At 45.5% G+C, this 922,746-nt stretch carries 715 protein-coding genes, 20 tRNA genes, 1 rRNA gene, 5 pseudogenes and 1 riboswitch (1 of these 742 running past the window's edge); of the genes and pseudogenes, 403 read left to right on the top strand and 338 right to left on the bottom strand.

Annotated elements, in window-relative coordinates:
• Positions 1–59 precede the first annotated feature (59 nt).
• The 5 genes from metK (at position 60) to L21SP3_RS04920 (ending at position 5,497) form a co-directional block, all read left to right on the top strand.
• Positions 60–1,241, top strand: coding sequence for a methionine adenosyltransferase (gene metK / locus L21SP3_RS04940; protein ID WP_077539703.1), 1,182 nt, complete (start codon positions 60–62; stop codon positions 1,239–1,241).
• 1 nt (position 1,242) lies between these two features.
• Positions 1,243–2,250, top strand: a complete 1,008-nt coding sequence (locus L21SP3_RS04935; RefSeq protein ID WP_077539701.1) for an adenosine kinase — start codon at positions 1,243–1,245, stop codon at positions 2,248–2,250.
• A 29-nt stretch (positions 2,251–2,279) separates the two neighbouring features.
• Positions 2,280–3,707 (top strand): adenosylhomocysteinase, encoded by a 1,428-nt coding sequence (gene ahcY / locus L21SP3_RS04930; protein ID WP_077539699.1) that lies wholly within the window; start codon positions 2,280–2,282, stop codon positions 3,705–3,707.
• Between the two features lie 139 nt (positions 3,708–3,846).
• Entirely contained in the window at positions 3,847–4,662 is an 816-nt protein-coding gene (locus L21SP3_RS04925) for a glycine/sarcosine N-methyltransferase (protein ID WP_077539697.1), read from the top strand.
• A 1-nt stretch (position 4,663) separates the two neighbouring features.
• The gene (locus L21SP3_RS04920) at positions 4,664–5,497 is read left to right on the top strand and encodes an SAM-dependent methyltransferase (RefSeq protein WP_077539695.1); all 834 of its coding nucleotides are present in this window, start codon (positions 4,664–4,666) and stop codon (positions 5,495–5,497) included.
• A gap of 284 nt (positions 5,498–5,781) precedes the next feature.
• Here L21SP3_RS04920 and L21SP3_RS04915 read toward each other — a convergent pair whose 3' ends face one another.
• From L21SP3_RS04915 to rpsB, 4 genes are all read right to left on the bottom strand, one after another.
• Positions 5,782–7,167 (bottom strand): DUF4139 domain-containing protein, encoded by a 1,386-nt coding sequence (locus tag L21SP3_RS04915; protein WP_077539694.1) that lies wholly within the window; start codon positions 7,165–7,167, stop codon positions 5,782–5,784.
• 131 nt (positions 7,168–7,298) lie between these two features.
• Positions 7,299–7,865, bottom strand: coding sequence for a D-sedoheptulose-7-phosphate isomerase (locus L21SP3_RS04910; RefSeq protein WP_161488105.1), 567 nt, complete (start codon positions 7,863–7,865; stop codon positions 7,299–7,301).
• A 73-nt stretch (positions 7,866–7,938) separates the two neighbouring features.
• Positions 7,939–8,763: a translation elongation factor Ts gene (tsf, locus tag L21SP3_RS04905; RefSeq protein ID WP_077539690.1), complete on the bottom strand. Its 825-nt coding sequence runs from the start codon at positions 8,761–8,763 to the stop codon at positions 7,939–7,941.
• A gap of 166 nt (positions 8,764–8,929) precedes the next feature.
• A complete protein-coding gene (gene rpsB, locus L21SP3_RS04900; RefSeq protein WP_227806816.1) occupies positions 8,930–9,931 on the bottom strand; it encodes a 30S ribosomal protein S2 in 1,002 nt (333 codons plus the stop codon).
• Positions 9,932–10,244: 313 nt separating this feature from the next.
• On the opposite strand from rpsB, the gene L21SP3_RS04895 reads away from it, so the two are divergent.
• The 36 genes and pseudogenes from L21SP3_RS04895 to ruvB all read left to right on the top strand — a co-directional run bounded on the left by L21SP3_RS04895 (position 10,245) and on the right by ruvB (position 47,775).
• On the top strand, positions 10,245–11,297 hold the full coding sequence (locus L21SP3_RS04895) for an NAD-dependent epimerase (protein WP_077539688.1): 1,053 nt from the start codon (positions 10,245–10,247) through the stop codon (positions 11,295–11,297).
• Positions 11,298–11,311: 14 nt separating this feature from the next.
• Positions 11,312–11,635, top strand: coding sequence for a nucleotidyltransferase domain-containing protein (locus tag L21SP3_RS04890; protein WP_161488104.1), 324 nt, complete (start codon positions 11,312–11,314; stop codon positions 11,633–11,635).
• On the top strand, positions 11,625–12,023 hold the full coding sequence (locus tag L21SP3_RS04885; RefSeq protein WP_161488103.1) for a HEPN domain-containing protein: 399 nt from the start codon (positions 11,625–11,627) through the stop codon (positions 12,021–12,023). Before L21SP3_RS04890 ends, L21SP3_RS04885 begins: the two co-directional genes overlap by 11 nt.
• A 121-nt stretch (positions 12,024–12,144) precedes the next feature.
• A complete protein-coding gene (locus L21SP3_RS12350) occupies positions 12,145–12,360 on the top strand; it encodes a hypothetical protein (RefSeq protein WP_227806830.1) in 216 nt (71 codons plus the stop codon).
• A 240-nt stretch (positions 12,361–12,600) separates the two neighbouring features.
• Positions 12,601–13,902 (top strand): nucleotide sugar dehydrogenase, encoded by a 1,302-nt coding sequence (locus tag L21SP3_RS04870; protein WP_077539680.1) that lies wholly within the window; start codon positions 12,601–12,603, stop codon positions 13,900–13,902.
• Between the two features lie 39 nt (positions 13,903–13,941).
• Positions 13,942–14,160 (top strand): annotated as a pseudogene (locus tag L21SP3_RS04865) (NAD-dependent epimerase/dehydratase family protein); the annotation flags it as partial.
• 50 nt (positions 14,161–14,210) lie between these two features.
• Positions 14,211–15,767, top strand: a complete 1,557-nt coding sequence (locus L21SP3_RS04860; RefSeq protein ID WP_161488102.1) for an oligosaccharide flippase family protein — start codon at positions 14,211–14,213, stop codon at positions 15,765–15,767.
• 36 nt (positions 15,768–15,803) lie between these two features.
• On the top strand, positions 15,804–16,553 hold the full coding sequence (locus L21SP3_RS04855; RefSeq protein ID WP_077539674.1) for a hypothetical protein: 750 nt from the start codon (positions 15,804–15,806) through the stop codon (positions 16,551–16,553).
• A 27-nt stretch (positions 16,554–16,580) separates the two neighbouring features.
• Positions 16,581–17,525: a hypothetical protein gene (locus tag L21SP3_RS04850; protein WP_077539672.1), complete on the top strand. Its 945-nt coding sequence runs from the start codon at positions 16,581–16,583 to the stop codon at positions 17,523–17,525.
• 97 nt (positions 17,526–17,622) lie between these two features.
• Positions 17,623–18,720: a glycosyltransferase family 4 protein gene (locus L21SP3_RS04845; protein WP_161488101.1), complete on the top strand. Its 1,098-nt coding sequence runs from the start codon at positions 17,623–17,625 to the stop codon at positions 18,718–18,720.
• Positions 18,721–18,731: 11 nt separating this feature from the next.
• Positions 18,732–19,736 carry a glycosyltransferase gene (locus L21SP3_RS04840; RefSeq protein WP_161488100.1) on the top strand — a complete coding sequence of 335 codons (1,005 nt, stop codon included), beginning with the start codon at positions 18,732–18,734 and terminating at the stop codon, positions 19,734–19,736.
• Positions 19,733–20,968 (top strand): hypothetical protein, encoded by a 1,236-nt coding sequence (locus L21SP3_RS04835; RefSeq protein ID WP_077539666.1) that lies wholly within the window; start codon positions 19,733–19,735, stop codon positions 20,966–20,968. Before L21SP3_RS04840 ends, L21SP3_RS04835 begins: the two co-directional genes overlap by 4 nt.
• 37 nt (positions 20,969–21,005) lie before the next feature.
• On the top strand, positions 21,006–22,268 hold the full coding sequence (locus L21SP3_RS04830; RefSeq protein ID WP_077539664.1) for a glycosyltransferase family 4 protein: 1,263 nt from the start codon (positions 21,006–21,008) through the stop codon (positions 22,266–22,268).
• Between the two features lie 176 nt (positions 22,269–22,444).
• Positions 22,445–23,692, top strand: a complete 1,248-nt coding sequence (locus L21SP3_RS04825) for a glycosyltransferase (protein ID WP_077539662.1) — start codon at positions 22,445–22,447, stop codon at positions 23,690–23,692.
• A gap of 6 nt (positions 23,693–23,698) precedes the next feature.
• Entirely contained in the window at positions 23,699–24,811 is a 1,113-nt protein-coding gene (gene gmd, locus L21SP3_RS04820) for a GDP-mannose 4,6-dehydratase (protein WP_077539660.1), read from the top strand.
• A 23-nt stretch (positions 24,812–24,834) separates the two neighbouring features.
• Positions 24,835–25,794 (top strand): GDP-L-fucose synthase family protein, encoded by a 960-nt coding sequence (locus L21SP3_RS04815; RefSeq protein ID WP_077541837.1) that lies wholly within the window; start codon positions 24,835–24,837, stop codon positions 25,792–25,794.
• An 80-nt stretch (positions 25,795–25,874) separates the two neighbouring features.
• Complete coding sequence (locus L21SP3_RS04810) at positions 25,875–26,453, top strand: acyltransferase (protein ID WP_077539658.1); 579 nt, start codon at positions 25,875–25,877, stop codon at positions 26,451–26,453.
• 28 nt (positions 26,454–26,481) lie between these two features.
• Complete coding sequence (locus L21SP3_RS04805) at positions 26,482–27,429, top strand: hypothetical protein (protein ID WP_077539657.1); 948 nt, start codon at positions 26,482–26,484, stop codon at positions 27,427–27,429.
• Complete coding sequence (locus L21SP3_RS04800) at positions 27,422–28,534, top strand: glycosyltransferase (RefSeq protein ID WP_077541835.1); 1,113 nt, start codon at positions 27,422–27,424, stop codon at positions 28,532–28,534. The genes L21SP3_RS04805 and L21SP3_RS04800 overlap by 8 nt, the downstream gene beginning before the upstream one ends.
• Positions 28,535–28,537: 3 nt before the next feature.
• On the top strand, positions 28,538–29,146 hold the full coding sequence (locus L21SP3_RS11985; protein WP_077539655.1) for an acyltransferase: 609 nt from the start codon (positions 28,538–28,540) through the stop codon (positions 29,144–29,146).
• Positions 29,147–29,342: 196 nt separating this feature from the next.
• Positions 29,343–31,595, top strand: a complete 2,253-nt coding sequence (locus L21SP3_RS04790; RefSeq protein ID WP_123785137.1) for a hypothetical protein — start codon at positions 29,343–29,345, stop codon at positions 31,593–31,595.
• A gap of 69 nt (positions 31,596–31,664) precedes the next feature.
• The gene (locus L21SP3_RS04785) at positions 31,665–32,696 is read left to right on the top strand and encodes an SDR family NAD(P)-dependent oxidoreductase (protein ID WP_077539651.1); all 1,032 of its coding nucleotides are present in this window, start codon (positions 31,665–31,667) and stop codon (positions 32,694–32,696) included.
• Between the two features lie 3 nt (positions 32,697–32,699).
• Complete coding sequence (locus L21SP3_RS04780; RefSeq protein ID WP_077539649.1) at positions 32,700–33,809, top strand: polysaccharide biosynthesis C-terminal domain-containing protein; 1,110 nt, start codon at positions 32,700–32,702, stop codon at positions 33,807–33,809.
• Positions 33,810–33,815: 6 nt separating this feature from the next.
• Positions 33,816–34,949 carry a non-hydrolyzing UDP-N-acetylglucosamine 2-epimerase gene (gene wecB, locus L21SP3_RS04775; protein WP_077539647.1) on the top strand — a complete coding sequence of 378 codons (1,134 nt, stop codon included), beginning with the start codon at positions 33,816–33,818 and terminating at the stop codon, positions 34,947–34,949.
• A gap of 1 nt (position 34,950) precedes the next feature.
• The gene (locus tag L21SP3_RS04770; protein ID WP_077539645.1) at positions 34,951–36,198 is read left to right on the top strand and encodes a glycosyltransferase family 4 protein; all 1,248 of its coding nucleotides are present in this window, start codon (positions 34,951–34,953) and stop codon (positions 36,196–36,198) included.
• On the top strand, positions 36,179–36,790 hold the full coding sequence (locus L21SP3_RS04765) for a GNAT family N-acetyltransferase (protein WP_227806814.1): 612 nt from the start codon (positions 36,179–36,181) through the stop codon (positions 36,788–36,790). Before L21SP3_RS04770 ends, L21SP3_RS04765 begins: the two co-directional genes overlap by 20 nt.
• Entirely contained in the window at positions 36,759–37,943 is a 1,185-nt protein-coding gene (locus L21SP3_RS04760; protein ID WP_077539642.1) for a DegT/DnrJ/EryC1/StrS family aminotransferase, read from the top strand. The genes L21SP3_RS04765 and L21SP3_RS04760 overlap by 32 nt, the downstream gene beginning before the upstream one ends.
• A 20-nt stretch (positions 37,944–37,963) precedes the next feature.
• Entirely contained in the window at positions 37,964–39,136 is a 1,173-nt protein-coding gene (locus L21SP3_RS04755; protein ID WP_077539641.1) for a LegC family aminotransferase, read from the top strand.
• Positions 39,137–39,213: 77 nt separating this feature from the next.
• Complete coding sequence (locus L21SP3_RS04750; protein ID WP_077539639.1) at positions 39,214–39,585, top strand: GxxExxY protein; 372 nt, start codon at positions 39,214–39,216, stop codon at positions 39,583–39,585.
• 100 nt (positions 39,586–39,685) lie between these two features.
• Positions 39,686–40,882: a polysaccharide biosynthesis protein gene (locus tag L21SP3_RS04745; protein ID WP_077539637.1), complete on the top strand. Its 1,197-nt coding sequence runs from the start codon at positions 39,686–39,688 to the stop codon at positions 40,880–40,882.
• A 7-nt stretch (positions 40,883–40,889) separates the two neighbouring features.
• Complete coding sequence (locus L21SP3_RS04740) at positions 40,890–41,558, top strand: sugar transferase (protein ID WP_077539635.1); 669 nt, start codon at positions 40,890–40,892, stop codon at positions 41,556–41,558.
• A gap of 2 nt (positions 41,559–41,560) precedes the next feature.
• Positions 41,561–42,487, top strand: coding sequence for an NAD-dependent epimerase/dehydratase family protein (locus tag L21SP3_RS04735; RefSeq protein WP_077539633.1), 927 nt, complete (start codon positions 41,561–41,563; stop codon positions 42,485–42,487).
• A gap of 186 nt (positions 42,488–42,673) precedes the next feature.
• Positions 42,674–44,443 carry a HEAT repeat domain-containing protein gene (locus L21SP3_RS04730; RefSeq protein WP_077539631.1) on the top strand — a complete coding sequence of 590 codons (1,770 nt, stop codon included), beginning with the start codon at positions 42,674–42,676 and terminating at the stop codon, positions 44,441–44,443.
• An 87-nt stretch (positions 44,444–44,530) separates the two neighbouring features.
• Positions 44,531–44,785 (top strand): AtpZ/AtpI family protein, encoded by a 255-nt coding sequence (locus L21SP3_RS04725; RefSeq protein ID WP_077539629.1) that lies wholly within the window; start codon positions 44,531–44,533, stop codon positions 44,783–44,785.
• A 124-nt stretch (positions 44,786–44,909) separates the two neighbouring features.
• Positions 44,910–46,589, top strand: coding sequence for an arylsulfatase (locus L21SP3_RS04720; protein WP_077539627.1), 1,680 nt, complete (start codon positions 44,910–44,912; stop codon positions 46,587–46,589).
• Positions 46,590–46,746: 157 nt separating this feature from the next.
• On the top strand, positions 46,747–47,775 hold the full coding sequence (ruvB, locus tag L21SP3_RS04715) for a Holliday junction branch migration DNA helicase RuvB (RefSeq protein ID WP_077539625.1): 1,029 nt from the start codon (positions 46,747–46,749) through the stop codon (positions 47,773–47,775).
• Between the two features lie 33 nt (positions 47,776–47,808).
• On the opposite strand, the gene L21SP3_RS04710 is transcribed toward ruvB, so the two are convergent.
• The 3 genes from L21SP3_RS04710 to L21SP3_RS04700 are packed head-to-tail and all read right to left on the bottom strand — an operon-like array spanning position 47,809 to position 49,859.
• Entirely contained in the window at positions 47,809–48,309 is a 501-nt protein-coding gene (locus L21SP3_RS04710; RefSeq protein ID WP_077539623.1) for a hypothetical protein, read from the bottom strand.
• The gene (locus L21SP3_RS04705) at positions 48,306–48,902 is read right to left on the bottom strand and encodes an RNA polymerase sigma factor (protein WP_077539621.1); all 597 of its coding nucleotides are present in this window, start codon (positions 48,900–48,902) and stop codon (positions 48,306–48,308) included. The genes L21SP3_RS04710 and L21SP3_RS04705 overlap by 4 nt, the downstream gene beginning before the upstream one ends.
• A gap of 15 nt (positions 48,903–48,917) precedes the next feature.
• Positions 48,918–49,859: a hypothetical protein gene (locus L21SP3_RS04700; RefSeq protein WP_077539619.1), complete on the bottom strand. Its 942-nt coding sequence runs from the start codon at positions 49,857–49,859 to the stop codon at positions 48,918–48,920.
• 249 nt (positions 49,860–50,108) lie between these two features.
• On the opposite strand from L21SP3_RS04700, the gene L21SP3_RS04695 reads away from it, so the two are divergent.
• The 15 genes from L21SP3_RS04695 (at position 50,109) to L21SP3_RS04625 (ending at position 67,192) form a co-directional block, all read left to right on the top strand.
• Entirely contained in the window at positions 50,109–50,648 is a 540-nt protein-coding gene (locus tag L21SP3_RS04695) for a hypothetical protein (protein ID WP_077539617.1), read from the top strand.
• A gap of 86 nt (positions 50,649–50,734) precedes the next feature.
• A complete protein-coding gene (locus L21SP3_RS04690; RefSeq protein WP_077539615.1) occupies positions 50,735–52,417 on the top strand; it encodes a GspE/PulE family protein in 1,683 nt (560 codons plus the stop codon).
• 11 nt (positions 52,418–52,428) lie between these two features.
• Positions 52,429–53,631 carry a type II secretion system F family protein gene (locus tag L21SP3_RS04685; RefSeq protein WP_077539613.1) on the top strand — a complete coding sequence of 401 codons (1,203 nt, stop codon included), beginning with the start codon at positions 52,429–52,431 and terminating at the stop codon, positions 53,629–53,631.
• A 7-nt stretch (positions 53,632–53,638) separates the two neighbouring features.
• On the top strand, positions 53,639–54,070 hold the full coding sequence (gene gspG / locus L21SP3_RS04680) for a type II secretion system major pseudopilin GspG (RefSeq protein WP_077539611.1): 432 nt from the start codon (positions 53,639–53,641) through the stop codon (positions 54,068–54,070).
• A 2-nt stretch (positions 54,071–54,072) separates the two neighbouring features.
• A complete protein-coding gene (locus tag L21SP3_RS04675) occupies positions 54,073–54,570 on the top strand; it encodes a pilus assembly FimT family protein (protein ID WP_077539609.1) in 498 nt (165 codons plus the stop codon).
• Positions 54,567–54,944 carry a type II secretion system protein gene (locus L21SP3_RS04670; RefSeq protein ID WP_077539607.1) on the top strand — a complete coding sequence of 126 codons (378 nt, stop codon included), beginning with the start codon at positions 54,567–54,569 and terminating at the stop codon, positions 54,942–54,944. The genes L21SP3_RS04675 and L21SP3_RS04670 overlap by 4 nt, the downstream gene beginning before the upstream one ends.
• 5 nt (positions 54,945–54,949) lie before the next feature.
• Positions 54,950–55,693, top strand: a complete 744-nt coding sequence (locus L21SP3_RS04665; protein ID WP_077539605.1) for a type II secretion system protein GspJ — start codon at positions 54,950–54,952, stop codon at positions 55,691–55,693.
• The gene (locus L21SP3_RS04660; RefSeq protein WP_161488099.1) at positions 55,614–57,011 is read left to right on the top strand and encodes a helix-hairpin-helix domain-containing protein; all 1,398 of its coding nucleotides are present in this window, start codon (positions 55,614–55,616) and stop codon (positions 57,009–57,011) included. Before L21SP3_RS04665 ends, L21SP3_RS04660 begins: the two co-directional genes overlap by 80 nt.
• Before the next feature lie 30 nt (positions 57,012–57,041).
• Positions 57,042–58,289, top strand: a complete 1,248-nt coding sequence (locus L21SP3_RS04655; RefSeq protein ID WP_077539601.1) for a PilN domain-containing protein — start codon at positions 57,042–57,044, stop codon at positions 58,287–58,289.
• Positions 58,289–58,834 (top strand): type IV pilus inner membrane component PilO, encoded by a 546-nt coding sequence (locus L21SP3_RS04650; RefSeq protein ID WP_077539600.1) that lies wholly within the window; start codon positions 58,289–58,291, stop codon positions 58,832–58,834. Before L21SP3_RS04655 ends, L21SP3_RS04650 begins: the two co-directional genes overlap by 1 nt.
• Positions 58,827–59,357, top strand: a complete 531-nt coding sequence (locus L21SP3_RS04645; RefSeq protein ID WP_077539598.1) for a hypothetical protein — start codon at positions 58,827–58,829, stop codon at positions 59,355–59,357. The genes L21SP3_RS04650 and L21SP3_RS04645 overlap by 8 nt, the downstream gene beginning before the upstream one ends.
• 16 nt (positions 59,358–59,373) lie before the next feature.
• Positions 59,374–61,431: a type II secretion system secretin GspD gene (gspD, locus tag L21SP3_RS04640; RefSeq protein WP_077539596.1), complete on the top strand. Its 2,058-nt coding sequence runs from the start codon at positions 59,374–59,376 to the stop codon at positions 61,429–61,431.
• A 198-nt stretch (positions 61,432–61,629) separates the two neighbouring features.
• Positions 61,630–62,064: a response regulator gene (locus L21SP3_RS04635; protein ID WP_077539595.1), complete on the top strand. Its 435-nt coding sequence runs from the start codon at positions 61,630–61,632 to the stop codon at positions 62,062–62,064.
• A 13-nt stretch (positions 62,065–62,077) separates the two neighbouring features.
• Positions 62,078–63,160, top strand: coding sequence for a M24 family metallopeptidase (locus tag L21SP3_RS04630; protein WP_077539594.1), 1,083 nt, complete (start codon positions 62,078–62,080; stop codon positions 63,158–63,160).
• Between the two features lie 231 nt (positions 63,161–63,391).
• A complete protein-coding gene (locus tag L21SP3_RS04625; RefSeq protein ID WP_123785136.1) occupies positions 63,392–67,192 on the top strand; it encodes a hypothetical protein in 3,801 nt (1,266 codons plus the stop codon).
• A gap of 9 nt (positions 67,193–67,201) precedes the next feature.
• Here L21SP3_RS04625 and L21SP3_RS04620 read toward each other — a convergent pair whose 3' ends face one another.
• The 3 genes from L21SP3_RS04620 to L21SP3_RS04610 all read right to left on the bottom strand — a co-directional run bounded on the left by L21SP3_RS04620 (position 67,202) and on the right by L21SP3_RS04610 (position 70,879).
• Entirely contained in the window at positions 67,202–68,362 is a 1,161-nt protein-coding gene (locus L21SP3_RS04620; protein ID WP_077539590.1) for a radical SAM protein, read from the bottom strand.
• 215 nt (positions 68,363–68,577) lie between these two features.
• Positions 68,578–68,862: an RNA recognition motif domain-containing protein gene (locus L21SP3_RS04615; protein ID WP_077539588.1), complete on the bottom strand. Its 285-nt coding sequence runs from the start codon at positions 68,860–68,862 to the stop codon at positions 68,578–68,580.
• A gap of 256 nt (positions 68,863–69,118) precedes the next feature.
• A complete protein-coding gene (locus tag L21SP3_RS04610) occupies positions 69,119–70,879 on the bottom strand; it encodes an IS1634 family transposase (RefSeq protein ID WP_077539587.1) in 1,761 nt (586 codons plus the stop codon).
• Between the two features lie 311 nt (positions 70,880–71,190).
• On the opposite strand from L21SP3_RS04610, the gene L21SP3_RS04605 reads away from it, so the two are divergent.
• The 16 genes from L21SP3_RS04605 to L21SP3_RS04535 all read left to right on the top strand — a co-directional run bounded on the left by L21SP3_RS04605 (position 71,191) and on the right by L21SP3_RS04535 (position 93,082).
• Positions 71,191–72,435: a hypothetical protein gene (locus L21SP3_RS04605; protein ID WP_077539585.1), complete on the top strand. Its 1,245-nt coding sequence runs from the start codon at positions 71,191–71,193 to the stop codon at positions 72,433–72,435.
• A gap of 401 nt (positions 72,436–72,836) precedes the next feature.
• Entirely contained in the window at positions 72,837–74,009 is a 1,173-nt protein-coding gene (locus tag L21SP3_RS04600) for a GntR family transcriptional regulator (protein ID WP_077539584.1), read from the top strand.
• A 162-nt stretch (positions 74,010–74,171) separates the two neighbouring features.
• Positions 74,172–75,347: a LamG-like jellyroll fold domain-containing protein gene (locus L21SP3_RS04595; protein WP_077539583.1), complete on the top strand. Its 1,176-nt coding sequence runs from the start codon at positions 74,172–74,174 to the stop codon at positions 75,345–75,347.
• Between the two features lie 69 nt (positions 75,348–75,416).
• On the top strand, positions 75,417–76,262 hold the full coding sequence (locus tag L21SP3_RS04590; RefSeq protein ID WP_077539581.1) for a type II secretion system protein: 846 nt from the start codon (positions 75,417–75,419) through the stop codon (positions 76,260–76,262).
• Between the two features lie 56 nt (positions 76,263–76,318).
• Positions 76,319–79,120, top strand: a complete 2,802-nt coding sequence (locus tag L21SP3_RS04585) for an exo-alpha-sialidase (RefSeq protein WP_077539579.1) — start codon at positions 76,319–76,321, stop codon at positions 79,118–79,120.
• Positions 79,121–79,209: 89 nt separating this feature from the next.
• Complete coding sequence (locus tag L21SP3_RS04580) at positions 79,210–80,358, top strand: sialidase family protein (RefSeq protein ID WP_077539578.1); 1,149 nt, start codon at positions 79,210–79,212, stop codon at positions 80,356–80,358.
• Positions 80,345–81,481: a Kelch repeat-containing protein gene (locus L21SP3_RS04575; RefSeq protein ID WP_077539576.1), complete on the top strand. Its 1,137-nt coding sequence runs from the start codon at positions 80,345–80,347 to the stop codon at positions 81,479–81,481. The genes L21SP3_RS04580 and L21SP3_RS04575 overlap by 14 nt, the downstream gene beginning before the upstream one ends.
• A gap of 105 nt (positions 81,482–81,586) precedes the next feature.
• Complete coding sequence (locus L21SP3_RS04570; protein ID WP_077539575.1) at positions 81,587–83,296, top strand: arylsulfatase; 1,710 nt, start codon at positions 81,587–81,589, stop codon at positions 83,294–83,296.
• 66 nt (positions 83,297–83,362) lie between these two features.
• Positions 83,363–84,280, top strand: coding sequence for a dihydrodipicolinate synthase family protein (locus L21SP3_RS04565; RefSeq protein WP_077539573.1), 918 nt, complete (start codon positions 83,363–83,365; stop codon positions 84,278–84,280).
• Between the two features lie 11 nt (positions 84,281–84,291).
• Positions 84,292–85,218 (top strand): dihydrodipicolinate synthase family protein, encoded by a 927-nt coding sequence (locus L21SP3_RS04560; protein WP_077539572.1) that lies wholly within the window; start codon positions 84,292–84,294, stop codon positions 85,216–85,218.
• Positions 85,219–85,258: 40 nt separating this feature from the next.
• Positions 85,259–86,380, top strand: coding sequence for a uroporphyrinogen decarboxylase/cobalamine-independent methonine synthase family protein (locus L21SP3_RS04555; RefSeq protein ID WP_077539570.1), 1,122 nt, complete (start codon positions 85,259–85,261; stop codon positions 86,378–86,380).
• Positions 86,381–86,425: 45 nt separating this feature from the next.
• Positions 86,426–89,104, top strand: coding sequence for a sodium:solute symporter family transporter (locus L21SP3_RS04550; protein WP_077539568.1), 2,679 nt, complete (start codon positions 86,426–86,428; stop codon positions 89,102–89,104).
• A gap of 36 nt (positions 89,105–89,140) precedes the next feature.
• Complete coding sequence (locus L21SP3_RS12105; RefSeq protein ID WP_227806812.1) at positions 89,141–89,623, top strand: sialidase family protein; 483 nt, start codon at positions 89,141–89,143, stop codon at positions 89,621–89,623.
• Between the two features lie 20 nt (positions 89,624–89,643).
• Complete coding sequence (locus L21SP3_RS04545) at positions 89,644–90,852, top strand: sialidase family protein (protein WP_227806811.1); 1,209 nt, start codon at positions 89,644–89,646, stop codon at positions 90,850–90,852.
• Positions 90,780–91,361, top strand: coding sequence for a sialidase family protein (locus L21SP3_RS04540; protein WP_077539567.1), 582 nt, complete (start codon positions 90,780–90,782; stop codon positions 91,359–91,361). The genes L21SP3_RS04545 and L21SP3_RS04540 overlap by 73 nt, the downstream gene beginning before the upstream one ends.
• Positions 91,362–91,489: 128 nt before the next feature.
• On the top strand, positions 91,490–93,082 hold the full coding sequence (locus tag L21SP3_RS04535; RefSeq protein ID WP_227806810.1) for a sulfatase family protein: 1,593 nt from the start codon (positions 91,490–91,492) through the stop codon (positions 93,080–93,082).
• Positions 93,083–93,319: 237 nt separating this feature from the next.
• On the opposite strand, the gene L21SP3_RS04530 is transcribed toward L21SP3_RS04535, so the two are convergent.
• Positions 93,320–93,634 (bottom strand): recombinase family protein, encoded by a 315-nt coding sequence (locus tag L21SP3_RS04530; protein WP_077539565.1) that lies wholly within the window; start codon positions 93,632–93,634, stop codon positions 93,320–93,322.
• A gap of 63 nt (positions 93,635–93,697) precedes the next feature.
• Positions 93,698–93,768: transfer RNA gene (locus tag L21SP3_RS04525), tRNA-Gly, on the bottom strand.
• 175 nt (positions 93,769–93,943) lie between these two features.
• Here L21SP3_RS04525 and L21SP3_RS04520 point away from each other — a divergent pair.
• Positions 93,944–94,017: transfer RNA gene (locus L21SP3_RS04520), tRNA-Arg, on the top strand.
• 239 nt (positions 94,018–94,256) lie between these two features.
• Here L21SP3_RS04520 and L21SP3_RS04510 read toward each other — a convergent pair.
• From L21SP3_RS04510 to L21SP3_RS11980, 4 genes are all read right to left on the bottom strand, one after another.
• On the bottom strand, positions 94,257–95,438 hold the full coding sequence (locus L21SP3_RS04510) for an FG-GAP repeat domain-containing protein (protein ID WP_123785135.1): 1,182 nt from the start codon (positions 95,436–95,438) through the stop codon (positions 94,257–94,259).
• Positions 95,439–95,462: 24 nt separating this feature from the next.
• Positions 95,463–97,289, bottom strand: a complete 1,827-nt coding sequence (locus L21SP3_RS04505; protein ID WP_227806809.1) for an extracellular catalytic domain type 1 short-chain-length polyhydroxyalkanoate depolymerase — start codon at positions 97,287–97,289, stop codon at positions 95,463–95,465.
• A gap of 212 nt (positions 97,290–97,501) precedes the next feature.
• Positions 97,502–99,616, bottom strand: coding sequence for an FG-GAP-like repeat-containing protein (locus tag L21SP3_RS04500; protein WP_077539559.1), 2,115 nt, complete (start codon positions 99,614–99,616; stop codon positions 97,502–97,504).
• A gap of 106 nt (positions 99,617–99,722) precedes the next feature.
• Positions 99,723–102,257, bottom strand: a complete 2,535-nt coding sequence (locus tag L21SP3_RS11980) for an extracellular catalytic domain type 1 short-chain-length polyhydroxyalkanoate depolymerase (RefSeq protein ID WP_161488098.1) — start codon at positions 102,255–102,257, stop codon at positions 99,723–99,725.
• A 317-nt stretch (positions 102,258–102,574) separates the two neighbouring features.
• Here L21SP3_RS11980 and L21SP3_RS04490 point away from each other — a divergent pair, with 317 nt between their 5' ends.
• From L21SP3_RS04490 to L21SP3_RS04470, 5 genes are all read left to right on the top strand, one after another.
• Entirely contained in the window at positions 102,575–103,540 is a 966-nt protein-coding gene (locus L21SP3_RS04490; RefSeq protein ID WP_077539558.1) for a hypothetical protein, read from the top strand.
• A 180-nt stretch (positions 103,541–103,720) separates the two neighbouring features.
• Positions 103,721–104,965 carry a tagaturonate epimerase family protein gene (locus L21SP3_RS04485; protein ID WP_077538624.1) on the top strand — a complete coding sequence of 415 codons (1,245 nt, stop codon included), beginning with the start codon at positions 103,721–103,723 and terminating at the stop codon, positions 104,963–104,965.
• A gap of 246 nt (positions 104,966–105,211) precedes the next feature.
• Entirely contained in the window at positions 105,212–107,851 is a 2,640-nt protein-coding gene (locus tag L21SP3_RS04480) for a LamG-like jellyroll fold domain-containing protein (protein WP_077539556.1), read from the top strand.
• A 51-nt stretch (positions 107,852–107,902) separates the two neighbouring features.
• Entirely contained in the window at positions 107,903–110,164 is a 2,262-nt protein-coding gene (locus L21SP3_RS04475) for a LamG-like jellyroll fold domain-containing protein (protein WP_077539555.1), read from the top strand.
• A 152-nt stretch (positions 110,165–110,316) separates the two neighbouring features.
• On the top strand, positions 110,317–111,015 hold the full coding sequence (locus tag L21SP3_RS04470; protein ID WP_077539553.1) for a PEP-CTERM sorting domain-containing protein: 699 nt from the start codon (positions 110,317–110,319) through the stop codon (positions 111,013–111,015).
• Positions 111,016–111,079: 64 nt separating this feature from the next.
• Here the strand turns inward: L21SP3_RS04470 and L21SP3_RS04465 are convergent, their stop codons facing one another.
• The 16 genes and pseudogenes from L21SP3_RS04465 to L21SP3_RS04390 all read right to left on the bottom strand — a co-directional run bounded on the left by L21SP3_RS04465 (position 111,080) and on the right by L21SP3_RS04390 (position 124,535).
• Positions 111,080–111,553, bottom strand: coding sequence for a F0F1 ATP synthase subunit epsilon (locus L21SP3_RS04465; RefSeq protein ID WP_077539551.1), 474 nt, complete (start codon positions 111,551–111,553; stop codon positions 111,080–111,082).
• Positions 111,553–112,971: a F0F1 ATP synthase subunit beta gene (gene atpD, locus L21SP3_RS04460; RefSeq protein WP_077539550.1), complete on the bottom strand. Its 1,419-nt coding sequence runs from the start codon at positions 112,969–112,971 to the stop codon at positions 111,553–111,555. The genes L21SP3_RS04465 and atpD overlap by 1 nt, the downstream gene beginning before the upstream one ends.
• 27 nt (positions 112,972–112,998) lie before the next feature.
• A complete protein-coding gene (gene atpG / locus L21SP3_RS04455; protein WP_077539548.1) occupies positions 112,999–113,892 on the bottom strand; it encodes an ATP synthase F1 subunit gamma in 894 nt (297 codons plus the stop codon).
• A 100-nt stretch (positions 113,893–113,992) separates the two neighbouring features.
• Positions 113,993–114,193, bottom strand: a pseudogene (locus L21SP3_RS12340) (GxxExxY protein); the annotation flags it as partial.
• 24 nt (positions 114,194–114,217) lie between these two features.
• Complete coding sequence (atpA, locus tag L21SP3_RS04445; RefSeq protein ID WP_077539546.1) at positions 114,218–115,741, bottom strand: F0F1 ATP synthase subunit alpha; 1,524 nt, start codon at positions 115,739–115,741, stop codon at positions 114,218–114,220.
• A gap of 20 nt (positions 115,742–115,761) precedes the next feature.
• Positions 115,762–116,331, bottom strand: coding sequence for an ATP synthase F1 subunit delta (gene atpH, locus L21SP3_RS04440; RefSeq protein WP_077539545.1), 570 nt, complete (start codon positions 116,329–116,331; stop codon positions 115,762–115,764).
• A gap of 14 nt (positions 116,332–116,345) precedes the next feature.
• The gene (gene atpF / locus L21SP3_RS04435) at positions 116,346–116,963 is read right to left on the bottom strand and encodes a F0F1 ATP synthase subunit B (RefSeq protein ID WP_077539543.1); all 618 of its coding nucleotides are present in this window, start codon (positions 116,961–116,963) and stop codon (positions 116,346–116,348) included.
• 21 nt (positions 116,964–116,984) lie between these two features.
• Positions 116,985–117,269: an ATP synthase F0 subunit C gene (gene atpE, locus L21SP3_RS04430; RefSeq protein WP_227806808.1), complete on the bottom strand. Its 285-nt coding sequence runs from the start codon at positions 117,267–117,269 to the stop codon at positions 116,985–116,987.
• A 19-nt stretch (positions 117,270–117,288) separates the two neighbouring features.
• Positions 117,289–118,071: a F0F1 ATP synthase subunit A gene (gene atpB / locus L21SP3_RS04425; RefSeq protein WP_077539542.1), complete on the bottom strand. Its 783-nt coding sequence runs from the start codon at positions 118,069–118,071 to the stop codon at positions 117,289–117,291.
• Positions 118,022–118,495 carry a hypothetical protein gene (locus L21SP3_RS04420; RefSeq protein WP_077539540.1) on the bottom strand — a complete coding sequence of 158 codons (474 nt, stop codon included), beginning with the start codon at positions 118,493–118,495 and terminating at the stop codon, positions 118,022–118,024. The genes atpB and L21SP3_RS04420 overlap by 50 nt, the downstream gene beginning before the upstream one ends.
• A 20-nt stretch (positions 118,496–118,515) precedes the next feature.
• Positions 118,516–118,929 (bottom strand): YkgJ family cysteine cluster protein, encoded by a 414-nt coding sequence (locus L21SP3_RS04415; protein ID WP_077539539.1) that lies wholly within the window; start codon positions 118,927–118,929, stop codon positions 118,516–118,518.
• Entirely contained in the window at positions 118,926–119,348 is a 423-nt protein-coding gene (locus L21SP3_RS04410) for a YkgJ family cysteine cluster protein (protein WP_077539538.1), read from the bottom strand. The genes L21SP3_RS04415 and L21SP3_RS04410 overlap by 4 nt, the downstream gene beginning before the upstream one ends.
• A gap of 176 nt (positions 119,349–119,524) precedes the next feature.
• A complete protein-coding gene (locus L21SP3_RS04405) occupies positions 119,525–120,073 on the bottom strand; it encodes a DNA-deoxyinosine glycosylase (RefSeq protein ID WP_077539537.1) in 549 nt (182 codons plus the stop codon).
• A gap of 60 nt (positions 120,074–120,133) precedes the next feature.
• Positions 120,134–120,583 (bottom strand): response regulator, encoded by a 450-nt coding sequence (locus L21SP3_RS04400; RefSeq protein WP_161488097.1) that lies wholly within the window; start codon positions 120,581–120,583, stop codon positions 120,134–120,136.
• A 123-nt stretch (positions 120,584–120,706) separates the two neighbouring features.
• On the bottom strand, positions 120,707–123,013 hold the full coding sequence (locus tag L21SP3_RS04395; RefSeq protein WP_077539535.1) for a S9 family peptidase: 2,307 nt from the start codon (positions 123,011–123,013) through the stop codon (positions 120,707–120,709).
• 127 nt (positions 123,014–123,140) lie between these two features.
• Positions 123,141–124,535: a tetratricopeptide repeat protein gene (locus L21SP3_RS04390; protein ID WP_123785134.1), complete on the bottom strand. Its 1,395-nt coding sequence runs from the start codon at positions 124,533–124,535 to the stop codon at positions 123,141–123,143.
• 273 nt (positions 124,536–124,808) lie between these two features.
• On the opposite strand from L21SP3_RS04390, the gene L21SP3_RS04385 reads away from it, so the two are divergent.
• The 21 genes from L21SP3_RS04385 (at position 124,809) to holA (ending at position 143,303) form a co-directional block, all read left to right on the top strand.
• On the top strand, positions 124,809–126,059 hold the full coding sequence (locus L21SP3_RS04385; protein ID WP_077539533.1) for a serine hydroxymethyltransferase: 1,251 nt from the start codon (positions 124,809–124,811) through the stop codon (positions 126,057–126,059).
• 53 nt (positions 126,060–126,112) lie between these two features.
• On the top strand, positions 126,113–126,523 hold the full coding sequence (locus L21SP3_RS04380) for a dUTPase (protein ID WP_161488096.1): 411 nt from the start codon (positions 126,113–126,115) through the stop codon (positions 126,521–126,523).
• Complete coding sequence (locus L21SP3_RS04375) at positions 126,520–127,647, top strand: Gfo/Idh/MocA family protein (protein ID WP_123785133.1); 1,128 nt, start codon at positions 126,520–126,522, stop codon at positions 127,645–127,647. Before L21SP3_RS04380 ends, L21SP3_RS04375 begins: the two co-directional genes overlap by 4 nt.
• Before the next feature lie 12 nt (positions 127,648–127,659).
• The gene (locus tag L21SP3_RS04370) at positions 127,660–128,466 is read left to right on the top strand and encodes a segregation and condensation protein A (RefSeq protein ID WP_077539530.1); all 807 of its coding nucleotides are present in this window, start codon (positions 127,660–127,662) and stop codon (positions 128,464–128,466) included.
• A gap of 98 nt (positions 128,467–128,564) precedes the next feature.
• Positions 128,565–129,317: a hypothetical protein gene (locus L21SP3_RS04365; RefSeq protein ID WP_123785132.1), complete on the top strand. Its 753-nt coding sequence runs from the start codon at positions 128,565–128,567 to the stop codon at positions 129,315–129,317.
• On the top strand, positions 129,314–130,255 hold the full coding sequence (locus L21SP3_RS04360; RefSeq protein WP_077539528.1) for a DUF362 domain-containing protein: 942 nt from the start codon (positions 129,314–129,316) through the stop codon (positions 130,253–130,255). The genes L21SP3_RS04365 and L21SP3_RS04360 overlap by 4 nt, the downstream gene beginning before the upstream one ends.
• A gap of 158 nt (positions 130,256–130,413) precedes the next feature.
• The gene (locus L21SP3_RS04355) at positions 130,414–131,613 is read left to right on the top strand and encodes a type II secretion system protein GspD (RefSeq protein WP_161488095.1); all 1,200 of its coding nucleotides are present in this window, start codon (positions 130,414–130,416) and stop codon (positions 131,611–131,613) included.
• Complete coding sequence (locus L21SP3_RS04350; protein WP_077539526.1) at positions 131,610–133,088, top strand: efflux RND transporter periplasmic adaptor subunit; 1,479 nt, start codon at positions 131,610–131,612, stop codon at positions 133,086–133,088. The genes L21SP3_RS04355 and L21SP3_RS04350 overlap by 4 nt, the downstream gene beginning before the upstream one ends.
• Before the next feature lie 23 nt (positions 133,089–133,111).
• A complete protein-coding gene (locus L21SP3_RS04345; protein ID WP_077539525.1) occupies positions 133,112–133,801 on the top strand; it encodes an ABC transporter ATP-binding protein in 690 nt (229 codons plus the stop codon).
• Positions 133,788–135,056 carry an ABC transporter permease gene (locus L21SP3_RS04340; protein ID WP_077539524.1) on the top strand — a complete coding sequence of 423 codons (1,269 nt, stop codon included), beginning with the start codon at positions 133,788–133,790 and terminating at the stop codon, positions 135,054–135,056. Before L21SP3_RS04345 ends, L21SP3_RS04340 begins: the two co-directional genes overlap by 14 nt.
• Before the next feature lie 169 nt (positions 135,057–135,225).
• A complete protein-coding gene (locus L21SP3_RS04335; RefSeq protein ID WP_161488094.1) occupies positions 135,226–135,675 on the top strand; it encodes a Fur family transcriptional regulator in 450 nt (149 codons plus the stop codon).
• The gene (locus L21SP3_RS04330; RefSeq protein ID WP_077539522.1) at positions 135,662–135,958 is read left to right on the top strand and encodes a hypothetical protein; all 297 of its coding nucleotides are present in this window, start codon (positions 135,662–135,664) and stop codon (positions 135,956–135,958) included. The genes L21SP3_RS04335 and L21SP3_RS04330 overlap by 14 nt, the downstream gene beginning before the upstream one ends.
• 101 nt (positions 135,959–136,059) lie before the next feature.
• Positions 136,060–136,878: a hypothetical protein gene (locus L21SP3_RS11975; protein ID WP_161488093.1), complete on the top strand. Its 819-nt coding sequence runs from the start codon at positions 136,060–136,062 to the stop codon at positions 136,876–136,878.
• A gap of 1 nt (position 136,879) precedes the next feature.
• Positions 136,880–137,635: a prepilin-type N-terminal cleavage/methylation domain-containing protein gene (locus tag L21SP3_RS04325; protein ID WP_161488092.1), complete on the top strand. Its 756-nt coding sequence runs from the start codon at positions 136,880–136,882 to the stop codon at positions 137,633–137,635.
• Positions 137,636–137,654: 19 nt separating this feature from the next.
• The gene (locus L21SP3_RS04320) at positions 137,655–138,431 is read left to right on the top strand and encodes a dockerin type I domain-containing protein (protein WP_077539520.1); all 777 of its coding nucleotides are present in this window, start codon (positions 137,655–137,657) and stop codon (positions 138,429–138,431) included.
• A gap of 123 nt (positions 138,432–138,554) precedes the next feature.
• Positions 138,555–139,520, top strand: coding sequence for an ATP-grasp domain-containing protein (locus L21SP3_RS04315; RefSeq protein WP_077539519.1), 966 nt, complete (start codon positions 138,555–138,557; stop codon positions 139,518–139,520).
• Between the two features lie 81 nt (positions 139,521–139,601).
• Positions 139,602–139,976: a TFIIB-type zinc ribbon-containing protein gene (locus L21SP3_RS04310; RefSeq protein ID WP_077539518.1), complete on the top strand. Its 375-nt coding sequence runs from the start codon at positions 139,602–139,604 to the stop codon at positions 139,974–139,976.
• Between the two features lie 41 nt (positions 139,977–140,017).
• Entirely contained in the window at positions 140,018–140,584 is a 567-nt protein-coding gene (locus L21SP3_RS04305; RefSeq protein WP_077539517.1) for a LemA family protein, read from the top strand.
• Positions 140,585–140,604: 20 nt separating this feature from the next.
• Positions 140,605–140,910, top strand: a complete 306-nt coding sequence (locus L21SP3_RS04300) for a HigA family addiction module antitoxin (protein ID WP_077539516.1) — start codon at positions 140,605–140,607, stop codon at positions 140,908–140,910.
• A gap of 54 nt (positions 140,911–140,964) precedes the next feature.
• Positions 140,965–142,224: a M48 family metallopeptidase gene (locus L21SP3_RS04295; RefSeq protein ID WP_077539515.1), complete on the top strand. Its 1,260-nt coding sequence runs from the start codon at positions 140,965–140,967 to the stop codon at positions 142,222–142,224.
• 86 nt (positions 142,225–142,310) lie between these two features.
• The gene (holA, locus tag L21SP3_RS04290) at positions 142,311–143,303 is read left to right on the top strand and encodes a DNA polymerase III subunit delta (RefSeq protein ID WP_077539514.1); all 993 of its coding nucleotides are present in this window, start codon (positions 142,311–142,313) and stop codon (positions 143,301–143,303) included.
• Between the two features lie 5 nt (positions 143,304–143,308).
• Here the strand turns inward: holA and L21SP3_RS04285 are convergent, their stop codons facing one another.
• Genes L21SP3_RS04285 through L21SP3_RS04275 form a run of 3 tightly spaced genes read right to left on the bottom strand, consistent with a single transcriptional unit; the run spans position 143,309 to position 148,195 of the window.
• Positions 143,309–144,172 (bottom strand): fumarate hydratase, encoded by an 864-nt coding sequence (locus L21SP3_RS04285; protein WP_077541826.1) that lies wholly within the window; start codon positions 144,170–144,172, stop codon positions 143,309–143,311.
• A 2-nt stretch (positions 144,173–144,174) separates the two neighbouring features.
• A complete protein-coding gene (locus tag L21SP3_RS04280) occupies positions 144,175–146,391 on the bottom strand; it encodes an SMP-30/gluconolactonase/LRE family protein (protein ID WP_077539513.1) in 2,217 nt (738 codons plus the stop codon).
• A gap of 13 nt (positions 146,392–146,404) precedes the next feature.
• Entirely contained in the window at positions 146,405–148,195 is a 1,791-nt protein-coding gene (locus tag L21SP3_RS04275; RefSeq protein ID WP_077539512.1) for a DEAD/DEAH box helicase family protein, read from the bottom strand.
• Between the two features lie 203 nt (positions 148,196–148,398).
• Here L21SP3_RS04275 and L21SP3_RS04270 point away from each other — a divergent pair, with 203 nt between their 5' ends.
• Complete coding sequence (locus L21SP3_RS04270; protein WP_077539511.1) at positions 148,399–149,070, top strand: tetratricopeptide repeat protein; 672 nt, start codon at positions 148,399–148,401, stop codon at positions 149,068–149,070.
• An 83-nt stretch (positions 149,071–149,153) separates the two neighbouring features.
• Complete coding sequence (locus L21SP3_RS04265) at positions 149,154–150,230, top strand: RluA family pseudouridine synthase (RefSeq protein WP_077539510.1); 1,077 nt, start codon at positions 149,154–149,156, stop codon at positions 150,228–150,230.
• 1 nt (position 150,231) lies between these two features.
• Here the strand turns inward: L21SP3_RS04265 and L21SP3_RS04260 are convergent, their stop codons facing one another.
• Both L21SP3_RS04260 and L21SP3_RS04255 read right to left on the bottom strand, forming a co-directional pair.
• The gene (locus L21SP3_RS04260) at positions 150,232–151,542 is read right to left on the bottom strand and encodes a hypothetical protein (RefSeq protein WP_077539509.1); all 1,311 of its coding nucleotides are present in this window, start codon (positions 151,540–151,542) and stop codon (positions 150,232–150,234) included.
• A complete protein-coding gene (locus tag L21SP3_RS04255) occupies positions 151,539–151,733 on the bottom strand; it encodes a DNA gyrase inhibitor YacG (RefSeq protein WP_077539508.1) in 195 nt (64 codons plus the stop codon). The genes L21SP3_RS04260 and L21SP3_RS04255 overlap by 4 nt, the downstream gene beginning before the upstream one ends.
• A gap of 62 nt (positions 151,734–151,795) precedes the next feature.
• On the opposite strand from L21SP3_RS04255, the gene L21SP3_RS04250 reads away from it, so the two are divergent.
• Complete coding sequence (locus L21SP3_RS04250; protein ID WP_123785130.1) at positions 151,796–152,224, top strand: acyl-CoA thioesterase; 429 nt, start codon at positions 151,796–151,798, stop codon at positions 152,222–152,224.
• A gap of 84 nt (positions 152,225–152,308) precedes the next feature.
• Here the strand turns inward: L21SP3_RS04250 and L21SP3_RS04245 are convergent, their stop codons facing one another.
• From L21SP3_RS04245 to rpsO, 3 genes are all read right to left on the bottom strand, one after another.
• Positions 152,309–154,120: a WD40 repeat domain-containing protein gene (locus L21SP3_RS04245; protein ID WP_077539506.1), complete on the bottom strand. Its 1,812-nt coding sequence runs from the start codon at positions 154,118–154,120 to the stop codon at positions 152,309–152,311.
• Between the two features lie 273 nt (positions 154,121–154,393).
• The gene (locus tag L21SP3_RS04240; protein ID WP_077539505.1) at positions 154,394–156,502 is read right to left on the bottom strand and encodes a polyribonucleotide nucleotidyltransferase; all 2,109 of its coding nucleotides are present in this window, start codon (positions 156,500–156,502) and stop codon (positions 154,394–154,396) included.
• 137 nt (positions 156,503–156,639) lie between these two features.
• Positions 156,640–156,906 carry a 30S ribosomal protein S15 gene (rpsO, locus tag L21SP3_RS04235; RefSeq protein WP_077539504.1) on the bottom strand — a complete coding sequence of 89 codons (267 nt, stop codon included), beginning with the start codon at positions 156,904–156,906 and terminating at the stop codon, positions 156,640–156,642.
• A 263-nt stretch (positions 156,907–157,169) separates the two neighbouring features.
• Between rpsO and L21SP3_RS04230 the strand changes: the two genes are divergently transcribed.
• From L21SP3_RS04230 to L21SP3_RS04190, 9 genes are all read left to right on the top strand, one after another.
• On the top strand, positions 157,170–158,216 hold the full coding sequence (locus L21SP3_RS04230) for a hypothetical protein (protein ID WP_123785129.1): 1,047 nt from the start codon (positions 157,170–157,172) through the stop codon (positions 158,214–158,216).
• 37 nt (positions 158,217–158,253) lie between these two features.
• Positions 158,254–159,981, top strand: a complete 1,728-nt coding sequence (locus L21SP3_RS04225; protein WP_077539502.1) for a peptide-binding protein — start codon at positions 158,254–158,256, stop codon at positions 159,979–159,981.
• Between the two features lie 139 nt (positions 159,982–160,120).
• Positions 160,121–160,192, top strand: a tRNA-Thr gene (locus L21SP3_RS04220).
• Positions 160,193–160,269: 77 nt separating this feature from the next.
• Positions 160,270–161,142, top strand: a complete 873-nt coding sequence (gene argB / locus L21SP3_RS04215; protein ID WP_077541824.1) for an acetylglutamate kinase — start codon at positions 160,270–160,272, stop codon at positions 161,140–161,142.
• A 9-nt stretch (positions 161,143–161,151) separates the two neighbouring features.
• Positions 161,152–162,354: an aspartate aminotransferase family protein gene (locus L21SP3_RS04210; protein WP_077539501.1), complete on the top strand. Its 1,203-nt coding sequence runs from the start codon at positions 161,152–161,154 to the stop codon at positions 162,352–162,354.
• A gap of 55 nt (positions 162,355–162,409) precedes the next feature.
• The gene (gene argF, locus L21SP3_RS04205) at positions 162,410–163,327 is read left to right on the top strand and encodes an ornithine carbamoyltransferase (RefSeq protein ID WP_077539500.1); all 918 of its coding nucleotides are present in this window, start codon (positions 162,410–162,412) and stop codon (positions 163,325–163,327) included.
• 39 nt (positions 163,328–163,366) lie between these two features.
• Positions 163,367–163,966: a 16S rRNA (guanine(966)-N(2))-methyltransferase RsmD gene (gene rsmD, locus L21SP3_RS04200; RefSeq protein ID WP_077539499.1), complete on the top strand. Its 600-nt coding sequence runs from the start codon at positions 163,367–163,369 to the stop codon at positions 163,964–163,966.
• 1 nt (position 163,967) lies between these two features.
• Positions 163,968–165,182 (top strand): CCA tRNA nucleotidyltransferase, encoded by a 1,215-nt coding sequence (locus L21SP3_RS04195; protein WP_077539498.1) that lies wholly within the window; start codon positions 163,968–163,970, stop codon positions 165,180–165,182.
• A 146-nt stretch (positions 165,183–165,328) separates the two neighbouring features.
• The gene (locus L21SP3_RS04190; protein ID WP_077539497.1) at positions 165,329–165,868 is read left to right on the top strand and encodes a PEP-CTERM sorting domain-containing protein; all 540 of its coding nucleotides are present in this window, start codon (positions 165,329–165,331) and stop codon (positions 165,866–165,868) included.
• Positions 165,869–165,978: 110 nt separating this feature from the next.
• Here L21SP3_RS04190 and L21SP3_RS04185 read toward each other — a convergent pair whose 3' ends face one another.
• The 3 genes from L21SP3_RS04185 to L21SP3_RS04175 are packed head-to-tail and all read right to left on the bottom strand — an operon-like array spanning position 165,979 to position 169,794.
• The gene (locus L21SP3_RS04185; protein ID WP_077539496.1) at positions 165,979–166,740 is read right to left on the bottom strand and encodes an inositol monophosphatase family protein; all 762 of its coding nucleotides are present in this window, start codon (positions 166,738–166,740) and stop codon (positions 165,979–165,981) included.
• Between the two features lie 21 nt (positions 166,741–166,761).
• On the bottom strand, positions 166,762–168,177 hold the full coding sequence (lepB, locus tag L21SP3_RS04180) for a signal peptidase I (protein ID WP_077539495.1): 1,416 nt from the start codon (positions 168,175–168,177) through the stop codon (positions 166,762–166,764).
• Between the two features lie 18 nt (positions 168,178–168,195).
• Positions 168,196–169,794, bottom strand: coding sequence for a S8 family serine peptidase (locus L21SP3_RS04175; RefSeq protein WP_077539494.1), 1,599 nt, complete (start codon positions 169,792–169,794; stop codon positions 168,196–168,198).
• A 255-nt stretch (positions 169,795–170,049) separates the two neighbouring features.
• On the opposite strand from L21SP3_RS04175, the gene L21SP3_RS04170 reads away from it, so the two are divergent.
• From L21SP3_RS04170 to L21SP3_RS04150, 5 genes are all read left to right on the top strand, one after another.
• Positions 170,050–173,211, top strand: coding sequence for a glycoside hydrolase family 2 (locus L21SP3_RS04170; protein ID WP_077539493.1), 3,162 nt, complete (start codon positions 170,050–170,052; stop codon positions 173,209–173,211).
• 130 nt (positions 173,212–173,341) lie between these two features.
• Positions 173,342–176,437 carry a glycoside hydrolase family 2 gene (locus L21SP3_RS04165; protein WP_077539492.1) on the top strand — a complete coding sequence of 1,032 codons (3,096 nt, stop codon included), beginning with the start codon at positions 173,342–173,344 and terminating at the stop codon, positions 176,435–176,437.
• Positions 176,438–176,592: 155 nt separating this feature from the next.
• Complete coding sequence (gene ptsP, locus L21SP3_RS04160; protein WP_077539491.1) at positions 176,593–178,866, top strand: phosphoenolpyruvate--protein phosphotransferase; 2,274 nt, start codon at positions 176,593–176,595, stop codon at positions 178,864–178,866.
• Between the two features lie 4 nt (positions 178,867–178,870).
• A complete protein-coding gene (locus L21SP3_RS04155) occupies positions 178,871–179,848 on the top strand; it encodes a 3'-5' exoribonuclease YhaM family protein (RefSeq protein WP_077539490.1) in 978 nt (325 codons plus the stop codon).
• The gene (locus L21SP3_RS04150) at positions 179,845–181,578 is read left to right on the top strand and encodes a M3 family oligoendopeptidase (RefSeq protein ID WP_161488091.1); all 1,734 of its coding nucleotides are present in this window, start codon (positions 179,845–179,847) and stop codon (positions 181,576–181,578) included. The genes L21SP3_RS04155 and L21SP3_RS04150 overlap by 4 nt, the downstream gene beginning before the upstream one ends.
• 45 nt (positions 181,579–181,623) lie before the next feature.
• Here L21SP3_RS04150 and L21SP3_RS04145 read toward each other — a convergent pair whose 3' ends face one another.
• Genes L21SP3_RS04145 through panD form a run of 3 tightly spaced genes read right to left on the bottom strand, consistent with a single transcriptional unit; the run spans position 181,624 to position 183,832 of the window.
• A complete protein-coding gene (locus tag L21SP3_RS04145) occupies positions 181,624–182,481 on the bottom strand; it encodes a rhomboid family intramembrane serine protease (protein WP_077539488.1) in 858 nt (285 codons plus the stop codon).
• Positions 182,465–183,463, bottom strand: coding sequence for a prolipoprotein diacylglyceryl transferase (locus L21SP3_RS04140; RefSeq protein ID WP_077539487.1), 999 nt, complete (start codon positions 183,461–183,463; stop codon positions 182,465–182,467). Before L21SP3_RS04140 ends, L21SP3_RS04145 begins: the two co-directional genes overlap by 17 nt.
• A 12-nt stretch (positions 183,464–183,475) precedes the next feature.
• Positions 183,476–183,832 carry an aspartate 1-decarboxylase gene (panD, locus tag L21SP3_RS04135; protein WP_077539486.1) on the bottom strand — a complete coding sequence of 119 codons (357 nt, stop codon included), beginning with the start codon at positions 183,830–183,832 and terminating at the stop codon, positions 183,476–183,478.
• Positions 183,833–184,187: 355 nt separating this feature from the next.
• Between panD and rpsT the strand changes: the two genes are divergently transcribed.
• The 5 genes from rpsT (at position 184,188) to L21SP3_RS04110 (ending at position 188,667) form a co-directional block, all read left to right on the top strand.
• Positions 184,188–184,469 carry a 30S ribosomal protein S20 gene (gene rpsT, locus L21SP3_RS04130; RefSeq protein ID WP_077539485.1) on the top strand — a complete coding sequence of 94 codons (282 nt, stop codon included), beginning with the start codon at positions 184,188–184,190 and terminating at the stop codon, positions 184,467–184,469.
• Positions 184,470–184,642: 173 nt separating this feature from the next.
• On the top strand, positions 184,643–184,888 hold the full coding sequence (gene rpmA / locus L21SP3_RS04125; protein WP_077539484.1) for a 50S ribosomal protein L27: 246 nt from the start codon (positions 184,643–184,645) through the stop codon (positions 184,886–184,888).
• 71 nt (positions 184,889–184,959) lie between these two features.
• Positions 184,960–186,075 (top strand): aminoglycoside phosphotransferase family protein, encoded by a 1,116-nt coding sequence (locus L21SP3_RS04120; protein WP_161488090.1) that lies wholly within the window; start codon positions 184,960–184,962, stop codon positions 186,073–186,075.
• Positions 186,076–186,321: 246 nt separating this feature from the next.
• Positions 186,322–187,944, top strand: coding sequence for an IS1634 family transposase (locus L21SP3_RS04115; RefSeq protein ID WP_077539482.1), 1,623 nt, complete (start codon positions 186,322–186,324; stop codon positions 187,942–187,944).
• A gap of 66 nt (positions 187,945–188,010) precedes the next feature.
• Positions 188,011–188,667: a phosphotransferase gene (locus tag L21SP3_RS04110; protein ID WP_161488089.1), complete on the top strand. Its 657-nt coding sequence runs from the start codon at positions 188,011–188,013 to the stop codon at positions 188,665–188,667.
• Between the two features lie 7 nt (positions 188,668–188,674).
• Here L21SP3_RS04110 and mutL read toward each other — a convergent pair whose 3' ends face one another.
• Positions 188,675–190,633, bottom strand: a complete 1,959-nt coding sequence (gene mutL / locus L21SP3_RS04105) for a DNA mismatch repair endonuclease MutL (protein WP_077539480.1) — start codon at positions 190,631–190,633, stop codon at positions 188,675–188,677.
• On the bottom strand, positions 190,623–192,185 hold the full coding sequence (gene gpmI / locus L21SP3_RS04100; protein ID WP_077541822.1) for a 2,3-bisphosphoglycerate-independent phosphoglycerate mutase: 1,563 nt from the start codon (positions 192,183–192,185) through the stop codon (positions 190,623–190,625). Before gpmI ends, mutL begins: the two co-directional genes overlap by 11 nt.
• A gap of 399 nt (positions 192,186–192,584) precedes the next feature.
• On the opposite strand from gpmI, the gene L21SP3_RS04095 reads away from it, so the two are divergent.
• The 5 genes from L21SP3_RS04095 (at position 192,585) to L21SP3_RS04075 (ending at position 200,412) form a co-directional block, all read left to right on the top strand.
• Positions 192,585–194,135 carry a DUF1553 domain-containing protein gene (locus L21SP3_RS04095; protein WP_077539479.1) on the top strand — a complete coding sequence of 517 codons (1,551 nt, stop codon included), beginning with the start codon at positions 192,585–192,587 and terminating at the stop codon, positions 194,133–194,135.
• A 24-nt stretch (positions 194,136–194,159) separates the two neighbouring features.
• On the top strand, positions 194,160–195,458 hold the full coding sequence (locus L21SP3_RS04090; protein WP_077539478.1) for a DUF1501 domain-containing protein: 1,299 nt from the start codon (positions 194,160–194,162) through the stop codon (positions 195,456–195,458).
• Positions 195,459–195,467: 9 nt separating this feature from the next.
• Complete coding sequence (locus L21SP3_RS04085; RefSeq protein WP_123785128.1) at positions 195,468–197,726, top strand: hypothetical protein; 2,259 nt, start codon at positions 195,468–195,470, stop codon at positions 197,724–197,726.
• 20 nt (positions 197,727–197,746) lie between these two features.
• A complete protein-coding gene (locus L21SP3_RS04080) occupies positions 197,747–198,922 on the top strand; it encodes a Rid family hydrolase (RefSeq protein WP_077539476.1) in 1,176 nt (391 codons plus the stop codon).
• A gap of 68 nt (positions 198,923–198,990) precedes the next feature.
• Positions 198,991–200,412 carry a sulfatase-like hydrolase/transferase gene (locus tag L21SP3_RS04075; protein ID WP_077539475.1) on the top strand — a complete coding sequence of 474 codons (1,422 nt, stop codon included), beginning with the start codon at positions 198,991–198,993 and terminating at the stop codon, positions 200,410–200,412.
• 163 nt (positions 200,413–200,575) lie between these two features.
• Here L21SP3_RS04075 and L21SP3_RS04070 read toward each other — a convergent pair whose 3' ends face one another.
• The gene (locus tag L21SP3_RS04070) at positions 200,576–203,500 is read right to left on the bottom strand and encodes a vitamin B12-dependent ribonucleotide reductase (protein WP_077539474.1); all 2,925 of its coding nucleotides are present in this window, start codon (positions 203,498–203,500) and stop codon (positions 200,576–200,578) included.
• A 715-nt stretch (positions 203,501–204,215) separates the two neighbouring features.
• Here L21SP3_RS04070 and L21SP3_RS04065 point away from each other — a divergent pair.
• A tRNA-Met gene (locus tag L21SP3_RS04065) sits at positions 204,216–204,289 on the top strand.
• Positions 204,290–204,293: 4 nt separating this feature from the next.
• Positions 204,294–204,366 (top strand) — tRNA-Glu (locus L21SP3_RS04060).
• A 113-nt stretch (positions 204,367–204,479) separates the two neighbouring features.
• Here the strand turns inward: L21SP3_RS04060 and L21SP3_RS04055 are convergent.
• A complete protein-coding gene (locus L21SP3_RS04055) occupies positions 204,480–205,484 on the bottom strand; it encodes a uroporphyrinogen decarboxylase family protein (protein ID WP_077539473.1) in 1,005 nt (334 codons plus the stop codon).
• Between the two features lie 275 nt (positions 205,485–205,759).
• Between L21SP3_RS04055 and L21SP3_RS04050 the strand changes: the two genes are divergently transcribed.
• The gene (locus tag L21SP3_RS04050) at positions 205,760–207,103 is read left to right on the top strand and encodes an IS5 family transposase (RefSeq protein WP_227806805.1); all 1,344 of its coding nucleotides are present in this window, start codon (positions 205,760–205,762) and stop codon (positions 207,101–207,103) included.
• A 215-nt stretch (positions 207,104–207,318) separates the two neighbouring features.
• On the opposite strand, the gene L21SP3_RS04045 is transcribed toward L21SP3_RS04050, so the two are convergent.
• The 5 genes from L21SP3_RS04045 to fusA all read right to left on the bottom strand — a co-directional run bounded on the left by L21SP3_RS04045 (position 207,319) and on the right by fusA (position 213,284).
• Positions 207,319–207,392 (bottom strand) — tRNA-Val (locus tag L21SP3_RS04045).
• Between the two features lie 96 nt (positions 207,393–207,488).
• A complete protein-coding gene (purN, locus tag L21SP3_RS04040; RefSeq protein ID WP_077539472.1) occupies positions 207,489–208,127 on the bottom strand; it encodes a phosphoribosylglycinamide formyltransferase in 639 nt (212 codons plus the stop codon).
• Entirely contained in the window at positions 208,127–208,864 is a 738-nt protein-coding gene (locus tag L21SP3_RS04035) for a zinc ribbon domain-containing protein (protein WP_077539471.1), read from the bottom strand. The genes purN and L21SP3_RS04035 overlap by 1 nt, the downstream gene beginning before the upstream one ends.
• Positions 208,865–209,033: 169 nt before the next feature.
• On the bottom strand, positions 209,034–210,860 hold the full coding sequence (locus tag L21SP3_RS04030) for a 30S ribosomal protein S1 (RefSeq protein WP_077539470.1): 1,827 nt from the start codon (positions 210,858–210,860) through the stop codon (positions 209,034–209,036).
• Between the two features lie 348 nt (positions 210,861–211,208).
• Positions 211,209–213,284 (bottom strand): elongation factor G, encoded by a 2,076-nt coding sequence (gene fusA / locus L21SP3_RS04025; RefSeq protein ID WP_077539469.1) that lies wholly within the window; start codon positions 213,282–213,284, stop codon positions 211,209–211,211.
• 395 nt (positions 213,285–213,679) lie between these two features.
• Between fusA and L21SP3_RS04020 the strand changes: the two genes are divergently transcribed.
• The 3 genes from L21SP3_RS04020 to trpS all read left to right on the top strand — a co-directional run bounded on the left by L21SP3_RS04020 (position 213,680) and on the right by trpS (position 216,738).
• The gene (locus tag L21SP3_RS04020; protein ID WP_077539468.1) at positions 213,680–214,711 is read left to right on the top strand and encodes a hemolysin family protein; all 1,032 of its coding nucleotides are present in this window, start codon (positions 213,680–213,682) and stop codon (positions 214,709–214,711) included.
• A 149-nt stretch (positions 214,712–214,860) separates the two neighbouring features.
• Positions 214,861–215,748 carry a bifunctional methylenetetrahydrofolate dehydrogenase/methenyltetrahydrofolate cyclohydrolase FolD gene (gene folD, locus L21SP3_RS04015; RefSeq protein WP_077539467.1) on the top strand — a complete coding sequence of 296 codons (888 nt, stop codon included), beginning with the start codon at positions 214,861–214,863 and terminating at the stop codon, positions 215,746–215,748.
• Between the two features lie 27 nt (positions 215,749–215,775).
• Entirely contained in the window at positions 215,776–216,738 is a 963-nt protein-coding gene (trpS, locus tag L21SP3_RS04010) for a tryptophan--tRNA ligase (RefSeq protein ID WP_077539466.1), read from the top strand.
• 10 nt (positions 216,739–216,748) lie between these two features.
• Here the strand turns inward: trpS and L21SP3_RS04005 are convergent, their stop codons facing one another.
• The 5 genes from L21SP3_RS04005 to L21SP3_RS03985 all read right to left on the bottom strand — a co-directional run bounded on the left by L21SP3_RS04005 (position 216,749) and on the right by L21SP3_RS03985 (position 227,518).
• Positions 216,749–220,978, bottom strand: coding sequence for an amylo-alpha-1,6-glucosidase (locus L21SP3_RS04005; protein ID WP_077539465.1), 4,230 nt, complete (start codon positions 220,976–220,978; stop codon positions 216,749–216,751).
• Positions 220,979–221,127: 149 nt separating this feature from the next.
• Complete coding sequence (locus tag L21SP3_RS04000; RefSeq protein WP_227806804.1) at positions 221,128–223,035, bottom strand: alpha-amylase family glycosyl hydrolase; 1,908 nt, start codon at positions 223,033–223,035, stop codon at positions 221,128–221,130.
• Complete coding sequence (locus tag L21SP3_RS03995) at positions 223,036–224,565, bottom strand: glycogen synthase (protein WP_077539464.1); 1,530 nt, start codon at positions 224,563–224,565, stop codon at positions 223,036–223,038.
• A 61-nt stretch (positions 224,566–224,626) separates the two neighbouring features.
• Positions 224,627–227,182 (bottom strand): alpha-glucan family phosphorylase, encoded by a 2,556-nt coding sequence (gene glgP, locus L21SP3_RS03990; protein ID WP_077539463.1) that lies wholly within the window; start codon positions 227,180–227,182, stop codon positions 224,627–224,629.
• Between the two features lie 48 nt (positions 227,183–227,230).
• A complete protein-coding gene (locus L21SP3_RS03985; RefSeq protein WP_077539462.1) occupies positions 227,231–227,518 on the bottom strand; it encodes a glycogen-binding domain-containing protein in 288 nt (95 codons plus the stop codon).
• 179 nt (positions 227,519–227,697) lie between these two features.
• Here L21SP3_RS03985 and L21SP3_RS03980 point away from each other — a divergent pair, with 179 nt between their 5' ends.
• Entirely contained in the window at positions 227,698–228,645 is a 948-nt protein-coding gene (locus L21SP3_RS03980; protein ID WP_077539461.1) for an alpha/beta hydrolase, read from the top strand.
• A gap of 2 nt (positions 228,646–228,647) precedes the next feature.
• Here L21SP3_RS03980 and L21SP3_RS03975 read toward each other — a convergent pair whose 3' ends face one another.
• The 8 genes from L21SP3_RS03975 to L21SP3_RS03940 form a co-directional block, all read right to left on the bottom strand.
• Entirely contained in the window at positions 228,648–229,502 is an 855-nt protein-coding gene (locus tag L21SP3_RS03975; protein WP_077539460.1) for an RnfABCDGE type electron transport complex subunit B, read from the bottom strand.
• Positions 229,499–230,089 carry an electron transport complex protein RnfA gene (locus tag L21SP3_RS03970; RefSeq protein ID WP_077539459.1) on the bottom strand — a complete coding sequence of 197 codons (591 nt, stop codon included), beginning with the start codon at positions 230,087–230,089 and terminating at the stop codon, positions 229,499–229,501. The genes L21SP3_RS03975 and L21SP3_RS03970 overlap by 4 nt, the downstream gene beginning before the upstream one ends.
• A 4-nt stretch (positions 230,090–230,093) precedes the next feature.
• Positions 230,094–230,708 carry an electron transport complex subunit RsxE gene (gene rsxE, locus L21SP3_RS03965; RefSeq protein WP_077539458.1) on the bottom strand — a complete coding sequence of 205 codons (615 nt, stop codon included), beginning with the start codon at positions 230,706–230,708 and terminating at the stop codon, positions 230,094–230,096.
• Positions 230,701–231,312 carry an FMN-binding protein gene (locus L21SP3_RS03960; RefSeq protein WP_077539457.1) on the bottom strand — a complete coding sequence of 204 codons (612 nt, stop codon included), beginning with the start codon at positions 231,310–231,312 and terminating at the stop codon, positions 230,701–230,703. Before L21SP3_RS03960 ends, rsxE begins: the two co-directional genes overlap by 8 nt.
• Positions 231,302–232,384 (bottom strand): RnfABCDGE type electron transport complex subunit D, encoded by a 1,083-nt coding sequence (locus L21SP3_RS03955; RefSeq protein ID WP_077539456.1) that lies wholly within the window; start codon positions 232,382–232,384, stop codon positions 231,302–231,304. Before L21SP3_RS03955 ends, L21SP3_RS03960 begins: the two co-directional genes overlap by 11 nt.
• A 44-nt stretch (positions 232,385–232,428) precedes the next feature.
• Positions 232,429–233,778 carry an electron transport complex subunit RsxC gene (rsxC, locus tag L21SP3_RS03950; RefSeq protein WP_161488088.1) on the bottom strand — a complete coding sequence of 450 codons (1,350 nt, stop codon included), beginning with the start codon at positions 233,776–233,778 and terminating at the stop codon, positions 232,429–232,431.
• A gap of 48 nt (positions 233,779–233,826) precedes the next feature.
• The gene (locus tag L21SP3_RS03945) at positions 233,827–234,096 is read right to left on the bottom strand and encodes a hypothetical protein (protein ID WP_077539454.1); all 270 of its coding nucleotides are present in this window, start codon (positions 234,094–234,096) and stop codon (positions 233,827–233,829) included.
• Positions 234,097–234,215: 119 nt separating this feature from the next.
• Positions 234,216–236,573 (bottom strand): glycoside hydrolase family 95 protein, encoded by a 2,358-nt coding sequence (locus L21SP3_RS03940; protein ID WP_077539453.1) that lies wholly within the window; start codon positions 236,571–236,573, stop codon positions 234,216–234,218.
• A 350-nt stretch (positions 236,574–236,923) separates the two neighbouring features.
• Here L21SP3_RS03940 and L21SP3_RS03935 point away from each other — a divergent pair, with 350 nt between their 5' ends.
• Complete coding sequence (locus L21SP3_RS03935) at positions 236,924–238,291, top strand: transposase (protein WP_077538585.1); 1,368 nt, start codon at positions 236,924–236,926, stop codon at positions 238,289–238,291.
• 231 nt (positions 238,292–238,522) lie between these two features.
• A complete protein-coding gene (locus L21SP3_RS03930; RefSeq protein ID WP_161488087.1) occupies positions 238,523–240,400 on the top strand; it encodes a family 43 glycosylhydrolase in 1,878 nt (625 codons plus the stop codon).
• Between the two features lie 10 nt (positions 240,401–240,410).
• Here the strand turns inward: L21SP3_RS03930 and L21SP3_RS03925 are convergent, their stop codons facing one another.
• Positions 240,411–241,553 carry a XylR family transcriptional regulator gene (locus L21SP3_RS03925; RefSeq protein ID WP_077539451.1) on the bottom strand — a complete coding sequence of 381 codons (1,143 nt, stop codon included), beginning with the start codon at positions 241,551–241,553 and terminating at the stop codon, positions 240,411–240,413.
• A gap of 207 nt (positions 241,554–241,760) precedes the next feature.
• Between L21SP3_RS03925 and araA the strand changes: the two genes are divergently transcribed.
• The 5 genes and pseudogenes from araA to L21SP3_RS03900 all read left to right on the top strand — a co-directional run bounded on the left by araA (position 241,761) and on the right by L21SP3_RS03900 (position 255,322).
• The gene (gene araA / locus L21SP3_RS03920; RefSeq protein ID WP_077539450.1) at positions 241,761–243,254 is read left to right on the top strand and encodes an L-arabinose isomerase; all 1,494 of its coding nucleotides are present in this window, start codon (positions 241,761–241,763) and stop codon (positions 243,252–243,254) included.
• A 56-nt stretch (positions 243,255–243,310) separates the two neighbouring features.
• Positions 243,311–244,714, top strand: a pseudogene (locus L21SP3_RS03915) (sodium:solute symporter); the annotation flags it as partial.
• A gap of 686 nt (positions 244,715–245,400) precedes the next feature.
• Entirely contained in the window at positions 245,401–248,277 is a 2,877-nt protein-coding gene (locus L21SP3_RS12280; RefSeq protein WP_161488086.1) for a rhamnogalacturonan lyase family protein, read from the top strand.
• A 95-nt stretch (positions 248,278–248,372) separates the two neighbouring features.
• Positions 248,373–253,352 (top strand): rhamnogalacturonan lyase family protein, encoded by a 4,980-nt coding sequence (locus tag L21SP3_RS03905; protein WP_123785127.1) that lies wholly within the window; start codon positions 248,373–248,375, stop codon positions 253,350–253,352.
• 626 nt (positions 253,353–253,978) lie between these two features.
• Positions 253,979–255,322: an IS5 family transposase gene (locus tag L21SP3_RS03900; RefSeq protein WP_227806803.1), complete on the top strand. Its 1,344-nt coding sequence runs from the start codon at positions 253,979–253,981 to the stop codon at positions 255,320–255,322.
• Between the two features lie 49 nt (positions 255,323–255,371).
• Here L21SP3_RS03900 and xylA read toward each other — a convergent pair whose 3' ends face one another.
• Together xylA and L21SP3_RS03890 are read right to left on the bottom strand one after the other, a co-directional pair.
• The gene (xylA, locus tag L21SP3_RS03895; RefSeq protein WP_077539447.1) at positions 255,372–256,682 is read right to left on the bottom strand and encodes a xylose isomerase; all 1,311 of its coding nucleotides are present in this window, start codon (positions 256,680–256,682) and stop codon (positions 255,372–255,374) included.
• A 4-nt stretch (positions 256,683–256,686) separates the two neighbouring features.
• A complete protein-coding gene (locus tag L21SP3_RS03890) occupies positions 256,687–258,168 on the bottom strand; it encodes a xylulokinase (protein ID WP_077539446.1) in 1,482 nt (493 codons plus the stop codon).
• Positions 258,169–258,297: 129 nt separating this feature from the next.
• On the opposite strand from L21SP3_RS03890, the gene L21SP3_RS03885 reads away from it, so the two are divergent.
• Positions 258,298–259,431, top strand: a complete 1,134-nt coding sequence (locus tag L21SP3_RS03885; RefSeq protein WP_077539445.1) for a DNA-binding transcriptional regulator — start codon at positions 258,298–258,300, stop codon at positions 259,429–259,431.
• 246 nt (positions 259,432–259,677) lie between these two features.
• Here the strand turns inward: L21SP3_RS03885 and L21SP3_RS03880 are convergent, their stop codons facing one another.
• The gene (locus tag L21SP3_RS03880; RefSeq protein WP_161488085.1) at positions 259,678–262,116 is read right to left on the bottom strand and encodes a glycoside hydrolase family 3 C-terminal domain-containing protein; all 2,439 of its coding nucleotides are present in this window, start codon (positions 262,114–262,116) and stop codon (positions 259,678–259,680) included.
• A 347-nt stretch (positions 262,117–262,463) separates the two neighbouring features.
• Between L21SP3_RS03880 and L21SP3_RS03875 the strand changes: the two genes are divergently transcribed.
• The 8 genes from L21SP3_RS03875 (at position 262,464) to cyaB (ending at position 272,258) form a co-directional block, all read left to right on the top strand.
• The gene (locus tag L21SP3_RS03875; RefSeq protein WP_077539443.1) at positions 262,464–263,315 is read left to right on the top strand and encodes a prepilin-type N-terminal cleavage/methylation domain-containing protein; all 852 of its coding nucleotides are present in this window, start codon (positions 262,464–262,466) and stop codon (positions 263,313–263,315) included.
• 239 nt (positions 263,316–263,554) lie between these two features.
• A complete protein-coding gene (locus L21SP3_RS03870) occupies positions 263,555–265,009 on the top strand; it encodes an alpha-N-arabinofuranosidase (RefSeq protein WP_118084559.1) in 1,455 nt (484 codons plus the stop codon).
• A gap of 175 nt (positions 265,010–265,184) precedes the next feature.
• Positions 265,185–265,709 (top strand): sigma-70 family RNA polymerase sigma factor, encoded by a 525-nt coding sequence (locus L21SP3_RS03865; protein ID WP_077539441.1) that lies wholly within the window; start codon positions 265,185–265,187, stop codon positions 265,707–265,709.
• Between the two features lies 1 nt (position 265,710).
• Positions 265,711–267,423, top strand: coding sequence for an NPCBM/NEW2 domain-containing protein (locus tag L21SP3_RS03860; protein WP_077539440.1), 1,713 nt, complete (start codon positions 265,711–265,713; stop codon positions 267,421–267,423).
• Positions 267,424–267,474: 51 nt separating this feature from the next.
• Entirely contained in the window at positions 267,475–267,999 is a 525-nt protein-coding gene (locus tag L21SP3_RS03855; protein WP_077539439.1) for a sigma-70 family RNA polymerase sigma factor, read from the top strand.
• 341 nt (positions 268,000–268,340) lie between these two features.
• Positions 268,341–270,086, top strand: coding sequence for a single-stranded-DNA-specific exonuclease RecJ (recJ, locus tag L21SP3_RS03850; RefSeq protein ID WP_077539438.1), 1,746 nt, complete (start codon positions 268,341–268,343; stop codon positions 270,084–270,086).
• Positions 270,079–270,768, top strand: a complete 690-nt coding sequence (locus L21SP3_RS03845; protein ID WP_161488084.1) for an HAD family hydrolase — start codon at positions 270,079–270,081, stop codon at positions 270,766–270,768. Before recJ ends, L21SP3_RS03845 begins: the two co-directional genes overlap by 8 nt.
• Entirely contained in the window at positions 270,765–272,258 is a 1,494-nt protein-coding gene (gene cyaB, locus L21SP3_RS03840; protein ID WP_077539436.1) for a class IV adenylate cyclase, read from the top strand. The genes L21SP3_RS03845 and cyaB overlap by 4 nt, the downstream gene beginning before the upstream one ends.
• Before the next feature lie 38 nt (positions 272,259–272,296).
• On the opposite strand, the gene L21SP3_RS03835 is transcribed toward cyaB, so the two are convergent.
• The gene (locus L21SP3_RS03835) at positions 272,297–273,721 is read right to left on the bottom strand and encodes a sulfatase family protein (RefSeq protein ID WP_077539435.1); all 1,425 of its coding nucleotides are present in this window, start codon (positions 273,719–273,721) and stop codon (positions 272,297–272,299) included.
• 170 nt (positions 273,722–273,891) lie between these two features.
• Between L21SP3_RS03835 and L21SP3_RS03830 the strand changes: the two genes are divergently transcribed.
• On the top strand, positions 273,892–275,115 hold the full coding sequence (locus L21SP3_RS03830; protein WP_077539434.1) for an IS4 family transposase: 1,224 nt from the start codon (positions 273,892–273,894) through the stop codon (positions 275,113–275,115).
• A gap of 271 nt (positions 275,116–275,386) precedes the next feature.
• Here the strand turns inward: L21SP3_RS03830 and L21SP3_RS03825 are convergent, their stop codons facing one another.
• From L21SP3_RS03825 to L21SP3_RS03765, 12 genes are all read right to left on the bottom strand, one after another.
• Positions 275,387–276,361: an ABC transporter ATP-binding protein gene (locus L21SP3_RS03825; RefSeq protein ID WP_152024007.1), complete on the bottom strand. Its 975-nt coding sequence runs from the start codon at positions 276,359–276,361 to the stop codon at positions 275,387–275,389.
• Positions 276,354–277,334, bottom strand: a complete 981-nt coding sequence (locus L21SP3_RS03820; RefSeq protein WP_077539432.1) for an ABC transporter ATP-binding protein — start codon at positions 277,332–277,334, stop codon at positions 276,354–276,356. The genes L21SP3_RS03825 and L21SP3_RS03820 overlap by 8 nt, the downstream gene beginning before the upstream one ends.
• A complete protein-coding gene (locus tag L21SP3_RS03815; protein ID WP_077539431.1) occupies positions 277,306–279,519 on the bottom strand; it encodes a hypothetical protein in 2,214 nt (737 codons plus the stop codon). Before L21SP3_RS03815 ends, L21SP3_RS03820 begins: the two co-directional genes overlap by 29 nt.
• 1 nt (position 279,520) lies before the next feature.
• Entirely contained in the window at positions 279,521–280,015 is a 495-nt protein-coding gene (locus L21SP3_RS03810; protein WP_077539430.1) for an ExbD/TolR family protein, read from the bottom strand.
• Positions 280,016–280,029: 14 nt separating this feature from the next.
• Positions 280,030–280,671: an SMC-Scp complex subunit ScpB gene (gene scpB / locus L21SP3_RS03805; protein ID WP_227806802.1), complete on the bottom strand. Its 642-nt coding sequence runs from the start codon at positions 280,669–280,671 to the stop codon at positions 280,030–280,032.
• Between the two features lie 180 nt (positions 280,672–280,851).
• Positions 280,852–282,612: an IS1634 family transposase gene (locus tag L21SP3_RS03800; protein ID WP_077539429.1), complete on the bottom strand. Its 1,761-nt coding sequence runs from the start codon at positions 282,610–282,612 to the stop codon at positions 280,852–280,854.
• Positions 282,613–282,839: 227 nt separating this feature from the next.
• Positions 282,840–283,913, bottom strand: a complete 1,074-nt coding sequence (locus L21SP3_RS03795; protein ID WP_077539428.1) for a glycoside hydrolase family 43 protein — start codon at positions 283,911–283,913, stop codon at positions 282,840–282,842.
• Positions 283,914–283,934: 21 nt separating this feature from the next.
• The gene (locus L21SP3_RS03790; protein WP_161488083.1) at positions 283,935–286,781 is read right to left on the bottom strand and encodes a LamG domain-containing protein; all 2,847 of its coding nucleotides are present in this window, start codon (positions 286,779–286,781) and stop codon (positions 283,935–283,937) included.
• Between the two features lie 100 nt (positions 286,782–286,881).
• Positions 286,882–288,026, bottom strand: a protein-coding gene (locus tag L21SP3_RS03785; RefSeq protein WP_390612107.1) for an IS3 family transposase whose coding sequence is annotated in 2 segments (ribosomal slippage) — positions 286,882–287,765 and positions 287,765–288,026 — 1,146 coding nt in all. Because the reading frame shifts where the segments join, the coding sequence is not laid out codon by codon here.
• 173 nt (positions 288,027–288,199) lie between these two features.
• On the bottom strand, positions 288,200–290,038 hold the full coding sequence (locus L21SP3_RS03775; RefSeq protein ID WP_161488082.1) for a LamG domain-containing protein: 1,839 nt from the start codon (positions 290,036–290,038) through the stop codon (positions 288,200–288,202).
• Positions 290,039–290,169: 131 nt separating this feature from the next.
• Positions 290,170–291,894 (bottom strand): FecR domain-containing protein, encoded by a 1,725-nt coding sequence (locus L21SP3_RS03770; protein WP_077539423.1) that lies wholly within the window; start codon positions 291,892–291,894, stop codon positions 290,170–290,172.
• Positions 291,887–292,411 (bottom strand): sigma-70 family RNA polymerase sigma factor, encoded by a 525-nt coding sequence (locus tag L21SP3_RS03765; RefSeq protein WP_077539422.1) that lies wholly within the window; start codon positions 292,409–292,411, stop codon positions 291,887–291,889. The genes L21SP3_RS03770 and L21SP3_RS03765 overlap by 8 nt, the downstream gene beginning before the upstream one ends.
• Positions 292,412–292,766: 355 nt before the next feature.
• Here L21SP3_RS03765 and L21SP3_RS03760 point away from each other — a divergent pair, with 355 nt between their 5' ends.
• The 24 genes from L21SP3_RS03760 (at position 292,767) to L21SP3_RS03645 (ending at position 326,309) form a co-directional block, all read left to right on the top strand.
• Positions 292,767–293,111, top strand: a complete 345-nt coding sequence (locus tag L21SP3_RS03760) for a hypothetical protein (protein ID WP_123785126.1) — start codon at positions 292,767–292,769, stop codon at positions 293,109–293,111.
• Between the two features lie 16 nt (positions 293,112–293,127).
• On the top strand, positions 293,128–294,750 hold the full coding sequence (locus tag L21SP3_RS03755; protein ID WP_077539420.1) for an ATP-binding SpoIIE family protein phosphatase: 1,623 nt from the start codon (positions 293,128–293,130) through the stop codon (positions 294,748–294,750).
• A gap of 9 nt (positions 294,751–294,759) precedes the next feature.
• Positions 294,760–295,599, top strand: a complete 840-nt coding sequence (locus tag L21SP3_RS03750; RefSeq protein ID WP_077539419.1) for a glycosyltransferase family 2 protein — start codon at positions 294,760–294,762, stop codon at positions 295,597–295,599.
• A 149-nt stretch (positions 295,600–295,748) separates the two neighbouring features.
• Positions 295,749–296,927 (top strand): glycosyltransferase family 4 protein, encoded by a 1,179-nt coding sequence (locus tag L21SP3_RS03745; RefSeq protein ID WP_161488081.1) that lies wholly within the window; start codon positions 295,749–295,751, stop codon positions 296,925–296,927.
• A gap of 11 nt (positions 296,928–296,938) precedes the next feature.
• Positions 296,939–298,105 carry a glycosyltransferase family 4 protein gene (locus L21SP3_RS03740; RefSeq protein WP_077539417.1) on the top strand — a complete coding sequence of 389 codons (1,167 nt, stop codon included), beginning with the start codon at positions 296,939–296,941 and terminating at the stop codon, positions 298,103–298,105.
• A complete protein-coding gene (locus L21SP3_RS03735) occupies positions 298,102–299,220 on the top strand; it encodes a glycosyltransferase family 4 protein (protein ID WP_077539416.1) in 1,119 nt (372 codons plus the stop codon). The genes L21SP3_RS03740 and L21SP3_RS03735 overlap by 4 nt, the downstream gene beginning before the upstream one ends.
• Positions 299,217–300,437: a WecB/TagA/CpsF family glycosyltransferase gene (locus tag L21SP3_RS03730; protein WP_077539415.1), complete on the top strand. Its 1,221-nt coding sequence runs from the start codon at positions 299,217–299,219 to the stop codon at positions 300,435–300,437. Before L21SP3_RS03735 ends, L21SP3_RS03730 begins: the two co-directional genes overlap by 4 nt.
• A gap of 2 nt (positions 300,438–300,439) precedes the next feature.
• Complete coding sequence (locus L21SP3_RS03725; RefSeq protein WP_077539414.1) at positions 300,440–301,159, top strand: sugar transferase; 720 nt, start codon at positions 300,440–300,442, stop codon at positions 301,157–301,159.
• A 19-nt stretch (positions 301,160–301,178) separates the two neighbouring features.
• On the top strand, positions 301,179–301,514 hold the full coding sequence (locus L21SP3_RS03720) for an STAS domain-containing protein (RefSeq protein ID WP_123785125.1): 336 nt from the start codon (positions 301,179–301,181) through the stop codon (positions 301,512–301,514).
• A 27-nt stretch (positions 301,515–301,541) separates the two neighbouring features.
• Positions 301,542–302,939: a glycosyltransferase gene (locus L21SP3_RS03715; RefSeq protein ID WP_077539412.1), complete on the top strand. Its 1,398-nt coding sequence runs from the start codon at positions 301,542–301,544 to the stop codon at positions 302,937–302,939.
• A 14-nt stretch (positions 302,940–302,953) separates the two neighbouring features.
• The gene (gene udk / locus L21SP3_RS03710; protein ID WP_077539411.1) at positions 302,954–303,568 is read left to right on the top strand and encodes a uridine kinase; all 615 of its coding nucleotides are present in this window, start codon (positions 302,954–302,956) and stop codon (positions 303,566–303,568) included.
• 10 nt (positions 303,569–303,578) lie between these two features.
• Positions 303,579–304,703, top strand: coding sequence for a hypothetical protein (locus L21SP3_RS03705; protein WP_077539410.1), 1,125 nt, complete (start codon positions 303,579–303,581; stop codon positions 304,701–304,703).
• Positions 304,703–305,848 (top strand): alkaline phosphatase family protein, encoded by a 1,146-nt coding sequence (locus L21SP3_RS03700; RefSeq protein ID WP_077539409.1) that lies wholly within the window; start codon positions 304,703–304,705, stop codon positions 305,846–305,848. The genes L21SP3_RS03705 and L21SP3_RS03700 overlap by 1 nt, the downstream gene beginning before the upstream one ends.
• On the top strand, positions 305,841–307,892 hold the full coding sequence (locus tag L21SP3_RS03695) for a GumC family protein (protein ID WP_077539408.1): 2,052 nt from the start codon (positions 305,841–305,843) through the stop codon (positions 307,890–307,892). The genes L21SP3_RS03700 and L21SP3_RS03695 overlap by 8 nt, the downstream gene beginning before the upstream one ends.
• A gap of 77 nt (positions 307,893–307,969) precedes the next feature.
• On the top strand, positions 307,970–308,947 hold the full coding sequence (locus L21SP3_RS03690) for a polysaccharide biosynthesis/export family protein (RefSeq protein WP_161488080.1): 978 nt from the start codon (positions 307,970–307,972) through the stop codon (positions 308,945–308,947).
• Positions 308,944–310,284, top strand: coding sequence for an O-antigen ligase family protein (locus L21SP3_RS03685; RefSeq protein ID WP_077539406.1), 1,341 nt, complete (start codon positions 308,944–308,946; stop codon positions 310,282–310,284). The genes L21SP3_RS03690 and L21SP3_RS03685 overlap by 4 nt, the downstream gene beginning before the upstream one ends.
• A 45-nt stretch (positions 310,285–310,329) precedes the next feature.
• Positions 310,330–311,544 carry a polysaccharide pyruvyl transferase family protein gene (locus L21SP3_RS03680; protein ID WP_077539405.1) on the top strand — a complete coding sequence of 405 codons (1,215 nt, stop codon included), beginning with the start codon at positions 310,330–310,332 and terminating at the stop codon, positions 311,542–311,544.
• A 62-nt stretch (positions 311,545–311,606) separates the two neighbouring features.
• Positions 311,607–313,238: a lipopolysaccharide biosynthesis protein gene (locus L21SP3_RS03675; protein WP_118084513.1), complete on the top strand. Its 1,632-nt coding sequence runs from the start codon at positions 311,607–311,609 to the stop codon at positions 313,236–313,238.
• The gene (locus tag L21SP3_RS03670) at positions 313,238–315,175 is read left to right on the top strand and encodes a response regulator (RefSeq protein WP_077539403.1); all 1,938 of its coding nucleotides are present in this window, start codon (positions 313,238–313,240) and stop codon (positions 315,173–315,175) included. The genes L21SP3_RS03675 and L21SP3_RS03670 overlap by 1 nt, the downstream gene beginning before the upstream one ends.
• Positions 315,176–315,201: 26 nt before the next feature.
• Positions 315,202–315,603 carry a VanZ family protein gene (locus tag L21SP3_RS03665; protein ID WP_077539402.1) on the top strand — a complete coding sequence of 134 codons (402 nt, stop codon included), beginning with the start codon at positions 315,202–315,204 and terminating at the stop codon, positions 315,601–315,603.
• Between the two features lie 12 nt (positions 315,604–315,615).
• Complete coding sequence (locus L21SP3_RS03660; RefSeq protein ID WP_077539401.1) at positions 315,616–324,456, top strand: non-ribosomal peptide synthetase; 8,841 nt, start codon at positions 315,616–315,618, stop codon at positions 324,454–324,456.
• Entirely contained in the window at positions 324,431–325,129 is a 699-nt protein-coding gene (locus tag L21SP3_RS03655) for a hypothetical protein (protein ID WP_123785124.1), read from the top strand. Before L21SP3_RS03660 ends, L21SP3_RS03655 begins: the two co-directional genes overlap by 26 nt.
• 19 nt (positions 325,130–325,148) lie before the next feature.
• Positions 325,149–325,919 carry a helix-turn-helix domain-containing protein gene (locus L21SP3_RS03650; protein ID WP_077539399.1) on the top strand — a complete coding sequence of 257 codons (771 nt, stop codon included), beginning with the start codon at positions 325,149–325,151 and terminating at the stop codon, positions 325,917–325,919.
• Positions 325,920–325,931: 12 nt separating this feature from the next.
• On the top strand, positions 325,932–326,309 hold the full coding sequence (locus L21SP3_RS03645; RefSeq protein WP_077539398.1) for a carboxymuconolactone decarboxylase family protein: 378 nt from the start codon (positions 325,932–325,934) through the stop codon (positions 326,307–326,309).
• A 53-nt stretch (positions 326,310–326,362) separates the two neighbouring features.
• Here the strand turns inward: L21SP3_RS03645 and L21SP3_RS03640 are convergent, their stop codons facing one another.
• The 4 genes from L21SP3_RS03640 to L21SP3_RS03625 all read right to left on the bottom strand — a co-directional run bounded on the left by L21SP3_RS03640 (position 326,363) and on the right by L21SP3_RS03625 (position 331,288).
• On the bottom strand, positions 326,363–327,118 hold the full coding sequence (locus L21SP3_RS03640; protein ID WP_077539397.1) for a type II secretion system protein: 756 nt from the start codon (positions 327,116–327,118) through the stop codon (positions 326,363–326,365).
• 55 nt (positions 327,119–327,173) lie between these two features.
• On the bottom strand, positions 327,174–328,466 hold the full coding sequence (locus tag L21SP3_RS03635; protein WP_077539396.1) for a hypothetical protein: 1,293 nt from the start codon (positions 328,464–328,466) through the stop codon (positions 327,174–327,176).
• A gap of 123 nt (positions 328,467–328,589) precedes the next feature.
• A riboswitch (cobalamin riboswitch) is annotated at positions 328,590–328,772 on the bottom strand.
• Positions 328,773–328,870: 98 nt separating this feature from the next.
• Positions 328,871–330,295, bottom strand: a complete 1,425-nt coding sequence (locus tag L21SP3_RS03630) for a trypsin-like peptidase domain-containing protein (RefSeq protein ID WP_077539395.1) — start codon at positions 330,293–330,295, stop codon at positions 328,871–328,873.
• A gap of 126 nt (positions 330,296–330,421) precedes the next feature.
• Positions 330,422–331,288, bottom strand: a complete 867-nt coding sequence (locus L21SP3_RS03625; protein WP_077539394.1) for an HD domain-containing protein — start codon at positions 331,286–331,288, stop codon at positions 330,422–330,424.
• A 178-nt stretch (positions 331,289–331,466) separates the two neighbouring features.
• Here L21SP3_RS03625 and L21SP3_RS03620 point away from each other — a divergent pair, with 178 nt between their 5' ends.
• Positions 331,467–332,972 (top strand): hypothetical protein, encoded by a 1,506-nt coding sequence (locus L21SP3_RS03620; RefSeq protein ID WP_077539393.1) that lies wholly within the window; start codon positions 331,467–331,469, stop codon positions 332,970–332,972.
• A 10-nt stretch (positions 332,973–332,982) separates the two neighbouring features.
• Here the strand turns inward: L21SP3_RS03620 and L21SP3_RS03615 are convergent, their stop codons facing one another.
• Positions 332,983–333,696, bottom strand: a complete 714-nt coding sequence (locus L21SP3_RS03615) for a PEP-CTERM sorting domain-containing protein (protein WP_077539392.1) — start codon at positions 333,694–333,696, stop codon at positions 332,983–332,985.
• A 211-nt stretch (positions 333,697–333,907) separates the two neighbouring features.
• Here L21SP3_RS03615 and L21SP3_RS03610 point away from each other — a divergent pair, with 211 nt between their 5' ends.
• The 7 genes from L21SP3_RS03610 (at position 333,908) to L21SP3_RS03580 (ending at position 342,133) form a co-directional block, all read left to right on the top strand.
• Positions 333,908–335,869 carry a glycoside hydrolase family 97 protein gene (locus L21SP3_RS03610; protein ID WP_077539391.1) on the top strand — a complete coding sequence of 654 codons (1,962 nt, stop codon included), beginning with the start codon at positions 333,908–333,910 and terminating at the stop codon, positions 335,867–335,869.
• A gap of 43 nt (positions 335,870–335,912) precedes the next feature.
• Entirely contained in the window at positions 335,913–336,950 is a 1,038-nt protein-coding gene (locus tag L21SP3_RS03605; RefSeq protein WP_227806829.1) for a uroporphyrinogen decarboxylase family protein, read from the top strand.
• A 197-nt stretch (positions 336,951–337,147) separates the two neighbouring features.
• A complete protein-coding gene (locus L21SP3_RS03600) occupies positions 337,148–338,503 on the top strand; it encodes a 3-keto-disaccharide hydrolase (protein WP_077539389.1) in 1,356 nt (451 codons plus the stop codon).
• Between the two features lie 10 nt (positions 338,504–338,513).
• Positions 338,514–339,839, top strand: a complete 1,326-nt coding sequence (locus L21SP3_RS03595; protein WP_077539388.1) for a Gfo/Idh/MocA family protein — start codon at positions 338,514–338,516, stop codon at positions 339,837–339,839.
• 8 nt (positions 339,840–339,847) lie between these two features.
• Positions 339,848–340,618, top strand: coding sequence for an FAD:protein FMN transferase (locus L21SP3_RS03590; RefSeq protein ID WP_077539387.1), 771 nt, complete (start codon positions 339,848–339,850; stop codon positions 340,616–340,618).
• The gene (locus L21SP3_RS03585) at positions 340,608–341,882 is read left to right on the top strand and encodes a Gfo/Idh/MocA family protein (protein WP_077539386.1); all 1,275 of its coding nucleotides are present in this window, start codon (positions 340,608–340,610) and stop codon (positions 341,880–341,882) included. The genes L21SP3_RS03590 and L21SP3_RS03585 overlap by 11 nt, the downstream gene beginning before the upstream one ends.
• A complete protein-coding gene (locus L21SP3_RS03580) occupies positions 341,882–342,133 on the top strand; it encodes a hypothetical protein (protein WP_077539385.1) in 252 nt (83 codons plus the stop codon). Before L21SP3_RS03585 ends, L21SP3_RS03580 begins: the two co-directional genes overlap by 1 nt.
• A gap of 13 nt (positions 342,134–342,146) precedes the next feature.
• Here L21SP3_RS03580 and L21SP3_RS03575 read toward each other — a convergent pair whose 3' ends face one another.
• From L21SP3_RS03575 to L21SP3_RS03555, 5 genes are read right to left on the bottom strand one after another with little or no spacing between them, the layout of a single operon-like run.
• Positions 342,147–343,811 (bottom strand): 2-oxo acid dehydrogenase subunit E2, encoded by a 1,665-nt coding sequence (locus L21SP3_RS03575; protein WP_077539384.1) that lies wholly within the window; start codon positions 343,809–343,811, stop codon positions 342,147–342,149.
• A gap of 38 nt (positions 343,812–343,849) precedes the next feature.
• Positions 343,850–344,737 (bottom strand): homocysteine S-methyltransferase family protein, encoded by an 888-nt coding sequence (locus L21SP3_RS03570; RefSeq protein ID WP_077539383.1) that lies wholly within the window; start codon positions 344,735–344,737, stop codon positions 343,850–343,852.
• 25 nt (positions 344,738–344,762) lie between these two features.
• A complete protein-coding gene (locus L21SP3_RS03565; RefSeq protein WP_161488079.1) occupies positions 344,763–345,860 on the bottom strand; it encodes a phosphotransacetylase family protein in 1,098 nt (365 codons plus the stop codon).
• 13 nt (positions 345,861–345,873) lie between these two features.
• Positions 345,874–348,015, bottom strand: a complete 2,142-nt coding sequence (locus L21SP3_RS03560; RefSeq protein WP_077539381.1) for an ABC transporter ATP-binding protein — start codon at positions 348,013–348,015, stop codon at positions 345,874–345,876.
• Between the two features lie 42 nt (positions 348,016–348,057).
• A complete protein-coding gene (locus L21SP3_RS03555; protein ID WP_077539380.1) occupies positions 348,058–348,807 on the bottom strand; it encodes a uracil-DNA glycosylase in 750 nt (249 codons plus the stop codon).
• 154 nt (positions 348,808–348,961) lie between these two features.
• Here L21SP3_RS03555 and L21SP3_RS03550 point away from each other — a divergent pair, with 154 nt between their 5' ends.
• The gene (locus L21SP3_RS03550; protein WP_077539379.1) at positions 348,962–349,951 is read left to right on the top strand and encodes a hypothetical protein; all 990 of its coding nucleotides are present in this window, start codon (positions 348,962–348,964) and stop codon (positions 349,949–349,951) included.
• Positions 349,952–349,970: 19 nt separating this feature from the next.
• On the opposite strand, the gene dapF is transcribed toward L21SP3_RS03550, so the two are convergent.
• Positions 349,971–350,846 (bottom strand): diaminopimelate epimerase, encoded by an 876-nt coding sequence (dapF, locus tag L21SP3_RS03545; protein ID WP_077539378.1) that lies wholly within the window; start codon positions 350,844–350,846, stop codon positions 349,971–349,973.
• A gap of 233 nt (positions 350,847–351,079) precedes the next feature.
• Here dapF and L21SP3_RS03540 point away from each other — a divergent pair, with 233 nt between their 5' ends.
• Positions 351,080–351,742 carry a TetR family transcriptional regulator gene (locus tag L21SP3_RS03540; protein ID WP_077539377.1) on the top strand — a complete coding sequence of 221 codons (663 nt, stop codon included), beginning with the start codon at positions 351,080–351,082 and terminating at the stop codon, positions 351,740–351,742.
• 67 nt (positions 351,743–351,809) lie between these two features.
• Here the strand turns inward: L21SP3_RS03540 and L21SP3_RS03535 are convergent, their stop codons facing one another.
• The 6 genes from L21SP3_RS03535 to L21SP3_RS03510 all read right to left on the bottom strand — a co-directional run bounded on the left by L21SP3_RS03535 (position 351,810) and on the right by L21SP3_RS03510 (position 359,585).
• Positions 351,810–353,735 carry a hypothetical protein gene (locus L21SP3_RS03535; RefSeq protein ID WP_077539376.1) on the bottom strand — a complete coding sequence of 642 codons (1,926 nt, stop codon included), beginning with the start codon at positions 353,733–353,735 and terminating at the stop codon, positions 351,810–351,812.
• Positions 353,732–354,499, bottom strand: a complete 768-nt coding sequence (gene xth / locus L21SP3_RS03530) for an exodeoxyribonuclease III (protein WP_077539375.1) — start codon at positions 354,497–354,499, stop codon at positions 353,732–353,734. Before xth ends, L21SP3_RS03535 begins: the two co-directional genes overlap by 4 nt.
• A 103-nt stretch (positions 354,500–354,602) precedes the next feature.
• A complete protein-coding gene (locus tag L21SP3_RS03525) occupies positions 354,603–355,316 on the bottom strand; it encodes an RsmE family RNA methyltransferase (RefSeq protein ID WP_077539374.1) in 714 nt (237 codons plus the stop codon).
• A 1-nt stretch (position 355,317) separates the two neighbouring features.
• On the bottom strand, positions 355,318–356,316 hold the full coding sequence (locus L21SP3_RS03520; RefSeq protein ID WP_077539373.1) for a HEAT repeat domain-containing protein: 999 nt from the start codon (positions 356,314–356,316) through the stop codon (positions 355,318–355,320).
• Positions 356,303–358,000 (bottom strand): apolipoprotein N-acyltransferase, encoded by a 1,698-nt coding sequence (lnt, locus tag L21SP3_RS03515; RefSeq protein ID WP_077539372.1) that lies wholly within the window; start codon positions 357,998–358,000, stop codon positions 356,303–356,305. Before lnt ends, L21SP3_RS03520 begins: the two co-directional genes overlap by 14 nt.
• 1 nt (position 358,001) lies before the next feature.
• On the bottom strand, positions 358,002–359,585 hold the full coding sequence (locus L21SP3_RS03510; RefSeq protein WP_077539371.1) for a hypothetical protein: 1,584 nt from the start codon (positions 359,583–359,585) through the stop codon (positions 358,002–358,004).
• Between the two features lie 282 nt (positions 359,586–359,867).
• Here L21SP3_RS03510 and kaiC point away from each other — a divergent pair, with 282 nt between their 5' ends.
• The 7 genes from kaiC to L21SP3_RS03475 all read left to right on the top strand — a co-directional run bounded on the left by kaiC (position 359,868) and on the right by L21SP3_RS03475 (position 368,578).
• Complete coding sequence (kaiC, locus tag L21SP3_RS03505) at positions 359,868–361,325, top strand: circadian clock protein KaiC (RefSeq protein WP_077539370.1); 1,458 nt, start codon at positions 359,868–359,870, stop codon at positions 361,323–361,325.
• Positions 361,322–361,603 carry a circadian clock KaiB family protein gene (locus L21SP3_RS03500; RefSeq protein WP_077539369.1) on the top strand — a complete coding sequence of 94 codons (282 nt, stop codon included), beginning with the start codon at positions 361,322–361,324 and terminating at the stop codon, positions 361,601–361,603. Before kaiC ends, L21SP3_RS03500 begins: the two co-directional genes overlap by 4 nt.
• Before the next feature lie 89 nt (positions 361,604–361,692).
• A complete protein-coding gene (locus L21SP3_RS03495; RefSeq protein ID WP_077539368.1) occupies positions 361,693–362,937 on the top strand; it encodes a glycosyltransferase 87 family protein in 1,245 nt (414 codons plus the stop codon).
• Positions 362,938–362,966: 29 nt separating this feature from the next.
• Positions 362,967–364,580: a hypothetical protein gene (locus L21SP3_RS03490; protein WP_077539367.1), complete on the top strand. Its 1,614-nt coding sequence runs from the start codon at positions 362,967–362,969 to the stop codon at positions 364,578–364,580.
• Between the two features lie 95 nt (positions 364,581–364,675).
• Positions 364,676–365,872 carry a glycosyltransferase gene (locus L21SP3_RS03485; RefSeq protein ID WP_077539366.1) on the top strand — a complete coding sequence of 399 codons (1,197 nt, stop codon included), beginning with the start codon at positions 364,676–364,678 and terminating at the stop codon, positions 365,870–365,872.
• A 233-nt stretch (positions 365,873–366,105) separates the two neighbouring features.
• The gene (locus L21SP3_RS03480; protein WP_161488078.1) at positions 366,106–367,506 is read left to right on the top strand and encodes a dolichyl-phosphate beta-glucosyltransferase; all 1,401 of its coding nucleotides are present in this window, start codon (positions 366,106–366,108) and stop codon (positions 367,504–367,506) included.
• 61 nt (positions 367,507–367,567) lie between these two features.
• On the top strand, positions 367,568–368,578 hold the full coding sequence (locus L21SP3_RS03475) for a glycosyltransferase family protein (RefSeq protein ID WP_077539364.1): 1,011 nt from the start codon (positions 367,568–367,570) through the stop codon (positions 368,576–368,578).
• Positions 368,579–368,589: 11 nt separating this feature from the next.
• On the opposite strand, the gene L21SP3_RS03470 is transcribed toward L21SP3_RS03475, so the two are convergent.
• From L21SP3_RS03470 to L21SP3_RS03430, 9 genes are all read right to left on the bottom strand, one after another.
• Entirely contained in the window at positions 368,590–369,576 is a 987-nt protein-coding gene (locus tag L21SP3_RS03470; RefSeq protein WP_077539363.1) for a CHAD domain-containing protein, read from the bottom strand.
• Positions 369,577–369,590: 14 nt separating this feature from the next.
• Positions 369,591–370,331, bottom strand: coding sequence for a guanylate kinase (locus tag L21SP3_RS03465; protein ID WP_077539362.1), 741 nt, complete (start codon positions 370,329–370,331; stop codon positions 369,591–369,593).
• Positions 370,332–370,444: 113 nt separating this feature from the next.
• Positions 370,445–371,299 carry an alpha/beta hydrolase gene (locus L21SP3_RS03460; RefSeq protein ID WP_077539361.1) on the bottom strand — a complete coding sequence of 285 codons (855 nt, stop codon included), beginning with the start codon at positions 371,297–371,299 and terminating at the stop codon, positions 370,445–370,447.
• Positions 371,300–371,310: 11 nt separating this feature from the next.
• The gene (locus tag L21SP3_RS03455) at positions 371,311–372,126 is read right to left on the bottom strand and encodes a hypothetical protein (protein ID WP_077539360.1); all 816 of its coding nucleotides are present in this window, start codon (positions 372,124–372,126) and stop codon (positions 371,311–371,313) included.
• Entirely contained in the window at positions 372,123–372,617 is a 495-nt protein-coding gene (locus tag L21SP3_RS03450; RefSeq protein WP_077539359.1) for a hypothetical protein, read from the bottom strand. The genes L21SP3_RS03455 and L21SP3_RS03450 overlap by 4 nt, the downstream gene beginning before the upstream one ends.
• On the bottom strand, positions 372,617–372,934 hold the full coding sequence (locus L21SP3_RS03445) for a ComEA family DNA-binding protein (protein ID WP_077539358.1): 318 nt from the start codon (positions 372,932–372,934) through the stop codon (positions 372,617–372,619). Before L21SP3_RS03445 ends, L21SP3_RS03450 begins: the two co-directional genes overlap by 1 nt.
• A 3-nt stretch (positions 372,935–372,937) precedes the next feature.
• Positions 372,938–374,380: an endo-1,4-beta-xylanase gene (locus tag L21SP3_RS03440; RefSeq protein WP_077539357.1), complete on the bottom strand. Its 1,443-nt coding sequence runs from the start codon at positions 374,378–374,380 to the stop codon at positions 372,938–372,940.
• Positions 374,381–374,568: 188 nt separating this feature from the next.
• Positions 374,569–374,790, bottom strand: a complete 222-nt coding sequence (locus tag L21SP3_RS03435) for a hypothetical protein (RefSeq protein WP_077539356.1) — start codon at positions 374,788–374,790, stop codon at positions 374,569–374,571.
• Complete coding sequence (locus tag L21SP3_RS03430) at positions 374,790–375,296, bottom strand: RNA polymerase sigma factor (RefSeq protein ID WP_077539355.1); 507 nt, start codon at positions 375,294–375,296, stop codon at positions 374,790–374,792. Before L21SP3_RS03430 ends, L21SP3_RS03435 begins: the two co-directional genes overlap by 1 nt.
• A 235-nt stretch (positions 375,297–375,531) precedes the next feature.
• Between L21SP3_RS03430 and L21SP3_RS03425 the strand changes: the two genes are divergently transcribed.
• Positions 375,532–376,758, top strand: a complete 1,227-nt coding sequence (locus L21SP3_RS03425) for a hypothetical protein (protein WP_077539354.1) — start codon at positions 375,532–375,534, stop codon at positions 376,756–376,758.
• 16 nt (positions 376,759–376,774) lie between these two features.
• Entirely contained in the window at positions 376,775–377,722 is a 948-nt protein-coding gene (locus L21SP3_RS03420; RefSeq protein WP_077539353.1) for a ribonuclease H family protein, read from the top strand.
• A gap of 65 nt (positions 377,723–377,787) precedes the next feature.
• Here L21SP3_RS03420 and L21SP3_RS03415 read toward each other — a convergent pair whose 3' ends face one another.
• Both L21SP3_RS03415 and pta read right to left on the bottom strand, forming a co-directional pair.
• Positions 377,788–378,975: an acetate/propionate family kinase gene (locus L21SP3_RS03415; RefSeq protein WP_077539352.1), complete on the bottom strand. Its 1,188-nt coding sequence runs from the start codon at positions 378,973–378,975 to the stop codon at positions 377,788–377,790.
• A gap of 79 nt (positions 378,976–379,054) precedes the next feature.
• Positions 379,055–380,056, bottom strand: coding sequence for a phosphate acetyltransferase (pta, locus tag L21SP3_RS03410; protein ID WP_077539351.1), 1,002 nt, complete (start codon positions 380,054–380,056; stop codon positions 379,055–379,057).
• A gap of 292 nt (positions 380,057–380,348) precedes the next feature.
• Between pta and L21SP3_RS03405 the strand changes: the two genes are divergently transcribed.
• A complete protein-coding gene (locus tag L21SP3_RS03405) occupies positions 380,349–381,467 on the top strand; it encodes a 6-phosphofructokinase (protein WP_077539350.1) in 1,119 nt (372 codons plus the stop codon).
• A gap of 89 nt (positions 381,468–381,556) precedes the next feature.
• On the opposite strand, the gene L21SP3_RS03400 is transcribed toward L21SP3_RS03405, so the two are convergent.
• Positions 381,557–382,687 carry a cellulase family glycosylhydrolase gene (locus L21SP3_RS03400; protein ID WP_077541818.1) on the bottom strand — a complete coding sequence of 377 codons (1,131 nt, stop codon included), beginning with the start codon at positions 382,685–382,687 and terminating at the stop codon, positions 381,557–381,559.
• Between the two features lie 432 nt (positions 382,688–383,119).
• Here L21SP3_RS03400 and glmM point away from each other — a divergent pair, with 432 nt between their 5' ends.
• From glmM to L21SP3_RS03380, 4 genes are all read left to right on the top strand, one after another.
• Positions 383,120–384,466 carry a phosphoglucosamine mutase gene (glmM, locus tag L21SP3_RS03395; protein ID WP_077539349.1) on the top strand — a complete coding sequence of 449 codons (1,347 nt, stop codon included), beginning with the start codon at positions 383,120–383,122 and terminating at the stop codon, positions 384,464–384,466.
• A 10-nt stretch (positions 384,467–384,476) separates the two neighbouring features.
• Positions 384,477–385,520, top strand: coding sequence for a hypothetical protein (locus L21SP3_RS03390; protein ID WP_077539348.1), 1,044 nt, complete (start codon positions 384,477–384,479; stop codon positions 385,518–385,520).
• A 75-nt stretch (positions 385,521–385,595) separates the two neighbouring features.
• Positions 385,596–386,408, top strand: coding sequence for a tetratricopeptide repeat protein (locus L21SP3_RS03385; protein WP_077539347.1), 813 nt, complete (start codon positions 385,596–385,598; stop codon positions 386,406–386,408).
• 421 nt (positions 386,409–386,829) lie between these two features.
• Positions 386,830–387,564 (top strand): response regulator, encoded by a 735-nt coding sequence (locus L21SP3_RS03380; protein WP_077539346.1) that lies wholly within the window; start codon positions 386,830–386,832, stop codon positions 387,562–387,564.
• A 107-nt stretch (positions 387,565–387,671) separates the two neighbouring features.
• Here the strand turns inward: L21SP3_RS03380 and L21SP3_RS03375 are convergent, their stop codons facing one another.
• From L21SP3_RS03375 to L21SP3_RS03360, 4 genes are read right to left on the bottom strand one after another with little or no spacing between them, the layout of a single operon-like run.
• Positions 387,672–388,349, bottom strand: coding sequence for a hypothetical protein (locus tag L21SP3_RS03375; RefSeq protein ID WP_123785123.1), 678 nt, complete (start codon positions 388,347–388,349; stop codon positions 387,672–387,674).
• 20 nt (positions 388,350–388,369) lie between these two features.
• Positions 388,370–389,332 (bottom strand): hypothetical protein, encoded by a 963-nt coding sequence (locus tag L21SP3_RS03370; protein ID WP_123785122.1) that lies wholly within the window; start codon positions 389,330–389,332, stop codon positions 388,370–388,372.
• A 16-nt stretch (positions 389,333–389,348) separates the two neighbouring features.
• On the bottom strand, positions 389,349–390,080 hold the full coding sequence (locus L21SP3_RS03365; RefSeq protein ID WP_077539343.1) for a type II secretion system protein: 732 nt from the start codon (positions 390,078–390,080) through the stop codon (positions 389,349–389,351).
• Positions 390,081–390,107: 27 nt separating this feature from the next.
• A complete protein-coding gene (locus L21SP3_RS03360) occupies positions 390,108–390,542 on the bottom strand; it encodes a PEP-CTERM sorting domain-containing protein (RefSeq protein WP_077539342.1) in 435 nt (144 codons plus the stop codon).
• Between the two features lie 486 nt (positions 390,543–391,028).
• On the opposite strand from L21SP3_RS03360, the gene L21SP3_RS03355 reads away from it, so the two are divergent.
• Complete coding sequence (locus L21SP3_RS03355) at positions 391,029–391,310, top strand: Trp family transcriptional regulator (RefSeq protein ID WP_077539341.1); 282 nt, start codon at positions 391,029–391,031, stop codon at positions 391,308–391,310.
• A 5-nt stretch (positions 391,311–391,315) separates the two neighbouring features.
• On the opposite strand, the gene L21SP3_RS03350 is transcribed toward L21SP3_RS03355, so the two are convergent.
• The 4 genes from L21SP3_RS03350 to folE are packed head-to-tail and all read right to left on the bottom strand — an operon-like array spanning position 391,316 to position 395,151.
• Positions 391,316–392,719 (bottom strand): aspartate ammonia-lyase, encoded by a 1,404-nt coding sequence (locus tag L21SP3_RS03350; RefSeq protein WP_077539340.1) that lies wholly within the window; start codon positions 392,717–392,719, stop codon positions 391,316–391,318.
• 48 nt (positions 392,720–392,767) lie between these two features.
• Positions 392,768–393,757, bottom strand: coding sequence for a GDP-mannose 4,6-dehydratase (locus tag L21SP3_RS03345; protein ID WP_077539339.1), 990 nt, complete (start codon positions 393,755–393,757; stop codon positions 392,768–392,770).
• Positions 393,754–394,557 carry a 6-pyruvoyl trahydropterin synthase family protein gene (locus L21SP3_RS03340; RefSeq protein ID WP_077539338.1) on the bottom strand — a complete coding sequence of 268 codons (804 nt, stop codon included), beginning with the start codon at positions 394,555–394,557 and terminating at the stop codon, positions 393,754–393,756. The genes L21SP3_RS03345 and L21SP3_RS03340 overlap by 4 nt, the downstream gene beginning before the upstream one ends.
• Positions 394,558–395,151 (bottom strand): GTP cyclohydrolase I FolE, encoded by a 594-nt coding sequence (folE, locus tag L21SP3_RS03335; RefSeq protein ID WP_077539337.1) that lies wholly within the window; start codon positions 395,149–395,151, stop codon positions 394,558–394,560.
• A 188-nt stretch (positions 395,152–395,339) separates the two neighbouring features.
• Between folE and L21SP3_RS03330 the strand changes: the two genes are divergently transcribed.
• The 7 genes from L21SP3_RS03330 to L21SP3_RS03300 all read left to right on the top strand — a co-directional run bounded on the left by L21SP3_RS03330 (position 395,340) and on the right by L21SP3_RS03300 (position 407,493).
• Positions 395,340–397,988, top strand: a complete 2,649-nt coding sequence (locus L21SP3_RS03330) for a glutaminase family protein (RefSeq protein ID WP_077539336.1) — start codon at positions 395,340–395,342, stop codon at positions 397,986–397,988.
• Positions 397,989–398,108: 120 nt separating this feature from the next.
• Positions 398,109–399,233: a glycoside hydrolase family 76 protein gene (locus L21SP3_RS03325; RefSeq protein ID WP_077539335.1), complete on the top strand. Its 1,125-nt coding sequence runs from the start codon at positions 398,109–398,111 to the stop codon at positions 399,231–399,233.
• 18 nt (positions 399,234–399,251) lie between these two features.
• A complete protein-coding gene (locus L21SP3_RS03320) occupies positions 399,252–401,549 on the top strand; it encodes a GH92 family glycosyl hydrolase (RefSeq protein ID WP_077539334.1) in 2,298 nt (765 codons plus the stop codon).
• Positions 401,550–401,620: 71 nt separating this feature from the next.
• Positions 401,621–402,796 (top strand): MFS transporter, encoded by a 1,176-nt coding sequence (locus tag L21SP3_RS03315; protein ID WP_077539333.1) that lies wholly within the window; start codon positions 401,621–401,623, stop codon positions 402,794–402,796.
• 16 nt (positions 402,797–402,812) lie between these two features.
• On the top strand, positions 402,813–403,919 hold the full coding sequence (locus L21SP3_RS03310) for an ROK family protein (protein ID WP_077539332.1): 1,107 nt from the start codon (positions 402,813–402,815) through the stop codon (positions 403,917–403,919).
• Positions 403,920–403,941: 22 nt separating this feature from the next.
• Entirely contained in the window at positions 403,942–405,378 is a 1,437-nt protein-coding gene (locus L21SP3_RS03305) for a glycoside hydrolase family 125 protein (protein WP_077541816.1), read from the top strand.
• Between the two features lie 21 nt (positions 405,379–405,399).
• A complete protein-coding gene (locus L21SP3_RS03300) occupies positions 405,400–407,493 on the top strand; it encodes a GxGYxYP domain-containing protein (protein ID WP_077539331.1) in 2,094 nt (697 codons plus the stop codon).
• Positions 407,494–407,544: 51 nt separating this feature from the next.
• On the opposite strand, the gene L21SP3_RS03295 is transcribed toward L21SP3_RS03300, so the two are convergent.
• The 3 genes from L21SP3_RS03295 to L21SP3_RS03285 are packed head-to-tail and all read right to left on the bottom strand — an operon-like array spanning position 407,545 to position 410,908.
• Positions 407,545–409,203: an AMP-binding protein gene (locus L21SP3_RS03295; protein ID WP_077539330.1), complete on the bottom strand. Its 1,659-nt coding sequence runs from the start codon at positions 409,201–409,203 to the stop codon at positions 407,545–407,547.
• A 14-nt stretch (positions 409,204–409,217) separates the two neighbouring features.
• Complete coding sequence (locus L21SP3_RS03290; RefSeq protein ID WP_077539329.1) at positions 409,218–409,772, bottom strand: helix-turn-helix domain-containing protein; 555 nt, start codon at positions 409,770–409,772, stop codon at positions 409,218–409,220.
• A 41-nt stretch (positions 409,773–409,813) separates the two neighbouring features.
• Positions 409,814–410,908, bottom strand: a complete 1,095-nt coding sequence (locus L21SP3_RS03285; protein ID WP_077539328.1) for a M20 family metallopeptidase — start codon at positions 410,906–410,908, stop codon at positions 409,814–409,816.
• A 174-nt stretch (positions 410,909–411,082) separates the two neighbouring features.
• On the opposite strand from L21SP3_RS03285, the gene tadA reads away from it, so the two are divergent.
• Together tadA and L21SP3_RS03275 are read left to right on the top strand one after the other, a co-directional pair.
• Entirely contained in the window at positions 411,083–411,598 is a 516-nt protein-coding gene (gene tadA, locus L21SP3_RS03280) for a tRNA adenosine(34) deaminase TadA (protein ID WP_077539327.1), read from the top strand.
• Between the two features lie 8 nt (positions 411,599–411,606).
• A tRNA-Ser gene (locus L21SP3_RS03275) sits at positions 411,607–411,695 on the top strand.
• 47 nt (positions 411,696–411,742) lie between these two features.
• Here the strand turns inward: L21SP3_RS03275 and L21SP3_RS03270 are convergent.
• Positions 411,743–413,038, bottom strand: a complete 1,296-nt coding sequence (locus L21SP3_RS03270; RefSeq protein WP_161488077.1) for a glycoside hydrolase family 16 protein — start codon at positions 413,036–413,038, stop codon at positions 411,743–411,745.
• Between the two features lie 68 nt (positions 413,039–413,106).
• Complete coding sequence (locus L21SP3_RS03265; RefSeq protein WP_077539325.1) at positions 413,107–413,607, bottom strand: hypothetical protein; 501 nt, start codon at positions 413,605–413,607, stop codon at positions 413,107–413,109.
• A 239-nt stretch (positions 413,608–413,846) separates the two neighbouring features.
• Here L21SP3_RS03265 and L21SP3_RS03260 point away from each other — a divergent pair, with 239 nt between their 5' ends.
• From L21SP3_RS03260 to L21SP3_RS03230, 7 genes are all read left to right on the top strand, one after another.
• Positions 413,847–414,257, top strand: coding sequence for a secondary thiamine-phosphate synthase enzyme YjbQ (locus tag L21SP3_RS03260; protein ID WP_077539324.1), 411 nt, complete (start codon positions 413,847–413,849; stop codon positions 414,255–414,257).
• A gap of 12 nt (positions 414,258–414,269) precedes the next feature.
• Positions 414,270–415,364 carry a DNA topoisomerase IV subunit A gene (locus tag L21SP3_RS03255; RefSeq protein WP_077539323.1) on the top strand — a complete coding sequence of 365 codons (1,095 nt, stop codon included), beginning with the start codon at positions 414,270–414,272 and terminating at the stop codon, positions 415,362–415,364.
• A 10-nt stretch (positions 415,365–415,374) separates the two neighbouring features.
• Positions 415,375–416,025, top strand: a complete 651-nt coding sequence (locus L21SP3_RS03250) for an NAD(P)H-hydrate epimerase (protein ID WP_161488076.1) — start codon at positions 415,375–415,377, stop codon at positions 416,023–416,025.
• Between the two features lie 31 nt (positions 416,026–416,056).
• Complete coding sequence (locus L21SP3_RS03245) at positions 416,057–417,424, top strand: MFS transporter (protein WP_077539321.1); 1,368 nt, start codon at positions 416,057–416,059, stop codon at positions 417,422–417,424.
• A 128-nt stretch (positions 417,425–417,552) separates the two neighbouring features.
• On the top strand, positions 417,553–419,958 hold the full coding sequence (gene lon, locus L21SP3_RS03240; RefSeq protein WP_227806801.1) for an endopeptidase La: 2,406 nt from the start codon (positions 417,553–417,555) through the stop codon (positions 419,956–419,958).
• Between the two features lie 14 nt (positions 419,959–419,972).
• The gene (gene obgE, locus L21SP3_RS03235) at positions 419,973–420,980 is read left to right on the top strand and encodes a GTPase ObgE (protein WP_077539320.1); all 1,008 of its coding nucleotides are present in this window, start codon (positions 419,973–419,975) and stop codon (positions 420,978–420,980) included.
• Positions 420,922–421,770, top strand: coding sequence for a TatD family hydrolase (locus L21SP3_RS03230; protein WP_077539319.1), 849 nt, complete (start codon positions 420,922–420,924; stop codon positions 421,768–421,770). Before obgE ends, L21SP3_RS03230 begins: the two co-directional genes overlap by 59 nt.
• Here the strand turns inward: L21SP3_RS03230 and L21SP3_RS03225 are convergent.
• From L21SP3_RS03225 to L21SP3_RS03215, 3 genes are all read right to left on the bottom strand, one after another.
• Entirely contained in the window at positions 421,753–422,583 is an 831-nt protein-coding gene (locus L21SP3_RS03225; RefSeq protein WP_077539318.1) for a DUF5677 domain-containing protein, read from the bottom strand. The two genes, L21SP3_RS03230 and L21SP3_RS03225, sit on opposite strands and share 18 nt — an antisense overlap.
• Before the next feature lie 66 nt (positions 422,584–422,649).
• Positions 422,650–425,358 carry an alanine--tRNA ligase gene (gene alaS / locus L21SP3_RS03220; RefSeq protein WP_077539317.1) on the bottom strand — a complete coding sequence of 903 codons (2,709 nt, stop codon included), beginning with the start codon at positions 425,356–425,358 and terminating at the stop codon, positions 422,650–422,652.
• Positions 425,359–425,490: 132 nt separating this feature from the next.
• Positions 425,491–425,564, bottom strand: a tRNA-His gene (locus tag L21SP3_RS03215).
• Positions 425,565–425,734: 170 nt separating this feature from the next.
• On the opposite strand from L21SP3_RS03215, the gene L21SP3_RS03210 reads away from it, so the two are divergent.
• From L21SP3_RS03210 to L21SP3_RS03135, 16 genes are all read left to right on the top strand, one after another.
• Positions 425,735–427,621: a hypothetical protein gene (locus tag L21SP3_RS03210; protein ID WP_123785121.1), complete on the top strand. Its 1,887-nt coding sequence runs from the start codon at positions 425,735–425,737 to the stop codon at positions 427,619–427,621.
• A 146-nt stretch (positions 427,622–427,767) separates the two neighbouring features.
• The gene (locus L21SP3_RS03205; RefSeq protein WP_077539315.1) at positions 427,768–429,102 is read left to right on the top strand and encodes a DJ-1/PfpI family protein; all 1,335 of its coding nucleotides are present in this window, start codon (positions 427,768–427,770) and stop codon (positions 429,100–429,102) included.
• 21 nt (positions 429,103–429,123) lie between these two features.
• Positions 429,124–430,278, top strand: a complete 1,155-nt coding sequence (locus L21SP3_RS03200) for a glycoside hydrolase family 43 protein (protein ID WP_077539314.1) — start codon at positions 429,124–429,126, stop codon at positions 430,276–430,278.
• A gap of 132 nt (positions 430,279–430,410) precedes the next feature.
• Positions 430,411–431,310 carry a trypsin-like peptidase domain-containing protein gene (locus L21SP3_RS03195; protein ID WP_077539313.1) on the top strand — a complete coding sequence of 300 codons (900 nt, stop codon included), beginning with the start codon at positions 430,411–430,413 and terminating at the stop codon, positions 431,308–431,310.
• Between the two features lie 108 nt (positions 431,311–431,418).
• Positions 431,419–432,489 (top strand): NAD(P)-dependent oxidoreductase, encoded by a 1,071-nt coding sequence (locus L21SP3_RS03190; RefSeq protein ID WP_077539312.1) that lies wholly within the window; start codon positions 431,419–431,421, stop codon positions 432,487–432,489.
• 2 nt (positions 432,490–432,491) lie between these two features.
• Positions 432,492–433,748 carry an amidohydrolase gene (locus L21SP3_RS03185; RefSeq protein WP_077539311.1) on the top strand — a complete coding sequence of 419 codons (1,257 nt, stop codon included), beginning with the start codon at positions 432,492–432,494 and terminating at the stop codon, positions 433,746–433,748.
• A 222-nt stretch (positions 433,749–433,970) separates the two neighbouring features.
• Positions 433,971–434,699, top strand: a complete 729-nt coding sequence (locus L21SP3_RS03180; RefSeq protein ID WP_077539310.1) for a PEP-CTERM sorting domain-containing protein — start codon at positions 433,971–433,973, stop codon at positions 434,697–434,699.
• 182 nt (positions 434,700–434,881) lie between these two features.
• Positions 434,882–435,400 (top strand): sigma-70 family RNA polymerase sigma factor, encoded by a 519-nt coding sequence (locus L21SP3_RS03175; protein ID WP_077539309.1) that lies wholly within the window; start codon positions 434,882–434,884, stop codon positions 435,398–435,400.
• A 10-nt stretch (positions 435,401–435,410) separates the two neighbouring features.
• A complete protein-coding gene (locus tag L21SP3_RS03170) occupies positions 435,411–437,093 on the top strand; it encodes an NPCBM/NEW2 domain-containing protein (protein WP_077539308.1) in 1,683 nt (560 codons plus the stop codon).
• A gap of 19 nt (positions 437,094–437,112) precedes the next feature.
• Positions 437,113–439,455, top strand: coding sequence for a glycoside hydrolase family 66 protein (locus L21SP3_RS03165; RefSeq protein WP_077539307.1), 2,343 nt, complete (start codon positions 437,113–437,115; stop codon positions 439,453–439,455).
• Between the two features lie 79 nt (positions 439,456–439,534).
• Complete coding sequence (locus tag L21SP3_RS03160) at positions 439,535–441,673, top strand: LamG-like jellyroll fold domain-containing protein (RefSeq protein ID WP_161488075.1); 2,139 nt, start codon at positions 439,535–439,537, stop codon at positions 441,671–441,673.
• 125 nt (positions 441,674–441,798) lie between these two features.
• Positions 441,799–444,621, top strand: a complete 2,823-nt coding sequence (locus L21SP3_RS03155; RefSeq protein WP_077539305.1) for a TIM-barrel domain-containing protein — start codon at positions 441,799–441,801, stop codon at positions 444,619–444,621.
• Positions 444,622–444,650: 29 nt separating this feature from the next.
• Positions 444,651–445,484, top strand: a complete 834-nt coding sequence (locus tag L21SP3_RS03150) for a type II secretion system protein (protein ID WP_077539304.1) — start codon at positions 444,651–444,653, stop codon at positions 445,482–445,484.
• Between the two features lie 32 nt (positions 445,485–445,516).
• On the top strand, positions 445,517–446,506 hold the full coding sequence (locus L21SP3_RS03145) for an ROK family protein (protein ID WP_077539303.1): 990 nt from the start codon (positions 445,517–445,519) through the stop codon (positions 446,504–446,506).
• 17 nt (positions 446,507–446,523) lie between these two features.
• Positions 446,524–449,004 (top strand): amylo-alpha-1,6-glucosidase, encoded by a 2,481-nt coding sequence (locus L21SP3_RS03140; protein ID WP_077539302.1) that lies wholly within the window; start codon positions 446,524–446,526, stop codon positions 449,002–449,004.
• 2 nt (positions 449,005–449,006) lie between these two features.
• Positions 449,007–450,554, top strand: coding sequence for an alpha-amylase family glycosyl hydrolase (locus L21SP3_RS03135; protein WP_077539301.1), 1,548 nt, complete (start codon positions 449,007–449,009; stop codon positions 450,552–450,554).
• Between the two features lie 11 nt (positions 450,555–450,565).
• Here the strand turns inward: L21SP3_RS03135 and L21SP3_RS03130 are convergent, their stop codons facing one another.
• A complete protein-coding gene (locus tag L21SP3_RS03130; protein ID WP_390612112.1) occupies positions 450,566–452,545 on the bottom strand; it encodes an alpha-amylase family glycosyl hydrolase in 1,980 nt (659 codons plus the stop codon).
• A 405-nt stretch (positions 452,546–452,950) separates the two neighbouring features.
• Between L21SP3_RS03130 and L21SP3_RS03125 the strand changes: the two genes are divergently transcribed.
• From L21SP3_RS03125 to folP, 3 genes are all read left to right on the top strand, one after another.
• A complete protein-coding gene (locus tag L21SP3_RS03125) occupies positions 452,951–454,495 on the top strand; it encodes an HPr family phosphocarrier protein (RefSeq protein WP_077539299.1) in 1,545 nt (514 codons plus the stop codon).
• Positions 454,492–455,619 carry a DegT/DnrJ/EryC1/StrS family aminotransferase gene (locus tag L21SP3_RS03120; protein WP_077539298.1) on the top strand — a complete coding sequence of 376 codons (1,128 nt, stop codon included), beginning with the start codon at positions 454,492–454,494 and terminating at the stop codon, positions 455,617–455,619. Before L21SP3_RS03125 ends, L21SP3_RS03120 begins: the two co-directional genes overlap by 4 nt.
• Before the next feature lie 94 nt (positions 455,620–455,713).
• Entirely contained in the window at positions 455,714–456,556 is an 843-nt protein-coding gene (gene folP / locus L21SP3_RS03115; protein ID WP_077539297.1) for a dihydropteroate synthase, read from the top strand.
• Here folP and L21SP3_RS03110 read toward each other — a convergent pair.
• Positions 456,543–457,868 (bottom strand): ATP-dependent 6-phosphofructokinase, encoded by a 1,326-nt coding sequence (locus L21SP3_RS03110; RefSeq protein ID WP_077539296.1) that lies wholly within the window; start codon positions 457,866–457,868, stop codon positions 456,543–456,545. The two genes, folP and L21SP3_RS03110, sit on opposite strands and share 14 nt — an antisense overlap.
• Before the next feature lie 18 nt (positions 457,869–457,886).
• Positions 457,887–458,390, bottom strand: a complete 504-nt coding sequence (gene purE, locus L21SP3_RS03105) for a 5-(carboxyamino)imidazole ribonucleotide mutase (RefSeq protein ID WP_077539295.1) — start codon at positions 458,388–458,390, stop codon at positions 457,887–457,889.
• A gap of 107 nt (positions 458,391–458,497) precedes the next feature.
• Between purE and amrB the strand changes: the two genes are divergently transcribed.
• The 5 genes from amrB to lipA all read left to right on the top strand — a co-directional run bounded on the left by amrB (position 458,498) and on the right by lipA (position 463,035).
• Entirely contained in the window at positions 458,498–459,379 is an 882-nt protein-coding gene (gene amrB, locus L21SP3_RS03100) for an AmmeMemoRadiSam system protein B (RefSeq protein ID WP_077539294.1), read from the top strand.
• Between the two features lie 109 nt (positions 459,380–459,488).
• Positions 459,489–460,430 (top strand): type I phosphomannose isomerase catalytic subunit, encoded by a 942-nt coding sequence (locus L21SP3_RS03095; protein ID WP_077539293.1) that lies wholly within the window; start codon positions 459,489–459,491, stop codon positions 460,428–460,430.
• Positions 460,431–460,447: 17 nt separating this feature from the next.
• Positions 460,448–461,554 carry a DegT/DnrJ/EryC1/StrS family aminotransferase gene (locus tag L21SP3_RS03090; protein ID WP_077541812.1) on the top strand — a complete coding sequence of 369 codons (1,107 nt, stop codon included), beginning with the start codon at positions 460,448–460,450 and terminating at the stop codon, positions 461,552–461,554.
• A gap of 7 nt (positions 461,555–461,561) precedes the next feature.
• Positions 461,562–462,257 (top strand): lipoyl(octanoyl) transferase LipB, encoded by a 696-nt coding sequence (lipB, locus tag L21SP3_RS03085; RefSeq protein WP_077539292.1) that lies wholly within the window; start codon positions 461,562–461,564, stop codon positions 462,255–462,257.
• The gene (lipA, locus tag L21SP3_RS03080; RefSeq protein ID WP_161488074.1) at positions 462,172–463,035 is read left to right on the top strand and encodes a lipoyl synthase; all 864 of its coding nucleotides are present in this window, start codon (positions 462,172–462,174) and stop codon (positions 463,033–463,035) included. The genes lipB and lipA overlap by 86 nt, the downstream gene beginning before the upstream one ends.
• Here the strand turns inward: lipA and L21SP3_RS03075 are convergent.
• A complete protein-coding gene (locus L21SP3_RS03075) occupies positions 463,028–463,531 on the bottom strand; it encodes an HYExAFE family protein (RefSeq protein ID WP_077539290.1) in 504 nt (167 codons plus the stop codon). The genes lipA and L21SP3_RS03075 overlap by 8 nt on opposite strands.
• 197 nt (positions 463,532–463,728) lie before the next feature.
• Here L21SP3_RS03075 and pyrF point away from each other — a divergent pair, with 197 nt between their 5' ends.
• From pyrF to L21SP3_RS03025, 10 genes are all read left to right on the top strand, one after another.
• Entirely contained in the window at positions 463,729–464,667 is a 939-nt protein-coding gene (gene pyrF, locus L21SP3_RS03070) for an orotidine-5'-phosphate decarboxylase (protein ID WP_077539289.1), read from the top strand.
• A 15-nt stretch (positions 464,668–464,682) separates the two neighbouring features.
• A complete protein-coding gene (murD, locus tag L21SP3_RS03065; RefSeq protein WP_077539288.1) occupies positions 464,683–466,032 on the top strand; it encodes a UDP-N-acetylmuramoyl-L-alanine--D-glutamate ligase in 1,350 nt (449 codons plus the stop codon).
• Positions 466,025–466,567, top strand: a complete 543-nt coding sequence (locus L21SP3_RS03060; RefSeq protein WP_077539287.1) for a cob(I)yrinic acid a,c-diamide adenosyltransferase — start codon at positions 466,025–466,027, stop codon at positions 466,565–466,567. Before murD ends, L21SP3_RS03060 begins: the two co-directional genes overlap by 8 nt.
• Before the next feature lie 69 nt (positions 466,568–466,636).
• The gene (xseB, locus tag L21SP3_RS03055; RefSeq protein ID WP_077539286.1) at positions 466,637–466,840 is read left to right on the top strand and encodes an exodeoxyribonuclease VII small subunit; all 204 of its coding nucleotides are present in this window, start codon (positions 466,637–466,639) and stop codon (positions 466,838–466,840) included.
• A gap of 7 nt (positions 466,841–466,847) precedes the next feature.
• Positions 466,848–466,929 (top strand) — tRNA-Leu (locus tag L21SP3_RS03050).
• Between the two features lie 122 nt (positions 466,930–467,051).
• Positions 467,052–468,647 carry a DUF11 domain-containing protein gene (locus tag L21SP3_RS03045; protein ID WP_077539285.1) on the top strand — a complete coding sequence of 532 codons (1,596 nt, stop codon included), beginning with the start codon at positions 467,052–467,054 and terminating at the stop codon, positions 468,645–468,647.
• A 473-nt stretch (positions 468,648–469,120) separates the two neighbouring features.
• Positions 469,121–470,350 (top strand): [FeFe] hydrogenase H-cluster maturation GTPase HydF, encoded by a 1,230-nt coding sequence (gene hydF / locus L21SP3_RS03040; protein ID WP_077539284.1) that lies wholly within the window; start codon positions 469,121–469,123, stop codon positions 470,348–470,350.
• Between the two features lie 14 nt (positions 470,351–470,364).
• Positions 470,365–471,117, top strand: a complete 753-nt coding sequence (locus L21SP3_RS03035) for an Ada metal-binding domain-containing protein (protein WP_077539283.1) — start codon at positions 470,365–470,367, stop codon at positions 471,115–471,117.
• Positions 471,118–471,325: 208 nt separating this feature from the next.
• Positions 471,326–472,678 carry a citrate/2-methylcitrate synthase gene (locus L21SP3_RS03030; protein ID WP_077539282.1) on the top strand — a complete coding sequence of 451 codons (1,353 nt, stop codon included), beginning with the start codon at positions 471,326–471,328 and terminating at the stop codon, positions 472,676–472,678.
• Positions 472,679–472,759: 81 nt separating this feature from the next.
• Positions 472,760–473,713: a calcium/sodium antiporter gene (locus tag L21SP3_RS03025; RefSeq protein ID WP_077539281.1), complete on the top strand. Its 954-nt coding sequence runs from the start codon at positions 472,760–472,762 to the stop codon at positions 473,711–473,713.
• On the opposite strand, the gene L21SP3_RS03020 is transcribed toward L21SP3_RS03025, so the two are convergent.
• The 6 genes from L21SP3_RS03020 to ileS all read right to left on the bottom strand — a co-directional run bounded on the left by L21SP3_RS03020 (position 473,714) and on the right by ileS (position 483,147).
• On the bottom strand, positions 473,714–474,172 hold the full coding sequence (locus L21SP3_RS03020) for a TraR/DksA family transcriptional regulator (protein ID WP_077539280.1): 459 nt from the start codon (positions 474,170–474,172) through the stop codon (positions 473,714–473,716). It lies immediately after the preceding gene.
• A 125-nt stretch (positions 474,173–474,297) separates the two neighbouring features.
• Entirely contained in the window at positions 474,298–476,397 is a 2,100-nt protein-coding gene (locus L21SP3_RS03015) for a S8 family serine peptidase (protein WP_161488073.1), read from the bottom strand.
• Between the two features lie 196 nt (positions 476,398–476,593).
• Positions 476,594–477,871, bottom strand: coding sequence for a diaminopimelate decarboxylase (lysA, locus tag L21SP3_RS03010; protein WP_077539278.1), 1,278 nt, complete (start codon positions 477,869–477,871; stop codon positions 476,594–476,596).
• 4 nt (positions 477,872–477,875) lie between these two features.
• Positions 477,876–478,451, bottom strand: a complete 576-nt coding sequence (locus L21SP3_RS03005) for an RNA recognition motif domain-containing protein (protein ID WP_227806799.1) — start codon at positions 478,449–478,451, stop codon at positions 477,876–477,878.
• Positions 478,452–478,489: 38 nt separating this feature from the next.
• A complete protein-coding gene (gene lepA / locus L21SP3_RS03000; RefSeq protein WP_077539277.1) occupies positions 478,490–480,286 on the bottom strand; it encodes a translation elongation factor 4 in 1,797 nt (598 codons plus the stop codon).
• 20 nt (positions 480,287–480,306) lie between these two features.
• Positions 480,307–483,147 (bottom strand): isoleucine--tRNA ligase, encoded by a 2,841-nt coding sequence (ileS, locus tag L21SP3_RS02995; RefSeq protein ID WP_077539276.1) that lies wholly within the window; start codon positions 483,145–483,147, stop codon positions 480,307–480,309.
• A gap of 173 nt (positions 483,148–483,320) precedes the next feature.
• Between ileS and kdsB the strand changes: the two genes are divergently transcribed.
• Both kdsB and pyrG read left to right on the top strand, forming a co-directional pair.
• Positions 483,321–484,052: a 3-deoxy-manno-octulosonate cytidylyltransferase gene (gene kdsB, locus L21SP3_RS02990; RefSeq protein ID WP_161488072.1), complete on the top strand. Its 732-nt coding sequence runs from the start codon at positions 483,321–483,323 to the stop codon at positions 484,050–484,052.
• 21 nt (positions 484,053–484,073) lie between these two features.
• Positions 484,074–485,849: a glutamine hydrolyzing CTP synthase gene (gene pyrG, locus L21SP3_RS02985; protein WP_077539274.1), complete on the top strand. Its 1,776-nt coding sequence runs from the start codon at positions 484,074–484,076 to the stop codon at positions 485,847–485,849.
• Between the two features lie 60 nt (positions 485,850–485,909).
• Here the strand turns inward: pyrG and rpiB are convergent, their stop codons facing one another.
• Both rpiB and L21SP3_RS02975 read right to left on the bottom strand, forming a co-directional pair.
• Positions 485,910–486,365 (bottom strand): ribose 5-phosphate isomerase B, encoded by a 456-nt coding sequence (gene rpiB / locus L21SP3_RS02980; RefSeq protein WP_077539273.1) that lies wholly within the window; start codon positions 486,363–486,365, stop codon positions 485,910–485,912.
• A complete protein-coding gene (locus tag L21SP3_RS02975; RefSeq protein WP_077539272.1) occupies positions 486,362–487,471 on the bottom strand; it encodes an L-threonylcarbamoyladenylate synthase in 1,110 nt (369 codons plus the stop codon). The genes rpiB and L21SP3_RS02975 overlap by 4 nt, the downstream gene beginning before the upstream one ends.
• A gap of 154 nt (positions 487,472–487,625) precedes the next feature.
• On the opposite strand from L21SP3_RS02975, the gene L21SP3_RS02970 reads away from it, so the two are divergent.
• The 6 genes from L21SP3_RS02970 to L21SP3_RS02945 all read left to right on the top strand — a co-directional run bounded on the left by L21SP3_RS02970 (position 487,626) and on the right by L21SP3_RS02945 (position 495,824).
• A complete protein-coding gene (locus L21SP3_RS02970) occupies positions 487,626–488,468 on the top strand; it encodes a metallophosphoesterase (protein WP_123785120.1) in 843 nt (280 codons plus the stop codon).
• Positions 488,465–489,874 carry an efflux transporter outer membrane subunit gene (locus tag L21SP3_RS02965; RefSeq protein ID WP_077539270.1) on the top strand — a complete coding sequence of 470 codons (1,410 nt, stop codon included), beginning with the start codon at positions 488,465–488,467 and terminating at the stop codon, positions 489,872–489,874. The genes L21SP3_RS02970 and L21SP3_RS02965 overlap by 4 nt, the downstream gene beginning before the upstream one ends.
• Before the next feature lie 20 nt (positions 489,875–489,894).
• Positions 489,895–491,070: an efflux RND transporter periplasmic adaptor subunit gene (locus L21SP3_RS02960; RefSeq protein ID WP_077539269.1), complete on the top strand. Its 1,176-nt coding sequence runs from the start codon at positions 489,895–489,897 to the stop codon at positions 491,068–491,070.
• Positions 491,070–494,225 carry an efflux RND transporter permease subunit gene (locus tag L21SP3_RS02955; protein ID WP_077539268.1) on the top strand — a complete coding sequence of 1,052 codons (3,156 nt, stop codon included), beginning with the start codon at positions 491,070–491,072 and terminating at the stop codon, positions 494,223–494,225. The genes L21SP3_RS02960 and L21SP3_RS02955 overlap by 1 nt, the downstream gene beginning before the upstream one ends.
• Positions 494,226–494,305: 80 nt before the next feature.
• Positions 494,306–494,782, top strand: coding sequence for an NfeD family protein (locus L21SP3_RS02950; protein WP_077539267.1), 477 nt, complete (start codon positions 494,306–494,308; stop codon positions 494,780–494,782).
• A 22-nt stretch (positions 494,783–494,804) separates the two neighbouring features.
• A complete protein-coding gene (locus L21SP3_RS02945) occupies positions 494,805–495,824 on the top strand; it encodes an SPFH domain-containing protein (RefSeq protein WP_077539266.1) in 1,020 nt (339 codons plus the stop codon).
• 79 nt (positions 495,825–495,903) lie between these two features.
• Here L21SP3_RS02945 and L21SP3_RS02940 read toward each other — a convergent pair whose 3' ends face one another.
• The 6 genes from L21SP3_RS02940 to L21SP3_RS02915 form a co-directional block, all read right to left on the bottom strand.
• A complete protein-coding gene (locus tag L21SP3_RS02940) occupies positions 495,904–497,376 on the bottom strand; it encodes a radical SAM protein (RefSeq protein WP_077539265.1) in 1,473 nt (490 codons plus the stop codon).
• An 8-nt stretch (positions 497,377–497,384) separates the two neighbouring features.
• The gene (locus L21SP3_RS02935) at positions 497,385–498,050 is read right to left on the bottom strand and encodes a 7-carboxy-7-deazaguanine synthase QueE (RefSeq protein WP_077539264.1); all 666 of its coding nucleotides are present in this window, start codon (positions 498,048–498,050) and stop codon (positions 497,385–497,387) included.
• Positions 498,037–498,630: an ABC-type transport auxiliary lipoprotein family protein gene (locus tag L21SP3_RS02930; protein WP_077539263.1), complete on the bottom strand. Its 594-nt coding sequence runs from the start codon at positions 498,628–498,630 to the stop codon at positions 498,037–498,039. The genes L21SP3_RS02935 and L21SP3_RS02930 overlap by 14 nt, the downstream gene beginning before the upstream one ends.
• The gene (locus tag L21SP3_RS02925) at positions 498,627–499,715 is read right to left on the bottom strand and encodes an MlaD family protein (RefSeq protein WP_077539262.1); all 1,089 of its coding nucleotides are present in this window, start codon (positions 499,713–499,715) and stop codon (positions 498,627–498,629) included. Before L21SP3_RS02925 ends, L21SP3_RS02930 begins: the two co-directional genes overlap by 4 nt.
• Positions 499,716–499,886: 171 nt before the next feature.
• Positions 499,887–500,501, bottom strand: a complete 615-nt coding sequence (rpsD, locus tag L21SP3_RS02920; RefSeq protein WP_123785119.1) for a 30S ribosomal protein S4 — start codon at positions 500,499–500,501, stop codon at positions 499,887–499,889.
• 182 nt (positions 500,502–500,683) lie between these two features.
• Entirely contained in the window at positions 500,684–502,912 is a 2,229-nt protein-coding gene (locus L21SP3_RS02915; RefSeq protein WP_161488071.1) for a glycoside hydrolase family 76 protein, read from the bottom strand.
• 387 nt (positions 502,913–503,299) lie between these two features.
• Between L21SP3_RS02915 and L21SP3_RS02910 the strand changes: the two genes are divergently transcribed.
• Both L21SP3_RS02910 and L21SP3_RS02905 read left to right on the top strand, forming a co-directional pair.
• Positions 503,300–504,754 carry a sodium:solute symporter family protein gene (locus tag L21SP3_RS02910; RefSeq protein WP_077539259.1) on the top strand — a complete coding sequence of 485 codons (1,455 nt, stop codon included), beginning with the start codon at positions 503,300–503,302 and terminating at the stop codon, positions 504,752–504,754.
• 97 nt (positions 504,755–504,851) lie between these two features.
• On the top strand, positions 504,852–506,546 hold the full coding sequence (locus L21SP3_RS02905) for a HAMP domain-containing histidine kinase (RefSeq protein ID WP_077539258.1): 1,695 nt from the start codon (positions 504,852–504,854) through the stop codon (positions 506,544–506,546).
• On the opposite strand, the gene L21SP3_RS02900 is transcribed toward L21SP3_RS02905, so the two are convergent.
• The 6 genes from L21SP3_RS02900 to L21SP3_RS02875 form a co-directional block, all read right to left on the bottom strand.
• A complete protein-coding gene (locus L21SP3_RS02900; protein ID WP_077539257.1) occupies positions 506,532–507,326 on the bottom strand; it encodes a M48 family metallopeptidase in 795 nt (264 codons plus the stop codon). The two genes, L21SP3_RS02905 and L21SP3_RS02900, sit on opposite strands and share 15 nt — an antisense overlap.
• 13 nt (positions 507,327–507,339) lie before the next feature.
• The gene (gene rsgA, locus L21SP3_RS02895; RefSeq protein ID WP_077539256.1) at positions 507,340–508,563 is read right to left on the bottom strand and encodes a ribosome small subunit-dependent GTPase A; all 1,224 of its coding nucleotides are present in this window, start codon (positions 508,561–508,563) and stop codon (positions 507,340–507,342) included.
• On the bottom strand, positions 508,560–509,279 hold the full coding sequence (gene hisA, locus L21SP3_RS02890) for a 1-(5-phosphoribosyl)-5-[(5-phosphoribosylamino)methylideneamino]imidazole-4-carboxamide isomerase (RefSeq protein WP_123785118.1): 720 nt from the start codon (positions 509,277–509,279) through the stop codon (positions 508,560–508,562). The genes rsgA and hisA overlap by 4 nt, the downstream gene beginning before the upstream one ends.
• A 43-nt stretch (positions 509,280–509,322) precedes the next feature.
• Positions 509,323–510,354, bottom strand: coding sequence for a 3-deoxy-7-phosphoheptulonate synthase (locus tag L21SP3_RS02885; RefSeq protein ID WP_077539254.1), 1,032 nt, complete (start codon positions 510,352–510,354; stop codon positions 509,323–509,325).
• A 99-nt stretch (positions 510,355–510,453) separates the two neighbouring features.
• Positions 510,454–516,735 (bottom strand): CARDB domain-containing protein, encoded by a 6,282-nt coding sequence (locus L21SP3_RS02880; RefSeq protein ID WP_077539253.1) that lies wholly within the window; start codon positions 516,733–516,735, stop codon positions 510,454–510,456.
• 172 nt (positions 516,736–516,907) lie between these two features.
• Positions 516,908–518,101: a hypothetical protein gene (locus L21SP3_RS02875; RefSeq protein WP_077539252.1), complete on the bottom strand. Its 1,194-nt coding sequence runs from the start codon at positions 518,099–518,101 to the stop codon at positions 516,908–516,910.
• Positions 518,102–518,230: 129 nt separating this feature from the next.
• On the opposite strand from L21SP3_RS02875, the pseudogene L21SP3_RS02870 reads away from it, so the two are divergent.
• Positions 518,231–519,453 (top strand): annotated as a pseudogene (locus L21SP3_RS02870) (IS4 family transposase).
• 305 nt (positions 519,454–519,758) lie between these two features.
• On the opposite strand, the gene uxaC reads toward L21SP3_RS02870, so the two are convergent.
• The 5 genes from uxaC to L21SP3_RS02845 are packed head-to-tail and all read right to left on the bottom strand — an operon-like array spanning position 519,759 to position 525,886.
• Positions 519,759–521,168 (bottom strand): glucuronate isomerase, encoded by a 1,410-nt coding sequence (gene uxaC / locus L21SP3_RS02865; protein WP_077539251.1) that lies wholly within the window; start codon positions 521,166–521,168, stop codon positions 519,759–519,761.
• A 27-nt stretch (positions 521,169–521,195) separates the two neighbouring features.
• Positions 521,196–522,647, bottom strand: a complete 1,452-nt coding sequence (gene gnd, locus L21SP3_RS02860; RefSeq protein WP_077539250.1) for a decarboxylating NADP(+)-dependent phosphogluconate dehydrogenase — start codon at positions 522,645–522,647, stop codon at positions 521,196–521,198.
• A gap of 27 nt (positions 522,648–522,674) precedes the next feature.
• The gene (locus L21SP3_RS02855; RefSeq protein ID WP_077539249.1) at positions 522,675–523,742 is read right to left on the bottom strand and encodes a sugar kinase; all 1,068 of its coding nucleotides are present in this window, start codon (positions 523,740–523,742) and stop codon (positions 522,675–522,677) included.
• Positions 523,743–523,772: 30 nt separating this feature from the next.
• Positions 523,773–525,023 carry a lactate racemase domain-containing protein gene (locus L21SP3_RS02850; protein ID WP_077541808.1) on the bottom strand — a complete coding sequence of 417 codons (1,251 nt, stop codon included), beginning with the start codon at positions 525,021–525,023 and terminating at the stop codon, positions 523,773–523,775.
• Positions 525,024–525,067: 44 nt separating this feature from the next.
• The gene (locus L21SP3_RS02845; protein WP_077539248.1) at positions 525,068–525,886 is read right to left on the bottom strand and encodes an SDR family oxidoreductase; all 819 of its coding nucleotides are present in this window, start codon (positions 525,884–525,886) and stop codon (positions 525,068–525,070) included.
• Between the two features lie 100 nt (positions 525,887–525,986).
• On the opposite strand from L21SP3_RS02845, the gene L21SP3_RS02840 reads away from it, so the two are divergent.
• The 4 genes from L21SP3_RS02840 (at position 525,987) to L21SP3_RS02825 (ending at position 530,135) form a co-directional block, all read left to right on the top strand.
• On the top strand, positions 525,987–527,210 hold the full coding sequence (locus tag L21SP3_RS02840; RefSeq protein WP_077539247.1) for an ROK family transcriptional regulator: 1,224 nt from the start codon (positions 525,987–525,989) through the stop codon (positions 527,208–527,210).
• An 18-nt stretch (positions 527,211–527,228) separates the two neighbouring features.
• Positions 527,229–528,239 (top strand): TRAP transporter substrate-binding protein, encoded by a 1,011-nt coding sequence (locus tag L21SP3_RS02835; RefSeq protein ID WP_077539246.1) that lies wholly within the window; start codon positions 527,229–527,231, stop codon positions 528,237–528,239.
• 94 nt (positions 528,240–528,333) lie between these two features.
• Positions 528,334–528,750, top strand: coding sequence for a TRAP transporter small permease (locus tag L21SP3_RS02830; RefSeq protein ID WP_227806798.1), 417 nt, complete (start codon positions 528,334–528,336; stop codon positions 528,748–528,750).
• A complete protein-coding gene (locus L21SP3_RS02825; protein ID WP_077539245.1) occupies positions 528,750–530,135 on the top strand; it encodes a TRAP transporter large permease in 1,386 nt (461 codons plus the stop codon). Before L21SP3_RS02830 ends, L21SP3_RS02825 begins: the two co-directional genes overlap by 1 nt.
• Before the next feature lie 96 nt (positions 530,136–530,231).
• Here the strand turns inward: L21SP3_RS02825 and L21SP3_RS02820 are convergent, their stop codons facing one another.
• From L21SP3_RS02820 to L21SP3_RS02810, 3 genes are all read right to left on the bottom strand, one after another.
• Positions 530,232–532,913 (bottom strand): beta-L-arabinofuranosidase domain-containing protein, encoded by a 2,682-nt coding sequence (locus L21SP3_RS02820; protein ID WP_077539244.1) that lies wholly within the window; start codon positions 532,911–532,913, stop codon positions 530,232–530,234.
• Positions 532,914–532,941: 28 nt separating this feature from the next.
• Positions 532,942–535,128: a family 43 glycosylhydrolase gene (locus tag L21SP3_RS02815; RefSeq protein ID WP_077539243.1), complete on the bottom strand. Its 2,187-nt coding sequence runs from the start codon at positions 535,126–535,128 to the stop codon at positions 532,942–532,944.
• A 114-nt stretch (positions 535,129–535,242) separates the two neighbouring features.
• Positions 535,243–538,059: a LamG-like jellyroll fold domain-containing protein gene (locus L21SP3_RS02810; RefSeq protein WP_161488070.1), complete on the bottom strand. Its 2,817-nt coding sequence runs from the start codon at positions 538,057–538,059 to the stop codon at positions 535,243–535,245.
• Between the two features lie 355 nt (positions 538,060–538,414).
• Here L21SP3_RS02810 and L21SP3_RS02805 point away from each other — a divergent pair, with 355 nt between their 5' ends.
• Positions 538,415–538,966, top strand: a complete 552-nt coding sequence (locus L21SP3_RS02805) for a class I SAM-dependent methyltransferase (RefSeq protein WP_123785117.1) — start codon at positions 538,415–538,417, stop codon at positions 538,964–538,966.
• Between the two features lie 27 nt (positions 538,967–538,993).
• Here L21SP3_RS02805 and L21SP3_RS02800 read toward each other — a convergent pair whose 3' ends face one another.
• The 4 genes from L21SP3_RS02800 to eno all read right to left on the bottom strand — a co-directional run bounded on the left by L21SP3_RS02800 (position 538,994) and on the right by eno (position 543,163).
• A complete protein-coding gene (locus L21SP3_RS02800) occupies positions 538,994–539,887 on the bottom strand; it encodes an NAD(P)H-hydrate dehydratase (RefSeq protein WP_077539240.1) in 894 nt (297 codons plus the stop codon).
• Positions 539,884–540,660 (bottom strand): nickel pincer cofactor biosynthesis protein LarB, encoded by a 777-nt coding sequence (gene larB, locus L21SP3_RS02795; RefSeq protein ID WP_077539239.1) that lies wholly within the window; start codon positions 540,658–540,660, stop codon positions 539,884–539,886. Before larB ends, L21SP3_RS02800 begins: the two co-directional genes overlap by 4 nt.
• Positions 540,661–540,762: 102 nt before the next feature.
• Positions 540,763–541,722, bottom strand: a complete 960-nt coding sequence (locus L21SP3_RS02790) for a glycoside hydrolase family 43 protein (protein ID WP_077539238.1) — start codon at positions 541,720–541,722, stop codon at positions 540,763–540,765.
• A gap of 145 nt (positions 541,723–541,867) precedes the next feature.
• A complete protein-coding gene (gene eno, locus L21SP3_RS02785) occupies positions 541,868–543,163 on the bottom strand; it encodes a phosphopyruvate hydratase (RefSeq protein WP_077539237.1) in 1,296 nt (431 codons plus the stop codon).
• 415 nt (positions 543,164–543,578) lie between these two features.
• On the opposite strand from eno, the gene aroC reads away from it, so the two are divergent.
• The 7 genes from aroC to L21SP3_RS02750 all read left to right on the top strand — a co-directional run bounded on the left by aroC (position 543,579) and on the right by L21SP3_RS02750 (position 551,215).
• A complete protein-coding gene (gene aroC / locus L21SP3_RS02780) occupies positions 543,579–545,174 on the top strand; it encodes a chorismate synthase (RefSeq protein WP_077539236.1) in 1,596 nt (531 codons plus the stop codon).
• A gap of 98 nt (positions 545,175–545,272) precedes the next feature.
• Positions 545,273–546,463, top strand: coding sequence for an MFS transporter (locus L21SP3_RS02775; RefSeq protein WP_077539235.1), 1,191 nt, complete (start codon positions 545,273–545,275; stop codon positions 546,461–546,463).
• A gap of 24 nt (positions 546,464–546,487) precedes the next feature.
• Entirely contained in the window at positions 546,488–547,015 is a 528-nt protein-coding gene (locus tag L21SP3_RS02770) for a D-glycero-alpha-D-manno-heptose-1,7-bisphosphate 7-phosphatase (RefSeq protein WP_161488069.1), read from the top strand.
• Positions 547,016–547,033: 18 nt separating this feature from the next.
• The gene (locus L21SP3_RS02765) at positions 547,034–547,864 is read left to right on the top strand and encodes an alpha/beta hydrolase (RefSeq protein ID WP_227806797.1); all 831 of its coding nucleotides are present in this window, start codon (positions 547,034–547,036) and stop codon (positions 547,862–547,864) included.
• A gap of 165 nt (positions 547,865–548,029) precedes the next feature.
• On the top strand, positions 548,030–549,268 hold the full coding sequence (locus L21SP3_RS02760; protein WP_077539233.1) for a phosphoglycerate kinase: 1,239 nt from the start codon (positions 548,030–548,032) through the stop codon (positions 549,266–549,268).
• A gap of 51 nt (positions 549,269–549,319) precedes the next feature.
• Positions 549,320–549,727, top strand: a complete 408-nt coding sequence (locus L21SP3_RS02755; RefSeq protein WP_077539232.1) for an acyl-CoA thioesterase — start codon at positions 549,320–549,322, stop codon at positions 549,725–549,727.
• A gap of 144 nt (positions 549,728–549,871) precedes the next feature.
• Positions 549,872–551,215, top strand: coding sequence for an IS5 family transposase (locus tag L21SP3_RS02750; protein WP_227806796.1), 1,344 nt, complete (start codon positions 549,872–549,874; stop codon positions 551,213–551,215).
• Positions 551,216–551,260: 45 nt separating this feature from the next.
• On the opposite strand, the gene L21SP3_RS02745 is transcribed toward L21SP3_RS02750, so the two are convergent.
• From L21SP3_RS02745 to L21SP3_RS11890, 28 genes are all read right to left on the bottom strand, one after another.
• Positions 551,261–551,773, bottom strand: a complete 513-nt coding sequence (locus tag L21SP3_RS02745) for a methylated-DNA--[protein]-cysteine S-methyltransferase (RefSeq protein ID WP_077539231.1) — start codon at positions 551,771–551,773, stop codon at positions 551,261–551,263.
• Positions 551,745–553,073 (bottom strand): MFS transporter, encoded by a 1,329-nt coding sequence (locus tag L21SP3_RS02740; protein ID WP_077539230.1) that lies wholly within the window; start codon positions 553,071–553,073, stop codon positions 551,745–551,747. Before L21SP3_RS02740 ends, L21SP3_RS02745 begins: the two co-directional genes overlap by 29 nt.
• Before the next feature lie 223 nt (positions 553,074–553,296).
• Positions 553,297–554,142: a prephenate dehydrogenase gene (locus L21SP3_RS02735; RefSeq protein ID WP_077539229.1), complete on the bottom strand. Its 846-nt coding sequence runs from the start codon at positions 554,140–554,142 to the stop codon at positions 553,297–553,299.
• Between the two features lie 2 nt (positions 554,143–554,144).
• Positions 554,145–554,597, bottom strand: coding sequence for an N-acetyltransferase (locus L21SP3_RS02730; RefSeq protein ID WP_077539228.1), 453 nt, complete (start codon positions 554,595–554,597; stop codon positions 554,145–554,147).
• 70 nt (positions 554,598–554,667) lie between these two features.
• Positions 554,668–554,991, bottom strand: coding sequence for a Sec-independent protein translocase subunit TatA/TatB (locus L21SP3_RS02725; protein ID WP_227806795.1), 324 nt, complete (start codon positions 554,989–554,991; stop codon positions 554,668–554,670).
• Positions 554,992–555,168: 177 nt separating this feature from the next.
• Positions 555,169–556,044 (bottom strand): anti-sigma factor family protein, encoded by an 876-nt coding sequence (locus L21SP3_RS02720; RefSeq protein ID WP_123785116.1) that lies wholly within the window; start codon positions 556,042–556,044, stop codon positions 555,169–555,171.
• Positions 556,045–556,046: 2 nt separating this feature from the next.
• A complete protein-coding gene (locus L21SP3_RS02715; protein WP_227806827.1) occupies positions 556,047–556,634 on the bottom strand; it encodes an RNA polymerase sigma factor in 588 nt (195 codons plus the stop codon).
• Position 556,635: 1 nt separating this feature from the next.
• Positions 556,636–557,124 (bottom strand): hypothetical protein, encoded by a 489-nt coding sequence (locus L21SP3_RS02710; RefSeq protein WP_077539225.1) that lies wholly within the window; start codon positions 557,122–557,124, stop codon positions 556,636–556,638.
• Entirely contained in the window at positions 557,125–558,342 is a 1,218-nt protein-coding gene (locus tag L21SP3_RS02705; RefSeq protein WP_077541802.1) for a bifunctional 3,4-dihydroxy-2-butanone-4-phosphate synthase/GTP cyclohydrolase II, read from the bottom strand.
• A 13-nt stretch (positions 558,343–558,355) separates the two neighbouring features.
• Positions 558,356–558,790, bottom strand: coding sequence for a hypothetical protein (locus L21SP3_RS02700; RefSeq protein ID WP_077539224.1), 435 nt, complete (start codon positions 558,788–558,790; stop codon positions 558,356–558,358).
• Between the two features lie 15 nt (positions 558,791–558,805).
• Positions 558,806–560,116, bottom strand: a complete 1,311-nt coding sequence (locus tag L21SP3_RS02695) for a phenylacetate--CoA ligase family protein (RefSeq protein WP_118084508.1) — start codon at positions 560,114–560,116, stop codon at positions 558,806–558,808.
• A gap of 294 nt (positions 560,117–560,410) precedes the next feature.
• Positions 560,411–561,754: an IS5 family transposase gene (locus tag L21SP3_RS02690; RefSeq protein WP_227806794.1), complete on the bottom strand. Its 1,344-nt coding sequence runs from the start codon at positions 561,752–561,754 to the stop codon at positions 560,411–560,413.
• Positions 561,755–561,984: 230 nt separating this feature from the next.
• A complete protein-coding gene (locus L21SP3_RS02685) occupies positions 561,985–564,162 on the bottom strand; it encodes a LamG-like jellyroll fold domain-containing protein (protein WP_077539223.1) in 2,178 nt (725 codons plus the stop codon).
• Between the two features lie 41 nt (positions 564,163–564,203).
• Entirely contained in the window at positions 564,204–566,354 is a 2,151-nt protein-coding gene (locus tag L21SP3_RS02680; protein WP_077539222.1) for a LamG-like jellyroll fold domain-containing protein, read from the bottom strand.
• A gap of 200 nt (positions 566,355–566,554) precedes the next feature.
• Complete coding sequence (locus L21SP3_RS02675) at positions 566,555–568,318, bottom strand: TrkH family potassium uptake protein (RefSeq protein WP_077539221.1); 1,764 nt, start codon at positions 568,316–568,318, stop codon at positions 566,555–566,557.
• A 184-nt stretch (positions 568,319–568,502) separates the two neighbouring features.
• Positions 568,503–570,086 carry a phosphoglycerate dehydrogenase gene (gene serA / locus L21SP3_RS02670; protein WP_077539220.1) on the bottom strand — a complete coding sequence of 528 codons (1,584 nt, stop codon included), beginning with the start codon at positions 570,084–570,086 and terminating at the stop codon, positions 568,503–568,505.
• A gap of 38 nt (positions 570,087–570,124) precedes the next feature.
• On the bottom strand, positions 570,125–570,805 hold the full coding sequence (locus L21SP3_RS02665) for a hypothetical protein (RefSeq protein ID WP_077539219.1): 681 nt from the start codon (positions 570,803–570,805) through the stop codon (positions 570,125–570,127).
• Positions 570,783–571,226 (bottom strand): DUF2752 domain-containing protein, encoded by a 444-nt coding sequence (locus L21SP3_RS02660; protein WP_077539218.1) that lies wholly within the window; start codon positions 571,224–571,226, stop codon positions 570,783–570,785. Before L21SP3_RS02660 ends, L21SP3_RS02665 begins: the two co-directional genes overlap by 23 nt.
• A gap of 6 nt (positions 571,227–571,232) precedes the next feature.
• Complete coding sequence (locus tag L21SP3_RS02655) at positions 571,233–573,518, bottom strand: tetratricopeptide repeat protein (protein ID WP_077539217.1); 2,286 nt, start codon at positions 573,516–573,518, stop codon at positions 571,233–571,235.
• Positions 573,519–573,711: 193 nt separating this feature from the next.
• On the bottom strand, positions 573,712–575,892 hold the full coding sequence (locus tag L21SP3_RS02650; protein ID WP_123785115.1) for an ATP-dependent helicase: 2,181 nt from the start codon (positions 575,890–575,892) through the stop codon (positions 573,712–573,714).
• Positions 575,893–575,922: 30 nt separating this feature from the next.
• Complete coding sequence (locus L21SP3_RS02645) at positions 575,923–577,761, bottom strand: hypothetical protein (protein ID WP_077539215.1); 1,839 nt, start codon at positions 577,759–577,761, stop codon at positions 575,923–575,925.
• 7 nt (positions 577,762–577,768) lie between these two features.
• Positions 577,769–579,145 (bottom strand): ABC transporter permease, encoded by a 1,377-nt coding sequence (locus L21SP3_RS02640; protein ID WP_077539214.1) that lies wholly within the window; start codon positions 579,143–579,145, stop codon positions 577,769–577,771.
• Positions 579,132–580,325: an ABC transporter ATP-binding protein gene (locus L21SP3_RS02635; protein WP_227806793.1), complete on the bottom strand. Its 1,194-nt coding sequence runs from the start codon at positions 580,323–580,325 to the stop codon at positions 579,132–579,134. The genes L21SP3_RS02640 and L21SP3_RS02635 overlap by 14 nt, the downstream gene beginning before the upstream one ends.
• Positions 580,326–580,359: 34 nt before the next feature.
• On the bottom strand, positions 580,360–582,354 hold the full coding sequence (locus L21SP3_RS02630) for a heavy metal translocating P-type ATPase (RefSeq protein WP_077539212.1): 1,995 nt from the start codon (positions 582,352–582,354) through the stop codon (positions 580,360–580,362).
• A gap of 20 nt (positions 582,355–582,374) precedes the next feature.
• A complete protein-coding gene (gene hflK / locus L21SP3_RS02625) occupies positions 582,375–583,649 on the bottom strand; it encodes a protease modulator HflK (protein WP_077539211.1) in 1,275 nt (424 codons plus the stop codon).
• An 18-nt stretch (positions 583,650–583,667) separates the two neighbouring features.
• Positions 583,668–584,609 carry a protease modulator HflC gene (gene hflC / locus L21SP3_RS02620; protein WP_077539210.1) on the bottom strand — a complete coding sequence of 314 codons (942 nt, stop codon included), beginning with the start codon at positions 584,607–584,609 and terminating at the stop codon, positions 583,668–583,670.
• 44 nt (positions 584,610–584,653) lie between these two features.
• Positions 584,654–586,705: an SPFH domain-containing protein gene (locus L21SP3_RS02615; RefSeq protein ID WP_077539209.1), complete on the bottom strand. Its 2,052-nt coding sequence runs from the start codon at positions 586,703–586,705 to the stop codon at positions 584,654–584,656.
• Positions 586,706–586,887: 182 nt separating this feature from the next.
• Positions 586,888–587,199 carry a hypothetical protein gene (locus L21SP3_RS11890; protein WP_123785114.1) on the bottom strand — a complete coding sequence of 104 codons (312 nt, stop codon included), beginning with the start codon at positions 587,197–587,199 and terminating at the stop codon, positions 586,888–586,890.
• Positions 587,200–587,287: 88 nt separating this feature from the next.
• On the opposite strand from L21SP3_RS11890, the gene L21SP3_RS11885 reads away from it, so the two are divergent.
• The 9 genes from L21SP3_RS11885 to L21SP3_RS02570 all read left to right on the top strand — a co-directional run bounded on the left by L21SP3_RS11885 (position 587,288) and on the right by L21SP3_RS02570 (position 596,178).
• A complete protein-coding gene (locus tag L21SP3_RS11885; RefSeq protein ID WP_123785113.1) occupies positions 587,288–587,896 on the top strand; it encodes a hypothetical protein in 609 nt (202 codons plus the stop codon).
• A gap of 144 nt (positions 587,897–588,040) precedes the next feature.
• On the top strand, positions 588,041–589,366 hold the full coding sequence (locus tag L21SP3_RS02605) for a DNA-directed RNA polymerase subunit alpha C-terminal domain-containing protein (RefSeq protein WP_077539207.1): 1,326 nt from the start codon (positions 588,041–588,043) through the stop codon (positions 589,364–589,366).
• Positions 589,367–589,515: 149 nt separating this feature from the next.
• Positions 589,516–590,604 (top strand): SpoIID/LytB domain-containing protein, encoded by a 1,089-nt coding sequence (locus L21SP3_RS02600; RefSeq protein ID WP_161488067.1) that lies wholly within the window; start codon positions 589,516–589,518, stop codon positions 590,602–590,604.
• Complete coding sequence (gene tgt, locus L21SP3_RS02595) at positions 590,513–591,736, top strand: tRNA guanosine(34) transglycosylase Tgt (protein ID WP_077539205.1); 1,224 nt, start codon at positions 590,513–590,515, stop codon at positions 591,734–591,736. Before L21SP3_RS02600 ends, tgt begins: the two co-directional genes overlap by 92 nt.
• A gap of 88 nt (positions 591,737–591,824) precedes the next feature.
• On the top strand, positions 591,825–592,607 hold the full coding sequence (purQ, locus tag L21SP3_RS02590) for a phosphoribosylformylglycinamidine synthase I (protein ID WP_077539204.1): 783 nt from the start codon (positions 591,825–591,827) through the stop codon (positions 592,605–592,607).
• A gap of 140 nt (positions 592,608–592,747) precedes the next feature.
• Complete coding sequence (locus L21SP3_RS02585; protein ID WP_123785112.1) at positions 592,748–593,227, top strand: hypothetical protein; 480 nt, start codon at positions 592,748–592,750, stop codon at positions 593,225–593,227.
• On the top strand, positions 593,209–594,105 hold the full coding sequence (locus tag L21SP3_RS02580; RefSeq protein WP_077539202.1) for a mechanosensitive ion channel family protein: 897 nt from the start codon (positions 593,209–593,211) through the stop codon (positions 594,103–594,105). Before L21SP3_RS02585 ends, L21SP3_RS02580 begins: the two co-directional genes overlap by 19 nt.
• A gap of 44 nt (positions 594,106–594,149) precedes the next feature.
• Complete coding sequence (locus L21SP3_RS02575) at positions 594,150–595,175, top strand: DUF481 domain-containing protein (protein ID WP_161488066.1); 1,026 nt, start codon at positions 594,150–594,152, stop codon at positions 595,173–595,175.
• 55 nt (positions 595,176–595,230) lie between these two features.
• Positions 595,231–596,178, top strand: coding sequence for a hypothetical protein (locus tag L21SP3_RS02570; protein WP_077539200.1), 948 nt, complete (start codon positions 595,231–595,233; stop codon positions 596,176–596,178).
• Positions 596,179–596,235: 57 nt separating this feature from the next.
• On the opposite strand, the gene tkt is transcribed toward L21SP3_RS02570, so the two are convergent.
• Positions 596,236–598,227: a transketolase gene (gene tkt, locus L21SP3_RS02565; protein WP_077539199.1), complete on the bottom strand. Its 1,992-nt coding sequence runs from the start codon at positions 598,225–598,227 to the stop codon at positions 596,236–596,238.
• Between the two features lie 307 nt (positions 598,228–598,534).
• Between tkt and L21SP3_RS02560 the strand changes: the two genes are divergently transcribed.
• The 4 genes from L21SP3_RS02560 (at position 598,535) to L21SP3_RS02545 (ending at position 602,573) form a co-directional block, all read left to right on the top strand.
• Positions 598,535–598,606: transfer RNA gene (locus tag L21SP3_RS02560), tRNA-Gly, on the top strand.
• A gap of 134 nt (positions 598,607–598,740) precedes the next feature.
• Positions 598,741–600,126, top strand: a complete 1,386-nt coding sequence (gene tig, locus L21SP3_RS02555) for a trigger factor (RefSeq protein WP_077539198.1) — start codon at positions 598,741–598,743, stop codon at positions 600,124–600,126.
• Between the two features lie 120 nt (positions 600,127–600,246).
• The gene (locus tag L21SP3_RS02550) at positions 600,247–601,614 is read left to right on the top strand and encodes a tRNA modification GTPase (protein WP_077539197.1); all 1,368 of its coding nucleotides are present in this window, start codon (positions 600,247–600,249) and stop codon (positions 601,612–601,614) included.
• An 11-nt stretch (positions 601,615–601,625) separates the two neighbouring features.
• On the top strand, positions 601,626–602,573 hold the full coding sequence (locus tag L21SP3_RS02545) for a hypothetical protein (RefSeq protein WP_077539196.1): 948 nt from the start codon (positions 601,626–601,628) through the stop codon (positions 602,571–602,573).
• Positions 602,574–602,583: 10 nt separating this feature from the next.
• On the opposite strand, the gene L21SP3_RS02540 is transcribed toward L21SP3_RS02545, so the two are convergent.
• Complete coding sequence (locus L21SP3_RS02540) at positions 602,584–603,693, bottom strand: hypothetical protein (protein WP_077539195.1); 1,110 nt, start codon at positions 603,691–603,693, stop codon at positions 602,584–602,586.
• A gap of 245 nt (positions 603,694–603,938) precedes the next feature.
• Here L21SP3_RS02540 and L21SP3_RS02535 point away from each other — a divergent pair, with 245 nt between their 5' ends.
• From L21SP3_RS02535 to galE, 3 genes are read left to right on the top strand one after another with little or no spacing between them, the layout of a single operon-like run.
• On the top strand, positions 603,939–605,363 hold the full coding sequence (locus tag L21SP3_RS02535; protein WP_077539194.1) for a UTP--glucose-1-phosphate uridylyltransferase: 1,425 nt from the start codon (positions 603,939–603,941) through the stop codon (positions 605,361–605,363).
• A gap of 10 nt (positions 605,364–605,373) precedes the next feature.
• Complete coding sequence (locus tag L21SP3_RS02530) at positions 605,374–605,946, top strand: hypothetical protein (RefSeq protein ID WP_077539193.1); 573 nt, start codon at positions 605,374–605,376, stop codon at positions 605,944–605,946.
• 23 nt (positions 605,947–605,969) lie between these two features.
• Positions 605,970–606,956, top strand: a complete 987-nt coding sequence (gene galE / locus L21SP3_RS02525; protein ID WP_077539192.1) for a UDP-glucose 4-epimerase GalE — start codon at positions 605,970–605,972, stop codon at positions 606,954–606,956.
• Between the two features lie 103 nt (positions 606,957–607,059).
• On the opposite strand, the gene adhE is transcribed toward galE, so the two are convergent.
• Positions 607,060–609,624 (bottom strand): bifunctional acetaldehyde-CoA/alcohol dehydrogenase, encoded by a 2,565-nt coding sequence (gene adhE, locus L21SP3_RS02520; protein ID WP_077539191.1) that lies wholly within the window; start codon positions 609,622–609,624, stop codon positions 607,060–607,062.
• Between the two features lie 473 nt (positions 609,625–610,097).
• Here adhE and L21SP3_RS02515 point away from each other — a divergent pair, with 473 nt between their 5' ends.
• Positions 610,098–610,793 carry an ATP-binding protein gene (locus L21SP3_RS02515; protein ID WP_077539190.1) on the top strand — a complete coding sequence of 232 codons (696 nt, stop codon included), beginning with the start codon at positions 610,098–610,100 and terminating at the stop codon, positions 610,791–610,793.
• A 135-nt stretch (positions 610,794–610,928) separates the two neighbouring features.
• Here the strand turns inward: L21SP3_RS02515 and gloB are convergent, their stop codons facing one another.
• The 5 genes from gloB to cmk form a co-directional block, all read right to left on the bottom strand.
• Positions 610,929–611,660, bottom strand: a complete 732-nt coding sequence (gene gloB, locus L21SP3_RS02510) for a hydroxyacylglutathione hydrolase (protein ID WP_077539189.1) — start codon at positions 611,658–611,660, stop codon at positions 610,929–610,931.
• 52 nt (positions 611,661–611,712) lie between these two features.
• Complete coding sequence (gene dapA, locus L21SP3_RS02505; protein ID WP_077539188.1) at positions 611,713–612,585, bottom strand: 4-hydroxy-tetrahydrodipicolinate synthase; 873 nt, start codon at positions 612,583–612,585, stop codon at positions 611,713–611,715.
• A 38-nt stretch (positions 612,586–612,623) separates the two neighbouring features.
• The gene (locus tag L21SP3_RS02500) at positions 612,624–613,331 is read right to left on the bottom strand and encodes a pyridoxine 5'-phosphate synthase (RefSeq protein ID WP_077539187.1); all 708 of its coding nucleotides are present in this window, start codon (positions 613,329–613,331) and stop codon (positions 612,624–612,626) included.
• 73 nt (positions 613,332–613,404) lie between these two features.
• Positions 613,405–614,082, bottom strand: coding sequence for a lysophospholipid acyltransferase family protein (locus L21SP3_RS02495; protein ID WP_077539186.1), 678 nt, complete (start codon positions 614,080–614,082; stop codon positions 613,405–613,407).
• Positions 614,079–614,750, bottom strand: coding sequence for a (d)CMP kinase (gene cmk, locus L21SP3_RS02490; RefSeq protein WP_077539185.1), 672 nt, complete (start codon positions 614,748–614,750; stop codon positions 614,079–614,081). The genes L21SP3_RS02495 and cmk overlap by 4 nt, the downstream gene beginning before the upstream one ends.
• Before the next feature lie 93 nt (positions 614,751–614,843).
• Between cmk and L21SP3_RS02485 the strand changes: the two genes are divergently transcribed.
• Both L21SP3_RS02485 and L21SP3_RS02480 read left to right on the top strand, forming a co-directional pair.
• Positions 614,844–615,734 (top strand): cation diffusion facilitator family transporter, encoded by an 891-nt coding sequence (locus L21SP3_RS02485; protein WP_077539184.1) that lies wholly within the window; start codon positions 614,844–614,846, stop codon positions 615,732–615,734.
• Positions 615,727–616,557: a TIGR02757 family protein gene (locus L21SP3_RS02480; RefSeq protein ID WP_077539183.1), complete on the top strand. Its 831-nt coding sequence runs from the start codon at positions 615,727–615,729 to the stop codon at positions 616,555–616,557. Before L21SP3_RS02485 ends, L21SP3_RS02480 begins: the two co-directional genes overlap by 8 nt.
• Positions 616,558–616,561: 4 nt before the next feature.
• Here the strand turns inward: L21SP3_RS02480 and L21SP3_RS02475 are convergent, their stop codons facing one another.
• Positions 616,562–617,329, bottom strand: coding sequence for a MipA/OmpV family protein (locus L21SP3_RS02475; RefSeq protein ID WP_077539182.1), 768 nt, complete (start codon positions 617,327–617,329; stop codon positions 616,562–616,564).
• A gap of 202 nt (positions 617,330–617,531) precedes the next feature.
• On the opposite strand from L21SP3_RS02475, the gene L21SP3_RS02470 reads away from it, so the two are divergent.
• From L21SP3_RS02470 to L21SP3_RS02440, 7 genes are all read left to right on the top strand, one after another.
• Positions 617,532–619,724: a M60 family metallopeptidase gene (locus L21SP3_RS02470; RefSeq protein ID WP_077539181.1), complete on the top strand. Its 2,193-nt coding sequence runs from the start codon at positions 617,532–617,534 to the stop codon at positions 619,722–619,724.
• A 247-nt stretch (positions 619,725–619,971) separates the two neighbouring features.
• The gene (locus L21SP3_RS02465; protein ID WP_077539180.1) at positions 619,972–621,282 is read left to right on the top strand and encodes a DUF1015 domain-containing protein; all 1,311 of its coding nucleotides are present in this window, start codon (positions 619,972–619,974) and stop codon (positions 621,280–621,282) included.
• A 58-nt stretch (positions 621,283–621,340) separates the two neighbouring features.
• The gene (locus tag L21SP3_RS02460; RefSeq protein WP_077539179.1) at positions 621,341–622,432 is read left to right on the top strand and encodes a pyridoxal-phosphate-dependent aminotransferase family protein; all 1,092 of its coding nucleotides are present in this window, start codon (positions 621,341–621,343) and stop codon (positions 622,430–622,432) included.
• Positions 622,433–622,635: 203 nt separating this feature from the next.
• A complete protein-coding gene (locus L21SP3_RS02455; RefSeq protein ID WP_077539178.1) occupies positions 622,636–623,733 on the top strand; it encodes a glycoside hydrolase family protein in 1,098 nt (365 codons plus the stop codon).
• Positions 623,734–623,871: 138 nt separating this feature from the next.
• Positions 623,872–625,284, top strand: a complete 1,413-nt coding sequence (locus tag L21SP3_RS02450) for a S8 family peptidase (protein WP_123785111.1) — start codon at positions 623,872–623,874, stop codon at positions 625,282–625,284.
• Between the two features lie 277 nt (positions 625,285–625,561).
• Positions 625,562–627,112 (top strand): 2-isopropylmalate synthase, encoded by a 1,551-nt coding sequence (locus L21SP3_RS02445; RefSeq protein WP_077539176.1) that lies wholly within the window; start codon positions 625,562–625,564, stop codon positions 627,110–627,112.
• Positions 627,113–627,133: 21 nt separating this feature from the next.
• Positions 627,134–628,405, top strand: coding sequence for a 3-isopropylmalate dehydratase large subunit (locus L21SP3_RS02440; RefSeq protein ID WP_077539175.1), 1,272 nt, complete (start codon positions 627,134–627,136; stop codon positions 628,403–628,405).
• Positions 628,406–628,489: 84 nt separating this feature from the next.
• On the opposite strand, the gene L21SP3_RS02435 is transcribed toward L21SP3_RS02440, so the two are convergent.
• From L21SP3_RS02435 to L21SP3_RS02340, 19 genes are all read right to left on the bottom strand, one after another.
• Positions 628,490–629,476 carry a DUF1573 domain-containing protein gene (locus L21SP3_RS02435; RefSeq protein WP_161488065.1) on the bottom strand — a complete coding sequence of 329 codons (987 nt, stop codon included), beginning with the start codon at positions 629,474–629,476 and terminating at the stop codon, positions 628,490–628,492.
• Positions 629,477–629,580: 104 nt separating this feature from the next.
• On the bottom strand, positions 629,581–630,510 hold the full coding sequence (gene nadA / locus L21SP3_RS02430; RefSeq protein WP_077539173.1) for a quinolinate synthase NadA: 930 nt from the start codon (positions 630,508–630,510) through the stop codon (positions 629,581–629,583).
• 107 nt (positions 630,511–630,617) lie between these two features.
• Positions 630,618–631,529, bottom strand: coding sequence for a serine O-acetyltransferase EpsC (gene epsC / locus L21SP3_RS02425; RefSeq protein ID WP_077539172.1), 912 nt, complete (start codon positions 631,527–631,529; stop codon positions 630,618–630,620).
• Between the two features lie 18 nt (positions 631,530–631,547).
• Positions 631,548–632,468, bottom strand: coding sequence for a cysteine synthase A (gene cysK, locus L21SP3_RS02420; protein ID WP_077539171.1), 921 nt, complete (start codon positions 632,466–632,468; stop codon positions 631,548–631,550).
• A gap of 1 nt (position 632,469) precedes the next feature.
• A complete protein-coding gene (locus L21SP3_RS02415; RefSeq protein ID WP_077539170.1) occupies positions 632,470–632,904 on the bottom strand; it encodes an RrF2 family transcriptional regulator in 435 nt (144 codons plus the stop codon).
• A 32-nt stretch (positions 632,905–632,936) separates the two neighbouring features.
• On the bottom strand, positions 632,937–633,890 hold the full coding sequence (locus tag L21SP3_RS02410; protein WP_161488064.1) for a radical SAM protein: 954 nt from the start codon (positions 633,888–633,890) through the stop codon (positions 632,937–632,939).
• Entirely contained in the window at positions 633,883–634,710 is an 828-nt protein-coding gene (gene kdsA / locus L21SP3_RS02405; RefSeq protein ID WP_077539168.1) for a 3-deoxy-8-phosphooctulonate synthase, read from the bottom strand. Before kdsA ends, L21SP3_RS02410 begins: the two co-directional genes overlap by 8 nt.
• A 240-nt stretch (positions 634,711–634,950) precedes the next feature.
• A complete protein-coding gene (locus L21SP3_RS02400; RefSeq protein ID WP_077539167.1) occupies positions 634,951–635,994 on the bottom strand; it encodes an SUMF1/EgtB/PvdO family nonheme iron enzyme in 1,044 nt (347 codons plus the stop codon).
• Between the two features lie 170 nt (positions 635,995–636,164).
• Complete coding sequence (locus L21SP3_RS02395; protein WP_077539166.1) at positions 636,165–636,788, bottom strand: V-type ATP synthase subunit D; 624 nt, start codon at positions 636,786–636,788, stop codon at positions 636,165–636,167.
• Positions 636,789–636,812: 24 nt separating this feature from the next.
• A complete protein-coding gene (locus L21SP3_RS02390; protein ID WP_077539165.1) occupies positions 636,813–638,213 on the bottom strand; it encodes a V-type ATP synthase subunit B in 1,401 nt (466 codons plus the stop codon).
• Complete coding sequence (locus L21SP3_RS02385; RefSeq protein WP_077539164.1) at positions 638,206–639,987, bottom strand: V-type ATP synthase subunit A; 1,782 nt, start codon at positions 639,985–639,987, stop codon at positions 638,206–638,208. Before L21SP3_RS02385 ends, L21SP3_RS02390 begins: the two co-directional genes overlap by 8 nt.
• 54 nt (positions 639,988–640,041) lie before the next feature.
• On the bottom strand, positions 640,042–640,362 hold the full coding sequence (locus L21SP3_RS02380) for a V-type ATP synthase subunit F (protein ID WP_161488063.1): 321 nt from the start codon (positions 640,360–640,362) through the stop codon (positions 640,042–640,044).
• Entirely contained in the window at positions 640,362–641,381 is a 1,020-nt protein-coding gene (locus tag L21SP3_RS02375) for a V-type ATPase subunit (protein ID WP_077539162.1), read from the bottom strand. The genes L21SP3_RS02380 and L21SP3_RS02375 overlap by 1 nt, the downstream gene beginning before the upstream one ends.
• Positions 641,382–641,396: 15 nt before the next feature.
• The gene (locus tag L21SP3_RS02370) at positions 641,397–641,978 is read right to left on the bottom strand and encodes a V-type ATP synthase subunit E (RefSeq protein WP_077539161.1); all 582 of its coding nucleotides are present in this window, start codon (positions 641,976–641,978) and stop codon (positions 641,397–641,399) included.
• Between the two features lie 18 nt (positions 641,979–641,996).
• Positions 641,997–642,524 carry a V-type ATP synthase subunit K gene (locus L21SP3_RS02365; protein ID WP_094759208.1) on the bottom strand — a complete coding sequence of 176 codons (528 nt, stop codon included), beginning with the start codon at positions 642,522–642,524 and terminating at the stop codon, positions 641,997–641,999.
• Between the two features lie 32 nt (positions 642,525–642,556).
• The gene (locus L21SP3_RS02360) at positions 642,557–644,527 is read right to left on the bottom strand and encodes a V-type ATP synthase subunit I (protein ID WP_077539160.1); all 1,971 of its coding nucleotides are present in this window, start codon (positions 644,525–644,527) and stop codon (positions 642,557–642,559) included.
• 6 nt (positions 644,528–644,533) lie between these two features.
• Positions 644,534–644,857 (bottom strand): hypothetical protein, encoded by a 324-nt coding sequence (locus L21SP3_RS02355; RefSeq protein WP_077539159.1) that lies wholly within the window; start codon positions 644,855–644,857, stop codon positions 644,534–644,536.
• A gap of 39 nt (positions 644,858–644,896) precedes the next feature.
• Complete coding sequence (locus tag L21SP3_RS02350; RefSeq protein WP_077539158.1) at positions 644,897–645,571, bottom strand: cytidylate kinase-like family protein; 675 nt, start codon at positions 645,569–645,571, stop codon at positions 644,897–644,899.
• A 363-nt stretch (positions 645,572–645,934) separates the two neighbouring features.
• Positions 645,935–646,570 carry a hypothetical protein gene (locus tag L21SP3_RS02340; protein ID WP_077539156.1) on the bottom strand — a complete coding sequence of 212 codons (636 nt, stop codon included), beginning with the start codon at positions 646,568–646,570 and terminating at the stop codon, positions 645,935–645,937.
• Between the two features lie 190 nt (positions 646,571–646,760).
• Here L21SP3_RS02340 and L21SP3_RS02335 point away from each other — a divergent pair, with 190 nt between their 5' ends.
• The 11 genes from L21SP3_RS02335 (at position 646,761) to L21SP3_RS02285 (ending at position 660,445) form a co-directional block, all read left to right on the top strand.
• Positions 646,761–647,090 carry a transposase gene (locus L21SP3_RS02335; RefSeq protein WP_077539155.1) on the top strand — a complete coding sequence of 110 codons (330 nt, stop codon included), beginning with the start codon at positions 646,761–646,763 and terminating at the stop codon, positions 647,088–647,090.
• Positions 647,091–647,136: 46 nt separating this feature from the next.
• The gene (locus L21SP3_RS02330; RefSeq protein WP_077539154.1) at positions 647,137–650,433 is read left to right on the top strand and encodes a hypothetical protein; all 3,297 of its coding nucleotides are present in this window, start codon (positions 647,137–647,139) and stop codon (positions 650,431–650,433) included.
• A 13-nt stretch (positions 650,434–650,446) separates the two neighbouring features.
• The gene (locus L21SP3_RS02325; RefSeq protein WP_077539153.1) at positions 650,447–651,844 is read left to right on the top strand and encodes a hypothetical protein; all 1,398 of its coding nucleotides are present in this window, start codon (positions 650,447–650,449) and stop codon (positions 651,842–651,844) included.
• A gap of 519 nt (positions 651,845–652,363) precedes the next feature.
• Positions 652,364–652,585, top strand: a complete 222-nt coding sequence (locus L21SP3_RS02320; RefSeq protein WP_077539152.1) for an ATP-binding cassette domain-containing protein — start codon at positions 652,364–652,366, stop codon at positions 652,583–652,585.
• 29 nt (positions 652,586–652,614) lie between these two features.
• Entirely contained in the window at positions 652,615–652,908 is a 294-nt protein-coding gene (locus tag L21SP3_RS02315) for a hypothetical protein (protein ID WP_077539151.1), read from the top strand.
• Positions 652,909–652,974: 66 nt separating this feature from the next.
• Complete coding sequence (locus L21SP3_RS02310; RefSeq protein WP_077539150.1) at positions 652,975–653,469, top strand: helix-turn-helix domain-containing protein; 495 nt, start codon at positions 652,975–652,977, stop codon at positions 653,467–653,469.
• On the top strand, positions 653,466–653,999 hold the full coding sequence (locus tag L21SP3_RS02305) for a transposase (protein ID WP_077539149.1): 534 nt from the start codon (positions 653,466–653,468) through the stop codon (positions 653,997–653,999). The genes L21SP3_RS02310 and L21SP3_RS02305 overlap by 4 nt, the downstream gene beginning before the upstream one ends.
• Positions 653,962–654,330 carry a LexA family protein gene (locus L21SP3_RS02300; RefSeq protein WP_077539148.1) on the top strand — a complete coding sequence of 123 codons (369 nt, stop codon included), beginning with the start codon at positions 653,962–653,964 and terminating at the stop codon, positions 654,328–654,330. The genes L21SP3_RS02305 and L21SP3_RS02300 overlap by 38 nt, the downstream gene beginning before the upstream one ends.
• Positions 654,294–655,583: a Y-family DNA polymerase gene (locus L21SP3_RS02295; RefSeq protein ID WP_077539147.1), complete on the top strand. Its 1,290-nt coding sequence runs from the start codon at positions 654,294–654,296 to the stop codon at positions 655,581–655,583. The genes L21SP3_RS02300 and L21SP3_RS02295 overlap by 37 nt, the downstream gene beginning before the upstream one ends.
• Positions 655,584–655,712: 129 nt before the next feature.
• The gene (gene ftsY, locus L21SP3_RS02290) at positions 655,713–656,636 is read left to right on the top strand and encodes a signal recognition particle-docking protein FtsY (protein WP_077539146.1); all 924 of its coding nucleotides are present in this window, start codon (positions 655,713–655,715) and stop codon (positions 656,634–656,636) included.
• Positions 656,637–656,674: 38 nt separating this feature from the next.
• Entirely contained in the window at positions 656,675–660,445 is a 3,771-nt protein-coding gene (locus L21SP3_RS02285) for a DUF3857 domain-containing protein (protein WP_077539145.1), read from the top strand.
• A 93-nt stretch (positions 660,446–660,538) separates the two neighbouring features.
• On the opposite strand, the gene L21SP3_RS02280 is transcribed toward L21SP3_RS02285, so the two are convergent.
• The 8 genes from L21SP3_RS02280 to L21SP3_RS02245 all read right to left on the bottom strand — a co-directional run bounded on the left by L21SP3_RS02280 (position 660,539) and on the right by L21SP3_RS02245 (position 675,082).
• Complete coding sequence (locus L21SP3_RS02280; protein WP_077539144.1) at positions 660,539–662,893, bottom strand: glycoside hydrolase family 2 protein; 2,355 nt, start codon at positions 662,891–662,893, stop codon at positions 660,539–660,541.
• A 42-nt stretch (positions 662,894–662,935) separates the two neighbouring features.
• A complete protein-coding gene (locus L21SP3_RS02275) occupies positions 662,936–665,560 on the bottom strand; it encodes a glycoside hydrolase family 43 protein (RefSeq protein ID WP_077539143.1) in 2,625 nt (874 codons plus the stop codon).
• Positions 665,561–665,772: 212 nt separating this feature from the next.
• On the bottom strand, positions 665,773–668,163 hold the full coding sequence (locus L21SP3_RS02270) for a LamG-like jellyroll fold domain-containing protein (protein ID WP_077539142.1): 2,391 nt from the start codon (positions 668,161–668,163) through the stop codon (positions 665,773–665,775).
• Between the two features lie 87 nt (positions 668,164–668,250).
• A complete protein-coding gene (locus L21SP3_RS02265; protein WP_077539141.1) occupies positions 668,251–670,644 on the bottom strand; it encodes a LamG-like jellyroll fold domain-containing protein in 2,394 nt (797 codons plus the stop codon).
• Positions 670,645–670,738: 94 nt separating this feature from the next.
• Entirely contained in the window at positions 670,739–671,551 is an 813-nt protein-coding gene (locus L21SP3_RS11965) for a type II secretion system protein (protein WP_077541796.1), read from the bottom strand.
• A 52-nt stretch (positions 671,552–671,603) separates the two neighbouring features.
• The gene (locus L21SP3_RS02255; protein WP_077539140.1) at positions 671,604–673,334 is read right to left on the bottom strand and encodes a FecR domain-containing protein; all 1,731 of its coding nucleotides are present in this window, start codon (positions 673,332–673,334) and stop codon (positions 671,604–671,606) included.
• A complete protein-coding gene (locus tag L21SP3_RS02250) occupies positions 673,327–673,875 on the bottom strand; it encodes a sigma-70 family RNA polymerase sigma factor (protein WP_077539139.1) in 549 nt (182 codons plus the stop codon). The genes L21SP3_RS02255 and L21SP3_RS02250 overlap by 8 nt, the downstream gene beginning before the upstream one ends.
• Before the next feature lie 214 nt (positions 673,876–674,089).
• A complete protein-coding gene (locus tag L21SP3_RS02245; RefSeq protein WP_077539138.1) occupies positions 674,090–675,082 on the bottom strand; it encodes an IS30 family transposase in 993 nt (330 codons plus the stop codon).
• Positions 675,083–675,448: 366 nt separating this feature from the next.
• Between L21SP3_RS02245 and L21SP3_RS02240 the strand changes: the two genes are divergently transcribed.
• From L21SP3_RS02240 to prfA, 5 genes are all read left to right on the top strand, one after another.
• Entirely contained in the window at positions 675,449–676,126 is a 678-nt protein-coding gene (locus tag L21SP3_RS02240) for a hypothetical protein (RefSeq protein WP_077539137.1), read from the top strand.
• Between the two features lie 4 nt (positions 676,127–676,130).
• Positions 676,131–677,621 carry a secretin N-terminal domain-containing protein gene (locus L21SP3_RS02235; protein ID WP_077539136.1) on the top strand — a complete coding sequence of 497 codons (1,491 nt, stop codon included), beginning with the start codon at positions 676,131–676,133 and terminating at the stop codon, positions 677,619–677,621.
• Entirely contained in the window at positions 677,608–678,699 is a 1,092-nt protein-coding gene (locus L21SP3_RS02230; protein ID WP_077539135.1) for a type IV pilus twitching motility protein PilT, read from the top strand. The genes L21SP3_RS02235 and L21SP3_RS02230 overlap by 14 nt, the downstream gene beginning before the upstream one ends.
• A gap of 281 nt (positions 678,700–678,980) precedes the next feature.
• Positions 678,981–679,214, top strand: a complete 234-nt coding sequence (rpmE, locus tag L21SP3_RS02225; RefSeq protein WP_077539134.1) for a 50S ribosomal protein L31 — start codon at positions 678,981–678,983, stop codon at positions 679,212–679,214.
• Positions 679,215–679,302: 88 nt separating this feature from the next.
• Positions 679,303–680,388: a peptide chain release factor 1 gene (gene prfA / locus L21SP3_RS02220; RefSeq protein WP_077539133.1), complete on the top strand. Its 1,086-nt coding sequence runs from the start codon at positions 679,303–679,305 to the stop codon at positions 680,386–680,388.
• 74 nt (positions 680,389–680,462) lie between these two features.
• Here prfA and L21SP3_RS02215 read toward each other — a convergent pair whose 3' ends face one another.
• The 4 genes from L21SP3_RS02215 to L21SP3_RS02200 form a co-directional block, all read right to left on the bottom strand.
• Positions 680,463–682,325 (bottom strand): sodium:solute symporter family protein, encoded by a 1,863-nt coding sequence (locus tag L21SP3_RS02215; protein ID WP_077539132.1) that lies wholly within the window; start codon positions 682,323–682,325, stop codon positions 680,463–680,465.
• Between the two features lie 170 nt (positions 682,326–682,495).
• Complete coding sequence (locus tag L21SP3_RS02210; protein WP_077539131.1) at positions 682,496–684,358, bottom strand: sodium:solute symporter family protein; 1,863 nt, start codon at positions 684,356–684,358, stop codon at positions 682,496–682,498.
• An 85-nt stretch (positions 684,359–684,443) separates the two neighbouring features.
• Positions 684,444–684,647 carry a hypothetical protein gene (locus tag L21SP3_RS02205; RefSeq protein WP_077539130.1) on the bottom strand — a complete coding sequence of 68 codons (204 nt, stop codon included), beginning with the start codon at positions 684,645–684,647 and terminating at the stop codon, positions 684,444–684,446.
• On the bottom strand, positions 684,632–685,540 hold the full coding sequence (locus L21SP3_RS02200; RefSeq protein WP_077539129.1) for a sugar phosphate nucleotidyltransferase: 909 nt from the start codon (positions 685,538–685,540) through the stop codon (positions 684,632–684,634). The genes L21SP3_RS02205 and L21SP3_RS02200 overlap by 16 nt, the downstream gene beginning before the upstream one ends.
• 223 nt (positions 685,541–685,763) lie before the next feature.
• Between L21SP3_RS02200 and L21SP3_RS02195 the strand changes: the two genes are divergently transcribed.
• The 15 genes from L21SP3_RS02195 to L21SP3_RS02125 all read left to right on the top strand — a co-directional run bounded on the left by L21SP3_RS02195 (position 685,764) and on the right by L21SP3_RS02125 (position 702,636).
• Positions 685,764–685,834, top strand: a tRNA-Gln gene (locus tag L21SP3_RS02195).
• 190 nt (positions 685,835–686,024) lie between these two features.
• Positions 686,025–687,383 (top strand): deoxyribodipyrimidine photo-lyase, encoded by a 1,359-nt coding sequence (locus L21SP3_RS02190; protein WP_077539128.1) that lies wholly within the window; start codon positions 686,025–686,027, stop codon positions 687,381–687,383.
• A 157-nt stretch (positions 687,384–687,540) separates the two neighbouring features.
• Positions 687,541–688,302: an IclR family transcriptional regulator gene (locus L21SP3_RS02185; RefSeq protein ID WP_077539127.1), complete on the top strand. Its 762-nt coding sequence runs from the start codon at positions 687,541–687,543 to the stop codon at positions 688,300–688,302.
• Positions 688,303–688,342: 40 nt separating this feature from the next.
• Positions 688,343–689,104, top strand: a complete 762-nt coding sequence (gene kduD, locus L21SP3_RS02180; RefSeq protein ID WP_077539126.1) for a 2-dehydro-3-deoxy-D-gluconate 5-dehydrogenase KduD — start codon at positions 688,343–688,345, stop codon at positions 689,102–689,104.
• Positions 689,105–689,140: 36 nt separating this feature from the next.
• Entirely contained in the window at positions 689,141–690,241 is a 1,101-nt protein-coding gene (locus L21SP3_RS02175; RefSeq protein ID WP_077539125.1) for a sugar kinase, read from the top strand.
• A 21-nt stretch (positions 690,242–690,262) separates the two neighbouring features.
• Entirely contained in the window at positions 690,263–690,940 is a 678-nt protein-coding gene (locus L21SP3_RS02170; RefSeq protein ID WP_077539124.1) for a bifunctional 4-hydroxy-2-oxoglutarate aldolase/2-dehydro-3-deoxy-phosphogluconate aldolase, read from the top strand.
• An 87-nt stretch (positions 690,941–691,027) separates the two neighbouring features.
• The gene (gene kduI, locus L21SP3_RS02165) at positions 691,028–691,858 is read left to right on the top strand and encodes a 5-dehydro-4-deoxy-D-glucuronate isomerase (protein ID WP_077539123.1); all 831 of its coding nucleotides are present in this window, start codon (positions 691,028–691,030) and stop codon (positions 691,856–691,858) included.
• Positions 691,859–692,068: 210 nt separating this feature from the next.
• Positions 692,069–693,691 carry an IS1634 family transposase gene (locus L21SP3_RS02160; RefSeq protein WP_077539122.1) on the top strand — a complete coding sequence of 541 codons (1,623 nt, stop codon included), beginning with the start codon at positions 692,069–692,071 and terminating at the stop codon, positions 693,689–693,691.
• 288 nt (positions 693,692–693,979) lie between these two features.
• Positions 693,980–694,438, top strand: coding sequence for a cupin domain-containing protein (locus tag L21SP3_RS02155; protein WP_077539121.1), 459 nt, complete (start codon positions 693,980–693,982; stop codon positions 694,436–694,438).
• A 370-nt stretch (positions 694,439–694,808) separates the two neighbouring features.
• A complete protein-coding gene (nifJ, locus tag L21SP3_RS02150; protein ID WP_077539120.1) occupies positions 694,809–698,372 on the top strand; it encodes a pyruvate:ferredoxin (flavodoxin) oxidoreductase in 3,564 nt (1,187 codons plus the stop codon).
• Between the two features lie 441 nt (positions 698,373–698,813).
• A complete protein-coding gene (locus L21SP3_RS02145) occupies positions 698,814–699,629 on the top strand; it encodes a hypothetical protein (RefSeq protein WP_077539119.1) in 816 nt (271 codons plus the stop codon).
• Positions 699,630–700,622 (top strand): aldo/keto reductase, encoded by a 993-nt coding sequence (locus tag L21SP3_RS02140; protein WP_077539118.1) that lies wholly within the window; start codon positions 699,630–699,632, stop codon positions 700,620–700,622.
• 53 nt (positions 700,623–700,675) lie between these two features.
• Positions 700,676–701,284 (top strand): imidazole glycerol phosphate synthase subunit HisH, encoded by a 609-nt coding sequence (hisH, locus tag L21SP3_RS02135; protein WP_077539117.1) that lies wholly within the window; start codon positions 700,676–700,678, stop codon positions 701,282–701,284.
• Between the two features lie 3 nt (positions 701,285–701,287).
• A complete protein-coding gene (gene hisF, locus L21SP3_RS02130) occupies positions 701,288–702,049 on the top strand; it encodes an imidazole glycerol phosphate synthase subunit HisF (RefSeq protein WP_077539116.1) in 762 nt (253 codons plus the stop codon).
• Positions 702,050–702,213: 164 nt separating this feature from the next.
• Entirely contained in the window at positions 702,214–702,636 is a 423-nt protein-coding gene (locus L21SP3_RS02125) for a transposase (RefSeq protein WP_161488059.1), read from the top strand.
• A gap of 163 nt (positions 702,637–702,799) precedes the next feature.
• Here L21SP3_RS02125 and L21SP3_RS02120 read toward each other — a convergent pair whose 3' ends face one another.
• The 21 genes from L21SP3_RS02120 to L21SP3_RS02020 all read right to left on the bottom strand — a co-directional run bounded on the left by L21SP3_RS02120 (position 702,800) and on the right by L21SP3_RS02020 (position 725,882).
• Positions 702,800–704,977, bottom strand: coding sequence for a LamG-like jellyroll fold domain-containing protein (locus tag L21SP3_RS02120; protein ID WP_077539114.1), 2,178 nt, complete (start codon positions 704,975–704,977; stop codon positions 702,800–702,802).
• 42 nt (positions 704,978–705,019) lie between these two features.
• Positions 705,020–707,161: a LamG-like jellyroll fold domain-containing protein gene (locus L21SP3_RS02115; RefSeq protein ID WP_077539113.1), complete on the bottom strand. Its 2,142-nt coding sequence runs from the start codon at positions 707,159–707,161 to the stop codon at positions 705,020–705,022.
• Between the two features lie 327 nt (positions 707,162–707,488).
• A complete protein-coding gene (locus L21SP3_RS02110; RefSeq protein WP_077539112.1) occupies positions 707,489–708,712 on the bottom strand; it encodes an IS4 family transposase in 1,224 nt (407 codons plus the stop codon).
• A gap of 261 nt (positions 708,713–708,973) precedes the next feature.
• Positions 708,974–711,280 (bottom strand): outer membrane protein assembly factor BamA, encoded by a 2,307-nt coding sequence (gene bamA / locus L21SP3_RS02105; RefSeq protein WP_077539111.1) that lies wholly within the window; start codon positions 711,278–711,280, stop codon positions 708,974–708,976.
• Positions 711,281–711,344: 64 nt separating this feature from the next.
• Positions 711,345–712,814 carry a replicative DNA helicase gene (dnaB, locus tag L21SP3_RS02100; RefSeq protein ID WP_077539110.1) on the bottom strand — a complete coding sequence of 490 codons (1,470 nt, stop codon included), beginning with the start codon at positions 712,812–712,814 and terminating at the stop codon, positions 711,345–711,347.
• Entirely contained in the window at positions 712,738–713,271 is a 534-nt protein-coding gene (gene rplI, locus L21SP3_RS02095; protein WP_123785110.1) for a 50S ribosomal protein L9, read from the bottom strand. The genes dnaB and rplI overlap by 77 nt, the downstream gene beginning before the upstream one ends.
• A gap of 73 nt (positions 713,272–713,344) precedes the next feature.
• A complete protein-coding gene (gene rpsR / locus L21SP3_RS02090; RefSeq protein WP_077539108.1) occupies positions 713,345–713,593 on the bottom strand; it encodes a 30S ribosomal protein S18 in 249 nt (82 codons plus the stop codon).
• Positions 713,594–713,667: 74 nt separating this feature from the next.
• Positions 713,668–714,162, bottom strand: coding sequence for a single-stranded DNA-binding protein (gene ssb / locus L21SP3_RS02085; protein WP_077539107.1), 495 nt, complete (start codon positions 714,160–714,162; stop codon positions 713,668–713,670).
• 33 nt (positions 714,163–714,195) lie between these two features.
• Positions 714,196–714,690, bottom strand: coding sequence for a 30S ribosomal protein S6 (gene rpsF / locus L21SP3_RS02080; RefSeq protein WP_161488058.1), 495 nt, complete (start codon positions 714,688–714,690; stop codon positions 714,196–714,198).
• Positions 714,691–714,738: 48 nt separating this feature from the next.
• A complete protein-coding gene (gene pth, locus L21SP3_RS02075) occupies positions 714,739–715,308 on the bottom strand; it encodes an aminoacyl-tRNA hydrolase (RefSeq protein WP_077539105.1) in 570 nt (189 codons plus the stop codon).
• Positions 715,309–715,317: 9 nt separating this feature from the next.
• On the bottom strand, positions 715,318–715,962 hold the full coding sequence (locus tag L21SP3_RS02070; RefSeq protein ID WP_077539104.1) for a 50S ribosomal protein L25: 645 nt from the start codon (positions 715,960–715,962) through the stop codon (positions 715,318–715,320).
• A 58-nt stretch (positions 715,963–716,020) separates the two neighbouring features.
• A complete protein-coding gene (locus L21SP3_RS02065) occupies positions 716,021–716,971 on the bottom strand; it encodes a ribose-phosphate diphosphokinase (RefSeq protein WP_077539103.1) in 951 nt (316 codons plus the stop codon).
• Between the two features lie 78 nt (positions 716,972–717,049).
• A tRNA-Gln gene (locus L21SP3_RS02060) sits at positions 717,050–717,121 on the bottom strand.
• A 279-nt stretch (positions 717,122–717,400) separates the two neighbouring features.
• Positions 717,401–717,715 (bottom strand): peptide chain release factor family protein, encoded by a 315-nt coding sequence (locus L21SP3_RS02055; RefSeq protein WP_227806792.1) that lies wholly within the window; start codon positions 717,713–717,715, stop codon positions 717,401–717,403.
• A gap of 47 nt (positions 717,716–717,762) precedes the next feature.
• Positions 717,763–718,530, bottom strand: a complete 768-nt coding sequence (locus L21SP3_RS02050; RefSeq protein WP_077539101.1) for an ABC transporter ATP-binding protein — start codon at positions 718,528–718,530, stop codon at positions 717,763–717,765.
• On the bottom strand, positions 718,527–719,645 hold the full coding sequence (locus L21SP3_RS02045) for an MlaE family ABC transporter permease (RefSeq protein WP_077539100.1): 1,119 nt from the start codon (positions 719,643–719,645) through the stop codon (positions 718,527–718,529). The genes L21SP3_RS02050 and L21SP3_RS02045 overlap by 4 nt, the downstream gene beginning before the upstream one ends.
• A gap of 130 nt (positions 719,646–719,775) precedes the next feature.
• Complete coding sequence (locus tag L21SP3_RS02040) at positions 719,776–720,765, bottom strand: D-glycero-alpha-D-manno-heptose-1,7-bisphosphate 7-phosphatase (RefSeq protein WP_077539099.1); 990 nt, start codon at positions 720,763–720,765, stop codon at positions 719,776–719,778.
• A 19-nt stretch (positions 720,766–720,784) separates the two neighbouring features.
• On the bottom strand, positions 720,785–722,284 hold the full coding sequence (gene rfaE2, locus L21SP3_RS02035; protein WP_077539098.1) for a D-glycero-beta-D-manno-heptose 1-phosphate adenylyltransferase: 1,500 nt from the start codon (positions 722,282–722,284) through the stop codon (positions 720,785–720,787).
• The gene (gene lpxK / locus L21SP3_RS02030; RefSeq protein ID WP_077539097.1) at positions 722,268–723,320 is read right to left on the bottom strand and encodes a tetraacyldisaccharide 4'-kinase; all 1,053 of its coding nucleotides are present in this window, start codon (positions 723,318–723,320) and stop codon (positions 722,268–722,270) included. Before lpxK ends, rfaE2 begins: the two co-directional genes overlap by 17 nt.
• A 31-nt stretch (positions 723,321–723,351) precedes the next feature.
• The gene (locus tag L21SP3_RS02025) at positions 723,352–725,574 is read right to left on the bottom strand and encodes an NADP-dependent isocitrate dehydrogenase (RefSeq protein WP_077539096.1); all 2,223 of its coding nucleotides are present in this window, start codon (positions 725,572–725,574) and stop codon (positions 723,352–723,354) included.
• A gap of 71 nt (positions 725,575–725,645) precedes the next feature.
• Positions 725,646–725,882, bottom strand: coding sequence for a NifU family protein (locus L21SP3_RS02020; protein WP_227806790.1), 237 nt, complete (start codon positions 725,880–725,882; stop codon positions 725,646–725,648).
• A gap of 365 nt (positions 725,883–726,247) precedes the next feature.
• Here L21SP3_RS02020 and rimO point away from each other — a divergent pair, with 365 nt between their 5' ends.
• The 5 genes from rimO to L21SP3_RS01995 all read left to right on the top strand — a co-directional run bounded on the left by rimO (position 726,248) and on the right by L21SP3_RS01995 (position 731,708).
• Positions 726,248–727,576, top strand: coding sequence for a 30S ribosomal protein S12 methylthiotransferase RimO (rimO, locus tag L21SP3_RS02015; protein ID WP_077539095.1), 1,329 nt, complete (start codon positions 726,248–726,250; stop codon positions 727,574–727,576).
• Positions 727,577–727,714: 138 nt separating this feature from the next.
• Complete coding sequence (locus tag L21SP3_RS02010; RefSeq protein ID WP_077539094.1) at positions 727,715–728,407, top strand: aminomethyltransferase family protein; 693 nt, start codon at positions 727,715–727,717, stop codon at positions 728,405–728,407.
• A 12-nt stretch (positions 728,408–728,419) separates the two neighbouring features.
• Entirely contained in the window at positions 728,420–729,196 is a 777-nt protein-coding gene (locus L21SP3_RS02005) for a metallophosphoesterase family protein (RefSeq protein WP_077539093.1), read from the top strand.
• The gene (yidC, locus tag L21SP3_RS02000) at positions 729,196–731,163 is read left to right on the top strand and encodes a membrane protein insertase YidC (RefSeq protein ID WP_077539092.1); all 1,968 of its coding nucleotides are present in this window, start codon (positions 729,196–729,198) and stop codon (positions 731,161–731,163) included. The genes L21SP3_RS02005 and yidC overlap by 1 nt, the downstream gene beginning before the upstream one ends.
• A gap of 17 nt (positions 731,164–731,180) precedes the next feature.
• Positions 731,181–731,708 (top strand): ATP-binding cassette domain-containing protein, encoded by a 528-nt coding sequence (locus tag L21SP3_RS01995; RefSeq protein ID WP_077539091.1) that lies wholly within the window; start codon positions 731,181–731,183, stop codon positions 731,706–731,708.
• Positions 731,709–731,785: 77 nt separating this feature from the next.
• On the opposite strand, the gene L21SP3_RS01990 is transcribed toward L21SP3_RS01995, so the two are convergent.
• Positions 731,786–733,408 (bottom strand): IS1634 family transposase, encoded by a 1,623-nt coding sequence (locus tag L21SP3_RS01990; RefSeq protein ID WP_077539090.1) that lies wholly within the window; start codon positions 733,406–733,408, stop codon positions 731,786–731,788.
• Positions 733,409–733,435: 27 nt separating this feature from the next.
• On the opposite strand from L21SP3_RS01990, the gene L21SP3_RS01985 reads away from it, so the two are divergent.
• Positions 733,436–733,942, top strand: a complete 507-nt coding sequence (locus tag L21SP3_RS01985) for an ATP-binding cassette domain-containing protein (RefSeq protein ID WP_161488057.1) — start codon at positions 733,436–733,438, stop codon at positions 733,940–733,942.
• 16 nt (positions 733,943–733,958) lie between these two features.
• On the opposite strand, the gene L21SP3_RS01980 is transcribed toward L21SP3_RS01985, so the two are convergent.
• The 3 genes from L21SP3_RS01980 to L21SP3_RS01970 are packed head-to-tail and all read right to left on the bottom strand — an operon-like array spanning position 733,959 to position 736,938.
• A complete protein-coding gene (locus L21SP3_RS01980) occupies positions 733,959–734,801 on the bottom strand; it encodes a glycosyl hydrolase (RefSeq protein WP_077539081.1) in 843 nt (280 codons plus the stop codon).
• 23 nt (positions 734,802–734,824) lie between these two features.
• Positions 734,825–736,417 carry an NPCBM/NEW2 domain-containing protein gene (locus L21SP3_RS01975; protein ID WP_077539079.1) on the bottom strand — a complete coding sequence of 531 codons (1,593 nt, stop codon included), beginning with the start codon at positions 736,415–736,417 and terminating at the stop codon, positions 734,825–734,827.
• Entirely contained in the window at positions 736,414–736,938 is a 525-nt protein-coding gene (locus L21SP3_RS01970) for a sigma-70 family RNA polymerase sigma factor (protein ID WP_077539077.1), read from the bottom strand. Before L21SP3_RS01970 ends, L21SP3_RS01975 begins: the two co-directional genes overlap by 4 nt.
• Positions 736,939–737,398: 460 nt before the next feature.
• On the opposite strand from L21SP3_RS01970, the gene L21SP3_RS01965 reads away from it, so the two are divergent.
• A complete protein-coding gene (locus L21SP3_RS01965) occupies positions 737,399–740,641 on the top strand; it encodes a discoidin domain-containing protein (RefSeq protein WP_077539075.1) in 3,243 nt (1,080 codons plus the stop codon).
• Positions 740,642–740,902: 261 nt separating this feature from the next.
• Here the strand turns inward: L21SP3_RS01965 and L21SP3_RS01960 are convergent, their stop codons facing one another.
• The 12 genes from L21SP3_RS01960 to L21SP3_RS01905 form a co-directional block, all read right to left on the bottom strand.
• Entirely contained in the window at positions 740,903–741,187 is a 285-nt protein-coding gene (locus L21SP3_RS01960) for a hypothetical protein (protein ID WP_077539073.1), read from the bottom strand.
• 116 nt (positions 741,188–741,303) lie between these two features.
• Positions 741,304–742,929 (bottom strand): chaperonin GroEL, encoded by a 1,626-nt coding sequence (groL, locus tag L21SP3_RS01955; protein WP_077539071.1) that lies wholly within the window; start codon positions 742,927–742,929, stop codon positions 741,304–741,306.
• 54 nt (positions 742,930–742,983) lie between these two features.
• Positions 742,984–743,274: a co-chaperone GroES gene (locus L21SP3_RS01950; RefSeq protein WP_077539069.1), complete on the bottom strand. Its 291-nt coding sequence runs from the start codon at positions 743,272–743,274 to the stop codon at positions 742,984–742,986.
• A 282-nt stretch (positions 743,275–743,556) separates the two neighbouring features.
• Positions 743,557–746,496 (bottom strand): discoidin domain-containing protein, encoded by a 2,940-nt coding sequence (locus L21SP3_RS01945; protein ID WP_077539067.1) that lies wholly within the window; start codon positions 746,494–746,496, stop codon positions 743,557–743,559.
• A 26-nt stretch (positions 746,497–746,522) separates the two neighbouring features.
• Complete coding sequence (locus L21SP3_RS01940) at positions 746,523–747,989, bottom strand: sulfatase (protein ID WP_077539065.1); 1,467 nt, start codon at positions 747,987–747,989, stop codon at positions 746,523–746,525.
• Positions 747,990–747,999: 10 nt separating this feature from the next.
• On the bottom strand, positions 748,000–749,802 hold the full coding sequence (locus L21SP3_RS01935; RefSeq protein WP_077539063.1) for a LamG domain-containing protein: 1,803 nt from the start codon (positions 749,800–749,802) through the stop codon (positions 748,000–748,002).
• A gap of 116 nt (positions 749,803–749,918) precedes the next feature.
• Entirely contained in the window at positions 749,919–751,544 is a 1,626-nt protein-coding gene (locus L21SP3_RS01930; RefSeq protein WP_161488056.1) for a LamG-like jellyroll fold domain-containing protein, read from the bottom strand.
• 44 nt (positions 751,545–751,588) lie between these two features.
• Complete coding sequence (locus tag L21SP3_RS01925) at positions 751,589–753,211, bottom strand: LamG domain-containing protein (RefSeq protein ID WP_077539059.1); 1,623 nt, start codon at positions 753,209–753,211, stop codon at positions 751,589–751,591.
• 362 nt (positions 753,212–753,573) lie between these two features.
• Positions 753,574–754,977 carry a sugar porter family MFS transporter gene (locus L21SP3_RS01920; protein WP_077539057.1) on the bottom strand — a complete coding sequence of 468 codons (1,404 nt, stop codon included), beginning with the start codon at positions 754,975–754,977 and terminating at the stop codon, positions 753,574–753,576.
• Positions 754,978–755,099: 122 nt separating this feature from the next.
• Positions 755,100–758,063: a sugar-binding domain-containing protein gene (locus L21SP3_RS01915; RefSeq protein ID WP_077539055.1), complete on the bottom strand. Its 2,964-nt coding sequence runs from the start codon at positions 758,061–758,063 to the stop codon at positions 755,100–755,102.
• Positions 758,064–758,192: 129 nt separating this feature from the next.
• Complete coding sequence (locus tag L21SP3_RS01910; protein ID WP_161488055.1) at positions 758,193–759,260, bottom strand: uroporphyrinogen decarboxylase/cobalamine-independent methonine synthase family protein; 1,068 nt, start codon at positions 759,258–759,260, stop codon at positions 758,193–758,195.
• A gap of 91 nt (positions 759,261–759,351) precedes the next feature.
• Positions 759,352–761,727 (bottom strand): hypothetical protein, encoded by a 2,376-nt coding sequence (locus tag L21SP3_RS01905; RefSeq protein ID WP_077539051.1) that lies wholly within the window; start codon positions 761,725–761,727, stop codon positions 759,352–759,354.
• A gap of 617 nt (positions 761,728–762,344) precedes the next feature.
• Here L21SP3_RS01905 and prmC point away from each other — a divergent pair.
• From prmC to L21SP3_RS01885, 3 genes are read left to right on the top strand one after another with little or no spacing between them, the layout of a single operon-like run.
• Positions 762,345–763,193 (top strand): peptide chain release factor N(5)-glutamine methyltransferase, encoded by an 849-nt coding sequence (prmC, locus tag L21SP3_RS01895; RefSeq protein WP_077539047.1) that lies wholly within the window; start codon positions 762,345–762,347, stop codon positions 763,191–763,193.
• 27 nt (positions 763,194–763,220) lie between these two features.
• Positions 763,221–763,862 carry a phosphopantothenoylcysteine decarboxylase gene (locus L21SP3_RS01890; RefSeq protein ID WP_077539045.1) on the top strand — a complete coding sequence of 214 codons (642 nt, stop codon included), beginning with the start codon at positions 763,221–763,223 and terminating at the stop codon, positions 763,860–763,862.
• Positions 763,863–763,885: 23 nt separating this feature from the next.
• The gene (locus L21SP3_RS01885; RefSeq protein ID WP_161488054.1) at positions 763,886–766,216 is read left to right on the top strand and encodes a glycoside hydrolase family 2 TIM barrel-domain containing protein; all 2,331 of its coding nucleotides are present in this window, start codon (positions 763,886–763,888) and stop codon (positions 766,214–766,216) included.
• Between the two features lie 1,210 nt (positions 766,217–767,426).
• Here L21SP3_RS01885 and L21SP3_RS01870 read toward each other — a convergent pair.
• From L21SP3_RS01870 to purB, 6 genes are all read right to left on the bottom strand, one after another.
• Positions 767,427–768,770, bottom strand: coding sequence for an IS5 family transposase (locus L21SP3_RS01870; RefSeq protein ID WP_227806789.1), 1,344 nt, complete (start codon positions 768,768–768,770; stop codon positions 767,427–767,429).
• A gap of 340 nt (positions 768,771–769,110) precedes the next feature.
• The gene (locus L21SP3_RS01865; protein WP_077539037.1) at positions 769,111–770,466 is read right to left on the bottom strand and encodes an ISH6 family transposase; all 1,356 of its coding nucleotides are present in this window, start codon (positions 770,464–770,466) and stop codon (positions 769,111–769,113) included.
• A gap of 186 nt (positions 770,467–770,652) precedes the next feature.
• Complete coding sequence (ruvC, locus tag L21SP3_RS01860; protein WP_227806825.1) at positions 770,653–771,129, bottom strand: crossover junction endodeoxyribonuclease RuvC; 477 nt, start codon at positions 771,127–771,129, stop codon at positions 770,653–770,655.
• A 2-nt stretch (positions 771,130–771,131) separates the two neighbouring features.
• Positions 771,132–771,818, bottom strand: a complete 687-nt coding sequence (locus L21SP3_RS01855) for an ABC transporter ATP-binding protein (RefSeq protein WP_077539035.1) — start codon at positions 771,816–771,818, stop codon at positions 771,132–771,134.
• Positions 771,819–771,837: 19 nt separating this feature from the next.
• Complete coding sequence (pyrE, locus tag L21SP3_RS01850; RefSeq protein ID WP_077539033.1) at positions 771,838–772,365, bottom strand: orotate phosphoribosyltransferase; 528 nt, start codon at positions 772,363–772,365, stop codon at positions 771,838–771,840.
• A 35-nt stretch (positions 772,366–772,400) separates the two neighbouring features.
• Positions 772,401–773,825: an adenylosuccinate lyase gene (gene purB / locus L21SP3_RS01845; protein WP_227806788.1), complete on the bottom strand. Its 1,425-nt coding sequence runs from the start codon at positions 773,823–773,825 to the stop codon at positions 772,401–772,403.
• Positions 773,826–773,995: 170 nt separating this feature from the next.
• Here purB and L21SP3_RS01840 point away from each other — a divergent pair, with 170 nt between their 5' ends.
• The 4 genes from L21SP3_RS01840 to L21SP3_RS01825 all read left to right on the top strand — a co-directional run bounded on the left by L21SP3_RS01840 (position 773,996) and on the right by L21SP3_RS01825 (position 776,646).
• Positions 773,996–774,745 carry a tetratricopeptide repeat protein gene (locus tag L21SP3_RS01840; RefSeq protein ID WP_077539029.1) on the top strand — a complete coding sequence of 250 codons (750 nt, stop codon included), beginning with the start codon at positions 773,996–773,998 and terminating at the stop codon, positions 774,743–774,745.
• A 33-nt stretch (positions 774,746–774,778) separates the two neighbouring features.
• On the top strand, positions 774,779–775,687 hold the full coding sequence (locus tag L21SP3_RS01835) for a thiamine-phosphate kinase (protein WP_077539027.1): 909 nt from the start codon (positions 774,779–774,781) through the stop codon (positions 775,685–775,687).
• A gap of 4 nt (positions 775,688–775,691) precedes the next feature.
• Positions 775,692–776,147, top strand: a complete 456-nt coding sequence (gene tsaE / locus L21SP3_RS01830) for a tRNA (adenosine(37)-N6)-threonylcarbamoyltransferase complex ATPase subunit type 1 TsaE (protein WP_077539026.1) — start codon at positions 775,692–775,694, stop codon at positions 776,145–776,147.
• A gap of 73 nt (positions 776,148–776,220) precedes the next feature.
• Positions 776,221–776,646 (top strand): hypothetical protein, encoded by a 426-nt coding sequence (locus L21SP3_RS01825; RefSeq protein ID WP_077539024.1) that lies wholly within the window; start codon positions 776,221–776,223, stop codon positions 776,644–776,646.
• A gap of 65 nt (positions 776,647–776,711) precedes the next feature.
• Here L21SP3_RS01825 and thiC read toward each other — a convergent pair whose 3' ends face one another.
• Positions 776,712–778,007 carry a phosphomethylpyrimidine synthase ThiC gene (gene thiC, locus L21SP3_RS01820; protein WP_077539022.1) on the bottom strand — a complete coding sequence of 432 codons (1,296 nt, stop codon included), beginning with the start codon at positions 778,005–778,007 and terminating at the stop codon, positions 776,712–776,714.
• Between the two features lie 577 nt (positions 778,008–778,584).
• Positions 778,585–780,312 (bottom strand): proline--tRNA ligase, encoded by a 1,728-nt coding sequence (locus L21SP3_RS01815; protein ID WP_077539020.1) that lies wholly within the window; start codon positions 780,310–780,312, stop codon positions 778,585–778,587.
• 373 nt (positions 780,313–780,685) lie between these two features.
• On the opposite strand from L21SP3_RS01815, the gene ffh reads away from it, so the two are divergent.
• Genes ffh through L21SP3_RS01785 form a run of 6 tightly spaced genes read left to right on the top strand, consistent with a single transcriptional unit; the run spans position 780,686 to position 784,504 of the window.
• Positions 780,686–782,113 (top strand): signal recognition particle protein, encoded by a 1,428-nt coding sequence (ffh, locus tag L21SP3_RS01810; protein WP_077539007.1) that lies wholly within the window; start codon positions 780,686–780,688, stop codon positions 782,111–782,113.
• 7 nt (positions 782,114–782,120) lie between these two features.
• A complete protein-coding gene (locus tag L21SP3_RS01805; protein ID WP_077539005.1) occupies positions 782,121–782,450 on the top strand; it encodes a hypothetical protein in 330 nt (109 codons plus the stop codon).
• Between the two features lie 29 nt (positions 782,451–782,479).
• Positions 782,480–782,938 carry a 30S ribosomal protein S16 gene (gene rpsP / locus L21SP3_RS01800; RefSeq protein ID WP_077539003.1) on the top strand — a complete coding sequence of 153 codons (459 nt, stop codon included), beginning with the start codon at positions 782,480–782,482 and terminating at the stop codon, positions 782,936–782,938.
• Between the two features lie 14 nt (positions 782,939–782,952).
• A complete protein-coding gene (gene trmD / locus L21SP3_RS01795; RefSeq protein WP_077539001.1) occupies positions 782,953–783,675 on the top strand; it encodes a tRNA (guanosine(37)-N1)-methyltransferase TrmD in 723 nt (240 codons plus the stop codon).
• Positions 783,665–784,039, top strand: a complete 375-nt coding sequence (gene rplS / locus L21SP3_RS01790; protein ID WP_077539000.1) for a 50S ribosomal protein L19 — start codon at positions 783,665–783,667, stop codon at positions 784,037–784,039. Before trmD ends, rplS begins: the two co-directional genes overlap by 11 nt.
• A 30-nt stretch (positions 784,040–784,069) precedes the next feature.
• Complete coding sequence (locus L21SP3_RS01785; protein WP_077538998.1) at positions 784,070–784,504, top strand: YraN family protein; 435 nt, start codon at positions 784,070–784,072, stop codon at positions 784,502–784,504.
• Positions 784,505–784,616: 112 nt separating this feature from the next.
• Here the strand turns inward: L21SP3_RS01785 and L21SP3_RS01780 are convergent.
• The 9 genes from L21SP3_RS01780 to L21SP3_RS01740 form a co-directional block, all read right to left on the bottom strand.
• Positions 784,617–784,690, bottom strand: a tRNA-Cys gene (locus L21SP3_RS01780).
• Positions 784,691–784,712: 22 nt separating this feature from the next.
• A tRNA-Ile gene (locus L21SP3_RS01775) sits at positions 784,713–784,786 on the bottom strand.
• A gap of 62 nt (positions 784,787–784,848) precedes the next feature.
• A tRNA-Tyr gene (locus L21SP3_RS01770) sits at positions 784,849–784,931 on the bottom strand.
• Positions 784,932–785,202: 271 nt separating this feature from the next.
• On the bottom strand, positions 785,203–786,426 hold the full coding sequence (locus tag L21SP3_RS01765; protein ID WP_077538996.1) for an IS4 family transposase: 1,224 nt from the start codon (positions 786,424–786,426) through the stop codon (positions 785,203–785,205).
• A 124-nt stretch (positions 786,427–786,550) separates the two neighbouring features.
• Positions 786,551–787,768, bottom strand: coding sequence for an aldo/keto reductase (locus L21SP3_RS01760; RefSeq protein ID WP_077538994.1), 1,218 nt, complete (start codon positions 787,766–787,768; stop codon positions 786,551–786,553).
• An 89-nt stretch (positions 787,769–787,857) separates the two neighbouring features.
• Positions 787,858–789,588, bottom strand: coding sequence for a 4Fe-4S binding protein (locus L21SP3_RS01755; protein WP_077538992.1), 1,731 nt, complete (start codon positions 789,586–789,588; stop codon positions 787,858–787,860).
• Positions 789,585–790,553, bottom strand: a complete 969-nt coding sequence (locus tag L21SP3_RS01750) for a DUF362 domain-containing protein (RefSeq protein ID WP_077538989.1) — start codon at positions 790,551–790,553, stop codon at positions 789,585–789,587. The genes L21SP3_RS01755 and L21SP3_RS01750 overlap by 4 nt, the downstream gene beginning before the upstream one ends.
• Entirely contained in the window at positions 790,537–791,538 is a 1,002-nt protein-coding gene (locus L21SP3_RS01745) for a DUF6599 family protein (protein WP_077538987.1), read from the bottom strand. Before L21SP3_RS01745 ends, L21SP3_RS01750 begins: the two co-directional genes overlap by 17 nt.
• 373 nt (positions 791,539–791,911) lie before the next feature.
• A complete protein-coding gene (locus L21SP3_RS01740; RefSeq protein WP_077538985.1) occupies positions 791,912–794,953 on the bottom strand; it encodes a glycoside hydrolase family 2 in 3,042 nt (1,013 codons plus the stop codon).
• Between the two features lie 232 nt (positions 794,954–795,185).
• On the opposite strand from L21SP3_RS01740, the gene L21SP3_RS01735 reads away from it, so the two are divergent.
• Positions 795,186–795,857, top strand: a complete 672-nt coding sequence (locus L21SP3_RS01735; protein WP_161488053.1) for a cobalamin B12-binding domain-containing protein — start codon at positions 795,186–795,188, stop codon at positions 795,855–795,857.
• A gap of 9 nt (positions 795,858–795,866) precedes the next feature.
• Entirely contained in the window at positions 795,867–796,307 is a 441-nt protein-coding gene (locus tag L21SP3_RS01730; protein WP_077538981.1) for a hypothetical protein, read from the top strand.
• A gap of 2 nt (positions 796,308–796,309) precedes the next feature.
• On the opposite strand, the gene L21SP3_RS01725 is transcribed toward L21SP3_RS01730, so the two are convergent.
• Positions 796,310–796,690, bottom strand: coding sequence for a response regulator (locus L21SP3_RS01725; RefSeq protein ID WP_077538979.1), 381 nt, complete (start codon positions 796,688–796,690; stop codon positions 796,310–796,312).
• Between the two features lie 190 nt (positions 796,691–796,880).
• Here L21SP3_RS01725 and L21SP3_RS01720 point away from each other — a divergent pair, with 190 nt between their 5' ends.
• A complete protein-coding gene (locus tag L21SP3_RS01720; protein WP_123785109.1) occupies positions 796,881–799,865 on the top strand; it encodes a PAS domain S-box protein in 2,985 nt (994 codons plus the stop codon).
• 82 nt (positions 799,866–799,947) lie between these two features.
• Here the strand turns inward: L21SP3_RS01720 and L21SP3_RS01715 are convergent, their stop codons facing one another.
• The 6 genes from L21SP3_RS01715 to L21SP3_RS01690 all read right to left on the bottom strand — a co-directional run bounded on the left by L21SP3_RS01715 (position 799,948) and on the right by L21SP3_RS01690 (position 808,393).
• Positions 799,948–800,952, bottom strand: a complete 1,005-nt coding sequence (locus L21SP3_RS01715) for a Gfo/Idh/MocA family protein (RefSeq protein WP_077538975.1) — start codon at positions 800,950–800,952, stop codon at positions 799,948–799,950.
• A 150-nt stretch (positions 800,953–801,102) separates the two neighbouring features.
• The gene (gene lpxA / locus L21SP3_RS01710) at positions 801,103–801,918 is read right to left on the bottom strand and encodes an acyl-ACP--UDP-N-acetylglucosamine O-acyltransferase (RefSeq protein WP_077538973.1); all 816 of its coding nucleotides are present in this window, start codon (positions 801,916–801,918) and stop codon (positions 801,103–801,105) included.
• A 15-nt stretch (positions 801,919–801,933) separates the two neighbouring features.
• Entirely contained in the window at positions 801,934–803,238 is a 1,305-nt protein-coding gene (lpxC, locus tag L21SP3_RS01705; RefSeq protein WP_077538971.1) for a UDP-3-O-acyl-N-acetylglucosamine deacetylase, read from the bottom strand.
• The gene (gene lpxD / locus L21SP3_RS01700) at positions 803,219–804,250 is read right to left on the bottom strand and encodes a UDP-3-O-(3-hydroxymyristoyl)glucosamine N-acyltransferase (RefSeq protein ID WP_077538969.1); all 1,032 of its coding nucleotides are present in this window, start codon (positions 804,248–804,250) and stop codon (positions 803,219–803,221) included. The genes lpxC and lpxD overlap by 20 nt, the downstream gene beginning before the upstream one ends.
• Complete coding sequence (locus tag L21SP3_RS01695) at positions 804,247–804,834, bottom strand: OmpH family outer membrane protein (protein ID WP_077538967.1); 588 nt, start codon at positions 804,832–804,834, stop codon at positions 804,247–804,249. Before L21SP3_RS01695 ends, lpxD begins: the two co-directional genes overlap by 4 nt.
• Positions 804,835–804,988: 154 nt before the next feature.
• Positions 804,989–808,393, bottom strand: coding sequence for a mechanosensitive ion channel domain-containing protein (locus tag L21SP3_RS01690; protein WP_161488052.1), 3,405 nt, complete (start codon positions 808,391–808,393; stop codon positions 804,989–804,991).
• Between the two features lie 252 nt (positions 808,394–808,645).
• On the opposite strand from L21SP3_RS01690, the gene L21SP3_RS01685 reads away from it, so the two are divergent.
• Positions 808,646–809,602: an AEC family transporter gene (locus tag L21SP3_RS01685; RefSeq protein WP_077538963.1), complete on the top strand. Its 957-nt coding sequence runs from the start codon at positions 808,646–808,648 to the stop codon at positions 809,600–809,602.
• 13 nt (positions 809,603–809,615) lie between these two features.
• Positions 809,616–810,092: a tRNA (N6-threonylcarbamoyladenosine(37)-N6)-methyltransferase TrmO gene (gene tsaA / locus L21SP3_RS01680; protein ID WP_077538961.1), complete on the top strand. Its 477-nt coding sequence runs from the start codon at positions 809,616–809,618 to the stop codon at positions 810,090–810,092.
• 103 nt (positions 810,093–810,195) lie between these two features.
• Here tsaA and L21SP3_RS01675 read toward each other — a convergent pair whose 3' ends face one another.
• The 4 genes from L21SP3_RS01675 to L21SP3_RS01660 all read right to left on the bottom strand — a co-directional run bounded on the left by L21SP3_RS01675 (position 810,196) and on the right by L21SP3_RS01660 (position 816,077).
• The gene (locus L21SP3_RS01675; protein WP_077538958.1) at positions 810,196–812,385 is read right to left on the bottom strand and encodes a right-handed parallel beta-helix repeat-containing protein; all 2,190 of its coding nucleotides are present in this window, start codon (positions 812,383–812,385) and stop codon (positions 810,196–810,198) included.
• Positions 812,386–812,636: 251 nt separating this feature from the next.
• Entirely contained in the window at positions 812,637–814,157 is a 1,521-nt protein-coding gene (locus tag L21SP3_RS01670) for a hypothetical protein (RefSeq protein WP_123785108.1), read from the bottom strand.
• Positions 814,158–814,160: 3 nt separating this feature from the next.
• Complete coding sequence (locus L21SP3_RS01665) at positions 814,161–814,595, bottom strand: hypothetical protein (protein WP_077538954.1); 435 nt, start codon at positions 814,593–814,595, stop codon at positions 814,161–814,163.
• Between the two features lie 114 nt (positions 814,596–814,709).
• Positions 814,710–816,077, bottom strand: coding sequence for a hypothetical protein (locus L21SP3_RS01660; protein ID WP_077538952.1), 1,368 nt, complete (start codon positions 816,075–816,077; stop codon positions 814,710–814,712).
• Between the two features lie 205 nt (positions 816,078–816,282).
• Here L21SP3_RS01660 and L21SP3_RS01655 point away from each other — a divergent pair, with 205 nt between their 5' ends.
• Entirely contained in the window at positions 816,283–817,626 is a 1,344-nt protein-coding gene (locus tag L21SP3_RS01655; protein WP_227806760.1) for an IS5 family transposase, read from the top strand.
• A gap of 45 nt (positions 817,627–817,671) precedes the next feature.
• Here L21SP3_RS01655 and L21SP3_RS01650 read toward each other — a convergent pair whose 3' ends face one another.
• From L21SP3_RS01650 to L21SP3_RS01640, 3 genes are all read right to left on the bottom strand, one after another.
• Positions 817,672–818,298 (bottom strand): hypothetical protein, encoded by a 627-nt coding sequence (locus L21SP3_RS01650; protein WP_077538950.1) that lies wholly within the window; start codon positions 818,296–818,298, stop codon positions 817,672–817,674.
• 487 nt (positions 818,299–818,785) lie between these two features.
• Positions 818,786–821,149 carry a sodium-translocating pyrophosphatase gene (locus L21SP3_RS01645; protein ID WP_227806787.1) on the bottom strand — a complete coding sequence of 788 codons (2,364 nt, stop codon included), beginning with the start codon at positions 821,147–821,149 and terminating at the stop codon, positions 818,786–818,788.
• 363 nt (positions 821,150–821,512) lie between these two features.
• Positions 821,513–822,652: a DNA-binding transcriptional regulator gene (locus L21SP3_RS01640; RefSeq protein WP_077538948.1), complete on the bottom strand. Its 1,140-nt coding sequence runs from the start codon at positions 822,650–822,652 to the stop codon at positions 821,513–821,515.
• Between the two features lie 310 nt (positions 822,653–822,962).
• Between L21SP3_RS01640 and L21SP3_RS01635 the strand changes: the two genes are divergently transcribed.
• From L21SP3_RS01635 to L21SP3_RS01620, 4 genes are read left to right on the top strand one after another with little or no spacing between them, the layout of a single operon-like run.
• Entirely contained in the window at positions 822,963–823,607 is a 645-nt protein-coding gene (locus tag L21SP3_RS01635) for a bifunctional 4-hydroxy-2-oxoglutarate aldolase/2-dehydro-3-deoxy-phosphogluconate aldolase (RefSeq protein ID WP_077538946.1), read from the top strand.
• Positions 823,608–823,641: 34 nt separating this feature from the next.
• A complete protein-coding gene (locus L21SP3_RS01630) occupies positions 823,642–824,730 on the top strand; it encodes a sugar kinase (RefSeq protein WP_077538944.1) in 1,089 nt (362 codons plus the stop codon).
• 24 nt (positions 824,731–824,754) lie between these two features.
• Entirely contained in the window at positions 824,755–826,035 is a 1,281-nt protein-coding gene (locus tag L21SP3_RS01625) for an Nramp family divalent metal transporter (protein ID WP_077538942.1), read from the top strand.
• Positions 826,036–826,090: 55 nt separating this feature from the next.
• Positions 826,091–828,088 (top strand): sulfatase family protein, encoded by a 1,998-nt coding sequence (locus L21SP3_RS01620; RefSeq protein ID WP_077538940.1) that lies wholly within the window; start codon positions 826,091–826,093, stop codon positions 828,086–828,088.
• 177 nt (positions 828,089–828,265) lie between these two features.
• Here L21SP3_RS01620 and L21SP3_RS11810 read toward each other — a convergent pair whose 3' ends face one another.
• The 3 genes from L21SP3_RS11810 to L21SP3_RS01605 all read right to left on the bottom strand — a co-directional run bounded on the left by L21SP3_RS11810 (position 828,266) and on the right by L21SP3_RS01605 (position 833,527).
• Positions 828,266–830,155, bottom strand: a complete 1,890-nt coding sequence (locus tag L21SP3_RS11810) for a LamG-like jellyroll fold domain-containing protein (protein WP_161488051.1) — start codon at positions 830,153–830,155, stop codon at positions 828,266–828,268.
• Between the two features lie 7 nt (positions 830,156–830,162).
• Positions 830,163–831,740 (bottom strand): sulfatase family protein, encoded by a 1,578-nt coding sequence (locus tag L21SP3_RS01610; protein WP_077538938.1) that lies wholly within the window; start codon positions 831,738–831,740, stop codon positions 830,163–830,165.
• A 251-nt stretch (positions 831,741–831,991) separates the two neighbouring features.
• Positions 831,992–833,527: a sulfatase-like hydrolase/transferase gene (locus L21SP3_RS01605; protein ID WP_077538925.1), complete on the bottom strand. Its 1,536-nt coding sequence runs from the start codon at positions 833,525–833,527 to the stop codon at positions 831,992–831,994.
• 231 nt (positions 833,528–833,758) lie between these two features.
• Here L21SP3_RS01605 and L21SP3_RS01600 point away from each other — a divergent pair, with 231 nt between their 5' ends.
• Together L21SP3_RS01600 and L21SP3_RS01595 are read left to right on the top strand one after the other, a co-directional pair.
• Positions 833,759–835,033: a uroporphyrinogen decarboxylase family protein gene (locus L21SP3_RS01600; protein ID WP_077538923.1), complete on the top strand. Its 1,275-nt coding sequence runs from the start codon at positions 833,759–833,761 to the stop codon at positions 835,031–835,033.
• A 35-nt stretch (positions 835,034–835,068) separates the two neighbouring features.
• On the top strand, positions 835,069–836,601 hold the full coding sequence (locus L21SP3_RS01595) for an SLC5 family protein (RefSeq protein ID WP_077538921.1): 1,533 nt from the start codon (positions 835,069–835,071) through the stop codon (positions 836,599–836,601).
• A 251-nt stretch (positions 836,602–836,852) separates the two neighbouring features.
• Here the strand turns inward: L21SP3_RS01595 and L21SP3_RS01590 are convergent, their stop codons facing one another.
• The 3 genes from L21SP3_RS01590 to xseA are packed head-to-tail and all read right to left on the bottom strand — an operon-like array spanning position 836,853 to position 840,772.
• Positions 836,853–838,250, bottom strand: a complete 1,398-nt coding sequence (locus L21SP3_RS01590; RefSeq protein ID WP_161488050.1) for a sulfatase-like hydrolase/transferase — start codon at positions 838,248–838,250, stop codon at positions 836,853–836,855.
• A gap of 57 nt (positions 838,251–838,307) precedes the next feature.
• Positions 838,308–839,429 carry a radical SAM family heme chaperone HemW gene (gene hemW / locus L21SP3_RS01585; RefSeq protein WP_077538917.1) on the bottom strand — a complete coding sequence of 374 codons (1,122 nt, stop codon included), beginning with the start codon at positions 839,427–839,429 and terminating at the stop codon, positions 838,308–838,310.
• A gap of 8 nt (positions 839,430–839,437) precedes the next feature.
• The gene (xseA, locus tag L21SP3_RS01580; protein ID WP_077538914.1) at positions 839,438–840,772 is read right to left on the bottom strand and encodes an exodeoxyribonuclease VII large subunit; all 1,335 of its coding nucleotides are present in this window, start codon (positions 840,770–840,772) and stop codon (positions 839,438–839,440) included.
• A 111-nt stretch (positions 840,773–840,883) separates the two neighbouring features.
• On the opposite strand from xseA, the gene pdxA reads away from it, so the two are divergent.
• The 12 genes from pdxA to L21SP3_RS01520 all read left to right on the top strand — a co-directional run bounded on the left by pdxA (position 840,884) and on the right by L21SP3_RS01520 (position 855,417).
• The gene (gene pdxA / locus L21SP3_RS01575) at positions 840,884–841,897 is read left to right on the top strand and encodes a 4-hydroxythreonine-4-phosphate dehydrogenase PdxA (RefSeq protein ID WP_077538912.1); all 1,014 of its coding nucleotides are present in this window, start codon (positions 840,884–840,886) and stop codon (positions 841,895–841,897) included.
• A 5-nt stretch (positions 841,898–841,902) separates the two neighbouring features.
• Entirely contained in the window at positions 841,903–842,793 is an 891-nt protein-coding gene (rsmA, locus tag L21SP3_RS01570; protein WP_161488049.1) for a 16S rRNA (adenine(1518)-N(6)/adenine(1519)-N(6))-dimethyltransferase RsmA, read from the top strand.
• A 12-nt stretch (positions 842,794–842,805) separates the two neighbouring features.
• Entirely contained in the window at positions 842,806–844,428 is a 1,623-nt protein-coding gene (locus L21SP3_RS01565) for an arylsulfatase (protein WP_077538908.1), read from the top strand.
• 179 nt (positions 844,429–844,607) lie between these two features.
• The gene (surE, locus tag L21SP3_RS01560) at positions 844,608–845,366 is read left to right on the top strand and encodes a 5'/3'-nucleotidase SurE (RefSeq protein ID WP_152024006.1); all 759 of its coding nucleotides are present in this window, start codon (positions 844,608–844,610) and stop codon (positions 845,364–845,366) included.
• 176 nt (positions 845,367–845,542) lie between these two features.
• A complete protein-coding gene (locus tag L21SP3_RS01555; RefSeq protein ID WP_077538904.1) occupies positions 845,543–846,190 on the top strand; it encodes a redox-sensing transcriptional repressor Rex in 648 nt (215 codons plus the stop codon).
• A gap of 106 nt (positions 846,191–846,296) precedes the next feature.
• Complete coding sequence (gene nuoF, locus L21SP3_RS01550) at positions 846,297–848,153, top strand: NADH-quinone oxidoreductase subunit NuoF (RefSeq protein ID WP_077538902.1); 1,857 nt, start codon at positions 846,297–846,299, stop codon at positions 848,151–848,153.
• Positions 848,154–848,158: 5 nt separating this feature from the next.
• Positions 848,159–849,934, top strand: a complete 1,776-nt coding sequence (locus tag L21SP3_RS01545) for an NADH-dependent [FeFe] hydrogenase, group A6 (RefSeq protein ID WP_077538900.1) — start codon at positions 848,159–848,161, stop codon at positions 849,932–849,934.
• Positions 849,935–849,994: 60 nt separating this feature from the next.
• Positions 849,995–851,488 carry a [FeFe] hydrogenase H-cluster radical SAM maturase HydG gene (gene hydG / locus L21SP3_RS01540; RefSeq protein WP_077538898.1) on the top strand — a complete coding sequence of 498 codons (1,494 nt, stop codon included), beginning with the start codon at positions 849,995–849,997 and terminating at the stop codon, positions 851,486–851,488.
• A gap of 42 nt (positions 851,489–851,530) precedes the next feature.
• Positions 851,531–852,016, top strand: coding sequence for an NADH-quinone oxidoreductase subunit NuoE family protein (locus L21SP3_RS01535; RefSeq protein WP_077538896.1), 486 nt, complete (start codon positions 851,531–851,533; stop codon positions 852,014–852,016).
• Positions 852,017–852,253: 237 nt separating this feature from the next.
• Positions 852,254–853,111 carry a branched-chain-amino-acid transaminase gene (ilvE, locus tag L21SP3_RS01530; RefSeq protein ID WP_077538894.1) on the top strand — a complete coding sequence of 286 codons (858 nt, stop codon included), beginning with the start codon at positions 852,254–852,256 and terminating at the stop codon, positions 853,109–853,111.
• A 72-nt stretch (positions 853,112–853,183) separates the two neighbouring features.
• The gene (locus L21SP3_RS01525; RefSeq protein WP_077538892.1) at positions 853,184–853,759 is read left to right on the top strand and encodes a helix-turn-helix domain-containing protein; all 576 of its coding nucleotides are present in this window, start codon (positions 853,184–853,186) and stop codon (positions 853,757–853,759) included.
• A gap of 11 nt (positions 853,760–853,770) precedes the next feature.
• Positions 853,771–855,417: an AMP-binding protein gene (locus tag L21SP3_RS01520; protein WP_077538890.1), complete on the top strand. Its 1,647-nt coding sequence runs from the start codon at positions 853,771–853,773 to the stop codon at positions 855,415–855,417.
• Between the two features lie 35 nt (positions 855,418–855,452).
• Here L21SP3_RS01520 and L21SP3_RS01515 read toward each other — a convergent pair whose 3' ends face one another.
• A complete protein-coding gene (locus L21SP3_RS01515; RefSeq protein ID WP_077538888.1) occupies positions 855,453–856,883 on the bottom strand; it encodes a sulfatase in 1,431 nt (476 codons plus the stop codon).
• Positions 856,884–856,999: 116 nt separating this feature from the next.
• Positions 857,000–857,839 (bottom strand): type II secretion system protein, encoded by an 840-nt coding sequence (locus L21SP3_RS01510; RefSeq protein WP_077538886.1) that lies wholly within the window; start codon positions 857,837–857,839, stop codon positions 857,000–857,002.
• 455 nt (positions 857,840–858,294) lie between these two features.
• Between L21SP3_RS01510 and L21SP3_RS01505 the strand changes: the two genes are divergently transcribed.
• A tRNA-Ser gene (locus L21SP3_RS01505) sits at positions 858,295–858,379 on the top strand.
• A 52-nt stretch (positions 858,380–858,431) separates the two neighbouring features.
• Here the strand turns inward: L21SP3_RS01505 and L21SP3_RS01500 are convergent.
• On the bottom strand, positions 858,432–858,782 hold the full coding sequence (locus tag L21SP3_RS01500) for a DUF362 domain-containing protein (protein WP_077538884.1): 351 nt from the start codon (positions 858,780–858,782) through the stop codon (positions 858,432–858,434).
• Between the two features lie 39 nt (positions 858,783–858,821).
• Positions 858,822–859,025 carry an FmdB family zinc ribbon protein gene (locus L21SP3_RS01495; RefSeq protein ID WP_077538882.1) on the bottom strand — a complete coding sequence of 68 codons (204 nt, stop codon included), beginning with the start codon at positions 859,023–859,025 and terminating at the stop codon, positions 858,822–858,824.
• 310 nt (positions 859,026–859,335) lie between these two features.
• On the opposite strand from L21SP3_RS01495, the gene L21SP3_RS01490 reads away from it, so the two are divergent.
• On the top strand, positions 859,336–860,121 hold the full coding sequence (locus L21SP3_RS01490) for a hypothetical protein (RefSeq protein ID WP_077538880.1): 786 nt from the start codon (positions 859,336–859,338) through the stop codon (positions 860,119–860,121).
• A gap of 87 nt (positions 860,122–860,208) precedes the next feature.
• Here L21SP3_RS01490 and cmoB read toward each other — a convergent pair whose 3' ends face one another.
• From cmoB to L21SP3_RS01465, 5 genes are read right to left on the bottom strand one after another with little or no spacing between them, the layout of a single operon-like run.
• Positions 860,209–861,174, bottom strand: a complete 966-nt coding sequence (gene cmoB / locus L21SP3_RS01485) for a tRNA 5-methoxyuridine(34)/uridine 5-oxyacetic acid(34) synthase CmoB (RefSeq protein WP_161488048.1) — start codon at positions 861,172–861,174, stop codon at positions 860,209–860,211.
• A gap of 54 nt (positions 861,175–861,228) precedes the next feature.
• Positions 861,229–863,538: a CsgG/HfaB family protein gene (locus L21SP3_RS01480; RefSeq protein WP_077538875.1), complete on the bottom strand. Its 2,310-nt coding sequence runs from the start codon at positions 863,536–863,538 to the stop codon at positions 861,229–861,231.
• A gap of 14 nt (positions 863,539–863,552) precedes the next feature.
• Positions 863,553–864,167, bottom strand: coding sequence for a penicillin-binding protein activator LpoB (lpoB, locus tag L21SP3_RS01475; RefSeq protein WP_077538873.1), 615 nt, complete (start codon positions 864,165–864,167; stop codon positions 863,553–863,555).
• A 15-nt stretch (positions 864,168–864,182) separates the two neighbouring features.
• Positions 864,183–864,605, bottom strand: a complete 423-nt coding sequence (locus tag L21SP3_RS01470; protein ID WP_161488047.1) for a YcfL family protein — start codon at positions 864,603–864,605, stop codon at positions 864,183–864,185.
• A gap of 21 nt (positions 864,606–864,626) precedes the next feature.
• Positions 864,627–865,973: a COG3014 family protein gene (locus L21SP3_RS01465; protein WP_077538869.1), complete on the bottom strand. Its 1,347-nt coding sequence runs from the start codon at positions 865,971–865,973 to the stop codon at positions 864,627–864,629.
• Positions 865,974–866,170: 197 nt separating this feature from the next.
• Between L21SP3_RS01465 and galB the strand changes: the two genes are divergently transcribed.
• From galB to L21SP3_RS01450, 3 genes are read left to right on the top strand one after another with little or no spacing between them, the layout of a single operon-like run.
• Positions 866,171–868,660, top strand: coding sequence for a beta-galactosidase GalB (gene galB, locus L21SP3_RS01460; RefSeq protein ID WP_077538867.1), 2,490 nt, complete (start codon positions 866,171–866,173; stop codon positions 868,658–868,660).
• 39 nt (positions 868,661–868,699) lie between these two features.
• Entirely contained in the window at positions 868,700–870,061 is a 1,362-nt protein-coding gene (locus L21SP3_RS01455; protein ID WP_123785107.1) for a YcjX family protein, read from the top strand.
• Positions 870,062–870,072: 11 nt separating this feature from the next.
• Positions 870,073–871,272: a DUF697 domain-containing protein gene (locus L21SP3_RS01450; protein ID WP_077538863.1), complete on the top strand. Its 1,200-nt coding sequence runs from the start codon at positions 870,073–870,075 to the stop codon at positions 871,270–871,272.
• Positions 871,273–871,391: 119 nt separating this feature from the next.
• Here the strand turns inward: L21SP3_RS01450 and L21SP3_RS12055 are convergent, their stop codons facing one another.
• Complete coding sequence (locus tag L21SP3_RS12055; protein WP_169835722.1) at positions 871,392–871,547, bottom strand: hypothetical protein; 156 nt, start codon at positions 871,545–871,547, stop codon at positions 871,392–871,394.
• 16 nt (positions 871,548–871,563) lie between these two features.
• Between L21SP3_RS12055 and L21SP3_RS01445 the strand changes: the two genes are divergently transcribed.
• The 6 genes from L21SP3_RS01445 (at position 871,564) to L21SP3_RS12335 (ending at position 878,843) form a co-directional block, all read left to right on the top strand.
• Positions 871,564–872,085, top strand: coding sequence for an energy-coupling factor transporter transmembrane component T (locus L21SP3_RS01445; protein WP_390612109.1), 522 nt, complete (start codon positions 871,564–871,566; stop codon positions 872,083–872,085).
• A gap of 477 nt (positions 872,086–872,562) precedes the next feature.
• Positions 872,563–872,934, top strand: coding sequence for a hypothetical protein (locus L21SP3_RS01435; protein ID WP_077541788.1), 372 nt, complete (start codon positions 872,563–872,565; stop codon positions 872,932–872,934).
• Between the two features lies 1 nt (position 872,935).
• A complete protein-coding gene (locus L21SP3_RS01430; RefSeq protein WP_077541786.1) occupies positions 872,936–873,874 on the top strand; it encodes an exonuclease domain-containing protein in 939 nt (312 codons plus the stop codon).
• A 786-nt stretch (positions 873,875–874,660) separates the two neighbouring features.
• The gene (locus tag L21SP3_RS01425) at positions 874,661–877,717 is read left to right on the top strand and encodes a right-handed parallel beta-helix repeat-containing protein (protein ID WP_077538857.1); all 3,057 of its coding nucleotides are present in this window, start codon (positions 874,661–874,663) and stop codon (positions 877,715–877,717) included.
• A gap of 24 nt (positions 877,718–877,741) precedes the next feature.
• Positions 877,742–878,404, top strand: coding sequence for a hypothetical protein (locus L21SP3_RS01420; protein WP_077538855.1), 663 nt, complete (start codon positions 877,742–877,744; stop codon positions 878,402–878,404).
• Positions 878,405–878,621: 217 nt separating this feature from the next.
• A complete protein-coding gene (locus L21SP3_RS12335; RefSeq protein ID WP_077538853.1) occupies positions 878,622–878,843 on the top strand; it encodes an ATP-binding cassette domain-containing protein in 222 nt (73 codons plus the stop codon).
• Between the two features lie 367 nt (positions 878,844–879,210).
• On the opposite strand, the gene L21SP3_RS01410 is transcribed toward L21SP3_RS12335, so the two are convergent.
• From L21SP3_RS01410 to L21SP3_RS01370, 10 genes are all read right to left on the bottom strand, one after another.
• A tRNA-Asp gene (locus L21SP3_RS01410) sits at positions 879,211–879,284 on the bottom strand.
• Between the two features lie 24 nt (positions 879,285–879,308).
• Positions 879,309–879,382 (bottom strand) — tRNA-Asp (locus L21SP3_RS01405).
• Positions 879,383–879,469: 87 nt separating this feature from the next.
• On the bottom strand, positions 879,470–879,967 hold the full coding sequence (gene mreD / locus L21SP3_RS01400; protein WP_077538851.1) for a rod shape-determining protein MreD: 498 nt from the start codon (positions 879,965–879,967) through the stop codon (positions 879,470–879,472).
• Complete coding sequence (mreC, locus tag L21SP3_RS01395; RefSeq protein ID WP_077538849.1) at positions 879,964–880,791, bottom strand: rod shape-determining protein MreC; 828 nt, start codon at positions 880,789–880,791, stop codon at positions 879,964–879,966. The genes mreD and mreC overlap by 4 nt, the downstream gene beginning before the upstream one ends.
• Positions 880,792–880,840: 49 nt before the next feature.
• The gene (gene mreB, locus L21SP3_RS01390) at positions 880,841–881,893 is read right to left on the bottom strand and encodes a rod shape-determining protein (protein WP_204845145.1); all 1,053 of its coding nucleotides are present in this window, start codon (positions 881,891–881,893) and stop codon (positions 880,841–880,843) included.
• Positions 881,894–881,985: 92 nt separating this feature from the next.
• Positions 881,986–882,135, bottom strand: coding sequence for a hypothetical protein (locus tag L21SP3_RS11960; protein ID WP_161488046.1), 150 nt, complete (start codon positions 882,133–882,135; stop codon positions 881,986–881,988).
• Positions 882,136–882,156: 21 nt separating this feature from the next.
• Entirely contained in the window at positions 882,157–883,008 is an 852-nt protein-coding gene (locus L21SP3_RS01385; protein ID WP_123785106.1) for a hypothetical protein, read from the bottom strand.
• A gap of 229 nt (positions 883,009–883,237) precedes the next feature.
• Complete coding sequence (gene rpmB / locus L21SP3_RS01380; RefSeq protein ID WP_077538845.1) at positions 883,238–883,498, bottom strand: 50S ribosomal protein L28; 261 nt, start codon at positions 883,496–883,498, stop codon at positions 883,238–883,240.
• 121 nt (positions 883,499–883,619) lie between these two features.
• Positions 883,620–885,074: a lysine--tRNA ligase gene (lysS, locus tag L21SP3_RS01375; protein WP_077538843.1), complete on the bottom strand. Its 1,455-nt coding sequence runs from the start codon at positions 885,072–885,074 to the stop codon at positions 883,620–883,622.
• A gap of 46 nt (positions 885,075–885,120) precedes the next feature.
• Positions 885,121–886,587 carry a glycine--tRNA ligase gene (locus tag L21SP3_RS01370; protein ID WP_390612111.1) on the bottom strand — a complete coding sequence of 489 codons (1,467 nt, stop codon included), beginning with the start codon at positions 886,585–886,587 and terminating at the stop codon, positions 885,121–885,123.
• 916 nt (positions 886,588–887,503) lie between these two features.
• Here L21SP3_RS01370 and L21SP3_RS01365 point away from each other — a divergent pair.
• From L21SP3_RS01365 to L21SP3_RS01340, 6 genes are all read left to right on the top strand, one after another.
• Positions 887,504–888,610 (top strand): DNA polymerase III subunit, encoded by a 1,107-nt coding sequence (locus L21SP3_RS01365; protein ID WP_161488045.1) that lies wholly within the window; start codon positions 887,504–887,506, stop codon positions 888,608–888,610.
• 77 nt (positions 888,611–888,687) lie between these two features.
• Positions 888,688–889,902, top strand: coding sequence for a PSP1 domain-containing protein (ricT, locus tag L21SP3_RS01360; RefSeq protein ID WP_077538825.1), 1,215 nt, complete (start codon positions 888,688–888,690; stop codon positions 889,900–889,902).
• A gap of 51 nt (positions 889,903–889,953) precedes the next feature.
• Positions 889,954–891,978 (top strand): methionine--tRNA ligase, encoded by a 2,025-nt coding sequence (metG, locus tag L21SP3_RS01355; protein WP_077538823.1) that lies wholly within the window; start codon positions 889,954–889,956, stop codon positions 891,976–891,978.
• A gap of 21 nt (positions 891,979–891,999) precedes the next feature.
• Positions 892,000–893,313, top strand: a complete 1,314-nt coding sequence (locus tag L21SP3_RS01350; protein WP_077538821.1) for an FtsX-like permease family protein — start codon at positions 892,000–892,002, stop codon at positions 893,311–893,313.
• Between the two features lie 4 nt (positions 893,314–893,317).
• Complete coding sequence (tilS, locus tag L21SP3_RS01345) at positions 893,318–894,739, top strand: tRNA lysidine(34) synthetase TilS (protein ID WP_161488044.1); 1,422 nt, start codon at positions 893,318–893,320, stop codon at positions 894,737–894,739.
• Entirely contained in the window at positions 894,740–895,603 is an 864-nt protein-coding gene (locus L21SP3_RS01340) for a peptidylprolyl isomerase (protein ID WP_077538817.1), read from the top strand.
• A 62-nt stretch (positions 895,604–895,665) separates the two neighbouring features.
• Here L21SP3_RS01340 and L21SP3_RS01335 read toward each other — a convergent pair whose 3' ends face one another.
• From L21SP3_RS01335 to L21SP3_RS01325, 3 genes are all read right to left on the bottom strand, one after another.
• Complete coding sequence (locus tag L21SP3_RS01335; RefSeq protein ID WP_077538815.1) at positions 895,666–897,666, bottom strand: sulfatase-like hydrolase/transferase; 2,001 nt, start codon at positions 897,664–897,666, stop codon at positions 895,666–895,668.
• Positions 897,667–897,835: 169 nt separating this feature from the next.
• Entirely contained in the window at positions 897,836–898,642 is an 807-nt protein-coding gene (locus L21SP3_RS01330) for a helix-turn-helix domain-containing protein (protein WP_077538813.1), read from the bottom strand.
• 542 nt (positions 898,643–899,184) lie between these two features.
• The gene (locus L21SP3_RS01325) at positions 899,185–902,289 is read right to left on the bottom strand and encodes an ABC transporter substrate binding protein (RefSeq protein ID WP_161488043.1); all 3,105 of its coding nucleotides are present in this window, start codon (positions 902,287–902,289) and stop codon (positions 899,185–899,187) included.
• Between the two features lie 954 nt (positions 902,290–903,243).
• Between L21SP3_RS01325 and L21SP3_RS01320 the strand changes: the two genes are divergently transcribed.
• From L21SP3_RS01320 to L21SP3_RS01280, 9 genes are all read left to right on the top strand, one after another.
• Positions 903,244–903,729 carry a 3-hydroxyacyl-ACP dehydratase FabZ family protein gene (locus L21SP3_RS01320; RefSeq protein WP_077538809.1) on the top strand — a complete coding sequence of 162 codons (486 nt, stop codon included), beginning with the start codon at positions 903,244–903,246 and terminating at the stop codon, positions 903,727–903,729.
• Between the two features lies 1 nt (position 903,730).
• A complete protein-coding gene (locus L21SP3_RS01315) occupies positions 903,731–905,038 on the top strand; it encodes a beta-ketoacyl-[acyl-carrier-protein] synthase family protein (protein WP_161488042.1) in 1,308 nt (435 codons plus the stop codon).
• Between the two features lies 1 nt (position 905,039).
• Entirely contained in the window at positions 905,040–906,344 is a 1,305-nt protein-coding gene (locus L21SP3_RS01310) for a beta-ketoacyl-[acyl-carrier-protein] synthase family protein (protein ID WP_077538805.1), read from the top strand.
• Between the two features lie 25 nt (positions 906,345–906,369).
• Complete coding sequence (locus L21SP3_RS01305) at positions 906,370–906,906, top strand: nitroreductase family protein (protein WP_077538803.1); 537 nt, start codon at positions 906,370–906,372, stop codon at positions 906,904–906,906.
• A gap of 4 nt (positions 906,907–906,910) precedes the next feature.
• On the top strand, positions 906,911–907,609 hold the full coding sequence (locus tag L21SP3_RS01300; protein ID WP_077538801.1) for a hypothetical protein: 699 nt from the start codon (positions 906,911–906,913) through the stop codon (positions 907,607–907,609).
• A 23-nt stretch (positions 907,610–907,632) separates the two neighbouring features.
• Complete coding sequence (locus L21SP3_RS01295) at positions 907,633–907,812, top strand: small basic protein (RefSeq protein WP_077538799.1); 180 nt, start codon at positions 907,633–907,635, stop codon at positions 907,810–907,812.
• Positions 907,813–907,934: 122 nt separating this feature from the next.
• Complete coding sequence (locus tag L21SP3_RS01290; RefSeq protein WP_077538797.1) at positions 907,935–909,044, top strand: pyridoxal phosphate-dependent aminotransferase; 1,110 nt, start codon at positions 907,935–907,937, stop codon at positions 909,042–909,044.
• A gap of 116 nt (positions 909,045–909,160) precedes the next feature.
• The gene (locus tag L21SP3_RS01285; protein ID WP_077538795.1) at positions 909,161–910,660 is read left to right on the top strand and encodes a hypothetical protein; all 1,500 of its coding nucleotides are present in this window, start codon (positions 909,161–909,163) and stop codon (positions 910,658–910,660) included.
• A 104-nt stretch (positions 910,661–910,764) separates the two neighbouring features.
• Positions 910,765–911,889, top strand: coding sequence for an anaerobic sulfatase maturase (locus L21SP3_RS01280; protein ID WP_077538793.1), 1,125 nt, complete (start codon positions 910,765–910,767; stop codon positions 911,887–911,889).
• A gap of 11 nt (positions 911,890–911,900) precedes the next feature.
• Here the strand turns inward: L21SP3_RS01280 and L21SP3_RS01275 are convergent, their stop codons facing one another.
• From L21SP3_RS01275 to L21SP3_RS01265, 3 genes are all read right to left on the bottom strand, one after another.
• Positions 911,901–913,184 carry a 3-deoxy-D-manno-octulosonic acid transferase gene (locus L21SP3_RS01275; protein ID WP_077538791.1) on the bottom strand — a complete coding sequence of 428 codons (1,284 nt, stop codon included), beginning with the start codon at positions 913,182–913,184 and terminating at the stop codon, positions 911,901–911,903.
• Between the two features lie 3 nt (positions 913,185–913,187).
• Positions 913,188–915,074, bottom strand: a complete 1,887-nt coding sequence (locus L21SP3_RS01270) for a tetratricopeptide repeat protein (protein WP_077538789.1) — start codon at positions 915,072–915,074, stop codon at positions 913,188–913,190.
• 75 nt (positions 915,075–915,149) lie between these two features.
• Positions 915,150–916,577, bottom strand: a complete 1,428-nt coding sequence (locus L21SP3_RS01265; RefSeq protein ID WP_077538787.1) for an MATE family efflux transporter — start codon at positions 916,575–916,577, stop codon at positions 915,150–915,152.
• A gap of 455 nt (positions 916,578–917,032) precedes the next feature.
• On the opposite strand from L21SP3_RS01265, the gene L21SP3_RS01260 reads away from it, so the two are divergent.
• Positions 917,033–918,177, top strand: a protein-coding gene (locus tag L21SP3_RS01260; RefSeq protein ID WP_390612108.1) for an IS3 family transposase whose coding sequence is annotated in 2 segments (ribosomal slippage) — positions 917,033–917,294 and positions 917,294–918,177 — 1,146 coding nt in all. Because the reading frame shifts where the segments join, the coding sequence is not laid out codon by codon here.
• 390 nt (positions 918,178–918,567) lie between these two features.
• Here the strand turns inward: L21SP3_RS01260 and L21SP3_RS01250 are convergent.
• The 4 genes and pseudogenes from L21SP3_RS01250 to L21SP3_RS12325 all read right to left on the bottom strand — a co-directional run.
• Positions 918,568–919,131 (bottom strand): phosphoribosyltransferase, encoded by a 564-nt coding sequence (locus L21SP3_RS01250; RefSeq protein WP_077538783.1) that lies wholly within the window; start codon positions 919,129–919,131, stop codon positions 918,568–918,570.
• Entirely contained in the window at positions 919,128–920,102 is a 975-nt protein-coding gene (locus L21SP3_RS01245; RefSeq protein ID WP_077538781.1) for an acetyl-CoA carboxylase carboxyltransferase subunit alpha, read from the bottom strand. The genes L21SP3_RS01250 and L21SP3_RS01245 overlap by 4 nt, the downstream gene beginning before the upstream one ends.
• 198 nt (positions 920,103–920,300) lie before the next feature.
• Entirely contained in the window at positions 920,301–921,143 is an 843-nt protein-coding gene (locus L21SP3_RS12330; protein ID WP_390612110.1) for a bifunctional methionine sulfoxide reductase B/A protein, read from the bottom strand.
• A gap of 132 nt (positions 921,144–921,275) precedes the next feature.
• Positions 921,276–921,731: pseudogene (locus L21SP3_RS12325) on the bottom strand (CIA30 family protein); the annotation flags it as partial.
• 399 nt (positions 921,732–922,130) lie between these two features.
• On the opposite strand from L21SP3_RS12325, the gene L21SP3_RS01235 reads away from it, so the two are divergent.
• The 3 genes from L21SP3_RS01235 to L21SP3_RS01225 all read left to right on the top strand — a co-directional run.
• Positions 922,131–922,204: transfer RNA gene (locus L21SP3_RS01235), tRNA-Ile, on the top strand.
• Between the two features lie 10 nt (positions 922,205–922,214).
• Positions 922,215–922,287: transfer RNA gene (locus tag L21SP3_RS01230), tRNA-Ala, on the top strand.
• Between the two features lie 146 nt (positions 922,288–922,433).
• Positions 922,434–922,746, top strand: a 23S ribosomal RNA gene (locus L21SP3_RS01225) (it continues 2,496 nt past the right edge of the window).

The raw sequence follows: 922,746 nt of genomic DNA, 5'->3' as shown, positions 1-922,746 counted from the left end.
GAGCGCGGTTTTGCCCGGCTTTAGTTAAAGAAAAAAATGATATTATTTTAGGAGAAACTATGAGTAAGATTCTTGACGAACACGTGTTTACTTCAGAATCAGTTAGTCCCGGACATCCGGACAAAGTTTGCGATCAGATTTCTGATGCTGTACTGGATGCCTGTCTTGCGAAAGACCCGAAAAGCCGTGTGGCCTGCGAAACTCTTGTAGGGCACAATCTTGTTGTTAATGCCGGCGAAATCACCTGCAGCGGAATTGATTCAATCAATACCGAAAAGGTAGCCAGGGATGTTGTTAAGGAAATAGGCTACGACAGGAGCGAGCTCAAATTCTGGCACGATTCGTTTGAATACATCTCACGCATACACGGACAGAGCCCGGATATCTCTCAGGGAGTTACTGAAGGCCAAGGCCTCTTTGACGAACAGGGAGCAGGCGATCAGGGTATGATGTTTGGATATGCCTGCAATGAAACAGCAGAGCTTATTCCAACCCCGATTGCACTGAGCCATCGTTTGCTGATGGAGCTTGATAAAATACGCAAAGACGGAAAGATCGACTATCTCAGGCCTGATTCAAAATCTCAGGTTTCTGTGAAGTATGTTGGAGGAAAGCCTCAGTATATTACAACAGTGCTTATCAGCCATCAGACTGATGATGTTCCGCTGGATAAAATCCGCGAGGACCTTGTAAAAGTCGCCAAGGATGTTCTTGAGCCTACCGGTCTTCTGCGTGAAGATACAGAATACTACATAAACCCTACAGGCAAATTCGTTCTCGGCGGGCCTTATGCAGATGCCGGCCTTACAGGACGTAAGATTATCGTTGATACCTACGGCGGCGTAGGAAGCCATGGCGGCGGTGCTTTCTCAGGTAAAGACCCGTCTAAGGTTGACCGCTCTGCTGCTTACTATTCACGTTATGCAGCGAAGAATATTGTTGCTGCCGGTCTTGCTGAGAAATGCGAGATTCAGGTATCTTATGCTATCGGTATGGCAAGGCCTTTGAGCATCAACGTGGAAACATACGAAACCGGCAAGGTTGATAACGTTAAGATTCAGAAGATCCTTGAGTCCGGTCAGATTTTTGATTTCCGTCCGGCTGCAATACTTGAAGATTTGAATCTTCTCAATCCGTCTGGATGGACATATGTAGATTCAGCAAAATACGGACACTTCGGCCGTGATATGTTCCCTTGGGAAAAGACTGATAAAGTTGAACAGCTTAAAAAGGCGCTTTAATATGGCTCGTTTAGAAGAGAAAAAAATTATTGGCGTAGGCTCGCCTGTAATGGATCTGCTTGCGAAAGTGGATGATGAGTTTGTATCAAAGCATGCAGGCTCGAAGGGCGGTATGGAGCTCGTAGAGGATATGCAGATTCAAACAATCGTGCAGAACCTCCAAACAGAGCCGGCCATAGCCGCCGGCGGCTCTGCCGCTAATACAATTTTTGCTCTTGCAAAGCTTGAAGTTGCTGCTGCTTTTCTTGGAAAGATTGGCAGAGATGACACTGCCAAGAAATATCTAGACCAGTTCCAGAAGCTTAAGGGCGATCTTTCGAAGTTTAAATACTGCGATGAATCTGCTACAGCCAAATGCCTCAGCCTCGTTACTGAGGATGGACAGAGAACAATGCGCACGTGTCTTGGAGCAGCGGCTAATATGGCCGTGGCTGATATAGACGTTGAAGATTTCAAAGGATACGACCACGCCCATTTTGAGGGTTATCTGCTTTTCAACAAGGATATGGCAGTTTCAGCATTAAAGGCAGCAAAGCAGGTAGGCTGTTCGGTAAGTCTGGACCTCGGGTCTTTCGAGGTGGTAAAGGCTGCCGGCGGGGAGCTCAGCGATATACTTCGTGATTATGTGGATATTGTCTTTGCTAATGAAGATGAGGCAGAGGCTTTCACAGGAGACCCCGATCTCGAATCAGCCCTTGAAGACCTCGGCAAGCTTTGCGATGTGGCAGTGGTTAAGCTTGGTGCGAAAGGAGCTATGCTCCTTGATGAAACAGGCAAGGCTGTTGTAGGAGCAGGCGAAGCTGAAGTAGTTGTGGACACTACCGGAGCCGGCGACTACTGGGCAGCGGGTTTCCTTTACGGATACCTCAACGGACTGCCTCTTAAGGAATGCGGAGAGCTTGGTTCTCTTATTGGTGCGGAAGTAGTTCAGCATCTGGGTGCAGATTTGCCTTCTGAGCGTTGGCAGAATGTGCTTGAACAGTTTAAGAACCGAGTTTTAGCAGAATAAATGTTTTTTCAATAAATGGAGAATTATATATGACTCAAACAAAGTCTATTAACAAAAAAATCAGTGATTACGCAATTGCGGACATCGGACTTGCAGAGTTCGGGCGCAGAGAAATTGAAATTGCAGAAAAGGAAATGCCCGGTCTTATCGCTATGCGTGAGAAGTACGGGCCTGACCAGCCTCTAAAAGGCGCAAAGGTTATGGGAAGTCTGCATATGACTATCCAGACCGCTGTGCTTATCGAAACCCTTATTGAACTGGGTGCGGATGTTCGCTGGGCATCGTGCAATATTTTCTCAACTCAGGACCACGCAGCATCAGCTATTGTTGCTCGCGGAGTCCCGGTATTTGCCTATAAGGGCGAAACTCTCGAAGAGTACTGGCAGTACACAAAGAGAGCTCTTACTTGGCCGGACGGCAGCGGGCCGGATATCATCGTTGACGACGGCGGCGACGCTACTCTTATGATTCATCGCGGCTATTACGGCGAAGATAATCCTTCAATGCTCGATGAGCCTACAGATAATAAAGAAGTTAAGATTCAGAACGAGCTTCTCAAGGAAATCCAGAAGGAAGATAAAAAATTCTGGCATAAGCTCGCTAAGAACTGCCGCGGAGTTGCAGAAGAAACCACAACAGGCGTTCACCGTCTCTATCAGATGAGAGACAAAGGTGAGCTGCTCTTCCCTGCAATCAACGTGAACGATTCTGTAACAAAGTCTAAGTTTGATAATATCTACGGCTGCCGCGAATCCTGTGTGGACGCTATCAAGCGTGCTACGGATGTTATGGTTGCCGGCAAAACCGCAATGGTATGCGGCTTTGGCGATGTGGGCAAAGGTTCTGCTCAGGCGCTTTCAGCTCACAGGGCGAAAGTTCTTGTCAGTGAGATAGACCCAATCTGCGCTCTTCAGGCTTGCATGTCAGGCTATACTGTTCGTACCGTTGAAGAAGCTCTACCTGAGGCAGACATTTACGTTACAGCTTCAGGTAACTGCGATGTAATCACAGCGGAGCATATGAGCAAGATGAAAGATCAGGCTATCGTATGCAACATCGGCCACTTTGACAATGAGATTCAGGTTGATGAACTTAATAATTGGCCGGGCGTTACAAAGACAGAAATAAAGCCCGGTACGCATCAGTACACATTTGAAGACGGTCGTTCAATATACCTTCTTGCTGAAGGAAGGCTTGTGAATCTGGGCTGTGCTACTGGCCATCCGAGCTTTGTTATGTCTAACAGCTTCTCTAATCAGACTCTCGCTGCTATAGACAATTGGCAGAAGGATAAGAAGGTAGATGTTTATCACCTCGACAAAGAGCTTGATGAAGAAGTAGCTAGGCTGCACCTCGGAAAGCTTGATGCTCACCTTACAAAGATGACAAAACATCAGGCAGAATATATCGGCCTGCCGGTTGAAGGACCTTACAAGCCGGAACATTATCGCTACTAAATGAAATACTGTACCGGAGGGCTTGTGCCCTCCGGTTTTAACTTTCGTTTTTATTAATAAATCTCCGAAGGGCAGGTGCGCCGGAGGTGCGCCTGATATCCTTCTGAAAACAGAGATGTGAGTTTACGGAGAACTTAAAATGACATTTAAAGAAGAACAAACATTTGGAACAAAACCGACAGCAGTAAGAGACAGCGATCACTTTACCAGTGAGTATGTTGATTCGCTTGCTGAAAAATGGGATGACATCATAGATTGGGACAGCAGAGCGCAAGGCGAAGGCAATTTCTTTATCGATAAGCTTCGTGAATACAACGCAAAGTATATTCTGGACGTTGCTGCTGGAACAGGCTTTCACAGCGTAAGGCTTATTGAATCAGGATTCAGCGTTACCAGTGCAGACGGCGCACCCTCTATGCTCGCAAAGGCATTTGATAATGCAAAGGCAAGGGGTCATATAATGCGTACGGTATGCGCAGACTGGAGATGGCTCAATAGAGATGTGCACGGCGAGTACGATGCAGTAATATGCCTCGGCAATTCGTTTACGCATCTTTTCAACGAGCACGACCGCCGCAAAGCACTTGCCGAGTATTACGCTGCTCTCAAGCACGACGGCGTTCTCATCATCGACCAGAGAAACTACGATTCTATCCTTGATGACGGCTATTCAAGCAAGCACAAATTCTACTACTGCGGCGATAAGGTAAGCGTTCAGCCGGTGCACGTGGACGAAGGGCTTACACGATTTGAGTATAAGTTCGCAGGCAAAGACAGCTTCCATCTGAATATGTTCCCTATAAGAAAGAACTATATGAGAAATCTGCTTGGTGAAGTAGGTTTCCAGACAATTACAACTTACGGAGATTTCCAGACAAGCTTTGAAGAGTCTGAGCCGGATTTCTATGTCCATGTTGCTGAGAAGAAATATAATCCAGAGTTAAAGGAGAAATAAAATGAGTACAGCTTATTCCAAACCGGTACAGGTTGCAAGGGATTATTACAACAGCGAAGATGCGGACAATTTTTATTTTCACGTATGGGGCGGTGAGGATATTCACATCGGCCTTTATGACGGGAAAAACTCCATCCGTGAGGCAAGCAGAGAAACAGTTAAGGCGATGGCAGCCAAACTTTCAAAGCTCGGTTCTGATGTGAAGATTCTTGATATTGGAGCCGGCTACGGAGGTGCAGCACGCTACCTCGCAGCTGAGTATGGATGTCAGGTTACCTGTCTGAATCTCTCTGAAGTTGAGAACGAAAGAGACAGGCAGATGAATAAGGAACAGGGGCTCGACCATCTGATTGATGTTGTTGACGGTGCATTCGAAGACCTGCCCTTCAAAGACAGCGAATTTGATATAATATGGTCTCAGGATGCTATCCTGCACAGCAGCGACCGTGAGAAGGTTTTGAAAGAAGCTTGCAGAGTCCTCAAGAAGGGCGGCGAATTTGTATTTACCGATCCTATGCAGGATGACAACTGCCCGCCAGACGTTCTTCAGCCTATCTACGACAGAATCCACCTCAGCTCACTCGGCAGTCCTGCTTTCTATAAAGAAGCTGGCGAAAAGGCAGGATTCGAGTTTGTAGAGTTCGAAGACCATACATCTCAGCTCCCTACTCATTACGGCAATGTCCTCAAGGAATTCGAAAAAAGAGAAGATGAACTCAAAGGTATTGTTAGCGATGAATATGCTGCTAATATGAAAAAAGGACTTCGCCACTGGGTTGAAGGCGGAAACAGCGGCCACCTTGCATGGGGAATCTTCCTTTTCAAAAAACAATAATTCTCTGATATAAGAGATTCCTTTTCAATTGAGAACGCTGTTTAATACCAGCGTTCTTTTTATGTTTAGCAGGGTTCTTAATGTGATATTACGAGTAATAAATTTTTTAACAGCGAAATTAAGGGCTTGAAAACAGGAAGATTTTGATTGCTTTATTATCTTTGTTCTTCTTGTTATGATCGAATTGAAACAGCTTCAGGCAAGTAGCCGCCCGAATGATTAACCCTGCCCGGAAGTGAGAGAATCGGGGCAGGGTTAATATTGCGGTTTATGGTTTATGTTTGTTATCGGCTGATTTGAGCCTCAAAGGTTATCTTTGTCTCATCATTGGATTTCACGGGAACTTCAAAGCGTATTATCCCAGCTTCAGGCTTCTCGTAATCAAGGTTGTTGTCATATACACGGCAGTTTGAATAGCCGGCTGGGTATTTGAAATCCACTTCTACAATGCAGTCTTCATCCTTGTGGTTTCTGATTACAGCTTCCTTGAGGAATTCTTTGACCCGGGCATTTCTCACGTCTGCTTTGACGGTTTTGAATTCGCCCACAATATCAAAAGCCTTGCCCGTCTGAACCTTCACCTTCTCATCTTTGGGTGTATGTTTGATTCCTGATTCGCCTACAAATTCAAGGCTTCCGTCTTCTTTATCTTCTTTGAACGCACGGATAAGCCCTTCAGGAAGAGGCATTCCCATGGCGTTTTCTTCGCTGTTGACAAATTCAAAATTTATAGACGGGTTGTTCTCGTGCTTGCTCGTATTCATTATCTGTGAACTGAGTTTATAAGTCTTATCTATATCAACGTTCTTAACGTTTTCAATGAACCTGATCTGCTTAACCTGCTTGTTGTTTACTGTGCTTTTCCGCCCGAGAGTATAGAGGTGGAAATCCTGAAAGGCCTTTTCCTTGAATCCGCTGCCGCTGTCTTTTGATGCTGCTGCGTAAAGCTGTTCCATCCTGCGGTTTGTCTGGGGCTGTTCCTGTTTCACATCGCCCGCTATCAGCTTTATCTTAGCGTTCTTGAAATCCTTGCCGGATTTATTATCTATCGTAACCCATCCGGAGAATTCCATCTGCTTTTCGGAATCGCTTAGGATCATTGAGTAGTTTGCCTTCCAGCTTATTCTTGAAACCATATACGCAACCTGACAGGGCAGTGTCTGGTCTTTGTCCGAATCAGCAAGCCATACGAGCGTGGGTTTTGTGAGCATATCTCCATGTTCTTCTCCGAATCTAACGCCCTTTATCAAATCCCTGTTTAATATATGAATGCCGGTCCTGCTGCGAACCACAAAATCATTGCCTTTGAATGCGAGAAGCTCATATTCGTCCCGAAGCGGGGCAACGTTCTCATCTCTCTGTACGAATAATGTGATTTTCTTGCCAATGTATTTTTCGAGCAGTTTGTAGGGATCTACAAGATCGTATTCGTAGTTCTGCTCCAGAAGCGATATCTCAGCGTCCTCCATCGGCCTGAAGCTAACGCTGGTAGGATCGATGGTTTCAGCTACATCTGTAAATTCAACCCTGCTCGTTCCCTTTTCAAATTCAATATCCCGCACTTCCTTAACCACGCCGAGATTGTCATTATAGATTGTCAGTGCTGTTTGTGAACCTGCGAAAACCGCTGCGGCAACTGCTGTAAGGATAAACAAATTTAATGATTTCATCTTAAACTCCTTGAAATATATTTTAATATATAATAATTTGTCTTAATTGTTTGACAAATCCAAGAAGTGTTTGTTCCAGCAAAAATCTGAATGGAATAAAGTGCTGCAGAATCAAGTTTCTTTTGTGCTGGTTAAATCAGCTCTTCTACCATCCCGCAGATAATATGGTATGCTAAAACGTGTATTTCCTGAGCGGTGCTTGTGATTTCGGTGTTAGCGCAGATGCAGCAGTTGGAATGGGATTCGATAATGGAATTAGGCCTGCCAGTGAGTGAGATTATCTCAGCCCCGATTTGCTTGGCTTTCAGGATAGCCTTGAGCACGTTCTCAGAGCTTCCGCTTGTGGAGATAGCCCAAAGGATATCCCCCTTTCTTACATAAGCCTCAACCTGCCTTAGGAATATGCTGGAATAGTTGAAATCGTTTCCAAGGCTCGTGAAAACTGCCGGATCGGCTGTGAATGTCATAGCGGGCATTGCCTTGCGTTCTTTCTTAAACCGGCCTACTAGCTCGCTTGCAATATGCGAGCAGTCCGCCGCAGACCCGCCGTTGCCGCAGAGATATATCCTGCCTCCCTTTTTGAAGGTTTTCGCTATTATCTCTGCTGCCCGAGTGAGTGAGTCGCTGCTGTTTTTCTCAAAGTTGTCGAGAGCTTTTCTGTGTTCAAAAATGTATTCACTGATTATATTTTCAGTCAATTTCAAGCTCCCTGAGTTAAAAGACGTTCGGCAGAATCTCCGCCGAACGCCTGAGGGTGTCATTATTTATGCTTTAGCCTATTGCTACTCTTTCAAAAGCAAGAATCTTAGACCCGCCTGCACCTTTAACTGCCTCTTCGACAGTCATTTCTTCATTCTTAACGAATTTCTGATTTACAAGGCAGTTCTCGGAAATCATCTTGTTGATCTTGCCTTCAACAATCTTATCAATAATCTGAGCAGGCTTATCTTTCATCTGCTCCTTGGCGATTTCTCTTTCCTTCTCGATAACTTCCTGATCGAAGCTTTCCGCATCCAGAGCCATCGGCTTAACAGCTGTAATGTGCATGCACACCTCATCAGCAAGCTTCTGAAGCTTTTCGGAAGGGCTCTCGCAGGCTATCTTCACAAGAGCGCCCATTTTGTTGTTGAAATGAACGTATGAGCCCACAACTGTATTCTCTTCAGAGCTCAGCTTTGCCCAGTCGCCGATTTCGGTTTTCTCGCCTGTTTTGCTCACAAGCTCGGTAATCAGCTCGGAAACCTTTTTGCCGTCGATTTCCTGTTCGCTAAGCTCGCTGCCCGGAGCTGCCTGAAGTGCTGCATCTGCAACCTTCTCAGCTACCTCTTTGAAATCATCGTTCTTTGCAACAAAGTCCGTCTCGCAGCAAAGGGAGGTCAGTACGGTATCTTTCCCTGAGCTCTTAACGGTAACTTTGCCCTCTGAAGCGCTGCGGTCTGCTCTTTTTGCCATTGTGGCAAGCCCCTTCTTGCGAAGGAGGGTCATTGCCTCATCGAGGTCGCCGTTGGTTTCGGCGAGGGCCTTCTTGCAGTCCATCATTCCCTGCCCGCTCATTTTGCGGAGTTTCATTACATCGGAAGCGTTTATTTCAGCCATCTTTATTTATCTCCGAAATATTCTGCATCTAATACCAAACAAACCTGCAGTTCCGGGAAGCCATTTTCCCGGATTCTGCAGGATTAAATTACATTCTAACAAAATTTTCTACAGCCCTTTAAGACTGATTCTCAGCAGAGGTAGCATTCTCAGAAGTCTTGCTCTCTTAGACGGAAGGCTCAGGTTTTTCGCCCTTTTTCTCTTCAGAGCTTTTTTCCTGACCTTCAGGCTTTGAATCTTGAGCCTGTTTGGGTTCAGAATCTTCTTTCTTGGATTCTGTTTCCTGCTCAGGCTTCTGCTCAGCTGTTTTTTCAGGTTTTTGTTCCTGAGCTTCAGAAGCTTTCTTATCGCCGTCTTTGGGCTCAGATTTCTTCTTTTCGCCTTTATCTGACGGGGCGGGAGCACGTTTGTCCTGAGGCTTTCTCGGCTTTCTCTTGCTTCTGGTCTTGGTTTTGCCTTCATCTTCTGAAGCAGCCTGAATGCGTGCAAGCGTTTTGCCTTCTGCAACAGCAGAAGCGAGCTCGTGAAGAATAATGTCAACAGCCTTTGTTGAGTCATCATTGCCCGGTATCGCAACATCCACCATATCCGGATTTGAGTTTGTATCAATGATTCCGATGGTAGGGATCTTGAGCTTCTTTGCTTCACTCAGGGCGTTCTTCTCTTTCATTACGTCAACAACAACTACCGCTCCCGGGAGTTTGTTGAGGCCGCGGAGACCGTCAAGATTCGATTTGATCTTGTTAAGCTCACGCTTGAGCATAGCGCCCATCTTCTTGCTTTCGCTCTCGATAGACCCGTCCTGCTCCATCTTTTCGAGCTGTTCCATCCTCAGAACCCTCTGACGGATTGTACGGAAGTTTGTCAGCGTACCTCCAAGCCAGCGGTTTGGGATAAAGTGCATTCCGGTCTGTTTGGCTGCGTCTGTAACGGCCTTTTTTGCCTGACGCTTCGTGCCTACGAAAATCACGTCTTTGCCCGAAGAAACCACCATGGTAAGGAGCTTTTTAGCTATCAGCAGCCCCTTGAGTGTTTCCTTCACGTTAATAATGTGGATCATTCCGCGTTTGGCGAAGATGTACGGTGCCATCTTAGGATGCCAGCGGGATGCTCCGTGACCGAAGTGTACGCCTGCTTCTATCAGCTGGCGTGCCAAATCCTTATTCACGAAGTTTACTCCTAAATTAAAAAATAATAAGTTGTAAATCCTTCTACGTCGAAGGATAAGAACGCAGAAGATACATTTTCAGCCTCGTTCTGTCAAGCAATAAATAATGGCGGAAAACCGAAAAACGGGATTTTAGCCTGTTTTTATTGCTTATCAAAGAGTCTTCAAAAGCCGTATTTGCTTGCACAGAAAACTTTTATTATTAGAATACGCAAAATAACGTATGCAGGGTTTCCTTGCAGCTTTGAATACAGCACCAGCTGCATTTAGTGATTGAATTGGTTAAAAAACAATATTTCAGTAAAGGCTGAGAATGAAAATTTTAGTTACCGGAACAGTCGGATTCATCGGTTTTCACCTTGCAAGAGTGCTCCTTGAAAGGGGAGATGAGGTTGTAGGTTTAGACAGTGTAAACGACTACTACGACGTCAACGTTAAGTACGGCCGGCTCCGTGAAACCGGCATCTCTCCGGAAGATATCGAATACGGAAAGCTGATTCAGAGCTCGAAATACGAAAACTATCGCTTCATAAAGCTAAAGCTTGAAAACGGCGAGAATCTGCAAAAGCTTTTCGAGCAGGAAAAGTTCGACCGAGTGTGCAATCTTGCCGCTCAGGCCGGCGTTCGCTACAGCCTCGAAAATCCAAGGGCGTATGTGGATGCGAATATTGTGGGCTTTATCAACATCCTTGAGGCTTGCAGAAAAAGCGAGATAGAGCATCTCGCCTATGCCAGCAGCTCCAGCGTTTACGGGCTGAATGAGAAAATGCCCTTCAGCACCTCCGATAATATTGACCATCCAGTGAGCCTGTATGCCGCCAGCAAAAAGAGCAACGAGCTTATGGCGCACTGCTACAGCCACCTATACAGCATACCGACAACCGGCCTGAGATTCTTCACTGTTTACGGGCCTTGGGGAAGACCGGATATGGCTCTGTTTATATTCACCAAGGCGATCCTTGAGGGCAGGCCGATAGATGTGTATAACTACGGCGATATGAAGCGTGATTTTACATATATAGATGATATTGTAGAAGGCGTTAAACGCGTTATTGATAATCCGGCCAAGGGCAGGGAAGACTGGTCTGGAATGAATCCCGACCCGGGCAGCTCGATAGCCCCGTTCAAAGTGTATAACATAGGCAACAGCTCGCCTGTAAGGCTTATGGACTTTATCGAGGCGATCGAGAAAGCCGCGGGAAAACAGGCTCAGAAGAATATGATGCCCATCCAGCCCGGAGACGTGCCTGCTACATGGGCAGACGTTACAGACCTTACAGAAGACCTCGGCTACCGACCAAACACGCCGATACAAGACGGCGTAAGACGCTTTGTGCAGTGGTATCGCGAGTTTTATAACGTCTAATGCAACAGATATTTATGGTTGAGATCGAAAAAATAAAATCGGAAATAGTAGAGAGTCTAAAACCGCTTAATCCTGAAAAGATAATCCTCTTTGGCTCCTATGCAAGCGGAACTGCCAATGAAGATAGCGATATCGATTTGTTTCTCGTTAAAGCAGGATATGAGTCTCAGCGATGCGAATTTGATACTGATGCCCTGATGGCTTTGAGGACATTGATTAAGAAGTATAAAATAGGATTTGATGTCTTTTCTTCTGGAAAACAGTTTTTAGAGACTCGTGAAGATTACTTCTTCAAGACAAACCTTATTGATCATGGTGTGGTGTTGTATGCCAAATAAAACTGCTGCAAAACAATGGCTGGAAAAATCTTTTCATAATCTTTCTGCCGCCGAAATTTTGATGAATGCCAATCATTATACTGATGTAATTGGCCAAGAGTTGCAACAGGCTTTGGAGAAAATGCTAAAGGCTTTTATGGCTTTTGAAAATGCCAGAATCCCTAAAACACACAATCTTGTTGAACTTTATGAACTTGTTTCTGATTGCATCTGTATTTCAGATGCAGATGTGTTGTTGCTTGCAAAGGCTACAAAATTCTATGTTGAAGAGCGTTATCCGATAGGTGGTCTAATTATGCCTGATAGAACTGAAATTGCTAATATTTTAGCTCTATCCAAACGCCTGCACATTAATGTTATCAATATCTTATGTATAGATTCTGAGTAAGTAGTGGTTAATATAGAAAAAATAAAATCGGAAATAGTGGGAAACCTGAAGCCGCTTAATCCTGAAAGTGTGATCCTTATTCGGTTCGTACGCCGAAGGCCGCCCCGATCAGGACAGCGATATTGATCTGTACGTTGTAACTAAAGATGATTATATACCCCAAAACTGGGACGAGAAAAACGAGATATATTTGAAAGTTGCTCGAAAAATCAGGGATATCAGAAAAAGCGTGCCGATAGATTTAATTGTCCATACAAAACGTATGCACGGAAGATTTATTGAGATCGGAAGCTCATTTTCCAAAGAGCTCTTAGATAGAGGGGTGCGTTTGCTGTGAAAAACTGCCCCGCAAATGAATGGCTGAAGGCTGCAAAGGACGACTTGCTTCTGCCTTACCCTGGCAAAAAGCTTTCCGGCAAAGCAGTTTTAATACGCTGTTCAAGCAGGGTTTACAGCTCAGGGGGAAAATATATTATTTTAATATTGTTAAACGCAGAAAAGTTAGTGAAATTATAAGGCTGATTGTTATAATGCTCTGCATCATAAACTCTGATCAGCAAAAACAGGACGTATTGTTATGAGTAAAAGCGATAAAGCCCCTTACGTGGGGATAGTTGGCCTTGGTTATGTAGGCCTGCCGCTGGCAAGGGAATTTGCCGAAGGCGGGGCGAATGTGCTGGGCTTCGATGTAAATCAGCAGAGCGTAGAACGCATCAATGCAGGAAGCAGCCCGCTCAAGCACATTCCAAACGAGCAGGTTGCAGGTATGGTTGATACAGGCCGCTTCGAGGGCACAACCGATATGTCCCGCTTAAACGAGCCGGACTGCCTGCTGATTTGCGTACCCACCCCGCTTACGGAAAACCGCGAACCGGATATGACGTACGTGGAAAACACCTGCCGCACGATCGCCGAGAATATGCGGAAAGGCCAGCTCATCGTTCTCGAAAGCACAACCTACCCGGGCACAACCAGAGAGCTTATGCTCCCCATTCTCGAGCACGGCTCAGGCCTCACTGCCGGCGAGGATTTCTTCCTCGCATACTCTCCCGAACGCGAAGACCCGGGCAACAAATCCTTCCGCACAGGCACAATCCCCAAGGTTGTAGGCGGGCTGAATAAGCCCTCGCTCAAAATGGCAGAGCAGATTTACAGCTGGGCAATCGAGCAGCTTGTGCCGGTGGAGAGCTGCGAGGTGGCCGAGGCCGCCAAGATCATCGAAAACACCTACCGCTGCATCAACATCGCTATGGTAAACGAGCTCAAGATGCTCTTCGACCGCATGGGCATAGACGTATGGAGCGTGATAAACGCCGCCAAAACAAAGCCCTTCGGCTTCCAGGCATTCTATCCCGGCCCCGGCCTCGGCGGCCACTGCATCCCCATAGACCCGTTCTACCTCACATGGCGGGCGAGGCAGTATGGCCTCCCGACCAAGTTCATCGAGCTTGCCGGCGAGATAAACACCTCAATGCCCGAATACGTGATCCACAGAACGATGGAAGCGCTGAACAGCCATAAGAAGGCGATAAACGGGGCGAAAATCCTCGTCCTCGGCCTTGCGTATAAGAAGGATATAGACGATGTGCGGGAGTCTCCCTCGCTTGAGCTGATTGAACGCCTGCGGGATAAGGGGGCGAAAGTGAGCTATAACGACCCGTATATCCCCGAAACTTGGAAGCAGAGAAAATACGACCTGCGGATGAAGAGCAAAAAGATTACGGCAAATATGCTCAAAGGCTTCGATGCTGTGCTTATCGCAACAGACCACTCACACTACGACTACCAGATGATAACCGATAACGCCCAGCTCGTAATCGATACAAGAAACGCCTGCGACCGCCTACGCGGAACGAAGAAAAAGGTTTGGAAGGCATAGAGCATAAAACTAAAAACTTATTACTTACAACTGAATTAAATGAAAATAATAGTAACAGGCGGTGCGGGCTTTATTGGCTCGGCCGTAATAAGACATATAATAAAAAATACCGACCATAGTGTGCTTAACATAGACAAGCTCACCTACGCCGGCAACCTGTCCTCGCTCAAAGAGGTTGAGGATTCGGTTCGCTATAGCTTTGTTCAAGCTGATATATGCAATAAGCCTGCGATTCAGGATATTTTCAGCTCTTTCAAGCTTCAATTAAGTAATCTTCACTTAAATTTGATACTTATATAGGACATCATTTGAGCGGAAATAAAAGAATAGCATTAAATAGCTTATTGCTTTATATTAGACTAATAATTAGTACTTTGTTAGGGCTGTTTACTGCAAGGCTTGTCTTGCAAAATCTTGGCGCATCTGATTATGGTCTTTATCATGTAGTTGGCGGAATTGTTATGCTGCTTAATATTCTGAATATCTCCATATCTGGTTCTACGCATCGTTTTATTGCCAACGAATTGGGTAAGGGAGCTAAAGGTGATTCAAATAGTATATTTAATATTAGTCTTGTAATTCATTTGTCATTTGCTCTTTTAATATTTCTCTTAGCCGAAACCATTGGTCTTTATTATGTATACAATTTTCTTAATGTAGAAGAAGGCAAATTGGATGATGCTGTTTTTGTGTACCACTTTTCAGTTTTAGCAGCGATTCTAAATGTTTCTGTGATACCTTACCGAGGTTTGATTTCAGCTAAGGAAAATTTTTTAATTAGGGTTCTAATTGAAACATTATCCTCTTTCATGAGATTCATAGTAGCATTTTCTCTGATCTTTTTCCTTAGCAATAAACTGAAAATTTATGCTGTTTTAACAGCATTGGTTTGGGGAACTTGTTCATTCCTTTACTTTATTTATTGCAGGATTAAATATAAAGATTTGGTTAAGTGGAAAATTTCTTTTAAGTGGCATAAATATAAGGAAATGTTAAGCTTCTCTGCTTGGTCTTTATTAGGTTCTTCTGCTGCCGTTGGCAATAGCCAAGGGCTTGCTATGGTATTAAATTACTTTTTCGGTACGGTAGTCAACGCATCCTTTGGCATTGCAAAGCAATTAACGGGTTTATTGATTACTTTTACGCAAACTCTTAATACTGTATCGGCTCCTCAAGTTTTTAAAGGACATGGCGGTGGGGACTGGCAAAGGGTTTTGCAGATAGTCTATGGAATGTCTAAATATACTTTCTTCTTAATGCTTTTGCCTTCAGTCCCCATTTTGCTCGAAACAGAATTTCTCTTGAAGCTTTGGTTGGGAGATGTGCCGGCTAATACAGTGATTTTTTGTAGAGTGATGATTATAGCTGTTTTAGTGCAAACTCTAAGGGGCACTTCCGGGATTCTTCTGAATTCAAGCGGCAAAATTAAGGAATACGAAACATTCAAAGTGTTCTCCTGTCTCTTATGCCTTGTTGTTTCTGGTGTTATGTTTCATATTGGTTTTCAAGCTGTTTGGGGTCTGATTAACTTTGCTTTGTCTGAAGTAATAATTATGGTTGCTTTGATGATAATCTTAAAATTTAAAATTGGTTTTGATATCCTGAATTACTTAAAGAAAGTGCAATTAAGAATAATTGGAGTTCTATTGTTCTCACTGCCTCTTGCGTTTATAACATTAGTCGACAAAAGCGGTTTCTTGAAATTTGCAGTTGTTTCATTAATATCTTGTGTCTGGTGTTCTTTGGGGATATACTTTATTGGTTTGAATGGGTATGAACGAATTTACCTTCAAGAAAAATTACAAAGTATATTTTACAAATTATTCAGTTTGCGGAAAAATGCTATTAAACGATTATGTTTGTGAATAATTTCTATAACCATCATTTTGAAAGGTTTCATTATGAGTATGGCTGTTTTAGTGCCGTCCTTCGATAAATATAGTTTTCTTTGGCAGGCTTTTTTTAAGTTATTTAAAGAGTATTGGCCAAATTGCAGATATCCGGTTTATCTTGGAACTAATTATAAAAGCGCAGATATTGATTGGGTAACAGATTTAAAAATAGGTGAAGACACTTGCTGGGGATTAACAGTTTCTAAAATGCTTGAGATGATAGAAGAAGATTATGTAGTGATTATTTTGGAAGATTTTTTTATCATTGAGCTAGTAGATGATGCGGCAATTGAGTCGGCTTATGAATTTATAAAAGCTAATGGTATAGACTGTTTGGGACTGCATGCTTGCCCAAAACCCAAAACACTACCTCAAGATGGCCAAATTTTTGGTGAAGTTTTACCGGGGGAGCCGTATAGGATTAATGCCCAGGTTTCTATATGGAAGAAAGAGTCTTTGCTTAAAGTGCTGAGGCCTAATTTCAGCCCATGGGATTTTGAGACATTGGGAGATGTAGTTGCTCGAAAAAATAGCCTAGAAATTTGGGGAAGCTATAAGCCTTTAATACATCATGAGCAAGCAATTGGTAGAGGTAAATGGTTTCAAAGTATTGTACCTGTTTGTGAAAAACATGGAATTAACTTTGATTTTTATGAAAGAGGTTTTTACGAACCGCAAAAACCAAGCTTCATCGCTAAGTGTAAAGGCTTAATAAAGCCCCACATAATTCCCATTTTGTGCTGGATTAGATCTAAATGAGTTAGATAGTAATTTTTTGGAAATAATATGCTAAATAAAATTGAGTACCTTGTTTACTTGTTTCGAAATAAAGTCCGTATTTTTTTAGAAAAAAAACTTATAAAATCAAAGATAAAAATTAAAAAATATGCAGGTGTAAATATATTAAATAGAAAGGAAGGTAATAATCTTATATCAAGATCAATCATTGAAGGGAATCCATTTTTTGCTGGTCGCTATGGGACTGTGGAAACTAATATTGTTAAGCAATGCATAGAACAAGAATTTAATTTCAGGTCATCGTATTCTGATGCTTTAATTAACAGTGCAAGAATAAATGCTGGGATATTTGATGCCAACCCCAGAGTTTTAGATAATTTTACTGATTTGATGATTGATTCAACAAAAAAAGCGGATTTGATAGGTGTTTTACGAACATCACAAGAAGATTACATTCTAAAAAAATATGCTGAAGCTGAAATAGCCGAATTAGTTTCTTTAGAACCTTACTATCATAATTTTCCTTGGTCTAAAAACTTGAAAGGTAAAAAAGTTTTGGTCATCCACCCATTTGAACAAACTATTATAAACCAGTATAAAAAAAGACAAAATCTGTTTAATAACCCCGATATATTGCCGGATTTTGAATTATTAACAATAAAAGCTGTTCAGACAATCGCCGGCGAAAAGAGCGAATTTAAAGATTGGTTTGAGGCTTTAGAACATATGAAGTATAATGTTAACAATACAGATTTTGATGTGGCGATAATCGGATGCGGGGCATACGGCTTTCCACTTGCCGCTCATGTGAAAAGTTTGGGAAAGCAGGCAATACATATGGGTGGAGCAACTCAGATTCTCTTTGGCATAAAAGGTGGCCGTTGGGAGAATAGCTCTGTTATATCTCATCAATTTAATGAAAACTGGGTCTATCCTTTGGCAGAGGAAAAACCTAAAAACTACAAAAAAATTGAAAATGGGTGTTATTGGTAATGTTATAATATTTAAAGACTAATTAGAAAGCAAAGATTTGCGAATTACCTTTTATTCAAATTTTATGAACCATCATCAGTTCAGTTTCTGCAGAGAAATGTATAAATTACTTGGAGGTAGTTTTACTTTCGTTGCAACAAAACCCCTTGCTAAAGAAAGACTAAAACTTGGATTCTCGGATATGAACAAGCAGCACCCTTTTATTTTGACTGTTTATGATAGTAAAGAGAATGCAGTTAAAGCCATGGAGCTTGCATTTGAAAGTGATGTGGTTATACATGGTTCTGCACCAGAAGTATATGTAACGGAAAGAATGAAGCATAACAAGCTCACATTCAGATATTCTGAAAGAATCTTCAAGAGAGGGATTTGGAGAATTCTCGACCCAAGGGTTCTGATTAGCTTATTGAAACGGCATACTAAATACCGCAGCAGCAACCTTTATATGCTTTGCGCAAGTGCTTATACCGCAGGAGATTGTGCTTTAGTGGGAGCTTACCCTCAAAAATGTTTTAAATGGGGCTATTTTCCCGAGTTTATCAAGCGAGATTTGCAAGAAAGACGCAATTCTGACAAAGAGCGGCTAGAAATTCTTTGGTGCGGTCGTTTCCTTGATTGGAAGCACCCTGAATATGCTGTTTATTTAGCCAAATATCTCAGGAGCAAGGGGTATGATTTCCATATTAATATGATAGGAACGGGGAATTATGAAAATAAAATAAGAAGTATGATTCAGTCTTCTCAGTTAGATGAAAAAATCTCAATGCTGGGAGCGATGCCCCATAAAAGGGTCAGGGATTATATGTATGCCAGCGACATATTCCTTTTTACAAGCGACTATAATGAAGGCTGGGGGGCAGTGCTCAATGAATCAATGAACAGCGGATGCGCGGTTTTGGCAAGCCATGCAATCGGATCAGTTCCGTTTTTAATAAATAATAATCGTAATGGGCTTGTTTATAAATACGGGAATATAGATGATTTCTGCAAAAAGGCAGAAAGCCTTTTATTGGATGAAGGTTTACGTAAAATGTTGGGAAAAAATGCATATAAAACCTTACAGCAAGAATGGAATCCAGAGAATGCCGCAGAAAGTTTTATTGATTTATCTGAATCTTTGCTGCATGGCAAATTGAACTGCTCTAAGAGCGGTCCTTGCAGCAGGGCATTTCCGCTCAAACAATGGCAGTTTTAAGGAGTTATCTTATGATTGACACAAAAATAAATAGCCCGAAGTTAAGTGTAATAGTAGCTATATATAAGGTAGAAAATTATTTGCAAAAATGTGTTGAAAGCATATTAGGTCAAGAATTTGCCGATTTTGAACTGATTCTGGTTGATGACGGTTCTCCTGATAATTGCGGTGAGATATGCGATAAATATGCTCAGAAAGATAGCCGTATTGTTGTGATCCATAAAGAAAATGGAGGTCTTTCCGATGCTAGAAACGTTGGATTGGAGGCTGCGAAAGGAGATTATGTAGGCTTTGTTGACAGTGATGATTATATTTGCAGCAATATGTATCAAAGACTTATAGAAGTTGCCGAGGAGACCGCAGCTGATCTTGTGATTTGTGATAATTACAGAGTTTATGAAGATAATGGGAAAATAGAGGTGCAGAATTGGCTGGGAGAATCAAAAGAATATAATAATTATGATATTATGCGTGAAATCTTATATGATAATATAGGAAGCCAGGCGTGGAATAAATTATATAAAAATGACTTATTTAAAGATGTTAGGTATCCTGTCGGACGCACGTATTGTCAAGATCTGGCTACTACATATTATTACTTTGAAAAGTGTCACAAGGTTAAGTATATAGCAGAACCTCTTTATTTTTATTTGGTTAGAAATACAAGTGCATCATTCAATTATAAAGATCCAAATAAAAAGTTTCACATTTTTCTTGGTTTTACAGAAAGGTATGAGTTTTCAGTAGTGAAATATCCATGCTTTTCCCACGTATGCCTTAAACTTGCAATCGAATGCGGTGTAGGATGTTTTTACAATGCATTTAAGATTAATGATGAGAATATATGCAAATCAGTAGCTGACTTTTTCAAAACCAACATTAAAAAGATAGGCAAGTCGAAAAAGCTTACTGTTACAAAGAAGATATATGCTTTTCTTATCTTGTCAAGCCCTCGCTTTTATGTCATTATTCAAAGTTTGGCAAACAAGATGAGATATTCCAAGGTAGAATTATGAATTATATAAAAACTAAAAATAATCCGGAACATGGTTCAATCTTATATATTGAATCTTTGTTAGCCTTGATTTTGATGATAAGTACTTTTCTTCGTTATCATCACAATATGGCTAATATGTATTTAGAGCAAAAGATAGGTACAAGCATATCCCCTTATGCATGGTATATGCTTGTCATTATCCTTATTGCATTTTTAATATTTATAGGAAATTCAACTGCCTGGGTTAAGGAACGAAGGTTTATATATTACGGTTTTTTGTATTCAGTTGCTGGGTTTCTATCATTGTTAGCTTCCAGAGCTTATACTCCCATAGAATGGCCTATGATAATGATCGATATAAGTTATTGGTTATGGATAATTGTATTGTCTTATTTTGGATCATTGAAAATTAATACCTTAAAATATTTTACTTTTGCTTCTGTTGTAGCCGTTAGTTTTTATTTGGTTACCTTTTTTAGAATCAGACAGGGGTTTGCAGTAGAAAGCACCAGAGGTTATAATGCGATATTTTATATATCCTATTTTTTGCCACCCATTTTGTTGTTAAAATCAAAGGTAGTCAAGTCTTTTTATTTAGTTTTAATTTTTGCGGCTATTATTGTTTCAGTTAAGCGAGCTCCGTTAGTTGGTTATTTAACTGCTGTAGCTTCTTTTTATTTTTGCACTCTTAAATTTAAAGGTATTGGAATATCTCGAAAACTTCTTGCGTTTTTAGGCTTAGCCCTTTTGTTTATAATATTGGCAATTCTATACAAAGAGTTATCAGCGATGGGTTTTGCTATTGGAACGAGGATGGAAAATGTAGTAAAGGATCAGGGGTCTGGTAGGATAGGCATCTTTCTTGCGACATTCAATCATCTTTCATCTCAATCTTTTTTTGAGTGGATAATTGGTAATGGTTATGGGGCAGCTAATAGAGTTGGAATAGGCCGTGCTCATAACGATATTGTTGACATTCTATTTGCCTATGGTGTCATAGGTCTTATCTTTTACTTATTATTTATTTATGAAATTTGCAAGATTTTTCTTGACATGATGAGATTTAATTACAGGCACGCAGGGGCTTTCGCAGCTTCTTTAGCAATGTATTTTTGGATTGGTAATACTGAGATGTCTATTACCATACCTTATAGTTTTATTCTTAATGCACTTTTCTGGGGATGGGTGATAGCTGATTTCCATAATGCAAAAAGATATGCTGACCCTGAAAGACTTGGCGTTTTAAGTTAGTTTAATAGTTGCTTTTGTTTTAAATTATGAAGATTATATGAATATTCTCTGGATAACAAACATTATTCTGCCTGATATGGCGGAGAAGTTGGGGGGCTCAAGGCCGGTTACCGGCGGCTGGATGCACAATCTCAGCAAGCTTGTTGCAAAAAGTGAAAACGTTCATTTAGCAGCAGCCGCTGTATATCAGGGTGATGAGCTTCAAAAAGAAACGATTGACGGCATTACCTACTACCTTCTTCCAATTAAAGGAAGCAATATTAAATATCATTCTGAGCTTGAGCCGCTGTGGCAGGAGGTTTGCAAAGAATTTAAGCCGGATCTGATTCACATTCACGGCACAGAATTTGCGCATGGATTAGCCTGCTTAAAAGCCTGCAGTGAATATAAGTATATTGTCTCTATGCAGGGAATTACTAATGTGATTGCAAGATATTATACGGCCGGGATGAGCTTCTGGGATATTATCCGCAATATCACATTTCGCGATCTTGTCCGCTTTGATACGATATTTCATGGGCAAAGAAAAATGCGGCAGCGCGGGGAAATTGAAAAACAATATGCTTTTAACGTTAATTATTTTATTTGTACGACTTTCTGGGACTATTGTCATTTTAAAACATGGAACCAACAAATTCCTGTGGATATAAGTAAAAGAATACTTCGGCAATCATTTTATAATTCAAATAAATGGAATTTTAATAAGTGTTCAAAGCATTCAATTTTCCTGAGCCAGGCAAGTTATCCAGTTAAAGGATTGCATCAGGTTCTTAAAGCTGTAAAATTGCTCAAAAATGATTACCCCGCTTTGATTATCAGAGTGGCGGGAGCTGATATAACAAAGACTGTAACCCTGAAAGATAAAATTCGGCTGTCGGGGTACGGAAAGTATATTAACGGCCTGATTAAAAGATTCGGATTAGAGAAAAATATAGAATTCCTCGGGCCGCTTGGAGAAAAGGATATGATCTCAGAATATCTAAGAGCACATGTTTTTATTTCTCCTTCTTCAATAGAAAATGAATCAAATTCTGTTGCTGAAGCTCAGATTTTAGGAGTACCTTGTATCGCTTCTTATGTAGGTGGTGTACCAGATTCTATTTCAGAAGGGGTTGATGGATTGCTTTACCGGTTCGAAGAGGTGGAAATGCTTGCAGAAAATATTAGAAAAATTTTTGAAAATAGAAGCTTCGCACAAACCCTTTCAGCCAATTCAGTTAAAACAGCCGAAAAGAGGCACGACCCTGAAACGAATTTAAATAAACTTTTAAATACATACATTGAATTATCAGGATTATAGTATTTATGTATTTTATTTTACTCTCTTCTGGTTATACTTTTGCAACAGTCTTTTTGGGGCTTTTGGTTTTTATCCGCAGCTACGATTATTTCATGTTTTTCCACAGTCCAGTCTGGCATGAGCATTTCTGGAACTACCAAAGTATTCTTTCTGCCCCCAAGTGGTATTAAAGACATATGGAAAACAACAAAAAAATATTGTTTGTCGGCAGCTTATGTTCCAATAGAGTGATCAATGATATTATATTTTCCTCTAAAACGAAGGTTTCTCAAGCGGCTCCTAAATTTTATAAATTACTTATAGAAGGATTAGCGGATAATATTGCTGTTGACAGAGTTAAAGCCTTGACTTTTTTGCCAATTTCTGATTTAACCCATGAAAAAAAAGCATGGTTTTTGCCATCAGAGTCCTCTGGTTTAATAGATTACCATTATTGCCATGTTATTAATATTGGTTTATTGAAAAGTGTTGTAGCTTTTATTTATAGCTTTATTATGGTCTTTATATGGGGCCTTTATGACAGGAAAAATAAAATTATTTTATGCGACGGTTTAGGTTTTGTTTCGTCATTTGCCACTATATTGGCAACTCGTTTAAATAGAATAAAAGTAGTTGGAATTATTACCGATATACCAGGCGTATTAAGCTCATCTGTCAGTAAGGATATAAGCTTTAAGGCTAAAGTCGTTTCTCGGTTAAGCAAAAAATTGTTCATGAATTTTGATGGTTATCTTTTGCTTACAGAACAAATGAATGGTGTCATTAATCCTAAAAACAGGCCTTATATAGTGATAGAGGGAGTGGCTGACAAATCAATGGTAATTAAAGATAATAAACTTGAGGCTAAGTCAAAAGAAAGAATTCTTTTGTATGCTGGGGGAATTAATGAAATATATGGAATTAAGAAGCTTATTTTAGCTTTTATGAAAATAAAAGGCGATGATTTGAGGTTGCATATCTATGGACACGGCCCTATGGAAGATGAAATGGGAAAATATATGACACTTGATAGCCGGATTTTTTATGGCGGGATCCTGACTAATAATGAAATTGTTCAAAAGGAAATAGAGGCTACATTACTCGTCAATCCGCGTTCTAGCAAGGAAGAATTTACGAAGTATTCATTCCCTTCAAAAAATATGGAATATATGGCATCTGGCACCCCTCTATTAACGACCCCGCTTCCAGGTATGCCGGAAGAGTATAATGATTACGTCTTTTTGTTCGATGATGAGTCTGAGGAGGGAATAAAGGCTGAGTTGGAAAAAGTTTTTGCAAGATCAAAGGAAGAGCTACATGAATTTGGATTAAAAGCTAAAAAATTTGTCTTGTCTCAAAAAAATAACCATATTCAATCGGGCCGGTTAAATAAATTGTTGGATAAAATTCAACAGTCTGGCAAGAAAAATAATTATATGTTTTAGGGTTGAATTATGAAAAAAGCATTATTAACAGGAATAACAGGTCAGGACGGAGCTTATTTAGCTGAGTTTCTTTTGAATAAGGGATATGAGGTTCACGGGATTAAACGCCGCAGCTCTATGTTTAACACTGACCGCATAGACCATCTCTATCAAGATCCTCATGAAAAGGACTGTAAATTTTCCCTTCATTACGGAGACATGACAGACTCAACAAATGTTGCTCAAATTATAGAGCGGGTTCGGCCGGATGAGATATATAATCTTGCTGCCCAGAGCCATGTGAAGGTCTCATTTGAAACACCGGAATATACCGGCAACGTAGATGCTTTAGGAACACTTCGCATCCTTGAAGCAGTGAGGAATGCAGGTTTGGCAGATAAAGCCAGAATATATCAGGCCTCTACATCAGAGCTTTACGGGAAGGTGCAGGAGATTCCCCAAAATGAAAGCACGCCTTTCTATCCCCGTTCCCCTTATGCTGCTGCTAAGATATACGGATACTGGATAACCGTGAACTACCGGGAATCTTACAATATGTTTGCCTGCAACGGCATACTCTTCAATCACGAATCCCCGCTAAGAGGCGAAACTTTTGTTACTCGAAAAATCACCCGAGCCGCCGCTAGAATAAAAATGGGGCTTCAGCCCCGCCTTTATCTCGGCAATATTGATTCGCTAAGAGATTGGGGGCATGCGAGGGATTATGTGGAGGCAATGTGGCTGATTCTTCAGCAGGATAAGCCCGATGATTACGTTATTGCTGCTGGCGAGCAGCATTCGGTACGTGAATTTGTAGAGCTTGCGTTCAGGGAAGCTGGAATTGATATTGAATGGCAGGGCGAAGGCGTAAATGAGATTGCCGTTGCCAAAAATCATATTTGCGAAGAAAGAGATTCTGATGATAATATCGTCGTAAAGATAGATCCAAAGTATTTCAGGCCGGCAGAAGTTGAAACTCTCTTGGGCGATCCTTCAAAGTCGAAAAATCAGCTTGGATGGAATCCGCGCACAAGTTTTAAAGAGCTTGTAAAGGAAATGGTTGAGGCGGATATGGAAATTGCAAGACACGATGTCGTCTCAAGGAAACACGGATTCCGTACGCCGGATTATAATGAGTAGAGAGGTGAGTAATGAGCGGATTTATTGATAAGAATTCGAAAATTTATGTTCCCGGGCATACTGGCTTAGTAGGTTCAGCAATTATCAGGGAGCTGCAGCGAAGAGGGTTTGATAACCTTCTGCTAAAGTCTATCGATGAGCTTGACCTGCTTGACAGCAAGGTTGTTGCAGATTTTATGCAGCGGGAAAAACCGGACTTTATTATTCAGTGTGCGGCAAAGGTTGGCGGTATTATAGCTAACAACACCTATCCCGGACAGTTTTTCTATGAGAATATGCGCATACAAACAAATATAATTCACAACGCATATTTGGCGGGTGTTAAAAGACTTCTTTTCCTCGGTTCTTCATGTATTTACCCCAAGCACTGTCCTCAGCCAATGAAAGAGGAACACCTGCTTACAGGAGAGCTCGAGCCGACAAACCGTCCTTACGCTCTTGCTAAGATTGGCGGTATCGAGATGTGCTGGTCTTACAACCGGCAGTATGGGACAAGATATTTAGCAGTTATGCCCACAAATCTTTACGGCCCTGGTGATAATTATGATTTGCAGAATTCGCATGTTATCCCTGGTTTGATTCACAAAATGCATTTGGCCAAGAGTGAGAACAGAGATTCGGTAGAGCTATGGGGTACCGGAAGCCCTTACAGAGAATTTTTGTACAGCGATGATCTTGCCAGAGCTTGCGTGCACTTGCTTGATTTGGAAGATGATATGTATTCTAAGTTTGTAGGTCATGAAGATATTGCCCCGCTGATTAATATTGGCTGCGGCGAAGACCAGACCATCAAAGAGCTGGCTGAAATAGTGAAAGAGGTGGTCGGATTTGATGGAGAGATAAAATGGGATACTTCAAAGCCGGACGGCACCCCTAGAAAACTGCTTGATGTAAGCAGATTATTCTCTCTTGGCTGGAAACCGAGCATAAGCCTTAAAGATGGAATAAAACTGGCTTATGAAGATTTTTTAATCGCAAAATAATTGAGGTAAAAGCTTAATTGAAAAAATTGCAGCAGGTACTTAAATGGTTATTTTCATTTCATAAATATCAGCGATATTTTATGGATATTTACAATAACCTTGTTTACCAAAAAATATTAAGCCTTCGTGGTATTAAGTTAGGAGCTAAAACTTCCTTTATAGGCTCGCCTATAATATCAAAAGTTAAGGATTCTAACATAGAATTAGGTGAGGGAGTTATACTTTGCTCAAGACCCCAATACACCGCTTTAGGTTGCTCGCATCCAGTGGTTATCAGAGCAATGAAATCTGGTGCATTAATTAAAATTGGTGATAGAGTGAGAGTTAGCGGACTTTCAATTTGTGCTGCTGAAATAATAACAATAGGGGACAGATGCGTTATAGGTTCTGACAGCATGATTGTGGACACTGATTTTCATTCTATTGACCCTGCGAAGAGGAGTAGTAAAGACGATTTTGAAAATGCAAAGTCAAGCCCTGTGGTAATTGGAAATGATGTTTTTATAGGCGCAAACTGTGCAGTACTGAAGGGTAGCACAATCGGCAATTACGCGGTTATTGGGGCAAATAGTGTAGTAACCAAAGATGTCCCTGAAGGAACTGTCTTTGCAGGGAATCCGGCTAAAAAAATTGCAAATATCAAAGAAGTTATTAAATGAGGAATAAAGATAATTAGGATTTTTGGCTATGATAACGTTTTTAACGAGTCCCAAGCCATTTTATGGCCACACTGGCCGGATACAGAAGAAGGCTATTCAAAGTTGGTTAAGGGTTGCTGCCGATGTCGAAGTTTTAGTTTATGGTGAAGGTGAAGGAGTTGCAGAAGCATGCAAAGATCTTGGTACGATTAACGTTCCAGATATTGAGTGTAGTCTGTCTGGGATTCCTTTATTTAACAGTATAGTAAATCATGCAAAAAAAAATGCTAAGCATGATATACAGTGTTATCTAAATTGTGATATTTTGCTAAATGAAACCATTGCAGACGCTGTTAAAATTATTACAAAAGCCAAGTTAAATGAATTTTTGGTAACTGGGCAGCGGATTGACCTCATGAAAGATGTAGATTTTGAGTTAAATCAACATTGGTTAGGACAATTAAAACAATTGTTTGAAACTTGCAAATTGCAATTGCACTCTCCAACCGGTATGGATTATTTCATTTTTAGACGAGGGATGTGGAATGATCTCCCGGCTCTAGTAATAGGTAGAGCAGGTTATGACGAGGCTTTGGTTTTATATTGTATGAGAAACAAAATTCCTATAATTAATGGCACCTTAAAAATCCTAGCTCTGCATCAATTTCATGACTATGGCCATACTAGTAACGGAAGAAAAGAAGTTGTTAGGGGGCAAGATGCTTTAAATAATTTTAAATTTCATAGAAATTTTCACAGCAGGCCTAATTCTTCTGATGCTGAGTTGATAATAATGAAAGATAAAGTTCTTAAAAATAATATTCATAAAGATCCTATAAGAAGAGCTGAAAATTATTTGAGATTTGAAAAGGGTTTTGAAAGACTGTCATTATCAATTAGGTTTTTATGGCGAATTCTTGTTTCGATAGGTTTTCTTAAAATGAAAAGCTTTAAAATATCTGAATTAATTGCGAATAAGTATGTTGAAAATGAGTAAAAAACCTACTAACTGCTGCTTATTCAATTTAGCTCATCATTACCGTAAGCCTATCTACAAGCTTATGGATTCTGAGCTTTGCTGTGATTTCTATTTTGCAGACCGGTCTCTTTCAGATGTGAAGAAATTTGACTATTCAGAGCTTGAAGGATTTAGGAAAGAGTTAAAAGCTTTATTCGTAAATAAATTTTCGTATCAAAGAGGTGCTGCAAGCCTTGTTTTTAAAAGGCATTACCAAAAGTTTATACTAACAGGGGAGCCTTACTGCATTTCCACTTGGTTTGTGCTTTTATTTGCCAAGATTTTGGGCAAGAAAACATATCTCTGGACACACGGCTGGTATGGACGCGAAGGAATAATAAAAACGATAATAAAGAAGGTTTTCTTTTCGTTATGTACTAAGGTTTTGCTTTACGGGGATTACGCCCGCAATTTGATGATAAAAGAAGGGTTTAAGCCTGATAAGCTTGTATGCATTTATAATTCGCTTGACTATGATAAGCAGCTCAAAATTCGAGAGAAGCTCACCCAAAGCGATGTATATAAAAAGCATTTTGGCAATGATAATCCTGTGGCTGTTTATATCGGCAGGATTCAAAAAATAAAAAGGCTTGATTTGGCAGTTGAAGCGTTAAATCTTTTGAACAATGAGGGCAAGTCATTTAATTTGGTAGTAATAGGAAAAGATAATGAGAATACCGGCCTTGAAAAGCTTGTCTCCGATTATGGACTGGCTGATTATGTATGGTTTTACGGCCCTTGCTATGAAGAGGAAGTACTTGGTGAATTAATATATAATGCTGATGTCTGTGTTACGCCGGGGAATATTGGTTTAACTGTAATTCACAGCTTTGTTTATGGCACTCCTGTTGTTACACATAATGATTTCACAAAACATGGTCCCGAGTTTGAGGCGATTGAGGAAGGTGTTACGGGCAGTTTCTTCGATCAAGGTTCAACAGCCGATTTGTCAATTAAATTATGGTCTTGGCTTGGTCTTTCTGAAAGAGATAGAGAAGATATTAGAACTAAGTGTTACAAAGTAATAGAGGAAAAGTATAATCCGCACACCCAAATTCTAACAATAAAGAAGGTTTTAGGCTAATTCATGAGACAAAGATTAATAAAAAAACTGAAGTGGTTCCTTAAAGATGTTTTTATGTTTTTTATCTCTTTGATGAAGTATAAGTTTAAGCGTTTAGGGAGACACTGCTACTGTTGTGGTATGCAATCAAATTTTAAGCCTTATTCTGTGGAATTGGGGGATTATGTGTTTATTGGCAGGAATGCGTATATATATGCTAATTGTAAGATTGGTAATTATTCAATGATTGCATCATATGTGAGCATTGTAGGAGGAGACCATCGGTTTGATATTGTGGGGGCTCCAATGTTTTTTTCTGGCCGTGATAAATTGGAAGAGTTAGAAACTATTATTGAGGATGATGTTTGGGTAGGGCAAGGAAGTATAATATTGGCAGGCATCAAGATCGGCCGTGGTGCTATTGTTGGTGCTGGATCGATTGTGACTAAAAAAGTTCCTCCTTATGCGATAGTTGCTGGCAATCCGGCTAAATTAATAAAGTATAGATTTAATAAAGTGGAGCAGCAAAAGCACGATTCTATGTTGGATCTTTTAGCTAAAAGTAAAGATCCCTTACAAGCTACATCTTCATTTTTAAGGAAAGAAAAATATAATATCAGTGAGTATATGTAGTAATTTTAGTGCATAATTCGATTGTAAGTTTTATAGATATATAGACTAACCCTGAAAATGTCTTGTCCAAGACGTTAAATTTACTGGACATCTTAACCTTTTTTGAAATACTGAGCCAAAACTAATGAAGAAATTCATACTGATATTATTTGTGTTTTTTGTAACTGCCAATCTGCCGGCCGCCGAGAATTTGGCATTGAATAAAGACTATACGCTTGTCCCTGAGCCGAATTACCATTTAACGAAAGATGCAGGAGATTACAGACAGCTGACAGATGGAAAGAGGGCTTCTCCAGCTTCTGACGGTGCTATATGGTACAGTTCGAATAAAAGTGAAACTGTTGGTTGGAACAATCATACTTTTATTTCTATAACAATTGATTTGGAGGAAATGAAAAACATATCAGAGGTAGTTATACATACTACCGGAGGGGGAAAAGGCGGAGTCCAGTACCCCGACTATATTATTGGTTTAGCCTCTGTAGATGCTGAATGTTACAGAGCTGTTTCTTATAAGAGCTCAAAAGTTTGTATATTTTACGATACAACCTTAACAAAAAGGAAAGGGTTTAAGTTAAATTTTAATACCAAGGCAAGATTTGTAAAATTATTAGTTATGCCTATGAGTTCATTCTTTTGTGATGAAATTAAGATTTTCGCTGCTGAACAGGATTGTCCCGAGCTGGATGGGCCTGCAGTTGTAAACAGCGAAGCAATCGAGTTTGCAGAAAGGCTGCGTCAGCTTGAACGTAATATTCAATCGCTGCAAACTTCTTTCAAAAGTTCCGGCATTAAGATTAAACAATTTGATTCTAAAATTAAAGCCTACAAAGACAAACTCAAAGATTTTGAAAGGGAGCTGGGCATTTTCAAAGAGTTAGAATCTCTTGAGAGGCTCTTTGATAAAATCAGGGCGGAATACTTAAATGCAAAACATAATGTCCCTTGGTACTGCACTTCAGCGGCCCCGCTTAAGGTTCTCAAATATGAAGACCTGCCGGCGGGCCCTAACAGCATCTCTGAGCTTGAGTACTATGCTTGGCAGAATGAACACGACCTGAACGCTTTTAATATTGTAAACTGCTCAGATAAAAGTTTGCAGTTCAGCTTAAATATTTCACCTTTGAAGCGGGGGGGGGACTATTTGCCTTCTCAGGCGTTTATGATCCCGAGGCGGGCTGTTTATGTGTATTCGAAGAATATAGGTTTTTTGGCTGACCCCCTCGTCTTGCAGGGAGGAAAAAGCTTTGAAATCGAACCGGGAGAAACCGTGCAGTTATTTGCTGAATTCAATTCAAAGTCTTTGAGACCGGGAAATTATTCTTCCGCGGTTCTTGTACGATGTGAGAACAGTGAAGAGAAGCCTAAACAGGTTATCAAAGCTGATATAGAAATAGCACGCAGGAAATTCCCTGAAAAGCCAGACTTCAAAACCTGCAACTGGGATTATATAACCGGAAGTAATACTTTTACTAATGAATTTCCTCATCTTGCTGTTGACGATCTAAGCCGGCATTATCTGAATGTTACGGTTATACATCCTTCACTTTTTGTAAGCAAGATATCTTCGAAGAAGAGAGATTCTGACATAGTGCTAATAAATCCAAGGCTCAAAAAAGAACTTCAGCTCAGAAAGCATGCAGATTTTGTGCTGCTTTTGCTAGGGTTCGGCTCTGGCAGAGAAAAATATTTTGGGCAAGACATGTATTCTGAAGAGTGGGGCCGGAAATTTGCTTCTTATATTAGACGCCTTGTTAAATACATGGGTGATCTTGGTTACAGCTATGATAATTATGCAATCTACCTTTATGATGAGGAACTGCATGATGATTTTATTAGAGCTGCAAAAATAATAAGGAGTACTAACCCAATGATAAATATATACGCAAATTCTATGGGTGATAGTACCGAAGAGATAAAAAGAGCAATTCCATACGTTGATATTTGGTGTGTTGGTCAAAACAGCTTTGTTAATCGCAGGAAAGACATTAAGCTGATTAAAGAAAATTGCAGCAAAGTTTGGTGTTACGGAACTATGCCTCGGCGAGGATATCCATACAACATTGAAAAACACACTAAATACAAAAATTGTTTTAGAATTTTATCTATTCAGGCTAGGGCATTAGGTTTGGCGGGTGCCGGATTTTGGACTTATGCTGACAGAGAAGGTTACTTTAATGAAAATCATTTTAATGAAAGTTCTATATATATATATGGTGTGATTTATGCAGGAAGTAATCCTGATTTCCCTGAAGATGCAATATATGAGCCGATAGTTCCTTCTAAGAGGTGGCAGCTTTGGCGGGAAGGTCTTGAAGATGCAGTTGCACTTAAAGGGCATCAGGATCTGCTGGATGAGTTTATGGCAAAGCCCCCAGAAGAGATAACATCAGAATATCTAATGAATCTTAGAAAAAGGGCAGACAAAAAAGATTCCGGCAAAGATTAGCAAAAGCTTTATTTGATTTTTTCCGTCCTTTGGATAACATACTGAAAAACAAATTATCTTTGGTGGATTATGAAAAGACTTGAAGGAAAAACTGTACTAATTACCGGTGGAACTGGTTCGTTCGGCAAAACCGTAACAAATACCCTACTCGAAACCGGCTGCAAGGAAATTCGCATATTCAGCCGTGATGAATTAAAGCAGGAGCTTATGCGAATAGAGAAGGCCAGCTCCAAGCTGCGCTTCTACATCGGAGATGTGCGAGACAGGGAGTCCGTAGATGAGGCGATGAACGGTGTTGATCTTGTTTTCCATGCCGCAGCCCTCAAGCAGGTACCGTCCTGCGAATTCTTCCCGATGCAGGCTGTGATGACGAATATCTCCGGGAGCAACAATGTTATTCAGTCTGCAATAAAGCACGGCGTTGACAAAGTTGTATGCCTCAGCACCGACAAGGCGGTTTATCCCATCAATTCAATGGGTATGACGAAAGCTTTGATGGAAAAGGTTTCGGCGGCGGCTTCAAGGCTCGATAATTCCGGCGATACAACTGTCTGTCGCGTTCGGTACGGGAATGTGATGTGTTCACGCGGCTCGGTTATTCCGCTTTTTATGAATCAGATCAAACAGGGCCAGCCCCTAACGCTAACTGTCCCCGATATGACACGTTTTATGCTGCCTCTGCGTGATGCAGTCAGCCTTGTTCTGTTCGCTTTCGAAAACGGCTGCCCGGGCGATCTTTTCGTACGCAAGGCACCGGCCTGCACAATGATGGATCTTGCCAAAGCAGTTAGAAACATAATGAATGCAGATAATGAAATTAAAGTGATCGGGATAAGGCACGGCGAAAAGATATATGAATCCCTTCTCACGGTAGAAGAGCTTCAGAAGGCAGAGGATATGGTAGATTATTACAGGGTTGGTGTGGACGATAGAGACCTCAACTACACAATGTACTTCTCTGAAGGCAAAGAGAAGGAAGTGGTAAATCAGGACTATAACTCACATAATACAAGGCAGATGGGAATCCCTGAGGTTGAAAAACTCCTTCTCAGCCTTCCATACGTACAGAAAGAGCTTGAAGTCTGGGAGCAGAGGCAATAGTTTATGAATGTTGGCATTACAGGTAAAAGCGGGTTTGTCGGCGGTCATTTAGAGAATCGTCTCGCACGTGAAGAGGATATCAATGTCCTGCCTTTCGAGGATTCTTACTACGATGATGAATCCAAGCTTATAGACTTTGCACAAAAGGCAGATGTTATTGTTCATCTTGCCGGCGTGAACAGGGATGAGCCGGACGTAATATTCAATAAGAATATCGAGCTTATGCAAAAGCTCCTTGATGCGGCAGACAGCTCGGGCAGCAAACCCAAAATCCTATTCTCTTCAACCACTCAGATTGAAAAGGATAACCCATACGGCAAAGGTAAGCTGGCGGCTATGCAGATTCTGGAGAAATGGTGCGGTGATCGCGATGCTGCAGGAGTTTCTATGGTTGTTCCCAACGTATTCGGTGATGGAGGGAAGCCGTTTTACAATTCTGTTGTTGCAACGTTTTGCCATCAGGTGGCGTATGGAGAGCAGCCGGAGATAAAAGTTGATGGCCAGCTTAGTATGATTCACATCAACTATCTGGTTGAGGATATTTGCGGGCTTATCAGGGAAAATACTTCAGGCTGCAGGGTGGAGCATATAAAGCCAAGAGTCGAGGGCGTTAGGGTGTCAAAAATATTGGATCTGCTTTATAGCTTCCAGAAATGCTATTCAGACGGTTTCGTGCCCTCATTTTCCAGTGATTTTGAGCGAGATCTGTACAATACTTTCGTTACTTATATGGATTCAAACGATTGGCAGAAAAATCTCAAATCAAGCAGAGATGACAGAGGCAGTTTTGTAGAGGTTTATAAGTTTGAAGAGGCGGGGCAGGTATCGTTCTCTACAACAAAGCCCGGCATTACAAGAGGCAATCATTATCATACCAGAAAAAGCGAAAAATTTTGCGTTGTTTCGGGGCAGGCGAGCATTAAATTGCGCCGGATTGGAACGCAAGAGGTTATCGAGTATAAAGTAAGCGGCGATGAGCCGAGCTGGGTTGAAATGCCCGTTAATTACACGCATAATATCACTAATACAGGGAACTCACAGCTTGTTACAATTTTTTGGATTAGCGAGCCGTTTGATCCGAAAGACCCAGACACATTCTACGAAGAGGTATAGCATTTTATGAAGGTAGTAACCATCCTCGGTACTCGGCCGGAAATAATAAGGCTCTCGGCAGTTCTCAAACGCTTAGATAAGCATTTGGATCATATTATAGTTCATACAGGCCAGAATTATGATTATGAGCTAAACGAGGTTTTTTTTGATGACCTTGGCGTTAGAAAGCCCGACCATTTTATGAATGTGGACACCTCAAGCCTCGGGAAGGTTTACGGCAATATACTAATCAAAGCCGAAGAGATACTCAAAGCAGAAAATCCCGACGCCGTTCTTATACTTGGCGATACTAACAGCTCTATAGCTGGCATCATTGCAAAACGGCTGCATATCCCGATTTTCCATATGGAGGCGGGAAATAGAAGTTTCGACCAAAACGTTCCAGAAGAGACAAACCGCCGAATTATTGACCATACAGCGGATTTTAATCTGTGCTATACAGAGCACGCCAGAAGGCATCTTATCTCAGAAGGGCTTCCTCACAGGCGAATATATGTTACCGGCTCGCCTATGCGGGAAGTCCTTATGGACAATATTGAAAAAATCAAGGGCTCTAATGCCGTTCAGGAATTGGGGCTTGAAAAAGGGAAATACTTTTTGGCCAGCATCCACAGAGAGGAAAATGTGGATCGAAGAAAATCTTTAGGGCAGATACTCGATGCATTCGAGAGACTGATTGATGAATTCGATGTGCCGGTAATTGTGAGCACTCATCCGAGAACCAAAAAAAGGCTTGAAAGCCTTGAAAGAAACGGTTTGGATCAGAGAATCCGTTTTATGAAGCCTTTTGGTTTTATAGATTATGTGAATCTGCAGATGAAGGCGAGGTGCGTTATATCGGACAGCGGTACTATTTGCGAGGAAGCTTCAATCTTAAATTTCCCCGCAATAACGCCCCGAAATGCCATAGAACGACCTGAAGCTGTTGACACCGGCTCTGTTGTTGTAACCGGTCTAGAGGCTGATACGATTGTGGAAGCAATACGTATTCAAACCTCTGATGATATTTCGAGTAACAGCGTTGAATTGCCCAGAGACTACCAGATTCTGAATACATCAGAGAGAGTGCTGAAACTTATAGCCGGCAAGGCCAAGCTTAACTGCATCTGGGAAAACCTTAAGAAAAACGACCTGAGCTGATATGAAAATTCTCTTTATAACGCATTATTTCCAGCCGGAACCCAATTTTTTTTTCGGTTTGCCATTAGCGAGAGAATTTGTCAAACGCGGTCATGAAGTTCAGGTCATTACAGGGTTCCCAAATTATCCTGGCGGTAGAATTTATGATGGATATAAGGGAAAGCTGTTTATGCGTGAAAATATGGAAGGTGTGGAAGTCTTGCGTTTTCCTTTGTACCCCAGTCATGATCAGTCAGCAGTTAAAAGGATTTTATGTTATTTATCATTGTCTACTTCAATGTCATTGTTTGCCCCTTTTATAATAAAAAAAGCTGATATAGCTTATGTTATTCAAGGTCCGGCTACATTAGGTTTGCCTGCTGTAATTCTCAAGTGGTTTAGAAATATCCCATTTGTTTACAATATTCAAGATGTCTGGCCGGATAGTCTTCTTTCGACAGGGATGTTCAAAAATGGTTTTGCGTACAAGATGTTACATTCTTGGTGCAAATTCAATTATCGAAATGCATCAAAAAATGTTGTAATTTCTCAAGGCATGAAGAGTCTTTTATTGGATAGAGGTGTTCCGCGCAATAAAATTGAAATTATTTATAACTGGTGCGATGCAATTATTTCTGAATCAAAGGTTGCAAATCGAAACGTTGCGGATAAACTTGGTTTTACAGGCAAGTTTAACGTTGTTTTTGCAGGTAATATGGGCGGAGCCCAGGCTTTAAGCTCTGTTATTAAAGCTGCGGAAATAGTTCAGAGGAATGCCCCTGATGTTCAATTTGTAATGATAGGTTCAGGTGTAGAATTTGAACCGCTGAAAAAACAAGTTAAAGAATCACGTCTAAAAAACGTAATATTTCATGGCCGAAAACCTGTAGAAGAGATCGGTGGTATTTTGAAGTTGGCGGATGTTCTTCTTGTTCATTTACGTAAAGACCCTCTTTTTGAGATAACAATACCTTCCAAAACTCAGGCTTACTTATCTTTAGGAAGGCCAATTCTAATGTGTGTGGAAGGCAATTGTGCTGATATTGTTAAAGATGCTGGTGCTGGATTTTGCTGTGAGCCTGAAAATCCTGAAGAAATTGCTAAGGAAGTAATAAAATTATCGAAAGCCTCACCAAAACAACTTTGTACAATTGGTAAAAAAGGGAAAAAGTATTATGATGACAAGATGTCTCTTAGTACTGCTGTGGACAATTTAGAAGAAATGTTTTTCTCAGTTCAAGGAAAAAACGGTGAATATCGTAAAGCTTAGCAGTCGATATATTGATGAGGTAGTGGAAGTGCACATGCGTTCTTTCCCTAATTTTTTTCTTACATTTTTAGGAAGGCGTTTTTTGAAATGTTTTTATCAGTCCTTCATCGAAGATGAGGAAGGCATTGGATTTGTAGCAATAGAGAATGGCTCTGTTTCAGGGGTAATTGTTGGTCCTTTAGTGCCAGACGGTTATTTTAAAAGACTGCTGGTAAGAAGGTGGTATATTTTTGCATTATCAAGCTTTACGGCAGTTCTAAAAAATCCGAAAATTATTTTTAGATTGGTTAGAGCAGTCTTTTATCGTGGTGATGCACCTGAAAATAATAATACACTTTCCCTATTAAGTTCTATTGCAGTTTCCCCTGATACTCAAGGAAAAGGAGTTGGAGCTGGGCTTTTGAATCGTTTTTTGCAGGATGCTGAACAAAGAGGAAGTGAAGGATGTTACTTAACTACTGATAGGGAAGGAAATGAATCGGTCAACCGCTTTTATCTGAAAAATGGTTGGCTGCTTGATAAAAGGTTTGAAACTCCCGAGGGGCGTAAGATGAATCGCTATGTTTATTATTTTGGGCGTAGTTATGAATAGTTCGCAAAAATACCAAACAAACCTCAAATCTATTTTTGGGGCCTTCGATGCATTTACAATGTGGAAAGGCAGGGTGGCCTTATATGCAATTCTGAGAGTTCTTGGAATTGGCAAAGGTGATGAGGTTATCCTTCCCGGCTACACTTGCGTGATGGATGTTAATCCAGTGAAGTATGTTGGTGCAAATCCGGTTTATGTTGATATTGAGCCGGATACCTTTAATATGGACGTGTCTTTGCTTGAGCAGGCGATAACTCCAAATACAAAGCTTATCATAGCACAGCATACATACGGCTATGTTTGTGATATGGATGAACTGATGGGGATTGCTGAGAAATACGGTGTAACTGTCATTGAAGATTGCTGCTTATGTGTCGGCTCTACTTATAAAGGAAAACTGGCTGGAACGTTTGGAATAGCTTCATATTTTTCAGGGCAGTGGAATAAACCTTTCACTACTGGTATCGGCGGTATGGTAACTTGCAATGACGAAAATGTAGCTCAAGACATTCAAGAATTATGTGAAAATGAATTAATTAAGCCGAGCTTTAAAGAAGTTTTAATGCTTCAAGCTCAGCTTTGGGTATATAAAGCCTTGATTTATCCACGGACTACAGCGCTTGCTCAGAATTTATTCAGATGGTTAACAAAAAAAGGAATTGTTGTCGGTTCTTCTTCCAATGAAGAATTTGAACCAAAAATGCCGGAGAATTTCTTTAAGGCAATGAGCAGTGTTCAGGCTAAGGAAGGCGTTAAAAAAATGAAATCACTTGAAGCTAATATTGAGCACAGAAAAAAAATGTCTTCTTTTTACGATGAGCTTTTAGGAAATAAAGGTTGGGGTATAAGGCAATTTGACAGCTCAAAACAAGATCCGGTTATGGTGAGGTATCCTGTTAGAGTGAAAGATAAACAGAAGGCAATAGAAGACGCTGCTAAACATGGTATTGAACTGGGAACTTGGTTCGAATGTGCCCTTCATCCTATTGAAACGCCTCTTGAAAAGTATGATTATGAAATTGGAATGTGTCCGGTTGCAGATAAGGCTTGCGAGCAGGTAGTAAATTTGCCTCTTCATACTCGCGTGAGTAAAAAAACAGCAAGGAGAACTGTTGATTTTATTACTAAGTATTGCGAAGAAGCATTTGCTTGAGATTAATATAGGGAATCCAAATGAATGATCTAATCCTTCTTTCCGCTCCATATTTTGCGGGGAATGAGAAGAAATACGTAAATGAGTGTATGGAGAGTGAGTGGGTTTCCACCTCCGGGCGTTTCGTATCGGAGCTTGAGGATTATCTGGCCGGATACGTATCTTCTGCCGGCGGGGCGTGTGCGTGCGTGAACGGCACGTCAGCCCTTCACATCTCCCTCTTGCTCAGCGGCGTTAAGCCGGGCGAGGAGATAATCGTACCCACGCTAACCTTCATCGCCCCGATAAACGTAGTTCGTTATCTTCACTGCGAGCCGGTATTCATAGATTGCGACAGCTATATGAATATGGATCCGGCAGGCCTGGCATCTTTCCTGAGCGAGGGGTGCGAACAGAAGGGAGGCCGGCTCTACAACAAAACCTCCGGCAGGCGGATTGCAGCTGTGGTTCCGGTACATATTTTCGGCTCGATCTGCCAGATGGAGCAGATTATGGATGCTGCGGCAGAACACAATCTGCCTGTAATCGAAGATGCCACAGAAGCCCTCGGCTCGAAGATAACATCCGGCAGATATGCAGGCAAATATGCAGGTACTATTGGCGATTTCGGCTGCTTTTCGTTCAACGGCAACAAAATCATTACCTGCGGCGGCGGAGGCATGATTGTTTCTGAGGATCCGGAGATGATCAGAAAGTCTAAATATCTTACCACTCAGGCCAAAGACGACCCGCTATATTATGTGCATAATGAAGTTGGCTACAACTACCGGCTCACCGCTGTTCAGGCGGCTATAGGGCTCGGCCAAATCGAGCAGATTGATAATTTTATCGCCCACAAAAAGGCGAGCTTTGAAAAATACAAACAGGCAGTAAGCGAAATTGACGGCCTGAGGCTGATAGAAATTCCCGATTACTGCGATTCGAACTACTGGTTCTATTCGCTGTTCATCGAAGACAGCTACCCGCTCAGCCGAGACGATTTGATACATAAATTCAAAGAAAACAATATTCAGGTGCGTCCGATCTGGAATCTTAACCACCACCAAAAGCCGTACAGAAGCTGCCAAGCCTATAATATTGAGAAAGCCGAATACTTCTTTGAGCATATTGTGAACTTGCCTTGCTCAAGCAACCTCAGAGATGAAGAGATACAGCGTGTGTGTTATGTGCTGGCCGGTAATGGCCAGAAGTAGCTGGGGAGGAAAGGCAGAGCCACTAATTATCACTAATAAGACACTAATTTTTTTTGATTTAGTTGAAAGTTAGTTTTATGTATGAACAAGAAGGTTATGATTTAATGGCTGCTGCTTTTGAAGTTTACAACACTTTAGGTTATGGGTTTTTGGAGGAGGTTTACCAAGATGCCCTTGAGGTAGAGCTTGAAAGACGCGGTATAGAATACCAAAGTCAGCCTTTATTAAACGTGTATTACAAGAACTTTAAATTAAATAAGTATTATCGCCCGGATTTATTTGTGTCTCAAGTTATTGTTGTTGAATTGAAAGCTATTCCAAGTATAACAAGCGTTGAAGAAGCTCAGTTATTAAATTATCTTAAGGCTACCGGCAAAGCTGTTGGTTATCTGATTAATTGGGGAAACAGTAATAAGCTTGAGTGGAAAAGATATGTTTATAACAGCTAATTGATAAGATTAATCTTATATAATAATTAGAGCAAATTAGTGCAGATTAGTGGCTAAAAAACATCTTTAAGATGCTCAGCGGCTCAGAAGGGAAATAATAATGAATCTAAAATATGAATATATTATTACAGGCAGGCGAAGTTCTTTCTTCGCACAAGATATAGAGGCGAATTCGGCAGAGCTTTTGAATGTTATCAAAGGCAGCCGTATAGCTGTGGTAGGGGCAGCGGGTTCTATAGGCTCCTGGGTGGTTAAAACGCTTCTGAGATTTGAGCCGGAGGCGATTTCTCTCGTTGACATAAGTGAAAATAATCTTGTAGAGCTGGTACGTGATTTAAGATCTTCCAAAAACGTAAAAGTTCCTAAAGACTTCAAGACCATGCCGATTGGTCTGGGCTCAATAGAATTCGACCGATATTTTGCTGAGACGGAGCGTTTTGATTTTTTCTTCAATCTAAGTGCGGTAAAGCATGTTCGATCGGAAAAGGATATTTACTGCCTTATGCGTATGCTTGATACGAACGTCCTGTCTCTGAATGATTTTTTGGAGCAAATGCCTTATAGATTCAGCAAGGCTTTCTCTGTATCATCAGATAAAGCGGCAAATCCTGCAAATATGATGGGTGCGAGCAAGATGGTAATGGAGCAGGTGCTGATGAAATATTCAGACCAGCAGCCTTTTTCAACTGCGAGATTTGCAAATGTAGCATTCTCAGACGGCAGCCTCCCGCACGGTTTCCATGAGAGACTCAACAAAATGCAGCCGCTTTCAGCCCCTAGAGATGTGAAGCGATATTTCATCTCCCATCAGGAGGCGGGCGAGCTTTGCGTACTTTCTGCTGCTTTAGGAAGCAACAGGGATGTTTTTTTCCCAAAGCTCTCTTCAGGCGAGGATGAGAAAACCTTTTCACAGATAGCAGTTGATCTCTTGCATGAGATGGGGCTTGAGCCGGTAGAATGCAGCAGCGAGGAGGAAGCTAAGGCAAAAGTTGAAGAGTTTGCCCCGCAGGGCAAGTGGCCATGTTATTTCTTTAACACTGATACAACGGGGGAGAAGGGCTATGAAGAGTTCTATACAGAGGCCGAAGATTTGGATACGGAGAGGTTTCAGAATGTGGGAGTTATAATGCGGGATAAATTTTCCGGTGAGGATGCCCTTGAAGAATTTCTCGATTTTGCAAGGGCAGCTAAAACAAATCCCAATATTACTAAAACAGATTATGTAAAAGCTATGATAAAAGCTGTTCCTACACTGAAGCATAGTGAAACAGGGAAAAATTTAGATCAGAAGATGTAGGCCGAGTATGTATAAATTCTTTAAAAGACCCATTGATTTTATTTTAGCACTTATCGCAACTGTAATTCTTCTTCCTTTGCTTTTGCCTCTGATGATAACCCTGCGATTAACCGGAGAGGGTGAAATTTTTTATCTTCAGCATCGGGTTGGTAAAGACGGCAGGCCTTTCGAGCTGCTCAAGTTTGCAACTATGCTCAAAAACAGCCCCAATATAGGTTCTGGCACTATAACTCTTCAGAACGACCCCCGCGTTCTTCCCTTCGGCAGATTTCTCAGGAAGACAAAGATAAACGAACTCCCTCAGATTTTTAATGTGCTTAAGGGCGATATTGCAATAGTTGGCCCAAGGCCGCAGACGCCGGAGTGCTTTGGGTATTTCCCTGAAGATCTAAAGCAGGAAATAATGAAGCTCCGCCCGGGCATTACGGGCATAGGGTCGGTGGTTTTCAGGGATGAAGAAGCCATTATAGGAGCATCTGATAAAGATTACAGCGAATGTTACAGCGAGATAATGGCACATAAAGCAGAGCTTGAAGTCTGGTATGCAAAAAATCTCAGTTTCCTGTTGGATATTAAGCTTATTATCGCAACTGCCCTTGTTATTCTTCATTCAAAGGCTGATGTGAGTAAGATGTTTAAGGGTATTCCTGATATGCCGGAAAGTATGAAGGTTTGATTATGAAAACTCTCATTACTGGCGGGGCGGGGTTTATAGGTTCACATATCGCTCGGCATTACAGCGGCAGGGCGGAGGTTGTGGTTTTGGATAATCTTCGTTCTGGCTTTGAGGAGAATCTGGCCGGCACAGGCGCACGGCTTATCTGCGGGTCCATCACCGACCGCAAGGCGGTTCGCGAGGCGGTTCGCGGCTGCGATTACGTATTCCATCTGGCCGCAATGATCAGCGTGCCTGAATCGATGCACAAGCCGCAGGAATGCGTAGAAACGAACGTGCAGGGGCTCTTGAACGTGCTCAGCGAGGCGAGCAAGGCCGGCGTAAAGCGGCTCTGCTTCAGCACATCCGCCGCAATCTACGGCGACAACCCAACCGTTCCGAAGCTCGAAACAATGCTCCCCGAGCCGAAAAGCCCATACGCCATCACCAAGCTCGACGGCGAATACTACTGCAATATGTTCAGCTCCGAGGGGCTGCTCAATACCGCCTGCCTTCGCTACTTCAACGTATTCGGCCCGCGGCAGGACCCCAAGAGTCAATATGCTGCTGCTGTGCCCATCTTTATCCACAAAGCCCTCCGCAATGAGCCGATCACAATCTTCGGCGACGGCGAACAAACCCGCGATTTCGTGTTCGTTCAGGACGTGGCATCAGCGAACGCCTTCTTCGCAGAGTCCGATGCGCCTGCAGGCGTTTACAACGTTGCTTACGGAGGCAAAACAACCATCAACGACCTTGCCAAGCGTATAATCAGCCTAACCGGCTCGAGCTCAGAGATCCAGTATGCCGAAGAACGGCCGGGCGATGTGCGGCACAGTATGGCCTCGATAGACAAGCTCAAAGCAGCCGGTTTTGAACCAAAATCTAATTTTGATGAAGGTTTAATGCAGACTATTGAATATTTTAAGGAAGTTTTGGGGAGTAAGTAGCGAGTGGCGAGTGGCAAGTGGCGAGTGGCAGGTTTTAAGTTTGTTTAGTTGAGCGAGGTGATGAATTTGGAAATTGGCGGGGCGGGGAATTTGTTTTTAATTGACACCTCGTTTAGACAAATTATAATCCTCTAAGAGTAATTATTCGTTTTTAAAGTACGGCGAACACCTTTATGGAGACAATAGATGTCTATTAAAATCAGTAAGATTTGGCTGCTGGCGGCAATGCTCTCTTGTACATCGCTGCTCAGCGCTGCTGCTATGGAAGAAAACTGGAACGACTTCCTGCACTACACGGCAATCGGCAGATATGAGCTTGCAAAGAGCAAGGCCGAGGCGCTAATCGAAAGCGACCCGGATCCGGTAAAGATGCTTGAGCTCAGTCAGGAAAATCCCCGCGGGTATTCAATCCTGCTCAGGGTTTACAACAGCAATGAACAGCTCAAAGACGCTGCCTCCTCAATAATCGACATTATCGAAGAAGGGCGTTACATAAAAAGAACCGATCCGGAAATAATCCGGCGTGAGATAAAGCGTCTCAGCAGCACAATACGCGGCAGGATCAAGGCTGAGAAACGCCTTCGCAACTCCGGCGAGTTTGCCGTTCCGTATTTGCTCAATGCTATAGCGGATGAGTCCCGCAAGGATGAGATGCCCTATATCACAGCAGCCCTCGGCAAGATGGGCAGAGATGCGGTTAGGCCGCTTTGCGCTGCTTTGCAGATGAAGGATGTGGCGGTGAAGTCTGAGGCGGTTCGTGCTCTTGGGAGCATCGGCTATTCAGAGGCGCTTCCACATTTGAAGCTTGTTTGGGAAACCGCTGAAACAGAAGATATTAAAAAGCTTGCTGAGAAGAACATACAAAAAATTAAGGGTTCTGCTCTCAAGGTTTCTTCATCTGACCTGTTTTTCACACTTGCAGAAGACTACTACTACCACAAAGATTCCCTCAAGCCGAATACCGAATTCGATTTTGCGAATGTATGGTTCTGGGACAATACTCAAAAGAGGCTTACTCGTGAAAAGGTAGAGCGAGGGTATTTCTTCGAGCTTATGTGCATGCGCAGCTGTGAGTGGTCTTTGAAGGCAGATCCCGAAACAGGCGAGGCTATTGCCCTCTGGCTCGACGGCTTCTTCAAAGCCCAGCAGACTGGTATTGAGATGCCGGAGTATTTCGGGCAGGGGCATGCAGATGCTATGACATACGCTGTAACAGCGGGGCCGGAATACCTCCATCAGGCTCTTGCGAGAGCTATCAAAGACAAGAACGATTATATTACGCTGAATCTGGTTGAGGCTCTTGCGGCAAGCTCAGGCGAGGCTTCTCTGCTCGAGAGCTTCGGAACGAGCCAGCCGCTTGTGGATGCACTGGAATACGATAATAACGCAGTGCAGCTCAGCGCAGCTATAGCTCTCGGCGGGGCGAACCCAACTAAGGATTTCGTTGGCAGCTCGCTGATAATAGAGAGGCTCAGCACTGCGATTATGCAGGAAAATGCAGATAAGTTCGGCGAAGATAAGGCCGCAGAATATGCAGACAGGGCATTTGATGTGCTCGATAAGCTCTGCTCTGCGAGGAACAGAATTGTGAAAGTATCGAAGGCTCAGAAGACGCTGATAAGGGTTATCCGTTCAGACAGCGATAAATACCGCATAGAAGCTGCTGAGGTGCTTGCATTTCTCAAAACAGCAGAGGCTCAGAAGGCGATTGCGAATGTTGCCTTGAGCGAAGACTTTGATAAATCTGTGAGGATGAGCGTTTTCGATTCTCTGATCCACTCAGCCAAGCTTCACGGCAGCAAGCTGACCGACGAACAGATAGACAAGCTCTATTCAATGACAGCTTCAAGGGCAATAGATTCTGAGCTCAGAGAGTCTGCGGCGAGCGCTTACGGTTCGCTGAACCTACCGAGCGAGAAGGTTAAAACTCTCATACTCGATCAGGCCAGAAGCTGAGCTAAACCAGAATTACAGGAATTTGAAGCAGTGCATCTGCCGGCTGGTAAGGCTTAGGCGGTGCACTGTTTTTCATTTGGATGATTTATGAAAGAAGAAAAGGACAAAAACAGCGACAGTCAGGGCGATTACTACCGCTGGGTAACTGTGGGCATAGAGTATGCAGTTCTGATGATGTTAGGTGCATTTCTCGGTTCACTTCTTGATAGAATCCAAAATACTGAACCGGGCTTTATAATTATTGGCGCACTTGCCGGCTTTGCCCTTCAGCTTTATATTGTCCTCAAACGCGGCAGAGAAGATGACGATGATTCCGGCGGCGATTCTGAAAATAAGCCCTGATTTAACGGAAAATCCGAAACAATCCTGTATTTTTTGTAAAAATCTTCCTCAAACTGCTATTTTGATATAAGGCCGCTTTTTTGGGCGGGTTTACGAAACAAGATTTAGACTTTTCGGAGGATATATGAATCGCAGGAAATTTTTGCAGAAGGCCGGTTTTGCAGCAGCGGCTGCTCCTTTTGCCGGGTATATTAATTCTTTCGGCGCTAATTCTGCAAACATATCAGGGGCGGATCAGGCCGTCAAAAGGCCGAATATTCTTTTGGTATTGTTTGACGATCTTGGCTACAGCGACCTTGGCTGCTACGGTGGTGAAGTTCCAACGCCAAATATCGACAAGCTTGCAGATGGCGGGCTTCGCTATACGCATATGACCAATTCCGCACGATGCTGCCCATCGAGGGCGAGCCTGCTCACAGGGCTGCACCCGGGACAGACAGGCATACCGAATTTCGGCGGCTCACTCGTTGACAGCTGCGTAACGCTCGGTGAGGCTCTCGGGAAGAACGGCTATCAGACCTATCACGTTGGCAAATGGCACGTTGGAGCAAAGGAAGGCACACGCCCGACAGACCGCGGCTTTGATGAATTTTACGGCTATTACAGAGGCTACGCTCAGGACCAGTGGGAACCGGACAGATATCACCGCCTTCCGGAAGGACGCAAGCCGGAAATTACTTACGATAAAGAGAATTTCTACGCTACTGACGCCTTCAACGACTATACACTCGAATTTCTCGATCAGGCCAAGAAAAAGGACAAGCCTTGGTTTATGTATCTCGCTCATTCCTCGCCTCATTTTCCAGTACAGGCTCCTTATGAGTCTGTAAAGCCGCTGCTTGATACATACCGCAAGGGCTGGGATAAGCTTAGGAAGAAGAGATTCGAAAGGCAGAAGGATGTAGGGCTGTTTAATCACGAAGGCTGGAAGCTCACAGACCGCTCGCTTGTGCCGGTTGAAAATAACAACAAGATCGCAAACGGCTATTCGGGAGAGCCGAACCCGTCTTGGGACTCGCTGCCTGAAGACCGCCGGGAAGACCTTGCCCACAGGATGGCTGTATATGCTGCTATGGTTAAGCACGTTGACGACGGAATCGGTAAGATTGTTGAGAAGCTTAAAGCTCAGGGCGAGTATGAGAATACTGTAATAATGATCCTCTCTGACAACGGCGCCTGCTATGAATGGGGTCCTTTCGGCTTCGACGGCCGCTCACGTGCTGGTATAACAAAGCTCCATAAGGGCGAGGAGCTCAAGAAAATGGGCGGGCCTGGAACTCACCACGCATACGGCTCTGCCTGGGCGAATATGTGCAACACTCCCTTCAGGCTCTACAAGCATTTCACGCATCAGGGCGGAATTGTAACGCCGTTTATCGTTCACTGGCCTGCCGGGCTGAATTCAACAGACCGCTGGGTTCGTGATTACACGCATATTATTGACGTTATGCCCACTCTGCTCGATGTGGCCAAGGCGAAGTATCCAAGGGTTTATAACGGCAGCCGGATTCAGCCGATGGAGGGCGTGAGCCTTACGAAAACCTTCGAGCCCGGCGGAAAGCTTGAGCCGCGTACGCTCTGCTACAACCATCAGAAGGCCAGAGCAATAATTAAGGGCAAGTGGAAGATGGTTTGGGGCAAACGATTCCCTGAGCCGATAGAATGGGAGCTTTATGATATTGAGAAAGACCCCTGCGAAACTGAAGACGTGGCGGATAAGCATCCCGAGCTTGTGAAAACGCTTTCAAATGAGTGGCAAAGATGGAAAGTGCGAACGAAGGCTCAGTCCAGAGGCAATAAATAACGAAGTACAAACAAATCTCGGGTTTGCCTCAGACCCGAGATTTTTTATGCGCCGATTTCCTTGCGAAACGCTTTGAAATAATACCTCTGGGAGTTATAATTATCAGCACGCCGATTATGCGGCAATTAAAGAGAGAAACAATTTTGTCAGGAATCAGATGGCTATAGAGAGAGTTTTAAGCGCAGAAGAGAAAAATCCCGCAGAAAACAGCTTTAATGCTGCCCTTCGCCCTCAGAGTCTTTCAGAGTGCATCGGGCAGGAGAATGTGCGTGAGAAGCTTCGGATTGCTGTAGAGGCGGCAAATAAGAGAGATGAACCGCTTGAGCATATACTGTTTTACGGGCCTCCCGGGCTCGGCAAAACCACTTTCGCCAACATTATAGCCCGAGAGATGAATGCGGCCATACGCGTTACTTCAGGGCCCGCTCTTGCCAAGCAGGGCGATATAATGGGGCTTCTGAGCAATGTAAATACCGGCGATATCGTGTTTATAGACGAGATACACCGCCTAAATTCTGCTGTGGAGGAGTTTATTTATCCTGCGATGGAAGATTTCAAGGTGGATTTCACGGTTGACAGCGGCCTGCACGCCAAAACGATAAACTTTCCGCTCAAACGCTTTACCCTAATCGGGGCTACAACTCGGGCAGGGCTTTTGAGTTCCCCGCTTAGAAGCCGATTTGGTATGCTGTACCATTTGGAGTACTACAAGGTTGAAGAGCTTGCTGAGATTGTAAGCCGGTCTGCGGATATGCTCGGGCTCAAGGGCTCAGATGAGGCTATCAGGCTCATAGCTGCCAGGAGCAGGCGAACTCCGAGGATAGCAAACCGGCTCTTGAAACGAGTTCGTGATTATGCTCAGGTTAAGGGCACGGGCGAGCTGACCACTGAAATCGTTAATAAATCGCTTGAAATGGAGCGTATAGACTCCTGCGGATTAGACCGCTTGGACAGAAGCTTTCTCAGATCGCTTATCTCAGTTTACGGCGGAGGACCCGCCGGTATTGAGGCGCTCGCTGCTACTCTGGGCGAGGAAAGGGACACGCTGGAGGATGTTGTTGAGCCGTATCTCTTGCAGGAAGGGTTTCTCAGAAGAACGAAGCGGGGCAGAGAGGCAACCCCTTTTGCCTATTCTCATTTGGGCATATCTCCTCAAGCTCCAAACAACCAGCCGCTCTTCGAATAGCTGCGGTAAGTAGGTTTTATTAAAATAGGCTTTTTAGGTTTCTGAATCTGTGCTGCTGTTAGATTGATTTACTCCTTGGGGCATACAGCTTTGAAGGAAATCTATCCCGCTTCTAATGTCTTTTTCAATATTCTCAACTTCCCTTTCAAGCATTGTCTCCGGAGCAAAATTATTTATCTCGGGAAGTGCTGTGCTGAAATTCATCTGCTCTGTTTCACTGTAAGAGTTAGCGGACTTCTTTGGACTGTTAGAGTTAGAATAAATTAAAAAGACCCCGGCCAGCAGTAAAATCCCTGCCGCTGCAGAGGATGCTAATATTAGCCTTAAATAGCTCTTGCCGGCAGATTCTCTGCTTTTTATTCTGTCAATTTCATCCAGCTTTCCTGACACTTTTTGATAAACCTTTTCTTTATTGTTTTCAGAAACATCAAGAACGCTGCTTTTCATTATCTCATCAAACTCTTTGGAATTGAGCCTTCTGGGATTGTTAAGATTTTCATAGGTTTTCATAAAGCTGAAAAGCTTAATTTTCATAATTTTGCCCTTTCAAAGCTCATCCCTTCATCTGATCTAAAAAAACTGTTTTGCCTGTTCTCACGCTCAAGATACAGCTTTTTAGCCATTTTCTTTCGAGACCGGTAAAGCATAACTCTTGCAGCTGCGTTTGTTTTGCCGATCACCTTGGCTATCTGAGATATGCTCATCTCCTGCTTGTATTTGAGCCATAAAACTGTAAAGCTTTCTTGTCCGAGCTTTCTGGCTATTTCCCATACCCATCCGAAGTCTTCATCATTTTCTTCGATAATTTCCAAATTCTGCTGAGATTCTTCGTTCAGCAGAGCCGGCCTCATTTTTCTCGCATTCGAAACAAGAGTTCTGTATGCAATTGTGAATATCCAAGTCTTAAAGCTGCTTTTGCAGTTAAAATTTTCTATATTTTTGTAGGCCTTCATCATCGTTTCCTGCACAATATCCTCGGCATCGTGATAATTATTTGTTTTCGATGAAGCGAATATAAGCAGCTGTCCGGTAAATCTGGCTGCAAGCTCATCGAAAGCTGCCCGGTTGCCGTTAGAGGCGAACCGGGCAAGTGTGCTGTCGCCAAAGTTTTTTAGGTTATTGTGCATTTATAAAAAAAGAATTTACTTTTCAGAGTCCTTGGATTTTTCTCTTTCTGCGTGTTTTTTGATGGCTTTATAAACCTTCTCAGAGGGGATCTCAACGCTCATAAAGAGCTGGTTTTTATCCTGCTTGAGTGTGGTATTTTCGAGAATGGACAGTGTTTCATCGTTGTTCTTGCTTTTCAGCATTAAGAACGCCTTAATTCCAGAGATCATCTTCTCAACCTGCTCTGCGGATTCCTCGTCCTTCGCTGTAAGGTCTATATCGATGTAGGTTTTTCCGCTTTTCTCACCGCTGACCACTGCGAGCATACTGGAGTTGTTGAAAATAGCATTGTTCTTGCCGAATTTTTTAAGATTGCTGATTTGGGTTACTCCGATTATCATAAATGCATCATCGTTTGCTGCTTCAAGCAGAGAGCTTAATGAATAAGAGCTGTCCGATTTTAGGCTCTCCTGATCTCCAGCCTTCATATCGATAAATTTCTTTAGAGCCTTTTTGTTTTCTGAAACAACAACTTGCTGCGGGTCTGCAAAAATTCCGGATTTCAGCCTGTTGTCTTTGGGGTCTCTCCACTGATGAATTATCTCGCTTCTGTAAAGCTCCTGGGCATACTCTTCGTTTTCTTTGAGCCCGGAAATCACATGAGGCTTGTCGAATTCTCCATAAACCATTAAAACGCCGTTCTGCTTTTTGGCGTCTGGGCCGTAAAGAGTTATCCCGTGTGTCTGTTCGAGAACATCATAGCCGAGAAAATCAGAGAGCCATTGAATATCTTCCATTTTGTCTGCAGGTATGTCGTCTTTAGCAAGATCCCAGTATTTGGTTTCGCTGAATTGATCTGAATTCCAGTGAAAAACCCATTTGGAATCCGAGGGGATGTGATTCATTTTCAGATTTGCTGCTGCGGCAGCTGAGCAGATAAACGCAATCAGTATAATAGGGGTTAATATTTTTTTCATTTTAATTCCCTTTCGGTAAGTTATTATTAGTTAAATTTAGTACCGTCTTTCCGGAAGTCGACTTCACCCTCTATTACGCTTGTAGAGGCTTAAATGTAACAAAAAAATAAAAAATTAGAAGAGTCTTGAAAAAAAATGATATTATTATTAGCTTTTGAAATATGCTGTGCTTTTGAAACGTCTAATAATTCAACAAATTTATTATGAATACAATCCGTAAATATAATTTTAGTTAAAAAGGACTGAAAAATGAGAAACAAATTGCTTTTTACAATGCTGCTTTTTGCAGTTTTATCCGGCGGGCTGTTAGCTGCTGAAGGAGACCGTGAAAACAGAGGCAGGGCAAGGCCGGACAGAGACAGAAGACCCAGACGTGATATGGACGAGATGCGCAAGATGGTGCAGCAGCGTATTATGACTGCAATCCAAGACAGACTCTCTGTGAGCGATGATGAATGGGCTGTTGTAAAGCCGCGTGTTGAAACGGTGATGGAGCTCAAGCAGAAAGATGAATTTGGGGCAAACAGAGGGATGGTCAATGTTTTCAGAAGAAGAGGCCCTGAAAGAAACGCTGAAGACCTTGAGGGTTCAAGAAAAGAGGCCGCAGAGCTTGAAGCTGCTCTTGAAAAAGAAGAACCTGATATTGATGAAATCAAAAAAGAGCTCAGCGAGCTGCGTGCTGCAAGGGCAAAGGAGCAGCAGAAGCTTCTTGAGGCGCAGAAAAAGCTCAAAGAGATTCTCACCGTAGTCCAGGAGGCTCAGATGGTGTCTATGGGGCTTCTCAAGTAGTTCTGCAAGCTGAATTGTCAATCGGCCGTAATGATTTCCGGCCGGTACTTAAATAATATATAAACATTTTTCCGGATTGATTGCCAATGAGTTTTTTGTCGCAGAAATTGCAGGAAAAGAGCCTGATAAGTGCATCTCAGGCTCTTGCTGTTGATGAATCCATATCCAAAAACAACAGCCTTATGGAGGCTGTGAGCTCGAATACGGATTTGGACGAGCCGAGTCTTCTCGAATCGCTGGCCGAGATTATCGGCTGTGAATACTTGAGCTCGCTTGAAAGCTTCCTGCCTTCCCGAGATATGCTTGCCAAATTTCCTGCAAGGCTGCTTCTTGAACACTGCATTGCTCCTGTAGAGATTGACGGGAGGCTGCATATTGCCGTGAGCGACCCATTCAGCAGCAGGGGGATCGATCAGCTTCGCATCTCAACCGGGCTGGACTGCCCGATTGCCCTTTGCTGCAGGTCTGATATAGACCGCTTCATCAAAACTCATCTCGGCCTCGGGGCAGATACAATCCAGACTATGGTGGATGAGGCTGAGACCAGCGGGCTTAAGATACTCAGCGAAATCGAGCAGCAGGATATTGATCTTGAAGACGAGGCTGAAGGGGCATCGATTATCCGCTTTGTGAATCAGCTGCTCACAGAAGCCATAGAGAAAAGGGCAACAGATGTGCACATCGAGCCGTTTGAGGATGAGCTGCGTGTGAGATACCGCGTGGATGGGGTTCTTCAGGGGGCATCGGTGCCTCCTGAGGTAAAGCAGTTTCAGGCGGCGATTGTTTCCCGCATAAAAATTCTCAGCAATCTGGATATTGCTGAAAAGCGAATCCCTCAGGACGGCAGGATAAAGGTTCTGCTTTCAGGCAAAGAGGTGGATATCCGTGTTTCGATTATCCCGATGCTTTACGGGGAGGCGGTGGTTTTGAGGCTTCTGGACTGCTCATCAATGCTGCTTGGGCTTGAGAATATCGGGATGAATGCCCAAGACAGGGACATCTTTTCAGATGTAATCACAAAGCCGCACGGGATTATCCTCGTTACCGGCCCTACCGGCAGCGGAAAAACTACAACTCTCTACGCCGCTCTTTCAAAGATAAACGATCTGGAACGGAAGATTATAACAATAGAAGACCCGATCGAGTATCAGCTTTACGGCGTGAATCAGATACAGGTTTCCAATAAGCGAGGGCTTACCTTTGCAGCGGGTTTGCGTTCAATCCTGCGACACGACCCCGATGTGATTCTCGTGGGTGAAATACGAGACCTTGAGACAGCGAGAATCGCAGTTCAGGCATCTCTCACAGGCCACCTTGTATTCAGCACGCTCCATACAAACGATTCTTCCGGAGCCCTTACAAGGCTCGTGGATATGGGCGTTGAGCCGTATCTTGTGGCCTCTTCGCTGGAGGCCGTGCTTGCCCAAAGGCTTCTCAGGAAGATATGCCCATACTGCAAACAGGAAATAGATGCGAATGAAACGCAGAATTTGAGGGATAAATACGGAATCATCATCCCCGAAACGCTCTACCGCGGGGCAGGATGCAGAAACTGCCAGGGCACAGGCTACAGAGGCAGGGCGGGGATTTTCGAGCAGCTTGTTGTGAGCGATGATATACGGGCTCTTCTGATGGAAAACGCCTCTGTTACAGACATAAAGGCTCAGGCGAAAAAAGAAGGTATGAGAAGCTTGAGAGAAGACGTGCAGAGGTATCTCGATGCCGGCGAGACGACTGTAGAAGAAATGCTTCGTGTAACGAAGGTGTGAGAGGGGAAATTATGCCTTTATTTGAATACAAAGCTTTTGACAGCTCAGGTGCTGCGGTATCCGGCAGGCTCGAGGCTGCAGGACGCAAAGCTGCCTTGGACAGCCTTGCTGCAAAGGGGCTTATGCCCTCTGAAATCCAGCAGAACGACAAACAGCCTGCTTCTCCGGGCAGGGCGAGAGTTTCGAGAAATGATATCGAAACATATACAAGGGAGCTGGGCAGCCTGCTCACTTCCGGTATGCCGCTGAGCAGGGCGGTGAAGGTGCTGGAGAATGAATCGGACAAGCCTGCGAGCAAAAATCTCTGGAAGGATGTTTCCGAGAATATCTCAAACGGAGCGAGCCTTGCTGATGCTCTCAGCAGGTGGCCGAAATATTTCCCCCCTGTGTATTCAGCGATGGTTCGAGCGGGCGAGATGGGCGGATTCCTGGACCTTGTGCTAAATCAGATTGCAGATTTCCGTTCAAGCGAGAATGAGCTCAGAAGCAGGGTTCAGTCTGCAATGATTTATCCGATAATTTTGAGCGTATTCTGCTTTGCAATAATAGTGTTTCTAATGCTGTTTTTTATACCGCGTTTTTCTTCGATCTTCATGGAATTCGGGGGCGAACTGCCCGGGCTGACAAAATCGATTGTGGCGGTAAGCGGATTCATCATGAGCTACTGGTACATAATAATTTTTGCTGTTTTTGGAGGTGTTGTGTTTTTCAAAAACTATATCTCCACGCCGCAGGGAAGAGCGCGTTATGAGAAAACGCTTCTTTCAATACCGATTGCGGGAGCTATTACAGCAAAATTCGCTTTCGTGCGTTTCACAAGAATGCTCGGGACTCTGATAGGTGCGGGCGTTCCGCTTGTGGATTCTCTGAAGGTTGCAAGGGAAGCGATAGGCAACCACGTGCTCTCAAGAGCCGTCAGCGATGCGGTTGAAGATGTTCAGAAAGGCAGCTCGCTTTCGGGGAGTTTGAGAAGATGCCCGGAGCTTTTTTCCGGAGCCAATATTGAAATGATTTCTATTGCAGAAGAAAGCTCCCGCCTTGACAGCGAGCTTCAGCGTCTTGCGGAGGTGAACGAAAAACAGCTCGACAGAAAGCTGAAAACAGCAGTTTCTGTATGCGAGCCTCTGATGCTTTTTATTATGGCTTCTATCGTTGGAACAATTGTGGTGGGGATGCTTCTTCCTATATTCAATTTACAGGAACTTATACATTGAGGGAAAAATGAAAGAAAACAAAAGAAAAGGATTCACTCTCATAGAGCTTCTGCTTGCCGTTGTTATACTTGCGGTTCTTGCAGCTGTGGTAGTCCCGAAGTTTACCGGCCGGAGCGAAGAGGCAAGGATAAGCGCTTCTAAAACAGATATATCAAATATCGAGCTGGCTCTTGATACCTATGAGATAGACATGGGCGATTATCCCTCGGATTCCGAGGGGCTTGAGGCGCTTGTGGATGAACCTTCCGGCGAAGATGAAGAGAAGTGGAAAGGCCCTTATCTCAAACGCGGCGTTCCGGAAGACCCGTGGGGCAATGAATACAGCTATCAGTTTCCGGGCAGGCACAATGAATACGGCTACGACCTCTATTCAAACGGGCCTGATGAGAGAGGCGGAACAGACGATGATATTGTCAACTGGGACAAGGACGAGGATTAGCAATGCCGGCGGTGAGAGTAAAAGCCTTCACGCTTATTGAGCTTATCCTTGTGATGGTGATCATCTGTACGATGCTTGCCATTGCTGCGCCTTCGCTCAGAGGCTTTTTCTCCTCGAGGCAGCTCGGCGAGTTAGCCGATATGTTTCTGGTATCCGCAAGATACGCCCGTCTTCAGGCTGTATCCGAAAGCCGGCCGTACAGTTTTGTGGTTGATGAATCTGAAAAGAGCTACTGGGTAGCACAGAAGCCCGGCCGGGAGGATGAGCATATAAGGGAGAGTATGTGCGTGCCGCAAGATATACCCAGCGAGGTTGAGATCACTTTCGCCGGCTTCGAGCAGGAAGGGAATGCCCATTATCTCACGTTTGATTCGCTTGGAGAATGCAAAGACTCCAGCGTCCTGCTTGAAGATTCAAGAGGCAGCCGCTTCCTTGTGCAGTTCAGAGGCTCGGGCAGGAAATTTACACGCATAGAGCTTGAGAATTCGCGGAGGAAATGATGCAGGCCTGCCGGAAAGCCTTTACTCTGATTGAAGTTCTTGCAGCAGTGGTGCTTGTTGGGATCATACTTCCCGTTGCTGTATCGGGGATTTCAATGGCAGTTCGGGTGGGTTCAAATTCCGCAAAAATTCAGCGAGCGGCAATCCTTGCAGAGGATAAGCTCGCAGAGATAAGGCTGGAAAAGCTTTGGACAAAAAGCGAGCAGACCGGGGATTTTGAAGAAGAAGGATTTGATGATTATAAGTGGATTATGACTGCTCAGGACTGGACAGACCCTTCACTTCTCGAGGTGGATATCACAGTTTACTGGAGCGGCGATATTGAGCGAGACAGCATCAGGCTTACTACGCTCGTGCAGCAGGAAACGGACTAAAGCAGATGATTTGCGCAGGTTCAAACACAAAAACTGCTTTTACGCTTATAGAGCTTGTAATGGCGATGGCTCTTATAAATATCATTGCGCTGAGTCTTTATTCGTCTTTGCGTATTGCTTTCGATGCAAAAGATTCAGCAGAAGCAGCTCTTGAGCCGTACAGAACAATTGTTCCTGTGTTTGAATCCATAAGACGTGATATTACATGTGTTTCCTCGCCGGAGGGCATACTTTTCGGAGAGTTTTTGGGCGAATCAAACGAAGAAGGCGATTATCCCTCTGATCAGCTTTCCTTCTATTCAGCGGGCTTCAGCGGCTCAGCAGACAGCCAAACCTGCAATGTTGCAGAGATAACCTATGCCCTTGCATACGGCGAGGATGAAGTTCCAATGCCTGCTCAGGTTAATATTGAAGGCAAGAAGGAGAATCTGCTTGTTAGGTACGTGCGGTACAACCCGCTTTCAGAAGACGGCCAGCAGCTCAATGAGGATATACTGTTTGCAGGTGTCAGATCGCTTGAGATTGAATATTACTATCAGAGCCAGTGGCTTGAGGAATGGAGCTCTTCTAACAGGGATAATGCCGTTCCCGAGGCGGTTCGTTTCAGCATAGGTTTATACGATACCGAAGATGACAAGCAAATGCATTCCCAAGACCAAGAGAATCAGGATGAAAGCGTTTACAGTAAAACATTTCTACTTCGCTGCAGTGAACCGGCAGAAGGGCAGAGCGATGTCAGTAAACGTTAGGCTGAAAAACAACAGAAAGGCTACTGTGCTTATAGTAACGATTTGGGTTACTCTGCTCCTTGCGGGGCTGGTGATTATTATGGGCAGATCATTGCGCGTGGATGCTTTGTTCGCTGCGGGGAGTCTTTCAACGGTTAAATGCGAGGCAGCGGCAGAAGGGGCAGTCGATTATTGTCTAAGCCGCATCAGCAGTGAGCAGGAGTCTTCTGTGGAGTATGAGCAAACGCCGTTTGAGGCTATGAGAGTGGGGGATTGTTACTTCTGGGCAATTAAGCCTGATCTCTCTGATGAAGACAATCTTACCTGCGGCCTTATCGATGAGGCGGGGAAAGTTAATCTCAATACTGCATCCTACGATATGCTCACAAAGCTTCCCGGAATGACAAGCGAGCTTGCGTATTCAATAATAGACTGGCGCGACGGCGATCAGGAGGTAAGCCCGGGCGGTGCAGAAAGCGAGTATTACCTTCTGCTGGACGAGCCTTATTCTGCCAAGGATGATGATTTCGAAACAGTTGAGGAGGTGCTTTTGGTAAAAGGCGCAGATAGGGAGATTCTTTTCGGCGAGGATACAAACAGAAACGGCATGCTCGATGAAAATGAAAACGACGGAACAGCCTCACAGCCTCCAGACGATGCAGACGGAAAGCTGGATCCGGGCTTTTATAATTATGTAACAGTTTGCAGCAGTCAGCCCAATGAGTCCGCCGAAGGCGGAGAGCTGATAAATGTTAATGATCAGTCAAACAATATGAAAATATTTAATCTGCTAAAGCAGAGCGAAGGAGAGGAGAGGGCTTATGAGATCCTTGCAGGAATTCAGACTCAGCAGAGATTTGATAATATTATAGATTTCTACTATACAAGCGGGATGACACTCGAGGAATTTGAAAAGATAGGGACAAATCTTACCACAAGCGATGACGATATTATTAAGGGGCTTATAAATGTGAATTCTGCTCCTTACGAGGTGCTTCTTTGCCTGCCCGGGCTTGAGGAGTCTGAAGTGGATGATTTGGTTGAATACAGGGCAGAGAATCCTCCGGAAGAGGGCGGCATTATATGGGTTACACAAGTGCTTGAGGAGGATAAGGCCGTGGAGATAGGCAGCTTTATAACGGGCAGATCGTTTCAGTATTCCGCTGACATTGTCGCTGCTTCATCAGACGGCAGGGCTTTTACCAGATATTTCGTTATTATCGATACGGCCTCCGATCGGGGCACGCAGGTAATTTACAGGCAGGCATTAAAACATCTGGGCTGGCCTCTGGACGAGCAGATGCTCCAAGCTCTTAAGAATGGTAAGCAGCTGGATTAAAATGCTGAAAGCTTTAATTTAGGCGAATAGATGAAGAATAAAAAGAAAATACTTGGCATTGTGTTTACCTCAAAGGCCGTTACGGTTTGCGAGGTTCATAAGAAACGAACGCATTTCGAACAAACTGCTTTTGCTTCGTTTGAGCTTCAAAACAAGCTCTCTGAGGAGGCAGGCAGGTTCAGAGAATTCCTGAAGAATGAAGGGTTTTCCGCATCTCAGGCAGTTCTTTCTTTGAGTGCAAGACATATAATGGCAGGCAGGTTTGAGATTCCGGAAAATCTCCAGCAGCCTCAGCTTGCCGGAGCAGCGAGGCTCAAAATAGAGAGCTCGCTGGATATCCCCTTCGACCAGATCGAGGCAGATTATATTGCCGCAAACGGGTCTTTGAATGTGTTTGTTATCACAAAAGCTGCGATCAGAGAGCGCCTCCAATTTCTCCGCTCCGCAGGGATTACCCCCGCAGCGGCCGGCTGCTTATGTTCGGTTTTAGAGCCGCAGGCTCAGGGTCTTGCTGTTTTGCCTGTTGCCGGCGGCTTTGAGCTTGCCTATAAAGCTGGCTCTGATTTGAGCATGGTAGATTTTATCAGCAGTGAGAATGCCGGCGATAATCCCGAATCTGCTGTGAACAGGTATGTCCAGACGCAGAAGCTGAAAGGTTCTCTGCCTGAGGATGCGGCTGTAAATATGCCTGAGGATTTCTCCAAAACGATGGACAGGGATGCTGCAAGGCTTACAGCTGAACAATATTTAAGTTCATCTTTGAAGATTGATTTCCTTGCAGGAAGGCTTCAGCCTCAGAATGGGAGAATATCCCGTTCGATTATTCTTAAAGCAGGCTTAGCGGCAGCAGCTGCTGTGATTTTAGCGGGCGTTTTTTCTTACGATACTTGGATGCGTTTCAAGGATATGAAAGCTACGGAGACAAAGCTTGCAGAGATCTCTGAGCAGTCTCAGCAGGCTGAGAAGATTATCGAAAGGGTGAAGTTTGCCCGCGGCTGGTTTGATAAGCAGCCTGTAAGGCTCGATATGCTCAAAGAGCTTACAGAGGCCTTCCCCGCTGAGGGCAGCGTGTGGGTGAATTCGATTGCCTCAGACTCCGGTCTCGGGCAGGTTGTTACAGGCAGGGCGGTCAGCGAGAAGGCTGTAAACAAAACTATAGACCGCATCAAAGCCAGCCCGGGAATGAAATCTGTGAAAACTCTTTACATAAGAAAGTCCGGCAAGGGCAGGGATGTATTTGAATTTGCAGTTAGTTTTGATTTTGAGGAGGCCGGCTGATGGATTTGTCTTTGAGAGAAAAAAGGATTTTAATTATAGCCCTTCTTTCGATAGCGGTTTTGGTTTGTGATAAGTATATCATTTCCCCCGGGATTGAAAAGAGGACTGAGATTATAAGCGCTGGCGAAAAAAACGCAGAAGACCTCGCACAGGCTCAGAATCTGATAAAGCGAAAGAAGCTTTTTCAGCCGCAGTGGAAGAATATGCAGGAAAACGGTCTCACTGAAAACGTTCAGCAGCTTGAGAGCAGGCTTCTTGATTTTATCGACCAAACCTCCAGCTCTGCCGGCCTTGATATATCGTTTGTTCAGCCGGATGTCTCTTCGGTAAAAGAAGGCTTCGGCTCTGTGGATATGTCTATCTCCGGGAAGGGAAGCATCAGATCGGTTACTCAATTTATGTACGCAGCGGCTTGTTCTGATCTGCCTGTGCGGATGGAATCTTTTCAGCTCGGGGCGGCCAACGAAAACGGAACAGAGATATCGATTCAGATCGACTTAAGCGCTCTGTTTATAGAACCGTCAAAGGAGGATATTGATGAATAAAACTCTGCTTATTCTGCTGATAACCCTCGGGCTCTTTGCCTCAGAAAAGGGGAAGACATTAGGCCTCGAGGACTACAGCATAATTTACAAGAAGAATATTTTTTCCAAAAACAGGATCCCTGATTTGCCTAAGGATGAATCCGAGGGAGCCGAAAAGAAGTTGCGCAGGGTTATAAAGGTTTATGTACTAAAAGGTACTGCCTTCAGCGGCAGCAAGCCTTCAGCTTTCATAGAGGAGGAGGTTTCGGGTAAGGTGTATATACTGAGCCCGGGAGAGGAAATTGCAGGCATAAAGATTCTTAGAGTTATGAAGGATACGATTGTTTGCAGTGAGGGAGATTCACAGTCCGAGGTGAAAATCGGAGGCGAGCTCGGCAGAGCCGAAACCAAAGAAATGGTTTCAGCGGGGCAGGCATCTGATTGGGTTGACCAGGACGAAGAGAAGGACGAATCCCCCGCCGATTCTGAGAAAAGCGAGATACTGAAAAAACTAATGGAAAGAAGAAAACGTCAGTTGAATTAATGATAAGGTACACTAAATGAAAACGAAGAAGAAAATATGTATTATTGCAGCGCTGCTGATAACCGTTTGCTTAAGCGCGGCTCAGGCGGGTGAAGATGATTCGGCAGGATTCTCTGAGGATGTTCAAATTACCTTGAATTTTCAGGATGTCCCCGTAGCTGATGTTTTGGATTATCTCTCGGAGGAGGCCGGGTTTGTTGTGGTTTCAGATGTTGTGCTGACTGAACGGGTTACTGTTGTTAGCAAAAAACCTCTGGATGCTGACGAGGTGGTTTCGCTGATAAACAGCGTGCTGGCGGATATGGATTACGCTGCCGTGAGAGTGGGCAGAACGCTGAAGATTCTCGATATCAGCAGAGCCAAGTACAGCAGCATACCTGTAAGCTCAGGCAGCGAGCTTGGAGATGTCCCGGAAACTGATGAGGTGATTACGCACATAATCCCGATAAAGTATGCAGATGCGGTGAAGGTGAAAGATGATATCGCCTCGCTCATATCCGAGCAGGCCGATTTTACTTCAAATGAAGCGAGCAACAGCATAATTATTACCGACACTGCCTCAAATATCCGCAGGATTGTAAAGATTATTCAGGCCCTTGATACGAGAATGGCATCTATTGCTTCAGTTAAGGTGTTTAATCTCGTTTATGCAGAGGCCGACAACACTGCCGATCTGATAAATGAAGTTTTCGAGCAGGACACACAGGAGGAAGGCAGAAGAGGGCGAAATCCCTTTGAACGTATGATGAGGTCAAGAATGGGCGATCGTGATGATAACGGCTCCAGCGGGGCGGGAGTTATCTCGCAGAATATCAAGGTGCGGGCTGCCGCAGACGAAGATACAAACACTGTAGTGGTTAGCGGCCCTTCAGATACGCTGGAAATTGTGGCAGAGGTGATTGAAAAGATAGATAAAAATCCCGCTGAAGAGCGTTCTTTCTTTGTTTACAAACTCAAAAATGCCAAGGCCGCAAATCTAAAAGATGTCCTGAATAATCTTTTCGAGAAGATGGAAGATTTCAATGAAGACGACAGAGAGTCTTCAGGCAGGCGAGGCAATATCCGGCGAGGGGGCTCCGGCTCATCAGAAACCGATTTGTCTGAAGAGGTGTATATGGAGGCAGAGGAGGATACCAACTCGCTGATTATTATGACATCTCAGGAAAATTATGATAAGATTAAGCCTATTATCGATGAGCTTGATGAGCCTGTGCCTCAGGTTCTTATAAAGGTGCTTATTGCCGAGGTTGCAAGGAATGATGATTTCGAGCTCGGCACCGAATTTTCTGTTCTCAGCGGCAAAGGATTTGTGGATACCGACGGGGACGGGACTGCCGATTCGCTTCAGGCAGACAGCGAACTTTACGGTACTGAATTTCTTCCCTCAGACCTCGGCGACGGCGGAGCAGTGAAGATTCTCGAAGGCGATCTGGAGTTTGCGTTTAAGGCTCTAAGCAGTATAGGAGAAATGAACGTTCTCTCAAGGCCGTATATCCTCACCAGCAACAATCAGACAGCAACGATAAACGTAGGCAAGGAAGTGCCCTTCATTACCGATACAAGAACCACCGAAACAGGCCAGACAATCAATACGATTCAGTATGAGGATATTGGAATTATTCTCGAAGTTACGCCTGTGATAAACGATGAAGGACTTGTTACTATGGATATCGCACCTGAAATTTCAAATACAACCACTGAAACAGTCCCCATTTCTGAAACCGTGGATGCTACTGTGTTCAGCAAGCGTTCTTCAGAAAGCAGGGTGGCGATACAGGACGGACAGACAATCGTTATCGGCGGGCTTATGCAGGATGACGACAAGGAAGTGAACAAAAAAGTTCCGCTGCTTGGCGATATCCCGATTCTCGGTGAGCTTTTCAAGAGCAGGGAAATACAAAAGCAGAAAACTGAACTGCTTATATTTCTCACGCCGCACGTTGCCGACAGAAATGAAAATCTTATGAAGATCTCCGAGAATGAAAAGACAAACAGCGAAAGCATATCCGAGATTGATAATAATCCTGCCCTCAAAAAACATATAAAAAATATGCAGTCTAAGCCGGAAAAGTGATCTGGTTTGATGAAGTATGATCTATTCAATGCCGGCAGGGTTTCAATCTTGCCGGCTTTTTCTTTTGCAAGCTTTTTGATTTCAGTTTCCCCTAAGCTCTCTTCAGCAGACGGAAGTTAAACATTATATTGACATAATTCTAAACGTAACAATAATAAATTTCACAAGTGTACAGCAAAAGATTTAACAGGCGAAATAATGGGAAAAAAGGTTAATATACTTCTTGCCGAAGATAATCCTGCCGATAAGATGCTTTTTGAGATTGGTATCAAGAAAAGCAATATGGACGCTCAGATTTTCTGGGTTACAGACGGGGTTCAAGTTATGGATTTTCTCCATAATGCCGGCGATTTTGCGGACTCTCCAAAACCTGATATTGTGATATTAGATTTAAATATGCCCAGAAAAGACGGCAGGGAAGTCGTAAAAGAGATAAAGAAAAATAAACTTACTGAGAAGATAATTACAATTGTTTTTACTACATCAGATGCCGAGACAGACAGACATGTCTGCATTAAGGCCGGTGCAGACAGGTTTATAATAAAGCCCCTGGAGTTTGACGGGATTACTAAGATTGTAAAAGAGATTGAGTCTATCTGGCTCAGCAGTCAGTCCAGCAGCGGGACAGTGTGATTTAGGATTTTTTATGGAAGAGCTTTTTCAGCAGAGAGTCAAAAGCGCAAGAAAGAATATCAAAGAGCAAAACTGTCAGGCAGGGCTCTTTACCTCTTGGGCAAATGTCAATTATCTTACAGGTTTCCGTGGAGATGACAGCTGGGTAATGGTAAGCCCGAGGCAGGTTTTCCTCCTCACAGACTCAAGATACACCGAGCAGGCAGAGAGAGAATGCTTTGGGTGTAAGATTGTTTCCAGAAAAGGTTCGATGATTGAAGCAGTAGGCAGTCTTATAAAAAGATATAAGTCTGTTAATAATATTGCAGTTCAGCGGGATATGCCTTACGGAGCTTCGCAGGATATCGAATACAAATTCGGCGTGCAGCTGCATCCTATAGAAAGCGTTGTCTCTTCAGTAAGAGCGATAAAAGACGAGGCGGAAATAGCGAATATCAGAAAAGCAGTTAATATTTCCGGAAAGGTTCTCAAGTTTGCCCTTGCTGAGCTTAAGCCCGGAATTACAGAGAGCGAGTTTGCAGGCCTTATAGAATACCAGATGAGAAAACATTCCGCAGGCAGAGCCTTTACCACAATAGCCTGTTTCGGGGCAGGCGGCTCTGAGCCGCACCATATCCCGGGCAAAAGAAAACTCCGCAAGAACGATTATGTACTCATTGATTACGGGGCATCTTGGAAAGGCTACTGCAGCGATATAACCCGCAGTTTCGCAGTAGGCAGAGCGGGGGAAGAATATCGCAGGGCTTACGAGACGGTAAAACTGGCTCAGAAAGCTGCAATTGATATGATTGCCCCGGGCGTGAAAATGGCGGATGCAGATAAAGCAGCAAGAAAAGTAATCAAAGACAGCGGCTTTGATGTTTACGGCCACGGGACAGGCCACGGCTTCGGCCTTGATATACACGAACAGCCCCGCCTTTCCGGCAAAAGCTTGGATATATTCACTCCAGGCCACGTTATCACCGTAGAGCCGGGGATATATCTGTCCGGAAAGTTCGGCATCAGGCTGGAAGATGACATACTCGTAACAGAAAACGGGCGGGAAATACTCTCCAGAGGCGAAAAAAGCCCGGAGCTGGAGATTGTTAAATTTTAGAAATTATTCCCCTTTTTCAAAATTTCTACAGTAATTCAGGCCTGCCCGATCAGATGGAGCAGGCTTTTTTTGAGAAATTATTTATGCAGTGAGAAAAATTGCCGTTTTCAGGATATAAAAAAAGAAGTGTTAAACATTAACAGGTAATTGTATAGCCCTTAAATTTGACAAAGGTTTATTATGTGTTCAATAATGCGTGCAGTTTTATTTACAGCTTTAATGGTGCTTTTAGTGGCAAATTCTGTTAATGCCGAAAGGCTCTTAACTGAACCCGCTGATACACTCTCTGGATGGACAGAAGATTCGCAAGCAGCAAATGAGGCTGGAGATGATACAGGCGGAATCAGGGCATCTGTAATGAATGGTGAAATAATATTCCAACTCAACAGCTGGTGGGACGGTGCAGAAAGCACTCAAATCACAAAAAGCACCTCGATTGCCGCAGAAGCCGGCGAAATCTACTGCCTTACAGCGGAAATTGAGAGCTATTCAGCAGGAAAGCCTGTAACCCTTGCTTTATTTGATGCAGGAGAACCCTCCGAAACTCTGGCTTCAAAGACAATTCATCCGGAAACGGGGGGCTTCAGGAATTTTCAATTATGTATTGACACTAATCAAAACCCAGAATTTATCGGTAAAGCAATTGGGATAAAAATAAGCTCGGGAAGTCAGAACAATGTAGGGATTAGGCAAATCCATCTTGATTCCGGCAGACCGGCAGCAGCAGCTTTGAGGCTTTTTACAGACCCAGCAGACACGCTCTCGGCTTGGGCAGAAGACTCAAATGCCGAAAGCGAAGCGGGCGATGATATCGGCGGAATCAGAACTGCGCAGATAAACGGGGATATGTCGTTCCGTCTGAACAGCTGGTGGGACGGGGCAAAAAGGGTAAAAATCAGCAGAAGCACTGATGCACAAGCCCGTTCAGGAACAATATACAGCCTCACTGCGGAAATATTAAGCTACGACAACAGTGATCCTGTAGAGTTGAAAATTTTCAACGCCGACAATCCCGCTGATACAATAGCATCCAAAACAGTTTACCCTTCCACGCAAAACTTCAGCAAATGCGAAGTGCGTTTCGACACAGCCGAAAAACCCGACCTCGCAGGGAAAACCCTCGGAATTGAAATCAATCCCGGGTGGTGGAATAATTTGGCGGTTAGAAAGGTTTACATAGATGCAAACCCGCCCGAGGCAAATACGGTTTACTTCTCCTCTCAGGCCTTCGGCGAAGACAAACCCCTCGACTACTGGGGTACAGACCAAACCTGGATTACAAGCAATAATATGGATGCTGCATTGGAGAATCTTGGCTCGCTTCTGGATGTTGTTCGGATCAGCTCGAGAGTTATAGAGCCCCTCACATACGACGGCGGCGAGCCCCAGCTTCCCGACTCGGCAAAAAACACTATAGACAGCGCTATGGCTCAGGCAGGACGTGCAGCAGATGCAGAACTTTCTATAATGCTCCTGCCCACCGATGACCATCACGAAGTTGCAGACTGGTATATTTCCGGCGGCGAGATTATTCCGGACCGCTGGGTTGATGCGCTTATCGCTGCAATCAACTACGTAAACAGCACATACGGATACACAATGAGCGACTGGGCGTTTGTGGAAGTGTTCAACGAACCGGACTGGGACTGGCCTGTGGCCACCAAATCTGCAATGGCCGATATTATGGCCGAATACAGGACAAGACCGGAGCTGGATTCGATTCCTCTGCTCGGCCCTTCAACGCTCAGCTCGAACAGCTTTGAAAGCTGGTATTCTGCAACTGCGCAGTACACTGATATATGCGGTACTCACGTGATAAACGGCTCGCTTGATAGCCTAATCTGGTCGGTAACCAAATCTCACGAAGACGGCAAACCCTTCCTGAACCCCGAGATTCACAATATCGTTGAGCTTATGGTGCAGGCAAACTGCTCAGACCACGGCATCCCGGGCGAGGGCGGGATATACTGGGGCGAGATAGACGAAACCAGAGGGGTGTTTTCTAAAGCCATAAGAGGAAAACGCTTGGGTTATAAAACCCACGCATCCACTTGGACAGCAGGCTGCGTTTACAGAGATCTCCAGCAGAGGGTATGGGCATTCGCTGCAGGCAGTGAAAGGAATGCTTTGCCGAGCAAATGGAAGTTCCGCTGCATGGACAGGGATGTTTTCTTCAACGGAGAAGGGCCTGCAAGAAGCTGGGAGATTGATGTTGCCTCGCATACCGAAAAGCATTTGGAGGTTGCTTGGTCAAACCGCTGCCCGGACTATTTCACTATGTTTATGAAAAACGACGGCAGAAACCTCAGACTCGATGCCGAAAATGGAAATATTGATTCAGAGCCCGTCTCTTACAGCGAAGATTCAGCTCGCTGGGAGTTTGTAGAAGCGGGAGCTTTCTACTACATAGACAATATAGATTTAAGTTCAGATAAACGGCTCGCAGCCAGCTCTTCAACTGGGCAGCTAATTCTCAGCGATACAGAAAATAATCAGGAATATGCCAAATGGCAGCTGCTGAGCGCAGGGGATAATTATTATCTGGAAAATGTAGGCCTCCAAAGGCAGGCAGACCCTTGCAGGCTTATTATAGATTCCTCAGGCCAGCCGGGCTTTGCTCCTTCTTCAGTTGCCTCAGCACAGACAGTATGGAATCTTCAGGATGCAGGCGCAGCAGGGAATGCTTCTCCCGCCGCTCCGTATAACCTCACCGCAGAAGTGATTGATGAAGGGATTGAGCTCAGCTGGCAGCACGTCCAGAACCCTGCGTTTGCAGGCTATAATATATACCGCTTGAAAAACAACAACCCAATCGAAGAAATTGCTGCCGGCTTGCAGAATAAAAACTTCATCGATACTGATGTTGTGGAGCTGGCCAGATACAGGTATTTTGCAGCAGCGGAGAATCTCTCCGGTGTGCTTAGCAGTTTCAGCAATCAGGCAGCTCTTCGCCCGAGGCCGTTCGATGCAGTGGATGATTTTGAATCAGGCGATTTCTCAGGCGGGACAGGCTGGAATGGAAGCTGGACAGCCTCCGGCAGCGCTTCTGTGGCCTCGCTGAACGGCAATTCTTCAGCAAAAATTACGGGCGGTTCAAATATCACCCGTGAGCTGGATCCCGAATGGAGCTGGATTCTGAGCTTTAAATACGACGCAGACCTGCTTGCCCCCGGCGAATGGGCTGCCGCTGAGATATACGACTTTGCCGACCAGAGCTGGAGACCTGTATGGAAAGCAAGATACTTCGATAACGCATTAGACTCTTCTGCATCGTCTGGCGTGCCGGACGGGCTGCAAGAGGCGGAAATAAGGCTTGCCGATTACGGCTATAACGTATCTCAGATCCGCTTCATAACCTCTTCGACGAACCAAAACGGCTGTATTTTCATTGATGATGTAAAGATGATCAGGGAAAACTACGACGAAACGGACTCAGCCTCTCCATGGAGCGATGCCCTCGATACAACTTCCGGATGGAATGAGGTGTCTCTGGCACCCGACGAACCGGGCGATGAGACCGGCGGAATCCAAATCATAGAAGAAGACGGGGAAATCTGGATGGAGCTGTACAGCTGGGGCAACGGCTCTAAGCGGAATCTCATCTGGAAAGATACCTCCGCAGTTGTGCAGCCTGATACTGAATACTACCTCAGGGTTCGGGCAAAGAATCGCGCCGGCAAAGGAATTACCCTTACCCTGCAAAACGCCGATACCGATTCAGATATCGTTTCCCAAAAGGTGTATCCGCCTCAGGATGGGTATGCAGATGTCTCTGTTTACTTCAGCTCTAAGTATAAAACTTCAGCAGTAGGCCATCCTCTCGCCGTGTATATCGATGCAGGCTGGTGGAACAGGTGCTCACTTCAAAGAGCCCTGATTGAGGCAAAGGATATTTATCACACTGGCGACTTAAATCAAAGCAGGGCGGTGGATTTGGAAGACTTCTGCGAGCTTTCAAGTTTATGGCAGGCGGAGTATTTTCTTGATGACCTAAAAGAAACATCGCAGGATTGGCTCAAAATAAGCGATTAACAGCGGCTCTCAGAAAAGCGAAGCCCGCTTCCCGCTGAATGATATGTAATGGCAGGCCCTGCTTTGAACGGCAGGTCTGCTGCTTATATCCGAAAGACTGCGCAGGCTCTCTTTTTTGCGCCGCTGGATTATCCTTTTAGCCGCTGCCGGACCGATGCCGGGAATCCTAAGCAGTTCAGCTTTGCCCGCAGAATTAACGTCCACAGGGAAACGCTCGGGATGTTGTCCTGCCCAGGCGAGCTTCGGGTCTTTATCTGCCGGCATGCTCCCGTCTTTGAGCAGGGGCATCTCGGATGCTTTGAAGCCGTAAATGCGGAAGAGATAATCGGCCTGATAGAGGCGGTGCTCCCTGAGGCGAAGCTGGTTTGCGGTTCGGGAGCTGTTCTCACCAGGCAGATCAGGACTGCCGAGCCCCTTCTGATACGCGCTGAAGTAAATCCGCTGCATATTCATATTATCGTAGAGTCTCTGCATATATGCGAGCAGTTCGCTGTCTTTCTCCTCTGATGCTCCAACGATAAACTGCGTGGTCTGTTTTACCCTGCTGTATCGCCCGTCCGCAGAGGTGAGCTGTTTTATCAGCTTTATTGGCCGCACGATATCCCGCATATAGTCCTTTTTATCTGAGAGCCTGCGGAAATTCTCCTCGCCTGCGGTTTCAATATTCAGCGATACAGCACTGGCAAGCGATACCGCTTTCTCAATAGATTCAGCACTTGCCCCGGGGATAATTTTGAGATGTATGTACCCGCTGAATCTGTGCTTTCTGCGGAGGATCTCCGCTGTATCGATAAGCTGCTGCATAGCGTATTCCGGGCCGCGATGAACACCGCTGCTTAAAAACAAACCGTGCACCTTTCCCCGCCTAAGATAATCCATAAAAACGCGGCTTATTCTCTCAGGGCTTAAGCTGAAGCGCTGCTCGTCTCTGGCTTTGCGCAGAGGACAGTATTTGCAGTCGTTTGTGCAGGAATTAGTGAGAAGAGTTTTGAAGAGGACGCTCTTGCCGCCTTCTGGAAGTGTTGCTGGATAGATCCATTTTCCGTCGCTGCCGGCTTTCCGGTTCTGTTCGCCGCTAACATTGCAGGCGCAGGCGAGATCGTATTGTGCGTCCCTGCTGAGGAGGCTGAGCTTCTGCTCTAAATCGGGTTTTGTAATAATAGCTGTCATAAACCAGTCCTTGTTTATATCAGTATATACTACCGAACATAACCCGAACAATCAAGGGCTGGATAAAAATTTTTTATTTTCCCCCAGCGAATCCTGCATTCTTTTTGAATTTTGACTCAAAAGTAAGGCAGTGAATATAATGCTGCGGCAGTTTAGAGAATTTTCAGCGCATAAAAAAAGGCGGCAAATTTATGCCGCCTTTCTGGATAGCCAGATTAGTTTCTTCTATTAAATGACCTGCGTGGCTTTTCCTCTCGCGGAGTTGCCTCGCTGACTTTCATAGTTCTTCCATCCAACTCATGGCCGTTCAATTCTTCGATTGCAGTAGCTGCGGATTCATCATCGCCCATTTCAACAAATCCGAAGCCTTTGCTTCTTTTTGTTTCACGGTCGAGGATTACTCTCGCACTTACAACGTCACCGAACTCTGAGAAAACTTCCTCAAGCTGTTCTGCTTCAACCTTATAGTTAAGGTTACCGACATAGATACTCTTGCCCATTTGAATCTCCTGATAGCTGATGTGGGCGATGACCCGTTTCTTTCTCTTTCCGGGTCTCTTGGAAAGGGTTTACTTAAACCATCAACTGGTAATTATAGGTTTGAAGGGGCTGTATGCAAAACAAATATGCACCAAAATAAAAAAAAATAACAATATTTGCTCTTTGCGACAATATTTTAACCCCGATTTCTCACTTAGGGGGTAAAAAGTGCGTTTTTACCCCCGTCAGAGGGGTTGGTCTGTCGCCAAAGATGTGTTATTTTTTCAGTTTCCCGCTGTATATTTTCGGAGGTTTTTGCGGCGGCAGTTCTATCTTCAATTTCTGCAGCAGCAGCTTGTGTTCGTCTTCCGGTTCGGTATATCTCTGCATAAGCAGAGTTCTGCTGTCTTGCGTTTCAAATGAAACATCCAGCATCTGGATCCGAGACATTGCTGCTAATGCCGCCTGAGCAGTCATCCCGCAGGCGCTTGCCCTGAGCTTATGCCTCAGTGTTACTTGCAAACAATAGCTCATAAACGCTACAAACACGTGAGCCTCAACCCTGTCTTGCTTATGGTGATAGACAGGACGAATTCCCAGATCGCTCTTGAGCTCCCTGAATGCCTGCTCAACGTTGCACTGAAGCATATATTCCTTCCACAGGGCTGCACCATCCTTGCCAGACTGGTTTGTACGCAAAAAGTATGTGCCGTCGCGGTATATCATTTCTTTATATTTGCTCGCTTCAAACTTATAATCAAACTCGCCCTTCTCAATCCTTTCCTTATTTCGGGGAATCGTAAGAGTTACACACTTACGGCAGCTGCCCGCCTGATGTTTGAGTTTGCCGAGCCTTTGCATAAAAACATCTCGGCTGCGGCATTTCTTTAACTTCTCCAGTCCTTCTAAGTAATTACGGAGCTTTCTTTTACGCATAGCCCGTTCTTTAGCCATTCTCTCTTTGCTTCGAGCAAGAATATAGCATTCGTCATCTTTGGCTATATGCTTTATGCGAACGATTCCATTTACATCAAACCAGCTTTTCACAGAAAGCTCTTCTTGGAATTCATCCAGCAGCTTACGGGGCGTTCCGACAAGATAATCAATCCCGTTATCACGCATATACTCCAGCACAGCTTCTGTTGGAATACCTCTGTCCATCAGCCATAACCTGCCTGCCTTGCCGTATTTCGACTCTATCTTGTTTAACAAGGGTTTAAGCGTTGTTCTCTCTGAGGTGTTGCCGGCGAGTATCTCATAATTGATCGGAAATCCCTCAGGGGTAACTACCAAAGCGATAAGAATCTGCCTGCAATCGCCTCTGCGGTCTTTGCTGTGGCCGAATTTTGCCTTGGGATTGCTTTTGCATAATCCCTCAAAATAAGTACTGGTTATATCGTAAAGCAGAATGTCATATTCCAGATTGAACATCATCTGCCATGTGTCTTTCAAATAAGAACAAAGCTCTTCTTTATACGGCAATATCCTGTCCAGACAACGGTAAAGCCGGTTTTTTTCGGCAACATCAAATTCACAGCCCAGCAATACATCCATTGCGGTCTGAGTGAACCAGTGCCGGTGGACATAAAACTCCGCTCCGGGCTTGATAAGACGGTTTACTGTCAGCAATTTTACAACTTTTGAATAGTCAACCGGCGATTTGGCAGTGTCTATCCTCTCCGACCAGAAGGTGTCTAATCCCAGCATATCCCATATCTCGCAGCCGAGCCAGCAGTCCCCGAATGTTCTGGGGTTGTTAAGCTTCATCTTTGAGAGCTTTACCGGAATCGTATCTATGTCGTGATGTGTGTGATTGTCCTGATCAAAAGCGAATAATGACTTGCGGACAGGCTTGTTGTCCTCGTTGATTATCTCAATGGATCTCTGCCAAGACTTCTTCTGAGAATCAGAGATTTCACCAAGATACAGCACCATCTTCTCAACATAACGCCCGCGAGAAACCTTACGCTTCTCCGCTATGCTGTAATAGGAATTGATCTTACCATTCTTCTTTCGCTTGTGCTTCTTCAAGTACATAACAATATTATTGCTGATGAAAAATCACTTGCAATAGGGCAGGTCTGTACCAGAGACTAAAGAGACTTTTAAACGCCGATTACAACGCAGAATCAAAGAAAAAATTTTGATTTTTCACGATTTTGAACGCTAAGTGAGAAATCGGGGTTAAGGATCAGTACGGATCGATAGAAACCCTTAACGCAAGCTGGGGAAGCGATTTTGAAGTCTTCGGGCAAATCAGCGATTATCAGGGAACACCTGAGAATAAGCCCGCTTGGTATGACTGGTGCAGGTTTAATCAGATCCGGTGCACTGAATACTTCAAGCTTATGCACGATGAGATAGAAAAGCACGACCCTGATGCGATGTGCCATGCGAAGGTTTTCAATCACAGGGCGTTCACAGGCTCGATAGGCTTATGGGGAAATCCAATTTCCGCACCGCCCGCAAGACACGACGGTATCGACAGGGAGGCTCTGATGGAACTGCTGGAGATAAACGGCTGCGATACAAGGATACTTGCGCAAACCCCGTACAATGTTCATCACCCGTGGCAGGATATGGATGATTACGCCATCCAGTGGTTTGAGCAGTCTATAGCGTTTGATTTTATGCGCTCCCTCCAGCCGGATAAACTCATCTACGACAGCGAGTGGCACAGCATACAAACCCTCGCCAACAGAGATGCAGATATGCCGGACGAACGTATTCAAGCCGCTCTCTGGCTTGCCCATCTGCACGGAATGGGGGCTAATGTTATGTGGTATTGGGCGAGAAAATGGAACAGTTCCCCCTCGCCCAGCTGGGAGTCTTCGTTTTACGGCTCACTTTCCACTCTACCTGGAACGCTCAACAGCTACGTAAGAACGATGCTCGAAATTAACCGAGCCGGAGGGGATGTTAAGAATCTTGCCTCCCAGCAGCGTCCTGTGCGGATCTTGTATTCCAACGCCTCGGCCATTCAGAGCAGCGAATTCTGCGATGCGCTTGTTCTGATTTACGAATCGCTCTATTTTCAGGATTTGCCCATCGGCTTTGTTACTGAAAAGATGCTTCAGGAGGGCTGGGATAATCAGGATCTCGGTTTTATAATTGTTCCTAATGCAGGCTATGTGGATGATCAAACTGTTTCTGCACTGAGAAACTATATCCTCAGCGGAGGCAGAGCAGCTTTTGCCGGCGAGAAGTGCTTTAAGTATAATAAACGCGGATTCGTTCGCAGTGAAAGCAGTCTTAGCTTTATCCAAAACTGCCCGCAGTTTGATTTGAAGCCGGCCAAGGAGCTTATGCCCGAGATTCAGCAGGCTCTTGCGAATGCGGATATACAGCCGCTGGTTGAATGTGAAGACTGGCTCAAACGGGGAGGCTGGGGAGTGCTTTGCAGGTCTTACCAAAACGATTCGGACAGCTATACAGCGGCTCTTGTGAATACAGGGGCTGAAAAGACTGTTGTTTCTCTGAATCAGGCAGGTGGATTCAGCTCGGCTGAAAACATTCTCACAGGCAGATCGGTAAATCCGGAATTAATATATCTCGCACCGCTCGAGCAACTGCTAATAAGGCTTCATAAATAGCGTTTTTGAAGAAATGTGGGAAAAGGGTTTGTAGTACCTACGCAATAAACGAGCCCTTTATTCACAACGACTTATGAATATTTACCGCCTGAAGTCATGTTAGGTTGAAACATAATAATAATTTTAATATGTATGTGCAGTAAATGTGATATGAACAAGTTGTTTGCTGCTAAGAGTTGTGTTCAGTTTTCAGTTGCTCTGCGGTCTTAGGTCTATGAAGAGTTATTCCGAGTCATGCCTTTATATGATTAGAAAACTGTTTTATTAAATTTTTTTAAAAGTACTTGACTTTTTGTTTTTAGTGTGAATAATGAACAAGTAATGAATGAGTAATGAAATAATAAGGTATATGATTTGAGTCGAGTTATCCCTTCGCTATTCGGAGGGTTCGGAGCACAGAGATGGCAAAATTACCTACAGAGCAAATTGAACTTAGCGGAAAATTAGAAAGCAAACTGGCCGGCTTGAGAGGAGCCAGGCGAAGCCGCCCAAAATATGAAATCATCAAGGAGTTTCTTCTTGATGAGCTCAAGAGCGGCCATTTTAAGCAAGGCCAAGCGCTGCCTTCTGAGAATATGCTTATTGACAGACTCGGCGTAGCGAGAAACACCGTCCGCAATGCTATAGATGAGTTAGTCAAAGAAGGTTACGTTCGCCGTGTCCACGGAAAGGGGAATTATTTCACTCAGCTCAATCACGGGAAAGAGGAGCAGCTTGCTGTGCTCAGTTTGCTGCTGCCTGAAATATCTCACGGTATATACCCAGTTTTGGCCAAGGGCTTCGATCACTGCGCAGCCCTCAACCGTCATCAGGTTCTTCTCTGCAATACAGATTTCAACATCAGCAAGCAGGGGGATATAGTCCTGCAGATGCTTGATAAGAATGTATCCGGAGTGGCTATGGTGCCGGCATTAAAGCCGCAAACGCCGGCTTACCATGCCACCCAGCTCCAGCAGCATGACATCCCTGTTGTTTTCTGCCATCGTCCAGTAGCGGGCGTTTCAGCGCCTCTTATCACTTGGGATGCGGCGGAAGTTTCAAGGCTTGCCGCCAGAGAATTGCTCGATAAAGGCCACGGGCAAATCGCATACTTTGCCCGCACACGTTATACGATGACCGAAATACACGAAGACACCCTTCGTAAAACACTCGCCGAAGGTGGCCTTGAGCTGCCCGCAAAGCATATATTTTACGGTAACGGCCCCGGTGAAGGTCCTGATTATCAGCTTCAGAAACGGATGGATGCTCTCAAGCCAATGGTAGGCGGGGCAGATCCGATTACTGCGATCTTCTGCAATGACGATGAGGAAGCCGAACTTGTTCAGTTTGCGCTTAAGGAGTTGGGGCTCAGGATACCGGAAGATGTTTCTTTAATCGGCTTTGGAGATCGCCATGCGAGAAACGGCGTATTTCTAGACAGACTCACTTCAGTAACGATAGATGAATACGAGCTGGGCGGACGGGCTGCCAAGGTGCTTGATGAGATCCGGACAGGGCAGCGACCTATAAATTCCGATGAAGTGATTTACAAACCCCTTGCACTTTATGAAGGCAAAACGGTTGCTCGGATTTAGCGTTTAAAATGAAAAAAAGATTTATAATGAAAGAAAGTCTAACTGTAAATATTCATGAAAGGATGGTTGCTATGTGAAATATTTTTCCTGTGTTTTTACTAAAGTTGTGTGGTAATAACAATTATTTAAGTTTCTATTTTTTAAGTTTTTAAGGGTAATATCATGAAAAAAAATATGTTTACATTAGTTTTAGGATGTTTTTTTGCTTCCTTTGTTCAGGCAGGTGTAGTTGCATACTGGACATTTGATGAGAAAGATCCGGGCACACAAGCAACTCTTGGAGAGACTGTGTTGGATACTTCAGGAAACGGCATTAATCTGGAAGTAACTGCTAAGAGCGACCCTAATATGACATTTGTAGAGGGTAATCCAGATTATAATCCTTTCGGTTCAGCTGTCTATTTCTTTCCGCCATCAACTGGTCAGGTTTTGATTCCAGCAGCAGGAGGGCCGTCTTTTGATTTAGGTGTTGATTATACAATTGAATGTCTGATATGGCTTGCCGGACCAATTACGACAGAGAACGGTTTTTTGGCCAAAAGAGGTCTTCCTGGAGAATACTGGTATAGGTTTGATGAGCCAAACGGGAGGCCTAATTTCTTAGCAAGGGAATATGTCAAAGATGGCGAGGTTCTTAATTCAGGGGGTAAGGTTGCATCAGAAAACGGTATTGGTGCAGAGCAATGGACCCACGTGGCATGGGTAAGAGACAGTGTTACCGAAGAATACAGGGTCTACTTAGATGGAGAGCTTGTCTTAACGGAACATGACGAGTTGGCAGGCGTTTCTTACGAAAACGATGGCTCTGTGCACCCTGTTCAGATAGGTGCAATGGATCCTGATTACGATTCTGCAGCAAAACGTTTTCATGGAAAGATTGATTTTATAAAGGTTTCCGATGAAGCGTTGAGCGTAGAGGAATTTGTACAGCCAATAGGAAAGCCTTCTGATCCTGATCCAGCCAGCAATTCAGTAATGGTGCCTATCGATAAAGTTTTCGGCTGGTCTTCTATTGAAGGCCAAAATATTATATCTGAAACTGTAAATCTTTCAGATACTGAAGATATGTCAAATGTTTTAGAATCTGCAGTCGCTGATGGTAACTCCATAAGTTTTTCAAATCTCCAAAAAGGCCAAACATATTATTGGAGGGTAGATACTTTGATAGACTTTGGCGACGATGGAACTACTATTATCGAAGGTGATGTTTGGAGCTTCAATACCCCATCATGCGTAATAACAACAGAAGAAGGTGACTTAGATGGCAATTGTTCGGTTGATATGCTTGATTTTTCTATTCTAGCAGAGAATTGGCTCCGGTCAAATGAATACGAGTAATTAAACTTTCGCAGCAAGCCAGCTCTCTTTGCTGGCTTGCTGTAAGCTTTTAAGACTTGAGGGTATATTATGAAAAAAACAAATAATCTCAGTGCATTTACCCTGATAGAGCTTTTAGTTGTTATATCAATAATAGCTTTGTTAATGGCAATCCTTATGCCCGCACTACAAAAAGCACGTAATCAAGCAAAATTTGTTATGTGCAGTTCAAACCAGAAACAAATTATCTATGGTGTATCTGCTTATCAGGCAGATAATGGCAACAGATATCCACCTAGCATAGCAGGTAAAAGAAAAAATGATTCTGGTGGTTATTTTCAATCCAATGGTTTTTGGACACAACCTGCTAGGATAAATTACCATCCAGAAAACGCTGCTTCAGGTCAAAGTAATGGTTTAGCAGGTGGAATACTAGCGAGATTTATGCTGGATTACATTTCGGAGGCAGGTGTTTATATCTGTCCTATGAGCCGAGTAAATATTGACAAAATGACATGGCAAAATTACACCTTCCAAGATTTATACGAACAGGGTTTGGTAGGCATATCAGGTTCATATGATCTCTTATGGAATTACGACGGGTACTATGATAGAGATAGGAATGAACGGCCATTTAGAGGGCCTTCAATTAATACAAACAGCAGTCTTTTAACTTGTGATGCTATTCGCTGGAATGATCCTGCAGCTGGATATCAATTTTGTTGGATGTCGACTCACCCTATGGAAAATGGTCAAAAGAGACGGAATAACGCGTTATACTATAATAAATTTGATCCAGATAGGGAGAGGCCAGATATTAAAGTAAATGCAGGATATAATGACGGAAGTGTTAGAACATATGATAGCAGCGAACTTCAGGAACTCTGGCTTGTTAATCTATCTGGCCGTCTTCATTATATACCCAAAGAATACTAATATGTTTTTAGGCTATGGGTTTTTTTTGAATTAATGAAATGAAATAGGATAAAATTATGATTGCATGTATATATCGAGTATCTATTGTTTTACTGTTAAGTTCCCGGCTATTTTCATATACAATTCTAAGCCCGAATCAAGATAAATTACCTTTGGAGTTGACTGATCAGGCACAGCAGGAGGAATTAAATTTTGAAATAAACTCTTTAGATCAAAATATGAATTATATGCTTGTTATCGAAACCGTAGATATTAATAATTTTGATGAATTGGGGCTGGTAATTAATGGTATTACGGTAACACCTCCTCCTGAGCTTTTTAGTGCTACAGGCAAACAACGCGGCTTTGTTTGGATAAAAGATGAATTAATAACTGGTAATAATGAACTTCAGTTCACATTTTCAAATTCGCGAAATGGTTCTGATAAGGGGTTTTGGCTTACAAAGGCTGAGATCTGGGTTGGGCAAAAACAAGCTCTTATTGAAAAGTACGACGAAAAGTATAATGAACTCTATGGGAATAGGCTTGTTTACCGAAATGAAGAACCTGTTTTTTCTGAAAGTTACTCTTTTGATAACATGCTGAATTTTAAAGATACTGGATGGCAAAATATTTCAGGTGTCAATACCGTTGTTAGTTCGGGAAGCAATAAATACCTTCAACTTTATTCAATAAACAATCCTTCCGAAGTTAAAATCAATTGTTTTTCAAGAGACACTGTCCTAGAAGGGCGTTTTAATATTCTTTATTCTGCCCCTCATTCTCACTTTGAAATTTCCTTAAGGCACAATATTGACAGCAATCATGTTTACAAGGTCTCCCTGATTTATGATACATCAGAAAAGCGATGGGAATTGATAGACGGGTGGCTTAAGGAAAAGTTAAGAAACAGCTCATCACTGGATATACAGTCCAATAAGTGGTATGACTTTAAGGTTGTTATCGACAAAATAAACATTCTATTTTACATAGACGGCAGCTTAGTACTAGAAAGTAAATCACTGCGTAACACTAACTATGGAGGTATAGTATTTGGGGCTTCTGGAGCTATAGTAAACATAGATGATTTAAGTTATGAGGGCAATGATAAACATCTTAAAAATTATAAGATGTTTTGTTTTGAAAATTCAGCAATGGGAGATATGAATAGGGTTAATAATGAATTGATTCTGCATGTAGGCTCTAGTTATCTTTCCTCAGATGATGAAGGACTTACATGGAATGGGACAGATATTTTTGATTCTTTGGGTAGCAAAAGCAGTAAAAATATTCTTAACTTAAATTCTGGTAGGCTTCTGGCAATGTTTAATGTAAAACAACCAAATAATTTGAGAAAATTGGGAGTTAAAATTTCAAATGATGAAGGATCTTCTTGGAGCGATATTATTTGGGTTAATCAAGCTCCAAAAAAGCATAAAGTGATGAACAGTAAAATTTCTCAAATCAGTAATGGTAGGATATTTATTAACCCAGGGACCCAATATGATGAAGCCGTGGGTGGCGTTACAACTTATTACAGCGACGATGATGGACTAACATGGACAAAGTCAAACGTCCTTGATAGGTCAACTACTAATGGTTTTAATCTGCAAGAAGCTCAGGTTGTTGAATTGAACAACGGGCAAGTAAGGTTGGTTGCCCGTAGTGATATGGGAAGACTTTTGTATGCAGATTCCTCAGATGGAGGAGCTACATGGTCAACCGACATTAATATAATGCCTATCATCTCTCCTATGAATGCATTTAATGTCAGAAGAGATGATAATACGAACGAAATATTTTTGTTCTGGACTTATTCTGACCCAGATGCTTGGCCGCATCCGGCTTTGCCTAGAGAAAGACTTGCTCTTGCCAAAACCGAAGATGATATGGAAACATGGCAGTATTTGATGACGGTGGATGATTTTCAAGGGCTGCCTTGGAGATTTAACGATTTAGGAATGTATGTTGATGAAAGCTACATTTTCCCAATGGTTAATCTGATGATAGGGGATCGTTGGATAAGGCCAAAAGATTTAATGGTCTACAGAGTACCTAGAGAGGGGATTGAAGGTTTTGAGAAATTTCCCCCTCTGAGAAATAACAGATACAGCAAAGTTTTGTTTATGTATGACTTTGAGGAATTTGATCTTGACCAAAATATAAAAGCAGCTCCATATAAAGTGAACGACAAAAAAGGGAAGGGCTTTCATGGAAGAACTGAAGGTGAGCTGGGTTTTGCAGAAGGAAGTTCCTCGAGTTCAGGGAGTGTTGCATTGCATTTGAATGGTAATGGTAACGGAATAGTGATAAGAAATCACGACTTCGATACAAGAGGCACATTATTGAATTATTTTAACATTGAATCGGAATCGCCTTTCTTTATATCTGCGGTATTCAGGACTAATAAACATAGCAGTGGGGGTACCGATAATTCAGGCGCCTTGGTTGCAAGGGATGTTGGCCCTGGAGAATCATCTTGGTGGACAAGAATTAGAAATGGTGTATTGCAGTTTTTTGTTAGCGATACGGATGGAAATACTGTTAAAGTTGAAGGAACTACTAATGTGAGTGATAACAAATGGCATGAAGTAGTTTTTGCCAAAGACATTGCTGACTATAAATTTGTAATAATTTTAGATGGTAAATTGGAAGCACAGCAGGACAATACCCTCAAATCTGACGTTGAATTGAATGCAAATGTTGTAATAGGCCATTTCAATGAGGATAACAGAATATTCCAAGGTTACATTGATGAGGTTTTAGTTAGTAAAGCTGATTATAAGAATTATATAAGTTTATATTCAGGAGATTTGAATAAAGACGGCATTGTCGATATTCGTGATTTAGTAATAATGGCATCAAATTGGGGCGATTAGCCTGAAGTAACAATAACGATTTTGGGTGTTACTAAAACAGTTTTTCAGGAATTTAATTAATCAATTGTTATTTATTTTGAGGTTTTCTAATGACTTTTAAGAATTATTTTTGTTTGTTTATGTTTGTAGTATCTGTTGCTGTTTTTGCAGAAGGTAATGATAAAAATGAGATTGAGTACACTGATCTTTTTGTGAGGCACGAGAACGGCTATAACACTTACAGAATTCCTTCAATTATAAGAACAAATAAAGGTACTCTATTAGCCTTTTGTGAAGGAAGAAAGGATGGTGTGGGAGATGAAGGTGATATAGATTTGTTAATGAAACGAAGCGAGGATAATGGTGAGTCTTGGTCTAAGCAGGTTGTAATATGGGATGATGGCGATAATACTTGTGGAAATCCTTGTCCAGTAGTAGATAGACAAACTGGCACTATTTGGCTTGGTTTAACATGGAATTACGGCAGTGATCATTTAAAGGGAATTGTTGCAGGGGAAAGTAAGCATCCTCGTATTCCTTATATTAGTAAATCTGAGGACGATGGGCTTACGTGGACAAAACCTAATAATATCAGTGATTCTGTCCGTCGAGATTATTGGAGATGGTACGCTACAGGACCTGGGACTGGAATACAACTCAAGTACGGCAAGAAGAAAGGTCGTTTGGTTATACCAGCAAACCACACAATTAGCTGTGAGTACAAAAAGTTTCAACAGGGGGCGCATGTAATATACAGTGATGATCATGGCAAGACATGGAAACTCAGTGATGTTGCACGCCCTGGATTGAATGAAAGTCAGGTGGTAGAGCTTCTTGATGGGAAGGTTTTGTTGAATTCTCGCAACTCACGTTACAGGGGCAGCAGGGCCTTGTCATTCAGCACTAATTGCGGAGAAACTTGGGACTATGTGTCATACAAATCTAATCTCAATGAACCAACTTGTCAAGCAAGTATTATAAGGTATGCCCCAAATAAGAATAATGATAAGGACATTATTTTGTTCTCCAATCCTGACTCTAAAAAGCGTACCAACATGACAGTTAGAGTTAGTTATGATGGAGCAAAGACTTGGAGTCATAAGAGAACCATTCATGAAGGACCAGCGGCTTATTCATCTCTAACCGTATTAGATAATGGTAAGATAGCTTGTTTGTATGAGGGTGGCAAAGGTTTTAGATATTCAAAGATAATTTTTTCAAAATTTACACTTGATTGGATTATTGATGGGAAGAAATAACTTTAGCCACATAACTCGCTCGGAGCAAATTGTACATAAGTTTATCTATATTAGTTTGTTTATTTTGGGCACAGTTTCTTTAGCACAGAAAGAGAATGAGATGAGGATCTTTAAATGGAAAGAACTGGCAGTTTTGCCTGCAGCTCAGGGGCAGTGTGATGCTCTTGGAGTTGCAGGTCCTTATTCAGGTGTCAGTAATAATGCGTTGATTGTTGCTGGTGGAGCTAATTTTCCTAAACCTTATTGGGAGAACTCCAAAGTTTGGTTGGATGATATCTGGGTTCTTGAAAAAATCAGAGAAGATTATTATTGGAGAACAGGTTTTCGCCTTTATAAAAATATTGCATACGGTATGAGCGTAACTACTGATTATGGTGTAGTCTGTATTGGCGGTTTAGATGAAAAGAAAGTATATAGTGATGCCTTTGTTCTTAGGTGGAACAGTAAAGAGAAAAATATAGTTTGCGAAGAGCTGCCCTCTCTTCCTCAACCTTGCGCTAACGGGGGGTGTACTGCAATTGGTAATAAAATTTATGTTGTAAGTGGGCAGCGTGAAATGGCGTTAGAGTCTGCTGTGAAAGACTTTTGGGCGTTAGATTTAGACAAAAGAGACAATGATGTACTCGAGTGGCAAAAATTAAATGACTTTTCTGGGCGGCCAAGAGCATGTAGCATGACTGTAAGCCAATATAACGGAGAAGAAGAATGCATCTATGTGATAGGTGGAAGATCAAAAGATTCAGGTCAGGAGATTACATTCTTGAATGATATTTGGGAGTATAATCCAGCTCAAAGAACATGGCTGAGGAAAAAATCTGCCGAAAGACCTTTCTGTGCAGGCACAGTATCCTCTATAGGTCGAAACTATATCTATATTTTTGGTGCCTCAGATGGCAGTTTATATGGTAAGGGCGAGATTTTAAAACAAGACCATCCTGGATTCTCTAAAGAAATATTTGTTTATGATACAGTAGAAAATACTTGGTCAATGAATGGGGAAATGCCTAAAACACACGTTACTTCTAATGCTGTTAATTGGAATGGATATATTGTTATTACAAGCGGCGAGATATCCCCAAGGATCAGATCGCCTAAAATTTGGATTGGAAATGGTTTTGAATAATTGAAATAATTATTAGCAAGGCCTGTAAATATAAAAGACGCAAAATAGCTGAATTAATTTGAAATACAAAAAATAATTTTATTTAGAATTTTTAAGGTGGAAAATATGAATAGACGAAATTTTATCAAAAAGGCAGCAATAGGAATAGGTATATCAAATATTGGATTTTGTCTTAATGGTTGTAAATCTTTGGAAAATAAAACTGTTTTTAGCCAGTCCATGCAAAAACCTGATGTGGTTCTTATTATGGCTGACGATTTAGGGTACTCTGATTTGGGGTGTTATGGTGGTGAAATTCATACTCCAAATATTGACAAATTAGCTGAAAACGGTTTACGTTTTTCGCAATTTTACAATTCAGCAAGATGTTGTCCGACACGAGCCTCTCTTCTTACTGGTCTCTATCCTCATCAGGCAGGTATAGGGCTTATGGTTGAAGACCAAGGTTATGAGGGATATAGGGGAACTTTGAGCAAAAATTCCGTAACACTGGCGGAGATGCTGAAGATTGGGGGGTATCAGACTGCAATGGTTGGCAAGTGGCACGTTGCTAGAGATGCCCTTACAAAAAAAAATATTGATAATTGGCCTTTACAGAGAGGCTTCGATAAATTTTTCGGGACTATTCCCGCTTATGGAAGTTTGTGGGACCCGGCAGGTTTAGTTGAAGGAAATGATTTTATTGAGCCTTGGGATGATTTTTTCTATACAGATGCTATTGCAGATAAAGCTGTTGATTATATAAAAACTGCTGATAAAAGTTCACCAATGTTTTTGTATTTAGCAAGCCCTGCACCCCATTACCCGCTTCATGCAAGAAAAGAAACTATAGATAAATACAAAGGTGTTTACGATAAGGGATGGTATGAAACGCGTAAGCAAAGAATAAAAAATGTTAAAGAAATAGGGCTTGTCTCAGAGGATATTGATGTAAAAATACAAGATGAAGCTAGCAAATCTTGGGTAATGGAGCAAAATAAAGATTGGCAGGCCCAAAGGATGCAGACTTATGCAGCAATGGTAGAGGAATTAGATAGGTCAGTGGGGAAAGTTCTTCAAGCAATAAAGAATAATCGAAAAATAAATAATACCCTTATTCTTTTCCTATCTGATAATGGTGGTTCAGCTGAAGGACATCTCAATGATACTATTGAAAGACTTAACAGCCCATGGAATAGTTCTTTCGCTCCTGAAAAAACTCCAAATGGCGAGCCTGTGGTAAAAGGTGATATTCCTGGCAGGCCTCTTGGAGGGCCTGATACCTTTGGAAGCTACGGTCTTAATTGGGCAAGTGTTTCAAATACACCTTTCAGAAGGCATAAGATATGGGTTCATGAAGGAGGGATTTCTACACCTTTTATTGCTCATTGGCCCAATTACATAAATGATGCAGGTTCAATCTGTAATCAGGTAGGGCATATTACAGATATTATGCCTACTCTGTGCGAGGTGTCAGGAACAAAATACCCCAGCATTTTCAAAGGAAAAACCATAAAACCTTATGAAGGGGAAAGTCTGTTTAAGGTATTTGAGGGAGAAAAGCGGCAAAGAAAACCTTTGTTTTGGGAACATGAAGGAAACAGGGCAGTGCGAATTAATAAGTGGAAACTGGTTTCAGAATACCCGGGTGAGTGGCAATGTTTTTACCCTGGACAGGATGGTAAATGGGAACTATATGATATCTCTGAGGATAGAGGAGAACTTAATGACTTGAGCAAAAAATATCCAGAAAAAGTTAAACAAATGGCTAAGAAGTATAAAGAATGGGCAAATAAAGTAGGGGTCGTTGATTGGGAAATTATAAGTAAAGGTTAGGCCGTCTCCAAATTTTATATTTTGTAGTATCCCAAATTTATGGCAGCATCTTAGACTGGAATTATTATGGAAAATGTAACAGAAAAAAAAGAGATTAACGGAGGGGTGCTCGTTCCGATTATTACCCCTGTAGATGAAAATGAAAATGTGGATGAAAAAGCCTTTAGGGCTGTGATAAGGCATTGCATTGATGCAGGCGCGCATGGAATCTTTGCCGGCGGCTCTGCCGGTATGGGGCCTCTTCTTGCAGATGACCAGTGGCAGCGGGCTATGGAGATCGCCAAGGACGAAACTGAAGGCCGTGCAGGACTTGCGGGGGGAGTGATAGCTACTTCTACACGAAGAGCCCTTGAAAAGATTGATATACTCAAAAGGCTCGATTTTCCCAGTATGGTAGTAACGCCTACATACTACATCTCTCTTAAAACAGAGAAGGAGATGCTGTCGCATTTTTCCGCCTGCCGTGAAGCGACAGATATGCAGATGATAACTTACAATATCCCGGGCTGCGTCCAGAGCACTATACCTGTTTCAGTGATCGAGTATATGGCCGAGAAGGGCTGGACTGATCTGATCAAAGAAAGCAGCGGAGACAGGGACTACTTCCTGAAAGTGCTTGGTGTATGTCAGCGGCTTTCAATTGGTGTGATGCAGGGCAATGAGCCGGATATTGAATGGGGGCTTAGGATTGGTGCAGCGGGGATAGTGCCTGTCTGCGCAAATTATGAGCCTGAGGCTTTTGTAGCTGCGGTAAATGCTGCAACGCAGGAAGATTTTCAGCAGCTCTCAGAACTTCAGGAGCATATCTCTTCAGTTCGTGAAGTTTTGCTCTTGGGAGAAGATAAAAACTGGATTGCTGGAATTATGTACGGCTTATCAACCCTTGGCATGGGTATAGGCAGGCCTGTTCGCCCGATTCAGGAATTAACCGAAGATCAGAAAAAGCCTATAGACCGCTTGAAAAACTTTTCAAAAGTTTATTAAAAGGCCAAGGAATGATAGCTCTTAAAGCAGATCAGATAAAGGGCAACTGGGCGACATTGCTTTCAGTATGGAATGATGATTCACTTGATATATGCAGAGTAAAAGAAGAGATTGATACCTTGATTGATATGGAGGTTGACGGGATCTATTCAAACGGTACTACTGGAGAATTTCACTGCCAGAGCGAAGCAGAATTCGATATGATATCAGAGTGTTTGGCGGAAAAATGCAATAAAACTGGTATGCCGTTTCAGATAGGTGTGAGCCATATGTCCGCCCAGATATCTCTGGAGCGGCTCAAGCGGGTTGTTCATTTAGCCCCTTCAGCTGTACAGGTTATTCTGCCGGACTGGTTTCCCGTTACTGATGAAGAGGCTGCTGTTTTCTTAAAACGTATGGCAGAGGCTTCAGAAGGAATCGGTTTGGTATTGTACAATCCTCCGCATGCAAAGAGAGTTCTATCTCCAGAAGAAGTTGGATATCTTTCAGGCGAGGTACCAAGATTAGTAGGCCTCAAAACAGCAGGCGGGGATAAATCTTGGTACGACTCTATGCGAAAGCATATACCGAATTTAAGCGTTTTTGTGCCTGGTCATCTGCTTGCAAGCGGCATCCAGGAAGGAGCAAGCGGGTCCTATTCAAATGCCGCGTGCCTAAACCCTGCTGCTGCTCAGAGATGGACAGATCAAATGCAATATGATATGGATTCTTCCCTTGAGCTTGAAGGGCGTTTGAGGCAGTTTATGGATAATTATATCGTACCTTTCATAACTGAAAAAGGATTTTGCAATGGTGCCTGCGACAGATTTATGGCTGTTGTAGGCGGATGGGCTGATGTGGGAAGCAGGATGAGGTGGCCTTACAGGTCGATTCCTGAAACAGAAGCCCCGCGAGTTCGCGCAGAGGCTCGAAGGCTCGTACCTGAATTCTTTAAATAACTGCTAATTTTTATGAATACATAAAACAGATGATTGATAAATGATTGATCCATTGAAAAAACTTCTCAAACACCTAAACAGCATACTTGAGCCCGAACGGCAAGAAGAGATTGAACAGCGTCATAAAATGGCTCTGCAATGGCAGGATACCGACAGGCTTCCGCTGGTGATGTGTTATCCGTTAGATGAAAGTGCAAATTATAAGCCTTTCCCGCACAGGGAGATTTTTGATAGCCCCGAAAAGATGCTCTATAACGAGCTCGTACATGCATTCGATACAAGCATCGCAATGCGTGATGAAATCAATGATGATTTGCCTTTAACTGTAAGAGCGAATTTCGGGACTGTTTTAGTGGCTTCTATGTTTGGATGCGAAGTGGAAAATGCTGAAGATAATCCCCCATGGGCAAGACATCTTGAATCAAAGGATGAGTTTGAAAAATGCCTCGATAATTTCGACCCATCAGATTTTTCAAGTCCTTGGATGGCAAAAGCAGAAAAAACGCTGAAGGTTTACAAACAGATACTTTCAGAATATCCAAAGCTTAAGAATATGATTCAGATTGTCTTACCTGACCTTCAGGGACCTCTTGACAACGCAGCTATGGTGCGAGGGAGCGAGTTTTTTGTAGAGCTGCTTACCGAGCCGGAATTAACTGCTAAAGCAATGAAGCTTGCCGCTCAGGCTCAGGCCAATGCCGCAAAGCATTTTTCCCCTTATCTTACCGAAAAGGTAAATGGTTTTGCTCACCAGCACGCTGCGATGATACGCGGGAATATACTCCTTAGAAATGATTCTTCAGTTATGATTTCCCCGGAGATGTATTCTGAGAAGATAGCCTGCTATGATGATATGGTTTTAAACGCTATCGGGAAAGGCTCTATACATTCCTGCGGAAAGATTGGTCATGTAGCAGAAAAGTTTATGGAAATACCGCACTGCCTTTCTGTTGATTTCGGCCAGCCCGAGATGAATGATTTAGATACTATTTACAGTATTGCAAAAGAACGAAATATTTCACTTATAAGAGTTTCTGTTTCCAAAGAACAGCTTATAAGTGGTGAAGTGCAAAAACGCTTCCCTACGGGAGTTTCGCTGGTTTACAGGGCTGAGTCTTTTGCTGAAGCACAAGAAATAATGAAGCAGTATGCCGGCAGGTGATTTTCATTATTTGGAATATGAAATGATATTTAAGAGAGTGGCTTTATGAAAATTTTTGAAAAATTGATATATGTTTTTGTTTTGTTCTTATCTATTGCCTGTTATGCGGCAAATGATGAAGCGGTTTCACCAAGATATATGGACTGGACTGAGCTGCCTGAGTTGCCCGATTCGCTCGGCAGGGCAGGGATGTTTTCAGGAGTTCATAACGATGCCCTTATCCTCGCAGGCGGGGCTAACTTCCCAAAACCTGTATGGGAATCTGATAAGCAATGGCATAATGACATTTATGTTTTAACTAAAGCCCCAGAGTCTGACTCCGGTTTCCAGTGGCATACAGGTTTCTCGCTTCCTCGTCCGCTTGCCTATGGAGCATCTGTTTCCACCGAACACGGCGTAGTATGTATGGGCGGGAACGATTCGAAAAGAGCTTACTCTGATGTCTTTATGCTGAGCTGGAATCCGCAAAGCAAAACAATTGAAAAGAAGGATTTGCCTTCTCTGCCTTCCCGCTGCGTTTATGGCGATGCAGCAAAAATAGGCAGCAGGATTTATGTTGCCGGCGGAACAACAGGCAGAGGCCTTGAAACTGCAATGAAGAATTTCTGGTGTCTGGATTTATCGCAGATTGATGAGCCTGATAACCTTAGTTGGCAAAAGCTCCCGCCTTGGCCGGGAAGTCCGAGAGCATTCAATATAACTGCTGTTCAGCACAATGGCAGGACAGACTGCATTTACATTATGAGCGGCAGAGCCGCCAGCAAAGAAGGTGAAGTGAAATTCCTTAAAGACGTGTATGAGTTTAACCCACTTGTGTTTGACCCTGAACAGTACAACCCTGATACGAAAACCTATAACGGTCCTTTAGATCCATGGCGGAAAAGGAAATCACTTCCAAGCAGTGTCATGGCAGGTACAGCTATTGGTGTAGGCCAGAGCCATATATTTGTCTTTGGAGGTGCAGACGGAAGTTTTTGGGGACTTGAGAATGAACTTAAAGACGACCATCCAGGCTTTCCTAAAAAGATTTATGTTTATCATACTATCACAGATACGTGGGTAGAATCGGATAATCTTCCCTCTAATCAGGTTACAACCAACGCTGTTCGGTGGGGCGATGATATGGTAAACGACCCGATTATTATCCCCTCAGGTGAGGTTCGGCCAAGAGTTCGATCTGCTGAAATATGGTCGGGAAAGCCGCTGCAGATCAAAAAAGCAATTGGATGGATCGATCTGTCCACGATTGTGGTTTACCTCGGTATTTTGCTCGGAGTGGGAGTGTTTTTCTCATTTCGAAACAAAAACTCCAACGACTATTTTCGAGGCGGCCAGCGCGTGCCGTGGTTTGTGGCAGGTCTTAGTATTTTTGCAACAATGCTAAGCTCGATAACATTCATAGCAATACCGGCAAAGGCGTTTATGACAGATTGGGTATATTTCTGGGTTAATATGTGCGCCGTAGTTTTGGCTCCGTTTGTTATAATATTTTTCCTTCCATTTTTTCGCAAGATTGATGCAACCAGCGCTTATGAATATCTGGAGAAACGTTTCAACCGTTTTGTCCGCCTTTTTGCAAGCGCATCGTTTATCTTCTTCCAGATTGGAAGGATGGCAGTAGTTATGTATTTGCCGGCTCTTGCTCTTGCAGCTATTACGCCTCTCTCGCAGATACAGTGTATTATGGCCATTGGCGTCTTGAGCCTTATTTACTGCACTATGGGCGGTCTTGAAGCGGTTGTATGGACTGATGCAATTCAAACATTCATTCTGCTTGGTGGTGCTTTTTTCAGCTTTGCATTGATTATTAACGGCATTGAAGGAGGTTTTGGAGGTTTCCTTGAAACGGCCTCTGCTGACAACAAGTTCCATCTGGTAAACTGGGACTTTTCTTCTGTGAGCTTTGCAACTACGGCTCTGTGGGTCGTGGTTCTTGGCGGGCTCGGGCAGCAGTTAGTACCTTATTCTTCAGATATGGCTGTTGTTCAGAGATATATGTCTGTATCCTCTATGAAATTTGCAAAAAAGTCCATCTGGACTAATTCTATAACTATTATACCCGCCTCAATACTTTTCTTTGGCGTTGGGACAGCTCTGTTTGTTTTTTACAAGGACAATCCCGCCCAGATTGACCCGACATTCAAGAACGATGCAATATTCCCTCTTTTTATCGCTCGTGAACTTCCCGTAGGGATTGCAGGTTTAGTAGTGGCAGGCGTGTTTGCCGCTGCCCAATCCACTGTTTCCACAAGTATGAACAGCACAGCTACTGCCTTTGTAACAGATTTCATAAGGCCTTTCAGTTTGTTGAAAGGCGAAAAAGCATTTCTTCGTTTAGGCCGGATTATGACTTTCACGTTCGGTTTGCTGGGCGTTGTATTGGCTCTGCTGTTTGCCACCTCCGACATCAAATCACTGTGGGATATGTTTATGACAATCCTCGGCCTGATGGGAGGCGTGATGTGCGGGCTTTTCTGTTTAGGCATATTTACAACACGCGCAAACGGCGGCGGCGCTGTGATAGGGGCAATTCTCGGAGCGGCAGGCCTGTATTGTGTGCAGAAATATACCGATGTGCATCTGCTGCTCTACGGAACCATAGGAATAGTCCTGTGCGTGGTAATCGGATACGCTGCGAGCCTTTTTATGCCGAAAACTCCGGAAAAGACCGAAGGCCTTACAGTGCATACATTAAATGGCAAAAATACTTGGTCTAAAAATTAGATTCCCAGAATATTAAAACTTTAAAGGATTGTTATTATGAAGTACAAAAACTTTACTATCAACTTGAATATTATTATGATCACTTTTTTTCTTTGCTTTTGCAGTTATGCTCAGTCTTCTCAAAAAATGCCTCTTCTTATTGATATCTCAGATGATACAGAAAGGCACGTGGAGATTGCTGAGAGAACAGGGGATGTTTGTCAGGTACGCCCTGCAACTCTGCTGCTTCCGGATGGTGAAACAATTTTTTGTGTATGCAACATAGTCGACGGCGGCAACTCAGGCCTAATGGCTGTTAGTCATAACGGTGGTATAACATGGAAACGAATAGATGAAAGATTGCCGGCGTCCTTCAGCAGCCATGAAAATTGTCCCAGTATCTACCGGATGAGGGATATGCAGTCTGGTAAAACCAGACTGTGGATTTTCTCTGCAAGCCCGAGTATGCCGCGTATTATGAGTGAGGATGGAGGAAAAACCTGGACAGAAAAAAACCTCTCAATTTTGACTGCGTTATGACTTTCAGCAGTATAGTCAGATTGTCTGATGGCAACTATTTGGGTTTCTGCCACGGCAAAAAATCGGATTCGTCAGTTGTACTTCAGAGCAAAACTGATGATGGTGGATTGACATGGTCAGACCCCCGAGTTATTGCCGATGTGAAGGGTAAAGACCCTTGTGAACCTTATGTCTTTATGTCGCCTGATCAGAACGAGCTTTGCTGCATTATGCAGGAGAACACACATCAAGGCAGAAGCCTGATGATGTTCAGCAAAGATGAAGGAAAAACATGGAGCAATTCGGTGAAAACCTCATTGGGATTAACTGGAGACAGGCATCAAGGAGTTTATACTCAAGACGGGAGGCTGGTTATAGCTTTTCGAGACAGAGCAAAAGGGAGCCCTTCTTACGGTCATTTCATTGCTTGGGTAGGAACTTATGAGAACGTGCGTAATTCAAGTCCAGGAGAATATCGTATTAAACTGCTGCAGAGTAATGCTGGCACTGATTGCGGCTATCCAGGAATAGAGATCTTGCCGGATGGAACAATTGTTGCGACAACCTACATTAAATACAAAGATAATAATAACAAGCATTCTGTTGTAAGTACCCGTTTCAAAATCCATGAAACAGACTTGATAGCAGGGAAAAAGGCGGTTAGTAATAGTTTTGAGCTAAACAGCAAGCCTTATTTCAAAAAGCAAACCCTTTTTAGAAAAAGGAAAGCAACAGGAAAAATTCGTTCTCCTCATATAATTGTTGCTGAAGATGGAACTGTTCTCGCTTTCGCCGGTTATTGCTCTTATCTTCGCAAAAGCACCGATCAAGGCAAAACTTGGTCTTCGGAAGAAAACCTCTCAGAAAAGGGGATTAAAGGATCAAATGTGGTTAAAGATGGTGTTACAGGTGATATTTTAATTCTTCATACGTCAGGAAAATCTTCCTTTTTATTCAGAAGTGAAGATAGTGGAAAAACATGGAAGAAAGAGGATATAACCGTAAAACCCAATTTTATGGGGCATGGTGCTGCTCCGGGTAATGTTCCGATTAATATAGGGGCTATGTCCACAGGTATTACGCTGAAGCACGGAAAGCATAAGGGCAGGCTTTTGATTCCGGGGAGAGTTCAGCTTCAGCCGCCGAAAGCCAAAGGGAAAAAAAGCAGCGGTATTGGATGTATAATTATAACACTTCAATGTACAGCGATGATCGAGGGAAGACTTGGCAGGTTAGTGATGGTATTATGACTGGAACAGGGGAGGCAGCTCTGGCGGAGCTTGCAGACGGGCGAATCTATTACAACTCAAGATCTCATATGTCGGTCGATCATAAACGCAGAATAGCTTGGAGCTATGATGACGGCGAAAGATATGTTGATTGGCAAGTTTCTGATGAATTGTATGAAACAGGTGAGCCGTTTTATTTCAAATACGGCAGAAAACCCTCATATGGTATTCGTGCGGGGCTGTTCAGAGTTCCTGACAAAGCAGTTAAAGAGCTTTCAGACGTGTTGATTTACAGTGTGCCCGATTGGAAGGGCGGCTGGCGATATCAAATGTCGGTCTGGGCGTCCTTCAACGGTGCCGCAACATGGCCGGTTAAGCGGTTGATAGATCAAGGCCACAGCGCTTATTCCTGCCTATCAGCTGATGAAGATGGGATGATTTACCTGCTGTATGAAGCCGGCGATAAGAAATTGTATGACCAGATAAACGTTGCTGTGTTTAACTTGCAGTGGCTGGTAGAGAATCAATAACCGAAAATGATTGAAAAGCTTTTGCCCTAGTAACTTTAGAAGAAATGCATTAGTTTTTTTTCAAGAGCTAGGGTTGTGGTGGTTTTGCCTGATTAGTTATGAGCAAATTTAAAGAGCAAGGAGATCAAATGAACAGAATTACACGACGTCAATTCATCAAAACTGGTACAGCTTTGGGGATAGGTATGGAACTCGGCACAAGACTGTCTGCAAAGGAGAACATTGAGAGCCGTCCTAATATCCTGTGGATCTGTCCTGATCAGCAGCGTTGGGATACGATCCGTGCACTCGGAAACAAACATATTCATACGCCGAATCTAGATCGACTGGTCGGAGAGGGTGTTTCTTTTGACTATGCACATGTGACCGCACAGCTCTGTACGCCGAGCCGGTCCGGATTCCTGACCGGTATGTACCCTTCCAGCGTGAAAGGCTGCAAAAACGGCGCTTCACACTGGCCGGAAGTCGCACCCCTGGTGCCCAAATTGCTTAAGGACGAAGGGTATCTGTGCGGTCTGTCAGGGAAACTGCATCTTTCCACCGCAATGGCACACAATCCGGAGAAGCGTCCGAAGGATGACGGCTACAGCGAGTTTCATTACAGTCATTCGCCGCATCAGGGCGGAGACAAGAATGACTATCTGGTTTGGTTGTGGAAACAAGGTTACAAGTACAAAGACCTTAGGGGACTGCCAGGCGCGGAACATGCACGCTGTCACCAGACCACATGGTGTTCGGACATGGCCATTGATTTCATGAAGAATAACAAAGGCCGACCATGGCTTTTCAGTGTGAACATTTTTGATCCGCATGGCCCGTTCAATCCGCCCGCTGATTACGTGAAGCGATTTGACCTGAACAAGCTACCGGGACCGCTTTTTAGGGAATCGGATCTAACACAACAAGAGATGCTGAAGGATGTGTTTTTTCAGTCCCGTCCCAAGAAGACTTCCGGTAAGGGTGGCAAGCTTCGGCAGGCCAAGTATTGGGCTCAGATTGAATTGATCGACGAGAACATCGGCCGCATGCTCAAGGCTCTGGAAGATACCGCACAGCTTGACAACACTCTGATCATTTTCACTTCCGATCATGGCGATAGCTGTGGCGATCACGGCCTGAATGCAAAAGGCTGTCGTTTCTATGAGGGGCTGGTAAGAGTTCCGCTGATATTCTGGTGGCCGGGCAAGTTCAAGAAAGGTTTGAGAAGCAAGGCACTTGTCGAATCAACAGATATAGCTCCGACGCTGATGGAGCTGACCGGCAACTCGGTTCCAAAATATATGCAGGGTAAGAGCCTTCTTCCTATCCTGACTGGCATGACTGACCCTCACAAGCACAGGAAGTTCGTACGCTGTGAGTTCTATGATGCGGCAAAGCCGAGATCGTCCAACGCCAAATCCACATGGGGGACTATGCTCAGAACGGAAGATTACAAGCTGTGCGTATATCACGGCCACGAACATGGCGAACTGTATGATATGAAGAATGATCCCTACGAATTCACAAACCTGTGGGACAACCCGAAATATGAGGAAACAAGACTCACTTTGCTGAAGCAGAGTTTCGAGGAAACCATGAAAGCGCTGGAAAACCAGATGCCGATTCTCTCTGATACGCCGACGGGAGAGGACGTTCCGGTGGACTTCAAAGGGCTCAAGAAGCTCTTTGACGACACGGTAATCGCAATGGATACAGGACCAAAACGCATTGGACGCTATTGATGGGAAGGTGGTCAGATTGCGTGACTATAGGAATAGTCCTGTGCGTGGTAATCGGATACGCTGCGAGCCTTTTTATGCCGAAAACACCATAAAAGACTCAAGGCCTTACAGTGCATACATTAAATGACAAGAGCACTGATTAGCAGATTTGAATAATACCTCGCGGTATTAGAACTAACTTTCTTAAAATCAGTCCCCTTAGGGAAGAACTGACGAAGTAGGCCGTTTGTATTTTCATTAGTCCTTATCAATAGAGTTCTGGATTTTTCTCAGTTCTGGGGCGTAGCGGTCAATTATACGGATTACGGCAACGTGCGACCATCTCTCATCGCGGGCGGGGAAACCGTTCTCATTAAGCCAGCGAGCAATCTCGCTCCAGCCCTTGCCTTGCTTTCTTTGCTGGATCACGTTTTTAATCACCAGCTGCTCGTTCTCATCTTCAGCAAGACGCCTGCTGTCTTCAGGGTCTGGCTTGTAGCCGGATGGGCGTTTTTGCTCATCCTTCGCCCAGCCGTCTGATGAAGGGGGCTTGAAAGGGCGAGAGTGTTTCATAAGTGCTTGTGAGTAAAGAAAATAACCCGCCTGCGTGTTTCACAGACGGGTTATTATTTTGCTTGCGGGTAGAGGGAATCGAACCCTCATCTCCAGCTTGGGAAGCTGGCATTCTACCACTGAACCATACCCGCTTTCAAGGAAACAGGAATTATAGCTTAAAGGAATAAATTTTCAAGCAGATTGAATTCTCTATTGTATTTTTATGACGAAACCGTAACTTTTTTGATTTTTGCTGATCTGTACGGCCAATTTGCTTTGACAGCCGGCCGAGCTTTCATATAAATATATGTCCACCCAAATCTCAATGTCCCCGTGGCTCAATTGGATAGAGCGTTGGCCTCCGGAGCCAAAGGTTTCAGGTTCGAATCCTGACGGGGACGCTTTTCACATTTCTCTAACCCGTAAAACTGCTTCATGACCCTCCTCAAAGCCTTTTGCGGCTTTTCTGCATTGCATTAGAATTCGGCTTTCCATCGTCGCTTGAGTTCGCCAAAATCCGCCTTTGGGCGCACAATCTGCGTGGATTTTTGCGGGGGTAGAAAATACACTATTTTCTGGCTTTTGCTCGCATGTGAATCCGCTTGTTTCCATGTGGCAGGTTTGGGTCATCGACTCACAGTTATCTCGGCTCAAGCTCGTAATCCGGCAGATTGTCTAATAGCAAGTCCGACGTGTGCAGTAACTCCATCCCTTTGAGTTGTCTTTCACGGGGATCGCTCTTAGGTTGGCCGACCTCACGCACCGTCTCCTTTTCTATATTGATTTCGACGAAACGGTCAGCTTTAACGCATTCGAGACGTATTATGCGCCCGTCGAGCAAATGAACGGTCACGTCGACTTGGGACGCGTTTGCAAGCCCGAAGTGCGCTTCGAGCGGGCTGCCGGATTTGTACGATTGCTCCGCGTAGATGCCGCGCGTGCCGAGGCGGGCTTCGGTGCCGGGCTCGAATATCTCGATGCGCGTGCCCAGCAGCCTAGCATGGGAGATGCCGCTGAATCGCAGGCGCAGCCAGTGGTTGTCGCGGGCGCCGTGGGTTCCGGTGTTGAGGTAGACTTTGTCCTCGTATCGCTGATCTGAATTGCCTTCGGGGGCGGTGTTGTCCGGGTCTCCGGAGATGAACATGTCCACCAGCCCGTCGTTGTTCAGATCGACCGCCTCACCGGCTATTCCCGTGTCGTCCAGCCCTGAGAATGTGGTGGGCTTGGGAGCGAACGCGCCGTTTCCGCGATTCATGTACAGGATAGAGCGAGGTTCGAGCAACTTCGCCTCGCGCCGGTCGAGCACGACAAAATCCAAATGTGTGTCGTTGTTAAAGTCCGCAAAGACAAGATCGCCCCAATACGGACGAAAGTCCATCGGCGGCGTAGCCGGAAGGCCGGGCTGCGATTTGTTCATCCTTCCGAGGGGCAGCGGGTTCTTCTGCCGTGGAGTTATCTGCTGATTGAAAAAACGGTACCACTTACCGTAGCTTCGATTCAGGGTGTTCAACGTCGCTTCTTGGGTTGCTTCGCTGAAACGGAATTGTCCTTCATTTTTCCAGAAGCAGGCCGAAACGTCTTGGGTCTTGGGCGTGAACAATGCATCTGTCCCGTCGACGGCGATGGCGTCGTAAAGTCCGTCGTTGTTGACGTCCCCGAAAAACAGGTAAGCCAGGCCCGGGGCTACATTGTCGCCTGCAGGGACGTAGCGGCGCTTCTGCACGTCGTAGGTCAACCTCGCTTCCTTGGCCAGACCGTTGCCAACAGACTTCTCGAAGCGGAATTCATCCGTTTCGGCAAGCATGTTGCGCCAGGTAAACACCCCCTGTCGGTACTCTGCGGGCGATTATCGCAGACGCCTGGCGTCGTAGCCGATGTTGATCAGCACGTGCGTGGACTGGAACAGGTCAAGGTCGCCGTCGTTGTCGATGTCACGCAGGGAGACCTTCGGCCCGGCCTTGTCGCGCGCGGGGTCGTTGTGGAAACCGCCGAAGTCGGCAACCAGATCGCTGCCGCCGATGTCCCGGTAAGTGCCGGATGTGAACTCGCCGTTCTTGCCGGGCTCGTAGACCATGAGCGCGGCCTTTGGGATGCCTTCGAACGCGTTTGTGGTATTGTCTGCGCCCACAGCTATATCGATGTAACCGTCGCGGTTGACGTCGCCGAGGCTGGGTTGGCGGTTGTACGCCCGTTCGTTGAGCACGTTCAGCTTGCGAGATATGTCCTTGAACGTGTGGAACACGCCGTCGGCAAGGAAAAGGCTGCAGCCAACCGGCTTGTGCCCCTTGCGCACCCGGTCGGCCACGCCGGGGAACTGCCGCGACACGAAGTAATCCAGCAGCCCGTCCCCGTCGAAGTCGGCCACGACTGGTATCTGGCTGCCGCGCCAGCCTTGGCCAAAGTCATTCGGCGTTGCGGGTGAGTTCCGCAAAGTCAATTCGTGTGAGCGAAAGACAAAGCTGCCTTGGTTCAACAACAAACGCAGGTGGTCGCGAGGCTGCTCTTTGCCCTTCAGTTCCTTACTCAAAACGAATGGCGGGGTCGTTACCGTGAGCGCATCCAGAAATCCATTCCCATCGAAGTCGGCGAAGGCGATGCCGTTAAGTCCCTCATGGAAATCGGTGAATCCCGGCACATGTATCGACTCGAAGAGCTGTCCCGTCCCGGAGGCGTCTTCGGAGGCGTCTTCGGAGGCGTCGCCGTTTTCGAGCGGCTTGCGCGTTCCCGCCTTGCGCGTATGCTTCTGGAAAAACTCCCACATCAAATCATTTGCCGAAATATCTTTTGTGGATTTACCGAGAAACTTTACAGTAGGTTCTCGGCCCGGCCAGGTATGCCCGCCGCCTTCAATTTCATACAACACCACCTCTGAACCGTTCTTCCCGCCGCCCCAGACCTTGCGGGTTACCCGCATGCCGTCATCTGCCGTGTCGGGCATAGGGGTAATGGTCGGTTTTCTTTTGCATCCGTTGGCTTCGACCCAGCAGTTGATCGAATGCTCCACCGAAAAAAACTCCGGTCGCATGAATGCCGGAACATTAGAAGTGCCTTTGCCACGCCCGCCGTTAAACGGAGCCAGCTCGTCGGCGGTGCCGTGGAAATGGATGACAGACACCGGCCGCGTCGGATTGCACTTGTCCGTCATCATCGGCCCGGCCACCGGTGCGATTGCTGCGATCCTGTCCGACAATTCGGACGCCACGTAGTAAGCCATGATTGCGCCGTTGGAGATACCCGTGGCATAGATGCGTTCGGAATCGACGCTGGCAACCCCATTAAGGTCATCGAGTATTGCCCGCACGAAGGTGATGTCGTCGACGTTCTTCCGCTTCGCGTAGCCGCAGCACCCGCCGCCGTTGAAGGTGAGTCCCCGCTTCGGGTTCCTGCCGCTGCCATAGGGATACACCACGATGAAGCCGGCCTCGTCCGACTTGGCATTCACCCCGCTGAGCCGGATCATGCTGTCCGGATTGCCGCCGCCACCGTGGAAGGCAATGACGACCGGGATCGCTTCTGTTGTTCGTGCGGAGGCGGGAACATAAACGCGGTACCGCCGTTCGCGGCCATTGACCGTCAAGGTTCGTTCAATTTGCTTGGAATCCGCCGACCCTTTCGGTACTGCGCCGGCAGCAGTTAGAGCTATACATAATATAAACTGGGTTGTTTTTTTCATTGTCCTCTCCTTAATGATGCTTTGTAGATCCATGCCGTGTTGTGGTTTTTGCGATCGTTGGCAGCGCCGTCGTAGCCGCCGGTGTAGAATTCGCGGGGATTCCAGGGGGCGAATTCGAGAGTGCGAGTCGAGACGAGCAGCGGATGCGGATCGAGGTTCGGATCGAAGACGCGGACAGTCTCGTAGCTTGACTCGGCGTGCCGTATCAGCAGTCATGCGGCGCGTATGTCGTTTGGCTTGATTCCCGCCACGGTGACCAAGTGGATCGGTTTCCCGGTACCCGGATGCGTCCCCGGGATGAAACGGTTGTAGGCTACCAGCCTGCCGCCCCGGAAGCTGCCGAGTTTCTCTTTGAGGAATTGCTGCGAGTCCAGTTCATCGGTGACCTTGTAACCGACTTCCGGGTCGATGCGGAGGATGCGGCCCTCCTGTTCCCTGGAGCCGAGGATGACCTCGTGGGTTCCGTCGGGCGCGGCAACGGCGGTGATTCCGCGCAAGCCGGCGCCAGCGCGCTGTTCCGGTTTCCATCGGAAGACCTCAGTCCACTTGGGCTCGGTACCGTCGCGACGTACCAACAAGCGCGGCGATACGGAGGCGTAGAGCCGGCCGTTGGCCACGGCAAAACCCTGGCAGCGTTTGAAAGGGCCGTCATCGAAGTCGGGGTTTGCGTACTCCGGTGTCGATTCCCACCGGATCCCTCCGGGCCTCCTGGGGTCGTAGCTGCCGCGATAGACCTCGCCGGCGCCGCCGCCGATGCCGTGCTCGTGCGGCGGCACTGAAACAAACGTTCCCTTGCCCCTGTTTTGAAACAAATGCGGATACGGCCAGCGCGTCTTATCTTTGTCGCGACGGTTGACCAAGCACATATCCACCCAGCCATCGTTATCGTAGTCGAACGCGGCTCCGGAAGCAAAGCTGATCTGCCAACGCTCAGCCGGGTACATCTCGTTGTAGTGCCCGAAGCCGCTATCTTCCGTTCGGTCGATAAAGCGTATCTCACCGGGCTTTGAGACATTTTCCAGCAGTGCAACTGAGCGTGTATCTTCAAACCGTCCGAGCCCCGCTCGCCGGGTTACGGCGCCCACAAACAGGTCGAGCCTGCCGTCACGGTTGTAATCCAGCGGGATGACCGAATAACAATTCCAGTCTTTATTGGTATTGCCGTACGCCCAAGAACCAACCGCTTTTTTAGCAACCTCTGCGAAACGGATCTTTCCCGGCTGCGAGCGGTTATGCAGCACGAACAGGCCGCGCTCTTGTTGATCGATCCATTGCTGCCCAATGCCGCCGCGCCCGCCTTCCTGAAAGCCACGATCGGCATAAGCCGCCATTATGAGGTCCGGCTTGTCATCGCCGTCGAAGTCGCGAACGATCGAGCCCTTTATCATCTTGTTGCCCCACTGCTCCTTTCCTCGCTCGGTGTGTGTGACGCTGTCGTACCAGAAGCCCGGCACGTCAGGAGCGAGCACCTGGCGTATAATATCAGGAGCGAACGTACCATCGGTCTTGCCGGGATGCAGCTGGCATCCGGCGTGATTCGTCTGAAACGACGAGACGCTGTGAAAGGCGTCGGTCGAGCCGTCGCCGTCGAAATCGGCGAAAAGAATGCTGCGTGCGTTCCCGAGGCTCTCGTTGCCGAGATCGCGTCGTTGGAATGTGCCCTCGCTGTTGTTGATCCACGCATCATCCTGTTCCCGTTGCTGCTGGGCGACGAAAGCGTCCAGCTGCCCGTCGAGATTGAAGTCGTGAAGTCCCCAGCCGTTCGCATTATCGACGACGTACGTCTTGGCGTGGGTAAAGGAGCCCGTGCTGTTGTTTTTGACCAAGTGCACCTGCCGTTTACAGGCGATGAGAATGTCCGGGTGCCCGTTTCCGAAGACATCCACCAGTGCGGAGGCTTGCGCCAGGGAACCTTTATGTATGTACGCAGGTCGGAAGATGGTCTCGACGTTGGCTGAGCTCTCTGGCAATGCACCGTTCATGGTCGCAGGCTGCCGGATCCGGCGACGTTGCTTCCATCGCCGGTTGCGGGATTCATCCGGGGTGATCTTCCCGTCGCCGTCGAAGGTGCTGGTCTGCTGCTTTTCGTAGCTTCGCCGGACAAAAGCGGCAAACTCTTCACGCGTGAGGCGCCCGTTTTCGTTGGTATCCGCCCCTTCAAGACGCTGCCTGAGCTGAGGAAAACGGTTAATTTCACTTTTTGATAAAGTTTTGTCATTGTCTTTGTCAATCCGACTAAACGCCTCATTTAGTGGATTGCCGAGTACGGACGATACAATCGCAAAGAAAATGAAATTCGTGTATAAAAGATTTCTGAATATTTTCATTATATTCTCCCAAAATACTTTACTCTTTTTGAGTATCGTACATCAATTCCTTGGTAAAATGTCCCTTCATATTTCTCCCGGGAAGCATCAAATAGACAAGCATAGTTTATTGATTTGCCACTGAATCACGCGCATAAATCCCAATATCTAATAAATAAATACCCGCTGAAGCATTTCTGGAACAACATCTAATTCTTATCCTTGAATCTGAAGTGAATGTTTGTTCATGGTTTTCGATCCTTACGAAACCATAATCCTGAGCCCCGTTTTGAAAATCTACACCAGCAGTATGATTCAAAACATCGATCCAGTTTGATCCGTTCCAAAACTCGACAATGAATTCCTCTGTGTCATTGATATCAAATGGGAGATATCTAAATGCTATTTTTACAGCGTTTTTATCGGTCAAGTCCATGCTGTTTACTTGCCATGTTGAGGATTCAATCCCGCTGTTCCCTGTTAATTTAACGGCTTTTTTAATTGGATCATAAAAGCAATTGGCTCCTCCGTCAGCAAATCCATCAAAATCTTCTTCAAATTCTGAATAATGCAGTTTTGTGAACGCGGTCGGTTGATAAACATCATCCAGAAACTGAATCACCTCCTCGGCAACGGCTTCTGGTTTGTCTTCAGGGGCATAGTGGGTAACGTCGAGTTGAGGGTGGGGCTGTCCGTATGCCCCTGGCACTCGCTTAATGAACTCTCTTCTGGCATTTGGCCCGCCGACAAGATCATAGCTTCCAAATATAGTCATAAATGGTCTTGTGAAAGATTCCATGAAAGTCCATGCTGCGATGTTTGCCGCTGCCTCTGGTTCCTCGGGTGTCTCGGGCACCATCTCAGGAAAGCTGCGGATCGCCGTTTTGTAGGTAACGTTTGGATACGGGGCATCGTATGCGGCGATCTCCTCCGGGCTCAGCGGCGGATTCACCTGGCTGGATATGATGTGCCCGACTGGTACATCAGGATTCTCACGCACGAACTGACGCCAGTTGAGGTGTGTTGGAGAAATGTTGTCACCCTCGGGCAGGCTGGCGTTGGCATCGATGAAAGCATCAAAACGGTTTGGGTAATGCTCCGCCATTAAACGGATGCCGATCGGCGTACCGTAATCGTGTCCGAAGATGACCACCTGGCCCAGGTTAAGCGTACTGTCGAGGTGATCAAACATCTGCTTTACCCAGCCTACGTGACGGTCGTACGTATAATCGCCGAACACCGTAGGTTTGTCGGACCGCCCCATACCGATATAGTCAACAAGAATAGTGCGGTAACCGGCTTCGTTGAGGATTGGAATAATTTCACGGAACTGATAGGTCCAAGTGGGATTGCCATGCAGCATCAGAATTGTTGGTGCTGCTTTTGGGCCTTCGTCAATATAATGCATTCGTAGTTGGCCACCTTCGTAGTCATCCACCATGAAGTAATTTGAAGTGAAATCGTAGCCAGGCAAACTGTCAAAACGGGATTCCGGAGTTCGTAAGTAGGGCATTCCTGCCGATGGCTTCTTCGGGTGCTTCTGAAAAAACTCCCACATCAAATCATTTGCCGAAATATCTTTTGTGGATTTACCGAGAAAATTTACAGTAGGTTCTCTGCCCGGCCAAGTATGCCCGCCACCCATAATAACATATAACAGCACTTCGGAACCTTGCAGCCCCGAAGAATAGGTTTTGCGGACAACAAATGTCCCATCGTCTTCAATGTTCGGCATAGGCACTGCATCAGGATCTGGATCACAGCCGTTGGTTCTAACCCAGTTCTGAATGGAATGATCCACGGAATAGAAATCTGTTACTCCAGGTCCACCAACTGGATTGGTTCCATATCCACCGTTGAATGGAGCAAATTGATCTGACGTTCCGTGAAAATGAATAATCGGCACGGGACGTGATGGATTACAAGTTTCGGTTCCCATTGGACCCCCAACTGGCGCTACTGCTGCAAACCGCTCAGACAATTCCGAGGCTGCCAGGTATGTCATAATGCTGCCATTGGAAAAACCTGTGGCATATATACGATTAGGGTCAACATTAACTGTTTCGGAAAGATCGTCCAATAACGCATCGACAAAAGCAATGTCATTAATGTTATTTTGCATTGCATACGAGCAACAGTTCCCACCGTTAAAACTGAGAGATTGATTTGGATCAATACCGCTTCCGTAGGGATAGACAACAATGAATCCTTCCTCGTCCGACTTTTCATTGAGCCCGCTAAGTGTCATCATAGATTGAGGATTGCCGCCGCCTCCGTGAAATGCAACCACAACGGCAGTTGGCTGATTCGAATCATACTCAGGCGGCAAATGCACCCAGTATCTCCGCTGCGTATTTCCAACCATTACTGCCTTGGTATAATCATTGCCCGCCCAATAGGTTGCAAGAAATTCTATGTCTGCAAAACTGACATCCCCGGAATGATTGATGTCGGTACCTTGGCACCAATCAGGTTCAAAACAGTCTTGGCTGAGCCACTTTTCGGCCATTATTGACAGATCAATAAGGTTGATTTTACCATCTTTGGAGATATCAGGTGTTTCTAAGGCTGCATAACCACCCACTGAAATATCTATGCAAAGGCCAAAATAAAGCCAGATAAAAATAAAAAAGATGCAATGTCTCAAATCAATCAATTTCAATATCTGCTCCTAAATATAATAAAAACGATTATTAAGTAAGACGTTTGGAGCAGTTGCATTATTTCATAAATCTGCAGGCTCTTTTAGAAAATCTTATGTTTTTGATGATTTTGCAACAATTTTGTTTTTTTCGGGCACCTTCAGAAAGTTCAGCCGGACATTCAATGAGCCTTTTTAGAAAAATAATTTACGTTTAAAATCGCAGGGGGGTTGTGTTATAATATATTAGTATATGCAAAGCGGGTCTGCCGAACCGGCTTTCTAAATTTAATATATATTATTTTGGCAAGTATCTATTTTTGAAGGAGGAGTAATCTATGAAATTACCTTCTATACATACAGTTTCGCTATTAAAAGCGAGACATTCAACAGTCCTCTTCTCGGCGGCGATTGTTTGCTTTATGAATTTGGCAGCCGTTTTCGACAAAACAGGCTCCAATCTTGAAGCCGGCACTCGCGGAGCTGAGACCTCCATAGAGAGCAATAAACCTGCCGAAAACAGCACAGGCCCTATTCTGATAATGAGCTACAACAACAATAAACCAATAGAAAATCCGATAGCTTCTTTTATGTATTTTGTTCCGCTGATATCTCCCACACCCGTAGATAATATATCGAGTGCTGATAATGAGCAGCAGGTGGATATAATATCTCATAAGATAAAAAAGAATTCGAAATTTTTTGAGGTTACCAGCAAATTTGAGATTTCGGGAAGCGGCTTCCATATGAACACATTTGCCCCTTCTGAGATGATAGAGGAAAACTCTGACAGGCTGAAAAAAGGAAAGAAGCTCGAAAAGATTTTGGATTACATAAAGCTCGAGGGCAATGGTTTTGGTACTATTGAGGCTAGGGGAAGAATAGAGGATTCCAAACCCACTGTCAGGGAGGTGAATCTGAAGTTCAATAAGAATGGCCGCAGGAGTCCGGTAACTATCGGCCTTTATGATGTTGCGCCTAAAGATGGCGAATATAAATATGAAAACCGCACGAATGAGATTGTTGCCAGAGTTAATACGCTCAGTTTTGAAAAAAACGATCAGATTCCGAAAATGGGGATAACGATAGCATCTGTGGCAAAGAAAAATAAAACCGCCGGTTTCTTTGGATGGATTAAAGGCGCGATAGCCAACCTGTTCATAAAGCCCCTTAAAATAACAAAGCTGGGCAACACAACGATGCTTGATTTTGGAGAAACATTGCTCCACAAAAAGCCCGCTTTCACTTTCCCAAAGGCGGATAATATCAAGGAACGAAAGCAAATGGATTCCTCAAAGCAGTGAAATCCAGCGGCGGCATTCTCTTTGTTTCTAACGCAGCCCCAAATTGCTTGTGAGCTTGTTAATGTCAATTTTCGATTTTAGATGATTTTTACTGTTCATAGTCTGTTTTTAAGTATAGAATTATCTTCTTGAGAAGCGTTCGTTTTATAATGACAATAGCTAAATAAATATGGTGAAAAAATGGAATTAGAGAAATACTCATTCGGTGTTGGAGATCGCTTCGGCTGTCAGGGGAAATGGCAGCTCAAAGCGATAATGCAGGCTAAAGAGGCGGGGCTGGATATTGTGCCGGTGTGGAATAAATCACACCGCGAGCACAAGGCAGTCGGCAGCCGTCCGGAGGATGTAAGGCTCGAGGCAGACCAAAGCGTGCAGGCGCTCGGCTGGCAGGGGGCTTATCACGTAGATGCAGACCATATCAATCTGAGCAATGTATCGGAATTTATAGGCTTCAGCGATTTCTTCACGCTTGATATCGGAGACTATATCGGAACTGCACCGGCAGGGCAGGATAAGGATAAATTCACCGCTGAAGCATTTGAGTATGCCGGCAAACTGAAAATTCCGGGCATTGAAGAGGAATATCAAGTTTCACCTGAGCAGATAGAAATCATTGCAGACAAGTATCTCTTTGCGGTTAGGGAAGCGGGGAAAATCTACCGCACAATCGAGAAGGCCAAGGGCAATGGCAGCTTTATCACCGAGGTTTCCATGGATGAAACCGAATCCCCGCAAACCCCCGCAGAGCTGTTTTTCATACTGCTTATGATATCCCGGGAGGGCATTCCGGCGCAAACCATCGCCCCGAAATTTACCGGACGCTTCAAAAAAGGCGTTGATTACGTGGGGGACCCTGCAGACTTTGAGAAAGAATTCAATCAGGATATAGCCGTAGTTCAGTTTGCCGCTGAGGAATTTAAACTGCCGAGAAATATCAAGCTCAGCGTGCATTCGGGCAGTGATAAATTTTCGATTTATAAACCAATCAACAGGGCGTTAAAGAAATTTAATGCAGGCGTGCACGTTAAAACTGCCGGCACAACCTGGCTTGAAGAGCTTATTGGCCTTGCGGAAGCCGGCGGAGGCGGCCTTGAAATTGCAAAACGCATCTACAAGGAGTCTCTGGAGAGATTCGATGAGCTTACTGCCCCGTACTGGTCTGTAATCGATATAAGCAAAGATCGCCTGCCTTCTGCAGAAGAGATTCAAGTCTGGAGCTCTGAGAAATTTGCTGATGCTATCCGCCATGAACCTGATTCAAAAGATTTCAATCCGGATATGAGGCAATTGCTCCATGTGGGCTATAAGATTGCTGCTGAGATGGGAGAGGAATACCCTCAAGCCTTGAATAAGTATGAAAGCAGCATTTCGAAAAATGTAACGAACAATATTTACAACAGGCATATATTGCCGCTGTTTGGCTGATTTTGATGAATGGACTATCCTGATTTTTTCGCTGTCAGCAAAAAAATACAAAAATTTCAATTTTTTTTTGCTTAAATGCGAAAAAAGCCATTCCTCAAGATATTTACATACGACTGTTTTTAAAAACTTATTTAAAGAGATTTAGTGGCCGTTTAAGGTCTGCTCGATTTGCTTTTGGTTAAGCTGATTCCAATTCGGACTTAGGAATCAGGTTTAAGGCTTATTTTTAATTTTAAGGAGTTTTTTATGAAAAAGTACTTATTTGTTTTGTTAATGGCCTTGTTTGCGGCTGGGCCGGCTTGGGCGGACAACGTAAACGGCCCGGGCAATCTTGATTGGGACTCTCCTCTAACCTGGGGCAGCGGCACAGTCCCGGGTATCGGTACCAATATTTGGTACAATGTGGGCGACGATAATCAAACCACCATTTACGTTAGAGACGGCGTCGATGCGGTTTGTAATCATCTTTACTTCTCTAACGGGACGCACGTCAATGAAGAGGTTGTCGTTTACGAAGGCGGCACGCTCACTATAGACAACTACAGCTGGCTTGGCAGATGGGGTAATGAAACAGGAAACAACTACAACCACGATCTCAAGATTTTCGGCGGCGAGGTAACCATAAACAATGCTGCCGGAGAAACCTACGGTCTTCGTGCTCCCGAGCCGGATAAAGGCGGAAGCTACGGTAATGATTTAATTATTGATGGCGGTTCACTTGAAATCCTCAACGGCGGGGGCATGATCTTCGGAAACGACGCTAAGAGCCTCAAGGAGGCATTGGATGTTGTTATTTCGTCAATTTCTGTAACCAACGGCTATATTGATACTGAAGGCCCGATTTACTGCGAAGAAGGCAACGGCTCAATCTCAGTGAACTACGGCTATATCAAATCAGGCGGCAGATTTACATTCGACGATCAGGAAACCAACTCACCTGCGACAGTTGACGTTACCTACGGCCTTCTTCAGGGCAGTCCCGTTGAATTCAGCGGAAACGGCGCTTCTGCAGTGAATCTCAACAGCGGATATATTGTCTCCGAAGGCGAATTGCTCACTACAAACTACGGAAGCTCTTCCGCTAACTTAAACGGCGGTATGCTTTGGTCTAAAGGCGGTATGGATTTGCTCAATTCAAGCCAGAACTCTTTCAGCATTGACGAGGGCTTTATGGTTGTCGATGCTCTCACAGAGGCCCAAGAGCTTATTCTCGGCAGCTGCGTTGCAGAGGGCTACATCTCTGCATCAGACGGCGTGAGTGATGTTTACTTTGTTGAATATCCAGAAACATCAGCAGGCGCAGAAGACGGCTTCCATGCTGTTTCAGTTGTAGAGCCCAGCTTCGCCCTTCCCGATACAGTAGAAGACGGGCAGACCGGCGTTTCAATTGACGGCTCTCTCACATGGCAGACAGGACGCGAGATCGGAGCAGCCTCTACAGACGGCTCTTTGATTACCGCTTCCTACGATACTGCAAATCCGGACATCACAAATCATACGCTCTACCTCTCAGAGTCATTCGAGATGCTTGCTGCCTGCGAGCCGAACGATGCCTCTACAGGCGAGGTTGATACTGGTATCGTGCAGGGAACTTTCCCAGCTTCTACAACGAGCTATTCTCTTGACGGCGCTGTAGAGAGAGACAAAACCTACTACTGGAGAGTTGATGAAACGCTCAGCACAGGCGAGATTATACCCGGCAAGATCTACTCATTCGAAACTGAGAAAAGCTTCCCGTCTTTCGTTGAAGGCGAAGAGCTTGAAGACGTATGGGTTGATGCAGGAACAGACGTAGACTTTACTGTTTCTGTGGACTCTATATCTCCCGAAACTTATCAGTGGTATAAAGACGGCGCAGAGCTTACAGGCGAAACCTCAGCAACTCTCTCTCTGCCGGCAGTTACTTTGGCAGATGAAGCAGTTTATATGTGCGAGGTTACAAACGCAGCGGGAACTGTTTCTCAGGAGGCAATGCTTACTGTGAAGCGTCAGGTTCTTGACCTGCCGTTCGATGGAAGCCTTGCAGAGCTTGCAAGCGGATACGATGCATTTGTCAGCGGCAATGAAGGCGAAACCGGAAGCGCATCCTACGATACAGGGAAAATCGGTCAGGCATACGACTTCCAGAGGGTTGACACGGCCGGCGATCCAAACAATGCGCAGTTTGTTTACAACGGCCTTGAGCTTGCAGACAGCAACGATTTGAACTTCTACAAATACGGCTATACCATCAACTACTGGGTTAAGGCTGATTCTGTTGTGCCTTACGAGCAGGATGTAACCGGCACGTGGCAGACAATTTTCGGCAAGGAATGGAGATTCGACGGCGAGGGCGAAGGCTCAGGAAGATTCGGCTTTGTTAATCAAATCTATTCTTACGAATTATTCCACCTGAGAAGAGATACATCAGCGTCGATTTCTGCAGGTATTGATGATCTCTACGACAACTGGCACATGGTTACGTTCGTTTTCGACGGAGACCCGTTCGCAGATGACCCTGAGGATCCTCAAAGCGAGCCGGTGAAGCACGCTTATACATACATTGACGGTGAGCTGGTCGGCACAGATACCGAACCGGCCGATGAATACACCGAGACCCATCCAATTCCGTTTGTACTCGGCCAGGAGATTCATCTAAACTCCAATGATGAATTCGACAGAAACTACACTAGCCAGTTCTTCGGCGCCCTTGATGAATTCGAGGCTTGGAACTATCCAATGAGCAAGCAGGAGATAGCTCAGATGTACGTTGATATTGAGGGCGGAAATATCTGTACAGACCCGCTCGAATACGACTTCGACGACGACTGCAAAGTCGGCCTGAGCGATCTGGCTGTATTTGCTGCGGACTGGATGAGATGTAACCTCGTACCGCTGTGCGAATAAACGGTGGTTTGAGTTTTAGTGATTTGCTAATTAAATAATGGAGCATAAATTATGAAAAAATATGCATTTATGATACTTGCCTTAGTAATCATCGTTTCCGGTGCGTTTGCGCTTAATTGGACAGGCGATAATACCGATGAGAACCGCGAAGCACTCTGGAACGACCCAGCCAACTGGGGCGGCAGTTTGCCGACTATTAATGATGTTCTATGGATAAATAACAACGCACCAGTAAACATTATTGTTGAAGACGGTGTTGATGCGGTTTGCAGCAAGCTGTTATTGAGCAATGGCGATGGACCTTTTATTGCAGAGGTTGAAAGCGGCGCATCTCTTACCGTAAATGAGTACGGTTGGGCTGGCAGATACGGCAGTGGCAATGGCCTCATAGTAAACGGCGGCGAAGTGAACTTTATGGGAACAGCTACTGATTCCGGAAATGTCTTCCAAGTTGGTTACAAAGGAGCCGTAACCGGCAATTTCCTCGAAATTAACGGCGGACATACTTTTATTAACGGAAACGTTAGATGCGCAGAATGGGGGGCAGCTACTGCTGCAATTACTATGACCGGCGGAGAGCTGGGAGTGAATGGAGACTTCTACGGTCAGTCCGGCGTTATGACAACAAATATCAGCGGCGGCCATATTGATGTTCAAGGCTCTTTCTGGATAAAACAATGGAGCGGGCAAGGCGATACAGCCGAAGCCAATTTCACCGGCGGGTTAACCGAGGCATACGACTTTCAGCTCTCACCGAACAATGCAAATGTGAACACCACTGTTAACGGCGGTTATCTTCGCGGGTCCGATACATTTATGATAACTACAGAAGGCGACTGCACCCTTGATCTTCTGAGCGGCGTTATAGACGCCACTATCTTCAGATATGATGAGGCTGTAGATAACACTCTAACGACTTCGCTCGGCGAAGGGATTATCTATGCAGACCGCTTCGGCTACGATGCAGAAGAATATCCGAACTACGATGCTGAGCTCACCGATGACTACAGCGATGTAGTTGGCGATATCGTTGATGGCGACATTGCCCCGGGCGCTTCCGGAGATGATGTTTACTTTGCCTACTACCCCGAGAGCGCAGAAGGCAGGAGCGATGATTTCTACGTACTCAGCGGCAAGGAGCCGGCAGCTGCTCAGGCTGTTTCGCCTTACGACGAGCAGAAGTACGTAAGCACCGCTATGACTACTGTTCAGTGGTCTAATGCACCTGCGGTATCTCCGGTTGGTGCGAGCGGCGAAGCCGTTACTGTTGACACCTCATCTCAAAATGCAAACGTTATCAGCTATGAGGTTTACCTCGGAACTGACAAGATGGCAGTTGCAACAGATACCGGCTCAGGCTCATCTACCTATCAGGGCAACGTTATGGGCTCTACAGAGCTCGATATCAGCTCAGTTACTCTCGAAGATGATACAGTTTACTTCTGGAGAATCGACAGCGTTATGTCCGACAGCTCTGTGGTTAAAGGCAGGCTCAACAAGTTTGTTACAGGCACCGAGCCTGCAGGCGAGCTCGCTTACCACTGGAAGTTTGACGGTTCAACCACAGACGAGGTTCAAAGTGCAGCAGCAGCCCCGTTCGGCGGAGGTGCTCCTCAGTTTGTTGACGGCTTCGACGGACAGGCATACAAATTCGCCCCGGACTTCTCAGACCCTGAAAACCCGCTCTACAACTTCCTGACTGTTGGCGGAACTGCAGATAATAACCTGTTCAGATTCGGATACACCGTTACTGCTTGGGTTAATAAGCTCCCGGGCAACTGGAGCGCTGTTTTCCAGAAGCAGGACAGAGTTGAAGGCGAGCCTTGGAAGGGCTGGGTATGCTCTCTGAACGGCTCTGATGTGCCGGTAACAGCTGCGAGAGATTATGGCGAGATTACCGCAGAGACAGCCGTTAATGACGGAGAATGGCACTTCGTTGCTTGGTCATACGATTCCGTTAAGAATCAGATTGCTGTTTATGTTGACGGTCAGATTGAGAATAAGGCTCAGGTAAGCGACAGCTATGCCGACCCTTCAGAGTCTAACTTCTTCATAGGTGCTGCAATCACTGACGGCGAACCCGCATCTCTGTTCACAGGTAAGCTTGATGACCTGAGGATCTACATTGGGGCCATGGATGTTGTGGAAGTGGCTCAGATGTACACCGAAGCCAAGCCGGGAGAGACTATTTGTCTCGGCCCTGTAGGCCCGATGGATTTCAACGACGACTGTCAGGTGAATCTTGAGGACTATGCCATGATGGCTATGGACTGGCAGCTCTGCAACCTGATACCGGTTGAAGACTGCGAATAAACCGAATAATTAAATGCGGGGCTCAAAAATCTCGGCCCCGCATTAATTTTTATTTGGTTTTACAGATTTATATGGTAATGTGAAAACAGTTGTTTGAGGCATTCGGTTAAGGTGCCGGATGGAGAGAGTTTTTAATGTAAAGGAAAGATGAAATGAAAAACAAATTTATTACAGTTGTTATTCTGACCTCGCTGGTTTGTATGCCGGCAATAGGCCAGATGGAGCTCAGGATTGATCTCGGCAACAGCTCAGATGACCCAGCCGAAGCAGGCTGGAACACTCTAAGCCTCGCTCAGCTTGACGCCGGCGCAGGGCTGATTGATTTCAACACAGAGCTCAGCACAGGAGTTTCTGTTTCCGGCAGCGGCTTCGATTACAAGCAGGCCGGCGGCTGGGACAACAGCACAATTGACTGGGTTGATCAGGCGGTAGCAGAGGATTTTGTGTATTCAATAAACAGCTCCTCACAGATTGATTTCGATGGCCTCCACAGCGAGAAGGTGTATCAGGTGGAAGTGCTTTCATCCTGGATTTCCCAGTATTCAGTTTCCGGGATTACTGTGCAGGGCGAATACGCAGACGAAAACTATAACTCCGACGCTACTCAGCAGGAGCTGGAAAGCTGGTGCGCCCAGCAGGCATACAATGATTCAGACTGGCTTGTATGGGAGGCTGTATCACCAGAGCAGAACGGCATGATTTCTGCTGAGTTTACGGTCGACTCCCAAGCAGGGGCGTTCTATTCTAATGCCAATGCAATAAGGATTACAGAAATTCCAGAGCCGGCCTCTATGATTATGCTCGGTGCTGGCGGAATTGGGATGCTTGTAAGAAGAAGAAAACGTAATTAAAACACTAAAACACACTTTTCTCATAAAAGCGGCTTAGCGGCCGCTTTCTTTTTTTGAGCTTTTCTTATTGAGAACCCGGCTGCTTGGAGGAATTTGCCCCGGCTGAGCTGTATTTTGCAAGCTCTGCTAGGCGAAGGATCATCTCGGCTTTTTTGATTTCATGGCCTCTTATCTGCCGAGTAAACTTATCGCCCTCGAGCAGATTTTTCGCCTTTTCCACCATCTGATCAACCTTCTCCATCGGTATCTCATCGAAACCTGTTACATCGTAAGCTATTACCGCTACGTTGTTATCAGCAATCCGAACGAAACCGCCGTCCAGCAGGAAGTGGCGGTCTTCAAGCGGGTTGTAATCGAAATCCGACAGCCCTTTGGCTGTCATAATCCCAAGGCCTATTTCGCAGAGCATCGGGCAGTGCCCGCGCATTATACCCATCTGCCCCTGAGACCCAGGCACGACTACAGAATTAGCCATACATTCCAGCAGGGTTCTTTTTCTCGTTTGTAGAACGCATTTGAATCTCGAGAGTGCAGGCATTACATCCCCTTCGCCTTTTCAGCTGCATCTTCAACATCCCCCACATACATAAACGCCTGTTCGGGGAGGTGGTCCCATTTACCTGAGCATATCTGCTTGCAGCTTTCCACGGTCTGCTCAGAGGTTACGTATTTGCCCTCCATGCCTGTAAACTGCACGGTAACCATAAACGGCTGGGAGAAGAATCTTTCGAGCCTCCTTGCCCTCGAAACCACCTGCTGGTCTTCCCTGCTGAGCTCATCCACACCGAGAATAGCGATGATATCCTGAAGGTCGTTGTATCGCTGGAGGAACTCAAGCACCTTCTGAGCGGTTTTGTAATGCTCTTTGCCCACGATATTCTCATCGAGTATTCGAGAGGAGCTCTCGAGCGGGTCAACAGCGGGATAAATCCCCTTTTCTGAAATCGCCCTTTTCAGCACAACTGATGAATCAAGGTGCGTGAAAGTGGTAGAGGGGGCGGGGTCTGTTAGATCGTCCGCAGGCACATAAACAGCCTGCACAGATGTAATTGCCCCGTTTGATGTTGAGGCGATGCGTTCCTGGAGCTGTCCCATTTCTGTTGCGAGGTTCGGCTGATAGCCAACAGCTGAAGGGATTCTGCCAAGCAGAGCCGATACCTCCGAACCTGCCTGCGAGAAACGGAATATATTATCGATAAACAGCAGCGTGTCGCCGCCGCCCAGCTCGCAGAGATTCTCCGCCATTGTCATAGCGCTCAGGGCTACTCTCAGCCTCGCCCCGGGAGGTTCGTTCATCTGCCCGAAAACTAGGCATGTCTGATCGAGCACGCTCTTATCGCTGCTGCCGATCTTCGTTTCCTTCATCTCACGCCAGAGGTCGTTGCCTTCTCTTGTTCTCTCGCCTACACCTGCAAATACTGAATATCCGCCGTGTTTTGTGGCGATTCGGGCTATCAGCTCCTGTATCAGAACGGTTTTACCAACGCCTGCACCGCCGAAAAGGCCGGTTTTTCCGCCTTTAACGAACGGACAGAGAAGATCTACCACCTTGATCCCCGTTTCAAACATCTCGCTCTTTGCGGACAGATCAGTAAATTCAGGCGGCTTTCTGTGTATTGAGTGTCTCTGGGCTGATTCGAGCTTTTCAAGCCCGTCCACCGGTTCGCCCAGCAGATTAAATACCCTTCCGAGTGTCTCTTCGCCCACGGGTACTGTAACCGGCTTGCCCGTATCTATCACCTGCTCGCCGCGTTTGAGACCGAGTGTTGAACCAAGGGCTATCGCACGTACTTTCCCGCCGCCGAGGTGCTGCTGAACTTCGCCTATCAGCCTGTACTTTGTTTCATTGCATTCAAAATTTACCTCAAGGGCACTGTAAACCCCCGGGATGCTGTTTACATCAAACTCAGCATCAAATGTGCTTCCGATAACCTGAGTAACTTTTCCTGTATTCATAGTCTTTGCGTTTCTTAAGGTTATTATTTAGCCCAGCGCCTCAACGCCGCTGACTATATCGGTTAGTTCTGTTGTAATCTTGTTCTGCCTTGCGCTGTTGTACTGAGAATTAAGGGCTTTAATCATATCTTCTGCGTTGTCTGTTGCGCTCTTCATCGCCACTACCCTCGCCAAATACTCGCTCAGAACCGAATTTACAAAGCAGCCGGAAACAGCCGTTCTGAGCATCATCCGAACCATTCCCTCGAACATCTCGTTTAAATCCGGCTCGAGCTCAAATTCGCCCGCCTCGCAAGACCACGGCCATATAACCGTGGAGCGTGTTGTTAAATCGTCTATCAGCTCGGAAACAGGCAGGATTGTGAGCGTTTGAGGCTTTTGGCTCGCTACTGAGAAGAACCTAGTGTGAACAATGCCGAAGTAGTCAACTTCGCCGTTGATATAGAGATTCATAAAATCATCTGCCATATCATCGCTCTGCTTAGCGGTGGGCATCTCTTCAAAATCGGAGAATTCTTTTTTTACCTTCACGCCCTTATGCCTGAGATAGGCAGCGGCCTTTTTACCAGATACATATACAATAAGCTTTTTCCGCAAACGCTTCGCTCGTTTGATGTGCACCTCAATCATATGATTCAGTGCGCTGTTGAAGCCGCCGCAAAGGCCCCTGTTTGCTCCGATAACGAGGATCGCTATGTTCCCCGATTCGTTTTCCTGCATCAGCGGATGCTCAATCTTCTTGTCGCTCGTGAGCATAAGGTAGGCTAGCTCAGCGAGGTAGTTGTAGAATTTCTGCCCGCTCTGCCACATATCGAAATACTGGCGGTAACGCGAGGTTGAGATCATTTCCATCGTCTTAGTTACCTTGCGGATGTTCGCTACCGCCCGCTTCCTTTGAAGTATTTGCCTTATACTCGCCATATTTAATCAACTTAAATTACTTTTGGGTAGTTGGTTTTTAACCACGAAGTGCTCGAAGAACACTAAGATTTTATTTTGTAATGTGATTTGTGTTATATTTTTAAAGCACATATCTTTTAATTCCATTTTTCAAAAGCTTGTTGTTAAAATTAATCAGCAAACCTTCTCTGCAATCAGCCATCTTCATATATGATAATATCTGAGCTTCATGCACCGGTATTATCTTATCTACGCTTTTTAATTCAATAAGCAAACTTTCTTCTACTAAAATATCAATACGATATCCGCAATCGAGCCTTCGTGGTTATATAAACTTATCAAACCTCTACCCGGCGAAGGAGAAGCGGTAAACATTTTTGTACATCTCAATGACGCTCATAAGTCCTTCAGCGAGCTCATCTGAGATTTTGCCTGTATCTTCAATCTCCTTTACATACTCATTTGCCTCAAGCCGCATCCAAGCAAGCAGCTCGGTCAGGAAGTCTGATACCCTGTTAGCCTCTATATCGTCGAGAGCTCCCTTTGAGCCTGCAAAAATCGAAATCACCTGATCAGCGCAGCTCATCGGCGAGAACTGGGGCTGCTTGAGCAGCTCCACCATTCTGTATCCTCTGTCGAGCTGTGCCTGCGAGGCCTCATCCAGCTCGGTGCCGAGGCGTGCGAAGTCTTCCAATTCACGGAAAGATGCCAGATCGAGCCTGAGCCTTCCGGCCACCTTCTTCATCGCCGGTACCTGAGCATCTCCGCCAACCCTCGAAACGCTTATCCCCACATCAACAGCAGGACGCACGCCTGAGAGGAAAAGATCTCTCTGCAGGTATATCTGGCCGTCTGTGATTGAGATTATATTCGTTGGTATATACGCTGAAACCTGTCCTTCGAGAGTTTCCACAATCGGCAGGGCGGTTAGCGAGCCGCCTCCGAGTTTGTCGCTGAGCTTAACGCCTCTTTCCAGCAGTCTGCTGTGCAGGTAGAAGATATCGCCCGGGAAGGCCTCTCTTCCCGGCGGCCTTCTCAAAAGAAGACTCATCTCACGATAGGCCACAGCGTGTTTTGAAAGGTCGTCGTAAACGCAGAGGGTATCTCTGCCGCTTTTATACATAAAATGCTCAGCTATAGCGCAGCCGGTGTAAGGCGCGATATACTGAAGCGGTGCGCTGTCTGAGGCATTCGCAGCTACTACTACGCTATGTTCCATAGCTCCATGCCTCTCGAGCATATCCACAACTTCTGCTACAGTGGATTCCTTCTGCCCGATCGCCACATAAACGCAGACTACATCCCCGCCTTTCTGATTGACTATCGCATCAAGAGCAATCGCTGTTTTGCCGGTTTTTCTGTCTCCGATAATCAGCTCTCGCTGGCCTCTTCCGATCGGGATCATCGCATCCACGCTCTTAAGACCGGTCATAAGGGGCTGATTCACAGGCTGCCTGTCAGCGATTCCGGGTGCAGAGGAATCTACTAAACGCATCGCCTCCGATTCAATCTCACCCTTGCCGTCCAGCGGCTTGCAGAGCGGATCTACCACGCGCCCGAGCAGTTTCGCTCCTGTGGGAACTGTAAGCACGCGTCCGGTAGCTTTTACGGCGCTTCCTTCGCTTATCTTGCTGTAGTCGCCGTAGATCACTGCACCAATGCTGTTCTCGTTCAGGTTGAAAACCTCGCCGGGGACGCCCCCCTCAAACTCGAGGATTTCTCCTGCCATCGCATTCTCGAGCCCGTAAACGTGAGCAATCCCGTCGCCCACTTCCGTTACTCTTCCGACAGTAGAAACATCGATCTCTTTATTGTACTGGCTGATCTCTTTTTTGATCAGCGAACTTATTTCCTGAACGTCAAGTTTCATAATATTTCCTGAATTACTGATTAGCCCGACTTAAGCCTTCGGCTGCGAATTCTGCCGGTAATCTTGTTTACGGCATTGTTTAAATTACTCCGCACTGAATTGTCCACAACCTTGCCGTTGTGCTCTATTACAACCCCGCCTATCAGATCAGGGTTGAAATGGTATTCGAATCTGGTTTCTTTTCCCGTAACTTCTCTGAGCCTTTTCTCTATATGCTCTCTGGTTTCTTCGCTCGGCTCGGAGGCGAGAGTAACTTTCACAAACTCAACGCCTCTGCTTTCTGCCTCCAGCACTTCGAAAGCCTTAAGTATATCCGGCAGCAAGCTTATCCTTGCCCTTCTGGCAAGGCTCACCATAAGCCCAGTAGTGAAATTATCTGCTTTTCCGGTCAGTGCATTTTCCACAGCTTTTATTTTTTCGCTGGTTTGAACGAAAGGGCTTTCGAAAAAGCTGAGGACTTCTTTCTGCTTTGTAAAACTTTCTGCACAAACCTCAAGCTCGCTGAACAGCTGCTGAATTTTGCCTTTTTCCTTGGCAATTTCAAAAAAAGGCTTTGCGTAAATCTCTGCTGTAGCTGAAAAATCTTTCATACAGGACCGCCGCTTCAGCTGTTTCCGGAGATATAAGATTTCTTGAATTCATCAACGGCCTGATCGATCAGCTGCTTGTTGTCTTCCGGCGTTATAACTCTGCCGATAATCGTGCTTCCCAGCGAGCATACAATCGTTCCTGCCTCATCCACAAAAGAACCCTTTGCAGATTCAGCGGCCTTTCTGGCGTCCTCTCTGGCCCTTGCCTTGATCTGGTCTGCTTCAGACATAGCCTTTGTAAGGATCTCCTGTCCTTTTTTCTCGGCTTCGTTTATATGCTTCTGAGCGGCCTTTCTTCCTTCTTTTTCGGCATTTTCCAATTTGCCCTGATACTGCTCAAGTTTCTGGCCGGCCTCTTTCTTCATCTCCTCGGCGCTGTTTATCTCGCCGCTGATATGGTCTTCACGAGCTTTAAGCCCCGCGAGCATAGGCTTCCATACAAACTTTCCAAGCATAAACACCAGAACAGCGAACCAGACAAGCGTCCAGATCGATTCGCTCAGGTATCCGCTGAAGATATTAACCTTCTCGGATTCGCCTTCTGCCCCGCCTGATGCTGTTTCAGATGCAAGCAGGACTGCATTCACTGAAAAACAGAGAAGCAGGTATCTGATTTTTTCGACTAAAGCCAATTTTGCAGCCCCTTTTTAATCTTACATAAAGAAAAGAGGAAGCAGGCAGATAATAAGCCCGATAAGAGTAACACCTTCAATCAGCGATGCTGCAATGAGCATACAGGTGAAGATTCTGCCTCCGGCTTCCGGTTGTCTTGCAATAGCTTCGGTAGCCCTGCCGGCAAGGTTTCCAATGCCGAGTCCTGCGCCGATTACTATAAGCCCGCAGCCGAGAAGGCCGCCAAGCATTACAATACCCTTGTCGTCAATATCAATGTTGACTGTGGAGAGCATTGCCGGCAAAACTGTAAGTAGTTTTGTCATCACTTAGTTCCTTTCAGTATTAATGGTCTTGATGGATTGCCATTCCAATGTAAATAGTAGTAAGAAAAGCAAATATATACGCCTGTAAGAACGCAACAAACAGCTCAAGCATACTTATCAAAGCTGCGAATGAGATTGAAACGGTTGCTGCGAGTATATTCTTGAAAAAGAAGATAAACCCGAGTATTACTGCGAGCATCATATGTCCTGCAAAAAGGTTGGCAAAGAGCCTTACCGCAAGAGAGAACATCCTAATGAAAGAACTCAGCACCTCAAGCAGAAAAATGAGCGGGTAGATCGGCCCGGGCACTTTCGGGCAGAAATTGCGGATGTAGTTGCCAACTCCGTTTTCAAGGATTCCCGCTGCGTGGAAAAATATAAATGAAAAGAGGGCAAGAGCTCCGGTAACAAATATATTGCCGGTTGCAGCACCGACAATGTGATTCTTCTGGCCTGTAAACAGATATATAATCTTGTCCAGCGGAATCATTCCCAATAGATTCATAGACAGTATAAAGAAAAACAGAGTCCAAATAACGGACACGTATTTGTCTGTCTGGTCTTTGAGAAACGGCTTTACAACCTCATTGCGGAAGAATACGCAGATTGTTTCAATAGCGTTGCCGAATCCTGTTCTTATCATTCGAATTTTACCGCAGGTAAGAGGCAGAACAATAAGCAAAATACTGGCAGCTATGGCTACCATAACCATATGATTAGTGAAAACGAACCCGCCGAAGCTGAAGAGCTTCTTAGAGAGCACCTCTTCGAGGGGATTCATTGTCGCTAATGCAAATTTCATTTTCTTCCTTTTCAAATGGGTTTTCAGGGGCAAAATTGAGCCGCCTGATTCGCTTTACGCACTTAAATGTTTCGAACGCCAAAAACATTATATACAGCAGTCCTACCCAGAAGATAAAGTAAAGTTTATGTTCGATTACAAAAAGCGAAAGTATAACCGCACCGCCCAATATTAGCAAGAGGCGAATAAAAAATCCGATAAGAAAAACAGCGAGGAACACGCCTGTTTTTTTAGGCCTTGCAATCCAAAGCGGTATTAGAGATATGATAATGCACACCGAGACAAGTCCGAGGGCGTAAAGATATTCTGTTTCTGTTCCGCCCTTAAATTGCTCGCTGATGCGGTAGAATAAGGCAAGCAAAACAGCAATTACTGCTAATTTTATCAGATTACTGCTTGAGAAGATGTTTCTTAAGCTGTTCAATATTCCGGCTGTCCCTTTTTCTAATGTATATCAGACTGCAGGGCCTGTTCAAGGTCTATATATTGATACTCAAGTCCGTGTTTATCACAGATGTTTCGGAATCTTTTCACTGCAAACTCGCTGATTTCAGACTGAAGCTGTTCACTCATCATACAGTTGAAAACTCGACAGCCCGCAAAGCGGTATTTGTGAACACTGCATTTGCTGTCTTTCAGGTATGGGCATTTGCCGTTTATCAGTTCAGCTTTGGCCGGCACATAATGCCTGAAATACATAATCTCAGGCGTGGATACATACAGCCTGTGCCCGAATCTTGCGAAATTGCAGCAGCTTCCGCACTGACGGCAGTGCGGGATATTTTCGGTGGAAAGCCGCCTTTCAATTGAGGCGTACACCTTTACAACCTCCTCTAATACCTTCCGCTTGTCTGTCATACCGCAATTCCCTCATTTTTTCGTATGCTTTCAATCTCTTCAAAGGTGTAAAGCCGGCCACGGTTGATGCCCGGGCATCTTTTTGCTGCAAGATTCCATGTTTCCGGGCTTTCAAGATTGCATTCCCAGAACGGCCATGTTCGGCATTGAAGCGGGCGAACACTGTATATACTGCACCCGTTATTAGTGAGAAATTCGCAATCTTTTGTGAGCTCATCTTCGAGAAGACTTATCCCTCCCTGTGCCTTGCGGGAGTGGGTTTTCTTAACCTCTTCAAAGCTTTTGCCCAGCTTTTCAGCTATTTTGGCCAGCTCTGCCTCGCTTACCCATACGTAACCTTCGCCCGGCCCAGAACAGCAGTTTCTGCATTGCATACATTCAAAGTGCAGGCCTGCTGCATACCAAGGATAATTGCTCATATATTTCGCTCCCCGCCGCTTTCCGGCGAATAACTTTTCTGTTTGACCCTGCCGCTTGAGTGATTATACCAGATTAGATGCCGATTTTCAATTTTAGAGTATTCCAAAAAGTATTCAGCGGGGTTAGAAACTGACTCTACTCTGAATCAAAGCTTACTTTCCGGTGAATATTAATATTAAAACTTCTCGGCAGCCTTTAGAACCTCACGCCAAGCGGAGAGTTTATTGTCGTAGGGGATAGATGCGTTAGCAGGGCTGGTTGATGGCAGGGTGATTTGCTCAATTCTCTGAATTTGCGGAAATTCAGGTGCGGCAAGTTTTCTGAAAAGCTCAGCGGCCTTCCGCCCGTTAAAGAAAACAGTGTGGATATTTGGAGCAGTTTCAATAAGGCTGGAAAAATCGTTTGGCTGGGCTTCTTTGATATTGCTGTCGAGGCTGCCTTCTCTCAGGCAGCTTTGGGCAGCGTCCCACAACGCCACACCGCTGTCTCTAAGCTTTTCAAGCCTTTTGGGGTAGGGCAGCTGCCAGCCTGCCGCGAAGAATATCCCCATAAAATGCCAGAAAAGGTTTTTATGGTGGGCATAATACTGCCGCTGCTTTAGCGATTCGCCGCCGGGCATAGACCCGAGGATAAGAATTCTGCTGCGCCGGTCTGCTGAGAAATCAAAGCTCTGGAGGATGCCTTGGTCAATATGCGGGCAGGGGTTTTTGGAACAGGAATTCATTTAAATAACTGTCTGCAAAATTAAAGTCTTTTATTGCTGCAATTATAACACAAATCTCATTCAGGAGTCTCTTCCGGGCAGTCTGCAAATGCCCATCCAGTATTGCTCGAGCGTAGAGATTACATCCAGAAATCCCTTAAGCGAAACCGGCTTTTTGATATATCCTGCGGCCTGAAGCTTATAGCTTTCAACGATATCTATATCCGAATCGGAGGTGGTAAGCACAACAACCGGAATATCATTAAAATCTTCCATCTTTTTGAACTGCTTGAGAAATGCCTTTCCGCCCATCCCGGGCATATTCAAATCGAGAATTATCAGATCCGGCCTGATGAAATTTATGTCTCCACCTGCTGATTTGAAATATTCGACAGCCTCCTCGCCTGTGCCAACTGTTACAACCTCCGAATCAATCTCCTTCATCTGCAAAGATTTACTGAACAGCTTCTGATCGCCCGGGTTATCTTCAACAAGCAGGATTGTTGTATTAATTTTTCCGGCTTCTGCCATATAACTTCTCCAAATGCTTAAATTGCTCTCTTTAATGCCCCTATTTTGAATATATAAAGCTAAAGGGCAAGTATTATTACTAAAAAGCAATACGCACATTTACAATAGATGTGCTGTTACGGTTTATTTTTTTCCAATATTATATTCTTCAGGCGGCTGAAGCCCTTTAAGATGCTTGATGAAATAATCCCATCTGCGGCGTTCGTAGTACAGCTCCGGGCAGCCGTGGCCGGAATTAACTGCCGGAATAAAATCAAAATTCTTATTGGCTTTGATCAGTGCCTCAGCGAGCTGGAAACTTGCGCTGATATGAACGTTTTTATCCATATCGCCATGAATCAGAAGCAGATTTCCCTCAAGATTTTTTGCTGCTGTTATGTTGGACTGGGCTTTATATTGCCCTTCGTCCGGATAGCTCATCCAAGCTTCTGCCCACCATGCTTTGTCGTTGCGGTGGTCGTGATTGCCGGATACAGCTACCGCAGCGGAATAGAATTCAGGACGTATCAGGAGGGCTCTTGCTGCATCGTATCCCCCGGCGCTGCCCCCGAAACAGCCAACCCTCGAGGCATCAATGCAGGGATATTTTTTAGCCATCTGTTTTATTGCAGCTATGCGGTCGTCTATGCCGCTTTCGCCGAGATTTTTGTAGGAGTAGTCGTGGAATTTTTTGCTTCTGCAGCCTGTTCCGCGCGGGTCAACCCGAATTACCGCAAACCCAAGCTTCGTGTAAACCTCTTCCCAGCACCAAGGGCGGAAATGTTTCCTTGTGTAGTAGCTGTGCGGGCCTGTGTAAACATGCTCAAGCACCGGATAGGCCTTTTGGGGCTTTTTATTTTTGGGCAGAAAGAGATTGCCGTAAATATCAGTTTCTCCGTCAGCGGCCTTTGTCTTGAATTTAACAGGAGGCTCCCAGCCCGTCTCAAGAAGTTGGCTGATATCCGCCTTTTCAAGTTCGAGAACTTTTTCCCCTTCCATATTCCTCAGGCAAATTTCAGGAGGGCATTCCACTGTGCTCACTGAATCAATAAAGTATTTGTGCCGAGGCCCGAATTTCACTTTATGATTGCCAAGCCCGGGCGTAAGCAGTTTTATGCCCTTTCCGTCCAGATTCACCTTGTATATGTACCTGTAGTATGGGTCGCCTTCTTCGCTGGCAGCTCCCGCTATTACTGCAAAACGCTGCTTTTCGTTTACGAAGTAGATTTTCTTCGTGAAAAACGGGGCAGGAGTGAGAAGCTTTGCCTCTCCCGTGTCTCTGTTTACATTATAAAGCTGATTCCAGCCTTTCTGCTCGCTTGTCCATAAGATTTCCGGTTTCGTTTTCAGCTTATAAATTTCCCGATACATTGGCGGCAGGGTGGTATCAGTTTTTTCCGAGATAATAGTTCGAGGCTTAGCGGTTTCAGCGTTTATCTCAATGAGTTTGGCCTGTTTATATCCCCTTGCACGCCAGAGATATGTGAAGGTTTGAGAATCTCGGTCCCAGCTGATGCCCGCAGCGCCGCCGTAGTAGAGCCTGTAAATTGGCTTTACATCGCATTTTTCCCCCGTCTTATTCGAAGGGCAGAATACGTAAGGACTGCATTCAGGGACGTTTTCATCAGCCCCCATCGGGTAAACATAGGAATAAAGCTCAGGTCTTGCTGAATTTTTCGGGGCATTTTTCAGAAGATGAAGCAAGCCGCAGCCTTCCAGATTTACCTTATGGCAGGCGAAGTATTTTGAGTCCGGGCTCCAAGCGCCTGTGAAATTTGTTTTGATTGATTCGCCTCCCCTGAGAAAATCTTCATCGCTGATTTTCTGAGGTGCGGGAACGCTTGAGGCGTATGCATTCAGCAGCTTCCCATCCTGCGTTGCCGCAAATTCCTTCCCTGTTTCCATATTTTCGAACCAGAGATTATGATTTTTCCTGAACGCCCGCCATTTGCCGTTTGGAGAAACTTTACCTAACTGTTTCCGTGGTTTTGCATTTTTGTTTTCTGCCTTATTTTTCGGCTTGTTATTCTCGCTGTCAACTTGTTTCAAGTTTGAATCTTCAAGGGTGTAGGTGAATTTTTTGCCTTCCGCCTCCAAGCTTACTTGCCTCAAATCTTTAGAGAATAAGACCTTATTAAAAGGGAGCTTGAGAGGTGAATATTTCTTGCCTAAAGCCCTGCTTAATTTCTCCGCAAGGTCTTTATGGCTGAAGGCCCTTTTGCGAAGCTTCTTATCCGGACAAACCAATAAATATTCACTGCCTTCAGGCACATTCCTCTTGTACCAGAAACTGCTTGAACCGTGTATCCAGTTCGGGTTTACCGAATCAGTAAAAACAAGGCCTCTGCCGCGATTTGTTATGCTTTCATCCGCCTTTTTGTACAAGTCAAGAGCGCTAGCGGCTATGCTCGCAGCAGCAATCAGGGTAATCAGAGAAATACTTTGCCTCATAGTAAACCTTTAAAGAAATAAAAACTAAAACAGCTTATTAATGCTTCCAAGTGATATAGATAGCCTTGAGGAGTAAGGTTTGGCAATTGCCTTAGAATTTGCCCTGTACTGGCTTTAGCTTCAATCGCTATTCAAGCTGAGCCCTGAGCCTGTTCACCCTTGCGGAAATATCCCTGTATGAATAATCCAGCTGGGCGAGCTTTCTGTAGATATTGTATGCCTGCTGGTATCTGCGGTCGTGTTCGAGGGCTCTCGCAAGGTTGTATCTGAGCTCTTTGTATATATCGTCATAGTCGCTTGTATGCTGTTTGAGCGCTTCTTCAAATATGTCAACAGCATCGGCATACCAGCCTTTGTTGAAAAAGCACATACCGAGCATATTGAGCGAGGATATTCTAAGAGAAGGCCTGTTCCTTGATTTCTGAAACAGCGGGATGGCCTCGTCGTATTTCTTTTTCTGCATAAGACGAACAGCGAGCTCAAATTTGTAGTTTGCTTCTGTAGGATAGTTTTCAACGCAGCCGCTGTAGTGCTGGAGCTCAGCTTCGGAGAGTTTATGGGCAAGGTCTTTGAGCCGTGCCGTATTCTTCTCACTTTTCCCGTGTGTTTCGATATCGCTTTTGGTGTATCTGATTTTTGCTTTGAGGTCTCGGATGATTATTTCCCCGAGAGCCCGCTGATAGGCAAAGTCTCTGGTTTCTTTGTGCCAGTCATTAAGCTTTTTGCAAACTTCCATAAAGAGCTTCGGGTCTTCAAGCTGGGCAGCTTTTTTTGCATATTCGAGCCTTAGATTCTGTGAATCGGGGCTCTGTTTCAGTCTTTCTTCGAGCTGCTGAACCTCTTTTGTTCTGTAGCTGTCGGTTTTATGAACTGCATCCTTCTGCTGGAGCTCTTCCTGCTTGTCCATATCCTGCACGGCTTTGCGGTAGTCGTCCCCCGTATCATAGCGGACTTTCTGGATCGTCTGCTTAGCCATAAGGTTTTTTATCTCGTCATCAAGGCTCATATCTCCGGGTTTTGCCTGTTTTGCAAGCTGACACGCAAAAACTGCCTCTTGGTAATGTTCTATCGAGGAGAAAGCCTCTTTTAGAAGCATCAGCGTTGAAAAGGGGCGTTTCTCTTTGTTTTTTATGATATAGAGAAGCAGCTTGCTTATCCACTCCAAAATCTCTTTAAACCCGCCTTTTCGGGCGGCTTTAACAATCATCTCTGCATATCCGACATTTTCGGGGTCTTTCGAGAAAAGATATTCAGCGTGAGTGAGCTCCTCCACCGGGTCTTTGAAACTGGTTTTAGAAAAGCGTTCTTTTATTCCGGGCTTTTTACCGCCGTCTGCCTGCCTGAGCAGGGCGAGCTTTCTCAGCGGCTTGTGCCCTTCTTCAACTGCTTCCGGCCATCTTCTGATCCCCTCGATATAAAGCTCCACAGCATAATCGTAATTATCCACAGATGCTACTTCCTCAGCGCGGTTGAAAAATGCTCTGGCGCTTTCAGCAGTTCTTTTATCGTTGTTTTCAACCATAAAAAGCTCTTCTAAAAGTATAAAAAAAAGAATCCCTGCCGGCAAAACAGCTGATAAAAAGTTCCACACGGCTCAGGCTGATTATTTTAGGTTTCACATTATAGAGTTTTGATTATAATGTTGTCAATAAAATACTTGCCCAACAGCGGCGAGTTTGTTATAAGGTTCGCCCTGCCGAAGGTGTTCAGCGGCGAATATAATACGAACAACGGTAAATTATTCCGATTTTCACATTTTCTAGTCTTAACTTAAGTTTAATGGAGAGATTTAATAATGCTGAAATATTATGACCCTCAGGTCAATGAACTTATTAAACAGGAAGAAGCCAGACAGGCATCGACAATACGTTTGATTCCTTCTGAGAACTATGTATCTCAGAATGTTATGCAGGCTACTGGAAGCTGCCTGACAAACAAGTATGCAGAGGGCTATCCGAACAAAAGGTATTATGAAGGTCAGCAGGTTACTGATCTGATTGAAGACCTTGCAAAGCAGAGAGCCGGGGATGTTTTCCGGGCTCAGCACGTGAATGTGCAGTCTTATTCGGGCTCGATTGCAAATATGGCAGCCTATCTCGCCCTTGCAGACCCGGGAGATACAATAATGGGGCTTTCCCTTCCCGACGGCGGCCATCTTACTCACGGCTGGAAGGTAAGCGCTACAGGCAAGGTATTTAAGTCGGTTCAGTATCCGGTTAATTATGATACTGATCTGTTCGACTACGACCAGATAGCCGAGATTGCTAAGGAAAACAAGCCGAAAATACTTATCGCAGGGACATCGGCATACCCAAGAAAAATAGACTTCAAGGCTTTCAGAGAGATAGCCGATCAGGTTGATGCTTATCTTGTATGCGATATTGCCCATATAGCCGGCCTTGTAGCGGGCGGGGCGCATGAAAGCCCGATGGAAGCTGCTGATGTTGTAACCACTACCACCCACAAATCCCTCAGAGGACCGAGAGGTGCTTTGATTATGTGCAAAGAAGAGTTTGCAAAGGCGATAGACAAAGCGGTATTCCCCGGTATGCAGGGCGGCCCGCATATGCACACTATCTCGGGGATTGCTGTAGCGATGAAGGAAGCGGGCACAGAATCGTTCAAGGAATACGCACATCAGGTAGTGAAGAATGCACAGGCTCTCGGCGAGAAGCTCCAGGAATTCGGATTTAAGCTCGTAAGCGGCGGGACAGATAATCATCTTCTTCTGCTCGATATGCGGAGCAAGAATATCTCGGGCAAGAAGATGGCCAAGGCTCTGGACAGGGCGGGTATTGTTACAAACTGCAATACAGTTCCCAACGACCCAGCACCTCCTTTCAATCCCAGCGGCGTAAGAATCGGAACGCCCGCTGTTACTACCCGCGGGATGAAGGAATCTGATATGGCCGAGATTGCCGAGATGATAAACGATACAGCAGATAATTTAGAAGACCTGCAGGCGATAGACAGAATCGGCAAGAGAGTTAGGTTTTTTTGCAGCCGGTTCCCTTTGCCGAAGTCGTTTATTCATTCAGAAGAATAGGAAGTTTAATGCCCGCCTTTCGGGGCGGGCTTCCCGTTTATATGGAGAAACAAATGCTAAGGGAATTGTTCGAAAAGCAGGCGGAACTCAACAAAAGAGTCGGTTTCGATGCTCATAAAGTTCGAGAAAATATGGATCTGAAGGAAAGCGGCGAGTGGCTCAATAATTATCTAGCTGCAATGTCCAGCGAGATTGAGGAGCTTAGAGACTGCACCTATTGGAAGCACTGGTGCAAAGAGGCCAAAGAAGGCAGAAGGTTTGAGATCCACGATTTGCAGAATGCCAGAGTGGAAGTTACAGATATGCTGTTTTTCTGGATAAGCCTCTGCCATTGCTTAGGGCTCACAGCAGACGATGTGTATAATCTCTATCAGCAGAAGCTCGGCGTAAACCATTCCCGTCAGGATAACGATTATTCGATGTCTGAGAAGAACGAAGACGACAATAAAACAGTTAATCTTTGAATCGGAATATTTCGATGGGGCAGGGCAAAAGCAGTATTAACAAAGGAAGGCTTCGTGCAGCCTTTCTTGGTACATCAGAGCCCGGTTTGAGGCTGATTGAGATTGTAAGCCGGATGCCGGAGTTTGAGATTGCAGGGCTCGGAGGCAGGAATAAAGAGCTTGCTGAAAACACTGCGGATATGTACGGCTGCCGGTATTACGACGACCCGAGGCAGATGATCCTGTCCTGCGGAGCGGAGCTTCTGCTTGCTGCCTCCCAGCATGCCCCGCATGAAGGCATAATTACGCTTGCTTTCCAGAAGGGGCTTTCTGTGGTGAGAACGATGCCTCCGTTTTTCTCTCTCTCGCAGGCAGCGAACATCATAAGCGAAGCACAGAATAATAACGCCTTCTATTTCTCTACAAGCCCTTTTCGAAATTATCCGGGATACCGCAGACTGCTGGAATTTTTTTCGGAAAACAAAGAGTTAAAGAAAAAGGTTTGTCTTATAGAGGCAAGAGGCTTTTTCCCCTCAGGCAGCAGTGAGCAGGAAAGCCACTGGCTCAAAGACCCCGAACTTGCAGGCGGGGGAGTGCTTCTGCGAAATTGCTTTTCTGTTATAAATATCCTTGTGGAGCTTTTCTCTCTGCCTGAAACGGTGTATGCACTGAAAAGCAATATGGCAGGCGATATTGTTCAGAGGAATATGGTTACAGAAGATTGCATTTCAATGACAGTTAAATTCAGCGAAACACTCGGCTGCACGCTCTGCGCAGCAAGGAATGAGTTTGCCCATAAAGAACGTATTGACATTTATCTGCCCGATATGAAAATATCAGCAGGCCCTGAAATCTTCCGCATTACCGATATCAGCGGCAGTGAGATAGAGCTGACCAGCGCAGAAGCCTCTCGTGAGCAGGCTATTGAGGAAAATCTGCGGGTGGTGCATAAACTGCTGAAATCTGCTGAAATTGATGATGATGCTGCCGAAAAATCTGCTGCGGTAAACACAAGGGAAAGAGGTCTTATAAACACTATGGCAGTTATAGAGGCGGCATATTTATCCTGCAAAACTCAAACCCCTGAGATGCCTGATAAGATGATAGAGCTCAGCGGTTTTGATTATTCCATGCTGGAAACTTAAAAGAATTGAATTATGGCTGAGTATCACATAGAGCTTGAAAATATCTTTACCGGTCCGATGGACCTGCTTCTTTATCTTGTAAAGAAGGATGAGGTTGATATCTATGACATACCCATCAGAGAGGTTACAGAGCAGTATCTGCATTATGTGGAGATGCTTGAAAAGCTGGATACCGACCTTGCAGGCGATTTTCTTGTTATGGCTGCAACGCTTATGGAGATCAAATCAGCTATGCTTCTTCCTAAAACCGTTCCGGAAGAGGAAGGGGGCGAAGAGGAAGACCCGAGAAACAAGCTCGTAAAGCAGCTTTTGGAGTATAAGAGGTTCAAGGATGCAGCAAATATCCTCGAAACAAGAGCTCAGGAGCATTTGGGCAAGCATAAACGCCCCGATACGTTCATAAAGCGCCTCCAGCCCTCAGACGAGGAGCGTGAGCTCGATCTTGAAGAGGTGAGCGTTTGGACGCTTCTGGAAACCTTCGATTCTCTTCTCAAGGCCACTGGACGATACAGAGACTACAGCCTGATAAAGGATGAAACACCGATAGACGAGTATGAAGTGGAAATTCTCGGCAGGCTCCAGCAGGAAGGCCCCCTTACTTTTGAACACATATTCGACGGACGTACCAGCAGGCTGTCTATGGCGGGTATGTTTCTGGCTCTTCTCGAACTGATACGCGATGCGCTGGTATGGGCGGAGCAGTCTGAGAGCACTGATATTATTTACATCAGAGCACTAACCGATGAACCTGCCGAACAGGCGGTGAGCAATATCATCACAGGCGCAGAAAATGAAGAAATCCAAGCAGCAGAGCAATAGCCTTTTTATGGGCGGCTTGTTGAAATATGAGAATATATAAAGCCTTAATCCATTTATCGATTGCCTTTTTTATCTCGGCGGGTCTTGCAGGCTGCAATATGCCGAGTATGAAAGCAGGGCAGGCCGGCTATTACGAAGGCCTGAAAATAACAGACTTCTCACGAATGAAAACCCCAGCTGATGTTAAGCCCAAGCAGAGAAATCAGTCTCAGATTAGATACAGAGTGATAACATACAGCGCTGAAAAGATGAATTTCGCCAAGCTTCGAATACCAGTAAATGAGATTGAAGCTCAGAGCGAAACCCAAATCAATGAGAGTGCTGAAAAGAACGGCCTGCTTTACAAAGCCGGAGAAAGCAGAGATTTGAAGATTCTCTCGGATGCGGTTAAAGAGGCCGGCGCTGAGTCTAAAAACAAAACTTATATTGTGGTTTATGAAGAGGGCAGTGATGATGTGTATCTGCGTGAAGTTTACGGGCTCAGAACGGTTATTTATGTAGATTCAACCAATACTGCCCAAGACAGGCAGCTCTGCTCAGGCAGATACGGAATCACCCTTTCTACCATCCGGCGGGGCGGCAACGACATAGCTGTTCTCCTGCCCTTTTTCGACAACGGGGCAGGCCTTGCTGAATCGCTGGAGATTATCCGCCCTAAGCTAAAAGACGCCGGCAAAACGGAATTCGAAAGCTGCGCATTAAGCTGCAGGATGAGGCGGGGAAGTTTTATTGTTATGATGCCTGAAAGCCTGCCTCTTCAGGATAAGAGCATTGCTAAAGAGCTCTTTCAGCACAGGGAAGATGAATCCAGATTCAATTTTTATGTTATAGCCTGCACTGCCGTATTATGAAACCAGCATCGCTTATATACTGCAAAGACTATCAGCCCGATAAGCTGAGAGAAACGATCGCAAGGCATTTCGAACTTGCCGGCGGGCTGGATAAGCTCATCTCCCGCTCAGACAGGGTGATTTTGAAGCCGAACTTGATTGCGCCTCATCCCCCTGAAAGACCAAGCCAGACGCACCCTGCTTTCATTGTAGAAACAGCTAAGCTTCTCAAAGATTTTGGAGCACGGGTTTGCGTGGCAGATTCTCCCGCTTGGTCTAACGCTGAGCACTGCCTTGAGGTGCTCGGGGCAGCAGGGCAGCTCAGGGAAATCGGTGTTGAGATCAAAACATTCGGCAGCTCTGTTAAAACCCGCCTGCCCTATGCCGAGATAGATGTGAATATCTCAAAAGATGCTTTAGAAGCTGATGCAATTATAAATCTTCCAAAGCTAAAGGCGCATCAGCAGCTCGGTGCAACCATTGCATTCAAAAATATGTTTGGAACAGTTTGCGGAAAGAGAAAGGCCTACTGGCACTTCAAAAGGGGGAAAACCTGCGAAGATTTTGCCGCACTAATACTGGGCATATACGAAAAAACTGCACCCGTCTTTAATCTTATAGACGGGATTGTATGCATGGAAGGAAGAGGGCCTCTAAACGGAAACGCCAGAAATCTCGGCATTACTCTATCGGGCAGCTCTGCCCTCAGCTGCGAGCTCGCCTGCGCACGTCTGCTTGATTACCGCATAGAAGAATTGCCTCTTGTGAAATATTATCTCGAACAAAACCCTGATTTTAAGGGTAAGCAGTCTTATATAATTGGAGATAATCCCGAGCTGGTTGCAGGGTGTGGTTTTCAGAAGGCTCAAACTATTCCAATTTCTTTCAGTTTCGCCCGAATTGTAAGAAGTGTATTCAAGCAGCTGCTCGTTATGATTAAAATAAAAGCAAAAAGGTAGAAAATGCTTGAAAGTTTTTTTTATCTTTTAGTATTATCGGCATATTGCTAGATATGCAGATTTAGGTAATTAGTACTAAACTTTCATTGCAGCAAATGCGCAAAATAAAAACAAAAACTTATTTTGGGGTAAATATGGAATTTTTTAGAATTTTGATTTTGTCTTTATTCATTAGCTCTTCTTTTGTCTTCGCTGCAAACGAAGAACCCGCAGAAGGCAAGAAGGAAGTCATCAGGCAGCTTGAAAATCTCTTCAGTGAAGAAATCAATCCTCAAGCGAATATTACCGAGATCCAGGAAGAGCCTTATGTAAAGGTTGTAGAAGGTGGAGACGGGCTCTCAACGCTTGTTTACAGGTGCAGATATTCAGATTGCAAAGAGGTTTCAGACGGCCTTGAGGCAGCGATAAGCCGGAACGGGCTTATCGAAGAGAGCGAAGAGAAGAATATGGTAATCGTCAGTGATTCGACCGAGCGGATCGAGCAGATCAGGGAGGTGATTATTGCAATGGATGTGCCTATACCTCAGATACTCGTTGAGGCCAAGGTGATAGAGGTTTCCGCCAGAGATGATTACCGTCAGCAGCTGAACTTTGTTTACGATGAAGAATCCAAATCCCTTCGTCCCCCGGGGGCAGACCCGGATACAAACTACACGCAGAAACCGGATATGCTGGATTTCTCGCCCTATTCTGTAGGCGTTGAAGGGCAGATCAATACCTTCAATTATCTTGCAAACTGGCTCAAGAAGGCCAATGATGCAGAAATCCTCTCTTCTCCGAATATTGTGGTATCGCTGAATAAAAGGGGCAACATCGTTACTGGTGAGGATCTTCCGATCCAGTCAACCTCCACAACCGGAAGCACCGTTAATACCGACATCAAGTATAAAAGAACGGGCATACGCCTTGAGGTAACCCCCACCAGAATCAACGAAAAGACCGTAAAGCTTCAGGTTAATCCCGAGGTCAGCACGGTTACACGTTACGAAGAATTCAACAAAACCCAGACGCCCGTAATAACAATCAGGAACGTGGAAACAGAGCTTACCGTTCAGGACGGCGAGATTATTATGCTCGGCGGGCTTTACTCAACTGAAGACCTCAAGCAGGACAGTAAAGTTCCTTTCTTCGGAGATCTGCCTCTTATTGGAGAGCTTTTCAGGTCTAAGGATGATTCAAAGATAATCAAGCAGCTTATTTTTGTGATGAAAGTTAAAGTTGTGCAGAATTCCGTAGGCACTTTTGTTGACATCGAAAAACAGGCCGAGGCAATCAGAAAAACCGGCGATCAGATCAGAAATTCAAACGCACTGTTTCCGAACAGAAAAATCGAAGAAGATAACGGAGAGAAAAAGTGAATCGTAAAACCACTGCTTTAATAATTCTTGCAGCTGGTTTGCTGATTTCAGTGTCTGGCTGCGAGGATGCAAAAAAACAGAGCAGCAGCTCTAAAGATTCCAGCCACCTCGACCGATACTTCACCGTTGAACCCCGCGATATAGTTATAGGGGTGGAAGAGTCGGGCACAGTAAACTCGCTTAAGAACCATAAAATAAGATACGAGGCTTCGTACCGAACTCAGATTAGCTGGGTTATCGACGAAAATTCAGAGGTTGAGGAAGGCGAGGTTTTGGTTAAATTTGACGATGAAGAGCTTGTCTCACAGGTTGATGAATATGAAAATCAGCTTGAGAATTCCAGAAAAGAGCTCAGCATTGCCAAGGAAGAGCTGGAAATTCAGAAAAGCGAGAATGAGGCAAATCTCAGGCAGGCACGTGACAGAGTTACGGACGCAGAAGAAGAGCTTTCGAAGTTTTTGAGGCTTGAAGGCCCGAAGCTCAGAGACGAGCAGACTGTTGAGGTGGAGAATGCACGTGAAGCGCTGGATGAAGCTGAGCAGGCCTATGAGGAGGCCTACGAAGAGCATCAGTCAACAGTGTATGACAATCAGGAAGAAAAGAACGAGGCGGAAGACCACCTCGAAACGCTGAAAGGCAGAATCGAGCGTGAAGAGATTAATTACGAAAACGTTCTGATTGATGATAAGATCTTCAAAAGATACACCTACCGCAACAGAATTACAACTCTGGAGAATAATCTTGAACAGAGCAGGCTGGATTTGAAAAAGACTCAGGTTCGCGCAGATTCAAGCTTGATCCAAAAGCAGAATCAGATCCAGAGGCATAAAAACGACATTCAAAGGCTCGAGAAAGAGCTCAAACGCCACAGGGAATATCTCTCTATGATGGAGCTTACATCGCCCGTGGATGGAGTAGTTCTTTATGGAGATACAGACGACAGGTGGCGGGATGAAGAGCCTACTGAAGGTATGGATGTTCGAAGGGGAGAGGTCCTGCTTACCATACCGGATCTCTCGCAGCTTATGATAGATATGGATCTTCCTGAGATTTACCGTTCCAGAGTTAATATGGGAGACGAGGCTGTTATCACTGTGGAGTCTATACAGGGGCTTTCTGTTAAGGGTGAAGTTTCGGATATATCTCCTCTGCCGGTAAACCAGCTCCGCTGGGATCCTGCATCACCTAAGATATATGAAACCAGAATCACCGTTCCCGAGGAGGAAAAAAACGAACGTATGGTTACTGGTATGAATGTTCAGGCGAAGATTATCTCACAAAGGCTCAAGGATGTTCTGGCAGTTCCGATAGAGGCTGTTTTCGAGAAAGACGGACGGTTGTTCGTATATAGAACAGAAAACGGCAGCCCCGAGGTAGTTTATGTGGAGATAGGCCCGGCAGATGATGATTTTGTAAGCATAGAAAAAGGGCTTGACGCCGGCGACAAGGTATGCCTGTTTGAGCCTGTAGAATAAAATTAATTGAGTGTGAGAAGACAATGAACTCTGTTATAGAGCTCAGTGAAATCCATAAAAGCTACCAGATCTCCAAGTCAAGAAACGTTCCGGTGCTCAAGGGGATAAACTTTTCTGTAGATTCTGGAGAGTATCTTGGGATTATGGGGGCCTCCGGCTCCGGCAAATCAACCTTGCTGAACGTGCTGGGTCTCCTTGATTTGCCCACAAAAGGAAGCTACAGCCTTGAAGGCTCCAATACAAGCACCCTTGGAGACAGAAAGCTCGCAGAGCTGCGAAACAAAAAAATCGGTTTCATCTTTCAAAGCTTCAACCTTTTCGGTTATCTCAGTGTTGCTCAGAATATTGAGGTGCCCCTCGTTTACGGTAATATGCAAAAAAGGAAGCGGGGAAAAATCTCTGAGGAACTGGCTGAGCGTCTGGGTCTTGGCCACAGGCTCAAGCACCGCCCCTACGAGCTATCAGGAGGCGAGAGGCAGAGAGTGGCAATAGCGAGGGCTCTATCCAACAGCCCCACTTTCATTCTTGCAGATGAGCCTACGGGTAATCTTGACGAGAATACAGGGAATGAAGTTATGGATCTGTTCCGGGAGCTCAATGAAAACGGAACAACTATTATCGCAGTAACACACAACCCCGAGTACGAGAGTTTTTTCGACAGGGTTGTGTATCTCAGAGACGGGAAGGTGGAAGCGGATTATGAAACTCAGTGATCTATACGGCCTTTCCCTGCATAATCTCTTCAAGCATAAGGTTAGAAGCGGGCTTACCTCTCTGGGTGTTATTTTCGGCACTGCCAGCGTGATAGCTATGCTTGCCATATCTGAAGGAGCCCGTGAGGAGTCCCTCGCGCAGATTCAGTCTATGGGTATTGAGAACATTATCGTTTACAGCAAAAAGCCTTCTGATGTGGGCAGTGAAACTTCCGGGCAGAATCAGAGTATGGTTGAGCAGTTCGGCATCACAGATAAAGACCTGCAGCATTTTCGTATGCTTGATAATATCGACAAAATCACAACTGTAACTGATACGAGAATGGAGGTGCGTTCAGGAACTGCACTGCTCGATTTGAAGCTGGTTGGAGCGGAGAGAACATTTCTGGATTCCACATCAGCCGAGCTTATAAGAGGCAGATGGCTCTCACCTGTAGATGCAGAAACTCAGTCAAGAATATGCGTTGTGGGCAAGAATGTTAAGAGGAAGTATTTCGGCCTTGACTGCAGAAATGTTATTGGCAGAACCATAAGGGCAAAAAACTCGATCTGGAGGGTAGTTGGAGAAATCGAAGACTCCTCAGGCTCTGAGCTGGCGAATCTGGGAAGCGTCAACGATATGATAATTGCGCCGCAGAAAACTATTACCGATCTCTATGACGGTTATTCGTATGATATGAAGAGACTAAGCGTTAATATTACCGTTGTTCATTATGATTTGATAATAGCGAAGGTAAAAGAGCTTAAGTTCATAAACAATACGGCCAGAAGATTAAAGAACTATATGGTAAAGGTTCATAAGGATCAGAAAGACTGGGAGGTTATAGTGCCGTTTTCGCTATTTAAGCAGAGGCAGAAAACCCAGCAGATATTTACCGTGGTAATGGGCTCGATAGCCGGCATCTCGCTTATTGTAGGCGGGGTGGGGATTATGAATATTATGCTCGCAAGCGTTTACGAAAGACGCAAAGAGATCGGCACAAGAAGAGCTCTTGGTGCAAAAAAGGAAGATATACTTCTCCAGTTCCTCGTGGAAACGGTTACCCTAACTGCCCTCGGGTCTGTTGTGGGGATTGCTACGGGCATAGGCCTCGCAGAGTCTGTCTCTTACTATGCAGGCTGGCCGGTCGTTTATTCATACTGGATTATGATAGTTGCGTTTGCTATTGCATGCTCTATCGGTATCGTTTTCGGTACATACCCCGCTATGAAAGCCGCAAAGCAGAACCCTATCGAAGTGCTCAGAGCAGAATAAACCGCTTTATGCTGACAGAAAGCTTTCAGTAAAACTGAGGCCGGATTGCTTTTCTGGCATTTAACTGCATCTCATATTACAAGCTGTTTTTGATTTAATTTTTTCTTGAGTTAGAGTTTTTTTGCTGTAAAATGCAACTATATTGCATTTTATGCTAACAGGAAAAACTATGGATTTAAGAAGAAAAAATGATAGTCCGGAGAAGACGCTGAAAGAATACGGGCTGAACTGTACTAAATCACAGATTAAAGTTTTAAAAGTTCTTCTCAGCGCTGAGAATCCATTGGCGAGGGGTGATATAATAAGTGCATTAGGCTCACGAAAAATTGATAAGGTTACGGTTTACAGAATCCTTGAGAGGTTCTGTGAAAAGGGCCTTGTTCACAAGGCTTATCTTGATAAACGCGATTGTGAATATGAACTGGCCGACAGATGCAGCAAACATCAGTGTCATCCGCACTTTAAGTGCATAAAATGCGGCAGGGTAATCTGCCTTTATGACGAAAAAATCCCTCTCATAGAAAGCCGAAGGGATGATTTGGTATTTCTGAGGCAGAAAACTGTAATTGAAGGCATAGGGCCGGAATGCTTCGCTCAGGGATTATATGAGAATAAATAATACCAAAAAATTATTATGTATTGCCGCTTTGGTATTGTTTTTCGCTAATTTAAGCGGAACATTATTTATATGGCACCTTTTTCTTGCAGATTCATCTGAGCACGACTGCGGCCACTGCCCAATCTGCCAGCAATTATTAATCAGTCCTGGAAAAATCATTGAGGCTTTTCCGGATGTTGTAATCTTTCAGCATTATATCTCACTGGAAGTGGAAATCATCTCACAAAACCTGATTGAGCAAATCCAGCTGATCAGTATCAATCCCCGAGCTCCTCCATACTAACACTGCTGCAATTATTTATTCAAACACCAACAACAGCCTGATAAATCAGGAATTCTCAGGCTGCGCATAAATACTGCTAAAAATTAGTATAGGAGATTACTATGAAATTTAAGATATTGGCGTCGTTTTTGTTTTGTCTGTTTATATCTTCAGGATATGCAGATTGTCCTTTGGCTCATACTCATATAGGAGTAAATCCAACTTGGAGACCGGACTGGTCTGCACCTAGCAGCTCTGAGCTTGCTGAAGATACAAATTCAGCAGATAATAATAAGCTTTGGTTTTTTTCTCTGCCGCCTTCTCACCCCAAAGCGTCTACTCCCGGCTGGCCTCAATGGAGCAATGCAGACGGGAGTACATTCCTAAGGCTCACTCCGGTAATGGATGGCGGCTCGCCCGTTATGAAGGGCGGTTCTTCAGGGAAACAGCTGTGGTCAAGCAGCTTTATGTACAGTGAAGCAGGCGGATACGGCGATCCCGGAGGTGTTCAGCATCTCGACGGTTGGCATTCTGCGCACGGGCCTCAGGGAAAATGGAATTTGGACAGTGTAAACCAGAACATAACACCCGAATGGGACATTTTTCTCAAACGAGAAGATACTTCTGTAGCCTCCGAAGACTTCTTTATGCTTCTTCCCAACGACACTCCTGCACTTATGGAGGATGGAGACAGCTATCAGCTTTCCAAGAAGTGGCTGGACGAGAAAAATGCATGGGGTATTCATGACCATATGACCTTTAATTTCTGGCTTACTCCCGAGATGGGGCAGGAGGTTACTGCAACTTTTTCTGCTTATGATGAAGGTGGATTGTACAGTGCTTCCGATGATTATGAATTCTCATTTGTTACAGTGCCTGAGCCAATATCACTATCCTTTATCAGTGCGGGCGGCATGTGGCTGCTTAGAAGAAGACGTTGAAATGAAGAGCTTAACGAATCATAAGACGGCTCGGCAGGGCAATATAAAAAATATCGCAGGAAGAGCTCAGGGTTTCAGTCTAATTGAGCTTCTTGTGGTTATTTCGGTTATTGCCCTGCTTTTAGGGATTCTTCTGCCCGCATTGAATGCTGCAAGAAAGCGGGCAAAAAAGGTTGTATGCAGGAGCAATATGAGGCAGATGGGGATAGCTGTACAGTCTTATTTGATAGACCATAACAACAATTTACCTCCAAGTTCCTGCCATATAACAAATCCAGATGATTATTGGCTTAAGGTTTTGTCTGACTATACAGGCGAGCAGCTTCTATTTCGCTGTCCGAGCGATAAGGCAGATAATTTCGTGGACTGGAGCCTGCCCTTGGAGCAGCAGAAAAGCAGAAGGTATTCCAGCTTTGCAGTAAATGCGCTTCTTGACCCTGTGAATTACAGGTACAAAGGGGACTCGAACATATACAACAGTATTGACTCAATACATAAACCCATGCACTGCATTTGGATAAGCGAAGCGCCGAATACGAAAAATTTCCATTTGGCAGATCATATCCATCCAGAATCTTGGGAAGGATCAGTTGAGTATGCTAAAAAGTTCATTGCTTGGGACAGGCATATAGGAAAATCAAATTATCTATTCGTTGACGGTCATGCAGAAACTCTCGAGTTTGAATCAACTTATGCTTGGCCTGATAAATGCTTCTGGTATCCTGAATCGGCGCCAAAATGGCCTGAAAACCCGTAAAAAATTTTGAGGAAAAATTATGAAATTCAAAAAAATACTTCTTTCAGTTTCATTATTTCTGCTGACATTTTCAGCAGCTTCTGCGGAATGCCCTTTGGATCATATTATTATAGGAGTAAATGAGGACGGCATCGCAGACACAGAAGACGATAACAGGCTCTTTGCAGACTGCCGCCAAAAATACCGCAGCTCAACAGGCTGGTATTACTTGCTTACAGAAAGTATTTTTCCGAGCTATAAATGGCGTATTGGTGAGCCCGGTTTCGATCAATTCCAGCAGACAAACCCCGATGCAGGCTATACCTATGACCCGCAGAGAGCCCTTAATGGCAGTCCTGATGAGGATTATAAGATTAGTATAGAGTGCATTTCAATATCTACGGGGTTGAGGGTTGTGCACAAAAACTATCCATCTTTCACTATTAGTCAAGCCGAGCAGTCTTTCAGCCATAGCGAAATCCATGAGCTTAGAAACGATCCGCATATGCACCTTTCTTTTCAGGCTGTTGATCAGACCGGTTTGTATTGGGTTACTTGGAAGATGACAGATTCTGAAGGCAAGTATGAGTCTTCTGAACCTTTTACTTTGGTTTTCAATGCTGAACCTTTGCTGGGTGATCTGGCTGTTGACAGTAAAGTGGATTTGTTAGATTTGCTCGAGCTGTCTGCAGTTTGGCTTAGAAATCAGGCTTCTTCAGTTAATGATTTTTATGAACGTGCTGATACCAACAGAGACGGTGCAGTTAATATGGAAGATTTTGCGAATCTTGCAGTAAACTGGCAAGAAGAGTTCTAAACCCGTTCCATATTTTAAATAACCATATTAAGAATATTAAGTCTTTGAGTTTTTTATCGATATTGCCAAATGGGCATAAAAAGCTAAAATAACCCGCAATGACAGTGATTTTAAGGGTTAGTGATGCTCAAAGACGGTTTTAATATACTTTTCACCTCCTGCGGAAGGCGGGTATCTCTCGCTGAATCTTTCAGACAGGCTGGGCAAAAGGGCGGTTTCAAGGTTACAGTAAACGGGGCTGATATGCGCGGGGAAGACTGCGCTGCAGGTCAGGCGTGCGACAAGGCCTTCAGGGTGAGCCCTGTTTATGCGGATTCTTATCTCGATGAGCTTCTGGAAATCGTGAGAGCGGAAAATATAAACCTGCTTATTCCAACTATTGATCTGGATCTGCTTCTGCTCGCTGAGAACAGAGCCCGATTTGAAGATGCCGGCTGCACGGTTTTTGTGCCCAATCTTCCCGCAGTTCAGATTGCAAGGGATAAAAGGAAAACCCTTGATTTTCTCCGGTCTGCAGGACTGAACTGCCCAAAGATTTTCACTTTAGATCAGGCGGCTCTTTCAAACGACAATGAGTTTTTCATTAAGCCTTGGGACGGGTCTGCAAGCACGAACACGGTTTTAGCTGCAGGCAGGGAAGAGCTGCTGTTTTACGCAAAAAAAATCCCGAACAGCATTATTCAGGAGTACATCTCAGGCATCGAATATACGTGCGATATCTTTACATCACAGGATAATGAAGTTCGCTGCGTTGTGCCGAGAAGAAGAATTTCTGTTCGGGCAGGGGAGGTTAGCATTGGCCAAACCGCCTGCGATGAAGAAATCATATCCCAGTGCCGAATTCTTGCAGCAACGCTCCGCCCGGGCCAGAGCGTGCTTACCGTTCAGCTTATAAAAACTCCCGAAGGCCAGATGTATTTTATTGAGATAAACGCAAGGTTCGGAGGCGGCGCACCGCTCACATTCAGGGCTGGGGCAGACTATCCGCTTTGGATTATGCAGGAGCTGTCGGATGGCCGCAGCGAAGCATGTCAAAGTTTTCAGGAGGGGCTCAAGATGTACAGATACGATTCTGAGATATGGGTTTGAACTGCAATTTGTATTTGGCGTATTAAGAAATACTGTTTTTGTTATAATAAACTGTTATAGTTTCTTGTTAAAGGCTGATATATGGAATGTCCGGTATGTAAAGAACCGATGATTATCCTTGAGCTCGATGAGGTTGAGATAGACTACTGCGCGCAGTGCAGCGGAATCTGGCTCGACAGCGGCGAGCTTGAGCTTCTGCTGGGCGAGGCGGGCGAATCTCTTGCCCTTGAGAAGGCTGAAGTGGGCGAAAAGAGCCTTCGCTGCCCGATTTGTATGCGTAAAATGAAAAAGGTATATATGGGAAGCGAAAAGGTGCTTATAGACTCCTGCCCCGCTGGGCACGGGCTCTGGTTTGATGAAGGCGAGCTGCATCAGGTGATCTTAGCTGCCTCAGGTCCTGAAAGCAGAATCGCTTCTCTTTTGAAGAGTATGTTTGAAGATCTTGAAAAAAAATAATAGCTGTTTAATAATAGTTTGCTTATTTAGGAGAAAATGAAATGGACACCTCGCAGATTGTTCTTATTGTAATTGGCGTTGTTTTGGTTTTGCTCATACTTTGGGCGATTGGGATGTACAACTCGCTTGTGCGGTTCCTCAATCAGGTGAAAAACGCATGGTCTCAAATTGATGTGCAGCTCAAGCGAAGGCATGATTTGATACCGAACCTTGTGGAAACTGCCAAGGGATATATGAAACACGAACAGCAGACCCTTCAGGGCGTGGTGGATGCAAGGAGCAGGGCTCTCGGGGCAGGAAATGTCAATGAAAAAATTGATGCTGAGCAGAAGCTCAACGGGGCTATGAGCCAGTTCCTGCTGACAGTGGAAAACTACCCGGACCTCAAAGCCAACCAAAACTTCCTCGCTCTGCAGGAAGAGCTTACAAGCACTGAAAACAAAATCGCTTTCGCACGTCAGGGCTATAACGATCAGGCGATGACGTACAACAATAAAATTTCAATGTTCCCCTCGAACATTGTCGCAGGAATCTTCAGATTTACTAAATGGAACTACTTCGAGGTGGAAAACGAGCAGGAGCGTCAGGCCCCGGAAGTGAGCTTCTGATAAATTTTAGAGGTGTAAAGATGAAACTTTCAGATTTGCCGGCAATTCCCTTTCACCCGGGCAGGATTTTGCAGGAAGAGTTTCTAACTCCGCTGGGTATCACCCAGACGCAGCTGGCAAAACATATTATCGCAGCTCTGCGCAGGGTAAATGAGATTTGCAGAGGCAGGCGGTCTGTGAGTCCGCAAACCGCATCGCTGCTTTCTCAGGCGTTTGGAGCTACGGCTCAGTTCTGGCTCAACGGGCAGATAACTTACGATTTGGCCGCGCAAAAGCAGAAAAACCGAATCTATGATGTTGGGCCTATTGTGAAATCTACGGGATGAAATTTTATTAAAACAGGATTGCACGCTTTTGAAGCGGTCTAAGGGATATTTTTGATGTGGGAACTTATCAGAGCGAATAAACGAAAATCAGCCTTTCTAATAACCGTTATGTTTGGTTTTATGCTTTTTCTCGGCTGGTTTATCGGTATGTATATTGATCCCGTTTACGGCGGGTATTTCGGCATTCTTGCAGCCTTTGTGATATGGCTGGTTCAATTTCTGATTGCCGCTGCTTCGGGGGGAAAGGTTTTTCTTGCCGGCAGCAGGGCGGTTGAGGTTACCAAAGAAAACTACCCCCAGCTCTACAACGTGGTAGAGGAGATGAAGATTGCCTCAGGTCTGCCTGCTATGCCTAAGGTGTATGTGATTCCGGAAAATCATATGAACGCCTTTGCAACAGGCACAAAGCCCGAGAACGCCTGCGTTACGGTAACCTCAGGTCTTATGTCCCGTTTGAACAGGGACGAGCTTCAGGGCGTTGTTGCGCACGAGATGTCCCACATTCTCCACCGCGACGTTCTGTATATGACATACTGCGGGATAATGCTCGGCACGATAGTCTTCCTGTCCGAGGGGCTTCTCTGGACATTCCGTTTTGGTATGCTCGGAGGTGGCGGGAGGTATTCCTCCAGAAACAGATCTTCCGGCGGCGGTGGCGGAGGCGCTCAGGTTGCAATGCTTCTGCTTGCTCTTGTGCTTGCGATTCTCGCTCCAATCCTCGCTCAGCTTATGTATTTTTCAATCTCGAGAAAACGCGAGTATCTAGCGGACGCCTCGGCTGCAAGGCTTACAAGATATCCTGAAGGTCTCGCAAACGCTCTGGATAAGATTTCCAAGGGCAAGGTTGTCCCCGAGAAAACCAGCAAGGTTAAGGCGCCGATGTATATCTACAATCCTCAAGAGGGCAATGCGATGAAATTCAGCTCGCTCTCAAGCACGCATCCTCCTACAGAAGAGAGAATTCGAATCCTCCGCAATATGAGCCATGGAGCGTCATACAAGGATTATCAGAAATCTTATTCACAAGCGCATGAGGGTAAAAAATCCAGCCTTATCCCGCAGGGTGAGCTCGAAAAGGAGCAGGCTGTTTCAAAACGCTCGCCCGCCGAGAGGCTCAATGAAATGAGCGGAAAAGAAAAGGCAAGGGAAGTCGGAAATATGATTATGGCCGCAAACAGCTTCAGATTCCTGACATGCAATTGCGGGCTCAAGCTGAAGATACCGCCGGATTATAAGCACGAGAAAGTAAAATGCCCCAAATGTGGAACTCTGCATAACGTTTCGGCTGCCGCCGCAGCTTCTGCAGCTGTTTAGGGGGCTTGTTCATAAAGTTCGGACAAACCCTTCAATAGTTTGGTAATTTAATTGAAGCATCGATTATAAACAATATCATTTAGCGTATGGCAAAAGCACAGACCAAAACAAAATTATCGCCGGTTTACGCAGTTGTGGGCAAGGATTCCTTTCTTGTAAACAAAGATTGTGATAAGCTTGTGAACTCCCTTATCCCCCCTGAGTCTCAGGAGATGGGGCTTGTTGTTTTAGACCCCGATAAGACTCAGGCCTCTGAGGTTCTCGATGAGCTCAGAACCCCGGCATTTCTTGCCGATAGGAAGGTTGTGCTGATAAGGCAGGCGGATAATTTTATCAGCTCCAATTCAGAGCTTCTGATAAAATATCTTGATTCGCCAGCCTCTAAGGGCATTCTTGTTCTCACGGCTTCTGCTCTGAGGAGCAATACGAGAATTGCCAAAAAGATAAAATCTGCCGGCGATTTGAGGCAGGTCAGCAAGCCCTCATTCAAAGAGATAGTTTCTTATCCTTCCGAGTATGCAAAGGCAAACTGCGGCAAGAAACTCTCCGCAGCAACCGGTCGGCTTATCATTGAATTTGCGGGCGAAGAGCCTCAGATGATAGCAAACGAGGTTGAAAAGCTCGCTGTTTATACAGGCGATAGAGATACCATTACAGACCAGGACGTAGAAGCCCTCTGCGGGGCGAACAGAACCTTCGGGGTGTTTAATGTTATTGATGCGATGTCCAGCGGGCAGGCGGGGCAGGCAGTGAGCAGACTGAGGAATCTATTCGCCTCAGATAAAGACGCAGAATACACAGCGGTAGGCGCGTTTGCGTTTCATTTCAGGCGTATGTTTAAGGCCAAGGCTATGCTGGGCAAAGGCGAAAGCGAGGCTGGAGCGGGGCAGGCTCTGGGCATAAGATACAAACGCCAAGAGTTTTTCAGAGGACTGAGAAACTGGCCTTTAGTGAATATCGCAGAGGTTATACAGGCTCTTAGAAGGATAGACTACCAGAGCAAAACCGGCCAGGCGAGGGTGAAGGTGGAAATTGAGCAGCTTGTTGTAAAGGCGGCAAGCAGGAACAGAAAAAGATGACCTCACTAAAGGCTTACGCTTTTGTGCCGGTGCGCATGACACTCAATATTCACTGAAACAGGCAGGGATGCTATATGGCAGGGGGCGTATTCAATCTTTACGCCGAGGGCTGTGGTAAGTCCCCCGAAGCCCTGAGGCCCAACGTTGGTCTGATTTATCTTTTCGAGAAGTTCATCTTCGAGTTTGGCGTATTTTTCGTTTGGATTTTTGTCTTTAAGGCTGCGCAGAAGAGCCTTCTTGCTCAAAATCGCAGACAGCTCAAAATCTCCGCCAATTCCCACGCCAATCACAAACGGAGGACACGCATTAGCCCCCGCTTCCTGAGCTGTTCTGCAGATCCACTGGCCTACCTCTTCCGCTGAGGCGGTGGGGTTGAACATCTTAAACCGGCTTTTGTTCTCGCAGCCGCCGCCTTTTGTTATAACGGATATTTCGAGTTTATCGCCCGAAGTTATTTTGTGGTGTATAATTGCAGGGGTGTTATCGCCGGTGTTCTCTCTGCTGAAAAGCGGCTCTGACACTACGCTCTTTCTCAGAAGTCCTTCGGTGTATCCAAGCCTAACTCCCTCATTGATTGCATCTTCGAGTGCTGCCTCAGGCTTATCCTCCGGCGGGCAGATTCTGACATCTGCTCCCTGCTCTGCGAAAAAAACGGCCAAGCCGGTATCCTGGCATATCGGAATCCGCTCATTTGATGCGATTTGAGCATTCTGCAAAAGCTTTTCCAATACGCTCTTTGCAGTGGGGTTTGTCTCGTTTTCCAAGGCCTGCTTTAAGGCATCCAGCACGTCTTCCCCGAGCTCATAGCAGCTGTCTATGCAGAGCTGCCTAACTGCTTGTACAACACGGAAATATTGAACTGTTCTGATGCTCATTCCGCTTCCAGTACAAAACGTTCATAAGCGCTGTTTCCAGCCTCGTCGGCGTATTTGACAGCAAGGATGTTATCGCCTTTTTCGAGTCCGCTTAAGTTTATCGTAAAAGATTCTTTCTTAGAGTCAGCGAGCAAGTCATCGGGGATCACTGTATTCCAGTCATCACTGCTGTTGAGCGTATAGCTCACTTTGCCTATAACGGTATATTTGTCTGTAAGCTCAAAATTTATTTCTGCTTTCTTCCCCTCAACTGCAGCCTTCTGTCCGGTGCATACAGGCGGGGTGTTGTCAACGATGTATTCAGTTTCTGTGCTCACTGATTCCAGAGCATTTTCCGGACCGTTACTGAGCCTGTCGCTCGCTGTAACCCTGAGCTTGTAGATTCCGTCCGGTACGGTTGATGTGTCCCACTTGAACTTCTTTTCCTTGTGGTCTTTTTCGATATTCACCCATCTCTTCGAATCTTCGCCCTGTATATCAATGCTGAATACGAGCTCATCGTCGTTTTCGTCTTTGGCAGGTATTGCGATAACGGCCTCGGTTTTCTTCTCTTCGGATTTTATCATAGGCGCCGCCACTACCGGCTTAATATTCCTTACAACGCTCGCCACTGCCGCGGCATTCACCTTCGGCGAGCGGTTTTCCATTCCCTTGAGCATCAGCTTAAGCTGAAGGAATCTGTGGCTGCCTTCGATTGCAGGCTTTTCGCTTTGAGCAGACAGCGGTTTTGTCCATTCGGTGAAATCTTCTTCTCTTGCGTTCTGCACGTTTGTACCCCTCGAGGAGAACTGAATTTCGCATCCCTCCGGAATTTTTGCCTCCAGCTTTACAGAGCCCCATTTCGAAGGCTGTTTGGCATCTATCGTATCAGACTGCCACCAGCCTTCAGAGCTGAGTCCTTTGTAAAATTCAATAATGCGCGGCGGATTTGCTGTGGCAGCATAGATTTTGCCGCCCGAGGTGTAAAGAGAGGTGATCTCAGAGGACACCTTATCCCTGTAAACATTTTCGATTACTATCTTATCGGTGTCGATTTGTGAGAGCGAAGCGTCTTTGCCGTCAGCTACCCACAGCCTGCCTTTGTGCATTATAGAATCGAGAAAAACGCCGCTGCCTTTCCCGAGAACAGAAACGATTCCGTCCGGAGCTATTTTGTATAAAGCGCTTTTTACCTTTTCTTTCTGATCGCCTCCGTTTTCTTTCCGCTCAAGCATGTCTTTTTTGGCAGTGGCTGCGAGTTTCAAACGCAGGCCGCCGTTTTGGAGGGTGAAAAGCTTTTCGTCCTTCTCATCTTTGCTTTCCTTGGGGTGCGGAGGCATATAACCGGGCATATCAGCTCCGTTGCTGCTTTCAGCAGAAGGGTCTTCAATTGCTGCTGTTATGTAGATGTTGTCTTCATCATCAAAATTTATTGATGTTATGTCCATCTCAGGCGAGTCGAAAAGAGCTCTTCCCTTTTTAGATTCCATATCAATGCAGTAGAGCAGGCCTCTTTTATCCGTGCCGGCATAGAGCTTGCCTTTATGAAAAGCCATAACGGTTATCCCGCGGTCTATGCTGTCGAAGAATACCTCTGTCTCACCTTCGGGAGATATCTTAAAAATCTTGCCATTCGGCCCTGTGGCAGCATAAAGGCTGTTGTTATGAAATTTGAGGTCGAATATAAAGGCCGCATCTTCAATTTTGCAGAGAGTATCAGGGTTGCTGAGGTCTTTTTCGAATTCCAGAATCCTGCATTCTTCCCCGCTGATTCCTGCGGTTAGCTTGCCCTCAAAGCCTTTCTCAACAGCAAAGATATGTTCGTTTACAACCTGTTCTTTTTCTTCTGACTTGCTCTTATCAGCCTTATCCTCTTTTTCGCCGTTTTCTTCTTTTACGGGCCCAACGGGCTTGGCATCTTTATTTTCAGAGCGGTAAACAGATTCAGCTTTTTTATCAGTGATTCTGAAAAGTCCTGCATTCGGGCTTGTACCAGCGAAGACCTCGCCTTCAATAACAACTATATCATTTACTGCCCATACATCTTCCAGCTTATCAGCAAGCAGTTTATGCTTCTTGTTTAGGTGCAGAGTTCCCTCGGAATCTATTGCCGTGTTTTCGGTTTCACCGGCAGTAAAATCCATTGCTGTGTCGAATTTGTAAAGTTTTGAATTTACTGCAAATGCTGAGGCTGTAAAAGCTATGCAGAATAAAATTTTTCCGGCGTATCTCATTAAGGTTCTCCCGTTACTTTTCGCTCTTGTTTAGTATCTCTATTTTTACTTTTATACTGTTGTTTATGATGTATGGTACGTCAAGTTTGCTGCTTATCCAGTCGTAAACAGGCTGTACTTTATAATTCCGTTTTGGATTAGCGATAACAGCTGCTCTGCTGTCGGGCAGGTTTGCCATATTGAATTTGCCGTAGCTTATGCCGCTGCGCTGGGTTTTCATATAGGCATACAGCCCAATGCGCTTCCCGAAGCTCATGTCTTTTCTAATAGCGCTGATCATTGAGTCGAAATCGTCGTAGAGCGGTCTGTCAGGCTCCATTTTATTTACAAACGCCTTGTATTGAGTGGTCCCTGAGATAAGAATCTCCTTTTCTCCCGGAGAGGTGTCTTCAGGAATCTTCAGAGAAATTTGAGCTCTCTTTTCCTTTTCAAATTCTTTCTCAAGCATAAGATCGATATTTACATTGTCCCCCGGTTGAATTTCCAGATCGCTAACTTCTGCAGAAGTGATCTTGGCTTGTATGTTTTTGTTTTCAATTCGAGAGGTGAAATCTATGCTGTGTATTTTCGGCCTGTGGAATTCGTTGCTTTGAAGCAAGCCTAAAATTCCGCCCACCTCGTAGGCAGCGGTTCTCATCCCTGAACCGCTTGATATATTATCGATAACAATATCATCGATTCCTTCCACGTTTAATACCGCTTTGTAGTAAACTGAGTGGAATTCGGGAGGCTCTGAATTTTTAGCAGCGGTGCTGGTGATAATGCTTTGAGCAAGCATTGGCGAGAAAATCTGATGGTCTGCGAGCAGGCATTCATAAACCTTTGTTTTCGGGGTGTCGTATGAAAAGATTTTTGAAGTCATTTTTATCTGCGGCGGTTTTTTGCCGATCTCGCCGTATATGCCGGTTTCTTCATCTGCTGTAAGCGTGCCTACAGGTATTGTTGAGCTTGCAAGCTTCATCGACCTCTGCTGACTGGCCACAACCGTATGCACAACGCCGGCCGAGAAGGGCAGTTCTACCCTGCCTTCACCCGTGAAAGGATGGCCGAATGCGAATATCTTATCGTCTTCAACTGCGGTTAGTGTGCCCACTACGCTCATTTTTATATCCCCGTCCACAAGCGGAACACATATCACAGACCCGGGTTCGAAATTCGGCAAGGCGTTTGAAGTGCTGGACGCACCAGCTGCATTGTAAAGCATATTATCTGCCGAGAGCCCTTCAAGACCTGAGATGGTGTTGGGCCTGAATGATGAGCATATCAGGCTCCCCTCACCTCCGAGCATACTTGAAGCTTTAGCATTAATCTTTCCGCAGATTGCCTTGTAGTTGAGTTTGTCGTCTGTAAGGCTGGCTATGCTTGAAGGAGATTCGATTATTTTAAGCTGTTTTTTGCGCTTGTCTATAGCGAGCATTTCTTCTATAGGCGTTACGCCGTAAAGGGGGTCTTTCGGAAAAGACCAGCCAAAGGCCAGTGCTCCGGCTATCCGGCCTTCTATTACTACAGGAGAACCGCTGCAACCGGCAACCGGCCCTGTATGCTTAAATTTCTTGCCGGTGCCCATTATCAGGAAGGCGTCCTGCCCGGGGCGGTAGTCTTCCATCACACTGACAACTCTGATGGGAAATTTTTCAATTTCCGTGCCCTTGTAAACGCTAAGGGCATAACCCTCCATACCCGCCTTAACTTCTTTAAGAGGCATATATTTTGAAGTGTCTATGTCTGAACCCTTGCAGAAGCTGCCTGCTGCAAGGAGTAAAGAGGCTGAAAGGGCAATAAATAAAAAATTTTTTCTTTGCATATTATTTTCCTGTTGCTGATTCTGCTAATCCTTTTTCCGCCGATAAGTACGAAAAAAAGCGTGCAGAGGTTTTAGCGTTTTCGTAATCTGTAATCCAGTTAAATTTTATAAGTGTTAAACAAGTATTGCAAGCCAAAAGCAAAGTTTCTATAATAACCGTTTTGTAATCGAATTTAAATATGATGTTTAATAAGGGTTGAATAATGGATTCTGAAGAACGCCATGAGTTAAAGCGTAACGATTTTGAGGAATTTATCAAAAAAGCGCCTGGGTTTATAAAGAAATATATAAGGGAAATAATCAGCATTTGCCTTATAGTGGCAGCGGGAATTATGTGGCTTGCCAAGGAAGAGCCTGTAAGGCCGGATGTTAAGCAGCAGGCGGCGGTTAATGATATATTCCAGCAGGTTAATACCAAACTCGGCGAAATCAGGCAGGGTGAGGCAGAGCCAAGCGCTCTGGACCCGCTGATAGAAGATGCGATCTCTAAGGCAGATAATCTCACCTCTCCCGTGCAGAGGGGGTTTGCTTACGTTAAGGCCGCTGATGCGATGCGTGCTTCAATCTGGAAACAGGGAGCAGAAAAAAACGAGATAAATGAGGCGCTCGAGATGTACAAAAAGGCCGAAAAAACTGCTCAAGAAGACCCGCTTGTGGACGGGATGGCCAAATTTGGAATCGCCCTTTGCAGGATAGACCTTGAACAGTTTGATCAGGCTTCAAACATCCTCGGCAAGCTCGTTACGAGCGAGAAATATGCCGATACGGCTTTACCTAAGCTTGCTGAGAAAAGATTAAAATTCATTTCAGATTTGAAAACCGATTTCAATTTTGCTGAAAATGCTCCTGAGCAGGAAAATGAACAAAGTTCCTGATTTGAGGTAAGAATTATGCGTGGCGTCCTCATACGTAAGCCGGCGTCAAAGATTATTTATTTTAATTCTAACCTCACACAGTTATGAATACCAGCGAAAAGCATCGCAATCAGACAGATATAGAAGACAACCAGATTTGGACGCCTGAAGGCAGGTTTGCTAACGCTACTGAGCTCCAGATTCTTTTGGATAATTACCAGGGCGGCGAGCAGATCTGCCTCAAGGTAGGTCCGAATCTCAAATTCCGGCGTATAGACCAGTATATGAGCACACGGTTCAACTGCTTTTCAAGGACTCTAGTTCAAAGGCTGATTCGTTCAGGAGAGATTCTTGTCAACGCCGAGCCGGTAAAGATATCTCACCGCCTTAATCAGGATGATATAATTCAAATTACTCTGCCTCCTCCTGTAGATCAGGAAGTTGTGCCTGAAGATATACCTGTTGACATTCTCTATGAAGATGATGATATAATCGTAGTGAATAAAATGCCGTGGATGGTGGTGCACCCTGCGAGGTGCTACAAGTCCGGCACTCTTGTAAATGCCCTTGCATACCACTGCAAAACGCTTTCTTCCGGCAGTGAGAAGATGCGTCCCGGGATAGTACACAGGCTGGATAAAAACACTACGGGCTGCATTATCGTTGCTAAAAACGACGATGCCCAGTACAACCTTGCCCAGCAGTTCAAGAACCGCTCTACAAAGAAAAAATACCTTGCTGTAGTGCACGGCACCCCTGAGCTCGACAGCGATATGATAAAGAATATGATCGGCCCGCACCCAACAGTTCGTGAGAAATTCGCCGTCCGTTCAGAAGAGGGGAAAAAGGCTATTACGGTTTATAAGGTGCTTGAGAGGTTCAACGGCTATGCGTATGTGGAAATAGACATACACACAGGCAGAACGCATCAGATTCGCGTTCATATGTCTCATTTGGGCTATCCGATAGTTGCAGACCGTATATACGGCGGGAAGGTTGTTTACCCTTGGCAGATTAAGAATGAACTGCCGAGCCCGCAGGATATTCTGATTAACCGCCAAGCCCTCCATGCAGGCTGGCTCGAGATAAACCACCCCCGAACTGGGGAGAGGATGAGCTTCGAGGCGCCGTTATATCAGGATATGGCCAGCCTTCTCGATATGCTCAGAACATACCGCTGATTCAGCTTTCTTGCTTTGCATCTTTTCCTGACAATTCATGCTTCCTGTTTTCTGAGAAAAGGAATATTTTATCTATGGGCTCACTGTCTGCCTTTTTTCTAAGCAGTGTATATATGATAGTCGAACAGCAGTAGTAGAAGCTTACCATAAAGCTTGCGATAGCGCTGATTACAAGTATTATTGCAATATTCAGAAGCAAATGTTCGGAGCCGAAATTTGTGCCTGAACCCATCGTCCCGCTGAGGTTGAAGAATACCGGCCTTGCCCAATGTTCCCTGAGCCCCCAGTCTCCGCTTAGGGCTGAAACTTCAAAGAATGCGTAAGTGATTCTGAGCATTAGGTATGCGCAAAGCCTAACAAACATATAGCATATTGCCCCGTAAAATATGCTTATAAGCGAATAGAAAAGCAGATACCAAGGCTTTGTATAGGCATAGCCGTATGAACGGTTTACCGCCTCGTTGAAATCTGAATTTTCCACTGCAATAGTAGGAGCCATCAGATGCACGCCTGCAATAAAACCTATGAGAATAAGCGTTATTACGAACCCGATTATCAGCCCGAATACTGCGCAGAAACCGAAGATAAAATCTCCCACCGCAGGCAGTCGGCAGGCCGCTCCTGCAAGAAATATTATAAACCCGAGAAATATCATAAGCACGATTGGAGCAAGAGGGGCACAAAGCATATCCCAGACCTTTTCATAAGCAAACCTGAGACCTGCTCCAGGACCGGTTTTCGTGCCTGAGCAGTGCTCTATAGCCGCGCTTCTGCATACCGCCCCTCCGAAAAAGGCAAGCACACAAACTGAAAGAAGATAATAGGGGATTGCGAACAGCGGGTAAAATTTAACAGACCAGAAAAATGTTTTGGCAAGCTTGCCAAGCTCTGTAAAAATACCGAGGGCATTGAGCTTTACGCTTTCCAGAGTGATGTAATTGATGCTGCCCGAGACCTTCCAAGCCAAAGCCCTGAAAACGCCTATCTCCCTGCTGAACTCTGCATTCGCGAATTTGTGCAGTTCGTGGGGCTTGCTTAGATATACATCTATCTCCGTTATTGGAGAGCTGCCTTCGCTAACGTCGGCAACTTCCGGGTGAAATTTCTCAGCCTCCTCTTTATTAATTATTTTCACTTCTCTCTCAAGGTTTTGAAGGAGATAGCCTGAGGCTATAAGAAGTATTACCCCGAGAAAGGCTATGAAAAGCCTCGAAGGGTTTATAGCAACTCTGAAGGCCTTGAATATTTGGGTGAAGTATAGGTTTCTAAAAAAAACACTGAGACATCTGTTAGTGCCGGATTCGCTGTTCATAATTGTTCTCCGGTATCAAAATATTCCTGCTCTTGCTTTTCCAATGTATATTCCTCGCTGAGCCAGCTGCCCAGATCCATATATCTGCACCTCTTGCTGCAGAACGGGAAATGGGGGTTTTCTTTCAGTCCGGCGATCTCTTTTCCGCATTTCTTGCAGGAAAACACATTTTTATTTGCATAACTTCTCATTTTTTATATTCTTTAACAATCTATGTCTTTTTGGCAAGAGAAAAACAATAAATCAAAAATTTATGAGTTATATTATAATGTCTTCAGGTAAAATACACAAACCAGTAACAGAAACTGAAATTGTGCCCAGATACTCCGAAACAGATCAGGGCGGAATAGTACACAACAGCGTTTATCCAATATACTTTGAGATAGGCCGAACAGAGCTGCTGCGTGAGAACGGAATGGCGTATTCATTTTTAGAGGAGAATAACTGCAGGATGGTGGTTGCTGAGATTCAGGTGAAATTCCGAAGGCCTGCATACTACGACCAGCAGCTTACGCTCAAAACTGAATGCAGTAATGTTACAAAGGCCAAAATTGAGCATACATACACGCTTTTCAGGGCTGATACAAAGCTGACAGTCGCTGAGGGCAAAACAATCGTAGCCTGTGTTGACAGTAAAGGCAAGCCGATGAAAATACCGGATTACCTCTACCCGGCTGGATAATTTCGCTGGTAATCTTAGGTTTCGTAAATTAAAAAAAGGGCGGAATAATCCGCCCGTTCGAATTTCGGCTGAAAATCTTGGAGCTTAATCCGCATCCGCTCTGTATATGATCTTAAAAGATGCTCCGTTTTTAGGGGTGAGAAATCTTGTTTCTGAGCTGGACATTGTCCAAGAAAAATCACGATTCCCGCTGCCGTAAGGGGATAAAACTCCCTCATCCAAATCTGCGCTGTAGGTTCCTACTATCGTAAGACCTGAGCCCTCTGAGTATAAGCTGCCGTCGTAATCGTAGGTCTTCCAAGAGATTGTTATAGCGTGATTATCAGATTCATCGTAATCATCAATGATAAATTTTCCGTATCTGCCTTCGTTGGTCTCGTAGATGAAAAACGAATCAATACCAAACCGATTTCCGTCTGAGGCATCTATTGAATCCGATGAAAGCCCACTTGCTCTTTCGTCTATGTCCCACCAGTTTACATTAACATAGGAAAGAACCTCCCGCAGCCAGTCTTTGGCCATCAAAGCAACATCCCCGAGATCAACGAGATAATCTCCGTTCACATCTGCAGCAGGGCGAATGTCATCTAAATACTGGAGCCTTGAATTATAGTACATATCAGCTTTTCTGTCCCAAATCTGCATATAAACCCCTTCATGGTCTTCTCTGTTAATTGGGTATTTCAAGTCTCTGAAATCTTCTGCTGAATCGATTGCACAGCTTCCGTAGATTAGAAGGTCATCCTGATTGTAAAACAGCACCCAAGATCTGCTTGAGTTGTAATTAAGTCCGCACGGCGCCAGCTCCGGAGCCTCTTCAAACATCTGATCGGGGTAGGCTTCTGAGTTCAGCAGCTCAATATTCACTCGCCCGTCCGGGTAGTAGTCTGTTATCCTAAATTCAGGCCGCGGCAGGTCATCGTAGGATGTCCATATATCGTAAATGTTGTAAACCTTTGCTGTGGTTGAATTTGAAGAAGCAGTAATAACTTTCATCCCGCTGGGAATAGAATCTACAATGTTCCCGTAATGAATATCGCCGTACTGAGCTGCTCTGCCGCCATATTCAGAATAAAAACATGGATAACCATCAGCGTCGGTAAAATATGTATAGCCGTTAGAATCAAGCGATATACGTCTGCAGTAGTAGGTGTTAGCTTCGCTCCATTTCTCAGTTCCGTTTATTGTGTATAGCTCATTTCTGTATTCACCGTCCGGGTCGTTGTATTGAACTGCAAACATATCTCCTTCAGGTGAAAGATCGCCGCTTGTCATATTATTGCCTTCGACAATATCATAATTTGAAAGCACATTGCCAGAGGTGTCAGTTATGATAATATCGCTGTTAGTTCGCAGAAGAACCTTGCCGGCTGTTTCGCTTAACGAAACTTCCCAAATCGACCAGACGTCTGTTTCGATGGTCTTGTTTTCAAGAATTGTACCATCGCTCACACGCAATTTAATAAATTGGTTATGTACCCCTGCGTAGATAGTTGAACCGTCATTGGTAATGCTAACTTTCCAGCCTTGGCTGCTGAGAGTAGCTGCTGAAAAGCTGTTTATCAAACCTCCAGAACTGTTTAGGATGTAAATATCATCGCTTCCCTGCACACCTGCAGCTATAATCTGGCCATTAGCAGATAAGGCTAAAGATTCGGTTTCGCAATCTTCAGGCAGGGTGTATTGCCCGTTAAGCTGCCCTGTATATGCATCGTATATTCTGATATTTCTGCTATATTCGCTGCCCAAAACCGCTATATTGCCAGCTGCGGATATCTTTGCATGATGGATTGGGAAGGTGGAGGTAATTGTACATTGATGATTAATTTGAATTGATGCCCAGCTTAAAGATGCTGCAGTCAGCGTAAGCCAGACAGAAACCTTTAACGTTTTCATAATGTTTCCCCTTAAAAATTTAAGCAAATAGTAAACAACTTATATAGCTATATTAGCTTCTTGTTTTAAGGGTTTCAATTCATTTTTCTTTTTAGGGGTAAATAGCGATTAAATTTTAAAATAAACAGTGTATTTACCTGTATAAAGACTAAGGGTATTTGGCGGAGAATGGTAAGCAGATTTGTTAAGTTTATAATTTTAGGATTTAAAACTAAAAAGGGCGGAATATTCCGCCCTTCGATTTTCTTATGAGAAGTTTCTCAGCTGCTCATCTTATTCTTCTTTGCTCTCGCCTTCAACCTCGGCGACGGCCTGTTTTCTTGAGAATTTCAGTCTTCCCTGCCTGTCTATCTCGGTGAGCTTCACCGGCATAATATCGCCGATTTTGCATATATCTTTGGCATTCTTGACGAAACCGTCGCTCAGTTCGCTGATATGGCACAGCCCTTCAACGCCCGGAGCAATCTCCACAAACACGCCGAATTCTTTTATAGATACAACGACAGCATCCTTGAAAATAGAGCCTATCTTGGGCTTCTCTGTAATAGCCTTTATAAGCCTTTCTGCTTCTATCTGCCCGTCGCCTTCAGTGGTGCTGATTGTAACTTTTCCGCTGTCATCTATTTCAACGTTAGTGTTTGTTCTTTCCTGAATAGCCTTGATTGTAGCTCCGCCCGGGCCGATTATCTTTCCTATAACCTCAGGGTCAACCTGAATAGAAGTGAGCTTCGGTGCATACTTGCTCAGCTCAGGCCTTGCCTCAGAGATTGTTGCTCGCATCGATTCTAAAATTTTGAGCCTTGCTTTTCTTGCTCTTTCCAGTGTTTCTACAAGTATCTCGTGAGGAAGCTCATGCTTTTTGAGATCAAGCTGGATTCCTGTGATACCTTCAGTAGTACCTGCTACTTTGAAGTCCATATCGCCGAAATGGTCTTCTTCGCCGAGGATGTCTGTAATAAGCTGATATTTATCCTCATCGCTTACCATACCTACGGAAATTCCTGCCACTGGCTTTTTAATCGGCACACCTGAATCCATCAGTGCCAGAGAGCCCCCGCAGATGCTCGCCATTGAGCTTGAGCCGTTTGAACCGGTAATATCCGATACAACTTTGATGGTGTAAGGAAATTGATCCTCAGACGGGATAACAGCACGCAGAGACTTCTCTGCAAGAGCTCCGTGGCCTATTTCACGCCTTCCGGGCCCTCTTATGAAACGAACCTCGCCTACAGAATAAGGCGGGAAGTTGTAATGGAGCATAAATCTCTGTCCGAATTCCTCGTGCACACCGTCAACGATCTGTTCATCTTTGCCTGTGCCGAGAATTACAGAAATCAGTGCCTGAGTTTCGCCTCTTGTAAACAGTGAAGAACCGTGCACTCTCGGAATAACCCCGACACGGCAGTCCAAATCTCTGATTGTATCGTAATCTCTTCCGTCCGGCCTAGCGCCATCGAGAATCATTTTTCTTGTAACTTCTTTTTCGAGCTTATCGAGCAGACTGTTCACCTCCATCTCTGTGCTCACAGGCTCCTCGCCTTCACAAAGCTGGGCGTTTAGCTCTTCCTGAATCTTATCGAGAGCTTCCTGTCTGTCCTGTTTGCCCTCAATCTTTTTCGCTTCAGCTATCTTGTCCGCTGCGTATTCGCGGATTTTGGCTTCAACATCAGCATTTTCTTCCCTGAGGCTGCAAATCTTTTCTTTACCGCATTTTTTCTGCAGCTCATTAATCATTCTGCAGATCTCGCCGTTAATGCTCTGGCCGAATTTCACTGCCTCAGCCATCTTCTCTTCGCTTATCTCATCGGCTTCAACCTCTATCATATTAAGGTTGTTTTCTCTTCCGCCGAGCATAAGGTCTAGATCGGAATTCTGCATCTGTGAAACTGTGGGGAAGGCTGTCAGTTTGCCCTCCAGCATACCTACTTTGCAGGCTCCGAGAGGCCCTTGGAACGGTATAGTGCTTATTGTAAGCGCAGCAGAGGCGGCGATTATAGCAAGAACGTCAGGGTCGTTTTCCTGATCTGCGCTGAGTACGTTTACCATAATCTGCACTTCATCGAAGTAGCCTTCCGGAAAGAGCGGACGGATTGGACGGTCAACGCAGCGTGCAATCAGCATTTCTCTGCTTGAAGGGCGTCCTTCTCTTTTCATAAACCCGCCCGGGAACTTACCCGCAGCTACCTGACGTTCCCTGTAGTCAACCATCAGAGGGAAATAATCAGCATCTTCTTTTGCGTCCGTACTGCATGCTGATGCAAAAACTACAGTCTCTCCGTAAGTTACTGTAACAGCACCGTCGGCCTGATTGGCAAGCAAACCTGTTTCGATAGAGAGTTTCTTGCCGGCGATTTCTTTTTCAACTTTGTGAATTTCAAACATTTACTAATTCCTTAATTTACATTCAAATCTGCAGGACACATCCCGCACTTAAAAATTTACAAACAGAAAAGGCGCTTGCAGCATAATATAATCCTGCCCGCGCCTTAATACATCTTAATTTTTATACAAGTCAGACATTATTTTCTCAGTCCGAGCCTCTTTATAAGCGATCTGTACCTTTCAACATCTTTATTAGCAATATACTTCAAAAGAGATGCCCTTGTACCCACCATTTTCAGCAGGCCGCGCCTTGAAGCGTGGTCTTTTTTGTGGGTTTTCAGGTGTTCGGTGAGCTCATTGATTCTCGCTGTGAGAATCGCAACCTGAACCTCGGGAGACCCAGTGTCTTTCTGGTCTGTCTGGTAGTCAGAGATAATTTGACTTTTCTTTTCCTTGTTTATCATTTGAAACCTTTCTTGTTACTTTAAAAACATACGCCCCGGCCGAGCGTTACGCAGGCCCGTGCCGGGCTAAGCCTTCAAAGCTTGCTAATCTGTGTGGAAATTATAATTTTTATTCCTTCTAATGCAACAAAAATACGCTATATTCTCCCGAAGAGCGAAGGTTTTTTCTGGATGTAAGCAAAGAATTAAATAAAATATCTTCACAAAGAGCGACAAAAATTGATAATATGATACCCGATTGCCAGAATATTTTAATGAGGTATATGATGTTTAGAAAACTTATTATTATCCTGCTTGCTGCAGGCTGTTCATTTGCTGTAACAACAAAACAGATTGATGACATTCGAGCTAAATCTTCTCTAAGTGAAGAAGATGCTCAAACCCTTGCGGCTTTTATAGACCAGCAGTTTGATGAAATGCTCAATGCTGACGACCTCTCAGGGGCAGTAAAGGCTATGGACCAGCTTACTCTAAGAAAGCCCAAAGAAGACCAGCAGCAGTATAAGAGTCAGTTTGCCCAAACTCTCAAGGAAAATATTGCTTCAGTAATGAATGTAGTTGACACTTGGGAAGACAAGACTTTCGCAGCGGGTTTTCAGGTTATGATGGCGAGGATGGCTTCCCAGCTTGACAGTTCTGAGTTTTTCCAGTTCGCCCGCTCTCTTTCAAAGTCTTCTCAGCCTTCTTCAAGATACTGGGCGGTAAAAATCTGTCTAACCCCGAATAATATCAGCACTATAAAGCAGGGCGGACAAGGCGCTGAAGAGCTTTTAGCAGATCTCAGAGAGATGGCTAATCAGGAAGATACCGCTCTTGTAGGAAGAATTCTCTCCAAGCTCTGCGTTGAGCTCAATAATGATGCTGCAGACCAAATGCTTGAGAGCCTTATGAATAACAGGATGGAAATTTATTCAAAGGGCGAGGCGAGGAATGAGTATTGCGATGCTGAGCTGTTCAAAGCTGCCGCCTCAAGGATTCAGACAGGCAGCGACAGCCTGAAAGAACCTTTCGCCCAAACTTTTGCTTACATAGTTGAAAAATATTCCATTGCACTAAGCCCCGACAATATGCTTGAGGCAAAGAGCAAGGCGCAGCTGGCCGCTCTTATAAGTGAGATTGAAAAAAATATCCTGCCTGATTTAGGGATAAACGATTCCTCTATAACATCCGCAATAGGAAAGCAGGATTATCAGGCTCTTCAGGAAAGCTACACCAAGGTTTTCGGAGGCGCCGACACTGAAGGACTTCTGCCTCAGCAGCTCGGCTTCACTTACCCCTCCGGGCAGGCTCCAAAAAGCTTAGGCATCTGAACCGGGTAAACTGACATAATCACGGGAAGGCTCTCAAATGACGGGAAAGTCCAGCGTCTTTAAGTTCTTTGTAGTATTGATTCTGCTTATTCTTGTATTCCTCCAGGGGCTTGAGATGAAACAGTCCGACAGGCTCTTTGAGAGGGTTAATCAGCTTGAAAAGAAGGTCTCGGGAAAAAACAGCAGGGTATATCGCCCGGCTTCTGATACCGATTCGGCTCAGGCTTCTGCAAAAGACGGCGGCTGGCTTATATGGAGATTAAGTTCTGAACCTCCCACTCTAAACCCCATTACCTCAAAAGACGCCTATGCAGATACTATTGTTGGCTCGAAAAACTGCTTTGTATTTGAAACCCTTGTCAGGCGTAACCGCGACAGCCTTGAATATCAGCCCCTTCTCGCAGAGAGCTGGGATATATCGGAAGACGGGCTGAAGATAGAATTCCGTCTGAAGGAGGATATCTGGTTCTCAGACGGCGAGCCGGTTACAGCCGAGGATGTGAAATTTACTTACGAAACAATAATGGACGTTGAAATCGACGCTGCAAATATAAGGAATTACTTCGTTGATTTCAAAAGCTGCGAGATTGTTAATGAGAGAACAGTTGTTTTCCATATGAAACGTCCTTACTTCCTCGCATTCGGTATGATAGGTGAAACGCCGATTGTGCCAAAGCATATCTACGAGTATGAAGATGCTCAGGATTTCAACTCGAATATTTCAGACCCTGTCGGCAGCGGCCCGTTTGTTTTCGGTCAGTGGGATGTCGGGGATAAGATTGTACTCGAGAAAAATGAAAACTACTGGGGAGAAGGCGTTAATTTCGAAAAGCTTATATATAAATTTATAAGCAATGATATGGCTGCCCTAACTGCATTGAAATCCGGTCAGATTGATGTTATGGCTCCTCTTCCAGAGCAGTACACAAGCTATAAGGATGACGAGCAGTTCAAGAAAAAATTCAACATATATAAATATCTCATTCCAGACAACAGCTACACATACGTTTCATGGAACTTTGAATGCGAGCTTTTCCAAGACAGCAAAGTAAGAAATGCATTAACACATCTGATAGACAGAGAGAAGATTAAAGACCATATCTGGGAAGGTCTTGTAGGCATTGTAAGCGGGCCTTTCAGCCCGGGAAGTCCACAGTGCAACCCGAATGTTGAGCCTCTCGAATTCAATCCCGACAAGGCACGAGAACTGCTCAGTGAGGCAGGCTGGAAAGATACAAACGGCAACGGTATCAGAGATAAAAACGGACGAGAATTTAAGTTTAAGCTTATGATTGTCAGCGGCTCGCCGATTACTGAACAGACTGCAAAAGTGCTTAAAGACCAGTTTTCTCAGGCGGGTATCATTATGGAGGTTGATCCATTCGAATGGTCGGTTTTCCTCGACAGGCTGCATAACAAGGATTTCGAGGCAACAACCCTCGCCTGGCAGGGCGATGTGGAAACAGACCCTTACCAGATCTGGCATTCAAGCCAGATCGCAAAGGGCGGTTCGAATTACATCGGCTATAAAAACGAGACTGTCGATGAAATCCTTGAAGAGGCCAGAAGAACACTCGATGATGAAAAACGAAACCGCCTGTATCACCGCTTCCACAAAATCATCAACGAAGACCAACCATACACATTTATGTTCGTAAGGCCTTCAATTGCGTTTATGAACAATCGAATTAAAGGCGTGAAGATTCATAAGCTCGGGGTGAACATCAAAGAGTGGTATATACCCAGCGAGCTCCAGAAATACTGAGCTAACTGCCTTGTCGAATTCAACAAATTGAGCAATTACAACTTGCGAATCTTGCAGCGTGTGATTTTTCTCAAAAATCTTCTTGAAAAGATATTGTGAAATTATAGAATTCCACTTCTCTCAAGAAAAAAGCCGGAATGCCAGCGTAGCTCAGTGGTAGAGCACTGGTTTTGTAAACCAGCGGTCGTGGGTTCAAATCCCACCGCTGGCTTTTTTCATTTATGAATAATTAATTATGCGCCGGCGATTTCAGGCTTGCCGGCAAGAGGCTTAATTTGGGGAACTTTTATGCAAAATGCTATAAACAAAGCCAAAGCCTTAATTGAAGCAATGGAATACATTCGCCAGTTCAAAGGCAGGATTGTCGTTATAAAGCTTGGCGGAAGCATCCTGGACGATGAAGTCCTTCAGCGTGAACTTCTCAGAGATGTTGTATTTATGCATACCGTGGGGATAATGCCTCTTCTCGTGCACGGAGGCGGAAAACACATCTTGCGGGCAATGGAAACCTCAGGAATTGAGCCAGAATGGGTTCACGGCAGGCGTTATACAGACCGTATCACTTTGAAAATTGTAGAGCATACGCTCATAAATGAGGTGAACAAACCTCTTTGCGATATACTCGCCGAGATGGGCTGTGATTCAATGGGGCTGCATTCAATGAGCAGCTGCGCTGTTACAGGAAAGCCTCTGGAGCTCAAGGAAGACGGACGCAAGCTGGACCTCGGCTACGTAGGCGAGGTGGAAGGAGTGAACAGCAGGCTCCTCGAAAAGCTCTGCCGCGCAGGTACGATACCCGTGCTCGCTCCGCTGGGTATTGATATAGCAGGCCAGAAGCTAAATATAAACGCAGACAGCGTTGCAGGGGTGGTAGCAGCAGCGGTAGGAGCGGAAAAATTCGTACTGCTCAGCGACACCCACGGAATTCGTCAAGATATCAATGATCCTGAATCGAGGATTTCTTCGATAAGCGAAGATGAAATTAAGAGTCTTATCGATAAGGGAGTAATAGCTGGCGGTATGCTGCCGAAGATAGATTCGTGCCTTAAGGCCATAGACGGCGGAGTGGGCAAGGCCCATATAATTGACGGCCGCCTTCAGCATTCACTGCTTCTGGAGATTTACACGGAAGAAGGAATCGGCACACAGATTATCAAGTAAGGAATTATTATGGATACTCAGGAAGTTTTAGAATTATTCGATAAATACGTGATAGCAAATTACGGCCGCGTTCGCAAGGTTATTGTGAAGGGCGAGGGCAACTGGCTCTACGATTCTGAAGGCAATAAAATCCTCGATATGTTCCCCGGCTGGGCAGTCAGCGGGATAGGACACTGCCACCCGAAGGTTACCAGCGCAATCAAATCGCAGGCCGAGCAGCTGCTGCATATAGACAACACCTTCTACACAGAACAGCAGGGGCGTCTTGCCGAGCTTATAAGCAAAAAGAGCTTTGGCGGGAAGTGCTTCTTCTGCAACAGCGGAGCGGAGGCAAACGAGGCTGCCCTCAAGCTTGCCCGCCTTGCAACGAGCAAGGATAAATACAAGGTTATCACAACTCTAAACAGCTTCCACGGCAGGACCTTCGCAGCGGTTTCAGCGACAGGCCAGCCAAAACACCACAAGGGCTTTCTCCCGCTTCTCCCGGGCTTCAAGTATGTGCCGTTTAATGATATACAAGCGCTCGAAGAAACATTCGACGATGAAACAGCGGCAATTCTCGTCGAGCCGATACAGGGTGAAGGCGGCATCAACCCCGCCACAGAAGAATATATGCTCAAAATCCGTGAGCTCTGCACCGCTCATGGAGCAGTTATGATTCTCGATGAGGTTCAAACGGGTATGGGTCGCACAGGCCAATGGTTCGGCTATCAGCATTACGGCATTGAGCCTGATGTGATAACGCTGGCCAAAGCCCTCGGCGGAGGCGTTGCTATAGGCGCAATTGCAGCACGCAGCGAGGTCGCTGCATCTCTTGTACCCGGGACTCACGCCTCAACATTCGGCGGAAATTCCCTCGCTTGCGCAGCATCGATTGCCGTTTTCGAGGCGATTGAGGAGGAAGGACTGCTGGAAAACGCAAAAAAAATGGGCGAATATGCAGCAGAAAAGCTCGAAGATATGGCCGAAAGATACTCAGTAATTCAGGCAGTACGCGGCAAAGGGCTTATGATCGGCATTCAGTTTTCAGCCCAGTGCAGTGAGCTTGTGAATATTTGCCTTGAGAAGGGGCTAAGGATAAACTGCACTCAGGGAAATGTGATTCGGTTTATGCCCTCAATGACTGCCTCAAAAGAAAATATTCATGAAGCGCTGAAAATTTTCGAACAGGGGCTTGGTGAGTTCATTAAAGATTCTGAGGATGCTGATTAGTTTTTAGTCTGCCATTAACGGCAATTTCTAAAATGCTTTATACGGAAAATTGATTATGGACCACTTTTTGTCAATTAAGGATTGTTCTCCGGGACAGCTCCAAGAGCTGCTTGAGCTTGGGATTGATCTGAAAAAACTCTACAAATCCGGCGGCAGAGACCTCTGCCTTGAAGGAAAAATTCTCGCTATGCTTTTTGAAAAGCCGAGCCTTAGAACGAGAATGAGCTTTCAAACAGCAATGATCGATCTGGGAGGTCAGGCTGTTTACGTTAAAACAGAAGAAGATGCAGGCGGGATAGGAAAGCGTGAGCCTGTGAAGGATTTTGCAAGAGTTCTCACCGGCTATGTTGACTGCATAATGGCAAGAACATACGCCCACAGCACCGTTACAGGCCTTGCCGAATGGGGGGATGTGCCGGTGATAAATGCCTTAACAGACTTCTCACATCCATGTCAGGCGATGGCAGATGTGCTTACAGCACTTGAGGTGTTTGGCAATCTCGGCGGGGTTAAATTTGCCTATATCGGAGACGGGAACAATGTTGCCCGCTCTCTTGCCAATGCTTGCGCAAAGCTGGGGATGGAGCTTGTGATTGCTGCGCCGCCTGAGCATATGCTTGATGAGGAATCTGTTCAGCAGGCCAACAATATAGGCGCTGATTCTGTATCACAGTGCAGCGATCCTTTCAAGGCTGTTGAAGGGGCAAACGTGATATACACCGATACTTGGGTGAGTATGGGGCAGGAAAGCGAAAAACAGCAGAGGATAGAAAAATTTAAGAACTATCAGGTTAATTCTGCTCTTCTGGAAAAGGCCCCCAAAGACTGCCGCGTAATGCACTGCCTCCCTGCATACAGGGGCTGTGAGATAACAGACGAGGTGATGGAATCCCAGCAGTCTGTAATATTCCAGCAGGCAGAAAACCGCCTGCATTTCCAGCGGGCGCTGATTAAATACTTGCTTGCCTTATAAAACATCGTTGTTAATTTTTATTACAAGCCGGGGCTAATTATGAGAATAATCGCGGGCGAAAGACGCGGCATGAAGCTGCTGAGCCCCAAATCTATGAGTACGCGTCCAATTACAGACAGAGTAAAAGAAGCGGTTTTCAGCATACTTGTTAATTCCTGCTCTATGCCGGGAGGCTGTAAAGTGGCAGATTTATTTTGCGGCACCGGGTCCCTCGGCCTTGAAGCTCTCAGCAGAGGGGCTGATTTTGTTACCTTTGTTGAGCAGGATAAGCAGGTGGTTGAGATCCTTGAGCAGAATATCGAGAAAGCACGTTTCCAAGACCGATGCGAAGTAGTAAGTGCAGATGCCTTCCGCAGCGGCGCACCGGTGCTTTCGGCAGAAGAGAAGTTTGACTTGATCTTTGTCGATCCGCCTTACCCAACCACAAAAGACATCTCACAAAACTCGAGAATCGGCAAGCTTATGATTATCCTAGCAGGCCAAATAGCCCAAGACGGGTTAATCCTGGTTCGTACGCATAAAAGGTCAGTAATGGAAGATCAATACGGCCTGCTTGAAGTAAGTCAGCGGCGCAGCTGGGGCAATATGACAGAAACCTTCTTCCAACTTAAGAGCGGCGATTCTCAGGAGACCGAGTAAGTTGGGTGAAGGTAAAAACATTACCGCCCGTAAAGCAGCGTTTAAGGTTTTGAAAACGCTCAGAGACAACGGCTTTACTGCCTTTTATGCAGGGGGCTGCGTTCGTGATATGCTTATAGGCAGGGAGCCGAAAGACTACGATATCGCTTCTGATGCCCGTCCGGATGAGGTGGAGAGACTTTTCAGAAGAACCGTTTCTGTGGGGGCTCAGTTCGGCGTTGTTCTGGTGATGATTAAAGAACATCAGATAGAGGTGGCCGCTTTCAGAAGCGAATGGGGCTATACAGACGGGCGAAGACCCGATTCTATCATTTTTACTGACCCTGAGGAAGATGCAAAACGAAGAGATTTCACAATCAACGGCCTGTTCTTTGATCCGGTTGAAGAGGAAGTTTTTGATTATGTAGGCGGAAGGGAAGATATCGAAAAGGGGATTATACGAACTATCGGAAATCCTCAGGAGCGTTTTGAGGAGGATTATCTTAGGATGCTTCGTGCAGTGCGATTTTCCGCGGAGCTGGGATTTGAAATAGAGCCGCAAACTTTAAAAGCGGTTTCCGAATTCTCTGAAAAAATTAGCAGAATAAGCAGTGAACGGATTGCTGTGGAGCTGGAGAAGATATTCTTAAGCCCCAGACCAGCTGTCGGTATTAAGCTTCTTATCCAAACAGGCCTTTCGTCCGGCATATTACAGCATAATTTCACTGAGGATAGCAGGGGGGTATGCCTGCTAAAATTTTATGCCCGTCCCGTAAGCCTCGAAATGGGTATTTTGATGCTTTTCATGGAAGATTGGCAGAAAGCAGCCCAGTTTGCCCGAAAGCTCAAGCTCAGCAGCAAAAGCATTCAGCTTATTGAGTGGTGCAGAGATAATTTTTATTTGCTGGATTTTCCTGATATGGCTTTGCATAAATTTCGAAAGCTGATTGCAGATGAAAGATTTGAGTTTCTTTTTGAATTAAAAAGGGCATTTCAGTCCTTCAGCGGGGACTTAAATGATAATCTGAAAATCATAAAAGAAAGGCAGGATGAGTTTGAAGGCAAAGAAATTTTACCAGCACCGCTGATTAACGGGAAGGATCTCCTTGATTTTGGGCTTAGCCCTGGCCCGGAGGTAGGCGGTATTCTTGAAAAAGTGTATCATGCCCAGCTTGATTTAGAGGTAAACACGCGTTTGCAGGCTCTGAGTCTGGCAGAAAAACTTGTAAAAAGTTAGTTTTTAGAAAAAGTTCAAAATTAAGTTAAAAATTCAAAAAAAAGCTTGTAATCGAAATTGTGGGTTTTATAATTAAATTGATAATTAGATGTTCAGGGTACGTTGCCCTGAGCAAATTTTAGGTTTGATCTCGAGGGAGTTTTCAAATGAACAAAAGTGTTTTGAGATTTGCAGTGATAATTGCATTTACGTTGGCTGTTTTATCAGGGCAATCTTTAGCAGCTCAGATTGAGGTTGACCTTTCGTGGGAAGGTGATGATGAATTTTATATGCTTGGCACTATGATCTATGACGACAGTGCTTCCAGCATAACTACTGCCGACTACTCAGCTCTTGAGAGTATGACAGTAAGCTTCTATAACCCTTCAGATGTGCATTTAGGAACATTTGAACAGGTTACTGCAGGCGCAAAGCAGTACGATTGGTTCACCATCAACTACGATATTGAGACAATGTCTTTCGTTGACGATTCAGATTTTGATTTCGGCAGCGACGGCCATTCACCTGATGATAAGTACCTTTACGGTGCTATTGGACAGGATGCCACGCTTTATACAGGCACAAATACCCAGTATGATGAGGCTCTCGATACCTCAAATCCCACAGAGATCACAGTAGTTCCGGAACCGGCCACTATGGGCTTGCTGGGTTTTGGAGCATTAGGTCTTATCCGGAGAAAAAAATAAGGCTTTTGGTTTGCTTATAAGACCAGAGAAGGCCTGCTTTCAATATAGGCAGGCCTTTTTAATGCGCATGAATAAACATCAGGAACTGCCTGCTTTCAGTACGATGCAATTTATTTATTCAAAAGTTCAAGGATTTTGCTGTGAAGATAACTGTTGGAAGCCGCAGCTTCTGAATAAAGTTTTACTTCAGTTCCTGAAAAATCTGTCAGCATCCCCCCAGCCTCTTCCAGTATAAGCTTTGCTGCTGCAAGATCGTAGATGTTCAGAAAGTTTTCCCAGTAAAAATCGAATCTGCCTGCTGCAAGATAGCAGGTGTCCATTGCGGCTGAGCCGTGCCTTCTTATATCCCGCACATTCGGGACAACATTGTTGAAGAGCTTAAGTCCGTAATCGGTTTTCCCTTCTCTAAGGCAGGCAAATCCCGTTACCGCCATAGACATCCCAATATCTTTTGTAGAGGAAACGGAAATCTTCTTATCGTTGAGAAATGCCCCGCAGGCTTTTATCCCGATAAAAAATTCATCCAGAACAGGCGCATAAACACCGCCGAGCTGAACTTTTCCTTCCCGTTCAAATGCAACTGATATGCAGTAGAAAGGCAGACCGTGCATAAAGCTGTTTGTTCCGTCTATCGGATCGATTATCCAGCGTTCGGCTGAGCCTTTTGTAAGCCCTTTTTCCTCACCGAGTATGCTGTGTTCGGGAAACTCTGAGGCTATTCTTCTGGTGATATACTCCTCAACTGCCACATCAGTTTCAGTAACGTAGTCCTTGTCTCTTTTGGCGTTTATTTTGAGGCCTGAGAGGCTTTGTCTTGCTTTGAGGGTAATCCTTCCCGCTCCAAAGCATAAATCTTCCAGAAAATCCTGCAATTTCTCTTTTCTCCTCCCTGATTACCCGCCGTAGATAAGCCGCATCTGGCCTACGTTAGGTATCGGCATTTTACCGTCCGGCTTAAACTTCAGGCTCCCGGGCCAGTAAACCATAAATGCCCGGCCTGAAACATACTCCCTCGGCACAACGCCCACAGGGAATTTGTCTCCGTTGTTGCCTATGCCTTCAATATCCCACAGCCTTGAATCAGCGCTGCTCGGGCTGTTGTCTCCGCAAGCGAAGAATTCATCCTCTCCAAGCTCGAAGGGTTCATCCCCGCGTTTTACCCCGTAGGTGATGTAATGCATATCCCGCCAAATACTTATATGCCTGAATTCTGCCTGGCCAGAGCAAAGCAGAGATATTTGCGGCTTTCTGCTGTCTCCGGGCTTGCCTATATCTCCTATTTTGCTGCCCAGTACATATTCCAGGCTGCATTCGCCTAAACTGAAACTAAGGCGGTAGTCTGCATTGTTAAAGCTCAGCGGCAAAGATTTTTTGGCTTTGAGCTCAGGAATATCTTTGCTTGCAAGAACCTGCTCCTTGCCGTTATAGCTCTTAATCAGGAACATCTTGTTCTTCTCAAAATCTGCCAGACCCCTGTAAACTCGACCATACTTATTTATGCTCGCTCCAATTTTGACTGTGTCATCGTTCAAGAGAACCTGATATTCCATTTTTAAGTCGCTGCATATTTCTCCCGGGTATGCCGGTGATGCATTGTAAGCGTAATATGCACCGAAACCGTTGCCTGTTTGAGAATCATATTTGAGCTGAGATATACCTTTACTGGAGCAGGATATTTCCCTTCCTTCCTGAGAATAACCCCAGCTTCCACCTTCTTCTGTGAATGGTCTTTCCCAAGTATCCCCGTCTTTGCTGAATCTCGGTTCCTGAGGCCTTGAAGGCAGATAGTCGTTGCTGTAAACCGGCATCCACATCTCTTCGAGAATCTTTTCCGGCTTTCGCGCTATTTCCCCGTCAATAAAAAGATCGCCGTCGTAGATGTGTATAGTTTCCCCGGGCAGTCCGACAAGCCGTTTGATGTAGTTGATATTCGGTTCGGTGGGATTTTTGAACACAAACACATCCCATCTTTCAGGCTCACGGAACTGATAAATGCTTTTGAGAACAAGGATTCTGTCGCCGCCTGTTTTTGGGGCTCCAACTCGCTGCAGATAGCCGCATACAGGGCATTTAGTGAATTTTGCTATATTGGGATTTCTGTTTCTGCCGGCCTGAAAGCCAACATCAAACTGCTTTCCGCATTGATGGCAGGTAAGGTGGAAGTGGTCGCCGCGGAGGGTTGGGGCCATACTGCCGGTAGGAATTTTGAACGCCTCCACCACGAACCCTCGGAAAATAAGGGCAAATACCAAGGCCACTACTATCCATTCTATCGCACCTGCAAATGCTGCTAAGGGGGTTTTCTTCAAGATTACTGCTCCGCAGAACTATTCATATTTCTTCATTATCTCTGCCATAGCGGGCATAATATCTATTAGATTCCCGCTGCCGTCGTTGTTGAGATCGAGCCCGCCTTCCTCGCTGCTTAAGGCCGAGAGCATCAGCTCCACATCGCTGAAATCAAGCAGACCGTCTGAATTGACATCCAGCCAGCCCTTCCAGTTTGCAGGCACTTTCCGTTCCCCCCAGCTAAAGGCGAATTTCACCTTCTTATCCGCAGATTTAACTGATTCCTCGTCGCTGAAAACTACGGCAAACTGATAGGATTTGTAATTTCCGCTTACGGGGTGGAAAATATGCTCCACGTTTGAATGTTTGCTGTCGCTGTGTGCTGCCAAAACCTTTTCCCCGTCGTGTTTTATTCCCCACAGCTCAAGCTTCAGGTTAACGTTGCGAGTCTCGTTAGGATCAAATGGGAAGTCTTTATTGAAAAACCTCTTCCAGCAAAGGCTCCCTGAGATATACCCGTTTTCTCTTTCGGGCTTAAATGTGTAGAGCTTTTCCCTTCTGCCAGAGATTTTTCCGGCATCCCATCCAGCTGAGGACACCTTTCCAGGACGGTTTAATCCTGCACTGAGCCTTGACTGACTTCCAGAGAGATCTATCATCCCGGCTCCCTGCTGCCAGTCGAAGACAGCGGTGCTGTCATCGGCTGTTTCCCATTTGCCTTTATGCCAGTAAGCTCCCTTTATGGCAGTATCCGTAAGCAATGCACGCACGAGGCTGCTTTTATTGCCATTTAGCCCTTCGTATTCAAAATCATCCATCTCGCTGAGCAGAATGCACGCTGCTGAGGCTGCCGCTGGTGCGGCAAAGCTCGAATAACTGCCAGTATTAACAAATTCGCCTTCCAGATCGGAAACAAGGAAATTGCCCGGGGCAACGAAATCCGGCTTAACTATCCGCTCATCACTGCTGTAGGAGCAGTTTTCTGCCTTGCCCAGCAGATTCGAATCAAAGTTGGGGAAATTTTTCGCAGACGCAGTGCCCACGCCGATGAAATTTTGTGATGCGGCTGGATACAGGCAGTTGCTGCCCATTTTTTCCCCGTTGCCGATGCTTGCAAATCCCGCAATATCGTATTTTTGCAGAAGTCTTTCAGCTCCCTTGGTCCACCAGTTCTCCACTGTAGTTCCAAAGCTTATGCTAAGAACCTCCGGCGGGTTTTTCATTCTCTGCTCTACCACATTCTCCGCGAGAAAATCCCAGTATTTTTGTATGAAAATTGATGTGCTGCTCAGCGGGGCGTTGTATTCTATGAACTCCCCGTTTTCTAAGAAGCTGCCCCCGCCGGCGACCAATGAGCATATTGAATTCATATGCTCTGAAAAGCCGGTAGGCTCTATTTTGTCAGACCAGCTTAAGTTTGATTCGCTGAATATATCAAGCGTGGTATTAGGGATAAAATCGTCCTTTGACTGCCCGCTGCTTATATCTGCGCACCTGCCAACAAGGAGCATCCTTACATTCTCAGCCGAGAGGGCTGTCTCAAAGCCCATCAGTCTGTATGAACGAGGCTCAATATTTCCTAATGCCGCTGCGGAGACTGCAGCGGTTAAAATTGTATAACAGAATATTCTGAGCATTTATGCCGAATTCAATTAAAGATTCATAAAGCTTAATTTTATCCTGCCGCAGGGATATGTCAAACTATAAAAAAGACCTGCCACTTTTATTTCTTCCATCACCTGACAGGCAGCTGTTCGTTAATCCCCTTAAAAATCTTCGCGGGAATGTATGAGGATAATTCTTGCTAAAAATATTTTTCAGGGCAAAATTACCTTTGCTTCAACATTATCTTAGAAAGCAAAGATTTTAATATTGAAAGATTAGAGGTAATTATGCGTTTTAAGACAGCTTTATTCACTGCTCTGCTTTTTTCATCCCTTTCTTTCGCCAAGAACGACTGGGAAAACCCAAAAGTTTTCGATATAAATAAAGAACGCCCGCATGCAACGCTGATGCCTTATTCTAACAGGACTCTTGCGCTCAAAGGCGAGCTGGAGAAGTCTAAATTTTATCATACCCTGAATGGCGACTGGAAATTTAATTGGGTTCCGCGGCCGGCCGACCGCCCTGAGATGTTTTACAAAACCGATTTTGACGACAGCAAGTGGAGTTTGATAAATGTTCCCGGCAACTGGGAAATGCAGGGCTATGGTTTCCCCGCTTACCTTAATAGATTCGTATATGACTGGCCGTTTGAAGTTAATCCGCCCTATGTAAATCATAACGAAAACCCGGTTGGTTCATACCGGCGCAGTTTCGATATCCCGCAAAACTGGGCTGGCCGAGAGGTGTTTGTAACTTTTAATGGGGTTTCAAGTGCATTTTATCTTTGGGTGAATGGTGAAAAAGTAGGTTTCAGTCAGGGCAGTATGACCCCGGCAGAATTTAACATAACCGATCTGCTTAAATCTGGGGAAAACACGATTGCAGCAGAGGTATATCGCTGGTCTGATGCAAGCTATATTGAAGATGCAGACCAGTGGCGTATGAGCGGTATTTTCAGAGATGTGTATCTTTCAGCAATGCCGAAAGTGCATATTCGCGATTTTTTTGTAACCGCCGAACTCGACAATGATTACCGTAACGCCGAACTTAAAGTTAATATGGATTTGGTCAATTACGGCAAAAGCATTTCCTCGCCTTATACTGTCAAAGTTGATCTGATTGACGCTCACGGTCAGAACGTTTCTATAGACCCGAATCTTAAAGCATCAGTTAAGGGTCTTGAAAAATCGGGCGGGCAGACAATAGATATTCATGGCTTTGTTGAGAATCCTGAAAAATGGACAGCCGAAACGCCTAATCTTTACACCATTGTGCTTACGCTTTTAGACGGTCAGGGAGAAGTGGTTGAGATGTTGAGTCATAATTTTGGTTTCCGCTCGGTAGAAGTGAAAAACAAGCGGTTTCTGGTCAATGGCAAGCCTGTCTATATCAAAGGTGTAAATCTGCATGCCCACGACCCGTATCAGGGTAAAACTGTCCCTTACAGCCGGATGGTTGAGGATATAGAGTTGATGAAGCAGAATAATGTTAATGCAGTGCGCACTTCTCATTACCCACAATCCCCAGAGTTTTACAGGCTGTGTGATGAGTACGGTTTGTATGTTATAGACGAGGCTTGTATTGAGTCTCATGGCGTTGGATTCGATCCTGAGGAAACATTAGCAGACAAGCCCCTTTGGAAAGATGCTCATGTTGACCGCGTTATGTCTATGGCGCACCGCGATAAGAATCATCCGTCTATTGTAATGTGGTCTCTCGGTAATGAAGCCGGAATAGGGCAGAATTTCTCAGCAGCAGCTGACAAGCTTCGCAAGCTCGACAAGACCCGCCCCTTGCATTATCTGCCCGGGTATGCCAAATGGCAGCATCCGGTAACAGATATTGCTGCGCCAATGTATCCGAGAATTAATACTCTAACTAAATATGCTAAGGGAGATCCTGACCGCCCGCTGATTATGTGTGAATATTCACATGCTATGGGAAACAGCCTCGGCAATTTTAAGGACTACTGGGAAACAATTGAAAAATATGATGTTCTTCAGGGCGGATTTATCTGGGACTGGGTTGACCAGGGCCTTGTCAAAACCACTGAAGACGGCGAGGAGTATTGGGCTTATGGCGGAGACTTCGGAGAGCCTAATCACGCCGGCACATTCTGCATTAACGGTATTGTGATGCCGGACAGGGCGCCAAGTCCGGAACTGCCCGAGGTTAAGAAGGGCTATCAGGAGATTTCCGTATCAGCGATTGACCTGAAGAAGGGACTATTAGAAATTACTAATAAGTATTTCTTCAAAAATCTCAGTTTTCTTAATTGTCAATGGCAGCTGCTTGAAAATGGTATAGTGATTAAAGAGGAACCGCTCAGTCTGCCCGCTATAGCCCCGCAAACATCCGAGCAGGTTACCGTTCCTTTTGGGAAGATTAAGCCTAAACCAGGGGTTGAATACATTCTGACCATTCAGTTTAAGCTCTCAGATGGAACAAAATGGGCTCCAAAAGGCCACGTATTAGCTTGGCAGCAGTTTGAACTGCCATTCAGCAAAGCCGCAGAAAAAACAGATTATTCAAATACAGCCGCATTGAATCTGGAAGAAAAAGACGGCAGATTTTTAGTTAGCGGCAAAGACTTTTCAGCCGCCGTTTCCAAGAGTACCGGCGAGCTGTCCAGTATGAAGTATAAAGGCAGAGAGTTTATTAAAAATCCCTTATCGCCGAACTTCTGGCGGGCTATGACAGATAATGATGATTCCCGAGGCAACGGCCTGGGGCATTGGCTCAGCGATTGGAAGAATGCTGCCTCAAAACGCACGGTAAAGAGCGTTAAGGCCAAACAGAGCAGTGATTCGATTGCGGTAATTAACGTGGAATCTGAGCTCACTGTAGGACGTGCTTCATATTCTACTGAATACACTTTTTATGGAAATGGGGATGTGCTTATCACGAATGAAATTAACCCAGACCCAGATAAGCCTCCAATGATGAGATTAGGTATGCAGATGCAGATTCCCGATGAGTTTTCAAACGTTCAGTGGTACGGCCGCGGGCCTCATGAAACTTATCAGGATCGCAAATCCGGCGCAGCAGTGGCATTGTATGAGATGAAAACCAGCGAGCTCCCCTTTGATTACGTCCGTCCGCAGGAAAACGGAAACCGTACTGATGTAAGGTGGGCGGCATTTTATAACGACAATGGCCTCGGATTTATGGCAATTGCAGAAAATCTGATGAATTTCAGTGCATGGCCATATACCCAGCAGCAGCTCGCGAACGCAGATCATACGGCAGCCCTGCCTGAGCAAACTGATTTTTATACCGTGAATTTAGATTATAAACAGATGGGTGTGGGCGGGGATAACAGCTGGTCTAAGCGGTCTCGTCCTCATGAGAAATATCGTTTGAAGGCCAAACCCTATAAATACACGATTCGCTTGAGGCCTTTTGTTTCAGACAAAAAGTCGATCCGTAAAGTTACGCAAAGAAATTAAGCAGCTTTAAATCTTCGCGGGAATGAATGAGGAAAATTCTTGCTAAATATATTTTTCAGGGCAAAATTACCTTTGCTTCAACATTATCTTAAAAAGCAAGGATTTTAATATTGAAAGATTAGAGGTAATTATGCGTTTTAAGACAGCTTTATTCACTGCTCTTTTTTTATCTTCCCTTTGTTTCGCCCAGAACGACTGGGAAAATCAGGAAGTAATCGCGATAAACAAGCTTGCCCCGAGAGCGGGCATTGTTCCGTTTACAAGTATGCAGGAAGCACTGGGGCTTGAGGAAGAGGAATCCGAAAGGTATATCTCGCTGAACGGGATTTGGAAGTTTAAGCTCTCTGAAAGCCCTGAATCGAGCCCTAAAGGTTTCTTCAAGCCCGATTTCAGTGTTGAAGGCTGGGATGAGATAGAAGTTCCCTCCTGCTGGCAGATGCAGGGCTTCGGCAAACCGATATACACTAATGTTCGCTATCCCTTTGAAAAAAAGCCGCCCTTTATTGAGCCAAGATACGATAATACAAACACCGCAGGTTCGTACCGCAGAACTTTCAACCTCCCAGCAGATTGGAGCAGCAAAAGAATTGTTGTGCATTTCGGCGGGGTTAATTCGGCATTTTATCTCTGGGTAAACGGCGAAAAGGTTGGTTACAGTCAGGGAAGCTGGACGCCTGCAGAATTTGATATTACCGATTACGTTCATTCAGGAGAAAACACTCTCGCAGCGCAGGTTTTCCGCTGGTCAGACGGGTCTTATCTGGAAGATCAGGACGGCTGGCGTATGAGCGGGATATTTCGCAAGGTATATCTGATTGCTCAGAATGAGCTCTGCATAACCGACATGCACGTTGTAACCGATCTGGATAAGCTTTACAAAGATGCGGTAGTCACGGCGTCTTTCAAAGTGCACAACAGCAGCGGGAAAGCATCAAAGCCCGCAGAGATTAAAGCTCAGATCACAGGCGAAAAAGGCGATTCAGCAGCAGAGGCTAAGATTTCAGTTCCTGCTATAGAGCCCGGACGCAGCAGCGAGGTGAAAACATATATCCGCGTGGAGGCTCCGAAGAAGTGGACTGCCGAAACACCCAGCCTCTACAATTTTACAGCTTCCTTAAACTCCGAGCAGGATGAGGAGTTTGTCGGGTTTAAGTTTGGCTTCAGGGAGGTCGAAATCAAAGACCAGCAGGTTTTCGTCAACGGCGAGCCTGTAATATTCAAGGGCGTCAACAGGGTTGAACACAGCGAAACCGGCGGGAAAAGCGTTTCTTATGAGCAGCTCAAAAAAGAAATCCTCCTTATGAAACGAAACAACATCAACGTTGTTCGAACCGCACATTACCCCGCAAATGAAGAGCTCTGCGAGCTTTGTGATGAATACGGGCTGTATGTAGTGGATGAGGCGAATCTCGAGAGCCATGAATACGGCTTCCACAACAACAAGCTCGCACTCGACCCAAGCTGGGAGGAGGCTCATCTGGATAGAATCCGCAGCCTGATATATCGCGACAGAAACCACCCCAGTGTTATATTCTGGTCACACGGTAATGAAGCCGGGACAAACAGAAATCTCGTTGAGATGGACAAGCTCGCACGAAGGCTTGATCCAACTCGCCCAACACATTACCATATTGAGGCTGAGCAGAATGCGTTCGACACTTTGGGCGGCCCGAGATACCGCTCCCTCGAGGAGCTGAGAAAAATCGCTCTAAATGGCGATTCACGCCCGTTCCTGCTCAACGAATTCGCCCACGCAATGGGCAATTCGATGGGCAATCTTACCGAATACACCGAGATGTTCGAGAAGCACAAACGCCTCATCGGAGGCTGCATCTGGGACTGGATAGACCAAGGGATCGCCCGTGAGAAAGACGGCAGGGAATACTGGGCATACGGAGGTGATTTCGGAGATAAGCCCAATTCCGGCAATTTCTGTATAAACGGCGTTGTTCTTCCAGACCTTACCGTAACAGGAAAGCTTATGGAGGTGAAGAAGGCCTTTCAGCCAGTTATATTTGAAGGCGTGAACCTCAAAGACAATCTGATAAGAATAGAAAACAGATACGACTTTACAAACTTAAGCGAGCTCGATTTCTCGTGGCGCATACTTGAAGACGGCAGAGAGGTTCAGTCCGGCCGGCTTGAAGGGGTTGAAGCAGAGCCGAACTCCAAAACAAAGCCGTTTAAGGCAGGCTTTGATTCCTCCAGCTTCAAGCAGGGCAGTGAGTATGTTTTAGAGCTCTCAGCCCGATTGACAAAGGATGAGAATTGGGCAGATAAGGGCTTCGAGATAGCCTTCGGGCAGTTTGTTGTTCAGCGGTCTGATTTTAAGGCCAGCTTTGCAAAGCAGGGCAGACTCGACTGCAGCAGTCTCGATAAGCAGTTTGATATTTCAGGCGAGGGTTTTACTGCAAGCTTTGATATTTCAGAGGGAGTTTTGAGCAGCCTGAGCTACGACGGCACTGAAGTGATTCAGACAGGCCCGAAAGGGCACTTCTGGCGAGCTCCTACAGATAATGATAAAAAACAATTTGCCAAGCAGTGGAGAAACGCAGGTCTCGATAAGTTCGAAAGAACCGTGCTTGATGTGGATTATGTGCCCTCGGATAAAAAAGCTGTGGTTACAGTGAAGGCTATGTACAGTGAAGACCTGCAAAAGGCTGAGCCGATCGGCTGGGAAACAAAAGAGGAATATACCGTTTACCCTTGCGGAAGCGTTCAGGTGGATATGCAGATGGAGCCGTTCGGGAAAATGCCGGATAACCTGCCCCGCATTGGCAGCCGAATGATTGCACCCAACGGCTTTGAGAATTTCCAGTGGTACGGCAAAGGCCCTATGCACAGCTACCGAGACCGCTTAGAAGGCCAGAAGCTCGGGATATATGAAGGAAGCGTTTCAGGGCAGTTTGTACCCTATCCCCGTCCGCAGGAATTCGGGAATAAGTCTCTTGTGAGATGGTTTACACTGAAAAACGATGCAGGCGATGGGTTCAAGGTTTCAGGAATGCAGGGGCTTAACGTAACAGTTTCGCATTTCTCGGACGATAATTTAACCTCTGCAAGCCATCTCTATGACCTCAAGAAGCAGGGGCAGTGTTTTGTAAATGTCGATTATGCAAATGCCCCTGTGGGCAATCAGAGCTGCGGGAGCGTGCTGCCGCTTGAGAAATATCGACTCAAGCCGCAGAAAGCCAGCTACGGATTCGTAATTCAGCCGTGCCAATAATTGGACTGATTTCCAAAGCTTTTCAACGGCACCGAAAACAGGATTACTATTGCACCAAAAAGCCTCTGGGAGTATAATCTCGGGGCTTTTCGTATAAATATTATTTAATCATTTTTTATCTTGGCAGCTTCTGCTGCTTAAGGCAGGGTATTTCAATGCATCACAAAAAGCTTCTGTGCGATATAGGCGAATTAAACCACCTGTTCAGGGACAGCGTGAGTGTGCAGAATTTCCTTCAGAGGATTGTCAGTCTCGTACAGAAGCACCTTCAGACTGACGTATGCTCAATTTACCTCTACGATGATGCGGAAAAGGTTCTTACTCTCAAAGCAACAGTAGGGCTCAAGGAGAGCTCGATAAACTCAGTAAAACTCTCACTGGGCGAAGGGATTGCTGGAAAGGCTCTTAAGCTCAAGGAGCTTATCAACGTATCAAAGGCCTCAGAGCATCCCGATTTCCGCTCATTTGAGGGGATAAACGAAGAGCTTTTCGAGTGCTTTCTCGCAGTTCCCGTGCTTAGGGGCATAGAGCGGATTGGTGTTTTAACGCTCCAGAGAAAGCCCGACTGCATATTTGATGAGGCAGATCAGATTGCCTGCACTGCTGTTGCATCGCAGATTGGCAATATGATCGAAAATGCCCGTTTTCTCATGGCAATGGACAGCGGTTCAGGCAGCAATCTGAATTCTGTAGAGACCTCCCCGAGGCTTGAAGATTCGGGTAAGCAGCATTTCATAAAGGGCAAATCTGCATCGAAGGGGTTTGCCAGATCAAAATCTAAGCTTATCGACAAGAAAAGAAGCTTTAAGAGCCTCAAAAATAAAGACTATCCAAACCATTTAACTGCTGATGCTTTCCGTCAGGCTATTGAAGCAACGAGTCAGCAGCTCGAAACGCTTCAGAAAAAGGTTGAGGACAGGCTTGATGATGCGGCCTCTCTGATTTTTTCCTCGCATCTTTTAATCCTGAAGGACAAGACCTTTATAAAAAAAGTAGAAAAGCTTATCAATGAGGATGGCAAAAATGCGCCAGATGCAGTTATAGAGGTATCAAAAAGCTATATCGATATTTTTTCCGGTTCAGAAAACATCTTCATTCGTGAAAAGGCAAATGATGTGGAGGATATAGCCCTTCGAATCATTGACAATATGCTCAGTGATTCGGAGTATGAGAGCAATCTCAGCGGGCGGATCGTTATAGCGAGGGATCTTTTCCCCTCTGATCTTCTGCGTTTGAGCGGAGAGAATGCAGCCGGCGTGGTTCTGGTTAGCGGAGGGGTAACAAGCCATCTTTCCATCCTTGCAAACTCGCTGGGTATGCCTGTGGTAATCGCAAATCGTTCCGAGCTTACTGAGCTGCCGGACGGGACGGATATCCTGCTTGATGCTGATGCTGGGAATCTGTACATAAATCCCGAGAAAGAAATCCTTGACGAATTTGATAAGAGCATCTCAACGAGAAAGGCTGTAGAAGAGGGCAAAATAGACCTCGCACGCGGAACGGAAACCCTCGACGGCAAGAGGATCAGCCTCTATGCAAATATAAACCTGCTCAGTGACGTTAAGCTTGCGGCAAAGATGAACTGCGAAGGGGTAGGCCTTTACAGAACTGAATTCCCGTTTATAGTCCGCAGCAGTTTTCCCACAGAGCAGGAACAGTTTGTAGTTTACAAAAAGCTCGTTGATCAGATGAAGGGCAGGCGGGTAACCTTCAGAACGCTGGATGTCGGAGGCGATAAGATGCTCTCCTACTACCACGACGCAGCGGAGAAAAATCCTGCTATAGGGCTTAGAAGCATAAGATTTTCTCTCAGAGAAAAGGATATATTTATTCAGCAGATCAGGGCTATCCTTCGTGCAGGGGCGAATGCTGATGTTGGGATTATGTTCCCGATGATAAGCTCTCTGGATGAGTTTGATATGTCCCGCAGTATTGTAAATGAATGCCGGCAGAAATTGGAGCAAGAGGGGCTTGTGCATAATACAAATCCGAAAGTTGGGATTATGGTTGAGCTTCCCAGCGTTGTTGAGCAGATTGATGAATTTGCTCAAGAGGCGGATTTCTTCTCCATCGGCACAAATGATTTTGTGCAGTTTATGCTTGGAGTGGACAGGACAAACGAGATGGTTGAAAATTTCTACATCCCGCATCATCCATCAGTTCTGAGGGCTTTGAAGCGGATTATTGATGCCTGCCGCAGGGCGGATAAGCCTGTGAGCATTTGCGGTATGATGGCCGCAGACCCAAGCCTAACTGCGTTTCTTGTGGGTATCGGGCTTACCGATATGAGCGTTACGCCGGCCTCGCTGCCACAGCTCAAACGCCGGATAGTACAGCTCGACAGCGAAAAATGCAGAAGTTTTGCAGAAGAAGTTTTGAGCAAATCAAGGGCAAGCGAAATAGAAAAAATGCTTGAGAAAGGAATATAATTAAATGCCCCACGAGTTTATAAACGAACTTAAACCAGGCCGAACCCTGAATGATATATTTATGGTTACCCAGCCGGTGCTTAGGAATACATCAAGAGGTGATTTGTACATAGCGATGTTTCTCTCCGATAAAACCGGCAAGGTAAACTGCAGGATGTGGAATGCCTCCGAAGAGACATACCAAAGCCTGCCCAAAGAAGGATTTATTAGAGTAAACGGAAAAACAGAGCTTTACAAGGACTCGCTCCAGATTGTCGTAAACAGAGTAGAGGTGATCGACACTTCCGAGGTGAATGTGGCAGATTTCCTGCCTGCTACTGATAAAGACATTGACAAGATGTACAGCGAGATATGTGAGATTCTTTCAAGGATAAAAGACCCGTATCTGAAGGCTTTGATGGATGAGTATCTCGCAGACGAGCAGCTGATGGAGAATTTCCGCAAGGCACCGGCCGCTGTAAAAATGCATCACGCCTATCTGGGAGGTTTGCTGGAGCATACGAATAATATGCTCAAAGCGGCAGTAGGGATTCTTCCGTATTATCCGCAGGTGCAGGGCGAGCTGGTAGTGGCGGGGATTTTCCTGCACGACTTAGCCAAAACAGAGGAGCTCAGATACGCCCTCGGATTCGGCTATACAAACACCGGCCAGCTTGTAGGCCATATTGTGCAGTCTGCAATATGGCTCGATCAGAAAACAGATGTCCTGCTTGAGAAGGGCATTGAGCCTAATAAGGAAATCGTTGACAACCTCATGCACATCCTCGTATCCCATCACGGTAAATATGAATTCGGTTCGCCCAAAATTCCTTCAACTCTCGAAGCACTTATGGTGAGCTATCTGGACGATTTAGACGCTAAGCTCAATTTTGCCAACGATGCCATCGAAAACGAACAAACCTCGGACGACTGGACAACATGGAAATCGTTCAATATGTCTGCGGGAACGAAATTCTACAAGAAAAAGGCCATTGGAAAGTGAGTTTGAAAATGCCTGATTTCAGCAAACTTGGTTTGTATCGAAAAAGGGAATTTATAGAAAACAGCCCTGATTTTTCAAGCAGAGAAGAAACTGAAAAACTTTTCAACGAGCTTTTGGATTTTCCTGTGCAGAGCAGGGAAGGGGTTTGGGAGTTTCTGCGTTTCAAGGCAGAGCTCTTCAGCGCAATCGATCAATACGGTTCTATGCTGAATATCAAGCTCACTTGCGATACGAGCGATAAGGAAGTGGAAAAGCTCTACAGGCATTTCACAACTGCCATCCGTCCGCTTGTGATAGCTTTCAGCAATCAGATCGACAAAAAGACAAGCAAACTCCTAAAAGAATATCCGCTGGATAAAGAGAAATCTGAAGTCCTCAGCAGAGCCTTGCAGACGGATTTGGAAATATACACCGAGAAGAATGTTGAGCTTTTTACTGAGGAGTCTCTTCTCGTTCAGAAATACGAAAAGCTTGCAGGTTCGCAGCTTGTGGAGTTTGAAGGGAAAAAGCAGACTTTCCAGCAGATGGCAAAATATCAGCTAAGGCCCGAGAGAAACATCAGGGAATCTGCTTGGAGGGCTTCTGCGGGCAAGAGATTTACAGACAGGCAAAGCTTTGAATCGCTCTTTGCAGAGATGGTGGAGCTTCGCTCGAGGATTGCAGAGAATGCGGGCTTTGAGAATTATCTCGAATACGTGTTTCAAGACAAGCACCGCTTTGATTATACCCCGCAAAACTGCAAAGAATTTCACGAAGCGATTGAGAAGGTGGTTGTACCTGCCTTATCTGAAATTTACGAAGACAGAAAGCTCCGTCTCGGCGTTGATACGCTCATGCCTTGGGATCTGGCTGTTGACCCGGACGGCAATCCTCCGCTGAAGCCCTTTGAAAATACAGAAGAGCTCCTTTCTAAGGCCTCAAGCGTGTTCCATCAGCTAAACGGAAGGCTTGCAGGTATATTTGATATGATGCGAATGGAAGGTCTGTTTGATCTGGAAAGCAGGAAAAACAAGGCTCCGGGCGGGTATCAGTCAACTCTTTTTGATGCGGGGGTTCCGTTTATATTTGCCAACCTTGTTGGAGTAAATGATGACCTTAGAATAATCTTCCATGAAAGCGGGCACGCCTTCCATACCTTCGCCTGCAGAGACCAGCAGATATTTGAATACCGCCATGCACCGATGGAATTCTGCGAGGTGGCTTCGATGAGTATGGAACTGCTGGTGATGCCGTATCTTTCATTGATATACCAAAGCGGGCAGGAGTGCAGAAGGGCCGAATGTATTCAGCTCGAAAAAACGCTCCAAATCCTTGCCAGCGTTGCGATGGTGGATGCCTTCCAGCACCGCATCTACGAAGAGAGAATCACCGATCCGGATGAGCTTGCAGGCATTTGGTTAGATCTGAACAAAAGATTCCGCCCAGCTCCGCTGGATATTTCCTACTGCGAGCAGCTCACTGCAAGGCAGTGGCAGAGAATTCTGCACTTCTTCAAGGTGCCGCTTTATTATATCGAATACGGAATTGCTCAGCTTGGAGCCCTCGGTATATGGCAGAACAGCCTCAGCAACAACGAAAAAACGCTCAGCGACTACTGGAAAGCTCTCTCCCTCGGCGGGTCGAGGCCTCTGCCTGAACTGTTTGAAACCGCTGGAGTTAGTTTCGATATGTCAAGACAGCATATCGCTCCGCTTGTTGAGACAGTTCGAAAAGAGCTTTGGAAAAGCTGACAAGCCGCTTCTGCTCTTTACAGCCTTGAGCGCAAGCCCAAGCTTTTAATGCCTGTTCTTTTCACGCTCTTTTTTGGTGGCGTTTTTAAGGATATTCCGCTCTCTCTGGGACAATTTATGAATGCCTTCTTCGTGAATTTTCTTGAGTATCCTGTCTATTTCGGCCTGAGTAACCGTATTAGGGTGTTCAGGTTGCGAGTGAAACGGCTTATGCGAGGAAAAATCCTTCGTGCTGGATCTTACAAACTGCCCGAATTTTGTCCGCCTTATCTTTGGCCACCAGCAGTAAATCGCTCCTGCGAGCATACCGCCAATATGTGCAGCATCTCCGCCGGCATTCTGCCCTCCGGATAAAACGTTCACCCCGTACATTATCGTGATAACTATTGCGGCCATTCTTATCGGTACGGGGAAAACGAATATAAACACAACAAACTGCGGCGAAAGTATTGCAGCAGCAGCGAGCAGTCCAAGTACGCCTCCTGATGCTCCCACCAAAACTCCCGGACCGATAAATCCGATAATCTTAAAGAGGAAGAAAAATATCCCGCCAACAACCCCGCAGGTTAGATAAAACGCGAGAAATCGCTGAGAGCCCCATTTGCTCTCGAAATGCGTGCCGAGAAAATAAAGACCGATCATATTCATAAGTATATGCCCCACGCTGGCATGCATAAACTGAAACGTTACAAACCGCCAAAGCTCCAGCGATCTGGTTAGCGGTTCGTTTATCAGCGCACAGAGCATACTAATCTGACCGCCCATGATCTGGTCGATTGCGAAGGCCGCTATGTTTGCAATCAGAAGTATCTTCACAACAGGCGTGATTGAAGGAAAGCCTGTTGGATTTGTATGCCTCGGCCGGTAATTATATTGTACGTAATCTCTATCGTATAAGCCCATTCGCTTTTTTCCTTGTCGAGTAGTAAATTAATCCTGCAGCTCCGGCAGCGAAAAGCCCGATGCTGATAAGCTGGGAAATCGTGAGCATACCGATTTCATACGGGTTGTCGTCTCTTAAAGATTCCACCAGAAAGCGGGATATTGAATACAGTATAAAAACAAGGCTGAACGTGCAGCCCTTGCATTTCTTGTCATTATTTCTGCCTGAGCCGTATCGTCGCCAAAAGACAAAGGCGAGCAGACAGTTAACAGCGTTTGCAGCGCTGGAGTAAAGCTGAGTAGGATGTACCGGCTTTGCCTGATACGGCCCGCCTCTGCTAACCAGTTTCTTCTCTGCCTCGGTGAGCATATCTTTGGGTTTTAGCGGATATTTCGTTTTATTCTCTTCGCCGGCAGGAATCCAGCCCTTCTCTGTATTGAGACCGTAAAACTTCGCCGGCAGATCAATATAAGGCTCGTCTCTGTCTCTGAGTGGATCCGGATGCGCCTGGGCATTGTAAACTATGGAACCATACGGGAATACTACCCCCACAGGTAGGTCTGTTACCTGCCCGTAGCAGCAGCCGTTTAGGAAACAGCCGATTCGCCCGACCGCGATGCCGACAAGCAAAGCAACTGAGAGTACATCAAGGCTTGTGAGCATGTCGCATTTTTGCTTCCAGAGGTAGAACAGGATGAATGCAATCGCTAATATTACTCCGCCGAGCAGTTCAAGCCCGCCGTTCCATACAGCGAAAATTTCCATAAACCCCTCTTTATACACCTTGTAGTGTACTACATACATCGCCCTTGCGCCAACAATACCGGCAATCAGCGAATACATTGCCGTGTTTATCAGTGTTTCTGCGCTGGTTCCCGTGCCGGCCTTGGCGCACATTTTCCTTATCAGCCAGAAACCTGCGAAAAGACCCAGCACCAGCATAGTCCCGTAGCTTTTTACCGTAAGATCGGTGAAAGGTATTCTAAACAGTTCCGGAAACATAAATTCCTTGAGTTATCGAGTTTCTTTGATCCCGTTGTTATGATCTGCCAAGACAACTCGAGGTTTATGGGTTCTCATCTCTTCGGGGCTGTACAGCCCGAAGCTTATAATGATTACTACGTCTTTAGGCTCAAATTTCCTTGCAGCAGCCCCGAGGATCGTAATCTTCCCGCTGCCTGCAGGTTCCGGAACTACGTAGGTCTCTATTCTTTCACCGTTGTTCACATTAGCTACGAGTACTGCCTCATAATTCGCTATGCCGGACGCCTCGAGCAGATCGGAGTCTATTCCGATGCTCCCCGGGTATTCGAGCTGCGAATCGGTGATATTTGCTCTGTGAATTTTTGCTTTTAAGGCTTTTATAAACATTTTATTATCCTGAGAAGCTTGCGGCTTCATTCTTACTGATTAATCATACACTCAGCAGACTATTTTAAATAAACACAAGAAAAAATCCAGCAATCTTTATTTCGAAAATTATCATAATATGTTCATTTTTCAGCCTTGGCCTGCTGGAAAGGGGCAGAATCGCTGATATGTGCATTTGTAACGCTGTAAAATTGAATCCGAGTTAGTTTCCGGCTATTCTGAAACCTGAAAATTTTTTTGTTTTTCTCTTGAAAAGCGTTTCTCAGGTTATATAATTCGCAGTTTCTAAGAATAACGATTGAATAACCTCTCAGTCGAAAGATTTTGAGAAATATAATATCAGGGAGATTTATACGTGGCACATTCTTTATCGGCCAAAAAAAGAGTTCGGCAGAATGTCAAACGCAGGCAGCGCAACCGCGCTCGCAAGAGTATGGTGCGCACTGCGATTAAGAAGTTTGAGCTTGCAGTGAGAAATCACGAGGTTCAAGAGGCAGAGCAGTATTACCTTGCCGTGCAGAGACGCATTGACAAGGTGGCAGCTAAAGGAACTATGCACAAAAATACCGCCTCAAGAACCAAAGCTCGTATGGCTAAAAAGCTTCAAGAGCTTCAAGGCAAAGAGCAGGCCGGCTGAGAATTCTTAAAATTTCGAGCTGTGAACCTGCATTTCTTTTGTCGAATTGCAGGTTTTTCTTTCCCGTTTGGCAGAAATTGCTGGACATTTGCATTTAACATAATATGATAAACTTTTCACAGCAGTGAAAGTTTAACTGAATTTTGATAATTTTTTGATAAGAGGATTTATCAATGGCACATAAGAAAGGTCAGGGTTCATCCAGGAACGGCAGAGACAGCAATCCGCAGTATCGCGGGATTAAGCTGTACGGTGGTCAGCAGGCAAAAGCCGGGTCAATTCTTGTTCGTCAGTGCGGCACAAGATTCCATCCGGGATTTAATGTAGGTCTTGGAAAAGACTACACACTTTTCGCCTTGAAAGAGGGCAAGGTGAGATTTCAGGGCAAAAGAGTTCATATAGACTGCCCTGAAGCATAAAAAGGCTACCTAAAAATGAATAACAGGAGGCGGCTTTAACAGAGCCGTCTCTTTTGATTTTCGGAGGAAAAGTGAAGAAGACAATCAGAAAGGCCTTCGAAGCTTTTGATATCAGGGGTGAGTTTGACTGTGCGAAAAGGTGCGGGAATGGCAATATAAACAATACCTATCACATCACTGCACGGGAAGAAGGCGTTTTACACAATTATATATTTCAGCGGATAAACACCTCAGTTTTTACTGAGCCCGATAAGCTTATGCACAATCTGGTGCGTGTAGTAGATCACCATCGAGCAGCTTTGGCCAAATCGGGGGTGGAGGATCTGGACAAACGTGTTCTAAAGGTTTTCAAAACTCGCAGTGGAGAGCATTTCTATACCGACAGCAGCGGGAACTGCTGGAGGTGTCATCTTTTTATCGACGGAAAAACTCACGAAAGCCTCGAAGACCCTGAAAAACTCTTCAATATTGCCTATGCATACGGCAGTTTTATTTCCAATATGGAAGATTTTCAAGATGAACTTCACGAAACCATCCCCAATTTTCACGACGGCAAGTTTCGCCTTAGACAGCTCGAGCAGGCCGCTATAGAGAACAGGGCGGGCAGGCTTTCTTCTGTGCAGGAATGGGTTGATTTTGTATTTGAAAACAGCTCTGATCTGGTGTCTCTGCAGGATAAAATAGAAACCGGCATAGTTCCCCTTAGAATAACCCACAACGATGCCAAGATTAATAATGTTATTCTCGACAAAGAAACAGGCCGGCCTCTTTGCGTAATCGACCTTGATACTGTGATGAAGGGTTCTGTCTTGTTTGATTTCGGCGATATGATACGTTCTGCAGCGAATACCGTATCAGAAGAATCCCCTGAGCAGTGCTGCTCGGCCTCATTGGATATAAAAAGGTTTGAGTGTCTGCTGGAAGGTTTTATGCAGGCTGGCGGTGATGTGCTTGTCAGTTCGGAAATAGAGCATATTAATCAGGCAGTGCGTCTTTTATCTCTTATGATTGGCACACGCTTTCTCACAGACTATATCAACGGCGATGTGTATTTCAAAATCCGATGGGAAGACCACAACTTCACCAGAGCTCTGAACAATCTCCACTTATACGCGTCTATAAAACGGCAAAGCGACCATATAGATAATCTCATTCGGAAATACACGCCAAGCTGCCGGTTGGTATAAAGAGCGGCTAAAAACCTGTTCTTTTGAACTGTTTCTCAAGGTCTTTGAGCGAAAAGCTGATGCGCGTGGGCCTTCCGTGAGGACATCTCCCGCTTCTTTCTCCTGACTTCGGCGGTATGATTGTGGAAAACTCTGCAAAAAGTGCGTTTTGAGGCTGTTATGAGGGTTTGTTAAGTTCGGTTCGCTCGTAGTGCCTAATTTTTTATTTTTTTGACACAATGTTTTGATTTCGTATAATCTGCATTTATGTTTATACGAGTAAAGACATCAAAAAACAGTCCGAAGCAGTCGGTACAGATTGTAGAGAGTTATCGCAACGAGAAGAACCAGCCTCGTCAGCGTATAGTTCGTCATCTCGGCACAGCCTTCACAGAAGAAGAGCTTAAGCGGCTCAAGGATTTTGCCGAATTCGAGAAGGCCAAGCTTGAGGCCGAGAAAACGCCGGCACTTTTCAAGCCTGAGCATCTTGCAGAAGCTGCAATAGTTGCCCGCAAAAACATTGATGATAAGCCTTTGCGGGTCAATCTAAAGAATCTCAGGGAACAGGCACGCATAACTACAGGCATCCATGAGGTATTCGGCAGCATCTACAATGAGCTTGGCTTTAACAATCTTTTCGATAGACGCAAAGAGTCTGCAGGCAAAAACCTTCGTCATATCACAATGGCAAGGCTTGCAAACCCAGTGAGCAAACGCAGCAGCGTTCAGGATCTCTCCAAAGACTTCGGCATTAACCTTTCTTTAGACAGCGTTTACCGTATGATGGATAATATCACAGATGATATTATCAGCAAGGCTCAAAACTGTGCTCACAGTGCTGCTAAAGGCCTTCTCGGCGAAGAGATAAGTCTTCTTTTCTACGACTGCACCACGCTTTATTTTGAATCATTTACAGAAGATGAGCTCAAAAAGAACGGCTACAGCAAGGATATGAAGTTCAATCAGCCGCAGGTTGTCCTTGGTCTTCTGTCCACATCAGAAGGGCTTCCAGTAGGTTATGAGGTATTCCCCGGCAATCAGTATGAAGGGCATACGCTGCATACTGTAATCCCTAAGATCAAAGAGAAATACAACCTCAAGCGTGTTATCTTCACCGCAGACAGCGCAATGCTTAGCAAGGCTAATCTTGATTACCTTGAAAAGCAGGGAGTTGAGTATATTGTGGCAGCGAGGCTTAAAAGCCTCACTGATAAATGGAAAGCAAAGGTTACAGAATCCAATGCCCCGCTTAGAAGCTTTGATTACGGCAAAGATACAAGGCTTATTGTTACCTACAGCGATAAACTCGCTAAAAAGAATAAGCACGACAGGGATGAAGCTATAAGAAAGCTCCAGGAGAAGCTTGAAAAGAGCAGCAACCCCAAATCACTTATAAGCAACTACGGCTACAAGAAGTTTATGCGTGTTACCGGCGATATAGATTGCCGGATAGATGAAGAGAAATATGAAGAGGCTGCGAATTTTGATGGTCTTCACGGTGTTATAACGAATGTTAAGGATATGGATGATTCGGCTGTAGTAGATCATTACAGGCAGCTCTGGCTGATTGAAGAGTGCTTCAGGATAAGCAAGCACGATCTGAAGATACGGCCGATATACCACTGGACGCCGAAACGAATCAAAGCCCATATACTGATATGCTTTATCGCTCTAACCTGCGCGAGAAATCTGGCCTACAGGGTTCGGCTGAGATTTGAGCCGATGTCTGTGGCGAGGATTGTAAATGCCCTCAACCACGTGCAGCTGAGCATACTCTGGGATAAGAAAACAGAGTGCAGATATGTCCTGCCATCAAAGATTAACGAGGACGCAAGAAAACTCTATAAAACAGTTAATCTCAGCACCAATACAACGCCTTACAAAATGTAATTTCACCCGCCGAAAAACCTTCCGAAATAGGGTTTGTAGTGCCTGCGCAAAAAATCGAGTCCTTTATTGACAAGGACTTATGAAAATTTACCGCCGAAGTCAGGACAGCTCGAGCAGGCCGCTATAGAGAACAGGGCGGGCAGGCTTTCTTCTGTGCAGGAATGGGTTGATTTTGTATTTGAAAACAGCTCTGATCTGGTGTCTCTGCAGGATAAAATAGAAACCGGCATAGTTCCCCTTAGAATAACCCACAACGATGCCAAGATTAATAATGTTATTCTCGACAAAGAAACAGGCCGGCCTCTTTGCGTAATCGACCTTGATACTGTGATGAAGGGTTCTGTCTTGTTTGATTTCGGCGATATGATACGTTCTGCAGCGAATACCGTATCAGAAGAATCCCCTGAGCAGTTCTGCTCGGCCTCATTGGATATAAAAAGGTTTGAGTGTCTGCTGGAAGGTTTTATGCAGGCTGGCGGTGATGTGCTTGTCAGTTCGGAAATAGAGCATATTAATCAGGCAGTGCGTCTTTTATCTCTTATGATTGGCACACGCTTTCTCACAGACTATATCAACGGCGATGTGTATTTCAAAATCCGATGGGAAGACCACAACTTCACCAGAGCTCTGAACAATCTCCACTTATACGCGTCTATAAAACGGCAAAGCGACCATATAGATAATCTCATTCGGAAATACACGCCAAGCTGCCGGTTGGTATAAAGAGCGGCTAAAAACCTGTTCTTTTGAACTGTTTCTCAAGGTCTTTGAGCGAAAAGCTGATGCGCGTGGGCCTTCCGTGAGGACATCTCCCGCTTCTTTCTGTTTGCTCGGCCTCTTCGAGAAGGTGGCGAATTTCTTCATCGCCGAGCTTTTGCCCGGCCTTTATTGCAGCCTTGCACGAGGCGGTATCTAAAACGCAGTGCACAAGCTCCTCGCTTCCCGGCTTAATCTGAGTGTCTGAAAGCCTTTCAACGAATTCAGCCATAAACTCTGCAGGCGATGCCTTTCTTAGGAGCGTGGGGAACGACTGCACTGCCCAAGTTTCAGGGCCGAAAGGTTCGATATGTATCCCGAGCTTTTCCAACAGTTCAATACTGGCTTCAAGAATCTCTCTGTCCATCTCTCTAACCTCGAACGTCTCAGGGATTAAAAGCTTTTGCGATTCCGGCGCGCCTTTGCCGCTGTCTTGTATCCTTGCATACATCTTTTCATAAATTATTCTCTCGTGAAGTGCATGCTGGTCTATTATCTCAAATCCCTCTTCTGTTTCGCGGAGTATGTAGCTGCTGTGAATCTGGAACCATTTATTTAAGGCAGGCTCAGTTTCAGGGCGGTTTTCAATCGGGGGCAGGCTGAATTCCTCTGCTGCATTCTGCGAAGGTCTGAATGAGTGCCCGGCGTTTTGGAAGGGTTTTCTCGGAGAATGCGATTTACTGCCTGCTGAAGGTCTTTGATTCCAGAAGCCCGGGAGGTCTTTCGTTGTGCCGGGGGAGCTTTTCTCGAAGAAATTCTGCATGGATTCTTTGATCCGCTCGGCGTATTCACTGCTGTTTCTGTTCATTGCCTCATCGAGGGTCTCGCTTGCCTGGAATGCTGCTCCGGCGTTTGATTTTCCTCTTTCTCCGCCTGAAGGCAGTGCATCAAAGCCTGCAGAGCTTATACTGCCTTGAACCTCTGTTTTAACGTTCAGCAGTTTCTCCCTGAGCGATGCGAGCACCTGAGAGTGAACTAGATTGGGGTTGTCGAATCTTATTTCAGTCTTTGTAGGATGTACGTTCACATCGTAGTTTTCATAGGGCATTTCGAGGAATATAAACGTAACAGGGTGTTTGCCCGGCTCAAGGAGCCCGCGATAGGCCTCTTTAATAGCATGCGAGATAAACTTGTCCCTGATATATCTGCCGTTGAGGAAGGTGTACTGAAATTTGTTCGTCCCACGTGAGATTGACGGGCTGCAAACCTGCGCACGCACCATAATTCCTCTTTCCTGATTTTCAATACTGATCAGGTTGTCCCGTATTTCCTTTGAGATGAGCTCGCCGATGCGCTGCTCAATGCTTTGCCCTTTTGATAGATTGTGCAGTACCCTTTTATTGTGCGAGAGCTTCATCTCGAGCTGCGGGTTGGCAAGGGCAATCCTTGTAAACTGCTCGGAGATATGCCCCATCTCCGTGTTGGCTGTTCTGAGAAATTTGCGTCTGGCGGGGAGTTTGTAGAAAATATTGCGAACCTCGATTTTTGTCCCGTAATCGGAGCTGTCGGGGAATACCTCGCCTTTTTCGCCGCAGTCTATATCAATGCTGTTGGCCTGTATCGAATCTTTCGTTCTGCTTGTGAGCTTAACGCTCGCTATAGACCCTATGCTCGCAAGCGCCTCTCCCCTGAAACCCATAGAACGGATCGAAGAGAGGTCTTCAACTTTTTGGATTTTGCTCGTTGCGTGGGGTTCGAAGGCATCTGGGATATCCTCAGCCGATATCCCAGTGCCGTTATCTGTAATCTGAATGAGCTTTCTCCCGCCGTCCTCTATGTGCAGATAAACCCTGTCTGCCGAGGCATCTATGCTGTTTTCAAGAAGCTCCTTTGCCACGCTCGCCGGCCTTTCGATCACCTCGCCGGCAGCGATCATATTAACCATATTCTTGTCGAGAATATGTATTCGGCGGTTGGTGGGGTTATCCGCCATTTTTCTGGATCAGGCTCCTTCCGGTCATTTCTTTCGGTTTTTCTATTCCCATCAGTTCGAGCATTGTAGGGGCGGCATCTGCAAGGCAGCCGCCGCTGGCAAGAGCTGTATTTTTCAGCTCTTCATCGAACACTATAAACGGCACATCACCGGTAGTATGAGAGGTGAAAGGATTGTCAGGGTTTCCATCAGCCATCTTCTCTGAGTTGCCGTGGTCTGCGAAAACTATCGCGGTTCCGTTCATTTCCTTAACCTTCGATAGGATTTTTCCAACGCACTCATCAACCGTTTCGCATGCCGTTACAGCCGCATCGAGAACGCCTGTATGTCCGACCATATCCGGATTTGCAAAGTTTACGATAATCGCATCAAACTCATTCTTTTCGAGCCTTTCCATCACCGCATCGCATACTTTGTTCGCGCTCATTTCCGGCTGCAAATCGTACGTTTCCACTTTGGGGGATGGGATAATCTGCCGGTCTTCTTTCTCGAAAGGTTCTTCTCGGTAGTCATTGAAGAAGAAGGTTACATGGGCATACTTTTCCGTTTCTGCGCAGCGGAACTGTTTTAGCCCGAGACTGCTGAGATACTCCCCGAGGATGTTTTTCATCTTGGGAGGCTTAGGAAATGCCACAGGGGCGTTTATGGTTTTGTCGTACTGGGTCATACATACAAATTGCAGATCGAGCTTTTTGTCCCTCTGGAAGCCTGCGAAATCATCATCCACAAAAGCCCTTGTGATTTCTCTAGGCCTGTCGCCTCGGAAATTGAAGAATACTACCGAATCCCCGTCTTCAATAAGGCTCAAGGGCTTGCCGTCTTCGCCGGTTATGTTTAAAGGTTTGATGAATTCATCTGTTTCTTCCCTTGCGTAGCAGTCCTGCATTGCCTGTTCAAATGACCCGGACTTTCCGCCTTCACCCTTCGTCAGGCAGTTGTAGGCCTTGGATACCCTTTCCCAGCGGTTGTCTCTGTCCATAGCATAGAATCTTCCGCTGATGCTGGCAATCTTGCCAACGCCGATCTCGTTCATCTTTGCCTGAATATCCTTGAGAAAGCCCAGACCGCTCGTGGGGGAGCTGTCGCGGCCGTCGGTAAGTGCGTGCAGATAAACTTCCTCAACCCCGTTTCGCTTTGCCATTTCGAGAACGCCGTAGAGGTGTCCTAGCAGAGAATGAACGCCTATATCACTGCAGAGACCCATAATATGCAGTTTGCTTGAATTCTGCTTAACCCTGTTCATCGCCTCAAGCAAAACTTCATTCTCATAGAAAGATTCATCCCTTATTTTCAGGGTAATACGTACAGAATCCTGATATACCACGCGTCCTGCACCGATATTCTGATGGCCGACCTCGCTGTTGCCCATCGTACCGTTAGGCAGACCCACCATCTCACCGCTGGTATGCATAAGCGTGTTTGGATAATCGTTCATAAGCATATCATCTGTGGGGGTGTTTGCGATTTTTATTGCGTTAAATTTATCGTCATCGCTGTTGGGGTTGTGCCCCCAGCCGTCGCGTATTATCATTACGCAAGGTCTTTTTCTAATCGTACTTTTAGAGCTCATCTATTTAACCTTTCACAATAAGCTTAAAATTTTTAAAGGTTTCCAGAAAGCGAATTTTAAGTAAAAAGCCCGCAAGGTCAAACAATGCTGCATTGAACTTGCACAAAAGCACTTCACAATATAGTGCTTTTATGTCCGCTTCAGACGTGCTGAAAATCAGGCTTCAATAAAAATATTCAGTTTTTCCGCTGATTTTTAAGTAAAAATCTTGTTTGTGCGTACATTATAATAATATGAGAAGTTCAGTACTCAAACAATGCAGGAAGTTAAAAAATGATTTAACGTAATAATTCTGCTCAATGAAATATTACACTGCTGGAAAACGTCTATACAAGAAATTATATATACCCCCGCCTTAAGCGGAGCTGAAAGGGTTGGCCTATGAGGCTTTTTGCTTTTATTATTTTATTTGTCTCTGCAAGCTTTGCCGGCTTGTACCAGACCGGTTCGTCATCTTTGGCGGATTCGCAGAGTCAATTGGACAGGGCTGTTTTAAGCGTTTTAAAGGAAAAGGGACTCAAGCCGGCAGAAAAGTGTTCGGATACTGTATTTCTAAGACGCATTTACTTAGACCTTACCGGCACAATCCCGCACAACTGGCAGGTCAGGGAATTTCTGAAAGACAAGAGCAAAAATAAACGTCAAAAGCTCATCAATAAGCTTTTGGGCAGCCCTGAATACGCTGATTACTGGACAATGAAGCTATGCGATACCCTGCGGGTTAAGGCGGAATTTCCGGTTAATCTATGGCCAAACGGCGTTCAGGCTTATTACAAGTGGATATATGACAGCGTATTGAACAACAAGCCCTACGATAAATTCGCTCAGGAAATTCTTTTATCCAGCGGCAGCAATTTCCGATCCCCTCCTGTAAATTTTTACAGGGCAATTCAGGGAAATGAACCTGAGACCATTGCTTCTGCTGCAGCACTTACGTTTATGGGCATAAGGCTGGAAAACTGGCCTGATAAAACTTCACAAAGCATTACACCCTTCTTTTCAAGGCTCTGCTATAAAGGCACGAAAGAATGGAAAGAGGAAATAATATATAACGACCCAGCCGCAGAGACAAAACTTATAGCGACTCTGCCTTTCGGGGGCAGGGAAGTTACGATTGATGCGGGCGAAGACCCTAGAGCTCCGTTCGTAAAATGGCTCGTTTCAGGGGAAAATGATTATTTTGCGGAAAATATGGTTAACCGCGTGTGGTACTGGCTTATGGGAAGCGGCATCTATACCGACCTCGACAACCGCAGGCCTGAGAGCAGGCCGGTTAATCCGAAGCTTATGAGCTGCCTGAAGAAGGAATTCGTTTCCTCCGGCTGGGATGTTGCGCATCTGATTAAGTTTATTACCTCCTCCCAAACCTACCAGCAGTCTTCTATGCCCGAGCAAAGGCCTGCAGAAGCGGAGAAATATTTCGCCTGCTACAAGATAAGACGGGTGGAAGCGGAAGTCCTCTCGGACATCCTCGATAAAATTTTCGGCGGCAGCAGCGGGAATTATATAAGCCGAATCCCCGAGCCTTTTACCTTCTTCCCTGCATACAAAAAAGCTGTATCCATTCAGGACGGCAGCATTACCAGCCCGTTTCTCGCACTGTTCGGCAAGCCCTCAAGAGATACCGGCTTTCTCGCAGAGAGAAATTTAGAGCCCTCTGCCGCGCAGAGCAGGTATCTGCTGAATTCCAACTACATCAACAGCAAGATTTCAAGAAGCTGGAAGCTGAAAAAACTGGTTCGTGATAATAGAAAAAACGGAAACCGGATTGCAGCGGGGCTGTATCTCAGCATCCTCAGCAGGCCGCCCAGCCAAGAAGAACTCAAGCATGCATTAGATTACTCCCGCAGCAGCGGGCTTAATTTGCTCAACGCTTCTCAGGATATTGCATGGGCTCTTGTCAACAGCAGGGAATTTTCTTATAAACATTAACTTTCATAACGAAAGAAGGAAATTATGAGCAGATTCGAATTTACAAGAAGAGATTTGATGAAAACCGGCGCATCGTTCGCTGCTGCTCCTTATCTTCTTAATGCACAGGCCTCTGCTGCTCCGAAGGCCAAGGCAAAGTCTGTGATACAGATATGGATGTGGGGAGGCCCCTCGCAGATAGACACCTTCGACCCCAAACCCCGCGCAGGCGAGGACTACTGCGGGCCTCTTGATAAAGAGATTGGAACCAATGTTGACGGGATAACAGTAAACGCAGCTCTTCCAAAGCTCGCCAAACACGCCGATAAATACTCCATCATCCGCAGTATGACTCACGGAACTAACGCCCATGAAACCGCCTCCTATCTCGTTCAAACCGGCCACAAGCCCACGCCCGGGATAGTTCATCCCTGCGCAGGGGCGGTAGTATCGCTTTTTAAGGGCAGGGGAAAGGGCTACGACAAAAAGCTTCCGCCTTATATTGTGTTGACAGAGCCTCAGGGAAGGTTTTCAGAATGCGGCTTCCTCGGGCTGGATTACAAGCCGTTTGCAACAGGCGGCGACCCTGCTAAAGATCCGTTTGAGGTTTCAGGTATTATAGCCAAAGGCATAAGCGAGAAACGTCAGCAGTCCCGCAGGCAGCTGCTTGGAAAGCTTGATACACTCGGGAAGTCTGCTTCGAATCTGGATATATTCAAAGTGGCCCAGAGCTCCCGCCAAGAGGCTTACGATATGATACTTGGGGATACGAAAGATATCTTCGACCTTTCCACCGAAAAGAAACAGACCCGCGAGATGTACGGTAAGAATACATTCGGCCAGTCCTGTCTTATGGCAAGGCGGCTGGCAGAATACGGCGTCCCGTATATCACAATCAACTACAAGGGCTGGGATACGCATAAGCGTCATTTTGAAACAATGAAAAATAAACTTCCCGAGCTCGATGCCGGCCTTTCTGCTCTCTTTGCAGATCTTAGCGACCGAGGCCTGCTTGATTCTACTATTATCTGGTGGGGCGGCGAATTTGGAAGAGGCCCGAAAGTGCAGTGGAACGCACCTTGGAACGGCGGCAGATCGCATCACGGAAGCTGCTTTTCCGTTGTAGTAGGCGGAGGCGGTTTCCAAGGAGGCAAGGTAGTGGGCAAATCCGACGAAAAGGCTGCTAAAGTAGCTGAGAATCCCGTACACCCTCAGCAGCTTCTTGCAAGTATGTACACGCTTATGGGCATAGACCCTGCTGCAAAGCTGCCAAATAACAGAGGACTTGATGAAATTGTTATGCCTCTTGCCGAGGGCGAAGGCCTTCTAACGGAGATTATGTAGGACAGGGATATGAGTAAAAACACGATGCCAAAATTTTCTCTGCTGTATGCAGTTTTGCTCTTGAGTCTTAGTGCGTTTGCCGCCGTCCCGCAGATTGGGTATGTATATCCTGCAGGAGCGTGCAGGGGCGATACGATTACCGCAGTCTTCGGCGGGCAGGCGCTCTGGAGCGTAAGCGAGGTGCTTTCAAACTCAGAAGATGTGCAGGCGGAATTTATCGACAAAGCAAACCACCGAAGCCCGAGAAGCAGAAGGGTTTATATACCGCTTGTAAGGGCAAGGCAAAACGGCAAATCCGATGAGCATATCCAAAAGCTGCGCAAGGAGATGCTCAAAAAGGAAGGCCGCAAAGAGGGCGACTGGTATATAAACCGCATCGAAAAGATGAGCAAGAAGGAGTTTCAGCATTTTAACAACGCAGCAGTCCGCCTGAACAGGCTTCAAAGGACCAATCAGATAGACCAGAAGGTGATAGCGAAAATCAAGGTTTCAAAGGATGCTGCACCGGGCAGATACGAGCTTCGGCTCAGGGGCAGAAACGGGATTACCAATCCGGTTGTTTTTATGGTGGGGGTGAATAAGGAGTTCAGGGAGTATGAGCCGAATACCAGAGAGCCCCGCAAGGAGGATGTCCTCCAGCATCCTGCAGTGATTAACGGGCAGATTACCCCGGGCGATGTGGATAAGTTTTACTTTAAGGCAAATAAGGGCGAGAAGCTTGTTATAAAAACTCAGGCACGAGAGCTTGTTCCTTATCTCGCTGATTCTGTCCCGGGCTGGTTTCAGGCGGTTGTATCTGTAAAGGATCACACCGGCAGAGAGGCTGCTTTCTGTGATGATTTCCGGAATCAGCCTGACCCTGTAATCCTTTTTGATGTGCCCAGAACAGACAGATACACCCTTGAGATAAGGGATGCTGTCTTTCGCGGCAGGGAGGATTTTGTTTACAGAGTCTCAATAGACAAGAGCCCGTTTGTGGAATCTGTTTTCCCGCTCGGTGCCAAGAAGGGCGAAAAAGTTCGTGCAAAGCTGGAAGGCTGGAATCTGCCCGCCAAAAGCGCAGCCCTCAATACGGGGGGTGAGAGCGGGGTCAAAAGGGATTTACTCAAAAAGGGGAGTTTGGTTTCTAATCAGTTCAAGTATTTCGTAAGCGAGCTTCCTGAAATGATCGAAAAGGAAAACCCGAAAAACAGACCGCAGCCGGTTAAGCTGCCCTTAGCAGTAAACGGCAGGATTGCAGCAGAAGGCGATGTTGATGCATTTTCGTTTGATGCCCGAAAGGGCAGAACATACGTATTTGAGGTTTGGGCAGCGAGGCTGAATTCGCCTTTGGATTCGTTTCTGCGGATTAAAAACAAGGCGGGCAAAATCCTTGCTTTCAATGACGACAGCGAAAAGACCCGAACGGGAATGATTACCCATTTCGCCGATTCTTATCTGATCTATAAAGCGGGAAAAAGCGAAAAGCTAACTGTTGAGCTGAGCGATACGCAGGGCAAAGGCTCAAAGAATCACTGCTATCGGCTCAGAATGTCCGAGCCGATGCCGGATTTCAAGGTTTTTACAGACCGCTCCTGCACAAAACACCACCTCGGCGATTATCAGATGCTCAAATTCTGCGCACTCCGCAAAGACGGTTTCGATGGAGCCATTGAGATAAGCGTTAAAAACAAAAAAACTGGCTACAGCCTCGAAGGCGCAGTAATACCGGAAGGTGAGAGCTGCATCTTCGCCACTCTTAACGCTCCGGCCAAGCCTGCCCAGAGGCTCTCTAATCTTGAGTTTACAGCCTATGCATCTGCCGGAGGCAGCAGGATTACTCGAGAAGTATGCCCGGCAGACGATACCACTCAGGCCTTTGTGCTGCACCATCTAGTTCCTGCTGAGGGGTTTCTTGCAGATCTGAACGGAAAGGGTAAGAGAGAGTTCCCCGTTTCTGTTGATTCCCAACAGCCCGTGAAGATTGTCCAAGGCAGAGGGGCAGCAGTAAATATTAAAACAGCCGGACATCTCAGGGGTAAATACGGCAGCATAATTCTGTCGATAAAAGAAGGCCCTGAAGCGATCGATTATGCGAATATCACACCTCGCAAAAACGGCTACAGCATAAAGCTTAGGGCAAGAGAAGGCCTTAAGGCGGGAGATAAGGGAAATATTATCTTTGAGGCAAAGGCAAGAATTAAGCCGCGCAAAAAGGGCGGGAAAGTGAATACGTGGAATCTCGGCTGTATGCCGGCGATTAGATACGAAGTAGTTTCAGGAGCATAAAACCTGTTTAAGAGAGAAATATGGAATATATCACCTTTGATTTCAGCAGTAAGATTAAAACATTCGTTTCAAAATTCAAAAACAAATCCGGCACTGAAGAATTCCACTTCACATTTCAGCCGCTCTGCTGGGGATATGCACAAGACCAGCTTGAATGGATTAAATCCGCCTACAGCAAGGCGATTGAAGAGCTTGGCCTATGCGAGGAAACTGCTATATTCAGGCGGTTTTTATGCAGCGATCTTATAAATCAGGCTCAAGTTCTCGAAGGCCTTGATTTTTCCAGCAGTAATCCCGCACGTTCAGGGTGCGCGGTTTCAAAGGTTTCCCAGCCCCCGTGCGGGGCGGCTAAGCTTAGCCTTTGGGCATATCACGCTGCTCAAAGCGGCGAAGCTGTTAAAAAGGAATCGGGGCGCTCTTTTGTGAGCTTTACCCCCAATTCGCAAAGACATATTTTCTCCGCATCGCTAAACAGCATGGATGCAGAGAGCTCATACCTGCAAACTTATGCAGTTTTCGATGAACTTGCAGGACGGCTCGATAAAAACTCAATGACGCTCAAAGATAATGTCGTGAGAACTTGGTTCTACGTCCAGAACGTTGACGGGAACTACAAGGGGCTTGTTGATGCCAGAAGAGAAATATTCGAGAAGGAAGGTTTAACAAAAGATACGCATTTTATCGCAAGTACAGGCATTGAAGGTGCATGGGACAATCCCGCCTGCAAGGTGCTCCTGGATTACTATGCAATAGATAATCCTGCCAAAAATCAGATTCAGTATATCTCCGCTCCTGAGTGGCTGAGCCCTACGCATATTTACGGCGTTACCTTCGAGCGGGCGACTTCAATAAAATACACAGACCGAATCCATACTCTCATATCTGGTACAGCGAGCATAGACAAAGAGGGGGTGGTGGTTCATTCGGAAGATTTTTTTGGCCAGTTTGAAAGGACAGTCCAGAATATTGATGCCCTCCTCAGCCAGGCAGGCAGCTCCAGAGAGCATCTCGCCGCAATCACCGTATACCTGCGAGACCCTTCAGACAGCGGGCCAGCAGAAGAGCTTATAAATCGCTGCTTCCCGGGGGTGCCCTGCCTGCTTGTGGTTGCTCCGGTATGCCGCCCGGGATGGCTCGTGGAGATTGAAGGAATCGCAATAACCCCCGCAGAGCAGCCTAATATGCCGGCTTTCTGATTATCTGCAAGCAGATACTCTGCGTTATTAAAGACGAATGATGTTTTTTGTTAATAGAAAGATAAATTATGGAAAGAAGAAGTTTTCTCAAAGCAGCGTGCAGTTCATTGGCATTTTCGGCCTTTTCAGGCGCAGCCTTTGCGGCGAATGATGCATCAAGGCAGACGGCAAAAGATGCACTGAGTTCGAAAAAGCGGCCTAACGTGATAGTATTTCTCGCAGACGATGCAGGATACGGCGATTTCGGATTTCAGGGTTCAAAAGTTCAGCAGACCCCGCACATCGATTCGATAGCGAAGAAGGGAACGAGATTCTCTCAGGCGTATGTAACTGCCTCGGTATGCTGCCCGTCCAGAGCAGGGCTTCTTACAGGGCGTTATCAGCAGCGTTTCGGCCACGAATTCAACGGCCCCGATGCCAAGCCGATGCAAGGTTATACTCAGGACGATCTCGGCCTCGATCCGAACGAGAAAACCTTTGCCGACTACTTCAAATCCCTCGGCTATCGCACCTGCGTTATTGGTAAATGGAATATGGGTCTTCGTCCGCAGTTTCAGCCTTGGAACAGGAATTTCGATGAGTTTTTCGGTTTCCTCGGCGGCGCCCGCTCCTACTTCCCGATTGAAGGAGAAGTAAACGAGCATCACGTGATGATAAAGGATCAGAAAGTTTATCCCGAAGAGAAAATCACCTATACCACAGATGACTTTACCGATTACGCAGTCGATTATGTGCAAAGGCATAAAGACAGGCCGTTTTTCCTGTATCTCTCATACAACGCTGTTCATACTCCGATGCACGCCAAAGAGGAAGATTTGGAGCAGTTCAGCGATGTTGAGCCTTGGAGAAGGCGGGCAAATGCCGCAATGACTAAGGCAATGGATGACAGCATCGGCAGAGTAACAGGCAAACTCAAGGAGCTTGGGCTTGAGGATGATACGCTCATTATGTTCTTCAATGACAACGGCGGCACAAATAACGGGGCATCAAACGGAAAGCTCCGAGGCATGAAAGGCTCGCAGTGGGAAGGCGGAATCCGCGTGCCCTGTATAATGAAGTGGCCGGGCGAGATAAAGAAAAATACTGTTTACGACAAACCTGTAAGCGGGTTTGATTTCCTCCCCACAGCCTACGCAGCAGCAGGGGGGAGCAAGATTCTCGGCAAGCCCTTCGACGGCGTTAATCTGATGCCTTACCTAAACGGCAAAAAGAAATCACGCCCGCATAAAACACTTTTCTGGAAAAGGGGCGAGGGATATGCTGTGCGGGATGGAGACTGGAAATGGGTTCATCAGGAAGATGGCACCGCCGGTCTGTATAATCTCGCAGAAGATATATCAGAAAAGAACGACCTCTCGGATAAAAACCCTGAGAAACTCAAACATCTCAAAAAGCTTTATAAGCAGTGGGAAAGTGAAATGGCTCCGCCGAAATGGAAAAGAGGCGGCGGCTGGATCGAGTATGACATTGCCGAACAGCTGAGTTCTTAATATTTTTCTCTCAGCTTTGCAAACCTGCGGCAATCGGAGCGGGCAGCGGAGTTTTCTTCGCTGCATCGGGGCTTAGCTCTAGTTCGAAGAGTTTACTCATGGCGCAAAAAAGGGGCGTCCGTGCCCCGAACGCCCTATAGAGATTGTTTTCTCTATTAAATCTTTATGAACAGCCCATTGAGTTGCCGCAGTTGTGGCATCTGTAGCAGGTCCCGTTTCTCACAGTGATAGACCCGCAAATATCGCAGGCGGGCGCATCATCCTGGAAGTGGTCGAACTGTTTGTTGAACTGTCCTATAATGCTCAGCTTCTCGGCTGCCCCGTCTGTAGAGCTGGTTTCGGTAACAGAAAATGCCGGCTGTTTAGCGGTTTTCTGCGCTTCCTTTTCCTTCTGCTTACCGGCCTGATTACTGCCGGTGCTCGGCTTTTTTCCCTGTTCATCCTCGGGCTGCTCTGTGAGAGGCTTTGACAGATCAATCGTACTGCTGCTTTTCTTGTGCGGGGTATTCTTTTCTGCGTATCCCGGGAGGAACTGACACCCCAGCCAGCAGAATATGTAGTCTATAAGGCTCTTGGCAAAAGGCATATCCTTGTTTGAGGTCATACCTGCAGGCTCAAATCTTGCGTGCCGGAATTTGTCCACAAGCGTAACCAGAGGCACTCCATACTGAAGAGACAGCGATGTGCATGTCCCGATCACATCCATAAGACCGCCTACTGTGCTGCCTTCCTTTGCCATCGTTATAAACAGCTCGCCGGGCTGGCCGTCATCGTATAGACCTACAGTGAGATAGCCCTCATGCCCTGCTACGCTGAATTTGTGCGTTATGCTGCACCGCGTTTCGGGCAGTCTTCTGCGGTAGGGTTTTTTTACAAGAACTTCCTTGACCTTCGTCTCTTCCTGCTTCTCTTCCTGCAGGCCGGTATTGAGAGGCTGAGTACGCTTAGACCCGTCCCTGTAAACGGCAACAGCCTTGAGCCCCATCTTCCAGCCTTCGGTGTATGCCTGCATTATATCTTCGTTGGTGCTTTCGTTGGGCATATTGATGGTTTTGCTTATCGCCCCTGAGAGGAAGGGCTGTGCAGCGGACATCATCTTCAGATGCGCCATCCACGGTATGCTTCTCTTGCCTTTACGCGCCTTGAATGCGCAGTCGAAAACGGGCAGGTGTTCCTTTTTTAAAATTTCAGAGGTTTCGATGGTGTCGTCTCTGTCGATCTCTTCTTTGATCTTCTCGATCTCTTCTTTGCTGTATCCAAGCTCATCGAGCGCCATGGGGACGGTCTGATTAACGTATTTAATCATCCCTCCGCCTGCGAGCATCTTGTATTTCACAAGCGCAATATCCGGCTCGATTCCCGTTGTATCGCAGTCCATCATAAACCCGATTGTCCCTGTCGGTGCTAGAACGGTAGTCTGCGAATTGCGGTATCCGAATTTCGTGCCCAAATCGTAGGCTCTGTCCCATGCGTTTTTGGCCTCTTCCACCAGATACCTCGGGCAGAGCGTTTCCTTGAGCTGGTATGCCTTATCGCGGTGCATACTGATAACGTTGAGCATAGGCTCTTTGTTGGCCTCGTAGCCTTCGAAAGTGCCTTTCTGAACGGCAAGCTCAGAACTCACCTCGTATGCAGTGCCTGTCATTATCGCTGTGATAGCCCCTGCCAGCTCACGGGCGGGCTCTGAATCGTACGGATGAGCAAGGCTCATCATCAAACAGCCCAGATTTGCATATCCGAGGCCGAGCGGGCGGAATTTATGGCTGTTGTCCGAGATCTTTTTCTCAGGATAGCTGCCGTTGTCAACAAGGATTTCCTGAGCGATTATGAAGATCTTTACTGCCTTCTTGAAAGACTCCACATCAAAGCTTCCGTCTTCATTGCGGAATTTCATCAAGTTAAGCGAGGCGAGGTTGCAGGCGGAGTTGTTGATAAACATATACTCGCTGCACGGATTGGAGGCGTTTATCGGCGCCTCGTTCGGGCAGGTGTGCCATTTGTTGATTGTGCTGTGATACTGAAGCCCCGGATCACCGCAAACTCTCGTTCCCTCGCAGATCTCATCCATAAGCTCACGTGCATTGTAGGTGTCAACCTCTTTGCCTGAAGTTACTGCTTTGGTTGTCCAAGTGCTGTCTGATTCCACAGCCTTCATAAATTCGTCTGTAACGCGGACAGAGAGATTGGCATTCTGGAACATAACGCTACCATAGGCCTCGCCGTTGAAATCGCCGGAATAGCCCTGCTCTATCAGCGCCCAGGCCTTCTTCTCTTCACGCAGCTTGGAGTTTATGAAGTCTTTGATGTCCGGATGGTCTGCCATAAGAGACTGCATCTTTGCAGCGCGTCTGGTTTTCCCGCCGGACTTTATAACGCCAGCAATCTGGTCAAACACCTTCATAAAACTTAAAGGCCCTGAAGGGATCCCTCCCCCGGACAGTTTCTCACGCGAGCTTCTGAGCGTTGAGAGGTCGGTGCCTGTTCCCGAGCCGTGCTTGAAGAGCATTGCCTCGCTGTTTGCTAGCCTCATAATGTCTTCCATGGTATCCTCAACGCTCTGTATAAAGCAGGCTGAACACTGCGGGTAGGTGTATGTGTTCTCGCAGGGGACAGATTCGCCCTTCTCGGGGGCGTAATGGAAGTTGTGCGGGCTGCCTTCAACGCCGTACTCGTCTTTTAGCCCTAAATTGAACCATACAGGCGAGTTGAATGCCCCGTACTGGTTTACGCAGAGATAAGCCAGTTCCTCGTAGTAAAGATCGCGCTGCTTCTGGCTTGTGAAATACCCGTCTTTATAGCCGCGGTCTGCTATTGTGCGGGCTACGCGGTGGATCAGCTGTTTGATTGATTTTTCACGCTGTTCTGTGCCTGCCTCCCCGTAGAAGTATTTGCTAACAACAATTTTGGCAGCAAGCTGGCTCCAGTTCTTCGGGGTTTCTATGTCTTCCTGCTTGAAGATTACATTGCCCTTTTCATCTGTGATTACAGCTTCTCTGTTTTCCCATTCGATTTGGTCAAAGGGGTGTTTCCCTTCCGTGGAAAAATACCTCTTTACGCTGATGTTTTTCGGCTGAGCCTTCCCTGCCATGGTATAACTCCTTTATTAGTCTGTCATAAATATTAACTCGTTATAATACTATATATAGTGCTTGGATTCTCCCTAAGCACGATATAGCAGGATTGGTTTCTACTTTAAAAACTTGCCGCCCCAAATTCAAGGAAGAATTTCCTGCAAAAAACTGCCAATTCTGTAAACCTTTTACTGACACGCCTCTACAGCAGAAAAAATTTTTAAATTATTGAAAAAGAACTGTAGTTAGTGTTTCATTTTCAGTTTTCATACTATATGTAGTTGCAGGCGAGCTGCGAGTTCCGAAGTGTTTATAAGGAAAGTTACCTATTAATTCGCATATATATCATCCGAAGATTCAGCAGATTGCACGGATTTCATGCGTTGCTCGGTTTAAATATTTCGTATCGTGAAATCGTGGCGTAATATTAAGGGAAATCAGAGCCGCACTTGGATTCCGGCGAAGGCGGGGAGCCTGTCCGCCTGTGCCTGAAAACAATCGGATAGATTTGGCGGCGTGTGGCAAAATCATCAGTGAAAAATCAGTTTGAATTAGTGGTTCGTCAAACCCTTAGTGCTTCTTAGCGTTTCTCAGTGGCTGAAATATCTGAGTGCTGCTTATCGGCTGAAAAAAACATCTCTCCTCCGCTGTTCAGCTGCAGGGCGGGAATTTTATTAAAATTGCACTTGAACTCAGCCAGATTTTTTGTAAAATTCTTAATTCTTTTCCTAAGGCGATGTAGCTCAGGCGGTTAGAGCGTAGGATTCATAAACCTAAGGTCGGTGGTTCGATTCCACCCATCGCTATTATGCCCCCTTCGTCTAGTGGCCCAGGACGTCGGGTTCTCATCCCGGAAACAGGAGTTCGATTCTCCTAGGGGGTATTCGCCCTTCTTTATTTGGTTATGCAGGAAAGGGCTTTTTTCTTGCAAACTGCTGCAATAACAAGGGGTAACATCACTTTCCCCTTTGCCTTCCTGCTCTTCCCTGCAGCTCTTTACAGTATATTATTAAATTCTTCAAACGCAGTATAAACGTTTTCCGGCTTTGCTCCCGGCCCGAATTGCACCTGAGCAATAACGCCGCCGTTTCTGTAGAGTTTGCTGCATATATCTTGAACAGCATTTCTTATATCGCCTGTGCTGCCTTCAGGCAGGAGACTCTGGCGGTCAATCTCGCCCCAGAATGTTATCCGCCCGCTGAATTTTTCGCTGAGTTTGTCTAAGCCTATGCAGAATATTTGACTGCTTATAGCATCAAGTCCGATCTCTATCAAATCTTCAAGGATCTCGTATATGTATCCGTTGGAATGCATAAAGATTTTTTTGCCCTTTGAGCGGGCTATATCTGCATACTCTTTGTACATCGGCTTGAAAAGCCTTCGCCAATGATCCGGCGAAATAAGCAGCGAATTCTGCATACCCCAGTCGTCCATAAACATAAGCCCGTCAACATCCGTTTCAGCCCAAGTTTCAAGGAGCTTGAGGTTGTATTGATGAATTGTATGAATAAGGGTTTCAAGCTCAGGCGGCTGCATTGCCAGATCAAGCATTACGTTTTCTGTTCCCCTGAGAAACTGAAGCCTCTCAAAAGGCCTCGGAGCAGCGCCTGCAAGTGTAAATCTATCTGATTCGCTGCAATAGCTGTTTACCTTTTCTTTATCCACCGTGAGCATCTCAGAAGGGGGGCGAACTTTGGAAAGCTCATCCCATTTTTCAATTAAAGGTGATTTGACTTCCCCCATAATTCCATCGTGTTTATTGTAAAACTCACAGCCCCATTCGTCTTTGTATGTGCCTGAAATATAGGGGTCGCCAAAGGTTTGCGGTTTGGTTTTAATAAAATTCGGAGAAGAAATTACATCGTCAGGGAAAGTTTCCGTTATTCTCGAAACCTGCTCCGGATAATTATTCTCAGCCCAGCGAAGAAGCCAGAGCTGTCGCGGAATTCTTTCAGGATTATCGAACTCAAGTGTCTTTGTTACCAGTTTGCGTGAAGTCATTAGATCCCCATTTGCTTAAATTTATAATTATCTAATGACAAACATAACTTCATTTGCCAAATTCGCAAGTCTATAAATTAGCTGGAATTAAGAGAAAGATACTTTTAATCAAATCTGCTTACTGCCTGTAATTAGTCGCCCCTGAAAAAGTTTAAAATTTCCTTAAATTCTTTTCTGATAATGGTTTATATGATTGAAAAGCTTTCGAGATATGGTATAATATTGCAAGTGTTTATCTTACATCTATCAAAACATTGCAATATTGGGACAAAATAATGAAGGCAAAAAACAATAAAGCAGGCTTACTCTTTCAGCAGCCATTAAAACCTCTTGTAAATCCTGATCACTCTTTAGTCCAACTCTCAGAGGTTGTCAACTGGTCTCGCTTTGAAGAGAAGTTTGGCAGTTTATACAGTCCTGATTCAGGCAGGCCGGCCAAGCCGATTCGCCTGATGGTCGGCCTTCAGTATCTCAAGTACACTTTCAATCTCAGCGATGAAGCAATCGTTGCCGGCTGGGTTGAGAATCCTTACTGGCAGTATTTCTGCGGCGAAAGATACTTCCAGCACGAGCCTCCTATTGATCCAACCAGTATGACTAAGTGGCGTAATAAGGTAAAATCTGATGGTCTTGAAGAGCTGCTCGAAGAAACTATCAAAGCCGGCTTGAAGCTTAAGGTTATCAAAAAGAACGATTTCAACAAGCTCGTTGCAGATACAACCGTTCAGCAGAAGAACATCACTTATCCGACCGACGCAAAACTCTGCCACAAACTGCGCATTAAGCTTGTAGATCTTGCAAAAGCATCAAAACTCCAACTTCGCCAAAGCTACGAAAGGGTTGGGAAAAGGGCGTATGTAATGCAGGGCAGGTATCGACGTGCAAAACAGTTCAAAAGAGCTAAAAAAGAAGTGAAGAAATTAAGGAACTACCTGCGGCGAATTACGAAAGAGGTCGAGCGGAATATAGCAGGCAATGAGCAGTTAAGAATAATTTTTGATACATTGCTTCAAGCCGCTAAGAAGCTTTTAGCCCAGACAAAGAAAAGCAAAAATAAACTCTACAGTATTCACGAACCTCACGTCTGCTGCATTGGGAAAGGCAAAAGCCACAAGAAATATGAGTTTGGAAATAAGGTTGGAATTGTAACTACTGCCAAGAATAATTTTATCGTAGGAGCGTTGGGCTTTGAAGGAAACCCTTATGATGGCCATACTCTTCGGGCTAATCTGAAGCAGACAATGAATTTAATCGGGAGAGAAAAGCTTGGAGATGTTTATGTTGATGGAGGATACAAGAAACATGGCTGCGAAGATATTGGAAATGTTGAAATTGTAGAAAAGGGCTGGCGAAAAAAGAAACGAAGTATCAAGAGGTGGATTAAGAGAAGATCGAGCATAGAACCAACGATAGGCCACCTCAAAGAAGACAACAGGTTGGGAAGAAACTTCTTGAAAGGTGTAGAAGGGGACAAAATGAACGCCCTCGGCAGCGCTTTTGGGTACAATATGCGTAAACTTCTAGAGAAGTTTACTTTTGCCTATATTTTTATGCTTAAAATTATTGAATTTTACAGAAATTTGGCAATGAAAAGCAAATTAAAGACTCGATTAGCCTGATATATTTTTTTAGTTTCCCCAAAATCATTGATTTTTCAGGAACGACTAATTAATGCTCGGCTTTGTAAACCGTATCCTGAACCGTATCTGCAGGGAGATGAAAAAAGGTGCAGGGAGCTTGAGCAGCTTTTTGAAAAGTTTGTTAAGTATCTAAAGAGTAATGCTTTATGCGAACAAATGCTTCATAGTGCGTTTGAGTGCAAAAGTGGACAGAATGGGCGGTATTGGACTTGAACCAATGACCTCCTGGATGTCGACCAGATGCTCTAGCCAGCTGAGCTAACCGCCCGAGATTTGAAATAAGCTTCCATATTGAAGGCTTAATATTACGAAAAAAAGCAGGAATGTAAAGTGAAATCAGTTTTCAGGCAGGGCAGAGATAGTATTAATCGTTTTGCTGGCTGGCTGCTTTTATATGCACAATTCCATTTATAACGGTTAGACGATCTTCGCAAAACAGCCTAATTGCCTCAGGGTAGGCGATACGTTCCTGTTCGAAAACTCTCTTAGCGAGGCTTTCCGGCGTGTCTTCGGCGAAGGCCGGGCAGGTTCGCTGGAGAATTATCGGGCCAGCGTCGTATTCATTGCTGCAGAAGTGTACTGTGCATCCTGAAACCTTGCAGCCCCTCTTCAGCACCGCCTCATGGACGTGATGCCCCCACATCCCCTTGCCGCCAAAGCTGGGCAGAAGGGCGGGGTGTATATTCATTACTCTATTCTCAAATCTTTCCGGAATTTTCCAGTAGCAGAGCCAGCCGGCCTGAACGACTAAATCTATCTGCTTCTCGTTCAGCAGGTCTGCGATTTTTCCGCTGAATTGCTCCACGTCTGCAAAATCTTTCGGACGGATTATCTCAGGGGTAAGCCCGAGCTTTTCTGCCCGCTCATTGCCTTTGCAGGCGGTTCTTGAGCTTACAACAGCTGCAATCTCGGCATTGAGCCTGCCTTCTTCGATCTGCTCGGAGATATTAGCCATTGTTCTGCCCGAGCCGCTGAGAAGTATAGCAATGCGTGTTATTCCCATTAATATTCTTCTTCGGGGTTCAGTATTATTATTCTGCTGCAGCTTGGACATCTTATTATCTCATCCTTAGACAGCAGCCTGTTGTAAACTTCGTTTGTGAGCGCCATAAAACAGCCGCCGCAGTGGAAAAGATTTTTCTTCGGGTCAGCCTTTTCTATAAATGCCACTGCATCTCCGTCGTATGTTTCGGAGAGTCGTTTGAAAACTTGAAGTGTTTCCTTATCTACCTCAGAAGCGGCTTTCTGCCAGTTCTTACGTGTTTCTTCCAGCGAGGCCTGGCATTCATTAATCTTATCGGCAGCTTTCTCCTTCACCTCATCGATAGTCTTTTTCTGTTCTTCTATCTGCTGCTCTATTTTGGTGCATTCATTTTCTTTCTCTTCGATAACCGAATATATTTCAAGGATTTTGTTTTCGAGTTTAGAATTATCAACTTTATTGGTGTTTAGCTCTGTGAGGATTGCTGCATATTCTTTGTTGTTTCTAGCGGAGTTCAGTGCGGTTTTATATTTCTCTACAGTCGCCTCCCTGCTTTTTATTTCGAGATTAAGCGAATCGGCTTCGCTTTTGAGTTTTTTGATTTCCTCCTGAGTGCCGGCGTGTTTATCTTCGAGTTCTTTGAGTTTGTTCTGCTGAAGCACTACGGCCCGCTGAGCACGTTCAAGACGTTTATTCATTCCTCGAAGCTTGTCTTCTTCAATTTGCAGCTTGTAAAGTCCCTCGAGTAAAGGTCCCATGAGTATGCTCCATATTCAGTTATTAAAATCTTGCAACAAAAATATCACTATGTACTTAGTTTCGATTACTTCAACCGAAATCTTAAGGCTTTTTTCTGGTATTGAAATTTCAAAGAGAAAAAAAGACCGGCAGTTAAACCTGCCGGCCGTTTGATTCAGTTTGGGAATTTTATTCTTCTTTTTTCTTGCCGAAGATGGAAGGGTCGATCATTAAATCGCCTCCTTCAAGTCCGCCTCTCAGATTCGGATTATCCTGTTCCTGCGAATCAGGCGAGGCAGTATGCTGTTCCTGGGTTTCTGATTTCTGTTCGGAAGATTCATCCTTGCCCTTCTCGGCTTCAGCGTCTTCAGCAGCCCACTGAACACGCCTTAGGCTCAGCCCGATCTTGCGGGCTTCTGTATCCACCCTGAGGATCTTAACCTCAATCTCGTCGCCCACGCTCACTACGTCCTGAGGCTTGTCAACCTTGTGGTCTGCAAGCTCTGAAACGTGAAGCAGGCCTTCAAGCTCGTTTTCAAGCTCGATGAAAACGCCGAAGTTTGTTATCTTGGTTACCTTGCCCTTAACTACCTGACCGGGCAGATATGTATCTGGGATTGCCTTTGCCCAAGGATCTTCGGTAAGCTGCTTAACGCCGAGGCTGATGCGCTGCTTCTCTTCATCCACTTCAAGAACAACGCACTGAATATCCTGCCCCTTTTCGAGGGCTTCGTTCGGATGGTTGTATTTCTTTGTCCAGCTCAGGTCGCTGATGTGAATGAGCCCGTCTATGCCTTCTTCTATAGTTGCAAATGCACCGTAGTTCATTAGGCTGGTAACTTTCGCATTCACTACAGTTCCCGGAGGGTACTTATGCGCTGCGACAGTCCAAGGATTCACCTCGAGCTGTTTGATGCTCAGGCTGATTTCCTGTTTCTCTTTATTAACTTCGAGAACAACAGCTTCTACCTCTTGGCCAATTTCGAAGATATCGCCCGGATGAACTATGCGTTTTGTCCAGCTCATCTCGCTGATATGGATAAGCCCTTCGATGCCTTCTTCAAGGCGGAGGAATATGCCGTAGTTCATAATGTTTACGACAGTGCCTTTAACCTTGCTGCCGACTGGGTAGCGGCTTTCAGCATTCTCCCAAGGGCTTTCTGATTTCTGTTTCAGGCCGAGAGATACTTTTTCATTCTCTTTATCTACGCCGATAACAACGCATTCAATTTCCTGATCCAGTTCAACAACCTCAGATGGGTGAGAAACCCTCCCCCAGCTCAGATCAGAGATGTGCAGGAGTCCGTCAAGTCCGCCGAGGTCAACAAATACGCCGAAATCTGCGATATTCTTAACAATGCCCTTGCGGCGCTGTCCAATTTCGATGTCCTGAAGGAGCTTCTCTTTGCTCGCCTGACGTTCTTCTTCGATTATCTTCCTGCGGGAAACTACTATATTTTTGTTTTCCGTGTCTATCTTGAGGATCTTACACTCTATATCATTCCCGATAAACCTGCTGATATCCCCGGGCTTGCGTATGTCAACCTGCGATGCAGGCAGGAATACCGGCACGCCGATATCCACGAGCAGTCCGCCTTTGATTCTGCGGGTAACCTTTCCGGTAACTATATCGCCTTCGCCCTTTGTATTAACAATTTCCTGCCAGCCCCTGATGCGGTCAGCCTTGCGCTTGCTGAGAAGGATAACGCCGTCTTCAGCATCCACTTCTTCCAGATAGACATCTATCTGCTTATCTTTTACGATCTCTTCAGGGTCATCAAATTCGCTCGAATCCACAACCCCTTCGCTCTTAAGACCGAGCTCCACTATAACATCGCTGCCGATCTGCTCTACGATTTTGCCTGTGTGAATTGATCCTGGAGTGAGTGCTTCTGCTTTTTCTTCAACAACGCCGTTTAAGAGTTCCTTGTGTTCTTCGGTGAAAAGTGAGCTTAGTTCCTGCTCGAGAGACTCGGGGGTGATTCCGAGCTTTTTATAAATATTAAAATCTACCATAAAATTTAAAAACCTTTCCGCAGAGTAATAAATCTTTACTATCCTTGATGTGCCTGCGTTTCACAGCAAGGGGCAGCTGTACAACCGCTGCACAGCGCTGACTGAAATTCAGACCTTTTGAATCGGATCACGCATCCGCAAGGCCTGCTTAAACATCCCGTTAAGCCGGAATGAAATTAACATTATCGTTATTTAGGTGAAAGTATGCAAGGCTTTTTTGAGAAAAGATTGGGATTTTCAGAGTTCAATTCAAACTAAACTTAAAAAGAAAGCCCGCTTTCTCAATAGCGGGCTTTCTTCAGGCGAAGTAAATGTCCGTTTTGCGGACATTTTTGTTTTTAGCCGGTATTAGTCTGAGAGAATATCCTGTGCAATATTATCCGGAACCTTCTCATAGTTCAGCGGCTCCATGCTGAAAGAGCCGCGTCCCTGAGTAGCACTTCTCAGCTCGCTTGTATAGCCGAATAGCTCTGAAAGCGGGGCCTTGGCATCGAGGATTCTCATCTGTCCGCTCAGGCGTGAGTCTGTAACCATTCCGCGCTTGCTTATAAGATTGCTCTGGACCGGCCCGAAAGCAGAATCCGGAACAACCACTTGAAGCTTCATAATCGGTTCAAGCAGTTTCGGCCCGGCCTTTGCCATAGCCTCTTTAACTGCCATAGCACCTGCCTGCTCAAAGGCCATCTCCGAAGAGTCAACTGAGTGGAACGACCCGTCAATAAGCTCAATGTGCACGCCGACTACAGGATATCCTGCAAGTATTCCGGAGGTAAGCGCCTCGCGGCAGCCTTTTTCGACACTGTTCCAGAATTCCCTTGGGACAGCGCCTCCTACAATCTTGCTCTCAAATGTTATATCGTTGCTAACGTTTCCGTCTTCCTCGAGAATCGGCTCCATCGTGATTACTACATCACCGTACTGACCTCTGCCGCCGGACTGACGAACAAATTTACCCTGATGCTGAATATTCTTTGTAATGCATTCTTTATAGGCAACTTTTGGCTGGCCTACCGTTACATCGACGTTCATATCACGGGTTATTCGTGTTTTTAGGATATCCAGATGCAGCTCGCCCATACCGCTGATTATAGTCTGGCCTGTTTCCGGGTCGTACTTAGTCTGGAAGGTAGGGTCTTCTCTTCTAAGCGAACCAAGGGCATCTCCGAGCTTGGCTCTGTCTGAAGAATTTTTCGGCTCAATGCTCATACTTATCACAGGCTCTGGGAAGTTAATCGTATCCAGAAGGATAGGTGCGTTTGTATCGCAGAGCGTGTCGCCAGTGAGGGTTTCTTTGAGCCCTACGCAGGCAAATATATCGCCCGCTCTTACTTCATCGCGTATTTTTCTGTCATCTGCGTGCATCTCGAATATACGGGTGATGTTTTCGCGTTTGTCCCTAGTAGAGTTCATAACCCTTGTGCCGCTCTTGAGCGTGCCCTGATAAACACGCACGAAGTAAAGGTCTCCGTGTTTATCGTGAGTAATCTTGAATGCAAGCGCAACCAGCGGTTTTTTGGGATCGCATTCTACCCTGTAAGTTTCTTCTTCGTCTTTAGGGTTCAGCCCGGTAATCGCAGGTGTTTCCAGCGGAGAAGGAAGGTATTCAATTACCCCGTCAAGCAGCTTCCTTACCCCCTTGTCTTTGAGTGCAGAGCCGAAATAAACCGGATGCATCCGGCAGTTTACCGTTTCTACGCGGACAACCTTCTTGAGCTCATCGTTGGAGATTTCTTCCTCCATGAGGTACTTCTCCATGAGCCCTTCATCGCATTCAGCGATGCTTTCAACCATATTATGACGCCACTGGTCTGCAGCTTCCTTGAGATGTTCGGGGATATCCTTAACCTCTACATCTGCGCCAACCTTTGTGGGAGTGTAGTAGTAGGCCTTCATTTCCATAAGATCGATTACGCCGTCGAAATTGTTCTCAGCTCCTATCGGAATTTGCATAGTAACAGGATTTGCATCAAGCTTTTCTTTGATGCTTTTGATGCTCATCTCGAAGTCTGCACCAATCTTGTCCATCTTGTTTATAAAGCAAAGGCACGGAACGTTGTATTTCTGTCCCTGACGCCAGACAGTTTCGCTCTGCGCCTGTACGCCCTCGCTGGCATCGAATACCGCCACAGCACCATCAAGCACACGCAGCGCACGCTCTACCTCTGCCGTGAAATCAACGTGTCCAGGCGTATCAATCAGGTTCATATCATAATTGTCCCAGCTGCATTTTGTTGCAGCGGAGGTAATGGTAATACCTCTGGACTGCTCATCTTCCATGTAGTCCATAACAGCAGTGCCATCATGCGTTTCACCAATTTTGTAGGTGCGTCCTGTGTAAAACAGAACTCGTTCAGTAACGGTCGTTTTGCCGGCATCAATGTGAGCCATTATGCCGATATTACGAAGTTTGCTTAAGTCAGACATATTCTGATTCCCTTAGAATATTCGTAAGATTTAGGTTTTTATTTCCATTATAAAATTAACCGAGCAAGATACACCTCGCTCGATTTTTTTACATACTTATGCCGCAAGAGATATTGCAGCGGGTAGTATAATCATAACCAAAGAAATAGAATTATTAATTTTCTATAAAAAAATTGAAAAGTCAAGCAATGCGGGCAGATAATATCTGCGTTATTTTCAAACTCTTTAAGCGGAAGGGCTTAAAAGCGGCATTAAGGCCTGTTTTAAGCAGAGGTGGAGGGAAAGGGAATTCTCTTTACATGAAATCTTTGGGGTCTAAGATGAAAATAAATGAAAAAAATATGTTTTGTAACATGTAAAACTAAAAGCCCTTTAATTTCAGGAATCTCTGCAATATGATTCTATTTATAACTTATTTGTTTTTGGCCATATTCGTATCTTTTCTTTGTTCGCTCCTTGAGGCGGCTCTCTTGAGTGTTCCCCGTTCTCATGTTGCGCTGATGCTTGAGAGGGGCAGCAGGGCCGGCAGGCGTCTTGAAAAGATGAAGGATGATGTTGACCAGCCTCTTGCCGCAATCCTAACGCTCAATACATTCGCCCATACCCTCGGCGCAGCAGGAGTGGGCACTCAGGCAGCTTTGATCTGGGGTGAGGGGTGGGTTGGCATGGTGAGCTTTATGCTTACGATTGTTATTCTTGTGTTCTCAGAGATAATTCCTAAAACCCTCGGTGCGGTTCACGCAAAGGAACTTGCCTGTTTCACTGTCTGGACGGTTCAGGGTTTGGTTTTGCTCCTAAAGCCTCTTGTGGCGGTTTGCAACTGGATTTCCAAGCTAATGGGCGGTAAGCAGGCCGTGCCTGTTATAAGTCGCGAGGAGGTAAGCAGTCTTGCATGGCTTGCGCACTTCAAAGGTGCTCTCGAACACAAAGAGGCGCAGGTAATGCGCAACATAATCGCTCTCAGCAGTGTAACAGTGAAGGATGTGATGACTCCGAGAACTGTTGTAACCACCCTTCGGGGAAACCAGACGGTACAGGAGGTTACTGAAACCGAGCCGCCGAGATTTGCCCGCATTCCGGTGGTAGGCGAGTCTCTGGACGATGTAAAAGGGCTTTTGCATCGGCGAGACCTTTTCAAGGCGCGAAGCGAGGGCAGGGGGCAGGCCGCTGTGAGCGAGCTAGCGCGCCCAATTCATGCTGTACCTGAGCTGGCGAGCCTGCAAGCTGTGCTAGATGAATTCCTAAAACGCAGTGAGCATCTGTTTCTCGTGGTCGATGAGTATGGAGGGGCTGAGGGAATTATCACCCTTGAGGATGTAATGGAAACCCTTCTCGGGGCGGAAATTGTGGACGAGACTGATTCGGTCGAAGATATGCAGGAGCTGGCAAGGCAGCTGCTCGAAACAAAACGCAAAAAAGAACAATGAGCTATTTTCTGGTTTTTCGATATTTAAATTATTCTCTGTTAGGCCTTTAATTGTAATTAATTTTCACTCTATCTGCTGTTTGACAAAGCACCCGCCTTTAGGATAATGTGCGTCTTCGAATTGAATTATGTTAAAGTTCAGGAGTTATTATGACAGCAGAAATAATCAGCGGCAAGCAGTTGGCATCGGACATACGCGGGGAACTGAAGCAGGAGGTTGAAAGCCTTAAGGCCAAAGGAATCACTCCCGGCCTCGCTGTGATACTCGTGGGGGAAGACCCTGCATCTCAGTCGTATGTTCGGGCTAAAGAGAAGGCCTGCGCAGAGATCGGGATATACTCAGACGACAACAAGCTCCCTTCTGATATATCAGAAGAAAAGCTTCTATCCCTGATAGAAGAAAAAAACAGCGATCCATCAATACATGGGATACTCGTTCAGCTTCCGCTCCCCAAACACATTGACGAGGCGAAGGTTCTGCTTGCGGTGAATCCGGATAAAGATGTGGACGGCTTCCATCCAGTGAACGTAGGCAAACTCGTAGTTGGGCAGAAGGCCTTTCTGCCTTGCACCCCGCATGGAATAGTTCAAATGATAAAACGTGCCGGCGTCAAGCTCGAAGGGGCAAACGTGGTTATTGTCGGCAGGAGCAACATTGTTGGAAAGCCGCTTGCAAATATACTTATGCAGAAAAGCGAGCTTGGCAATGCAACAGTAACGGTATGCCATACCAGAACCAAAGACATCTCAAAACATACCATCGAGGCAGATATCGTTGTTGCTGCTACAGGTCTGCCCAATTCGGTTACTGCTGATATGGTCAAGGACGGGGCGGTTGTGATTGATGTAGGTGTTAACCGCGTGCCCGATGATACAAAGAAGAAGGGATACAGGCTCATAGGCGATGTAGATTTTGATGCTGTAAGCAGGAAGGCCTCCTTTATTACACCTGTACCGGGCGGCGTTGGCCCTATGACGATTACGATGCTTCTGTACAATACTGTGGATTCTGCAAAGACAGCAAACAATATTAAATAACACCAAACATTTTTTTGAGATAACAAAATGAAAATACTCTCTGGAATTCAGCCCTCGGGAAGACTGCACATAGGAAATTATTTCGGCGCAATGAAACAGCATCTTCAGCTTCAGGACGCCAACGATGGATTTTATTTTATCGCCGAATACCATGCGCTCACAAGCAATCCTGCTCCGGATACGCTTAGAGATTATGTTTTCGCTGTGGCAGCGGATTATCTTGCCCTGGGGCTGAATCCCGAGAAAACAGTATTCTGGCGGCAGACAGATGTCCCCGAAGTGGTGGAGCTGATGTGGCTCTTATCCTGCGTTACCCCTGTAGGGCTGATGGAAAGGTGCGTGAGCTATAAAGACAAGCTCTCAAAAGGGCTTTCCGCCAATCACGGGCTTTTCACCTATCCCCTCCTTCAGGCGGCAGATATTCTCGCCTTCGACAGCGACCTTGTACCTGTGGGGGCGGACCAGAAGCAGCATATCGAGGTTACCTGCGATATTGCCCAGAAATTCAATCATCTCTACGGCGAAACCTTCAAGATACCTAAGGAATACATAATAGACTCTGTAGCGGTTGTTCCGGGGATCGACGGTCAGAAGATGAGCAAAAGCTACGACAATACTATTGAGATTTTCGAACCGGAAAAGAAGATGCGCAAGAAGGTTATGAAGATCAAAACAGATTCTGCCGGCGTGGATGAGCCGAAAAATCCAGATACGTGCAGCGTTTTTGCTCTGCTCAGGCTTTTCGCTTCAGAAGAGGAGCTCAAAGAATGGGACAAGAAATACCGTGAAGGCGGAATGGGGTATGGAGATGCTAAAAAACGCCTTGCGGAGCTTATGCTTGAGTTTTTCAAGCCGTACAGAGAGAAACGGGAAGAGCTCGATAAGGATCCGGCATACATTGAGAAGGTTTTAAAAGACGGCGCCCAGAAGGCCAGAGCAGCGGCCAGTGAAACGCTCGCAAAAGCAAGGCACAATATCGGCATAAGATAGCCCCCTGCTTCTATATTTCCAGAGTTTTGGCTATTCGGTAAAATTCGCTCACGCTCCAAGCCTGGGCTTTGCAGCCTCGCTGGTGGTGGGGGGCATTGCCATCAAGTATCTCAGGAAGATGACCTATGCACCCTGTCTGAATAGTTTGCGATGCAGCTTTTATAATTGCCTTCGCCGTGCTGATTCCGCTGCTTCCGTGCACCATTGCAAGCCCTTCGCAGTATGAAGGCAGAACCCATCCCCAAGCTGTGCCGTTATGGTATGCAGGCTTTCTGCTTGTGTCTTCATCGCCCCCGTAAATGCCCTTATAGGGGCAGCCTGCATCGTTCAGCGGCCGGCCGCTGTCATCTTTAACCGCCAGCTCATATTCCACAGGCTCATCAGCTAAAGAACGTATTCCGCCGGGAACTAAAAGTCTCTGGCAGTTTTGCAGGATTTTCTCAGCGAGCCTTTTGTCGGTTAAAGCACCAAGAGTTACCGCAAAAAGCTGATTGCATCGGCAGTGGTCGTCTGCCTTCGCTTCGCTTGCAGGCGTTCCTGCGGTGCAGTGCAGGCAGTCTGAAAGGCCGTTTTTATTTTCGTATAACACGGAAATGTTTTCTCTAACCTTCTCCCCAAGCTTTGCCCAGCGGGAAGGATTCTTCGTTTCGGTTTGCGACAGGAATCTCAGTGCCGCTTCCCAAAGCGCCTGAATTTCCACAGGATAGCCTTCTCTCGGCGTGGAGGCGGGGTAGTTGGTGTCCATCCACGTAAAGTGCGACGGGCTGAAAATCAGCCCGGACTGCTCATCCATTTTTATCCCGTTAGCAGTGCCTCTATGATAATTCTCCGCAATCGATTCGAGAACCTCCAGCAATGTCCTCCCGCCCACTTTCTCTTTCAGTATATCCTTGCTGCAATATGATATATATTCCTTTACAGCAGCAAAAAGCCAGAGCGGTGCATCGGAGGTGTCGCGGTTTGACACATCTTCGCCTCTTATCATATTCGGCAGCGTTCCGCCTTCTTCGAATTTCGCAAACTGCAGGATTATCTTGCGGGACTGCTCGTAAAAGCCTGCCGCGATAAAGCCTCTTAGGGCAATCAGTGTGTCCCTGCCCCAGTCCAGAAACCAAGGGAAGCCTGCAAGAACCGTGCTGAATTCGCCCCTTCTAACGATATACCGTTTCAGGGCAGTTTTAAGCAGGCTCTGGATCTTGTATTCAAGGCCTGATTCTGGTTCTTTAACTTCGCTGAAAGCCTTTGGCTTATCTTCATTGACCGCAATGCATAGCCCTGAATGCTCTCCGCCTGCAAGGTTGAAGCTGAAATAGCCCGGGCTGAACAAATCGGTTGTGCTCTCAAGGCCTCTTTGCTCCTCAATCGGCAAATTGTTCATATATTTCCACTCGCTCTGCGGCGTGAAATTGCCCTTCTCTGATTCCAATGTAAGCCTGTAATTTTGTGAATGGCTGAATATTAGCTTTCGCTTGGTATGGTTTTTCATCTTTTCATAATCCCGCTCCGGCCCTTTGTATGCCTTGGTAACCATATGGCAGAGCCTTGCATCTACATCCGGACGCACTATCACCCGAACCTGCTCGCCGTCATTTAGACACAGGCCAGAATTGTCTGCCTCAGGCCTGCTGAATCGCAATACGGCGGTGTTGGCAGTTTGGCTGAAATCGAGTATGATTTTGAACGGCACCATCTTGCCCATGCCTGCGGGTGCCTGAAATTCCCATAGAATTCGGTTTTCCATATCTGTTGTAAAACTCTTCTGGCAGCTCGCCTCAAGCGGAGTGCTGTAGTCTCTGTATCTCAGCCATACTCTGCACCTCACGAGAGAGGCTATGCGGTCTGTAGGAAAGTCAGGGTTTAAATTAGCCGCAAAAAGGGTGTCATATTTGCTTGCAATCTCTCCCCAGCGGCTGCGAACCTGCGCCATACTGCCAATCTCATTGCTGCAAATTGCGTAGTCGCTGCGGTCTCGAATATCTTCGTAATCTTTATCGAGGCAGATTTTGACGGGCGCTTCTGCCGGCGGGCAGACAAGCTTTGCCTCGAGCAGTATAGGCGTTTCTTTGAAGAGCCTCAAATTAAAATCGAAATTTTCCACTTGCCCGGGTTCCTCCATCGGATTGAATGCAGCGATGTATTTTTTCTCCCCGCATTGGATGGAATAATGGCGCTCGAAAACCTTCCCGCAGCTTTTGATTTCAGCGAGGAACGGGCTCTCTGCCGTAACGTAAAGCAGGTGCTCTGCTGGAAGGATAACGTTTCTGCGTGAATCTTCGGGGGCTTTCCAGTGAACTGTTTTGTTTGGGTGGCCGCTTTCTTCGAGCAGTTTATTTATTGTGTCTTCAGGGCTGTTGATAAATTGATCACCAAGGCGGCTGAAATCAATTTTTGAGCAGTCTGATTCTTCGTTCAGGCTCTGCCATATCTGCATCACTCTTGCTTTAGCAATTTGTTTTGTGTGTTCAGGGATGGTATTTCTCTGCTGATTAAACTGCTGATATTCTGCGCTTCGAGACAAACACAAAACTTCACCTGCACTGAGTTTGATTTTCGCTGTTTGATTTTCAGTGAAGTAATTCTTCTGCTCTTCTGTGAGCAGGTTAACTAATTTATCCTCGCTGTCCGCAAAGTCTTTGCAGCTCCACTGTACTGAGCTTTCATTATCGCTGTCTAAATTCGAGAGAATAAGCAGCTCTTTCCCTCCGGGAGCCTGCCTTAGCATTGCTATGCTGTTTTCTTCGCCCGTATGAATGAAGCGTCTTTCAGTTCCAGCCTGAAAACATGGATGATTCGTTATTATCCTTACAGCATTTTTAACCGTATCTTTGATGTTGTCTCTGCTGTCCCAATTGAGGCTGGAGCAATTATGCACATCAATCTTTTCATCAGCGAGCCATTCCACACCGCAGGTGATCCCGTATGAACCGCAGTCAGAGAGCATAGCGCAGAGCAGGTTTCTCAAAATTGAGAAATTCTTACCTGAGGCCGCGAGGCGGTTGTTATCGTGCGTTTCGGCAAAATTTACAAGCGTTCCGAGGTTCAGAGAGGTGTCGAGGAAAAATTGTGCATAACCTTCAATCTGCTCCCTCGAGTAGTTTTGGAAAAGCTCGGAATACGCCCAGTTCAGATTGCCCTTTGTAAGCAGGTCTTTTGTTGTTTCGAGCGGGCCGCCGAGCCCTTCAAGCAGGAAGATTGTATGGGGATACTCCTCCCGGACTCGAGCTGTGATATACCTCCATACATCCAGAGGTATCATATATCCGGCATCGCAGCGGAAACCGTCCACCCCTTTGCTGCACCAAAAGAGAAACACCTCCGCCATATATTTGCATAGCCCATTGCTGGAGTAGTCCAGCTCGCATAAATCAGCCCATTCTACCCCCCAAGCTCCCGGACTTACAAACTCCCTGTTTTCGTTTTTCTTAACCCACTGCGGAAAATGCTCCTGAATCTGAGATGCCCAGCCGGTATGGTTGGCCGGGAGGTCAAGGAAAACCTTTCCCTCCCGGAAGTGTATCTGGTCAACAAGCTCCTCGAACTGCTTCATCGGAGAGGCGCTTTTGTCGAATTCTGCGCTGCCGTGGTCAACATCGAAAAAATCCTTCGCTGCAAACGGGCTGCCGTACCTGCCCATTCGGGCGAAGGTTGTTGGGATAGGGTGAACGGGGAGAAGCTGGATTATCTTGAAGCCGAGTTCTGCGATGATATGCTCGAGTTCCTTTATAACATCCCTGAATGTACCGGAAGGGGGGATTACGGTATATCCGCGGCTGTCTAAATCTTCGAGCTGGTCTTCATCAGCGGTTTGCTTTTGATATTTGTTAATTCCGAAAAGCCTCGGGAAAACTGAGTATATAGTATTCCCGCCGAAAGTGAAAGCCGGCTCAATCTTTATGTTTGCGTTATCGCCTTCAGGCCAGTAAACCTTCGGCTTTTCGCCTTCAGATATGAAGAGCGTTTTCGCAGAAAAGCAGCCTGTTTCTGTAAGTGTGAGCTCAGCCTCGTAAACTCCCTTTCCCTTGTGCAGCATTTTGATATCGTGCCAGTCTTTCCCGAGAACCTCTTTACCCTTCTCCACGCTCTCAATAATCTGCTCCCTTTGCTGGTGAGCTCGGAAAAGATTGCTTCGAAGGTAGGCCTGTCCCTTGAGATTATCGGGAACTTTGAGAATAAATTTAACAGTGTCGCCCTCATGTTTGAGAATATTTGTTCCGGGGGAAGGGGTTTGGGTAATTTTCATAATGCTTTCTGGTAGTTTTTACGGATGGCTCGCAAGAGCCTCTTTTCTTTTTAATACAACTGCTGTTCGGGAGGGGAGGTAAACCTTGAGCAGGTTTTTTACTGTCTCATTTTCAATATAATGTTCTGTGAAATAGTCTATATTATCATCTATCCTTTCGAAGCCCCCGAAAATTTCTTGTCGCTGCTGATAGCAATCTCGTATTTTCCGGGCAGGCATTCAATGCCGTATCCCTCATAGGATTTCTCCGGATGCAGATTAACAAAAAGAACCAGCTCGCCCCTTTTAACAGCAAACACCTTGTCCTGATTGTCGAAATGCAGAAGGCAGGGGTCGAATTTGTAGATCTGTTCTCTGCCTGCGAGCTTTACAGCCTCATTGTCAAAATTCAGGAGGTGGCGGTATCTGAGGTTCTGGTTATCTTTCAGGCTCCATTGCCTTCTTGCATACTTGTAAGACCACCCGTTGCCCTCACGCGGGAAATCAATCCATTCGGGGTGGCCGAATTCGTTGCCCATAAAATTCAGATAGCCGCTGTCCCCCGTGAATACGGTTGCGATGCGCATTATCTTGTGCAGGGCGATGCCCCTGTCGATAATGAGGTTCTCAGAACCTGTGTGCATATTGAAATACATCTCTTTGTCTATAAGCGTGAATATCGCTGTCTTCCCGCCCACAAGAGCCTGATCGTGGCTTTCAACATAGCTTATTGTTTTCTCCTCAGCCCGTTTGTTGAGCAGTTCGCGGGTGAGATAGGTTATATCCCAGCTCTCATCGGGTATATCGAGCAGTTTAAACCAGCAGTCCGTTACGCCCATCGCCATTCGGAAATCAAATCCGCAGCCTCCCTGCGCTGCCGGGCAGCAGAGACCGGGCATACCGCTAACATCTTCAGCTATCGTTACTGCCTTTGGGTTAATCTGATGTGTCAGTTCGTTTGCAAGGGCGAGATAGCAGAAAGCATCTTCATCTGTATCGCCTTGGAAATAGTCGTCATAGCTTGTGAAGTCCTTGCCGAGGCCGTGGTGCGAATACAGCATACTGGTTATCCCGTCGAAGCGGAAGCCGTCTATATTGTATTCTTCAAGCCAGTATTTGCAGTTTGAAAGGAGAAAATGCACCACCTCCGGCTTGCTGTAATCAAAGCAGAATGAATCCCAGAGCCAATGGTTTCCCTTTTCGCCTTCATGGAAATACTGATATATCGTCCCGTCGAATCTGGCCAGTCCTTCCTGCTCGTTTTTAACTGAGTGCGAGTGTACAATATCCATAACCAGCCTGAGCCCGAAGCTGTGGGCTTTGTCCACGAGATATTTGAAATCCTCAGGCGTTCCGAATCTCGAGCTCACGGCAAAATAATTCGAAACATGATACCCGAAAGACCCGTAATACGGATGCTCCATTACTGCCATAAGCTGAATTGTGTTGTACCCGCAGCCGGCGATATAGGGAATAATATCATCTGCGAAATGAATGAAACTTGAAACCTCTTCAGCCTCGCCTGCCATCCCTGTATGGGCTTCGTAAATTAGAGGCTCTTCTGCTTCCGGCCTGCTGTGTTTGAAAACGTAAGGCTTCTCAGGCTCCCAAACCTGCGCGCTGAAGATATTTGTGTTAAAATCCTGCACAGCTCTTTTTGTGTATGCAGGAATACGTTCGCCTTCTCCGCCATCCCAATACACCTTCAGCTTGTATAACATTTCGTGCTGGATTTTCTCATCGCCCAGCTCAATTTCCCAGTCCCCTCTCTTGCTGATGCGCCTGAGTTCAAATTCGGGAAGTTCTTTCCAGTCGGAAAAATCACCTATAAGAAATATCTTTCGGGCATTTGGAGCCCATTCTCTGAATTTCCAGTTTCCGCTGGCTGTCTTGTGAAGGCCGTAGTAATGATGACCATTAGCAAAATCAGCGAGATTTCCGCTGCCTGCATACTTTTTCTTTTTGTAGTCGATCAGCTCTTTTCTTCGTTCGATCGACGTCCTGTAATTTTGCAGGTAAGGGTCATCCAGCAGGGCGGCTGTTTTGCTTTTATATGTTTTGTTCGGGGTTTTCATCATTTAATCTATTAGAGGCCTTTTTGCCATTTTCTCATAAATATCAATATATGCCTGAGCGGTAACAGAATGGTTGAACCTTGAATTAGCCTCTTCCATCACTCTGTGAATCTGCCTTTGTTTTGTCTCTTCGGGGAGCTTATGAAATTCTACTGCCTGCTCAATCGCCCATTTAAGCCCTTCTGAGTTGTAAGTATTGAAGAGGAATCCATTTCCGCAATTGTTCAGAGAGTCCATGTGGACTATCGTATCGTGCAGGCCGCCCGTATCGTTTACAACAGGCAGGCTGCCGTATTTCGGCGCTATCATCTGAGGCAGTCCGCAGGGTTCGAAGAGCGAAGGCATAAGCATAAAATCTGAAGCCGCAAATCCCAGCCTTGAGAGATTCTCGCTGAAATCGTGTACTGCAAGGCTGCTGTGGATATTGTGGAAGGCTGCGATGTTGTGGAAATGCTCTTTGAACTCGCCGTTGGCAACAATTGCAACTTGCAGATTTTCATTCACGTTTTCATTTATGACCTTGAAGAGGATTTCAGCCAGAAGCTGGCAGCCCTTCTGGTTTGGATCGAGCCTTGAAGGCCAGAAAAAGAGCGGTGCGTTCGGGTCTTCAGTAAGCCCCAGCGCCTTTTGGAATTGAGCCTTGTTCACCTTTTTAGCAGAATAAAAATTAGTGCTGTCGTATTTCTCTTTCAGGGCATCATCTGTTTCTGGGTTGTATGAAGGGTCTGGAGAATTAAGAATACCCGCAGCACAGCCGGAATGATACTTATTAGATATTTCTCCCCGCACCTGTTCCGGGATGAAACTGTGCTGTCCCTTTATGATCTCTTCAAGGAACGTTGGGCTCACGGTATTTATAAAATGCGCAGCAAATATCCCGCTTGTAAGCAGGTCAACCAGATTGCTTGAACGCGATTCTTCATAGTTCTGAGGCGGATACTCATAGTAAAGATTCTGCCAAAAATTTGCTGCGTCTATGCCGCCGTGTTCTTCAATGTATTCAAGCGTTAGCCGCTGGGTGTGGATGTTATGTACGGTAAAAAGGCAGGGAATATTGAGCCTGCGGGCAAAGCCTGGGATAAGCCCGGTCATCCAGTCGTTGCAGTGTATTATATCAGGATTAACATTCGGAATTATGTTGTTTACAACCTCTCTCTGGAAGGCAAGGCTAACCTTGAAACTCTCCTTCATATAGTTGCCGTAGATCTTGTCCTGATAGTAGAAAACCCTGTCTTCGGCTAGATGAATCCTGCTGTGGCTCAATTTGTTCAGGTACAGACGCAGCTCGTCTTCCACAAGCCTTCCGATTTCAAAGCTGAATATCCTGCGAAAGTTGGGTATTGCGATATGAACGTCTGCGCCAAGCTCATAGAGACATGAGATCAGTGAAGCAGATACATCCGCAAGCCCGCCGGCCTTTGCAGCAAGCTGGTTGGCATAATTGCCCATTCCGTGGGGCAGGTAGGTTACCTCAGGGGTAACCACCAGTATCCTCAAGGATTTACTTTTGGAGGCGCGTTTTTTTATAGCCATAATACCTCGCTGTTACTCTTCAGAGAAGGGACAGGCTATATACCCTCCAGACCGACTGAGCTTAGTCCGACCAGACAACGAAATTAGGTATATGATTGTCCCAAGTGTTTCCGGCAGGTGTGAGTCTGGCTGTTACGCCGAATCTGCCTGCCATCTGGCAGTTCACCTGCGCTTCGTATAGATAATTGCCTTTAGATTTATCTTCTATTATGTTCATCTTTGCTATATTGCTCGAAATCACTTTGTTTGTAGGGTCAACTGGCCCGTAATAAAGCTCCACATCAACCTGCTCAGGATCGAGCCCGTCTAAATACACCTCAAGCCTTACTGTAATCTTGTCGTTAACATAAACGTGCGAGATGTCTTCTATAATCTGCGGTATGCCGATATTAACGTTTCCAAGCTTTTCGTAGTAAGTCTGCTTAACCTTCGCCAGCTCTTTGGCGTAGCTGCATTTTGAATCAGTAAGCTTATCATAAGCCCCTAATGCAGGCGTATAGAAATGTTCTTTATATTCATAGACCATTCTGTTGCTTGAGAAGTTGTACAAGGCCATCTTCAGGCTCTGCTTAATTTTTGCGATCCATTCAGCCGGCATTTCGCCTGTCTTACGGCTGTAATAGCATGGGACGATTTCATTTTCCAAGATGTTGAAAAGGGCCTGGGCCTCAATTATATTTCTGTACTGCTCGTCATAGACATCATCTCTGCTGGGTATTGCCCAGCCGCATTCGGGGCAGTAGGCCTCTGCCCACCAGCCGTCGAGGATGCTGCAGTTAATTCCGCCGTTTATGGCCACCTTCATTCCCGAGGTGCCGCTGGCTTCTTTAGGACGCTCCGGATTATTCAGCCATACATCCACACCGTGCACCATAGTTCTGGCGATTCTGATATCGTAGTCTTCGAGGAATACAACCCTGTGGGATACTCCGTATTCCTTCGCAAACTGGATTATCTCATGGATAAAGCTCTTGCCCTTCTCATCAGCCGGATGGGCTTTGCCGGCAAATATAAACTGAACAGGCTTATCCTCGCTCTTTAGCAAATTGGCGAGCCGATCTTTGTCCGAGAGCAGAAGGGTTGCGCGCTTGTAAGTAGCAAAACGTCTTGCGAAGCCTATTGTAAGCGCATAGGGGTCAAGGCAGTTATGCACGCTTCTCTTCTCTTTTTCTGTGGCGTTCAGATTTGAAAGCTGCCTTGTTATAGCGCTTCTTGTGCTGTGCACGAGGTCTGCTTTTTCCATCTGATGCACCTGCCAGAGCAGGGTATCCGGGATTCGGTCTATTTCGCTGCATATAGTTTCGTTGTCTATAAAGTGTTCCCAGCCGGGAGAGAGATACCGGTCGTAGAGCTCTTGATTCCTCCGTGAAACCCAGCTTCTTACGTGCACCCCGTTTGTTACGTGTTTGATTGGAACTTCATCTTTCGGCTTATCAGGCCATAAATGAGCCCACATATTCCTTGCAACTTCCCCGTGCAGCCGGCTCACTCCGTTTGAATAGTTCGCCATGCGAAGCCCGAGAATCGTCATTGAAAATTCACGGATATCCTCGCCTGAATTCGGAGGCAGCCCCCAGCGTATTATCCTGTTCGGGTCTAAATGAAGGTCTTCCTGCAGCGCTTCAAGGTATGGGCGAAGCAGTTCTATATCAAACACCTCATTACCCGCAGGTACAGGGGTGTGAGTAGTGAATATATTTGTTCGCCATGCTATCTGAATAGCTGTATTGTAATCAATGTCTCTTGTTTCGATAAGATGAGAAATTCTGGAAAGACTTATGAAAGCGGCATGCCCTTCGTTTATGTGGCATACCTTAGGCTCGTATCCGAGCTTTACGAGCGCCTGATGGCCTGCTATGCCAAGCAGAAGCTCCTGATGGAGCCTCATTTTCTTATCGCCCCCGTAAAGCCGCCAAGTAATGCTGCGCATATCGGGCGAATTTTCCGGGATCTCAGTATCAAGCAGATACAGCTTTACGTTGCCAACCTTCATCTGCCAGATTATCGCATGCACCACCTGATCAGCAAGACGCAGAGAAACCATTATTTCCCCGCCGTTTGCATCTCTCGCTCGTGAAACAGGCATATGCTCGATATTGTTGTCGGGGTAATGCTCGTTCTGCCAGCCGTCTTTGTCTATCGTCTGGCGGAAATATCCCTGTCGGTACAAAAGCCCCACGCCAACCATCGGAAGTTCGAGCTCCGAGGCGCTTTTTAAATGGTCGCCTGCTAGAATGCCAAGCCCTCCGGAGTAAAGACGGATGCTCTCGTGAAGTCCGTGTTCAAGTGAAAAATATGCGATGCAGTTATTACCACTGCTGTTTTGCTTTTCCTTTTCAGGCTTTTCCACTTCAGTCTGAAATTTTTCGCGCACTTCATCAAGCTGTTTTAGGAAGGTTGGGTCTTCAGAAAGTTCTTCAAGCCTTTCCTGTCCGGCTCTTTTGAGCAATATTTTAGGATTTGATTTACACTCTTTCCAAAGATCAAGGTCTATATATCTGAAAAGCGATATTGCTTCCTTATTCCAGCACCACCATACATTATCTGCAAGTGTTTCTAAAAATTGAAGTTTTGAGGGAATTTTAGGTAATACATTAAAGAGACGAATGTTTCTCATACAAATGTCCTATCTCAATTGCGGTTTATTTTAAGCTTGTCGTTTAAGCTACTCTACAATCAGGACGTTGTTCAGCGTCCCGTGGCAGTTTTTGGAGATGTTTGGGTTGTTGGGGTCAATACACCATTTACCCGATACCTTAAATTTATATTCGTGGGTTCCAAGAGGTATCATAGCCGCGGCCTTAAAATTGCCGTTTCCATCCTGGTCCTTCAGTTTTTTTGCATCTTCTTTCCAGTCGTTAAAACTTCCTGCAACATAAACCTCACTTCCAGGGTCAGCTTCATACTCAAATTCTACTCTCCTGCGGCGTACATTATTTTTCTTTCTCGCCATTTTCAATACCTCATAAATAGCTTTTTCAGCCTCCGCAAACGCTCACAACCATATCGAATTCAATTATATTTTACCGGCTTGGAATTTCAAGGCTTAAACGGCTTTAAAAACGGTCGGTTTTGCCAAACACGTAAAAATATGTAAAATAAATCATTCTTAATAATTAAAGGAGCTTAATTATGAACTTTAAAGCAAAGTTTACTTTCATTATTATTTTTTGTTTGGCTCTTGCGGTTTCCGCTATGAGCGATGGGAATCAGAGAATGAACAAAGACGCCGCAGTTGAAATGTCTCTATGGCATAAGAGCGAAATCCCGCACTTTAAGGATATAGGGCAGGAGGAAACTATAGACCATCAGGGACACCTCAGCAATGTTGACACCCCTGAGATTGAAATATACCTTCCGCCTGAGGATAACAGAAACGGCTCTGCTGTTGTAATATGTCCGGGAGGCGGATACAGCATCCTTTCTATAGAGAAGGAAGGGCGTAAGATTGCCGATTGGCTGAACAGCTTCGGAACTGCCGGAATTGTACTGAAATACCGTCATAAATACTTCCAGCACCCTGTGCCGCTCATGGATGCTCAAAGGGCAGTGAGATTAACAAGGCTTAATGCTGGCAAGTGGGGTATCGAGGCTGATAAAGTTGGCATTATGGGCTTCTCTGCCGGCGGCCATCTGGCCTCAACTGCAGGAACTCATTACAGCAAAGGCAGTAAAAACGCGGAAGAACCTGCCGAAAGGTTCAGCTCAAGACCAGATTTTATGATTCTTGTCTATCCTGTGATCTCTATGCAGAGGGGAATAACGCACGGCGGATCGAAGATTTCAATTTTAGGCAGAAAGCCTGATAAACAGCTTGTTGATGAGCTTTCCAATGAACTTCAAGTAACCTCTGATACCCCGCCGGCTTTTCTTATACACGCTGCAGATGACAGGGCTGTGCCTTATCAGAATTCAGTGCTGTTCTATGAGGCTCTTATAGAGGCGGGTGTTCTCTCTGAACTTCATATTTATCCAAGAGGAGGCCACGGCTTTGGTATGATGCCGGGCAGCGAGTTTGGTCCTGCGCAGTGGCCGGAGCAATGCCGAGATTGGCTTGAGAGAACGATTATCAGCAAATAATACTAAGAGTTTTTGCCTCTTTTAACAATTACTTTCGTGGGGCACTTTTCTGCTGCCTCACGGGCTTTTTCTTCATCGTATTTATCGTAGTTGATAACTGCCGCGTTTCCGTCCATCTCAAACATCTCCGAAACCTTAGTGCAGAGTTTGCAGCCGATACAGCCCACTTTGCATCTCTCTTTGGCCTGCTTGCCCGTTTCCTGCGTCCTGCACGCTACAAGATACATATCATCATTCTTGAATGGTATCATTTCAATCAGATTCCGCGGGCAGGCCTTTACACACGCCGTGCAGCCGGTGCAATTGTCATAATCCACATCCGCCAGCCCGTTTACAATATGTATCGCATCGAATTTGCACGCCTTAACGCAGTCTCCAAAACCAAGACATCCGTACTTGCAGGCCTGCGAATTGGGCAGGGCGTCTGCTGCTGTGCAGCTTTCAATGCCGAGATAATCAGCGTAATATTTTTTATCTTCTGTGCGCGCGTTGCACCTTACAACAGGCCTGAGCGGCACATCGCCTCCTCCTGCCTGAAGATTGAGGATGTCCGCAATCTTCTCTGAAACATCCTTTCCGCCCGGAGCGCACCGGCCTATAAGCTCAGGATTCTCATAAACTGCCTTAGCATAGGCTGAGCACCCTGCATATCCGCATGCACCGCAGTCTATGCCGGGAAGAACTTCGTTGATAGCCTCTATCTTCGGATCTGTCTTCACCTTCAGCTTTATGCTCGCAATGAGCAGAACTGCAGCAAAGATGCTTCCCAGCAGAACCATTGTGAGTCCTGCCGGCCAGATGTGATTCAAAAATTCAATAAAGCTGGCGAGTATCATAGTTTCCTGTCCAAATATCATTTGATCATACCGTTAAAGCCCATAAAGGCCAGTGAAAGGATTCCTGCTGTGATTAATGTTATTGGAGCTCCCTTGAGCGATTCCGGCACGTCTGCAAGGTCGAGATTTTCCCTTATTCCTGCCATTATGCATATTGCCATTGTAAAACCCACGCCTGACCCGAAGCTCAAGACAAGGGCGTTTAGGAAATTGCTTACGCCCCAAAGATGGAGAAACAGGCACAAACCGAGAATTGCGCAGTTGGTTGTGATAAGGGCGAGGAAGATTCCGAAACTCTCGTAAAGCGTCGGAAAGAATTTCCTCACATACATCTCAACAAGCTGCACTGCCCCCGCTATCACGAGGATAAAGCATACATACCGCATTACTTCAATATTCATCGGCATAAGGATAAAGTTGTCTATCAGCCATGTCATTGTTCCGCTTAGCGTAACAACGAATGTAACGGCCATCCCCATCCCAAACGCCATATCCAGTCTTCCCGATACGCCCAGATACGGGCAGATCCCGAGAAACTTCGAGAATACGAGGTTGTTTACTATTACGATAGACAGGAAGCTGAGGATTAATGTTTGGAGAAGTTCCATCAGTTTATTCCTTTGCTTTTTTTCTGTTTATAATATTCACAATCCCGAGCATAAATCCGAGCGTGATAAACGCACCAACTGGTAGAGCAAATCCGAATATGCTCAGCGAGCCTTCCGGCGCTATTGCAAATCCGAGCACTGTTCCGTAGGAAAGTATCTCACGAACGATTCCCAGAGCAGAGAGCGTGAGTGTGAAGCCGAGACCCATCCCGAGGGCATCGAGAACAGCGATCCCGAGCTTTTGTTTGCTTGCGCAGGCCTCCGCTCTGCATATAATCAGGCAGTTTACGATAATCAGAGGGATATAAGGCCCGAGCTTTGCGCTCATCTCCGGCAAATATGCCTTCAGTATAAGATCAACAATCGTTACGAAAGTGGAAATCGTAAGGGTGAACATAAGTATCCTGATATGCGGCTTCAGCAGGCTGCGAATCAGGCTTACAACAACATTTGAGCAGAAAAGCACGAATGTTGCGCTGAGCCCCATCGTAAGCGAGGAGGCCAGATCGCCTGTAACTGCAAGCGTCGGGCACATCCCCAGAAGAAGCACGAATACCGGATTCTCTTTCCAAAGCCCGTTCAAGAAAACTGATAGAGGATTTGTCTTTTCGTTACTCATCTAAAAGCCCTTCCTCTGTTAGTTTTTCCTTGATTCCTGAGATATGTTTGTTGAATATCTTAACAACTGCCTTGCTGGTTACCGTAGCACCGCTTACAGCAACGATCTCTTTGTCGATAACAGTTTCATCTCCGGTCTTGATAAGCTCGAGCTCTTTTGCAGGGGCGCCCTTGAACTGGTCTTTATAGAATGGTTCCTTTATTTTGCTTCCAAAACCTGCGGTTTCGTTGCTCATAAGCACGCTATAGCCGATTATGTTCTCGAATTCTGGATTCACAGCAATCAGCATTTTGATTTTATCTGCATAACCAGGACCTGAGGCGGTGAATGCCCAGCCGGAAGTTTCCCCGGAACTCTTTGCCTTGTACACGCTGATTTTATCTTCGGCAAAATCGAATTGTTCCTTATCGATAACCTTTTCGAAATCCTCCGCTTCGGGCAGAACCTTATTCAGAGATTCATTTAGTTTGTCAATCTTGTTCTGCTTTATCTTTGGCTGCAGGCTGTAGTTTACCGAAGCCAGAAGAAGCCCGAAAATCAGCGAGCCTACTACAAGCAGCCAGCTCTGCTTCCAGAAAAGAACCAGTTTATTTTCATTTGCCATCAGGTATTCCTCCAATTGGTTTTGCAGGCAGTATCCTGTCTATCAGCGGGGTAAATGCGTTCATAATCAAAATTGCAAACATTACGCCTTCTGGATACGTTCCGAAAAGTCTTATCAATACTATTATAAGTCCTACTCCGCAGCCGAATACCACTGTTCCGGCTCTGGTTATTGGGCTGGATACCGGATCTGTTGCTATAAAGAATGCACATATCAGCATACCCCCCGAAACCATATGCACAAGAGGGTTTGCGAATGCGGATTTGTCTATTAAATACCCAATCTCTGCAAATATGAAAGCCGAGCCCAATACTGCTGCCGGGATGTGCCAAGTGATTGTGCGTCTTATCAAGAGGTATATCCCGCCGGCAAGAAGTGCAAGGGCATTTGTTTCGCCAAGAGAACCTCCGATATTGCCTGTAAGTGCGTATTTGAGCTGAGAATTAGGCCAGTTAGAGCTAATGATTTCAGAGGCCTTTTCCGCATTTCTCGTTTTTACGGCCTGCTTCACCCACGAAAGGGGGGTGGCCTGCGTTACTGCATCAATCTTAACGTCTTCCTCTTTCTCAGACGAGCCTTTTTGAGCAGTAATTTCTGTCTGCGGCCCAAGATCTGGAATGTCCGGGTTCATTTGAGCAGGCAGCTGCCATGAGGCCATCGCCATCCCGAAGCTTACAGTAAGAAAAGCCCTTGCTCCCATAGCGGGGTTGAAGATATTGCATCCGAGCCCGCCGAAGGCCATCTTGCATACACCCACAGCGAATATGCTTCCGATAACCGCATAAATTACTGGAAGCTTCGGAGGCAGCGAGAGGGCCAATATCAAGCCTGTAACAACGGCGCTTAAATCTCCAAGCGAGTTTTCGCGTTTCATCAGTTTGCAGCAGATATACTCCACCGCAGCACTGGCCAGTATGCAGGTGAGTATCAGTATAACTGCATGCTGGCGGAAGTGATAAACAGCCGCCGCAGAAGCAGGGGCGAGTCCTATCAAAACATCCAGCATAATTGTCTTTGTGGAATGTTTTCGGCTTATATGCGGCGCGGGAGATATTCTTAAGTTTTCGCTCATATTAAAATCCGTTATATTGCTCTAAATACAAATTCCTTCTTGTTTCAGGCAGGCATATCTTTGTTCGCCCTTGCTATCCTGATTTTGCCCGTCTTTATATAACCCGTTACTTCTATGTTAGCAGGGCATATGTAGCTGCAGCTGCCGCATTCCATGCAGGCAGAGATGTTGTGCTTTTCGGCCAGGTCGAGCCGATCTGCCTTCACAGCATGGGCGATTTTTGTTGGGTTGAGAGTTTCCGGGCAAACACTGAGGCATCTGCCGCAGCGAATGCAGGGTGTTTTCTTGAAGAGATATTTTGCCTCGCCGATTTCTTCTTTAGTAAGGCAGAGAACACATCCGGTTGTCTTGGTGGTTGGGGTTTGAAGCTCTCCCACGGAAAAGCCCGTCATCGGGCCTCCAAGCACTACCTTAACAGCATCCTCTGTGAGCCCGCCGCACTGCTCGATAAGGTGCTGTACTGGCGTACCTGCGGGTACATAAAGATTTGCAGGGGTTTGAATACCTTTTCCCGTAACGGTAACAGTCCTGTGCGTAAGCGGGGCAGAATCGCAGACTGCCTCAGCGGCTGCCGCAGCGGTTGCAACGTTGCAGACCATCACACCCGCCATCGGCGGGATCTTGCCTGTGGGTATAACCTTCCCCAGCACCGAATTAACCAGCTGACGCTCCCCTCCCTGCGGATATTTTGTTTCCAGAACGCTGAGCTCTATATTCTCTTCGCCCTCGGTTTTCTCTCGCAGAAGCTTTACCGCCTCAGGTTTGTTGTTCTCTATGCCGATATAGCATTTCTTGCAGCCCGATGCCTTGCGCAGAAGTTTGATACCTGCAATAAGCTGATCTGTCCATTCCAGCATCACCCTATAATCGCAGGTAATGTAAGGCTCGCATTCACAGGCGTTTAGAATCATAGTTTCCTTGGGCATCTTCGGATTCGGCCCAACCTTGACTCCTGTAGGGAAGCCTGCACCGCCCATGCCTACTATTCCTGCCTCGGCAATACTTTGATTTATCTGCTCTGCGCTGTAATCATCTTCAGTGAAATTTGCGAATCTGCTCTGTTCCGGAGGGGCTTCAGGGCTTTGCTCGGAAGGCTCTATCACAACAGCCTGAACTCTCCCGAGAACAGGATGAGAACGAAGGTTTATATCCTTTACTGTTCCGCTTACAGGTGAATGCACATTCGCAGATACAAAGGCCTCGCTGTTTCCAATGAGCTGACCTTTCTCCACTTCCTGTCTTTTTTTTACGACAGGCTTGCATATTGCTCCGATATGCTGGCTCATCAGCACAGAAATTTGGCCGGGCAGATTTTCGAGAGCCCTAATAGGGCAGTACCTGCTCAAATCTTTGCTGTCAGGAGGGTGTATTCCACCCTTAAATGTTTTTTTCAATTTAGACACCTCTATTGAATTTGGAACTCAAAGCTCGTTTTAAAAAGTTTATTGAAGCTTTTTTATCAAAAACGAACAAACTAATGTAACTGCGGCAGTTATCAGCAATGCAAAAAAAGCAGCTGCCGGCGAAAATCCCTTTGAGCTCTCAAAGTTACTGCCAAGAACTGAATAGCTGATTATAAACGTCAGTATAGGCACAACAAAAGCTGCGATAACTTTCAGCGTTATCGGCTTGCAGCTGGAATGTCCGAGAGTTTTGTATATGCTCCCGCACCCGTCTTTTTCAGAACAATTCTTGCAATCTCTTTTTGACATATTAAGCTAATCACAGAAAAATTAAGTAAGACTTAGATTTATACATAATTCTTCTTCGATTTCAACCTCTCCCTTTCAATTCGAGCTTGTCAAAATTGCTGAAGAAAGCTGTTTTCCGCTTATATGCCTTGTTTTGAGATGATTTCGAGGTTTTTGTTAAATTTGTATTTTATTCCCTTTCTTGCAGGGATTTCAGTATTTTTGTCCTTATATCGCAGTGCTAAATCGTCTTTGCGGCTGGAAATCACAGCTACTTCGGTAAGCACGGCATTTTTCCACTTGATACTAATCTCATATCCGCCTCTGGCTTTGAGCCCATTTATTTCTCCATCGCTCCATGCCTTGGGCAATGCGGGAAGAAGCTCAATAACACCTGTATGGCTCTGCATTAGCATCTCGGCAACTCCCGCAGCCGCCCCGAAATTCCCGTCTATCTGAAAAGGGGGATGATTATCGAAAAGATTCGGATGGGTAGATTTTCTGTAAAGCGAAATCAAGTTTGAATGAGCCTTTTCGCTCTGCTTTAGTCTCGCCCAGATATTGATTATCCAAGCCCTCGACCAGCCGGTATGTCCGCCTCCGTGGGAAAGCCTGTATTCAACGCTTTTCTTTACTGCTTTGGTCTGGGCTGGGCTGTTTGCAAAGTTGTACTGCCTGCCCGGATGCAGACCGTAGGCATGGGAGATATGCCTGTGCCCGGGAGAGGGTTCTTCGAAATCCTCAGACCATTCCATAAGTCTTCCGTCTTCGCCTATTTTGGGCAGGGCAAGCCTTTGCTTTGCTTCTTTTATGTTCCTGATAAAATCATTGTCTATACCGAGCACTTCAGCAGCTTCGATTGTATTTGTGAAAACATCCCACGTAATCTGCTGAGACATAGAAGCACCCATATCGAGGAAGCCTTCTTTCCCGTCTTTGGTTTTGAAGGAATTCTCCGGAGACCCTGCAGGCCCGGCAGTTAGAAGGTCTGTTTCGGGGTCTTCAGCGAGATAGTCCAGCAGGAAGAGTGAATTTGCTTTCAAAGCCGGATAAGCCCTGTCCCGAAGGAAATCCAAATCCTGAGTGTAGCGGTAATGCTCCATAAAATGAGAGCTGCACCATGCCGCGCCGAAAGGCCAGTACCCGCATCTCGTCTTTCCGAACGGTGCTGTAAAAAGCCAAGGGTCTGTGGTATGATGTATCACTGTGCCCCTTGCGCCGTAGGCCTTCTGTGCGGTTTTGCGGCCTTTGATGTAAACGCGTTCTATAAAGTCGAAGAACGGCTGATGACATTCGGAAAGATTGCAAACCTCCGCAGGCCAGTAATTCATCTGCATATTTATATTCACGTGATAATCGCTGTTCCATGGCGCTGCGATATGGTGATTCCAGATTCCCTGCAGATTTGCTGGCATTGTCCCGGGCCTTGAGGAGCTTATCAGAAGGTATCTGCCGAAGTTAAAGTACAGCGAAGTAAAGGATGGGTCAAATGCCCCATTTGCGACGGCTTCAAGCCTTTGATCCGATGGTTCCCCGCAGACTTCCCCCTCGGGAAGTTTTAGGTTCATTCTCTCATAAAGCTCTTTGTAGTCTTTAATGTGCTCTCTTTTGAGCTTTTCATAACTGCTGCTTGAGGCCTTTTCCAAAATCTGTCTGCATTCCTTCTCAAGGTCTGCGTTTAAAGGCTGGTACGGATCATCCATATTGTAATCAGTTTTTGCTGTTATTAGGATAACAGCTGTCCCTGCATTTCTGACAGTGAGTTCGTTTCCTTGCGAGTCAATCTTTCCCTTGGGTGTGGAAGCTTTCAGCAGGCAGCAGTATTTTACGCCTTTCTGCTTGCCGTTATGGCTGGCCTGCCCGGTCATTGAAAGCATATCTTGTCCGATTGATTTTGTCTGAAAGTCTGCAGGCCTTGATAGCCTTGCCGAGAAGCTGAGCGATTCAGGTTTGCTTGAAGAGATTTTAACAGCTGTCACATTCCCCGGGCGGCTCGCAAACACCTCGCGGGTTATTTTGCTGCCAGCTGCGGTAAACTCGGTTTTGCATACCGCATTCTCAAGGTCAAGGCTGCGTTTGTAATCTTTCGCGTCGCCCTGGATATCGAAATCAATGATCAAATCTCCAAGCGTTTGATAAGAACGCGGGACGATCCTCTCAGGCAGGGCGGCCTGCACAGCGCTCTCTGCTTGTTCGTATTTCCCATCGAAAAGCAGTCTGCGAGCCTTTTTGAAAGCTGGATATAGCTTTTCGTTTGTCTCTGGGACAGGCGGCCCCGCCCAAACAGTATCCTCATTGAGCTGGATACGCTCTTGGCCTATTCCGCCGAAAACCATAGCCCCCAGTCTTCCGCTGCCCACAGCAAGCGCCTCTGTCCATTGCTCTGCGGGCTCATCATACCACAGGCAGCAAGAGCTGCCGGCAGCTAACACCGAGAGTGTTAAAAGTAAATTCAAAATAAATACAAAGCTCAAATGAGTACTTTTTTGCAGTTTCATTTCTGCCCCCGTTAATGCTGCTTAAATTATGATGAGAAAACACAATAAAATTTTAACTGTTTCAAGAACAATTGATAGTGTAAAATCTTTCTATAATCATAGATTGAGCTTATTTCAGATATCCTTTCGATCTTTTAGTCGCTGGAGGTCGCTGGAGATAGAATTTACAGAAAATATTTTACACTACCTTTTGTTCTTAAAATTTTGAATTGATTTTTGCTTTCAAAGTATTTAAATTCTGAGCCTGTTGCATAAATAATTGTCAGTGATTGCTCTTTTACAAGTGAATAAATCCAGCTTTTCGGTTATAATAGGCCAAAAGGATTGCTAAACATGTAAAGGATTACGAAATGGCTTACAATTTCCTGCCTTGCGACCGAAATCAGGCGTATCTTCTGCCTCCCTCATTGACGGATTGGCTGCCGGAAGATCATCTGGCGTGGTTTGTTCTTGATGCGGTTGAACAAATCGACCTATCGCAGTTTTACAAAAAATACCGTACTGATGGAGTCGGCAATTCAGCTTTTCATCCTTCGATGATGGTTGCTCTGCTGATATATTCCTACTGTAGCGGCGAGCGTTCCAGCAGAAAGATAGAAAAGCACTGCCAGACGGATGTAGCCTATAAAGTTGTTACTGCCAATCAATATCCCGACCACAGTACGATCAGCCGATTTCGCAAGGATAACCAGTCGCATTTAAAGAAGTTGTTTCTGGAAATCCTCAGGCTTTGTGTTGAAGCAGACATTGTTAAACTCGGCAATGTTTCATTGGATGGGACAAAGATCAAAGCCAATGCTTCGTTATCAGCCAATCGAACACTAAAGCACCTGGAGCAGGAAATCGATAAGATGCTATCCGAGGCGGACGCTAAAGACGCCGAGGAAGACAAAGCTTATGGCGCTGATAAGCGAGGCGATGAACTGCCCGAAGATATGCGGGACCGCAATAGCCGAATAAACCGTCTAAAGGCCTGTAAAGAGCGTTTAGAGCAGGAAAAAGCAGAAGCCGAAAAACAACAGCAGGACAAGATAGATGAGCGGAAATCCAAAGAAGAAAATACCGGCAAAAAGCCTCGTGGTCGTAAGCCCAAACCTGCCGAAGAAGCTGGAAACAAAGATGCCAAAGCCAATGTTACCGACCCCGACAGCAGAATCATGAAAACTCGAAAAGGTTTCGTTCAGGGTCTTAATGCTCAGGCGGTGACAACAGAGCAACAGATTATCGTTGCTGAGGATGTGACCCAAGAGGAAAATGATAAACAGCAATTACATCCGATGCTTGAGCAGGCCGAAGAAAATCGACAGGCCGTTGAAATCGAAGAGGAAATGGGTGTGGCTTTGGCAGATGCTGGCTATTGCAGTGAAGATAATTTTACAAAGGAGCCTGCTGGTGACATTGAGTTGCTGGTGGCGACACAGAAAGATTATAAGCAGCGAAAGGCAATGGCCGAGCAACCGCCGCCGGAAGAACCGATACCGGACGGCTTGTCGCCGACAGAATTGATGGAACGTAAACTGCTGACCGAACGAGGGCGAGAATTATATAAGATTCGAGGTCAGACAGTCGAACCAGTGTTTGGGCAGATTAAAGATGTTCGCGGTTTTGATCGATTTATGCAACGAGGCATTGAGGCTTGCCGCGGTGAGTGGTCGCTGATTTGCGCTACGCACAACCTTTTGAAGTTGTGGCGAAGCAAAAAGGCCTGCTGGAATTGATAAAAAGGCTGTTTTTATTCGTTTTGACGTGTAATTTTGCTTGTTTTTTTGGCGAAAACACGATACCATATAAAAAGCTAAGAAAAGGTGTTTGGGAAACAGAGAATTGAGCCGTCTGCCCCAGACAGCCGTCGAATCCAATGGTTGGATTCGAAAATCATTGTGCAACAGGCTCTTCTATGGCGGTTTTTATTTATGGTTAGAAAAGAATATAGATTAAGAGGTGGTTTTATGGGGCGCTGCGTTCCTGTAATTTTGATGCTTCTTGTATTCTCTGGATTAGCTTCTGCCCTCGAGGAAGATGTAGCTCAGGGAATGAAACACGTTCACGATCCTTCAATGATATATTCAGATGGCTCGTATTATGTCTTTACCACCGGCTCGGGGATAGGAATAAGACGTTCAAGCGATTTGAAGCAATGGAATTATATTGGCAGGGTCTTCTCAGATATTCCGGACTGGGTGGAAGAGAAGGTAGAGGGCGTATCGGGCTTCTGGGCTCCCGATATTACCTATCACAACGGCAAATACTACATTTGCTATTCGGCCTCCACCTTTGGTTCGCAAACATCAGTACTGGGTTTGGCCTCGAATACAACGCTCAACCCAACAGACCCTAATTATGCTTGGGTGGATGAAGGTGAAATTCTGGAATCTCCTCCTTCAAGCCCTCCAGCATACAATGCTATCGACGGAACGTTTGTAAAAGACGAAAACGGTGATATGTGGCTCACTTTCGGCTCATTCTGGGAAGGAATAATGCTTACAAGACTGAACAGCTCCACCCTCAAGCCCGCTCAAACTCCTGCTCAGATACACCATATCGCCCGAAGAAGCAGTTCATCAGCCATTGAGGCCCCATACATCACCTATCGAAACGGCTATTACTACCTTTTCGTGAATTGGGGGCTATGCTGCCGAGGTGTGGACAGTACTTACAAGATCGTTGTTGGGCGGTCTGACTCCATTGAAGGTCCTTATCTCGATAAAAACGGCGACAGCCTGCTTTACGCTGCAGGCGGAACGCTGTTTGTCGGTGATTCCGGCAGATGGATCGGCCCCGGACACGCCGATATTACCGCTGCTGAAGGCGAAAACTACTTCACCTATCACGCTTATGATGCCCTCAACGAGGGCACACCAACCCTCAGAATAAATTATCTGCACTTCAGCGATCAAGGCTGGCCGGTGATGGGAGATTCTCTTACCGAGCCGGAAGACCCGCCGGAAGGCGATACTGCTGCACATTGGGATTTTGACGACGGACAACCCGGTGCTGCGATGAACAATACAGGCCAAACCGCTCAGCCTGCATCCGCAGATATTTCCGGCAATGATTTTTTTCTTTACGCATGGGACGATACCTACGGCCCTTCATTCTCTCAGGAGGGACAGACGCCCAGCGGTCTTGGGCTGAGCTGCCGGCTAAACGGCGGGCAGGATGCTTATACCAAAGACTCCTCGCTTAACAACTGGTCTCCGGAGATTTGGACAGTAGAGCTCGCGGTTAAGCTTGATAATCTAAACGGCTGGCAGACATTTCTCGGCCGAGACGGATCATCACAGGGCGAGGCCGAGGCGGATTTTTATCTTCAGAAAAATGGGATAAATGACAAATTACGCATTAATTTTGATACTGTTGGCGGGCAGCGCTATATTTTAGATTCCAGCATCTCCGCTCAGTCCGGAAAGTGGTACTATCTTGCTGCTGTATCAAACGGCAGCGAATTGAAGATTTATGCCGACAAGCTCGACGGGCAGGGCTCTGAAGTTGTAGGGGCTTTGGATTTGAACTCATCCAACAACAACGCTCTTGCATCAGGCGGCTTCAACTGGACAATCGGACGCGGCTGGTTTAACGGGGCAATGGTTGACCACGTTAGCGGGTTTATTGATGATGTGAAGTTTTCCAACATTGCTTTGAAGCCCTCTGAGTTTCTCCATTATCAGTGCGGGGCTTGGGGATATCTGGAATACGATTTTAATCAAGACTGCTTTGTTGATATCAAGGATTTCCCTTTTTTCACCACGAGCTGGGCAGGCTCTTTACAGCAGCTTGAGTCTTTTTTGGCTCAGTGGCTTGAGAGCAGCAATCCTTATGATTCTTAAGATTATGCTGTCATTTCTCCATCCTGAACTGCTTTGGGCTTTCGCCTGTAGCGTTTCTGAAGTATCTTGAGAAATGCTCAGGATCGGTAAACTTCAGCTCAAGAGCTATCTGATGTATTGATTTGGAGCTGTTAAGCAGTTTGTTTTTAATAAGATTTATTCTCAGCCTTTCTATCTCGCTTTTTATTGTCCTTTTCAATGTAGCTTTGAACCTTTTCTCAAGATCCCGCTTTGAAAGGCACGTTGCCTCTACTACATCAATGGTCTGAATCGGCTTGTCGAAATTTTTCCTTATAAAAACAATCGCCGAAACCACCTCCTCATCATCTATTGCGAGGATATCTGTGGAGCGTCTTTCGATGATATCTAAAGGAGAAACCTTAATGATTTTATAATCCCCTGTTTTTTCAATAAGGTTGTTAAGATGCTGGGCAGCTGCATAACCTGCTGTCTCAAAATCCAGCTCTATGCTTGAAAGAGGAGGGGATGAAAGATTGCATATCAGCTCGTCGTTATCAACTCCCAGCACAGCGATTTCCTCAGGCACGTTTATCTCTGCTATCTTGCAGGCCTCAAGTACTGAAACCGCACGGTCGTCGTTGCAGGCGAAAATACATATCGGCCGCGGAAGCTTCTTCAGCCATTCGGCTATATTGAGTCTTTCTGACTGATGGACGTTATTTTCCGGTGAATCGCTGAGGTAGTTGTAAAAAGAATTTACCTCGGTATCCTCTAATGCCTTCTTAAATGCCTGAAGACGCTTCTGAGACCACTCAAATTCACTGAAACCGCAGTAGGCAAAGTTGTAGAACCCAAGGCCTGTGAAGTAATCGGCTGCCATTTGCCCGATATTTTGGGAATTGGTCATTATTGTGGAGGTTCCGGGTATCAGTTCGTGAAGCGTATCGCTGACCACTTTTGTTGTATCAGTCTCTAACAGTTCAGGAATTTTGAACGCATCTCGAATAAGCAGGCCGTCGGGCTTTAGGTACTTAAAATCAAAATCATAATCCGAGGCCGATTCCTTCAGATAATCCGGAGGCTGAACAAAAACCTCCCAGTCTGTAAGTGTTGAGAGATATTTCTCCACTCCCGAAAGAAATTTTCTTCCTGTAGCTCTAGACGTATCGACGACTATAAGTATCTTCTTCATAAATAACCTCTAACGCATAATGGTTATATTATAACGCAAAATGGCCTTAAAGAGAATGGTTTTTCTGATATTTTTTATAAAGGCAGTTTTTCAGCAGGCTTACAGAATTTTTAATATTTTCTGAAATCCCGCTCTACATCTGTCCAGATTTTTGTTTATTATTGCAGAAAAGATAGAAAAAATAAAAGATTTTAAAAGGAAACTGACATGAATGTATTAGGAAATTATGAAGTATGGTTTGTTACCGGCAGCCAGCATTTGTACGGCAGAGAGGCGCTTGATCAGGTAAATTCAGACTCTCAAGCTATATGCGAAGGGCTCAATTCGGCCGGCCTTCCCTGCAAAGTTGTTTTCAAGCCTGTCCTAACCACCTCAGAAGAGATTGCTAAGCTTGCAGCAGATGCGAACAACTCTCCTGAATGCATAGGTCTTGTTATGTGGATGCATACATTCAGCCCTGCGAAGATGTGGATTAAGGGGCTCAGTATTTTGAACAAGCCTTTTGCTCACCTCCACACCCAGTGCAACAGGGATATCCCTTGGGAAAAGATTGATATGGATTTTATGAATCTGAATCAATCCGCACACGGCGGACGAGAATTCGGCTTTATATGCAGCAGGATGAGAAAGCAGCGCAAAGTAATCGTTGGCCACTGGCAGGATAAGAAGGTGATCGAGAAGCTCGGAATTTGGATAAGGGCTGCCGCAGGCTGGAATGAATGGCAGAACCTGAATGTTGCCAGATTCGGCGATAATATGCGAAATGTTGCTGTAACTGAAGGTGATAAAGTAGAAGCTGAAAAGCAGTTTGGTTTTTCGGTGAACGGCTACGGAGTTGGAGACCTTGTAGATATAATCCAAAACACGCCGGATTCAGAAGTTCAGGCCGTGATGGACAGCTACAAATCTTCGTACACGCTTGATTTTGATGATTCTCATCTGCCTCGAGTTCGCGAATCTGCAAAAATAGAGGCAGGAATGCGAAGTTTTCTCGAAAAGGGCGGTTTCAAAGCCTTCACAACAACCTTTGAAGACCTCCACGGTTTGGAGCAGCTCCCGGGCTTGGCGGTTCAAAGGCTCATGGAAGACGGCTATGGTTTCGGTGCTGAAGGCGACTGGAAAACAGCTGCGATTGTTCGTGCTATGAAGGTTATGTCTGAGGGTATGGACGGGGGAACGTCTTTTATGGAAGACTACACATACCACCTTGAGCCGGGTAATATGAAGGTTCTCGGGGCGCATATGCTTGAGGTATGCTCTTCGCTTGCCGAAAACAAGCCTGCCCTTGAGGTGCACCATCTGGGCATTGGCGGAAAGGCAGACCCGCCTCGGCTGGTGTTCAATGTGCCTAACGGAAACGGTATTAACGCATCAGTGATGGATATGGGCAATCGTTTCAGGATGCTCATCAATCCGTGCAGGGTGGTTTCACCGGATGCTGACCTGCCCAATCTGCCTGTTGCAAGGGTGCTTTGGCAGCCCGAGCCCGATCTCGCCACAGCAGCAGAAGCATGGATACACGGGGGAGGCGCTCATCATACCGGTTTCAGTATGGCTCTCAATTCCGAGCATATGGAAGATTTTGCGGAAATGGCCGGAATTGAGTATCTGCATATAGACAAAGATACAACTATAAGCAGCTTCAAAAATGATTTGCGTACCAATGAAATTTACTATATGCTTCATAAATCGCTGTCTTGAGTTTTGCGGCGTGAACAGTTAATAGCGTTTTTGAGAAAAAATAGAGGTATTTAATTATGATTGATTTGTCTTTTCTTCCGTTGGCAATTACTGGAGGGTGGCATGCCCTTGATACTTCCATATTAGTTGTTTTCTTTGCTGCTATGGTGGGTATCATAATTTGGGTGTTGAGGCAGAGAGAGGAAACATCCCAGGATTACTTCCTCGCCGGCCGAAAGGCCAAATGGCTTGAAATCGGTTCTTCCATTTTCTCTTCAAATATCGGTTCGGAACACCTTGTAGGTCTGGCTGGTGCAGGATTTGTAAGCGGTATGGCGATGGCGCACTGGGAAATGCATGCGTGGATGATTCTCGTGCTTGGATGGGTGTTTGTGCCTTTCTACGACCGCATCAAAATTTTTACCATGCCCGAATTTCTCGAACACCGCTTTTCCTCAAGAACAAGAACTGTTCTTTCTATGATTTCGCTTGTCAGCTACATACTAACTAAGGTTGCTGTTACGGTTTATTCCGGCGGCGTAGTTTTTGGAACGGTTTTCGGAATAGACTCCATCGAGATTATGGGACGAACAGTTGATTTCTTCTGGGTAAGTGCGATTGGCCTTGTGGTTATAACCGGTATATACACTATCCTCGGCGGAATGAAGGCGATTATGTACACATCCGTTCTCCAAACTCCGGTTTTGCTGATTGGCTCTGTTGCATTGCTGGTGTTAGGCCTGAATGCCGCAGGGGGCTGGGGCAATGTTGTAGAAGCCTGCGGAGACAACATACATCTTATCCGCTCGCACGACGACCCTGAATTCCCTTGGACAGGCGTTATATTCGGGTCTATGATTATCGGTTTCTGGTACTGGTGTACCGACCAGTACGTAGTCCAGAGGGTGCTTTCCGGAAAGAATCAGACGCAGGCGAGAAGAGGAGCGATCCTCGCTGGATACCTAAAGCTTCTGCCTGTATTCATCTTCCTTATACCGGGGATGATTGCTTTTACTCTCTTCAAACAGGGCAAGATGGATGTTGAAAGCTCTGATGCCGCTTTTGCAACTCTCGTTTCCCATATCCTCCCGATTGGATTCAGGGGAGTAGTAGTTTGCGGGCTTTTGGCCGCCCTTATGAGCTCTCTTGCTTCACTGTTCAATTCTTCAGCGGCTTTGTTTGTCGGAGATTTCTATACAAAGCTAAAACCTGATGCAAGTGAGAAACATCTTGTGATTGTCGGGAGAATAGCAACTGGTGCGATTGTTCTTCTCGGCATCTTATGGATACCCGTGATGAAGGTTTTCAGCAATGTGCTCTACGAATACCTTCAGGCTGTGCAGGGGCTTCTTGCGCCGGCAATTGCTTCGGTATTTATTATGGGTGTATTCTGGAAGAGAACCACACCTGCCGGCGGGTACTGGGGGCTGACAATAGGCTTTGCGTTAGGAATGTTCCGTCTGGTTCTAAATGTGATGTATGGAGCCAAGAACGGCGTAGTTATTCAGGCAGCAAAGCTCAAGGAGAGAGTGCTTTCTATAGCCGCAGACAGCCACATCGATATGATGGCCAAGCTCGAAAGCCTTAAGCAGGGCATTGCAGAACATCTGCCCAATGCCGGCGCTGAGGCGCAGATGCAGGTTCAGAAGGCAATGGAAGCCCTCAAAGCAGGAGGCGACGGAACTCAGGCCTCTGAGCTTCTGGCGAAAACCGAAACGGCAGTAAGCCAGCTGTTTGTTCAGCAGCATGGTCTGCTGTACAGAATAGCAGCTATCAACTGGCTGCATTTCTGCATTATTCTTTTCCTGCTCTGCATTGCGATTACAGTGGTAGTGAGCCTTATGACTGCCGCCCCAACTCCCCAGCAGCAGCATTACACCTATTTCTCCGCTACGAAAGAAGAACGCGAAGAAACCAGAAGAAGCTGGAACAAATGGGACATTATCCATTCTGCAATAATTCTGGGTATAGTTATTGCATTCTACGCATACTTCTGGTAATCAGAAGAACAATGCAAAATGCAAATGTTTATTAACAACCTCATAATGATTGGCGGTTGAGAGATTCCAATCAAATCAGTTTCAGGCCTCCTAAAACAGGAGGTCTGAAATTTTGAAAATAAGCTGATTATAGTTTAATCTGGATTTGAGGGTTCAAAGGGAGAAATATGGTTTTTAAGATTACTAAAACAGCTCTTACAATTTCAATTATTGTTTCTCTATGCGCTTATGGCTTGGGTGAATTCGTTCAAGATGTCGGCTCAGATGGTATTGTGTCTTTTGAAGCAGAAAACTGCGATGCAAGAACCGCCAAAAGCGGCCGCAGCTGGAATGAAATAAATTCATCTGAGTGCAGCAGTAATGCAGCAATGCAGGCTCAGCCGGATGAGGGGGAAGTTTTCAATACCGGTTATGCAGAGCAAAGCCCCAGTATGGAATTTGAAGTATATTTTGTAAAAACGGGGACTCATTACGTATGGTTCAGGTGTCTGCCTCTGGATGGCTACAGCGATTCATTCCATATCGGCCTCGATGGCCAAGAGCTTGCCTCCGCAGACAGAGCAAGAAGCTCGAATTTTGAAAGCTGGAACTGGTCTAAATCCACAATGGACGGCAATGATGCTTCAATCGAAGTAGGTTCTCCAGGGGTTCATACGGTCAATGTGTGGATGAGGGAGGATGGATTCCGTGTTGATAAGATTGTGATTACCAGCAGTTCTTCTTATTCTCCGTCCGGCTATGGCCCTGATCAAAGCATCCGCAATTATCCGCCCTCAGCTCCAGAAGGGCTCTCTGCAAGCGGTATTGACAATGGGGTCTCGCTAGTTTGGGATGATAATCCCGAATCTGATATAGCCGGCTACAACGTGAAAAGAGCCTTGTCTGCCGAAGGGGCATACAGCACAATCGCTGAGGATGTCTCTGCAACCAGTTATATTGACAATACAGCAGAAAACGGGACAGTTTATTATTATGTTGTTTCCGCAGCCGACAACGCAGGAAACCACTCTGAAAACAGTGAATCTGCCTTTGCCGTGCCTCACCTTGTGAAACGAAAAATGGAAAAAATCGACCGCGGAACAGTGGCGGTGGATATAGGCAGCAGCGGGGTTTACGTTGGCTGGAGAATGCTCGGTACAGAGCCTCAAAGCGTTGAATACAACGTTTACCGCGACGGGCAGAAAATAAATTCATCCCCCATTTCAAATTCAACGAACTTTGTCGATTCCTCGGGCACTCAAAGCAGTACATACAGAATCGCAGCGGTGATTGATGGAGAAGAGCAGCAGAAGTCCAGCCCTGTATCGGTATGGAATGATTTTTACAAAGACGTACCTCTTCAGAGACCCTCAGGCGGGACAACTCCTGATGGCGTGGATTATACCTACAGCCCGAATGATGCAAGCGTTGGCGACCTTGATGGAGACGGGGAATATGAAATCATTCTGAAATGGGACCCTTCCAACTCCAAAGACAACTCGCACAGCGGCTATACGGGAAACGTGTATATCGATGCCTATGAAATGGACGGAACTTTTATGTGGAGGGTAGATCTGGGCAGAAATATTCGTGCAGGAGCCCATTATACCCAGTTTATGGTGTACGACTTAGACTGCGACGGCTATTCAGAAATGGTTTGCAGAACATCAGACGGCGCAGAAGACGGGCAGGGAAACACTATCGGAGATCCGTCAGCGGACTACCGCAATTCTGCCGGCAGGATTCTAACCGGCCCGGAATATCTCACGGTATTCGACGGGCAGACGGGAGCAGCCCTTGCTTCTGAGGCTTTCGAACCTGCAAGAGGCAATGTTTCAGACTGGGGGGATTCTTACGGCAACCGTGTTGACCGTTTCCTTGCGGGAGTGGCTTATCTGGACGGGGAGAGGCCAAGCGTTATTATGACTCGAGGCTATTACGAGAAAACCGTTTTGGCTGCTTGGGACTGGCGCGGAGGCGAGCTGTCTTTGAGATGGATTTTCGATAGCGACGACCCGGGCAATTCCGCATATGCAGGCCAAGGCTGCCACACCCTCAGCATTGCAGATGTTGACAGCGATAAAAGAGATGAGATCATTTTCGGTTCCTGCACGATTGATGATGACGGAACCGGCCTTTACTCCACCGGCTTAGGCCATGGAGACGCACTGCATGTTTCAGATATGGATCCTTACCGCCCTGGGCTTGAAGTTTGGCAGTGCCATGAGACATCCGCCTCAGGCGCTTCGTACCGTGATGCTGAAACGGGCGAGATTATCTGGGAACACCCCAATACAGGCGATGTAGGCAGGGCGCTTGCAGCCAATATAGACAATCGGGAAATCGGTTATCAGCTCTGGTCTTTTGCTGCCGGCGGTACTTACAACGTTGACGGGTCTCAAATGAGCAGCTCTATGCCTAGTTTGAATTTCGCAATATGGTGGACATCTGATCTGCAGCGCGAAATGCTCGACGCAGCAGACGGGCAGGGAATGAATCCGATTATGGATAAGTGGGACAGTCAGGCTGACAGCGTTTACAGGCTGATGAGTATTTACAGCATTCCTGATTCATACAGTACAAACTCCAACAACTACACCAAGGCAAATCCCTGCCTTACAGCAGATATCCTCGGAGACTGGCGGGAGGAAATGATTTATCGTGCTTCCGACAACGAGAAGCTCAGGATCTTCACTACCACAGACAAGACAACTCATCGTATTTACACACTTATGCACGATCCGCAGTACCGATTGGCTGTTGCTTGGCAGAATGTCGGCTACAATCAGCCCCCGCATCCAAGCTTTTATATAGGGTTGGGGATGACTCCTCCCGAGCAGCCGGATATATCGCTGATAACTCCAAGATTCAATCCTGCTGATATTCTTCCAGACGGCAGAATAGAGCTGAAAGACTATGCTGTGTTATCCAGTGAGTGGATGAAGCATCTTGCAGAGCCTCAAGCTGATATTGCCCCTGCAGGCGGAGACGGCGCTGTAAACCTTTTAGACTTAAACGTTCTAATTGAAAAATGGCTTGAAACGGAAAATGGACTATCCAGCTGAAACAAAGGTTTTCATTGCGGAATGGTTTAATAATTGTGAGCCTTAAAGATCGTAAAGGCAATGTTATTAGCGATAAATAATTGGAGGTAAAACTTGTGAAGTATGCTTTCTTTGTGCTGTTTGCCGTTTCAGCGATTACGCTGGCAGTTATGCACAGAATCCCCCTTCTGCCAGCCTGTTCAGCAGGAATTGCTCAGGCGGAAACAGAAAAATCTGGCTTCACGGAAAAGCATTCTGTTACTCCAAAACGCAAAATGGAGAATCTCGGCAGGGGAGTAGCAGCAGTAAGAACAAGCGGCGGTGTTTTCATAAGCTGGCGCCTTTTGGGTGTTGACCCTGTCGATATCGGGTTTAATATCTATCGTTCGGCTGACGGGAGCGAGGCAGTTAAGCTGAATTCTTCCGTCCTAACCGGCGCAACCTGCTATACTGATACAGATGCTGATGCCCAGAAAGACAACAGCTATTATGTTAAGACTGTAATAAACGGGCAGGAAAAGCAGAAGAGCAAGCCATTCACTATTGAATCGGGCGCTCTTGAGGAGCCTTGCATAGTAGTACCGCTCAGCAGCGGTAATACCGACAAAATTCACTTTGTATGGGTTGGAGACCTCGATGGAGACGGAGAATACGATTTCGTTCTTGACCGTCTCAACAATGAAGGACGCTCTCAGAAGCTTGAGGCTTACAGGCAGGATGGAACGCTGCTCTGGAGCGCAGATTTAGGGTCAAACAGCACAAACACCTATAATATTGAACCGGGCTCTTCAGCTGTTGATGTAGGCCATTGGGACGGAGTTACGGTTTATGATTTGGATAGTGACGGCAAATCTGAAGTTGCTCTGCGCACTGCGAACGGGGTAACTTTCGGGGACGGTGAAACTTTATCAGCCTCTAATGATAATCTTCAGTTCATTTCAATACTCGACGGAGAAACGGGCTCAGAAGAGGCACGCATACAGATTCCAACAGATTACATCTCAGACGGCCCGATGCCTGCCCATTTTGGCGTTGGTTATTTGGACGGGATAAATCCCAGCCTTATTGCATCAATGAAAAACCGCATTGGAGACGGTGAATTTAATATGATGGTTTGCGCTTGGGATTTCGATGGCGAAAATCTTGAACAAAAATGGAAATGGCTCAGAGGCCCTGATGGAGGTTATGGCGGGGTATGTCCTGACAGCCATAATATTCGGATAGTGGATGCAGATCAGGATGGTGAGGATGAATTTTTCCATCTCGGTTTTGGACTGGAAAGCGACGGTACACTTTTATACGACCTCCATGATTCGGGCGTAGTGCATGGAGACAGATTTCACATTGGCAAATTTGATCCGACATCCAGCGGATTAAACGGGTATGCCGTCCAGCAGGACAATCCAAGCGGTCTGCAGTTTTTCTACTTCGACCCGAGCAATGGAGAAATTTTATGGCAGCATTCCGAATCCCCGGGGGATGTAGGCCGAGGGGAGGCGGCTGATATAGACCCTCGCAGCCCGGGCTATGAGGTGTGGGCATTCAGCGGAGTTTGGAACGGGCCAACCGGGCAGCAAATTACATCTCCCGGAGAACAGCCATGGCCATGCCTTAGGCTTTGGTGGGATGGGGATCTTCTAAGTGAGAACTTCAATGACGGCAAAATCGAACAGTGGGACTGCAATAACAGCTGGATGTCTCGAATTGTTACTACTTGGCATTACCACGGAGCAACCCACAGCTACAGGGGAGCTCCAATGTTTTATGGTGATATTTGGGGCGACTGGCGTGAAGAGGCTATAATGACAAACCCAGACTACACAGAGCTGGTTATTTTTACAACAGATATCCAAACAGACAAACGCCTATACACTCTCCCGCACAATCCTGCGTACAGAAACAGTATGACAGTAAAGGGTTATATGCAGTCTCATCAGCTGGATTATTATCTCGGCGAAGGTATGACAGACCCTCCAAAGCCGAATATCCAGATTGTTGATGCAGCTTCTCAGGCCGATCAGATTACTATTGAAAACGACATACTCACTTTTCCAAGTCTTTCTGATGAAACAGTAAATCTCTCCTGCCTCTCAGAGCTCCATCTAACAGGCGGTTCGTCTGTGCTTTCAAACTGCCAAATTAATCTGAATTCGGAGGACGCGTTTGTTTTTCTTGAAGGGATCAAGCCTTCGCAGGCCTCGGATTCAGCTTACCTCTCTCAGATAAAAGTTTCAGGTGAGGATGCTGTATTGAATGAAAATGTGCGGGTGGTTCAGTATGAATCAGGGGCTGTTATAATACCCCATTCTCAGGGGTTCAAGCCTTTGGAGCTTTTCGCAGAGGAGAACTTTCTCGGCAGGTCTGCTGAGCTTGCCCAATACGTTAATTATAATTCAGGCTCTCTGGGGCAGCTTTCGTCTCAGGCAAGTTCGTTCATTCTCAAAAGAGGCTACACTGTCACATTAGCACAGAACGAAGACGGCAGCGGCTTCAGTAAAAACTACGTTGCTCAAGACTGCGATCTGCTTATAGGCTCTCTTCCGCCCGAGCTGGACGGGAATGTGAATTTTGCGCGAATCTTCCCATGGCGATGGACGCCGAAAAAAGGTATCGCAGGCGGAATTGGAAGTAATTTGGATATTGGTTGGTCTTACAACTGGAACATAAGCGAAACTTCTACGCTCGATAAGGAGTATGTACCGATTCGGCAGAACCGCTGGTGGCCGGGCTTGGGGCAGGACTGGCAATCCAGAGGCTCTTCGCATCTGCTCGGATATAACGAACCGGACAGCTCTTCGCAGAGCGATATTGCAGTGGGGGATGCGATATGGTCTTGGCCTGATCTGCTCTCAACCGGTCTGCGAGTTGGTTCACCTGCAGTTACAGATGGAGGAGTGAATTCATGGCTTGTGCCTTTTATGCAGCAGGCTGACTCGGAAAACCTCAGGGTGGATTTTGTGGCAGTGCATTACTACCGCTGTCGAAATCCGCAGGACCCGGCGGGCGCTGCTGAGAAGATGTACAACTACATGAAGAATATTCACGACCAGACAGGACGACCGATATGGGTAACTGAATGGAATAACGGCGCAAACTGGACAGACTGCCCAGACCCCACATACCAGCAGCAGGCAGATGCGATATCTGCTATGATTGATATGATGGAGAACACTCCATGGGTGGAGAGATACGCCATATACAATTGGGTGGAAGATGTGAGAAGGGTTCAGAGGGATGACGGCTCGCTCACACCTGCCGGCGAGGTTTACAAAAACAGAAAATCGAAAGTGGGCTTTCAGCAGCAGACACCTGATTTCCAGAAGCCTTCACGAGCTGCCTATTACTTCAGCGGCAGCTTTCTTGACAGCTCCGGGGAAGGGAATAATCCGCTAGTTTACGGAGCGCCCGCCCTTGAAACCGAAAGTTTTGCAGACTGCCTCGCTTTAGACGGCAAAGATGATTACCTCGTTCTTCCGGAGAATATAGCCGGCAGTGATGATTTCACTTTTGCCGCATGGGTTTACTGGGACGGAGGTGAGAAGTGGCAGAGGATTTTTGATTTCGGCAATAATACAGATAATTATATGTTTATAACACCTTCTACCTACAGCAGTCAGATGCGCTTCTCGATTACCCAGTCTGGATATAACGGCGAAAAGAGACTCGAATCAGGAGCTTTTCCTGTAAATGAGTGGACGCATGTTGCAGTTGTATTGGATGACGATACCGGCAGGCTTTACATCAACGGCAGCCTTGAGGCCAGTGAGAGTATAACATTGAATCCCTCGGACATCTCTGCTTCGAAAAATTATCTCGGAAAGAGCAATTTCTCAGCAGACCCTCTCTTTTCCGGCATCCTTGATGATGTGATAATTTCAGATGCCGCTTTTTCAGCAGTGGAAATTGAAAAACTTATGAGCAACAGCCCTCCTCAATTCAATCTTAAGGAAATTGATATGGGAAGCTGTTTTGTTGATGAGAATTTTTCTTTTGACCTTTCAGCTTATGTCTCGCAAAACGACAGCGGCGATAATCTGATTTTCCATAAGATTTCAGGCCCTCAATGGCTCAGCATTAACTCTCAAGGCCAGGCTTCCGGCAGTCCTGAAAGTTCAAATGCCGGAATGAATTATTTTATTTTTTCAGTAGAAGACTCAGCTGGAGCTAAAGATTTTGCAACAGTAAGAACTGATGTAGAGCTGGATACTTATGTTGCAGCGCATTGGAATTTCGATGGAGGTACTCCCGGAGCTGCAATGAATAATACCGGCCAAACCGGACAGCCCTGCGCGGCCGATTTGTCTGGTAACGGCTATGAACTGTATGCTTGGGACGATACTTACGGCCCATCATTCTCACAGACAGGCCAGACTCCCAGCGGGCTCGGTCTCAGCTGCAGGTTGAATGGCGGTCAGGACGCCTACACGAATAATGCAGGCATAAACAACTGGGCTCCTGAGCAGTGGACTGTTGAGTGCGCTGTGAAGCTTGACAGTATCAGCGGCTGGCAGACCTTTATAGGCAAAGACGGCTCATCCCATGGAGAGGCTGAGTCTGATTTTTATCTACAGAAAAACGGCATCGACAACAAATTCCGTGTGAACTTCGATACCGCCGGCGGGCATCGCTATGTGTTGGATTCTGATTTTGCTGCTCAGGCAGGAAAATGGTACTGCATTGCAGCCGTTTCAGACGGCAGCACCCTGAAGCTTTATGCAGATAAGCTCGACGGAAACGGCTCACAGCTTGCAGGCACTTTATCTTTAAATCCCGGCAGCGACAATTCCCTCTCAGCAGCAGGGCACAATTGGACAGTAGGCCGGGGCTGGTTCGATGGCTCCCAAGTTGACCATGTAAGCGGGTTTATAGATGATATAAAATTCTCCAGCAAGGCCCTTAAGCCATCAGAGTTTTTGCATTATCAGTGCGGGGCTTGGGGATATCACGATTCAGATCTTAATCAGGACTGCTTCGTTGATATTGAGGACTACGCCCTCTTTATTTCAGAGTGGGATTATTCACTCCAGAATTTGCGTTCATTTTGTTCGCAGTGGCTGAAAAGCAGTAATCCCTATTCTGAAATAACAGCTGAATAACGTAATTTTTCCGAAAATAAAAGAAGAGAGGTAAAAGGGCTCTTTCTTTTCGGCACTTTCTCAATAGTTCTGCCGTATCTTCGCATAGGTTCCCTGTTCAAGTGGCTCCAACAGAAATTCCCGTTGGTAAGTAGGTGTGTACTCCACTTCATTCCTGTTTCCCCGAGCCGTGAGGGCTAATTGCAAATTCGTGCGGCCTTATCCCGAGACACTCTATTTGTGCAGTGCTGAAGCGTGAGGCGCCGAGACATAAAGATATCTTTTCCGCAGTTTGCTCACTGTGCATACTTGCTTAAGTGGTGCAGGAATTTACTGCCGCTTCAATAGCACTCACAAAATTGCCAAGAGGCTTAATATAATCAAGAAGCCCGAACATATTCTTCATAACGGCTTTAGGACCGGCGTCTTCAATAATTAACTGATTATTATCAGCCCGCCAGTCCCGCCGAGTTTTCTTCTTTTAAAACAAAGCAGTGGTTTATTAGTCGCCCCTGAAAAAGTTTAAAATTTTCCTTAAATTCTTTCCTGATAATGGTTTATATGATTGAAAAGCTTTCGAGATATGGTATAATATTGCAAGTGTTTATCTTACATCTATCAAAACATTGCAATATTGGGACAAAATAATGAAGGCAAAAAACAATAAAGCAGGCTTACTCTTTCAGCAGCCATTAAAACCTCTTGTAAATCCTGATCACTCTTTAGTCCAACTCTCAGAGGTTGTCAACTGGTCTCGCTTTGAAGAGAAGTTTGGCAGTTTATACAGTCCTGATTCAGGCAGGCCGGCCAAGCCGATTCGCCTGATGGTCGGCCTTCAGTATCTCAAGTACACTTTCAATCTCAGCGATGAAGCAATCGTTGCCGGCTGGGTTGAGAATCCTTACTGGCAGTATTTCTGCGGCGAAAGATACTTCCAGTACGAGCCTCCTATTGATCCAACCAGTATGACTAAGTGGCGTAATAAGGTAAAATCTGATGGTCTTGAAGAGCTGCTCGAAGAAACTATCAAAGCCGGCTTGAAGCTTAAGGTTATCAAAAAGAACGATTTCAACAAGCTCGTTGCAGATACAACCGTTCAGCAGAAGAACATCACTTATCCGACCGACGCAAAACTCTGCCACAAACTGCGCATTAAGCTTGTAGATCTTGCAAAAGCCTCAAAACTCCAACTTCGCCAAAGCTACGAAAGGGTTGGAAAAAGGGCGTATGTAATGCAGGGCAGGTATCGACGTGCAAAACAGTTCAAAAGAGCTAAAAAAGAAGTGAAGAAATTAAGGAACTACCTGCGGCGAATTACGAAAGAGGTCGAGCGGAATATAGCAGGCAATGAGCAGTTAAGAATAATTTTTGATACATTGCTTCAAGCCGCTAAGAAGCTTTTAGCCCAGACAAAGAAAAGCAAAAATAAGCTCTACAGTATTCACGAACCTCACGTCTGCTGCATTGGGAAAGGCAAAAGCCACAAGAAATATGAGTTTGGAAATAAGGTTGGAATTGTAACTACTGCCAAGAATAATTTTATCGTAGGAGCGTTGGGCTTTGAAGGAAACCCTTATGATGGCCATACTCTTCGGGCTAATCTGAAGCAGACAATGAATTTAATCGGGAGAGAAAAGCTTGGAGATGTTTATGTTGATGGAGGATACAAGAAACATGGCTGCGAAGATATTGGAAATGTTGAAATTGTAGAAAAGGGCTGGCGAAAAAAGAAACGAAGTATCAAGAGGTGGATTAAGAGAAGATCGAGCATAGAACCAACGATAGGCCACCTCAAAGAAGACAACAGGTTGGGAAGAAACTTCTTGAAAGGTGTAGAAGGGGACAAAATGAACGCCCTCGGCAGCGCTTTTGGGTACAATATGCGTAAACTTCTAAAGAAGTTTACTTTTGCCTATATTTTTATGCTTAAAATTATTGAATTTTACAGAAATTTGGCAATGAAAAGCAAATTAAAGACTCGATTAGCCTGATATATTTTTTTAGTTTCCCCAAAATCATTGATTTTTCAGGAACGACTTATTAGATGTATCCGTTGAGGATGTTTTCAAGCATTTCCTGTCTGCCGCTTTGCAGCTCTGGTTCGCCGTTTTCTATTGTATATTGCTCGAGCTTTTGAAAATCCGCTTTGCCTGCCTCAATCTTAGCTCCTAAACCTGTATCCCAGCCTGCGTAGCGTTTCTTGAGATTATCTTCAAATGTTCCATCGCTGATCATTCTCTCAGCAATCTTGAGCCCTCTTGCAAAGCAGTCCATAGCTGCAATATGGGCGTAGAAAAGATCGACCGGATCAATAGACTGCCTACGCAGCTTAGCATCAAAATTTAATCCGCCTGAGCTAAACCCGCCTGCCCTGAGGATTGTGTACATTGCAAGTGCGCTGTCGTAGAGGTTTGTGGGGAACTGATCGGTATCCCAACCAAGCAGCATATCGCCGCGGTTGGCATCAACAGAGCCCAGCATACCGTTTCCAGCTGCATACTCAAGTTCGTGCTGAAAAGTATGTGCGGCCAGAGTGGCATGATTTGCCTCAATATTCAGTTTGAAGTCATCTGTAAGGTTATACTTCTGGAGAAATGCCATACAGCTGCCGGCATCGAAATCGTACTGATGCTTTGTTGGCTCTTTGGGCTTGGGCTCAATGAAAAGATCGCCTTCAAAGCCAATCTTCTTCTTATGGTCAACTGCCATATTCATAAACATACCCATATGGTCGAGCTCACGTTTCATATCGGTGTTGAGCAGGGTGTCGTAGCCCTCTCTCCCGCCCCAGAACACATAGCCTTGGCCGCCGAGTTCATGCGTAATTTCCATTGCCTTTTTCACCTGACTGGCTGCATAGGCAAACACATCAGGCGATGGGTTTGTTGATGCTCCGGCAAGAAATCTTCTGTGGCTGAAGGCGTTGGTGGTACCCCAAAGCAGACTTAGCCCAGTTTCATTTTGAAGCTTTTTAGCTAAGCTGGTCATCTCATCAAGTCTCTCGTTTGTTTCAGCAAGATTATCTGCCTCGGGAGCGATGTCCCTGTCGTGAAAACACCAGAAATTCACACCCAGCTTAGTGAAAAACTCAAAAGCGGCGTGCATTGTATCTCTGGCACACTGCATCGGTTCGTTGGATTGGTTGTAATTTCGGATCATAGTTGGGCCGCCAAACGGATCATCACCCAGCCCTTTAAAGGTATGCCAATAGCAGACAGCAAAACGAAGATGGTCTGCCATTTTCTTTCCGAGCACAATTTCATCAGGATTATAGTGCTTGAATGAGAGCGGATCTTTCGAATCCGGCCCCTGATACGTAATCTTTTTTATTTCCGGAAAATACTGGTTCATTTTTCTACTCCTCTTTGTTTAAAATTTCTATCCATTTTTCGTATGCTTCACTGTAAGTTTGTTTAAGTTTCTGGTCTGGCTCGATTCTTTTTGTGCATTCCAAACCTTGAAACGCTTCCTCAAAATTTTTATATATGCCAAGCCCAATGCCGGCAGCCCGCGCTGCGCCCTGTGAACCATCGGTATTGTACAATTCCAACGTTACACCCGTAACGTTGGAGAAAGCCTCGCAGAAAACAGGGCTGCGAAACATATTAGCGTTTCCTGCCTTGATCGTCTGAGGCTTAAGATTCATATTCTTCATTATTGAAAGGCCGTAATTCATAGCGAAAGCGATCCCTTCCTGTGCGGCTCTGAAAATATGCGACTGGCTGTGAACGTGGAAATTAATCCCTCTGATCGCCCCGTCTGGCCAGCTGTTGCCGAGAATACGCTCAGCCCCGTTTCCGAAGGGTATTATCGAAAGCCCTTCGCTGCCGGCAGGTATTTCCGAAGCGTATTTGTCTATTTGCGCATAATCTATTCCTGAGGCTATATTGTTTTTCACCCAGCTGTTCAAAATTCCCGCTCCGTTTATGCAAAGCAAAACACCATATCTCGGCCTGCTATGCTGATGGTTTACATGAACAAAGCTGTTTACTCGGGACTGCCTATCATAGGCAGGTGTATCTGAGACGCCGTAAACAACACCTGAGGTGCCTGCAGTGGCGGCTATCTCGCCGGGTCTGAGAACATTGAGCGAAAACGCATTGTTGGGCTGGTCGCCTGCTCTGTAACACACTTTAGTTCCGGCTGCCAGGCCAAGCTCCGCGGCTGCACTTCCAGAGAGCTTTCCCTGCATTGAAAAGGTAGGCAATGCCTCAGGCAGCAATTCTTTGTCAATGCCGTAATAATCAAGTACAGATTGGGCAGCCCTGTCCTTTTGGAAATCCCAAAGGATCATCTCAGACAAACCCGATTCGGTTGTATAAGCCTCGCCTGTCAATTTCATAGCAATATAGTCGCCCGGAAGCATAGCCTTGTATATTCTGCTGTAAATCTCAGGTTCGTTATCCTTCACCCACTTCAATTTTGATGCAGTGAAATTGCCCGGCGAATTCAGCAGGTTTTGCAGACATCTTTTTTGGCCAATTCCTTCAAACGCTCGATTTCCGATATCCACTGACCTGCTGTCGCACCAGATGATTGAATCTCGAAGCGGGACAAGCTGTTTATCAACTGCCACAAGCCCGTGCATCTGATATGTAATTCCGATTGCCTTAATTTGCGAGGGGTCGATCTGCGAGTTAGAAAGCAATTCGGCAGTAGCATTCTTTAAATTATCCCACCACATCTCCGGCGACTGCTCAGCCCAGCCGGGTTTGAGAGAACGAATCTGCATTTCGACAGCCGGAGCTGTTGCCGAGGCTGCCTGAATTCCCGATTCAGCATCAAGGAGAGTGGCTTTTATTAATGAAGTGCCACAGTCATAACCCAAAAGATACATTTAAGGCTCCTAAGTAAATTCTATAATACCAACAGCTTACCATAACAGCACTTTGACAGGAAGACCACTTTGCGTTAAAATAATACCAGTTTACGCAAGTCAGAACATAGTATAAATCAGGCCTAATCCATGAAAAAAGTGCTGATAATTGTTGATACCTCAAGAAACACTGGCAGGCAGCTGCTTGCCGGCGCTGAGAAATACATTAGAGCCTTTGACAGGTGGCAGGTGCATACAAAACCGCCTGAATACCTTGAAATTGAATATGAAATTGCCGATAATCTGAACAGATTTGACGGTTTTTTTATATGCGACGCAAAAAATATCTCAAGAATACTGGAAACAGACAAGCCCAAAATTATCAATTACATAGACGAAAAAAACAGCCCAAATGCGATATCAATAATCACCGATTCAGCGATGATTGGGAAAATGGCCGCAGACTACTTCTATTCTCTCGGGTTTAAGCATTTTGCCTATTGCGGCTTCGAGAATATACCTTGGTCTGAAAAGAGACTGCAAAGCTATCAACTGCAAGTCATTAGTTACGGTTTTGAGAAGATATACGTCTATAATGACAGTTCTACATATTTGGATAAAAAGCAGCCGGTTATAGAGTGGCTCAAGGGGCTTCCCAAACCAATCTGTGTTTTCGGATGCAACGACGATAGAGCCATATACATTATGGAAGCCTGCAAGGTGGCTGGAATCAGTGTTCCCGAGGAAGTGGCTGTGCTTGGCGTTGACAATGATGAGCTTGTCTGTAACCTTTCCTCCCCTCCGCTTTCAAGTATTCTGCTGAATTTCGAAACCGCTGGATTTATCGGGGCTAAACTTCTCGGCAGCTCAATGAGGGACAAAATCCTTGATCAGAATATCAATGTGGAACCAGTGGAGGTCATTGAAAGGCAATCAACCGAAGTGCTGGCGGTTGAGGATAAAGAGGTTGTTTCGGCACTGATCTTTATTCGAAATAATTTTCACAAATTGATTCAGGCACGGGATGTCGTAGAAGCTACCACGCTTTCCAGACGGACTTTGGAGTATCGATTTAGGACACATCTCAACAGAACAATTAAACAGGAAATTGACCGCTTCAGGATTAATTACATCAAGCAGTCGCTGGCCAAAACAGACTTCCCTGTATATCAGATAGCCCAGAGTTTGGACTTTACTGCCGCGGAGCACTTTTCACGTTATTTCAAAAATTTAACCGGCGAATCACCCGGTGAATTTAGAAAGCGAATGAGTGAAACTGAATAAAGAAATCTATGCAGTAAAGGTGAGTAAAAGATAGAGGGCAAACTAATGTGTTTGCCCTCTATGAAAAATTCTGTAAATCTTGCCGAAACGCTCTAAAGCCTATCAGAGGTTCGCCCCTGTTTGAAAGCTTGCTGCTGCCGGGAAAACAGCAAATACTTATTGGGGTTTGTTCATTTAGCTGTGTAAATGGCTTTTACTTTTTTGACATTTTACACTTCTGCCTTAATTTTAGGCGCTTTGTATTTATCAGAATTTGATATCTTCACTGAGCCTTATATCTCTTGAAGAGCTGCCGGCCATAATGTTGAACTCCCCGGGTTCTGCAATCCAGCAGTCAAGCTGGGGATTGAAAAATGAGAAGTCTTCTCTGCTGAGCTTGAAATGGAAAGTCTTAGCCTGCCCCTTATTAAGAGATATTTTTTCAAAGCCTTTGAGCTCTTTGGCAGGCCTTTTTAGACTGCTCTTTTTATCGTGTATATAAATCTGAACTGTTTCCTTGCCTTTTCTCCAGCCGGTGTTTTTAATCTTCAGTGAAACATTTGCTGTGAACGGTTTTTCGCTGCTTATCTTCAGGTCTGAGTACTTAAAGCTTGTATAAGAAAGTCCGTGGCCAAAGGCAAATTCCGGTTCAACCCCCATCGTATCATAATAGCGGTATCCCACAAAGATCCCTTCCTTATGCTCAACTTCCCCGTCCGACCCGGGGTATTCGCCGATTGCGAAGGCGGGGGTGTCTTCAAGCCGTTTGGGCAGGGTAACAGGGAGCTTGCCCGAGGGATTAACCTTGCCGAAAATAATATCGGCTATGGCCTCGCCGCCTCGCTGTCCTGCATACCAAGCCTGAACTACAGAAGGCACATCCCCAAGAAATTCTCCCATCTCAACAGGCGAACCGCCAATGAGAACAACAATCGTATTCGGGTTCTTCTCAGCAATTGCCTTGATCTGCTCAGTCTGAATTCCCGGGAGCTTCATATCTGGCTTGTCCCTTCCCTCGCTGTCGTATTTATGGCTCAGGCCTGCAAATATAACTGCCGCTCCGCAGCGGGAGGCCATTTGAGCATCTTCATTAAAAATCTTTTTATAATTAGCCTCTTTGCCCCAGAGCAGCTTTACAACAGAATCTTTTATGCCGTTGTAATACTCAACCTTTATCTCATAGAATTTATTCTTCTCTAGTTTGTATTTGCCGGTTTCAAGCTTAGTTGCGTGGTCGCCCCAGTTATCAATAACGAGCTCGCCGTCGATATACAGCCTTGAACCGTCGTCGCTGTTGAGCCCGAATTCATAATCGCCTGCCTGCTCTGCTTTCAGAGCCCCTGTCCATCTAACGGAGAAGTTTGTCTTGGGAATTCTTTTTGCCGGAGTTTTTCCCGTCCATCTAAAATTTATCTGATTGTCAATCCGTACTTCAGCGGGGTTGTTTTCGAGATTTTTATTATCGTAGTAATGGCCGATGAGCCCGTGTTGATTGGATGATTTTGCAGTAAAAAGGTTTTTAGTAGGTATTGGCTTTAATGTCTGCTGTCCGCTGAACGGTTTGTAATGTATTTCCGTCCTGCCCGACTCGCAGGCCATCTGCATACCCTCCAGCGGGGTAATTTCATAATCGCAGTGTACTGTACTGCTGCCTCCGCCCCCTGCATGTTTTCTGTCTGCGTTTATGCCTGTGATAAATATTGAATCTAATCTTTTCTCCTCCAGCGGCAGGGCTGCCGGGGAATTTTTCAAGAGCACAATTGCCTCTCTTGCAGTTTCAAGTGCAATCTGTTCGTTCGCCTTTTTATCAAGCTCAGGTCTCTCTCGCCTCGGCGCCTCTTCAAGAGCTCCTATCTCATAATGCAGCCTCAGCATACGCCTTGCCATATCATTCACCCTGCTCTCAGGGATCTCTCCATTTCTGCACCCTTCAAGAAGCGGTTTGCCCAGGTAGTTGCTGTCCTTCCCGGGCATCTCAAGGTCGAGCCCGCCCTCAGCAGCTCTAACGCTGTGAACCGCGCCCCAGTCGCTCATGACAAGGCCGTCAAAGCCCCATCTCTCTTTTAGAATATCTGTTTGTATAAATCCGTTCTCAGAGCAGTAAGTCCCGTTGAGTTTATTGTATGCGCTCATAACGGTAAGTGCATTTCCCTCTTGAACGCTTGCCTTGAACCCGGGGAAATATATCTCGTGCAGAGTTCTCAGGTCAACGTTTTCGCTTATAGTGTGTCTTTGTTCTTCCTGACTGTTCGCCACATAGTGCTTTGCGCACGCCGCAACGCCGGTGCTCTGCACGCCTTTTATGTACTCGGGAGCAAGCTCAGAAACCAGATATGGGTCTTCGCTCATATATTCAAAAAACCGCCCGCATAGCGGATTTCTGTTGATGCAGATTGCTGGGCCTAAAATTACATCCCTGCCCGATGCGCCGGTCTCAGTACCAAGAGCTCTGCCGTACTTTTGTATAAGCTCTCTGTTCCAAGTGGCTCCAACAGAAATACCTGTGGGGAAGTAGATGTGGTTTTCATTCCTGTTTCTTACCCCGTGAGGGCCGTCTGCAAATTCAAGCGGTCTTACACCAAGCCTCTCTATCGGGGAGGTAGTGAAATGCGAAGCCCCGTGGCATAAAGACACCTTTTCCTCAAGTGTCATTTGGTTAAGTATTTTTCCAACTGTTTCCTCTCTGTGAATGCTTGCTGAAGCCATATCTGCATTAACTCCCAAAAAAACGGCAGCCAAAAAAACTGATTTTGAAAACATCTTAAAATTTGCCATCCTTAAAAACCTCTTGAAAATTAAAAAAATATTTGCCTAACTATTTTAGCAGAATTGTATTGCTTAGCAAATATAAACAGATCCTGAAATCTTTCTGAAAATGGGTATATGCCAAGTCCCTTGTAATTCAATTCATGAAAGACCAATAAGACGAAACGCAAAATGGTTAATATTTAACGTTAAATGGTCTTTTAAGCAGCTCCTGATTTGATAATATTTTAATCGTCAGGAAACATTATATTGTCAATATCTTAATAGGACGTTTTAAGAGGTTAATTATGAAAAAAGCATTTACACTCATTGAGCTCTTGGTGGTTATCTCAATCATTGCTCTTTTGATGGCTGTTTTGATGCCTGCGCTTTCAAAAGCAAGAGAGGCGGCAAAGAAAACTGTGTGCAGTAATAATGTCAGGCAGCAGTGTGTTGGCGTTAATATGTATGCAACTGAGAATAATTACAAAGTTCCAACAATCGCAGAAGACTACGCCGGCCAGGGCAATTGGCTCTGGGATCTGAGCTTCTGGACTACAAACCAGATTGCAGAATATGCCGGCTTTACAGACAATGAGGTATTTTTCTGCCCTTCAAACAATCTGCGGGAGCCGGATGATGCACGCTTCTGGCAGTTTACTTGGAGAAGCGGCTGGCCTACCGATGCAGCCGCAGGGCCAGTGCCCATTCAGGATGAGTCAAAAATGACTGAAGAGGTGCAGAAACAGCATTATCGCGTTATGCCGTACACCTATATGTTCTACAAAAATCCAACGATGACTCCAAGAGAGCTTGAAACAGGAAAATCTGCAAGCTGGGTGAAAAGTTTGGAAGGCGTTGATGAAACCAGCGACACTCCGATGATTATGGATAATATAATCAGCGACAACAGCGGCACTAATTTCTTCCGGATTCAGGCCGGCGGAGCTTATAATGAGTTCGGTGTAGTTGACAGGTCTAACCATAGATCAAAGAATCAAAATGTTGGCAGAAGCGGTGAGCCCGCTCCGGACGGCGCTAATATCGGCTATGTTGACGGCCACGTAAGCTGGCTGGATACTGGCCAGTACACTGATGCAGGCGAATTTGAAAATATAAAGCACAAGCTTACTACAGGCGGTGTATGGTTCTGGTGGTAGGCCGTTCATTAAAAGCTAATAAAACCTTTGGGGGCTGAGAAGCATTCGCTTCAAAGTCCCCTTAATTTTGAATTAATCAAATCTAATTATTATGTTTAGTTTATAGGAGCTTTTAAATGAGAATATTCAAAAATGCTGCAATTTGCATTACTGCTTTCCTGCTTTTCTCCGCCTCGGCAGGGATATCCGAAACGGTTGTAATGGATGATTCTGATGTGAATAAATTAACCATTTCCGAGATGAGCAAACCTCTTGTGATCGCTCCAGAGATCTACGGGCATTTCGCCGAACATCTCGGCAGATGTATATACGGGGGGATATGGGTTGGAGAAGAATCGGATATCCCGAACGTTAAAGGTATCCCCAAGGATGTGCTTGAAGCTCTCAGGCAGCTCAATATTCCTGTGCTCCGCTGGCCGGGAGGCTGCTTTGCGGACGAGTATCACTGGAAAGACGGCATTGGCCCCAAAGACCAGAGGCCGGAGATTGTAAACACCCATTGGGGGATGGTAACAGAAGACAACTCCTTCGGCACTCACGAATTTATGCGTCTGTGCGAACTGCTGGACTGTGAGGCGTATATTGCAGGTAACGTTGGTTCGGGAACACCTGAAGAGATGATGGACTGGGTGGAGTATCTCACGTTTGCTGGCAAGAGCGAGATGGCTAACCTCCGCCGGCAAAACGGCAGGAAAGAGCCCTGGGACGTGAAGTATTTCGGCGTGGGTAATGAAAACTGGGGCTGCGGCGGAAATATGACTCCGGAGTACTACTCAGATGTTTACAAACGCTACCAGACTTATGTTAAGAATTACCCGGGCAGCCGGGTTAAAAAAATTGCCTGCGGCCCGAACAGCTGGGACACTCGCTGGATGGAAGTGTTAATGAGAAACTGCCGCGGTAAGATGGATGCGATAAGCCTCCATTACTACATTATGACCGGCGGCTGGGGCGATAAAGGCAGCGCTACCGAATTCGGCGAAAATGACTGGTTCACATTGATGGACAATGCCTTGAAGGTTAGAGATCTCCTTGCTGCTCATATCAAGATTATGGATAAATACGACCCCGACAACAAGGTCGAGCTTTATGTCGATGAGTGGGGCGCTTGGTGGAATCGTCAGCCCGGCTCAAAGCCCGGCTTCCTGTATCAGCAGAATACTGTTAGGGATGCTGTTTCCGCAGGGATATTTCTGAATGAATTCAACAGACATTGCGAAAGGGTTAAAATGGCAAATATTGCCCAAACTGTCAATGTGCTTCAGGCTATGATACTTACAAAGGGCGAGCAGATGATTCTTACGCCAACTTATCACGTGTTTGAAATGTTCAAACACCATCAGGGTGGTGAGCTTATGGATACCAGACTGCAAACCAGTGCTTATGGGCTTGACGGAAAAAAACTGCCGGCATTGAATGTGTCGGCTTCAAAAACGGAGGACGGGATCTATATCACAGTCTGCAACCTTAACCATAATTCTGAAGAGAAGGTCTCCATTGAAATTGAGGGCGGTGATATTTCTGATGTTTCCGGCAGAACCCTAACAGCAGATAAGATCAACTCCTGCAACACTTTCAGAAGTCCCGAAAATGTTAAGCCTTCCCCCCTCGAGGCTGAAAAAGTCAGAGGCAGAACTTTGACTCTTGAACTTCCGTCAAAATCCGTGTCGGCCTTTGTTGTCAAGCAGGAATAAGGGAAATGCGACATAGTTTTACAGTCTAATCAGTTCTGCGGGCTAATTAAGCCTGCTTGCAGCGGGGTTATCAATAACCCTGCTGTTTTTTTTGCAATATTTTCAATTTTTACCGAAAAAATAAGCCGTCTCGGGAGTAACATAGTAAAAGGATGAATAATTTGATGCTTTTATTATGAGTAATAAATCTTCAAAAACTAAAGAGTTTACAAATCTTCTAACTGCGCACTATCCCCGCATCTACAATTTTATCTTTACCCTTGTTCCCAACAAGGCGGATGCAGATGATATTATGCAGGACACCTCAGTAATAATGCTTCAGAAATTCGACAGTTTCAGACCTGATTCCGATTTCGTTTCTTGGGCTGCCCAAATTGCAAAATATGAATGTCTGAAATACTACCGAAAGAAGAGACGCAAGTCTGTCTTTACAACCGAGGTATTCGAACTGCTCGCAGAAGAGGCTCAAGAACAGCAGAATGAACTTGATAAAAAAATTGAAGCATTAAAGTCCTGCGTGTCAAAGCAGAATGCCAAAGACTGTCGCCTTATTGATATGCGTTATTTCGAAGGTATGAAACTCCGCGAAATTGCCGAAAAAACAGGGCGGTCTATTCAGTCTATTTTCAGGAGCTTCTCCAGAATTCACTTCAATCTGATAAAGTGCGTTAGAAACACCCTTGAAAGAGAGGGTTATTAGTATGAACCAGCAAAAGTTCAAAGAGCTCAGCCTCCTTATCGAAAGTTCAATAAACGGTATGCTTACCGAGCAGCACAGAGACCGGCTGAATGAAATCCTTGCCTCGGAAAAGCAGGCAAGAGACTTTTACAGAGAATACATTCAGGTTTGCAGCTCGCTTAATTCTATCGGAGGTAATGTAGGCGAGCATGACAGCTTCTCACAGGAGAACTGTCTCAACGTGCTCGCAGAGCTTGCTTGGTATGAAAAATATGCACCCGCTGTTTCCCGCAGAGAAAAGAAGCCTAAGGCAGCTGAGCTGAAAGAAAAGAACTATCCCTCTTCGGTGCAGAAACAGCCGAGAAACATCAGCTGGATTACAGTTGTTTCAGGTGCTGTATCTGCGGCAGCAATAATTTTTCTGCTGATATATGCGAATTTGTTTGTGCCTGAAATGAAAAGGGCTGCAACTATTACTGACACCTATAAGGCTGAATGGGGTAGGCAGTCTTTCAAAAAACAGGATTCAGTTTATACCGGCTTAGAGAATATTCAGCTTAAAAAAGGCCTTGCTGAATTCAAAACCGACAGGGGCGTGAAGCTGGTGGTCGAAGGACCTGCTGAATTCCGTTTTTCCAGCATTTCAGAGGTTAACCTTGATTACGGAAGCCTTTATTCAAAAGTCCCGGTGGAAGGTGTGGGCTTTGCGGTTTCCACTGATAATTCAAGAGTTGTTGACCTTGGCACAGAATTCGGCGTATCGGCTGATAAGCAGGGCAGTTCTCAGCTCCACGTATTCAGCGGGAAAACAAGGCTTATAAGCAGCAAGGGCTGGCTGAATAATACTGCGTTCGATGTTGTTGAAAGTATGGCATGCAAGGTGTCGCAGGAGTCTTTAGCTGTTGAAAAAATTGATTTGCAGAAAAATAAGTTTGCCCGCCATTTCAACGAAAACTCCCAGATAGTCTGGCGGGGGGAAAAACAGATTGATTTGGCTGATATTGTAGGCGGAGGAAACGGGCTTGGGTCTGGTAAGCAGGGCTTTGGGCTTAATTCGCTCAACGGCCGCTTTGGACAGAGAAGAACACTTCGTATGCTAATGAAGAAATCAAAGTCGAATAAATACAATTCTGTAAAGGATTTGCCGTTTGTTGATGGAGTGTTTGTGCCAGGCGCTGAGGATGGAGAAGTTAAGATTACTTCGCAAGGACATACTTTTAGGGATTTCTTTAAGACTTCAGGCCGTTATTGGGGTGGGATTCTTAATGGTGCAGTTCATTTTGAAAATCCTGAGGTTTTCAAGCATAATCTAAGCCTTGCCGGCGAGATTTTGAGCTTCCCAAAAACTAAGGGTATTTTCATCCATCCAAATCAGGGAATTACCTTCGATTTAAGCAGAATCAGAGAGGCTTATGGTGATGCGGCTCTCAGCAGCTTTACAGCCCAGTTCGGCCTTTCCGATACAATATTTGACAACTCCAAACTAAAAACAAATAAAAACTTCTCAGAAATAAAAATTCCATCCTGCGACATATATGTTCTGCTGGACGGCGAGCAGGAATTTCAGAAGAAGGCCCAGACACCAAAAGACCAGCCCTGCGATATTGATGTCTCTATTAAGCCTTCAGATCATTTCCTAACTGTGATAACAGCTGTACCTGCTGATAGACGAACTATTAACTACTGCTGGTCTGTACTCAAGGAGCCTGTTTTGAACCTGAACGACGGCCGGTAGTTTTGTAATTATTAATCTTTAACAGATTGTTTGCGTTTAGAGGATATTGTAATGGACAAGAGCTTTGTAAGAATGTTTCAAAAGATTGATAAGATTATTTTTCGCTACATAACATTTCACGTCTCAGACAAGAATGACGCAGAAGACATTATGCAGGAGGTGTGCCTTGTAATGTGGAAAAAGTACAGGCCATTTCCAGACAGTGAACAGTTTAAGGCTTGGGCTCTTACTATCGCAAGGCTTCAGATTCTGCGGTACTACAATCTGCAAAAAAGGCACGGCAAAGTTCATTCGCACGCCCCTGATTTCCTTGAGCCTTTGCTCTGTCAATCAGACAGATTCAACCAAAAGCAGAAAGATGAGATCGAGGAGGTGCTTGAAAAACAGCTCCATCAGCTATCAAAAGAAGAGAAGACATTTCTGTCCGAGCGTTATGAAGACAGCCTCACCCTCAAGTCTCTTGCAGAAATACATTCCAACTCCATTAGATGCGTCCATTATAAGCTTCAGAAAATACATAAAAAACTGAGAAGAAGATTGAATATCGAGCTTCGCAGAGAGGATATTGCTGTTTGAAACTGATGTTTTAGTCCATTCTTCATCACGAAGTAAAAAAATGAATTTTGCCACCCAAATTCATTTCGTATCGAACAATATTATACACAGATTGCACGCAGATTTAATATAGTGTGTAAAGTCATGTCAATAAAGAATATACGCACATTCTTCGTGCCATTAGGGTGTTTCGTGTTTCGAAAAGAACTATTGAGCACAAAGTTTTACAATTATACCAGGAAATAAATCTCTGAACGACAGATTCAACTGCTTTGCCTGAAAACTGGAAGATTTGCACGTAATCAATATAATAAGCCGTTTGGTAACTTTGTTCAGAAAATGAAAGCGTTTTGCAGCTTAGAATGAAAAATAAACTCAGCAATATAGAGAAAAAATGGCAGGTCAAAGACGTTGACAATGACAGGATAAAAGATGTTTGCTCTGAGCTCGGTGTTACTCCCGCTGTTGCTCAGGTGCTTATAAACCGGAAGATTACAGAGCAGGAAGAGGCGAAAAAATTTCTCAAGCCTTCACTGAAAGATTTGATTCTTCCCGAGCGTTTTTCTCAGATGGAGGCGGCTGTAGAGAAGATAGCTGAAGCGGTTAAGGACTGCAAAAAGATCTTTGTTTACGGCGATTATGATGTTGACGGAATAACAGCCACTTCTATCCTTTGCCGGATTTTTGATGCTCTGGGGGCAAAATACAACTTCTATATACCTCACAGAATAGAAGAGGGCTACGGCCTTAACACCGCAGCCTTGGATGAAATCGCCCAGAGCGGGGCTGAACTGCTCATAACCGTTGACTGCGGAATTTGCAGCAGCAGGGAGGTGGATTATGCAGTCAGTTTGGGGATGGAAGTTGTCATAACAGATCATCACGTTCCCGAAGAAAAGCTGCCCGAATCTGCCTCGGCGGTAATACACCCTATGCTCGATGATTATCCAAGCCCCAAATCTTGCGGAGCGATGGTGGCGATGAAGCTTGCATGGGCGCTGTGCGAGGAGTATCGCGGCAGCGGCCTCTCAGACAAGCAGTGCAGGGATCTGCTGCTTATCTCCACCGATTTCGCTTCTCTGGGTACAGTGGCAGATGTGATGCCTCTAACCGGGGAGAACCGATCGCTGATCAGCTACGGACTAAATTCACTTAGGCTTTCAAATTTGCCCGGTGTAAGGGCATTGATGAATGCAGCCGGCTTGAGCGGCAAGCCCCTTGACACATTTGATTTGAGCTTCAGGATTTCCCCAATGCTCAATGCCTCAGGCAGAATGGGGCATGCAAGGCTTGCAGTAGAACTGCTCACAACAGATAACGAGATCAGGGCATTGAGAATAGCTGAGTATCTCAAAGAGCAGAACAATCAGCGGAAAAAAATTGAAAAGAAAATATTCAAGGAGGCCTCCCATCTTATCTCTGCCACGGGCCTAGACCACCCAGACCGGCGAAGCATTATAATTGCAGGCGAGGAGTGGCACCTTGGCATTGTGGGTATTGTGGCCTCAAGGATTATAGAGAAGTTTTACAAGCCTACTATACTGCTCAATTCAGACGGCAAACTTTCTACCGGCTCAGCACGAACGATAGAAGGCTTCAACATACTGAATGCGATAAATGCCTGCTCAGATCATCTTGTTAAATTTGGAGGTCATTCCGAGGCAGCGGGCATCACAATCGAAACAGAAAATCTCCCGAGATTTGTGGAAGATTTCGAGAATTATGCCAAAGACAACGTCTCTGACGAAATCCTCATACAAAAGCTCGAGCTTGAAGGCTGGTTCGGTATTAAGAACTTCAGCGTTCGGACATTTCAGCAGCTCGAGAAGATTGCCCCGTTTGGAAAGGGCAACCCCCGTCCTGTATTTGCCGCAAAAGGCGTAAGGCTTGAGGGCAGTCCGCAGAAAATCGGTTCAACCAGAGAGCATCTTCGTTTTGTGATAAGGGATGCCGGCGGCAGGATGCCCTGTGTTGCTTTTAAGATGGCTTCATATTACAATAAACTACTCGAAAGCGATTATTTCTCTATTGCTTTTGAACCAATTTTTAATGAGTATAATGGCGAAAAAAGGCCTCAGTTTGTTGTTAGGGACTTTAAATTTGACTGACAAACATAGAATCAAATGCGTGGTTTTTGACCTGGACGACACCCTCTATCCAGAAAGGGAATACTGCCTCAGCGGCTTTAAAGCACTCGGACAGCAATTTGCCCCGTTAATTGGGGTCTCGCAGGCCGCTCTCACTGAAACGCTTATCGAAAGCTTTAATCAAGCCAGCGACAGCAGAGTTTTTAACAGGGCTCTTGAAAATCTCGGAACGGACTATTCCAAAGAGCTTATAGGCCAAATGGTTGAAAAATACAGGGCTCACAGTCCGGAGATATCTCTGCCTCAGGCCGCAGCGAATCTGCTCAGTAAGCTCAAAAACAAATATACTCTTGATCTTATTACAGACGGCTTCCTTCCCGCTCAGGAATTAAAGATTGAGTCGCTGGGGATCAAGGGCTTTTTTGATTATATAATCTGCACTGAGAAACTGGGAAGAAAATTCTGGAAGCCTGCGCCGAAGGCATTTTATATGATTGCAGAGAAGGGCGGTTTTACGCCGGAGGAATGCGTGTACATCGCAGATAATCCGGAAAAAGATTTCAAAGCCCCGAACCATATCGGATGGCATACGATAATGATAACAGCTCCGAAGAATATTAACTGCAAAGAATCTCTGCCCGAAGAGTATCTGCCTGGAAAAGTAATCGATTCTCTTGAAGATATTGGAGGACTTCTGCTATGAGCACGGAAATTGAATACAAAGCAAAGCTCGATTCACTCTCGATATTCCTCGATAAACTGAGCAGAAAAGGTGCTGCGCTTGGAAGTTCAGTGCTTCAAAGGGATTATTATTTCGATGACCATCCCGGCTCACTATTCTCCCGTGGAGAATCGCTTCGGCTGAGAGAAGAAACAGATCTGAATTCCGGCAAAACCGTCATCTGGCTTTGCTTAAAGGGTAAACGCCAAGATTCACAAATTAAAACAAGAACCGAAAACGAGACCAGAATAGATAACTTTCAGGAAATGTTGAGCATTCTCAATGGGCTTGGATATACAACAAAACTTGCATTCGATAAAAAACGCTTCCACTGGCATTTTCAAAACTGCCTGATATGTATCGACACGCTCCCGCATTTAGGCGATTTTGTTGAAATTGAGGGACAAAATGAACAGAGCATAAATTCAGTATGCAGGGAGCTCGGCCTATCTCTTCCTCCCGAGCGATGCTCTTATGCAGAGGCAGTAGTGAAGGCATGCGAAGAAAAGGGTATCGATAAGAGGAGCTTTTTCTTTGATACCATTTCCGAAATAATCAGCGGGAAAGAAACGCAGGAGATTGCCCCGCTTTCCGGAAAAATCGCCTTTGTTGTCAACCGCAGTTCAGGCTCGGGCGAATCTGTAAAGCTTGCTGAGCAGGTTTATGACTGTTTCACTAGGCGTGGGCTTGACACTCAATTCTATGATTCCAAATCGTTTAAGAAAATTAAGTTATCTCTCGAGGAGCTTGCCGGTGAGGAGAACTGCTCTCTTATAGTTGTATGCGGAGGCGATGGCACTGTAAGATGCTCTATAGATGCGGTCTGCGGAAAGGATAAGCCCTTGATGCTTATCCCCGGGGGCACGGAAAACCTGCTCTCCAAAGAGCTCGGGTATCTGAGAAACCTTGAGCATTACAAAAAGATACTCAATGAAGGAAGGCTCCGCAATCTTGATGTTGCCAAAGTAAACGGGATTACCTTCACCTCAGTTCTCGGAATCGGCTACGATGCTGAGACAGTAGAGATGCTTTCGAAAACACGGAAGGGCAATATAACTCATATCGATTATCTCTGGCCTGCATGGAAGGCATTCTGGAGCCACGAGATTCCTAATATAAGAGTCTCGGCAGACGGAGAGGAAGTTTTTGCAGGGAAGGCGATTCTCTTTATTGGAAATATATCCCGCTACGCCACCGGTATGCGGATACTCAGAGAAGCCGATTACAACGACGGCCTGCTTGATTTATGCATTATGCCGTGCGACAACAAAAACGACCTGCTCAGATATATCGTAATGAGCCTCTTCCAGATGAACAGCTACTGCAGCGAGAATATCTACAGGCAGTGCCGGAGTATATCAATCTCCTCGCTTGGCGGGAGCGTTGTATCGCAGATTGATGGAGACCCCGGCCCGAAACTCCCGCTTGAGATAGAAGTCCTTCCCTCTGCTGTAAAGGTTTTTACTGCGTAAAAAAAACAGCTGCTCCTGTTTGAGCGGCTTAATCTTTTTTAGGAATAATATTTTGCGTATGGGTCATTTGTGTTTACAAGCCATTTTTGCAGCTCTTTTTGCATAATGCTTGCCACATCTTTCTTTTGGTATGCTATGTTTCGCATTTGATACGGGTCGGTCTTCCTGTCGTAAAGCCTGAGCTGCTTCTTGCCGTTTCTCAGCTTTACTTCGTAGGTGTATCTGTCGCTGCGAACTCCGCGTGCGCCGATTTCCTCGTTTCCGGGGGAGATGAAAAATGAAGTATTAGGGCGGTCAATCGTTTCTCCCGAAAAAACTTTCGAATAGTCTTTTCCCTCAGCCTGTTTTGGGGTGTATTTGCTTAATCCCATTAGTCCGAGGAGGGTAGGCATCATATCGGGCACATTTATATGCAGTCCGTCTCTGCCGGGCTTTATTTTTTCAGGCCAGCGCACGACCAGAGGAACCCTGAAGGACTCCTCGTATATAACGCCTTTGCCCTTGCGGTTGTGGCTGCCCATCATCTCCCCGTGGTCGGCAGTGAAAACTACGATTGTATTATCTTTCTCGCCGGATTTTTCCAGCGCATCCATTATCTTACCGAAAGCATCATCCACACCTGCAACCTGAGCGAAGTAATCTTTTGCAATTCTCCCTGCAAGCTGATTGTCTGCGTTTGGTCTGTTGATAAGCTTATATAAAGATTTGTCTTTGAAAAGCTGTTTGTATTTATCAGGCACGAGGTGATAAGGCGGATGAGGCGGATTCATAGCAGCGAACAAGGCAAACGGTTTGTCCGAATCCCTCATCTTTCCGCCTTCGTTTTTTATGTATGTTTCTGCAACTTCTGCCTCATGTATGGGAGAATACTGATCGAAGAATGTCTTCTCATCTTTACCTGCATCTTTAATCCAGTAGTGCGGGTTCATATGCCGGTCTTTGCAGTTGTAGGCGTGCCAGTAGTCTATGCTGTGCCTTCGTTTCGGCGGTACGTAGCAGTCCCACTGAGCTTTTTTCCAGTGCTCAGCAACAGGAACTCCTCTTGGTGTGTCCAGATGCCATTTGCCCAGATAGCCGATATGATAGCCCGCATTAGAGAGAGCATCAGTGAAAGTAATATCATCATTTCGCAGATAGATATCAGGCTGTGAGGAATTGCAGTTTGTGGTTATGCCTGTAGTGTATGGCCATTTGCCGGTCATCAGCATTCCGCGGTAAGGGCTGCATAAAGGCCTGTTGCTAACAGCATTATAAAGGAACAGCGATTCTCTTGAGAATCTGTTCAGGTTGGGCGTAATCGTAGGGTCCTCGCCGGTAAAGCCGAGTGCGTGCACTCTAAATTGATCTGGAAAGATAAACAGCAAATTAGGTTTCTTTTTTGCCGTTTTCGCCAAAAGCCCTTTCGCAGCTGCGCCGCTGATAACAGCTGCAGCTGTTGATTTGAGAAATTCTCTTCTATGCATAATAAGCCTCTCAGTTATAAATTAATGCTTCTATAACAGTATGTTATGCAGGTAGAATTTTTTCCACAGCCATCCCATAGAAGAGCAAAATACAAGATGTTTCTTTAAAATCAGCGGGGTATGAGTTACACTAATTCTTTCAGTCTAATTAAACAAATTAGGAGTAACCCATGACACCCGCCAAACATCAATATAGCATTCTTAAGCAAATATGCCAACATATTCCTGCACATCTTGTTTCAAAATTGTCTCGGTCTTTCGGTATTGACAAGCAATCACGAACATTTTCTTGCTGGTCGCACATTGTATCTATGCTTCATGTCCAGATTGCTCACAGTCTCTCGCTCAACGACGTTTCCGACACATTGCGTAATCATTCTGGAGCTTTGACTCCTATCCGCCGTGCAACCCCTCCAAGCAGGAATGGGCTTTCTCATGCAAACAGGGTTCGAGATCCTCTTATGGCAGAGACTCTCTTCTGGGAGGTGCTGTCCCATATCCAGAACAAACATCTTGATTTTGGGAGAGGCCATAAGTATTCCGGCCTTCCGAGGCGTTTTAAGAGAGCAATATATGCGGTTGACTCAACCACGATCCAGCTTGTAGCCAACTGTATTGACTGGGCTAAACATCGCAGACGAAAAGCGGCTGCAAAGTGCCATATGCAGCTGAATCTCCAGACGTTCCTGCCTCAATTTGCTATTGTAAAAGAAGCCTCAACCCATGATTCGACAGAAGCTTATCAGCTCTGTCAGGACCTTAAAAGCGGCGAAATAGCGGTTTTTGACAAGGCTTACGTGGATTTTAAGCATCTAGCAGATCTTGACAGGCGAGAATTATTCTGGGTTACCAGAGCCAAAGATAATATGAAATATCGTTTTGTTAAACAGAATACAGAACCAAAAGGTAATATCCAATACGATGCTTTAATTGAACTTGAAATGCCGAAAAGCCGCGAGGCATACCCGAAGAAGCTCCGTTTAGTTAAGGCTTATGTGGAAATTAACGGCGAGAAAAAGCTTATGAAATTTATCACGAACAATATGCAGTGGGCGCCGAGCAGTATTTGCGACCTATATAAGTGCCGCTGGGGTATAGAGATGTTTTTCAAGCAGATAAAACAGACTTTGCAGCTAAGCGATTTCCTAGGGCATAGCCAAAAAGCAATTCTATGGCAAGTATGGACGGCTATGCTGGCTTATATTTTAATAAGGTATATAGGTTTCCTCGGTCAGTGGAAAGGAGCATTCAGCCGGTTGTTTACTTTACTGAGGGGTGTATTATTCAGCCGGCTGGATGTTTTTAGCGTTATGGCTGCCTGTGGGACAGCACGTGGTTCACCGCGTATGGTTGGCAGCCCTCAGCAGGCTTATTTGCCGGGTTTTAATATGTAGCAAGATTTTACGAAAATAAAGAGGTGAAAAGAGAGCGGGCAGTATTGAGCAAAAAACTGCCAATTGAACAAAAGCAAAAAAAATGCAAACTGGGGTAATTCAAATCCTACAAGAAAAGGGCGTTTTAATACAATAAACAAGCCCTCAACGATAAATTTATGGACTTATGGGATGGCTGTGAATTTTTTCTTAAAAAATCATTTTAAATTTTGAAAAATATTTTGGAAAGCGGCTCGCAGCAATCAAAGATATTAGGTGATACAGATAAGACTTATGCAAATTTCCAGCAGGCAACTTTATGCCCGTTCGACAGCCTCGAATTTTTAAGCGACTGAACCTCGACAGCGCATCGCTGCTCAGCATATCGGCATCTCGGATGAAAAGGGCATCCGCTTGGAGGATTGATTGGGCTTGGCACCTCGCCTTCAAGCACTATTCTTTTCAATCCTGAAGAGGGCTCAGGACGGGGTATTGCGCTCATCAGAGCCTTTGTGTAGGGATGTATGGGATTTTTGTACAATTCATCAGCGCTTGATATTTCAACGATCCGCCCTAAATACATAACAGCAACTATATCGCTTATATGCTCAACCACAGCCAAATCGTGTGCGATAAACAGATAAGTAAGACCGAATTCATCCTGCAGGTCCATGAGCAGGTTGATTATCTGAGACTGAAGCGAAACATCCAGCGCGCTGACCGCCTCATCGCATACGATGAAGTTTGGATTCAGTGCAAGGGCTCTTGCAATGCCGATCCTCTGCCTTTGTCCGCCTGAAAATTCATGCGGATACCTGTTGATATAATCCGGCGAGAGTCCCGTGCGTGAGAGCAGTTCGGCTACTATTTCCTGACGCTTCTCTCCCTTGGCAATTTTGTGAATGCTGAGCGCCTCGCCCACAATCTTCCCAACAGTCATTCTGGGATTGAGAGACCCGTAAGGGTCCTGAAAGATGATCTGCATATCTCTTCGAAGTTTGGTTAGCTCTTTGCTGCCGGCCTCAAGAACGTTCTTATCTTTGTAAAAAACTTCCCCCGAAGTGCTTGGTACAAGGCGGAGCATAGTGCGTCCTATGGTGGTTTTTCCGCAGCCGCTCTCGCCAACCAGTCCGAGTGTTTTGCCCTGCGGGATCTCAAAGCTCACCCCGTCAACAGCCTTTACATAGCCGGTTATTTTTGAAAAAAGCCCCTTTCGAACAGGGAAATGAGTTTTCAGGTTTTCGACTTTTATCAATGTTTCACTCATCTTGCCACTTCCAGCATGAAACAAATCTCTCTTCTCCGGCTGGTTCAAGCTGGGGCTCATTTTCTATGCACTGCAGGTCTGAATGACCGAGCGGACATCTCGGGTGAAATTTGCACCCTGAAGGGAATTCCAGAGGATCTGGCACTGCCCCTTTTATTGTATCAAGCCTGCCCCTTTTCTCTCCGAGCTTTGGCAAAGACTGCATCAGCCCTTTGGTGTAAGGGTGTTTGGGCGAATCGAAAATATCCTTCGCGCCCGCCTTCTCAACCACCTTCGAAGCATACATAACTACAACCCTGTCGGCGTTTTCTGCAACCACGCCGAGGTCGTGAGTTATCAGAAGTATGCTCATATTAGTTTCGCTTTGAATTCTCTTGAGCAGTTCAAGGATCTGAGCCTGCACAGTTACATCAAGCGCTGTTGTCGGTTCGTCCGCAATGAGCAGAGAAGGGCGGCAGCTCAAGGCCATCGCAATCATTACCCTCTGCCTCATCCCGCCGGATAGCTGATGGGGATACTCATCCAAGCGGGCGAGCGGATCGGGAATTCCTACGAGCCCGAGCATCTCAGCTGCGCGCTTTTCCGCCTCTTCCAGCGGTATTTGTTCGTGAGCAAGTATTGTTTCGATTATCTGATCTCCGATTGTATAAACCGGATTGAGGCTAGTCATAGGCTCCTGAAATATCATCGCTATCTCACTGCCGCGAAGAGTCCTAAGCTGCTTGTCTTCAAGATTGAGAAGATTTTGCCCTTTATACAGGATCTCGCCCTGCTTGATTTTGGCAGGGGGGTTGGGCAGAAGCCCTAAAACCGAGAGCGAACTTACGCTTTTCCCGCAGCCGCTCTCACCAACCAGAGCTACTGTCTCACCTTCATTTATGTCCAGCGTAAGGCCTGAAACAGCCTTTACCTCGCCTTCATCGGTGTAAAAGCTTACATAGAGGTCATCTATTTTCAGAACCTGTTTGCTCATTCTCGCTCTTTTCTTCAGCTGGTGATTCTGGATTTGCTTCAGGAGGCTCCGTGGATCGCTGTTTCTGCCTTTCGATCTCTGCCTGCTTTTGAGCCTCTTTAACATAGTCGGGCTTGAGTTCTTTAAGTTTGTTCTTCCAGAAATCATTATCCCATTTCGGATCTGATTCGAGCACGTCAAAAGAGTGTATTTTATCTTCCTTGCTGAGTTCAGGGCTGGAAAGGCCGCATTTTATCTGGTAAAACTTCGCCCGAGACCAACGCCAAGGATCAAATTCTCCCTGTGAGGCAAGGCTCCTCGCTATTTTTCCCCAAATCGCAGCTGCTTCTACATATTCAGTTTTATTCATAAGCTGACGAGCAAGTACACGGTTGTAGCTGAGGCCGTTGGTAACCTGCTCGGAGTATTCTTCCATACTCAGATCGCCTCTGCTGCTTGAGATTGCTATCGCTTCCTGATATGCAAGCTGCACCTGATCCGGCATATTATCGCCATATTTTCGTCTTATAAACCTTGCTATCTCAGAGATATGTATTTCTGCTGTATCTCTTGATTCTGCCTTTTCAAAATATGTCTCTGCTTCAGTCATATACTTTTGAAGCACATAGTTGAGACATTCTTTGGTGGGGGTTATATCGTAAGAGAGCTGGTCATAGAGAAGCTCTGCAGCCTCGTTTAATTTACCTGTTTCCGCCAGGGAACGCGAGTACAAATCTATCACATCAGCATAGAAATAGGGGTCATCATCTCTTTCGAGCATTTCGTAGATTTCTCGGATTTCCTCGAGAACAGTTTCTCCGTTTTCGAATTTGTAAACGAGGATTTCAAATCGTGCCTGAGTTTTGTATTTGCCGCCTGATTCGAGCGTCTTTTTGAATGTGGCCAATGATTCTTCTGGCCTTTTGTCTTTGAGCTGAACCGCATAGAGGAAAGATATTTCTTCATCTGCATCCTCACCAGCAAGCTCTTTGTACTTATCGAATATTTCAATCACTCTTTCCTGCTCTGCTTCAGTGCCCGATTTAAGCGTTTCGTATCCGGCAGCAGCAGCGGTAGTGTAGATATTCAAATCCGTTATTGCAGGATACATCTTCTTGAAATTGTCTTTCAGCTTAATTGCTTTGGTGGCATAGTCGAATGCCTTTTCATCGTTTTGGCCTATCAGCTTCGCTGCCGCTGCGTAATTGATTACCTTGCTCTGATAAGAAACGTCCGCAGCTGAGGCGATAATAAAGGAATCAAAATTTTTGGATTTATTTATAAGAGCTGAATATATAATCAGCTCCCTCTCTACAGGACTCATGGAGTTTACCTGCTCAAGCAGTTCACCGTTTGCAAGCATTTCTTTTGCCTTCTTGAAGGCGATTTTAGAAATTCTTTCGGTTAGTCCGTGCCATTTCTTCAAAAGCTTGAGCAGAAGGCTTCCCTCGCCCACCTCCAGTTCAAGAAAGGCAAACTGTATCGAAAGGTCGGGATAGTCAAAGATGCCCTTGTCCCTGTATCTGCTGATTATCCGCTGAAGCTCATCATTACCGAACGGACGCAGGATTCGCAGCCTGTAAATTTCTGTCTCGAAATGCTCCAGTGAATTTCTTTCGGTGTTTACAAACGACTGCTCTAAATCGTTGAATATTCTGTTTTCGAAAGCCTCGTTTTCCCCTGCCTTGAGGTATCTCGCCTTTACCTTCAGAAGGTAGAGCTTTGAAAGAGGCACGCTGTCTTCGATTTGGTTTACCTCTTCGATAACCTTATCCGCTGCTGCCTGCCGAGCATTTCCTTTAAGGCTTAAGGCTTGCAGGTATTTGGCATCCTGAAGCATATATCTTATTTGATTGGTGAGGTTTTCGCTTCTCCGCCAGAGCCGGTTCTTGCCGTATTTCAAGTCCCAAGTTCGGTGATGGTATTCTTCGATTCTCTCCTGAACGGCTTTGTGATTTTCCTGCACTTCTTTCAGGCGGGTTAAGGCTTCGGAGGTTAAGCTGTAAAGCTTCTTGCGCGACTCAGGATTGGTAATCTGTTCTCTGTAGTAGTATTCAATCAGATGGGGAAAACAGGCCTCCTGGAGGCTGTTGTAGATTTTCATCGCAGCCTTTTCATTGCTGATTATATCGTTCTTTTCAGGCAGGTCCTGAGAAAATCCCGAAAACCACAGAAGCAGGCTTATAAGGAGGGTGGTTTTATTCATTTTAATCCATCAAGAAGGTTATATTCTCAATTCCGAGTCCATACATAATATTGTAAAACTTTGCCAGATGATCCCATTTGAGGTCTTCAGAGCAGGAAAGCTCCAGGGGATCCTCAACGCTTCTGTTTTGGTTTGTATAATAATCAAAGAAGTTTGCTGCTATTTGATCCATAGCCTCCGGGGAAGCGGTTTCTGTTACCACTTCATTCTCCCCGTAGCGGATTATCATTCCTTCCTGCTCGGTATCAAGCTCTACGATTAGCGGATCGATAAGCACAGTACTTGCAGCGCCGGCAAGGTTAGTGGTGGGCAGACCCATAGGAAGTTCGCCCTCAGTAGGACGGAAACGTGTTGTGGCTACGAAGAATACAAGCAGAAGGAATACGATATCTGTAAGAGCGGTAATTTGGAACTTCAAACCTGAGGAAGAGGTTTTGATGCGGTTTACGATATTTGAACGTATTGAAAAATATTTTCGTTTTTGTTGGAATGCCATATCTCTGAATCGCCTTATTTCTTAAATTCGCCTACATCAGGAAGATCTTTAATAGAATCCAATCCGAACAGTTCGAGGAATTTTTTTGTAGTACCGTAGAGAACAGGCCTGCCCAGAATCTCTGCTCTGCCGGCCATTTTCACAAGCCCTTTGTTCATCAGGCCTCTGATAATTTCGCCTGAAGACACGCCCCTTATAGACTCAATATCCGCCCTGATAACAGGCTGTTTATAGGCTATCACAGAGAGCGTTTCAAGGGCGGCCTGAGATAGCTTGCTTTCCTTTTTCTCGCTGATCAGCTTCTTGAGCCATGCATTATAAACGCTGTGAGTAAGCATTTGATACCCGCCGGCAATTTTCTCAATTTTGAAGGCGGAATTACGCTCCTGATATGAGCTGTTGAGCTTTTTAATGGCTTCGTCTATCTCCTTGGCCGAATTAACCTCTGCAATATTAGCTAACTTAGCACCTGTTATAGGTTCATCACAGGCGAACAGAGCAGCCTCAACTACAGATTCCAGCGTAGTTTCGATAAAACCGTTTTCACCCTCGCTGACGGAATTTTCCGTCTCATTTTGGGTGTCTTCGATTTTCTCTATCCCGCAGTCTTCCTCGAGCTGCGCTGACTGTTTATTTTCGAATGAACTGTTATTCACTAAGCTAATCCGTTCGGTATTAAATACAAATCTGCCTTCGATAGGAAATTTTATTAGTTTTCCGCTTTAATTCAAGGGCTAACACCCAAGGCAGTTAATATTAGCCCCGATTTCTCACTTAGGGGGTAAAAAGTGCGTTTTTACCCCCGTCAGAGGGGTTGGTCTGTCGCCAAAGATGTGTTATTTTTTCAGTTTCCCGCTGTATATTTTCGGAGTTTTTTGCGGCGGCAGTTCTATCTTCAATTTCTGCAGCAGCAGCTTGTGTTCGTCTTCCGGTTCGGTATATCTCTGCATAAGCAGAGTTCTGCTGTCTTGCGTTTCAAATGAAACATCCAGCATCTGGATCCGAGACATTGCTGCTAATGCCGCCTGAGCAGTCATCCCGCAGGCGCTTGCCCTGAGCTTATGCCTCAGTGTTACTTGCAAACAATAGCTCATAAACGCTACAAACACGTGAGCCTCAACCCTGTCTTGCTTATGGTGATAGACAGGACGAATTCCCAGATCGCTCTTGAGCTCCCTGAATGCCTGCTCAACGTTGCACTGAAGCATATATTCCTTCCACAGGGCTGCACCATCCTTGCCAGACTGGTTTGTACGCAAAAAGTATGTGCCGTCGCGGTATATCATTTCTTTATATTTGCTCGCTTCAAACTTATAATCAAACTCGCCCTTCTCAATCCTTTCCTTATTTCGGGGAATCGTAAGAGTTACACACTTACGGCAGCTGCCCGCCTGATGTTTGAGTTTGCCGAGCCTTTGCATAAAAACATCTCGGCTGCGGCATTTCTTTAACTTCTCCAGTCCTTCTAAGTAATTACGGAGCTTTCTTTTACGCATAGCCCGTTCTTTAGCCATTCTCTCTTTGCTTCGAGCAAGAATATAGCATTCGTCATCTTTGGCTATATGCTTTATGCGAACGCTTCCATTTACATCAAACCAGCTTTTCACAGAAAGCTCTTCTTGGAATTCATCCAGCAGCTTACGGGGCGTTCCGACAAGATAATCAATCCCGTTATCACGCATATACTCCAGCACAGCTTCTGTTGGAATACCTCTGTCCATCAGCCATAACCTGCCTGCCTTGCCGTATTTCGACTCTATCTTGTTTAACAAGGGTTTAAGCGTTGTTCTCTCTGAGGTGTTGCCGGCGAGTATCTCATAATTGATCGGAAATCCCTCAGGGGTAACTACCAAAGCGATAAGAATCTGCCTGCAATCGCCTCTGCGGTCTTTGCTGTGGCCGAATTTTGCCTTGGGATTGCTTTTGCATAATCCCTCAAAATAAGTACTGGTTATATCGTAAAGCAGAATGTCATATTCCAGATTGAACATCATCTGCCATGTGTCTTTCAAATAAGAACAAAGCTCTTCTTTATACGGCAATATCCTGTCCAGACAACGGTAAAGCCGGTTTTTTTCGGCAACATCAAATTCACAGCCCAGCAATACATCCATTGCGGTCTGAGTGAACCAGTGCCGGTGGACATAAAACTCCGCTCCGGGCTTGATAAGACGGTTTACTGTCAGCAATTTTACAACTTTGGAATAGTCAACCGGCGATTTGGCAGTGTCTATCCTCTCCGACCAGAAGGTGTCTAATCCCAGCATATCCCATATCTCGCAGCCGAGCCAGCAGTCCCCGAATGTTCTGGGGTTGTTAAGCTTCATCTTTGAGAGCTTTACCGGAATCGTATCTATGTCGTGATGAGTGTGATTGTCCTGATCAAAAGCGAATAATGACTTGCGGACAGGCTTGTTGTCCTCGTTGATTATCTCAATGGATCTCTGCCAAGACTTCTTCTGAGAATCAGAGATTTCACCAAGATACAGCACCATCTTCTCAACATAACGCCCGCGAGAAACCTTACGCTTCTCCGCTATGCTGTAATAGGAATTGATCTTACCATTCTTCTTTCGCTTGTGCTTCTTCAAGTACATAACAATATTATTGCTGATGAAAAATCACTTGCAATAGGGCAGGTCTGTACCAGAGACTAAAGAGACTTTAAAACGCCGATTACAACGCAGAATCAAAGAAAAAATTTTGATTTTTCACGATTTTGAACGCTAAGTGAGAAATCGGGGTTAGGATTATCTTGAGAGTAAAAGCTGTTCGATTATAGGCTTCACTAACAAAAAAGGGCGATTGAAACTTTGTTTTCGGGTTATTCAGGAGTGCCGGAGGGTTTTTCGATCTTTGCAGATTTAGGAAGAGCAGTTCCGAAAACGGGCATGTCATCTTCAGTCCATTCGATTCTCTGAAGTCTTGGAGATCTGGTATTCCCGCAGCCGTCATCAGGATTGTCGTTTGCGTGGTAGATTATCCAGTCTTCCGTCCCGTCCGGACTTTTGATAAAGCCGTTATGACCTGTGGCGTAAACTTTGCTTTCGGGGCTCTGCTGGAATACCGGTTCTTTCGACTTTTCCCAGCTCTTAGGATTCATTGGATCGCTCGTGATATCTGCTGAGAGCATACCTAAGGCATAATTTGGAGTCCAGCAGCCGCTGCAAGAGTAAACTATGTGCATTTTTTTGCCGCAGCTGATAAATTGAGGCCCCTCATTTACGTATATCGGGGCATCAGGGCTCCAGCCCTTATCATAATCCCAGTTTCTCTCCCACTCGTATTCGGGCTCGCTGAGCTGAACTCGATTAGAGCTCACTGTCCAAGGGTTCGACATTTCTGCTATGTATATGCGCTGGGTTTCAACGTGTGCTTTGTCCTCTTTCCAGCCAGACCAGATAAAGTAAAGCTCGCCTTTGTGCTCAAAGATTGAGCCGTCGATAGCCCAGTTGTCCCCGGGCAATGTCTTAATCCTTGCCTTGAGCTTAAATTTGCCCTTGAAAGGGTCTGGATTCTTGTTTTCCAGCACAAACATCCTGTGGTTATGGTGGTTTCCGTCGTCTGCGGCGTAGTAAACATACCACGCTCCCCTTATAAAATGCAGCTCCGGAGCCCAGAGGTTCTTTGAATGCGGCGTGTCTTCCGGTGCATCCCAGATTACCTTCCTCTCAGCGCTGGAAAGCTCGGTTATATCCGCTGTTTTCATAAGGAGAAGCGATTTATTTTGAGATTTTATGTAGTAATAGTATCCGTCTTTGAAAAATGCCCAAGGGTCCGGCCCCGATTCCAGCAGGGGGTTGGTGAAAGTTTGCTTAGAGTCTGCCTTTTCCGCAGTGCAGCCTGCTGCAAACAGACTTGTTATAATCAGTGAGAAAATAATATTTTTGGATCTCATACTAATCCCTTCTTTTAATTGTTAATTACATGTTCCCATTCTGCCGCATTCAAGCCATTCGCTGGCCATGATAAAAAAATCGGAAGTGCCAACAAAGCAATCACCATCTAAATCGTATTCAGGCGGGAAAACGCATGGATTTTTCTGATGATTATATATGTTTCGTATTTCCTGTTGATTGAGAGCTCTCTTGTATATCACGCATTCATCGAATCTCCCTGTAAAACTTGTTTCCCAATCATTACTATCTTTGCCCAAAACTATCTTATGATCAGTTTCTGAAGGCGGAGTCAGCAGAGCAGGACCGGAAACTAATTCGCCGTTCAGGTACAGTTTTGCGTTCTGTCCGTCAAAAGTTCCGGCCACATACTGCCATTCTCCCGGCTGCATAGTTCCGGCCAGAGGCAGGCTCCAGTCGCCATTGACTGTAAACTTCCATTTCATTGATGAGAGGTCCTGAAAGAGTCCAAATCCTGAATTTATATTATTAGTTACAAGAAAGCGGTTCCAGCTGCCTGTGAAATTTGCATCAATTTTTATCCACCCTGCCACTGTAAATACTGTTCCGAGGTTAATTAGAGGAGATACTATCCTGTCTTTCGGATTATCGAACTCAACGCAGCCGTCATTGCCTTCCTGAACAAAACTAATGCTGCCGGCTTCTGCTGGATGGAGGACGCCGTGATTGCTGTTTCCGCTTGAATCCTTCGCATCATCGTCAAATTTCCACTGAATTATAGAACTTAAACTGTTAGGGTCTTCGGATAAATCCTGTAAATCCGTAATACCGGTAAGTCTTCCCATTGTGCAGAATCCCAGCCAGGCATTGTTTGTATTGCCGCGGTATCCACCCATTGCAGTTCCGGCAAGTCCTTCCGGGGCTGCTCCCTCATGAAATGTCTTGTTGAAAGCGATAGAAGACTCATAATCCACTAACTGCATACTGTTGTTTATAAGCAGTTCGGATTGGATTTTGTATTTTTCATCGTTCGTAAGCTTGTATAGTTGGTAATAATCCCCTGCATGCTCTGCGGCATAAAAATCGCAGTATGAATGTCCTAATGCGACAAGCCCCTGTCCGCTGGTGTAATATTCCATCTCATAGAAAAGGTTAAGTTTAGAATAGTTATTTTCAGGTATTTCAATGTTCCATGTATATGTCCATGTTATGCCGAATTTTGCTGCTTGTTCCGCCGCTTCTAACCATTTTGAATTATCAGTAACATTATAAAGAGATGTAAATGCCCGCATAGTAATCAGCACACTCTCTTTATCTGTTACGTTTCCGTTGTCAATAGCACCGCCTGTGTAAGAACAATGTAAATGACTGTTATTGAATGCAAAATTTCCTGCTCTTAAGGCAGTGTCAAGATAAACCTGATTTCGAGTTTCGTTATAGAGCCTGATTAAAAATGGTATTACAAAGCAGCTCCGAGATTTATTTGCTGTTTTATTTGACCCGTCCACAACATCATATTTGTTGTACCAGCTACCGTCAGAGTTTTGATTCTCGTGAAGCCAGTCTCCAAAATCTTTGCAGTATTCAATCCAGTTAGAATGTTCAGCACCTCGATTCTTTTCAAACGAATAGCTTTTCATTATCACAAAAAAACCGTCGCCGTAATGCCTTAAATCACCTTCTTGGCTCCAGTGGCTGCCCCAGCCGCCTGCATACCATTTGTAAGGCAGTTCATTGTAATCAGGCCAGCTTCGGTTGGCCCAGAAATCAATCATATCTACGCCATAAGTTTTATGGGTTTCGCTGCTGTGCTCATGTCCGTATCTGATTAAATGATAAGCACCTTCTATTTGAGCTCCTATCCAGCCCATCTGGTAGCTTGGATTTTTGAGTTCGCCTGAAATTATATCTATATCGCCCCAAGGTATGCCTCTGATATTTTCCGGTCCTCTCGGCTCGCATAAATCATAGATAAGGCTAATATTTGCTTCGTATGCCTTTTTCATATCAACAGACAGGATATTATTTGAGGGGTTATAGACTTCCCAGAAGTAATCAATTGTATTTTCTGCTGCTCTATTAAAATCAGGCGAGCTTCCAGCCTTTAAGATTAAATTATAATTGTGTGTAATTCCCTGTTTTAACGGATGGCTTCTTAGTGTCCTTTTTCCGCCGCCTCCAACATAAGTTCGGTCTTGCTCTGTTCCGGGGAAAACAAAACCTATCAGCGGTTTTGGTTCTTTTCTTATTCCCAATGCCCCGTACTGCAATTTCTCATCGATTATCCTTGGGCGAAAGTCGTCCCCTGAAAAGCTTGAGGAAGGCTCAGCGTCTTCCTGAGCTAATGTCAGGCGGTATTCGTCTCCAATGTGCTGCATCATTATAAAAGGTCCGAGGGGGCAGTGAGTAGTAAAAAAGAAGAAATCATCGTCGGTTTGCAGCTTTGGATATGAGGCTATAGCTCCATCAGGAGCTTGTTTGTTCTGCTTGTACAATATTCCGGGAGAAAGATAGTTGAAATCTAAGATTGAATGTTGAAGTGCAGTTTTTAATCCAAATCTTGTGGAAAATCCTTTATCATCCCCTTTGATTGCTAATACATCGACATTTCGTTCCAAATAAAAGCAGTTGTCTTTATTTCTGCTTTCAAAAATATCGGTAAAAATTAGTCTTGATCCATTAGGGCTGTCTGCAATTCCTTTACATCTTACTTTACTATCTGAATCGCTTTGAATTTCGTAATATTTGTTTTTTGTCCAAGTGGAATCTCCTCGGCCATCTATCCATTCTGCCTCAGCAGGGCGGCTGCGCTGGAATCTGGTTTCACCGTTTATTTTAAGCGAGATCCCATTTTCTTTAGTTATCTCAAGTGCTGCATTTCCGGATGTCAATTCAGCAGAGTATGACAAAGACAATAGGCTGAGTACGCAAATAATTATTGAAAAGTAAATTGCCGAATATTTTTTTATCATTCTCGTGTGCCTCTCCCCTGTCTTTGAACAGTAATAATTAGACAAATTCCTTCAAACAGCAGTTTTTTCCTTTTGCCCCTTCAGAATTATTTTGAGGGGTGAAAGGCAAAAAACTGCGGACATACTCTACAGGAGCTTTCCCTCCCAGTGATTCGTGCCCACGCTCATAATTATATTCTATAAGCCAATCTAAAGTTAAATTACGAGCTTCTGATAAATTCTTAAAACTGTACATATCAAGTATATCCTCTCGATAACTCCGATTGAATCGTTCAATAAAACTGTTTTGCTGAGGCTTGCCTGCTTCTATACGGCGGTGCCTGATTCTGTTTCGGCAGCAGAACCTGCGAAATTGAAGGCTCCTAAATTCCGGCCCATTATCGCTGCGAATAAAGCGGGGGAAACCCCGATCAGAGCCTATTAATTCAAGGCTACGAATTATGCGAAGCGAAGGTAAGCTCGTGTCGATCTCAATATCCAATGCCTCACGGTTAAACTCATCGATAACGTTGAAAGCCCTGAATGGCCGACCATTACTCAAACTATCGCTCATAAAATCAATACTCCATATCTCATTAGCTCTCGTGGCTTCTGGCATAGGTTTACGCTCTATTTGCCTTATCAAATTCTTTTTACGGTTGTTAAGCTGAAATTCATTTTCCTTATAAACACGATAAACCTTTTTGTGATTCCAGCTATATCCCTTGCGGCGGATACTGTCGAATATCTTTGGAAATCCGCGTCGAGGACGGGAATCTATTACCAGCTCTATCTGTCTTTTTACCTCAGCATCATCGTTTCTTGAAGGAGTATAGTAAAAACTGCCCCGGCTGATGCCTGCTGCTTTACAAGATGATTGCACGCATAAGCCCTTAGAATGTGCCTGCCTGGCAAAATCCTTTCGCTCGGCAGGCTTTAGAAGTTTTTTTCTATTAAATCCTTGAGAACGTTATTCTCTAATGATAAGTCCGCATACATCTTTTTGAGCTTGCCGTTCTCTCGCTCTAACTCGCGTAAACGCCTTATCTCACTGCCGCCAATACCAGAATACTTGCTCTTCCAGTTGTAAAATGTGGCACGGGATATGCCGTATTTCCTGGTCAAATCACTGACCTCTAAACCGGCTTCTGACTCCTTGAGAATCGAAAGTATCTGGCTTTCACTAAACCTCGATCTTCGCATTTTAAGTTCCTTTCTAAATATTTGAGTTGGTTTATATTATTCAGGAACCGTCTAATTTAAAGTGTTCAATTCTATGGGAGAGCTACACTCGGATTCCAATTATTAGTTTTATATGGCTAAAAGGAGACTGCGCATTTTAGGCAGCCTCCTTTGTTTATGCCTGTATTTAAGTTTTAATTGCAGGGGCCGAGTCTGCCGCAGTAAAGCCATTCAGAGGCTAAAAGCGCAAAATCGTTAAGAGTTATCTGGCAATCACCATCCAAATCCGTTTCAGGAGGATTCATACAAGGATTCACATCGACTAAATCTGCTCCGGCATTGTAATGAGCCTGTATCCAAGGGGCATCATACGGCCAGTCGTAAATCCTGATTTCGTTAAATGAAGCATTAATTAGCCCATTGCTCCACCAATTATGCCCAATCAAATTATCTACATCATTAATCTCAGAAAGATTGATTGGCAAGTTCTGAGGGCCGGCAACCAGATTGCCATTTATATAAAGTCTTCCTTCACCGGTGTTGCCGTCCCATACCATTGCAAGCATAAATTCCGAGCCCTCGATTGCCTGAGCAGGGTCAGACCATCTTGAGTTTCCGTTCGGCATATCAATGCCTACTGAAGGGCCGCTTTCAGGGGTCTGGAGAAGCCCAGAGATGCCCTGGCCGCCGCTGTCGTTAAGTATATTGTCATCGTTATCTTCACCGAATGCAAAAAGAGGGGCAAGCCAGTTAGACGGTTCAACTACTCTGTGCGGAGTAACCCACATTTCAATGGTCATAAAATTATCGGCAGAGGATATTATGCCGTCCGGCAGTGTTACATAAGCAATATTGTTAGGATCATCAACAGGCCTTACCTGAGGATTATCAAGAAGAAGCTGACTGCTGCCATCTACAAAGGAAGCTGTTGAAGAGGATGGGTCGTAAAGCTCTCCGTCTGCTGAGCCTGCTGAATCAGTCAAATCGCCGGAAAAGCTCCAGCGGTGCATAAGACCATCGCTAATTTTAAGTGAAGCCGGCTTGGTTTCTATAATTGAAGGGTAACCCGAGTCGAGGGTAACTTCAGCCAAGTACATATAAGCTTCATCATTTGTGTCTGGATTGTAGATGGTTAGAGCAGAACCGGACTGAGTGAGGGAAATGTCGTATTTTGTCCCATCGCTTGTTATCGGCGTATTAGGATCGCCTGCTGCAATCTTTTTGTACCATTCAACGTTTGTTACTGTTGAAGTTTCTGCCTTGTCTATTGTGATTTCGAAATCAACTGAATTATTAACAGCAGGAAGCGCTGCCTTATCTCTGGGATCTGAAACCTGCTGAAGGTATTCGGCATTGTAGAGATCTGATATTTCCGAGGCGCTGAGTGCATTGTTATATATCTTTACTTCGTCAAAGAGTCCTGTAAATCCTGACTCCCAGCTGTTCTGGTCTCTTCCCATTGCTATAATCTGCTCAGATTCAGAGGGAGCGGGCATAGAAATCGGCCCTGCGACAAGTTCGCCATTAACGTAAAGCCTGGCATCAGTCCCGTCGTAGGTTCCTGCAATATGCTGCCATCGTCCCGGGGTGAGCTGTCCGGCTTTAGGCATTGCCCAGTTGCCGTTTACGGTAAATTTTAAGCTGCCTGAGCTGCCGTCCTGCATAATGCAGAATCCCGTTCCTGCATCGCTGGTTGTTAGAAAACGATTCCACGCCCCGCCGAAATCTTGGGGGAGCTTCATCCAGCCGGCAGCGGTAAATGCTGAACCGATGTCAACATAACTTGATGTTAGAACTCTGTCTTTATTGTTCGTTAATTCGATGCAGCCGCCGCGTCCCTCATTAGAAAAGCTTACGCTGTCAGCACCTCCTTCGTATATGTCTCCATCGAATCCATTTCCGCTTGAATCAAGTGCGTTTCCATCAAATTTCCATTCTATCAGTTTTGCCGCTTCGGAAGTGGATGCTGCTGCAAAAACAGCCGAGATGATAAGCAGCACAGCTAAATTGAAACTTAATCTTTTTTGTTTCATGATAAAAAACCTTTCAGTAAATAATAATCTATGAGTCATTAAATATAATTTACAAAACAAAATTAGCTTGTATTTTACTTGTTCACCTCCTTTCAAGAAAAATATCTTCAGTAATAAATCCAAGCAACTTACTAAACCCCTTTATCGCTGCTTAGTATAAGAGAAGGCTCAGCGAGTACTGCCCATAAAAGTCCTGCATTTTCTATTTGGTCATCAACCGGGGAGCTTACTATAACAGTCAGAAAACTGTCTTCTTTAGAAATCGGGATTTCGAAATTATCCGGCTCATCCATTGGCGTTTGCCTCGTTTTTTCATGTTTCAATACCCCATCAACTAAAACTTGAAAATTGCACCTTGGAAATCCTTCTTGGAATGAGGTTGAATTATTTCTATTATCTTTGAAATTCACGGGCTTAAATATACTGTCAGAGAGCCCGAAAGAGCTTGAGAAACGGATTATATTTTGCTTTTCGTAGGCTTTCCTGATTTTTTCAAGGTCAAAAGTGATTCCTTGATTTGGGTGAATGAATATTGCTTTATTCTGCGGATAATCTAAACTTTTTCCTTTTAAGGTAAGGGTATGCTGCTTAACATTTGCCAGTTCAGGATGTACTGCCCCATTTATTATTCCGATCCAGTACTTGCCTATAGTGTCGGTAAATTTATCAAAGCGATGTCTCTGTGAAGAAACAATTCCTGCTTTTTCGGTTTTGTCTGGTACAAAAACCCCATCAATAAAATCTAAGCCTCTAACTTCTCTATAAGAAGAGTCATTCTCATAAATAGAGCTGAACTTAATCATATTACTCGCATAAACACCGCTTTTTGTGTTTATGCCTGAAAGATATTTCCCTGTCCCCAGACCGTTTCCGCCGCCTACAATATCGGCTAAATCGAGCTGCTTTTCCCCGCGCCATACAACCCTGTTTTCTTTGTTGATATACCGTGCGAAGAAATCTTCCTTCAAGGCAATTTTGCTCACAGAGGAGCTGTTGTTCGAAACCCTGCAAGCGGTGTTTTCTGTAACTTCCATTACAGTATTGTTTATCCAGCTGTTGTCGCTGAGCAGTTTGGTTTTTCCTTTAATAACGTGCAGCTCAGTGTTGCCGTCTTTCCCGGCAATAACTCCAAATTCAGTTCCCAGATCCACGATTTTCGAATTCGGCGTTGTAACGGTGAACCCGAAACCTTCCTCTTCGACAATTGAATAAAGCTGACCGTATTCAAGCGTTACTTCAGAAGGGCCTCTAAACCTGAATTCCGCAGGACCTTCAATAATCACCTTAGTCTGGTTGTTCGTTTCAAATTCTGCTATTCCGCCTCTTAGGGTAATAGTTTCTCTCTGAGCATAAAGCCTGCTGCCTTCATTGAGATTTGCTCCGCTCCATTTGGCATCAATGGATTTGTTTAGAGTGGCTGTTTCTATAAGCTTAGGAGTGAAAAAGTTAGCATAAACAATAAGAAATATCAAAGCTGCAGAAGTTAGCGCAAATAGCGCAAAGGTGATTTTACTGAATGGGCGTCTTCGCGCTGCAGGAATTTCATTTTCAATTGTATCCTTGCCTGCTTTTTCATTTTTTCTCTTAGGGAAAGAAATTATATCGCAGCTGCATTCGTCTCTATTGAGTACTGAACCTGCCAGCAAAGGATCAACCTTATTATTGTTCTTCTCTATTTCTACGCTGCCGTAAGGAGAGAGCTCTACATAGAGCAGTAATGTTTCAATATAGAGCCGCCGGCAAGCCTGGTCATCTCTCATAGCTTTGTTCAGCTTATAAATATCCTCATTTGAAGCCTCTGCATCCAATGCTTTCATCAGAATATTTACAAAATCTTGTCTGCTGATTTTATCCATTTCGCTGCCACACAAGCAAAGTTTTCTTAATACAGGCCAGCAGATTGCAGTGAATCCTGGCCATTACTTTATATATACCGCTTTTAGACCTCTGAAGATTTTCTGCTATCTTTTTATAGCTAAGGCCCTCATCATAATGCATCCATATCATCTTTTGGTCTTCATCGCTGAGCTTCTTGAGGCATCCGTTGAGTGCGTTTCGCCTCTGCTCTTCAAATTCTGAGACATCGTTGAATTCCTGAATAATCTGTTCATACACATCGTTTGAGAGAAAAAGCTTATTCCTGCTTCGAGATTTTCTGTAATCAAGGATTTTGTAGTGTGCTATAGCTATTCCCCAAGCAGTAAAGTTTTTGTCCTCCTGATACTTATCGAACAGTTTCCACATCTCAGAAGCGGTCTGCTGGAGCAGGTCCTCTGCATCGCTGCGGTGGTGAACCATACTCAAAATATAGAAGAATATTTTCTTTTGAGATTTAGAATAAAGCTCTATGAAATTTGCTTTTGAAGACTGCATAGTCTTTTTAATTCCCTTTTAACTGTATCTTCCTGTAATGTTATAGACTTGAATTGAAAAATTGGATTGAAAAAATAAACAAAAATTGAATTTTTATGAAATTCTTTATGTTTTGTGAAAAATTAACCCGAAGCCTCTTGCCCGAACAGTTATATTTGAAACATAAATGAGCAATCAAAGTAATATAAAACGATTGAAAATTGTCAAAGATATATTAGTATATACGGATAATACGTAAGAGGGGAATTAATTGGGCTTTAATCCATTAAATATATTTTCTTCCCAAAATTTTGGGGACAAGTTCTACAGGAACAGAAGGCAGAATATTTCGAACAATTTTTCTGTTGCCGGCACAATGTCCCCTTTTGTAAGGGGAGGACTGTTTGTCTTTATTTTTATATCTGTACCGCTTTTTTTCTTCTGTCTTGAGATTTACTTTTCCGTAGGGGAAAGCTATGAATACAGCGGATTTGTATCGAACTACATTTTAGTCGGTCTGTACTGCATACTTATACCTATATTTATCGCCAGCACCTGCCTGATGCTGATAAGGCCGATTTATACGCTTTTCTGTTTGCTATATATGCTTCTGGTTGCAGGCATAAGCTTTCTGATTGCACCGACAATAATGGAAAGGGTGTTCGATATGTGGATAGACTTTTTGCATTATGCAGCCGATTTGCCTAGTGATACAAGATAAAAACGGAGATTGATTTATGCTTAAAAGGCTTTTGGTCGTAGATGACGAACCATCTAACATCTTTACGCTTCAGTCTATGCTGGAATACAGGGAGGATTTTGCAGTAGACTCAACAGAATCCGGTTTTCAGTGTCTTGAGATGGTTAAGCGAAATAAATACGACTTAATATATCTGGACATAATGATGCCTGAGATTGACGGGTTTCAGGTTTGCGCAAAAATCAGAGAAATAAATGAAAACATCCCGGTGATTTTGGTTACAGCGCTGAGCGACAGCGATTATCTCCGCAAGGGTTTTGAGGCTGGTGCGATAGACTATATCAGAAAGCCGGTTGATGATTTGGAGCTCAAGGCCAGAACGAACAATATACTTAAGAACAAAGAGGCTGAGAATAAGATAAGGGAGCTTTATTCAAGCCTTCTCAGAGATCTGAAGGTGGCTTCAAAAATTCAGTTTCATATGCTCCCGCCACAGTTTGTAGTAGATACTGATATGAATTTCTGTTCCGGCTATTCCCCTTCAACCCAGATCGGCGGGGATCTCTACGATATTATCAAGCTCTCTGCGGACAGGATTTTTATATATATTGGTGATATCTCAGGGCACGGGGCTCAGGCAGCCCTTCTTATGGCGGCAGTTAAATCAACCATAAGGGTTATAATCGAAGAAAAAGACGGCGAAATCGAGCCCTACGAGCTGATGAACATACTCAACAAAACGCTTGCAGGAAATTTGTTCGAGAATCACTATATGACCCTTCTTGCCGGCGTGATTGATTTGAGCAGCGATGAATTTACCTTTTTCAATGCAGGCCATCTGCCCATCATACAATTCAACTGCAATCAGCGAAAAGGCTCTAAGCTCACAAACAAAGGTTCGATACCCATAGGCTGGGATGCTTCTCTGGAATACTGCAAAGAAGAACAGGACCAGATAAGGCTCTCAGGAGATAATATTTACATACTTCTTACAGACGGGATTATTGAATGCGAAGGGCAGGACAGCGAAGAGCTGGGTATCGATGGATTCATAGACCTGCTTGAGAGCGTAATAATCCCTGATACCTGCCTTCTCCTGCCGCATAAGGTAAAGTCTTGGCTCTACAATGCAGGCTACCAGATCAGTCAGGACGATTTCTCTATGCTGAGCTTTGAGAAGAGCTCCAAACCAGACACCTTCACTTTTGAGCTGAGCCAGCTTACAGGGGCAACCGAATCGGGGATAAGCAAATTTGAAGCCGCTGACTATAAACTCGATAATGTGTCTTTGGCAAGCAAGATTATTGAAAGGCTCTGTTTTGAGAAGAGCTGGTCAAACAAGCTTGCCGCAGAGGCGGAGCTGGTTACAAGCGAGTTTGTTACAAACATAATATCTCACGGATTACGTCCCAAGGAGGTGCCTTTGGTTTTGATACAGCTTTTATTTGATGAAAGCGGGGTGAACCTTCGTTTTATAGACAATGGTGTTGAATGGAAACCCGATATTCTCCAGGCGAGCTTAGAGGGGTTTTTCGAAAAGATGGATAAGTTCTCAGAATCCGGCAGGGGAATGGCAATTATAAAGAGCATATCCAAGGCGATAAAAAGGCAGCGTTTTGACAGTATGAATGAAACCTCCGTGTATCTAAATAATGATTAGGCGGGCTTTATGAACCCTCAAGTAAGCATAGTTGTAAGGGCGTGCAATGATATAGAATTCATTGAGCAAACCCTTGAGATGATATCCAAGCAGAGCTTTAAGGATTTTCAGCTTGTATGCCCGGATTCCAATTCAACAGACGGGACATACGAAAAGCTGTGTTCATTCTGCTCTGATGCCTACCGAATAGAAGGCAGGTATGTCCCGGGTAAAGTGCTCAATGAAGCGGTTAGCAAATGCAGGGGCGAGTTAATAGTTTTCAATAATTCTGACTGTGTTATTCAGGGCGAATATTGGCTTGAGAATTTGATAAAGCCTTTCGATGATAAGCAGGTAACCGCTGTTTACGGCAAACAGGTGCCAAGAAAAGATGCAGACCCGCTTGTAGTAAAGGATTACAGCAGGGCTTTCAGCAGTAAATCGCTCAAATGGGGGAATTTTTTCTCACTCGCCACAAGTGCAATCAGAAAGAGCTCATTGCTTGAGCATCCATTCAATGAAGAAGTGCAGTATTCTGAGGATGTGGAGTGGGCTTGGCGCGCACGGCAGAGGGGTGAGAAGATTGCTTTTGCAGAGGGGGCAGTGGTTGAGCATTCTCATAATTATACTGTTGAAGAAATAAAGAAAAGATTTTACGGCGAAGGTCTCGCTGAGCCTGCAATTTATGGCAGAAGGCCCGCACAAGAAAACTTTCTTTCCTGCGTTATCAAACCGGCAGCAGCAGAGACTTTGAGAGACTGGATATATCTTTTAAAAATCGGCAGGCCGGATTTGTTCCTATGGGCGCCGAAATACCGCTGGCTTCAGAGAAGCAGTGTGTACAGAGGAATCAAGGAATATTACAGTTAGACGCCCCCTTTCCGGCTTTTTTACAAGAATTAGGTTGTACATAGAATATTTATTTTTAGTATAGATGGTATTAATCAGTTTTCTGCTGAATTCACTTTGATGTATGTGAACTCAGCTGATAATCAGGTTCTGTTTTGGAGCTGAGTAAAGTGAAAATAGCTATTGTTACCAACAGATTTTATCCTGAGGTGGGAGGAGCTGAAACCAACATTTACTATCAGGCTTGCAGTCTTGCAAAGCAGCATGAGGTGGCGGTTTTCTGCCCGAAACGCATTGACGCAGCGGATTATGAAAAGCTCAGCGGATTTGAGCTTTTCCGCCTCAAAGACTGGAAAAACCCCAATGGTGAATACCCCAACATAAAAACAGAAACATTTATGCCTTCGGTCTTTTTTAAGATACTTACGGGCGGTTATGATGTTGTGATGTATTTTCCCGCACTGAGCAAAAATAATATGCTCGGATTCCTTGCGGCCAAATTGTCCGGAAAGAAAAACGTTCTCTGCTGTTTCGACTGGCTCGATTACAGCCAGATAATCCTCCAGACTGGTGATATAGACCCGAACATTATGGAGCGTGAGGAGGCGAGGTGGTATCAGAAGATTTTTCTCAAACGATTTGACTATATCTTCGCAATATCAAACAAGGAGATTGAGTTTTTCAAGAAATACAACCGCAATGTAGGCTATTCACCTGTGCCTATACGGCTTGAAGAATATGATAATTTTGATGCTCCAAACCCAAGATCGAAATACGGGATTGAGGAAAACGAATTTGTATTCCTTTCTCTGGGACGCGTCTGCAGGATAAAGGGGCAGGACATAGCTCTGAAGGCCTTCGCAGAGGTTGCAGATAAGCTTCCGGGGTCAAAGTTTGTTTTTGTAGGCAGGCAGGATTACGACCCTCAAATAACCTCTGAAATGAAGGCCTTAATAAAGCAGAACGGGCTTGAAGACAGAGTGCTTTTCACAGGAATGGTGCAAAGAGAGGAGGTAATCGGCTGGCTGAGGCATTCAGATATCCATGTTATACCGGTTCGTTTTATGAATTCAGGTGCGGTAGTTGTGGAGAGCTGGATAAGCGGTACGCCGGTGCTTCAGAGCGATGTTGTGGATCCGAATCTCGTTCAGGAAGATGTAAACGGCTACACATTCAGAAGGGCGGATGTCTCCCATCTGGCCGAAAAAATGGAAAAGGCCTTCCAAAACAGGGACGCTTTCCCGGATTTGGCAAGAGAGGGGGAGAAGCTGGTTAGGGAAAAATATACCTATCAGTATCTAACTAACCTCTACGTAAAAACTTTCGAAAGCTTGATTAATCAGGTTTAGCGGGCGTTTTAATGAAGATTCTTTATGTAAATCACAAATGCGGTTTCTTTGGCGGAGTTGAATCTTTTGTTTTCAAGTCCGTTAAAAGTCTTACTGAAGCTGGCTGGGAATGCTGGGGTCTTTTCGAAAAGCAGCAGGAATTTGAGAGCTCTTTTGGAAAGGCCTTTAAAGACTGTGTATTTGCCAATTCCGGAAGGCTTGAAGAGAGCCTTGATTCCCTGAAAAATGATGGAGTGAAAATTGCTTTTGTGCATAAGATCTTCTCGCCCCAGCTGCTTGAAGAGGTTAGCAAGAGATTTAAAACGATTGTTCTATTCCACGACCATGATTACTATTGTCTTAGAAAGCATAAATATTTCCCTGTTACAAGACGAAACTGCCATAAACCAGCAGGCCTGTACTGCCTGCTTTGTTCGGGTATGATAGAGAAAAATCCGGAAAGCCCCCTTAAAGTTTCGTTTTTGAATGTAAAACGTTTCTGCTCTATGTTTCGCCGGCTGAAAAGAAGCAGCCGCTTCATGGTTCTCTCTGATTATATGCGTGATAATCTCTCTGCGAACGGATTTGATACGTCCAGGATTACAAAACTTCAGCCTATAATTGCTCCTTCTAAAACGCCTTCAAGCGGCAAAAGTGAAAAATTTAAGATATTATATATTGGCCAGCTCATAAAGGGCAAAGGGGTTGATCTTCTGATAAAATCCTTGAAATATCTCAGTCCGGGCTGGGAGTGCAAAATAGCAGGACGCGGAAACGATTCAGAAAATCTCAAGATGCTGGCTGCTTCAGAGGGGTTAGCTGATAAGGTGGAATTTTCAGGCTGGTGCAGCAGTCCCGAAGAGCTTTACGAAAGCTGTGATGTTGTTGCAGTTCCTTCCCGCTGGCAGGAGCCGTACGGCCTTGTTGGCGTGGAGGCGGGCGCACACCGAAAGCCGGTTGTGGGTTTTGATGTTGGCGGTATCGGAGAATGGCTCAAAGATAACGTAAACGGGTTTCTCGTTCGTGAAGGGGATGTGATAGGTTTTGCCTGCGCTTTGGAAAAGCTGAAAGATAATACCGAACTGAGAAGAAAACTGGGAATGGAAGGCAGAAGAATCGTGAAAGAAAATTATACGCCTGAAAAATTTGAATCTGCTATGAGAAAGATTTGCCTCGAGCTTGCGGAGAATGCTCTATGAAGATATTCGTCAGCGCAATGGCTTTCGACAATGGCAAAAGCGGCATCTCAAACTACATTTACAACGTAGTTCGGGAGCTTGCGAAGAATGCTGAGATAGAGCTTGCTGTTTTGGTCTCGGATGCCAAATATTTCGAGGGCATCGAAGGTATTAAGCTTATAAAATACCCCGATTTTTTCGGCGCTCCCGGGTTCAATGCCCTCTGGCATTTGTTTGTTCTGCCTCTGCAGCCTGCTGCTGGCAAATGTGATTTTATCTTTCTTCCAGCGGCAAACAGAAGGCTCTTTTCGTGGTTCTCTAGGCCGTCTGTTGTTACTTTTCACGACCTCTCTCAGTTCCACGTATCCGAAAAATACGACACATTGAGGACTTGGTACGTTTTTAAGTTTTTGAGAAAATTTTTAAATAAGGCCGATAAGATTTGCGCAATCAGCAAGAGCACAGAGAATGATATCCGCAAATATTACAATATCGACCAGGGCAAGATATTTGTAAATTACAACGGCTTTGAGAGAGACCGTCTTGATGTTGAATATTCGCCGGAAAAGCTTGCTGAGCTGAAGGTTGAGCCGCCTTATATTTTGTATTTATCTAGGATTGAGCACCCGGGGAAAAATCATCTGAATTTAATTAAGGCCTTTGAGCTTTTAGATGATTATTATTCTGAGTATCAGCTTGTTTTTGTCGGAAGCGACTGGTCTGGTGCGAGAGCTGTAAGGGAGGCTGCTGAGAGATCAGAGAAAAAAGAGCGAATAAATTTTCTGGGCTTTGTTGAAGATTCCTGCCTGCCTCATCTATACAAAGGGGCTTCGGTGTATGCGTTTCCTTCATTTTGCGAGGGGTTTGGGATTCCGCTTTTGGAGGCAATGTACTGCTGCGTACCCTGTGTTTGCTCTAAAGGGACTTCGCTTGAAGAGATTGGCGGAGATGCTGTTTTGGTGTTCGACCCAAAAAATCCGAACGAGATTGCAGAAAAGATCGAGATGGCTATAAAGGATGAAAATCTCAGCAAATCGCTCATAGAGAAGGGAAAGGACAGGATTGAGGACTTCAGCTGGGAAAAACACGCTGACACACTTTTAGAGCAGTTCTCCAGCATCAGGAGCGGCAGATGAGGCGATTTATTGACATACTTGCTTCCATTGCAGTACTGCTTCTTTTCGGTCTGCCATGCGCCGTGATATGGGGGGCTGTGTCTTTATTGTTCGGCAGAAATTTTTTGACTTGCCGAAAGATTTTCGGCAAAGATTGCAGCGAGGTTAAGGTGTGCTGGTTTGGAATGCGGAACACTTTTTTCTCTTCGCTGCCGCTGTTTTTCAGCCTGCTGAAGGGCGATATTACGCTTGTGGGCACAAGTTTTTACTTCTGCGATGAATATTCGCAAGGCCAGCTGCCCAAAGAGATAACCAGCTTAAAACCCGGAATTTTCAATTTGTGGTATGTAAAAAAACATACAAAAATACATCACGCCGAAAAAACCGATATAGATCTTCTCCAGCTTAGCGGCAGGGGGCTTAAAAAGGATCTTGCGATAATAATAAAATACATACCCGCTTCACTATATAAATCCGATGAAACCTCCATCAAAGACACTGTTACACTTTTAGACGTTACGTTCAATAACTGCACTATGAACGAGGCCTTGGGATTTATTCAAAATGGTGTTGAAAACTCTAATAAAGGCATGTACTTTTTTATAAATCCTGATTGTTTAAATAAAACCTTCACAGACAAGTATTATTTTGATATACTACGAAGTGCCGATTATGTATTTCCTGACGGAGTAGGAATAAACATAGGCAGTAAAATGACAGGACAGACTCTCAAACAAAATGTAAACGGAACAGATATGTTTCCCCTGCTGTGCAGTATGTGCCAGCAGAGGGGTTATTCGATGTACTTTCTTGGCGCAAAACCAGGCATTGCAGCCCGGATGGTATCTATACTGAGAGAGGAATATACCAGTCTTAAAATAGCAGGCTATAGAGACGGCTACTTCCAGAAAGACGGTGAAACTGAGTCTGTCATCGAGGCTGTAAATAAAACAGGTGCTCAGGTGCTTCTTGTGGCATTTGGCGTACCTGTACAGGAAAAATGGATTTATGAAAACAGAAGCAGGCTTTCCCCGCCCGTAGTAATGGGTGTGGGCGGATTGTTCGATTTCTATTCGGGCAATATCAGGAGAGCCCCCGGCTGGCTCAGGGATTTAGGCGGCGAGTGGATTTACCGCCTTATTCAGGAGCCCGGGCGGATGTGGCGGCGTTATATTTTGGGAAACCCGGTGTTTCTGCACCGTGTACGCAAATGGAAGAAGCAATTAGATAAGGGTTGAATATGGACATCGATCCTATTGTTCGACAGCAGCTTCTCGATGAAGTTGTAACAGCCCCGACTAAGTCGGAGCTGTTTAAGAGAAAGATGAAGGTCTATAGTTGGGAATGGACTCTGATTTTTTCCTTATTCCTGAAGAGAGTGATTGATATAGCTGGCTCTTTGACGGCTGTATTGATTTTGTCTCCTGTTTTTATTATTACTGCGCTTTCAATTTATCTGCACGATAAGGGCTCTGTTTTATTCGTTCAGAAAAGGGTGGGTAAAAACGGGCGTCTTTTCGATATGTATAAATTCAGGTCTATGGTTGTAAATGCAGACAAGATTAAGGAACAAATTCTCGAATCCAATGAATCCTCAGATGGGGTGATTTTCAAGATGAAAAAAGATCCAAGAGTTACCCCAATAGGCAGATTTATCAGGAAGTTCAGCATAGATGAGCTTCCTCAGCTGCTAAACGTGCTGAAAGGGGATATGAGCCTTGTAGGCCCGAGGCCTCCGCTGCCTGCGGAGGTGGCTCAATACACATTGGAGCAGAGAAAAAGGCTTCATGTTCGCCCGGGGATAACCTGCGTATGGCAGGTTTCAGGAAGAAGCGATATACCATTCACACAGCAGGTGCAGCTGGATTTGGACTATATAAAAAGCCGGAGTTTTTTTACGGATGTTAAATTACTGCTAAAGACAATACCGGCAGTTTTGCTTGGCAAAGGGGGATACTAATAAAAAAGAAAGGAACTTTATGAAGTTCGACATGGAAATACGGGATGATGTTTGCGTGCTTTCTTTAGAAGGCAGGCTGGACTCTAACACTGTGCAAAACCTCAAAACTCAATTCGACAAGTATATTGAAACAAACAGCAAGTTTGTTTTCAACCTTGACAAACTTGAGTTTATAGACAGTACAGGTCTTGGAGGATTGGTTTCATGTCTCAAAAAAACCATACCAAAGGGCGGGGATCTTAAGATAGTTAATCTTTCTCCCAAGCCGAAAATGGTTTTTGAGATTACCCGTGCTCATAAGGTCTTTGATATCTATGACGATTTGGATACAGCGGTTGAGAGTTTTAGTTTGTAAATGTGTTCTTCCTGCTGAAGGGGTTCTATGAAGGCTCTTATTTATTGCAGACCTGACAATACTGACTGGGTGAAAAGTTTTTTCCCGGATGAGTCGCCTTATAAGCTCAGAATAGCGAATAAACCGCTTCTCGAGTATTATGTGGATTTCTGCGCGCTGATAGGTATAAAACAGATAAGGGTAGTTACTGTTGATGATAACGGAAGCATAAGCAACTTCCTCGGCGGCGGAGAGATTTTGGGTGTCGATATATCTTACAACCTTTCCAGGAAAGAAGATTCGCTTGCTAAGGTGTTCCTGAAAAACATGGGATTCTGCAGCAGCTCTGATCTTCTCGTAATAGATGGATTCGGTTTTATCAATTACGACAAGGAAAAGGTGGATTATTCCGATTTTATAAACGCATCCACGGGCTATCTTCAGGAAGGGGATTTCAGGATTTATTCCCTCAATAGCCGTGATACAGAGGGACGGGTTGACTTGGAAAGCCTCGAGGAGTTTCTTGATTCCACGCTCTCAATCTCCCGAATCGACGGCATTCAGGATTACTTTGCCCTCAGCAGGTCGATTATAAGGGAAAGAGCCGCTAATTTTGTTCTTCCCGGATACAGCAGTGAGAGGGATGTATTCATCGGGCAGAATGTTGCGCTTGCAAAAAGCAGCAGGATTGATAAGCCGGTTATGATAGGCAACAATGTCCAGCTCAGAAATTCCTGCTCTATAGGTGCAGAAACCATAATTGGTGATAATATCATCATAGACTCTGATGCTACTGTATCCTCAAGCATCATATATGGAAACAGCTATATCGGCCCGGGCGTTGAGCTTGTGAACAAGATTGTTTATAAGAATTACCTCATTTCGCCGGATACTGGCGACAGGATTGAAATTGTTGACAGCTTCCTTACTTCCAAAATTGCCGAGAAGGCAAGAACAGCAGCCATAAGAAAAGCGGCGCATTACTTTATTACTGTTTTCCTTATTATAGTTTATTGCGTGCCTTACAGCGTTTTCTGGCCTTTTGTTAATGCCAGCAGAGCTAATTTCAAACGCAAAAGCTTTATAATTTCCAAAAACCTTCGAACAGTCAGGGTGAATGTTGTAAACAGAAGCAACTTTATTCTGAATCTGTTTGTTAAGCTGTCTTTGGATAAATTCCCGCTGCTTATAGAGGCTTTCAAGGGAAATCTACATCTAACCGGCAATACCCTCTACGAGGACACTGATAAAACCAGAAATTTCATCGAAACGCTCCAATTTTACAGGCCGGGGATTTTCAGTTATTCTGAGAGTATTTCGCCAAATCAAGACATAGATCAGGATATGCTTAACGATTCCTTTTATTGTTATCATAGAACGCCGCTTATGGATATTCAGGTTTTGTTCGGGGCTATCTTTAACAGATTTTTTTACAATAATCAGTGAAATGGTGAACACGGATGTCCACATTAATATTAATAGCAGGAGGCAGTTGCTCGGGCAAATCAACGCTATGCTCTACTGTTCAGAGCAGAATGGAGCCGGAGTGCGTTGTAATACCCACCGATAACTTCTACAAAGATTTGTCATCTTTTTCAGAAGAGCAGCTTCTTAATCACAATTTCGATATGCCCTCGGCAATTGATGAAAGCTGGCTTTGCTCCGCTGCTGCGAGTCTTTCAGACTCTATGCCTGCTGAATTGCCTGTTTATGATTTCTCCACTCATACCAGAACCTCAGAAACTAAGATTGTTCAGCCTGCCGAATTTGTTTTTATTGAAGGGCTTTTCACTCTATGTCAGCAGAGCCTGCTCGAGCTTGCTTCGCTGAAGGTTTTTGTGGAATGTGCGGCAGACATCAGGCTTGCAAGGAGGGTAATTCGTGATACCAGCCAGCGCGGCAGAGATGTTGAGTCTGTAATCAATCAGTACCTCAGTACTGTAAGGCCTATGCACGATAAGTATATCTGCCCCAGCAGGACAAAAGCCGATTGTGTTTTCAGCGGCGAAGGGGATATGGAGCGGATTACCGATGAATTAATTGACAAGATCTCTGATTTGAGAAAATCAGGATAGAAAGGTATCTATGGCGAGCAGATATACAGTTTACGGAGATAAGATTGATTCTCTCATAGACAGCCACTGCGAGCTGATTAATCAGGCGGTTCTGTCTGTTATCACTGAACACTCGCTTGAGGCGGTAGTTCTTGCAGGAGGATATGGCAGGCAGGAGGGAGGCGTATTTTTTGAAGACGGAGAAGAAAAGCTTTACAACGATTACGATATGTTTGTCGTAATCAAAGACGGGGCTAAGGCTTCTGATTATCAGGAAAAACTCAACGCCCTTTCCCCCTCCCTTGAGGAAAGATGCGGTATAGAGGTAGATTTCGGGCCGCTTAAAACTGTATCACAGATGAAGAAGGCACCTTTTACTCTCTTTAACTATGAGCTCAAATACGGGCATAAAATTATCTGGGGAAATAAAAACACCCTTGATATAATGCCCGATTATGAAGGCAGCCAAATAAGCCTTATCGAGGCTGCAAAGCTGCTTCTAAATAGAGGTGCAGGGCTGATCCTCGCTTCTGAAAGGCTCAAAGAAAGCAGTCTCGACAGGGAAAATGATGAATTTGTAACGCGGAATATTTATAAAGCTTTGATGGCTCAGGGTGATTCACTGATTATGGCGGAAGGGCAGTATCATTTTTCATACCGCAAAAGACTTGAAATCTTTAATTCCCTCCAGAAGAGGCCTGAAGTGGCCGAATTTGGGCTTGAACAGCTTTTTGCAGATTCAATGGAATACAAATTCCGGCCTCAGAGAAATATGTTTTCAAAAGAACAGTTAGAGCAGCTGCTCAAGAAAACTGTTGGTTTGCATCTTCAAATTTACTGCTATACAATGAGCAGGCTTTACAGAACGGAAGAAAGTTTTGATGTGGTGTTGGATTCGATAAAAAATAAGCGTCTGGAAAAGGTAAGCGCAAAGCAGATTCTCAAAAATGTTGCATTAAACTGCCGCACGTGCGGCTTTAAGAATTTCTCATTAAAATGGTATTTGAAGTATCCAAGATACAGGCTCTTTTATGTGCTTCCTCATTTTCTCGGGGATAAGACTTTAAATTTAAGGCAGGTTTGCCGGGCGCTGGGATGTGAAAGCGAAAATCAAAAACGCAGCAGGTTTATGTGTCTGTGGGAAAGGTTTAACTAATGGGTAAGAAGATAACAATATGCACGTTTATCGATGCATTCGGCTGGGAAGTTTACAAGAGGTATGGTTTTTTAGACAACATTCTTCCGGAGGCAAAAAAGCTTCAGACAACCTTCGGCTTCTCATCAGCGGCAGACCCGTCAATACTGACTGGCCGCTACCCAGATGAGCATACTCACTGGTCCTGCTTTTACTATGCACCGGATAAGTCGCCGTTCAGAATGATGAAACTGCTTTCCATACTTCCGAGGCAGATTTTTGACAGGGGACGCGTAAGGCATTGGCTCAGTAAAATTCTAGCAAAGTTTTACGGCTTCACAGGTTACTTTCAGATATACAGCGTCCCGTTTGAGGTTCTGCCTTATTTTGATTATTTGGAAAAACAAGATTATTTTGTCCCGGGCGGCATCCTTGCCACAGATACAATCTTCGACAAGCTCTACAGCGAAGATATACCATACCACTGCTCCAATTGGCGTTTGCCAGAGAAGAGAAATCTTGAGATAGCCAAAGAAACGATTAAAGAGCGCAGGATTGAATTTATGTATCTCTATCTCCCGAAGCTGGATGCTGTTATGCACGAATACGGGAATAATGCCCCGCAGGTAGAGGAGAAGATCAGGTGGCTCGAGGAGCAGGTTAGTGAGGTTAAAAAGCTTGCGGAAGAGAAATATGATGAAGTGGCGTTTTACACTATATCAGATCACGGTATGGCCAACGTTACCGAATCGGTTGACCTGATCTCGCAAATCGAAACCCTCGGGCTCAGTTTCGGAGAAGATTATGTTGCAATGTACGATTCTACCATGGCAAGATTCTGGTTTATGAACGAGGAAGCGAGAAGTAAGATAACAGAAAAACTGGGTGAATGCAGCAAAGGGTATATAGTCAGCGATGAAGAGCTCAAAAAAATGCATGTTTTCTTTGAAGACCGCAAGTTTGGAGAAGTTATTTTCCTGATGAATGAAGGATGTTTGATAGTGCCCAGCTTTATGGGACTCAAGAGTATTCCAGGTATGCACGGCTATCATCCCGATGATAAAGATTCTTACTGTTTTATAAAGTCCGACAGGCAGATGCCTGAAGACGTTAATTCAATAACTGATATTAGAAGAGTCTTAGAGCGAGAGATCTTTAATGTATGAACCTGACCATGATCAGCAATTAAACCACTCATTTGACCCTGCTGCAAGGAATCTGATGCATGCCCAGCAGGAAATGGGAGGTATGAACCTTCTGATAAGGCTTAATTTCAAGTATATACTTAAGCTCTTGTTGTATTGGCTTCTGCCGATTACCATGATTTCGATTGGTTCAGGGCTTGCTTCGTTCTTTTATATCTCTAAATACAAAACCAAGGTTTACACCACTCAGGCGATTATGGTAAGGCTCGGTCGAAATGAAGAAGGCCCTTATCTTTATCCTCAAGTCGATGCCAATACTGTGCTGGAGACTGTAAAGATAAGAAGAAATCTTGAGAAGGTTAAAGACAGGCTGGACCTCGAGCTTAGCGTAAGAGATCTCTACGGGATTATTGAAGTTAGGGCAGGAAACCGCTCAGACACGTTTTACGTTAAGTCCACATACAAAGACCCTCAGATCTGCAAAGATATTGCAAACACTATGTGCGAGGTGTTTATTGAAACATATTCGCAGGTGTTCAACGAATCTGCTCAGGAGGTTTATCAGTACTACCTAAGCCAAAGGGAGAAAGTTTTTCAGCAAGTCAGCGATGCTGAAGACGAGCTCAAGAGGGTTAAGGAAAAACTGGGAGTTATCCAGCCCGATCAGGAGCTGGAGATGAAAATGGGGCAGCTCAGCGATGCTGAGGTGGCTTATCAGGAAGCCCTTATGAGGAAAGAAGAGCTCCAATCCAAAATTGATGATATGAAAAAGAGGATTGCCGACCTGCCGGAGAAGGTTCAAGTTAGCGAAACGCTCACCAGAGAAAGCGGCAAAGAAATTGAGCTGCTTGAAAGGGAGCTGGAAAGGAGTCTTCAGCGATACACCGAAAACAATCCGAAAATTAAGGAGATGAAACTAAAGCTCAAGCAGCTTAAAAAATATAAAGAACAGAACGTTCAGGAAAAGGAAGTTCCCGACAGCAGGACAATATCACTCAATACAGTTCGTCAGGACCTTGAGGCCCAGCTTACTTCTATGAAGAATGAGTACGTTGTTTTGGATGAGACTATTTTAAAACGAAAAAATCGCATAGAGGAGATTCGTTCTGAGCTTAAAGGCATATCAAATGTTCAGGAAGAATATATGAATGCCAAGCATAAAGTGGATGTCTCAAGGGAGCTTTTGGATGTAATAGACAGGCGGATATCTGAGGTTAGGATTGCCAAGGACTCAAGCTCTCACGACATAGGCATTCTTGAAAGGGCGGTTGCTCCGGTATTCCCTGAGCCAACAGGGAGGAAAATTCTGGCAATTGTTTCAACTTTTGGAACCGCTTTCTTCGGAGTTGTATTTGTGCTGGTTTATGCGATATTCAGCCCGGGTGTGAAAGTCCCGGGGGACCTAGATTCTATGAATGCTGTAGAATTTATCGGCACCCTTCCCAAGAAGAAAAATTCTACGCTTACCACTTATTTCGCCACGCTGCAGGTTGTGGTAAACAAGATAGACCAGCAGACAAGCAGCAGTCGCAATACAATGGTAAGTTTCTCTTCGGTGAAGAATAAAGAAGGCAAAAGCACGATTATGGATGATATTACAGATATGAAATCTGTTACCGGCAAGAGGTTTTTGATCCTTAAGAGAGTAGTAGAAGAGGATGCAAAAAGGATTATTCAGGTGCCGAAGGAATCCATAATCAATTTCCAAGATTTCCGCGAAGAGAATATGATTCTGCCCGAACCCGTTAAGATAAATGAGAGGGTTTCAAGGCTATATTATATTATCGACAGCAACGTAAGCAAGATGAATATACTGCCTGAGATGGTTGATAACTTCAAAAACAGCTTCTCTGAATACGACTGCATCTTCGTTGAACTGTTTTCTCCTAAGAAAAATTATCAGGTTTCAAGCTGCATTATGCATTCTTCAAACTACAATATTCTTGTAACAAAATATGGAAGCAATACAGTATCTGCTTTGGATAAGGTTACCAAACTTGCTTCAGCCGGGACTGACAAAAAAGTTGGTACAGTGATTAATTTTGGTGATTTAAGTTTGGGTTGATGTATAAAATGACTAGATGCACAATTTACATTTTGTTCGTTTCGCTTTTTCTCGGTTGCGCAGACAGGGAAAGGTTTGTGCCGCATATAGTAGATTCGCCTGAGATGGACAAGGCCGCATATACATTTGTAGGTGCAAGGCCAAGAACTGAGCAGCAGGTGGTTGAACAGCTCAGAGAGCTCCAGAAGGTGCGGATGGAGCCCTATACGATTGGAATGTCTGATGTGCTTGATGTGGAGGTGTATAACGAAACTGAGCTGAGCTCGACAAATCTGACAGTTCGTACAGACGGATGTATTTCTCTGCCGCTGGTCGGAGATATAGAAGTTATGGAGCTTTCTGTTTCAGAAGCCACCGCCAAAGTTGAAAAGGCTTACGAAAAGTATCTTGTGGAACCGAGGGTTACAATAAATCCTGTACAGATGAAAAGCGGAAGCTATACAATTCTCGGTAAAGTGGGCTCATCTGGAACTTACCCAATTTCAAGTCAGATGACTCTGCTGGATGCGATTGCAACTGCAGGAGGATTTCGAACTGGTATGTTTCGGGGAAATACCGTAGAAATGGCCGATCTTGAAAATTCCTATATAGTAAGGGACGGGAAAACTCTTCCCGTTAGTTTTGTAAAACTAATACGTGAACATGATATGCTTCATAATATACCCCTTCTCCCCGGCGACTATATATACATACCTTCCACAAGGAATCAGGAAATATATGTTTTTGGTGCAGTACCTTCTGCTGCTGCCTATGCGTATCGTGACAATATGACAGTCAGCCATGCAGTAACTTATTCCGGCGGCTTCAAAGTTGGGGCGAGAAAGAAAGATATAAGAATTGTAAGGGGCGGATTGAGCAATCCGGTAGTGTTCACTGTAAATTATCCCAAGATACTTGACGGCCAAATGCTGGACTTCAAATTGAAGCCCGGAGATATAGTGTATGTCCCCCAAACACATATAGCCAACTGGAACGATCTGATCAGTCAGATTATGCCTACTTTCGAAACACTTGATTACGCCGGCGTTACCAACAATGAGGAAAGCAGAAGGTGATAGAAGCGAAGTACATACAGTTTTTTCTGATTTTTATAACTGTTGTGCCTGTATGCTCTATTGTTATAAACCGCTTTCCTAAAACCTCATGGTTTTTTCTGGGCTTCTGCATATTCTTTACTTCAAAGCTGATAGATATAAATTTCTATTCGCATGAATGGTTTAGGGGCACTTCAAGGGGATTTGCTTTTGGTATGGTGGATATGACAGTTATTATACTGCTTACCTACGCAATATCAAAGAAGGATAAGTATCAGTTTACCGGTTTGCCGAAGGGCTCACTTATATTTGGTGTTTTTTTTGTTGGATGCGCTCTTTCGATGATCAATGCTGAAAACAAGCTTTTTTCAGGTTTTGAGCTCTTCAAGTTTATAAGGGTATATACATTTTTCTGGCTTATGAACAATCTTCTGGTTACCCCTAAAATAATAAGAAGAGCCTTTATATCCACTTCATTTATCGCTGTTTATATAGCAATTATTGTTGCCCAGCAGAAATATTTGATAGGCGAATTCCAGTCTTCAGGACCATTTCCGCATCAGAATTCAATGGTGATGTATGTTTCTGTTTTTCTTTGCGTACACTTTTCAATGCTGATGTCTTCAAAGAAAATTCCAGAGATGTTTTATTGGATATTTATAATAGGGCTGGAGTTTTTCTGTGTAGTTTCTAGCCTTTCAAGGGCCGGTATGTTGTGCACTTTTATAGGTGTATTTGTTGTTTTTCTTCAGCAGATATCGTGGAGATTCAGCCTTCGCAAGGTTTTTGTAATCACTCTGTTCGCACTTGCAGGGATAGGCGGGCTGTTTAAGGCGCTGGACTCTATAGTGGAAAGATTTGTTAATGCACCTGAAGCCTCAGCTGAAACAAGGGTTTCGCTCGCTATCTCAGCTCAGGAAATGGCAAACGATAATATTTTGGGTGTTGGGATTAATAATTTCACGCGTTTTATGACTACAGATTATCCATACACTGATCATATAGATGTAGAATGGGACGGGACGCCCGAAAACCAGGGGGCAATCGTGGAAACAGTTTACCTGCTGACAGCCGCAGAGACCGGCTGGTACAATCTCGGGATTTTTACACTCTTTATATTTTCATTTTATGCCAGAAATATTGTAAATATCTTTAAGGCGAAAGATATGAGACTTAAGGTGATTTCGATGGGGCTCTGGGGTGGCTTGACAGCCATATATATTCAATCCACACTTGAATGGGTTCTTCGGCAAACAAATAATTTGTATCAGCTAATGTTTGTGTTTGCTGTTATAAATTGTGTTGACAGAATAAACAGAAAAGGCACATTGCTCAAGCCTGCGGCAATGATGGGATAGATTTTTTGATATTCCCTTGGATAGTGATTTTTTAAGGTTATACAAATGGAAGATAAATTAAAGGTTTTGCTTGGCGGGGTACCGTTTGGGTGCAATAATGTTGGAGATGAGTGTATTCTCGAAAATGCAGTAAAGATTGTTCGTGAATATGCACCTAATTCCGAGATTACTGTAAGTACAGATGATAAGAAGCCTACTGAGAATAAATTGAATGTGAAAACAGTTCCGCTCGCCTATTTCGAGCCTGAAGCCGAATGCGGGAGTATGGATGCGGCTTTAGAGCAAAGCGATGTATTTATCTGGAGCGGGGCCACAGGGCTTTCAGACTATCCGCATATAACCACGAATATGCTTAATAAAGCTCAAAACGCCGGCACTAAAACCGTAATTTGGGGTGTAGGTATGAATACAAGTCTGAATCCGTTTATGTACAGGCTTCAGCCCGGTAAAATGAAAACTATGCTTCAAATAGCTGACGCATTAACTTTCGGGATTGCTGATTTTGTCAAAAAGACGAACGCAAGAATAGATAAAAGGATGCGGGAGAGGATTGCTCAATCTCTTCGCAATACAGACTTAACAGTTCTTAGAGATTTCCCCACAGAGCAGGAGGTTAAAAAATGCGGTAATGCAGGCAATCTCGTGGTTGGGGCGGATTCTGCTCTTATTCAGGAAAAGACTCCTTGGCAGGAGGCACCGTTTGCACCTGAGATATTTGAATTCTGTGATTCCCGAAAACCTAAAGTCGGCATCTGTATTTCAGCCCAGCGTCAGGTTGAAAACAGTAAAGGCCTTGTAGATTTTCTCAATAAACTCACGAAAGAAGGCATTGATGTATTGTTTGTTCCTATGAACCCCTTAACAGACTCTGAATTGATGGGACAGCTCAAAAATCAAATGAAGAATCCGGAAAACTCAATGCTGCTTGAGGGCAGATTTGAGCCTGCTGATATACTTGCCCTTATTTCCAATCTGGATTGTGTTATAAGCAGCAGGCTTCATCTTCTTATTCTTTCCTCGATTGTACAAGTACCTTTTATCGGCATAAGCAGGGGGTCTAAGGTGGATAATTTCCTTGCAGAATTTGGGCTTAAGTCTGCCGGAAATGTTGAAGACTGCGATTTTTCAAGCCTTTACGAACAGACTGCTTATCATCTCAATAACAGGGAAGAATTTAAAAAGAAAAGTATGTCTGTGCGGAAAAAGCTGTTAAAACGTTTGGATAATGCAAAATCCTTGCTGAAAGAAGTGCTTTCCTGAATAATAAATATTAGCTTTTTTGTTTACTGCTGCGGTTTCAATATAAACATAGTGAGAATTAAATGTCTAACTTAAGTGTTGCTAAAAGGATGTTCCTGAATACCCTGTCAAACTATGGGCTTCTGCTGTTCAATATGATTTCAATGATCATATTAGTAAGGGTTCAGTTTACGGGGCTTTCAAGGCAGGATTACGGCTTTTGGGGGCTTTTGTGGACGATATTCGGTTATTCACTTCTCCTTGATTTCGGCTTAGGGACAGCTGTTCAGAAATACGCAAGTCAGGTAACAGTAAATAAAAACTGGGACAGGTTCAACAGGCTCGTATCGACGGTTTTTTTCAGTTACTGGTTTATATCGCTTATCATCATAGCTGCTACAGTGATTATAAGCTTTTTCATTGAGCCTATAAGCAAACTCGAGCCGGGCAGTGATGTAGATTACTACAGAAAAGTTTTTCTGCTTTTCGGCTTTGGGACGGCTCTTATTTTTCCTGTTGGTTTCTCGCCCGGTCTTCTCAGAGGTATTCAGCTTATCTGGCTTAGAAATAATATAGATGCTGTTTTTGCAGTTATTAATCTTATTGTTATGGTCTGGCTTATAAAAAGCGGATACGGCCTCTGGGAAATGACAATTGCTACAGTTCTAAATCACGTAGGCAGCAAGATAGTTATGCTGATATACGCCTTTATAAAATTGGAGAATATGAAAATCGGCTTTCGGTTTTTCTCGCCTTCAATGATTAAGGAGGTTATGGGATTTTCGATATTCGTTTACCTTATAATCTGCAGCAAACTTATCATCTTCAAGACAGATAATTTGGTAATCTCTGCGAGTATCGGCGTGGCTTTTGTGGCTTATTATCAGGTTGCAAGCAAGCTGGGCGATGTTTTTCGCAGTTTTGCAATGCAGTTCAACGACAACCTCGGCCCGGTTGCCTCAGTGATGCACACCTCAGGCGACCTTGATTCTTTGGGCAGAATGCAGCTTTATTCCAGCAGGGTGATAGCTTTTATTTCTACAATGATGCTTGTTCCGCTGGTCGTCTTCGTCGGCCCGCTTTTTGAAACTTGGCTTGACCTTACAAGAACTGAAAGTCAGATATGCGCTGTAATCCTTCTGGTTTCACAATATTTTTACGTTGTGATGAGGAGCAGCTCTATCCAAATACTGCTTATGTGCGACCGTCAGAAGGAGTTGGCGATAGTTTCTGTGATTGAGTGTCTTGCGAATTTGTTAATTAGTGTTATACTCGTGAGAATGATGGGAATAATAGGCGTAGCTATCGGGACTTTAGTCCCAAATATTTTCTTCGGCTGTGTTTACAATGTACCGACAGCCTGCAGATTCGCAAAAGTATCGCCGCTTTATTTCCTGAGATATTCTGTGCTCGGAAGTTTGATGACTGGATTGGTAATAGGAGCAGTTACTCTTTTCCTTAAAGACACTGTTTACCATCTTATTGTTTCGGGGGTTTTGAATATTGCTGCAGACAAAGATGCAGGGATGATTGCAAGATATTTTGCTGAGCATTCAGGCATTCTCAAGCTTCTGGCTTTAGTGTTTTTATCAGCGCTGTCGTGCGGAATGTATATGATACTATTCTATGCAATCGGCATAAAAAAACAGGAGAGAACAGATTTAAACAAGCTTGTAGCGGATTTCTTTAATAAGAAATTGAAAGGGAGCTCTTGATGGGTGAACAAAATAGGATTTTAGTTATCGAAGACAACAAAAACGACAGTTCGCTTATAAAGCTGTCTTTCAAAAAATCCAGGCACTCATATCTGCTCAAGGCAGATTTTGCTGAGGACCTCAAAACCGGTTTGGATTTCATTCAAAATAACAGTTATAACCTTGTACTTACTGATCTTGGCCTTCCCGACAGTGAAGGGGTTGCTACGCTCACGAGCGTGAAAAAGAGTTCTGAAGATATACCGATCATTGTGCTCACAGGCCTTGATGACGACAAGATTGGCCTTGAATCCATAAAAAACGGGGCCTCAGACTATATCGTTAAAAACGACCAGATGATTCACTCTCTCCCGCAGTTCATACTTTACGCAATTGAGAGGAACAAAGTCGAAAAGAGGGTTCGTGAAGAAGCGGCTAAGCTCAAGGCGATATTTGCTAATATTAATGATGGTATAGCATCTGTAGGTGAGGATGGAAAGATAGTTGAAGTAAACAAACGCTTTGCTGACTGTTTTAATACTAAGAGAAGCTCGATTGTAGGCAAGTATTTGAAAGACCTCGGCGATTTTGGCACTTTTGTGGCAGACAAGATGAAAACTCAGCCTTGTAATGAGCCCTCTGAACCTTGCACTTACGAAATCGGCAAGCGGGTTTATGAGGTGAAGCTTAATGCAGTTCAGGGAGTGAACGAACTTAGCGGGTATATCATAACTCTTATGGATGTCTCTGAACTTCTCAGGGCAAAAGAAGCTGCTGAGAGAGCCAATCATGCAAAAAGCGATTTTCTTGCAAATATGAGCCATGAGATACGAACTCCAATGAATGCAATCATTGGGATTTCTCAAACACTTTCCAAATACAATCTGGACAACCTTACTGAGAAACAGATTGAAGGTCTTAAAATAATAAACGAAAGCGGACAGAGGCTTTTGCTTTTAATAAATGACATACTCGACCTATCCAAGATTGAAGCGGGCAGGCGGGACATAAAATACGATATCTTTGATCCCCAGGAGCTGCTTTTGCCTCTGAGAAGTGTGGCAAAGGGGATGGTCGGCGATAAAGAGGTGGAAGTTGCTCTTGAGATCGGCAGCTCCGTGCCCGATCTAATTTATTCTGATAAGCAGAAGGTTAATCAGGTACTTCTTAATATACTCGGCAATGCTGTTAAGTTCACTGAACAAGGCACAGTATATCTTAGATGCTCTCTAAGCGGCGATATGTTAAACTTTGAGATAGAAGATACTGGTATTGGTATTGACAAAGAAGATATGAACGGCATTTTTGATGAGTTCAAACAGGTTGACAGCTCTACTACAAAAAAATATTCAGGAACGGGTCTTGGTCTTGCAATATGCAAAAAGCTGCTTAAGCTTCTCGGCGGCGGCATTGATGCTGAAAGTGAGGTAGGCAAAGGCACTACTTTCAAGTTTTATGTTCCGGCTAATTTAGATAAGATCAAAGCAAAACACTCAAGCGGCTATCAGCTGCCCGGAGAGGAATACGATAAATCATCAGAGCCGCTGAATATTTATCAAAACGCAGAATTTGGAGAGTCCAAGGGTGAGGACACAGAGATAAAAATGCCTCGCGTTCTTTTGGTTGAAGACAACAAATTCGGCAGGATTACGGTGCAGATGATGATAGGGGATTTGTATAAAGTTGAAAGTGCAGAGAACGGCAGGGTCGCCCTTGATATGCTGGAAAGTTCAAGCTATGATGTTATACTTATGGATATAATGATGCCTGAGATGGATGGCGTAACAGCATTCAGAAAACTTCGAGAGAAAGGACTTGAAGTTCCCGTTATTGCGCTGACAGCTAAGGCAATGAAGGGAGACAGAGACAGCCTCCTTGCCAAGGGTTTCAATTCGTATGTTTCCAAGCCTGTTGACAGAGACACGCTCGTTGATGCAATACAGAGTATGCTTGATTGAACGTAGTCTGATTTGAGAATTTGAATATGCTTTTGAAAATTCAATATCATGCAGCTTTTGCTGCTGTTGTATCAACGATTATACTTTTTTTCCTTACGCATATCCCGGCAGATTGGCTGCCCGAGGCGGGAAATTATAATGATAAAACCGTTCATTTTGCAGCGTATTTTATGCTCGCTTTCCTTTATAATCTCAGTTTCAGCGCTGCAAGCTGGAAAAGTGTTTTAATAAGCCTTATGATTGCCATCCTGCTTGCAGGATTGGGCTATCTTGATGAATATACTCAGCAGTTTTTCGGCAGAGAATACTGCATCGCAGATTACTATGCAGACCTGAAGGGGATTATTTTAGGGACAGTTTCTGCGAAGGCGCTTAAAGTTGTGTATTATTTAATAACTGGCAAAATAAATTTTGTTTTGTCGAAGTAAGAGCGGCCAAAAATGAATAATATTGTCGATATGTTCCTCGAGCAGGCACAGGCAACGCCTGAACTCACAGTTCTAATTCAGGGTGAGCAAGCCCTGAACTACCGTCAGCTTGACAATGCATCTGAAAATATAGCCAAGATAATTGAGGATAAAGGTCTTGCCGGCCAGATTGTCGGAATCTATACTTCAAGAAGTATTGAGTTCATTGCCTCTGCACTTGGCATTATGAAAGCCGGCTGCATTTATGTGTCATTAGATTCCAAGCTCCCTCAAGCCCGTCTTGATATGATAATAAGAGATGCAGATATTAGGCTTGTATTTTCTCAGCCTGACATATCTCCTTTACAGTCTTCTGTATGTCCTGAAATTATCGATGTTGAAACAGACAGTATCAAAGAAAGCAGGCCTCTAAGAGATGATAATGCAATCTCAGATGAAAATTTGGCCTATGTAATATTCACAAGCGGTTCTACAGGCGAGCCCAAAGGCACTGTTATACCTCACAGATGCCTTGCTAATTTTATTAACTGGATGGTTGTTGCTTATAATTTCAAGGCAGGAACTAAAACTAGCTGGGTCGCCAGACCATCATTTGATGCATCGCTGTTTGAGATATGGCCATATCTCGCTTCGGGCGGGTCAATATCAATCCCCCCTGAAGAGCTTTTGTATGAGCCTCAAAAATTAGTAGAATGGGTAACAGAAAATAATTTGGATACCTGTTTTATGCCGACACCTTTAGCTGAGAGCTGTTTAGATTTGGATTGGCCGGAAGGATGCCGTCTGAAATACCTTTTCAGCGGCGGAGATGCGCTTCGCAAGGCGCCAAAGCCCGATGCACCTTTCAAAATGTTCGATCATTACGGCCCGAGCGAATGCACGGTAGTTTCAACCTATGCTGAAATAACTCATGAAAAAAGCGAAAATATATCCCCCAATATCGGCGTGCCTATTTCCGGTGCGAGGGTTTATATCCTCGATGAAAATCTAAACCCTGTGAAAGAAGGGCAGGTTGGCGAGATCTATATAGCTGGAGAAGGAGTTGGTAGAGGTTATTTAAATGATCCTGAGCTCACGAAAGCAAAATTTCTGCCGGATAAGTTTTCCAAAAGCTCAAAAAATAAAATGTATAAAACAGGCGATCTTGGAGCAAAACTCAAAGACGGCACCATTGAATTTCACGGCAGAACAGACCGGATGGTCAAGATTAGAGGCTTTAGAATTGAGCTTGGTGAAATCGAATCTGTTATATTGAGGCAGCCTTATATATCTGAGGCGGCAGTTGTTCTTCAGGAAGGCCAGGCATCGAAGAAGATCATTGCCTTTGCAGCAGCATCTGATAAGGATACTAAATGTTTGGAAAAACTCAAGAAGGCTGTCTCGGAGAATCTTCCTTCGTATATGATGCCTTCAAAAATTTTATTTTTGGATAGTCTTCCTAAGACGTTAAACGGCAAGATTGACCGTTTAGCCTTGGCTTCAGGAGAATATTTCAATCTGTCTGATAATAATGAAAATGCAGATCCAAAAGAACTTTCTGATAAAGAGAAAGCGATTTTTGAAATTTGGGAAGAAGTATTGGGCGATGATAACTTTTCCGCAGACACAAATTTTTTTGATGCAGGCGGGCATTCCCTAAAAGCGTTCAAGGTTGCTTCAAGAATCAATGAAAAGTTCGGCTGCAGCATATCAGTAAAAGATATATTTGATAATCCAACGGTCTTGTCTCTCACTGAAGCTGTGAAAAAGTCTGATAAGGCCTCGGTTATTGAGGTTGAAAGCAAAGGTCTTGAGAAAGCTCCCGCCACCCCCGGACAAATTCACATGAGGCTTTTGGATTCTTTGAGTGGCGATCTGAATGCATGCAATATAGTTTGTGATGTAAAGATAAAAGGACTGCTGGACAGGGCTGCTTTTGAAAAAACTATTAATTACATAATCGAAACTCAGCATTCTCTCCGAATGAGTGTTTATTTAGATCAGAACTCTAATGATTTTATGATTTCTGCTGATGATACGCCTCCCGTGAAGTGTTTAGATTATAAAGACCTTTCATATTTGAATGAAAATCAGATTCAGAGCAAGCTTTCTGAAATAATTGAAGAATTCAGGAATATTGACCTCAATCTGGATTCAGAGCCTGTATGCAGATTTTTTCTCATAAAACTAAGCACTAACAACCACAGGCTCGTTTCTGTGTTTCATCATGGCATTGCAGATGGTTCATCAGTTGGGATTTTTGTTAAGCTTTTAAAGGAATGTTATATATCATATCTTTCTGAAGATGAAACTCTCCCTCCACCCCCAGAAATAAATTATATCGATTATGCTGATTGGATTAACAGCTGGTTAGATGGCCGGGAAGCGGCCAAACAGCTGAAATTCTGGAAGAATAAACTTAAAGGTATTAGCGGAAAATTAGATTTGTCTTGTGTCACCCGCAGACCGGATTATCAAACCTTCAAAGGTGATAGAGAATACTTCTCATTAACAGAAAAGCAAAGCGGGCTTATCACAAATTTGTGCAGGTCTCTGGGGACTACTGAATACCCATTTCTGCTTTTAGCTTATGCAATTGTTTTAAGAAATAAATCGAATGATGATGATATTGTCATAGGTTCTCCTATCTCAAACAGGCCTGATCCTTCTCTCGATAAAATTATAGGCCTCTTCATTAATTCAATAACGCACAGGATCAATCTTGCTGAAAAAACTGGAATCAATGAACTCATTAAAAGATTGCATTCGGATACACTTGATGCATTTGAAAATCAGACATACCCGTTCGAAGAGCTGGTGGCCACTCTAAATCTGCCTAAGGATAATTCAAGGCACCCTGTTTTTCAGCATTATTTTATATTCCAGAATGCACATATACCTTACATCAATTTTGCAGGTTTGGAGCTTGAGCTTGATGAGATCGGCAACCATACCGCAAAGATAGATTTGACCCTAAACCTTGAAAATTCCAAAGGAATAATCAAGGGATGGTTTGAGTATAACACTGATTTGTTTTCAGAATCAGTTGTTAAAGGTTTAACTGATGATTTTATTGATACAGCAGAAAAGATGACTGCCGGCCGGGTTAATTATGTTTCTGATTTAATTTCTTTTGCACCGCTTCAATCTTCTCAGCGTAATTATAATTTCCAGAGTGTGCCTGAAAGGATCAGTCTTTTTTCATCAAACACCCCAAATAAAATTGCTGTTGAGCAGGGCGATTCTTCTCTAACGTACAAACAGCTCGAGAAAGCTTCTGATGCTTTGGCCAATGAACTAAAAATTTCAGGTGTGGAAAATGAATGCAAAGTTGGTATATACGGGGCAAGCTGTATTGAGTTTATAGTTTCCTGTCTTTCAGTTATGAAGGCAGGAGGATGTTTTGTTCCATTGGATGTTAAATATCCTAATGAAAGAATTGGCTGCATACTTGAAGACGGAAATATTGATATTGTTCTTAATTGCGCAGAAGCAGAATTTCCTCTAAAGACAAAGCAGATTTTGGACGTTGAGCTCCAAAAGCTTTTGAACTCTGATAATTACCCGCTGAATGTTTCTTTATCGCCTGATTTTCTTGCCTATACAATTTATACCTCTGGTTCTGCCGGCAGACCTAAGGGCGTTGAAATTGAGCACCGTAACCTTGCCTATCTGGTTGACTGGGAAAATGATTTTTACAGTTATACACCTAATGACAGGATGAGCCAGCTCTCAAGGGTTAGCTTTGATACATCGATTGCAGAAATATGGCCAACTTTATCTTGTGGAGCCAGCGTTCATATTGCTGAAGCGGATACCGTTTATAACCCTAATAAACTTATAAAATGGATTTGCGAGAATGAGATTACTGTTGCTGATGTAACAACACCTCTTGCAGAGATCGTTATCTCTGAAAACTGGCCGGATAATATCTCGCTCAGAATTATGAAAACAGGAGGAGACAGACTCAAAAAATTCCCCCTTGGGTCTTTGCCTTTTACGTTCTTCAATGAATATGGCCCAACTGAATGCTGTGTTACAAGCACTTCAGGAATAATCGGTCATAAAGAAGAGTCCGGTGAATTCCCGCACATAGGTAAAGCTGTTCCGGGAAGTTTTGCTTATATTCTGGACGAAAGCTTAAAACCCGTAGAAGAAGGCTGTGAGGGTGAGCTTTTTATCAGCGGCCCCTGTGTGGGCAGAGGTTATGTTAATCTGCCCGAACAAACTGCAGAACGTTTTCTTGATGACCCATTTGTGCCCGGGTTGAAGATGTATAAAACAGGGGATGTGGTTAGAAGAAGGCCGGACGGGAATATTGACTATATAGGCAGGAAAGACTTCCAAATACAAATACGCGGGTTCAGGGTCGAGCTGAGTGAAATCGAAAAGGCTGCCCTGAAGTATGAATTTGTCAGTCAGGCTGCTGCTGTTGATTTAGAATCAGCGGGGGCAAAAAAACTTTGCTGTTTTGTTACGTTAAATGAACAGAGCAATTTTGATAAGGATAAGCTTAAGGAAACGTTGATTAACAACCTGCCGGAATATATGATACCAGCTTATATCATACCTCTAGACGATTTCCCCATGAATACAAATGGCAAGATTGACAGAGAATTGCTAAAACATAAAGCTTACGAGTATGAAAAAAGCCTTGAATTATCCTGCGAGAATAAGCCGGCGATAAAAAGTAATACAGAAAAGGCTATAGCTGAGATCTGGTCTGAGATATTAGGGCATTCTAACTTTTCATCGGAAGACAATTTTTTCCAGTCAGGCGGTCATTCATTAATGGCGTTTAAGGTTGTTTCAAAGATTAACCATAAATTCGGAACAAATATAAATATCACAGATTTTTTCAAATCTCCATATATTTCTTCTTTAGCAGAAAAGGCAGACTCAAAATCTAATGAGCAGTCTGTAGAAATAGAACCAACTTATTTAAATGAATCTCCAGCTGTTCCTTCACAAATTCACATGTGGCTTTTGGATTCGTTTGTGCCCGAAATTAACATTTGCAGTATTATATGCAATTTTGAGATATTAGGAGAGTTAGACGTTGAGCTTCTTGAGCTTGCCGTTAAAAAGCTTGTCGAATATCAGCAGTGTTTGAGGCTGAAGTTTGAAATATCTGATTCGTATCTCATAAAGGAAAGCAAAGACCATCAAGTTGATTATGTTTTTCATGATCTTTCTAATATGCCGGATGATAAGGCTGAAGATTTATCTGAAGAGATTATCTGCGGGTTTAGAGATTCCAGATTCGACTTAAAGGAAGGCCAAGTTTGCAGGTTTTCTCTTATCAAATACGATTCTCAAACTTACAGCCTACTTGCAGGTTTTCATCATGCTGTATTCGACGGCTTCTCTCTCGGCGTTTTTGAAAAGCAGTTGAAGGGTATTTACGAAAATCTTTTAATCGGCGGCGACATAGAAAAATTCAGGCCGGAGATTTCATATTTCGATTATTCTCTATGGCTGCAGAAATGGCTGAGCTCTGAAGATGCTCAGTCGCAGAAAAGATTTTGGATAGACAAACTTCATGGAATAAAAGGACTATTAAAGCTCGACTGCACTTTACCCAGACCGGAAACTCAGACATTTGAGGGCAGAAGGTATTATTTTAATTTTGGAAAAGACAGAAGCGATGAGTTTCATAATTTCTGCAGCAGGCATTCGGTTACTGAATATATGCTTCTTCTCACTGCATACTCAATTATGCTTAGAAAACATTCTGAGACAGATGAGATAATAATCGGTTCTCCAATAGCAAATCGCCCTAATTCTCAAACAGAACAGCTTGTTGGGCTTTTTATAAACAGCATAGTACAAAAATTGAATGTTTCGAGGGGGAAAAGTGTCTTTTCGCTGCTGGATTCGATAAAAACTGACACCGTTCAAGCCTTTACAAATCAGAATTACCCGTTTGAAAATCTGGTGCAGGAGCTGAATTTGGTAAAGTATCCTTCAGCTCATCCGGTTTTTCAGCATTTATTCAGTTTTCAAAATGCTCATACGCCGGAATCAGAATTGGGCAGCTGCAGAATACGTGTTGATGATATTGGGAATAATACCGCAAAAGTTGATTTGACCTTAGATCTCGAATCTCGAGACGGAATTATTGAGGGCTGGTTTGAATACAATACAAATATCTTCAACTATTCTGTAATCAGCAAACTCTCCAATGAGCTGCTTGAGATAACTGATAAGATAATTGCCTCACCAAACTCTAATCTTTCTGATTTTCTGCCTTCAAGCACATTTGAGAATATAGAAAACGTTAGCACAGAAGACTCAGAGCTTGAAGTTCCGAAAAGCTTTGTCAAATATGCAGAATTGAATCCCGATAAACCCGCTGTTTGCGATTATTCACATTATCTTACTTACCAAGAGCTGGACAAGGTAACAGATCTGCTTGCCTCCAAGCTGATAAGTGCCGGGGTAAAGGCAGACAGCAGGGTCGCAGTTTTGTATGACAGAGGTATAGAATTTACTGCAGCTGCGCTGGCTGTGCTGAAAGCGGGAGGGGGGTATGTTCCTGTAGATCCGGATTATCCTGAGGAGAGAATAAATTATATAATTCAAAACGCTCAGGTGTCCTGCGTTTTTGCCTCGAAAAACCGGCATTATGAGAAATTATTGGAAGCAGTGCCTTTTATAGATGTTGATATAGAGCAATTGAAAAACAAAGAGAGGCAAAAGCGGATTTGTTCTGATGTTTCAGAGGAGAGCCTTGCTTATGTGATATACACTTCTGGTTCCACAGGAAGGCCGAAGGGGGTTGAAGTAGAAAGACGCAGCCTAAAGAACCTTATTAACTGGCAGGTGAATTTTTACAAGATTTCTCTTTCAGACAGAGCGAGCAATCTGGCAAGAACTTGTTTCGATACATCTGTCTCCGAGATTTGGCCTTATCTTATGGCCGGTGCAAGCGTTCATATACCGCCTGAGAGAATTATTTTCAATATCGAAAAACTGATTGATTGGCTTTGCGCTAATCGAATAACTATATGCGATATGACTACCCGTCTTGCAGAGCTTGCAGTTTTCGAAAATTGGCCTTGTGATTGCAGTCTAAAGGTTCTTAAAACCGGCGGCGAAAGACTCAGCAAGCGCCCGCCTGAGGGGTTGAGTTTTGATTTGTACAACGAATACGGGCCTACAGAATGCACCGTTATAGCAACCTGCGGCAAGGTTTCTCCAGCTGGAAGAAATGACGAATTGCCCGATATAGGTGATGTGATTTCTGGGAATAAGGCTCATATATTAGGTCCGGATCTAAAGCCTGCAGCTAAAGGCGGGCAGGGAGAGCTATGCATAAGCGGAAAAAGCGTAGCTCGCGGTTATCTCGGCCTTGAAGATGAGACGAAAGAAAAATTTGTCCAAAGCCCGTTTAACCCGGCAGAGAGAATGTATCGCACAGGTGATATAGTTTGCAGAAAGGAAAACGGGAATCTTGAGTTCATTCACCGGAAGGATTCTCAAATTCAGGTTCGCGGTTTTCGTGTTGAGCCCGGGGAGATTGAGAAGGCTGTTATGGAATACGCCGGGGTGAAAGAGGCGGCTGTTGCTGCATCAGATAGCTCCGGGTCAGAAAAAAAACTGCTGCTGTTTGCGGTTCCCGAAAAACGGCAGTCTTTCAAAGAAGAAGATCTGCGTGCTTATATTAGAGGCAAACTTCCGGATTATATGCAGCCCGCTCAAATTTTCACTATTGATAAAATTCCGTTAAACCAGAACGGCAAGACAGACCGTGATGCTTTGCTTAAAAGTGCCCAAGAGGGGCTATCGCAGAGCGAAAAGGCTGGTTCGGGTATTGTAATGCCTCGCAATCCTATGGAAGAAGTGCTGCGTGATATCTGGGTGCAGCTTCTGGAAAGGAGCGATTTCGGCGTTTATGACAATTTCTTCGACCTTGGCGGCCATTCGCTGATGCTGATAAAAATGGATTCCCTGCTTTCTGAACGAGGTCTGTTCGTTGGCATAGAAAAAATTCTTCAGTATCCTGAAATAGCCGGTTTGGCAGGTTTTCTTGATTTTAAGAACGCAGGGGGTGCTGACAGCAGTGAGGAAAAATGCCTTGTTGAGCTGAATAAAGGCAGCAGGCAGCGTTTGCCTGTTTATTTTATTCATTCGCTGAGCGGCGATGTGCTCGGCTATGCAAATATGGTTCATCACCTTGGCAAAGACCAGCCCTGTTATGGATTCCAGTCTGCCGGGCTGTCTGATTTGAATAAAGCCCATAAAACGCTTCCTGAGATGGCGGAGTATTACGTAAACCTGCTGCTTGATTTTCAGCCTGAAGGCCCGTATCTGCTTTTAGGATGGTGTTTTGGCGGCTTTATTGCTTATGAGATGGCTCAGATGCTCCAAGATATGGGCAGGAAGGTAGGTATGCTGCTTATGGTGGACGTTCCCTCAATGCCTCCTGCTGACATTAATCTGCCCTACTACTTTGACTTAGCTTGGAATTTGGCCTCGCTTGGACCTGTTGGTATGTTTAAGTTTATTATTTCTTATCTGAAAAAGCATAAGCAGTTTGAAAGCGTGGAGGAGATTATAGGGGAGCATTTCAGCAGGCAGGACGATGAAATCAAGAATAAATATGTTTCAAACAGAGAAGATGTTTATAAGATGAATCTCAATGCCGCCAGAACCCATAAAATACATAAATACGATGGGGATATAATACTCTGCACCGCTTCAGAAAGAGAGCATTGGCTTCTAAGGGGAGCTGCGCTTGGATGGAAGAATTTTGTTAATAATGTAGAGCTTAAAGTGATTCCCGGCGACCACGGTTTTATTATCAGGAAGTCGAAAGTTTTGCCGGCATTCATCAGGGGAAAAATTGATCAGATTATCCAAGCAAACTGAAATGCTAAGAGCCCTTGCTAAGAGCTGGAGAGAAATACTCCCTTCTGATGTTCGTTTTGAGATTGCCCAATCTTCAGACTACACCAGCGAGCTTTCTGCATTAGAGAGAGAGGCCGTCAAAGACGCTCGAAAAAAGAGGTTAGAGGAATTCTCTGCCGGCAGGCATCTGCTCAAAAAAATATTGTCCAGTATGAGAGTCTCTTACAGCGACCTTACTGTAAACTCCAACGGCAGCGTTAAAGCCCCAAGCGGTATAACATGTACAATTTCCCATTCAGGCGGGCTGGTTTTTGCAGCCGCTGCTCAGAAAAGCAGTTTCAAAAGCATAGGGGCGGATATGGAGCTTTTGAACGATATAGACGCAGAAGATTTGAAAAATTTTCTTCCTCACAGGGAATACTGCCAGATTGTTTCAGACCGCAGCAAGCAAAGGGCGGGGATATCATTTTCTCTGAGGGAATCTGTTGGCAAGTGTTTCGGGAATATTGAAGACAGGTTTATGAATTTTGACGAGATCATACTTGATTACCGCAATAACGGGGCTGTTAAGATTCTGCCGAATTCAAATTATATGCAAAAAAATTTTTTACGTGATTCAGGCGTCTGTTTCTATTATGATTATATGGTAAGTAATGGTTTTATTTTAACTTTCTTCTGCATAAACTTTCATTGAAAAGCATAGCGGGAAAACGATGGTACTTGGAAAGATAATAAGGAAGAGAAGGAAAGAACTTGGGCTTACACTCGACGCAGTAAGCGAGAAGATCGGCTATTCAAAGCCGTATATATCCACCGTTGAAACAGGGAAAGTCCGCAATCCTCCCGGGCAGGAATTTTTGACGAAACTGGAAGACCTGCTTGGTTTTGACAGGGGCGAGCTGTTATATCTGGCCGAGATGAAAAAAATGCCTATGCCTTTGAGAGACCAGATCGAAGGTTCATTTGTGGAAAATGAAAGGTTCAGGCGGATTCTTTCTGAAATGCTCCAGGAAGATAATACCGGACAGGTTAGGCAGTTTCTCGAGAAGCATCATTTAGACATAAAAGATTTTCGCAGCAACAGTGTTTCCGGGGTTATTCCTGTAATCAATAAAGTCAGTGCCGGCTATCCGGCTGAGTTTGGGGATTTGTCTTACCCTGCCGGCTTTGCTGATGAATACATCAATTGCCCAGGGCTGAACGATCCAAACGCTTTTGCTGTGAGGGTGGTGGGGGATTCAATGATGCCCGAATACTCCGAGGGAGATATTGTGGTCTTCTCGCCTTCAAGAGCTGTGAACAACGGTGATGACTGCTTCGTAAGATTCAAAGACCCTTTTGAGGCTACCTTTAAGAGAGTATATTATGAAAATGAGGGAAGTATTAGGCTTCAGCCTCGCAATACCGACTTCCCTCCATCAAAGGTCTGTTCAGATCGGCTCAACGGGGTTTATAAAGCTGTACTAAAATATCAATATTTATAAAGGGAAACATTTATGGCTATTACAAAACTTTACAACAAAACAGGAGATGAAAAGGCTGTCGAGATTCAAAATAATCTGGAAAAGAATTTTGGATTCGTGCCCGAAACCTTTCAGGCTATGGGCAGAAACGGCAATTTCCTCGAAGGCGTTTTGAAGGTTATGGAAACCGCTGGGTCTGGGCTGGATGGAAAAACCAAAGAGCTTATAGCGATTGCTGTGAGCGCGGCTAATGGTTGCAGCTACTGCATCGATGCCCACAGAGCTCTTGCCAAGCAGCAGGGCATAACTGATGAAGAAATTACAGCAGCCATAGAGATGGCTTCGATGATGAGCCTTTTCAATACTTACAATAAGTCTATCGGCTTAAACCATGATATTAAGGCAGACTGAGACCCTTTCATAATTGTTTAGATAAAGGCCGTCTGTTTTTTTTGGGCGGCCTTTTATTTTTTCAGGCTGTATGCAGAGTTGTCTGCGGACAAAAATCCTGTGCCTTCAGCAATGTTTTCTATATCGCTTCTGCTTGCATCGCTTCTTTCAGCAAAACATTTTCGCTGTGAGCTTGCGTGGCCGTCTGCCCAGACAATGCTGGTTTTTCCGTTATGCCTGAAACCTTGCGTGCCTGCGTTTCTTCCGCTGAAAGACTTGTCGAATCTGCTTGGCTCAGGGCTTCGCATAAACTTGTTAGCCCCGCCGGAAAATTCACCATCTCCAAAAACAGCACAACGATAAGGGCGGCTTATTTCTTCAATTTTAGCCGGTCTGCTTATTGTTTCATTCGCCCCTCGGCCTATATAGCTTGTATTGTAATTGTAGCCTGTGTATATGTCTGACGGTGTGTTGGAATTTCCTTTGAATGAAGGGCACTGCTGAATCTCGGGCTGACTTTCTCCCATCCACAGCAGTCCGGGTTTAATTTTGGTTGAATTTTCTATTATGAAATCCCAGTTTATGTTTAAAAATCCGGAATCAGTTTTCTTGAAGTCGTAAGCAGGGGGGAAATAGCCGTCATAGGTGTTGTTGTAAGCGCTGGCAGCTAAGGACATCTGTCTGAGCTTGTTCCTGCATACAGAAGATTTAGCCTCCTGCCTTGCCTTGTTCAGAGCTGGAAGTAATAATGCAATCAGCATTCCGATAACAGCTGTTACTGTCAAAAGCTCGATGAGCGTAAATCCCTGATTTTTTAGTCTTCTGTTCATATAAATATTAGGGAGCAGATAAGTATCCGCTCCCTGAGATATGTTAATTGAGTTTTTATTGCAGGTCTTGGCAGCCCCAAGTGCAGCTCATCCAGTCTGCTGCCATCTGAGCGAAATCTTCAATGTTAACCCGGCAGTCTCCAGTAACATCGCCTGCAGGCTGAGGATGCTGAGCATCGCCGCAGTAGGTTACATCAGCAACTGCATCAATTTCGCCGCCGCTGCCTTCGATTTTTATATACTTAATCCAGTCAAAGCCGCTTTCCTGAAGGTCGAATGCGGTGCCGCCTCCGCTGGTGCCGTAAGCATCTATAATGCTTGCAATATCCACAGTGCTTCCGTCGAGGAGTGTGTCTTTGATTGATGGGTCAACTGGCTGAGTGAAGTCTTTCTCAATGGATGTCCAGCCATACCCTTCGCTGTCGTATTTGTCCTGATCCCAGTGAAAGCCCTGTGTGGGGAATTCTCCGTCTGCAAACGGGCCTGAGCTGTAGGTGTACCAGTTCTCTCCGTCTTTGCTTACAGAAACTGTAATTTCTTCGCTCCAGATACCCCCGCTTGTATAAAACTCAGACATATCGCTGTCATCATCCACCCAGCCGGACTCACAGGTGTAGAAAGCGTTCCCGAAAAGAATGAAATCTTTCCCGTATGGGTTTGAAGGGTCGTCCATAACCTTGTGGTCAAATTTTACGACAGCATACTCTCCTTCATTGACAGAAAGCAGGGTGTTTTCGCCGTAAGGTGCTTCCACAACCTTCGTCAGCCGAGTTTGTCCGGACCATGAATCAAAGAAAGAGCTTGCCGGTTTGCCTGTAATATTCTCCGGTTTTTTGTAGGTTGACCCGTCAAAATCTCCGTTAGTATCGGTAACCCACATACCGAAATCACTTGTGCCTTCGATTGTATAAACCCATTTGTCGAAATCGCCGTCGGAAAGCGTTCTCGAAGCCGCTCCTGTGAAGCTCTGGGAGTAGTTCTGCCCGTCTTCGGAGGTGTAGTATGCCCACCATTGCTGAGCCTGTGAGCCCCAGACAGCCTCATAATCTCTTCCGCCCGCTGCGAATCGAGTAATAAATGCGCCGTAAGTGCTAATTGTGTAATCACATTCAATCACACCCTCAGCAGCTAACGCATCGATCACATCGAGCCCTGTTACGCTTTGGCCGGCTTCAAACATATAGCCGTAGGTTACATCATCATTGCTGAGGTCTGTATCGAAATCGATCGATAGGTAGCAGATTGAGTTTCCGCTTCCAATGATTTCATCACAGACAACTGTGTTTGGGTCTTCTGCAAGCACTCCGCCAACAAAACAAAGACAAAACATTACAATAAAATTTTTCATAGATACACGTTCCTTATGGAAAAAGTTAATAAAAAAGGCCCTGCTCCCGCAAAGAGAACAAGGCCTTATTAAAAACAATTTTCACATAATGTTTTAATATGCCTCTGTCCTGTAACGCGAGAACAAGCATTAAAGCAATAGAAAGGTTTTCTGACTTGCGTATAACTGCTTCGCCTTCCCGCCTTTGGCAGTGGCTTAATGAAGCAGTCTTCGGGCAACCCGAAACGCTCACAGCGGCGCGTCCGTCGCAGTTTTTCACTGCGTTCCCTTAAACTATTGCACATTTTCAATTTTCAAAGACTGCTTGGAGTTTAGATTATTTTTTAGCTATGTCAAGGATTAATAAGAAAAAGACGCATCAGCTTCAAACCGATGCGTCTTATGGGCTTCATAATCAATTTCTGTTAGAATTCCTTGAGGTAAACTTTTCTTTCCTTGCCTTTCTTGGTTACTACATTCAGCAGTATCCCGTCCTCAAGGTCAGCGTCTTCAATGAGTTCCTGGAAATCTTCGGCTTCATCGAAGTTCTTTCCGTTTACTTCCATAATCCGATCGCCCACTTCAATTCCGAACTGCTCAGCGATTGAGTCCGGACGGACGTATCTAACCACAGCACCATCGGAGAAGTCTTCCTCGCCCTGTTCGTTGTATTTTTCAATAGCGATTCCGATTTTCTTGAACGATTCGGTTTCTCTGTCTTTGCCGGTAACTACGCCTTTTCCGTCCTGACGTCCTGTGCCCGGGCGTATCCCGAGGACAACTTCCAGCTCTTCTTTTTCGCCGTCTCTTAAGATTTGAATCTCAACTTCAGTTTCCGGCTCCATAGAGCTGATAATCTCAATTAGCTCGCTTGCATCTTTAATCTCTTCGCCGTTGATAGAAAGCACTATATCGCCGGCTTCCATATCTCCCTCGTCAGCAGGGCCATCATCTAACACATCAACTATATATGCCCCGCCTCTGTCCATGATGCGTTCGGGGATATCTTCCAGCATTTCCTCATCTTCTATCGCATCCAGCGGAGATACTGTTACCCCAAGCCAGCCGCGCACGATTACGCCTTCTGTGATGAGTTTTTCTACCACATCCGAGGCAATGTTGCTCGGTACCGCAAAGCCGAGCCCTGCATTAAAGCCTGTTCTTGAGATGATGTTTGAATTGATTCCTATGATCTTGCCTTTTGTATTAACAAGCGGGCCTCCGCTGTTTCCTTTGTTGATAACCGCATCGGTCTGGATGAAGTTTTCAATGCCCAGCTTGCCGAGGATGCCGCTTTTTCTTCCCTTTCCGCTTACTATCCCGGCCGATACAGAATTTGCAAGTGTTTCGCCCAGAGGCGAGCCCATAGCGAGAACCCAGTCTCCAACTTTCACTTCGTCAGAATCGCCAAAAGAAATTTCCGGCAGGTCTTCGCCTTCTGTGTCAATCTGAACTACGCCAACATCGGTTTGTGTGTCGTATATAAAATCTATAGCATCAAATTCTCTGCCGTCCGGCAGGTGTACAACTGCAGCATCTACATCCTTGATTACATGCGCAGCAGTGAGTACATAGCCTTTTTCAGCGTCTATTATCGCTCCGCTGCCGCTGCCTTTGATGATCTGCTTCTCTTTTTCGGGTGCTTCTCTCTGTCCTCTATCCCAAGGTATCCAGTCGAATTCCTTGAACGGTGAGCTTACCACTTCACGTTCCTGAGTAACCTCAATAAAAACCACTGCCGGATTAACTTTTTCAACAACCTTGCTGAACGAGTCGGTCATGCCGGCTGAAAATGCCGAAAAAGGGACAATCAGCGAAACTAAAACTGCTGCAAATAAACTGCGTTTCATTCTTTTACCTCGCAATTAATTATTTAAATTCAAAAAAGTTAAATTTTGCGCTGCCTAAGCAGCCCCAACAAAACAACAATCAAATTACGCATCCTGAAAAATCTTGTTCGTAATTAGCAAATATGCTTAATCTGCATTGATAATAGAGCCTGTTTCACCGCTGTTTAGCGAAAGTCTTGAGCTGAGTCCCGAAACTTTGCTTTCTATATACTCAGCAACAGACTCCTTGGCCTGCATTGTGCCGGGAGTGTGAGGGAGGATATCGAAAAAGAACTGCAAGTAACCCTCGTCTACCATAAGTTCTAATGTTTGCCTGAAGTTTAAATCGTAAACCCAGCACAGCTGCAGGAGCTTTCTGTCTGTTAGAGTTTGTACTTTGTTGTAGTCTGCCTGTCTTCGCTGGATTACATCCTGAAGCACATCTTCGGTGTAATCGTCTGTTACCTCGCTTCTGCTTATTCCGAGGGTAACCAGAAAATTCTCGCTGTAATTTGAGTTTATAAGTTTTTTATGCGTTTCTTTGATTACCCTGCATATATCGAGTTTGTCTGCATCTCGAATCAATCGGACATAAATGTCAGTTAAGGCAGGCAGTCCGGGCGAGAGCCTTACATCCATATCGCTGTGGTGCTTAACTGATTCCAAAATAATTTCCCTTTTCTCCTGTTCTATTCCGTCTAAAACTCCGAGCTCTTTTATAACTTTCACTCCGAGCAGAGAATGGCTTTCGCTGTCTCTGTCCTGAAAGGTGCGGTAAAGCTGTATTTGACGAAACCTGCCTATATCGTGAAGCAGACCTATCGCCTCAGCGAGGAGTATCTGCTGATTATCTAATCCGAGTTTTTCTGCTAGCCCCCGGATTATCTCTGCTACTTTGTAGGTGTGAATATGTTTTAGCCTTGTCTTTTCGTTTATGAAATTATCGTCGCAGTAAAAGCTTTTTATATAATTTTCTGCCCAGTTTTTAATGTCATTTAGGCTTTTAATTTCCATAAATTGGCCTTTTGAAATCTATATAATTCCTCGGTGCTTTCGGCATATCCCAGTTTGAAAATCTTAAGCGCACGACGTTAAAAAACAATTAAATCTTTGCAGTTTTTTTATTCAATGTTAAAATGCCGGCAAGTGGATTCTAATATTTTGCATAATACGAGGGAAAAAGGGGTAATAAATGAAAATCAGATTAACTGTTTTAATCGCAGTGATATTTTCTTTCGTGTCTTATAATAACCTTCAAGCGGCAGATCGCTTCGACAATCCCCGCAGAAGGGCGGTTCCCGAGCGTCGAAATATAGACAGGGATGTAAGCAGAGAGCAGAGAATTAATGAGCTGAAAAACAAGGCTCAAACAGCCCATCAGGAAATCAAACAGCTCGTTTCAGAACTGGCAGGTTTGGCTGCCGATTCAAAAAAGATAGACAAAAAAAAGAAAAGAGAGATTCGTATGAAGCTCATAGCGGGCAAGAAATACAGCCGTTATATGAGCAATGAGCATAAAAGCGATCTTTACGTGGCCGATGCTTGGTACGGTTATTTGGAAGGCGAAAAACCGGAACGCTGCAGAAAGAAAGCAATCAGCGCCTGCAAGCTTTCCCCGGGCAGTGAGTTGGCTTATAAATCGCTGACTGTCTTTTCTTTAATCGCTCTTGAAGAACCGATAGACAGAGAGTATTTCCTCAAGCGTATAGATGAAGAACAGCTCGACTCTGTCAGCTCGTATGATATCCCGATAAAACTCGATTATGATAAAAACATCTTCAAACTCAGAGGCAGGAATATCTCTGAGCTGGGCTTAGGCGGGGATATTGTTCCGAAAGGGAATATGAAACCGCTGAACTGCATCTTTGTATGGTCTGCCGGGAAATACGAGCTCACACAGGCACAGAAAACTTACTCAGAGAACGATAAGCTTCTGAGCGATATAATTTCTCAGAGAAACGTTGAGGAGAATAAAATAGCCAAAAATTTGAAATATTTCCTTAACCTTAAGGATATGAATAAAGATCTCCCTGCGGTAAAATTTCTCTCTGTCAATGTTGATAAAGACAGAAGCAGGGCCGATCAGATGCTCAAAGAGACTGATGCTAAGCTGAAGGATACGGTATTTGTTTCTGAGCCGAAAAAAGAAGACGAGCAGTTAGAAGAGCTGCCCGAAGTTCTCGGCGCTTGGGCGAATGCTTTGGATATGGCGGTACTGGTATGCGATAGTTCCGGCAGTATAAAATATGCAGGTCCGGAATTTGGGGTGGTTTTCAGACTCTTAAGCGACAGACTTATGGGCGGTATAACTCATCCCGATTCGCTTGCAGGGCTGGCAGGTATTGGAGAAGACGCTTCGGAAGATCCGTTCGGCGGTGATAGATTCGATCCTTTTGCCCAGCCTCAGCAGCAGAATACCGGCCAGCAGCAAAATGAGCAGCCAGCAGATCCTAATTCCCCTGCAAAGGCTCAGTCGAACGGGCTTACAGAAACCGAGGAGTATAAGGCCAAGAGACTCCTTAAGAAGGCCGAGATGCTCAGAGGCAGCTACACCCGTCTGGGTAGCTCCAAAAAGCTCATTGAAGCCTGCCGTGAGGTTATCGAGACATACCCGGGAACGAAGTATGCCAAGAAGGCACGCGAAATCTATGAATCAATCCCGAAGCATCAGAGGGACAGAAGAGACCCGATAAAATAAAAGCTTTGCACTAAACATAATTTTTTCTGTGCCTGCTTGCGATAATCCCTAAACCGATTAACGTAATTGTAGCCGGCTCGGGGATTGTAATAATCATCTGAGAGTCGTTGAGAGAGCCGGAAGTCTCAAAAGTTCCGTCATCATAAAAAATCAGCGGGTTGGCATATTTGTCTTCGCCCTGCGAAACAAAATACCAGTCGAAATCTGTTGATGCTAAGTTGCCAACAGCAATGTGGATTTCGCTGTTTTCCTCTGGGTTTGAGAGCAGGTCTCCAATTACACCGCCATCCCCATAAGAGCTCCAATTCCAATTGCCTTCAAATTCATTTTTGGAACCTTCATACTTAAGCTCTGAAGATTTGTCATCTGCCACAAGCACCGTCTCAAATCCATCGGGAAGCCCTGAATCTGCATTGAAAAATCGCATATCCACATTCGAAGCGGTTCCCCCTTGTGTGTTTACAATCATGCACAGCTGCAAGGTAGAGCTGCCTTCCTGCTCATACAGCCAGAAAAAGCCCTTCTCACTTTCAGGGCCGAAGTCTGGGCTGCCTCCGTTTAAAAGTCCGCCGTAATTGTAGTATTGCGCTGCTGTCTCAGTGCCCGTTATCAGATTTACATTGAAAGACGTTCCGTCGTTTGAAACCAGAATGGCCGAAGCAGGCAAAACGAATATTAACAAAAAAGCCCCGCCAATTGATAGGTATTTGAATGAATAACACATAATTACACCCCTGCGCTTACTTAAAAAACTTTATATAAACTTCCTTATAATACACGAATAAAGCAAATTCAAATAAAAATCTATTTTCGGGAAAAATAACTGCTCACAAACGCTTCGTAAAGTGTTTTTACTTGCATCTGCGACTTTATCTTTTTGAATTATCAGTTATAATATTCAAAAATGATTATACGTTTTTAAAGAAAGGATTTTTATGTGTTTACTTCGTTTTGCATTTCTGGTTTTTGCTTCAGCCTTAATCTCAAATATTTATGCTGAAACTTACAAAGTTCATTCCCCTGATGATTCAGTGCAGATATCAGTTGAAATCGATAAAGATATTCAGTGGAGTGTTAAGGCAGAAGGCAAACAAATTCTTTTGCCTTCGAAGATTCTGCTTAACTCCAGCAGAGGGGTGCTGGGCTCTGAGCCTGATTTAATATCCCAGAATAAACGCAGCATAAGCCGGACGCTTAAGCCCGCTGTGCGTGAGAAACGCAGGGAGATTAAGGATAACTTCCAAGAAATCACGCTTAATTTCCGCCAAGGATGGTCATTGGTTTTCAGAGCTTATGAAGATGGCGCTGCTTACAGGTTCAAAACTGATTTTGACGGCGAACAAATTATAAAATCCGAAACTGCCGAGTTCAATTTCCCCAAGGACCATAAGCTTTATTTCCCTGAAGAGAAAAGTATGATTACCCATCAGGAGAGGGAATATCTGCATACATCCCTTTCAAAAATTGATTCAGACAGATTTTGTTCAATCCCTGCCCTGATAGCACCGGATAATTCCCCTAAGGTGGTTCTCACTGAATCTGATCTTCGCGATTATCCCGGGTTCTATCTGCAAGGCAGCGGAGCAAAGTCTTTTGAGGCGGTTTTTCCGAAATTTGTTTTAGATTCCCACATTAACCCTGCGGGTAAAGGAGACAGGGTTCCGGTGATTGATAAACGTGCCGATTACATCGCAAAAACCGGAGGCACAAGGGCTTTCCCTTGGCGAGTGGTTGGAATTGCTAAGGAGGATGAAGACCTCATAGACAGTCAGCTGGTTTGGAAGCTCGCAAGTCCCTGTGAGCTGGAAGATACGTCTTGGATAAAGCCCGGCAAGGTAGCTTGGGACTGGTACAATGCAAATAACATTTTCGGTGTTGATTTTGATGCGGGTGTTAATACGAAAACATACAAATATTTTATCGATTTCGCTTCTGAACACGGCCTTGATTACATAATACTCGATGAAGGCTGGTATGTTCTGAAAGACCTTACAGCTCCAGCTGAAGATATGAACCTGCCTGAGCTTTTCAGCTATGCAGAGAAGAAGGATGTTGGGATTATCCTATGGATGACCTGGCACACGCTGAATCAGCAGTTTGAAGAGGTGATGCCGATGTTTGAGAAGTGGGGCGCTGAGGGGCTCAAGGTTGATTTTATGCAGAGGGATGATCAGTGGATGGTGAATTTTTATGAGAAGGTGGCTAAAGATGCCGCCGAGCGTCATATGCTTGTGGATTTTCACGGTTCATACAAGCCGGCCGGCCTTCGCAGGGCATACCCGAATGTTATAACAAGAGAAGGCGTTAGAGGCGGCGAGCAGAACAAATGGAGTGAGCGAGCTAATCCCGAGCATAATATCACTCTTCCGTTTACAAGGATGTATGCCGGACCGGTGGATTATACGCCGGGAGCGATGGTGAATGCTCAGAAAGAAAATTTTGCCGAAAGATTTGAACGCCCGATGAGCCTCGGAACCAGATGTCATCAGCTTGCAATGTATGTGATTTTCGAGAGCCCTCTTCAAATGCTATGCGACAGCCCTTCGCTTTATAAGCAGGAGCCTGAATGTATGGAGTTTCTCTCGGCCGTGCCCACTGTCTGGGACGAGACAGAGGTGCTTGATGCGAAGGTGGCCGAGTATGCTCTTACCGCAAGGAAGTCAGGCGAAGAGTGGTATCTCGGGGCTATGACAGACTGGTCTGAAAGGCAGCTCGAAGCAGATCTTTCATTTCTCGGTAAAGGCAGCTATACTGCTCATATATGGAAAGACGGCGCAAATGCAGAAAGGTATGCAAGCGATTTCGCCTATATCAAAAAAGAAGTTACGCGGAAAGACACTTTGAAGATAAATCTTGCCCCTGGAGGCGGATTTGCCGCAAGGTTTATACTAAGATAATAGAGATTAAAATAGATTTTACTGGAGATGTGCTTTGAACGACGTGCAGTGGAAAAAACTGATAGATGTTATTAACGGAAACTCGCAGGAGACCATTCCTGCGGGTTTTATTATTGACAGCCCATGGCTGCCCGAGTGGTACGGGATATCAACGATTGACTACTTTACTAATGACCGGCTTTGGTTTGAGGCCAATATGAAGGCTGTAGAAACCTTTCCCGATGTGATGTTTCTTCCCGGATTTTGGGCAGAGTACGGGATGTGTACTGAGCCTTCCGCATTTGGCGCAAAATGCAGCTTTCAGAGAAACGGTCTTCCGCACGCAGACAAAATCATCAGTTGTGTTAATGATATAGACAGCCTCACTCTTCCCAAAACGGAAACCGACGGCTTAGCACCTTTTGTTTTGAATCGTCTGCGTTTGAACAGAACAAAAATCGAAGGTATTGGTCATTCAGTGAGGTTCGCTGCTGCAAGAGGCCCTCTTAATATAGCTTCGTTCCTTATGGGAACAACCGAATTTCTTATGGCCCTGCGAACAGACCCTGAGAAGGTGCATAAGCTCCTTGAAATAATCACAGAATATACTGAAAATTGGCTGAGACTGCAAAAACAGGAATTCCCTACTATAGACGGCATCCTGATCCTTGATGATATAGTGGGTTTCTGCGGCGAGCCGGATTTTAAGGAGTTTGCCTCTAAATACCTGAAGAGAATTTTTTCAGCTTTCGACTGCTCTGTTCGGTTCTTCCATAACGATGCAGACGGGAAAGGCTGCAGCTCTCATTTGGCAGAGGTTGGCGTTAATATGTTCAATTTCAGTTTTCTGCATTCTATCAAAGAGATGAAGGAATGGACAGGAGGGGAAGTTGCTTTATTCGGCAATATACCCCCGCGGGATGTTTTGGCTTCCGGAACTCCTGAAGAGGTTTCTGAATGCGTGAAAGCTGCATTTGCAGGCACGGAAGATAAGTCCGGAATTATCGCCTCAGCGGGAGGCGGAATGCCGGATGGCGTGCCAACTGAAAATATCCGCTCATTTACTTCCGCACTTGGTGATATTACAAGTTCGCCTTCTTAATTTAATTTTTGTATATCCGTAAATTTTCTTGACAGAAGTAATATTAATGCTATCTTTAAGCTCAAGGCTTGAGTTTAATTTTACAGTACGTGAATTAATATGCTTGTCAAATATTTTATGGGGGTTTTTTATGTTGCAGATTTATGTCTGAAGATAATTAAGTATATATGATTTTAATCGTTACAAGGAGAAATTTTATGTTTAGAAAAATTGCTTTATGTGTTTTGTCGTTCTGTTTTATAGCGGTCTGCTCGGCAGAAACAGCTCCGTGGAGGCATATTTTTAACGGCAACGACCTTTCCGGCTGGCACCAGAAGAACGGTGATGCTGTTTACGAAGTTTCCGAAGGGGCTATTGTTGGAAAAACCGTACGTAACACGCCTAACAGCTTTCTTTGCACAAACAATACCTATTCAGACTTTATCTTAAAGCTGAAGTTCAAGGTGGATTCGAAGCTCAATTCCGGGGTTCAAATACGCAGCCGCAGCTTGGCAGACTACAGAAACTACAGAGTTCACGGGTATCAGGTGGAAATAGACCCTTCCAGTCGAGCTTGGACAGGCGGTATTTACGATGAGGCGAGAAGAGGCTGGCTTCATCCATTATCCAATGGCGAGCCAGCGTCGAAATCGTTCAAGCAAAACGAGTGGAATGAATTTAGAATAGAGGCAATCGGCAATACTTTCAAAACATGGCTTAACGGTAAACCAGCTTCTCATCTTGAAGATGATATGACAAAAGAAGGCTTTATAGGGCTTCAAGTGCATTCAATCGGCGGAGATAAGAGCAAAGAGGGAATCAAGGTTATGTGGAAAGATATCCAGATAATTACGGACAATCCCGAGAAATACTCCAAGCCAATTTCTCTGCCCAAGAAAGACCTCCACAACAAACTTACTTCAAACGAACGCCGCGGCGGCTGGGAGCTTCTATTTGACGGAGAATCAACAGACAAATGGCGCGGGGCCAAGCTTGAAACTTTCCCAAGCTTTGGCTGGTACGTGCATGACGGTATTCTTACGATCAAGGAATCCGGCGGAGGAGAAGCAGCAAACGCTGGTGATATTGTTACAAAGAAGCAGTTCAAGGATTTTGAGCTGCGGGTGGACTTCAAAATTACTCCCGGGGCGAATTCAGGAATCAAGTATTACGTTGACACAGAGATAAACAAAGGCCCGGGATCATCAATAGGTCTTGAATATCAGATCCTTGATGACAAAAGGCATCCAGACGCCAAAAAAGGCAACCACGAGGGAAGCCGCACACTAGCATCGCTTTACGACCTGATCATGGCGGTTAATAAGCACCCAAATCCTATGGGTGAGTGGAATCATGCAAGGATTGTATCAAAAGACAACCACATCCAGCATTGGCTCAACGGCAGAAAGGTTTTGGAGTATGAAAGACGTACGCCAAAATTCAGGAAGCTCGTTAAGGAAAGCAAGTATGTTAAGTGGGACAATTTCGGAGAACTGCCAAAAGGCAATATTCTCCTTCAGGACCACGGCAACAGAGTATCATTCAGAAATATTAAAATTAGAGAACTGAAATAAGGGGCTGTATATGGACAATATTACAAGAAGAAATTTCGTCAAACTCTCGCTTTCTGCAGCAGGAGCGATCAGCTTTGGCGGATTATCGCAGATCTCAGCAGCAGCTTCGGCAAACTCAAAGGTAGTTTTGGCTGTTGCGGGTATTAGAAGCAGAGGACGAGCTTTGGCGGAGAAATTTGCAGGCATAAAAAACTGCGAAGTAAAATACGTTATAGACGTTGATTCAAGATACCTCGGTGAGGCCGCAAAGAGAGTGGAGCGGAAGCAGGGCAAGGCTCCGCAAACCATAAAAGATTACCGCACGGCTCTGGATGACAAAGACGTTCACGGCCTGGTCGTTGCCACGCCTGAACACTGGCACGCCCCTATGAGCATTGATGCTGTTAAGGCCGGCAAGCACGTCTATGTTGAAAAGCCATGCTGTCATAACCCCGCTGAGGGGGAGATGCTTGTTGAGGCTATGAATAAATACGACAGACTCATCCAGATGGGCAATCAGCGCCGCTCGTTCCGTATCGTTGAGCAGATGATTGATGAAATCAGAAGCGGTGAGATTGGAAGGCCGTATTTTGCCCGCACATGGTATTCGAGAAAACGCGGCCCTATAGGCAAGGGCAAGGTGATTGATGTGCCTTCATATCTGGACTGGGAGCTCTGGCAGGGCCCCGCTCCAAGAGAGAAATACCGCGACAATGTGCACCCATACAACTGGCACTGGTTCTGGAACTGGGGCACAGGAGAGGCCCTTAATAACGGTACGCACGAACTCGATGTTGCCAGATGGGCTCTGGGGGTTGATTTTCCCACAAAGGTAACGAGTCTCGGAGGCAGATATCATTACCCCGAAGATGACTGGCAGTTTTTCGATACGCAGAATATAAGCGTAGAATTCGAAGGCGATAAACTCATTAATTGGGAAGGTATCAGCAGCGCTTCAATGAAAATCTGCGGCCACAGCAGGGGCGCTTTAATACAGGGCACAAAGGGCTACATCGAATATGGATCAAGCTCTTATAAGGTGTTCGACCTCAACGGCAAGCTTCTAAGGCACGAAGATCAGGCCGCCAAGAGCAAAGACAGCACGAACGTTATAGACCCTGGCCTCAATGATTATCATGCGGAGAACTTTGTTTATTCGATTCTCGGAAAAGACAGCATAAATTCCCCTGTTGATGAAGGGTATAAGAGCATCCTTCTCGGACTGCTCGGGAATATTGCCGCAAAAACTTCAACGATGCTCCATTGCGATCCGAAAAACGGCCATATCCTCAATAATCCCGACGCGCAGAGGTATTGGAGAAGGGTTTATGAGCCCGGCTGGGAGCCGAAGGTTTAAGTGTCTGAATGAAGGATTGTTTTCACAGCAGTTTTTGGGCTATGAACACAAGGTTCAACCTCGTCCTTCCGAGTGCTGATTTCGAAGATTCCGAAGAAATAGCAGAAGAAGTTAAAAACGAAGTTTTGAGGCTCGAGAAAGTTTTCAGCAGATTTGACTCTCAGGCAGAGCTCTATAAATTTAACAAGAGCAGGGAAAAAGATTTGAGTTCTGTATCAGGGGATTTGTCGAAGGCTTTGAAAATCTCAGCGGAATATTCTGAATTAACTGAAGGCTATTTTAATCCCTCGTATTCAAGTGAAACAGATCTTGGAGGATTGGGCAAGGGCTTTGCTCTTGAAGAGGTGAAAAAAATATTACTGGACTATTCTCTCTCCAGAGCTTTCATTAGTTTTGGAGAGAGCTCCATATACGCCCTTGGAACTCATCCCCACGGAGACTGCTGGGAGATTGCTGTTTGCAATCCGTTCAGAGAAAACGAGAGCCTGGGCAGTTTCAAACTGCTTAACAGCTCTTTGTCCGTATCGGGTTTTTCTTTTTCAAAAAATGCCGGCTGCAGTTATCATCTTGTTGATCCGAACACCGGACGGCTCGCAAAAAACAATATGCTTGTATGCGTATTATCGGAGAGCTGCATAGAATCGGAAGTTCTTTCAACCGCAGTTTACGCCAGCTCCGCTGAGTGGCTGCCGGAGAAGAGAGTTTTTCCTTCTGCTGAAACAGCAGTAATAGAATTGAATGGTAATGGTGAAATAATCAGGAAACATTATGTCGAATGATAAAAAAATTACTCGCCGAGAGCTAATAGAAAATATGAAAACGATTGCCGCAGGCGGGGCTCTTGCAGGGACTGTCCCTTGGATATCACTTTTGAGCGAGAATGTCCCGGCGGCAGTTCCTGCTTCGGATAAAGTGAATGTGGGATTTATCGGCACGGGCTCCCGCGGGAAAGCCTTGATAAGATATGCCAACAATGTGCCGGCTATTAATATCGCTGCTACTTGCGATAACTATGAGCCCAATTTCAAAAGAGGGCTGCAAATAGCCAAGGGCAGCCCAAAGGGCTACAAAGACTATCGCAAGCTCCTTGAGGATAAAAGTATAGACTGCGTTATTATTGCCACCCCTCTTCATCTTCATGCCCAGATGGTGCTTGATGCCTTTGATGCAGGAAAGCATGTATTCTGCGAAAAGGCGCTCACAAAAACGATTGAAGAAGCAAAGCAGGTTAGCAGAGCCCAGAAGAAAACTGGCCTAATACTCCAAACAGGTCATCAGCGAATCTTTGATATTCGCTATCTGAAGGCCTTTGAGGATATGAAAGCGGGAAAGCTCGGGAAAGTAACTCAGATCAGGGCATACTGGCACAGAAACGGAGACTGGCGAAGGCATGTCCCAAAACCCTCTCTGGAGAGAAAAATCAACTGGCGCATGTACCGTGAGTATTCACTCGGCCTTATGACAGAACTCGCCTCGCATCATCTTCAGGTGGCCAACTGGTTCCTTGGTTCAACTCCTGAGAAGGTTATGGGATCAGGCAGCATAAACTACTGGAAAGACGGACGCGAAGTGTATGACAACGTAAACGTGGTTTACAGATACCCGGGCGGGATACACGTAGTCTATGATTCTCTGATCAGTAATAAGCATTACGGCTGCGAACTGCAGATGATGGGAGATAAAGGGCTTTATGAGCTCGAACTCGGGAAGTTTTATTCGGAGAATCCGCCTGCCCCTGCCGGCATCCTAAGGCTGATTAATGATATCGAACATTCAATTTTTGATCCCGTTCCGATTGCCGGAGCCAGCTGGGTCCCGGAAAACGCCTCGAAATACAAGGGCGAGTATATCGTTGATATGCATAAAAGCAGGATTCCAAATAATACACTTCTCTCATTGGAGGCATTTGCCGAAACTGTAAAGAAAGGCAAGCCCGTTCCCGGTATGCTCGAACACGGCATTGATGCTGCTGTTGCTGTGATACTGGGCGATAAGGCTATGGTAGAGAATAAGATAGTTAATTTCTCAGAGGAGCTTGCGTAATGAAAGATTTAGTTATCAGCGCCAAGACCATAAAAAAAGAGCTGCTGATTTGGCTGCTTTGCTTCTTAGCTGCCTTCGGGATGAATGTTTACAGCATTATAAAATTTGATAATACAAGCTTCATTGAGCTTATCACTCAGCTTCATATCGTAGTTATCCTCAGCTTTGTATTCTTTGCTCTGCTGTATCTTTTGAGGCTGATTTTCAGGCTCGCGGCTTACCCGTTCACGAGGAAAGGCTCTAAGCAGTGAAGGCGGTTTCTATTCAGCTGAAGTGTTCATTCGGGCTTTCGAGAATCTGACGCACCTTGTCCATATACTGAGCTGCGTACGCGCCGTTTACAACCTTGTGATCTACGCTGATCGTCAGCGTGCAGACCTGCTTGGGCTGAATTTCGCTGCCTCGTTTTGTGAGCGTTTCTTTTATTCTCCCAACGCCTATGATGCTTGTCTGCCCGGGGGGTACAATTGGAATGAACCAGTCTATTTCGAAATTGCCCAGATTCGTTATCGCAGTAGATGCGCCTTCGAGCTCGCCGGCAGTTAGGCTTCCCTTTTGAGCCTTTTCTATCAGCTTCTGGTTTGCAAGGGCGGTTTCGCGCAGCGTTTTTCCTGCAGCGTTTTTGCACACAGGCACAAGGAGCGCCTCGCCTGTATCAACGGCAATACCCACAGAGATCTCCTCGGCGAGCTTTATATGATCGCCGGCGGCCTGACCTGTCATCAGCGGAAAATCCTTCATTGCATCCGCTGCTGCTTTCATAATCAAATCGTTGAACGAAACCTTAACATCACCGGAAGAATTGAGTTGTTTGCGGAATTCAATCAGCTCAGTTAAATCTGCAACGCTGTTTAGATAAAAGCACGGTATATTCTGTTTCGAGAATACCATCCTCTCGCCAATTATCTTCTGCACCCTCGAGAGAGGCAAAGTTTCCCCTTTTCGGGGCGTTTCAGGACTTATATTAAGGCTTTGATTTACATCCGAATCGCTTATCTGACCTTCCTGCATATCTTCGAATTCTTCAAAGCTGAAGGTGTCAGGCTCATTCTTTTTTGCTTCGTTCAGAAGGTTTTGATTATGTTGTTTGATTGATTCAATCTGATCTTGGGAAATGGAGCTTTCTGTCTGCTTAGTTTTTACAATCACCAAAACAGCATCAACTGCCTGCTCTTCGCCCTCTTCAGCAAGAATAAACTCTACTGTTCCGTTTAGGTGGCTCTCCACTTCCATTGCTGCCTTATCAGTTTCTATCTCTATAAGAGGATCGGATTTTTGCACCTTTTCACCTTCTTCGCAGAGCAGAGCCGAAATAACAGCAGTTTTGGTTTCTTCTCCTAAACGCGGCAGCTTTACAGCTTCAAATCCTTCAGGCAGCTCTGTATTATCAGAAAAGCCTTCGATCTCTTTTTTTATATCTTCCGGGAGCTCTCCTGTCTTTGGGCCAATAACGGCAGCAGGGCAGTTGTTCTTTATTAAATCTCCCTCATTTGTGAGAAGCTCTCTGAGATATCCTTCTTTCTCGCTTACAATATCAAAGGCGGCTTTATCCGTTTCAACTTCTGCGATTATGCTTCCGCTTTTAATGTGGTCGCCGAGTTTGTAAGATATCTCAGCGACCACCGCTTCATCTGTATTATCTCCCAGCCCCGAAAGCCGTACTATGTGGAAATTACCGCTTTCTTTTGAGTCTGGTATTTCAAGCCGAATTACAGGCTCACCTACCGGCACAGTCTGGTCCTGCTGAACGAATATCTCGCTTACAGTTCCATCTTCGGGGCACTCCATATCGTAGGAGGCCTTGTCTGTCTCAAGCTCAAAGAGTTTGTCCCCTTTGGATACTTTCTGCCCTTTTTCCACGAGGACTGTAACAATCAGCCCTTCCTTCATAGAGCTTCCGAAAGCCGGTAGTGCAATGTCTTTTTCCATTTTTGTATTTCTGCTGCTGAATTCGGTTGATTTTTACATTAGCTCTCTCTGGCTGCCTGAGCTATCGCGCTTATATGTTCTGGTGTTGTCCCGCAGCATCCGCCTACTACATTAGCGCCCGCTTTGGTAATATCTTTCACAAGCGAGGCCATAAATTCGGGCGTATCCGGGAACACATCCACACCGTCAACATTTTCCGGCAGCCCTGCGTTTGCGTGGATAAGGATCGGCATATCCCCGCACACAGTTTTAATCTGCTTTACGATGTCAATCATCCTCTCAAAGCCGTTTCCGCAGTTTGTTCCTACGATATCCGCGTCTGCTTCAATAGCCGCCTTTGTGCCGGCCTGGGGGTCTATACCCATCATAGTTCTGTATTCTCCGCCGGTAGTTTGCTCGTAGGTAAGGGTGCAAATTACTTCGCACTCTGTATGGTCTTTTGCGGCTTTTACTGCAAGGGATGCTTCCTGAACATCGCTCATAGTTTCAACGCAGATAGCATCAGCTCCGCCTGCTTCAAGCCCTTTAACCTGCTCAGCAAAGCTCTCATACATCTGCTCTTCTGTTACATCTCCCATCAATAGCATCTTTCCGCATGGCCCGAGCGAGCCTAATACCCATTTGTCCTCGCCAGCAGCTTTGCGTGATATCTCAGCGGCTGCTTTGTTTATTTCAAAGCATTTATCGCTAAGGCCGTAATGCTCCAGTTTCAGTTTGCTGCCGCCGAAGCTGTTTGCACCGATCATATCTGCACCTGCATTGGCGTAGCTCTGAGCAATATCCAAAACTTCATCCGGCTTATCGAGGTTCCATTTTTCAGGACATTCACCCGGCTCTAAGCCCTTTCTTTGTAGGTATGTTCCCCACGCACCGTCTGAAACTAAGGTTCTGGTCTTTGCGATTTCACTGATTTTCTTTCTGGACATATTTCTCCTAATTAATTAAACAACATTAATTGAACTTACTTAATATGTAATTTACGTCAACATGTTCTTTCACCATCTGGTGTGTTTTTCTGATTTTATCGGTATCGTTAGGTCTAATCTTAAACAGCAGGTCTTTCATTCTCGCAGAAACGGTGTAAGTTTCTTCCTGTGTAAAAAGCACAGGTATCTCGCTTGCGACAAGCAAATTCAGTATCTCATCGTGCGGCATAAGGCCGCCGGTAAGAATAAGCCCGCCGGTACAAAAGCTGTCATGATATGTTTTAGTTTTTGAAAGGCTTATGGCAAGAAGAATATTATCCATCCTGTCGCCCGGGGTGATAATCAGCGACCGAGGTCTTATGTGTCTTAGTACGTTTTCAGGCTCCATAGCCGCTACTACCACACTGTCAATCTTATTCCTTACAGCGCAGCCTCCGCATAAAATTTCATAATTGAAGGTCTTTGCAATCTGCTCTATCGTGTACTGAGTGAGCATCTTGTAATATGGAACTGCTCCGAGAAATTTAATTCCCATATTATCGAGAGCTTTTGTTACAGTTTCTACCACCTTATCATACTTATCCTGACGAACCTTATTCTGTATTACACCGAGAATTTCAACATTATGCTCTCTGAATAAAGACAGCGAAAGGGAAACCTCATCAAGCATTTTTCCTATCCCGCCCGGTGCAACGATTATAACCTTTGAATCTGTGAGCTCTGCCACCCTCGCATTTGAAAGACCGAAACAGCTGCCCACACCCGCATGGCCTGTACCTTCTACGAGATTGAGTTTGTGTTTGCCGTTGAGTTTATGAAAGGCGTTGTGTATCTTGTTTTCGAGCCTTGTGGGGTCCGGGTGATTTATATACTTTTTCGTAAAGCCTCTCTCTATTGCTATAGGGCTCATATTTTTGGGGTTGTCGATTTGAAAACCCAGACCGTCGAGTATCAGTACCGCATCTTCATCAAGCTTCTGGCCGTTATGCTCAATATACTGCTGTCCCACAGGCTTAATGTAGCCCGGGTTATGCCCCATCTCACGCATCTGCTGCATCAGCCCAAGGGTAACGCTTGTTTTTCCGCAGTCTTTGAGCGTTGCTGCTATATAAATATTATTCATACTTGCTGAACTCCTACTGAAGAAGCTGGGTTTCATACAAATTCTTATAAGTCTGGCATCTCTCTATAAGCTCGGAGTGTCTGCCTGTATCAACGATTCTGCCCTGATCTATCACAGCAATCACATCTGAATTAATCACAGTGGAGAACCGGTGGGCTATTACAAAGCTTGTTCGCTCTGTTGTAAGCTGCTCAAGGGCCTGATTTATCTTTGCTTCGCTGTCTGCATCTACCTGACTCATAGCCTCATCAAAGATGAGTATTTCAGGGTCTTTCAGTACCGCTCTTGCAATCACTATTCTCTGGAGCTGGCCGCCGCTCAAACCTGCCCCGTTCTCCCCGATTATCGTATCGTAGCCTTCAGTCATAGATTTTATGAATTCATCCGCGTAGGCGAGCTTGGCGGCCTGAATAATCTCTTCTCTGTTTGCAGAAGGGCGGCCGTAGGCTATATTTTGAGCAACTGTATCGTGGAATGTTATCACCTTCTGGGATACAACTGCAATCTTTTCTCGCAGGTTTTTCAAAGACATATCCTGAATATTGACCCCGTCTAAGAGTATTTCGCCTTCAGTGGGGTCGTAGAATCTAGGCAGGAGGTTCAGCAGGGTGGTCTTCCCTGAGCCGTTAGAGCCCACAACCGCAATATTCTCGCCCTTTTTTACCGTAAGGTTTACATTTTTCAGTGCATCATTTTTCGCGCCCGGATATCTGAAAGAAATATTTTTGAATGTAATCTCATTTTCAATTTTCGCAGGTACTGCCGGTCTGCTGGTATCACGTTCTTTATCGGTATCCACAAGGCTGAATATTCTCTCGCAAGCTGCATTTGCCTGCTGGAGCTTATTCCAAACGTTGCTTGCCTTTCTGAACGACTCTGCCGATGTGCCAAGGAGCATCAGCATGGCGAAGAATTCTGTTTCATCCATATTCCCCGCAAGCACCCACTCCAGAGCCATAAGAAAGCCTATAATGCCGGCGAAGAGGCCTAAAACCTCCATCAGCGGGCTGGTCAGTGCATTTACTTTGGCAATCTTATTCTGCTCCTTGAGCAGTCTCTGATTTACTCCGCGGAAAGACTGTTTCTCCCTGTCCTGCTGATTGTAAACTTTCACAGCCCTGAGCCCGTTTACAGATTCATCAAGCTTTGAAAGCATCTGTCCCCAGCTCACCAGAGATTTTTTCGTTGCCTTCTTTATCCTCCTGCCCAGCTTGTTAATAGCAAAGCCGAGAAACGGGATCCCGCAGAGAAAGACAAGCACAATCTGCCAGCTCAGCATAAACGCCATAGCAAGACACATAAGTCCCTTTGCAGGCTCTCTGATGGCCTTCTCGAAAACCGTCTTTATGCCGTTGCCTGCCATCTGGGAATCTTGCAGGAATTTGCTTACAGTGTCGGAGGAGCCCTTGAGTGAGAAGTAGCCTATAGGCATTTCTACGATGTGTGAAAAGACATCATCTCTTAGATCAGCGAGCCCGATGTTCACCACTTTCTGCGAGAGATACCCCTGGAAGAATCTGCTGACGCATCTGAGAACTGTCATGCCGGCAACGACCAGCATTACCACACGCATCGCCTCGCTCTTGCTGTTTCGAGAATCTGTCTGCGAAACCATACTCAGAAGCCCTTGCGAGGCACCGAGATAGAAGGCGGGTGCGTTGGCCTTTATTTCTGTTGTGTGCTCCGATTCCTCGCCGGAGTCTTCATAGCTTAAATACTTGATATAAAGCCGTTTATCTGCTCCGAGGTTTGCAAGCTTATCGAGCATCTCAGATGCAGCCATACTGCCAGGATTTTCTCCGATCTGCTCTTTGGAAACATAAACTATCCTGTCGTTAGCTCTGAGCCCGCTTTTATATCCCAGCTTATCTTCTTCTGCCTTTGTAAGAAGGAGGAAGGTTGAATAGGCGTTTTCGGGGTCGGAGAGCTCGGTATTGTCGGGTACGTAAAAATCAATTCCGTATCTGTAGCTGCAGATATTTCTGTGTGCCCAGCCGTGCAGGCCTTCCTGCCCCATCATAACCTTCAAAAGCGGTATAACAGTGAGAAAGCTTGCTGAAAATGTTAGGGCAATAACGAACACGCAGACAAGTATTACAATTATCCGCGGCCATTGCGGCCAAATATATTTTAACAGTCTCTTGAAATAATTCACAGATGAAAATCCCTAATTGCGGGTTAAAATTTCAGTTTGAATTCAGGATTTAATGCCGATCTCCTGCATAACCAGTTGCATATCATCCCAAACTTTTTTTCGGTTTTCTGTACTGTAGTTTCGCAGGAGATATGCCGGATGGTAAGTAGGCATAAACTTTATGGTTTCTGTTCCGCCTTTTATCGTAAAGTCGTGAAATCTGCCGCGAAGTTTTCCGATAGCTGTATCTGTTTGAAGAAGTTCCTGTGCTGCATGCGAGCCGAGAGCCACTATAATCTCCGGCTCTATAACAGCAAGCTGCCTGTAGAGATAATCTCTGCAAGCGTCTTTTTCGCTTTTAAGAGGGTCTCTGTTGTTCGGAGGCCTGCATTTTATCACGTTGCATATAAACACATCTTCTCGAGAGAGCTTCATAGCATTTATTATTTTTGTGAGAAGCTGTCCGGCTCTGCCTACAAACGGACTCCCGCTTTTGTCTTCATCGCCGCCCGGGCCTTCGCCTACGAACACTATCCTTGCATCGGGATTGCCCTCCCCGGGCACAGCGAACGTTCGGGACTCGCTCAGACTGCATTTCGTGCAGACTTTAACTTCTTCCGCTATTTTTTCTAACTGCTCAGTTTTACTCAATTCAGTTTCCGTTCCTTTAGTTTCAGCAGGGCGGGAAATTGTTTCTGTTTCGGCTTCATTCTTAGCCCCTGCAAAATCCTCAAATATACCCTCGCCTTTTACTGCGAAGCCCCCGCTGAAAAAATTGTCAATATCAAGAAGCTGGTTTATGGCTTTTTTCATTTTCTCCATGCTGGAGAGTTTATTGTATCGCCCTAATCTTTCAAGCAAAATACATTTCGTTTTTCTAAGGGAATTTCATTCTTCTGAGTATTTTATTTGACTGTGAAAGTTTAAGTTGGTATTGTCTTAAAAAACATTAGTAAAGGAAAAACAAATGATCTTAAAAAATAAAAAAACGCTGTTAGCGTTAATTGTTTTGGCAGTTTTTTTCGGCGTTTCTGCACTCGGGGTTAAGCTAACTGTCCAGAGAAAGGCGCAGGCAAAGGTTGACGCTGTTTTTGCGGGCTGGGAAAACTTCTGCGATCTTAAATACGATAAAGTTAATGCATCACTTCTCAAGCAGAGCGTATCAATTGAAGATATACAAGTTTCAACTCCATTCTTAGGCGGAAGCATTGGAAGCGTTATAATCAACGACTATAAACCCGGCATTGAAGTTCAAATGCCAAACGGGCGGACAAGACCTATCCCTGAATCTATGGATGTGAGTTTCGAAAAAATTTCAGTTCCGGTAAATGATAATCTTGAAAAGCTCTCAAAGAACCCTATTGTAGCAGAGCAGCTTTTTCAGCAGATTAATTCGGTAGTACAATCTTTGGAGCTTGGAGAAGAAATTGTAGTAAACTACCAAATAACTTCCAATTCCGATTTTCAGAAAAATAAACATTTTATGAATGCTTCCATAGAATTTGAAGGGATATTTCAGCTTAATGAAAAGGTTGAAGTTTCCGGTTTTGATATAGCCAGATTTATGGTCAAGGCTCAAGAGTTTCAACACCAAGGGGTTAAAAATCCGATGGGTAAGCCCGAACTGCTGCTGGATATAGCTTTGGAGCATATGTCTTTTGAGCTGATAAATGAAACTCTGATAGACAAAATTTTCGCAGCGGCTGCTCATAATTCCAATCAGACACCTGAAATGCTCAGGCAGCAGGCTTCCGCACAGATTGTGAATTCTCAGCCCGGGGCGAAAACCCCTGATATTGCCCGGCAGTTTTCTATTGCTCTGCTTGAGATGATAAACGGAGACAGAAAGAAATTAAAAATTACAGCCTCACCAAAAATGCCAGTTAAGCTTGAGGAGCTTGTAAACTCTCAAAACACTGAGGAGGCTGTAGAAAAGCTGTCTTTGAGCATAAACTAAAGCAGGCCGGTACCCGATTTCAGTCTAGCAGATAGCCGTTGTAAACCTCTGTAGCAGCGCCGGTCATATAGATGCTGTCGTCCTCTTCGCACCAGTGAAGCTCTAAATCTCCTCCGGGCAGATGGCAGAGCACTGCTCTCTGGCTTTTTCCGTTTAGAACGCACGCCGCCAGACAAGCGCAGGCACCAGTCCCGCAGGCGAGGGTGATTCCTGAGCCTCTTTCCCAAGTCCTCATCGTTATCTCTTCCGGCGTGTTCACCTTGACAAAATGCACGTTGGTTCTTTTCGGAAATATGGGGTCTGTTTCGATGAAAGGACCGATCTTTTCCAGTTCAAGCCCTTCAAGATCATCGCAGAAGAACACAGCGTGCGGGTTTCCCATTGAAACGCAGGTCATTCTGAGCTGAGTGCCGGTATAGTCGTAGGGTTCATCTACAATCCTCTCACCCTCGAAGTTAACAGGTATTTCTGCCGGCGAGAGAACCGGTCTTCCCATATTAACACATACGCTTTCAGCGTTACCGTCTTCGCCCGGAATAATTCCCACCTTAAGGATGCCGCTGCCTGTTTCAATATTCAGTGAATGCGGACAGGGACGCTGACCGGGAACTGAAAAGCTTGTCCCCGGCTCTGCAAGGCGATGATCGAAAGAATACTTGGCTACGCAGCGGATGCCGTTGCCGCACATCTCTGATTCGCTGCCGTCTGCATTGAACATTCTCATCTTCACATCTGCTGTTTGTGAGGGGCATATTAGGATCAGCCCGTCAGCACCGATGCCGAAGTTCCTGTCGCTAACCCATTTTGCCATTTCTGCCGGGCGGTCAACAGTCTCTTCAAAGCAGTTAACATAAACATAATCATTCCCGAGGCCCTGCATTTTTGTAAATTTCATTTAATTTTTCCTGTTTTTTATTAAATATTCAAATTTTTAACGGCATTATATGTTAATATTCTTGCATTTCAATTTTTATATGTCAAAACAATAGTAGAAGTTTACCGCTGTAAACTCAATGTAAATCCAGATTAGTAACTTGTGTAAAAACGGGTAATTTAGTTGATGTTATTATTAAGTAGTCGTTCCTGAAAAATCAATGATTTTGGGGAAACTAAGTAAGAGGTGTAATAATGAGCACTCCAAGGGAGAACTGGGTTCGTGCAAGAACTCCTGAGCAAAAGGAATTTCGTACTGATGAAATCTTGCAGTCTGCTGATAAGATCTTTCAGGAAAAAGATTTCGAAGAGATCAGTCTTAATGATATCGCACGAGGAGCTGAGATAAGCAAACCTAATATCTATAGGTATTTTCTAACAAAGGAAGATATTTTCCTCCGTCTGGTAATTAAGTATTTTGATCTAATGCTCGACTATCAGAATAAAAAACTCTCAAGTGTTAAAAAAGGCAATGTTAAGTCTTTTGCGTCTGCATGGGCGAAAAATACGCTGGATTGCGATAGATTCTTAAGGCTGGTTACCAGACTCGGCGCTTCACTGGAAAGATATTCTTCAGAAAAAGGGCTTTTCAATTACAAAAGCCGTCTTTTTCCGCTTATCGAAAAGGGTGCAGAAATTATCCAGAAACACTTTCCGCAACTCTCTGTAAAAGAGTGCCAAATGTTTATTTATTATCATTACGGGATGTCTGCGGGATTGATGTCTTTAATAAAGCCCTCGGCTAATCTTCAGAAGACGATGGCAATGCCGGAATTTAAGGATTTTAAGCTTGACGGCGAAAAGATTTACGCCGACTCGATATATTACCTTTTAGACGGCTTGATCAATAAAAGCTGAAAATAGATCTTAAAAAACCTCTCGTTTTAAAGCGGGAGGTTTTATGTTTGCCGAATGATATTCTCTCTCAGCTTTCTGAGATTATATCTTTGACAACATCAATTACCATACTTTTGGATTCATTGCTGAAAAATAGAATTCCGCTGCCTTGCTTAGACCTTATAAGGGGGCAGTCGTAAAGATATTCTTTTTGGAGTTTTGGTTTTTTACCATTAACCTGAGGCAGCTCGCTTCCCGATAGGTCTGCTTGTATTTTTGCAGGGTCGTTGTCAGTGTTCACCCCGTAGAAAGTAAGCTTGCCTTCTCTAATTGAAGCAAATTGCTTTTCGAGATAAGCCGTGAAGGCTTCGAAATCTTTGTATTTATAGCTCAGGCCGGTTACCATTGCAACAGGTCCCTTTTCTTTGTCGAAAATGAGTCTATTTCCGTTTGCCCATCTGCCTTCAGCAGTTGTTTGACCGTTCTTTGGAGAGAAGCCTTTTACGGCTGTCCATACGCCCGCTATTTTGAAGATTTTCCACCCGCTGCTTCGCTGCATATTGGAAGAAAGACCGGATGTCATTATCAGTTCAACCGCACCTTCGGGGTACTTATTTCGATTTGGAATATAAATTGTTATATTTTTGTTCTGTGCGGTAATCAATGAGTTGTAATCTCTTATCTCTCTGTCTTGGTTTCGAAGTACGGGATAAATTATGCTTCCAGGGCTGCTTTGAAAAGTCAGGCCGGTCATTGTATTTTCAAATGCATCTTTGGTGATGTTTGTTTTTTCATCATCTTCATATCCGCTAACGGCAGTTGGGTCTGCAATTATTGAAGACTGGCAGTAATAATTTGTTACGTATGAGTATGAGAGGAACTTTTCCCCGTCCTTGTCAAGGTATTGCCTGCCTTGCTTTTCTATAATTGATGCGGGGTAGGCGGATATCGAAACAAAGCTCTTTCGGGGTTTTTTGCCGAGAGCTGATGCCAGAACTACATCAGGAAGCTGGTAATTTGTTGTTGCGGAAACATATATTCCGAAATCGTTAGAATAATCGTTTTTATCTTTTTCAAGCCATTCGCTGCTGCTTCCAACGAACGGTGCGGCGTAATACCGCCATTTATCTTTTCTAGAATAGATATCCGGCGAATTAAAATTCATTCCTGTTCTGGCTCCTGCATAAACTCCATTGTAGTGCAGGTGAGACCAGTCTGCGAGGATAAAGGTGATAAGGATGTCAACTTTTCTCTTGAGATCACTGTTTTTCGAGAAATCATAAAGATTAAATAGGCTTATCAGCATAGAGGCCTGATCGGGGCTTGAAAAAATTTGCGGAAACAGCCCGAATTTACAGTGTTCGAGGACGAAAAGCTCTAAGAATTCAGTCCACAAAGCATAATGATATTCAATCGTTCTTCCATCGCTGAATTCGGCAGCCTTGAATTTCTGTTCATTTCGTACTGCCTCTATGCAGAGATAGGTTCTTATCCAGCGTTTAATAGTTTTGCTTTTATTTCCTTCCACAGACCATATCAGCTCGCCTTGCACCTGTTCAGAATTGCTCATAACTGAGGCATACGTAAAGAAAACAGATTCAAGTTCTTCTGCCAGTGTGCTGCTGAGCTGACCGTGCTTGCTTTGATTTTTGTCCGGATGGAATTCAAAATACAGCCTGAGCCACCAGTCAAGGTCTTCTTCAATATCCTTCACGCTCTGCTGATCTGCATCCTCAGCTGCCGAACCGAGCTCGCCCTGGAGGTATCTGAGCATCTCTTCATTGGCGTTCAGGGCATCGTTGTTTAGAAAAAGTGAACTGAAGCCCTTTATGCTCATGGGAGTATTCTCTCCTGCAAGCCCCGTCATACAGAGTCTTCTGGCATTAATCTCCCTCATTTTTCGTTTTGTCTCAAGTGAACTGCCCGAAAGTCCTGCAAAACTAACAGATGCTGAAAGAAGAAGCGTTAGAAGTATAATCAATTTTTTTCTGTTGGTTGAGATTACGTTTTTCATATATCAAACTCCGCTGCCAAGAAAGTATGATCGCTGGGTTTATTTTTTTTACGCGGCTCTAAATCCACAAAGCATTTTACGCTTTTTTCAGCGAGCGGGGCGGTTGCCAGTATATGGTCAATGCGCCAGCCCTTGTTGTTTGGGAAAGAGCCCGCTCTGTAGTCCCAAAAAGTATAAATAATATCCTCGGGGTAATGCTTCCTGAGGATGTCGGTGAATCCCCAGCTCATTACATCCTTAAAGGCGTTCCATGTTTCTTCTCTGAAGCAAACGTGTCCGAGGAGCCCCTCAGGATTGTGCACATCAATCTTTTCAGGTGCAACATTCATATCCCCGAGCCATAAAACGTTATCCTGCGGAGTGAATTTCCTGCTGAAAAAGGCCTTGAGCCTTTGGTACCATTCAAGTTTGTACTGAAATTTATCTGATTCCGGGCTGCTGCCCTGCGGGATGTATGTATTAACTATATGAATATCGGGGAATTCTGCATAAACCAGCCTGCTTTTGTCTTCGGGTTCTGAATCAAGCCCGTATTCCACTTTCAAAGCCTCCTGAAGAGACAAAACAGCTACTCCATTATAGCTCTTTTGGCCGCTGAAATAAACATTATATCCTATGTCTTCAAAGAAGGATGTCGGAAAGTCTTTGTCCTGCACTTTGGTTTCCTGAATACAGAGAATATCAGGCTTTTTTTCTGTGAGCCAGTCTTTTATTATCTCTTTTCTCGTTCTGATTGAATTTGCGTTGAATGTGGCTGTAAGCATTCGTTCCTCGGATAGTTAAAGATTATTTCTCTTAGATTATATCATATAAAACTGCCTGGTAAATATAAATAAGCGTTTCAAGGAGATTAACCCACAGTAATTTTTATGCCCTTGCCGAATCCCGCATTAGAGCTAAATACGAACAGCAGCAGACTGCCGCAGTTTCTGTTCTGAGGGTTGTTGAAGTGAGGGATATGTTTTCTGCACCAGAGTCTTTGAGAATTTGCTCTTCTCTTGTTGTGAATCCGCCCTCAGGCCCAATAAAAACGGCATAATTGGCTGAAATGTCTAAATCAATTTCGACCAAAGATCGGGCATTATCTGACAAACTTGCCGATAGAAAAACTGAATCACTCAGCTGTTTCAAATGTTCTTCGAATCTGTCCGGAGGGTATATCCTGGGCAGAAATAAATTACCGCTTTGTTTGCAGGCTGAGATTGAAAGCTTCCTGTATCTTTCGAGAAGGTTTTTCCCGCTTGCAGTTTTTACAGTTCTTTCGAATAAAGCGGGCATAATGCAATCTGCTCCAAGCTCAGCAGCTTTTGAGATAAGCCAGTCGAACCTTTGTCCCTTTGCGATGCTTACAATCAGCGTTATTTTTCCATTTTGCCGCGGGGTAAATTTCTTAGTGTTTAGAATTTCAAGTTTGGCGATTGTTTTTGTTATCTCTTTTACAATGGCTAAAGCAGATGTCCCTTTCCCGTCGAAAATTTGTATTTGATCGCCCTCTTTTATGCGAAAGGCAGCAAGATGCCTTGCCTCGGATTTGTCCAAAACTGTCTCGGGACTAATATTTTCTGCGTAGAATAGAGACATACTACATACTCAAGACAGCCTGAGCAGCTTTAAGCTGAATCTTTTTAGAATCGTAATCCAAATAATCGGGCACATAAGAGGCAGTGTCAACATCTTTTATTGCAATCGCTGCATCTATTGCGTGAAGGAGGGCTCTGTCTCTGTCTTTCTTGTCCAGCTTATTAACTTTATTATCGAAGAAATCAACAACGATATCCTTGCCCGATTTATCTCCGAGCAGAGCCGCGTTCTCAGCTGCTACAAGCCTCACTTCAAGGACGCCGTCATCAAGCATAGTAAGAATTGCGTCTTTAGCTTTTAGCGTTTTTAGCTTCTGCATTGAGGTTATGCCCATAACGCGGTCGTCGGCTCTTTTGCTTATCATTAGAGCCCATGCCTTTGAGCGGGCCTCCGGGTCTCTCAGACGTGCAAGCGCTTCAACAATCAGAAGCTTGCTTCTTTCGGTGGAATCTTCATTGTTGAAGAGCCACCGCAGAACCCTGATATATTTGCGCTGGCCAGCCTTTCCCAGAAGCAAAACCGCATTATCTTTGGTTTTCTGGTCTTCTGAGTCGAGCTGCTCTAGTATTATCTTGCAGTTGGAGTTAGAATCCCTTCCAAGCCTTATCAGAGCATAGGCCGCCGCCATTTTCAGGTTGGGGTTTTCATTGGTTTTGTACTTTTCCGCAAACTTCAGCCCGCCTGAATATTTCGCATCTCCAATCGCCATAAGACAGGCAAATTTAATTGGCTCGGGCGCCCTTTCATCGTTCAGGATAGGCATAACGTTAGAAAGCAGGGTCTCATCGCCGCTTTTCGCTGCCACTTCAACAGCATCCATCTGCAGGTCAACACTGCTGTTTTGAAGTATCTCCATTACTTTCCATCTTGCCTTTTCCTCCAAAGGAAGCCCTTCTTCAATGCCTCTGGAGCGGCTGTCTCCCATTGCAAAACAAATGTATGGCATTAACAGGCTTAAAACAGTGATATATTTGATTTTGATAAATTTATCTTTCAGCATTTTGCTCCGTTTTATTATTTCTCTTTAGCCATAATTTTTCGATTATTATTGCAGCAAATATAACTATTAGCACCTTCAGGAAGATTCGTGAAAACCATCTGCCGTGCCAGCTGAAAAAGCTGCGTCTTCTGCAGAGTATTATATTGTCGCTGAACCATCCTTCAACTGCTCCTCTGTTTAATGCTTTTTCGGGCAGATTGCCAGCTTCGTATCCGTTTATCATTTTTCCCAGCGGGTCTATCATACAGCTTATGCCTGTGTTTACTGAACGCATAAGAGTTATTCTGTTTTCTACTGCCCTGAAAACCGAAATTGCTGTGCGTTGGTAATGCTCTTTCCCTGCGCGGGCGGTGCCGTCGCCGTCGAATTTTACGTACCAGCCATCGTTGCTTATGTTTAGAAGCAGATCAGACTTCTCGCCCTTAGTATGAAGCGATTTCTTGGTGAATTCTGCATCGGTATCCTCATAGCAGATTGAGGGAGTGATCAAAATTTCTCTGCTATCGGCCTTGAGCCTGAATCTCTGCAAGCTGTTTCCTCGGTCAATAGTAAAATCCAGCCCCTGCGGGTTGAAATGCATAATCAGATCATTTATCCAGCCTATGTGTCCAAAGGGGATGTATTCGCCAAAGGGTACGAGGCGAATTTTGTCATACCTGTTTTCGAGGAGCCGACCGTGCTTGAAGATGACAGCGGAATTGTACTCCTTGTCAAACTGAAGACTTTGGTTTTCGATTTTCAGTGTTGCGTAAGGCGCTCCGGCAATCAGGGTGAACTCTTCAGTGAGCGATTTGATTCTTGTGTAGAATTTTTGAGGCAGAGAATCGCTCCGGCAGCAGTCGATATACTCTTTATTCATGGGTGCCGGTATCATAGTTTCAGGCCAGGCAATGATATCTGCTCCGCTCTGCCTGCAAAGAGCTGTTTGATTTTCAAGTCTTTCGAGCATTTTGTCATAGCTCACCTGAATGCCTTTGGCAGTGGATGGCACGTCCGGCTGCACTATCCCGATAAGCGGGCCTTCTGTAAGCTTTTCGTTTTCTATTCTGAAATTACCGTAAAGCAGTACGGAGGCAATTACAATAACTAATGAGGCATCCAGAGCTCCGTATTTGGCAAGCATTTTAACGTTTATCTCAGGCTTTTCTTTTATAAGCCTTCGGGTTATGAGAACTGCATCAGCCAAATATCCGTTTACCATCGCCACCACGAAGCTTACCCCCGCTGCGCCTGTAATATCTGCAATCTGGATCAAATGAAGAAAACGATATTGGCTGTGTGCGAGGAAGTTCCAGTCGAAACCGCCGAACAGAAACCCCTGGCAGGCTTCAAGCCCTGCAATAACAATAGGGAAAGCAAAAGTGAAGAAAATTCCTTTTTGATGCAGAAAACGCAGTGCAAAGTACATCAGCACCCACTTTACACCCATAATAGCTGCAGCAGCAATCCACGCGGCGAATGCAATGTTTATAAACCAGTCTGTACTGAAAAGCCACAGCGAGAATCCTGCAAGCCAGAAGATAAAGGGCTGAAACCGGCCTTTATCTGCACTCAAACTCAGCAGAACCGGCACAAAAGCAATCCAGGCAAGCCAGCTGAAATTGTATGGAGCAAAAGCCAAAGCACACATCACAGCCCCGAGAAAGACCGCGGCTGCGGCTTTGAGGTGAATTTTCTGCTTCATACTACTGCTCTAACTGCTCCTGAGCCTCAGTTGATGAGCTGAAATCCGCCCCGACCTCATCTGCAAGAAGGCCGGCGTTTTTCCTGAAACCATCGTCTCGGAAATTATCTTTTGTTCTTCGAAGCTGCTCACGTGCCCATTCGGTATTGTCCATCTGATAGTATATGTATGAAAGCAGGAAAACCAGCTTGCTGGAGCCGTTTCTCTCTATCCAGCGTTCAATATCTACCATTCTGTTTTCGATTATATCTCTGCTGCCTATAATATCAGTAAGCTCAACCCGCATTTTCACTATATCCGGATATATCAGCATTGCCCTGTTCAGGCTTACTGAGCTGCTGAGATATTCGCCTGCTGCGAATTGCGCAAAACAGATTCCCAGATGACAGAGAGGGTCGTATTTTTTGTATATCTTGGCAATTTTATATGCGTTGATAGCTTTATAATACTGCCCCTGCGACATAAGCTTTTCGGCCTTACGCATATATGTATTGAATTTATCGTTTGAGAGGGTGGCAAAAGTAGAATGTTTTCCGAGGATATTTTCCGCCTGCTGCCTAAGGTCGTCACCTTCAGGAACCGCAATTTCCAGTGATTTCTCAATATCTTTTTCAGACTGAGATTTAGGGTTCTCGAAATCTTCCACGTATTTCTTGTATTTCTCCCGAGCCGTAAGCTGCTTCTTGCTGCTCTGATCAGTACTGTCTTTATCTTCGCCAGTCTGGTCTTTCTGCCCGTCTTTTTGCTGCGATGTTGCTTTGTAGCTTTGAATTTCCTCTTTTATTCTTTCAAAAACGTCTTTATCATCCTGCCTCTGTTGAGCGGCAGGATCAAGCATCTGAGGATTTTCTTTTGCATTTTTCTTTTCTGTTCTTCTCAGTTCAGACTCTTTATTGATTTTCCTTTGCTGGTCTGGGTCTGCCGATTCCTGCGGCTTGAGGATTTCGTCTAATGGGTCTTTGCTGCTAACTTTTCCCTGCTCTTTAGCAATGAGGTCCTGGACATATTTCTTTGTGATAAGGTCTTGATGCTCCTGTTCAAAATTTTCAGGAAGGGAATATCTGTCTGCATCTTTTCTAGAGGAGTATTCGCTGTTTTTTAGCTTGTTTGAATCTATTTTTACGTTTCTTCCGTATCTGGTTTCTGAAAGCACTTTATTTCTCAGGTACTCTTCATACTCCGGCATCCCTGTCTTTAGATTGGAGCGGTCAGTGATGCGGTGGGGGAGTTTAGTCCCGCTGAGCGGATAGCTGTATTTAAGTCCTGTAGAGGATTTTGAATAGCGGTCATATTCTCTGTAAGTGGTGATTGGATTCTGGTTGTACTGCCGACCGCTTACATCCACACCTGCTCGAGAATAATTTTGGTATCCAGGCTGGCGTTCATAGTAATTGTAGTTCCCTGTGTATGGGCTGGTTTTGCTCTGAAGCTGAGTAGAGGGTGTGTTGTATCTTGCCCTGTTTGTATTTTTGTTGATTCTCCTCTGCTGATATGCCTGCTGACCGGTACGGGGAATATCTCTTTCTGCGGCGGCCAGCACAGCCGGGAAAAGCAGGAGTAATATATATATAATATTTCTTCTCATAATCTGCGACCTCAAATAAGTTATCATACACTAATTTTAAAATATTAAAACCTGCAAGTCAAACAAATACACATAGAAGAATTTTCAATAATTAGGTTAATATTTTTAATCTTTTACCTTTGATTTGTTTGTTTTGTTCGCTGGTGCGCTGTGAAGGTTAAATGATATGGCTAATCTTCATATCTCAAAAATATTTTATTTCTTGAAATCAGCCTGTGACTTTGATATTTTATTCGGAGTTACAATGGGAATTCAGTTTTATTTGGAAAGGGTACTGATATTATGTATTCCGAATCTTCGCAAGACGAACAATCTACTGAAACTGCCGGAATCTCGAAGGCAGTTACGGGAATTAAAGGCTTGGATGAAATACTGATGGGCGGTCTGCCGGCCGGTTCGCTTACTCTCATAAATGGAGGCCCCGGTACAGGCAAGACGATTCTTGGCTCGGAGTTTATATACCGCGGCGCAATCGAAAGCGAGCCGGGCATAATTCTTTCGTTTGAAGAGAAAGCTGAAAGCCTGAAGAATAATGCTTTAACCCTTGGCTGGGATTTCAGGAAGCTTGAAAAAGAAAATAAGCTTTCAATAATTCAGGCAAGGATAGACCCTCAAGCAGTCCTTTCGGGAAAGTTTGATTTCTCTGGGCTGCTGGCAATCATTGACAGCGAAGCAGCAAGGATCAATGCAAAGAGAATTCTAATTGATGGTCAGGATGTCATTCTAAGGCTCCTGGATGACCTTGTAAAAGAGCGTAATGAGCTGCAAAGTTTCAAAAATTGGCTTGATGATAATCAAATAACCACTGTGATTACGATAAAAAAGTATTCGGGCGACTTCAACCGCTACGAATTCCTGGATTATCTTTGCGACTGCGTTATACAGTTAGACCAGCGCGTTCACAATCAGATTGCCACAAGGCGGCTTAGAGTTCTTAAGTGCCGCGGCTCGGACTTCGGCAGGAATGAATATCCGTTTGCAATATACCTAAACGGAGTGCAAATCATCCCTGTTACCACCGCCTCTCTTCAGCACAATGGTCTCGGCGAGTCTGTTTCCAGCGGGATTGAAAAACTTGATGAGCTCCTTGCAGGCGGATACAGGAGAAATTCCTGCAACCTGATTTCAGGTACCTCCGGCACAGGGAAAACCACCCTTGTCTGCTCGTTTGTCAGTTCAATATGTCAAAAAGGGGAAAAGGCTCTTTATATAGATTTTGAGGAATCTCAGAAGGCTGTGGTTATGGGTATGCGAAGCCCGGGCATCAACCTTCAAGACCACATCAACAACGGTTTGCTTAAATTTCACCCTGTTATGCCCGAAGCGCTGGGCGTGGAGGAGCATCTGGTGCGGGTTTTTCATCTTATTGAAGAGTTTAATCCGGGATTCCTTGTGGTTGATGCGATATCCGCCTGCAGGCGAATGGGAGATAAGCATGCGGCCTTCGATTATATCCTTAGGCTGATAAACTACTGCAAACAAAGAGGCATTACAACCCTGCTGACAAATCTTGCTGACAACGAGAGAGAGGGCAGGGAAATTACAGGAATTGATCTTTCTTCTGTGATTGACACTGTGATTTTACTTAGAAACGTTGAATTTCAGGGGCGTTTGAATAGACTTCTGCTGATACTCAAATCAAGGGCCAGGGCGCATTCGAGTCAGTGTCATCTTTTCAAAATAACAGACAACGGAATAAAAATCGGCGGCGTGTATTCAGGAGCGGAGAGCAGGGGATGAGCAGCGAAAATTCCAAAATGGTTCTAAGGCTATATGTTGCCGGAAAAGGACTCAATTCAGCTATGGCAATCGAAAATCTCAAGCAGATATGCAGAACCTGCAATTCATACGATTACGATCTTAAGATTGTAGATGTTTTGAAAGAGCCTCAAACTGCGCTTGATAAAGGGATATTTGTTACGCCGGCTCTTGAGATTATAGAACCTGCTCCGGGAGGCATGGTTTACGGGACATTAGCTGATAAAACGGTGCTTAAGCCGTTTTTCCCTAGTTTGTAATCGTATTAAGGTTGTACTGAACCCTCTTTTTAGCTTTCGGCTGAAAAGATGCAGTAAATATTAAAAACAGGTGTCTTGTCGGGATATATATGTTGAAAAAGATTGTTTATTCGCGAAAATTAGTTTATTGCGCTACTGGTCTGTTTGGTTTTATTGCCCTTGCAAGGCTCGTTAAGGTTTTAATCAAAGACAGAAATTTTATTGACTTTCTTGCTTATTATGATGTTTCAAAGACTGTAAGAACGGGGCTTAACCCATATATACTTGAAAATTTATCCCATCAGTGGGGAGAGCCTCCTATGGTTTTCCCCGGCTATTCAGCGCTTTTTTATCCTTTCACCTTTTTATCTTCTGATGCTGCAGGTTATGTATTTCTGCTGCTTAATGCAGTAATAGCCGTGGGACTTTTTTATTTATTATTCAAAAAAAAGGGCTTGATGAATAAGGGCAAAACAGGTCTTTTAGATTCGGGTTTTCTGCTCAGCTTATTTGTTTTTATGAGTTCCACGCCTTATTTTGCAAGCATCAATCATGGACAGAGCACAATATTTGTTTCATTCTTTTTGATTTCACTTCTTTTGATAAGACCATTCTACTTAAAAGTGATCTTTTTCGCTGCCGCTGCGGTGCTGAAATACTCCATGCTCCCTCTATTCGGGCCTGTGCTTTTCCTGAAAAAACGGCACAAGCTCTGCATTTGCTCATTTGTGCTGTTTTTGGTTTTCGGAGCTGTTCCGATGGTTTTCGGCCATAACCTAATTGAGCTTTATTCAAGTTATGTAGATAATATTTTTTATTGGGTTAACATATATGGGTTTAATTCTTATGAAGGTGGAGGTTACAATATGCTGCAGCTCGATTTTATAGCTGTTAAATGGCTTCAAATTTCCGCCAAGACATTATGCGGGGCTATATTTATCTACTCTTTGTATTTAAGCCGGAAAGATAAAGATATAAGTATGCATCTTATTTTTTTAACTGCCTGCCTGACGATGTTAATATCGTATCATCGGCTTTACGACCTTGTCTTTATTCTGCCGTTTGCACTTTATCTAATAAACATTTATTTAAGGAAACAAGAGTTTTTTAAGGCTGCTGTAACTGCCGGCTTTGTTGGATTCTTTATCGTACCTGAATCGATTATATACAGGGCAGCGGAATTTCTCGGGAGTTTTGTGAAGGGCAATTCTATTGTATATTTGACGAGTTTTAATGGCGCTCAACAATACCAGCATATGTTTCCTGTATATCCTATAGTATGCATTTTTCTCAGTATATGGGCGTTTTATCTTTTTGTAGCGCGGGATAAAAATTCGCAGAATTCGGTTGAGTAATTTTAGTAAAGAGGCTTATAATGGTTAGTATGGATAAATTTTCAAAAATCACCGAGTTTTACAGCAGTCATAAAGGGCGCCTGCTGATTATTCTGCTTATACCTTTAGTTCTTCTCGCTCCATATATCGCCGGCTATCTTTTCAGCGGCAGCACATTCTTCACCGGCTATTTGATGAACTCTCACGATCAGAATATATATTACAGCTTTATGAAGCAGGCCCAGGAAGGGCATATAAGGTTCTTGAATCTTTGCTGTGATATACCGCACGAGAGGGAGTATATACATACACTTTTTCTGTTTTTGGGAGGTGTTTCAGGGCTGCTCTATTTGCCTCTGGGGTTTGTATATCTTGTCTCCAAGTATGTTTTTGCTGTTTTATTTGGATTTGCGGCTTGGGAAATGCTCAAGAAAGTTTTAACGGGCAGCTGGCTTACGACTGGCCTGCTTGCTCTTATGTTAGGCTCGGGCTTCGGGCTGTTTGGAAAGATATACAGCTTTATCTCAGGGGTGGAGGTTTCAGGGGAGACGATGTCTTCCTTCCCGGGAGATCTGTGGATGCCTGAGATGACTATATGGAACTCAATCAACTATACCCCTCTGTTCATTTGGAGCTATCTGCTAATAGTCCTGATTTACGGCGGCATATATTTCGGCGAGAAAAGAGAGTCTTTCAAACCCTTTTTGCTTTCTGCAATTTCGGTATTCCTGATTGGCCTTTCACACTCCTACGATCTTGTGCCGATAGCTTTTATATCCTTCTCATTGTTTCTTTTGTTTAGGATTTGCAAGGCATGGCGTTTTCGGATGCGTGTTTTCTGGGGATACTTTACTTACGGCGTTTTGTTTCTTGCCTCGCTCATATATCAGTATTATGTGCTCAAAACGAACTCAGGTTTCAGCCTGTGGGCAGAGAAGAATGTTAATCTGCCCCCTAATTTCCTTGTAATTTTAGCTGGTTTCGGATTGCTCTCGCTTGGTTATATTGAGTGTATTGTAAGATTGCCTAAATTCAAGCAAATGGGCATTGAACTGAAATTCTTATCAATATGGCTGCTGCTTCAAACGGCTCTGATGTATTCCCCGTTTGACTTTTCAAGGCGGTTTATACTTGGAATTTGTGTGCCTTTGGCCGTTTTCTTTGTGCTGTTTCTCAAAAGACTTGCTAAGACAAAGCTGCCCCCAAAATTAACATATCCGCTCTGCGGGCTGCTGCTTTGTATTACTTTTCTTACGCCGGCATATCAGGTGGCTGCAAATTTCGGCAAAGTTTACATCAAAGACGCCAGATTCTTTTATACGCAAGATGCTTTTGAGGCATACAGCTTTATCTCAGAAAATCTCACGGAAGATGATGTTCTGCTTTCAGGTATTAAAGAATCTAACAGGGCTCTTAGATTCAGCTCGGCACCTGTAGTGGCCGGGAGCACCCAGCAAACTCCCGAAGCTGTGAGAAGGGAAACTGAAATCCTCTTTTCAGAAGCGCGTGAAGGATTGAAAGATTTCGCCCGTCAAAGGGCAGTTACTCATATATTGGTAAATAAAAATGAGCAAGGAAGATTTATTTCGGTTAATGAAAATTTTCTTGATAATTCTGAAACTCTATTCGAAAATGATTCATATATATTCTGCGAAATAGAATAGCAATTATAGCGAAGCTGTTAGAAGTATTATAGTTTCTGATATCAGAGCTGACGCGATTAAAAACAGTAATATAGTGAAGTGTGGGCGGGAGCTCGATGAGACTATTCTCAGAGCACTGCAAATGGAAAAAAACTTTGTTTAGGGATTTTGAGATGACAAACAACCAGCCGGCTGTCGAAACAAATTTTTTATCAGAGAATGACAATGGCGAGCTGGTTAGTGTTGTCGTTCCTACATTCAAAGAGGCAGAGAATGTACCTTTAATTGTAAGGAAGATTCATAAAGTTTTAACTGAGTCTCAAATCCCTCATGAGATAATTCTGGTTGATGACGACAGTCAGGATGGCTCTGTTGAAGAAGTGGAAAAATTACAGCAGGGAGGCTTTCCTGCATTTATGATTGTCAGAAAAGGCAGCAGAGACCTGAGCTTAGCAGTTATAGAGGGGTTTAACAGGGCGAAGGGGTCAGTGCTGGTCTGTATGGACGCAGATTTAAGCCATCCAGCAGATGTTATACCGGAGCTGGTGAGTTGTATCAAACAAGATGAAGCGGATTTTGCTATCGGCAGCAGGTACGTAGAAGGTGCGTCAATTGAAGCAGGCTGGAGTGTTTTCAGACATCTAAACAGTAAGATTTCTAAATCTCTGGCACTTCCATTCTCTAATGCTAAAGATCCGATGTCCGGCTTTTTTGCCTTGAAGAAAGAAACTTTTCTCAACAGCGCTTACCTTAACCCGGTAGGTTATAAAATTGGGCTTGAACTTATCGTCAAGTGCGGCTGCAAAAATATCAAAGAAATTCCTATATTCTTTTCCGACAGAAAATACGGCAGCAGTAAGCTCAGTTTTCAGGAACAGCTCAAATATATTCAGCACATAAAAAGACTGTTCGATTATAAATACGGTGATTTGGCAAAATTCTTCCAGTTCTGTATTGTCGGGGCTACCGGAGCAGTTGTTGATTTATCGTCGTATAACATCTTTATGAGTTTTATGCCCATAGAAATCGCAAGAATAATTGCTATTATTATCGCAATGACTTGGAATTTTGAAATGAACAGAAGATTCACATTCAGCTACGGCAAACATCGGCACTGGCTTAAGCAGTACTTCGGCTTTGTTTGCTGCTGCTCAATCGGGGCTGTGGTGAACTGGTCTGTGAGTATGTCGTTAAGCAGGAATTTTGAATTCTGGTCTGAACAGCTCACCCTCGCAGCAGCGGCAGGTATATTGTGCGGTACTGTATTCAATTTCCTGCTGAACAGATTTTGGGTTTACAAAAAAAAGGATTAACGGGAAAATTAACAATGGAAGTAAAGCGGCCAGAAATATTTGATCTTTTCCGAATTTACAGGCTTCTGTTTATAACGGGTATTGGGATTTTCGCAGTTCTTATTTATCATTTCGGTATGATTGAAATCACGGATTTGTCGGTTAATGCTGTCATTCTCCTTTTTGCAGCTGCGTGTTTGGGACTGTTTTTGAGGAGTCTTCGAAGGAGGCTTTTTTTTGGCAAAGAGATTTCTTTGCACCAGTCTATGTCGTTTGAGGTAGTGATGCAGTATCTGCATTTTATGAGCCCTCTGCTTCCGGAGAAGACCTTTGAATCTGAGTTCCTTGAAAGAGAAACCCGAATTAAATCTGAGAAAATAAGCTTATGGCTTCATTCAAGGGTGCTTGGGGTTTATTTGATCTGTTCACTTGCCGGCCTGCTTGTTTCAATTTTATACAGCAGTCCCGTTTTTTCTGTATTTTTTGCTGTTTCAGCGGCCGCTGCTTTGTTAACTGCCGTTTTGAGAAAACACATAGGCGTTTTGAGCTATTTAAATTCTGTTGTGTTTGGTGTTTTTGTGTGGGGTCTTGAAGGTATCGCTGTAACCTCAGTGTTTAATCATTTTGTATCGCCGGCAGATTCATGGGCGGCATATCTGATATTAACTGCCGTTATAGAATTTTCTCCAGTTCCCTTTGCAGTTGGTCTTGCTGAACTGCCTTTGCTGATTTTTGAATCGCCTGCGGTTTTCTGGCTTTGTGCTCTTTTCCATTTTTTCAGAATAGTTCCCGTGCTCGCTTTATCAGCGGTTTACATTACAAGGTACAAGTTTAAGATTTCCGACTTCTTTAATCCGAGGATTATCGAGTTTCTCCACAGATACCCCGAAGAAGATGTGCCGGATTATGAAGAGGTTGACGGGGCACCTGATGTAAGCATTGTAATACCGGCCTACAATGAGGAGCAAAGGCTCCCGTCTTTTATGAAGGATGTGTTGAATTATATCAAAGCAAATCAAAGCCGGCTGTCAATTGAGGTTTTAATAGTTGACGACGGCTCGAGCGATAATACTGTTAAAGTGGTGCAGGAATTTGAATGTAAAAATCCGAATGTAAGGCTTCTGCGTCAAGTGAGAAATCAGGGCAAGGGAGCAGCCGTTAGAAGAGGAATGCTTGAAGCAAACGGGCGATATGGACTTTACGCAGATGCAGACGGTGCAACGCCCATAAGTGAGCTGGATAAATTTATTCCTTTTATTGAAAAAAGCGATAAAATCGTGATCGGCTCACGTAATATCTCTGCAGGAGATGTTCAGCAGGAGAGGGAAGGACTGAGGTCTGTTATGGGGGCTGCCTTTTACAAGATGGTGAATTTCCTTGCAGTCCCCGGGATTAAAGACACGCAGTGCGGTTTCAAAATGTACAGAAGGGATATAATCCATAAGATATTCACGCGATCTCTTGAAAACGGCTGGGCTTTTGATGTTGAGCTTTTGTATCTTGCACAGCTCATGGGGCATTCGATTGTTGAGGTGCCGGTAAACTGGCACGAAGTGGAGGGGTCGAAAATCAGCCCGGTAAAAGATGCCTTGAAAATGCTTGCAGCTGTGTTTAGGATAAGAAGCAGGCAGGGTGGATTCTTGAGTGATTCCTGAATCTTTATAAGTGTCTTTGGCCAGTTTTGCAAGTTAGAAGAAATAACTTTAAGGTTTAAGTATGATAGATTACTTCAAAGATTTAGCTAAATCAATTATTAGCAGAGGAAATCTTCGCTGCTATATACTCAACTATTCTCCTCCGATAATAGTCTGCTATGAATATGATTTCTTTAAGGCGAAAGACCAAATAATAAAAACGCTTCCAAAGGACAGGATGTCTTATGTGCTTTTTATGCTCGGCTGGCACAGGCAGACTCAGCAGCGCATAGATGATTTGGTGAAGGATATCCGGAGCTTTCAGGCTGAAAATGATGCTGTTGAATATGTGTGTATGGCAAACAGCGCCGATGAGAACAGGAAGATTCAGAATGCCGGGCTTAAAAGCTTCTTCTGCCATCAGAATGCCTTTATAGATACAAGCAAATATAAAGTTGTTCCTGATATTAAAAAGAGCTTTGATGCGATATACGTAGCAAGGATAACTCCCTTCAAAAGGCATGAACTTGCGCGAAAAATTGACAGCCTCAAGATTGTGGGCGGATATTCGGAGAGAGAAATTGAGCATTACAGCAAAATACGTGCAATGCTTCCGCAGGCCGAGTACAAAGAGTCTGTCCCGTCCAGCAAAATATACAAGGTTATGAACGAGGCACGCTGCGGGCTTTGCCTTTCAAAAGAAGAAGGTGCGATGTTTGTTAGTGCTGAGTATCTGCTGTGCGGGCTGGGGATTGTTAATACAGCCAATATTGGAGGAAGAGATGAACTGTTCAGTGATGAGTATGTGGTGAATGTGGAAGATGATGAAGATGCTGTGGCTCAAGGGGTTCAGGAAATTGTCCGCCGAGATCTCAGCCCCCATCATATTCGGGAGAAGACTATAGAGAAAATGAACGCTCATCGTGAAAAACTTATTAATTTTATTCAGGAAAAATGCGATCAGGCAGGGACAGGCTATGATTATGCCTCTCATTGGGAAGATGTTTTTACGCACAAGCTTGGAATCAGAGTTACTGTTCCTTTTTTCAGCAGACAGAGAAAACGCATACTCAATAAAAATACGCGTTTATAAGTTTGACACTTTTAAGTTTCGGGAGTTGATTCTGCCGCTGAATTTTTGAAGGGTTCGTCTATATTATTCCAAAAATGTTCGTTTACCTCAACAGCGGCATATTCAGAGGCCTGCTGGTATAGCTGAAGTCTCTGGGATTCTATCTTATCCTTGAGCGTTTGCATTCCGGCAAGAAGACGCGGGAAAGGCTTTGCGCTGCCGAAATATTCTATCGTTCTTTCTTTTTCATCATTGATTAGGTTTTCAAGGCCTGCCTTCCAAACGTCGCGGTCGTGCATATCGCCAAGCAAAGTTTGAAATTTTTTCACTTTCGATATTGTATTGCTGAGCGAGCCTTCAAAGGCCTTATCAGCTGCTTCAAGGCAGTAGCGGGTTTTCTTAACGGCAATTCTAAGCTTGTGATGCCCCTCACTGTTTTGAATGTCTTTCAGAAGGCTTAGTTTTTTTAGTACGTCGTTTTTATGAGGTTCTATTCTTTCTCTAAGCCTTTCAAGCAGCGGTTCGCTAATCTTGGCTGTCTCCCTGTTTCTGATTGGAAAGAGAATACGTTCAGTTTCCAGATGCATATCAATAAGAATATTCTTTTCCTCGAAACGCTTAATCGCTTTGGCGACTTTTGGCTGCATCTTTTGTCTTGCCTGCTGTTTTCTCAGTAGAGCCCTTCTAATTCCGGGAATCTGTCTTCTTGAGTTGTAGTCGATTTCAGAGAGCACCCCTTCAATGAACATAATCTCAGCATCCAGGTCTCTGGCTTCAGACATCCCCTTGAGAAGCTTTTTGAGCTGTTTCTGCCAGCTGTCTGCTTTGTCTTGTCCGTAAACATCCCCAAAAAGCCTCAGGATCGCCCTTAAACGCCTCGAGGCCACTCGAACTTTATGAACATCCTCAATTTCTCTTGCAAATTTGGCTCCTTCGAGCCGCTTGGTAAGAGTTTTAAGCTGCTTTTTGATGTTCTCGCATGCGAGCTTTTGTGTTGCTGTGTCTTGATTAAGTTCCATTATGTTTCAGTTTATTAAGTTTTTTTCAGCAGGTTTTCAGGCCAATATTCAGCCTCTTCGCAGCGACCGGTTCGTAAAAGCTGGACGAAGGTTTTAAGAGTTTTTCTAGAATCGGCAATGGGGTAATAGAAGGCGTCCCAGTTTTCGCTGTCTTCGCCGTCGTGATTTGGTATAACAGCATCGAATAAGCAGGCAGTTTGCATTTCTATAAATGCGCTGGAAGCTCTGATTTCAATGTTTTCAAGGTCTTTCTGGCTTAAAATCCCTTTATGTTTATTTGTGCGGCGAAGGAGTTTGCGTCTCATAATGTCAGTGATAAAACTCTCGATACAAACGCCAATCTCTTGAAGCTCCTGAATTTCTCCAATTGACAGCGGGGAGAGGAATATTTTCAGTGTTTTTATGTTGTCTTTTATTCCCGCCTTAAGCAGCTTGGAAACCACAAACGGATTCCCCTCAAAAAAAACGTTTCCGCGCTGAAGCATTTTCGTAAGCTCCCTGATATCCATCGCCTGCAAATCACAACGCACTTCAAGAACCAAATAATCATTATTCTCTCTTAAAGCTTCGATTGTTTTTCTTTTGCGGAAATGGTATTCCTCGCCGTCGGTTTCTCCCGGGCGGGGGCTTCGACTGTTATACAGTACGCACTTTTTCAGGCTGCCGGCCAGAGTAGGGTAAAACTTGCATAGACTTTTAAATAAAGGGCCTTTGCCAACGCATGATGGACCTGAAAGAATTATCAGCTTGCCCATTATTTTCTCCTCGTTGAAATAAAACTATTAAAAATTATAGCAAGCTGCAAGCTTTTTGTCAAAGCTGATTGCTGATGCAGGCATTTATTGAAGCTGTGTTTAAAAGATAAACCTTACTGCTTGAGTCCTGTTAAAATGTCTTGTATCACTCTCGACCCCAGCGGGGCGGCTTCGAGTATCAGTTCGTGTTTGCCGCCGGGATATTCGATAATTTCAGCATTTGGCCAGTAGTTCTTGAAATACTCCGTCCCCTCTTTCGTATCAACAGTTGTGTCTTTTAGGCCGTATAGAACTCTTGCAGGTACACTGCATTTGCCCTTCTCTCGCAGATCTGCCTCCCAGCTGTGCAGAGCCTTAACCCATCTAAGCGGCAGGAAATTTGCCCTAAGAGGGTCTTTTCGTTCCATTTCAATATAGAAAGGGTCGGAGGTTTCCTTTTTGTACACTCTCGGTATTTTGTCTGTAATTTCATCAAATGCCATGGTGGCTTTTTTGGTTATTTCCCAAAGTGCATTTCTAATCAGCGGGGCGGCTAAAACGGTTTTTTCAAATACACCTTTGCCGTTTTTCAAGTGGTAATCGACAAAAATTGCCCCGCCGAGGCTGAAGCCGAGACCATATACGGGAATCTCGGGAAAGCGGATTTTCACCTGTTCTGCGAAAGCTTCCAAAACCTCCCTGTACTTATCAAAACTTGAAATTGAATATTTCTCGCCGCTGGAGAGCCCATGGCCGGGCAAGTCTAAAGCGGCAACTGAATACCCCTCATTATTCGCTTCAGGGATCAGTTTGCCCATCTGTACACAGTGCCCCAGATATCCGTGGAGGGCTATTATTACAGCTTTCGGCGATTGAGAAGGGAATAAGTAAGAGGCGATGTTGAATCCGGCGGCAGGGAAGTATTCAAATTCAGTATTCTCTGCGGGCAGATGGTAATACCTCAAATGTTCGATTATGTGTTGTTTCATCTTTAGAAGCTTTAATTTGGGGTGTAAGGTGAAAAAGAGCAGTTTTCATCCAGGCGGAAGTATTTATCACTTTCCGGCAGAGAGAAGAATCGTTTCTTCATTTGGTCGGAAAAATTGAATAATTTCAACTTATCGGTCTTAAGATGTATAAATGCGTTGTCCTGATCGGTTTGAATTTGTATCACATCAGGTACTTCAAAATCCTTTTTGAGTTTCGTATAAGAAGGAAGCACTATTGATACGGCAAGGCGTGCGTTCCTGTATATTTCAATAGACTGCGGCAATAAGCTTTCGCTGTTAAAGCTGTATTTGGCATATTCTCCTGATGAGGATTTGTCTTCAAAGTACCACCTTCCCTCGGAGTAAACCATATCGCTCTGACGGATCGTATTCGGCGGGATAAACCCAAGCATAATTTCAGGCTTAATCCCGCTCAGTCCTCCTATAACAGAGCATTGATCAGCAATAGAGCGGGGGAATATGTAGCATGCTTTGTCTTTGCCTTTGTATGATTTGTACCAGATTTTATCCTGACCGGAACCTGCTATAATCATTGTGCCCATAATAGATTTAAGCTGCACAGCGATACTTCGAATAGAATTGAAATACAGGTTTGCAGTTACATCCCCTGAAAGGCTGTCGGATTTGTACTTCCCTTCAGCACGTAGGGCGAATGATTGAGCAGCAGCTTTTCTCTTCTCGAGCTTTTCTGCGATTCTAACCGGCGAGGGCGGATCGGCATTCTGTGAGCCAAAGTCTATTTTGGGGGGCATTGAGCAGCCGGCTGTAAATATTATGCCTGCTGTTAGTAATATCCAAACCTTCATTCATCCTCCAAAAGCATAATATCCCCAATATTCTCGCTGAGCCTTTCGATTTGGTCTTCGCCAATATGCGGGTCTAAAACTTCAACGATTCTGTCCTGTCCGGTGATTTTCAGTCTCCAGTAGTCCTTGCCGTCTTTAGTGAAGGTGTCTTTATATCGAAGGATTCGCTTTCTTACAAGCACGAGCATAAGTACAAAACGGAAATTGATCTTTCCCTGCTCTTCTGACTTCTCAAGCTTGTCGAGAAATTCGAGCATAGTTTCATCGTTTAAGAATTTCTGCTTACCTTTATCTTCCGGCCGGGGCATTTTTGTTTTCCAGAAGTAAAATGTTTCAGGCCTCTTGTCTTGCCAGCAGGTGCTGCAAGTGTCTATTCTTTCGAAGCCCTCTTCTCCCTCTGCAAGCCCTGCATAGAATTCTTCATCAGGCTCAAATTCTTTTCCGCATACTGAGCAGATGCCTTCAGGTTTTTTGATGTTCCAGTCTGCCATTATTCAAATTCGGTGTATTCAGAGATTTTCTCAATGGTAACCGGCCCTATGCCGTAAACATTGTCTAACTGTTCCAGAGATTCAAGGTTTTGGTTTTTTCGGTATTCGATGATCCTCTCAGCCAACGTGCTTCCAATACCCGGCAGTCTCACTAAGCTTGCTTTTGGAGCTGTTTGAGGCTGAACTTTCGAATAAATTTCAATCCTGCTTTCGTCTTGCCAAACAAGAAGTGAAATAGACCACAGGACTCCTGCAATAATTACCAGCAATGCAAAATTCCATTGATACTGCAAATGAAAGTCCTGTGAGGTGTTCATAAATCAGCCTGAAAGGAGTTTACGAAAATTTCTGAGCGTTTTCATTGCCTTTTTCGGTTCACCTTCTGAAGAAACAATCCCCACGGGCTCCTCTATATCTACGAATGAGTCGTAGGTAACCGAAGCCATCTGATCTTTTGCAAGCAGTATTTTGTAAAGAGCCCTGAGAAATGCCGCCTGAGTGTTCTCAGACCATGGCTCTCTCCAGTAGCCTGACCCCTCAATCGGCTTAGAAGGAACTTTAATCGATGTTACACAAATCGGCCTGCTGGATACAGTAAGGCTGTCTATCATTGCCGAGATCTGCATAAGGTCTTTGGTTGCTGCGTCGGGGGTTTTCCCTGAAAGGTCTAGCTCGATGCCGATTTTATCGAAGGTAATAGCATTTTGTACTAGTGTTTCTGCAAACTGGACAGTTGGTATTGTGCAGGCATTTCTTGAATGGTACCAGCCCCACGGCTTATCGAGGGATATTATTTTTACAGTTTTTGAGTTGGCCGCACGAGCGGCAAGACAGGCGGCTCTGCAGATTTCAATGCACTCATCAAAGCTGAAGCCAAGATCGTTGCTTGAATTCATACTTCCCACAAGCTGCCATGTGTCGATTTTGCCTGCATACCTTTTTATGATCTTCGTTATAAAGTTATATGCCAGCTCTTTAATACCGTCGTATTCATAGCCCCCAAGCCACTCAGGATATACGCCCCTTTCAAATTTCAATAAAGGGCCTGCTGAGAGGCGAATCTTTTGAGAACCGAATGCCGCGAGGCAGTTGTCGATTGGAGAAAAGTCGTATTCGCCTTTTTTCTTTTCAATTTCGCCCCAGCTTACCGGTATAACAGCATAATTGAATAGATCGAGTATTTTGCGCCGGTAGCTCTCGCTTGATGCAAATTTGGGCTGAAGCGTGCATCCGAATGACATTTCATTGAATTTACCGCTGCCGGCCTTAGTATTCAAATTCGTTTCTGCATGCCTTTGAGCTAGATTTTCCGACGCAAGAACGGCCTTCTTAAGGCATTTGTCCGCATAAAGAGAGGCCTTTTCCGGTTCATTTATGTGCGACAAGGCGCTCACAAAGAGCTTTTCAGCCGATACAATCGCTTTATTTGTATGGTTATCGTTTTCGTCGAACAGCTGCCAGTCTTCCCGCTTGAGCGTTATCTGCATGAGCCGAGCTCGTGCCAGTTCAAGGTTAAGTATGTAAGGCTCTGAGCGTTTTCGGAGCTTGGTGGTGCAGAGTTGCATCTTCCCGAGCCCTTCCACCTCCCACATCACAGCAAGACCTCCAGCTTCGTAGGTAAGCATATCAAAGCTTATGACACTGTCGGCAAAGTCTAAAGATTCGCTCACCCTGAGGGCAGCTCCTTCAGAATCGAAAACATAGGCCCCGTCCAGGCTGAAAGTGTCTGCTAATTTTCCTTCTTTATATACCTGAAATCTCAACGCTGATCCCTGATTAAATATTGTAAATTATCAACTCGAAGAGGCGAGATTATAATTATAAATGCAGGTTTTTGCAAATATTTTAAGCAGAATTCACCTGAAACAGTGAAAAAGCATTAATACTGCAAATATATTAGTCTTGGAAATACGTGGTTTCTTGCCGCCGAGAAAGATATGACAGTCAGAATTCAGCCTGAGGATTTTCTTAAGTGAACATTAGAGTAAACCGGAATCTCGTCTTTTTCAAAGCAGCTGCAGCAGAAAATAAAATTTCTGTAATAATCTCTGGCTTCTCGGCTTGAAGCGAGAAGCTGGTTCAGCTTATCTAACTGATCGTACGTAATTTCTCCACTGAGCGAAGCAAGAATTAACCTGCTGAGAATGCTTTTATAGATAAAATGAGTTTTCATCAATAATCCAGCATCTTTCTTCCGATGCACCTTGAAAGGATATCATGCGTTTTTGAAAGCCGTCTGTGTACCGCTGTTATAGATAAGTCGAGTATGCCTGCGATTTCGCTCAAAGTAAATCTCTGCTGGTATTTCATTGAGAGTAAATTTTTGCAGGAACCGCTTACATCTTCGACACATTCCTCGAGCAGTTCCTTTTTTATGTCGCTGCCTGCGTCTTCTTTGGCATTTTCTGATTCAATAAGCTCTAATATGTCATTGTCTAAATATGAGCTTCGGGAGTAATGTTTTCTGCAGTAATTTTTTGCGCAGTAGCGTGCGATTGTTCTGCCCCATGAAAGAAAATTTGTACCTTTCTTGAAAGTATCTCTTTTTTGCCACATAATTAGAGAAGCCTCTTGAAATATGTCATCAGCATCAGCTGTGTTAGGCACAATCATAAGGATGTAATTATACAGCTTAGAGCCTTCCAATGACAATTTTTCTGCAAAATACTTTTCATCCATATTATTTTCTATCGCAGTTTAACTAAATTTATGTATAAGAGTATTTTAATGACTTGACGATTATAGGTAACACCAAATTTAACATTTTTCCTTTCAATTTGTAAACAACCCTATGATTCAGCAGTAAAAATGCAAAAAGGAGCAAATTAAAAAAGTTTGGTTATGAATACTGATTGAAATTCTGCTGTTTTAAGTATAATAATTAATAGGTATTTCTTAGTTTCAGGCATAAAAAATGAGAAAAATAAATTTAATCTTACTGCTTCTTTCGGCATCGCTATTTTCATATTCAGGGGGAGACGGGTCTCTGGAAGCTCCGTTTGAGATAGGCTCTTCAGATGACCTCGTTCAATTGGCTGAAACCCCCGGTCATTGGGGGAAAAGCTTCAAATTCACTTCTGATGTTGATATGAAAGGCTTGCAAATAGACCCTATAGCTCCAGAGCAGGAGGAGCCTTTCGGCGGCACCGTTCAAGGCGGCAGCCATAAGATACATAATCTGAGCTACACCGGACGTTATTCTGAGACAGCAGGTTTATTTGCCAACCTCTCTCAGAATGCAAGGATAGCTGATCTGCACTTGGTTAAACCGAAGATGTTTGCAGCGAGAGATGACCTTGTTTATGCGGGGAGTCTTGCAGGTTTATGCAAGGGCAAGCTGATTAACTGCTCTGCATCGGAGGTTAAGATTAATGTCCGCTGCGGCGATTACGCCGCCGCCGGCAGCCTCGTCGGCCGGCTGAAAGGCGGGCAGGTAACAGGATGCAGCAGCTCGGGCGAGATAAATGTTTATGCAGGCAGAAGGGCGTTTGCAGGTGGATTGATTGGATACTCTCTTCAATCTGTAGTTGAAAACAGCTCTTCTGTTTGTGATGTTTCAGTGGATTCTGAAAAATTCTCTTATGCCGGCGGTATTACAGGCTACGCTGTTGAAGGTGAGATAACAAGATGCTTCACAAAGGCGTGCAGAGTGAGTTCGGGCAATAAAAACAGCTACTGCGGCGGCATATCAGGCGAGCTCTATAACGGCACACTTACTGCATGCTGGAGCAAGGCGAATGTTTTTCCGCAAAAAAATGCTTTTGGAGGCGGGATTGCCGGCCGGCAGTATTACTCAATTATAAGGAATTCATTTTTCGCTGGAGGGCTTTCCACAGAGCTCTCAGACAATTCAAGAGGCGGTGTTGCAGGTGAAACTCAGAAAAGCATTCTTGAGGGCTGTTTCTGGGACATAGAAACTTCTGAATGCTTCAATCCAGCAGGCTGCGGAGATGAGTATAAGGGCAGAACAAGCAGAGCACTCAAGCCAGAACTGATGAAGGATTATTATTTTTACAAACAGGCCGGCTGGCTTTTTGCGGGGCAAACAAAAAGAGGCGAAGAACCCAATTGGAAAGAAGTTCACGGGAGCCTTCCGCAGCTCTACATCAAGGGAACTTCTGAAACACCGCTGGATAAATAGAGCTTGAAAGCGGAATATGGCAGTTTTGTATGGGATAGATGAAGCAGGTTACGGTCCGATCCTCGGGCCTCTAGCGGTGAGCTGTGCAGGTTTTGGCATTCCTGATGAAATAATCGCTGAGGATCTCTGGGAGCTTCTGAAGTCGGCAGCAGCAAAAAACAAACGCGGTCTTCGGGGTCGTCTTCTCATAACAGACAGCAAAAAAGCTTATTCTCGAAAATCAGGAATCGGCCATTTGCTGAAAACAGTACTTGCCCTTACCGGTGTTCGCCCTGAATCAGCAAGAGAGCTTATTGACTGCTTAACATACGGCTCACTTAGAAGGCCGGCTGATTACCCTTGGTATGAAAGGCTTAAAAACCAGTCTCTGGGTTACGATATTCAGGATTTGAGCATTTCAAGCGAGGTTTTCAGCAGAGAATGCCAAAAGAATAATATAGAATTTATTGGTGCTTCTGCTGAGCTTCTCGATGCTGGGACATACAACGACTTAATCCAAAGCGTACAGAATAAATCTTCTCTTTTGTTCACTCTTGTATGCCGGCTGATTGCACTGATCGCAAAGAATCATCCAAAGGAAAAGATTCAAATCATCGCAGACCGGCAGGGCGGGAGGGCTCATTATTCAAGGCCGCTTGCCAAGATGTTCCCTTATATGGATGTTGCTGTAATTAAAGAATCAGAAAACATCTCAAGCTATCTTCTAAAGGGCGGCTCAGAGATTAAGATACATTTCACTGCAAAAGCAGATCAGCGATTTCTTCCTGTTTCTGCATCTTCAATGGTGTGCAAACTGCTCAGGGAGATAATGATACAATCGCTTAATGATTTTTTTATTGCCGAAATGCCGGGGCTTTCCCCGACTGCCGGCTACTGGCAGGACGGCCTTCGATTTATTTCTGAAATTGAGCCTATAATCGAAAACAAGCAGATAGACAGAACCCGCCTTGTCCGAACGCGATGATTTTCATTAAAAAAGGCCGGAGCTTCTATAAAGCCCCAGCCTGGGATTTCTTTTTATAAGCGATGTCAGGATATCATTTTGTATGTATCCATAGCAATCATAAGCTCTTCGTTTGTGGGAATAAGCAAGGCTTTCACTTTTGAATCATCAGTGGAGAATACTTTTTCTCCTGCCACGTTCTTGCTTTTGTCCACTTTTATTCCTGCAAAACCAAAGCAGCTCAGCACATTATCCCTGATAATTGGATTATTCTCGCCGATTCCAGCCGTAAAAACAACTGCATCTGCGCCGCCAAGCGAAGCCAGATATGAACCGATATACTTTTGGATACTGTAAACCAGTATTTCAACTGCATTCTTTGCATCCTGATTTCCCTGCTCGGCCATATTCATAACATCCCTCAAATCGGAACTGCCGGCAAGGCCGAGAAGGCCGGATTTCTTGTTGAGTATTTCGTCCATCTGCTTTGGCATTATCCCGTCGGACTGCATAACAGAAAGAACTGCGGCCGGGTCAACATCGCCGCATCTAGTGCCCATTAAAACTCCCTGCAGGGGAGTGAGCCCCATAGAAGTATCCTGCACTTTTCCGTCCTTGAATGCGGTGATAGAGCTGCCGTTGCCGAGATGGCATGTAATAATTCTGCACTGCTCGAACGGCTTGCCGATAAGTTTTGCAGCTTCTGCTGAAACGAAATCGTGGCTTGTGCCGTGGAAGCCGTATTTTCTTATGCCCTTGTTTTTGTAATACTCCAAAGGAAGGCCGTACATAAATGCCTTTGCCGGCATTGTCTGGTGCACAGCAGTGTCAAATACTGCAACGTTAGGAGCATCCATCAGCTGCCTGCAAGTTTGAATGCCGGTAAGGTTAGCAGGGTTGTGAAGGGGTGCAAATTTGGACAGCTTATCAATGTCTCTGATAACATCCTCATCAATTACCACTGAAGACTTAAAGACCTCGCCCCCGTGAACCACTCGATGCCCGATACCGTTGATCTCAGATATATCTTCCAGAACGCCGTATTTGTCATCTGTGAGCAGGGGTTCAATCGCAAGCATTGCCTCTTTGTGGTTTTTCAGAGGCTTTTTTATGCTGCATTCCTCTTTGCCTGAAGGTTTATGCTCTATTATAGAGCCTTCAATCCCGATGCGTGTTGCAGAACCTTTTGCCAGAAGGTTGAAGCTGCCTTGTTCAATGTCGAAAATCTGATACTTCAAGCTGCTTGACCCGCAGTTTACTACGAGAATTTTCATTTATCTAATCACCTTTTACTTCTCTGTTAACAATATATATGCTGAACTAAAAAAGGGTGCATTATGCACCCTCTGATTATCATTTTTCGCCCTGTATGGCTGTAATTGCTATAGTTGCCAGAATGTCTCTTGCGCTGCAGCCTCTTGACAGGTCGTTGACAGGTTTGGCTATGCCTTGTAGAATCGGGCCGTATGCGCTCATTCCTCCCATTCTTTCTGCCAGCTTGTATGCAATGTTTCCTGCGCAGAGATCCGGAAATATGAAAACATTTGCCTTCCCCTCGAGCGGGCTACCGGGCGCCTTCTTCTCAGCTACCTTCGGGACAAACGCCGCATCCAACTGAAGTTCGCCGTCGATGGCGTAATCGCCTTCAAATTCAGAAGCAAGCTTTTCTTTAGCGGCCTTTGTTGCCTCCTGCATAGCTTCTACATCCGGCCCGAGCCCAGAACCTTTGGTGGAATAGCAGAGCATTGCAATGCGAGGCTTAATGCCGAACTGTCTCGCTGTGTTTGCCGTGGCAAGGGCAATGTCCGCATGCTGTTCGGTGGTTGGGTTGAGATTCAGCCCGCAGTCTGAGAAGAGGTAAGTTTCCTCGCCCCTGCATATAAAAAACATACTCGAAACGGTATTAACAGAAGGGGCGCATTTGACAATCTGAAGAGCGGGGCGGATAGTATCTGCCGAAGAATGCACTGCTCCAGCTACAAGCCCATCTGCATCGCCCTTTTTGAGCATCATTGTGCCGAAATACATACTGTCTTTAACGGCCTGTTCGGCCTTGGACATATCAATGCCCTTCTTTTTTCTGAGCTGGTAAAACTCTTCAGCATATTCCTTAAGCTTGGGGGAATCTGCCGTATTGACAACGTTTATCATATCCATTGCCGCACCGGTTTCTTTTAGTTTTGCTGTGATGCGTTCTGCAACGCCGAGCATAGTGATTTTCGCCATTTTTTCCTTTGAAGCCATAGAAGCGGCTTCAGCCATGCGCTTATCTTCCCCCTCCGGCAGAACTATATGCCTGCATAGAGATTTAGCCTTTTCTTTGATATTTGTTAGAAATTGTTCTGTTTCAGACATTGTGTCAACTTTCTTGAATTATTAAAAGATAAAAACCACGTCTTAAAATTATAAAAAAACTCTTTTGCTGTTCAAGACAGTTTGCAGTTAATCCTGAATATTTTAGAAAATATCAGAAAAATAACTCTGTCGCTAAGCTGGCTGCATCTAAGACTGGAAGATTTTCAGTCTTTTTCCGCGTTCCAAATCAAAACTTAACTTTGCGTTTTTGTTCTTCAAGTCTTTTGTTCTGTTGATAATTTAATCCGGCAGTATATACTAAATTCAAATGAAAGAAAATACAGGGTGAATTATGAGCAACAAAACAAAATGTGTAGGAATATTAACCTCCGGCGGAGACTGTCCGGGACTTAACGCAGCAATCAGGGGTGTTGCAAAGTCTGCAATGGCAAACGGCTCACGAGTTGTGGGTTTTCTTGATGGTTTCAGAGGACTCGTTGAGAACAGAACAATGGTTCTCGAAGACAGGAACGTCAGCGGCATACTTACCAACGGCGGGACAATTCTCGGTACAAGCAGGGACAAGCCCCGAAAGATGCCGATGGGCGATCAAATTCTTGATGTAACAGATATTGCTGTTGCAAACGCTCAGAGGAATCATATAGACTGCCTTGTATGTCTAGGGGGCAACGGGACGCAGAAAAATGCGATGGACCTTTGCAAAAAGGGGCTGAATGTTATAACACTGCCCAAAACCATCGATAACGATGTTGCTGAAACCGATATCACATTCGGTTTTGATACTGCCATCGAAATCGCTACCGACGCTATCGATAAACTCCATACAACTGCCACAAGCCACCACAGGGTAATTGTCTGCGAGATTATGGGCAACAAGGCCGGCTGGCTTACACTCGGTGCAGGCATTGCAGGCGGGGCGGATGTTATCCTGATTCCTGAACTGCCTTATAAAATTGAAAGCATTGTAGATCATCTGCTTGCACGAAGAAGGCATCAGAAAAGATTTTCGATTGTGGCTGTGGCTGAAGGTGCGCTTTCTAAGAAGGAGTCAGACGAGATCAAGGAAAACGGCAAGAAGAAAAAGAAGAAGAAAACCTATATGGACGACGACGGCACATATCTGGTTGAGGAAACCACTTCCACCAAAATCGCCCGCAAGATCACGCAGGCCTGCGGAATTGACACTCGGGTTACAAGGCTCGGGCACGTTCAGCGTGGCGGGAGCCCGTCTGCATCAGACCGTCTGCTCTGCACAAGGCTCGGAACTAAAGTTGGCCAGCTGCTTGCTGAGGGGGTTTATAATGTTATGGTTGGAGTGAAAAACAATAAGTGCGTACCGGTTGACCTTGAAAAGGTAGCCGGGATTACAAGAAAAGTACCCAGCGACCATGAATGGATAAAAACTGCTCTTCTCGTTGATACCAACCTTGGCTGCGAACTGAAAATTTGACATAAAAAACGGGCACCGCCGGCGTTACTGGCATGGATGCCCGTTTCTGCTTTTAATCGCATACATAAAGAAGTCTTACGAAGAGTTGTTTATTGACCGGCTTTTAGGATTTTCTTGATAAAATCCACTTCCGACTTTCTGTAGGGCGTTCCGTCCTTGCGGAAGATATCGTGAAACCATACCGGCGGGTCTGCCGGGGCATTGTCAGGGTCTGAAGAAGGCAGGGGTCTTATAAGTCCGTCTCGGTCTCTAGTCCTTGAAGACCAAGGCCATTTTGTCCCGGATTTTCCGTCAACTAGTCCCCAGTTCCAGCAGGATATTTTTTCCTTCTTGAAAACCGGCAGGCAGTTTTGAAACGTGCTGCCTTTGGTTCTTGCCATATATTCAGTGCAGAGAATCGGCCTTCCATTGCTGTCTTTCTTTGCAAAATCAATCTGTTTTTGTGTGCCTTTCGGGTTGTGGTATGAGTGAAAGCTGTAAACATCGCTGTTCTTAGCGTTTATTCGTTTTGCCTGATCGTTTGCGCATCCGTTTACACACGCTGTAAGCGGCTGAGAAGGCCTTACCTGCCAAGCCCACTGCCATGTATCTTTGAGAAGCTTGACAGGTTTATTGCCCGACCTGCCCGGTTCGTTATAAAGATCCCAAGCGAGGATTCTCTTATCATTCGAAAATTCCGTCAGTATTGTCTTGATGTAGTCTTCGAGTTTTCTCTTTTCGGCTTTGCTTACAGTCCCTTTTTCGTAGGCATTTGTTGTAAACCAGCCCGGGCTGTGTTTCCAGCCGGAATTGTGAACGCCTGGAACAGGCTTTGGTTGAACGCCCATATGTGGCCACGCCCAGTGGCAGTCGTCGAAGAATACAAGCAGAGGTTTTATGCCGTGCTTTTGGCATATATCAAGAAATTCGTCGATTCTTTTTATGAAGCCCTCTTTTTCGTGCTCATAAACCAAATCGTGCAGATACACGCGGACGGTGTTGAATCCGAGTTGCTCAGCCCAGCCGAGCTCTTTGTCGATAGTCTGCGGGTCCCAAGTGAGCTCCTGCCACATCTCAATCTGATTTATAGCGGTGCTCGGGAGGAAATTGCAGCCAACCATCCAAGGCTGCTGTGAGTACCACTGGTTGGCTTTTTCAACGCTCCACTGAGCGTTTTTCGCCAGCCCAGCGCCGCAGAAAAATAGTAATGAGAGCAGGGTGATTGTAATTTTCTTTGCCATAGTAAACCTCTTAAATAAAAAAATATATTTTTTGAAATTTTCGTTCATCACTAAACCTTGCAATGTTCGAAATTCAACATTAATTCAATCGTTTTCTGCCGGAATACAGAACGCCGCATAAATATCAGAAACTGCTTATACTTTACATACAAAAAAATATAAATTTTTGCATAATGCTAAGCGAGAAGTGAAAAATTGTGGGCTTTAATGTTGCGGAGCTTTGCCATGCTGAAGGAATTCCTGCTCAGGACTTTCTCGCTGCAAATCTGGTATATAAGCTTTTGAGCTATATATTCACCCAAAAGGAGTGTTTATGCTGTGTATTTCCTTCCGGCGGGTTATTAACTTTGAAGCAAAGTTTGATTCCTTATTTGCATATATTATAATCAGCCTCGTGACTTTGAATATTAAATAAAAGAGTTGGATTAACTAATGGCTGAAAGAAAACTTTTTGGAACAGACGGGATAAGAGGACTTGCAAACGCATACCCTCTCGATGTTGAAACAGCAGTAAAAACGGGCAAGGCAGCGGCAAAGATTTTTCGCAGGGAGGAATCTCGTCCTGTATTTGTGATAGCAAGGGACACAAGGTCTTCAGGAGTGGTTCTGGAGGCGGCAATCTCCGCAGGACTCTGCGCTATGGGGGCGGAAGTAAGGCTTATAGGGGTAATGCCTACCCCTGCTGCGGCAGTCGCGGCTAAGATGATAGATGCAGACGCAGGGATCGTGATAACTGCCTCGCATAATCCGCCAGAGGATAACGGAATAAAATTTTTCTCCAATAAGGGTGTTAAACTGCCTGATGAGAAAGAGCTTGAGATTGAAAGACTCATTCTGGAAGACCCACTGGACACCTCCCATATCACAGGAGCAGCGGTAGGTAAGATTGTTTGCGAGGATTTTAAGCCTCAGTTTTCAGAATTTATAGCTCTAACAACAGAAAGAGACAGTCTTAAAGATATGAAGGTTGCACTCGACTGCGCAAACGGTGCTGCGAGTCCTGTAGCGGGAGATATATTCAAAAACCTCGCATCAGATGTGATTGTTGTGAATGATGCCCCAAGCGGGACTAATATAAACAAGGACTGCGGGGCAATGTACCCGGAAAACTCCAGCAAATTCGTAGCGGAAAGCGAAGCGGATATCGGATTTACCTTCGACGGGGATGCCGACCGCCTGATAACGCTTGATGAGAATGGCAGCGTTGTTGACGGGGATATAACAATCTTTCTGCTTGCCCTTTATTATAAGTCTAAGGGTTGGCTCAAAAATGATACCGTTGTTGTAACTCAGTACACAAATCTCGCTGTAGATGCAGAGCTCAAAAAGCTCGGCATTTCTGCCGTTAGAGTTGCCAACGGCGACAGGTACGTGATCGAAGAGATGCTCAAGAACGACTACAGCCTCGGCGGAGAAAAGAGCGGGCATATCATACTCGGAAACTACAACACAACCGGCGACGGGATACTTGCCGCAGTTCACTTTGCCCGTATGGTTAAGGAATCAGGCAAGCCGCTCTCTGAGCTTGCCGGACAAATAGAGCTTTTCCCCCAGGTGATTGATAAGGTCGAGGTGAGCGAGAAACGACCTTTTGGAGAAATTTCGGGCTTCTCGGAGCTTAAGCAAAGGGCAGAATCAAGGCTTGGAGATAATGGCAGGTTTTATGTACGGTATTCGGGAACGCAGAATGTATGCAGGATTATGGTTGAAGGCCCGGACAGGCAGATGCTTGAAGAAATAAACGAAGAAGCAAAAAAAGTGATAGCTGCTGGAGCTTAAAGGAGAAAAAATGAAAGTAGTTTGCTATGCCGCAATGGAAAGCACTGAGTGCTGCCCGCATACTGTAAACAGGCCCGCAGCAATGCTCAAGGCTCTTGATAAAACTGTGATAGAGCATAATCTGCTTGCCTGCGGGGAGGCAGAGGAGTACATAGTTTTTGTAGGTTTTGAGGCCGATAAAATAATCGAAAAGCTCGGTCATGAGTTTAACGGCGTTAAAGTGCGCTTCATAACAGCCTCCACGAAATGGCAGGACTGTCTTACTGAGATAAGCAGGAGCCTTGTTGATACAAGACAGGTGCTCTTATTCAGGTGCGACAAAATATACAGCAAAAAAGATATGCAGATGCTTGCAGATGAGAAAAACGCAAAACTCACCTCTTACGGAGAAGAGGTAAATGCGTATTCATTTGACCCTGCAGAAGTTTGTTCAATCGCAGACTTTGATAAACGCCTCAAGCCTTTGGAAGTTCAGGATTACTGCCTTGCTTTGCGTTATCCGTGGAATTATCTGGAAGCAAATGTTGAGCTTGTGCGGAGGATTAAGGGCAGGAAAATAGAAGGCGAATTAGAGGGTAATGTAGTACTCAAGGGCGATGTTCATATAGCTGAAGGGGCAGTTGTCAAAAGCGGGACTTACATCGAAGGGCCTGTATTTATTGATTCAGGCTCTGTTATCGGCCCGTTTGCTTATATTCGTAAAGATACGGTAATAGGCAAAGGCGTGCAAGCTGGCAGGATGGAGGTATATGATTCTGTGCTGATGGACGGATTTACCTCAAAGCATATCAGCTATGCAGCTCATTCTGTACTCGGTGAAAACTGCAACTTCGGGGCGGGCACTATAACCGCAGACTATCGACACGACGGGGGCAATCATACCACTGTTGTGCAGGATGAAAAGTTAGATACGGGCAGGCGGAAGCTCGGTGCATTCATAGGCGATAATGTAAAAACCGGCATCGGAACGCTTATATACCCGGGCAGAAAGCTCTGGCCGGGCGTTGTAACTTTACCGGGCGAAGTAATTAAAAAAGATAGATTTAACTCTTGACTTAAAAGAATTCTCTGGTACTCTAAACACACATTTGCAATTTGGCGTTTAAACGTGTATATGAAAGGCCTACTTATGAAAAACGGTATATTCTTATTAGTTTCAGTTTTTGCTTTGGCATTTGCTTTAGCCGGATGCAGCGAAGAAAAAAGATACAGCTCTATTTACACAACAGAACCTGAGGCAGAGGTCCAGCAGCAAAGTTATGATGCCCCTCCTGAGGCCGCTGAAGTTGATCTTGTTGAAAAACTGGCCCAGGAAAGACGCGAATATGTGGCGGCGTTAAAGACTCTCATGGACTATTATGAGGACACCGGAAACTACCGTAAATCCAACTGGGCGAAGAGAGAGCTCGATATGATTGGAGATACACCTCAGTACAAGTTTATTGTTGCAGGTGAGATATCTTCAAAACAGGCCAAGAACCTTGTTTCAGTTCCAGAGGCAGACAAGCTATTCAACAAGGCAAACGATTTGTACAACAAAACGCGTTTTACCGTTCTTATCGGGGATACGCCCGGTTTCAGGAAAGCTCTGAATATGTTTAATGAGCTTATTGAAAATTACCCCAACAGCGATAAAGTTGATGATGCCGCATACAGGGCAGGTCAGATATATTCATTCTTCAAGGATTACAAGCTTGCTGGTCTTTACTATAAAAGGGCGGTACAATGGAATCCTGATATAGATGGATATCCTGTACGCTTTAAGCTTGCCAGCATTCTTGATAAAAAGCTTGGCAGGCGTTCAGAGGCGCTTCGCTATTATGAGCTTGCTCTCAAGAAAGAGCAGGATTACCCTTCAAATATAGAAACTGCAGAAATGAGAATTAAAGATATTCAGAGAACGCGATCTTCCGAACAGATGAAAGATAAAATGAAGAACTGATAAGTTTATATATTTCGAAATAACTAAGCGGCTTTAATTTATAAGGCCGCTTTTTTAGTTTAAAAAAGCCGAAATACTTCAAACACAAACAGATTTTAGTATAAAAACGGCTTGATATTAAATTCAAGGCAGTTAGAATAAAATTATTAATCTGGATATTTGCACTTGTTAAGATGAAGGTGTAATATTACTTTAAAATAAGTTATTCCCTTTTCAATAGGAATTTTAAAAAGCTGATTAAGCTCAAAACACCAAAACCCTTCTATTTGGGATGCCGCACATGGCATCCCTTCTTTTAACTTGCTTTTTAGAGTTTATTAGCATAATATGAGAGTCCAGCCTTTTGTTCAATTTAAGATTGGTTCAAAGAGGAAAATTTTGTATATTTTTGAGATCAGGCTAAAGGCTCTTCAGGAAATTTATGGCAAAAGTATTGATCATAGATGACATCCCTGATAATCTCAGGGTAGCTGCTACAGTTATAAATAATGCCGGTTATGAGGTAATGCTTGCTTTAACGGGAAAGGAAGGACTTGCCTGTGCTGAGCAGAACAGGCCGGATATTATTCTGCTGGATATTATGATGCCAAAAATGAACGGGTATGAGGTATGCAGAATACTGAAAGACAACAAAAGCACTTGCGAAATTCCAATTATTTTTGTCAGTGCCCGAGACGAAATAAAAGACATAAAAAAGGCCTTTGATGTTGGGGGCGTTGACCATATAGCAAAGCCCTTCGTACCTGAGATACTTACAATAAGAGTTAAAAATCAGCTCGAACATTTCAGACTCCTGCAAAGCCTCTCCGAAAGAGAAAAGATGTTTAAGAATCTTTTCCGCTCAATCAAGCAGCCCATAGCTCTTATAGACAGCAATTATGTGATAAAATACTGCAACCTCGAGTTTTCCTCGGTTTTCGAGCTATCACCTAATATGGCAGTTGGGAGGAATTGTTTCGAGGTTACCTGCGGCGGGAAAGCCAAATGCTCGCATTGTCCTATGGAGATTACATTTCAGGCAAATGAAACTGCATATCTTATTAAGAACTATAAGGGCAGAGTTTATCGAGCCGAAACAAGCCCGGTAAGCTTTGAGAATAATGAAATGAAATATGCCTCTCTTACCCTTACCGACATATCAGATTTCAGTGTTTAACTTCGAAGCTTTTATATAAAAAAGCCGGCAGCTGACGCAGCCGCCGGCGGAGAATGAGGAGTAACACTTAAATGAAAGGATTGTTTTTTTATAATATGCAGTTTATACTACTGAGATTTACTTTTGCTTACTAATTCAAAGCATTCCTGAGCAGGACTGCTAAGTATCTTTATCAGTGCTTTATTTTTAGCTTTGCCCAGTTCTTTGTTTCCGCAGCCGAAGCCCTGATTTTTGAGTTCGAAGAATTTGTCCGGAATGATTCCCTCTTTGAGTCGGAATTCAAGCTGCTCTTCACTGTCCTCATATTTTGCATTGAATGTAAAACTGGAAAGATTCATTGGTTTATCTTTGCCGCTGAATTCACGTTTATCACCTGCATAAATGCTAAACATATCCCAGACACCGTCCATTGCCCCGTTTACTTTTATATATAGCTTGCCATTTGCCGGATAAGAATCGGGGGAGAAATTGGCGTTTGCAAATTGGATTGCTTTGAAACCTGTTGTAATGCCAAGACAGAAATGTTTGAGCTTGTTATGTTTGTGATGATGCTCTGACGGGTTAGAGGCATGTTCATGCTCTTCATGTGTCTTCATAGCTTCATAAAGTGTGATTGTTTTTATACTGCCGTCTTTTTCTGCTGCTTTGAGGGGTTTTGAGCCCTTTATAAGCTCAACAATTTTATCGGAACTTTCAGTTTCTTTATCGCAGCCTGTAAGAAGAATAAGGCTCATCAATGCAAATGAAAGGAACACTGTTTTTTGTTTTACTGCAAACTTTGTCATACTGTTTTCCCCTTTATAAATTATAGTTTCCATGGTTTTATACAATTCTCATTGCTCGGATCTGTGCACGTTAAAAATTTCTCTGCGAAAAGAATCAGGTCTTGGATATTTACGGTGCAGTCTCTGTTGATATCGGCTTCCATGCCAAAGCCTGCCTGCCATACACCGTGGCAGCTGGAAGGGATTGAGTTCGGGTCTTCAAAAGGTAATTGGCTGAATTCACTTGTCTGCGGGTCGTAACAGATTTTCCAGCTTTCTGCTAATTGAGCAAAGTCTACATTATCAGTATAGCAGTCGCTGTTTGTATCTTGCAGGATTGTCCAGCCGTAATGTATCACTTCAGCTTTTGTTTGCGGCAGCTTGGTATGTGCTGATCTGAATGAATCAAAGAACATGCCGGACTGTGAAGCGGTAACTTCTCTGTAAACTTTCACATAATGCACAGGCTCAGAATACTTCTCACTGAAGTCAAATTCAGCATCATACAAAAAGCCGCCTTTGCCCGGTACACCATTGAGACTGCCCTCAATTTCGCCCACTTTAGCAAAACTGCTCAAATCCGAACTGACGTAAACTGAGGCTTTGGCAGCAGGTCCGCAGAAGAGTCTTATAATCAAATCCGAGCCAGCTTTGTCTTCAAGTGCATTTTCAAAAAACACTACAATTTCCTGCTCGGCGTTTATGGGTGAACCGCCTCTCCATCCTGCGACATAATCCCTGTCTCCCTTGTCAAAATCCCAAGCCTTCATATTTGAGTTTCCATCTGCATCGGCGGGCCCGAGGACCCACCATGAGGTTTGAGGGGTTTGAAGGCTTATAAAATTCGGTCCAGGCCCTCCGCACTGTCCGTCTGCCCAGCTCTGTATCCGGCTCGTGCAGCTTACTGTTTCATCAGCCCAGTTTACTCCATGAATATATCTGCCGTTTGCAAAACTTGCTATAACAAAGATAGCGGCTGATAATAATTTGGTTTTTCTCATCATAATTCCTTTCTTATTTTTATTTTGAATACCAGAATTTTCCAAAACGTTTTTCGCTGAATCTGTTGAAAAACGGAATTTCCTTTTCACTCATTTGTTCTGTGTGCTGGTCTAAGAAAACGATATTTGCTTTTCCGCTGTGCCTATAGGCAAAGTTATCACGGGGGCATCCTGTAAACAGCACTACACCCGGTACATGCGGCGTCCCGCTTGCATCAGTGAACATCATTGCCTCTGAAGGGCGGCGGAACTCACTTTCCTTTCTGTATTCAGTGGGCATACTTGCCCTTCCAGACACACCCATCGCAGCATTAGCGGCATAACTCAGACCATAGCCTTTGCTGCGTTCGGGATATTCAGGCGGGCTGTGCCTGGTGCGGGCAGGGTTCCTGTGAGCAGGGCATGTTAAAACGCTTCTTGATTCAGTCGGCCCGAGAAGATTGCCCTGATCATTCCTTCTCAGTTCAACGTCGAGATAACTGACAAACTCAGGATTCATAAACCAGTGCTGAGGAATACTGCCGTATTTGCCCGGATAGGGCTCTGCAGAGGGAAGCCAGCCGTTGTTGCTGTCTATATACAATCTTAAAGCCATTGCGATATTTCTTTGATTTGAAAGGCATACCGTGCATTTTGCCTGCTTCCTTGCCCGAGCTAGGGCGGGTATAAGAACAGCTGTCATAATTGCGGCAATGCTGAGAACTGTTAGAACCTCTATGAGAGTAAATCCAGTGTGTTTATTCTTTTTCATTGTACTGCCCGTTTGCTGTTTAGATTTTCAGACTCTTCTTCTTATAAATAAAAGACCGCCTGATAGGAAAAGCATAGTTGCTGGTTCAGGAACGGATGCGAAAGAGTCGAAAAACATACCTGTTTTAGGGCCTGCTGACTGCCTTGAAACCTTCACATAATATGCAGTTCCGGAGAAGACATTTTCAAAATCGAACTCAGCATCATACAAAAAGCCCGGTTTGCCCGGAACTTCCTGAGGTGCCCCTGAGATTGTTCCAAGATTTGACCAATTGATGTTATCCCTGCTTAAAGAAATGCCTGCCTGAGCGGCTGAACCGCAATAAAACCTGATAACCAAATCATTGCCTTTGCGGTTTTCAATTCCTTCATTGAATTTCACTGTTATATGCTGGTTTGTTCCCGAACCTCGCCAGCCTGCGAGATTATCCAAATCCCCTTCATCAAAATCATGAGCATTCATATTGCCGGTTTGATCTGCGTCGCTGATGCCGGTTACCCAGTATTCATTTTGTGAGGTTAAAGGCGTTCCGCCATAATTCTGTATCCCGCTGCTGTAGGATACTGCATCATCAGCTCAGTTTTGCCCGCTTATAAAAGCGCATTGGCCTAAATTGGCTATTCCAATAAACGCCGCTGTGATAATCATTTTAGTTTTCATTTTAATAAGCTCCTAAATTCATTTCTGTAATCTTTTATGCCGTTTTAGGCAACCCTAACTTTATTATTAAAAAAAACTACTCAACGAAGCGCAAGCCGTAAAAGTTAGGGTAATATTATATTACAAGGCAAGCCTAACTTTTCAAGTAAAAACTTAAAAAATTTTTAAAAGCCTTTATTTTTTTTCATTTAATTGTGCTTTGTTTGCTATTTTTATGTTTCAAAAAGCTTTAAATCGGCTATATTCTTAAATATACAATTTTCCCAATTTTGAATTTAAGAACTTATTATGCAGCAGGACTTTAAAGAACTAATTCAGATACTACTTGAAATTGACGGTGCCGCAGATATGGAATGCTTTTTAGAAGAGCTCCTTACTCCCAGCGAGAGGAAGGATGTTATTCTCAGATGGAAGCTTTTGAAGATGGTTCACAGCGGCACTCCACAGCGACAAATTGCATCAGAGCTTGGGATAAGCCTTTGCAAGATAACAAGAGGCTCAAAGATTTTGAAAAATCCGGATTCGATTTGCAGAGGTTTCTTAGATAAAGGGATAGCTGAAGATGGATGATGGTATCAGTCTTTTCGTTTTCTGAAACCGAGGGCAGCTGCTGCATCAGGGCTTGTCATTGCTTTGTAGGTTCTTTCCTCGCAGAGCCCGTTTTCTATAAGATACTGTTTTATCGTTTGTCCATTTTCGGATGCCTTTTCTGCAATTTCTGAACATTTCTCATAACCGAACATCGGCAGAAATGCCGTAATAACCGCTGTAGAGCTGTGGATGTTTCTTTCGCATCTATCTCTGTCTGCTGAAATGCCTTCCGCGAGCATCGATTTTGCAAGCTGTGATGCGGTTATCAGATTGTCGAACATCCCAAGCAGATTATCGGCTATCAGAGGCATAAAAGCGTTGAGCTCAAGCTGTCCGCTCATTGCAGCGGCTGTAATTGCCGAGTCTTTGCCGATTGCGTCTATACCCGCCTGACAAACCATCTCAGCGATTACCGGATTTATTTTACCCGGCATAACTGATGAGCCCGCTTGCTTCTGAGGCAGCTGAAGTTCTCCGAGACCGCCTTCTGGGCCGCTTGAGAGCAGGCGTATATCTGAGAAAATCTTGAACATATTCGAAGCAAGAGCCTTGAGTATGCCGCTAACTTCGACAATCTCGTCAAGATTTTGCGTTGCCTGAACGAGATTCTCAGCACGTGCAAGCGGCAGGCCGGTTATTTTCCTAAGCTCGTCTGAAGCTGCAAAGATAAAGCGTCTGTCTGCTCCGGCTCCTGTGCCGGTAGCTGTTCCGCCGAGATTTATAACCCTGAGTCTTTCTTTGCATTTGTAAATCCTCCAGCGGTCTTTGCTGAAGGCCTCAGCCCACGCACCGAAAGACTGTCCGAGAGTCATAGGCACCGCATCCTGAAGCTGGGTTCTTCCCAGCTTAATTATTTCAGAAAATATCCTTTCGGATTCCTGAAACGAATCTGCAAGCTCGCTTACTGACTGCTCAAGCTCGATTGAAGCAAATATAGCTGCTGTTTTCAGGGCGGTTGGGTAGGTGTCGTTCGTTGACTGATGAAGATTAATATCATCCAGCGGCGAGATCTTATCGTATTTGCCGCAGGGCAGGCCAAGGATATTGAGCGCACGGTTGGCAAGAACCTCGTTGACGTACATATTTGTTGATGTTCCCGCCCCTCCCTGCAATGCAGCAGGGGACGGAGGCAGTTCGAGAATACCGTCGCTGAGCTCTCTGCACGCCTGTTCGACAGCCGCAAACTTTTTACCATCCAGATAATCCAGCGAGTGATTCACACTCGCACAGGCGAGCTTGACAAAGCCGTAGGCCTTTAAGAGTCTTGGGTTTATATCGCCGCCAATGCCGGCGAAATTCTCCAGCGCTCTTGCTGTATGTATTCCGCTAAGGGAATCTGCGGGAATCTGCTTTTCACCAAGTGAGTCTTTTTCCGTTCTGTAATTCATTTAATCCCTGCTATTGGTATTCGGTGAACATTCGCTGTTTGATGCTGTTTAAAGCGCATTCTCAAAAAAATGTTCATTTTTTCTCTGCTGATATTCAATCATTTCCCGAAGAATCATATCAAGGCTGTATTCAGGCTTAAAGCCTGTTTTTCCGCTCACTTTCTCAAGCGAGGGCTGGCGAACCATCATATCATCGAAGTCTTTGCCGTAGGCCTTCTCATAAGGCACAAGCACTATTTCGCTTTTGCTGCCTGTAAGCTCAATAATCCGCTCAGCGAGCTGCATTATAGTAATAGGTTTGTCGTTGCCAATATTGTACACCTCACCAAAGGAATCGTCGCTGGTCATAAGCATATCCGCAGCCCTGATTACGTCCCATACCGCCCCGAAGCATCTGCTTTGCTTTCCGCTTCCGTAAACGGTAATCGGCTCATTTTTTAGTGCAGAATCGATAAAACGAGGAACAACCATTCCGTATCTGCCTGTCTGGCCGGGGCCGATTGTATTGAAAAATCTTGCAACAAGCACCTTCAGTCCCGTTTGGCGGTAATAAGCAAGCGAGAGAAATTCATCTACCGCCTTGCTGCACGCATAAGCCCAGCGGGGATGGGTTGTGCTGCCGTAGATTGTATCATCTTCCTCGCAGAAAGGCACTTTCTCTGTTTTTCCATACACCTCGCTGGTGGAGGCTATGAGCAGTTTTGCTCCGTGCTCCTGAGCTGTTTCAAGCATCACCTCAGAGCCGTAAATATTTGTTTTTATGGTATGGATAGGGCGGTCTATAATCAGCTTAACACCCACTGCAGCAGCGAGATGATACATCTGCTGGCAGCCGGAGGAGAGCTTGAGGGTGAGCTCTTTATCGCAAACATCTCCCTCAGTAAAAGATAGTGCAGGGTTCTCCAATACATCAGCAATATTATCCAGTGAGCCGGTTGAAAGGTTATCAAGCACAGCTACTTCATTGCCTTCTTTGAGCAGTCTTCTAACCAGATGCGAGCCTATAAAACCTGCTCCGCCTGTTACGAAAATTTTCATTCCTGTTCGCCCCTGTAAGTGCAGTATGCCCTGTCGTTTTCCCATATCCTAACGCTCTCCAGCCTTGCTCCTTTGAGCTTGCCGCTGAGAGTCTGCCAGCAGTGGACGGTAATGTTTTCTACAGTGGGATTATGCTGTTTATAGTATTCGAGATCTTTGCTGAGGTTTTTGTGGTCGAGCTTGTCTATAAAAAGCTTTTTCACCTTCTTTTGGAAATCGAATCTGTCGAAATCTTTCCAGTTTTCCGGCTCGGCGGTTATTTCCACTACGTAATTATGCCCATGCCCCTGAGGGTTTGCGCATTTCCCGAATTGTTCAAAGTTTTTATGCTCTGAAAAATTCTCATTCCAAAGCTTGTGTGTAGCAGCAAATTCAAATTTTTCGCTGTATAGGAGCATATTACTGTCTCCTGAAATGGTTATTTTTTTATACGGATTTACGAGCTGTTCGAGGCTGGAGAGCTTTTGGGGATTAAAGCTCCTGCGAAGTCCTTCCCAGCATTCCATTAGGATTTCAGCGTTCTTTTCGAGGGTAACGTTTTTGCCGGCAGAAATCATCTGCTGAATCCTCTTCTTATAAATGTTAACTGCCTCAGTTCTAGCTTTGGCATCAATTTCTGCAAGATTAATTAGAAATCCTGTATCGGCCTGTACGCTTCCTTGCAGCTCTACGTTCAGGCAGATGAAAAATCCTAAACCATGGCCGGCCGGCTTGGAACAGTACGAATTGAAGCCTTCAGCATCGCCTTCGTTTCCGAACGGGTCAACACTGAATCTTATTTGGCGCGTAAGCCTGTGCATTTATTGAACTCCGCCTGCTCCTCTGATAAGGCTCATTACCTCTGATCTGCTTCTCTGGTCTTTTATAAATATGCCTCTAAGAGCGCTTGTTACCATAAACGAACCTGGCTTCTTTGCACCCCGAACCGTCATGCAGCTGTGGCTCGCCTCTACTACAACAGCCACGCCTTTCGGCCTCAGCCTTTCCATAAGAAAATCTGCTGCCTGTATAGTGAGTCTTTCCTGCACCTGCGGTCTCTTTGCAAAGCAGTCGAATACCCTTGCCAGTTTGCTGAGACCAATAATATGCTTATCAGGCAGATAAGCTATATGAGCCTTTCCGCTGAAAGGCATCAGGTGATGTTCGCAGGTGCTTGAAAATGCGATATCTCTCAGCACTACGATCTCGTTGTAGTCTTCATGAAAAAGCTTGTCTGTATGCTCTGAAGGCTGATGACCAAGCCCTGAGAACACCTCTTCGTACATCCTCGCTACCCTCTGCGGAGTTTCTGCGAGCCCTTCTCTGTCCGGATCTTCTCCAATTGCAAGCAGAATTTCGCGTACTGCTGCCTCAATCCTTTTGTGGTCTATTGTTTTGTTTTTATCTTCGCTCATAAGCAGATAATTATTTCCTTTTCATTCGATTAGTCAACTCAAACTTCATAGCTTAATTTCTATTCGGTTTGTTTTTTAAGTTGCATATTCGCATTTTAATATCATAGGTAATTAAAAGAAAAATGTTATCTGTTCAGCTCTAAGTTCAAGGGTAACATTGTCATTTATTCAATTTTTAGGAGAAAACTATGCGTAACAAGATTTTTGAGGCAGTGAGCCCGTCAAAAGCTCAAAGAAAAAACTTTCTTTTTCGCGGAGCAGGAGTACTAACTGTCTTATTTATTGCATTTATTGCAAACACCTCTTTAGCAGATAAGGCCGGTGAAAACAGCTTCAGGCCGCCTTCAGTACCTCTAATTGCATGCGACCCTTATTTCAGTATATGGTCTCCGGCAGATCAGCTGTACGGCTCTGAAACCTGCCACTGGACAGGGACAGACCACCCGCTGGTATCTATGGTTAGAATAGACGGGAAAACATATCGTATTATGGGCAGCCAGCCGGAAAATGTTGAACCAGCTGAGCAGGTTTCCCTCGAGGTTCATCCTACAAGAACAGTTTATACTTTTCTTGCAGGCGGAGCTGAAATCCAGCTTGAATTTATGCAGGCAGCTCTTCCAGATGATATAGACCTTTTGAGCCAGCCTATTGTCTGGATTGAATGGGAAGCTAAGTCTGCAGATGGAAAATCTCACGATATTTCTGTGTATATGGATGCTGGAATGGATCTGGCTGTTCATCAGAACAATCAGTATGTAGAGTGGTCTAAGCCCGATTTTGAAGGCCTTAATGTTCTCAAAACAGGCACAAAGAGCCAGAACGTCTTGGCAAGGAAAGGTGATAACGTTCGTATAGACTGGGGCTATTTCTATATGGCTGCTCCTGACGGGCAAAAACCTCAATCCCAGATTGCTCAAGCTCATAAAAGCCGTGCGTACTTTACAGCAAGGGGCGATTTGCCCGGTACAATGGATAAGGATATGCCTCGAAGAGTTGAAGAAGATGCCCCGGTTATGGCATACAAATTCGACAGAAAGCTGGAAAAAGGCAAAACTGCAAGCTGCAGGATGATGCTGGCTTATGATGATATTAAGTCTGTACTGTATTTCGGCGACCAGCTTGAGGCTTATTGGAAAAAGGACGGCAAGACCATTGAGGATATCCTTTCTTCAGCTGCCGAAAACTTTGCCCAGCTTCAAAATAGATGCGAAAGCTTCGACAAAGAGCTTATGCAGGACCTTTATAAAGCGGGCGGAGAAGACTACGTTAAGATAGCCTCTCTTGCATACAGGCAGGCACTTGCAGCTAACAAAGTAGTTGCAGATGAAAACGGGATGCCGCTTATGTTCAGCAAGGAGAACTTCAGCAACGGCTGCATGGGTACAGTCGATGTGTTCTATCCTTTCGCCCCGCAGGTGCTGCTGCTGAACCCGACTCTCGCAAAGGCATCTTTTGTACCGATACTTGAATACGGACGTTCAGAACGCTGGAAATTCCCGTTTGCACCGCATGATGTAGGAACTTATCCGCATGCGATGGGTCAGGTTTACGGCGGCGGCGAACGCTCTGCTGAAAACCAGATGCCTGTTGAAGAATGCGGGAATATGATTCTGCTCACAGCAGCGGCAGTAAAGGCTGAGGGTGATGTAGAGTTTGCAAGGAAGTACTGGGACATACTTTCTTCTTGGGCGGAATACCTCAAGAGCAAAGGTCTCGATCCTGAAAACCAGCTCTGCACCGATGATTTCGCAGGCCACCTTGCACATAATGTAAATCTTTCAATGAAGGCGATTGTTTCTCTGGCAGCCTATGCAGATATGGCAGATATGATGGGCGAGAAAGCCAGAGCATCATTATATCGCAGAACAGCTCAGAAATATGCCAGGCAGTGGATGGAAATGGCAGACGACGGCGATCATTACCGCCTTGCATTTGACAAATCGGGCACATGGAGCCAGAAATACAATCTCGTATGGGACAGAATTCTCGATCTTGATTTATTCCCTGATTCTGTAGCCCGTAAAGAGATGAAATACTACAAGAAGATGCAGAATGAATACGGCCTTCCTCTGGATAACCGCAGCAAATACACCAAGCTCGACTGGATCTTCTGGACAGCATCAATTACAGGCAGCAAGAAAGACTTCAAAGACCTTATCGCCCCTGTGAGAAAGTTCATCAGCGAAACTCCGGACAGAGTACCTATGACCGACTGGTACTGGACTCACAACGCAGAGCAGAGAGGTTTTCAGGCACGTCCTGTTGTAGGCGGGGTGTTTATTAAACTGATGGACAACGAGAAGGTATGGAATAAATGGGTTAAGAACGCAGGTTCTGTGAAAGGGCAGTGGGCTCCATTGCCAAAGCCTCCGAAAATTGAGCCTGTGGTTGCTATGTCTTACGATGAGCCGAAGATGTGGTACTACACATTCGACAAGCCTTCTAATGATAACTGGTACAAGCCATCGTTCAATCCCGTTGACGCAGGATGGAGCCGCGGCGCGGCCGGTTTCGGTACAAGCGGAACTCCTTCAGCAGAAGTTAATACAGTTTGGCAGAGCCCGAACATCTGGATTACAAGAAAGTTCCATCTTGATGATGTACCAGACTCACTCGAGCTTATGATTCACCACGATGAAGATGCAACCGTTTATATCAACGGGAAACTTGCAGCCAAGCTCTATGGATACACCAGCTCACCCGGGCATTATAAAATCAAAGATGATGCCATGAAGACCTTGAAAAAAGGCCGAAACACTATCGCTATTCATTGCCGCCAGAATACTGGCGGGCAGTATATCGACGCAGGACTTGCGCAGATTATCGAGCAGGATTAAAAGATGACTATTTCTGAAAATTAAAACACTATTTTAATATGCAGGCTGTGTAAGGATTGAAATAAAAGAAATCTTTATCGCGGTCTGCATATTTTTAAAATTAATTCTGTGAAAAATTATATGTTTACAAATCGACTAAAATGCTTTCTGATTTTGTGTTTGATGTTCTTCACCTCAAGCATTTATGCCTCTGAGCTTCCTTTCAAAAAATGGGGCTTTGAGACGCTTAATCAAATTGATAAGGATCTTAAATTCGAACAGGGCCTCGGCTACTACGAGGACAGCTCTCGTGAGGAAGTTTCTTTTGCTTGGGGGAATGCAATACTACTGCTTGCAAAAGCTCAGGCATTAAAGCTTGACGATTCCTTCAAAAAAGAATTTGATGAACAGCTCAAAATCATTGATGAATATTTTATTGTTTCAGATGGAATAGGCGGATACAACTGCCTTCCAGTGCATAAAAACACTGACGTTGACCGTTATTACGACGACAATGCATGGATTGCAATGGCTTTTATTGATGCATATGAGGCTTCGGGAAACAAAAAATATCTAAAAAAAGCTAAAAAAACAATCGACTACAGTCTCAGCGGGGTTGATAAGCAGAATGGCGGTGTTTTCTGGAGAGAAAACTGGCCTGAAGATGATAAAAAATCTAAAAACACCTGCTCAGTTGCTCCAACTGCATTTTCCTGCCTAAAATTTTACCAAATTACCAAGCAGGACAAATATTTTAATGAAGCCAAAGAGCTTATGCAGTGGCTTGATACAACTCTGAAAGATGAAGACGGCCTTTATTTCGACCATATAACAGAAGATGGCAGGATAGGCAGACGTAAATGGTCTTACAACTCAGCTATGCCTGTAAGATGCTATATCCAGCTCTATAAAATCACGGAAAAAGAGAGCTATCTTCAAAAAGCTGCAGAAACAGCAGATGCAAGTATTGAAAGATGGTATGAAGATAACGGAGAGCTGAAATGCAAAGCAATGTTCGGATTTACTCTTGTAGAGGCATGGTTTGAGCTCTCGGAAGTAACCGGAAATCCCAAATGGAAGAACAAGGCCTTTGATGTTATGAGAAATGTTCATGAAAACGTAATGGGGCCTAAGGGCAGGTATTCTAACGACTGGGACGATCATAACAGAAGGCCTGTAACGAGCTGGCAGCTTCTTTATCCTGCCGCCGCAGCGAGGGGATATTTTTCAGCTGCAGAATATCAGAATATCCAGCAAGAAAACTAATAGAAGAAGGGTAGTTAAATGAAATTTAAAAATTTAATCCTAATATTAATTACAGCAGCAATTTCATCAGTTTTATTTGCAGATGATATGAAACATCAGCCTCTTGATTATGTAAATCCATTGGTTGGTTCGGATTCGGCCTTCGAATTTTCCAACGGCAACACTTATCCTGCTATAGCTCTTCCCTGGGGCATGAATTTCTGGACGCCGGTAACGAATACTGATCAGCTCAACGGCTGGTGCTACAACTACGACGACTATAAGATTTGCGGATTCAAGCAGACCCATCAGCCCAGTCCTTGGATCAGCGACTACGCCCGTTTTGCCCTTATGCCGGTAGTCGGCGAGCTAAAAGTTCGAACGGAAGAGCGCGCGAGCTGGTTTTCTCATAAGGCCGAGACGGTAAAGCCGCACTACTACAAGGCCTATCTGGCCGATTACGATGTAACCGCAGAGATCACACCTTCCCAAAGGGCTGCTCAGTTTCGCTTTACATTCCCCGAATCAGATAAATCCTACGTACTGCTGGATGCCTTCAATCAGGGCTCATACGTAAAGATCCTGCCCGAGAAGCGAATGATCATAGGCTACTGCCGCAACAACAGCGGCGGCGTACCTGATAACTTCCATAACTATTTCGCTGCAGTTTTCGACAAGGATTTTGAAGAAGTTTCCACCTGGAGCGACTGGAAAATCAAAAAGGGCAGCAGTGAGAAGAAGGGCGAACATGTCGGAGCGGCTGTCAGATTCAAAACCGGCAAGGGCGAGAAGGTGAACGTTAAAGTGGCCTCTTCGTTTATCAGCCTTAAGCAGGCAAAGCTGAATCTCAAACGAGAGATAGGCAATGAAACCTTCTCGCAAACCCGCTCAAAAGCAAAGGATATATGGAATAAGCAGTTAAACAGAATCAGGGTAAATGGCGGAACTGAAAAACAGTACGGCAATTTCTACACAGCGCTTTACCGCACTCTGCTTTTCCCGAGGAAGTTCTACGAATTCAATGAAGACGGCAAGATGGTTCATTACAGCCCATACAACGGCAAGGTGCTCCCGGGATATATGTTCACAGACAACGGTTTCTGGGATACATTCCGCGCAGTCTTCCCGTTCTTCACTGTGATGTACCCCGAGCTGAATGCCGATATTATGAAGGGCCTTGTAAACACCTACAAGCAGAGCGGCTGGCTTCCGGAATGGGCAAGCCCGGGACACAGAGACTGCATGGTGGGCTCTAATTCTGCTTCGATAATCGCTAATACCTACCTCAGCGGAATAAGGGGCTACGACATTGAAACTCTCTACGAAGCTATTCTGAAAAATTCCGAAAATCAGCACCCGAAGCTCTCTTCGGTAGGCAGGCTCGGCGTTGACTATTACAACGAAAAGGGTTATATTCCCTGCGATGTAGGTGTAAATGAGAGCATTGCCCGCACGCTTGAATACAGCTATGCCGATTATACTGTCTGGAAGCTTGCAGAGGCTCTGGATAAACCAGAAGAGCATATTAAGCGTTTCCGTAAGAGAGCCCAATACTACAGAAACGTTTTTGATAAAAGCACGAATTTTATGAGAGGCAAAAAAGAAGACGGCAAATGGCAGTCTCCATTCGTTCCTGAGAAATGGGGCGGGGTTTTCACTGAAGGCTCAGCATGGCATTACACGTGGTCTGTTTTTCAGGATCCAAAGGGGCTTATGAATCTGATGGGCGGCAAGAAAGCGTTCGCAGAAAAGCTTGATTCTGTTTTTACAACGCCGCCGAAATACGACGCTTCTTATTACGGCTTCCCGATACACGAGATCATAGAGATGACCGTTGTTGATATGGGTCAGTACGCCCACGGGAATCAGCCAATCCAGCATATGATATACCTCTACAACTATGCCGGCCAGCCATGGAAGGCGCAGAAATGGGTCAGGGAGGTTATGGACAGGCTCTACCAGCCACGCCCGGACGGCCTTTGCGGCGATGAGGATAACGGCCAGACCTCAGCGTGGTATGTATTCTCAGCCCTTGGATTTTATCCGGTATGTCCGGGTTCAGGGGAGTTTGTGATAGGAAGTCCGATTTTCAAGGAGGCTGAAATGAAGCTTGAAAACGGGAATATCTTTACCGTTGAGGCCGAAGAGAACAGCAAAGATAATATATATATTCAATCTGCCCGTTTGAACGGCAGACCGTATTCAAAGACTTACCTGAATTACGAAGACATCCAGAAGGGCGGAACAATATCTTTCGATATGGATGATGAGCCGAACAAAGACTGGGGCAATGCCCCTTCCGATGCCCCTTACTCAATGTCTGAAGAGTTGGAGTAAGACATATTGCGGGGTTTATATTGTTAATGTACAGAATTTAATAACAGTTTAATTTTACGAAAGGCAGAATCGTGAGAATCCAAACAATTCCAATACTATTTGTATTTCTGATGATGGGCGTTGCCGATGCAATGGGGCCTATGTCTGAGGCGGTAAGGGAGAATTACGAGCTCAGCAACGTAACAGCAACCCTTCTTTCATTCTTTGTATTTATAGCGTTCGCTGTTTTCAGCGTTCCGGGCGGTCTTCTTGCCGCAAGGATCGGCAAGAAAAGGCTACTTCTGCTCGGCCTCGGCCTCAATGCGATAGCAATGCTGATACCCTGCCTTACAGAACCAACATTTGCGGTTCTGCTGGGCTGCATTTTTGTTCTCGGAATCGGAACAACATTCCTTCAGGTAGCGGGCAATCCGATTATGCACGATGTGAGCGCTGAGGGCAAATACGGCCGAAACCTCAGCTTCGCGCAAGGCTTCAAGGGGATTGGAAGCTCGGTTTCCTCTTACCTTGTAACGGCTGTAGCGGGATTTGCGATATTCAAGACACTGGGCTGGAGAGGCGTATTTCCGATTTTCTTCGTGCTTATGGCAGCGGCCTTTATCTGGGTCTGCACTATCAAAGTAAACGAGACAAAGGCAGACGTTCCCCCAAGCCTGAAGTCCGGACTTGGTCTTTTGAAAAAGCCGGTTTACGCTTTAGCGGTTCTCGGGATATTTTTATACGTGGGCTCTGAGGTATGTATGGCAAGGTTCCTCCTGCCTCTTCTTGAAAAGATGGGACTTGAAGAATCCACTGCAACCAAATTCGGCCCTGCATTTTTCTTCCTTATGCTTACTGTCGGCCGTCTGGGCGGGGGTGCTGTACTGAACTTCCTCTCACAGCGTACATTCTTCAGGCTCTCAGCCCTGATGGGTCTTGTCGGGGCATTGATACTTATGTTCGGTGCATCGAATATAGCGGTAATAGGAGTATTGCTTTCAGGCCTTGGTTTTGCTAATATATGGCCAATGCTTTTCTCTATTACAGTAGAGAAGGATCCCGCCCGCGGAAGCGAGCTCAGCGGTCTTATGTGTATGGCAATCTCAGGCGGAGCTCTCGTGCCTCTGCTGATGGGGCAATTTGTTGATATGGGCCTTGGTACTAAGGCATTTATCGTTCCAGTTGTATGCTTTGTGTATCTTCTGGTGCTTTCCCTTGAGAAGGACCAGCCCAAGCAGATTGAACCAGAATCAGCAGCAAGTTCCTGATTAAATGAGGTGAGAAATGAATCCAGCAAATGATAACAGAATTGTATTAACCCTTGATGCAGGGGGAACGAATTTCGTTTTCTCTGCGATGCAGGATATGAAGGAAATAGTTGAGCCGGTAAAACTGCCCGCCTTCGCAGACGACTTGGATAAGAGTCTTGGTTCGATGGTGAAGGGTTTCTCTGAGGTGATCGAGAAGCTCCCGCAGAAGCCGGCGGCAATCAGCTTTGCTTTTCCCGGCCCTGCGGACTATCCCAACGGTATTATAGATAACGTAGGCAATCTTCCCGCCTATGCGGGGGGAATCCCTTTGGGCAGCTATTTGGAAGAGAAATTCCAGATACCCGTATATATAAACAACGACGGGGATTTGTTTGTTTACGGGGAGGCGATTGCCGGCTTCCTGCCTAAGGTCAACAGTATGCTCGAGAATGCAGGCTCGCCCACACGCTTCAAGAATCTGTTCGGCATAACAATCGGAACAGGCTTCGGTGCGGGGATAGTTTCAAACGGAGAGCTCTTCATAGGCGACAACTCCGCAGCAGGCGAGATATGGATCACCAGAAACAGCAAGTACTCCGAGTGCTTCGCTGAAGAGGGCGTAAGCATAAGGGCGGTAAAGAATAAGTATGCAGAGCTTGCGGGGATATCGCCGCAAAACGCTCCCGAGCCAAAGGATATTTACGAAATCGCCAACGGCAATCAAGAAGGCAGTAAGCAGGCAGCCCTGGATTCGTTTGCCGAGCTGGGTGAGATTGTTGGCGATTCGCTTGCCAACGCAATCACGCTTATAGACGGGATTATCGTAGTAGGCGGCGGGCTTTCCGCTGCGTACGATATGTTCATAGATTCAGCGTTGAGGCAGATGAACGGAACTATCAGCAGCTATGCAGGCGAGCCCAAGCCGAGAATTATTCAGAAAACCCTCGATCTGGAGAGCGAAGAAGGGCGGAGGGAATTTATCGAAGGCAAGGTTAAGCAGCTGAAGGTCCCCGGGACTGATAAAGAAATTCCATACGACTCTATGAAACGTATTGGAATCGGCAGGGCCGTCCTCGATACAAGCCGAGCCATCGCAATAGGAGCATACGCTTATGCACTGAGTGAACTGGATAAAAGCTGATTATACAAGAAAGGATTATCAAATGATAAACAGACGTGATTTTATGAAAGACGCCTCTATGATTACCGCAGGCATTGCTGCGAGCGGCGGTATGGCTTTGGGTGCTGATGAGCAAAAGTTTGTTTCACAGAGACCGGCTCCGAATAAAAGAACTTTTAAAAGCTCAGCGGTTGAGAGTACTATTGATGAGGTGAAGGCCTTTATTAAAGACCCCGAGCTGAGCTGGATGTTCGAAAACTGCTATCCAAACACCCTTGATACAACAACTGATTTTGAAATGATAGACGGCAAACCGGATTCATTTATAATTACAGGTGATATTGATGCGATGTGGCTTCGTGATTCAACGTGTCAAGTTTGGCCTTATATGCCTTTGATCAAAAAGGACAAACACCTGAAGATGATGATCAAAGGGCTTGTAAATCGTCAGACAAAGTGCGTGCTTTTAGACCCGTATGCAAATGCTTTCTATAAAGATATGGACAAGCCTTCACACTGGGAAAGCGACAGGCCGTCGCCGAAAGCAGGGGAGCACGAGAGAAAATGGGAGATCGATTCTCTGTGTTATGTAGTTCGTCTTGCAAATGAATATTATCAGATAACAGGCGATATGAGCTGTTTTGACAGCGAGTGGGATAAGGCTATGCGTCTTATTGTAAAGACATTCAAGACAGAGCAGAGGAAAGACCATTCAACACCATACCGTTTCAGCAGGGAAACGTCCCGTATGACCGATGCCCCAGTTTTCGACGGTACAGGAAGGCCGATTAACCCAGTTGGGATGATATGCTCTATGTTCCGTCCTTCCGATGATGCTACTGTGCTTCCTTTCCTGATTCCCTCTAATCTTTTTGCTGTTCAGAGCCTCAGACAGCTTGCTGATTTGTACAATAATAAGCTCAACGACAAAAAATTTGCTTCAGAATGCAGCGCGCTTGCTGATGAAGTGGAGCAGGCTGTGATGAAATGGGGCACAAGAGAACACCTGCATTTCGGTAAGATATATGCCTACGAGGCAGACGGGTACGGCAATCATCTTTTCATGGATGATGCAAATGTGCCGAGCCTTATATCCCTGAACTATCTGGGCTATCACAAAAGCTCAGATCCGATTTACCGGCGGACTAGAGAATACCTCTTGAGCAGCTACAACCCTTGGTATTTTGAGGGAAGCGCTGCAGAAGGCTATGGCAGCCCTCATACAGGCAAAGAGTCGATCTGGCCTATGGGAATCATCCTGAGAGCACTTACAAGCAGCAATTCCGAAGAGGCTGCTTTATGCCTGAGAATGCTCAAAAATACGCATGCAGGTACCGGTTTTATGCATGAATCTTTCAACAAGGATAATCCAAAAGATTTTTCAAGAAGCTGGTTTGCATGGGCAAACACACTTTTCGGTGAGCTGGTAATCGAAACTTACAAAAAACATCCGCGGATTTTGAAAAAGAAAAACATTTGACCCTTTCGAAAGGTAATTGAGATGCTGAAGGGAATAAATCGCTGCTGCGTTTTTATGCTGGCTGTTTTAACACTTTTCTGTTTTGTTTCTTACGCCCAAGTTGAGTACGACCGTTCATACTCTCCACTGAAAAACGGCGGTGCTGAACGCCAGCTTTCCGGCTGGGAAACAGAAGCTTGCGAATCTAAAGAAATCCCAAATAGCGGGGATAGGTGTTTTGAATTAGATGTTAAAGCAGGCAGCCGGGCTCAAATGCGTTCTGATCTGATCAACATAAGAAGATCAGAAAACTTCTGCTTAGAATACAGCATGAAAGCTCAGGACTATTTCAATGAAACAGCATCTCTTTACCTTATCGTTCGCTCCTACGGCTCACAAGGCGAAAATGTGCTTTCTGCGGATAAAAGGAAACTGAGGGCTCAAAACAAAAACTGGGAACAAGGCAGCGAAAAGTTTGCAGCTCATCCCGGGGCATATTTTGTTGATGTGCAGTTTTCAGTTAGAGGCTTTTCAGAGGATGAAGCAGGAATTCTGCTTGATGAGATAGCCCTATACAGGGAAATCGATTACGACCCTCTCTACGGGGAGATTAAACCGATTTCAAAAGGTGATTCACTGATTACCTTTCCGATGCAGAGACGTTCTAAAGGGGCTGTTTCGATAGCGGTTCAGTCTTTGCAGGGTGTTACTGCCCGGACAGAAGGGCCGAAAATATGGATGGATACTGGCGATGAAACCTTTCTTAACTACCTCAAAGAGCAGTTCAGAATAAGCTTAGACCGCTCTTATGAAAATGATTTCCCAGGACTTCTTAAAGCGATGAAGAAATACACCTCGGGAAGGTATGTCCTTTACGACCTTGATTATAAGCCTTCAATTTCAGCTGCTAATACGATGGCGGGGCTCAAAGATGCTGCTGCTGTGGATAAAAGCCTTGAAAAGACTTTCATTGAAGCTGGGTACAAGCTTGCTGCAGATGTAAGCAGAAAGGACTGTGAGTGGGTATATAATAATTACAGAGAGCAGATCAGGGATGCGGCGATAATCGTTCATACAAATGATATGCGGCGTCATCCGAGCGTTTTTCATCTGAAGGATTTCGCTCCGGCTGTGAAGGCTTTGAACTGGTGGCACAGTGATGAAGAGCTTTCCCGCAGCGTGTACAGGAGTATGGAGCCTGTGAGCCCAGTTTACGGCTGGCAGGACGGAACCACCTCGGATGAAGGGCTTACAGTAAAGCTGCATTCTGAGGAAGGGCTCTTCCAAATGCCTTCAGACTGGATGGTCAATCTCTCTGTGCACGCTTCAACCGGCCCGGCTATGAAAAATCAGAATTTCAAGCAGAAGGTTTCCAGAGATAAGCCTGAAAACGAGAAAAACGTTCATTACGTAACTTTCATAATGAGCGATATGGATAATATTCTAACCGAGATCGGTTCAAATTCATTTTTCTCTGAAGAAAAATTCTATGCAAACGAGCATAGAGGCGAGTTCCCGATGAGCTGGGGGATGGCGCCCTCTCTGGTAGAGCTTTCGCCGGCGGGCGTAGATATGTGGTATGATGCAGCAACGGAAAATGATGCATTTGTGGGATACTGCGGGCTCGGGTATTTCTATCCATACCACGCGCCTTATATGCAGACCCATGCACAAAGGCTTACGGGTTTTCTCAAAAGGGCAGACCTCCGCACACTTCTGCTTATAGACAGAATTATGCCGGAAAGCAGGCTGTCTCAAGACTATTACGATAAGATAAAGTATTTCACTTCCTTAGATCAGCTGAGAGGTTTCTTTTTTATGGAATACGTGAAATACGCACCTTACAACGGCAAAATACTCTGGTTCGACGGCAAGCCTATGGTCTGCGCACGCTTCGATTTCAGAGATGAAAAATTTTATTCCGCAGTTCGCTCAACCCCGGAAGAAATTGCAGACAGTATTAACGAACTGCCTGCAAATCCGAATATTCCGGAAGGCTACACGTTTGTAACTGTGCATGCATGGAGCAGAGGCATGGACGATATACGAAATACTATTAAAAAGCTTGATTCAGATGTGCGGGTTGTTAACGCAGAAGATTTCATAGAACTTATCCGGTTGAATGTTGAGCATTGATTCCCCGCTGCCTGTCATATAGTTTCAAGTTAGGATATTTCGCATTTCTGATTAGTTTTTCCGCAGCTGAACCCTGCGAATTTTTCCGCTGATAGTTTTGGGCAGGCTCTCAGCAAATTTCACAACGCGGGGGTACTTGTATGGAGCAGTAACGTCTTTCACGTGTTTCTGAAGCTCTCTTACAAGCTCATCGGAAGCCTTATAATCCTTAGTGAGCACTACAGTAGCCTTAACCGCTGTTCCCCGGATTTCATCGGGCACGCCCGTAACCGCGCACTCTAAAACAGCTGGATGCTCTAACAACGCGCTTTCCACCTCGAAAGGCCCTATCCGATAGCCGCTGCTTTTTATTACATCATCTGCTCTGCCGACAAACCAGAAATATCCGTCTTCATCTTTCCAAGCAATATCGCCTGTGTGGTAGCAGTTATTATGCCAGCTTTGATCTGTTCTTTCCGGCTCGGAACGGTATTGCGTAAAGAGGCCGGCAGGTATGTGTACAGCGGTGTCGATTACAATCTCACCTTCCTCGCCCGGATCACATTCTTCTCCTTCTGAGTTAATCAGCTTAAGGTCGTAGTCTGGATTCGGTTTGCCCATAGAGCCGGGCTTGGGCTGAGTTTCGGGGAATGTAAAGACAAGGGGGGTGGTTTCTGTCTGTCCGTAGCCTTCCATAAGTTTGATTCCCGTGTAGCTCAAAAACTTATTGTAGATTTCCGGGTTCAGTGGCTCACCCGCTACCACGCAGTATTTGATGTTAGAAAAGTCGTATTTCTCCATATCTTCCTTTATGATAAAGCGATAGATCGTAGGCGGTGCGCAGAATGTATTAACTTTGTATTCAGATGCCTTTTTCAGCATTTTTGCCGCATTGAATTTTTTGTAATCGTGTGTAAACACAGCGCTGCCTGCTATCCACTGGCCGTAAATTTTTCCCCATACGCATTTCGCCCAGCCGGTATCGGCTACTGTGTAATGAAGCCCGTCATCAATCACATTCTGCCAGTATTTTGCAGTTATTATATGCCCGAGGGGGTAGTTGAAATTATGTTCAACCATTTTCGGATAGGCAGTGGTCCCTGAGGAGAAATAAACCAGCATAGCGTCCTCGCCGCAGGCTTTCATTCCGCCTTCAGGACGTTCAAAATCGCGGGAAGACTGCTCGATTGCCTCGGTGAAATTTTCCCACTGCTGATTCGGAGCTTCTTTCAGGCAGCTTTTAATTTTAACCAGATCTTTGAAAGATTCATGCGCCGCATCGATTTGATTTATAAGCTCAGGGTCGTTATCGCTTACGACCATCTTTATCTGCGCCTTATCAAAGCGGTACTCAAAATCTTTTTTCTTCAGCATATGGGTAGCGGGAACTGCAATAGCTCCAATTCTGTGCAGTCCGAGCAGGCAGTACCAGAATTCAAATCTTCCCTTAAGAGTGAGCAGTACGCAGTCTGCTTTGCCTATTCCTCTGGAATGGAAATACGACGCTGCCCGTTTGCTGTATTCGCTCATCTCGGCGAAGCTGATTATCTTTTCGTTATCATTATCATCCACCCACACCAGCGCCCGTTTCTCAGGCGAATGGTCTGCATAGTAATCAACTACATCGTAAGCAAAGTTGAAATCATCAGGTATTATAACCTTGTAGTTTTTGCGGAAGTCTTCGTATGATTTAAAGCTGGTTTGCTTTAAAAATTTGTTTAAGAGGTTCATCGGTTCTCCTGTTTTTACATTACTATCGCCAGGAAGACTGCTTCCCTGCCGTTCATTGCCTGCATTGAGTGAGGACAGCTTGAGTCGAAATAGATTGAATCGCCTTCAGAGAGGTGAATTTCATTATCGTGTATCATAAGCCTTACATTGCCTTTGAGGACATAGTTGAATTCCTGTCCTGCATGTGCGGCAGGATTAATTTGTTCCTCTCCAGCATCCGGGCGCACTGTAACGATAAACGGATCGGCCTTTTTGTGCAGGAATTCTGTTGCGAGGGCTTCATAATCGTACTGTTTGCGCCGGTCTATCTGCACCCCTTTGCCTTTTCTTGTAACGCTGAAAAGATGCATTTTTGCTTCTTTTCCTGTTAGCAGTACAGAGCTGTCAACGCCTAATTCATCTGCAATTGCAAGAAGGATGCTTGCGGGCATATCTTTCTCGCCTGCCTCATAACTTTGGTAAGTTTGTTCATCGATTCCAAGCCTTGAGCACATATCTCCGGGGCTTATGTCCAACAAACACCTGAGCTCGCCTACTCTTCGGGCTATTTGCTTAATCTTCTCACGCATAATAATCCTCCACGCAGAAAATTTATCTGCGGCTAATAATTTTAATCTTCAAAGGCAAAGTAATCCAAGGCCTTTTTATAGAATTCCCTGCCTTTGTTCAGTTCTTCTTCTGTAATGCTCTCATCGGGCTTGTGGCACATATCCGGTCTGCCCGGGCCAATCACTGCAATGGATTCGCTCAGCTGTTTTAGATAAGGCGCATCGGTTGTGAAAAATATCGGCTGCGGTTTGCATTGTGCCAGCTGCTCAAGATCTTTTACAAAATCATCATCAGAATCAGTTTCGAATGCATCCACGTATCTTTCGGTTTCAGTTTTGAAGCTTATCCCCTCAAGCAGCCTGCTAATTTCCTCCATAGCAGAATCTCTGCTTTGCCCGGGCAAAAGCCTTATATCCGCCCATATTCTGCATTCATCGGGTACTACATTTGCCGCAGACCCGCCGTTTATCTTGTTTATGCTGATGGTGGACCCTCCAAGCAGAGGGTGGGTTTGTTCCGCAAATTTTATCCCTGAAAGCCTGCCTACAGCTTCAGCCATTTTAACAACAGCATTCTCACCCTCATGAGGTATAGAGCCGTGAGCTGTTTTGCCGGAGGTTGTGATTTTGAGCCATAGAAGGCCCTTGTGCGCTGTAACGAGCTTCATGTCAGTAGGTTCAGGGACAAATATTCCCCTCAGTCTGCCTTTCAGCTGTTTTTCCTTTTCGGCAAAACGCAGTATTCCGCAGCTGTTGGTTTCCTCTCCCGCTGTGGCAGTGAATATGATATCTCTCTTGGCAATTTTGTTCTCAGCAATTTCCGCTATTGCTGCAGCGGAAGCTGCCAGAGGGCCTTTCATGTCGGCTGCGCCTCTCCCAAAGAGCTTGCCGTTTTCTTCTCTCAGAGTGAATGGAGGACTGTGCCAAGAGCTTTTTAAGGCAGGGACAACATCCAGGTGGCCGGCTATGAGAATCCCGCCTCCTGATTTTTTGCCTTTTATTCGGGCGGTTATGTTGGTTCGGCTGCCGTCCCACTTATCTATTTCACAGTCTATATTTCGCTTGCCGAAGAAATCCGCGAGAACCTCGGCGGACTCTGTTTCGCCTTTGTCTGCGGTTGAGTTTGCTTCAATCAGATTTTTAAGAAGTTCTTTCATAATCAATATTATTATCTCTGCTGTCCTGTTGTCAATAATCAGCGTTTTTCTCTGTTTTTATTCCTTCCGCGGGGCTTAATGCCTCTTGCACAATTTGTTATATTCGTTAAAATGCCTCGCTCGCAAGTAGGCAGATTATCATTCTGCTGTAATTAAATTTGGGCTTAAAGGCTTATGCAGGATATTACTAAATCAGCTCCGAAGCCGGACGAACATTATATGCTTGAGGCGATAAAGCAGGCGCAGATTGCAGAGGAGGCTGGAGATGTGCCGATTGGAGCATGCATTGAATATGAGGGTAAAATTATTGCCCGTGCCTGCAACCAGCGGGAACTGCTGAAAGACCCGACAGCCCATGCAGAGATGATCGCCATAACTCAGGCCTCCGAGTATATCGGCTCATGGCGGCTCCACGGCTGCACGATATACGTTACGCTTGAGCCGTGTACAATGTGTGCCGGAGCGATGGTGCTTGCGAGAATGGACAGGCTCGTTTATGCCTGCGACGACCCGAAAACCGGTGCAGCACGCTCACTGTACAATATAGTGCAGGATGAAAGGCTGAATCACAGGCTTGAGGTTGCAAGAGGGGTTCTAGAAGAGCCCTGCTCTATAATGCTCTCGGATTTCTTCAAAAGAAGACGTGAGCAGACAGCAGAAAATAAAAGGCTTCAGAAAAATAATAACTGAAAAGATATGGAGAGATGTCCGAGCGGCTGATGGTGCACCCTTGGAAAGGGTGTGTGCGGCTAACCGCCGCACCGGGGTTCGAATCCCCCTCTCTCCGTTAATCATAACGCCAGCATATCATTTCTGCTGGCGTTTTCTTTTATTCTATTGCAGGAGCCATTGTGCCGTAAGTTCGCTGAGTTTCTGGAGGTTGAAGCTTTCCTCCCAGCCTAGTGCCAGCTCGCTGAAATCCAGCATATCAACTCTCTGGTCTTCGTTTAAGTCTGCAGGGTAAGCGGCAAAACTTCCGAAAGCGTCAACTATTACTTCTATTCCAGAGCTTGCTGGGTTTTTGTCATCGGTTACGCGCACCATTAATGTATGAGTTCCGTAAGGCAGCCAAGGGGTTTCGTAAAGCTGAGTGAAGTACTGAGCTTGGCTGGAATAGCAGTCTATTTCTGTTTGCAGAACGGAGTCTAAGTAAATGCGTGCAATTCCGAGATCTTTGCGTTTAACGCCGTAATAAACGGCCTTTGTGCCTGTAAATGTAAACTCAGCCCATTTCCAAGGAGTATTACAGAAATGCTCTGTATTCTGATAGCTTGGGTTTCCTGTCCATAAACCCCATCCATCTGAATATTGAACTGCCGGGTCAGTATCATCTGTTATCTGCTGGGCGGAAGTGTCTTTCTGCCATACCCGCACATATTCAACCTCCGCATCAGTCAGAAAACCGTTGGGCTGAGACTGGAAGTCGCCGTCGCCAAAGCTTGCTCCGTCTGAAAGCCAAATATACTCGCCAACCTGAGGGATCCATTTTGCGTTTGTATACTGTGTTTTGAGCTGGCCGTCGTAATAAATCTTCAAATAGTCTTCCGTCCATTCGAGCCCGTATGTATGGAAGCCTGAATGAATTCCTGGAGCATTCCAGCGTTTTGTGTTTGCCTGCTTACTGCTTCCGTAGCCGTCGATATGCACAACTGATTTGGTGTAATCGCCAACCCATGCAGACTCGAACACATCTATCTCAGCACCGTCTGCTCCGGACCCGTCAACATTGCCCATATTATCGCCCTGAAACCAGAATGCCGTATGCACGGCCTTTGATGTATCAGCATTTTTCATACGGACTTCATAATATCCGTATCTGGGCTCGTAGAGATTGTTGGTATTAACAGACCCGCAGTAAAGCGTGTTCCAGTCGTGTTTCTCAGCGCGAAGTATAAGCTTTCCATTCCCGTCAAGAAAAGCATTGCCCGCCTTCCACCACCAGTCGTGTATTCCTTTATCCCATCGGGGATTTCGGCTTTTAGAGCTTACCTGCCTGCTCCATTTCGAGCTGTCCAGCTGACTGCCGTTGAATTCATCGCTCCATACCAAATCCCATCCAGTCCCGCCGGAAGCAGGCTGAGAAGAGAGAGGGGTTGAATCATCTATCGATGCGGATAAATAACCCTGCAATAGCAAAACTGCTGCCGCAGCTGCACAAATGCCCTTTTTCACGCCATTGCCTTTCAAAGGATTTAACATTATTCGTTTTCTGCAGTTTTCTGCTCGATAGCTTTCTGCCTTAGCTGTTTCATTTTTTCGAGTTTTTCCTGAGTATTTTCACCATCAGTGGCATTTTGTTTATTCGCTGCGGAATTATCGCCCGAGGGCTGGGCATCACTATTATCCTCTGCGAGCTGCTTTTCAAGCTCTTTCACCTTGCCCACCGTTTGAATGAGCATTTTCGCGTAGCCGTCTATCGTTTTCTTGTTTTGGTTTATTGTTTCTTTCAGTCTGGCTATCTGCTCATCTTTTGCCTTGAGCTGGTCTTCTTTATACTCAGGCGACATCTTCTCAATCTCGGATTCATATTTTTCTTTCAGCTTTTCTATCTTAGACTCGTACTGCTTTTGCTGAGATTTGATTTTCTTTGATAGCTCTGCGTTTTGCAGCCTTAGCTGAGATATCTTCTGGCTCTCACTGCAGCCGGCAGCCAGAACAACAAACAATGCTAAGACGATAAACTTTACTGCTTTTGCCATAGTATTAACTCCTGTAAATTTATTCTTGATTAACAGAGAATATTTTATTTTGAACTCCCCGCTTTTTCAATCAAAAACCATTCAAACAAGGTTCTTATTTTGCAAAACGCAAAAAATAATCCATGTTTCGGTATTGCTGTTGTGCTGATTTGCTGTTTTGAGTGCAGATGCTATCGTAAATGTTGAAGATTTTGCCCCAGCGATTATAATTATGTATTGTTTATTGAGGGATATAAAATATGAGATACGAACATCAAGTTTTTCGCGTAGCCACAGACAGGCATTGTCAGATGAAGGATATTACTCAGCCGGTAATGGATTTTGTCAGACAGACAGGCATTAAGAACGGCAGGGTAACTGTTTACTGCCCGCATACAACAGCCGCAATAACAACAAATGAAAACGCAGACCCTGATGTGCAGAGGGATATACTTTTCGCTCTTGAGAAGCAGTTTCCAAGAGATATGAAGGGATTCAAGCATTGCGAGGGCAATTCGGACGGGCATATAAAGTCTTCGCTTGTAGGTGTTAGCGAGAATTACATAATATCAGACGGAGCGCTTGCCCTTGGTACTTGGCAGAGCATATTTTTCTGCGAATTTGACGGGCCGCGAACAAGGAAGTTTATGGCACTTGTAGAAGGATCTTAACTGGAATAATAAATGGAAGAAAATAAACAGCAGAATGTTGCGCAGGTGATAAAGGATTCTGCGCAGGACATACACGATAAGATTGTAAAATCACAGAAGCCTACAATGACAACGCCCCTGCGTTCGCTCTCGAACGTTGCCTATCACGAAAAGAAGGGACACTTCCAGATGAGAGGCAAGAGCAAAATACGAACGCTCACTGTGGGGACAGTGAAAACCTTCGCTCAAACTCTCAAGATGATGGCGCTTTCAAAGGAGCTTATCGACACCGACGATATGGCTACCAAGAGGGAAGCCTACTATATCTCCAAAAACTGGGGTAAAGCCGGTTTCGATGAGCAGTCTGAATCTGATACGATAATGGATGATGTCGAAGCCACCTTCAAGATCAACAGAGAGAAGATGAAATTCTTCCCTGAAGAGAAGGGCGGGTCGGTTGCAGGCAGGCTGCTTGTATATGACAGAGACCATGAAGGCTCCCGTCTGGAAATAGACTGCACTAAATTCGGCTCGGGTGCATATTCAATCCCCAACGCAGTTGAGGAGCTGGAATTCAAGAGCAACGCAGACTTTATCCTCGCAATAGAAACAGCCGGCGCATTCCAGAGGCTCCTTCAGTACGGGTTCTGGGATTCAAAGAACTGTATCCTGATAAGCATGGGAGGCGTTCCTACCAGAGCATGCAGGCGTTTTATCAGAAGGCTGTCTGAATCGCTTGAAATACCAGTGTACGCATTTGTGGACGGAGATCCATACGGATACTTCAACATATACCGAACGCTGAAGGTTGGTTCGGGAAATGCTGCGCACTTAAGCGAATTTTTCTGCGTTCCCGGGGCAAAATTCCTCGGGGTTACCCCGCAGGATATTATCGATTACAAGCTGCCTACCCATAAGCTCAAAGAGATTGATATAAAACGCGCAAAAGACGCCCTTAAAAACGACCCGTTCGTGAGGCATTACAAGCAGTGGCAGAAAGCTATAAATCAGATGCTTAAGATGGGCGTTCGTGTGGAACAGCAGGCCTTCGCAAAACACAGCCTCGATTTTGTGGTGAATGAATATCTGCCGGAAAAACTTGCAAATACGAATAAATTTTTGCCTTAAAGGTTTGATTATGCATATAAGCAGTCAGTTTCTAACAAGAGAACAAATGCGGGAGTATGACAGGAAGGCGATAGAGGAAAAGGGCATCCCCGGAATGCTTCTTATGGAAAATGCAGGAAGAAGCTGCGCTGAAAAATGTGTAGAGCTGGCCGGCGGAAACGCTGATTTTTCAGTCGCTGTTTTCGCAGGGGGAGGAAACAACGGCGGCGATGGGTTCGTTGCTGCAAGACATTTGCACCTTAAAGGTGCTGAGGTTTGTGTGGTGCTTACGGCAGATGAATCAAAGATCTCAGGGGATGCAGCCGAAAATCTGAAGATAATAAAGAAAATGGGGCTGCAGATTATTCATACCTTGGATTCTGAAAATCTGCGTTCAATTATTGCCGCAAGAGATATAATCATAGATGCACTGCTTGGTACAGGATTCAGCGGCTCACTGCGGGAGCCGGTAAGAAGCATCATAAGCTTGATAAATGAATCTGGTAAAAAGGTGCTTGCAGTTGACATACCCTCCGGGATGGACTGCAATACTGCCGATGTTGAGGATATTGCAGTTAAGGCTGAGGCAACGGTAACGTTTGCTGCAAGGAAAAAGGGCTTTGCTGCGGATAATGCTGCTGAATATACAGGCAGGATTACTGTGGCAGGGATAGGCGGATAATTGAAAAATATTTCATATACTTGGCTGGCTGTTGCTTACTAAATCCGGAAGAATACAATCTGCTTATCGAAAACATTCGATAAGATCCGCTTCAGCATCAGTTATAGGCAAGGTAGTAGGCAGCTACTGCCTTCTCTCTCAGCCGCTTCAGCTTTTTGTTATTGATGCAGGCGCTACCGACTTTTACATCGGCCTTATCAATTCTTCTATATGGCTCGGAAGCCCTTTTTTTGTTATGGGCATATATGTTATGTACCGCTTGGGCAAGCGCAGGGCACTTTTATACTGTTCAGGAGTGATTTCAAGCATTCTCGCTTTGCCTATTGTGTTTGCCCCCCTGATTCATCATTACAAACTGATGCCTGATGCGTCAATGCTGTATTTAGTTTTCGCAGCTGCGGTGCTTCATTCAATTTTTGAGAGTCTGGGCGGTGCCTCTTGGTTTCCAATGCTTCAGGACAATGTTCCCAAACGTGCTGCCGGCAAATTTTTTGGTCTCTTTCGCAGGCGATGGCAGATAGTACTTATGACAAGCACCTTGCTGATATCTTTCTTCTTAGGCGAAGATCCTGAATGGTGGAAGTTTTTTGCTGTATTTGCGGTGGGGGAGCTGTTTTTCCTGAGCAAAATAATCTCTCTGAGCGGCCTCGCAGAAAAACCGCTCAGTGAAGAAAACAAGAATATAAGCCCTCTCAGCACTGTGAAGTCTGTGCTGAAAAATAAGCCGGTAAGAGATTTGTGCATTTATATTAGTATATACAACATTGCTGCCTATATGCCGTTTGCATTTTTTGTTAAGTTTTTGAAAACCGCCGGCGCACTGAGCGGTTCTATTATCGCCGCTACTGCCATGGTTCCTCTGGGGGCGATTATCAGCCTGAAGTTCTGGGGTGTAATCTGCGATAAATACGGCAACAGGCCTGTCTTCACATTTTCTCATATCGGTATGATTTTTACGCTTCTGCTGTGGTGCTTTATTTCCTCCGGCATAATCTCCAAGATAATGTTTTTTATTCTTTTCTGCACATGGAGCATATTTCAGGCGGGCAACGGTGTAGCTCAGACAAGGCATATGTTCTACGTTACGCCGGAGCACAATCAGGCTCAAATATCCATACTGAATTTGATATTCTCTCTTTCGATAGCCCTCGGGTCTCTACTGGGCGGGCTCTTCCTCAGTGGATTAACAAATATCTTCCCGGGATTAGAATCCTCATCAATGAGCTACCGCCTGCTTTTTGCTTTCTCTGCAGTTCTCTGCATCATTCCGCATTTTCTCCTGCGGTCTGTCTCTCTTGAGCAGGACTGGAAGGGCAGAAGGGTTTTTGTTATGTTTATCAGCTCGATGCGTTCAGCGATAGGGGCATTTGTTGTAACTAAATCAAACGAAGATCAATAATTGTGCCCGCTTTTCCGAATTTGCACTCAAAGCTGATTGAACTGTAAGTTTTCGTATATATAATAGTTTAAAGGAAACTAACCTAAATTTTAAGGATAACTCCACGCATTTTGGCGGAAATAATTTAAATGAAGAAAAACAGTTTTGACCTCTTAGAGATGGATGAAATAGACGAAATAATTTCAGAGGAAAACGGAAGACATTCCGAACCTCCTGAAGACCAGCAGCTTCCTGAGGAGATGAAGCTTCTGCCTGTGAGGAATGCTGTGTCATTCCCGGGGACAGTTGTGCCTCTTGCAATAGGCAGAGACCGAAGCCTTGCGCTCCTGGACGAGCTGGATTCAGAGGAAGAAATAATCGGACTGATTACACAGAAAAAATCTGATGTGGAAAATCCCAAGGCCAAAGACATATACGATATTGGAACCGCAGCCTCAATTCTCAAGGTGATTCGCTCACCGGGGGGCGGGGCTACCACAATCATAGTACACGGCCTCACTCGGTTCAGAATTGATGAGGTTGTCCAGACAGACCCCTTCATAAAGGCAAGGGTGAGCAGGGTTGAGTCAAAAGGGCGGCTTACCAAAAAGCTAAAGGCCATGATGGTAAACGTTAAGAAGATGGCAATCAAGGTTGCTTCTCTCAGCCCCAATGCTCCGGAAGAGGCCTCGCTGGTGATTGAGAATATCGACGACCCCGGCTCGCTTGCTGATTTTGTTGCAGCTACGCTTAACGTATCTACAAAAGAAAAGCAGGAATTCCTCGAAGAGGAAAGCTTTAACAAACGCCTTCAGAAGGTGTCTGTAAGTTTGGCAAATCAGCTTGAGCTGCTCGAACTGAGCGACAAGATTCACGGCGAGGTGCGTCAGGCGATAGACAAAACCCAGCGAGAGTATTTCCTGCAGGAGCAGCTGAAGGCTATTCAGTCTGAACTGGGGCATGATGATAAAATGCAGGGCGATTTGAGCGCGCTTACAGAAAAGGTGAAAAATACCGGTATCCCTGAAAAGGTTGAAAGCGAGATTCTTAAAGATGTTGAAAGGCTCAAAAGCATTCCGCAGGCCTCGCCGGAATACAGCGTTATAAGGAATTACGTTGAATGGGCGTGTGATCTGCCATGGAAGATACAAACCGAAGATGCTATTGATATAGATAGGGCAGAGCAGATTCTTGAACGCGACCACTACGGCCTGAAAAAGGTGAAGAAGAGGATCCTCGAGTTCCTTTCTGTACGCAAGCTCAACCCCCATGGCAAGAGCCCGATTCTCTGCCTTGTAGGCCCTCCGGGAGTTGGTAAAACGAGTCTCGGGAAATCAATAGCGAATGCCCTGAACAGGAAATTCATAAGAATAAGCCTCGGCGGGATGAGAGATGAGGCTGAGATCAGAGGCCACAGAAAGACATATATCGGGGCGATGCCCGGCAGAATTCTTCAGGAGATTCGCAAATCCGGCACAAATAATCCTGTGTTTATGCTTGACGAGCTTGATAAGATAGGCCAGGATTTCCGGGGAGACCCAGCCTCTGCTCTGCTGGAGGTGCTCGATCCTGAGCAGAACAATACTTTCACCGACTACTACCTCGACCAGCCGTTTGACCTTTCAAACGTGATGTTTATCGGAACAGCTAACTACACCGATCCAATCCCGGACCCGCTCTACGACAGAATGGAAACTATAGAGCTGCCAGGGTACACGCAGGTGGAGAAGCTAAACATCGCAAAGAAGTATCTGGTTAAGAGGCAGGTGCAGGAAAACGGCCTCAAGCAAAGCCAGTTTTCTATAAGGGATGAGGCGATAAATCTATTGATTGAAGGCTATACATCTGAGGCCGGCGTCCGCTCTCTTGAAAGGCAGATTGCGGCTCTCTGCAGAGCCGCTGCTACGAAAATTGCAAGGGATGAAGCCAAAAAGCTTACCTTTACCAAGAAAAAGGTGGGCGAAGTGCTCGGGCCGGTCAAATACGAATCTGAGATAAGAAACAGAACCGGAAAGCCGGGAGTGGCTACAGGCCTCGCTTGGACCCCTTACGGGGGCGAGATACTCTTTATCGAATCGCTCTCCGTTCCGGGCAAGGGAGATTTAACCATAACCGGCCAGGTTGGCGATGTTATGGAGGAAAGCGCAAAGGCCGCCTACAGCTATATTAAGTCTATAGCGCCCAAGAATAAAATTGATAACGACACCTTCAAAGACTATGATTACCATATTCACGTACCTGCAGGGGCAGTACCCAAAGACGGGCCAAGTGCCGGGGTAGGTATGTTTGCTTCGCTTTTCTCGCTGGTTCTGGGCAAAAAAATCAGAGCAGACCTCGCCATGACAGGTGAGATTTCGCTTCAGGGGAATGTCCTCCCGATAGGGGGGCTGAAAGAGAAGGTTCTTGCAGCAAAAATGGCCGGCATAAAAACTGTCGTCCTACCTTATAGAAACAAGAAGGATATGCCGGAAGTTCCCGAGGAAGCAAAGAAAGACGTGGAATTTGTTTTCGTTAAAAGAGTTAATGAGCTTAAAAAGTTTATCTTTGCTGAGTGATCGGGATATTAAGCGTGTTTATAGATGAAGCAAAAATATTTATTAAGGCCGGAGACGGCGGAGACGGCTGCGTAAGTTTTAGGCGGGAGAAATTTCTCCCCAAGGGCGGCCCGGACGGCGGAAACGGCGGGTCAGGCGGAGATGTAATTTTCGAGGCCTCGGAAAGCGTTGATACCCTTACCGATTTTGCAGGCAGGCATCATTGGCGTGCTGAAAACGGGATGCAGGGTGAGGGCAGCAATAAAACCGGAGCAGACGGAAGCGACCTTGTGATACAAGTGCCTGCGGGAACTTTGATTTACGATGCTGATACCGAGATCTTACTCAAAGACCTTAATACATCGGGCGATAAGGTAACTATATGCAAAGGCGGAAAGGGCGGTAAAGGCAACAAATTCTTTACCAGCAGCATCAGGCAGGCGCCCAGAATCGCAGAGCCGGGAGAAGATGGACAGGCAAGGAATTTACGCCTTGAGCTCAAGCTGATTGCTGATGTTGGTATGGTTGGCCTGCCCAATTCGGGCAAGAGCACACTGGTTTCAGTATGCAGCAAGGCAAGACCGAAAATTGCAAATTATCCCTTCACCACGCTCAATCCTGTTTTGGGAATTGCCGAGCTCAGCGGGTACCGCAGGTTCGTGATGGCTGATATCCCCGGGCTCATCTCAGGAGCGCATAAAGGTGCAGGGCTGGGGCATGAGTTCCTCCGCCATATCGAGAGGACTAAAACAATTGTGCATTTGATAGATATCTGTCCAATGGACGGATCAGACCCAGCAGATAACTACAGGCAGATAAGGGATGAGCTTGAGAAATACAGCCCAATGCTCGCTGAGAAGAAAGAGCTGGTAGTGGTGAACAAAACAGACTTGCTCCAGTCTGATGAGCCTGTAAGAGAGCTAAGCAGAAAGCTCAGCGGCTGCGAGATAGTTCAGGTTTCCGCTGCAACGAAGAAAGGCATAAATGCCCTTAAAGAAAGACTCTGGAAACACATCCAGCAGCAGGAAGAAAAATCAGCTTAAAGAAATATCGCAGATTATTATGAGATTGATAGACCACCACGCACATCTGACTTCAGAGCAGTATCACGGCAGCCTTGATGAAATAAATTACAGGGCAGGCAAGGCAGGAGTAGAGAAGATTATCACAGTGGGCACAGACCTTCAGGACAGCCTTGAGTCTCTTGAGATTGCACAGAAATATGAAAATGTTTTCTTTACTGCCGGCTTCCATCCGCATGAGGCAAAATCGGCTGATGATCAAAGCCTTGAACAGATAAGGCTTCTTCTGCGGGAAGATAAGGCAGCTGCATTAGGCGAGATCGGACTTGATTACTACTACGAATTCTCCTCGAAAGAACAGCAGAAAAACGCCTTTGCCAAGCAGCTTGAGATAGCCGTCCAGGAGAATATGCCTGTTGTTATTCACTCCAGAGATGCCTTCGAGAACACCGCAGAAATCCTTTCTAAATACTCAGAAAAACTGCCCGGAATTGTTATCCACTGCTTTGGTGAAGGGCCTGAGCAGGCGGAGTATTGCCTCAAGCAGGGCTGGTATGTTTCTTTTACAGGTGTAGTAACATTCAAGAATGCAGAGAGGACAAGGCAGGCTGCTGCTGTCGTACCTCCAGAGAAGCTCCTTGCAGAAACCGACTGCCCTTATATGTCTCCGGCTCCGCTTCGCAAGTACAAAACGAATGAGCCTTCTTTTATCGTTCATATCGCAGAGAAGCTCGCAGAGGTAAAGGGGCTCGAGGTAAATCAGATGTGTGAGATTCTCTGGCAAAATGCTGAATCAGTGTTCAGAATCTGAGCCTTCATTTTCCGCTTTGCTTTTTTCCGGTTTCGCTTCTTCAAATCTCTCAGACCTTGACTGAAATTCCTTGAGAAGCTCAGTTGTATCCAGCCCGAAATGTGTTCGAACAAGGTAGAACAGCTGAAACATAAAGCTCAGGCAGTAGCCGCTGAGGTCCGTTAATTCTTCGTTGCTGTCGTGGCTTATGTTCATCCCGCCTTCCTCGCAGTATATCCTTGAGAGGAGGGTATGTATGTCGATATGCACGGCATCGTTAAACTGAAGAAAACCGCGTGGATAAACGCCTGAACGCCAGTTTGAAGAGAGCTTATTGAAGATCTCGATCGTTTTGGGCATTGGCGGAGCGTGGAATTTACGTTCCTTAAGCTTGATTTTCCTTATTGTATCTTCAAGCTCCCTGCTCTGCTCTGAGCTGACAATCGAGCGGAATTCATACAGGATTCTCAGCTTCTTGTAGAGCGCGTCCTTTTCCCACTGGTCAAATTTCCGCTCTACCGCCTGTTTGCGGTCTTTCTTCTTGTTCTTCGGAGAAACAAGACACCAAGCAATCTTGGCTACAGTCTCGCAGAGAACCCTCAAAAGCGCTTTGGCGGGCATATTGTGGCCGGAGCGGATCAGATCAAGTACGGCATTTGCGTAGTTTACACATACAGCAATCGAGCTTACGCAAACCATATCTGTACGCGTTTCCGGATTGACATTCTGCTCAATCGGCTCTATCGTTTCTATAAACCACTTTTTTATAACAGCGGCATCATAATCAATTAAACTGCCGTTTTTAGCTTCTCTGGCAGTAAAAAAACGTTCCATATATCTCCCAAAAAGCTGCTTGTTTAAACGGCGGACAAGAATCCCGAGGGATTTATCTAATGCGGCCTATTCCAGTTTTGATGCCGCATACTCTTCTGCTGCCTTCAGCGCATTCGGTATTCCTGAAGCATCTTTCCCGCCGGCCTGAGCCATATCCGGGCGTCCGCCTCCGCCTCCGCCTACAGCCGGGGCGGCCTGCTTAACGATATCACCAGCTTTTATGCCCTTCTTGATAAGGTCTTCTGATACCGCAGCCACCATCATCACCTTACCGCCTGCGCTGGTAACAAGGAGAGCAGCTAAAGACTCGCATCTTTTTTTAATGGAATCTGCGCATTCACGCAGCTGTTTATTATCGCCGCATTTTACGTGCGCTGCAATAATTTTCGCGCCGGCAATATCTTTGGCGTTTTCAATGGCTTTATCCGCTTCCTCGCGTACATTTCCGCCCCCGCCTTGTTTGCCGGCATCTTTGATTTCTTTTTTGAGCTTCTTATTTTCGGATATAAGCTTATCTGTTCTCTCGCTGAGCTGGTGGAACGGGACTTTGAGCTTAAAGCAAAGCTCCTCTATAACCTTCTCTCTCTCGCTGAAATATTCGATAAGAGCCCTGCCTGTAAGTGCGGTAATACGCCTTACTCCAGCAGAAATGCTCTCTTCCTTTATAATCTTAAATCCGCCTATCTGGGATGTCCTTGAAACGTGAGTTCCTCCGCAAAGCTCCTTGCTGAACGCATTTTCATAGCTTTCATCTTCATCTCGTCCGATAGATATCAGCCTTACTGTATCTCCGTATTTCTCGCCGAAAAGGGCGGTAGCGCCGAGTTTTTTGGCTTCATCGATAGGCATTGTTGAGCAGGTTACCGGCGAATCTGCAAAAATCTTTCTGTTTACAAGCTCCTCAACTTCACTAATCTGCTCGTTGGAAAGTGCCTTTGAGCAGGTAAAATCAAATCTAAGATAATCCGGGCATACAAGCGAGCCCTGCTGGGTAATGCTCTCGCCCATAACCTTTTTCAGAGCCCATTGCAGGAGGTGTGTGGCTGTATGATTTTTTCTCGAAGAGTTTCTCTCGCCTGACACTGTAACTTCGACCACATCGCCAACTTTCGCCTTCCCTTCAAGGATTTTGCCCTGATGAAGTACGCTATGGCCGATTTTCTCCGTTTTCTCAATCTCAAAAACAAAATTATCGCCGCGTATTTCTCCGCTGTCGCCAATCTGTCCTCCGGATTCTGCGTAGCAGCAGGTTTTATCCAGCAGTACTGCGGTTTTCTCTTCGGTATTTCTCAGTTCGCCTTCGCCTCTGAAGCCGTCTGCACCGGCAAAACCAAGGATCTTTGCCTTGCAGTTTTCGGTGAGATATTTCTCCCTGTCATCAGTTTCAGGCAGCTCTTCACCTTCAAGCTTTCCGATAAGTCCTGATTCTTTTTTTGCGGCTCGTGCTCTCTGCCTCTGCTGCTCCATAAGCTTTTCAAAGCCGTCTCTGTCTATGTCGAGCCCTTTTTCCCTTGCGAGCAGTTCGGTTAAATCAAGCGGGAATCCGTAAGTATCGTAAAGCTTGAATGTGTCTTCCCCGCTTATATATTTTTCAGATTTGCCTGCTGCTGTTTCAAATATTTCAAGGCCGCGGTCGAGAGTTCGGTTGAAGCTTTTCTCTTCAGATTCGATTACAGTTTCCACGAATTCCTGCCTCTGCTTTATTTCAGGGAAGGCATCACCCATAAGCTCAATAAGCGTTGGAACTAATTTGTATATGAACGGCTCTTTGAGCTCGAGTACTCTGCCGAATCTTGAGGCCCTTCGCAGGATTCGTCTCAAAACGTATCCGCGTCCGTCGTTGCTTGGAACTGCCCCGTCTGTTATGGCAAACGAAAGAGCACGCACATGGTCTGCAACCACTCTCATGGCTATGTCTGTTTTTTCAGTGAGTGAGCGGGTGTATTTAATATTTGCCATTTCGCTGATTTCTTTTATCAGCGGAGTGAAAAGATCAGTATCATAATTGCTCGGCTTGCCCTGCAGAACAGCTGTGAGCCTTTCGAGGCCGAGTCCTGTATCTATATATTTTGCCTTTAAGAGCTTTAGTGTGCCGTCGGACTGTCTGTTGAACTGGATGAAAACGAGATTCCAAAGCTCAATAAACCTTGCGCAGCCTGCATTGACGCCGCATTTATGCCCGGGAATATGCTTCATATCGCACATCTCATCTCCCAGGTCTATATGTATCTCGCTTGACGGCCCGCAGGGGCCTGTCTCGCCCATTTCCCAGAAATTATCTTTTCTGCCGAATGAAAGAACCCTTTCAACAGGGATGCCTGTTACCTTGGGCCAAAGCTCTGCGGCTTCTTTGTCGTATTCGCTGCCGTCTGATTCATCGCCTGAGAAGACCGTTGCATAGAGCTTTGTTTCATCTATTCCGTAAACCTCAGTAAGAAGCTGCCAAGCCCATCTGATTGATTCTTCCTTGAAGTAGGAATCGAAAGACCAGTTTCCCAGCATCTCGAAAAATGTATGGTGATATGTATCCACGCCAACCTCTTCAAGGTCGTTGTGTTTGCCGCTTACACGTATGCATTTCTGGCTGTTTACAGCGCTGTCGCAGTCTTTCTTTTTTACGCCGAGAAATATATCCTTGAACTGATTCATCCCCGCATTCGTGAAAAGAAGGCTCGGGTCATCCGCTGGAACAACAGGCGAACTTGGCACAAATTTATGGCCTTTATCTTCGAAAAATTGTATAAATCTTTTTCTGATCTCTTTTGAGCTGAGCATATCAAATCCGCTTAGAATTATTTAAATATTAACTTTTTGTATTTCCTGACAGAGGCTTATGATAATTTTTTACGGGGTTTTGGCAAATGTATAAACAAAAAAGCCGGCGAATTGCCGGCTTGAAAATTTTAGGGTGGATGAGGAGATTCGAACCCCCGACCCCCAGAACCACAATCTGGTGCTCTAACCAACTGAGCTACATCCACCGTGAGAAGGGCGGTATTCTAACCACACCCTTGCAAAAGTCAAGCAGTTAATTGCAGGCAGGCTATTTTAGATTTGTTGAAGCTTTTCGCTTGCAATAACAGGTATTGACTGTAAAATCAGCCCTTTTATGAGGTGAATGCCCTGATTAACTGGAATCGAAAGGCTTATTATGAAATTAATCTTAAGGTTGTCTGTCTTAACAACGCTTTTACTAAACTCAGCTGTTTTAGCTGAAGATTGGCCGTGGGAGGGTTCCGGAACATCTACGGACCCATTCCTAATCAATACAGTTGAAGATTTTAACAAGATAGACAAAGACCCATTCCATATGGACAAACACTACGTGCTGACTGCTTCGCTTGATTTTGAGGGCTCTGAACCTAACACTATCGGCTCAGAGAGTTACCCTTTTCAAGGACAGTTTGTTGGAAAATATGTTGATCCTGATACAGGCTCAGAAAGCATCGGCTCCCTGAACAATTTTAGTCTCACTTCAAAAGGCCCGAGGCCTTGCGGGATATTCAGGGTAGTAGGAAGCGAAGGGAAGATATACAGCCTAACTGTAAATTCTCCTTCAATTGCTTCCACTTCTAACGCAGCTACTGGAGGAATCGCAGGCAGAAGCAGCGGCATAATAAACGAATGCTCAGTGCTAAATGCTCAGATTTCAGGCAAGAACGGCGTAGGCGGGATTGCCGGATATAATTCGGGCATTATTAATTTCTGCAGCTCGGAAGGTGATATTACAGGTGAAAACACAACCGGCGGTATTTGCGGCTATTTAGAGGGCGGCGAGCTTACTCAGTCAACCTTTGACGGGACGGTAACAGGCATAGAATACACAGGCGGCGGTGTTGGAGGTATAAACTCTTTCTCAGCAGCTTCAGATTGCACTATAAACGCTCATGTCTCAGGCGCAAGCTATGCGGGCGGTTTCTGCGGCACAGCTTCGGAAAGCTCAATAACAGACTGCGTTGTTTACGGCAGCGTAGAGGCGTCAAGCTGGGCAGGCGGAATGTGCGGCATAAATTATGCCGAATTTAGAACTTGCGCCGCATATACGGATGTTTCAGCGACCAACAGCCTTACTTACGGGCTGAACAATCTTTCGCTTGAGGCTGTTACTTATGCCGGCGGTTTTGCAGGTGTCAACAACGATGTAATTGAAAACTGCTTCGCAAGAGGCGGTGTGCAGCTAAGCGTAGATGCGGGCAGCTTCTCAATATCAGATTTTGTTGAATCAGCAGAAAATCAGCCTTCTGTTTTCTCGCACAGTTATGCAGGCGGATTTGCCGGACTGAATTCAGGCAGTATATCCAGAAGCTATTCAGCAGGCCAAGTTGATGGCGGCCTTTTAGCTGATTCCTCCGCCAGCGATTATGCTTCAGACCCAAATTTTGTAACAGACGTTCTTTATGAAGGCGGATTTACGGGTAAAAACGATTCTGTCATTTCCGGTTCATATTTTGATCAGGATACTTCCGGCCTTACAGGTGAAGAAAGCGACGGCGGACTGGCCAAAACTACATCAGAAATGAAAACTCAGGCAACCTTCCAACACTGGGATTTTGCTGATACTTGGAGGATAGACGGCAGTTATCCACAGTTCGGCTGGCAGGTATCAGTTAGCTTCAACCCATCCAGCTATACAGAAACTCTGATCGCAGGCAGTACTGCAATATTCAAGCCTCAGGCAGAAATGGATGGGGAAGGCAGCTTGTCTTGTCAGATAACTGTGGAATATTCTGAGGGCAGCGGCTGGATCTCAGCATCACCTGCAAGCTTTGAGCTAAACACATCTGAGCCAAAGAAAAAGCTTGATGTAACTCTGAATCCTGACGGCATGTTAGCGGGGGTTTATGAAGCAGACATTGTGCTGTCTTCAGGTTCGCTAGAATACGATGTTCTTCTGCCTGTTAAGATGATAGTTCTTGGCGATTTTAATGGTGATTCGAAAGTGGACATTAAAGACTTTGTGCATTTTGCCAATTTGTGGAAAGAGGGAAACTTAACAAATTCAGACTTGCTGGGCTTTGCTTCAAACTGGCTTAACTGAATGAATTAGTTTTAAGTATTAAAGGGCTTACAGATCTGTACGCCTTTTTTTATAGAATAAAAAGAACAGAGCAGAACTGCTGTAAACTGTTTTTAATTAATTTCGTATTCTCTGTATAATACCAAACACTTTTACAGAGGTGATATATGATTCTCAAAAATTTTTCACTTATTCTTCTTGTTATCTCATCGGTTTCAGCATTTGAAGAAGTGCGAAAAGTAGATAAAGACTTCTACCGAGGCGGAAGAGTGCTGGACACAATTGAGTTGAGCAGCATCTCCACACCCGATATCGCCCTTGAAGAAATCCTCAAAAAACGCGGCGGAGAAGTTGTTTTTACTAGGCAGGAATTTACCATAAATCAGCTCTCGCACATTCTCAAGCTAGGCTACGGCTACAGCGAAGACAAACGCAGAACAGTAGAATCTTTCGATAATGCTTACCCTGTGCTAATCTATCTGGTAAATAGAGATGGGGCGTTCGTTTATATTCCTAAAAAAAATGCACTCGGGAAGATAGTGGACGACAATATAAAACGCCGCCTTTTCAGCGCAACCAAACATAAAGATAAAGATGGCTATATCTCTGCTGCCAACTTTTTAATCGCAGGTTCTCCCAAGCTAGCAGGCGTGAGAAGGCCGCGAGAGGGAAGGAAATTTCTGTTTATTGAGGCTGGCAGAATCGCTCAGAATATGGAGCTTGCAGCTAATTCGATTGGCCTGGGTGTAAAAGCCGAGCCGGATTTGGAACAGCGCAAGATTCGCTCGCTTTTGAAGATGCCTTCGGGGTTTGAGCCGGTAATGATGTTATCTCTGGGTAAGCTGAAAAATTCCAATTTCCAGATCAGCCCTGAGACTCTGAAACAAGACGAACCAGCCAAAAAGCAGAAAACCAGCGAAAAGGAGCAGCCAAAGAAGCAGGAGAATTTGAGGATAGCAATCATTGTTCCCGAAAGAGGGGCGGACAGAAGGATCATAAACGGGCTAAAAAATATCTTCCAGATATCCGATGCAAAGTGTTATGTTGCCGCGCCGGATAATGAATTCCGAAACTCAGACGGAATAAAAATGAGCCCGGATATTCTTATCAATAATTTATCCGTAAGGGATTATGACACGCTCGTTTTTCTCGACGGGAGCATTACATCTAGGGTTTACCGAAACGATGAGCTTGTAATGGATATAATGTACGAGGCAGACCAGCTCAACAAGACAGTTGCGGCTTATGGCTATGCTGTAGGCGTATTGGCAAGGTCAGGGGTGCTTTCAGGAGGTGTAAAGGCATCCGGAAGTATCGGTGTTAGAGGCTCTGTAAAAAAATACGGCGGGCGGTTTATTACTGAATCCGCTGTTGTCAGGTCGGGAAATATAGTTACAGCGAGAAGTCTTGACACGCTTGCAAGAAGAGATATTCAGGGGCCTGAAGGGGTTTCAGGCTTTGCAGCGGAAATACTCAAAGCTTCAGAAAATAAGGCCAAATAAACTATTATGAAAGGGAATTTTATGAAGTATCGTATGATTGCGTTTGCTGTCTTGGCAGCTTTTGTTTTCACAGCCAATGGGGCGGACAGTTTCAAACCCTACGTGAAAAAACCGGATAATAATGGCGTGCATCTGAATGCTCACGGAGCAGGGGTGCTGCATCACAACGGAAAATATTATCTTTACGGCGAGCATAAAATCGCCGGCAAGGCAGGCAATAAGGCTCATGTGGGAGTTCACTGCTACAGCTCAGAAGACCTTTACAACTGGAAGGATGAGGGGATTGCTCTGAAAGTGTTTGAAAAAGAAGGCCACGATATCGAGAAGGGCTGCATCATCGAAAGGCCGAAGGTAATATACAACGAAATGAATGATAATTTTGTAATGTGGTTCCATCTGGAGCTGAAAGGCCAAGGCTACAGCGCAGCAAGAACAGGGCTGGCAGTTTCCGATAATCCGACAGGCGAATTTGAGTATATCAGGTCATTCCGCCCGAATGCCGGGCAATGGCCGATTCATTTCCCCAAAAAATGGCAGAAACCCATCAGTGATAAGAAGTTCAATAAGCTTAAAGAGGAATCAGACTGGGACTACTGGCTCACTCTGCTTGAAAAGGGAATTGTATTAAGAAGAGATTTCAAAGAAGGGCAGATGTCCCGAGATATGACGGTTTTCGTTGATGATAACGGCAAGGCCTATCATATACATTCCGCAGAAGATAATTCGACCCTTCACATCTCTGAGCTCACCGATGACTATCAAGATTTTACAGGCAGATACACCAGAGCTCGGCCGGGCGGATACAACGAGGCCCCCGCAATATGCAAGTATGAAGGAAGCTACTACCTTATTGCCTCGGGATGTTCAGGCTGGGCTCCAAACACAGCACGCTCATTTAGAGCAGGCAATATTATGGGCGAATGGAAGGCTCTTGGCAATCCGTGCAAGGGCAAAAATCCGCATAACGATATAGGCTCAATCAAAACCTTCGGCGGACAAAGCACCTACATACTCCCTGTGGAAGGCAAACGAAATGCATTTATAGCTATGTTTGATGTGTGGAGGCCTTCAAACCAGATAGACAGCAGATATATGTGGCTGCCTGCGCAGATAAAAGATAACGAGATTATCGTTCAATGGCAGACCGAATGGGGTCTTTCCTATTTCGATGAATAATTGTTTTCTCCACCTTCCGGTTTCGGCCGGAAGGTTTTTTTTATACCTCGGCCTTCCTATAGAGATATTACTTGAAAGTTTTGAGTAAATTTAGTAAAGTAGTACGAAAGGCTTTTAATTGAGGAATTAATAATGAAGAGATTAACATTTTTTACGGCTGCTTTACTTTTATTTGCAAATGTATCATTTGGAATTGTTATATCAGGCGGCGATTCAGGCCATCTTACAGCTCCCTCGGACGACCCGGGCTGGGCTCGCTCAGGTAGTGTAGGGACAAACGGGTCAGGCGTTTATCTGGGGAATGGCTGGGTGATAACGGCCAACCACTTAAGCAGCAAGACATATTTTACTGTTGACGGGGATGCCACCTACAGCAAGATGGCAGGCGAGGAATACGGAGTTCAGCTGGATAATCTCGAGAAGACTTCTAAAATAGACCTCTATATGTTCAGAGTTGACACCTCAGCAGGCAATTTAAGCGGGCTTTCTCCAACGCCTATAGCCTCAAGCGTTCCTTCTGCTGGAACTCAGGCAACTCATATCGGAACAGGCGACGGCCAAACCTCTTCAACGGAAACTACTTGGTATATCGACAGGCAAACTGGAGTTTGGTCAACAGAGGGGAATCCGTCAGATACCCAAAGACAAGGTTATTATTGGGAGGCTGATAGAGATAAGAGATGGGCATTTGAGGAAGTTTATCAATCAGACGCTGATTTCAATGGCATAGAGGGTTTTGCCACATCTTTCGAAGATATGCCGGACTATGGAATAACAGTAGATCATGATTCGGGCTCCGGCCTTTTCGTCAAAAATGGCGAGTGGGAGCTTGCTGGAATTGCTCATGCTATTGCCACTTACGACGGCCAGCCGGACAGGACAAGCGTTTACGGCAATTTGAGCTTTTATTCAGACCTCTCACAATACAGCGGCCAGATAAATGACATAATGGCCATCCCCGAACCTGCTTCAATATTAACGCTGGGACTCGGGTGTTTGTATTTCAGGCTGAAGAAGCAGGCTCATACTTAAGCCAAAGCTGCATAAACCGCTTTTACGATTTTAACTGCTTGAAAAAATGTCTTAAAACCATAGAATTATGACTTACACTTTAATTCTATGATTTAAGATGGAGAAACAATGCCCAGCAGCTCAGATATACTCATAAAACAGTTAGAATCCTCATACAGAAGCGATGAGTTCGTTTGCCTTCTCTCTCAGTATGAAAACTGGAAGACATCCCAGCCTCTGAAAGGCCTTCGAATTCTTGAAGGCAGTCCGGTATTCAGAAATACCTGCCCCAAGATTGCAGCACTCTTGGCCGCGGGCGCAGAGGTTACAGTTGGTCTGCACGAAAACTGCCCATACAACCCGCAGGTTGTTGGAATGCTGGAAGATATGGGGCTTGAAGTCCGCAGCGGAACAGATTTGAAACAGGATTTTGACATCATTCTCGACTGCGCCGGGGCCTACCACCAATTAGATGCCCGCCTCGGCTTTGCAGAACTTACCAAGTCTGGTGAGTATTACTACACAAACAGCTCTAAACCCTGCTTCTGTGTTGACAGCAGCATTATAAAGTACTTCGAGGATTATCTGGGTACAGCAGACGGGCTTATGCGAAGCCTTGAAGAAAAGGAGCTTCCCGTTTCCGGGAAAACTTACCTTGTCTTCGGATGCGGGAAGGTTGGCGCTGGTATTTGCAGAAGACTCACAGACGAGGGGGCTGAAGTGGTGCTCGTGGAGGATGAATCACGGAAAGAACAGTTCGAATATCCCGTTATAGACTTCAAAGACAAAGGCTCTGTGCACGAAGCTGCTGCTGAGGCAGACTTCATTGTTACAGTAACGGGGATTAAAGGCGTTATAAGCAAAAGCTACGATGCAGATGTGTTTACCAGCAGCAGAGCTTTCTTGATAAATATGGGTGCTGAAGATGAATACGGCCCGGACATCCCCCCTTACCGGGTTCTCAACGAAAAGAAGCCGCTGAATTTCATCCTGGGCGAACCCACAAGATTGAGATATATCGATGCAACGCTTGCACTTCATAACTATGGTGCATTTGTCCTCCAGAGAAGCGAGTTTCATTCTGGGCTTGTATCTCCGCCTGATGATATAGAGAGGATGCTGATAAAACAGACAATTGCAGGAAGCTGCATTTCAGAGGAAGTTAAGCAATTTTTGGAAACTCAAAACTATTCGGTGTAGATATGTCGAGCCTTCTCTTGAAAAATGCAGTATTAGACCAGTCGCTCAGTAATATCCTAATAAAAGACGGCATATTCAAATCGCTTGATGCGCCGGCATACTCCAATGCGGATTCCGTTTTAGACTGCACTAATCTGGCCGTTCTGCCCGCGTTCTATAATGCCCACACCCATTCACCAATGACACTCCTTCGGGGCTACGCAGACGACCGAGAGCTTTTCGACTGGCTCCAGAATTATATCTGGCCTATGGAGGCAAAATTTACTCTGGATGATATTATCGCAGGCACGCGTCTTGCCTGCCTTGAGATGATAAAAACGGGGACAGTTTTTGCTGCTGATATGTACTGGCATTTTCCGGAAGTATCAAGAACGATCACGGAAATGGGGCTCAGATGCTGCGCAGGGCCTATCTTTCTTGATGCCTTTGACGATTCGCTCACAAAGCCGCAGTTTGAAGAGGCTGAGAGATTTTACAATTCACTCCCCAGCTTCAGCGAGCTGCTGATTCCAGCCATTATGCCTCATTCTGTTTACGGGGCAAAGGAAAGCACCCTCAGGAAGGTAAGCGAGATGGCCAAGCAGCTGCAGTATCCGATACAGATACACGTTGCTGAAACTGAAAAGGAGGTGAAAGACTGCCAAAGCGAAACAGGGCTCACTCCATTTGAGTATTTGGATTCTTTAGGCCTTCTCACTGAGAAAACAGTATCTGTTCATTCCGTTCATATGACAGACGAAGATGCCGAACTGGTTAAACGCAGAGGAGCGAAAATAGCACATGTTCCCGTGTCTAATATGAAGCTCTCGAGCGGGGCATTCAGGGCAGGCTTATTTGCTGATTATCTTGATTCGATATGCCTCGGTACCGACGGCTGCTCTTCAAACAACAATTTGAGCATGATAGAGGAGATGAAATTTGCCTCGCTTCTGGCAAAACACAGCTTCGAATGCACTCAGATTTTCAGCTCTGAAGCGGTGTTCAAATTTGCCACAAGAAACGGGGCAGCCGCTTACGGATTTGATGGCGGAGTGATTGAAAAGGGCAGGCCGGCAGACTGCATATTGGTTGATACAAAAAGCCCTTTTATGACACCCGGATACGATATTGTATCTGATATTGTTTACAGCTGCGACTCCTCCTGCATAGATACCGTTATATGCAATGGGGAAATTCTCATGCAGGCAGGAAAAGTAAACGGCGAGGCCGAAATTATCGAAAGAGCAAGAGAGTCTGCACGAAAAATTACTGAGAAATGATTTTTTTATAAGCTTTTACTGAAAAACAAAACATACGAATTTACACGTAGACAACCGCCTATCGCTATTTATAACAATGTTTTTTTGAAAAAATATTTTTTTTTGCTTACAAAATTTTATTGAATTTTCAATTAGAAATGATACATCTAAATTTAATATGCTTGCTTAGAGCAGGATGTTAGACGGTATTGAGAAGAATCTAATTTGTGAAAGGTTATTAAAATGTACAGGTTTATTGCGTTAACGTTGGTTTTTATGTTGATGGCCGGTTTGGCTTCAGCCAAATACATTGATGTTGATTCGGATATGTCTGACTGGACGGGGGACGACATATTTAATTTGGGTTCAAGAAACGCCCCTGACGGCGGCTCGTACGACCTTAAAGTAACATTCGATTCTGATAATATTTATCTCGGCTTAGACAGGAGCAGCACATCACGTACCCTTGGAGATACAGGATGGGACGATGATTCATTTTTCGTTGCGTTCGATGTTGACGCTTCAGCAGGCTCAGGGGCTTCCTTAGATGGTTACGAAAGGGTCAATTTTACGGGTGATAATCTTCCGGATAAGATGTTCTGCTATGCAGGCGGCTATGTATGGTATGAATCTAGAACTTGGAACAGCTCTTCTTCATCGTGGGACGAAGATGGCTGGGTTGAGAACGGCGGAACCGGGCATTATGCTTCATATGGCAGCAACGCTGATGAATTTGCCATTTCACGTGATCTGATAGGGGCAGATGTAGATGATGAAGTAACTATGTGGGCATGGATGACAAGAGAAAGCAACGGTTATGTTGAGACTGGCTGGGGTGTCGGCAGCAGTACTTATGATGCGCAGGAAGATGTAATTTATGCGCCTGATGCGGGAAATGGAATAATGGTACCCGAGCCTCTCACATTGGGGCTTCTTGGGATCGGCTCACTGGTTCTCAGAAGAAGGCAGTAACAGCAGGATATTGTATCAGAGATCACAAGGCGAAGCTTCACGGTTTCGCCTTTTTTAGTTCAAACAAGGCAGCAGAGCCGATTTGTCACCCATTTTATGATTATCTTCTTTAATTTTTATTTTTCTGTTACAATTTTTAACTGCAAATACAAGTATAGGTGAAGAATTCGAGCGGATTTTATATGAAAATTAAAAAAGAAAATTCGGATTTTATTAAGCATTATTCCAGAGTTCAGCTAAGGCTATATACTTATCTGCTCGCATCTGTGCACAACCGCAATGACGCAGACGAGCTTATGCAGGAAGTAAGCCTGATACTCTGGGAGAGTTTTGATAAATACGACCCTTCTTATGATTTCGCTGGCTGGGCTCTTGGGATTGCCAAGAATAAAGTGAAAGAGCATATGCGAAGCAGAAAAAGGGCCCCCGTATTCGGCGAAAACTTTTACGAATCCTTGGTTCAGCTCGCCCAATACAGCGACGATAATCAGGCAGAAAGGATTGAACTGCTTCAAAAGTGTATAAAAAAGCTTAATACCTCCGACAGGAAGCTTCTTCTTATGAGATTTAAGAAGGAATTCAGCGTAAAGAAAATTTCAGAAATTACCGGCAGATCCGGCAACGGGATTTACAAATCATTAGCAAGGATTGTAGCACTGCTGAGAAGCTGTATTAAAAGAGAACTTTTAAGACAGGAATAAAGATAGGGAAATGAATAATCACGAACATAAACTGACAGAATATATACTGCGTATGCTCGAGGGCGAAAACAACGACTCCCGGCAGCAGGAACTTGAAGAGCAGCTCAGAGAGCTCACCGAAGACAATCCAGCTGCGGTTAAGCAATACTGGCAGCTTGTAAGCGATTATGTATGCATTGAATCAAGGGTTCGGGAATACGATGATGAGGAAATTGTAAATGAGTTTATGCCGGCAGCTTTAGATGATGACGCTGTTTCAAAGCTTCAGGAAGAGATAAAAAATGCTCCGATTGTCCCTCATAAGAATCAGCCTAAAACAAAGCAAAAATCGCCGGCGGTTTATGAATACCCCTCAGAGCCTGCAAAAAGGAAAGTAAGCAAGCCAACTGTATTTGTAGCAGTTGCTTCTGCTGCTGCGCTTTTATTCCTTCTTGCGGCAGTGAAGCTGGAGACCTTCTTCACTAAAACCAAGACCGCATTCGTCAATGATTCATACAAAGCTGTATGGTCGCAAGAGTATAGAAAACCTTCTGAGGGGGGTGTTTTTTACGATAAAGATGATTACTTCAAGCTCGAAAAAGGTCATTTAGAGCTGCTTTTCGAAGGCGGTTCGCAGATTGTCGTGGAGTCTCCAGCAGTTTTCAGGTGCACATCGCAGGAAACTCTCGAACTTGATTACGGGAAAGTTTGTGCTTATGTGCCCGAAAGGGCAGTCGGCTTTACTGTTCAAACTCCTTCCTCTGAGATTATAGATTTGGGAACAGAGTTTGGTGTACAAGTGAACAAATACGGTGATTCCAAAGTTCAGGTTTATGAGGGGAAAGCTGCCCTCAGCTCTATAAATGAAAAGTTAAGCGAATTATTTCTGTCTGTAGGTCAGGCCGGAAAAGTTGAGCGTTTGAGCGGACAGGTAAGCAAGGCAGGATTCGAACCTGCAGCCTTCACAAGGGATATTGATTCAAGCTCCGGTATGCTTTGGCGGGGCGGCGGGCTTTGTCTTGCGGATATAGTGGGAGGCGGAAACGGCTTTGGCAGCGGAACAGAGAAAACCGGAATTGAAATCTCAGACGGAGATATGCTTGGAAGGCTCTCTTATGAAGGAGAACGCAACGGGCAGAATGCGTATGTATCGGTTTCAAAGAACGAATATATAGATGGAGTATTCTGCGCTGATAATGCAGGCCAGGGCGTTCAGATTGCATCCACGGGACTTCTAAGCAAGGATATCCCTGAAACCAGCGGGTCATACTGGGGATACATATTCAACGGCGCATTCCATAAGGGAGCGGATGTACCAAGGCACAGACTGCGCAAAAACGGTACACCTTACGGGACAAAAGACAACCCCGCTATCACAATGCATTCAAATACAGGGATGACTTTCGACCTAAACTCGATTAGAGAATCTCTCAGCGATATGAAAATTGAATCTTTCATTGCACAGGCGGGCATTTCTGACACTGTAAATAAATACTCCAAATCTCCCTCTAGAGCTGTAATGCATATTATTGTTGATGGAGAAGTTAGATTTCAGAAACTGCTGTCCAGCGATTCTCTTCTGGAAGATGTAAATATTGATCTTGCAGATGACAACAGATTCCTAACCCTTGCTGTTACCGAAGCAGACGACAGCTGGGGATTCGACTGGAGCTTCTGGGGAAATCCGGTGCTGAAGATTGATGCAGACAGATAATTTAGGCTAAAATAATCGAATGAAACATCTTATAAAAATATTCCTTGCCGGTTTGATATGCACTATGTCCTTTGCGGGTTTGAGAACAGATTTCAACCTCGACGGCAAAGTTGATCTTTCTGATTTCGCAGCTGTTGCAAACAAGCAGCAGGACAGATATAAAAGCCTCGATATCTCAGATTTGGCTTTTCAGTGGCTTTCCGGTTTGAACCAGTCTGATGCTTTTATAGAAAAGGTTTATACGGACGGTTCTAGGTACAGCCCGAATGCAAACTGCTGTATAACAGTCAAATGCGCAAACCCTTCAGAAAATGCTTTCAGCGGTACTCTCAGACTGCGTGTCCTTAAAAACACCGGCGCCGTTTATTCAGCTTCTGATTCGATCTCGATTTCCTCTTTCGGCAATACAAATAAAACGTTCTCATTTCAGCTCCCGCCTGATGATTTTCAGGGCTATCAGATTGAAGCTCTTTTGAACAATGCAGATAGCGAAACATCTGCAATCGATGTTTCCAGCGACTGGAAGATGTATCCGCGATACGGGTATGTTACAGAGTTTTACGAAGGACAGAAGGCTTCAAGAAATATCGAAATTATGAATTCACTCTCGAGAGATTATCACATAAACTCCCTTCAGTATTACGACTGGATGTGGAGGCATGAGAATGTAATACAGCGAAATCAGGATGGAAGCATAAAAGACCCGTGGCAGGACTGGCGAGGAGCAGAAATATCCTATTCTGTTCTTGCTCATTCTATTAGTGAGGCGCACGATAGAAATATGGCAGCTATGCCGTATTTTCAGGCCTACTGCGGACTCGATGACTATCAGCAGATAAGCGGGGTGAGCCCTGAATGGGGACTCTATTCTGATCAATCTCATCAAAACCAGTATTACCATGATGCCGGAACAAAAATCTGGGTATTTAATCCGTTCAATCTTGATTGGCAGAACCATCTCTGCGGCGAGTTTACCGATGCAATGCAGGCTTTGCAGTGGGACGGACTGCATATCGACCAGCTCGGGAATATAGGCAGCGGCAGCTACTTTGATTATTGGGGGGAAGAAGTAAATCTTGCAGACGGCTTGCGGTCTATAGTAAACAGAAGCAAGATGCATCTGGACTGGCTCGAAACTGAGTACCCGTATATGCAGGGCAGGGACGCTGTGATTTTTAACATTGTTGACGGAGGCGCAGGCAGCTGGGCATCCTCTGAGATTGTAGAACAAAGCAGTACGGATGTGATTTACAGCGAGCTTTGGGCTAATGATACCTACAGAGGGGTAAGGGATTTTATTCGCTACGCAAAACAAGAATCCGGAGGGAAGGCAGTAGTGCTTCCTGCATATATGAATAAAGGTGAAGATACCGGCGGCTATTTTGATGAAGATTCAGTTCTTCTTGCCGATGCTGCATTTTTTGCATGCGGGGCTTTCCATCTTGAGCTTGGCGACGGAGATTTTATGCTCGCAAACGAATTTTTTCCTTCCAGAGAAAAACTTATGACCGATTCGCTGAAAGATAAGCTCAAAGACTATTACAGCTTTATCACCGCAAACGAAAAGCTGCTTTTCTCCCCGGAGCTTAGATTAGGCGACAGCGGGCTTCAGTGGATAGATATACCTGAGATAAGCCTTTCCGGCGATGCCTCTTCTAATACGGTATGGTTTCTCAACAGGGCGAATGAGGATTTCGAAATCTTTCATCTTGTCAATCTTCTCGGGAATGACAGTTTATGGAGGAATCAGGCGGCTTCGCCAAATACAGTCAATGATTTCACGGTTAAGCTAAGGCTCGGGCCTAACGCCGAGGCAAAAAAGGTTTTCTGCGGCTCGCCGGATAGAAACGGAGGCAGCTTTTATCCTCTGAGTTTCACCGAAGGCAGGGACAGCACTGGAGATTTTATCTCATTCACTGTGAAAGAGCTGAAATACTGGGATATGATCTTGGTTGAAAGGGATTTTAATACCCCGCAGGGATACAGGTATGAGGCGGAAGACGCGATTAAATTTAACACAGCTGTTGATAACGACCACCCGGGCTTCTCAGGCGAAGGTTTTGTAGATCAGTTTACCGGAGTTTACGATAGCGTATCTTTTTACGTAAAAGCAGTCCATAGCGGCAGTTACAATATCAAACTTAATTATGCATCCGCTAATGAAAGCTCAAGGCGGACTGTAATTATCAATGGCGATTCAGCCGGCAAGATTGATTTGCCAATTCTTCCAAACTGGGACAGCTGGGCAGTTAGCTCGGTTTCTGCAGAGCTTGAAAAAGGAATTAATCAGGTTTGCATTTACTACGCCCCTGATGATTTCGGAGATATAAACATTGATTACATAGAAACGGAAAGTAATTAACATATTATTTAAGCTTTGCCCCTGATGCCATGCGGGTGGTAAAGCAAGGTTGTTGTCATGGCAAATGGAGAATTTAAAAATGAGACAGTTAGCAGCATTTATTTTAATCATTTTGGCGAGCGTTTCTTTCGCTGAGCTGGTTGGGTATGAAAGCTTCGATTATCCGGACGGGTCTAATCTGGTAGGGCAGAACGGAGGTATCGGCTGGGACAGAACCCAAACTGGTACAAAATCAACTTGGAAAACCGACTGGGGTACTTTGACAGGCGATGTAATTAACGGCGGCGTGTACAGCAGCCCAGCTTTCGGCGGAAGCGGCGGCGGAGCCTACAGAGACTGGTCCAGCGGTGATATCTGGGCAGGCGCTCAGCAGGCCGGCGGAATTATATACGCCGGAGCAACTATTACCCTCACCGGCTACAGCGACTGGGGCGGAATCAGCTTCATGGCCGACACTGGAGGCGAAAAAGTTAAATACGGGCTGCCTTATCAGCAGGCAGGAGTAAAATACTGGGGATTGAGCGTAGAAGGAGACGGCGGCGGTCAGGCTTTGACAGACGTTGAAGCTGAGCTCAACGAAACAGTGCGCATTATTGGCGTATGGGATATGGAAACTGAGAATGTAGGCGTATGGGTAAATCCCGATGCTGAGGACTATTACAACAGCCCGTCAGACAACACAGCAGATGCGTTTATGGATGCCTCAGCAAGAGAAGGAGACTGGATTACCGGTATTAGGATAGCGTGCATGGAAACAGCAGACTGGGATGATGTTGTTGTTGCAACAACATTCGAGGAAACATTCACCTTTGAACAAAAGCTTTCAAGAGCGCACAATCCCCTGCCGTCTAACGGGGAGACAGGCGTACTTGCTGATACCGATCTAACTTGGGATTTTGCTCTTGCAGAACCCGATGTAACTGATGTTGATCAAACTGTTGATGAATACCAGCTCTATATGAATACTGTAGAGGGCGATCCTAATCTTTTCCTTATTGATACCACCGCAAAGCCCGCAGGCGGCTGGGATGAGGTTTCCGGGTCTTATTCTTACACGCCGGCAGAGCCGCTCGATATGGACAGAACATACAACTGGCGCGTTGATGCTGTTCGAGGCGCAGAAACAACTACAGGGTTCACATGGCAGTTCCAAACGAAGAAATCTATTCCTGAGATTCTATCGCAAACTGAATACGTGCTTTCTGATATAGGCGAGACAGTATCAATGGAAGTTGAAGTCGGCTCTATTTCTCCGGAAACTTATCAGTGGTACAAAGCTGATGCAGCAGGCGAGCTTCAGGAAATCTCCGGCGAGACATCTTCTGTGCTCGAAGTTACAAATGTTCAGGCAGGCGATGAAACTGAATACGTTTGCAAAGTAGCCAACGATTCCGGTACAGAGGTCTCAAGCGATCCTATTATGCTTTATATCCAGAAGAAAATCGCTCACTGGTCTTTCGACGGCGGAGATTATCAAAGCGCAGTAGCAGAAAGCCCAAGCAGTTATCTTTTCGGAGATCCGAACTTTGTTTCAGGCTGGAGCGGCGAAGCGATCACTTTCAACGGAGAGGACAATGCCCTTTATACCGATATAGAGGAAGTGGATTACTTCGATCAGTGCAACTACAATATGACAGTTACCTTCTGGGCAAAATCTACAACACCATCAGACTGGAACCCGTTTGTAGCAAGAAACGGCGAAAGCAGCGAAGGCTGGCAGGTAAGGAAGTATAACACTGCCGATCAGGGCAGTAAGATCTGCTTCACAACCCGAGGCACAGGCGGCGAGGAAGACGGCACGCCTTCAGAGAGAAACATCTTTGACGGTCAGTGGCACTGGATTGCAGCATCATTTGATGACGGCGAGAAGAAGCTGTATATCGACGGCACACTCGCATCTGAAGACAGTCTCCCGGGCGATTCTATCGCAGAAACATCTTCACCAGTGAGCATGGGGGCAAGATTTGAGCTTGAAGGCGGCGTAATAGTTCCGCAGGAATTCAGCTTTATGGCCAGCACACTCGATGAGGTGTCTATATACAACTATCCAATCTCAGAAAGCGATATAGCGCAGATGATGGCTGATATGACTGGTGAGCCGGTCTGCCAGTCCGATCCGCAGATGGATTTCGACGGCGACTGCAAAGTAAGCCTTTCTGATTTTGATGAATTTGCAGCCCAGTGGCTCATTGATAACAACGTTTATCCAACAGAATAAAATATAATAGCATTCCCGGCTCACTTGGGCCGGGAATGCATATTTCTTATCCTTACGCCCTGAATTATGAGCAGGGCGAAAGAATGGGGAAATTTTAACTAAACATTAAATTTAAGAGGATTCGAATGAGATTAAGTTTATTTTTTGTTTTAACTGTTTTAGTAGGTGCAGGTTTTTCAGATGTTATTTTCGAAGAAAATTTCGATTGCAGGCAAATCTCGCAAACAGCAGTCAAAAGCGGTGAAAATGCTGTTTCAGTTTCAAAAGGCAGCCTTGATTTCAGCTGGTTAGAGGAAACCGGGAATAAACTCCTTCATAAAGGCAATGATGTTGATGCTGTGTGGGATGTTGATATTGAGCCCTACAGAAAGAACAGCAAAACAATTTATATAAGCTTTTTGCTGAGAAACTTAAATCCGGATGTAAAGCACAGCTTTGCGGGTTTGGGAATTTATAACAACGGCAATGAACTGTTTGGTATTGGTAACGATTTCGAATCTAATTATTTCAAATATTACTATTCCGGCGGCAGCAGAATTATAGGCAAGGCACCAACTCTGGTAGATGGAGAAGTTCATCTTATAGCTGCTCGAATAGATTTCAGGAAGGGAAAAAAGGATAAATTCACAATCTGGCTCGACCCTCTTGTACGGAGAGACCTAAACGACCAAAACGAATGGAAAATCGCAAGGGGAGAGTTTGAATTTGATTTTAATGAGCTCAGATTCAGAGCGGGAGATGAGAATAACAAGTGGGAGTTTGATGAGCTGAAAATCGCCACAGATTGGGATTCGCTTTTCGAATACGACAACTCTCCGGGCGGGAAGGTCTCAAAAGCAATAAAAAATGCCGAACTTCCCGGCAGAAGTGAAAAGCTCGATAAAGACGTAAACCGCTTTTATGCAAAGTATGCTGATTTAGAGCAAGTCCCGTTCTCTTTTGCAATTGCCAAAGAGTTTGAAAATGTCAGCAGGCTGCAAGAAACCCCAGGCCTTAGGCCTGTTTTTTCTAAGACCAACGGACGCAAATATGTTTATTTTGACACGCCTGCTGAAGACGATTTCTATGGTATAGGTGAGGCTCAGGGAGGTCTGAAGAGGAACGGATATAGGATAGTTTTCTACAATCGAGACAACTACAACTACCGGATCCCTGATAAGATGTATCAGAGTCATCCTTGGGTTATGGGTGTTCGTCCGGATGGAACCGCATACGGAATAATTTTTGATACGACTTGGAAGTCGGAAATTGATTTAAGAGCGGGCATATTGTTTTCAGTTCCCGGAGATGCTCTTGATTTTCCAGTTTACACCCTCGAAGCTAAGAACCCTTCAAGGCTGCTTGAAATGCTTGGAGAGATTACAGGCAAAATCGATATGCCGCCAAGATGGGCAATTGGTTATCAGCAGTGCAGATATTCTTACTATCCAGACAGCCGAGTACGTGAAATAGCTCGAGAATTCAGGCAGAGGCAGATTCCATGCGATGTTATCTGGCTCGACATACATTATATGGACGGATATCGTATTTTTACATTCGACCCTGAACGTTTCCCCAACCCCAAGGGATTGAATGATTATCTTCATACCAAAGGATTTAAGAACGTTTGGATGATAGACCCTGCGCCAAAATATGAAGAGGGGTACTCGGTTTACGACAGCGGCAGCGAAATTGATGCATGGGTTAAAACTAAAGACGGCGAGGATTATATCGGCAAGGTCTGGCCGGGGAAAACCGTCTTTCCTGATTATACTATTCCGAGGGTTAGAAAATGGTGGGCTGATCATTATCAGGATTTCCTCGATCAGGGTGTTGACGGGGTATGGAATGACATGAATGAGCCGGCCGTTTTTGAAGCAAAGGGACATACTATGCCGCCGGATAACATTCACAGAGGCGGCGGCAAATTAAAGCCGGGCAAGCATATTCAGTACCATAATGTTTACGGCTATTTGATGATCAAGGCTACAAGAGAGGGTATGCTGCAATACGCTCCAAACAAAAGACCGTTTGTTCTTTCAAGGGCTAATTTCCTCGGCGGACAGAGGTTTGGCGCAACTTGGACAGGCGATAACGGTTCAACTTGGGCTCATTTGGAACAGTCTATTCCAATGTCTCTTAATCTTTCTCTTTCCGGCCAGCCATTCAACGGGCCGGATATCGGAGGTTTTGTAGGTGATGCCACGCCTCAGCTTTATGCACACTGGATCAGCGCAGGGGCATATTTCCCCTTCAGCAGATCGCATACAGCTAATGGGACGAAAAATCATGAGCCTTGGTCTTTCGGGGAAGAAACAGAAAAAGCCTCAAGGCGTGCCCTTAACAAGCGTTACAGGCTTATGCCATATCTATATACGCTATTTTGGCACTCACATAAAAACGGCAGTGCTGTTATGAAACCGGTTTTCTTTGCAGACCCCGATGATAAATCCCTCAGAGCTGAGGATCAGGTCTTTATGCTTGGCGATAATCTTATTGTTATTCCAAAGTGGGCAGAAGATGTTAATTTGCCTGAAGGTGTTTTCAGAGATCTCGAAATCGGCGATAACGAAAAGTGGGATAAGTATCAGTGCAAACTGCTTCAGAAGGGCGGAAGCATTATCCCGGTAGGAGAAAAAGTTCAGTCAACTGAAGAGCTGGGCGCGGTCAATCCGATTACGCTGTCGATTGTCCTGGACGAAAACGGCAAGGCATCCGGCAGGCTTTATGAAGACAGCGGCAAAGGCTATGAATTCAAAGAGGGCGAATTCGTAGTTTCAAACTTCAAAGCTGAAAGAACAGACGGCGGGATCAGTGTAACCTGCGATAAACAGGTTGGTGAATTCGCTTACGATAAGCGTTTTGTAAAGATTGCTTGGATCACAGAGAATGGAATAAGCTTCGGCTATGGTGATATATGCAAAGAAATCGAAGTTATGAAAACTGATAAATTCGAATATATTGAATAAACACTGTATTATTGCAGAAAGGATTTCTCATGGATAATCACAATAATAAAACCCAAAAAGCCTTCACCCTTATAGAGCTGCTGGTGGTTATATCAATTATTGCTATTCTAATGGCTGTTTTGATCCCGTCGCTCAACAAAGCCAGAAAAGCAGCGAAAAATATCTTATGCAAGAATAACTTAAAGCAGTACGGCATTTCAGGCAATATGTACGTGAATGAGAATGATTACGAATTTCCCAATGCTTGGAACTGTATATTCAAGCCCGATCTTGCAGGCGGAGATATCAACTGCCAGTGGCACGATGCCCAGAGAAATCCTGTAAACGATGATTATCAGCATCTTCAGGGTTCTCTTTTTCCGTATTTAGGCGACAACACAGAGATTAATCTCTGTCCGATGTTTGAATCTTTCGCCAAAAGATACGGGACAGAACACCCATATCATAATTCTGAAATTGAAATTGAACCTCAGTACAGCTACAGTATGAATGCTTTTCTCTCGCCTAATTCCAATAACTATACAGACGGTCAGCCGCTGAAATATGATGCAGTAAAAAGGGCGGGCAATACTTTCTTTTTCTCAGAAGAGAATATGTGGCTTAGGGAGGAAAACGGGGCACGGAAAAATACCGCAGCTCTGAACGACAATGCACTATGTGCCAGATTTAGGGACAATTTTGTTGAGACCAACCTCCCCAAGGATTACGACGGGCAGTTCGATGATCTTTTCGGAAGCTTCCACAAAACCGAATTAAGCGTACAAGATAGAGGAGACGGCACGGCGAATGCTGTCTTCGTAGATGGCCATGTTAGTGAAGTTCGCTGGCAGGATACATACAGATTATCATTAGTGAAAAGATAATACATCTAAACGATTAATTGCGCAAAGAAGTTATGCAGAAAAACATAAATACCGACACTAAAGACCTCTTTGTTGGAATAGACTTGGGCGGGACGTTCGTAAAGATCGGCTGCTTCAGCGAGAAGATGGAGATGCTCTCAAAGATCTCCATCCCCACCGATAACGACCGGCCTAAGGCCACAATGAATTCAGTGGTCAATGCACTTGGCAGCTTATTAAGTCAGGCAGGGTTAAGGATGGAAGACATAAAAGCCGCTGGAATAGGATGTCCGGGGGTTTTGGATACAAAAAAAGGCATGATAATTACCTCGCCCAATCTGCCGGTCTATAAGGGTTTTTCGATAAGCAGATATGTTTCAGAGAAGATAAACGCTCCCTGCATTCTTGAAAATGATGCGAATGTGGCGGGCTGGGGGGAGTATGTCCTCGGCGCAGCTGAGGACGTGGATGATATGGTGCTTTTAACTCTCGGTACAGGTATCGGCGGGGCAGTAATAACAGACGGCAAGCTTATTCACGGCGCCGGTAACAGCGCATCTGAGCTCGGTCATATCATAATCTATCCCGAAGGCAGAGAGTGCGGCTGCACGCAGAGGGGCTGCGCTGAGACTTATGCCTCAGCCTCGGCAACTGCCAAAAGGGCAAACGAAATGCTTGCTGAGGGAGCGGCCTCTTCACTTCAGGATATATTTATCGAAAGGGGCGATGTTAGCTGTAAGGAGGTTTACGAGCATGCGTCTCAAGGCGACAGATTTGCTTATGAAATCACTGAACTCACGGCTAAAGTTATAGGGCTTCTCTGCGTGAATATCTTTTCATACTCAAACCCCGATAAGATTGTTTTCTCAGGCGGAATGATTGCCGCTGGACAGGCACTGCTTGACAGAATCAGTTTTTATTTCAATAAATTTATCCGCAAAGATATTGATGTGAAAATAGAGTTCTGTTTTGCAAATCTCAGAGAGGATTCCGGGATTATAGGAAGCGCTGCCCTTGCCAGAGATACGTTCTGCTTAGTTTAAAAAGGATCCATGGAATTATGAAGAAATTTATTATTTTGCTTTTAGCTGTGTCTTTTTGCCATGCTGGGAATTATACTGCAAACTCCTATAAAGATACCAGGGGAGAAGCCTCAGCAGAAGTTCAGCAAAATGATGGAAAAAGGCAGTTCATCTTGTCAACAACACTCGAGCTCAGAGACAGCAACAGCAGCAAGCTGAATATTACAGAAAAAGCATGGCCAACACTGCATTCCGGCTCGAAGCTTTTTGACGGGCTTTTTGCTATGGCTTACTATGAGGCCGAATTAAATTCTGTATCAAGCATTTCAGACTATAGTTTTAATTACAGCAGCAGTTTGCAAAGGCCTTACTTTCAAACTGGCGAGAAATGGAAATACGTTTGGACAAGAGACCTTTCATATTCAATAGAGCTCTCGCTGGCCGGCTTTGATCAGGAAAGGTGCATCAATTCACTTTTGTTCAAGACAAGCCGGCTGAAAGAGGGGATAGAAGGGGGCTTTGAGCCCCAGATTATTCAAGATACCGGCTCCGGCGGAAGCTGGCCTGTTTCTACAGACAGGGTGGTTTGGGCCTTGGCGGCAAAAGAGCTTGCAAAAAATCTTCACGGTGTTCTCAGGGCTGATTTCTTGGATGAGTGCTGGCCGGTAATAAAAAACACCGTGGAGCAGGACAGGAAAATTATATTCGACACCACCTGCGGGCTGTATTCCGGCGAGCAGTCTTTTCTCGACTGGCGGGAACAGAGCTATCCATACCGAACGCGAGACAATGTTACTCTCATAGCTCAATCCAAATCGCTCTCAACAAACGTGCTGCATTACAATATGCTTAAATTCGCCGCAAAACTTGCGGAAAGAAACAACTCCCCCTTGCAGGATAAGTATTCTGAGTGGTCTGAATCGCTCAAAAAAAGCATAAATGAAAATTTTTACCTTGAAGATGATGGATATTACAGCTCACTTATTATTGAAGACAAAATGACTGTCAAAACCAATCGCAGAGATCTTCTCGGTGAGTCTTTAGCAGTTATTTGCGGTGTGGCAGATGAGAAAACCGCCGAAAAACTTGCAGCGAATTACCCTACAGGCAAATTCGGGACACCTGTGGTTTGGCCTCAGGTGAAGAACGTGCCGATATATCACAATCACGGGATATGGCCTTTTGTTTCAGCTTACAGACTTAAGGCAGCAAAGACTGCTGAGAACTCAAAAGCTGTAAACAGCGCAGTTCACTCCCTTGTTTCAAAGGCGGCTCTAAATTTGTCGAATATGGAAAATTACGACTTTGCATCAGGCCTTGCTTACGCAGAATCTAATGGAATCAGCGGTCCAGTTATCAATTCCAGACGCCAGCTATGGTCTGTGGCAGGTTATATTGGGATGGTTCAGGAAGTTATCTTCGGCTTCGAACCGAGCTGGAACAGCATAAAACTCGCTCCCTACGTAACAGGATGGATGCACAGCAATCTCTTCAATGGCGCAAATAAGGTTCAGCTCAAAGGGCTTGAATACCACGGAAAAATAATAAATATCACCCTCAATCTTCCTGAAAAGCCCTCACATAGCAGCCGTTATAATCTGGAAAGCATCAAATTAAATTCGAATCAGCTTAACTCTTTCCATATAAATGAAAACAGGCTTTCAAAAGTGAACAGCTTTGAAATACGTCTTTCCGCTGGTTCACCTTCCCGAGATAAAATAAATACTGTTGAAAAGCTTTCCGGAAGCACTATATTTGCTCCGGAAACGCCGAAGGATGTATCTGCTGAAAGCGAATTCGGGCTTGTTCATCTAAAGTGGCAGGGACAGGAAAGTTCCAATATATACTACAGGGTTTACAGAAACGGGGAGCTTGTCGCAGATAGAATCTGGGCAAACAGCTGGAGGGACAATAATTCTGCCGGCTTTAAATACACGCCTTACTATTATGCAGTGTGCAGCGTTTTTAATGATAGCGGAAATACATCGCACATAAGTGAATATGTTCCGGCTGCGGATTATTCGGTTGAAGTGGAAGCCTCGCAGATGCAAAACAAAGGCGGATACCTTGTAAACGACCATCATTTTGAGAACTGGGGCAAATCAGGGCACGAGATTGAATGCGAGTTTACTCCCAAATTTTCCGGCCTTCACCGAATATACGTAAAATATTCCAACGGAGCTTTTGGAATTAATTCCGGAATCACATGTGCTGTGAAAAATATTCAGCTTGCTGAGAAAGATTCAAACAGCAGTAAAACCGAAGGATACTTGATTATGCCCCATACTGCAAAGCACGGAAGCGGCAAGCCCGGCTGGGATATTTACAGAGATTCCGCTTTCATATATGCCGAACTCGAAAAAGAAAAGACATATAAAGTTCTGATAAGCGAGGATGAATATTCTCGCAATATGAGCTATTTTCAGCATTACTCGCCGTACAAAAATACAGGCGGAGGAAATGAGCCTTACAATTACACCAACATTTCGCAATTAAAAGTTCTGCCTTGCGGGGAATAATTATGCGAATCTGTGTTTTGCTGCTTATTTTTACCTGCTGTGCCTCAGTTGAATCGGCAGAAGAAAGATGGTGGGAAGGTGCAGTTTTCTATGAGGTCTTTGTAAGGAGTTTTTATGATTCCGATGCCGACGGTATCGGGGATATAAAAGGGCTAATTCAAAAGCTCGACTACCTCAATGACGGCAGCCCTGAAACAACTTCAGACTTAGGAATTAATGCTCTCTGGCTTATGCCGATTATGCCCTCTCCGAGTTATCATGGATATGATGTTACCGATTACCGAGACATAAACCCAGATTACGGGAACCTGCTGGATTTTGGCAGATTTCTCGAGGAGGCTCACAGTCGCGGCATAAAGGTGATAATTGATTTTGTGCCCAACCACACCTCAAATAAACATCCGTGGTTTAAAAATTCATTGAAAGCCCATCAGGACAGTTACAGAAACTTTTATGTATGGCGAGATGATCCTGAAGGCAGAGAAAATTGGCATAAAGCTCAATCAGGCAGCTACTACGGCTTTTTCAGCAGGGTTATGCCGGACTTAAACTACAGATGCAGCGAAGTTCGAAGAAGGGTTAAAAATGCAGGGCGGTTTTGGATTGAAGAGGTTGGCGTTGATGGATTTCGGCTTGATGCTGTTAAATATCTCGTAGAAAATGAAGGCGAAATACAAAATACAGCCGGAACATTTAGAGTGCTGAAACAATTGAGAAAGAATTGGAAGAGCTGCTCTGAGGATGTATTCATAATAGGTGAGATATGGGATCAGGCTGATGTTATCCGTGAATACACGATTAAAGGCTGCGTTGATATGGGTTTTCAGTTTCCTTTTTCATGGGCATTAGTCGAAGACATCAAAGACCGAACCCCTAATAAGATTTCTCAGATTATTGATAAGGCGTGCAGTGATTATTCTGATTTCAGTTTTGCCCCGTTTCTTTCAAACCACGACCAAAACAGGATATTCTCTCAGCTTTCAAAGAACATGGCCGAAATGAAGCTTGCCGCTGCTGTTCTGCTCACTTCCCCGGGCACGCCCTTTATCTATTATGGCGAGGAGATTGGCATGACCGGAACAAAGCCGGACCCGGAAATCCGCAAGCCGATGCAGTGGTCTGCAGGCCAAAATGCAGGCTTCACAAAAGGGCTTCCTTGGAAAAAACCTAATGAAAACTTCAATCAATTCAACGTTGAGAAGATGGAGACTGATGAGCATTCTCTGCTGAACTGGTATAAAAAGCTGATCAGGCTTAGAAACCAAAGTCAATCTCTCAGGTGCGGCGATTTTAAGCTGCTGAACTCAGATGCTGATCCCATCCTCGCTTTTCAAAGACGCTGGGAAGATGAAATAATTGCAGTGGTGCATAATTTTTCAGAAAACAAATCCTCTGTCAACGGCATCAAGATTATTGGCCGTAACAGAAAAAGCAAAGTTTGCTTCGAAAAGCTTTTGGGCAGAAGCCTCAAAATCAAGACCGATTCATTAGTAATTTCAGGCATAGCCAAGCCGCATTCAACGGAAATCTTCAGGATAACTGCCTATTAGCTGGCAAATTACTATTCAAGCCAGCTGCTGACGAAAATCTGCAGGTCCTCTATATCCACCGAGCCGGACATATTGAAATCTGCTCCTTCGCAGGAGTGCCACAAATCGCAGCTGCCTGTCCATTGCTCAGAAAACATTCCGAAATCGAGATTGTCAACGATTGTATCTCCATTCATATTTGGCCCAGTCCCCTGAGAGAGCACTACCATGCTGTACGGCCCAATCCCCACATCAGCATGATAATCAAGACCGTGTTTGGAGCCTGAGTAGGCATAGGTGTCGTAAGAGTTCCAGCTGCCGAATTCTGGGTCGTAGCCCTCCCAGTCGCTGTTGAAACGCACTCTCCATCGCCCCTCTCTGGGCATGCCGATACTGTAGTTAGTGAAGCCTGCGCCGCTGAAATTTGCGAGAATTATTACATCATCTCCCGGGCCTCCGTTCCACCATCTATGGTATGCTATTACTTTCGCAGAATTGTTTACATGGAAAACATTTACGTTGCCTGCTTTCAAACCGAGGGTATTTCCGCCCAAATTTCTTCGAAGAGCTATTAGATGTTTATAAAGCATATTTATCCCGGAAAACGTGCTTTTTCTTGACCAGTCTAAAGGTGTATCGTCGTGCCAAGCTCCTGTCTCAAGAAGTTCCTGCCCCATAAAAAGCATCGGTATTCCCGGGCTTGTCATAACAATCCCTGCTGCAAGTGTAGAGCGTTTCTTGGCCCAGTAGCTCTCAGGGTTATCCCAGTGTATAGCTGAAGGTAGCCTGCTTTTTCCGCTTGAAGCGCCCGCCTCATCGTGGCTCTCGGAATAAATTACTCTCTGGGTGTCAGTTCCGTTGTAGAGATTTGTTATCGCATCTCGAACATCATACATATTTCTGTTCGGATCGTCAGACTGTGTAACTACGCCTTTAATCTTATGATGGAACCCCGCATCCCACTGAGAATCGAAGCCTGCCCCTCCTTCACCGGTGGTTTTGGTAATCCATTCATTATCGCGCATATCTTCTGCAATAGAGATCTTTTCGGAATGGGCCGCATCTATCTCATTGTTTATCCACTGCATCAGAGTCCAGCCCTCCGGTATCTCTGGCTGCATAATCCCGCGTTCGCGAATATACGCTGTTCCATCCATTCTAATGCCGTCCATATTGTATTCATTGAGCCAGTACATCACGTTGTCTCGGATGAATGAACGCACCTCGCCGGTGCTGTAGTTCGGACGGGTATCGCCCCAAGGAGTAAAACGATTGTCATTTTCATAAAAGTATATCCCGCCTGTATCTTCGGAGGCGCTGTATCCATCGAACTGCCATAATGATTCGCCAAGGTCTGTAGGGCCTAGATGATTGTAAACCAAATCAATCAAAACGGCAATGCCCCTCTTATGGCACTGGTCTATGAAAAATTTCAGCTGCTCAGGGCTCCCGTATGCACTTTCAGGTGCAAATAGATTTACCGGATTATAGCCGAGGGAGTAGCTGCCGGGGAATTCACATACCGGCATAAGCTGCACTGCATTTATGCCAAGCGTAACGAGGTGGTCAAGTTTCATAGCAGCCGAGTAGTATGTTCCCGGATCCCCGCCCGGGGCATCATAGTATGTTCCAAGATGCATTTCATATATAACCATATCATTCCATGCAGGCGGAGAGAATTCATCCCAGTCGTACTGGTTATCAGTGATTATCGAGTTGCCGACAGAGCTCACCACATCAAACGCCCGCGGGTCGCTTTTCCAGAGCTCTCCGTTTATTACATACCTGTATTCATTGCCTTCTTCGGCTCCATTGACATCTGCAGACCACCATCCGCCTGCCTCACTGTAGAGCGGGTTGGCAGAGGAGTTCCAATAATTAAATTCGCCAGCCACATTTACCTCTTCAGCATTCGGCGCCCAAACCCGAAATGTTGCTCCTCCCGGGTATAATATTGCCCCAGCCCCAGATCTGGAGGAAGGCTCAGCAATAGCCGCTGCTGAAATAAGCACCAAAATAAGTAAAGATTTGCGAATTGACTTCAAACCTGAAAAATATGATAAGTGCAGCATAAAAGATTATCCTCGAATATTGTTTAATTGCGCTTTTTTCTTAACTTCTTTAATAGTTGAAAAAAAAGTTGGATTTTGTAAGTGAATTCTGTTTTATTTGAACAAAAATATTCCTGACCAATATATAAATCGCTGATATTAAAACGAGAAAAGTTTTTATTTTATTTATTTTTACTTTTAACGTATTATTTATTCTTTTAAAATTGAAATTATTGTTATAATGATTTAAATTATGTTAATCAGCACATATCAGCTATTGTTGTGTTGACCTTTTATAAAGTATAGGTAAAATCTGTCGAAGTGTTTTGAGAGCTACTAAATACAGGTGAAAGCGGTTTGAATTGCATGACAGCGCAATACGTCGATGAAACAAAATTCCGCGGACTGGTGCGTCAGAGGAGCAGAATACTTTTTAGTTACACAAGCTTTCTGGCAAATCACGAAGACCCGCACAGGGTGCTTACCAGGCCTCTTGCAGGAATTATATTATCCCAGTCTATTCAGCTGGAGGAGCTAGTAGATTTCTACGGAGCTCAAAATAACCTTCGATGGGCAAGATTCAGGTCTTTCGTTGCTACGCTGAAGCGTTTCAGCGATGTCCTTTACGAGCTTATCCACATAAAATACGGCATTCCGGAGTACAGAATCCAGGAAGAGTGCCAGCAGTTTGAACAGGCTACAGATAAGGCAATCTCTTATATCAAGAATATAGTTCACAATACAGCCAAGCAATTTGTAGAACACTGCATAAGACTGGAAATAGATTCCAAACCTATAGAGATCCTTGAAGATGAGATTGACGAGCACATTTTGGAGGGCAAGCTCAAATACGACCACGAAAGGCGGCACGTTGTAGAGGTTGGCAAGATTGTTACATTTCTCGGCACATCCTTTTTGAATATGATTGCTGATACGTCTCTTAAGGCCATCGTGGAGGGGGACAAGCCTTTTGATAATGAATCATATTCAATATCCCCGATAAGCGAAGAAAAGCTCAGGATGCTTGAGCATAATTTCCACAATATGCAATGCAATTATGACACTTATGTATCGAAAACAGACACTGAAAGCCATGATGAATCTCTCCCTATACTCCGGGGGCATGTAAGTGTTGTATTCCATCTTCTCACTATAGCCGTTTCTCTTTCACATTATTACGAACGTCATCTCAGCGAATACAGAGACCCTACACAGGAATTCAAGGGGCAGCTTGTTGACCCTTCAGGGCTGTTAGAAAACCTTACCGACTACTGCATTCATTACATTCGCAATTATGTAAACAGCGCAAAGAATCTCTGTCAGAATATGATCAAGAAGTATTCCGAGCAGGGCGAGATAACAGTTCCAGTTCCCCAATACAGAGGTTTCCACGTCCGTCCTTCGACGCTTATCGCCCTTATAGCCAACCACTACGGAAGCGAGCTGAAGATGGATATGCTGGGCGAAGAGTATGATGCGAGCTCTCCTCTTGAGCTTTTCAGAGCAAATGAAGCTATTAATTCAGAAAAAAGAAAAGGGCTCAACAGGGAAGTGCTGAATCTGGATATAAACCGAAAGGTTGATTCCAATACAGATATGCGGATCATCGTGAACGACCTTGTTATGACTCTTGCAGATCAGGGCAAGATGATGATCTACGACCATCCGCTTGAGATTTCGCCGGATATTAATGATAGAAAAGAGGCCACATTGATTGACACTATCAGAGATGAAGTAGCCAGGCTCTTAGCTGTAGGAAAAGTTGACATCGTTACAAACCTTCAGGCTCATTTCAGGGGGGATAAACGCGTTTTGGAAGACATCAAGCTTCTTGCCCATTACGGCTACGGCGAAGACAACTACGGCAACAACATCCCGCTTCCTCCGAGTCTGGAGTATCTTAGAAAATGAATTTCTCGCGTATTGAACTTTCAGCTGCCGATATCACCGATACTGAGATTCAGGCTGTTACAGAGGTGCTAAAAAGCGGGAAACTGTCTTTAGGCCCAAAGCTTGCCGAATTTGAAGAGGCGGTTAAAGCCCTCACTGGTGCAAAGTATGCAGTTGCTGTAAACAGCGGGACGAGCGGACTTTTCCTCTGCCTGAAAGCTATGGGTATAGGCCCGGGTGACGAAGTGATAACCACTCCATTTACGTTTATAGCCTCGGTGAATGTTATTCTGCAAGCAGGGGCGAAGCCTGTTTTTGCCGACATACACCCGGATTACCTGAATATGAATCCCGATTTGATTGATGAACTGGTTACGCCTAAAACAAAGGCCATAGAAGCAGTTCACGCCTTCGGAAATCCGTGGGGAATTGATGAGGTTCAGCGCATTGCCCGAGAAAGAGGTCTGATGCTCATAGAAGACAGCTGCGAGGCTATTGGAACTGTGTACAAAAGCATACCTGCGGGTATGTTCGGCGATGCCGGTTTTTTTGCCTTTTATCCCAATAAGCAGATTACAACAGGTGAGGGGGGGATAATAATTACGGACAACCCCGAACTGGCCGATTTATGCCGGTCTTTGAGGAATCAGGGACGCAGCCCAGACGGAGGGTGGCTCAGCCATGAAAGAGTTGGGTATAATTTCCGTTTATCCGATATAAACTGCGCTCTGGGAACTGCTCAGCTCTCAAGGTTTGCAGAGATTAAAATGAAAAGATCGCAGGCGGCAGGCAAATACATAGAAAAACTCAATTCTGATAAAAGGCTCATAATGCCTCAGCTGCCTGATAATTGCGATTTCAGCTGGTTTGTCTTTGTTGTAAGGCTAACTGAAGACTGCAGCCTTAATCAAAGGAACGAACTTCTCGATATGCTCAAGTCTGAAGGGGTTTGTGCGAGCAATTATTTCCCGCCCGTGCATCTCCAGCCGTTTATTAAAGCTCCCCTCGGCATAGAAGAAGGCAGTTTCCCTGTGACAGAAAGCGTGAGCAGCCGAACTGTTGCACTGCCTTTTCACAGCAATTTGAGTGATGAGAAGATTGATTTTGTATGTGAAAAACTGAGCTTGTGTTTAGACAGGCTTTAATTATAAACTTGTTGCGTACTGGTTGTACCCGATTCGAAGGCGCTGCTCCCCAAGCGGCGTCTTCACTTTTATTGCCTTGCGGAGACAATCTAAAATGAAACTGAACATAAAAAATGAGCTTAAAGGAAGAGAGCTCCCGCTGGTTATGGGCATATTGAATGTAACGCCGGATTCTTTCAGTGACGGGGGAGATTATTCCGACCTTAAAAGTGCAGTGATGAGGGCAGATGAGCTCATCTGTGAGGGTGCTGAAATAATAGATGTAGGGGCTGAGTCCACCCGCCCGGGTGCCGAGCCTGTGAGCCCTGAGATTCAAATTGAGCGGTTTTACGAAGTAATAAAGGCTGTAAAAGCCAAACACAGCACCCGAATAAGCATTGACACTCAAAGCAGCACAGCGGCCGAAGCAGCTTTGGAGGCTGGGGCGGATATAATCAATGACATATCCAGCGGCTCTGATCCGAAGATGTTCAAACTTGCAGCGGAAAAGTCGGCAGGCATTGTGCTGATGCATATGCAGGGTACGCCCCGTACAATGCAGAAGACCCCTGAATACGAGAACGTTACTTTTGACGTTATGGAGTATCTTAAGAAGCGTAAATCCTCCGCAGTTGAGGCAGGGGTCTGCGAGGATAATATAATACTCGACCCGGGCATAGGATTCGGCAAAACTCTGAAGCACAACCTAGAGCTTACCAGAAACCTCAGAAAAATCAAAGATCTTGGCAGTCCGGTCTTGTACGGTGCGAGCAGGAAGAGTTTCATCGGTAAAATAACGGGCAGGCAAGAAGCAAAAAACAGAGAGGGCGGTACAATAGCCTCCACTATCTACGCAATGCAGCAGGGCGTTTCTTTAATTCGGGTTCACCGGCCTGGAATCAATCTTGATGCAATGAGGCTTTACAGGACTCTGGAAGAGGGGATTAACCCTGCATGAGTCTTGGCTGACCTGTAGCAGATAAAACATCCCTCCATAAAGGCCCGTCCGGGTCAATGTAATTCCTTTTTGAAGTAGCCAAGGGGATCGGTATGTGAACATAAGTATTGTAAATCATACTTATCAGAAATTCTGTCCTTCCGGCCATTGCTCCATGTACCGCATTATCTCCAAGGCGGGAGCAGTAAATCGTATCATTTGGGTTTGGAGGGGCGCTTCTTATTATATAGCTTGGATCTATGAATTTAAGATTTATATCCCAATTTTTACTAGAGAAATGCTCTTCGATGTTTTCCTTGAGATAAATACCTATATCAGCAAGCCTTCTATTTCCCGAGGCATCTTTGCTTTTTTCCGCTTCAAGCAGATCCTGCCCCGCGCCCTCAGCCGCAACAATCACTGCGTGGTCTTTATATTTCATTCTCTTTTCAAGCGTTGCAAGGAATCCTTTTTCTCCCTTCAGACTGAAAGGCACTTCGGGTACAAGAACAAAATTTACGTCCTGGCTTGCAAGGGCGGTGTGAGCAGCTATGAAGCCTGATTCCCTGCCCATAAGTTTTACTAGGCCTACCCCCATACAGGCATCTTTTGCCTCAATATGGGCGGCTGCCACAGCATCAATGGCCTTTGAAACGGCAGTTTCAAAGCCGAATGAACGCTCTATAAAGCTCAAATCATTATCTATCGTTTTGGGTATGCCAACAACTGATATATTCAAATTTCTCTTTTCCGCTTCCCTTGATATATCAAGAGAACCCTTTTGAGTACCGTCTCCGCCGATAATGAATAGCATATTTATGTTCATTCGCTCAACAGCATCAACTATTTCTCTCGCGCGGTCCCCGTGGCCTCTAGAGGAGCCGAGAATTGTGCCGCCCTTAGTGTGTATATCGTCAACAGTTTCTGGGGTTAAATTTACGGTGGGCAGCCCAAATTCAGGCAGAAAGCCGCGATAACCATACTGTATCCCTGTAAGCCTTTTGACTCCGTAGCTGTAGAAGAGAGTATGCGTTATAGAGCGTATAACAGCATTGAGCCCCGGGCAAAGCCCGCCGCAGGTTACAACTGCTGCGTTTACTTTCGCAGGGTCGAAATATATTTCCTGCCTTGGCCCGGCCTTTTCAACCAGCTGATGCTTTTTTATGTCTAAATTTATGTCCCCTCGAGGCAGCTGGATATTATATATAATCCCCCGCTCGTCGCTTGCGTAATTCGCCACATAATCGCCTTGAGTTGTTGAAAAGCTCAGCGGGGAATTTACCGTACATCTGCCGAGTGTTTTGATAGTAAAATCATAATTGGTGCCGGGCATTATCTCTCCAAATCCGCATTAACTGTTAATTGATGCGTCTTTTGCAATCACAGCTTCGGTTTGGCGAGTTCTGAACTGTTTGAGCTTTTTGTCCACTTCTTCATCGAAAAGGCTTATTATCTGCGCTGCAAAAATCGCTGCATTTTTCGCTCCGGCTTTGCCTATTGCCATCGAGGCCACAGGCACTCCCGGAGGCATTTGTACAGTGCTGAGGAGGGCATCCAGCCCGTTGGGGCCTTCAGAAGCCTGCATTGGCACGCCAATTACCGGAAGCTCTGTCCTTCCTGCTACAGACCCTGCAAGATGGGCGGCCATTCCAGCAGCAGCGATAATAACTTTATAGCCGTTTTCCTTTGCCTTATCAGCAAAATCAGCGGCCTCAAGAGGAGTGCGGTGAGCGGAGATAACCCTTACTGTGGGCTGTATGCCGAATTCCTTGAGAGTGTCAATGCATTTCTGCATTGTTGAAAGATCGCTGTCTGAACCCATAATTACCGCTGCTTTAATGTTTTTATCTCCCATTGCTGTCTTACCCTTCCCATAAAAAAGTACTTTAATTTTTGTAAAACGTCTTTTTGACTGTATAATGATTTTATAAATAATTTTTGATTTTTCAAGAAGGAGAGAGAATGGTTGCCAGAGAGATGATATGCGCCGGAAGCTTTTATCCGTCCTTGAAAAGCGACTGCCAGAGAGCTATAGACTCTCTGCTACAGCAGGTGAAAGAACCTCAGCTCGATACAAATTTCGAGCCTAAAGCAGCAGTTGTTCCCCATGCCGGCTGGGAGTTTTGCGGTGATGTAACCGCTTCAGTATTTAATGCACTCAAAGAAAGCGAAATACATATTGATATATTTCTGCTCTTTGGTGCTGTTCATCTGAGGGGCGTGCTCAGCGCAGCGGTTTATAATGGCTCCGCTTGGAAGACGCCGATGGGCATAATTAACGCTAACCGCCAGCTTGCTGATTCTCTTGTTAAAAGCAGCTCTGTATTTGAAGAAGACAGCCGATGCCATTCAGGCGAACACAGCCTAGAAGTGGTGTGCCCGTTCATAAAACACCTGTACCCTGATGCAGAAATATGCCCTGTTCTTGTTCCGCCTTCAGAGGATGCATTTCAGGCAGGTCAGCAAGCGGCTGAGGCCGTTAAAGATCTGAAGGACAAAAATGTTTTCTGCATAGCTTCTTCTGATCTAACCCATTACGGCAGGAGGTTTGATTTCGCGCCCGCAGGAGAAGGAGAGACCGGCTGCAAATGGGCTAAAGATGTCAACGACAAGGCTTTCATTGAAGCAGCTGTATCTATGAACGCAAAATCAGTGCTCTCTAAAGGCATATACGAGAGGAGCTCATGCGGGCCTGGTGCTGTGGCTGCAGCGGTAGAGTATGCAAGGCAGATGGGCAGTAAAAAGGGCAGGCTGCTGAAACACACCCACAGCTTCGAGGTAATCAGTTCCAACTACCTTTGCAGCAGCGATTCTAGCGTTGGTTATGCAGGCATAATCTTTTAGCGGGCAATGATTAACCGTTTTTATCGCTCCCGTCTTTGTTTTTGCTTTTGGCGAGAATATTTTTATCATTAGCAAATAATTTGAAAATTACTTTTAGACGGGAACTTATATGATTTATCCAATAAAATTTGAACCAATTTTAGTTGAGAAAGTCTGGGGCGGGAATTCTATATGCAGTAAGTATCTGAACAACCCCTCGGACAACAGGAAAATCGGCGAGAGCTGGCTACTCTCTGATATACCAGGTGCGAGAAGCAAAATTGTCAATGGGCAGTTAAAAGGCCTGAGCATAAATGAAATAATTGAAAGATACCCTTCTGAGCTTTTTGGAGGGGGCTTTTCAGGCGGTTCATTTCCTCTTATGATAAAGATCATTGATGCAGGGGACAGGCTAAGCCTTCAGGTTCATCCAGACAAAAAGACCTGTGAACAAACTGGAAAAGGCAATCCGAAGACTGAATGCTGGTATATCCTTGATGCTCAGCCCGATTCGTTCATTTACAAAGGGCTCAAAGAAGGTGTTACACCTGAACAGCTCAGGGAAGGCATTGAAAACAGCGATTGCGAAAGACTGCTGCAGAAAGTGCCTGTCAGCCCTGGCGAGTGCCATTTTATCCCTTCCGGCACATTCCATGCTATAGGCAGCGGGATTCTCATCGCTGAGATTCAGCAGCCATCAGATACAACATACAGAGTTTATGACTGGGGGAGAATGGGGCAGGACGGAAATCCCCGCCAGCTGCACATCAAAGAGGCTTTAGAATGTATTGAGAATATGCCTGACCCTGCAAATAATCCAGCCACAGAGGGTAGGCTCGTGGAGGCTGAAGAATTCAGCGTGGATAAGAAGTCTTTAAATGCAGGTGAAGCCTTCCGTTGGGATAAAGGTGAGATGGCGGCTGTGTTTGCCGCTGAGGGTAAAGGTTTGATTGAAGGCAATTTCGAAGGGCAGGTGAGTTACAGCCCGGGCGAATGTATAATACTTCCGTATTGCTTTGAGGGTAAAATCAAAGCAGATAAAAAAACTGATATGCTCATTTCGAGAATTTGAAAGCAAAAAGGATATTTATGAACGTACCAATGTTAGACCTCAAAAAGCAGTTTGCAGGGATAAAGGATGAAGTAATGCCTGCTATAGAGCAGGTTTGCCAATCACAGGCCTGCTGCCTCGGTCCTGCTGTTGAGCAGTTCGAAAAAAACGCTTCGCAATTTTGCAATGCAGAGTATTCAATTGCAGTTTCAAGCGGAACAGACGCCCTTCTGGTATCGCTTATGGCGGCGGGTATCGGCAGGGGGGATGAAGTTATCCTGCCCTCGTTTACCTTCGCAGCAACTACGGGCACTGCCGCAAGGCTTGGTGCTGTGCCTGTTTTTGCTGACATTAGCGAAAGAACTTTCAACATAGACCCTGTCAAGATTGAAGAAAAGGTTACGCCTAAAACCAAGGCTATTATTCCTGTGCATTTGTTCGGGCAGATGGCTGATATGATGCCGATAATGGACATTGCATCAAGACACGGCTTAACTGTAATCGAAGATGCAGCCCAGAGCATAGGAGCTTCACAAAACGGCCAGTCCAGCGGAACAATAGGCGATTTCGGGTGCTTCTCGTTTTACCCGACAAAAAACCTCGGCGCTTTCGGCGATGCCGGAATGATAACAACTTGCAGCAGTGAGAATGACAGCATCTGCAGGATGATTAGGAACCACGGTCAGAATAAGCAGTACGAATACGAACGTATCGGCGGGAATTTCCGAATGGACGGGATTCAGGGAGCAGTTCTAAACGTAAAGCTAAAGCACCTGAAAGACTGGGAAAGAAAGAGACAGGCCAATGCTGCAATGTATGATGAACTTCTGAAGGATGTTAAGCAGATTCAGCTGCCTGTGATAGAAAGCGGGAACGTAAGCGTTTACAATCAGTACACAATAAAAGCCGAAAATCGGGATCAGCTCAAGGAATATCTCCGCGATAACGGCATAGGCAGCGCAGTGTATTACCCGGCTCCTCTTAACAAGCAGAAATGTTTTGAATATCTCAGCTGCAGCCGCGAAACTCTGCCCGTAACGGAAAAAGTATGCAGGGAGGTTCTTTCTATTCCCGTAAGCCCCGAGATAGAAAGGCAGCAGCTCGAATACACCGCAGATAAGATTCGTGAATTCTACAGCTGCTGAAAATTGAATGCTGATAATTGCAGATTTAGGCAAAACACATTTCGCTGATGTTTTTAAGCTTCAGAAAACGCTCGTTTCGAAGCGAAGAAGCGGAATTATCCTGCTTACAGAGCATTACCCTGTAATAACAACCGGAATCCGTAAAGACAAGAACATCCTGCTGAAAGATGCAGAGGTTTTGGAGAAAAGCGGGATTGAGCTGTTCGCTGCAAACAGAGGCGGCGGGGCAACCTGCCACAATGTCGGGCAGCTGGTGGTTTATCCTGTGATTGAGCTAAGCAGGCATCAATTCGGGATTAGAGACTACATCTCGGCTTTGGAAAAAATCGGTCGGAAGCTTTTTTATTCCTTCGGCCTTAAAACTTCAAAACGCATGGGATATCCCGGGCTCTGGAAAATGGAAAAGAAAATTGCATCAATCGGTGTTCGTATAAATTCAGGGCTCGCCTACCATGGCATTGCCTTGAATCTCTGCAACGATTTGGATATATTCAATAATATAATCCCCTGCGGCCTTGAAGGGGTTGAGGTTACAAGCCTCGAAAAAGAGATATCAGGGTCTGTCGATTTTAATGAAGCGAAAAGAAGGGCAGCCGAAATTCTCGGCCAAACTTTTAATGAAGAATATAAATGCACACAAAAAACGGTTTCCGAGCTGGCTGAAGACGAAAATATCAGCCTCCAGCAGCTATTGCAAAACTGAAGAGCTGGTCAATTCTCTCGGTATAAACACAATCTGCGTAGAAGCAAACTGCCCAAATAAAGGCGAATGCTGGTCAAGGGGCACTGCGAGCGTTTTGATTCTGGGGAATGTATGCACAAGGAACTGCAAGTTCTGCTCAGTTCCGTTCGGCTCTCCCGCTCCGCCGGACAAGAGGGAGCCTGAAAAACTATCCAGATTAACAAATGAGCTGAAAATCAGTTATCTGGTTATTACAAGCGTTACCAGAGATGACCTTCCCTTTGGCGGCGCTGCTCATTTCAGAGATACCGTGCTGGAGATTCGCAAGAACAATCCGCATGCCGCTTTCGAACTGCTTACGCCCGATTTTGCCGGCTGCCAAGATGATGCGATCAATATAATAGTGGAAGCTTTGCCGTTTGTGTTTTCGCATAATATCGAAACGGTTGAAGAGCTTTTTCCAAAGGCAAGGCCGCAGGGCAGCTATAAGAGGTCTTTGGAGCTTTTGCAGAAATTTGCCGAAAGATTTCCGGATGTTCCGCTTAAATCATCCTTTATGCTCGGTCTTGGAGAAACGGATGCGCAGATTGAAAAGCTTCTCAGAGATTTGAAGAACTGCGGAGCCCAGCGATTGGCGATGGGGCAGTATCTAAAGTCTTCGAAATCCTCGCTTGATGTAGAGGAATTCATTACCCCCGAAAAATTCTCATACTGGCGCAGTCTATCGCTTGATATGGGTTTTGAATCTGTGCAGGCATCGCCCTTTACAAGAAGCTCTTATATGGCGGAATCTATGTAATCGTTTTTCTATTTAGGAGTTCGGCTGCCGGGATGGCCAGTTCTTGAAAAGCCATGGAACTTAGACAGATTGTATTCCACCTTGGACTGCGAACCCTTGCATTTTGCAGGTATTTTTCGGCCTCTACAGCCCTAAATATAAATCTGTCCTCGCTGAGGGTATAATCGATATCGTATTCACACTGGCAGAATGGATTGTCAAGCCTGTAAGCGAAGACAAACAGAGGCACAAAGCCTTCCTGCTTGGCTTTGGAGATAAAATCGCGGTCCGCAGAGGTAATCCAGTTTTGAAAAGAACTGCACGTAATCTTTCTCCGTGTTCTAACTGTTCTGCCCTTCAGCTCCACTGCGGCGAAAAAATCAGGGAATGAAACGAGAAAATCAAACCTCTTTAAGCTTGTTTTTCCGCTCTGAGGGATATATTCAAAATCAAGCCCGCTTTCTTCCAGCCAATAGCTGAAAACAGTTTCATAAACATTTTTATAACAATTGCGCATCCGTATTATCTTGCTGTTTAAGCTGAAAATTTAACAAACTCAGCATTATAAAGCCCTTTTTAACAATCTGTTTCCAGTTACAACTTGTAATATATAGCCAAATGATTATATTTCAAGTATTCGGCGGCCGCCAGTAATTGATAAGTGTTAGCGGCTCTGCTGAGATATAAAAACAATCTCTTTTAAAGGATAAAAAAATGGCTAAACATTTCGGAGATGCCTTATACAATGCAGTTTTAGACAAAGACAGTATTCTATGCGTAGGCTTAGATCCTGTGTATGGGCGTCTGCCAGAAGACATAAAAAAGCGTTACGGCAATTCTGCAAACAATATTGATTCTGTTATTGATGCAACTATCGAATTCTGCACTCGCACTTTGAAGGTAATTTCTGAACATGTCCCGGCTGTAAAGCTTAATTCGGCATACTTCGAGAAATACTACTGGGACGGAATCGAGGCGTACTACAGCCTTATCACTGAGGCCGAATCGCTCGGCGTGCAGGTGATCGGGGACGTAAAAAGGGGCGATATCGGACATACCTGCACAGCGTATGCCGACGCTCACATCAAGGAGCCCAAATTCAAAAGCCTCAATGTGGTTTCGCCGAATGCCGTAACAATAAACGGTTTTGCAGGCGCTGACGGTATAATTCCCTTTGCAGATGCAGCAAACGATTCTGGCAGCGGGATATTTGTATGGGTTCGTGCGAGCAACCCTTCCGCAGCAAGGCTTCAGGACGCCCTGACAGAAGAGGGCGTACCGTTTTATCAAATACTCTCAGAAATAACAGCAGAAATAGCCGACCAGCCCAAGAGGATTGGCGAATCAGGCTACAGCAATGTGGGCATGGTAATAGGCGGTACAACTCCAGAGCATACAAGCAGCTTAAGGATGAAGTATCCGAATGTATGGTTTCTAGTGCCAGGTTTCGGAAGCCAGGGCGGACAGCCTTCAGACTGCATAAGGTTCTGCAAGCCCGATAAAACAGGCGCACTGATAAACTCATCCCGCGGTATAATCTATGCTTATGAGAAGCCCGAATACAAAGATAAATTCGGAGACGACTGGGAAAGCTGCATAGAGCAGGCAGTTATCGATGCGAACGACTCACTGAATCAGGCAATGCAGTTTTGATATCTTAGCGGGCTGATGTCAGAAAAACTAAGGGATAAAACCGTTTTAGTGATGGGCCTTGGAAAATTCGGCGGCGGGGCGGATGCAGCCCTTTACGCCTCTAAATTTGCCCAAAAGGTAACTGTTACAGACTTGTCGAACAGAGATTCACTGCCTCAGGCAGACGCCCTTGAGGCTAAAGATATTCAGCTTGTGCTGGGTGAACACAGGGAGTCGGATTTTACAGAATGCGATGTACTTATAGTTAATCCAGCTATAGCTGAAGATAACAGGTTTGTGAGAAAAGCTGAAGAAAGCGGTGCATTAGTTACCTCTTCAATAGCCCTATTTTTCCAGCAGTGCAAAGGCAAAATAGTAGGCGTTACAGGCTCAAACGGCAAGAGCACTACAACCTCGCTTATTTACCATCTGCTTTTTTATGCATCAAAACAAAACTGCATTGAAGGCAATGTATTTTTAAGCGGAAATATAGGCAATCTCCCTCTGCTGGAAATATTGGCTCAAATCGGTGAAAATGATATCGCTGTCTTGGAAATTTCCAGCTTTCAGGCAGAGCAGCTCGATAAATTCGGGCTCGGGCCATGGGCAGCAGTTATCACAAATCTTACGCCCAACCATCTCGACAGGCACGGAACTTTCCAGAATTACTGCAATGCCAAGAAGAAGCTTTTCCTCAATCAGCCTGAAGACGGGGTTTCATTCCTGAACAGAGATGATGAGGTCTCTGCAGGCTGGTTTGAGGAATTGAAAAATACAAGGAAGACTGTGCTTTACAGCTCAAAATCATTGCCGGCTGAAATGATTGAAAAATTTAATCTTCCCGGCGAGGCAAATAAATCAAACCTTGCCGCAGCCGCCGCAGCAGCTGAAGAACTTGGAATTGACAGACAGACTTTATCGTTGGCGCTGCCCAGCTTCAAAGCCCTGCCTCACAGACTTCAGCTAACGGCAGAGAAGAACGGTGTGAGATGGTATAATGATTCAATTTCTACTACACCTGAAAGTACAATTGCAGGGGCTGAGGCATTTAGCAATCCCGTTATTCTTATAGCCGGCGGATACGACAAGAAAATCCCTTTCGATAAAATGGCAAGGGTTGTTTCAAAGAGGATTAAATATGCGGTTCTGATCGGGGACACTGCCGAAAAAATTAAAGAGCTTATAGAGAGCTCTCCGAAGAATCAGTGCAGAGTTTATTTAGCCGGCAGCCTTGAAAATGCATGCCTAAAGGCATGGGAAAAGGCTGAGGCAGGGGATAATATACTCCTTTCTCCTGCATGCGCAAGTTATGATATGTTTGAGAGTTTTAAGCAGCGGGGCGAGATATTTACTGAATTGGCGGAAAGGATAACAGGAAATGATTGAAAATGGGTTAGTGCAAATATATACGGGTGAAGGCAAGGGGAAAACTACCGCAGCACTAGGTCTTTCCCTGCGTGCTGCCGGAGATGGAAACAGAGTCCTTTTTGCCCAGTACCTTAAGCCGGAAAATCTCCAGCTCTGCGAAAGGAAAGCCATCGAGCAGAGCAAACTACCTATAGATTTCAAAACTATCGATATAGATTGGAATATGTGGAGCTCTCCGGATAATTCACATGAAAGAAAGAAGGCTGCAGAGTTAATAGAGAAAAGCCTTGCAGATATAGACACGCTCACTTCTGAGGGGGTATATAATGTTGTGGTTCTTGATGAAATTATTTACTGCTTAAATATTGGGCTTGCCTCACTCGGACAGTTGAAAAGGATGATTGATAGAAAAGCAGTGAAGGTAGAAATAGTGCTTACAGGCAGGGGGGCAAAAGACGAAATTATTGAACTGGCCGACCTTGTATCTGATATTGAATGTGTGAAGCACCCTTACAATGAAGGGTTCAGAGCAAGAAAAGGTATTGAATACTGAGACCTAATTTGTAAAATCCTACCTCAATCTGAAAACAGGGTAATATTTGAAACGTTTGAGAGACATAATTTGGCACTCGATCAGGAAAAAATAAATGAGCTCAGCTTTGAAGATTCTATCGAAAAGCTCAGAGAAATAGTATCAGATATCGAAACCGGCAAAGTTGGGCTGGAAGAAAGCCTCAGCCAGTACGAGGCCGGAATGAGCCTTATCAAGCATTGCAGAGAAATACTGCAGAAATGCGAGGATAAGGTGGACAAACTCACCGATTAGACAATATGCGAGCGTGGCGGAATTGGCAGACGCGCCAGATTTAGGTTCTGGTATCTTCGGATGTGGAGGTTCGACTCCTCTCGCTCGCATTTCGTTCAATTATCATCCCATAAAAGTTTTTTGCTTAGTCATTTTTCTTGACTTTAGAGTAAAAGATGATACAATCATTTTTGTAGTTAATCTCTTTTAAATCTTTTGTGTGGGGTGTAAAATGAGTGTTAGAAAAGTTTCATCAATTATCGCAATCATGTCTATGATTCTGCTATTCACAGGCTGCTATAGTTGCGAAAGTTACTACGCAATGCAAGGCAAACAGGTGCAGCCTGGGAGTGAAGGAAAAGCTTTCTGGGATGAGGACTGCAAGGTTGTCAATGAAGAACCTGTGAAACGAGCCCAGCCATCTGAGGATGAAATTACTTACAAACCTGAACCTAAGAAGAAAAAAGAAGTTTCAATAGTTCGAAGACTCATTCAAGTAAATAAAACTATGCCGAAAGAGGTTGTGCTTGGCAAAGAATTCAGCTACACTTTAGATGTTATTAATGAGTCTAACCAAACCCTTTCTGAGGTTATCGTTTATGAGCAGCCTTCTAAGAGTTTTGATTTCATATCCTCAAAACCAAAAGCCCAAAAACATGACGGCAAGTATAAATTTATGCTTGGGCAGATGCAGCCGGATTCTTCGTCCGAGATCGAAATAACAGGTAAAGCGGCGGATATGGAAGCAATCCAGAATTGCACAACTTACTCATATTTGATACCTTCATGCAGCTATACAAGGGTTGTGAATCCTGAGCTGATAGTCGAGCAGGAGCTGCCGGCTGAAGCCATAGTTTGTGATGATATTACAGTTTCATACACCGTAACAAACCCGGGCTCAGGTGTTGCAAAAGATGTTGTGATTAGAGAAAATCTGCCAGCAGGAATGCAGCTTAAAGAGGGCGGTAAACAGGTCAGAATTGATGCAGGCGATCTCGCTGCTGGAGAATCTAAATCATTCAACACAGTCCTTTCCGCAAAAAAGGCAGACACCTACAAAATTACACCAATGGCGATATCAGCTTCTAACCTTGAGGCCTCAGATGAAGATGAGATCTTATTAGTAAAGCCTGAGATTGAGGTGGCCAGCAAATGTGCTGATAAGATTTACCTCGGCCGAAACATCGATTATCACTTTACAATAGAAAATACAGGCGATGGCGCAGCTAAAAATCTCGTAGTAACTGATTCAGTCCCGCAGGGCTGTGAATTCCTCAGCGCATCAAACGGAGGTACATTCCAAGATGGTAAAGTAGTTTGGAATATTCCTCAGCTCGCTGCCGGCAAGAAAATCAATGCTATGATTAAGGTTAAACCCTCTAAGATTGGCAGTTATACAAATAGAGTTGCAGCAAAATCTTACTGCGCATCTATGAATTCTGATAATTGCACAACTAAGGTTCTTGGAATACCAGCAATACTTCTTGAAGTTATTGATGTAACAGACCCAATCGAGGTTGGCGGTCAGGAAACTTATGTAATTACGGCAACTAATCAGGGCACAGCAGTTGGAACAAATATCAAAATCACTTGCAAACTTGAAGATACGCAAAGCTTCATAAGAACAGAAGGGGCAACTGAAGCAATTGTTTCAGGCAGCACAATTGAATTACAGCCACTAGCTAAGCTGGCTCCCAAAAATAAAGCGCAGTGGAAAGTTATTGTTAAGGCAGAAAGTGCTGGAGATGTAAGGTTTAGCGTAAGTATGGTGAGTGATCAGCTCGATCGTGAGGTTATCGAAACTGAATCAACACATCAATACAAATAAGGAAGCTAGTTAAAAACAAAGCACGCCGAGAAGGTTTATTCTCGGCGTGCTTTGTTTTAGATGTTTTAGAAAACTCAGATTGAGTAAACTGTTTTAAAAATAAATTGGTATTCAAAACGCTCTATCCATCCAGAAGGCGCAGTGAATAATACCATAAGAAGCATTACCAGAATTGTTAAAGAAAGGGACGGCTTCTTTCGCTGAATATGAAATTTTGGTTTCGCATTGTTAAGTTCCTTTCTAAATATTTGAGTTGGTTTATATTATTCAGGAACCGTCTAATTTAAAGTGTTCAATTCTATGGGAGAGCTACATTTTCAATCTGCGGGGTAGTCAAATCATATTTTAACTTATTTTTCTCCAGCCTTTTCAATGCAACAGAACATAAATTATCATTACTTTATTAAAATCTTTTGCACGTCCCCCTATCTGCGATTATAATCAGTATTCAGCAAATAAGCGGAGTAACTTTTATGCAGAAAACACCAAAATCACTGCGGCTTCATATAGGAATCTTCGGCAAACGCAATGCCGGCAAGAGTTCTATCCTGAATTCACTCACCGGCCAGTCATCTTCAATTGTTTCCAGTTATGCAGGAACCACCACAGACCCCGTTGAAAAGCCGATGGAGCTTCTGCCTATCGGTCCCGTTCTTTTTATTGACACCGCCGGCATAGATGATATCGGAGCTCTTGGCGGCAAGCGCATTGAGAGAACACGACAGGTTATAAAACGCACGGATTTAGCCGTTATTGTAATTGAGCCGGGAAATTTAACCGAATTTGAGCTCGACCTTATAGAAGAATTCAACTGTTTGAGTGTACCGTTCATCTTGGCAGTTAATAAGACCGATACAAAGAATATATACGATTCTTCTTTGGAAACATTAAGGCAGAAGACCTCAAATATAATTTTGTGCTCAGCTCAAACCGGGGACGGCATAACTGAGCTGCGAAAAATGCTGATTAAAACCGCCCCGCCGGATTTTCTGGAGAGCCCTGCTATATTGAGCGATCTTGTAGGTCCTGGCGGAATAGCTGTTTTGGTTGTCCCGATTGATAAAGAAGCCCCCAAAGGCCGGCTCATTATGCCGCAGGTTCAAAGCATCCGCGACCTGCTCGACGGGGATGCCTCAGCTCTTGTCTGCAAAGACAGGGAGCTTTTGAGCACTCTGGATATGCTCAGAGATAAGCCTGATCTGGTAGTTACAGATTCTCAGGCATTTCTTAAGGTGGCAGCGGACACCCCTTTGGACGTGCCGATGACAAGCTTCAGCATTCTCTTCGCACGATTTAAGGGAGATCTGGTTGAAATGACAAAGGGGGCTATGGAAATAGAAAATCTGGAGCCCACCGACAAAATAATGGTCTGCGAATCCTGCACACATCACCCGATTACCGACGATATTGGCACGGTAAAGATCCCCCGCTGGCTGCATCAGTTTGTGGGCGGAAAGCTCCAGATTGATCACTGGCGCGGTCACGACTGGCCGGATAATCTTAAGGAATACAAGCTTATTATTCACTGCGGAGGCTGCATGTGGAATAAAAGAGAAATGCTTTCACGAATTATGACTGCCAGAGAGGCTGGGGTGCCAATTACAAATTACGGTCTGACCATCGCTTATACGCTTGGAATATTTGAAAGGTCTTTGAAACCGTTCCCGTCTGCCTGGGAGGTTTACAATAAATACAAAAATTGATTCAGGAGGCAAATATGAAATTTCATTGTGTTTTGCTGCTGGTGCTTATCAGTTTTTCTGCGGGCAAGCCCGCTTACAATGCAGATTACAAAGGCTCTAACGGCGATCTCTCAGTAAAGATGAATATCACAGGGTGGCCAGCTGTTGTGGGCAAAAATTTGAAAGTTATTGTTAAGGCTGTTTCAATGCCCCCTGCTGTTGACGATAAAGAGGATTTAAGATTTTATTCCTCAAGGCTAAAACGTTTTCTGGACAAATCCTTCAATGATGCAGAAAAAATCTCTCTGCATTCGATAGAGCGGGCTGAAGATGAATTTGCAGTTAAAGCAGATATAAGGCTTGAAGGAAGATCTCTTTCAAGAATCCTTTTGAGAGAAGGGTTTGCAGTTAAGAAAGTTTTGAAAAAGGAATCAGATAAGCAACCTGAAAAAGAGGCTGAAATTGAACAAAACCGCCCTTCCAATGCTCAAAAAATTGCCAATAATTGCGAATTAACCCCAAAAAAGGAAAAAGAATCTGACAGTACATCTATAAAAGACCAAAACTTTCAAGAAACTGCAAAAGCCGGTAAGAAGAAGTTATGCGCTTCTAAAAACAGCCGAACCTTCCACAAAACAAGCTGTTTTTTCGTAGAAAGGATCCTTGAAGAGAATATTGTTTATTTCGACTCTTTTCAGGATGCTGTTAAATCCGGACGAAAACCCTGCCAGTCTTGCAAACCTGCTCCGAGAAAAGGTAATAAAGAAGAATCTCAAGAAAACAAATAGAATGAGAAATTTTTGATTTGAAATATTTCACCTTAAGATTAGAATATCTAAGGTTTAAATATGCGCTTTTACTGAGAATAGGCGTTTGCTTTTCTCTAAGCAGGCTTTTCACGGGGAATTAGTGTGAACATGTTTTGTCTAAGAGACTGAAGATGGCAGTGCTGCGCATATTTCCTTAATATAACGATAAGCATTTAGCGAGGTAAGAATGGATTATGAATTTGAAAAACAGTTCCTTGACAAGAATGCGAAATACGCAAAGTCTGCAAACAAAATAGACCTGAAACATTATGAGAACTATAACGTAAAGCGGGGTCTGCGAAATTCCGACGGGACAGGCGTTTTAGTCGGTCTTACCGAGATAGGCGATGTTCACGGCTATATCGTTGACGAAAAGGAAAAAGTTCCTGTTGAAGGTTCTTTGAAGTACCGTGGTATAGATCTTCTCGACCTTTGCAGCGGCTTCCTTAAGGAAAAAAGGTTTGGATTTGAAGAAACAGTTTATCTTCTGCTTTTCGGCAAACTCCCCGACAAAGATAACTTGAGCAATTTCAAGCAGATTATGTCTTCCTACAGGGATCTGCCGAGCGAGTACAAAGAGATAAGTATGAAGGCGCCGAGCCGAAATATTATGAATAAACTCGCACGCAGCGTGCTTTTTGCTTATTCCTACGACAGAAATCCCGAAGGAAGAACGTTAAAAACAATCCTTCGTCAATGCATTGAGCTTGTTGCAAAATTCCCTGTAATGATTGCATACGGTTATCAAGCCAAAATTCATAATTTTGATAATCAGAGCCTCGTTATTCACCGCCCGGACGAAAATATGGGCACTGCTGAAAACTTCCTGAGGCTTATAAGGCCGGACGGTGCCTTTTCGGAGGTTGAGGCTGAAATCCTCGATCTGGCTCTTGTTGTACACGCTGAGCATGGCGGCGGAAACAATTCATCTTTTACAACCCACGTGGTTATGAGCTCTGATACCGATATATATTCAGCAATTGCAGCAGCAATCGGTTCGCTGAAAGGCCTCAAGCACGGAGGGGCAAATATCCGTGTAATTGAAATGATGGAAGACATTTCCAGAAACGTAAGCAATTGGACTGATGAAAAGGAAATTGAGGAATATCTTGCACGAATAATACGCAAGCAGGCATTCGACAGAACCGGCCTTGTGTATGGTATGGGACACGCAGTATATACTAAATCCGACCCGAGAGCCGAAATCTTCAAAAAGAAGGTGGAAGAGCTCGTATCGGAAAAAGGCTACGAAAGAGAATTCGAGCTGTATAAAAATGTTGAGAAGATCACGCCGCAGGTATTTGCGGATGTAAAGAAAAGCGATAAAGTCATAAGCGCTAATGTCGATTTCTATTCAGGCTTCGTTTACAAGATTCTCGGAATACCTACAGACCTTTACACGCCGATGTTCGCTATGGCCAGAATTGCCGGCTGGAGCGCTCACGCACTCGAAGAAATTGCAAGCGGCGGGAGAATTATAAGGCCGGCATACAAGAGCGTGGCTAAAAGAAAACCATACATACCTTTGGATGAACGTTAAAAACAACAATTCACTATAATATTTTTACAGGGCAGGTGCATTATTGTGCTGCCCTGTTTATTTTTCAGACAGGGAGTTTGATTGGATCTTAACATCATAACGGCTGTTCTTGCGAATATTGCCGGCGTTTATATGCTCTGCAAAGGGGCTGATATGCTCGTTGAAAGCTCTGTGTCTCTTGCAAAAAAGGCAGGCGTGAGCACTTTTGTAGTAGGCCTTACAGTGGTTTCCATCGGGACAAGCGCTCCTGAAGCTGCCTCAAGCACAGCTGCTGCAATGAAAGGCGCAGGCTCAGCAGCTTTGGGGAATATCTTTGGTTCAAACATTGCAAATATCGCATTGATAGGCGGAATCAGCTCGATTATAAAGCCGATGGCGGTGAGCAGGCGGGTAAGCAGGATCGAAATGCCCGCAATGAATATTATCGTACTTCTTATGCTGGCATTCCTTTGGAACTGCTATATCAGCAGAATCGAAGGCCTCTTAATGCTGGCAGCGTTTATAATTCTGCTGTATCTTGTGATATATGAGGCCAGGAAGGGGATAAAAATTGCAGCTTTAGAGCCTGTGCCTGAAACACAAATGCCTCTTCGCAAAAGCGTTGTTTTTCTTGTGATCGGTTTGTTATTTCTGATTGCAGGGGCAAAGCTCGCGCTCGAAGGCGCTGTATATATTGGCAGGGTTATAGGCATAAGCGAGGCTGTAATCGGATTGATAGTTCTTGCTATAGGAACAAGCCTTCCAGAATTAATCACTTGCGTAACAGCAGCACTTAAAGGCCATGAAAACATATCTGTGGGCAATCTGATAGGCTCTAATATTTTCAACGCCCTTTTGGTTACAGGAACTGCCTCTACAATCAGCCCGTTCAGCTTTGAAGCAAGGCTCAAAGGAGCAGACTACCTGCTGGTTCTTGCTACTGGAATAATCTTCCAGATCTTTGCCGCCCGAGGCGGTAAAATATCAAGAGGCAACGGGGCATTTCTGCTGCTCATATATATAGGCTATACAGCATACTGTTTTATATACGGCTGATTATGCCAGATACTGCTGATAATCTTCTAAATTGATCTTTTGGCCTTCTCTAACCAGATCCTTCTCAAGGAGTCTCGCGTATGCAATGCAGTATCTCGCCCAAGGCTTTGCCTCAAGCCGTTTTTTGTTGATTGCTTCTCCGGTTGCTTCGCAGAGACCGTAAGTGCCTTTTTCAAACTTCTTCAAAGCGTGCGTGATTTCTGAGAGAGTTTCACGTTCACTTTTCATCAAATTCAGTGCGAAATCTTGAGAATAATTGTCGCTTCCCAGATCAGCCATATGTATCGGCATACTCGAGAGGTCTCCATTAGACTCTCCCATTGTGTTTTTTAAGGTATCATTTTCTATCTGGGTGAAATCACCAAGTATTTCCGCCCTTCTCTTGAGCAGCAGATACTTAAACTGATTCAATTCCTTACTTGTAAGGTGCTTAGGTTTCTTTGATCTTTTTTGAGCCATACTCTTGACTACCTTAATTGCTGTTTTTAATATCTTTCTGAAAGCGTTTAGAATTTTAGAGAATAATATTTTATGTTCAACAGCAAATTGCTAATTATCCAAACATTTAAATTTTCTTAAAAAAATTATATTCCCCAAAGCTGGACTAAGTGTTTAAAGTCTATATAGTCAATAAAACCGCTTTCATCTATATCTGTCTTCACACAGTCCCCTTCAGGACTCTGCAGCCAGCACGAGGCAAAGATCGATAAATCAGTCTGATTGACCGCCCCGTCAGTGTTAAAGTCGGGCGTAAGTTTATAAAAACCGAAATCTAAATCTGTTTTGGCCTCCCCTGCTTCGAGAGTAACGTAATTTTTGTGAACATCCGATATCTCAATTAATGCGTTTGAAAGATCGTATGCATTTACCCTTTTATAGTTTTCATAAGTATGATCAACGTTATCGTTTTCGTCGTCTCCATCGTAAATGTCTGCTGCTGCTGCTTTTATCAAATCTTTCATTTCCGCAAAGCTGAGCCTTCTTTGAAGGATGTCCTCAGAGATCTGCTGGGCAATAATGCTCACCCCTGCCAGAACCGGAGAGGCCTGAGAAGTGCCGCTCATCGTTGAAATAGAACCCAGGCCCGCGGCTGTAATCTGAGCGCCCGGAGCCATAATACACGATATATCCGAATGCCTGAGTGTGAAGGGCGTTATCCTGTCTGAATCTGAGGAAAATGCCGTTGCCCCGCCGGAATAGGACATATAACCAATATCATCATCAAAAACCGCCCCTACCGATATTGTATTGAGATCAGAGCCCGGATAAGAACAGCCCTCAGCAGGATTGAAATCCATATAGCTGTTCCCGGCAGAGCAAAACGTGGGTATGTCCATCTCAACAAGAGCTGCTAACTCATCGTTCAGGCCGTATCCGGGAGTAAAGGTCGCGTCATTTTCACCGTCTCCGAGAGAGATATTAACGGTCGCTATGTTATAGGCATCTGCATTATCCACAACCCACTGAAGAGCATTTTCTACGTATCCGAAGGTGGCATTGCCTTCATCATCAAAAACTTTCAGTGCAATTATATCCGCATCAGGTGCAATTCCCGGGTAAGTGTCGTCTTCGCTGGCTATAATGCTGGCAACGTGTGTGCCGTGGCCGTCGTAATCAGCGGCGCTGCTGTCGTTTTCTGCAAAATCGTACTGATATACGATTTTGTCTGCTACGCCGTCATTGTCCAAATCCGGCCCGAAAAAGCTGTGGTCAACATCAACGCCCGTGTCTATAACAGCTGCTGCATAGCCCTGACCACTGTAGCCCGCAAATGTGTAATCGTTACGGAAATCGCTGATTCCAATCAAATCGTTAGCTTCAATCATATTAGGCCTGATTTCGCTGTCAGTTTGCCCCATTTTGAATAAGGGGGCGTTTGAGCCTTGGGTAGTATAATTGTCAGGCTGGCTCTCAGCAGTGCTCATTTTCTGGGGCTCAGGGGCGCTTAGCTGATAAGGATAGGTCTGTACCCACCCAGACTGTGAAACAGCACAAACTAAATGGCTGCCTGCCTTTAGGCCTGTTAGGGTGTAATTCCCGTTTGAATCTGTAATATCGTTTGGTTCGCTGGAGTCAAAAGCTCCGTTGAAATTCGTATCTGAATACACTGTCCAGCCCTCAGGACCAATTTCGCCTGCATCCTTACTGGAATTAAAATTCAAATCACCGAAAATTCTGCCGGAAATAGAGCTGTAACCAGCCTCTCCCACTGTTATTATACGTTCAAAGTAATTATTGGACTCATCGCTTTCCTGAACATCATCATAGTAATCAATCTCTACTGAAATAGTATAAGCTCCGGGCTGAAGGTTTCCTAGATACTTATCGCTGCTGAAGCTGAAGGTTTCATCGGAGAAAAATGGCCATAAATCCAGATTGTAAATCCAGCTGTCCGTCTGCGGGCCGTCCAATTCTATTCGGATATAGAAATCGCCTGCAATAGAATTGCCGATATTTTCAACCGCTATGTTGTAATAGAGGTCGCTGCCGCTAATGTAGAATGGACTGGAATTATGGTCTTCATAATCGGAAAGCTGCTGATAACCTACGGGAATCTCTTCAAGCCAGTCGTTAGGAACTGTGGGGGCAAGGTCGGGGGTTCCCGCATAAGAAAAACCAGCTGATAATGCTCCCGAAGCAAAAATTATCAGAAGGTATAAAATTTTCAGCGCTGAATTCGTCATAGCGAACCCCCCTTTCATTATAAGACCGCTTCTCGGTCGAATTGTCAAACTTGAGAAATTCTTATATGTATTTCAATCTTTGAAAAAACTGATTCTTAAACAGTAAATTAGTCAAAAAGTTTAATCTCGTTTTTATACTGTCATTGAACAATTTTGTTCTTAATGTGAAAAATCAGTGTTTCAAAAACGCTCTGATTTACTGTTCAAGGCTAATCAGGTCATCGTAAGTTTGACGCTTTCTGATTATCGTGTAATCATCGCCGTCCACAAGAACCTCCGGAAGCATTGGGCGAGAATTGTAATTGCTTGCCATGGTAAATCCATAAGCACCCGCCGTGAAAAGCCCGATCACATCGCCTCTCTTGAGGGGAGGCAAGAGTCTTTCTTTGGCAAGGAAATCGCTTCCCTCGCATATCGGGCCTACAACATCATACTTTTCAAGACCTTCCATTTGCATATTCTCGTTTCTGTGCTTCGGCACGAAACTGGCATCTGTTTTCACAGGCCAGATAAAATGGAATGCGTCGTACAATGACGGCCTAATCATATCATTCATAGCGGCATCAACTATCGCAAACTTTTTGCTGCCGCCCTGCTTAACATACTGAACCTCAGAGAGCAGTATCCCTGCATTGGCGGCAATGCTCTTGCCCGGTTCAAGGATTAATTTCAAGTTTTTGTCCTTCAGCAGAGGTACAATCGCCTCGGCATACTGCTTTGCTGAAGGGCCGTATCCGGTAACGTAGTCTGCGCCGTACCCGCCGCCAATATCGAGAGCTTCAATCTCATAACCCTTGCTGCGAAGAGTGTCTATAAGACCTAAGATTTTTTCTATTGCTTCAACATAAGGGTCAACGGTGTTCCCGCCTGAGCCAAGGTGAATATGTATAGCCCGAAGCTTAACGCTTGGATTTCCGGAGTAGGTATCGAAAACCTTTTCAGCTCTTTCTATATCAACTCCGAATTTGCTTTCTTTCTTGCCTGTAGTGATGTAGGCGTGGGTTTTAGGGTCCACATCGGGATTTACCCTTAAAGCAGCTTTGGCTGAGCAGCCCTTCTCAGAGCTGAGCCTGATCAGGTTTTCAAGTTCCTGTTCGCTTTCAATGTTAAAATATTCTATTCCGGCATCAAGCGCCTGCTTGATCTCTTCGTCGGTCTTTCCGACGCCGGCATAGACAATTTTCTTCATATCAGCTCCGGCCTTAACCGCTCTGAAGAGCTCGCCTCCGCTTACGATATCAAAGCCCGAGCCGCTATCACTTAAAAATTTTAGTATGTTTATATTGCTGCAGGCCTTTATTGAATAGCATACAGTCGTGTCGAGCTGAGCATAGGCGTTCTGTATTTTGTGCAGGTGGTCAAGGAAAGTGTTCTTGCTGTACACGTAACAGGCCGTGCCCACTTCTTCGATAATCTTTAAAGCAGGGAGCTGCTCTATATGCAGCTCCCCGTTTTTATAATTGAATCTGTCCATAAAATCAGCTTTTTTTAGTGTAATTTTTGTTTTTCGGTCTGCGGCTTTTAGCCACTGTTACATTAATAGCCTTGCCTGAAAGATCAGTTCCGTTTACTCCTTCAATAGCCTTGCCAGCTTCTGCAGGTTTAGACATCTCAATAAACCCGTAACCTTTGGAATCGCCTGTCTCTTTATCAGCAATAATCCTTACCGAATTCACCTCGCCGTACTTGGAGAATATCTCTCTGAGATGAGTTTCGAAAACATCAGAGGCAAGATTCCTTACGTGAATAGTTACTGGCCCTTCTTTCGGGAGCCTTGGTGCAGAAGGCTTTGACTTTTTGGTGTTCTTGCTGGTTTTAGTCTGTTTTGATCTTTTATTATATTTTGAAGACTGATAAGAACTCTTAGCCTCGCTGAGCCCAAGCACTGCTGTAGCATAAACCATAAATAAGGTTACAGCACCGTGAAATGCAATCTGATGAGCAACTTCTTTTTCGCTTGCACCAGATTCCATTGCAAAAGCAATGCCTGCTCCAAAAAGCACTATTAACACTAATGTAACAACCGGCCACATGGCCTTAAGATTCTTTAACATATTATCTCCTGATAATTAAACTACATTTACAGAGGGCATTATTCACCTGATTTGAGGACGCTCTTAAACGCCTCTTGCGGGATTTGTACCGATGCAACACTCTTCATACGCTTTTTGCCCTCTTTCTGCTTTTTTAATACCTTCATTTTGCGGGTAATATCCCCGCCGTAAAGCTTAGAGGTTACATCTTTTCTGTATGCCTTGATTGTTTCCCTAGCGATTACTTTACCCCCTACAGCCACCTGAAGGGGAACTTCAAACTGCTGTCTGGGAATTGCCTGACGCAGGCGAGTTATCATTTTCCGGCCTCTTGTCTCAGCAGAATCCCTGTGCACTATAGTTGACAAAGCATCTACTTCAACCTTATTAACCAGAATATCGATTTTTACAAGGTCGCTTTTCTCAAATCCTAAAAGCTCATAATCCATCGTTGCGTAGCCTCTGGTAGCGCCTTTCAGGATATCGTAAAAATCGTAAACAATCTCGGCAAGCGGGGCCTTAAACTGCATCATTACGCGGTTGCTTCCAAGGTATTCAGTTTTACCAACTACGCACCTTCGCTGCTCGGCAAGCTGCATAACAGTACCGATATAGTCTTTGGGCATAATGATTTCAAGCTTAACAAAAGGCTCCCTGAACTCTTCGATTTCGCTCTTCTCTGGAAGCTGAGAAGGCGAATCGACCTTGAAAATTTCTCCCGAAGTGCTGAGCACTTCATAGCTCACACTGGGCGAGGTCTGGATAACTTCAATATCGTTTTCTCTCTCGAGACGTTCCTGCACAATTTCCATATGCAGAAGTCCGAGAAAACCGCACCTGAATCCAAAACCCAGTGCCGGGGAATTCTGCGGGAAAAACGTAAAGCTTGAGTCATTAAGAGCAAGCCTTTCGAATGCGGCCTTCATCTTCGGATAATCACTGCTCTGAGCGGGATAGAAATCCGAGAAAACCATCTGCATTGGAGGCTCATAACCCGGAAGAGGCTCCTCAGCAGGCTCATCAAGGCTGGTAATAGTATCGCCGACGCGTACATCCGAGAGGCTCTTTATGTTGGCAATCATATAACCAACCTCACCGCAGCCCAGCTCCTTGCGTTTATCCATCTTCGGTGTAAATTTGCCAAGCTCGGTTACCGTGTAGCTATGTCCGCAGCTCATAAATGATATTTTCTGCCCCTCTTTAATAGAGCCGGAAACAACCCTCAAGTAGCAGATTACTCCGCGGTACTCATCAAAATGGCTGTCAAAAACCATGGCCTGAAGCTTATCATTTATGTGGTCTTCCGGTGCGGGCAGCCTTTCTATTATTGCCCCTATCAAATCGTCCACTCCCTTGCCGGATTTTGCGCTTACATAGATGCATTCTTCCTGCCCAATCCCAAGAATGTTCCCAAGCTCTTCAATCACCGTTTCGGGCATTGCAGCAGGAAGGTCAATCTTGTTCAACACAGGAATTATCTCGAGGTCTTCATTAATCGCAAGATAAGCATTGGCAACTGTCTGAGCTTCAACGCCTTGAGCAGAATCAACAACAAGAAGTGCCCCCTCGCAGGCGGTAAGAGCACGAGAGACCTCATAGCTGAAATCCACATGCCCGGGCGTGTCAATGAGGTTGAGCATATATTTCTCGCCCTTGTAATTGACATACATGGTAACAGCGGAGGCCTTGATAGTAATACCGCGCTCCCTTTCAAGATCCATACTGTCAAGCAGCTGGTTATGAAATTCCCTTTCAGTAACCGCCCCTGCATGTAGCATAATCCTGTCTGCGATTGTACTCTTGCCGTGGTCTATGTGTGCTACTATGGAAAAATTTCGTATATTTGCTAAATTCATTTATTCCCTTAAAGGAGTTCTCAAACAGCAGAGGTCTGCTTAACCGCTTCGGCGCACCTTTTGCACAAATCGGGATTTTCTGCATCTTCACCCACTGAAGCGAAGTAGTTCCAGCACCTCTGGCATTTGTCATTTGCGGACTTGCAGGCTGAAATCTCAAGGTTCTCTGCACGTTCTATTTTTGCTTCACTTATTATGCAGAGCTCTGCAAAATTATCTGCCCCGAACTGCTCAAGCAAATCAGCAGTACTCTCATCTGCCTTTACAGCGACACTTGCCTGCTGGTTTGAACCGATAGTCTGGTTCTGCCTGAGCTCTTCAAGCTTTCTGAGAACTTCATCACGTATTTCAAAAATCGTTTTCCATTTTTCTTGGTCTGCTGAATCCAAAACCTGCTGATCAGCATCATTTATTAGAGAAAGATGTACGCTTTCGCAGTTTTCATCCTTCTGTTCAAGCGATGCCCATGCCTCTTCAGCGGTATGCACCATTATTGGGGCAGCAAGCTTTATCAAACCGTTTAGTATTTTCCAGAGCACAGTCTGGCAGCTCTTTCTTGAAGGGCTCTCAGGCAGCTCGCAATACAGACGGTCTTTTACAACGTCCATATAGATGTTGCTCATTTCTACTGTGCAGAAATTGTATACGCCGGCGAATACCTTATGGAAAACGAAATTGTCATAATCGTTGATAACGTTTTTGACCATAAAGTTGTAGCGGTAAAGAGCCCATTGGTCTATTGGCTCCATATCCTCAAAAGCAGTCGCCTCTTCCGGCGTGAAATCCTTTATATTGCTCAGTATATACCTTATGGTATTGCGGATTTTCCGATAAGAATCCCTCATCCTGCCGATAAGCTCATCACTGCAGCGCATATCTTCCTGATAATTCACACTGGAAACCCAGAGCCTGAGGATGTCCGAGCCGTACTTTTCGATCTCCTCCATTGCATTTACATAATTGCCCAAAGACTTGCTCTGCTTGTGGCCTTCAGCATCTACTGTAAATCCGTGAGTCAGAACGTTTTTGAAAGGCGCTCTGTGCATTGCTCCTAGTGCAGGGAGAAGTGAAAGCTGGAACCAGCCTCTGTGCTGGTCGCTGCCTTCAAGATACAAATCAACGGGCAGATCCCAACCCCTGTTTGCTGCCACGCTGTGCCAGCTGCAGCCGGACTCAAACCATACATCAAAAATATTTTCTTCCTTTTCCAGATCATCGAAGCTGAATCCCTCAGGCAAATCAAAATCTTCGCCGAGTATCTCCTTAGGGGAATCGGTAAACCAGCTGTCTGAGCCTTTTCTTCCGATATGCTCAGCAGCGGCTGCAACAGATTCGGGCGTAAGCAGGCTCCTGCCTTCTGAGTTTACGAAAACCGGTATCGGCAGCCCCCAGCTTCTCTGCCTGCTGAGGCACCAGTCCGGCCTTGATTCAAGCATTCCGGCAATCCGCTTCTTGCCCCAGCCGGGTATCCAGCGAACCTCATCGGTACTGGCGACGGCCATTTCACGAAGGGTCTTTCCTGTGTCTTCGAGCTTTATGTCAACGCCTGCAAACCACTGCTCTGTGGCGCGGAAGATAACGGGCATCCGGCTCCTCCAGCAGTGAGGGTAGCTGTGGAGCAGGTCTTTTCTTGCGAAAAGAAGGCCTTTTGCCGAGAGCCTTTCAATAACTTCTTCATCCACCTTCAGCACATTCTTGCCCGCGAGGAAATCCGGAACAGTATCATCATAGGTGCCGTTTTCATCTACGGGAGAGTAAATTTCCAGCCCGTTTTTAACGCCGGTCATATAGTCTTCAGTTCCGTGTCCAGGGGCTGTATGCACAAGGCCAGTACCGTCTTCAGTGGTAACGTAATCGGCCTGAACGACAAAATACGCATCTGATTCAGTAGGCTTCTCAGTGATAAAGGGGTGGGAGTATCTCAGCCCTTCCAGCTCTGCGCCCTTAACTCTCGCCTCAGAAACGGCGTATTCTGATATTCCTGCTGCCTGAACTGCTGCTTCAATCCGCTCAGTGCATACAAGCGATGCATATTTCTTGCCGTTTTTCTGATATTTGACAGAGGCATATTCAAGCCCCGGATGAACTGCTACAGCCAGATTAGCGCAGAGTGTCCAGGGGGTGGTTGTCCAGATCATAAAGCAGGCGGTTTCGCCCTGTTCTGCCAGGCCGAGGTTGATGAGCTTTTCGGCCGCCTCTCTTTCTGCGGGAAAGTTTACGTAAATACTTGGGGAAGTGATGTCCTTATATTCAAGCTCAGCATCTGCAAGCGCAGTCTGACAGCCTACAGACCAGTGTATGGGCTTGAGCTGCTTGTAAACAAGCCCCTGCTCTACAAGCTTGCCGAAAACCTCAAGGATACCCTTCTCGTAAGCGGGCACCATTGTGAGATACGGGTCCTCATAATTGCCGAAAACACCCAGAGATGCAAACTGCCTGCTCTGAAGCTTAACGTATTTGCTCGCGTACTTCTTGCAGCGTTTGCGTATCTCAAGCTTTTCCATATCCGCTGCTTCATCTCCGAGCTCGGTCATCACTTTAGCTTCAATCGGGAGCCCGTGGCAGTCCCAGCCCGGAACGTAAGGGGCATCAAAGCCTCGCATGGTTTTGTATTTTACAACTACATCCTTGAGCACCTTATTGATAACGTGTCCCATATGGATATCTCCATTGGCATAAGGAGGCCCGTCATGGAGGATGTAAGGTTTGCTGTTCTTTCTGGCTTCTCTTATCTTCTGATATATCTTTTCCTTTGCCCACTGTTTGCGCATTTGAGGCTCGCGCTGGGTTAGGTTAGCCTTCATTGCAAAAGACGTTTTAGGGAGATTCAGCGTTTTTTTATAATTTTTATTTTCCGACATTTCTACTGTTCCGTTTATCTGTTAATATATAGAACGCTAATCATAATGTTTACTGAGTTAATGTCAAGATACGCTGTCGTGTATTTTAATATTGACTTATCAAACGTTTTTCAATAAATTATTAAGGCAGTGAGTTTTAGAAAATAATAAAAAACTAACTGCGAGGAACCGACTTGAATACCGTTATAATAATACCCGCCAGATACGATTCAACCCGTTTCAAAGGTAAGATTCTCGCCTCGGAATCTGGTAAATATCTCGTGCAGCACACTTATGAAACCGCTGCAAAGGCCGATTCGGCAGAAAAAATCGTAATAGCTGTTGACAGTGAAATGGTGCAGCAGGCCTGCGAAAGCTTTGGTGCTGAATGCGTCCTTACAGACCCGGACCTCAAAAGCGGGACAGACAGGGTTGCCAAGGCAGCAGAGCAAATTGACTGCGATATTATTGTTAATGTGCAGGCAGACGAGCCTGAAATAGACCCGAAAAATATCGACCAGCTTGCAAATCTGCTTAAAAATAACGAACAAGCCGATATGGCTACGCTCGTTACGCCTGTCAGGGACCGAAGCGAGGTCGAAAATCCCAACGCCGTTAAAGCAGTTGTTGCCAAGAACGGATACGCTATTTACTTTACCAGACAGCCGGTGCCCTACTCTCGGAAAGACGGGAAACCTAATGTGAGCCTTATGAAACGCCATTTAGGGGTTTATGCTTACAGAAAAGACTTCCTTATGAAAATTACTCAAATGCCTCGTACACCTCTTGAGATAAGCGAATCGCTCGAACAGCTTCGGGCTCTGGAAAACGGGTTCAGGATTATAGCAGAGGAAATTCCAGAGGCGCATGAAGGAATAGACACGGAAAAGCAGTATATGGCTTTTGTTGAAAGAACACTTAAATAAATTATTTATACGGCGGTTAAAATGTCCCAAAAAAGGGAAGACATATTTGCAAGCATCAGCAATAAATCCTCGGATACTGAATTCTTTTCTCCTGTGCCTAAAGGATACGTTAAGGGTAAAACGAAGTATGTAGTAGTTCTCGGTACAGTAATGAGCGGTCTTGGCAAGGGTATATTTTCTTCCTGTGTAGCCAAACTTATGCAGGACAAGGGTCTGAAGGTGTCCCCTGTAAAGCTGGAAGGATACCTCAATATGGATTCTGGAACGCTGAACCCATTCCGGCACGGAGAGGTATTCGTGCTTGATGACGGGATGGAATGCGACATGGACCTTGGAACATACGAAAGGATGCTGAATATAGACCTTTCCAAGCAGAATTTCAGCACCAATGGTCAGGTATTCAGCTCAGTGCTCAAAACAGAGAGAGGCGGGGGCTATCTCGGGCGGGATGTTCAGGTTATCCCGCATGTTACAGGTGAGGTAAAACGCAAGCTGAGAGTGCTGGCAAGAGACAGTGAGGCGGATGTTGTGTTCGTTGAAATCGGCGGTACAGCAGGCGATCTGGAGAACGCATTCTACATAGAGGCAATGCGTGAACTGGCCAACGAGGAGGGCGACAGCAACTGCTGCTTTGTAGCCCTGACTTACATACTAGCCCCGCAAACATTGGGCGAGCAGAAGTCAAAGGCCGCCCAGCTGGGCATCAGAGAGCTGCTCCAGAAAGGTATTCAGCCCTCGATTATTGCGTGCAGATGCGAAGAGGAGGTTACCGAGCAGGTTCGAGAAAAGATTAGCCTTTTCAGCAATGTTCCTTTCAGCAATGTTTTCAGTATGCACGATTCGAAAAGCATATACCTGATACCCTCAATGCTCAGAGACAGCGGCGTAGATTTCAGCATCATCAAGATGCTTGGGATTGAAGATAAGATTGATCTGCGCAAGGAGCGCAGTGAGTGGGAGAAATGGTGCGATTTTACCGATCGGGTAACCAAAGATCATAAGAATGAGGTAACAATAGGCATTACCGGCAAATACATATCCGTTCGAGACAGCTACGCCTCAATCAGCAATGCCATTGAACATTGCGAGGCTTGGCTTGGCTGCAAGGTGAATGTAGAGTGGATAGAGGTTACAGATATAACCCCCGAAAATACAGAAAGCGCTCTTAGAGGTGTTGACGGTATAATAGTCCCCGGCGGGTTCGGCGTGCGCGGCACTGAGGGAAAGATTGAATGTATAAGGTTTGCAAGAGAGAACGGTCTTCCATATCTCGGTCTCTGCCTTGGTTTTCAGATGGCAGTTATTGAATATGCGAGAAATGTATGCGGGATCAAAAACGCAAACAGTTCAGAGATAGCCCCCAACTGCAGCAGTCCTGTGATTAACCTTCTGCCGGAGCAGAAAAAAATTGAAGGTCTTGGGGGGAATATGCGTTTAGGCGGAAGAGATGTAGAAATTAAGAAGGATACGCTTGCATATAAGCTTTTCGGAGATGTGCTTTCGGCAAGACTCAGATTCAGACACAGATATGAGGTTGACCCGGAATATATCCAAGAGCTTGAAAATGCGGGCTTGGTGTTTTCGGGCAAAGCGCCAAATCATCCGATTATGCAGATTCTCGAGCTGCCTGAACACCCGTATTTTATCGGCACTCAGGCGCATCCCTGCCTAACCTCAAGACCTCTAAATCCAAGTCCGATGTTTTTGGGGCTTATCGTGGCAGCTATGAAGCATAAATACCCGGGGATTTATCCTGAAGATGCATCATCTCTGGTAAAAAAAGCTGTTCGCAAATAGTTTTATAATCTCATAGAATCAGAGTATTTACATATTATAGGCTGATGAAGGCTTTATAAGCTATTCCCTAGGGTCTTCGCCCTGCTCTATCTTGCGAACCTTGTCAAGCCTCTGCTGATGTCTTCCGCCCATAAAGTCTGTTTCCAGCCACACTTCAACTATCCTTCTCACAGAGCTTTCTCCGAGCAGGTCGCCTGAAAGGCAAAGCACGTTGGCATCATTATGCTGCCTTGAAACGCGTGCGTTTATTTCATCAAAACACAGAGCACCGCGCACATTCTTTACCTTGTTCGCAGTTATGCACATCCCAATACCCGTACCGCAAATGAGGATTCCTCTGTCCGCCTCGCCATTAGAAACAGCAATAGATGCTGAATAGCCCACATCTGGATAATCAACAGGGCTTTTGCCGTCAGAGCCGTAATCTACGCATTCGTGCCCCATTTTTTCTACAAGGCCTCTGATAAGTATTTTTGTTTCGTAACCTCTGTGGTCGTTAGCTAAAGCTATAATCATAATACAATTTCACCTAATCTTTTATTGACCGAATCCTCCAGCAATTCTACGAATTCCTGGAAGTTTTCGTCTTTCCCGTCCGGTTCAATTATGTTTTTGCCTTTACGCAAAAGATAACATTTATCACGAACTTGAGGGTAGAATTCGAGTATTCTATCCCTCTGTTTTTCAGCCATAACAAATATCGCATCGCTTTCTATAATATCTTTTTCAGAAAGACCGGTAGTTATATGCCCGTCCAGATTACCGCCGATAGATTTCGCAAATTCCATCGCAGCTTGATGTGCAGGCTTGTCGATCTCGATTTTTACTCCTGCACATGAGATATTATAGCCTTTTTCCTCGAGCTGGGAAACACTGCATTCAAAATTTTCCGCAAGCCTTTTTCTGCAAAGCTCGGCAGCTATAGGGCTGGAAAGGGTGTTGGCTTCGCAGACAAAGAGCAGCTTAATCGCAGAAATATCCAAAAGTTCCTGCTCTTTTACAGCCCCCTCCCTTAAAACCATAAGCTTGTTTTGAGATATCATAGCTACTGTGCTGTTCAAGGCCTCCGAGCAGACGCCCCCGTCGATTACAGCATCAATTTTCCCGTCAAACTGCTTTATTACCTCTTCTCCGGTTACAGCAGGCTCTTTGCCGGATATATTTGCGCTAGTGGCAACTACGGGAACTCCGGCCAGATATAAAAATCTCGCTGCGGTTTCTTCATCCGGACATCTGATGCCCACAGTCTGGTTGTGATATATTGAATCCCATTTTTCAGCGAGTTTTCGATGCTTGCGGCTCATTTTTTCGGGCGAAACATTGAAAACCATCGTAAGCGGCCCTGGCCAGAAATTATCTACTATCTTTTTAGATTTCAAATCGATATCAGGAACATAACTGCTCAAGGCCTCCGGAAAAGGTATATGCAGAGAATAATATTTCCCCTCTTTCCTGCTCTTGAGTTCGCTGAGCTTGGACGCAGTTTCGCTGTCTGCTCTCGCTGCAAGCCCATAAACAGTTTCCGTAGGGAAAGCTACGATTCCGCCCCTTTTCAAAATCTCTGCCGCTTCGGAAAGCTCATGAGATTCTATCTCTAAGTTTTGATATATTTTTGTATGCATAGAATTATTATTATACTATTATTTTAGACAGAATCAATCGTTGTTAATCGTTGAACAAGCCTGATGGTTGCGTATAATTCTTTTGCAAATTTATTAAAGCTCTGCTGTATTGAAAAGGTATGTCTTGAATTTTTTAAATAATAAAGAACCCGGTATGATTAATGCAGATATTGAGGACATCACTGCAATGAGAATCCTCAAAGCTGCAAGGTTTTGGAATCGTGCTCGAAAAGATTATTTCAACATCAAAGTTCGCAGTTACAATCTTGCTTTTTCCAATCTGCCGAAATCATTTTCAGGAAAGAGAATTCTCTTTCTTGCAGACATCCATTATCCGGGCAGAGAGGGCTTTCATGATAAAGTTATGGAGATAATAAAATCACTCGATTTTGACTATTGTTTTTTAGGCGGCGATTATGCTTGGGGAGACGGGGAATTTCCCGTATGGGTTTGCAGGTTTATGAACTCTCTTCTTGAAGAAATAAAGGGTAAAAAAGCCGTAATTCATTCTATTCTCGGTAATCACGACTCACTTTTTATAGCAGAGCATCTTGAAAAGGCTGGTGCCGGAATGCTTATAAACAGCTCAGCATTGATTGAATCACCGACGGGAGAGAAGATCTGCGTTGCAGGGCTTGGAGACCACCACAACTTGCACAATGACGACTGGGACGCTATGATAAGCTCGATAGAAGCTCCGGACGCATTCAGAATACTGCTCTGCCATAACCCCAACTATTATTCAAGGGCTCAGCAGGCAGGTTTTGCTCTTATGCTTGCAGGGCATACGCATGCCGGGCAGTTTTGCCTTCCAAGCGGCATCCCCGTTTATACAAACTGCCGGGCTCCTATGCGGTACGCCAGAGGGCAATGGAAATACAAAAATCTTGTCGGAATAACTACCGCTGGCGCAGGCAGCAGCAGGCTCACGGCAAGGCTGAACTGTCCTGGTGAAATAAGCATTGTAACCCTGCTGAGGGATAAAAATACGCTATGAGTAAATTGTTAAACATATTTTTGCTTTTATACGCTATAATGATTGCCGGCTGCACGGTCGGAGAAGACTACAGCAGGAAAAAGTATTCCCCTGATGTGCCGAATGAATTTATAAATAATCCGGAAAACTTTTCCAATGCTGAGAGCAGATACGAGAAATGGTCTGGTAAATGGTGGCAGCAGTTTAAAGACCCAGAAACTAACCGGTTAGTTCAAGCGGCCTTAGAGAATAATTTGAGCATTAAATCAGCATTTTCAAGGGTTAAGCAGGCAAAGGAAAACCTCAACATTCAGGCCTCTCAGGACTGGCCTTATGCTAAGCTGGAGCTGTCCGCCTCAAGAGGAAAAGAAATGCCGGCATACAAACCGTCAGACAACCTTCAGGCAGGGCTTCGAATCAACTATCTTCTGGATCTTTTCGGCAAGCAGGCTTCGGGTGAGCAGGCTGCTCTTCAAAGATATTTGGCCAGTGTAGAGAGCCGTCTGGCAGTTATGCATTCAGTGGTATCGAGCACGGTAAAATTAAGGGCTCTTTCGGTTGTGGCAAAAATGCAGCTGACTGTCAGCAGGCAAAATGCAGACAGCTGGCAGAAAACTGTTCGCACAGTCGAAAGAAGATACCGAAACGGAGTATCGAATATCTCTGAGGTATATCTTGCAAGACAAAACTTGGCTTCAGTGAATTCTGAGACATCTGATTACGAAAAGCAGCTCAAGGACTACCTTTATTCGCTTGATATAATCCTCGGACGCGCTCCGGGCAGCACCGAGCTTAAAGGCGATTCTATAGGACTTCCTGAGCCTGCGAAGATTTCAGATATGATACCCGCCAGCCTTCTTGACCGCAGACCTGACCTTCGGGCAGGCAGGCGCAGGCTTTCAGCGTCGGTTCAGGATTTGAATGTAAGCATTGCTGATATGTATCCGCAAATATCCCTTACGGCCTCCGGCGGCAGGCTGTCCGATGACTTTTCCGGTCTTTTGGAAAGCAGCAATTCAGTTTACTCTCTCGCAGCTAATATCACCCAGCCTCTGTTTGAAGGCGGAAGGCTGAAGGCAGCGGTGAAATACAATCGTGCGAGAGTGGAAGAACTTGCCTTCGAGTATTCAAAATCTTTTCTCGATGCGTTGAAAGAGGTGGAAACACTTCTGCTGCAGGAGCGTCTTTATAACACCCAGCTAAAACATCTCAAGGAAAGCCTCAAGCAGGCAGAGAAGGCTGAAAGAAGCATCAAACGTGAATACAACTCAGGTCTTGCGCCTTTTACCGCCCTGCTTCAGACTGAGAGACGCAGGCGGAATACGGAGTTTCAGGTTAATTATATGATAGGTCAGATTTGGGTAAACAGATGCAATCTTCATCTTGCCCTTGGCGGTAATTGGGAGATGAAAAATAATGACAAATAAATCTAAGCGAGGCTGCGGAAATGCAAAATAAGGAAAAAGCTGTAAGACCGGCTGCTCAGGCAGTTTTATTCCTTCTGATTCTTGCAGCAGCGGGTCTCGGTGCGTATATTATTTTCAAGAGCAGGGAAAAAATCCAGCCTGAAAAGGCTCCTAAACTGATCCCTACAGTTGAGACAGCAGTTGCAAAGCTCAAAGACACGCCTGTAATTATTGATAATTACGGAAATGTTGTGCCGGAAACATCATCGCAAATCGTCAGCGAAGTGCCCGGAAAGATAACCAGCTTTGAGATAAACGAGGGCGAAAGTTTTCAGAAAGGGTCTGTTCTGCTTGAGATAGACCAGCGGGATTACGAAATCGCCCTTGAAACAGCAAAGGCTTCCGTGGCAGCTGCAAAGGTTAAGCTAGACAAGGAGCTTGCTCAGGCTGACGTGGCCAAAAGAGAATGGAGAGAGCTTCACCCGAATAAAGAGCCATCTAACCCGCTTGTATTGAGGATTCCTCAGGTTAATGAGGCAGAGGCTGCCCTTGAAAGTGCAAAAGCAAGACTGGAAAAAGCCAAACTCGACCTCAACAGGACTCAAATTTCAATACCTTTCGACGGAATCGTTACTGAGAAATTCAAAGAGGCAGGCGAATACATAGCTCCCGGCGAGCCGGCAGCGAGAGTTTATTCTACAGAGATTTTCAATGTGGAAGTCCCGCTGAGAGATGAAGACCTGCAGTGGTTCGCTGTTGGGGGAGAAAACGCAGGCAAGGTGGAAATTGAAGCTGAATATGCCGGCAAAAAATATATTTGGAATGGTCGGGCTGCCAGAAATGCCGGCATGGTAAACCCGTCGACGCGAATGGTTACTGTAATTGTTGAGCTTAATAAAGAAGGCTTTAAGGATTCAGGGCTAACCCCTCTTCCCGGAATGTTTGTTAAGGCGAGTTTCATCGGAGACGAAATAAAGAATATCGCGGCAGTACCATCCACAGCTGTTCATAATATGAAAGAGGTTTGGGTGGCAGCTCCGAAAAACAGGCTCGAGATCAGAAAAGTTGATGTCCTTCGAATAGACAGAAAATATGCATATATATCCAAAGGCCTGGAAGACGGAGAGAAGATAATTACCAGTATGATTGATTCCCCAGTTGACGGAATGAAAATCAATCCTATGGAAAGTCAGAAAAAACAATCGGAGCAGGATTGATGGATTCACGTAAAGGGCTTATAGGCTGGTTTGCGGGAAATCACGTAGCAGCGAATCTGCTTATGTTTGTAATAATAGGCGGAGGGATTGCAGCGTCTCTAACAAGCAATCTTGAGATCTTCCCTGATATAGACAACAAGATGATCACAATATCGGTTCAGTATCTCGGAGCTTCGCCTGAAGAAGTTGAAACAGGGATTTGCCTTCCTTTAGAGGAAGCGGTTTCGGGGCTGGAAGACATCAAGAAGGTGTATTCCACGGCCTCGGAAGGTCTGGGCTGGGTGCTTGTAGAGCTGGAAGATTTCGCTGATACAAGCGAGATGCTCGATGAGATAAAAAAAGAAGTTGACCGAATAAGGACATTCCCTGAAGAAGCTGAAAAGCCGGAGATATCTGAGGTTGACCAATCCGACCATATCGTAACTGTAATGGTTTACGGACAGGCATCTCAGAAATCGCTGAGAAAAATCGGCGAAGAGATTCGCGACGACCTTTTAGACAGCGAAACGATTACCCAATGCAGCATTAAAGGGGCTCCTCCCTACGAAATATCGATTGAAGTATCAGAAAAGATGCTTCGAAAATACAACCTCACGTTTAGGCAAATCAGCAGAGTTATAGCTGAGTCTTCAATTGATGTTCCGGGAGGTTCTATAGAAACCCGCAGCGGGGAAATACTAATCCGCACTCAGGGACAGATGTACTCAGGCGAAGAATTCGAGGATATAATCGTTAAAACCAATAAGGACGGCAGCGTCCTGCGCCTCTCTGAGCTAGGGGAGGTTATAGACGGCTTTGAAGAAACCCCCATGATCACACGGTTCAACGGAGAGCCTGCTGTGCTTGTGGAGGTTGGCAGAGTAGGCAGGCAGGATGCTGTAGATATAGCTGCAGAAGTTGAGCATTACGTAGAGAAAAACCGAGGCTCTCTGGCCGCCGGAATTAGCATGCAGACATACAACGATTATTCTGTGCATCTGCGTTCAAGGCTCAGCCTCCTGCTCAACAACGGCAGAAACGGTTTGATACTCGTATTCATCTGTCTTCTAATCTCGCTGAATATAAGGCTCTCGTTTTGGACAACCCTCGGGATACCGATCTCGTTTATGGGCGGGATGATTATCTTATCTTTTCTCGGCGTTTCGATAGATATGCTTTCTCTGTTTGCCTTTATAATATGTTTGGGTATAGTTGTAGATGATGCTATCGTTGTAGGAGAGAATATCCATGCGCTGCACCAGAAAGGTGTGCCTGCCGCAAAGGCCGCTGTACAGGGCGCAAAAGAGATGGCCAGCCCCGTTACTATAGCTGTTCTAACGACAATAGTAGCGTTCCTGCCAATGATGTTTACAATCGGGATAATGGGACGGATACTTCGAGTTATTCCAATAGTGGTTATATCCGTTCTTGCCATATCATTGGTGGAATCTCTTCTTATCCTGCCTGCCCATCTCGATGCTTCAATGAAAAAAACAGGCCGAGACAGACCCGGAAGGCTCAGAAAGCTCATAGACAGCTCCCACGAGAAATTTTCTCAAGGGGTTTTCAAAAGCTTTATTGCAAGAATAATAAGCTGGCGATACGTTACTATGGCCTGCAGCCTGTTTGTTTTGATTATTACATTCGCGGTAATTCGAGCAGGCTATATAAAATACACTTTTTTCCCTTCCGTTGATTCAGATACGGTTAGCGTTTCTATAGAAATGCCCGTTGGAACGCCTTCTGAAAAAACTCAGAATGCTGCAGCTACAGTAGAAAAGGCCGGCAGAAAAACAGCCTCCGAGCTGACTGAGAAATCCCAATCGGAAAAATCGCTGGTAAAATATATAACCACTATTGTAGGAAAATCTCAGATTGTAGACAATTCTCCCGGCCCTCAAATATCTGACAGTTCTGCTTCATCTCATCTCGCTGTAGTGGAGGTAGAGCTGCTCAGCGCTGAGCAAAGGAGTATTTCCTCGAAGGAATTTGTAAACAGATGGCGTGAAAATGTAGGTTTGATACCGGGCCTGAATTCTATTGAGTATAACTATACTATGCAGGACGCTGGTGATGCTGTAAAGATAGAACTTGGAAACAGGGATTTTGAGAGGCTTAAAACATCCGTTGAAATTTTCCAAAAACGAATATCTCAGATACCGGGCGTGAAGGATATTAAAGACAACTTCGAACAAGGCAAAAGGGAGATTAAGCTTTCTCTCTCACGTGAGGGAAGAGATGCCGGACTAACCTTGGCAGACATTGCGGTTCAGGCACGACAGGGCTTTTACGGGGATGAAGTGCAGAGGATTCAAAGGCAAAAGGATGAGGTTCGCATTATGCTCAGATACCCGTACGAGAAAAGAACCACTCTCAGGGACATTAAAGACGTAATGATAAAAACTCCGGACTCAAGGCAGATACCATTCGAAACTGCTGCAAATATAGAATACGGAAGAGGCTATTCACAGATCAACCGCTCCAACAGACAGCGCACGATTACTGTAAGCGCGGATGTTGACCCGCTCGAGGCGAATTCACAGGAGGTTAACAACTACATATTCAGCACAATCCTTCCGAATATGGGAAAAGACTACCCCAACCTCACGTATGATGTGGAGGGTGAGCAAAAATCAATGAATGAGAGTATGTCGAGCCTTGGGAAGGGTTTTATTTATGCCTTTTTCGGGATCTATTCACTTATAGCTGTGCAGTTCAGGAGCTATATCCAGCCGGTTATCGTGATGAGCGCAATTCCGTTCGGGATTATAGGTGCTGTTGCAGGGCATTTACTGATGGGCTTTGATCTATCACTTATGAGCACATTCGGCATAGTTGCGCTTACAGGGATAGTGGTGAATGATTCGCTTATCCTTATAGACCTGATTAACAGAGAACGAAAAAACGGCTTAACCCTTTATCAGGCGGTTATAGACTCTGCCGCAAGCAGGCTGCGTCCTATCCTGCTAACCACATTAACCACCTTTTTCGGCCTTGTACCAATGATTCTTGAGCAGTCTCTGCAAGCGCAGTTTCTGATTCCGATGGCTGTCAGCCTTGCTTTCGGTGTACTCTTTGCAACCTGCATCACCTTGATACTTGTCCCCTCTCTATATATGATAATAGAGGACATTCATTGGTCTATTTTTACAGCAAAAAATGCACGAAAAAATTAGAATTTTTATAGATATTTGTTTGGCCTTATGTTAATATTGCATGCAGATAAAGATTGATTTTTATTCTAAAGGTATAAAAAGTGGATTGGCTCAGCAATTTTACAGACCCCTTTTTCCTCTGGATGGTAGCTGGAATAGTTCTGATTTTTCTTGAATTTTCCTTCCCTGGTTTTATCGTAGTGTTTTTCGGAATAGGTGCAATCCTTACAGCAATAATCACTCAGCTGGTATCCGGATTTGTTACCGTAGGCTTCACTGCTCAAATGATAATGTTTACAGCGTTTTCAGTTTTGAGCCTTATTTTTCTGAGAAAATATGCCAAGCGTATGTTCTACGGCGACCAGCAAAGCGGCGGCCTCAACGACTTTAATGAAGACGATTTTACCGGCAAAACTGTAAAGGTTTCCAAGGAAATAAAACCAGGACTGATTGGCAAAGTTGAGTTTCAGGGAAGTGTGTGGAATGCTGAGAGCAGCGAGAGGATAAAAGAAGGTGAATATGCTGAGATAATCTCTCACAAAAACCTTACTCTAATTGTTAAAAAGGCAGGCAAATAGTTTTTTACAGGAGAAAGCTTAAATGTCAGGTTCAATTATCATAGCAGAAATATCAGTAGGCGGAATCATTGCATTTCTCTTTGGGATTCTGGTTGTTATTGCACTTATCAAAACAGCACGGGTGGTTCCTCAGAAAACTGCATTTCTAATTGAAACCCTCGGAAAATACAAAAAAACACTCAGCGCAGGCTTTCATATTCTTATCCCGTTTATCGACAAGGTGGCCTATAAACATACGCTCAAGGAACAGGCAATTGATGTTCCCCCTCAGCAGTGTATTACCAAAGACAACATTTCCGTTGAGGTTGACGGCGTACTTTATCTTCGTGTTATCGATGCGGTGAAAGCATCTTACGGAATTGACAATTATCATTTTGCCTCAATCCAGCTCGCTCAGACAACTATGAGAAGCGTTATAGGCAAACTCGAACTCGACAAAACTTTCGAGGTTCGGGAGGAGATAAATCAGACAATTGTTGATGCTGTTGATAATGCTTCAGATCCTTGGGGCGTTAAGGTAACAAGATATGAAGTAAAAAATATTATCCCGCCCCAGAGCATCAAGGATGCAATGGAAAAACAAATGCGTGCTGAGCGTGAGAAGAGGGCTATGATAGCCGAATCCGAAGGGCAGAGACAGGCAAAGATCAACCGAGCTGAAGGCGTTAAGCAGGAGTCTATAAGCCTCAGTGAAGGCGAGAAAATGAAGCGGATCAATGAGGCAGCGGGAAGGGCCTCAGAGATCAAGCTTGTTGCCAAGGCCACATCCGAAGGCCTCAAGATGATTTCTACCGCTATAAACGAGCCCGGCGGAGCTGATGCGGTTAATCTTCGCATTGCTGAGCAGTACATCGGCGAATTCGGCCGGCTTGCCAAAACTAACAATACTATGATAATACCAAGCGACCTTGCGGATATTTCAGGGTTTATCAAAACCGCTTCTGAGGTGGTTAAAAACCAGAGCATAAGCCCGAAAAACCCAGCTAATCAGAAGACTCAAAAAGACAGAAACGCTAAAAGCTCAGCAGCCCAGCAGCAGTAAGACGCTTTGAAACTGCAAAAGCTGACCCGCAGAAAAAGCGTTCTAATACCTAATAGCGAATGCAGGCAGAGACAGCAGTCTAAATAAGCTCTCCGGTGAGACTTCTGAGCATATGGCCGGTAATTTTAGCATCGTAAAACCGACCGAGCTGTAATCTCTGCCTTATGCCTACGATGATCGGATAGCTGCCCAGATGACGCAGGAAAGTTACGTTTCCCTCGTGGGTTTCAGCAAGCAGACCGTATAATTTATGTCCTTCGGGGAATATCCTCTTGAGCATCGGCAGGTCTATCTCTTCTCGAACCCTGCGAGCCCACGCGGAGTACAGGTGTTTGTTTTTTCGCAGATATTTGTCCCCCGCCCTTTCATAAAGCATTGTACCGGGGAACGGGACAACCTGCCTTATATTTATCCTGCGAACGAACAGATCCTTCTCGAGCATATTTTTCAGCGTCAGGAGATTCAGCTCAAGAGTACGTTCCGTTTCACCTTCAAGGCCGAGCAGAATGTTTATACCGGGAAGCAATGCAGGCATACCGTTATCTCCATAAATCCGCCCGCTCTGATTTATAATCTCTGCCGCTCTGAACGTGTTCTCTGGTGAACTGTTTAGGTTATTTAGCCGGCAAACCTCCGGATCGAATGTTTCCGCTCCCATTGCTGCGGTGCTTCCGGGCGTGAGATATTTAACGAACAGCTCGGTAAGCTCTTTATTTACAAAAGCCGGATTGGCATTGTCAATATGGAAAACCGAAGGCTTAAGTGCTTTTATGCCCGAAAGGAGCTGCTCAATTTTTTCGGGATCTGAATTCATATAGCTGTATATGCACGACTGCTTGCCGAGTCTGAAACGTGAAGCCCCGTTATCGTTTAATTCTTTAACCTCTTCGATAATCAGCTCCGGGCTTCTCCATGAGAGTTTTTGCTTGAGAGGCTCTGTGCAAAATGAACAGCCGCTCCGACGGGAACACCCCCTGCCGGTTTCAATCTCGATAATTCTTTCCGACGGTATCTGTTTGAGAAGCCCCGCCCCTTTCATAAAAGAGGCCTGCATATCTTCGTAATTATCAAAATTGTATTCTCGAATATGATTGAATATTCCGCTCTCAGGCATCTCAGCAGCAAAACCGCCCATCTGTTGAGTACCAACGGAGGCCGCTGGGCCTGTGAGGATTTTGGTGGCTTTGGAAGGTTTCAGCAGCCTCGAGATTTCCTTAAGACCGGCAGGCTGAGCGGCAAGATATTTACCGGGAGTCTGAAGGCCTGCAACTGCAATAATCTGGTCAGCAGAGCTTAGCAGTTTTTTAACCTCTTCAGGGCTTCTGGTTCGGTTCAAGAGATCGATTCGTGTTTTGCCTGTAGGAGGATCGAGCTTGCTGTCGGTAAGTTTCATAGCTAACGAAAACACTCGCAGGTCGTCTATAGTTAGGCAGTCTGCCTTTCCTTTGAGTTCTCCGAAAACTATCCTCGGATGCGTTCCTAAAAACGGAGGCACTCCAAGACCGGCAGGTTCATCAGTGTAGCAGTCGATTATTACTCTTTTTCTTGCCATAAGAGCTTTTAAGCCCCTCTTCCGCCGCCAAACAAGGTGAGCTGCAAACGCGGGCAGAAGGTGTATCCAAAACCAAGACAGTACTGAGCAACTTCAGACGCCTTGATTTGGTATTCCTCGAGAGTAGAAGCCAAAGGCATAAGCATTAGATCAGCCCTTCCGATGGCCGATATCTGTTCCACCGCCCTGCCCGCTTCAAGTACATCCTGCAAATCAGATATTACAAATTTTATCTGCGAGGAATACTCCTCTATAAGCTCCGAGATAATCTCCGGATGAAAATACTCAGCGGATTTTTCTGCATCGCCAACTGAATTGCTCAGCTTCGGGCTTATGCTCATAAGATCCACCGCAAGGTCATCTGCAGGGAGTATCCCGCTTGTCTCTAAAGTAATATGCGGGCAGATCCCTCGCAGGGCGTAGCAGAGTTCTGGTAATTCTTCCTGTATTAACGGCTCACCTCCAGTGATTACGACATTGCTGCCTTCCCTTGCCTCAGCTCTGCGAAGGATTTGAGCAACGCTCATTTCTTCACCCTCCTCAAATGATTTTGCATAATCAGTATCGCACCATGGGCAGTTCAGTGGGCAGCCCGCTGTACGGATAAATAAGGACGGTACGCCGGCAAGACGCCCCTCACCTTGGATCGAATAGAATATTTCACTGATTCTCATCGAGCCTTGCCTTAACTGCGTTTGAGATAAACTGGGCAGCTTCAGGAAAGATTTCCTCTAAACACTGCTCCCAGGAATCAATGGTATTTTTCTCATCGGCTTCACGAATCAATTTTCTAGCTTTGAATGTTTTTGAGCTTATCGGATCGGCGTTTCTTGTAGATATAAATATCTTCAGCTCTATTACCGCTTCAGGTTTCGGCTTGTTTTCAAAATCAGCATAGAATTCGTTGATTATGCCGGTGATAATATATTCGCTTTTGATGTTTTCCGGCTGAACATTGAATCCGATTGAATCAAGCCATTGACTCAGGCGGCTTTGTACCATTGAGTTCTTAGGGGAAATGAATTTCCTGTAATGGTCTATCTCATAAACGCCTTCAGCTTTTCGGTAAGTAAAATTTTTGTAGTCAAACGCATCTGCTGTATAGAAATGCCCGACATTTATTGGCAATTCAGGAGCCTCCAAACTCTCTTCAGGCAGGTCTGGCTCCAGCAAATACAAATCTTTTACGCTCATCGTTTCGCTTGCACAGCCGCACATAAAAGCGGCAGTAAGAATAATAATCAGTTGTCTCATTTAAGCACCTCAGACTTTTCTGGAGGATTAGAAAAAATTACCGTTGAAGGCTGCTGATTGATTTTTTCGGCAGTTTCGTTAAGTTTATCCGTAAGCCTCTTGCTGTTATCAATGAGTTTTTCGATGCTGCGTGAATTTGAAGCGGCCATAGTTCTTATCTGTATAAGGGTATCCCTGAGCTGTTGGAGAAGCTCAGGAACAGTAACATTTTCGGCTTCCACGTCTTCTATATCTAAAAGTTCATTAGCATTATTGCAGAGTTTATCGAAAGAAGCAATACCTTTATCAAACTCACCTGCAGAATCCTGAATCTTTTCAAGTGTATCAATAGCAGAATCCTGAAGACTCTTTAACTGTCCCTCTTTCAAAGATATATCCAAATCGGAAATAAGTTTCCTCGCAGTCTCTGAGGTGTTTGTTAAATCGTCTGTCAAAGCTATGAAATTATCGGATAGTTTTTCAATACGCGTATCATCAACAGCTTTGTTGGTCTTAGATAGAAGGGCATTCAGCTCACTGGAGATTTGGCCAAATTTAACTTTCGACACCTCTTTCATTATGTCCTCTGCCTTGGACAGAAAGCTGTTCATCATACTTTCAGTGGAAGGTATGCACTTATATTCCGGCTCCCATGAATACTCCAAAACGGGATAGTCTTCTGCTGGAGTAAAATAATCAACATCAAGAAAGGATATTCCCGTAATCCCTTGGGCAGTAACGCGGACACGAAGATTAGTTTCTGAAAGGTCATCTTTTTTTATTAAACTTTCCGGTGCACTCTGCGGGTCCACCGCAGTTACAACTCGAACATACTTTCCGTACTTATTGATTTGGTTGTCTTTTAGCTGGCTGTTGTAAACTTTTGAGGCGAGATCTATGCTTTCAACCCTGCCAATCTCCACCCCTCTGTACTTAAGAGGCGACCCTACGCTTAAACCCTGAATAGACTCATCAAAATAAGACTCCATATATATTTTCTTAGCACCTACAGCACCTGTGCCAAATACAACAACCCCTACTACAAGCAGAAGCAGGGCTGTTAATAAGAAAAGCCCTATGTTAAAATAATTCGGCTCCCTTGACATATCTCCCTCGGCTTATAAACCTAACTTTTTGTTCTCAGAAACACAGGTATTTATACTAAACTTTACTTTCTAATTTGCAATAACTATTTTCGGTTTTGATGAAATATCAGCCACAAAAAAACAGCGATGCAAGCCTGCACCGCTGTTTGAAAGTCTTTTTAAGCCGAAAGGCTAAAGCGTGTAAAACTCGATAATCTTCGAGAAATCTACATCAAACGGAAGACGAACTTCATCAAATTCCGGCAGCCTTGTGATGGAGGCCTTCATATTTGAAGTATCTGAGGCAATCCATTCCGGAACTGAGAGTCCGAGCGAACCGGCCTCTTCTGCAGCCTGCTGAACAAACTTTTTGCTTCGTTCTTTCACCTCAATCACATCGCCGGGTTTGACTCTAACAGACGGGATATCCACCCTTCGGCCGTTGAGTTTGAAATGAGCGTGAGATACCATCTGCCTTGCCTGCCAAATGGTTCTTGCCCAGCGAAGCCTGCGAACTACATTATCCAGCCTTGTTTCCAGAAGTGTCTGAAAAACCTTGTCTGAGGCATCCTTTGAAGACTCTGCAAGTTTCATATACCTTCTAAGCTGGTTGTTCTTGATGTTGTAGTAGTAAGCGATTTTCTGCTTTTCTTTGAGCTGAACTCCGTAAAGGGTAGGCTTCTGCCTTCTGTACCCGTGCGCTCCCGGGCGGTTGGTCTTCTTCGGGCTAACGTGCTTGGGCGTTTCCGCTACCGGAACCCCGAGAGCCCTGCTGAGCTTTACTTTTGGTTCTGTGTAATTTCCCATAAATTCAATCTCCTTCAAGATAAGTTCTGCTTGCGGGCGGGAAGCCCTTTATATTCCTGCCGCATCCTCTCGGAGCAGAACTTCCGATTACTGCAGCACAACGAAACAAAAATTTTATTGTTTTACAAATCAAAAACAAGCATTTTTTTCAAAAAAGCCGGCATCCACTCCAATTGCTCTTGTTACAAACATCCTGAACCTATGCAGCTTAGCCATCTCTCGGAGAAAATAAACAAATCATCAATACTTAAAGCTGAATCACCGTTAAAATCACTCAATGAATTTTCAACAATTCCGGTGTTTTGAAATTCTGCCCAACTTTGCGAAACCGAGGAGTAATCCTGTATGTCAACAACACAGTCCGGGTCTTTTGAATCGCCGGCTATGTCTGATTTTAGACAATGCTCAGCGAAGGCCTCGAAAATCTGAAACTCATAAATTCGAACTGCCGAATCTGCTCCCTGAGTTGGAGAAGTTATGTTCAGCCTTACGAAGCGAATCCTTTCCGGGTCTTCTAAAACTCCTCTGGTTATGCTGCCGGAATTTCCTTCAATGCAGAGGATATCGTCCCATCCGCCTTGTCCGTTTTGGCTTGCCTGAATGCAGAAATTGCTTGTATTCCAGCCTTCATATTCGCCTCCTGCTGCGGCATGGGCAACGACAAATGTGTCAACATCGTAATAATCTCCCAGATCTACAGTGATCCAATGAGGCTCTATACGTCCTGAACTTGCGCACCATTTACTGTTATTACGAAGAGAGCCGTCCACGGCCAGAGCTGGATATTCCCCGCTTATATTGCTGTCAGCTGAAACCGGCTTATTCAATGCCAGATTTGAACGCTCCTGCGGGAAACCTTCCGGATTGGAAACATTCAGTTTGAACATCTTTTCGCTTACAGTTCCGCAAGAATTCGTGCAGACTGTGGTATAAACACCCGAATGCAACAGCAAAGCAGGCTCGAATTTAATAACATTTCCAGAAGATGTAAATCCGTTGGGGCCTTTCCAGCTGCAGTTTAATGAATCAGTTTGAGCCTGAAAGCTTACTGAATCGCCAACCTCCGCATAGCAGACAGATGAATTCGTCCATTCGCTGTTTCCGGTTTTTATCAGCGGGTTAATAGAATCAGCAGAGCAGCTGTTTGAAATTATCAGCGAGGAAGTTTTATCGCCCCATCCCTCATAATTCAAGCAGTTATCGCTGAGTGTTTTTGTAAGTCTCTCACCGCTCAAATTGCCTGCATCATAGAGCCTTACATTGCAGTTATCTTCCAGCATAAAAGAGGAAACGGAATTGTTCAACACTCCCCGGAAATTCAAATCTTCAAGCGTGTAGCTGCCGTAATCCAAGCCGAGAGACCAGCCCTGATAGCTGCAGTGATTAAACAGCAGAATTGGATATTCAGGCGCTGCCCCGCCCTGAGTCCTTGCGAGTGTCCAATATGCCCTTGCTGCAGATGCCTGGTCTATCAGGTCATCAGAAACCTCCCCGCTTGCATTGTCCCAGTCTGCTGGATAGCGGCCATCGGCCATGCAGCTGTCGTGAAGAAATCTAATATATCCGGCGGCAAGATTTATCCATCTCTGATTTTTATCCGCCTCATAGAGATCAACAAAGGCATTTGTCATATCGTGGCCGCCCCATTTTCCGGTTTGATGCAGAACGTTGGTTCGTGCATTAATCATCTCTGTTTCTAAGGCATAAGCCATATTCTGGGCTTGGCGGAGATACTGCTGTTCGCCGGTAATCTCATACAGCTCCACGGCAGCCTGCAGAAACGGCGCAGTATCGTATCCAAGCTTTACATAATCCAAACTCCCATCACAATGCACGCCTTCATAAAACGTGCCTCTATCAGACTGTAAACCGTAATCACGCGCCCACTCGTATATTCGAAGCCCGTTTTCAAGGTACCTGTTTTCGCCAGTATTGCTGTAAAGGATTAAATTAGCAAGGCAGACCGGAGCTGTTGAACAGGTTCTTGTTCCGCATGTGTTGGATTCGTGCCAGCGAATGCCGCCAGAAGGGGTATTATCAGGGCCGTTTTCAAATTCCATAATAAAGTCCATAGCTTGCGCAGATCTTTCAATATATATATCCTTACCGGTAATATCATAAAGCTCGAGCATTGCCAGAACAATCCATGCATTATCGTCTGTGTATCTGTCCCCGCAGCCTCCAGCAGAGGCGTTGTAGGCGGAAAGTCCGCCTGAGCTGCACCAGTATCTGCTTTGTATTAAATCGGCCAGAGCTTCTGCTTCTGCGAGGTAGCTCTTGTCCACTTTTGCCACAGCCGCTAAAGCACCGAATACGATTCCCTGTCCCCATGCATACGCGGGTGTCCTGTCTAAAAGCGTTTTGCAGTAAAGGCCGTCTGGCATTCTGAAATCGTTCTGTATTTTTGACATACTTTCCTGACCCCATTCACGAAGCTTACTTTTTTTAAGAGCAAATGCTTCCGGGCAGAATAGATTAAACGTTAAAAGAAACAAAAGACCTGATAAAAAAAGTTCTTTCATTTATATTCTTTCTTTTTAGCTGTAATAACAAAATAATCTTTATGATAAAAACGGCAAACGGGCAAATCCGTACCTTTCAAGGGCAAAATAAACACTTGCAGTTTCACCCTAAAATATAACTGAATAGTTTTTTCATTGTTCCTTGCGCATTCTACCCAAAACAGTTATTTTGACAAATACTATTATTACATTAGAATTAATCGGCTGGAGGAAAAGAGGTAAATCTGTGTATTCGAATATTTTCTTCTTTAATCAATTGGAGGCGCCCGACTATATATGAATATTATAGACTACCTGATATTCGGCATTTATATGCTTTGCGTTTTAGGGGTTGGTTTTTATCACTTCTTCAAAAACAAAAGCTCTGAGGATTATTATGTAGGCAGCAGGTCTATCAAAGCAACACATGTGGGTTTTTCAATCGTAGCCACGGACGTGGGCGGAGGATTTTCAATAGGCCTGGGCGGCGTTGGCTTTGCTATGGGACTTTCTGGAAGCTGGCTTTTATTTACCGGCCTTATAGGCGCATGGCTGACTGCTGTATTTATAATACCCAAAATCAAGAAGCTTGATGAAAAAGAGGGCTATCTGACATATCCAGACTTTCTGCGTTATAAATACAGCGACAAGGTTGCTCTGGCAGCGGCATTAATCTCAGGTATTGGTTATCTCGGCTTTACAGGAGCTCAGATGCTTGCCGGTGCTAAGCTCGCCTCTACAACAATTCTCCAGAAAAACCCCTTCGAGATGGACCCGATTTTGTTTTCTCTGTTAGTGATAGCGGTAATAACAGTTGTTTACACAGTTTTCGGCGGCCTTAAAGCCGTAATATATACAGACACAATCCAATGGATGATACTGCTCAGCGGGCTTATATTCATCACTATACCCGCTACACTCTTCGAAATCGGCGGGCTTTCAGCATTGAGAGAAACTCTGCCTAAAGAATACTTTACGCTTACTAATATAGAAGCTTCTACATTCATAAACTGGATGGTAACAATAATCCCCATCTGGCTTATTGGCATGACACTTTATCAAAGGATGTATGCCTGCAAAGATGAAAAGCAAGCAAGAAAGGCGTGGTTTACAGCAGGTCTGCTTGAATACCCGGTGATGGCGTTTACCGGCGTTTTTCTTGGAATGTGCGCAAGGGTTATATATCCTGAGGCAGACAGCGAAGCCGCCCTGCCAATGCTTATAAGGGATGTTCTGCCGATAGGGGTAACGGGCATAGTAATCGCATCGTATTTCTCTGCAATAATGTCAACAGCTGACAGCTGCATGATGGCCTCATCAGGAAATTTCGTAAACGACCTGCTGGAAAGGCATATTATTGGGAAAAAATCTCACAAGACCTCAGTAAGGCTGTCAATGGCTGCTACATTTGTAATCGGAACTCTTGCAGTAATACTGGCTGCTCAGTTCAGCACGGTGCTTAATGCCATCCTGTACGCATATTCATTTATGGTATCGGGGCTCTTTGTGCCAACTCTCGGGGCATACTTCTGGAAGAAATCCAGCTCGGCCGGTGCGCTTGCGGGAATGCTTGCAGGCGGAGTGCCTACGCTTCTGATGCTTACTAATATATTAAAGCTTCCCGCCCCGATCGCAAAATACGGTCTGGACCCGAGCGCCTACGGCATTTTTCTTTCTGCTGTCTTTTTCATAGCCTTTTCAGTTGCTATACCAGAAAAAAATACGCCCGAAGGCGGGCAAACTGCAAAATAATCTGATTTATTTCAATTGTCTTATTGACAATCGAGAACGAAAAATCAATAATCATTCGAGCGGATTATTAAAGACAAATTAAAGATTAAGGATTTTAATGTCCATAGGCTCAAAAATAGTTTTAGTTGTTGCCTTTATGATAGGCATAAACGTTATAGTGGATATAGGTATTCACAAGGTTGTTTCAGAATCAACTCAAGTTAAAAGCGACAGGCAAAACCTTGAGAAATACCTTATGTGGTATGCAGGCACTATTGATAACGACAGGAAGCGCCTGCGCAGCACTTCTCAAGAGCTGGGCAAACTCCAAGCAGCCGCAAGCTTCATAAAAAGCGATGGTAATGAACATAAGGATTTCGTATCAAATATTAAAGAAATTACGAGCATTGAAAATGTTGTAATACTCAATATAAATGCCGAGGTGGTTTACAATTCCGGCAGTGAAGAATGGCGTGAGGTGTTTACCGAAAATTTCATAAGAGACAATAATCTCAATCTAAATAATCCTGAGACAAGACGCTACGGACTGACAGAAACATCTGAAGGTATGACTCTTATCTCAGCAGCCCCTGTTATCAGTGAAGGGAAAGTGGTTGGGACGGTTATAGTTTGCGAGCTTTTCGGGGATAAGATTGCAAGCGGTATATCAGCAAAAACCGGCGACAAGATTGAGATTGTACCTCAAAACAAAGGACCATTCTCCAAAGAACACGAGGAGGGTGAGCTTGACATTCGCAGAAAAGGAGGCGGAAAATTTATTGCCCATATAGCTTTGGAAGGTTTGGGCAATTCTGAAAAGTATGCACTTAAGATAGAAGTACCTTCCTCGATAGCAGCAAGAGCCAGCACTGCAAATAAGGTAAATATTTTCACCAAGATCGTTACCGGCCTTGTTACACTGCTTCTCATTCTCTTCATTGTTTACAGAACGATCGGTCAAAGGCTGGAAACCCTTATAGACCATATTATTAAAATCCGACACAGCGGTGTTTTGGTTCGAATGATGCAGGAAGAAGGCAAGGATGAGATTGATCTTCTCGGACATGAGTTCAATCTTATGATTGAGCGTCTGCAGAAGGATACAGAGATGAGAAAGGCTGCCGAGAGGGATTTGAAAAAATCGCTTGATGAACTTCGCAGGTTTGCAGATGTGGCTTCTCACGACCTTCAGGAGCCTCTTCGTTCTGTTACAAGCTGTGTTCAGCTTCTTGAGAGTCAGTACAGCGAGAAACTCGACGAACAGGGCAAACAGCTTATAGACTACGCTGTTCAGGGCTCGCGCAGAATGAAAGGCCTGCTTAAGGCACTGCTTTCATACTCGAACATAGGCAACACAGAGCTGGAAACTGAGAATTGCGAATGTAATTTGATAGTAGCACAAGCAATTAAGGATCTGCAGCAGGATATAAATGACAAAAATGCCGATGTTAAAGTGAGTGATCTGCCGGCAATAAAAGGCGACAAGATGCGCCTGCAGCTGTTATTCACGAACCTGATACACAACGCTATAACATACCAGCCGGAAGGGCGAAAGCCAGTTATTCATATTGAAAGCAGAAAAACTGAAAATATGTGGCGGTTTGAAGTTCGTGATAATGGAATCGGCATCGAGAAACAATACTACAACCAGATCTTCATTGCCTTTAAGCGTCTTCATACCCAGCAGGAACACGAAGGCAGCGGTATAGGGCTGGCGATTTGCAAACGTATTGTCGAACAGCACGGCGGGAAAATCTGGGTTAAATCGGAACAGGGCGTAGGTTCCAGCTTTTTCTTCTCACTGCCTGCCTGATTTGATGCTTTCTCGATAATATCTTTTCGCTTCAGGCATACGCTCTTTTAAGGCCTGAATCCTTTTTTTGTCGCAAGGGTGCGTGCTCATAAATTCAGGTGCAGCGGCAGAATTTTCAGACATCCTCTGCCAGAAGTCAACCGCAGCTGCCGGGTCGTAGCCCGCCATAGACATAAATATAAGTCCGAGATGATCTGCCTCGTATTCATGCTTTCTGCTGTATGGAAGCATAATGCCATAATGACTTCCTATGGAAAATGCCTTCATAAAGTTCTCCCCTGCTACGCTTTGACTAAGCGCATAGCCGCCGAGGTTCAGGAGAGTCTGCTGGCTCATCCTTTCTGCCCCGTGTTTTGCTGCTGCATGAGCTATTTCATGAGCTACCACAACAGCAAGCCCCTCTTCGTTTCGGGTTTTATCGAAAATTCCGGAATATACCATTACCTTCCCGCCCGGCATTGCCCATGCGTTGGCCTGTGAATTTTGAATTACATTGAATTCCCAGTCGAAGCTTATTGACTGATTGTTTTGAATAAAATACCTTTCTACAGCATCTCTTATGCGAAAACCTACCCTTCTAACCAGCTTTAGCTGCTGCTGGTTTTGGTTTATATCTGACCTGTTCTCCTTTATAAACTGCTGATACTCCTGATCTGCAACTGAATTGATTTTCGCATCAGAAACAAAATTCAGCCTCTCGCGATTGCTTATAGGCACAGTACTGCAAGCAATAAGAAAGGAAATTAAAACAATCGGCACGGCTTTATAAAACTTACTCATAATACCCCCGTTTTTAAGAGCTGTTCTTAGATATAGTTTCCAGTATTCTCAGATAACTCTGATATCTTGTCCTGCTGATCTGGTTTTCTTCTACTGCCTGCTTGACCGCACATCCCGGTTCATGTGTATGCGAGCAGTCTGAATATCGGCAGTTTTCTGCGAAATAATCAAATTCTTCAAAATACCATTTCAAATCATCGGGGTTCATATTCCAAAGACCAAACTCCCTTATCCCGGGTGTATCTATAATCCAGATATTATTTTCGATATGATAGAGCTTGGAGTTATTTGTAGTATGGCGTCCGAGCCCTGTCCCGTTGTGCACCGAGCCGGTTTGAGCTTCTGCACAAGGACAGAGACGGTTAAGCAGGGATGTTTTGCCTGTCCCGCTGTGCCCAACGAAAACGCTCCTTGCCGATGCCAGAGATTCTTTGAGCTTATCCAGACCTAAACCGCTTGCAGCAGAACACTCCACAACCTTCAGTCCTATCTCCTGATACGCTTTCAAAACTTCCATCTCTTTTTCTTTTGCATATTCGTTGATCAGATCAATTTTATTTATGCATACTACAGGCTCAACACCGCCCTTCTGTGCTGCTATGAGATATCTGTCTATAAGGCTGGGCCTGAGCTCCGGGCGTTTTATTGCGGCAACTATAACAGCTTTATCCACATTAGCCGCAGTAACCCGCTCAATACCCGCTTTCGTCGGATCGGGACGTGATATGCAGGTTTTTCTCGGCTCAACACTGTGAAGCACAGCAGTTCCGTCTTTTGCGTACGAAAAGTAAACATTATCACCAACAGCCAGATCGCTTTTTTGAGTCATCGAAAATTCAGGGCCTATTATACACTTAACGTCTCTGCCTTCAGAGTAAACAAGGCTTTCAGCCGGCATAACTTCCTCTATCATACCATAATATTTTTCGCTGTATTCACCTAAATCCTCTCTATGCCTGCAAGTTTCCCTGAGCGTCTGAATTCCCTCCTCCTCAAGGACTTTTAACGCCCAGTCGTCGATATCCATTTTGGGAGTTTTTTTCTTTTTTTCAAAATTTGATTCGTTATCCCAGTTGCTTCGGTGGTCTATTCTGCTCCTGAATGAATGCTTCCTTTTCATTGCATCAACCTGCGATGCCTTGCGCAAGTTGGCAGCCCTCTTATAGAGCTGTTTTTTTTCAGTTTCATTGAGCTTTTTAAGCTGCTGCTGGAAAAATTTGCGTTTGCTTTTTTTCAACCCTTATTACCTGCTGCCTCAATAGCACCTTTTAGAGTGATAGTTCCTTCGTACAGGGCTCTTCCGATAACAGCCCCTGCTACCCCTGCCTCGCCAAGCTTAGTGATATCCTCAATCTTTGTAACGCCCCCCGCTGCTATAACCGCTGTGTCAACAGATCTTACAAGATTTGAAGTCCTTTCAAGATTAGGGCCTTCAAGTGTGCCGTCTTTGGAGATATCGGTGTAAATAATCGAATTGATCGGCAGCGAAGAGGCCTTTCTTGCAAACTCGACAATCTCCATATCAGTATTTTCGAGCCAGCCGTGAGTTGCAATCTTATCTCCCCTCGCATCGAGCCCCAGAACAAGCTTGTCGGGATATTTCTCTGCCATTTGTGAGAACCAGTCGAATTCGCTGATTGCTCTGGTGCCAATTATAATTCTCTTTACGCCGGCATCTAAGAGCAGTTTTATGGATTCTTCGCTTCTGACACCGCCGCCAAATTCAACATTGATTCTGCCATTGGCTATTTTTTTTACTGTCTTAAGATTAACAGGCTTGCCCTTTTTTGCCCCGTCAAGGTCTATCAGATGAACCCATTTAGCCCCGGCCTTTGCAAATTCTTTGGCTTGAGCAGCAGGGTCGTCTTTGTATGTTATCTTTTTCTCATAATCGCCCTGTACAAGGCGTACGCATTTGCCGTCGATTAGGTCTATTGCAGGGAGAACGTCCATTATAGTTTCCAATTTCTTAAGTTTAAATTTGCGCTTAATCAAGCTAAACCTCAGCAAGTTTCATGAGAAGCTCCTCTGTTTCTTCCCAACCAATACAGGAATCTGTAACTGAAACTCTGGGATTGAGCTTGCCCGAGCCAATCTTTTGACTGCCCTGCTCAAGGAAGCTTTCTATCATCACTCCCACTATAGATTTATTCCCGCTGAGCTTTTGTTCTGCAATATTTTCCAACACTTTTTTCTGCTTTTTGTAATCCTTCCTTGAATTAGCATGACTGCAATCAACAATAATTCCTGACCCGATTTTTTCTTTGCGAAGAAGGGCTTCTGCAAACGCTATATGCTCAACTTCATAATTAGGCCCTAGACATCCGCCCCTTAGTATAAAATGCGTGTAAGCGTTCCCTTTCGTTTCAGCGAGGGCTACCTGACCATCGACATTAATACCAAAAAAGAAATGAGGATTTCGGGCTGTTTTTATGGCTTGAGCAGATGTGTAGAGACTTCCGTCTGTCGAATTTTTAAATCCTACGGGCATTGAAAGCCCGCTCACCATCTGCCTGTGAATCTGCGATTCACTTGTTCTTGCGCCTATAGCAGACCAGCTGATCAAGTCTGTTAGATACTGCGGTACAATAGGGTCAAGAATTTCTGTGGCAATAGGGATTCCCGCATCAAGTATCGAAAGCATAATCTTTCGGCTTAAATGCAGGCCTTTTTTCATATTGTAAGTTCCATTTAGTTCGGGATCGTAGAGCAGTCCCTTCCATCCGATAGTAGTTCGAGGTTTTTCGAAGTAAGCCCTCATCACTATCTGTACTTTGTCTTTTGTTTTTTTCTGAATTTCAGCTAATTTCTCAGCATACTCAACTGCCGAATCCTCATTATGAATAGAGCAAGGGCCTACTATAGCCAGCATTCTCTTATCCAGATGAGATATTATATTTTTTATGCTTTTCCTTGCATTGAGGACCACATCCGCCTGTTCCTGAGTTATAGGCAAGTCCTCTCTCAGCTCACGAGGGGTAGTAAGCTCTCTCAATGCTACGATATTTACATTGTCAGTTGTTCTCATATTATTTTCCTAATGAATTTCAAACCAGTACACCAAAGCAATAAAAAAGGCGAGCCTGCGAATTTGCCGGCCCGCCTTTATATTATTTATTTATTGATTTCAGTCAACATTTCCGGCAGGCACGGTAGAAGCAAAATAAGCAAAGTCCTGATAATTAACTTTACCGTCGCTGTTAAAGTCTCCCGGGACTGCTTCGCCTTCTGCGAGCCAGTTATCAGCAATCAAGAGGAAGTCTGAATACTGCTGAACCTGCCACAGCAGTTCCGGATAGCTGTCTGAGCTGAAGAACCATTTAGATGTATCCCAGCCGGCAGACTGATATATTCCGCTGCCTGTCATCTGACTGTGGGCGTATCCAGCACTTCCGGCCGAATTTCCGGCACCAACACCGTAAGAAGCGGTGTCGCTGCTGTATATGCACCCTGCCAGAGCATCAAGTGCATCATTGATATTCGCACCGACAAGAGCACCGAGAATATTATCTCCTGAAATATCCGAGACTGTCTGTGCTGTATAACTATCAGATATGCTGCCTTCGTTTATACCTGCAAGGAAGCCTGCAAACACTGCGACTCCGTCTGCTGTTAATGCTCCTTCAGCATAGCAGTATTGGATACCGCCGAGATTGAGCCCTGCCACCTGTGAAACAGCGTCGAGATCGCCTTGTGCTGTAATCTGACAGTCTGCAAAGCTGCTTATAACAGTACCCTCTGCTGCGTTTAGGGCTGCAATCGCACCTGCATTATTATAAGCCCCGCCTATCATTAGAGAGCCCATTACCTCACACTGAGTTATAAGGCCTTCATTAACTGCTGCAAGGGCTGCTGAATTACTCTCCTCTGAAGTGATATTTATATTCACATCTTCGAGAGCTATCCATTTTAGAGTTCCTGCATTTATTCCGAACAGTCCGCAGAGCCCTTCCTCAAGGGTATCGCAGCTGAATCCGGAAATCGCATATCCGTCGCCGGAGAAGGTTCCCGTGAATGGTATGGTTTCATTTCCGATAGGTGCAAGTTCTGAACCGGCAAGATCAATATGATTTCCAAGGGCGAAGCTGTATTTCCAGAATTCGCTGTCTGAGGCAAGTTTTTCCATATCCTCAGCAGATGAAATCACAAAAGGATTGGCCTGAGTTCCGGCACCGCCGCTGAAGATTGTCCATGTGAATTCCGGATATCCGCTTTCGGCCGTGTACCAGTAGTCTTCTTCGCCGTTTTCTGTTTCATCGATGTAGTCCCAGCCGGCTGCTGTGAAGTTGGCTTCATTCTTCATTTCCGCATCTGAAAGGCCTGTCGCTCCCGGACTGTCCTGCCCGCCAAGCTCGTTGTTCCAGAAACAGCCGTTTACCTCTGATGAGCCGGCAAGAGAAGTATAGAAGCCGTAGAAAGTGCCTGCTGAGCCGTCATCAGCTAAGCTGCTGGTATAGCAGTTTTCAATAAGCGATGCTGCTGCTCCGTCCGATACAGCTCCAACAAAGCCCGCTGCCTCTTCAGAGTAAAGCAGGCTGCCGAAGCTTACACAGCGCTGTAAGACTGCTCCGGATGCGTTTTCAGCAAAGCCAAAGACCTTTGTTCCTTCAACATCTGATACAGTGAATACATCTCTGATTACCGCATCGCTGAGTTCCACAGCAAACCCGGCAGCTGAATCTGTGTTAGATGTTACCGAAGAATTCTCGATACCCATATTATTAATGCTTCCAGTAACAGCTGCGAAAGGTGCAGCCTTGCCGTCCTCTACTACATTAAGATTGCTGATGACCTTGAAATTACCGTTCAGCTCACCTGCGAAAGGCATTGAAGCAGAGCCGACAGAGCCAACGGTAAATCCTGTCATATCGATATCATTGAGCAATACGTAGTAGGCATCAAGCTGTAGAACAGATTCTGCAAGGTCTGCAAAGTCCTGCGGTGTTTCGATGAGGTAAGGTGCATACTCAGTACCGTATCCGCCTGAATATTCAAAGAGAACTTCAATCTGCTCAGAAGCAGACCAGTTGTTTGTTTCGTCAGACTCAGCAACAACATCAGCGGAATCAACCATTGCCTTGAGGTAATAAGTGCTGTTTACCTGAGGCGGGTCGAATGTGAATTCGCCGTTATAGCTGCTGCCCTGTGCCAGAGAGCTGATAACTTCCTCATCAAGCATCTCTGCATTCTCCCAGTCTCCGTCTGTTTCGCTGTAATAAAGCGATACTGTAAAGTTTTCAGCAGGAGCATTGCCCTGGCAGTCTGCCGAGAAGCCGAGAGTCTGTTCATTGCCCTCGTAGGCGGATATCATTCCCTCGTCTATTGCTGCAGTAAGATCTATATCTTCCGGTACAGTAAGCGTTACTGTTTCGCTCCAGTTGTTGGCTTCGTCTGTTTCGTCTATAGCTTCTGCATTATCCGCTTTAGCCTTGAGGTAGTATGTACCGGCAGATGCAGGAGATGAAAAGCTAACCTGCATAATCTCGCTGGTTCCTGAAGAAACGCCGGCAATCTCATCGCTGTAAACGATCTCAGAGGCCTCCAGTGTTTCCCAGCCAGCATCCTGCTCTGAGATATATACTGCGGCTTCAAAAGCACCAGAATCTGAACTGCCGCTGTTTGAAGCAGTAATATCAAATTCTACGGCTTCGCCGCTTGCAACTTCCGCTGATTCAACTGAAGAAGCTGCATTAAGATCAACATCAGGCTTGATTTCAAGCTCGAACACATCAGACCAGTTGTTCACTTCGCCTGTTTCTTCAATTGCCGAGCCGCTGTCTGCCTTGATTCGCAGATAAACAGTTTGTGCTTCGGTTTCAGTTACAGGGAAACTGAAGTCTGCATTAGTGCTGCCAGAGGCAGGCAGAGTGGCAACGGTGAGAGAATCGGCCGGACTGAGAGATTCCCAGTTGTCAACTTGGCTTGAGGATTTATAAATCTCAACATCAAACTCACCGGCAGTATTAACGCCTTGATTCGTGATAACAGAGCTTACATTCACATCCCCGTTCATAAAGGCAGACGTCCCGCCTGCGGGGTAGTCTGTTACGGCCAGATCAATATTTGTAAGAACGTTTAGAGTTATAACCTCATCTGAGAGGTTATTCGTTTCGTCGAACTCATCCACTGCTTCGCTTGTATCAGCCTGAGTTTTCAGGAAATATTCACCCGGAGCGGCAGGGGCAGTAAACTGGAAATTCCCGTTTGCCGGCTCCCCTGCAAGCACGAAGCTCTTCTCAAAGCTCGCTGCCTGCTGCGAAGATTCCCAGCTGCCTGAAACATCAGACAGCAGAAGGGATGTAACGATCTTCCCAGACTCGGGAAGAGCGGTGTCAGTGCCAATATTTGTTATTACGCCCGGAACATTAACCTGCATTCCAGCAGGACTGCTTATCGGGCTTGTGAGGTAATCAGCGAAGGAGGAGAGCAGGTCTATTTTTTCGAGAACCTCAAGCTCACCTGCAAGCTGTTCGTTGTTTGAGTAGTCCACTTCTTCAACAGCCTGATCGGGATTAACCGCCACTTTCACCTGATACGTTCCGGCAGTATCCGGCGAAAAGGTAAAGTTTACCTGCTCTGAGGAATTGCCCGCCAAAGCTATAACACCCTCTGAAGCAACCTCAAACCAGTTTGTATCCGCCTTTTTCAGGGAAACTTTAACATCAAATGCAGATGCTTCACCGGTTCTTTCGTTAGAAACTGTTACGCTGAAATCAGCCGATTCGCCAGAATAAACCTGACCGAGACCGGCAGGAACGTTGGAAAGTGTTAAGTCAACAACCGGCGGGATATCTACTGTAACATATTCGACTGTCCAGTTGTTCTGTTCGTTTGCAGGAGCAGGGACTTCTGCCACTTGTCCCGCTGAATCAGCAAGCACGCGGTAGTAATAAGTTCCTGCCTGATCGGGCAGAGTTATGTCGAACTGCTCATTCACGGCTGCGCCTGCTGCAAGCTCGCTGCTGGAAATATCAGCAACAGCGGCTGGCGAGCCCCAGTCCTGCGGGTCTTCGCTCATATAAAGCGTTGAAGTGAATGAGCTGCCGGAATCGCCGCTGCCTGTGTTGGTAACTGTAAATGGTATTGAAAGATTCTCAGAGGGTTCAGCGCCGTTTACAGCTAAATCACCTGTGAATTCAGCGGTAAGGTCTATAGTGTCTAAAACATTAACTCCGCCTGTATCCCATGTATTGTTAGATTCGCTGTCTTCAGGAACAGCATCACCTGAATCGGCCAATACCCTGAGCTGATAAGCTCCGGCCTGATCTGGTGCGGTATATGTAAAGTCTTTGGAAATGCTCGCTCCCGCTGCAAGAGAAGAAACTGAAACTGTATCTGCATTCGTCCAGTTCACACCGTCCTGAGAGCTTTGAAGTGCTGCTTGGAAGGCTCCGGCGGGATTCTGGCCGGTATTTTCAATAGAGGCAGTAATCTGCATCTGCTCGCCTGCATAGATATCAGGCAGCTCAGAGGAGCCGCTCGGTACGATAAGGTCTATGCCGGATAGCACGGTAATTTCGATATCGCCTGAATCTGTAGAAGCAGAAGAGAAGTTGTTGTTCTCGTCAGCCTCGCCTACAACTTTGCCTGAATCAACCATAAACGCATAGTAGCCAAGGCCTGACTGAGTTCCTGAATTGAAATTGAATGTCTCAGTGGCAGAGGCAAGCTCGCCGATACCGCTTATAACCTGAGTGCTGATGTGCTCAGCTGAAGAGTCTGCTATTGCATCAGTCCAGCTGGCTGCAGGTTCAGAGGAGTAGTAAAGGGAAAGATCGAAATCGCCCGCAACAGCAGGCCCGGAATTCTCAATAGTAACGTCGATACTCACAGACGTATCGGGCTCAACCATCTGTGTTTCAGGAGCTACAGAGGTGATGCTGAGCTCAGGCAACGGCACCACTTCAACAGAAACAGTTTGAGAATAGTTGTCCAGCTCGCTGAATTCAAGAAGCTCTTGGTCTGCGTCGCTGTAAACCCTGAAATACATCATATTGCCGTTATCAGTTGCTGTGATGCTGAAGCTGCCGCTGTGTGAAGCGTCAACTGCGAGCTCAGGCACTGCTGCGGAATCAATATATCCGGGAGTCCCTTCTTGAATACTGCCCTGAGAATCAAGAATTGAATCCCAGCCGCTGTCAACTGTGTTGTAGTAAATTTTAACAGAATGCGCGGCTGCAGAGTCTGTTCCGTCATTTATCTCTGAGAAGCTTATCTGGAAGCTGTCTCCTGTGCCAAGGCTAAGTGATGTTTCGCTGGTAACAGCTGGCTCGAGATTTGGGAGCTGAGGCGGCTGGTAGCCGGTATTATCAAGTCTGGCAAAGTCGTTGCCGTCAACGATAAGCCAGCTGTTTTCAAAATCAAATCCTGCTGAATTGTATGTATCATACATTCTGAGCTGTTCGTTCGTTTTGCCTTCTATTCCAACGCTGGCTCCTGAGCCGACACCGGTAAGACCGTCAACTTTGGTATTGTCAAACAGGCAGCCTGAAAATGCTCCGGAGTTTCTGTCTCCAACAACGCCGCCTCCGTTTAAGTTGAAAGTAATCGATGGGCCTGCCCAATAGCACTGGGCAATCGTACCTGAAGTATTGGAACCTACAATGCCGCCCGTATATCTCGGGCCTGTAATCTGTGCAAATGAATAGCAGTTTAGAATATTGCTGTTGCTGTTTTCTCCGACAATACCTCCCGCTTTTGAAGAAAACGAGTTGGTTGCATTGAGTTTGCCGGAAGAAACGTTCTGGCTTATCTGGGATAGATTTTTCTGCTCGCCGACGATGCCGCCTACCATAGAATCCCCTTCTGCATTAACAGAAGAGAAGCAGCCTGTAATTGTGCCGCCGGAATTATATCCGCAGATCCCGCCGATGGAATCATCACCGGAAACGTTTACTGTATTAGGGTCTGCAAATTCAGACTTAACAGCAGAGCAGTCTGAAATGCTTCCGCCGTCGTTTTCGCCGCATACGGCACCAACATTATCCGTACTGTCGCCTGCCTGAACTAAAGGGTCTATCAGAAGAACGTTCTGCACTTCACCGCCTGAGCCAATTACACCAAAAAGACCTTCACCTGTGGTGTTAAAATTGCTGATGGTGTGGCCTTTCTGGTATATGTAACCGTCTAAAACAGCAATACCGCCCGATACCGCCCCGCCGTTAAAGCTTCCGGTAAAAGGCGTGCTTGAATTACCGATCGTAATATCAGGAAAACCTGAAAGATCCAAATCTGAAGTAACAATGAAATGTGATGACCAGTCCGAACTCTCTTCCGAGAGATTGAAGAGCTCTTCTGCGGTAGAAATTTCATAAGGAGCAGAAGCACTTCCATTACCTCCGCTGTAAGCAATAGCTCCAGCATTCAAGGTCATAACCAAAGCGAGCGACAAAACAACGATTCGATTCATAATTTCACTCCGTTTTTGAGACAATTTTTAATCAAAACTATTAGGTGAGCATTTTATCATTCTGCGGCTTAATAACAAGAATTAATACCGCTAAATCGCCAAAAAAGTAAATAAACTGACAGTTAAAAACCGCAGAACGGATAAAAAAAAGCTTAATCGAAAAGAAACACTGCTATTTATGTTTAAGTCTTTCATTTAAGGAATGCTCGGTTGCTGCCTTGAATTCCGGGTACAATAGAGGGCTCGGGTTCTGGTTGCCGTCTTCATTTTTCCCCATAAATTTGCCGCTGAATACCGATCCCAGGCACCACATCTTGCTGTCCTCTCTGTATTTGCGTACCCCCATATCACAGAATGTCCGGCCTGAGGCTGCATAAACATCATAATCTTTGCAGGCATCATAGAAGGTCTTGTACCAGTTAGCGGGATACCAGCTCCGGCTTTCGAAATACTCTTCGAACAGCTCCGCAGATATAGGGTTTCCGTTTTCCGCCCTGCGTGAAAGCAGTGTAAGCCATTCGCAAAGCTTCATTTCCGGATTGAAGCCGTTTTTCTCGCCCCACTCACCGAGCGGCTCGCCTAAATGTCCCTGAAAAACCCAAACAACCGAAAATTCAGTGCATATAAGCTTTTTTCTAAATCCTATTTTTTTTCGTATAAACCTGAAATCTTCCCTCAGATGCTTTCTTTTTCTGGCATGTATATGAATATCAAGTCCGTCTATGTTTTTGTTCCTCTTTGCCACCTTGATCACTTCAGGGATTGTCGGGTGTTTGCTGAAGGATACTTTATTGAGCGAGCCGGCAAAAACGAGAAAATCCCAGCCGTATTTCTTTTTCCAGCCTGCTATTCTGTCTGCCAGTTCGCTGATAAAGCGAGCATAGTCCTTTGAATCCCTGCCCGATGCAAACATAGGCTCATTACCCATTACCAATATGCTGATTTTTTCTCCAAGATTATAGGATTTGAGGAATTCCTCCGCAGCAGTGAACACATACTCCAGCTGCTCTGAATGAAGCAACGGGACATCACCTTTGCAAATGTCAAAGCGAATCTTAAAGCTCGAGATCAGCTCAAGCCTGCCTTCGGACTTATCCTTTACCGCAGCAAACCTCTCAGAAGGGTTGTGGTTTCGGATTGCATCTAAATCAACTCCGCTTATCTTCCTTTCTTCATCAAGGATAAGAAAATAGTCCATAAAATCTATGAAAGCACGGACATATCTGATATTTTCATTTTCAATCTGCTCTGTAAATTCCAGAGGCCTGCCCAGATTCTCATTGAAATTCGCACCAAGGTCCTGAGGCTTAGCTTTCGGCGCAAGAAAAAGCACTGCTGCTGAAAATGCTAAAATATACCTAATCATTATTCACCTTTCATAAATCATTCCACAGCCATTCCATAGAAGAGCAAAATACAAGATGTTTCTTTAAAATCAGCGGGGTATGAGTTACACTAATTCTTTCAGTCTAATTAAACAAATTAGGAGTAACCCATGACACCCGCCAAACATCAATATAGCATTCTTAAGCAAATATGCCAACATATTCCTGCACATCTTGTTTCAAAATTGTCTCGGTCTTTCGGTATTGACAAGCAATCACGAACATTTTCTTGCTGGTCGCACATTGTATCTATGCTTCATGTCCAGATTGCTCACAGTCTCTCGCTCAACGACGTTTCCGACACATTGCGTAATCATTCTGGAGCTTTGACTCCTATCCGCCGTGCAACCCCTCCAAGCAGGAATGGGCTTTCTCATGCAAACAGGGTTCGAGATCCTCTTATGGCAGAGACTCTCTTCTGGGAGGTGCTGTCCCATATCCAGAACAAACATCTTGATTTTGGGAGAGGCCATAAGTATTCCGGCCTTCCGAGGCGTTTTAAGAGAGCAATATATGCGGTTGACTCAACCACGATCCAGCTTGTAGCCAACTGTATTGACTGGGCTAAACATCGCAGACGAAAAGCGGCTGCAAAGTGCCATATGCAGCTGAATCTCCAGACGTTCCTGCCTCAATTTGCTATTGTAAAAGAAGCCTCAACCCATGATTCGACAGAAGCTTATCAGCTCTGTCAGGACCTTAAAAGCGGCGAAATAGCGGTTTTTGACAAGGCTTACGTGGATTTTAAGCATCTAGCAGATCTTGACAGGCGAGAATTATTCTGGGTTACCAGAGCCAAAGATAATATGAAATATCGTTTTGTTAAACAGAATACAGAACCAAAAGGTAATATCCAATACGATGCTTTAATTGAACTTGAAATGCCGAAAAGCCGCGAGGCATACCCGAAGAAGCTCCGTTTAGTTAAGGCTTATGTGGAAATTAACGGCGAGAAAAAGCTTATGAAATTTATCACGAACAATATGCAGTGGGCGCCGAGCAGTATTTGCGACCTATATAAGTGCCGCTGGGGTATAGAGGTGTTTTTCAAGCAGATAAAACAGACTTTGCAGCTAAGCGATTTCCTAGGGCATAGCCAAAAAGCAATTCTATGGCAAGTATGGACGGCTATGCTGGCTTATATTTTAATAAGGTATATAGGTTTCCTCGGTCAGTGGAAAGGAGCATTCAGCCGATTGTTTACTTTACTGAGGGGTTATTATTCAGCCGGCTGGATGTTTTTAGCGTTATGGCTGCCTGTGGGACAGCACGTGGTTCACCGCGTATGGTTGGCAGCCCTCAGCAGGCTTATTTGCCGGGTTTTAATATGTAGCAAGATTTTACGAAAATAAAGAGGTGAAAAGAGAGCGGGCAGTATTGAGCAAAAAACTGCCAATTGAACAAAAGCAAAAAAAATGCAAACTGGGGTAATTCAAATCCTTCAAGAAAAGGGCGTTTTAATACAATAAACAAGCCCTCAACGATAAATTTATGGACTTATGGGATGGCTGTGAAATCATTCTTCAAAATTCATCTTTCTTCTCAGAGTTAATATATATCTGTCCTGAATTTTTACGAAAAAAGGCGAAGTATAAACTTCGCCTAATTTAAGGTATTAATGAAAAAGGTTTTATTTGTTCAATCAAGGTCTATCTGAAAGTAATTTTCTGCGTTGTTAAAGCATATATCCTGAACCATTCTGCCCAGAGAATTCAGGTGATTCGGGACAATTCCGTTTTCGATATCATTGCCGAGAATATTGCAGAGAATCCTCCTGAAATACTCGTGCCGCGGATAGGAAAGGAAGCTTCGGGAATCAGTGAGCATACCAATGAATCTGCTCAGCAATCCGAGGCTGGAGAGAGCTTCAATTTGCCTTTCCATGCCTGATTTGTTGTCCAAAAACCACCAGGCCGTGCCGAACTGCATCTTGCCCGGGATGCTTCCATCCTGAAAATTGCCTATCATAGAGCCTATAAGCTCATTATCTCTGGGGTTCAGGTTGTAGATAATGGTTTTTGCGAGGCTGTCATTGGTGTTTAATCTGTCTAAAAATTTAGATAAGGGCCTAGCAAGTTCGGCATCGAGAATCGAATCAAATCCCGTATCCGGGCCTAGAGACTTAAACATCTTCGAATTGTTGTTTCTTATTGCACCGAGATGAAGCTGCTGCGCCCAGCCTCGGGAGTGATTCATAGCAGCAAGCTCAGTCAGCATTGCAGATTTGAATTTGTTCACTTCATCGCGGTCAAGTTCTTTGTTTGAGCGAATTTTTTCAAAAATCGCTTTGATTTCCGATTCGGTGTAATCCTCAGCAAAAACAGTTTCAAGGCCGTGGTCTGATATGCGGCAGCCGTTTTGGTGGAAAAAGCTGTGGCGTTTTTTGAGGGCTTCCAGATAGGCGTGAAAATCACTAATCTCTATATCTGCTGCCTCGCTGAGCTTCTCAATCCACTGATTGAGCTTATCAGTATCCTCCGCAGCCATGGCTTTGTCCGGCCGCCACGTTGGGAGAACTTTGATTTCAAATCCGTCTTCAGCAATCTTTTTGTGATATTCGAGGCTGTCAACGGGGTCGTCTGTGGTGCAAACTGCCTTCACACTCATCATTCGCATCAGATTTCGGGTGCTGTACTGACTTGATCTAAGCATTTCGCTTGCTTTATCGTATATCCTGTCTGCGGAGGCGGGACTGAGAAGCTCATCTATACCAAAATAACGCTTCAGCTCCAGATGAGTCCAATGGTGGAGCGGACTTTTCAGGGCATAGGGGATAGTTTCAGCCCATTTGCGGAATTTTTCGCGGTCTGAAGCGCTGCCGGTTGCAAATTTTTCATCCACTCCGTTAGTACGCATAGCACGCCATTTGTAGTGGTCGCCCGCGAGCCACGCCTGAGTGATATTTTCAAACATAGCATCCTCTGCCACCTGTTTAGGGGGCAGATGACAGTGATAATCAAATATCGGCATATCCTTTGCAAATTCGTGGTAAAGCCTTTGGGCTGACCCGCTTTTCAGGAGGAAATTATCTGTTATAAAGTTATCCATACTGCTTTCCTTTCGGAGATTAGTTCACTAAACAATATAGCTTGAAGAAGCGGTTTCTCCTCCGCGTCCTGTCCAGTTGGTATGGAAGAATTCGCCGCGAGGTTTGTCGATCCTCTCGTAGGTGTGAGCTCCGAAATAATCCCTCTGTGCCTGAAGCATATTTGCAGGCAGACGCTCGCTTCGATAGCCGTCGTAGAATGCAAGCGCGCTGCTGATAGCCGGCACAGGAATCCCCTGCTTAACGGCAGTTGTTACCACACGTCTCCAAGCATCCTGACTGTTTTGTACCGCTTCTGCAAAGAACGGATAGAGAAGGAGGTTGGTAAGCTCTGGATTCTTGTCGAAGGCTTCTTTAATCTTTCCGAGGAATACCGAACGTATAATGCATCCTCCCCGCCACATAAGTGCTATTCCGCCATAATTGAGATTCCATCCATATTCTGCTGCAGCTGCACGCATAAGCTGATAGCCCTGAGCATAGCTTACGATCTTCGAGGCATAGAGCGCCTTGCGGAGATCGTCAATCATTTTAGCCTTGTCGCCTTCAAACTCAGCATCAGGCCCGGAAAGCACCTCAGAAGCTTTTTTCCGTTCATCTTTGAGTGCTGAAAGGCAGCGCGCGAAAACAGCCTCTCCAATGAGCGTAAGCGGCTGACCTACATCCAGAGAAGCTATCGCTGTCCATTTGCCTGTACCTTTCTGGCCGGCAGTATCGAGGATTAAATCGAGAACATACTGCCCGCTTTCATCCTTGCAGCCGAGTATATCGCGGGTAATCTCTATGAGATAAGAATCCAGCTCGCCTTCATTCCAATCGGTGAAAACGTCCTTCATCTGCTCATTACTCATACCGAGGCCGTATTTCATAAGCTGATATGTTTCGCAGATCATCTGCATATCGCCGTATTCGATGCCGTTGTGAACCATCTTAACGAAATGGCCTGCTCCGTTTTCGCCAACCCATTCGCAGCAGGGCTCGTCCTTTTCTGTGTGGGCTGAGATTTTCTGGAATATGGGCTTTACGTGCTCCCAGGCAGCTGGGCTTCCCCCCGGCATTATAGAGGGGCCTAAAAGAGCCCCTTCCTCGCCACCCGAAACGCCTGTTCCGATATAGAGCTTGCCCTTGCCTTCCACATATTCAGTTCTGCGGATTGTATCGGGGAAATGGCTGTTGCCCCCGTCTATTACAATATCTCCGTCGTCAAGATGGGGTAGAACCTGCTCAATAAAAGCATCGACAGGTTTTCCCGCCTTTACCATAAGCATAATTTTTCTCGGTGATTTGAGCGAGCTGAGCAGCTCTTCTATACTCCGGCAGCCTATAATATTTTTGCCCTTTGCCCTGCCGTTCATAAAATTATCAACCTTGGAAACCGTGCGGTTATAGCAGGCAACGGTGAAGCCTTTGCTTTCCATATTCAGGATGAGGTTTTCACCCATCACCGCCAAGCCTACTACTGCTATATCTGCTTTTGCCATATTATTATCTCCTAATGTTAAATTCTATTATCTTTTTACTCTCGCATTGCCTTCCCAGATGCTCCATAGCTGGTCTTCATCTGCTGGCTGGGCGTAGTCTGTTAGCATAGTGGCAGCGAGGGCTCCGCCTGCCCATCCGAAACGGGCACAGTTTGCTGCATCCCAGCCTTTAAGTATGCCGTAAAGCAGGCCGCCAACGAAGCCGTCGCCGCCTCCGATACGGTCTAACACGCCTATCTCTCTGGGGCTTATTATCTCCCAGTCGCTGCTGTCTGTAAGAATCGCTCCCCATTTATGCGTGTTTGCCGAAACCACCTCACGGAGCGTGTTTCCAAACCATTTCGCATTCGGATAGGCCTTCTGTATTCTTCCAATCATTTCTTTGAAGTTATCGATTTTTTCTTCCAGGCCTTTTCCGCCTGATTCAGGGCCTTCAATCCCAAGGCAGAGCTGAAAATCTTCTTCATTTCCGATAAGTATATCGCTGTTTGAAGCAATCTCAGCGAAAGCCTCGCCGAGCTCTTTCTCACGGCCTTTCCAAAAGCTTGCCCTGTAGTTAAGATCGAATGAGATAAGCGAGCCATTTTTCTTGGCAGATCGAACCACATCAAGGCAGAACTGGCTGGATTTCTCTGACAATGCCGCCACTAAACCGGACAGGTGAACTATGCGGGCTCCCTCTTCTGCAAAGATTTTTTCGAAATCGAAATATTCCGAGCTCAGCTCTCTTCCAACTTCGCCTGCTCTGTCGTTGTGCACGCGCGGCCCGCGTGAGCCCCAGCCGCTGCCGGCCATATTTATCTGATGACGAAAGCCCCATGGCCCGCCCTGTTCGAATTCTGCTCCTTCATAGTCCATCCCGCGGCCTTGGAGGTTGTCCTTAATGAAGCGGGATACAGGACTGCCTTTTACAAAGGCGGTTAAAACCTTCACGGGCATACCCAGATATGAGGAAACGCTTGCTACGTTTGTTTCAGCGCTGGTTGCCTGCATTTTGAAGGTTTCGGTGCAGTGGAAGGGCTGAGAATTCTCGGGGGTCAGCCGGAGTCCCATACTAGTTGGAACAAGGATAGAATATTTTTTCATATCGTTCATATTTTCCCCAATCTTTATTAAATATTTGCCTTAACTCTTCCAGAGCCCGAGCCCTGGATTTGAAATGAAGTAAACTTCTTCGCCTTCAATGTTATTAAATCCGTCCTTCAACATTTCAGGGCTGTATTTTCTCATTATCTCATCCAAACTGGCGTATCTGAAATTCACCGATTCAATCTCCTCTCTTGTTAAGCCGCCCGGGCAGTAAGTGATATTGAACCGCCCTTCTGAGGAGCCGTGTATCAGGTGGGCGGCAGCGCTTAGATTATCGCTCAAGTCGCTGTTTTTCTCTGTCTGTTCAAGCACATTCGGCGTTCCGGTGTAGCCGTATTTGCGAATCAGTTTGTCGATCTGTTTATCCTCGCCAAATTCCTTAACGCTCGGGGCAAGAATTATCAGTTCGCCCCCGTCCGCCATTGCCATACGGGTTCTGTATATAGCCTTGTTTCCAAGCCATGTGCTTTTGTATTCGTCTGCCTCAAGCAGGACAACTGCCTTCTTCAGCGGCTTTTCTACTTTGGTTACGTTCACTTTCTCAGCCAGCTCCGCTGCTTTATGGAAACACTGCTCATCATCGCCTACAAAAAGTCCTCGAGCTGTATTACCGTTTTCACCAGCCTCGATCACTGTATGGGCGTAAACAACAGGAAGGCTTTTCGCAAAATTCTCGCTTGCGTAATTCAGAACGCTTCTAACGGGATTCTCCGCTTTGCCCATTATCCGCTCCATCCCGTAAACTGCACCCAGATAATGGCTTTTGTTTATACCTTCTGCCCCGCCCGTCCCGACAAATATGTTCTTGTTGTAGTTTGCCATACCGATAACTTCATGCGGTACCACCTGGCCGATCGAAAGAATCAGGTCAAAACCGCCTTCTACAAGCAGTTTATTCACCTGCGCAGGCCAGTCGAAATTGAGCCTGCCCCCGCTGACATCGCTGATATAGCTTGAAGGTACGTGGCCGAGGGCTGTTATATCCTCCCTCCAGTTGTGAACGCGGAAAAGCTCCTTTGGCACATCCCCGAACATCCGCTTGATTTCAGCTGCTGTCATAGGGTTATGAGTTCCAAGGGCGGGGAGAATATCAGTTAGCTTATCCCCATAATACTCCCACGCAAAGCGGGTAAGCTCGCCTGCACGGGAATAGAATCTCGTATTGTCCGGCGGTATCACCAGAACCCTTTTGCGGCCAGAAAGCTTGTCCAGAGCCTCATACAAAACCGTTCGCAGATCCTCGCCGGATAGGTTGGTGTTTTCACTGCCTGTGCTGCTGTAAAGCATAATTAAATTGCCTCTAAAATGGGTAAACTGCTGCCCTGCCGTTATCAAACACCGCTGAAAGCACTGAAGCCCCCGTCGATAGGGATTACGGTTCCTGTTACAAATCTTGAAGCATCGCTTAAGAGCCAGAAAACGGTGCCGCTTAGGTCTTCAGGCTTTCCGAATTCGCCCATAGGTGTATGTTCTATAATCGTGGAGCCCCTGTCAGTGAGTTCGCCTGTTTTTTCATCAGTGAGAAGAAAGCGGTTCTGTTCAGTGAGGAAAAAGCCCGGGGCAATAGCGTTCACCCTTATCTGCGGAGAATAATTTTTTGCCATATGCACTGAAAGCCATTGAGTGAAATTGCTTACTGCGGCCTTTGCTGCGGCATAGCCGCAAATGTTGGTCAGGGGTGTTAGAGCTGCCATACTTGATACATTTAGTATGCTGCCCTGCTTTTTATCAGCGAAATACTCTCCGAAAACCTGAGAAGGTAGAAATGTTCCAAAGAAATTCAAGTTAAATACGAAATGCATAGCATCCTCAGGAATATCAAAAAACTTCAAATCTCCTGAGGCAGTAGCATCTTTTCTGTTCCCTCCTGCGGCGTTTATAAGACCGTCAACCCCGCCCATGAGCTCTTCAGATTTTTCAAGTGTCTGGCGGACTTCATCCTTTTTCAGCACATTACACTTCACTGAGACAGCAAAACTGCCCTGCTCATTTATTTCGCCTGCAACCTTTTCGGCATTGTCCTGATCGTTATCAGCAATGCACACTTTCGCTCCGGCAGCAGCGAGATCTTTGGCCATTCTGCTTCCTAAAACGCCTGCTCCGCCGGTTATAACGTATTTTTTTTCTGTTAGGTCAAATAAATTATTCATTTGGCAACCTCAATATAGTATGATTAAACTCAAGCTTTGAGTTTTATTATAACTGAAAAATTTTCAATTTCAACGAATAGTTTCTTGAAAAGCTCATTGAATGAGTTATTATATAAATATGAACTTAACTGCTATAGATTCTAAAAACGCCGGTCTCAAGAATGAAAAGCTTGTCCTGAATATTCTTCGCAGGCAGGAACCGCTTTCTCAAGCTCAGCTCTGTCAAAAAACTGAACTGGGCAGTTCTACTGTAACCTATATTGTAGGTCGGCTGCGAAAAAAAGGGTTAATTCAGGAAACGCAGGTTGAAAGCGTAAAAAGAGGAGCCCGGCCGAAGTTGATTTCAATCAACCCATCCGGTGGGTTCGTGGTGGGCGCAGAAATCTCACCAAGTCATATACTATTAGCATTATACGACCTTAATTCCTCTCTAAGAGACAAGGTTAATCTTTCTTTAGAGTTAGACCGTTCCGCTGAAAATGTTGTAAAACTTGCAGAAATCAGCATCAAAGGATTGCTCAATAAATACGAAATAAGCAGTAATATGCTTGGCGGTATAGGTTTAGCATTAAGCGGTTCAATATCACCAGAAGGTGTTGTTAAGCTATCAGGCCCTCTTGGCTGGAAAAACATCCCGCTCAAGGCAATGCTCGAAGATTATTTCGAATGTCCGATTTATGTTTTCACTACCAAAGTACGGCTTCTTGCTGAGTTGAACGCATCTCCATCACTTACTAAAAAGAACATTGTTTACTTCAATGCCGCCGATGGAGTGGGAGTTAATACTATAGTAGATGGAAACCTTATCAACGGGGCAACAAACCGCTGCGGAGAGATTGGGCATATTGTAATAGACCCAAATGGGCCTCTATGCGGTTGCGGGCAGCGCGGCTGTCTTGAAGCGCATATATCAGGACCTGCAATAGCTGACAAGGTAAAAAAAGACCTTGCATCCGGCGTTCAAAGCGGTTTTTCCAAAATTATTATTGAAGATGACCAGCCTGAAGTAGTCGCCGGCAAGTGGAAAAAGCTTATAGAAGAAGGCGATGAATACGCCTTATCACTTAGAGATTACGCTGCCGAGAAAATAAGCTGGGCAGCAGCTGCTGCTATTAATATATTCGACCCGGACGTGTTAATTCTTGCCGGATATATCAATGAGGTCAGTTTTGATTATTTTAAGCATCATCTCTTGAGTCGTTTTGAAACAAATGTTTATGACGAATCTTCAAGAAATATCGAGATAAGACTTGCTCAGGCAGGCCATAATGCCTTGATGAAAGGTGCATCTGCGGCAGTTTTAGAAGAACAGTTTAGTATCTAATTTTTAAGCGGGGTAAACGTGAAAAAAGAATCTTCATTTTTTGTAAGCGGTTTAATAATAGGCCTTATTATAGCAACGGGCATATTCTCATTGTTTGTCCGTTCTATGGAAGGCAGGTCTGAGAAAACCGTTCTTAAACTCGGCCACTGCCTTGACACAAACCACCCCGTTCATAAGGGCATGGTCTTTATGAAGGAGCGTTTGGAGGAGCTCTCCGGCGGGACGGCCACAATCGACATCTATCCAAGCAGTGTACTGGGCTCGGAGGTGGAGTGTATAGCGCAGCTTCGCAGCGGCGACCTTGCAATGACCAAGACTTCAGCAGCATCTCTGGAAAATTTTGTACCTGAGCTGAAGGTTTTCGGCCTTCCATATCTATTCCGTTCTGAAGAGCATTTCTGGACAGTACTAAAAAGCGAGCTTGGGGGCGAACTGCTTAAAAAAGGCAATGATAAAGGTGTTCAAGGGCTTTGCTACTACGATTCGGGGAGCAGAAATTTTTACACTAAGGACAAGCCTGTAAAAACTCCGGAGGACCTGAAAAACCTGAAAATAAGAGTAATGAACAGCGAGATGGCAATGAAGATGGTAAGCTCGCTGGGGGCATCCCCCACACCAATCGCCTGGGGCGAGCTCTATACAGCTCTTGCTCAGGGAACAGTGGACGGGGCTGAAAACAACCCGCCCAGCTTCACGACAAACAAGCATTACGAAGTGTGCAAGCATTTCTCCAAAGATGCTCACACCCGCATACCTGATGTGCTTCTTATGAGCACAAAGATATGGCGCAGTTTGGACAGCAGGCTTCAAAGCTGGCTGATGAAAGCTGCGAAAGAATCCAGAGAATATCAGAGAGAGCTTTGGAAAGAAGAAACAAAAAGATCGCTTGAATTTGCTGAAGAAAACGGCGTAACAATACATGAAGTAGATCAGAGCCTCTTCGCAGAAAAGGTGCAGCCTATGTATGAAGCGATTGAGAATGAAGAAATCATCAAGCTTGTAAAGAAGATTCGAGAGATTAAACCATGAATATAGAGCTTCTTAAAAAAGCAAGATTCTGGCTCTGCCGAATGCTTGAATACGGACTGATAATTGCAATGGCGGTGCTCGTTCTCGATGTATTGTGGGGCGTGTTCACACGCTTCGTTCTTGGGGGCAGGCCAAATGGACCGAAGAGCTGGCACGCTTCCTTTTGGTATGGGTTGCACTTCTGGGCGGTGCGCTGGCATTTGGGGAAAATGCCCATTTGGGAGTTGATTATTTTGTGGGCAAACTCGCTCCCGAGGCCAGGAAGCTTGTAAAGGTTTTTACGCAGCTGACAGTGCTGTTTTTCGCTATTGCTGTTTTCATAATCGGCGGGGTTCAGGTGGCCTCTGCGAATATGGACCAGACAACCGCTGCCCTTACGCCCGCTTTAGGCGTAACGATGGGGCATGTATATTTTGCTCTGCCGATTGCCGGTGCGTTTATAATTTTGTTTACAGCCGAGCAGCTTGCAGAAACAATTCTTGAAAAAGACCAGCAAAAGGAGGACAACTAATGGGTTCAATCACACTGATTCTTGTACTTGGATTTGTACTCCTGCTGATAATCAACGTTCCTATAGCGGTTTCAATTGCTATAGCAGCCTTTATGGCGATCGCTGCTCAGGGAAGCGACCCCACAGTTATGGTGGCGGCGAAGATGGCCGAAGGGGTAAACAGCTTCGCTTTGCTTGCGATTCCGTTTTTTATTTTTTCCGGCCAGCTAATGGGTAGAGGCGGTATGGCACGAAGACTTATCGACTTTGCCAATTCATTAGTGGGTATGTTTCCCGGCGGACTTGCATACGTAAACACGCTTACTTGCATGCTGTTCGGATCTATTTCGGGCTCTGCAGCAGCTGCGGTTTCATCAGTAGGCGGTTTTATGATTCCGGAAATGAACAAGAAAGGCTACAACCGCGAATTCAACGTAGCCGTAACCACAACCGCTGCAACTACAGGACTTCTTATCCCTCCGAGCAATGTAATGATTGTTTATTCCGTTGCAGCGGGGAGCGTATCCATTGCTGCGATGTTTATGGCAGGGATAATTCCGGGGATAATCACAGGACTTTTTATAATGTTCGTATGCGGCTATTTTGCCTTCAGATACAAATACAGCTCTGCAGACAGGGTTTCGTTTATTGAGGCACTGCTGTCGTTCAAACGGGCAATTCTGAGCCTTCTGCTTGTAATAATAGTAATAGGCGGGATTCTGAAAGGAATATTCACAGCCACAGAGGCTGCTGCGGTAGCGGTGCTTTATGCATTTATCCTCTCGGTTTGGGTGTATCGGGAGATAAAGATGAAAGAGCTTCCCGAAATACTCAAGCGAACTGGAATAACAACTGCTGTGGTAATGCTTCTTATAGGAGCAAGCTCGGGGATGAGCTGGATAATGACAATGGCCAACATACCGCAGTCTGTAAGCAGCGGGCTTATAAGCCTCTCTGACAACCCTGTTGTAATCCTCTTTACAATCAATCTGCTGCTTCTTTTTGTGGGCACTTTTATGGATATGACCCCGGCAGTGCTTATCTTTACGCCGATATTCCTGCCTGTAGTAAAAACTATGGGTATGCACGAGATCCACTTCGGGATTATGCTCATTGCCAACCTCTGCATCGGACTGTGTACGCCGCCGGTGGGGACTTGCCTGTTTATCGGATGCGGTGCAGGAAAGACTACTATCGCCAAAGTTACACGTTATATGCTCCCGTTCTTCGGGGCAATGGTTGTCTCGCTGATGGTAATTACCTACGTCCCGAAGGTATCGCTCTGGCTGCCTGTTAAAACGGGGCAGTTAAAAGCGGAGGCTGTAGAAAAAACAGTTGAGCAATGGAACAGCAGCGTTTTGGGAATGAAGCAGGAAGATCCAGCTGAAAAGCCCGCTGAGGAATAGTCCATCATATAGTTATTTGTGATAAAAATTTAAGGGTGCTTCCCGTCTGAAAGCACCCTTTTTTCAACATTTGTCTGCAGTCGGCAATCTAATGAATCAATGGCTTGGTTTTGTGTTTTTATAGAGCTGCTTGACCTGCGAATCGCTCAAGCCGTAATTGTAAATTCGCACATCATCCATAAGCCCCTGAAAGTTTTCATCGGCAGACCAGTTGCTTTTGCCGATGAAATTGCGGGTTCGCTTTATATTTGAGACCTCTATTTTTCCATCGGCTATAAGTTTGCCGTTCTTGAAAAGCTTAGCATTGCCTGAAGGGCCTGCAGCAGCGGTAAACATCTGCCATTCATTGAGCTCTACAGCATCTTCCGCCCGAACAAGGCCTGATGAGCTTGCTCCTGTAAAGGAATCGAATATCAGATTATTCGAATCCGCCTCACGCGTTAGAAAGATATTGTCTGAAGCCGCGCCGCTGCCTAAATCCACAAACCTCGCCCATCTATTAACTGCTGTTGGATATGCCCATACAGAGATTGTGCATCCCTTTACAAAATCATCAAAACCTTCGGGCAGTTTGATATAGTCGCCGGTACCATCGAAATGGAGACAGCTTCCTGCAGCAGTTTCTTTTGAATCTTCATCAAAAGAAAGCCCGTCAGCGAGTTTGCCGGTGCCGCCTTGTCCGCTTGAATCTTTTGCAGCAGTTCCTGATTCCTCTTCAAGCTTCCAATGGCCAAGCATCTTTTTAACGGTAGGCTTAGGAATTGGATTTGCCAAATCTTTCTCTTCAGGCAGCCATACCGCCATTTGACCTTCGCCTCTGTGAGCCCATGCGTAATACGGGATTGCAGTAAAATCAACTTTTTTAGATACTGCCAAGGATTTTTCGTTTTCGAAAAGACCCTTTACAGTGCCTGTAAGAACGCAGCCTTTATCAGCAACGCCATTAAGGCCAAGCATATCCTTGCGGTATTCAGCCTTGAACTCTGCATTTTCGGGGATATACAAATGCGTTACACGTTTGCTGTTAAAATCAGGCCATTCAGCGCAGTAAACAATCGGCCCTCTTTCCATGGCAATTCTGCCCCTGTCCGCTTTGATATTCGGATGCGGCAAAACCTTCCTAACCTTCATCGGCAGGTTCAGCTCAATTTTATCCCCTGACTTCCATTTGCGGCTGATAGCAGCGTAGCCTTTTTGTGTTTTCAGCGGGACTGATTTTCCGTTTACAGAAAGCTCGGGCTGTTTATCAAACATTTCTTTATAGCGGTAGAGGCTGCTTGGGACAGGTTTATTCCGTGCCCAGCCGGGAATGCGGAGATACACTGTAAACCGAGCCTCATCTTTTGGTGAAACTTCTATTGAGATATTGCCCTTCCAAGGATAACCGCCCTTCTGAACAAATTCAACCTGAGTGTTCGACAGCTCAAACCCAGCCTTGCCCGGAATAAAAAGATTAACCCATACCCCGTCCTCGCTGCGGGCATAAACATAGCCGGGGATAGAAGGGATTGTACGTGCAATATTCCCTATGCAGCAGTTGCATTCAAACCACGAGCTCCGTGAATAGCCGCCGCTTGAGACGAGCGGATTGGGGTAGAAGAAGGTATCACCTTGCAGCGATACTCCGCTGATTAGCGAGTTGTAGAGGCTGCGTTCGAGGGAATCTATATACCTGCCTTCCTTGAAGCGAAGGAACATACGCTGATTCCACATAACATTTGCAATCTGAGCGCAGGTTTCGCAGTATCCGTCGTTCGGTAGCTCGTAAGGCCTGCCGAAAGACTCTCCGCCATGCTTTGCTCCTAGCCCGCCGGTAATATACATCTTTGTATCATTGATGCTGTGCCATATCTTTACCAGCGTATCCATAAGCTCTTCGCTGTAGCCAGAATCCGGAATCCGAGAAGCTATATCTGCCATACCTATGTACAGATAAAGCGCCCTTACAACGTGGCCTTTGGCCTCTTCCTGCTGGAGTACGGGTTTGTGGTCCTGATGGTATTCGCCCCAAGGCTCGTAGTCTTCTGTAACCCTGCCCCGAATATCAACGAAATATCTGGCAAGTTCCAAGTAGTCTCTATTGCCGGTAACATCAGAAAGCCTTGCGAGGCCTGATTCAACAATCTCATGACCGGGCGGGATTTCAACGCCGCTCTCATGAAAGGTTTCCACCAGAAGATCGGCAAATTTCACTGCTACATTCAGAAGCGATTTCTTGCCTGTAGCCTGATAATGAGCAATCGCGGCTTCAAACAGATGTCCCGCGTTGTAAAGCTCGTGGCTCATAGAGAGATAAGACCACCTCTCTTTTCCGCTCCATATATCACCGCTATTGGTGCGGACGGTATAAAGATACCCGTCTTCTTCCTGGGCCGCTGCGATAAGCTCTATAAGCTCATCAAGATAATTCTCAAGCTCCTGGTCGGGCGAAACCATCAGAGAATAGCTCGCTCCCTCAAGCGTTTTGTATATATCGGTATCATCAAACGGAAAATGATAGCGGGGCTTGCCGTTTTTAAGGCCGCCTGCTATTGCAAAGTTGTCTATCCGGCCGGTTTCTTCAAGCTTATTGAATATATGCGGAACGGTAACCTTGCGGTTTGTCTGCAAGCGGGGAAGCCAGAATTCATCGTTAAAGCTCACCTCTGTAAAAGGCACAGGCTCGAGATAATCCTGCACTTTGCGGCTGTTTTTCTCCGCTGAAAACAAATCGCTGCGCATCAGCAGAATACAGAAAACAGCTAAAACTGAACATAAAAAAAACTTCCTGATTCTCATAATTCTAACCCTTTAAAACTAACCAAAATTATTGTTCAACCGATACAGGTGAAATTCCCTTATGAGTTGGCTCGGTTCTGATAATTTTTCCGGACTGATCGAACTTGAGCCTGTCTATACACACTTCTCTGTGATAACCGGCCGAACGCCCCATATCGATGCCTTTGGGGTATGTAAATCGATGGTACACAATATAGCGTTCGTCCTTGCCGGGTATGCTGACTGTAGAATTGTGGCCGGCTGCGTAAATCCCCTTTTCCGGCGATTTGGCAATAACCAGATTATCTTCAGGTATCATCAAATCTCCCGTCGGCGAATCTGCCAAGGCGTATCGCACGCGGTAATCGGGGCTTCTTGTGTCATTTTCAGACCAGAGGAAGTAGTATTTGCCTTTGCGGGAGAAAACGTGCACGCCTTCACGGAATGTACTGTCCGGAGTCATAATCTTCAGCGTATCCTTCTTGATGGAAACCATATCCTCATTAAGCTCGGCAGCTGCCAAATACCCATTGCCCCAATACAGATAGTTCTTGTTTGTCTTCGGGTCGCAGAATACGTCGGGGTCTATCTCCTGCCCGCGGTTTACCCCCTTCGGAGCAGAGCTGATTAAGGGCTTGCCCGTGTCAGTGAAAGTTCCAGCGGGCTCATCACAAACCGCAACTCCAATTTTCTGGGCAGCGGTAAAGTAGTAGAAGTATTGATAATCCCCGTCGATTTTCTTTTCTATTATGCAGGGTGCCCATGCATTTCGGTTCGTCCAGCTTACATCTTTTTTCAGGTCGAGGATTACACCTTCATCCTCCCAATCAACCAGATTTTCTGAAGAGAAGGCCTTGAAATACGTTCCAGACCAGCCGGTATATCCGTCGCTTGTTGGGTAGATATAGAATTTGCCTGTTTTTTCAGAATAAATCGCATCAGGGTCGGCATAAAATCCTTCAAGCACCGGATTATTCCATTGAGAAGCGGTAATATTGTAAACCTCTTTTTTTTCAGCAATATTTACGGTATATTCGACTGGTCCTTGGGAGAAATCCTGCTTGCCCTCAGGCATTATTGATGCAAAAGAGCACACGCTCAATTCAGGGTCGAAGCTTTTGAGATCAGCACCTCTTTTCACCGGAAGATGGATTATGTTATTTTTTGTATCAACTGAAACATTATTAGTTTTTACGTATTCTGAACCCGCTTTGAATGACAGATGCTTCAGTAAGCCCCATTTTTCAACCAGCCTGAGGTATTCGCTGCTTGTAATCGGCATTACAGTTCCGTGTCTTGGGTGGAAATCCATCGAGATCTCATCATCAATTACTTCGAAATTGAGAAGATCAGAAGAACGTGTGAACTGGTATCTGCCGCGGGTGTAAACATCGTACATCAGGATCCAGTCGCTGCTGCTGTTGAGCTTGAAAATGCCCGAACCCTCCACTCTATGACGCGAACTGTCCATCCGCCTGCTGCTGTATAGCCTGTAGCCCTCTGTAAGCTTGTTTGAAACAGCAAGCTTGATACCCGGGTTTCCGTCTTCTGCTTTATAGAACAAGTAGAATCTGCCGTCTTTTTTAATTATGTCTCCGTCAATGCATGCTTTGGTATTGCTGTTTTCGGGCGGGAAATAAAGCTGTTTTGGAGCAGATTCGAGTCCGGTAAAATTATCGTTTGCATAGGCGTAATATATCACATCAGGCTCATCGCTGTGTTTCATAGAAAAATAAACCATATACTTCCCTGCCTTCTGGTCATAGATGGTCTGCGGCGCCCATACGCGGTTCACATCGCCGAATTTTTCAGGGTAAGTTTCTGGAATATTAACCACGGAAGATTGCCAGTGGATCATATCCTTAGATTTAAGCATAATCATAGCATAATTATTCCACCCCATCTCAGGGACATACAGGTCAGTAGCCACCATGTAAAAAGTTTCCCCGTCTTCTCCACGCAGGATATGCGGATCACGCACGCCGCCTGTAGAGCTGATTTTTTCAGAAGAAATAACAGGCTCGTTTTTATTTAGAGCCTTGTAATTGAAGCCGTCGAGACTGAGAGCAAAGTGTATCTGCTCCTGTCCAGGGCCGTTGCCGGTGAAGTATGTAAATAAATAGCTGGAGAATTGCTCTTTTGTTTCTGCCTTCCCTTCATGTGGGGAGCTGAAAATAAGCAGTCCTGCAAAAATGAAGGTTAGAAATGCCAATTGTGTTTTAACTGATTCTCCCATTTTAATGCTCCTTGAGTATCTCAATTTAAGCTTGAGGAAAAGTAAAAAGGCTTTAAACCTTTATCCGTTTTTTAATTTTTCTAATTAAGCAGAAATTATTATAATGATTAAAAATCAAATCCAGTTTGAGGCGATTATGCAGAAATCTTTAAAATCAACCATACCGCTCGAATCAAAGTCTATTGCGAGACAGCTTTCTTTTTCCTTTTCAGAGGGGCAAACTGAAAGCCACCATTCTGCCATTGCACGCAAAACCTGCAGCGGGTCATCATCATTTGCAAGTCTCTGAATCTTCTCATGAGAAAGCCCGAAGTTGTAAATCCTGAAATCATCGATTTTGCCGTTGAAATACGGGTCTGAATTCCACATACTCCTGCCGATATAGCAGTAAGGCTGGGCAAAGAGCGGGTCAACAAGACTCACCGTCTTTTCGTCCTTTTGCTCTGCATTTACATAAAGCGCTGCTGTATCGCCTTTCAGCGTAACAGCCAGATGAGTCCACTGATTAACGGGCATTTCCGGTCCGCGGAGATAATAGCAGGCATCGCCTTCGAAATCACCCCATTTTGTGGTTGTCAGTCCGAACTGAACCCCTCCATCGCCGGAAACTGTAAGGAACATAGACTTTTCAATCTCCGAACCGAAATCAAACACCCGCTGCCAGTTATCCCCGCCGCGCCAGTAAACCCAGGCTGAAACGGTAATATCCTGATAATTGCCCGCTCCTGCGGGAAGTTTGACGTACTGGTTTTTTCCATTGAGATCTATGGCCTTTGCGCTTTTATATCCAGAGGCAAAACCGGGCAGGCCGTCTTCTGCTCCGCAGAGCTTGGCATCTCTGCTTCCGGCAAGATCATCGGCATTGCCTTCAAATGTATAATGAGCGGCCAGCTCCTGCGAGACTCGCAGAGGCTCACTCTGCAGATTCTCAGATGACCCTGCAGCCTCCACGATATAATAATAAGTTTTGCCGTTTTCAACGCTTGTGTCATGAAAATACAAGTCCGGGGGATAAACCCTTCCAAGCTCAGTAAAGGCTGAATCAGGCGATTCAGAGCGTTTTACAATATAACTGTCGGCACCCGCTGAGCCCCACCAGCACAGGGTAATCTGATTGTTGCTCCAATTTGCTCTGAGCCCTTGCGGAGGCGTTTCATCAGCCTGATGCTCTTTTGTGAATGTAAGCGTTCCAAGGCCGAACCAATCCACCTGAGATGGATGTATGCCGGTATCCGGCCAAGGCTCGGGCATTAACTGCTCTGCAGCCCTTCTGCTCCAAGGTGCGGCGATGCCCTTCTGCTTTTCATAATGATTGTAAACCAGCTCATACTGAAAGTATCCGCCGAGCCCTCTTCCTGCGATTGAAACTGAGCCCTCGGTGTATCCCATATCGCAGTTCTGATGGCGGGTGTAGGGTACGTCGCGTCCGAGGTTGTATTTTGCATTGTATTCAAATGCTCTAAGCACCCGGTTGTTATCATAGCCGAAAAGGTCATCACCCTGATTCCAGGCAATCTTGCAGAGCATCGCCATAAAGTACCATCCGCCAAGATTGTGCCCCTGGTCTCTGCCGGCCTCTTCCCCTTGGCCGAGCCCGTTTGGGTGGATATACCAAGCCGCCCGCTCAACCCTTCCGCTGCCCGGGCCGTATTTGAAAAAGTCTAAGGCCTGCTGGTAAACAGCCCTGTTATCGCAGAAAACGCCGATAGCCGCCATAGAGGCCATATTTGCGGTATCCCAGTTCAGGCGGTAGTGCGTGTTGCCGCCCTCTCTCCAAAAAGTATCGTGATGGCGCCAGAGGAAGTCTAAGTTTTCAGGGTAGAACACACGCATCATCATATCCTTGTAAGCCTTCTTATCTTCATCTTTCCAGCCCGGGTATGAGCTTAGCAGATCGCCTGAGCAGGCGAATAAAAAGCCGCATATTCCAGCAGCTAAAGACCTGTTCGAATTGCCCTTCAAACCAACCAAATCAGACCACACATTCGCTATCTCAACTGCCCTGTCTGCATAAGCTTTATATCCTGTAATATGCCATCTTATGGCCTGAGTGTAAATCAGATGCGCATCCTGCTGGCAGCGGGTATAGTTATCTGATTCGCCGCCTCTGGAAATATAGTCAACGTTGTATGCAGGCCAGCCGAGATTATTGTATGGACTGCTGAGAAGTTTATTCCAGCCTGAAAGCCATGGCTGCTCTTCAGCTTCTACTTTCTCTTTCATTAAATTGAGCTCTTTTTGACTGTGAAGTGCAGATGGATGTTCAAACCCTTTCGGAGGAGAGCTTAGGGCAGTCATATCGGCAGCAAAGGTATGGTCTCCATCAAGCAGAGCAACCTCACTGCCGGAATGATGATAAGCGCTTCCTGCCGGATAGGAATCGCTTTTGGTTCCAAGCCATTCAAAAAAATTGCCGCTGCCATTGCCGATTGCAATCTCAAAGCCGTACAGAGTATTCGGCTGCAGAAATGTTGTAAATGGCAGATGGAATGTGATGTAAGTACCGGGGCCGTTTGAGCTTTGCCCCCTGCCCGGGTTATCCAGTCCGCCCGCCTTAAAGAGCTGGGTTGTTACAACCTTTCTGCTGCTGCCTTCAATCCTTGCGACTGTTAGGATAATCGGGCCGTTATGCTTTCTAAGGTCCCAAAAAACCTGATTACTGCCCTCTACGATATTGCTTGAATATCCTGCCATCTGAACGGTAATCGAATTCAGTCTGTAACCGTGAGCTGAATTTGCTGTGGTGAAAGTTTGACCTTGAATCGGCTGATTATTTGCAATATAGGTAAAGCTGTCGTTTGCCGTGCCGTTATCGCTGCCTCCGCTTGAATTATTACCTGAACCGCCGATATTTTCCGCATCGAAATCGGCCCTGGAGAAGTTAGCTTCGCTTTGCGGACTCAGCTGCGGACGGGAATCTGAGTATTCCATTGAAGAATTAAACCAAATCTCGTGCGCGTAAGAATGAACATTGATTAAGGCAGTTAACAACAAGACATGCAGAAACGAGAGCTTAATTTCTGAGTAACATAAATTATTCGAATTATATTTTTTCATAACCCCTCGAAAATCGATTCCCTTTTAGAGGAAAACGAATATTAGCCGCACTTTTCAGTTTGCATCATAACCATTTAATCTGAAAATACGTTTTTTTCTAACCCTGATAATTCTAACCGTCTCAAAACAGTCTATAAAATCGCAGGTAATAGTCAAGCCAGACAAATTGACAAGTTTCAGCCTGCATATAAAATCGGAACAAATTAACATAAAGGAACAAGGTTTAAATATGAACAGCAATCACAATCACCAGCACGGCGGAAAATCGTCCGAACTTATAGTTGATACAGAAGCAGTTTTAGAACTTCTTGATATTACTCCCGGCCAGTGCATACTTGATGCCGGCTGCGGGAATGGATATATGACAAAACTATTCTCCGAACTAACAGGTAGCGAAGGGAAGGTTTATGCAGTAGATACCCACGAGGATTCAATCGAAAATCTCAAAAGCGATTTAGATTCAGACAACACAGAAGTGCACCTTGCAAGCATTACAGAAAAGTTGCCGATTGAAGACGCATCGGTTGATCTGGTGTATATATCGAACGTATTTCACGGATTTACAGACGGACAAATCAGCAGCTTCAAGAAGGAAACATCACGAATCCTCAAGCCCTCAGGCAGGCTCGCTGTTCTGGAATTCAAAAAGGAGGATACCGGTTTCGGGCCTGCTCTGAATATTCGATATACTCCAGAAGAGCTGGAAGATGCTGTTGGGATAAAAGCGGAAACCTGCTCAGCAGCGGGCAGTTATAACTACCTGTCGATATTCAGATTTTAAGAGCCGTCCATTCAGTAAAGCGATGAATCACATGCCGTTGGTTCGGAAGGCCTGCGGGAGAGCTTCAATAATATCAGAAGCGATCATAGCAGCTGTACCGCACTTATCCTCAGCAATATCTCCAGCTGCCCCGTGCAGATAAACTGCAAGGACTGCTGCATCAAATGCGTTTCTGAGCTGGTCTTCATCTGCCTGATTCCGCTGCATCTGCGCCCAGATAGCAGCTGTCATCCCTGTAAGCACGTCCCCGCTTCCGCCCGTGGCCATTCCGGGATTTCCGGTATTGTTTACATAGCAGTCTTCGCCGAAAGCAGCAACGCTCTCCGCTCCTTTGAGCACAACTATCGTGCCGGACTCCAGCGAGAGCTCGGCGGCATTTTCGAGCCTTTCATCAGGGGAATATTCCATCGAGATAGAAGCTGCAAGACGCTTCATCTCGCCCGGATGAGGCGTGAGGATTATGTTTGCCCTTGCCATATTCGGCCAATGGGGTATGTGTATGAGATTGTTTATCCCGTCTGCATCGATAACAATATTAAATTCAGGCACCTTTATCAGCTCAGAGATCAGAAGCTGAAGATTATCACCAATTCCCAGCCCCGGCCCAACGGCTATCACATCTGCCTTCTCCGCAGAAGCGAGAACTTCATCCACAGATTCCTTGCTGAATTTTCCTGTACTGTCTGCCCCTGCGGGTGTTACCATATAACACGGTTCGCTGGAAGCCGCAGGCAAATATGCAGGCTCGGGAACAACCAGTTCCACAAGACCTGCTCCGGAACGCAAGGCCGCTTTGCCGGACAATACAGGCGCTCCGGGCATATTCCGAGAACCGCCCACAATAAGGCAGCGTCCGTACATATTTTTATAGCCGTTTGAAACTCTCGGCTCAAGAAATTTTATGTTGGATACAATATTCATTCCTCACTCCGCTGAAAATTCCTGTTGATTAACGAGGCCGTATAGCCTGCCGAGAAGCCGTTGTCTATGTTCACTACGCTCACCCCATTTGCGCAGCTGTTGAGCATTGTAAGAAGAGCCGAAACCCCGCCGAAGCTGGAACCGTAGCCTACGCTGGTAGGCACAGCTATCACCGGGACATCCACCAGCCCTGCCACTACGCTCGCTAAAGCACCTTCCATCCCCGCTGCAACTATCACTACATTGCTCTTGCGGATTCGTTCAAGCCTGCTGAGGAGCCTGTGTATCCCTGCCACGCCTACATCTGCAATCAGCTCGGCATTCTGCCCCATTGCAAGGCAGGTTGCCAGGGCCTCTCTGCCCACTGGAACATCTGCGGTGCCCGCTGTTACAACGGATATATCTCCAGTAAGTGAATCGTAATGATTCTGCATAAGAGTTATTGTTCTGCCTCTCGGGTCGTAGGTTAGCTCCTCACTCGGGCATATTCCGCTGTCTCGAACTGCTTGATAAACCGGCTCTTCTGCGCGGGTGGCTAAAATATTCACCCCGGTTTCAAAAAGCTTGCCGAAAATTTGAACTATCTCGCCTGTGCTCTTGCCCGGGCAGTAAATCACTTCCGGAAATCCGCATCGAACTGAGCGATGAGTATCTATGCAGGCATTTTCTGTATGCACGAAAGGGAGAACCCTAAGCTTTTTCATCGCATCAGAAGGGCTCATATCTCCCGAGCTTACCTTTTCGAGAATTTCTTGTATGTTCTTATTTTCCATATATCCGCCGGCCTAATAATATTTTTGAAAATTATATCTCGCCTGAATCGGAAATGCAAGATTTCTGAGAATAATTCAAAACTGCTTGATTCTTTCTTAAAACTAGTCTATAAGTTTAATGCTGTCTCCGGTATCTTTGATTTCATGCAGTCTTGCCCTTGAATCAGGGCTCATAGTAGGTCTGTGCACTACAAGCATAAGGCGGCCGTCGAAAGTTTCAAATATCATCCCATGCCCGCTGTCGTTGGTAAGAAGGGGTTTTTCCTGCTTCCAAGGCCCCTCTATCCTGCCAGAAGTGCTTACTGCGAGCCCCTGGGTATAATTGTGATTTTTCTGCCAGCTGGACCACAGCATTAAGAGCTTGCCGGCCTTTGTCCTGTAGAGAAAACATCCGTCGGTAACATAAGCCTTGCGATTCTTATTTATTGGCGCTGCCCATGGGGCATCGGAGCCTCTGAAAAGCAGTTTGGGCTGGCCGGCAGTTTCAGATAAATCATCTGTAAGCCTTACTGCCTCAACTGTGCCGTCTAATACCTGAACCCATTCATGGCAGTAAACCATCCAAGGCTGCCCGTCTTCGAGAAAGAAAGTTCCGTCTAAGTTCATAATTCCTGCAGGGAGAGTGGGTTTTCTGGTTATCGGCTTGAAGGGCCCTTTGGGTGAATCGCTTACCAAAACCTGCGTGCTTCTCATATGTCTTGGCCGAAGCGGCTGCCCTTTGCCTTCCACAGACCTGTCCTGGTTATGCAGTGTAACGAAGAGGTAATATTTCCCTTTGTAGATATGCACTTCCGGTGCCCATGCACCATGTTTTAGATTCGCCCAGCTCTCGTCTGGTAGCTCAATAAACTTAAACGGGCCTTTCCAAGTTTCCAGATCCTTGCTGGAGAAGGCCTTTCCGCCTGTACTGTAAAGGTAATAAGTTTCTGTTTTCTCATCAGCAAGCACGAAGGGATCGTGAGCGTGAAAATCTTCCAGCTTTAGCCCTTCTTTTTGCTTATCTGCGGATAATCCTGATGCCGCAAGCAATATGCAGAATAAGAAATACAATTTACTGGTCATTATAACCGCCTTTCAAATACATTCATTTCCGGTTTTACAATATTAAATCGCCCAGACTTCTGCAAGCATTTTCCTTCGCAGGGCACAAAAAAAGGACGCCGGAAAGAATCCTGCGTCCTTAAATTTTTTCTTATATGAGCTTTGCCTACTTGAGGTAGAGCATTGTGTCTCTTCCGTATTTTGCATTTGAATCGAGGTCTTCAGCGATTCTGAGAAGCTGATTATACTTGGCAACTCGGTCAGACCTTGAGGGAGCACCAGTCTTTATCTGTCCGCAGCAGAGAGCTACAGCGAGATCGGCGATTGTAGAATCTTCAGTTTCGCCTGAACGGTGGCTCATTACGGCAGTGTAGCCGTGCAGCTGGGCGAGTTTAACAGCATTGATTGTCTCGGTGAGCGTGCCAATCTGGTTTACCTTAATCAGGATTGAGTTTGCAGCGCCCATTTCGATTCCCTTTGCGAGTCTGTTTGTGTTGGTAACGAAAAGATCATCGCCAACAAGCTGGCATTTATCCCCGCAGTCTGCGGTGAATTTCTTCCAGCCTTCCCAGTCTTCCTCAGCGAGCCCGTCTTCGATTGAAACTATTGGATATTTATCGATCCAAGCTGCCCAGTGAGCCGCCATTTCTTCGCCGGTCATCTTCTTGTCTGGATTGCTCTTGAAGAATGTATATGTGTTGTCTTTCTCGTTCCACATTTCTGTTGAAGCAGGGTCCAGAGCTATTGCTACCTGCTCGCCGGGCTTGTAGCCGGCTTTCTCAATCGCCTCCACGATTACCTCGCAGGCCTCTTCATTGCTCTTGAGAGAAGGGGCGAAGCCGCCCTCATCGCCTACAGCTGTATTGTAACCGCGGCTTGAAAGAACCTTCTTGAGCGTATGGAACACCTCAGCACCCATCTGGAGAGCCTGCTGGAAGCTCTCAGCTCCCACCGGCATAGCCATAAATTCCTGGAAGTCAACGTTGTTGTCAGCGTGCTCGCCGCCGTTGAGGATGTTCATCATAGGAACAGGCAATGTGCTTGCATTAGAACCGCCAATGTAGCGATAAAGCGGAAGACCAGCACTCTCAGCTGCAGCCTTGGCGTTTGCAAGAGACACGCCGAGGACAGCATTAGCACCAAGCTTGGTCTTGTTTTCAGTGCCGTCAAGCTCAAGCATAGTTTTGTCGAGAGTTTCCTGATCCATAGCATTCATACCAACCAGCTCAGGAGCTATAATCTCGTTTACATTATTAACAGCCTTGAGAGTACCTTTGCCGAGATAGCGTTCTTTATCTCCGTCGCGGAGCTCACATGCCTCAAACGCTCCAGTTGAAGCGCCGCTCGGAACTGCCGCACGCCCCATAGACCCGTCATCAAGCAGTACATCAACCTCTACTGTCGGGTTGCCGCGAGAATCGAGGATTTCGCGCCCTCTTACATCTACTATAGTTGCATACATTGCACTTTTCCTTTCGTTTTATGCATTATTATTAAGCTTTTTTCACATTAAAAGCAGAAACAGCGCCAAGTGTAATAAAGGGCTGGAATAAGTCAAGTAAAAGCGGATTTGACGCCGCATTTTAAGGCCGGAATTTAAAATTTCAGGGATAAAAAACTTGACCATAAGTTAGTTTCATTATAATTTAAGCCAATAAAAACGGGCAGAAAGGCCTGCCTGTAACTGCTGTTTTGAAAATTTGGCAGACAGACTGCAAATGAATCGTTTAAGATAATAGAAACAGACGATAAGCATACCGGCGAGTCTCAAATGGGATTCTGCTGGTTTTTTGTGCGCCGAGAGATTTTTGGAATGCAGCTGTTAGGTAAAATAGCAGCAGCTTTATGAAAAATACCCTTTAACACCAGAAGAAAAAATGAAAATAATAATTACAGGCCCAAAATGCAGCGGCAAAAGCACTATAGGTGCAGAAGCAGCCAAAAGACTTGAAATCCCCTTTTATGAGACAGACAGTATAATTGAAGAGCTTTACAGCCGCGAGCACAATGAGAAGCTCAACTTCTATGAGATATGCGAAAAGCTGGGTGAAACAGCCTTCCGTGAATACGAGAAAAGAGCAGTAAAAGAGGCTTCCGAGCTGGACTGGTGCATCATTTCTGTAGGCGGGAGCACCTTATTGGACTCTGAATCCAGAAGGCTTCTGAGGGATGATTCGGTTATCGTACTTCTCAAAGCCGATCTGGGCATCTTATGGGAAAGGCTGAAGAAAAGAGGCAGCTCTGTATATTTCAAGCGCCGCTCGCCTGAGGATTATTTCAAAGAGGCTGCGAGCAAAAAAATTGAGACACTCGAACCTTTTGCAGATATAACGATAGATGTTTCGGACGATAATGACAACCCGGGCAAGTTTATCAGCGCTGCTAGTGATTACTTTGCAATGCTTTCGAAATCTCCAAACACTTCAGGACAAATCATACGGGCGACAACATTCGGAGAAAGCCACGGCCCTGCTGTAGGCGTGGTTCTCGACGGACTGAAACCCGGGATTGAGTTCTCGGCTGAGGATATTCAGGCAGAGCTTGAACGCCGACGCCCCGGACAAAGCAGCGTTTCAACCCCAAGAAGCGAGAAGGATAAAGTAAGAATTCTGTCGGGCGTGTTTGAAGGCAAAACCACCGGAACGCCCATAGCAATGATCATAGAAAATAAGGACCAGGATTCCACAAAATACGACATTATTAAACACCTCTTCCGACCGGGGCATGCTGATTTTACGTTTTGGAAGAAATACGGCATACGAGATCACAAAGGCGGAGGCAGGTCTTCAGGGAGGGAAACTGCCGGAAGGGTTGCCTCGGGGGCTGCTGCCAAGAAAATACTCGCAGACCGCGGCGTAAAAATAACCGCCTCCAGTTTTGAGATTGGCGGCGTTAAAGCAGAAGAATACAATCCAAATGAAATTGAATCGAATCCGGTTCGATGCGCAGACAAACAAGCGGCAGAGAAAATGCAGCAGGCGATTTTGGAAGCCCGCAAAAACGGCGACTCACTCGGGGGTATTGTGGAGCTGAGGATTTCCGGCGTTCCTGCGGGGCTTGGAGATCCTGTTTTCGGCAAGCTTGATGCAAGGCTGGCCGGTGCGTTATTCTCGCTCGGAGCGGTTAAGGGGCTCTCCTTCGGAGACGGCTTCGAAGCTGCAAAAAGCAGAGGAAGCGAATTCAATGATCAGATGAGAGATAATGATTTTCTTAGCAATCATGCAGGCGGAGTGCTGGGGGGGATTTCCACTGGGCAGGATATTCTTGTCAGTCTTGCAGTGAAACCAACGCCTTCAATATCACAGCCTCAGGATACAGTGAATACTGAAGGCAGCTCCAAAAAAATCCAAATTGAAGGCCGGCACGACCCGTGCATTCTGCCTCGGATTATTCCTGTGGTTGAAGCGATGGCTGCGCTTGTACTGCTTGACTGCTGGGAGATTCAGCAAAGGCTCAGACCCGGCACAATATAAACATACGCAAATTTGACGTCTTATCGCTAAAAGCGATTGCGAATAAAAAAAGTTGGCTCAACTTTTAAAGCTGAAGCTGATTTATAGAAAGGGTTGATATGAAAAAATTGATCGTACTAATAGCAGGCGTCCTGATGCAGTCGGTATTAGGCGGGGTATATGCGTGGAGCGTTTTCATCCCGTCTCTAACCTCAGATTACGGCCAAAGCAACGGACAGGCCAGTTTAATCTTCGGAATCAACATAGCGGTATTTACTGTCGTTATGATTCCAGCCGGAAGACTGCTGGGCAGATTTTCACCACGCAAAATTGCCTTCACCGGAGCTCTGCTTTTTTCAATCGGTTATCTTACCGCTTCATTTTCCGGCGGGAACTTTGCGGTTATTCTCGGCGGCATAGGTATTGTGGCAGGTGCAGGCATAGGAGCCGGCTACGTCTGCCCTCTTACAGTTGGTATGAAATGGTTTCCAAACAACAAGGGGCTGGTAACCGGCGTGGTAGTTGCGGGGTTCGGAGGCGGAGCAATTGCATTAAGCTCGCTGTCTGAATATCTGCTCACCTCCCTTGACTGGAACGTTTTAGAAGTTTTCAGGCTCATAGGCTACGGTTTTGGCGGTCTTGCAATCGCAGCCAGCCTTTTCTTAAAAGAGCCTGAACTTTCTGCATCTAAGGATAAAATTGAAGGCAGAGAGAAGAAAATTGCCTCAAACTACCTGCTTTCAAAGCCGTTTGTGATGCTTTGTACAGGGATGTTTGCAGGCACATTTGCAGGGCTTCTGGTTATTGGAAACTTAAAGCCGATCCTTCTGAGCCTTGGACTTACAAGCGAAGCGGCCACTCTTGGCATTTCAATTTTCGCGGTAGGAAACGCATCAGGCCGAATTATCTGGGGACAGATTCATGACAAATTTGGAGTCCGCCCCACTATCCTGGCCTCTCTGGCTGCCCTTGGCTTGTCGGTGGTACTGTTTGCCTTTGAAATGCCAGAGCCCCTGCTTATAGCAGCTACGCTGATAGCAGGAATAAACTTCGGGGCTTGCTTTGTTGTTTATGCATCGTCAATGGTTGCGTATTTCGGCACAGAGCTTTTCCCGAGCCTATACCCAATATGCTTTCTCTGGTACGGTCTTGCCGGAATAATCGGCCCGGGTGCCGGCGGCTGGATAGCAGACTCCACAGGGACATTCACAATAGGCGTAGCTGTGAGCAGTTTGACAGTCTTTGCGGCGTTTGCGGTTAATGCCTTTGGACTGAGCTCTCCAATACGTGCAGAAGAAAATACGGCTTAGTTTTTATTAATTAAAGGAATTGCTGTGAATAATGCTGTTTTTCTCGACAGAGACGGTACTATTATTGAAGACAGAGGGCATCTCAGCTCGCCGGAGGATGCTGTTTTTTATAAAAACACATTTGAGGCTTTAAGAAGACTTCAAGAAAGATTCAAACTGTTTATAATCACAAATCAATCTGGAATCGGCAAGGGGCTAATAAGCCGGAATGATGTAGAGGCAGTGAACGGATATGTGAACAGAGTACTGCTTGAGAGCGGCATTAAAATCACTGAGACCTATGTGTGCCCGCATAAAAATGAAGACTTTTGCAGCTGCAAAAAGCCAAAGCCGTATTTTTTAAGGAAATCAGAGGCCGATTATGACATTAACCTAATGAAGTCTTACAGTGTAGGAGACCATCCGAGCGACTATTATCTTGCCGAAAATGCAGGCGGAAAAGGGATATACCTCTTAACCGGACACGGCTTAAAACACCGCAAAGAACTGCCTGAAAATGCATTAACAGTAAAAGATATCGGCGAAGCAGCTGATATTATATTCTCACAATAATTTTTTAAGGAGATCCAAGTGAAACATTTAGTTATAAGCCTATTGATTGCGGGCTCGCTTTTTTCTGCAGATATAGAGCCGGATAAAATTATGGTTTACAAAAAAACAGATCAGGCAGAGCTGACGATGCACATATTCAATCCGGAAGGACATAAGAGCAGCGATAAAACGCCTTGCATCGTGTTTTTCTTCGGCGGAGGGTGGGTAAGCGGAAGCCCATCGCATTTTTATCCTCAAGCGGAATATCTTGCTTCAAGAGGTATGACGGCAATGTGTGCAGACTACAGGACAAAGAAAAAATACGAGACATCACCTAAGGAATGCGTTAAAGATGGTAAATCAGCGATAAGATGGGTTCGTGAGAATGCAGATATGCTTGGCGTGGATCCCAATATGATCGCAGCAGGAGGCGGAAGCGCAGGCGGGCATGTGGCCTCAGCAACGGCAGCGCTGGATGAATTCAACGATAAAACAGACGACCTTGAGGTAAGCTGTCGTCCGAATGCTCTTGTTTTGTTTAATCCAGTTTTTGATAACGGGCCGAAAGGTTACGGCTACGAAAGAGTAAATGATTACTGGCGTCAATTCTCGCCTCTGCACAACATTCACAAAGATATGCCTCCAGCGACAATATTCCTCGGTACAAAAGATGATTTGATTCCGGTATCAACGGCAGAAAATTTCAAGGCAAAAATGAAAGAGTTCGGAAAAAGATGCGACTTGCATACCTACAAAGACTGCGTGCACGGTTTCTTCAATAAGAAAAAATTCTACGAAACACTCCTTGAAGCAGATAAATTTCTCACCTCTCTTGGATATCTTGAAGGGAAACCAACATTGGAAAAATAGATCCCTCAGCCCTGCTGAGTCCAAAAACAATATTTGCCTGAATTCGTAAAACTCACAAAATTAATCTATATGGTGCTTGATTTTATTGTGATTTAAAGTATCATTATTTGGGTTTATAATACTTGTTAATGTCTGTTGTATTTCTTAATTTTAAAAGGTGAAAAAATGGCAAAGAAAACAATTGCTGATATCAACGTGGAAGGTAAAAAAGTACTTATAAGGTGCGATTTTAATGTGCCTTTGAACGACAAAAAAGAGATTACCGACGATGCGAGAATCGCCAAGGCTCTTCCGAGCATCAAAAATGCCCTTGAAGGCGGGGCATGTGTGATACTTATGAGTCATCTTGGTCGCCCTAAAGGCGAAAGAAATATGGATTTCTCGCTTGCACCGGTTGCCCAAAGGCTCTCAGAGCTGCTTGGTAAAGATGTAATCTTTGCTGAGGACTGCATTGGCAGTGATGTGCAGGCGAATGCTGCAAATTTGAAGCCGGGCGATGTTATGCTGCTTGAGAATCTCAGATTCCACAAAGCAGAAACAATAAAAGACAAAGCCGCCAAGGAAGATCACCAGCTCAGAGAAGCAAAAGACAATTTCGCGCAGGAGATAGCAGATCTTGCGGATGTTTATGTATGCGATGCTTTCGGAACAGCACACAGAGACAATGCGTCAATGCTTACTGTACCGCAGATGATGAGCGGCAAGCCATGCGTGGCAGGTTTTCTTATCGAAAAAGAGATTAAGTTCCTCGGCGAGACAATCGAAGCGGGCGATAAACCATTTGTCGCTATACTCGGCGGAGCTAAGGTTTCAGATAAGCTGCAGGTAATTGAAAACCTCATGGATAAGGTGAACACGATCATAATTGGCGGGGGTATGTCCTTCACATTCGCCAAGGCAATGGGCGAGAATATCGGCAGCAGTCTCTGCGAAGAAGACTTTGTAGAGAAAGCCGGCGAGCTGATGGAAAGAGCCAAAGACGGCAACTGCGAGATCCTCCTGCCTGTTGATACGGTAGAAGCGAAAGAATTCAAAGCTGATGCCGAAAATAAGGTGGTGGAAGGCAGCATTGATGACGGCTGGCTCGGCCTTGATATTGGGCCTAAAACTGCCGATATGTTTGCAGACAAAATCAAAAACGCAAAGACCGTAGTTTGGAACGGGCCTATGGGCGTATTTGAGATGGAAGCTTTCGCCAAAGGCACAAAGGCGGTAGCTTTTGCGCTTGCCGATGCTACATCAGCCGGTGCGAGAACTGTAATCGGCGGCGGCGACAGTGCGAGCGCCATTAAGGTTCTCGGGCTCGAGGATAAAGTGAGCCATGTTTCAACCGGAGGCGGGGCATCTCTCGAGATGATGGAAGGCAAGAAATTTGCATGCCTTGCCATCCTTGAAGATAAATAAAGCAAAACCCTCGGGGCGGCACAACAGCCGCCCCTTTTCTTGGAGTAGAAGATGTTTTCAACAGTAGTTACCCCGCGGTTTGGTGATATAGACGGCCTGCGTCATATAAACAACTGCGTTATTCCGCAGTGGTTTGAGCAGGCAAGGAATCCGCTGTTTGAAATTTTCGTGCCGGATCTGAGCCTAGACCCGTCAAACTGGAATATGATTATGGCACATATTGATTTCGACTTCCTCGGCCAGATGTATTTTGGAACGGATGTGGAGATTAGAACGTATATCTCTAAAATCGGGAATTCATCTTTCCATTTGCACCAGCAGGCCTGGCAGAACGATAAATTATGCGTAAAGGGGAATGCTGTAATCGTGCATTATGATTTCGATAAGCAGAAAGCTGTTAGAATTCCAGACGATATAAGAGAAAAGCTTAGAGAACACTTATATCACGAAAAAAGCTAAATAGTCGCCCCTGAAAAAGTTTAAAATTTCCTTAAATTCTTTTCTGATAATGGTTTATATGATTGAAAAGCTTTCGAGATATGGTATAATATTGCAAGTGTTTATCTTACATCTATCAAAACATTGCAATATTGGGACAAAATAATGAAGGCAAAAAACAATAAAGCAGGCTTACTCTTTCAGCAGCCATTAAAACCTCTTGTAAATCCTGATCACTCTTTAGTCCAACTCTCAGAGGTTGTCAACTGGTCTCGCTTTGAAGAGAAGTTTGGCAGTTTATACAGTCCTGATTCAGGCAGGCCGGCCAAGCCGATTCGCCTGATGGTCGGCCTTCAGTATCTCAAGTACACTTTCAATCTCAGCGATGAAGCAATCGTTGCCGGCTGGGTTGAGAATCCTTACTGGCAGTATTTCTGCGGCGAAAGATACTTCCAGCACGAGCCTCCTATTGATCCAACCAGTATGACTAAGTGGCGTAATAAGGTAAAATCTGATGGTCTTGAAGAGCTGCTCGAAGAAACTATCAAAGCCGGCTTGAAGCTTAAGGTTATCAAAAAGAACGATTTCAACAAGCTCGTTGCAGATACAACCGTTCAGCAGAAGAACATCACTTATCCGACCGACGCAAAACTCTGCCACAAACTGCGCATTAAGCTTGTAGATCTTGCAAAAGCATCAAAACTCCAACTTCGCCAAAGCTACGAAAGGGTTGGGAAAAGGGCGTATGTAATGCAGGGCAGGTATCGACGTGCAAAACAGTTCAAAAGAGCTAAAAAAGAAGTGAAGAAATTAAGGAACTACCTGCGGCGAATTACGAAAGAGGTCGAGCGGAATATAGCAGGCAATGAGCAGTTAAGAATAATTTTTGATACATTGCTTCAAGCCGCTAAGAAGCTTTTAGCCCAGACAAAGAAAAGCAAAAATAAACTCTACAGTATTCACGAACCTCACGTCTGCTGCATTGGGAAAGGCAAAAGCCACAAGAAATATGAGTTTGGAAATAAGGTTGGAATTGTAACTACTGCCAAGAATAATTTTATCGTAGGAGCGTTGGGCTTTGAAGGAAACCCTTATGATGGCCATACTCTTCGGGCTAATCTGAAGCAGACAATGAATTTAATCGGGAGAGAAAAGCTTGGAGATGTTTATGTTGATGGAGGATACAAGAAACATGGCTGCGAAGATATTGGAAATGTTGAAATTGTAGAAAAGGGCTGGCGAAAAAAGAAACGAAGTATCAAGAGGTGGATTAAGAGAAGATCGCGCATAGAACCAACGATAGGCCACCTCAAAGAAGACAACAGGTTGGGAAGAAACTTCTTGAAAGGTGTAGAAGGGGACAAAATGAACGCCCTCGGCAGCGCTTTTGGGTACAATATGCGTAAACTTCTAAAGAAGTTTACTTTTGCCTATATTTTTATGCTTAAAATTATTGAATTTTACAGAAATTTGGCAATGAAAAGCAAATTAAAGACTCGATTAGCCTGATATATTTTTTTAGTTTCCCCAAAATCATTGATTTTTCAGGAACGACTAAATATCAATCCCTTCCAGCCTAAGCATTCTAAGCTTAAGTGAGTTATCGCTGCCTGCCATAAAACCTCCCGGAGAGCCGTCTTTGCTGATAACTCTGTGGCAGGGAATTATTACTGGAATTGGATTAGACGCAAGCGCCCTGCCGGCAGCTCTTGCCTTTCCTTTATGGCCTGCCATCTCTGCCAGCTGAGAATAGCTCACGGTTTGGCCTAAGTTCAGTTTTGCAGCCGTCATTAGAATTTCTTCAGAGAATCTGCTCTCATCTAACTGAATCTTCAATCCGCTGAAATCAGCCTGCCTTCCCTGAAAATAATGGATTATTTCACCAGCCTTGTAATCCGGTGCTTTGGGAAAAGATTTATACTGTTTAACCTCGCTCAAAATCTTCTCCCTGCTTTCTGCTGGAAGAATAACCCGCAGTACTATCCCGGCTGATTCTACTATCCCCGCCCAGCCGAATTCCGTCCTGAAAATTTGATGCTCAAACTGATGTTTTGGCTTTTTCTGCATAACGTTCTTGCGGATTGCCTGTAAAAAATGCGAATATGAAGATTATAACAGGGAAAACTGCAAATGAAAGCAGGACGTTGCTGTAGGTTCCGAGGAATTCTTTGAGCAGACTGAAAAGCCATGGCCCTGCTGCTGTTGAGATAACCAGAATCGACATGGTAAGCCCGTTTATTGCCCCGAGATGTTTTCTGCCGAAAAACCTTGCCCAAGCTACGGTTCTGAGAGTATTGAAGAGCCCGCCGCTGGTGCCGAAGCCGGCCATAAACATAAGCCTTCCGTAGAGTTTGTCCCAATTTGCTGTTCCTATGATTGCAAAGGTGATCGCAACCATAAATATAAACAGGATCTTTTGCATTTTTACCTTATCGCTGAAGTAGCCCCCGATAAGATTTGAAAAAGCGCTGAAAAAAGACATAGGCATATAAAGGCCGAAAGCCTGCTGGGCAGTAAGGCCTGCCTCCAAGCCGATAGCCTCAGTATGGAAGGAGATGGAAGTTGTTAGCAGTGCACTTAATGCCACGGCAAAAGTGTATATCCAGAATTCAGGAGTTTTCACAGCCTGCGATCTATTGAAATCAAAGTACTCATCTGCAACTTCGCCGCTTTTCTCCCTTGCCTTGAGATAATTAGGGCCGTCAACGTGCATGCCGCATTCTTCGGGATTATCTCGAAATAGCACAAAGGCTATTATGCTCATTCCGATTCCAACAGCGACAGATAAGACAATATATGTGCTGCTCCAGCCAATATTTCCCACCATAAGCCCGAGAGGCTTTGGCGAAGCATTGAACCCGAACGACACTACAATCCCGCTTAGAGCGGCTGTCAGCCCCCTTCTATGCTCGAACCATCTTGCCATCGTAACGCGGGAGCTCATTGTCATGCAGCCCTGGCCTGAGAAACGCATAAAAGTAAAGCAGAGGCAGACTGCTGCAAAGGCAAGTCCGAACTGACCTGCAAATTCTGCAAAACGGTCTATCTGGCTCATCAAAAGGCAGGCGAGCCCGAGCATAACAGCAGAGATTGTTCCCATTATCCTGCCGCCGAGTTTGTCTATCATCTTCCCTGCAAAGGGAAGCATAAAACTGCTGAGAAGAGTACCAACCAGATAGGCCTTGCTTAAGTCTTTTCTCGAGAGCCCCACAGCCTCCCTAAGCGGCTCAGTGAAGACACTGAAGCCTATAGTCTGCCCTGGAACGCTCATAACTACCCCGAACGCGCACACGGCAACAATTACCCATCCGTAGAAAAACGGGATCTTAGCAGGCTTAAAAGGGAAGTTTACTAACCTGGTACTCAAAACAAATCCATCTAATCTTTTCGCAGTTTATCAAATTTTATTGCACAAAAAAGAGCGGTGTCGTTGGACACCGCCCCCAGCTTTTGAGGCAAAGCTGGTTGTTAAGGAGGAGGAGGTCAAAATGTTTTAGAGGAGTAGTAGGTTTTTTGTTAGCTTTACTATCCAGCAGTGTATTCTAAGGTGTTGAAATTGCAATATCAAGGATAAATTAATTAAAATCAAATTATTTATCAATTTTTTTTCTGTACTCCCTCGCTTCTTCAAAGAATTCACGCAGCTCTGAAAGGTAGTTATTTGAAATGAAAAACTTCAATTTTTCCAGCTTTTCTATAATTCCATCGAGGCAGTTAAGCATATTTTCGGAGTTTGTCATAAAGATATCTGTCCAGATATCGGAATCTCCCTCAGCAATTCTGGTAGTATCGCGGAAGCCCTTTCCGGCATACTTGATAAATTCTTGGGGAGTGGAGAGCACCATAGCAGCCGCAGCGGCATGAGGAAGATGGCTCAAAACAGCGTATATACTGTCGTGGCGGGCAGCAGTCATAATGGATGTCTGCATTCCTAAAGACTGCCAGAAATCACTCAGAAACGAGATTTTTTCCTCAGACGCCGAAACGCAAGGGGTAATAATGCATCTTGCGCTTTCAAGGCGGACATCTGAGGCGTTGTCAATGCCGGATTTCTCAGAGCCCGCAATTGGATGAGAGCCTATAAACACACCTTTGCCAAGTATCTCTTCTGCCCATTCTGAAACAATCACTTTTGTGGAGCCGACGTCGGTAACAATGGAGTTTTGGTCAGTTAATTGAGATATTTTGCTGAAAATAGACTTAAAAGATCCTACGGGAGCAGCTGCGATAATAAGTTCTGCTCCTTCAATGCAGTCTTTCACTTCTCCAGCATACTCATCTGCAAATCCGAGCTTTACTGCCTTGGCCGCATTTGCTCCGGATTTATCATAGAAAGATACCCTGCACCCCTTGAGACGGTTTTTTATCGTTCTTCCTACGGCCCCGCCTATAAGGCCTGCTCCAATAATAGAAACTTTTTTCAAGCTTTCGGGCATTTTTACACCGACTTAACTACCGCAATCTCGTCGCAATTGTCTTGTTTTGGACAATTAGCACAGTCGCTCCAAACTTTCATAGGAAGCCTGTTTTTTTCAATCTTTTCAAATCCGCATTTAAGAAAGAATTTTTCTTCCAAAGTAAGTGCAAAAACAGTTTTGAGCCCGAGGTCTTTGGCAATCTTCAAATGCTGCTGCACTATAGCCTTTCCTAACCCTTTGCGGGCAAACCTTTTATCTACAGCGAGGCTCTTAATCTCTGCAAGGTCTTTTGAAATAACTGAAAGTGCTCCGCAGCCTGCAATTATTCCTTGCTCCTCTGCCACGACAAAGCTCATAATATCTTCATAAACCCGCGAAAGAGACCTGAAAAGCATCCTGTCAAGCTCTGCATGATGCCTTATGAGCTTATGAATGCCCTCTGCATCGGAAATTTTGGCCTTGCGTATAATCATATAAATTTAAAAAAATAGGCAACCTTACAAACAGGCTGCCTAAAATATCTCAATTTGCCTAAAAAACGAATTAAGCCTGCTCTTTATCCTGCTCCTGATTAGCTGAGTAATCTTCTCTCTGGTCTGAGGACTCAGAGTCGGAATCAGAGTAACTGTTATCGTTTCTTTTTACCTGCCCCTCAACATCTCTTATCTCAGACTCAATCTCATCAGTATCAATGTCTTCAGATATCTGTTCTTTGGTTTCCTTCAGACCTTCCTTGAACTCATTAACGCTTTTTCCCATACCGCGTGCAATTTCAGGAAGCCTCTTGCCAAAGATGAGCACAGCAATTATTAAAATAATAATCAGCTCTTGAGGACCAAAATTTATAAAACCGAGAACATATTCCATTTTCTCACCCTTATATGTAACTAAAATTTCTTAACATATTTTAAATCTAACATTAAAAACAAATTTTAGCAAGCCAAATATTTAAATATTATCAAAGGTTTGCAAAAATATTGATTCAACACTGCCTAATACGCCCTAAGTCGGCAAAAAGTTGGCCTTAAATAAAATAAATTCAGGCTAAATTCCGCCAAATTCAATACACACACTGATCCCGCCCGACCCGGCAGAATCCTGCTTGGCCTTTGAGGATGCTATAGAAGGCTCAATAAAATTCATTGACTGCTCGGATTTGTCTGTTCCAGGCAGGCGAAAACTGTTTTGAATATCAAACGTCTCAGCAAGATTTCTCGCTTTCTGCCAGTCTGCTTCAGCAAGGATTTCCGCTGCCTGCTTAAAGCTCGAATTATTTAATTCAATCTGCTCACCTGTTGAGAAGTTCTTAAGCGTGAATTTACAGTTAGAATCTGAAGCCTTTGAAAGATCGCTGAGAACTAATGAAAGCGCCTTCAAATCCGAATCAAACTTAACGCTTTTATTTCCTGAAGAAGCTGATTCCAATAGCGATCTGTTGTAGAGAATCTGGGATAAGAGCTTTTTGGAAAGCACTGGATTTTTATCCCTCAACACCACTCTGCAAGAGACCATAAAATCTTCTATACCCCTAGCGGGAGGAATATTAGCACTTCTATCATCGGTTAAGCTCCTGACAGCAAAGCTTCGGGCAGCATTTTTAGGCTTAGGTTCTGTATTCAAAGGGCTCCAGACAGCCGTAAAAACTGCTGCAACGGCAAAAACTGCTGCTGCGCCAGCGACCCTGAAGAGATAAACCCTCTTTCTCTTCCTTGAGGCGAGCTTCTTTTCTACAAGGCTTTGCATATCACTGGAAGGCTCTGTTTTTTCAATCTCAGAAATCATCCTGCTGATTTTTATCTGCTGGTGTACAGCACGTCTTAGCTCGGGTGAACGAGACATCATCGCCTCGAGCTCTGCAGCCTCTTCATCAGAAACGCATCGGTCAACATATTGGGTTATTAATCTTTGGGTTTCACTCATTTTCATTCACCCTCAAAATACGGCATAAGCTTTAACCTCAGTGCTTCTCTGGCTCTGTAGATCCTGCTTTTAACCGTGCCCTGAGTTATTCCCAGAATTTCGGCTATCTGCTTGTAGCTCATCTGGTCGATATCTCTAAGCAATATCATAGTTTTATGATTCAGCTCAAGGCTTTCCACTGCCTGCCAAAGCACCTGTTTTCTCTCGTCTTCAAGAAGCTCATCAATCGGCATAGATGCCTGTTTTGAAGCAAAATCTAACCTTGTCGGCTCGTCCTCGCTTCCGCCCGAGGTTTCTGCTGAGCTGAAAGACACAAGCCTCTTTCGCTTCACAAAATTCAACGCCTGATTAACAGCTATCCTGAAAAGCCAAGTATAAAAACTGCTTTCGGCCTTGAAATTGTCAATGTTTTCTACAGCTTTGACAAACGCATCGGAACAAAGTTCCATAGCATCGTCGTGGTTTTGGCAAATTTTCAGCAGGGTTGTGTAGAGTCTGGACTGATATTTTTGAATCAGCTCTCCCAAGGCATCATTATCGCCCTCACGGTAGCGCACAAGCAGGTCGCTGTCTTCAAAATTATTCCGCACTTTAATCAATCTGCAAAATCTTCTGTGTATTCAGCATACCGGTTTCGGAAATAAAAGTAACCTCTATGAGGCACTCTTTTAGTGAAGAGTTTGTCTCGGGCATTTTGAGATTGAATGAGTAAGACCGCATCATATCCCGCCAATAACTGTTGTTATTCTTTGCTGAAAAGGCCTTTATATCATCCCACTTAAATATCCTCTCTGCTTTTGAAACAGCAGAAAGCTTTTTAGGCCTGTATGCCTCTATCCTAAATATTCCAGGATGCTTGACATTTGATCCGTAACTGTCTTCCAGCTCTATGTATATATTTAATTCAAAGCCGCCGGAAACTTTTGAAGCTGACGAAAGCGGAGAAACCTTTATGCCGGAAGGCTCAAAGCCTGCGTATTGGTTCTCGCAGCTCTGCCTGCAATCCTCAAGGCTCCGAGACTGCGTAATCACGCCGCAGCCGCCTGTAAAAATCAATATGCAAACAAGGAGCTTAGTCAATTACAGATCCTCGCCTTTAAGCAAATGTCCGAAACGGTGCTTTTTTGTTCTTAAGTAATTAACGTTGTACTCGCAGGGCTTCATCTCTATTGGCATCTGCTTTACAACCTCAATCCCGTAAACCTTGAGTCTCTCGATTTTTTTTGGGTTGTTGGTCAGGATTTTTACCTTGCTGACGCCCAGATCGCGAAGTATTTGTGCGCCTATACCGTAATCACGCTTGTCGGGAGCAAATCCCAGCTCGACATTTGCATCATAAGTGTCCAGACCGTCTTCCTGGAGCTTATAGGCCTTTAGCTTATTGGCAAGGCCTATACCTCTTCCTTCCTGACGCAGATACACGAAAACGCCCCTGCCCTCTTTCTGAATCATCTCAAGGGCTTTCTCCATCTGCTTGCCGCATTCGCATCGTTTAGAATGGAACAGATCGCCTGTCATGCATTCCGAGTGCATTCTGATAAGAACAGGCTCGTCAGTTGTCAAATCTCCCTTGCAAAGGGCAATGTGAGGCTCTGTTGAACCAAGGCTCTCATACCCAACAAGCTCAAATTCGCCGAAATCTGTAGGCATAGACACTGCCTGCATCCTTCGAACCTGAGTTTCCTTCTGCATCCTGTATTCTATAATATTCGCAACAGAGGTCATCTTCAGCCCATATTCTCTGCAAAATTCTACCAGATCAGGGAAGCGTTTCATCGTACCGTCATCGTTCATTATCTCACAGATTACCCCTGCCGGCTTAAGCCCTGCAATTCTCGCAAGGTCAACAGCCCCTTCAGTCTGGCCTTCGCGGGTAAGAACGCCCCCTTCCTTGGACCTGAGGGGGAATATATGACCGGGCCTTGCAAGGTCGTAAGGCTTTGCTTTATCATCAGCAAGAACCTGTATAGTTTTAGCCCTGTCGTATGCACTCACTCCGGTTGTTATACCCTTTTTAGCATCTACACTTACAGTGAAGGCAGTGCCAAGCGAAGCTGTGTTTACCAGAGACTGAGGGTGAAGCCCTAGTTTCTCGCATCTCTCAGCCTCCAGGGGCACACATATAAGCCCCCTGCCTTTGGATGCCATAAAGTTCACAATCTCAGGTGTGATATGCTCTGCTGCACATACCAGATCGCCTTCATTTTCGCGGTCTTCATCGTCAACTAAAACGACCATCTTCCCGCTTCGAAGGTCTTCTGCTGCTTCTTCTATAGTATTTAACTTCGTATTTTCCATTAATATATTTCTGTCAAAGGTCTGTAAAATCTGAGCTGTCAAGCAGTTTGAAGCCCTCTTTTTTAAGGTTGTCCACTGCTGCCTGCTTGAGTGTATCGTGTATTTCCATGCAGCACACGCCAAGATTACCCGGCTGTACAACAAATCCGAATACGTCGGCTATGTTTACATCATTCTCATTCATAATCAGTGTCAGCCGCTTGAGGTTTCCCGGGCTGTCGGGAACGCTTACAGCAGTTATATCTTTCAGTGCACAGGCAAACCCCCTCTCAGAGAGCGCGAGCCTCGCCTCATCGGGTTTATCAACTATCATCTTAATAAGGCCGTACTCGCCTCTGTCCTGCACTGTAAAGGCCTTTATATCGATTTCATTTTCCGTGAGAATATCAGTAACACTGTAAACTCTGCCCGGCCTGTTTTCCACGAACACATTAAGCTGCTTTATCATAATTAAAGCTCCAATCTAAATTTCTTCCCGCATATCAATCACCCGCTTTGCCTTGCCTTCAAAAGTCGGCAGGGTGCCGGGTTCGTGTATTTGAACCACGGGATTAACAAATATCGACGCCTTGAGCTCCTCGCAAATTTTTCTGTTCAGGCTGTCCAGCTGAGAAGCATCTCCGCTGAACATCTTTGAATAGATCTCAACCTTTACAATGAGCTTGTCTATCGCTCCCTTTTTGGTGAGCACAATCTGATAGTTCGTTCCAACCTCCGGGATATTCATAACAACTTCCTCTATCTGAGACGGGAACACGTTTACGCCGTTAATTATCATCATATCGTCAGTTCTTCCCATAATACGGGAAAGCCTTCGGTGAGTTCTCCCGCAGGGACAGTCTGAATCGTATATGTGGCATAAATCTCTGGTTCTGTATCTAAGAAGAGGCATAGCTGTTCTGGTTAGGTTTGTGAGAACCAGCTCGCCTTTCTCGCCGTCCGGAAGCACTTCGCCTGTTTCTGGATTGATTATTTCAGCGATGAAGCCGTCTTCCCATATATGCATCCCGTTTCTGTAAACGCATTCAAAAGCTACTCCCGGACCGTTCATCTCGCTGAGTCCGTAGGAATTGTAGCAGGGCATATTGTAAAGCTCTTCAAGTTTTTTCCTTGTCTGCTCGGTATGGGGCTCTGCGCCTGTTATAGCCCGCTTTAAGCTCAAATCTTCTATCTTCGTATTAAAATCGTCGAGCTTTCCATAAATATGAAGAAGGTAGCTGGGTGTAATGTGCAGAGTTGTAGTATTGAAATCCTGCATATATCTAACCTGCCGAATCGTATTCCCCCCTCCTATCGGGAGAACCGCCATCCCAACTCTCTCTGCACCGTAATGAAGGCCTAAACCGCCTGTAAAGAGGCCGTAAGTCATCATATTCTGAAACACGTCGCTCTTTGTGCAGCCGGTTGCAACGAGGCTCCTCGCAACAAGGTCAGTCCAGCAGTCCATATCCTCGCCGGAGAGATAAATCACTGTTGGAACGCCTGTAGTCCCGCTGGAGGAATGTATCCTCACAACATCATCAAAATCGGAAGCGAGCAGGCCGGCAGGGTAGTTCTGCCTCAAATCGTTTTTTGTAGTAAAGGGAAATTTCTGAATATCCTCAAGGGTTTTTATATCTTCGGGACTTTCTATCCCCGCCTTGTGAAACTTCTTTTTGTAGAATTCTGATTTATACGCCTGCTTGACAATATTTTTGAGCCTTCTGAGCTGAATATCATTTATCTCATCCCGACTCGCTGTTTCGATCTGCTTATTCCAGAAGTTTATCTGCATCGTTCTGCCTTTATAACAATAATAATTGGCCGCAAAAAGCTAAAGTTTAGCAAAGATGAAGAAAAATTCAAATTGCTAAAAAGCTCTTGTATTGTATTTATATAACATCAATCAGCTTCCATAAAAAACCTTGAGAGCTGAGCATATCCATATACGTGTCTGTATCAAACTGCTCTATACTTCCAGCTGTATTCAAATGACGCATTTACGCGCCGCTGCAATGCCCACGCCGCCTCAGAAAATAAATAGTCGTTCCTGAAAAATCAATGATTTTGGGGAAACTAAAAAAATATATCAGGCTAATCGAGTCTTTAATTTGCTTTTCATTGCCAAATTTCTGTAAAATTCAATAATTTTAAGCATAAAAATATAGGCAAAAGTAAACTTCTTTAGAAGTTTACGCATATTGTACCCAAAAGCGCTGCCGAGGGCGTTCATTTTGTCCCCTTCTACACCTTTCAAGAAGTTTCTTCCCAACCTGTTGTCTTCTTTGAGGTGGCCTATCGTTGGTTCTATGCGCGATCTTCTCTTAATCCACCTCTTGATACTTCGTTTCTTTTTTCGCCAGCCCTTTTCTACAATTTCAACATTTCCAATATCCTCGCAGCCGTGTTTCTTGTATCCTCCATCAACATAAACATCTCCAAGCTTTTCTCTCCCGATTAAATTCATTGTCTGCTTCAGATTAGCCCGAAGAGTATGGCCATCATAAGGGTTTCCTTCAAAGCCCAACGCTCCTACGATAAAATTATTCTTGGCAGTAGTTACAATTCCAACCTTATTTCCAAACTCATATTTCTTGTGGCTTTTGCCTTTCCCAATGCAGCAGACGTGAGGTTCGTGAATACTGTAGAGCTTATTTTTGCTTTTCTTTGTCTGGGCTAAAAGCTTCTTAGCGGCTTGAAGCAATGTATCAAAAATTATTCTTAACTGCTCATTGCCTGCTATATTCCGCTCGACCTCTTTCGTAATTCGCCGCAGGTAGTTCCTTAATTTCTTCACTTCTTTTTTAGCTCTTTTGAACTGTTTTGCACGTCGATACCTGCCCTGCATTACATACGCCCTTTTCCCAACCCTTTCGTAGCTTTGGTGAAGTTGGAGTTTTGATGCTTTTGCAAGATCTACAAGCTTAATGCGCAGTTTGTGGCAGAGTTTTGCGTCGGTCGGATAAGTGATGTTCTTCTGCTGAACGGTTGTATCTGCAACGAGCTTGTTGAAATCGTTCTTTTTGATAACCTTAAGCTTCAAGCCGGCTTTGATAGTTTCTTCGAGCAGCTCTTCAAGACCATCAGATTTTACCTTATTACGCCACTTAGTCATACTGGTTGGATCAATAGGAGGCTCGTGCTGGAAGTATCTTTCGCCGCAGAAATACTGCCAGTAAGGATTCTCAACCCAGCCGGCAACGATTGCTTCATCGCTGAGATTGAAAGTGTACTTGAGATACTGAAGGCCGACCATCAGGCGAATCGGCTTGGCCGGCCTGCCTGAATCAGGACTGTATAAACTGCCAAACTTCTCTTCAAAGCGAGACCAGTTGACAACCTCTGAGAGTTGGACTAAAGAGTGATCAGGATTTACAAGAGGTTTTAATGGCTGCTGAAAGAGTAAGCCTGCTTTATTGTTTTTTGCCTTCATTATTTTGTCCCAATATTGCAATGTTTTGATAGATGGAAGATAAACACTTGCAATATTATACCATATCTCGAAAGCTTTTCAATCATATAAACCATTATCAGAAAAGAATTTAAGGAAATTTAAAACTTTTTCAGGGGCGACTATTTCAACTTTCAAAGTTTCAGCTAAATGCAAAAAGCTCCCTCAAATGAATGAGGGAGCTCTAAATTATTTTCTTTGCTCAGCTGAGTTTAGTCGAGCTGAGGATAAAGGTTGGATTCGTTCCAGTCGCCTGCCATCAGTGCAAAATCTGCCAGGTCAACTTTGCAGTCACCGTTGAAATCGTACTGGAGTACGGATGAATCAGGCTCTGTACAAACAGTTTCACCAGTTATCTGATAATACTGCTCAGCCACCTCTTCGCTTGAGAGGGCATAGTTGTACATCTTTATCTCATCAAAAACGCCGTAGGTAGGACGCCAGAGAGTGCCGTTCTCATCCCGCATATCGCTCATAAGCTGCACAGGAAGTTCGTTTCTGCTGGTCTTATAAGGTCCGCCGACAGCGGCAAGAGTACCGTTTACGTAGAGCCTGCCCTGCATATCTTCACTGTTTACAAATGCTATATGAGCCCACTCGCCTTCTGGGAGGAAATACTCCTGACCAGCTGTAACCGGCCCGTAATTTTGATGATTGATGTCGATCTGCCCCTCTGGGCCTAGGCCGAACCACCAGTTATTCTCAACATCAAGCTTCTTAGAGCAGACAAGTCCTGTCCAGTTGTCAGGCGCTGCGCCCACACCAGCCCATTTGATCCAGAGGGTAATTGAAAGCTCATCTGAATATTCTGCCGGCACAAATGCATCTGTTTCAGCGGCAACGAGTGCGTTAGGTTCGGTATCGAGAGCCTGCCCTGTTGCAGCAGGATCAACCCCGTCAACCCACTGGCTTGCCAGAGGCGTAGTATTCGGGTCGGCGTGATGACCTTCGCCTGAAGCGTCTGTATAGTCTCCATCGAGAGGCCAGTAGCCAATCATACGCTTAACGCCGAGCTTGGCAGACTCAGAATCAACGCTTCCGGCCGCATTATTCGCCCTGCAGAAATACTCGCCCTGATCTGCCTTTTCGAAATTGGCAAAAGAAAGGCTTGAAGTGTAGCTGTCGCCGTGCTGAGATACTCCGATTGTTATGTCAGGATCGCTGTCGTCAAGAATGATCTCAGGTTCACCTGCCTTCACCCAATTCACAGAAGCTGGGGACTTGCTCGTAAAAGCAGTGTTCAAAGTAACTTCTGCGCCTGCAAAATCTGCCGTATCTTCGGGTGAATCTGTAATTGCGGGAACCGCAGGCAGAGCTTCGAACTCCCATACAGGCCCTGCGATATTGTCCGCATCGCCTTTAGATGCACCATTTATCTGCTCTTCAACCTGCCAGTAAACAGTGTCGCCGAGATTGAAAGTGTAAGGTACAGTAATAGGATCGGTGCCTGCTGAAACAAATGTATCAACTTCTGCTACATTGTTGTTCGGGTCTGCAGGGTCGAACGTGGAATAAATTGTTACAAAGTGCCCTGTAACGTCCGAGTTGGGATTAGCTGTATTCGCAGGGTCGCCTGCAGTATCAAACTGCACTGAAGTTACAGCAGCAGGGTCAACATTAATCGCATTATTTGCAGGAACTGGGTTTCTCGGGAAGGTCTCCAAATCTATTACGTCTTCAAAAATCTGTCCTCTAACATCAGAGCCTGTTTCAGTTTCCATAGCTACAGCGCAGCCGTCTGAGGTTACCAGAGCAATTGAAGGATACCAATCACGGCTCAGACCACCCATTGATGGGTAATTATAGCTCTCTCCCTCAGCGGGAAACTGGCCTAGAACACTCACTCTGCGGTCGCCTGTGAGATTTGTTGAGCCCAATGTACCGGTGATTGTTTCTTCATAAAGCCTGCCGTTGATCATAACTGCAAGCTCGCCTGTATTTGCATTGAAAGAAGCAAAGGCTTCGGTTTCAACACCCGGATAAACCTCACCCATAGCCACTGCAACGCCTTCATCGCCGGAGGCATCGGTATCATCGAGGCTGGCAACATTGGCCTGCTCTCCGCCGGAGCCGCCGGCTCCTTTTGAGCAGAATGTCAGCATGCCATCGCAGATATACAGACCTGTACCGAAGGTAGTTCCGCCTACCTCAATAACTATTACCGGCCCGTCTGTTTTAGTTGTGTCTGCCTCTGTGGGCGTAAATTTTGCAGCAAGAGTAATGAAGCCTGAACTGTCAATTGGGGGGCAGGTTTGGCTTTGAGCAGTTTTTTCAGAAAAATCAACTAAAGCGTCTGCGTCATTAAAACCGGGAACTATTTCGCCCGCCATAGACACCGAACAGGCTGCTGCAATAAACATTAATACAAGGATTTTATATATTTTCGTCATTTTATTTTCTCCATAAAATTTAATTATCACTTACAAACCGATTACTCGCCTGCTGAGGGATAAAGCATACTGTTCAGCCAGTCAACAGAAAGCTGAGCAATGTCTTCAATGCCTACTTCGCAATCACCGTTTACATCATAAGCGAGATTCTCGGCATTCGGCCCAACGCATATCTGCTCGCCTGATACATCATAGTATAAGCCGGCAATATCCTCTGGAGGCATAGCATAGTTGTACAATCTTACATCATCATATATCGCCTCAGTGCAGAAATCGAGATTGTCAAGCTGGTTTGTTCCGAGCAAAACCGGCACATTTGCGGTGTTAATGCTGTATCTGCCCGGGTTTGTCTGGTCGATTTCAGAGCCGTTGACATAGAACGTTGCCACTTCCTCAGCGGATACGGTTACAGCGAGGTAAACCCACTCGCTTTTTGGAAGGTTGTAATAATCGTACGGGTTATAACCAGGGGCATTTACAGAAATCCTTCCAGTTCTCTGGTCAAATTCCCAGAACCAGTTATTCTGATTTGAATCACGTGAGCCGAATATAGTTCGCAGATGGTTATTTGCTGGGTGGCTGTCCGCTCCCGGCCAATAGAGCCACATAGACATCGTAACTTCATCAGTGTATTCAGCAGCGGCAAACGGCTCTGTCTGGGCAACTGTATCACGATGTTCGATAGTGCTAAGTGCCTGACCAGTCTTTGCCGGGTCAACGCCGTCAACCCACTGTTCTGCTATCGGTTCTGCGTATGGGGTAAGGTGATTTCCTTCTCCGGAGTAGTCCTGATAATCGCCATCCAGAGGCCAGTATGCAACCATACGCTTAACAGCTAATGAAGCCGAAGAAGACTGCGTATCGCCTGCATCGTTTGAAGCTATGCAGTAGTAGTAGCCTTGGTCTGCCACTTCGACATTATCGATATAGAGCGTTGAGGTGAATTCATCGCCGTTTTGCGCAAGGCTAATAGTAACATCCGGATCGGATTCAAGCATCTCTACATCAGGCTCACCTTGTTTATACCAAGCGGCGTTTGCTGCTGATTTGCTTGTGAATGTATATTCAAATACCGCCTGCTCGCCTGCAAACACGGCCTCATCTTCAGGCTGAGAAACTGCGGCCGGGGTAGCGGGAAGAGTTTCAAAATTCCATAGAGGGCCAGTTATATTTGCCGGATCCCCTTCAGGTGCTCCGCTTATCTGCTCTTCAACGCACCAGAAAACTTCCTGTCCGAGCTGAATCTGGAAAGTGCCTGCTGTGTTTATAGGCACCGTAATCGGATCAGCTGCTGCTGATACGAAAGTTTCATAAAGCGGGGCCATATCCAGATTAGGATCTCCGTTTGCTCCCTGATAGAATGTTACGAAGTGGCCTGTAACATCGGGGTTCTGAGAGCCTGAGTTTTCAGGATCTTCGGCAGTATCAAAGCTTACTTCTGAAATAACATCAGGGTCGATATTAACAGAGCCTGATGCAGGGACAGGGTCGTTAGCCATAAGATCCGGATCTGCAACAATGCTGAAAATCTGACCTCTTAACTCTGTCCCGGGAACTGGATTCATCCCCCATACGTTTCCATCGTTCAACAAAGGTTCTGAAGAAAGGTTTAGTCCGCCCATATGGCCGCCAATAATACTTCCATTCGTCAGAAAACTTACGCTCTGGTTGCCTGTGAGATTGGTTGAAGCTGGATAGGTGTCCAAATAGTAGATTCTTTTGACGCCGTTTACTGAACAGAGAACTGTTCCGGAATTTAAGTCGAGAGAAACCCATGCCTTAACTTCCTGTTCGGCCTCAACATTTCCCATTTTTACCGCTCCGGCACCGTCAGCAAACGCAAAATCATCAAATGTGCGGTCATTATTCCCGCTTACATTTGCCCTGAAAGCGTAATGCAATTCGCCGTTGCAAAGCCAGATGCCGCTGCCGTAAGTTGTTCCGCCGGTTTCGATTACAGCCACCGGTCCGCTGTCTTCAGTAACATCGGCCACTGAAGGCGTAAACTTAGCAGCAAAGGTAATCGAGCTGCCCGGATTTAGAGAAATAATGTCTGCGGGATTAGCAACTCCATCTCTGGCGGCGGTGTAATCCACAAGGGCATCGCCGTCGTCAAACTGGGGAACTATCTCCCCTGCCCATGCGGACGCCGCAACTAAACAACAAAAAAGGATTAAAAGCAATTTTTTCATAATTAATGCCTCCGAAATTAATTTAACTTATTAAATGTCTGCAGGAAACTAATGCTGCAACTATCACAAAAATATTCTTCTTTTTAATTAATAAGCAGGAGGGATTCTTTTTACAAAAAAAATTAAAAATTTCGTTTTTTTCAATAATTTTAAGCAAATTATGTGAGCAGAGACATAGTCTTTTCGAAACCCTGAATTGATCAGCCTATAATCAGCGGTTCTTCAGGATAGTTGTATTTAGCAGTTTTGAACCTAAGAAGCAGAGAGGAAAGTATGGTAAGAGGTCCGAGCCTGCCGATAAGCATCGTAAAAATCAGCAGAGTCTTGCCTGATACCGAAAGTTCCGGAGTAAGACCGGCAGACAGGCCTACGGTTGCAAGTGCGCTTGCTGCTTCAAACATTAAATCAAGAGACTCAAATGAGCTGCTTCGCTCGGTCATCATAAGCCCGAATACGACAATGAGATATGCAGTAATATAAAAAAACACAACAGTTACAGCTCTTCCGATTATCGCCATTCTAACGCTTCGTTTGAATGCTTCCACCTCTTTCTTCTTTGTAACAGCAGCCACAACAGCGAGTATAATAACCACGAGAGTAACCGTTTTCATTCCGCCTGCGGCAGAGCCCGGAGACCCGCCTATGAGCATAAGCATAATCGAAAAAAACTTGCCCGCATCACTCATCTGAGCTGTTTCTACTGTATTAAAGCCTGCAGTTCTTGTGGTAACGCTCATAAAAAAGGCATCCTTGACGCTGGAAATTTCGCAGGATTCAAAGATGCAAGCAAAAATCATATAGCCTGCTGTACCAGCAGCAAGCAGTACAATTGTTGCCCAAACTGCGATTTTTGTCTGCAGGCTGGTGTATCCGGAAGGCAATTTATTGAAAACAGTGGGAGGGATAAACAAAGACCGGAAGAAATTGCGGATTTTGCAGGCTGTAATTTCGCTTATATTGTAGAGCACGGTAAATCCGAGTCCTCCGAGAATAATCAGCGGACAAACTACTGCATAAATCTGAGGCGAGGCCTTGAAAGCAGTAAAGCTGTCTGGAAACAGCGAGAAACCTGCATTGCAGAATGCGCTGACTGAATGAAATATACTGAAGAAAAGCCTTCTGCTGGCCTCGAACTGCGCACTTTCAAGCTCCCACATGCCCCACAGCCCTGCTGCGCCGAAGGCTTCAATTGTTATAGTGAATGCGAAGATAAATCCAATCATTCTTTTTATCCGGCCTACTGTTTCAGTACTGAGAAGATCCTGCAGAGCAACCGATTCCTGCACCGAAAACGCCTTGCCGAAGAGCAGTGCAAATACTGCCCCGAAAATGATAATTCCCAACCCGCCAAGCTGCATCAGCGTTAATATTACAAACTGCCCGAGCACTGTAAAATCACTGCCTGTATCTTTAACGATCAGCCCGGTAACGCAAACTGCGCTTGTTGTTGTGAAGCAGGCGTCCAGAAAGCTAAGCTGCTCGCACTTATGGAAGGTTGGAAGTTTGAGAAACAATGCTCCGATAATTATGAAGGCTATGAAGCTCAGGACAAATGTTCGCATCGGGTTTCTGCCTGTAGCTGCCAGTTTAACGATAAACCTGCATACAGAATCAACAACCTGAACTATAAGATAAATGCTCAAGACAAGAAGAATACCGTCCAAGGGATGGTCGCTGAAAAATCTCTGAGACGCGAGAATAAAAAAAAGCACCAGAGCTAAAAGCAGCGGAATCTGAAACCAGTTTCTTCGAGCGTATGAGAGCTTGTTTTTTGAACGTATAAACCCCGCAGCGTGATTGCAGAAAAAATATATAAATGCGATTATTTGAATGACGTGCAGTGCTGCCGGGCTCACCAACGGCTCATAAAAGCCGAAAAGCAAGATAAAACTTGCAACCACCAACAGACACACAAGGATATGTATCCATTGATGCGGGGTTAGTTTTACACTGCCGTTCTTCATTTCAGGCTGACTCTATAAACTTAAGAAGTTTTTGCTTTAAAATGATGATTATAGTGAAATTTCTGCGGATAACCACCCGCCGAGCAAAAGGTTTTCCGGCTTTCCAGAATGCCGAGAGAATACAAAAAGGGGCTAAGCTCGAAACTTGCCCCTTAAGATTTCAGCTTAAATGTGCCCAGCGGAACTAATCAAAATCGCATACTGTGTATTTCTCAACAGAATCTACTTCATCAAGAGCCCCCTGCGCCTCTTTGCCCAAATTCTGGTCGAGGCTGAGAGCCATCATCGCTTTGCCGTCTTTGCGGCCTACGCTCATAGTACCGATATTGATATCATACTTCCCGCAGGCGGTACCTATAGAGCCGATAACGCCGGGCCTGTCTCTATATAGAGCAAGCATAATCAGACCGGCCGGTGTGAATTCGGTTTCATAGCCGTTTATGCTTACAATCTTCATTATGTTATCGTCGAACAATGTGCCGGTTACAGAATAGTTGCCTATTTCTGTGGACACTTTGGCTGTGAAGCAGGAAGAGAAGTTCGTGCAGTCTTCATTTTTCACCTCATCAATTGATATGCCTCTCTCGCGAGCAAGGAAGCCTGCATTTACGATATTAACCTGTACATCGAAATTGGGCTGAAGCAAACCGATCGAGAAAGAAGTTTTCAGCGGAGTAACATCCTCATTAGCGATAGTTCCGCGGTATTCAAGCACAACTTTCTTTATCCTGCCTGCCTTGAGAACGTTCATAAGCCTGCCTACCTTTCGAGCAAGCTCACTGTAAGACTTGATGATCTTCGGAGCCGATTCGCTTACTGCAGGGGCATTGATTGCGTTCTTAATCGGGCCGCCTTTGATCGAATCCATCAACACTTCTGCGGCCTCAAGAGCCACGCCGATCTGAGCCTCCTCAGTGCTCGCACCAAGATGCGGAGTTACAAGGCAGTTATCGAGATTCTCGAACCTTCTGTTCTCAGGGGGCTCTTCATTGTAAACATCCAGAGCGGCTCCTGCGATAACGTTATTCTCCAGAGCATCGTAAAGGTCGTTTTCATTTATTATCCCGCCCCTTGCGCAGTTTACAATCCTTGCAGTGGGCTTCATCATCTCAAGCTGCTCTTTTGAAATGAGGTTTTCGGTGTTTTTGTTCCTCGGGATGTGCATTGTGATGAAATCAGCCTTTTTGTAGATCTCCTCGAGGGAGTCTGTAATCTCAACGCCGAAATTCTCGGCCTGAGTTGGTATTGAGAACGGGTCATATCCGACTATCTTCATATTAAAACCAGCAGCCATTCTGATAACTGCCATCCCGATTCTTCCAAGACCTATAACACCCAGCACCTTGTTGTTGAGCTGATTGCCGACGTATAGCTTTCTGTCCCAGCCGCCGGATTTCATCTTAACGCACGCCGGCACTACATTTCTGCTCAAAGACAGCATAAGAGCCATCGTGTGCTCAGCTGCACTGAGCGTATTTCCGCCAGGGGTATTCATAACCAGAACACCCTTGCGCGTTGCCTCAGGAATATTTATATTATCAACGCCTACACCTGCTCTTGCAACACCCTTGAGTCTGCCGGGATTTTCCAGAACCTTTTCGGTTAGCTGAGTAGCGCTTCTGACAATAAGTCCGTCATAATCGCCAATGATAGAAGAGAGTTCTTCCTCGCTGATTCCTGTTTTCACAACGGCCTCAAAGCCTTCTGTAGAATTGATTAAATCAATTCCCTTTTGGGATAGTTTGTCTGCAATAAGTATCTTATACATACGTTCTCCATTAAAACTTTTGATAAAAGCTGATAGACCTACCAATCGCTAAAATCAGTATCAACAGCTTCTTCAGCAACTTTGAATTTAGTTTTCTTACATTTATAGAAATGTCTTAATATACAATGTGCGTTTGCAGTTGCAAGTTTTGAGCCGAGTTTTTCTGCTCCTTTTTCGCACTCAATATCATATTTAAGCACCTTATATTCACTTCCTGCTGGCCAGAGCTTCTTATCTTGAGTGATATCATAATACAATGCCCCGATTTTCATCTCCGCAGAGTAATACCCGAACTGATGAGAAAGGCGGATGATATCAAGTCCCTGAATCTCTATGTAAAACATTTTCTTCGCTCCAAGCTTTTCAGCAGCGCCGGAAGGATTGAGGTCTGCTGTGTTGTTATTTGCGAAAGAAGCGTCTTTGTATGTAAGGATATTTTCGGGAACGTATTCTTTCTTGAAATTCATCTTAATATAAGCCTTCATCTTGTCTGCTATTTCCTGCCTGATATTTACAGGGGTATCAATCCAAGCAGGCTGAGAGACATAAATATATATCTTCTCCTGCAGATCCGGCTTCAAGTCGTATTCAGGAAGTATATACTGCTTCGATGGTCCTGCTGCTAATATGCCGGCAAGCTTGCAGCCTCCGGCAAAAATTGCCGCAGAAACAAATAAAATTAAAATTATATTTCTTTTAGTCATAAAAATAAGTCTCATAATAAATCTTCCAGCCCCAAGATAGTAAGATTATAAGCAAAGCAGACAATAATAAAACCCGTAATTTCCACTTAACAAAAAAGCTTCTCTTCAGCCTTACCGCAGGTATAAGCAGAATTGCAGATTCAATCCAAACCACAATGCTGAATATGCAGAATATAAAGCCCGCAGGCTGAGCTTTTAGAGAGCCTAAGAGGTTCCCATCAAGAAAAAACTTCGCTGAAGTGGTCATCCCGCAAAATGGACAGGGCAAGTCGTGCTTCTGACGGAATCCGCAGATCCCGAATACAGACTCGCCGCTTATAATTTCACTGCCCATAAGCCATATCAAAAGCCAGCCCACTGGCACGCCTATGAGAACTATCCATCTCCAAACGCTGATCGCCCCTGCATTTTGATTTTGAGCTGGTCTTTGATTCAAATCCTGCTAATACTCCTCCTCGGCTGCCTCAGGTACAGCACCTGCTATAAGGGCCATCTTGCGTACGAGCTCCTGCTCGTCTGCCTGATACATCCAGTCTATTACCTTTTGGAAATCGCTGCTTTGAGGGATATTTGTAAGAGCGTATAAAGAAAGCAGACGCACAGGCCAATGGTCGTCATCGAGGGCATTTGAGAATTTCTCTTTCGTATCGAGCAAATCGGATGCGTTTCTAAGAACGTTGAGCATAAGGAATTTCACCTGCCAGTTCATATCAGCAAGGCTTATATCAAAAGCCTGTTTCAAAACTGAATCAGGAAGAGCGTTTCTCTTGTAAACAACTCCGTAATTCTTTGCGGCCTTTCTCTCTGCTACAAGTCCACCCAAAAGCCTGAGGGTATTAATCTTTTGCCCTGCATAGCCTTCCTCAAGAGACTGAATCCTTTTTTCGAGCAGGTCTTCGGTAAGCACTACGCCGAGCCTTTTGGCTGTGGTTGTTGCGGGAACAATCTTGCTGGCAAGCTCACCGGATTCATTTTCATAAGAATCGAAATACGCCTGAAACGTAATAACCAGATTCGCCTGCGGAAATCTCTCAAGGATCCTGTCCAAGGTGGGGGCTGCTGTTTTTATAGGCATTGGAACAGCAAGGGTTCCACCCGGGCGTATAGGTGAAACAGGAGTAATCTTTTTCCTTATTTCAATAGGCTTTGCGCCTTCTATATCGCCTGCAACTTTCGCCTTAACTAAAATATTTCCCTTGAAGAAGGCATTATCGTTAACAACTATCGGCTGATTGCCGTTGTTTGTAATTATCACATAAAGCCCAAGCTTTGAACCATAGCTGAATTCTACACCATTAAGGCTGAGCTTAGTTGTAATCACATCTTCAGGCCGGTAGAATTTTGGTATTAGAGAGTCTCCAAAGGCTTTCTCGAGATTCTGCCTGAGAGTAAATGCATCATAAGCAGGAACATAGGTAGATTCATTCTCCCGCATAACTTCCTTAGCCTTATGAGAGATGAGCTCTCCCGGCTGCATTTCTATACAGGAACGCAGCAGTTTCACAGCCTCGCTTTCGTTGTTTTCCTCGAGATTTATCATTGCTCCTGTGTATGCGGCTATCTGATTGTAAGTTTTAATCTCTTCAACAATCTGCTTAGCTGATTCCATATCACCAGACTCAAATAGCGAATATGCGTAGAGCGCCCTTACATCCACAGAATCAGCGTTCCTTGCGTATGCCCTTTTTGCCATCTCAATTCCCTTTTGGGTATTTCGGTCGAGGAAGAAATAAAAGAATGCAAGCTGCTGCTCTGTAATCATGGGATTGTTTGTTTCAAGCATCTGCTCGCCTGTTTCAGCAAGCCCTGAAAGCTTGTCCATACGCTCTGAACGCGAGAGGGGTTCAGACATAATCGAAATGTATTCAACGTAGATATTGAAATCGCCCTGCTGACGGATCCTGTTAATAATCTTGATACACTTTGCTTCTCCGTGCTGTACGTTGTATGCACTGATAACCCAAGGCATATAAACTCTTTGAGGAATCTTCTGGTCGGGGTTATCATAAACGAACAGGTCTGCGGCATATTGATAAGTATCACGGGCAATTTTGAACAGGCCGTATTTGAAGGCATAGTCTGCAAAATCAAGCGTAAGCTCAAGGCTGTATGGGTCTAATACAATTTTTCTTCTAAGATAAGGCCCCATATTAACCACATTCACGCTTTCGGGATCTATCTCAGAAAGCTTCTCAAAGGCCACAACATTGTAAGGGTCTTTCTCGTAAGCCAGCTTGAACTGCCTTGAAGCCCGTTTAAAGTCGCCAGTTTCTGCAATCAGAGAGCCGAGAAAAGTGCTGAGCCTTGATGAGAACTGCTCGTTCGTTGAGCCGATATCGCTGTTGAATGCATCGAGAATTTGTTCCCTTCTTTCGCGTGTTGGAGCCTGATTCAACAGATATGAAATACCTCGCATAGCGAGCTCAGAATCACTGGAAGCTGTTACATACCGATAAAGAAGCTTCTTAACGAAATCGGAATGGTCGGTCTCTGAGTCTATCTCGACAGCATCAAGAAGCTGGGGAAGCATATTGTTCATAGTCTCATCAAGCTTGTGCGCCGCCTTAATCAGCACAATAGCCTCTTTGGCATCGCGAACGCTCACGTACTCCGGTTCAAGAATATCGCAAGCAATATTATGGAACGTCTGAGCGGTTTGCGGTGAATATATTCTGTCGAGCTTTTCAGCCTCAAGCTCTGCAGCGTGCAGAGTGAAACTGATAACCAATAATGCAGTTAAACTTTGTAATATCGTTTTCACCATAATATCCACATAATATCTGTTAAAATTTCTTTTTCAATACTCAAATGATCAAGGCCTAATATATTATAAGACACTATTCTACACAATCGAGCTAAACATCAAAGCTTAAATATTGGCAAAAGAACTTTGCCGTTTATTATGTGCTTTTGATAGCCGACTAATCCAAACACTCAAGTTTGGCGTACTTTTGTACAAGAGTTTTAACCTGCCCCTTATCGAACTTAACTGTAATAACGCTATTCTCGCCTAAATCGAGATATTCTTTAACCACACCGGCGCCAAATTTCCTGTGACTAACCCGCTGACCTGCAAAGTAAGCTGCGTTTGAAGAGGTTCGGCTCCGCTTGGTTTCGTCTCTTACGGTTCTTCGATAGCTGCCAACGCTGTCTTTAACAGTATCGTTTACAGCAGTATAGCTTTCAGTTTTCAATCCGCATTCAAAAATAAACTGCGAAGGCAGAGTCCTGATTTCCCTGCCCCATATAGTCCGGTATTTTGTCTGGCTTATGAAAAGATTGAGCCTTGCCCTAGTAATTCCTACAAAAAAGAGTCTTCGCTCCTCCTCGAGCTGCGAATCTGATTCACTGCTCCTCTCATGGGGGAGTATGCCCTCTTCAAGGCCGATTATAAACACATTGTCAAACTCTAAACCCTTGGCGGCATGGAGAGTCATAAGGGAAACCTTTCCGCTTCCCGGGTCGTATGCATCTGCATCGCTGTAAAGAGAAATCATTTGAAGATAGTCATCAAGCCCACCGGGCTGGTCTTCTTCCTGCTGAGCGTTATCGAAGAAGGCAGCGTTGTTTATGAGCTCTTCTATATTTTCAACAGCGTCTTCCTGCTCGGAAGATTTTTTGAGTGCGGCTTTAAAACCCGAAGACTCGAATATATCTTCAATTAAATCCGAAACCGCAAAGCTATCCTGCCTGCTGAAATCTTGGAAGCCCTGAATCATTTTCGTAAATTCTATTACCTTCGCGGCCGCAGCTTTGCTCAACATCTCTACCCTGTCTGCCTCGGTTGCGGCATGCCAGAGAGAAATGCCATTATTAGAGGCATATCGTTTAAGCCTTTCCAAAGTAGTTTTGCCTATGCCTCTGGGGGGTGTATTGATTATCCGCTCAAGTGCAACCGAATCAGAGGGGTTGGAGATAAGTTTGAGATATGCGAGCATATCGCGAATTTCTTTTCTATTGTAAAACTCCACGCCGCGGACAATAAGATAAGGGACTTTCCCGCGAATGAAAGACTCCTCGATGGAGCGGCTCATAGAGTTTGTTCTGTAAAGCACGGCGATTTCATTGGGATTGTGTCCCTGCTGGATAAGCTCATTGATCTTGCCGGCTATAGACAGCCCTTCTTCCCTCTGGTCTTCGAAAGGAGAAAAGACAATTTTTTTCTCCTCACTGCGAACAGCCTTGAGATTCTTTTCTTTCCTCTGCCTGTTGTGGGAGATGAGCTTATCTGCAAGCTCAAGAACTGCCGGACAGGAACGGAAGTTCTCCTCCAGCTTTACCACTTTAGCATTAGGCCAGTCCTTCTCGAAGGCCATAATATTCCTTATGTCAGCCCCACGCCAGCGGTATATGGACTGGTCAGGGTCGCCGGTTACGCAAATATTCCCATGCTCCAAAGCGAGACCTTTTGCAATCTGGTACTGGGCGTGATTTGTGTCCTGATACTCATCAACGAGGATATATTTATACCTGTCGCTGAGCTGCTTTCTAATCTCGGGATAATTTTTTATCAGAAAGGCTGTTTTAGTGAGCAGATCGTCAAAATCCAGTGCGTTGTTCTGTATGAGCCGGTTTTGGTATCGCTTGAATAATTTTGCCACCATCTTCTGCTGGAAACCGTCCGCCATTTTGACAGCTTCATCGGGGTCGAAGAGGTCGTTTTTGTAGTTTGAGATATATGAAAGGACCTTTGCAGGCGGAAAATTCTTAGTTGACTGATTGCTCGCCTTAATCACTTCTTTGATGCAGGCCTTCTGCTCGGCATCTGAATATATGCTGAAAGTGCTTTTAACGCCAGCATAATCAGCGAACTCGCGCAGAATCCTCACGCATAATGAGTGAAAGGTGCTTATCTGAGCCCCCCTCGGAACACCCATCTCACGAACCCTCTGCTTCATCTCATCAGCGGCTTTATTTGTGAATGTAATAGCGCAGATGCTCCACGGGGAAACGCCCTTTTCCACGAGCCTTGCAATTCGGCACGTTACAGTGCGTGTTTTCCCGCTGCCCGGGCCGGCGATAATCAAAAGCGGCCCATCCTTGTGCTCTATTGCTTCTTTCTGGGATGGGGTTAGCTGGTCAAATGAGAATGATTGAGCCATAAATTCCTCAGCAAAAATCAATACAGAGCCTTACTCGTTTTTCAGTTTTCCCTCAGGAGGCGCTTCTTTCTGCACCTTTTCCCGCTCTGCAGTGAGTTTTTCGTAAATATCAGGTCTGTTGTTCTTGATTCTGGCAAGCAGGCTCTGCTTGAGATTGTCGGGATACTTGCCGTCATTGAGGAAATCCATCAGAGCCATATATCTAAGCTTCGGAAAATCTGCAAGCATTGCCCTGTCAACGTCCTCTGTGCCGGATGTTCTCTTGTAGTAGTCTGCGACAGACCTCGCCATCTTTTCTCTTGCTGAGCTCATATCATCATCGCCCACAGCAAAACGGAAATAAGACTCCTTGAGCATCATAGTTACCATCTCGCGGGCGTCTGTGATTGTGAGCCCGTCGAGCTCTTCTTCCATCCTGTTTCGGCAGAACTGTTTGAGGGCCATGTCATTTTCATCCCTTGGGTACAGCTCCTTGAGCTGCTTAAACGCCTCGGCAGCCTTCTTGCGGTGGCCTGCCATATAAAGTGTAAAGATTGCATCGTTCAAGATATTCCTATGCCCGTTTTTAAGAGGTCTGAGATTGGCCTCTTCAAATTCTCTGTATTTTTCTATGCGGTCTAAATGCGCCTGATTGTACGCATCAAACATCCGCAAATCGGGGAGCATATAAAGCGTTTTGCCAACTTTGTATTCGGGCTCATCCTGGGGCTTGTCTAAATTGCCTCGCTGCTTGTCGGTATCAGAACGGGGAAGCTTGAGCGGGACATTGTAAATCACATACTTGCCCATCCTGTAAAGATTTTTGAGGCTGTGAAATACGATCCTGTCTGTATTGAGCTCATCGGTTGAATAATCGCCTTCTCTGCCGGCCGTTTCAAGTCCCTTTTCAGCCCAGAAGATTGCATGGGCATCGGGGTGTTCCCAGTTTAGAGGGAGCCTGTCGCCTGTTTTCAGATCAACGGGGCCGTAACGTTTATTGACTTTTTTCATAAGGTCTATATCGAACTTCCACTCCTGCCTCAGCTTGCAGGCCTGACAGAAATTACGCAGTTTTTCAAACCTCTGGCTTTCAATCTCCGCCCTTACAAATTCAACAAGCTGGTCGGGGTATCCCTCGCCTGCCGAATCAAGAAGAGCAAAGAATACACCTGCAAATTCCAAATCCGTTAGTTCTTCGCTGAAAACATCCGGCGCAAATTCCCTCATCTTAGATACAAGCTCAGCTGCGGACTCATCCGATTCGGTAAGCTGCGAAAGCGTCTCAGGGGCATTCGAAAGCTTTTCGAAATGCTCATTAGTTAAAGGAGATATCAAAGGACGCATCGATAATGCAAGCTGAATCTTGTAGTATTTATGCACATCATCAGTTACCCCGCTGATCTTGTGCTGGAATATCCACGCAAGCGATCTGTATAGTATGATAGAATTGGGATTCCGCGGTATTCCCTTATCCCTTAGAAGCTCGTATCCGTTCCGCACCCATTTCCATCTCTCCTCAGGCTGGGAAGGAGGCATTGCCACGGATATATTGTAGGCCATATTCCAAGACTGAAAATCCCATACAGCGCTGAAGCGGGGCTGAAGGACGGTAATCCATTCAGCAAGCTGCTTTGCATCGAAAAACTTGCCTTCTTCTTTTAGGGAATCCGCCCTCATCCACAGTATGTCAACAACAAGCCCGCGAAAAGCTCCCATCGCTACGGTTGCGAAGGCAAGGGCAGGAGGCGCATTCTCGAGCGGCTTATTGGCCACAAGGTCAAGGTCTTTGCGTGATTTATTTAAATCGTCTAACTGCAGAGAGGATGTAAAGAGTATGCTGCATCCCACTGCAAAAAGCATTATAGTTATGATTATATTTTTATATGCCATAAAAACCTTACACGGTTACTTTAGCAAGCTCGCGTCTGTTGAATACAAGTGCACCGGCGGCTAAAAGCCCTCCGGACTTGAGAATTATCGTTATGCCTGTCTTTTCCAAAAGGAAAAGAGAGCCTATCATACGGGCAGAAAGTATCTTGCCTGAAGGATTGCTTTCTCCATCGAAACTGGGCAGAAGATGAAGCAGAGGCTTAACAGTGAACATATAGATAAGCCCTATTCCCTGAGTGAGCGAATCTATCGCCCCTACGATAAAGCCGTTTACCATTCCGGTAAAATACACGACAAGAGAAACAAATATCGCCACTGGGAAAGACAGCCAAGTAGTCAGAAAGACTCCCATTGCCGTGAGGAAGACCAGACGTATCAAAATCAGTAAATTGGCTTTGAAGTAGTTCATACCGAAAGACCCGGATTTATAGAGCAGTTCGATCTCCCTCGGTATCACGGTTGTATTATTGAAATACAAATTCTGAAATTCCACAGTCAGCTGTCCGTCTTCGGGAACAACAGCAGCGGGGATTTTGATCTCGTGGAACGTTTTGACAGCATCTTTCCTTACATAGCTGTCATAAATCGGAGTTTGCGTTTTTTTGGCCTGTTCCAGCTGGCGTTTATCGCCGATCAGCCATCTGCCGGCAATCATATTATCCGGCGGCGGCGTAGAAGCTTCATACTTAAATCTAAGATATATAAAGCCGTTTTGTTTGTCCTGCGGTTTGAGATCCTTGAAAGTCCAGTCTTTCATTTCTCCAGCCGCTACAGAAACCGCCTGATACTTTTTCTGATTAACATACTCATTTATGTATTCCCGCATAGTTTTATCCTGCGGTACCTGCCCTTCGCTTCGAAGGCGGGAATACTCTTTTCTGGCTTCCTCGCGGAAGCTAACCTCATCAATTTCGGGAGTAATACCGGTTCTTGCATTGAAGAACTCGTCTTCAACCTGCTGCAGCTCCTGCGAATCAGTCTCAGTATATTTCGGCAGGCTCACCGTAAGGAAATATAAAATGCTTCCGAATACCGCTAAAAACAGCAGATTCACAAACATAACGCCGCCAAATTTGCCGAGGAGAATCTCATATCTCTGAACAGGCTTTGTTGCAATACTGAATATCTGCTTATTTTTGATATCGCTTGAAAGAGCGTAGCACGACAGGGTAATAGTGAGCATACATAAAAGAAGGCTCACAAGCGAGACCCCGTAGCTCGAGAAGGTTTGAAGCTTACCGAGCAGCGTACCGTCTCCGACCGCCTGCACAGCCATAAACGGGATAAGGGCAAGCAGCAGGAGGATAACAATTACCGCCACCTTCATCCTTATAAGCTGCGAAAAGGTGTTAAGAGCAATAATGCGAATATTACGCATCATCATCCCCCATCAAATCCTTCAAAACATCATCTTTTACCGGCTCCTGCTTTTTCTTTTCTTCTTTGGCAGGAGTGAGTTCGTCCTCGCCGCTTTCGGCCTTTTCTTCATTCGAATCTTCTTCCTTAACAAGCTCGCTTAACACCTTCTTGTCCTCCTCATGCTCTGCCGGCTGTGTTTCCGGCTCAGGACGGGTTTTTTCGGTTTCTTCCTTCTTTGAAACATCTGCCGAGACAAGCTCGTCAAGCACTTTTTCAGTTTTATCTTCCTGCTGCTCTTCTCCAAGGAAGCTTCCGATTTTACCGGTGCTGTATGCCCCTCCTGTAGCAATTTTTTCCTTCTGCGCCTTCTCTACAACCTGAATAAACAGGTCTTCAAGACGGAACTGGGGTGAGCTCACCTCGCAGGCCCCGCCGGCCTGCTGAATCACGCTGCACGCCTTCTCCAAGGCATCTTCCTGAATATTTTCAGCTATAATCTGCTTCTTGCCTGTCTGGCGGAGAAGATCTTTAACGCTGCCTTCACACTGCACTCTTCCGCCGTAGAGAACGCAGATTCTGTCGCAAACGTCTTCTACATCAGCGAGCAAATGGCTGCACATAAGAACGGTTTTCCCGCGTTCTGCGAGCTTCTTAATCAAATCTTTGATCTGTCTTGTGCCTATTGGATCCAGACCGGATGTCGGCTCATCAAGAATCAAAACATCAGGGTCGTTTACAAGGGCCTGAGCGAGCCCTATCCTTCTCTGCATACCCTTTGAAAATGTCCCTATAGGCCTGTTGGCAACTGCCGAAAGGCCTACCATATCAAGCAGAGATTCAATACGCATATTGAGAACTTTTGAGGGTATCCCGAAGAGATTCCCGTAAAATTTCAAAGTTTCTTTGGCAGAAAGATACTTGTACAGATAAGACTCTTCGGGAAGAAACCCTATACGCTCTGCAACACGTTTCTCCCTGCTGTCTGCCCCGAGTATGAAAGATTTTCCCTTTGTCGGATGAAGCAGAGAAAGGAGAACTTTTATCGTTGTGCTCTTGCCAGAGCCATTCGGGCCGAGCAGTCCGTAAACCTCATTGCGTTTTATCTTGAGGTTTAAATCGTCCACTGCAAGAACCTTTGTTCTGCCCCACCAGTCCTTAAAGGCCTTGGTAAGAGAGATTGTTTCTATTGCATATTGTTCACTCAAAATTACCCCTCATCACAAATTAGAGCAAGTGTGATTATTCATTATTTTTTTCTCCCGCATCAGTAATTTTATCACGTGCTATAACAGCTTCGTGTGTGTCAAAGTATTCGCCGTAGCGTACTAAGCGGGCACTGTTGAAAATTACAAAAAGTGAACCGACAAAATGAAGCGGGGCTGCAAGCGCTGCTGAAACAATGCCTGAAAGGGTAAGAGCAATGCCTATAACAATAAACAGACTCCCGAAAAGCAGGTTCTGAGTGATAACTGTTCTTGTTTTTCTTGACAGATTCACCAGAAATGGAAGCCTTTCAAGGTCGTTGTTCATCAGGGCTATAGATGCTGAACTGATAGCCACATCACTGCCTGCTGCTCCCATTGCGATCCCCAAATCGCCTTCAGCAAGAGCAGGGGCATCATTGATTCCATCTCCGATTACCGCCACAACGTGGCCCTCATCTCTGATTTTCCTAACGATTGAGAGCTTGTCCTGCGGCAGGCAGCTTGCCCTGAAATCGGTACAGCCAAGCTCCGATGCTACCCTGTTGGCAACTTCCTTACGGTCGCCTGTAAGCATAGTGATTCTTTTGAGCCCTGAATCGAGCAGCTTCTTTACAGCCTCTCTGGCCTCAGGCCTTGTTTTATCCTGCATACCAATCCAGCCCATGCAAACCCCGTCTTTCGCTATGTAAAGGGTGCTGAAGCCTTCTTCTTCGTGAAGAGCCGGATCAGATACAGCAGAAAGATCGATGCTGCTGTCTTTGAGGAAGCTGTCTCTTCCAATAAGCACCTTGCTTCCCTCAACAGCTGCCTGAACGCCCTTGCCGGGAACTTCTTCAAAGTTCTCGCTTTCCTGCAGAGAGACGTTGGCCTCTTTAGCAAGCCCCATCAAAGCTCTTGCTGCCGGGTGCTTGCTCATTTTTTCAGCAGATGCTGCTGTTCGAAGCAGGTCTGCCGGTTCCACCCCTTCAGCGGGTTCGAGCTTTGTTACATAGAGCCGGCCAGTGGTCAATGTTCCTGTTTTATCAAACACCATTGAACTGAGTTTTCCGGCAATTTCCAGATCGGCAACATTTTTGACAAATATACCGAGCCTCGCTGCGGCCGATATTGCTGCCACCATAGCAGTAGGCGTGGCGAGAATAAGAGCACAAGGACAGGATACAACAAGAACCGCTATAGACCTGTCGAGGTGTTTTGTGAAAAACCAAGCGATTGCTGCTATCATAAGGATCGTTGGGATATACCACTTTATGTATTTATCCATAATCCTCATAATAGGGATTTTGGTTTTCTCGGCCTGCATTATCAGCTCCTGCACCTTGCCGAGAGTTGTCTGGGAGCCTACCTTGGTAACCTTAACATCAATTCCGCCGGTAAGGTTTGTTGTACCTGCAAAAACCTGCATCCCGGGCACTTTGTCCACAGGCAGAGACTCACCTGTGATAGTGGCCTCGTTTATGCTTGTAAGGCCTGATATCACTTCTCCATCTGCCGCTACATTATCACCCGGGCGGATTCGTATTACATCATCCTTGCTGAGCTCAGAAACCTTAACTTCCTTCTCGTTTCCGTCTGATTCTAACTTTACCGCTCTCTTGGGCGTAAGCTTTATCAGAGATTCGATTGAGGCTCTTGCTCCAAGAGCGGTTCTCGTTTCCATCAGTTCGCTCAGAAGCAGGAAGAAAGATACGATACCGGCCTCTTTATACTGGCCTGTTGCAAATGCAGCAATAATCGCAAGCGCAACAAGCTCATCCATATGCATATGGCCTTTGATGATATTTTTCACTGAATGTATTATCACAGGAAGACCGAGCAGAATTGCGCCGAACATTGCACTGAGTTCAACAACCGGGCTGTCTGCACCGTAAAGGAAAGGCAGACCGCTGAGATAGCTGTTCAGCAGCAGCACTCCGCCGGCCAAGGTAGCAATCAGTGCAAGGCTCACTCTGCGAACCCTTCCGGCTTCCTTGAGCCCGTCCTGACTTTCAAACTCTAATTGTTCTATATGAAGGTGGTCATGTGCCATTGTAGATTGCGCCTTATTTATTACTGATTGCCATTCTGGTTTTCATCACTGCCGCTTTTTTTATCTTTAATCGAGGGGTTTCTGCTAATCAGTACCCTGAATTCTCTGTCTTTGCCCTGTTTAGCGGGCTGTACGATAATCTTTTCGTCAACAGTGTCCAATATTTGTTCCATATTATCCTGATAGATTCTTTCTATCACAAGCTCAGGCCTCTTTCGGTATTCAGGGAGCAGCTGACTGAGGTAGTTAGCGTTTGCCTTGGCGGTTTCTATAACCTTAGTCTTGTAAGACCGTGCCTCGCTGAGATTCTTGCTGGCCTGACCAGTAAGGTCTGAATAAGCCCTGCGGATTTCAGCCTCTGTGGAGCTCTCATCAAGAAGGACCTTCAGCGATTCTTCCGCTCTCGGGCCGCCCGCTTCATTGAGTGTTTTCTCGTAGTAAGTCCAGGCTTCGGTTTCAATGCTGCTGCGGTTCTGGCCGGCCTTTATTGAAGCAAGGAAGGCCTGGTCAACCTGACGCGGCCAGGTTATTTTGAGTATCTGCATATCGCGAACTCTTATACCTGTTGAAAGCTCTCGGAGCCTTTTCTGAACTCGAGCAGTAACTTCCCTTGTGATATTCGATTTTGATGTTGTAACCGCCTGATCGATGCTGTATTTTGCCAGCGTTCGCACTATTGCGTCATCTGCAACAGTCGTAAGCAGAGGCTCAACGCTTTCAGAAATCACATCTCTGTAAAGCTCTCCAGGCCTAACCGAGCGAACCTTCACGTTTCTAAAGAATGCGTAAGGGTCGTCTTCAATAGTCCAGTTGAGCTGCCATTTGCAGTGCACGATGTTGTAGTCGGTTGCGAGCTGGTCTTCATAGCCCTGAACCTCTTCATTGCGTGTGAGGCAGTAGCCGTCTCTTATCGGATTGAGAGTTTGTCCTGGCCTGCTGCCCTGTTCAGGATCGAAATACCAGAAATCATCGATTTCAAGCTTCTGTGTGGCAGTTACGGGTATTTTAACAATCTCATCAATCGGGTAAGGAAGCGCCCAGTGAAGTCCGGGCTCTTTAAGGGAAGTTCCTGAGGCATCACGAACAACCTTCCCTAAACGAAGAACTATTGCCTTTTCATTCTTTTCTACTGTATAAACACCCGAAGCAAAGAACAGGATTATGAGCACAATCATTATAAGCTTCAAAACAGCAAAGCTCAGTTTCAGCGCATCTGCAAGTGCTTTGCTGCCTGAATCCATGTCGGCTGTAATATCCTGCTGATTTTCAGGGTTTTTGTTTTCTATTTCATTCATCAAGACAGCTCCGAGAATTTACTTTTCTTTGTTTTCACTATCTTGCTTAGATGCCTTCGAGTCTTTCGGTTTGGAAGACTCAAGTTCGGGCACCTCACGAAGCAGTTTCATTGGGTCAGTCTCTGCCCCGAGAACAACAGTTGACCTGTTCTCAAGAATTTTGGCAAGAGCTTCCAGATCTCTTAAATACATGGCAAGTTCGGGGTCGTCCTGAAGCATTTTGTAATATTTTGCTGCTCCTGCATCACCCTCACCTTTAATCGCAATCACGCGGGACTCGACAGCTGCCAGAAGCTGCTGCTTTTTCTTATCGGCATCAGTTCTGATTCTCGTTGCGGTAGAGCGGCCTTCTCCAAGGATGTCTTCTTTCTTGCGCTGCCTGTCGGCACGCATTCTCTCAAAGACAGCCTCTGTAACCTCTTCATTGAGTTCAAGCTTCTTAATCCCTACAGATGCAACTGTAATCCCGTACTCATCTTCGGTGGATTCCTTGAGAGCCTGAAGCAGTTCATTCTCAATCTGCTCAAATTTTATTTTTTCAGGATCTGTGTTAACAAACTCGCTGAAATAATGCTTCCCGACCACCGCGTTGGCATGATTTCGAAGCTGGCTCAAAAGAAACTTCTGCACCTCTCTGTCAGTGGAAACCCTCTCGAAAAACAGCTGAGGCTGAGAAATCTGCCATATCATATAAGGGGTGATGATAACAGGCTCCCCGCCTTTGGTTGTAGTTTCCTCCTGCTGGCCTTCAAAAACCTGCAATCGGGAATCGAATTTATGTACAACATCAAAGGGCGTAGGAAGTTTGAAGTAAAGCCCAGGCTCGGTTTTTTCAGCTATTGGTTTTCCGAACCTCGTTATCAATGCAGACTCTGTTTCCCTGACCTGATAGCTGCACAGCTTGAATCCAAGCAGCACTACGATTGCTGTTACAAGAATCAGCTTTGGTAATCTTCTCATTTTTATTCTGCCTTAAACACCTTAGTATCAATATTCAATTTCAATTATTCTTCAGGAAGCTCTAAGTCGTATATATCGGGGTTGAGTTTCTGTTTGAGATCAACAATCATAACCTCACTGTCTTGCTCGCCGGAAACTACAATATACTTGCGCACATCTTCAAGAGACCTTTCCAGAGTAAGCAGCCTTTCATTCTGCAGATAAATCTTCGGAGCAGCCTGATAGGCCTTGAGCTGGCTCTTGAACCTCTCGCCGGAGGCTTTAGACAGCCGCTTCTTCTTAAAGGCATACTGCTCTGCATCAAAGATCTTTTCTGCTATCTCCCCGCGTGCATCAAGGAAGGCATTATCAAGCTCGGCAAGCCTCTGTTCCCTGACAGACTCGGACAACTGGTCTTTTTCCTGCTCGTAATCTGAGAGCTTCTGATAAAGACTGTTAACCTGTTCGAGAGAACCGCCAAGCTCAGTAAGCGTTTTATTTCTTTCAGCAAGCGCTGAAAGGATTGATTGCTGCCTCTGCTGCACAGCTCCTATAACCTCTTCGTAATCTGAGGCCACATCCAGAGGCGGGTGGATACCCTGAAGGCCGACCGTTACAATTTCAACGCCGAGGCCGAGCTCATCAGCTCTTGACTGTATTATTTTAGTGAGCTTCTCGCTTGCCTCTTTCCTGCCCGCTCCAAGCACGCTTTCATCGTCTTGAATATCACCGCCGAATATGTTGGTTTCAAGCTTTGCACTTGCCATATAGCGTGCAATCTCTCTATACGATACGTTTTTAAGGATAGTTTCGGGGCCTTTATGGTTGTACAGGAATTCATACAGGTCGTTCACCCTGTACTGAACCGGTACCGCAGCGACTATCAAACTTACCGGCGGGGCGTCTTCATTGCTTATAGCCTCTGAGGATTCAGTGGCAACTATAAGGCGTAATTCAACCTCTTGATGTTTCTGACCCCATAGAAGGGGCTTTTTAACGATCTCATCGGTTTCTTCATTTATCTCAGGGGCATTCATAATGCCGATGTTTAGCTGCTGTATTCTCTCGGTATCGTGTATGTAAGCCTTGTCGAAAGGTGCAGGCCATTTAAGATGCATACCAGGGCCAACAATTCTTCTGCCGTTGTCTGTAGAGCCGAGATGCTCTATAGCGGCCTTTTTCCCAGGCCCTACTACCACAAAACAGCTCATCAGATACATACACAAAATAAGCAGGAGCATAAGAGGGAGAATCGCCTTCTCAAGAAGACGATAAAACCAAGTCTGGGACACCTTAAATCCAAACTGATAATCAATCGTGCTGGCTGCGGTATGCAGCATACTTCCCGGCTGGCTGATTATACCAAGCAGGCGGCTGTCTAATCCGGGCCTGTGATAAGCACCTTTGATTCTCGGGCGATAGATATCCAGCACAGTATTCAAAACCGTCTCTGCACCAAAAGCAAGCATTACTACAGGTATAAGCCAGCTTGCTATTAAAACGGGCAGTTCGTAGTGAAAGAAACTGATGCCCAGGGCTATTGCTGTTATGAGCGAGGCGGCTGAGGAGGAAATCAGATAACTGCCTCCCGCCCTTAGCGGCTGCCAGTCTTTCTCTGAGGACATCCCCGAGGCGTACTTTGCAAGAAGGAAGCTTGCAAACCATGCAACTATCATTGCTGAAGCACCTGCAAGCGGATTCCTGCCGACTAATTCCAATCCTTCTCTGAGTTTTGATATGAGCCAGAGGCCAATCGCAATGCTGTAGGCCGCTGATAGAATTGAAAAAACTATACCTCCCCACCGCTCAAATATCTTGAACCTCTTACGGGCAGCAGAAAACATCGCCTGTCTCTGCTGTGAATCCTGAAAAATCGTCTCATCCTGTGATTTCAGGATAGCTTCATCGCGTTTTTCACGCTCTGCCAGTCCGAAGTTGTGGTAATAGACAATTAAGTACAGCCATATAATTGCTGCACCGAGAAGATGCCAAGCTATAAACTGCACCGGAAGGATGCTTGTAATAATACCGGTAAGCAGGCATCCCAAAAAGCCTATCAATGACAGGATCATTCCGCCGAGAGCAACGTTCATCGCCTTTCTGGAGGAGTCTTTCATTTTATTTCCTGAATGTTATAATTATTTTTGTTATATAAAAATGGCTAACTGAAATTGTTTAAAACAGTTTTTTAAAGAAACCGTATAAAAACGCAGTGGCAAAAATCAACTTGATGCTTTACTTAAAAAGCAAAATCGTATAAATTTACCGCTTGCAAAGGGCGAAAGTTTATATTATACAATCAAAAAATCAACCTTGTTAAATTTAATTTTAGGATTTTATAAATGTTCATAAAGCTTTTCACTATAGCTAAAAACACGTTCGTAGAAACGCTCAGGCAGCCTGTTTTTTCGATTATTCTTTTAATCTGCCTTATTATGCTGCTTATAAGCCCTTCCTTAACAATGTTTACGATTGACGATGATAACAAACTCTTGCGAGAAATTTCGTATTCTACGATTTTTATCTCGGGGTTGTTCATAGCAGTATTTTCCGCATCAGGTGCGATAACGCAGGAGTTGGAATCAAAAACCGCTGCAACAGTTTTGAGCAAACCCGTTTCCCGGATAACATTTGTTCTTGGTAAATTTTTCGGAATATCCGGAGCTGTTGCGCTTTGCCACTTTCTCAGCACCGCGGTAATGATGATGATTATCAGGCACGGAGTTCTCCAGACCGCCAGAGATGAGATAGACTGGACGGTATTAACCGCCCTTTCTGCGATATTCCTGCTGGGAATAATCGTTGGGGCCTTGGCAAACTATTCGTGGGACTGGAACTTCGCCTCCACTGCAATTATCACCTCGTCAATCACAGCAGCAGCGGCATTCATTGCCCTTAGCTTCATAGATAAGCAATGGCAGTTTAACCCTGCTGAAAACAACTTCTCCGCATTTGACCTTTACAGTTCCACCCTGATTTTCTTGGCAATTATTGTTCTGGTATCCCTTGCAGTGCTCTTTTCTACCCGCTGCAATATGGTGCTGACTTTGCTTTTATGCATCGGCGTGTTTCTTCTCGGCTTAGTAAGCGACTACATATTCGGACGGTTCGCTGGAGAAAATGTCTTCGCAAAAATCGCCTACGCAATAGTGCCAAATCTCCAAGTATTCTGGATCAGCGATGCAATATACTTAGACAGCAGTGTTCCTTTCAAATACGTACTCAAATGCGGTGCCTATTCTTTCAGCTATGCCGCTGGCGTAATTGCGATTGCAGCATCATTTTTCCAGAGAAGGGAAGTTGGATAGATAACAAGTACAATCCTGCCTCAGAGGCTTACAAAACGGTTGCAAAAGATTGACGGCTTATTATAATCAATCGCAATATTGTTTATAATTGAAGAAAGAAAAGAATTTCGTTATCAGCGAATAATTAACAGGCGAAAACAAAATATGCAAGAAAACACTGAAAAAATTTGGAACAGCTTATTCTCCTCTAAAACCGCACCTACTTTAGAGGACTACCAGAAAGTCAACCTCTCGGTAAACAATTCAGAGCGAAACAAAATGAAGTTTGTTGAGAAGGTTGATGAAATTGCTGGCAGCAGTAAAAAGAATTCTGCTTTGAAGGCAGGAATAGGGTATTGCATCGCAGGCAGATACAAAGACGCTATAGAAAGCCTCGAAAAGGCCGGAGATTCGGGAATCAAAAACTACTGCATTGCCAAGTCTTACTTAGGAGTAGGCAGGAAAGCCGAAGCGGTTGACCATTTTCAGAAAGCAGTTGATGAGATAGACAACCCCACGGTTGCCGAGCTTGAGAGGATTAAAGTACTTATAGACGGAAGCGACTACCGCTCCGCAGAAAATGCGCTCAAAAATCTTTCGAAGGTTTTAAAAGGCAAAAATGCAAAGTATCACTGCGTTTACGGTAATCTATACGATGCACAGGGGGAATTTGACAAGGCTGCAAGGGAGTATGAAAAGGCTCTGGATATAGACCCTGCACATGAGCAGACTCTCCTGAGCTTCGCCTATATGCTCGACCTGCACGGCAATCCAGCTCAGGCCATAAAGCTCTACAAGAGGATCGCCGAGAGCAATCCGATAAGCGTAAATGTGCTTTTGAATATGGCCGTGATCTACGAGGACAATGGAGAATACGAAAATGCGGCAAACTGCGTTGACCTTATCCTGAAGTACTACCCAAACCACGAACAGGCAAGGATGTACAAAAAGGACATTGAAAGCTCGAGAAATATGCTCTATGATGAGGAGCAGGAACAGAGAAAGAGCACAAGAAGCAGGATTCTAGAGAAGCCTATCAGCGAATATGAGCTTTCCGTGCGAAGCAGAAACTGCCTCAAGAAGATGGACATAAACACTATAGGCGACCTGCTCAGAATAAGCGAGCAGGAGCTCCTTTCTTACAAAAATTTCGGTGAGACAAGCCTTACAGAAATAAGAGCCATCCTCGAAAGCGAAGGCTTGAGACTCGGGCAGTTCAACGAAGACGGCACCGAAAACACATCTCAGAAAGCCGAAACAGAGAAGAAAAAGGCTGATAACGAACTGCTCTCCAAGCCCGTTTCAGAGCTTGAGCTTTCAGTAAGGGCAAGACGAGCTATAGACAGGCTCAGCCTTCAAACATTCGGCGAGGTGGTTGATAAAACTGAAGAAGAACTGCTTAACTGCAAGAATTTCGGTGTTACAAGTCTTACCGAGATTAAAGAGAAGCTGGCAAAATACAATCTTACACTGAAACAATCTGAAGAATGATTCCCTGCGGGAAAATAAAGAAAACCTTCAGGCTGCTTTTATACTGCAGCCTGTTTTTTTGCATACTAAACTTTCAAAGCTGCAAACCCAAGCCAAAAGATTTCAAGTCTTTGCGGGATGAGTTTGAGAGTAAAGGCAAGGATTTAAAAGTGCTTCTGACAAAATCAGAAAGCATCGAGATAAACTGCGAAGGGAGTTTTCAGCTTTGCGATATCAGCGGTGATAAGATTGTGATGTTTCAAAAATCCCCCTCGAATATAGCTCTGCACTTCGAAAACGGAGTTATAAATGCCGGCGGCAAGGCGAAATTCGAGTCAGGGATAGAGCTTTACACTCATAAAAAAAGTTTCTCGGTAAACGGAAGGAATTATCGCGGGCGGCTTAAAATAATCCCTTATCCTGAAAGCGAAAGAATTGCGGCGATTAATGAAATACCTCTCGAACTCTATTTGGCAGGGGTAATATCTTCGGAGGTGCCGGCAAGATGGCCTGATGAAACCCTAAAGGCACAGTCTGTGGCCTCGAGGAGCTACGCCCTTTTTCAGGCAAATCAACGAGAAGATGAAAACTGGCACTTGAGAACTACTCAGGCAAACCAGGTTTATCGGGGGATTGAGGCAGAAGAGAAAAAGATTTGGAGAATTCTTCTCAAAACCCAGGGCGAAGTTCTTCTCGTGCAAAACAGCGAGGACATTCTGCCGGCATACTTCAGCTCAACCTGCGGCGGGGCAACTTTCAAGGCTTCAGAAGTTTTCGGCGGCGAGGATTTCAGTATAGTAGGAGTAGAATGCCCTTACTGCAAAAAATCAGCAAAAAAGGACTATCTCAATTGGCCGGAATTTGAAATCAGTCTCAGCGAGCTCAGGAAAAAACTTGTCAGCAACTATTCTTCAATGAAAAAGCTTGGAAAAATAAAGGATATCCGCCCTGCCGAAACTCTCAAGAACGCAGGCTTTGAAAAGATAACTAAAGTTCGAATTATTTGCGAAAACGGAGATGAAACCCTCAGAGCTGAAGACCTTCGCCTAACGGCCGACCCTACGGGCATAAAATTTCGCAGCACAGTATGCAGGCTTGAAATACGAAACGGGACACTCAAAGCAGCAGACGGCAAGGGATTCGGACACAATGTGGGTATGTGCCAGTATGGAGCAAAACAGATGGCCGTCGAGGGGAATAATTACAGACAGATACTCAAACACTATTACCCTGAAGCAGTTCTTGAAAGGATTTACTGAGTTGGGCAAAGTTTTTGAAGTTAAATCCAAAGATGAATTTTCTCATGCCAGAACGGGCGTACTAGAAACTGCCCACGGGGAAATAGAAACCCCCGTGTTTATGCCTGTTGGGACAAGAGGAAGCGTTAAAGGGCTTACGCCGGAACAGATTACCGAAACAGACTCTCAGATTATTCTGGCCAACACCTACCATATGATGCTCCGCCCGGGAGCGGATATTGTTGAAGAACTGGGCGGCCTGCATAAACTTATGGCTTGGGATAAACCCATACTAACCGACAGCGGAGGCTATCAGGTTTTCTCCCTGAGCACCCTCAACAAAATAACCGACAGCGGCGTTGAGTTTGCAAGCCACATCGACGGAAAGAAATATATCCTCGGGCCGGAAAGCTCAATCGAAATACAAAACAAACTCGGGGCTGATATTATAATGGCATTCGATGAATGCACCCCGTTTCCCTGCCCTGAAGAGAGACTGAAAACAGCAGTAAACAGAAGCATAAGATGGGCGGAGCAAAGCCTCAAATCCCACAAAAGAGATGATCAGCTGCTTTTCGGTATAGTTCAGGGCGGGATAGACCTCGCCCTTCGCAGCGGATGCGCAGAAGGGCTGGTATCAATGGGTTTCCCCGGCTATGCAATAGGCGGGCTGAGCGTTGGCGAAGGGCATAAAAATATGATTGAAACAGTTAACCACACCGCTACTCTGCTTCCGGAGGATAAACCAAGATACCTTATGGGAGTGGGTATGCCGCCGGATATAATTGCAGCTGTTAAAGCTGGGGTGGATATGTTCGACTGCGTACTCCCCACACGAAACGGCAGAAACGCCTTCGCCTTCACCCAATCGGGAGCTGTAAGGCTTAGAAACTCAATACACACTAAAGACAGCTCACCTATAGAAAATAACTGCGACTGCTATGCGTGCAGAAATTTTTCCAGAGCTGCAATCAGGCACTTCTTCAACGTAGGCGAGATGCTCGGGCCTACTCTTGTATCAATACACAACATTCGTTTCTTCCAGCGGCTCATCGCTTCTATAAAAGAGAGAATAAAAGACGGAAGCTTCTCAAGCTGGGCAGATAAGCAGGTGGAGAAGTACCAAAAATGCGGTCTGTGCCGTGATTTTTAAAAGCTCGGTTTCAGTTGAAAACTTGAATAAAAGCGAGCCGAAGATATAATCTTTCTTTGGATAAGCATTGATAAACTACAGGAAAAATATGAGTAAGATGAATGGCTTAGTTCTGCGGGCAGCAGGGATTAACTGCGATGTAGAAACAAAATACGCACTTGAGCTTGCAGGCTTTAAGGCCGAGAGAGTACATATAAACGAACTGCTGAAAAACAAATCGATGCTCGAGGAAAACCATATACTTGTTTTCCCGGGAGGCTTCAGCTATGGAGACGACGTGGCAGCAGGCAGAATTCTGGCAAACCAGATTGAGCATCATTTGTATGAAATAATTGAAGAATTTGTGGGAGCGGGCAAACTGGTTCTTGGAATCTGCAACGGCTTTCAGGTGCTTGTTAAATCCGGTCTTCTTCCTGCCTCACCCCAAATCGGCTGCAGGAGCGTGAGCATAACGCACAATGATATCCCCCAATTCTACGATAATTGGGTATATCTCCAGCCCGGCACAGAAAAATGCGTTTTTATAAATCCTGAGCAGAGGATATATTTGCCAATGGCACACGGGGAGGGGAAAGTTGTTACAAAAGATGCAAGAACACTGAAAGCTCTGCAGAAAGACGGGCATATTGCTTTCCGCTACGTGGATAAAGACGGCAAAACAGGCGATTATCCAATCAATCCCAATGGAGCTGTGGATTCCATTGCAGGCCTTACTGATTCCACAGGAAGGGTTCTCGGTCTGATGCCGCATCCGGAACGATTCATAAGACGAATACAGCACCCGCAATGGACTAGGCTGCCGGAGAATATTGAAGCGGACGGGATGACAATTTTCAACAATGCCGCTGAATACGTCCAAAATAATCTGTAACCTTACTGCAGGAATGATACTAAGCAGTCTGTATAATTGGAAAAACGGAAAGAGACAATTTGTTAAATGCTGCCGAGAAAATGTGAGAATAGCTTAGCAGCTGAAGACTGAAAGACTTTAAATTTAATGGGAGTTTTGGTTTGAAAATGTTAGAGTGCAAAGTTATGCGTAAAATGCTTGCGCTGGTGCTGATAATTTCAGCAGGCGGATTTTGTGCTGACACTCAGCCCCCGCCGAAAGAGATTAGCGAATACAAAATTGACAGTGCAGGCACATTTACAGCTTCCAAACCAGACATCTCGATTTCCAACCTCGAAAGCCTCCTAAAACCTCTTAGAAAAACACAGCTCGAAAAGGAAGCTGAAGGCTGGATGGAAATTCTTCAAAATAATGTGCAGCAGATCTCGGCTGCAGAGATTAGCGATGCCCCGCCGGAAGAGATTTCAAAGCTTCACGAGCAGAGAACAGATATAATTGACCGCCTCTTGAGGGTATTGGAAGAGCTGGAGCAAAAAGGCGGCGACATTGAAGAATACAAAAAATACATCTCTGCGGTTTCCAAAGCCAATGTTGATGTTTCGGATGTAAACGGGACATCAAAATGCTTATTAACTGGCTGAAATCTCCAAACGGGGGAATACGCTGGGGGATTAGGCTCGCTTCTTTTCTGGCAGTCCTGATTGCATTTTATATTTTAGCGGCCGTCGCAGGAGGAATTGTAAGGCGTGCTGCCCAAATGAACAAAAAGGCTTCTGAACTGCTTCGCAACTTCTTCGTGAATATTGTTAAGAAGACGGTAATTATAGTCGGCTGGGTAGTTGCTCTTTCTTCGCTCGGACTGAACGTTGCCCCGCTGATCGCAGGTATTGGGGCTGTCGGCTTTATTGTTGGTTTTGCGCTGCAGGGTACTTTGAACAATTTCGCCGCTGGGATAATGATCCTGCTTCACCGCCCATACGATGTGGGAGATGTTGTTAATACTGCCGGCGTTTCGGGAGTGGTAGAATCAATGAGCCTTAACACAACAACGATAAAAAGCTTCGATAATCAGATAGTTGTTGTGCCGAACGGTTCTATCTGGGGCGATGTGATAACAAACGTTACAGGAAGCGATATAAGGCGTGTGGATATGGTCTTCGGAATATCCTACGATTCGGACATCTCAAAAGCTCAGCAAATACTTCTGGAGCTTGTAAAATCGCACAGCCTCGTTCTCGAAAGCCCTGAGCCGAATATTCAGGTGCATGAGCTGGCAGATTCATCAGTAAATCTGATCTGCAGACCGTGGGTTAAAACCGGCGACTACTGGGCAGTTTACTGGAATCTAATGCGCTGTGTAAAAGAAGAGTTTGATAAGGCGGGTATAAGCATCCCGTTCCCGCAGACAGATGTGCATCTTTACAGCGAAGCGAAAAAGAATAAAAATGAACCATCTGAAAAAAACAGTCAAAAACCTTCTGATGAGCAGAACTCATCAGGAATGGAAGAAGAGCAGTAAGGCTCTTTATAATCCGCTAATTTTAACGTTTTATGGGGAAACTTATGAAAAGATTACTAACAATAACGGCCTTGATTCTGTTTGCAGCAGCAGTAAATGCAGATGTGGTGTATTTAAGCAATGGAGACAAGATCAGCGGGACGGTAAAAACTGTTACCGGCGGAAAGCTGAAAATCGCCTCAGAGCTTGCAGGGGATATAGAGATCCCTCTGGAAAATGTTTCATCCTTTGAAACTCAGGAGCCTGTGGAAATGCATCTCGAAGACGGAAGCACGCTCAATCAGCCCGTAAAAAAAGGATCAAAAGGCTACATACAAACCAAAGAGACAGAGCTGCTCAAGCCGCAAAAGCTGAAGGTTGATTCAATATCCTCTGTAAATCCGCCAGCCCCTGAGAAACCAAGGTGGAAGGGGAGCATTTCAGGCGGCGTAGCCGTGAGCAATGGAAACACAGACAAAACAGACTACAATCTAAGCGCTTATATGCAGAAACGCACAGAGCAGGACAGAATTACCCTCTCGGCAGATTATGCTCAAAGCGAGCAGACAGATGAGGATACCGGCGAGGAAACCACTACAGAGGAATGGTGGAAGACAAGGGCAAAATTCGACTATTTCTTGAGCAAGAAGCTTTATGCGTTCCTTGATGGACGATACGAAACCGACAAAATCGCAGACCTCGACCGCCGGGTGCTTATAGGCAGCGGTCTTGGTTATCAGTGGATTGAAACGCCTGCAATGAACTTCTCGACAGACCTTGGTGTGGCCTCGAGATACGAAAAATATGACAATGAGCCCGACAGCAATACCGAGCTTTCAGGACAGGCCAGCTATCATTTTGATAAGCAGATGCTGGACAATCTGATGTTTATTCATGAGCTCACATTTTATCCGAGCTTCGAGAGCTTGAGCGATGAATATTACGTTTCCACTTTCGCCCAGTTTAAATATCAGATGACAGATTCAATTTTTGCAAGCTTCAAATCTATTCTTGATTATGATAAATCTCCTGCCGCCGGGACCGAAAGTACAGACACCAAATATATGTTTAGCGTAGGCATGGACTTTTAATAATGGCAGACTTTAAGCATCAGTGCTTTCATCTAAAACCTAAGAAAGGACAATAATGGCCGGTTCGGAAAATCTCAAAAAAAGAACAGTGGTTACTGCATGTGATGATGGATATCTATGGGGTGCGTTTCTGCTGACCGCATCATTGCGGAGGTTCAATGTGGACTGCGATATAAACGTAAGAGGCTTCGGGCTATCCAGCTTATCAGCCTCTCTGCTTGAACAATTCGGCAGAGTAAATCTTATTCAAGACGGCAAAGATATGGCCTTCAACGGCAAGATAGCTGCATTAAAAACAGCAAATGAAGGCTCTGTAACTTGGATGGATTCAGACTGTATGGTAAACGGAGATGTTACCGACTATTTGAACGTTCCTGAAGACGGCATAAGAATACGCTTTAGAAGCAAAGAAGAAAACGTGCATCGCTTCAAAGAAGATTACCAGCCAGGGGAAGCTCCGGGCAGCCTTCCAAGCCTTTATACAGATAACTGGCAGGAGGATATAGGCGAGCTCCGCGAGCCCCGCACGGAATCAGCTGCTTCCAACTGCGCTTTTACAATAGACGCTTCCAGAATGGATTTTGTAGAAAAATGGAACAGCTTTATGCAGGAGATAAGAGACAGCGGCAAACAGTCTCCGGCATATTCGCTCGGGCTTAGCGGTAAGAGAATGAGCGATGAGCTCGCACTGAACGCTTTGCTTGCATTCGCTGAGGATGCCCCAGAGATTCATCCCCACCTTCTCTCAAACGACCCTAAAGCCCTTGTAGTACATTTCTACGAACGGAAAAAGCCTTGGGTAATTTGGACAGACTCTCAGATAAGACATTATCCGCTTGTAATCGATACCCTTGAGTGGGTAAAACAGCAGGGATTTGAACTTCCGCCAAAACTACCATGGACTTTTTGTAAATCCCTTAAGCCCGCAGCATACGGTTCTTCGCAGCTTTTTAAGGCGTACAGCGAGTTTAAGAAAGCTGTCAAAAAAATAATAGGAAAATAAAAAAAGCCCGAGGCAGCTAATGGCTTTCCCCGGGCTTTGTCTGCTTATTTAGTGAAGCTATAATTTGCTTTTCACGGCTTCAACTGCCGCCTGAGCGGTTATTCCGAAATGCTCGAAGCACTGATTGCACGGGGCACTTGTGCCGAAGCCTTTCATACCGATGAAAATGCCTTCTTGGCCGATATATTTGCGCCATCCCATCTCAACGCCAGCCTCCATTGCGATTCTTATCTTAATCTCAGGACTGAGGACAGAGCGTTTGTAATCTTCATTCTGCTGCTCGAATATCTCCCAGCTCGGCATACTGACTACCCTTACTTGAATCCCATCATCTGCGAGTTTGTCGACAGCCTCAAGGGCTTTTTCTACCTCAGACCCGCTTGCAAATATTATCGCCTGAGGATTGTCAGGACAGTTGAGTGTGTAAGCACCTTTCAATGCCCCTTCGGCCGGCGCATATTTCATTCTGTCCAAGGTTGTAAGCTTCTGCCTTGTTAAAAACATAGCCATAGGCCCGTCATTGTGAGTAAGGGCATACTTCCATGCCATAACTGTTTCGTTTGCATCTGCAGGACGGAAACATGTAAGACCGGGCATTGCCCTGAGCGAAGCAAGCTGTTCTACAGGCTGATGTGTCGGGCCGTCCTCGCCCACTCCAATGCTGTCGTGAGTGAATACGTATATTGAAGGATACCCGCTTACAGATGCCACCCTCAATGAACCCCGCATATAATCGCTGAAAACGAGGAATGTTCCGCCGTAGCAGCGAAGAGGCTTGGTTAGGGATATGCCGTTTAGGATTGCCCCCATTGCATGCTCGCGAACGCCGTAACGGATATATCTGCCGTTTGGAGCATCCTTTTGGAAATTAACCATATCAGGGAAGTCGGTGTTGTTGGAGGGGGTAAGATCAGCAGAACCGCCAAGAACCAGAGGCATCTTTGGCATAAACCCTGCAATAGCCTTTCCAGAAGCTTTCCTTGAGGCAAGGGCCTCCCCTGCTTCAAATTCAGGGAGCACATCATCAAGATTGACCGGCAGACCGCCTTTCATAGCCTGCTCGTATTCTTCGGCAAGTTCGGGATATTTTTCTTTGTAGCTGCGGAAGAGTTCGTTCCAGTTTTTCTCGAGCTTTTCGCCCTTGTCAATACAGCCTCGCATATATTCGTTCACTTCTTCAGGGATATGGAAATGCTTTTCCGGATCCCAGCCGTGGTCGGATTTCATCTGGCTAATCTCATCCTCGCCCAGCGGAGCGCCGTGAGATTTGCTTGAACCGGCAAGGGTTGGTGCGCCGAATCCGATCTTTGTCTGGAGCTTTATCATGCTCGGCTTGCCTTTGCATCTCTTTGCATTCTCCAGAGCTTGGCCAATCTTATCTAAATCGCCCCCGTCTCCGCTCACTTCCTGCACGTCCCAGCCGTATGCCCGGAACCTTGCAGCCACATCTTCTGTGAAGGAAAGGCCTGTATCTCCATCAATTGTGATGCTGTTGTCGTCATAAATCAGCACGAGGTTATCAAGGCCGAGATGCCCGGCAAGCGAGCAAGCCTCGCTGGATATTCCTTCCTGCATGCAGCCGTCGCCTGAAACAACGTATATATTGTAGTCGAAGAGGTTGAAGCCATCCTTGTTGTATCTCGAGGCAAGATACTTCTGAGCGATTGCCATTCCAACACCGTTGGAAAGTCCTTGGCCCAGCGGGCCTGTAGTTGCTTCCACGCCGGCTGTTTTACCGTATTCCGGATGCCCTGGGGTTAGGCTGCCAAGCTGACGGAATCTTTTCAAATCTTCCATAGGCAGCTCGTAGCCGGTAAGATGGAGCAGTGAATACAGCAGCATAGAGCCGTGCCCTGCTGAGAGGATGAATCTGTCTCTATTGGGCCACTGAGGATTCTTTGGGCTGTGGTTCATATGCTCCGTCCAGAGCTTTACACCTAAAGCAGCCATTCCCATCGCCATTCCCGGATGACCGGATTTGGCCGCTTGAACGCCTTCTGCACTCAAAAATCTCACAGCTTCTACGCATTTATTTTCAATTTTTCCCATAAATAAATCCTGTACTTACAATATTGTATATCTAATTTCTAACCGAGAGCCAAAGAATATTTATAAGCCGGATAAATGCAAGAAAAAATATCTCCCGAATACTTAGAAAACACATTTAATAAGAGATTAAGAATATTTATTTGAGGCGGTCTGTGATACCTTACTGCTAAGCAGGCAGAAGCTGAAAAATCAGAACAGAATGAAATGCACAAGCAAAAAAAAACAAAAAATTGAAGAAAAAACTCTTGCATTCCGAAAGCTGAAATATAGAATTCTCTTTCTCTCAGACAGCAGGTTGCTGCTGAATGCGGGTGTAGCTCAGTGGTAGAGCGTCACGTTGCCAACGTGAATGTCGTGAGTTCGAATCTCATCACCCGCTTTTATGATTGACATAGTCTCGACGAGTTATCGGGCAAAGCGTTTGCCTGGCGCTGGTCGGCGGGATGTTCAGATAAGTTAAATTAAGACTGCGGACGTCTCCGCAGTCTTTTTTTTATTGAAGGGAAAATCGAAATGACAGAAGAAACAGCAAACAAACTCGATATCAACGTAACCACTGAGAAAGTTGGCCCTTGCAGGATGAAAGTTACTATTGAGGTTCCGGAAGAAACAATTAAAAAGGTTTTTTCAGAGCAGTATTCAGACTTGCAGAAAGAAGTAGTTCTTCCCGGTTTCAGGCGCGGCCGAGCCCCGAGAAGGCTCATTCAAAAGCGTTTCGGCACCGAGATTGAAGAGCAGGCAAAGCTCAAGATCCTTTCAGACTGCACACAACAGGCCCTTGAGGAAGAGAACTTGGACACTTTAGGCGAGCCGGACATAGACCACGAAAAATTGGAACTGCCTGAGGAAGGCTCTTTCTCATACGATATTAAGGTAAATATTCGTCCTGAAATTGAACTGCCGGAGATTGAAGGCATCGAAATCGAAAAGCCGGTACACAAAATGGATGAAAATTTCGTTGACAATCAGCTCGAACAGATTCAGAAGAGGTTTGCTGAATGGGTAGACAGAGATGAAAATGAAGCGATTGAGAAAGACGACCAGATAATCGCTGATATTGAGATCACCCCGGATGGCGAAGAGCCGGTTACTGCGGAAGATTCTGAGCTGTTTGTTTCAAGCGGGCAGGGATTTGCAGGCAAGGTGCCAGTGGAAGATCTCGATAAACTGCTTGAAGGAAAGAAAATCGGGGATGAGGCTGAAACCGAAACACAGGTGCCCGAAGATTTCTTCAACGATCAGTTCAAGGGCAAGAAGTGCAGGGTTAAGATCGAAATCAAAGAAATCAAATACCAGAAGATGCCTGATCTCAATGATGAGTTTGCCGAAAAAATCGGGATGGAGAGCATGGACCAACTGAAGGAACGTATTATCGAATACGGCAAGCAAGACGCTGAAAGAAGAACCAATTCAGCTCTCCATGAGAATGTTCGTAATTATCTGCTTGAGAACTGCGATTTTGAGCTTCCTGAAGATATCGTTTCCGAACAGGCAGATTCTGTGATGAAGCGGGAATACTCAAGACTGATGATGCAGGGCTACGGCGAAGAAGAGCTCAAACGTCAGCTTGAGCAGATTCAGGCCAGAAGCAAAGATAACGCAAAGAATATGCTGAAATCCGTTTTCATAATGAATGCAATTGCTGATAAGTACGATATTAAAGTAACGCCCGAAGAGATAAACGGCTACATCGCACAAACCGCCGCTCAGCAGCAGAGAAGGCCTGAAAAGGTTCGTGAAGAGCTGGCCAAAGACGGTTCTCTTCAGGAATTCAATATGCAGGCAAGAGAGCAGAAGTGCCTTGAAAAGATTATCGAAAAAGCAAACATCAAAGAAGTGTCGCCGGAGGAAAATGAAGACGAAAAACAGCAGGACAGCAATCAGGACGATGCAGAATAAGCTGTAACACACGCAATTTTACGGGGAAAGTCTGAAATAAGGCTTTCCCCGTTTTAATTTGAGCAGAGTTAGATAAAATATATGCAGTCTTGCTAACTTTTGCTTCAGGATACAGCAGTAATGTATGATATGAGAGATACGATATGCGCATTAAGCAGCGGCGGTGTTGATGCGCCAAGACATATAATCAGGCTCTCCGGCTCTGAATGCAGAACGGGCATTGCCGAACTCGGCATAAAAAAAACTGCCGAGCAGGGTGTTGAGAAACGTGATATCTTTTTGAGCTTCAATGATAGGAAGCTGAGATTTTCGTCATTTGTATATTCATTCCCTGAAGGGCGCTCATATACTCTGGAAAGGCTCATCGAAATCCACGTACAAGCCCCCCTGCCTGCGGCGGAAGAAATAATCAGCGTTCTAACGGCGGTCGAAGGGATAAGGCTTGCCGGCCCAGGCGAATTTACATACAGGGCATTTATGAACGGAAGGCTCAGCCTCGCACAATCAGAGGCGGTTTCTCAGATTGTATCGGGGAGCAGCAGGTATCATATTCAGGCTGCCCAGAAACTTATGAAAGGCGATTTGACAATCCGCCTTGAACAAATAAAAAATTCTATTGTTGAGCTTCTCGGCTTATTTGAGGCGGGACTTGATTTTTCCGGTGAAGATATCGTGTTTATTCAGCCCGAAGAGGCAAAAGAAAGAGCCGAACAGATCAAGAAAACTCTCAGAGAAATCATCGAAAACAACCTCGCATACGAAAGGATGCTTGGGCTTGCTTCTGCTGCAGCTGCGGGACTGCCTAATGCGGGAAAGAGCTCGCTTGTTAATGCTCTTCTCGGCTGCGACAGGGCTATTGTTTCAGAGCAGAAGGCCACAACGAGAGATATTTTGAGTTCTGTATGCCAGCTTGAATATCAGGACTGCATTTTGAGCGACTGTGCGGGCATGATGGCCGGTTCGTTCGCTGATGAAATTGATCAGGCCGCTCAGGAGCTTGCAGGCGAATATATACTGTCTTCAGATTTAATCCTCTTTTGCGTTGAATCGGGCAAGGCATGCTATGAAGATGAGAAAAGGGTGTTTGATAGAATAAGGCAAAAAAATATCCTCGGCGTTGCGACAAAATGCGATTTGGCAGGCAGCAAAAGGCAGATGGAGGAAATTTTCGGAATTAGATTTGTGGAATTCAGCATTAAGCAGCCTGAAAAATTGCAGATTTTGAAAACTGAAATCCAAAGCCGACTAAGCGAACTTAGCCCTGCAGGCGAGCAGATCACCGCAGTAAACAAACGGCACAGGGATTCAGTTTTTCAATGCCTTGAAGATTTAGACAAGGCTGCCGAGCTTTTTGCTCAAGGCGATGAGGAGCTGGCAGCTCTTTGTCTGCGAGAAGGCTACAGCAAGATAGCAGATATTGACCAGCAGAAGGAGCTTGACGAGAGAGTTTTGTCGAGTATTTTTCAGAATTTTTGTATTGGCAAGTAAGGACGCTTCAATTGGAGATAATATTTTCAGGTACAGGATACAGCTCTTCGATAAATGTAAAATCATTTTCTGCGGCCAGAAACATTCAAATCCTGCAATCGGCAAAGGATGTAATTTACAACTGCAACAAAAACCGCAACGAGGACAAATCGCCTCTGCGTGATTTTCCTTACAATCAGGACAACTTTGACTGGATAGAAAAAATCTCTGAGGAATATAAGGTAAGAGGGAAAAAACTGCTTATCATTGCAGACTCAAAAGAGATTGGGCAGATAAAAGCCTTATCTGCCTACAGCAAATTCCACTCGATCAGCCTCAAGGCCAAAAGCCTTGAGCAGACTGCCGAGCAAGCAGGAAAATTTACAGCTGAAAACCCGCAGTCCGGCATTATATTCATCCCGGCCGCCGCCAGCGATAGCGCCCCTGCCCTGCTCGAAAAAATTTCCAACCTTGATTCGCAAATTTTTGTATTCTCAGAAAGCATTTCAGATGACATTAAAAACCTCGAGAGCAAAAAGATCGTTTTAAAAAAGATGAGAATCTTCAGCCCTCTCGGGCTTCCAGGACTTCTTGCCGGGGAATTTATGCAGCTTGATATAGGGCAGCTCCTTTCAGGCGCAAGAAAGATAGACAGCTTCCTCGGCAGAGAAGCCCCGCAAAAAAACCCGGCAGCAATTTTTGCATCAGTAATTTATCACAGCAGACCAGAGAAAAACGGGCTGAAATTTGGGTACAGTGAAAACAGCCTTCATGGAATCTGTGAAATGTGCAAGGCCTTGATGGGCAATAATTTAACCAGAAATGCAGGAAATCCGCTTACCTTTTCCTTTGGTATCGGCGAAACAGAGCAAAGTGATATAAGGCTCGTGATTGATGAGCTAAGCGAATACAAACTTGGTATGCTGATTTATTTCCTTCAGACAGCTTCAACTATGCTCAAGGAATTCTCGAATCTATGACAAGAGAGCCTTAAACCTGATTTTGTTCGGTTTGATTTTCTTCGTTTTTCTTGTCCATGCAGATACTAGTGAACCAGCCGCCCCAAACACCGAGACACCCGTAAATTATAAACTGCATTGGAAGCACGGCAGTCATCGGAGAACTGAAGTAGCTCGGAGGCAGAAACTTGTTTACAGTTTCCAGAGTAGAATCTTTGGCAAGCAGAACATAAGTGAAAAATGCGGCTACCGCTACCGAAAGATATAAAATTTCTACTGAAGATTTGAAATGTTTTCTCACAAGAAATGCTGCTATTCCGAAGCCGGCAATCAGGCCGAAAGCTATCTGCTGAGGCAGAGGCTGGTGATGTACAATCCCGAAATTTTCTACAGGCAGCATAATTCCCAAGACAAGATATCTTGAGATAATATAACCTGCTATCGAACATACAGCAAGAGGCACAATGAAAGCCTTTTCTGTCCAGTTGAACATTACTTCAGGCTGCGGTGTGTGCAGTCTTTGTGAACCGAAAAGCTTTGCAGTTAAGAAGCTGCCGTAATGGGCGGCAATCACAACGGCAAGCCAGAAGAAAATCTCCCAGCGGAAAGAGGTATATACCTGTGCCTGCTGCTGAGCAGTGCTGCTGTACATCAGAAGACTGCTGAGCTGACCAGTTCTCAGCCCCCAGAGGCCAAAGCCGGTTAATGCTGCGAGACTCCCATACATCGGGCTTGAAGCCCAGCCTAAAGCGCAGCCCGCCATCCCCGCAAGGAAAGAGGCCGCTATAAGCAGGATTGAATTCTGGAAGGTTAGCGTTCCTCCAATGAAACAGATCGCATCAAACTTACTGCTACCGGCGGCAACAGGCCAGAGAAGCATTCCAATCGCCACCATCCCCGTAATACACACAAGGATCATTCGGAGCTTATTGACAACCTTTAGCTCACTAAAGAAAACTATAAAAAACATTGCTATAAAAGCGCCTACAACCTTGCTTTCTGCAAAATTGTATGAAACAGCGAAAGGATCGGAAACAGCCCTGTTATATACAAAAATTCCGGCAACTGCCAAAATCAAAAGCGCAGCTGCTGGGTAGATTACATTCTTAAGATTTATTTTGGTTGTATCTGTATCAATCATTTTGAAGCCCTGACTACATTTTCAATTAGGCAGCTATTTTATTCGAAGATGATAAAAATAAAAGAACAAAGGCAGGAATTTATTGAGTGTGTAAACAAAAAAACGTTTAAATATAGTTTTTATGCCCTCATTGAAACCTCAAAGCGAGAGTCAATTTTTGGCTTTTTTTGGGTGTTTATTTTTATATAATAACCCACGATTTGGAGCCGGCAAACTTTAGCTATAACAATTATGAGGTTTAATCGATGAGCATAACAGAGAGGTACGAAAAACTAAAAAACCAACTTAACCAGATTGGCCAGGAGCATCTTCTTCGGTTCTGGGAGGAACTGGAAGAAACCAAAAAGGAAAAGCTGCTTAGAGATATTGAACAGCTTGAGTTTGAAAATATACCGAGCTGGGTTGAGAAATACGTAAAGCAGGAATATTCGGTAGAGATTCCCAGCAAATTCGATCCCGCTCCTTATTTCAAGGCAGAGCCCCCAAAAGGCCAAGAAGAAACTTACGCGGATGCCAAAGCGGCTGGCGAGGATTTGATTCGTGAAGGGAAGGTCGGGGCTTTTGTAGTGGCAGGCGGACAGGGAACGAGGCTCGGCTTCGGCGGTCCGAAAGGCTGCTATCCTGTTAGTCCGGTAAAAAACAAAACTCTTTTTCAGATATTTGCAGAAACAATTATCTTTGCAAGCAGGAAATACGGGGCAAAGATACCGTGGTATATAATGACAAGCCCTCTAAATCACAACGCAACTGTTCAGGCATTTGAAGACAACAACTACTTCGGCTTAGACAAAAACGATGTGTTTATGTTCGAGCAGGGAACAATGCCTAACTTTCAGTTTGACGGGAAGATTTTCCTTGCAGAAAAAGATGAAATCGCCAAGAGCCCCGACGGCCACGGGGGAAGCCTTAAGGCCCTCTATGCTAGCGGAGCCGTGGCAGATATGAACAGGCGCGGAATCGAACATCTGAGCTATTTTCAGGTGGACAATCCCCTTATCCAGATTATAGACCCTCTATTTATCGGTCTGCATGCCAAGGCAGACGCAGAGATGTCTTCAAAGACTCTGATTAAGGGGTATCCGAAGGAAAAGGTTGGCAATTTCTGCCTTGTAAACGGCAGAGTGAATGTAATTGAATACAGCGACCTGCCTGATGAAGAGGCAGAGAAGAAGAATCCCGACGGAAGCCCTGTTTTCCAGCTCGGGTCTATAGCAATTCACATCATAAGCAGAAGCTTCATCGAAGATATAAACTCAGAAGGCTTTGCACTGCCCTTCCATAAGGCAGTAAAAAAGATTCCTCATGTAAACGAAGCGGGCGAGAAGATTAAACCCGAGGAGAAAAACGGAATCAAACTCGAGACGTTCGTATTTGATGCGCTTCCTATGGCTGGAGAATCAGTGATACTCGAAACGCTCAGAGAGGAAGAGTTTGCTCCCGTTAAGAATAAGGAAGGCGTTGACAGCCCTGCGGTAACCCGAGAAATGATGACCGAACGAGCGGCCAAATGGCTTGAGGCTGCAGGCGTTGATATTCCCCGCAATTCCGAAGGCAAAGCAGACTGCGTTATTGAGATGAGCCCTCTTTTCGCAGCCTGCATCAATGATATAATAGAGAAGAAGAGCGAACTGCCCAAATTTGAAGCGGGCAAAACTTACTATTTAGAGTAATGGATTTTTTATGAATTCAAAAAGCCTCAAACGAAGAGTAAAAGCTTTCCTGAAAGCCTGTACTGTTGCCTTGATTACAATCATTATATTTGCAGCTTCAGGCTGCTCGCAGGGTATAAAATTCGAAGAGCCAGCGGAAATGAACGAGGCGGCAGCGAAATACGACTCTCCCAGAGAAGAAGTTATGAACACAATAAGGGAAGAGCTCGAAGAAACGGGCTTTAAGATAGACAAGTTCGACACTGAAAAAGGCTACCTTCTCACAGCCCCCCTTCGGGGCGGACAGTTTTTCGAGATTTGGCGAAAAGACAATCAGACCCTCCATTCAGCAGCCTACAGCAGCATTCAAAGCATTGTTCGTATAGGTGAATTTGAGTTTGCAGAGGGAAGTGTCCAAGGCAATGTACTCGTTAAACAGCTAAGAATAGAAAAGGACTACGAAGGCCTAATCTCAGATATAAATGATGTATTCACGCAGCGAAGCGGGATGCTTGCAGGCCTTGAGCTGCCGGAAGAAGGCGTTGAATGGAGCATTGTAGGCAGGGATAAGGCCCTCGAGAAACGCATTTTAAATTGTTTTTAACCTTTTAGAGAACGGATAGATTTATGAATGTATTGGTATGCGGCGGAGCCGGCTATATAGGCAGTAATATGACAGCAATGCTCGCTGAAAACGGGCATAAGGCTTATGTTTACGATAATCTCAGCAAAGGGCATATTGAAGCGGTTGTACCCGAAGCGGAGTTTATCTATGGAGATCTGGCAGACTACGACAAGCTCGTTCGAGTTATTCGTGATAAAAAGATTGAAGCAGTAATGCACTTTGCAGCGTTTATTGAGGTTGGCGAGAGCGTTAAAGACCCTCTGGGCTACTACAACAACAACTTCTGCAACACTCACAATCTGCTCAGGGCAATGGACTTTATGGGCGTTAATAAATTCGTATTCAGCTCAACAGCGGCAACATACGGGATGCCTGATGAGGTGCCGATTGTTGAAACCCTTCCGAAAGAGCCTATAAATCCTTACGGCGAAAGCAAATGGGCAGTTGAAAGAATGTGCCACTTCCAAAGCCAGACAGGCCGGCTGAATTACGCTGCTCTGCGATACTTCAATGCCTGCGGAGCGGGAAGAGACAGCCAGCTCGGAGAAGACCACAAGCCCGAATCTCATCTTATTCCGCTAATCATTCAGGCCGCACTGGGGCAAAGAGAAGACATTAAAATTTTCGGCACAGACTACGATACCAAAGACGGAACCTGCGTTCGTGATTATATACATATTGAAGACCTCTGCTCTGCGCACCTTCTTGCTCTGGAAAAGCTCTCAACCGAAAGCGAAATTATTTTCAATCTGGGCAACGGAAACGGATATACAGTGCGAGAGGTTATTGGAACCGTGAAGAAGGTATCGGGTAAAGATTTCAAGGTAACCGAAACCGACCGCCGGCCCGGAGACCCTGCTGTTCTCACAGCAGATTCCACAAAGGCTCAAACACAGCTCGGCTGGAAACCGAAATGGACAAATCTCGAGGATATTGTAGAAACAGCTTGGAAATTCCACTCAGCCCGCCCCAGCGGCTACAGCGGCTGAGAGCTGTAAATCTTTTCAAAGCGCATAAGCAAAGCCCCGCCGATAAGCGGGGCTTTTTTGGTGGAGAATCTATTTTCTCTGAATCTTACGAATCAGTCTGCTGTTATTTGAAAGCAGAGCGATAAAGCTCTTCTATTTCGCTGATGAGCGGGTATCTCGGATTCGTTCCGGTACACTGATCATCAAATGCAGATTCACTGAGCTTCTGTATGCGGTTGTTGAAGTCTTTCTCGCTCACGCCGCAGTCAGAGATTGTTTCAGGGATGTCAACCGCCCTGCTGAGCTCTTTTATTTTAGCAATAAGCTTTTCGATCTTCTCGTCTTCGCTCTTTCCGCCAAGGCAGAGATAATCTGCAATCTTAGCATATCTCATCTTAGCCACCGGATGGGTGTACTGTGAGAATGCTGCCTGTTTTAGAGGCTTATCGGTTGCGTTATACCGGATCACGTGCGGTATAAGGATCGCATTTGCAACGCCGTGCGGAATATGGAACGCAGACCCGAGCTTGTGCGCCATAGAGTGGCAAAGGCCGAGGAATGCGTTGGCAAAGGCCATACCCGCCATAGTTGCAGCGTTGTGAACCTTTTCTCTAGCCTTTACGTTGGTATTGCCTTCGTTGTACGCAATAGGTAGATACTTGAACAGAATACGCAGACTCTCCATCGCGAGCCCGTTAGTATAGTCTGTAGCAGTAACCGCCGCGATCGCTTCGATTGCGTGGGTAACCGCATCAATCCCAGAGGCAGCAGTTAGGCCTTTTGGCATACTCATCACGAGGGCTGCATCTACAATCGCCATATCCGGCGTAAGCTCATAATCGGCAATCGGATACTTAATCCCCTCAGTATCGTCGGTGATAACTGAGAACGGAGTTACCTCAGAGCCTGTCCCGCTGGTAGTGGGAATTGCCACCATAGTTGCCTTCTTGCCCATCTCGGGGAATTTCACAATCCTCTTGCGTATATCCATAAACCGCATTGCAAGGTCTTTGAACTGGATATCGGGATACTCATACATCATCCACATAATCTTCGCAGCATCTATCGGAGACCCGCCTCCAAGAGCGATTACGGTATCTGGTTTGAAGCTGTTGAATACATCCAGCCCCCTGCGTACAGTAGAAAGATCTGGGTCCGGCTTTACATCGTAAAAGATTTCGCATTCAATCCCCAGCTTTTCCAGCACGCTTGTAACCTTATCGGTAATCCCCAGCTCAACAAGCGGCTTATCTGTAACAAGGACAGCCCGCTTATGGTCTGAGATTTCGCCAAGGGCCGTTTCAAGGCAGTTATATTTGAAGTAAACCTGAGGCGGCACTTTAAACCAGAGCATATTTTCTCTCCTCTCAGCAATAGTTTTTACGTTCAACAGATGCTTGACACCTACATTTTCACTGACACTGTTTCCGCCCCAGCTGCCGCAGCCGAGGGTTAGTGAAGGCTCGAGCTTGAAGTTGTACAGATCGCCTATCGCACCCTGAGAAGAAGGCATATTAACAAGCGTTCTGCCGGTTTTCATGCGCCTGCCGAACTGCTGTATCCTGTCTTGATTTGCAGGGTCTGTATAGAGCACAGAGGTATGCCCCATTCCACCGTACTGAACCATAGCCTCCGCCTTTTCAAGAGCCTCGGCGTAGTCTTTTGCCTTAAACATTCCGAGCACTGGAGAGAGCTTCTCGCGGCTGAAAGGTTCGCTGTCGCCGATTTTTTCTGCCTCTGCAACGAGAACCTTGGCATCCTCGTTTACCTTCACCCCGCCCATCTCGGCAATTTTGGCAGCCGGCTGGCCTACAATCTTCGTATTGAGCTTCCCGTCGATTACGATAGTATCAGCCATAAGCTTTTTGTCTTTTTTGCTCAGCAGATGAGCACCTCTAATCTCAAGCTCTTTTTTTACCTTATCGTAAACCTCTTCGCATACGATTATAGACTGCTCAGATGCACATATCAGCCCGTTATCAAAAGTCTTGCTCAAAAGCACAGAGCTCACTGTCATCTCGATATCGCAGGTTTCATCTATAACAACTGGAGTGTTACCGCTTCCCACGCCTATAGCAGGTTTACCGGAAGAATAGGCTGCTTTCACCATACCGCCCCCGCCAGTAGCGAGGATCATTGCGATATCAGGGTGGGTCATAAGCTCACGGCTCAGATCCACTGTGGGCTCTTCGATCCAGGCTATAAGCCCGTCAGGTGCGCCCGCAGAAACTGCCGCATTGAGAATTGTTTTGGCTGATTCCACAGTGCATTTCTTCGCTCGCGGGTGCGGGGAAAAGATAATGGCGTTTCTCGTTTTCAAAGCCAGCAGAGATTTGAATATTGCGGTAGATGTGGGGTTGGTGGTGGGGATGATCCCTCCGATTACACCCACCGGCTCTGCTACTTTAACAATACCGCTGTCTTCATCGCGTTCGATTATCCCGCAGGTTTTAGTGTCGCGGAATTTGTTGTAAACGAATTCGCTGGCAAAGTGGTTTTTGATAACTTTGTCTTCAAATACACCCATACCCGTTTCTTCAGCGGCCAGCTTGGCAAGCGGAATTCTCGCATCATTCGCCGCAACTGCTGCTTTGTGGAAGATCTTGTCAACCTTTTCCTGATCGAAGCCGGCAAACGTCTCCTGCGCCTTTTTGGCTTTAGTGATAATTTTGTTCAACGCTTCACTCATTCTATCTTCTTCCTTTCATAACTGCATAGTACAAATTGCATTGTAAAAATGATTAACATCTTATAAGTTTGATAATATCTTATCAATGATATGTTCGTACGCAACACTTTTTTGTTTGATATTTTTGCTTTATTGTTCATTTATTTCACAATACGCAAGCTGAAATGTTGTAGCATAAAGTCGTAAACTGTTGCATAGCAATGCTTTATATCAAATATAAATTAGATTATGGCTTTAAGAAAAATTTAAAAAATTTTCGTGTCAATTATTAACAAGATAAACCACATAACGTCTGCTTTGAAAATCTCAATGTTGGTGAAATATTTATTCAATGAATATTTAACTTTATGATTTTTCCAAAAATTCCTTTGAACAAAGGATTGGTATGAATAGTATGACTCTATATATGACCAAGTTAGTCATACTTTTTTGCTTAAGATTTAATTTAATTATTTGCTTTAAGAAAGAGTAATATGAGTGCAGCAAAAACAAAAATAGTTATAGACGAAGAAAAATGCATCGGCTGCGAGCAGTGCGTAAATGTATGCCAAGGCGGCGCTCTGGAGATGGTTGACGGTAAGGCCAAGCTTGTCCGCGAAGACTACTGCGACCATCTCGGACGCTGCATAGGCAAATGCCCGGCTGGTGCAATTACATTTGAAGAGGCGGAAGCAGAAGTAAATAATTCTGAGCACCCTAAAAATGAGCCTAAAAGCGGTGGCTGCCCTTCAATGCAGAATAAGAGGTTCTCTCAAAACCGTCCTAAGAACCCTTCACCTTCGCAAACAAATTCTGCCCTTGATGCATGGCCTATACAGCTGCACTTAATCCGCCCTGATGCTGAGCAGTTTGTAAATGCTGATGTTCTGATTGCTGCAAGCTGCACGGCTTTTTCTTTCGGAAGCTTTCATCAGTTTCTGCTCAAAGGCAAATCGCTGGCAATTGCCTGCCCGAAGCTCGACAGGACTGAGGGCTATGAGGAAAAACTGACCGAACTTTTCGCAGCCGCAGAGCCTCGCAGTGTAACGATTGCCCGAATGGAAGTGCCCTGCTGCAGCGGCCTTACCGCTTTAGTGGAAAAGGCAAGAGATGCTGCCGGAACAGGCACTGTTTTAAGAGAGGTAACAATCGGGCTTGAGGGAGAACTGCTCGGCGAGAGATATCTTTAGTTCAAATCACGGCGAGAAACTCGCATTAAAACAAGCAAGCAAATTGCAGTAAATGACAAATGCCTATCCGAGATTTTCAGCAGTGAGAAAAACTTTATATTTAATTAAGCCAATAATGAATGCAGGAGTATAGATTCAGCCAAAGCGGTTCTTCCTTTTCCTGAGAGCCTCGAAAACTTCAACGGAAGCTGCCCCTTGCATACCCAAAGCTGCCTTGACATCCTCCTCGCCTGCACGCATAAAGATGTTTGTCTGCTTTTCCTCGCTCACTGTTGAAGGTACAAGCCCAATTCCGTCGATATCGGCCTTCCTTGCCTTTTGAAGCCTCTGTTTGAGAAGCTCATTATCTGGCTGAACAGACAGTCCAAATCGGCAGTTCTCTGCAGTGTAATTATGGCCGGGACAAATCAGGGTATCTTCCGGGAGGGAAGCAATTTTTTCCAAAGACTGCCAAAGCGTTTTGGCTCTGCACTCAATAGGTCTCCCGCATCCGCCTATAAAGAGTGTGTCGCCGGTGAAAAGAATGTCAGGGCTGCCGTCCTGCCTCCTCAAGAGGATACAAATTGAGTCTTTAGTATGGCCAGGGGTAGGTATAACATCCACTCTGGTCTCAGGAAGCTGAGGGGGAGAGTCTAACTCGTCCGGAAAAATCCAGCTTTTAGTTTTTTTCCTGAGCTTGCCTATCCCGCCTGTATGGTCTAGATGGTGATGAGTTAGGAATATATACCGCAGACTCAGCCCGCAAGACTCAACAGCCTCGGAAACAGGGGCATAAGAGCCCGGGTCAACAACAAATGCCTCATCATCATTATATACATAGAGATAAATATAATTATCTCCGGACGTTAGAGTTATTACTCTCTCCATATAAAATGCCGCCGGAATAACAACTTTTACCAGAATATATTACTCTATTTTATCACAGAAGACCGTAATCGCTCAGAGCCTGCTTGAGCTTTGCGCAGCTTTCCTGATCGAGGTGTGTCATGGGCAGCCTGATCTCATCTTCAATCATACCGAGCATAGCCATAGCAGCCTTCACAGGTATCGGATTGGTAGAGAGGCCAAGCATAGATTTGCTCAGCTCAAAGAGCTTAAAGTGCCACTTTCTTGCGTTTATAAAATCGCCTTCCAGCACATAATCCATAAACCTCTTAACATCCTTCGGAACGATATTCGCCGCAACGCTTATAACGCCCTCACCTCCTACAGCACAAAGCGGTAGGGTGAGCGAATCGTCGCCTGATAGTATTGTAATATCGCAGAGCGATTTAATTTTGCTCGCCTGATCCATACTGCCTGTGGCTTCTTTGATTGCAGCCACATTCTTCAGCTCGCTGAGCTTTGCGACAGTTTCTGCGCTGAGCCCGCTGCCTCCGGTTCTGCCCGGAATATTGTACAGCACAACAGGCAGATCAACACCTTCTGCTATTGCTTCGAAATGCCTGTAAAGGCCTTCCTGTGTGGGCTTATTATAGTACGGGCAAACCTGAAGCGTAGCATCGGCTCCAACGCCTTCTGCAAATTCAGTGAGCTCTACAGCTTCCTGTGTGCTGTTTGCCCCTGCGCCTGCTATCACAGGCATCCTGCCTGCTGATTTTTTAACAACAAATTCGATTACCTTTTTATGCTCTTCATTTGAGAGCGTGGGAGATTCGCCTGTAGTTCCAACGGGAACAAGGCCGTCTGTGCCTGCCTCTGCGTGCATTTCTATCAGCTTCTCGAGGCACGAAAAATCTACCTGATTATCTTTAAAAGGAGTAACGAGGGCTACCATTGAACCTTTAAACATATTCTTCTCCATTAAGCTCTATTTTAAATAATTACCAATTACAGCAGGGCTGTCATATCCCGAACAGCCTTTTCCAAGCCGTAAATAACCGCCCTTGAAATTATGCTGTGCCCTATGTTCAGCTCGCTTATGCCTTCAACTGCCGAAACAGGGGCAACATTTCTGTATGTCAGCCCGTGGCCTGCGTGAACTGTAAGGCCAAGGCCTCGGGCATAATCAACGGATGCTCTGATTCTGTCAAGCTCACCGGACTTTTCAGCAAAAGATGCCTGAGCGTAAGGCCCGGTATGCAGCTCAACCGCCTCAAAGCCTAAATCCATAGCCGCCTTGATCTGATCCCTTTCGGGGATGACAAAAGCGCTGGCTGGAATATTTTTATCCGTAATTTTTTGAATTTGTTTTTGTATATTCTTGAAATTTCCCGCGCAGTCAAGCCCGCCTTCAGTGGTAAGCTCCTGCCTGCGTTCCGGGACAATCGTAACCTGATCGGGAACGAGCTCCAGAGCTGTCTCAACGATATCTTCCGCAATGGACATCTCGAGATTGAACAGCGCTGCAACTGTCTGCTTGAGCAGTCTTACATCCCTGTCGCATATATGCCTCCGGTCTTCTCGGAGGTGCGTTGTAATCCCGTTAGCCCCTGCAAGCTCGCAGATTGAAGCCGCCCAAACGGGATCAGGTTCGTCTGTGCCGCGTGCCTGACGAATTGTAGCCACGTGGTCTATATTTACGTTTAGCAATGCCATATATTCTCCAAGCCTTCAAAAATGATATTTTATTGAAAAAAAGAAAAAATGCAAGATACGGTGCATTATAAATTCAGCTAAGCGCCTCATAATCGAAAGGTTCTTTGCCCAGCTCAACCCTTGCGTCGTTCTGCATCTGCCTGATTTTATCGGTAAGCCATTTGGCAAAATTCTCCGCTCCCTGCTCCTTAATCTTCTCATAAGGTACAGGCTCGCCAATTTCCACCATAACCCTGCCGGAGAGATTCGGTTTGCTCTGTTTTTTCGGCCATATCTCATGAAGACCTTCTATAACAAACGGGATAACAGGAGCTTTTGTCTTTCTGGCAAGAAGCAGGAATCCCGGCTTAATCTCTGCAATACGTCCGTCGGGCGTTCTCGTGCCTTCGGGATAAATACAGGTTCCGTATCCCCTTTGCAGTATGTCTATCATAGTGCGCATTGCCTTAAGGTCGCTCTCGCCCCTTTTTACGGGTCTTGTATTCAGCTTCAAGAGGAGCTGACCGAAAAGGCCTTTGAAAAGCGTATCTCTTGCAAGAAAGAATATAACCCGCCACGTAAACATCACAGCGAGCATTGGGTCTAAGAAGCTCTGATGGTTTGAAACCATAATGAAGGCCCCCTTGTCGGGAAGATTTTCTTTGCCCTTCACCCGCACGCGATAAAAGATTCGCATAAATGCCGTGGTACTGAGCTTTGCAAGCCAATAAAAGAAAAAAGTTCTCTTAAAACGGACTCCGATATTATTCATATAATTTCCTTTACCGCTGAGAGCATTCTCTCTGTTACCTGTTCAGCACTGATATTGCTTGAATCAATGACTATCGCATCCTCCGGACAGACCAGCGGCGCAGCTTCTCGCGATTTATCTGCCAAGTCTCTTTTTTCAATAGCCTTCATCACATCCTGAATATCCACCCTCTGACCAGAAGCCTCCAGCTCAGCGGCTCTTCTCTGCGCGCGAATCTTAACGCCTGCATCAAGGTAAAATTTCACGTCCGCATCCGGAAACACTACCGAACCCTGATCCCTGCCTTCAGTTACCATATCCCCAGCCTTTTGAGCGAAGTCTCTCTGCATTTCAACCAAAAGGCGGCGTAAAACAACGCTTGAGGCGATTCGGCTTACAGAAGCAGTAACCTCAGGGCTTCGTATTTCTTTGGATATATCCCTTCGATCGAGAAAGACCTTGATCCCCTCGCTGGAGGGGGTGAATTCGAAATTCTGTCTGCCTGCAATCTCTGCAACGCCCTTTTCATCGCCGAGGTCCTGCCCTTCCTCAGCGGCAGCGTATGCCAGAGCGCGGTACATCGCTCCGGTATCCAGAAAGCTCCAGCCCAGCCTTCGGGCAAGCTCTCTTGAAACTGTGCTTTTCCCGCTTCCAGCGGGGCCGTCAATAGTAACTATTCTGCTTTTCAAAAAATGCTCCGGTGTCTCAGAAAGCCCCTAAGGCTTTGCTGAAGGTAATATTATTAGTTTTTCCAATATCGCAAAATCAATATAATAATAGCTATGAAAGGTAAAAATGCAATTGCAGAAATATATCGCGTTACCATCTGGGGGACAGCGGGAAACCTGCTGCTTTCGATCTGCAAGACAGCTGCGGGTTTAATCGGCGGCTCTGCTGCGGTGCTTACAGACGGTCTGCATTCTCTCAGCGACCTTGCAACTGACGGAGCAGTTTTCACGGGCACAAAACTCAGCGAAAAAGCACCCGATAAAATGCACCCATACGGGCACCGCTGGTGGGAAACGCTCAGCACCCTTGCAATCTCGCTTGTACTTTTTGCTGCTGGTGCGGGGGCTGTGGTTAAGTCATTCTCATCAGGGAAAGTGAGCAGCTTTGAGAGCCCTGCACTGGTTTATTCAGTTACGCTTTTTTCGATAGCGGTTAAGGAATTTCTTTTCCGTATAACCGAAAGTGCGGGGAGAAAGACCTCCAGCTCTGCTCTGCATGCAAATGCTTGGCATCACAGAAGCGATGCATTGAGCTCAATTGCAGTGCTTGCGGGGCTGATTATGACAAATATGGGCATTGCTTATGCCGACAGCATAGCGGCAGGCCTTGTTGGGCTTATGATTATAATCGCTTCTATGAAGCTGATCGGCGGGGTTTTCAGGGAATTTTCTAATACAGCAGCAGGAAGGCGGACACTTGAAACTGTTAGGCAAATCAGCAGAGAAGACCCGGATGTAGGCCAGATCCACAAACTGCGGTCAAGAAATATAGGCAGGGAAATCTTTCTCGATTTTCATATGCTCGTTGACCCTCAGATGAGCGTTCAAAAAGCCCACGAAATCACAGACCGCATCGAAAATAAGATTGCAGAAAGCCTCACTGTCCCGGTTAATATCACAATACACATTGAGCCTGACCTGGAGGATAAACGAAAAGATGAATAACACCGAGAAGCTGAAAGAAATCCTTGAAGGGCTCTATCAAAAATACAACACAGCAGAATTTATAAGCTCTGATCCGGTTATGTTTGTTCATCGCTACAGCGAGCGGGAAGATATGGAGATTGCGGCTTTTATTGCCTCCTCGCTTGCCTACGGACGGGTTGCGCAGGTGAAAAAGTCTGTGGATGATTTGCTTTCAAGGATGGGCAAAAGCCCGAGAGAATTTATTGATAGCTTCGACAGAAATCAAGCAGCTAAGCTTTCCGGCTTCAAACACAGATTCAATACTGGCAAAGATTTTGTTATGCTCTTCAATGCTTTCAAAGAACTTTTAGATGAATTCGGAAGCCTTGAAAACGCATTTAACCGCTGCACTGAAAAAAACGATCCGGATGTAATTCCGGCATTGACGAAATTCACGCATTTATTAAAGGAACGAGCCGGCGGGCATAAAACGAGGGGATTGGGCTATCTGCTTGCAAACCCCGGCTCCAATAGCCCGTGCAAAAGGCTGAATATGTTTCTCCGCTGGACAGTGCGTAACGACAGCGTTGACCCCGGGCCGTGGGAGAAAATCGGGGCGGAGAAGCTCATAATCCCTCTGGATACCCATCTCATAAGGCTTTGCAGGATTATCGGCCTGCATAAAAGCAAAAACCCTACAATGCAAACTGCAAAGGAAGTTACAGAAAAATTTGCCCTTATCTGCCCTGAGGACCCGGTTAAATACGATTTCGCGCTAAGCAGAATCGGGATCGTTGAAAACTGCAACGGCCGCGGCTGCGTATACTGCGGAACCTGCGAGCTCAGGGGATTCTGCGGCTGAGAGCTTAGAAGCTGTAGCTCACGCCCATCATCGTGCTTACAGAATAATCCCTGCCCACTATCGGGCTCTCTCGAACAGTATCATCTGCAAACTGAATTGATGCTGAACCGAAAACAGACCACTTCTCGCTGAGTGAATACTGAGCGAATACTGAGCCGTAAGGACTCACGCTGCCTGAAGGGGAATACTCAGGTCTGCTGCCATTTGCCTCGCCTTCAAGTACGCCGTAGTAGTAGCGGTTGTAGTTGTCGTCGTAAACATTGACCCCAAGCTTCGGGAGCACCATCAAATTGGCCTGCCTGAAAAGCCTGCCTGCGTATATATCTGCATAATAGCCCTGATGCTCTGAGAGCAGGTCGGCAAACGCCGAGACTCCAAGAACATATTTTCCTGCAGTAAATTTTGCTGCAAGACCGCCTTCAAGCGTTGAATCACGATCCAGACCCTCGAGTGCGTCGCTGTAGTATGTTTCGAAGGGCTCGCCGCGGTATTTGAACACCGCATCAAGCTGCATTGCCCTGCTTTTAGTGAATGTATATCCGAAGGAGCGGCCGCTGATGAACACATCGCCAAACTCGGCTGTTATCGCTGGAACAGGCTCCCCGCGGGTGTCTGTGCCTTTGTAGAGGTCTCGGTAAACCACGGCTCCAATACCCACAGAAACGTTGGAATCAGACAAAAAACCTTCCCAGTCTGCCATATCTGAGGAACGGTCCGTGGAGGCGAGGCCTGCAGAAACGCTTAGAATTAAAGCTGCAAATGTTAATCTCATAATATTCTCCTTAATTAATTTTTGAGATAAATCTAACAGATGCACCCTGCCTATGCAAGCGAAAAATGAAGATAAACAACAACCGCTGCTGAAAATCGGTTCTTTGCAGCGAGCCCTTGAGAAGTATAATGATGCGAATGGTTTAGAAATTACTGCTGGTTTACACCATTGAAATAAATCTTACATAAATGAAGGGTGTAATATGATTAAGAAAACAATAACGGCGTTTCTAATGCTCGCTGCAGTATGTATAGGCGGATACGGTGAACTGCTAAAGAAGGATTTTGCAAAACTCACCGAAAATGTTCAGGAGACAGCCTCGCCGGGTGTACCCGGACCTGTATGCATATTTCGTCCATATACGATTCCGATTTGCGTAAGCGGGAATTACGGCGGACAGAAGGCGGCAGCGGCGGCCGGCCGCACAAGGGAAGGCCGGTTTGTTTGCTTCGGACACGGAGGATACCTCAATCCTTCAGAGATTAAGAAGGCAGATACTTCTGTGCTTTTTGAGAACTGCGTTAAATGGCTTGCAGGAACGGAAGGCAGGGCAAAAGCTGCTGTTATCGGCAATAAGCCTCTGTGTAAGCTGTTTGAGGAATCTCATTACGATGCAAGGAACGTAAGCTTCTCAGACACCGACAAAATTATGGACTCCGACTTACTCGTTTTTGATGCAGGCGGGCTTAAAAAGCAGCATTTCAAGCTTTTGGATAAATACCTCAAAGACGGCAACGGGATTATGACCGCAATGCTGGGCTGGGGCTGGAAACAGGTTCACAGCGGCAAAGATCTTCGGGAAGAGTGCCCTGCCAATGATTTTTTCTCACAGTACGGTGTTGTATGGGCGGACGGGTATCTCGAGCCAAACAAAAATGGCTTCATGGATTCTCCAGACAAACTCAGAGAAAGCCTAAACAGCCTGCTTGCATTTGAACAGATGAAAAAGCTCAAAAAAAGCGATGACAAGCTGAAAATACGCCAGATTGGAGAATCTATTGAGCTTGCAGCTCTGTCCCTTCCAAGCGAAGAACCAACACTTATGCAGGACTTAAAGCGTATTGCCCGCTCACGTTCGGTAATACCAACAGGGGAAAATCCGGTTACTGCAAATGACGTTGCATCGAGGGCAGCGATTACGGTTTACAGCCGCAACATCGAGAATACCAAACCTGAACAGATAAAGCCTCATGCTTCCGCCAAAAAATTCCCCGGAGCAGTTAAAAATGATGCGCCAAGGGTAATTAAAGAAATTGAAATTGACCTTTCTGTTCCTCGGTGGCATTCAACAGGCCTTTACGCCCCTGCCGGGAAGGTTATAGAGGCTGATCTGACAGATGAGCTTGCGAAAAAAGGGCTGAACCTGAGGATAGGTTCGCATAAAGACAAGCTCTGGCACAAAGACGCCTGGAAAAGATTTCCTGATATAACCAGCAGCCTCAATCTCAGCTCCAATCAAACCAAAGCAGCCTCTGCCTTTGGAGGGCTTATATACATTGATGTGCCTGAAGGCCTGAAGGGCAAAGCAAATATAATGCTTAAAGGCGCTGTGCAGGCTCCATACTTCGAGCTTGGGAAAACAAACAACGAGCAATGGGAAGAAATTCGCAGAAGACCTGCCCCATGGGGCGAGCTTATGGGAAGAAACGTTGTTATAACCGTACCCTCAGAGAAACTAAGAAAGCTTGAAGACCCCTCTTCGCTGATGCAAAAATGGGATGAAGTTTTTGATGCCTGTGCGGAGCTCAGAGGCAGTCCGGCTCCAAGACTCAGCTGTGAGAGAATCGTTCCGGACGTGCAGATAAGCGCAGGCTATATGCATTCTGGATATCCGATAATGACCCAGTCTGACCAGTTCGATACTCTTGCCGATATCAACACGTTAAAAAACGGAAGCTGGGGGCTGTTTCACGAAATAGGTCATAACCACCAGCGAAAGGCTTGGACATTTTCCGGTGCCACTGAGGTTACCGTAAACATATTCACGGTTTACGTGTTTGATAAGGTATGCGGGATTGCCCCTATCGAGGGCAGAATGAACGCAAGGAAAAGACAGCAGCTCAAAAAGGAATTCAATGAAAACGGCGGAACATTTGCATATTGGAAGAAAAACCCGTTCGTAGGCCTTTTATGCTATTTAGAGCTTCAGGAGGAATTCGGCTGGGAACCTTATAAAAAGGTTTTCAGAAAGTATGAAAAAATGGACAGCAATGAGCTTCCTAAAAATGATTCTGAAAGGATAAACCGCTGGGTTCTTCTGTTCTCTCAAACTGTGAAAAAGAATTTAGTGCCGTTTTTCCGCGGCTGGGGATGGCCTGTCTCAGAAGAAACAGCAGGCAAACTCAAAAACCTGCCGGTTTGGCCGGAAATCGACTCAGAAAGCGGAGAAGAATAATACTCACCCCCCAAAAAAGAATTCTTTCTGACGCTGAAAACTAACATTATTTCACCTTGAATCAGCAAATATAATCATTATATTGACAGCTGATATATTTTACGACATGGGCAGTGTTTACAAGCCCGCAATTTTGTGATAAAATGTTACTTTTTACAAGAGCTTGGGTGCAGTTATACAAGCCGCACTATTAACAAGCTGCTTTTTTAGTGTATTTTTATTAATTCTAAGTAATCAGGTTTTATATATGGAAATTAAGGCATTTAAGGCTTATCGATTTAATCCGGAAATCGTCGGAACTGCCGGAGACTGCATAGCTCCTCCGTACGACGTAATCAAAGAACAGCTCCAGGAAGCCCTTTACAAGCAAAACGACTACAACATCGTTCGAATCATAAAGGGCAAACAGAGCGAACAGGACAGCGAAAACGACAACGTTTACACAAGAGCAAGAGATTACCTCAATTCTTGGATCGAAGAGAATGCCCTCAGGCAGGACGAGAAACCGAGCATATACGCCTACGTTCAAAAATTCGAAGCGGCAGGAGAAAATTTTGCCAGAAGCGGATTTATTGCGCTTGGCAGGCTTGCTGCTTTCGGCAAGGGCGTTCAGCCGCATGAGAAAACCCTCGACGGGCCAAAGGCAGACCGCCTCAATCTCACAAGGGCCTGCAAGGCTCAGTTTGGGCAGATTTTCATGCTCTACAACGACCCAGAGAAGGTAGTAGAAGAGATTATTGACAAATGCGTTCAGGGCGAGCCGCTAATAGAATTCTGCGATGAAGAAGGCGTTCAGCACAGCCTTTATTCAGTCGATGCAGACCAAGATATTGCTGCGGTTGCCTCTATGATGCAGGATAAGGATCCGGTAATAGCAGACGGGCATCACAGATATGAAACAGCCCTGAACTATTACAACGAATCCGGCGACCCAAACGCACAGTATCGTATGATGACGTTCGTCAATATGTATAATGAAGGGCTCGTTGTTCTGCCTACCCACAGGCTCGCGGGAGATATTGAAGGCTTCGATATCGGAAAGCTTATCACCGATCTGCGGGAGCAGTTTGAGATTGAGGAATTCGGCTTCTCAGACGATAGCGAAAAACAGGACGCAAAGGCGAGAATGTTCGAAGCTCTTGAACGTGATTTCCAGAGCGGCAAAAATTCCTTCGGCATATACGCAGCAGACAAGGCTTTCTATAAAATCATGCTCAAGGACATCAGCTTTATGGCAAGCTGTGCTCCAGAGCTCAGCGAGGCATCAAGAAGGCTCGATGTTACAATCCTGCACAGGCTTATTCTCGAGAATATTCTCGGCATCGGAGATGCACAGCTTGCAAGCCAGGCCAATCTGGAATATATTAAGGGAATAGGAAGCGCCGCAGATGATTCTATTTCAAGGGTGGATTCAGGCGAAAAGCAGGTTGTATTCTTTATGAACCCCACCCCTGTAAAGCAGGTTAGGGATGTGGCAGATGCCGGCGAGAAAATGCCGCAGAAATCCACTTTTTTCTACCCTAAAATATATACAGGGCTTACAATAAACAAGATATAACGGCAAAATCGCCCTGCATACTGCAGGGCAGATTTGAAATAATTAATAAGGAGAAATTATGACAGACTGGAAAAATCCTCCAAAACTATTCATTCCGGGGCCGGTACACTCTACTCCGGAAATCCTTGAGCAGCTCTCAAGGTACACCGTTGGCCACAGAGCCAAGGAATATTCTCAGCTCCACGGCGAGACAGCCGCAATGCTGAAGAAAGTTCTTTTTACAGACCAGAACGTATTTCTTTCCACCTCCAGCGGCTCGGGCGGCTGGGAATGCTCAATGAGGAACCTCGTTGGAGAAGGCGAGAAGGTTCTTTGCTGCATGTGCGGTGCATTCAGCGATAAATATGCCTCTGTAGCAAAGGGATGCGGCGTAGAATACGACGAGCTCAAGGTTGAGTGGGGCCGGGCTACAACAGCAGATATGATAGACAAAAAACTCGCTTCAGGCGAATATTCCGCTGTAACTTTCGTTTACAACGAGACAAGCACGGGCGTTACGAATCCGGTAGAAGAAATCTCTGTGATGATTAAGGAGAAGTATCCGGATGTGCTTATCTTTGTTGACTGCGTGAGCGCTATGGCTGCCCTTCCGCTAAAATTCGACGAGCTTGGGTGGGACTTCGCCTTTGCTTCTGTGCAGAAGGCATTTGCAATTCCGCCAGGGCTTGCAGTCTTTGCGGTAAGCGATAGAGCTATGCAGAAGGCAGAAACCGTTAAGAACCGCGGATACTACTTCGATCTCCTGCAGTTTGCTAAAACCGCCAAGAAAGACCAGACGCCTACAACCCCTGCTGTCCCGCAGATTATGGCTCTGAACTACCGCTGCCAGCTGCTTCTGGAAGAGGGCATGGAAAACGTTTGGGAAAGGCATCAGCAGATGGCCGATTTCGTCCGTGGATGGGCGAAAGAAAACTTCGCACTTTTCGCAGAAGATGAAAAGTTTGCCTCCAATACGCTCACTACCGTTAAGAATACAAGGGGCATTGATGTGGCTGCTGTGATAGAAGCCGTGAAAGAAAAGCATAATGCTGCCTTCGGCAACGGATATGGAAAGCTCAAACAGGAAACTTTCCGTATCGCGCACATGGGAGATATAACACTCGACGAGCTCAAAGATCTGCTCAGCTGGATTGATGATGAGATAAAGTAGGGCAAAGCGAAAACCCCTTTTAAGTTTATCAAAGCCTCGGGCAAACTGCTCGGGGCTTTTTTTTATGCTACATCAGGGCTATGGCTTAAGAAGGTTAATATTAACGGAATATTCTTGCGTTTTATTTGATTTTTTCGAAAAATTTTACTTCCTCATAACATTAAACTTAAAAGGATTATGAAATTCAATAGGAGATATCTGCAATGAAATACAAATGTACAAAAATTATTATTCTGGCCGTTATATTTGCCCCTATATGCGTATGCGGGCTTGCATCGAAGGCGAATCTTACTCAGCTGCCTAAACGAAAGATATTCAAGATTGTAAGCCAAGGAAGCAGAGTGGTTATCGAAAAAGGAGACCCGGGCACCGAAGACAATAAATACGGCTTCGAAGGCGGGAGAGTTGTGAGGATAGGCAAGGAATATCATCTCATAACAGCTGAAAGAGCCGGCGAGCCCAAGATTGTTAAGATGCGTCTTGCACACTGGAAAAGCAGAGACGGAATAAGCTGGGAAAGAGTTTCAACGCTGTATGAATCGAGCGGGGAATTCGAAGGGAAAGACCCCCGTGCAGCACTTTGGGGACCAATGCCTGTATTCGAAAAAAGCGAAAATCGCTGGTATCTGGTTTATGTTGCGTACAGGGCAAAACCTAACGACGAAACTGGCTGGTACCTCAATCACGAGGGGAAGATATGGCTCGCTAAATCTCAAAAGAAGGGAAGAAGCGGAATCGACGGGCCTTATGAAGACATTGGCATAATCCTGCAGCCCGATGAGAATTCCGGCCCATGGGAAGGGCTTCAGGGCACCGATTCATTTTTCCCCTATAAAATCGGCGATACGTGGTATGCTTTTTACGGAAGCGCGCAGACTCAGGCAGAGAGAAATATGGACTACCCTAAATGGTGCGTGGGGCTTGCAAAAGCAGACAGCCTTAAAGGGCCTTGGAAACGTATGAGCGAGAGAAACCCAATCAAACTGGACCCGCACTTTGCGGAGAATCCGGTAGTTACAAGGCTCAAAGACGGCAGATACGTCGCAATGGTTGATGGGGGAGGCGGAGGCTTCAAGTATTCAGTTTCTGATGACGGGCTCCACTGGTCCAGAGCCGTGAAGCTTCCGCTGGAGAAACACGGAAAGAAATGGTGGAGCGCTATGAGAACCCCGTTATGCCTTATCCCTGAAGGAGACGGGATATACACCGTTTTCCATACCGCCTACACCAGCAGCGAATTCGCAAATGTTGGGATGGCAAAGCTCAAACTCATTGAGGAAGAAATTGTTCCGGTTAAATAAAATTTTTGAATTTCGGGCTGTGAAATTTGGGAATATATGTTAAACTGTCTTTGATTGAAAAAATTTGCCCAGAATATATCGTATTTTGGTTTTTTCAAATTAAACATAAATGTATTTTTTAAGAAAAAGGTGTTTTTTTTGGCAAGAAAAATACTTATGACAGTATTCATCGCTGCGGCGTATGTGTATTCCAGCTCCTTTTTTTGTGAATACAGCGGTGAGCATATACTTGTAAAATTCCATCAGCATATCAAGCATTCAGAGCGTTTGGGTCTTATAGATTCTTTAGGCTGCATAATGGAGTCTCACAGCGAATACTCAGATTGCATGAGGGTTTGTTTACCGAAAGACTGCGAACCTGAACAAATGACCGCGGAGTTTTCTAAACATTCGCAAATGGTTGAATATGCTGAAAAAGACTACAACGTGAGAGGCTTCTTTGTTCCTAACGATTCATTCTACAGCTACCAGTGGCATTTTGACGGTGCCAACAGCGGAAGCATTCAAATTGAAAGTGCTTGGGAAATCCAGACAGGCAATCCTGAAACCATCATAGCTGTAATAGATACGGGAATAGCTTACGAAGATTATGATATTTACGCTCAGGCACCGGATTTAGCAGATACTCAGTTCGTCCAAGGGTACGATTTTGTGAACGATGACTTTCACCCTAATGATGACAATGGCCACGGAACGCATGTTGCCGGAACTATAGCGCAAAGCACAAATAACGGCCTTGGAGTAGCGGGCATCGCTTATAACTGCTCGATTATGCCTGTAAAAAGCCTTGGAGCAGAGAACGGCGGAAGCGTTTTGGATGTGGCAGACGGGATTATTTACGCAGCAATGAACGGTGCTGATGTTATAAATATGAGCTTAGGCAGCCCAGGAAACTCCACCGCTCTCAAACAGGCTTGCGAATATGCCTACCAGATGGGAGCGACGATTGTCTGCGCAGCGGGCAACGAATACAATGACGGCAACCCCGTGATTTACCCTGCGGCATACGATGATTACTGTATTGCTGTAGGTGCGGTGCGTTATGATGAGATGAGAGCAAATTATTCAAATACAGGCAGTTATGTTGATATTGCTGCACCGGGAGGCGATCTCGCTGTTGATCAGAATGGCGACGGTTTTGCCGACGGTATCCTTCAGCAGACATTCAGCAATTTTGATTTCACAGAGTTTCAGTATTATTTCTATCAAGGCACATCAATGGCTGCCCCTTGCGTTGCTGGAGTTGCGGGCCTGCTAAACTCAAACGGCATTTCAAATCCTGATAAAATAAGGTTAGCTGTTGAATCCACAGCAAAAGACCTCGGGACTTCAGGCAAAGATCCTGAATACGGTGCGGGGCTTTTGAACGCTTCAGCAGCGGTCAGTTTTTCAGTTATTGCAGATCTTACAGGAGATTTGGAAATAAACCAAGAGGATATATTTGTTTTCGCAGATTACTGGCTCACAAATTCACCTTCTGCCGATTTCGATATGAACGGGATTGTTGATTATATAGATTTTTCAGTGATAAGCTCAAACTGGCAGTTTTAATCACAATATATTCTTAAATTTGGAATAAAAATAATTTTTCATTTGAAATTTGATCTGCTGATGCTAAAATGCCTTCGTTATGAAAAATTTTTCTAACATATCAATAATATTTTCTGCTGACACCCTCAGCAGCCTACTCCTACTGCGCCTGTAGGGCGCTTAATATTTAAACACACATACCGTAAACAGACCGTTAATTTTCTCAACACGTTATAATCTAAGATTACAGAATTTACTGTATCATAATTTTCTAAACGCTTGAAAAACAGGTAGTAAAATGAAAGACAAGATTTACATATTTGACACAACACTCCGCGACGGCGAGCAGGCACCGGGAGCAGCTATGGGAATACAAGACAAGCTTCAGGTTGCACATCAGCTCGATGCCCTGAAGATTGATATAATCGAAGCAGGTTTTCCTGTTTCCTCGCAGGCACAGTTCGAGGCCACAGAGATGATCTCGCGTGAACTGAGCTATCCCACAATAGCCGGACTGGCAAGGGCGAACAAATCTGACATAGACAAAGCCGGCGAGGCCCTCAAGGACGCTAAGAGAAAACGCATCCATACATTTATAGCAACCTCCCCTATCCACATGGAATACAAACTCGGGAAAACGCCGGATGAGGTGATGAAAATGGCTGTTGAGGCGGTTTCGCATGCCAAAACGGCTGCTGACGAGGTGGAGTTTTCGCCTGAAGACGGCTGCCGGAGCGATATGGATTTCCTCGTGGAGATTGTGCAGGCAGTGATAGAGGCCGGAGCAACTACGGTTAACATCCCCGATACAGTGGGATATGTTCTGCCGGAGGAATACGGGAATATAATCGCAACGCTTAGAGAGAAAGTTCCCAATATAGATAAAGCCGTGCTCAGCACGCATTGCCATAACGACCTCGGAATGGCAGCGGCAAACAGTCTTGCTGGCGTTAAAAACGGCGCAAGACAGGTTGAATGTACGATCAACGGCATTGGAGAAAGGGCAGGCAACGCTGCTATGGAAGAGATAGTGCTCGCAGTTAAAACCCGAAGCGACTTTTTCGAGGGGATAGAAACCGACATTAAAACCACAGAGATTGCTAAGGCAAGCAAGCTGGTAAGCAGGCTCACAGGATTTGCTGTTGCTCCGAATAAGGCGATCGTTGGTTCGAATGCCTTTGCACATGAAAGCGGGATACACGTTCACGGAATCCTGAAAAACCGCGAGACATACGAAATTATGACTCCCGAAACAATCGGGCTGGAAGGCAATCGTATGGTACTCGGCAGGCACAGCGGCAAGGCAGGCTTCAAAAAGAGATGCGAGGAAATGGGCTACAAACTCTCTGAGGCAGAGCTCAAAAATGCTTTCGATAAATTCTGCCAGCTCGCTGATAAGAAGAAGGAAGTGTTTGATGAAGATATAGCTGCGATTATCAGCGATGACATACGAAAAGAAGAGCAGATATTCAAACTCGACCATCTTCAGGTTGCATCGGGTTCAAGTTCCAGTACAATACCGACTGCCAGCGTCAGGATAATCCATAACGGCAAGTCTCTGGTTGCTGCGGCACACGGGGACGGCCCGGTAGATGCGGCCTATCAGGCTGTTCGCTTAGCAACAAATATAAGCCCGGAGCTTGAAAGCTATTCAATCCGTGCGGTTACCGGCGGTAAAGATGCCCTCGGAGAGGCTACTGTAGAGATCCTCGACGATGACGGAAAACGGATTATCGGCCGCGGAGCTTCGACAGATATCATCGAAGCAAGCGCAAAGGCGTATGTTGATGCGATCAACCGCCTGGTGCGCAGGCAGAAAATAACCGAAATGAAAGAAAGTTCGATTTAACTCTAACAGCAGGAAATGATTATGAAGCAGGGTATGACAATCACCGAAAAGATATTAGCCAGAGGAGCCGGCAAAGAAACGGTAAAAGCTGGGGATATAGTTAATGCCGGGATCGATGTAGCTATGTGCCACGATGTAACCACGCCTCCGGCTATTACAATGCTTGAAGAAAGAGGCATCACAGGCGTATTTGATAAAGAGAAAATCGTAGTTACGCCGGACCACTTTCAGCCTGCAAAAGATATTAAAAGCGCCGAGCTGCTAAAAAGACTCGACTCATGGGCAAGACGCAACGAAATAACAAACTACTACCCTGTGGGCAGAGCGGGCGTTTGCCATGCTCTTCTCCCTGAAAAGGGACATATCCGCCCGGGTGAGATTATTGTAGGCGGTGATTCGCATACCTGCACATACGGCGCCTTCGGAGCATTCAGCGCAGGCATCGGTTCAACCGACCTTGCAGCAGTGCTTGCAACGGGTGAGCTGTGGTTCAAAGTGCCTGAGAGCATCAAGTTTGTAATGAACGGGCAGCTTGGCGAATGCGTTTACAGCAAAGATATGATCATCGCAATAATAACCCGAATCGGCACAGACGGCGCACTTTACAAGGCAATGGAATTTGCCGGAAGCGCGATTAGCTCGCTCAGCATGGAAGCAAGAATGACAATCACCAATATGGCTATTGAGGCCGGCGGAAAAAGCGGAATTATCGGAGTAGATGACACTGCACGCGAATATCTTGACAGAGTACTGCCTGAAGAGAAAAAAGGATATCAGGTATTCGAATCGGATTCAGACGCAAAGTACTCAAGCTTGGAGGAATTCAACTGCTCAGAGCTTGAACCGATGGTGGCAATGCCTAATCTTCCAAGCAACGGCGAACCTGTAAGCGGAAGAGAAGGGATTCCGATGGATCAGGCGTATATCGGCAGCTGCACCAACGGACGAATTGAAGACCTCCGCATAGCAGCGAAATTCCTCAAGGGCAGAAAAGTTAAGAGCAGAACAATCGTAGTACCCGCTACACCTTCAATCTGGAAGCAGGCCAATGATGAAGGACTGCTTGATATTTTCTACGAATCGGACTGCGTGGTAGCGGCGCCGACCTGCGGGGCATGTCTTGGCGGATTTATGGGCATTCTTGCTGAAGGCGAAAAGTGCATCAGCACAACGAACCGCAATTTTGTGGGCAGGATGGGACATCCAAAAAGCGAGGTTTATCTGGCAAGCCCTGCAACAGCAGCCGCAAGTGCTGTAGAGGGCAAACTGATCGACCCGAGAAAACATCTATAAGAGCCTAAGAGCCGTAAAATCAAAAGTTAAAAGCCGCAGGGACTTAAGTTCTGCGGCTTTTTGATTTGTGATAATGAAAAGCTTTTATCTTCTGAACCACCCGCTGCACTTTACATCAAGGGTATGTTCACCATTGATTTTGAGTTTTAATTCGTCGGTGAAGTATCTTGACCCGCCCTTCTCCTCGGGAGCTTCGATCTTCACCATAAGCTTGGTCATAGAATCTCTTGCCTGCTTTTTCTCGCAAGACATATAGCCGTTTTTGCTGTCGGCTTCTGCTATCTCTACGCTATTGCCGTAGTTGCTCTTGATCCATACTTCTCTATTGGTTACCTGTCCGGGCGTTGCATCCTGCACAATGATCCTCGCAGGCGAGGCTGAATAAAGCGGGAGGGTCTGGAAAGTTGTGGAAACTACGCCGCACTCAGGATGGTCTGTTTGTATACTAATCAGGCCGTTGAGACTGTCCTCTAAAACTTTTGAATCCACATCAGCCGTTATCATATGTTTCTTGGCCGCATCTTTGCTGTAGTTGAATTTAAATGCGCTGTTTCTGCATTTAATTCCCGTTATCTTAAACGCTTTGTCGTCTTTGCTGTGAACTTTTATAAAATCAAAGCCTGCATTATCTTCTACAAGCGAAAGCTCAAGCCGCTTAGGGTTTACACTTATCTTCAGTACGGTATTAGATTTGATCTTTAACTGATACCGCGGATTTGATTCATCGTTTGAATGGATGTAAAGGTGCTTGGTAACAGCACCTTCTCTTTGAGAGGAAGTATAGCGTACCTTTATCTCGCCTTCCTCGCCCGGTGCGTATTCCTTTTTGTTCAGCTCAGGGACGGTGCAGCCGCAGGTGCTTTGAACACGGTTTATTTTCAGCTTGCCCGAACCTGTATTTTTGAACTTGTAACTAAAATTAAAGACTTCATGAGGACTTACTTTACCAAAATCTTTAACAGGATTCTCAACTTTTATTTTGGCGTCACCTGCAACTGCCGAATTGGCTGCTGGGTAAGCAGTAAATACAAAAGCTGAGATCAGAGCAAAAACTCTTAAATTTGTTATCATATTACACTCCGAAATTAATTTTTGAAACATAATAAACTTTTTCAGTTTTAATTCACAAATACGATATTCATTCCAAGATGAAAAGCTTGAAATTCTACGCCGATTTATCTTTGGGCTGTATTTTTGCTTGCCGCCGGCAAAACAGAAAGCATTCGCTCCAAGGCCTTTCGCGCTTTGGAAGCAGTACTCTCCGGGACGCTCACCTCGAACTGTTCATTCTCAAGGCTTCGAAGAACCGCTGGAAGAGTTATCTTCTTCATATCAAAACAAATCCTCGGGCTTGCCTGAATAAACTCTTTATCAGGGCATTTCTCTGAAAGAGCATAGATTATCCCGGGCTCTGTTGCCACTATAAACTGAGCTGCAGTGCTTTCAGAGGCATACTGAATCATCTGAGCGGTACTGAGCAGCTTATCAGCCAGCTCACGCGTATCCTCCGGGCATTCCGGATGCGCCATTACCACCGCCTCGGGGTACTGCTGTTTGCGGTCTTTGATTATTTCGCTTGTCATATCCTCATGAGGAGGGCAGCAGCCGTCCCATGTGATGATTTTGCGGCCGGTTTGCTCACGGACATAGGCACCGAGATTTCTGTCTGGAACGAAAAGAATCTCTTTATCCTCAGGCAGATTGCTCACCAGCTCCACAGCATTCCCGCTTGTGCAGCAGTAATCGCTGAGGGCTTTCACCTCCGCACTGCTGTTTACATAAGTAACGGTTAATGAATTCGGGTGCTGCTTTTGGAAATCCTCAAGCTGTGATGCTGTAACCATATCTGCCATTGGGCAGCCCGCTGAAGGGTCTGGTATTAAAACTTTTTTCTGGGGCGAAAGGATGCTTGCGGTTTCCGCCATAAAATGCACGCCGCAGAAAAGAATAATATCCGCTTGAGTATCAGCCGCCTTACGGCTCAAACCCAAAGAATCCCCGCTGTAATCGGAAATTTGCTGAACTTCAGGCTGAACATAGTTATGCGCAAGTATAACGGCATTTTTTTCTTGCCTGAGTTTGTTTATCTTATCTGCTATATTCATAATCTATGGTGTAACTGCTTTTATAAAAATCAAAATTGTGCTGTACTTTCCGAAATTTTATCCTTTCAAAGGCCGGTATCAACGAAAAATTCGGAAGCTTTGAAAAATCAGGACTTCTTCCCCTTGCGTTTGCCTCTAATCACCAGCTCCGGATTAACGCTCATCACGGTCTGGCCGGGTTCTACAGACTCTTTCACCCAAGTATTACCAGCAATCACAGAGCCCTCGCCTATCACCACATCACCGAGTATGGTTGCCTCAGCGTAGATAGTTACGTTGTCTTCTATTGTTGGGTGGCGTTTCCCGCCCTTTATAATATTTCCATTGCTGTCCTTTTTGAAGCTCAGGGCTCCGAGTGTAACGCCCTGATAAATCTTTACATGCTCTCCGATGACAGCTGTTTCGCCTATAACAACCCCTGTGCCGTGGTCTATGAAGAAGTAATTTCCTATATTTGCCCCCGGGTGAATGTCAATGCCGGTAACCTGATGAGCATTTTCGCTCATAATCCTCGGAATCAGCGGCACTCCCGCTTTGTAAAATTCGTGCGCTACTCTATGGACAGCTATGCACCGAAGTCCCGGGTAGCTTATCACTATTTCCTCTTTGGTTTGAGCTGCCGGATCACCTTCATAAGCGGCTTCAATGTCCGTTTTAAGCACTTCCCTTATGGAAGGGATTTTTTCAATAAAATCATCAACTGCTTTTTTCGAAGCGCTTACGCATTGTTCGCAGATATCATCCGGCTCGTGCTGGCACTGATACTTCAAGGCCAGCAGAGTCTGACGTGAGAGCCTTTCTTTTATCGAGCACAGCAAACCGCCTATTACATATTGAATATTATCACTTCGTATGCTGTATCTGCCTGAATAACCCGGGAACAATACTTCAAGAATATCTTCCAGACACAATTCAATCTCTCTTCTATGGGGAAGATTTTTGTTTTCGCAGAAATTAACCGCCCTGTCATCAAGGCAGGAATCTACGATTTTCTTTACCATTTCAGAAGTATTGCCCATTTTATTTCTCCATGAATATTATGAGAAAAGCTCTGTGGATATATATCTCTCCCCGGTATCGCATAGAACAGTAACGATGTTCTTGCCCTTTGCCTCGGGGGAATTGGCTACCTGCATAGCAGCAAAGACATTAGCCCCTGCACTTATGCCCACTAAAATACCTTCTTTCTTTGCAAGAAGCTTTGAAGTTTCCGTTGCCTGCTGCTCATTAACTTTAACAATTCTGTCTATTACAGAACGGTTCAGCACATCGGGTACAAAGCCCGCACCGATACCTTGTATTCGGTGCGGTCCTGCTTTACCGCCAGAGAGTACTGGCGAGCCCTCCGGCTCTACTGCAACAGATATCATTTCTTTATTCTTTTCCTTTAGATACTCACTGCAGCCGGTAATTGTTCCTCCGGTACCTACGCCTGCAACAAAATAATCAATCCCTTCGCCGAGGTCACGTTCAATTTCCAGAGCAGTAGTTTCTCGGTGGGCTTTGGGGTTTGCGGGGTTGTTGAACTGTTGAGGTATGAAGCTTGGTTTATGCTCTTGAGCTAATTCTTCGGCTTTATTTAAAGCGCCTTTCATTCCTGCGGAGGCTTCTGTGAGCACTATCTCTGCCCCCAGCATATTCAGAAGCTTTCGCCTTTCAATACTCATCGATTCGGGCATAGTAAGCATTAGCCTGTATCCTCTGGAGGCGCAGATAAATGCAAGCCCAATTCCTGTATTTCCGCTGGTGGGCTCTATAACTACCGTTTCAGGGGTGATTTTGCCGGATTTTTCAGCCTCATTTATCATATAGAGGGCTATTCTATCTTTCACGCTGCCGCATGGGTTAAAAAACTCGCATTTTCCAAAAATGCGCCCTTGAAAATCACCCAGCCTGGTCAATTCTACAAGCGGGGTATTGCCTATAGTGCCTGTAATGCTCTCAAAATATTCAGCCATTTTAGTTATCACTCCCAGCGTTTCTCAATTCTAAAGTTTTCTCAGCAAGGGATTTGAGGTCGTGCTTTTTCAGCTCCTCAGCAATCATATCAGACATATAATGAGAAATCTCTTTGACTGCGCATTGATCGCAATCCCCGCAGATATTCATACCAGACATACACTCTACAGGTTCGATTGGTCCTTCAATAACCTTTATAATATCGTACAGACTAATCTGTTCTGGAGATTTAGTGAGGTAGTAGCCGCCTTTTGCACCCCTTATGCTCTGCACAAGGTCGGCTGATTTCATTTGAGTGAGAAGCTGCTCGAGATATTTCAACGAAATATTTTCGTTTTCAGCAATTATTTTTATCTGAACAGGCCCTTTCTGCCACCTTAAAGCAAGCTCTATAGCCGCTCTGATACCATACCTGCTTTTTGCGGTTAACTTCATTAATGTCTCCTTCCTAATTGTTCTGTTACCTATTACTTCGAGCTTTTCAGCTTGTAGAAAACCTCACCGTTGTATTCAAATGATTCCAGCAGCTCCTGCTTTTCAAGCTGTTCAATGACAGGCTCCAACAGAGTCAATTCTGTTCCGAGCCCCTCAGCAATGTCAAGCTTTCTGCAAGCACGTCTTCTCAGCAGCTCTGTAACCTGATTTTCTATACCCTCAGCATTGGCAGCGGTTTCTGCTGTTTCATAATGAATCAATCCCTCATGGCCGATTCCCATGATCTTAGCCGCCTTAATGAGCTCTTTCTCGCTCAGAGCCTTCAAAGAAGGTTCGGCTCCGGGACGAATTACTGTATTAAGCTGTATTCTATCAGGTTTTATTTTGTTCACAAGTTTTTTCAGCTTTTCAAGACTCTCTAAAGATGTATTGATGCCCTTAATCAAAAACACCTCTAGCCAGTACTGACCATTAAATTCTCTGCTGAACTGCTCAAGACCTGTTATCAGCTTATCAAACGTAACTGTCTCGTGAGGCCTGTTTATAGTTTGGAAAGACTGCTGGTCGAAGCCGTCGAGCGAGGGCATAACTAAATCTGCCTGCTGGAGTCTTCTGCGCACTTCCTGCTTCCAGAGCATAGTACCGTTTGTAATAACGGCTATCTTTTTGCCGGTCTTCTGTTTAAGCTTTTCGATTATGTATCCAATGTCTTTGTGAAGTGTGGGTTCGCCGGAGCCGCTGAATGTTACGTAATCAACCTTTACACCCGATTCCAGACGCCTGCAAACCTCATCAATCACCTTATCCGGTTCGGCATAAGTCTTGATTTCTATCACCGGCGGTTCATCCATACAAAGCTGGCAGTATATGCAGTTCTGCGTGCAGGTCTTGAGCGGCAGAATATCGACGCCAAGACTCGAACCGAGCCTTCTTGAGTTTACCGGGCCGAAAACATAGCTGAATTTTTCTTGTTTTTTCTCACTCATCATCCCGCCTGATTAAATCAAAAATTCTCCTGCACCTTTTGAGAGTTTTTTCAAAATCGCTCATCCGCATCATACAGGCAGAATCGCAAAGGGCCTCTTCAGGGCTGGGGTGTATCTCAAAGAAAAGTCCGTTTGCCCCTGCAGCCACAGCAGAAGCAGCGAGAACCGGGGCTTTCTCCCTTGCCCCAGCGCTGGAAGTGCCCAGTCCGCCCGGCTGCTGGGTGCTGTGAGTGGCATCGAATATTACAGGACAGCCCAGATTCTGCATCTCGCCGATAGCTGTCATATCATTAACGAGGCGGTTGTAGCCGAAAAATGTTCCTCTCTCGCAAAGCATTATCTTCTCGCAGCCGGATTCTTTGAGTTTGCCTACCACATTTTTCATCTCCCAAGGGCTCAAAAACTGCCCCTTCTTCACGTTTACCGCCGCACCGGTCTCAGCAGCGGCTGCAAGAAGGTCTGTCTGACGGCAGAGAAATGCCGGTATCTGGAGGCAGTCTGCCACTTGGCCAACCTGAGCGGCCTGCGATGGAAGGTGTATATCAGTAACAACGGGAAGTTGGAACTGTTCTTTAACCTGCTGAAGAATCCTTAGTCCCTCATCTATTCCCGGGCCTCTGAAACTTGTTATGCTTGAACGATTTGCCTTATCGAAGCTGGCCTTGAAAACTATGCCCGCAGAAAGCCTCTCCGAAACACCTTTGAGAAATTCTGCAACTTTGAAACATAAATCTCTGCTTTCGATAACACAAGGGCCTGCGAAAACAAATAAATCCTCCTGAAAACCGATGGGAATGCCGTCTATGCTGAATCTGCTCAATTAAATCCCTTCCGAAACACGGAACAATATTGCAAAAAAAAAGACATCCGGCTTTAAACCTTCTGTCAAAAATCAATTTTCAAATTACTGTATTGAGATTTATGTTACACAAAAAAAGGGGCAATACAAGAAAAATTCAAAGTTTGATATTTTTGAATACGATAAATACCGCCTTCCAAACGTCTTTTATAAGGCTCTCACTCTTAAGAAAGTATGCAGATTAAGCTTAACAAATAGATTCTATTCGCGCATAAACACACGAAAACCATAATTGAAATGACCTGCAAGAGGCGAACCTGACAATCTGCTTTCAACCTTGCAATTCTCTGCAGAATCGCACCAGCTCCCGCCCTTCAGCACGCGATAACCCTCGCCCCAAATGGTATCAGTCCATTCCCAAACGTTCCCGGCCATATCGCAGAGGCCGTAGCCGTATTCTCCGAATTCGCCTGCGGAAGATGTATGAGGAAAGCTTGAAAGGCCTGCGGGATTGTTTAATGCGTAATTTGCCTTAGAGCTGTCTATACTTGTGCCGCAGCCGTAATCGAATGCCCCGTGATAGTCTGCCCCAGCCTGCCACTGCTGCTCAGAAGGGAGTATATAGCCGTAGTAATCGCAAAAGGCTTTCGCTCCAAACCAGCTCACCTCCACCACCGGATGACTGGTCATATCATTGCCGCTGCGGGATTCTGAATAGAAACTGCCGTCTGAGTAAGAAATTTGGGCGTGGGGGTCGTCTATATCGTAATAAAGCTGCCCGTTATATGCCCCCCGGACACCATAAATCCCGTCTGTCCGGACATCAATATCTTCACAGGCGAGAGCATCTGTCAGGAATTTGCAGTATTGGGCGTTGGTAATTTCATACTTGCTCACATAACCAGTAAATTCGGGCTCATCAATATAAACCCAAGACATACCGTTAAATCCATCCTCGCCTGAGAATGACACCATTATATTCACTCTTGATCCTGCGGGAACACTATCTCCGGCAGCGGGGTACTGACTTATCACCGTATCTTCAGGAAATGAAAGGCTGTGCTGCTGGGTGAGCGAGCCTACAGAAAGACCTGCGGAAATTATTGAAGCCTCCGCCTCTGCCTTGCTGAGCCCCCAAACAGAGGGAACTTCAACGTCAGAAGTTTCGAGCCAGCGGTTGGCAAAATATGACAAATCAGCCAGATCAATAACACCGCTGCTGTCGTGGTCTAAAGCAGAATCCCACTGCCCAAAAGAAGAAGCAGCAATTAAAACTGCAATCAGAAATACCGTGAAAAATCTCATATTTTATATCCTCAGTCATAGAGTAGAAAAAGGTTAGCTCTACACTGAAAATACAGATATCTTCGCTTTTTTTTCAAAAAAAATGAAAAAAGCTCAAGTTTGCGGGCAGGATTCCGGCAATATTTTCCCTCAGGCAGAAAGACGCTTATGCTTGAAGCCTTCTAAACGCCCTACTGATCTCCCCTGATTATATCAGCGATAATCATAAGTCTGCTGGTGTTGTCTCTTTCGTTTTCGCTGAGCCTTGAAGCGATATACTTTATTGTGTCTTTGGTTTCAGGGATAACAACATGCTCAAGTACGTTTACCCTCCGCCTTGTTTTCTGGAGGTCTGTAGCCAGCAGGTATGCCTGTTTTTCCTTCTCGGCCAGTTCGATAATCATATCAAAAACCTTCTCGAGGGAATAGAGAGCAGCATCCAGCTCTGGACTTGTTTTTGCATATCCATAGCAGATTACATCTCCCTCAAGCTTTTTCTCGAGAGAGGGAACCTTCACGTTCATAACGCTTGCAAACTGCACGGCAAGATTGAATTTTTTCACTGGCACCTCAAGAGCCGCTGCCACATCTTCAGGCTCCATTGATGCCCTTGCGAGCATAAAGCGCCTTGAAGTGTTGTTCAGGGCCTTTTCCACTTCCCTGCGAAGCGGAGCAATACCGCGTGAGATCTGCACAAGCTGCCTTGAAAGCTCATCACGCTTCTGGCTTAAAAGCTTATGGCCTCTTTCTGCAAGCTCAACCTTCCTTCGAAGCCTGAGCATCTCCATTCTTGTAGCACTGACATTTGCCTGCATTTGCTTTGCCGATTAAATTTAGTGTTATTCTGAATTCTGCCCTGCAGAAGATCTGAACTTAGGCATATACTTATCGATAAGCTCTTTGTCAATACGCTTGAGCTCTGCATCTTCGAACATAGTTAGAAGTTCCCAGCCCAGATCAAGTGTTTCATAAACAGAGCGGTTTTCCCGATAGCCCTGTTTGATGTATCTTGCCTCAAACTCATTTGCAAACTTCATATACTTCTGATCCTCTTCGCTCAAAGCCGCCTCGCCGAGAATTGTAGCAAGCTCCTGAGCTTCCTTACCCCTTGCATAGGCCGCATAGAGCTGATTGTAAACGTCTGCATGATCGTCGCGTGTTTTACCTTCGCCGATACCCTTATCCTTAAGCCTTGAAAGGCTTGGCATAACATCCACAGGCGGGGTAACGTTGTTTCTGTAGAGCGAGCGGGACATAATAATCTGCCCCTCTGTGATATATCCTGTAAGGTCTGGTACGGGGTGAGTTTTATCATCTTCGGGCATTGTGAGCACAGGCACCATCGTTATAGAGCCTTGATTGCCCTTAACCCTGCCGGCACGTTCGTAAATTGTTGCAAGGTCTGTATAAAGATATCCCGGGTAACCCCTTCTACCAGGAACCTCGAGCCTTGAAGCACTAATCTGCCTGAGGGCCTCGCAGTAGTTTGTCATATCGTTGAGAATTACGAGCACCTGCATCCCTCTGTCGAAAGCGAGATATTCCGCTGCTGTAAGGGCAACACGCGGCGTAGAAATTCTTTCGATAGCCGGATCATTTGCGAGGTTTATAAACAATGCTGCACGCTCAATTGCACCGGTATCGGTAAGATCTTTGATGAAAAACTGAGCGGCCTCAAATGTAATACCCATTGCAGCGAACACAACCGCAAACTGCTCATCATCACCTAATACAGTAGCCTGCCTTGCAAGCTGTGCAGTAAGCTCGTCGTGCGGAAGACCTGAGCCTGAGAAGACAGGCAGCTTCTGACCGCGAACAAGGGGGTTTAGCCCGTCTATGGTTGAGATTCCTGTCTGGATAAACTCGTTGGGATAATCACGGCTGAATGGATTAATCGGACTGCCGTTGATATTGAGCCTTTTTTCGGGGATTATATCAGGCCCGTCATCTGAAGGCACGCCGATACCGGTGAAGACCCTGCCGAGGATATCCGGAGATACACCCAGCTCGAGTGGCTTGCCGAGCGGACGAACTTTCGATTCATCAATATCAATTCCCTCAGTGCCCTCGAATACCTGCACGAGAACCTTTTTACCGTCAACCTGCAGGATCTGTCCGTGCCTCATAGAGCCGTCTCCAAGCTCTATATCGACAATATGGCCATACTTAGCGTCTTCGACGCCCTCAACGACCATCAGCGGCCCTGCAATACTGGATACTGTTTTATATTCTTTAAGCATTCACCTGCTCCTTCTTTAAAGAGCCAACCTGTTCATCAATCTTTTCGCGAATCTGAGCGAATTTATCAAGCTCATCTTCCGGCGTATATTTGCTTCTTGCAATATCTTCCTTCACGCCCGCAGCGACAACCTCGTCGATATCGGCACCGGAATTCAGCGCCTCGAGCGAGACATTGTGCAGGTGCAGAATAGTTTTGAGCATTTCATACTGCTTTTCCAGCGAGGTGTATGTATCAACGCTGTGGAATGCGTTTTGGTGGAGGAAGTCTTCACGAACGGTCTTCGCTGTTTCAAGCGAAACCCTGTCTGCTGAGCTGATCGCCTCGGCGCCTACGAGCCTTACAATCTCAAGCAGTCCGGCTTCTTTCTCAAGCAGAGACATAAACGTGTTTATCATTTCCATCATCTCTTCTGCCACCTGCTCATCATCAAAGCTCTTGCCGAGATACTCCTTGTAGAACGAGTAGCTGGTGAGCCAATCGATAGCGGGGAAGTGTCTCTGCTGGGCAAGGCTGGACTGCAGCGACCAGAAAACCTTAACCACGTGCAGAGTTGCCTGTACAACCGAATCGGAAAGGTCGCCTCCCGGCGGGCTTACTGCACCGATAATTGAAAGTGCGCCTTCTCTATCCGGGCTTCCGAGGCACTGAATCCTTCCTGCACGTTCGTAGAAAGATGCAATCCTTGAACCGAGATATGCTGGATACCCCTCTTCTGCAGGCATTTCTTCAAGACGAGTTGAAATCTCTCTCATCGCCTCCGCCCAGCGGCTCGTGCTGTCTGCCATCAATGCAACTTTGTAACCCATATCGCGGAAGTATTCCGCTATTGTAATTCCGGTGTAAACCGAAGCCTCTCTCGCTGCCACAGGCATATCGGATGTGTTGGCGATAAGGACAACACGCTCCATAAGCGGCTTGCCGGATTTCGGGTCTTTCAGCTCTGGGAATTCAGTGAGCACGTCTGTCATTTCGTTGCCGCGCTCGCCGCAGCCTACGTAAACCACGACCTCCGCATCGATCCACTTTGCAAGCTGATGCTGGACAACTGTTTTGCCTGTACCAAACGGGCCGGGAACACAGGCCGTACCGCCCACACCGATTGGGAAGAACGTATCAATTACACGCTGACCTGAAACCATTACTCTGTCCGGCGTGAGCCTCTGGCGGCTTTTTCGAGGTGAACGTACAGGGCATTCCTGCATAAGCGAGATGTTTACCGTTTTGCCGGCCTCAGTTTTAACCTGCGCAACTGTATCGGTAACTGTATATTCGCCGGAGCTAATGCTCTCAAGCTTCCCGCTGACGCCCTGAGGCACCATAATCTTATGCTCGAGCAGAGAGCTTTCCTGCACTGTCCCGATAATATCGCCTTCACTGACCTCATCGCCTTCATTCATTGAAGCATCAAACTGCCACTTCGTTTCGCGGTCGAGCCCTGGAGTATCGTTACCCCTTTGGATAAACGCACCTTCAGACTCGTAGAGATCCCTTAAAGGACGCTGAATACCATCGTATATATTTGTAATAAGCCCGGGTCCAAGCTCCACACTCAGCGGAGATCCTGTGTTGACAACAGGCTCACCCGGCCCTACTCCGACAGTATCCTCGTAAACCTGCACGTTTGCCTTGCCGGAATGCAGCTCCACGATTTCGCCTATTAGGTTAGCATTGCCAACCCTGACCACATCGTACATTTTTGCCCCGGTCATCCCTTCAGCGGTAACAACCGGTCCGGCAACTTTAATAACTCTACCCTGTCCAAGTTCTGTCATTTCTATTTCCTAAACTGCTTTACAAAAAAGCCCGCTTTCAGCAGGCATAAGCACTTATCCATTCTTCAGTATATCTATTCCCGTTGCGAGCTTGAGCACCTTTCCGAGGGATTCCATCGCGAACCCTTCGGATTCCGAAACAAACGGAAGAACAAGCACGCAGGGCGTTGCTTCTGCATTTTTCTTTTCGAAGACTTCGTTTGCCTTATGAGCGATATCCTCCGATACCACAATCAGGCTGTAATTTTCCGTAAGCATATTCTCTGCTGCCTGAGATACATCATCGTCCTCATGGACTGGATGGGTATCAAGCCCAAGCGCAGAAAACGGCATTACAAAATCCGAACTTCCCAGTACTGCTGCCTTACCCTGCATCAAACCCCCAATCTGTCTGAAATAAACTGCTTTGAAAGGCCGTTTTTCTTTGCGGTTATCACAATCCGCAGCCATCTGAGCTCGATGAGCTTTCTGTAGTAGAAAGCAATGAGGGGCTGAAGCCCTGCGGCTATATAATCAGCCACATCGCAGCATCGCTGGAGATGCTGTTCGCAAAGAGCCTCAAAACGCACAAACGAGCTGCTGCTGTTGAGGTAATCCACACTGGAGACGATCATAGGCTCGTAATCGGTTGAGTAGAAGATTTGGTCGAACACATCAAAGCTCTGGAACATTGCTCCTTTGAGCTTATCGATATCCACAAATCCGCCCGCTATAAAGGGCGGTTCCTCTTCACTGCCTGCAAACTTGGAACGAATAACCATACCAATATTTGTAAGATCAATTCGAGCTGCAGTAATGTCTGAGAGGTAAATAAGCTTAGCGTTTTGAGCCAGCTTCTTGTGCCAGTGAAATTCTATTCTGTCTATGGCATAATCGATTGAGCGCAGGTCTTTGGTGGCGTAATATTCGAGGACGGACTCTTCTGCGGCCTGCCTGAAATGAGCGGGAAGGTCGCTGTAGTCGTCGCTTTCGAAAATACTCTCAAACTGCTCCGGCGGCACTGTACCGGCATTGGAGTAGTCCTCGCCGATAGGTCTTTCAGCTGCAAACCGCCTCACCGCAAGCCTCAGATTAGACATATCCGCTTCAATCTCCGGCAGAGAGGCTATCGGGCTGCCCGAGGCCATATCTTTGAAGAAGGTTTTCAGCTCATTTCTCGCATCGGCAAGAATGCTGTATATCCTTTCGATAGGCTCATCGGGCTGGAAGCCGTAATCACTTCCGGCCGTGCATTCTATTGCCTCTCTATAGCTTCCCGCAGAAGCCATATCAGCAAAGACATTCAGGGGCAGCAGTTTTGTCTGCATTGCCCGCACAAGGCCTGCGTGATAGGCGTAATCCCAATTTTCTTTTCCCGCTCTGGGCGTTTGGATTATTTCGTATATTTCCTGCATCTGCTGGATAATCCTTTATTCAGTAAAAAGCTGAGAGTGTATTTCGCCTTCAAGCTCCGACTGAGCCATTTCCACCAGCACCTCGAACGAGAGATTGATGCTCACCTGCCCGCTTGAAAGAGAAATGCCTCTCTTGAAAGAAGCCCTCTCTTCTGCGAGAGTAAGCTTGAGCCCTGTGTCCTTATTGACAGAATTTACAAAATCCTCATCAACAAACTTTTCCTCGCTTCCCGGGTAAATTACTTCATCCCCGTTGACCGCATTCTTCTTAATCAACCCGGCATACAGCTTTTGAAACTGCTCTTTGCCGAGAGATTCCATCTTATCGTGAACGCGTTCGTTGAGCTTGGAAACGATCTGCTGCTTCTTGCTCAAGATCTCAGTCCTGCTCTTCATACGGGCAGTTGCGAGGATTCTTCGCTTTTCCTCTTCGCCGGCTTTCTGCGCCAGCTCATCGGAATGCTGCTCATACTGCTGAACAAGCTCATCGGTTTTCTGGTTATAAGCGAATATCTGCTTATCATTTTCAGCTTTGATCTCTTCGGCATTTTTTTCAGCCTCAGAGATAATTTTATTTACAACCTGTTCTGTATTCATTTGGTCTTCCTGTCGGCTTTAGCCCGCAAAAGATGCCCAGTCGATACCGTTATTCACAATCAAGAACCATGCGAGGAATCCGAAGAGAGCATACAGCTCAACAAAAATACCATACATAACACCGGCCTTAGTAGCCATTTCCGGGCGTTTGGCAGCCATAAGAATACCCGCTGCACATACCTTCCCTTGGAAAATTCCGCTGAACAGACAGGAAATTCCCACAGCCAGACCGCCTGCAAGGACAATCCAGCCCTGTGTCATACTCAGCTCGAAAATCTGCGCACCTTGAGTAAAGGCGTTCATATTTTTCAGAGTAAGCAGAGCTGCTACAAGTCCGTAAATGCCCTGCGAGCTCGGCAGTACTACCAGAAGCATCTGAGTACCGTATCTTTCGGGCTTGTCTGTAAGCACGCCGTTACCTGCCCTGCCTGCCAAGCTGAGACCAATCGCTGAGCCTGTACCTCCGAAGAATACCGCACAGGCCATTCCCAAAAACGCTAAAGCCGTTCCTGTTAGAGCTGCACCACTGTTAACCATTTCTTCCATAATTAATTTTCCTTAGTAACTATTGCTTAAACTCAATTTTTATATTCTTCGATATGAACGTATCTTGTGTTTCTGCTGAACGGAGAAAATTCCATCCCTCCGCCTGAGAAAAATTTCGGAAAATACTCAACAAACTGAAGCCTGAGCGTATGGACAAATGCCCCGAGCCCGGACTGCAGGAGATTGAAAGTGTGCCCGATAACGAGTATGAGCAGAGTTGCGAGCCATCCGATAAGCGGAGTTTGGCTGGTTGTCTCTGCCATAATATTCACTGCCATCGCAACGCCCGCTGTTGCCATGCCAAGAGCCATAAGCCTAAGATAGCTTAGCAGGTCGCCGAGGTAAAAAATGAGCCCGAAGAGCTCGAACAAGCCGCCTGCTATACGAACTACCCAGCTGCCCTCTCGGACGCTGAATAGGCCTATAACTGCAAGCAGAGCTATTGTAATCCATTTAAGAGCGTCGGCCATTGCAGGGGTGAGAGCATCGGAGAAGCCGCCCATTATTATCAGAGCGTTCAGCAGGAGTATCCAGCAGAGCTTGTTTATCACCGCACTGGCCACATCCCCTTTGCGCAGATAATCCCAGCAGCCCACACCAAGGCCGAACATAAGCTGGATATATCCCATAGCAAGCGAGAGATACAGGAATGTCATCGGCTCTACGAGAGGATCGAACCAAGTCATACTGTCTATCGCACCGCTGAGCCAGCCTACATCGTTTTTCACTGCAAAATCGTATATCAGGGTTCCGAACCAGCCGCCTGTCATCGCACCTGCCACTACTGTGCATACCGAGCATATAGCAAGAGCTTTGAAGAATTTCTTATCACCTTGGAACTTCTTAATAAAGAAAATGCTGGCCAGGATCATAACTATTCCGTAGGCCGCATCGGTAAGGCAGAGCCCGAAAAATACAGCGAAAAACGGGGCCATAAACGCAGTTGGATCTACATCGTTATACTGGGGGCTGCCGTAAAGACCTAATATCGCCTCGAAAGGCCTTGCCCACTTGGAGTTTTCTATCGCCACAGGCACCTGCTCACCCTCTTCAGGCTCAATCTTGGTGTAGCCGGTGCTTTCAAACTTCTCGAGCATTGCATCAAGACAATGCAGCCTGTTTGTCTTTATCCAGCCCTCAAAAAAGCTCACAGAATCAGACCCTGGAGCGTCCGAACGTGCGTACATTGCGTCCGCCTTGTTTCTGAGGTAGTCGTGTAGAATCTGGAAATCTGTATTTTTATCTGCAAGGTCTTCTGCTTTTCGGCGTTCTGCATTTATGCGGTCTGAGATTGTGCTTCTTTTCTGTTCGATATATTCAAGGTTTTCGGCTATTGTGCCTCGATAATCGGTATGAACAAACGCTTCGAATTCAGAAGCTCTCAGGATTTTCTGAACATCGCTTGCATGAGATTTATCCGCCGCTGCAGCAAATCGAACGCATTTCTTATCGCTGCATACAACATCCAGAACAACATCGTAATCCTCGAGCTGCTTCTCAACGGTGCCGAAATTTCTTGGTGGGAGAGTGCCTATGAAAAATTTGACATTTTCAAATTCCTCAAGCTCATTGAGCGGGATGTCAATCTCTTTCCATTTTATCAGATCGTCATATTTGAGCCTTAGTTCGTAGTCTTCCGCCCTCAGCTTGTCTATCTGTTTTCTTGCAGAATTAACTTTTTCTGCTGCCTCGTCAAGCTCGCTGTTTTCAGCAGCCTCCCGATACTGCTTTCTTGATACAGGCACTTTCGGCTGCATAAGAGATGTGGGTGTTTCGCTGAATTCTTCAAGAAAACTTATATCTTTCTGAAGCTCGCTGATCTTCTCCTCAAGCTTCCTCGGCTTTTCAGCTCTGCATGCAAGCTGTTCGTAATTTCTGCATACAGCTGAATCCTTGCTTGAGAGAAGATGAATAAGCCCAGTTTCCTGAAGCTCTGAGAGGAGTCTGTCTGCCTCGCTTTTGTGCGAAGCAATCAGAATTTTTGTCATATCTACAACGGCCATAAGTTTTTACTCCTGCTTATCCGCCATTGAGAGCACTCTGTTTACAAGCATATCCGAAGCTGCCTCCACGCTCGACTGACTCACGTTTTCCAGCTCACTGCACTGGGATTTGGAGTTTTTGTCTATGGCATCTGCTTCAACATACCCCTCGCTGCGGGCATCCTTAACCGCCTTATCAATCTTCTGCTTTCTGGAAGACTCGGCATCGCTGAGCTTTTTCTTTCTTTCAGCCTCCGCCTTTTTCATTTCGCCCTCAGCATCGGCTCTTGCCTTAGCTTCAATCTCTTCAGCCTTCTTTTCTGCATCTTTGATTTTCTTGATGAGCTCCATTGTCTATATCCTCAAATTAAAAGCTTATCCGAAAGCTCATTATATTTTTATCATCCCGCAAAGCTTCATAGCGTAAAATATCTGTTCTGATATCTGCTCTGCCGTAAATTTGCTGTTATCAAACAGCAGATTAAAAGCAGGCCGCCTCGGGCACATCGCCTCGTAAGCCCTGTGCAGATGTATCCTGGACTTTTCCAGTTCTTCAAGCCTTTTTTCTGCATCCTTATCGCTCAGGCCTTCCTGATTGCGGACTCTCAAAACTCGCCAATGCCTCGGAGCCTCTATTCGTACGTGAAGCCCGCCGGCCATATCGCCTGTGGCAGCAGCTCCGCCCTGCCCGACAATCACCGCATTGCCTTTCCCTGCAATATCTCTCACCATAAAGGCAACACGCTTGCGAATCTCGTATCCGTCCGGTATATTTGTCTGCTTGAGATTGCTCAAAAACTCGTTTATTATCCCGGGCTTTGCCAATCTCTGTTTTTCAATGGTATCAAAATCCACGCCTGCCTCTTTTGCAAGCCTCTGGAGAAGGTCCTTGTGGTATATTTCCCACTTAACCGAACATCTCTGCTCAACTAAATCTGCCACCTTTTCAGCCAGCTCAATCCCGCAGCAGCCGTATTCCCGCGAGATTGTCAGAAAAGGGCATTCTTTAACGTTCGAATTCCTCGAACGCTGCTGGGTATAATAGTTTTTAAAACCCGAACGCATAGCTGTTCTCCGCAATATATAACAGCGAACATACACTCAGCCGGGGCTTCGTTACCTTTAGTAACCCTTTTCGCACCGCCCCTGAGTTTGTTCGATTAAATTTATAGAATCATTTTTAAATAATCCCATAATGACGGCATTATAATTGTAAGGCAATCTGAATCTTCTGTCAAAAACAAACTTTAAGGCACATTCTCTTCGGAAACAAAAAGAGCAGGGAAGCATCAGTTTTTGCTTGCTCTGCTCCATTTTGCTGCAGTAAAAATATTTCAGTCGCTGTAAAAGGCTAAGTTCAACTAAGATTTTTAGAGGGGGCAATTCACCCTGCAGTAAGATAACTGGTTAAATTTTGCTTATTTTCTTTTACTCCTCTGTAAACTGGATATTGTCTATCATTCCCATATCATTGCCGGCCTGCCAATATGAATCCTTGCAGTACGACCACGTAAAGGTATGTTCTCCGGGTGTGAATTCGAAGCTGCACGTCTGCCAGCCGGTTTCGCCGGAGAATTTCGCCTGCGGCTCGCCGTCTATTACGAATGCAAGCCCATCGAACCCCTCTTCGCTCGAAACGAGATAATCAAAGCTTATACGCCCGAGGAATCTCGTATCGCGGGTAAGCGTTATGCTTGCGCACTGCGAATCGCCGATCTGTTCGGAGCGAATTGCATAGTCTTCTGCGTGCTGAGTTATCAGCCAGCCTGCATCGCCTCCGGCCTGCCAGCCGCTTGGAAGCTGACCGCTGCTGAAATCCTCATCCGGCTCGAAAGCATCCCTTGCGGGCAAATCCTGCCACCAGCTCTCTCCGAGCATCATCAGATCATATATATCGATATGTCCGTCTTTCGAGAAGTCCACAAGATTCGGCTCGCTCTCGGGGGCAAAGCCGATTTCTCCCCAGTTCCTCGCAACCCATACAAATTCATGCAGGCCAACCTTCGGGCGTTTCTGCCAGCCGAGCATTGGATATCTGCCGGTCTGGCCGTCGAGCGTTGCCATCTTCCAGCTCCCGCCTTCGGAGAAGTCCCAGCCTGCGGCGGTGTATGTAGTCGCCCCTGAAAAAGTTTAAAATTTCCTTAAATTCTTTTCTGATAATGGTTTATATGATTGAAAAGCTTTCGAGATATGGTATAATATTGCAAGTGTTTATCTTACATCTATCAAAACATTGCAATATTGGGACAAAATAATGAAGGCAAAAAACAATAAAGCAGGCTTACTCTTTCAGCAGCCATTAAAACCTCTTGTAAATCCTGATCACTCTTTAGTCCAACTCTCAGAGGTTGTCAACTGGTCTCGCTTTGAAGAAAAGTTTGGCAGTTTATACAGTCCTGATTCAGGCAGGCCGGCCAAGCCGATTCGCCTGATGGTCGGCCTTCAGTATCTCAAGTACACTTTCAATCTCAGCGATGAAGCAATCGTTGCCGGCTGGGTTGAGAATCCTTACTGGCAGTATTTCTGCGGCGAAAGATACTTCCAGCACGAGCCTCCTATTGAGTCGTTCCTGAAAAATCAATGATTTTTCAGGAACGACTAACTAAAATGATAAGAAAGGAATATGAGCCATGAAAAGAGGGAAAATTCTTGCGGTAGTTTTTTTATCAATTCTTGTAATATCTTCTATTGCCAATGCAGAAGTCTTACTTCTAATAAACGGCATTGATGCAGCTAAGGAATTTGCTGAGATAAAAGGCGGTGAAGAAATTATAATCTCCATTGAAGGTGAGAAGGAGAAAGATGTTAATTATTTTGTCACTGCTGAAATGGGCTGTAAGATTGAACCAATTACCAATATTGAGTCAGTGGTGAAAGAACCAAATGACTCCTACCTCTTCAGCTTTGAAGAAGAAGGTACTGCTCTGGGAGTTGCGAATCTGCACGCTGATGACGACCATATTTATGAGCTTGTTCTTTTTTACACGCCTGAAACTGATTTAGTAATTGCCTTTGGCATTGGTTATGATGCCCTGCATTGGATACCCCCTGTTGAAGAGCCCCAGGCTATTGAAGAAGAATTGGAGACAGAGGCTGCCCCTGCTGAACCATCCGTAGAATCACAGCCTTCTGATCCTGAGCCAGGCAACGATGATCTGGGTGAACTTCTGTTGAATGGTCCTCTTGCTCATAGTGTTAGTGCTGCTGATGCTTTCCCCGTAGTTTGCCCGAATACTGTCAACGGATACAATGTGCCAGCAGGATTTACATTTTCTTCCTTTGGCGAAGAAGGTTCTGGCTCTCAGGGCATGATAACTTTGGGTGCAGGACAGATAGAGTTATCCGAAATTACTGCCAGTTGCGTACTGGACCCTAATGAGGTTTATTATGTTTCGAATCCTCCATTACTGATTCATGGTCTGAGCGGAGAAGAAATTGACGTTGTAATTCCCTCCGGTACAACTATCGTTCTTGCAGAAGACTGGGATTACGGAATAGTGATCTATGATGGAGCAAATGTATATTTCGGCGAGCCAGCACCGGATTCGAACAAACCCAATGATATCCAGCCTCCGGGAGATACGAACAATCCTGCAGAACCTGTCTGGGTTGTCGGGGAATCAGGAAATCCGTTCTTCAATAATTATTGCGGCATTCTTGTTGACAGAACTGCGGGAACAAGATGTTTGCTTAACAATCTGTATCTGAGTGGCCACTACTACGGGGTCCTTGCTGACCAGCAGCTTGAGTACCCGATATCGAATATCTATGCCTTGGGTTGTTATAATGGAATCCATAGTCTCGGTTCTAATAAGATTATGAACTCCTATGTGAGCTACTTTGGAGAGTGGTCGGCAGAATGGCAATACTACGGACTGGCCTATTGCTTTATTCCAGAGAGTATGGATAGTAGCATAGCTTTTGTAAAGCCAGACTTTGAGATTTATAATTGCTTAGCTGACGATGGAGATGATGCTTTTACAGTGTATGGGGTTCCTGATGAGCCAAATACTCCAAATTTCTATTCAAGGGATTGCGTGGCCACAAATTGTTACTCCGGGTTCAATGGCTGGGATAGTTATGTTGCGTTCAGTATAATTTGTCCCGGTTTGTATAACAACTACCAGAACAAAAATTTCCCGGAAATGCCTTTTACTGATCCGGTCTATGAGACGAATGATCCGTTTGTTATTGATCCGAACGATTACAGAATATTCCTCGATCCTAATTCGCAGTTTGTTGATAATGGCTCATCTCTCTCCGTATTCCCGGGATGGACGACCAGGATAGATGGTAAACCTGACGAGGGAGTTGGGGATATCTGGCCGCATTATCAAACAACGAGGATGGATATGTATCCCGCCGCCAACCTTAACTGGGATGAGAGCGTGGATATACTGGACCTAGCTGAATTTGCTGACCAATGGCTAAACCCTGATCCTGTTTCTGCTGACTTCGATGACGATGGAATAGCAAACTTTAGTGATTTTGCAGTTTTAGCAGGACAGTGGATGTCTGATGATATGGCTGTTAAGATACTGGACCTTGAGACACAAGTTACTTTAGACCCGAATAATATTTATGGGCACGTAGGCATATATCTTGAAGATGCCCCTCTCTATGGAGGAGTCATATCTATTTATCTGGACAACATTTTGATAGATAACTTGCTGCTTGACTGGGATAATGAGAATAATTGGGTTGGTTTGGAAAGCGATAAGTTCTCAAACGGCTGGCATACAATCAGGATTGTAACTACTGATTTATGGGGTAGCGTAATCAACCATAAGCCCGTCAAGGTATATTTCAACAACCTGCTTTACAAAGTTACAACCAGTGATTACTTCCATCCTACTGAAGATTATAAGTACAGCGGGTTTTATGATGGCGGCAATACCCTAGATGTGCAGGTTACCAACCAGGATGATCAGGTAATCTGGTCAAATACATACAGCGCCCCGCATGTAAACATTATTGTTCCCGGAGCAACTTTTGGCAGCGAACAGTTTTGTGAGATTACTATCACTGAGACAGGTGGTGCTATGATGGCGATGGGTGGTGGAGCTGCAGCAAGTACCCCTACAGTTACATCAAAAGATCTTACAAAGGAGTTCAAACAATCAGACTGGCCCAATGGTGCCAGAATGGTTATTGTTCTACCAAACAAGGATGTATTTAAGGTCAGAAAGCCGGCTATCATTGAGTGTGCCGAAGCTTGTGAGGCAAGAGGTGTAACCTGGCTTGCTTTATACCACAAGAATGTAACTTCGGAAAATCTGACATACCTCTATAACAAGTCTGGTGTAAAATACATCTACTGGTGTGGTCATGCAAACAGTCATGTTGGCAGGAATGAGAGGCTTGAAATTCCTGGTGTGCAAAGAACCAATACTGAGTGCTGGAAACACACTGTAAGGAACTGGTGGCCTGACAAATGGGAAAAAATTGGAGTGTTTTCCTATTTTGATTCTCAGGAGCCGCTACCTGATAATTGGGATAATAGAGGATTTAGCTTATGGAGCCTTGGAATGCATGATTCCTGGAATAAAAAGATAGTCTTTGTTGATGGTTGTTTGAGTGCCAAGTACACAGATATGGCTGCTGCTTACGGTGTATTTTCTCTACAGGGCCAAGGAAGCAAAGATCAAATTTTCATTGGCTGGAAAATAAAAGTACTCGTTTCAAAAAGCATTATGGAAAAGATTGTTGGTGATACAACTGAAGGCATAAGAATGTTCTGGGAGAGAATGGGAGCTGGTGATGATATTTATGACGCCTTTTACTATACTCAAACACATGGTGGCATAGGAATGCGTAGGGCTATGTGGGGTGATAATGGTATGCTTGATATCGGTGCTCCTGATACAGATGATAATATTCTTCTGTACGGAAATGGATTGATTAATCAAATGGAGTTAGATCCTTAAGAGGTACTTAAAAATGAACACATTTATAATAACTAAAAAGTGGTTTTTAGCAGCCATTATATTTTTGATGGCTCTGTTAATTCTGAAGATAATATTGTTTTTGACTGCTAAGCCCAAAATCACAGTTGATTATGTAGCTGAATACAACCGAACGGCTTGCCCGCAGGATTATGACCCCAATGAAAATGCTGCTCCATCTTATCAGAAAGCCTTCGACATGTTCATTGATATGCCTAGCCAGTTTAGATGGCCCTTGAAAAACTGGCCTACAGATCTCAACGAGTCTGACCAGAATACCCTCAGTCAGTGGTTAGCTTCAAACGAGCAAGCATTTGGATATTTTAGAGAAGCCTCCCAAAAGCCCTATTATTGGCTGGAAAGAAGGTCTGAAAGGGACAGTACTGTAGCAGGTATAATGGTTCCTGAATTAGATTTGTTTTGTCAGTTAACCAAAGCATTGCTCTGGGAGGCGAAAACCAAGGCTATCCAAGGTCAATTTCAGCAGGCTTTTGAGGACATCCTCTTCTGTTACAATGCGGGCCAGCATAAATGTCGTTCGAGTCTATTATTAGTAGAACAGCTTAATGGACTCAACATAAAAGAAGAAACTTTTAAAACCACTTTTGTCATTCTAAGCAAATCAAATATTGAAAGCACGGCATTGGAATTTTTCCAGGATGCTTTGCAATCAGAACTTGACAACAATGATTATATACCAGACATACAAACGGAGAAGTACTTTCTCTATGACGCATTACAGCGGACTTTCATTGATAACGGCAAAGGCACTGGGCGTTTGGCTTGGAGAGCTGGCTGGTATGTTAGCCTCTTAGCCGAATTGAATAAATCCGATCTTCAGAGAAAAGGCAATAGTCTTAAACAAAGATTGCATGCTTGTTTTGCAGGACCAACCAGAAATGAGGTTGTTGGGCAAATTGAAAAAGTCTTTGCCCTATCGGCAAAATTAATGGGAAAAACGCCTTGGCAGATTAAAAATGAAGCACATGATTTTTTCAATGAAATAGAAGGCATAAATAAAAACAACTGGTTTCTAAAACTTTTTTGTATAAATCCCCAAAATATCTTTGAATTATATAACAATACAGGAATGCAGGCTGAAGCTTTGGTTACTGTTCTTGCAACTTTACGATACAGGATTGATAAGGGGCAATTCCCTGAAACAATTAATGAACTTGTTTCTTCAAGATATTTGCAAACTGTTCCGAATGATTCTTACAGCAACGGTTCTTTAATTTATAGACTAATGGGGGACGGCTTTAAACTCTACAGTGTTGGAGAAAACTTTAAAGATGATGGTGGAGTAGTTAAGTTAGATATTATTTATTGGCCAGTTCAACAACAAAGAGCAGGTGAAACTTGTCATGGAAAACTCCACCCCCGAAGAAATTGAAAAACAGGCTGAATTGATGAAAGAAGTTATAGAAGAAAAAAAGAAATTGGAAGAAATTGGGCTATAAAATAAGAAGGTATGTTTTGAATTCAGAAATGCTATGAAAAAGTTTGGTTTTTGAAGATTGGTTCAGTTAATCTAAAGGGTCAGTTTGCAAAACTATCCCTTTTCTTTAGAGATTAATATTGATATTAAGAGCCGTATTTTTAAGGATATTCCGAAATATCCAGCTGTCAAATCATGACTCTGTTTTGACACCACAATGAGTAATTTTTATGAACGACGGATGAAATCAACCTTAAATTTTAGCCCAAAAACAAAATTTTGACAATTAGTTTGATATTGGTTGTAATCACAATCGGTAGTTGCACAACTACCACCATGTTCAACTGGCCGGAAGAATTGAAAATAAGAAAAGGTGTCCGGGAAACAGTCCCGATGTATCGGGGTCCCGGACAGCCGTCGAATCCAGCGGTTGGATTTGAAAATCATTGTACAGCAGACTTTTGAGTAATTGTAATGCTGAAAATACAAGACTTAACATTTACATATACCCGGCAGGAGAAACCTGCTTTAAGCAATATCAATCTGGATATTTCACCGGGCAAGCTGGTGCTTTTGACCGGCCCTTCCGGCAGCGGAAAATCTACGCTTGTGCATTGCATCAACGGCCTGGCTCCAATACACTATGGCGGCAGGCTTAATAAAAAAAAACATAATATCCGTGCCATCTGTGGATAATAAATAAATCAAAACCATATCCCCTTCGTGTGTTTTCCGCCTGCGGCGGACAGGCTCAATGTTTAACATCCCCCGTACTACACAGCGAGCTGAAAATCGGGGTTGATATTGTATTTGCATACTTCTATAATATTGCTATGAAGATTAAGGTGGAAGAGATATACAAACCGGATACGAGCAGCAGTCTCGGCAGGCCTCTGTTTATTTCAACAGTACCTGCAGGGTTCCCCTCGCCGGCATCAGACTACGAGGAATCAAAGCTAGTGCCGTTTCCAAAAAATAATTTCAACTTTTTATTTATTCAAGACTTGCGCGATGCATAATTGTGTATTATATAGACAGATACGAAGAAAGAATTCGATGTTGTTTAGCATGGAAAGGGATTTCTTATGTGTCTGTATGCCCGAGACCTCCGGATCAGTGAAGGCGAACACATTCAGCGGATTCTCCGCCGCAGTACCAGCCGGGTCAAAGTCCGACGGGCTCAAGTGGTATTGGCCTCCAATCAGGGCTATAAAGTGCCTGCCATTGCCGATCTGGTGCATTATTCTGAGCACCATGTGCGAGCGATTATCAAAGATTTTAACGACCGGGGTCTTCAGGCTTTGGAACCCAAGCCCCGGCCGGGCCGACCGAATGAATTCACCGAGGACGACAAGGCCTTTATCGCAGAAACGGCCAAGTGTCCGCCGGACCTGTTGGGTTGCCCGTTTAAGCGGTGGTCTCTGGAGAAGCTGCGAGAGTACCTGCTTACCGAAAAGATTATCCCGAAGATCAGCATCGAAACCCTTCGCGGTATTCTGCATGAGAAAAAGGTCAAGCTTCGACGGACCAAAACCTGGAAAGAATGCAACGATCCCAAGCTCAAGTCTAAAAAAAACTGATTCGCCGGTTTGTAAACCAGCCGGCCGCCAACGGCCCCACGATCTCCTACGACGAGTTTGGTCCTTTGGAAATCCGGCCTCAGCCGGGGCAGGTCTGGTGCGAAACCGACCATCCCAAACGCCTGCCGGCCACATATACCCGAACCCATGGCGTGCGGCACTGGCTGGCTTTTTACGATGTGCACAAGAAGAAGCTGTGGGGCTATATGCGGCCCCGAAAGCGGCATCAGGAGTTCCTGGAAGTGCTAAAGCTTTTACGGAAGAAATATCCGCGGGAGCAGCGAATTCATCTGATTTTGGACAACTTCTCGCCGCACCGCAAGGAGAAAGTTCTGCAGTATTGCCGAAAGAACAATATTCACCTGATCTGGACGCCAACCAATGCTTCATGGCTCAATCCGATCGAATGCCAGTTTACTCATGTCAAGGAATTCGTGATTCGCGGAACCGATTATCAAAGTCATCAGGAACTAAAAACTTTCTTGAATAAATATGTCAGATATCGTAACAAACATACTCAACAAAAGTGAAACTTATTTAATAGAAACGGCACTAGATCTGAATAAGCATTTGATCAAGAACCCCCCTGCCACGTTTTTCGTGAGGGTTTCGGGCAGTTCTATGAAGGATTCAGGCATACACAGCGGCGATCTTCTCATCGTTGACAGAAGCCTTGAACCGAAAAGCGGGAATGTGGTAGTGGCGTCGCTTGATTCTGAGCTCACAGTAAAACGGATCAGAATAAGGAAAAACGAGGTAATACTCGAGCCGGACAACGAGGACTACGAATCTCAAACAATAAGCGGGGAGAGGGATTTCGAGGTATGGGGAGTGGTAACCAGCGTAATACACAAGCTTTAGGCAGCTATTTTGCCATTATAGACTGCAACAATTTCTATGTATCCTGCGAGAGGGTATTCAGGCCGGATATGAGAAAAAGGCCTGTGGTTGTGCTGTCAAACAACGACGGCTGCATCGTAGCGCGTTCGAATGAGGCAAAATCGCTGGGCATAGCAATGGGCACGCCCTACTTTAAGGCGAAAAAACTTCTGCGTGAGAACAATGCAGGCGTTTTCTCCTCGAACTACACGCTTTATGCCGATATGTCTGAGAGGGTAATGGAAATCATAGAAATGTTCAGTCCTGAATGCGAGGTCTATTCTATTGATGAGGCGTTTGTGAGTCTTCGCAGGCTGCAGGAACAGCCGGAAGTATGGGCGGGAAAGCTGCGGAAAACTATTCTGAGCTGGACAGGGATTCCTGTTTCCATAGGCATAGCAGAAACAAAAACGCTTGCAAAAATCGCAGGGCGAACAGCGAAAAAATCTTCTGAAGGGGTGTTTATCCTGCCCGAAGAATCTGATAAAAGAAAGCAAATTCTTGAAGGGGTAATGATTGATGATATTTGGGGAGTTGGAAGGCGGCTTGGCCTTAAGCTAAGAAATATCGGGGCGGAAAACGCCCGGCAGCTCAGCAGAATCAAGCCTGAAACCGCACGCAGAAGATTCAGCGTTAATATGGAACGAACCGTGCGTGAGCTTCGCGGGGAGCCGTGCTTTTCGCTTGAGCTTGCCCCGCCTGCAAAGAAGGCAATAACTGTATCGAGGACTTTCGGAAGGCCTGTAAGCAGTTTGAAAGAACTGAAAGAGGCGGTAAGCTTTTATGCGGTAAGGGCGTGCGAAAAGCTAAGAGACCAGCAGAGCCGTGCGGTGGTTTTAACCGTTTTCGCAAATACTAACCGTTTCAGCGGAAATGCATACTTCGGGAAGGAGGTTAGGATTTTGCCGAGCCCAACCTTCGAAACTTCGGAGATAATAAGAGAGGCTGAAATCTGCGCTGAAAAAATATTCAGGCAGGAAAAGAGATTCGTAAAGGCAGGCGTAATACTTTCCGGCCTTATGCCGCTGAACTGCTCTGGGCCCGGGCTCTTCGACACATCCAGCAAAAGGAAGAAAGAAAAATTAATGGAAACGATAGATAAAATCAACCAGATCAATGATGCAGGTATAACATGGGCAGCTGCAGGGATTAAAAAGCCGTGGAAAACTGCCGCAAACCGCAAAAGCCCGAGATACACCACCTGCTGGAAAGAGCTTCCGCAAGCCAAAGCATAGAACCTCAAAGAAGCTTTTTACCTTAAAATTTCGCCCAAAGAGCAAATTTTTAATTTTATTTTCTCCCGTTTTTTGTATTTTTCTTTTCTAAAAGATTAAGAATTAAAATTTCAAACTATTAGGATAGCTATGGGTTTATTCAGCAAAACTGTAGGATTTATAAAAGAGAGACTCGAGAAAACCAGAAACAAGATTACCAAATCCCTTTCTGATGTGCTTTCATTCGGTCGAAAGATTGACGAGGATCTTCTCGACGAACTCGAGGAAGTGCTTATAAGCGATGATCTGGGGTATGAAACCACAATGAAGCTTATTGAAGAACTCAGAGAGTCTTATAAGAACAAGGAAATTGAGACGAGCGAGCAGATTGTACCTTTTCTTAAAGAAAAGATTAAAAACTACTGGCCCCAGCGGGACAGAGAGCTTGCCAAATCCGATTCAGGCCCAACCGTTATACTGGTAGCAGGCGTGAACGGGTCGGGCAAAACCACAAGCATAGCAAAGCTCGGCTTCAATCTCAGCTCTGCCGGGAACAAGGTTGTGGTAGCAGCGTGCGATACCTTCAGGGCGGCGGCTGTGGAGCAGCTTTCTGTATGGTCTGAGAGGATCGGGGTTGACATAATCAAACACAAACAGGGAGCAGACCCTGCTGCTGTGGCATACGATGCCTGCCAGGCGGCGATTGCAAGGGATGCGGATTATCTTATCGTTGATACGGCCGGACGCCTTCACACCCAGAAGCACCTTATGAAAGAGCTCGAAAAAATCAAAGCGGTAACATCCAAGAAAATCCCCGGCTCACCGCACGAGGTTATCCTTGTTGTGGACGGAACAAGCGGGCAAAACGCTATCGCACAGGCAAAAGAGTTTACCGAGGCTGTTAATGTAACTGGGATTTTTCTGGCCAAGCTTGACGGAAGCGCAAGAGGCGGTATTGTTATAGCAATCAAGGACAAGCTGAATATCCCCGTTAAATTCGTAGGGCTTGGGGAAAAGCCGGAGGACATTGCAGAATTCGAACCCGAAGAGTTTGTAGAAGCTCTTTTCTCATAATAATTTATGCTGGATGCTCAAAGATAAGGAGATTTCAAATGCACAAGAAAGTTATGCTGTTTTTACTGCTTGCGATTGCCGCTTCAAGTTTTTCAGAGGTGCTTATATACCGGCCTGAAGCGATGGCTGCAACAAAAGAAGCAGACAAGGAGAAATATCCGAATTCCGATGAAGTTCTCGTTTCCGGATATACGAAGACAACCTACAACCCGGACGGGACTTCTGTAGATATTTCGGAGTACTACAAAAAGATTCTTACGGAAAAGGGCAAACGAAACAACCAGACAATAACCTTCCACTTCACCCGCCCTTACGATACAATCGAGCTTGAACTTGTGGAGCTTATAAAGCCGGACGGCACCGCAGTTGAGATAGATACCGAAGCTAACAGCAAGGTGATGACAGACAACTCCAGCATGAGCTCAAACATCTACAACCCCAACAGCAAACTGCTTGTTGTTTCACTGCCCGGGCTCGAGGTGGGCGATACGATACACTATATCGCTGCAGACCGCTACACAAAGGTGCGGATGAAAAACACATGGAGCAATTATTTTATATTTGAATCGAAGTATCCGATTGTTAAAGAGGTGTATGAAGTTTATGCCTCGAAAGAACTGCCAATCCAGAGCATAGCACTGAAAGACAAGGTGGACGAGACCGTAAGCTATGAAAAAACAGAAAAAAGCAATCATACCGTGCATAAATGGACGGCCAGAAATGTTCCGAGATTCTATCCTGAGAGCAGTATGCCGGACTACTGGACATGCGTTCAGAGACTGCTGGTAAGCACTATAGACAAATGGGAAGAGGTTTCCAAATGGTATTGGGATCTTTCCAAGCCGCATTTTGACACCACGCCTGAGATGGAGGAGAAGGTTGAAGAGCTGACCAAAGGACTTGAAACTGAGGACGAGAAAATCCGAGCTATATTCAAGTTTGTCTCTCAGGAGATTCGCTATATGGGAATCACTATCGAGAAAGAGGCTCCCGGAAACGAGCCCCACGATGTGAGCCTGACCTTCGAAAACCGGCACGGAGTATGCAGGGATAAAGCCGCCCTGCTGGTGGCGATGCTGAGGCTTGCCGGCTTCGAGAGCTATCCGGTGCTTATTCACAGCGGCCCGAAAAAGGACAAGGAAGTTCCTCAGCCATACTTCAATCACGCTATAACCTGCGTCCGCAATGAAGACGGGACATACAAGCTGATGGATTCAACAGATGAAAGCACCCAGAGGCTGATGCCCTCCTACCTCAACGACTGCAGCTATATTGTTGCAGCTCCATACGGGGAAACACTGCTTGAATCACCTGTAGAGCCGGCAGAAAATAATATGCTGAAGATAATTACCAAAGCCCAAATAGATAAAAACGGCAGCTACAAGGCAGAAAGCACTCTGGTTTTTGAAGGGATAAACGACAATGCCTACCGCGGAGCATTTCTGAGGAAGAAGCCTGAGCAGAGGAAATCTTATTTCGAAAAGCTTCTTAAAAACTTCCTCCCGGGCGGAGAGCTTGATTCCTACAGTCTGAAGCCGGAAAATCTTCAAGACACTTCTAAAAATCTCAGGGCTGAAATCTCGTATCATGCGGACAACGTTCTGATTAACGGCAAAGGCAAAGCCCTTCTTCCCATATACAATATTGGAGCCAAAGCAGGAATTGCCAATTTTGTTCTTCAGGCTACCGGTCTTGATGAAAGAAGATTTCCGCTTGAAACAGGCATCACCTGCGGCGTAAGTGAAAGCAAGGAGCTCAGGATTGCAGAAGAATTGAAGATATTTTCAACGCCTGAAACCTCAGCGATAGATGAAGACTATATGTCTTATTCGAGCAATTTCGAAAAAACCGGCAGCGGCGTTAATATTAACAGGGAGATAAAATTTAAAGAAGTTTTGTTCTCGCCTGAGCAGTATCTCAAGCTCAAGGAAAACCTCAAAGAGATAGAATACAATTCAAGAAAAAAAATAGTTTTAGAAGACACGCAGAAAAAAGAACAGGATTCCGAGCTTCTCTCCAAAGACGTTGAATACAATCTCAAAGACGAGCATAACTGGACTGTTGAAACTGTAGTACGAAGAAAGATTCTCAGCTACAAAGGCAAGAAGGACTTCTCAGAGCTCAAATTCAGCTATGTGCCTGTTTGGGAAGAGCTGGAGCTCAATTATGCAAGAGTTATAAACGACGGGAATGTTAAGGAAATAAGCGAAGTTGAGAAAAACGTGATGGATGCGGGCTGGGTTGCCTCTGCTCCTCAGTATCCTGAGGGCAAGACCCTCGTTGCATCGCTGCCGGGCGTAGAAGCCGGGAGCGTGATAGAATACAGCGTTAAAAGGACGCTCAAAAACCGCCCCTATTTTTCAATGTACAGGACTTTCCAAGGGTATGAACCGCATCGCCGAATGACTGTAAAACTGAACATACCTTCAAATATAGAAACTCAGATAGTTTGCGATGATAACGGCATACTCAACCCGGGCACTGTAAGCGGGGCTGGGATCATCGAACGCAAAAGCAGCGAAAACGCAGGTATAAAGACCTACGTATGGACGGCTGAAGACATACCCGCACTGAAAGCCGAAAGCTCACTGCCGCCCAAATACGCTTATACGCCCTTTTTGAGGGTAAGTACAGGGCAAATAGGAGAATATGCGGATATGGTAAGTATTGCAGCTGCTTCGAGGGTGGCCTCTCAGGAAGAGAGGGTGTCAGAAAAAGCAAAAGAGATTACCAAAGGCGCTAAAAGTGAAAAAGAGATTATAACCGCAATAAGAGATTTTGCAGCGCGGAATATCAGGACAGCAGGACCTTCATACAATCGTATACCGCTTGGGAAGCACTTCACCTGCACGCAAACGCTTGAAAACGGCTATGGCAACAGGCTCGACAAGGCAATACTAACTTCCAAACTGCTTGAACTTTCCGGAATTGAAAATGAGATTATTCTTCCCGCCAACTGCGGCAGGCTCGATGAGTTTGAGGAGCTTATGAAAAATACTGTTTCTCCGTCTCTTTGGGGTTTTCCGCTTGTCAAAACTCTCACTGACAAAGGCGTTTTCTATATCGGTGATACGACTCAATACGCCGAGCTTGGCACTTCATACAGAAACCGCAGGCTTTCTATAAATACAGAAACACGGCGACTTTTGAGAATCGACCTGCCTGAGGAGTACACTAACAGGGCTGATTCGTTAATAGAGCTGGAAATCACAGCCGAAGGAAAAGCAGAAATGCTCCATGAAAGCAGGATATGGGGAACAAATTTCGGCGAATCAAACAAATACTTCTCTGAGGCAACCCCGGAAGAGCGAAGAAGATATTATGAAAAGCTCGTTTCAAATATCTCCCAGTTTGCTGAAGCAGAAAGTGAGCTTGTAACCGATTTTTCCGCTTACCCGGGTCTTAAGCAGTATGAACTGGATATCCCAAAATATGCTGTTAAAGAAGGTCGTCTGATGTATTTCACCGTGCCGGCAAATCCTGGAAGCATCGGGATAAGCGAAGATGTTCGGGAAAATCCTTATTATATGTCCGGATACAGCAAGGCTGAGATTACGGTTAATACTGCCATACCTGAAAATATGGAAGTTTTGATGATGCCGAAATCGGAGAAAAGGGTTCTGCCGGCAGATGCGGGAGTTATAGAAATCGAATGCTCGCAAAGAGGCGGAATGATTACGATTAGCTATTCTCTGGAAACCAAGCCTGCTGTTATAAGAAAGTTTGAGTATGACAGGCTTTCAGAGATAGACAGCTGGCTCAAACATCCAGACAAACGCACAATAACTCTGATCAAAAGCGAAGAATAAAGCCTGAAGCTAAACCAGAAATGAACAAAGGGCGGAATGGCAAATGCCGTCCCGCCCTTTTGATTGGTGCTGCTGAATCAAATTGCTGAAAAATCAGCCTTCAGATGAGCTTCCAAGCCAGTCTTCAACGAAAACCAGCATATCACTCATATCTACATTACAGTCGCGGTTGAAGTCTGATGGTGCGTATCCGAGCTGACCGCAGGAATCATCATCGAAATCTGTGGTTTCAAATGCAATCCCTACATCAATATACTGACCGCCGGTATCCTGATAACAGTGCACAGCGATCGTGTTGGTTTGCCCGGGCTGGATTGCATTTTTGAGCTCCTGCCCTGCATTTACGTAAAGATAGTTTGTGGTAAATCCGTCTTCAGAAAAAACGAGCGAACCGTTTACATAAACCTCGACATCTTCGTCATGGTGGATTCTGAAGATAAGTTTTTCAATCTGCTCGTCTGTCAGCTGGCCAACCTCGAAACTCTTGCGCAGCCAGATGTCGGAGCTGTCCCAAACTGTGCCTATAACAGCGCCGGGAGTGCTTTCGGTTCCAAAACCGCCGTGCCCCTGCTGCCAGGAAGAATCATCAAAAGCTGGATTCTGCCAGCCTTCTCCCGGGTCGGAAAAGGAGTATTTCCATGTCTGCGGAGTTTGAGCGGAAGTTGGGAGAATCTGCTGATATGTCCTCTCGTACATTTTATTTGAAAAGGCAATGTCGGCAGGGTCAGGCTTAACCACCTTGCGGTCGTAGGTTATCAGTCCGTTAATCTCACCTTCCACATCAGTTATCTGTGTGTAAACAGCGCCGCTGTATCCCGGGTCTTCGCGATACTGAACCAATGTCTGGATGTACGAATCGTATATCCTTTCAAGCTCCTCACCTGTTTCGGCCATTGTATAACTCCAGGAGTCTTCCTCCCACATATGCCCTTCTACTCTCATACCGATTCCGCCGTACTCGCCGCAAACGGAGGCTCTGTCATCGGTTGGAGCAGACGGATTATGCGGAGGAGAGTATCTGTGGTCGTCCTTGATATGGCCAACCTCGTGGTCTGTCCATCCGCTTGCACAGGTAACGATTCTTGAAGGGTCCTGCTCCATTACGTCTTCAGTAACGCGAACAGTATCATACTGTCCCCAGCCTTCATTGAATACTACCCACAATACGATTGACGGGTGGTTGCCGAGGTCGTCCACCATTGAGGCAAGCTCTTTTTCAAACTGCTCTCTCTGAGCTGCATTCCCGCTTGAACGCATACTCGGCATATCCTGCCATACCATAAGCCCGAGCTTATCGCACCAGTAGTACCATCTTGCCGGCTCTATCTTCACATGCTTTCTTGTCATATTGAAACCGAACTCTTTTGTCATATCGAGGTCGTATTTTAGTGCCTCGTCTGTGGGGGCGGTGAAAAGGCCGTCCGGCCACCAGCCCTGATCAAGCGGGCCGATATTGAACACAAAATCTCCGTTGAGGAGGATTCTGTTCTTCCCGTCAACCTTCTTAACTTCAATTTTCCGCATACCGAAATAGCTCTCTACTTCGTCTATAACGCTGCCGTTTTTCTTGAGCTGAACGGTAAGGTCATAAAGAAATGGGTTGCTTGGAGACCAAAGCTGCGGGTCTCTGAGGTTGAGGCTGAGCTTCTGCCCTGGTGCGCCGTTTATCTCGCCGGCCTTTTTGCCGTTGGCATAGGCTGCAGCATGAACTGTAACGCCGTTTCCAGAACCGTCAATATCAGCAGATAAATTCAGGCAGCTGCTGTCAACATCCGGTGTGAGGTTCAATTTTTCAACAGAAGTCTGCGGTACGGGCTCAAGCCATACTGTCTGCCAGATACCTGTAACAGCTGTGTACCAGATACCGTTTGGATTGAGGTCCTGTTTGCCGCAGGCGATTGCACTGCTGTTTGTCGGGTCGTAAACGCGTACTATAAGCTCCTGAGCCTGCTTTTCAGTATCGAGCATTGATGTTATATCGTAGCTGAAAGTATCGAAGCCGCCCTTATGAACGCCTGCGCTCTGGCCGTTTACATAAACTTCTGATTCCCAGTCAACTGCGCCGAAATGCAGAAGGATTCTGCTGCCGTCCCAGCTTTCCGGAATCTGGAAAGTTCTCTTATACCAAACCCTTTCGTGGTGTTCTTTAACGCCTGAAATCGCTGATTCAACAGGAAACGGAACGAGTATGTCCCCGCTGAGGGTTTGGCCTGCCGGCACCTGATCACCTTCACTGCCGGGCTGGAACTCCCAGACACCGTTGAGGTTCTGCCAGTTATCTCGAACCATCTGAGGCCTCGGGTATTCGGGCAAAGTATTCTGCGGGTCTACCTCATCTGCCCACTCTGTCATGAGCGGAGCCTGCTTGAGAGACCAGGCCGAAGCCTGCTGCTGGGAAAACATACACGCAATTAATGCGCATAATACTAACTTGCTTACTTTTGACATAATCACCTTTCTGTTATTAAGAACTAATCAAAAAAACTGTATTTAATTATTAACTAGCGTATCTGAAAGCCACTGCTGAGCAAAAAAGCTGAAATCGTCCATCCCAACCTCGCAGTCAAGATTGAAATCTGCCTTCAAATAACCAGCCGAGCCGCACTCATCATCTTCAATTTTTACAGCAAACGGCTCTGCTGTGAGGCCGTCGTAGTATTGATCTTCAGAGCTGGACGCACTTACCTCAACAGGAACTGTATCCAGAGGGCTTTCGAGCATATCATCATCCACCGTCTGCACGCAGACATCCTGCCCTGCTGACCAGTTCTGAGGGGTAAAAAGCAGGTTCTGCGGGGAAACAGTAATCTGACCGCGTGAATATTTTTCTGAGAGATTCAGCTGAACATCCCCCATCGGCCTGCTTGCGAGATTTACGCCGAAACATCCGGATTCTGATGAATCCTCAGCAAGCACAATCTCGGAAGGCTGGGCTTCTATGCCCGGGTCAAGCTCAAGCGAATCAAAGCTCCATATCGGGCCGATCAAATTATTCGAATCCACATCTTCCAGCGTACTCTGGCCTGCGGTGAGATTCTGCTCGAAACCATCCATAACAGCCACAACCGCCCAGCGGCAGGTATTGTTGAAATCAACTTGAGCAGTACCGAAAGAGGATTCGGGGTTATAATTTCCCGGGTCTATGCCGGTATCGCCTGCATAGTAAAGGCTGTCATCCTGAGGATCTGAGGAGCTTATAAATACATACTCGTTAACTATATCTCTTAAAACCGGCTCCTCAGGACTGCCCGGGGCGTTCCAAGAGAAATCAGCCTCAACCACATAATTATCCATATCAGCAGTTAAGCTAACATCAGGGCTGTATGGGGCAGGGCCTTGAAGGAAGTCTGTAACCCGCAGGTCTGCGGCAGTTATTTTCACTTCATCAATATAACCCCAAGCGCGGTCGGCATGGCCTCCGTTGTACATCGCTCTTCCAACTGTCCAATTGCCGGCATCCCAATCCGGCCCGTCTCCTGCACCTCCGGTAAGAGCTGTATTTGTGCTGTCCGTTTCTTCGAGCATATTCTCCTGAGCAACGAGCTTGTAACCCTCTTCGGGCTTGTCGTGGTTGTAGAGGTAGAGCGAGAGAAATTCTCCGTCGCTCACGGCTGCTGCGCTGTAAAAAGGCACTCCCTCACCAGAGGGATTCGAGCCCCAGTCGAAAGTTTCTATAACCCCTATATCCGAGATGGCATCATGCCAGTATCCCTGCACATCGCAGAACTTGACAGCAACCCCGTTGCCGGGAATTGCCTGCAGATAAAATGCTGAAAGCTGCGAGTCTTTATTTGCTGTACCGAAGCTGTCTCTGCCTACAATGCCCCGATACCCGCCGTCTTCCAGTCTGAAGGTTGCCTGCACTGTGAATTCAGAAGGGCTTACTGAAGAAACAAAGGCCCCTATACTTGTAAACATATTCGGGTTTCCGCCGGAATTTTTTACACTGAAATTATTAGTCTGCCCTGTCTGCGGCACAGTATCGAAGGCGGTTTCATCTTTATAAACGTATCCGCCGTAGCTTTGATTCCACACAGAAAGCGGATTTCCGTTTCCAGTAACATCAGCTACACCCGGAAAGAAGAACCCGTCAGCCAGTCCGCCATGAGAAACATCGGCATCTGCAGGACCTTCTTCAAAACGCCAATAAGCAAGTTCGGGCTTGTTGCCGTCAATCTTGGGGGCAGGAAGCTCTTGGCCTCTTGTAGCCCTGCTGTGGAGAACACCGTTTGAGTCAAACCACATCGGATCGAGGCATATAAAGCGATTCCAGTTCACATTTTCATCATGCTTCTGATGATAAATATGCCAGAGATTGCCATCATCATCAGTTGTAACCGACCCGTGCCCAGGTCCGTAAACCCCGCCGCCTTTTTCGATAATGGGATTGTTTTCGTATTTAGTAAATGGTCCCATTGGATTATCAGCCGTTGCATAACCAACGCCGTATTCCTGCGTATTTGCTCCGCTGCCAGAGAATAGCAGATAATACGTACCTTTATGCTTCAGCATCCATGGTGCTTCATTCACCCAGCCGGCTTCCTGATCCCAGCCTTGGTCGGGCTCGAGAATCAAATGCTTCTCGCCTGTAAGCTCGGTATGGCTCGACATCTTCTGGACATAAATTCGATTGCCATGGTCAACCTCTGTGAAATAGAGATAATACTCCCCGTTTTCAGCAAAGAAATGCGCATCTATAGAATTCTCCAATATTATGCCTTGATCTATAAATGTCCCGTCAGGACGAGTTGCCACAGCTACGCCAATATTCCCGCCGGCGGTATAGTACATATAAAATTTGCCGTCTTCTTTGCTATGATAAACATCAGGAGCCCAAACACCGCTTACACCCGGCTGAAATACGCGTTTGCCCTTGGTCCAATTGACAAGGTCGATGGAGGTGTAAACATGGTAGCTGACATTATCTCCTGTAGGATACATGTAGTACTTGCCGTTGCCGTCATATTTTAGAATTGTCGGGTCTGCCAGCCTGTCATTTGATATTACCACCGGGTTTGTGTATGTATCTGCCGCCTGAAGAGCTGCTGATAAGAGCAGGATAAAAACAAGGAATCTTATAAGCTTTCGGCTGTAATTGCTGATAAATAAATTCATTTGGCATCCTTATAAATCACTCTAAATTTGTGAATTCACATATATATGAAAAAACTGTTCTAATTTTCAACATTTAATCTCAATGTCTGCAGGGTTATACGCTGAAAAACCCCAAGAGATTAAATTCAAACGAAAAAATTTTAAAAAAGCAGACGAAGAGAGAAAATCCCTTCGCCTGCTGATTTCTTAATATGAAGCAAGAATGATCCCACTTATTCTGCAGAATAAATCCCGCTTACAAGCCATTCTGCTGCCATAGCCATAAAATCATCAATATTTATCTGGCAGTCGTTGTTGGTGTCAAGTCCTTCATTTGGACGCTGAGAAGCTATACAAACAGTTTCACCGGTTACGGTGGTGTATTTGTCAGCTATCTCGATCTCAGAAAGCTCATAGTTATACAGCTTAACCTCATCAAGCTGTCCCTTGAAGAAATTGCTGCCGGTTTGGATTGCTCCTATGCGAAGGTAATCGCCCTCTGCCTTTAAACCTGTTGAAGCAGAAGTCTGGGTTTCCAGAACGCCGTCGATATAAACCTTAATCTCACCAGTTTCGTAATCACGTGTAGCAACGCAGTAATGCCAGCTTCCGTCATTTAAATCAACATCTGATTCAAGAGTAACGTTACCCTCATCAGGGTCGCCTACGCCAAAAGCGAATTTGCCGTCGAGATAGACAGTACCTAAATCGTCAGATCCACCGGGAAGCTCTCCGTCAACAAGGCCTGCGCCTTCCCACCAGTTGTCTCCGCCCTGCGGAGCTGCTGTGGTTTTAACCCACATTTCAACTGTGAAATTAGCTTTTATGGTCTTGTCGATTTCGAATGATTCGCCTACCCCCTCAGCGTTGAGAGAAATAGCATCTCCTACCATACCTGCTGTATAGTCGAACGGTGCGTTAGGGTCTGTCTTCATAGAAACGCCGTGGTTGGTGCCCTGAGAATCCATAATGTTATTCTCGAATTCGTACCAGTTAACCAGCTTTTCAATCTCAATCTGACCGGCCTGAGACACAGCTGAAGCAGCACTTTCATTGCTTACTTCGCAGTAGTAATAGCCTTCATCAGTAAATGTTGCAGCTGGAACAGTCATTGTGCAAGTGTAGCTTTCTGCGTGGTGAGTAATTGATAGAGTTACATCAGGCTCATTTACAGCAGTATCATCTTCAGGCGTATCGTTTGCCTGATCATCAGACTTGTACCACTGGAATGATGGCATTGTAACGCTCGTAACCTCAACGGTTAACGAAGCGTCGCCGCCGTCTGGAACTATATCGTAAACAGGATCTTCGTCTATTACAGGAACAGATGCCATCGCATCAAACTCCCAAACAGGGCCGTGAATGTTGTTGTTCGGGTCTGCATCTGCAAGTGTGCTTACGCCCGGAGTGAGGCTCTGCTCGTAGCCGTCCATAACGCCTACAACTGCCCACAGATACGAACTGTCGTAGTTGAGGTCAACAGGTCCGAATGAAGATGCCGGATTATCTGTGCCCGGGTCAGCGCCGGTTGCGCCTGCGTAATACAGCTCGGTATCTTCTTCATCGCCTGAGCTTATAAATACGTACTGATCTACAAGATCCGGCTCAACGGCATTAGAGCCGTCCCCAGAGGCATCCTCGCCCGGTGCGTCCCAGCTGAATGTAACGTCAACATCGCCGTTGGCTGGATCAGACTGCTGAGCAACATCACCATTGTAAGGGGTTGGGCCTTGGAGCAGATCTGTTACTCTAAGGGCAGAATCGCTGATTCTTACCTCATCAATGTAGCCCCAAGCGCGGTCTGCGTGGCCGCCGTCGAACATGGCCCTTCCTACACTCCAGTTGCCTGCGTCCCAGTCTCCGCCGTCTCCAGTACCGGATGTGAGAGCAGTATTTGTGCTGTCTGTTTCTTGGAGCATATCTTCCTGAGCAACGAGCTTGTAGCCTTCTTCGGGCTTATCGTGATTGTAGAGGTAGAGCGAGAGCAGCTCGCCGTCGCTCACTGCTGCCATGCTGTAGAACGGAACACCTGCACCGGAGGGGTTAGTGCCGAAATCATAAGTTTCTATCAATCCGCCCTCAGAAATTGCATCGTGCCAGTAGCCCTGAACATCGCAGAATTTTACAGCAACGCCGTTGTTCGGTAGAGCCTGAAAATACAGGGCTGAAAGTGCAGCATCTCCTGTTACGCTGCCTTGGCTGTCTCTGCCGATAATTCCGCGGTAATCACCGTTTTCAAGTTTGAAGGTTGCCTCAATCGTAAACTGAGCAGGCTCAATTGTGCTTATCTGCGAGCCGGTTTCAGTGAACATGCCAGGTAAGCCGCCTGTATTTTTAACACTTAAGTTGTTTGCCTGCCCTGTGTACGGTACGGTATCATAGCCAACTTCGCTTCTGAAGCCATATCCCGCGAATGTTTCATTCCATACGGAAAGGGCATTTCCGTTTCCTGATGAATCTGGGATATCCGCAGCGAATTGGCCCTCGCCTGCGCCATGCAGCACCTGGGCATCTGCAATTCCATCTTCAAAACGCCAGTAAGCTACAGTATCGCCTACCGCCAGCGACTGCAGAAGGAATATCTGCGCCGCAAAAAATGCTGTTAAAAGTAATTTTTTACTCATAGTTAATCTCCTTATTGTTATTGCCTGCGGCGGATATTAGATCTCGCCTGCAGGCTTTCTAACATTATCATTCAAAATCAAACACCATTACTCAACAGGGAAAAGCCCGCTTGTGAGCCATTCTGCTGCCAAACCGGCAAAATCCGCCATATCAATCCGGCAGTCATTATTTACATCAAGGTCTTTATCAGGTGCTTGAGAGGTAAGGCAAACAGACTCGCCAGTCAGAGAGGTGTAGTTATCAGCAATTTCTACCTCAGAAAGCTCGTAGTTGTATAGCTTGAGCTCATCGATAAGGCCCGGGAAGAAATTCATACCGGTATGCAATGCGCCGATTCTAAGTGTTTGAGGTTCATCTTTCAGGCCTGTGGCTCCGCTTAAAGAGGCCTCGAGCACGCCGTCAACATAAACCTTCATATCGCCTGATTCATAGTTGCGTGTTGCAACGCAGTAATGCCAGCTGTCGTCGTTGATGTCTGATTCAGACTTAAGCGTCATCTGCATCTCTGCGTCGTAGTCACCAATTCCAAGAGCAAATTTGCCGTCAAGCAGGGCTGTACCCATATCATCAACTTTTCCTGGCAGCTCGCCGTCAACGAGACCTAAGCCGTTGTACCAGCCGTCGGTTCCCGGAGAATCGCCTGTTGTCTTAACCCACATTTCTATTGTGAAGTTAGCCTTTACAGACTGATCGATTTCGAATGAATCGCCAACGCCGTCAGCATTGAGAGAGATAGCCTGTCCTACCATACCTGAGGCATAATCGAACGGAGCGTTTGGATCTGTCCTCATTGAAACGCCGTGGTTAGTGCCCTGAGAATCCATAATGTTGTTCTCAAATTCATACCAGTTGACGAGTTTCTCGATTTCAATCTGACCGGCCTGAGACACAGCTGAGGCAGCGCTTTCGTTGGTAACCTCGCAGTAGTAATAGCCTTCATCTGCGAAGGCTGCAGCGGGCACTGTCATTGTGCAGGTGTAGCTTTCGCCGTCCTGAGTAACTTCGAGAGTAACGTCTGGGTCGCCTACAGCATTATCATCATCAAGCGTATCATTTGCCTGATCATCAGACTTGTACCATTGGAATGAAGGTGTTGTAACACTGGTAGCTTCAACACTGAGCGAAGCATTATCGCCTTCTGCTGCAGCATCGTATTCCGGGTCTTCCTCAATAATCGGAACAGAAGCCATAGACTCAAACTCCCAGACCGGGCCGTGAATGTTGTTGTTCGGGTCTGCATCTGCAAGTGTGCTTACGCCCGGGGTGAGGCTCTGCTCGTATCCGTCCATAACGCCTACAACTGCCCACTGATAAGTGCTGTCGTAGTTTAGATCAACAGGACCGAATGAAGATGCCGGGTCTTCTGTACCCGGGTCTATTCCGGTAGCGCCTGCGTAATAGAGCTCAGAATTTCCTTCAGTGCCTGAGCTTATAAACACGTACTGATCTACAAGATCCGGCTCAACGGCATTCGAGCCGTCTCCGGAGGCATCCTCGCCCGGTGCGTCCCAGTTGAACGAAACGTCAACATCGCCGTTGGCTGGGTCAGACTGCTGAGCAACATCACCATTGTAAGGGGTTGGGCCTTGGAGCAGATCTGTTACTCTAAGGGCAGAATCGCTGATTCTTACCTCATCAACAAAACCCCAAGCACGGTCTCCATGGCCTCCTGCGTAAAGCCCTCTTGTTACTGTCCAGTTGCCTGCGTCCCAGTCTCCGCCGTCTCCGGCGCCAGCTGTAAGGGCGGTGTTTGTGCTTTCTGTTTCTTCGAGCATATTCTCCTGAGCAATAAGCCTGTAGCCTTCTTCGGGATTGTCGTGGCTGTAGAGATAAAGTGAGAGAAATTCGCCGTCGCTTACTGCTGCGATGCTGTAAAACGGAGTTCCGGCACCAGAGGGATTTGTTCCCCAGTCGTAGGTTTCAATAACCCCGGTTTCTGAAATAGCATCATGCCAAAAACCCTGAACATCACAGAATTTTATCGCAAGGCCATTATCGGGAGTAGCCTGAAGATAAAGCGCTGCAAGGTCCGGGTTGTGCGGCGAAGTGCCGTAACTGTCTCTACCGACTATACAGCGATAACCGCCGTTCTCCAGCCTTACAGTTGCCTCAATTGTAAACTCAGCCGGACTCATATTGCTGATTTGAGAGCCGGTCTCAGTCCACATTCCAGGGGAACCGTTATTGTTCTTCGCACTAAACTGATTAGCAGCCCCTGTCTGGGGAACTTCGCTGTAGCCAACTGCTGTGCTGTAGATGTGGGCACCTTCATTCCACACAGTAAGGGCATTGCCGTTTCCGGAACTGTCCATTACGCCTGGATAGAATTGGCCGTCGGGTACTTCACCATGCAGGATGGGATCTCCATCCGCCGTTCCGCCTTCAAATCGCCAGTAGGCAACTGTCCCGCCTACCGCAAGCGACTGCAAAATAAACATTTGCGCCGCAAGAAACATTGTTAGAAGCAAGCTTCTTTTCATAATGAATCTCCTTAAAAATTAGTATTAAAATAGAATTTCAACACACAGAAAATAATAGTCTGCTGTTTACTGATTAGATTAAATTAAATTAAAATTACCAAATCTGCTCTACAGTACCGCCGGAACCGCCAACTCTAAGGCGAACTCTGTCGGTACCGTCTGGGTTTTCAAGTTCTTCTTCGCCAAGCCATTCGACATGACCGTCAGCGAAAGCCGCATTTGAGCCGTTGAGATCGCCGCTGCCGTCAACGTGGTTTGTCCTGTCAGTCTTCTTCCAGCCGTCCCAATTGCCGCCTTTTATCTGGGTATAAAGCTCATTCTGCTTGAACACAGCATCTGCAATCATTTTTCTCTCAGCCGGATTTTCCACGTCCTGAGATTTAACGAGCCAGTCGGTTGTAGGTCTTCCCTCCAAGTCTGGCCTGCCGGCATCCTTATCGTTTAGAACGTCGTAGCTGTCGAAAAGCCAGAAATAAGAAGAGACCCTGTAAAGATTTCTTCTGTGAAAAAGGGTATCCGGCTCTTCCCTGTCAAGGCTTGTGCTTGGTGCTTCCGGGAAGATCTCAGCAAATCTCCAGTATCTGTCCTTGTCGGCAGACATCTTTGTGTTTGACGGACAGTAGAATATATCCGGCTCAGCACCGCTTTCGATAATCAGGTCGGTTGTCCAGTAGGAAATATCCCACGCCCATTCAGTGGTTGCCTGAAGCGGATATACACCCCTGTTCTGCTGAGAATAAATCTGAGCGGCAAGAGCGCACTGTTTTAGATTATTAGCGCAGAGCATCCTCTTTCCCTGCTCCCTTGCCTTGCTCAAAGCAGGCATAAGTATTGCCATTAAAAGAGCTATGATTGAAATAACAACCAGAAGCTCTATAAGTGTGAAAGCCTTTTTTCTAGAATTCATTTTCATCCTCTTTTATTGTTGTATATTAACTTTTTCATAACTGCAGATACTGCTATTCATTGCCCCAAACATGCAGCTGGGGGTCTTTCATAAATGCCCATACAAAACCTGCCTCAGGCAGATTGTCTTCTATTGGAATAGTAACGATAAGTGTTAGGAAACGGTCTTCAGGCTTTAAGGTAAGATCTACCCTGCTCGGCTTTTGGGACGGAGACTGATTGCTCTTCTCGAACCGAAGCTGACCATCAACAAGAACCTGCAAATCGCAATTGAGCTGGCCTTCCTCAAAGACCTCAAAATTATTCAGAGGCACAACGAAATTATCATTGTCAAACACGCTGTCTGAAAGGCCGAATTCAGCAGTAAATCTGCTAAATTCTTTACCCTGAACAACCTGCTCAATCTTATCAAGATCGAATGTAATGCCCTGATTGGGATGTATAAACAAAGCAGAATTCTCAGGATAGCTCTGCTTTACCCCCTGCAGAGTTAATGTATGCGGGAGAACATCCTGCAGCCTCGGATGGTACGCACCGTTAAGAAGCCCTATCCAGTATTTGCCCTCTGTGTCTGATACCCCGCTGAATGTATGACCTTCGCTGGTAACCTGGACTGCTCCAAACTCGCCGTCGGGAATAAACACACCGTCAACAAATGAAAGAGAATCTACGTTCAAATACCCTTGACCATTTGAAAACTTAAGCGAATTAAGCCTGTTGATATCGGTAGTATATTCGCCGGAAGCGGTATTGATACCGGATTTGTACTCGCCGCTGCCAAGGCCGTTGCCGCCGCCTACAATATCGGCAAGATCTAATGCCTTCTGCCCTCTCCATACAGACTTGTGGTCTGAGTTTATGTATCGTGCGAATTTTTCAGGTTCAGAATCGAGCTCTTCTACACTGGTGCCGTTGCTTGAAACACCTCTTGCCTGTCCTTTGAACAGCTGCTGTTTGGTTTTCTTAAACCAAGACCCGCCTGCCACAAGAGCCGCTTCGCCGTTTATCATATGAACCTCTGTCCAGCCTTTTTTGTCTCTGTAAACGCCGAACTCAGTTCCAAGGTCGATTAGCCGCATATTGTCGGTATGCACAGTAAAGCCGATTCCATTCTCGCCTACATTTGCATAAACCTGCCCATATTCAAGCTGCATATCGTCCTGCTTATTGAATTCAAACTCAGCAGGTGCTTCAACCGTTATAAGGACATTGCGGGCTGTTTCAAACTCAATAAAGCCTTCGGAAATCCTTACAGTTTCACCTGCCCATATGCTCTGGCCTTGAGAATAGCTTTCAGAATCATCTGCAAACTCGGCATTGAGGGCATCTCTTACCGCTGCAGCTTTTACAGCTGTTCTGTCCGGTGAGATGCTGGCAAAAATGAAGATAAAAATCAGAGCTGCAACCCCGGTCAGCGCCGAATAGAGATTGAATTTGCTGATTTGTCTTGGCTGTTTTTGCTGATAAACCTTCTTGTTTACTCTTCTGGGAGATTCTTCTATAGATTCAAACCTCTGCACAGGCTCTGCATTTTTCTCCTCTGCAGCAAGGCTCTCCCATACCTGCTCAACAAAGGTTTCTTCATTCAATAGGTCTGAAGACTCGCGGCAGCATTCGCCGGCAAATTTAAGAGAAAGGTTAACCTTAACAAGCCCGAAATAGACCTTTCTAAGCCCAGGGTGATACATAAGCTCATTAAGCCTCTGACTCTCATGTTCTTCAAGCGACCCGTCGAAAAGCTTAATGCACAGGCTTCTAAATTCTAATATTGTTTGTCTATTCATTTCCTGCCCTCATTGATGCCCTGATAATGCACTGTCTTAACAGGTTCAGAATTCTCCCAAGGCTTCTGTAGATGCTCTGATGAGAACGGTTTAGGCTCGCGCAGAGCTGTTTAACAGTTTTCTGCTCTACATACAAAGATTTAACGAGACTCAAATCCGACTCCCTGAGCTTTTTGATACAGTCCTCAAGAAACATAGTATATGCGTTTGTGTCCTTGAGCTCAGAGGCAGATTCTCTGCTTATCTGCTGGAGTATGTAGTCGTCGAATACGAACTTCTTCCTTTTATTTCTATTTCTGTACTCCAGAACCTTGTAGTAGGCAATCTTCTTGCCCCATGCAAGAAAATTTGTACCCAGTTTGTAATCTTCAAACTTCTGCCACATTTCTTTAGTGGTTTCCTGAAGGATATCTTCAGAATCATTAAAATTACCTACAAGGCTTATTATGTAAGCGTGAATTTGTCTCTGGTTCCCGGTGAGAAGGTCTGTAAACTTCTCGCCAGTATGCATATCAGTATTTTTTTGAATCTCCGCTTTCAAAGCAATTTCCCTGTTTTAATGTTTCAATTACGAAATGATACCAGATTAAAAATCTGCAACACTTATTTTGCTTCTTGAAAATAAAATTTTAATTTTTGAAGGCAGAAACAATAGCATTATTTAACAATTTATACCCATAAAACTTTATTTTGTTCGTTATATCCCGCAGACAAATGAGGCAATAAAAAAGTTTCTTATCTGGGAAATCAAAATTTTAATCTGAAGCGCAACTTTTTTCATCGCTCCAGAGCACTTCATTTGGTGTCCGATATTTTAAACATTTCCTTGGTCGATTGTTGATTAAGGCGACAACTTTGTCAAGTTCCTTATCACTAACTTTCTTAAAATCAGTTCCCTTAGGGAAGAACTGACGAAGCAGGCCGTTTGTGTTTTCATTAGTTCCACGCTGATAAGAACTGTATGGATCAGCAAAGTAGCAGCATAGGCCGACTGTTTTTTCCATCTCTTTAAACTGGGCAAACTCCTTACCATTGTCAACTGTCATCGTTTGACGCTTGGACTTTGGTATCTTCCTGAACAACCTTCGGGTGGTTTCATTCATGCTCTGGGCACTCTTATCTTTCATCCTGCCAGAGAGCAGATAGCGGCTTGCACGCTCGACATGTGTCGCAATAAATGAACCGTGTCCTTTACCGCTGACGCTGTCACCCTCCCAATCGCCGAAGCGATTACGCTTGTCAACAACCTCCGGACGCTCACTGATCGAACGTTTGTTCGGTATCCGGCCACGCTTGTCATTACTGCCGTGCTTCTTTCGTCGTTTGCGACGGCCTTGACGCAAAAACTTGTAAAAAACACCGCCGTCAACCTTGTCTCGTTTAACCCAACTATATATGGTCAAAGGGCTTACACGCATTTGGGCATTATCTGGATAGTCGATTTCAAGACGGCCTGCTATCTGTTCAGGCGAGTGATATTGCTCGAGTTTACTGCATACTCGACGACGAAGACGGCCATTCTGTTCAAGCCGATATGGCTGCTTGGATGCGGCCCTGCGTTTGCTGTAATATCGCTGGGCCAGGTGGGGCTTATAATCATGGGTTGAGGACATGTTTCGATTCAACTCACGGCTGATAGTGCCCTTGCTCCTGCCGAGATATATGGCGATTTCCAGTAAATTTTTTCCTTCAGATCGCATTTTTAGAATGCTTTCCCGCTCATTAATGTTAAGATGTCTATAGCCCATTGCGGTTCCTTAAATAGAGTATTTTTCGTCAAAAAAACATTCTATCGAAAACAACCGTAATGGGTACTCTTTTTTTACTTTTTAAAAGCAATCGCCATCGCTATAATAGATTATCTTGTTGCAGGGGATAGGGCAATGCTGGAGAGCAACCCGAGCACCGCAACAATCTATACTGGATAGAGGCGGCTTAACCGCCGCCCTTATTCTTTATCTATTCAGGCAGCTAAAAGCGATAAACTCCAGCCCGCCACGCGGGCTGATTAAATTAGCGAAGCGTTGCGCTTCAAATTAAAATCTAAGAACATAAACATCTTACTCACTTTCTACACAATTAAAGAAACAGAAACTTAATCGGAGGAATTTATTATGTTTGGCAAAAAGAAAAAAACAGTCTCCGATTTTTCCGCCCTATCAGAAAGCGGAAAGATTGCCGACAAGAAAAGCGTTTTCGATTCGGATTTTATCGGCAAGGAAGGCCATCTCAACCCGCGCACAGTAAAAGAAGCGGCAGTTATAACCTTTCTTGCATGCATTTTGGGGGTAGTGGTTTATTACAACGTCTTCTATACTAAAAATGAGGCCGCTAAAGACGCTAAGGAGAAGGGACTGCCTGATATCAAAGTTCTGGAAAACATAAGCTTTAAGAGCGCATGGGAGCCTGCTGAATTCCGCCCTGCTGAATTCCGCAGCGATAAATGTAAGAATCCAATGCTCGATCTCAATAAGATACTTGCTTTCAGACAGAAACACTCTCTCATGCCACAAGAGGAGCCCAAGCGCGAAGAGACTGAAAAGGCTGAAAAAAAGGAGTCCAAGGTAGTTAAGAAGAAGGTTTTCGTTAAGGGCGTTTTGATGAATCCTGAAGGTAAATCTATGGCTCTTATCAACAGAAAAATGATAAATGAAGACGGCACTTTCGAAGGCTACAGACTTGCAAAAGTTACAAGGAAAAGCGTGGTCTTAGAAGACACCAACGGCCACCCAATCAAAATTGAAGTTGGCAGGAGCCGTGAGATCCTCACAACACAAGACAGCAGGAATTAATATTATGAAACGCACAAAATCTGCCTCACGAATGCTCTGCATTGCTTTTGGGCTCATTATTTTCTCTATGCCCTGTTTTGCAGAAATAAAATCAACCGAGAAAGAAGATGCCCAGAAATCTGCACCGATAGATAAAAAACTGAGCAAGAAAATCAGTGTTGATTTTGTAGGCACGGAAATTGATGATGTTCTCAGAATGATCTCGCAGTACGCAGATGTTGATATGGTGAAAAGCCCTGATGTTACAGGGACGGTAAATGCAAGGCTTAGCGATGTCCCTGTAGGCGAGGCTTTGGAGAATATCCTCGCTGTGCACAACTATGCTTATGTAAAAACCAATACTATGCTTCGGATTGTTCCTGAGAGCGAAGTAATCAATGCGCCCGAGAAAACTGTGAGCAAGGTTTACAGGATAACTTATGCCGATGCAGTTAATGTTGCCTCCGCCCTGAAAGACTACATCTCAGAGACTGGCAGGGTTTCTGTGAGCCCGGGGACAAGCAATATAGCCGTTACCGACAAAGAGAGCCGGATTAAAGCTATAGATGAATTTATCGAGGAGTTGGACAGAGTAACAGAGCAGGTGATTGTTGAAGTGAGGATTTACGATGTATCCGGCGACAGCTCGGTGGAACTGGGAATAGAATGGAATGCCGGAACAGAAACCTCAAATTCAATCGGGCAGCAGGTTCATCAGACAACCGGAAACGGGATCGATTACAGCGATGAAATATTAAGCGGAGAAGCCCCTGAGGGGACTCCCATCCAAACCGGCGAAGACCCGTTTGCAGCGGGTTCTTTTGACAAGGAATCCGGAGGTTCAATAAGACTGGGATTTCTCAATGATTCAATAAGTGTGGATATGATTCTTTCGATGCTTCATAAAGAAGGGCTCGCCAAACTGCTTGCGAATCCGAAAATACTCGTGCTGGACAACGAAACAGCTAATTTTGAGATAGTACGTGAGATTCCATACAAAGAAGAAAGCGAGACATCTCAGGGAGGGTCTATGACTTCCACTGAGTTCAAGGATGTAGGCGTAAAGCTTGAGGTAACCCCGCACATCACCAGAGATGATATGCTTAGGCTGCGGATAATACCCGAGTTTGGGATCGTGGAAAACCAAAGCCCCGACCAACAGGGCGTACCTACGGTAAATACCAGGCGTCTTGATACAATCGCCCTTCTCAAGAGCGGGGAGACTGTTGTTTTAGGGGGCCTTAAGCGGTTTGAGACCACCAAAAACTACACCAAAGCCCCAATACTCGGCGATATCCCTCTGATCGCCCCTGCTTTCAGATCAGAAAATGAGACGGTTAAGGAATCAGAGCTGATGGTTTTCATACGCCCGCTGATTATCCCCGGCGAGCATAAGATGAGCAAGCAGGAAAAAAATATTTTAGAGAAAACAGAATGCCCCCAACCGAATTTTAATGGCAGAAATCTTAAAGAGCTTGTGAGAAAGAGCAAAGAAAAAGGCAATGAAGATAACTGAAGCCCTTGAAAAAGCAGTAGAGCAAAAGGCAAGCGATATTCATATTAATATCGGTTTAGCGCCTGTTGTCAGAAAAAACACGGTGATAATGAGCCTGGATTTTCCTGAAATAACATCCGAAGATTTAACGGCGTTTCTAAACCGTTTTGTTTACGAAGGCGGCCGTGATAAGCTCGAGGAAAACAAGGATATAGATTTTGCTGTTATGCTTGAGAGCCGAAACCGGTTTCGTGTTAACGTTCATTATCAGAGGGGCAAGCCCGCTTTGTCCTTTCGTGTTATACCCAATTCAATACCAGAACTTAATGAGCTCGAACTTCCGGGGGTAATTGAAGAGATAATGGGGCTTCCAAGAGGCCTTGTGCTCGTTACAGGCCCTGCCGGCTCAGGCAAAAGCACTACTCTTGCAGCCACGATAAATAAAATAAATGAGCAGTCTGCCAAGCGTATAATCACGCTTGAAGACCCGATAGAGTATCTCTTTGAAAATAAATTAAGCCATATTGAGCAAAGGGAGCTTGGAAGAGATGTAACAAATTTTGCTTCCGGGCTTAAGCATGCAATGCGGCAGGACCCCGATATCATAATGTTAGGCGAGATGAGAGACCTCGAAACCACATCCGCTGCAATAACCGCTGCTGAAACCGGACACCTTGTTTTGAGCACCCTCCATACAATCAATGCCGCACAGACAATCGAGAGGATTATAGACATTTACCCCGACGGCCAGCAAAACCATATAAGGAGCCTGCTTTCTAATACACTGAAAGCAGTTGTTTCGCAGACCCTTTTCCAGCGAAAAGATATGGAGGGTATGATTCCATGTTCGGAGGTGCTGGTATGCAATTCTGCTGCAAAAAACTGCATTCGAGACAACCGGCTTCACGAAATCCCCAATATCATTGAAACATCCCGACAAATTGGAATGCACTCTCTGGACAAAAGCATACTCGATACTTTCTATAAAGGCGCGATTTATAAAAATGACGCTGTGGCTAAAGCATCAAACCAAACGCAAATGCAGAAAGTCCTCGGAAAAGTTTACGACGAAAAAGACTTCGCTCCAATAGTTTTTTAAATTCTCATCTGCATCTGATAGAGAATTCAGATTAGGCCGCATCTTTGAGGTGCGGCCTTCTGTTTTTAAGAAAGAAATTCCCCAAAAAGTAAAAAATACTGCTTGAAAATATTTTTTAGAATAATAGAATTATGCTTTCGTTAATTTGCCGGCAGAGCAATTTCTTTCAGCTATCTAATTTATAAACAAAACGAAAGCTGAACAAATAAGCACCGGCAGCGAACTATATATTGTAACAATTAATCGGCTCATAGCTTATAGACAGGCAGGAGAGCATTATTATGAAAGACAAGATACACCCAAAATACAACAAGGTAACAGTTCACTGCGGCTGCGGAAACACGTTTGAAACACGCAGCACTCTGAATAAAGAGGTGCATGTTGAGATTTGCTCAATGTGCCATCCGTTCTTTACCGGCAAGCAGAAGTTTGTTGATACTGCAGGACGTATTGAACGTTTCCAGAGAAAATACGGCAACAGCCTGCTTGACAGAGTAAAAAAGAAAAAGAATTAGCCTAACAGCTTAGCTTACCAAACGCTGCCTTTAATACAGGCAGCGTCTTTTTTTTAATTAAAGAGTTAGTTAATCTATTCAGGTTTTAATGAGCGAAGACAATACCAGACTTCTTGAAAAGCTCTCCGAGCTTGAAGCACGTCTTAATGAGCTTGACAGACAAATACAAGACCCCGAAATTGCTTCAGCCCATTCCAAACTTATCCCTCTTACAAAGGAGCAGGCCAAACTGAAGCCTGTGGTAAGCCTTTACAGGGAGTATAATGAATGCGCTGAAGGAATTAAGGGCTCCGAAGAGATCCTTGAAAACGAGCAGGACCCCGAGATGCGGGAAATGGCTGAAGCGGAGATCGAAGAGCTCGAACAAAGAAGAGAGCAGGTTCTTCAGGACTTAAAAGATAAGCTTGTGATGGCGGATGATGCAGCGATAGACTCTGTCATAATCGAGATACGCCCCGGCACAGGCGGAGATGAAGCCGCCCTTTTTGCCAGAGACCTTTTCTCAATGTATTCCAGATACGCTGAAGCAAACTGCTGGAAGGTTGAAACGATTTCGTTTGCGGGCTCGGAAAAAGGCGGGGTAAAGGAAGTTGTAGCTGGAATTAAAGGCCCCGGAGTTTGGGCATGCCTTGGATATGAAGGCGGCGGGCACAGGGTGCAGAGAGTTCCCGAAACCGAAACACAGGGGCGAATACACACCTCCGCTGCTACTGTTGCAATTATGCCCGAGCCGGAAGATATTGAGGTGGACATCAAAGAAAGCGATGTAGCAGAACATGTCAGTCGTGCAGGCGGCCCGGGCGGGCAGAGCGTTAATAAGATAAACAGCGCTATAAAGCTTGAACATATCCCCACCGGAATTACTGTGAGTATGCGGGATGAGAAGAGCCAGCATAAAAACAGGGCAAAGGCTTGGCGAATCCTGAAAAGCCGCATATATGAACACTTCATCTCGCAGGAAAGAGCCGAGCGTGATTCGCAGAGAAAGGCTATGATCGGCTCTGGAGACCGCTCTCAGAGGATCAGAACATACAATTTCCCGCAGAACCGCGTTACTGACCACAGGATCAATCTAACGCTTTATCACCTTGACAAAATTATAATGGGCGAGCTTGACGAGATCGTAGAAGCCCTTCAAACGCACGATAAGCAGCAGAGACTCGATAATATATAATCGGGGCGAGGGTATCAGCCAGCGCCCCGAAAATCAGATTCAAACCGCTTCATCAGCACATCCGGGATATGCCTCTATTTTGCAAAGCATTTTTCCAAATCCTCGCTTGTATTGGGCTTTGTAAATGCGGCTACTAAAGCAGCAGTGATTACTGATATAGGCAGAGCCACAAAGCACGGGTCAACATTCGGCCAGTTCGGATAGCCTGCAAGGATAGAAGATTCGCCTCCGGTAAAATGCTGAACAAGGCCTATTGCTCCTGCCTCCTTGGCTTTAACGAAAAGAAGCCAAAATACCGTAACGCCGAACCCCGCTGTCATAGAGCTCAGAGCCGCAGCCTTTGTCATTCTTCGGAAAAAGAGCCCGCCTACTAGCGAAGGAAGGAACGAGGAGAGGCAAAGGCCGAAGAAGATTGCTGTAGCCCGGGCAACAATAAAGCCTCCCCTTGCATACAGGCTCAGAAACATAGCAATTATGATACCCACCAAAATGCTCGTTCTTGTTACCTTAACACTGCTGTTTTCCTTATTTCTAAGCTTCCTGAAAACATCGTGGGCAAACGTGCTGCCCAGCGTATGGAACTGGCTTGAGAGCGTACTCATTCCCGCTGAGAGCAGGGTAATCAGAAACAAAAGAGAAAACCATGTGGGCATTGCAGATCGAATAAAGTTTGGGATTACGCTGTCTGCGTTGAGCATCCAGCGGCCGTTTCTTGTTTGCGTCAGAGCACGTTTGAAGGCAGTACCTCGGGGCTTAACCTGAATAAGCCCGTTTTCAAGCTGCTTTACTTCAGCCTTTGGCATAATAGCAGCCGCCTTCCCGAGGCCTTTCTCAATGACATTGAAATCTGCCTTTTTATCGCCGTCTTCATCAATATGAAGGAGACTGCAGGGTATCGTTTTTTCCACGTCCCTTGTTTTCTTCGCTATAACATCCGCCCTTTCAGTACGTGAGAGAAGCTGGCCGGTAATTGTTTCATATTTATTAAAATAAACGTTTGAGAGATTTGCCACAACAAAAGCAGTACCCGGAATAAGCAATATAAACAATCCGCCAATCAGAACACCCCTGTTGAGCTCCCTCTTACTGCGTACTGTCATAAAACGCACAGAAAGCTGAGGCTGAGCGAGCACGCCGAAACCTACGCCGCAGATTATGCTCGAAACCATAATCCACCAGAGGTCATACTGGCTGTCTCCCCAGCCGAATTTGGGCATCTCTGTCCAGCCCTGATGGCCAATCGCCTTGAAACCCACAAAAACCTCGCCGGACATCTCAGTGAGCTGGGCATGCCCCTCTGCAACACCGCCTACCATCTTATAGCAGAGGATAAGCAAAGTAATCAAACAGACGGTCATAATAGTTCCCTGCATAGCATCTACGTACATAACGCCTTTGAGCCCGCCTGTTACCACGTATGAAGCTACTATCACAGCAAAAAGCAGAAGCGCTAGGTGGTAAGATATTCCGAAGTGTGCTGAGATAAACTCGCATGCACCAATAAAAACTGCGGCAGCATAAAGCGGCAGGAACAGACTGATAATAATTCCGGAGAACACCTGCGTCGCCTTACTGCTGTATCTCTTTCCGAGAAGCTCTGCGAAGGTGTGGGCATTGAGAACGTGCCCCATGTGGCGCGTTCTTTCGCCGAGAAAAACGAAGGCTACGAATATACCTACAAAAATATTAAGAAACGTAAGCCATAATACGCCCATTCCGAACATACCCGCAACGCCGGCAAAACCTACAATTGCGCTTGTAGAGATAAATGTGGCTCCGTAGCTCATAGCCATTACGAAAGGGTGAGTTCCCCTGCCGGCAAGCATAAAGTCCGAAGCTGTCTTCGTTTTGGAGTAGCCAAGCCAGCCGAGCATAATAACCAAAACCAGATAAGTCATTATCACTGCAATTTCAACAACATCTGTAACCATAAGCATAGTTTTTCCCCTTAAAAACGCTTAAAAGAACGCCGGCGTTAAGTTTCCGGCATAATTTATGCCCGCCTTTCAGCAGGCCCTGTATTCTATTGTAAAATAACCCCTTCGGTATAAACCTCAGAGATAAACAATACTTTAATATTAAACCCTAAACCGGAATTCTGCAAAATCTATTTTGCAAAGCATTTTTCCAGCTCCTCGCTTGTATTGGGCTTAGTAAATGCGGCTACTAAAACAGCAGTTATAACTGAGATAGGCAGAGCCACAAAACACGGGTCAACGTTCGGCCAGTTCGGATAGCCTGCAAGGATAGAAGATTCGCCTCCTGTAAAACGCTGAACAAGGCCTATAGCCCCGGCCTCCTTGGCTTTAACGAAAAGAAGCCAGAATACCGTAACACCGAACCCAGCTGCCATAGAGCTGAGAGCTGCTGGTTTTGTCATTCTGCGGAAGAATAACCCTCCCACAAGCGAAGGAAGGAACGAGGAGAGGCAAAGGCCGAAGAAGATTGCTGTAGCCCGGGCAACAATAAAGCCTCCCCTTGCATACAGGCTCAGAAGCATAGCAATTATGATACCTACAAGAATGCTCGTTCTTGTTACCTTAACACTGCTGGTTTCTTTGTTTCTCAGTTTTCGGAATACATCGTGGGCAAAGGTGCTCCCCAGCGTATGGAACTGGCTTGAGAGCGTACTCATTCCCGCTGAGAGCAGGGTAATCAGAAACAAAAGAGAAAACCACGTGGGCATCGCAGAGCGGATATAATTTGGTATCACGCTGTCTGCGTTGAGCATCCAGCGGCCGTTTCTTGTTTGCGTCAGGGCGCGTTTAAAGGCAGTTCCGCGGGGCTTAACTTGAATAAGCCCATTTTCCAGCTGCTTTACTTCAGCCTTTGGCATAATAGCAGCTGCCTTTCCGAGGCCTTTCTCAATGACATGAAAATCGGCTTTTTTATCCCCGTCTTCGTCAATATGCAGAAGACTGCAGGGAATCGTTTTTTCCACATCCCTTGTTTTCTTCGCTATAACATCCGCCCTTTCAGTACGAGAGAGCAGCTGGCCGGTAATTGTTTCATATTTATTGAAATAAACGTTCGACATATTTGCCACAACGTAAGCTGTACCCGGAATAAGCAATATGAACAATCCGCCAATCAAGACGCCCCTGTTGAGCTCTCTTTTACTGCGTACTGTCATAAAACGCACTGTGAGCTGAGGCTGAGCAAGCACGCCGAAACCTACGCCGCAGATTATGCTCGATACAAGAATCCACCAGAGGTCATACTGACTGTCTCCCCAGCCAAACTTAGGCATCTCTGTCCAGCCCTGATGACCAATCGCCTTGAAACCCACGAAAACCTCATCAGACATCTCAGTTAGCTGGGCATGCCCCTCTGCAACCCCGCCTACCATCTTATAGCATAGTATAAGCATTGTAATCATACAGACGGTCATTATAGTTCCCTGCATCGCATCTACATACATAACCCCCTTGAGCCCGCCTGTTACCACGTATGAAGCTACTATCACAGCAAAAATCAGCAGAGCAAGGTGGTAGGAGATGCCGAAATGTGAAGTAATGAATTCGCATGCGCCGATAAACACAGCTGCTGCGTAGAGAGGGAGGAACAGGCTTATTATAATGCCGGAGAAAACCTGCGCAGCCTTGCTGTTGTACCGCCTGCCAAGAAGCTCAGCGAAGGTATGGGCATTGAGCACGTGCCCCATGTGGCGTGTTCTCTCGCCGAGAAAAACGAAAGCTATGAATATGCCTACAAATATGTTCAGGAATACAAGCCAAAGTACTCCCATCCCGAACATTCCGGCAACGCCGGCAAATCCGACAATTGCGCTTGTAGAGATGAATGTAGCACCGTAGCTCATTGCCATCACGAAGGGATGAGTTCCTCTGCCGGCAAGCATAAAATCCGAAGCGGTTTTGGTTTTCGTGTAACCAAGCCAGCCCAGCATAATCACAATGACCAGATAGGCCATTATCACAGCAATTTCTACAACATCTGTAACCATCAGCATAATCTTTTCCTTATAAAAACACTGCCAACTTTCTGCTGCCTAACCAAAGCAGCAACAGCGGCCTAAAATTAGGCCTGTTAATACACTATTCACTATTTCCCTGCTCAGTATCGTAAGCTTTTTTGCCGTAAACCTTTTCGTAGGCGCGGCAGAACGGACAGAATTTCTCACCAATTTTAATCAGTGAATAAATAATACCCTTCTGCCTTTTTCTGGCATAACGGCATATTTTGCAGTTTACGCAGTGCTGAGCAAGTTTTTTATCTGTTTCTGTTACTTCTTTTCCCATAAATTCTCCGGATATATGCCTTTTTCCGTAAGTTTGGCTATATTCTCCTGCACGAACTGCTTATCCTCTTTGTAGGTAACACCGAACCATGTACCGGAGGTTGGGAGGACATTAACGCACGCCTTATTTTCATTTATAAGCCTGTCAACAACGTTTGGGATAAAGAACTCACTCTTGAGCTCACTTCCATGCTCATCAATAAATTGATGAAACTGCTGCTCGAGATGTTCGTAAATATCCTGCTGAAATCCCCAGAAGTTCATACTTGTCATAGTTTCCGGGTTCAATTTTATCTGTTCACCGCTATCAAGGCGTGAGCAGACCTCGCCATTATTCCAGAAAATCTCTTTATATTCTTCAACTTTCTTCAGGAAATGTTTTCCGTCAGTTGAGCAAAGCCCTCTTGAAACGCTTCCATACTCGCTGAGTGTGTTTTTAAGAGAGAATCCCGACATTGCATATTCCCCATGGCCGCGTGGATGAGACAGAAATTCCGCCATTACTTCAAAAGCCTGCTTGCCGTAAAAATCATCTGCATTTATAACAGCAAAAGGGGTCTCTATCAGATCTTTAGTTGTAAGAACCGCATGGCCTGTGCCCCAAGGCTTTGTCCTGCCTTCGGGTATTTCCCTGCCGTACAGCATCGCATCAAGCTCCTGACAAGCATAATCAACTTCTGCTAAATCTTGAGCAACAGAGCCTATTTTATCGTGGAAAATCTGCTTAAACTCTTCTCTTACAACAAAAACTACCTTTCCGAAACCTACTCTTATTGCATCAAAAAGCGAATATTCTATTATAGACTCACCCGACGGGCCAACTGAATCAAGCTGTTTGAGTCCGCCGTATCGTGAGCCCATACCTGCTGCCATAACTACTAAAGATGGTTTCATACCGTACCTTTGTAATATAATAATCTAAGTTTCCAAAGTATAATTTACTGTCAAGATTTTACAAGTTTTGCTTCTTTAGAAAAGTTGTAATTTAAATTTTTGCCCTGCATTTATCTCCTTCCATTTGCTCAGCAGCCCGCCCTTTTGCAGAAAGACTCAAATTATGTTAAAATTTTGCTTGATTCGTAAGGCCAATTCTATATATTCTCTGGCCTCCAGAGATTGGGGTATAGTGTAACGGCAGCACGACTGACTCTGGCTCAGTTAGTTGGGGTTCGAATCCCTGTACCCCAGTTTTCAGCCGGCCTGAAGGCCGGCTTTTTTTACGCTTTCAAAAAATTCAACGCTCACCACTCCAGCATTCAAAATCCAAAACAAGAACTCGTAAGTCAAAAACAAATCAGAAAAAATCTTTAAAAAGCTGCCGCTGAGTCTATATTATGTTATATTGCTCTGAACTGAGATATAAATTACTGAAAATAAAATGACACAGCAAGAGAGAATAACAAAGCTCAATAACCTCCCAAGCCGTAAGGAAGGGGAGTATGTACTTTACTGGATGCACGCATCTATTAGGACAATAGAAAATCCTGCCCTTGAATTTGCAGTTGAAAGGGCAAATGCCGCCGGAGTGCCTGTGATTGTAATGTTCTGCCTTATAGACAAATTCCCTCAGAGCGGAAAGCGCAGCTACAGATTTATGCTTGAAGGGCTTAAAGAGGTAGAGGCGAGTTTGGCAGAGAGAAATATAAAATTCGTTCTCAAGAAGGATAAACCCACAGCAGCGATACCCAAATACTGCAGCGAAGCAGAATCACTAATATTCGACAGGGGCTACGCTTATACCGAAAATAAATGGGAGAGCGTTATAACTCGAAGATGCAAATGCCCTGTATTTGAGGTTGATGCAAATGTCATCGTGCCAGTGGAAACTGCTTCCAACAAACGTGAATACAGCGCAGCCACGCTTAGACGCAAAATTGTGCCTATTGCTAAGAATTTCATCGCACCTTGCGGAAAAAATGAAGCAGTTAAAAGCTCACTTGAGACAGATATACAAAGCGATGAATTCTCAATCCATGATGCCCGTCCAGATTTGAGAGAGGCCGCAGGATTCAATTATACAGGGCACCTCTTACACCCCGGCGGACAGCGCAGCGCTGAAAAAATGCTTGCCGAGTTCATAGAGCATCGCCTCGAAAATTATGAAAACAATCGCAACGATCCTGCGGAAGATTTTCAGTCGGGGCTGAGCCCGTACCTCAGATTCGGTCAAATAAGCCCCGCCCTTATTTACCGCAGGGTTAAAGAAAGCGGCAAACCCTGTGATGCTTTCTTAGAGCAGCTGCTTGTTCGAAGAGAACTTGCATTCAATTTTGTCTGGTTCACTGAAAATTTCTGGAGATATTCAGCCCTGCCGGCATGGGCAAGAGAAACCCTCGAAGAGCAGAAATCTGCAAAGCGCGAGTATGTATATAAATACGAAGAGCTTGAAAAAGCCCGTACACACGACAAATACTGGAACGCTGCCCAAAAGGAAATGGCAATCACGGGCAAAATGCACGGATATATGCGGATGTACTGGGGGAAAAAGATTCTTGAATGGACAAACAATCCCAAAACAGCCTTCGACTGGGCTCTGAGACTGAACAACGTTTACTCTTTGGATGGAAACGACCCAAACAGCTTTGCTGGTGTTGCATGGTGCTTCGGAAATCACGACAGGCCTTGGACAAAACGCAAAATATTCGGCTCGGTACGGTATATGAACGACCGCGGGCTCGAGCGGAAATTCAATATGAAAAGCTATATCAGCAGAGTCAACGAACTTTTGGCTAAGTAGCAGGCAGTTGCCTTCAATTCCAGCTTTCCGATAATTCATCTTACACGTGAAGAGCGTTAAAAAACACAGCTCAAAATCCCTGTTTTCAATGTTTCAAAGTTGACAGGATAGACAAGTTCTCATAAAATATTTCATATATAAACAAGGGTTTTCAAATATGAATAAATATCAGATTCCGAATATAATCAAGGCTTGCAGGATTTTAGAACTTTTAGCCGAGAATGCTGACGGGCTAAGTGCTTCAGATATTGAACAGATGTCTGAAGCGGCAAGAACCACGGTTTACAGAATACTCCAAACTCTCTGCGCTCAGGGAATGGCTGAAAAGAGAAACGGGCTGTTCTTCGCCGGCACGCAGCTTGTGAAAATCGGGCTGGACTCACTGCACTCAATGGAGATAAGATCTCTTTGCGTTCCTTTTCTACGCGATCTTGCTAACAAAACAGGATGCACAAGCCATCTTGCTGTCCCTGCCGGCTGGCAGTCGCTGATCCTTGAAGTTCACGACAGCCCCAACCCTGTACGCGTGGCCTCAAGACCCGGGACTACTGTTCCTTTGTACTGCTCCTCCACAGGAAAAATTTTTCTTGCATACATCCACAAAGACAGCCTCAAGAACTACTACTGCAGTCACCATCCGGAAAAATTTACCGAAAACACTATCACAACGCTCGAAGAGATGGAAAAAGAGGTAAATAAAATTCTCGAGAACGGCTGCAGCGTAGATGCTCAAGAGTATCATGAAAATGTATGCTGTATTGCTGCGCCCGTAAAAAACGGGAGCAGAGAAGTATGCGCTTCAATCGGGATAACCGGCCCATCAAGCAGTCTGCCTGAACAAAGAATAGAAGGTATTTCGGGAGAAGTAACTCAGTGTGCAGAGAAATTGAGCGAAGCAATGGGTTATTCGAGGAATTAAGAGAAGAGACTGTTAGTTTAATGTTTTAAAGGAGATGAAAATGATTTTAGACAAATTCAAATTGGACGGAAAAAAGGCAATCGTAACAGGCGGCTCACGAGGTCTTGGGCAGGCTATGGCAATCGGACTGGCCGAGGCCGGAGCTGATGTAGCTCTTGCTGCTAAAAGCAGTATGGAGCAGACCAAAACAAAAATTGAAGAGCTCGGCAGAAAATGCATTGCTGTTCAGGGGGATTTGACGACAAAAGAACCTGTATCTGAAATAGTAAGCAGGGCAAAGCACGAACTGGGCGGGATTGATATTCTCGTTAATAATGCAGGCACTATACGCAGAGCCCCCTTCACAGAATTCTCCGAGAAAGACTGGGACGATGTTTTGAACGTGAATCTCCGCACCCTTTTCTTCCTGAGCCAGGAAGTGAGCAAGGTGCTTATAGAACAGGGCAGAGGCGGAAAGATAATAAACATCGCTTCAATGCTGAGCTTTCAGGGCGGGGTCTTTGTTCCTTCATATACAGCCTCGAAAAGCGCTGTTATGGGGCTCACGAAACTTATGGCAAATGAGCTTGCCAAGCACGGGATCAACACCAATGGAATCGCTCCGGGATATATGGCCACAGACAATACAAAGCCGCTTAGGGAAGACCCCGAGAGAAGCAAGGCAATTTTAGGCCGCATACCTGCGGGCAGATGGGGTAAACCTGAAGACCTCCAGGGAGCCGCTGTTTTCCTCGCTTCTGAGGCTTCAGACTATATGAACGGATATACTGTAGCCGTTGACGGGGGCTGGCTTGCCAGATAATCTTCGCCCGATTTCGATAAAGGCAAAGGAGTTATTATGAGCGATATTAATTTACGTCCTGAATCAGAATGCAAATACGACATCCTCTCACTTGGCGAGATTATGCTTCGTCTTGACCCGGGCGAAAACAGAATCCACACAACCCGCCAGTTTAACGTATGGGAAGGCGGCGGGGAGTATAATGTAGCACGCGGGCTCAAACGCTGCTTCGGCAAACGGGCTGCAGTGGCAGCGGCAATAGTTGACAATCCGGTCGGTCGTTTGCTCGAAGATCTGCTTTATCAGGGCGGCGTGAGCCAGGAATACGTTAAATGGGTGCCTTTCGATGGTATCGGCCGGAAATCACGTGTTGGGCTGAATTTCACTGAACGAGGGTTCGGCCTTCGAGCAGCAAGAGGCTGCAGCGACCGTGGCTGCAGCGCTGCATCGCAGATCAAAAAAGGCGATATCAACTGGGATTCGATTTTTGGAATCGACGGGATCCGCTGGTTTCACTCGGGCGGAATATTTGCAGGCCTGAGCGAGACAACTCCTGAAGCTCTTATTGAAGCAATGCAGACCGCAAAAAAATACGGCACAATTGTATCCTACGATTTGAACTACCGCGCATCGCTATGGAAAGATATCGGCGGCAAAGAAAAAGCAATGGAAGTTAATCGAGAAATCGCCCCGCTTGTGGATGTTATGATAGGCAACGAAGAAGACTTTTCAGCTTCGCTTGGTTTTGAAGTTCAAGGGCTTGATGAAAACTGCAGCAGGCTCGACCCGGCAAACTTCAAGAAGATGATCAGGGAGGCAGTGAGCGAATTCCCAAACTTCAAGGCAGTGGCCACGACATTGAGAAATGCCGTTACCGCTTCTAAAAACGACTGGGGGGCTGTGCTTTACTCAGGCGGGAAGTTTTACGATGCCCAGCTCAGAGAAAAGCTCGAAATCTTAGACCGCGTCGGCGGGGGAGACAGCTTCGCCTCTGGACTTATTTATGCCCTTATGGAAGGTAAAGACCCGCAAACAGCAGTGAATTACGGAGCAGCCCACGGCGCTCTTGCTATGACTACGCCTGGCGATACCACAACAGCAGACCTTAAGGAAGTTGAAAGGCTCGTGGAGGGCGGCTCTGCAAGGATTGCACGCTGACTTATTTAACGGAGATTAGATATGGCTAAACATTCAAGACTCGAAACCCTTGCCGCTATCAAGAGCATTGGTCTTGTGCCGGTGTTTTATAAGCCTGAGGCCGAGAAGGTTTGCAGGATTGCTGCTGCCTGCGCTGAAGGCGGGGCGAAAGTTGTAGAATTCACCAACCGCGGAGACAGAGCGATTGATGTGTTCAAAGAGCTTGCCTATTACAGAGATGAAAAGCTTCCTGAGTTGATTATCGGGGCAGGTTCAGTAAGCGATGGCTCTACAGCAGCTATGTATATTGCTGCAGGAGCTGATTTTATCGTTTCCCCGATACTCGACAGAGAAACCGCCCTTCTCTGCAATAAACGCAAAATCCCCTACAGCCCGGGCTGCGGAAGCGCAACGGAGATACATAACGCTCACGAGCTGGGGGTGGAAATCTGCAAGATCTTCCCCGGGGCTCAGGTTGGAGGGCCTGCTTTCGCCAAGGCGATTAAAGCACCTATGCCATGGACAGAGCTGATGCCCACGGGCGGTGTTTCACCCACGGATGAAAGCCTCGAGGAGTGGTTCTCGGCTGGAATCGCAGCTGCGGGGATAGGTTCAAAGCTCATTAAAGGCAGCTTTACTTCAGAAGAAGAGTACGAAAAGCTCACCGAAAAGGCAGCAGAAATCATAAGAAAGATAAGCGAGATTAGGGCAAGGCTTTGATCGGAATGAAATATTCGCAAAATCAAAACTGTTAAATTAATTAGCAGAGCAGTAATTAAATCTTAAAATTCAGACAGGAGCAATAAAATGGAAGTAAGGTATTCACCAGATCCAGTTAGATTCTCAAGAATGACAAATCAGGAAATCCGAGATAATTTTTTGGTAGAAACCCTTTTTAAGCCGAACACTATCGAAATGGTTTACTCAGACGTTGACAGGGCTATTTTAGGTTCTGCGGTTCCGGCAGAAAAATCACTCACCCTCAGCACAGCTGATGAGCTTCGTGCGGAGTTTTTCTGCAAACGCCGCGAGCTCGGCGTTTTGAACGTAGGCGGAGAAGGAGCGATTGATGTTGACGGGCAGTCTTTCGATCTGAAAAAGCTTGAGTGCCTCTATATTGGACGGGGCAGCAGAGAAATTACATTCAGCAGCCAAAACGGCTCAGAGCCGGCGTGCTTTTATCTGCTCAGCTACCCTGCCCATAAAGAGTATCCGGTTAAGCATGCAAAAATCGAAGATGCCCTTCAGGTACATCTGGGCTCCAAAGATACCTGCAACGAGCGCACAATTTACAAATACATCCATCCGGATGGGATAGAAAGCTGCCAGCTCGTAATGGGCTTTACGGAAATCGCCAAGGGCAGTGTTTGGAATACAATGCCTCCGCACCTGCACCCGCGCAGGATGGAGGCGTATATGTATTTCGACATGTCCGAGGAGAACCGCGTATTCCACTTTATGGGCAAGCCGGATGAAATGAGACATATTGCAGCTGCGGACAAACAGGCAATTATTTCGCCAAGCTGGTCTATACATTCAGGAGCAGGCACATCAGGCTACCGATTCTGCTGGGGGATGGGAGGCGAAAACCAAGACTTCAACGATATGGATCACTCAGGCATAGAAGACTTTAAATAACTTCTTTAAAAATGATCGGCTTCAGATGCACAAAAAACTGCGGGCAATTCCACCGCAGTTTTTTCCTGACTTCGGCGGTATGATTGTGGAAAACTCTGCAAAAAGTGGGTTTTGAGGCTGTTATGAGGGTTTGTTAAGTTCGGTTCGCTCGTAGTGCCTAATTTTTTATTTTTTTTGACACAATGTTTTGATTTCGTATAATCTGCATTTATGTTTATACGAGTAAAGACATCAAAAAACAGTCCGAAGCAGTCGGTACAGATTGTAGAGAGTTATCGCAACGAGAAGAACCAGCCTCGTCAGCGTATAGTTCGTCATCTCGGCACAGCCTTCACAGAAGAAGAGCTTAAGCGGCTCAAGGATTTTGCCGAATTCGAGAAGGCCAAGCTTGAGGCCGAGAAAACGCCGGCACTTTTCAAGCCTGAGCATCTTGCAGAAGCTGCAATAGATGCCCGCAAAAACATTGATGATAAGCCTTTACGGGTCAATCTAAACAATCTCAGGGAGCAGGCACGCATAACTACAGGCATCCATGAGGTATTCGGCAGCATCTACAATGAGCTTGGCTTTAACAATCTTTTCGATAGACGCAAAGAGTCTGCAGGCAAAAACCTTCGTCATATCACAATGGCAAGGCTTGCAAACCCAGTGAGCAAACGCAGCAGCGTTCAGGATCTCTCCAAAGACTTCGGCATTAACCTTTCTTTAGACAGCGTTTACCGTATGATGGATAATATCACAGATGATATTATCAGCAAGGCTCAAAACTGTGCTCACAGTGCTGCTAAAGGCCTTCTCGGCGAAGAGATAAGTCTTCTTTTCTACGACTGCACCACGCTTTATTTTGAATCATTTACAGAAGATGAGCTCAAAAAGAACGGCTACAGCAAGGATATGAAGTTCAATCAGCCGCAGGTTGTCCTTGGTCTTCTGTCCACATCAGAAGGGCTTCCAGTAGGTTATGAGGTATTCCCCGGCAATCAGTATGAAGGGCATACGCTGCATACTGTTATCCCTAAGATCAAAGAGAAATACAACCTCAAGCGTGTTATCTTCACCGCAGACAGCGCAATGCTTAGCAAGGCTAATCTTGATTACCTTGAAAAGCAGGGAGTTGAGTATATTGTGGCAGCGAGGCTTAAAAGCCTCACTGATAAATGGAAAGCAAAGGTTACAGAATCCAATGCCCCGCTTAGAAGCTTTGATTACGGCAAAGATACAAGGCTTATTGTTACCTACAGCGATAAACTCGCTAAAAAGAATAAGCACGACAGGGATGAAGCTATAAGAAAGCTCCAGGAGAAGCTTGAAAAGAGCAGCAACCCCAAATCACTTATAAGCAACTACGGCTACAAGAAGTTTATGCGTGTTACCGGCGATATAGACTGCCGGATAGATGAAGAGAAATACGCGCAGGCTGCGAATTTTGATGGTCTTCACGGTGTTATAACGAATGTCAAGGATATGGATGATTCGGCTGTAGTAGATCATTACAGGCAGCTCTGGCTGATTGAGGAGTGCTTCAGGATAAGCAAGCACGATCTGAAGATACGGCCGATATACCACTGGACGCCGAAACGAATCAAAGCCCATATACTGATATGCTTTATCGCTCTAACCTGCGCGAGAAATCTGGCCTACAGGGTTCGGCTGAGATTTGAGCCGATGTCTGTGGCGAGGATTGTAAATGCCCTCAACCACGTGCAGCTGAGCATACTCTGGGATAAGAAAACAGAGTGCAGATATGTCCTGCCATCAAAGATTAACGAGGACGCAAGAAAACTCTATAAAACAGTTAATCTCAGCACCAATACAACGCCTTACAAAATGTAATTTCACCCGCCGAAAAACCTTCCGAAATAGGGTTTGTAGTGCCTGCGCAAAAAATCGAGTCCTTTATTGACAAGGACTTATGAAAATTTACCGCCGAAGTCAGGTGATCGGCTTCAGATGCACAAAAAACTGCGGGCAATTCCACCGCAGTTTTTTTTATTCCAGCGTAAATATAAATCAATTTTTAACAGATGTGCTGCATGTCAGGGAAAGCACCTTGAAAAGTTAGATGAATGGTGGTATTATTGTCTTTAATACAGTAAGAAATCTTTTAGATGAGGAATTATTATGGCAGCAAAAAAGCTTTACGTATTAGTATTGTCAGCTATTATTCTGCTTTCCGGATGCTCCTCGAGCAAAACAGAAAAAGCTGTTCAAATACTGCCTGATGAGATTGAATGGCAGAGCAATCCTAAGCTGCATTCGCTTCAAACAGCAGCCCTTATAGGAGATTGCTCTAAGGCTGAGCCTTATGTTCAGCGTATAAAATTCCCGCCGAACTTTAAGATAAACCCTCACAGACATCCAAACACAATACGAAGAGTAACAGTGCTTTCCGGAAAGATATACTTTGCATTTGGTGAATGTTTTGACAAATCAAAACTAAAGGAAATGCCCGCTGGAAGCTTCTTCACAGAACCCGCAAACAAACCCCACTATGCCGAGACAAGAGATGAAGGGGTTCTGCTCGAGCTGCATGCTGTTGGCCCGGACGGAACTGAGTATGTAAAGAGCAATTCGGAATAGTACTGCAAAAAGGTTTAAGCATTTTTGCAGAAAAATTTTGAATTAGAGCAGAACAGCAGAATAATCAAACAAATAAAAACTATTCAGCGTACCCCCGCTGAGCTTACATATAGCGTGTTTTGCCTGCTTTTGTGAAAAACTATAACGAAATGTATTGATGTTAAGCACGAAAAACATATAATCATAAGAGTTTTTTAAGGCTATGTATAAAGCCTTATAACCGGAAAATAAAACTGCTGCAGTTCCTGCCAGCTCTGTTTTTCCCCTTTTGCAAACAATTTAAGCAGGGAGCAGTTTTCATAAGACTTTAAGCTTTAAGTTCAAGTGAGCTTAGAAAAACATATAATATGCAGATAACGATGGAGTTATTATGTCAAGAAAAATGGTAAATATAGACGGTAACACTGCTGCGGCGCACGTAGCACATGCTACCAACGAGGTGATTGCGATTTATCCTATCACCCCATCCTCGCCAATGGGTGAGATTTCTGATGCAAAATCAGCAGTCGGGGAAAAGAACATCTGGGGCTCTGTCCCTTCGGTAACTGAGATGCAGTCCGAAGGCGGAGCAGCTGGCGCTGTCCACGGCGCACTAGCAACAGGTGCACTTACTACCACCTTCACCGCCTCTCAGGGCCTTCTTTTAATGATCCCGAATATGTACAAGATTGCCGGCGAACTTCTGCCGACAGTTTTCCATGTTTCGGCCAGATCTCTTGCATGCCAGGCGCTGAGTATATTTGGCGATCATTCAGATGTGATGGCCTGCCGCCAGACAGGGTTTGCAATGCTCTGCTCCAATTCCGTGCAGGAAGTTATGGATATGGCTCTGATCTCTCAGGCATCAACGCTTGAATCAAGAGTTCCATTCGTACACTTCTTCGATGGATTCCGTACAAGCCATGAAATCAAGAAGGTTGAAGAACTCACCCTTGATGACATGAAGGCTCTGATAAATGACGATAAGGTACGCGAGCACAGGCAGAGAGGCCTCAGCCCTGACCATCCGGTAATTTCAGGTACAGCCCAAAACCCTGATGTATATTTCCAGGGGCGTGAGACTGTAAACAAGTTTTACAACGCTACTCCGGAAATAGTCCAGAAGGCCATGGACAAATTCTGCGAACTTACAGGCCGCCAGTATAAACTGTTTGATTATGTGGGTGCAGAGGACGCCGAGAAAGTAATTATCGTTATGGGCTCAGGCGCTGATACAGTACACGAAACTGTTGAAGAGATGTCTGAAGCAGGCGAGAAAGTGGGCGTGTTGAAAGTGCGTCTGTATCGTCCTTTCAGCGTAAAACACTTCATCGATGCCCTTCCGAAAACAGTTAAGAAGATTGCCGTTCTGGACAGGACAAAAGAACCGGGTTCTGTAGGCGAGCCGCTTTATGTTGATGTTCGCACGGCTCTCGGCGAGGCAATGGCAGAAGGCCTTACTGAAATCAAGAACTACCCTGTTACAGTAGGCGGACGCTACGGCCTTGGCTCTAAAGAGTTTACACCGGCAATGGTTAAAGGCGTGTTTGCGAACCTCGATCTTGATAAACCGATCAGCAGCTTTGTTGTAGGTATTGAAGACGATGTAACCAATAAGAGCATTGACTTCGACCCGTCATTCAATCTTCAGTCTGATGCGTTTGAGGCAATGTTCTACGGCCTCGGTTCTGACGGTACTGTAGGTGCAAACAAAAATTCAATCAAAATCATCGGCTCACTCACAGAAAACTACGCACAGGGCTACTTCGTTTACGATTCGAAGAAGGCAGGTGCTGTTACGGTTTCTCACCTTCGCTTCGGCAAAAGCCTGCTGAGAAAGCCATATCTTATCAGTCAGGCAGATTTTGTAGCCTGTCATAATCCGAGCTTCCTTGAGAAGTATGATATGCTCAGCAACGCAAAAGACGGGGCTACATTCCTCTTGACAAGCTCACACGATGCGTCTGATGTATGGTGCACACTTCCGAAAGAAGTCCAGCAGCAGATTATAGACAAGAAGCTTGATTTCTACGTAATCGATGCTATCGGCATCGCTGAAAAGCTCGGGCTCGGAGCGAGAATCAATGTGATAATGCAGACAGCGTTCTTCAAGATCAGCGAAGTGATACCTGCTGAAAAGGCTATTGATGCTATCAAGGACGCTATCAAGAAGACTTACGGCAAGAAGGGCGAGAAAGTTGTGCAGATGAACTCTGATGCAGTAGATGCTGCTGTAAACAGCGTTCAGAAGGTTAATGTGCCCTCCGATGCAACAAGCAAGAAAGAGATGGCGAAGGTTGTACCGGACGATGCACCTGAATTCGTTAAAGATGTGCTTGCACCAATTCTCGCCGGCAAGGGCGACAGTGTGCCGGTGAGCAAGATGCCTGTGGACGGGAAATTCCCCACAGGAACAACCAAATACGAGAAACGCAATATTGCTGTTAACATCCCTGTATGGGAGCCTGATCTGTGTATTCAGTGCGGTCAGTGTTCGCTGGTATGCCCGCATGCGGCTATTCGCGTTAAGGCATACGAAGAAGACAGCCTTAAAAACGCACCTGAGACATTCAAGAGCGTTGATGCCAAAGGCAAAGACCTCAAGGGCATGAAATTCACCGTGCAGGTGGCTCCGGAAGACTGTACCGGCTGCGGGGCATGCGTTGAGAACTGCCCGAGCAAGAGCAAGGAAATCGAAGGCAAGAAGGCAATCAATATGGAACATCAGGAACCGCTTCGCGATTCAGAAGCCGAAAACTGGGACTTCTTCCTGTCTCTGCCTAACACCGATCCTGATAAATACAAAGTTGCTTCTGTTAAGGGAAGCCAGTTTGTAGAGCCGCTGTTTGAATTCAGCGGAGCCTGCGCAGGCTGCGGCGAGACGGCTTATGTTAAGCTCCTCTCACAGCTGTTCGGCGACCGTGCAGTAATCGGGAACGCTACAGGCTGCTCCTCAATCTACGGCGGGAACCTCCCGACCACTCCTTACACCAAGAGAGAAGACGGATACGGCCCGGCATGGTCTAACAGCTTATTCGAAGACAATGCAGAATTCGGTATGGGTATGCGTCTTACAGCAGACCGCCTCAAGCAGCAGGCAATCGAAAAGCTCGATATGGCAGTGGAAAACAGCTGCGTTGATTCAGAGCTCGCAGAGCAGATTAAAGCGAACGTTTACACGAAAGACCAGTCCGGCATAGAAGACCAGCGGGCGAGAGTTAAGAAGCTTAAGGCTGCCTGCGAAGGCTGCGGCGAGCTGGGCAAAGAAATAGCAACTCTTGCTGATTATCTTGTGCATAAGAGCGTATGGATTCTCGGCGGCGACGGCTGGGCATACGATATCGACAGCCACGGCGTTGACCACGTGCTTGCGAGCGGAAGCGATGTAAACCTGCTCGTACTCGATACAGAGGTTTACTCAAACACCGGCGGGCAGATGTCTAAATCTACGCCGCTGGGTGCTGTGGCCAAGTTTGCCGCAGGCGGTAAGCAGATGCCGAAGAAAGATCTCGGAATGATCTCAATGACCTACGGCGGCATATACGTTGCCAAGGTGGCAGTGGGAGCGAATCCGAATCAGATGGTGAAGGCGTTTGTTGAAGCGGAAGCCTACAACGGCCCGAGTATCATCCTTGCATACTCACACTGTATCGCTCACGGCATCAATATGACCTGCGGACTTGACGAGCAGAAGAAGGCTGTAAACTGCGGCCACTGGCCTCTTTACAGGTTCAACCCTGACCTTGCTGCTGAAGGCAAGAACCCGCTCAAGCTCGACAGCAAAGCCCCGACTATGGGATTTGATGAATTCGCCAAAGGCGAAAACCGCTGGAAGGTACTGATGAAGAGCAACCCTGAGGCGGCTGAAAAGCTGATGGAAGAAGGCTCTAAAGACGCCAAGAGGAAATTCTGCCTGCTTGAAAATTTCGCCAATATGGAATGCGATAAGCAGTAAACTTTTCTCTCAGAAAAAATAAATCACAGAAAGGCCGGACGAAATTCGTTCGGCCTTTTTTATTTTCAGCTGTAATCTATAGATATGGCAGGCAGCTAGCCGACTCGCAAAAAAAAAAGGAAGAGCAGCTTAATAAGTTCAAGCCAATTTTCAGTTAATTGATTCATTACAGTTTTGAATATTTCAAACTGGGTATTTTGCGGGTCTTAATCAAGGCCAGATTAATTCTTTATCTATAAGTGAAAGGCACAAAACCCTGATTTACAAATAAACTTTACTGCATTTCACAGAAAAGATTAAAAATGACATAATTCTGAGCCTAATGACGCTCAAAGCAAATCGATTAAACATACTATTCTTTTGACTTTGAGCCTGAGAGATATAATATATTCAGGGATGGTGAGATTATATGCCGCAATTATTTAGCCATGGAGAGATTAGATGAAAATCATTTCACTTATAATATTTGCTGCTGCTGTTTTTTGCTCCGCAGAGCAGGTAAAAGACAACAAGGAAGACGATTCAGGTTTTACCCTGAAAACTCTGGTAAGCGACGGCTATTCCCTAAACTCAGAGAAAGGGACAATATCCTTCAGCAAGCCGGATAATACTTATGTATTCAAACCAACAAAAGACATAAAAGACTCCTCGGGCACAATATTTTCCGGCAGAAAAATTAAACTGCTGCCCTGCAATATTCTGGAACAGACGGAAAAGCATCTAAAATCTGAGAAAAAGGAAAGCATAGATGTCAAGGTTTGGGGTATCATAACAAAATACGATGAGGAGAATCTGCTCTTTATAAACTCAGTGATGCCTCTAAGCGATAAGCCCAAAAAAGAACAGCCTGAGAAGCCGAAATCAAAGAAGCAGAAAGAAGATGATCACAGCGATTCACTTCTGCCCATTGAGCAGATGGAAAAGCTTAAAAAGCAGTCTCCCATATCCGCGGAACAGACCACAATTTTCCAAAACGTAAATCCCAATCACATTGAAGCAGGGCTTACCGGCAAATTCGCAGATACAGGAAACGGCCTCGTGTTTCGCACTCAGCACATGGGACGCCAGCTCGGCTCACAAGAATTCAGAGTAATCAAATCGGCCAAGATGGCAAGGGTGAAGGGGGCGATTAGCCGCCTACCCTTCCGCCCGCTGTACCGAATAACAGGAATCGCTGCTGAATATAATGGCGATAATTATATACTGCTGCAAACGGCAGTTAGAAAATATTCATACGGCAACTTCTCAGGAGTATAAATGTATTCAGCAGAAAGCGAGAGATACAATAATTTTGAATATGTAAGGTGCGGGAAAAGCGGGCTTAAGCTCCCGCCTTTATCCCTCGGCCTCTGGCACAACTTCGGACGTGAAGACGATTACGAAAAATCCAAACAGACTGTTTTAACAGCTTTTGACAGCGGCATAACCCACTTCGACCTTGCCAACAATTACGGGCCTCCTCCGGGAGCAGCCGAGCAGACCTTCGGAAAAATCCTGCGTGAGGAGCTCGGGGCATACAGAGATGAGATAATCGTATCAACGAAAGCCGGCCATCCAATGTGGGACGGGCCATACGGCGACTGGGGCTCCCGAAAACACCTTACAGCTTCATTAGATCAGAGCCTCGAGAGGCTTGGGCTGGATTACGTTGATATCTTCTATACGCACCGGCCTGATCCGGAAACACCGCTCGAAGAAACGATTCGCGCAGTCAGCGATTCGGTTATGGCGGGCAAGGCTCTCTACCCCGGGATTTCAAAATACAAGGTTCAGGACACCATAAACGCTATAGAAATTTTCGAAAGGCTGGACACCCCCCTTCTCGTTCATCAGATAAATTATTCAATGCTCGACAGGACACCCGAAAACCTTCGCTTGTGGGATGTTTTAAAGGCCAAAGGCAAAGCGGCCGTTGTTTTCAGTCCGCTCGCTCAGGGGCTGCTTACCGACAAATACCTCAACGGCATACCGGAGGGCTCAAGGGCAGCCAGAGAGGGCACATTCCTCTCAAGCGAGAAAATAACGCCGAAGCTCGTAGAAAAAATCAAAAGGCTCAACGAAATTGCCCGGCAGCGGTCTCAAACGCTGGCTCAGATGGCTTTGCAGTGGGCAACAAGAGACGATTGCGTATGCAGCGCAATTGTTGGAGCGAGCAGCCCTGAGCAGATCTTGGACAGCCTTGAATTTGCCAAAGCTGAGCCGTTAAGCGAAGAACAGCTAAAAACAATAGAAAATATTCTTTCAGATTAAAAACTCATATTGGAAAAAACACACACCGAAAGCAGGCATTAACAAGGCAGAATATGATAACAGTAATAGATTATTCAGTTGGAAATATCAGAAGCGTATGCAACGCACTCGACAATATCGGCTGCGAAAACAGGCTTTCAAACCTGCCTGAGGACATTAGAAACTCAGACGGCATAATCCTTCCCGGCGTTGCCGCATTTGGCTATGCGATGAACGCTCTGGGAGAGGATTGCGGCGAACTGCTGAAGGAAGAGGCCGATAAAGGCAAGCCGCTTCTGGGGATATGCTCCGGTTATCAGGTGCTCTTTGATTCAAGCACAGAGCTCGGGTTTAATAGAGGGCTGGAAATGATACAGGGGACAGTAGAAAGGCTGCCGGAGGGGCTTATAATCCCGCATATGGGCTGGAACAAGGTTCGGATTAACCCCGATATCCCTCTGCTTGAAGGGTTCGGCGAGGAGGAATATTTTTACTTCGCCCATTCATACTACGCCTTGCTTTCAGACGAGAAAGCCGAATCGGCTATGACAGAATACGGGAGAACTGATGTGCTTGCCTGCGTTCAAAAGGATAACATCTTCGGGCTTCAGTTTCATCCGGAGAAAAGCAGCGGGCTGGGAATGAAAGTGCTGGAAAATTTCGAAAAGATTTGCAGGAGTTAGATTATGCTGGCAAAACGAGTGATACCATGCCTGGACGTAAAAGACAACAGAGTTGTTAAAGGGGTAAACTTTCTTAACCTCAGAGACGCAGGCGATCCTGTGGAACTGGGGAAGAAATACAGCGATGAAGGCGCTGATGAGCTTGTGTTCCTCGATATAACTGCCACTATCCGCAAAAACAAAACAATCGTGGATCTGGTGGAGAGGGTAGCGGAAAACGTTTTCATCCCGTTTACAGTAGGCGGAGGCGTTGGCTCTGCTGACGAGATAAACGTTCTGCTTAAAAGCGGAGCGGATAAGGTTTCGATAAACACAGCAGCAGTTAAGAAGCCGGAAATATTAACCGAATCTGCCGAGCGTTTCGGCGCGCAGTGCGTTGTGCTTGCGATAGATGCAAAATGGAGCAGCGACAAGGGCAGATGGCTCGTGCACCTCAAAGGCGGGACAGAGCCTACTGATATTGAAGCGATAGAATGGGCTCAGAGGGCAGAAGAGCTCGGAGCAGGCGAGATACTGCTCACATCCATGGATGCAGACGGCACAAAAGACGGCTACGACATCCCTCTCACGAGAGCTGTGGCGGAGGCGGTGGATATCCCCGTAATCGCTTCAGGCGGAGCGGGCGAGCTGGATACCTTCCGCGAGGCTCTGCAGGAAGGAAAAGCAGAAGCCGTGCTTGCTGCGAGCGTATTCCATTACGGGACATACACAATAGAAGAAACAAAGAAATATTTGCAGTCAAGAGGCGTGCCGGTAAGGCTGTGAAACGCAGAAAATCTGCCGAAAACTTAAAAATGAGAGCATGCTTTTGCTTTAGTTAGAAAGCTTGCATTATTTGTTATGTCTGTTTTTTGACTTAGATTTTAATTTGAAGCGCAACGCTTCAAATTAAAATCTAAGAAATGATATACCGCGACGGCACATACTTTTTGCGTACAAACCAGTCTGGCAAGGATGGTGCAGCCCTGTGGAAGGAATATATGCTTCAGTGCAACGTTGAGCAGGCATTCAGGGAGCTCAAGAGCGATCTGGGAATTCGTCCTGTCTATCACCATAAGCAAGACAGGGTTGAGGCTCACGTGTTTGTAGCGTTTATGAGCTATTGTTTGCAAGTAACACTGAGGCATAAGCTCAGGGCAAGCGCCTGCGGGATGACTGCTCAGGCGGCATTAGCAGCAATGTCTCGGATCCAGATGCTGGATGTTTCATTTGAAACGCAAGACAGCAGAACTCTGCTTATGCAGAGATATACCGAACCGGAAGACGAACACAAGCTGCTGCTGCAGAAATTGAAGATAGAACTGCCGCCGCAAAAACCTCCGAAAATATACAGCGGGAAACTGAAAAAATAACACATCTTTGGCGACAGACCAACCCCTCTGACGGGGGTAAAAACGCACATTTTACCCCCTAAGTGAGAAATCGGGGCTAATTCAAACTGTAAACTCGAAACTGAAAAGAGCCTCCTCAAAAACTGAGAAGGCTCTTTATATTTATAGAATATTTTTCAAGAGATTATTCTACTTTTGGATACAGGTTCGATTCCTGCCAGTCCAGTGCGAATATTGCAAAATCAGCAAGATCAACACGGCAGTTGCCGTTGAAATCATACATCAAAGCATCAGAGTACGGTTCTTTACAGAAAGTTTCACCTGTGATATCGTAATACTCCTGAGCAATATCATCGGTTGTGAGGGCATAGTTGTACATCTTTATCTCATCGAAAACACCCAAAGTAGTCTGTATTAACGTACCTGCTGCATCTATGTTGCTGCACATCAGATAAACAGGATTCTCGGCCTTGGTAACCTGATAGCTTTCATCAATCTCAACAAGTGCGCCGTTTACGTATAGCTTGCCCATCTCTCCGGACTCATTAACAAGGGCAACATGAGCCCATTCGCCGGGCACGAGATAATGCGCATCCGGAACACCCCAGCCATTGTAGCCGGGTGCATTGGCGCTAACCTGGCCGTTGTTTGTCAGCTCGAAGAACCAGTTGTTGCCGTTTTCTGTTGTGTTTTGGCCGTGGCTGCAAACAAGGCCTCCAAAAATTTCATCCGGATTAGGCTCGCCGCTCCATTTAATCCAGAGAGATATGGAAAGCTCATCTGTGTATTTCGCCGGCTCGTAGGGCTCGGTAGATGCAGCAACGAGAGCGTTAGGCTCTGTATCGAGAGCCTGGCCTGTTGCAGCAGGGTCAACACCATCAACCCACTGACTTGCCAGAGGCGTAGTGTTCGGATCTGCGTGATGCTCATCACCAGAATAGTCCTGATAATCACCGTCGAGAGGCCAGTAGCCAATCATACGCTTAACGCCGAGCATTGCAGAATCAGAATCTGCGATGCCGTCTGCATTAACAGCCCTGCAAAAATACTCTCCCTGATCGGCCTTTTCGATATTTGAAATAGTCAGGCCGGATGTATAGCTGTCGCCGTGCCGAGAGCCGGAGATAGTTATATCAGGGTCGCTTTCATCGAGGATGATTTCAGGGTCCCCTGCCTTAATCCATTGAACACTTGCTGGAGTTTTGCTTGTAAATGCAGCATTAAAGGTGAACTCAGAGCCCGGGAAATCTGCCTTGTCTTCAGGGGAAGCGGTTATTGCAGGTACTGCAGGCAGCGCCTTAAACTCCCACACCGGACCGACAATATTCGACGGATCACCTTTGGATGCGCCATTTACCTGCTCTTCAACCTGCCAGAATACTTCATCGCCAAGATTGAATGTATATGGCACTTGGGCAGGATCGCTGCCTGCGGTAACGAAAGTATCAACAGCAGCTACATTATTGGCTGGATTTGCCGGGTCGAATGTTGAGTAAATCGTTACAAAGTGCCCTGTAACGTCGGGGTTAGGGTTAGCTGTATCTGCCGGGTCGCCTGCAGTATCAAACTGAACTGATGTTACAGCGACAGGGTCTATATTTTCAGAATTATTTGCAGGCACAGGATTTCTCGGGAGTGTTTCCAAGTCAACAACATCCTCGAAAATCTGCCCTCTTACAGCAGAGCCTGATTCAGTATCCATAGCAACTACGTTATCTGTAGTTGCCAGAATATGAGAATCACCACCGCTGAGGCCGCCCATATTGCCGAAATCGTAGCTTTCACCTGCCCCAGGAACCTGATTCAATACGCTCACAGTTTTGCTTCCAGTAAGGTTAGCCGTTCCAACTGTACCGGATATAGTTTCCTCATAGAGCCATCCGTTAATCATAACTGCAAGCTCGCCGGTATTTGTGTTAAAAGAGGCAAAGGCTCTCGTTTCAACGCCGGCATAAACCGGCCCCATAGCAACCCCAAAAGCGCTGTCTGATGCGTCAGTATCGTTGAGATCAGCAATAGCTACTCCAAGACCGCCGCTTCCATTAGCTCCCTTAGAGCAGAACGTAAGCATACCATCGCAGATATAGACACCAGTTCCAAAAGTCGTACCGCCTACTTCTATAACGATCACAGGGCCGTCATCTTTTGTAATATCCGCTTCTGAAGGTGTAAATTTGGCTGCCATGGTCATCAGACCTGAACCCTGAATTGCAGGCATATCATCATTGTTTTGAACCTGACGCTCGGAGTAGTCAACAAGGGCATCAGCATCATCAAATCCGGGCACTATTTCCCCAGCAAACGCTGCTGAGAATGCGGCAAGACAAAACATTAAAACAAGAATTTTATATATTTTCGTCATTTTATTTTCTCCATAATATTTAAGTAACACTTAACAAACCGACTACTCACCCTCTGCGGGGAATAACATATCATTGAGCCAGTCTAATGAAACAGCTGCAAGGTCGTCTATATCCACTGTGCAGTCTCCATCGAAATCGAACTGCAGATTCTCAGCATTCGGAGCCACACAAATCTGCTCGCCGGTAACATCGTAGTAAATACCAGCCAGCTCTTCTGGAGAGAGCGCATAGTTGTACATTCTTACATCATCAAACTTTGCCTCGATCATTGTGTCTATAGTCCCGTCATTGTTGGCAAAATAAACAGGGGTGTTGTTTTGATTGATGCTGTATCTGCCCGGGTCTGTAATATCAACCTGCGAGCCGTTAACGTAGAACGCTGCCACTTCGTCCGCTGAAGAAGTAAATGCAATGTGCGTCCATTCATTAAGAGACAGGTTGGCATAAGAGTATGGATTGTAGCCCGGTGCGTTAACCTGCAGACCGGCATCTCTCTGATCTATCTCCCAGAACCAATTATTATCACTCGAAGATGAGCATATACCTCTGAAGTGGCCGGCGGCAGGATAGTCATCGGAGCCGGGGAAATTAATCCACGCTGAAATAGTGAGCTCGTCGGTGTATTCTGCTGCAATGAACGGGTCAGTAGCAGCTGCGGCTTCACGATTTACCGTAGTGTCAAGGGCCTGCCCCGTCTGAGCGGGTTCAACGCCGTCTATCCATTGCTCGGGGATCGGGTCAGCGTAAGGTGTGAGATGATTCTCCTCGCCTGAATAGTCCTGATAGTCTCCATCCAGAGGCCAGTATGCAATCATACGCTTGATAGCAAGAGAAGCGGAATCAGACTGGGTGTCTCCAGCATCGTTTGAAGCTATGCAGTAGTAGTAGCCCTGGTCTGCCACTTCGGCATTATCTATATAGAGCGTAGAGATGTATTCATCGCCGTTCTGGGCAAGCTCTAAGGCAATATCCGGATCGGATTCGAGCAGTTCTGTGTCAGGCGCGCCTTCTTTATACCAAGCTGAGCTCGCAGCAGTTTTGCTTGTGAAGGTAAATTCTAATACCGCCTGCTCACCTGCAAACACGGCCTCATCTTCAGGCTGATAAACCGCTGCCGGGGTAGCGGGAAGAGTTTCAAAATTCCATAGAGGGCCAGTTATATTTGCCGGATCCCCTTCAGGTGCTCCGCTTATCTGCTCTTCAACGCACCAGAAAACTTCCTGTCCGAGCTGAATCTGGAAAGTGCCTGCTGTGTTTATAGGCACCGTAATCGGATCAGCTGCTGCTGATACGAAAGTTTCATAAAGCGGGGCCATATCCAGATTAGGATCTCCGTTTGCTCCCTGATAGAATGTTACGAAGTGGCCTGTAACATCGGGGTTCTGAGAGCCTGAGTTTTCAGGATCTTCGGCAGTATCAAAGCTTACTTCTGAAATAACATCAGGGTCGATATTAACAGAGCCTGATGCAGGGACAGGGTCGTTAGCCATAAGATCCGGATCTGCAACAATGCTGAAAATCTGACCTCTTAACTCTGTCCCGGGAACTGGATTCATCCCCCATACGTTTCCATCGTTCAACAAAGGTTCTGAAGAAAGGTTTAGTCCGCCCATATGGCCGCCAATAATACTTCCATTCGTCAGAAAACTTACGCTCTGGTTGCCTGTGAGATTGGTTGAAGCTGGATAGGTGTCCAAATAGTAGATTCTTTTGACGCCGTTTACTGAACAGAGAACTGTTCCGGAATTTAAGTCGAGAGAAACCCATGCCTTAACTTCCTGTTCGGCCTCAACATCTCCCATTTTTACCGCTCCGGCACCGTCAGCAAACGCAAAATCATCAAATGTGCGGTCATTATTCCCGCTTACATTTGCCCTGAAAGCGTAATGCAATTCGCCGTTGCAAAGCCAGATGCCGCTGCCGTAAGTTGTTCCGCCGGTTTCGATTACAGCCACCGGTCCGCTGTCTTCAGTAACATCGGCCACTGAAGGCGTAAACTTAGCAGCAAAGGTAATCGAGCTGCCCGGATTTAGAGAAATAATGTCTGCGGGATTAGCAACTCCATCTCTGGCGGCGGTGTAATCCACAAGGGCATCGCCGTCGTCAAACTTGGGAACTATCTCCCCTGCCCATGCGGACGCCGCAACTAAACAACAAAAAAGGATTAAAAGCAATTTTTTCATAATTAATGCCTCCGTAAAATGTAACTAAAATTTACACAAGCAGTGAACCAACACTGCATCTAACTCTTATTTTTACAAAGATATAACCAGACTCGTATTTAACTACAACACTTTTTAGAAAGTTACAAAAAAAATGAAAAAAAAATCACAGCCATCCCATAAGTCCATAAATTTATCGTTGAGGGCTTGTTTATTGTATTAAAACGCCCTTTTCTTGAAGGATTTGAATTACCCCAGTTTGCATTTTTTTTTGCTTTTGTTCAATTGGCAGTTTTTTGCTCAATACTGCCCGCTCTCTTTTCACCTCTTTATTTTCGTAAAATCTTGCTACATATTAAAACCCGGCAAATAAGCCTGCTGAGGGCTGCCAACCATACGCGGTGAACCACGTGCTGTCCCACAGGCAGCCATAACGCCAAAAACATCCAGCCGGCTGAATAATACACCCCTCAGTAAAGTAAACAATCGGCTGAATGCTCCTTTCCACTGACCGAGGAAACCTATATACCTTATTAAAATATAAGCCAGCATAGCCGTCCATACTTGCCATAGAATTGCTTTTTGGCTATGCCCTAGGAAATCGCTTAGCTGCAAAGTCTGTTTTATCTGCTTGAAAAACACCTCTATACCCCAGCGGCACTTATATAGGTCGCAAATACTGCTCGGCGCCCACTGCATATTGTTCGTGATAAATTTCATAAGCTTTTTCTCGCCGTTAATTTCCACATAAGCCTTAACTAAACGGAGCTTCTTCGGGTATGCCTCGCGGCTTTTCGGCATTTCAAGTTCAATTAAAGCATCGTATTGGATATTACCTTTTGGTTCTGTATTCTGTTTAACAAAACGATATTTCATATTATCTTTGGCTCTGGTAACCCAGAATAATTCTCGCCTGTCAAGATCTGCTAGATGCTTAAAATCCACGTAAGCCTTGTCAAAAACCGCTATTTCGCCGCTTTTAAGGTCCTGACAGAGCTGATAAGCTTCTGTCGAATCATGGGTTGAGGCTTCTTTTACAATAGCAAATTGAGGCAGGAACGTCTGGAGATTCAGCTGCATATGGCACTTTGCAGCCGCTTTTCGTCTGCGATGTTTAGCCCAGTCAATACAGTTGGCTACAAGCTGGATCGTGGTTGAGTCAACCGCATATATTGCTCTCTTAAAACGCCTCGGAAGGCCGGAATACTTATGGCCTCTCCCAAAATCAAGATGTTTGTTCTGGATATGGGACAGCACCTCCCAGAAGAGAGTCTCTGCCATAAGAGGATCTCGAACCCTGTTTGCATGAGAAAGCCCATTCCTGCTTGAAGGGGTTGCACGGCGGATAGGAGTCAAAGCTCCAGAATGATTACGCAATGTGTCGGAAACGTCGTTGAGCGAGAGACTGTGAGCAATCTGGACATGAAGCATAGATACAATGTGCGACCAGCAAGAAAATGTTCGTGATTGCTTGTCAATACCGAAAGACCGAGACAATTTTGAAACAAGATGTGCAGGAATATGTTGGCATATTTGCTTAAGAATGCTATATTGATGTTTGGCGGGTGTCATGGGTTACTCCTAATTTGTTTAATTAGACTGAAAGAATTAGTGTAACTCATACCCCGCTGGTTTTAAAGAAACATCTTGTATTTTGCTCTTCTATGGGATGGCTGTGAAAAAAAAATTTTAAACAGTGCAATTTTCTCTATCAAACGCAAAAAAAAGCCGGCCCTTTGACAGACCGGCGTTAATTTTCACATTACCCAAACAAATATTATCACGTTACACGGAAAATAATCAGGGTACATAAAATCTATATTTTTTTTAAGCTTAGAACAGTCTTCCCATTGAGAAGCTGAAGAACTCTGTTTCATCTTCGCCTTCTTTTGTAATTGGAGCTGCAAGTTCAAACCGCATTGGCACCGGGCCAAACCACTGAGGTATCAGTATTTCAATGCCGGTACCGATTGAGGTTCTCGGCCCTCCTTCATCAATCATTCCAGCATCTGCAAACATAAGCCAGTTGTAGCGGTCGCTTGCTAGCGGGAATGTAATCTCGGCAGTTCCGATTGCGATCCAGTCGCTGCCGATTGGGTCGTCATACACGCCGGGGGTTGTTGTGCTCTCCCCTCTTGGACTTACGCCGCGGTAGTCGAAGCCTCTAAGACTGCCAGACCCGCCTGCATAGAATTTCTCGAATGGAGGGGCATCGCCCAGAATTGCAGCACCATAGATCTTCGTTGAGAATACGGTTCTCCTGCCTGCCAGGTCCTCCTTGAGTGTATTGTAGTTTGTGTATGAGGAGCTCACAACGCCAAAATTGTAGTCTCCTGTAACCTGCTCAAAAGAAGCATCGAATACATAGCCCTCAGTAGGTATGTATTTATCGTCTGTTACCTTTTTCTTTGCTGTGAATTTTGTACCGAAAAGGCCGGTATCGCCTTCAACGTCATAAATTTCCTGGGGCGAATCATCATCAAGGTCTGATACCGTAACGTTTTCAGCTCTCACTTTGATTCCGAGATACCAGTCGTCTTCGTAGCGTCTTGTAAGGCCTATGTAGCCTTTTGTTCTCTCCTCGTCATAGCATTCTCTGCCTCTCCAGTAGCGTGAGGAACCCAGATTAAGGCTGAACGGGCGTTCCCAAGCGTAAGGGTCGGTGAAATCTATTGAATAACGGTTTACCTCTGTACCGGGCTCAAGGGAGATTCTCAGCCTCTGACCAGCGCCTTTGAACGACCGCCCGTCGAAAAATTCACTGAGAGATTCAGGCCAGTCCTGAATATCGAAATTTCTCTGCTCGTAAATCACCTGTCCCACAAGGCCGTTGCTGCTGTCTATTCCAGCACCAAACATCACCATTCCTGTCATACCTTCAGTGATATTAACAACGGCATCCTTGGTTCCGGGCTTTTCACCGTCCACTGATTTTATAAACACATCCTCGGCCAGAGTTGCCTGTTTTACATCCTTCTCGAGCTGCCCCTTGCCGTTTCCTTTGGCCTCTTTGCCGTCGTACCATCTGCCCGGCTTGAAGCCCTCATAGTCAAGCTCCCTTCTGACAACCTTATCGTGCGTCTGGTAGTTGCCTGTGATTCTCACCTCGCCAATCCTGAACCGCTTGCCCTCATCAATGTCATAAACAAGCCTCACGTCTCCATTGTCTGTGAAATTCCTCTCGGCTCTGATTCGTGCTTCAATAAAGCCCTTCTCCAGATACTTATCCCTGATATCTTCTCTGGTTTTCTTCACGGCCTCGCTGTCGTAAGCTTGGCCTTTCTTAACCTTGAGCATCTTCTCAATCTGGTCTTTATCGAAATAGCTAACACCCTTTATGCTGTGGTCTAAAACCTTGCACTGCCTGCCTTCGCTGATATAAAAAACCACTTCCGCTTTATTGAGCTTTTCGTTTAAATCTGGCTCGGCGTTGCAGTCTGCATCTATATATCCAGCTGAACGATATTCTTTTTCGATAGCCTCAATGTCTTTTTGAATTTTTTTGGTGTTGTAGTCTCTCTTGAATAAAAAGAGGATTCTGGAATCAAACTTAACAACACTGTCGAGCTGTTTTTCGGTGAAGACGGTATTGCCCTCATAGCGAACGCCGGTAACCTTAACTCTCGGCCCCTCCTCGATTCTGAATATCACCCTGCCCTGTTCAAGCTCTTCTTCGCCGAGCTTTACTTCGGCAAAGTAATAACCCTTTTCGGTATATTTATTTCTTACGCTGTCCAGAGCTGAGGCAAGCGTGATTTTCTCGAGATAATCACCTTTATCAAAATCGACAAGGTCTGCAAGGGTTTTATCGCTGATCTTTTCATTGCCGAAAAATGATATCTCTGAAATGAGCATTTTCTCAACCACAACAAAATTCAGCCTTACTCCCCCGTCAACCGGCTCAGTATTATAGTAAGCAAACTGAACAGCATCCAGCTCAGCCAAATTTTCAGTATCCTGCGATAAAGCCTGCTCATCAAGGGTTTGCCCCGGGCGGGCTGATACTGTGCTGAGTATCTTCGATTTAGTGAGCGTGGCGTTGCCTTTTACGTTCAGCTCAACAATCCGCAAATCTTGAGCTTCTGCCAAACCGCAAGCCAAAACAGCAAACAATACTAATGCAACGACTCTTTTCAGCATAAAAAATCCTATACCTTTATTTAGAACACTTTCGGGCTAAAACGGGCTTTAATAGAGCCGCAAATCAAAACGGCTCATCAATAGTGCTTATGTTGTCGAATCTCGTAAATTCGCCGTGGAACTTGAGTTTCACGATTCCGGTAGGCCCGTTTCTCTGCTTAGCTATAATTATTTCCGCTTCGTTATCAAATTCATACTCGGCTTCCTGCCTGTGGTAGTAGTCTTCGCGGTGTATAAGCATAACAACATCTGCGTCCTGTTCAATACTTCCGCTTTCACGAAGATCGCTCATTCGTGGTCGGTGGTCTTCTCGCTGTTCGGCTGCACGATTGAGCTGACTGAGCACAATCACCGGAACATCCAGCTCTCTTGCCATTGCTTTGAGCTGACGGGAGATTGCGCTTATCTCATTCTGCCTCGATTCTACCCTGCCTCCGAGGCTCATAAGCTGAAGGTAATCAACGAAAACTGCCTTAATATCATACTGAGCTTTGAGCCTTCTTGCCTTGGCGCGAATCTCCAGAGGAGTCATTCCGGGAGTATCATCGATAAAGATCGGTGCCTGAGAGAGATTCTCGCTGGTATCCAGAAGCTCCTGAAATACTTCTGAATCCATCACCCCCCGCCTTACGGCCTGTGAGTCTATCATTCCACGACTGCAAAGCATACGCTCTGCAAGCTGGAGTCTGCCCATTTCAAGCGAGAAAATCAATACAGGCTGCTCTTCATCAGCTCCAATGTGCTCTGCAATATTCATGGCAAAGCTCGTTTTCCCCATACTCGGCCTTCCTGCCATTATTATAAGCTCGCCCTCATGGAGACCTGTAGTCATAGTGTCGAGCTGGGTGAAACCGGTGGGGATGCCCGTAATGGCCTCGCCCGTTCGTTTGTCGATCTCTTCAAATGCCTTTACGAGAAGGTCCCGCATAGACTCGGCCTCGCCGGTAACCCGCTCGCCGGTTACTTCGAAGATCTTTTTCTCAGCCTGATCGAGCTTGTCGCTTATCTCGCCGGCAGGGTTGTATGCCTCTTCAAGCACCTCACTTACCACATTGATAAGCTGCCTGAGGATATACTTCTCGTGAACAATTTCCGTGTAATATTCGGCGTTGGCAGTAGTTGCAACGCTTGCAGGTATCTTCTTTAGATACTCCTGCCCGCCTGCATCTTCAAACTGATTCCGCCTAAGCAGCTCATCCTTGATAAGAACGAGATCCATATTTTTATCAGGCGGGAGCTGTTCGTAAAGCGCTACAAGCGATTCATATATAATGCGGTTTTCCGGGCGGTAGAATGAATCCGGGCTCAGCTTCTGGACGACATCATTGACGCAGTTTCTATCCAGAATCATTGAGCCCAGCACCGAGACCTCCGCCTCGTATGATTCAGGCAAAGACTTAGCCTGAATCAAATCATAATTCGAAGACCGCTGTGGCTGCGAACTTTCATTAGAAGAATTATTCTTCTGAGTTTTCTGGCTTGGCTTCTGAGAGCTCATCTTCTTCCTGCTCCGGCTGTTCAAGCTCTTCTTCATTGAGCGGGATGCTGCCTTCGGAAACAACTTTTACTTCGATAGAAGCATCCAAATCAACCGAAATCTTGAGAGTAACACTGTGCTCGCCAACTTCCTTGATATGCCCTACAGCCACCATCTCATCTGCTATCTCGTAGCCGTTTTTCCTGAGCTTTTCAGCAATCATATCAGGTGTAACCGAGCCGAACAGATGTCCCTGCTCGTTGGCCTTGGCTTCTATAATAACAGAAGCACCTTCGACCTTTTCAGCCACTTGGCATAGTTTGTCATATTCAAGCTTGCGTTCGTTAGCCCGTTTTGCCTTTTCTTCGGCTATTGCCTCAATATTTTCTTTTGAAGGTATAGTTGCCAGCCCGCAGGGGACAAGATAATTCCTTGCATAGCCGTCTTTAACATCAACTATATCACCAAGCCAACCAAGGCTTATAATATCTTCAAGGAGCAAAACTTTAACCATTTGCTTTTTCTCCAATAAGTTTGTTTTTTAGTATTAATAAGCTCCGTTTTTGCAAACGCCTGTCTTAACCGTATCAGGTCTGGTATGGAAGCAGCCCCATATACCTTGCACGTTTTATGGCGTTCTGAACCTTCCGCTGACAGCTTGCACAGTTCCCGCTGCGCTTTCTGGAATATATTTTGCCGCGGTTTGTAAGAAGCTTTGAAAGCGTTTCAATGTCCATATAATCCACATACTCGGTTTTAGACCTGCAAAACCGGCATTGGTTCTGCTCACGAATTGTGGCAGTTCTTCTTTTTTTGTTTCTTCTCTGGTTTTTCATAATTTAATGCTCTTAAATTAAGTTTTAATTATCTAAATACAATTAACTAAAGCCCTTTTCAGCTCAAGCAGTTTTTAGAACGGTATATCATCTGGATTAAAATCATCACCGCCGCCGAAAGCATCTGAAGATGACTGCTGAGGAGGCTGCTGAGGCTGATTGTTCTGAGGGGGCTGCTGCTGATAGGGCTGCTGGTAGCCGCCCTGCTGATAATCGCCCTGTCTTTGAGAACCGCCGCCGCCACCGCCGGTGAATTCGAAATTCTCCGCCTGCACGCGCAGTCTGCTTCGCTTGCTTCCGTCCTGAGTTGTCCAGCTGTCGAGAATCAGTCTGCCTTCAACCAAAATTGAAGAGCCCTTTTTGAAATACTTGTTGATAACTTCCGCCCGCTTGCCGAACATCCTGCAGTCTGTAAAACAAACTTCTTCCCGCTGCTGACCGTCCTGACCTACGAACTTTCTGTTCGTGGCCACGGAAAACTCAACGAGCGGAGTGCCGCTTGGCAGATACGAAAACTGCGGATCTCTTGTAAGGTTGCCGAGCAGTATTACTTTATTAAAGCTGGCCATTTCAATCTCTCCGTTCTAAAGAAATAATTAAGCTTATTCTGAAGGCTCATCGGCCTTTTCAGGCTCACTTTCAGGCTCTTGGGCTTCCTGTTTTTCCGCTGATTCTTCGGAAACAGAAGCCGCAGAACCTGCTGCTGAAGACTCAATCTCCTGCTTTGCTTCCTGCTCTCTTTTCACCCTCTCTTCGGCTTCTAAAGGAGTTTCTTTATCGATCGGTTTTGAAGGATCGATAAAATCAGCACGCAGAACCATGGCACGCATAATGTCTTCCGAGAGATTTATATCCCTCTCAACATTACTGAGCTCACGAGGTTCAACATTAAAATAAACAAGGATGTATGTCCCGCGAGATTTGTTCTGAATCTCGTAAGCCAATTTACGTTCATCCCACTTCTTAAGGCTGACAATCTCACCGCTTCTTTTTTCCACCAAAGCGGTAATCTTTTCAACCAAACCTGTCCAGTCGCCCGCTGCTAAAGCAGGGTCCACCAGAAACAGGGCTTCATAAAGTCTTTTAGCTGTATCCAAGGTAATAACCTCCGGTTTACAAAATTTATTACACCGGCCTTCAGGCCATTAATTTTTACTGTTATATTCTGTCATAGCTTTTTCAAGTCCGTCTTTTATAAGCATTTCAATGCATTCAACCGCCCTTCCAATCCCGAGCTGAAGCTCCTGCCTCTGCTCCGGAGAGGGGCGTCCTAATACATATCCGGTACTGTTCGGCAGCGGGCTTTTTCCAATGCCCACTCTCAGCCTCGGAAAATCCTGACTCCCGAGCTTTGCGATGATATCTTTAAGGCCGTTGTGCCCTCCAGCAGAGCCGGACGGCCTGAGCCTTATTCTTCCCGTATCGATAGCCATATCATCTGCAATAATCAGTACATCGCTTATATCAATCTTATAAAAACCCCTCGCAGCTGCTACTGCCTGACCGCTGAGGTTCATAAAAGTTTGGGGTTTGAGAAGGATTATCTTATCCCCGCCGAACTCAAAAATCTCACAGAGCGAAGAAAATTTTCTGCCGCTTATGCTGACGCCGCACTTCTCGGCAAAACGGTCTAATACATCAAAACCTATATTATGCCGCGTGCCTTCGTACTTTTTGCCCGGATTTCCGAGCCCTGCAATAAGCCTGCATGCCATAATCTACCGCTACTTCTGCTCTTCTTCGTCTTCCGGTTTCTTCTCTGTAATCACTTCCGGCTCTACTGCCTCTTCCTCGAGCTCTTCGCCTTCTTCCGGCTCCGGGGCTACGGTAACTTCGTGGCAGTTTACCACAACAGATTCAGAATCTGTTATAAGAGATGCGCCGCGGGGAAGCTCGATATTACCTACAGTGATGTAATCGTTCAATCCCAGATCCTTGATAAGAACCTCAAAATATTCGGGGATCGAAACAACCGGACATTCAACGTCGATATGGTCTAAGTGTACATCCACCATACCGCCTTCGGCGATACCTTTTGCAGTACCTTTAAGGACAACCGGCACCGTAACGCTTGCCTTCTCGTCCATATCCACACGCATAAGATCTACATGAATTACATCTCTCTGGTAGTGGTCGTACTGCATGTCTTTTAGCAGAAGAGTTTCGGACTTGCCGTCGAACTCAAGGTCGAAAAGCCTGTTACCGCTGTGCATAGCCTTCAGCAAATCGCTAGTTTCTATGCTCACAGCCACCGGCTCCTGCTTGTGCCCGTAAATAACAGCAGGCGTCCTGCCGTTTTCACGAAGCTTGACAGCGGACTTGGTCCCCGTTTCCCGAAGCTCTGCTTTCAATGAAAATGTTTCTGTCATCTTTTCCTCACTGATAAATTATTACTATCACGCAGCTTAATCAAGCTGCAACTGATAACTACGAAAGCAGCAAACTGCTTATTGATTCGTTTCTGTGAACTCTTTTAATCGATTCTCCCAAAAGCTCTGCTACGCTCAAAACCGTTACGTTTATCCCGTTTCTAACGTCATCCCTGAGAGGTATCGTATCGGTTACAAAAATCTCATCTATGTAAGATTCCTGTATCCGCTCAACAGCAGGCCCGCAGAAGAGCCCGTGTGTTGCACCTGCAATCACCTTGTTGGCTCCCATCTTCTTTACAAGCTTCGCCGCAGAGCAGATAGTTCCGGCGGTTGAAATCATATCATCCACCATAACCACGTTTTTGCCTTCAACGCTTCCGATTATGTTCTCGCTGTGAACGTCTTTGCCGTTGAGCCGTTTTTTATGCACTATAGCAAGGTCTGCCCTTATATGGCTTACATACCTTGAAGCGGTTTTTACATTGCCCACATCCGGGGAAACGATAACCGGCTTCTGGATTTTTTTATCCCTGAGGTACTTCACCATCACAGGCTCTGCCATAAGATGGTCAACCGGTATATCAAAAAATCCCTCAAGCTGCCTTGCGTGAAGGTCTATACCCAAAACCCTCGTTGCTCCTGCTGCGGTAAGAAGATTAGCCACCAGCTTTGCAGTAATAGGGACTCTTCCATCATCTTTTCTGTCCTGACGGGCATAGCCGTAATAAGGGATAACAGCGGTTATTCTGTTTGCACTCGCCCGTTTGAGGGTGTCGATCATAATCAAAAGCTCCATGAGATTCCCGTCAACCGGCGTGCAGGTTGACTGAACTATGAAGCAGTCTTTACCGCGAACATTATCATCTATTTTAACGAATTTCTCGCCGTCCGGGAATCTGCGTATAGCAGCGCCGCCCGGGGTTACGCCGAGATAACCGCAGATTTTTTTCACCAGCTCCGGATTAGCAGAGCCGCCGAATACTTTCACACTCTCATTTAGAAACATTTATGAATCCTTCCCACGGCTCGGCCTTCAGTATATTCCAGCCTTACCGGCAATTGAAACCGCTTCCTGTTAAAGAAACTACCCGGTCTGGACTCGAACCAGAAATTTCAGCACCAAAAGCTGAGGTGTTGCCAATTACACCACCGGGTACCAAATTACGACAAGAATGCAGAAGAACTGCATATTAATATGCCGCGATTCCCGCTTCGAGCGGGGAGAAGTCTCATTACCTGAAGCCGGAGCTGACCATGTCGCGGACTGCCAACCCCCTTGCCGAAGCACGCTTCCGGGCAACGAGAGAAGATGAATTATAATACTTTGCAGCCCTTTTACAAGACTTTTTAGCCCCTAAGTACAAAAAAATCAGGGCTGCTGCCAAGAAAAATAACACGAATTCCACATAAAAGAGGAAAATACGCTGCAGGAATACTAATCTTTGCGTTTGAGCTTATCTGCGGCTCGCCTTTTCCTTCTTTTCTTCTGCTTACGGATCTTTTCGGCTTTGAACTGCTGTTTGCTTTTGACGCCTTCAGTTTTCGATTCAATCTGTTCGCACATAAACTTGCGAGCGTAATAGCGATTGAGGCCTTGGCTTCTTTCCTTATCGCACTTCACTTCAGTGCCTGTAGGCTTGTGAATAAGATAAACGCAGGAGGCGGTCTTGTTGGTTTTCTGACCTCCCGGGCCGGAAGAGCGGATGAACTTCTCCTCGAAGTCGGCCTCCTGAAGCCCGCACTGCTTCATTCTGCTCCGCAGGGCATCGGCCTTTTTCTGTGTTACAGGAAAAGTAATCATTGTTTTAAAGACGAAGATATACGATTGAAAAAGTTTTGTACAAGCTGATTCTCAGAATTCTTTTTCAGATCTTCAGGGCTTCCTTCAGCTATAATCCCCTTTACGCTTTTATCAAGCATAATCACGCGGTCTGCTATTGTAAATATGCTGTCAAGCTCGTGGGAGACAACGATAAATGTAATGCCGGTTTTGCGGGAAAGGGTGAGGATGAGGCTGTCGAGCTCTGCGCTTGTGATCGGATCGAGCCCTGCACTTGGCTCATCAAGAAATAGGATGTCCGGATCGAGCACCATCGCCCTTGCGATAGCGGCTCTTTTCTTCATTCCGCCTGAAAGCTCGGAGGGCATTAGATTGTAGCTCGTTTCAAGGCCTACGAGCGAGAGCTTTGAGATGCAGATTTCGTTCATCAGCTCTCTGGGCAGGTCGGTATAGATCTCCAAGGGCAGACGAAGATTTTCCAGCACGTTCATAGAGCCGAATAATGCTCCGTTCTGATACATCACGCCGAAATATTTCACAAGGTTTTTGAAGTCCTTCTCGCCTGCGGCGGATATATCCTCTCCCATAATCAGCACATTGCCGCTGTATGGCTTGTAGAGGCCAATCATATGCTTTAAGAGCGTGCTCTTTCCGCAGCCTGAACCGCCGAGGATGATAAAAATCTCACCCCTTTGCACATCAAAACTGACGTTTTCAAGGACGGTCTGGCCGAAATATCCGGAAGTTAGATTATTTACTCTGGCTACTGTTTCAGACACGGCTATATCCCCAGCACATAGAAGATTACAGAAAATACGCCTTCGGTGAGAACTATGGCAACTACGCCGCTTACCACTGCCTTCGTGGCAGCGTCGCCTACAGCCTTGCTGCCCGTCTGGGTGCTGAGTCCGCTAAGGCAGCCTATCGCAGCGGTTTCAAATCCGTACACGATTGCCTTGAACATCCCCTGAGCAAAATCGGACAGGCCCGTGAGCATAGTTACCTGATCGAATATTACCTCGAAAGGATAACCCATCGAACGCATAACGATGCTCATACCTACAAGCCCGAAAAGGCTGGTGTAGAGTGTGAGAACTGGAACAAAGAGTGTGCCTGCAAGAACTCTGGGAAGCACGAGAAACGGCACCGGTCTGAGACCGAAAGTTTTGAGTGCATCTATTTCCTCATTGATCTTCATCGTACCCAGCTCTGCGGCGAAGGCCGTCCCGCTTCTTGCAGAGAACAAAATTGCAGCTATAAACGGCCCCATCACGCGAAAAAGCGTTAGAGACACGAGACTTGCAACGTATATTTCCGCCCCGAACTGCTTCATTGATGTTGCGGACTGGAACGAAAGAATCAGCCCAAACAGAAATCCTATCAGCATACATATTCCGAATGAATTGACTGCTGCACTTTCTGCTATCCTGAAGAAATCCGCCCATCTGAAGGTCTTCGGGTTTTTAAGCAGCCCCGCAAACGAAGCGAAGACCCTGCCGTAATACTCAACCTTGTCTGTAATTGAGCTCAAATATCCACAGAAACCCTTCCCAAAACCTACAATAAATTCACGGAAAACATGGGCAGTTTGCTCCTGCACCTCCTCGCTGGGGCAATCTTTTACCAAATCGTCCACACTGCAAGAGAGATGCTCATCGTCGAGTAGTATATCTTTCCGGCAGCAGTATTTCTTGACTAAGGATATAAAGGCTTTGCCTGCGTTTTGGCAAATAAAACCATCACTGCTTTTTATTATGATTCTGGTCGGTGCGATTGAAGCTGTTTCGGATTTGAATTTTCTGTACAAATCGCCGGCCAGAGATTTATCCACCACCTCAGGCAGGCAGATACACAGCTCTTCACCCGAGAAATATACAAATTTTTCACTATCATTTTTCATTTATAAACAACGCTAACCATTTTTTTCGACTATAAAGCAAACAGTTTTTGATTCGCCCTGATGTTTTTAAATAATTTAACAGTAATTTCCAGAACTTTTTGCTAAACATACCGCTAAATTCTGAAAAAAATCAGCTTTTACTGATCATGTAGGCCGAAATAGCCATTAGCTGAAGTACCGCAGCAAATACAAGGGGTGTTAAAACCGAATCAATCCAGTTTATGCTTGCGAAAACACCTATTAAAGCAATCAAAAGGCAGGCAATACTTATAACCTGCACTGCCACGGCAAATGCCTTCCATTTGCTGAATACATTCCTGCCCCTTTGCAGTTCGCCGAGAATATTTTCTTCCATCCTTTCCAAGATTTTAGCCAGCTCAGAGACATCCGAATTCCTATCTGCAAGCCCATCTAAACCGTCTGCCTTAAAACTTCCTATATCCAAAACCTTATGCCTTCCTTCTTTCTTATGGTGATACATCATAATAATATTAGCCGCCTCTTTGATATTTACCGCTGCATAATCTGGGGGCGGGTCTGATTTATCTTTCCTGTCTTCATTCCCTGGCAGATTTATCAGGATGGTGCAGCACCCTGCTGAGCGTCCGGCCTTAATATCTCTGTATCTGTCACCTATAAGCCATGATTTTTCCAGAGCGATATTGTGCTCTTCAGCAGCCTGAAGAATCATCCCTGGGGCGGGCTTTCTCTGGAAGCTTTCCTTCCTGTACTCCTCCAGCTCACCTTCGGGATGGTATGGGCAGTAGTAAACATCCTCCAGCTCCACGCCTTCCTGCATAAGCAGGCTCTTCAATCTGCTGTGGATCTCCGCAAGCCTTTCCTCTGTTAAAAGGCCTCTGGCTATTCCGGACTGATTGGTAACAACGAAAAGCTTGTATCCCAACTGCTGCATGCAGCGAAGAGCCTTTCCCGCCCCGGGCATAAGCTTTACCTGCTCAGGTTTTGAAATGTAGCCCGTATCGGAGATGATAGTGTTGTCTCTATCGAGAAACACCGCCTTATCCTTCTGGCTTTCATCTAAATCCTCGCCGGACGAAGATTTCTCTTTAGCCGCCTCATCCTGCCCTAACTTAACTTCATCACCAAAGAGATTTTTCATCAATGCCCCCTTAGCAGAATTAAAAACTCTTGCCTTTTACCTTATTAATTATAGCTGTTGAGCTTATTCCCTCAACCAAATCGGCTAAGACAACCTCGCCGCCGTTCGCTTTCACAAATTCACTTCCTATAACGCCCTTTTTCTCCCAGTCTTTGCCTTTCACAAGGACATCCGGCCTTACAGCTTTGATTATCTCGAGGGGCGAGTCTGAATCGAAGATGCACACATAATCAACACACTCAAGACTGCTCAGTACCGCTGCCCTTGCATTTTCTGCGTTTACAGGCCTGTCTTCACCTTTCAGCCGCTTAACGCTTGCATCGCTGTTCAGCCCAAGAACGAGCACATCGCCTTGGCTTTTTGCAAAACCGAGAAAATTTATATGGCCTTCGTGGATAATGTCAAAGCAGCCGTTGGTAAACACTATCCTTTTACCCTCGATTCTGAGCCTTTCGCAAAGTTCGCTGATATCAGCCATTTTCACAATCTTGCTTTCCCCGGGGAAAATGCGTTTTTTGATCTCTTCGAGAATCTCAGCAGTGCTTACAGAAGCTACGCCAAATTTCTCCACCTCGAGCCCGCCTGCGATATTCGAAAGGTGTACGGCAATCTCGTATCGCCAGCCCGCAGCCAAAGCCACAGCAATCGCCGAGAGAACCATATCCCCCGCCCCAGCCACGTCGTACACAGTTTTGGGCACTGTAGGAACGAGCATTGAGCAATCGGCTGTCTTTAGGTATGCCCCGTCTTTATCCATCGTTATAACAACCGCATCAATATCAAGCCAGCTCCGTATTGCCTCGGCTGCCTTCCCGGCAGATTCAGGCGAATCAATCTCTATGCCAGAGATAAGGCGTGCTTCATTTCGGTTCGGAGTGATTACAGTACTTCCGGCAAATTTTTGATAATCGCGTCCCATAGGAGGGTCAACAACCACCATTTTGCCTGAATTTCGGGCAGCCTCAATTATCCTGCGGCACACATTCTCTGTTAATACGCCTTTATTGTAGTCTTCAAGGCATACGATATCAGCCTCGGGCAGCTTTGAGCTGAAATTGCTGAGAATATTCTGTTCTTCTTCTTCGGCGAGCTCTTCGCTGGATTCTTCATCGATTCTCATAAGCTGCTGGGGGTGTTTGTGCTGGGCAAGGCCAACTAAGCGGTTCTTGCAGGTTGTAGGTCTGGCGGGGGATTCTGCAAGGGCTGATGTATCTGCTCCTAAAGCCCTCAGCTTATCTCTCAAGAGCCTGCCGTGTTCATCTTGTCCGGTAATACCGATACATAAAGGCTCTGCCCCTAATTCGCAAATATCTGCAGCCACAGATGCCGCCCCGCCGCATTTGTACTCAGTGTGAACAACCTTTAAAACCGGCACAGGAGCCTCGGGACTTATGCGCAGTGCATCGCCGTGGGTATATTTATCGAGCATAAAATCCCCCACAAGCAAAACCTTCGGGCTGGAGAGGCTCAAAAGCTTTTCGTAAATATCCGTTAAAATTCTTTTATCTGCCGAGCTCATTTAATAAATCTTCCAGTCTGCCAAAGCCATCAACGAATTCCAAAGAAAGCTCAAAATAGCCCGCCTTCTTCCTGAACTCTTCCCAGCCGGAGAATTCAGCAATCCTGCTTACCTTAACAAAGTCTTTACGCGTCATAACGATTATATCCGAATTAGACGAGTCGGAAAGGATTAATTCAAGATCTTCGGCGGTGTAGCTGTGGTGGTCTTTGAAAAGCCTCCTGCCTGCAATTTCGATTCTGCTTCGTGTTACATTTTCCAAAAAGCTCTCAGGGTTCGCAAGGCCGCAGAATACAAATGCCCTCTTATCCTTCAAAGACCTGAGCTTCAATGTCTGTCCGTCCAGAGTGCGGAAGCATACAAATCTTTGACGGAGAACTGCAATAGGTGCGCTGGAATTATAAGAGCGAATTCTATTGCGAATATTTTCAATTTCCTTCTCGCCTGCGGTTTCGCATTTTGTAACAGCTATGCAGTCTGCGCGGGAAATATTTTTTATCGGCTCTCTAAGCAGTCCCGCCGGCAGGAGCCTTGAATATCCAAACGGACAGCCAGCATCCACAGCAGCAATATTTAAATCCCTCGCTAAACGCCTGTGCTGGAAGCCGTCGTCGAGGATGAAAACATTGCATTCAGAATTCGATTCTGCATTTCGGGCGGCCTGAGCCCTGTCCGGATTTATGAAAACTTCGGCCGAAGGGCACGCAAGCTTTATCTCCTCAGGCTCGTCTGCAAATCCCGAATCTGAGGCGTATCCCCGCGTTAGCACAGCAGGCTTATATCCCTTGCCAACAAGCAGTCGGCAAAGCTCGATTGCAAGGGGCGTTTTGCCTGTACCGCCTGCTGTAATGTTTCCAACGCTTATCACAGGATGATTGGCTTTAGAAATCTTGAGAAGCCCTTTATCGTAGAGCAGATTCCTCAGCCATACGGCGAATCGGTAAAAACAGGAGAGGACAATAAACACGCAAAGCATAAGCAGCCCTGCATGGCTTCTGTCCTCCCCGCTTACAATTTTTCGCCACTTATCTATCACGATGTAAAACTTTCTGCGGCGGGCAGTAAATCTACACGCCTTCGATTATTTCATTAAGTATTTCGCTGGGACGCATAGCCTTCTCAGCGAGTTTGTCGTCCGGCTTGTAGTATCCGCCTATATCAGAAGCACTGCCCTGAACCTTCAATAGATCTTCCATTATTCGGGATTCATTTTCACTGAGCCTGCTGAAGACTTTTGCGAAACGCTCTGCCATCTCTGAGTCCTCTTTCTGCTGTGCAAGATGCTTTGCCCAGTACATAGCGAGAAAATAAGTGCTCGCCCTGTTGTCCGGCTCGCCGGCCTTGCGGGAAGGAGTTTTCCCGTTTTCGAGATAGTCGCTGATAGCATTGTTTAGGGCATCTGCGAGAGATGCTGCCTTTTTGCTGCCCGTTTTTTGAGCAATCTTTTCGAGTGAAGGCACTAACGCGCAGTATTCCCCGAGCGAGTCCCAGCGGAGATGATTCTCCCTGAGGAACTGGGCAACGTGTTTCGGAGCAGACCCGCCTGCGCCGGTTTCATAGAGCCCGCCTCCGTTCATCAGGGGCACAATCGAAAGCATCCTTGCGCTTGTTCCGAGCTCGAGGATAGGGAATAGGTCTGTGAGGTAATCACGAAGAACATTGCCCGTAACGGAGATGGTATCTTCTCCCCTGCGCACCCGCTGGAGGGAGTATTTCATAGCCTCTCTCGGCTCTAAAATCTCTATGGTAAGCCCGGAGGTGTCGAATTCGGGCAGATATTTCTTCACCTTGGCGATAATCTCTCTGTCGTGAGCTCTTTTTTCGTCAAGCCAGAAAACAGCAGGCACTCCTTCCTCGCGGGCACGAGACACAGCCAGCTCCACCCAGCTCTTTATAGGGGCGTCTTTGGCCTGACACATCCGGAATATATCTCCCCTGCTCACCTTCTGAGACATCAGCACTTCGCCTGAATCGCTTACTACCTGAATCGTGCCGCTGGCTTCGGCCTCAAATGTCTTGTCGTGCGAGCCGTATTCCTCGGCCTTCTTTGCCATAAGGCCAACGTTGGAAACACTGCCCATCTCAGCCGGATTGAACTGCCCGTTTTCTTTGCAATCCTCAATAATCTGCTGATAAACGCAGGCATAGCTTCTGTCCGGAATGAGGGCGAGTGTGTCCTGAAGCTCATCGTCAGAGTTCCACATCTTCCCGCCGTCTCGAACTACGTTTGGCATTGAGGCATCTATAATAATATTGTTGGGAACGTGGAGGTTGGTAATTCCCTTTCTCGAATCAACCATCGCAAGCGAGGGGTTGTTTTCATACGCCTTGCGGATATCTGTTTCAATTTCATGCCTTTTGGAGGGTTCAAGCCCTTCCAGCTTGCTGAAGATATTCTCGAGACCGTAATTTAGATTAACTCCGAGCGAATCGAGAGTTTCGCTGTGTTTATCGATAACGTCTTTAAGGAAAACCTTCACGCAATGGCCGAACATAATGGGGTCAGAGACCTTCATCATTGTGGCCTTCAAGTGCAGAGACAGAAGCAGACCCTCTTCTTTTGCGAATTTCATTTTCTCGCTGTAAAACTGCTCGAGAGCTTCAACGTTCATAACAGCAGAATCCACTACCTCGCCTTCAAGCAGAGGCAGGCTGTCTTTGAGCGTTTTCTTTGAGCCGTCTTCGCATACAAATTCAATCTTCACGCTGCTGGGCTTTTCAAGCGTAACAGACTTCTCAGAGCCATAGAAATCGCCTTCCTGCATATAGGCCACATCAGCCCTGCTGCCATTTTCCGGCCAAGGCTTAACCATCCCGTGCGGATGCTTTTTTGCGAACTGCTTTACTGCCTTGGCAGGCCTTCTGTCCGAATTGCCCTCACGCAAGACCGGATTAACCGCAGACCCAAGAACTGCGGCAAACCTATCGATAAGCTTTCTGTCCTGCTGTGTTTTTATCTTGTGCGGGTAGCTCGGGATGTTATAGCCTTTTTCCTGAAGCTCCTTTATCGCACTTTCGAGCTGAGGGATTGATGCGCTTATATTCGGCAGCTTTATAACGTTTGCCTCGGGCTGCTTTACCAGCTCGCCGAGATAGGCTAAATCGTCCGGCTGTTTCTGCTCATTCGTGAGCTGATCTGGGAAATTTGCAATTATCCTGCCTGCCAGCGAAATATCCCTAACCTCAATATCAATTCCGGCAGCTTTGCAGTATGCCTCCACCACCGGCAAAAGGGAATAAGATGCCAGCGAAGGGGCCTCATCTGATTTTGTCCAGGTTATCCTGTTCATTGATTTCTTCCGTTATCCTTGATGATTATATCTGTAATAATATTTCTTTTAATACAACAATTATGCTGAAGTTATTCCACTGAAATAACTTCGCCAACTCCAGGCACCTGCTCCTTAAGCCTTCTTTCAACACCCATTTTGAGCGTCATCCTCGCCCCCGGACAGCCTCTGCAAGCACCTTGAAGGCGAACTTTTACGTCGTTGTTCTCCGTTACCTCTACAAGCTCAATATCTCCGCCGTCTGACTGAAGCATCGGACGTATCTGCTGGATACACTCTTTGATCTTATCACTTATCTGTTCGCTCATTGGTTTTCTCCAAAAGTTTAAGTTTATATTTTGAAGCAATATTTTACTTATAATCATTTTTTTTACAACTGCAGCGCTGGGAAACCCGAGAAGACAAATAATGAACTTCTATTGAACATCAGTATTCTAAAATTACAGTCAATCAACTGCAAAAATGAAAATATTACCGAGCGGCGACCCAGTTTTTTAGATAAACAGCGGCTTCTTTGCAAATATTCAAGCTGCTCTAGGGGTAAGAACCTGTGTTTTGGTTCCCACGAAAATGCGATGCAAAATCAGAGCGGCTCTCAAACGCCCGTTTAAAAGATTGCGCAAATCGGTATAATTGGCGGATATTATCACAATATTATTAAGACGAGCAGAATATGGCAAAAAACTACACAGTAACATTTGTATCTCTTGGATGCCCGAAGAATACGGTGGATACAGAGGTAATGCTCGCAGATATGGCCGAACGGGGCTTCATCTTAGACAGCTCTTCAGAAAACACCGATTTCTATATAGTAAACACATGCGGTTTTATCGAACCGGCCAAACAGGAAGCCTTCGAGGAGCTCAGGCAGGGAATAGAGCTCAAGAAACAGGGCAAGGTTCGCTTCGTAGCAGCGGCAGGCTGCCTTGTGGAGCGGATGGGCAGAGAGCTTGCAGAAGCCCTGCCCGAGATAGACTGCCTTATCAGCCTATGCGAGAGAGACAAGGCCGGCGAGCTGCTCCTGAAAACCGCAAAGTCTAAGGGGAGCCGAAAAATTGACACAGCCTCCGGCAAGAAATTCGTCTCAAATGACAGCGTACGCCTTCTTACAACATCGCCGGGCAGCGCTTATCTTCGTATAAGCGAAGGGTGCGGGAGAGGCTGCTCTTTCTGCACGATACCTGCAATCAGAGGCCCTTTCCGGAGCAAGCCTAAGGCTGAGATAATCCGCGAGGCGCAGGTTCTAAGCGAGAACGGGGTTCGTGAGGTGAATCTAATCGCGCAAGACACCACCGGCTACGGCAAGGATATTGGTCTTGAAGACGGGCTCTGCGAGCTGCTTGAAGAGCTTGCCAAAACAGATTTAGAGTGGATAAGGATTCTGTATCTCTATCCGGCCTCCGTGAGCGATAAGCTCTTAGACACTATCGCTTCGCACAAAAAGATCCTAAATTATATCGATATGCCAATCCAGCATATAGACAACGAACTGCTAAAATCAATGCGGAGAACGGATACTGAAGAGAAAACTGCCGAGCTTATTGAAAAGATAAGGGCGAAGCTGGATAAGCCTGTACTCAGAACAACTGTGATATCGGGTTATCCGGGCGAGACTGAAGAAAAACACAATAAACTGCTCAAATTTATAAAATGGGCAGAATTTGATGCACTCGGCGCGTTTGCCTTCTGCCCCGAAAAAGACACCCCCGCAGGCAGGATGGATAATCAGCTGCCTGAAGAGATAAAGCAGAAAAGGGTTGGTCAGATTATGAGAGCCCAGCAGGAAATCGCCTTCCGAAAAAACCGCAATATGCAGGGCAAAAAGCTAACCCTGCTAACCGAAGGCTTCTGCGAAGACTATACGCAGGCACGGTATTACGGCCAGGCCCCTGAGATAGACAGCGTGTGCGCAGTTCCGGAAAAGCAGATTGAACCCGGAAAATTTATTGAGGCGGAAGTTGCCGATACAAGCGATTACGACCTTATATGCCGGCTGATATAAAATAATTATACAAAGGCAGGCGAAAATTTTATAAACAGTGTTGATTCGCAAGCCAAATAAACCATAATCTGGGGTTGTTTATGTTTTGCATTTCGGTGCAGCCTTAAAATTTATTAAACCAAATTAAAATTGTAGATTATGCTAAAAATCAGCCCTCTTACAGAGCTTTACGAGAGGTTCGGTGCAGTTTTCTCCGAATACTACGGATGGAATATGCCTGCAGATTTTCCGGAATTCCCTTCGTGCGAAGATGCCCTGTTCAAATCGAACATAGCATTCGACCTTACTCCATTCGGAAGATTCGAGATTACAGGCCAAGGCTTCAAGCAGTTCGCTGAGAAGCTCGCAGGCGGGAAGCTCCGCGAAGGCGAATGCAGTTTCAGCAGACTCTCCTGCGGGGTGGTTAGAACAGTAACTGCCGGCGGGAAGGCGCTTGTTATAAGCCATCCGGCAAATAACGCGAGCGTTTTAAAACTTCTCAAAGATGAAGCTGCAGGCGGCGGGACTGCTGTAAGGGATATTACGGAGAATACAGCGATGTTCGGCCTCTACGGGCCTAAGGCTTATCAGGCCTTTTCGAGTCTTGCTCCGATAAGCCTCAATCTTGAGCGTGAAGAGGCGGATGTGATCTCGGCAATGATGATGAGCTTCACCGTAATGCGCTCTAGCTGGATCGGCTCAGACGGATTAGAGGTAATCTGCAGCAGTTCGCTTGCACGTATGGCAGCAAGCCCTATAGAAAAGTATCACAAGAAAGCAGACATAATCCCCGGCTCGGCCGGATGCCTTGATAAAGCAGCGGTCAAATTTATGGAAACCTTTGAAGAATAATCGGAAATAGCTATGTTTGCAATTATCAGCGATATTCACTCAAACATTGAAGCATTAAACACAGTACTCGAGGACATCGAAAACAGAGGCATAAAGAAAATTATCTGCCTTGGGGATGTTTTGGGATACGGGCCTTATCCGTTTGAATGCCTTGATCTTATCATAGAGAAAACAGATACCTGCATAATGGGCAACCACGATTATGCAGTGCTTTACGAGCCTACGAACTTCAACTACGGCGCAGAGCTCGCTGCATACTGGACTCGCGAGCAGCTCTGCACGGAAAAAGAAGTGAAGCTGGCTGAAAAAAGATGGAGCTTTCTTGCAGGACTGCCGATGAGATACAGCTTCGGATTGGAAGCTGAAGGGCAGAAAATTAATGTGGATATGGTTCATGCATCGCCGAGAAGGCCGATAAATGAATACGTTTTCCCTGACGACATCTTCACCTCGCCTGCGAAGGTTACCTCGCTTTTTGACAACGTAAAAAATATCTGCTTCATCGGGCATACACACCTGCCTGGCGTGTTTCTGGAAGACCCGGACTTCTACACGCCCGATGAACTCGGAGATTACTACCCGATTGAGCCTGAGGAAAAGGCTATTATAAACGTTGGTTCAGTTGGCCAGCCAAGAGACAGAGATAAAAGAGCAAGCTATGCTTACGTGCAGGACAACAAGGTGTATTTTGTACGGCTGGAATACGATATTGCCAACATTTCCGAAAAGATTTACAGCATCCCAATGCTCGACAACTTCGAAGCCGATAGACTTATTGAAGGAAGATAATGAATAACAAAGCTTACAATATATATTCACCGGATAAAACTTTGGGCAAATTACTGCTCCTACTGGCGGCTGTCCTCTTTACTGCCTCAGCAGCCTTCAGCGCAGAAAATGAAGGTCAAACTGACGGCGAAGAAAACTCAGGCCGCCCTGAAATAGACTTCACAAAGCTTTCCGCCTCGGGAGAAGAACAGAGAGATTATATTCTCGGGTCTGTACAGAAAGACTCTCCATACCAGTTCGAGCTTCAGCTTACCAATGAAGGGGCTTCTATCAAGTATGCCCGTCTGAACGGCTACTACAAACGCGGAAGCGAAGAAGACCCGTTCCTCGCCCTTGCTCCTGTATCAAGGCTCGAAGCAGGAAAGGCCTATTCACTGAAAAACACATACCTCTGGTTCAAGGGGATACCAGGCAGATTTCCGCTGGGCAAGCTCAACTGGAAGGCCGGGCAGGTTAAGAGAAACGATAAAGGCAGCGAAAGCTTAAGCTTCACCGCAGTTCTTTCGAGCGAGGGCTTCGGGGAAGTGCTCAGGATCAAGAAAACATTTCTCCTTCTGCCGGAAAAGCAGCATTTCGAGGTTTATTTCACTCTCGAAAATCTCTCCGATCAGGTCTTAAAGCCGGTATTTCAGGTTCACGGGCCGGTGGGCTTTATCAGAGAAGGCGTTCGTATGGACGGCAGGAGCATCGTAAGCGCGTTTTATGAAGGCGAAGAAGGGGACAAGATTAAATCCAGCAAAATCGAGCTCAAAACAGCACGCAAGGCCGAGATCGATTATATGAACACCGGCATTGAAAAAGAGCTGGAAGACGTTCAGATAAAGGCCCCGAAAGGCGCCGGCAAATTCAACTGGATAGCAAACGGCAACAAATATTTCACCTGCATACTAAAGCCTATAACCAAAGACTGCCGCGTACTGCCGGACAGGGCAAGATATTACGACAGCAAGCTGATTAAGGGGAAATCTGAGGGCGACCAGCCAAACACAAACGGCACTGAGAGCCTTGCTTACCTGCTCAAATTCGATGATATTACACTTCAGCCTGCAGGCAGTGAAAACAGCAAACAGATAATAAAGATGATCACCTATCTCGGACCGAAAGAAAAGAGCATCTTCGAAAATGAACCGATATACAAGAAGCTTCATTTTATACATGCGATTGATTTTCGTGCGTGCTGCGGAAACCTCTTCCGCCCTATCACATTTGCAATCCTCGCATTTATGAACTTCTGCTACGGGTTCATCCCCAACTACGGAATCATAATTATCATCCTCGTGTTCCTTGTTAGGCTCATTCTGCACCCTCTCACAAAGAAGGGGCAGGTTTCGATGATGAAGATGAGCAAGCTCGGCCCGCAGGTTGAAGAGATAAAGAAGAAATACAAAGACACTCCTAAGGAAATGAATCAGCATGTAATGCAGCTGTATAAAGACCAGGGGGCATCGCCTATGCTGGGGTTTGTTCCAATGCTGATACAGATGCCGATCTGGGTTTCGCTGTATTCTGCGATATACTCAAGCGTTGATTTGAGGGGGGCAGGCTTTTTGCCGTTCTGGATAACAGACCTCTCTTCGCCTGATGCCCTTATCACCTTCAGCCCGTTCACAATTCCTTTTATAGGGATTGAAATAGGCTCATTCAACCTGCTTCCTCTGCTTCTTTCAGTGGCTCTTTTTATGCAGCAAAAGCTTATGAGCACAGCGCAGCCAGGAGCTACCAGCCCGGAAGTTGCTCAGCAGCAGAAAATAATGCGGATTATGATGCCTATACTTATGCTCGTATTCCTCTACAAAGCTCCCTCAGGGCTGAATCTGTATATTATGGCCAGTTCGTTCGGCGGCGTTTTTGAGCAGAAGGTAATTCGCAAGCATATCAAAGAACAGGACGATAAGGATAAGCGGGTTGTAGTTCCGGCGAACAGAAAAGGCGGCAAGAAACGCAAGCCAAAGCCCAAGCAATATTAATCAGCCGGCAGTGAAAAATGAGCAAAATAATTCGTTTGGAAAACGTATGCCTTGATAAATACGGCAAACGTATATTGGACGGGATTAACCTCTCCATATCAGCCGGTGAGTGCTGCGGGCTTATAGGAGCAAACGGCTCGGGCAAATCCTCGCTGCTCTCACTTATATCCGGCTACGACTGGGCAAGCGAGGGGAGCGTCTGGTTTTGCGGCGAGAAATTCGGCAAGGTTAATCTGCCGGAAATCCGCAAGGATATCGGAATTTTGAGCCTCTCGAGAACGCCGGAATTCTCCAAACGTCTTACTGTTTTAGAGCTGATCAAAACCGGCGTTACCGGAACAATTATGCCCGCCTCTTGGCTCAAGAGCGAAGATAAGAAGGCCTCGCAAAAGGCTGAAGATCTGCTCGAGAAGTATAAAATTCAGCATTTCAAAACCCGTCGTATAGCCACCCTGTCAACCGGCGAAATGATGATGTGTCTGCTTTTAAGGGCGGTTGCGGGAGAGCCTAAGCTTCTTCCTGACTTCGGCGGTAAATTTTCATAAGTCCTTGTCAATAAAGGACTCGATTTTTTGCGCAGGCACTACAAACCCTATTTCGGAAGGTTTTTCGGCGGGTGAAATTACATTTTGTAAGGCGTTGTATTGGTGCTGAGATTAACTGTTTTATAGAGTTTTCTTGCGTCCTCGTTAATCTTTGATGGCAGGACATATCTGCACTCTGTTTTCTTATCCCAGAGTATGCTCAGCTGCACGTGGTTGAGGGCATTTACAATCCTCGCCACAGACATCGGCTCAAATCTCAGCCGAACCCTGTAGGCCAGATTTCTCGCGCAGGTTAGAGCGATAAAGCATATCAGTATATGGGCTTTGATTCGTTTCGGCGTCCAGTGGTATATCGGCCGTATCTTCAGATCGTGCTTGCTTATCCTGAAGCACTCCTCAATCAGCCAGAGCTGCCTGTAATGATCTACTACAGCCGAATCATCCATATCCTTGACATTCGTTATAACACCGTGAAGACCATCAAAATTCGCAGCCTGCGCGTATTTCTCTTCATCTATCCGGCAGTCTATATCGCCGGTAACACGCATAAACTTCTTGTAGCCGTAGTTGCTTATAAGTGATTTGGGGTTGCTGCTCTTTTCAAGCTTCTCCTGGAGCTTTCTTATAGCTTCATCCCTGTCGTGCTTATTCTTTTTAGCGAGTTTATCGCTGTAGGTAACAATAAGCCTTGTATCTTTGCCGTAATCAAAGCTTCTAAGCGGGGCATTGGATTCTGTAACCTTTGCTTTCCATTTATCAGTGAGGCTTTTAAGCCTCGCTGCCACAATATACTCAACTCCCTGCTTTTCAAGGTAATCAAGATTAGCCTTGCTAAGCATTGCGCTGTCTGCGGTGAAGATAACACGCTTGAGGTTGTATTTCTCTTTGATCTTAGGGATTACAGTATGCAGCGTATGCCCTTCATACTGATTGCCGGGGAATACCTCATAACCTACTGGAAGCCCTTCTGATGTGGACAGAAGACCAAGGACAACCTGCGGCTGATTGAACTTCATATCCTTGCTGTAGCCGTTCTTTTTGAGCTCATCTTCTGTAAATGATTCAAAATAAAGCGTGGTGCAGTCGTAGAAAAGAAGACTTATCTCTTCGCCGAGAAGGCCTTTAGCAGCACTGTGAGCACAGTTTTGAGCCTTGCTGATAATATCATCTGTGATATTATCCATCATACGGTAAACGCTGTCTAAAGAAAGGTTAATGCCGAAGTCTTTGGAGAGATCCTGAACGCTGCTGCGTTTGCTCACTGGGTTTGCAAGCCTTGCCATTGTGATATGACGAAGGTTTTTGCCTGCAGACTCTTTGCGTCTATCGAAAAGATTGTTAAAGCCAAGCTCATTGTAGATGCTGCCGAATACCTCATGGATGCCTGTAGTTATGCGTGCCTGTTCCCTGAGATTCTTTAGATTGACCCGCAAAGGCTTATCATCAATGTTTTTGCGGGCATCTATTGCAGCTTCTGCAAGATGCTCAGGCTTGAAAAGTGCCGGCGTTTTCTCGGCCTCAAGCTTGGCCTTCTCGAATTCGGCAAAATCCTTGAGCCGCTTAAGCTCTTCTTCTGTGAAGGCTGTGCCGAGATGACGAACTATACGCTGACGAGGCTGGTTCTTCTCGTTGCGATAACTCTCTACAATCTGTACCGACTGCTTCGGACTGTTTTTTGATGTCTTTACTCGTATAAACATAAATGCAGATTATACGAAATCAAAACATTGTGTCAAAAAAATAAAAAATTAGGCACTACGAGCGAACCGAACTTAACAAACCCTCATAACAGCCTCAAAACGCACTTTTTGCAGAGTTTTCCACAATCATACCGCCGAAGTCAGGAAATTCAGCATTTCAAAACCCGTCGTATAGCCACCCTGTCAACCGGCGAAATGATGATGTGTCTGCTTTTAAGGGCGGTTGCGGGAGAGCCTAAGCTTCTTTTGCTGGATGAGCCTGCAAGCGGGCTGGATATGTACAACCGCGCGATTGTGCTCGATTTTATAAAGAGGCTCAGTAATGATAAGCGCGCAATACTGAGCGTAACCCATCATTTAGAGGAGCTTCCGGAAGAGCTTGATTTGGTGGCGGTGTTAAAGCACGGCCGGCAGCTGCGTACTGGAGCCCCCGAAAATGTTTTGACAGATTCAGTTTTATCTGAAACCTTCAGCTGCAGAGTTGAGGTTATCAAAAGCAAAGGCAGATACCTTGCCAATGCGTTTCTTGAGTGAAACCTCGGGGAATCTGTTATTTCACGCCGAACCTTGAATAAAAACGGCCTAAGTTGGTAAGGCTTCCGTCTTCCTTGAAAAGAGCGGATGTTCCAAGATGTTTGCTGTTTCTGCCTGCGGGGAACCAAGCATATCTTTCAAGGAACTCGAGCTTCTCGAGCTCTGGAAGCACTTCTTTCATAAATCTGAGCACCTTAGCGGGCGAATGCCTGTTTTCCTGCACGCTTTTTGCCTTCCAGTCTCCAACGGCAAATTCGGTTATCCAAAGAGGCTTTCCGTAAAGCTTTTTCACCTCTTCGAGCTTTTTTATAAATCCTTCGGCATTCCCTCCGCCGTAATCGTGAACAGTTACAAAATCAACTCGGAGATTCTTCTTTTCAGCCTGCTCCATAAAATCGAGCATCCATTCATTATCCGGATGAACGCAGGCAGGACTGCCAAGCCGAAGGCCGCAGCCCTCCAGCTTTGGCCAGAGCTCTATAGCCTTCTCAACAGACATATTCGCCTGCTTTTTTCCGTCCGGTTCGTTGAATGTAAGCACATCTTCGGCCGCTCCGGAATTGCTTAGTCCCTCGAGATAATCAGCGGCCTTGTCAACGCCCCATTTTCCCCAAATCATTGGAACATGATAAATGCCTTTCGGCTCTTTTTCGGGCGTTTTAAGCCCCCAGTTGTAATGCCAGCTTACATTGAGCTGTTTTATTTTTTCAAGCCAGCCGCTTCCCGTTTTTGTCCCTAGGCCGATGCCCTTCTTAGGCGTTATGATTTTCTTTTCTTCGCTTTTTTCTTCCGCCAAAACACTCAAACCGCAGGCTGATAACGCCGCACTGGAAATAAGGAAATCTCTTCTGTCTAACATAATGTTTGCCCTTTAATATAGCATTATTTTTCTGTGAGCACCAGCTCTGGAGATACGAATACAGCCCAGTCTCCTCCGTTTGCATTGTCGTCCCCGCCATCGGATAGGGCAAGCGAGAGAAAACGGCTGGATGGTTTTACAGGAACGGATATAACAACAGAGGGGTCGCTGTATTTCATTCCTGTAATTCTCTTTACTGGCCTGCCGTCAATGAGAACCCATATATCAGCAAGACCTTTTATATCAGTATCGTTAATTCCAACTCTGGTTTTAAATTCTGTAATTTCAACACCTTCAATTCTCTGCCTTATCTGGTTCATATCGAATGTGATACCGAGATTAGCGCAGAAGGTAAGGATTTCCTGATCAACTTTAGAATAATCGATCCCGTCGAGAACAGGTTTTCGCCTGTTTACCACGCCATTGGAGAAACCTACAAACATATCGCCCCTGGAGGGCGGAAAATCATATTTCAGCCCTGTGGTTGAGAGGCTGCTGGCACCGCTGCTTCTGGTGGAGAAAACCGAATCAATATACGGAATTTGGTCAACCCTGTTCCACATTGAAAAGCCGTCCCAATACTGCAAATGGCGGTATTCGCTGTTATGCTCAAGCTTCCAGTCTGTGAGAGTAAGGGCCATATCTTTTCTGCCGGCATTGAGGCCGTTTCCGCCTCCTATCACGGAAGCTAACGAAAAATTCTGCCCGCGCCAGAGCAGCCCGCTGGAACTGCTGAGCTCCCTTGCGAAACGGTGTCCTGAGAATTCGGCGTTCTCTATTCGGCAGTTTCTGGTTACATTTACAGCTATTCCGTCCTCAACAATGCGGCTCTCCACGCTGCTGCCTTCCCTTCCGGATATCAGAGAAGCCCTGCCCTTGTAAACCTGAAGATGATTCTTCCCGTTTGTGCTGATTTCAACGCCGAATTGGGTGCCTAAATCTGTTACACGGAGCTTCTCGCTGTTTACCCTGAAACCCAAAGCATTTTTCGGCACCCTGCAGAATACCCTGCCCGAGGTAAGTTCGAGCTGCTCTAAATCAGACATCGAAAACTCAGCAGGCCCTTCTATTACCACCTTAGCACCGTAAGCAGAGATAAGCTGGGCTGCCTGAGAATCTGAAAGCTTTACTGGAGAATCTGTATTCAAGAGCTTTCCGCCTTCCTCAAGCCCTTGAACATCGCCGATAAGCTTTTCAACAGAAGCTGCCTGATAACTGTTCTCTCCGGGGCGGGAGTTTATAAGCAATATCAGCAGAAACACCGCTGCACCGGCAGCAAACCATGCTGCGGTTAGATGAAGTCTTCTTAAGAATTCAGTTTTTTTGGATTCGGATATTGAAAAGTCAAACTTTCTGCCAGTCTTGCTCGTTTTCCTGTGAAAAACAGCAGTTCTTTCCGATTCTGCCGGCGGAACCGGATCGAAACTGTTCTCAACACCTTTAGACTCCGCATCTTCCAGAGCAATATTAACTTTCAGAAGCTCGGCGTAATGTTCCTGAGCAGCTGGATCGTCTTTGAGAATCTGCTCTAATCGCCGGAATTCTCTTTCAGAGGCGTTCTGCTCTAAAGTTTTTACCGTTAATGCCCTAAGTTCTTTGTAAATCTCATTGTTCACTGCCAGTTCACCCCCCTCTTAACCCTCTTGGCCAAAAGGCTGTGAATCCTGCCAAGGTTGTAATATATCGCCCTGACGGTTTTTCCTGTCCTCTTTGATATTTCATTCACGCTCAGCTGGTCCCAGTATCTCTGTCTTATAAGTTCCCTGTCCTTTTCCGGCAGTGTTTGAATGCTTTCCTGCAGCTGGGCGGTGTAGGCATCTGCATCCCTGCAAGTTTTCAGGGAGCTTAAATTTATCTGCTCGAAGAGGTCGTCGCAAAATTGCAGTTTTGATTCCTTTGCTGCTCTTTTTCTGTGTTCAAGCACTTTGTAGTATGCGATTGTTGCAGCCCAGGCCAGAAAATCAGAGCCGAGCTCAAACTGCTGAAATTTCCGCCACATAGTAGTGGTAGTTTCCTGAAGTATATCGTCGGCATCATTATGATTTGCTACAAAACTCATAATATAAGCGTAGAGCCTGCCTCGATTGGATGAGAGCAGTCTTACAAATTCCTCAGTTCTTTGAGCGTCTTCATTCATTTAACAAGTATCCAGAACTCATATTTATCTAAGTATGAGGGATTCTGCCTTTAAATGAAAATATTTTTTTGATGCTGTTGAGAAAATTTAATGGATTGATAAAGGTATCTGCGACAAACAGCGTACAACGCACATTTCTCGTACTGCCTATAGGCCTTCGACCTGCTCACCTCCACCCAGAGGAAAACCTTAACCCGAATTTACAGAAAAGATTTTATACTACCTCACGCCTAAAACCGCCTTTGGATGCGGCCTGTGCGTAAATATCTGCGGGGGATTAAACTCCGGGCTTTCTCCCAAGCCGCTTTCATCATCTCTTGCGTTTCAAGCATAAAGTTATTTGCATAAAATTGCGGTTTTTTTACACAATTCTGCGCAGACACCCATTATTTTATTGATAGAATCTATTTCTTAGAGTATTTAAGCCTTCAAAATAAATATTACTCAAAAGAGGTTTTGTATGAAGCACTTCCAAACCGCAGCAGTTTTGATAACTGCTATATGCTTAAGCGCCCAAACTATTGATTTATCCGGTCAGTGGCGTTTTTCATTAGACGCAAAGGATGTTGGGATATCAGAAAAATGGTTTTCTAAGCATCTCAGTGATAAAGTGCAGCTGCCAGGTTCGCTCCAAGAGCAAGGATTCGGTGAGATTCCGAGCGTTGATACTAAATGGACAGTTGACGGCAGCTATACTAGACGTGTAAACAAAATTGAGCAATTTGAGCCTTATGTCGTTAAAAACGGTCTCTATCGCCAGTCGATGTGGTGGACCCCTGACCGAGTTTATGTTGGAGCAGCATGGTATCAAAAAAACGTTGAAATCCCTAATGAATGGGAAGACACAACGATTCTTCTAAACTTGGAACGTGTTCACTGGGAAACGCAGCTTTGGGTGGATAACAAACGTGTAGGGATGCAAAACTCAATTTCAGCACCCCATCAGTACAATCTCTCCGATTATCTAACCCCCGGCAAACATCGTATCACCGTTCGGGTGGACAATCGCATCAAAGAAATCAATGTTGGTGCTGGCGGCCATAACATATCAGACCACACGCAGAGCAACTGGAACGGTATCATCGGAGATTTGTACCTTGAGTCGAAACCTTTGGTACACATCGCTAAAGTGTCCGTTGATACGATTGACACTGAAAACCCAACCGCTAAAGTCGTTTTTAATTTGAATAACGCTTCTGAAAAAGCAGTTGAGGTTAGTGTAAATTATCAGGCTAAAACAAATTTCGGTAAAGGCCATCAGGCACCCTCCAAAACATTCACTGCAAGGATACCAGCGGGGAAGAATGTTGACGTCGAAAAAATATATAAGATTGGCAAAAACGCCGTTTTGTGGGATGAGTTTACGCCGGCTGTCTATACATTAAGCTGTCAACTGCAAACGAACACGACAGACGTAATGAATGCAGATGTCTATAATACAACATTTGGCCTTCGCCGCATTTATGCAGACGGCAATCAGTTAAAGATTAACGGCCGGAATCTGTTTTTACGCGGCACACTGGACTGCTGTATATTTCCGAATACCGGCTATCCGCCGATGGATAAAGAAAGCTGGGTCGAAATATATAAAATGGCAAAATCCTGCGGGCTCAATCATGTCCGTTATCACTCATGGTGTCCGCCCGAGGCCGCCTTTGAGGCTGCCGATGATGTAGGTATTTTGCTTCAGTCAGAAATGACCATGTGGGTCGGTCTTGGTAATAACCAGACCACCGACGATTGGCTTTTCGAAGAGGGAGCCTTGCTGCTCTTGGCGTACGGGAATCATCCCTCTTGTGCATTTATGGCCATCGGTAATGAACTGAGAGAGGAAAAAGGCTCAAACATGGCTGATAAGCTTTTGCGGCACTATAAAAAAGGCACGCATGGAACGATGCTCACCGATAATGTGAGACATATTTTTGGCAGGGAAGCTGAATTCGCTATTACGGGGCAGGGCAAATTTTATGACAAGAAACTCCGTTCAGTTCGTGCATCAGATACTGATTTTGATTACAGCAAAATTATTAACAGCAGTGACATTCCGATTATAACACACGAAGACGGGCAGTGGGCCACCTTACCCAATTTCGATGTGCGCAAAAAATACAAGGGCAGCCTACACCCCTATTACCTTGATATATACGAAGATTTTATGCGGGACAGGGGAACACTGAACCGATATGATGATTATTACATGGCTTCCGGGAAGTTCCAGACACTGTTGTATAAGTCAACGTGGGAAGCAGCTTTGCGAACACCTGGATATGGAGGAGTTCAGATGCTCGATCTGCGAGATTTCCCCGGGCAGGGGTATGCGCCCGTTGGTTCTTTTGATGAATTCTGGGAAAGCAAGGGCTATGTAACAACAGATGAGTATAACAAGTTCTGCAATGTAACTACCCCGCTGGCACGATTTGAGAGTTTTGTATGGCAAAACGATCGGGATCTTGAAGCTCAAGTTATGATCTCCCATTACGGCCGCAAAGATTTGGAAGGAAAAAATGTTAAATGGAACTTGACCGATAAAAAAGGCAAAATCATTGGCAAAGGCAGTTTTGGCCCAATTGATCTGCCTACAGGTTTTGTAACCACTGTTGGCAATATAAAACAGCCTCTTTCCTCAATCACAGAAGCCGCTCAAGTTAATTTAAGCGTTAAGCTTGAAGGGCTTGATAATGAAAATTCGTGGGATATGTGGGTTTATCCCAACGAAAAACCGGCAGAAATGAAATCTGATGAAATCATCTTAAGCCAGTTATGGGACGACAAGACCATTCAAGAATTAAATAAAGGAAAGACTGTCCTTCTCGTTCCTCGTCCAGAAAGTGTCGCAGGAAATACAAAAGGCAGTTTTACTCCGATCTTCTGGACACGAATTATGTTCAGCAGCAGTTCTGTCCATACGGTGGGTATTTACTGCGACAACCAGCACCCTGCACTCACGGATTTTCCCACCCAGAGCTATACAAACTGGCAATGGTATGATCTGCTTGAAAACTCAAAGCCGATGGTCATCAATTCATTACCGAAGAATTATAAAGCGATTGTAGAGCCCATTGATGATTGGACCAATCCGCGTCGGCTCGGCTTGATGATGGAAGCAAAAGTTGGCCGGGGCAAGTTAATGGTCTGCTCGATCGATATTCTCAATGACCTTAAAAATCGCCCTGCAGCACGCCAGCTCAGAAAAAGCCTGATTAATTACATGAAGAGCAAATCCTTCAAACCGTCCAAAACGATTGACATCGAATCCCTTTCAGAGCTTTTTTTTAATCCGTTGCGAGTACAAATGATCAAAGGAACAACCGCATCCGATTCCGCTGCTGGCTATGAGGTATTGAAAGCAATTGATGGCAGCGAAAAGACATTCTGGCATTCTCCTTGGAAAAACAACAAAAAAATGCCGCAGGAGATTATCATCGACCTTGGGGAAAAAGAAGTGATCAAAGGCATTACGTATCTGCCTCGGCAGGATGCCGCTCATGTTCGGGTTAAGGATTATGAAATCTACGTCAGCATGAATGGTCAAACTTGGAACGATGCTCTTCATTCCAGCAGTTTTGATGGCTCAGAAAAAAGAGAGACGATTCATTTCTCCAACCCTCCTAAGGGGCGTTTTTTGAAATTTAAAATGCTGAGTACTAACAGCGGGGATGAATCAGTTGCTGTTGCGGAGATTGAGCCAATTATTGAAGATTAACGTTAAAGCTTTCTTTGATTGATACAATCGGCAATGAGAAAAACAATTGAAGGAGCTGGGCTGTAAAATAAGAAGTGATTAAACTGCTGCAAGTCTAAGCACTCGGCAGTTTAATCCTGTTTAATTTATTATACCACTCTATGGTACTCGGATTCGATCGCGGCAGAAAAATTCAGGTTTAAAAGCTTTGTGCAGATGACGGGAAATTAGAAGATAGATGGCAGCCCTTACGATTCAGATGCGTGTAATTGACTGCTGATTTTACCTGTCATGATAATGGATTCGTACGTTTTCGCGATACTCGGTTTGCTCGGAATCTCTGTATTTAGAGCCGCCTACGCTCATAAAAATCTTTATGGCCGTTCCAACACACCAAATACCAGCTGCGATAAATACAGCAGCTGCAATGAAAATAAATACCATTTTGAAGACGAAAAGAAGTATGCTGAAGCCGAGAAGTGCCAAGCCAACTGCAAGGAATATCCCTGCAACCTTCTTGGTTGCATTGCCTATAATATCTGAATAAAATTTAAAATCCGATCTCAATTTTTATCTCCCTTCCTCCGCTTTAATCTGTTATCTTCTGCAAAAGCTTAACGCAGCACTGATAAATTATCAAGAAAAAAAGCGGGGCAAGAAATCTGCCCCGCCGATTTGATTCATTACATCATACCGCCGCCGGGCATTCCGCCGCCTGAAGAACCTTTATCTTCAGGTATATCGCTTACTACTGCGTCTGTAGTAAGCAGAAGCGAGGCGATTGAAGCAGCATTCTGCAATGCGCTTCTTTCAACCTTGGTAGGCACGATAACGCCGAATTCGATCATATCGCCGTACTCCTTTGTGAGGGCGTTGTAGCCGAAGTTAGGCTCGTCGTTTTCGTAAACCTTCTGAGAAACTATAGAGCCGTCAAGCCCAGCGTTCTTTGCGATCTGCTTGATCGGTGCAAAAACCGCCCTTTTCACGATATCAGCCCCTACCTGCTCATCGCCTTTGAGCTTGAGCGAACCGATATTCTTTATAGCTCCAAGAGCTGAAACGCCGCCTCCGGGGAGGATGCCTTCCTCTACAGCAGCCCTGCAGGCATGCAGAGCGTCTTCCACTCTCGCCTTCTTCTCTTTCATCTCGGCCTCAGTAGCAGCGCCTACGTTAATCTGAGCTACGCCGCCTGAGAGCTTGGCAAGGCGTTCCTGGAGTTTTTCTTTATCATAATCGCTTGTTGAGATATTGTGCTCGTTTTTGATCTGTTCGATCCTGGCTGAAATATCTTCACTGCTTCCGCCGCCCTCAACAATGGTAGTGTTGTCTTTATCGATAGTAACCTTCTTGGCCATACCGAGCTGGGCAAGCTCAACATTTTCAAGCTGAATGCCGAGATCTTCCATAATCGCCTGCCCGCCTGTGAGGATGGCGATATCCTGAAGCATAGCCTTTCTGCGGTCTCCAAAGCCCGGAGCCTTCACAGCAGCTACGTTCAAAATTCCTCTGAGCTTATTTACCACAAGAGTAGTAAGGGCTTCGCCTTCAATATCCTCTGCAATAATCAGAAGCGGCTTGCCCTGTTTGGACACCTTCTCGAGAATTGGCACGAGATTCTTTACAGAGCTAATCTTCTTCTCGTGGATAAGCACATAAGGCTTATCGAGATTTACTGTCATATTCTCGGTGTTGTTTACAAAGTGCGGGCTGAGGTAGCCTTTGTCGAACTGCATACCTTCTACAAGATCAACAGTAGTTTCCAGAGACTGACCTTCCTCAACCGTAATAACGCCGTCTTTGCCTACTTTGTCCATCGCTTTAGCAAGCACTTTCCCGATTCCGGGATCGTGATTTGCCGAACAGCGTGCAACCTGCTCAATCTGCTTTGAAGATTCTATAGTAATAGATTTCTTCCTGAGCTGCTCAACAATAGCCTCAACAGCGGCATCAATGCCCCTCTTAACTTTCATAGGGTCAGCGCCGGCTGTTATATTTTTTAGGCCTTCTGTAAAAATAGCTTCTGCCATAATCGTTGCAGTTGTAGTACCGTCGCCTGCAACGTTGCTTGTTTTAGAAGCTACTTCCTTAACCATCTGAGCGCCCATATTCTCGTAAGAATCCTCGAGCTCTATCTCCTTTGCCACTGTAACCCCGTCTTTGGTAACGGTGGGGCTTCCCATGGATTTTTCGAGAACTACGTTTCTTCCGCAAGGCCCGAGCGTAATCTTTACTGCGTTTGAGAGTTTCTTAACGCCTTCAAGAATCGCCGAACGGGCATCATTTTCAAAAGCAATCTTTTTTGCTGCCATCTTTTATTAATCCTCCAGCTATAAAGCTTTTTAAATCAAATTTAGCTTACCGATTCAGTCTTCTACAACAGCAATAATGCTGGACTGATCTACAATTAAATACTCTTCTCCGTCCAGCTTTACCTCTCTGGGGGCATAGCTTTCGAAGATCACTACATCACCTTTTTTCACCTTCATCTCTGATCTGCTTCCATCATCGTTGAGCTTGCCGGGGCCGGTTGAAATAACCTCGCCTCTGCTGGATTTTTCCTTAGCAGAATCAGGCAGTACAATTCCGCCGGCAGTTACCGCAGACTCTTCTACTCTTTTAAGTAAAACATTGTCTGATAGTGGTTTAAGCTTCATCTGTATTAAACTCCTATTAATTTATAAGTTAATATTCATAAATACCTGCTGGAAAATTAGCAACAAATATGCCATAATTCTTGAATCTGCGCAGAATTTTCGCAAGATATTCTAAAACAACAACTTAGCTAAACTGAGACTCAGAATTAAGTCTCAAACGCAGATTGCAACTGTCAAGTTGGCAGGAGGATAGATATAAAACCGGCTAAAATTGAAGGATTCAAATAAGAGTGAGGCAGAGAACTCGGCTAGAGTAAAGAAATGTTTGCGGGGGCAGGTTTATCAGATTCTGAAATCTGAAGAAAACGCGGAAAAGTCTAAAAAATCAACATTGCTGTCGTGCAGAATATCACAGAATCCGCACTCGCAGTCATTATTGCAGCTGTTTATAAGCCAGTTTTGCGATAAATTGTACACATCCATACGATTAACCTTCCCGTCCCTGTTGAAATCACTCAGAGGCGGGAAAACCTCAAATTCATAAATGCTCGGAACCGTTTGCGCCTCAGTTATAAGCAGACGTACTTTTAAGGTTCTTACTGGATCGAAGAGGTGAACTTTAAGGTCTCCAATATTACCAGCTTGCGAAAGGTCTTTCCAGCCTCCTTGGTAATATTGAATTTTATGGGACAGCACTCTATCCTGAAATTCACTGAGTTTGACCGATGATATAACAACAGGCTGCGGGAATGAAAGAGCGAGCCATGACCCGTTTACTTCATCCTCCATGCTGCTGTTCCATCTGGTTTCCGTGTTTTCGTCGCAGGCCTTGGAAGCGCTGTAATCGCTGTTCCATTCGCTTGAAGCCGATGCCGAGGAAGATAAGCTGAGATTTGGAAGCTCATTTTCATTGCAGGGCAATTTATCCGTATAAGCAAAGGCATCAATCACAACAGCATTTCCGCTGCTTTGAGAATTCTTCTCGCCGGTAGTCGAAATGCTGACAGTGTGATTTCCTGAAGGCATATACGGGGTTTCATAAAGCAATGAACTATGCTGCCTCTGCTCACTGAAACAGTCGATTTCAGCATCCTTTTCTTCACCAATATAGACCTCAAAAATTCCCGCATCATTCCTTAAAGAGCCGTAAATTCTCGCTGCCCTGCCGTTAAAGGTGAAAGTAGATGAATCGTCGCCCCCTCTTGTGTAATGAGAATTACCGCCAATAAATTCCTCAGTACTGTAAGTATACCAGCCGTCCCAGCTGATATCTTGGGATGTATTGTCTACCACCTTCCATCTGCCGGTATTTTTGATTTGAAGATTATCAAATTGATTCATATCGAAACTGGAGCCTAAACAAGGCTGACCTTTATCTCTGGAAGCATCCTCAATAGTAAAGAGTCTGCGGCCGTCAAGATAACCTGCGAGTTTGTTTTCAGCCACACGAATTTTCAGATTATGCCAGATATCACCGTCAAAACCCGAAACTGTTCCGCTTACTAATACACTGTCCTTTTCTAAAGCATTGTCGAAGCTGAGTTTCCATTTTCCGTTTTTGTATAAAACAAGCGCATAACCTGCGTGTTTCTGGGTTTCACCCTTTCGTGCGGCAACATAAACAAATCCCTGTTCTATGAAGACATCCGAGGAGAATTCGTAATTGCTCCACTGCATCTCTCCGAAAAGCGTCATTGCAGTATTCGGCTCTTCTCCTGTGTAAATCCAAGTATAATCGCCCATGGCGGGGAGTATCTGCTGAAGTGAAATTCCGCTTCTTCCCCCCTTCGAAGGTGCTGTTTCAAATGTACCCTGCATATCTGCAAGGTAATCAGGAGTTTCGCCTTCGGCATATTTTTCAAAGTTTTCCGAATAGGGAAATGGGAAATCCTCATACTCTGGGATTGAATTGGACGGAGAGCCTTTAGTTTGCCCAGAAGTAGTGGAAATTGTATAAATCGAATCAGGCTCACAGCTCAGAGAGAAGCTGCCTGAAGACACGGGAATATCATTCATACGGATAAACGATCTGTTTTTTTGAGTTCTCCAAACGCTTACTTTATCATCGGTGAAGCCGGATAAATCAAAATCCAGTTGTTCGGAATTGTCGGAATAAACCACCACGGAAAAATCTTGAGAGTCTGGTGATTTCAAGGCTGCAAAATTTCCATCGCCGGAAAGTTTGCCGCAGGCATTGTTCATATATTTCCAGCCTAATTCAGTGAACTGAGTGTAATGAGCAACTGCCCATACAGACGGAGAAACTCTGTAATATCCGGACCATGGCGTTTGAGTTTTAATCAGGCCTGTATTCGAGCAGTGCACTCCTTCATAGGCCGCATCGACCGGCGGCCAGATAAGCATCTGAGTAATGCGTCCATCAATGTACATTTGATTCATTCTTTGAACTATACCTTTCGCACCGCTCCAGTATCCTGTTCCAGCAGAATCTTCACTGTCCCAGAGTGTTTTGCCGGAATTTATCATAGACTGTGTAGGCATTCTGTCCTTCTGTATCGGCCTGTGAACCCCTACATACTCAATAACCTCATCATAAGCAGGGTCGTCTCCTAAATGGTCGAACACATCCAATGCGTGATAGCCGCCGTCAGGAGCGATAATCGGCAAATCGTAACCTGCCTCAACCAGCGTTGGCTTTAGGGTGTTGGCAATCCAGTCCAAATCTTGGGGGTATTCCATATTTTTTTCATTTTGAGGAGCCCCTATAAAGTCAAAGCTAAGCCCCCATTCGTCTGCGGCAAGGTCTAAAAACGAGACATAATAATCCGCAGCGTCCTGAGTTGGGCAGCAAAAACAGCTTATACACTCTTCACCATTAACCCAGTATGGATATGCCCATGGCAGACAGCCAAGCATAATCTCGGAATTTCTGTCTTTAGCCTCCCGCATCATCCAAAACTCATAGCCTCTTGATACAGGCGAATCAAGCTCTTCGCGGGTAATTGCATGAGTAGGCTCTGCACCGGAGGTAGAGCTTGTGCTCCCGCCCATCTCGGCCTTGAAAACCTGAAGAGAAGCCCCGAATTTGGGTTTGAAGAGCAAATCAAGTATATCGCTTTTATACGGCTCTTCGTAATCTGGCAGGAGCCTGGCATTCCCCCCTGCCGAGACCACTCCAATTCCGTCGTATCTCCTGCCGGTATCTGAAGAATCGACATTAATCTGAGTAGAAGCTGATGCTGTACCGCAGCAGGCAGTTAATAATAAAACAGAAATGCACAAAAATACGCCTGAAACTTTATTGATTTTATAATATTTCATTTTGAAAGCCTTTTAAATCTAATCTTTTAGCCAATGAATACGTTTTCTTTTCCCGGTCGGCCGTCATCATAATTTTCATTTTTAAGCGGTCTCTTTGCGTCCACTTCCATTATCCAATTTTCGATTCGCAGTTCGAAATCTAAAACCTTATCAGGGTATAAACTCGCGCAGTCATTTGTTTCAGAAAGATCCTCTTCGAGATTATAAAGCTCGCTGGGCTTATCAGAATCATACCACCTAATCATCTTCCACTTCCCGCTTCGAATCACAGCAAACGGGGCTATTTCGCCAGTGTAGTCAGAGATGTAATGCGGGAAATACCAGAACATATCTCTTTCCGGAATCTGCTGCTGATTTTTAAGAAGCGAAGTAATGCTTACTCCGTCAATATCAACCCCGGAAGGCAGATTTGCACCAGCAAAATCGCATACTGTAGGCAGCACATCAATACTGCATATCGGATACTCGCAAACAGAACCAGCTGGTATAACCCCGTCCCATCTGAACAGCCAGGGCTCACGTATTCCGCCTTCATAAGGCCATCGTTTCCCTTCTCTCAGCGGGGTATTGTCTGCAACCGGCTGATGTCCGCCGTTGTCTGAGGTGAAGATTACAAAAGTATTATCAGCAATACCTAAATCATCGATTTTAGAGATAATATCCCCCACCGAATCATCTACGCTTTTAATCATAGCCGCATGGACAGGGTCAAGGTGTTCCCAGCCGGATGGCTTTGGCTTGGCCTTGAAATAGTCTATATAGTCCTGCCTTGCCCTGATAGGCGTATGAACTGCATGATGGGCTAAATGAAGAAAGAACGGCTTTCCGTTATCTATAGAACTTCGCATCAAATTTTCGGCCTCATCAGTAAGCCTGTCTGTAAGGTATTCCCCTTCCTTGCGGTCTGGCAGGGAGTCGCAGTCGTATGGGTCGAAATAATCCCTGTGGCATTCGCCCATCATCTGAACCTCAAAACCCTGTTTATCCGGCGTGTATGGGTCTGATGTTCCCAAATGCCATTTACCAAGGTGGTAGGTATCATAACCTGCAGGGGCAAGGATTTCAGGAATAGTAATTTCTTCAAGCTCCATAAACTGATACCTTTTCGGAGTTTTGTACTCCATTGAGGGAGAGCTGATGTAGCCCTCGGGGTTTTCGGTAACATTGGGTCTGCTGATAAAATTGGTTACTCCCGTCCTCGCGGGATACCTGCCTGTCATAAGAGCGGCTCTTGTCGGAGAGCAGAGAGCTGCTGCGGCATAGCCGTTATTGAATTCCATTCCAGACTGTTTAAGTGCATCAATGTTGGGCGTTTCATAATAATTATGAGGGGCCTTATAGCCTACATCCGCCCAGCCGAGGTCGTCAATATGCATTAGTACTATATTCGGCTTTGAAAAGTTTTCTGCAGAATTTTCACTCAATGAAAACTCGGGAGAGAGACATACCGCACCGAAAGCGCCGAGGCACTTAAAGAAATCTCTTCGTTTCATTTATTTTCCTTTATTTCAAAATGCTTCTGTTGAAGGCGTAAACAGAATAATCCAAGATATCTACTTTATTATCCCAGTTATAATCACTTGCATAACTGCAAAAATCTGAATACAAGCTTAAATTTCCTGAGGAGCTCACCTGAGCAGCTGAAACCCCGCTGAGCCATTCAGATGCAAAAACTGATAATATATTTCTATGCGGAGAAAAATTTGAGCTGAGCTCAGTATTACCTGCAAGGAGCTGAACCTCCTGCTTGATATCAGATTCGTTTATGGCCCCTGCAAATATCTTAAACTCATCTACTGCACCCTGAAACTGCGTAAACTCCGAATAGTAGGGAAGGAAACCGTAATCTTCGTTTTTCAGATTTTCATAAGCTCCGCCGGATTCCAATCTTCCGTTGACATACAGCTTTATCTTATCGCCGCTCTTTACCACACTAACCATATACCATCTCTCTGGCACAAGTCTTGAACTGCCTTTGGCGATGTAATCCATATCATAAATAAAGCCCACCCTGAAATCATCAAGGATATAGAGCCCTTGACGGGTTTGAGGGCCGAGGCCAATCACCCTGGTAAATGCATCATTTTCAGCATCGATTTTCAAAAACAGATTCATAGACCATTCTTCGCCTTCTGCAAAAGATTTCTGGGCGAGCGTACAGCTTAGTTTGTTTCTGCTGTCTTTGGTAAATCTAACAGCTTTCCCGCTTACTCCGTCCTCGAGCTGAGGTGCTTGGGAAATATAAGCCTCGTTGTCAAAAACCGAGCTGTCTGAAGTTTGATACAAATCAGCAGACTGAGAAAAGCTGTTTAGCCCCAAACTGAGCAATTCCAGGTCTTTGCTGAATGTTACGAAGCTCATCAAGCTGCCCTGATGGACGCTGTCATTGTCATCAATAATATCAATCCGCCAGTAATAACGATTCCCTGCGGATAAAGGATAATCCAAAGACATACTCTCATAACTGCTTCGAATCTTCTCAAGAGACTCTGCAGACTGCCCAAGATAAATATCGAATTTCGGCTCGAAAAGATAACAGCCCGCAGTATCCCAGCTCAGATTAGCATCACAGGGAAAGCCTGCTTCCCCATCACCCGGCGTGATATTATATACAGCAGGCTCAGGCGAAACCACTTCTCCCGGGTTTGCGTAGATGTAATGTATCTCACTGTTGCTGAGCTTTCTGTCATACATCTGCACATCATCAATATATCCATTGAAAAATCTGCTGCCGTTCCTGTTTACACCTAGCGCTATTTGGTTGAAAATATTATCGCTCAGGGTCTTTGAACCTTCAAAGCTGCCGTTATAGTAAACTTTTGTCTCGCTCTCAGTTCCTGATACGGCAAGGTGTACCCATTGCTTTTGAGCTGAGCCCATTATTATATCACCGCTGCCGCTGATATACCTGTAATTTCCCGGGCTGCTGCCATCTACATCAATCTGAAAGCCGTTGGTGGAAGAGCCGTAAGTATTAAGCGGCGCGCAGTACTGCTTTTGGGAAAGGCTTGCAGCTTTAACCCAGAAACAAATTGTATATTCCTCAAACTCGGTGGAAGAAAAATGATATGAAGCGGACTCTGAGCTGCCGTCAAAGGAAAGGGAAGAGCCAATTACACCTTCGGATGAATTGTCTTCAAAGGTCTGTCCGAAAAGCGATGCTTCCCTTCGGTGTCCGCTTGAATCTGAGGCAGCCCTGCCGGAAGGTTCATCGAGTTTCCAGTGAAGCCACGGTGTTGATGCCTGCGAAACGGCAGTAAACGAAACTGCAAATATGCTAATAAAAGAAAATAGCTTAGTGAACATAGATAATTCTTTCAGTGAAGAAGTGCATTAATATAAAAACTTTACTTGCGGAATTTAAGAAAAATCGGCCCCGCATAAAGCGGGGCCTGTAAAACTTGAAGCTTAAGACTTAAAAACTAGTTTACCTGAGGATATGTGTTATCTTCAAGCCAGTTTATAAGGATAACATACAGATCGTTTTGATCTACCACGCAGTCCGGCTCGCCCTCAGGTCCTGTAACGTCGTACTGCTGGGCATATTCTTGAATGCAAACAATTTTTTGCTCAGCTGCAAATTCGTTATAGAGGTCAACTGCACCTTCTGCGCCGACATCATAATTAAAAACTTTAATCTCATCCAAGTATCCGCTAACGGGTAATTCCTTCCCATCTTGATTCCGGCGGCCAATCATAATATTTGTATTATTAGGATAAACATCATAATCGCCAAATGTCTCAAGGTCGAGCTCACCGTCCACATACAGCCTTACAGCATCGCTTCCGTTAAATGTACCAACAATGTGGTGCCACTGACCGTCAATAATATTTATTTCAGAGTTCAGCGCACCCATAGCCCTAAATCCAAAAAATGGTGAGTTGTCATGTTTATGTGTACCTATTTCCCAGCCGTTTCCATTTGATGTACTCTTTGAAATTGCTATTTCCCAGTCGGTGTTTGCGCTGTCATATTTTTTCCAGAAGCTGACAGTCAGCCCCGTTTCATAGTTGTTGAAAGCCTCGCTGCTTTCGGGTATTTCTATTGTTTCATTCAGGTTATTTGTAAACTGGCAGCAGTCTCCGTCAATACCTCCGCCTGAAACATAATTTGTGGTTGCAGCTGTGCCGTCCCATCCGTTTGGACTTGAATCCTGAAGATTGCTGTCGAGTTTCCAATGAGCCATAAGCCTCTCAACTTCAAGCCTAGCGGTATTAGTAGTAATTGAGAAATCGCTGCCGCTGACTACGCAGTAGTAGTATCCTCCGGAATCTGAGAGCTGAACATCCGAAACAGTGAGCTCAGAACTTCCAGACTCTATGAATACGTCATTATCGCCTACAGTTTTATCAGGAGAAGAGTACCATTCATAACTGCAAGGTGTTACAGGTTCGTTCAGAGAAACTGAGAATTGAGCATCTTCACCTTCCTGAACCAGCTGACTCTGAGGCTGCTGCACTATCCATACCGCATTACCTTCAAAGAGCTTAACGTAATCTATCATCTGCCAGTTGTTCCCGCCGTAATTTTTCACGGCAGGTGCTAATTTACTGCCAACAGTATGAGAGTATTCCATATCGCCTGAATCAAAAGAAAGCTCATATATCACCCAGCCGGTTCCAGTGTTAAAATGGTCTTCCTCGATTATTACAGAGCTGTCTCCCTCAAGCATTTGAAGCCCAACTCCCACAGAAGAAGAGTCTTCATCCATCCTAACTCTGGCTGCTAATGTATAAACAGTATCCGCCTGAATTACAGGCAGCGTTACGCCTGAAAGGGTTTCATTCTGAGTTATCCCGCATCCATCAGACCAGCCATACCTAATATGGCTTTCTTCTGCAACATAACCGGCATTCCCTAAACTTCCGTCTGGACAATGGTAAACTCTATTCACAGAGTTAAAACCGGTCCAACCATCAGGGAATATCAGCTCTCCGCTGATTTCTTCTCCTTCGTCGAATGTCGAATTTACTAAATTCAACTCTTGCGCATAAAGAGAACCTGTTAAAACAGTTATAGCTATGATTATTGTCATAAAAAATTTCATAATTTTACACCTCAATATTATTTTCATATTCGATCTTCACAAATTCAGTCTGCTGGATACAGCCCTGAAGACATCCAATCGGCGCTTAATGCTGCAAAATCAAGCAGGTCAACTTTGCAGTCCGGCTGGCCGTCAGGTCCGGTTGTGTCGAGGGCAGGTATGTCATCTTCAATGCAGAATATTTTATCCGGATCAGTAACGTCATTATAAATATCTATTACTTGATATGGATCTTTTGGATAGTTGTATATTCTCACATCGTCCATTAACCCATAAAACGGATTTCTCGGGCCATCGGAATACATATTCTCTGCCCCAATAACTACAGGCACCTCGCCTGCCGGGGTCTTAGCCGGAGCGCTGTCCAATACTACTGTAGGAGCATCCTGAAGGCCGTCAACATAAAGCCTCTGCTCCATAGTTTCAGAGTTATATGTTACTGTTATCATATGCCACTGCCCGTCAGCCAATTCTGTGCTTCCAGTAGAATTATCTGCTCCCCTGAAAGTAAAAGCTGCCTGCTGAGAATCACTGATGCCGAGATACCAGCCGCTCCAGTCAATGTCTCTGTCGTCCTTTGCTGTTATTACCTGCCAGCCATCAGTATATTCAGTATTTACCCATGCACTTACTGTAAGGCCGCCCTGATAGTTGTTGAAATCGTCTTCACTGCCTTCAATAACTACTCTGTTTGGCTCTGTCTGGGTGAATTCAATTGCGCTTCCGTCATACCCGTCCATTGTAAATGAGGGAGAGTAAGGTGCGTATAGAGTTCCGTCGTAACCGTTTACAGTGTCGTCTTCGAGATTGTCTTCAAATTTCCAGTGAGCCATTTTCGCTTCCACGCCAAGAAGAGCCATCTCAGAAGTGTCTGAAGCGGTAGTCTCATCATTGGTTACCACGCAGTATATTTTTTTGCCTGCATCCCCCGAGGGTACATCAGTTAGAACCAGCGTTTCTGAGTCTGTCCCTACTGGGACATCATTGCCTACTGCATCATCATCAGAGATATACCATTGGTAATGAACTTGAGAATAACTGGCTACACCCACACTGAATTCTGCATCCGGCGATGCTATATCATCAACGGGTTGTTCCATAACCTTAGGCTTATCAGGAACAACACTTACAGAATCTAAAGCAAGCCAGCACCACTGCCCCCAAGGGTCCTCATAATCACTCAATCTAATAACTGTAAGCATTGAATTGCCTACAATTTCAGGATGATTTGAAGTGTCAAGCTCTGTACTAAATTCTTCCCATGGGTAAACAGCATTCGGGTCAGGCCAGGTGTTATCACCGCCATACTCAAACCATTTCTCGTCATCTACGACATGAATGCCAGTTGTCTGATCTTTGAAAATAAGCCTAACTGCCTCACATTTGCCGTCCCAGTTCTTGGCAGTTACTTTCATCCGGTATTTCGTATTTTCCTCGAAAGTACCCATATTCTGCCATATCATGAGGCCATCAGCCCAGCCATAGCGGAAATAATTAATCTCCTCATCACCTTCCATTTCTGTTTCCAGATGATGGTGCCATTTATTGTTGGAAGTATGCTCCCAACCATCCAAGCCATCATCAAACTGCCAGTTCTCCAGCAAATCAGCTCCTTTTGCCGCATAAATGCAGCCGAAACACATTAATACAATTAAAACTTTTCTCATTGTAACACCTCTTTAAAAATTAAAAAACAGATAAAACTAAAACCAATCAACAAAGCTCTTGCTTTTATATCAAAGTTGAATCAATATTTAAGAAAGTAAAAGCTGAATACCTCATCAATCAGAACTCTTCGACATATCATTTATACTATGAATGTGCCCAATAAACAACGCAGTTTTGTATAAAAATTCCGCATTTTTGAGCAATTTGTAAAATCATCCCTTTGATCCTGTCTAATATATTACATCTTCTCAGTTTTGAATTAGAAATTAAAAATTCAACTTATCTGCCGGCAGGGATAATTACTAAACATTTGTTTAAGCCTTTCCTTTTATGCATAATTGCTTTGCACCGCCCTTTTTGTTTATCCAGTAACCTCCCTTTCAATCTGCTCAAGGGTTTTTCCTTTAGTCTCAGGCACACACAGCTTTATAAAAACTGCTCCCAGAAAGCAAATTGAGGCATAAAGCCAGAAGGTTTTGTCAAAATCAAGGCTTGAAATCAGGCTTGGGAATGTCAGAGCAAGCAGGAAATTAGCTATCCACATAGCAAAAACTGCAATTGAAGTTGCAAGCCCTCGAATTTTGTTTGGAAATATTTCTGAAAGAAGAACCCAAGTTACTGGGCCGATACTTGATGCGAAAAATGCTATTGAAAGCAGCACTAAACCAAGCACATGGATCCCTTGGCTGCCGATATTAAAACAAACCCCAAGGAGCGTATAGGATACTCCGAGAGTTACTGCACCTGCAAGTATAAGCTTCTTTCTTCCAAGCTTGTCTATCGAAACCATCGCTACAATTGTAAAGAGGAAATTCGTTATACCTACAATAAGCAGATTAAAGAGCACGCCGCTGACATTATAGCCGGCTGCTTTGAAAATATCATGGGCATAGTTGAAAATTACATTAATCCCGCACCACTGTGAAAAAATCGCAATAAAAATCCCCACAACAACAATCTTTGCTACTTTAGGCTTAAGGATTTCGGCAAGCTCATTTATATGATGCCCGCCCTTAAGTGAATCTTTGATATCAGCGAGATACATTTTGGAATAATCCTCACCCCCGATTCGCCTGAGGACATTTCCTGCTTCCTCCTCTCTCTCAACCTTACAAAGCCACCTCGGACTGTGGGGCACAAATAGCATACAAAAGAAAAACAGCAGCGCCCAGAACCCTTCAGCGAGAAACATCAAACGCCAGCCGGTTTGCCCGTTCCATGTGTCAAGCAAAGCCGCCCCGCTTACGTCTTCCGGGATTGGATGTGATTTCAGAATGAGATAATTTACCAGCTGGGCAAGAAGAATGCCAATAACGATGTTGAGCTGCTGCAGGGAAACAAGCCTACCTCGTATAGATTCAGGCGAGAGCTCAGAGATATACATTGGAGAGATTGTGGAAGCCATCCCCATACCTATACCGCCGATTATTCGGTAGATTATAAACTGGAAGAATGAAGGTGCATATCCAGAACCAGCTGCTGAAATCAAGAAAAGGATTGCAGCGATCGAAAGCATCATCTTTCTGCCGAACAAATCAGCAGGCTTGCCGACAAAAAACGCACCAACTATGCAGCCTACTATGCAGCTGCTAACTGCCCAGCCCTTAATAACCGGACTGCTGAGACCGAAGGTTAATTCGTAAAATTCCTTAGCTCCGCCGATTACAACAAGATCGTAACCGAAAAGCAGCCCGCCCAGAGCCGCTGCAAGAGATATTCCCAGAAGATAACTCTTACTGAGATTAGAATTTTTCTCTTCGCCCATTTTTTCTCCTTATTCCATTTTTTAGTAATGAAAGACCCGGGAAGCACCCGGAATACATTTTCCTATACCTGCCGGCAGGATTTTATTTAATAAATTTGAACCATAATTATATGGACGTGTTATCAATCGCTTTTGAACAGCCCATTGATCTGCTGCTTACTGACCTTGGTCTGCGGGTCGAATTCACTGCTTTTCATATAATTCAGCAAACTGTACCTGAATTGCCTTGCCACAAACCTGTTATCAAGATCATTTTCCAGATTCATGGATGATATTACCATTTTCCCTTTGCCGTACTTGCATTCAGCTAAGACTGCCAATTTCTTGTTTGTGTTCCAGTCGTTTATAAGCTGCACCAGAGGACGATACTCTTTTGGCCAGCTTTTTTCTTTATCCCACTGGTCGAGAATCATCGGTCTGGCATCAATCAGCAATTCATACCACTGCCAGTTTGAATGAAAGTCTGTAGGGAAATATTCGAAGAGTTTATGCTGCGGCTTACACAGGATGCCCATAGTTTGAGATTCTCCGCCGCCTGTCCAAGGGCAGTTCCAGTAAATGCTGGAGAAACACTGGGGCATATCGCCGGCAACATCATCCCTTTTGGCAAGAAGCAATACTTTTCCGCCAGCCTCAAGACGCTGACGGGTCGTTTCATCGAACTTATTTGTTATATAAATATCATCCGCAGAGGGCATATTAACCTGATCAGGATAAACCCAGAAATCCCAAGTATTTTTGTAATTTGTATCAGCCAGCTGAACTTCCAGGACATATTTGCCCAAGTCATAGTCTGCCAAATCCGCTTCGAAATTCCCAGCTTTGAAGCCGTTGCCAATGAGGATGTCCATTTTGGCAAGTTCGAGTTCTTCTATTACCTTTCCCTGATCTGATTTGACCCTGCAAATTATGCCGGCATTATTATATTTCTGCTGTGAAAAGTTAGCTATCTCAATGCCTGCTTTGAAGGTTTCGCTCTGTTTCCATACCCTTTTTTCCATCCGGGCAAGAGGTACTGTAACATCACAAAACTGGCCGAATTTTTCTTCACTGACATAACCCTTGTTATCCCAGAAAGCATCTATAATACCAACCAGCGCGGCTCCCTGCCCGGGGAAATCTTGAATTCCGAGAAGCTGGAAGCCGGCAACACCTTTTGTCCTCAATGCCGCTTCAATTTCTTCCTTAAACTGCTTGACCTGCCACTTGCCTGAGGCAGTTACAAAATTATCTGCCTGCTCAAGCATTCCTCTTTCTTTAAGCTGATCTCTTGCGATATCAAGGTATGCAGCATCAAATTGACCGGTATATTTGTGCCCGCTGTCCAGATTGGGATAGCTGCACCTCTGTACAACTTCGTAAGTCATCAAAGGCTTTTTGCCGAAAGCCTTTACAGCCTCTTCATAGTCGATTACCGTCTGCGGAGGCATTGACGTAAAATACGCGCCATCCGCTTCTGGCGGCCAGCCAGCCTGATAGCGTGTCCTATGGCCTTCATAATGCCGAGCAGCGTAATATTCATATTCTTTCTCTATCTCAGGCGTTATCAGCCAGTTGGAATTGCCCGGACCGCTGTAAAGCCTTCGCGGGTCTGTCTTCCAGTCTCTGAACATCTCCAGAATATCCTTACTGGCCATCCAGCACTCCTGACCGGGAGAAAGCAGGATAAAGGAGGGATGATTGCCGTACTGCTTCATTGCACGGCGGGCTTCCCTGCGAAGAAAGCGGTAAACAGGTTCTTCCTCGAACCTTGCCCAGAAGAATGAGACCTCTACGTACACACCTTCCATATCTGCGGCCTGAAATGCTGCCTTCGGCGGACACCATGAGTGAAAACGAAGATGATTCATTCCCCACTTTTTACTTATCTTCATTATCCGCCGCCAAGATTCAACATCCGTTGGCGGATAACCGGTATTGGGGAAAATGCAGCATTCTTCTATTCCCCGAAGGAATATGTCTTCGCCGTTGATAGAAACTCTTGTACCATTAGTTCCCACTTCACGCATTCCAAAAGAAACTTCCCGGCTGGTCTTATTTATTTTGTTATCAGAAGGTATCAATTCAACTGTAAGATTGTAAAGGGCAGGGTTGAATTCATCCCACAACTGCACATTATCTGACATTGGATAAACGCTATTCACATATAATTCACCAACTGAAGCAGTGATTTCAGTTGATAAAGGTTTAGGCTTGTGTTTTTTATCTGAATTATAGCTTTCAGCACTTAATCTCAAAGCCACTTGAGCTTTCTGATTTGTATGGTTGAAAATCTTGAACTTTACCCTGGCGGATTTGCTCTCTATGTCCGGATATACCTGCACATTTTCAATCCCAATGAGCGGCTCTGCTTCCAAAGCTATCTTCCCAATGATACCGTTCCAAGCACTCTGGGTATGATCCGAAACAATATGAGAATTGTATCCAACATCAAATATCATTGAGTTGTCAACCCTCACAGTCAGCTTGTTTGTGCCCAGTGAAATAAAATCTGTGAGGTCATAAACATGAGAGCTTACCAAGGAATCATTTGTGCCAACTTTTGAACCGTTGAGCCATACATCACTTTTCCAGTGGCATCTTTCCAGTGTCAATGTTACTCTCTGGTCCTGCCACTGCTGTGGAATGTTAAACTCTTTCTGATACCAGGCCTGCCCCACATAATGTTTTTCAGGCTGAAGCCAGTAAGGAAATTTGAGGTTTTCAGGCTGGCGGTACTTCTCATACATCGGATGAACAAACCAGCCTGGATATTTTGATTTTGCTTCCACCTGATCATAGCCCATTTCAGCATCCGTCATCGGCCCAACGCCGCTGGAATCAGCGATCCATCCAGTCTTGGCGGTTATATCATTTCCATAGCCCTGCTCCTGCAGGCTGCCCGGCAAGTTAATTTTATAAGGCAAATCAGTATTGAACCATTTATCACTAACACCCACGTTTTCACGGTCTATCTTAAAAGACCATTGGCCGCTGAGGTCAATTTGTTTTTTTTCTGCCCCGAAACTTACCTGAAGCAAAATCAAGAAAGTAAACGTAAAATAAAGGCACGACTTAAAAATTTTTGGCGACTTACTTAGTATCATAGAACAAATCCTTAATAGAGAAAATATTTTATCCCTTTTAACCCTCTGCTCTGATAAGCCATTTAAAAAGCAGAGTGATTATACCATAGACATCTAACTGTATCCCTTACCCTTGAAGTATGGAGGGATTCAGCTTTTCCATTTTTCCAGCTTTTTGATAATTGATTTCTGAACTTCCGGCTCACTTTCTCCAATACACAAGAAGATGCCTCTCGGAGACATTTCCTGAATAAATTCATCCAGCTCGTGAAGTTTGAGGTCAACCATAATACCTTTGCCTGCATCCTGCATTTTCTTGATCAGATCGAGCCATTGCATTATGGGTTCATCTTCTCCAACACCCTGTACCCACTGGATCCCGTTAATTTCAGGCATATCCAGTATCTTATCAATATGCCTTGCCACCCCGCTCCCATCAACATGAAATACATTATGGTCCATGTGCTTTATCTGCTCCAGGAGATAAGGCATTGCAAATTTATCAAACTGTGCCGGCGACATCATCGTTGCAAAATCACAGCTGGGTACATGGAATTTGCCATAACTCGGCACGCCAAGCCACGTAACAGAAATATGTCCTTGAGATTTAAGCATATTATCAAAATGATCGAAGATGTCATAGAAGTCTCTAGACGCAATCTCCAAAAGCTCACTTACTTTATCTGGGGTATCAATCATATCGTAACACAACTGCTCCATGCCCCTCCATGCCAACACACAATCCATAGAAGGATGAAGATCAGTGTATCCCACAAGATACCTCCCTTGGCACTTTTCAATGGCACACTGAGTCATTTCTTCAATCTTCCTAAAATACTTATTTTTCTTGTCCAGTTTGAGCTCTGATATCTCGCTCCAATCTTTAACGATAGGATGGGACCAGGAAGTAACTTCGCCGTAAGTCAGCTCGCCGCCATAAAATGCCGCATAGATATCTGGACCGAGGTTAGGCCAGTAAATCGGAAATGTTTCACCAAGAAATTGACAGCCCTTTATAGAATCAATAAAAGAATCAACCACTCTCTCAGTGTCAAACCAAATCTCTTTCCACTCCTGGGGAGTACGGTTTTCTTTTGATTCAACATTGTACTGCGCATTTGCTGCTGAAAACTGAACAGGCACACGGTCGATGATTTCATTGTTATACCAAGCGTAAACCCTTTCCATTGCCTTTTCAAAATCATTTTTTGTCGTCAAAGTGATTTTATTAATATTATTATTCATTTCTGTTCTTTTCTTGCTAACCTATGTTATTATTAGTCTAAATGTAAATTCGGCTAAAACAGCCTTACTCATTTTCCAAAATGTAGAGTTTTGTTTCTGCCTGATCCAGTACTACCCTAAGCTTATTATCGCCTATCACGTACTTTGCATCCTGCCAAATCTCCTGAGCAGTAAATACATCAGGTAATTCAAAACTTTCGGGGATATTGAAAGTGTTATGCACCCATTTGTCAGATGTATGGTTTATGCCTTCTTCAAGATTGCCGGCTAAGATGCGATAGTCCCCGTCTTTGGTTTTCCAGCAGGACAGCTGCATTGGCCTGTATGGTTTTATCTGATCAACGTAACACAGATCTGCTTCTTTGCTCATTTTATTTATTGCCCTTGCAGTGAGGCAATATGGGATAGGGCTTCCAAGGTCCTGATCCAGTGAGCCGGCGTTTCCGTATGGAATATTTGTTGCAAGCTCCGGAGGATCCCAGAAAAACAGGCTTTTTCCCTTTAAATTGTTGAGCACCAGTGCTGGGTTTTCCTGCTTAACCCAGTACAGAGTCTGAATCGGTTTGGTAAGTTTGTTCTTTGTAAAATAATGATACAGCGGAAAAGTATTAGGAAGGCCTTCAAAGATACCTTTCACCTGTCCATTTAATGTTGCAATAAATTCAAGCTTGCCGGTAGTTTTGAAGTTGGTTTTGATACCTATAATTTCTGCGATATCTTTATCAAGACCGCCTGCAGGGCTTCCAAAAATCGCTGTGGGCTTACCAGATTCGATAAGCTCAATTAGGTTTTCCTTCTCGCTCGCTTCCATGTGAACAGGAGTTTGGACGATAAACATATCACTTTCGACATCCTTGAGATATTCGAGCCTTGTGATTGACATAATTGGCACCGACCATTTCATAACAGCGCCGGCCTGTTCGTCTATCCATTCCTTTATTTTTATATTCGGTGAATTTTCATTTTGCCATTCCATGGCGCTTCTGTTGTAAACCAGAGTCGGGCCGTAAACTTCTTTAGTATTTCGGGCATCAATCAAAGCTGCATTTGTATGCTTCACAATGAAATCAACATCTTCCTCCGAGAGGAGCCTTTTTCCCTGATTGCACCAAGAAATATAACTTCCAGCGGGCATTTTCAAACCGCTTGGTGTTTTTACTGCGGCGTGAGAATACGCCCAGATGCCCCATCGAAGCCTGTCAGCGGCGGTGTGGATAATATCCCAAGACTCCCATGCATCAAACGTTTCTGTGAGGAAATAATGACGAACATCACTTTCAGCTAAAACGGCTGCGTGGCCGAGAATGTATCCAAGCTGATAAGTCCAGCCAAGACGCTGCGCGTTCCACAAACTTGCCCATTCCGGAGGTCTTTGTCCTATCTCATTCCATGCACCTGCCCAGCTCTGGTCTATCCATGCATCGAGGTAGCCTTCTTTTGCTATAGTTTCCAAGTCAAAACAGTTTACCCGCCAGTCTCCTACTGCACTTGCCGCAGATGAGTAGCCGATGACTAGGGCCTCAGGGTTAGACTGTTTTGTATGCCTTACCAGATCAGCTGTTGCCTGGCTCCATTGGGACACTTTTTTGGGCTCTTTTGGCGGGGTTCGCCCATAAGGGCCGTTTCTTACATAAATGCCGACACCCATGATGCTGTCACGAAGGACAATTGCATCGAGTCCTACTGTTTTTGAGAGGTCTCCCCACTGTTTGCCGAAAAATTCAACTAAAGGAGTACCCTCGGGAATTCCGTCAGGATAAGCTCCATATTCCCTCGGATCTTCTTTCAGTTTCGCTATAAGATTGGGAACTCCCCAGCGGATACCGCGTTTCAAATAAGCATTTTCATGTGTTTTAGAAAATGCAGATAACTCCCCATGATAAATGCTGCGCCAGCCAAGGGCAAGCATTCCAATCCTTATATCCTCAAGACCATATTTATCTCGGCCAACCTTTTTCAGTATAGTTACAAGTTTTTTCAAATCGCCGTAGGTCCAAGGAGCATAATTTACAACATTATAACCGTCCAGTGTCTCGAAACGATGCTTCCACAGTTTTTTTCGCTGCTCAGTGCTGCCGGTGAGCTGCCCTTCATCCTTGATAAACGGCCAGTGCTCCATATCTTCCGGCAAGTCGATTTTTTTATTGAGGCTGCCCTGCCACTCATATACAGTATCCATCAGCCAGCCGACATTAAGAATCACGCCCTTCCAGTTTTCAATATTTTCGAACATTGGGTAGTAACGGTCCCAGAACTGTTCAGCGCTGGCCTCCATATCATCGTAGTCAAACCAGTAAAGATCTATTTCAATCCAACGGTCCGCAGCAATCCCCTGATCTGAGGCGGCTTTATAGACACCCGCGTTTTCACCAATAGCTGAATGAGAAAGACTAACTAAAATAACAACTAAGCAGAAAATTTTTGTTTTTTGGATATACATAGTATAATTCCCTAAAAATAATAATTAATTACTCTATTACAGACAAGGACAAACCGTTTTTATCTTATAAAAATAAGCTTGTGCAAATTCGCTGGGCAATTAGCCTTAAATCTGCTCTTTTCTCTGAATTGTTTATACTGTTATCTGCACAATAAACAACGCAGTTTTGTATAAAAATTCCGCAAATTTGCGCAAATAAAAAAAGGCCGAAAATTGCTGCAACATATTTTTTGAAGGCGTGATTTAAAATCACCGTAAGTGAACCTGCGGAGGAGCTCAGGTTTTGCCGTTTTGCAGGAGGACAATATAGGCAGATTGATTCCTTTGAAAGTATTTTTCTATACCGTTGTATAATGCGCAATATCAGTAAAGATGTTTTTTTCGCCTGCACCAAGCTTTTCCGTTATTGTTTGATTGGGGGCGCGTTTTTTCGTATTTTTTTTTCTCAATATCTGCTTCCCCTCTCCGCACTGCAAAAATCACATCCGGCTGTTTAACCAAAAAAATCTACTTACTGCCCTGCTGAAATTCAAGCGTTTAGTTGCAAAAACAGGGGCTGAGTGTAAGATAGGTTAATTGTTTTAGATAGCGAGATAAACACACAAAGCAGGTATCAAATGACCGAATGGACAACCACGAAACTCCTGGACTGGGTAACCGATTATCTCAGCAAGGCTGGAGCGGATAATCCGCGGCTCAAATCAGAAATGCTTATTTCTGAAGTGCTGGGAAGGCAGAGAATAGAGCTTTATATATCACGCCCTGTATCTCAGGACAAGCTCGCAGAGGTTAGAAACAAGATACGAAAAGCCGCAGAGGGGATGCCGGTTGAATACATAATAGGTAAAACTACCTTCTACAGCCTTGAAATCAGTCTGAACGGCAAATGCCTCATACCGAGGCCGGAAACAGAAGACCTCACCGAACGGGGGATTGAGTTTCTCCGAGAAAGCGGTGAAGGGGCGAGATTTCTCGACATGTGCTGCGGGAGCGGGTGCATTACAGCTGCAATCCTCAAAAACTGCGGCGACTGCATCGGGATATGCGCTGATAAAAGCGAAGGAGCGATTAACTGCGCAAAGGATAATTTAGAACGGCTCAAACTCTCCGATAGAGCAAAAATCTGTAAGTCTGATATGTTTTCAGGGCTGGAAAACGCAGAGAAATACGATCTTATCATATCCAATCCCCCTTACGTATCTGAAGGTGAGTATAAGCAGCTCAGCAAATCTATAAGAGATTATGAGCCGCCGGAGGCCCTTCTTGCAGGCGAAGACGGCCTGGACTACTATCGCAGAATAGCGGAAAATGCAGATAAGCATATCCTGCCTGATTCGCTGATTCTCCTGGAGATTGGTTACAATCAGGCCGAAAAAATAGAGCAGATTTTTAGGCAGCAGGGCTATAATATCACAATCGAAAACGACTTTGCGGGAAATCCCCGCATTGCCAGGATATATAAATAGTAGCCACCTTTACTGCGGAGCGAAAAAATGCGGATACTTGTAACTGCGGGAGGAACGAGGGAATATATAGATCCCGTCAGGTATATAACAAACGCCAGCACAGGCAAAATGGGCTATGCAGCAGCAGCGGCAGCGATAGACAGCGGTCACAGCGTAAAGCTGATATCCGCCCCCACCTCCATAGCTCATCCAAAAGGTGCAGAGCTTCTCAGCGTTGTGAGCGCTGAAGAGATGTTTGAGGCGGTTAAGAACGAATTTTCCTCGTGCGACTGCCTCATAATGGCGGCAGCTGTATCGGACTACTGCCCTGAAAGGTATGCTGAGAAAAAGATTAAAAAATCAAAAGAAAAAATCGAGCTTATTTTTCACAAAACCCCCGACATCCTTGAGTGGGCAGGGGATAATAAAAACGGGCAGATTATTGTGGGATTTGCCCTTGAAGACGAAAACCTTCTTGAGAAGGCTGAAGAGAAGATGCAGCGAAAAAAAATGGATATAATCATCGCAAACGATCCGTCCGCAATATCGCAGGAATGTTCGCAGATATATATCAAACAGACCGGCGGGGAATGGCTCAGCAGACCTGAAAGGCACAAAAGCGAAACTGCCGTTGAAATAATTAGAATGGCGGGTAAAATTCACTCTCAGAGAACTGGTAAATGCACTTAGAAATATTAGAACCGGAGAATCAAATGAAGAAAACTGTAATCTTAGCATTTCTGCTTGCCTATTCAGCCGTTTTCGGCTTCGAGATAACGAGCTTTCAGCCTGAAGAACGGTTCAGGCTTTTCAATGAAGGCTGGAAATTTAAGGAAAACGACAGCAGCCGCTATTATCAGAACAATTTAGACGATTCAGACTGGCGGGATGTAAAACTGCCCCACGATATGGGTGTGGAGAAGGAGTTCAGCAAGGAGAACCCGAGCTGTCAGGCGTATCTTCCGGGCGGTGTGTGCTGGTATCGCAAGAGCTTCGAGCTCTCGCGTCAATGGCAGGATGAGAGCTTTAAGATACTTTTCAACGGCGTTTACTGCAACAGCAAGGTATGGTGCAACGGGAAACTCCTCGGCGAAAGGCCGAACGGCTTTATCTCTTTCGCATACGACATCACAGATTACCTCCAGTTCGGACGGGAAAACACTAATGTGATCGCTGTTCGGGTTGACCACAGCGACTACGCTGACTGCCGCTGGTACACAGGGACAGGGATAAATCGAGATGTTTACCTCGTAAAAACGGACAAGGTGCATACCAAGCTCTGGGGAACTTACGTAACAACGCCTGAGATAACGGAAAAATATGCAGATGTGAAGGCGGAAGTGAAGCTTGTGAACAGCTCGGAGGAAACTCGGAAGGTTGGCATTGAAAACCAGATTATAGACAAAAGAGACGACGTTCGTGCGAGAGAAAAGCGTTTTATCGATTTTGAACCGGGCGAGAGAACCCTGGAGCTGAATCTGAGGCTTAAATCCCCAGAGCTCTGGAATACGAAATACCCCGACATGTATGCCTTGAAAACAATAATAACCAGCGAGGATGAGGTGTTGGATGAATATTACACGCCTTTCGGGGTTAGAGATTTCCGCTTTGACTGCGATGAAGGCTTCTTTCTCAACGGCGAACCGATGCTCATAAAAGGCGTTTGCCTGCACGACGGGGCAGGAGCTCTCGGCACGGCAGTTCCAAAGCCTGTTTGGCGAAGAAGGCTTCAAAAGCTCAAAGACGGCGGCTGCAACGCCATCCGAATGAGCCACAACCCCCACGACCCGCACCTCTACGACCTCTGCGATGAGATGGGATTTCTCGTGATGAACGAGGCCTTTGACGAGTGGTACGAAGGCAAACGCAAATGGGTTGACGGCTGGAATCAGACCGAATTCGAACGCGACGGCTACCACGAACACTACGAAGAATGGGCAGAGAAGGACCTCACCGATATGCTGCTTAGAGACAGAAACCACCCTTCAATAATCCTATGGAGCATAGGTAACGAAATCGATTATCCCAACGACCCGTTCCCGCCGGGAGAGATGGACTTGATTCCTGAAGCTATAAAACTCAGAGAAATCGTGAAAGACCATGACCTTACCCGCCCTGTTACAGCAGCCTGCGCAGGCCCGGAGGCGAATGTGTTTATGGATTATCTCGATGTTATAGGCTTCAACTATAAGGAAAAGCTCTATGAGGATGTGCATAAGAGGTATCCGTATAAGATATTCACCGGCAGCGAAAACGGCAGAGGACTTGAGCCTTGGCTGGCTGTTAAGAATAACGACTACATCTCCTCTCAGTTCCTCTGGACAGGCATAGACTACCTCGGAGAAGCAGGGAAATGGCATAACGAAGAAACCGGCACCCATTCAAGGGGCGCACGTTCCGGCCTGCTTAACCTTGCAGGCTTCGCCAAACCCGCCTACTACAGGCAGAAAGCATACTGGGAAGAAGACCCGTTTGTGCACCTATATCAAAACGGCGACGGGCATATCGTCTGCTATTCGAACTGTGAAGATGTTGAGCTTTTTCAAGGGGAAAAAAGCCTTGGAGATTTTGAAGTGCCCGAATCAAAGCGGATAATGATAAGGAATCCGGAAGGCGAAAATTTTCGGGCTATAGGCAAAAGAGCGAGAGTGGATGTAGCTCAGGCAGTGTACAATGTTCCCGGGGAGCCGGCAAGAATTGTTCCAAATTTAGTGGAGAAAAAGCTCGTCCTCGACGGCAGGGATGTCGTTCATGCGGAGATATACGTGGTTGATGAAGACGGCTACCCTGTAGAAGATGCAGAGATAAAGATCGAAGCCTCTATTGAAGGGCCTGCTGAAATAATCGGCATCGAAAACGGCAATCAGGGCGATATAAGCCCATACGGGGAAATGACCAAGAAAACTTATAACGGAAAACTGCTTTACTACATTCAAGGCGGCAGAAGGCCGGGAGATGTTAAGCTTAATCTAAAACCTGAAGGGCTGGGCTCGGTTTCTGTGCTAATTAATTCAGGGATGCCTGTTGACTCAGAATACTGGTAATCGCAGGCTATGCCCTGCACAGAACGGCCTAATGCACAGACGCTGTTCGCAGATTTTCATGAAGCGAAAAATGGGGCGAACCTCCGCGTTCGCCCCTGCATTAATATATTGCATTTCTCCGACAACTCCGATCACTCTCCGCCTGCGGCGGACAGGAAACGGAGAGGATATTTTTTAACCGCTAATCTTCACTAATTTCCGCTAAGATGGTTCCTTCGTTGTGAATAATTCTCTTTAAAACGACGAAGGGCGCGAAGGATTTTTTTGTAAATGGTTTTACAGCAAGGCTTTACATTCACAAAATTATCTGTGTCATCCGTGCCATCTGTGGATAATAAACTTCGCTGCGATTTGACGAAGCGAACATTTAAACCGAGCCACGCATGAAGGATCCGCCTGCGGCGGACAGGCTCAATGTTTAATATTCCCCGTACTACAGCGGAGCGACGCAAGTCGCCCGCTAGGCATTCTTTTAGAAAAGATTTTTCGCTTATGATTTTGCCACTTGCCACTCGCCACTCGCCACTAATCTTCACTAATTCCAATAAAATATCGTTTTTTTGTGGTATAATCCAAATAAAATCTGTGACATCCGTGCCATCTGTGGATAATAAATCAAAACCATAACCCCTTCGTGTGTTTCGTGGTAAAACAAAACATAAAATTTTTCTATCTCTGTAATATTATCTGTAATCAAATAACTTGGTTTTTTGTGGCAGGAAGGCAATAAAAACAGTCCGGCTAGTAACATCATAAGAATTGAATATTTCATTTTAAACCACCTCATATACAACCATTTTACATAGATTATCTGTTGCTCTTACATTCTGACGACTTCTGTGTTACCTACGTATTTTTATGATGCCTAAAACAATCGAATTTACCAAGTTAACGGCTTTTCAAACGGCCCTTTTTGCTTTATTTTAGAGGCTGGCAAATTAGGTTTGCCCTTCGGATGAGTAAAACCCCATGATTCAAAATTCTTGAGCAGGTCAACACTTTCCCAGAAGTCACCATAGCAAGCCTTTTTGTCCCAGCGAATGCCCAAAACATATACTCTCCCCTCAGTTTTGAAAAGCAGGTTTTTAAAAGGAGCAGCATAATCTATACTTTTGCCTTCTTTGATACACTGGTAAACTGATTGAATCCTTTCAGTATTATTTAGTCGTTCCTGAAAAATCAATGATTTTGGGGAAACTAAAAAAATATATCAGGCTAATCGAGTCTTTAATTTGCTTTTCATTGCCAAATTTCTGTAAAATTCAATAATTTTAAGCATAAAAATATAGGCAAAAGTAAACTTCTTTAGAAGTTTACGCATATTGTACCCAAAAGCGCTGCCGAGGGCGTTCATTTTGTCCCCTTCTACACCTTTCAAGAAGTTTCTTCCCAACCTGTTGTCTTCTTTGAGGTGGCCTATCGTTGGTTCTATGCTCGATCTTCTCTTAATCCACCTCTTGATACTTCGTTTCTTTTTTCGCCAGCCCTTTTCTACAATTTCAACATTTCCAATATCTTCGCAGCCATGTTTCTTGTATCCTCCATCAACATAAACATCTCCAAGCTTTTCTCTCCCGATTAAATTCATTGTCTGCTTCAGATTAGCCCGAAGAGTATGGCCATCATAAGGGTTTCCTTCAAAGCCCAACGCTCCTACGATAAAATTATTCTTGGCAGTAGTTACAATTCCAACCTTATTTCCAAACTCATATTTCTTGTGGCTTTTGCCTTTCCCAATGCAGCAGACGTGAGGTTCGTGAATACTGTAGAGTTTATTTTTGCTTTTCTTTGTCTGGGCTAAAAGCTTCTTAGCGGCTTGAAGCAATGTATCAAAAATTATTCTTAACTGCTCATTGCCTGCTATATTCCGCTCGACCTCTTTCGTAATTCGCCGCAGGTAGTTCCTTAATTTCTTCACTTCTTTTTTAGCTCTTTTGAACTGTCTTGCACGTCGATACCTGCCCTGCATTACATACGCCCTTTTCCCAACCCTTTCGTAGCTTTGGCGAAGTTGGAGTTTTGATGCTTTTGCAAGATCTACAAGCTTAATGCGCAGTTTGTGGCAGAGTTTTGCGTCGGTCGGATAAGTGATGTTCTTCTGCTGAACGGTTGTATCTGCAACGAGCTTGTTGAAATCGTTCTTTTTGATAACCTTAAGCTTCAAGCCGGCTTTGATAGTTTCTTCGAGCAGCTCTTCAAGACCATCAGATTTTACCTTATTACGCCACTTAGTCATACTGGTTGGATCAATAGGAGGCTCGTACTGGAAGTATCTTTCGCCGCAGAAATACTGCCAGTAAGGATTCTCAACCCAGCCGGCAACGATTGCTTCATCGCTGAGATTGAAAGTGTACTTGAGATACTGAAGGCCGACCATCAGGCGAATCGGCTTGGCCGGCCTGCCTGAATCAGGACTGTATAAACTGCCAAACTTCTCTTCAAAGCGAGACCAGTTGACAACCTCTGAGAGTTGGACTAAAGAGTGATCAGGATTTACAAGAGGTTTTAATGGCTGCTGAAAGAGTAAGCCTGCTTTATTGTTTTTTGCCTTCATTATTTTGTCCCAATATTGCAATGTTTTGATAGATGTAAGATAAACACTTGCAATATTATACCATATCTCGAAAGCTTTTCAATCATATAAACCATTATCAGAAAAGAATTTAAGGAAATTTTAAACTTTTTCAGGGGCGACTATTTATAGGAAATATATTCTTGTATATCGGTCTCCATAACTTTGGTTCCTCTCCAGCTGAAGTAGAAACCAGGTCTACTTCAGTTACCTTGTTTATATCAAGCTTTTGGAAATTTTCTTTATTGAGCCTTACATACTCTGGTTGACAGCATCCGCTGACAAAAAGAAAAAAGAATAAATTTAAAATCAAAAATTTTTATTAACGTCCCAAAGTTTGTGGGTTCTGTACTTTTATAGTCTTTAGAGCAAGCATTACATTGTCCAATAACCTCAGTTTTTCGTGCCAGTATTTTTCCCATTGATTTTCTGAAGTAAATCTTTTAATGATAATTCTGGCCATCTTTGCCGCTCCTTCTTCGCTCCAGCCAAATGCGATGCGTTTAAGGCGTCGACCAAGCTCTCGCATCATCCGTTCTATCATGCTGGAAACCCGCGGAGTTACAATACCTGTCTCCAGCCAGCGGCGAGCATAGCTGAACATATTTTTAGCTGAACGGTTCAGGTAATCGGCTGCTATTTTATATCCCTTCTCCAGCAGTTTGCCTATCAGCTTATGAAGATCACTTTCGGCACTATTGACAGCATCTTGCAAATCTTTCTTGTCATCATCACAGACCTTTTCAAAATCTTCCTCGGGAATTTCAATACCAATTACGGCATTCAATTCTTTCTGCTTTTGCTTACGTTCAAGTTTGCCGGCATCATCCTTCCACATCGTATAATTCAGATCCCGAACCAGGTGCCAATGGCTTCTTTGGCTATCATTGCAAAGTTTGGCCAGACTCTTAACCAGACCTGTTTCGCCCTCGCTTACAAGCATATCGGCAACAAGCTCTTTGTTCTTACGTTCGCCCTTGACCAGCGAGGATATCTCGTCCCAGCTTTTACCGCTGAATGCCCCTAAAGGCACCACAGAACTACTTCTGGTGACTCCTAAGGCAACTCTGAGCTCACCGCGATTACTTATGCGTTTGTCCTTATCGGGCCGACGCTTAAAGCCGGTGCCGTCAGCAAAAAGAAGACTGAATGTATCTGTGCCGGTATCAATCTGATCGCAGTCGGTCTGTACAACCCAGCGATGGGCAGTGCTCTTTGGAACAGGTATGCTGCCGATAGATTCAAGATGAGTGCTGCTTCGGCGATAACTTTGTTCGCTTACAATTTCTGTAACCAGCTTTTCCAACTCCAATGTCTTTGACTGGTAGGGTGCAAGGCCTAAAAAATCTCTCAAAGGAGTTATTGTCTTGCCGCATTTAACGCACTTTAAGCGACGCCAGCTAATCTTGACTGTGCCGACAGAAGTCCTGAACTGGCGAAGAGACCTGTCATGATATTCAAACCGCTCATTGCAGCAGCATGATTGGCCGGTATTATCCGATTTACCTTGAACAATGTTCATACATATTCGCTCATCAATCAACTGAAGAATCAGGCTTACAAAACCTGCCATAGCCTCAGTTTCAAATAACTCTTTGGTCCTGAAAACCAATTCATCTAAAGAAAATCCATTTTCTGATGTGGCACTTATCAGTTCTAATGATATAATGTTCTGCATGGCTTGAGACTCCTGTGATAAAAGTATTATCTTATCTATAACACTATATCACTTCTCAAGCCTTTTGCAATTTATCCACAAACTTTGGGACGTTATCAAAAGTTTGCTTCTCCCGCTGCAAACGCAGCTCCCTCTTACACTTACATCGATTCCGGGGAAATAAAAACTTTTCCCGGAATTTTTATTTTAATATCTCGTTTCCATCTCGCCTGCGCAGCACAGTGCTATTGCTGCTGCATCTGCTACATCCGCAGGTTTTGGCGGCTCGGGAAGCCCCAAAACAGACTGCACCGCCTTCTGCATCTGCTGCTTTGTGGCTTTGCCGCTGCCGGTAAGAGATTTTTTTATTCTCGTTGCGGCATATTCAAGCACTCGAATATCTCTTCTTCCTGCTTCCAAAAGAATAACACCCCTTGCATGCCCCATGAGGATTGATGTTCTGGGGTGTTTGTAGTGGGCGTAGAGCTTTTCTACAGCAAGCACATCCGGCTGTATAGATTCAATAAGGCTTGAGATGTCTTCAGATATTTGGGCAAGGCGTTTTTCGAGGGGGATGTCTGTTTTTATTCTTATTGCTCCCGCCTCAAGCAGGCTTGTACTGAGAAGCCCCCCTTGCACGGCTGCGTAGCCGCAGATGCGAAGGCCAGGGTCTATACCCAGCACCTTCAAACGATTGCTCCATCCTGAATGGCAACCACCCTGTCGGCCATGGAGGCAATTCTCTCATCGTGGGTAACAAGCAAGATGGTTTGTCCGTTTTTGTGGAAGTCTTTGAGGATATCAAGGATTTCCGTGCCTGTATGCCAGTCGAGGTTTCCCGTGGGCTCATCTGCAAGCAGAACTCTGGGATTGTTTATAAGAGCCCTGCCGATTGCTGCTCTCTGCCTCTCTCCTCCGGAGAGCTGTGATGGACGGTGTTTGAGCCTTTCGCTCAGGCCGAGCCTTTCAGCCAGCTGTCGGCCTCTATTTTTTGCAGAAGAGCTCTTGGCTGCCCAGCGAATTGCAGAGCAGCCCGCCATTGCAGGTATGAGGATATTCTCCATTACATTGAGCTCTTCAATGAGATGGTAAAACTGGAATACAAAGCCTATATTTTGGTTTCTGTATGAATCGAGCTTTCTTCCCGAGTATCTGCTAATCTGTTCTTCAGAGAAAAAAACCTTCCCGGAATCGGGCTTGTCCAATGCGCCGAGAATATGAAGAAGCGTGCTTTTGCCCGAGCCGCTCGCACCCACAATCACAACAAACTCGCCATCCTGAACGCTGAGATCCGCCCCTTTGAGCACATCAATACGAGACTGGCCGAGCGGATAGCTCTTGCAGAGTTTTTCGCAGGAAATAATCGCTTTCATTTGCCGCCTTTCGGGCTAATCAGTCCGTAATGCCGAGGTCGTCTTTTGTGATAATGCTGGCAAATTCAAAGCCTGCATCCGTTATATTTTCTTCAGCCCCCTGCTTGCGGTCTATCACGGCAACGATCTTCTTAACCTTCGCTCCGGACTCTCTAATCACCTTTGCCGCCTCTACAACCTGCCCGCCTGTAGTGGCGATATCCTCCACAAGAAGCACTACATCGTTTTCGGTTATCTCTCCGCCTTCAACAACGTTGCCGGTGCCGTAGCCTTTTTTGCTGTTGCGGATTATCACCCATTTCTTCCCGCTTGCGATAGAGGCAGAGGCTGCAAGAGCAACTCCGCCAAGCTCAGGGCCTGCGATCAGGGTAACATCATCATCTGCATACTTTGCAAATTCCTCGCCGAGAGCCTTAAGGATATCAGGGCAGGCCTCGAAGAGGTATTTATCAAGGTAATAATGGCTTTTCTTTCCGCTTCTCAGCGTAAAATCGCCTTCAAGGTATGCTTCCTGTTTTATTCTTGCTGTAAGTTCTTGTTTATTCATATTTTCTTCCTGAAAATCGTATTTGTATTAGCTTTTTACACTTTCAGCTCTGCTGAGCACTTTAATTTATCTCTGTTTGCCTTTCTCACAGGCTCAACAGCCTGCTCGATAAACTCCTCCACCTGCTCAGTACACCTTCCGATATACAGAGAGGGGTCCAGCACCTGATCGAGATCTATATTTTTGAAGTCATCGTCTGCCCTGAGTCTTTCGAGCAGGTCGTTTTTCGCACCTTCATTTTTCACCTGCTGAGCGGCCTGCTGCGAATACACCCTAATCTTTTCATGAAGCTTCTGGCGGTCTCCGCCTGCCTTCACGCCAGCCATAAGGATATTCTCCGAGGCCATAAAGGGAAGCTCTGAATTGAGCCTTGCCTCTATCACTTTGGGATATACCACAAGGCCGCCGGAAATGTTGATAAGTATCTCGAGGATCCCGTCAACAGCGAGAAACGCCTCAGGCAGGACTAAACGCCTGTTTGCAGAATCATCAAGCGTTCGTTCGAACCACTGCTCTGAGGCAGTCATAGCGGGGCTGGAGGAGAGGCTCAGAACAAACCTGCTCAGGGCTGTGGCCCTTTCGCTTCGCATTGGGTTTCTCTTGTATGCCATTGCAGAGGAGCCGATCTGATTCTTGCCGAAAGGCTCTTCCATTTCCTTGAGGTTGGCGAGAAGGCGGATATCGCTGCACATTTTATGGGCAGACTGAGCAATTAGCGAAAGCGTATTAACGGCTAAGGTATCAAGCTTTCGCTGGTATGTCTGGCCTGTAACTATGCAGCTTTTATCGAAACCGAAGGCCTTTGTTACCTTCTCGTTCAATGCCTTCACCTTTTCGTGGTTGCCTTCGAAAAGCGATAGAAAAGATGCCTGAGTTCCCGTTGTGCCTTTAACGCCTCTAAAGGGCAGGCTGTCTATCCGGTGGGCAAGCTCGTGATAATCCATCACAAACTCATAACACCAAAGAGCCGCCCTCTTGCCTACAGTGGTAACCTGTGCGGGCTGATAATGAGTGAAGCCGAGGGTGGGCATAGATTTGTACTGCTCTGCAAATTTTGCCAGCAGGTCTATCACGGAGGCCAGCTTAGCTTTAACCAGCTCCATCGCCTCGCGGAGTATTATCAGATCAGCATTATCGCCGACATAGCAGCTCGTTGCTCCGAGATGTATAATTCCCGCTGCTGAAGGTGCGGCATCTGCGAAGGTGTGCACGTGCGCCATTACGTCGTGGCGGAATTTCTTTTCATACTCCTTCGCCTTGGCGTAGTCTATATTCTCCAGATTCTCCTGCATCTGGGCAATCTGCTGGTCAGTAATATCAAGTCCGAGCTCTTTCTCAGCCTTTGCAAGCTCAAGCCAGAGCCTTCTCCACGTACCGAATTTTTTATCTGCCCCGAAAAGCCTCGACATCTGTTCGGAAGCGTTTCTCTCTACAAGCGGGGAAGTATATTTTTCCATCATCAAGCTTTCACTAAATTTAATATTAAACCTGCCTGCCCGATTCAACGCAGGCTTTCACAAAAGCAACATTTTACTAAAATAGCAGTCAAGGTAAATAAGCAGTCTATTTTGTTGTAATTTGGGCTGTTTTTTTTAATATAGGTACGGAAACTTAATACGGGATTTGAATTATGTTCTGGAACAAAGATAAAAACGAAAAAAGGCTTTCAAAAGCTCAGGAACTAATGGAATGCGACGAGTATGAGAAAGCTTCAGAGGTTCTTAGCGAGGTTATAGATTCACAAGAGGCTTCAGGCCAAACAAAAGCGCAGGGACTTCTTATGAGGGCTCACTGCCGGAAATGGCTCGCCACTCACTGCGGAGATGAAATTGACCCGGACTTCGACCCAAACGACCTTGGACCTGAAGAGGCTGCCCCAGAGCTCAGCGAGGAGGAAAAAGCAGGCATCAGGAAGGCCGTGGAAGACCTCAATGCTGTAATGGAGATTGAGGATGTTCCTCAAGAAATGCTTGCTGATGCGCTCAATGAAAGGCTCAAGGAATACGCCCAGCTCGGTGAATACGAGAAAGCTATTCAAGACAGCGACAAGATACTCTCTATGAAAAACAGCAGTGCGGGAATGACCGAAGCAGAGATAAAGCATAAGCAGGCTGAATTCTACTGCTGCCTTGAAGATTTTGACAAGGCTTGCGAGAAACTCAAAGAAATGATAAACTCAGATGAAACTCCCCTGCCTAATCTGGTAAAGGCGATTATCCACAGTGCAGAGCTCAATGAAGATCTCAATCGTATAGAGGCAGCAAAGGCTGATTATCAAAGACTGATTGATATGGCTGATAATGTTACAGGTCTTGCAGATATCTCACGTAATGCAGCACTGCGAATTGAAGAGCTTAAAAACAGGCAGGATGCGGAATAGTCCGGTTTTGATAATCAAGCCGCAGGAATTATCATGGATTACACTGAAGATTCTATAACCTCATACTTTGCTCAGGCGAAAAGATTAAACTCAGATAAATTCCCGATAGGGATTGGAGATGATATGGCGCAAATGCAGCTTGAAAACAATAACGCCCTTATTTCCACAGATATGCTGCTGGACGGAAGCCATTTTGATACAAATATTCACAGCCCTGAAAACATCGGCTACAAGGCCGCAGCAGTGAGCCTAAGCGATGCAGCAGCTATGGCGACGGTTCCTTTTGCAATGGTTGCAAGTGTCGGCATTCCCGACTGGTGGGGTGAGGAAAAGCTCAAAGAGCTTCATTCGGGGCTTTTACGAGCCTGCAGCAAGTTCAACTGTTCACTTATAGGAGGCGATATAACAAGCTGGCAGGCAGAAGGGAAGCTCGCTGTTTGCTCGACGATAATATCGCGTCCCGGTGAAACGAAGCCTCTTGAAAGAGGCGGTGCAAAGCCTGGTGATCTAATCTGTGTTACAGGGGAGCTGGGAGGCTCGCTTGAAGGCAAGCACATCAATTTTACTCCCAAGGTTAATGAAGCTCTCTGGATAGCAGAAAACCTTTCGCCCACTTCAATGATGGACATCACAGACGGCCTAAGCACCGACCTGCCCAGAATTCTGAACGCCAGCGAGGCTGGTGCAGTTCTCGAATCAGAGCTGATACCAATCTCGCAGGCGGCTGAGAACAAGAAAGAGCCCCTTTCAGCGGCGCTTAACGACGGCGAAGATTTTGAGCTTCTTTTTACAATTCCTGAAAAAAACAGCGACTTTATAAAAAACGCAGATTTTAAGATATCAACAATAGGTAAGATAGTTTCCTCTAAGGGGCTTAAGATTAAAAACGCCCAGGGACAGGAAACTGAAATAAAACCAGAAGGCTATGATCATTTAGGTTAATATTATGATAACATCAAACGTTGCTGAGACAATTGATATCGGAAGAAAAATCGGCGAACGTCTGAAAGGCGGAGAAATATTCGCCATTACAGGCGATCTGGGGACAGGGAAAACACACTTTATAAAGGGAATCGCCAGCGGGTGCTGCGAGGGAGAAGCTCCAGAAAAGACTACAAGCCCCACGTTTGTTTTGGTTAATGAATACGAAGGCAGGCTCATGATTTATCATATCGATGCCTACAGATTGGAATCCGAAAAAGAATTTGAAAATCTCGGCTTCGACGATATGATTAATGAGAATTCTGTCGTATTGATAGAATGGGCGGATAAGGTAGCCGGCTGCATTGCTGATACAAATCCTATAAAAGTGAGTTTGCAGCATATCAGCGAGACAGAAAGGCGGCTCAGCTTTTCTAATATGCCTGACTACATATCGGAGAATATGCAGGACATATCGTAATTTTTGTAATTAGTGTTTCCCGTTTTGATTCCGGCCGCAGAGCAGTTTTTGGACGGGGATAAGGAGTTAAGCTATGAAAAAAGTTAAATATTGGGTGCTTGCGGCTGTTGTATTTATTGGAGGCTGGATCTGCGGAGCAGTTTGTTCGAGTCATCAATTCAAGAGCATATCTCTTGCCCCTTTTTACAGCAGTTCACTAAACGAAGTGGCTACTGATGCAATAGCGCTGCATAAAGGCGAAAGTATGAAAGTTCTAAAGCGAAAAACCGCAGCCCTTCCATCATTAGCCAGAACGTATTATGAGGCTTTCTCAAGCTCAATGCCCAAAGGCAAAGCAAGATATTCATGCTTATGGCAGGTAGAAAGATTCTATGAAATTTCCGGCGAGGAAATACCCAAAGGGCTCATGGAAGTATTTGATTCGATTCCGGAAAGGCCGGAGAGCAGCTGCGAAAAACAGCAGCAAAAAGCTGAAACCAGCAAAAAACGCAAGCTTTGAAGTTGTAATAGCTATTCATTAAAAGTAAAAAAAGGGCAGGACTGAAACCTGCCCTTTTTTGCTGACTATAGATTATCCCTGATTTCGCGATTTATCCTCACACTGCACCAGTCTCTTCCGCACATTGTGCAGTAATCGGCCTGCTCCTGACTCATAGCACTGTTTTTGGAGGCATCGTCTTTCATTCTTTTGGCGGTTTTTGGATCGAGAGAGAGTCTTATCTGTGTGTCCCAGTCTAAATCAGCCCTTGCCTTTGACAGCCTTCTATCCCGCTCGGCGGAATCATTATGGCCTCTTGCAACGTCAGCGGAGTGAGCGGCTATTTTCGATGCCACAACTCCCTGCCTTACGTCTTCATTATCCGGCAGGCCTAAATGCTCACGCGGGGTTACATAGCACAGAAAGCTCGCTCCATAGTATGCAGCGGCCGTTCCTCCGATGGCGCTTGTTATATGGTCGTAGCCCGGGGCAATATCTGTAACCAGAGGCCCGAGAACGTAAAACGGGGCATCCTTGCAAATTTCCTGCTGAAGCCTCATATTCTCCTCGATCTGGTTGAACGGGACGTGTCCGGGGCCTTCCACCATCACCTGACAGCCCCTCTCCCATGCACGCTGGGTGAGCTCGCCGAGGGTGCGAAGCTCTGCGATCTGCGCATCGTCTGTAGCGTCTGCACCGCAGCCTGGGCGAAGGCCGTCGCCAAGAGAGAAGCATACATCATATTCGTGCATTATATCGCAGAGGTCATCGAAAAGATCATACATCAGGTTTTGGCGATTGTGATGAAGCATCCATTTTGCCGTTAAAGCTCCGCCTCGGGATACGATGCCGCAAACCCTTGATTTCAGCAGAGGCAGATGCTCGCGGAGAAGCCCTGCATGGATTGTGAAAAAGTCAACGCCCTGCTTGGCCTGCTTTTCCACTATCTCGAGGATCAAATCAGGCGTAATATCTTCTACATTCCGGCCGGTTATAGCCTCATAAACAGGAACAGTGCCGAAGGGCAGAGGGCAGGCACTTATCAGCTCACTGCGGACATAATCGAGATCGCCGCCGGTGCTCAAATCCATCACAGCATCCGCACCGGCATCCACAGCCACTGCCATCTTAGCCTTCTCGTCCTCAATACTGGAGCGCACATCGCTCATACCGATATTGGCGTTTACCTTCGTGCTGACCTTTCTGCCGATTGCTCGCGGGGTGAGATTCCATGAAAGATGCATAACGTTGGCGGGAACAACGAGCCTGCCGGCTGCTATCTCATCTCTAAGAAGCTCCGGAGAGAGCCCCTCATATTCTGCGGCGTTTTCCACAACGCTTGTTATTTCGGCCTTTTTGGCTGCTTCAAGCTGGGTAAGCATATTATTTCTCCTTTCTGCGCCGAATTATTCGGCTCAAAATAAAAAAACGCTTCCCCCGGTCGCGACGGGAGAAACGTTTCATAATTTCAAATATCTCTCCGCCATTCCTACGCAGTTGCCCTTTTCGGGACTGATCAGGTTCGAAGGGTATCTCTCAGGCCAATTCAGGCCACCCCCGGCTTTAAACATATTTTAGCAATAAAGCCGGCTGTATGCAATATTGGAAAAGGAAAAAACTAAAAAATAATTTGCCAACCCTATTCACAAAATGGTGAGTAAAATGACTGTAAGGGGAATTATCAAAACAGAGACCTGTTAAGTTAAAAAAAACTAAGTTTTTTTAAAAATAATATTATTTTTTCGAACTAACCAGCATCAATTATTGTAAGGTAAGTAAGAACAATAAGAAGAACAAAACAAAGAACAAAGCTTTTTCATAACGTACCTCCAAAACATATACTGCGAAGGCCGGTTGAGACTCTCATCCGGCTTTTCTTTTGCGCCTAAACCGCCCAACCGCAGTTAAGGGCGAACGTATTTGCCCGCCCTGAATCACAAAACGATAATGTCCAGCAAACTATAAGCTGCTTCTAAGCTTTTCCACCAGTTCGGCGGCCTTGCCTGCGGCTTCTTCCAGTTTTATCAGGCTGTTTTCGCTCTCGCTTCTCAGCTTCATCTCTACATTGCCTTCAGCAAGGCTCTTGCGGCCTACAGTTATCCTCACAGGTACCCCAAGCAGGTCTGCATCGTTGAGCTTTACGCCCGGTCGTGCGTTTCTGTCGTCCAGAAGCACATCAATGCCCTTCTCTTTCAGCTCGCTGTAGAGCTTTTCGCCTGCTTCGGCCTCATCTTTCTTGCCTATGGGCACAACCACTGCCTCGAACGGTGCGATGCTTATCGGCCATTTAATTCCGCTATCGTCGTAATTTGTTTCAATAGCGGATGCCATAATCCTGTTCAGCCCTATGCCGTAACAGCCCATAAGGCAGGGTTTGCGCTTGCCGTTTTCATCCAGAAATTCGCATTCAAGCTTCGTGCTGTACTTTGTGCCGAGTTTGAAAACCTGACCGACTTCAATCCCCTTCCTGAAGAGCAGTTTTTTGCCCTCGTGCGTATCGCCTTCAACGGCATTTCTTATATCAGCCGTTTGGATATTCTCGCCTTCGAGCGGGAAATCCCTGCCCGGAACAATATTTTTCACGTGATAATCATCCTTATTTGCCCCCACTGCACCGCCGGGCATTGCTGCCGCGCTGTGGTCTATAAAAACCCTGTGCGCCTTTTCGCAAAGCCCTTGAGGACCTGCAAAGCCTACTGAGGCTCCTGTAAACTCCTTAATCTGCTCTTCAGAGGCCATTTCAGTTTTCTCTCCGCCGAGAAGCTGAGAGAGCTTTTCTTCATTGAGCTCGTGGTCTCCGCGAAGAACAGCAACAATAATACGCCCTTCCCTGTCTGAATGTATCAGGGATTTAATCATCTGCTCAGGCTTTGTTCCCAGCATCTGGCAAACCGCCTCAATACTGCCTGCATTCGGCGTATGAACTTCTTCAGGTGCGTCGGTGATTCTTTCAGCAGCTGCCTCTGAGGGATCGATTGCAGCCTTCTCGATATTCGCTGCATAACTGCTGTCTTCTGTGTAAACGATTACATCCTCGCCGCTTTCGCAAGGAACGGTAAACTGATGAGACCCGCTTCCGCCCATCTCGCCTGCTTCTGCCTCGAGAATAACGTAAGGCACGCCGCACCTCTCGAAAATCTGCTTATATGCCCCGTACATCTTCATATAGGTTTTATGCAGGCATTCGGGGGTGGCGTGGTAGCTGTAGCCGTCTTTCATCAAGAATTCCCGTGAACGCAATACGCCGAAACGAGGACGGAATTCATCACGAAACTTAAAGCTTATCTGATACATATTTATCGGGAGCTGCTTGTATGAGCTTATCTCATTTGAGCCGATATAGGCATAAACCTCCTCTGCTGTGGGGCTGAGTACATTCCACCTGCCGTGCCTGTCCTGAAAGCGAGCCATGGTATCGCCGTAATCCTCATCACGGCCCGTCTGAACCCATAGTTCCCTCGGGTGTACACTTGGCATAAGGGTTTCGCAGCCGCCCGCCCGGTTCATCTCCTCGCGAACAATCTCTTCGATCTTGAGAAGAGATTTCATACCGGCAGGCAGATAGGCATACATCCCGCTGGCTATCTTTCGAATAAGGCCGGCACGTATCATAAGCTGATGGCTCGGAATTTCCGCATCAGAGGGCACTTCCCTTGTAGTGGGAATCAATGTCTGGCTGTATCTCATTTTCTTAAAGCTCCTGATAAATCCTGAAATAGCTGTCTTTATTTTCAAACCGTGAATGATAATGTTTCAAGAAAAATTAGCAAGCTGACGGCAAGCTATTGGTGATACGGATTGCGATGAGAGAGGACGCCGCATTTCAGCGGGCTTTATAATCCTTGGAACATTCTCGCAGAGCAGTCGCAGTGAAAACCCGTATTCGCCCCTGCAGCGACTCGGCGAATAACTGCCGAGATGATAATATTAAGAAAAATATCCCTAAAAGAGGGGCTGAAGCAAGGATTTTCGCTTGAAAATGCTCCTTTATTTGTTAGAATTCCTCGTCTATCTTTGCGCAGAGACCTTCGTACAGCAGTAAATTTATATGGTATCATAAATGTTTGAATCTCTAACAGATCGTTTCAACAGTGTATTTAAGTCGCTTTCAGGGCGCGGCAGGATAACTGAGTCTAACATCTCAGACGCAATGCGCGAAGTGCGCAAGGCGCTTCTGGAGGCGGATGTTAATTATCAGGTTGCCAAGCAGTTCTGCAAGGACGTTCGCGAGGCTGCTCTCGGAGCGGAGGTAGTACAGAGCTTAAAGCCCGGTCAGGTTCTGATAAAGATCGTTCAGGATGAGCTCACCAAGCTCATGGGGCCTGAGGGCAGCGACATATACTACGTATCCCCCGGCCCAACAGTGATAATGCTTGCCGGCCTTCAGGGCTGCGGCAAAACAACCACTGCCGCCAAGCTTGCAAACTACGTGCGAAGCGAGGGCAAAAAGCCTCAGATGGTTGCAGTTGACCTCCAGAGGCCTGCGGCTATAGAACAGCTGAAAACCCTCGGCGAGCAGATTGATGTGCCGGTGTACTGTGAAGACAGCAAGGATTCGGTGAAGGTTGCAAAAAACGGGCTCAAAGACGCAAAGAAAAACGATGCGGATGTGGTAATCCTCGATACCGCCGGCCGGCTCCACGTGGATCAGGAGCTTATGGACGAAGTGTCCAATGTGGCCAAAGCCGCCACCCCGCACCAGATATACCTCGTATGCGATTCGATGACCGGCCAGGACGCTGTGAACTCAGCGAAAGAATTCAACGACCGGCTCGAGCTGGACGGTGTGATCCTTACAAAACTCGACGGCGATGCAAGAGGCGGAGCTGCTCTGAGCGTTAAGGCTGTAACGGGCAAACCGATAAAGTTTGCAGGCGTGGGCGAGAAGATTGAAGACTTGCAGAAATTCCATCCGGACAGAATGGCCGGCAGGATCCTCGGGATGGGAGATGTGGTATCGCTTGTGGAGAAAGCGCAAAGCGAATACGACGAAAAAGAAGCAGATAAACTCAAAAACAAGATGGCCGAAGGTAAATTCGGCCTAGACGACTTCCTCAAGCAGATGTCTAAAATCAAAAATATGGGCGGTATAATGAGCATGATGAAAATGCTCCCCGGAATGGCCGGCAAGATGGATGATTTAGACGTTGATGAGAAGGAATTTAAGCGGATTGAAGCTATAATCCGCTCCATGACATACAACGAACGCAAAGACCCAGAGGTATTGACCGCTTCAAGACGCAGGCGTATTGCTGCAGGATGCGGGCTCACGGTGAACGATGTTTCCGGGCTGATAAAAACCTTCAAAAGAAGCCGCGATATGATGAAAATGATGGCTTCAGGGGAAACCGGGTCGATGAGCGCTATGAAAGGCCTTCTCAGCGGTGATATGAGTATGTTAAACTCCATGGGCGGGTCAGGAAAACAGAAGAAAAGGTCTAAGCGCAAGAAGGTAAAGGTTCGCGGGAAGAAACGCAAGAAACGCTGATTGTGCTATGAAAAATATCGAGGAATATCTTGAACAGGTTACCTCTCTTGAAGGAGACAGCTTCGGGCTTATGGTAAGGCAGCAGTTTTCCGATATTCTCTCTGGAGCCTCCGAGCTGGCTGCACTTGCCTGCCCTACTCAGCAGGAAGCAGAAGACCTGAGAAAAGCTGTTGCTATTATGACAGAATCGGAGAAAAAAGACGCTGAGAATCTCAGCGATGAAAAGATAAGAGCTATATCGGAGGATGCGGGGATAGATGAAGCCCTGCTTTCGATATTTATAAACGGCTATGCATTATATTGTAAACGTGTTCGCGGCAGTGAGCCGCGGAATTAAATTATATACTTTTTTACAGGAGCTGAAATATGGCAGTAAAATTAAGAATGACGAGGATGGGCAGAAGACACCGCCCGTTCTTCCGAATCAACGCAGTGGAATCCACTACGCCCAGAGACGGCAGGATTCTTGAGAAGGTAGGTCATTACGACCCTCTCAAGAAAGACAAGGACAGCCAGATCGAGCTGGACACCGAAAAGGCCAAGAAATGGATCGATAAGGGAGCTGTACCTTCCGATACAGTAGCCCAGATACTCGAAAAGTTCGAGATTGAGTGCCCAACGTACAAGCGTAAAAAGGCTCGCAGGGATAGGGCGAAGGCTCTTGCCCGCAAGAAAGGTGTGCCTTTTACCAAGCAGGAAAAACTCGCTGCAGCTAAAGCCAAAACCGATAAGATAGAAGCTGCCAAGGCCGAAGCCGAGGCTAAGGAAAAGGCGAAAGCTGAAAAGGCAGAGGCCGAAAACGCTAAAGCTGAAAAGGCTGAATAAGCCTGCATGGCCAAATGAGATTTGATATTCTTACTCTTTTCCCCGAGATGTTTGCCTCACCGATGGGCAGCTCGATTCTCAAACGCGGCCAGCAGACCGGAGCGTTTGAGATAGCTCTTTCAAATATTAGAGACTTTACAGACAACCCCCACCGCAAGGTGGACGACAAGCCCTATGGCGGCGGGCCTGGAATGGTGATGATGTGCGAGCCGGTTTTCCGGTGCTTCGAGCACGTTGCTCAAGCGGGGCCAAAGCCAGGGAGAGTTCTGCTGATGACCCCGCAGGGAAGGCAGTACGACCAGAAAATGGCTGAACAGCTCAGCAGAGAAGAGAGGGTTGTAATAATAGCCGGAAGGTATGAAGGCTTCGACGAACGCATCCGCGAGGGGCTCGGCGCCGAGCAGGTGTCTATCGGAGACTACGTGCTCACAGGCGGCGAACTGCCGGCAATGGTGATTGTGGATTCAGTGGCAAGACTGCTGGAAGGTGTGCTGGGAGATGAAGATTCGGCAAAAGACGAATCATTCTCCAACGGCCTTCTTGAATATCCGCACTACACAAGGCCGGAGAACTACCGAAATATGACAGTTCCGGAGGTGCTCTTGAGCGGGCATCACAAGAATATCGAAAAATGGCGGCTTGAAAAATCGCTTGAACGGACAAAGGCTGTAAGGCCGGATTTGTTTGAGAAATACAAAGATAACAGTAAATATCAGGAGAATAATCGTGAAAACTGAATTATTAAATGCTGTAGAATCAGCGAGCCTTAAGGACAAAGTGCCCTATTTTGAAATAGGGGATACCGTTGAGGTTCACTGCAGAATAAAAGAAGGAAACAAGACAAGGGTGCAGGTTTTCAGCGGCGTTGTGATTGCAAGGAAAGGACGCGGCATAAACGAATCTTTCACCGTTCGCAGAATGATAGCAGATCAGGGCGTAGAACGTGTTTTCCCGCTTCATTCGCCGAATGTTGTGGATGTTGTCCCGATTAGAAGCGCTAAGGTGCGAAGGGCAAAGCTTTACTTCCTCCGCCAGAGAGCGGGCAAGGCTGTACGCCTCAAGCAAAGGCACTCCGCACATACAGCTGTAAGAAAATCATAATACAGAACCAATTTCCGGCCGCAGCACTAAATGCGGCCGGTTTTTTATTTCCTCTTGAGCTTTATGAAAAGCTTCGCTCATATATTCTTTCGTAAAAAACTGCTCAAAAACAGTTCAGCCCTCGGCAGCTGGGGCGAGAAATTTGCAGCGGGAATGCTGAAGAAAAAAGGCCACAGACTTATATGTTCAAACTACCGCAAGGGCAGATACGAAATAGACCTGATCACTTCAGACAAGACTGGAAGAATTGTATTTACGGAAGTGAAAACCCGCAGGCAGGAAGGACTTAAACCTTCTGAGCGGGCTGTGGATAAGGACAAGAAAAAATTTCTCAAATCCGCAGCAAAGGCATTCCTCAGAGAAAACGGTCAACGCGAACGAAAATTTCAATTCGATATTATCACAATCATTCTCCCGCCAAAAGGACGCCCGAAAACCAAACACATCGAAAAGGCTTTCAGCTGAAAGTAATTTCATAATCTAAAAGCGCATTGAAAACGAATTCGGAAGTGTTTGGGCTTCTCAAAAGACTTGCTGCCCAGATTAAATCTAAACTTGGAACAAGAAAGAAAAGCAGAGGCGACGGCCGGATTCGAACCGGCGAATATCGGTTTTGCAAACCGACGCCTTAGACCACTTGGCCACGTCGCCGTAGATGATTTCAGAGCAAAAATGGGCCCACTTGGACTCGAACCAAGGACCGACGGATTATGAGTCCGTAGCTCTAACCAACTGAGCTATGGGCCCTGAAAGTCTTTGCTAAGGCAAAGAAAACCCCGATAAGTTTTTAATTTTACCGGGGCTTCAAATGGGCCGGGTTGGATTCGAACCAACGAAGGCTCTCGCCAACGGGTTTACAGCCCGTCCCCTTTAGCCACTCGGGCACCGACCCTTTTTGTCAAAGGAATACGGCATTTTATACATTCGTCCCGAGTTTTCAACCGGAAAATATTAAATTACTAATAAAATAATAAAATATTTTTCACAGCCATCCCATAAGTCCATAAATTTATCGTTGAGGGCTTGTTTATTGTATTAAAACGCCCTTTTCTTGAAGGATTTGAATTACCCCAGTTTGCATTTTTTTTGCTTTTGTTCAATTGGCAGTTTTTTGCTCAATACTGCCCGCTCTCTTTTCACCTCTTTATTTTCGTAAAATCTTGCTACATATTAAAACCCGGCAAATAAGCCTGCTGAGGGCTGCCAACCATACGCGGTGAACCACGTGCTGTCCCACAGGCAGCCATAACGCTAAAAACATCCAGCCGGCTGAATAATACACCCCTCAGTAAAGTAAACAATCGGCTGAATGCTCCTTTCCACTGACCGAGGAAACCTATATACCTTATTAAAATATAAGCCAGCATAGCCGTCCATACTTGCCATAGAATTGCTTTTTGGCTATGCCCTAGGAAATCGCTTAGCTGCAAAGTCTGTTTTATCTGCTTGAAAAACACCTCTATACCCCAGCGGCACTTATATAGGTCGCAAATACTGCTCGGCGCCCACTGCATATTGTTCGTGATAAATTTCATAAGCTTTTTCTCGCCGTTAATTTCCACATAAGCCTTAACTAAACGGAGCTTCTTCGGGTATGCCTCGCGGCTTTTCGGCATTTCAAGTTCAATTAAAGCATCGTATTGGATATTACCTTTTGGTTCTGTATTCTGTTTAACAAAACGATATTTCATATTATCTTTGGCTCTGGTAACCCAGAATAATTCTCGCCTGTCAAGATCTGCTAGATGCTTAAAATCCACGTAAGCCTTGTCAAAAACCGCTATTTCGCCGCTTTTAAGGTCCTGACAGAGCTGATAAGCTTCTGTCGAATCATGGGTTGAGGCTTCTTTTACAATAGCAAATTGAGGCAGGAACGTCTGGAGATTCAGCTGCATATGGCACTTTGCAGCCGCTTTTCGTCTGCGATGTTTAGCCCAGTCAATACAGTTGGCTACAAGCTGGATCGTGGTTGAGTCAACCGCATATATTGCTCTCTTAAAACGCCTCGGAAGGCCGGAATACTTATGGCCTCTCCCAAAATCAAGATGTTTGTTCTGGATATGGGACAGCGCCTCCCAGAAGAGAGTCTCTGCCATAAGAGGATCTCGAACCCTGTTTGCATGAGAAAGCCCATTCCTGCTTGGAGGGGTTGCACGGCGGATAGGAGTCAAAGCTCCAGAATGATTACGCAATGTGTCGGAAACGTCGTTGAGCGAGAGACTGTGAGCAATCTGGACATGAAGCATAGATACAATGTGCGACCAGCAAGAAAATGTTCGTGATTGCTTGTCAATACCGAAAGACCGAGACAATTTTGAAACAAGATGTGCAGGAATATGTTGGCATATTTGCTTAAGAATGCTATATTGATGTTTGGCGGGTGTCATGGGTTACTCCTAATTTGTTTAATTAGACTGAAAGAATTAGTGTAACTCATACCCCGCTGGTTTTAAAGAAACATCTTGTATTTTGCTCTTCTATGGGATGGCTGTGAATATTTTTCTGTAAATATCAAGCAAGCTTCTCAGCTGCTCTGCTTAAAAGCTTAGTAATAGGAATACTGTTCGGACACGCCCTCTCAGCAGCGGAAAAATCAGCAGAGGCAAACTGCTGTCTGTAAGCCAGCGGAATCTCATGGAAGGTTTCCATTGCCATCTCGTGCTCGCCGTAGCTGTCGTTGTACATCAAGGCACGCATCGCATCGCTGATATATGGATTGCCTGAGGCCTTTGAGCAGATCTCAGAACAGCCTGCGCAGTATCCGTCGCAATTTGCTTTTGCAATTTCGCCAAGCTTTTGATGATCGCTGAAAGAAAGCTTTTCATCCCTTAGAACAGCCTTGAGATTCTCGCTGAATTCCCTAACGCTCTTCATACCAACACAAGCTGAAGCGAAACGGTCGTCTGAAAGTATGGCTTTAATCTTTGCCTGCGCGGGAGTCATTCCTTTCTCGAGGAATTGCATAGCAACCTTTTTATCATCATCCTTTTCAATATCTGCGTTTCTCGCCATCACCTTCATAGCCACAAGCCCAATGCCGGCCTTGTTTGCCGCTTCAACAGCCTTATTCATCTTATCCTGCTGCATAAGCTTGAAATTGTAGCTGCACATTACCGCATCAATATAACCCGACTCTGCGCAGGCGTGTAGGCACTCTTCGATATTTCTGTGGGTAGTGATCCCGAAGAATTTGATTTTCTTTTCTTCCTTGGCCTTCTGAGCCCATTCCTTGAGTTCATCGGTGAGCTGTTCGGGGCGGGACATAGCGTGTATGCCGTAGTAGATATCGATATAGTCTGTGTTCATACGCTTGAAGGAAGTTTCAAGGCGATTGTCTCGTCCGGCATTATCACTTGCTCCCGAGGCCTTCGTTGCAATAATGATCTTCTTTCTCAGTTCCGGCTTTCTCTCAAAGAATTTACCGATGCCAAGCTCGCTGTTCCCGCCTGCGTATCCATGGGCGGTATCCCAGTAGGTTGCGCCCTTCATAGCAGAGGCCAGCAGAACAGATTGATTATTTACGGCATTGTACATAATTCCGGGAGCCAAAGTTGGAACTTTGAGCCCTGTTTTGCCGAGGGTTCTTTGGAGAACGGGACTTTTCTTTTCTTCACCCTTTTTTTCGCATTCTTTTTTGTCTTTCGGCTCAGCATACACCTTATAAGAAGTGCCTGCTACGCCGGCAGCACCAACTGCCTTGATGAAATTTCTTCTGTTAAAATCTGTCATAATATGTTTCCCCTGAAAAAGTTAGTATAGTATTACTAAAGTCACCAGACTCGTATGGGCTTTAGGAATCTTTCGTTATTTTGACAAGCTCATGAACCGAGAACAAGCCTGCTTTCCGGATCTCTGGATTCGCCCTCAGCAGTAACCCTTATTGCCCTTTTACCGCTTACCGGACACTCATGTTCGCATATACCGCAGCCAATGCACCTGTCTATCTCTACTGCAGGCCTCTGGAGATGGGCTAAAACCTCCATTTTATCTACCTCATTGGGATTGGTAATTTCACCCTCCACTGTAACAGTTCTGCCCTGAATAGACTTAATTCTGAATTTCTCCTCACCTGCGGAAATGTAATAATCGCCTGTTGCATAAGCGGAGCTGATATCCGAAGCCGATTGCAAAGAGCTCTCGCCCCCGGAAACCTCTACGCTTTCAAGATGGTATGAATAATTTCTTACACGCTCATACACATCAATAGTGTAAATAGCCTTCGGGCTCACAGGGCAGTTCTCCTGACAAACGATGCAGGGCTTGTTCATCGCCCATGGCAGGCAGCGGGAACGGTCAACAAAAGCTGTTCCAAGTTTGACAGGCCCCTTATCTGCATATTCACCAGTGCCGTGTTTTTCGTCGAGAGTAAGGTGTTTTATGGCACCTGTTGGGCAAACCGCTCCGCAGCTTGTGCAGTTCTGCTGGCATCCGCTCGTACCGATTTTGTTGTTCAATAACGGCGTCCACATCACCTCAAGCCCCTTCGCTATCGGGGCAGGCTGGAGAACATTCGACGGGCATACCCTTATGCACTGTCCGCATTTTATGCATCGCTGGAGGAAATCCTCCTCTTTGAGCGACCCCGGCGGACGGATAATCGAGCTGTCCCAGTTGCTCCCGCTTGATTTGTCCGCCGCTTTTACAACATAAGACCCCGCCCCGCCTGCTGCAAAAGACAGCAGAACTCCGCGGCGAGAGATATCCGGCTTTGATTCAGTTTTGCAGCTGCCTGCTGGCATATACCCGACCACCTCATCCGGACAAACCTCACGGCAGTTGAAACAGAGCATACATTCGCTCAGCTTAGTGGCGGTTTTCGGGGTTGCAGAGCCGTGGCAGGTTTTGTTGCACAGCCCGCACATCCTGCATTCATCCTGCACCTTTGCCACCCTGAAAAGACTGAATCTGCTGAAGATTCCCAGCAGCGCACCCAGCGGGCAAACGAATTTGCAGAAAAAACGCGGACGAATAATATTCAAAAGCGTAAATGCAGCAAAAACAGCGAATATCCCGAGGCCGAATTCGTAATGCCGCGTGAAATCGCCTGAGCCGATATAATCTGCAATCGGCATAACAGCGATATTCACAGACCTGTGGAAAAGGGGTATCGGGTCTAAGAGGCCTGTAAGCAGTGTGCTTGAGAGCCCCGTAACCGCAGCGCCGAGGAAAATCAGCAGTACGTAGTACTTAACAGCCTGAAACCTGCTGTATTCGTTTGCTTTGAGCAGCTCTGAGCTCTTGCGGCCTCGCCATGAGAGCCAGCTTACAATCTGATGGAAAGCCCCGAACGGGCAAATCCATCCGCAGAAAAACCGGCCGAGAAAAACAGTGGCAATAAGTATTATTCCACCTGTTATTAAACCTGCATGAAGGCTGCCAGAGGCCAAAGCCGTGCTTACCGCAGCAAGCGGGTCTGCCCCGAGGAAAAGGTTTACCGGCCAGCCTCTGATCTCATAAAATGCTGTTCCGAGCTGAATGGTAATCGAAAGCCATATAAAAAGAAGCAGAAATACTGCCTGAGATACCTTCCTTGCGGTTGTAATCTTCATAGCTTCGCCTCCATAAGAGCTGCCTTGTTCAAATCCATAGTTCCAACTCCTGCATCCTGAGCCATCGCAAGATAAGGCAGCGATTCAGGCTTTCTATCAAGAAGCGCTGAGCCGAGCGTATCTGCGGCGAGCATATCCGTGCTCGCTATAAGCGTATTCGTTTCTTTTAGGTCTGAGAGGCTCCCGCCTGTGGGGCCGTTTCGCATCATCGTTATTACCCCGTCAAGAACCACTAAAGTTGGCTTGACCATAACAGCAAGCTCTTTGATGATTCCGTTTATATCTTGATGGAATATGTTTCTGCGGCCGCCGAGCAGGCCGTACCAGTTTTTCATAGTCATTGATGCCCCGCTTCGATGGTGGTCTTTTACAGGAGCAGCTCCAATCAGCTTATCAGCCTTTTTCAGCGGATCATTAAATAGAGGCCAATCCACTATCAGCCCGCCTCCGGAAAGCGTGTATTTTGAAAACATCGAATCTGAGGGAATTATAACCTTCGCCCCCGCCCTTTCGGCAGCTTTGCTTATCCCGCTAATCATAAAGCAGCTTTGAGGGCTGTTTATAGGGTTGTCAAACACCAGAACCTCTTTTGCCCCTGCCTCGAAACACATCTTCGAAAGCTCGTAAACCAGATCGGGGCTTGTTGTTGCACCGAGAGATTCGGGCGAAGCGAACGCCACGTTGGGCTTGAGCGCCACAACATCACCTTTCTCAACAAATCGCTCCATACCCCCAAGCATACCTAATGCTTTTCTTGCCATCTCAGGCCTTGAAGAGCCCGAAACTGAGGCAATAGTTTTGCCGTCGATTCTTTCTGCCGAAAAATCAGGCATCGAAAAGCCGTTCTCTGTTTCCTTCTGGCCGTCTGAAGCGGAATACAGCCCAGCAGCTCCTGCAGTAAGGGCGGCCAAAGTTCCAGCTCTGGCAGCATTCCAAACAAATTCCCGTCTATTCTGCATTTTCATCAGTTTCTCCTTTAACAGCAGCAACTAAGCTGAGCAGGTCTTCTTTGGCAGGCTCTAAGTTCTCAACCTCGTGCACGCCTGCAAATACATCCCCGTCAACGTAAAAGTGTTCCTTTAAGCCGAAAAATTCATAAGTCCTTGAATTTTCGCCTTTTTCTGCAAGGTTGTAGCCGTTTTTGCTGAGGAAAGAATCGTATATCTTAAGCATTTGATCAGCGGCATCTCTGCTTAAGCACTTACTCCAAAAGAGCATTCGACCGTCTGAACTGGCAATCAATATGTCTTTAAGCCCTTCAACTCCGAAGGTGTTGTCGAGGCTGAGCTTTACAGTTTTATTGTCCAAGACGTCGCTGTTTTGAAGAAAAGCAACCGCTTCGGGCAGCTCATCAGCAGGCGAACCGGCCATATTGCGTCCGACCTTTATCATTTCAGCAACAAGCTCTTCAGACTGACTCGAGCCTACGAATTCAAAATACCTGCTGCCTGCAAATGCGAAATAGCCGTTTTCAGTACGGTATTCCCATAGCGGATTGTCGATTCCTTTGTATATCGCCTCAGGACGGCGCTGAGTGCTGAAGACGTAAAACGCGGCCTCTAGGCCGGCCATATGATACACATTCGCCTCAAACCACAATTCAGGATTGGACTTCATCGCAAATCTTGTGCTGCTGAGCTTTTCAAATCCGGCATCGGTATAGAGCGGTGCCTTGCCGTTTATCTTTTCGTAGAGAGTCTCTTCGGTGTAGGTCTTTTCGGGAGTGAAAATTTTAAATCCCTCCGGCACGTCCCCCTGTGCAGGTGCAGCTTGGCCTGCTGAATCTGCCTGCCGGCCAGAAGATTCTTCCGCAGAAGGCTTCAAGCCGTAACTGGACATATCATAATCATTCTGCTTGAGTAAAACTCCCAGTACCGCAGCAGCGATAATACCAAGACAAACTGCGGACATAGTGGTTTCGAGTTTTCTGTTTCGTTTGAAATCTGCCAATTAAAACCCCTTTATTAAATTCCTAATTGGTTTTGAAAAATTCTTCGGGAATGGAAAATAAGGATTGATTGAAAACTATGTTTGCACGCCAACTGAAAAATGAGAATTACTGCTGCAAAAATGCAGGAGGAAGTAAACAGCTCAGAATATGTTAAATCTAAAAGTATTGCCATTTAAGAAAGCCTTTTTAACTTTACTTTATAACATCAATTTTCCACTTTAGCATTTAATCGCAAAATTCCAAGCTTAATCATAACCTCAATGCGATTTACCGAACCGATATAGATGCCAAGGCTCAAAAAAGGGCTTACAAATTAATGTAAGCCCAGTTAGTCGAGTACAATACTTTTTATATTAGTGTTTTGTTCGAATTCTAATCACTGAAAAAATTCAGTGTGAAGGCAAAATTCATCGGCTCAACCTGCACCTCATGCTCGGGGAGCCGTTTTTTAGGCATATTCCCTACGCCTGCATGGCTTCGGTCGAGATGGAGATAAACAGTACCGTCAGACTCGAGCTGGTCGGTATGAGTGGCCTGCTTGAGCTGTTTTTCCCTGAAAGGTATTGCTGAAAAATCAAATGCTGCGTGTTCAAAAACCCCGTCTTCCGGAGAAAACATTTTTGCTGTGAAACCGAGCTGGTTTGAATTCATAACCTTCAGCCAGCGAACTGCGGTTCTGTTTCCGTAGGCCTGCGGGTTGATATAGGTCTGCTCTTCTTCGCCGACACGCTTATGATAAATTCCCACCGGCGCAGCTTCGCTGCGGTCTATGTAATTCTCCTGAGGTCCGCAGCCGTACCACTGAGCATTGACAAAGGATTTATCAAGCTCCATCAGCCAGCCCACTCTCGGAAGGCCTTTCATATCGAATTTTTTGATGTCCTCAAGCGGTTCTAAGCTTGTATCAATATACAGCTTGCCGGAATTTGAAAGACCGTAGATTATGCGCGTCTTAAAGTAATTGTTTTGCTCATAGCCTACAGTACCTTTGACTGAAAGCCTTCCGTCCGGCAAAACGCTGCTTTTATCAAAGCTGAATTCCACTTCGGGAAGACCTGCCTTGTGCCATTTTTCTGCATAAATCTCGTATGTTTTGCCCCAGTTCTGCGTGTCGTTGTCTATTTCGGCGCGCCAGAATGAAAGCTTTGCGGGCGATTCGAGAATTTCTTTCTCATTGTAAACTATAGATGCAGGAAGGCCTTTTTCAATTTCAAGCTTTAGACTGCTGCTTTGAGCCGTGCCGTTTTCAAACTTAACGAAATCTGACTGTTTCAGCTTTTCTTTTTCGCCTTCATTGATCTTAATCTGCTCAAAAGCAATTTTATGCCCTGCCGGAACTGCGGGCACAGCTGATTTTCTATAGAAGGTGAAAGTTATAAACGCCTCACCTTCAACATCGGGCAGATTAACGTTCACCTTCTCAGTTTGCAGCTGCTCAGCGCTGAGGGCAGGGAGCCCTCCTTTTGAAACAAGCTTTCCGTTTTCCTCCACCTTCCATCTGCCTTCAAACTCAGAGAGAGGCGTAAATCTGTGGCGGTTTATTATTTTGAATACGCCTTCCTCCGGATTCACAGCCTCAACAGAAACAGGCTGATACGCCTTCTTAACCTGAAGAAGCTTAGCGGAAACCGAGCGGTCTGGATTAACTATCCCGTTGATGCAGAAGTGAGTCTGGTATGTTTTGCCGCAGCGAAGGCCGTAATCCCAGAACGTGCGGCCGTTTTCGGTCATTTTCCAGCCCTGATCTATCCAGTCCCAGATGAATCCGCCCTGCAGCCTTGGGTAATCGGGATCCCTGAAAAGGTCCCACATATCAGAAAGCTGGCCGAGGGAATTGCCCATACAGTGCGCCATCTCTTTGGCGATTCCCGGCTGTTCAAGGGTTTTATGCGCTTCAGAGAGCTCGGCAGCATTGCTGTAGCTCGGGCAGCCAACCTGATTATTGCCTTTATTGCCCCTGCCGTCGTTGAAGACTGCGCGGGTCGGGTCTTTCTTGAGAACCCAATCATACATCTTCTGCACGTTAGGCCCGTGGAAGAATTCATTACCCAAAGACCAGAAAACAACAGAAGGATGATTCTTATCCCGCTCTACTACGCCCTTGATTCTCATCATATGCGAGCCGAGCCATTCAGGGTCTTTTTCCAGATGGTTTCGCCAGTGATTTTCGAGACCTGCCTCATCCATCACCATAATTCCAAGCTCATCGCAAATCTCATAGAAACGCGGGTCGTCGGGGTAATGGCTTGTTCGAACTGCGTTTATGTTGTTTTTCTTCATCAGGCGGACATCAGCGAGCATATCCTCTCTTTCGACGGCCTGAGCTTTTTCGCCGTCCCACTCATGGCGGTTTACGCCTCTGATTTCTACCGCCCTGCCGTTGAGCTTTAGCTGGCTGTCTTCTATGCTCACTGTTCGGAAACCAGTATTGCAGCCGATTGTCTCGAGTGTAAGGCCGTCTTTAACAAGCTCTACTACAGTTCTGTAGAGGTTGGGCTTCTCATCCGACCAAAGCTTCACTGAATCCAGTTTTGCCGAGGCCTGTACTTGCGCCTCACCTCCTGAGGACATCTCGGGAATTCTAATGCCCTTTTTCGCCGCAACAACCTTTCCGGACTCATCAAAAAGCATTGCGTTTAAGGCGAGATTTGAACACTTCGAGGCGGATTTATTTTTGAGCTTTGCTGAAACCTTCCAATCTCCATCTGCGGCGGCATAAACTCGCCAGTCTTCAATGTAGGTTTTTGGTCTCATTGAGAGATATACATCACGAAACAGCCCGCTTAATCTCCAATGGTCGAAGTTTTCCAGATGTATTCCGTCGCTGCGGCGGTAAACTATTACTGTGAGGTTGTTGTATCCCGGCTTTAACTCTTCTGTTACATCGAACTTTATGGGCAGGTATGAACCTTCTGCATAGCCCACCTCTTCGCCGTTTACATAAGCGTGCAAAGCGCTGCGGGCTCCGCCGAAAGCGAGCATAACCCTGCGGCTTTGAATATCGGCCGGCTTTAGATAGCATTTTCTTCTGTAAATCCCCACTTCATCAGGCTCTACGGCAATCGTATGGTTTGAATATACGGGCAGACCGTACCCATGCCTCTGCCAGTTTGAGGGAACGGGGAGTTTGTCCCAGCCGCTGTCGTTGAATGAGGGCTTGGATACGCCGGAGGGGATATCTGATTTCGATTCGACCATATTAAACTTCCAAGGCCCGTTCAAAAGCTTAACCCTCTCAGACTCAAGATATCTCGAGGATACCGCCTCCTGCACATCTGCGCAGGGCGTTATAACTGAGTGAAAAGGCTCGCAGCCCTCACGGTTGATTTCTGGATTGTCGTAAGGCTGTGCGAATAAGATTGAGGAAAACAGGAAAAGAACTAAAAGTGCAGTTTTGGCGGCCGAAGTTTTCATTCAAGCTCCTTATTAGAAATTCAATATTTAAGATTTAAAACTCAATTTGCAACATGCAAAATTGACAATTTCAAAATTATTTTATTGGAAACTTAAAGCAATACAACACCATTTTTCACATTTTCCCCGCCAATTTGTAATCCCCCTTTACAGTAATTTTGCAGAGTTGCGGACAGTCTAATTTCTTATATAATAATTAAAGATAAATAAATTTAAATTAATGTTGGTTGATATGCCCTCAAACATAAATATTAGTTCTAAAATAAATGGAGAACTTACAGAATACGTTGACCATCTTGTTCAGGGACACACATCGTACTGCCAGAACACAGTTTCCGAGCTTCTCTCACGTGGCTGGGGAGTCTTGGATATTTTCGAAAATCTCTTTTACCCTTCTCTGGTTCTTGTAGGCAAAAGATGGGAAACCAATGAGCTTTCAGTAGCTCAGGAACATATTGCAACCTGCATAACAGAAACTCTTATAACAGGACTCTACCCTAAGATTGTCCAAGAGAAAAGGGCTTTCTCAGGGTTTAAGGCTGTTGTAAGCTGCATAGAGAATGAGCACCATCAGGTTGGTTCTAAAATGATCTCTTACCTGCTTGAGCTCTGGGGGCTGCAGGTTCTTTATTTAGGTGCAGATGTGCCCAAAACAGACCTTATGATCCTAACAAAAACAGAAAAACCGGACTTCATCCTGTTCAGCATAACGCTTTATGCAAATATGCCGATTTTTATTCAAACTGCAAAAGATCTGACGAGTATTTTACCTGAGAGTGAAATTATTGCAGGCGGGCAGGCGTTTGAAAATATGCAGAGCAGACTCAGCCTGCCGAGAAATGTTAATATTTTCAAAACATTAAGCAATCTGAAGAGTTACATAGAATCCAGGCTTGAACAATAAAGGGTCTTCATGACAAGAGAAGAATTATTTCAGCAGGCAAAAAAAATTGAACCTGTAAGCGGTGAAACAGCAGCCGAGCTTAACAAAAAGAATGATCTGCTCGTTAGTATTATAAACAAAAATCTCGAAAAAAGAGATGATATAGAAAAATACATAGGCTCAGGCAACATCAAGCTTATGAAAACAAACCACGATAATCATATTAATTTTATGACATCAGTTATGACTGAATACGACCCGAATGTATTCTCGGAGACTGTACTGTGGGCAGTTCGCACTTACATGGCCAGAGGTTTCAAAAAAGAATACTGGCAGATCCAGATGAATGAATGGCTGAAGATATTCAGAGAAAATCTGAGCAAAAAGGCTTACCGGGAGATATCCCCCTTCTACACTTTCATACTTGATAATCTTGACGATATTATCGAAACAAACGAAACAGACGGCTGATTTTAAGGTTTATTATCGCCGAGAACTTTCTGAACTGTTTCAAGAAGCTTATCACAGGAAAACGGCTTTTCGAGGATTTCCTCAGCTCCGAAAAACTCTGCATCTTTCAGGGCATCCGAGGCTCTTACAACTCTGCCCCCTCCGGAAATCGCTATAGCCTTAACATCGGGATTATAATTTTTTATGTCCATCAGAGTTCCGATGCCTTCTTTGCCGGGCATAATGATGTCAGTAACTACCAAATCCGGCGACTTTTCCCTGAAAAGCTCTACGCCTTTATCTCCGTCAGATGCTCCGAAAACTTGATATCCGGCATCTTCGAGAACCTCAGTTACCATTTCCAGGATTTGCGAATCATCATCTATAACGAGAATTTTGGTCAATTTGCAACCTCTCTTTAATATTATATAGTTGGATTTTACTTCTGAACGTAAATAATGTGCGAAAGAATTTCAAACTGCATATATATCATTTGCAATATTAACCAAAAGGGTTAAAATTGCAACATATTAATAAAGTAATTTTTCTAAGATAAAATTGAATTTTAAAAAGCCTAAATACTTAAAGACCTGTTTGAAGCTGCTTTTGCTTATCTGCGCCGCAGAGCTTATAGGCAGTGAAAAGGGCAGTGCTGATTTTCTCAGCGAAGCAGAAAAGGAATTTATAGCAGAGCATCCTGTAGTAAAGGTGGCGCCGGATAAAAACTTTGCTCCGATAGAATTTGTAGAGGACGGCGAAATCAAAGGTTTTTCCGGGGAATATTTGAGAATCATCTCCGAAAAAACAGGCCTTGAATTCAAAATCACACAGACAGACAATTGGGCTGAAACTTTAGAGAGCGCAATAGAATGGAATTCCGATGTACTCAGCGCGGCTGCATACACCGAAGAAAGAAAATCCCGTCTTCTATTCAGCCGTCCTTATGTAACTTTTCCAATAGGCATTTACACTAAGCTGGGAGGTGTATACGTTACAAACTTAAGGGAGCTCAGCGGGAAAAAAGTTGCTGTAGTTAATGATTATGCTGTGGAAAAATGGCTGAGAAACGACTACCCTGACATTAGAATTGTTGAAACTGATTCCGTAACAGATTCCCTCCAAAGGCTAAGCGAGGGTAAGGTTGAAGCTGTAATCGAAGATTTTCTTGTGGCCAAATACAATATAGCCAAATACGGGATCAAAGATATAAAGGCGGCCGGAGCAACTCCATATCAATATAAAATATGCTTCGGAGTTCGCAAAGACTGGCCGGAACTGAGAAACATAATAAATAAAACAATTGCCAGCCTTTCAGAGCAGGAAATAGCGAGAATCAATAAAAAATGGGCTGAATCTGCAATTATTCACCATATCAACATAAAGAAAGCTCGATTCTGGGTTACAGTATCTGCGGGGTTAGGGGTTTTAGTTACAACCCTTATTCTTTTGTGGAACAAAAAACTTAAATCAAGAGTTAAACAAAGCACAAACAAGCTTTTAGCAGAAAAGGAAAAATTCAAGACAATTCTGAACAGTGCTGGAGATGCTGTTTACGTGCACAGACAGGACGGCAAACTTCTCTTGTACAACAAACAGGCAATGGATGAGCTTGGCTATACAGAAAAGGAACTTTCTGAGCTTAACGTTATAGACATAGATAACAATCTTAATGAGCCTGTAGATGTCCAGAAAGCACTTGATAATACAGCTTATGGCAAAAGCTTTGTTTTTAAAACAGAAAACATAAGAAAAGACGGCAGCACTTTCCCAGCAGAAGTGAGACTTAAAAGCTTTGAGATTGACGGAGAGAAAGTTTATCTCGGAATTTCTCGAAATATAGAGCAGCGTGAGAGACAGGAAAAAGAACAGGAGGCGATGGTAAAGCTTTTCAGGCTGGTAAACTGCAGGGAAAAGCTCAGCGAACTCATTAAAGAACTGCTTCCGTATCTCAAAGAATGGGCAAACTGCGATGCCGCAGGAATCAGGCTCAAAAAAGGCGAAGACTATCCTTACTACCACACAGCAGGCTTTTCAGATGAATTTATAAACTCCGAGAATTCCCTTTGCATTCTGAATAAAAAGTACCGTCCTGTAAGGGGCTGGCGCAATGAAACTGATCTGGCCTGTATGTGCGGGGCTGTTGTAAGCGGTGAGATAAACCGCGATATTCCAAACTTCACAGAATCAGGGAGTTTCTGGACAAACTCATCAAGCAGTTTGAGAGATGACTTCATAAACACTGGTTTTTCTGAAAACATAAGAAACAGATGCTGCTCTGAAGGATACGAATCAATAGCCTTGATCCCTCTGAAGGATGCAGGTGAGATTATCGGGCTTATTCAGTTTAACTCAGAAAATAAAAACAACTTTGACATTGAAACAATCCGCTCTCTGGAAAGGATAGCCGACAGCCTTGCGTGCGTTGTTTCCAGATATACCGCCCTTTCCTCTCTGCGGGAAAGCAATAAACTTTTCAGGCTGATTTACGAAAAAACACTTCTCGGCTATCAATGCCTTGATACTCATGGAATAATCAAAGAAGTTAATTCAGCTTTCCTTTCAATCATCGGCTGCAGCAGAGAAGAAATGCTCGGTAAAGACTTTTCTGAATTCTTGGATGCAAACTCCGCCAATATGTTCAAAAAAGCCTTAAGCTCAGAGAAAAGCGAGGTTAGAGAGCTTTGCCTTAATCTAAAGTCTAAAAAAGGAGAAAACCTTTTTATAGAGATGGACTGGAACGCTGAGATCTCCCGTGAAAGCAGCATTGAAAATTATCACGTAATCATAAGAGATGCAACAGAGAGAAAGAAAAGCGAAGAGAGAAACCGAAAGCTTTCTGAGCAGCTCCATCAAAGACAGAAGCTTGAATCCTTGGGCACGCTTGCCGGCGGAATAGCACACGATTTCAACAATATATTAACCGCAATAATGGGGCATGCCGGGCTCGCAAAGAAAAACTGCGGAGAAGACTCCAACGCCTATAAAAACATCACCCAGATACTTCAGGCCTCCGAGAGAGCGAAGAAGCTGGTAAACCAGATACTCACATTCAGCAGATCATCAGATTTGCAGAAAACCAGCGTATCTATCTGCTCGATTATCGATGAATGCCTTCAGATGATCAAGCCTTCAGTGCCGGGGAACGTGCGTATATACAAGTTTATAAGAACAAGCAGCGATACAATCAGCGGCAATGAATCCCAGCTTTTGCAGATTATCTCAAACCTTATCACAAACTCAATACACGCTGTGGGCGAGAAGAACGGGCAGATTTATATTATCGTTGAGGAGGCTTTGCTCGAGGAGCCTTTGGTTACGATAAACGGAAACCTATCGCCCGGGAAGTACATAAAACTTACAGTAAGCGATAACGGCTGCGGGATGGATGAAGGTACAAAGGAAAAATTATTCGAGCCGTTTTTCACAACCAAACCTGTGGACAAAGGTACGGGGATGGGACTGCCCGTGGTTCACGGAATAATCAGCAGCTTAGGCGGGCTGATTACCATAGACTCGCAGGCAGGCAAAGGGACAGATTTCAACATATTCTTCCCGCCGGCAGAAAATCAGCAGCAATAAAAAAAGGTTTCAGACCCACCAGCTTAAAGCAAAGCAGGGTTTGGAACTAACTCTGAATTAACCAAAAGGCTTTGCCTTCGATTTACTGCCATGCCTTTTCTTTTATGCTCTCAAGGATTTTGTATGCGCACTGAAGGGCAGCAAGCCCCTCTTCCGCTGTAACTATCGGCCTCTCTCGCTTGCCGGCAGCGGCTTCGAGAAACGCAGACTGCTCCACCTTTAGCGGCTCTTTATCTTCAATCTTGAGGTTTTCGATGTTGAGCAGATCCGGCCAGTTTACATTTTCAAAGCTGAATCCCGGCTCTTTCTGCCGCTCTCTTATCCACTCAACTACATCAACATTCGGCGCAGTTTGAATTACAATCCCCTCTTTTCGGAAATAATCGAGGCTCAGATACGCCTGAGAGCTGAAAATTCGAATCTTACGCTCTGTTTTGAGTGCGAGCCTTGAGGCGGTTACATTGGCCATGCAGCCGTTTTCAAAAACTATCCTCGTATTGCAGATATCTTCATTCTGCCCTATAACATCAACTCCAACAGCATCCACGCTCTTAACCGGACTGCCCGCTATCGAGAGGATGATATCTATATCGTGAATCATAACATCCAGCACAACGCCGATATCCGTGGAGCGGAATGGATACGGGCTTACCCTGTTGGCCTCGATGAATCGGGGCTTTATCTCGAGCCTGTCCATCGCCTGCACAACGGGATTGCAGCGTTCGCTATGGCCTACTGCAACTGTTACGCCCTTCTCGCGTCCGAGGCGGGCAATCTCTTCGCCCTGCTCTACGCTTGAGGCCAGAGGCTTTTCTATAAGCACAGCGATGCCGTTTTCTATGAGGGGAGCAGCAATCTTCAGATGGCTGTCTGTAGGGGCGGCTATCGTTACCGCATCAACCTTCCCAATAAGCTCTTCCGGATCGGAAAAGCTGCGGCAGCCATATTTCTCTGCAAGCTCGCCGGCTTTAGAAGCATCACTATCTGCCACTGCCACGAGCTCGCTGAGTTCAAGCTCACTGTATATCCTCGTGTGAAGGCTGCCCATCTTCCCGGCACCTATCACTGCTGTTCTTAATTTCGCCATCTTAATTTCCTTTTTATTTGATGCAGCCTTCCCTAAGCTCAAATATCGTTTCTGAATAAGCAGACCTGTCTTTTTCAGCTTGCCTGTTTTATAGTTAAAAGATTATCCATTGCTTCAGCGCTTAAACCCAGCTCTTTTATGCAGCCAATCTCAATCGTTTCTTTTAGTTTCGAGGTATCTTCCGAAGCGGTGTTCGCTTGCACGGCTTATAAATTCTATAATCTCTCTTTGAACGTCTTTAAGAGACTCATCGCCCACCATCTCGCGTACCTTCTCAAGAAGCGGTCCTCCCTCTCTGTACACTTTTTTGAAGATATCGGTTACAGATTTCTGGTCTTCCTGGCTTAGTCCTGCCCTTGCCATTCCCCTGCGGTTTACCGTTCGCACAACGCAGGGATAATGCCCGCTTGCCGTCATAAAGGGCGGTATATCGTGATTTATGCCGGTCAGGCCGGTGGCATACGCCCAGCGTCCTATGGTGCAGAACTGGTGCACAGTAACGATACCGCTAAACCAGACCCCCCGCTGCAGCCAGCAGTGGCCTGAGATCTGTGAGTAGTTGCTCGTTACGATATCGTCTTCTATTATGCAGTCGTGGCCGATATGAACGCCAATCATAAGGAAATTCCGGCTTCCCACCTCTGTGGAGGAACCTTCAAACATACCCGGGTGTATTGTAACCTGCTCCCTAATTATGTTCGAGTCTCCAATAACCAGCTTGCCGTATTTATAATCGCTGGGCTTTCCAAAAATCTGCGGCCCGCAGCCGATAACCGCCTGCGGATACACCACATTATTTTTGCCCATCACAACATTCTTCTCAACTATAACATTAGCCGAAAGCTTTGTATTGTCTCCAATTTCCGCACCGCTGCCAACGAAACAGTTTGGCCCAATAACCACACCATCACCAATCTTGGCACCATCTTGAACTATAGCTGTTGGATGAATATTCGCATTATCCATAAATTCTGGTCCCCATTAAACATCGTCATCAATCAGCATAAATTTCAGCACGGCTTCAGCAGCAATCTTCCCATCCACCTTTGCCTGACATCTACACTGAGCGCTTCTTCTACGTACCTTCTCTGTTTCCGCGAGCAGCACGATCTGGTCTCCCGGTACAACAGAACGCCTAATTTTCACATCGTTCATTGTCATAAGCACTGCGAGCTTACCTGTATTCTCAAGCTTCTGGGCAAACAGAAGTCCTGATACCTGAGCGAGAGCCTCTACGATAAGGACTCCCGGCATTATCGGATTCGAAGGAAAATGCCCCTGGAAGAACAGCTCGTTGAATGTAACGTTCTTAACGCCTACAATCTTTGAATCGTGTTCAATATCGATGATCTTGTCAACAAGCAGGAAGGGGTATCTGTGAGGGAGTATCCGCTGAATGTTTCTGATATCGAGCAGAGCATCGGTTCCTCGCTTTTTCTTTCTCTGCTGCTTTCTTGAAAGCTCTGAAATCTTTGCAGCGAGCTTTCTGTTGAGCTCATGCCCGCTTCTTGCGGCCACAATCTTGCCCTTTATTCGCACTCCGGCAAGGACAAGGTCTCCGATGATATCCAGCACCTTATGCCTTACACACTCATCTTCGAAGCGGAATTCGTTGCTTATAGGACCATCTTCGCCAATCACCAGCACATCTTCAGGAGAGAGATGGCTTCCAATTCCGTTTTTCTGAAACTCCACCGCCTCTTTCTCAAGGAGGAAAGTTCTTGCGGGTGCTATTTCCTTTTCGAAGCTTTCGGGGCTAACCTCGTATGAGAAGAGCTGCTTACCTATAGCATCCACCTGATTGTAGTTCAAATCGAAGCTTACTGTATATTTCCCTTCCGCCCCTGGAAGTGCGTAAATAGATGCATCGTCTTCAACTATACCTATCGGTTCGGTTACGATGAATTCGTTTACGTCCTTAGCAAGCTGCTTTATCCCTGCATTTTTCAGAGCCTCCACATAAAACGCAGCGCTTCCATCGAGCCCGGGCAGCTCAGGCCCGGCAACCTCAATGACAAGATTGTCTATACCGAGGGCATAAACCGCTGCGAGGCAGTGCTCGGTTGTGCTGATTGTAACCTCACCTTTGCCCAGAGCGGTTCTTCTGCTGGTCTCAATCAGGGAGCTTACATGTGCTGGTATTTTGGTGGGCGAAGGGTTGTCTGTACGAACGAATACAATCCCTGTATCCGCCTGTGCCGGGACAAATTTCACCTCCACCGGGCTTCCGCTGAAAAGGCCTTTGCCGGAAAGTGAAGCTTCGTTTTTAATCGTTTTCTGTTTCATTGTTCAACCTTTTTTCCAGTGCTTTCAGCCTCTGGGCAATCTCAGGAAGCTTGCCGACTAAAACCTGACTCCTAAGATATTTCGCTCTGTCTATTCCGTTATTACCTGCAATTATTTTACCGGATTCTATGTTCTTAATGGCAGTAGAGGTAGCACAGATTGTAACTCTATCGCCTAATGAAATATTGTCGATAGCTCCCGAATTTCCGGCAAAAATGCAGCCGTCTCCGATTACGGAACTGCCCCCAATTCCTGACTGGCCGGCCATAAGGCAGCACCTGCCTATTTTTACATTATGAGCAATCTGACATAGATTGTCTATCTTTGTTCCTGCGCCGATAACGGTATCGCCGAATTTGGCTCTGTCCACGCAGGAATTTGCCCCAATATCTACGAAGTCTTCTATTAGCACCCCGCCATTGTGGGGGATGAGCTTCGGCATCTGGTTTACCGGACGATACCCGAAACCTGCCGACCCGATTACAGTGCCGGCTTGAATCAGGCAGTTTCTTCCGATTCTCGTGCGGGGGTACAGCACGCAGTTGGAGTCTATAACGGTGTTCTCGCCGATCTCGCACGGGCCTTGAATCTTAACGCCGGATTTAACTACCGCTCCAGCCGAAATTTTAACATCTCCGCGAACCAGAACAAAATCCCCGATATAAGCCTCAGGGCTAATCTGAGCTTTCTGATCTACTGCTGCGGTAGGCTCTATTTTCGGCTCGAAGCTGGGTTCAACAGCAAACATCTCAAGGGCCTTAATCAGAGCCTCGTTTACATCTGAAACAGCAAGCTGGACTTTCCCTGAAATATCTTTCCGCATCTCAGGTACAATCACGCCGCCTGCAGAACAGTCTGCAAGGCGTTTTAGGTGTTTGCCTTCTGCGAATGTAAGCTTGCTTTCATCTGCTAGGTCTATGCTGGTAATCCCTGCAAACTCTTTTTGCGGGCTGCCTGAAAGCTTGGCACCTAAGGCCTCGGCTATCCGGCCGGCTGTAAATTTTCTACTCATTTGCTGCGCTGATCGAGCCTTTCAATAATATCATCTGTAATATCAATGTGGGGCGCATAATAAATTACTTTATGGGTTTTAATTATGCCTGAAAGCTCCTGAGAATCCCTTGAGGGAAGCTTAAGCTGGTCTCGGTCTATAAGGATCTCGATATTTTTCTCTTTGCACACCTCTTTTGCAACGGCAACAATCTCAAGGTATAGCTGCTCCATAATTTCACGGTTTTCTTTAACCAAAGAATTCTGGAGGTGTTTTTTCCTCGCCTCTGCAACGGCCGTTTTCTCCATAACCTTCTGCTTTAGGTCTTCGTATTCTTCCGAATCAGGCTTGCGGGTTTTCATATCTGCCCTGAGCGAATCTATCTCGGCCTTATACTGCTCGAGCTCTGCAAGCGCATTTTCCTTCTCATTCTGCAGCCCCGAATCCAGCTGATTGGCGTATTCACTGCTGTCTATTACCTTGGGGATGCTTACTACAGCCGTACCTGAAGGTGCTGATTTGTCCAGACCGTCAACCCTGCTGGCTGAGAGAGAAATAACTGCTGCTGATACTGCTAAAATACTCAAAAATAATCTTTTACTCATTTGTGATAATCTCCATTTAATTTCAGTTTAATCATTCGGGCGTAGTATAATGATTAAGGTCAAAAAAGCAAAACCGAACAATTAACCTAATAAGGTTTTCAATTCGCATATTTTCTTCAATAATCCTATATAAATTGAATCCCGGAAAGTAATATTATTCATCTTTTTGTTTTCCGCTGTTTTGTATATCAAGCGGAATAGGCATATCCGAGGAACGTATGTGCAGGTCTGTCTGGGGGAAAGCGATTTCGATATTTTCCTCTCTAAACCGCTGGTCTATCCTGCTGTTTACCTGATGCCACACATCAAGATACTGTTTTATTGAGCTGATGTAAACTCTCAGTTCAAGGTCAAGACTGCTTGCACCAAAACCCTTGAAAATCACCCTCGGGGCAGGATTAGAATCTAAAACGTCCGGATGACGCTTCGCTATGTTGAGCAGAGTATTTTCTGCCTTTTTAACATCAGACCCGTATGCAACTCCAACCGGAAATTCTATCCTAAGAGTAGTATCCGAAAGGCTCCAGTTTACCAGCCTGCCGGTAATGAATTCCTTATTCGGAACAACAAGCTCCTTCTCATCCCACTTGCGGATTGTAGTAGCACGTATCTTAATCTTAGCCACTCTCCCGCTCACATCGCCTATAGTTATAGTATCACCAACCCTGATAGGCTGTTCGAAGAGTATAATAAGGCCCGAGATGAAGTTTGCGAATATCTCCTGCAGGCCGAAACCAAGACCTACCATAACCGCCGCCACAAGCCACTGCACCGTTGACCAGCGAATCCCGAGAACAAAGCTGGTATATACAATTCCTACGATAAACAGCAGATACCTGCAAAGGGTTGTTATCGCAAAGCTCGCTGCGGAATTTATCGGAAGCTTCTGAAGAACCATAATCTCTAAAAGCCCGGGGACATTTCGAGTTAGAACGAGGGTTATAATAAAAATTACAACCGCTTTGAATAAGCTGCCTAAGCTGATTATGATAATCTCGCCCTGCGAGTCTGTGGTTTGAGAGAGCTGGATGTTTTCCAGCGCTTCAAGGGCGGGAAGTGTGCTTTTCCATATCCACCATACGCCGAGAACAATAAGAAGCGTTGAGACAAATTTGATTACGCTCCTTGCCTGATCGGAGATTGTTGATATGGTATTGCCTGCCTCTTGAGCCATACTCACCGACTGCGTTTGTTCGGTATCGCTCTGAGCTTCCTCGATTGTCTGCTCCCTGAGCCTGTCTAACTGCTGGATAGCAAGGCGTCTTCTGGTTACCAGAAGGCTTCTCTTAAGAACAGCAGTAAGGAAAAACACAGTAACCAGCAGAGCGAAGGTGTACATAAGCTCCTGATGAAGGTGCATTGCGGCGTATCCGTAGCCGATTATTGAGAGGATGCAGAATGAAAATGGGACAAGTATTGCAATAGCGAAGATAATATATTTCAGCTTTTCGAGCCAGCTGCCTTCGTGTTTTTCAAGCCAGCTTCGCACGATTGTCCCCTTGGGGTTCAAAACTGTAATTAGAAATACAATAACAGCCGTCTGCTGGATGAGAAAAATAACACGCCTGCAAGCATCCTGCCCGGCCTTTGCGTCCTCCCCGAGCTGGAAGGAATAATACAGGAATGCCGCAGGAATAAGAACTGAAAAGAACCATAGCAAATTAGCTCCGAAAGTTTGCAGGGCTTCTTCGTTCATCCCGAAATGCGACCCGAGCCCATAAGGCCTTGAGAAAAACCGCATTATTCCAAAGGCAAAAGCAAGGTATGAGGCGTGGAAAAGGCCTTCTGCAAAATATGCTAAATTCGGGTAGTTTGCGGAATTCTCGAGCATGCGCCAGCCCAGAAAAACCATCACCAAAGGCAGAAAAGAAGCGTAAACAAGCATTACCACAACCTCCCGCAGGGTATAAACAAAGCGGTCTTCAGTGATTTTCTGAACCCTCTGAGAATCGGCCTTTGCGGTTTTTATTAGCTTTGGTCTTGAAAATATAAGCAGGAGAAGAATAACGCCGGCGGTTATGTAGTAAGGGGCTCGTTTGATAAAATCGCTAGTAATAACTCTGAACATTCTTGCAGGACTATTGCTTTGAGCATATTCCCTTACGCCTGAAATGATCTTGGCGATTTCGTTTTTCTGCACAGCGGAAGAGCTTTTAACCCATAAAATACTCTTATTGATGTAGCTGCGGTATTTTTCAACCGTTTTAACAAGCGATCTTTCAGTCATATCAAGCTGGGCAAGGGCAGTGATATGATTCATATAGTAATCTGCGATTTTCCGAACGATTTTGCGTCTGTCTCTTAGCAGCTCTTCTGCTTTGTTTTTTACAGAAAAATAGCTGGGCATATCTTCGGTTACGCTGTTTTCTTCAAGCATACTCTCTGCTTGAGCCTCTATTTCGGACAGCTCTGCCCAACGCCTGTCGTACTGGCTCCATTTGAGCTGCATGGTGGATGTTTTCGCTATTCTCTCGCTTATCTGCCTTTTATGCTGACGTACATCCTTGAGATTGTTCTTTTTTGCAACCAGCAAAACCCCCATAGCACTGGTTACCCTGCCTGCCTTTTCCATCTGCTCCTGAAGGCTGCTGAAATCCTGAGAAAGGCTTTCAACCTCAAGCTGAACTTCTTTAAAGTAGCTGTTTGTTTTTTCAATATCCTTTACAAGCTCAGACTGCTTTTTTGCAAGCTCCACGTTCTCATTTGCGAGCTTCTGAACGAGGGGATGAGATTTTTGGGACTGCTGAGCAACTTTTTTTGCCTCCTGCTTTGCCCGCTCAGCCTCCTTCTTTCTGGCCTGACCGAGAGCATCCTGCCAGAATTTTACCTGCTTTTCGAATTTGCTCAGTTTTGCGGCGGCAAGGTCTCTTCGAAGGGCGAGTATTTCGCTGGTTGCCTCGTAGGCCTTGAGCTCTTCTGCAAGAGAATCAAGTTTGGCATTTTGAGCCTTCAGTTTCGCCTTGAGAAGCTTTCTATTGGCCTCTATAAGCTCATCCTGCTCAGATTCAGCAGGCAGCTGACTGAGCTTTTCGTTCAGTTCGCTTATGGATTCCTTAATCTGCTTTCTCTGTTCGGGAATCTGCGTTCTTCTTTCCGCTCGCCTTTTGGGTTCATTTTCCAGCTTTGTACTGGTTTCTCTGGCGCTTTCGAGGTTCATATTTGCTTCAGCCAGAAGGGTTTCCAGTTCGGAAACAGCTTTACCTTCCGCTGCAAGTTCTGCGGACTCTTCTTTAATCTTCTCGAGAGACCCTTTCACTTTTTCAAGCTCTGAGGCTGCATTTTTCTGCATATTCAAGAAAGATTCCTTTTCAGCATTGTACTGCTTGAAAAGCTCTGCCTGCTCGATTATGCTGTTGTAAATCTCCAGATACTTACTTTTATCCTCCTCCTTCATTTCCTTATTATCAGTAATCCGCTGCTTGGCCTGCTCAATCTGCTTTATATCAACGCTCCAAACCTCTTCTGGCTCAGCCTTCACTTCTTCGGTTTGGGCATCTGCCTGCTGCTTTTCGTCCGAGCTGTTTTCTTCGGCAAAAGATAATCCCTGAATAAGCAGCATTGAAAATATTAGGAGCTTAGCACAAAAAGAGTAAATTACGGCTGTTTTTTGCATCTGTTCCCTCGGCAATCCTTAATGATAAATTTTTCTTGGTGCTGCATTTTAACAAATTACAAGGGAAACTTCTACAGGGAATTAAAATATACAAGTCCAGATGCCGGCAGCTTTGAAAGTGAAAATGCTGAAAACAAATTGACAGCGGTAAAACTTGATAGATAATCCGGCAGGTCAAATTGTTTACAGGAGCATTAATTGCAGATTTTTATAACAACATTTGAAGCTGTGGCCGCTTTGCTTTTAATCGGGCTTGCGGGCTTTTTTCTGATAATTCGAAAGGTAATACCGGAGAAGGCTATCAGTGTTCTTGCAACGATTGCTGTTGATGTGGCGCTGCCTTCGCTGGTATTTTCGAAGATAATTACCTCGTTCAATCCGGAGGATATGCCGGGCTGGTGGACAAGGCCGCTCTGGTGGGCAGGCTTTGCAGCAGCGGGAACTGCGGCTGCATTTATGGTATCTTTCGCCTCAAAGAAAAGCTTCAGGGAGGAATTCCGCTCGGGGCTGGTGTTCAATAATGCTGTTTTCTTCCCTCTTGCGATTATCACCAGCGTATTCTCGGAAGAGAGCCCGCTGGTTACGGAGCTGTTTCTCTTCACTCTGCTTTTTCCCGCATTCTATTTTGCGGCAGTGAATTTTTTCTTTCACGGCAGCAGAGGAGCGAAAATCCCTGTATCCAAGATAATAAATCCTGTGTTCGCAGCAACTCTTACAGCAGTTACGCTCGTTCTTACAGGGCTAGCTGATTTTGTCCCGCAGTTTGCTGTGCACGCTCTCAAGCTCACTGGCAGAACTGCCGCACCGCTGCTTATGATGATCCTCGGCGGGAGCATATATATCGATTTCAGGGACAAGGGCGAGTTCAAGCTCGCAGAGTCGGCGAAGTTTGCTTTTGCAAAGAACATCATTTTCCCGCTTATCGCCCTTGCCGCGGTTTACTTTTTGAATATCCCGAAGGCGGTCGGATTTATGCTCGTTCTTCAGGCGGCCGTGCCCCCGATTACATCGCTTTCTGTGATGACTGAACGCTGCGGCGGGCAGAGACACATCACAAATCAGTTTATCTTTACAAGCTTTATGACTTCAATTATAACTATTCCAGCTTTTATAATGCTCTACGATATGCTAATCGGCCTCGACGGAATGGGGTAAAAAGGAGAATGAAATGGAGCGGATAGAATACAGACCAATCGGGAAGATACACACCCAGTTCAAAGACGGGACGGGGGTTCCGCGTCAGGCGGCGGGTGCCTCAGAGCTGGCTGGCAGGATCGAGATATTTGATGAATATGTGGCCGGTTTGGAGGATCTTGAGGAATTCAGCCATATCGTTGTGGTTTTTCATTTGCATAAAGCATCAAAGCCGAGCCTGAAGGCTCATCCCCCTTGGGAGGGCCGGCGGCACGGCGTATTCGCTACAAGAAGCCCGTACCGTCCGAATCCTATAGGCTTATCGGTGGTTCGGCTTATCCGGATAGAAGGCGGAAATCTGCACATCGCCGGCATAGATATGGCAGACGGCAGCCCCGTGCTTGACATAAAGCCTTACGTCCCGGAACTCAATCCTAGCGTAGATATTCGGCTCGGCTGGCTCGAGGGCAAGGTAAACGGTATGAACAAGAGCAAATCCGGAGACCGCTAAACCCATAAGCAGCGATTGAAACAGTTTCGAGCCCTTCTGATAACGATGAAAGCAAAATCAGCAAGGGCAGCACAAATCGGCTGCCCTTTTTCAGTTAACAAAATCAATCTTGCGGGGGATTTGTCTGTATTCCGTAGCCTTTTACCCCCTGAAGCCACTGCTCTGCAATCTTTACTATGTCTTCGTAATCAATTATCCCGTCTCTGTTTACATCGGGGCTCGGGACATCCTCCCCAAAGCCTTCTTTTCCGAGGATATGCCATGGCATACTTTTGCTCGCCTGCTTTGTGTTTCCGTAAGCGCCCATATTGATCCTGAAGCCGTTAGGCATAGGTTCATCTCTGAACGGCAGGAACGGGCTTCCCGAATCAATGCTCGGGCTGTGGACATCGTCTTTCACCCAGCTGCCCGGCTTAACATTTCCGCTTGCGCTGAGAACCCTTCCGGGAACATATCGCCCTGTTTTAGATTTTAGATGATAATCCACAATAGGCAAAACAGGATCAGCGAAAAGCGGCTCTTTATCGATATTGCCCGGGCATTCAATAAGGCTCAGGTGCTGGTAGTAATCGTCAGTGCTCTCGCCTGCGAGAGGCTCAAGCCCGTCTTCAGGGCTGTAATTATCAAGCACTGCCTCTGAGGTTGGGTAGCCGCCCTGCACATTAGAGTATGTTACCGGGAACTTGTGCGGAGACTTGTAAATCACGATCTGCGTAGGGCTGTTGTACCATACGATACAGCTTTTTACCCTTATATCAGCGGCTCTTGAGTGTATTCCGGCTCCCGGGTATATCGGCATAGGATTAACCAGCCTGTTGTTTGCTATTGTACAATTCTCCACTGTAATTGAAGTTCGGGGGAAGACGGGAGCTGGAAGTGAGCCAATCTCATCAGCAAGCATTCTTTCAGCGAATATTCCCGCTCCGCAATTTGCAAGGTTGTTGGAAACAACGCAGTTTTTCAGCATCATCTCAGAGCCGGTTCCGCAGTAAACGCCGCCGCCGAGGAGGCTGCCGTCGGCTGAGTTGCTGTTGAAGCTCGACCCGTAAATCTTTGCCTTGCTTCTCCTGCAGTACAGTCCAGCACCTTTGCTGTTGTAATAGGCAGAATTCCTTACTACTCTGCAATTGGTTATGCTGAGGGCGGAATGCCTTATAAGCCCAATGCCCGCTCCGAAGCCGCCGGATTCGCAAGCGCCAAAACCTCCTGCAATGCAATCTCTGATTCTGTTGAAAGAGATATCCGGATGCGCTCCAACGCAGCCTATTCCGGCTCCCAGCTCTGTTCGGCAGTCTTTAATAATGCAGTTTTTGATTGTCGGGCTCGCAAACTCGCAGTATATCCCAGCCCCTATTGGATGCTCCGGCGATAAGTTCCATCGCATATCATCTGCCGGGATTTCTGAACCGCTTACAAAGCCGTTTGTTATCGTTAAATTTTTAATAACAGTATCTCGCCTTTCGCCCTGATGAAGATAAAAACCGCGTGAGATAATCTTCTCGGGCACCTCTTGAACTGCGGGCAAAATAACAGAGCAGTCTATTACGCTAGCACCCGGGCCTTTTGCTCCGCGCACTGTTATTGCCTTCCCGAGCAGGTCGATATTAACATTGCCCTGGCCGGAGTAGGTTCCGGGGGCAATTTGAACGGTCTGCCCGTCTTGAGCAGCATCTACAGCCTGCTGGATGGTCGGGTAGTCCTCAGGCACGTTTATCACATCAGGCTCATCATGCTCTATTTTCAGAGCCACGGAAAGGTTGTCTATAAAGGCATCTCTTCCTTCAAGGCTGATGTAGCAGGTGCCCTGGTCGGAGTAGAGCTCGATTTTCTGATGGCCGGATTTAAGGGCAGCGGGCTTTGTCCATTGCTGGCCGTCTGAGGAAACTGAATAGCAGAAATACCCTCTTCTGCTTACCTGAGTATCATCGTTATGATCTTCCATCTTCAGGTCGAACTCGATATACCCTTTCACAGCATCGACATTCTGGGCAGAAACCAGAGGAAAACAGTAGTTCAGATGCGCAAGCTTACCCTTGAAATCGTTAAACAGCAGTCCCCTTCGATTAACCGAATCCGTGTGATAGATGGTGGTGTAAACAAGATAAGGCTCTGCCGGCGGGAATGCGTTTTCAGGCCAGAAAACCGAATGGTCGTAGCTGTCGTCAATTGCCTTGTCTGTTTCGAAGTTGTCGGTGTAGGTATATTCCCAGAGGTCGCTCGTTTCAACAGATAAGACCGGCACAGCAAGAATGCCTGCAAAGGCTGTGATTAGAATCAGCTTGAAATAGTTCATTTTAATACTCCTTCAAAAAAACAACATTTTTAATACAAAGAATTACGGGCTGCAGGAGGTTTGTCGGAGGGAGAGCCAATCTCTATCAGCTCGCAATATTCATTTTACAAAATTAACTGACGCAAAGTCAAATTAAAATTTGAAGAACGAAGAAAAAAGCACAATAATCCAGCCTGCACTCAGCTCTTACAGTAAATCTTACAGCACAGCAGCCAAGATAATCAGAAGCCGAACGTATTTGTATTATAATTCTACTGCATATAATTGCAGGGTGGATTGGGGTCGGTGCAGCTGAGCCAGTCTGCAGCGAGCATAGAATAATCGAGCAGGTCAGTTTTGCAGTCCTGGTTTAAATCTCCGAGAGGGTACGGGTGGTCGAGGTCTCCGCAGACAAACGGCGGTGAATCAATCGTTATCTCATAATTACCGGTTCTCTGGTTATTTGGGTTATCATGTTTTACCTTGAGTATGTATTCACCGGCATCAAGGCTGTATGAAGCTGAATTATTCCCGCTTACTTCGAAATTACCCTGCGAATCGTGAGTTTCTCTGCCGTAAATCCTGAACCATAATGACCCTGAGATGTATTCTGTGCCAGTAATCGTATAAAAACCGTCGCTGGGGGCAGAGAACCAATAATAATCAAGGTCATAATTTAGGTTGGTAGAGTATTCAATCGAAGCGGTGAAGGTTTGGCCGTCGTTTGGCAGCTGCATTGCCTGATTCCAAGAGTTTGGCTGATTGTCTGTGAAAGAGCCAGCTTCTTCTATCGTAAATTCATAATAACCGCCCTGATTTCTTACAAGAGGCTGATAAGCAGATATTCTAAAGGTGTATGTTTTATCCTCTGGCGCTGCGAAATATTTGTCTATAGAGCTTTCTATCAACGGGCTTTCATAGATATTTTCATACATTGCGTAATTTATTCTGCTGTCTTCAGATCCGAAAGGCTGATAAAGACGAATCTTGTAAATCCTGCCCTTCTGGGCTTGGAGAGAGAAGAAGTCCGGCGCGGCACCGTCTGAACTGAATTCAACAGTCCCTGCCTTTGTTTGATTGGGTGATATTGGAGATGGGGCGAGGATGTCGTTAGAGAAGCTGTCGCCTATTGGGCCTAAATCCTCAATACTGAAATGATATTCGCCATCACCAATGGAAGAGTTTTCGGTGTATATCTTAAGGTAAACAGCTCCGGGCTCTTCAACGCTAAATTCGAATGAAGAATTGGGATCGAGCTCGATGGATGAGAAAGCATCGCTGTGGAAGCTTTCGAGAACATCGTAGTATCCTACGTTGTACATTTTCAGGCGTTTAAGCGAAGTTGAATCTGCGTGGTAATTGAAGCTGTACAGCCGCGTTCCCGGGCAGTCGAAAACGAATATGTCTTCATCGTTATTCAGCCCGGTAAGGTAATCTATAGAGCCTGAGACGGTGGAAGAATCTGGGCTGATGGGTGTTGCAAAATCAAAACTGTCTGAATGTTCGTCTGCGATATACCCGAGGTCTTCTATTACTAGCTGATAATAGTTGCCTATCTTGAACCTGTCAGCAACGGACGACTCTACCCTGATGCGGCAGTCTTCCCCGTTTTCAGGAAGGTAAGTTGTTTCGTGAGTATTGCTTAACAGAGAGCTGCAGCTTTCATCCAAAATGTCAATGCGGACGTTTGCGGAATCTATGTCTGAGTGATAAATTCGGTACTTGTGATTAGAAACCGCATCAAATGTAAACCAGTCTCCATCGGGATTTGAGATATCGGTATTATCTATCACTCCTTAAATAACAGTGGTCTGCCCCGAGAGGGTAATGTTATGCGGGCTTGAGCAGGCATCTGAGTACGAATCGAGGGGAAAAGCCCTGTCTGCCCATGCGCTTATTTCATAATCCCCATCATTATCGTAAACTTTGACATAAATTGCCGCAGGGGTTTCGCAGTAAATATAGAAGGTGAAGCTGGTGCTGCTGAGAGATTCTTCTGAAGTTATTTCGTAGATCATAGAATTGTATTTATTGGCTGAGAAAATCTGAAAATCTGTGTAACCTGCATCTATGCTGCTGCAGCTGACTGCATATATGTACTGCGGTGAAGGGATAAATTTCAGCCAGTCAACATCACCCCCAGTATTAAGGCTTCCTTCTACAACACTGCCGTCAGCAGAAAAAGTATGGGCGTTTTGCCAGTTATTACCAAAATCCGGAGTCTCTGCCATTGAAATGCAGCAGCAAACACCCAAGGAGGCAATTAGAAATATATTAAAACGTAAAACAGTCATTATTATTTCTCCCGATCACATGATAAAGCCAACAGTTTCTTTTAAGAGCAATTATGGGTTTGTATTCTCAAGCCAGCCATCAGCGGCAGTCGTAACATCCTGAAAATCAACATAGCAGTCTCCATTCATATCCCCTGCCGGTGCGGGGTAGTCTTCTCCGCAGCGAGGCAAAGGATCTTTAATACGCACGAAATAATCGCCGGTGTAATCGTTTTCAGTGCTCACCACTACCCTGCCAAGGCCTGCGGTGGGGAAGTTATGCGTTTTCGTAACCGTATCTCCTCTGTAAACAGCAAACTTGGAGATTGCAGGGTGATATTCAGTGTCCCAGTAATACACCTTGAAATAAACCTCCCTGTAAATTTGGTTATGGAATTCGAAGGCGTATTCGCCTGGAACCGAAATATCGAAAAGCAGAAGGTCGTAATCATCTCCCCTGTCGCTGAAATAATCTATTGATCCCGCATACAATGTTCCATCGGTTGGCAGACGGAAAGTGTCGCTGGAATCAAAATAATCAGGCCTTTCATCAGGGAAATAACCCTTATCACGTACAGTAAACTCGTAGTAAGAACCGATGATATTAGTTTCGTTTTCTGCGCATATATACCACTTATCGCGCTGTGAAGTATCAACGAAGGTTAAGGCAGCCTGATCATCATGATAATTTATAATGGACGAGCCGGAAGGGTCGAGGTTGCTTACACCGAAATTCAAGTTTGCATTATCAGACTTTGACACCCGCACCTCGTATTTATGCCAGTCCTGCGTATCAAAGTAAAAATAATCCTTATCGGGATGAGTAACATAATTGGGGTCGGTGTATTCCCCGAGAACTGCGCCGAAAATCCTTGTGTTGTCTGCGGGTATCTGCTGAGCTTCTTCAACGGTATTGGGACATAAATCTTCAGGGAACTCGCTTATCAGCTCTGCCGCCACAGTGTAGGACGTATCGAAATGACGTCCTGCCATACGGATATACAGCCTGCCGGATTCTTCTATCATATAATCTCGGCTGAACAGGTATGATGAAATCGGTTCGTATTCGGAGGTTGAGTAAAGCTCAATAAGAATCTCGGTTTCACCGGGCTCGGGTGTTCGGGAATAGTATATCTTGCAGTCTTTGTATCTGGAATCGTCATACCCGTCTATTGTGATGCGGTAAAGGGTGTTTGCGTTCACATCAACGCTGAACCAGTCTATATCTCCCCCGTAATTCGCGCCGAAAACAGCTCCCTTTAGCGGGCCATCGCCGGGGATGACCTGATGTGCAGAATCTTTGGAGTTGGGGAAGTCGTCGTAGAGAGGACCTTCAGCAGAAACCTTCATGCAATAGTAATTCCCAACACTAATGTCTTCGTATTCAGTGTAAACCGAATGAGAGCATCTTATTATAAAATCTCCGCCGTCGTTTGACACCAGCGTTATTCCCTCTTCTTCATTAAATGAACTAACTGTACCGCTGCAGTTTGAATCATAAATAGTCGCCCCTGAAAAAGTTTAAAATTTCCTTAAATTCTTTTCTGATAATGGTTTATATGATTGAAAAGCTTTCGAGATATGGTATAATATTGCAAGTGTTTATCTTACATCTATCAAAACATTGCAATATTGGGACAAAATAATGAAGGCAAAAAACAATAAAGCAGGCTTACTCTTTCAGCAGCCATTAAAACCTCTTGTAAATCCTGATCACTCTTTAGTCCAACTCTCAGAGGTTGTCAACTGGTCTCGCTTTGAAGAGAAGTTTGGCAGTTTATACAGTCCTGATTCAGGCAGGCCGGCCAAGCCGATTCGCCTGATGGTCGGCCTTCAGTATCTCAAGTACACTTTCAATCTCAGCGATGAAGCAATCGTTGCCGGCTGGGTTGAGAATCCTTACTGGCAGTATTTCTGCGGCGAAAGATACTTCCAGCACGAGCCTCCTATTGATCCAACCAGTATGACTAAGTGGCGTAATAAGGTAAAATCTGATGGTCTTGAAGAGCTGCTCGAAGAAACTATCAAAGCCGGCTTGAAGCTTAAGGTTATCAAAAAGAACGATTTCAACAAGCTCGTTGCAGATACAACCGTTCAGCAGAAGAACATCACTTATCCGACCGACGCAAAACTCTGCCACAAACTGCGCATTAAGCTTGTAGATCTTGCAAAAGCATCAAAACTCCAACTTCGCCAAAGCTACGAAAGGGTTGGGAAAAGGGCGTATGTAATGCAGGGCAGGTATCGACGTGCAAGACAGTTCAAAAGAGCTAAAAAAGAAGTGAAGAAATTAAGGAACTACCTGCGGCGAATTACGAAAGAGGTCGAGCGGAATATAGCAGGCAATGAGCAGTTAAGAATAATTTTTGATACATTGCTTCAAGCCGCTAAGAAGCTTTTAGCCCAGACAAAGAAAAGCAAAAATAAACTCTACAGTATTCACGAACCTCACGTCTGCTGCATTGGGAAAGGCAAAAGCCACAAGAAATATGAGTTTGGAAATAAGGTTGGAATTGTAACTACTGCCAAGAATAATTTTATCGTAGGAGCGTTGGGCTTTGAAGGAAACCCTTATGATGGCCATACTCTTCGGGCTAATCTGAAGCAGACAATGAATTTAATCGGGAGAGAAAAGCTTGGAGATGTTTATGTTGATGGAGGATACAAGAAACATGGCTGCGAAGATATTGGAAATGTTGAAATTGTAGAAAAGGGCTGGCGAAAAAAGAAACGAAGTATCAAGAGGTGGATTAAGAGAAGATCGAGCATAGAACCAACGATAGGCCACCTCAAAGAAGACAACAGGTTGGGAAGAAACTTCTTGAAAGGTGTAGAAGGGGACAAAATGAACGCCCTCGGCAGCGCTTTTGGGTACAATATGCGTAAACTTCTAGAGAAGTTTACTTTTGCCTATATTTTTATGCTTAAAATTATTGAATTTTACAGAAATTTGGCAATGAAAAGCAAATTAAAGACTCGATTAGCCTGATATATTTTTTTAGTTTCCCCAAAATCATTGATTTTTTAGGAACGACTAAATAGAGGCTTCTATTTCGGAAGAGTCCAGATAATCGAAGCTGATATGGTAACGGTAATTTTCAAGGGCATCAAAGGTGTAATAGTCTGCTGCAGGGAAGTTAGGTTCGGAAGTGTCTATAACCGCTTCTGTTTCGATATAGCCGCCTGAAAGATCCAATAGGGTTGGGGCTGAGCAGCTGTTGGAAAACGAATCAACATCAGCTGATTTCACTGTCTGCACTTCAATATGATACAATCCCGATGCGCTGTAGTTGCTGAAAACCTTGAAATATACGGGATAGCCGTATTCGCAATAGAAAGTGGAATATTCAGTTTCAGCAATTGAGTCGAGTGTTTTTATATCTCTTAGCTCCGAGTTGTAATTTTCCATTAAGACTGTCATATTTTTCCTGTCTGATGCCCCGTTATTGAGAAAGACACGATAAACCGTCTGGGGCACAGGATTTAAGACAAAGAAATCAATATCCGTTTCAGTTTGCAGCTCTCCCTCTATGGGCTCGCTTTCAGGAAGAATTTGAAAGCTTTCGGAAATATCGTCGCTGAAATCCCGCGTTTCCGCCGCTGAAGGAATGTGTCCAAAAGCATACAGCAGCATTACAGCAATAGTTACAGGCTTAAACATACAATCACTCCTAAAATATGTTTGCACTAACTTTTCTCGCTGCCTTTCTGTTAAAGAATAAGACAGCAAACATATTTATAAAACCTAATGCGTTTTAAGCCTGGAAAGCTGAAGCGGAACTAAGGAGCAAATAAACAAATGTTTTCACTTATAAATGATGTCAAAGGCTTAAAAGATCTTACGATTCTGTTCCAAGCCCAATCAGATCGTGTTATGCAAACGATTCTCAGAAGCCAAACTCAAACAACGGTCGAATTGTCTTATCACAGACAAAACTTAAGGTTCTGCGCTTTTGAAATTTATGAGCTTTGAAAAAGCACTGCTTTAAACCTCAGCTCAAACAATCTCAGTAAGAGGCAGATAAACCTATCTAATTACCTAACATTAACATATAATTTTTCAGGCTTGAAGTCAAGCAATAAATTAAAAAAAGGCAGCAGCCTTGCGGGCCGCTGCCTTGTGCATTTAATGTGATTTTATACTTGGACTAGTAGTTCAAATTCAGTAAATCGGAAATCTGCGGGCCGAATTTGATAACAACGCCGCTGAAAACAACAGAAACCATTGTCATAAGCTTGATGAGAATGTTTAGAGATGGTCCTGATGTATCCTTGAACGGGTCGCCAACGGTATCGCCCACAACGCCTGCGTGGTGCGATTCGGAATTCTTGCCGCCGAAGTGTCCTTTTTCAATGTATTTTTTGGCGTTATCCCAAGCCCCGCCTGCGTTGTTTAGTGTGATAGCGAGTGAAAATCCAGCAACAAGGCCGCCTGCGAGCAGACCGAGCACACCAGCAACGCCGAGAATCAGGCCCGTAAGCACAGGCACGATAATAGCAATCGCTGAGGGAAGGATCATTTCCTTCTGAGCGCCTTTTGTTGAAATGGCAACGCAAGTTGCGTAATCAGGCTTCTGAGATCCGTCAAGAATTCCTGGCATCTCCTTAAACTGCCTTCTCACTTCGTTCACCATATCGCCAGCAGCCCTTCCAACAGCCTTCATTGTCATAGCGCTGAATACAAACGCCATCATTGAGCCGATAAAGAGGCCGCATATCATTTTCGGATTCATAATGGTGAGGTTGTATGCCTCAACAAATTTCGCCACTGGAGCGGTTTTTACAGATTCGGCGGTAAACACCATCTCGCCCACTCTGTATATACCTTCTGCCGATTCATTGGCGAGCTTGGCTATCCACACACGCACCTCTTCGAGATATGCAGCGAGAAGAGCCATAGCTGTAAGAGCGGCTGAGCCGATAGCAAAGCCTTTACCTGTGGCAGCTGTAGTATTTCCAAGGGCATCAAGGGCATCTGTTCTGTTTCGAACTTCTTCGCCGAGCCCTGCCATCTCAGCATTACCGCCTGCATTATCTGCGATTGGTCCGTATGCGTCAGACGCAAGAGTTATTCCGAGAGTTGAAAGCATGCCCACAGCAGAAAAGCCGATTCCGTAGAGCCCCATAGCGGGATTGTTGAATCCGCCGCTGAAACCGTAAGCAAGCAGAATACCTATTACGATTGTTGCAACCGTGAATCCGGTGGAATACATACCGGCTGAAATACCTTCAATAATTGTTGTAGCAGGTCCCATCTGGGTTTGTTCGGCAATGCTTTTAGTAGGTGCAAATTCATCAGAGGTGTAGTATTCTGTGATTTGGCCGATGATCACGCCGACAATCAGCCCTGTTATTACAGCAGCGAAGATTCCCCAAGTGATGTAGCCTGTGAAAACGAGGATCATCAGAGCAATAACAATCATCACAGAGCTTGCAAGCGTGCCGGTTAGAAGTGAACGGAGGAGGTTTTTCTGGCTAGCCCCTTCCTTACACTTAACCATAAACATCCCGATTACAGATAGTATGATGCCAATTCCGGCAACCAGCATCGGAGCTACAACCACTTTGAAAGGGTCGAGGCCGTGAGGCAGGTTGATTCCAAGGGCAGCACCAAGAGCGGCAGTAGCGAGGATAGACCCGCAATAGCTTTCGTACAGGTCTGCACCCATTCCGGCAACGTCGCCAACGTTATCGCCAACATTATCTGCGATAGTAGCAGGGTTTCTCGGGTCGTCTTCAGGGATACCCGCTTCAACCTTTCCAACAAGGTCTGCACCAACGTCAGCTGCTTTTGTGTAAATACCGCCGCCAACACGTGCAAACAGAGCCTGTGTTGAAGCACCCATACCGAATGTAATCATCGTTGTGGTGATCACGATGAGCTTGTGGTCGGGGTTCATACCTGCCGGGACGAGGAAGCCCCATCCTTCTCTCATATGCTCTGCGGTATAAACCAGCTTATCCAGAAGCAGATACCAAAGAGAGATATCCAATAGGCCGAAGCCCACTACAACAAGCCCCATAACAGCACCGCTTCTGAAAGCAACTGTGAGCCCTTTATTTAGCCCTTCTTTTGCTCCGCTAGCAGTTCTGGCAGAGGCGAAGGTAGCAGTTTTCATGCCGAGATATCCGCATAAACCACTGAAGAAACCGCCTGTTAAGAAAGCAAGCGGAACAAACGGATTCTGAGCACCAGCCATCGCAAGGCCGACAAATATTAACAGCAGAACGATGAATACCACCGTTACAACCCCATACTGCCTTCTGAGATATGCATAAGCACCTTTGCGAACGTCTTCGGCAATTTCCTTCATCTTGTCTGTTCCCTCGGAGGCCTCCATCATCTTCTTGTAGAAGAATCTGGCAAATCCAAGAGCAACAAGCGAGGCGATAACACAAAAGATAGGCTCTGCCCAGCCTGTTGACACATCCGCTTCACCGCCGTTTGAGCCCTCTGCCGCCAGCGCGATAGAAGGAAGAGCCGCAATTGCAGGCAGCATAAATTTTTTCATACCCGTCATGTTCACGATTACTCCTTTTTCTTAAATAGAGTTTTACTAATATTTCTGTTAATAAAAAACGAACTGCGCATTCTGCGCAAAAAAACCTGTGCTATTGTAAATATATGATTTGATAAATCAATGAAATAGGTTTCGAAAATTAAAAAAAACACGGGTTTTCGCATTATTTGCGTTTCTCAAGCATCGGTGATTAAATCTGTATTTATCGCTAAACTAAAACTGGACTTTAACGCTTTTTTACGAGAGGGGTATATGGTTAAAGAATAGCTTTATTTTCGAAATAATGCCCGGTCAAGGGCAAGTTAAGTAAATCAATCGAGAAGCCTGAGGGTTTTTTAAGCTCTTCAGCAGTTTTCAGTGCATTGCTGAATACTGCTTTCTATACTGCAAGGGTGTAATACCGGTTTTTTGTTTGAAGTATCTTGCGATGTGGTTGGCGTCGTTAAAACCCATCGAATAAGATATTTCGGATATGGGGATGCTCGTTTGAGTCAGCATTTTGCAAATAGTGTTAATTCTAACGCTTTTGATTTGTTCATAAACGCTTGTGTTCAATACTGCTTTGAACCTTCGCTCAAGACTGCGTCTGTTGACACCGACATATTCGGCAACCTCGCTGACCTGCAGATGCTGCCTTCTGTTTTGGGTTATAAAGTGCAAAGCTTGGGCAATAGCAGGGTCGTTTATTGCCAGCAAGTCGGTCGATGCACGGGAAACAATACCATCCGCCTCCACGTTGATTCTCTGTTCGCTGCCAGTTTTTCCTTTAATAAGATTATCCAAACATTGAGCAGCCTTAGAGCCTGCTTTTACGATATTAAGCGATATGCTTGAGAGCTGCGGCGAAACCATCTCGCATATCATATCATCGTTGTTCACGCCCAAGATCGATATTTCTTGCGGAATCTTCAAGCCTGCTAATTTACAGGCCTCTATTATAGTTGCGCCTCTGACATCGTTGCAAGCCATAAGCGCAGATGGCTTTTCGAGCGAAGCTAACCAGTCTGATAGGCTCTGAATCTGTTTTTCGTAGCTGCCGCTGCTTTGCTGGGAAAAAGATTCAAACCGGCATCCTGAAGGCAGGCTGGCAGCGAAAGCCTTTTTTCTCTCGTGAGACCAAGGCATATTTTCAAACCCGCAGTAAGCGAAATTTTCGAAGCCCTTATTTCTGAAATAAGACGCTGCCATAGCTCCAATCTGCGAGGAATTGCTTACTATATTCGGCACACCTGCTATCTTATCCTGATAGCGAATTGATACTATAGCCGGGACACCCAATTTCAGAAGCTTCATATTTTCCGAGGTATCCCTCATAATTATACCGTCAAAGCTTTTTGCAGACAGCTCAGGCAATGAATCAGCAAAACCGCTTGGCTCGTTATAAAACACCCAATTTGTCGCTATATTGGCATACGTAAGTATCCCGCGTATCAGCGCTCTGCCGTAAGAGGTGGAGGTCTCGATTAGTAAAGCTATTCTTTTTGTATGCTGCATAAATGCCCGGAAGAGTCTAATTTTATTAACGAATTTATATTATACTTGCTTAACACTTTCTTAGCAAGAGTCTTTTGTCGCAATAGGGTGTTTTTTATTCGCATAATGGTGTTTGTCATGGTCGGATATATGTTAAAATTTCAGCGATGTTTCAGTTTTGAATAAGAAAGAGGTAAACACCAAAGTATAACTAATGAGAAGAAACTCAGCAGCCATACGTGTTATCATTATCACTATATATTTTGTTAAGTTTAATCTCTTATCTGTGTTCTAATATTTTTAATCTAATATTAAATCTCAAAAGAAGCTTATGCAGACACCGGAAAATGTATTTAAAGAGTTGGAAAGCGAGCGGGTAGTCGCTACGGTAGTTATAGACGATAAAGATAATGCTGCCGGACTTGCCGAAACCTTGTTGGAAGCGGGCATGAACAGCATTGAATTAACTCTGCGAACTGATGAAGCGATTGAGGCAATCAAGGTTATAAAAAACAAATACCCGCAAATGCTCGTTGGGGCAGGCACCGTCTTAACAAGAGAACAAGTACGGCAGGCCGCTGATGCAGGGGCTGAATTTGCAGTTTCACCCGGGCTTAATCCTGAAGTTGTGGAAGAAGCAATGAAGGCAGGTTTGCCGTTTGCACCGGGCGTTTGCACACCTTCAGATGTTGAACAGGCCTTGAGCTATAACTGCAAACATCTTAAATTCTTCCCCGCTGAGCCCCTTGGCGGTATTAAATATCTCAAATCGATGTCCGCTCCGTATCGCCATACGGGGATAAGCTTCTTCCCGTTGGGAGGGATAAATGCAGACAATTTTACAGACTACCTAAAGCAGGACTATGTTTTTGCCGCAGGAGGGTCTTGGCTTGCCCCAAGAGAGGCAATCTCAAAAGGCGAATGGAAATTGATTAGCGATTTGTGCAAAGATGCGAAAAACAGGCTTGAGAATTGAGCAGTTTACAAGATTATAGAAAGGCTTACAAATAATGAAAAAGGTGATAACTTTTGGCGAAATTATGGCAAGGATTATGCCGGAAGGCTTTATGAGGTTTCGTCAGTGTCTGCCGGGTAAGGTAAATATGCTTTTTGCCGGCGCGGAAGCGAATGTTGCAGTATCAATATCCCAGCTTGGGGGAAAGGCGGCTTTTGTTACAGCATTGCCGAAAAACGACATAGCCGCCGCCTGTATCGCCGAGCTGAGGTCTTTAGGTGTAGGCACATCGCATATAATACATAACGACGGCAGGTTAGGGCTGTATTTTACCGAAACCGGAGCCAATCAGCGTCCGAGCCGCATAATATACGACCGCTCTCATTCAGCAATAAGCAAAGCAAAGCCCGATGCTTACGATTGGAACGGTATCTTCGCCGATGCCGGCTGGCTGCACATATCCGGAATAACGCCGGCGCTTTCAAAAGAGGCAGCCCAGAGCACGCTTGCCGCTGTTAAAAATGCAAAACAGGCATCAGTAACAATATCCTGCGATTTGAACTTCAGGGGGAAGCTTTGGAAATGGGAGCCGGGGAAAGAGCCGAAGAGCCTTGCCCGAGAGGTAATGAGCGAGATTGTCCCCTACGTTGATGTCTTAATCGCCAACGAGGAAGACGCCGCCTGTGTGCTGGGCATAGAGGCTGAAAACACTGACGTTCAGGCGGGCAGGCTCGATGTAAATGCCTACAAAGACGTCGCAATTAAAATACACAAGGCGTTTCCAAACGTTGATAAGATAGCCACCACATTTCGGCAGAGCGTATCCGCTTCGCACAACAACTGGGGGGCAATGCTTTACGACTGCGAGCAGGCCAAAGCCTATTACGCCCCGACAGACGGCGGCGAATATCAGCCGTATAAGATAACGGATATCGTTGACAGGGTAGGCGGCGGAGACGCATTCGCCGCAGGTTTGATCTTTGCCTTAAACACCTCTGAATTAGCAGAATGCCAAAAGGCAGTTTCATTTGCAGCAGCTACATCCTGCCTTGCCCATTCAATCAAAGGCGATTTCAACTTCAGCAGCAGGAACGAAGTAGAGGCTCTTGCCGGCGGAAGCGCCTCGGGCAGGGTAGTAAGATAAAACAACACAAAAGGAATTTTAATTATGGAAAACGAAAACACAAAATCCCAATCCCCGCTTAAAAAACTTTGGCTGCTTCTGCTTTCTGTAGGTCCGGGGATATTTTGTATCGGTTATACTATCGGCACAGGCAGCGTTACTTCGATGAGCAAAGCGGGTTCTGAGTTTGGAACTCAGCTTCTCTGGGTTCTTGCGTTTAGCTGCCTTTTCGCATGGGTGTTGATGGAGGCTTACGGCAGATACGCGGTGATTACCGGGGAAACCGCGATACACAGCTTCAAGACGAAGCTCAAAGGCGGCAAATTTATCGCGATTCTGGTGCTTGTGGGGGTAAGCGTTGGTCAATGGTGCTGTCTTTCGGGGCTTGTGGGTCTGTCTTCTTCAGCTGTTTACGAAACGCTGAGAATTTTCTTCCCCTCATTAAGCCCTTCCGGCTATGCGCCTACTCTGATAATAGCTGTTTTGATAATGGCGGGGATGTATGCGATACTTTGGTTCGGGACGTATTCTCTTTTTGAGAAAGTGCTGGTGTTTTTCGTTACGATTCTGGGGTTGAGCTTTATTGTCTCGATGTTTATTGTGCTGCCTTCTCCAGCTAATATTGCCAAGGGCTTTATTCCGTCAATACCCGATGTCGAAGGTGCCAACCTGATGATAGCGGCTTTCGTAGGCACAACTATGGCAGCACCTACGTTTGTGGTTCGCCCGCTTCTGGTAAAGAGCAAGGGCTGGATTGAGGCAAATGACGGTCTTCGTCAGCAGCAGAGGGATTCTTTTACCTCGGCGGCGATGATGTTTGTTATCAGCGGGTCTGTTATGGTGTGCGCAGCCGGGGCATTGTTCGCTGAGGGCAAGGTAATTACTAACGTATTGGATATGGCAAACAGCCTCACCCCGTTTGCAGGCAGGTTTGCAGTAGCGCTGTTCCTCGTGGGCACGCTCAGCGCAGGGCTCTCTTCTACTTTGCCTATTATGATGGTTGCCCCGCTTTTGATTTCAGACTATAACAAGGGCAAGATGGTTACACGCTCGGTTATGTTTCGCTCGCTGACCGCTGCGGCTGCTCTTATAGGTTTGACCGTCCCGATACTCGGGGCAAACCCGATACTCGCTCAAATCGCAACTCAGGTATCGCAAGTTTTCAATCTGCCTCTGGTAGTAGGCTGCATAATACTACTTGTCAACAGCAAACAAATGGGCAAATACCGCGCCGGCGTGCTTCTGAACTGCGGGATGGCGGCAGCGTTCGTTTTCTCTTTGGTAATGTCGTATATCGCCGTATTGGGTTTAAGAGATTTCTTTTAACTCAAAAAACAGCAGCAGCCAATTATTTCGTAGAGATTTATTAAAGGAAAAAGCCATGAATGAAAATAAGCTTTATAAAAACAGCAAATATCAGAATGTTTCTCGCAGAAATTTTTTGAGAACTGCTGCTTCTTTCGCAGCCGGTTCCTCGCTTGCGGCAAACTTTATGCAAAGCAGAGTTTTTGCGGGACAGGAAAAAACAAAATCAAAACCTAATGTTATATTCATTATGGCTGATGATATAGGCTATTCAGACTTAGCTGCCTACGGGCAGGAGTATTTCCCCACACCTAATACAACCAAGCTTGCAAAGCAGGGAATACAACTGACAGATGCCTACAGCAACGCTGCTGTTTGCACTCCCACCAGATATTCCGTGTTGACCGGCACCTGTCCGTTCAGAAAGTATCATACAAGCCATGTAATGTTTAACGGCGAGCCGATGATTATCGGGAAAGACGAGTATAACATTGCCAAAATGTTTAAACAGCAGGGATACAAAACAGGCGTTGTAGGCAAATGGCATTTAGGCTTAGGAAAACAGCTGCCCAGAGATATAAATAATCCCGGTTTTGGGCCTAACGATATAGGGTTCGATAAATCTTATATTGTTCCCGATGGACACAATATGAAGCCAAAGTATTATATAGAAGACGGTGAGATTCAAGGCGGGACAAAGCCTCCGTTTGAAAGCAAAATAAAAATTCTCGACAGATACGGCTATAAGCTTGTAAGGCATATTCCCAAGGGCAAGTGGGAAAATCGCAGGAAAGATGATGAAATAGGAGCGAGGCTCGTTCAGAAAGCTGAAGAATTTATAGAACAAAATTCTGAGAATCCTTTCTTTCTTTATTTTCCAACCTGCTCAATACATTTCCCTATAGCCCCTGACAAGCGTTTTGAAGGCAAAAGCGGGATCGGAAAACACGGAGATTTCGTTATGCAGTTCGACTGGACAATAGGCAGAATAATGCAAACTCTGGACAGGCTTGGATTGGCGGAAAACACACTGCTGATTGTTACCAGCGACAACGGGGGATATCGGAATTCTAATGCTCACAGCAGCTGCAAAGAAGATTATCGTCCTGCTGCACCATGGCGCGGCCATAAAGCCACCGCTTATGAAGGCGGTTTGCGCGTTCCTTTTATCGCTCGAATGCCCGGGGCAATACCGAGAGCAGAGGTAAGCAGCGAGCCGATAATGCTTTCGGATATGGCAGCAACTTTTGCAGCTTTAACAGGATATACACTGAAACCCGACCAGGCCCTTGACAGCTTCAATATTTTGCCGGCTTTAACTGCTAAAAGCAGCAAAAACGAAATCAGGCCATATATAATAGGGGGCGACAGAGCGCTTAACTCCTTAGGTTTGCGTGAAGGTAAATGGAAGCTTGTTTACTACCCGGACAAGGATAAGATGGAATTATACAACCTCGAAGACGACCCCCAAGAAAAGAACAATCTTGCCGCCAAATTTCCCGAGATATTGTGGCGAATGAGAGCTCTGCTTGAAACCCATTTCACCTCCGGCAGCTCTCGAAAGGGTGCTGAAGGCAAACGCAAAACGCTCTCCGAAATTTTGCAAGAAAAGCAGGAACGAAACAAGTTGATAGAAGAGAAATTCGGCAGCGCCGGCTCAGACAATAAAGAAGGCGAACCGCTGATGAGAAAACCTGCCGCCCAAATTAAACAAACCCCGCAACTCAGCCTTGAAATTGGAGCGGTTTTATTTGCCGATCGTGATTACAAAGTTCGCAATTTACCCTATGTTTTGAAAAGGGCAAATTTCGTTCGGACTGATATGGACGGCACAAAAACTATTGTCTGCAAGAAAGGCGGAATGGTGCATTTCTTAACCCCACGGCCGCATAGAAATAAAGACAGCCAATCCCGCAGGCTTGAGATGCAAGGCTTTGAAAAGGTGGATATCCCGGAATTCAAATTCTTTACGGAAAGAGATTCCAATCATTGCACGCTCTATCAAAAGAATTGTAAAGATGGTGAAAAGCTGGAATTCGGCAAGTGGGCAGTGCCGGTGTTTTTTGATAAATGAAAAATAAGCATACTTGCTTGTCCAAAATAAAGTTCTGAGAAGTACGGGAATCTCGGCCAAAAATCACTCATCTGCAAAACCGAAACCCGGTGCAGCAGCAGAAGAAAGCTTGCAGTAGAAGGCCGGATATTGGCCAGGGGTATCGTATTAGGCCTGAACGATAAGCTCAGCAAGTTTTTATTCGTAATATTGAAGGCATCTCGGGTCTTGCGGGTCTTTACAGGAGAGCCAGCTCTCAGCCAGCAGCGCCAAATCGGAAATATTTACAGCCGAATCCCCAGTTATGTCTGCATTAACTGGAGAAAAGCTGAGCCAGCTGTCTGCGAGCAATGCATAATCGAACAGATCTACCCGGCAGTCGGGAGAATTTAACCTGCCCGAGATGTCTGCCTCGGCGCTGAGGCCGGCAAAAACAAGCTCACTGCACTCCATCAGTGAAACGACCTCGTTTCTTGAGAGGGCATAGTTGAAAATCTGGAGCTTATCAATACATCCTGCAAAATTTTCTCTCTGCTCGGAGTACCCTGAGGCAATCAAAGGCTCATACCAATCACTGCTGAGGGCTGAAGGGGGAATATCTTTGGCTGCGTCTAAAACTCCGTTAACATAAACGAGCATCTGCCCTTGAACCGCATCGTACACAGCAGCTATATGATGCCACTTTGAATTGCTCAATGTGCTTGTACCTTCAATGGTGAAGACCTTTCCTGAAGAGTTTTTTGCGGAAAAACAAACTCTCCCCCCTTCCGGCGAGCCTGCAAGCGGCATAATCCAAGCAGAAACAGCTGCCTCTTTGATATCTGCAAGCTCTGACTGACTGTTGCCGGAGGGCTGGATTTCATAAAAAGTATTTTCCCCGGGCATAAAACCCGCTGCTTTGCTGTTTTCTGGGCCTTCGCACCAGTTCTGACCGGGCAGACCGAAAACCATCCTCTGAGCCAAATCATTTTCGCCTGCTGAATCCGGGGCATCTTCATCAGGCTGCTGCTGGAATCTGTAATCCGCTAAGAGCTGTTTATCTTCTTCGCTAAGCACTTCCACGTCTATAAAAACAGAACCTGTTTTCCCGTGGATCTGTTCAGGGATTCCGGAAGGCCCGTCTGAAACATCTATCTTAATCTGATAATTCCCCGGCTCGGAGAAAACTGCCTGAGATGTCTGTTTATAGGGGGCTGTAAAACTGACACTGCCCGTACCGGAAACTTTACTCCAATAGAAAGTCTTCTGGAAAGAAGTGCCCTGCATCAGATTATCGCAGCCTTCGATAAAAGGCCTGCCGTCATCCTGAAAAGAACAGCTGAAGCTTCGCGGCTTGCCGGCATAGGCAATCTGGGCATCGCTTACAGATATTCGAGGCGGATAATTCCAGCATCTTTCCATATCAGAAAGCCGGATAACCTCGCTCTCAGAGAGGCTCCTCGAATAGATCCTAACCTCATCTATGCGCCCTTGGAAGCGCCTTTCGCCGTCTCCCCAGCCCGGTGCAGAATCCCTGCCTATCATTACCCCTTTCAAACTGCAGAAGGAATGATTGTCGAAATTTACGCTCTTCTCAAGCTGCCCGCCATAGGGTTTCACATAGAGCACCGCCCTTTCAGGCTCAATTACAACAGCGATAAAAACCCACTGATTGAGCGGGATTTCAAGGCCGCTGTCGAAGCTGTATTTGCTGTCGTTCCAGTAATATGCAAGCTGATTCTGGTTTTTGTAGAATGCAAGGCCGCACTTGCCCGAGGCCTTGTGAGTGTTGATAACTGAAACCCACCAATTCGGGATTGATTGAGTGTTAATCCACGCACTAAATGCAGCGTTCTGCGTGTTCATAGTAAACGAGGGAGCATTGATATAATCATCGAAGCCGTCGAGCTCAAGGCCGGCTGAAATATACCCATCGCAGGCTGAGGGCGATCCCAGCAGGATACCGTCAGAATTATTTCCGGAAAAATCTTTTATTATGCCAGAACCTGCCTCCTCAAATCTCCATGCCCCTGAGAGGCCTTGCGGGATCTGTGCACCTAAAACAGAAGAGGCAAGAAGCAAAACTGAAAGTGTAAATAATTTCACCATAACCTCCTTAGAGCAAAACATTTTCCCAGTACGCAAGATAATTTTCCCAGCCCTGCTGATATCTGCCCTGTTTGAATGGTTCTGTATCAACACCTCTTGCTTCAAGGGTGCTGTAGAAATTGTTTGTTCCCCAGTTTAACCCGACATTCAAATCGTCCGGCGGGTATTCGCCCATATCGCCAGTTTCTACAATCCAGCGGTCCAGTCTGCGGGAAAGGTGATCTCTTATTCGCTGATGCTGCGGGTTAGCCGCTAAATTATTCAGCTCCCATGGGTCGTTTTGCAGGTCGTAGAGTTCTTCTGCCGGGCGGTTCGCCCCGCCTGCTGTTTCCATAAACTTGAGCTGGGCAGGCTCAAGCGAGCCTTGATAATACTTTGCAAACTGAACCGCATTAACGGGATACTCATTTGCAATGTATCTGTTGAACATAGTCTGTCCCGGATTGTTCGTGTACGGCCTTTCGGGATAGAAATTGCGAATATATTTGTATCGTTTCGTGATAACCGCCCTTATGCGGTCGAAGCTTGCGCCGCATTTATCCCTCGCTGCGAAGGCATAGTTTCTGCCGGCGGTTTGGGAAGCGAGCCCGAGGGAAAAGCTGGCGCTGTCATAAACGAGTCTTCTGCCTTCTCTTGAAAATGGCATGCCGTGGAAATGGCCGGGCACATCAATCCCCGCCCATTTCATCGCAGTTGGAGCTAAATCAATAGTGCTGATAAGCTCATCGCTAACACTGCCTTCGGGGATCTCTCCGGGCCAGCGAATAATCAGCGGAATTCTTAGCCCGCCTTCATACAGCCACTGCTTATCCCAGATCTGAGGACGGCCGTGGTCTGAGAAGAAGAAAATTATCGTGTTTTCCGCAAGACCCTCAGATTCAATGCGGGAAAGCACCGAACCAACCTGAGAATCCAGCTTTTGCACCTTCTCGAGATAATTCGACCAGTCCTTTCTCGTAAGAGGATGTTCAGGATTAGTTGGAGGGAGCTCAATTTGAGAACCAGAGATTGGATTCTGCGGGTTCTGAACGGAATCTGCTGAACGGTGGGTAAGGGAAAAGCTTATTTGAGCAAAGAACGGCTGCCCCTGAGCCCTGCCGGAAAAGTCGGTTCCGTCGAAGCTGTCGCGATGGGTCGGGCTCTGCCAGTTCCAGTCGCCCTTGCCCCAGCTGGAGGTATTGTCCCAGCGCCCGCAGCTTGTATAGTATCCTTCATCTCTGAAATAATTCGTAATTACCCGGGCGGGAGAGGGCAAAATATACCCGTCATCTCGGTGGCTGCGGTGGTCTTGGGCGTCGAGCGTGGTCTGATACATACTGGTGAACAGAGCGCTGCGGTTTGCCGAGCAGACAGGTGCTGTGCAGTAAACCCTGTCGTATCGCCTGCCCTGCTGGGCGAGAGCGTCTATATTTGGCGTTTTTACAACCGAATTTCCGTAACAGGCCAAATCCGGAGACATATCTTCGCAGATAAGCCAAATAATATTCGGCCGGCTGCTCGAAGAACCCGCAAAAGAGGCACCTGCAAACGCACCTGCACCTAAGATTGAAGCTCTTTTAAGAAAATTACGCCTCGATAGATTCATATTTCAAGCCCCTTCAAAATTATTTGAACAGGTATTTTACAGCGATTAAAAAAGCAATACAAGCCAAAACATCAAAACGACGACTTATCCGAAGCCAATTGTTAGAACCTGACTGAGAAATTTGCAGCCGATTTTTGAGCCGCTAATCCGCAATAATTTTTCTCTAATGATTTTTTATTTTATGGCAGTAAAAACGGGGCGTCCGTACTGGTTCGCCCCGTAGATTTCAAAAATTATTTCCCGTTTTTCCTCTATTCAGGAGCGGCGCCGTTTAATATCTCTTCAAGCTTTTGAGAAAGGTCTTCAACCACGCCGGGCATCTTATCAGCAAGGTTGTTTTTCTCTGCCATATCGTTTTTCAAATCATAGAGCTGGGGCTTTCTTCTTGCGCCGGTATCTATGCCTGTCTGCCAAGCGGTTTTGGGCTCATCATTTGCCGGCATAAACTTCCATCTTCCGCCAACGACAGCCAGCCCTCCGATAGCATCAATTGCAAGATATTTCCTTGCATTTTCAGTCTTGCCGAGAAGAGCAGGCAGAACATTCTTGCTGTCCGGAGCGGTCTTCGGCATTTTCTGATTATTCATCGCTGCAAATGAAGCGAAAAGGTCTGTCTGGGATATGAGGGCATCAGAGGTTTTGCCCGCAGGCACCTCACCCGGCCATCTCAGTATAAACGGAACGAGCGTCCCTGCCTGATATCTGCTGTATTTTGCGCCGCGGTAAGGCCCCCAAGGTTCGTGGTCTCCGAGCTTTTCCACTGCCTTATCCTGATAGCCGTCATCGAGCACAGGCCCGTTATCGCTGGAGAACATAACGACAGTATCGTCCTTGAGCCCCATCTCTTCAAGCTCCTCGAGAAGCATTCCTACTGTCCAGTCGAGCTGGAGGATAGCATCGCCTCGCGGCCCCATCCCGCTCTTGCCTCGGAACTCCTCGTTTGGAAGGCGCGGAACATGCACATCATGGGTGCAGAAATAGAGGAAGAAAGGATTGTTTTTATTTTCGTACATAAAATCGCAGGCCTTGTCAACCAGCTTTGCGGCCATTGTCCTGTCGTTCCATACAGCGCTTGCCCCGCCCTTCATATAGCCAATCCTGCCTACGCCGTTTATAATTGCGTTGTTGTGGCCGTGGGAGTGCTTCATATTGAGAAGCTCGGGGTTCTTTTTGCCCGTAGGCAGGCCTTTGAACGGCTTTTTGAAGCTCACATAGAGTGGGTCGTCTTCATCAAGGTTTGCAACTTCGTGATTTTCCACATAAACGCAGGGAACTCTGTCACCAGTTGCGGGGATTATAAAGCTGTAATCAAAGCCTATTTCAAGCGGCCCTGGTGCTATCTTTTTGTTCCAGTCTATCTTTGAATCGCCCAGCCCCAAGTGCCATTTGCCTACAACAGCTGTTTTGTAGCCGGCTCTGCGCATTGATTCCGGCCAAGTGTGTCTGCCGGCTTCTATAATCATATTCGCATCGCCTGCTGCAATACCGGTATCTTCCCTTCTCCAAGGATACTCACCTGTCAGCAGGGCATATCTTGAAGGGGTGCAGGTGGCAGAGGCGGTGTGCGTGTTTGTAAAGCGCAGGCCTTCCTTGGCCAATCTGTCGATATTAGGTGTTTCGATTTCTGTTGCGCCGTAGCAGCTTACATCGCCGTAGCCGAGGTCGTCTGTGTATATAATTACAACATTAGGCTTCTTTTTTTCATCAGCGAGAACATTCTCTCCAAATGCAAGCCCTGCAGACATAACTCCAGCAGCTTTGAGAAAATTTCTTCTTGAATATTTCATTTTTATCTCCCAGTTAAACAATAAGACCTTTTCTATTTAATAATGTATTCAAACAGTGAAAATTTACCACAAAATTTAAAATACTGATGAAATTAACTGCATCAATCTAAATTTTTGCCCAAATTTGCGGTATTATTATACAATATTGAGTTAAATAATTATTGATTTCTGTTCTAATATACGTTTATGTGATTAATAAATTATTGCTCAACTTAAGGACAGGATTAAAAAATGAATTCAAGAGAAAGACTTCAAACGGTTTTAGAACACAAGCAGCCTGACAGACTGTGCGTTGATATCGGAGCAGGCGGGCAGACCGGTATAGGTGTATGCGTTCTGGACAAGCTGAGAAAAACAGTAACAGGGGATAAAGACTACACCTGCAAAATCTGCGAGACATTCCAGATGCTCGGCGAGGTTGACGATGAGCTGAAGAGAAAGCTTCAGCTGGACGTTGCGGGTATTTATCCGCTGTATGATATGTTTGGCTTGGAAACGGGAAGGTACAAGAAATTCAAGATGCCGGTTGACGGAACAGAGTGCCTTGTGCCTGAAGATTTCAACTATACTGTCAGCGAAAGCGGCGATGTTTATGTTTACCCTCAGGGAGACAAGTCTGCGCAGCCTTCTGCGATAATGCCTTCTACCAGTTATTTCTTTGATTCGATAGACCGTCAGAAACCTGTTGAGGAAGATAAGCTCAATTATCTTGACAACTGCGAGGAATTCGGCGTTCTCAGCGAAAAGGAGCTGAACCACTTCAAGGAAAAGGTAAGCTGGTACTACAACAACACTGAATTCGGCATCTACGTTACTCTGCCTGCAATGGCTTTCGGAGATATAGCTCTTGTGCCCGGGCCGTTTTTGAAGGACCCCAAGGGAATCAGGGGCGTTGAGGAGTGGTATATATCCACTGCTATCCGGAAGGATTATATAATGAAGGTTTTCGAGAAGCAGTGCGAGGTTGCTCTTGAGAATATCGAGCTTTTAGCTGATTCACTCGGGGATATGCCTCAGGTTGTTTTTGTAACTGGAACAGATTTCGGCGCTCAGCGCGGGCCTTTAATTTCTCCGGAAACATACAGAGAGATGTATAAGCCGTTCCAGAAGGCAATTAACGATAAGATCCACAAACTCACAAACTGGAAGGTATTTATGCATTGCTGCGGCTCTATCGCCCCGCTGATTCCGGATATGATAGATGCGGGCTTTGATGTATTAAATCCGGTTCAGTGCTCTGCTGAGAACATGGACCCTCAGATGCTCAAAGATGAATTCGGCGATGACCTTGTATTCTGGGGCGGCGGCGTTGACACGCAGAAAACCCTTCCCTTCGGGACGCCGGAAGAGGTGTACAAAGAAGTTCGCGAGAGAATTGACATATTCAACGAGGGCGGAGGATACGTTTTCAACAGCATACACAATATTCAGAGCAACGTTCCTCTGGAGAATTTGCTATCAATGATAAATGCTGTTGACGATGCACGCGGAGTGAAAACAATATAGAATAAATTTGATAACAGCATTTTTAAGGTGTTGAAATGGAACTAAGCTTTTTTGACGTATTCGTATTCGTAGCGTTTTTTGCTGTTGTAATAGGCGTAAGCCTATTCAAGAGCCGTAAAGAAACGAGCAGTGAGGATTATTTCCTCGCAGGCAGAGGACTGAAATGGTGGCTGATTGGTGTGTCAATTGTGGCAGCCAATATATCCACAGAGCAGTTTGTAGGCATGGCAGGCCAGGGCGCCGGAGATGTGGGTCTGGCTGTTTCAAACTGGCAGCTTCTGGGCAGTATAGGTATTGTAGTGATAGCGTTTACACTGATACCTCGATTCCTCAAGGCAGGCATATACACAATGCCTGAATACCTCGAATACCGCTACAACTCCGCAGCAAGAGGGATAATGGCTCTTCTAACTGTGGTAGTTTATGTGGCAGTGCTTCTCACGGCAGTGCTTTATTCCGGCGGTATTACTCTGCGTACAATCTTCGGGCTCAAGCTCGAATACGGCGTATGGCTTATCGGCCTTCTCGCCGCAGGCTATACTGTCTGGGGCGGGCTGAAGGCGGTTGCCTGGGCAGACCTTTTTCAGGGAGGTGCTCTGATTGTAGGCGGACTGGTAATCTTCTTCCTCGGTCTGCATGCCTGCGGAGGCTGGGAGCAGTTTTCAGAAGTAAACGAAGACAAGCTGCATATGATACTCCCTGAAGACCATGAGAAACTCCCGTGGACAGGGCTTGCCTCCGGTATGTGGATTGTTCTGATTTACTATACTGGCCTCAATCAGTTTATAGTGCAGAGAAACCTTGCAGCAAAAACCCTTAGGGACGGGCAGCTCGGCGTGATCTTCGCGGGTGCGTTATGGCTGATTGTTCCGTTTGCGATTGTGATTCCCGGGATAATGTCTAACCAGCTCTACGGCGATCAGATGAGCACTCCGGACGAGGCCTTCCCGATACTGATTCGCAATCTCGTTCCAGCAGGGCTGAGAGGTTTTATGTTCGCAGCGATATCCGGAGCTGTTATAAGCTCTCTGGGTTCAATGCTGAACTCCGCTTCAACAATTTTCACGATGGATGTTTATAAAAGGATGTTCGGCGGTAAGGCCGGACAGAAAGGTCTTTTGCTTCTTGGCAGATCGATGACGATGATTTTCGTGATAGTAGGCTGTCTGCTTGCCCCGATGCTTGATAATCCAAAGTTCGGCGGGGTTTTCCAGTATATACAGCAGTTTCAGGGGTATATCTGGCCCGGCGTAGTGGCAGCGTTCCTTTTCGGTATGCTCGTACCTCAGGCACCGGCTGCTTCAGGCGTTGTGGCTCTGTTATCAGGCCCGATATTCTATGCAATATTCCAGATGTTTGCGAAAACTCAGCACTTTTTGGTGGATGTGGCAATAAGCTTTAATCTTGTTATATGCATTATGGGGCTTATGACATTCCTGCGTCCTCTGGAAACGCCGAGAAAGCTGCCTGTGAGGGAAGATATAGACCTTGAAACCAAACCAGATGTTAAGATTTACGGGATTCTTGTAATAGCTGCTGTGATTGCTTTTATTGTCATATTCAGGTAAAAAAAAAACTGAATTCCGCAAAAACCTGAAAAGTATGGTTTGACATTAAAGGCAAGAAACGTTAAATTAAAGCATAAGAAAGCAAAACGCCGGCAGGCTTTTGCCGGATATAAAGACTAAAAACATAACCCCTCTAATTCTAACCATATTTACCGTTAAGCCAGACCTTTTGGTCTGGCTTATATTTTTTAAAACCAAAAAGAGCCCGCAAATAAAACGAGCTCTTCTACAATATGGATTAAATCTTCTGCCTATACGCCTTTTGCGTCTTTGCTTCGCTCTTTTTTATAAATCTGCACGAGTTCTGAAAACTTTTTCTTATTCGTATCGGCAAGGTTTACCGTTTCATACGGGTCGTTTGAAAGGTCATAAAGCTGCCATTTTGAATTCTGGCCGTTACGAACGATTTTCCAGTCTCCTGAGATTAAAGCCTCCCAAGTTCGGCCTGAATGCCATACAATATAGACATCTCTGCTCTCGTTTTTCTCTGCCTTTCCGGTGATATGTTTCCACATATCTTTACCGTCCCATTCTGGGTCAGTTCTGCAGCCCGTTAGATGAGCGATTGTTGGCATCCAATCAACAATGTGCATCCTCTGAGTCATTTTTTGAGGCTTTATAACGCCCTTCCAGTTCACGCATGCCGGCACTCTTATACCGCCCTCGAAGGCAGTGCATTTGCCTCCCCTCAGTGGGTCGTTCATACTGAAATCCTTACCGAGCTGCGGGTTTGGCTGTGGATAATGTTCGGGCTCTCCCAAGGGCGGCTTTCTGCTGCCGTCTTTGAGGCCGCCGTTGTCGGAACTGAAAACAATTAGAGTGTTCTCGCGAATACCAAGCTCTTCGAGGGTATCTAATAGCCTTCCAACACACTGGTCGAGGTGATACACAGCAGCCGCCATAAGCCTTCTGTCGGGATCCTTTATATAATCAAATTTGGCCACGGTTCTGTGATTCTCAACCAGAGGAATATGAACGCTGTGATACGCCATATACAGGAAGAACGGGTTTTCTTTTCGTTTATCTTCCTTCAGCCAGTTTACAGCTTCCCGGGTTACCAGATCAGTTACATGCCCGACCTCTTCCTCAGCAAACTCGCTGTTTCGATGCCATGTCTTAACGTATTCAGAATCAAGACGGTATCTGTGGTCGTACATACCTATAGCGCCTGAGAGCGAGCCGTAGCTGTAATCGAAGCCGTGGTGATTCGGCCCCCATTCAGGCTTAGAGCCCATATGCCACTTGCCCATTACGGCAGTATCATAGCCCTGCTTTTTGAGCATTGATGCCATCGTTTGAGTGCCTTTAGGGTATGCCTGCTTGTTGGATGCCTGGATGCAGTGGTTTCCGAAACGAGAGGGGTACTTGCCTGTCATGAGGGCAACTCTTGTGGGCGTGCATTGAGGCTGAACGTAGAAGCAGTCCATCTCGGCGCCGGATTTGACTAATCTGTCGATATTCGGCGACTGAAGCTGGCTGTCGTGATAACCAACATCCGACCAGCCCATATCATCTACAAGGATGTAGAGAATGTTTGGCTTTTTCATTTTCTTCGAAACACCCGCGGAAGAATAAGCGGGAAACAAACTCCCCGCCAGCAGTGCGCCTGAAGCCTTAAGGAAGCTTCGTCTTTGAATTTTTTCTGTCATAAAATAACCCTTCATAATTTATTTATCTCAAAATACTAACTGTTCAATCTATAAAAGCTAATCCAGAACAAATTCTCTGCTGACAGAATCGGCCACAGAAAAACCTTCCGGAGTGAGCCGGCAGCCTGAAACAGTTTTTTCAAGCAAGCCTGCATTTATGTTCTTTTCTATCTCAGCCGAGAAAAGCACTTCGAAATCAAAGCCTGTTTTATCGCTGAATTCAGCGGCGCAGACCCCCCTGTTTGTTCTGAGCATCAAGACCGCTGTCTGCCATGCATAATCTTTTTCTGTTAGAGCTGCAGACTCTCTTTTTGGATTCCTCTCTGCAGCGATATAGCCTCTAACATCAGCGGGATTGGTAAATCTTCTGCCGTTATAGAAGCTTCCTGCGGATGCCCCGAGCCCAATATACTGCTCAGAACGCCAGCAGTTCCAGTTGTGCAGGCATTCAAAATCAGGCAGGGCAAAATTTGAGATCTCGTACTGATAAAGCCCCTCTTCTTCGAGCCGGCAAATCAAATGCTCATACATTTTTCTATCGAGCTGCTGGCCTGGGAGTTTTAGCCTCCCGCTTTCTACAGACTTGCCGAGGGGCGTATTCTGCTCCACGACGAGGCTGTATGCGGAAATATGGCCGGGCTCAAAACTCAGGGCAATATCCAAATCTTTTTCGAGATCTTCGAGAGTTTGGTTAGGCAGGCCGAAAATCAAATCTATATTGAGATTCTCTATTGGAGAATCGCAGGCTGCATCAAGGGCATTCAAAATCTCTCTGCGTGAGCCTTTCCTGCCCAAAACCTCAAGCGATTTCTCAGAAAAGCTCTGCACGCCTATAGAAAGCCTGTTCACACCGAAAAGCTCCGCTGTAATAAGCTTGTCTCTTGTGAGCTGGCGGGGATTCATTTCAATTGTAAACTCAATGGGCGAGAATTTCTCAGTAAAAATACCCAGCAGATGCTCGAGGTTCTCTTCGGAAAGAATTGAAGGGCTCCCGCCTCCGATGTAGATTGTCTCGAGCGAATCTTCATCAATATCAAAGCTTTTGAGCTCATTTTGCAAAGCGCTCAGGTAGTCTCGGTGGAGGCTCTCTGCTGTTTCCGGGATTGAATAAAACCCGCAGCAGCCGCATTTGTAATCGCAGAAAGGTATGTGCACGTAAAGACTTTTTAAATCAAGCATAATAAGCCCTAATCAACAACACTTTCTACCGTTTTCCTCCCTGCGAATTCGGTAATAAGCCTCTGGCCCTTATTCAAATCGTCAGGCTGTTTTACTATATTGTTATCTTCGAGAGTTTTTGTAAGGGTAAAGCCTCGTTCGAGCACAGAGCGGGGATTCAGCGCAGAAAGCTTGCTCTCAAGCTTATCAAGCTGATTAACAGAGCTGTTGAGCCGGTTAGAAAAAGCTCGCTCCAAATGGTTCTGATTTTTTTCTATTCTGCTCTGGGCGTCTTTCATAAGATTGTAAAGAGAGCTGCCGGCAAGCTGATTCTGCAAGCTTGCCAATTCGCCTTTTCTCGTTAGAAGCATTTGCGACAAGGCCTGTTTGAGCTTCCCGCTGAGCTCATCGAGCTGCTGGGATTTATAATTGATTGCGTATCTGGGGTTTTTGAAAACTGCGGAGGCCTGAACAGTTTCCAGCTGCTGGCAGGCAAGGGCTGCCCTTTTGCGGAGGTCCTGCTTGAGCCTGTTTTCCAGCTCATCAAACTTAGCTTCCAGCTCAGATTTATCCGGCACAGCTATAAAGCCGGCCTTTGTTGGCGTTGAAGCAACAGCATCTGCAGCCAAATCACTTACAGTTGTGTCGACCTCATGGCCTACAGCACTTATAACGGGCAGCTCTGAAGAAGCAACAGCCCTGGCCACAGCCTCCTCATTAAAGCACCATAAATCCTCAAGGCTCCCGCCGCCCCTGCCGAGGATAATAAGGTCGAGCGAGTATTTCTCTTTCAAAACGTTTACCCGGCCAAGAGCAGCTGCAATCTGCTTTTCCGCCCCCTTGCCCTGCACCGGCACGGAATACAGATACAGCTTTGCACAAGGGAAACGGGAATGTATGCTCTCTGAGATATCCTTCACAGCAGCACCGCTTGAGCTTGTGATAACAGCAATATTGAACGGGTATTTCGGAAGAGCTTTCTTGCGCGACGGCTCGAAAAGGCCTTCCTCTCTGAGCTTTCTGCAGAGCTGTTCGAATTTCAGCTGAAGGCTCCCGACTCCCGCCGGGCTTATGCTTTGGCTAATAAACTGGTATTTTCCGTAAGGCGAATAAACGTCTATATAACCAGAACAGATCACAGAAAGCCCGTTTTCAAGCTCAAAACCGAGTTTGGAAACGCTGGATTTCCACATAATACACGGAAGCTGGCTGTTTTTGTCTTTCAGAGAAAAATAGATATGTCCGCTTGAAGGCCTCTTGAGATTGCTAACCTCCCCAATTACAGACATATGCCCGGGAAGGCTTGATTCCAGCGCAACCTTAACCATATTATTTATTTGTGTAACGGTGTATTGATTTTTCATAACAAAAAATTATACCTGAGGTAAAAACATTTACAAGAAACGGAAATCAGTTGAACTGTAAGGTTTAAAGCTTAAAATTTACATTTTCATTAGTTTAATGCAGGAAATAAAATGCTGTTCTCCAATAAAAGAATAGCCGTAACAATGGGCGATTTAAACGGTATCGGCCCTGAGATAATATTGAAGGCGCTTTATGACTCAGTGATAAGGCTTCAGGGGAGATTCTATATCTACGGCAGTGATAAGTATCTAACAAAGGCTGCCGGCGAGCTTGGAATAGAGAAATTCTGGTCTGTATGCTCGCCGAAAAGTTTTCCCCAAGAAGAAAATCAGGTTACGGTATTTGATTACGGCTTATCGATAGGAACAAGCTTGCGAGAGCCGAATGAAGATTCCGGAAGGGCCTCGCTTCTGTTTTGCAGTGATGCAGTTTCTGATGTTCTTGAAGGCAGGCTTGATGCTTTAGTAACTGCGCCTATACACAAGCAGAGCTGGAAAATGGCGGGGGCTAAATGGCCGGGGCATACCGAACTTTTAACCCATAAAACAGGCTGCAAAGATTCAGCAATGATGTTTGTATCGAGCGAGCTGAAAGTTGCGCTTGCTACAATCCACTGCGCATTATCAGAGGTTCCCGGCAGGCTCAGCATTAAGAAAATTACAAATACCCTCGAACTGCTCAATCAGACGCTGAAAAAATATTTCGGAATTGAGCGGCCGAAGATTGCGGTTGCCGGGCTCAACCCGCACGCAGGCGAAGGGGGAAGATTCGGCAAAGAAGAGAGCAGAATCATAAGGCCTGCAGTGGTAGCGAGCAGAGAAAACGGGATAGATGTTGAAGGGCCGAGCCCGGGAGACACGCTTTTCTCAAAGGAAAACAGGGAGAAATATGACGGATTCCTTGCAATGTATCACGACCAGGGGCTGATACCTGTTAAAACGCTTTCAATGAACGATGCGACAAACGTAACAATTGGCCTTCCTATAATAAGAACCTCGCCTGCTCACGGAACAGCATTCGATATTGCCGGAAAAGGCAAGGCTGATGAGGCGAGTATGAAAATGGCTATCAGGGTTGCTGCGATGATGGTTGACCGAAAACACAAATTCCAATCGAAAAAGTAGTCCACGTGCAGAGTAAGCAGCAGATACAAAGCATACTTGCCCAGTGCGGGGCGAAGCCGGACAAAAAGCTCGGTCAGAATTTTCTTTTCGATACAAATCTGATTAACTTTCTTATTTCTCAGGCCGAGATAAAAAAAACTGATGCAGTGATGGAAATCGGCGCCGGAACAGGAAGCCTTACCGAAGCTCTGGCCGAAGCGGCAGGCAGAGTTGTGGCAGTGGAATACGACAAACTGCTCGGGCAGTGCGTGAGCCGGCGATTCAAAGACTTCCAAAACGTTAAGATAATCTGCGCCGATGCGCTTGAAACGAAAAATCGGCTCAATCCGGATTTGATTTCTGAAGCGGAAAAAATGCGAGAGGCTCTTGGAGGCAGGCTGATTCTCGCAGCGAACCTGCCCTACAACATAGCCTCTTCTGTTATGATAAACGTTATTACAGACAGCCCTTTTGCAGACCAGATGTATGTAACGATACAGAAAGAGGTTGGTCAGCGGATGACAGCCCAAAGCGGAAGCAAAATCTACGGGCCTTTGAGCATAATAATTCAGGCTCTTGGAGAAGCTGAAATTCTTAAAACTCTTCCGCCTCAGGTTTTCTGGCCTCCGCCTAAGGTTGAATCGGTAATGGTGAAATTTGAAAAAAAATTGTCAAAAACCGCACGCATTAAGGATATATCTCTATTGAAGGAAGCGGTGAGTCTGCTTATGGGGCACAGACGAAAAACACTTAGAGCCTGCTGCCGTTTAGCGGACGGGAGACTATCGCAGATAAAAGACTGGGAAAACGTATTCCAGCAAGCCGGCATTAATTCAGGGATTAGAGGCGAGATGCTCAATCCCTCTGAATATGTTGAGCTTTCAAATATACTATTCGACTTATTACAAAATCGTTGAAAGGCTTCACTAATGGCATTAAATCGCAGAGATTTTCTAAAAGCCCTGCCGCTTGCATACTGCTCGGCAGCATACGGGGATGCATTGAAGAAAACCAAGAAACCCAACATCCTTGTAGTTTTAGTTGATGACATGGGCTATTCAGACCTCGGCTGCTACGGCAGCGAGATTTCAACGCCTAATATCGACAAACTCGCTGGAGAAGGGGTTCGATTCAGGAAATTTTACAACACCGCCAGATGCTGCCCGACCCGCGCATCTCTGCTTACCGGACAATACCAGCACAGCGTTGGCATGGGCTGGATGACTGCCTCTGATCTGGGGACTGATGCGTATCAGGGCGAACTGAACGATAAATGCATCACTATAGCCGAAGGGCTTAAGCCATCAGGTTATACGTCTTATATGCTTGGAAAATGGCATGTAACTTTCAGCAACAATATGGACAAAGACGGGGATAAATCCTCATGGCCGCTTCAGCGAGGCTTTGATCATTTCTACGGACACCTCACCGGCGGCGGGAGCTACTACAACACCCCTACAATGACCAGAGACAACAAAAGAATTGAGCTCAAAGACGGAGAATACCTCACAGACAGAGTAGCTGAAGAGGCGGCAGAATACATAGATAATCACTTCGAAAAAAATCAGAACAACCCGATGTTTATGTATCTTGCTTTCTATGCCCCCCACCGCCCTCTTCAGGTGCCGGATAAATACCTCAAAAAGTATCAGGGCAAGTATATGATCGGCTGGGATGAGCTGCGAAAGAGACGATTCAAAAAGCAGAAACAGATCGGCCTTTTTGACGAAAGCTACAAGCTTTCACCAAGAGACCCGAGAGTTCCTGCTTGGAAAGATATTCCTGATAACGAGAAAAAACTCTGGGATAAGCGAATGGCAGCGTATGCCGGCCAGATCGACTGCATGGACTACAATCTCGGGAAGGTGCTTGATAAGCTCAAGGAGAAAGGCGAGCTTGACAACACCTTGATAATGTTCCTTTCCGATAACGGCGCTTGTGCTGAGTCTGCTGGTAAAGGCAATATCGAAACCATCGGCAAGCCCGGCGACAATGAAAGCTACAAAATAAACTGGGCTAATGCAAGCGATACGCCTTTCAGAAAATACAAAAAGGACACGTATGAAGGCGGGATAACCACTCCACTGATTGTACGCTGGCCTAAAAAGGTAGGCAATAAAGGCGGCTATACAGATGAGTTTGGGCATGTAATCGACATTCTGCCCACTTGCCTCGATGCTGGCGGGGCTGAATATCCCAGCAAATACAAGGGCAATCTAATCAACAAAACAGACGGAATAAGCCTTATGCCGGCTTTCAAAGGCGGAAGTATGCCTCGCAGACCGATTTATTGGGAACATGAGGCCAACAGAGCTGTACGATACGGCAAATGGAAGCTCGTTTCTCCGGCGAAGGATAAGAAGCCATACGCCGGTCCTTGGTATCTTTACGATTTAGAAAAAGACCCTACAGAGCTAAACGATATTTCCGAGAAATACCCAAAGCTGAAAAAGAAAATGATAGAGCTTTGGGACTCATGGGCGAAAAAGAACGGTGTTTATCCTCTGGATAATTCGGGCTGGAGACCAAAAATCAAGAAAAGCGTTAGATAATAATTCAGGGCGGCAATACAGCCGCCCTTTTTTATGCTGTTTTTGAAAATGCAAAAGCTGTTTTAAAATGCATTATAAAACATAACACATATTCTTTTTGAACAAATCGCATGGTTTGATATTAAGGGAAAAGTGATTAAACTTTGAAAAAAATTAAGAGCAATACAGGGGTAAACAATATGCGGATTCTACTTACCAACGATGACGGGATTTTCTGCGAATCTCTCCACTGCCTTTATCAGCAGCTAACCAAACTTGGAGATGTTGAAGTGGCAGCTCCTCTAACCGGCAAATCGGGAGCAAGCCACAGCCTTACATTAAGCCCGATAGTATGCGAGGAGGCATCTGTTGACGGGCTTTTCACCGGCTGGGCAATCGAAGGGACGCCTGCTGACTGCGTTAAGCTTGCAGTGCTGGAGCTTTTCGATGAGCAATTCGATCTTATAGTTTCCGGGATGAACATAGGCTCTAATGCCGGGGTGGATATGCTCTATTCAGGCACGCTTGCAGCAGCTGTTGAGGGGGCTTTTTACGGGATACCGTCAATAGCAGTTTCCGCACGAATCGGACAGGAATCGATCGAAGAGGCAGCAGAGGAAGGCTTCAGGGCGATTGAGATGGTGGCTGGCGATATGAAGCCCGGGGATGTTTACAACATCAACGTGCCCTGTCTGAGAAAATTTAACGAAAAGAAGATAGCCTTCGTGCCTCAGGCAGAGCAGGTTTATAAAGAGAAATACTTCAAGGGCATCAGCGAAGAGGGCAAAAAAACATATCAGATTATGAGCGAGGAAGATGCTCTGGCTCAAGAAGAGACCGACAGAGAAGCGATAATGAACGGATTCACAACAATAACACCCGTAAAATACTTTATGACCGACAGAAAAAGACTTGAACAGCTCAAAGAAAATTATTCTGCCGGCCAGTGCTACTGCTGAAACCGTATTCCCAAACGAAAAACAAAACACAAAAAAAGTTATAAAATTTTTTGATTTTGTGAAAAATTGAACAACAAAAGCTTGACTTTTGCGTTATAATGTTTTTAATAAACATATTAAAAGGTATTAGGTGTTGATTTATTCAAGGAAATAAATTTTCCGGGAGTAAGGCCTTTATGGCAACTAACAAAAACTGCATTGTAAGGATTTCGCGTTATAAAAACGCTTTGACAAGGCTGAAATCGCTCGGTTTTGTTAAGGTATTTTCGAGCAATCTTGCAGATGCAACGGGAACCTCTTCTGCACAGGTTCGAAAAGATTTCTCACTGTTCGGAATTACAGGCAACAAGCGAGGCGGCTACAACATTGACGATTTGGTCGAACAGATGAACACAATCTTCGGCAAGCACGAGGTTCACAAAGTAATTATAGTGGGCTTTGGAAATATAGGCAAGGCTCTGATGAGCTATAAGGGTTTTGAGAAGGAATCTATAAAGATAGATGCAGCCTTCGACATAGACAGCTCAAAGGTTGATGAGGATGCAGAGATCCCTGTTTACCCCTTTGAAAAGCTTGAGGAATATATAGAAAAAAACCGCATAAAGCTGGGTGTTATTTCGGTGCCGGATGTGGCCGCTCAGCAGGTGTTTGAAGTGATGAAAAAAGCGGGGATAAAGGGCGTATTGAACTTTGCCCCGATAAATCTGGGCAGCAGCGACGAGGTGGTGATAAACAATATCAACCTCGAGATGGAGCTTGAAAACCTCATCTATTACGTAATAGCTGCAGAGAAGAACAAAGCTCAGAATATAGATGATATTTGAAACTGCGGTCAAACGCAGTTTTTTTAGGCGTATTAAAACAAGTTATTAGTGAATCTTTTGAAAGGATAGGATAAAGGTGTCAGATCCAATCCAAGCTATTAAAGAAATGCGCAGCGGAGCTGATAAATCTTATCAGCACGAGCGCGAAGGGATAAAACACGAGATATTCGTTGGTATGGCAACCTGCGAGATCGCAGCAGGTTCCCGTGAAGCAATGAAGGTGTTCAACGATGCTATAGAATCCGGCGAGCTTAAGGATACCCGGGTTTCACGTAAGGGCTGCGCCGGCAGGTGTAATGTAGAGCCTACGATAGAGGTAGTTACAGGCGGAAAATCATACAGATATATAAAAGTAACGCCGGAAAAGGCGTCTGAGATAGTTCAGAAGCATCTTATAGGCGGAGAGGTAATCACAGAATGGCTCCAGGGCGAATGCGGCAGCGAAAAGCCCGAAAGCGATGATCTGCATAACCGCTCTTACGGCAGGTTCGGCGATCTGCCGGTATTCGGCAAGCAGCTTAGAATTGCTCTGAGAAACTGCGGAATCATTGACCCTGAAAATATTGATGAATATATTCACAATCGAGGATATGAAGCACTTGCAGATGTGCTTAAAAACCATAAAGCCGCAAATGTTATTGAAAAAGTTAAAGAATCCGGTCTTCGCGGCAGAGGCGGCGCAGGTTTCCCTACAGGTCTTAAATGGGATATCACCGCTAAATTCCAAGACGAGGAGATGTACGTTATATGCAACGCTGACGAAGGCGACCCCGGAGCATTTATGGACAGAAGCACTATCGAAGGCGATCCGCATTCAGTGCTTGAGGGTATGCTTATAGGCGCATACGCAATCGGAGCCACAAACGGGATCATCTATATCCGTGCTGAATACCCGCTTGCTATTAAGAGGCTCGAAATTGCAATCGGGCAGGCAAAAGAAAAGGGGCTTCTCGGGGAAAACATCCTCGGTTCCGGATTTTCATTCGATGTAGAGCTCAGACTCGGTGCTGGAGCTTTCGTATGCGGCGAGGAAACCGCCCTTATCCATTCAATTGAAGGACGCAGAGGTATGCCCAAGCCGAGACCTCCTTACCCGTCCGAGTCCGGCTTGTTCGGCAAGCCAACACTTATCAACAATGTTGAGACGTGGTCTAACATACCTGCTTTAATGCTCGACGGGACAGACTGGTTTTCCACAGTTGGAACGGAAAAGAGCAAGGGAACTAAGGTGTTCGCTCTTGCTGGAAGAGTTTACAATACAGGGCTCGTTGAAGTTCCGATGGGAACAACGCTCAGAGAGATGGTTTATGATATAGGCGGCGGAATACCGGACGGGAAAGAATTCAAAGCCGTTCAGACCGGCGGTCCTTCAGGCGGCTGCCTTCCGGCAAGCTATCTGGAAACAAAAATCGACTACGACTCCCTCGCAGCAGCGGGTTCTATTATGGGCTCCGGAGGTATGATCGTAATGGACGAGACATCCTGCATGGTGGATGTGGCGAAGTTTTTCCTCGAATTCACTCAGGATGAATCCTGCGGAAAGTGCACGCCCTGCCGTGAAGGGACAAAGCGAATGCTCGAGATTCTCACACGAATCACTGAGGGCAAAGGCCGCCCTGGCGATATCGAGAAGCTCGAAAGACTCGGAACAATGATCCAGAAGTCTTCGCTGTGCGGGCTCGGGCAGTCTGCCCCGAATCCTGTGCTCAGCACGATCAAAAACTTCAGGGATGAGTATGTGGAACATATTGAAGAGAAGAAATGCCGTGCGGGCGTCTGCAGCGCGCTTCTCGGATACAGCATTAACGACAATTGCGTGGGCTGCGGTGCCTGCAAAAAGGCCTGCCCTGTTGATGCAATCAGCGGCGAGAAAAAAGGCAAGCACGTTATCGATCAGGAAAAATGCATTAAGTGCGGACAATGTTACGAAGTTTGTAAATTCGGTGCAGTTGACAGAGGATAAGACAAATGGATTTAATAACCATACACATAGACGACATAGAATATAAAGTGGAACCCGGCCAGACGATTATGCAGGCCGCAGACAAACTCGGCTACAAAATACCGAGACTCTGCTATCACCCCAAGCTCTCAATCGAAGGGGCATGCAGGGTTTGTATTGTGCAGGTGGAAGGTGCGAGAAACTTCTCGGCCTCCTGTGCTACGCCGGTTAGAGACGGAATGAAGATATATACCAACACCCCCGAGGTAAGGCGGGCAAGGCGGGATATCGTTGAGCTTATCCTCGATAATCACCCGCAGGACTGCCATACCTGCGAGAGAGACGGTATATGCGAGCTCCAGAGGCTTTCCTCATCTGTCGGCATTCAGAAAAGGCATTTCGAAGGCGAGAGAAAAGAATACAACGAGGACTATTCCTCTATCTCAGTGGTTCGGAATCCCAACAAATGTATTCTCTGCGGCAGATGCGTAAGGATGTGCTCAGAGATACAGGAAGTAACTAATCTCGGCCTTGCCAACAGAGGGTTTAAGACAGTTGTAATGCCGGCTTTTGATATGCCGATGAGCGAGAGCGTTTGCGCAGCCTGCGGGCAGTGCGTTAATATCTGCCCCACCGCTGCTTTCCTTGAGAACAACAGCTGTCAGGACGTTTTCGAACTTCTGGGCGATAAAACCAAAGTAAAAACAGTGAACGTGGCTCCATCTGTGAGGGCCTCTATCGGCGAAGCCTTCGGTCTTGAACCGGGAACTGATATGGAAGGCCAGATTTTTGCGGCTCTCCGCAAGCTTGGGTTTGACTACGTTTTCGATACAAACTTCGCAGCAGACCTTACGATTATGGAAGAGGCAAGCGAGCTTGTTCACCGAATCAAGAACGGGGGTACACTGCCAATGCTCACCTCCTGCTCAAGCGGCTGGATGAAGTTTGTAGAACAATTCTACCCCGAGCTTCTCGACCATCTCTCAACATGCAAATCTCCGATGAGTATGGCAGGTGCAGTGATAAAATCTTACTTTGCAGAGAGCTTAGGTCTTAAAAACGAAGACATTGTGAATGTAGGGATTATGCCCTGCACTGCCAAGAAATTCGAGGCTTCAAGACCTGAGCTCGATGTTGACGGCATCAAATCAACCGATGAAGTGCTGACAACAAGAGAGCTTGCATGGATGATTAAAAGTGCAGGTATAAACTTCGTAGATATCGAACCTGAGAAGCCGGATAATCCGCTCAGCGCATATTCAGGTGCAGGTGTGATTTTCGGAGCCACAGGCGGTGTTATGGAAGCTGCTATAAGAACCGCTCACTATATGATTACAGGCGAAGAGCTCGGTGAGGTAAATGTAGAAGCGGTTAGAGGAATGAAGGGCATTAAGAAGGGCTCTGTAATGGTAGGCGATATGGAAGTTCGCGTAGCTGCGGCTCACGGGCTTGGAAATGCCGAAAAGCTTCTCAAAGAAGCCAAAGAACACCCCGACAGATACCACTTTATTGAAATAATGGCCTGCCCGGGCGGATGTATCGGCGGAGGCGGACAGCCCTATCCGCTTACAAACAGCATCCCGCTCGACGAAGAATGCCTTGCAAAGAGAGCTTCCGCTCTATACAGCAGCGATGATTCAAACGATATAAGGGTAAGCCATGATAACCCCGACATCAAAAAGCTCTATGAACAATATCTCGGCGAACCTCTCGGAGAGATTTCACATAAATACCTTCACACGCATTACAAGCCGAAGGAGCCTAAGGGAGTGATTCCAACCGAACTGCCCTCTAAATGTTAGGGAAATAAGACTAAGAGCAGGCCGGAGACAGTCCGGCCTGCATAAGAAAGAAGTTTCAAGATGGACACAAAAAGCTGGATAGAAAACAGAATCAAGCAGGATGAAATAGATAAGTACCTCGACGGCGGGGAAGACTTTATCAATACCGAAGAGATTGAATCTGTACTCGCCGGCGCTGAGGGAAAAGAGCCTGACCCTGCAAGGGTGCGCGAGATAATCGCCAAAAGCCTTAACGTAGAGAATCTGACTCCGCAGGAAACTGCAGAGCTTCTCAACGTTACAAACCCTGATATGCTTGCTGAAATGCAGGAAGCTGCTCTGAAGGTAAAGAAGAAGGTTTACGATAACAGAATCGTTACCTTCGCTCCGCTTTATATGGCTAATCTCTGCGTGAACAACTGCGCCTACTGCGGCTTCAGAACAGATAACGAAAAGTCCTCCCGCAGAGCGCTTTCTATGGAAGAGGTTAAAAAGGAGGCGGAAGTTCTTGCAGGCAGGATTGGTCATAAAAGGCTTATCGTTGTTTACGGCGAACACCCCAGTACAGACGTTAATTATGTGGCTGATACAATCAACACTGTTTACAGCGCGAAGATGCCCACGAAAAACGGCTACGGATCGATCAGGCGTGTGAACGTAAATATGGCTCCTATCCAGATTGATGAGCTCAAATACCTCAGAGACGTTGGCATAGGCACTTATCAGGTATTTCAGGAGACATACCACAAGCCTACTTATGCCAATGTTCATCCACCCAACACAATAAAAGGCAACTACCGCTGGAGGCTTTACTGTATGCACAGGGCTCTCGAGGCGGGGGTTGATGATGTTGGAATCGGAGCGCTTTTCGGTCTTTACGAGAATTGGAAGTTTGAAGTGATGGGGCTTTTGTACCACTCAATTGAGCTGGAAGACAAATTCGGCATAGGCCCTCATACAATCTCGTTCCCTCGAATCGAGCCGGCAGTAAACACGCCTTACGTATCTCAGTGCAAAGGCGTGAGCAATGAAGATTTCGAGAGGCTGGTAACAGTAGTGAGGTTAGCTGTGCCCCATACAGGGCTTATCATTACGTGCAGGGAAGATTCAGAGTTTAAGGATAAGTGCCTCAGCTACGGATGCACTCAGACAGACGCCTCATCTCAGATAGGCATCGGCGGCTACGCAGAGCTTGCAGAATCAACGCAGGAAGAAATGAGGCAGCAGTTCGTCCTCGGAGATACCAGAAGCCTTGATAAGATGATAGGCGACTACGCAGAGAAGGGAATGATCACCTCGTTCTGCACAGCAGGCTATCGCTGCGGTCGTACAGGCAAGTGCATTATGAACCTGCTCAAATCCGGTGAAGAAGGCAAGTTCTGCAAGCTTAATGCAGTGATCACCTTCCGTGAATGGCTTGATGATTTCGCCAGCGAGAGGACAAAGCAGCTCGGCGAAAAGGTTATCCAGAAAGAGATCCAGGAAATCAAAGAAAAAAGCCCTGAAAAGGTTTATCAGCAGTTTATGAGCAATTATCAGCGAACGCTGAACGGTGAAAGAGATATTTATTTTTAGTAATTAGTGTTTCGTTAATAAAGAAATAGGAGAATACAGGATATGCCCGACTATACAGAATTAAAGCAGTATATAGACAGCCTTAGAGATAAGCCGCACTTCGAATCTTATCTGATTGCAGTTTTGCACAAGGCGCAGAAGCTCTATGGATACCTGACGCTGGAATCAATGAATATCATCTCTCAGCAGATGAATATCCCTACCGCTCATATTTGGGGCGTTGCCACATTCTACAGCTTCTTCAATCTTTCGGAGAAGGGCAAGCATAATGTGGCAGTATGTATGGGAACTGCATGCTATGTGAAGGGAGCTAATGTTGTGCTTGATACGCTCAAGAAAGAGCTTGGCGTTGAAGTGGGCGGAACAACAGATGATATGCTGTTTACGCTTCAGGAAGCTCGCTGCGTTGGAGCTTGCGGGCTGGCACCAGTAATGATGATCGACGATGAAATTTACGGCGACCTCACGCCTGAGAAAACAGTAGAGATAATCAAGGCATACAGAGAAAATGCAAAGGCAGCAGGATAATATCCTCCAATTTAACTAACAAATTCAAGGGGGGCTTAATGCCCCCTTTTGTATTCTTGAGACACATTAAATGGGCGATTTTGCCGGAAAATCGCTATGAAATAGATTGACAAAAAAGCACTGGCAGTTATTCTTAAATGTTCGTTTACAGCGGCAGCTATCTGGCTTTGATTTTCATCGATTTCAGAACGCCGGCGTATATCCCTACTAAGCATTTTTCAAAGACCGGAGATTTTTATGGCTCAAAAGATTTGGCTCAACGGCTCGCTTGTTGACCAGGAGAATGCCAAGGTATCTGTATTAGACCACGGCCTTCTTTACGGAGACGGTGTATTTGAGGGCATACGTGTTTACAGCGGAAAAATATTCCGCGAAAAGCAGCATATAGACAGGCTCTACAACTGTGCAAAGTATATCAGACTCGATATCAAAATGAGCAAAGAGGAAATGATAGATGCTATGCACAAGACAGTTGAAGCCAATGGAGTTACCGACGGCTATATCCGCCTTGTAGCCTCCAGAGGTGCTGGAACACTTGGGCTGAACCCGTTTCACTGCCCAAAGCCGACGGTATTTATTATTGCTGCAAATATCCAGCTATACCCCGAAGAGCTTTATGAAAACGGGCTTGCTGTAGTAAGCTCGTCATATATGAGAAACCCTTCTCAATGCGTGCCTCCTCAGGTTAAGAGCTTAAATTATCTCAATAACATACTCGCCAAAATTGAAGCGATAGATAATGATGTTCTCGAAGCGATAATGTACAACAGTCAGGGGTACGTAGCAGAAGCCACGGGAGATAATGTTTTTATCGTAAAAGATGACATAGTCTGCACTCCCCCTGTTCAGGCGGGCTCACTGAACGGAATAACCAGACAGGTAGTTCTCGAGCTTGCTGCTCAGGCAGGGTATAAAACAGCAGAAAAAAATCTCACAAGATTCGACCTCTACTCATCAGATGAAATGTTCCTCACCGGAACGGCTGCTGAGGTAATTGGCGTTGTGAAGATTGACGGCCGGACTATCGGAGACGGCAAGCCCGGGGCTATCACTAAAGACCTTAGAAAAAGGTTTTACAACTGCGTAAACGAATAAACATTTCAGGCTCTGAAACCCTTTGCGGTATCAAAGCCTGTTTTTTGCCAATATGCAATTAGTGGGTTTATCATGGCTGATAACAATAAACTTGCGGAAAGACTTAAACAGCAGAGAGAGCAGAAAGAATTAGACATAGCCCAGCTCTCCAAACAAAGCGGGCTGAGCACCGAACAGATAAAAAAACTTGAAGAAGGCTCTCTTGCTCCTTCTCTCGCCCCGCTCATCAAAATTGCCCGAGGGCTTGGAGTTCGCCTCGGCACCCTGCTTGATGACGACCCGGGACTCAGCCCTGCAGTAGTGAGGGGTGAAGAATCCGAGAAGGTTGTTCGTTTCAGCGGAAATTCGAAAGCCGCAAGGGAAAGCGAGCTGGACTTTACAAGCCTTGCCTCAGAGAAGAAAGACCGCCACATGGAGCCTTTCATCATCAGCGTTAAATATTCAGACAGTGTTGACCGCTGTCTTTCCTCGCATGAAGGCGAGGAGTTTATATATGTCCTGGAAGGCGACATAGAAATCGATTACGGCAAGCATAAATACAGCCTCTCCAAATCCGACAGCATATACTACGATTCAATAGTGCCCCACAACGTGCACGCAATGGGCAGAGACGCCAAAATACTTGCGGTGGTTTACACTCCTTTTTAAGGCTTTAATTTATGACAAACCAGCTTTTTACCCGAAACACGCTGGGCGGATTTCTATCTGAACTGTCCCAAAGCAGCCCCGATAAAGACTTTATCACATACCCTGACAGAAGCTTGAGATGGTCTTACAGGCAGTTTGAGGAAAGGGTAAACAGGCTCGCCGCCGGCCTGCTGAATACCGGAATTGACAAAGGCGATCATGTAGGAGTGTGGGCGAGGAATGTGCCGGACTGGCTGACATTTCTCTTCGCAACAGCAAAGATAGGGGCTGTGCTCGTAACGGTGAACACTCTGTACAAGAAATTCGAGCTGGATTACGTTTTAAAGCAGTCTGATATGAAAGCCCTTGCGATTGTTGACGGATTCAGAGACGTTGATTATGTGCAGACTGTTTATGAGCTTGTGCCCGAGCTGAAAACGCAGAAAAGAGGCGAGCTCAAAAGCAAAAAATACCCCGAGCTGAGAAGCGTTATCTATATCGGTCAGGAAAAACATCGCGGGATGTACAACACAAGCGAGCTTATGATTCTCGGCGAGCATACAAGCTGGGATAAAGTTTATGAGAAAGCGGCAAGTCTTGATTGTGATCAGGTGATCAATATGCAGTACACCTCGGGGACAACAGGCTTTCCTAAGGGCGTTATGCTCACCCACTCGAACATACTCAACAACGGCTACTACATAGGCGAAAGGCAGAAACTCACCAGCGTCGACAGGGTATGCCTGCCTGTACCGCTTTTTCACTGCTTCGGGCTTGTTCTGGGTGTTATGGCAACGCTCACCCACGGAGGAACGCTTGTGATGCTCGAACAGTTCGAGCCCCTGCTTGCTCTTGCGGCAGTCCAAAAGGAAAAATGCACCGCCATTTACGGCGTGCCTACGATGTTCATATCAGAGCTGAATCACCCTATGTTTGATATGTTTGATCTTTCAAGCCTGCGGACGGGGATTATGGCAGGGTCGCCCTGCCCTATCGAAACAATGAAAAGCGTTATGAACAAGATGCACTGCGACGAGATAACTATCGCATACGGACTCACTGAAGCCTCGCCTGTGTTTACGCAAACCAGCACAGACGATCCGATTGAGAGAAGGGTTAATACTGTGGGAACGAAGCTGCCGCATATTGAGGTGAAGATTATCGATCCTGATACGGGCGAGAAGCTCGGGCCGGGAGAACAGGGGGAGATCTGCTGCCGAGGCTACAACATTATGAAAGGCTACTACAAAATGCCGGAAGCCACCGCACGCACAATAGACGAAGACGGCTGGCTGCACAGCGGCGATCTGGCCGAGGCTGATGAGCAGGGCTACTACAAAATTACAGGCAGAATTAAGGATATGATTATCCGCGGCGGCGAAAATATCTACCCCAGAGAGATTGAAGAATTCCTTTACACAATGCCTGACATACGCAATGTGCAGGTGGTTGGTGTCCCAAATGAGAAATACGGCGAGGAAGTTGGGGCATTTGTTATTCTTGAAGAAGGCTCAGATGCAAAGCCTGAGGATATCAGGGATTTCGCAAAAACCAAAATCGCAAGATACAAATCACCAAAACATATTTTCATTGTTGATGAATTTCCAATGACTGCCAGCGGAAAAATCCAGAAGTACAAGCTCAGAGAGATGGCTGCTGAATTATCCAAAACAAAATAAAAGCGGGACTGTTTTTACCGCCCCGCCTGATTTTGCTAACTCTTCCTTGCCTTCATATCGGCCTTTCGGTCGTATTTGGGATTGAGCTTTTTCGGGATATCCGCATTTGTTTTTTCCCTCCAGCGGCAGAGAATATCATAAAGTTCTTTAGTTTTCTGCGGGTAAAGCTCTGCGAGATTCTTTGATTCGCCGATATCTGTTTTGAGATTGTAGAGCTCTATCTGGCCGTCTTCGAAATACTCATGCAGCTTCCAATCCCCTTTTCGCACAACCGAGCCCGGGCGAGTTCGGAAAAGCGGGTCTCTTGTTTCATCGTCTCCGCCCTGCAGGTATATCGGGAAATGCCAGAACAGAGGCCTCTGGGCATCGAAGAGCTTTTCATGCCCGAATAAAAGCGGGGACAGATCTTTGCCATCGAGGATTTTGCCCTCAGGCGGTTTTTCTCCCGCAATGCTGAGAAGAGTTGGGAAGAAATCCAGCTGGCTTACAGGTACATCGCAGGTAGCCCCGGGCTTAATCCTGCCCTTCCAAGAGAACGCAAGAGGCTCTCTGGTACCGCCTTCATAATATGAACCTTTGCAGCCCCGAAGAGGCGCCATATCAGTTGCCCAGTGCACCCCGCCGTTATCGGCAGTGAAGATAATCAGGGTTTTCTCTCGAAGATTGAGCTTGTCGATTTTCTTTATAAGCCTGCCGATATGTATGTCCACAGCCTCTATCATAGCGGCATAATCTGCGCGTTTGTGAAGCTCGCCCGGTTCGTAATTTTTATATTTTTCAAGAAGATCATCTCTTGCCTCAATAGGTGAATGAACCGAATAAAACGGAAAATACATAAAGAAAGGCCTGTCCTTGTTTCTGTCGAGAAATTTCAATGCCTCATCTGTGAGCCTTTCTGGCAGATGCTCGCCCTTCGGGCCGTCCTCAAGTGTGGGTATGTTGTACGGGCTGAAATAGGTTGGCGGGTGGCCTTTATGATAACCGCCTACATTCTCATCAAAACCATGCTTGAGAGGGTCGCTGTTTACATGATATTTGCCGAGAGTAATGGTTCTGTAGCCCGCATCTTTCAGGCAGTCTGCGATTGTAATTTCATCTTCATCGAGAAATTTCTTGTTTTTGGTCGGTATCAGCTTGCGGTATTTGCTTTTGCCCCTCTCAGAGCTGCCGACAGTATATACGCCGTGGCGTGGAGTATTTTTCCCGCTGAGCAGGCACGCACGTGATGGAGCGCAGTTGGCGGCCGCTGCATATCCGTCGCTGAAATTGATTCCGCTTCTTACGAGCCTGTCGATGTTTGGGGTGCGATAGAAATCCGAGCCGTTTACGCCGATATCCCGCCAGCCCATATCATCAATGTTTATAAGCAGTATATTGGGCTTTTCATATTCTTTGCCGTAAGCAATTCCTGAAGCAGCGGCGGCGGTGAAGCTGAATGCGGTTTTCAAAAAATCTCTTCGTTTCATTTTATGCCTCTTTATTTTGGGTTTTACTTATTTATATCCTGAGGCGGGCAATTTTTGACAAAAAAAAGGACGGCATAAAAAATACCGCCCTTTTAAGGTTCTTAAAAAACTGTTTGTTAATAATCCTTCATACCGTCCATCCATTCAGGCCAGTCCGGGTCCTGATCGGCGGAGGATGTCCATCTGCCGTGCGTATCAAAAGTTCTGTGCCATTTATATGTCCAGAGCTTCTTGAGGCCCACAGTATTAACTGCACCGTCTGCAGTTAAAACGTTCTGGGCATCATCGTGTCTGTTTTGAACGATACGCCAGAAATGCGAACTGTTGGAATTCCACCTCGTTGTCTCAGAAGGCGGAGGATTATCGCCTGCATTCGGCCATGCATCAATATGCTGACCATCTGTAAATACCGGCACATTTGAAGGCGTGGTTAAGGCTGAGCTGCGCTTCCAGAACTTTTGCTTGAAGTCAACATCAACATAATCCCAATATTTATTCTGGAGCCAGCCGTTGAAGAGATAGCTTCCGTAATAACCGTCAACCTTCCGGCCGAATAAGTTATTGCTCTTGTTGTAAATCCCCCAAGCTGCAAACGGCTCGTTGGCTTTTGGATTCTCCCGGCCGTCGTAATACTGCCTCGGCTCGTCCGCTGTCGGACAAACTCTCAGCTCGTCTATATCATCATAATATTCGCTCAGAACATCCATCCACCACAGGCTTTTCTCTGCTCTGTCATCTTGAGAACCTGAGCCATAGAAACCCGGCCAGAAGCTGTCGCTGTTGTCTGCAAGATATAGACTAGTTGCCTGCATCCAGCTGTGGAGGTTGGTTTTGCACATTGTATTCATAGCCTGCTTCCTTGCCTTGCCCAATACAGGCATCAAAACCGCCATTAAAAGAGCGATAATTGAAATCACTACCAGAAGCTCGATTAATGTAAATGCTTTCCTTTTCATAACGCTTTTCTCCTATCTGTTAACCTATTTTATTAAAGCCATTCATAAGTATATGTTAAAAACAAAAATTTTTCCCAATTTTTTTCAAAATAATTAATGTATTTTGAAAATTTACACAAAAACTTCAAAAATGCAGTAAGTTTCTGCTATAAAATGATTATCCCTTTAGAGCAAATCAAAATCAATTTTATTTCACGAAAAAAACCTGTCATTTTGCGCAATATTGAAGCTTCATACTATTCATTATAAGTATTAGCAGCGAGCGATACAACAATAAAAAATACACATCACGGCAGATAAAGCGTTTATCGAAAACCGGCCTTGAGAAGCTTTTTTTGTAAAGACAAATGAGGCTCTTCAATCTTCATCGCTGAGCGAGTGATATTTTTATTAAAAACGGTTGATATCCAATCACATTTTTTTATAATTCTTCTCTCGCTCAAGGAAACTCTAACGGAGGAGTGACCGAGTGGCTGAAGGTGGCGGTTTTGAAAACCGTTGAACGGAAACGTTCCGGGGGTTCGAATCCCTCCTCCTCCGCTTTTACAGAACCGCTTAGCGGTTCTTTTTTTTGCGCTTAACCGGAAGGAAATTATTCGTCCTGCAAATCCTCAATCCGCTCAATTGTCATATTTGCCACTTTCGCCTTCATTCTGTAAAAGCGTTTTATCCTTTCGAAAAAATCGCTTTTATCCTGAGTGGATTGAAAGTGGCTCAATTTCTGCTTAACATCGGTTAAATTTTCTTCAATCAGCAAAGGGATTTTCTCGCTGTCGTGCCGGACGGCATCTTTCGGACATACATCATGACACTTCCCGCAGCGAATGCACACGCTTTCGTCTATCTGCGCCGAAACTCCCTTTGATACCGAAATCGCATCTACAGGACATTCTGATTCGCAGATCCCGCATCCTGCGCACATTTCTTCATTAACCCACGGCATATAAACTCCTGCTTAAAACATCTTTTCTGTTAATTGTAATTATGAAAACGGACAGGTGCCCGTAGGACAGCTTACTGAATCAGCAGAGCTTGTATCACTGCCGGGAGAAAAGCTCGAAATCAGCTTTCTAACATTCGAACTGCCGCAATCAGGACAGCTCTGCTTCTTTTCCGATTGCATAGATTTCTGGAAAAACTGAAACTTCTTGCCGCATTCTTCGCAGCTGTATTCATACATCGGCATAATTTGTCCTTTCAAATGAGTTGACAATTTTGATTTTTTAATTTTAATTCGGCAAAATCCGTGCCTAAAGGTATGAATATTGTTTAACAGCAATGTGAAAGCTTGTTTCGAAGAGAAATAGATTACTGGTTTGCGCATACTGGGACATATATGCGCTAATTTTAATGAGTTTAGTAAGCGCTGAAAGATTACGGCTCAATATTATGAAAAATAAAGTTTTCAAATACCAGTGTTGCTATATAATCGGTTTGAGAACAAACAGGCAGTTTTAAAGTACCTTGGTATATAATTTTTAAGCGAAAGCGGGAAAATGGGAAATAAAATAAACGACACATTAAAAGAACTGCTCAAACATTCGCCTTACACTTTCGGCGGTGCAGCAATAGGACTGCTTTGTATGGTCTTGTTCAATAAAATCTTCCCCGATTCAGGGCACGGTTTGTTTAAGGTGTTCCATCCCGGGCATATAATTTTATCGGCTTGGGCTACAACGCTTTTGTTCAAGAGCAAAACGTTTAGGGCTTCCATCTGGAAGGTTTTTCTTGCAGGCTACATAGGCTCTATCGGAATTGCAACTCTGAGCGATTCGGTGATTCCGTTTATGGGAGAGGAAGTGATGGGGATATCAGTTCCTGTCCACGGCCACAGTGAAAACCATAATCATAACCATCAAGGCAGCGAGCATAACGACCATAATCACTCAAAAACTGAAGCTGAACATAATCACAGCGGGCAGCACGACCATTCAGCCCATGCTGAGCACAACCACGAATCTAAAGGCGTGCATATAGGCTTTATTGAAGAGCCGATTCTGGTTAACGGCTCGGCGCTTCTGGGCATAATTCTTGGATTTGTATCTCATTCAGCGTCAAAAATGCCGCACTTCGTGCACGTTCTGATAAGCGTTTGGGCATCAACTGCACATATAATGATGAATACCGCAAAAGAGCTGACTCTGCTGAATTACGGTGGAATTCTGATTGTTCTGTTTGCAGCGGTGCTCGTGCCTTGCTGCCTGAGCGATATAATCTTCCCGACTCTTGCAGCGAAATATACGGGCAAAGACCCCTCAGAATTCAACCATCACCACCATTGACAGCGAGGCTTTAATTTAATCTCTGCATGCAGATTGCTGATGAGAAATTTGATTTTCATCCCACAGGCTTAATGCAAAAACGAAAATCTACTTTGAGCCTATAAACGCAGCCCGTATGGGCGCCTGATGACCTTCAATAGTTTTAGATTTGTCCTGCGGATTGAGAAAATCGTTTAGAGATTCGAATCTCATCCAATCGGTTTTCCTCTGCTCCTGTGAGGTGGTTGGCGTTTTATCTATCATAGAAACGTTTTTGAGCCCGGCGTTTTCGAGCCAGCGCATAATAACTGAAGGCGATGCGAGATTCCAAACGTTTCTCATCTTTGCGTATCTTCCCTGCGGAGCGAAAACCGCATCTTCCTGTGAATCAATAATCAGCGTTTCCAGAACTATCTCACCTCCTGGGCATAAATTGCCGGCAAGTGAATTCAAATGCTTCAAGGCATCTCTTCTGTGATAGAGTACACCCATTGAGAAAACCGTATTGAAAGCCTCTGAATCCATCGGGAAATCATCAATGCCCAGCGGAAGAACGAAATTTCTGCTTGAATCGAAATACTTATTCAAAGCAAGGAACTGCGCGGCAAATAGCAGAGTAGGGTCCAGCCCGAGAACAAACTCAGCCCCGCCTGCAAGCATACGATAGCCGTAATAGCCGTTGCCCGAGCCGACATCAAGCACTTTACGCCCCGTGAGAGAAGAGATTTTATCCTTTATTCTCGCCCATTTCAGAGAGCTTTTCCATTCGGCATCAATATGCACACCGAAAATATCGAAAGGGCCTTTGCGCCAAGGATGAAGCTGCTTGAGGGAACTGCATATATTTTCCTTATCCTCTTGGGAAATCTTGCCGGAAGCGGTTACAGCATCGCTGCTGAAATCCATACTTTCAGGCTTAATATCGGGCATATTATGCACGGCCTCAAGCCAGCGGTCGAAATCGCCGTGGCCGGGCTGCTGAAAAACTGAATCAGACTTACGCCTGACTCTTGAAACTAAATCTGAAGGCAAACTTTCTGCAAGCCGGTTGAAAAATCTGTTGTATGCGTTCATATTTAAAGAAAAGGCTGCGGGCATAGCATACCGGCAGCCTGTAAAATCTTAATTCTAATTATCGTATGGAAGACGAACTCCCCCGCTGCTGCTTTTCTCCACATTCGGTTTTCTGCCGCGGGGCGGCCTGCGGTGATGTATATAGCGATGTTCTCTAACAGGCCTGCATATATTGCCAACTTCAATATTGCCCTGAGTGATTTTGCCGTAGGAAACCTTCGCATTCACCTTTTCGATGTATATAGTGCCGGCAGGCTTCTCGAATCTGCCGAGCGATTTGCCTGAATAAGGGTCTTTCATTTCCTCGCCGCGGCTGTAAACCTTGAGCTCAGTGCCCGGCACAAGTACGGCCTCGCCTGCATTCACTGCCGCCCTGCCTGAAGAAACGCCGACAACCTGAATCGGGTAGAGCTGGTCTATGAATTTACTGCAAACCTTGGACGCAGCAGAGCCGAGCAGGCTGCCTATGGCTTTGTTCTCGGCAAGGTCGCGCTGGTCTGAGTATGTAAGGCCCGGAACCACATCCTTAACTGCGCGGTCATCCCAAGCAATGTCCATAGAATCGGCGAACTTTATCTTCCTGGTTTTCAGCTCAATTATCCTGTATTCATAGCGGAAAAATGCGCTGTACTTATCGTAGTCCATCCCGGCGGCCTCAATCTCGATATTTTCCTTCTTGAGATAGAAATCTGTAATGCTTCCAGCGAGCAGATAATCTGCCCCTTCCACAGAATCCACGACATCCATAATCTGATCTACTGTGGAGCGTTTCATAAGAAGGTCGATCTCGCTGTCGTATTCCCTTTCATACGCCCTGTCGAGCACTTGGAATCTCTGCGTTTTGCTGAGGGCTGAGGTGAGCGATGAGCTGAAGCGGGAAGCCATAATATCCGCTGGAATCAGGGAATTGTAAAGCCTGTATTTATCAGAAAACACCCTCGGAGGCAGAACTGCAATTGTTTTGGGCTTTATAGAGACATCCGCTTTAAGCATTTCGTCTTGCTTCTGCGAGGTTTGAGGCTTATCTGAAATGTTGTTTCGGATTCTGCGAGGCTGAATTTGCCTTCTATTATTTCTCGTCTGCTCGAGTTTTCTGCAGCGGAAACCTTTTTTGATATCTTCCGCTTTGCCTCTTACTACCCTGCACCTTGTGAGATTTTCCATAGGCTCAACAACCTCCAAGAGTGCTGCCGGTTTATCAGCAGAGCCTAAAGAGAGCCCTGTTTGCGGGTCTTTCACTTCTTCGCCCGGGCGGTAAACCTTGAGAACATCCGTATTGCTCAGCATGCCTTTGCCCTGATTGACAAAAACATCCTCTCCGGAAACCTTTGCCACCAGCGGCGGATATACATAACTGCTGATTTTTTCGGTAATTTTCTCCGAAGCCATCCGGGCAACTGAAGAATTCACTTCCTCAAAATCTACCTCTAAATCTGTGGGCACATCTCTGGGAATAAGCTCGTTAATCTGAGAGGGTTTCAAAGTGATCTTGAGATTATCAGAAAGCTTAACCGCCCTTTCCGGCACAGAAATCAGGCTGTAATTCAGCTCGGATTCAAGTTTGTAGAGCTTGAGTCTTCGTGCGGACTGCTTCCTCACAGCGTCCTGATAATTATGCTTTTCCAGCTCTCCGGAAACCATCATATCAGCTCCGAGAACGTTTGCGAGCCTCGCCTTTTCCTGCATATCAGCATCAGCACTGAGCCAGATATTTCTCTCACGTGCGAAGTCTTCAGCGTTCTTTCTGTCTAAAACGTTGAAATTATTCGTTTTGGAGAGACCTGCAATCAAGCGGGACTGAAGCTTTTCTGCATAATCCTTTGAAGAGCCTGAAGAATCAAACGGCATCACAACGATCCGCACCCTCTTATCTTTCGGCTCTTCAAATGCCGGCTTGTACTGATAAACCTCAGCACGAACCTTCACATAAAACCTCATAACATAGCGGGATTTTGAAGATTCATCGTCGAGCCGGCCGTCAACCTCCAGCTCGCCGGCCTTTTCTTCCTGAAGCTCAAGCTCAGCCCTGCCTTCCAGCCTTGATTTTCTTCTCTCAACTTTTCCGGTAAACTGAACCTTTTCCTGACCGGAATCGATTATCTCGTATGTCTTTATGTATCCGTTAAAACGCCGCTCAATCTGCGGTTTTGAATAATCGCTTCTTCTGGAGGGCGCAAACTTAGGCTCTATGCTGAGCCCGCCTGCCCTGCTTACCGCGTTGCTCAAGGCATCGTACAAAGCCCCGTTTTCGGTTGCTCCATAGCCTTTAGCCTCTACAGAAGCTGTGTTTGTCTGCTGAACTCCCTGACCTGCTGCCATTAAGGCTGCACAGGTTACGAGTAAAGCTGCTGCAATTGTTTTCATTTTATGCTCCTAAATTACCATGAGACTGACTTATTGCTTCCCCTTTTGCCGAGAACCACTTCATTCTGCCAGTATCTCATTCCTGATGTGAGGTCTGAAAGGGAAAGCTGGAAATAATATTCAACCTGCTGAGTGTTCTGGTCGTATGAGATGTTTCTCTGGATGATCTTGCCTGAAATGCTCAGCTCCGGCGCTATTAGCCTGCCTTTGTCTATTGTTGTTGACTGATCGAATTCGTCTGATTCACGCAGCTTTCTGGTCTCTTCGATCATCTTGTCTGTAGCACCTTCCTTGCGTCCGCTCACAGCGGAAGTGAAAACCACCTTGCCTGTATTGAGCATTTCTGATTCAATCTTGGCCATCAACTGGTCTGTATCGAAATACTGGGTAGTATCGTTTTTTATATCGCCTGTAGCCACGACATACCTCGAACCGTCCGGCTTTGTGAGAACGCCTTTCTGCACCATATCCTGAACCATTTTGCTGGCTGCCTGATCGAAATCTCGATAGTCTAAGGCCATCACAGCCTTGCCCTCATCATTTCTCACATCAATGTTCCTAGTGGGTGCTGCGCATCCTGCAAGCAGGACGAATGAGAAAACCGCTGTTAAACATATTGCTTTTTTCATAATTTACGCTCCTGATTAAAATTTGTCTCTTGTTACAACCCTGAAATTTTTCGCCTCACTGCGAGGGGCAACGCCCTTTATTGTGGCAGTGGAATTGCCGCTGATGCTGAACGGCAGCCAAGTGCTGGTTTTCGTAGGCACAAGAGCGCCGTTTTCATCTAACCACTCAAACTTGTACTGGAAACGTTTCGTCTTGTATGATTCGTTGCGGAGGGTTATATCCACCTGATAGAAGCCGTTGGAATTTACCGATTCAGTAACCGTCTGCACCTTAACCCCTTGGCCAATCAGATCACTGACCGCCTTTGTTATGGGTGATAAAACTGGACTGCTCTGAGACACTCCCTCCCCCATCTGAACGCGCGGGTCTGTATTCTGCTGGGCGCATCCGCCGGCAAATACAACCATCATAACAGCAATTGCTAAATAAAATCTCATAATATTCTCCAAATCAAACATCTAATTTAATTCTATCATCTCACAGCTAAGCTCCGCCCTGCTGCTGACTGCCCTTACGAAAATCAAGGCATCTTTCTCCGGCGGAACTTCAACTTTTTTCTGTCTGTCTGTTCCGGGCATAAAAACTATCTCGCCGCTGTTTGGCCTTTCCATTCTAAGCACCTGAATCTGTTTTGGAAGCGAAGTCCAGCTCCGGCAGTCTGCTGAGGTAGTGGCGAAGGCGTATGCCGCTCCGGCAAGCGAGAGCAGTGAGCCGCCCTCTTTATACAGAGCATACTGCATAGCAGCTTTTAATGATGCTGAAAGCACGGCTCTTGTAAAAACAGCATCGTATGTCTTGCTGAATTCTGCCTTTATTACCCTGTCGATACTGCAGAATGGCTCGGTATAGTAGAAATCATCACTTGCAGCCACTTTAAGCCTCTGCACTGGAGCAGAGCGGTATTTAAGTTTTGGAAGAGCAATTCCAACGTAGTTTATTCCGCTGGATTCAAGCATTATAGGAAGATCCATTCTGAATTCTTCTTTGTATGCAGCGAGTCCGTTCTCAAAAAAGATCCAAACTCTTGGCTCTTTATACGATTTGCCGGCTCGAAAGTTCTTAAAGTCTGAAACTGCATACCTGCTCTGACTAACGGCTCCAGCTGCCTGCTTAAGCAAAAATTCCGCCTTATCATCCTCGCCGTCGTACATAAAGTATATCCCCGCTGCGTAGGAGAGGAAAGGGTTTATGTAATCCCCGTAAGGCTCGAAATCCTTAAGCTCCGGATAACTGCTGTATAAGGTTTGCCTGAGCTGATTTCTCTGAAGGTTTTTCTGAGCGAGGCTCTCTTGCTTTGCCTCGTTTCTTGCCGCCTGTATCTTATCTGAAAAAAACTTTTTTGCCCTTCGCTGACGCTCAATAGCTCTGTTGAATTCGATTCTCGCATTATCCCACTCACCCATAGCAAGCATATTTACCGCCTTGTATGTGTTCAGCATCACCGCCTCGCAATGCATAGGGTAGTAAGGCAGGATATTGTCATTAACAACGGTTGAAGCGGCCTGATTTGCGGTCTCGTTTTTCTCAAGATTAAAATTTTTGAGATCCCTCTCGGCTTCACTGAAAAACTCATTGCTCCTGCCGTACAGACCAACTATCCTCGAGGCAGTGCCCGCCTGCATATTCCATAAGACATCATCTTTCGATGCCTTCGGATTATCCCCTATATGAGACTCTGCAAGCATCATAGCCCTGCCGTATTCACCTGAAATAATCCTTGAATTAAACGAGGTGATAACATTGCTGCTTGAACAGCCTGCAAGGAAAAATGCTGAGAAAACAAAAATTAAGTAACATTTATTCATAAATGGAGCTCATATAACACAACTTCGGGCATTGTAACAAAACAGTAAAGAGAGTCAATATTGGTATTTTAATCTTTTTAATAAATTTACGTTTACCATCCCTGTTCGGTTTATTTTTTCGGGAAAAAATGTAGTATCACAACATACCAAGGTGAATGCTGCAGTAAATACATTAAATTATTAACGGAGAAATTAGAATGAAGAAGGCCAATTTTGCTGTTTTAGTCTGCCTGTGCGTTTCACTTTTTGCCGGCAGAGAAAAGGTTTCTTTTGATTCGAATTGGAAGTTTTTTAGGTGCGGAAATATGCCGGACGGGACGAAAAAGGAAGAACCTCAGGGGCTGGAAAATCCTGCTTATAGCGACGATAACTGGAGAGAGCTGAGCCTCCCTCACGACTGGGCTATCGAAGGGCCTTTCAGGATGGACCTGCCGAACCGTACCGGGAAGCTGCCCTATGCGGGCATAGGCTGGTACAGAAAAGACTTTAAGCTTGCTAAAGGGGATAAAGATAAGCAAATCTACCTTATGTTCGACGGGGCAATGTCTGATACGAAGGTATGGGTTAATGGAGAATATGCAGGCCGCTGGCCTTACGGCTACAACTCCTTCTACTTCAACATAACAGAACACCTGAATTACAGCGGAGATAACACTGTTGCAGTTCGGCTGGACAACAAAGACAATTCTTCAAGATGGTATCCCGGAGGCGGAATATACAGACACACCTACCTTATAAAGACAGAGCCCGTTCATGTAGATATATGGGGAACATTTGTTACAACCCCGCTTGTGCAAAAAAACAAAGCTGTTGTTGAAGTGCAAACTGAAATTAACAATTTCACGGGCAAAGACATTAAGGCAGAAATAATTCAGCATATCACTGCACCGCAGAGCGGGGAGACAGTATGCTCTGAAACTGCACAGATAACCGCTCAGGCCGAGAAAAGTGAGAAGAGCCAAATGAGCCTCACTGTAACCGACCCCAAGCTTTGGAGCGTTGATGAGCCCGCAATCTACACGCTGATTACAGAAATCCGGCACAACGGTCAGACGGTTGACAAATACGAGACAGACTTCGGGATAAGGTCTGTTGAATTTACAGCCGACAAGGGGCTTTTGATAAACAATAAACCGGAGGAGCTAAAGGGCGTCTGCCTGCACCACGACCTCGGGCCGCTCGGGGCAGCTGTACACAAAAGGGCAATCGAGAGAAAGCTTGAAATCCTTCAGGAAATGGGCTGCAACGCAATAAGAACCGCCCATAACCCTCCTTCGCCTGAAATGCTGGAGCTTTGCGATGAAATGGGTTTTCTGGTAATGGACGAGGCTTTCGACTGCTGGGAAGACGGCAAAACAGAAAACGACTACGGACGATTCTTCAATGAATGGTATGATAAAGACGTAACAAATCTGGTTAAAAGAGACAGAAACCATCCATCCGTGATATTCTGGTGCTCCGGGAATGAAGTAAAAGAGCAGCGTCAGGGCGAAGAAGGACGTAAAATCTCAAGGATGCTTACAGAATTATTCCACGAGCTCGACCCTACAAGACCGGTTACAGTGGGCTGCAATTCTTGGAAGTCCGGTTTTAACGGCTTCCAGAAAACTGTCGATGTGCTCGGATTTAATTACAAACCGCATATTTACGAAAAATTCGCAAAAGAAAACCCCAATATGCCGTTCCTCAGCTCTGAATCTGCATCCTGCGTAAGCTCAAGAGGCGAATACTTTTTCCCTGTAAAACAGAAAAAGGATCAGGGCTTCTTCCAGTTTCACGTAAGCTCATACGATCTCTACGCCCCGAGCTGGGCAAGCAAACCCGACCTTGAATTCGAAGGGCAGGACAGAGTTCCGCAGTGTATGGGAGAATTTGTATGGACGGGCTTCGATTATATCGGCGAGCCTACACCTTACAACAAAGACAAAACCAACCTGCTGAATTTCCAGAGCGAAGAGGAGAAGCTCGCTATGCAGGAGAAAATGGAGAGTTTGGACGGGAAAGCGCCTTCCAGAAGCTCGTATTTCGGCATAATGGATCTCTGCGGCTTCAAGAAAGACCGCTTCTACATCTATCAGGCTCGCTGGCGTCCGGAGAAACCAATGGTTCACATCCTCCCCCACTGGAACTGGCCGGAAAGAGTTGGCAAAGTTACGCCCGTGCATATTTACACATCAGGCGACGAGGCGGAGCTGTTTCTCAACGGCAAATCGCTGGGCAAAAAGCAGAAAGGCGAATATCAGTACAGACTGGTATGGGATGAAGTAAAATATCAAGCAGGCGAGCTGAGAGCTGTGGCCTACAAAGACGGAAAGAAATGGGCTTCCGAGGTTGTAACAACCACAAACGAGCCCGCAAAGCTTGAACTCGAAGCAGGCAGCAAAACTGTCAAAGCAGACGGGAAAGACCTCAGCTTTGTGAAGGTTAAGGTAACAGATAATCTTGGAAGGATTGTGCCCGGGGCGGATAATCAGGTTTATTTTGAGATAGAAGGCCCAGGCGAGATTGCAGCTGTTGGAAATGGGAATCAGACAAGCCATGAATCATTTCAGGCAAGCCGGAGAAAGGCGTTCAATGGATTGTGCCTTGCGATAATACGCTCCCTCGAAGGCGAAACCGGAAAGATAAAATTAACAGCAAAATCCAGAAATCTTTCTTCCGATTCAGCAGTAATTACTGTAGAATAATGATATAAAGGCGCCGGAGGCTCAGAGCAGTCTCCGGATTTGCATTATTCTGTCAGTTTGATTGCTCCATATATGAAGAAAATCCTCAGCAAAAATGACAATATAGCAGTTACAGGTATAGCAAGGGGCGGGAAAACGGTGTTTCTAACGTCCCTGCTCGCCCAGCTCGAAGAATTTGATCAGGCAGAGTTCTCCTTTGCCGGCAATTCAAAAATCGAGGCATTCAAAGAGCTTAAAACGAAATCTGATTTTATCCGCCAGTTCCCGCTGGACAGATACCGAGATTTTCTCGCTATGAGAGGCAGCTGGCCTGAGAAAACCTCAGATGCATACTGCTACAGCTGTGAATATTGGCGTTCGGACTGGAAATTCTGGAAGCAGAGAGTTAATTTCTTCGACTTCCCGGGCGAGCGGATTGCAGACAGCGCGATAGCTGCAATATCAGATTACGGGAAATGGTCTGAGCATATTCTGAACCACTTGAGAAATCATAAATCCCTGTTTGAAGATTCAAGGGGCTATTTTGAAATTCTGGAAAACCCCAGCGCTCCGCTGGAAGAGATAATCTTCGAATACAAGCTCACCCTCGCAAGGCTTATCTTGAATTTTAAGCCGCTGATAACCCCTTCTACGTTTCTCTTGAGCAAAGAAGGGATAACAGCAAAAAAGGCATCTGAAAGCGAGCTTGCCTCGCAGCGGGCGTGCGGGCTGGATTTCGACAGCGAATTTGTCCCGCTGAGCAGAGAGTACTGCGAAAAAAATCCCGAAAACGCGGAGATTATGCAGAGCAATTTCAAGCTTTACAGAAAAAATGTGGTTATGCCGCTATACAGAGAGCTCGGTAAATGCAGGAAGCTGATTGTGCTTATAGACCTGCCCACCCTGCTTGCAGGCGGCGTTGGGCAGTATAATGACAATCGCCAGATCCTTCAGGACCTCTTCCAGACGCTCCGCCCTGATTCATCAATCGGAAGAAAGCTGGCAAGCACAATAAAATTCTGGCAGCGTCCGCTTGAGAAGGTTGCATTTGCCGCCTCCAAGGCGGATATGATTTACAACGGCGATATCGAAAACGGAAGAGCCGAAGGGCTTCTCAGGCAGCTTACAAGCAAGGCACGCAAGATTGTTCCCGAGGCTGAATACCGCTGGTTTGTTTGCAGCGCTTGTCAGTCCAGCAGGAAGGGCGAAAAGCCCTACACACTCTGCGGTAGGCCGGCAAGAAACAATCCCGACAAGCAGATTGTTGAATTCGAAGTGCCCCAATTGCCGGAGAACTGGCCGGACAGCTGGAAACCCGGAGACTACCGCTTCAAGGCGCTGCTGCCGGAAGTACCGAAAAATACGCAGAAACCCCCAAGGCATATCAATCTTGATGCTGTATTCGATTTTATTGCAAATTGAAGGGTTAAAAGATGCAAGACGAAAATGACAGCCTCGGAGACCCGCTCTCCGAAGATTTCAGCGAAAAGAAAAAGGCACAGGAAAAGCCTGATCCGAAAACTAACCCAAAGAACAACCCCCAGCCTGAAAACAGCGAGCAGTACCGCCCGGGGGATGACGGGCTCGGAATGCCGGAAGACGAGGCTGAGGATATCAGGGTAATCAAAGAACAGGCGGGAATTCTTGAAGATGAACAGCAGCTCAGCGAGAGCGAGCAGCAGGAGCAGTTTGAAAGGAAACTGCGGGAGCTGGAGAGTTTTTCCAGATTCCTGCGCTTCCCTGCGGGACTGAAAAAAATACTAACCCTTATACTGCTTATTGCAGCGGGCGTTTGCGGGCTTCTGATTGTCAGCCAAGGCTGCTCATTTTTCAACGAGCTCAACCAGCTCACCCAAGGCTCCGAAATCCTCAGGATCTCGCTTATGAGCCTTTTCGGCCTCTTCGCCCTTCTGATACTTTTCAGCATAGCCCGCCTTCTCTTTTTCACCGGCAGGCTCAAAACCTCCCAGGGCATAAACGTTCAGGCGCTGAATACGCTCTCTGAGCGAACCGAACTGCAAAAGGCAGCACGAAAAAGAAAAGCCGAGGCACGCAAAGAACTTCAGCAGTATCTAAAGGACTATCCGCTCAAGCGTGACAAGGCCGAGAAGCTTATCACATCAGGCCTCAAGAAGGAAGATATCCACGCTCTTACAAAAGCCAGAGACCGCCTTCTCGACGAGAACACCCCGCTAAGCGATACCGAATGGCTCAATGAGTACAAGCGTATTTTCCAGAGCACTCTCGACAAGGCTGCGGCGAGGATTGTCAGTCGGTATTCGCTGAAGGCCGGAGCTGCAACGGCCGCCTCGCCTGTGTCTTTTGTTGATCAGGCGATGGTGATTTATGTGTGCGTTTCGATGACGCAGGATTTGATACGTATATACAACCTCCGCCCCGCTGCCGGCCAGAGCCTGATTATGCTCTCGTTCAGCATTATCAACATCTATATCTCCGGCGCACTGGAGGAATCTACAGAGAGATTTATGGAGTCTGTCTCGGAGAATATACCCGGCGGAATATCAGGCACATTCCAGAGCATACTCGGGAAAGCATCAGAAGGCACTTTGAACGGCCTGCTCATCTGGAGACTCGGAAGGAGAGTTACCGGTTTTCTGATGCCTGTAAAGTAGTCAGGCAAAACGCAGACGAACATCACAACCGCTGAAAGGCGCTAAAATCAACTAAGATATTTTAGTGCGGGCAATTCACCCTGCAGTAAGATAACTGGTTAAATTTTGCTTATTTTCTTTTACTCCTCTGTAAACTGGATATTGTCTATCATTCCCATATCATTGCCGGCCTGCCAATATGAATCCTTGCAGTACGACCACGTAAAGGTATGTTCTCCGGGTGTGAATTCGAAGCTGATGAAATTGTTTCTCTTTACAACTGTATTGGCGGCCATTTTTTGGGTTATTTTTATGGTGATATTCCAATATGCCCTGGACAAGCCGATGGAAAACCCCAAAGCCATGTTTGTTGGAATGGTTTTCAGAGGAACTGCACTGGCAACCACCGGATTATGGTTTGCTGTAACCACTAAATTGCGTGATATGACTATCGCACTTGAAGCCTGGAGAATCCCCAATATTATTATCCTGCCGCTGACAATTGCGGTTCGGTTTATACCGACACTGCTCAATGAATCCCTGGTCATTCACGATTCTATGCGGCTTCGGCGCTTGGCTCATCGAAAACGTGATCTATTTACCCAACCCCATTTAATCGGCCAGAGCTATATATCACTGGTAACGATTAGAAGCCTGAAAATGGCAGATGAACTGGCCGCGGTTGCTGAGACACGGGGGCTTGCTCGCCCGAACCAAAGACAGTTTCTAAAGCCTGCAAAATTCAGGAAAAACGACTATTACGCCCTGAGCATCCTGCTGGCTCTGGCGGCTGTTTTAACCGCAGCGTCATTATATGTAAGGGCCGCTGCATAAATAATTCGCTCTTTTAAAAGTAAATAATTCCGGCCTTTCGCACAGGCCATAAGGATGGCTGAACCTTTTTGCGGACGGAATCGAAATCGGAATCGAAATCGAAATCAAAAGTAAAAACCTTCAGAAACGTTTTCGGCTGCTCCCGGACCCTTTTCGCGGCTCCCCGGACGGTTTTCCAGACGCCTGGGACGGTTTTCCAGACGCCTGGGACGACGTTCCAGACGCCCCGAATGGTTTTCCAGAAGCCCCAAACGCTTTCCGGGGCGTTCCAGGATGCTTTTGGAATGTTCCAAGACGCTTTCGGGGCGTTCCGGACGCAATCCGGGGTGTTTGGGAAAAAATCCGAATATCGTCAAAAAACCCTTGACGCCGGACAATATCCGGCTATAATACGACTTGTTTTGCCCGGCGGCGCAGCCGGGCAGGTGCGGTTCCGTCTAATTATTGTTAGACGCAAAAAAGAACGAAGATAGAAACATGAACCAGCGAATACAGAGGTCACACAAAGAGCCAAAAAGGGAAGGTCTTTCCTGGGATGACCGTTGGAAAGGTGAAGACAAAGGTTTAATCACGTGCTGGGAAGTTGGGCGAGAATTACGAGAAAAGGAACCAGAACTTGCCATCCGAGCGGAGAATGGTGAGCTTCCAGTATTGCGATGGAAAGGAGGCGTTGAAAAGAAACCAAAGAAAGGCGAAAAATTTGGAACGCTGTTTTATTTGGCGCAATGGCAAGGGCTACGGGGTGATGATCTTGATATAGATCTTTCCAAAGAACCAGAGATTACATGTTCCAGAACCGGTGTGCGGGTGATCTATACTGGCAATCCTAAAAAATATGGTAACGCCTAAAATGGACTTCGTAGCTATTGATGTAGAAACCGCAAATGCAGATATGGCGTCAATTTGCCAAATTGGCGTGGCGAAATATAGCGATGGAACACTGATTGAAGAGTGGTCTTCACTTGTCGATCCTGAAGACTATTTTGACTTCAGAAATATCGATATACATGGAATAACCGAAGAAGATGTAGAAGGAAAGCCAATATTTCCAGAATTAGTAAGTCAATTGGCTGATTTATTGAATGGAACCGTTTGCGTCAGCCATACTCATTTTGATCGAGTCTCAATTGCCCGCGCATTAGAAAAATATGGACTGCCCGGCTTTGATACCACGTGGTTAGATTCTGCCAGAGTAGCTAGAAGAGCTTGGGAGGAGTTTTCATGGGGTGGCTATGGTCTTGCCAATGTCTGCAACAAAATTGGCTATGAATTTAAGCATCACGATGCATTAGAGGATGCCAAAGCATCTGGTCGCGTGCTCTTAGCCGCCATTGAACAAACCGGCCTAGATATTTCCGCTTGGTTAAAGCGCGTCAATCAGCCAATCGATCCAAACAATGTATCTACCGGTGCTGCCATAAGAAGAGATGGAAACCCCGAAGGTGAGTTATACAAGAGAAAGACAAAGAGAAAGACAAAGATAAAAAGAGATGGAAACCCCGAAGGTGAGTTATACGGAGAGATAATGGTATTTACGGGTGCGCTGGAAATACCTCGCAGAGAAGCTGCTGATTTGGCTGCAAGTATCGGGTGTACTGTCGCAGCAGGTATCACAAAGAAAACAACGTTATTGGTGGTTGGAGATCAAGATATTTCAAAACTGGCAGGAAAAGAAAAGAGCTCCAAACACATAAAGGCAATGCAACTTATTAAAAAAGGCCAAAGCATCCGAATACTGAAAGAAAGTGATTTCAAAGAACTAGTCAATCATGCGTCAAGAATCGCCTAACAAGGGGATAGCATTCCGATGACACCATCAATCCCGTTCGGCATTCTATGCCGCCTTTACGGTAAACCGCTATTGCGGCGCGTTCTTGACGGCAAAGTCCAAAAACCAATAGCCATCTTTTAATACACGTTTGCCCGCTGCGAGTTGGATGGGATAATTAAAAAGCGGCCCATCCGTTACCACCGTGTTCAACTGGCCGGAAGAATTGAAAATAAGAAAAGGTGTCCCTGTAATTCGCCCGGAATTTGGACCACAGTTGATTGGCAATTTACGACTGAGGACGCTCGTATAAAATTAAAAAAACTATACCATGTATACCATGTAATTTCGGAATTACAGAGTACTAGTTTTAGAAATCAGTAAAAGCCCTCTTTTGAATGGCTGGTGGCCTTCCTTTGCTTCTGAATAATAACATTTCTTTCTTGTAATGCTCCCCCATTAAGCCCCTCAGTTAGGCTAAAATATTTGACAAATTTAACACTTTTTTACTTGCAATTGGGGGGGGTACCATAAAATGGTAAAAAATTAAACCTTTTTTGCCGGTGCTTCAGGTATAAGTTTCGATATTGTTGCAGTTTGAAAGAAGCGGCATTGCTCATATGGAAGGTATTTTGGAGAAATTTGATTTTTTAATCAACATTTGGGTGTTGAGAAACGCCTTATAATAAGGAGGGGGTTTGCGCATAACCTGTCTGGCTGCAAAATCTCCTTCAAATGCTGTTTTTGTATGGACTTAATGATAATATCTGGTAATTTAACTAAAATGATAAGAAAGGAATATGAGCCATGAAAAGAGGGAAAATTCTTGCGGTAGTTTTTTTATCAATTCTTGTAATATCTTCTATTGCCAATGCAGAAGTCTTACTTACAATAAACGGCATTGATGCAGCTAAGGAATTTGCTGAGATAAAAGGCGGTGAAGAAATTATAATCGCTATTGAAGGTGAGAAGGAGAAAGATGTTAATTATTTTGTCACTCCTGAAATGGGTTGTAAGATTGAACCAATTACCAATATTGAGTCAGTGGTGAAAGAACCAAATGCCTCCTACCTCTTCAGCTTTGAAGAAGAAGGTACTGCTCTGGGAGTTGTGAATCTGCACGCTGACGACGACCATATTTATGAGCTTGTTCTTTTTTACACGCCTGAAACTGATTTAATAATTGCCTTTGGCATTGGTTATGATGCCCTGCATTGGATACCCCCTGTTGAAGAACCGTTGGCAGGTAACAGTTTAGCTACGGAGACTGTTGAACAGGAGACCATAGTACCTGATACTCTTCAGTCCTGGAGATTCAAACCCAAAAGTGAGAGTCAGGATAAGGTTCTGATGACATGTCCTTCTGTCCAAGTTACCAAATCCGCCATTACCTCAAAAGAAGTGAGTGGTATTGAAAGGGCTTTTGCTACTACTACTACTACTGGCGGCGAAATGATGTCAGGTGGGACAGTTGTGGATATCACTAGCGATATCACTACAAATACAGTCTGGACATCAGATAACACCTATCATGTATTGAACCCTGTCGATGTTAATGGCGCAATGCTTGTTATTGAGCCAGGCACTAGGGTAGAGTTCGCTACAGGTGTCAGTGCAGGTATCAGAACTCTGAATGGTGCTGCTGTTATATCCAGAGGAACTGCTCAGAACCCTATCGTGTTTACGTCGGATTCAGCAACCCCTGCATACAATGATTATTATTGCCCATTGTATATAACTGAGACCAGTTCAACTGCAACTGAGATGACATATACTATTGTGGAATGGGCTTATTCAGGAGTTGTTGTATTAAACAGGAGTCTTGACAAAAACATTGAGAACAATTACTTTGTAAATTGTGTGTATGGTGTTGTCGAGTATGGACCTGAGCATACTCACATTGTGAATAATCTTTTTTTTGGATCATATTATAGTGGTATCGAGGTCTACTTGGCTTCAACTACTGGTGTAGCGGAGGCTAATAGTGTTATCTACATCGAAAACAATACCTGTGACTATTACCAGGACAATGGGATCACTGTTCATGGTGTTACTGCAAATGAAGATGCTGGCTTTGTTTTCATTGCGAATAACATTGTATCGGGCTCCTATGTTGCAGGACTCAATCTCGTTGATGGATACATGTTTGCATCTGTTCTGAATACAGGGTACTATAATAATGTCGCTAATAAGAACTGGGCATTTGATGAGATCAATCCTGTTGTAGTTACAGCTAACCCTTATGAGACTGGCGCAAGCGGTTATGCACCTATCTGTTATCTCGATCAGTCATGTGACTTCGTCGATGCAGGTAGTCTCTTGCCAGAACTGACGCAGTATGTAGGTAAAACGACTGCCACCACTCTTGTTCCTGATGGTAATATTGCTGATATCGGTTTTCATTATCCTAATTGGGATTATGTTAATTCGGGTGAAGGCGATTATTATGCAGGTGACCTTGATGAGAACCTTGTAGTTGATTTTAATGACTTTGCTGTTCTTGCTAATGGTTGGCTTACTACTTATGATATGAATGATCTAGCTGACTTATGCGAGAATTGGCTGATTACTGGTGGACCTGCACCGAATATTTTACCTAACTTTGATCAGGATCCAAATAACCTGAGTGGGTATGTGAAAGTGACTACTTCTATATCTGATCCTCAAATCCATATGGCTTGGCTTATGATTGATGGTGAGAAATATGGAGTTTTTGGAGAGTCTGATTATGGGTATAGCATAGATGTGAAGACTGAGCAATTTACTAACGGAATCCATTCTGCTAAGATTGTCTTTATGTATGGGGATTCTGTAATCTGTTCAGATGCTGTCCAATGCACGTTCAATAATGAAGTCAGTATGCTTATAGGCGGTGATGGGTTTACACCTGGTGAAGACTATCACTTATATGGCTTAGCTACAGGTACTTACCTTGTTGAGTTAGTGGACATAATCAATAGTTCAACTATCTATTCACAGAGTTTTGTGGATGGGCTCAACGCTCATGTTAGTGCGGCTTCTTTTACTGAAGAAGATGGTGCTTATGACCTTAGTGTTAAGGCAGAGGCGATGCTTCTTTCTGCTTCTTGGAGAGATGTAGTCGAGAGGATTATCGCTAGAAAATTCAAGAAGAAAGATTATCCGCAAGGTTGCAATGTCAAGATGGTTGTGTCTGTAGGAAATAAGGGTCTTGAAAGAGACAAAAAGAAATGCTGGAAAGCGGCACTTACTGCAGCTGTAAGAAAAGGGATTAGACCTGTATACTTGAATGCTAAAGCATGTACATGGGAAAATCTTAGCTACTGTCTCCTTCTTGATAATGTAAAGATTTGGTATCACTGCTCCCATGGTAATCATGATTTGTTGGGTCAGCCACCAAGACAGTGTATTACTACTGCAAGTGGCAAAGTTTTCTCGTATCTTAAGAAGGATTATGACCCTAACAACATACCTCCTGATTATGAGGAGCTTTCTTGGTACTATGAGAACAATCACTCGATAGCAGAGTTAGGGTTTGTTCAAGATACTGATAAAATGATATGGGTACAGTTCAATGCTTGCTATTCAGCCAGAACTGTTGAATTCCCTTATATGCTGGGGATTCTTCCTATTGATGATCCTATCAATATCGGTGAGCAGATCTTCATCGGTTGGAAAAACACAGCATTGGTCCATGATATACTTGGAAATTACAACCAGTTCGAGGAAGATTACTGGAACCGTCTGAGGCAGGGAAACATGCTTAAGACTGCTGTAGAAGACTCTCTTCCTCCTGGTGGTGGAACAAATATTTTAGAAAACTTTATGTACTATGGTGTGATTGACTGGCAATACGCTTGGTTTAGATATCCAGATATTAATTAATTCTGAGTTAAGGAGTAAATGAAAATGAACTGGATAAGAATATTGACATCGTTGATATTCGTATTTTTTCTGTTTTCAGCAGGATGTCGACAAAGTGAAAATAAAAATCTTGTAAACCAATACAAGTATTTTGATGCTGGAATAAATGATATTCCAGCTTTGAATAAAATAGAAGCTATATTAATAACGCCCCATTACCATCCAGAACTTTTCTATGGAGAAAAAAATGTTTATATAATAGGTAACCCTGAAAAGGTTGAGGAAATAATAGGCCATGAAATACTTGCTAAGAAGGCAATCAATGATCCTTCATGGCTACAGCGAATAACCACTAATTTCAAGAATGCCAAACGGACAAAAAAATGGTCTTCAAAAGGTTCTTTCAGTGAAGCGCGAGCTATATTCGTTACGAAAGAAAAGGCATATATGGTTCTAATAGATAAAAATGATGATGGGGATAATAAAGTTATATGTGGGCCTGACTACGAATCCATCCAACTCAGAAAAGACTTTGAAGAGATTGGCTTATTAAGTGAGTACAGCAAGCCTCCTGATATGAATGAAGTTATCAACGCACTTAAGGGAGGTCCTCCTGGTGTTGATCCAAACAGGATCAAGGAAGCTCAAGAGCGGTTGAGGCAGGAAGCTGAGAGGATGAAGAAAGAGAAGGAAGCAAATCAACCTTAAATTTCAGCCCAAAAACAAAATTTTGACAATTAGTTTGGTACTGGTTGTAATCACAATCAGTAGTTGCACAACTACCACCGTGTTCAACTGGCCGGAAGAATTGAAAGTAAGAAAAGGTGTCCGGGAAACAGTCCCGATTTATCGGGGTCCCGGACAGCCGTCGAATCCAGCGGTTGGATTTGAAAATCATTGTACAGCAGACTTTTGAGTAATTGTAATGCTGAAAATACAAGACTTAACATTTACATATACCCGGCAGGAGAAACCTGCTTTAAGGAATATCAATCTGGATATTTCACCGGGCAAGCTGGTGCTTTTGACCGGCCCTTCCGGCAGCGGAAAATCTACGCTTGTGCATTGCATCAACGGCCTGGCTCCAATACACTATGGCGGCAGGCTTAATAAAAAAAAACATAATATCCGTGCCATCTGTGGATAATAAATAAATCAAAACCATATCCCCTTCGTGTGTTTTCCGCCTGCGGCGGACAGGCTCAATGTTTAACATCCCCCGTACTACAGCGGAGTTCGCCGTGGCGGACCCGCCAGGCATTCTTTTAGAGAAGATTTTTCGTTTACCGCCGGCTCTTCACGTTTCGCTATCCTAGCGGGTTCGCCACGGCGAACTCCGCTGTAAGACGCTGCATTATTAAGCAGCGAACCGCTGGCTCAGTCTGTAAATGCTTCGTGGTAAACAAAAGCACATAAGAGGGAAGCAGGGGTCTGTTGCGGTCTGTACAGAGTCGGTGTGAGGGATTGATCTGCAAAAAAAACGCCCTGCCGGTATTCAGCAAGGCGTTATAAAGCGAGGCCGAAGGGACTCGAACCCTCAGCCTTCGGATCGACAGTCCGATGCTCTAACCAATTGAGCTACGGCCCCATTTTTTCTATTAAAGGTGATAAGCGAGGCCGAAGGGACTCGAACCCTCAGCCTTCGGATCGACAGTCCGATGCTCTAACCAATTGAGCTACGGCCCCGTCACCAATAATAGAACCGGTATGGTAATAAAGTGGTGAATTAAGTCAATCATATTTTCGCAAAAAAGCCCCTGATGAGAGAAAATTTCATCGTTTACGCTTTATCCCGAACAGCCCTGCGGCGTAGAGATTTATCTGCCAAATCACAACCCCGGCAACAGCGGTATATAGAGCCTCTGCGGGGATGGTGATATGGGGCTTTAATATCTGCACTTCAGTTTTGAGGCCAGTCAGCGGCATAACAAGAATATCAATAAACACTGCGAGAAAGAAAACAGCAGCTGCTCTGTTTCGCACCCTGTCCATACTCAAAAACTCCCTTGCATTTGAAAAGAAGCTGCCGGCGATTAGGAAAGTGAGGGTATGAGGCCCCATTGTAATGCTTGAAACGTCTGCAAGAAAACCGAGGGCAAATGCTGCTGTTATCGCGTCTCTGCGTGAGAATGTGTAGCAGAAAAAGCCCAGCAGAGGCACCATAAGATCGGGGCGAATACCGAACCGGCTGATTTCGATATACTCCAGAGCAGCACTTGAATTCAGCAGAACAGCAATTCCGGCAGTGATAGAGAAAAACAGCCACTTCATTCGCTCGAAACCTCCTGAGAAGGCGCAACTACTATCACAGCAACCTTCTTCAAATTCTCGAAATCTGCGGAGGGCTCAACGGTTATATCCCATATCAGCGGGTCCTGCATATCCTCCACCACCGTTTTCACTACGCCTGCAATCCTCGGAGTTTCCAGATACTGCCTGCCCGGGCTTGCATACACATAATCCCCGGGCTTAACATCCAGCTCAGCGGAGATATACGGGATCTCGCATGCATCCATACCGTTGCCCACCATATTAGCTCTAATGTATTCCTCTCTGCCCGGACGTACAATATGCACAGGTATCTGGAGGGTGTTGTTTGTGATGAGTGTGATCCTCGCCCAAGAGCTGGATATATCGGTAACAGTGCCTATTATTGCCCCCTCAGCGAAGACATACTGCCCCTTTTCAACGCCGTCGATTGAGCCTCTGTTGATGAGGATTTTCTGCCCCTGCTCGCGTTTGATTATATCAGCCATAACAAACATATCGCCTGTCTTCGGCATTGAGCTGCGGAATTGAGATGCCTTTTCGAGCCTTTTCTGGGCTTCAAGCAGGTCTGCATAGAGGTTCTGGTATGCCGCCCAGAGGTGGTCGTATTCGCTTTTAGAAACGTACTCTCCAGAAGCCGGCAGCGAGCCTTTCCCCGGCTTGCCCGGGATTTTTATATCTATTCCGATTACAGGCCTGAACAGCTCAATGAAAAATGAATTTAGATTTCGAGTAATCTTATGCGGCAAAATTAGCAGGGCAACCCCGGCAAGGAGCAAGCTGCAGAAAATAGCGCTGTTGCTCGAGTTTTGTTTGCGTTTTGCCATATAACTCTGCTTTTATATAAAGACCTCCGGCTGCCTGCCAGAAAACGGGTTAATCCCAGTTATAGCTGTCCTGATCGATGCTTTCCCTGAGGCTCTCGAGGTTTTCGAGGAATACGCATGTCCCTCTTGCCACGCAAGTTAGCGGGTCTTCCACGAGATTGACATTCAGCCCTGTAGCGTTAGCTAGGACTTTATCCATACCTCTGAGAATCGCGCCGCCGCCGCAGATATGAACGCCATTATCGATGAGGTCTGCGGCAAGTTCAGGCTCGGCCTTTTCAAGCGTTTGGGTAACACATTCTATAATCGAAGATACCGGCTCCTTTAGAGCCTCTCTTATCTCTTCGCTTGTTATAACAATCTTTCTCGGAAGGCCGGATATTGTATCTCTTCCGGCTATCTCCATGGTCATCTCTTCTTCGAGCGGGCCTGCGGAGCCGAGCTCAATCTTCACCTGCTCTGCTCGGGACTCGCCGATAAGCAGATTGTATGTTCTTTTGAGGTGGTTTATAATCGCTTCATCGAAATCGTCCCCGCCAACTCTCAGGCTTGTGCAAGTGCTTATATCAGCCAGGGACATAATAGCAACTTCTGTTGTTCCGCCACCTATATCCACAATCATTGAAGCGGTGGGCTCTGTGATCGGAAGGCCTGCCCCGATTCCTGCTGCCATCGGCTCATCTATAAGGAAAACTTTTCTCGCTCCTGCGCGTTCGGCGCTGTCTCTAACCGCCCTTCTCTCAACAGCGGTAATCCCGCTTGGTACGGAAATTACCACCTGAGGCCTGAGCAGTCCGCCCCTGCCGTGAACCTTGCGGATGAAGTAGCCGAGCATAGCTTCGGTGATCTCGAAATCGCTTATAACCCCGTCCTTGAGCGGACGGATTGCAGAAATGGAGCCGGGGGTTTTTCCAAGCATATCTTTAGCTACAAGCCCGACTGCTTCGCCGTTGTTCAATACTACGTTTGTGCCTTTGCGCACGGCGACAACAGAAGGTTCATTCAGCTTAATACCCTCACCTCGTACAGTTACCAGGGTGTTGCATGTCCCTAAGTCTATACCCATATCTGTACTGAACCAGCCAAGAATTGTATCGAGTATCACAGATTGACCCTTTCAGAAGGAAAAAGATATGCTTAGCAAAATTAAAAAGGCACGGGTATCCTTCCCGTGCCTTTAATAACGAGCTTATATCAATTAAACTTCAGCAGGTTCTCGGCTCCGAATGTATTAATACATTCCATAAGCACAAGCACCGCTGTTGTAAGTACAAAAAGGAAAGCTATCCCGAGAAATCCTGTATAAATATCACTCTGAGCCGTTTTTTTAACTTTTTTAGCCATTTAACTGCTTCCAGCCTTTCCTTACAGTTCGGTTGAAACGGTATCGCCCACTTTCGGCGCTGATTTCTTAAGCTTAATCACGCCGGCAGACTTTTCGACATCCACATCTGTAATTTCAATATCACAAACAAAGCTTTCGCCTCTTGTAATATGGAGCTTCATACCCTTCTTAACGCCGTCGGAACTGCCTACGCTCACAGAAACGAGCCTTTCGCCAACTTCTGAAACGAGGCCTGTAACAGGTGCATAAGAACGGGGCTCCAAGGCCTTGGCCTTGTCTTCAACTACAGTAACCGCCTGAGCCTGCTCGGGAGATTTTTCTTTCTCTTCAAGCATCTTTTCCATAGCGGCCATCTGCTCTTTGAGCCTTCTCTTCTCAGCCTTGAGAGACTGCACCATCACGATATGCTCATCCAGAGCGGTTGTCTTTTCGTTTAGCATATTCGAAAGCTTAAGGGTTTTGCCCTGCTCCTGCTGCAGCATACTTCTGGTAGATTCCAGAGAGGCGTGCATTTCGCTGATAGTCTGCTCAAAATCTTTCACAATTCCTGACAAACTGTTCACTCTGTCCTGCCATTTTACAGCCTTATTCTGAGCGTTTTTCAGATCGAGCATAGCCTGCTCTTTCTGCTGATTGAGCTCGCTGACTCTGTCTTTAAGCTTTTCAATCTGCTGCTGCATCTGCATTTTCTGCTCGTTAAGACTTGAGACAGCCACATTCTTGCTGTCCTGAAGGACTTTATAATCGCTTTTGAGCTGATCGTAATCAGCCTTCACGTCATTAGTCTTAGAAACATAAATGAACACAGCCCCGCAAAGAAATATCGCTGAAACTGACAAAAGTACTGCTAAAGTTTTTGTTAAAGTACTCAAAGCCTTGCTCCTGATATCGATTGTTTTTTTTATTAGCAACTATAACCGCCGGCATACCCGACGAATTAGAACCAGTCAGATTTTAGTTTTGAAATTGTAAAAGGTCAAGCATTTTGTTAGAGATAGAGAAGTTTTATAAACTTTTAAATGCTTTTGTTGGATAATCAAAAAGTAAAAAAGCGAGACTCACTTAAAAAAGCCCCGCTCTGAACTTCAATTAGGCCGATATTCAGCCCTGTGCCGCCTTATTATACCTTCTTTTAGGCGGTTTTACCACTAACCCGCTTTTTACAGCCTTGGCAGAGACAGTTATCTTTTTAACCTGCCCGTCCACCATAACCCGCATTTTCTGGGTATTTGGCTTGAATCTTCTTTTGTTAACTCCGCGTATGTTCAGTCCGACACCGCCGAGACGTTTTGGTTTACCATGACGGACAATACTGCGTCCGACAGAGGTTTTTCTTCCTGTTAACTGGCATTTTCTTGACATATCTGTTCTCCATGGAATAAAGAGTTCACAGTTTCCGATTTTTCTGAAGACGGGTTATTTTAGAAAAGTATGAACAGCTTTCAAGAAAAAAATCTCACTTATCCCGCCTCAAATTATAATTTTACGTGTTTTGCGACTGAGGTTTCAGCGTAGGGAAGAGAATTACGTCCCTTATGCTGGGAGAATCGGTAATAAGCATAATCAGCCTGTCTATACCAATTCCCAGCCCCCCGGCCGGGGGCATACCATACTCCAGGGCAGTAATGAAATCCTCGTCCATCTTGGCCATTGAATCCTCTTCGCCCTTAAGCTGGGTCATAAAGTTTTTCCTCTGCACTTCAGGGTCGTTGAGCTCTGTGTAGGCGTTGCCCACTTCCATCTTAGCGCAGAAAAGCTCGAATCTCTCGGCGATATTCGGGTTATCAGATTTTTGTTTCGTAAGCGGACAGATAGCAGCGGGATAGTCCATCACAAACGTAGGATTCACCAGATGCTGCTCAACTGTCTGCTCGAAGAGCTCGTTTATCACAACAGCATCATCCATCCCCGCCTCGTTTATTCCAAGCTCGCCCGCCTTTCTGCGAACGGCGGAGATGTCTTCGATATCGCAGCCTGAGTGTTCCTTGAGCAGGTCGGCGTATCTGGCTCTTCTCCAGGGGGTGGTAAAATCAATCTCCATATCTGCGTAGGTGAGCTTCCTGCATTCGCAGTGTTTTTCAATAATATTTGAAACCAGCTCTTCAGTGATATCCATCATACCGAGATAATCGCTGTAGGCCTGATAGAGCTCCATCATCGTAAATTCAGGGTTGTGGCGTGTGCTTAGGCCTTCGTTGCGATAGCTTCTGTTGATCTCGAAAACCTTTTCAAATCCGCCAACCAGAAGCCGCTTTAGGTATAGCTCGGGTGCTATCCTTAGATACATATCTATATCAAGGGTGTTGTGGTGGGTGATAAAGGGCTTCGCTGCCGCCCCGCCTGCAACAGACTGCATCATCGGCGTTTCCACTTCGTAAAAACCCTTCTCTATAAGCATACTGCGGATTGAGGCGATAATATCGCTTCGCTTCTTGAATTTCTGCATCACATCGGGGTTTGCCCAGAGGTCAACATACCGCTGGCGGTAGCGGAGGTCTCTATCCTGCAGGCCGTGGAATTTTTCCGGCGGCTGGATAAGCGCCTTCGACAGGATTTTTATTTCTTCCGCCCAGATTGTAAGCTCGCCTGTTTTTGTTCTGCCCAGCTGCCCGTCTGCGAATAGGATATCACCTAAGTCAAGAGATTTTGCAACAGGCCACTGCTCTTCCTGTACACGCTTTTTGCTCAGGCCGATTTGAATCGTGCCCGAGGAGTCGCGCAGAGTTATAAATATAAGCTTTCCGATATCACGCAGAAGAACAATTCGGCCGGCGGCCTTTGCCTTCTGGTCTTCGCTGTCTTCGATGTATCTTTCTCTTATGCCTGCTGAAGGCTCAACCCCCTCAACCCTGCTTCCGTACGGGTCTATCCCGAGTTCACGAAGCTTGGCGAGTTTGGCCTTTCTCTGCTCAGTAAGCTGATCAACAGATTCACTCATTATCTTAATTCCTTGAATATTAAAAAATAATTCGAAACGGGAGCTGCTATTGTTTTCCCCAGCAGCTCATTTTCTCAAAGAGGTATGCTGAGAGCTTGTCCTGATGCACCCTTTCCTGCGCCATTGTATCGCGGTCTCTAACGGTTACAGTGCCGTCTTCTTTCACCTGCCCGTCAACGGTAATGCAGAATGGGGTGCCGGCTTCGTCCTGCCGGCGGTATCGCCTGCCGATTGCCCCCTTCTGGTCGTAGAAAACGTTCCAGTGTGCTCGGAGGCTGTCAACGATATTGTGGGCAATCTCGGGCATTCCCTCCTTCTTCACCAGCGGAAATACCGCTGCCTTTATCGGGGCAATGTCCGGATGAAAACGAAGGAGATTGCGTGTTTCGCCTTTCACCTCTTCTTCGTCGTATGCATCCACGAGGAAGGCAAGGGTGCTTCTGTCCACCCCTGCGCTGGGCTCGATTACATAGGGGATGTATCTTTGCTTTTTCTGCTCATCGAAGAATGAGAGCGGGCCTTTGTGGTAGTCCGGCTGCTCGTCCTTCAGCTCCACCTTGGCAAGGTCTCTGCCGGACTCGATGAAATTATTCATACTACGCATACCCTGCTGGTGCCTGCGGAGGTCGTAGTCGGTGCGGTTTGCAACGCCTTCGAGCTCCTGCCAGTCGCCGCTGCCGAAGGGGAAGCGGTATTCAACGTCGATACAGGCCTTTGCGTAATGGGCGAGCTCGTCTGAATCGTGGTCGCGCATTCGCAGATTGTCTTTGTTAATACCGTATTCTACATACCAGTTGAAACGTTTCTCTTTCCAGAATTCGTACCACTGCTCGTCTGTACCCGGCTCGCAGAAGAATTCCAGCTCGGCCTGCTCAAACTCGCGAGTCCTGAAGATAAAGGCCTTCGTTGTAACCTCGTTCCTGAAGCTCTTGCCGATCTGCGCGATCCCGAACGGGACTTTCACCCTCGTGCTGTCTAACACGTTGCGGAAATTCGCAAAGATCCCCTGAGCTGTCTCAGGACGAAGATATACGGCCATATTGTCATCGGCGTTTGCACCCATCTGAGTTTCGAACATAAGCTTGAAGGCCATCGGCTCGGTAAACTCGCCAACTGCACCGCAGTTTGGGCATACCTTGTCTGAGATGATTCTGGGGTCCTGCCCGATATCCTCGGCCTTTTTCCCCTCTTGGTTGAGAAGGTGGTCTATTCGGGTTCTGGTATGGCATTTCCTGCATTCTGTAATCAGATCGGCGAACTTGTCTGCATGGCCGGATGATTTCCACACCATCGGATGCATCAGTATGCTGCTGTCTAAGCCGACAACATCATCACGCATCTGGACTGTGCTTTTCCACCACGCATTGCGGACGTTACGCTTGAGCTCGCTGCCCAGAGGGCCGTAATCATAGCAGCTGGCCAGTCCGCCGTAGATTTCGCTGGACTGGAATATGAATCCGCGTCTTTTGCACAGAGATACAATGTCTTCAAGTTTGTTAAGTTTTGCCATTATAAACCTTTAATTCTCATTAGATTGGCGGCTTTAACAAGATACAGCCCGCAAAGGGGCAAGCCGAAAACGAGCATTATATTTGCACTATTATTGATTACAAGATTTTTGTAATTGGTTTGAACCACGAAGTTTTTACATTGAGCCTGTCCGCCGCAGGCGGAGAGGAAGCGGAGGGGATTTTTTAGACAGGATTAACAGGATTGACAGGATAGATATTTGATAAGGAAAAGGCGGAGAAAGATTTTTGGGCGGGTGATTGGCTTAAACCACGAGCAGCACTGAGATATTTCAGCCACTGAGCGGCGCTAAGAAGCACTAAGGGGGATATTTTTAAAGTTCAAGGCAATGATAAGGGGAAAGTTTTTCATATTACAGCGGTGCGGCACAAGCCGCCCGCTAAGCCGACACAACGAATAGACTCTTCATATTACAGCGGAGTTCGCCGTGGCGGACCCGCTAGGCATTCTTTTAGAAAAGATTTTTCGCTTACCGCCGGCTCTTCACGTTTCGCTATCCTAGCGGGTTCGCCACGGCGAACACCGCTGTACGACGCTGCATTATTAAGCAGCGAACCGCTGGCTCTGTAAATAGAGAATAAATTCTGCAAAGCATTGCAGCATTAAGATTTGCGTTTTGCCGGAAAATATTGTCGTACACGGCAGACATTTAAGACCCTGAGAGCGACAGGATTTTTCGGCCTTCAATAACACTGAAACGCAATAAGGGGTAATAATCTTCTGTTTACCGCTAATTATCACTTATATACTGAAGGGTTTGACAGTCAACTTATTTAGCGAAGGCTTATTCGAATCAAAGCAGGGCATCAGTGCATAGTTTTTGAAATGTTTTTATTTTCAAAATGAGGCAATTGAATACAATTGCGGTTCTAAAAAAAGAATTAACAGGGCTTAAAAGCTTGAGTTTAAGAGATATACACAGCCAGAATCATATAATCACCGCCTTTGAAGACAGTCTCAATGCCGGCAGGGTCGGGCAGTCTTTTATCTTCGCCGGCCAAGACGGGGTTGGGCGGTTCAAATGCGCAGGCGAGATCGCAAAACTGCTTCTTTGCGAGAGCCCCGAGAAATCAGAGCAGAACGGCAGGCCTTTTCAGGACAGCTGCGGGAAGTGCAGAAGCTGCAGGCTTTTCGAATCGGGCAGCCATCCGGACTTCAAACACATATACAAGGAGCTGAACAAATATTCTGAGATTCCGGAAATAAGGAAAAAATCCCCGAGCGAGTTTCTAATCAGCGTAGTACGTGAATTCTTCGTTGACAAGGCAGGCAAAAAACCTCAGCTGGCGCATAAAACGGTGTTTGTGCTGAGCGAGTCTGAAAAACTCAACCAAAGCGCCCAGAACGCCATCCTGAAAACACTTGAAGAGCCCCCGCCCCACTGCATCATAATCCTTATCTGCACCAGAACAGACCGCCTGCTTGAAACGATACTCTCCCGCTGCCAAGTGTACAACTTCGCCCCCGTGGATAGAGAGATAATCGCCGGCGAGCTTGAAGGCAGGGGAATAGACAGGCAGGAAGCAGTTTTCTGGTCTGGATTCACCTCCGGAAGTCTCGGAAGGAGTATTGAACTGAGCAGCCTCGAGGCAGAATGCTATTCAATCAAGAAAGAATTGCTCGAGAAGCTCGAATCCTTTACCCTTGCAGACGCTGTGGAGCTGGCTGAATGGCTTGGGGGGCGTTCGGGAGAAATAGCCGGCGCTCTTGGGAAAACCAGCGGCGCAGAAGGGAAGGCAGGCCTAAAACGGCAGGCACAGACTATAACTCTCAATATGATTATGTCCGCAGCTGCAGATGCGATGAAGCTGGCAGCGGGCAGCAGGGATCTGATAAATCACGACCAGCCTGAAGTGATTACATCTCTGAGCGAAAAATTCGACCCCTATCAGGCCTCAAGGCTCGTTGAAGATATCAACTCGAGCATCTCGATGATATATTCCTATGTCAATGAAAAATTGATTTTTGAGGATATTCTGATAAACTTCGCCCGAACAAAAGAATGAAATTATTGTTCACGCCCAACTATCATTCGGGATAGCGGCAGTATTACAATTAGACAGCAAGGCTCAGAAGCATAATTATGACAGATAGATCACACAATAAACATACCAAAAGGATGCTTGTCCGATACGGCAAACTCGGATTTCTCGGATGGTTCAGCCACAGCGAGCAGAGCTTGCCGAAGACAAAAACGAAAGTTATCATAAAGACCGAACGCGGGCTCGAGTTAGGCGAGCTTGTTGGAGCGAACAGCTCATACGTGCACGGGAATTTCAAGGGCAACTTCAACACCCTGCAGGAATACTTCGAACTCGACCATCAGGACTACCCGCTGGCCGAGGGAGGGGAGTTTGTGCGAATCGCAACAGCTCAGGATATAAACGAAGCCCAGCACGTGCGCGACTCGGCCGGCGAGGAGCTCAAGATCTGCCGTGAATACGTTGATAAGCTCGGGTTAAAAATGAAAATCGTGGATTTCGAGCATATCTTCGGAGGCGAGAGAATCGTTTTCTACTTCCTCGCAGACGGACGTGTGGATTTCAGGGAGCTGGTAAAGCAGCTTGCTCAGAAATTCCAGACAAGAATCGAAATGCGCCAGATCGGAGCCAGAGACGAGGCAAGGCTTATCAGCGATATCGAAACCTGCGGACAGGAATGCTGCTGCAGGAGATACCTCAAGATCCTCAAGCCGGTGAATATGCGAATGGCAAAAACCCAGAAAGCAACTCTCGACCCATCCAAAATCAGCGGACACTGCGGAAGGCTGAGGTGCTGCCTGAGATACGAAGACAAGACCTATCAGCAGCTCAAGAAAGAACTGCCCAACAGGCAGAGCTGGGTGAAAACTCCAGCAGGATACGGGAGAGTGATAGATTATCAAATCCTTACTCAGATTTTGCAGATTCAGTATGAAGACGGGAAGATGGAAGCTCTGCCCGCTGATGAGGTGGAGGTGCTTGAGAAGATGCCCGAAGAGGTTCGTATTGCAAGGGAGGCTGCAAGAGAAAAACAGCAGCAGTCTGAGCAAAGTCCCCGCCGAAGCGATACAAAAGCCGAAGGGAAAAACGAACGTGAGCAGAACTGCTCGGAAAAGACCGGCGGCGAAGGAGAGCAGGAAGAAAAAAACCGAGGCGATTCAGAAAAGCAAAACGGGAATAAATCCCAAAACCGAAAAGGCAGAAAAGGCGGAAAAGGCAAAAGCAGGAAGGCAAAGAACTGGCGTAAAAACGGCGAGAAGAACGCCCAGTCTGAAGGGGAGGATGAAACACCTTCTGAGACTGCCGAGAACGAATGATAGAATCACAAAGCAAAATTAAATGAATTTCAGCGAAATCAGAGGTTATATATGCCCCGAAACATTGTAGTTACATCCGCCCTGCCCTACGCAAACGGGCCTATCCACATCGGACACCTTGTAGAATACATCCAGACGGATATATGGGTGCGTTTCCAGAAGCTCAGCGGGAATCGCTGCCTGTACTTCTGCGCAGACGACACGCACGGAACGCCCATTATGCTCAGCGCACGCAAGCAGGGCATAAAGCCCGAACAGCTCATCGAAAAAGTACACGGCGAACACCAAGATGATTTCAGCTCATTCGGCGTGGAATTCGAGAACTACTACACCACCCACTCCAAGGAAAACAGGCAGCTCAGCGAAGATATCTTCCTCAAGCTCAAAGAGAAAGGCTCTATTGAAACCAGGGAAGTGGAGCAGGCATACTGCCAGAGCTGCTCGATGTTTCTGCCGGACAGATTCATTGTGGGCAAATGCCCGAAATGCGGAGCAGAAGAGCAGTACGGCGATTCCTGCGATAAATGCGGGAGTACATACTCCCCTACCGAGCTGACAAACCCGCGCTGCGCAATCTGCGGGGGCGAGCCGACTACCAAAACCTCCAAGCACTACTTCTTCCGCCTCGGCGATTATGAAAAGCAGCTCAAGGAGGTTCTCGCCTCTGGCCATGCGCATCCATCGGTATTGAAAAAGCTTGATGAATGGTTCGAGGCCGGCCTGCGGGACTGGGACATATCCAGAGACGGGCCTTACTTCGGCTTTAAAATTCCGGGCGAGGAAAACAAATTCTTCTATGTTTGGCTCGATGCCCCGATCGGGTATATGGCCTCCTGCAAGAACTGGTGCGAGAAGAACGGCTTTGATTTCAATCAGGTGTGGAACAGCCCGGACTGGGAGCTCTATCACTTTATCGGCAAGGACATAATGTATTTCCATGCCCTGTTCTGGCCTGCAATGCTGATGGGCAGCGAAAACAAGATTGCAGATAAGCTCTTCGTACACGGTTTTCTCACCGTTGACGGGGAGAAGATGAGCAAGAGCAAAGGCACGTTCATAAAAGCCCAAACATTCCAGAAGCACCTGAACCCTGAGTATTTGAGGTACTACTATGCCTGCAAGCTCAGCGACGGGGTGGAGGATATAGACCTGAGCCTCGAGGATTTCCAGTCCCGCGTGAATGCCGATCTTATCGGGAATCTGGTTAACCTTGCAAGCAGGTCTGTACCGATGCTCAAAAAGAAGCTCGGCGGCAGGCTCGGCGAAATGGACGAAGAAGGCAGGGAGATGGTAAATGAGATACTTCAGGCGAAAGATTCAATCGCTCAGAGCTATGAAACGCTTAAATTTTCTCAGGCGGTAAGGCAGATAGTGAATCTGGCCGGAAACGTAAACAGATATTTCGACAGGCAGCAGCCATGGATTACCGTAAAGGAAGATAAGGAAAAGACGCTCAAAACCCTCACTGCCGTTGTTAATGCGGTTAATGCCCTGAATATTTACATTAAGCCGGTTGTTCCGAAGCTCTCTGAAAAGCTTGAAAAGATTCTCGGCTGCGAGGAGCAGGGACTTGAAGATTTGGGCATACTTCCGGAGGGGCACGAGGTGAATAAATTCAAAAGACTGATGAACAGAATCGAAAAGGAGAATATAGAAGCTATGATTGAAGAATCTAAATCAGAGCAGAAAAACAGCCAAGATGCCCAGCAGACCCAGCAGCAGGAGAATCAGCTCGATGAGCCGCTCGCTCCGGAGTGCAGTTTTGATGATTTTATGAAGGTTGACCTTCGCGTTGCTGAGATTAAAAAGGCAGAGCACGTGGAAGGTGCGGATAAACTGCTCCATCTCGAGCTGGATATAGGCGGAATAACTAAAAACGTATTCGCGGGCATTTCCAAGGCCTACAAGCCCGAAGAACTCGAAGGCAGGCTGGTGGTATGCGTTGCGAATCTCGCACCTCGCAAGATGCGTTTCGGCGTCTCTGAGGGCATGGTAGCGGCCTCGGGGCCGGGCGGGAAAGAAGTATTCCTGCTCAGCCCGGACAGCGGCGCAAAGCCCGGACAGCGGGTGCATTAATATAAGGATGCAGGAAAACAGATGCTGAAATACCTGCTTTGTCTGCGATATCTGCTGAAAGTTCGCCTTGTGGTAATCAGCGTTCTTGCAGTAGCGCTGAGCTGCGGACTGCTTGTGTCTATAAGCTCTGTATTCAGCGGCTTTATTGAGGCGGTTGAAAAAGGGGCATCCGATTCGATGGGCGATGCTGTTATAAGGCCTCATCCATCCCTTCAGATTTCAGACTTCAAAACCCTCACCGGCAGAATAGAAGATATTGAGGGCGTTAAGGCGGCCTCTGGCCTGCTAAACGCCCAGGGACTTGTGCTGATAGGCAGAGGACAGGTGAAGAAAACGCAGATTTGGGGAATCGATATTGAAAGTCAGGATGAGGTTACAGGCATACGCAATGATTTTATCAGCTCTGAGGGCAGGTTTTCAGGCGATTCGGCAGCCCTTTCTATCGGCCTGCTAACAAGCCCCGATCCGGTTACTGATAAGTACGATTTCGAAGAGGCCAAAAGCTGGACGGGAAAAAATGCCCTCGTCCTTACAGGCAGGCAGGGCTCCGGGGATGCCGCCAATTTCCAAAGGAGCGATCTGCGGGTTAAGATTGATGCGGTATCGTTCAGCGGTATAAACCAGTTCGATTCCTCCAGCGTTTACCTGCCCATCGAAACCCTCAGCAGGGAGCTTTATCCCGATAAGAACAGCCCGCTGGCAGACACAATCCAAATCAGATTCAATCAGGGCCTCAGCGACCGCAGACAGAGAGAGCTTCTCTCGAAAGTTCAGACAGTATGGTCGGACTTTGCGAGAAATGAGCTCGGCTGGCCGGCAAGCTGGGTGGGCTACAGCTCTATCGCCCTGAGCAGAGATATGCAGAAACGCCTCGTTGCAGAATACCACAAGCAGATGGATGTTCTGATGGCGGTGTTCTCAATCGTCAGCGGCGGCGTTGTCCTGCTGATATTCTGCATTTTCTATATGATTGTTATGGGCAGACGCAAAGACATCGCAATCCTGCGCAGCTTCGGGCAGTCCCGCGCAGGCGTCGCTGGGGTGTATCTGCTGTTCGGGGTGTTTGTGGCGATTGCAGGAACGGCGCTTGGCATCCTGTTCGGCTGGCTGTTCACAGAAAATATCAACACCATCGAAAACCTTATCAGCCGGCTCACAGGCGTGAAGATATGGAAGAGCAGTGTTTATATGTTCACCAAAATCCCGAACAGTTTGGATATCGGCTCTGCCGTGAGGATTTCATTTTATGCCCTCGCCGCCTCCCTTGCAGGGGCTCTTCTGCCCGCTGTATCCGCCGCAAGAACTGATCCTGTTAAAACGCTCAGATACGAATGATCTGATGAATGAGTTTGAGTCCAAAATACTCAGCGCTTTGGAAAGCGTGAAAGAATTGCATCCCTCCGCAAGCCTGCTTGCAGCATTTTCGGGAGGCCCTGATTCCTGTGCGCTTCTGGAGGCAGCCGCAGCTCTTTGCAAAGAAGGCAGGCTCACTGCCCCGCTTGCAGCCGTTCATATAAATCACAATCTGCGCGGCGAGGCATCAAAAAGGGATGAAGAGTTTGCCCGTAAGTTCTGCGAAGACCGAGGCATCGAGTATTACAGCGAAACCGCAGATGTTTCGGGCAGAGCGGAAGAGAAAAATGAGTCTGTGGAAACTGCTGCAAGAAATATCAGACTCGAAATTTTCAGCAGGCTTTCACGCAATAAAGGCTTCGACTGCATCCTCACCGGCCACCACGCCGGCGACAACTGCGAGACTGTAATCCACCGGCTCCAAAGAGGCACGGGTTTCAGAGGCCTTTGCGGGATAAGGCAGTCAAGGCGGGTAAACGGGCTCCTTCTTGTAAGCCCCCTGCTCTTCGCAGAAAAGGATGAGATCCTCGAATACTGCAGAGAAAAGGCAATCCCTTACGCTGTTGATTCAACAAACCTCACAAATGACTATCGCAGAAATTTTATCCGCAATTCCCTGCTTCCGGAAATCAGGAAAGAATCCCCGAATATCTGCGAAAAGCTCTGCCTTCTAAGCGAGGCAGCAGAAAGGCTGGATGAAAGCGTGTGCAGGGAGGCGGAAAACTGCTGGCACAGCACGGTAATCATAAGCGAGCAGGATTTTGTAACGGTAAACCGAAACGAATTCAACGCCCTTGCAGTCCTCGTGAAACAGGAGATTGCGCGCAGGATTTTGGTTCAGCTCGGGGCAGGCGAAAACAAGCTCACCAGAGACCATTACACCCGAATACTTGAGCGTGCCGGAGAGGCTCAAAGCTCAAAGCTCCAGCTGCCCGATGAGATCTACGTTTTCACAAATCAGGACAAGATAATCTTCTCGCTCTTGAAGACAGAAGGCCTCTCCGGCGTAAAAATCGAATCGCCCGGGAAATTCAGATTCGGCGTTTGGCAGATAGAAGTAAGGCAGGAGCAGTTCGATAAATCAAAATTCGAAAGATTCCTCAAAGAAAAGCCCAAAGGCACAACCCTTTTCGATGCAGAGAAAACCGCCCTGCCCATAACCGCAAGACAGAGGCAGGCAGGCGACCGCTTTATCCCGTTCAGCCTCAATTCGCCCCAGAGGGTGAACAAATTTCTCATTCGGGCGAAAGTAAACAGGATGGAAAGGTCTAATGCGGTTGTATTCCAAGACAAAACAAGTAAAATAATATGGGTAGCACCATACAGAACTTCGGAAGAAGTGAAGATAACGGAAAAAACGAAATGTATCATTTTAATAAAACTTACGAGGCTTCAATTAGGTGAGTAAATGTCTATGTATGTAAACGGTGAAATAGTAGAAGATACGCTTATCAGCGAAGAGATGGAACGTATGCGTCCGCAGTATGAGCAGGTTTTTGCGAATATGGAACAGACCGAGCGGGAAAATCAGCTCAAGCAGTGGGCAAAGGAAAACCTCACAGAGCAGTTCATCCTCAAGCAGGAAGCGGACAAACGTGATTATGACGTGGCAGAAGAGGTTCAGAAAACCTACAGCGACCTTATCGAAAAGGCCGGCGGGAAAGACAAGTTCTTCGAGGAAAGAGGGCTTGATAAGTCCAGCGAGGATGAGGTAATAAAGGATATTGAGCTGCAGACAAAAATACGCAGGCTCGTATCCGAGGTTCAGGACTCCGCTGATGCCCCCTCATTCGAGGAAATCGAGGATTACTACGAAAACAACAAAGAGAAATTCGTGATCCCCGAGATGGTGCGTGCAAGCCATATCGTTAAGCACCTCGCCCCGGGCGAAGAGAACGATGAGGCATACGAAGAGCTTCAGGGAGTTTTGGAGCGGATTACAAACGGCGAGAAAGATTTCGCTGAATTCGCAGCGGAATATTCAGAATGCCCGGACCAAGGCGGAGATCTCGGCTACTTCGCACGCGGGAAGATGGTGGAAGACTTCGAGGACATCGCTTTCGGGATGGAAGTAGGCGAGGTGAGCGAGGTTTTCAGAACCGAATTCGGCTTCCATATCGCAAAAGTTACCGACAGGCAGCCCGAGAGACAGTGCGGGCTTGATGAAGTGAAAGACTACATCGAAAACCAGCTTCAGGAACAGAAAAAAGAAGAAGCACTCGAGAAATTCCTCGATAAGCACGTTAATAAGGCCAGCGTCGAAGAGAAGTAGAAGCGGGACAAACAGAAAAAAGCAAAGGCGGCAATTTCAGCCGCCTTTTTTTGTCTTATGATTTAAAGGGTGCTGATTCTGATATTGCTCAGGCAGCCCTTGAACCAATTCTCCGAGGAGTAAGTTCCCACCTGCGAGATGAGGTCTGCCCCGATCTGGAGCGTGTCTCCTGCGTCGCGGGTGAAAACAGAGTCTTTTTGGCCTGAAGCAGTTAGCTCGCCGTTTACGTAAAGCTCCATCCTTCCGCTGCTGCTCAAAACTGCGGAAATATCAAATTTCCCTGATGGCACGTTTTCCGATCCTTTTATCGTTGTGCGGGAGTTTTCTACGCAAACGCAGAAGGCCGGCTTCCCGCCGTCGAGATACAGCGAATATCCCGTGCGGCTTCCGCCCTGAGCGAGCAGTACGCCGTCTTGGGCGTCCGGGGCGGCCTCAGCAGAAATCATAACGCCTGAATCCTCAAGCTTCGGGACATCCATAATAAACACATCCAGGCAGCCGCTTCCTTCAAAGCAGAATCGCTGCCCGCTATCATCCTGAGCCACATCCACGCCGGTATTCACCGCCCTTGCCTTGGATTTGCCAAGGTCTATCGTAACCGGAGCCAATGCGGGGGTTGGCGTATTATTCTGCACAGGCACTCCGACATCGCTCGCCCAAGCCCTGATTTTTCCCCAAAGCTCGCTTACCTTATCCGGATGCTCTTCAAAGAGATTATCCTGCTCTGAAATATCCTCACTCAGATTGTAGAGCTGGGCTTCAGACCCGTCTGGATTTATCAGAAACTTCCAGTCCCCGTCGCGCACCGCAAGGCTCGGGCTGCTGTTGAACGGGCTGCCTGTACCGGGTTGGAAGAACGGCTCGCCGCAGTGCCAAAATACCGGCTCATCCCTTTGCGGAGCATCGCCAAGCAGAGCACCGCTCATATTAAGCCCGTCGAGGTTTGCAGATTCAGGCACTTCAACCCCTGCAATACTGCATAATGTGGGCAGCATATCCATCCCGCATACAACGCTCTGCCTGTTCACGCTGCCCGCCTTGATCCTGCCAGGCCAGCGGGCTATAAACGGCATACGAATCCCGCCTTCATACAGGCTCAGCTTCCTGCCCCTGAGCTTGCCTGTAAATCCCGGAGGATTCCAGCCGTCGCTGTAGAAGTTGCCCCCGTCGGTAGGCCCGTTATCGCTCACAAGCACTACAAGCGTATCCTCAGCAACTCCATGGCTCTCAAGTGCGTTCATCAGCCGGCCGATCTGCTCGTCGAGATTCTCGAGCACAGCGAAAAATTTCTGCTCGTGCGGGTTATCCGTAACGTTTTTCCATTTGCCAATCTTCTCGGGCAGGTGCTGGGTGTGCACGTCGTCAGGCCAGAGGTTGATAAAGAAGCTTTTATCCTTATTCCGGCTGATAAAATCAATCACCTTATCCACATAAATGCCGCTGAGCTCGTGCTTATCCGCCCAGCGAATATCGCCCTTGCCCAGCTGTCCGCTCTGGTCTGAAAGGCCGTGGCCATTGATGAGCACCCTGTCTCCAAGTCCTTCAAAATTTACATAGCTCTCGTCGAAGCCGTATTCGCTGGGGAACGGGGCGTAGTCCACATCTCTTCCCCCGCCCATATGCCATTTGCCTATATGGGCAGTGGCGTATCCGGAGCTCTTGAGAAATCTCGCAAGGCTCGGGGCATCGAGGTCGAGGTAATCTGCCATTTCTCGGCTGTCGTTTCTCGAGCTTGAGGCGATGTATGTATGTATGTCCCAGCGGGTTGGATACTGCCCTGTAGTGAGCCCAACTCTCGTGGGCGAGCAGACCGGCGCATTGACATAGAAATTCGTAAGCCTAATGCCCTGCTTTGCGAGCCTGTCCATATTCGGCGTTTTCATCACAGGATTTCCGAAGCAGCTTGGGTCTGCATAGCCCATATCATCGATGAGGATGAAGATTATATTGGGCTTGGAGCCTGAGGCTGGGGTTTGAGCGAATGATAAACCGCCCGCAAATTGAGCGGACAGGACAGAACAGCCCGCCGCTTTGATAAAATCTCTTCTGGTATGTTTGTGCATAATATTTAAGCTTTCAAAAAATTACAAAAATTCCTGCCTTAAACTGCAAATATGAAGTTTTTCTGTTATTAAAATACAACTCAGCGAAAATTTTTTCATTTTTTATTCTATTTCGCAATAATAAATGCAAACTGAATAAATCAAAGCTTGCCGGCAATGGTAAAATATTTTACTGCCCGCCTTCGCCGGCTTCGCTCCGCCTTTTACGCACCCATTCAAGGAATTCGGCGTTTGCCCTGCTGCCGGCAGTGAAGATCGCTATCCGAAGCTGGTATGCCCTGCCTGCGTAGTTCTTTGCCCCGGGGCCTCCGAGCCTCTCTGAGAGATAACTGCGGAATTCCTTCATCGTGAAATCCCCGATATCCCCGCCTTCACCGGCAGAAGGCTTAGACGAATCCTCTGACATGTTTCCTCGTCGCTCGGGTTTGTCCGCAGAGCTGCCCCCCGCTTCACCGGCAGACCCTTGAAATCGGGCTTTCCCAGTGAGAACAGCCCCGTCCTTACCGGCTGCTGGTTTTCCCTTACAAGGCGGAGAACAATGAGCCCCTACAGAAGGCTCAATTGTTCGCTCCGCCGCCTTTTCTTTTTTATTTCTTTTACTTTTTAAATTATGTGTGTCAGTCTGACACTTTCCAGTGACAGCTTGGCACCCCTCAGTAACATTCTGACACAACTTAACGCCATCCTGACACGTGTCATTTTGTCGTTGTGCCAACCTGTCATCCCCCGCAATGCAGGTATCTGCTGTAATTATGGTGCGGTTGTTGCCGGATTTGTAAACACGGATCAATCCCATGCCCTTGAGCTCCATCACGATTCTTATTAGAGTTCTCAGCGATACGCCGCAGATTCCAGCAAGCTGGGCGTTGGAGAGCTTGCAGCCCTTGGGCAGCCTGCCCGCCGCGAGCACGAGCTTCTCGGCACTGCCAACGGATAGATTCAGGATGTCCGAATCGATTTTGATGTAGTCGATCATTTCCTTCTCCTTATTAACCTGTTTAAGTTCTCAAAAAGGCTTCCGGCAGATTGAAGAGAGGCTGCAAAAAAACAAAACTTAACCAATCTGCCATAGCCTTTTAACAAAAACGACCTCTCAACCTTTGGCTGAATGTTAATAATTTGCGCGAAATTTTCCGTTCAAATCGCCGGCTGTAATTTGTAAATATATGAAATAAAAGGGGTTAGAAAATTCCAAAGTCTTTTATTTTTCCCGCTCTCAAACCCGCGTTTTATAATTCTCGATGTGATTTACAGCCGCTGAGCAGCGCTAAGATATTTCAGCCACTGAGAAACGCTAAGAAGCACTAAGGGGATATTTTTAGACAGGATTAACAGGATTGACAGGATAGATATTTGATAAGGAAAAGGCGGAGAAAAATTTTTGGGCGGGTAATTTTTTAATCCTCGTGGGATTGGTTTAAACCGCGAAGGGCTCGAAGGGCACGAAGATTTCTGTTAGTTATTTAATAGAAGGGCTTTACATTCATAAAATCTGTGGACAAAAAACTTCGATTCGGATTAATTCTGCGGGATTTTGAGGATTACGGTAAACCGGAAAACCGAGCCCTTCCCCTCTTCGCTCTCAGCATCGATTCTGCCTCCCATAAGCTCTACAAGCTCTCTGGAGAGCGCCAGACCCAGCCCCGTCCCCTCGTATTTTCTGGAATCAGATGCATCTGCCTGCGTGAATTTATCGAAAAGCTCCTCGAGTCTGCCTTCCGGCATCCCTATTCCCGAATCCTCAATAACAAATTTCACCGATGCCTGAATCTGATTGATATCTTCGAGTAATACCTTAATTTTCACCCCTCCCTCATGGGTAAATTTCACTGCATTCCCTGCCAGATTTGACAGCACCTGCCTTAACAGCTGGGTATCTCCGAGCATTTTCTCAGGGAGCTGATCATCTATTGCCATCTCAAATTCGATTTGTTTTTCTTCGGCTTTCTCGGATATAATCGCAGAGATCTCATCCATAAATTCCCGAATGCTGAATTCATCTTCCTGAACCTCAAGCCCCTTTGCCTCTGCCTTTGAGTATTCGAGGATGTCATTAATAAGTTTAGCAAGCTTTCGTCCGGATTTGAGAATAAGCTGCACGCCCTCGCGTTTTTTGTCGTCGAGCTGGTCGTCATCGATTACCTGAGACATACCTATAATCGCATTCAGCGGAGTTCGCAGCTCGTGGCTCATAGCAGAAAGGAAATGGGCTTTGGCTCTATTTGCGGCCTCAGCGGCAGCAGTAAGCCGGTTTGCGCTTTGCACCTGATTCTCCAAAACTTGGTTGAGTTTTCCGGAGTGTTTTAAGGACTCTTTGAGCCTTTCCTCCATCTTTGTCCTGTTTACCGCTGCCCCGAAAGAACCCTCCAAAGATGAGAGTATAGCCCGTTCCGCCTCGCTCCACTCCTGCTCAAAACGGCAGTTGTCGAATCCTACAAACCCCCAAAATTCATTTTCAATCTTTATGGGAACTGCGATCATTGAAATTATTTTCTGCGGGCGAAGCACTTCCTTCTCACTCTCCGGAAAATCCTTCACGTTTCCGGCAATAATTTCCCCTTCGGTTAAATTTTCGTACCATCTGGGGAATCTCTCTTCGAAACGAAAATTCTGCAGGATTTGGCTGTTAAGCTGAGAACCGATTTCTGTTTTAGCCCATTCATAATGCTGGCTTGCAAGCATTTTCCCGCTCTCAGGGTCTTTATGGCATTGGAATATGTACGCTCTGTCCTGATCGGCCGCCTTGCCTACTATCTCAAGAGCCCTGGGAACTGCCTTATCCAGATCGTTCTCTTCAAGCAGCAAGGCTGTTGATGTCTCTGCGGCTTTTAGCAGGTAAGTCTGCTGCTTCAGAGCGAGCCTGGATTTTACGTGTTCTGTGATATCCTTGTCCGTACCCCTGTATCCCAAAAGCTCGCCGGAATCGGAAACAACGGGAAAGCCGCTTGTTGAAACCCAAATCTCTTGTCCGTTTTTGGTTATAACTTTATCGTGGAAATTCAAGAATTTTTTCCTGTTTCTTATAATATCAAACGCACTTGGCATAAGCCTTTCTTTTTCATCTTCAGGCCAGAGATCGTAAAAATGCTGTTTACCTGCCAATTCCTCCGGTGCATATCCGATAACTTCTTTCGATATATCGCTTACATAAGTGTATAGACCTTCAGGATCAATCTCCCAAGCGAAGGTTTTGCTGTGCATTGAGAGCTGATAGTATCTTTCATTGTTCAGCTCAATCTGCTTTTGGTATTCTTTGAGCTCGGTTATATCCTCAAGCCTTTGCAGGATCTTTTCTATTTCTCCTTCGTCATTAAAGATTGGCACGCTTACCTCGGAAACCCATATATCCAATTGTTCAATATAACGTACTGCCGAAAAGGGTTTCTTTATTTCAATAGCTTTGCTGAATCCGCACTGCTCGCACGGTTCGTCCCTGCCAAACAGGGTGAAGCATTTCTGACCTGTCGTCTCCTCGGGTTTGCGCCCGATTATTTTCTGCGCAGCTTTGTTGCAGTATACGATAGTTCTGTCAGGCTTGAGCAAAGCAACCATATCAGGGAGGCCGTCCATTATGGTTTTGAGCTGGTCGTATCTGGCCTGTTTGCCTCGGGCTTTTTCTCTCTGCAGAAGTTTGAAAATAAGGATAAAAATGAGAACCGCTTCAACAGCTATAATCCCAATCGCAAGGATTATCTTGCCCTTATGCCTTTCAGCCCAGTTGTAAGGTTTGTTTATTATTTCATAATTTTGGATTGCTGGAGAATCTTCAAAGCCGAATCTCTCAAGGGCATTGTAGTCCAATATCACCTCTTCGCTTTCCCGCACAACGGGAATCTCTGAAGGCGGTTTCCCGGAGAGAATCTTCAAGGCCAGCTCGCCTGCAAGCTTGCCCTCGCCTGAGCCGCTGCCCACCTTCCCGCCGACAACGCCCGAACCGATATTCACCTTGTTCATGCAGAAAATCGGGGCAGGGCAGGCTTCTGAGAGAATGTCGGCAGATTCTTTGTATGTGTAGAATTTTCCGTCCGGCGTGCGGTTTACAAGGGTAAGAAGCGCTGCATCTGTTTCGGGGTTCAGGGCGGAGAGCTCTTTCAAGAATCCTTCCATTGTAAGCCCTGTGAGGTATCTTATTTCGATGTCTCTTACCTTGCCGTTGAGGGCTTTATGAACATTGTTCACCGCTCCAATGCCGGTGTTCGTATTATCCCCTACTACTGTAACGCTTTTGAGCTGCGGATTGAGCTTTTTTATCAGCTTGATTGTACCGAGCGGGTCGTTTATATCGTCCACGCCCGTGTACCACTCCGGATTGTCCAGCATATCCTCGGAGTAATCATTGATTCCGCAGAAAACTATCGGGGTTTGCGGGAAGAGCTCATTTCTGTGGCGGACGGTGAATTCAAGTGCATCATTATCTGATGCTATTACTAAATGAAGCCTTTCTTTGCTGTATTTTTCCTCCAAAAGAGCGGTGAAAGCCTCTTCTATTTGTGGAAGCGGGTGCCGTTTGGAATCGAGGTATTCCACGTGAAGGTTTATCTGCGGATATTCTATAAATTCATTTTCTACTGCCTCAGTGATGCGGTCTTCCCATAAATTGCCCTTATGATATGAATTGAGCATCAATACGTTTGATTTCGGGATCTGATAGCTGCCGGCATTTTCTGAATTTGAAAAACCAAGCGGGCAAAGAAATAAAAGGACAATTAAAAACACGAAACAGCTTTGGTAGGCTGAACAACTTTTATCTTGCACGCAATCATTCATCAAATATCCGATTTCCAACTTAGACAGCAATTATAACAAAAGACTCGCAAAAAAGCTAAGTACTTTTACGTAAAATCGTATATCTCGGATGGTATCAAGTATTCTGCCTTAATTCAAGTTAAAATTAAAAAATCAAACTTTTTTTGGCGGGGGATTGGATTTAAACTACGAAGGGCACGAAGAATTTTTTGTATATTGTTTTACAGCAGAGCTTTACATTCATAAAATTATCTGCGATGTTTAACATTCCCCGTACTACAGCGGTGCGACGCAAGTCGCCCGCTATCATTCTTTTCGCTTATCGCCGGCTCTTCACGTTTCGCTCTCTTGGCGGGGAGCTTGCGCTCCTCCGCTGTACGACGCTGCATTATTAAGCAGCGAACCGCTGGCTCTGTCCGTAAACGTACTACAGCGGAGTTCGCCGTGGCGGACCCGCTAGGGATTCTTTTATAAAATAGGTAACTGTCCCCTATTTTTCATCTGTGCCATCCGTGCCATCTGTGGATAAAAAAATCAATTGAAACCATATCCCCTTCGTGTGTTTCGTGTGCTTCGTGTGTTTCGTGGTAAAACAAAACACAAAATGTTTGCTATTTTTCCATCAAAAGAACTTATCTTAAATAATCAGTGAAAAATTAGTGTAGATTAGTGGCTGAAAAAAGCTTTGCAAAAAAATAATATCGCGTACATTTCTCTCCCCACAGCTGACTGTTGAATAATCTTATCCATTAGCTACAATTACGGGTCTGTAAACGTGGGCAGTATGCCTTCGGTTCGCATAGAAAAAATATAATTAGACAGGTATATGATATGCGGTGGATTTGGATAGACAAATTCAAAGAGTTCAACAGCGGCAAAAATGCCGTAGCGGTGAAAAATATTTCGCTCGCAGAGGAACATCTGCACGACCACTTCCAAGGTTATCCGGTGATGCCGGAATGCCTGATGATAGAGGGGATGGCTCAGACAGCAGGACTGCTTGTAGGCGAGCACGGCGGCTTCAAAGAGAAGGTGATCCTTGCTAAGGTGAACAAGGCGGAATTCTACGATTACGCCCGCCCGGGCGAGACAATCGAACACCACGCAGAGCTTGTATCATTCGCGCCGGAAGCTGCAAGCGCAGCAGGTAAGGTGTATAAGCAAGGCAATCTGCTTGCCGAGATCAATCTGATGTTCAGCCATCTGGACAACAACATATCAAGCAAGCGTTTCCCCGAGGAAAACTTCGTGTTTACAGAGATGTTCGAATGGCTGATGAGAGACTATCATGCCAGAGTTAAACTGGAGCAGAGCTGATATGGAACAAAGGATCGTTTTAACAGGGCTCGGGCTTATCGGGCCTCTGGGGCTGAGCCTCGAGGCGAGCTGGGAAAAGCTTATCGCAGGGGAATGCGGGCTCTCAGAGATTGAATGTTTTGATGCAGCCCGGATGCAGTGCCGGATAGCCGGCGAGGCGGAGCAGTTTAAGATGAGAAGCTACCTGCCCAAATACCACCGCAAGGCCGCAAAGCTTATGAGCAGGGATATCCAGCTTGCGGTTGTGGCGGCGGATGATGCCTTCCGCACGAGCGGGCTGGGCACCAAATGCATTGAAGCGGAGCCTTTAATAGAGCCCAAACGCACAGCAATCGGCGTTGGTGCGGGGCTTATAAACTGCGATATACCCGAGATAGCTGCCTCTGTGGCAGCGAGCCTTGAAGACGGGGAATTTGATATGCAGAAATGGGGCAGGGAAGGTATGGCAGAGCTCACGCCGCTCTGGCTGCTGAAATACCTGCCGAATATGCTTGCCTGCCATATTGGAATCATCCACGATATCCAAGGCCCGGGCAACAATATCACAACAGGCGAATGCTCAGGGCTTCAGTCTGTAATAGAGACAGCGGAAACGATTGAATCGGGCTTTGCAGATTACGGGATAGCCGGCAGCGGCGAGGCATCCGTGCACCCGATAACGCTGATGCGCGCTTTCAAGCTGGGCAGGCTGAATACGCAAGACAACGACCGCCCCGCCTCAGCGGTTCGCCCGCTGAGCGAAGACGCCTGCGGGACAGTGCTCTCGGAAGGGGCTGCAATGGCTGTGCTCGAAACGAAGGCAGGAGCAGACAGACGCGGGGCGAAAGCTTATGCAGAGCTTGCAGGCTTCGGCGAAAGCACGAGCCTCAGCGAGAATTACGCTGCGTTGGAACAAAGCGGAGAAGGCCTTGCAGCTGCAATCAAAAACGCTATTGAGATGGCCGGAATTGCACCAAAAGATATAGACCTTATAGTCCCCTCTGCGGGCGGGATTAAGGAAAACGACTCCGCCGAGCTGAATGCCCTTAGGGCAGTGTTTGAAGGCTCGCTTGCGGATATACCTGTTTGCCCGTGGAAGAAGTATTTCGGGCTGATGGGCAATGCGGCCTCCGGTGCGGATCTTGTGCTAGGGGCAAAGGCTGTGAGCGAGGGGGTTGTTCCGGGCATCGGTGAGCTTGCAGAGCAAATGCCCGAGGGAATCAATGCCCCGGCAGACACTCAGGAGAAAGAAATCCGCTATTGCGTTTGCTGCGGCTTCACCCCGGGCGGCCAGACTGCAGCAGCTGTTTTGAAAAGGAGCGGCGAATAATATGAGAAAGCGAATAGTAATCACAGGACTCGGGCTCGTTTCGCCTATGGGCTGCGGCGCAGAGAAGGTTTGGAAAGCAATCCTGAACGGCGAAGACGGCTTCAACTATATCACAAGATTCGATGCCTCCACCTTCCCCACCACTTTCGCAGCGGAAGTAAAGGATTTCAGGCTCGAAGACTACATCAACGATACCCGCTCACATAAAGACGCACTGAATCCAACGCAATTTGCGCTTGCAGCAGCTGCGCAGGCTTGCAGTCAGGCGGGGATCGAGATTGAAGACGCCGCTGATAACAGCAGCTTAGACAGAAGCCGGCTCGGGATATATATGGGCTCAGGAGAAGGCCCGATAGACCACGAAACATTCTTTTCAGCGATAGCAGGCTCTGCAAGCGAGAACGGCAGGGAAATAGACTGGCAGAAATGGACAAAAATCACCGATCAGATGATGCTCGCCCCGCGCGAGATTGAGCAGCAGCCTAACATACCCGCAGGGCATATATCCCTGATGACCAGAGCAAGAGGGCCTGTTCGAAGCTGCCTTACAGCCTGTGCGGCGAGCTCTCAGGCGATAGGCGAGGCCTCGCTTATGCTCAGAAGGGGCAGAGCTGATATAATGCTGGCTGGCGGGTCGCATTCAATGATTCATCCGCTCGGGGTAACCGGGTTCAACAAGCTCACCGCCCTTTCAGAGAGGAACGATGATATACATACCGCCTCTCGCCCCTTTACCAAAAACCGCGACGGGTTTATAATAGGCGAAGGTTCGGCAGTGCTCGTTTTGGAAACGCTCGAATCGGCAAAGGCACGCGGAGCCGAGATACTCGCAGAGATAGCGGGATACGGAAGCAGCTGCGATGCCTTCCGCGTTACAGATATGCACGAAGATGCAAGAGGAGGGTCTTCGGCAATCGAGCAGGCGTTGAAAGATGCCAACACCAGTAAAGAACAGATACAATACATCAATGCCCACGGCACCAGCACTGGTGAAAACGACCGCATCGAAACAAAGGCAATAAAGAACGTTTTTGGTGAGCTGGCGTACAAAATACCTGTAAGCAGCGTTAAGAGTATGCTCGGGCATTTGATCGGCTCAGCAGGAGCAGCAGAGCTGATAACTTGCGTTATGGCACTTAGAGACGGTATAATCCCGCAAACTGCCAACTACGGCGAGCCCGACCCTGAGCTTGATTTGGATTACGTTCCCAACAAGCCCAGAGAGAAGCAGCTCAAATGCGTCATGAGCGAATCCTTCGGGTTTGGGGGGCAGAATGATGTTCTGGTGCTCAAAAAATTTGAATAATCTTGGTTAATAACAGGGAGAGAATATGGATCTTTTTGAAGCTTTCAAAAAAAGACACAGCTACAGAGGGGATTTCACCGACGAGAAGGTAAGCAGGTATATGCTGGAAAAGATTGTAGAGGCCGGCATACTAGCCCCTTCCGGTAAAAACGAACAGACTACGCAGTTTGTAGTTGTAGATGATGAAGAAAAGGTTAAAGAAATAGCCTCGATTTCCGGCGGGCGCAAGGCCTTTCATACAGCTTCCGCTTACATTGTGTGCCTGATAGACAGAGAGCCTGAGCCTATTCTCAAAGATATGAATTTTCAGGTGGAAGACTGTGCAGCAGCAGTGGAGAATATGCTTCTTGCGGTATCATCTTTCGGTCTTGCAACAGTATGGATCGACGGCTGGCTGAGAGTAGAGGGAAGGAATGAGAAGGTTTGCGAGATTCTGGGCGTTCCGAAGAACAAAATTGCAAGAGTGATCCTTCCTATAGGATACCCTGCAAAGACTCCCGAAGGCCCTGAAAAACTGGGGATAAACGAAAGAGCCTCATTTAATACTTATGATTTAAGCTGAGAAAATGGCCTCCAACAGGAATAAAAAACCGCTTTATGAATCCCTCGGCGGGAGTATGGGCTCGCTGATGAACGAGGGCAAGCCGGCTAATATAAAAACCGGCAAGCCTATAGACATCGGCAAACAAACGAGCCAAAGCAGCGGGGAAAGGTCTAATAAAAAGCTCTTTCTCTATCTCACAGGGCTGATAGCGGTTGTATTTCTTTCTGCATTTATTGCATTTTCTCTGATAGATATGAAGTCTTCCGGGCAGACCGAACAGCCTGCCGGGGAAACTTACCAAGCGGAAGGGCAAAAAGAAAGCCCGACCAGCACAAAAAATGAATCAAATTCTGAATCTCTGCTGGACAAGGAGCAGGAAAATTCGTATAATTCTCCGTCCGGTTCTGAAAAACCAGCTGAGAAAGAGGTTTCTCAGGAAGGTTCAAACAGGATTGTAGTGGCTTCGTACGGAAGCAGGCGAGACCTCCAGCCGGTAATGAAGTATTACGAAGCCAACGGGATTCAGCTTAAAATAGTTGAAATCGGCTCTCGTTATTTTCTCGTTACAGCAAGAAAATTCGAGAGGTTTTCAGAAGGAAGCCGAGGCCGGCAGTACCTTGAGCAGATAAAAGAAATAGGCTTGGGGTATAACGCTCCAAAAGGCTATGAGAGATTCAGCTCAACGCCTTTTCAGGATGCTTACGGCAGGAAAATGAATTAAAACGTTTATAAAAGGATAAGAAAATGTCAGTTGATCGTTCTTTAAAGGTGTCTAATGCTCTCAACAGACACAGAAATGTGCTTTCAAGGGCAGAAAGAGTTGAAAGGCTTATTGATGAGGGGCGTCTGGAAAAAGGCGACTTCGTTACAGGACTTCCTAAAGTTTCAAACAGAAAAGTTGTAGCCGGCAAGAAGAAAGGCTAGAGCCCAGAGGAACTATTCCAGCCTTCACTTACTTATGCAAATGGCGCCGTTTTTCTGTTTAGCGGAAAAGCGGCTTTTCTGTGCGCAAATAAAACTTTCGCCAAATTTTAAGGAGCAAAGAAATGAATAATTTTTTATCACAGCGCAGCAGTCTGATAGATGCCAGCGGGATACGCAAAGTTTTCGACCTCGCTGCCAAACTGGAAAACCCTATAAACTTCTCTATAGGCCTGCCCGATTTCGATGTGCCCCAGCCGATTAAAAAGGCCGCTGCAGACGCAATCGATCAGGGCAAGAACAGATATTCGCTTACAGCAGGCATACCTGAACTTCGCGAAAAGATCAGCACAGAGGTTTGCAGTAAGTACGGCTGGGATAAGGCGGACACGCTCGTTGCAAGCGGAGTAAGCGGGGCTCTTCTGCTCACCTTCCTCGCCACTATAGACCCGGGCGATGAGGTTATAGTGCCTGACCCGTATTTCGTTATCTACAAGCATATTATAAACGTTCTGGGCGGGAGCTGCATTTACCTCGACACCTACCCTGATTTTCAGATAGACCCCGAAAAGCTTGAAGAAAAAATCACCGACCGCACGAAAATAATCATCCTCAATTCGCCCTCCAACCCAACAGGAGCAGTTTACAGCGAGGAATGCGTTAAGGCGGTCTCTGAAATCGCAAACCGCAGAGACATCCTGATTATGAGCGATGAGATATACGATAAGTTCTCATATTCAGGCCGCTGCCCAAGCGCAGCAGACTACTCGGAAAATACAATCCTTATGAACGGATTCAGCAAGAGCTACGCAATGACAGGCTGGCGAATGGCTTATGTATCGGTGCAGGATAAGCTAAAAGGTCTGCTCAATGAGATGACCAAGTTCCAGCAGTACACATTTGTATGCGCTCCAACCCCGTTCCAGTATGCAGCTCTCGAGGCTATGGACTTCGAAATAAGCGACAAGGTGGCCTCGTATGCCCGCAAGAGAGATATGCTCTATGAAGGACTGAAGGGGAAATTCGAGATTGCAAAACCTGAAGGGGCATTCTATATGTTCCCGAAGGCTCCCGGAATGAGCGGAAGCGAATTCGTGGAAAAGGCTATTGAGAATAATGTGCTGATTATCCCGGGCAGCGTTTTCAGCGAAAAAGACACCCATTTCAGAATAAGCTATGCCACCTCAGACGAGAAGATTAAGCAGGGCATAGATATACTGAACTCTATTGTGTAATTTTTCGTATTGCAGCGCAGAAACTCACGCTCTAAAAGCTTGCTTTGAAGCTTTGTTATGTTATTATTTCCAATAGACAGTAATGTTTTAGACCTAATTTCATATAAAGGACATAAATGCGCTGCATATTTATACTTTTTTCCGTTATTTTTTCTTCGGCTATGGCTGAGATCAGCCTGCCTTCAATGTTCTCCAACGGCATGATAATTCAGGCCGACTCATCAGTACCTGTTTGGGGGAAGGCCCCTGCATACGAAAAGGTGGAGATAAAGGGCTCTTGGATGGGCATGGCCAAGATGACAAGAGCAGACAGCGAGGGGGAATGGAAGACAAATATAAAAACCCCTGAGGCCAGCAGAGACACTCTCGAGCTTACCGTTACTACCGGAGCGGGCGAATTCAAGGCAATCAAAAACGTGCTTGCTGGCGAAGTGTGGCTGTGCTGCGGGGATGAAAATATGCAGATGCCGGTATCAATGGCAATGAACGCTGAAGCGGAAATTGAAAACGCCGACCGCCCTGAAATACGTTTCTTCACACCTCCTGAAAGCATTTCTGCAGCACCGAAAGAAGAGGTTGCTGGGAAATGGAAGGCCGCCAACAGGATGAATACCGGAAGCTTCAGCGCAGCGGCTTACTATTTCGCCGACCATCTCTTCGACCAGCTCAGAAGACCTGTAGGCATCATTTCTGCCACCTGCGCTTCCAGTTCGGCAGAGGCTTGGATAAGCAAAGAAACAATCACATCCTCTCGCAAGATGCTTGATGTGGTAAAGAAATACCCGAAACTTGAAGATTACGGCAGGAAGAAGATAGAATTTTCGGAGGAATTCAAACAGTGGCTGGAAACAGAAGAAGGTCAAAGGCCAACTGAACCCAGCTATCTCGACTACACAGACCTGCCTTCGGCCACCTATAACTCTACCCTGAGCCCCCTAGCTCCGTACAGAATTAAGGGAGCTTTTTTCTTTCAGGCTGATGCTAATCTGCAGCGTGCATATCAGTACCGATTTATCCTCGGGCTATTAATAGAGGACTGGCGGGAAAAATGGGACGTCCCGCAGCTTCCCGTGTACGCAGTTCAGCCGCAGATTGACGGCTATTCCGATGAAAAGCTGAAATTTATGCCGGAGTTCTGGGAATCACAGATTGATGTAACGCAAAAATATCAGAATACTGCACCTATTGTTTGCTACGATGTTGATAAAGACAATCGCCAGGAGCTGGGAAGAAGATTCTCTGTAACAGCTCTTGCATACAACTACGGTCTCCCGGATACGCCGCATAAAGGGCCTACATACGTCAGAAAGAGGATTGAAGGCAATGAGCTGAGAATCTTTTTTGATAACGTAGGCAGAGGGCTCACTACGCAGTCATTTGGCGCAGTAGAAGGATTTGAGATTGCAGGTATAGACAGAGTTTACCACCCGGCAAACGCTATTATCGAAAGAAATACGATACTTCTTTCCGCTCCGGAAGTAGAACAGCCTGTAGCTGCCAGATACGGCTGGAACCTCACTAGCGAGAACGAGAAACTGCCGAATCTCGAAAACAGATACGACTACCCCGCACAGCCGTTCCGGACAAGCCGCTGGAAATACATAACCAGAGATTAAAAAAGCCTTATTTTCAAGAGTACGAACCAAGAGCTGTTTGCAGAAATAGCTGCTATTGGTATAATTAAATTGCAATTATCATTAAAACAAATAAGGAAGCAGCTATGAACCCATTTTCACTGTTAGTTAAGCCGGCCGGCCCTGATTGCAATATCGCCTGCCATTACTGTTTCTACTCCTGCAAAACCAGCATCTTCGGCGAACAGAAGCACAGGATGTCTGAGCAGGTGCTGGAAACTATGGTGCGTGATTATCTTCGTGCAGGATTCGAGATGAATGCCATAGCTTTTCAAGGGGGCGAACCCACTTTGATGGGGCTGGATTTCTATAAGAAGCTGCATAAATTTGAGAATAAATACGCCAAAGACGGCCAGCAGATTACAAACTCACTTCAGACTAACGGGATTCTGCTTGACGATGAGTGGTGCGAGTTTCTCAGCAAAAACGGCTGGCTCGTTGGGATAAGCTTAGACGGCCCGAAGAAATACCACGACTACTACCGCGTGGACAAAGGCGGAAACGGTACATACGACAGAGTTGTAGAATCTATAGAGCGCTGCAAAAGGCATAATGTTCAATTCAATATTTTAGTGCTGGTAAACAACCTGAACGTTCAGGACCCGGATGAGATTTTTGATTTCTTCGTTCACGAACACGGAATAAAATTCCTGCAGTTCGTCCCGTGTGTGGAATACGACGAGGAAACTGGAGAGGTAACAGATTTCAGCGTAGATCCTGAGAAATTCGGGAGTTTTTTGTGCAGGATTTACGACCGCTGGAAAGAGTACGGCCCTGAGAAGCTGAGCGTTCGGATATTTGATTCAACTATGAATTATCTGCTCACCCGCCGGCATACAAACTGCAGCTTTGCAAAGCGCTGCGACGATTATATAGTAGTAGAGCATAACGGCGAGGCCTACTGCTGTGATTTCTTCGTAGAAAACAATTGGGATCTTGGCAATATTATGGAAAAGAACATTGCGGATATTGCCCGCAGTGAGAAGAAAAAGGCCTTCGGACAGCGGAAAACAAAGCTTCCGAAAAAGTGCGTTCTCTGCCGGCACCACAGCATCTGCCGCGGCGGCTGCCCCAAAGACAGAATCCCTGTAAACGGAGACCCCGTTCAGCCGAACTATCTATGCGAATCTTATCAGCAATACTTTGACCATGTCGTGGAGGACCTCAAAGCTATGCTTACCGAACGCGGCCTGCTCCAGCAGCAGGGCTAAAGCAGTATTCTTTATAAGAGGGCTTCAATTTCCTGTGCAGAAAGCCTGCCTGCTCCTTTATTAGCATCTATGAGCTCCTTGGCTGCCTGCCCTGTTTTGCGGCGGTATTGAGGGTCTTGAGCCGCCCTGCGGAAAGTATCAGCAAGCTCCTGCCCTCCTGAAACTTCAACAGCTGCCTCGGCTGAGACAAGCAGCTCGGCGGATTCGGAAAAGTTGAATGTATGCGGGCCGAAGGCGGTGAATTTTCCAAGCGCTGCGGCTTCTATCATATCAGAACCGCCCATCGGGCATAAGCTCCTGCCCACGAAAATCAGCTCGCTGGCGGCGTAAAATTTCCTTAAATCGCCCATAGTATCGCCGAGGATCACATCTGAAGGCTCTAAATCCTCTTCAAGAGCATCCTCCTTGATGCGGCTGTATCTCTTGACTCCAAACCCCGCATTTTCGATAATTTTATGAACCTGCTGAAATCTCTCCGGCTTCCGCGGCACAACAGCAAGCCTTAAATTGTCGAACTCTCCCTTGAGCTCTTTGTAAACATCCAGAATTATCTGCTCTTCTCCGGGTCCTGTCGCCCCTGCTGTGATAAGCATTTGACTTTCCTTGAGGTTAATCTGCCTGCAAAGCTCCTCCGCGCCGCTGAGCTCTTCAAGACTGCAAGCATTATCGTATTTCACGCTGCCGGTAACTGTTATTTTATCCCCAGATGCACCGAGAGCCTTGAACCGGTCTGCATACTTTTCAGTTTGAACGAGAAAGAGATCAATCTTTTTGAAAATCTTAGAGATAAAGAACTTAATCCTCTCATATTTCGGAAAGCTCTTATCGCTCAGTCTTCCGTTGAAGACAACTGTCTTAGCGCCGCAGGTATCAGCAGTGAATATGAAATTAGGCCAAATCTCCAACTCCACAAGCACGCATACCGAAGGCTTAATGCGAGAAAACGCCCTTTTGATAAAGAATGAAAAATCCAGCGGAAAAAAGAATATTGAAAGCTCATCGCCATAGAGCTTCTGCGCCCTGCTGAAGCCGGTATCGGTTGTTGTGCTCAAAACGATCTCCGCCTCAGAGCAGTCTTTTTTGAGAATATCTATAAGTCCTTTGGCCGCATTCACCTCGCCAAGACTCACAGCGTGTATCCAAATGCATTTTTCTTTGGCTGTCTTGCGTGCTGCAAAACCGAATCGGTTTTGCAGTCCCTTTCTGTAACGTCCCTGAAAGATGAATCTGTAAATCCCAACTGGCAGAAAACAAAGGAATGCCGCAAAGTATAGTAAGTTAAGAAGCCAGCGCAAGTATTACTCCTCTTTAGGAAGGTTTGAAAGCAGTTTCTTTATGTCTTTTACGAAGATGGTCTCTGGGTTATCCTCAATCAGAGTGGTCAGAAGGGTATTAGCCTGATCTATAAATTCGGCCTTTTTCGCCGGATCGCTTTCCTCAAGCCCAAGCTTTGCATATCTTTTGCCCATAAGATATTTGGCCTCTAATGCCCCATCTGCTTGCGGAAATTTCTCCACAAACTTTTTGAGATTCTCAACAAGAGAAAGGCCGTAATACTGCTTCTGAAGTATCTCAAGCCTCACATTATCCGCAAGCGGGCTGTCATCAGGCAGCCTTTTTTCTATAGATTTAAGCTTGCTGAGATAATCCATAGAGCGTTTATCCAGCCTTATGAATTTCGCAAGAAGGGCAGGTTCTGCTTCAAGATACTCCCCCTTGAGAAAACGGAGGTAATATCTTGTTCGATGCAGAAGTCCCTGCAAATCCATAGGTGTAACGACGGTTTCCGGGGGCTTTTGAAAGATTTCCGTTTCATCGTTTCTATTTTTCTCAACGATCTCTCTCTTCTTGTCCGCTAGATCCAAGACCTCTCTGCAAAGGCTCGCGGCAGTATTGAATTTTTTCCTGCCTGCCAGATTCATCGCCATACGCCACCTTGCCTCCAGCGATTCCACGCTTTCGGGATACTTGGCATAAAGCTTAATCCAGTCCGGATAGACCTCAGCCCTCGGGAATTCGCTGTAAAAACGAAGCACCTCAAGCTCCTTTATAGCAGGGATGTCCGGCTGATACTCATTAAGAATCGCCTTGTAGTAAAGCGCAGAAGCCACCCGACTGCTTCCAGGATGTTCTGCGGTGAAATAATCGTACTGCTCAATAACAGCACGCCTCTTTCTCTCGTAATCATAGAAATCCGAATCGCAGTTTTCTATAAACCAGAAAGGCCAAGTGCCCAGAGAGAGCATTTCCTGAAGCTCATAAATCAGCTCCTCCCTGTAGATATGCGGGTCCGGTGCGTATGCAAATCTCTCATCTGATGAAAAAAGCGGATTCCTTGCCGCCTTATCCAATATACTGCTTATATCGTGGGTCTGGAAATTTTCTATAGAATCCGGAGAATTGCTCTGGATGTAAAGTTTGTAGTCCGATTCTGCAAAGCTGATTCTGTCGAAGAAGATGAAAGCTGAAAGCATAAGCATTACTGCCCCTGCTATCCATATCTGCCCGGGACGGTAGCGTGTAAAATGCCCCACGCTGAGTATTATACCGCAAAGACCGAGCCCCAAAAGCCACGATAGAAGCCAAGGGGAAAATGAAAGTCCCCATTTAAGCGGGTCTGGATCGGGAGCTTTGCCCGTGATTATAAAATACAGCAGTACTGGACTGCTGCACAGAACAAGTGAAATAAATCTTGAACGGAATCGAAGCGGCCTCGCTGCAACCATAAAGCACGCTAAAAGCAGCATTACTGCAAGACCGGGCAGTCTTGCTACAGTAAAACAGAAAATTACCGGAAGGATGCTGTAGCTGAAGCTCAAGAGCTGAGATATCATCAGCGGCAAGAACGTGATCACAGCTGCAAGCCCCCCGAGAACAAAAATATGCCACGGGTATTCATAAATGCTCACGGGATTTTTCACCAGATGCCCTACAAGCCAAATATCAAGGTTTGAATTGAGCTGCTGGAATGAAACTAAATCTATATTCCCCCATAGCACCTTAGACCAGAACAGACAGGCTATAAGGTAAACAATTACAGCTAGCCACCAGCCCCGCACAACATTTGAATGTTTATAATGCAGGGTAGGCCCCATGGTCATAAATGGCTTTTTTTGCGGTCTTTTTGCTCCGGCCTCTTTTTTAGAAGCCGCTCCCGCATTTTGACTTTTATCTGATTTTGCCATTAATAATTCTCAAGAAACACTTAGAGCAGTTAAGGTAAGTTTGCAGAAAGCAGGGATGCCGATTCTGCATACAAATTAAATCTTCGCTGGAGGCAGCTCGCACTTATCCCCAATATCTTCTACCGCGTCCATTTCTATAACTCTCATCTTTTTCCACCTGCCCTTCAAAAATCTAATAAGAAATGCAAAGTTTAACATGTAGATGTAAACTGTCAAACCAATCCAAGGTATAAAGTACGGAAGCGAGAGCTTTACAGAGACATAAGAAGGCAGAACCATAAGCAGCCATGACAGGGTGATAGTTACAGTCATTACGAACCTCGTATCCCCGGCTCCCTTGAGCACGTTTGAAAATATAATCGCTCCGGCATCCGCTATCGAAAATGCCGCTATAAAACACATCAGAGGATACGCAAGAGACATCAGGGAATTTATCTGCTCCTCAGCCATCTCTCCTGTGAAAGGGGTTATAAGCACCTTTCCGGCAAATACATACATCAAACCCGTACAGATAAAGTACGCAAGGGCCATCGAATAGGCTATCCAGGCGTTCCTCACTGCAAGCCCGGGCTTGTTCATACCGAGATATTTGCCCGTAATAACGCTCACAGCCATCCCGAGACCGATAACTGGCATAAAAGCTATCATATTCACGCTGAATACGAGCGAGGCTGCGGTGTGTATATCCTCCCCGTATCGGCCGACAAAGCCGAGAAAGCTCGTAAAAGCCGCTATATCCAGCATAAAATTAACGCCGTTGGGCAGGCCGTATCTGAGTATCCTTTTTGTTAGAGGCCAGAGGAAAGGATAGCCGCTGGTAGCACCATACCGGCTCTGATTCTTTTTGCGGATGAAGCTCGCTGCATATACAAGCGTACCGGCTGCAATACTCAAGACAGTTGCGTAACCGGCGCCGCGTATGCCCATTTCAGGAGCTCCGAAATTACCGAATATCAGCGTATAATCGAGAATTATGTTCAGCACGCAGGTAAGGATGTTTACATACATCACCACTTTGGTTTTCCCCCTGCCTATATGGAAACAGGCGAATGCCTGCCCCACAAGCACCAGAATGAAAGATATGCACATTATCCTGAAGTATATCACTTCATAGCGGAGAGTTTCGCTGCTGTGCCCCATCCAAGTGAACAGAGGCTCTGCAAGAAAATATGCAAAACTGCCGATGCAGCCGAAGAAGACAGCCAGATAAACCCCCTGCCAGACAGACTGGCCTATCCTGTAATGACGGCCTGAGCCGTTGTACTGCGCTACAAATGTGCTTACGTAGGAAACAATACCGAGGAAAAATGCACAAATGCAGAAAAAGCACAGGCCTGCAAACATAGCCCCGCTCATCGCCTGAGGCTCATAACGCATCAGAAACACCCTGTCTGTGAAGGTTCGCACAGTATGAGCGCTAGTGCTTATGATAAGCGGGATTGCTACAGCAAGAACCTCTGCGGCTGACGCCTTTATCTCTGCTTTCTTGAGTAAGTTATTCATTTAATTCCTCGTCTTAGAATGCAGAGATTTTAAGGCTTAGAAAAGTTAGTCAACAACTCTTCAAAAATATTTTTCAGATTCAGCTGCTTATGAGCGGAAAAAGCCTGCAAAAAAAAACGGCTTCCGCCCGCAAGCCCCGCTTACAACTTGGATTTAACGCTGCATGTGCTGAAACCACTAAGTCCAAGAAGGGCACGAAGAATTTTTGTAATTGCTTTAAACCACGAGCAGCGCTGAGATATTTCAGCCACTGAGAAACGCTAAGAAGCACTAAGGGGATATTTTTAGACAGAATTTTTAAAGTTCAAGGCAATGATAAGGGGAAAGTTTTTCATATTACAGCGGTGCGGCACAAGCCGCCCGCTAAGTGTAGCTCTCCCATAGAATTGAACACTTTAAATTAGACGGTTCCTGAATAATATAAACCAACTCAAATATTTAGAAAGGAACTTAAAATGCGAAGATCGAGGTTTAGTGAAAGCCAGATACTTTCGATTCTCAAGGAGTCAGAAGCCGGTTTAGAGGTCAGTGATTTGACCAGGAAATACGGCATATCCCGTGCCACATTTTACAACTGGAAGAGCAAGTATTCTGGTATTGGCGGCAGTGAGATAAGGCGTTTACGCGAGTTAGAGCGAGAGAACGGCAAGCTCAAAAAGATGTATGCGGACTTATCATTAGAGAATAACGTTCTCAAGGATTTAATAGAAAAAAACTTCTAAAGCCTGCCGAGCGAAAGGATTTTGCCAGGCAGGCACATTCTAAGGGCTTATGCGTGCAATCATCTTGTAAAGCAGCAGGCATCAGCCGGGGCAGTTTTTACTATACTCCTTCAAGAAACGATGATGCTGAGGTAAAAAGACAGATAGAGCTGGTAATAGATTCCCGTCCTCGACGCGGATTTCCAAAGATATTCGACAGTATCCGCCGCAAGGGATATAGCTGGAATCACAAAAAGGTTTATCGTGTTTATAAGGAAAATGAATTTCAGCTTAACAACCGTAAAAAGAATTTGATAAGGCAAATAGAGCGTAAACCTATGCCAGAAGCTACGAGAGCTAATGAGATATGGAGTATTGATTTTATGAGCGATAGTTTGAGTAATGGTCGGCCATTCAGGGCTTTCAACGTTATCGATGAGTTTAACCGTGAGGCATTGGATATTGAGATCGACACGAGCTTACCTTCGCTTCGCATAATTCGTAGCCTTGAATTAATAGGCTCTGATCGGGGTTTCCCCCGCTTTATTCGCAGCGATAATGGGCCGGAATTTAGGAGCCTTCAATTTCGCAGGTTCTGCTGCCGAAACAGAATCAGGCACCGCCGTATAGAAGCAGGCAAGCCTCAGCAAAACAGTTTTATTGAACGATTCAATCGGAGTTATCGAGAGGATATACTTGATATGTACAGTTTTAAGAATTTATCAGAAGCTCGTAATTTAACTTTAGATTGGCTTATAGAATATAATTATGAGCGTGGGCACGAATCACTGGGAGGGAAAACTCCTGTAGAGTATGTCCGCAGTTTTTTGCCTTTCACCCCTCAAAATAATTCTGAAGGGGCAAAAGGAAAAAACTGCTGTTTGAAGGAATTTGTCTAATTATTACTGTTCAAAGACAGGGGAGAGGCACATAAGCATTCTTTTCGAAAAGATTTTTCGCTTATGATTTTGCCACTCGCCACTCGCCACTCGCCGCTCGCCGCTCGCCACTTATCTTTACTAATTCCAATAAAATCTGTGTCATCCGTGCCATCTGTGGATAATAAAATCAATTGAAACCATATCCCCTTCGTGTGTTTCGTGTGCTTGGTGGTAAAAAAACACATAAAATCTGTGGATAAAAATTTTACCAATAAAATATCCCCTTAGCGGGCTTAGTTGTAAAACAAAGCCCAAAATCCGCGTGATAAGTATAATCTGCGCATTGAAGCCGGCTTAGTTTGACTAATACATTACTGCAACGCAATAGCCTCGGCTGGATTGCTTAAATCACTCAATAACCGCAATGTAAGGCAGCTCTCTAAGCATACCCTTGTAGTCCAGCCCTACGCCTGCGAGGTATTCTGCTCTCTGAGTTTTCAGGCCGGCCATATCTGCCTTGATATTCACCTTCCGTTCGATTTCCCGTTCGAGCAGAACGCAAATCTGCACCTTGTCTGCCCCGTATTCCAGCATACGTTTCCGCACGGAGTTCATTGTCCCGCCGGTATCAAGGATGTCATCTATCAGCACAATCGTTCTGCCTTGGAGCTGGTCTTTTTGGATATGGTCGTCCTCAATTTTCACTACTTCGCTGCACTGTGTGGTTTCGTTATAGCTTGATGTTCTAATGGGTATAAGCTCTTTATCAACGCCCGCCCTGAGCAGTCTATGATTGAGCATCTCGGCAAATCTTCTGCATCCCTCAAGCATATAAAACACTAAAACGCAGCTCTGGTTTTGGATTATTCCGCGGAGCCATTCAGCGCATCGGTCTGCGGCCTGCTGCACCTGCTTTTCAGTGAAAAGCACTTCTTCTACAAGTTCTTCGTGATTTTCTCGGACATCCATCATTCGCCTGCAGGTGAAAACTGAGAAGGCTGCCCGATTGAGGTTATTCTCTTGTATCTTTTTTCGAGCAGCTGATCAATGTTCTGGTATTTCAGTTCATTCAGCTTTCTGAGTATAAAATTTTCTACATTGTAAACAGCGGTGTATTTATCCCTGTGTGCCCCGCCGAGAGGCTCAGGAATTATATCCTGTATCACTCCGAGCTTTTTCAAATCGTCTGCTGTTAGCTTGAGCTCTTCTGCGGCTTCTTCGGCTTTGCTTCCGTCTCTCCAGAGGATAGCTGCGCATCCCTCCGGCGAGATAACCGAATAGTAGGAGTATTCAAGCATTGCAAAGCTGTCTCCAACGCCTATGCCCAAAGCTCCTCCGCTTCCGCCTTCTCCAATCACGATTGATATTACAGGCGTGCGAAGACGTGCTAATTCCATAAGGTTTTGAGCTATCGCCTGCGCCTGCCCCCTTTGCTCTGCGCCGATACCGGGATACGCCCCGGGCGTGTCAATCAGGGTTACAACGGGAATGCCGAACTTAGCTGCAAGCTTCATATTCTTCAGCGCTTTTCGGTATCCTTCTGGGTTGGCGCAGCCGAAATTGCATTCGACCTTGTCTTTAACGTCCCGCCCTTTTTTATGACCTACAATCAGTACCCGCTCCATGCCGATATGGCCGAATCCTGTAACGATTGCCTTGTCATCCCCGAAGCACCTGTCTCCGTGCAGCTCGCTGAATTCCTTGACCATATCCTTAAGATAATCGCCTAATATAGGACGGTTAGGATGACGGGAAACCTGCACAGTCTGCCAAGCGCTGAGTTCGCTGTAGGTTTTCTGCAGCAGCTCTACCTGCCTTTTATGAAGGCTGTAGATCTCTGAGCTCTCAGCATTCTCTATTTTAAGCTTATGGAGCTGTTTGTCTATTTCCATTATCTCCTTCTCAAACGGGAGATAATTGCTTTCTTTGAAAGTTTCAGTCATTATTACCTTTTCGCGTAACCCTTAAAGCTTGATATATTTAAATCTTCCAGAGCATACGGGCAAAAATGCTGCCGCAGCCCGCTCTATCAGATCCGGCGCAAAGGTGTATGGTAATAAAAACAACCCTTTTATCAATACAAAACCTGTTTGAAGAGTATTCCCTGCTTGAAAAGATAAGCCTTCTAAATTGCCGCGACGTTAATCAAACTTTTTCTGGTAAGTGTGGCAGTATGGGGTTTTGCCGTTCTTTTTGTAGTACTGCTGATGATATTTCTCAGCATCCCAGAATTGGCCCGCTTTGGTAAGGTTAGTAGCCACATCCAGCCCTTTTTCTTCGAGAATCCCGATAAGTTTTTCGGCAGTCTTCTTTTGCTCCTGTGAGAAGTAGAATATCTCGCTTCGGTACTGGCTTCCGATATCCGGCCCCTGCCTGTTTACCTGAGTTGGGTCGTGCGTTTCGAAATAGATCTTTGCAACGGTCTGGTAGTCTGTTTTGTCCCTGTCGAACTCTACCATCACCGCCTCTGCGTGGCCAGTCTCGCCGGAACATACCTGCTGATACGTAGGATTTTCGGTATCACCGCCTGTGTAGCCTGCCTTCGTTTTAAGTACGCCGTCTATCTTGCCCAGATGGTGCTGAACGCCCCAGAAACAGCCTGAGGCAAATACTGCCCTTTCAATCCTGCTCTCAGGGACAAAATCCATAGATATAGAGTTCACGCAGTGTCTGGTATTCTTTTCTGTAAAGCCTTCGCCTCGGAACACGTGGCCGAGATGCCCGCCGCAGTTGGCGCAGGTAATCTCTGTACGCACGCCGTCTGCATCAGGGGTTTCCTTTACTGCACCAGCAATCGAATCGTCATAGCTCGGCCAGCCGCAGCCGCTCTTGAATTTGCTCGAAGAGCGGTATAAAGCCGCCCCGCACCTTCTGCAGGTATAAATCCCGTCTTCGTAATGGTCGTGGTATTCTCCGGTGAATGGCTTTTCAGTTCCTTTGTCTATAATTACCCGCTTTTCCTTATCGGTTAGTTCTTTGTACATCTCTTGCTCCCTGTAAAATCCGATTCCTTCAATTACTATATCCGCCTGCATTTTCTCGAATGCCGCTGCTGCTGCAATATATTTAATTTTTGCAGGGTTGAAACTTCTCCAAGTACCGTACTTTTCAAAATCATCGAAAGGCAGGTAATGGGTTTTGCTTTTCTCAGCAGCCGCAAAATCGTGCTTAAAGAATTCCCACGGAAACCAGTTCGCTGAGGTTCTGATATGCACAGAATACTCTTTCCCGTTCCCGCTTGCAGATATCCATACCCCGTCGTAGCTGCTCGCATCGCAATATCCCTTATCTGTCTTGAGCTCTTTACGAACTAAAATAAATCCGCCATTGTTCTCCAGCGAAACGCTGCCCTGCATTCTGAGCCTGCCCTCTTCAGTCTTGCTCATTTTACCCTCAGACACCCCTCCCATCACCTGATCGGTAAAAAACTGCCAATTATTCGTGCCTTCGCCCGAAAAATCATCAATAATATATCTTCCATTGTCTGCCTGAGGCTTATACTGCCTGCTGCATCCGAAAATGAAAGCTGCGCAAGACGCCGCAGCTGCTATAATTAACACCTTATAAATCATATTTGCTCCTTTTGCAACTACACCTTTAATATAAGTTCTAAAACTAAATTCTGTTCAGGAGATGATTTTGTTCTAAAAATTTCAAATTACTTTTAACAATTAACCCTCTTTGAAAGGGTTTCTAACGGCGTTTTAACAGTTTTTTTATAAAAAAACCAAAACTTTGAAAAAATGTGATTGACTGATTGACAGGTGTTCCTATAATTCGCCGTTCCCTCGTTGATAGGCTAATTCAAGCGTGCGGTTGAGAAATAGAAAGCTAAACAACTTTCTTGACATTACGCTCAGTTTAGTTATATTAATGTGTCTCGCTTTAGAGCGGGAAGTTACAGGGAGCTCTTTAACAAACGGAGACAGAATCGAGCTTTTGGGTTTAACCCCTTGGGCTCATAGAGATATGGGCTCGTAGCTCAGCCGGCTAGAGCGTTCGCCTGATAAGCGAGAGGTCGAAGGTTCGAGTCCTTCCGGGCCCACTGTTATCAGGGGGCTGTAGCTCAGCTGGGAGAGCATCTGGTTTGCATCCAGAAGGTCGTCGGTTCGAATCCGTCCAGCTCCAATGTTCTTTAACAATTAAATAGAGATAGCGAAAAGGTTAATTGTACCCATACAAATAAGCGGTACAATTTCACTGTAGATTAACACATATACCTAAGTTAGTTTTTTTCAATAAGGCGAACACATTAGTCAGTTAATGATTGATGTGGTCAAGTTACTAAGGGTATGTGGGGGATGTCTAGGTGCCGAGAGGCGAAGAAGGACGCGGCAGGCAGCGAAAAGCCCGGGTTAGGAGTCAAGCATCCGATTACCCCGGGGTTTCCGAATGGGTAAACCCATCAGGGCCGGGCAACCGTACCCTGATATCATCATCTGAATGCATAGGGTGATGAGGCGAACGTGGAGAACTGAAACATCTAAGTACCCACAGGAAAGGAAATCAACCGAGACTCCGTCAGTAGCGGCGAGCGAAAGCGGACCAGCCCGTGCCTTATCCGTATAATAGTCAGGCGAATGTTTC

Origin of the sequence: Sedimentisphaera cyanobacteriorum (assembly GCF_001997385.1) — a bacterium.
Lineage (GTDB): Bacteria > Planctomycetota > Phycisphaerae > Sedimentisphaerales > Sedimentisphaeraceae > Sedimentisphaera > Sedimentisphaera cyanobacteriorum.
This window is presented reverse-complemented; position numbering and strand designations above follow the sequence as displayed.

Bases quoted from the DNA above. Each gene is read 5' to 3' on its own strand.
- L21SP3_RS04395 (WP_077539535.1), bottom strand. From the start codon at position 123,013: ATGAGGCAAAGTATTTCTCTGATTACCCTGATTGCTGCTGCGAGCATA.
- L21SP3_RS02285 (WP_077539145.1), top strand. From the start codon at position 656,675: ATGCACAAGAAAGTTATGCTGTTTTTACTGCTTGCGATTGCCGCTTCA.
- L21SP3_RS01695 (WP_077538967.1), bottom strand. From the start codon at position 804,834: ATGAGTAAAAGATTATTTTTGAGTATTTTAGCAGTATCAGCAGCAGTT.
- L21SP3_RS03450 (WP_077539359.1), bottom strand. From the start codon at position 372,617: ATGGCAGACTGGAACATCAAAAAACCTGAAGGCATCTGCTCAGTATGC.
- L21SP3_RS11960 (WP_161488046.1), bottom strand. From the start codon at position 882,135: ATGGCTAAAAAAGTTAAAAAAACGGCTCAGAGTGATATTTATACAGGA.
- L21SP3_RS04650 (WP_077539600.1), top strand. From the start codon at position 58,289: ATGGATTTGTCTTTGAGAGAAAAAAGGATTTTAATTATAGCCCTTCTT.
- L21SP3_RS04915 (WP_077539694.1), bottom strand. From the start codon at position 7,167: ATGAAATCATTAAATTTGTTTATCCTTACAGCAGTTGCCGCAGCGGTT.
- L21SP3_RS02230 (WP_077539135.1), top strand. From the start codon at position 677,608: ATGAAGATAACTGAAGCCCTTGAAAAAGCAGTAGAGCAAAAGGCAAGC.
- L21SP3_RS03190 (WP_077539312.1), top strand. From the start codon at position 431,419: ATGCCCAGCAGCTCAGATATACTCATAAAACAGTTAGAATCCTCATAC.
- L21SP3_RS03630 (WP_077539395.1), bottom strand. From the start codon at position 330,295: ATGAAACGCAGTTTATTTGCAGCAGTTTTAGTTTCGCTGATTGTCCCT.
- atpE (WP_227806808.1), bottom strand. From the start codon at position 117,269: ATGACAAAACTACTTACAGTTTTGCCGGCAATGCTCTCCACAGTCAAC.
- L21SP3_RS04720 (WP_077539627.1), top strand. From the start codon at position 44,910: ATGAATCGCAGGAAATTTTTGCAGAAGGCCGGTTTTGCAGCAGCGGCT.
- L21SP3_RS03855 (WP_077539439.1), top strand. From the start codon at position 267,475: ATGGACAAGAGCTTTGTAAGAATGTTTCAAAAGATTGATAAGATTATT.
- pth (WP_077539105.1), bottom strand. From the start codon at position 715,308: ATGGCATGCAGGCTTATTGCAGGGCTCGGAAATCCGGGCAAAAAGTAC.
- L21SP3_RS01325 (WP_161488043.1), bottom strand. From the start codon at position 902,289: ATGCTCAATTCATATCATAAGGGCAATTTATGGGAAGACCGCATCACT.
- L21SP3_RS04415 (WP_077539539.1), bottom strand. From the start codon at position 118,929: ATGACAGACAAGCGGAAGGTATTAGAGGAGGTTGTAAAGGTGTACGCC.
- lpxA (WP_077538973.1), bottom strand. From the start codon at position 801,918: ATGGATAATGCGAATATTCATCCAACAGCTATAGTTCAAGATGGTGCC.
- L21SP3_RS03575 (WP_077539384.1), bottom strand. From the start codon at position 343,811: ATGGAAAAAGACATTGCACTACCGGCTTTCGGAAGCTCTATGAAGGAA.
- L21SP3_RS02650 (WP_123785115.1), bottom strand. From the start codon at position 575,892: ATGGCTCAATCATTCTCATTTGACCAGCTAACCCCATCCCAGAAAGAA.
- L21SP3_RS03370 (WP_123785122.1), bottom strand. From the start codon at position 389,332: ATGATGAGAAAAACCAAATTATTATCAGCCGCTATCTTTGTTATAGCA.
- cyaB (WP_077539436.1), top strand. From the start codon at position 270,765: ATGAGCACGGAAATTGAATACAAAGCAAAGCTCGATTCACTCTCGATA.
- L21SP3_RS03735 (WP_077539416.1), top strand. From the start codon at position 298,102: ATGAAGATATTCGTCAGCGCAATGGCTTTCGACAATGGCAAAAGCGGC.
- L21SP3_RS03755 (WP_077539420.1), top strand. From the start codon at position 293,128: ATGCTTAAAAGGCTTTTGGTCGTAGATGACGAACCATCTAACATCTTT.
- L21SP3_RS03800 (WP_077539429.1), bottom strand. From the start codon at position 282,612: ATGTACTTGAAGAAGCACAAGCGAAAGAAGAATGGTAAGATCAATTCC.
- L21SP3_RS03730 (WP_077539415.1), top strand. From the start codon at position 299,217: ATGAGGCGATTTATTGACATACTTGCTTCCATTGCAGTACTGCTTCTT.
- L21SP3_RS02580 (WP_077539202.1), top strand. From the start codon at position 593,209: ATGCTTATTAACTGGCTGAAATCTCCAAACGGGGGAATACGCTGGGGG.
- L21SP3_RS01490 (WP_077538880.1), top strand. From the start codon at position 859,336: ATGGGAAATAAAATAAACGACACATTAAAAGAACTGCTCAAACATTCG.
- gnd (WP_077539250.1), bottom strand. From the start codon at position 522,647: ATGGCAAAAGCAGATATAGCAGTAGTAGGCTTGGCGGTGATGGGTGAA.
- L21SP3_RS03155 (WP_077539305.1), top strand. From the start codon at position 441,799: ATGAGATTAAGTTTATTTTTTGTTTTAACTGTTTTAGTAGGTGCAGGT.
- L21SP3_RS04270 (WP_077539511.1), top strand. From the start codon at position 148,399: ATGGATTCTGAAGAACGCCATGAGTTAAAGCGTAACGATTTTGAGGAA.
- L21SP3_RS04340 (WP_077539524.1), top strand. From the start codon at position 133,788: ATGAAACTCAGTGATCTATACGGCCTTTCCCTGCATAATCTCTTCAAG.
- L21SP3_RS02115 (WP_077539113.1), bottom strand. From the start codon at position 707,161: ATGAAAAAATTGCTTTTAATCCTTTTTTGTTGTTTAGTTGCGGCGTCC.
- L21SP3_RS03095 (WP_077539293.1), top strand. From the start codon at position 459,489: ATGATTTATCCAATAAAATTTGAACCAATTTTAGTTGAGAAAGTCTGG.
- L21SP3_RS04770 (WP_077539645.1), top strand. From the start codon at position 34,951: ATGAAAATTCTCTTTATAACGCATTATTTCCAGCCGGAACCCAATTTT.
- L21SP3_RS03540 (WP_077539377.1), top strand. From the start codon at position 351,080: ATGAGCACTCCAAGGGAGAACTGGGTTCGTGCAAGAACTCCTGAGCAA.
- L21SP3_RS02750 (WP_227806796.1), top strand. From the start codon at position 549,872: ATGAAGGCAAAAAACAATAAAGCAGGCTTACTCTTTCAGCAGCCATTA.
- L21SP3_RS03890 (WP_077539446.1), bottom strand. From the start codon at position 258,168: ATGTATCTTTTGGGTTATGACTGTGGCACTTCATTAATAAAAGCCACT.
- L21SP3_RS03675 (WP_118084513.1), top strand. From the start codon at position 311,607: ATGTCTAACTTAAGTGTTGCTAAAAGGATGTTCCTGAATACCCTGTCA.
- hisH (WP_077539117.1), top strand. From the start codon at position 700,676: ATGATAACAGTAATAGATTATTCAGTTGGAAATATCAGAAGCGTATGC.
- hydG (WP_077538898.1), top strand. From the start codon at position 849,995: ATGGACACAAAAAGCTGGATAGAAAACAGAATCAAGCAGGATGAAATA.
- rpmE (WP_077539134.1), top strand. From the start codon at position 678,981: ATGAAAGACAAGATACACCCAAAATACAACAAGGTAACAGTTCACTGC.
- L21SP3_RS03860 (WP_077539440.1), top strand. From the start codon at position 265,711: ATGAACCAGCAAAAGTTCAAAGAGCTCAGCCTCCTTATCGAAAGTTCA.
- L21SP3_RS01510 (WP_077538886.1), bottom strand. From the start codon at position 857,839: ATGAAAAGGAAAGCATTTACATTAATCGAGCTTCTGGTAGTGATTTCA.
- L21SP3_RS12330 (WP_390612110.1), bottom strand. From the start codon at position 921,143: ATGTACAAAGAACTAACCGATAAGGAAAAGCGGGTAATTATAGACAAA.
- L21SP3_RS03415 (WP_077539352.1), bottom strand. From the start codon at position 378,975: ATGAAAATTCTCGTAGTAAACTGCGGGTCAAGCAGCTTGAAGTATCAG.
- L21SP3_RS03455 (WP_077539360.1), bottom strand. From the start codon at position 372,126: ATGAAGGTTTGGATATTACTAACAGCAGGCATAATATTTACAGCCGGC.
- fusA (WP_077539469.1), bottom strand. From the start codon at position 213,284: ATGTCTGACTTAAGCAAACTTCGTAATATCGGCATAATGGCTCACATT.
- L21SP3_RS04805 (WP_077539657.1), top strand. From the start codon at position 26,482: ATGATAACGTTTTTAACGAGTCCCAAGCCATTTTATGGCCACACTGGC.
- L21SP3_RS02330 (WP_077539154.1), top strand. From the start codon at position 647,137: ATGAAAAGAGGGAAAATTCTTGCGGTAGTTTTTTTATCAATTCTTGTA.
- L21SP3_RS02500 (WP_077539187.1), bottom strand. From the start codon at position 613,331: ATGGCATTGCTAAACGTAAATATAGACCACGTGGCTACAATTCGTCAG.
- L21SP3_RS03090 (WP_077541812.1), top strand. From the start codon at position 460,448: ATGAACGTACCAATGTTAGACCTCAAAAAGCAGTTTGCAGGGATAAAG.
- L21SP3_RS11885 (WP_123785113.1), top strand. From the start codon at position 587,288: ATGATGATGATTATCAGGCACGGAGTTCTCCAGACCGCCAGAGATGAG.
- L21SP3_RS03365 (WP_077539343.1), bottom strand. From the start codon at position 390,080: ATGAAAAAGAATAAACACACTGGATTTACTCTCATAGAGGTTCTAACA.
- tsaE (WP_077539026.1), top strand. From the start codon at position 775,692: ATGATAACATCAAACGTTGCTGAGACAATTGATATCGGAAGAAAAATC.
- L21SP3_RS01890 (WP_077539045.1), top strand. From the start codon at position 763,221: ATGCGGATACTTGTAACTGCGGGAGGAACGAGGGAATATATAGATCCC.
- L21SP3_RS02200 (WP_077539129.1), bottom strand. From the start codon at position 685,540: ATGAAACCATCTTTAGTAGTTATGGCAGCAGGTATGGGCTCACGATAC.
- serA (WP_077539220.1), bottom strand. From the start codon at position 570,086: ATGTATAAGATACTTATTGCAGACAAACTATCCCAAAAGGGAATTGAT.
- L21SP3_RS03500 (WP_077539369.1), top strand. From the start codon at position 361,322: ATGAGCAGCGAAAATTCCAAAATGGTTCTAAGGCTATATGTTGCCGGA.
- L21SP3_RS02685 (WP_077539223.1), bottom strand. From the start codon at position 564,162: ATGACGAAAATATATAAAATCCTTGTATTAATGTTTATTGCAGCAGCC.
- L21SP3_RS04050 (WP_227806805.1), top strand. From the start codon at position 205,760: ATGAAGGCAAAAAACAATAAAGCAGGCTTACTCTTTCAGCAGCCATTA.
- L21SP3_RS02845 (WP_077539248.1), bottom strand. From the start codon at position 525,886: ATGAATAATTTATTTGACCTAACAGAAAAAAAATACGTTATAACCGGC.
- lysA (WP_077539278.1), bottom strand. From the start codon at position 477,871: ATGGACAGATTCAATTATAAAAACGGGGAGCTGCATATAGAGCAGCTC.
- L21SP3_RS03980 (WP_077539461.1), top strand. From the start codon at position 227,698: ATGAACTTTAAAGCAAAGTTTACTTTCATTATTATTTTTTGTTTGGCT.
- L21SP3_RS01335 (WP_077538815.1), bottom strand. From the start codon at position 897,666: ATGCACAAACATACCAGAAGAGATTTTATCAAAGCGGCGGGCTGTTCT.
- L21SP3_RS03580 (WP_077539385.1), top strand. From the start codon at position 341,882: ATGAAAGATTTAGTTATCAGCGCCAAGACCATAAAAAAAGAGCTGCTG.
- L21SP3_RS04675 (WP_077539609.1), top strand. From the start codon at position 54,073: ATGCCGGCGGTGAGAGTAAAAGCCTTCACGCTTATTGAGCTTATCCTT.
- L21SP3_RS03325 (WP_077539335.1), top strand. From the start codon at position 398,109: ATGTTTACAAATCGACTAAAATGCTTTCTGATTTTGTGTTTGATGTTC.
- L21SP3_RS02605 (WP_077539207.1), top strand. From the start codon at position 588,041: ATGCAAGAAAACACTGAAAAAATTTGGAACAGCTTATTCTCCTCTAAA.
- L21SP3_RS01945 (WP_077539067.1), bottom strand. From the start codon at position 746,496: ATGAAATATTATAAAATCAATAAAGTTTCAGGCGTATTTTTGTGCATT.
- L21SP3_RS03670 (WP_077539403.1), top strand. From the start codon at position 313,238: ATGGGTGAACAAAATAGGATTTTAGTTATCGAAGACAACAAAAACGAC.
- L21SP3_RS03705 (WP_077539410.1), top strand. From the start codon at position 303,579: ATGGCGAGCAGATATACAGTTTACGGAGATAAGATTGATTCTCTCATA.
- trpS (WP_077539466.1), top strand. From the start codon at position 215,776: ATGAAAATACTCTCTGGAATTCAGCCCTCGGGAAGACTGCACATAGGA.
- ahcY (WP_077539699.1), top strand. From the start codon at position 2,280: ATGACTCAAACAAAGTCTATTAACAAAAAAATCAGTGATTACGCAATT.
- L21SP3_RS02805 (WP_123785117.1), top strand. From the start codon at position 538,415: ATGAACAGCAATCACAATCACCAGCACGGCGGAAAATCGTCCGAACTT.
- L21SP3_RS02850 (WP_077541808.1), bottom strand. From the start codon at position 525,023: ATGCTTTACAGCAGCACAGGCAGTGAAAACACCAACCTATCCGGCGAG.
- L21SP3_RS03750 (WP_077539419.1), top strand. From the start codon at position 294,760: ATGAACCCTCAAGTAAGCATAGTTGTAAGGGCGTGCAATGATATAGAA.
- L21SP3_RS04210 (WP_077539501.1), top strand. From the start codon at position 161,152: ATGGATACTCAGGAAGTTTTAGAATTATTCGATAAATACGTGATAGCA.
- L21SP3_RS04485 (WP_077538624.1), top strand. From the start codon at position 103,721: ATGGAATTAGAGAAATACTCATTCGGTGTTGGAGATCGCTTCGGCTGT.
- L21SP3_RS03550 (WP_077539379.1), top strand. From the start codon at position 348,962: ATGATCTTAAAAAATAAAAAAACGCTGTTAGCGTTAATTGTTTTGGCA.
- L21SP3_RS01445 (WP_390612109.1), top strand. From the start codon at position 871,564: ATGGTGATATTCCAATATGCCCTGGACAAGCCGATGGAAAACCCCAAA.
- L21SP3_RS04620 (WP_077539590.1), bottom strand. From the start codon at position 68,362: ATGACAGCTATTATTACAAAACCCGATTTAGAGCAGAAGCTCAGCCTC.
- L21SP3_RS04245 (WP_077539506.1), bottom strand. From the start codon at position 154,120: ATGAAAACGTTAAAGGTTTCTGTCTGGCTTACGCTGACTGCAGCATCT.
- L21SP3_RS03765 (WP_077539422.1), bottom strand. From the start codon at position 292,411: ATGCAGTCTTCAAAAGCAAATTTCATAGAGCTTTATTCTAAATCTCAA.
- L21SP3_RS02240 (WP_077539137.1), top strand. From the start codon at position 675,449: ATGTTTGGCAAAAAGAAAAAAACAGTCTCCGATTTTTCCGCCCTATCA.
- L21SP3_RS01500 (WP_077538884.1), bottom strand. From the start codon at position 858,782: ATGCCGTGGGTTAATGAAGAAATGTGCGCAGGATGCGGGATCTGCGAA.
- L21SP3_RS03380 (WP_077539346.1), top strand. From the start codon at position 386,830: ATGGCAAAAGTATTGATCATAGATGACATCCCTGATAATCTCAGGGTA.
- L21SP3_RS03345 (WP_077539339.1), bottom strand. From the start codon at position 393,757: ATGAAAATTTTCGTAACAGGCGGAGCAGGTTTTATAGGCTCGCATCTG.
- L21SP3_RS03640 (WP_077539397.1), bottom strand. From the start codon at position 327,118: ATGAACAGAAGACTAAAAAATCAGGGATTTACGCTCATCGAGCTTTTG.
- L21SP3_RS01610 (WP_077538938.1), bottom strand. From the start codon at position 831,740: ATGAATCTATCGAGGCGTAATTTTCTTAAAAGAGCTTCAATCTTAGGT.
- L21SP3_RS04785 (WP_077539651.1), top strand. From the start codon at position 31,665: ATGAAAAGACTTGAAGGAAAAACTGTACTAATTACCGGTGGAACTGGT.
- lipA (WP_161488074.1), top strand. From the start codon at position 462,172: ATGAAGAATATAAATGCACACAAAAAACGGTTTCCGAGCTGGCTGAAG.
- L21SP3_RS04850 (WP_077539672.1), top strand. From the start codon at position 16,581: ATGCTAAATAAAATTGAGTACCTTGTTTACTTGTTTCGAAATAAAGTC.
- L21SP3_RS01640 (WP_077538948.1), bottom strand. From the start codon at position 822,652: ATGCAGCATACAAAAAGAATAGCTTTACTAATCGAGACCTCCACCTCT.
- uxaC (WP_077539251.1), bottom strand. From the start codon at position 521,168: ATGGATAACTTTATAACAGATAATTTCCTCCTGAAAAGCGGGTCAGCC.
- atpB (WP_077539542.1), bottom strand. From the start codon at position 118,071: ATGAAATTTGCATTAGCGACAATGAATCCCCTCGAAGAGGTGCTCTCT.
- L21SP3_RS04325 (WP_161488092.1), top strand. From the start codon at position 136,880: ATGAAGAGCTTAACGAATCATAAGACGGCTCGGCAGGGCAATATAAAA.
- L21SP3_RS03930 (WP_161488087.1), top strand. From the start codon at position 238,523: ATGGGGCGCTGCGTTCCTGTAATTTTGATGCTTCTTGTATTCTCTGGA.
- L21SP3_RS04005 (WP_077539465.1), bottom strand. From the start codon at position 220,978: ATGAAAATTACCCAAACCCCTTCCCCCGGAACAAATATTCTCAAACAT.
- lon (WP_227806801.1), top strand. From the start codon at position 417,553: ATGAAGAAAAACAGTTTTGACCTCTTAGAGATGGATGAAATAGACGAA.
- L21SP3_RS02455 (WP_077539178.1), top strand. From the start codon at position 622,636: ATGAAATACAAATGTACAAAAATTATTATTCTGGCCGTTATATTTGCC.
- L21SP3_RS04610 (WP_077539587.1), bottom strand. From the start codon at position 70,879: ATGTACTTGAAGAAGCACAAGCGAAAGAAGAATGGTAAGATCAATTCC.
- L21SP3_RS04250 (WP_123785130.1), top strand. From the start codon at position 151,796: ATGAGTTATATTATAATGTCTTCAGGTAAAATACACAAACCAGTAACA.
- L21SP3_RS02040 (WP_077539099.1), bottom strand. From the start codon at position 720,765: ATGAAAAATCTCTTTGGTGATGAAGTTAAGTTAGGGCAGGATGAGGCG.
- L21SP3_RS04885 (WP_161488103.1), top strand. From the start codon at position 11,625: ATGCCAAATAAAACTGCTGCAAAACAATGGCTGGAAAAATCTTTTCAT.
- L21SP3_RS04280 (WP_077539513.1), bottom strand. From the start codon at position 146,391: ATGAGATACGCCGGAAAAATTTTATTCTGCATAGCTTTTACAGCCTCA.
- L21SP3_RS03470 (WP_077539363.1), bottom strand. From the start codon at position 369,576: ATGGAACTTAATCAAGACACAGCAACACAAAAGCTCGCATGCGAGAAC.
- L21SP3_RS02515 (WP_077539190.1), top strand. From the start codon at position 610,098: ATGAGTGCAGCAAAAACAAAAATAGTTATAGACGAAGAAAAATGCATC.
- purN (WP_077539472.1), bottom strand. From the start codon at position 208,127: ATGGGAATAACACGCATTGCTATACTTCTCAGCGGCTCGGGCAGAACA.
- L21SP3_RS03815 (WP_077539431.1), bottom strand. From the start codon at position 279,519: ATGAATAAAACCACCCTCCTTATAAGCCTGCTTCTGTGGTTTTCGGGA.
- L21SP3_RS02320 (WP_077539152.1), top strand. From the start codon at position 652,364: ATGCTGAAAATACAAGACTTAACATTTACATATACCCGGCAGGAGAAA.
- L21SP3_RS03390 (WP_077539348.1), top strand. From the start codon at position 384,477: ATGAAAGTAGTTTGCTATGCCGCAATGGAAAGCACTGAGTGCTGCCCG.
- L21SP3_RS02065 (WP_077539103.1), bottom strand. From the start codon at position 716,971: ATGTTTCTAAATGAGAGTGTGAAAGTATTCGGCGGCTCTGCTAATCCG.
- L21SP3_RS01835 (WP_077539027.1), top strand. From the start codon at position 774,779: ATGGATTACACTGAAGATTCTATAACCTCATACTTTGCTCAGGCGAAA.
- L21SP3_RS03935 (WP_077538585.1), top strand. From the start codon at position 236,924: ATGGCTTACAATTTCCTGCCTTGCGACCGAAATCAGGCGTATCTTCTG.
- L21SP3_RS04870 (WP_077539680.1), top strand. From the start codon at position 12,601: ATGAGTAAAAGCGATAAAGCCCCTTACGTGGGGATAGTTGGCCTTGGT.
- L21SP3_RS01515 (WP_077538888.1), bottom strand. From the start codon at position 856,883: ATGAAACGAAGAGATTTTTTGAAAACCGCATTCAGCTTCACCGCCGCC.
- L21SP3_RS04605 (WP_077539585.1), top strand. From the start codon at position 71,191: ATGCACGATGAGATAGAAAAGCACGACCCTGATGCGATGTGCCATGCG.
- L21SP3_RS03140 (WP_077539302.1), top strand. From the start codon at position 446,524: ATGAAGAAATTTATTATTTTGCTTTTAGCTGTGTCTTTTTGCCATGCT.
- L21SP3_RS04310 (WP_077539518.1), top strand. From the start codon at position 139,602: ATGGAATGTCCGGTATGTAAAGAACCGATGATTATCCTTGAGCTCGAT.
- L21SP3_RS01690 (WP_161488052.1), bottom strand. From the start codon at position 808,393: ATGCTGCTTATTCAGGGATTATCTTTTGCCGAAGAAAACAGCTCGGAC.
- mreD (WP_077538851.1), bottom strand. From the start codon at position 879,967: ATGAAGTGGCTGTTTTTCTCTATCACTGCCGGAATTGCTGTTCTGCTG.
- xylA (WP_077539447.1), bottom strand. From the start codon at position 256,682: ATGAACCAGTATTTTCCGGAAATAAAAAAGATTACGTATCAGGGGCCG.
- L21SP3_RS03260 (WP_077539324.1), top strand. From the start codon at position 413,847: ATGAGATACGAACATCAAGTTTTTCGCGTAGCCACAGACAGGCATTGT.
- rplI (WP_123785110.1), bottom strand. From the start codon at position 713,271: ATGGTTAAAGTTTTGCTCCTTGAAGATATTATAAGCCTTGGTTGGCTT.
- L21SP3_RS04615 (WP_077539588.1), bottom strand. From the start codon at position 68,862: ATGGGCAAGAGTATCTATGTCGGTAACCTTAACTATAAGGTTGAAGCA.
- L21SP3_RS01675 (WP_077538958.1), bottom strand. From the start codon at position 812,385: ATGAACTATTTCAAGCTGATTCTAATCACAGCCTTTGCAGGCATTCTT.
- rpsO (WP_077539504.1), bottom strand. From the start codon at position 156,906: ATGATAAACAAGGAAAAGAAAAGTCAAATTATCTCTGACTACCAGACA.
- L21SP3_RS02110 (WP_077539112.1), bottom strand. From the start codon at position 708,712: ATGACACCCGCCAAACATCAATATAGCATTCTTAAGCAAATATGCCAA.
- L21SP3_RS03940 (WP_077539453.1), bottom strand. From the start codon at position 236,573: ATGAAACTGCAAAAAAGTACTCATTTGAGCTTTGTATTTATTTTGAAT.
- L21SP3_RS02175 (WP_077539125.1), top strand. From the start codon at position 689,141: ATGAGCGATATTAATTTACGTCCTGAATCAGAATGCAAATACGACATC.
- L21SP3_RS02680 (WP_077539222.1), bottom strand. From the start codon at position 566,354: ATGAAAAAATTGCTTTTAATCCTTTTTTGTTGTTTAGTTGCGGCGTCC.
- L21SP3_RS02325 (WP_077539153.1), top strand. From the start codon at position 650,447: ATGAACACATTTATAATAACTAAAAAGTGGTTTTTAGCAGCCATTATA.
- L21SP3_RS04095 (WP_077539479.1), top strand. From the start codon at position 192,585: ATGAGGCTTTTTGCTTTTATTATTTTATTTGTCTCTGCAAGCTTTGCC.
- L21SP3_RS04800 (WP_077541835.1), top strand. From the start codon at position 27,422: ATGAGTAAAAAACCTACTAACTGCTGCTTATTCAATTTAGCTCATCAT.
- L21SP3_RS04345 (WP_077539525.1), top strand. From the start codon at position 133,112: ATGAACTCTGTTATAGAGCTCAGTGAAATCCATAAAAGCTACCAGATC.
- folD (WP_077539467.1), top strand. From the start codon at position 214,861: ATGACAGCAGAAATAATCAGCGGCAAGCAGTTGGCATCGGACATACGC.
- L21SP3_RS01535 (WP_077538896.1), top strand. From the start codon at position 851,531: ATGCCCGACTATACAGAATTAAAGCAGTATATAGACAGCCTTAGAGAT.
- L21SP3_RS03875 (WP_077539443.1), top strand. From the start codon at position 262,464: ATGAAAAAAGCATTTACACTCATTGAGCTCTTGGTGGTTATCTCAATC.
- L21SP3_RS04855 (WP_077539674.1), top strand. From the start codon at position 15,804: ATGAGTATGGCTGTTTTAGTGCCGTCCTTCGATAAATATAGTTTTCTT.
- L21SP3_RS03665 (WP_077539402.1), top strand. From the start codon at position 315,202: ATGCTTTTGAAAATTCAATATCATGCAGCTTTTGCTGCTGTTGTATCA.
- L21SP3_RS03385 (WP_077539347.1), top strand. From the start codon at position 385,596: ATGAAAAACGGTATATTCTTATTAGTTTCAGTTTTTGCTTTGGCATTT.
- L21SP3_RS01650 (WP_077538950.1), bottom strand. From the start codon at position 818,298: ATGTTTAAGCCTGTAACTATTGCTGTAATGCTGCTGTATGCTTTTGGA.
- L21SP3_RS04740 (WP_077539635.1), top strand. From the start codon at position 40,890: ATGTATAAATTCTTTAAAAGACCCATTGATTTTATTTTAGCACTTATC.
- L21SP3_RS02675 (WP_077539221.1), bottom strand. From the start codon at position 568,318: ATGAAGAACGGCAGTGTAAAACTAACCCCGCATCAATGGATACATATC.
- L21SP3_RS03360 (WP_077539342.1), bottom strand. From the start codon at position 390,542: ATGAATGCTCATGATTTTGATGAAGGGGATTTGGATAATCTCGCAGGC.
- L21SP3_RS02435 (WP_161488065.1), bottom strand. From the start codon at position 629,476: ATGATAACAAATTTAAGAGTTTTTGCTCTGATCTCAGCTTTTGTATTT.
- L21SP3_RS01645 (WP_227806787.1), bottom strand. From the start codon at position 821,149: ATGAAAAAATTTATGCTGCCTGCAATTGCGGCTCTTCCTTCTATCGCG.
- aroC (WP_077539236.1), top strand. From the start codon at position 543,579: ATGAAAATAATAATTACAGGCCCAAAATGCAGCGGCAAAAGCACTATA.
- hemW (WP_077538917.1), bottom strand. From the start codon at position 839,429: ATGCTTGATTTAAAAAGTCTTTACGTGCACATACCTTTCTGCGATTAC.
- wecB (WP_077539647.1), top strand. From the start codon at position 33,816: ATGAAGGTAGTAACCATCCTCGGTACTCGGCCGGAAATAATAAGGCTC.
- L21SP3_RS04505 (WP_227806809.1), bottom strand. From the start codon at position 97,289: ATGAAAAAAACAACCCAGTTTATATTATGTATAGCTCTAACTGCTGCC.
- L21SP3_RS02395 (WP_077539166.1), bottom strand. From the start codon at position 636,788: ATGCAGGCAAATGTCAGTGCTACAAGAATGGAGATGCTCAGGCTTCGA.
- atpH (WP_077539545.1), bottom strand. From the start codon at position 116,331: ATGAAAGATTTTTCAGCTACAGCAGAGATTTACGCAAAGCCTTTTTTT.
- L21SP3_RS01805 (WP_077539005.1), top strand. From the start codon at position 782,121: ATGAAAAATATCGAGGAATATCTTGAACAGGTTACCTCTCTTGAAGGA.
- L21SP3_RS01450 (WP_077538863.1), top strand. From the start codon at position 870,073: ATGCAAGACGAAAATGACAGCCTCGGAGACCCGCTCTCCGAAGATTTC.
- L21SP3_RS02735 (WP_077539229.1), bottom strand. From the start codon at position 554,142: ATGCCCGAAAGCTTGAAAAAAGTTTCTATTATTGGAGCAGGCCTTATA.
- nadA (WP_077539173.1), bottom strand. From the start codon at position 630,510: ATGAATATAGCAGATAAGATAAACAAACTCAGGCAAGAAAAAAATGCC.
- L21SP3_RS02145 (WP_077539119.1), top strand. From the start codon at position 698,814: ATGAAAATCATTTCACTTATAATATTTGCTGCTGCTGTTTTTTGCTCC.
- ftsY (WP_077539146.1), top strand. From the start codon at position 655,713: ATGGGTTTATTCAGCAAAACTGTAGGATTTATAAAAGAGAGACTCGAG.
- recJ (WP_077539438.1), top strand. From the start codon at position 268,341: ATGAAAAATAAACTCAGCAATATAGAGAAAAAATGGCAGGTCAAAGAC.
- L21SP3_RS03290 (WP_077539329.1), bottom strand. From the start codon at position 409,772: ATGCGTGAGAAGATTAAGCAAATAGCCCGAAGAGTAGGCGAGCTCAGG.
- L21SP3_RS04170 (WP_077539493.1), top strand. From the start codon at position 170,050: ATGCGTTTTAAGACAGCTTTATTCACTGCTCTGCTTTTTTCATCCCTT.
- L21SP3_RS01430 (WP_077541786.1), top strand. From the start codon at position 872,936: ATGGACTTCGTAGCTATTGATGTAGAAACCGCAAATGCAGATATGGCG.
- L21SP3_RS03810 (WP_077539430.1), bottom strand. From the start codon at position 280,015: ATGGCATTCCAACAAAAACGAAAATATTTTTCAATACGTTCAAATATC.
- L21SP3_RS01565 (WP_077538908.1), top strand. From the start codon at position 842,806: ATGGCATTAAATCGCAGAGATTTTCTAAAAGCCCTGCCGCTTGCATAC.
- prfA (WP_077539133.1), top strand. From the start codon at position 679,303: ATGAGCGAAGACAATACCAGACTTCTTGAAAAGCTCTCCGAGCTTGAA.
- L21SP3_RS02915 (WP_161488071.1), bottom strand. From the start codon at position 502,912: ATGTCAAAAATACAGAACGATTTCAGAATGCCAGACGGCCTTTACTGC.
- L21SP3_RS01935 (WP_077539063.1), bottom strand. From the start codon at position 749,802: ATGTTCACTAAGCTATTTTCTTTTATTAGCATATTTGCAGTTTCGTTT.
- amrB (WP_077539294.1), top strand. From the start codon at position 458,498: ATGGTTGCCAGAGAGATGATATGCGCCGGAAGCTTTTATCCGTCCTTG.
- L21SP3_RS04540 (WP_077539567.1), top strand. From the start codon at position 90,780: ATGTATAATTATAACACTTCAATGTACAGCGATGATCGAGGGAAGACT.
- L21SP3_RS02935 (WP_077539264.1), bottom strand. From the start codon at position 498,050: ATGAGAATCAGTGAAATATTCTATTCGATCCAAGGTGAGGGGCGTCTT.
- L21SP3_RS02355 (WP_077539159.1), bottom strand. From the start codon at position 644,857: ATGGAGCTCATCAAGAAAATCAAAGATGCAGAAAAGAAGGCTGAAGAG.
- L21SP3_RS01655 (WP_227806760.1), top strand. From the start codon at position 816,283: ATGAAGGCAAAAAACAATAAAGCAGGCTTACTCTTTCAGCAGCCATTA.
- L21SP3_RS04480 (WP_077539556.1), top strand. From the start codon at position 105,212: ATGAAAAAGTACTTATTTGTTTTGTTAATGGCCTTGTTTGCGGCTGGG.
- ffh (WP_077539007.1), top strand. From the start codon at position 780,686: ATGTTTGAATCTCTAACAGATCGTTTCAACAGTGTATTTAAGTCGCTT.
- L21SP3_RS04925 (WP_077539697.1), top strand. From the start codon at position 3,847: ATGACATTTAAAGAAGAACAAACATTTGGAACAAAACCGACAGCAGTA.
- L21SP3_RS02340 (WP_077539156.1), bottom strand. From the start codon at position 646,570: ATGGCAACGCTCGACGGCCAGACCGGCAGATATCCAATGCTCGGCTGG.
- L21SP3_RS03880 (WP_161488085.1), bottom strand. From the start codon at position 262,116: ATGGCTTCAGCAAGCATTCACAGAGAGGAAACAGTTGGAAAAATACTT.
- L21SP3_RS03120 (WP_077539298.1), top strand. From the start codon at position 454,492: ATGAATTTCTCGCGTATTGAACTTTCAGCTGCCGATATCACCGATACT.
- L21SP3_RS01855 (WP_077539035.1), bottom strand. From the start codon at position 771,818: ATGAAAGCGATTATTTCCTGCGAAAAACTCTGCAAGAGCTATCCGCTC.
- L21SP3_RS03465 (WP_077539362.1), bottom strand. From the start codon at position 370,331: ATGGGCAAGCTGATAATTCTTTCAGGTCCATCATGCGTTGGCAAAGGC.
- L21SP3_RS02160 (WP_077539122.1), top strand. From the start codon at position 692,069: ATGTTTATACGAGTAAAGACATCAAAAAACAGTCCGAAGCAGTCGGTA.
- L21SP3_RS03150 (WP_077539304.1), top strand. From the start codon at position 444,651: ATGGATAATCACAATAATAAAACCCAAAAAGCCTTCACCCTTATAGAG.
- L21SP3_RS02365 (WP_094759208.1), bottom strand. From the start codon at position 642,524: ATGGAAGAAATGGTTAACAGTGGTGCAGCTCTAACAGGAACGGCTTTA.
- L21SP3_RS03420 (WP_077539353.1), top strand. From the start codon at position 376,775: ATGGCAGTTTTGTATGGGATAGATGAAGCAGGTTACGGTCCGATCCTC.
- L21SP3_RS04705 (WP_077539621.1), bottom strand. From the start codon at position 48,902: ATGCACAATAACCTAAAAAACTTTGGCGACAGCACACTTGCCCGGTTC.
- L21SP3_RS04685 (WP_077539613.1), top strand. From the start codon at position 52,429: ATGCCTTTATTTGAATACAAAGCTTTTGACAGCTCAGGTGCTGCGGTA.
- L21SP3_RS01635 (WP_077538946.1), top strand. From the start codon at position 822,963: ATGCAGACACCGGAAAATGTATTTAAAGAGTTGGAAAGCGAGCGGGTA.
- L21SP3_RS03570 (WP_077539383.1), bottom strand. From the start codon at position 344,737: ATGTCCAGAAAGAAAATCAGTGAAATCGCAAAGACCAGAACCTTAGTT.
- L21SP3_RS02900 (WP_077539257.1), bottom strand. From the start codon at position 507,326: ATGAGTAAGTTTTATAAAGCCGTGCCGATTGTTTTAATTTCCTTTCTT.
- L21SP3_RS02170 (WP_077539124.1), top strand. From the start codon at position 690,263: ATGGCTAAACATTCAAGACTCGAAACCCTTGCCGCTATCAAGAGCATT.
- eno (WP_077539237.1), bottom strand. From the start codon at position 543,163: ATGTATGCAACTATAGTAGATGTAAGAGGGCGCGAAATCCTCGATTCT.
- L21SP3_RS02045 (WP_077539100.1), bottom strand. From the start codon at position 719,645: ATGAAAAATGATAGTGAAAAATTTGTATATTTCTCGGGTGAAGAGCTG.
- L21SP3_RS02535 (WP_077539194.1), top strand. From the start codon at position 603,939: ATGAGCATAACAGAGAGGTACGAAAAACTAAAAAACCAACTTAACCAG.
- L21SP3_RS02470 (WP_077539181.1), top strand. From the start codon at position 617,532: ATGATTAAGAAAACAATAACGGCGTTTCTAATGCTCGCTGCAGTATGT.
- tig (WP_077539198.1), top strand. From the start codon at position 598,741: ATGACAGAAGAAACAGCAAACAAACTCGATATCAACGTAACCACTGAG.
- L21SP3_RS01630 (WP_077538944.1), top strand. From the start codon at position 823,642: ATGAAAAAGGTGATAACTTTTGGCGAAATTATGGCAAGGATTATGCCG.
- L21SP3_RS04410 (WP_077539538.1), bottom strand. From the start codon at position 119,348: ATGAGCAATTATCCTTGGTATGCAGCAGGCCTGCACTTTGAATGTATG.
- L21SP3_RS01625 (WP_077538942.1), top strand. From the start codon at position 824,755: ATGGAAAACGAAAACACAAAATCCCAATCCCCGCTTAAAAAACTTTGG.
- L21SP3_RS03740 (WP_077539417.1), top strand. From the start codon at position 296,939: ATGAAGATTCTTTATGTAAATCACAAATGCGGTTTCTTTGGCGGAGTT.
- L21SP3_RS11965 (WP_077541796.1), bottom strand. From the start codon at position 671,551: ATGAATTCTAGAAAAAAGGCTTTCACACTTATAGAGCTTCTGGTTGTT.
- hflC (WP_077539210.1), bottom strand. From the start codon at position 584,609: ATGAGAAGATTACCAAAGCTGATTCTTGTAACAGCAATCGTAGTGCTG.
- L21SP3_RS01785 (WP_077538998.1), top strand. From the start codon at position 784,070: ATGCGGCCGGTTTTTTATTTCCTCTTGAGCTTTATGAAAAGCTTCGCT.
- hisF (WP_077539116.1), top strand. From the start codon at position 701,288: ATGCTGGCAAAACGAGTGATACCATGCCTGGACGTAAAAGACAACAGA.
- L21SP3_RS03595 (WP_077539388.1), top strand. From the start codon at position 338,514: ATGGACAATATTACAAGAAGAAATTTCGTCAAACTCTCGCTTTCTGCA.
- L21SP3_RS04835 (WP_077539666.1), top strand. From the start codon at position 19,733: ATGAATTATATAAAAACTAAAAATAATCCGGAACATGGTTCAATCTTA.
- L21SP3_RS02275 (WP_077539143.1), bottom strand. From the start codon at position 665,560: ATGAATTTATTTATCAGCAATTACAGCCGAAAGCTTATAAGATTCCTT.
- lpxC (WP_077538971.1), bottom strand. From the start codon at position 803,238: ATGAAACAGAAAACGATTAAAAACGAAGCTTCACTTTCCGGCAAAGGC.
- L21SP3_RS01425 (WP_077538857.1), top strand. From the start codon at position 874,661: ATGAAAAGAGGGAAAATTCTTGCGGTAGTTTTTTTATCAATTCTTGTA.
- L21SP3_RS01300 (WP_077538801.1), top strand. From the start codon at position 906,911: ATGGCCTCCAACAGGAATAAAAAACCGCTTTATGAATCCCTCGGCGGG.
- L21SP3_RS02210 (WP_077539131.1), bottom strand. From the start codon at position 684,358: ATGCTGATGGTTACAGATGTTGTAGAAATTGCTGTGATAATGGCCTAT.
- L21SP3_RS03970 (WP_077539459.1), bottom strand. From the start codon at position 230,089: ATGGAACTTCTCCAAACATTAATCCTCAGCTTCCTGTCTATCGTAATA.
- L21SP3_RS04565 (WP_077539573.1), top strand. From the start codon at position 83,363: ATGGAAAATGTAACAGAAAAAAAAGAGATTAACGGAGGGGTGCTCGTT.
- L21SP3_RS03355 (WP_077539341.1), top strand. From the start codon at position 391,029: ATGCAGCAGGACTTTAAAGAACTAATTCAGATACTACTTGAAATTGAC.
- nifJ (WP_077539120.1), top strand. From the start codon at position 694,809: ATGTCAAGAAAAATGGTAAATATAGACGGTAACACTGCTGCGGCGCAC.
- L21SP3_RS03725 (WP_077539414.1), top strand. From the start codon at position 300,440: ATGGACATCGATCCTATTGTTCGACAGCAGCTTCTCGATGAAGTTGTA.
- udk (WP_077539411.1), top strand. From the start codon at position 302,954: ATGTCCACATTAATATTAATAGCAGGAGGCAGTTGCTCGGGCAAATCA.
- L21SP3_RS04240 (WP_077539505.1), bottom strand. From the start codon at position 156,502: ATGTTTGAAATTCACAAAGTTGAAAAAGAAATCGCCGGCAAGAAACTC.
- L21SP3_RS04385 (WP_077539533.1), top strand. From the start codon at position 124,809: ATGCTGAAATATTATGACCCTCAGGTCAATGAACTTATTAAACAGGAA.
- bamA (WP_077539111.1), bottom strand. From the start codon at position 711,280: ATGCTGAAAAGAGTCGTTGCATTAGTATTGTTTGCTGTTTTGGCTTGC.
- L21SP3_RS02800 (WP_077539240.1), bottom strand. From the start codon at position 539,887: ATGAATATTGTATCCAACATAAAATTTCTTGAGCCGAGAGTTTCAAAC.
- L21SP3_RS03400 (WP_077541818.1), bottom strand. From the start codon at position 382,687: ATGGCAAAGAAAATTACAATCACCCTGCTCTCATTACTATTTTTCTGC.
- L21SP3_RS02790 (WP_077539238.1), bottom strand. From the start codon at position 541,722: ATGACCAGTAAATTGTATTTCTTATTCTGCATATTGCTTGCGGCATCA.
- L21SP3_RS02025 (WP_077539096.1), bottom strand. From the start codon at position 725,574: ATGAACAGGATAACCTGGACAAAATCAGATGAGGCCCCTTCGCTGGCA.
- L21SP3_RS03145 (WP_077539303.1), top strand. From the start codon at position 445,517: ATGCAGAAAAACATAAATACCGACACTAAAGACCTCTTTGTTGGAATA.
- L21SP3_RS01665 (WP_077538954.1), bottom strand. From the start codon at position 814,595: ATGGCAGAGACTCCGGATTTTGGTAATAACTGGCAAAACGCCCATACT.
- L21SP3_RS01950 (WP_077539069.1), bottom strand. From the start codon at position 743,274: ATGAAGCTTAAACCACTATCAGACAATGTTTTACTTAAAAGAGTAGAA.
- L21SP3_RS02925 (WP_077539262.1), bottom strand. From the start codon at position 499,715: ATGTCAAGGGAGCCGAATTATTTTAACATAGGGCTTTTCTTATTAACA.
- L21SP3_RS02960 (WP_077539269.1), top strand. From the start codon at position 489,895: ATGCAAAATAAGGAAAAAGCTGTAAGACCGGCTGCTCAGGCAGTTTTA.
- L21SP3_RS04700 (WP_077539619.1), bottom strand. From the start codon at position 49,859: ATGAAAAAAATATTAACCCCTATTATACTGATTGCGTTTATCTGCTCA.
- L21SP3_RS02140 (WP_077539118.1), top strand. From the start codon at position 699,630: ATGTATTCAGCAGAAAGCGAGAGATACAATAATTTTGAATATGTAAGG.
- L21SP3_RS02815 (WP_077539243.1), bottom strand. From the start codon at position 535,128: ATGGGAGAATCAGTTAAAACACAATTGGCATTTCTAACCTTCATTTTT.
- L21SP3_RS02970 (WP_123785120.1), top strand. From the start codon at position 487,626: ATGATTAATGCAGATATTGAGGACATCACTGCAATGAGAATCCTCAAA.
- L21SP3_RS03585 (WP_077539386.1), top strand. From the start codon at position 340,608: ATGTCGAATGATAAAAAAATTACTCGCCGAGAGCTAATAGAAAATATG.
- L21SP3_RS04145 (WP_077539488.1), bottom strand. From the start codon at position 182,481: ATGGGCTTATACGATAGAGATTACGTACAATATAATTACCGGCCGAGG.
- L21SP3_RS03265 (WP_077539325.1), bottom strand. From the start codon at position 413,607: ATGGCAAAAGCAGTAAAGTTTATCGTCTTAGCATTGTTTGTTGTTCTG.
- L21SP3_RS04020 (WP_077539468.1), top strand. From the start codon at position 213,680: ATGATTCTATTTATAACTTATTTGTTTTTGGCCATATTCGTATCTTTT.
- L21SP3_RS01290 (WP_077538797.1), top strand. From the start codon at position 907,935: ATGAATAATTTTTTATCACAGCGCAGCAGTCTGATAGATGCCAGCGGG.
- L21SP3_RS03715 (WP_077539412.1), top strand. From the start codon at position 301,542: ATGAAGGCTCTTATTTATTGCAGACCTGACAATACTGACTGGGTGAAA.
- L21SP3_RS01285 (WP_077538795.1), top strand. From the start codon at position 909,161: ATGCGCTGCATATTTATACTTTTTTCCGTTATTTTTTCTTCGGCTATG.
- L21SP3_RS01815 (WP_077539020.1), bottom strand. From the start codon at position 780,312: ATGAGATACAGCCAGACATTGATTCCCACTACAAGGGAAGTGCCCTCT.
- L21SP3_RS04575 (WP_077539576.1), top strand. From the start codon at position 80,345: ATGGGAAGAAATAACTTTAGCCACATAACTCGCTCGGAGCAAATTGTA.
- pdxA (WP_077538912.1), top strand. From the start codon at position 840,884: ATGCTGTTCTCCAATAAAAGAATAGCCGTAACAATGGGCGATTTAAAC.
- L21SP3_RS01465 (WP_077538869.1), bottom strand. From the start codon at position 865,973: ATGAATAAATGTTACTTAATTTTTGTTTTCTCAGCATTTTTCCTTGCA.
- L21SP3_RS03375 (WP_123785123.1), bottom strand. From the start codon at position 388,349: ATGACAAAGTTTGCAGTAAAACAAAAAACAGTGTTCCTTTCATTTGCA.
- L21SP3_RS02810 (WP_161488070.1), bottom strand. From the start codon at position 538,059: ATGGAATACTCAGATTCCCGTCCGCAGCTGAGTCCGCAAAGCGAAGCT.
- L21SP3_RS04030 (WP_077539470.1), bottom strand. From the start codon at position 210,860: ATGGTAGATTTTAATATTTATAAAAAGCTCGGAATCACCCCCGAGTCT.
- L21SP3_RS03210 (WP_123785121.1), top strand. From the start codon at position 425,735: ATGAAATTAATCTTAAGGTTGTCTGTCTTAACAACGCTTTTACTAAAC.
- L21SP3_RS01545 (WP_077538900.1), top strand. From the start codon at position 848,159: ATGGATTTAATAACCATACACATAGACGACATAGAATATAAAGTGGAA.
- L21SP3_RS01605 (WP_077538925.1), bottom strand. From the start codon at position 833,527: ATGAAATATTCAAGAAGAAATTTTCTCAAAGCTGCTGGAGTTATGTCT.
- L21SP3_RS01620 (WP_077538940.1), top strand. From the start codon at position 826,091: ATGAATGAAAATAAGCTTTATAAAAACAGCAAATATCAGAATGTTTCT.
- rfaE2 (WP_077539098.1), bottom strand. From the start codon at position 722,284: ATGAGCTCGGCAGATAAAAGAATTTTAACGGATATTTACGAAAAGCTT.
- L21SP3_RS02945 (WP_077539266.1), top strand. From the start codon at position 494,805: ATGTCAGGTTCAATTATCATAGCAGAAATATCAGTAGGCGGAATCATT.
- L21SP3_RS02775 (WP_077539235.1), top strand. From the start codon at position 545,273: ATGAAAAAATTGATCGTACTAATAGCAGGCGTCCTGATGCAGTCGGTA.
- L21SP3_RS03985 (WP_077539462.1), bottom strand. From the start codon at position 227,518: ATGGCGAGAAAGAAAAATAATGTACGCCGCAGGAGAGTAGAATTTGAG.
- L21SP3_RS01755 (WP_077538992.1), bottom strand. From the start codon at position 789,588: ATGAAGATTACAACCGCAAGGAAGGTATCTCAGGCAGTATTTCTGCTT.
- L21SP3_RS01280 (WP_077538793.1), top strand. From the start codon at position 910,765: ATGAACCCATTTTCACTGTTAGTTAAGCCGGCCGGCCCTGATTGCAAT.
- L21SP3_RS02905 (WP_077539258.1), top strand. From the start codon at position 504,852: ATGTCCATAGGCTCAAAAATAGTTTTAGTTGTTGCCTTTATGATAGGC.
- gspD (WP_077539596.1), top strand. From the start codon at position 59,374: ATGAAAACGAAGAAGAAAATATGTATTATTGCAGCGCTGCTGATAACC.
- L21SP3_RS02840 (WP_077539247.1), top strand. From the start codon at position 525,987: ATGAGTTATTATATAAATATGAACTTAACTGCTATAGATTCTAAAAAC.
- L21SP3_RS03900 (WP_227806803.1), top strand. From the start codon at position 253,979: ATGAAGGCAAAAAACAATAAAGCAGGCTTACTCTTTCAGCAGCCATTA.
- L21SP3_RS04920 (WP_077539695.1), top strand. From the start codon at position 4,664: ATGAGTACAGCTTATTCCAAACCGGTACAGGTTGCAAGGGATTATTAC.
- L21SP3_RS02120 (WP_077539114.1), bottom strand. From the start codon at position 704,977: ATGACGAAAATATATAAAATTCTTGTTTTAATGTTTTGTCTTGCCGCA.
- L21SP3_RS04155 (WP_077539490.1), top strand. From the start codon at position 178,871: ATGCCCCACGAGTTTATAAACGAACTTAAACCAGGCCGAACCCTGAAT.
- L21SP3_RS03005 (WP_227806799.1), bottom strand. From the start codon at position 478,451: ATGTTAAAGAATCTTAAGGCCATGTGGCCGGTTGTTACATTAGTGTTA.
- L21SP3_RS02190 (WP_077539128.1), top strand. From the start codon at position 686,025: ATGACACAGCAAGAGAGAATAACAAAGCTCAATAACCTCCCAAGCCGT.
- L21SP3_RS01965 (WP_077539075.1), top strand. From the start codon at position 737,399: ATGAAGCACTTCCAAACCGCAGCAGTTTTGATAACTGCTATATGCTTA.
- L21SP3_RS02705 (WP_077541802.1), bottom strand. From the start codon at position 558,342: ATGGAAAATACGAAGTTAAATACTATAGAAGAAGCAGCAGAAGACCTT.
- L21SP3_RS02460 (WP_077539179.1), top strand. From the start codon at position 621,341: ATGACAGACTGGAAAAATCCTCCAAAACTATTCATTCCGGGGCCGGTA.
- L21SP3_RS04335 (WP_161488094.1), top strand. From the start codon at position 135,226: ATGGATTTAAGAAGAAAAAATGATAGTCCGGAGAAGACGCTGAAAGAA.
- L21SP3_RS12055 (WP_169835722.1), bottom strand. From the start codon at position 871,547: ATGGCCGCCAATACAGTTGTAAAGAGAAACAATTTCATCAGCTTCGAA.
- purE (WP_077539295.1), bottom strand. From the start codon at position 458,390: ATGGGAGATAAAAACATTAAAGCAGCGGTAATTATGGGTTCAGACAGC.
- glgP (WP_077539463.1), bottom strand. From the start codon at position 227,182: ATGAGAAACATTCGTCTCTTTAATGTATTACCTAAAATTCCCTCAAAA.
- L21SP3_RS03200 (WP_077539314.1), top strand. From the start codon at position 429,124: ATGAAGTATCGTATGATTGCGTTTGCTGTCTTGGCAGCTTTTGTTTTC.
- cmoB (WP_161488048.1), bottom strand. From the start codon at position 861,174: ATGAACGCATACAACAGATTTTTCAACCGGCTTGCAGAAAGTTTGCCT.
- L21SP3_RS02255 (WP_077539140.1), bottom strand. From the start codon at position 673,334: ATGAATAGACAAACAATATTAGAATTTAGAAGCCTGTGCATTAAGCTT.
- L21SP3_RS04635 (WP_077539595.1), top strand. From the start codon at position 61,630: ATGGGAAAAAAGGTTAATATACTTCTTGCCGAAGATAATCCTGCCGAT.
- L21SP3_RS03205 (WP_077539315.1), top strand. From the start codon at position 427,768: ATGATTCTCAAAAATTTTTCACTTATTCTTCTTGTTATCTCATCGGTT.
- mutL (WP_077539480.1), bottom strand. From the start codon at position 190,633: ATGGCGGATAACCCCACCAACCGCCGAATACATATTCTCGACAAGAAT.
- L21SP3_RS03825 (WP_152024007.1), bottom strand. From the start codon at position 276,361: ATGAGTGAAACATTGATAAAAGTCGAAAACCTGAAAACTCATTTCCCT.
- larB (WP_077539239.1), bottom strand. From the start codon at position 540,660: ATGGAAAATAAGAACATACAAGAAATTCTCGAAAAGGTAAGCTCGGGA.
- L21SP3_RS02310 (WP_077539150.1), top strand. From the start codon at position 652,975: ATGTGTCTGTATGCCCGAGACCTCCGGATCAGTGAAGGCGAACACATT.
- L21SP3_RS04780 (WP_077539649.1), top strand. From the start codon at position 32,700: ATGAATGTTGGCATTACAGGTAAAAGCGGGTTTGTCGGCGGTCATTTA.
- nuoF (WP_077538902.1), top strand. From the start codon at position 846,297: ATGCGCAGCGGAGCTGATAAATCTTATCAGCACGAGCGCGAAGGGATA.
- L21SP3_RS03650 (WP_077539399.1), top strand. From the start codon at position 325,149: ATGGTACTTGGAAAGATAATAAGGAAGAGAAGGAAAGAACTTGGGCTT.
- L21SP3_RS03520 (WP_077539373.1), bottom strand. From the start codon at position 356,316: ATGCTGAAAGATAAATTTATCAAAATCAAATATATCACTGTTTTAAGC.
- dnaB (WP_077539110.1), bottom strand. From the start codon at position 712,814: ATGAAGAAGAGCTTGAACAGCCGGAGCAGGAAGAAGATGAGCTCTCAG.
- L21SP3_RS11810 (WP_161488051.1), bottom strand. From the start codon at position 830,155: ATGGTGAAATTATTTACACTTTCAGTTTTGCTTCTTGCCTCTTCTGTT.
- dapF (WP_077539378.1), bottom strand. From the start codon at position 350,846: ATGAAATTTACAAAAATGCAGGGCCTCGGGAATGATTATGTTTATGTT.
- L21SP3_RS01315 (WP_161488042.1), top strand. From the start codon at position 903,731: ATGGAACAAAGGATCGTTTTAACAGGGCTCGGGCTTATCGGGCCTCTG.
- L21SP3_RS02730 (WP_077539228.1), bottom strand. From the start codon at position 554,597: ATGATTATACGCAAGGCCAAAATTTCCGATGCAGAGGGCATTCATAAG.
- folE (WP_077539337.1), bottom strand. From the start codon at position 395,151: ATGAGCGAAGATAAAAACAAAACAATAGACCACAAAAGGATTGAGGCA.
- L21SP3_RS04590 (WP_077539581.1), top strand. From the start codon at position 75,417: ATGAAAAAAACAAATAATCTCAGTGCATTTACCCTGATAGAGCTTTTA.
- L21SP3_RS02695 (WP_118084508.1), bottom strand. From the start codon at position 560,116: ATGCAGATAAACTTCTGGAATAAGCAGATCGAAACAGCGAGTCGGGAT.
- ricT (WP_077538825.1), top strand. From the start codon at position 888,688: ATGACAGATAGATCACACAATAAACATACCAAAAGGATGCTTGTCCGA.
- kduI (WP_077539123.1), top strand. From the start codon at position 691,028: ATGGAAGTAAGGTATTCACCAGATCCAGTTAGATTCTCAAGAATGACA.
- L21SP3_RS03110 (WP_077539296.1), bottom strand. From the start codon at position 457,868: ATGCCCGGCACCAATTATGATTTTACTATCAAAACACTCGGCAGATGT.
- L21SP3_RS01555 (WP_077538904.1), top strand. From the start codon at position 845,543: ATGGCAACTAACAAAAACTGCATTGTAAGGATTTCGCGTTATAAAAAC.
- L21SP3_RS02640 (WP_077539214.1), bottom strand. From the start codon at position 579,145: ATGATGATGCGTAATATTCGCATTATTGCTCTTAACACCTTTTCGCAG.
- panD (WP_077539486.1), bottom strand. From the start codon at position 183,832: ATGTTTATAAAAGCCTTAAAAGCAAAAATTCACAGAGCAAATATCACC.
- tkt (WP_077539199.1), bottom strand. From the start codon at position 598,227: ATGGGAAAAATTGAAAATAAATGCGTAGAAGCTGTGAGATTTTTGAGT.
- L21SP3_RS04670 (WP_077539607.1), top strand. From the start codon at position 54,567: ATGATGCAGGCCTGCCGGAAAGCCTTTACTCTGATTGAAGTTCTTGCA.
- L21SP3_RS01905 (WP_077539051.1), bottom strand. From the start codon at position 761,727: ATGTATATCCAAAAAACAAAAATTTTCTGCTTAGTTGTTATTTTAGTT.
- murD (WP_077539288.1), top strand. From the start codon at position 464,683: ATGTCAGAAAAACTAAGGGATAAAACCGTTTTAGTGATGGGCCTTGGA.
- L21SP3_RS02930 (WP_077539263.1), bottom strand. From the start codon at position 498,630: ATGAGACAACTGATTATTATTCTTACTGCCGCTTTTATGTGCGGCTGT.
- L21SP3_RS02615 (WP_077539209.1), bottom strand. From the start codon at position 586,705: ATGAAAGACTCCTCCAGAAAGGCGATGAACGTTGCTCTCGGCGGAATG.
- L21SP3_RS04070 (WP_077539474.1), bottom strand. From the start codon at position 203,500: ATGGCAGGGAAGGCTCAGCCGAAAAACATCAGCGTAAAGAGGTATTTT.
- L21SP3_RS01595 (WP_077538921.1), top strand. From the start codon at position 835,069: ATGGAACTAAGCTTTTTTGACGTATTCGTATTCGTAGCGTTTTTTGCT.
- L21SP3_RS03660 (WP_077539401.1), top strand. From the start codon at position 315,616: ATGAATAATATTGTCGATATGTTCCTCGAGCAGGCACAGGCAACGCCT.
- L21SP3_RS04330 (WP_077539522.1), top strand. From the start codon at position 135,662: ATGAGAATAAATAATACCAAAAAATTATTATGTATTGCCGCTTTGGTA.
- L21SP3_RS04140 (WP_077539487.1), bottom strand. From the start codon at position 183,463: ATGTTTCCGGAACTGTTTAGAATACCTTTCACCGATCTTACGGTAAAA.
- rpsP (WP_077539003.1), top strand. From the start codon at position 782,480: ATGGCAGTAAAATTAAGAATGACGAGGATGGGCAGAAGACACCGCCCG.
- lysS (WP_077538843.1), bottom strand. From the start codon at position 885,074: ATGAGTGAATCTGTTGATCAGCTTACTGAGCAGAGAAAGGCCAAACTC.
- L21SP3_RS01495 (WP_077538882.1), bottom strand. From the start codon at position 859,025: ATGCCGATGTATGAATACAGCTGCGAAGAATGCGGCAAGAAGTTTCAG.
- L21SP3_RS03760 (WP_123785126.1), top strand. From the start codon at position 292,767: ATGTCCCCTTTTGTAAGGGGAGGACTGTTTGTCTTTATTTTTATATCT.
- L21SP3_RS04075 (WP_077539475.1), top strand. From the start codon at position 198,991: ATGGAAAGAAGAAGTTTTCTCAAAGCAGCGTGCAGTTCATTGGCATTT.
- L21SP3_RS02385 (WP_077539164.1), bottom strand. From the start codon at position 639,987: ATGACAGAACTTGGACAGGGTAGAGTTATTAAAGTTGCCGGACCGGTT.
- L21SP3_RS03955 (WP_077539456.1), bottom strand. From the start codon at position 232,384: ATGAGCGAAAACTTAAGAATATCTCCCGCGCCGCATATAAGCCGAAAA.
- L21SP3_RS03600 (WP_077539389.1), top strand. From the start codon at position 337,148: ATGTTTAGAAAAATTGCTTTATGTGTTTTGTCGTTCTGTTTTATAGCG.
- L21SP3_RS01765 (WP_077538996.1), bottom strand. From the start codon at position 786,426: ATGACACCCGCCAAACATCAATATAGCATTCTTAAGCAAATATGCCAA.
- L21SP3_RS04840 (WP_161488100.1), top strand. From the start codon at position 18,732: ATGATTGACACAAAAATAAATAGCCCGAAGTTAAGTGTAATAGTAGCT.
- L21SP3_RS04890 (WP_161488104.1), top strand. From the start codon at position 11,312: ATGGTTGAGATCGAAAAAATAAAATCGGAAATAGTAGAGAGTCTAAAA.
- argB (WP_077541824.1), top strand. From the start codon at position 160,270: ATGCAAAATGCTATAAACAAAGCCAAAGCCTTAATTGAAGCAATGGAA.
- L21SP3_RS02630 (WP_077539212.1), bottom strand. From the start codon at position 582,354: ATGGCACATGACCACCTTCATATAGAACAATTAGAGTTTGAAAGTCAG.
- L21SP3_RS03180 (WP_077539310.1), top strand. From the start codon at position 433,971: ATGTACAGGTTTATTGCGTTAACGTTGGTTTTTATGTTGATGGCCGGT.
- L21SP3_RS01295 (WP_077538799.1), top strand. From the start codon at position 907,633: ATGTCAGTTGATCGTTCTTTAAAGGTGTCTAATGCTCTCAACAGACAC.
- L21SP3_RS04655 (WP_077539601.1), top strand. From the start codon at position 57,042: ATGAAGAATAAAAAGAAAATACTTGGCATTGTGTTTACCTCAAAGGCC.
- lepA (WP_077539277.1), bottom strand. From the start codon at position 480,286: ATGAATTTAGCAAATATACGAAATTTTTCCATAGTAGCACACATAGAC.
- araA (WP_077539450.1), top strand. From the start codon at position 241,761: ATGAATGTATTAGGAAATTATGAAGTATGGTTTGTTACCGGCAGCCAG.
- L21SP3_RS02755 (WP_077539232.1), top strand. From the start codon at position 549,320: ATGTTTTCAACAGTAGTTACCCCGCGGTTTGGTGATATAGACGGCCTG.
- L21SP3_RS03015 (WP_161488073.1), bottom strand. From the start codon at position 476,397: ATGACGAATTCAGCGCTGAAAATTTTATACCTTCTGATAATTTTTGCT.
- gloB (WP_077539189.1), bottom strand. From the start codon at position 611,660: ATGGAGAGAGTAATAACTCTAACGTCCGGAGATAATTATATTTATCTC.
- L21SP3_RS02720 (WP_123785116.1), bottom strand. From the start codon at position 556,044: ATGAGTGAAACCCAAAGATTAATAACCCAATATGTTGACCGATGCGTT.
- L21SP3_RS04320 (WP_077539520.1), top strand. From the start codon at position 137,655: ATGAAATTCAAAAAAATACTTCTTTCAGTTTCATTATTTCTGCTGACA.
- L21SP3_RS01735 (WP_161488053.1), top strand. From the start codon at position 795,186: ATGCCCTCAAACATAAATATTAGTTCTAAAATAAATGGAGAACTTACA.
- L21SP3_RS02955 (WP_077539268.1), top strand. From the start codon at position 491,070: ATGGATTCACGTAAAGGGCTTATAGGCTGGTTTGCGGGAAATCACGTA.
- L21SP3_RS02440 (WP_077539175.1), top strand. From the start codon at position 627,134: ATGAAGCAGGGTATGACAATCACCGAAAAGATATTAGCCAGAGGAGCC.
- L21SP3_RS02300 (WP_077539148.1), top strand. From the start codon at position 653,962: ATGTCAGATATCGTAACAAACATACTCAACAAAAGTGAAACTTATTTA.
- L21SP3_RS04315 (WP_077539519.1), top strand. From the start codon at position 138,555: ATGCTCAAAGACGGTTTTAATATACTTTTCACCTCCTGCGGAAGGCGG.
- L21SP3_RS01350 (WP_077538821.1), top strand. From the start codon at position 892,000: ATGCTGAAATACCTGCTTTGTCTGCGATATCTGCTGAAAGTTCGCCTT.
- L21SP3_RS03775 (WP_161488082.1), bottom strand. From the start codon at position 290,038: ATGAAACAAAAAAGATTAAGTTTCAATTTAGCTGTGCTGCTTATCATC.
- cysK (WP_077539171.1), bottom strand. From the start codon at position 632,468: ATGGCTGAATATTTTGAGAGCATTACAGGCACTATAGGCAATACCCCG.
- L21SP3_RS04465 (WP_077539551.1), bottom strand. From the start codon at position 111,553: ATGCCTGCACTCTCGAGATTCAAATGCGTTCTACAAACGAGAAAAAGA.
- L21SP3_RS03770 (WP_077539423.1), bottom strand. From the start codon at position 291,894: ATGGATAAAATCAGCAGACAAGATTTTGTAAATATTCTGATGAAAGCA.
- pyrF (WP_077539289.1), top strand. From the start codon at position 463,729: ATGGCTAAACATTTCGGAGATGCCTTATACAATGCAGTTTTAGACAAA.
- L21SP3_RS01970 (WP_077539077.1), bottom strand. From the start codon at position 736,938: ATGAATGAAGACGCTCAAAGAACTGAGGAATTTGTAAGACTGCTCTCA.
- L21SP3_RS03555 (WP_077539380.1), bottom strand. From the start codon at position 348,807: ATGAAAAAAGCCATAAACCAGCTTCTTGATATTGACAATTTTTTCAGC.
- L21SP3_RS01330 (WP_077538813.1), bottom strand. From the start codon at position 898,642: ATGATCGACTACATCAAAATCGATTCGGACATCCTGAATCTATCCGTT.
- glmM (WP_077539349.1), top strand. From the start codon at position 383,120: ATGGCTGAAAGAAAACTTTTTGGAACAGACGGGATAAGAGGACTTGCA.
- L21SP3_RS03830 (WP_077539434.1), top strand. From the start codon at position 273,892: ATGACACCCGCCAAACATCAATATAGCATTCTTAAGCAAATATGCCAA.
- L21SP3_RS04730 (WP_077539631.1), top strand. From the start codon at position 42,674: ATGTCTATTAAAATCAGTAAGATTTGGCTGCTGGCGGCAATGCTCTCT.
- L21SP3_RS04400 (WP_161488097.1), bottom strand. From the start codon at position 120,583: ATGGCAGAAGCCGGAAAAATTAATACAACAATCCTGCTTGTTGAAGAT.
- L21SP3_RS04600 (WP_077539584.1), top strand. From the start codon at position 72,837: ATGGCAAAATTACCTACAGAGCAAATTGAACTTAGCGGAAAATTAGAA.
- L21SP3_RS02485 (WP_077539184.1), top strand. From the start codon at position 614,844: ATGAAAGGTAAAAATGCAATTGCAGAAATATATCGCGTTACCATCTGG.
- L21SP3_RS04725 (WP_077539629.1), top strand. From the start codon at position 44,531: ATGAAAGAAGAAAAGGACAAAAACAGCGACAGTCAGGGCGATTACTAC.
- L21SP3_RS03135 (WP_077539301.1), top strand. From the start codon at position 449,007: ATGCGAATCTGTGTTTTGCTGCTTATTTTTACCTGCTGTGCCTCAGTT.
- epsC (WP_077539172.1), bottom strand. From the start codon at position 631,529: ATGGGCAATACTTCTGAAATGGTAAAGAAAATCGTAGATTCCTGCCTT.
- ruvB (WP_077539625.1), top strand. From the start codon at position 46,747: ATGGCTATAGAGAGAGTTTTAAGCGCAGAAGAGAAAAATCCCGCAGAA.
- L21SP3_RS01760 (WP_077538994.1), bottom strand. From the start codon at position 787,768: ATGACAGATTTTAACAGAAGAAATTTCATCAAGGCAGTTGGTGCTGCC.
- L21SP3_RS03495 (WP_077539368.1), top strand. From the start codon at position 361,693: ATGTTGAAAAAGATTGTTTATTCGCGAAAATTAGTTTATTGCGCTACT.
- L21SP3_RS01305 (WP_077538803.1), top strand. From the start codon at position 906,370: ATGGATCTTTTTGAAGCTTTCAAAAAAAGACACAGCTACAGAGGGGAT.
- rpmA (WP_077539484.1), top strand. From the start codon at position 184,643: ATGGCACATAAGAAAGGTCAGGGTTCATCCAGGAACGGCAGAGACAGC.
- L21SP3_RS04085 (WP_123785128.1), top strand. From the start codon at position 195,468: ATGAGTAAAAACACGATGCCAAAATTTTCTCTGCTGTATGCAGTTTTG.
- L21SP3_RS03610 (WP_077539391.1), top strand. From the start codon at position 333,908: ATGTGTTTACTTCGTTTTGCATTTCTGGTTTTTGCTTCAGCCTTAATC.
- L21SP3_RS02360 (WP_077539160.1), bottom strand. From the start codon at position 644,527: ATGGCCGTTGTAGATATGACAAAAATTCTGATTGCTTCGCACAAAAGC.
- hydF (WP_077539284.1), top strand. From the start codon at position 469,121: ATGCAGAAAACACCAAAATCACTGCGGCTTCATATAGGAATCTTCGGC.
- L21SP3_RS02940 (WP_077539265.1), bottom strand. From the start codon at position 497,376: ATGGCAAGAAAAAGAGTAATAATCGACTGCTACACTGATGAACCTGCC.
- pta (WP_077539351.1), bottom strand. From the start codon at position 380,056: ATGTCTGAAACAGAACAATTTCTAACAAATATCAAAGAAAAGGCTAAA.
- L21SP3_RS01600 (WP_077538923.1), top strand. From the start codon at position 833,759: ATGAATTCAAGAGAAAGACTTCAAACGGTTTTAGAACACAAGCAGCCT.
- yidC (WP_077539092.1), top strand. From the start codon at position 729,196: ATGAATAACAAAGCTTACAATATATATTCACCGGATAAAACTTTGGGC.
- L21SP3_RS04305 (WP_077539517.1), top strand. From the start codon at position 140,018: ATGGACACCTCGCAGATTGTTCTTATTGTAATTGGCGTTGTTTTGGTT.
- L21SP3_RS03430 (WP_077539355.1), bottom strand. From the start codon at position 375,296: ATGGATGAAAAGTATTTTGCAGAAAAATTGTCATTGGAAGGCTCTAAG.
- L21SP3_RS04175 (WP_077539494.1), bottom strand. From the start codon at position 169,794: ATGCTCAGAATATTCTGTTATACAATTTTAACCGCTGCAGTCTCCGCA.
- L21SP3_RS02005 (WP_077539093.1), top strand. From the start codon at position 728,420: ATGTTTGCAATTATCAGCGATATTCACTCAAACATTGAAGCATTAAAC.
- L21SP3_RS04255 (WP_077539508.1), bottom strand. From the start codon at position 151,733: ATGAGAAGTTATGCAAATAAAAATGTGTTTTCCTGCAAGAAATGCGGA.
- ileS (WP_077539276.1), bottom strand. From the start codon at position 483,147: ATGTCGGAAAATAAAAATTATAAAAAAACGCTGAATCTCCCTAAAACG.
- L21SP3_RS03320 (WP_077539334.1), top strand. From the start codon at position 399,252: ATGAAATTTAAAAATTTAATCCTAATATTAATTACAGCAGCAATTTCA.
- L21SP3_RS01590 (WP_161488050.1), bottom strand. From the start codon at position 838,250: ATGACAGAAAAAATTCAAAGACGAAGCTTCCTTAAGGCTTCAGGCGCA.
- dapA (WP_077539188.1), bottom strand. From the start codon at position 612,585: ATGTTTAAAGGTTCAATGGTAGCCCTCGTTACTCCTTTTAAAGATAAT.
- L21SP3_RS03030 (WP_077539282.1), top strand. From the start codon at position 471,326: ATGGATTATGAATTTGAAAAACAGTTCCTTGACAAGAATGCGAAATAC.
- rpsR (WP_077539108.1), bottom strand. From the start codon at position 713,593: ATGAAAAACCAGAGAAGAAACAAAAAAAGAAGAACTGCCACAATTCGT.
- L21SP3_RS04500 (WP_077539559.1), bottom strand. From the start codon at position 99,616: ATGAAAATATTCAGAAATCTTTTATACACGAATTTCATTTTCTTTGCG.
- argF (WP_077539500.1), top strand. From the start codon at position 162,410: ATGGACCACTTTTTGTCAATTAAGGATTGTTCTCCGGGACAGCTCCAA.
- galB (WP_077538867.1), top strand. From the start codon at position 866,171: ATGAAGAAGGCCAATTTTGCTGTTTTAGTCTGCCTGTGCGTTTCACTT.
- L21SP3_RS03405 (WP_077539350.1), top strand. From the start codon at position 380,349: ATGAGCAACAAAACAAAATGTGTAGGAATATTAACCTCCGGCGGAGAC.
- L21SP3_RS03645 (WP_077539398.1), top strand. From the start codon at position 325,932: ATGGCTATTACAAAACTTTACAACAAAACAGGAGATGAAAAGGCTGTC.
- mreC (WP_077538849.1), bottom strand. From the start codon at position 880,791: ATGGCAAAACGCAAACAAAACTCGAGCAACAGCGCTATTTTCTGCAGC.
- tgt (WP_077539205.1), top strand. From the start codon at position 590,513: ATGGAGCAAAACAGATGGCCGTCGAGGGGAATAATTACAGACAGATAC.
- L21SP3_RS04275 (WP_077539512.1), bottom strand. From the start codon at position 148,195: ATGCAAAGAAAAAATTTTTTATTTATTGCCCTTTCAGCCTCTTTACTC.
- L21SP3_RS04490 (WP_077539558.1), top strand. From the start codon at position 102,575: ATGAAATTACCTTCTATACATACAGTTTCGCTATTAAAAGCGAGACAT.
- L21SP3_RS02725 (WP_227806795.1), bottom strand. From the start codon at position 554,991: ATGGAATATGTTCTCGGTTTTATAAATTTTGGTCCTCAAGAGCTGATT.
- L21SP3_RS01980 (WP_077539081.1), bottom strand. From the start codon at position 734,801: ATGTTAGACAGAAGAGATTTCCTTATTTCCAGTGCGGCGTTATCAGCC.
- L21SP3_RS01715 (WP_077538975.1), bottom strand. From the start codon at position 800,952: ATGGCGAAATTAAGAACAGCAGTGATAGGTGCCGGGAAGATGGGCAGC.
- lpxD (WP_077538969.1), bottom strand. From the start codon at position 804,250: ATGAGTAGAAAATTTACAGCCGGCCGGATAGCCGAGGCCTTAGGTGCC.
- L21SP3_RS04360 (WP_077539528.1), top strand. From the start codon at position 129,314: ATGAAACCAGCATCGCTTATATACTGCAAAGACTATCAGCCCGATAAG.
- atpG (WP_077539548.1), bottom strand. From the start codon at position 113,892: ATGGCGAGTATAAGGCAAATACTTCAAAGGAAGCGGGCGGTAGCGAAC.
- L21SP3_RS01750 (WP_077538989.1), bottom strand. From the start codon at position 790,553: ATGAAAATGCAGAATAGACGGGAATTTGTTTGGAATGCTGCCAGAGCT.
- L21SP3_RS03170 (WP_077539308.1), top strand. From the start codon at position 435,411: ATGAATAATCACGAACATAAACTGACAGAATATATACTGCGTATGCTC.
- groL (WP_077539071.1), bottom strand. From the start codon at position 742,929: ATGGCAGCAAAAAAGATTGCTTTTGAAAATGATGCCCGTTCGGCGATT.
- L21SP3_RS02415 (WP_077539170.1), bottom strand. From the start codon at position 632,904: ATGAAGTTAACCGCAAAAAGCAGGTATGGTATCAGAGCGGCTATAGAG.
- L21SP3_RS02155 (WP_077539121.1), top strand. From the start codon at position 693,980: ATGGCAGCAAAAAAGCTTTACGTATTAGTATTGTCAGCTATTATTCTG.
- L21SP3_RS02885 (WP_077539254.1), bottom strand. From the start codon at position 510,354: ATGAGAACAACTGACAATGTAAATATCGTAGCATTGAGAGAGCTTACT.
- L21SP3_RS04710 (WP_077539623.1), bottom strand. From the start codon at position 48,309: ATGAAAATTAAGCTTTTCAGCTTTATGAAAACCTATGAAAATCTTAAC.
- L21SP3_RS12335 (WP_077538853.1), top strand. From the start codon at position 878,622: ATGCTGAAAATACAAGACTTAACATTTACATATACCCGGCAGGAGAAA.
- L21SP3_RS03310 (WP_077539332.1), top strand. From the start codon at position 402,813: ATGAATCCAGCAAATGATAACAGAATTGTATTAACCCTTGATGCAGGG.
- L21SP3_RS02690 (WP_227806794.1), bottom strand. From the start codon at position 561,754: ATGAAGGCAAAAAACAATAAAGCAGGCTTACTCTTTCAGCAGCCATTA.
- L21SP3_RS03060 (WP_077539287.1), top strand. From the start codon at position 466,025: ATGATTGAAAATGGGTTAGTGCAAATATATACGGGTGAAGGCAAGGGG.
- L21SP3_RS02480 (WP_077539183.1), top strand. From the start codon at position 615,727: ATGAATAACACCGAGAAGCTGAAAGAAATCCTTGAAGGGCTCTATCAA.
- L21SP3_RS02380 (WP_161488063.1), bottom strand. From the start codon at position 640,362: ATGCAGGGTAAGGCAGCAGTACTGGGAAGTTCGGATTTTGTAATGCCG.
- L21SP3_RS02350 (WP_077539158.1), bottom strand. From the start codon at position 645,571: ATGCGTTCGGGTTTTAAAAACTATTATACCCAGCAGCGTTCGAGGAAT.
- L21SP3_RS01435 (WP_077541788.1), top strand. From the start codon at position 872,563: ATGAACCAGCGAATACAGAGGTCACACAAAGAGCCAAAAAGGGAAGGT.
- L21SP3_RS04935 (WP_077539701.1), top strand. From the start codon at position 1,243: ATGGCTCGTTTAGAAGAGAAAAAAATTATTGGCGTAGGCTCGCCTGTA.
- L21SP3_RS03020 (WP_077539280.1), bottom strand. From the start codon at position 474,172: ATGGCTCAAAAAAGATCAAAGAAACCTAAGCACCTTACAAGTAAGGAA.
- L21SP3_RS01480 (WP_077538875.1), bottom strand. From the start codon at position 863,538: ATGAAAACAATTGCAGCAGCTTTACTCGTAACCTGTGCAGCCTTAATG.
- L21SP3_RS03960 (WP_077539457.1), bottom strand. From the start codon at position 231,312: ATGGCAAATGAAAATAAACTGGTTCTTTTCTGGAAGCAGAGCTGGCTG.
- L21SP3_RS01825 (WP_077539024.1), top strand. From the start codon at position 776,221: ATGAAAAAAGTTAAATATTGGGTGCTTGCGGCTGTTGTATTTATTGGA.
- L21SP3_RS02760 (WP_077539233.1), top strand. From the start codon at position 548,030: ATGGCAAAGAAAACAATTGCTGATATCAACGTGGAAGGTAAAAAAGTA.
- atpA (WP_077539546.1), bottom strand. From the start codon at position 115,741: ATGAAACTTGACGTTCAGGAAATAAGTTCGCTGATCAAAAAAGAGATC.
- L21SP3_RS03565 (WP_161488079.1), bottom strand. From the start codon at position 345,860: ATGAATAATATTTATATAGCAGCAACGCTCAAAGACTGCGGAAAAACA.
- L21SP3_RS04405 (WP_077539537.1), bottom strand. From the start codon at position 120,073: ATGAATTCCTGTTCCAAAAACCCCTGCCCGCATATTGACCAAGGCATC.
- L21SP3_RS02975 (WP_077539272.1), bottom strand. From the start codon at position 487,471: ATGCATACAAAAATATATCAAAACTTAGAGATAGAATCTCATGAGCTT.
- L21SP3_RS03300 (WP_077539331.1), top strand. From the start codon at position 405,400: ATGCTGAAGGGAATAAATCGCTGCTGCGTTTTTATGCTGGCTGTTTTA.
- L21SP3_RS04690 (WP_077539615.1), top strand. From the start codon at position 50,735: ATGAGTTTTTTGTCGCAGAAATTGCAGGAAAAGAGCCTGATAAGTGCA.
- L21SP3_RS02495 (WP_077539186.1), bottom strand. From the start codon at position 614,082: ATGAATAATATCGGAGTCCGTTTTAAGAGAACTTTTTTCTTTTATTGG.
- L21SP3_RS02745 (WP_077539231.1), bottom strand. From the start codon at position 551,773: ATGCAGAAAAAGCCAAAACATCAGTTTGAGCATCAAATTTTCAGGACG.
- folP (WP_077539297.1), top strand. From the start codon at position 455,714: ATGAAACTGAACATAAAAAATGAGCTTAAAGGAAGAGAGCTCCCGCTG.
- L21SP3_RS02055 (WP_227806792.1), bottom strand. From the start codon at position 717,715: ATGAAGCAGTGCGGGCTTCAGGAGGCCGACTTCGAGGAGAAGTTCATC.
- L21SP3_RS03305 (WP_077541816.1), top strand. From the start codon at position 403,942: ATGATAAACAGACGTGATTTTATGAAAGACGCCTCTATGATTACCGCA.
- L21SP3_RS04660 (WP_161488099.1), top strand. From the start codon at position 55,614: ATGAAAGCGTTTACAGTAAAACATTTCTACTTCGCTGCAGTGAACCGG.
- L21SP3_RS02400 (WP_077539167.1), bottom strand. From the start codon at position 635,994: ATGAGATTTTTCACGGTATTTCTGATTGCAGTTTTAATTGCTGCTTCT.
- trmD (WP_077539001.1), top strand. From the start codon at position 782,953: ATGAGATTTGATATTCTTACTCTTTTCCCCGAGATGTTTGCCTCACCG.
- L21SP3_RS04585 (WP_077539579.1), top strand. From the start codon at position 76,319: ATGATTGCATGTATATATCGAGTATCTATTGTTTTACTGTTAAGTTCC.
- L21SP3_RS03445 (WP_077539358.1), bottom strand. From the start codon at position 372,934: ATGAACACCTCACAGGACTTTCATTTGCAGTATCAATGGAATTTTGCA.
- L21SP3_RS03035 (WP_077539283.1), top strand. From the start codon at position 470,365: ATGAAATTTCATTGTGTTTTGCTGCTGGTGCTTATCAGTTTTTCTGCG.
- L21SP3_RS03590 (WP_077539387.1), top strand. From the start codon at position 339,848: ATGAAGGATTGTTTTCACAGCAGTTTTTGGGCTATGAACACAAGGTTC.
- L21SP3_RS04115 (WP_077539482.1), top strand. From the start codon at position 186,322: ATGTTTATACGAGTAAAGACATCAAAAAACAGTCCGAAGCAGTCGGTA.
- L21SP3_RS01740 (WP_077538985.1), bottom strand. From the start codon at position 794,953: ATGAAAACTTCGGCCGCCAAAACTGCACTTTTAGTTCTTTTCCTGTTT.
- L21SP3_RS02295 (WP_077539147.1), top strand. From the start codon at position 654,294: ATGGGGAGTGGTAACCAGCGTAATACACAAGCTTTAGGCAGCTATTTT.
- L21SP3_RS03795 (WP_077539428.1), bottom strand. From the start codon at position 283,913: ATGAGATCCAAAAATATTATTTTCTCACTGATTATAACAAGTCTGTTT.
- L21SP3_RS02910 (WP_077539259.1), top strand. From the start codon at position 503,300: ATGAATATTATAGACTACCTGATATTCGGCATTTATATGCTTTGCGTT.
- ptsP (WP_077539491.1), top strand. From the start codon at position 176,593: ATGCATCACAAAAAGCTTCTGTGCGATATAGGCGAATTAAACCACCTG.
- L21SP3_RS04645 (WP_077539598.1), top strand. From the start codon at position 58,827: ATGAATAAAACTCTGCTTATTCTGCTGATAACCCTCGGGCTCTTTGCC.
- L21SP3_RS04825 (WP_077539662.1), top strand. From the start codon at position 22,445: ATGGAAAACAACAAAAAAATATTGTTTGTCGGCAGCTTATGTTCCAAT.
- L21SP3_RS04560 (WP_077539572.1), top strand. From the start codon at position 84,292: ATGATAGCTCTTAAAGCAGATCAGATAAAGGGCAACTGGGCGACATTG.
- L21SP3_RS03945 (WP_077539454.1), bottom strand. From the start codon at position 234,096: ATGTCAAAAAGAGATTGCAAGAATTGTTCTGAAAAAGACGGGTGCGGG.
- L21SP3_RS02530 (WP_077539193.1), top strand. From the start codon at position 605,374: ATGAATTCAAAAAGCCTCAAACGAAGAGTAAAAGCTTTCCTGAAAGCC.
- L21SP3_RS04365 (WP_123785132.1), top strand. From the start codon at position 128,565: ATGCCGAGTATGAAAGCAGGGCAGGCCGGCTATTACGAAGGCCTGAAA.
- L21SP3_RS01920 (WP_077539057.1), bottom strand. From the start codon at position 754,977: ATGGGCGAAGAGAAAAATTCTAATCTCAGTAAGAGTTATCTTCTGGGA.
- L21SP3_RS04665 (WP_077539605.1), top strand. From the start codon at position 54,950: ATGATTTGCGCAGGTTCAAACACAAAAACTGCTTTTACGCTTATAGAG.
- L21SP3_RS04475 (WP_077539555.1), top strand. From the start codon at position 107,903: ATGAAAAAATATGCATTTATGATACTTGCCTTAGTAATCATCGTTTCC.
- L21SP3_RS02880 (WP_077539253.1), bottom strand. From the start codon at position 516,735: ATGAATCGAATCGTTGTTTTGTCGCTCGCTTTGGTTATGACCTTGAAT.
- prmC (WP_077539047.1), top strand. From the start codon at position 762,345: ATGACCGAATGGACAACCACGAAACTCCTGGACTGGGTAACCGATTAT.
- L21SP3_RS03185 (WP_077539311.1), top strand. From the start codon at position 432,492: ATGTCGAGCCTTCTCTTGAAAAATGCAGTATTAGACCAGTCGCTCAGT.
- L21SP3_RS03490 (WP_077539367.1), top strand. From the start codon at position 362,967: ATGGATAAATTTTCAAAAATCACCGAGTTTTACAGCAGTCATAAAGGG.
- L21SP3_RS03285 (WP_077539328.1), bottom strand. From the start codon at position 410,908: ATGAAAGAACTTCTTAAAAATCTGATTGAAGCAAACTCAACCGCAGAC.
- L21SP3_RS04380 (WP_161488096.1), top strand. From the start codon at position 126,113: ATGCTAAGGGAATTGTTCGAAAAGCAGGCGGAACTCAACAAAAGAGTC.
- L21SP3_RS02410 (WP_161488064.1), bottom strand. From the start codon at position 633,890: ATGAGTGAGAAAAAACAAGAAAAATTCAGCTATGTTTTCGGCCCGGTA.
- kduD (WP_077539126.1), top strand. From the start codon at position 688,343: ATGATTTTAGACAAATTCAAATTGGACGGAAAAAAGGCAATCGTAACA.
- gspG (WP_077539611.1), top strand. From the start codon at position 53,639: ATGAAAGAAAACAAAAGAAAAGGATTCACTCTCATAGAGCTTCTGCTT.
- L21SP3_RS04470 (WP_077539553.1), top strand. From the start codon at position 110,317: ATGAAAAACAAATTTATTACAGTTGTTATTCTGACCTCGCTGGTTTGT.
- surE (WP_152024006.1), top strand. From the start codon at position 844,608: ATGCGGATTCTACTTACCAACGATGACGGGATTTTCTGCGAATCTCTC.
- L21SP3_RS01990 (WP_077539090.1), bottom strand. From the start codon at position 733,408: ATGTTTATACGAGTAAAGACATCAAAAAACAGTCCGAAGCAGTCGGTA.
- rpmB (WP_077538845.1), bottom strand. From the start codon at position 883,498: ATGTCAAGAAAATGCCAGTTAACAGGAAGAAAAACCTCTGTCGGACGC.
- thiC (WP_077539022.1), bottom strand. From the start codon at position 778,007: ATGCTTACCCAGCTTGAAGCAGCCAAAAAGGCCGAAATAACAAGCGTT.
- L21SP3_RS03835 (WP_077539435.1), bottom strand. From the start codon at position 273,721: ATGCATAGAAGAGAATTTCTCAAATCAACAGCTGCAGCTGTTATCAGC.
- L21SP3_RS01470 (WP_161488047.1), bottom strand. From the start codon at position 864,605: ATGAGATTTTATTTAGCAATTGCTGTTATGATGGTTGTATTTGCCGGC.
- metK (WP_077539703.1), top strand. From the start codon at position 60: ATGAGTAAGATTCTTGACGAACACGTGTTTACTTCAGAATCAGTTAGT.
- L21SP3_RS03865 (WP_077539441.1), top strand. From the start codon at position 265,185: ATGAGTAATAAATCTTCAAAAACTAAAGAGTTTACAAATCTTCTAACT.
- L21SP3_RS03975 (WP_077539460.1), bottom strand. From the start codon at position 229,502: ATGATATTTGGACAGGAAACTATGATACTCGCCAGCTTTATTGAATTT.
- L21SP3_RS04745 (WP_077539637.1), top strand. From the start codon at position 39,686: ATGAATCTAAAATATGAATATATTATTACAGGCAGGCGAAGTTCTTTC.
- L21SP3_RS03615 (WP_077539392.1), bottom strand. From the start codon at position 333,696: ATGTGTTATTCATTCAAATACCTATCAATTGGCGGGGCTTTTTTGTTA.
- ilvE (WP_077538894.1), top strand. From the start codon at position 852,254: ATGGCTCAAAAGATTTGGCTCAACGGCTCGCTTGTTGACCAGGAGAAT.
- L21SP3_RS02445 (WP_077539176.1), top strand. From the start codon at position 625,562: ATGAAAGACAAGATTTACATATTTGACACAACACTCCGCGACGGCGAG.
- lpoB (WP_077538873.1), bottom strand. From the start codon at position 864,167: ATGAAAAAAGCAATATGTTTAACAGCGGTTTTCTCATTCGTCCTGCTT.
- L21SP3_RS03510 (WP_077539371.1), bottom strand. From the start codon at position 359,585: ATGAGAAGAAATATTATATATATATTACTCCTGCTTTTCCCGGCTGTG.
- L21SP3_RS04000 (WP_227806804.1), bottom strand. From the start codon at position 223,035: ATGATGAAAACCCCGAACAAAACATATAAAAGCAAAACAGCCGCCCTG.
- L21SP3_RS02645 (WP_077539215.1), bottom strand. From the start codon at position 577,761: ATGGCATATAAAAATATAATCATAACTATAATGCTTTTTGCAGTGGGA.
- L21SP3_RS04760 (WP_077539642.1), top strand. From the start codon at position 36,759: ATGTTTATTATTTTGGGCGTAGTTATGAATAGTTCGCAAAAATACCAA.
- L21SP3_RS04595 (WP_077539583.1), top strand. From the start codon at position 74,172: ATGAAAAAAAATATGTTTACATTAGTTTTAGGATGTTTTTTTGCTTCC.
- L21SP3_RS04055 (WP_077539473.1), bottom strand. From the start codon at position 205,484: ATGACTTCACGCAAACTGGTAACAAAGACACTTGAGTTCGATAATCCT.
- L21SP3_RS01930 (WP_161488056.1), bottom strand. From the start codon at position 751,544: ATGAAATTTTTTATGACAATAATCATAGCTATAACTGTTTTAACAGGT.
- L21SP3_RS02020 (WP_227806790.1), bottom strand. From the start codon at position 725,882: ATGAGCGAACAGATAAGTGATAAGATCAAAGAGTGTATCCAGCAGATA.
- L21SP3_RS03295 (WP_077539330.1), bottom strand. From the start codon at position 409,203: ATGAACCTCTTAAACAAATTTTTAAAGCAAACCAGCTTTAAATCATAC.
- L21SP3_RS01730 (WP_077538981.1), top strand. From the start codon at position 795,867: ATGACAAGAGAAGAATTATTTCAGCAGGCAAAAAAAATTGAACCTGTA.
- L21SP3_RS01525 (WP_077538892.1), top strand. From the start codon at position 853,184: ATGGCTGATAACAATAAACTTGCGGAAAGACTTAAACAGCAGAGAGAG.
- L21SP3_RS02575 (WP_161488066.1), top strand. From the start codon at position 594,150: ATGAAAAGATTACTAACAATAACGGCCTTGATTCTGTTTGCAGCAGCA.
- L21SP3_RS04260 (WP_077539509.1), bottom strand. From the start codon at position 151,542: ATGAACAGCGAATCCGGCACTAACAGATGTCTCAGTGTTTTTTTTAGA.
- L21SP3_RS02540 (WP_077539195.1), bottom strand. From the start codon at position 603,693: ATGATTGATACAGATACAACCAAAATAAATCTTAAGAATGTAATCTAC.
- L21SP3_RS02265 (WP_077539141.1), bottom strand. From the start codon at position 670,644: ATGAAAAGAAGCTTGCTTCTAACAATGTTTCTTGCGGCGCAAATGTTT.
- xseA (WP_077538914.1), bottom strand. From the start codon at position 840,772: ATGAAAAATCAATACACCGTTACACAAATAAATAATATGGTTAAGGTT.
- L21SP3_RS04895 (WP_077539688.1), top strand. From the start codon at position 10,245: ATGAAAATTTTAGTTACCGGAACAGTCGGATTCATCGGTTTTCACCTT.
- tsf (WP_077539690.1), bottom strand. From the start codon at position 8,763: ATGGCTGAAATAAACGCTTCCGATGTAATGAAACTCCGCAAAATGAGC.
- tilS (WP_161488044.1), top strand. From the start codon at position 893,318: ATGAATGAGTTTGAGTCCAAAATACTCAGCGCTTTGGAAAGCGTGAAA.
- L21SP3_RS03695 (WP_077539408.1), top strand. From the start codon at position 305,841: ATGTATGAACCTGACCATGATCAGCAATTAAACCACTCATTTGACCCT.
- L21SP3_RS03475 (WP_077539364.1), top strand. From the start codon at position 367,568: ATGATAGATTACTTCAAAGATTTAGCTAAATCAATTATTAGCAGAGGA.
- pyrE (WP_077539033.1), bottom strand. From the start codon at position 772,365: ATGAATAAACAAGAACTTACAGCAAGAATAAAACAGGAAGCATACCTT.
- L21SP3_RS02070 (WP_077539104.1), bottom strand. From the start codon at position 715,962: ATGACAGAAACATTTTCATTGAAAGCAGAGCTTCGGGAAACGGGGACC.
- L21SP3_RS03535 (WP_077539376.1), bottom strand. From the start codon at position 353,735: ATGAAAAACGTAATCTCAACCAACAGAAAAAAATTGATTATACTTCTA.
- L21SP3_RS01420 (WP_077538855.1), top strand. From the start codon at position 877,742: ATGAACTGGATAAGAATATTGACATCGTTGATATTCGTATTTTTTCTG.
- L21SP3_RS01870 (WP_227806789.1), bottom strand. From the start codon at position 768,770: ATGAAGGCAAAAAACAATAAAGCAGGCTTACTCTTTCAGCAGCCATTA.
- pyrG (WP_077539274.1), top strand. From the start codon at position 484,074: ATGTCCCAAAAAAGGGAAGACATATTTGCAAGCATCAGCAATAAATCC.
- L21SP3_RS04845 (WP_161488101.1), top strand. From the start codon at position 17,623: ATGTATAAATTACTTGGAGGTAGTTTTACTTTCGTTGCAACAAAACCC.
- L21SP3_RS02270 (WP_077539142.1), bottom strand. From the start codon at position 668,163: ATGAGTAAAAAATTACTTTTAACAGCATTTTTTGCGGCGCAGATATTC.
- ssb (WP_077539107.1), bottom strand. From the start codon at position 714,162: ATGGCCAGCTTTAATAAAGTAATACTGCTCGGCAACCTTACAAGAGAT.
- purB (WP_227806788.1), bottom strand. From the start codon at position 773,825: ATGATGGAAAAATATACTTCCCCGCTTGTAGAGAGAAACGCTTCCGAA.
- L21SP3_RS12280 (WP_161488086.1), top strand. From the start codon at position 245,401: ATGGTTTTTAAGATTACTAAAACAGCTCTTACAATTTCAATTATTGTT.
- rsmD (WP_077539499.1), top strand. From the start codon at position 163,367: ATGAGAATAATCGCGGGCGAAAGACGCGGCATGAAGCTGCTGAGCCCC.
- L21SP3_RS03525 (WP_077539374.1), bottom strand. From the start codon at position 355,316: ATGTCTCTATTCTACGCAGAAAATATTAGTCCCGAGACAGTTTTGGAC.
- L21SP3_RS01245 (WP_077538781.1), bottom strand. From the start codon at position 920,102: ATGACTGAAACTTTCAAAGAAAGCAATTATCTCCCGTTTGAGAAGGAG.
- L21SP3_RS01865 (WP_077539037.1), bottom strand. From the start codon at position 770,466: ATGCAGAACATTATATCATTAGAACTGATAAGTGCCACATCAGAAAAT.
- L21SP3_RS03125 (WP_077539299.1), top strand. From the start codon at position 452,951: ATGACAGCGCAATACGTCGATGAAACAAAATTCCGCGGACTGGTGCGT.
- L21SP3_RS02855 (WP_077539249.1), bottom strand. From the start codon at position 523,742: ATGAACGATATGAAAAAATATTCTATCCTTGTTCCAACTAGTATGGGA.
- L21SP3_RS04555 (WP_077539570.1), top strand. From the start codon at position 85,259: ATGATTGATCCATTGAAAAAACTTCTCAAACACCTAAACAGCATACTT.
- L21SP3_RS02375 (WP_077539162.1), bottom strand. From the start codon at position 641,381: ATGCAGGAAATATACGAAATAATCCAAACGCCCAGAGCGGGAAAAGAA.
- L21SP3_RS01265 (WP_077538787.1), bottom strand. From the start codon at position 916,577: ATGAATAACTTACTCAAGAAAGCAGAGATAAAGGCGTCAGCCGCAGAG.
- L21SP3_RS04035 (WP_077539471.1), bottom strand. From the start codon at position 208,864: ATGGGACCTTTACTCGAGGGACTTTACAAGCTGCAAATTGAAGAAGAC.
- rimO (WP_077539095.1), top strand. From the start codon at position 726,248: ATGGCAAAAAACTACACAGTAACATTTGTATCTCTTGGATGCCCGAAG.
- L21SP3_RS01885 (WP_161488054.1), top strand. From the start codon at position 763,886: ATGAAGAAAACTGTAATCTTAGCATTTCTGCTTGCCTATTCAGCCGTT.
- L21SP3_RS04265 (WP_077539510.1), top strand. From the start codon at position 149,154: ATGAATACCAGCGAAAAGCATCGCAATCAGACAGATATAGAAGACAAC.
- L21SP3_RS04735 (WP_077539633.1), top strand. From the start codon at position 41,561: ATGAAAACTCTCATTACTGGCGGGGCGGGGTTTATAGGTTCACATATC.
- L21SP3_RS03165 (WP_077539307.1), top strand. From the start codon at position 437,113: ATGAAACATCTTATAAAAATATTCCTTGCCGGTTTGATATGCACTATG.
- L21SP3_RS03870 (WP_118084559.1), top strand. From the start codon at position 263,555: ATGAGCAAACCTCTTGTGATCGCTCCAGAGATCTACGGGCATTTCGCC.
- L21SP3_RS12105 (WP_227806812.1), top strand. From the start codon at position 89,141: ATGAAGTACAAAAACTTTACTATCAACTTGAATATTATTATGATCACT.
- L21SP3_RS04300 (WP_077539516.1), top strand. From the start codon at position 140,605: ATGAAACTTTCAGATTTGCCGGCAATTCCCTTTCACCCGGGCAGGATT.
- L21SP3_RS02965 (WP_077539270.1), top strand. From the start codon at position 488,465: ATGAGTAAATTGTTAAACATATTTTTGCTTTTATACGCTATAATGATT.
- L21SP3_RS04580 (WP_077539578.1), top strand. From the start codon at position 79,210: ATGACTTTTAAGAATTATTTTTGTTTGTTTATGTTTGTAGTATCTGTT.
- L21SP3_RS02700 (WP_077539224.1), bottom strand. From the start codon at position 558,790: ATGATAAAGCAGCTTAATGTGTTCGTGGAAAACAGGCCGGGCAGAGTT.
- L21SP3_RS02550 (WP_077539197.1), top strand. From the start codon at position 600,247: ATGTATGATATGAGAGATACGATATGCGCATTAAGCAGCGGCGGTGTT.
- adhE (WP_077539191.1), bottom strand. From the start codon at position 609,624: ATGAGTGAAGCGTTGAACAAAATTATCACTAAAGCCAAAAAGGCGCAG.
- L21SP3_RS02010 (WP_077539094.1), top strand. From the start codon at position 727,715: ATGCTAAAAATCAGCCCTCTTACAGAGCTTTACGAGAGGTTCGGTGCA.
- kaiC (WP_077539370.1), top strand. From the start codon at position 359,868: ATGTATTCCGAATCTTCGCAAGACGAACAATCTACTGAAACTGCCGGA.
- L21SP3_RS02465 (WP_077539180.1), top strand. From the start codon at position 619,972: ATGGAAATTAAGGCATTTAAGGCTTATCGATTTAATCCGGAAATCGTC.
- L21SP3_RS02825 (WP_077539245.1), top strand. From the start codon at position 528,750: ATGGGTTCAATCACACTGATTCTTGTACTTGGATTTGTACTCCTGCTG.
- rpsD (WP_123785119.1), bottom strand. From the start codon at position 500,501: ATGGGAAATTACACAGAACCAAAAGTAAAGCTCAGCAGGGCTCTCGGG.
- L21SP3_RS03225 (WP_077539318.1), bottom strand. From the start codon at position 422,583: ATGGAACGTTTTTTTACTGCCAGAGAAGCTAAAAACGGCAGTTTAATT.
- L21SP3_RS03350 (WP_077539340.1), bottom strand. From the start codon at position 392,719: ATGAATTACAGAACGGAAAAAGACTCACTTGGTGAAAAGCAGATTCCC.
- L21SP3_RS03485 (WP_077539366.1), top strand. From the start codon at position 364,676: ATGAGACTATTCTCAGAGCACTGCAAATGGAAAAAAACTTTGTTTAGG.
- L21SP3_RS04190 (WP_077539497.1), top strand. From the start codon at position 165,329: ATGAACAAAAGTGTTTTGAGATTTGCAGTGATAATTGCATTTACGTTG.
- L21SP3_RS11975 (WP_161488093.1), top strand. From the start codon at position 136,060: ATGAAATTTAAGATATTGGCGTCGTTTTTGTTTTGTCTGTTTATATCT.
- L21SP3_RS04230 (WP_123785129.1), top strand. From the start codon at position 157,170: ATGATGTTTAGAAAACTTATTATTATCCTGCTTGCTGCAGGCTGTTCA.
- metG (WP_077538823.1), top strand. From the start codon at position 889,954: ATGCCCCGAAACATTGTAGTTACATCCGCCCTGCCCTACGCAAACGGG.
- L21SP3_RS03460 (WP_077539361.1), bottom strand. From the start codon at position 371,299: ATGAAACAACACATAATCGAACATTTGAGGTATTACCATCTGCCCGCA.
- L21SP3_RS04695 (WP_077539617.1), top strand. From the start codon at position 50,109: ATGAGAAACAAATTGCTTTTTACAATGCTGCTTTTTGCAGTTTTATCC.
- L21SP3_RS02475 (WP_077539182.1), bottom strand. From the start codon at position 617,329: ATGAGATTAACATTTGCAGCTTTAATTCTAAGCGTTTCTGCAGGCCTC.
- purQ (WP_077539204.1), top strand. From the start codon at position 591,825: ATGAGTAAGATGAATGGCTTAGTTCTGCGGGCAGCAGGGATTAACTGC.
- L21SP3_RS02665 (WP_077539219.1), bottom strand. From the start codon at position 570,805: ATGAGACTTATTTTTATGACTAAAAGAAATATAATTTTAATTTTATTT.
- L21SP3_RS02215 (WP_077539132.1), bottom strand. From the start codon at position 682,325: ATGCTTATGGTTACAGATGTTGTTGAAATTGCAGTGATAATGACTTAT.
- L21SP3_RS04295 (WP_077539515.1), top strand. From the start codon at position 140,965: ATGTGGGAACTTATCAGAGCGAATAAACGAAAATCAGCCTTTCTAATA.
- rsxE (WP_077539458.1), bottom strand. From the start codon at position 230,708: ATGAGTAACGAAAAGACAAATCCTCTATCAGTTTTCTTGAACGGGCTT.
- L21SP3_RS01250 (WP_077538783.1), bottom strand. From the start codon at position 919,131: ATGATGGATGTCCGAGAAAATCACGAAGAACTTGTAGAAGAAGTGCTT.
- L21SP3_RS01520 (WP_077538890.1), top strand. From the start codon at position 853,771: ATGACAAACCAGCTTTTTACCCGAAACACGCTGGGCGGATTTCTATCT.
- L21SP3_RS02205 (WP_077539130.1), bottom strand. From the start codon at position 684,647: ATGGGAAAAGAAGTAACAGAAACAGATAAAAAACTTGCTCAGCACTGC.
- L21SP3_RS02335 (WP_077539155.1), top strand. From the start codon at position 646,761: ATGAAGGCAAAAAACAATAAAGCAGGCTTACTCTTTCAGCAGCCATTA.
- L21SP3_RS03635 (WP_077539396.1), bottom strand. From the start codon at position 328,466: ATGAAAAATTTTATTGTAATGTTTTGTCTTTGTTTTGTTGGCGGAGTG.
- L21SP3_RS04830 (WP_077539664.1), top strand. From the start codon at position 21,006: ATGAATATTCTCTGGATAACAAACATTATTCTGCCTGATATGGCGGAG.
- alaS (WP_077539317.1), bottom strand. From the start codon at position 425,358: ATGCTCAGCTCAAAAGAGATCAGAAAAAGATTTATACAATTTTTCGAA.
- L21SP3_RS02280 (WP_077539144.1), bottom strand. From the start codon at position 662,893: ATGTCAAAAGTAAGCAAGTTAGTATTATGCGCATTAATTGCGTGTATG.
- hflK (WP_077539211.1), bottom strand. From the start codon at position 583,649: ATGAATGAAATAGAAAACAAAAACCCTGAAAATCAGCAGGATATTACA.
- L21SP3_RS02570 (WP_077539200.1), top strand. From the start codon at position 595,231: ATGGCCGGTTCGGAAAATCTCAAAAAAAGAACAGTGGTTACTGCATGT.
- L21SP3_RS04550 (WP_077539568.1), top strand. From the start codon at position 86,426: ATGAAAATTTTTGAAAAATTGATATATGTTTTTGTTTTGTTCTTATCT.
- L21SP3_RS04165 (WP_077539492.1), top strand. From the start codon at position 173,342: ATGCGTTTTAAGACAGCTTTATTCACTGCTCTTTTTTTATCTTCCCTT.
- hisA (WP_123785118.1), bottom strand. From the start codon at position 509,279: ATGGACGTTCTCCCTGCAATAGACCTAATCGACGGCAAATGCGTACGC.
- L21SP3_RS03885 (WP_077539445.1), top strand. From the start codon at position 258,298: ATGAAAAAAGTGCTGATAATTGTTGATACCTCAAGAAACACTGGCAGG.
- holA (WP_077539514.1), top strand. From the start codon at position 142,311: ATGGCAAAAGCACAGACCAAAACAAAATTATCGCCGGTTTACGCAGTT.
- L21SP3_RS02185 (WP_077539127.1), top strand. From the start codon at position 687,541: ATGAATAAATATCAGATTCCGAATATAATCAAGGCTTGCAGGATTTTA.
- L21SP3_RS02390 (WP_077539165.1), bottom strand. From the start codon at position 638,213: ATGCTTAAAGAATATAAAACAGTATCCAGTATTGCAGGGCCGCTGATG.
- L21SP3_RS03625 (WP_077539394.1), bottom strand. From the start codon at position 331,288: ATGGAAATTAAAAGCCTAAATGACATTAAAAACTGGGCAGAAAATTAT.
- L21SP3_RS03425 (WP_077539354.1), top strand. From the start codon at position 375,532: ATGAGAAAAATAAATTTAATCTTACTGCTTCTTTCGGCATCGCTATTT.
- L21SP3_RS04530 (WP_077539565.1), bottom strand. From the start codon at position 93,634: ATGAAACACTCTCGCCCTTTCAAGCCCCCTTCATCAGACGGCTGGGCG.
- L21SP3_RS11985 (WP_077539655.1), top strand. From the start codon at position 28,538: ATGAGACAAAGATTAATAAAAAAACTGAAGTGGTTCCTTAAAGATGTT.
- L21SP3_RS03620 (WP_077539393.1), top strand. From the start codon at position 331,467: ATGAAAATCAGATTAACTGTTTTAATCGCAGTGATATTTTCTTTCGTG.
- L21SP3_RS04630 (WP_077539594.1), top strand. From the start codon at position 62,078: ATGGAAGAGCTTTTTCAGCAGAGAGTCAAAAGCGCAAGAAAGAATATC.
- L21SP3_RS01840 (WP_077539029.1), top strand. From the start codon at position 773,996: ATGTTCTGGAACAAAGATAAAAACGAAAAAAGGCTTTCAAAAGCTCAG.
- lipB (WP_077539292.1), top strand. From the start codon at position 461,562: ATGCTGATAATTGCAGATTTAGGCAAAACACATTTCGCTGATGTTTTT.
- L21SP3_RS04370 (WP_077539530.1), top strand. From the start codon at position 127,660: ATGGCTGAGTATCACATAGAGCTTGAAAATATCTTTACCGGTCCGATG.
- L21SP3_RS03680 (WP_077539405.1), top strand. From the start codon at position 310,330: ATGGAAGATAAATTAAAGGTTTTGCTTGGCGGGGTACCGTTTGGGTGC.
- L21SP3_RS04080 (WP_077539476.1), top strand. From the start codon at position 197,747: ATGGAATATATCACCTTTGATTTCAGCAGTAAGATTAAAACATTCGTT.
- rpiB (WP_077539273.1), bottom strand. From the start codon at position 486,365: ATGATTATAGCTTTAGCTAACGACCACAGAGGTTACGAAACAAAAATA.
- L21SP3_RS03820 (WP_077539432.1), bottom strand. From the start codon at position 277,334: ATGAGCAAACAGGTTCTGAAAATAGATGACCTCTATGTAAGCTTTTAC.
- L21SP3_RS03045 (WP_077539285.1), top strand. From the start codon at position 467,052: ATGAGTGTTAGAAAAGTTTCATCAATTATCGCAATCATGTCTATGATT.
- L21SP3_RS01995 (WP_077539091.1), top strand. From the start codon at position 731,181: ATGAGCAAAATAATTCGTTTGGAAAACGTATGCCTTGATAAATACGGC.
- L21SP3_RS01915 (WP_077539055.1), bottom strand. From the start codon at position 758,063: ATGATACTAAGTAAGTCGCCAAAAATTTTTAAGTCGTGCCTTTATTTT.
- tadA (WP_077539327.1), top strand. From the start codon at position 411,083: ATGCAGGATATTACTAAATCAGCTCCGAAGCCGGACGAACATTATATG.
- L21SP3_RS03700 (WP_077539409.1), top strand. From the start codon at position 304,703: ATGGGTAAGAAGATAACAATATGCACGTTTATCGATGCATTCGGCTGG.
- lnt (WP_077539372.1), bottom strand. From the start codon at position 358,000: ATGAAGCAGAAAATTCACCTCAAAGCCGCAGCCGCGGTCTTTCTCGGG.
- L21SP3_RS04225 (WP_077539502.1), top strand. From the start codon at position 158,254: ATGACGGGAAAGTCCAGCGTCTTTAAGTTCTTTGTAGTATTGATTCTG.
- L21SP3_RS03175 (WP_077539309.1), top strand. From the start codon at position 434,882: ATGAAAATTAAAAAAGAAAATTCGGATTTTATTAAGCATTATTCCAGA.
- L21SP3_RS01320 (WP_077538809.1), top strand. From the start codon at position 903,244: ATGCGGTGGATTTGGATAGACAAATTCAAAGAGTTCAACAGCGGCAAA.
- L21SP3_RS03435 (WP_077539356.1), bottom strand. From the start codon at position 374,790: ATGAAAACTCATTTTATCTATAAAAGCATTCTCAGCAGGTTAATTCTT.
- L21SP3_RS04390 (WP_123785134.1), bottom strand. From the start codon at position 124,535: ATGGTTGAAAACAACGATAAAAGAACTGCTGAAAGCGCCAGAGCATTT.
- galE (WP_077539192.1), top strand. From the start codon at position 605,970: ATGAATGTATTGGTATGCGGCGGAGCCGGCTATATAGGCAGTAATATG.
- L21SP3_RS04570 (WP_077539575.1), top strand. From the start codon at position 81,587: ATGAATAGACGAAATTTTATCAAAAAGGCAGCAATAGGAATAGGTATA.
- L21SP3_RS03075 (WP_077539290.1), bottom strand. From the start codon at position 463,531: ATGCGCAATTGTTATAAAAATGTTTATGAAACTGTTTTCAGCTATTGG.
- L21SP3_RS04755 (WP_077539641.1), top strand. From the start codon at position 37,964: ATGAATGATCTAATCCTTCTTTCCGCTCCATATTTTGCGGGGAATGAG.
- L21SP3_RS03340 (WP_077539338.1), bottom strand. From the start codon at position 394,557: ATGCACAGGCTTACGCGCCAAATAAGATTCAGTGTTGACCCGTTCGGA.
- L21SP3_RS03255 (WP_077539323.1), top strand. From the start codon at position 414,270: ATGGAAGAAAATAAACAGCAGAATGTTGCGCAGGTGATAAAGGATTCT.
- L21SP3_RS01310 (WP_077538805.1), top strand. From the start codon at position 905,040: ATGAGAAAGCGAATAGTAATCACAGGACTCGGGCTCGTTTCGCCTATG.
- L21SP3_RS01925 (WP_077539059.1), bottom strand. From the start codon at position 753,211: ATGAGAAAAGTTTTAATTGTATTAATGTGTTTCGGCTGCATTTATGCG.
- L21SP3_RS04750 (WP_077539639.1), top strand. From the start codon at position 39,214: ATGTATGAACAAGAAGGTTATGATTTAATGGCTGCTGCTTTTGAAGTT.
- L21SP3_RS03195 (WP_077539313.1), top strand. From the start codon at position 430,411: ATGAAGAGATTAACATTTTTTACGGCTGCTTTACTTTTATTTGCAAAT.
- L21SP3_RS03330 (WP_077539336.1), top strand. From the start codon at position 395,340: ATGCGTAACAAGATTTTTGAGGCAGTGAGCCCGTCAAAAGCTCAAAGA.
- L21SP3_RS03250 (WP_161488076.1), top strand. From the start codon at position 415,375: ATGCATATAAGCAGTCAGTTTCTAACAAGAGAACAAATGCGGGAGTAT.
- L21SP3_RS03925 (WP_077539451.1), bottom strand. From the start codon at position 241,553: ATGAAGAAGATACTTATAGTCGTCGATACGTCTAGAGCTACAGGAAGA.
- L21SP3_RS02235 (WP_077539136.1), top strand. From the start codon at position 676,131: ATGAAACGCACAAAATCTGCCTCACGAATGCTCTGCATTGCTTTTGGG.
- L21SP3_RS03995 (WP_077539464.1), bottom strand. From the start codon at position 224,565: ATGGCTATAAAAAAACGCGCCTCCAAAAGTAAATCCTTGAGGATACTG.
- L21SP3_RS02820 (WP_077539244.1), bottom strand. From the start codon at position 532,913: ATGAGAATCAGGAAGTTTTTTTTATGTTCAGTTTTAGCTGTTTTCTGT.
- L21SP3_RS02875 (WP_077539252.1), bottom strand. From the start codon at position 518,101: ATGATTAGGTATATTTTAGCATTTTCAGCAGCAGTGCTTTTTCTTGCG.
- L21SP3_RS03720 (WP_123785125.1), top strand. From the start codon at position 301,179: ATGAAGTTCGACATGGAAATACGGGATGATGTTTGCGTGCTTTCTTTA.
- L21SP3_RS01340 (WP_077538817.1), top strand. From the start codon at position 894,740: ATGTCTATGTATGTAAACGGTGAAATAGTAGAAGATACGCTTATCAGC.
- L21SP3_RS04090 (WP_077539478.1), top strand. From the start codon at position 194,160: ATGAGCAGATTCGAATTTACAAGAAGAGATTTGATGAAAACCGGCGCA.
- xth (WP_077539375.1), bottom strand. From the start codon at position 354,499: ATGCTTACAGCCACATTCAACGCAAATTCAATCAGAACGAGAAAAGAG.
- L21SP3_RS03230 (WP_077539319.1), top strand. From the start codon at position 420,922: ATGCCCTTAAAGAAAGACTCTGGAAACACATCCAGCAGCAGGAAGAAA.
- L21SP3_RS04810 (WP_077539658.1), top strand. From the start codon at position 25,875: ATGGATATTTACAATAACCTTGTTTACCAAAAAATATTAAGCCTTCGT.
- tsaA (WP_077538961.1), top strand. From the start codon at position 809,616: ATGGAGCGGATAGAATACAGACCAATCGGGAAGATACACACCCAGTTC.
- L21SP3_RS02370 (WP_077539161.1), bottom strand. From the start codon at position 641,978: ATGAATACAGAACAGGTTGTAAATAAAATTATCTCTGAGGCTGAAAAA.
- L21SP3_RS04535 (WP_227806810.1), top strand. From the start codon at position 91,490: ATGAACAGAATTACACGACGTCAATTCATCAAAACTGGTACAGCTTTG.
- L21SP3_RS03160 (WP_161488075.1), top strand. From the start codon at position 439,535: ATGAGACAGTTAGCAGCATTTATTTTAATCATTTTGGCGAGCGTTTCT.
- L21SP3_RS01270 (WP_077538789.1), bottom strand. From the start codon at position 915,074: ATGGCAAAATCAGATAAAAGTCAAAATGCGGGAGCGGCTTCTAAAAAA.
- L21SP3_RS02245 (WP_077539138.1), bottom strand. From the start codon at position 675,082: ATGGGCTATAGACATCTTAACATTAATGAGCGGGAAAGCATTCTAAAA.
- atpD (WP_077539550.1), bottom strand. From the start codon at position 112,971: ATGAATACAGGAAAAGTTACTCAGGTTATCGGAAGCACATTTGATGCT.
- L21SP3_RS01940 (WP_077539065.1), bottom strand. From the start codon at position 747,989: ATGAAACGAAGAGATTTCTTTAAGTGCCTCGGCGCTTTCGGTGCGGTA.